Genomic DNA, 914,346 nt, shown 5'->3' with positions numbered 1-914,346 from the left:
ATGTCGCGCGGCGGATGCGCGACCATCTGGCGGACGCGGATGGCCTTGCGTCCAGCCGCGCACCAACGCAATTGCAGGCGCCTTATTCTGTTCGCTGCGCGCCGCAGATTCTGGGCCCGATCTATGAGGGGCTCGCCTTCGCCGAACGCGCCATTGCCGACGAGCTCAATTCCGTATCCGACAATCCGGTTTTCGACGCGCAAACGGGCGCGGCGCTGCATGGCGGCAATTTTCATGGCGAGCCGGTGGCTCTCGCCTTGGACGTGCTGAAGATCGCGGTGGTCAAATGCTCGCTTCTGATGGAGAGGCAACTTAATCTTCTCTTGAACGATGCCATCAACGGGCAATTGCCGCCTTTCCTCAATCTCGGCCGCATCGGCGTCGAATTGGGGTTGCAAGGCGCGCAATTCACCGCGACTTCGACCGCAGCAGAAAATCAATCGCTCGCCTATCCGATGAGCCTGCATACGATCCCGAGCAATAAGGACAATCAGGACATCGTCAGCATGGGCGCGAACGCGGCCTGGATGGTGCTGCAAACGCTCGGCAATGCCTTCGACATAGCAGCGATCCTCGCCGTTGCTCTCTCGCAGGGCGTGGAAGCGGCCGGAGCCGAAGCGCGGCTGTCGTCGCGGTCGCGCGCGCTGATCGAGCGGCGGCGCGCGATCGCGCCTGTGTTTCGAAGCGACGCGGCGCTCTCCGAACGCCTCGCGGCCATGAGCCAAATGTTGAAGGAAGAGCGTTAAACGCCTATAGCGGCGCTGAGCCTTTTTCGGGGATCACCATGCACAGACACGAGACGCCCGGTGATGTCCGGGCCATTCCGGCGCAACTCCTGGATCGCGGTTTCCGGCTCCTGGTGCTGCGGGAGTTTCGCGAGGTCGATCAGCCGCCGTCTTTGGCTTGGATCCAGCAATATGTGTTGCGCGATGTGCATCGCGTTCAGCGCCACGGCATATTTTTCGGCAGCACGTTTCTGCCCGAGATCATGCAATGGATGAGCGAACTCCTGGGCCGCCCATCGCTGCATCCGCCGGATTATCCGGCAAGCCCCGCCTATCGCAACAAGGCTTGGCCGTCCTTCCTCTGGCATCAGGAAAATCGCGTTTGGGACGGCGATATTCAAACGGTCGAGTGGTATGCCGACGTCGTCTTCGTCGATCAGGCCTCATTCGATGCCTTTATCGCACGCTGGCAAGATCGTCTGGGCGGGCATGAGGCCGAGGCGCTGCGCGCCGCGCCGTGACAAACGCCGCGCAAGCATCGGCTGCGGCAAGTCAATCGGAGCTGGCCGGTGTCGGCGCGCGATGGAGCAATACATTGTCCTGGTGAGCAAAACGGCCGAAGCGCAATGTCAAGGTCGGCAGGATGAGCAGGTTCAGTATCGACGAGCTGAAGAGGCCGCCAAGGATCACCATTGCCATCGGGCCTTGAATTTCGCGGCCCGGCTCGCTCATGCCCGCCGCAAGCGGAAGCAAGCCGAGAGCGGTGACGAGAGACGTCATGACGATTGGCGTCAAACGATCGCCCGCCCCCTTGATCGCCGTTTTCAGATCCCATGGCATGTCCTCGGCAACGACCAGCTGCTCGTAGTGCGAAATCATCATGATCGAATTGCGCAAGGAGATCCCAAACAGGGCGACAAACCCGACCATCGACCCTATCGTCAGCGTGGCGCCGGTGAAATAGATCGCGATGACGCCGCCCACGAGCGCGAATGGAATATTGACGAGGATCAGAACGAGATTGCGCCAGTTTTTCGTGATGATCGACAGCAGTAGAAGAACTCCGGCGAAGGCCATGAGCGAATGAACGATCAAATCCCGGCGCGCTTGCGCTTGCGCCTGAGCCGAACCGGCGAATTCGACGTAGACACCCGCCGGCAATTTGACCTTCGCCACTGCCTTCTGCGCATTTGCCACATAGGAGACGACGTCGCCGCCGCTGACGTCGGCTGTCACGGTCTGAAGCCGATGCGCACTGAAATGATCCACTTGATAGCGGCCGGTCGTTTGGTTCACATCGGCGACCTGGCGCAATAAAACATAGGTTCCGCTCCGCGTGCGAATAGGAAGATCGGCGATCTTCGCCACACTGTTTCTGCTATCGGTGTCGAGCAACGTTATGATGTTGAAGGCGCGGTGCCCATCATAGGCCTGTCCGACGACGTCGCCTTGATACGCGGTCCGGACGATGTCGAGGACATCGACGGCGGTCAGCCCCCACCTGACGAGATCATCCTCGCGGAGCCTGATGGTCAGTTGAGGCGTGGCGGCCGGCGTCCGCAGCCGCACGTCTCTCGCGCCATGGACGCTTGCCATCGCGGTCGAGACTTTCGCGGCAACCTCATCGAGCTCGTTGAGATCGTTCCCGTAGATATTTGCAGCGACGGCCGCGGTATTGCCCGACAGGGTTTCTTCCACCCGTTCCGTCAGGAAAGGCTTCAATGAAAAATTGAGACCTGGAAAACCGAGAAGTGCCTTTCGTATGTCGGCATCGGCCGCGCTGAGTTCGGCACCCGATAGTCCCGGCTGCAAATCGACTTCGATCTCGCTGTAATTTGTTCCCCAAGTATCATCCGCGGATTCGGCTCGACCGACCCGTTGCGAGATCGATCGGATGGAAGGCACTTCGACGAGGGCCTTCGTAACCAGCAAACCGAGGCGCTCCGATTCCGCGATCGATGTCCCGGGAATCGCCGTCATATGCAGCGTATAGTGGCCTTCCTTGAATTCGGGAAGAAATGCGCTGCCGAAAAAAGGCAATAGCCCAGAGCCGCAGATTGTGAAGGCCGTGGCGGCCGATATGACGGCTGTCGGATGCTTTGCGATTTTCGCAAGCAGGCTTTCATAGGGTCCGCGGATCCACCGGACCAAGGGCGGCGGCCGCTCCACGTCCTGCTGCGAGCCTGTTTTTCCCGTCAGGAGCATCATGCAGAGCGCTGGCGTGACGGTCAGGGCAATGATCAAAGAGGCAACGAGCGCGAGGATGTAGGCCAAAGCGAGAGGCGCGAAGAAGCGTCCCGCAATGCCCGGCAGAGTCAGCACAGGAATAAACACCAGCATCACGATGAAGGTCGCATAGACGACGGCGCTTCTGACTTCGAGCGAGGCGTCGAGCACCACGCGCGCGGCGGGCCTCGGCTGGGCCTTGTGCCGGTTTTCGCGCAGGCGCCGTACGATATTTTCGACGTCGATCACCGCGTCGTCGACGACTTCACCGATAGCGATCGCAAGACCACCCAATGTCATCGTGTTCAGCGTCACGCCAAAGCTGTTCAGGACGATCACAGCGGCCAAAAGCGACAAGGGAATCGCAATGCACGATATCGCCGCCGTTCTGATATCGAACAAAAACAGGAACAGCACGACGATCACGAAAACGCCGCCGAGCAGAAGCGCGTCGCGCACGCTCTTCGTCGCCACATCGATAAAAGTCGCCGGACGAAAGAGGGTCGTGTCGAGTTCCATGCCTTGGCTCTCGAGCGCGGGTCTCAGCGCGGCGAGCGCCTCCTCCACCCGTCGCGTGACCTCCACCGTGTTTGTTCCGAACTGCGCCGAGATAACGAAAATGACGCCGGGCCGGCCCATAATGGTCGCACCGCCGATTGCCGGTTCCGGGGCGTCCGCAATCGTGGCGAGATCTGCGAGAGTGACGCTTGAAGCGCCGCTTGTGGTGACGACGGTGCGTCCGACCTCAACCGGGTTGATGGCCTGCCCTTCGCTGCGAAAGACGATGCGCTGGTTGGGCGTGTCGAGAAAGCCGGCGCCGCGCACAGCCGTAGCCTTACGCGAGGCGGCAACGACGTCTTCGAGGCCAATGCCGTACCGGATCAATGCCTCGGGATGAACCTGAATCTGGATGGAGCGAACATCTCCACCAAAGACGGCGACTTTCGAGACGCCGGGGACAGCAAGAAGGCGCAGGCGCACCGTCCAGTCGGCCGATGTTCTGATGTCCATCAGACTTTTCGTTTCCGACGTCAAACCCGCCACGAGGACAGTGCTGCTCGACGAGGTAAGCGGTGTCAGCACGGGCGGCTTTACGCCGGCCGGAAGTTGCTGTGCCGCATTGGCGAGACGCTCGGCAACGACCTGCCGGTCGAGGTAGATATCGCTCCCCGCGTCGAAGATCACGGTAAGAACAGAGAGCCCTTGCGTCGACGTGGAGCGAAGCGAGCGGATGCCCGAAACTCCACTAATGGCATTCTCAAGCGGTTGCGTAACCAGAACTTCGATTTCTTCGGCGGCAAGCCCCGGCGCCTCCGTCTGAATGCCGACCTGAGGCGGCGCGAATTCGGGAAATACATCGTATTTCGCCTGAGTGACCGACAGGGCACCGTAAACAAGAAGCAGCAGGCTCAAGGCGACGACGATACGTCGAAATTTGATCGCCGTTCCGATAATCGCAGGCTGGAGCCCGGCTGGGGGCCGCTCTACGAGACCGTCGTCCGTCAATTGTCACCCTCATCGGGCTGCATCTGGTTTTTGGATTCCTCAGACAGCAGTGTTTGCGCACCCGCGATGACGACAAGCTTGTCATGCGGCCAGCTCGCCGCCGGCAATACATATCCTCCGCCCGCGGTGGGAGCAGCTTCTTCGCTGATCGCCCGGCGTTCAAACTTATCCGATCCAGCTTGAACGTACATCCAGGGCCTTCCGGCCTGCCAAATAACGGCCGAGGGCGGTATGTCGATGCCGGGCTTGGCCTCGCCATTGGGAAACATCGCGGCCACGGTGAGTCCGGCCAATGCGCCGGGAGCACCTGGGATCGTGTAGAAGAAGCTGACGTTTGGAATTTTAGGATCCGCCTGCGTGGCCTCCGAGATAAAATCGGCTTCCGCGGTTGAACTGCCGCCGAAGGTCACACTGATTTTCTCAGGCGCTTCGGCCACCGCTCCCGGCTGTAAGGTCAGCTGTATGAGACGGATTTTATGACGGACAAGTTGCTCCGCTAGTTCCGATCGTTCGACGATTGCCTGGCCGAGGACCGGCCCCCATTCCTGAATCGCGGCATTTCTGGCGGCCTCGAGCTGGGCTTGTGCCGCTTCGACGGCCGCGGCATCCATCTTATAGGTCGCGTCCGCCAACTCAGCCTGAGAGGCGGACGACGGAAACAGCTTCAACAGATTTTGCGCGCGCGCATTTGCCGTCTTCGACGCCTCCAGCTTGATTTCCGCTGACTTGAGCTGCAGAGTTGCCGTGAGGGCGTTATTGTAAAGGCCTGTCAGCCGGTCCAAGGGCAGAATGACGCCGTAGGCGCGCGCTTGTCCTTGATAGGCGATTTCTCTGGGTGCGGCGGTTTCAATACCGCCTTTTTCCTGAGCTTCGGAATCCAGTTTGACGATCGCCTCGTCCGGCTTCGGCCCGGCGGCTTTAGCGGCCTTTGGCTCGTCATTGGCGTCAAGCGCAACCTTCGAGTCGGATATCTGGGATTTCGAAACCAGGAAATACCCGACAATCAAGACGAAAGCTAAGAGCGCCACGCCGCGCACGCTCTGCATCAGAGCCCGTGCGAAAACTGACCGCTGGCCGGATAGCATTTTTCCTTTAACCCATGGAATTATTCCTGAATGACCTTGCGCCGAATTGCCTTTCTTTGGCAAGTCGTGAGGTTGCCGGGTGCCAGAGAGCGTTAACCGGGCGTCTCGCCCTTCAAGGGCGGCCTATCGAAACGAGCCTTGGAAGATCCCGAGGACATCGGCCGGCGGTGCCTCCGGCCCGATGGCCACCCGCGGCATGCCAGCCCCGGTCAGTGTCGCCAGCGCGACCAGTCCTTCAAGCATACCCTGCTGAAGCACGATTTTCTGCTGCTCAAGCGACAGTTGCGCGACTTGCGTATCGACATAGGCCCGTTCATCGAGCAAACCTTGCTTGAATGCGGTTTCTGACTGCCCGGCGATCGTGCGGGCCTGCTTCAGGCGCGGTTCGAGAGACGCGAGCTGCCGCGCGAGCAGCGCCTGTTCCGACAAAAGAGCGCCGACTTCCCCGGCTGCCGCGGTCAGCCGCGCGTTAAACTCAAGATTGAGCGCTTCGCGGGTCGCGCTTTCCCTGGCTATGGCACCCTCGTTGCGATCGAAAATCGGCAGGTCGAAAGACACTTGCGGGCCGACCGAATAAATCGCGCTGCTGTCGCGGCCGCCTGCCAGCCCGATCGTGACATTGGGAAATTGCGAGAGAATGGCCTGACGAAGCCTGGCGTCCTGAGACCTATAACCATACTGCAATGCAACAAGATCGGGGCGCCGATCGGGGAGATCTGCCAGATCCCGGCGAATATGTTGCGCATCTATGCGGGGCGCTTCGCTCGCGCCTGCGAGGCTGAGAGGCGCATCCGGAACCAATCCGATGAGGGCGTTGAGCTGATGCCGGCGATTGAGTTGAGCGCGTTCGAGATCATCGTAGCTCTTTTGAACATCGCCGACGGCGACAAGATCGGGCGATAAGGTGGCAAGTGTCGCATTGCCCTGGTTGATCGCCGCCGACGTAAGATCGAACCGCTCTCTCAGCAATTTGCGTGTGCGCTCGATAAGCTTTTCGGCCCTGTCGCCTGAAACGATATCTACAAAAAGAAGCCGCGCCTTTCCGATTGTCTGCCACTCCTGCCAAAGCAGCGAGGCATTGATTTCTGCCGCGGCGTTCTCCGCTGCCTCGCGTTTGGTGGGTCGCAGCAGAATCGATTTTAAATCCTGCGCGAGACCGGCACTGAAAGCATTTGTGCCACCGGCACCGGCCACAAAGAACGGATAGGACAGTGCAACCTGAGGGTTGGGCAGAAGCCCCGCTTCGATGATCTGCGCCTCGGCGATGCCGGCCTTCGCTCGCGCCGCGCGAAGATCGGGGTTATTGGCAAGGACCAAGCGATCGAGATCATGAACGGTGATCGCCCCGCCACTTGCCTGCGAGAGCATCGAGACATGAGAGGCAAGTGTCGGCGCCCGATCGAGCGGGTCGGGTTCGTAAGATACGCACCCCGAAAGCGCTAAGGTGCCGATCAGAGCTAAACGCAGAAAATGCGCTGACATCATTGCCGAAACGCCAGCCAGAAGCGTGGTGACAGGGGCCAATTGGCGATTTAGCATGAATGAGCGCGAACGTGCTGGGCGTGTTCGCCTAACTTGAAGAGTGCGTGACAGTGTTGTCCAAATGTCACGTTCGGAGGATTCGCAGTGCCGGTATTGGCGCCTCGGGAGGTCGGCGGCTGATACTTCTCCTCGGTATTATGTCGATGCCGCTTCAGTTCATTTCGCCAGCTGCTTGTCAAATCCTCGGCGAGGCGGACAACGCCTATCTGAAGAGACGGCCGATGCCACAAAAGGACGGCCATCGAGACCTATCTGAGGCTATCCGCGCGCAGGAGGCTTACTGCAGTTCGGGCCTGAGTTCCTTATGTTGAGAGTCTCTTCGGGTGAGTGTTGGGTCACATTGGGTGATGATCATTGTGACAATGTCGTGCACGTCATTTTCAGTTACGTTTGCGCTGTTTTTGACACAGAACAATTCAGATAAATCTCGTTCAGTGCCAGGTCTTTCGATTGTTTTATCCCGGCGTGGACGACACTTTATCCAGTTTCTCTCTAACGGATGGACTGAGTAGGTATCAAATATTTGTTTGGTGCCTTTGAAAAGCATCATTTCGAGCGCAATTTTCTTTCCGTATTGCTGACGTAACTCTCGTCGAAGTTCGAGCCTGTTTGCTCCGGTCAGCTTATTAGAGCGTTTAATTTCATCCACAAACATTTTGATGAGACGATCCGCCTTATCACGCGCATCGCTGCTTGCTTGTTGCGCTGTCTCCTCCGAGCCTGGTCCCTGGGTTATAGCGGACTTAATTATGCCGAGCGAAAATGTCAGTGAAGCTGTGCCGTGATTGCCGGCCGCGTCAGTTTCGGTGGCAACGACAGTGTGCTGCCCATCAGCGAGACCGGTCGAGATGAAGGTCCAAACTCCGACCGCATCCGCGTTGGCGGTAGTGGCTTCTGCCTTTCCGTCTATTGCGAAACGCACGACAGCATTTGGAGCGCCGACTCCCGAGAAAGCTGCATTGACGGTGATCTTATCGGTTAAGTTCGACCCGGCTTGTTGCTCAACGGTCTCGTCCTTTATCGCCGTAGCAGTTCTCGGTTCCTGCAGTTTTGTCCTAGGCATGATGATCTCCGCGGTCGCGTCTTACCGACAACATGTCGTGCCGTGGCGGGAGAGCTACAATAGCAAAAAGGAAACTCGATTTCGATCGTCGTGCGGATTGCAGTTGTGTCGATGTTCGCTTTGAAGGAAGAAGTCAGTCCAATGTCTGCTTTTGACAGCGCTATGACCTTTTAGTGACTAGCCCGTCGGGAGCGTTGGTTGGGCTGGGCGCCGGAAATACCGAATTTGGTCGCAAGCCGGTTTGCGGATGTCAGTTCATCGAACGTCTGGATTTGCGAGCAGTATTCCGTCCAGGGAACGGCGTAGATAGGCGTTGAATGGCATCAAGGAAAGTCGGAGCTCCTTGACGCATGGCCGAGGAGCTCTTGGCTATTCTGCACCTCTGTGCATTCGGCGAACCAGCCTCATTTACTCTGAACGATACGAGCGGTGCCCTCGCGCGACAACACGTGGACGGTGACGTCATCGCCATCGCGGCGCAGGCGGATATCGGCGCGCGTCTCGCCGAGCCGCAAGTTGCGAATCGTCAAGTCGTCGAGGAAGTCGGGCAATCGCGGCTCCGTGAAATAGATTTCGTTGCTTTCGTGCCGCAAGCTCAATCCGATACAAGCGGAGAGGAACGCGAAAGGTGCGGCCGAGGCCCAAGCTTGCGGCGCGCAGGCGACCGGATAGGCAGTCGGGCCACGCCGGCGTCGGCGTCCGAAGCCGCAGAAAAGCTCGGGCAAGCGCCGCAGTTCCTGATAGCTCGCGGCGTCGAACATGCCGGAAAAGACTTTCGCCGCCTGCGCCTTCAGGCCATAGCGGCCGAGGCCCCAAACGATGAGGGCATTATCGTGCGGCCAGATCGACCCATTGTGATAGGATAATGGATTGTAGCGACTCTCCCCCGCCGAAATTGTACGAATGCCCCATCCGCTGAAGGCATCCGGGCTTGTCAGGCAATCCGCGACTCGCTCCGCGTAAGCCGGATAGGCAATCCCGGCGAAAAGCGCATGTCCGGCGTTGGAAGAGCGCACACGGCATGGGTTTTTGGCCCCGTCCAGAGCCAGTGCATAGGTACCGATCTCTTCGCACCAGAAGGCCTCGTGGAACCGCAGCCGCAGCGTCTCGGCCTGCCTATCAAGATCTTCAGCCTTAGAAATATCGCCGCGCATTTTGGATAATGTCGCAGCGGCACACTTGGCGGCATAGACATAGCTTTGAACCTCGCAGAGGGCGATCGGTCCATGCGCCTCTGTTCCGTCCGCGTGGAAGATCGAGTCTTGACTGTCTTTCCATCCCTGGTTTGTGAGGCCGGAGTCGGTCTCGCGGTAATATTCGACGAAGCCGTCGCCGTCCCGGTCGCCCAATGTATCGCACCATAAAAGCGCCGCCTCGATATTCGGCCAGATGGCCTCGATGGTCGCTTTATCGCCGGTTCGTTCGAAATAAAGTCCCGCCAGCATCACGAAAAGCGGCGTGGCGTCGACCGTGCTGTAGCAATGGCTGAATGGCACTTCTTTGAGATGAGCCATTTCGCCGTGCCGCACCTCATGCAGGATCTTGCCCGGCTGGGCATCGGCTTCGGAATCGAAATGCTGGGCCTGTGTTTCTGCGAGATAGAGGAGCACACCTTTCGCGATCATCGGATCGATCCAAAGCATCATCATCGCGGTGATGATGCCGTCGCGGCCGAAGACCGTGCTGAACCATGGAATGCCAGCATAGGGGTAAAGACCATTTTTGGTCTGGCTGACCAGCGTGTAAATATCGGATGTCGAACGGCAGGCTATTTCATTGAAGAGCACATTCGAGCTTTCGACCGTTGCGATGTTGCGCGTCAGCGCTCTGAGACCGCGTCTTGCGGCGCGATAGGCGGCCAAAAAATGCATCGGCTCGGCGGCCTGGTCTTCTGCGCAGGTGACGCTGGCAAAAATCGAACAATTTTCACCGGGCGCCAGCACGATATCAAATTCCGCGACATTCGTGTCGAGATGCTGCGGCGCGGGAGAGAAATTGAGAGTCGTAAATCGGCTGACGCCGTCGAGACCTGCATATCTAAGTTCGACGCGCTCCGGGCTGACGATACGTGCGCTCCGCGTACCTCTTGCCTTTCGGCGGGCTCCGCGAACCTCGAACAGATCGCGGAAATCCGCGTCGAAGTGGATCGTGATATGAAAAGCTCTTTGCCGGCGATCGTAATTGAAGAAGCCGATACGCTCGTAACATCCGCCCTCGAAGAGTAGCTTGGTGCGCTCCATCGCGATCATATCGCGTGGAATGGAAATGCTTCCGCCATCATGGATGTCTGGGTTGCTAGAGTTCGCAGACAGCGAGGCATTGTCGTCCTCGACGACCGACCCGAGCAAAAGTGGCCGTTTGCCTTCAAATCTCAAATCGAACTTCGAGAGATATCTTGTGTCTCGCAGAAACACGCCTTCGGGTCCATCGGGGCCGATGCCGATGTCGCCATAGCTGTCAAGCACGGCGAAGATATCACCATGCTTGAGCGCCCGCAGCGGACGCTCAACAAGCGAGGTTTGTGGTTCGATATAATAGTCGGAGACCTCTTCGAATGGGGCCTCGACTGCGCCCTCGCGGGCGATGGCCTTCGTCATGATCAGTCTTTCAGCTTGGCTGGAATGCGCCTGAGCCGCCTTCAATTTTTCAGAAGACGTTCACAAGACGCTGGAGAAGAACACACCATAGCAATATTGCTTGATGCTTATTGTCTGTGGGCAAAGCCTGCGCAGGCCCGGCTATTCCACATTTACCAGCTTAAGCCGCGATTGCGGCTTGCTGATGAGCTTTTGATAAGCTGCGACGTAGCCGCGAGCCATGTGCTTTTCCGTAAACCTTGATTCGTAGGAGCGCCGGACAGCCATTCGGTCGATCGATTTGATCCGGTGAACGGCTTCGACTGCCATGTCGATTGAATCGACGATAAGTCCGCTGATGCCGTCCTCGATGATTTCGGGTACCGAACCGTTTCGCCAGGCGATAACCGGCGTTCCAGCCGACATGGCCTCGATCATGACCAGCCCGAAAGGCTCGATCCAATCGATGGGAAAGAGGAGCGCGCGTGCATTCCCGAGGAAGGCACATTTTTGACTATCATCGATCTCGCCGACGAATTCGATCAGAGGATGATCCAGCATCGGTTGGATGACCTCTTTGAAATAACCGAGATCGGCCTTATCGACCTTTGCCGCGATCTTCAGCTTGACGCCGGCTCTTTTAGCAATCTCGATGGCGCGATCAGGACCTTTCTCCGGCGAGATCCGTCCAAGAAAGGCGAGGTAATCGCCACCGGCAGCACTGAAGGGACACGCCTCCGCCGGCAGGCCGTTATAGACAGTTGCAAGCCAGTTGAGTCCCAACGGCATCGGCTCCCGCTGCACATCCGAGATCGAAATGAGCGGCATATGCGGATAGGCTTTGTAGGCAGGCCAGAAGTCAGGCAAATCAAGGCGGCCATGCAAGGTCGTCACGAATTTGTGGCTCAAATCCTGGAAGAGAGGATATTGCAGAAGATCGATATGGCAGTGAATAATATCGAACCGCTCGGCTTGACGCCTGACCTTGTCGAGCATCACGAGATTGCTGGCGGTATGATCGCCTATGCCCTGCGGACGCAGGCCTTTGTCGCAACCTGTGACGAGCTTCGCGGCGGTCTCCGAGCCGCCCGCCGCAAAGAGGGTGACATCATGCCCTTGCCTGACGAGTTCTTCCGTGAGCCAAGAGACGACGCGTTCCGTACCACCGTAAAGTTTGGGCGGTACTGTCTCCGCGAGCGGAGCGATCTGAGCAATTCGCATGATTTCCTTGCGTCATAATTGGCATCGCAACCACAGCGGTTGGAAAATGCGGGAATTGCTTGAGGCAGGATAAGGCGATCAAATCGAAGATCACTCAGTCTGCGCACGCGCGCATTAATTCTAATGCGTTAGACGAACTGTACAAAAGCAGCAACCACAGAGGCGAATGACGACGGAACGCCCGTGCATGAAAAACCCTAGCACCTTACATAAGGGTGCGGGATTATATTTCATTAAAGCAGCTAAAGAGGCATTACAGGCGAGCGGCAAATAAGCCGTTGAAAGCGCCGCGCCGATTGAATGCAACGATTATCCGCACGCACGCAGCGGATATCAGGGTCGAAACCGAAAAAAGTCCTGATTGGATTTTTTGGTCGATGCTACGGGACTGAGCTGATCCTCCAACACAACCCGCTCGAACGTCTCCGAATCACGCTTAATTCGGTATTGCAGCGATTCTCCCAGTGCGGGCATTTGAGCCTTAACGGTGAAAGTTCCACCTGCCGCTGCAGAGAAGGTTGCAGGGGTCGGTCTGAAAATGACAGTCGTTCCGATCGAATAGATATGATTGGGCATGGCGGTTTCCAATTGGATGGTCTTCCTCGGGTTGCACGTCACCTTCGTTCGGCAGGCGAACCAAACCAGATACCGCGCGATCATCACGTCCTTGCCCGCGATGCAGCAAGGCAACAAACACACTTAGAACTGATCTGAAGAACGATCGAGGGAGCGGCGACATGGCATCGTGCTGTTTTTACGACGCGCTAAAGCAGTCTGCAGACCGTTAACTTTCAACCGCTTCAATTGGTTGGTGCATTGAAGCACATGGCTTCTCTTACTTAGCAATACAAGAGCATCGATCCATTTCTTCGCAGCCAGGCAGAGATCACGGGCTTTGCGCTGCGATTTCTTTGTCGCGAGATAGTAGCGGCCCAATGATCAGTCTGGCTTAGCTCCGGTTTGAGAACATCCGCTCTGCAGCGGGCCGCGGACTTCATCGCCGTTGAATGACTGACCCATATGCAGGTCAGCACAGTTCGAACTGTCTGATCGACTTTTGCTCGGAAGCGAGGGCTCTGTCGTCACAGGTGCATCGCCCGGGCGATCCGCCGGCGAAGCGGCAATCGCGCTACCTGTCAATAAGACGATCATGGCAGCGAGCCAGATTGAGACACGGACGGCCATCAGCTATTCGCCAAGCTTAGACGCTCTAGGTTCACGATATGTGGAGGCCACCAACTAGCCAGAGCACGACGACAATGACGAGCACGAGGCCGAGCACTCCGCCCAGCCCAGCGCCGCCGTAGCGGCTATAGCCGAAGCCTCCGCCGCCAAACAGCAGAAGAAGAATCACGATAATAAGAATAGTGCTCATTGCCTTCTCTCCATAGGTTCAGCGGCGAGGCCGTGCGAACTTGAGTCAAGCCTTAGCCAGAGGCATTGCCAGCTCAACGATGTTCGATTTGGGCCTTCATGAATTGAACCAATTTGTGCTTCTGGCGATCATCCAAGCTGCCGTAAAGCGGTTCAGCCGCATCGGCGAGTTTCTTCAAGGATGCCGCCTTTGAACTGAGCTCGGCCGCCTCATCCCGCATCATGGCGATATCGTTGGGATGATCGTTGCGCTGACTCTGACCTTCGCGATCTATACGGGAACTCCTGCCGGCCACTACGGTCTTAAATTCTCCCACACCGTAGTCATGAAGCGCGGTCTGCAATCCTGACCAAGTCTTTTCCTGGTCGGATGTCAGTTGAAGGTCTGCCTTCAGCCGGGCGATCCTTGCATCAACGTCGTTCGCAATCTGGTTATCCGACGGCCCCGTGCGTTGCGCTCGCACTGCCGGATCCGCCTTCGACTCGGATTGCGCGGGAGGAGGATTGTCGTTTGTCTCCGCATACGAATGATCGACGTGGGTTACACCTAAGAGTGCGGCGCTCGATAGCCCGATGATCAGTAACTTGTTCATTTTTGTCCGCCGGAAAAATCTCGGGCTGCGCCGATGATGATGCACGGGCAGCGCGGAAATCATGGATCGCGCTTTAGGCGATGACCTGTAGTGAACATGCGGCGGACTGCTAAGTTCCGAAAATTCACGTGATGATGAGTTGTTCGGATCTAAGTAGTTTCCGAATCTCAGAACCGGAGTTCAAGCAATGCCGACGCTCTTACGCAAGATTGCGCGTATTCGCGACTGCGGCAAGCGCGAGCCGAGCCAATGCGGGAAGAGATTTCGTGCCGGTCTTTATCATGATGGCAGCCCGATGATTCTCGACGGTGCGCTGGCTGATGCCGAGATCCGCGGCGATATTTTTGTTAGGGTGACCGGCGAGGATCAGATCCATAATCTCACGCTGCCGCAAGGTCAGGGCCGCCACGCGCGTTTTTGCTTCTTCTTGCCTTGCCGATAGTCTGGACGAGTCTCCCGCGAGTTCAAGTGCGCGCTCGATGCTGGCAAGCAGTTCATCACCGCCTACAGGTTTCTCGATGAAGTCCAAGGCACCTGCCTTCATAGCTTGAACAGCTACCGGGACGTCACTGTTGCCGGTGATCATAATGGCAGGTAGGCGATCGCCTGCGTCCCTGAGTCGTTGCAGCAATTCGAGGCCGCTCAACCCGGGAAGGTAGGCATCAATCAAGAGACAGGCGCGGCGGCCGGGACGATAGGCATCGAGGAAAGCCTCGCAGGTCGAGAAGGCCTCGACGGTCCGGCCGCCTTCTTTAACCATCGCGCTTATTGTGTCACGAACCTGGCTATCGTCGTCGACGACGAAGATCACAGGTAGCTCCGAAGCGCTGGCCATTACGGCACGATGCGGCACGGGTTCATGCAATACCGGTAGCGGGCTTGGGAGAAGGCGCCCAATGGCTCCCGTCAATTCCTCCAATTTGACCGGCTTGTTGAGTTGGACGCAGTTCAGGCGTGCGATATCGCGCAAGGTCGCAGTCGATATATCGCCCGTCAGCATGATGACCGGGACTTCGCGATGAAGTTTTTCCTGGAGCTTCGCGCTCACCTGAAGTCCGTTCATCCCTCTTGGGAGGTTATAGTCAGCCAGGATGAGGTCTGGTTGAATTATCCCTGGCGCCACCAGTTCCAGAGCTGCGACGCCATCGGGTGCCGCTGTCACACTATAGCCTTCGTCCGTAAGGAGATGCTCGAGAAGATCCCGGACTTCGGGATCGTCTTCGACGACTAAGACCATACCCGTGCGCCGGGTGCCTTCGGCAGCGACCTCATCATCTCTTCCGCGCCGATGCACGTCCAGCGGTAACGATTCATCTTTCGATGCGAGTGGGACCTCGATGGTAAAGACCGAGCCCTTGCCGAGCCGGGAGCGGACACCGATCCGATGGTCCAGCAAATCTCCCAGCCGCTGCACGATGGAAAGGCCGAGACCAAGACCATGACTTCTTTCGCGCGCGGCATTGTCGAGTTGATGATATTCTTCGAAAATTGCGTGAAGTTCCTTCTCCGGAATGCCAATCCCGGTATCCCAAATTTCGATGCTCAGCATTCCATGATGCCGACGGCAACCGAGCAGAACCTTACCGCGCTTCGTATATTTCAAAGCGTTCGCGACAAGGTTGCGGAGCATCTGATCGAGTAGACGCGGGTCGCTACGAATGGACAGTCCGCACGGTACGACACACAAGACAAGTTTCTGTGCTTGCGCATGATAAGTGAACTCATCCCTCAACCGCACGAGCAGATCGTTGATTGGAAAATTGACCTTTTCGACGTGGACGGTACCGGCCTCGATCTGGTTTATGTCGAGCAGCGTGTTCAGCATGCCCGACATAGCGGTGGCGGTCTCGTCAAGCCGTGCAATGAGTTCTAGCGCTTCGTCTTTCTTGTCGTCTTTGATTCTTTTGGTCAGAACGCTTCGCATCAGGCTGAGGACTTGCAGCGGCTGACGAAGGTCATGGCTCGCCGCGGCGAGAAAACGCGATTTTGCGACGGTCGCGAGCTCTGCCTGACGCTTGGCTGCTTCTAAAGCATTCGCCGTGCGTTTGCGTTCCGTATGATCGGCAAAGGTAATTACGACCCCCTCGATCTGGTTCTCCAGGGTACGATAGGGCAATATGCGGCGGATGTACCAGGCGCCGTTTTGGGCTTCGATCTCCCGCTCGATTGGTGCGAGGTCACTCAATACCTTTCGCGCATCGGTCAAAAGCGTGGCATCTGGAGCCAGCGAGTTGAGGTCGGCGAGCGGACGGCCTATGTCGCTTGGAATGACATTGAAGAGTGATTTTGTCGCCGGCGTGAAGAAGCGGATATCGAGATTTGTATCCAGGAAAAGCGTCGCAACGTCGGTACTGTACAGGACATTTTGGAGATCATTGGAGGTCGTGCGCTGCCGTTCTAGGGTCTCTTGGAGCTGACTGTTGAGGGCTGTCAGTTCTTCGTTGAGTGACTGCAATTCCTCCTTGGAGGTAAGCAGCTCCTCGTTTGTCGACTGAAATTCCTCGTTAATCGACAATGCTTCGTCGTTGATCGCCTTCTGCTCCTCACTCGAAACCTCGAGGTTTCGAATGGCTCCCTCGAGTTCGGTTTTTGTAGCTTCGAGTTCCTGCTCAAGCGTCGCGATCCGCGTCACATCCTTTGCGGTCGTCGAACGCCCCGGCTTGTGGTCCTGTTTTACATCGTCGATGAAGCAAATCAGCCAAAGCTCTTCACCGTCGCTGAGGACCGGCTGAACGGCGATGCTGAATGAACGTGGAGCACCGTCATGGTCGGTTCTGCCGCCTGCAACGACAATACGTGCCTTCTCCTGACCGGCCTGCTGGATCGCCGAGCGAAGCTTGGTGCGCAAGCCTTCACGCGCCATGGCAAACAGATCATATGTCGGAGCACCCGGTGCCACGCGCAAATAGCGATCCGTCGGTCCCAAGGAGTAGAGACACTCATGCTTGTGGTCGATCAGGACCGCCGCCGGTGCATAGGTCTCCATCACGAGCCGCCGGCACAAGTCGGCAAGAACCGTTTGGCGCGAAGGCGCTTGGCCCTGGCCCGAATGCGCTGAAACGCGCGCTCCATCACTGGGACTCATCATCAAGCCGAGCTCGCCCGGGCGCGAACGGCCGATGTGACGATAGAGCCGTTCGGACTTGGAGATCACCTCGAAACGGCCGTCTGAATTGCCGATCGTTTCGGAACTTCCGAGAAGGAGAATGCCGCCCTCGCGCAATGCAAAATGGAATAGCGATATTGCCTTGGCCTGCGCCTCGGGATGCAAATAGATGAGAAGGTTGCGGCAGGACACCAGATCGAGGCGTGAGAACGGCGGGTCGCTCAGCAGATCCTGAACCGTGAAGACAACAGCCGCGCGCAGCTCCGGCGAAACCCTGTAATTATGCTCTTCTTTGGAGAAGAAACGGGTAAGTCTCGCCTGCGAGACATGCGCTTCGATCGTTTCCGGATACAGGCCCACGCGGGCGGCAGTGACGGCATCCGGATCGACATCGGACGCAAAGACCTGCAACTTGATGCTGCGTTTTTGAGCCGAGATTTCCTCACGAAACAGCATAGTGAGGGAATAAGCCTCCTCGCCCGTACTGCACCCGGCAATCCAGATGCGGAGGGGATGATCCTCGGGTTGGCATCTGACCAGGTCGGGAATGATCTTTTCCGCCAAGAGATCGAACGTTTTCGGATCACGGAAGAAATCCGTGACGTTGATAAGCAGGTCCTTGGCAAGGAGCTCGAGCTCTTTGGGGTCGCTCCGCAGCATATCGAGATAGCGAGCTATATTGTCGGTCGCGATCCCGACCATTCCTACGCGCCGTTCGATCCGGCGTTGCAGCGTACCTTGCTTGTAGAGCGTGAAATCATGAGCGGTTTTTGTGCGAAGGAGATCGATGATCTCTGGCAGCCAATCATGCGTTTTTTCCTTCGGGACAGAATCAGCGCGTCCGAGAATAGAAGGTCTGCCCCGGCTGTATTCGATGAGCGCTTCGGGAATCTTTGCAACCGGCAGCACAAGATTCACTGCGCCGGTCGCAATGGCGCTCCGGGGCATGCCGTCATAGCCGGCTTCGTTGGGATCCTGCGCCGCGACAAGGCCGCCTTTGTCCTTGATGGCCTTTAGACCGAGGCTGCCGTCAGCCCCTGTCCCGGAAAGGATCACGCAAATTGCGCGTGCATCGCACTCTTCCGCCAACGAGTTGAGTAAGAAATCGAACGGCAGGCGCGCACCATGATGTGCTTGCGGTTGCGAGAGACGCAGAGTCCCATTACCGACAGAGAGATAGGTTCCAGGTGGAATCACATAGAGATGCTCGCGCTCGATCGGCATTCCATTTGCTGCTTGCAACACGATCAGGGACGAATGACCGCTGAGCAGATCGACCAGCATGCTTTTATGAGTCGGATCAAGGTGCTGAACGAGGATAAAGGCCATGCCAGTTTCGGCAGGCAACGCACTTACAAACTTTAGACAAGCGTCGAGGCCGCCCGCCGACGCACCTATTCCGACAACTTGGAAATCGTTCGAATCGAGCGGCGGATCGCGAACCGGCGCAGGACGCAGGCTCTTTTGCGGTTTGGCCAATTTGGCCTGACGCGGGTGAAACTCCTGCATTTTACATTTCTGCTCAAACAACTGCTTCCGAAGGAAGCTGAACTCAATATATATTACGATATCAAAATTTTACATCCCATTGGCAATGCCCGACAGTTGCATTTCAAAGGTTATGCTATAGGCCGTGGCCTTCATTGATCTGGCTCACCTCACGTTAAACTCTTAGGCCGAGCGAGGCGGAGGGAGCCAATGCTGAGTAGTTTCCGAGCCTGTCTTCGACTGTCCTTTATCGTTATGGTTTATAGTCGGCAGAACTTAGCGTCCCTCTTTCAAATGACTGGACCCATGCCGTATCACGTCGGCGCAAGCGATTGTGCCGAAGCCGTGAGTCAATTTAAGATTGAAGGTAAAATAACTGATGAAAGGACTCCGCATCCTTGTTGCCGAGGATGATGCCCTGATTGGCTTATTGCTCGCCCAGGTGCTCGAAGAGATGGGTCACGACATTTGCGCGATCGAGGCCACCGCAACCAACGTGGTGGGAGCTGCTATCCGATGCAGACCCGACCTCATGATTGTGGATGTACGACTGGCCGATGGAAGTGGCATCTCTGCCGTCGATGAAATACTTCGCACAGGATTTGTCCCGCACGTCTTCGTCACCGGCGATCCCACCAGCATTATGGTCCATAGACCCAGCTCTGTGGTGATCCAGAAGCCCTTTCGCGAATCTGAGCTTGTCTTGGCTATTCAACGCGCTTTTGATGCCGCGGCCATATCTTGATGTCTGGTCTATTAAGGCGATGCCGCAGCCCTTCTGACGAGTATCGATCGATCAGTGCCAGCGCCAAGCAGGCCGCCGCCAGGGAGATGAAAAGAGCTGCGGGCCGAATGCACGGTTTGCTCGTAAATCAGATCTTAGAACTTCTGCCCTCTAGCCAGCACCCTCTCTATCGTGACGCCCTGGACGATGACGGCGAAGAGGACGACAGCATAGGTCGCCGCTAGGGAAGTCGAGCGGAACGGCGTCTCCGGAAGGCTCAACGCGAGAGCGACCGAGATGCCGCCCCTCAGTCCACCCCAGATCAGGGTCATGGGGGCCTGGGGGCCAAGGCGAAGGACGTGCCGAAGGGCAGCCAGTGGTAGCAGCACTGAGATTGCGCGCGCGCCCAGCGCGAGCGGGATCGCCACGGCACCGAGCGCGAGGACGCGTAGGTTGTGCGAGACCGTGATGACTTCCAAGCCTATCAGCAGGAACAGGACGGCGTTGAGGATTTCGTCGATCAGGGACCAGAACTTGAGCAGATAGTCTTTCGTCGTATCGCTCATGGCCTGAGCGACGCCATGGTTACCGATCAAGATGCCCGCTACCGCCATGGCGACAGGCCCGCTGACCCCGATATGGCTGGCGAGGGCATAGCCGCCCATGACAACGGCGAGACTGATCATCACCTCGACGTTGTAATCGTCTATGGATCGCATCGCCCTGAACCCGATCCAGCCGATCACCAGACCTAGCAAGACGCCGCCTCCCGCCTCGACGGCGAAGAGTTCGACAGCGTGCGGCAAGGAGAAAGCATCGCTCCCGATTGCGGCCGCGAGCAGGATTGAGAACATTACGACGCCGACGCCGTCGTTGAACAGGCTTTCGCCGGCGACAGTGGCCTGTAACGTCGGCGACACGCTCGTCCGCTTCAAGACGCCCATGACCGCGACGGGATCGGTCGGGCTGATCAGGGAGCCAAAAACCAGGCACCAGATGAGCGGAACGGGGCTCCCGAGCCAGGCGGAGAACAGGAAGAAACCGCCACCGATCAGCGCCGTGGAGATTAGAACGCCTATTGTGCTGAGGACCAGAATCGGCCAGCGGCCTCGCCGCATCTCGCTCCAATCGACGTGCAGGGCACCTGCAAACAGAAGAAACGACAGCATGCCATTCATCAGTGTCTGGTGAAAGTTGATGCTAGTGATCAACCCGATGAGGCTGTCCGCGGTGCGGCTCATCGGAAAAAGCCAGTCCAAACCCAGGATGATCGCTGAGGAGATAGCCCCCATCAAGGTCAGTCCAGCCGAGGCGGGAAGTCGGACAAAGCGATAGTTCAGGTAACCGAAGGTCGCGGCGAGGACGATAAGGATCGCGGCGACATCGAACGGCATCAGGGCCATGGCGCAAAGCCCTGGTTTATCCGAGGACCCAGTAAACGCGACGAGGGTTCGTTCAAAGGCCTCACCTTAACCGTCTGACCCATCTACGCAGGCCGCCGGACCACCCTGCCGCATCAAGCCAAATCGGCGATGCCGCTTGCGAAGATCGTCGAGATCGGCCGGCGTCTTGATGCTGCGCTCGCCATCGCCCAGCACAAGGTCGACGTGGCGTTGCAAGCTCGCGATGCGCTTCGGTTCACGCTCGCAGCTTACGACAGCCGTGAGCACCTCAAGCATGCGGATGAGGACGGCGGAACTGCCGGCAGCATTCTGCCGGATCATGTGGAACATGGTGTCGGTCAAACCGTCGTAGTCGACGCGGGGCACCACCAGGACAGGCCTTCCATCTTTTATCGACACCCCGCTCGCCAGATGGCGTGGAGCCAGCTTGCACAGGGCAGCGCCCAGGCGCTCAAGAACGCTCATAGCCGTGTGGGGGTCGTTGATGCCGGGCGATAAGGCGCGAACCGCGACCTCCACCAGTTGCCGGACCGCGAATTCGAGGTCAGCAGAGCTTATCCGCTGAGGGCCAAGAGCGGTGGCTTTCTGAATGGCGGTGGCGACGCCTTCGACCATGGGCGTGACGAGCGCGATCGGAGCGCCAGGAAAGACATAGTCGCCCGGCCGTGCCAGCAGACGGATGTTGGCTTTGTGTTCCGCCGCCCAGGTCGCGAGACCCTCCTCATCGAGCTGTTGGAGGTAACCACGTCTCTGATCGACGACAGGCTCCGCGTTGCGCCAAGTTTCGGGGTGCGGCGGCGCGGGTCCCGGCTCGTCCGTGCCCAGCCGGTCAAGGGCAGCGGAGACGTCCTGGCTCACCAGCTCGATGACCGTATCGACGTTGATGCGTCCCGCCATATGATTCACGAAGAACACCAGCGTGGCCACGCATACAAAAGCCAGCAGGATGCCAACGCTAAGAGACAGATGGGGGACGAACCCCCCTTCGCTTTGAGTTCGCACGCTGCGCAAGACCATCAATGCATAGGAGAACGTTCCGAGGAAAATCCCGAGCGTGATCTGGTTGCCGCGATCCTTGGTGAAGTTGCGCAGCAAACGCGGGCCCATCTGGCCGGCCGCGAGCGAAAGAGCCGCGATAGTAATGGAGAACACCGTGCCTGCGACACCGATCGTAGAGGAGGCGACCGCGCCGAGCAGGGTTCGGGCGCCAGTACCTCCGCCGTTATAGAGCCATTCGCTCTCCAGAAGCGCTTGCGGGACGATCCCGCTTCGGTCGAGGCTGACCAATCCCACAGCGAGGAGTATCCCCGCGAAGATAATCAGTCCGGGAACGATCCAGAAGGTGTCGCCTAGGGTGCTGAGCAGCTTCCGCAGGCGCGCCCTCACCCGGCCGACACCGCGCGTTGCCAAGTGTTGACCCGTCGAATCATGGGTGCGCTCAGAGATAGCGATATGATCATCGCTCTAATGTGCTGCATGGCCGTGGAGTACGCCAGTGTAATTAGGCGGATAATGATGCGCTTCGCGATATCTATCAACCTGCGGGAGCAGAGTCGCTCCGCCCCCGTCTTGCTGACTTGGACATCGATACCCTAGACATAATCACGGCAAGCCATCGGCGCCGCAAATCACGTCCGAGCCGGGCCTGCTGCGACGCTTGTTTTCGGGTTAAGATTTTGGATGTGGCCGCTCTCAGTGCCGGCTTTTGGATCGATAACACAGTCGATAATGGCTGGCCGTCCCGCGGCGAGCGCGCCCGTCAGAGCCTTGGTCAGGCTCGATGTATCTTCCACATGATAAGCGGCGCCGCCAAAGGCCTCGATGAGTTTGTCGTAGCGTGCATGCGGGATGAAGCCGGTCGGCGATGGAGGCGCGTCTGGTGCATCGCCGTGATAAATGCCGCCGTTGTTAAGAATCACGATGACGACCGGCAGATGGTAGCGGCAGATCGTTTCGATTTCCATTCCGCTGAACCCAAAGGCGCTGTCGCCTTCAATGGCGACGACGGGTTTGCCGCTCACGACGGCCGCGCCGATCGCATAGCCCATGCCGATGCCCATCACGCCCCATGTCCCGCTGTCGAGACGTTTGCGGGGCTCGTACATGTCGATAATGTTGCGCGCGAAATCGAGGGTATTGGCGCCTTCGTTGACGATATAGATGTCGGGCCGGCCAGCGAGAGCGTCACGAACAGCGCGTAGCGCGCTTGAGAAGTTCATCGGATGCGGATCGGCGGCAAGGCGTTTTGTCATGCTGTCGATATTCTTCTTCTCGTGCTCGGCAAGCGCCGCGAGCCACTCGGCGCCCGCCTTGATCTGGCCGGGCTTGAGCGCCGTAAGCAGCGCCGCAATAGACGATTTGATATCACCGACGACAGGCGCGGCGATCGGCCGGTTGCTGTCTATTTCAGTCGGCGAGACATCGAGCTGAACGAATTGCGTGGTGTCCGACCATAGCGGGCCCTTGCCATGCGACAGAAGCCAGTTGAGCCGTGCGCCGATCAGCATCACGACATCGGCCTGGCCTATAGCAAAGGAGCGCGCCGTTGCCGCCGATTGCGGATGATTGTCGGGCAGAAGCCCTTTCGCCATGGACATGGGCAGGAAGGGGATGCCGGTCGTTTCGATAAATGATCTGATGTCCTTGTCGGCCTGCGCATAAGCGGCGCCCTTGCCGAGAATGATCAGCGGCCGTTTGGCCGATGCGAGCAAGGCGAGAGCACGCGAGATATTTTCAGGCGCGGGGATCTGTTTCGGTGCAGGATCGACAATCTTCACTAGGGATTTACGGCCTATCTCCGCGTCGATAACCTCGCTGAGTGTCACCGCGGTTATGTCGAGGTAGACGCCGCCGGGCCGGCCCGAAACGGCCGCGTGAATCGCGCGCGCGATGCCTATGCCGATATCTTCCGCCTTGTTGATACGAAACGCCGCCTTGGCATAAGGCTTGGCGGCATTCATCTGATCGAGTTCTTCGTAGTCGCCTTGTTCGAGGTCGACGATCGCCCTGTCGCTCGACCCGCTGATCAAGATCATCGGGAAGCAATTGGTGGTGGCATTGGCGAGCGCCACCATGCCGTTCAGAAAGCCCGGCGCGGAGACCGTCAGACAGATGCCAGGCTTCTGGGTGAGATAGCCTGAGATCGCTGCGGCATTGCCGGCGCTCTGTTCGTGCCGGAACCCCACGTAATTCATGCCCTCTGCTTGCGCCAAGCGGGCCAAATCGGTGATCGGAATGCCGGCGACACCAAAGATGGTGTCGATTCCGTTGAGTTTCAGAGCATCCACAACGAGGTGGAATCCATCGGTCACGCTCACTCGCTCGTCCATCTCTTCGTCCTCCACGGTTTTCGTTAATTGTAGGGCTTTGGGTGATGACCATGGGCCGCAAGACCCATGGCCGTTAAAGCGGGCGTAGTGCTAAGCCAATTCCTTCACGACATGGCTTTCGACGACTTTTGCCTCGTGCAGTTTCGCGATTTCCGCGGCGCTATAGCCCAGCCCCGCCAATACCGAGTCCGTGTGCTCGCCGAGCAGCGGCGAAGCGGTGATTTTTGGCGTGAACTCCGAGAATTTCATCGGGCTGCCGACGGTGAGATAGGTGCCGCGTTCCTTATGCGGAACCTCCACGACGGTTCCTGCCTCACGCAAGGCCGCATCGTGCTCGATTTCCTTCATCGAAAGCACGGGCGCACAAGGCACTTCGAACTTCTTGAGGATATTGACGGCTTCGAACTTCGTCTTGTCGGCCAGCCAGGTCTCGATTTCCTTGAAGATATCGAAGATATGAGACTGGCGCGCGAGAGCCGTGGCATAAGCCGGATCGCTGATCCATTCGGGCTTGCCGATGGCCTTGCAGGTCGGGCCCCAGTTCTGTTCTTGGATCGTGAAATAGATGTAGGCGTTCGGATCTTTCTCCCAACCCTTGCATTTGAGCACCCAGCCCGGCTGGCCGCCGCCACCCGCATTGCCGCCACGCGGCACCGCATCGCTGAACGTGCCGTATTTGCCATCCGCGCGGATCGGATATTGCGGATATTCTTCAAGATAGCCGACGCGGTCGAGACGTTGCTGATCGCGCAGTTTGACGCGGCACAAATTGAGCACGGCGTCTTGCATGGAGACGGCGACTTTTTGCCCCTTGCCGGTAGCCGCCCGGCCGATCAAGGCCGTCAGAATACCGATCGCGAGATGCATGCCCGTATTGCTGTCGCCCAGAGCTGCGGCGCTGATGGTCGGCGGTCCGTCCCAAAAGCCAGTGGTCGATGCCGCGCCGCCGGCGCATTGCGCGACATTCTCGTAGACCTTGACGTCGGCGTAGGGTGAGTTGTCGCTAAATCCCTTGACCGAACCGAAGATGATCCTCGGATTGAGCTCCTGGATGCGCTCCCAGGAGAATCCCATGCGGTCCATCGCGCCGGGGGCGAAGTTTTCGACCAGGACGTCGGATTCGCGGATCATGCGTTCCATGACCTCTTTGCCTTCGGGAGTCTTGGTATTCAGCACGAGTGATTTCTTGTTGCTGTTGAGCATCGTGAAATAGAGTGCGTCGGCACCCGGGATGTCACGCAACTGATGCCGCGTGACGTCGCCGCCGCCAGGACGCTCCACCTTGGTCACGTCGGCGCCAAACCAGGCCAGCAATTGCGTACAAGCGGGGCCTGCCTGCACACCGGTGAAGTCGATGATTTTGATTCCTTCGAGCGGTAGTCTCATGATCAATATCTCCTATGGTTCACTGTGCGGCTTGAAGTGGTAAGGGGCTCGAACCAGCCTTTGAGGCAGGTTCCTCGAGGACATCTTCGGCGTGGTGGCGGTTCGCCGCCGGACGCAGAACGAAGAGCACTAGGAAGACGGCAAGGACATTGATGCCGGTTGCAAGAAAGAGGACGTCGTTCCAATTGCCGGTCGCCGTCGCCGCGAGGGCTCCGAGCGGCACGAGGAAGGCCGCGGCACCCTTCGCGGTGTAGAGCATGGATGTATTCGTGGTGGCATATTTCGCCCCGAACAGATCCGTGCACATGGATGGGAACAGGCTGAAGATGTTGCCCCAGCAAAAGAACACCATGCCGACGAAGAAGATGAATCCCCATGGATGGCTGCCAACCACATAGAGCATGAAATAGCTCCCGGCGCCGAGAGTGAAGGCGATTGCCATAGTCTGCCAGAGGCCGATGTGATCGGACACCCAGCCAAACAGCGGCCGTGCGACACCATTCATGACATTGGCAAAGACGAGAGCGACGGAAAGCGTTGTGGCGCTCAGGAAGACCACGGTGTTGGAGATGCCGTAGGATGTCGCGATCGGTGCGAGATAGGCTGTCACAACCAAACCGCCAGCGCACATCAGCACGTCCAGCACATAAAGCACCCAGAAGACGCGGCTGCTCAGCACTTCGCGCGCCGTGTAGCTGCGGCTTGTCTGCTGCACCTTAATCTCCGCCACCACAGGGGCTTCGCCGGGATTCGGATTTCGGATGAATTGCGATATGACGACAACGGCGCCACCCTGGATCAGGCCAAACCAGAAGAACGCGGCTGCGTAGCCATTGGCTTCGATGACCATTCGGATCGGGATAATGGTGAGCGCCGCACCGGCGCCAAAGCCGCCAGCCACCAGACCCACCGCCAAGCCTCGATGGTCCTTGAACCATTTGACCGCCGTGCCGACGGCCACGCAGTAAATGGCACCGGAACCGAGACCGGACAGGGCGCCCCCGAGATATAACACCGGCAATGACGTGGCATAGCCATCGATCATCCAGCCCAATCCGACGAGAAGGCCACCTGCGCCCATGACAATGCGCGGACCAAAGTGTGGCCCCAGTCTGTCGGCGAGCCAGCCATTCAGCGGGGTCGCCCAGGTTTCCAGTGCTACGAAAAGCGTGAAGGCGAACTGAATATTGGCGACCGACCAGCCATGTGCATTCTGCAAAGGAAGGACGAAGACCGACCATCCATATTGGAAATTGGCGATCAAGATCATGCAGACGACGCCGAGGATCAGATGCCGCCATCGTTCGTGGCTAGGCTGAACTGAAGCGGCGGACATCGGGATTGCAGTCGGACTCATTGGTCTTTCTCCAATTCGAAATGGATGGTCATCGTTGCCGGAAGGACCGGCGTTCAGTCCTCGCCGACGCCGCTTATTCGGCAGCGGCCTTTGCAGGCACCGCGAACTCACGCCGCAGCGCATCGCCATGTTGATTGAGTGTTGGCGCTCCAACGCGCACGGAGGGATCTTCGTATCCCGAGATTTTCACCGGGTTGCCGGGCATGCGGACGCCGCCTGCCTCGATCAACATATTGCGGGCGACGGTCTGCGGATGCACCGCGGCCTCCGCTACATTGAGCAATGGTCCAACTGGGACACCGGCGGCATGAATGACATCCAACCAATGCGCAGCTGGTTCTTTCTTGAATATCGCCTCAAGCTCATCTTTCAGAGCGGCATTGTTCTCGGTGCGATCCTGGTTCGATAGGAAACGCTTGTCGGTGATAAGATTGGGCTGCCCGATCACTTTGCAGAGTTCGGCGAAAAGATGGTCGTTTCCGCAGCAAATGACGAAGTCCTTATCCGCCGACTGAAACACGTCGAAGGGTGTCATGAACGGATGACGATTGCCGATCCGTTGAAGCGGCTTTCCGGTCGCGACGAACTCCATGAGACCGTGCTCGAGAAAAGCGAGTGTCGAGTCGAACATCGCCACATCGACAGAGGCACCTTTGCCGGTCTTTTCGCGGGCGTAAAGCGCGCTCGCTATGCCGCAGAACATGAACACCCCGGCGCAAAGATCGGAGATGGAGGTTCCGACGCGTGTCGCCGGACCATCCGGGAATCCCGTCATGCTCATGATACCGCTCATCGCCTGGATGATGGTGTCATAGGCCGGATAGGCGGCGAACGGCCCGGTCTGGCCGAAGCCGGAAGAGGAGGCGTAGATCAGGCGGGGATTGATCTTGATGAGGTCGTCATAAGACAGACCCAAATGCTTCATCGTGCCCGGACGAAAATTCTCGGTAAGCACGTCCGCTTCGCGGACCATGTTGAGAAAGATCGCTTTGTCGGCCTCATCCTTCAAATTGAGGACGATGCTTTCTTTGCCGCGATTGACGAAACTGAAATAGAGCGATTGCTCTTTGTAAAAGGGACCGTAGGTCCGCGTATCGTCGCCATGTCCCGGCGGTTCGACCTTGATGACGCGTGCCCCGAGATCGCTCAGGATCGTCGTACCGAACGGGCCGTTCAGCACATGCGTCAGATCGATGACGAGTATATTTGAGAAAGGTCCCAGAGTTTTTTCAGTTTTGTTAGACGACATCTTTTCACTCTCTCTCGGCCCGCGCGAACGGTAGTACCGCCAAGAAAAGTGAGGTTGATTTCGGTCAATCTGAACCACTGATACGCATCACGTGTGTGTGATGAAAGCTTCGGCATAAGAGCGAACAGGCCGGTATCGCATGCGTGGCAGATTCAATTTGAATCGATTGATTGGGATGAGACCGGATCAGCTGGAGCAACTCCTTGCTCGGACTGGTTGCAGAACCGCAGCAACGCTTTCATCGTTTGTGTGGAACGCCTATCCGCGACTTCCGGATCGAAGCGCGCTTACAATTCATATGGTGAAGCTGATCGAAGATGAGTTCGGCGATCTGCCGATTGAAGCGCTCGAAGACAAATGGCTGCACGCGAACTTCTAAAGTTCGCGACGAGTTTGCAGATCGGCTTCGAACGGCGGCTTGTTGCCAAGCTCTTTGAGTCCACACCGTCTCATGTCGGCGTCGCTGCAATCATGGTGTTATGGAGCGCGGCGCGAGGGCGGCTGTCTCAAACTCGGGTCGTCAGCCTATGACGGCACATATATCCGGCTGATGATGATCTTCGTTTCTACACTCAGCGGGACACGGCCATGACGCGCCTGGCCTTGGCAGGCGGCACGGTGCCGCAAATCGCGACCATTGCTGGGCGCTCGTTGAAGACGATTCAAGAGATTTCGGAGAAGGATTCGAGCCGCGATGCCTGACTCGCTAAAGCGGCTATTTGAAGCCCGAAGAACCCGAAAAGCGCTCAGAAATTGCAAACCGTTTGCAAACCGAAGCGATTTGTTCCCCGCAAATGAGCTAGGCCATTGATTCCGATGGTGGGCGCACACGGGCTCGAACCGTGGACCCGCTGATTAAGAGTCAGCTGCTCTACCAACTGAGCTATACGCCCATCGAAATGACCGCTCGATCAGCAGGGGAGGGCCCTGCCGCATGGGCGAGTGAGGGCGTGTAGCAAACGCGGCGGCACCTGTCCAGCTTTTCGCGCATCATTCTGAAAAGTCGGAGACTTCGAAATGACGCGCGAAACAGCTCCGCCGCGCTTCTCCTCTTGAAGCTAGCCGGCCAGCGTCTCGGGCCGCGATTTGCCGCGCTTCACCATCAGCTTGTTGAGCGCCGCTATATAGGCCCGCGCCGAGGCCACCAATGTATCCGGATCGGCGCCCTTGGCGGTGACGGATTTGCCGTCCTCGGCGAGCCGCACCGAGACTTCGGCCTGTGCGTCGGTTCCCTGCGTCACGGCATGGACCTGATAGAGTTCGAGCACCGCGCCATGTGGCACCAGCGCCATGATGGCGTTGAAGATCGCGTCGATCGGGCCGTTGCCGGTCGCCTGATGCGTCTTCTGCTCGCCATTGACCTCGAGCGTCAGAGCCGCCGATTGCGGACCACGCGTGCCGGCCATGACGGAGAGGGACACGAGCTTGATATGCTCGTGCTGATGGCCGATCTCGTCGTCGACGAGCGCGATCAGATCCTCGTCATAGACGATCTTCTTGCGGTCGGCCAAATCCTTGAACCGCGCGAAAGCCTCTTCGAGCGCATTGTCGCCCAAATCATAGCCGAGTTCCTTCAGCTTCTCCTTGAAGGCATGACGGCCGGAATGTTTGCCCATGACGAGCGAGGTCTTGTTCACGCCGACGCTTTCGGGCGTCATGATCTCGTAGGTCTGGGCGTTCTTCAGCATGCCGTCCTGATGGATGCCGCTCTCATGCGCGAAGGCGTTCCGTCCGACGATCGCCTTGTTATATTGCACCGGAAAGGACGAGACCGCCGAGACGAGCTTCGACGCGCGCACCAGCATCGAAGAATCGATGCCGGAATGATAGGGCATGGCGTCGCCGCGCACGCGCAAGGCCATCACGACCTCTTCAAGTGCCGCATTGCCGGCGCGTTCGCCGAGCCCGTTGACCGTGCATTCGATCTGCCGTGCGCCGCCGGCGACGCCTGCGAGCGTATTGGCGACCGCGAGGCCCAAATCATTGTGGCAATGGACCGAGAAGATCGCCTTGTCGGAATTCGGGACGCGTTCGCGCACGGTTTCGAAGATGCGGCGATACTCGTCCGGCACCGCATAGCCGACCGTATCTGGAATATTGATCGTCGTGGCACCGGCGTTGATCGCGGCCTCGACGCAACGGCAGAGAAAGTCGATCTCGCTGCGGGTGCCGTCCTCAGCCGACCATTCGATATCGCCGACGAGATTGCGAGCCCGCGCGACATTCACCTTGATCATCTCCAAAACCTGCTCCGGCTCTTTGTTGAGCTTGTATTTCATGTGGAGCGGCGAGGTGGAGACGAAGACATGAATGCGCGGATGCCGGGCGTGGCGCACGGCTTCGGCGCAGCGGTCGATGTCCTTGGCGGCCAAGCGTGCGAGGCCGGCGATGGTCGCGCGTTTGGCGCGCCGCGAGATTTCCGAGACGGCTTCGAAATCGCCCTCGGATGTCACGGGAAAGCCCGCTTCGATGATGTCGACGCCCATGGTGTCGAGGAGTTCGGCGACTTCGAGCTTTTCCTCCAACGTCATCGAGGCGCCGGGCGATTGCTCGCCGTCACGCAGCGTCGTGTCGAAGATCAGAACTTGATTCGTATTGGCGATGGAAGCAGGCGCCGACGGCATAGCCTGGCCGGGAGCTGAGGTGTCTTGGGTCATTGCATGATCCTGAAGGAAGTGGGTCCGGATTTCAATTCGCGCTTGGTCCCCTGAAGGCCAAGGCGAAGCCCGGCCGGCCGTCAGGGGCGGCTAAGGAGAAGAAGCCCGGTAAGGAGGCTCACGCAGACGCAAAGCGACGCCGCGGCAGGCAAAGGCGCTGCCGGCTTCAGTCCATCATGGGACCCTTGCGTCAAAATGGCGTCGAAGGACACGAAATGCCTCTAATGCATCAAGGCGATAGAAATAGCCTTTTTGAGGGGCTAAGGCAAGCATGGCGGCGCCTAAGAGGGGAATCACCACTGGCCTATGCTTTCGTCCTGCTCATCGGTCTTGCGGCGGGTGCCATCAGCGGCGTGATCGGCACCGGCGCCTCCATCCTGCTTCTGCCCGTTCTGGTCTTTCAATATGGTCCGAAGCAGGCGGTGCCGATCATGGCGATCGCGGCGCTGATGTCGAATGTCGCGAAAGTGATGGCTTGGTGGCGCGAGGTCGACTGGCGCGCTTTTGCCGCCTATTCGATCCCGGGCGTCCCCGCCGCCGCGCTCGGCGCCCGCACGCTTCTGGTGCTGCCGTCGCATGTCGTCGATATCGCGCTCGGTGCGTTTTTCCTGGCCATGATTCCGACGCGGCGCTGGTTGCATAGCCGCCATTTCCATATTGGGCTTTGGCAATTGGCGCTGGCAGGCGCGTTGATCGGCTTCGTCACCGGGATCGTCCTCTCGACCGGGCCGCTCAGCGTTCCGGCCTTTACATCCTACGGTTTAACGAGAGGCGCTTTTCTATCGACGGAGGCGGTCAGTTCGCTGGCGTTGATGGTCAGCAAAGTGACCACGTTTCAGCAATTGGGCGCGCTGCCGTGGCCCGCGATCCTGCAGGGCTTCATCATAGGATCCGCCGTCATGATCGGCACTTTCGTCGGGAAAATAGCCGTCCAGCGCATGAGCCTTGAGACCTTCGAGCGCCTCATGGACGTGATGCTGTTTGGCGCGGGCGTGGCTTTGCTTTGGGCCGCGTTCAGCTAGGATCGGGACTCAATTATTCGATCGTCATTGCGAGCGCAGCGAAGCAATCCAGGGCAAACGCTCCTTTGCTCCTGGATTGCTTCGTCGCTCTGCTCCTCGCAATGACGGCAGGCTGCGAATTTTTAGGTCCCGACCCCAGACCACGATAAATCCATCGCGCTAGTCGCGCTTGGCGAGCGCTTCCAAATTGGCAATCAGGCGCTGCAATAAATCGATCAGGATTTTGATCTCTTGCTCGCTCATCCCGGCAACGGCCTCATCATTGCCGGCATCGACCATCTCATCGATTTCGGGAAGTATGGCCAGCGCTTTGCGCGTGAGCGAGATCAGGCTGCTGCGGCCGTCATTGGGATCGGGACTGCGTTTGATCATACCGTCCCGTTCCAGGCGCGCCAGCAGTTGAGCCATGCTCGGTTGCTCGATCTGGGCGCATTGCGCCAGGTCTTTTTGCGAACGCTTTTCTCCAGCCCTCAACATGTTCAGAACTGGGAAGCTGGCCACGCCAAGTCCGAATTCCCGGAATTTGGTCTCCGCCAAGCGGAGAAACAATCTCGACGCCCTGATCGTGAGATGACCCGGCCGTTCGTGCAGCGCCCATTTTGGCATTATATTCCTCTTACATAGGCTCCTATACAAAACCTATAGCATCCTATATATCAAACCACTCTGAGCACGCGCAAGTTGGCCTGTCTCGGAGGGGAGAAGAACCATGATCACGATTATCGGTGCCGGACTGGGCGGTCTCACCCTGGCGAGCGTGCTTCATAAAAACGGCATCGCATCAGTCATCTACGATGCCGATCTCTCGGCGACATCCCGTCACCAGGGCGGCATGCTCGATATTCATCAAGAGACCGGGCAGGCGGCCTTGCAGGCCGCCGGTCTGCTCGAGGCTTTCAGCAAGCTGATCCTGGAAAACGGCGATGCCTTGCGCATTCTGGACAAGACCGGCGCCGTGCTCCTGACCCATGATGGCGATGGGTCGCGACCGGAAATCGAAAGGGGCGTCCTGCGGGATCTCCTTTTATCTACCTTGCCGCCGGGCATTGTTCATTGGAACGCGCGCGTGACGGGCATCGGCAGGGCGGACAACGGATTTAAGCTCTCCTTTGCCGATGGCAGCGTCACGACGGCGGACATCCTCGTCGGAGCCGATGGGGCGGGGTCGAAAATCCGCCCGCTCGTTTCGGACGCGAACCCGACCTATGCCGGCATCAGCTTTGTCGAATTGCGCTATCTCGATGCCGATCGAAATCATCCGATGGCGGCGGCTCTGGTCGGCAAGGGACTGATGTTCGCGTTCTCGGACGAGCGGGGCTTGATCGGGCATCGCGAGCCCAACAACGAATTATGCGTTTATGCAGCTCTCAAGGTTCCGGCGGATTGGGCGAAGCAGCCGATGTCCCGCGCTTTGCTGCAAGAACATTTCGCCAGTTGGCATGCGGACTTTCACGAACTGCTGGCCAAGAGCGACGGCGATCTCCTGCCCAGGCCGATTTATATGTTGCCGGTGGGGCATAGCTGGCCGCGCACGCAAGGTGTGACTCTTCTTGGCGACGCGGCGCATCTCATGTCGCCCTTCGCCGGAGAGGGGGCCAATCTGGCCATGATCGATGGAGCCGACCTCGCCAACGCGATTATCGCGCATCCAAATGACGTCGAAAGCGCCTTTGCAGCCTTCGAGGCCACGATGTTCCCGCGTGCGCGGGTGGCCGCGGCGGAATCCGCCGCAAACCTGGACATCGCCTTCGAACCGGACGCCCCGCGGCGGATGCTCGAGTTCTTTGAAAATCGCGGCGTTACGTCTGACTGATGTTATAATATGTGGCGCGCAGTCCGCAACGCTCCGGCAGGTCGGCACTCATCGCAAGCGGTCATTTCGAAGCCGCTCATTGGCCAATGATGCGAGCCTCCTGCACATAGCCGAAGCCGCCCTTGCCCGACCAGGCGCGTCCGTCAGGATAACGCAACTCTATTCCGGCGAGATCTTTCTCGTCCGCTAGACGCATGTTGACGCCCATCTGGACGTTCCCGAACTTCGATACGGCGCTCGCGGTCAGAATAAAGTGCGTCGTTGATCCGCAATTTGCACAGAACCGGATTTCCGCGGCCGGGTCTTGTTTGTCTCTCCGGCTATATCCCTTCGTCGTTCCCTCGACGCCTATTTCCGAGGGATGGAAATAGGCCCAACGGGCGCCCGACTTGCTGCAGAGCGTGCAGTTGCACTCGTTGATGAAGTCCGGTCGCTTCGGGATTTTGATGCGGACTTGGCCGCAGAGGCAGGAGAGGTTGAGCATTCCCCTATCGTATCAGGAGAGCCGCTTGCCAGATAGCGGCCGTTCGGTGTCCCGCCATCTCGGCCACTCCCAAGTTATGGATTCACAGCTTAATTCAGCCGGCCTGGCGGGACGTCCGAATCCTCTTCGACCATCAGAGTCGAAATCGGGCTTGCCTGATGGTGGATCATTCGCCAAGCACCGTCGACGCGGCGGAACCAATTGGTGACCGCGAGCGCCATGCCGCCGACGATCTCGACACAAAAGACGCGGCCGTCATTGCCCGAGATCAGCGCGGTATCATTGTGATGCTCAACCGGTTCCTGGCTCGGATTGCGCAGGATATTGGCATAGGATTCGAGGATCGGCTGGCGGCCGATCAGCACCGGCCATCCGGGATGCACGCATGACACGTCGTCATCGGCCCAGATGCTGCTCATTTTCGGAAAATCGCCGGCCATGAACGCGGTATAATAGGCTGCGTTGACGGCGAGGATGGCTTCTCTCTCGTTCATGGCCTGTGAGGTGCCGGAAATACCGCCCGAAATCAACTGGAAAAAGGGCTTAGCCGCCGGCCTCACTCCTTGAAATGCACGGCGAGCCAGACAGTCGGCTGGCCGGGGTCGGTCCAGGCGACGCGGTGGCGCAGATGCGGCGGGATCAGGATATAATCGCCGGATTTGAGGCTCACCGGCTCCTCTTCACCCTCGAAGAGCACCTCGGCCGCACCCGTGACGACCATGACCCATTCGGTCAGGGGCTGATCGAACCAGACATCCGGCGGGCTCGCCTGACCGATCGATACAATGCGCTCGATGGTGACGCCCGGCGCCGAGACGAGGGTCAGGAAATCTTCTTCGGGTGAAGGGCCTTGAAGCGCCTGGAAAAGATTGCCGTCGGCTTCGCTCATCGGGACCTCCACGATATGGCAGCGAACCTATCCCATTTGACGGGCTTTGGCTCCCAAAAGCGAGGCCAGAAAAAGGGGAAGCCGGTTTTTCGTCCGTCCGGGCGTCTTTCACAAAGCGCGGTCAAGGTGAACGCTTTCCGCTTGACGCTGCCGTATAGCTGATGATCATCGCGCGACGATTCTCTTGATTCATTCGGAGACGCCTATGCGCAGTTTGGCTTTGCCGGGGGCTCTCGTCGCCGCGGCTCTTCTCCTGTCGGCTTGCAATGAAACGTCGCGACCCGTCGCCGCCGCCCCGCCGGGACCGCCGCCCGGCGCGTCCGCGGGGCCTGTGCTGGGCGGCCTGCCGCCGGGCGCGCCCTGCACGGACGCGATCGGCCGCTATCATACCGTCGTCCAGCACGACGCCGATACCGGCAATGTCAATCAATCCGTCTATCATCAGATTGAGGATGAAATCTCGCGGGCGGCGGCGGCCTGCGCGTCCGGGCGCGGCGGCGAGGCGATCTCGCTCATCCAGAGTTCGAAAGCACGGCACGGCTATCACGCTTGAAAACCTCCTCAGGGTGAGGGATCGGTCCTCTCCCTGGGATCTAACCAAGTACGTAGCGCAGATAGGTGAGCATGAAACCCGGCATATGCGCCGGGTCGAAATCCGCTTCCGAGAAGACCGGCACGAGACCCGTCAGCTCGGGCTCTTTGTCCTGCGCTAGAAAAGCCGCGCAGCGCGTGACGATTGCCGACGCTCCGAGCCGCGCCTGCATCGGCTTCATGCAGGCGAGCCGCGGCCCATCGAACACCAATGTCCATTCCGGCGAGATCGTCAGTTCATCGGCGGTCATGCCGGTTTCCTCGGCGAGTTCGCGCAAGGCGCTGGCTTCGAGATCGATGGTACCTTCCTTCAGATCGTCGGGGTCGGGCGTGCCCGATGGAAAATAAATGCGGCCCCCTGCCGCGGTATGATCGCCCATGCGGCCGAGGATGAAGGCCCCATCGGCCGCGCGCAGCGCCGCCATGGCGAAGCAATTCATCACATTCTCGTCGGGGAAGCCGAAGTCGCGCCAGGCGAGGAACGCTTTGTAGTCGGTCTCGAACGCCGTCGCCCGCAAGATCCGTCCTTGCGCATTGTCTTCGATCCGATAGCTGCGCATCATCATGACGCGGCCATTGAAGAGGCTTGGCTTGGCGGCGCAAAGGTTTGCCCAATGCGCATCGATCGCGTCGGCACGGTCTTCCAGAAACGACCATGGCCCCTGATCGAGGACGTAATCGATGCCGGCGACGGTTTCGATGCGCGGCTCGCCCCAGGTCATAAGTCGATCGTGCCTTGGCCGATGACGACGACGGGTCCGCCGATCGAGGCATTTTGCAAAACGCCGTCGGCTACGGTCATGCCGAGCACAATGAGGCTCGGACGGCCCATCTCGAAACCTTGTTCGATGCGCACGGTATGGTCGCCGTTCTCGGGCTTTTCGAAGATCATCAATGCGCCCGCCAAGGCCGCGGCCGCGGCGCCCGTCGCCGGATCTTCGAAAACGCCCAAGGCCGGTCCGAACATGCGCGCATGAAGATCGTTTTCCTTTTCGCAAGTCTCGGTCGTGTAGAGATAGACGGCCGTTTCGCCGAAGATCTCGCCAAAGAGCGAGAGATCAGGCCGCGCCCGCGCGATCGTCGCGAGATCCTTCACTGGAACGAGCATCGACGGCAGGCCCGCAGAATAGAGCGCCGGCTGATGCGCGCCAAATCCGAGATCGGCCTCGGCCAGGCCGAGCGCCGCCGCGATCCTGAATTTGGGGGCCGTGGTGCCGGCTTGTTCCGGCAATTTCGGCAGGTCGAAATGCGCCAATGTGGCGCTCCCTTGCGGGCGCCGCACCGTGCAGGACACGATGCCGATCGGCTCTTCCAGAACCACGCCGACATGACGACTTTTCAAATGCTCCGGCGCCCGCAATTCGGCCAGCAGCGCCGCTGTTCCCACGGTTGGGTGACCGGCAAAAGGCAGCTCCTTGACGGTGGTGAAGATCCGCAGCCGCGCCGTGTTCACCGGATCGTGAGGGTCGAGGATGAAAACCGTCTCCGACAAATTGAACTCGCGCGCGATTTTCTGCATGCGCTCCGTATCGAGGCCCGAACTCTCAAGCACGACAGCGAGCGGATTGCCCGCGAGCGGCACGTCCGTAAAGACGTCGAGAAGGTAATAGGGCCGTTTCAAACGGAAAACCCCTTGGGAAGACCCTTTGGGAAGACCCCTTGGGGAAACGTCCTTGTCGGGTGCGGCGGGCCCCGCGTCAAGCGAGGCGCTTGGCCCATCCGGCCTGAACGGCTATCTTAGCCGCGAAAGTCTTTATGCAGGATGGGGTAGTGACATGGCGGTTGTCGAAAACGTGAGTTTGGACGAATTGAAGGCGGGTCTGGCAGATGGCTCGATCATCCTGGTCGACGTACGCGAGCCGAACGAATTCAAGGAAGGCCATATGCCCGGCGCGATCCTCAATCCGCTGCAGAGCTTCAAGCCGGCCGATATTCCGACCGCGCCCGAGGGCAAGAAAGTGGTGCTGTCCTGCCGTGCCGGCGGCCGTTCGTTAAAAGCGCTCGAAGCGGCGCAGGCGGCAGGCCGCAGCGATATCAAGGCGCATTATCCGGGCGGCATGCAGGCCTGGATCCAGGCTGGCGAAAAGGTCGAACTTTAAAACGCCATCTGGGTTCGTCGTCATGGCCGGACTTGTCCGGCCATCCGCGCGAATACCATCCTTTAAAAACGACATGCCCGGCATAAAGCCGGGCATGATGCTTATTCGCAGGGCGCTTTCTTACCGCTCGCGCAAGGCGACCCAGACGCGGCGTTGATCCGAGCGGCGCAGAAAATCGAGCGGGATCGTCCGTTCGATCTTGTCGGCATCAAGCAGCCGGACGAGATCGTCAGCACCCGAGACTGGCGCGCCGTCGATCGCGAGCAGAATATCGCCGGTGAGCAGACCGGCGTGATCGGCGGGTCCATCCGGTTCGACCGCCGTCACGACGGCGCCCGTCGCCTGGTTGAGGCCAAGGCGCAGCGCGATCCTGCGGGGCAGGGGAATCGTGCCGGCGCCAATGCCGAGATGGGCGCGGCGCACCCGCCCGTGCCGGACGATCTCTCCCAGCACGAAGCTTGCCGTATTCGCCGCGACGGCGAAACATATGCCCTGCGCGCCGGTGATGATCGCGGTGTTGATGCCGATGACTTCGCCGCGCGAAGAAACGAGCGGTCCGCCCGAATTGCCGGGGTTCAGCGCCGCGTCCGTCTGGATCACATTATCGATGAGACGGCCGTTCTTCGAACGCAGCGAGCGTCCGAGCGCCGAGATGACGCCGGCCGTCACCGTCGCATCGAAGCCGAGCGGATTGCCGATCGCAATCGCGATCTCGCCACGCCGCAGCTTTTTCGAATCGCCGAGCCGCGCCGAAGGCAAGAGCACGTCTTCGTCGATCCGGATCAGCGCGAGATCCGTGTCCGGATCGTCGCCGAGCACCCGGCCCGAGAGCGAACGGCCATCGAGCGTCGTGACTTCGGCGCGCTTGGCACCTTGCACAACATGGCTATTCGTCAGCACAAGCCCGTCGGGCGAGACGATGACGCCCGAGCCGGAGCCGGCCGGCTTGCCGTTGCGGCGGATATCGATCCGCACGACGCTCGGTCCGACGCGATCGACGATGTCGGTCACGGCCTGAGAATAGGCATCGAGAAGTGCGGCATCGTCCTCTGCGCTGAGCGTCACAGGCTCAGGGGACTCGTGCGGCGTCTCGTCGAGGATGAAGGAAGTTGAGTGGTCTTCGTACATGGCAGGTTTCCTATCTGGAGGGAAAGATAGGTATCGGCCGCGCTGCGTTTAAGAGGGATATTTAGACAATCGTCTAATTGAGCGGCTAGGCTTGGCGGTAAGGCTCCTAGCTGTAACTTGACAATTTAAAGTTGAGTGCAGCGCGCCGGAAGCCTGTCCAAATGCGATATAGCAGCGGCCCCGTCCGTAAGTAGAACTTCGGAGAAAATTTCGCTCCATATAAGATTTATTAAAACTTATGCGGACATGATCTTTGTTAATCTTAAAGAAAACTCCTCCTGAATTGAACAAGAGGAGATCCTGCCGACCTAGATAAGGGTCTTTCCCAGATGATATCGAAGCTTTTCGACTCGAGTGCTGAACCAAAAGCTGTATTGACAGCCATCAGCAAGTCGCTCGCCATGAGCGAATTGGATCTCGACGGCCACATCCTCACGGCTAATAAAAATCTTTGCGCGCTGCTGGGTTACGATCCAAACGAGATCGCCGGAAAACATCACAGTCTCTTCGTCGAAGCCGACTATGCCCGCAGCGCTGCCTATAAGGATTTTTGGGCCAAGCTCGGCCACGGCGACCATGTGGTCGGCGAATTCAAGCGGATCGGCAAGGGCGGCAAGGAAGTCTGGATTCAAGCCTCCTACAGTCCGGTCGTGAACGCCAAGGGCCAGGTCACGAAAATCGTCGAAATCGCAAGCGACGTGACGGCTGAAAAGCTCAAGACGATTGAGAATACCGGCAAGCTCGACGCCATCTCGCGGGTGCAGGCGGTGATCGAATTCACCCCCGATGGGCGAGTCCTTGCGGCGAATGAAAATTTTCTTCAGACGCTCGGATATAGGCTCGATGAGATCGAGGGCCGCCATCACAGCATGTTCGTCGAGCCGGCCTTTGCGCAATCTGCCGATTACCGCGAGTTTTGGGCGAAGCTCGGCCGCGGCGAATATGTGGCGCAAGAGTTCAAGAGGATCGGCAAGGGCGGCAAGGAAGTCTGGATCGAGGCCTCCTATAATCCGGTCTTCGACCAGAACGGCAAAGTGACGAAGGTCGTCAAATTCGCAACCAATGTCACGGATCGCGTCCGCGACGTAAATGAGATTGGAACGGCCTTGGAACATCTGTCCAAGGGCGATCTGTTCTGGAAAATTGAGAATCCAGTTGTCCCCGCTTTAGAAAAGCTGCGGATAGATTTCAATCACGCCCGCAGTACGCTCAAGCAAGCGATGTGGGATGTCGGTGGAACCGCGCTCGCCATTCAAAAAAGCACCGGCGAAATTCAGAGCTCGGCAGATGAGCTCTCGAAGCGGACCGAACAGCAGGCCGCCAATCTGGAAGAGACAGCGGCCGCGCTCGACGAGATCACTGCGACCGTCCGCACGACGGCGGCTGGCGCCAAACATGCCTGCGAAGTGGTCGGCGGCGCAAAGGTCGGTGCGGAGCGGTCAGGCGAGGTCGTGCGCCGCGCCGTCAATGCCATGAACAGCATCGAGAAGTCCTCAGGTCAGATCAGCCAGATCATCAGCGTCATCGACGAGATCGCGTTCCAGACAAATCTGCTGGCTTTGAACGCGGGCGTGGAAGCAGCCCGCGCCGGTGATGCCGGCCGCGGCTTCGCGGTGGTCGCCTCCGAGGTACGCGCCTTGGCGCAACGCTCGGCAGAAGCGGCAAAGGAGATCAAGGCATTGATCCTCGCCTCCAAAGGTCATGTCGAAGAAGGCGTCGATCTTGTGGGCCAGACCGGCAATGCCCTGACGCAGATCGTCGGGCAGGTGACGGAGATCAATAGCATCATCGAGACGATCGCAGTGTCGGCACAGGAGCAATCGACCGCGCTCGCGCAAGTCAACACGGCCATCAACCAGATGGATCATATGACCCAGCAGAATGCTGCCATGGTCGAGGAATCGACCGCGGCAACGCATGGCCTTGCCGAAGAAATCGCGCAATTGTTCAAATTGATTGCGGGATTCCGCGTGGCCGCGGATAATGGCATGGCCAAAACCAATTCGTCGCAAGCACCTGCGCGCCCGGCCTCCGCCGCGCCCAAGACTGTGTCTGCGATGAAGGTCATGGGTGCGGGCGGCGCCGCGCGAAAGCCGAAAGCCGCGCAAGAGGACTGGGAAGAGTTCTAAAGCTAGAGGCGAGCGAAGAACCGGTTGTGAGCCGTCATTGTGAGAAGCCATAGGGCGCGCTTAGCGCGCCCGTCGAAGGCTGAAAATACGCTCGGCTAAAAGCCGAGCTATGGCTCCGAAGCAATCCATGCCGCCGCTTGAGCGGTTGTCTCGGGATTGCTTCGCTTCGCTCATGACGACTTGGCCCTCTGCCGTTCTATCGTTCGATCCAAACTTCGACGCGCCTGTTCTTGGCAGCTCCGGCATCGCTCTCGTTACAGGCGACCGGCGCCAGGTAAGAGAAAGCCGAGATATTGTCTCGCGTCACGCGAAGGCCCGTCTTCTGCAATTCGAGGCCCACCGCCACTGCACGCTGCGTGGCGAGATTCTGATTGGACGCCCAGCCGCCGGAGGAATCGGCAAAGCCGATGAGGTAGAAGCGTTTGTTGGACATGGCGGGCGAAGCCAGGTAGCGGCTCAGTCTCGCGACATCTTGCAGAGCGCGATTGTCAAGCTGGGCGCTGCCCTTTTCGAAACGGAATGCAATCGTCGTGCGATGCGTTTGACCCATGGCGCGGCTGAAGGAACTCGCAACCGACGCCGGTATCGGCTTGTCATATCCAAGCGTCCGTGAGGAATTGTTGAGGACATCCTGCGTCCAGCGGCTTTGTAGGTCGTCATCTTCGAAATCGATCGCCTGATTGACGAATTCGGCATCGGTCACGGTTGCCTGCGCATCGTCGGACAGAGCGAATTCGAGAAGCTCGCGCGCTGTCGGATTGGCCGGTGCGCCAAGCGTATAGAGATAAAGCCGCCGTGCCAGCGGATATTCTTCGTTCTTGACCGTGAACTTCGAAGGGCTGCTTGCGATCCCGCAAGGAGACGAAATCGAGAGCGCATTGTTCTTGCCGATATAGGGCAGGCCGATGAAGCCAATGCCCTTCGGATCATGCGCCACTTCGTCGGACAAGGATTCGCTCGACTCGAACGGTTTGGCTTGCGGAGAAATGTCGCGCTTGGTGCCGCCGCTCGGCTGCAGGACCAGGCTCTTGAATGTATCGAAGGTGCCGGATTTATTATCGCGGCGGTACACATTGATCGGCAGATCCGCGCCGCCGACATCGTGCCAATTGGTGATCTCGCCCGAGAAGATTTGCGCGATCTGATCGAGCGACAATTGCTTCACCGAATTGGTCGGGTTGACGATGACCGCCAGGCCGTCGAGAGCGAGAACATGTTCGTTGCCCGGAGCAAGAATGTTCACGTTATATTTATCGCTCAGTTTCTTCTGCTCGTCGGCCGTCAACCGGCGTGAGGCCATGCCGATGATGGCTTTGCCTTCCAGCAATCCCGGTGTCGCCGTGCCCGAGCCATGCGACTGCAGATCGATCACAGTGCTCGCACCCGACGAGTTCTTGAGGGTGATCTGCTCTTCTTCGTTGCCGATCAGTTTGTTCGCCGGTTTGACCCCGAACTTCTTCGTGCCATAGGCTTCGATCAGCATGGGCATGAGGCGCTCGCCGATCGTGTTCGAACCTTGAACGCCGAATTCATTCGAACTCGTAGACGCGTTGCTTTGGGTGTTTTGCGTGTTTGACGATCCCGCTGCCTGGCATGGAACATTTATGCCCTTGACGGAGCTCGCCGGATATTCGAGCGGCGAACTGCTGCCCGGCACATAAAGAAAGAACTTGTTATCCCGCGTTTCAAATCGCTCGACGCCGATCTGAACACCGCCCTCCAAGCAAAAGATGCTTTGCTGCTGGGCCATGCCGATTTGCGGGAAGAAGCAAATCCCCATCGCCGTAACGAGCAGGGCGCTCTTGGGATTTTTGAACCCGACCATCGTTCCTCCAATGATTTGTGATCAATCGAACCAGACTATCTTTGAAAGAAGTGGCACTGCGTTGACGCCTGTAAAAATTAGCACGCAAGCCGTCAATCCCAAAGGCAGCTTTGCGAGCCGCAATGGATATGACGATTGCACGACGATCACATGACACAGGCCATCGCGCGCATCCGACGACGTTCAACGAGGTCGTAGATATCAGCCTTCGCGCTGTTTTTCTGTGAGGCGCGTCACCGACTCATATGCAGGCAAGACTTATGCTGATGTCGCGCGCGATTTAATATACGCGATGTGATCTGGATGAAGTGATCTGCGATCGCGCGCTGTTGCAGCCGGAAGCAAAGAGAATGCGTCGGTTCGGGCTGAATGCTCTACTTTGGAGCGCCTTCGGGATTATGATCCTGCTTGGTGCTTATGTCGCGCTGAACGCTTGCGATCTCGGCCTCCGCTCGCTTTTTGCCTCGAACGCCTGTCAAGCGCGGGCGGCAAGTGTGGCTCTCGAATCCGAACGTGCGCAAGAAGCGCAATTGCAGTCGCGCATTCACGCCGAGGAAATCCGCTTAGCCCTTCTGCCAGCCTGTCCTAAACCTGGTCCTAAGCCTCAGCCGCTTCAGCCCGAGCCCTTGCCGGTGGTGAAAATTCCAGATCCGCCGCTGCGGATCGAGCCGGAGCCTAAGCAAGCGTTCGAAGTTCCGAAGAAACTCGAGGATCTGAAAGGATGCTGGCAGTCGGCGCGCGGCGATATTGATATTCTGACCGATGACGCGCAGCATCTGCCGGTCGGCAAGGCGCGGCTGTGTTATTGTTTTGGCAGCAATGGCGAAGGGGTGGCGCAGATTTCCTATTCGGACGGTGCCGCTTGCCGGGCCAGACTCGTCGCCCGGATTTCGCCCGATCAGGTGTTCATGCGGCATGACGTGATTTCCTGCCGCAAACATCGCGATTACGTCGTGCATGATATTACGTGTGGCGGCAATCAATCCGATAAGACAACCTGCGAAATCATATCGCGCGGCAAAACCTACATAAGACGAGTGGAACAATTCGTCCGAGTGACGGATGATTATTGCAATTGGGACGGCTGAGCAGGCCGAGGACCGTAGTTTCGATCGCGCTTCGATAAAACTGCCGCTGGGCCAAACGTGCCGGAGAGATGGGAATGCGCCGGGGTCTCAACATTTTTCTCTGGAGCGCCTTCGGGATTTTGATCTCGATCGGCGCCTATGCCGCGCTGAACGCTTGTGACTTGGGCATCCGCCCTCTGTTTGGATCAAGCGCCTGTCAGGTGCCGGAGGCGAAGGCGGCGCTTGAGACCGAACGCGCGCGGGAGGTGCAATTGCAATCGCGCATTCACGCTGCCGAAATCCATTTCGCACTTTTGCCGGCCTGTCCCAAACCCGTTCCGCTCCCACAGCCGCAGCCGCAGCCCTTGCCGGTGAAGGTTCCCGATCCAAAGCTGCCCGTCGCCAATCCCGCGCCGGTGCAAACCCTCGAAGTTCCGAAGAAAATCGAGGATCTGAAAGGATGCTGGCAATCGGCGCACGGCGATATTGACATGGCGTCGGACGATGCGGAGCGAAAGCCTTTGGGCCAGGCGCGGATTTGCTTTTGTTTCCGGAGCAACGGCCGGGGTCAAGTGCAAGTGCGCTTCACGGACGGCGACACATGCCGCGCCGATCTCTTTGCCCGTATCCTACCGGGTCAGCTGTTCATGCACCATGAAAGGGCCAGCTGCCGCAGGCATCCATTTTATGTCGCAGCCGACATAAGGTGTGGCAACTCCCAAAGCGAGCAGACGGAATGCGAAATACAAAATCTGGGAGAGATTCGAGATAAGATCACCGAGCAGTTCAAGCACGTCAGCGACGAATATTGCGGCTGGAACGGTTGAGCGGGGAGATTCCGGCCTCGGCTCCGGTGCTCTATTGCATTTTTATTCCATCTTTCCCCGGATCTCGAGCTGCACCGGGCCCGACGTGCATTGCGGATATTTCATCTGAATGATCTTTTCGGCTTCGGAGATGACGCCTGTGGCCGTGGCGCCGGGCGTATTTTGGACTTTCGCCAAGACATTTCCGGAGGGGTCGATGGTGCCGTCCCATTGGTATTTGACGCCGAGGAAATCATGCTCCCAATTGATGCGGTTGCCTTTCACCTCGACGTTGATGCCGAAATCCGTTTTGGCGCCGCAGGCGGCAAGCGAACGGCCCCAATATTTTCCCTCCGCGACAACGGTCTGCTGCTGCGAAAGTTTTTGACAGGCGATCTTCGCCCGCGAAATTTCGACATCCGCATCGGCTCTGTGCGATCCTGACGCGCCATATCGCGTCAAATAAGAACCCCTATAGCAGGCCTCCACATTGCAGGCCGTCGCCGCGGCGGCGCATCGTTTGGCGGCGAGCCAAGCATCGTCCTCGTCATGGGCGCTCTTGCATTCATTGTCGATTTGCGCGGATTCGCTTTGCGCGTCGGAGCCGTTCTGGTCCGAAGTTCGATATTTGGAGAGATAGGAAGAATAGCAATGCGCGGTGCAGCGTCTTGGACCGCGCGCGCATTCGCGTGCTGCTTGCAGCGCCGCTTGTTCATCGGCATTGGAGCAGCTCTTCGCGATGGTCTCGGCGTCGGTTTGGGCTTCGCTCCTATGCAGGCCCGACGCGAATGTGTTCAGATAATCCGCATAACATCCGGGCGATGCGCATTTGCGGGCGTTGTCGTGCGCACATTGATTGGACTCTTGCCAGGCCTTATCTTCCTCGGCATCTTTCGGATTGACCTCGGGTTGCTTGGGTTCGGACTGTGAGCCATTTTCGCAGGACAGGGGCTTGCTTTCGCATTCGCAATCGACTTGTGCCTGCTGCGCGGCATCGTCGATTTTGCGGCGCATGGGGCCAATCGAATAAAGCGACTGAAACGTCCGCGTGCAGGCCACCTGAACGTCGCAGCGCGACCGCCCGCGCTTTTTCAAATCGTCGATACAGGTGAAGGCGGTTTGCGCCGCATCGACCATTTGTTTGCAGACATCGTTGGACGTTTTGGCTTTTGCCTCGAGCTCAGGCCGCGACGGCCCTTTCGGATAGGCGGTGATATAGGGTTCGACGCAATCTTTGGCGACATCGCAATCAAGCCCGCCTTGCGATTTGTAAAAGGCGCAAACCCTGGCTTTTTGCAGCGCCTCGACCTCATTCTTGTCGACCGGGCAATAGCCTTGGGGCAGCCAATCGCAAGGCACGAATTTATAGGCGGTAAAGCCGGCACCGGCCAAGACTATGAGACCTAAGAGCAAAGGCAGAAGAAATCCGCGCCGCCCGGAGCCACCGCCGGTTCCATCGTCTCGATCCTGTCGCGAACGCTGCGTATCCGCGCGCGTTTCCAACGTCGTGGCTTCCTCATCCAGCGGCGGCGGCGTGGACGTTTGAAGCCCTGGCTCGGCCTCTTGTTCCGCCTCGTAATAATCTTGCGATTGCTGCTCTGGGACTGCATCCCCGCCCGATGTGGGCTCGGGTGTGGCAATCGCTTGCGGGGATTCCAACGGCTGCGATTGCACGCCGTAGATCGAATGCCCCGGACGTCCGCCGGGTATCTTGGGCATTTGCGGGACGGCATTTTCCCATGTCGTCTCGAAGCGCAAAGATCCGTCGTCATTTGCAAATTCGACGGTGTCGAGTTCGCGCAGATGATTCACGATCTCCGGGCCGACCCGATAGACTGTCGAACGGTCATCGCCTTCGATGCGCGATGCCGTGAAGTAATGCGCCGATTTCTGCCACGAACCATCCGGTCCCAGAAAGCCGCCTTCTTGCTGAGAGCGCACCGACAGATGAAGCGTCGGTTGGGTCAGTGGACCGTCGAATGCTAATTGAGCGTAGCCTGGGCGAAGATCGTCCAACACTCGCAAGCGCATCTCTTATCTCCCAGCGAACGCTGTCGCATATATAACTAGATGGCCGCTGTCACGCTCTCACGACGATGAGCTTTCAGCCATTGTTATAAAATTGTCATATGTCTTAGGCCCTGCGGACCGAAGGCGAATAGGGCCGTAAGCCTACGCTAAGCCTTGGTCCGAGGGTATCGTCATCTAATTGTCATATGAGATCCTTGAACGTCTCGCGACGGCACTCTCGGTCGCGCAAAGCGATCTTCGTGCCTCATCTTGCGAAAGAAAAACGCGGCCAATCAGAGGCGATGTGTACTTAGTCACTTGGTCATCGCAGGATCGAGTCTATAGACTGCGATTGTAAAACCTATTGCACCATGAAGCGTCGTTTGATCGGCCGACGTAGCCGGAAAATTCATGCGCGAGAATCGCCATTTCGTTTGCAGCACGGATATTTCTGGACGCGAACCGGCGCGGATTGGCGGAGCTCCGGCCGTCAATCATTATCGCGCTCTGATTGATCGCGTCGAAGCTTTGGCCGGACGCGATGCCGCGTCGCTGTTCGCCGAGCCCGTTCTGCCGGGCGGCGGGGCGCGCATAGCGACGACGATATCCTGGTATTGCGCCTTTGAAGGAGCGGTCATCGCGCTCGATGCGATCGATGAGATCGCGCGCAGGCCGGTCGCTGAAAAATTGTCGGCGCGGCTTCACGCGCTTTCGCCAGCGCTGCGTGATCGCAGCATCGGTGAGGCATTTGGAACCTGGCTGAACATCGCCGCCCCATCCGATATTATTTCGGTCGGCGGCGAACCGATTTTTGTCGATTGGGGCTTTCTGCCGGCAGGCGTCGTGACTGAGCCTCTGGCGCGCAACGATCATTTCGCTCGCACGCTTGGGCGTTTCGCGCCGGGTTTGAGCCTGCCGCCCGTAGAGGCGCATGCGGTGGCGGAAGATTCAGCGCCGCCCGATTCCAATGAGAGAACGAAAGTCTTGTCGCCGCCGCCCACGCCCATTCCGGAGAAACCCGCCGTGACAGATCCAGCGCCGCACATGGGAGCGTCCTCGCCGCCACCGCCGCCCTTGCCGCCGCCGATCCAGGCCGCCGCGGGCCGGCCGGGGCCATGGCTCGCGCCTCTCATCGCTTGCGGGGTCGCCGCCATCGGTTTGATCATTTTGCTTTTGCCGGGCGTTTTAAAATTCCCCTCCAAGAGCACCGTCGATCACGAGGCGCTGGAATTTGAGAGACTGCACGCGAGCAACGAGTCGTTGGAGTCGCAGCTCAAGGCACTGCAGACGGTTGCGGGTGAACGCGTGTGCCGAGCGGGCGATCCGGTCGTGCAAGTCCCGGGCACGGGCCCAAGCGATCCACCGTCAAAGATGGAGCTTTTGCCGCGGCCGCCGGACCAAGTGCCTCTGCCGGGCCAAGCCAATAAAGGCACTCCCGATTCCGCGACGATCGCCAGCCTGCTCGATGCTGCGACCGTTCTGGTCTTCGCGGCGAAGACCGAGGATAGCGGCACCCAAGGCACGGGCTTTTTCATCAACGACCGCAACATCGTCACCAATAGGCATGTCGTGGAAAACAGCAAAGACGGCGGAATCGTCGTCGCGAGCCGGTCGCTTGGCGGCGTCAAACGCGCCCGGCTTGTCGCGACATCGGCGCCCAAAAAGGAAGACAATTCGATCAATGTCGATCTGGCGGTTCTCGAAGTCGAACCTGTTGCGAACCGGACCTCGCTTGCGCTCGGCACCACTCCTGCGAAACTGTCGACGGTCTATATTGCCGGCTTTCCGGGCTTCATCACCGAAAAGGATGTGGCCTTCGATAATTTTGTCCGCAAGCTGTCGGAGAATCCGAACGACCCCAATGCCGGCAAGTCTTCCGACGTCACCATGCCAAGTCCGGACATGCGCTATGGACGCGTCAACAATATCATCAGGTCGGGTTCGGATGCCCTTCCCATCATCCTGCACGATATGCAATTGGCGCCGGGTCACAGTGGCGGTCCGCTCGTCGATGCCTGCGGACGCCTAGACGGCATAAATTCCTGGGACATACGTCCCGAGGATGGGCCGCAACAAGCAAACGTCGCGCAGGATGCGTCGATCCTGAGGAGCTTCCTCAAGGATCGCAACATCAGTTTCAAGAGCGATGACAGCGCTTGCTCAAACGGCCCTACGCTCGCGCAGACGCCGCCTGTTGCGCCGCAGACCATTCCGCCGCCGCCCGTCGCGCCGCCGCCGCAAGCGCCGAAATAGGCGAGAGACATGTATAGCGTTCGTGTCTGCACGACCAATGATCGCGATCTGCCGCCGCCGGAACTCGGGCCTGGTCTGAGCTGGGACCGGTTGACCGAGGTTTTGGCACGCGGCGTGTCAGCCGAGGCGGCGGGGCTTCTCGCCGAGCCCATCCACGATGACCTGCGGGGTCAGACCCATTGGCACGTTACATCCCAGGATGACCCGCAGCCGATCTCGGCGCTCAGCGAAGACGAGCAAGACAGATTGCTCGCAAGACTCGACGCAAGACGCCAGGAAATCCTGCAATTTGCCGCGCAAACGGAAGCGCAGGGCGGCGATCCGAACCTGCGTCTGGCCGCGGCCTTGCGCACGATTCTCGCTGTTCCCGATGAAAGGGCGCATGTGTGGTCGGCCGACGGCAAGCCTGTGTTGACGGCTTGGGGACGTGCGACTGACATTCTCGCGCAGCCGGGCGTTCAGCGTTTCGTCAAACGCCGTTCTGATGCGAGCCTGCTCGGCGACGGAGGTGCCGCCTCAATCATCGGCTCGAGCAACCGGCCGATCGGCGGTCCGCCGGACGGCGCCGCGCCGGGCGCATCGGCCGGACCAGAGGGGCCCGGCATTGAAGCCTCTTCCGCCGCAACGGGTGCGGTGGCTGCAGCCGTCATCGAGCCGCGCGGCCCGCTTTGGCCGGCAGCGCTCTTATGGACACTTTTCGGCATCCTCGTTTTGCTGGCCTATTATACGTTGCTTCCGGCCTGCGGATTGAATCTGCCCTTTGCCTCGAGCCTTTCCAATCAGTGCCGCTATGCGGAGAAAGCGGATCTCGCCGCCGAGCGCATTAAAAACGCGTCGTTGCGCGATGCGATCTCCGCTGCCGAACTCCAAGTCGCGCAAAATCGCGGGGCCTGCACGGCGCAAAAAGACAGCCTCCTGGACAATCAGCAGACCAATCCGCCAAGCCTCAAAGACGCGGAGGAGCGGGTCCAGCAGGCGAATGTGTCGAACGAGAGCAAATTCGACATCACCTTGGTCTGGAACGGTCGCGAAGATCTCGACCTTCACGTCTTTTGCGCCGATGGGCATATATTTTACGGCAGCCGGTCAGGCTGCGGCGGCATACTGGATATCGATCGCAATTCGAAGAAAAGCGAGGCGATCGACAATCCTGTCGAACATATCGGCTGGCAAGACGATCCACCCCCAGGCGATTATCGCGTCGAAGTCGTCTTGTTCGATCGCTACGAACTGCCGCCGCGCAACATTCCGTTCAACGTGATCCTTCGCGATCCGACCGGCCAGCGCGAATATAAGGGTCAAATTCAGCAGCCGAAAACGCCGATGCAGGTCGTGAATTTTCATAGGTGAGCAATGTGACTTTTCAAACATCATGCGCGATCGATGGGGACTATGAAGAGCGCGGAGCGGCATCTCGCGATCGGACATGTCCCAATAGGGCATCCTCAAGGTCTGACCTAACACTTATGCCCATCGGTCTTATGCGTCTTAGGACTCGACGATCCGATCAGACAAGTTATCTCTGAGCAAGAGGCTAAATATGACGAGCCGTGCCAACGCCGAGATTATCCGAATCGTTCCGCATTCCGGAATCCAGTTTCTCGCTCTCGAGTTCAATCTGGACGAGGGACCACGCTTTTCGCGCCCCTTCATCGAACATAAGAGAGTCGAGCAGATGGGACCGGACGGCACCTATCCGGTGGAATTGCGTCCCGGCTGGAACGACGACGATTTCGACGCGGAGCCGCTATTCAAAGCCCAAGGCTCGGATGCCGCTTACGATCTTTCGAAACAAAAGGCCTTGGAGCCTTTTCTCTCGCAATGGGTGCCTGTGCCTTTCCTCGCCGTTCAGCCGCGCCGCGATGCGTGGGGACGCGATCTTTTCCATCAAGGCCCGACCAATTGGTGCCGTGTCCGCGTCTCGCCGATCGAGCAGCCGCAAGAATCGGGCGCCACGCATCGCGCCGTCTTCGCATTCGATACGGAACTTTTGGAGCGGCGGCCCAATCGGGCCTATGTCGCTCCGAGCCCGCAGGATGCTTTCGCCGAACAGGAATTCGCGCTTGCCTATCTCTTCCGTGACATCGCGGCCTTTCTCTCCGATCCGCGCACGATCGGAGCCGATCAGATCGATTATCAGGAATGGGTCGACCGCTGGGTGGACGAACTCTTCATCGCCTTCAAGACCGCGCAAAGGGGTGGCCGCGCGCTGCGGCCGGAAGATCGCGAGACGCTCGAACATGCGGCGCGTTATGTCGCCTTCATCCAATTGCTCGATGCTTTTGTCCCGGTTCCGCGCATCAAACTGATCGATACGGTGTCGAGCGAGCCGACGGTCAAGCCGGTCAATGTGGATCTCGTTCTCGACATAGGCAATAGCCGCACATGCGGCATGCTGATCGAGAATTTTCCGAACCAGCAGAAGATCGATCTCGGCAATTCGTTCATTCTGCAATTGCGCGATCTCGAAGAACCGCATCAGCTTTATAAAGAGCCTTTCGAAAGCGATGTGCAGCTTGTCCAGGCGCAATTCGGCAAGGAGCATCTGTCGCGGGCGTCGAGCCGCACGCGCGCCTTCTTCTGGCCGAGCCTCGTGCGTGTCGGTCCGGAAGCGGCGCGCTATCGCGAGCGCGGCGACGGGACAGAAGGCACGAGCGGCATGTCGAGCCCGAAACGCTATTTGTGCGATGTCGAGCCGGTCAATCAGGAATGGCGGTTTCAGCCGGGCGACTATGGCGCCGACGGCGCGCCGCCTACGATCTATCTCGCCGCGCGGCGCTTCATGAATTTTCGCGGCGATGTCTTGCGTCAGCTTCTGGACGAGCGGCGTTTCTACGATCGCTTGGCGTCGGCGGTCGACCGCACCGAACTCGAAAAGCCGGCGGTGCGTCTCACCTTCTCGCGTTCGTCGTTTTTCACGCTGCTCGTCGCCGAAATTCTCATGCAGACGCTTTCGCTCATCAACAGCCCGCAAGTGCGCGGCAGCCGCGGCGAGAAGGACACGCCGCGCCGCCTGCGCCGAATCATCTTCACATTGCCGACGGCGATGCCGGTGCGCGAACAAAGATTATTGCGCAGCCGCGCGCAGGCGGGCGTCAAACTCGTCTGGGATCTGATGGGCTGGGCGGAAAATCCACCGCCGGGCGTTCTGGTTCCCGAAGTTCATGCTGCCTGGGACGAGGCTAGCTGCGCGCAATTCGTCTATCTCTATAGCGAGATCGCGCATAAGTTCGGCGGCGCCATCACGGACTTTTTGGAGCTTGTCGGCAAGCCGCGTGCTTATGCCGAGGCGCAGAGCCCCCCACATGGCACGCCACAGCCGTCGATCCGCATCGCCAGCATAGATGTCGGCGGCGGTACGACCGATCTGATGATCGCCACTTATTATGCCGAGGCCAATCGCGCCATCGTGCCGAGCCAGACCTTCCGTGAGGGTTTTCGCATCGCCGGCGAGGATGTGTTGCGCGAAGTGATCCAGCAAGTCGTCTTGCCTGCGATCGCCGAGCATTTGCGGGCTTGCGGCCTTGCCACCGCGCGCGAATTTCTCGTCGACCGCTTCGGTGCCGATCGCGCGAATATGGCGCAGCAAGACAAGCATTTCCGTCGCCAATTCGTGCTGCGGGTTTTAAAGCCCGCGGGCCTCGCGCTGCTCTCGATCTACGAACAGGCCCCCGCGGGCAGCCTGCCGGAAACGCGTAAACTCTCCGACCTCATCAATGCCTCGCTTGGCGGGCGGATCATCGACTATGTCGATAAGACCGCGGCGTCCTGGGGCGCAAAGGATTTTCGTCTGGCCAATGTCGATGTCACGCTGGATTTCGACCGCATCCGCGGGGCGGTCGAAGGTGCGCTTGGCGAGGTCTTCGAGAATATCGCCGAAGCTGTGCATCATTTCGATTGCGATATCGTGCTTCTCTCAGGGCGGCCGTCGCGGCTGCCTGCGACCATCGATCTCTTCATCAACAAGCTCGCGGTGTCGCCCGACCGCGTGATCCCTTTGTCGAATTATCCGGCCGGCAACTGGTATCCGTTCGGCGGACAATCGCGGTTTCGAATCGAAGATCCGAAAACCGCCACCGTCGTCGGCGGCATGCTCTGCGCCTTGGCGGAAGCGCAGATCACCAATTTCACGCTTTATGCCGATCGCATCACGATGCGCTCGACCGCCAATTTCATCGGGGTGCTCGAGCGCGACGGCAAGATGCGCGAGCAAAATGTTCTTTTCTCCAATATGACGAATGCCTCGACGAAAACGCCGCAAACCGCGCAGGTCGATTGGTTCGCTCCCATGCCCCTCGGTTTCCGGCAATTGCCGCTGGAGCGCTGGATCGCAACCCCGATGTATCGCATCAAGCCGGTCGGCAGTTCATCGCTGCAGGCGATCCAAAAGCCGGTGACGATCGTGCTCGAACGCGAATTGCCGGAAGAGCTTCTCGATTACGACAACCGCAATTTCTCGGCTGCCGAGGCGCAGAAGGAAGAAATACGCATTGTCGAGGCGACCGCTCGGGACGGCGCCAATGTCACGCGCTCCTTCGGGCTCTTTCTCGATACTTTGGCAAATGAAGAAGTCTATTGGCTCGATAGCGGAATTTTGAACGTCATCTGAATCGGAGTGTAAGATCATGAACGAGGCCACGCTCGTCAAAGCTTGCGAATCTACCGCGCTCGCGGCGCAACAGGCTTTGGATTGGATCTCGGATCCGAAGAACGATCCGCGCATCGGACAGGACCGCGCCTATCTCGAGCGCAATCTGCGCAACCACGCCTATCAGGCAAAGAGGCTGGCGCGTTCCGTCGAGCGCCCGATGTGCATCGGCGTGTTCGGGCCGAGCCAAGCGGGCAAATCCTACCTCGTTTCCGTGCTGGCTCGCAAAGGCGAGACATTGACGGCGCTCTTTGCCGATCCGGCGCGGCCGGAGATCGACTTCATCAAGGAGATCAATCCTTATGGCGACAAGGAAGCGACCGGTCTCGTCACGCGCTTTTCGATCCATAAAACCCAGACGCCGCCCGGCTATCCGGTGGCGCTGCGGCTTTTGACGCAGACCGATATTTTCAAGATTCTCGCGAACTCCTATTTCTTCGACACCGATCTTCAAGACGAGACGATCCTCTCACCCGAAGACATCGATCAGCATATCGCCAAATTCGAAACGCGGTTATCCGGCTCCTATGTCGATACGCTGCGCGAAGAAGACATTTGGGATATAGAGGAATATTTTCTGACCCAGATCAGGCGCACGGAAACCCGCGTCTTCGCACCGTTCTGGGATCGCGTTGCCAAAGCCGCGCCGCGCCTCGGCCTGCGGGAGCGTGCCGAACTGTTTTCGATCTTCTGGGGCCGTCATGAGCCTTTGACCGGACTTTATCTGACGCTTGTCGGCGCGCTCGAAAAGATGGATTTCGCCGAAGAAGCCTTTTGTCCGCTCGATGCCTTGATCCCGGCGACGCATGGCATTTTGAATGTCGAGACTTTGGCTGGTATCGACGATCCCAATGCCGACAAGCTGACGATCATGTGCCCGGATCATTCGACGGTGCAATTGCCGCGGCCGGTCTTGACCGCGCTTGCCGCCGAATTGCGAATGGTCTTGAAGGAAAGCCCCTGGCCCTTCTTCGAACATACGGACCTTCTCGATTTTCCCGGCTATCGCAACCGCACGCCACATAGGCTTGCGAAATTCCTGGCCGAGGCCAAAGGCACGGCGCTCAAAGAATTGTTCCTGCGTGGCAAGGTCGATTATCTCTTTCAGCGCTATACGGCGGAGCAGGAATTGACGAGCATGCTGCTCTGCCTGCGGCCGAGCAATCTCGATGTGACGACATTGCCGAGCGTGATCGAGGAATGGATCGGCGTCACGCATGGACGCACGCCCGAAGAACGCGTCGGGCGTCCGGTGCTATTGTTCTTCTTGATGACCATGTTCGATCAGCATTTGTCGGAAAAGGTCAGCGACGAGGGCACCGATCCGGGATTGCGCTTTCAGACGCGTCTTGAAGCCTCGCTGTTGAAGCCTTTTGCGAAAGTGCCGACGGCCTGGCCCTTGAAATGGACGCCCGACGCGCCGTTCAAGAATTGCTATTGGATCCGCAATCCCAATTATAAGGCCGAAGGCGTCATCCGCTATTCCGGCCGCACGGAAATGAGCGTTCTGCCGCAAAAGGTCCCGCGCATCGCCGAGCTGCGCGAGGCCTATACGAAAGTGCCGGAGGTCAATGCGCATTTCCGCGATCCGTTGCGGGCTTTCGACGAGGTGATGCGGCTGAATGACGGTGGCATTTCCTATCTCGCCGAAAATCTCGCCCACGTCTGTCAGCCGGGTATGAAGCAGGCGCAGGTCAAAGCGCGGCTTGGCGACTTGCGCACGCATCTCATGCAGGCCTTGAGCCCCTATTTCATTCCGACCGATTCCGCGCAGCGCGTAGCTGAGCGCACGGCGATGGCGGAACAGGTGATCTCCGAATTCGAAGAATGTATAGAGCGGCAAAAATTCGGAACGTTCCTGCGCGGCATGTGCCTCGATCGCGAAAGGCTCGCCGATGCGCTTTATGAAGCCCGCACGCGCGGCCTGACGGAAGAGGCAGATGCCGGACAATTGGAACAGGCGGCGCCGAAAAAGCGCAGCAGCATTCTCGACGCTGTAAAGGGCGGTGCCGGGGGGCGGTCTTCCGCGCCCCCGCCGCCGCCCGCGCCGCGGCCCAACCGCCGCGATATTCTGGCGCGTCATGCGCTGCAGGTCTGGTCGCGGTCCTTGCACGAGACGGTCGAGGATAGTTTCTTCGTGAGCGAAATCGGCGTCTCACGCACCTCTTTGCGCGAGGTTGCAACCGAAGTGCTCGCGACCTCGCGCCGGCTGCGCCTCGAAGACGCGATCTGCACATCGCTCAATGCGATCTCTCATATCGAGACGGCTGAGCAGGGCGCGGCCAAAGCAACGATCGTCGCTGAACGCCACATCAATCGCTTTGTCGCCACGCTCGGCGCGGAGCCGCCGGAAATGCCGGTGGCCTATGATGCGAGCGGCATCGGCATGGAGCCCGTGGCGGTGCAGCAGGATTTCGTCTTGCGCTGGCTCAGGACCTTTTATGCGCATGTGCAATCCAATGCCCAATCGGCCGATGGGCTCGTGCATAATCCAGAACAGAATTTTCTGCTTGGCCAGATCATTCAGAGCCTGGGAGCGTCTGTCACAGCGGCGGAGTGAGAGATTTTTGCCGCGACGAGGTGCGCCGATTACAGCTCGAATTCGAGGCTGACGCGGCAGCCTCCCGTGCCCTCATAGGCGACGGAAGAGCCGAGGCTTCGCGCCGTTGTGCTCACAATGCGGCTGCCGAGGCCCGTACCCTTCGCGGGGCCTTCGCCTTTCCACCCGATCCCATCGTCTTCGACCGACAGATGCACGCGGCGCGGACCCACTTCGCGGAACTGCACGCGGATCTCGCCCGGCTCCATTTCGGGATAGGCATATTTGAATGCGTTTGTGACGAGTTCCGTAATGACGATGCCGATCCAGATGGCTTTGTCGGTCTGGACGGTGATGGGATCGGCGGTGAACCGAACCTTGGAGGCGTGTCCTGTGGCCTTGAGCGTCGCGCCCAATTCTTCGAGAAGGCTTCCAAGATAGCCCGAAAGTTCGACGTAGCGGACATCCTCCGACGTATAGAGGCGCCGATGCACGCCGGCGATGGCGGAAATCCGCGATTGCACTTCTTCCAACGCGGATTTGACGGATGGATCGTCATGCGTGCGCGCCTGCATCCGGACGAGTCCGGCAATCAGGGAGAGGCTGTTAGCGACGCGATGATTGACTTCATTGAGCAGGATCTCGGCGCGGTCGCGTGCTTGCCGCATGTCTTCCAAGGCGCGGTCGCGTTCGCGTTCCAGGCGCACCTTCTCGACGGCCTGATCGATGGCGGTTCCAAGAAGCTCGAAAAATTCTTCGCCGACGGTTTTTAAGACATAATCTGAAGCGCCGGCCTTGAGCGCTGCGATCGCCACGGCCGTTTCGTCGGTGCCCGTGACATAGACGACGGCGGGCAGTGCAGTGAGGCCGCGCATCGCCGCCAGAAAATCGAGACCCGTGCCGGTCGGCAGAAAATGGTCGAGCGCGACGACATCGACGCCGCCTTTCGCGATCCGCTCGAGCCCTTCTTCCGTTGTAGAGGCGATTTCCACGCTATAACCACGCCGGCCGAGCGTCCTCTGGATCAGGCGGGTCAAGCCCGGATCATCATCGACATAAAGAACGGAGACGGGCGAGGGCGGCATAGATCAATTGGCTTCCGGAACCTGCATGACGGTAAAGAAGAGACCGAGCTGACGGATGGCATTGGCGAAGCCTTCGTAATCGACCGGCTTGGTAATATAGACATTGGCGCCGAGATCGTAACAGCGTTGGATTTCGCGCGCGTCATCCGTCGTCGTCAGCACGACGACGGGCAGCCTCCGCGTCGCAGCGTCGGATTTGATCCTCTCAAGAATAGAGATGCCGGTCATGTCCGGCAGATTCAAATCGAGAAGAACGAGAAGATGGCTGCCTTTTTCCGGATGGCTTCCGCCGAAGAGAAAGCCGAGCGCATCGGTTCCGTTCGTGAATGGGATGATCTCATTGCTGACACCGGCACGCCTGATGTTTTTTTCGATCAGACGCGCATGGCCCTCATCATCCTCGATCATGACGATTTTCACTGGCTTTGCATTTTCGCTCACGTCAGTCCGCTCCGGTTACTGTGCGTAAATCTTTCGGAAGAATGACCTTGAATGTCGTTCCATATCCCAGTTCGGATGAAAGCGTAATGTCGCCGCCCAAATTCCGGACCATGGCGCGGACATGGGCAAGGCCGATACCTTCGCCGCGCTGGTTTTGCACGCCTGAGCGGCGGAAAAGCTCGAAGACGCGTTCGTGATCCTGTTTGGCGATGCCGCGTCCATTGTCTTCTATGGCGACGGATATGGTCCGCCCATACTCTTTGCCGATGCGGATTTTGATAGACAGCGGCCGGGCCGGGTCGCGGTATTTCACCGCATTGTCCAGAAGATTACCAAAAATTTGATCGAGCGCCAGCTTATCCGAAATAATGGGATTAACCTTGCCTTCGATCGTAACCGTACCATCGGCATCGATGATTTGATGCCGGACGCTTTCCACGGCGGCCTGCAACAGCGTACCGAGATCGACAGGCTCTGGCTTTAACGTGCGGCGCCCCTCGCGGGACAGTTTAAGGATGGCATTGATCAGCCCGTCCATCTTGCGCGTCGAGGACCGGATGAAGCCGATGGCTTCCGGAAGATCTTCGAGCGCCGCCAGGCGTGCATTTTTGACGACGGGATCATTGGTCTCGTCTGCCCGCCCGATGAAGGCCTGGACCGGCGCAAGGCTTGTTTCCAATTCGCTTGTGAAGCCCATGATGTTGACGAGCGGCGCCCGCAAGTCATGCGTCACGATATAGGCAAAGCGCTGGACCTCTTCATTGGCGCGGCCGAGATCGGAGGTTCGCTCACGTACGCGCTCTTCCAGTCCGGCGTTGAGCTCCTGGACCTCGCGCTGGGCCGTGGCGAGCCGTCTTGTGTAGCGCAAGACGACAAAGGCGTTTCCGACCGTGACGGCAATAATGATGAGTGCTCCGCCGAAAATCACAAAGCGCAGCCGCGATATGGCAATTTGCTGCCGCTCCACGCTCTGACTGATGTTGTGGTCGGCTTGTGCGACGAGATCCAGGAAGGCCTTTTGCTCATCCACCATCAGCTCGCGTTCGTCATTGCTGCTGAAAAGCGCCATCGCTGCGTCGCGGCGGCCGTCGATCCGGGCAAGATCGATCGTTTCCTTCAGCTTGGCGAGAACGCCGTCGACGGTGGCGACAAGACGGCCAGCCGTCGGCGCGGCATCGGCGCCGGTCAGCATCGAGCGGACGCGATCGAGCTGCGGGCCGATCTTCGCGACGGCTGAATCATAGGGCTCGAGATAGCTTTCATTGCCGGCCAGCAAATAGCCGCGCTGACTCGTTTCCGCCTGCAGGATGAGGATATGGAGAGCGGCCACGGCCGCTCGCTGCTGGCGGGCGCGGTCCAGACTGTCGGAATAGATGTGGGTCTCGCCGACAAGCCATAGCGTGGCCGCGACGATCGCGACGAGCGCCGCCAATCCGATGAGAATGGCAATAGCCGTCGATCGGAAGAAGGCGCTTTGAGAGCTCGGCATCCCGTAGCGCGGCATAGGCATCATCGGCGATCCAAGTGTCAAAGGTGCCTCTATGGCTGTTTCGGCTGAGCGTTAATCTTAACGGCGCGGTTGGTATTGCACGCAGCTTAATCCAAAGAGGCGCGATGAATATAGGGCTGATGGCTTGCCTTCTTGTCGCCATGCCGCACACTCCTGCGTGATGATTCGTCTCCGTAAGGCCAGAGCACGAGATGGTTGCCACTCCGCCGCCGGAAGGCATGACTGAAGAAGATTACGACGCAATCCATGCGGCCGTCGTCGAGACGGTGCGTGGCCGCTGGTTCCTCACCGAATATGCGCGGCGCAACCGAGTCGAGGAAGTGCAAGAGATGCTCGCGGCCATCGGCCGGCTCGAGACCGTCGTCATAAGCCAGCGCGCCTTGCCGCCACCCGATGTCTCGCCGCACCTGCGGCTTTTGACGCAGCGTGCCGATGAGATCGCGACGCGGCTCGCCGATATTATCGAGGAGCTGCGCGAGAGCGGCGCCGATGCCTATCTCTGCGACGATCTCGATACCCAGGCCCGCGCCATCGCCGGCCTGCCGAAAGCGCCGGGTGCCGAGCCGATGCCGGCCCCGCCCGCAGCGCCGCGCCCCATCGCGGCGAAAGCCAAACCCGCTCTGGAAGCGCCTCAAGATTCATCGCGGGACCAGTCGAGGGAACCGCCGCAGGCGCCCATGAAGGAGGCGGCCAAACTCGCAGCGCCACTTGTCCCGCCACTTGCCACGCAGCTTGTCGCACCACCCGCGCCGCCTCCGGCCCCCTCGCTGCCGCGAGCGACACCGTTGCAGGTTCCAGGCACGGACGATCCGCGTCTGGCGGCGCTTGCCGCGCTCGATCGGCTCTCTTTAGCCGAAAAACTCGCGCTTTTTTCCTGAATCGGCCAAGAACCGTTCGATATTTCAAACGAAATCGGTTATTATCTCAAACAGTTTTTCCCCACCTGAGAGCAGAGCATGGGCGTAGAGGGTCGCGACAAGGCGAAGGCGCTTGAGGCAGGCGCGGTCGCCCTATCCGGTCAGCTCGGCAAGACGGTACAGCGCCTGCGCAAGGCCTATAATCTTTCGCTGTCGGAATTGTCCGAACAATCCGGCGTTGCGAAATCGATCATCAGCCAGATCGAGCGCAACGAGACCAATCCCACCTTGGCGACGATCTGGCGGCTCGCGCATGCGCTCGATGTCTCGATCGAGCGCGTTTTGCAAGCCGCCGAAGACGAGCCTTTTTTGGAAAAATGCTCGAAGGGCGATACGCCGATTCTGATGTCGGACGACGGCAAATGCAGGCTTGCGATCATCGGCTGGATCAAGACGGTCGAATGGCTGCAATGGTATGAGTTCTCGGCCGACCCCGGCGGCGTTTTGGACTCAGAGGCGCATCAGCGCGGTTCGGTCGAATGCTTGTCGGTGAACCTTGGCGAGATCGAGGTCGAGGTTGCGGGCACGGTCGAGCGCGCGAGGGCAGGGGAAACCTTGCGCTATCGCTGCGACCGGCCGCATACGATCCGCAATGTTTCGAGCGAGCCCGCCTCCGCCATGATGGTGTGCATTCTCAAAGCCGCCGTCATGGAATGAAAGCGTTTTCAGCAAAAGTGGGTACCGGTTTGCGCCCGGAAGTGCGATCAAACAAACGACTCATGAGCGTGTTTTCAGTCAGAGCACGTCTTGGATAGGTGGGTGAGCCGCGCCGCGCTGCGGATCAGAAACAGGGCCGCGTGGCGGCTTTATTTTCTCTCCGCCGCGCTGTTTCTGCCGATCGGGCTTTATCTCACCTATTTTCCAGTATGGCTCGCAGCAGCCGGGTTGGACGACAGCGAGATCGCTCTCGTTACCGGCGCGCCCTTCGTCTTGCGCGTCCTCGCAACGCCTTTAATTGCCTTTATCGCCGACAAGCGCGGGATCGCCGTGACGCTCGCCGTCTGTGCCACGGCGATGTTTGCGGGCTATGCCGCGCTCGGTTTCGTCAGAGGCTTTGTGCCGATTTTTCTGGGGGCGCTCCTCGCCATTTCGGCGCAAGGCACGATGCCGTCGCTGGCCGACGCGCTGAGCCTTTCGGAAATCCGCCGTCTTGAAAAAGCCCGTCAGCCGCCGGTGCGCTATGGCCGTGTGCGTATGGGCGCTTCGCTGAGCGCGCTAACGATGATGCTTTTATCCGGCGCGGTCGTCGCGGTCTTTCCGGGCGAGCGGATCATCCTTGCCATGATCTGTTTGGCGCTTGCGGCGGCGGGTGCTGCCGCCTGGGCCGGACTCACCATGCGCAGATTCAGATTCGATCCGAAGGCCGCCGGCGGCCTGACCGAAGATCCGGCGGATCTGCGGCTCGCGATCATCTGCATCGCGGCAGGGTCCCTGACGCAGGCGAGCCATGCCGAAATCTATTCTTTCGGCACCTTGCTTTGGGAAGCGCAAGGCTTTTCGCCATCTTTCGTCGGCGTGGCTTGGGCGATCGGAGTCGCGGCCGAATGCGTTTTATTCTTCACCGCCGAACACTACCTCGGCGGCGCGAAGAATGCCGCGCGTTTTCTGGTGCTGGGCGCGGCCGGCGCCATGCTGCGCTGGAGCGTGATGGCGCTGCATCCGTCGGCGCCCGTCGTGCTCGCGTTGCAGGCCATGCATGCGTTCAGTTTCGCCTCGACGTACCTCGGCACCGTGTTGTTGATCGGCAGTCTCGCGGGGCGAAACCATCGCGCGCGGATGCAGGGCTGGTATTCGACCGTCTCCGCGCTCTCGATGGCGCTTTCGACGGTGGCCTGCGGCTGGCTGACGAGCCGATACGGCACGGGCGCCTATCTCGCAATGGCGTGTCTTGCAGGGTGCGGCTTGGTCTTTGCGCTGTGGAGCGGCGCGATCCGCAAAAGGCTCAAATTTTGACGCATGATCTAGGGAGGTTTGTCATGCCCGGCCTTGAGCCGGGCATCCAAGCACAGATAGTTTCATTCCTGGCACTTGCGCCTGGATGCGCGGGTCAAGCCCGCGCATGACGCGTCGGAAATATGATGCTTTACCCCCATAAATCGGCTGTCGGCGGATAGAGGATTGAGCCCTCATATTTCAGCCCATGCGGCCGGTCCTGCGCAAGCAGCAAAGGCCCGTCGAGATCGACGAATCTTGCCCGAGGCGCCAGAAGAAGCGCCGGCGCCATGGCGAGCGAGGTCGACACCATGCAGCCGATCATGAGGCCGAAGCCCAAAGCCTCCGCCGCGTCGGCAAGCAGAAACGCCTCGGTGAGACCGCCGGTCTTGTCGAGCTTGATATTGATCGCATCATAGCGCGCGCGCAAAGCCTCCAGCCCATGCCGGTCATGCACGCTTTCGTCGGCGCAGACTGGCACGATGCGCTCGATTTTTTCGAGTGCGCTATCGTCGTCCGCGGGTAAAGGTTGTTCGACGAGGCGCACGTCCGCTTTGGCACAAGCCTCCAGATTTTGTCCAAGATTGGCAGGCGTCCAGGCCTCGTTCGCATCGACGATGAGGGCACTCTCCGGCGCGGCGCCATGCACCGCCGCGATGCGCGCGGGATCGCCGTCGCCTGCGAGCTTGATTTTGAGCAGCGGGCGATGGCTTGCCGCGCGCGCTGCTGCCGCCATCGCTTCCGGGGTACCAACCGATATGGTGAAAGCCGTCGTGACGGGCGAGAGCCTATCGAGTCCGGCGAGGGTAAAGGCGGCTACGCCAGCGATCTTGGCTTCGAGATCCCATAAAGCGCAATCCACCGCATTGCGCGCTGCGCCGGGCGGCAGAAGCGCCTGGAGCGCTTGCCGCTCGAGGCCGTCTTCGATCGCACCGCGAAGGCTTTCGATTTGGGCCATGACGCTCTCGACGCTTTCGCCATAGCGGGCATAAGGCACGCATTCGCCGCGCCCCCTCGCTTCACCTTGCGAGATTGCCGCGACAACCACGACGGCCTCCGTCTTGGCGCCGCGGGCGATAACGAAGGCGCCCGCGATGGGATAATGCTCGACGCAGAGAGCGAGCTTGCGGGCCAAGCTGTGTGACAAGAGGGGCTCGATTCAAAATATAACTGTTACAAATCTTGTATAATCGGACCGCTGTTTCCCGGCCAGCCTTGAAAGTGCATGCTGACCGGAAATGCTATCGATTCGCGCCTCCTCTGTGACCGCGCGGCGGCTGGCGAGGATGAGGTTTGCAAAGCTTGGCGACGTTCCATCTGGGCGACATGGCCGACACATTCGTGTCGCTGGCCTCGGCTTTCGTGCTCGGCACCGTGATCGGCGCGGAGCGGCAATATCGCCAGCGCACGGCGGGCTTACGCACCAACGCCCTGATCGCGGTCGGCGCGGCGGCCTTCGTCGATCTGGCTATGGACATCAACGGCAATCCCGGCGCGACGCAGGTTTTGGCCTATGTGGTATCCGGTGTCGGCTTTCTGGGCGCAGGCGTGATCCTCAAAGAAGGAACGAATGTGCGCGGCCTCAATACAGCGGCGACGGTTTGGTGTTCCGCCGCGGTCGGGGGATGCGCCGGGGCCGACAGGGTGGCGGAGGCCATCGTGCTCACTATGTTCGTTCTCGCCGTCAACACGTTCTTGCGGCCGCTCGTCAATTTCATCGAGCGCATTCCGATCAACGAGAAGGCGGCGGAAGCCACCTATCAAGTGCATGTAACGGTGAATCAGGAGATGCGCGACGATGTGCGCGATCTGCTCGTCGAAAAGCTCGATGCCGCGGCCTATCCGGTCCGGGAGATAGAAGTTCTCGAACGCGGCGAAGACGAGGTCGAATTGATCGCGACCCTTGCCCCTACGAGTGTCGATGCCGGCGAACTCGACGCCATCACGACGGCTCTGGAAGAGGCGCCCGGCGTCGCCTATGCGACCTGGACCTCGCGCACGACCGATTGAGCCGAATCAGCTCTATTCACAACTTCGGCAAATGCGTCTTTCCTAAGCAGCCTTGGGCTCTATCGTATTGAATTTGAAGGGGTCGAATCCCGGACTATTTTATGCTAGCAAACGTCCGGAGATCTATTCATGACGCAGGCGGCGACCATCGTGACCGCGGCGGCTCTCGTCATAGGCGACGAGATCCTGTCGGGACGCACGAAGGACAAAAATATCGGCGCAATCGCCGATTTTTGCACGAATATTGGCCTTGATCTGCGCGAAGTGCGGATCGTCCCGGACGTGACGGAGGCTATCGTCGCGGCCGTCAATGCGCTGCGCACCCGCTATGATTATGTGTTTACGACCGGCGGCATCGGGCCGACGCATGACGATATCACGGCCGACGCGATGGCCGCCGCCTTCGGCGTCGAGATTTACGAGGACCCGCGCGCCATCGAGCTTCTGCTGCAATTCATCAAGCCCGAAAATTTGAACGAGGCGCGCCGCCGCATGGCACGCATCCCGCGCGGCGCCGATCTCGTTATGAACAGGGTCTCGAAAGCGCCGGGCTTTTGGATCGAAAACGTGATCGTCATGGCGGGCGTGCCCTCCGTTGTGCAGGCCATGCTCGAAGATGTCGGACCGCGCCTTTCGACCGGCGCTTTGACGATCGCCGAGACGATCGAGGTGGGCAATCTGCCGGAAGGCACTTACGCGGCCGAACTGGCTGCCGTTGCCATATCGAACCCGGCCTTGTCGATCGGGTCCTATCCGTCCGTCGTCGACGGCAAATTCCACAATCAGATCGTCGTGCGCGGCAAGGACGGTGCTTTGGTGGCGGAAGCGGTCGCCGTCATCAGCACATTCGTGTCGCGCTTGCACGCCGAACGGGTGTGATGCTTATGGCATCCGATCAGCCGGCAAAAAACACTCTGACGATTTCCTGGGACCAGTTTCATCGCGATGCCCGTGCGCTCGCGGCGCTGCTGCGCGCCGCCGGCCCTTTTTCGAGTCTGGTCGCCGTCACCCGCGGCGGCCTGACGCCCGCGGCCATTGTCGCGCGCGAACTCGATCTGCGCTGCATCGAAACGATTTCGGTTGCGAGCTATGTGGCTGAAACGGTTCAGGGCGATGGCCGGGTCGTCAAGGAGATCGCACCGGCCTTCATCGCGGCCGCCGTGGGCGCCAAAGTGCTGGTGATCGACGACCTCGCCGATACGGGCGAGACGCTGAAGCTTGTGCGCCAGATCCTGCCCTCGGCCCATGTGGCGACGCTTTACGTCAAGCCCGCCGGCAAGCCGCTGGTCGATACATTCGTGACGGAAGTGCCGCAGGAGACCTGGATCTATTTCCCCTGGGATCTCGGCTTGCGCTTCGAACCGCCGCTGGTGGATGGCCATTAAATACTACCGCCGGATCTTATCCTGATTGGCGGCATACCAATCGAATGTCGCCTTCAATCCTTCCGGCAATTCCGTCTTGGCCTTCCAGCCGAGGCCCTGCAGCCTCGTGACATCATAACTGCGGTCGAGCTGGCCGAGCGGTTTCGACGTATCCCACACGATCTTTCCGGCAAAGCCGGTGACCTCTTTCAATGTTTCGGCGAGCAGGCGGATCGTCCGATTGCGGCCGGTCGCAAGATTGTAAATGCCGCTGCCCTTTTCCGCCGCCGCGAGGAAACCTTCCGCTGCGTCATCCGAATAAAGAAAGTCCCGTGTCGGCGTCCCGTCGCCCCAAATCATAATTTCGGGACTCTTGTCCGCGCAGGCCTGGTGAAAGCGCGCGATCAGCGATGGCACGACATGCCCATGCTTTTGATCGAAGCGGTCGTTTTGACCATAGAGATTGGTACAGATCAGATAGGCGAAATCGATACCATGTTGCTGGCGATAGGCTTCGAGCTGCGCGAGCATGAAGCGCTTGGCGTGACCATAGGGGGCTTCCGATCCATGCGGAGCGCCCTGCCAAAGATCGTCCTCGCGCATCGGCTTTGGCACTTGATCCGAATAGATCGCGGTGGTGCCGGCGCAGATGATCTTTTTGACGCCCGTTTCGCGCGCGGCGTCGATGACGTTCAAATTGATTCTGGCGTTGGCATAGAGCGCATCTGCGGGAAAATTCAGATTGCCCTGGACGCCGGCGACCCAGCCAGCGAGATGGATCACGAGCGTCGGGCGCGCAGTGGCGAAAAAACGGCGGACGTCGGATTCGCTCAAAAGGTCGCAGTCAGCCCGGCCCGGTGCGAAGACCTTCTCGATGCCGCGCTGCCGCAGGCTTTGCAAAAGCGCGGTGCCGAGCACGCCGCCCGAGCCGGTGACCAGAATGGTTTCGGATTTGAGATCGTGCGTCACCCTTCGATCCTTAAATCACGATCCTGAAAAATGCAGCGTTTCCGGATGGGATGATGCGTTATAACAAAGGCCGAAGGAAGCGGCGGAGCGCATTAAGCGAAGCCGCGCTTTTTCATGACGACGAGATCATTGGCGACCATTTCCGCGACAAGCTCCTGGAATGTTGTCTGATGTTTCCAGCCGAGTTTGGTAAAGGCCTTGGTCGGATCGCCGATCAGAAGATCGACCTCCGTCGGCCGGAAATAGCGCTTGTCGATCTCCACGACGACTTTGCCGCTCTTCATGTCGATGCCATGCTCATCGGCGCCTTCGCCCTTCCAGGCGATCTCGCGCCCGACTTCCTTGAAGGCGAGCTCGGTGAATTCGCGCACCGAATGGGTTTCGCCGGTCGCCAGAACATAATCGTCCGGCTCCGCCTGCTGCACGATGCGCCACATGCCCTCGACATAATCGCGCGCATGGCCCCAGTCGCGCTTGGCATCGAGATTGCCGAGAAAGAGCTTCTCCTGCAGGCCCAACTCGATCGCCGCCACCGCCCGGGTGATCTTGCGCGTGACGAAAGTCTCCGCCCGCGTCGGGCCTTCGTGATTGAACAAAATGCCGTTCGAGGCATGCATGCCGTAGGCCTCGCGGTAATTGACCGTGATCCAATAGGCATAGAGTTTCGCCACGCCATAGGGCGAGCGCGGATAGAAAGGCGTGGTCTCGTTCTGCGGCACGGCCTGCACCTTGCCGTAGAGTTCCGAGGTCGAGGCCTGATAGAAGCGGCATGTCTTCTCCATGCCGAGAATGCGGATGGCTTCCAATAGGCGCAAGGTGCCGAGCCCGTCGGCATTGGCCGTATATTCCGGCGTCTCGAAGCTGACGAGCACATGGCTTTGTGCGGCGAGATTATAGATCTCGTCGGGCTTCACCTCCTGGATCAGGCGGATGAGATTGGTCGAATCCGTCACATCGCCATAATGCAGAAAGAAACGCAGATCGGGCGTATGCGGATCCTGGTAGAGATGATCGACGCGATCGGTATTGATAAGCGACGCGCGCCGCTTCACGCCGTGAACGATATAGCCCTTCGCGATCAGCAATTCGGCGAGATAAGCGCCATCCTGGCCGGTGACACCGGTGATCAATGCGACTTTCGGAGCGCTCATTTCGCTCTATGTCCTTATCTGTTGGCAACCGCCTGCGTGGCATGAATATGAGAGAAATTTGCGGATGGTCGCGTCCATTGCGCCTTTAAAGCCGTTCTTCCGCCGGAGATAAAGCCGCTTCTTTACGGCTGTGCAAGTCTTGCCGGCGAAAATGTCAAACCCGGGTCGCCTCAGCCGAGCCTATCCCTGATGCCGCTTGGCATGGGTTTCAAGCAGGACATCGACATAGGAATCGCCGCTGTGTTTTTGCGCGAAAGACGCGGCGCGCTGCATCGCGCGGGTCTTGCAGTCGGCAAAACGCGACACCAGGCTTTGGATCGCAGTCGCAAATCCTGCGCTCGTGTAAGTCTCGAAGGTTTCACCTTCGGCGTCGCCATGCAGGATGCTTTGACCGATCGATGTCATGGCCGTTGCAACGACCGGACGCCCGGCTGCGACCGATTCCGTATAAATCGCCGAACCGCGCGAGCCGTAAACCGCGGGATCGTAGGGCAAGAGCAGAACATCGACCTCGTTCATTTCGCGATAATAATCGTCGCTGCTCATGACGCCTTCGAGAAGCTTGATGCCCTCCATCTTGCGCAGTGTCTGTTCCGTCTCGATCGTGCTGCGCTCCCACATGCCGTGCTGGATCTGGATAACGAATTCCACATTCTGATGCTGCTGCCGGCAGGCCTCGATCGTGTCGGGCAGAAGATGAAAGCCTTTTTCGGTTTTCGAATAGCCGAAGAAGCCGAGTTTGATCGGCGCGTTCTCGGCTGGAGGCGTCTTCACCGCCGGCGTCCCGATAGCGAATGGAATCGGCAGCCAATCTGTCTCGATGGCAAATTCCTTGAGAAACAGATCATGCTGGACGTTATTGTCCGTCATGAAGAAGAGACATTGATTGGTCAGCGGTGCGGCCCGATCGAAGGCTTCGCGATAAAGCCGCTCGCCATGGATCGATATGCCGTTCCAAGGAGTCCAACTCGGCGGAAACATCAATTGGCAGATCACGGAGGGGCGTTGATCCGGCGGCAGCGCCTTCAAATGGCTCAAAAGTCCGAAGATCTGATTCTGCGATATGCCCGGAATGACGACGATATTATCGCGGTTCCAGATGTCGGCGGGCAGCCTTGCGAGATCCTTTTGAAATCGCCAATTGAGGAAATTCACGATTTTGAGTTCGGTCCAGGATAGGCCCCAGGTCGGTTTATCGCCGCCGAATGCCGTCGCGCGATGAACGAAGCCTAGAATATCGACCAGGCCCGAATGATCGTAAAGCGACCAGCCGAAATGCGGGATTGCACCCGTCTCGGCGACGATCTGCTTCTCGACCGCTTTAGTGCCGAAGAGCCGATAGGGGAGATTGCGCGAAGACAGCGATCGGATGACTTCCTTGGCCAAATGATAAGAGTGGCTACCGCGTCCGATCAGGCCATTGTCCAGCACGATCACTTCCATGGGCCGCGTCGCATCGCGCTTCGTGCCATCTGGTGCCTGACGATCGGCCGGTGCGCTCTCGGAACCCTGGGCCGAAACAATGTTCAAGCCTGTTGCTTCCGCGTCTCTCAATTTTGTCTCCAAGAAATTTTGTCCCAAAATTCCGTCTTGGGACAAGATGGTCCAGGATCTGACGACCATTTGAACCTTGGCATCCGACCGGGAGGCCGGCGGGTGATTTTGTGAAGTCCCAGCTTGCCCGATAAACGGAACGTGAGCTACTAAAACATGCAGGGCGCCACGTTAGGGTTTTTTCGCAAAAACAACCAGATGCAAACAAGCTTGGACGGACGTGGAAAAATTCCGGCTAAAGCTTGTGCAGGCTCCGGTTGACCCTGCGAGTTTGTTCGGTTACATCTATCTCAGTAGAATATATTGATGGCGGGATATTGACTTTGCACATTACGTTGATCGTATCCATAGCGCTGGGGACGGGACGGAGATAGGCTCCGGCTTCCCGAACTGGCGCATATCCGAGGCCCTCAGGGGCCTTTTTTATTGCTCTGAACGCTTCTGCGTCGAACCATGCTAACCTGTTGAATTCTCGGAGATGAGCGAGATGGCGAAAGAAATGACCGGAGCCGAGATGGTGGTCGAAGCCCTGAAGGATCAGGACGTCGACTGTCTGTTCGGCTATCCGGGCGGCGCGGTTCTGCCGATTTACGATGCCTTGTTTCAGCAGAATCATGTCCGGCACATCCTCGTGCGGCACGAGCAGGGTGCGGCACATGCGGCGGAAGGCTATGCGCGCTCGAGCGGCAAGGTCGGCGTACTCCTTGTGACGTCGGGACCCGGTGCGACAAATACGATCACCGGCCTGACCGACGCCTTGATGGATTCCATTCCGTTGATCTGCATCACGGGGCAGGTTCCGACGCATCTCATCGGCTCCGATGCTTTTCAGGAATGCGATACGGTCGGTATCACCCGCCATTGCACCAAGCACAATTATCTCGTCCGCTCGATCGAGGATTTGCCCCGCGTGTTGCACGAGGCCTTCTACGTCGCGCAGAACGGCCGTCCGGGGCCGGTCGTCATCGATATTCCGAAGGACGTGCAATTCGCCACGGGCGCCTATATCGGGCCGCAGCATATCGAGCATCGCACCTATAAGCCGCAGCTTTTCGGCGACTCGGCCAAGATCGAACAGGCGGTCGCCATGATGGCCGTGGCGCGGCGGCCGGTCTTCTATACGGGCGGCGGCATCATCAATTCGGGGCTCGAGGCCTCGAAACTCATGCGCGAACTCGTCGCGCTGACGGGCTTTCCGATCACTTCGACGCTGATGGGTCTTGGCGCCTATCCGGCGTCTGGCAAGAACTGGCTCGGCATGCTCGGCATGCACGGCACCTATGAAGCCAATAATGCCATGCATGATTGCGATTTGATGATCGCGGTCGGTGCGCGCTTCGACGATCGCATCACCGGCAGGCTCGATGCCTTTTCGCCGGGATCGCGCAAGATTCATATCGATATCGACCCGTCCTCGATCAATAAGAACGTGAAGGTCGATCTCGGCATCATCGGCGATTGCACGCATGTGCTTCAGCAGATGATCGAAGTGTGGCGCCACCGCGGCTATAAGGCCGACCCAGTGCATCTCGACACCTGGTGGCGCGAAATCGACACCTGGCGTGCGCGCAAATCGCTTTCGTTCAAACAATCCGACAAGGTGATCAAGCCGCAATATGCGGTGCAGCGCCTCTACGAATTGACCAAAAACCGAGACACCTACATCACGACCGAAGTCGGTCAGCATCAGATGTGGGCCGCCCAGCATTTTCATTTCGAGGATCCGCATCATTGGATGACGTCCGGTGGTCTCGGTACGATGGGTTATGGGTTGCCGGCGGCGATCGGCGCGCAGCTCGCCCATCGCGATGCACTCGTCGTCGATATCGCGGGCGAAGGCTCGATCCTCATGAACATGCAGGAAATGTCGACGGCGGTTCAATATGATCTGCCGGTGAAGATTTTCATCCTCAACAATGAATATCTCGGCATGGTGCGGCAATGGCAGGAATTGCTGCATGGCGGGCGCTATTCGCACAGCTATTCGGAAGCGCTGCCGGATTTCGTCAAGCTCGCCGAAGCCTATGGCGCGCATGGCATCAGATGTTCCGACCCGGCCGATCTCGACGCGGCCATTATGGAAATGATCGACACGCCGAGGCCGGTCATCTTCGATTGCCTTGTCGACAAAACCGAGAACTGCTTGCCGATGATTCCATCAGGCAAAGCGCATAATGAAATGATCCTGCCCGATACGGATGAAGATATCGGGGCCGTTATCGATTCCGAAGGCAAGATGCTGGTGTGACATGAACGCACTCACTAATCCCCCTGCCGCGCCCCTCTCGCCTTATTCTTCGGCGGTTGGGAAATCCAATATAGAAACCCATACTCTGTCGGTGCTCGTCGACAACGAGCCGGGCGTGCTCGCGCGGGTGGTCGGATTGTTTTCCGGCCGCGGCTACAACATCGAGAGCCTGACGGTTGCCGAAGTCGCGCATGCCGAACATTTGTCGCGCATCACGATCGTGACCTCCGGCACGCCGGAAGCGATCGAGCAGATCGGCCATCAATTGGAACGTCTGGTGCCGATCCATCGCGTCACCGATCTCACCTTGACAGGCGGGGCGGTCGAGCGCGAACTCGCGATGATCAAGGTGGCCGGCCGTGGCGAAGACCGGGTCGAGGCCTTGCGTCTGGCCGAAGCCTTCCGGGCACGCGTGATCGATGCCTCGATCGAAAGTTTCGTCTTCGAATTGACAGGCGCCGTCACCAAGATCGATCAATTCATCGAATTGATGCGGCCGATCGGTCTCGTGGAAGTGTCGCGCACCGGCGTCGCCGCCATTTCGCGCGGACCGAAAGCGATGTAAAGCCGGACGTGAAACACGCTTGAAACACGCGTTAGGTGAAGTGATCGGAGCCAAGCTCCAGGTTTGTATTCGTTGAAAAGAGGAAACGGGAAAACATGCGCGTTTATTACGATCGGGATGCCGATATCAATCTGGTCAAGGGCAAGAAGATCGCCGTTGTCGGCTATGGCAGCCAGGGCCATGCGCATGTGCTCAACTTGCGCGATTCCGGAGCCAAGGACGTCTGCGTCGCCTTGCGTGAAGGCTCGGCCACCGCGAAGAAGGCGCAAGGCGAGGGCCTCGACGTCAAATCGGTCGCCGATGCGGCGAAATGGGCCGACATCGTCATGATGCTGACGCCGGACGAATTGCAGGGCGATATCTATACCGAGCATCTTGCAGGCAATCTGAAGCAGGGTGCCGCGCTCGCTTTCGCGCATGGGCTCAACATTCACTTCAATCTGATCGAGCCGCGCCCCGATCTCGACGTCATCATGATCGCGCCGAAGGGCCCCGGCCATACCGTGCGCTCGGAATATAAGCGCGGCGGCGGCGTGCCCTGCCTTGTCGCCATCGCGCAGAACGCTTCCGGCAACGCGCATGATTTGGCACTTTCTTACGCTTCCGCCATCGGTGGCGGCCGCGCCGGCATCATCGAGACGACTTTCAAGGAAGAATGCGAAACCGATTTGTTCGGCGAGCAGGTCGTGCTCTGTGGCGGCCTCGTCGAATTGATCCGCAACGGGTTCGAGACGCTGGTCGAGGCCGGTTATGCGCCGGAAATGGCCTATTTCGAATGCCTGCACGAAGTGAAGCTGATCGTCGATCTCATCTACGAGGGCGGCATCGCGAATATGAATTATTCGATCTCGAACACGGCCGAATATGGCGAATATGTCTCGGGGCCGCGCATCGTAACCAAGGACACCAAGGCCGAGATGCGCCGCGTGCTCGACGATATCCAATCCGGCAAATTCACTCGCGATTGGATGCTCGAGAACAAGGTCAATCAGACCTCGTTCAAGGCGACGCGCACGAAGACCGCGCAGCATCCGATCGAGGAAGTCGGCGCCAAGCTGCGCGCGATGATGCCCTGGATCAGCGCCAATAAGCTCGTAGACAAAGCGAAGAACTGAGGCTCTGTCCTTCCGCAGTCTAGACTGCAAGTGTCAGACAGAGCTATCGCTGTCGTCTGGCCACTCGCCGAATGGCGGGTTAGAGCGCCCTCGTCCTTCGAGGCTCGCTTCGCTCGCACCTCAGGATGAGGGCTAAGGCTTTGTAACTCTGAAAGCCCTCATGCTGAGGAGCGCTCCGTCAGGAGCGCGTCTCGAAGCACGAGGGCGTGATCGAGCGTTTCTCTGGAAGCTGCTGAAAATTTCAAGGGCTGGGCCTTTCGCCATGACCGAACCATTGTCCCCGGAGCTGACCGCCGACGCGCTGAATTTTCATCGCGCGCCGCGGCCTGGGAAACTCGAGATCCAGCCAACGAAACCGCTCGCCAACCAACGCGATCTGGCGCTCGCCTATTCGCCGGGTGTGGCGGCTGCCTGTCTCGCGATTGCCGCCGATCCCGCACAAGCGCGTGAGCTCACGATCAAGCAAAATCTTGTGGCTGTCATCACCAATGGCACGGCCGTGCTTGGCCTCGGCAATATAGGACCTTTGGCGGCGAAGCCCGTCATGGAAGGCAAGGCGGTTCTGTTCAAGAAATTCGCCGGCATCGATGTTTTCGATATCGAGGTCGCGGCGACCGACGTCGACAAGCTGGTCGAAGTCGTGGCGGCGCTGGAGCCAACCTTCGGCGGCATCAATCTCGAAGATATCAAGTCGCCGGAATGTTTCGAAGTCGAGCGCAGGCTCCGCGAGCGGCTGTCGATTCCGGTGTTTCACGACGACCAGCACGGCACTGCCATCATCGTCGGCGCGGCCATTTTGAACGGGCTCGAATTCGCCGGCAAATCCATCGCCAATGCGAAGATCGTGACATCGGGCGCGGGCGCCGCCGCGCTCGCCTGCCTCGATCTTCTCGTTCTGCTCGGCGCCAAGCGGGAAAATATCTTCGTCACCGATATCGAAGGCGTCGTCTATAAAGGCCGCACCGCGCTCATGGACCCATGGAAAGAGGTCTATGCGCGCGAAACCAATGCGCGCAGCCTCGGTGACGTGATCGGCGGCACGGATGTGTTTTTAGGTCTGTCGGCGGGCGGCGTTTTGAAGCCGGCCATGCTGAAGGACATGGGTGAGAAGCCCTTGATCATGGCGCTCGCCAATCCCAATCCCGAGATCGACCCGGCGGAGGCCGTTGCGGCGCGGCCGGACGCTATGATCTGTACGGGGCGTTCGGATTATCCGAACCAGGTCAATAATGTTCTCTGCTTTCCTTATATTTTCCGTGGTGCACTCGATGTCGCGGCCTCGACCATCAATGAGGCCATGAAGCTTGCCGCCGTGCGCGCCATCGCCAGCCTTGCTCGCGAAGCGCCGTCCGATGTCGTCGCCAAGGCCTATGGCGGCGAAGCGCGGCTCTATGGCAAGGATAATCTCATTCCGTCGCCTTTCGATCCGCGTCTGATTCTGCGGATCGCACCGGCGGTTGCGCGCGCGGCCATGGAGACCGGCGTCGCGAGACAGCCGATCAAAGATTTCGACGCCTATGACGAGCAGCTCTCGCGCTTCGTCTTCCGCTCGGGCTTCATCATGAAGCCCTTGATCCAGGCGGCGAAGGCCAACCCCAAGCGCGTCATCTATGCCGACGGCGAGGACGAGCGCGTGCTGCGCGCGGTGCAATCCGTCGTCGAGGAAGGAATCGCCAAGCCCATTCTGATCGGCCGACCGGAGGTCATCGAGACACGCCTCAAGCGCTATGGCCTGTCGCTCAAGCGCGGCGCCGATTTCGAGCTCATCAATCCGAATGATGATCCGCGCTATCGCGATTATGTCGCGACCTATCTCGCCTGTGCGGGACGGCGCGGCGTCACGCCCGATGGCGCCAAGCTGATCGTACGCACGAGCGCGACGGTGATCGCGGCGCTCGCACTGAAGCGCGGCGACGCCGATGCGATGCTTTGCGGGTTGGACGGGCGTTTCAAGCCCAGAGCCAAGCATATCAAGGATATCATCGGGCTCGTGCCCGGCGCGACCGATGTCTCCGCCATGAGCTTGATGATTACTAATAAGGGCGCCTTCTTCATCGCCGATACGCATGTGCGCTATGAACCGACCGCGGCCGAAGTCGCGGAAATGGCGCTGATGTGCGCCGATCACGTCCGCCGCTTCGGGCTGGTGCCGAAGATCGCGCTCGTGTCGCATTCGGATTTCGGCTCCGAGGATACGGATTCGGCCATGAAGATGCGCGCGGCTCTGGCTATCCTGCGCGATACCGCGCCGGAGCTTGAAGTCGATGGCGAGATGCAGGCCGATTCGGCTCTGTCTCAGATGATGCGCGATCTTGTCTTGCCGGCCTCCCGGCTCAAGGGCGACGCCAATGTGCTGATCATGCCCAATCTCGATTCGGCCAACGCGGCCTATCAGATCACCAAAGTCATGGCAGATGCCCTGCTGGTCGGCCCGATCCTGGTCGGCGCGGCGCAGCCGGCCCATATTCTGACGCCGTCTGTGACGGCGCGCGGCATCGTGAATATGACGGCCTTGTCGGTTGCCGAGGTGCAGAGCAACGAGGCGCGGGCGGCCAAGGATCCCGAGCATCTTGTCGCGATTTAGGCTAGAGTCACGATCTAATCGTTAAGCCGTCATTGCGAGGAACGATAGGGCGCGCTTTGCGCGCCCTATCGAAAATATAAAATACGCTCGGCTAAAAGCCGAGCTATGGCTCCGAAGCAATCCATGCAGTTGCGGGGGCGATTGCCCTGGATTGCTTCGCTTCGCTCGCAATGACGGTCCTCTGATTGCGCAATGGTCAGGGCCTGACCCTGGTCTAGGCTGCCTCTTTCAAAGCTTGAGGGAACCGTGTCTCGAGATCGCGCTTTCAAACTGAGATTTGAGATTTCGGCCGAGGATCATGACCGCATGCGGGCGATCTTCTTCGCGCCCGACGCGGCCGAGGTCGAGAAAAGCCGCATCCTCAGCGTCTATCTCGATACGCCCGATGCGGCCTTGCACGAACAGGACCTGATCTGGTGTTTTTCCCGCAAGGACAAATTTCGGGACGGCCGGCTGAAAACCGGCGAATGGCGTCTCGATAGCGAGAGCGACGCGCGGTCCTTCGTCAAAAAGAACCGGCTTCGCGACCGTATCGGCGGCGCCTTCACGATGCGCGTCGATCGCGAGCTTGTTTTGCATCGCCGGGCGCAGGCTGCGATCGAGATTAGCTTGGAGCGCACCAGTCTTCGCAATGGCGATCAATCCACAACACTATCCGAAGCTCAATTTACCTTGCGGGACGGCGAGGCGGAAGAGCTTGTGCGTCTCGTATCGGAGGTCCTGCCGCAGGCCGTGCCGGCGACCGCCTCCATGTCCTATATAGAGCGCGGTTATGCGCTCGGCGGCGTGGCCTCGCCGCCGCCTTCCGGAAGCGACGGCTCGAAGCTCGGTAAGACCATGCGCGTCGCCGACGCCTTTCGGCTCATCGCGCGCGAAGAGACCAACCGTGCCTTGGCCGCATTAGATCAGGCGCCGAGCATCCAGCAAAATATTCATGCGGTGCGCCGCATCCAAAGCGCCTTTCGCTTTTTTGCAGGCAGCTTCGATGCTCAAACCCAGGGGCCGGATGCGCGGCCTTTCACCCAATTGGAGGCGGTGCTTGAGAAAGCCTATGATCTCGACAGGATTCTGACGGATTATGTGCGGCCAGCCGCGCTGCGCGGCCGCTGGGACGGCGTATTGAGCCTCATCGCAAGGGTCGAAGAAAACCGGACGCGGGCCTATGGCATTTTCGCGCAGAGCTGGCCGGCAGCCCGCGTCAAAAATCTATTTGCCGAAGTGTCCGCATGGCTGGACATGCAGGTCCCGGCGTCGGTTGCCGGCAGCGAGGCTCTATCGGCCTATCTCGCGCGTGAATTGACCAAGGCCGTCGATGAGATTCAGGTGCTTGGCGCAAATTTGCAGAGCTTTGGAATGGGCAAAGCCAGAGCCGAAGATCTGCATCCTCTCGCCGAGGCCGTCGGGCGGCTTCAGGAGGTCGTGAGCTTCTTCGAACCGCTTGCGACCGGCAAAGCCTTCAAAAGATGGACGGCGCTGCAAGATGCGCTCTCCGATCTCAAAGCTCTGCTCGATAAGGAATATCAACTCGCCGTCGCGCAGTCACTTATTGCCGATGCCGCGTCGCATATTGCGCGTCTAAAGCAGACCAAGACGCAAGCGGCCCATCTCTATGCGGCTGGCGCGCTGGCGGGCTTTATGGAGGCTTTGAAGGAAGAAGGGCCGGAAAAGGCGCTGAAAGAGGCCCTGACCGCGCTTTCGGAGGTCAAACCCTTCTGGGCAAAGATCGACTAAAGATCTGGCCTTGCCTCGACTTCGCCGCAGCCTGCTTTTAAGAACGAAGACTCTGACGCAGCCTCAGTCTGCGCGAATCTCTCGAAAAAGGCGCCCGCACCCGTGCCGCAAAACCCGGGATTTTCCAGCGAACCCTTTGGTGACACTGTACGATTCGGTTTGGCTGGCGATTGGACAATCGGCACCTCACGGGCGATCGAACTGGCGGCCGAACGGCTGCTCGCCACCGCGGCGGTGAGCCGTTGCGCCATCCTCGATTTCGGCGGCGTCGACCGCCTCGATACGGCTGGCGCATGGCTCCTCGATCGCACGCGGCAGAACCTTGTCGCAAAGGGCGTTGAGACGCGCATCGAAAGGCTCCGGCCCGAATACGGCATTTTGCTGCGGGAGGCGGGCTATCGCGATTTTGGCGACCTGGGCGGCCGGCGGCGTAATCGTCTGTTCGATCTTTTCGCCGATGTGGGCGAAAGCATCGTCAATGCAGGCCATGATTTCTACCATGGCTTGTCGTTTCTCGGCGAGGTAGTGGCGTCGACCGGCAAGCTCATGATGGAGCCGCGTAAGTTTCGCGTCACGGCGCTCGTCAATCACATCGAAGCCTTCGGGCTTCGCAGCGTGCCGATCATCGCCCTCATCACCTTCCTCGTTGGCGGCATCGTTGCGCAGCAAGGCGTTTTCCAGCTCAGTTATTTCGGCGCGACGGCTTATGCGATCGATCTCATCGGCATTTTGATCCTGCGCGAATTGGGTGTCTTTCTGACCTCGATCATGATCGCAGGCCGGTCGGGCGCTGCGATCACCGCCGAGCTTGGCTCGATGAAGATGCGCGAGGAAATCGACGCTTTGACCGTGATGGGTCTGCGGCCGATCGATGTCTTGATCGTGCCGCGCCTCGTGGCGCTCATCATATGTCTGCCGATGTTGACCTTCGTCGCCGACATGTCGGCGCTTTTCGGCGGTCTTCTCGTCACCTGGGGTTATGGCGGCATCAGTCCAGAGACGTTCATGCTGCGGCTGCAAAGCGCCGTCAGCATGCATAGCTTCCTGATCGGCATGATCAAGGCGCCTTTCATGGGGCTCATGATCGGTGTGATCGCCTCGATCGAGGGGCTGGCCGTCGAAGGTTCAGCCGAATCGCTCGGCCGCCAAGTCACGACATCGGTCGTCAAATCCATCTTCATGGTGATCGTGGTCGATGGGGTTTTCACCATGTTCTTCGCCAGCGTCGGATTTTTTTGAGGGACGGAAGTTTGATCGAGGCAAGTCAGACGGACGAAGCAGTCGTCATCAAGGTTCGCGACCTCGTGGTCGGATTCGGACCGAAACTGATCATGGACGGGCTCGATCTCGATGTGATGCGCGGCGAGGTCATGGGCTTCGTCGGCGGATCGGGTACCGGCAAATCCGTCCTGACGCGCACCATCCTTGGGCTCATTCCCAAGCGCAGCGGACAGATCAGCGTCTTCGGCAGCGATCTCGATCAGATCTCCCTCCCGGAGCGGGCCCAGATCGAGCGGCGTTTCGGCGTGATGTTTCAGCAAGGCGCGCTGTTTTCCGGCCTGACAGTCAAACAAAATGTGCAAATGCCGATGCGCGAGCATTTGAAGCTTTCGCCGAGGCTTTTGGACGAACTCGCGATGCTGAAGATCGAATTGGTCGGTCTTAAGCCCGATGCCGCCGATAAATATCCGGCGGAGCTGTCGGGCGGCATGATCAAGCGCGCGGCCTTGGCCCGCGCCCTGGCGCTCGATCCGGACCTCGTCTTTCTCGATGAGCCGACCTCCGGATTGGACCCGATAGGCGCGGCGGAATTCGACGAACTGATCGGTACATTGCAAAAAACCTTGGGGCTCACAGTCTTCATGGTGACCCATGATCTCGACAGCCTTTATTCGATTTGCGACCGAATCGCCGCCTTGGCGGACGGAAAAGTGATCGCGACCGGGCCTCTTCCGGTGATGCTCGACTCCGATCACCCCTGGCTGCGCGCCTATTTTCACGGCAAGCGCAGCCGCCAGATCGAGGCCTACCCGGGCCATGGACACGGCCAAATTGCAGGCTTTGCCCCGTCTTGACCTTATTTCGCGAATAACAGACACGTGATGGTGATGTGAAGGGCAGGGATATCGATGGAAACCCGCGCCAATTATGCTTTGATCGGCGGCTTTACGCTGGCCTTGATCGCGTCCGCCTTTTTGTTCGTATTTTGGTTCTCAGGCGGTGGCAGGCCTGCCGGCCGGGCGATCTATAAAATTGTCTTCACGGGCTCGATTGCTGGTCTCCAGCGCGGCGGCTCGGTGCTGTTCAACGGCGTACGCGTCGGCGAAGTGACGACGATCGCTCTCGTGCCGCAAGATCCGGCCCGCGTGTCCGCATTGATCGATATTGAGGCCGTCGTCCCCGTGCGCACCGATACGACGGCGCGGCTCGAATATACCGGCTTTACCGGCGTCGCATCGGTGGCCTTGAAGGGCGGCGACGCGGCCTCTCCGCCGCTCAAGGGCACTGGCGGACAGCCCGGCGTGATCATCGCCGACCGTTCGGATTTCCAGGACCTGCTCGAGACCGCTCAGCGCATCGCCGGGAAAGCCTCAGATTTTCTCGACAAGAGCAATAAGTTCCTCGACGACAGCACCGGGCCGCTCAACACTTCGGTGAAAAATATCCAGAAATTTACCGATGCGCTCGCGTCGAATTCGGATGGCCTCAAGGATTTCATGGCTTCCATGTCGGACATTGGCAAAACGATCAAGCCGCTCGCCGTGAAGATGGAAGAACTCGCCAAGGATTCGGATACGATCGTCAAGGCGGTCGATCCCGAGCAGATCAAATCGATCGTCAAGGATTTTGCCGGGCTCTCGGCAAAACTCAACGCCGCCGCGGATAAGGTCGATGGAGTTCTGACCAATCTCAACGGATTGCTCGCGACGGGCGATTCGAAAGGCATGTTCGGTGAGATTGCCGAAACGGCGAAATCGATTCACCGGCTTGCCGACGATCTCGATTCCAAGACCAAGGAAATCGGCGCCAATCTCGCGCGTTTCACCGGCTCCGGCCTGAAACAATATGAGGCTTTGGCCGTCGACGGGCGCAAAACCCTCGAGGAAATCAATCAGGCGGTGCGCTCGATTGAGAATAATCCGACCCAATTCCTGTTCGGTAAGAAAGGATCGTCGGTCCCCGAATATAGCAGCTCGCGTTAACCTTATTTGACGCGGCCGCAAGGAAGCTCTCGTCCGCGCATGGCGCGGCGTGGTAAAAAAACCTTAAATTATGAATTTTAGATCATGGTCGGCATCCGGGCCGGCGGTGCGATGCCCGTCGCAGCGCGTATGCCAAAAGCTTATCAGGTCGGGGGCACTTTCGTGATGTCCTGCAAGGCGAAGGTCTTTTAGCCGTTGTCAGCGCTGGTCCGGATCGGCCGCCGGGGCCTTAAGTATTCGTGGCCGGCATGGTCACGAGGCTTCGGGCTCGGGATCTTCCTGATCGGCATGGCCGGCTGCGCCGCCACGCCGCCGGCGGTGACCTATGATCTGAACCCGGTCGAGCCGAACCTGACCGCCCGGCCGCCGCATGGCGAACTGGCCATTGCGATGCCGACCGCCATCTCGGTCATCGACTCGCCCCGCATCGTCGTTCGAACGGCTGCCGGTCTTGAATATCTCAAGGGCGTGGAATGGTCTGGCCGCTTGCCCGCTCTGCTCCAGAAGAAGTTGATCGAAAGCTTTGAAAGAAGCCACCGGCTGGCGGCCGTGGGAGGGCCAAGCCTTGCCGCCAAATATACGCTCGTGACCGACATCCGCCGTTTCGAGGTGGATGTGACCCGCAGCGTGGCGGTGGTCGAATTCTATGTGCAACTTGTCGGCGCCGGAGGGCAGATCATAGCCACGCAGGATTTTATCGGCGAGGCGCCGGCGCCGCATGACGATGGCGCGACGGTTTCAGCGGTGCTCGATGCGGCTCTCGCCAAAGTCTTACGCCAGATCGTGATCTGGGCGCCGCCGAAGCTCTGAGCGATTTCTGCTATGCCGGTGGGCCAGCAGCCGTCATGCGGGCGGCCCAATCCTCGCATAATTGGGATCGTTATGAGTGATACCCCCGTCATTTCCAGTTTCCTGGTCCCGATTCTGATCTTTTTGGCGGCCGCGGTCACGGCCGTGCCTCTGTTCCGGCTCGCAGGCTTCGGCGCGGTCATCGGCTATCTCGCGGCGGGCATTGCGATTGGTCCGACCGGCTTCGGCTTCATCACCGATCCCGCCACGACGCTCGACATTTCCGAATTCGGCGTCGTTTTGCTGCTTTTCATCATCGGACTCGAATTGAAGCCCTCGCGGCTCATCGCCATGCGCCGCGACATCGTGCTGATCGGCGCCAGCCAGACGCTCATCACCGGCGCCATCATCGCGCTCGCCGCGGTGCCGCTGATCGGACTGTCGCATGGCGGCGCGCTCGTCGCTGGCATCGCGCTCGCCTTCGCCTCGACCGCGATTGCCTTGCAGCTCCTCGAAGAGCGCGGCGCGCTGCAAAGCGCTTATGGGCGGCGCGCTTTCGCGGTCCTGCTTTTCCAGGATATCGCAGTGGTGCCGGTCCTCGCGCTCATTCCCTTCATCGGACCAAGACATGACGCCACCGCGAGTGTGATGGATGAAGTCGCGGCTTTGGCGCGTTCGGTCGAAGCTTTATGCATCGTCATTTTCCTCGGCCGCTACGCGCTGAATCCGTTCTTTCGTTTTCTCGCCGCCACGGGCTCGCGCGAAGTGCTGGTCGCGGCGGCGCTGCTCGTCGTGCTCAGCGCGGCTCTGCTGATGGGGTCCGTGGGCATGTCGATGGCGCTCGGCGCTTTTCTGGCCGGCGTGCTTTTGTCGGAGTCGAACTTCCGGCATCAGCTCGAAGCGGATATCGAACCGTTTCGCGGGCTTTTGATGGGCCTGTTCTTCATGTCGGTCGGTATGTCGATCGACGGCAAGCTCGTCGTGGCCCATGCCGGCCTTCTCTTGCTCTGTGCCATCGCACTTTTGCCCTTGAAGGCTGCCATTGTCTTCGCGCTTTTGCGGTCGACCGGCTCGACCGCGCGGGGGGCGCTCGAAGCGGCGGGCGCATTGACGCCGTCCGGCGAATTTTCCTTCGTCGTGTTTCCGCTGGCCGCCTCCGAAGGGTTGATGAGCCCCTCGCAGGCCGATCTGCTTTCGGCCCTAGCGGCGCTCACCATGTTCGCCGGACCGATGGTGGCGAAGCTCATCGCCTATGTGACCGATCACCACAAACAGCCGCAACCGGAACTCGAAGCGGAAGAGATTCCAGACGACGATAAGAACTCGATTCTGGTCATCGGCTTCAGCCGCTTCGCGCAAATCGCCTTGCAAGTGCTGCTCGCCGAGCAAATGAACGTCACCGTCATCGACAATTCTGTGGCGCGCATCCGCACCGCGGCGCGGTTCGGCTTCAAAGTCTATTATGGAGACGGAACCAGGCTCGACGTGCTGCGCGCGGCGGGCGCCGGGCAGGCGCTCGTCATCGCTGTTTGCGTCGATCAGAAGAATGCGACGACAATTGTCGAATTGGCGAAGGAAAACTTTCCGATGGCGCGGCTCCATGTGCGCGCCTTCGATCGTATCCATGCCATCGAACTTGTCGAAAAAGGCGCCGATTATCAAATCCGCGAGACCTTCGAGTCGGCGCTCGCTTTCGGCGGCGAAACGCTTAATCACCTTCTCGACGATCCAGATCATGTGGCCGAGGTGATCGATTTCGTCCGCCAGCGTGACGAAGCGCGGTTCGCCTATCAATTGGCGCGCGGCTCGGCCGAAGGCTTGAAGCCCGTGCCTGCGAGCATTCTGCCCGAGCCTTTGTTCGTACCGCTTAAGAAGACCCGTGCGCTGAACCGCGAAAGCCAGGACATCGTCGAGGGGCACGATGTCGGGCTTTAGCATGACCCCAAAAAGTTGCAGACTTTTCAGATAATATCATGCGTTAAATCCAGCAGAGAGTTCAGACAGTCGTCTCCGGCGCGAGCGCGCAGCTATTGTTCTCATCCGTTTCGACCTGCAGAGTCGCGTGTCCGATCCCGTAGCTGCGGCGAAGTTCGGCGCAGATCGACATCAGGAATTCATCGCCCGGATGGCCCTCCGGCATGACGAGATGCGCGGTCAAGGCCGTCTCGCTCGTGCTCATCGCCCAGATATGCAGATCGTGCAAAGACGCGACCTTCGGCAGCGTCCTGAGATAGGTGCTGACCTGATCGACCTTGATCGAGGCGGGCACCGCGCCAAGCGACATGGAAAGGCTTTCCCGCAAAAGCTCCCATGTGCCGATGATGATGACGGCATTGATCGCCAAGCTCACCAAGGGATCGAGCCATAGAAGGCCGGTGAAAAGAATGAGAATGCCGGTCGCAACGACGCCGGCCGAAACCGCCGCATCGGCCAGCATGTGCAGGAAGGCCCCGCGAATATTGAGATCTTCCTTGCGCCGCGAGGCGAGCAGCAGCGCTGTCAGGCCGTTCACGAGCATGCCGATGGTTGCGACGACGATCATGATCATCCCGCCGACGGGCTCCGGCTGAAACAATCTCTGGATCGCGGCGAAGCTCAAAGCACCGGTCACGACGAGCAGGAATACGGCATTGAAAAGCGCGGCCAGGATCGACGTGGCACGCAGGCCATAAGTGTAGCGCGGCGTCGGTGCGCGTTGGCTGAGGTGGTTTGCGCCCCAGGCGAGGACGAGCCCCAGCACATCCGAAAGATTGTGACCGGCATCGGCCAGGAGCGCCATCGAATGTCCCCAGAAGCCGGCAGCGGCTTGAAGCAGGACGATCAGGACGTTCAATGAAATTCCGACGAGAAAGATGGTTCCGACATCGGTCATGCCATGCGCCGGGCCATGATGATGACCGTGGTGGCCGCCGCCCCCGGCGTGGCCGTGGTCATGATCGTGATCGTGGTGGCCGCCGCCCCCGGCGTGGCCGTGGTCATGATCGTGATCGTGGGAATGAGGCTCAAAATTCATCGCAGGACTTAATCATTCGGTTCGAGACGCGGAAACTCCGGCGCATCAATGTGCCACGTCGGGGGCGGGATGGACCATCGGCTCATAAATTAAGGCGGCATCTTGTCAAAGCCTCAAAGATTTCAAAGACTAGCTTGCTTAGGTAGCTTTTGCGCCCGCGCCGCTTATAACGAGCGGCTTCTCAGGGCGGGAGTTCTTTTCGCTGCGGCGCCGTCTGGCAGAGTCTTTGCCCCCGATCGGTCGGGCAAAAAAGGAGAAATATTTTGAATGCCGGTTCGATCGTGAAGCCAGGCCGCTTCACCGAAGGCTCGACGCTGCGCCATGTCCTCGTCATGACGGCGACCGGCTCGATCGGGCTGATGGCGATCTTCGTCGTCGATTTTCTCTCTCTCTTTTACGTTGCGCGTCTGAAAGATCCTGCCCTGACGGCCGCGGTTGGCTATGCAACGCAGATTCTGTTCTTTTTCATCTCGATTAATATAGGTCTTACGATCGCGATTGGCGCGCTTGTCTCTCGCGCGCTTGGCGCCGGGATGCGGCCGGCGGCCCGCCGGCTGGCGGCTTCGGGGCTGGTGCAAGTCTTCGTTGTGACAGTGGCCGTGACCGTGGCGGTCATGCCGTTTCGCGGCGACGCGCTTTATCTGATCGGCGCGCGGGACGAAGCCTTGGCAGTCGGGACGCTTTATCTCGCCTGGACGATTCCTGCGACCTTGTTCCTGGCCTTCGGCATGGCTTTCGCCGGGATGCTCCGCGCGGTCGGCGACGCCCGCCGTGCCATGTATGTGACGCTCTTCGGCGGCATCGCAACGGCCATTCTCGACCCTATTTTTATTTTCGGCCTTGGCCTCGGCGTCCAGGGCGCAGCCATCGTGACGGTCATTTCGCGGCTGGTCATCGCCGGCGTCGGCCTCTATGGGACGGTGGTCATCCATGATCTCGTAGCGCGTCCGCGTCTTCGCGATGCGATCTCCGATCTGAAGCCAATGATGGGCATCGCGGTCCCGGCCATCCTGACCAATCTTGCAGCACCAGTCGCGAATGCTTACGCGATGCGGATTTTTTCGCAGTTCGGGGAGGAGACGGTTGCAGCTTTCGCGATCATCGACCGGATTACGCCGGTTGCTTTCGGCGTTGTCTTCGCACTGTCTTCCGTCGTTGGCCCAATCATGGGTCAGAACCTCGGGGCGCGCTTGTTCGAACGCGTCACGCGCGTGCTGACTGACAGCTTCGCCGTCTCTCTGGTCTATGTCGCTTTTGTCTGGCTCTTGCTGTGGCTTTCCGCCCCGGCCATCGTCAGCATTTTCCATGCGGTCGGCGATACGCAGCGGATCGTCACCTTTTTTTGCACCTATGGTGGCGTCCTTTGGCTGTTTCTGGGGGCGATTTTCGTCTCCAACGCCGCGTTCAATAATTTGGGCTTTCCGGTGCTTTCGACCGGCTTCAATTGGGGCCGCGCAACCTTGGGGACCATGCCTTTCGTGACGCTCGGCGCCTTACACAACGGGCCGGAAGGCGGTTTTGTCGGGCTGATCGTCGGGGCGTCTCTGTTCGGCGTCGCCGCCGTCGTGACTGCTTATTTCGTTACGGCGCGTCTCGCAAAATCCGTGATAAACGCTTAGCATAGAAGTGATAGGACGCGTTCTCGACAGACCTTTTATGCGGGGGAGTACCCATGTTCAGCCTCAATGAAATTTTTCAAAATGCCCAGGGCGGCAAAGCAGCCGAAAATCTCGCGGCTCAATTCGGCTTGTCGACGGAACAGGTCGATGCAGCCGTAAAAGCCCTGATTCCTGCGCTCTCTATGGCTTTTCTGAGCAAATTGAAGGATCCGGGTGCATTGGGCAGCCTCGTTTCCAACTTGAGCGACGGCCAGCATACGTCGACCTTCGCGAGCGCCGACGCCGCGCAGACGCCGGAAACGGCGGCCAAGGGCGGTGATATTTTGGGCGAGCTCTTCGGATCGAGCCATATCACGACGCAGATCGCTCAGCAGGCGTCGAGCGTCACCGGCTTGCGCCCCGAGGTTTTGGTTCAGATGCTCCCGGTGATCGTATCGGTCATCGCCGGCGGCCTCGCCACTTCGCTGAAAAATCAAGGTCTCGGCGGTCTGTTCAGCCAACTCGCGTCGGGCGCTGGCGCGCAGGGGCAGCAAGGCGGATTGATGGGCATGCTGAGCAGCCTCTTCGGCAGCCTGTTTGGCGGCCAGCAAGGTCTCCAAGGCGGCCTCGACTCGCTGAGCAAGATCTTGCAGCCGGGAACACCGGCGGCGGCGGGTCTGCAAGACGAGATCGGCAAGATCCTCTCAAGCCGTCGTCAGTGACGGCTCCTGGTCGCGAGAGTTCTTCGGTCGATGAGGATACTTTGGTCGGCATTGGGGCGGGATCGCTTGAGATCCCGCTCTAGTTCAGGTTGCCTGCGATCGGCCCGAAAAATTTCGCCTGAATACTCGTTCCGACCGCTGTCAGAGCGGCGACGATGACGACTGCGACCAATCCACCGATCAAGGAATATTCCATTGCCGTGGCGGCCTTGGTATCGCGCAGGAATCTAATAACGAGCATGTCGGTCTCCCAGCCCTGTCATATGGCCGTTTCGATGGAAAAACGGTTAAGGGCCGAGCTTAAATCGGAGCCTTGCTAACTTAAACTTGCGGGAAAATCTCAGTTGCAACCGATTTGGCCCGAGCTTTCGCTTGACGGAGGGGGAACCCGCCTGTCAAAGCCCCGCATTGCGTAGCGGCGCGCCGACGCCTATGAAGCTCCCCGGCGCCCTGCGCCGCCCCCAGAGGATTGAGCCGCCCAAGACCAGAGCCATGCCACAAAGATCGGCACATCCGTCCGGCGCGAACAAGCCCCAGGCTATTGATTTTAAATGAAGTACAGCCTTTTGGGACAAGGTCTCCGAAGGCGTGCTCTAAAGGACGAATGAAAGCTCGGATATGGCTCGCGACGTTTCGGATGCAACCCCCATCACGTCGCGCGAGGAGCTTGTGGCCTGGTTCGAGGCGGGATCGAAGCCGCAAGGCCCTTTCAGGGTCGGGACCGAGCACGAAAAATTCCCTTTCTATAGAGCGGACCATACGCCGGTGCCTTATGCCGGCCAGCCCGAGCTGAGCCGGGCTGGGATAAGGGTGCTTCTCGAAGGAATGCAGAAGAGCGGCGGATGGGAGCCGATCATGGACGGGCCGAATATCATCGGCCTATTTGATGCCAAAGAAGGCGGCGCCATTTCGCTTGAACCGGGCGGCCAATTCGAATTGTCCGGCGCGCCGGTCGAGACCATCCATGCGGCCGATGCGGAACTCGATGCGCATTTTTCGGCCTTGCACGCGATCGCCGATCCTTTGGGCATAGGCTTTCTGTCGCTTGGCATGACGCCCAAATGGCACCGCGACGAAATTCCGATGATGCCGAAACAGCGCTACGAGATTATGGCGCATTACATGCCGAAAGTCGGCACGCGCGGCCTCGACATGATGTTTCGGACGTCGACGGTCCAGGCCAATCTCGATTACGAGAGCGAGGCCGATATGGTGAGGAAACTGCGGGTTTCCCTGGCGCTGCAGCCTTTGACCACCGCGCTTTTCGCCAATTCGCCGTTCAGCGACGGCAAGCCGAATGGTTTTCTTTCGGCCCGTTCGGAAGTCTGGCGCGACACCGATAAGGCCCGCGCCGGCATGTTGCCTTTCGCCTTCGAGCCGGGAATGGGCTTCGAGCGCTATGTCGATTACGCGCTCGATGTTCCGATGTATTTCGTCAAGCGTGGCGAGACCTATCATGATGTCGCGGGCGCAAGCTTCCGCCACCTCCTCGCAGGCCATCTCGCGGCGCTCCCAGGCGAAAGGGCGACATTATCCGACTGGGCCAACCATCTTTCGACGATTTTTCCGGAAGTACGCCTGAAGCGCTATCTCGAAATGCGCGGTGCGGATACGGGGCCGAAGCCGTTTCTGACGGCGCTTCCGGCCCTCTTCGTGGGCCTCCTCTATGATCCGCTCGCGCTTGACGGTGCCTATGAGCTCATCAAAGGCTGGAGCACCGAGGACCGCGAGAGGCTGCGGGACGAGGTGCCGCGTCTTGCCCTTGAAGCGCGGATCGCCGGACGCTCGCTGCGCGAACTAGCGAGGGATGTGCTCGGCCTCGCCCGTGCTGGCCTCGCCCGCCGCGCGAAGCTCGATGCAAAGGGACGCGATGAGACGCATTTTCTCGATCCGCTCGATCTCGTCGCCACGGGCCGCACGCAGGCCGAGATCCTGCTGGCGCATTATCGCGAGGACTGGAACGGCAATATCGACCGGACTTTCGAGACCTGCGTTTATTGAGGAGCGCTGGCGGCTGCGCTATCATAGTCGCGCGACAGCGTAACTTTACCCGTTAACCGGCGAATAGACAGGAAGAGAGTCACTCCCTCGAAACGAATGTGATTTGCCATGATCCGTCTTTTCACGCCGATCGGCTTCGCCGCAGCTGTGCTCGCCTTCGCCCCGGCCGCTGCGGCCCAGGACATGACGCATAATGTCGATCTCTCGTCGCCCTTGTATACAATGGCGGAGATGACGCGCGCCGATGTCGAAAAGGCGCTTGCTTCGGGCGAAAAGCCCGATTTCTCCGCAAAGAGCCTCAATGGGCTCGATCTGTCAGGACTCGATTTATCGGGTGTGAATTTCCGCGCCGCGCGGGTCAATAAAACGAAATTCGCGGGTGCCAAGCTCATCGGCGCCATATTCGATCAGGCCTGGGCCGTCGGCGCTGATTTTTCCGGCGCCGATCTCACCGGGGCGTCGCTCTTTGCCTCGCAGATGCAGGAGACGAATTTCGATCATGCAGATCTTTCGTCCGCGCGTGTCGCCGGCGATTTTTCGCGGGCGCATCTGCGCGACGCAAAATTCGTGAAGGCCGATCTTTCGGCCGATATGAAAAACCAATCCATGGGTCTCATGCGTGTGGTGTTCCGTTCCGCCGATCTCGAAGGGGCCGATTTCGAAGGCGCGGATCTCGCGCGCGCTGACCTGCAATTTGCCAAATTCGCGAGGGCGAATTTTACCAATGCAAATCTGTCCGGTTCCGAGGCAGGCGGTGCCGATTTTCGCGGTGCGATCTTCAATCAAACCGATTTGACCGGCTGCGATGTGACGAGCGCCCGGATCGATGCCTCGGAAATAAAGGCCTTTGCGAAGGCCGATCATCTCGACCGCGTCATCAAAGAATGAGAAGATAGACCAAGGCACCGTCCGGGTGGATTCTTTTTCAATGGCGGGTTCCATGATCAAGATGATAGTCCCCCTCGCTCTTGCAAGCCTGACCCTCGTGGCTGCTCCGGCCTCAGTCTTTGCCGACGATGACTCGATCGCAACGCAGCTCGTCGACACGATGAACAAGCTTTTCGGCGTCCATCCGGGTTTCCGCGCCAATCATGCCAAAGGCCTTGTGACGGAAGGACATTTCAAGGCATCACCCGAGGCGGCGAGCCTCAGCAAGGCGATGATCTTCGACGGCAGCCGCATTCCGGTGACGGTGCGGTTTTCGGACGCGACGGGTGTGCCGAATGTTCCGGACGGTTCGAACGATGCCCTTCCGCACGGCTTGGCGATTAAATATCATCTGCCCGACGGCAGCGAGACGGATATGATCCTGGTCGGGATACGGTTCTTTCCGGTTGCTTCGAGCGAGGATTTCCAAGACTTCATGCTGGCGCTTGCCGCAAGTCCGGCGGATGCCCCGAAGCCGACGAAGTTCGATCAATTCATGGCGGCGCATCCGGTCGCGGCGAAAGCCCTGGCCACGAGTGAGACACCCGATAGTTTTGCTGACGACATCTATTACGGGATCAATGCCTTCGTCTTCACCAACAAGGCCGGCGACAAGCAGGCCGTGCGCTATCAAGCGGTGCCGGAGAAAATCGTGCGTCTCGACGCGGCGGCGGCGGCGAAGCAGGCGCCCGATTTCCTGTTCGGCGAATTGCCGCCGCGGCTCGTCAAAAGTCCGGTGACATTTCACTTGAAGGCACAGCTCGCGGCACCGGGCGATCCGACCGATGATCCGTCGAAGGAGTGGCCGGAGGATCGCAAGCTTGTCGACCTTGGTGTGCTGACGATCGAAAAGGTCGTCCCAGATAGTCTCGAAGCCCAAAAGGAGCTTCTGTTTCTGCCGGGACAGGTCATCGACGGAATCGATGTGTCGGACGATCCGATGATCGCCATACGTGATGGCGCTTATGCCGTGTCTTTCTCCCGCCGCTCGCAATAGCCAAACAGCATATTTCTTGCTGGAAAGCATGTTCCTTTGCCTGAAGGCATGTTCCCTTGCCGAAAAGCCATTCCGAGTTAACGGATGTTTGAACGGCAAGGTCTCGGTTCGACGATCTCCTACGCTAGATATAACTTGCCATCTGCATGCGGACCGCATGCCGCTGGCATGTGCTTTCTGCTTTGAGGTTCGTTCCTTATGATCAAGAAAATATTCCCCTTCGCCTTAGCCGCGCTGACTGTCGCCGCGCCGGCCGCGGCTTTCGCCGACGATGACACCGTTGCGACCCAGATCGTCGATACGATGAACAAGGTTTTCGGCGTCCATCCGGGGTTTCGCGCCAATCACGCCAAAGGTCTCGTGACCGAAGGGCACTTCAAGGCATCGCCCGACGCTGCCGGCCTCAGCAAGGCCGCGATCTTCGACGGCAGCAGCATTCCGGTGACGGTGCGCTTCTCGGACTCGACGGGTGTGCCGAATATTCCGGACGGCTCGCCTAACGCCAATCCGCATGGGCTGTCGATCAAATATCATCTGCCCGACGGCAGCGAGACCGACATGGTGATTAATTCGCTGCACTTCTTTCCGGTCGCCTCGGGCGAGGATTTTAACGCCTTCCTGCAAGCGGTCGGCGCGAGTCCGGCCGGTGCGCCGAAGCCGACAAAGCTCGACCAGTTCTTCGAGTCTCATCCTACCGCGCCGAAGGCCCTGGCAACGGTACACACGCCCGACAGTTTCGCCGATGAAATCTATTATGGCATCGACGCCTTTATCTTCACCAACAAGGCTGGAGCAAAACAGGCGGTGCGCTATCAGGTGGTGCCCGAGAAAATCACGTATCTCGACGAAGCCACGGCCGCGAAACAGGCGCCGGATTTCCTGATCGACGAATTGCCGAAGCGGCTCGCCAAAGGTCCGGTCACGTTTCACTTGAAGGCGCAGCTCGCGGCGCCGGGGGATCCGACCAATGATGCGAGCAAACCCTGGCCGGATGATCGCAAGCTTGTCGATCTCGGCGTGCTGACGATCGAAAAAGCGGTTCCCGACAGTTTGACAGCCCAAAAGGCGCTTTTGTTTTTGCCCGGACAGGTCATAGACGGGATCGATGTATCGGACGATCCGCTGATCGGCGTCCGCGACGGCGCCTATGCGGTATCCTTCTCGCGCCGTTCGCAATAAGAAGCGTCACGAGCGCCATCTTTTCCCGCATCGTAAGACGCAAGCCGGACAGACCCGGCTTGCGCGCGGGAGATGGAGCGCCAAAGCGCGTAAGTGGATTTACGGATTTTGATCTGCGAGCCGAACCGATCGGTTCACTGCGGGTCGGCGTAGCCGATGGCGCCCTGAGGCAGGCGCAGATGCGAGCGTCCGAGGCCGGCGCTGCCGATTGTATTCGTCGTGTCGTCGCTGCTGGAACGCAGGCTGGCCGGCCGCGCGCCGCCCGAAAGTGAGCCGTTATTGGCTGTGGCGGACGATCCCATTCCGGCTTCCACCCGAACATGGCCGCCGATATGAATGCAGGTTTCGCTGCCTTCCACCTTGGTGAAGCCTGGCCCATAGGAGGCGCATGTATCGCCGGCGGAGGCAGACGTCATGCCGAAGGCGATGAAGAGAGCGGCGGCGCCGCCGACGGCGGGAACAATGCGGGATGTCGGGATCATCATGCGGGTTTGGTGCCGGCGATTTATCATTGGAGGTGATTTGATCTCACATTGGGGCGATATCGTGATGAAAGCTTTAATCGACGTCGGCGCCTCTGCGATTTTCTTAAAGATGTGTGAAAGCCGCTCGTATCGGCAATGACTTAAGGCGCGATCTTTTCGCGATCGTGATCGATTCAATAGATTAGAGCGGGATGCGGGCGCAAAACCGCTTACACTTTTGCTCATCCCGCTCTAGCCGCGCCAATCGCCCAAAGCGGCTTGCACAAGCGCCATGGCCGCGACGCCCGCCGTATCGGCGCGCAAGATGCGCGGTCCCAGCGAAAGCCGGATCGTCTGCGGCAATGAAAGAAGTTTTTCGCGTTCCCGCGCGTCAAACCCGCCTTCAGGTCCGATCAAAAGGGCCAAAGACGATCCCTCGGCCTTTTGCGCCGCATGCAAGGCCTCGATCGGATCGCGGATCGGCGCGTCTTCGTCGCAGAAAATCAGGCTGCGGCCTTGCGGCCAGCCGTCGAGCAATGTGTCGATACTCGCCAGCGGGGCGACCTCCGGCACGGCGAGAATGCCGCATTGTTCGGCCGCCTCGATCACATTGGCCCGCATGCGCTCGGCATTGAGACGCGTTGCCTGCGTATGCTGCGTTTGGACCGGCCGCAGAAGGCTTGCGCCCATTTCGACGGCCTTTTGGACCATATAATCCAGCCTGGCATGTTTCAGCGGCGCAAAGAGATAGTGCAGGTCGCAGGGCGCTTCCTGAGGCCGCACCATCGTCAGCGCGGTCAAGCTCATGGATTTGCGGCTGCTGGAGGCAAGCGCGGCGCGCCATTCGCCGTCTTGCCCATTGAAGATCAGGAGTTCGGCCCCGTCCGGCAAACGCAGGACATTGCCGAGATAATTGGCTTGCGCCCGGTCGAGCGGGACCGAAGCGCCGGGCGCCAGGGCGGTCTCGACATAAAGCCGGTGGGCGGAAAAATCATAGCGCGCCATGGAGTGAAGCCGCTCTCTCGGGGAGACGCAAAATTCTTAGTGTTTGCGCCGGATCGCCGAGAAATGCCATAAAGCGGCCATGCCTGTCGTGCTTGTTGGACAAAAATGCGGTTCGCACGGGCTGAATTGGCAGTAGCAAAACAACCAAAACGATAGGAAAGGCGGGCTTCATGACGGCAAAACAGCTCACCTTGGCGGCTTTTAAAGTCGCCGTCTTTTTGTCGGCGGGATCGATCCTCGCCGTCACTTCCACGGCCATTGCACAAGATTGCAATGCCGACGTGGGCGTTTTGATGAAAAAGCGCATGGATTTGATGGAACAGCTCAATACCAACGCGAAAGCGAACAAGGGCAAGCTCGATCCTGTTCAAGGCTGTACGAAGTTGAAAGCCCTCGTTGTCGCCGATCGCGATATCTTGGCCTATTTCACAAAAAACAAGGAATGGTGCGCGATCCCTGACGAGGCGTCCAACAGCATACAGGCCGATGTCGAGAAGACCACCGGCGTTGCCAATCAGGCGTGCACGATCGCGGCGCAGATGAAAAAAGCGCAGGAGCAGGCGGCGGCCGGCGGCGGACTTGGCGAAAAGCCCCAGAAACTGCCGGAAGGCCCACTTTAAAAGCATGATCCCGAAAAGTTGCGGACTTTTCGGACGAGATTATGCGTGGAGAAGAGGATGATCCCGAAAAGTTGGTTCGGCTTTTCGGACGGGATCGCGCCTGCGTCATCCGCCGCGCCCTTGCCGGATGCACATCCGGCGCAATGGCTTTTCGCGCTCACGCCCGCCGTCTGGCATCCCTATATTCAGCTCGCGCGGCTCGACCGGCCCATCGGCTGGTGGCTGCTCGTTCTGCCATGCTGGTGGTCGAGCCTTCTCGCCAGCCTTGTCATGCGGCAGCCACCGCAGTTTCTCGACGGTCTGCTGTTTCTAATCGGCGCGATCGCGATGCGCGGCGCCGGCTCGACTTATAATGATCTCGTCGATCGCGACATAGACGCAAAAGTCGAGCGCACGCGGCAAAGGCCTTTGCCTTCGGGTCGCGTGAGTGCCGGCGCCGCCAAGCGCTTCATCCTGGCGCAGGCGCTGGTCGGTTTCGCGGTTCTCCTATGCTTCAATAAATTCACGGTCGGGCTGGGGATCGCCTCGCTCGCGATCATCGCCGCCTATCCCTTCATGAAACGCATCACGCCCTGGCCGCAGGCCGTTCTCGGCCTTGCTTTTGCCTGGGGCGCGCTGATGGGTTGGGCGGCGCAATTCGGCGCGCTCGCTGCGTCGCCGCTCTGGCTCTATTTCGGCGGCTTTTTCTGGATCATCGGCTACGACACGATCTATGCGCTGATGGATGTGAGCGACGATGCGATCATCGGTGTCAAATCGACGGCGCGCCTGTTTGGCCCGCATGTCCGTCTCTGCGTCGGTGCGCTTTATGGCGCCTCGGTGCTCTGTCTCGAGATCGCGCTTTTGACTTCGGGCAGGGCGGGCTTCTGGATGCAGGCCGGCCTTCTTGGCTTCGCGCTACATCTGGCGTGGCAGGTTTTGAGGATCGATCCAAACGAAACATCCGGCGCCTTGCGGCTCTTTCGGGCGAACCGCACGGCGGGCCTTATTTTTCTCGCCGGCCTCGCAGCGCAGATGATCCAGGACCTGTTGTTTTGACGCAATCGATGTGCGCGAACCCTCTCCCTTTGGGAGAGGGTGGCTTGCTGAGCAAGCCGGGTGAGGGGTTACAATCTCAACGTTCGAGATCGTAACCCCTCATCCGACCCTCGCTGACGCGAGGGCGACCTTCTCCCACAGGGAGAAGGACGCGCCCCACGTTTGAGGCTGGCCTGCGTGGTTCGTGTGTAGAAAATGCGGCTTAACCAGAACATGCCCCGATTGGAACATTAAGCTGGAGCGTGCGTTGGAGGCTCGACGACCACGACCGGTGAGGCTGCTATGCTAAAATGGGCTTTGATTTTCTTTGTCGTATCGATAATTGCCGGCGCATTGGGTTTCACCGGCATATCCGAGGCCGCGGGCGGAATCGCGCGCATCTTGTTCTTCATCTTTGTCGTGATCTTCGTGATCTTCCTCATACTCGGCCTCGTTGCGGGCGAGACGCTGTTTTAGGGAAGGCTGCGAAGCCACACATATAAAAAACGGAAAAGGGGCGATGTCGACCATCGCCCCTTTTTACTTAATCAGTGTTTCAAATCAGGGTTTGATCAAAACAGATTTTCGAGCGAGATCGGCGCCCAGCCTTCGCGTTCCATCTCGATGACGAAGGCGACACTGCGCGCGATCAGCCGGTCGCGCTTGGTGATGCCGACGCATTCGACACCAGATGTCGGGACGATTTCGCCAAGCTCTGCACCTTTCGGAACGGCGGCTCCGTCGCGGGCTATTCCGCGCAAACGTCCGGAGCGCGGCGCGGCGATCGACGTCGCGCCGATCCAGCCTAGAATGTCGCCTTCTTCGACCGGTTCGCCGAGAAGCTTCGAGCCGTTGAACAGGCCATGATGCGGTGCATGGACCAAAGTGCCGCCGCTGAAACTCACTTCATCCGTCGGATCGCGCTGAGGCACCGAACCGCTGCGCAAGACCGCGCCTGGATCATTGCCGCTGACATCGATGACGATGTCGCAATTGCCGCCTGCGGTAAAACCATGGCCGAGGCCGATCGAGAGTTCGGCGAGGCTCTTCAAATTCGGACGCGGTTTCGATGACTTCGGCCGCGCGTCGACGAGCACGTCCCAAGGCCAGCGGGCCGTCACGTCCTCGAAGGGATGCCACAGGATCGGCACAAACATCCCGCTTCTGAGGCCGGCGAGAAAATCCTTGGTCTTGTCGGCGCGGCGCGCTTCGACGCCTTCGAAGGTGCAGCTGCCTTCGAACCACGCATCGGCGAAGGCCATGCGGCGGCGAATCGTCGAAGGCGGCGACGGCTGATGCAGAGCAACGGCGTAGCCGGCAAGATGAAGTTTGCGGGCGACGGCCGAAGCCAGTTCGTCCATGCCAAAGACGAGAACAGAGGTTTCTTCGCTCATGGATGTATCGTTCGTCCGAGACGCGCCGGGTTGAACTGCCAGCTTCGCGCGGCAGGGGCAGCCGGTCAATACGTCAGTTTGAGTAAAAAGATCAGATTTTATGTCAGTCTTGTCATTCGGCCGCGAGGACGGACGGATCGGCAAGCCAAATCTCGAACTCTGCCGCAGCGCGAAGACCCAGCGCGCGTTTTTTTGCCGCGGCTTTGGCAGGCCCGCGCAGGCGTTTGCCATCCTCAGTGGAGATTTTCTCGGAAAGTGGCGGGAAAAGCCCAAAATTGGCATTCATGGGCTGAAAAGACGAAGGACCGCCGTCTATCACCTCGATATGGCCGCCGGTGATGTGGTTGAGGAGGGCGCCGATCGCTGTGGTCGAGGGCGGCGAGGCGAAACTTTCGCCCCTGCGCGAAGCGGCGGCCATGCGGCCAGCGATCAAACCGACCGCCGCGCTCTCGACATAGCCTTCGCATCCGGTGATCTGTCCGGCAAAGCGCAGACGTGGCTCTGCTTTGAGCCTTAGCTCTGCGTCGAGCACGCGCGGCGAATTCAAGAACGTGTTGCGGTGCATCCCGCCAAGCCGCGCGAAAGCCGCTTGCTCCAACCCTGGAATGGTCCGAAACACATCGGCCTGCGCGCCATGTTTCAACTTGGTCTGGAAGCCGACCATATTATAGAGCGTGCCCAGCGCATTATCCTGACGCAACTGCACAATCGCATAGGCCTTCACCGTCGGGTTGTGCGGGTTGGTGAGGCCGAAGGGTTTCATCGGGCCATGCCGCAAGGTTTCGCGGCCGCGCTCTGCCATCACCTCGATCGGCAGACAGCCGTCGAAATAGGGTGTCTTCTCGAACTCTTTGAAATCGATTTTCTCGGCGTTGAGCAGAGCATCTATGAAGGCCTCGTATTGCTCCTTGTTCATGGGGCAATTGATATAATCCGCGCCTGTGCCGCCCGGGCCTGCCTTATCGTAGCGCGATTGAAACCAGGCCTTGCTCATATCGATCGCGTCGCGATGAACGACGGGCGCGATCGCATCGAAAAAGGCGAGGCCCGATTCACCTGTCAGCTCTGCAACGGCTTGCCCGAGCGCTGGCGCCGTCAAAGGCCCGGTGGCAATGATCACATTGTCCCACTCTTGCGGCGGCAGGCCTTCGATTTCTTCGCGCAGCACGGTGATTAGCGGCTGCGAGGAGACCATCTTCGTGACGTAAGCTGCGAAGCCTTCGCGATCGACGGCGAGCGCGCCGCCGGCCGGCACTTTATGCGCGTCGGCTGCCGTCATGATGAGCGAATTCATCCGCCGCATTTCCCGATGCAGAACGCCGATGGCGCTGGCGTCGGGATCGTCGGCACGAAACGAATTGGAGCAGACGAGCTCGGCGAATTGCGCCGATCTATGAACCTCCGTCTGGCGAACCGGGCGCATCTCGTGCAGGACCACGGGCACGCCCGCGAGCGCGATCTGCCATGCCGCTTCGGAGCCTGCGAGGCCGGCGCCGATCACATGGACTGGAGCAAAAGATGAATTGGAAAGATCGGGATTATTTGCCATGAGCAGAGTCTAGAGCCTGTTTCAGTCAGGTTCAATCATTTGACTTATTGCAGCAGGCTCTAGGTCAATAGGTTCACGCATGTCCTTATCGGAAAAGTCGAACAACTTTTCCGGGACTTGCTTAAAACATTTTCGCAGCCAAGGGGACAAGGTTCGCAATGTCGGCAGCAGATCAAGGAATGAAGGAGTTCTCGCACGATGGGGTTGCGATCGCCTATATTGACGAAGCGCCGAAAGGCCAAGACCTCAATCAGCCTATTCTTCTCATCCATGGCTTCGCTTCGACCCATGCGGTGAACTGGGTGCTGCCGCTTTGGGTCAAGACTTTGACCGAGGCCGGGCGCCGCGTGATCGCCTTCGACAATCGCGGCCATGGACGCAGCGGCAAGCTCTATGATCCGCAAGACTACACGATCGTCAAAATGGCCGGCGACGCTTTAGCCTTGCTCGATCATCTCAAGATCGCGCAAGCCGACGTCATGGGCTATTCGCTCGGTGCGCGCATCGCAACCTCGCTGGCCAAAACCCATGAGGAGCGGGTCCGCGCGCTGATCATCGGCGGGCTTGGCTATAATCTCATCGATGGGTCGGGTCTTCCATCGAACCTTGCCGAAGCCATGGAGGCGGGGTCGGCCGATGAGCTGACGGATCCGGTACAGAAAATGTTTCGGGCTTTCGCCGAGGCCACCAAAAGCGATTTGAAGGCGCTGGCGGCCTGCCTGCGCGGCTCTCGCCAGCATATGAGCGAGGCCGAGGTCGCAGCCATGAATCTGCCTGTGCTGGTGGCTGTCGGGACGGACGATGAGATCGCCGGACGCGCGGAACGCCTCGCGGCTTTGTTTCCGAATGCCCAGGCTTTGGATATTCCCGGACGCGACCACAACAAGGCTGTTGGCGATAAAGTCTATAAAAATACTGTACTCAACTTCTTGAGTTCCAGAGCATGAAATTCTATGGAAAGTGGGGTGGCGGCGCAGAGATTGCTTAAGTAACGGACGCCCGCCATAGAGGGCTGGGGCCGAGGGAGTTGTGGCGTGTCTTTCAGCAACACCATGCACGAAGCCGCTCATGTCATCAGCATCGAAAGCGTCGATCCGATCTTCGCGCGAATGCGGACGGAAGCCGAGGAAACGATCCATCGCGAACCCGAGATTTCGGGCATCATGATGTCGACGATCCTCAATCACGACACGCTTGAAAGCGCGATCATCCACAGGCTCGCGGCGCGGCTTGGTCATCCCGAAGTGCCGGGCGATCTCATCCGCAAGACCTATCTCGATGTGCTGGCCCATGATCCTTCGATCGCGGAAGCCTTCCGCGCCGATCTGGTGGCGGTCGTCGATCGCGACCCGGCCTGTGTGCGCGTGATCGAGCCCGTCCTCTATTTCAAAGGCTTTCACGCCATTCAAACGCACCGGCTCGCGCATGCTTTGTGGAATGCCGGCCGCCGCGATTTCGCGCTTTATCTCCAGAGCCGTTCGTCGGAGGTTTTCCAGACCGATATTCATCCGGCCGCGCAATTCGGAAAGAGCATTTTCCTCGATCATGCGACCGGCCTCGTCGTTGGCTCGACGGCCGTCATCGAGGATGGCGTCTCGATGCTTCAGGATGTCACGCTCGGCGGCACCGGCAAGGAAAAGGGCGACCGTCACCCCAAGATCCGGCATGGGGTGCTGATCGGCGCCGGCGCGAAGATCCTCGGCAATATAGAGGTCGGTCATTGCGCCAGGATCGCGGCGGGCTCCGTTGTGCTGCATCCGGTGCCAAACAATAAGACGGTGGCCGGCGTTCCGGCCAAAATCGTCGGCGAGGCCGGCTGTGCCGAACCGGCGCTCAGCATGGATCAGATCCTCGCCACGAAACCGGCTGTGATCTAGCATGATCCCGAAAAGCTGCAGACTTTTCGGACAAGATCATGCTGTAAAATAAGTTCAAAGCGGGGTCGTGACCAATGGGCGCGGCACCCTGTTTTATTCCCCGGACTTGCGGTCGAAGCGCTTTTCTGGCAAAGGCACGCTCCTCGTCTGAAAGGGAGATGGCCTTTGGACAAAGCCGAATTGCGTAAATTGCAAGGCTTCCTGCGTCAGACCTTTGGCCATCAAGGCATCAAAGTCACGCAAGCGCGTAAAAACCCCGACGATGCCGAAGTGCATCTCGGCGAGCGGCAGATCGGTTCCCTCGTCGTCGATGACGAAGACGGCGACCGCTCCTTTGCCTTCGACATGAAGATTCCGGTCGGCCGCGAAGTGCTGCAGGAATATCTGCGGCGGCTGTTCGAAAACGACCAGCTCAAGATCGTGCCGCGCCACAAGAAGAACGATTCGGTCGAGCTCAACCGCGGCGACGATTTCTTGGGCGTCATTTCAGCCGACGATCCGAAAGGCCATAGCTACACCTTGCAGATGGCCATTCTCGATTTCGACCTCGAAGATTTTTGAGGCAGGCTCACCTTATAACCCGCCTTGAATGGTGATTGGCACCAGGACGACTTCATGCCTTTTTATGAAATTGACGGTCTTGCTCCGACTTTGCCTGAGAGCGGCCGCTTCTGGATCGCACCCGACGTGCAAATCGTCGGCGATGTCCGGTTCGGCGAAGACGCCTCGGTCTGGTTCGGCTCTGTGCTGCGCGGCGACAATGATTCGATCACGCTTGGCGCGGGGTCGAACATTCAAGACGGCTGCCTCGTGCATACTGACCCGGGCTTTCCGGTCTCCCTCGGCGCTCATAGTTCCGTCGGCCATGGCGTGATGCTGCACGGCTGCTCGATCGGCGAGAAGAGCTTGATCGGCATGCGCGCGATCATTTTGAACGGTGCGAAGATCGGTAATAATTGTCTTGTCGGAGCCGGGTCGCTTGTGACCGAAGGCAAGGAATTTCCCGACAATTCGCTGATCATCGGCAGTCCCGCGCGGGTCATGCGGACGCTCGAAGAAAAAGACCTGAAGCGCATGCAAGGCGCGGCCGGCTATGTGGCGCGCTGGCAGCGCTACAAGAAGGGGCTTGTCGTCCGCAGCGCATGATCACGCTCAATCGTCGAGCCGTCATTACGAGGAGCGAAGCGACGAAGCAATCCAAAGCCTTGAGTTGTAGAACTGGATGCTTCGCTTCGCTCGCAAAGACGGCGCAATGATTAGGTTCCGATTCTGAGAAAAACATGAACTGAGATTCGCACTTGGGGGCGAGCGCGTGATCAAACTTTGGGGCCGCAATACGTCCAGCAATGTCGCGAAGGTGATCTGGTTGCTGGAAGAACTAGGCCTGCAATACCAACGCGTCGACGCTGGCGGTTCCTTCGGTGGCACGGACACGCCACACTATCGCGCGATGAACCCGCTCGGTCTGGTTCCAGCGCTCGAGGAAGATGATTTCACCCTCTTCGAGAGCAACGCGATCCTGCGTTATATCTGCAACGCGCATGCGGCGCATAGCACGCTCTATCCGCAGGCGCTGCATGCACGCGCGACGGTCGAAGCGTGGATGGATTTCCAGCAGACCTCGCTCTCGCGTCATCAGTCGATCGCGTTTCATGGTCTGGTCCGTATCGCACCCGAAAAGCGCGACAACGCGGCGATTGCCGCCGCAATCAATGAAGCCGCCCGCATATGGGCGATCCTGGATGCGCGCCTCGCTTCGCATCCATACATCGTGGGCGATGATATCACGCTCGCGGATATTGCCTTCGGTCCGCATGTGCATCGCTGGTTCAACATGTCCTTCGAGCGGCTGGCCGCACCCGATCTACATGCATGGTATCAGCGCTTGCTGGCGCGACCGGCTTTTAAAGCGAATTGTGCCGGCCCGCTCGTCTGACTGAGGCGATCTCGCCCGTCGCACGCTTGGACCCGTTCAGAGCCGCAAGTCTTCAGAGCCGCAAGTCTTCGTTGAACAGTTCGATTGGAATCTGCGCATCGAATTCAACCGCCATGCCTTTGTCGAAGTGGCGGATGATATAGCCGCGCATCGAGCCGAGGCGGACTTTCGTGTTGATCGGAAGTTTGAGTTCCGTCGCGATGGCGGCGCCGGAAATCGAGACATTGTCCAGTTTCACGAGATGCTCGCGGCCGTCTTCGAGCTGCAGGATGCAATGCCGGAGATTCGGCACGAGCCGGTCATGTCTGCGGTCGGCTTTTTCGAGGGATTCGCGATTGACCAGCCAAGTGAGCTGGTCGGCGATCTTTTCGCGCTTATTGCCCGGCAGGATCAGGGTCAGCGCGAAGCCGAACAGAGTGTGGCGGACGATATTGCCTTCGATCCGGCCGATATAATCGAGATAGATGACAACGCGTTCTCCGACCCTGCCGCGCACGGGCGCGGCGACGGAGACGCCGTTCGGCGAAAAATCGATCGTGCGGCACGGGAACTCGCGCTTGTCCTCCAACATATATCGGCCCGGAACCGAGACGTTTATACGTTGGTAGTCGCGTCGTTCTTGCGGCTGCCGGACAGAACTCGTTATCGCGGTCATCGATGGGCGAACCTCGCGTGCGACAGAGCGGCTGGCACGGCTGAGGTTAACATGTGGGAAGTTGGGTTAATGTCAGCTTACCGAGGGCGTATTTTTACGTATTTCCAATATAGATTCGTAAGTGTCTGCGTTGCTCGCAAGATGAGAAACTTGGGCTGAGCCCGACATTGGCAGGCGTTGCCCGCGCCGCCCCTCGGGCTGAGATCAAATTGCGCCCATCCAATACACGCATAGATAAAAAATCTAAGGTTTCGACGGGGATCAATCCAAGCCAGCTCGGCCGTTTCGCAGGAGCTATCCGGCCCAATACTCGCGCATGGGTTTTGCCGTGATAACGTAGCGGTAAAAGTAAAAGTTCGAATTCCGTTAGGTCATAACCCTCCGGCGCCGCCGCCGCGCCGGCGACGATCGGGCAGGCTCCGTCGACGACCATTTGCATCAGTCTGGCGACCTCGGGCCGCTGCGCCTGGTTCCAGAGAGAGAGAAACGGCCGGCCTTTAAGCTCCGCATCGAACAAGGCGCTGAGACGCGTACCGGACAGACAAAACGGATAGGTTCGATCCGCATCGACTTCGAGCATGAATGTATCGGCGAGAACATTGCGAATGGCGACGGGATCGAGATCGGCGCGTTCCGGCGCGGCGCGGCCGCGGCGGAGCTCATCCCAATAAGCGAAAAGCTCAAATGTGCCAGCTTGTCTCATTTCGGCACTCGCATTCGTCCACGCATAGGTCAGCCTGGATCGCGTCCTCTGAACCCGGCCCAAAACGGCACCGGTTACGGCGAAAATCTCGACCGTGACGAAGACGCAGCAGTGGATGTGCCAGGAGTTTTGCCGCGCGAGTAGTGACTGCGTTGTGCTGAATATTGTGCTTGAAATCCGTGCTGGCGCTGCAAGCCGGGCGATGAAGCTGGCCTATAATTTGGCTTGCGTTTTCTTGGCGTTTTCGGGGGTCGCCGCGGTGCTGGTCTCGCCGAATCTTGTTTGATAGATGGCGAGATTTTCCAAAACGCGCTGCACGTAATTGCGCGTTTCGGTGAACGGTATGCGCTCTATCCAATCGATCGGATCGACGCCCGGCGAGCGCGGGTCGCCATGCGCCTCGATCCATTCCTTCACGTGTTTGCCGCCGGCATTATAGGCCGCGAACGTCAAGATCAACGAGCCGCCCTGCTCGGCGATAAGCGCGCCGAGATGGGCTGCGCCGAGCTGCGCGTTGAATGTGGGATCGGAGAGCAGGCGGTTTTCGTCGAAGGCAAGGCCGGCGCGTTCGGCAGTTCGTTTGGCGGTCGATGCGATCATCTGCATCAGCCCTTTGGCGCCCGCCTGCGACGCGGCCTTCGGATCGAATGCGCTTTCTTGCCGCGCCACCGAATAGACGACCGATTTCGCCGCCGAATTCTGCAATGGCTCGAAGTCGGGTATCCCATAAAGCGGAAACGCCAGTTGATCGAGCGCTATGCCTCTATGGCCTGCGAGCTTGCCGATCATGAGGGCGAGATGCGCGTCCTGCTGCTTTGCGACAATATTGGCGAGCGCCGCGATTTGCTCTCGGTCTTGAAGATGCTGCACCGATTCCGCCGCGAGCGACGTGGCAAGCTCCTTTTCTCCGATCGCAAACAGAAGCTCGACGATGCGGACCGCGTCGGCACGCTGATCCTCCGGGGCTTCCACCGCCGTCGGGCGCAGCGGCAGGCCGAGCCCGAGCCGCACGCGCGCCAATTGTCCGTAATAGGTGGCGGGATAGGCGGCGGCCTTTTCATAAAAACGATTGGCCTGCGTCAAGGCATCCTCGGCCGCTGTCGCTTCGGCTGTGCGGCCTTGCCAATAGGCGGCGCGTGCCCTCGACATGGGCGTTACCGCGATCTCGGCAACTTTGGCGAAATGCGGCGCGGCAAGCGCCGGATCGTTCATGAAACGCAATGCAATCCAGCCGGCGTGAAACTCGGCTTCGATCTTCGCTTCATTGGAATGCGCCGAATGTTCCGCGCAAAGGCGATAGGCCAGTTTCGTGTCGCCTTGATCGAGGACCTTGCGGGCGAGAAGGCGGCGTTCCACCCACCATTCGTCGCCATTGACGAGCTGGACCGGGTCGCGCGGCGCAGACAGCAGGACATCCACTGCCTCTTTGATCTTATCGGAGCGGCGGAGTTTCTGAATCTCGGCGAAAAGAAAACCTGGATCGGCCTTCAAAGGCACCGGCACTTTTTGCATCAGCTTGTCGGATGCGACTTCGTTGATGACCGCGGCGCGGGCTTGCGCCAGGGCCACGACATCCTTTCCTGCGAGCAGAGCCGAGCGCATCGCCGCACCGATCTCCTCCTTGTAGAGAAGATGGTCGGCGCGGGATTTGTAATCGGACTTGTCGAGATAATTGCCGAAATCCGCTCTGATCTTGGTTTCGAGAGACGAGCTGAGTTCCGACTCGCGCCAGAGGTTGCGAACGAGCTTTTGTGCTTCCGGCACATTTCCATCGGCGGACAAGGCCTGTGCAAGCGCCAGTTTGCCGAAGGCCGTTTGCGGCGGCGACGTCGCGAAGAAGGCTTGCACAAACGCCTTATCGCGGTGCTCGGCGTAAATGGCTTCCTCGGCGCGGTGGTGGATCCAGGCGAGCGCCGGCCAATCCGGATGGGCGGCGGCAAAACGCTGCAGCCGCGCCAATCCGACATCATGCGGCAAAGTCTTGAGTGCGACCCATTCGAGTGTCAGCTTGACGAGGTCGTCTTTCGCGGTCTTCGCGGCCTCGTCGCCATGGGCGAGATCATTGGCCTTATAAAAAGCGACCGCCTCGCGCAGGCCGGTGAGATCGCGGCCCGGTTCGACCGGCTGGTCCGCCGGTGCCGCCGGGGTCTCGGACGCCGCGCGGGTCTGCGGCTCGCTGCGATGCGGCACGGGGTGCATGAGAGCATGGAGAACAAAGGCGGTATGCTTTTTGGTTTCGTCGAACCAGGCCGCATTGGCCAATCGATTCACCAAGGCAAAAAGGCGCGGCTCATAGGTCTTCGGGCCGTCGGGAACCGGCACGGCGAGGCAAAGTGCCAGCGTGCCCAATCCGGCCATAGATGGAACGAGGACTCGTTTGAGGATCATCCGTCCCCCCGTTGCATGGGCGAAAGCGCGCGCTTCTCCTGTGATTAGCTGAGCCCCCATGCGCAATATTCATCCAAGCAAGACAAAATGACCGCATTCTTAAGAGTTTTACAGGATCGCTGGCTGCGGACAGATAAGGATGCCGCATAATCCTGATGTGCTGACGCAACGTGCCGGTCTCTTCGGCCGGTCTTGGGCCCTCTTCGGGGCCAACGGGTCTTTTCGGATCGCCCTGCAGCCGTTATGTCTGTGGCGTCTTTTAGATAGCTCGCGTTACGGTTGCCGAGCTAACCTGCGAATTGCGGCGTCTCTTGGGCGCCCGGCAGAAGGGTCAAGCCAATATGGGCCAGAAAGCCTGTTTTAAAGGGTCGTTCACCGCTTTGGTCACTCCGTTTCGGGACGGAAAATTGGATGAGGACCGGTTTCGGGCCTTCGTCGACTGGCAGATTGTCAGCGGAACCCATGGTCTTGTGCCGGTTGGAACGACGGGCGAAAGCGCAACCTTGAGCTTCGCTGAGCATTGTCAGGCCGTTTCGGCCTGTGTTGCGGAAACCAGGGGCCGCGTTCCGGTGATCGCCGGTGCCGGCTCGAATAATACGCGCGAGGCGATCGAACTCGCGCAGCATGCCGAAGCGGCCGGTGCCGATGGGCTTCTCGTCGTCACGCCTTATTACAATAAGCCCTCGCAGGAGGGCATGTATCAGCACTTCAAGGCGATCAATGATAAGGTCGGCATTCCGATCCTGATCTACAATATTCCCGGCCGCAGCGTGGTTGATATGTCGATCGATACGATGAAGCGGCTTTACGAATTGAAGAATATCGTCGGCGTCAAAGACGCGACCGGCAATCTTGCGCGTACCGCCTTGCAGCGTCATGCGATGGGACCGGATTTCATCCAATTGTCCGGCGAAGACATGACGGCGCTCGCGCTGATGGCGCATGGCGGCCATGGCTGCATTTCGGTGACGTCCAATGTGGCGCCGAAACAATGTTCCGACATGCAGACAGCCTGTCTTGCCGGAGACTATAAGGCGGCCCTCGCCGTGCAGGACAGACTGACGCCGCTGCATGCGGCTCTGTTCGTCGATCCCAATCCGGCCGGCCCTAAATATGCGCTCTCCGTGCTCGGCAAGATGGGGCAGGAGCTGAGACTGCCCATGCTGCCGGCTTCGGCCGCGGCGCGGGCTGCGATAAAAACAGCCATGATTCACGCCGGGCTGATCGCGCGTGATCTTGAGACGGCGGACTCGGCTCTCGTGGACGAGATCACGCTCTAGAGCATGAGCCCGAAAAGTTGCAGACTTTTCGGAATAAGGTCATGCGTCAAAACAAAAGCTTAAAGCGCGATCCCAAACTCAGCTAAAACGGGATCACGCCTTAACACTGCTTTTTCGAAAGAATTTTTGTGGCTGCGAAACCGGATCGGAACTTCAAAATCGCGTCGGAAAACCGCCGCGCCCGGTTCGACTATGAGATCGGGGAGACTTTCGAAGCGGGCCTCATGCTGACCGGGACGGAGGTTAAATCCCTGCGTACCGGCAAAGCGACGATCGCCGAAAGCTATGGGTCGGTCGATCGCAATGGTGAGCTTTATCTCATCAATGCGACCATCCCCGAATATCTGCAGGCGAACCGTTTCAACCACGAACCGAAGCGGCCGCGTAAACTTCTTTTGAGGTCGCGCGAAATCGTCAAGCTTGCGCAAGGCGTCGAGCGCGAGGGCATGACCATCGTGCCGATGAAGATCTATTTCAACGAACAGGGCCGCGCGAAGATCGAGATCGCACTCGGCCGCGGCAAGAAGCTCCATGACAAGCGCGAGACTGAGAAGAAGCGCGATTGGAATCGCGAGAAATCGCGCGTCATGAAAGAGCGGGGCTAAAGCTTCTTCAAATGTGGGGACTTCCCCTCGCGTGCATGACGTTTACAGGGCATCGAGTTTCGCGCGCGCTCTCGCAAACACCGAGTGAAACATCTCCGCCGTCAAGACCCCTGTATTGGTGTTGTAGCGGGAGCAATGATAGCTGTCGAAGAGCGTCACGCCATGCGCTCCATAATCGAGTAGATCGTGTTCGCGGCCATGCGCGAAGGGCAATTCGCTGCGTTTGCGCCCCAGCGACTGGACGACGGAATCATGCGCGATGCGGCCGAGTGCGACGATGGCGATAAGGCTGCCAGCCGCTGCGAGGCTTGCATCGAGAAACGGCCGGCAGGTTTTGATCTCGATAGGCGTCGGCTTGTTTTCGGGCGGCACGCAGCGCACCGCATTGGTGATCCGGCAATCGACGAGCGTCAATCCATCGTCGGCGCGTGATGCATAAGTGCCCTTGGCAAAGCCGTAGGCAGATAGAGTTGCGTATAGAAGGTCACCGGCGAAATCGCCGGTGAAGGGGCGCCCTGTGCGATTGGCCCCCTTAAGACCTGGCGCGAGACCGACGATCAACAACCGCGCCTCGGCTGGTCCAAAAGACGGGACGGGCGCATTGAACCAATCGGGCGCCTGCGACCGATTGGCTTCCCGAAAAGCGACGAGCCGCGGGCAATAAGAACACTCGCGATCGGGCTCACAGGCCTGATTGCGGGCTTCGGGCAGCTCCGGCCTGATTTTCGGCCGCTTGGCAGGCGTCAATCGTCGACCAGATCGTGATCATAGCCGCCCGAACTCGCCGTCGCCGGTTTGCGATCGGGGGCTCTTTGAGGACGATCCGGATCGCGGCCGATCTTGTTGATCAGATGGATGAGATCGATGAATTCGTCCGCCTGGCGGCGCAGTTCATCGGCAACCATGGCGGGCTGCGTCGTGTTCGTCGAAACGACGGACACGCGAACGCCTTTGCGTTGCACAGCTTCAACAAGGGATCGGAAGTCTCCGTCGCCGGAAAACAAGACGATATGGTCGAGATGTTCCGCCATCTCCATGGCGTCCACCGCGAGCTCTATATCCATGTTTCCCTTCACTTTGCGGCGACCCAACGAGTCGACGAATTCCTTGGTCGGCTTGGTGACGACAGAATATCCGTTATAATCAAGCCAGTCGATCAAGGGACGGATCGAAGAATATTCCTGATCCTCAACCAAAGCGGTATAATAGAACGCGCGGATGAGTTTCCCTCGACTTTGGAACTCTTTAAGCAGCCGTTTGTAATCAATGTCGAAGCCTAGTGATTTCGCGGTTGCATAAAGATTTGCGCCGTCAATAAATAGTGCTATTCGCTCTTGGTCAGCCATAAACGTGTCTCTTGGAGTTTTTGGTTAAGTTCTTATTGTCTCGGACAAGCTGCTATTATTTCTAATTGTTTCGCATAAGATGTGCAGCTATGTCCGGCATGAGTTTAGATGTGCTGTAGATACCACATGGCTCTCAAACGCCACGTAACCTTCGCTTGATGTGGCGTGGTGATGCGGTTCCGTCAAGTAAACTTCACTTTGCAGTTTCGTGACCTCTGACGCAAATCTTTTGAAGCAAAAAAATCCGTCCAGTTCAGGCTTGCTTGCAAGTCTGCGATCTACGTGTATATGATATAGGCTTCCCGTTCGGCAGCAGATTTAGGAGTCGCGCGCATGGCACGCGTCACAGTGGAAGATTGCATTGATAAGGTCGAAAACCGTTTCGAACTGGTTTTGATCGCGAGCCATCGGGCCCGGATGATCTCTGCCGGTTCGCAGATCATGGTCGACCGAGATAATGACAAAAATCCGGTCGTCTCGCTTCGGGAAATTGCCGAGTCGCGCTTGGCGCCTGAGGATCTCAAGGAAGATTTCATCCACTCGTTACAGAAGCATGTCGAGGTCGACGAGCCTGAGGCGGAGGCCGTACCGGCCTTGATTCCGCCTAACGACGGCCTGCGTTCGGATGCCATCGGCGACATTCAATTCGATCGCATGACCGAAGAAGATCTGTTGCGCGGCCTCGAAGGACTCGTGCCGCCGGCCGAGACCGAGGACGACGGGGATTAAAAAACATTTTCGTGACTATATCGCTGGTACTGAAAAACCGGCGATATGCTATCGCATAGGTTGAGCTGGGCCCCGCGACATGGGCCTGCGACAAATGTGTGAGGCATCCGGCGCCAGCGGAGCCTCGCCCGTGCCAGCCGGGGCTTTACCGGGTATGATCGAAAGTTAAGGCCGCCAAATTTAAAATCACGAGGCACTTATCCGGGCGTGGGCGTAGGTTTTTTCGATTATGATGCGTCAATATGAACTCGTCGACCGGGTCCGGCGCTATAATCCGCACGCTGACGAGACGGCTCTCAACCGCGCCTATGTTTATGCGATGCAGGCGCATGGCGCGCAAAAGCGCGCTTCCGGCGATCTCTATTTCTCGCATCCCCTCGAAGTCGCGGCGATCCTCACCGATCTGAAGCTCGACGATGCAACAATCGTCGCCGCCGTTCTGCATGATACGATCGAAGATACGGATTCGACGCGCGAGGAGATCGAACAGATCTTCGGCCACGATATCGCTCATCTGGTCGAAGGGCTGACCAAGCTCAAGAAGCTCGATCTCGTCTCCAAACGGGCCGAACAGGCCGAGAATTTCCGCAAGCTTCTGCTCGCCATCGCCGAGGACGTGCGCGTGCTTCTCGTGAAGCTCGCCGACCGCCTGCATAATATGCGCACTTTGCAATATATGCCGGCCGAGAAGCGCGCGCGGATCGCCGAAGAAACACTCGACATCTATGCGCCGCTCGCCGGTCGCATGGGCATGCAAGGCATGCGCGACGAGCTTGAAAATCTCGCGTTCCGCCATCTCATGCCCGAGGCCTATGAGATGATCTGCGCGCGGCTCGCGGAACTGCATCACAAGAATGAAGGGCTCATCGCCAAGATCGAAAAAGAGCTATCCGAAGAGCTCGCGGCGCGCGGCATCGAGGCCAAGGTCGAAGGCCGCGAAAAGCAGCCCTATTCGGTCTGGCGCAAGATGGAGCGCAAATCCGTCGCCTTTGAACAGCTCTCGGATATTTTCGGCTTTCGTGTCGTCGTCGGTACGATCGAGCAATGCTACCGCACCATCGGCGTCGTGCACACGAAATGGCCGAATGTCTTTGGCCGGTTCAAGGATTATATTTCGACGCCGAAGGAGAACGACTACCAGTCGATCCATACGACTGTGGTCGGACCCGGGCGCCAGCGCGTCGAACTTCAGGTGCGCACCGCGGCCATGGACGATATCGCCCGCAACGGCATCGCGGCGCATGTGCTCTATAAGGATGTCCCCGTCGGTGACAAGGATATGCTCGGCCGCGAAAGCCGCGCCTATCAATGGCTGCGGCGCACGATCGCGCATCTCGCCGAAGGCGATTCGCCGGAAGAATTTCTGGAACATACGAAGCTCGAACTGTTTCAGGATCAGGTCTTCTGCTTCACCCCGAAGGGTGGCTTGATCGCTTTGCCGCGCGGCGCGACGCCGATCGATTTCGCTTATGCCGTGCATACCGATGTCGGCAATTCGGCGGTGGGCGCAAAGATCAATGGCCGCGTCGCGCCTTTACTGTCCGAATTGCAGAATGGCGACGAGGTCGAAATCATGCGGGCCGAGGGCCAGGTGCCTCCGGCGGCCTGGGAAACCGCGGTGATGACCGGCAAGGCCAAATCCGCAATCAGGCGCGCGACCCGCGATGCCGTGCGGGCGCAGTATATGGGCCTCGGCCGGCAGATCGTGACGCGTGCCTTCGAGCGTGCCGGCAAGGCCTTCTCGGACGAGATGCTGAAGAAGGCGTTGCCGCGTCTGGCGCGCGGCAGCCTTGAAGATGTGCTGGCCGCCGTCGGCCGCGGCGAAATGTATTCCGGCGATGTCGTCAAAGCCGTCCATCCGGAATTCAAGGAAGAGAAGAAACCGGCGCCGATGCGCGCCCATAATGAGGCTGGCTGGTTCGGCATGACGAAGGCGACGAGCCTCGTCTTCAAAGTGCCGGGACCCGAAGGGAAGGCCGAGCGCCAATCGATTCCGATCCGCGGCTTGCAGGGCGATCTGCCGGTGCGCTTTGCGCCCAACGGCGGCGCTGTGCCGGGCGACCGGATCGTCGGCATTCTGACGCCCGGTGAAGGCATTACGATCTATCCGATTCAATCGCCGGATTTGACGGCATTCGACGATCAGCCGGAACGCTGGCTCGACGTGCGCTGGGATATAGACGAGGGGCGCAAGGAATATTTTCCCTCAAAGATCCTGGTCACCGCCATCAACGAGCCGGGCACGCTCGGCATTATCGCGACCTTGATCGGCGAGGCGGGCGCCAATATCGATAACATCAACATTCATCCGCTGTCGCAGGATTTTCACGAGATGACGATCGATATCGAAGTCAGCGATTTGAAACATCTGAATACGATCATTTCGCAATTGCGGGCGCGTCCGGCCGTCAGCAAAGTCGAACGGGTGAATGGGTAGGCAGCATAATCCCGAAAAGTTGCAGACTTTTCGGACAAGATTATGCGCTGAAAGAATTGCGGGCCGGGATATGGGGCGTGCTTCGAATGGACGTGGGTTAAATGACGCTGTTGCCGCTGAGACTTGGGATCAACATCGATCATGTCGCGACGCTGCGCAATGCACGCGGCGGCGCGGTGCCCGATCCTTTGCGCGCGGCGCGCCTGGCGATCGAGGCCGGTGCCGACAGCATCACCGCGCATTTGCGGGAAGACCGGCGCCATATCCGCGACGAAGACATGCGAAGGCTTAAGCGCGACATCACCAAGCCTCTGAATTTCGAGATGGCCGCGACGGATGAGATGGTCGCGATCGCACTCGATACGCGCCCGCACGCGTCTTGCCTTGTGCCAGAAAAGCGCAGCGAGCGGACGACCGAAGGCGGCCTCGATGTCCTCCTCGGACACGATCATTTGAAGCTGGTCACGGCCGAGCTTAGCCGGGCAGGGGTGATTGTGGCGCTTTTCATCGAGCCCTCGCTTGAAGCGCTGGAGGCATCGCGTTCGATCGGCGTGCCAGCGATCGAGCTTCATACTGGCACCTGGTGCGATGCTTTGGATCATGGCGAAACCGAGCGCGCCGAGGCGGAATTCATCCGTCTCAAGGCGGCGGCGGCCCGCTGTGCCGAGCTTGGCATCGAATGCCATGCCGGGCACGGTCTTGATTACGAGACCGCAGCCAAAATTTCCGCACTGCCTCAGGTGGTTGAACTGAACATCGGGCATTTTCTGGTCGGCGAAGCGATCTTCGTCGGGCTTGAGGCCGCGATCCGGAAAATGCGCGCCGCGATGGACGCGGGCCGCGCCAACGCCAAGTCGTGAGGACAGCATGATCCTCGGCTTCGGCATCGACCTTTGCGATATCAGACGGATCGAGGACTCGTTAACGCGTTTCGGCGATCGTTTCGTGAACCGCTGTTTCACCGAGATCGAGCGGCAAAAATCGGAAGGGAGGGCTAGTCCGGCGGCCTCCTACGCCAAGCGGTTCGCGGCCAAGGAGGCCTGTGCCAAGGCACTGGGTACCGGCATAGCCGCAGGCGTCTTCTGGCGCGACATGGGTGTCGTGAATTTAATGTCCGGAAAGCCCACCTTGTGCCTGACCGGAGGTGCGGCCTTACGACTGGCAAAGATGACACCCATGGGCCATATAGCCGTGATCCATCTGACCCTCACGGACGAATACCCCATGGCGCAAGCCCAGGTGATCATCGAGGCGGTTGCCGGAGAGCTGGCGATCATGGAAAAGCCAAGGTCTTTGCCGACATCTACGCCGGTCGACCTGTAAACACCCCTGGATGGTCAGGTAAAAGCGAGTTTGGTGCCCTATACCGGCTTAAAACCACATGTTAGAGCATGTCTCGAAAAAGTTGCTCGGCTTTTTCGATAAGGGCATGCTCCGAACCGAGAGCGGGACGAGGAAAAGTGTGCGCGGTTTTCCGTCCCATCCCGCTCTAGATTATGAGAATCGGTCACGTTCATGATTTTGGATTGATTCAATCCGAAATCATCGTGATCTAGAAATCGAGCCGATCCACCCGATTGCTTTGGATCGCCCAGAAGATCCAAAGCAATCGGGATCGGCTTTAACGAGGCCGACTTCCAAAGAGTAGAGAAGGCAATATGACGGAGCCCGTGAGGTTGGACGGCAAGAATGCCGACGTAAAGAGCCGTGCCAATGAAGGCGGTCTCGGCGAAACGCTGAAAGTCATCGTTCAGGCTCTGTTGATCGCGCTCGTCGTGCGCACGCTTCTCTTCCAGCCGTTCAATATTCCGTCCGGATCGATGATCCCGACGTTGCTCGTCGGCGATTATCTCTTTGTCTCGAAATATGCCTATGGCTATTCGAACCATTCGATTCCCTTCAGCCCGGATCTCTTCAAGGGCCGGATTTTCGGTTCGCCGCCAAAGCGCGGCGATGTCGTCGTCTTCAAATTGCCGCGCGACGGAACGACCGATTACATCAAGCGCGTCATCGGCCTGCCCGGCGATAAGATCCAAGTGAAGGAAGGCCGCCTCTATATCAATGGCGAGATCGTTCCGCGCGAGCCGATTGCGAAAGTGACGACGGAAGATTTCTACGGCCGCGAAACCGAAGTCGCGACCTATAAGGAGACCTTGCCGGGCGGTGTCTCGCACACGATCATCGAGATCCAGGGCGACAATGGCTTCAACGACAATACGGGCGTCTTCGAGGTCCCGCCGGATCATTATTTCATGATGGGCGACAATCGCGACAATTCGACGGATAGCCGCGTGCCGCCGGATCAGGGCGGTGTCGGCTATGTGCCTTTTGAAAATCTGGTCGGCCGCGCCGAAGTCACCTTCTTCTCCATCGGTGACGGTCAACCTGCCTGGGCCTTCTGGAAATGGCCCTGGGATTTGCGCTGGAACAGAATGTTCCAGCCCGTGAAATAATGCAGCGGCCGAAACAGCAAGACATAGGCCCGCTCGAAGCGCGCATAGGCCATAGCTTTGCAAATGCGCATCTGATCGGCTTGGCGCTGACCCATGTCAGCGCCTCCAATGCGGCGCGGAGCGAGACCTATCAAAGGCTCGAATTTCTCGGCGACCGCGTCCTTGGGCTCGTTGTCGCCGATATGCTCTATGCCGCCTTTCCCGACGCCGAGGAAGGCGAACTCTCGCGCCGTCTCGCTGATCTCGTGCGCAAGGAAAGCTGCGCCGAAGTCGCGCTTGAATGGGGCGTCGCGACCTTCGTACGTCTCGGCGAAAGCGAGAAGCAGACGGGCGCTGCCAAAACCGCGATCCTCGGCGATATTTGCGAGTCGATCATCGGTGCTGTCTTTCTCGATGGCGGCTTCGACGCTGCCAAACGCGTCGTGACGCAGGCCTTTGAGGCGCGCATGCGCTCGCCGCGACGGCCTTTGCGCGATCCCAAAACTGCTCTGCAGGAATGGGCGCAAGCGCGCGGCCTGGCGCCGCCGGTTTATCGCGAACAGGACCGCACCGGACCGGATCACGCGCCGGAATTCACCATCGCCGTGGTCGTGACCGGCTATGAACCGGCCGAAGCCAAGGGCTTTTCAAAGCGCCGCGCGGAACAATCGGCAGCCGAGATTTTTATCGCGCGCGAGGGTATTGGCGGCAGCGAAAACACGGGTGCGGCATGACCGGCGGCGAGCCGGCGGCCGATACGATTTCCGAAACGGCAACGCGGTGTGGTTTCGTGGCGCTGATCGGAGCGCCCAACGCCGGCAAATCGACGCTCATCAATCAGCTCGTCGGCACCAAAGTGTCGATCGTGTCGCGCAAGGTGCAGACGACGCGGGCCTTGGTGCGCGGCATCGCGCTTGAGGGTGAAACGCAGATCATCTTTGTCGATACGCCCGGCATTTTCGCGCCGAAGCGCAGGCTCGATCGCGCCATGGTGACGTCAGCCTGGGGCGGCGCCGAAGACGCGGATGCTGCGGCGCTTCTGGTCGATGCGCGCAAGGGCCTGGATGCGGAAGTCGAGGCCATTCTTGAGCGTCTGCCGCAGATTCGCGGCGCGAAAATCCTTGTTCTCAACAAGATCGATACGATCGAGCCGCCGCGTCTGCTGGCCCTGGCGGATCTCCTCAATAAAAAGTTGCCCTTTGCCGAGACCTTCATGATCTCGGCGCTGAAGGGGCACGGCGTGCCTTTGCTGAAAACGCATTTGGCCGCGCGCATGCCGGAGGGGCCTTGGCTCTATCCGGAAGACCAGGTGTCGGATGCGCCGCTGCGGGCGCTCGCGGCCGAGATCACGCGCGAAAAAATCTTCGAGCGCTTGCACGACGAATTGCCCTATCAGTCGACGGTGGTCACGGAGCAATGGACGGATCAGCCCGACGGATCGGCGCGCATCGAGCAGACGATCTATGTGATGCGCGAAGGGCATAAGAAGATCGTCATCGGCGAAGGCGGCCGCACGATCAAGGCGATCGGCACGGCCGCGCGGAAAGAGATCGCCGCCGCCGCGGAGCAGAAGGTGCACCTGTTTCTATTCGTGAAGGTGCGCGAGAACTGGGCCGACGATCCCGAACGCTATCGCGAAATGGGGCTCGTGTTTCCCAAGGACTAGAGTGGCAGGACTCGATTATCGAGCCGTCATTGCGAGGAGCTTTGCTCCGAAGCAATCCATGCCATTGTCTGAGCGGTTGCTCTGGATTGCTTCGCTTCGCTCGCAATGAGGATGCCCGATCACGCACTAGGCTCGGATTGCGCAGCCGGCTCAGCCGGGGCTTCGGCGGGCAGACCCAGCGGAATACCGAAAAAGGTTTCGTCGGCGCCGCCCCAAGCCTTATGCAGCGCGAAGGCATTCTTCCATATCGCAATCTCGGCGTCGTCGGCAGGCCGGTAGGTGCATTTGGCCTCTTCGTTGCCGGCTTGAAGCCATTTCTTGCCGTTGCGGACGAAGCGATCGAGATCCTTCTTATCGGTCGGGCGTATCACGCATTTCGGCGCTCCGTCGACCAGGACGACTTGCGGGAGCATGGCTGATCTCCAAGGAAGGCGTGACTCCCAACCAGCGCGCAGCGCAGGGATCACGCGTCAAAATTGCCTCAAACCGCAAGAAGCAATATTTATGCCTTGGGGAGGGGCCGTCCGCCCTGTGTAGCTCAGCCGATATAGTCTTGGATGACGTCGCCGAGGATCCGGTTGGCGTCGTCCACTGTCGACAGATGGAAGGTGCTCGACTTCTGCCCGGTCGCCTTGTTCTCGCGTTCGAACTTGAGGTGCTGGAAGCTGATCGTCTCGCCCTGGATCGCGAAGGGAATCGACATCGGCTCCTTGAAGCGCCGCGACACGTCGAGCGTGCCCGAGACTTTCTGCTCGGCGACGTTCACTTCCGGATTATTGACGACGAGGCCATAGTCCGGCCCGATGTCTTTTTTGATCATGTCGTTCAAAAAACTCACCCAGCGAAAGAAGCTGCCGAATTTCTGCTGCGCATCGGCGATGAGCTGTTCCTCGGCCGCCGATGGGCCTGTGCTCTTGTCTGCCATGGTCGTGTCCTTGGTTGCGCCGATACCGGCAAAGCGCGCATTCCGCTTGAAAACATGGACTGTCGCATATCGTGCCGGGCGCATGGACGCAACGCCGAAGGCAAAAGCAGAGGCTTTTGGCGCGGATTATGCTGATCGACCGGAGAGGTAGCCCGAAGCGCTGGCCTGGAGTGAGACCGTGGCGAAAGAGAGCAAATCCGCCGATGAATTGGCTGCGATGATCATCACGGGCCTCAGGGCGGAAGGCGTTCCCGCGGCCTCCCTTGAGGTCTATCGGATCGACGAGCCGGGGCTCGACATGACCTGGACGATCCGCAAATTGCGGCTTGAAAAAACCTCCGACGTGAAGGTCGAGGCGGCGGTGAAACGCGTGCTGTTTCCGATCGCCAATCAATATGATTTGGGATGAAGCCTAAAGTCGGCGCATGAGCGCCAAGTGGCTGCTTCTGGTCTGATGGAGCCCAGAGGAAACCACCGCATTACCCGAATAGAACGCTTTCTCGTAACTATTGCGCAACGTCTGCCCGATAAAATTGGGGGGAGAGTACAGGATCGTCTGAATCTTTTTGATAAATAATAATTGGACTTCGCGATGACCGCTCAGCCCGACCAACGTCTCCACAAACGTTTATGTTGGCTAAAATACCTGCGCCATTTTGCCTGCGATGGCCAGGCCGCGTCCGCCGTAGAGTTTGCTCTCGTCGCTTTGCCGCTCGTGGTGATTATTTTCGCTGCCTTGCAATTTTCCATCGTTCTACTTGCGCAGCAGGAGTTGAACCACGCCGCAGATGAAACTGGCCGAGCTGTCATGACGGGCCAAATATCGAGCACGTCCGGCCAGACAAGTTATCTCAGCCAAACGGATTTCCAGAAGAAGGTCTGCAGCTATTTGGTCGCCATGTTCAATTGCTCGAATGTGATGGTCAACATGCAAACGGCTAGTTCGTTCAGCGCAGCAAGTACTTCCACGCCGAACTATGCGACGCTCGAAAAGAACGTCTGGAGTTACCAGACTGGGAGTCATGGTGCGACTCCACAAGTCATCGTTCTTCAAGTCATGTACGAATGGCCGATCTTCAGTAGCCTGTTCGGTTTCAACCTGGCTACTTTGCCGAACGGAACGCGCCTCTTGGTGGCAACGTCGGTATTCATGAACGAGCCTTTACAATAATGACCTGCCTCCCTGCCAACTACCACAAAGTGATGCGTTTCGCTTCGCATGAAGAGGCGGTGGCCGCTATCGAGTTCGCCCTGATACTGCCGATCATGCTGGTCGTCTTCGTCGGGGTGACGCAGGTCGGAGAGGCGGTTTCGATCAGCCAAAAGGTGACAATCACCGCGCGCACGATTACCGACCTTGTGACAAGAGAAAATTCGCCGCTTGCGGCATCGGAGCTCAATACGGATCTTCAGGCAGCCGCGCAGGTCATGGTACCCTATCCGTCTAGTACTCTGACCGTCACCGTTTCTCAGATATCCACCGACGCCAACGGCAAAGCCACTGTCGATTGGAGCGGTTCTTGGCCGGATAATACGAAGGCCCTTTTAAAGGGCGCGTTATTCACGCTTCCGAGCAGCCTCTCGGCAGCGAATATTACGGTTGTTTATGGGCATGTTTCCTACGGCTACACGCCTGTCGTTGGTTATAAGATCGTCGGCACGATGACGCTCTCGGACGGCATTTATTTCTACCCACGCACAGGCGCGTGTATTAGCGGACCGGGCTATACGTGTCCTTAAACATGGACGATGCTTCCCGTCGGGTTCTGGGTTTGAGAATGAACGATGGAGGCGTTTCGCGTTCGGTCCAATTTTACCAAAACGACGAATCAGGGCTTGGCTCTCCAAGCCTCAAATTTGCTACTGCTTTATTGCGCGAGATGAACTGCCGTTGTCGCGGTTAGAAAAAGCTGCTGCAGGGCAGCGCCGATATCTTGGTTCGTTGTGACCTTACCAAAGAGAGACGGCGACGAGGCGCAGGATTGCAATGCGGTCGCGATGTTAGGATTCGGTGTCGGGACGGTGTTGTCATCGATGGGTTTGACATAGCTGGTATAGAAAGAATTATTGGGCAACGGTGAGTAATCAAGATAAAGCACTGCTATCCTGATTGGCAGCCCGCTGGCGCTGATCCTCTTCTTGATGGCATCGCATTTCGTCGTGTCGATGGTCGAAATCGCACGAGGCGAATATGTGTCGTTCACGCCGTCCGTGATGAGCATTAAAACTTCCTGCGGCGTGTCTCCGGCCGCATTTGTGCCATTGCCGGGCGTCGGCATCAGGTTATTGATGCTGGTCATGGCCGCATTAAGAGCCGTGCTGCCATCTTGGTTGCTGCACGTTTTCTTATATTGGTTTGTCGTCGACGACGTTGAGTTAGTCCCGGTCAGATAACCATTATAGAACATTTCCAGCATCTGGATATTCGCTGCGGCGCTCGAAGCTGAGGACATGTTCTGCGGCGTCAAGGAAGAGCCGCCCGAAATGTAATGCAGCGGCGAATTTCCGGAGTTACAACTCGAACTCGACCAATCGGTATCGAAACTCGCGACAGACATGTTGTAGGTCGCGCCATTTTGCGACGCGATATTGATCGCATAAGGGCCAAGCTGCTGGATTGCGCTACGCAAATTGTCGATGCGAAGGGTCAAGCCCAGCACGCATTCCGCATAAGTGTAGTCGTCGACATACCCAGGGTTAGTAGATGTTCCAGCAACATAGTAATAGAACGATGGGCTTTTAGTGCTCTTTTTCGCGACCATACCTATGCAGGAGGCGCTTCCCGGAAGAACCCACTTGGAGTAGTCGGATTCATGACAAGCAAATGAACAACCGCTTTCATTATCTGCTTGGGTTTTATCGATACTCAAGTCAGGCGCTCCGCCGGGCCCATTTAAGGTAGAGGTCGCGGTGTACATTGCACTGATGCCGCTGGATGTCGCCGGAATGGCCATCGAGGGCGAAGAATCCGCCAGAATGTAGAAGTTGATGTTTGGTGCAATGGCAACCTGAGCCACAACGGGATTCGAAGTATTACCGATGCCGATCGTGTTCATACCGATGATATGGGCGAAGGCATCATTCGATTGCGCCGTATAGGTGACTGTCGTCGAGCGAGGACTGGTATAGGACTTCGTGGAATCGACGACATTTACGGTGCCGCTGAAATTGCTCACCCCCGAAACGGTGCCGGCAAGGGAATTAAACAAAGCCTGAGCCCTCGCCTTAGCCTGGCTTGCATTGAGACCCTGGCCGGGGATTGGCGAGAAGGCCGGGGGAGTGCCGGATTGCGTGACCGTGGAAAGCGCGACTGCATCGGCGATCGCATCAAGTTTAGCCTTGCGCCGAGTGGCAGAGGTGTAATCAATGGCTGCGCCGATGGCGAAGAGAACCGGAATGGACGCAATTGCGAAAATTAGCGCAACATTTCCGCGCCGGTCGGCAGTGAAAGGAGCAAGTTCCCGCCGCATGCGCCATAAGAAACCAGCGGCGATCATTCGGCCCAGGCGCAAAACCATCGCTGTCGTAAAATGTCTAATCACGAGTGGGATCTCCGAACGAACTTCGCGTTTAGGGCGAGTTCGACCGCAGCAGCGCCGCGCCGGTCTGCGAGGGGCCCGCCGAACAGGCCCCGGCGGCGAGCCGACCAGCGGTGGCGCGTTCGAAAGGCCTTCCAAAGGGGAAACGCGGGCACTGACATAATAAGGCTACGAGGTTTGAATTCGGTTTGTTCTTATTGGAGCCTTATGCGAAGCCGCTGAAGTTTCCGTAAATTGAACCCTCTATTTCGCGTAAATTGGCAGTATTCTTACTTATAAGCTTGGCAGTTGGAGTGTTATAAAGCTTTGCCGAGGCAAATTGGTAAACAGATCCTTCACCATATGCGACAGCGCAGCCGATCGCACATCGAAGCCAAGGCCTAGGCTTGAAAATTGCTGGCGTTGTCGGATCGGTTCCAGAGTCGCGGCAGAACGGCGAACGGGGCCGCTCGGACTGACAACGGCTTCGTTTTAAGCGCTGTCGGTTGCTTTTCCGTCTGGCCCAAGGGCGATGCGGCGGCGCAATAATGGATGGAGATCAGCCGTGAGTGACAGTGCAGGCGAACCGCTTTCGATCGTTGTCGAAGGCATGCTCGTGCCGCCGGGCGAGGTGCTTTGGCAGGCTCTGACCGATCCCGATCTGATCGCCCAATGGTTCATGCCGAGCGATTTCGAAGCCGAGGCCGGTCACAAGTTTACATTCAAGAGCGGGCCGATCGGCGATTGGGACGGCCAGTTCCAAGGCGAGGTGATCGACGCACAGCCCTATTGGCGGCTGCAATATTCAATGCGCGGCGGCTCGCCCAATGTCGAAGGCTTCGGCCATAGCATGGATACGGTGCTGACCTGGACGCTTTCGCCCCTGCCGAACGGCACTCATGTGCGGCTCGAACACGCCGGTTTCACCGAGGATTCGAAAGCCGTCTTCAATATCATGAACAGCGAGAACGGTTGGGCCGCCGTCATCAACCGCTTCGCCAAAGTCGTCGTCCAACTGCACGAGAACGGCTAAGACTCGATGTAGCGGGCTTGGTCGAGATCGGAAATCAGCCCAACCCCCGTCGGGTGCCATCCCAATCGTTCCTGCGTGAGTGCGCTGGAAGCCGGGATGTCGGCACCGACGAACATGGCGAGCCAGCCAAAATGCTCGGCCGCTTCCTCGGGAGATTTGGCGACGACCGGCAGCTTCAGGCCCCGGCCAATGGCCTCGGCGATTTCCCGCAACGGGATGCCTTCCTCTCCGACCGCGTTGTAGCGGGCTCCCGCTGAACCCTTCTCCAGCGCCAGCCTGTAAAGTTTGGCGGCATCGAGACGGTGCACCGCGGGCCACCGGTTGAGGCCATCGCCGACATAGGCCGAGACGCCTTTCTCGCGGGCCACGGCGATCAGATAGGTGACGAGGCCCTGCTTGAGCGGGTCGTGGACCTGAGGAAGGCGCATCACCGAAACGCGCACGCCTTGCGCCGCGAGGGAAAGTGCCGCCTCTTCCGAGGCTACGCGGGGAAGCGGAGAGTTGGGCGCATCGTCCTCGGTCGTGAGGCGGCCCGGCGTGTGGGCGGTCGCCGTTCCGGACGTAACGACAAATGGCCGATTAGAGCCAGCGAGCGTGGCGCCGAGCACCTCGATGGCGCGCCTGTCGATCTCGCAGACTTCCACGAATCTCGAAAAGTCATGGACGAAACCGCAGTGGATCACGCCATCGGACATGGCGGCGCCGTTGCGCAGGCTTTCGAGATCTTCAAGATCGCCGCGATGCACCTCGGCCCCGGCAGCGATAAGCGTGTTGGCGCCCGCATCCGAGCGCGCCAGACCGAGGACCTGATGGCCCGCACCAAGGAGCTCCGGAATGACCGCTGTGCCGATGAAGCCAGTGGCACCGGTCAAGAATACGCGCATTGACCTATCCTTTTTTCGCGACCGCAGTCGCAGCCCCAATGTCTGTCGAGATAGGCGATTGAAGTCATACGATCTATGCCATAACGTCCGTATTTCCTTCGTGATCGTCCGGAGTAGCCGGTGGACCCGCTCTCAGATGTGCTGTCGCTCCTGAAATTGCGCAGCTACGTGTCCGGTGGCTTCGATGTCGGCGGACAATGGTCGGTCCAGTTCCCCGAGCATGACGGCATCAAATGCTATGCCGTGGTTTCGGGCCAGTGCTGGCTCTCTGTCGAGGGCGTCCCCGATGCGCTGCGTGTCAAGACAGGGGACTGCTTCCTGTTGCCGAGCGGGCGGCCCTTCCGTCTCGCCAGCGATATGGCTTTGACGCCGATCGACGCCTGCACGCTTTATCCGACTGTGCGGGCCGGCAGCATCATGTCTTATAATGGCGGCGGAGATTGCTTTATGGTCGGCGGCCATTTCGCTCTCACCGGTCCTCACGCCGGAATCCTATTGGGCGTGCTGCCGCCCATTGCGCATATCCGCAAAGAATCGGACAAGGCGGCGCTGCGCTGGTCTCTGGAGCGGATGCGGCAAGAGCTGCGCGAGCCGCGGCCGGGCGGCTTTCTGATCGCGCAGCACTTAGCCCATATGATGCTGGTTCAAGCCCTGCGGCTGCATCTGGCGGAAGGGCCGAAAGGCGGCGTTGGCTGGCTCTTTGCCCTGGCCGATAAACAGATGGCTGCTGCGATCAACGCCATGCATGGCGAGCCGGCCTATCGTTGGACATTGCAGGAGCTGGCGGAGCGTGCCGGCATGTCGCGATCGACATTTGCGCTCAAATTCAAAGAGACGGTCGGGGCGTCACCCATGGACTACCTGACGCGCTGGCGCATGCTGCTGGCCGGCGACAGGCTGGCCAATTCCAGCGATCCCATTTCCACCATCGCCCTGTCGCTTGGCTACGAATCCGAAAGCGCATTCAGCACCGCTTTCAAGAGGGTCATGGGCTGTTCGCCACGGCAATATGGCCGCGGCGGGACCCCGGAGTCCACGTCACAGAGCGAAGTGGAAGCCGCCCCGGCGGTGTCAATTCCGGCCAGTCACTGATCCAAAGCCGGTCACGTCAAAGCCAGTCACGCCAAGTCGAGCATATAGACGACCTCGACATCGTGCTCGTCGGCGATCTCCTGGGCTGTTTCGATCGCGGCGTCGGGCCGGAACTGCCGGTCGGTGATCGTCTTCACCGCCGCCCCGTCCTTCATGCAGATGATGTCGGTCACGACCGTATTGTTGGGCGCTATGCGGCGCGTAATGGCGACGAAGTCGCCGGTCGGCGCGGTGCTGTCGCGGTTCAGGAATTTAACCTCTGCCATGGATCCCCGCATGGGCTGAATGTGAAAATGCGTGGAGTGATTTCACACTTTAGCGCAGGGAAGTCCATCGCCAGATTGAAACTACATGTCGGCCCGCAGATTGCGGTAGAAGTTCGAGATGCGCTCGAACCAGACGTGCCGCGCCTGAAGATGCGCCATGCCGGCGTTGCGTTCAGGCAATTGCAAGGAGGCGACCAGCGTTTCGATTTCCTTGCGGGCCGATTGCTGCGATTGCGACAGAGTCCCGCCGCGGGCGGCCTCCTCGATCGGATCGAGCGCGGTCAAGCCGATCGGAAACAGCTCGCGGAAGATCACCCGGTCGTGCAGGCCTTCCATCGGCCGGAACTGCAATTCGGGCGACATGCGCGCAAGGCTGATCGCGATCTGCTTCGAATTGTTGGATTGGATCGAGGCGACGCGATTGCGCACCAAAACCCAGTCGATGATGCCTTGATCGACCAGATGGCGCTTGCGCCGCGCTTCCAGCACGAGATCGGCATAATGCGCGATCTCGCCGCGCCGCGCTTTGTCGTGATGCACGCGGGAAAACACATCGACGTCGATATAGGAATCATTGACGGGGGAGACCAGCGTATCGGCCAGCGAATGCGCAAGCCGCATGAGATAGGAATCGCTCGCCGGCGTATCGATGACCACGAATTCATAGGCATGTTCCACGGAGGCGATGGCATCGGCGAAGGCGCCGAATTCCATCGTTTCATTATCATGCACATTGGCGGAAGCGCCGCGATCGAGCGCATGATGAAAGGGAAGTTCGACCTCCCAGGGCGCCGTCTGCGCCCAGGACTGACGGTTTTCGAAGAAGCGCGTCAGAGTGCGCTGGCGGGTATCGAGATCGATGGTCGCGACCCGGAAGCCGGCTTTCAGCAAAGCGATCGTGATATGGATCGACAGAGTGGATTTGCCGGTGCCGCCTTTTTCATTGCCGATGACGATGACATGCGCGCTGCGCAGATCTGGTGTTTCGAAATCCGCTTCGTCGGCAAAGACTGCCATGGCGTCAAACTCGCTTCAGTTCGCTTATCCAGCCAGAGGCAGCGCCGGACTCATTCGCCCTCGACTCAAAAACTAGCGAGAGCCTTGCTGGCTGGCAATTGTTGCGAACTTCGATAGATCCAATCGTTGCGCGCCAGCATGCGATGCGGACCGAGCGCACGGATCGTCAGATCGCGCGCAGCGGCGGCTGGGCCGGCGAGGTGGTAGATCACGCCTTGCTGGTGTGAAGCTTTTTGCACCTTCGCCGTATGGGCGAGCCGAGCCGCGGCATAAGTAGAAAACGCTATATCGACGGCCGGATTTTTGGCGAGCGCATTGGCTAAAACGGCGGCATCTTCGATCGCTTGCGCCGCGCCCTGCGCCAAAAACGGTAACATGGGATGCGCGGCATCGCCCAAAAGCGCGATCGGACCCGCCGTCCAGGCGGACAAGGGTTTGTGTTCGAAGAGCGGCCACGTCAGCCATTCGGGCGCGGATGCGATCAGCCCGCGCAACGCCTGATGCCATTTCGAAAAGCGCGCAGCAATAATCTGGGGATCGCCGGCGTTCGACCAGGCGTCGGCCTGGGTTTTCGGCGCGCGCGCTTTGCCGAGGATCACGGCAAGATTGACGATGGTACCACCGCGCAACGGATAATGGACGACATGCGCGTCGGGACCGAGCCAGAGATTGGTTTCCGGACGCAGCATATCGGGCGCGACCCGATCGGCCGGAACAAGCGCGCGCCAGGCTTCATTGCCGGAAAAGTGCAATGTATCTTTTGACGGCTCAAGCAATCGCTTACGCACGAAGGATTGCACGCCATCGGCGCCGATCAGACATGTGCCTTCAAAGCTCAATCGCATGAGGCCTTGCTTGGCGGCGACGGTGACGCCTTCGCTGGTCGCCGCGAAGCCTGCGACCGTGGTTCCCGCCACGAGGCAAATCTCAGGGATGCAGGCGACGGCTTCGAGCAGGGCGCGCTGCAAATCGCTGCGCAACGCAACGCAATAAGGCGCGCCCCAGGTTTGCTCGGCTTTGTCGAGCGGCAGAAGCGCCAAAAGAGCTGCGTCGCGGCCGCGCCTGATTCTGATCGCCGAGGGCGTCAGCGCGGCGCCTTCGAGCCGCGCGAGCACGCCGAGATCTTTGAGAATGCGGCTGGCATTGGGAGAGAGCTGAAGGCCCGCGCCGACCTCTTCGAGCAATGGCGCGCGTTCGAGAAGCGTGACGCGCCAGCCGATGCGGGCGAGACACAAAGCGGCGGTAAGGCCGCCGATTCCGGCACCGGCGATAAGCGCGTGCGGCTTCGTCATCGCGCGATGTGCATGAATTCAGCTATGTTCCGGCTCGACCTCGGGAACATAGACGCATTCGGCCGGCACGGCGCCGCCATGCAACGAGGCGTCATAAACATAATGCGTCGAACAATAGGGGCAGACCGCCTCGTTCTCGCCGCCCATGTCGATGAAAATATGCGGATGGTCGAAAGGCGGCAAAGCGCCGATGCACATGAATTCCTTGGCGCCGACGCGGATCTGGGCGACGCCGGGCTGATTGTGGAAATGCGGCGTGACATGAGCGGCCATGAGGGGGGTCCGTGAGGGGTTTGGGAGTTGAGCGGCAGATTAAGCTATATGGATGGATTTGGATACTCTGGCGTAATACGTCAGTTTGAAATTGTTAAGCCCCAAATTACTGGTCCCCATGGTTGGGCATTTGCCCATGCTTTCGCATCTTCAATTGTCGGCTGATCGTGGCCGCCGGGCCAACAAAAATAGACAAAGCCATCCGGCGTTTCCGGAATTGGCCTGCTTTCGTCAAGCTGGTCGTCATCGTCATAACGAGAACTCGCATAGCGCGCGGGCTTTGCGTAAATCACGATAGGTTTTGGAACACTGTGATCATAAAACCAGGTGCCAGTCGCGACGATCTCATATTCATCAGACATCGCAAGCTTCCTGCTCTTTAATCGCATAATTCTCGCTGCTTACGGCCGCTTTTTTTAGCGCGTCTTCCGCGCATTCGGGCCTTTCACTAACGTGCCGAATGTAGTCAGGCGGTAAGCGGGATATCAAAGCCTCGGATCGACCGTCTCCTTCTTCAACCCGCGACGCTCGGCTTCGGCCGAAGCCGTCTCGATCATCGGCAGAATATCCTCGATCTTTTCCGCGACGAGATAGCGGATTTCGAAATGCGACTGGATGAAACCCTGTTCGCGCATATGCGCGAAAAGCGCGAGCAGGGGACGCCAAAAGCCGCTTATATCGGCCAGAACCACGGGTTTCGAATGGCGTTCGAGCTGGACCCAGGTCAATTGCTCGACAAGTTCTTCCAATGTGCCGACCCCGCCGGGCAAAGCGACGAAGGCATCGGCGCGCTCGAACATCAGACGCTTGCGCGTATGCATATCCGGCACGACGATCTGTTCGTGATCGGCTTTCAGTGTGTTCTTCTCGTTGACGAGAAAGTCCGGAATGATCCCGGTGACTTTGCCGCCCGCTTCGATGACCGCGCTTGCGATCGTGCCCATCAGCCCTAGATTGCCGCCGCCATAGACGAGCCCGATCCCGGCCTTGCCCAGGATGTGGCCGAGCTTGCGCGCGGCTTCATAGTAATGCGCCGCGCCGCCCGTGGAGGAGCCGCAATAGACGCAGATCGTGCGAATGCGGCGCGGGGAGGCGGCTTCGCTTGGAATGAGGTTCATAAACGGTTCTCGCTTGCGCAATGCACCGTGGTCAAGGTGGTGGAGCGCATGTTTTGGGGCCGCGGCCTCAGAAAACACCGTGTTTGCCTATAAAACGGGTGGCAAGGCCCTCGCCGGCACGATAGATTTTCAGACAAAGAAGGCAGAGGCATGAACCGTTCTAAGACCATCGCTTTGATTCTCGGCCCCTGCCTGGTGATCGCGGCGTTGGCCGTCTATTGGGTGACAACGCGGCTTCCGGCAGCGGACGCGCCGCTCGAGCTTCATGGCAATGTGGCGCCGAAGCCGCAAGCCGCCGCTGCGCCGCCGCCTGCGCATCTCACCGGGACGGAGCCGGAGGCCGCGGCGCCAACGGGTGTACCCGCGCCTTTGGCCGCGATCGAGACGCCGGCTTCTCCCCAAACTGCACCTTCGCCTGCACCCGCGCCCGTTGCGCGGCCCAAATTCGACGTGGTGCGGGTCGAGCCCTCGGGCGATGCGGTCATTGCCGGTCATACTGAGCCGAATAGCCAAGTGGCCGTCATCGCGAATGGCAAAGTCATCGCCGAGGGGAAATCCGATGCTGCGGGGCAGTTTGCTTTCGTGCCGCCGCCCCTGGCTCCGGGCGAGCATGGCCTGTCGCTGCGCGTGACGCCGCCTTCGGGATCGCCCGTCGTCTCGGATCAGAATGTGGCCGTGTCGGTTCCGGTCAAAGGCAAGGGCGAGGTCATGGTCGCCTTGGCGGAGCCGGGCAAGGCGACGGTTCTTTTGGCCGATCCGACCGCCAAAGCGGAATTGCCCCAACCAACGCCTAAAGCCGCACCCCCTTCGCCGGCAAAACCGGGGGACGAGGCAAAGCAAGCGGCGCCGCCGGTCAAACCAGAGGTCGCGATTAAAACCGCCGAGATCGTCGAACCCGGCGGGTTTTTCGCAACGGGCATTGCCGCGCCCGGTGCGCATCTGCGGCTCTATTTGAATGGGAGCGCGCTTGCCGAGGTCGTTGCAGGCCCGGATGGCCGCTGGTCGGTGAAAGTCGGCAAGGGCCTCGTGCCCGGCCATTATGCCGTGCGCGCCGATCAGATCGACCATTCGGGCAGCGTCGTCGCACGCGCCGAAGTGCCTTTCGACTATACGTCATCACCGAGCCCGAAAGAGGCCGTGGCCGCGGTGGCGCCGCCGCCAACACCGGCAATTCCGGCAAAAGAACCCGACATGCAAGCGCCGCGTCTTGCCTCGCAAGAGCATGACACGCCCGCCGCGACGCGTTCGGACGCGGAACATGCGCCAAGCACAGCACCAAGCGCCGATGGTTTCGTGGCATCGACCGGCCAATCGGCAGCGGCGGTCGTTCCGGAGATTCAGACGGCGACGGTGGAGCGGGGTTATAGTCTCTGGCGCATCAGCCGCAAAACGCTTGGCCGGGGCACGCGCTATACGGAGATCTATGCTGCCAATTCGTCGCAGATCCGCGATCCCAAGCTGATCTATCCAGGGCAGGTCTTCGTCATTCCCGGCCAGACCAACTGAAAAGAGCCATCGCGCGGCCAATAGCACGAGGCTTCCAACTTTCGTCTGCGCTTTGCGGCAAGAGCGCTTATATAGAGCTTGAACTTGATCCTTTCGCACACGCTATGTCATTGAAATGCATAGCGTGATGAAAACCTTGGCCGCGCCGGCTTGCCAACGCTCCGGCCCTGCACGACATCGAGATGCTCGCTTCCTTCTTTCGTTTTCCCGCTTTGCATGTGCTCGACGTTCCGCTCGAGGCGAGCTTCGGTTCGGCAATGCGCAAGCTGTCGCCCTATATCTGGCCGTCGGATCGGCCGGACCTGAAGCGGCGCGTCTATTTTTCCATCGCGCTTTTGCTGCTTGCCAAGCTCTTCACGATCGCGGTGCCTTATTCGTTCAAATGGGCGACCGATGCGCTGACGGCGCCCGGGGGCGCAAACACCCATGGGCTTTGGCCCATTCTCGCGGGGCCGCTGGCGCTTGCCTTGGCCTATGGCGTCTTGCGCATCGGCATGGCGCTCTTCACCCAAATTCGCGACGCGATTTTCGCCGATGTCGCGATGCATGCGGTGCGGCGCCTCGCCAAGGATGTGTTCAAGCATCTGCATCTTTTGTCGCTGCGCTTTCATCTCGAACGCAAGACAGGCGGGCTGACCCGTGTGCTCGAACGCGGCCGCAATTCGATCGAGACCATCGTGCGTACGATCATGTTGACCGCCATACCGACGGCGGTCGAATTCGTGCTTGTGCTGTGTGTCTTCTTCTTCCAGTTCGACTGGCGCTATGTCGCCGTCGTTTTGGCGATGATCACGGCCTATATGGGCTTCACGCTCGCCGCCACCAATTGGCGGATCGCGATCCGCCGATCGATGAACGAGAGCGACACCGACGCCAATACGAAGGCGATCGACAGTCTCCTCAATTTCGAGACGGTGAAATATTTCAACGCCGAAGAGCGCGAGTCGGAGCGTTACGACGCGTCGATGGCGGTCTATGAGCGCATGAGCATCAAGACCTATGTGTCGCTTGCGATCCTGAACGCCGGGCAGGCGGTGATCTTCACGCTGGGTCTGATGGCGGTGATGGCGATGAGCGTTGTCGGCGTCCGCAACGGCACCAATACGGTTGGCGATTTCGTGCTGATCAATGCGATGATGATTCAGCTCTATCAGCCGCTGAATTTCATGGGGCTCGTCTATCGCGAGATCCGCCAGGCGACGATCGACATCGAGATGATGTTTCATATCCTGTCGCAAAATCCGGAGATCGAGGATAGACCCGGCGCGAAGCCTTTGAAGGTGTCATCCGGCCATTTGCGCTTCGAGGATGTGGTCTTTCACTACGATCCCGAGCGCGAGATCCTGAAGGGCATTTCCTTTGAAGTGCAGCCCGGTAAGACACTCGCGATCGTCGGTCCTTCCGGCGCGGGCAAGTCGACCATTTCGCGGCTGATTTTCCGCTTCTACGAGCCCTCGTCCGGCCGCATCACGATCGACGGCCAGGACATCGCGGATGTCACGCAAAATTCGCTGCGCGGGCAGATCGGCATGGTGCCGCAGGACACCGTGCTCTTCAACGATACGATTGCCTACAACATCCGCTACGGACGCTGGGATGCCTCCGAGGCCGAGGTGCACGAAGCGGCACGCCTCGCGCAGATCGATCATTTCATCGAAAGCGTGCCGGACGGCTATGGCACGCAAGTCGGCGAGCGCGGCCTCAAGCTCTCGGGTGGCGAGAAGCAGCGTGTCGCGATCGCCCGCACCATTTTGAAGGCGCCGCCGATCCTCGTGCTCGACGAGGCGACGTCGGCGCTCGATTCCTTCACCGAGCGCGAGATCCAGGATGCGCTGGAGCGGGTCTCGAAAGGCCGCACGACGGTCGTCATCGCGCATCGCCTCTCGACCGTGGTCAATGCGGATGAGATTCTGGTTTTGGAGAAGGGCGTGATCGCCGAGCGCGGCACGCATCAAAAGCTTTTGGCGCAGAACGGCATTTATGCCGCCATGTGGAATCGTCAGCATGAGGTCATGGCGGCGGAAGAGGTTCTGCGCCGCGCGGCGGCGGCAGAGGGCGTCAGCCCGCGCAAGGCGATCGAGGCCGAGTCTTTGAATCTTCCGGGCGTGAATGAAAAAGACGATCTCGATCTCGAACGCGATCCCGAGATCGCGTCGGGATGAATGCAGCCGTTCTTCTGCAGTTAGGCATACATCTACTCCTAGCCGAGATCGTTTGCGCTGCATTCATCATCGGCGCAATTGTTATGCCGGCACATGTTAAAATTAAGATCGAATCCATCGATCAGCGCATCCAATGCGCTGTCTGGCAGAGTGGTATTCCAAGGACCGCCGTAAAGATGGACACAAAACTTCGTCGTGTGGCTCTTACCAAAAATATCTTCGTAGTCGACGCGTCCTAAGAAATAAGCTCCGCGGCCTTTTATTATTTCGGCCATCTTTGTTCTATTGAATATGGAGTCAATTATATTGACTTTGCCTTTGGGTGCGAGGAAGCCGCTGCCACCGGGCGCATCTTTGCCGTAGGCAATCGAAATGGTGTTTACTTCTGGGTCTGGGGTCAGATCTACACCACCTGTAAATGTCCATCGAAGCTTATTTGTTTGGGTGGCGCCGCTGTTTTCTAATCCGATCAAAGCGCGCCAAAACTGGAGCTTGTTAGAGGAGTCGCGCACCGGAGTGAGTAGAACAGTGGGGGAAACGAATGCCCGCTGAACCGCAACTAAGCTTTTTTCAGCAATTTTGGAGGCGGTTTTCATTTCAGTTAACTGATCACTCATAACGCCGAGTTGACTATTAAAAATAGTAGCTGCGATGATCCCGCCGACAGCTATTACAGCTGTCAAACTGATCATCCAGATTTCCGAATTGGTCATGCAAAATCTCCGGCTCAAAACAAGTATGTACTCTATAATTTGAGCGATCACGAACTTAAAAGTCTAGGTCGGGCCTGCTGATAAATGCAAATTGAAGGTAGATGAGATTCATGTCGATTTTTGATTCCATTCGCCGCCAGATCACGCCGATTCATCCAGAAGGCTATATTTTCATCGCGGGTTTTGCGGTGGCCGCCGTGGTGCTCGGGTGGATCTGGTCGCCGCTCGGCTGGATCGGCTTGGCGCTGACGCTTTGGTGCGCCTATTTCTTCCGCGATCCGGCGCGGCTCACGCCGCTCGATGATCATCTCATCATTTCGCCGGCCGACGGCGCCGTGTCGGAGGTCGGTTACTTCACGCCGCCGCCCGAACTCGGCCTTGGAACCGATCCGATGCCGCGGATTTCGATCTTCATGTCGGTCTTCGATTGCCATGTGAACCGCGCGCCTGTCGCCGGGCGGATCAGCAAGATCGCCTATAAGCCTGGCCTCTTCGTCAATGCCGATCTCGACAAGGCGAGCGAAGACAATGAGCGCAACAGCCTTATCATCGAAACGCCGGCCGGGCGTTTCGGCGTGGTGCAGATCGCGGGCCTCATCGCGCGGCGAATCGTCTGTTTCGCTCATGTCGGCGACACGCTCGCCGCTGGCGAGCGGTTTGGACTCATAAGGTTTGGCTCGCGCGTCGATGTCTATATGCCGCCCAATGCGCGCCCGCTCGTCGGTGTCGGCGCCAGAGCCGTCGCAGGCGAGACCGTGCTGGCGGATTTGAACGGTGCCGAGCCGCGGCGCGCTTTTAGATTGAGCTGAAGCTTGCTGGTTTTAAGCCCACTGCCTATGTTGCGGCCAGATTGGAGCGCGCCTCGTGAAAGTTGTTTCCCCACGCAGGGATGAGTCTGGCAGGGATGAGCCGGCCGAAGCCGAAGCTAAAGCTTCAGTGGAGCCGGCCGCGCGCAGAGCCAGCGGCTTCGTTCGCTTTCCGGCGCGCGATCGGCACCGTCAGCGCCGGTTTCGCGCCGTACCGATCCGCATCATCCTGCCGAACCTCGTGACGCTGTTGGCACTTTGCATGGGGCTGACGGCGATTCGTTTCGCCATCGAAAATCAGTTCGAGATAGCGGTCATCGCCGTCATCGTCGCGGCCGTGCTCGACGGTCTCGACGGGCGCATCGCGCGGGCCTTGCGCGGCACCTCGCGCTTTGGCGCCGAACTCGATTCCTTGGCGGACTTTGTCGATTTCGGCGTGGCGCCGGGACTTATCCTCTATTTCTGGAGCCTGCACGAGATCAAAAGTCTCGGCTGGTTTGCGGCGCTCGTGTTTGCGATTGCCTGCGCGCTGCGTCTCGCGCGCTTCAATGTCATGATGGACGATCCGGCGAAGCCCGCCTGGCAAGCGCATTTCTTCACCGGAATGCCGGCGCCGGCCGGTGCGATCGTCGGCCTTCTGCCGCTTTATCTCAGCCTTTCGGTACTGCCCTTTCCGCAAGGGCCTTATGTCGTGCCCATCGAGATCGGCTATGTGCTCTTCATCGCCTTTTTGATGGCGAGCCGCATTCCGCATTTTTCCGGCAAAAAGATCGGCCGGATTCCGCGCGAATATGTGATCGTCGTTCTCTTCGGGATAGCCGTCACAATTCTTCTGCTTGCGACCTTTCCGATGGAAATGCTGGTGGCTTTGAGCCTCCTCTATCTCGCGACAATTCCGATCGCCATCCGCCGCTACAAGGCGTTGCAAGCGCGGGACGCGGCACATGATCAGGCCTTGCATCCAGCCGCGCCCGCGCCATAAAAAAGATGATAAGCCGGCGCACCCGGCATCATATATACTTTAAATATCGTCTGGAGCCGGTCCGAGCACGACATCGACTTCGATGTCCTGGCTAAAGGAAAAGTCGTTTAACTTTTCCGGGACTTGCTCTAGGGTCGCCCGCAAATCCCAGTCTCTTGAGTTTTATGAGCGTCAACCCGCCGCTTTGCGGCGGGTTTTAGCCAAACAACGGAGCAGCCTCTACAAGGATACAAATGTCGAAGGAAGAACTGCTTGAATTTCCAGGAGTTGTTGTCGAATTGCTTCCAAACGCGACGTTTCGCGTCCAGCTCGAAAATGAGCATGAGATCATTGCTCATACGGCGGGAAAAATGCGCAAGAATCGCATCCGCGTTTTGACCGGAGATAAGGTTCTGGTTGAAATGACCCCTTATGACCTGACCAAAGGTCGCATTACCTACCGGTTCAAGTGACCATGGTTCTAAAAGCCTGGGCCTCTCGGGGAGGGCGTTGACGTGACGGGCGACCGCATCGCCTCTCGTCCCAAACTCGTATTGGCTTCGGCCTCGCCGCGGCGTTACGCGCTGCTTCAGCAGATCGGGCTCGAACCCGATGCGCTTTTACCCTCCGACATCGACGAAGCTGTCAAAAAAGGCGAATTGCCCCGGACGCTGGCGCAGCGTCTCGCCAATGAGAAAGCGGCCGTCGCCGCGCGGACGGCCAAGACAAGGCCGGAACTCTCGGGCGCCTATGTGCTTGCCGCCGATACCGTGGTTTGCGTCGGCCGCCGTATCTTGCCGAAATGCGAAATCCTGGACGAAGCCGACCAATGTCTGCGGCTTTTGTCCGGCCGCGCGCATCGGGTCTATACCGGCCTTTGCCTTGTCACGCCGAATGGCGCCGAACGGCACAAGCTCGTCGAGACGCGGGTGCGTTTCAAACGCCTGTCGCGGCCCGAAATCGAAGCCTATCTCGCCTCCGGCGAATGGCGCGGCAAGGCCGGCGGCTATGCCATCCAGGGGCTTGCCGGCGCCTTTACCTTGAAGCTGATCGGTTCCTATTCGAGCGTCGTCGGATTGCCGCTTTACGAGACCATGTCGCTCTTGGCTGGAGAGGGATTTCCGACCTTCGTGTCCTGGCACGGAGAACCGGTTCTGGCCGAAGCCCGAACCTCAGCTTGAACATGAATGAGCTCTTAATATTCATGCTTAACAAAGGGTTAAGCCGGTTTCTTGAAGCTCTCTGAACGCGGGTTGAAGCGATGAATGAGAAGGCCCCCGGTTCTGTCGGCGGCGAACCGCCGCGTGAATCCGAGACGTCCAGCGGGGCGGTGGCGAAGCCCCGGCCATGTCCGATTTGCGGCAAGCCTGCGGTTTTGACGACACGTCCCTTCTGTTCGAAACGCTGCGCTGACGTTGATCTGCATCGCTGGCTTGGCGGCACTTATGCCATTCCGGTCGAGAATGATGAAGCGGAAAAAGCCCCCGACGAGGAGTCGTGAAACCCGTGCGTCATCGGCGTTTCACGCGGAGTCCTGCTTTCTTCGTCCCTTGCCTTCGCCTGTCTTAACCCGCCCGCTAGATCGCCCCCATGTTTTTCACGATCTCCAAATTGGCTTGGTTCATTTTCGCGCCGGTCAATTTTCTTGTTCTATTGAGTCTCTTCGGACTCATCATTTGGATTCTGGGGTTCATCCGTCTTGGCCGGATGCTCACCTGCATCGGCGTATTCTTGCTGGTGATTTGCTGCTTCTCGCCTTTAGGCGCGGCTCTGACCCGGCCGCTTGAGGATCGCTTTCCCGTGGCGCCCAAAGATCTGACGCCGCCGTCCGGCATCATCGTGCTGGGCGGCGCTCTCGACGGGGAATTGACGGAAGCGCGCGGGCAGCCATCTCTGATCACAGGCGGGGCGCGGCTCACGGCGGGGGTGGAACTCGCGCGGCGCTATCCGCAGGCGCGGCTCGTCTTCACCGGCGGCTCGGCCAGTCTGACGCGAGAGGTGCAGGGCGAAGCCAAGGGCGTCCATGATCTCTGGCTTGCCCTGGGCGTGCCGGAAAGCCAGATGAGCTTTGAAGAGGCATCCCGCAATACGTGGGAAAATGCGATCTTCACCCGCGATCTCCTCGCGCCGAAGCCGGGCGAACATTGGCTCCTCGTCACCTCGGCCTGGCACATGCCGCGCGCGATGGGCATTTTCCGCCATGTCGGGTTCGACGTGATCGCCTATCCCGTCGACTTTCTGACCTACGGCGATAGCCGTGACTGGAAGCCGACGCCGGTCGTGCTCGATCAATTGACGATGTTGAATTTTGCCATCCACGAATGGATCGGCCTTGTCGCCTATCGCTTGACCGGCAAGACCGACACTCTCTTTCCAGGCCCCTGACATCAGTTTCGACCGGATGATCCGCGGCCGAAGGTGGGGTTTCATTAAAATCTATTTTATGCGGAAATAGACCCGATAAGATAAAGACGGGGCAGGATGGGCATGTCTGGGGACAAAGATTACGCAGACATGCGCAGGCGTATTGGCGCGATTTTTCTGGGGTCCGCGGGCAATCTCGTCGAATGGTATGATTTTTACGCCTATACGGCATTTTCGCTTTATTTCGCCGGATCGTTCTTTCCGGATTCGGATCCCGTTACGCGGCAATTCAAGGCGGCGGTGCTTTTCGCGGCGCCTTTCATCATGCGGCCTTTCGGCGGTTGGCTTTTCGGCTATCTCGCCGATCGCTATGGACGCCGCCTGTCGCTGATGGTCTCTGTCGGGTCCATGTGCTTCGGCTCGCTTTTGATCGCGATATCGCCGACCTATGCAACGATCGGCCTTTATGCGCCCGTGCTGCTCGGTCTTGCGCGGATCATTCAAGGCCTGAGCCTCGGCGGCGAATATGGCACCAGCGCCACTTATCTGAGCGAGGTCGCCGATCCGCCGAACCGCGGCTTCTATTCGAGCTTTCAATATGTGACCTTGATCGGCGGGCAACTCGTCGCCATCGTCGTATTGCTCGTCCTCCAAAATCTCTTTCTCACGCCGGAGCAGCTCAAAGCCTGGGGCTGGCGCATTCCTTTCGCGATCGGCGCCCTTCTTGCCATCTTCGTCGCGATCATGCGCAAAGACCTGCCGGAAACCGAAGCCTTCAAAAAAGAGAAGACGAAGCTGGAGCATGGGGCCTTGCGTGAGCTCGCCCGCTATCCGCGCGAAGTGCTTTTGGTGATCGGATTGACGGCTGGCGGCACGGCGGCTTTCTACACGTTCACGACCTATATGCAGACCTTCGTACATTTGAGCACCGGCATGTCGGAAGAGAAAACCACGCTGATCATTTTCGGAACGCTGGTTTTCGCCTCACTGCTGCAGCCTCTTTACGGCGCGCTCTCGGATCGCATCGGGCGAAAGCCGCTTCTCATTTTCTTTGGCGTTGCCGGAACCCTGCTGACCGTGCCGATTCTTTATGCCTTGCGCGAGACGAAATCCGAACTCGTCGCCTTCCTGCTGATCGCTGCGGCGTGGCTCTTCACGGCGGCCTATACATCGATCAATGCCATCGTGAAGGCGGAACTCTTTCCGACATCGATCAGGGCCACGGGCGTCGCCGTGCCTTATGCGCTGACGGTCTCCATCTTCGGCGGCACCGCGCCGGCGATCGCGCTTTATTTCAAGCAGGCCGGTGTGGAAAGCTGGTTCTTCTATTATCTCGCGGGCATCATCTGCCTGTCGCTTGTCATCTATGCGAGAATGCGCGACACGAAGGCCATCTCGGCCATGGGGCCAAGCTGAATCAAGGTCGTCGCATGGGGCTCAAACTCGTCATCGCCAACAAGGCCTATTCCTCATGGTCGTTCCGGCCCTGGATCTTGCTGCGCCATTTCGAAATTCCTTTCGAGGAAATAGTCATTCCCATGGCACAAGAGGAAACCCGCGCAAATATGCTGCGCTATGCGCCGACCGGCAAATGCCCCTCGCTGCATGATGGCGATATTTCCGTTTGGGAATCGCTTGCGATCATCGAATATGTCGCGGAATCGTTTCCCGCTCTTGCGATCTGGCCGCGTGATCGCGGCGCGCGGGCATATGCCCGGTCGCTCTCGGCCGAAATGCATTCGGGCTTTACCGGATTGCGCTCGCATCTGCCGACGGTGTTTCGCCGCGCCGTCAAGAAACGCGAGCTGACGCCGGAAGCCGAAGCCGATCTTATTCGCGTTGAGGCGGCATGGGCCGATGCCAGAACCCGCTTCGGCGCGGGCGGCGCCTTTCTCTTCGGGAATTTCTCGGCAGCCGATGCCATGTTCGCGCCTGTCGTCGAGCGGTTGCGCGCTTACGATGCGCCGGTAAGCGCCGCGACGCGTTCCTATATGGAGACCGTCATGGCTCTGCCTTCGTGGCAGGAGTGGGTCGCCGGCGCGCAAGCGGAGCCTTGGCGCATCGAGAAATATGACGCTATCTGACTGGGCAGAGTGCCTCTCACAGACGGTTGGGGAATTGGAGGCAGCTTTTGCCGGAGAGATTTGTTCGGATCGGCGGTTTCGCGATTGGCGATTGCGATTTTGCAGGCGCGAGCCGGCATATCCTGGCTTCTATCGATGACGGCTCGAAGATTGCCGTCTTCTTTGCAAATACCCATTTCGTCGTGACCTGTCAGCCCTTGCGCGAGCGTTTGTCGCAAGGCGCATCCGTTCTCATCTTGAATGATGGGATCGGCCTATCCTTGGCGCGGCGGCTTTTGTTCAGAAGCGATTTCACCGAGAACCTGAACGGCACGGATTTCATTCCGCGCCTGCTGCGCGAAAGCACGCGGCCTCTGCGGCTTTATCTTTTGGGTTCGACTGAGGCCTCGGTCGACGGGGCGGCGGCGGCCTTCGCCAAGATGGGGCAGGTCGCAATCGCCGGCACATGCGACGGCTATTCGCTCTGGTCGCGGGAAGAAGACGTGATCGCAAGGATCAATGCTTCGAGCCCAGATATCCTGCTCGTTGCTTTGGGCTGTCCGAAGCAGGAACAATGGATCCTCGATCATTTCGACCGCCTGCAGGTGCCTGCGACTTTCGCGATCGGCGCCTTGTTCGATTTCGTTTCCGGGCAGCAGGCGCGGGCGCCCGACGTCATGCGCAAGGCCGGGCTTGAATGGCTCTACCGGCTGTGGCGTGAGCCCCGAAGGCTCGTCTATCGTTATACGATCGAGATTCTTTTGTTTCTCCGCATCGTTTTTTCAAATGCGTCCGCGACAGCGCGTCCGGCGGTTGCCGATTCAAGAGACTGATGCTGCGAAGCTTAAGCGAACGGCGCCGAAAAGCTTTCATTATCCAAATCCGATTGCCGTTCCGCATCAAAACCGCAATCTGATAGGATGGTTGAGAATTAACCTCGGCTCCAAGGTCTCGGGTCAACGCGTGAAGCAAACCAAGGACGATACGAAGCAGATTTCGCCGCGAGCCAAGCCGCGCACGGAGGTCGAGCTTTTTCTTGAGAAAGCGGCGGGCGTGCCGGTCATCACCGCCGACGCGCGCGGCCGCCTGATCTTCGCGCTCGATGCGACGATGAGCCGGCAGCCGACCTGGGATCTCGCGCAGGCTTTGCAGGGCCGCATGTTCGAGACCGCAGCGGCTTTCGGCGGCCTCGATGTGCAGCTCGTCTATTTCCGCGGCTTTGGCGAGTGCAAAGCCTCGCCCTTCGCGCCGGCAGGCCGCAAGCTCGCCGAATATATGTCGAAGATTGATGTCCGCGCCGGCACGACGCAAATCGGCAAGGTTTTGAAACATGTCGCCACCGAGACGCGGCGGCGCCCGGTGCGGGTTCTCGTCTTCGTCGGCGATGCGATGGAGGAGAGCGCCGATATGATCGCGGGTCTTGCCGGCGAACTGGCGCTTCTGGGCGTCAAGGCTTTCGTCTTTCAGGAAGGCAAGGACGCCGAGGCTGAGCGGAGCTTTCGCGACATCGCCCGCCTGACGGGCGGCGCTTATGCGAGCTTCGATCTGTCGGCGCCGGAACGGCTCGCGGCGCTTCTCGGCGCAGCCGCGGCCTATGCGGCGGGCGGAAAGACGGCGCTCGAAAGGATCGCGCAAAATAGCAAATCCACGCCGGCGCAGATGCTTCTCGCGCAGATGAGCTAAAGCATGATCCCGAAAAGTTGCAGACTTTTCGGACGAGATTATGCGTCACAAACTAAAGCATGATCCCGGAAAGTTGCAGACTTTTCGGACGAGGTCATGCGTCGATATAAACTCAATCATCGCGACTCTCGTTGACGCCATGAGTTCTTAAGGACCCAAAGCGTGCCTTATATTTTGCTGGGTATTTTGGGATTCTGGATCGCGCTCGCCGCGATGAAAGCTTTTGCGCGCGCCAATCCGGCGAGTTTGGCGCGGCTCCTGAAACAGGCGGCCGGTCTGCTGGCGCTCGCTGCTGCCTTTGGCCTGCTGCTGCTCGGGCGCCTTGGCTTTGCCTTTGCGCTCGGTGCCTTCGGGTTCTGGCTGCTCGGCGTCAGCGGCACGCCCATGTCGTGGTTTCGTTCGGTCGGACGCGGGACGGGAAATAAATCCTCGCGTGTGCGCTCGGCAATGGTCGAAATGGAACTCGATCATGAAACCGGAAAAATGCGCGGTCTGATTCTCGCCGGGCCCGATGAAGGAAAATGGCTCGACGATCTGACGCGGCCGCAATGCGAGGCCGTCTATGTCTTGTGTCTGACCGACGACCCCGAAGGCGCGCGCTTACTTGAAGCTTATCTCGACCGCCGATTTCCCGGCTGGCGTGCGGCAGGTGAGGGTGACGGCGACACGGGCCGAAGCGATGGTTCCGGGCAGAGCTCCGGCGCGATGTCCGAAGATCAAGCCTATCAGGTTCTTGGGCTTCAAAAGGGTGCGCCGCGCGAGGCGATCGTCCAGTCGCACCGCGCGCTGATGCAAAAACTCCACCCGGACCATGGGGGATCGACGGACCTGGCGGCTCGTGTCAATGAGGCCAAGGACGTCCTCTTGCGTCGCCATGTTTAAACTCCACTCTACGGACGCTACGTTTCAGGTTGCGAGCAAAGGGCTTTTCCGGGCCATGCTCCAAACTTGGTGAAAGGGACTGTGCCCCTGGTTCAATTCTTGGTGGCGAAGCAGGAGAAACCGGACCGCTTCAAGGCTTTGCAGGCGAGTTCGGCGCTATTTTCCTCAAGCCCCGCGAAACGCGCCCGGTAGAGCGTCTCGGACCCGCGTTGCACCTTTTCAGTGAAGGGCTGTGCGGAACTCAGCGCGCGATGTCCTTGCGATTTGGCACGCGCCAAAAGTTCGTTGGCTTTCGCAACATCGTCCGTGGCGCCGATCTGGATCATCCAGCCGCTGCGTGCGATGGCGGGGCGTGCATTATCCGCTGCCTTTTCCGACGCCGGTGCCGAGACTGCGGGCTCGGCTTTGACCGCTTTTTGCGGCTCCCCGGCGTGATCCTTCATCGCGGCCGGCTGCGGTCCGACGACCCAGCGCATCGCAGATGGCGTCGCCGAAGGAATAGTGCCTGTTGCAAGCAGGGAGGTCGTCGTCGATCCGTCGAGCGCGGCGTGCCGGCCAAGCGCCATGGGTTGCGCATTCTCTGCAACCGGCATCGGCTTCGGTGCACCCGAGACGAAGGCAGGGCGCGGCCGTTCGACCGGCGCTTCGGGCGCGGCGGAGGCGACTTGAACCGGAGCCGGCAATGCCTCGGCCTTGGCCTCGGTCTTGAGAGACTGCGGCTTCAGGGTGGGGCGAAGCGGCGGCTGCGCCTCGGGTATTTGCGCCGCCGGACCTTGCGCGGCCACCGGCTCAGCTTCGCGCTCGCGCCGCTCAAGGCTGGCGGCTGCCGGCGACTCGCTGATCGCGGCGGCCGTACGGACCGTCGCGCCTTCGTTGATTTCGTGTTCGATGAGGCCGGCCATCGTCCGGTCGCGCGAGGCGGCACTTGAACCGCCCATCACCACGGCGACGATATAATGGCCGTTGCGCTTGACGGAGGTCAGAAGGTTGAAGCCGGAAGCGCGAGTGTAACCCGTCTTGATGCCGTCCATGCCTTCGACACGGTCGAGCAGATGATTGTGGTTCGGGCTGACCGTGCCGGCGTAATAGAAAACCCGCGTCGAAAAATAACGATAGTAGCGCGGGAAGCGATCCTGAATGGCGCGGCCGAGAAGAGCCAGGTCATGTGCCGTGGTGACCTGTTCGTCGTTCGGCAGGCCCGAAGCGTTTTCATAATGCGTGCGGCTCATGCCGAGCGCATGCGCCTTGCGGGTCATCATTTCGGCAAAGCTTGCTTCGTCGCCGCCGACGGCTTCGGCAACGGCAACGGCGATATCATTCGCCGAGCGCGTGACGATGGCCTTGATCGCGTCTTCGACTTTGATCGTGTCGCCAGGGTCAAGGCCGAGCTTGGTGGGAGCCTGGGCGGCGGCGTGCCGGGAAATCGGGATCTCGCTGTCGAGCCGGAAGCGGCCTTTGTCCAATTGCTCGAAGAGGAGATAGAGCGTCATCACCTTGGTGATCGAGGCCGGATGGCGCAATTCGTTTTCGTTCATCGCATAGAGGGTGCGGCCCGAATTTCCATCGACCACGATCGCGGCCGCCCTCGGGCCGGATTCGGCCGCGGCGTGACGGTGCGACGGCCTTTGAAAGAAATGCCGCTGCGAAAAATAGACATGCTGAAAATGCCGGACATGATGCCAATGCCGTGCTTGCGCGGCAGGCACATTCCAGACGGATATGAGAAGGGCTGCTCCGGCTAAGGCCAAAAGGGGAGATTTGCGACAAACCGTCACGCAACGCCTGAACATACAAATCTGTCCTTGATCCACGGGGGACATCATGGCCACGCCGAAGCATGGCTTCAGGACAGACGCTAATTCTCTTGGGTTACCTGCCGGTTAAGGGAATAGCGTAGAATCGCGGCAAGCGTCTCGCATTGACACTCTTGTTGCAGTGCAAAAAATTCCTCTTGACGAAATTTGTGCAGCGCACTAAATTCCAGTCATCGGCAGGCCCGCCGATCCGCCGACCTGACATATTCAGGCCCAATCCGACGAGGAACACCATGGCTACCAATTTCGACGAGTTCCAAAAATTCGGCAAAGAGCAACTGGAAGCGGCCACCACCGCTGCTGCGTCCCTTGCCAAGGGTCTGCAGACGATCGCCGCCGAGGCGACCGACTATTCGAAGAAGTCCCTCGAGAGCAACTCTGCCTTTTTCGAGAAGCTCCTCGGCGCCAATTCGCTCGACAGCGCGATTCAGATCCAGTCCGAATTCGCCAAAACCTCTTACGAAGGCTTTGTCGCTCAAGTGACGAAGTTCAGCGAGATCTATTCGAATCTCGCCAAGGAAGCTTTCAAGCCGGTTGAAGGCGTGATCGCTAAGGCCCAATCGGCCGCGAAATAATTTTCCGCAGATTTGCACGCTTCGGCAAGGTCTGTTGCAAGACCTTGCCGCGCTGGCGGTTTTCGCGAAGGCTCGACGGATGTCGGGCCTTTTTTATTGGCTTTTTGCCTTAAACCGCGGCGCACCGCTCGAACCGCTTCGTGCGGAGGGCGTTGGGCGGAAGAATCGGCCGGCCAGGGGCAGTCCCAATAACCATACGTGACCATAAACGAGGCTGCGGAAGGCTTTCCACAGCGATCTGAGGCGCCCGTTAAGCTCTGCGACCAGATGTCTTTTGTGCAAAAAGACCTGTGGTCCATATTAGGAAGTGGAGGTAGTCTGAGAATCCGGTGCAGGATGGGCCAGTTACAAAGAGCTGGCCAAACATTTGCATCGCTCTTGGAAAACAGCGTCGTCATCGCAATCTTAAGGCGACGACAGCGGACGGTAAGGATCAAAGAGACGTGACCGACGGACCATTTTCCCAATTCGACAGTTGGAAAAACGGCTCAGTCCATAGCGCGGGCCAATTTTGCAACCCTTATCCTGAGTCTATGACAGTTTTTCCCTTGAAGGCGGCCGGTGAGCCGGGGGATGGCGGAGGTGACGGCGGTAAAGGAGGCAATGGAACAGCGGTTATTACGCGGACGCGCACCCAGACGCGCAAGCCCGCCATGTACCGGGTTCTTCTCCTCAACGACGATTACACGCCGATGGAATTCGTGGTCACGGTGTTGAAGAAATACTTCAACAAGGGCCCCGAAGACGCGACACGGATCATGCTCCATGTGCACCAGCACGGTGTCGGAGAGTGCGGCGTGTTCACGTATGAAGTGGCGGAGACGAAAGTCACGCAAGTTATGGACTACGCCCGCAAGCATCAGCATCCGCTGCAATGTATCATGGAAAAGAACTGAGAGGTTGGAGCCACAATGCCGTCCTTCTCCCGCAATCTAGAACAGTCGCTCCACCGCGCCCTCGCGATAGCAAACGAGCGGCATCATGAATATGCAACTCTCGAGCATCTGCTGTTGAGCCTTACCGATGACGGCGACGCCGCCGCCGTGCTTCGCGCTTGCTCCGTCGATCTCGATCTCCTGAAGAAGAATTTGCGGGATTATATCGAGCAGGAGCTCGACAATCTCGTCAGCGAAGGCCGTGAAGACGCCAAGCCCACGGCAGGCTTCCAGCGCGTCATTCAGCGCGCGGTCATTCATGTGCAATCGTCCGGACGCGAGGAAGTGACGGGTGCCAACGTGCTCGTCGCGATCTTCGCCGAGCGCGAGAGCCACGCCGCCTATTTCCTGCAAGAGCAGGACATGACCCGCTACGACGCGGTCAATTACATCAGCCATGGCATTGCCAAGCGACCCGGCATGTCGGACCCCTCCAAGGCGCCGCGCGGCGTCGAGGAAGAGGCCGAAGGCCGCGAGCCGAAGGAAGGCAAAGAGGGCGAGAAGAAGAAAGAGGGCGCGCTCGACGCCTATTGCATCAACCTCAACAAGAAGGCCAAGGACGGCAAGATCGATCCGCTGATCGGCCGCGAGGCCGAAGTGCAGCGCACGATCCAGGTGCTCTGCCGCCGCCATAAGAACAACCCGCTGCTCGTTGGTGATCCCGGCGTCGGCAAGACCGCGATCGCCGAAGGTCTTGCCCGCAAGATCATCAAGAACGAAGTGCCGGAAGTTCTGGCCGAGGCTACCGTCTTCGCGCTCGACATGGGCACGCTGCTCGCCGGAACTCGCTATCGCGGCGATTTCGAAGAGCGCCTGAAGCAGGTCATGAAGGAGATCGAGAACCACAAGAAGGCGATCCTCTTCATCGATGAAATACACACCGTGATCGGTGCCGGCGCCACTTCGGGCGGCGCCATGGATGCGTCGAACCTGCTGAAGCCGGCTTTGGCGCAAGGCACGCTGCGCTGCATCGGCTCCACGACCTATAAGGAGTACCGCCAGTACTTCGAAAAGGATCGCGCGCTCGTCCGCCGCTTCCAGAAGATCGACGTCAATGAGCCGTCGATCCCGGATGCGATCGAGATCATGAAGGGCTTGAAGCCCTATTTCGAAGAGTTCCACAAGATCCGCTACACCAATGAAGCGATCAAGGCGGCTGTCGAACTCTCGGCCCGCTACATCCACGACCGCAAGCTGCCGGACAAAGCGATCGACGTGATCGACGAGACCGGCGCGAGTCAGATGCTTCTGCCGGAAAACAAGCGCAAGAAGACGATCGGCATCAAAGAGGTTGAGACCACCATTGCGACCATGGCGCGGATTCCTCCGAAGACCGTGTCGAAGGACGATGCCGAGGTTCTCGAACATCTCGTCACGACCCTGGAGCGTGTGGTCTATGGCCAAAACAGCGCCATCGAGGCTCTGACCTCGGCGATCAAGCTCGCCCGCGCCGGTCTGCGCGATGGCGAGAAGCCGATCGGCAGCTACCTCTTCTCGGGTCCAACCGGCGTCGGCAAGACCGAAGTGGCACGTCAGCTTGCAACGGCGCTCGGTGTTGAGCTCGTGCGCTTCGACATGTCGGAATATATGGAGCGCCACACAGTGTCGCGCCTCCTCGGTGCACCTCCCGGCTATGTCGGTTTCGACCAAGGCGGTCTGTTGACCGATGCGATCGATCAGCATCCGCATTGCGTGCTGTTGCTCGACGAAATCGAGAAGGCGCATCCCGACCTCTACAACATCCTGTTGCAGGTCATGGATCACGGCAAGCTGACGGATCACACCGGCAAGCAGATCGATTTCCGCAATGTCATCATGATCATGACGACCAATGCGGGCGCCTCCGACATGCAGCGTGAGAGCTTCGGCTTCACCCGCGGCAAGCGCGAGGGCGAGGATACGGAAGCGATCAACCGGATGTTCGCGCCGGAATTCCGCAACCGTCTCGATGCCGTCGTTACCTTCGGGCGTCTGCCGTCCGAGGTCATCGCCAAGGTTGTCGACAAGTTCATCATGCAGCTCGACGCGCAATTGGCCGAGCGCAACGTCTCGATCGAACTCACCGACGAAGCCCGCAACTGGCTCATCGAGAATGGTTATGACGAGCACATGGGCGCTCGCCCGATGGCGCGCGTCATCCAGACGACGATCAAGACGCCGCTCGCCGACGAAGTGCTGTTCGGCCGCCTGAAGAATGGCGGCAACGTCAAGGTTGTCGTGACGGCCGATGATGCGGGCAACAAGAAGCTCGGCTTTGTCTTCCCTGAAGGGCCGGTTCTACCGCGTCCGGAAAAGGACATCGTCGAAGCCGGCAAGAAGCGCGTCAAGGCGGAGCCGGAAGTGCGCCGTGCCAAAGCCCGCAAGGGTAAGGCCGACGATGCCGAGGGCGACGACGAGGCGACCGATGGCGATGCGCCGGAGACTGTCGCCGAAACCGACGAGCCTTCGAAATAATCGAACGCGACCTCATCGCTTTCTTAAAATCGAAATGGCCGGGCTTGTCCCGGCCATTTTCTTTCTAAGAGGTTGAGGATTGTTCCGAGGCCGATCGTGCCGTTCAAAGACCGCCATTCATCCAGCGGCGGAGATTTTCAGCGAGACGGATATGCTTTCGTCAAGGACGCATCTCGGATGCGCCGCCGTAGGCGGTGGCGAAGCCATCCTTGACTAAAGCGGTCCGCTCGCCATGCTCGCCGCCAAGAGATGAATGGCGAAATCTGATACGTCGCTGCAGCCGTCATTGGCCACGGACCAACGAACTTCGTCGTGTCAAACGGCACGGGCACCCGGGTCCGAACGGATTACCTCTCCTTCATTCTGACCGCCTTGCCATAAGGGGCGGCCCTTCGAATCAGGAGAAAATCATGTTTTGCCGGGCGACCCGTTTTCAACGCCGCACTCTTTTTGCCGCCGCTGGTTTTACGACAATGGCAGCCATCATGTCGGCTGCCGCTGCCGAAGGTGTGAGCCTCTTCAAGATCGTGACGCCGAAGGACGAAATGTTCGTCGGATTGACCAAGGAGGACATAGCCCGTCTCGGCACCGGCTCAGCCGTCGAGCAATTGTCGAAGAAGATCGCAGCCGATGGGCAAATGACGATCTGGCAATATGGCGTGAAGCACGATGCGGACGGCAAGCTCGTCTTCGGGCCGATCGCCAAGGTTTCGGTTTTCGCGGCGGGCGTCGTGCGCATCGAGCCCTATAAGGCGGCCTACGACGTGCTCGCGCCCGCGCCTTGAGGCAGCCACTCACGAGTCTCAACCCATTTGCTTGATCCCTCACCCTGAGGAGCGCGCCGAGAGGCGTGTGTCTCGAAGGGCGAGGGATCAGCGTTATTTTCTCGACGCCAAACCCTCGATCCTTCGAGACGCGAGCTGCGCTCGCTCCTCAGGATGAGGGTTTGAAGTTGAACAAATTGAGTCCTGACTCTAATTCAGCGCCGCGATGATCTTGTCGCGATTGGCTTCAAGCACTTCGGCTTTTTCCATCTGGCCCGTATGCGGGCGAAGCTCGATGCCGGCAAAGCGCGGCATGACGTGAAAATGCAGGTGGAAGATCACCTGGCCGCCGGCCGGTTCATTATATTGATGCAGCGTGATCCCGTCGGCCTGCATGGCAATCTTCGCGGCCTGCGCGACCTTTTGCACGCGCGGGATGAGCTTTGACAGATCGTCGGGCGGAATGTCGAGCACATTGCGCGCCGGCACTTTCGGGATGACGAGGCAATGGCCCTGTGTGCGGGGCATGATGTCCATGAAGGCGAGCGCGGCGTCGTCCTCGAAGATTTTGTAACAGGGCAATTCCCCGCGCAGAATTTTCGCGAAAATATTGGTGTCGTCATAGGCTGCGGACATGTCCCGCTCCTTGGAAATAGATTGTCGCTCGCCCTTTCATAATTGAAAGTTCCACATCGCGCCATATGAGCCTCGGCGGCCATGACGTGAAGCGGAATGCGAGCACGTTTTGTCGCTTCCGACATCTTCGTCTCGGCGCGCGGTCATGTTCCTGTTTGCTTGGTGTTCTTCCTGCGTCGGAGCTTCGCTGTTAGGCTTTTAGCCAGAGCATGAAGTCAAAGGGCAGTCGTGGAAGCCATGCAAATTTTGAGAAAGTGCTGGAGCGAACAAGCACGCCTGCGGCCTTTTCATTCGTCATTGAACATCACCGAGGATGGGTTGCTGCTCGGTGCGGGAACATGTCTCGCGCCGATGATTCAAGATCATTTTGGTGTTCGTGCTCTCGATCTCGATGGCAGGGAAGAGCATATTGTTGGGCTGCTGTCGCTCGCCTATCAGAAGCCGGTATCGGTCGCGGCGCTCAAATGTATCAAGCGCGCGTCCGCTCAATGGGCGAAAGGCGCGAAGGCGCTCGCACATTTGGAGCTGGCCTATGCAGGTCTACCGAAATTTGAAAGCAAAGACGAAGCCTACCAGCTCTTCTGCGCCGACGGCCTGATTGGAGCAGGGGTCTCGGCGCGCTGGCTTATGCGCTCTGTCGGCCTCGATACGCGCGAACTCGATCTACTGAAATATGCCTATGATCCCGGCCAGCCGCGTGTTCCGGCTGGCAGTGGCATAGAGAGCGGCCGTTGGACATCGGGTGGGAGCAAGACAAATGCCCCTGCAACTCCGGGTCGTTCGGGCGAAGTCATGTCCGATGCTAACCCTGATCCGATATGGCCCGGCCAGCAATATGCGCAGAACTTTAGGCAGTTCCCGTGGGGAAAGCTTCCCGTCGTCGGAGGCCGGGGCGGTGGTGGCGGCGCTGGGCCAGGAAACGGGAGTGGCGATGCCGAAGTCGCGAAAACAATTGAAATACCAGCAGGGCGCTTCGGGGAGGCCGCAGAGCATATGAGGGATGCAATTAAATCAGGAAAGCCGGATGTGTTGACGATTGATCGGGCGGGGACAGAGGCGAACCGGGCAGCTGCCACTGGTGCGATGGATAAGGTCCCAGGAATGCACTTGGACGAGTATCCTCCGGCAATGTTTCTGGAAGGTGGAGCTGGCGCAAGCGTTCGTGCAATAAGTCCTAAAGATAATATGTCGATGGGGGCCCACATAGGCAATTGCTGTCGAGGCTTGCCAAATGGTGCCCGTGTCAAAATCGAGATTGGCAAGTAATCATGGCTACGACTTCATTTTTACTTAACGTCTCACACTCCCAAGTCGCGGTTTTTGACAGCGGACTGCAACAGCCTTTCAACGGCTGGACAGAAAGACATGTGAACCAGGGCTTTGCCTGGAGGCCGGGCAGCGTGTCATTCGCGACGATAGAAGAAGCGGGGCGGCATTCCGTGAGCCTCGACGTCGTGTCTGGTAACGTCGGCGTGTCACCTGAAGCAATACGCGTCATCCAAACGCCGTTTGAAGTTCCGCAAACCGGAGCCATCGAAATTGCGAGCGCTTCCGACAGCGTACCCTTCAGCCTGCCTTCAGGAACTTACGCGCTGCGATTTGAGTATTTTTGTGCGAGCGCTCTTTCTGACCCCGGGATCAGGTTTCTGTTTATGAAAATGGAAAATCCGTCATTCGAAATATTGCGCGCTGATTCTGGGCTGTCGGCGAAGGCGGGGGATTTATTTCTTTCGGCTTCGCCGGCTTAACTCAATCCAGAATTTATTTTGATCGATCGACTAGGGGCTGAGTCAGAGGAGTCCTTGCGATTCGCGAAGGTCAGACCGCTTCCCGGAGTAAGTTCAGAAAGGGCATAGGCGATGACCGAAACAGAACTGACGGAGCTGTTTGCCCGTCTTGGCGCTCCCGATCCGGCACAATGGGCTCATTCGCAGATCAGGGAGGGCATTCCCCAGCTCGCACGCTACCTTTTCCTACGAGAAGCTTGGAAGTGGGTGGTCGATGCGAAGGACGTAAACTGGATTCGGGATGTGGCAGCCGTAAAAGACAATGCGCCGGGAGGAACTATTGGTCCTGCTCTCGAACGCCTGCTGGCGCTGGGCGCAAGCGCGGAAGACTTGACGACGGTTGCAGGGGTTATGCAGTGGGGGCTTTTATCAGCACTTTGCTATTTGCTCGACGATCCGGGAGACGTTGAACCAGAAGTAAGAGATATAGCTTGGCAGCTCTTTCAAATTGACGAAAGAGGTCAGCCGATCGCGCCGATGAATGGGTTGCATGAGTCGGTTCTGGAGACGGAGCTGATCGGTCCCGCAACACGAATCCAAAAATAATGGAAGGTATGGCGGGTGTAGCCACCTTTCGTGCTGGAGCCGAAGAAAGGCAGTGGCCTAGGGGCGCCACCAAAATTGCGCGGCCCGCGCTTCCTTCCGAGATTCCGAAAAGTGGAGGATGGCATGGCACGGGCGGAGGCGGGGGAGATGGTAGTGGTAACCCCTTCTCGCATACCCCCGGCCTTTGACCCGCCTCTTACCCCTTTGATTGAACGCCTTCGAGCATAGTTTCCAAGCGAGGATTTAGTTCATGTCAGAAGAGGATCTTTCACCGCAATCGCGGATGCTCCTTCAAATTCTGCGAAAGTATTTTTCGAAAGTAGAAGGTGAGGGCTTCCGTATCGCGGATTTCACCCATCAGGTTGGAAATGTGATAGGTGCGCTGGTTTATGCGCCTGTGTTCGTACCTGAGTTCCAGGTAGTGGAGGGATTTGTTATCCTCGATGATGACTCTAGGCCCGCAGGCTTTTTGAAAGCGCTTGGCACATCGACTATGAATCCGCATGACCTCGCAGACTCGTTCAACTAGGTGGAAGTGCCATATCTCTTCGCTAACAAAGAGATGTTTTGCGACGATGACAAAGACGAAGACGAGGATGAGGTTCTTGCCGAATTCATCGCCGAGGCTTGGCGAGGCCGCCTTCTCAAACTATTTCCGGAACGAAAATTCATCGTCGAGGTCATTCCTCCCGATCCGACGGGCAGCGTTGTCAGCGTCGGATTTAAGGAGGTGAGGCAATAAAATGCCGTTAAATTAAGATTGGCAAGTAAGGATGGCCGCAATCTCTTTCACACTCGACGTATCACATTCTCAAGTAGCTGTTTTTGATAGTGGAGCGATCAGGCTTCTGTTTATAAAACCAGAAAATCCGGCGTTCAAAATATTGCGTGCCGATTCCGCTCTGTCCGTAGGACCAGACGATTTGCTCCTCTCGGCTTCGCCCGCTTAAACTCGATCTAAGGAGATCTGGTGACCACGGGTTGCGCCATAGGCCACTTTCTGAAGTTTGCCGCGGCGGAATGCAAAGCATTTTTCTCATTTCGACATCCGCAGCTCCTGTCACTGTCGCTTTGACTCTGGGGTGCCGTTCTTCACCGATAGCGGCTTCGTTGCTAAACTTCGGCCTAGTTCATAAAGTCGAAGGACACGCGTGGAGACCATCAAACCCTCACAATGGATCGAACAGGTCCGCCTGCGGCCTTTTCATTCGTCATTGAACATCACCGAGGATGGGTTGCTGCTCGGTGCGGGAACATGTCTCGCGCCGATGATTCAAGATCATTTTGGTGTTCGTGCTCTCGATCTCGATGGCAGGGAAGAGCATATTGTTGGGCTGCTGTCGCTCGCCTATCAGAAGCCGGTATCGGTCGCGGCGCTCAAATGTATCAAGCGCGCGTCCGCTCAATGGGCGAAGGGCGCGAAGGCGCTCGCACATTTGGAGCTGGCCTATGCAGGTCTACCGAAATTTGAAAGCAAAGACGAAGCCTACCAGCTCTTCTGCGCCGACAGCTTAATCGCAGACGGAGTTTCACCGCATTGGCTCATGCGTTCTGTCTGCCTTGATACGCGTGAACTCGATCTTTTGAAATATGGCTATGATCCCGGTCAGCCGCGCGTGCCGGCGGGCAGTGGCATAGAGAGCGGTCGTTGGACCTCGGGTGGATCAGGTGGAAGCACGGCGGGCACCCCTTCTAAACCTGTTAGCCATGGCGAGGTCATGTCCGATGCGAATCCTGATCCGGTGCGGCCTGGGCAGCAATATGCGCAATCAGTGGTTCGGAAAGACCTTCCGAGTGGAACGCCGGTCGAGCCTTATAAAGAGTTGACGAGATCATTTAATGAATTACCGCCGGGCTCGAAGCAGGTGCTTCAATATCGTTTCTTCGTCCAAGATGATGAGACGGGCCTGTGGCATATTGGAATGGAGCTGCCACCAAACAGCGAAGCAAGACTCACATTACAACGGCGAGGCCAAGGAGCAGATATAGATAAGAGCGGTTTCGCCATCAGCCCACCTGGAAGTCCACCTTTACCAGAAGAGGGTTCAGGCAAGAACCCGATTTCGGGTGTTAGATTTGGTCTTACAAACAATGTCACTGGTGGACCCTATTTCCGCGCCTATAATGACCAAGGACAACCTATTTCACCGGTGACAGGCCGTACAGTTGAGGACAAATCACCCTTGGCTCACTACCCGACGGATCCCCGTAGATTTCAAGGCCCATTCTGATGTCCGATAAAATCGAATTCGAGCACCATCACGAACTCGTCGCTTTTGAAGTCCGTTTGCAGCATATTCTACTGCAGTTTGGACCCGTTGCCGTCGGCATGAGCCAGATCGAGATTATTTTGCCAGACGGTTCAGTTGAATTGATTGAAAGCGTCTGGCATCGCTCGGGTAATCTCAATGCGCTTTGGCCTTTGATCGGAAAGCGCATGGAGAGATGGATCATGGATGATGACTCTTTCCGGCTGATTTTTGAAGACGGGACTGTGCTCAGGCGAAAATATGAACTCGCCAATTCGCTTGTTGAAGTTTGGGGGCCTGATCGAGACAATTTCACGCCCTATCCGCAGGCTCTGGTAGAACCCAGCCCGGAAGCGAGGGAAATGATGGAAGCGTTAAAGAGAAAATTCGGCCTGTGACTTAGGATCTACTTGTCGAAAGTTTTGGCGGGCACTCGTACGAGACCATTGGCCTGCGGAGCCGCCCAATTCTTCTATCGATAAAGTTTGATTTGAGACTCGCCGATTCACCCTCCCTTCTTGAAGGGCACGTGCTCGGCATATTCCTCGTTCGCTTCGTCTATATAGGCGCGCTCTTTCTGCAAGAATTCGTCGATCGCATGGGCATAGCGCGGATCGGCGATCTCATGCGCCGAATAGGTTATGGCGGGACCATAACCGCGCGCGAGCTTATGCTCGCCCTGCGCGCCGGCTTCGACCCGCGACAGTCCATGCGTGATCGCATATTCGATCGCCTGATAGTAACAGACCTCGAAATGCAAAAAGGGATGCTCTTCGAGACAGCCCCAATTGCGCCCGTAAAGCGCGTCCTTGCCGATGAAATTGATCGCGCCCGCGATGTAGCGGCCGTTGCGCTTCGCCATGACGAGCAGAATATCCTCGCTCATGCTCTCGCCGATGTGGGAGAAAAATTCGCGCGTGAGATAGGGCTTGCCCCATTTGCGCGAGCCGGTGTCCGTATAGAAAAAGTAAAACGCGTCCCAATGTTCTTCCTTGAGATCCTTGCCGGTCAAAAGCTCGATCGTGATGTCGTTTTGGAGCGCATCCTTGCGTTCGCGCTTGATCATCTTGCGTTTGCGCGAGGCGAGGTCGGCGAGAAAGCCGTCGAAATCCGCATAGCCCTTGTTGATAAAATGAAACTGCTGGCCGGTGCGCTGCAAAAAGCCTTCCTTGCCCATGGCGTCCCATTCGGCCTTGGTCGGGAAGGTCACATGGATCGACGAAGCGCCGATCTTTTCGCGCCAGGTACGCAAGCCTAAAATCAGTGCATGCTGCGCCGGTTCGCCTGCCTCCGGCAAAACCAGAAGCCTGCGTCCGGTCGCCGGCGTGAAGGGCACGCAGACCTGGAGCTTCGGATAATATTTCAGCCCGCCGCGATGATAGGCGTCGGCCCATCCATAATCGAAGACATATTCGCCCATCGAATGGGTCTTGAGATAGGAGGGTGCCGCGGCGACGATCTTGCCCTTATCGTCTTCGACGATGACATGGGTGACCGTCCAGCCGGTTTTCGGACCGACGGAGCCCGATGTTTCGAGCGCCTTCAGAAAAGCATGCCGGATGAAGGGATTGAAACGCTCTTTCAGTGCGTCTTCGGATTGGCACGCATCCGTCGTCGCATCGGCGGCGGGGCTCTCGTCCACGACAATGGAGTCTTCGCCCGGCTGCGGATTGGCGCAGGCGTCCCATTGCGCGGCGTCGAGCTCGCTCATCGTTTGAGCAATGCGGATTCTATAAGTGGAAGTCATGATGCGTGGACATGAGACACAAGGAGTATCCTAGCGCGTTGCTGCCATGCGGCAACGGCTTTAACCCAATTGTCATGCCAGATGGGTCAGGAGGCTTTGCTCGCCGCTTTCCCGAGCGTCGCGGCAAGCGCTTCCTCTGCCGCTGCGACGCCTGTTTCGTAAGCGCCATGCGCGGTCGAAAAATCATGCGCCGAGCAGGCTTCACCCGCGAAAAACAGGCGATCATCGACGGATTGGGCGAGCTTTTGCCGCGCATCGGCGTGGCCGGGGCGTGCATAGGAATAGGATCCGCCCGAGAATGGATCTAAGGCCCAGCTTGTCGCGGTCACGAAATGCAGACGTGTCCGGATCGATGAGCCGAACAAAAGAGCCAATTCGTCGCAGGCAAAGGCAAAGAAGGCCTCAGGCCCCTCTTGCTCCAGATCGCGCGCCAAAGCGCCGCCGAAATAGGCCTCCATCAAAGGCCGCCCAAAGGGCCGCAAATGATAGCTCGCGGTTTCGACGCGATCGACGCGGCCGAAGAGATGCCCGTCGGCCGGCAGGTCTTCCGGTCGATCGAGCTTCATGAAAAGCTTGTTGGCGGTGCCCAATGGCAGGCCTTCGGCGGCCTCGAGCTTCCGCGGCAGGGCGGGGCGGAACTGCAAGCCGCCGGCGGCGAGGAGTGACGGCGGCAAAGTGACGATGACGGCCTTTGCCGTCAGCGTGCCCGACGAAGTCTCGATCCGCAGATCGATCCCGCCATGGTCGATGGAGGCGACTTTGCAATTGAAGGAGACCGGTAGACCCGCGCCGAATTTGGCGATGGCCGTGCCATAGCCTTCGCGGATGCGCCAATTGATCTCGCTATCGGCATAGCGAGACAGATCCAAGACGGAAATATGTTCGAGTTCGGCGGCACTCATATAGGTGCTCACCGCGTTGATGAGCGGGTTCCAGCGGTTGCAGGGTTCGAACAGATGCGCGGCCGGCTGGTCGCCGAAGCCCTGGGCGGTGAAGCTCTTGGCGGCATCGAAGACCCGCGCGTTGAATTGCTCCGCGGCCTCGGAGAAAGCCTGCTGATCGTCACGGCTGAAGCCGAGGTCGAAGGCTTGCGTGCCCCAGGCAGGTTCGGTGCGGTCGATCGTGAAACCGGCGGCTTCTGCAAGCTTGCGCCAGGGGTTGCGATCGGCGGAATGAAGCCAGCCGCAGCCGTGGTCGAGCGCATGGCCGGAGGCGCTTTGCGTGAAGGCGCGTCCGCCGCTTCGTGCCCTGGCTTCGAGAACCTGAAAGGAGACGGGGCTTTGCGCCAGCCGCGCGGCAGCGCCGAGCCCCGCCGCTCCCGCTCCAATCACGATGATGTCGAAATCATTCATATGACCGTTCGATCCGCCGATAGGCACCAATCATTTGTAAGACGCCATTACCGGCAAGGTTCCGGAGAAGCCGCGACTGCGGCTCTCATGCACGGCAGGCTCTATCTGGTCTGACTTTGTTGAGAGGCCAGGATTGTTACGAGAAAGTGACCAGGCCGAAGCAATCGCGGCGCGCGGCAGTGCAATTCACATCATTCTCTTTAGGGCGCGGCAAGATTCGAGGCCTTTGGTTCTAGGTCATCTTGTTTTCATGCGCGGACATCGCGATGATGGCAAAAATTTTCATCCATCAGTGAGGGAGGATCTCATGTCGCGCCTATTGATTGCCGTTCTTTTGACGCTGGCCACGACCGCCGCCTATGCCGACGACACATGCAAAAGCAAGGCGGCCGATAAGAAACTCGCTGGCGCTGCGCTCGCAAGCTTTACCAAAAAATGTGAGAAAGACGCCACGGCTTCATGCACTCAACAAGCCGCCGATAAGAAGCTCTATGGTGCGGCGAAGACGAGCTTCACCAAGAAATGCGTGAACGACGCCGTGGGCGACTAAGGTCTTTGGTGCGGCGCGCTGGCAGGCGCTTTTTAACTACCTCATCCGCCATTGCCTGGATTGAATGGATCGGCCGCTGAACAGCGACCGATTCCAAACGCATGCCCCGCCGGCCGGCGGGCTCACGCAAACCACCATGCGATTCACATGAGATTGAATCCTAAAATCTGATTCACGGTATTTGCGTATTGTTTATTAAAATTAAATTTAATTTTTGAGGATGAGCTTGGCTATTTGTTGCATTTTGAAGGCAATGCGAAGGTAGTTTCAAAATAAGCTATTCCTAATTTTGCATAGTAAGTGGCATATCACGGATCTTTAAGCGTGTTTTTTATGCAACAGGTAAAAACAGAACTGCGCCGTTACATGTAACTGTCACATAAGCATAGCAGCACGTCATTAATGGCTCGTCGTGAGTGAAGCAGTCGACTTCCTCTTGCGACGGGGACCAACAGTGAAAGTACAAAAGAGAGATCGTTCGAACGCGTCTTCGGACGCCGGGAGGCTCGTTTCGAAGAGTTCCCTTTCTCAATCACCGGCCAACCTGATCTTGGCCGGCCTCTTCCTGGCGACAGTCAGCGTCATGGCTATCAATCAGGCTCACGCGGAAGACAGCGTCACGCTTGAGGAAGTCAAGGACCTTAAAGCCAAGCTCAAGATGCTCGAGCAGCGCCTCGATGCGCAGGCGAGAGAGCAAAAGCAGATCATCAGGGCGCAGGCCGCGGCCCCCATCGTCAAGGGTGGCGTGCCGGTCGCTTACGAGCCGCCGCAGCCCTGGGACAAGAAATGGCATCTGAACGGGATCACGATCACGCCCGGCGGCTTCTTCGCGATGGAAGGTGTTTGGCGCTCCCGCGCCCAAGGCGCCGATATCGGTGACATTCCGTTCGGCTCGATTCCCTTCCCTAACACTTCGCCGGCGCATACGAACGAATTGCGCTTCAGCGCCCGCCAGAGCCGCGTGTCGGCCTTGGTCGAAGGCGACGCGAACCCGGCGACGCATATCTCGGGTTATGGCGAACTCGACTTCTTGGGCGCGGCCAACACCGCGAACTCGAACGAGAGCAATTCCTATAATCCGCGCATTCGTCATATGTATACGACGGTGGATTGGAACGACATCGGACTTCATTTCCTCGGCGGCCAGACCTGGTCTCTGGTGACGATGAACGGCAAGGGCATCACCCCGCGCAACGAAGTCACGCCGCTCACGATCGACGCGCAATACGTCGCCGGCTTCACCTGGGCGCGTCAGCCCGGTATTCGTTTGACGAAGGAGCTCGGAAACAACTTCTGGCTGGCCGCTTCGGCTGAAATGGCGCAGAATCCCAGCTGTCCGACGGGTGCCGCGTTTGTGACCGCCGGAGTCGGTCAGCTAGTCACCTGTAATATGGCTCCAGGCGGCGGCGGCCTCTTGAATTCGACCACGACCTATTCGTTCAATCATATCCCTGACTTCATCGGTAAGGCAGCTTGGGAACCGATCATAGCCGATCGCCAGATGCACTTCGAAGCCTTTGGCATGTACACGGACGTGTATGACCGGGTCTCCACCGCTTCGGCGGTTGGTGCGGCCGGATCGATCCTCTCGTTCAATTCGAATAAGGACACGTCCGGTTGGGGCGCCGGCGGTGGCTTCATCATCCCTGTGTTGCCGAAGCTGGTCGACATTCAGGGTTCTGGAATGGTCGGCCGCGGCATTGGACGCTACGGTTCGTCGCAATTGACCCAAACGGTTGCCAGTCCGCTCGGCTCGCTCGATGCGCTTCCGGAAGCCATGTTCCTCTTGGGTGCGGTCGTTCACGCCACCCCGCAACTCGATCTTTATGCTTACGGCGGTGGCGAAAAGATCCTGTCTCAGCAGATTTTCACCGGTACAACCGCGCCTGGATACGGCAACCCGGCTTTGGCTAACAACTCCGGCTGCTATATTGAGTTCGGAACTTGCACCGGCGCGACGAAGGATGCCTGGGAAATCACAGCTGGTTTCTGGGACAAGGTCTATCAGGGCGACTTTGGTTCGCTTCGCGTGGGCATGCAATATGCCTTTATCCAGCGCGACCTTTACCAAGGTTTCCTGACGACCGCGCCTCTGCCGGTAAACCTCAGCACACCGAAGACCAACGTGAACACGGTTTCGGCCAGCATTCGCTATTACCCCTTCGACGCGCCGCCGCCGGCCCCGCCGCTGGTCGCGAAATATTGATAACACAACCAAAAACGAGATCTTTGCAAATGGGCCTACGGGCCCATTTGTTTTTGGAATAAAGGCCTTCGAAACGGGGTCTTTGGCTTTGCCTTAATCTGCGCAAGGAATTTGTGATAAAAAAATATTCTGTTTCGGAATAAATTCGCGGTTCGAGCGGTCTCTTTCTCAGATGCCCCTGTGGGAGACTGAGGATGAGCGATACGCGCGATGGCCGGGATGGGCTCAAAATTGTCATCGCCGACGAAGGTGATGGCGAGTCGCACAAAAGCCGCTTGAAAAAGCAGCCCGCGAAAGATGCGGGGCGGTCTCGGAAGGAAAGTGAAAAGCCGATGTCGACGCTAGCGATGACAACAGGGGAGCTTCCAGAGCCCGTCCAACGGAGACTCATCCTCCTTGTCGAGGATGAGCCGGATATGGCGCAAGAAGTCGCCCTGCAACTGGGCGAGCAGGGTTATGACGTCAAGATCGCGAATACCGAGGCTGCCGGCCTTGAGGCCGCACGGTCGGACGCGGCTTCGCTCATGATCGTCGATCGCATGCTGCATGGCGTGGACAGCCTCGCGATGATCGAAACTTTGCGGAGCGAAGGCCTTCAGGCGCCGGTGCTTTTCGTCAGTGCTTTGGCATCGGTCGACGAGCGCATTCATGGTCTGAAGGCCGGCGGCGACGATTACATCACTAAGCCCTTCAACATGGGCGAACTCTCGGCACGTGTTGAAGCCCTCTTGCGCCGTTCGACGGCCGGACGCGCGACGACATTGCGGGTTGGGCCTCTTGAGCTCGATTTGATCGAACGCCGCGCCATGCGCGATAAACGCGAACTGTCCTTGCTGCCGCGCGAATTCAAGCTGCTCGAATATCTGATGCGGCATCCGAATCAGATCGTCACGCGCACCATGCTTCTCGAAGATGTGTGGAACTATCGTTTTCTGCCGCAGACCAATCTCGTCGACGTGCATATCGGCAAGATCAGGCGGAAGGTGGACGGTCCGGGGGAGACGCCTCTGATCGAATGCGTCCGCCGCGCAGGTTTCATGCTCCATGCGGCTGATTGAGCTCTTCAGAACCGCAACTTTCCGTCTCGCGGTTCTGTTCGGGTTGGCGGTTACGCTTTCGACCTCGATGGTCTTTCTTTTCGTCTATTTGCAAGTTGCCAGCTCCGACGCAAGGCGCGTCGACGTGCGGCTGGCGGAGGAAATGACGCGGGCGGTTGCGGAATCGGATGCCGATCTCCGGCGCGCGCTCGACCTGCGTCTGACGCGGGATCTGCGCCGTATCGATTATGCGGCGCTGTTCGATGCGCGAGGCCGGTTGGTCTACGGCAATATCGCTGCTTTGCCTGCCGCCCTGCCGGTCGATGGCTTGACCCATTCGGTCGAAGCGGTTCCGATAAACCCCAGCGACCGGGAAACCGCGCCGGGTCTCTTCGTCGCCGGCCGGCGGCCGGATGGCAGCGTCGTCCTGCTCGGCCGCAGCCTTTACGAAGTCAACGCCCTGCGGCGGCTCGTCGTGCAGGCGCTGCTGATCGGCATCGTCCCGGCCGTTGCCCTTGCCTTGATGACGGGCCTGATCTTCGCCTTGCGCGGCACGCGCCGGCTGATGGTCATCAATCAGACGATTCTGCGCATCATGCATGGCGATCTCCATGAACGCCTGCCGATGCGCGGTAATAAGGACGACGTCGATTATGTCGCCGGCGCCGTCAATCTGATGCTCGACGAGATCGTCCGGCTTCTCGATCAGATCAAAAGCGTCGGCGACAATATCGCGCATGATTTGCGTACGCCGCTTGCCATCGCGCGGATGAAACTCGAGCGGGCGCTTGAAAGAAATGAATACGATGCCTTACGCATGACCGCGCGGCAGACCTTGTCAGATCTCGATCGTGCGATGACCACGATCACCGCGCTGCTTCGCATTTCGGAGATCGAATCGGGGCGCCGCCGCGGGCATTTCAGGTCCATCGATTTGGCCGAGATCTGCGCCAATGTTTTCGATCTCTACGAGCCTCTCGCGGAAGCGAAATCGATCGACATGAGTTTGGACGCACCGGCGGCTTTGCGCATTCATGGCGATTTCGATCTCTTGATCGAGGCTGTCGCTAATCTCGTCGACAATGCCATCAAATTCACGCCGGGTGGAGGCCAGGTCAGGATCATCGCCAAGACGATCGACGGTGAACCCGTCATCCGCGTCGCGGATAATGGGCCGGGAATTGCGCCGGAGGAGCGCGGCATTATTTTCAAACGCTTCTATCGATGCGAGAAAAACCGCAACCTGCCCGGCAATGGCTTCGGGTTGAGCATGGCGGCGACCATTGCCGAACTGCACGGGTTTTCACTGCGCTTCAAGGATAATTGTCCCGGCGCGGTTTTCGAAATCTCGAAGGATAAAGTAAACGAAGCCTCGCCTGCCGATCAGGTGGAAGGGTCCCAGAGTAAAGCGCTGCTGCCCGTGGCGAGCTAGCCGGACCTAGCGATCTTGCGCGCGAACGGGTTCGCGCGCCTCATCATTTCTGCGTGAATACCCAAGTCATTTGCGTGGCTGGGTGCTCATATCTGCGTGAAGCGCGGAAAAATAGATCATCTACATCTTGTATTACTTGATATATTCAAAGCATTATTGGTGACGTTGCGCCGCAATGGCGCGGCTTCCTTGCGTGATAGTCATATGCCGCCGCGAAAACGGGGCATATGCCGCAACTTCTTGGTTTACGCTCATGATGGGCATTGTCCGGCTGGCGCTACAGCGTCCCTACACGTTTGTCGTGATGGCGTTCTTGATTCTGATTTTCGGAACGTTGTCGGCGCTGCGGACACCAACCGACATTTTTCCGAATATCGGAATCCCGGTGATCAGCGTCATCTGGAACTATAACGGCCTGCCGCCGGACGATATGGCGAATCGGATCGTCTCGATCCACGAGCGCACTCTCTCGACCACCGTCAACGACATCGAACATATCGAATCCCAGTCGCTGCCCAATTACGGCATCATCAAGATCTTCTTTCAGCCGAGCGTGAACATCAACGCCGCGCAGGCCCAGGTCACCGCGATTTCGCAGACGATTCTGAAGAATTTGCCGCAAGGCGTTCAGCCGCCGCAAATCCTCAGCTACAATGCGTCGAGCGTGCCGATCATCCAATTGGTCGCCTCGAGCAGCAGTTTGTCGCAGACGGAGCTGTCCGATCTCGGCCTGAATTTTATCCGGCCTCAGCTTGTGACGATCGCCGGCGCGGCACTTCCTTATCCTTATGGAGGCGCGACACGGCAGGTCCAGATCGATCTCGATCAACGTGCGCTGCAATCCTACGGCCTGACCTCGTCCGACGTTGCGAGCGCGCTGGCGATCCAGAATCTGATCACGCCTGTAGGCACCCAAAAAATCGGCAAATTCGAATATACGGTCGATCTCAACGGCTCTCCCACCAAAGTCGAGGATTTCAACAATCTGCCAGTCAAGACCGTGAACGGCGCCGTCGTCTATATGCGCGACATCGGCTTCGTCCACGACGGCAGCCCGCCTCAGACCAATGTGGTGCAGATGGACGGCCGGAAGGCCGTGCTCATGACCGTCCTCAAGAATGGTGCCGTCTCGACCCTCGACATCATAGGCGACGTCAAGACGCGCTTTCCGACACTGACGGAAGGATTGCCTTCCGGTCTCAATCTGCAACTCGTCAACGATCAGTCGGGTTTCATCCGCTCCGCCATCAGCGACGTCGTCCGCGAAGGCCTGATCGCCGCCGGTCTCACCGGCCTCATGATCCTGCTCTTTCTCGGAAGCTGGCGATCGACCCTTATCATCTTCGTTTCGATTCCGCTTTCGGTCCTTTCCGCCTTGACCGCGCTGTCGGTGCTCGGCGAAACGATCAACGTGATGACGCTTGGCGGCCTCGCTTTGGCGGTCGGCGTGCTCGTCGATGAAGGCACGGTCACGATCGAGAACATCAATTGGCATTTGGAGCAGGGCAAGCCCATCGAGACGGCGATTTACGACGGCGCCGGACAGATTTTCATTCCGGCTACCGTCTCGCTCTTTTGCATTTGCATCGCCTTCGTGCCGATGTTTGGGCTTGGCGGCGTCGCGGGCTTTTTGTTCCGGCCGCTCGCTGAAGCCGTCGTCTTCGCGATGATGGCTTCATACATATTGTCGCGCACTCTGGTGCTGACGATGGCGAAATATCTCCTGCGCACGCATGAGGAGGATCATGGCGAACGGCCGACGCGCAATCCGCTGGTTCTGATCCAGCGCGCCTTCAACCACGGGTTTGAGGCCTTTAGGGCAGGCTATCTCGGCGTCTTGAAGCTCGGCCTCAACCATCCATTGCCGCTCGTCGTCGGCTTCCTCGCCTTTGTCGCTTTGTCTTTCACTTTGATGCCGCACCTCGGGCAAAATTTCTTTCCCGACATTGACGGCGGTGTGATCAAAATTCATGTCCGCACGCAGACAGGCACGCGGGTCGAAGAAGCGACGGCTATCAGCGATCGCATCGACGTCAAGATTCGCGAGATCATCCCGCCGCAGCAGCTGGTCAATATTGTCGATAACATCGGTCTGCCCAATAGTGGCATCAATCTGACCTATGGTAATTCCGGCACGATCGGCGTCGAGGATTCGGATATTCTGATTTCGTTGAACAAGTCCGAGGTTGGAACCGCCGAATATGTGAAAAAGCTGCGCGAAATACTGCCGAAGGCTTTTCCGGGTGTGACCTTCGCTTTTCTGCCGGCGGATATGGTCAGTCAGATCCTGAATTTCGGTTCGCCCGCGCCGATCAATATTCAAGTCGCGGGGCTCGATTACAAGGGCGACCGCGCCTATGCGGAAATGCTTTTGCGCAGGGCCCGGTTCGTTCCGGGCATAGCCGACGCGCGGATCGAAGAAGCTTTTCAATCTCCGGCGCTCCATGTTGCCTTTGATCGGACGCTCGCGGGTCTCACCGGCCTCACCGAGCACGACGCGGCCAACAATCTTCAAAATACGCTGTCCGGCAGTTCGCAGACTCAGCCGACCTATTGGGTCAATCCGCGCAACGGGGTGTCCTATCCTGTCTCGATCCAGACGCCGCAATATCACATGGATACGATCACCAATTTGAAGAATACGCCGCTTGCGGGGGACGAAGGCACATCGCAACTCCTCGGCGGCCTTGCGACCTTCACGCCGAAGCCTCTCGACGCGGTCATTACGCATTATAATATCCGCCCGACCGTCAATATTTATGCAACCGTGCAGGGGCGTGACCTCGGCGCGGTCGCGGCCGATCTTCAAAAGATCATGGATGAGACCAAGGGCGAGCTGCCGACTGGCGTTCATGCGGTCATGCGTGGTCAGGTCGTGACTATGATCGACGCCTATACTCAGCTTTTCTTCGGTCTCGCTTTCGCGATCGTGCTCATCTACCTTTTGATCGTCGTCAACTTCCAGTCCTGGCTGGATCCGTTCATCATCGTCATGGCTCTGCCGGGCGCGCTCGCCGGCATCATTTGGATGCTGTTTCTCACGCATACGAGCCTGTCGGTTCCCGCCTTGACCGGCGCGATCATGTGCATGGGCGTCGCCACGGCAAACAGCATTCTCGTCATCAGCTTCGCGCGCGAGAAACTGGCCGAAGGCATGAGCGCCTTCAACGCTGCTTTGAACGCGGGCGGCACCCGTTTCCGGCCGGTTCTCATGACCGCGCTTGCCATGATGATAGGCATGATGCCTATGGCCATCGAAGAGGGCCAGAATGCACCGCTCGGGCGCGCCGTGATCGGCGGTCTTCTTTTCGCCACCTGTGCGACGCTTTTATTCGTGCCTGTGCTGTTCAGCATCGTCCATGGCCGAGAAAAGGTGAAGCAGTCTCACTCCGAACCTCTGACGGGTGTTCCATCCCATGCATGATCAAGACGAGTCCTCCGCGACGATCAAACCCGAATCCGTCAAGGCGGCGAGACCGCGCCGCGTCTTGATGATCGTGCTGATCCTTGCCGTTGTGGCCGGCATCGCCGCTGTCGACGGCATTTCCGACCGTGCGAAAAGCCGGCAGGAGCTTGTCAGCTGGACAAATGAACAAGCCATTCCGACCGTCGGGCTGACCACCGCGGTGCGCGGGTCGAGCCAGGAAGAGCTGGTTTTGCCGGGATCGATCGCGGCCTACAACCGAGGCACGATCTATGCGCGCGCGAGCGGCTATGTGACGGCCTGGTTCGTCGATATCGGCGCCAAGGTCAAAAAGGGGCAGGTGCTGGCGACCATCGATGCGCCCGACCTCGATCAGCAATTGGCGCAGGCGCGTGCCGATCTTGCCGTTGCGAAAGCCAATCTCGAACTTGCGAATGTGACGCTGCTACGCTGGCAGAGGCTCGCGACGCAAAACATCGTGTCGCAGCAGGACAAGGACGAGAAGTCTGGAGATCAGCTCGCAAAGCAATCGGCGGTCGAGGCCTCGAAAGCCAATGTCGCGCGTCTCGAGGCTCTGACCGCCTTCAAGAATTTGACGGCACCCTTTGACGGAGTCGTCACCGCGCGTTCGCTCGACATAGGCGATCTCGTCAACGCGGGCGGGAATACGGGTAGAGCGCTGTTCCAGGTGTCGGACCTCCATAAGGTCCGCATCTATGTCAATGTCCCGCAGGCTTTTCTGAATGGCATGAAGGAAGGCGTCACTGCGACGCTGAGAATGCCGGGCAAGGATCAGACCTACGAGGCGGTGCTGACGACGACATCGAATTCGCTCACAGAAAACAATCGCTCGGCGCTGATCCAGTTGCAGGCGGATAATCCGGACGATGCGTTATGGCCCGGCGCCTATGCCGAAGTTCATTTCCATATTCCGGCGGATGCCAATGTGCTGCGCATTCCGGCGACCGCCCTGATCTTCGGGCCGGATGGCCTCCGCGTCGCGACCGTCGGCCCGGATGACAAGGTCGTGTCGAAGCCGGTGCGGCTCGGCCGCAACCTCGGCAAGGAGGTCGAGATCGTGAGCGGTCTTTCGATCGATGACCGGATTATCGATTCGCCGCAGGAATCGCTTGCCGCCGGCGAGAAGGTGCGGATCGCTGGCGCGAAGGGCGACAGCAAAGTCTCGGGCGCGCCTGCGAAAACGAAAGAGGCCGACCGGGCTCAAGGTCTTTAGACTCTCGGTAAAGCTTAGTAGCAAATAGCGCCGCTTGCAGTTATGGCGCAGAGAGGGACGCAGCCAGTCGGCATTGAAGCTTAATCATTGCAAGTCTTCTTAATTTCTGAAAAATATTTCATGAAAATACTTTCATGAAAAGTATAGTATGAAAAACGTTTTAGATGATCGTAGTATAACAATCAAGGCTCCTGAGTTTATGTTTGATTCAACCTCAGATCGAGGTTGATGACAGAACTGGAGCATCCCATGCAGACATCGACGGACAAGACGGCCGTTCGCAGCGGCCTCCGCGTCTTGGCTTTTGCCGGTTTGGCCTCGATCCTCGCGATCGGTGTGGCCTCCGCCCAGCAGGCCTATCCGCGCGCGAGCCGATATTACAGCTACTACGATCAGGGTCCTGGCTTCGCTTCATCGCGCGCCGACCGTGCCGATTTCGATCGCTCCGGCACGCGTGGCCGCCTCGGCCTTGGTGCGAGCCCCTATCATCCGGAAGGCCCCGGTAACCCGAGCAACTAAGAGTCTGGATCTCAAAGCGCGGCGGATGACGCCGCGCTTTGCCTGGGCGTCTTTGAAGCAGGGAGAATTGTCGTGATGGCGAAAATCATTCTCAAAGCCGGTGTCGCCGTTTCGCTCGTGCTTTATTCGGCGAGTTTCGCATCGGCGCAGATCCAGCATCGGCATTACCATGCCCATCATGTCTATGCGCGTCATCGCGCGTTCGATCCTTCCGCGCAGACGGCGCGAGAGGCTATGCCGCTCCCTTACGAGGCCTATGCCGCCCGAGGCTATGGCGGCGTTCCTGAAAATCCGCTGATTCCGATCAGGCCCGAAGTGCCGCCGCCGGTCGATCCGAACGAACCTGCGAGCGGCAGCTATGGCGCCATGCTGGAGGGCCGCAACCCGGCGAATACGACACCATGAGACCCTTTTTCGATCTCACAATCCATACGACGCCGGTTCGTGCCGGGTCCCGCGTTCTGCTTGGCCTCATGCTCGTGGCCATGACCGCAAGCCCTGTGCTCGCGCGGCACTATCGTCATCATCACCATGCGATGCGGCACGTCTACAATGAGCCGTATCGGCATTTGGCGGCGCAGCGGGAGTTCGAGGCGCCGCTCTACATCTACCACTCACCATATCCTTGCTCTTCGCACGACGATTGCGATCGCAAAGATTATGACGAATCCGGAACGCGCGGCCGCCTCGGCCTTGGTGCGAGCCCCTACCATCCGGAAGGGCCCGGAAATCCGTCGGGGCCTTAGGAACTTTGGAGCATGACGGCTTTAGGTTGAGCCGATCATGCTCCAAGCCTGTATTCTAGCGCATGATCTTGATCCAAAAAGTCTGCAACTTTTTGGGATCATGCTCTAAGCCTCGACCAGCTTCAGCGTCAGGCATTTGGCACCGCCGCCGGCCTTCATGAACTCAGACAGCGGCGTGATGACCGGCGTGAACCCGGCAGCGCCTAGGCTGTTTTGCAAAGCCTCCGACGCATCGTTCAAAAACACATGGCCGTCGAGATCGACGGCATTACAGCAGAATTTCAGTGCATCTGGCTCGCCGACCGCGATGCGCTTGTCGGGCGGCACCAGGCTTTCGATCAAGGCGCGCGATGTTTCGTCGAAGGCCGCCGGAAAATACAAGAGATAGCCGCCGGCCAAAGGACACAGGCAGGTGTCGAGATGATAAAATCGCGGATCGATCAGATTGAGCGCCGCGGTTTTGCAGCCGAGCCGTTTTTCTAACAGCGCCGGCACGGCCTTGTCCGACCGGAAACCATGCCCGACCCAGAGCAGAGTCTGGCCGCGATCGAAGAGGGCATCGCCGGCGCCCTCGAAAAATATATCCTGCGGCCAGTCCAAAATCTCGAAGCCATTCGCGGAGAACCAAGCGCGGTTGTGCTTTTCCTCGCCCTGTCTCTCAAGGCTGCGGAAGCGGCTGAGAATCACTTGCCTGCCGCGGACGAGGCCGGCATTCGCGGTGAACACGATATCCGGGAGGTCGCGCTCCGGCGGCTCCAATGCGACCTGCGCATGCTCCGCTATGGCAATACGCAGGTCATGCCATTGCCTGTGTGCGAGGCGATCGTCGGTATTTGCAAATTGCCCTTCCATCCACGGATTGATGACGTAAGCGATCTCGAAATGATCGGGCGGGCACATCAGAATCGTCTGCGGGGCAGAGGTCATGAAATCCTGCTTAACGGAACGTCCGGGTTTGGTTCGCTGCCCATCACGCTCAAGTGACATTGTCATGGCGCTGTTTCTCTTGATTTTGCTGGCTGCCGCGGAAAATTCGGCTAGAGCACGACCCTGAACGTAGGTACGCGGACCCAATTTGAAGAGTGGGGCTCGATGGCGCAGCAGCGGAGCGTTGAGTCGGCTGCATTCTACCCCTGAAGCACCAGGATGGTGACGATGCCTGCCGGAGATCTGTGGATGCAGGTATTTTTTAACCTTCTCGTCAGCGCGACAATCTTTGCCGTAGGCTTTCCTGTCATCTCGCCGCGCGCGGCGGCGCAGGAGCAGCCCGTTTACGTCGCGATCTATGTTGAAACGCAGCCGCAGTCGGCGGAACAGGCGATCACCACGCTCAAGGCCGAGGCTGCGGCCAGCCGCGCGGAGGCGGGCAGCGTAGCCGTGCAATTGCTGCGCGAGATCGGCCGCGACAATCGTTTTGTCATATTCGAAATCTGGAAGGATCGGGCCGCTTTCGACGCACATCAAAAGGACCCGCATCTGCAAGCCTTTCGCAATCAGCTCCATGCGATAGAGACCGCGCCGCCGGATGAAAGACTGCTGACCAGACTTTGGCCCGGCCCCGCCGCCAATCACCCCTCCGCGCATGCCGTATGGGTCGTGACCCATGTCGATGTCATGCCGTCTTATGCGGATGAGGTATCCGGCATGCTCAAGACGCTCGGCGAGGAAAGCGTCAAGGAGCCTGGCTATCTTCTTTTCACGGTGACGCAACAGATCGGGCGGCCGAACCATTTCACTGTCGAGGAGGGCTGGGCTAGTCATCTGGCGTTCGACGCGCATGAGGCGCTCGCATCAACAAGACAGTTTCGCGACAAGATCAGCCCGATGCTCGGCGCGCTTTACGATCAGCGCATCTATCAGGGCTTGGAATGAAGAGTGGAATGATCGCGCGGGCGACCCGAATCCGCTATAGTGAAAATCCAATCATGGGAGTGACGTATCAATGAGCAAGCTCGTCGTTTTGTACAAGAAGCCGGCCGATCCCGCGCATTTCGAAAAGCATTTCCGCGAGGTCCATATGCCGCTCGTCAAAAAGATGCCGGGCTTGCGGTCTTATTCCTTCGGACCTGCGACCGATCTCGAAGGCAAGGATGGCGCGTTCTTCTGGACCTTCATCGGCACATTCGACAGTTTGAAGGCGATCCATGAGGCCTTCGGCACGCCGGAGGGCCAAGCGGTCGGCGCCGATATTCCGAATTATTCGCCCGAGCCTCCGGCCATCATCCATATCGAGTCGACCGAGGGGTGAGATTGTCATATGAGGGTCCCGGCTTGAACATCATCAAGCTGGGGCGCTCAATGAGCGCTGGCGTGAAATAGGAGGCGATCATGGCACGTATGCGAGATTTCGCCGATCAGCCTTGCTTTCGAGGTTTCGAGCAAACGGCGTAAGGGGTTCCCGTCCGAAACGCGCGTCAAACGCGGACTGCGTTTCGTTCATGGCGATCTCGAACTCATAGAAAAACTTGGCCGCAACGATCCGTGCCCTTGCGGGTCAGGATTAAAATTTCAAGCGCTGCTGCTTGACGTCAGGCTGCTTTCGATGGAGCAGGCCGCCACGACTATTGGCGGGACTAAGTCCCAGGCTGACGAAATTTTCCGCGGATGAGTTTTGCGCGCCAATCGCCTCCTTGGACGCGATTGGCGATGCTGGCTTTAGGGCGGCCCGCGATCGGGCAGGGCGGCCGTCGCGGCCAAGAAAATCAAGCAACTTGAGCCAGCAAGTCGCTTCTCAGATGGACGCGGAGGCCGCTATAATCCCGGCGCTCGGCCCTCAGCGAAGGCGAGCTTGGCCGATGAGGGCCTCTTCCTTTTAAGATCGAAGTTGAGGGGAAATAATGGATCCGACCGGTACGCACAGAATCAAAAACCCTGAACCGAAAGAGGACGGTGTGTGGGTCACTGATGGCACCACTGGGCAAGAGATTACGGAGGATGCTTATCTTTCGAATGGCTATAAGCCTAAGCTTGCGAGCCTTCCATGGGGCTCGGCCAAGCCAGAGGACAAAGCCTCGCAGACCTGAGGGCAATCGTATCAGTCGCGGCCGCATGGGGGGCTCAGCGCTCTGCATGTCACGGCAGGCTGCGCGCGGCGTCTCTAGCAATCATCCATCGAGCCGATGACAGCTTAAGGCATTCATTCAGTTTTAAGCGGCGGCTTTGTTTCAGCCGCCGCTTGGTTTCTGCAGATCCTAGGGCGGTCCGAGGTCGGGCGCAGGCTTCTTCGGAGCGTCTGCCGCCGGAGTTTGCCCGGCCGTACCATGTTTGATTCCCGCGACTGACGGCTCCGGCGTAGGCGTGGTGGCAGAGTCCCAATCGCATGGAACCTCACCAACAACCGCGTGGGCGAACGTATTGAGCATCGGGATCGTGCTTGCGTTTGTGTTTTGGTACCAGCCGGCGTCGCCTTTGGCATAGGAACTATTGCGAGCCTTATAGATCACGCGTTTCTCGGCGGTGATGTCGATAACGCTGCGAACTTCGTTTCTTGCTGTGCGATAGCAAGTACCCACCTTGATTTGGTCGGGGTGCATGGTCTCCTCCGATGGCGTGATGCGGATTTGACCGCGGCATCCGGGATTGAGCAATTTTTCTGCCACCCCGGCGATCCCGGACGATCAAGCGACTTTGTAGCACGCTCTGGGTGCCTTGAAACAAATCAAACCCTAAGAGGCACTCAAGAGGCTTTCGGCCAGTCGTTCAAACTGAGCCGCACCCCCGCATTCCGCTTGACTCATGTCCCGAAGCGGGGAATCTATAAGAACAAATAGAGAACTTATTCCTCAGCGGAGAACGGACCGATGCCTGCCGGCCTTTCGGAACGGGTGGATTTTTTGCGCGCGAAAATCGCCTCTCTGGAGGCGATGGACGGTGAAAGCACGTCCGGCAGAAGATGGAACGCGGGCATCCGCCGGATGCCGCGCGTCGGTTTGGGCGATGCGCAAGAGCTGTGCAGTCTCGATCGCGCCTTGCAGGGCGGGCTTGAGCCAGGCGCCTTGCATGAGATTGTCGCGGCCCGTCCGGCCGCGCGCACGGCGGCCTCCGGTTTTGCCTTTGCCTTGGCCGCGCGTTTTGCCGGGGCTTCGGCAAAGACCCGCGCGGCCATCGTCTGGATCGTCGAAGCCAAAGCCGCGCGCGAGACGGGCGCACTCTATGGGCCGGGGCTGGCGCTTTTGGGCCTAGATCCCAGCCGCCTTGTGCTGGTCGAGACGCGCGATGCGCAAGAAAGCCTCTGGGCCATGGAGGAGGCTTTGAAATGCCGCTCGTCCGCCGCGGTCATTGGCGAGATCTGGGGACTTGCCAAAATCTACGATCTCGCGGCCTCGCGCAGGCTGCTTCTGGCCGCGCGCAAAAGCGCAACGCCGGGCCTGCTCGTCGCGGCGGGCCTCGCGGGCGAAGCCGAACATCTCTCAAGCGGCGCCGGGACGCGGTTTGAAATCGGCACAAGCGCCAGCCCGCACCTGGCTTCGGCGGGCGGCCGCCAGCCAATGCCTGGCAAGACCGTCTGGACCGTGCGGCTCGTCAAAGCCCGCGCCGGCCCGCAGGGCTTCGGCTTTGATCGGGACAAGGTCCATCCGCTCACATGGGACCCTGAGAAGGCTTGTTTTCGCGATGCGTTATCTTTCGCTGTTCCTTCCATATCTTCCGACAGACCGGCTCGTGCGGCTGGGAGTCGTCAAAGGGCTTAGCAAGAAGCCCTCGCGCTTCGAGACGGGTTCATCTCAAGTCGGCCAAGCACGACTTGAAATGAGCCCTCCTCAGCATGAGGGCTTCGTTCAGCCGGCTCAAACGAGCCCTCACCCTGAGGAGCTTGCATCGCTGGCGATCTATCGCAACAGCGAGATCGCAAAGCAAGCGTCTCGAAGGGCGAGGGCGGAGCCAGCCGGAACACCCATCGTAACTTTTGAGAGGGTCAAATCGGCGTTGCGCCTCGTTTCGCTCGATCCTTACGCGCTGGCGCAGGGTCTTGAGTCCGGCCTCGCGCTTGCCGATGCGCGAGCAAGGCATCCTTCGCTCCTGGCCATTGAGGCCGATGCCGAAGCCGAGGCGAAATGTCTGGCCGATATTCTCGATTGGTGCCGGCGCTTCACGCCGCTCGCGGCGCTCGATGCTCCGGATGGCGTGATGCTCGATGTGACGGGCGCCGTGCATCTCTTCGGCGGCGAAGACAATCTATTAAACGAGATCGAGACGCGGCTGCGTACGCAAGGTTTCGCGGCAAGAGCCGCGCTGGCTGGAACGCCGGAGGCGGCCTGGGCGCTCGCGCGCTACGGCGACCGGCGGCTTCTGCCGGAGGGTCTCGACGAAAAGCGCCTGATCCGCCTGCTTGGGCCTTTGCCGCTCGTAGCCTTGCGGCTCGATGCGGATCTCATCGCCGGCCTTGCCCGTGCCGGTCTGCGGCGCCTCAGCGATATTATCCTGCGGCCACGCGCGCCCATCGCGGCGCGCTTCGGCACACATCTCTTTGCACGGCTCGATGCGCTTTTGGGCCGTGCGAAAAGCGCCATATCGCCTTGCTTCGAGGCGCCCCCTTATCTGGCCGAACGGCGCTTTGCCGAAGGCATTATCGCGCAGCCAGACATAGAAGCGACGCTGCTCTCGCTTGCGCATGATCTCTGCGGCTTGCTCACCCGGCATGGCGAAGGCGCACGTCATATCGAAGCGAGTTTCTTCCGCGTCGACGGCGCGGTGAAACATCTGGATGTGCGCACCAGCCGGGCCATGCGCGATCCGATCGCCATGGCGCGGCTCTTTCGCGAACGCATCGAAGCCCTGGGCGAAGCGGGCCTGGAGGCGGATTATGGTTTCGATGTTCTGCGTCTTGCCGCGCTTACCGTCGAGCGCAAGGCCGAGGATCAGGCGAGCCTTGACGGTCATCTCAATGCCGAAAGCGATCTTGCCGATTTGATCGACAGGCTGGGTGCGAGGCTCGGCGTGCGCCGGGTGACGCGCTTGGCGCTGCAGGACCGGCACGATCCGGATTTCGCGGTGATCTCCGTGCCTGCCGCCTCCAGAACACGCCTGCCGAAAAGTCCAGGGTGGGACATTGCGGGCGAGGCCGAACGGCTGGCTCTGCCGTCGCGGCCCTTGCGCCTGCTGCTGCATCCGGAGCTGATCGAGGCCATTGCCTCGGTGCCGGACGGGCCGCCCTTGCGGTTTCGCTGGCGCCGCATCCTGCATGAGGTCGCAGCGGTCGAAGGGCCGGAACGCATCGCGCCGGACTGGTGGAAGGATAGCCAAAACTTCACCCGCGATTATTTCCGCGCCGAGGATCGCGACGGGCAGGCTTTCTGGCTCTACCGCGACGGGCTTTATCGCGAGACCGCCGAGCCGCGCTGGTTCATGCATGGGCTTTTCGCGTGATCAAATATGCGGCCACGGGTTATGCGGAATTCGCCATCACGACGAATTTCTCCTTTTTGCGCGGTGGCTCGCATCCGGAAGAATTGGTCGAACAGGGGCTTGAGCTTGGACTCAAGGGGCTTGGCATCGCCGATCGCAATTCGCTCGCCGGCGTCGTACGCGCGCATGTCTTCCTGCGCGAGAACCATGTCAAACCAAGCGAGTTCAAACTCGCGATCGGCACACGCCTCGTCTTTTGCGACGGCACGCCGGATATTCTGGCCTATCCGAAAAACCGTGCGGCCTATGGTCGTCTCACGCGGCTTTTGACGCGTGGCAATCTGCGCGCTGAAAAGGGCGGCTGTCTTTTGCGGCTCAAAGATCTTTTGGACCAGGCCGTCGATTTTCAGCTCGCCCTTATGCCGAAGTGCACTTTCACTGACGACGACGGCATAGAGACGGAGCGGCATTATGATGATTTCGGACTGCCGCAAGATCAGGCCGGCGCATTATACGAACGCGAGTTGCAGCCGCTCCAAAATTTGATGCCGCGTCTGCGCGAGGCGTCGGGCGGGCCCGTCTGGCTCACCGCCGCCATGGCTTATGGTACTTCGATGCGCGGCGATCTGGCCTGGCGCAAGCGGCTCGCTTTCGATATCCATGCGCCGCTTCTTGCCACAAACGACGTGCTGATGCATGTGGCGGAGCGGCGGCCTTTGCAGGATGTGCTGACCGCGATCCGGCTCGGCGTGAGCCTCGATGACGCCGGCCGCAAGCTCGAGGCCAATGCCGAACGCCATTTGAAAGACGCAGCCGAAATGACGCGTCTCTTCAGCGAAGCGCCGGAGGCGATCGCTGAGACATTGCATTTTCTCGATGGGCTTTCGTTTTCGCTCGACGAGTTGCGTGGGGACTATCCTGAGGAATTGCGCGAAGGTTTTGCGACGCCGCAGGAGGCTCTGCGCGCCTTCGCCTATGAAGGCGCGGCGGAACGCTTCGAAAACAATGTGCCGGACAAGGTGAAAACGGCGATCGAACATGAGCTGGCACTTGTCGCCGAGCTCGATTATGCCGCCTATTTTCTCACTGTGCATGACATCATGCGCTTTGCACGTAACCAAGGCATTCTCTGCCAGGGGCGCGGCTCCGCCGCCAATTCGACGCTCTGCTTTTGTCTACGCATCACCGATGTCGATCCGATGCGCCATCAGCTTCTTTTTGAGCGATTCATCTCGGCCAAGCGCGCGGAGCCGCCGGACATAGACGTCGATTTCGAGCATGAGCGCCGCGAAGAGGTGATGGAATATATTTACAGGCGCTATGGCCGCGCGCGGGCGGCGCTGACGGCGACGGTCGTCACCTATCGCACGCGCTCAGCCATGCGCGAGGTTGGTAAAGTCTTCGGCTTTTCGGATGATGTGCTCGCAGCTTTGGCGGGCGCCGTCTGGGGCAGTTCGTCGGTCGCGGTCGACGATAAGGAGGCGCGCCGCGCCGGGCTCGACCCAACCGAGGCGCGCTTGAAAAAGGCCCTTGCGCTTGCCAGCGAACTCACCGGATTTCCACGCCATTTGTCGCAACATACGGGCGGCTTCGTCATTACCCGCACGCGGCTCGATGAAGTGATGCCGCTCGCCCATGCGACGATGGAAGCGCGCACCACCGTCGTCTGGGACAAGGATGATCTCGATGCGCTCGGCATTTTAAAGGTCGATATTCTGGCGCTCGGCATGCTGACCTGCCTCAGCCGCGGCTTCGATCTGCTCGAGACGCATTATGGCGTGAAACATCGTCTCGCCGATGTGCCCGCCGAAGAAAAGCCCGTCTATGACATGATCTCACGCGCGGACACGATCGGCGTGTTCCAGATCGAAAGCCGCGCGCAAATGTCGATGCTGCCGCGCTTGAAGCCAAAGACATTCTACGATCTCGTCATCGAAGTTGCGATCGTGCGGCCGGGTCCCATCCAGGGCGATATGGTGCATCCCTATCTGCGCCGCAGGCAGGGGCTTGAGCCGGTAGAGTATCCTTCGGACGAACTCAAAGAGGTGCTGGAGCGGACGCTTGGCGTGCCGCTCTTCCAGGAACAGGCGATGAAGATCGCGATCGTCGCTGCGGGCTTCACGCCGGGCGAGGCAGATCGGCTGCGCCGTGCCATGGCAACTTTCAAACGCGTCGGCACGATCTCGACATTCTTCGACAAAATGGTCGAAGGTATGGTCGCGAAGAACTATCCACGCGATTTCGCCGAGCGCTGCTTCAAGCAGATCGAGGGCTTTGGTACCTATGGGTTTCCGGAAAGCCATGCGGCCTCTTTCGCGCTGCTCGTCTATGTCTCGGCCTGGATGAAATGCCGCTATCCGGATGTTTTCTGCTGCGCGCTTTTGAACGCGCAGCCCATGGGTTTTTATGCGCCGGGGCAGATCGTGCGCGACGCCAGAGAGCATGGCGTCACCATCGAAGAGGTGGATATTAATTTTTCAGAATGGAACAGCATCCTCGTCAAGGGTGAAGCTGAAGGGCGCCTGCATCCGCGCCATGACGGGATGCGCGGCGAGATCCGCTCTGCCCATTGCGTCCGCCTGGGCTTCCGGCAGGCCAAGGGGTTGAGCGAGGCCGATATGGATGCGCTCGTCGCGCATCGCGGCGCAGGCTATGATTCGATCCGCGATCTTTGGCTGCGCACGGGACTGCCGCAAAGCGTGCTGCAACGTCTGGCGGAGGCCGATGCGTTCCGCTCGCTCGGGCTCGACCGGCGCGAGGCGCTCTGGGTCGTCAAGGGCCTCAACCGCGCCGGCGACAAGGACGATCTGCCGCTGTTGAAGAGCCTCACATTCAAGGCGCACGAGCCGGATGCTGATCTGCCGCCTATGTTGATCGGCGAACATGTCGTCGAGGATTATCGCACGCTCTCATTATCCTTGAAGGCGCATCCCGTGTCTTTCGTGCGGGCCTTGCTCGCGGCTAAAAAGATTTTGTGCACGGAAGACCTCGGCCGGATCGAGAACGGCCGCCGCGTGACGGTCGCGGGACTCGTACTCGTGCGCCAGCGGCCTGGCTCGGCCAAAGGTGTGATCTTTCTGACGCTGGAAGACGAGACCGGCATTGCCAATGCGATCATCTGGCCGAAGGTGTTCGAGGCTTTGCGGCCGATCGTGATGGGCGCGCGTTTCATCGCGGTGACGGGGCGCGTGCAAAGCGAATCGGGCGTCATTCATGTCGTTGCCGAGCGTGCGGAAGATTTGACGCCGCTGCTCGGTGTTCTGTCGCGGCAAGGCCAGGACCAGGGCCGGGTGCGGGACGATGAGAGCGAGCCCGCCTTTTCGCATCCGGCCTGCAAGGTGATCGGAAGACAGTCCTCTCAACCCGCACAGAAAAATCAGGATGAGCCGATGGCTCAGACTCTCTTGTTTCCGCTTGAGGCTTCGCTCGCCAAGGATAAGGCCGCCGTAGCGCTCAAGCGCGTTCTCCCGAAAGGCCGCAATTTTCAATAGGTGTGGTTGCTCTCGTCCTTCGAGACGCCCACTTCGTGGGCTCCTCAGGATGAGGGCAACCACTGAGCCCTCACCCTGAGGAGCGGGCGCAGCCCGCGTCTCGAAGGGCGAGGGCGATAGGAGGCTTGGCATAGCCACCCCTCATCGCACGATCCAGGCTGCGCGTTTTTCACCAGGCTTCGTATAGAAGCGGGAGGCGCGAATTTTGCCGGCGAAATCGACGATCTCGAAGAGATCTGCTTCGTCCCAGACGTCGCCAAGCTTCGTCTCGTCGGCGATATCCTGCGCGGCCTGAAGATTGGGAACCTCGAAGGGCCAGCGATCGACGATGCGTCTCGTCAGGTCGCGTTCGCTGCTGCGGACGGCGCGAATGATGAAGACCGGCATTATCGGCCTCCGCCGTCACCCTGATTTTCTTTCACGCATGATCTTATCCGAAAAGTCTGCAACTTTTCAGGATCATGCTGCGATCGTCGCGGCGCCAACGAGCTTGCGCGCTTCGACCGTCGAGATCGGATGCCCGAAGGCATAGCCTTGCGCATATTCGCAGCCGAGCTGCGCGAGCTCGATCGCGTCCGACTCGGTCTCAGTGCCTTCGGCGACGACCTCCATGCCGAGATCATGCGCGAGCGTGATGATCGAGCGCAGGATCACCGGCCGCGCGCCTTTATTGTTCTGGTGCACGAAGGAGCGGTCGATCTTGATCGTATCGAAGGGGAAGCGCTGCAGATAGGAGAGCGACGAGTAGCCGGTGCCGAAATCGTCGAGCGACAGGCCGGCGCCAAGTTCATGGATGCGGCCGAGCATCTGCGCCGCATATTCGGGGTTCTCCATGACGAGGCTCTCGGTCAATTCGAGCTTCAATGTGCCGCGCGCCACATCGCAACGGGTGAGCACGGCCTTCACATCATGCAGGAGATCGTGGCGCAGCAATTGCCGCGACGAAACATTGACGCTGGCAAAGATGGGAGGATCGACGTTCAGCGCATGTTGCCAGGCCGCGAGTTCGCGCGCCGTGCGTTCAAGCGCGAAAATGCCGAGATCGACGATGCCGCCGGTTTCTTCCGCGATCGGAATGAATTCGGCCGGTCCGAGCCGTCCGAGTTTTGGATGATCCCAGCGCAGCAAGGCCTCGAAACCTGCGACCGTGCGATCTTCGAGCCGCACGATCGGCTGGAAAAAGACCTTGATCTCGCCGCGGTCGAGCGCGCGGCGCAGATCGCCTTCGAGCGTCACGCGATCCGAGCGGCGCGTCCGCATGGCCGGACGAAACACTTCGATCCGGTTGCCGCCGAGCCGTTTGGCGTGACGCATGGCGATCTCGGCGTCTTTCAGCATGTCCTCGCGCTTCTGGTGCAATTGCGGATCGAACAATGCAAGGCCGATAGATGCGGTCAGCGGTATTTCGATTTCATTGAAGGCAACGGGCGTCGACAAGGCTCGGCGCACGACATTGGCGAGCGCCGTGATCTGATCGGTGTCGGTTTCGGAGACGATGACGGCGGCCAGTTGATCGCCAGCAAGCCGGGCGAGCGTATCCTGCGGCTTTAGGAGACGGCTCAGGCGGCGCGAGAGCGTCAGCAAAATCGAATCGCCGGCCGAGAGGCCGATGCTCTCATTGACCTGACGGAACCGGTCGATGTCGATGCAGATGACCGTCGGCCGGATCTTCGTGTCGGTCAGCGCGAAGTTCAACGCGGCCTCAAGCCGGTCGAAGAAGAGTTCGCGATTGGGCAGGCCGGTCAGATTGTCATGCACGGCATCATGCAGCAATCTTTCTTCCGAAGTTTTCTCCTCGGTGACATCGGACAGGGTGCCGACGATGCGGATCACTTCGCCATCGGCGCCGACCACCGGCCGCGCCTTCATCAGAAACCAGAAATAATGCCCGTCGACGGCGCGCAGGCGGAATTCCTGATTGATGCGCCCGCGTCTTTGTTCGAGCATCGTGTCGAGAACGGCGCGATAGCGGTCGCGTTCGAAGGGGTGCAGAAGATCGAGCCAGCCGGAGGCGGGTCCTTCGAGCGAGCCGCGCCCGAGACCCAATTGCGCTTCGACTTCCGGGTTCACATAGACGATATCGGCCGAGACGTCCCAGTCGAAGACGAGGTCTCCGCTGCCGGTCAGCGCCAGAGCTTTGCGTTCGGTCTCGCTGATCACGCCATGGCCGAGCCCACCTCCGGCAAAGGCATTTTGCATGATCGTAAAGCCGATCAGCATCACGATCAAAACAAGGCCGCCGATCAAGGCAGGCGAGACGAGGTCGTTTGTCAGCGTGCCGGTGACCGTGAAGGCGGCGCCAATGATCCAGGCGAGCAGCAGGAACCAGGTCGGAATGAGCATGACGGCGCGGTCATAGCCATGGGTCGACAGATAAATGACGAGGATGAAGCCGACGCCCGCGATGGTTGCGAGCGAAATGCGCGCGACGCCGGCTGCGACAGGCGCGTCATAGACTGCAAGGCCGATCAGCGCGACGAGGAAGATCAGCCAGCCCGTTGCGACGCGTGAGGCGCGCACATGCCAGCGGCTGAGATTGAGATAGGCGAAGAGAAAGACGAGTAGAGTCGCGGCCAGCACTGTTTCCGCGCCCGCCCGCCAAATGCGGTCCGATGCGCCTCCGGTGCCGAAAATCTTGGTCCAGAAGCCGAAGTCGATGCAGACATAGGCGAGCACTGCCCAGGCGAGCGCGGCCGCCGCCGGAAAGATGACAGCGCCTTTGACGACGAAGACGATGGTCAGAAAGAGCGCCAGCAGGCCGGCGACGCCGATCACGATCCCTTTGTACAAAGTGAGGCTGGTGACCTTGTCCTTGTAGGCGTCGGGCTCCCAAAGATAGAGCTGCGGCAGTTTCGGCGTGCGCAATTCGGCGACATAAGTCACGGTAGTGCCGGGATCGAGCGTCAAGCGGAACACGTCGGCGTCGGCGCTTTCTTGCGCTTCCGGCGGAAAGCCCTGGCTCGCGGTGATCGCCGAAATGCGCGTCGCGCCGAGATCGGGCCAGACCACGCCCGAACCGACAAGCCGGAAATGCGGCGCGACGATCAGTCGTTCGATCTGTTCGTCGGTGTCGTTCGTGAGCGCGAAGACGATCCAGTTCGGCTGCGTTCCCGTCTCGCGTGCGCGCACCTCGATGCGGCGGACGATGCCGTCGGAGCCGGGCGCGGTCGATACCAAAAGGCGATCGCCTTGCGCACTATAGCTTTCGATCGCCTTGGAGAGATCGATGGCCTGTGCGTCAAGCGGCACGCGAATCGCTTCGACCGCTCTTGCCGGGACGAGACTTAATCCCAGAAGAACGAAAGCGATCAAAAAACGAATCTGGAGCACGCGGCTCAGCACATGAAAATCCGAGCTGGTTTCGGCGCATCGAGGAAAAGGGGGTGACCCGCTTCGCCTGAACGCGCTCAATTGCCTTTGCCCCGGCCAATCGCGTGAGCCATCGGTCGAAGAATCGGAGGAGCACGAAGTTTAAGAGTTGGAGAGACGCGCTTTAAACAAAATCTCTCTATAGCCAACCTCTTAATGTTCTTTTTTCTTTGCAGGCTTTTAGAGCATGATCTCTTTGAGCTGAATCGCGATCATGCTCCAAGCTTTTATTTCGCGCATGATCCCAAAATGTCCGCAACTTTTTAGGATCACGCTTTAACTCAAACTCCATGGCATTTTTACGTAGTCATAAGTGCCGATGCGTCGCAGGTATTGAGCGGTCGGGCAGCCTCATCGCTGGAAATGACGTCCACCTTCAATTGGTAAAGCTTATCTGTCCAGAGGGCAAGACTTAGCGCGCCGCCTTGAAAGCGCTGACTTTTCAAGGAGAAGAGAGGCAAGGACTGGCGGTCGATCGATGTGGGGGCTACGCTTTATCGCGGCGCGGCAGACGCAGCGGAACCGGGTCCGATTCCAAAAGCGCATAAAGAAGATGGTCTTGCCAAATACCGTTGATCCGCAGATAGGCGCGTGCATGGCCTTCGCGCTTGAACCCGCAGCGTTCGAGCAGCCGGATGGACGGTTCATTGTTCGGCAGGCAGGCGGCTTCGATGCGATGCAGCCGGAGCGTCGCAAAGGCGAAGGTGACGGCGGCCCTGACGGCGCGCGACATGAAGCCCTTGCCGGCGTGCGGAGCGCCCATCCAATAGCCGAGCGTGGCCGCCTGCGCGACGCCGCGCTTGATCTGGCCAAGCGTCAAGCCGCCGACCAAAAGATCATCGCCTTCGCGGAAGATCAAAAATGGATAGCCTTCGTCGTTTTCGATCTCTTGCGCCTGACGGCGCAGCCGCCTGCGAAAGGCGGTGCGGGTCAGATCATCGCCGGGCCATGTCGGCTCCCAAGGCGTGAGGAAGCCCCGGCTTCTTTCGCGCAATCCGGCCCAGGTTTCGAAATCATGCATTTCCGGCGGCCGCAGATAGACGCCTTCACCCCGGATGAAGGTGGCATTATCGCTCGACGGTCCGAGACGAAACAGGGCCAAGGAATTGCTCTCCTGAAACGCTTTCTAGGTTAAACGCTTCCCAAACGCTCCGCCACACGATCCGGGCTCAGCACCTTGGAGATCGGACCGATCGCCGAAACTGTGGGTGCCGAGCGCAAGGCGGCAGCACCAACACGGCGAACATCATCAATTCCAATCGAATCGATCTTTTCTATGATCTCTGCGCGGGGCAATACGCGATCGAATGCCAAAAGCTGGCGCGCCATCTGCTCGGATCGCGCGCCGGGCGATTCGAGCGCCGCGAGCAGGGAGACCTTCATCTGCGCCTTGGCGCGATGCAATTCGGCCTCTGTCAGATTTTGCGTGGCCTCAGCCAGGCAGTCGAGCGCGACCGGCATCAGATTGACGACATCCTTTTTGCCCGTGCCGGCATAAAAGCCGAAAAGGCCGCTGTCCGAAAAGCCCCAGTGGAAGGCATAGATCGAATAGGCAAGGCCGCGCTTCTCGCGGACTTCCTGGAAGAGACGCGAGGACATGCCGCCGCCAACCGCATTGGCGAATATATGCATGGCATAATGATCGGGATGGTCGTAGCCGAGGCCTTCGAAGCCGACGACGATATGCGCCTGCTCGAGACGCCGCTTCACGCGGGTGTCGCCGCCTTTATATTTCGCAGGCTGTGGCGCATCGGCCTGGTTGGCCGGAAGGCTGCCGAAACGCTTCTCGGTTTCGTCGGCGATGCGGGCATGTTCGACGGCGCCCGCCGCACCGATGACGGTCGCCTGGCTGCGGTAATGCGTATCGAGATAGGCGCCGATGGTTTCGCGCTTGAAGGATGATACGCCGTCCGGGGTGCCGAGAATGGCGCGTCCGATCGGCTGGTCAGGATAGGCCGTCGCATTGAAGAGATCGAAGACGAGATCGTCGGGCGTATCCTCCGCCGCGCTGATCTCCTGCAAGATGACGCCTTTCTCGCGTTCAAGCTCTTTGGCGTCGAAGGTGCTCTCGGTCAGAATATCGGCGAGAATGTCGAGCGCGAGGCCGCTATCGGCCGCGAGCACATGCGCGTAATAGGCCGTCTGTTCGACGCTGGTCGCGGCATTGAGGTCGCCGCCCGCCGTCTCGATCTCTTCGGCAATGTCGCGCGCCGAGCGCCGCCTTGTGCCCTTGAACGCCATATGTTCGAGAAGGTGCGACAGGCCTTGCTCATTTGCATGTTCGTGCCGCGAGCCCGCTGCGATCCAGACGCCGATCGAGGCCGTCTCGAGCTGATCCATGCGATCGGTGACGATGCGCAGACCAGACGGCAAGGTGGTGATTTCAACGCTCATCAAGCTACCTGTGTTGAAGGAATCCGCGAATGCGAGCGGATGAAGGATTCGACCGCGGCTTGATCATTGGGCAGGATCGCGAAACGCTCCTTCCGCTCGAACAGATCCGCAAGATGTGCGGGGAGCGCCGGGCGCTCTCCCGTCGCCTTTTCGATCGCATCTGGAAATTTCGCCGGATGCGCGGTCGCAAGCGCAATCACCGGCGTGCCGGGCTTTGCCGCAAGCGCCTTGCGTGCGGCATGGACGCCGACCGCCGTATGCGGATCGACGAGCGATCCCGTCTCCTGGTAGACGCGCGCGATCTCGGCGGTGGTCTCGGTTTCGTTCGCCGAAGCCGCATCGAATTCGGCACGGATCTTTGCAAGCGGCGCTGCGTCGAGCGTGAAACGGCCGGACTGTTTCAGGCTTTCCATCAGGCGGCGGACGGCTGCCGCATCGCGGCCATAGGCTTCGAACAAAAGCCGCTCGAAATTCGACGAGATCTGAATGTCCATCGACGGCGATTGCGTCGCCTCGACGCCCTTCACCTCATAGACGCCGGTAGCCAGCGTGCGCGCCAGAATATCATTCGTGTTGGTTGCGATGATCAGCCGCTCGATAGGCAGGCCCATGCGCTTGGCTATATAGCCTGCGAGAATATCGCCGAAATTGCCGGTCGGCACGGCGAAGGAAATCGGCCGATGCGGCGCGCCCAAAGCGACCGCGCTCGTCATGTAATAGACGATCTGCGCCATCACCCGCGCCCAATTGATCGAATTGACGCCGGTCAAGGAGAGTTCGTCGCGAAAGGCGCGCTTCTGGAACAGGCCTTTCACGATCGCCTGGGCATCATCGAACGTGCCTTCGAGCGCGATGACATGAACGTTTTCATCCGCGACGCAGGTCATCTGCCGGCGCTGAACGTCCGAGACGCGGCCATGCGGATAGAGGATGAAGACATCGGCATGGCCGAGACCGCGAAAGGCTTCGATCGCTGCCGCGCCGGTGTCGCCCGAAGTCGCACCGACGACGGTCGCATGCTGGCGGCGGGCTTTCAGAACATGATCCGTCAGCCGCGCCAGGATCTGCATGGCGACGTCCTTGAAGGCGAGCGTCGGGCCATGAAACAATTCGAGCAGGAAGAGCTGGTCGCCGATCTGCGCGAGGGGCGCGACTGCCTTGTGCCGGAATCCCGCATAGGCCGTCTCGATCATGCTTTTGAGGAGCTTGGGATCGATTTCGGAGCCGATGAAGCGGGAAAAAACCGCCTCGGCCACCTCGGCATAGGAAAGCCCGGCGAAAGCGGCGATCTCGTCTTTGCCAAGCTCTGGGTAGGTTTCGGGCAGATAAAGGCCGCCATCGTTCGCAAGACCCGCCATGAGCGTGTCCGTAAAGGAAAGGGACGGGGCCTCTCCACGGGTCGAAACATATTTGGCCGTGCTGCTCAAAGTCTTTGTTTTTCCTGTCGAATTCATTGTAGTTGGCAACCCTCTCCCTGTGGGAGAGGGTGGTCGGCGGAGCCGACCGGGTGAGGGGTTTCAAACGCAAATTCAAGGGGCTGTAACCCCCTCATCCGCCTCGCTGCGCTCGGCACCTTCTCCCACAGGGAGAAGGTGGGCCCCCTTGGTCTCGGTCTAACCCGCCTTTTCTATCTCATTCCCCTTATGCCAGGCAAAAGCGGCAAAAACCCCAAAAAGACCCAGCGCTAGCCCAAACCAGGTCAGCGCATAGGATAGATGGTTATTGGGGATCGCGATTTCCGTAGTCCCGCCCATCGGCCAGCCGCCAGGTACCGGCAGATCGTCGGCATCGATCGAAAATGGCGCCACGTCCGCGAGACCGAAATGCGTCGCGATTTCCGCCGGATCGCGGGTGAAATAGCGCCCGGCAGCCGGCTCGTCGGGGGGCGTGAAGAGATTGCGCGGCTCGGGCGGCCGCATCAGGCCGGTAACTCTCACGGGACCGTCGATTTCACCCGCGGCCCGCGCGGCTTTGTCCTTGAGGTTTTCGGGCACGAAGCCGCGATTGACGATGACAATGCCGCCCGAGGCGAGCCGCAGCGGCGTCAGCACGAGATAGCCGGGGGTCGAGATCCCCTTGCGGCTGAATCCGGGGCCATGGAAGACCAAAGCTTCCTTATCGTTCTCGAATGTGCCCTCGGCTTCGACGTGGCGATAGTCGTAATCGTCCGGTTTGAGAGCAGGCCAATCGGCGATCGGCGGCAGTGGCTGCGGCTTGATGGTGCTGCGCGCTTCGATCTCGCCGATCAAACCCTCTTTCCAGTGAAGCCGTTCCAATTGCCAGACACCGAGCCCGATCAGAATGGCACCTGCCAGCAGGGTCGAGAGGCCGGGCCAGAATAGGGCCTTGAAGCGTGGCGGCATGATACGGCTTCCGATAGGTCCGATGCTCTGTTTTGACGCATGATCTTATCCAAAAAGTCTGCACTTTTGGGATCATGCTCTAGGACTTGAGGCGTCCTTGCTCCGCCTTGTTGCGGAATTGCAGCGAAACAAGCAGCCCCTTCAAGGGACGCAGCAGGCCAAGGCAGACCACGACGGTCAGCGGCAGAAAAATCACGAGATGAACCCAGAAGGGCGGCTCATAGGTGAGCTCCGTCCAAAGAGCTGCGCCGAGCACAAGAAAACCGCCGATCAGACTGACGAAGACCGCTGGTCCGTCTCCGGCATCGGCGAAGGAAAAATCGAGCCCGCATTTGTCGCAGGTTTTGGCGAGGTCGAGGAAGCCGGAGAAGGCTTTACCTTGCCCGCAGCGCGGACAGCGGCCGAGGAGGCCCGTCCAATAAGGCGATTGCGGCGGATAATCGGTATTGGAGCCCATAGCTTCGCTTCATCTCGAGGGTTGGAATCAAAAGGGGCGGCACTTCGGCCACCCCCTCTGATGCAGGACGCGGAAACTCTTCAAGCATCAATGTTCCATCGGGGCGCCCCATGACCCCCAAACGTAAATGCAGGAGAACAGAAACAGCCACACCACGTCGACGAAATGCCAGTACCAGGCGGCGAATTCGAAGCCGAGATGCTGTTTTGGCGTGAACTGTCCGGCAAAGGCGCGGATCAGGCAGACGGTGAGGAAGATGGTTCCGATGATGACATGGAAACCATGGAAGCCCGTCGCCATGAAGAAGGTCGCGCCGAAGATCGAGCCTTTGAAGGCGAAGGGGGCATGCGCATATTCATAGGCCTGAATGCAGGTGAAGAGCACGCCCAGAAGGATCGTCAGGACCAAGCCCTTCTTCAAGCCCGAGCGATCACCGTGCAAGAGGGCGTGATGGGCCCAGGTCACGGTCGTGCCGGAGGTCAGAAGAATGAGCGTGTTGAGCAGCGGGAAGTGCCAGGGATCGATGACTTCGATGCCCTTCGGCGGCCACTGACTGCCGATGAATTCCGCCCGCGTATATTGGTTCGCAGCGCCGGGAAACAGGCTGACGTCGAAAAAGGCCCAGAACCAGGCGACGAAGAACATCACTTCCGAGGCGATGAAAAGGATCATGCCGTAGCGATGGCTGATCTGCACCACCCGGGTGTGGTAGCCGCCATATTCCGCTTCCTTGATGACGTCACTCCACCAGGAGAACATCACGTAAAGAATGCCGATCAGGCCGACGCCAAAAATATAGCTGCCGGGCTTCGTGCCATGGAATTCGAGGTGCTTCATCCAGAAGATGCCGCCGAAAGCCATGAGGAAGGCGAAAAACGATCCGATGAGCGGCCACGGGCTCGGGTCCACCAGATGATAATCATGGTTCGGTTTCGTGTGGGCGTCCGACATAGCCTAATCCTCTCCCCCATTGATTGGGCCGATGCCCAGCCGTTTAAACTCTATCAAGTCCGATATTCAAAAGCCGGTCTTCAAAAAATGATCGTCGGCCTTTGCCTTGTCCTTATCTCTCAGTCAAGCCCGCTCAGAGCCGCGATTTGTCCTTCGCCGAATCGGTCTTCGCCGCGACGGCAGGCGCCTCGGCTTTCACCGGAAAGAACGTGTAAGACAGCGTGATCTCGGCGACGACCGCCATGTCCTTGTCTTTTTCCAGCGCCGCATCGAGAAAGAAGACCACGGGCATTTCGGCTGTTTCGTGCGGTGCGAGCGTCTGATTCGAGAAGCAGAAACAATTGATCTTGTCGAAATAGGCGCCCGATATGCCGGGACTCACATTGTAGCCGGCACGTGCTGTGACTTCTTGATCGGTCCGGTTGGTGACCTTGAAGAAGACCGTTTGCGTCTCGCCGGTGAGCACCGAGATGCGCGGGGTTTCCGGCTCGAAACTCCAGTCCAATCCGGGCGCCACATTGGCGTCGAAGCTGACGGTCAGGTGCCGCGTGCCGTGGATCGACGGCGCATGTTCGGCCACTTGCGTCGTCCCGCCAAAGCCGGTCGCGGCGCAAAACATCCGGTAGAGAGGGACCGCGGCGTAAGACATCCCGAGCATGCCGCCGACGGCCGCTGCGACGCCAACGGCCACGAGGCGCTGGCGCTTCTGTTTCGTCTCTGCGGGAGGAGGGGTGTTCGTCATGTCAGAGCGGCCGGTTCAAGACGCCAGGGCCGAGCTTGGCGATCGTCACGAGAAAGATCAGCAAGGCGAAACAGGCGACGGAGAGACCGATTGCGATGTTGCGCTGGCGGCGGCTTTTCAGCTGCTGCGGCGTGAGTTCGACGCCGGGTTCTTCTGTCCCTGCCATGGCCTTAGGCCCCAAGCCGCGCCGCAAGCTCGAAACCGAGGCTCAAGGAGCGCTCGATAACGATCTCAGCGAAGAGGAGAAAGAGATAGAGGATCGAAAAGCCGAAGAGGCTTTTGGCGCAGCGATCGGCGGCTTCGCCAGTCCGGACGGCGTAGACCCGTGCGGCAAGGAAGAGGAGCGCGGCGCCAAGCGCAATCGCGAGAATGCCGTAAACGACGGATGCAAAGCCCAGGATCCAGGGCAGCACGCCGACGGGTGCGAGAACCAGGCTGTAGAGCAGGATTTCGAGCCGCGTGTGCGCGGCGCCTTTGACATTCGGCATCATCGGAATGCCGGCCTTGGCATAGTCTGCGGATTTCACCAGCGCCAGGGCCCAGAAATGCGGCGGCGTCCAGATGAAGATGATGGAAAAGAGCACGATGCTCGCGAGGCTGATGTCGCCCGTCGCAGCGGCATAGGCGACGATCGGCGGAAAGGCGCCTGCTGCACCGCCAATGACGATGTTTTGCGGCGTCGAGCGCTTCAGCCACATCGTATAGATCACGACATAGAAAAAGATCGTGAAGGCGAGCAGCGCGGCGGCCAGCCAATTGGCGACGATGCCAAGCGTGAAGACGGCGAGAAAGGACAGGGTCAGGCCGAAGGCGAGCGCTTCGTCGCCCGTCACCCGGCCGGAGGGAATCGGGCGCTTGCGGGTGCGCGACATGACGGCGTCGATGTCGGCATCGTACCACATGTTCAGCGCGCCCGAGGCGCCGGCGCCGACGGCGATCGCGAGCAGGCTCGCAAAGCCGATCACCGGATTGACGCCGTGAGGCGCCAGCAAAAGTCCGGCGATCGCGGTGAAGATCACGAGCGACATCACCCGCGGCTTCAAAAGCGCGATGTAGTCGCCGGGATTCGCTTCCGAACCGGCTACCGCCTTTGTGATGCTGCCGCTTTCGCCGACGAAGCTCATATGCGCCTATGACTGGTTTGAGAATGCTGCGAAGCGGCGGAGTTTGCCGCCGCTTCGCGATTTTTGTCGATCAATGATCCGTGCCGGTGATGCGCGGCAGGGTCTCGAACGTGTGGAACGGCGGCGGGGACGACAGGGTCCATTCGAGCGTGGTCGCGCCAGGACCCCACGGATTGTCGCCGGCGAGACGCTTTTTCATGAAGGCGTCGAGGATGATGTAGAGGAACAAGAGAACGCCGAGGCCCGACAGATAGGAGCCGTAGGACGAGATCTTGTTCCACAAGGCATAGGCGTCGGGATAGTCGATATAGCGGCGCGGCATGCCCGCGAGGCCAAGGAAGTGCTGCGGGAAGAAGGTGAGGTTCACACCGATGAACATCACCCAGAAATGCAGCTTGGCGAGCGGCTCGTTATAGAGATAGCCCGACATTTTCGGGAACCAGTAATAGAAGCCCGCGAAGAGCGCGAAGACGGCGCCGAGCGACAGCACGTAATGGAAGTGCGCGACGACGTAATAGGTCTCGTGCAAAGCGCGGTCGAGGCCGGCATTGGCGAGCACGACACCCGTCACGCCGCCAATGGTGAAGAGGAAGATGAAGCCGACCGCCCAGAGCATAGGCGCGCGGAACGAGATCGAGCCGCCCCACATGGTCGCGATCCAGGAGAAGACCTTCACGCCGGTCGGAACCGCGATCACCATCGTCGCGAAGACGAAGTAGCGCTGCGTGTCGAGCGACATGCCGACCGTGTACATGTGATGCGCCCAGACGACGAAGCCGACGACGCCGATCGCGACCATGGCGTAGGCCATGCCGAGATAGCCGAAGACGGGCTTCTTCGAGAAGGTCGAGACGATATGGCTGATGATGCCGAAACCGGGCAGGATCAGGATATAGACTTCCGGATGGCCGAAGAACCAGAAGAGATGCTGGAAGAGAAGCGGATCGCCGCCGCCGGCCGGATCGAAGAAGGTCGTGCCGAAATTGCGGTCGGTGAGAAGCATGGTGATCGCACCGGCGAGCACCGGCAGCGACAGAACGAGCAGGAAGGCGGTCACGAGAACCGACCAGGCGAAGAGCGGCATCTTATGCAGCGTCATGCCGGGGGCGCGCATGTTGAAGATCGTGGTGATGAAGTTGATCGCACCAAGGATCGACGACGCGCCGGCGAGATGGACCGACAGGATCACGAAATCCATCGCCGGACCGGGATGGCCCACGTTGGACGATAGCGGTGGATACATGACCCAGCCGCCGCCAAACCCCAGCATGCCGGGGGCGCCCTCCATGAACATCGAAATCAGCAGGAGCGAGAAGGAAGCCGGCAGAAGCCAGAACGAAATATTGTTCATGCGCGGGAAGGCCATGTCCGGCGCGCCGATCATGATCGGGACGAACCAGTTGCCGAAGCCGCCGATGAGCGCCGGCATGACCATGAAGAAGATCATGATGAGGCCGTGGCTCGTGATGAACACGTTATAGAGATTCTTCGCGGCATCCATGGCCACCGCCGGGTCGGAACCGTCGATCATTTCGGCCAGATGCTGGAAGACCTGGATGCCCGGTTCCTGCAGCTCGGCGCGCATGGCGATCGACATGGCGCCGCCAATGATGCCGGCGCAGATCGCGAAGATCAGGTAGAGCGTGCCGATGTCTTTATGATTGGTCGAGAAGAGATAGCGCTTGAGGCCGGTCGGGTGGCCATGCGCTTCATCGTGGTGGGCTGTCTCGGTCGTCGCCATCTTAACAATTCCCTCGAAGTCTTGGCGCTGATGTTCTTATTGATGCGCCGGTTGGGGCACATCATTGCCGGCGAAGTGCAGCGGAGCCGTGGTCGTGGAAGCGTATTTCTTCTTCGCTTCCTGCAACCATGTCGCATAGGCCTCGGGGCTCACGACCCGGAAGGCGATCGGCATATAGGCGTGATCGCGGCCGCAGAGCTTGGAGCATTGGCCGTAATAGACGCCTTCGCGCTCGGCCTTGAACCAGGTCTCGTTAAGACGGCCGGGAACGGCGTCGATACGAATGCCGAAGGCTTGAATGACGAAGGAATGGATGACGTCGTCGGCAACGACCTGCACGCGCACGACCTTGCCGACCGGCACGACGGCCTCGTTGTCGACCGAGAGCTGACGGATGTCGCCCGGTTTCAGGTCGGCGTCCTGGACGATTTCGGAGTCGAACTCGAAACCGCCGCCCTGATCGGCCGGGTAGCTATAGCTCCAATACCATTGCTTGCCGGTGACCTTGATCGTCATATCCGAGGCCGGAATGACGAGCTGATGCGTCAGAAGCCGGAACGAGGGAATGGCGATGACCACCAAAACGAGAACCGGCAGAACCGTCCAGGCGACTTCGAGCAGCGAATTATGCGTCGTCTGCGACGGCACCGGATTCGCCTTCTCGTTGAACTTGAAGACGACGATGACGAGCAGCAGCAGGACGAAGAGGCTGATGGCGACGATGATCGGAAGGACGAGCCAATCATGAAATTGATGGATTTCATGGGCGATCGGGGTCACCGCATCCTGGAAGCCGATCTCGTCAGGGACGGGATGGCCTTCCGGAGCCTCGGCGAAGGCTGTGCTCACCAGCAGGCTGTTGAAAAACGCTGCCGATAAGCCGGCGATCTTAGCACCGAACACGCCGGCATTTCGCGCCGCTTCGGGCACGCTCAGTCTCCCAGGTCGCATAGCTACCGTCACTCCCCCTTATTTGGTGCTTTTCGATCCCCATACTTCACGTTTGGTGCAAAGTTTTTATCGTGAGAGGATGCAAACCGAACAGTCTAACTCCGTTCCAACCACAAACATTGATGGAGCGCAATAAGCGGTAAGATGTCGCTGCTTGCGGCATAAAGGCGCGAGGCCTTGCAGGTGCAGCGCCGCATTTCTACGCAATGCTCAGCCGAAGACGAGTTTCCCGATGAACTGATGCGCTGCAAAAATCTTCTGGCATTTCTTCGCATCGCAGCGAAGCTTCGGAGCTGTGCATAAACTTGACAGGTGGGGGGTATTTGTTAGGCAGCCAGACATCGTCCGAATCTGCCGATTCTTCCAGGCCGCGCCGGCCGTTCGCCGCACCTCCGCAGCACCATCGCCTCGCTTGAAGCGCCGGTGCGGTTTAAGTTTTTGTTTTAACGCGTGATCCGATCCGAAACTCGGTGTTTTTCGAAGATCAGCTCTCGGCATGGATTTCGGGAATTTGGAAGGGGACAGAACGGGAATGAAGATCATTCGATATGTCCCAGCGATCCGGCGCCTGGCCGCCTTGGCGACGGCGGCTTTGATGCTTGTCATGCCACTTGGTCAATGTTTCGCGCAGGGCGTCGTCAAAAACAAATTTGGCGACTGGCAATTGCGCTGTGAAACGCCGCCTGGTGCAGCGCATGAGCAATGCGCCTTGCTGCAAAGCGTTGCGGCCGAGGACAAGCCGAACATCAACCTCGTCGTGATCGTCCTGAAGACGGCGGACGGCAAGAACCGTCTGTTGCGCGTGATCGCGCCGCTCGGCATTTTGCTGCCGTCCGGGCTTGGACTCAAAGTCGACGATACGGACATTGGCCGGGCGGGATTCGTGCGCTGCCTGCCGAGCGGCTGCGTTGCCGAAGTCGTGATGGAAGAAAAACTCATCGATCAACTGAAAAATGGCCAAAATGCCACCTTCATCATTTTCCAGACACCGGAAGAAGGCGTCGGTATTCCTTTGGCGCTCGCCGGATTCAAGGAAGGGTTCGAGGCTCTGCCTTAATCGTGCTCCAAGCCCGTGCTTTCGAAGCGCGGGAAAATTGTTATAAAATGCGGGTTTCCAATCCATCTTTTGTTGCGGAGCATATGGGAATGCGGCGACCCAGGATTACGGGCACGGCGAAATTCATCTTCGCGGCATGGGCTGCCGCTGCGCTTACCGGATGCGGCAAGTCCGGCAGTCTTGGGTCTTTCGACCAGCCCGACGGCAATAGCAGCATCACGTCGCGCTTCGGCAATCTCCTGGCCTTCAACAAATTGACCGGAGAGCCTGCGCCGGCGAAAGAGGCCGAAAGGCTGGAATGCCCTGAGATCCTTGTCCTCGACGGGACCGCGGCGCACCGGGCCTATAATGGCGCGGAGTCGAACGAGAACCTGCGCTACCAATATTCGATTTCCGACGTCGCGCGCGAATGCATCCATCAAGGCGACCAGATCGCCATGAAAATTGGCGTGGCGGGGCAGGTGCTCCTTGGGCCGGCCGGCGCGCCCGGCGCGTTCACGGTGCCGATCAGGATTGCGATCGTGCGTGAGACCGACAATGCGCCGGTCGTGTCCAAGCTTTATACGGCGAACGTCAATGTCATTCCGGGCCAGACGGAAGCGCCCTATACGCTCGTGACGGAGCCTTTGCTCGCGCCGTTCATCCAGAGCCATACGGCCGAGGATTATACGATCAAAGTCGGGATCGACGCAGAAGGACAGAAACCGGCCGTCGCGCATGAACGCAAGAAGCGCAGCTAGAGCGGCGGATGGACCTCAGGTTCGATGCTCTAGGCATGCGAAAGCCGGCCCGAGATAATCCGGCCGGCTTTATGTTTTTCTCAGTGCGCATCATCCTTGTCCGAAAAGTCTGCAACTTTTCGGGAGGAAGCTTTAGCTTGCGAGGCGCTTCAGATCGGTGATGCCCTTGCTGACGAGCTCGCCGCCGAAGCCGCCGCGGGCTTCGTTGGTCAAGACGGTTTCAGCCGCAGCCACGGCGGCATCGGCCGCGGCGCCGCGCACTTGCGAGAGGGCCAAAGCCTCGGCGCTAGCGATTTTCTCTTCCGCCTGCTTGGTGCGCCGCTCGACGAATTCCACCATTCTCGCCTGGGCTTCCTTGGCGATACCTTCTGCTTCGACGTGGGCTTGAGCCACAAGAGCTGCGGCTTCAGCCTCGGCCTCGGCCTTTTTCTTCTCGAAAGAGGCGAGGATCTCGGCTGCCTCGGCGCGGAAGCGCTCGGCTTCGGCAAGTTCGGCCTTGATGCGCTCGGCGCGGTGATCGAGCGCTGCGGCGATCTTCGTGTGCACGCCGAGATAGCCGACGCCGAGCACGAAGATGATGAAGCCGAGAGCGACGAAAAATTCCTCGTTGAACTCCATGGTCTCAGGCTTTCTTGGCAAAAGCGGCGGTAATGGCCGCGGCATCGGCTGGCTTGCCGGTCAAATGCTGGACGATCGCGGTTGCGGCCTCTTGAGCGATGGTTTCGACATTGCTCATGGCTTTGGCCTTGGTCTCTGCGATCTGCGCTTCCGCCGCGGCGAGCTTGGCGCTGAGATCGGCTTCGATCGCGTGGCGCTTGGCGTCCGTCTCGGCATTGAGGCGCGCGTGGGTTTCCTGCGCCAGACCCTGAGCCTTGGCCCGGGCCTCAGCCAGCATCTTATCGTGCGCTGACGCGGCGGCATTGGCCTCGGCACGCATCTTATTGGCGTTCTTCAGATCTTCGTTGATCTTGCCTTGCCGCGTCGTCAGGATGTCGTGGACGCGCGGCAGCGCGATCTTCGACATCAAGAAATAAAGCACCGCGAAACTCAGCGCGAGCCAGATCAAGACCGGCACGAAATTGGCCGAGTCGAAAGGCGGGAACGTGCCGGTATCGGACTCGCCGCCCGACGGCACTTTTGTTTCCGCAATATGGCCTTCGTGCGTGGTGGCCATGGTCATCCCTGACAAAGTTTAAGATCTACAACGCGGGGCAGGTTTTGCAAGCTGCGCCCGAAAGCGAACATGCGCTCGAGGGCTTGGCCGCTCGAGCGCATGGAATTCTTACTTCATGACGAAGAGCAGGAGGATCGCCACGAGGAAGGCGAAAATGCCGAGACCTTCCGCGAGCGCCGCGCCGATGAAGGCCCGGCCGAACTGCGCATCCGAGGCTGTCGGGTTGCGAAGCGCGCCTGAAAGGAAGTTACCGAAGATCAGGCCGACGCCGATAGCCGCCGCGCCCATCCCGATGGCGGCGAGACCCGCGCCAATATATTTTGCTGCAACAGGATCCATTTATAACTCCAAAAGGTAGGGCACCGATCTGTTGTTAAGATATTTATTCAGTGGCCCGGATGAATTGCGTCATTCAGATAGACGCAAGTGAGGATCGCAAACACATAGGCTTGCAGAACTGCGACGAGAAGCTCGAAAGCGGTGAGGATCACGACCATGATCAGCGGCAGCGGCGCGATCACCGCGTAGGCGCCGGCGCCGAGAAGCGCGACGACGAAACCACCCATGACCTTCAGCGTGATATGGCCCGCGAGCATATTGGCGAAGAGACGCACCGAGAGGCTAATCGGACGCGAGAGGAAGGAGATGAGTTCGATCAGGATCAGAAACGGCACAAGGAAGATCGAGACGCCCGAGGGGACGAAGAGCTTCAGGAAATGCACGCCATGGCGGAAGACGCCATAGAGGATGACAAGCAGGATCACGCCCAGCGCGAAGGCGAAGGTGACGATGATCTGGCTGGTGACGGTGAAGGCATAAGGCACCAACCCGATCAGGTTCGAGAAGAGCACGAACATGAAAAGCGTGAAGACGAAGGGAAAGAATTTCATCCCATCGTGGCCGGCCGACATATGCACCGTATTGGCGACGAACTCATAGCTCATTTCGGCCGCCGATTGCAGGCGGCTTGGTACGATCGAGCGCGAACTCGTTCCGAGAATCATCAAAAACGAGACCGCGAGAACGATGATCACCATGAACAGCGCGGCATTGGTGAAGGAGGCGTCGATGCCGAAAGGATGAAAATCGACGATCCGCTCGATGTGGAACTGATGGATCGGGTCCAACGCCTGTTCAGCCACCGTCTGTTTCCTTCGTTTGCGCGTTTGCGCCGATGCAACTTAATAACCGGTCCGGACCGCTTCTACGTCAAGCTGCCGGGCGAGCCTGGCGGCTTGACGGCGATGCGATAGACGGTCCAGAACCCCGCCGCCGTACCGACGCCGAGAAAGAGAATAAGGAAGAGCGGCGAGGTGTGACACCAATCGTCGAGCTTCCATCCGATCAGTCCGCCGACGACGACCGCCGCGACGAATTCGGTCAGGACGCGAAAGCCGAGGCTCATGGCCCGGCCTATGGAACGTCCTGCTTCTTCCGTCTGGCCGCTATGGGCTTTCTGGTCCTGCGAGGCTTTTTGCTGGGCGTCGAGCGCGGTCGAAAGAGAATCGAGCCGCGCCCGCAGGTCGTCATCGTTTTCGTCCTTTGCCACCGCGCACTCCCACGAAAGTGGATCGACGAGTGCTTCTATAGTCCGAAGCGCGCCAAAGAGCGACCTCGGGGACTAAAGGCGATCGGTCTTTGCATTGCGAGAAAACGCAGATGGCGGGACGGGCGAACGCCTGAACGGACAGCAGAAGGAGAATTCGATGCCGATATCCCCAGCGAGCCGGCGGCACCATATGGACGAGGTGTATTTATGTCAAGATTGAGCCGCAAAGCAGCAAGCTCTTGAAGTGATGAAAGAAAATGCAAAGTGTGGATGAGAATGAAAAGACAGGCGGCTGTTATATAGGCAATGGGAGTACCGCGCCTGCGTTTCCTTCAACAACCGGTGCTTCTTTCAACGAAGGCGACGGCGTGACGGATGACCTCTGGATGGCCGCGCAGCACCTCGTGCTTGCAATGGACTGTGGCCTCAAAGTCATGCGGGATCGCGAAGGCTGAGGCGGCCGTCACGCGGCTATCGTTTGGACGGCGAAGGAACAGTCCCAAGAGTCCCTTGCGCGTGCCGGCGATACAGCCGACGCGAAGACCCAGTGGCGGCTCCGGCAGAGACGGCGCGGCGCGGGCAAGACGCCGTACGGCCGAAGTCGGAAAAATAATGCTCAAGAGATCCGCGAAAGGCGATCCGGTATTCGGGACACCGATCAACAAAAGCGACTCGATCCGGCTTGGGCACCTGTCCGCGACAGCCCGCATCACAAGCCCGCCGAAGCTGAATCCGATGAGATGCACGCGACGATTGGGTTGCGCCAACACAGCCTCTAGCACCGCGTCGACCGCCGCTTCGAACCGGCCAAACAGCGTATAGAGCTTGACGTGCTTGACCTCGAAGCCGGCGCTCTCCAAGGCGTCGCCAATCGGCGCGAGCTCATAATGGTGGCCGAGCCAGCCATGAGCGAGAATGACCCGCGCCTTGCGCATGGGCACGAATGACCTCATTGATTGGATGAACGAAGGAGCTCTACCTGATCCCTCACTTTCCCTCAAACCCTCGTCCTTCGAGACGCTTGCCACAGCCCGTTGCTCGCGACGGGCGTCGCTTCGCAATGCCCTATGGCAAGCTCCTCAGGATGAGGGTTTGGGGCGGCGGTGCCTTTAACCCGCTTCCAGATAGCGCTCGGCTTCCGCGAGATCGACCGACACAAGCTGGCTGACGCCACGCTCGGCCATGGTCACACCGAAGAGCCTGTCCATGCGCGCCATGGTGATCGGATTATGCGTGATCGTGACGAAGCGTGTTTCGGTCCGCTTGCTCATTTCATCGAGCAGATTGCAGAAACGCTCGACATTGGCGTCGTCGAGCGGCGCGTCGACCTCGTCGAGCACGCAGATCGGCGAGGGATTGGTGAGAAACACGGCGAAGATGAGCGACATGGCCGTCAAAGCCTGTTCGCCGCCGGAGAGCAGCGTCATGACCTGCGGTTTCTTGCCGGGCGGACAGGCGAGGATTTCGAGCCCGGCTTCGAGCGGATCGTCCGACTCGACCAATTGCAGCTCCGCCGCGCCGCCGCCGAAGAGGCTCGTAAAAAGCTCCTTGAAATGCGCATTGACCGTATCGAAAGCCGCGAACAGCCGCTCGCGGCCTTCCTTGTTGAGGCTTTGGATCGCGGTCCGTAAGCGGCGGATCGCCTCGATGAGATCGTCTTTTTCGGTCGTAAGCCCTTGCTTCGACGTATCGACCTCGTTCAATTCCTCTTCGGCGCGCAGATTGACGGCACCGAGCCGCTCGCGGTCGTGCTTGAGCGTCTCAAGCCGCTTTTCGGTCGCCTCGGCGCCGGGCAGATCCGCACCCGGCGCGACACCTGCGAGTGCGGAAAGATCGTCGGGCTGGCATTCGAGATCATGCGCGATGGCGTGCAGGATTTCTTCAAGCCTTTGGCGCGCGGCCTCGAGCCTCGTCTCGCTGCGGGCCTTGTCTTCGCGCGCGGTACCCATGGCCTCAAGCGCGGCGCGCGCCTGTTTGTCGGCCTCGTTGAGATGCGTTTCGGCCTTGGCCCTTTGATCGGATGCGCGCCTGCAAATCTCTTCGGCGGCGGCGATATTGTTCATCAAGACGCGACGCACGCGGATATATTCGTCCGGCGCTTCGATGAGCTTCAAATGTTCTTCCGTCGCCTCTGCGAGCCTTGCGTCGACTTCGGCGATCTGGCCGGTCGCGCGCTCGCGCCGCGCCTCCCAGGACTGACGGTCGGCGGCGATCGATTCCATCCGCTTGACGCGCGCTTGCGCCTCCCGCAACAGCGCCTGATGGTCGGCACGCGCTTGCGTCACTTGAGCGCGATGTTCGGCGGCAATCGCGCGCGCCGCATCGAGCTGAGCCTTGAGTTCGGCGCCGGCCACGAGGCTTTCCTGTTCGGCATCGAGGCGGGCGCGTTTTTCGCGTGCCTCTTCGCAATTGGCGGCGAGCCGCGTCTCGGATTCGGCCAGAGCCGAGATCCGTGCCGTCGCCTCGGTGTGACGGCGCTCGGCGGCGAGCATTTTTTCGCGTGCGCTGTCGGCTTCGCGGGTGGCGTTCTTAAAGGCTTGGCGCGCCTCATTGTCCCGCGCCGAAGCACCGCGCAGGTGAGCTTGCGCTTCTTCTTCCTGCACCTTGAGAGCTTCGGCCGCACGACGCGCGGCTTCGGCCTCCTGTTTCAGATCGCCGAGACGGTTCTTTTCGACGAGCCGTCTTGCCGCGGGAGTCGGCGCTTCGGCCGCCTGCGTAAACCCGTCCCAGCGCCAGAGATCGCCTTCCTTCGAGACGAGCCTTTGACCTGGCCGCAACTGATCGCGAAGCACAGGCCCCGACGCGCGCGACACGACGCCAATCTGCGCCAAGCGGCGTTGCAGGGCAGGGGGCGCCTGAACGAGACTCGAGAGTGCTTGTACGCCTTCCGGCAAAGCCGGATCGTCCTCATGCGCGATCAGCGCCCAGTGCGCCGGTGCGGCACCATTGGTCGATGCGTCGAGATCGTCGCCGAGCGCCGCGCCGAGCGCCGCCTCATAGCCCTTTTCGACGCTGATTTCGTCGGTGACCGGCGGCCAGAATGAGCCGCTGCCCGCGGTCAGAAGCTTCGAGAGGGTTGCAGCTTCGGTCTCGAGCTTTTGCGCCTTGCGTTCGGCCTCGGCCAAAGGCGTGCGAGCGCGCGCTTCGGCCTCACGCGCTTCCACGTGAGCGGCCTCGGCGTCGGTCGCTTCCGCCTCACAGGCTTGCAGGAATTCAAGAGCCTCTTCATGCGCCGCGGCCAAGGCCGGCCGATCGTCGACGCGTTCGAGTTCGGCCCGCAGGGTGTCGAGTTCCTGGCGCGCCTTGTTCAAGTCGGCTTCAAGCCGTTCGAGACGTTGCGTCTCGTCGCGCAAGGCGGCTTCGAGCGCGGTCCTCCGCGCGGCGACATCCGAATAGAGGCTTTGTGCCTCGGCCAGAGCTTTTTCGGAGAGAGCGAGCGCGGCTTCGGCCTCCGCCGCTTTAGCCTCGGCCGCGTAGGTCAGATCGCCGTCGCTGCTATCGGCGGAGGTCAGTTCGATCTCCTCAGCCGCCAGCCGCGCGAGCACTTGGGCCGCGTCGTCGATCGCCGCGGTTTCGCGTGCGAGATCGCCTTTCATCTGCGTGATGCGGCGTTCGAGTTCCGCGATGCGGCTCTTGGTGCGCTTTTCTTCGCCGTCGAGCGTTTCACGGGCGACGACCAGCTTTTGCATTTCGCCGCCGGCCGTGGCTTCGGCCTCGCGCAGGCCCGGAAGATCATGCGCGGCGATCGCCTGAAGCCTTGCGGCCTCCGCCTGAAGCCGCGTGCGCTCGGCAACCTCGCGCACATCGGCTTCGAGCTTGTGTTCGGAGGCCGCGAGATTGTTCCGTGCATCCGTATGATGGATCAAGGCGAGCAAAGCTTCATGCTTGCGGATGTCGCCCGCGAGCCCGCGATAGCGGATCGCCTGTTTCGCCTGCTTCTTGAGACTGTCGCTCTGCGCCTCGATCTGCTTCAAGACGTCGTCGAGCCGTGTGAGATTATCTTCCGCCGCCTTGAGGCGCAGTTCGGCTTCGGCGCGGCGCGAGTGAAGGCCGGAAATGCCGGCGGCTTCCTCGAGAATGCGGCGGCGCGACTGAGGCTTCGCCGCGATAATCTCGGCGATCATGCCTTGCCGCACCATGGAAGGCGAGCGCGAGCCGGTCGAGGCGTCGGCGAAGAGCAATTGCACATCGCGGGCGCGCACTTCGCGGCCATTGATGCGATAGGTCGAACCTTCCTCGCGCTCGATCTGGCGGGTGATCTCGAGGCTCTCGGCATCGTTGAAATGCGCCGGCGCGGTGCGGTCCGCATTGTCGAGCACGAGGCTGACCTCGGCCATATTGCGTGCCGGGCGTCCACCGCTGCCGGAAAAGATGACGTCATCCATGCCGGAGGCGCGCATGTTCTTGGAGGAGTTTTCCCCCATGACCCAGCGCAAAGCTTCGACCAGATTGGATTTACCGCAGCCGTTCGGGCCTATAATGCCGGTCAACCCCGATTCGATCATGAAATCAGTGGGTTCAACGAAGCTTTTGAAGCCGACCAGGCGAAGCCGGTTGAATTTCATGCAGGGTAGCCCTCATGGCTGATTCGATTGCGCATCTATAGCAAGGGGAGAGGAGGGGTAAGCGCAAGCTATTGTTGCCACTTTGGCAAAATCGTCCACGACTTGTGGATTTGCGAGCAACTAGCCCTTACCAAGTCTGGCGTAGAACCCAAACGCCATCGATATAATCGAAAAGCGCGGTATTGCGACCGGCGCCGCGGCCGCCGCGCTCATAATAAAGGTACAAATGGCAATCTCTCTGCGTCGCCGAAATGAATCGTTTTGAGAGAAGGCCTTCTTCGCCGGGCGCAATGGCGTCGGTTGCCTGAAATGGCTCACCGGTATCAGCCATTTCAAATCCAAGCGATGCCAAGATACCCTGGGGTAGCTCAGCCTTATGCTTGAAAATGACGGTATTATCGTCGCATCGGCTAAGAGACGAAGCCGCGCTTGCAGTCAAACACAACGACATCAGCGCACTTGCAAGACAAGCGAAGACGGTGGCTTTCGCCACCCGCGTTTCACCCCTTCAACATAGGCTGCAGCAATTCGTCGAGTTTTTCCGGCGTGATCTCGCCCGTCTGCTTGCGGCCGTTGATGAAGAAGGTCGGCGTCGCGTTGATGCCGAATTTCTCCGCCGCGCGATTGCGGATATCGTTGACCTTCTCGTAAAGCGCCTGATCCTTGAGGCAGGCTTCGAAAGCCTCCTGGGTCATGCCGGTCTGCTTGACGAGATTGGACAAAGCCTCGATCGGCTTCTCGGTAAAGGCCCAGTTCTTCTGCTGCGCGAACAAGAGATCGACCATGGCATTGCGCTTGTCCGGCCCGGCGCAGCGCGCCAGCATGAAGCCAGCCGTCGCCAAAGGATCGAGCGGGAATTCGCGCAAGATAAAGCGCACCTTGCCCGTATCAATATATTTGCTCTTCAGGTCGGGAAAGGTGGTGGCGTAAAAGGCCGCGCAATGGCTGCAGGTCATCGAGGCATATTCGACGATCGTAATCGGCGCGTCATCCTTGCCGAGCGGCACGTCGGGCAAAGCGTTTTCGGCCATGAGCTGGTCGACCGGCACGACAGTGCCCGTCTGCTGCGCCTGGGCAGGGTGAGCCGCGTCCACCACGGCTAAAAGGCCCAGAACCGTCAGGCTGACCGCCACCACGGTCTCGATAAAGGCGATGTGGCTCTTGAGAATTGTGCGGCCCGGGATCGGCAATCGCATGGTTTCGTCCATCTTTGAATGCGCTAGCTGCAGCATAAAGCACAAGTTTGAAGGCGCAATGGGCATAAAATGTGATCTTCACGCACCTTTGTGAAGTGCGGCACTGGAGCCTATCGGCTCCATATCAGAAGTTAGGACATGTCCTTGTCGGAAAAGTCATACAACTTTCTCGGGACATGTCCGATCGCTTAGGACCCGCGCGCCGAGCCGGGTCAGGGCTTCGCGCAGGGCAATGTCGCCGATCTGTGTGACAGTTTTTTCGGCTTCCGCCAGCGCCGCGGGGCTGATCGGCAAATTGCGACGCTTTGCCGTCTCCCGGCGGACGATCGGCCCTTGTTTCAAAAGCAAGCGGCCGACGCATTTCCAGCCGAGATGCGCATTGACCCGGTCTATGATGACGGGCGCCAGATGCTGCAACTCAAGCGCGAAGCCGCTTTCGACCCTTATGACGAGACCGGCTGGTTCGATTCCGCGGCCAGGATTGGTGTTCTTCCCGCGCGGCGGCCATTGCAGCTTCAAAGGCTGCGAGGCCGATGCGATGCGCTCGCCGACAATATCGTCCCAATAGAGAATGATATTCGATTGGCCGAACCCTTGCCGTGCCAGCACGGGGTCCATCGCAGCCCCGACGAGATCCGCCAGCGGCTGCGACCACGATTTGCGCGGGTCGAACTTCTGCATGGGCTTTTATAGACCCGAAGCGGTGGCCCGCGAATGTGGTAAAATGCGTTGCGCACTCTTTAGGCAGCAGATGCGAGGCGTCTTTCACAACCTTCCGCCCGAGCGGTGGGGGATGGCCTATGCGGATCGGCTCGATGCGGCTAAACCGGGCCCATGTATGATCTTGCCGACAGGCCCTTGGCCGATCAGCCCATGGCCGCAGCCCGGATCGCGCCGGAGCTTCTTGCCTGGTACGACCGCAATCGCCGGATCTTGCCCTGGCGCGCTCTGCCCGGTCAGCGCCCGGATGCTTATGCCGTCTGGCTCTCCGAAATCATGCTTCAGCAGACGACCGTCGCGGCGGTCAAAGCCTACTTTCTGGCTTTTCTCGCGCGCTGGCCGGCGGTCGGACTTTTGGCCGCGGCGCCTACGGAAGAGATCATGAAACAATGGGCGGGATTAGGATACTATTCCCGCGCGCGCAATCTGCACGCTTGTGCCAAAGCGGTGGCCAGCCAGCACGGCGGGGTTTTCCCGGATCGCGAAGAGACGCTTCTGGCTCTGCCGGGCATCGGACCCTATACGGCCGCTGCCATCGCGGCCATCGCCTTTGACCGGCGCGCCACCGTCGTCGACGGCAATGTCGAACGCGTCATCGCGCGGCTCTTTGCGATCGAAGAGCCGCTGCCCGGCGCGAAGTCTCTGATCAAAACCAAAGCCGATCTGCTGACGCCTGACGTGCGGCCGGGCGATTATGCGCAGGCCATGATGGATTTGGGCGCGACCATCTGCACCCCGCGCAGTCCCGCCTGCGCGCTTTGTCCTTTGCGGCCCAGCTGCAAGGCACAGGCCTTGGGCAAGGCCGAAACATATCCACGCAAGGCACCCAAACCCGCACGCCCATCGCGCCGCGGCGCTGCCTTTTTCCTGCGCCGCGCCGACGGCGCGGTTTTGGTGCGCACGCGTCCGCCCAAGGGCTTGCTCGGTGGCATGACGGAAATTCCCGGCACGCAATGGTCGGGCGATTTCGACATCGCCCAGGCCCTGCAGGAGGCGCCCGTGCTGACCTCCTATCGCAAGCTCGCAGGGACGGTCGAACACGTGTTCACGCATTTTGCCTTGACGCTGTCCGTCTTTATCGCCGATGTGCCGCAAAACACGCCTCCACCCGAAGGCTGCCGCTGGGTGAGTGCCGAGGCGCTCGATGGGGAAGCTCTTCCGAGCTTGATGCGGAAGGTCGTCGCGCTTGCGCGGCAAAATAAGGTTTGAGTCTATGTCGAAAACCGAGAAGGCCGATTTCGCGGTCGTCATCGTTGAAGGCGCGATCCGTATTACCCATGGCCACCGGACGATGACGGTCAGATGCTGCGTCAATGATTTCGATGAGGAAGACGACGATACGGATGTGATCGTCTATCTCGACGACATCACCGGCTGGGACGCGCCGCACGACAAGGATCCTTTCGAGATCGACGATCTGCATCAATTGCTGCAGGCGATCGAAGTGGTCTTTGCGCAAGAAGGCCTTGGCGTGGTATTCGACTAAAGCAGCCTGCGACCGTCACGCTGAATTCAAGCGGCCTATTTTAACAAATATGGTGTAATCATCGGATTGGACACGGGGGCCACCGATGGACAGTAGAAGCGCCGCGAGCAAATCTTCGCGGCTCAATGTAGTCATTGCGTTAACCTTGATCGGGCTCGCAGCCGCCGGCTGCGCCGCAAGGCCGTCGAGCAATGTCCTCATTCCCGTCGCTTCCTCGGTCGAAGGCGGCAAAACCGTTGCCATCCTAGCCGCCACCACACGCCAGCGCGCGGAAGACTCGGAGGTGTTTTTCACCAATGGCCGGGCGCATGGCGTCAATTACGAACAATATGCCATTTCGCTGCCGCCGAGCCATGTCGCGGGCCAGATCGAATGGCCTTCCCAGACGCCGGGAAATCCTCAAAAGGACTTTGTCGTCAGCAGCGGGCGCCCGCTGGATGAGGGCAGTTTTTCCGCGGCCATCGCACAACAGATGGAGGCCAAAAAGAGCGAGGACGGCAATGTCCTCGTCTTCGTGCATGGTTATAATACGAATTATCAGGAAGCGGTCTTCCGCATGGCGCAACTCAAGGCCGACCGTGGCTATGATGAAACGACCGTTCTCTTTGCATGGCCGTCATTCGGGACATTGACTGGCTATGTGGCGGACCGGGAGAGTTCGACCTATTCGCGCGATTATCTGGAACAGGTTTTGAACGAGATCGCCCGCATTCCCAAGGTCAAGACGATCAATCTCGTTGCGCATAGCATGGGCAATTGGCTCGCTGTCGAAACCCTGCGGCAGGCCAAGCTTCGCGCGAAATCGCCCTTCCTTGAGAAGCTCGGAAATGTCGTCTTGCTGTCACCGGATATAGATGTCGACGTTTTCGTGTCGCAGCTCGATGTGATCGGAAAGTTGAAGCGGCCCATTATCGTCGCGCTGTCGCGGAACGATCTGGCGCTCGCGGCCTCGCAGCGCATCGCGGGCGACATATCCCGCGTCGGCAACGCCTTGGTCGAGAACCCGAGAGCACAGGCGGCGATCGAGCGATATGATCTGAAGGTCGTCGATCTGTCGCACGTTCAGGGCGGCGATTTTCTCGGTCACAGCAAATTCATAGAGGCTCTGCCGGAGCTGGAACAAATCGCGCGCAACGGCGAAACGGGGGCGGGGGGCAGCGCGCCGGGTGTGTTCCAGGTTGATTCCGCCGGCGATATCTTGGCGATGCCGCTTCGGCTCGGCGACGCGATGCTTGGACGGTAACCGAGTCGGCTGCCGTGGCGCGTCTTGTCGCGGTCGGGAGCACTCTTAATCCGGTACGACACGTGGCATAAGGGCGCCGCAGCTTTTCCAGGTTCCCTCCGCGCCCAAATCCCGTGTGCCAATGATTCGCCTCGAAAACATCAGCAAGCAGAACGGCTCCCAGATCCTCTTTATCGAGGCCTCCGCGGCGCTCCAAAAGGGCGAGAAGGTGGGTCTCGTCGGTCCTAACGGGGCTGGCAAGACGACGCTGTTTCGGATGATGACGGGACAGGAGCAGCCGGACGAGGGCTTGGTCGGGATCGATCGCGGCGTCACCATCGGCTATTTCAGCCAGGACGTCGGCGAGATGTCGGGCCGCAGCGCTGTCTCCGAGGTGATGGACGGTGCAGGCCCGGTGAGCGCGGTCGCGGCCGAATTGGCGGAACTCGAGGCGGCCATGGGCGATCCAGACCGGCTCGACGAGATCGAACAGCTTGTCGAGCGATATGGCGAGGTCCAGGGGCGCTTCGAGGAACTCGACGGCTATGCTCTTGAAGGCCGGGCACGTGAAGTCCTGGCGGGGCTCTCCTTCAGCCAGGAGATGATGGACGGCGACGTCGGCGCGTTGTCCGGCGGCTGGAAGATGCGCGTCGCGCTTGGCCGCATCCTTCTCATGCGGCCCGACGCCATGCTGCTCGACGAGCCGAGCAACCATCTCGACTTGGAAAGCCTCATCTGGCTGGAGCAATTCCTCAAAGGCTACGAGGGCGCCTTGCTGATGACCTCGCACGACCGTGAGTTCATGAACCGCATCGTCTCCAAGGTGGTGGAGATCGATGGCGGCGGGCTCACGACCTATTCGGGCAATTACGAGTTCTACGAGCAGCAACGCGCGCAGAACGAGAAACAGCAACAGGCCCAGTTCGAACGCCAGCAAGCGATGCTTGCCAAGGAAATCAAGTTCATCGAGCGCTTCAAGGCGCGCGCCTCGCACGCCGCGCAGGTGCAGAGCCGCGTGAAGAAACTGGATAAGATCGAAAAGGTCGAGCCGCCCAAACGCCGCCAGACTGTTTTATTCGAGTTTCAGCCGGCGCCGCGTTCGGGCGACGACGTCGTCAGTCTGAAGAACGTGCACAAGAGCTATGGTTCCAAAAACATATACGAAGGATTGAACTTTGCGGTGAGCCGCAAGGAGCGCTGGTGCGTCATGGGCGTCAATGGCGCCGGCAAATCGACGCTCTTGAAACTGGTGACGGGCTTTGCCCAGCCGGACGAAGGCACGATCGCCGTGGGCGGCAGCGTGAAGATGGGCTATTTCGCGCAGCACGCCATGGATCTGCTCGACGGCGACCGCACCATATTTCAGTCGCTGGAGGATTCGTTTCCCCAGGCCAACCAGGGCTCATTGCGTTCGCTCGCCGGCGCCTTCGGATTCTCCGGCGACGACGTGGAGAAGAAATGCCGGTTTCTTTCGGGCGGCGAGAAAGCCCGCTTGGTCATGGCGAAGATGCTCTACGACCCGCCGAATTTCCTCGTGCTTGACGAGCCGACAAACCATCTCGACATGGCAACGAAGGAGATGCTGATCACGGCGCTATCGCAATATGAGGGCACCATGCTGTTCGTCTCGCACGACCGGCATTTCCTCGCCGCTTTGTCCAACCGGGTGCTCGAACTGACGCCGGAGGGCATTCACAATTACGGCGGCGGTTATACGGAATATGTGGCCCGCACGGGCCAGGAGGCGCCGGGCTTGCATAGCTGAGCCTGCAAAATCGGCGCGATCGCCTTAGTTTTCGTCGGCGAAGCCTTCTTCCTTCGCTTCGCCACAGTTCCAGGTTCAATTCGCTCCCAGTGAAACCTTCCTTCTTGCGCATGGCCGTGGTCCTCGGCCTCATCACCGCCGTCGGGCCTTTTTCAATCGACATGTATTTGCCGGCGCTTCCATCAATGGGAGCGAGCCTCAATGCCACGCCCGGCGCCGTACAGATCACCCTCATCGCCTCATTCGTGACCCTCGGCTTGTGCCAGCTTTTTTATGGTCCCTTGAGCGACATGGTCGGACGTAAGCCGCCTATTTATGCGGGACTGGCCATCTTCGCATTAGGCAGCATCGGTTGCGCGCTTGCGCCAAACATCGAAGTCCTCATCGGCTTCAGGGTGATCCAGGCCTTCGGCGCTTGCGCTGGCATGGTGATCCCGCGCGCGATCGTGCGCGACATGCACACGGGCCACGATGCGACCAGGCTGATGTCGCTGCTCATGCTGGTCGTCAGCATCTCTCCGATCCTGGCGCCGTTGACCGGCAGCTTCGTGATCGCGGCCTTCGGCTGGCGCGGCGTCTTTATCATCCTGACGCTCGCGGCGGCGCTTGGTCTTGTTCTCGCGGTAGCGGAACTCAAGGAAACACATCAGCCGGAGAAAAGGGGCGAGAGCTCGTGGCGCGGCGCGTTCAAAGCCTATAAACGCCTGCTCGTAGATCCCGAGTTCATCGGCCTGACGCTCGTCGGCTCGCTTGGCGTCTCGGCTTTCTTCGTCTACCTCGGCAGCGCGGCCTATGTGCTGATCAATTATTACGGTCTGAGCCCCAGTGGTTTCAGCCTCTGCTTCGCGCTCAATGCCGCTTCATTCTTCGGCTTTTGCCAGCTGACCGGTTTGCTCACACGCAGGTTCGGTCTTGCGCCGGTCATCAGGGTCGCGGTCATAGGGTTTGCCCTAACCATGACCAGCCTTGCGGTCCTCGTGGGTTTCGGCGCCGACAGCCTTCCGATGATGATGGCTTTCTTGTTTGTCGGATATGGGTTTCTCGGCCTCGTCATCCCGACGACCGCCGTTCTCTCATTGGAGCATCATGGCGCAATCGCAGGCACGGCGTCGGCGCTGATGGGATCCCTGCAGATGGTCGTAGGCGCCGCGATCATGGCCATTGCCGGCTTCTTTGCGAATGGCACGCCTGCGCCCATGCTGATCGGTATCGGCGCCTGCGCGGCGGCTGCTTTTATCGTCGCTCAATTCACGTTACGGAAGAGCTTGGCCAGCCAATAGGGCCGAAGCGCATCACATCTCTTTAAAGCCATCCGCCGTGAGCTTGATCGTCCCGTTCGGGCCGTCTTCGAACCATTTGTTCTCGTATCCGTAGACCAAGCCGCTCTTGACGTCTTCTTGGTTTAGAGAGTTTTCCTTCACATAGGTCTGAAAGTTTTCAGCCCACAGGACTTCGCCTGATCTTTTGCGGAAGTGCTTATAAATCGTCAGCACCAATTTGGCGTTCTCTATTGGCGTCGGTGTTGAAGCCATGGCTCTCATCCTAGATTGGCGGCGCATCGATTTGGCACGGATGGCCTTTCCTCTCGGCAGGTAAAGCATTTCCGCCGTGAAGGCAATGAACTGGCGTGGATGCCTATGCGGGCCGAGGCCTTCGCTCACGGCGCGTATTGCGCGATGCCGAGGCCGAATGACCAGTTCTCCGGTTTTGCTTCTATGAGATTGATGAAAACATCTTCCGGACGAAGCTTGAGCCTATTGCTCAAACTGTCCGCGATCGTCTTGTAGAGCGTGCGCTTCTGCTCGACCGTGCGGCCTTCGTTGAAGAATATCTGGATCATGATCAAATCGCTCGTGCGGCGGATGCCGAGATAAGTCTCGTCATAGATGAAATTCTCGGCGCTATGTTCGCTTATGATCTGGAAATGATCGTTCCTCGGAACGCCTGTCGCCGACACCATGGCTTCGTAGACCACCTCACCGGCCACCCGCCGGTAGGCGTCATCCTTGCCTTTTTGAAGCTCGATCCGGACGATAGGCATGAATGTTTCCTTTCCATAAATACTTGCATACGCATATATTGAAAATATTTGCATGTGCTGATAAGAGTCAAGTTGCGCTTCAAATTGCGGCTTAACAAACCTATAGGAGCTTGCTAGTGCCGGAGAAAAACGTCGGGCAGGGCCTGTGCAGTTGTACCGCCTTGCGCAAGGCGACACGGAAAGTGTCGCAGCTCTATGACGAAGCGCTTGCGCCGTGCGGATTGCGCACGACGCAGCGAGCCATTTTGAACCACATCAAACGCGCAGGGACTCCGGGGATGGGGGAACTGGCCGAAGCCCTGGTTATGGATCGCGGCGCGCTCGCTCACAATCTGAAGCCCTTGGAGCGCGACGGGTTTTTGAGCGTGAAAGTCGACCCGAACGATCGCCGCAACCGGATCGTCGCCTTGACCGAGCGCGGCAAAGCCAAATTGGCGGAGTCAGAAAAATATTGGCTTCGTGCGCAGAAAAACTTCGAAAAGGCGTTTGGAACCACGAAGACACTATCGCTGCGAAAGGCACTCGCCTTCATCGTCTCCGAGGATTTCACGGAATCGTTTGGGCGCAGGGCCTGACATCTCTCCGGCATCTCGAGGTTCGCAATGCCTACCTATGTCTGCTTTAGCCTCGCCGGACAGCTTTCGGCCGAACAGAAGCACCGCATGGCGGAAGAGCTCACGGCGGCGCATAGCGAAGAAATGCACGCGCCGCGATATCTGGTTCAGGTCGTGTTTCAATCGCTTCCGGCGGGCGACTGTTTCATTGGCGGTCAACCCGCGCCATCTGGACAGATCTGGATCCGTGCCGATGTGCGGGCCGGCCGCACGGGTGAACAGAAACTGAGATTGACGCGCCGGATTGCAACGGCTGCGGCCCAAATCGCCGGCTGCACGCTTGACGATCTATGGGTCTATCTCAACGAGTTGCCGCCCGAAAATATGATCGAGTTCGGTCATGTTCTGCCGGTGCCGGGCCATGAAAATGAATGGCTGAATGGGCTTTCAAGCCCATTGCGCGAGCGGTTGACGGGGCTCGAAAAGAAAAGTCCCGCGGGCGAAGCCTGACAGCAGCGCCTCCAGCTCAGCCTTTTTGTCTCACGCGATCGTTATTTCACAACAGGGCATGCGGTAATTATTTGTATATGCAAATAAATGCCGCATGAGGGACGAAGCGATGAGCGAGGCACGATTTCCGGCGAGAAGGTCCGTTCTCAAATTGGCAGCCGCCGTCGGCGGCCTTATTGGATTGCGCGGCATGTTGAGCGCTGCCTCGGCGGTTTCGGCGGAAGAAGCCGTAGCGCCGCTTCCGGAGGCCTCGGTTCAAACCAGGATGGAAGATATCCCGCTCGGGCTCGGCGCAAAAATCACGGTCGAGCGGCGCGACATGATCGTGCTCATCGGGATCAACCGGCCCTATATCCACAACCGCCTCGACCCGGAAGCCTTCCGATCATTGGCGCAAGCCTATTATGACTACGATCACGATCCGTCTCTGCGCGCTGCGGTTCTCTTCGGGCATGGCGAACATTTTTCGCGCGGGATCGACGTAGATGCCTTTCAAGCGCTTGTCGCCGCCGATAAGCCGCGCGTCGATGGCGACGGCGTGATCGATCCGCTGGCCAAGCGCAGGCCCAATCTCTCGAAACCGCTCATCGCCGCCGTTCATGGCGACTGTTGGAATATGGCGCATGAGCTCTTTCTTGTCGCAGATACAAGGATCGCCGCGGCGAATACCGACTTCGGCCAGGACGAGACCTCGCACGGGCGTTTTCCCGGCGGCGGTTCGACCGTTCGCTTCGTCCGCGAGGCGGGATGGGGCAATGCGATGCGCTATATTTTGACCGGCGACCATTGGACGGCACAGGAAGCCTTGCGCATGGGGACCGTGCAGGAGGTCGCCGCCACGCCGGAACTGGCGTTTGCGCACGCGATCGCCTTGGCAAACAAGATCGCGAGCTGCGGCCCGCTCGGCATCAAGGCGAGTCTGGTTTCGGCGCATCTTGCGATCGACATGGCGGAGGCTGATGCGCTTTACAGGCTGAGTGCGCAATATGGCGCGCTTTACCGGACCGAAGATTTTAACGAGGGCCGAAGGGCGGAAGCCGAACATCGCGTCCCGGTTTTTCACGGGCGATAAAGACGCCTTACTCGGCCGCGCGCTGTAGGGCCGGTTTCACTTGGCGCCGCGCCTTGTTTAAGAAATTCGATCATGCTCTTGTCATGCTAAAAGGGAGAATGGAAGAGCGGCGTTTTCGGCATGGTCGCGCGTCGATCATGCCAGAGGCCACTTAAAGACGCATTGATTCATTTTTTTCAGGCTGCTGCCAGAATTCTCCACCGGATGCGAGAATTGGCCGATCGACCGCGTTGGCAGGAGATCGCGCGACAATAATTTTGAGAGGAAAATGCCATGACGAAATCCATTTTAGCAGTCATCGCTTTGCCAGCACTTGCCCTGATCGGATCGGTTGCCGTCTCGGCGCCGAACACGGTCTTGGCGCAGAATGCCGTCGCCGTCGCGGTTCCATCGAGGGGCGGAGCGGTTGACGGGACGACCGAAAACTCCGACGCCTTCATCTGGCGGCTGTTCACCGAATTTGCAGGACCGGCGACCCGGTCGCAACCGTCGCCCGTCATATTCGAGACCTGGGCCTCGGATGGGGATACGTTTTCGAATACGCCGCATTGGCCAAGCTCAGATGAGCCGCAGAAACTGCATGCGAGTGTACTTGAGTTCATGAAGTCGGCGTCTGCGAGCGCGCTCGGATCCGCGGAGCGCGCGCATACAAGCCCTATCGATGCGCAATGCAAGCCGCCCGGGAACGCCGCTTCTGGCGGGTTTCCGATGAGCGGCACGCCGACCCCCTGCATCGCAGAGGAGACGAAGCGAAATCGTCCGCAATTTGATTATATCGTAAACAACCATCTGAACAATCAAGCGGGCCTGGCTGCTGCCTTCGCGAACGCGTTCAAAGTCGAAATGCCGCTAGAAGCCATAGCGGTCAAAGGCGACTGGGTTCCCGTTCGGATGCTGCTGAAATGGATTCCGCAACTGGGCGATGTCGGTAAAATCGAAAAGCTTTATTATACGACCACCATCACGAACGACTTCGACGTCGTTGAATATGCGCTTGTCGCACTTCATGTCAGCAGCCGACAGAATGCGAACTGGGTCTGGGGAACCTATGAGCATCAACTGAATCCGGGCCGCTGTGACGATATCGGTTGTTTCGACAGCTTCGGCGCTGCGATTCCGGCGGTTTTACCGAACAAGAGCACGGTCAACACGCAATATGGTCCCTGTCCTAAAACCGAGCCGCTAAAAGCAATGATGGCCAAGGCAAATCTTTCGTCCGTCTGGGACAATTACTGCCTGAAAACGACCGAGGTGGATTACACCGCAGCTGATGGGACGCCATACGCGCTTGGCAATTCGGTTATAGAGCGGATCGTCGGCAATGGGACTGTCGCGGCTTCATCCTGCATCTCATGCCACGCCTACGCCTCGTTCGGAGCAAATGGGCGGCCAACTGCGAGCGCGACGGCGATGCTGCCCTATAATCCGACAGGTAATCCAATTCCCGGCGTGCTTGCCGGGTCGTTGCAGTTCGACTTTATGTGGGGTGTATTGCTGGCGCCGGGAGATGCCTCACTCGGCCGCCAGCCTTAGATTCTCGCGCACGTTTGCGCGCAGTGAGTCGATCGGCTCATATTTGCCGTCGCGTTTGCAATGCCAGAAGGTCCAGCCATTGCAGGCGGGCAGGCCCTGCGCCAACGCGCCCACTTTATGGATCGAGCCGATGATGGCGCCGAGCGCCAGTGTGCCGTCGGCACGCACAAGGGCGCTGTGGCGATGCTTGACATCGACCAGGGTTTCGCCGGCGCGGATGAGGCCTGCTTCGACCAGCGCCGAAAAGGCGATGCGAGGCTCGGATCTTTTGCTCGGTGCCGCGGCCAAAACGTCCGCGGGCAGAGGTTCGGCCAAGGCGATGCGCGCGCGGGCCGCCTTGGCATAGGCTTCGTCGCGTTCGATGCCGACAAAGGTCCGCCCGAGTTTTTTGGCGACCGCGCCCGTCGTGCCGGAGCCGAAGAAAGGATCGAGCACGACATCGCCAGGGTTCGAGGCGCTGAGCATCACGCGCTGCAAAAGCGCTTCGGGCTTTTGCGTCGGATGAGTCTTGCGGCCCGAAGCTTCTTTCAGGCGCTCGGCGCCGGTGCAGATTGGCAGGAACCAGTCGGAGCGCACCTGGCAATCGTCATTGCCGGCTTTCAGCGTCTCATAATTGAACGTGTAATTTTTGGCTTCCGCGCTTTTCGAGGCCCAGATCATCGTTTCGTGTGCATTGGTAAAACGGCGGCCGCGGAAATTCGGCATCGGATTGGCTTTGTGCCAGACGATATCGTTCAAGATCCAGAAGCCGAGGTCCTGGAGAATCGTGCCGACGCGAAAGATGTTATGATATGACCCGATGACGAAGATCGTCGCGTTTTTCTTCATCACGCGGCGGGTGGCCTGGAGCCATGCGCGGGTAAAATCGTCGTAATGCGAAAAGCTCGCGAACTTGTCCCAGTCGTCATCGACCGCATCGACGAGGCTTTGATCCGGCCGCGACAAGGCGCCTTCGAGCTGGAGATTGTAAGGCGGATCGGCGAAGACGAGGTCGATGCATTCGTCTGGGAGCTGATCGAGCTTCGCCAGGCAATCGCCGACGAGAATCTCATTTTGCGGAAGCGCGTGACGCGCGCGCGCCCCGCGAAGCGGTAAAGAGAGGAGCGCCGCCGAAGTCTCAGGACGCGTGACCTTTAACTGAGACTTCGAGCCGGCCGCTCCGGCGCGCGCATTACGCATAAACAACACACCGGTTACGCAACTGACAAAGTCACATTGCCGAAGCCGGGTAAAAGCGGGTTTAAGGTGCTTAAATCAGCATGTGTCTTTTTCGAACGTCTTGATTAAAAATTTCTATTTTCGATCAAGACGTCCGCGCGCGACAGCTTCCGTTAACGATACGTAGTCCTACGTCAGTACCGGATCACGAAGGGCGAAAAGCTCATGCGATGGAACGGCGATGGCCCATGCAGCTCGATCGCGGCGCGATGCGCCTTCGTCGCATATCCGAAATGCTGGCTGAAACCATATTGCGGGTGATGCTGGCAGAGACGCCGCATCGTCCGGTCGCGCGTGACCTTGGCGACGATGGAAGCTGCGGCGATCGAGAGCGACGAGCCGTCGCCGCCGATGATCGTTTCGCCTGCGCAGAGGAGGCTTTCGGGCAGGTCATTGCCGTCGACCAGAACGTAAGTGGGCGAGACGGAAAGCGCGGCAAGCGCCCGGCGCATGGCGCAAAGCGTCGCCTGGCGGATATTGATGCGATCGATTTCGGCGGCGCTCGAAAAGGCGACGGCGACCGCGATCGCGCGGCGCATGATCTCCTCGAAGAGCTGTTCGCGCACATAGGGCGGCAGAAGCTTGGAGTCGTTTAGACCCTTCGGCAGGTTGCGCGGGTCGAGCACGACCGCAGCCGCGGCAACCGGCCCTGCAAGAGGTCCACGTCCGGCTTCGTCAATGCCGGCAATCGGCCACAGGCCCTTCGCCGCGAGCGATTTTTCGCGTCTGAAATGGGGTTTGGGCTGGGGATTGAGGGTCGGCATAGCCAAATGCAGCAAAAACCAGCGGCGTTTTGATGTTTTTGGCTGGACCTGCCAAAAAGCCACGAAATGAGCTTAATAAGATTCGCGGATTTGACAGAGGGTCGCAAGCAAAGCTTTTGGGAAAACCAATCAAAATGTGGTTTTCCACTGCCAGATGACGCGGTGTGGGCGACCCGGATACGGAGACTGTGATGGGCGAAGAAGAAAAAGTCGTGACGGCTGAGCCGGTGGCCGGCGAGAAAACCGCAGGGCAGGCGGTGATGATTTCCCCGGCCAGCGAGCCCGACCAACTGGACAAGGCGGATAGCGAGCGTAATGCCGTCTTCGTCAAACTCGTCCGGGAAGACGGCGATATTATCGGGCTTGTCGCCTATTCGATCTATAAGCAAAACAAAGTCGACTGGCTGAATGCGTTTCAAAAGGCCCTGGGCCGCGGCCCGACCGACGCCGAGCTCAATTCTTATATTATCGGCGAGAGCACGCCGCGCCGCTTAGGCATTTACCGGCATCTTGCCGGCGCCACGCTCTCCGGCAATGGCCCCGACGCCGTTTCCGAGACCGCATGGCTCAGCAATTCGATCGCTGCGCGGCAAGGTGACCAGCGCAAACACGGCTGGGGCTGGATTCTCTCCTCGGTCCTGTCTTATGCGATCCTCGCCGCGGCGATTTTGATCGGCGTCTGGCTCGTCGCCCGCTACGGCCTGCCGGCGACGCGGTCCTAAATCCTCCCCGGGATCACGCTCCGGCTAAAACAGGCTCAATTGTTCCGCCCCGCGTTGCGGCGGAACAAAGAGGTCCGTGCGCAGCTTTTTCTTATTGCGGGTGAGGCCCAGCTTTTCCGAGGCTGCCTCGAACCGCCGGCCGATCATCCAGGCATAGGGCCCGGAGCCGGTCATGCGCTTGCCCCAGGTCGAATCATAGATCTTGCCGTCGCGCACGGAGCGGACGAGCGACAGGACATGGCGCAATTTGCCGGGGTAATGCGCAAGCAGCCATTCGCGGAAGAGATCGTGGAGTTCGAGCGGCAGGCGCAGCATCACATAGCCCGCCTCCGTGGCGCCCATCGCCTTGGCTCTCGTCAGGATCGTCTCGATCTCGGCATCGTTGATGGCTGGAATGATCGGCGCGACGAGCACCGCCGTCGGGATGCCCGCTTCCGATAATTGCTTGAGCGCGTCGAGGCGCTTTTCGGGCGCCGCCGCGCGCGGTTCCATCTTGCGTGCAAGCAAGGGGTCGAGCGTCGTCACCGACAGCGCGACTTTGACGAGACCCTGTTTGGCCATAGGCGCGAGCAGATCGAGATCGCGCAAAATCAGCGCCGACTTGGTGACGATCGCGACCGGGTGTTTGGTCCGATGCAGGACCTCCAAAACCCCGCGCATCACCCTTTGTTCGCGCTCGATCGGCTGATAGGGATCGGTATTGGTGCCGATCGCGATCACCTTCGGTTGATAGCGCGGGGCCGATAATTCGCGTTCGAGCAGGTTCGCGGCGCTAGCCTTGCTGAAGAGCTTGGTTTCGAAATCGAGGCCGGGCGAGAGCCCCATATAGGCATGGGTCGGCCGTGCGAAACAATAAATGCAGCCATGTTCACAGCCACGATAGGGATTGATCGAACGGTCGAAGGAAATATCGGGCGAGTCGTTTCGCGTGATGATATGGCGCGGACGCTCGATCGTGATTTCGGTCTTGAGCGGCGGCAGTTCCTCCGTAAGGTCCCAGCCGTCGTCTTCCGGCTGGCGCGACAAAGGCTCGAATCGGCCGCTTGCATTGCTGAGCGCGCCACGCCCGCGCCGCCGCGAATCGGCGCGCATTTCGCGCTCGGCCGCCGCCTGTTCGGCCGATACCGGCCCAGTGCTCCGGCTTGCCGCTTGAACTTGACTGGATGCCATGATCAATCCTTTCCAGCCCTTCAAAAGGACCGGTAACATAACGGGACAGATATAGAACAAAATAGGAACTGTCAAATTTAAACCTGTGGAAAACGGGAATTACTTGTCACGATCAAGCTCGGTTTGGTGAGTCGGCAATGGCCTCAGCAATTGTTTTTCTCAGCGGAAAAGACGCTGAAGGCGGGCGGCAGGACCCGGCTTTGGCCTTCACCCGCAGCCTAGGCGCTCTCGTGCCCGCCGCAGTGGCTGGGCTCATCCGAGACGTGACGATCGCGGGATTGCCGCGGCAGGGGCTCGGCACCATCGCAGATCACGCCGGCTGCGGCTTTGTCGAGGCGGATGCGCCGGATGATTGGCTGCGCGAGGCCCTGGCCTTGGCCAAAGGGCCAGATTGTCTGCTTGTGCGGGCGGGTTTCGTGCCGGGCCTGGGCTTCATCGAAGAGCTGCGCGATTTGGAACATCGTCCAAACGCGCGGGGAGTCTTCCGCGCTGAGCCGGCCGCTTGGCACCAGCGGCTTGCGCCGAGGCTGGCACCCGTCGCCGCGGCCATAGCGCCTCTGGATCTATGGCGTGCGCAGGAGCGCACTGATTTTCAGCGCATGGCGCGCGGCCTCAACGGCCGCACGCTGCGCACCAGAATGCACCGGGTCGGCTGAGCCTATTCGCTCGCCCGCGAAAACGTATTGCAGGAATCGATCTGGCCGGACTTCAACCCGGTTTCCAGCCATTGCTGTCGTTGCGCTGCCGAACCATGGGTGAAGGAATCAGGCACCGCATAGCCTTGCGAGGCCTTTTCCAGCCGGTCGTCGCCGATCGCCTGCGCGGTTGCGATCGCCTTCTCGACATCGCCCGCCTGCAGGACATGATATTTGGCGTTGGCATTATTGGCCCAGACGCCTGCGAGGCAATCGGCCATGAGCTCGGTGCGCACCGAAAGCGCATTCGCCTGCGTCTTGCTGCCGGAGCGGGCTTCCGCCGCCTGAACCTTTGACAGAATCCCGAGCTGATCTTGAATGTGATGGCCGATCTCATGCGCGATCACATAGGCATAGGCGAAATCGCCGCCGCCGCCATATTTGGTCTTCATGTCGCGGAAGAAGGATGTGTCGAGATAGACCCTTTGATCCTTCGGACAATAGAAGGGACCCATCGCGGCTCTGGCGCCGCCGCAGGCCGAATCCGTCGCACCGTTGAAGAGCACGAGCTTCGGCGGCACATATTTGATGCCCTTTTGCGCCGGCAGCACATCCGACCAGACATCTTCGGTCTGCGCCAGAATGGCGGCGACGAATTGGCCGATCTGATCGCTCGGCGCGCCGGTCGTGCGCGACGGGTGCGTGCTCTGGCCGGGTTGAATCTGGCTCTGCTGCACCGACCCCTGGCGCGCATTGTTCAGCATTTCGGCGCCGCCGATCAGCAGTCTCGGATCGATGCCGAGCGCCCAGCCGATCAGGCCCAAGACCACGATGGCGCCAAGGCCGAGATGGCCCGTGCCGATCCCGGTGCCGCCGAAGCCGCCGCCGCCGTCGCCCGCATATTGTTCGTTGCGCCGGTCCTCGACATTGTCCGAGCGGCGATAGTCTTCCCATTCCATGGCGGGCTCCGGGCAAGAGCGGGATGAGGAAAAGTGTGAGCGGTTTTCCGCTCGCATCCCGCTCTAAGTTATTAGAATCGATCACGTTCATGATTTTTGATTGATTCAATCAAAAATCATCGTGATCTAAGGTGCTGGAGCCTTTCATTATAATATCGAAGCGCTTTTGTCGCCTCCGGCGCGAGGTGCCGGACGAGCACCGTCAGCCGAGCCTTTTTCTTGAATGGGTCTTCTCAGCGCTTCCAAGTCAGCACGGAAGAAGCGACGTAATTCCATAGCGAGCCGACCACGGCGCCGACGGTACCGGCTATCCACCATTCTCCGCCACCGGCCAGGATCATCGAGCCGACCTGGACATTGGCGGCACCGCCAAGGCTGCAGGAGAGGTAGAAGGTCAAAAGGCCCTGTATCAGAGCTAAGCCATGCAGGCGGCGGTCGCGATAGGTGAAGAGATTGTTGAGCAGGAAATTGAACGTCATCGCGCAGCAGACGGCGATCGTCTGGGCGGCCCAGAACGGCAATGAGCTCGCGATCATGAGGATCGCGAGTATGGCCAGATTGACGACCAGCCCCAACGCGCCGACGCCGAGAAACATCATCAGCCGTAACGGAACATATTTTCCGATCGTCTTGTCGGCGAGCAGCAGGGCATATTCGAAGGCGATCGCCGCATCGAGCTTGCTCTGGCCCGCGAGTCGAGGCCGGAATTGATAGGGCTCCTCGCAGACCTTGAGGGGCTTCGGCGCGGAAGCGACGATATCGAGCATGATCTTATAGCCGAGGCTCGAAAGATTTGGCAGCGACGCCAAGAAAGCATCGCGGCGAATGGCGAAGAAGCCGCTCATCGGATCGCTGAGCCGCACTTTGAGAAGGGTGGACGCGAGATGCGTCGCGAAACGGCTCATCCGGAGTCGCGCGTGCTCCCAACCATTGGTAGTGCCGCCCTCGGCATAGCGCGTGCCGACAGCGATGTCGGCGCCATCGTCGGTAACGGCTTTGAGCAGCCGCGGAAGAACGCGTTCGTCATGTTGAAGATCGGCATCGATCACCGCGAGCACAGGAGCCACGCTTGCGAGCATGCCTTCGACCACGGCCGTCGAAAGGCCACGGCGGCCGACGCGCCGGATCATCCGCACGCGTGGATCAATGAGGGCGATTGCGGTGAGGACCGAGACGGTGTCATCGGTCGATCCGTCATCGACGAAGATCGCTTCCCAAGCGATGCCTTGCAGCGCGACCGCAAGCCGCTCGACCAGCGGTCCGACATTCTCGCCCTCGTTGAAGGTCGGCACAATGACCGCAAGTTGCAGCGATTGCGGTGCAAGGGCGACGAATTGGGCGGGAGCAAGGGCAAGCAAGGAGGAACTCCACGGAATGGAGCCACTCTATGGACGAGCCCTTGACGGAGAATTAATCAGAACCTGTGTTTTTGGGACATCAACTGCAAAAGCAGGGCGAGCAGTTTTTGGAATAAAACACGCGTTTAAACAAAAGGATAGCCATCGATTTCAGTGGGCCATCCCCGGCCGCGGCAGCAGGTCCTTGCGCGCGTAGAGCACTTGCTGGCGCCCGGCGACTGCGTCGGGCAGCGTCGCAATGCGTTGGTAGCCGCTCGCGAGAGCTGCATCGAGCATGGCCGCGGTGACGCGATTGCGCGGTTGGACAAGCGGCTTGTCGGCGACGAAGATCGCTGAAGGCCGCGCCGCCAGCAAATCCGCCATGGCCTCAGTGGCATGTGTCGCATCCGCTTCGGCCGCCTCGTTGAGATGCCCCGGGAACACATAGCGCGTCGGCAGACATGAACGGGTGAGCAGATAGACGATGGGCGGCCCGTCGTTCAGATAGATGCAGCCGCGCGCCGCATAGGGGCGTGCCGCCTCGACCATGGCCGAAACGCTCCGTTCGTCGCTTTGCTTCGAACCGGTCGGGGGAAACCCTGTCGCTTGGATACAGACGTAAGCGAAAAATGCGATCGCAGCTGGACCCGCGACCGATGTTTCCAGCAGCGGCGCGCAGACGATCGTCGCCGGCACAAGCAGCGGCAGCGCATAATGGAAATAATAGCCGCCGACCGAGAAAAAATCGGCGATGGCGAAGATCGTCCAGAGCAGCAGGAAAAAGATGGGTGCGCCGGTCGCTCGATGGCGCATCAACAGGGGCAAAGAAAACACCATCACCAGCAGAAGCGGCGCGAGCCGCACGGCGCTATCTTTCAGAAAGACGAGATCCGAAAATCCGGCCGGTTCGTGCTTCAGAAAGATGGAGGTAAAATTGGCTTGCACGAACGCTTGACCATGCCCCATCGCGGCATAGACGCCTGCGGCCAGCACAGTCGGCGTAAGCGCGGCAGCTATCCAAATCCCCGCCTGAGATGCGATGCGCGTGAAGGAAGCGCCACTGCGTCTGACGAGCACGATGAGCCAGAGGCCGAAGGCGCAGCCATCGATGGCGGCAGTATATTTCACCTGAATGGCAAGCCCCGCCCATAACATGCTGCACAAGGCATGTTTGCGTAAGCCGCCAGCATCGGGGGCCTCGTCGGCGCGCAGAACTTCCAGCGCGCCGAGCGCCAAAAACAGATTGTAGAAGACCGCCGATTGGCCGCCGTCGCCGCGCAGCACCGGCAGATAAAGCAGATAGGCTATGCCGGCCAGCCAGGCGCCGCGCAGAGTGGCAAAGCGCCGCGCGATCAGAACGATGACGAATGCCGTCATGGTCGCAAAGAGCGTTGCGCCGACTTGATAGGCGACGATCCCGTCCGGGCTCAGAGGCCGCAAGGCGGCATAGATCAGAAACAGAAGAATGGGCTTCCGATCCCAAATATCGACATAGGGCAAAGCCCCATGCCACATGCGATCGGCAACGAGCAGATAAAACTGTTCATCCGTTTCGATGGCCGGATCGCCGAAGAGACCGGCGCGCGTGGCAAGCGCGACCGCCAGCAAGCTCAGGACGATCCACACCGTCGCATGCGACGTGCGGTCGATCGAGCTTTTCAGGGGCGCGGAAGAGGTTGCCATCTATTCGGCATGGTCTTTTTGTGGCGCAAGCAGATCCTTGCGCGCGTAGAGACCCTGCCGATGTCCTGGAATGACATCCGGCACGGTCGCGACGCGTCGATAGCCGCGCGCGATGGCGTCGTCCAGCATAGCGCCTGTTGGCGTCTGCGGAGCAGGCGGCCTGTCCACGACGAAAATGGCCGAAGGCCGCGATGCAATGAGATCCGCCATGGAGCTGATGGCATGTGTCGCCCCCGCTTCGGAAGGTTCTGCGAGATGCGCCGGAAAAGGATAGCGCGTCGGCAGGCAGGATTGCGTCAGCGTATAGACGATCACGGGCCCGTCATGCATGTAGATGCAGCCCTGCGCCGCATAGGGGCGTGCGGCTTCGACCATAGCCGCGACGCCTTGCTCGTGCGCTTGCCGCGTGGTGGTTGAAAAGAAATTCATGGCAAGCAGTGCGGCCCATCCAAAGAGCGCCATGCCCGCGACGCCGCCGACGGGGGTTCCGAGCAGCGGTGCGCATAGAACCATCATCGGCAAGGTCATAGGCAGAGCGTAATGATCGAAATAATTGCCGATCGCGAAGAAGTCGGCGATGGCGAAGATCGTCCAGAGCAGCAAGAAAGCGAGCGGCGCGCCCGCCGCCCGGCGGCGGATCAACAAAGGCAGCGAAAAGGCCGCGACGAAGAGGAGGGGCGCGAGTTTCATTCCGCTCAGCCACAGCACGTCGGCGGCCGGAAAATCCGCCGGCTGGTGCCGTTGGAAGGCCGAGAGAAAATTGGCCTCCACGAACGCTTGACCATGCCCCATCGCGGCATAGACGCCTGCGGCCAGCAAAGTCGGCGCGAGCGCGGCCATAATCCAAATCCCGGCCTGAGCCGCGATGCTTGCATGGGAGGCGCCATTGCGTCGCATGAGCACGATGAGCCAGAGGCCGAAGGCGCAACCGTCGATCGCGGCAGTATATTTCACCTGAATGGCGAGCCCCGCCCATACCATGCTGTACAAGGCGTGCCTGCGGAAGCCCGCGGCATCGAGCGGTTCATCCGCGCGCAAAACCTCTAGCGCGCCGAGCGCCAAAAACAGATTGTAGAAGACCGCCGATTGGCCGCCATCGCCGCGCAGCACAGGCAGATAAAGCAGATAGGCTATGCCCGCGAGCCAGGCGCCGCGCAGATTGGCGAAGCGCCACGCGATCAAAACCATGACGAAGGCCGTCATGGTCGCAAAGAGCGCCGCGCCGATTTGATAGGCGACGATCCCGTCCGGGCTCAGGGGCCGCAAGGCGGCATAGATCAGAAACAGCAGGATGGGCTTTCGATCCCAAATATCGACATAGGGCAAAGCCCCGTGCCACATGCGATCGGCGACGAGCAGATAGAAATCTTCGTCGTAATAGAGAAACGGCTCGCCGAAATGGCCGGCGCGCGTCACCAGGGCGACCGCCAGCAGCGTCAAGACGATGCAGAGGTTGAGATAGGCCTTGCGATCCAAGCCATATTTCGGCGCGACCGAAATGCTTGCCATGATGAGCCCAGAAAAGCGGATCATCGCAGTCTAACGGATCGGGGTTAATCGGCTGTAACGCCGGTCCCGCGCCGTCAGCCGAGCTTGGCCAGCTCTTTCGCGATCATCCGCAGATCCTGCCAGGCGAGCTTTTTGTCGGCTGGCGTGCGCAGAAGATAGGCCGGATGCAGCATGGCCATGGCCGGGATCGTGCGGCCGGGGGCGACCTCATAGCTCATCCATTTGCCGCGCGCGCGTTTGATGCCTTCGGTGACATTGAGCAGCGTCTGAGCCGATGGCAGACCGACACAGACGAGGATTTTTGGATCGGCAAGTTCGATCTGCCGGTGCGTGAAGGGCAGGCAGGCCGCCGTCTCGACGGGCGTCGGCGTGCGATTGCCGGGCGGCCGCCAAGGCACGACATTGGCGATATAGACCTTGGTGCGGTCGAGCCCGATCGATGCCAGCATCTTGTCGAGCAATTGCCCGGCACGCCCGACGAAAGGCCGCCCGATCCGGTCTTCGTCGGCGCCCGGCGCCTCGCCGACAAACATGATATCGGCTTGCGGATTGCCGTCCGAAAAGACGAGCTGCGTCGCGGTGTTTTTGAGCGCGCAGCCTTGGAAGGCATCGAGCCGCGCGCGGAGCTCCTCGAGCGTTTGCGCGGAAGCGGCGGCTTCCCGAGCCGATTGCGCGAGCGCGTCCGCGGAGGCGGCCTCGGGTTTGAGGGCCTGGGTGTCCGCGCGCGTCCGCGACAGGGTTCTGGGAGCGGACATGCCGGCTGTCGCCGCGTCGCGGTTCAAGCTTCTCGCAGTGGGTGCATCCGATGCCGATGCGGCCGCTGGGCTGGGCTTGCCCGCCAGCGCTTCCGCGAAGCGGTCATGCGGCGCCTCGTCGACGGCCATATCGACGCCCATGTCCGCATACCAGCGCAACAGGCTCGCAAGCGCTTCGGGGGTGATTGTGTCGGAGGAGGACATGGCGCCACATTATCTGCGTTCAGGCCTCAATGGAAGCAACCCCTCATCCTGAGGAGGCCCAAAGGGCCGTCTCGAAGGACGAGGGCTTGCGGAGTGCCTTTGCCCATCCTTCGAGACGCCGCCTGCGGCGGCTCCTCAGGATGAGGGTAGGATTTGGGGGGCTACGTAGGGGAGGACTTAGAAGGCCATTGCACGTTTGCCACTGCAAGTTCGATATTGGGGCCTATGCGACTTAACGGATATCTGACGTAACGACGTAGGTGTGGCATGGCTTGGTCCATCAGTCATCAACAGCTGAAAGAGCCAGAGCTGCTTGACGAGTTCTTCTTGATCATCGGCAAGGCTCTATATATGGCAAGCGCCTTCGAGGAGAAGTGCAAGTATGTCCTCGGCGTCGTGAAGTTGACAGAATATTTCAAGGAAGGTGGGAACCTGTCAGCGACGGAGACGCTTGCCAAGGTTCTAAAGGCCAAGTTCCTCGGCGCAACTATTGTGGATATGAAGGTGTTTCCAGATTTCAGCGCACAAGAAATTGCACTTCTTGTGCGCGCTAAGGATGCCAGAAATTTCATCGCTCACGAGAACGCAAACATCGGGAGACCTTTATCTAGCATCTCGGCTAGGCACATTCATGAACAATTGGCGCGCGTCCGAAGCGAAGTAGAGGCCCTCGTCGCTGGCGATAATTTTATTTCGGCCTGGGTTTTTGGAATCCAAGAAAAGGAGCCGACGCCGCGATGGATTCAAGAGGCTTATCCAGGGTGGGTTCAGCAATGGATATTTGGCCCCGTTGATAACAGCTAATGCAGCTGCCCATGGCTAGGCTGCCGTGCAAAAATCAAGACTTATGTGCCAACCGAAACATGCTGATTTGCCTCGCCATTTCCGTTACAAAATTCTGGTGCGAGCGTTCGTTCCCGGCTGTATTCACCTGATACTATCACACCTTCCCCATTCATCTCACGGCGAACATGATCGGCGAGACGGATCGCTTTAGTCAATGACGAGCCTTCGGCTCGCCGCCGGAGGCGGTTGCGAAGCAATCAATTGACTAAAGCCATCCGCTCGCCATGCTCGCCGCCAAGAGATGATTGGCGGGGTATAAAGAATGCTGATCGTGCCCTCTCCCAGTGGGAGAGGGTGCCGCCGGAGGCGGCGGGTGAGGGGTTACGATCTTAGACGTTTGGGATTGTAACCCCTCATCCGCCTCGCATTCGCTCGGCACCTTCTCCCACAGGGAGAAGGAGACGCTCCACCCATTTGCGCTTCATGCTTGTTGAATGCCTCGCTTTGCCAGCGCCTCGACATGGCGCTTCAGCTCTGGTGGGATGCGGACATTCTCCTTGCGGATTGCTTCGGAGTGTAGCTCCTCGCAATGAGGGCCATTGATTGAGCCCGCCTCTACGCCGCCGACAGGCGTTTCGCCGTGTCGGCGATCTGCGCCACTTGCATGCGCAGCGCGAATGTCTCCGGCTCGGGTGGCGTTTCGGGCTCGGCCAAATCGGCTTCGCCGCAGATGAATTCGACGCCGAGGCTTTGCACGCGGCACCAGCGGATTCGCGCGGCCCAGACTTCGCCGATCGACGGGATGAAGACCATGATCTTGCCCGATAAAGCCGGGACCGGCCTATAGGCGATGAGTTTCGCGCCGTCGGGCGTGAGGTCCGCGATGCGGCAGAGCAAAGCCGGATGCCCGTCGGCGTAGACGCGCGCTTCGACGATGCATTTTTGTCTTTCGGCCTTGCGTCTGCTTGTGATCGTCGAACCCATATAGGCACCCCCTGCGGGGACCAATAAGCGGGCGAGTCTTAAGGAACGTTTGCCGGATGAGCGACCTTCCCTGTGAGGCGCGGAAAAGGAAAAACATCCGTCCATTCAGAGTTAAAAATATCTGAGACAATACAGATGCAGAAATCGAACGCCCGGCAATAAATCCGGGCGCGACGAGGCGAATGCCGGCGCGCTTTAAATGCGGGCGGCGTTTCGCCAGCGTATCATGCGATCTGTCTCACCCCTTGATGAAGGCGAGCAGATCCGCGTTGACTTGATCCTGGAGCGTGATCGGCAATCCGTGCGGGGCGCCAGGATAGACCTTCAACACCGCGCCTTTGACGATCTTGGCCGACATCGCGCCCGCGGCGGCGATCGGCACGATCTGATCGTCGTCGCCATGGATGACGAGGGTCGGCTTGTCGATCTTCTTCAAGTCCTCGGTATAATCGACTTCCGAAAATTCCTTGATGCAATCGAGCTGGCCCTTGAGGCCGCCGAGCATGCCTTGCAGCCAGAAGGATTGGCGAATGCCCTCGGAGATTTTGGCGCCGGGCCGGTTGTAGCCGAAGAAGGGCAGGCTGAGGTCTATGTAGAATTGCGAGCGATTGTCGAACGTGCCTTTGCGGATGCCATCGAAGACCTCGATCGGCAGGCCGCCGGGATTGGCGGCCGTTTTCAGCATCAAGGGCGGCACTGAGGATACGAGCACGGCCTTGGCGACGCGGCTCGTACCGTGGCGGCCGATGAAATGCGCGACTTCGCCGCCGCCGGTCGAATGGCCGACCAGGACAATGTCCTTGAGGTCGAGCGCTTCGACGACCGCCAAAAGATCGTCGGTATAGGTGTCCATATGATTGCCGTCCCAGGTCTGGTCCGAGCGGCCATGGCTGCGGCGGTCATGCGCGACGACGCGGTAGCCGTGCTGGCCGAGAAACACCATTTGCGCGTCCCAGGCATCGGCCGAAAGCGGCCAGCCATGGCAAAACAGGATCGGCTGGCCCTGGCCCCAATCCTTGTAGAAAATTTTGGTGCCGTCCTTGGTGGTGACAAATGCCATGTCGTTCTCCTTCCATACGCCTTTTGCCATCCGCTTTTTGCAATCCGCAGCTTGAAGCACCTGGCAGCTGTCCGGTTGCGCTTCGGGCTTCGCTTAAATCCTGGCGCGCGAAGCGTGGCTGTCCATGGGCTTTTGCAGGTTAATTCTTGGAAACCTCGATTTTTCAACCGGGCGGCGCGGCGTCGCTGCCTGTCTCTTGGCTGGAGATGCACAAATTCTGACAAATGCGGTCAATCGCACGTCATGCGACTTTCTTTTTATGGTTCAGGCCTCGGGAAGCGATTAAGACACAAGGCCTCAACGGGAGCTTGTGATGGCCGAGACGCGTCCGCATCTGCCTGCGCGCGAAAGCATGGATTTCGATGTCGTGATCGTCGGCGCAGGCCCGGCGGGCCTTGCCGCCGCGATCCGCCTGAAGCAGCTTTCGCCCGACATCAGCATTGTCGTCGTCGAAAAGGGCTCCGAGCTCGGTGCCCATATTCTGTCCGGCGCGGTGATCGATCCGGTCGGCCTCGATCGGCTCCTGCCGGATTGGCGCGACGACAAGGCCTGCCCGTTGAAGACAAAGGTCGCGGACGACCGTTTTTATCTTCTGGGCGCCACCTGGAGTTTCCGGCTGCCCAATGCCGTGCTGCCGAAACTGATGGGCAACCATGGCAATTTCATCGGTTCGCTCGGCGATCTCGTGCGCTGGCTCGGCGCCCGCGCCGAAGCGCTAGGCGTCGATATTTATCCGGGCTTCGCGGCGGTCGAAGTGCTTTACGGCGATGATGGCGAGGTGCGCGGCATCGCGACGGGCGACATGGGAATCGCGCGGGACGGGCATCTCAAGGATTCCTTCGTGCGCGGCATGGAGCTTCGCGGCAAATATACGCTTTTCGCAGAGGGCGCGCGCGGCTCGCTGACGAAGCAGCTCATCGCGACATTCGGGCTCGACGAGGGCCACGAGCCGCAGAAATTCGGCATCGGACTGAAGGAGCTTTGGCAGGTCGAGCCGGCGCGGCACAAGCCTGGCCTCGTGCAGCATTCCTTCGGCTGGCCGCTCGATGGCGAGACGGGCGGCGGCTCGTTTCTCTATCATTTCGGCGAGGGGCTCGTCTCGGTCGGCTTCGTCGTGCATTTGAATTACAAGAACCCGACGCTCTCGCCTTTCGACGAGTTCCAGCGCTTCAAGACGCATCCTCTGATCGCACCGACCTTCGAAGGCGGGACGCGGCTTTCCTATGGCGCGCGTGCGATCACCGAAGGCGGTTATCAATCCGTGCCAACTTTAAGTTTTCCAGGCGGCGTTTTGATCGGCTGCGCTGCGGGCTTCGTCAATGTGCCGCGCATCAAGGGATCGCATAATGCGATCCTCTCCGGCATGCTCGCGGCCGAGCATGTGACCGACGCCTTGAAGGCCGGCCGCGCCAACGACAAGATCGCCACTTATGAAGAGGCGTGGCGGGCATCCGACATCGGCCGCGACCTGTTCAAGGTGCGCAATGCCAAGCCGCTTTGGTCGAAATTCGGCACCTATGCCGGTATCGCGCTCGGCGGGCTCGACATGTGGACGAACCAGCTTTTCGGCTTTTCCCTCTTCGGCACGCTCAAGCATGACGGAGCCGATTACGAGTCCTTGACGCCGCTTTCGGCCGCGCATGCTCTGACCTATGGCAAGCCCGATGGTGTCCGCAGCTTCGACAAGCTGTCATCGGTTTTCATTTCGAACACCAATCATGAGGAGGACCAGCCGGTCCATCTGCATCTGATGGATCCCTCCATTCCGATCGAGATGAACCTGCCGAATTACGGCGAGCCGGCGCGGCTCTATTGCCCGGCGGGCGTCTATGAAGTGCTCTACGGCAACGAGGCCGCGAAGGCCGATCCGCGCTTCGTCATCAATGCGCAAAACTGCGTCCATTGCAAAAGCTGCGATATCAAGGACCCGGCGCAAAACATCGTATGGCTGCCGCCGGAAGGCGGCGGCGGGCCCAACTATCGCGGGATGTAGCGATCTAAAGCCCTCGCACTTCGAGACGGCTGCTGCCCTCGCCCTTCGAGGCTCGCCATAGCCCGTCGCTTGCGACGGGCGTCGCTTCGCAACGCCCTATGGCTCGCACCTCAGGGTGAGGGCTAAGAGGTTCGCTCTATCAAAGCCCTCATGCTGAGGAGCGCTCCTTTAGGAGCGCGTCTCGAAGCGCGAGGGCGAGTGAGCCATTCACCGCGGTGCCGCTGCCCGCGCGAGCCGGTCGTTGATCGCCTCGCCGAGCCCGTGATGCGGGATGGGTGCGACGGCGATGACGGGCTTTCCCGCTGCATCGAGCTTATGCAGATAATCGAACAGATGCGCGGCGGCCTCGATGAGATCGCCGCGCGGCGAAAGGTCGAGCACATCCGGGCTTGACGCGAAGGTGCCGCCGAAATCGAGGCCGCTTTCATCTTCGGCCCGCGCAGCAGCGTTGAGACGCAATTGCGCGCGAGGCGCATAATGCGAGGCCAGCATGCCCGGCGCGGCCGGCGTCGCCGATGACGCGGCCTCTTTCAAGGGCCGTCCCAAGACGGCTTCGATATTTTCCCGTGCGATTCCGCCCGGCCGCAGCAGACGCGGTGTGTCGTCGAGGCAAGCAACGATGGTCGATTCGAGGCCGACAAGGGTCGGTCCGCCATCGAGGATCATGTCGATTGCGCCATTCAAATCCGTGAAAACATGGGCCGCCGTCACGGGGCTGATATGGCCCGATCGATTGGCGGAGGGCGCGGCGAGCGGGCGCCCCACGGCCGCGATCAGCGCTTGCGCAACGGGATGATCGGGAACGCGCAGTGCAACGCTGTCAAGGCCCGCGCGCGCGAGGCCGCAGACCGTGGCGCTTCCGGCCAAAGGCAAAACCAGAGTGAGAGGCCCAGGCCAGAACGCTTTGGCAAGCGCCTCCGCCTCTGTTGAAAACAGCCCTTGTTGCCGCGCGGCCTCAAGGTTTGCGACATGCGCGATCAGCGGATTGAAGGAAGGCCTGCCTTTCGCCGCATAGATGCGTGCAACGGCTTCGGCAGAGGTTGCATCCGCACCCAGGCCATAGACGGTCTCTGTCGGAAAGGCGACGGTACCGCCGCTCAGCAAAATCCGCGCAGCCTCGGCAAGCGCGGTCTTTCTGTTCTGATCGTCGAGCGTGATGACTAAAGTCATGGACTGAAAACGTGCCTCGATGGACGCAGGTCGTCGCGCCGCTATAAGCTGTTCTAGCGTTGAACGAGGTAGAAGGGGAGAGCGGATCGATGATCTATCACGCGCCGGTCGCGGAAATCCTCTTCGCCATGTTGCATGAGGCGGGCCTCGATCGCGGTATCGAAGACGGGCTTTACGCCGATCTCGCCGATGGTTTCGCCGAAGCGACGCTGACCGAGGCCGGACGTCTCGCCGAACATCTGCTTTTGCCGCTCGATCGCATCGGCGACCGGGAGGGCGCGAGGCTTATAGGCGGCCAGGTCCGCACGCCGGAGGGTTGGCCGGCCGCCTATGCGCAATGGGCGCAAGCGGGTTGGAACAGGGTCAGCGGCCCGCTCGAACATGGCGGCTTCGGCCTGCCCATTCTGCTCAACGCGGCCTGTATCGAGATCTGGACCGCCGCCAATATGGCTTTCGGTCTTTGTCCCTTGCTGACGATCGGCGCGATCGAAGCGCTCCGGGTTCATGGCTCGCCGGAGTTGCAGGCGCTTTATCTGCCGAGGCTCGTCGCAGGCACCTGGACCGCGACGATGAATCTGACCGAGCCGCAGGCGGGCTCCGACCTTTCAGGTCTCAAAACCCGCGCGGTGCCCGAGGCCGATGGCAGCTATCGAATCTTCGGCTCCAAGATCTTCATCACCTTCGGCGATCACGATATGGCTGAAAATATCGTGCATCTCGTCCTGGCGCGTCTGCCCGATGCGCCGGAGGGCACGCGCGGTATTTCGCTGTTTCTCGTGCCGAAATTTTTGGCTGACGCCGATGGATCGCTCGGCGCGCGAAATGATCTGCGCTGCATCTCGCTCGAACATAAGCTCGGCATCCATGGTTCGCCGACCTGTGCCATGGTGTTCGGCGAAAAAGAAGGCGCGCGCGGCTGGCTGATCGGCGAGCCGCATAGAGGCCTCGCCTGCATGTTTACGATGATGAACAATGCGCGGCTGAATGTTGGCATGCAGGGCGTTGCGATCGCCGAGCGCGCGACGCAACTGGCGCTTTATCACGCGCGCGAACGCAGGCAGGGCCGCGCGCCCGGCGAAAAGTCGGATGCGATGAGCGAGATCATCCGGCATCCGGATGTGCAGCGCATGCTGATGACCATGAAGGCTTTGGTTCTGGCGGCGCGCGCCATCTGCCTCATGACGGCGGACTCGATCGACCGGTCGCAGCGCGAGCCAGATGTGGAGAAACGCAAAAAGGCCTCCGAGCGCGCCGGCCTGCTGACGCCGCTCGCGAAAGCTTTTTCAACCGACATAGGCAATGAGGTGGCCTCGCTCGGTGTGCAGGTTCATGGCGGCATGGGCTACATCGAAGACATGGGCGCGGCTCAATTGATGCGCGATGTCAGAATTGCCGCCATCTACGAAGGCACCAATGGCATTCAGGCAATGGACCTCGTTTTGCGCAAATTGCCGCTTTCGGGCGGTGAGGCCATGCGCGCCGAATTGGCCGATATGCGGGAGATCATCGCCGCCTTGGAGAGCATCAACGCGGAGGCTTTCGGCGCAATGCCGATTCGGCTTGGCGAAGCGGTCGCGTCTTTGGAACGGGCCGTGGATTTCATGCGCGCCAATCTCGAAACACGGCCGAAAGACATACTCGCCGGCGCTTCGCCTTTTCTGCGGCTGTTCGGCTTGGCACGGGGCGGCACGGCGCTCGCGCGCGGGGCTCTTTCCGCGCATCGCTTGATGAGCAGGGGAGCGAGCGATCCATTGCTCGCCGCGCGCATCGCCTTGGCGCGATTCTTCGCTGAAAATATTGCGACCGGCGCGTCCGGCCTTGAGCGAAATATCACCGAAGGCGCCGGCTCGGTCCATGCCGCGGCCGATGCCTTTGCACTGTGAAAGTTGTAAGAGTGAAAGAGCCGGGACGGTCGAAAGCGAGATTCTTCTCAGCCGGCCTTGCGGGCATTGAGGTTGAGAATCCGGTCGACACGATGCTGTGGCGTTTCGCGGCCGCGGCGGGTGCCGTGGTTGACGAGGGTCGTCGCCTTGAGAAGCGTCTTGCGCAAGCTTTCGCTGGCCCTGGCGCAAATATCGGCCAAGTTCTGATCGACTTCGCCATTGGCCTTATACATGCGCCTTATTGCCGCGACCGCGCCGACAGCCTTCTGATCGAGCTCGTCGACGACCGTTTCAAAACTTGTGCGAAATTCGGCATCGAGGTCGGTATAGGCTTCAAGGGCCAGATGCCGCTCTGGTAAGGATGATGCCGAAAAATAATCGGCGTAGCTGACCGGATGCCAGGCTAGAATATCTTGAATAAGGTCGGGCATCACCGGAAGCTGCTCGATGAGCATGACGATCTCATTGAAAAGGTTGAGATAGTCATTGGCTAACCCGGAGGCGGGATTGACCAGGGCTGACGCGCGCTCCGAGGTCATTTGCGGTACACGATAAGGGTCAGATTCTCTCGCCACGGCTGACATCTCGTCCAATTCCTTACGTCCTACTTTGTCATATGCAAATAAATAATCTGTTTCGATCAATTCCACGGATGCAGAATAATCGACGAATTAGAGACAAAGCAGGCCCGACTTATTGTCATGTGTGGACGCTTCGCCATTACCTCGACACCCCAGGCCGTCAGGCTGTTCTTCGGCTATACTGATCAGCCCAATTTTCCTCCCCGCTATAACATCGCGCCCTCCCAACCGGTTCCAATCATTCGTCATGAACGAAACATTTCAGGCGCGATGGAGAGGCGTTTCGTTTTGGCACGCTGGGGTTTTCTGCCGGGTTTTGTGAAGGACCCGAAAGGCTTTCCGCTGATTTTCAACGCCCGCAGCGAGACGCTTCTGCAAAAGGCGAGTTTCAAGAACGCGGTCAAACGGCGACGCTGTCTTTTCTTCGCGGATGTCTTCTACGAATGGCGGCCGGGCCATAAGACAATTCCGCCGCAGCCTTTTCTCATACGCCGGCAGGATCGAACGCTCATGGCCTTCGCCGGTCTCTGGGAGACATGGATGGGCCCAAACGGCGAGGAGCTGGACACGGCCTGCATCGTCACGACCGCGGCCAATGGCGCGACCGCTGCGATCCATCCGCGCCTGCCGGCGGTGCTTGAGCAAAAGAGTTTCGATCTCTGGCTCGACAATGAAACGGAGCGGGTGGACGACGCGCTGCGTCTTCTACGTCCGCCTGAAAACGACGTGCTCGAATTTTTCGAGATCGGCCCGGGCGTCAATAAGGTGGCAAACGACACGCCGGATATTCAAGAGCCGGCTGCGCCGAGCGCTACGCCCGCTCCCGCGAAGCCGCAAAAGCGCGACGTGCCGGAGCAGGGGAGCTTGTTCTAGGCGGCCGAAATCACTGCCTGGAATTGATGCCCATGTTGCAAGTTGGTCTCAAACATGAGGCGCGTCCTTCTCCCTGTGGGAGAAGGTGCCGAGCGAATGCGAGGCGGATGAGGGGTTGCAATTTCCAAATTGAGGGTGCGTAACCCCTCACCCGCCGCCTCCGGCGGCACCCTCTCCCATTGGGAGAGGGTTCGCACACATCGATTTTCGAAACGAAATAATTTGATCCGACTCTGGAAGCTCACGCATATTGCGCGATGCCGTGCCCGAAGGACCAATTCTCCTTCGCGACTTCGACGAGATTGATGAGAATATCCTCAGGCCGCACGCCAGGGTTTTTCACGAGCAATTCCGCGATGCGCGCATAAAGCGCTTTCTTCTGATCGAGCGTGCGCGTATTATTGGCCGTGATCTGAATCATGATCAAATCGGATGTGCGCGAAATATCGAGATAGGTCGGACTGAAAACGAAATCCGATTCCTCATGCTCGGTCAGGGTCATGAAGCGGTCTTCCTCCGGCACGTTGAAGGCCTCGCGCATGGCTTGATAGATATTGTTCAAAATGGCATGCCGGTATTCCGGCGGCTTACCCTTCAAAATGGATACGCGGACCAAAGGCATATTGGGCTCCTGGTTTGTCTAACGGAGGTGTCTTGCAAGCGCGGTTTAAAGCACCTTGCCGGGGTTGAGAATCCCTTTCGGGTCGAGCGTCTTTTTCAAGACCCGCATCAGATCCAAGGCGACCGGGTCCTTCACCGAAGGCAGAAGATCGCGCTTCAATTGGCCGATGCCATGCTCGGCCGAAATCGAGCCGCGATGCGCCGTTACGACCGCATGGACGATGGCATTGATCTCGGCCCATCGCGCCAGAAAAGCCGCTTTGTCGGCGCCTTCCGGCTGCGAGACATTGCAATGAATATTGCCGTCGCCGAGATGGCCGAAGGGCACGAGCCGCGCGCCGGGCATGGCCGCCGTCACGGCGCTGTCGACCTCTTTCAAGAAGGTGGGAACCGCTGAGATCGGCAGCGATACGTCATGTTTGATCGAACCGCCTTCGCGCTTCTGCACGTCGGGGATCAGTTCGCGCAGGCGCCAGAAATCCTGGCGCTGGTCGAGCGTGGCGGCCACCGCGGCATTTTCGATCGTGCCTTGCGCGCTCGCGGCCTCGAGCAGGGCAAGCATCGACTCGCTCAAGCCATGCGCATTCGGCGAAGTGAGTTCCAAAAGCACGTACCAGGCATGGCCATCCTGCAAAGGCGGCCGAACGCTTTCGCCGTGACGCAGCACGAAATCGAAGGCGCGGGCTGAGATCAGTTCGAAAGTGGTGAGTGCCGGGCCGGCCATGGCGCGGGTGAGGCTCAGAAGATCGAGCGCCGCCTCGGGGCTGGCCAAGCCGACGAAGGCCGTTTCGATCGCGCGCGGCTTCGGAAAGAGTTTGAGCACCGCGGCGGTGATGATGCCGAGCGTGCCTTCCGATCCCATGAAAAGATGTTTCAGATCGTAGCCCGTATTGTCCTTGCGGAGCTTCGAGAGGTCGGACAGGATGCGCCCATCGGCGAGCACGACTTCGAGGCCGAGCACAAGATCGCGCGCCGAACCATAGGCGATCACCGCCGTGCCGCCGGCATTTGTCGCAAGATTGCCGCCGATCGTGCAGGAGCCTTCAGCCGCGAGCGACAGCGGGAAAAAGCGGTCGGCGCGATCCGCCTCTGCCTGCACATTGGCGAGGATCATGCCGGCTTCGACAATCATCGTGTTGGAGGCCAGATCGAGCTCGCGCAACCTGTTGAGGCGCGTCAGCGACAGCACGATCTCATGGCCGCTTGTGTCGGGCGTCTGGCCGCCGACAAGCCCGGTATTGCCGCCTTGCGGCACGAGGCTTGTCCCGGTCTCATTGCAAAGCGCGACAATGGCGGCGACCTCTTGCGTCGAAGCGGGCCGTACCACGCAAAGCGCGCGGCCTCTATAAAGCTCGCGCGGCTCGCAGAGATAGGGCGCCATGTCTGCGTCACGCGTTAGCACATGGGCCTCGCCGGCGATGGCGGCAAAGCGCTGGAGAAGGTCGGGTGCGAGGCTGAGCGCTGTTTGGGCCATTTCGATTTGCTAACTCATGGTGGGCTTAAGCTTAGATTACGATGAGGTGACACGGCGCTTCGTTCCGTCAAACCCCTGCTTCATCGACCCGCTCACAGGCGGGTCGAGGATTGCCGTCTCTTACGTGTTAATTGGATTTCTTTTTCCACAGGAATAACAGCAAGTCGGTAGTCGCGCTTTGTAGGGTTTCTGTTGGGTGGTCGCGGCAATAATTCGTTATCCAGCCGAGTGCACCGGCCATGTCGAGGTCTTTCGTCAGCGTGTTCGCGCCAATATTGAAGCGATTGAAGGCGCTTAAATAACCCGCCAACCAATCAGAATAACCTTCTTCAGCAAAAGGTTTATGAGTCCTGTCGGATATATACTGTCCGCACGAGACCATTCCTAATCCATAGACGGTGAAAGCCTCCGGGATGTCTTTTGCCAACGCGACGCCTGCATTGAGCCCAATGGTGAAAAAGGTAATGCATACATTAGTCTGAAACTTAGCAGCCACGCTCATGCCTCCGTACAATCGCCGCGTTGTCGTTGAAGCTGTGCGGATCAAAGCGCAAAGTTTATCCATGAGAGAGATTGGGCCGTCGGGAGTATACAGATGCTAGTGCTCATCAAAGAAGAAATTAGGCTTCTGCAAGATCTAGAAAAAGGCGAGCGCACGATATCCGGAAACAGGAACCGTCAGGGACTCAGCCGGCTCATTGAAGCTGGTTATGTGACTGAACAATCACTCAACCTCTCGGATACGATCTACACCATCACTGCCCTCGGACGGACTGCGGTTCAAGCGGCAAAAGAGCATTGAGTTCAGCATTTTTTTAATCTTCCGCTCGTCTGAGCGCTATCTCAGATCTTATCCCAGAAGCTTTTTCCGCTTCGACTTCTTCTTCGCCTCGCGGCGGAAAACGCCGACGATCTCTATATGGGGCGAAAAGCGGAATTGGTCGATGGGATCGACGCTTTCGAGCTGATAGCCGCCCTCGCATAAAAGCGCGGCATCGCGCGCGAAGCTTCGCGCATAGCAGGAGACGTAGACTACGAGCGGAACCTCAGAGGCCGCGATGGCGCGGGCCTGCGGCTCGGCGCCGCCGCGCGGCGGATCGAAGACCAGCGCATCGAAGGTTTTGAGTTCATCCGCATTCAAGGGCCGCTTGAAGAGGTCGCGCTTTGCGACGGTCACCGCACGAAGGCGCGTGTCGGCGCGCGCCGCGCGATGCAATGCCGAGAGGGCAGGATGGTCGAGGTCGAAGGCATGGACCTCGGCCTTTTGGGCGAGGCGCAGCGCGAATGTGCCAAGCCCCGCGAAAAGATCGCCGACACGGCGGGCGTTTTGAAGCGCGTTTGCGACGCGGCTGGCTAAAATCTCTTCGCCTGCCAAAGTCGCCTGCAAAAAGGCACCGGGCGGTGGGCGCACATCCGTTTCGCCCATGGTGAGCAGCGGTTGCCGCCGCTCGATGATGATGATTCCATGGTTCGAGACGCGCGCGAGATCCATTTTCTCGGCGACTTCGACGAGCCATTGGGTGGTCGCATGATCGAGCGCGCCGCAGCCGCGAATATCGATGTCCAGACCCGACAGGGTCGCGGTGACGACAATGTCGAGCGGCTTTGCCAGCCGCGCCAACTCGTTGGCGAGGGCGCGGGCGGCCGGAAGCGCCTGATCCATCGACGGTGCCAGCACGGGGCAAGCCTCGATCTCGACGAGCTCATGCGCACGGGCCTGCATGAAGCCGACCTTCATGCCATCCGTCTTCATGCCGGTTTGCGGCGCGACGCGGGCGTGGAATGTCGCGCGGCGGCGGCCCTCGCCATGCGCATCGACGAGTTCGCCGACACGCTCGAAGGGAAGGTCCACATGCCGCAAGGCCTCGACGAGAAGCCCGCGCTTCCAGGCGCGATAGGGGGCATCGGCCAAGGCTTGCACGGCGCATCCGCCGCAAATTCCGTAATAGCGGCAGATGGCAGGGATACGATAGGGGCTCGGCGTCAGGATTTCAACAAGATGGCCGCGATCGCCATCGACCTCGGCGACGATGTTTTCGCCAGCCAGCGCATAGGGCACGAAGATCGCGCCGCGCGGCCCCTTGGCCCGGCCTTCGCCGCGATCGCCAAGCCGGTCGATCGTGAGTTTGGCGGCAAGATCCATGGTTCCGCTCTCGGGACTCATCGCGGCTCGGCCTTGCCACGCGCGCCTAAAAGATATTCGCAATTGCCGTCGCTGCCGGTGATCGGCGAGGGGATAAGGCCGATCACGCTCCAGCCCTGCGCTTCGACGCAGGCGGTAACATCAGCGCAAGCTTTCTCGCGGGCGTCGTCGGATTTCACGATGCCCTTGACGACTTGCGCCGGGCCGACCTCGAATTGCGGTTTGATCAGCGCAATGAGACAGGCATCCTCCGCTGCCAAGGGTAAGACGGCGGGCAAAACGAGCTTCAACGAAATGAAGCTGACATCGCAGGTGATGAGGCGGGGTGCCTGTGGAAAGAGGGCAGGCGAAAGCTTCCGCGCATCCAAGCCCTCATGCGCATCGACGCGTGGATCGCCCGCGAGCCTCATATGCAACTGGCCATGGCCGACATCGATGGCATGGACACGCACTGCGCCGCGATCGAGCAGGACATGGGTGAAGCCGCCGGTCGAAGCGCCGATATCGAGACAAACGAGGCCGCACGGATCAATGGCGAAAGCCTCGAGCGCGGCCGCGAGTTTGAGGCCGCCGCGCGAGACCCAAGGATAAGGCGCGCTCGCCTCTATTTCGGCAGAAGGGGCGATCGTCTCGGAAGCTTTGCGCAACACGCGTCCGTCGGCCGAAACATGCCCCGCCGCGATCGCTTCCTGCGCCTTGGCGCGACTTTCGAAAAAACCGCGCTCGACGAGCAGAAGATCGGCGCGCGTTCGCTGGTCCTCTCGTTTGACTGTCATCATGAGAGGCTTTTATCCGCTTTGGGCCGTGAGAGCGAGCCCGCGCGGATGAACGTGTTTTTGACGGTCTATGCCGGAAAGCAGCGGCCGAAGGCCAAGAGCAGACGTGGCGAGCCCTTGAGGCGGATGCGCCGCCTAAGCAGCGACCAGGGGAGGCTCGCCTCCTTTCGCAAGAAGCGCAGCCAGGTCTCGCTATCCGCGCTCACGCTGAGATCGGGCTTGCCCTCGTGCCCATCGGCGACGCGCAGCTCCTTGCCGGCGATCGTCACGGTCGCCGTCACATCTTCGCGGCCGGTGAAGGTGAAATGGTAGGTGGCATTGAGGCCCTTGGCCCTACCGCGCTGAAAGACCAGCGGCAGGCCGCGCAGAAACGCCCGCACCGAGGATTGCCGTCCGAGGCCGCTTGCGACGCGCTTGATCGGCTTATGCGGGAAATGCTGCGGCACATAGGTCTCGGCATCGGAGCCGGGCGTCACGTAGATCGTCTCCTTTTTGCTGCGCAGCGGCTCAACGAAATCATGCGTGAATTGCTTGCGGTCCTTGAGAAAAGGCCCGATCACATCTTCGCCGGCAGGGCAGACGGACAGGCAATAGGCGGCTTTGTAATTCGCACCGAACGACAGGCTCTGCCACATCGAGACGGACTCTGCGTCTGAAAACTTGTCTCGATAGGCCTTGGCGTTGCCGCTTTCTGCGATCGTCTCGACCCAATCGTTGAAGCCGCCCATGAACTCGCGATAATTATGCGTGTAGCAGGCCGAGAAATTGAACGCGCCATCCGGGGCGATCGCGCCGGTCGGGCAGGCCGCGACGCAGAGCTTGCATTCAAGGCAAGGATTGTAATCGATGGGCTTGGCCGTGGCCGAAATCTCCGCGTCGACCAGCACTGTTCCGAGCAGGATGAAATTGCCGAATTTCGGATGAATGACATTGCGGTGAATGCCCATGCGGCCGAGGCCCGCTGCGACGGCGACAGGCTTATGCGAGACGACCCACATTTGGCCTGCGCCCCAGCGATCGGCCTCCATCGGAAAGCCCGTCGGCGCCCCGTTCAGCGCGCGGATGCCTGCCTCTTCCAGGACGGAAACAATGTGGCGCGCCACATCGTTGATCTCAACATTCGTATGATGAAATTCGACATTGGCGATCGAACGCTGAGGCGTCCTGATATTTTCGCGATTCATCTTGCAGACGAAGCTGATCAGGCTCTTCGTCGCCGGGAAGGCATCGAGAATCTCCTGTTTATGAGAGGCGATGTCGGGGCTACCGATCTCGACGAAGCCGACATCGTCGGCACCGGCATCGAGGCAGATTTTCCTGAGCCATGCGGCGTCCAAGATAGCAGGCGGTGAAGGCGCAAGTCCGGCCGCCGCGACCGCGTGGAAATGCTTCACCGTTGGATGTTCGGCAAGCTGCGCCATGCTTAGCTCCATGCTTGAAAATATATGTATATACAGATAATAATAATCGATCCGCGTCAAGACGGCACCGCCGCCTGTGGCGTCATAGGCCCAGTCAAACTGGCGTGATAAGAGATGCGTCCCTGCCGATCCGGCGCCAACCTTTGCTGCGAGCAAGATGAGCAAGCGGTCACCGATCGATGAAATTGCGAGCTGCACCTGCTTGCGGCTTCGCAAGGCGACGCGCCGGGTTACGCAGATCTATGACCAGATGCTTGCGCCTGCGGGATTGACCGTCGCGCAGTTCAGTCTTTTGGCGCGGCTGTGGCCGGAAGAAAGCCTGTCGATCGGGGAACTGGCAGAAGCCTTGGTCACCGATCCGACGACGTTGACGCGTAATTTGAAGCCGTTGATCGAGCGCGGGCTTTTGCAGGCCGTCAATGATGCCGAGGATCGCCGCCGCCGCATGATCGCGCTGACCGATGCGGGCCGCGCCATTATCCCGGTCGCCTATCCGCTATGGCGGAAAGCGCAGGAGCAGCTCGCTGAGCTGCTCGGGGCGCGCGACATCGCGAGCCTCAATAGCGCGCTCGACCGCTCGCTTGAGCGGCTGGCGCGCAACGACTGAGGCGTCAAACCAGGGCATCACTCTATATGAAAAGTCGAACCGACTTTTCAGGACGATGCTTCAGGCGATCTTGGTTTTCTTATTGTCCTGGCCAAGCGTTTCCAGAATCTTGGCGGTGATCGCCTTCGCGTCGAGGCCGGCCTTGGCATAGAGGATGTCGGGCTTATCCTGATCCAAGAAAAGATCCGGCAGGACCATGCTGCGAACCTTGAGCTGCCCGTCGAGCAACCCGTCCTCGGCAAGCTGGTGCAACACGAAAGAGCCGAAGCCGCCGACCGAGCCTTCCTCGATCGTGATCAGCACTTCGTGGTTGGTCGCAAGCTTGCGGATCAAGTCGCGATCGAGCGGCTTTGCAAAGCGCGCATCGGCGACGGTCGTCGAAATGCCGTAGGCGGCGAGATCTTCCGCCGCCCTCAGCGCCTCGGCGAGACGGGTGCCGAGCGACAGGATCGCGACCTTATTGCCTTCCCGGACGATGCGGCCCTTGCCGATATCGAGGATTTCGCCGTGTTCGGGCATGTCGATGCCGACACCCTCGCCGCGCGGGAAACGGAAGGCGATCGGGCCTGCATCATAGGCCGCAGCGGTTGCCACCATATGCACGAGCTCGGCTTCGTCTGCGGCTGCCATCACCACGAAATTCGGAAGAATGCCGAGATAGGACACATCGAACGATCCGGCATGGGTCGAGCCGTCGGCGCCGACGAGACCGGCGCGGTCGAGCGCGAAACGCACCGGCAAATTCTGGATCGCGACGTCATGCACGACCTGATCGTAGCCGCGCTGCAGGAAGGTCGAATAGATCGCGCAGAAGGGCTTGTAGCCTTCCGTCGCGAGGCCGGCGGCGAAAGTCACCGCATGTTGCTCGGCGATTCCGACATCGAAGGTGCGCGCCGGGAAGGCCTTGCCAAATGTATCGAGGCCCGTGCCGCCCGGCATGGCGGCGGTGATCGCCACGATCTTGTCGTCGCGCTCGGCTTCCTTGATGAGCGAATCCGCGAAAACCGCCGTATAGGACGGCGCGTTCGCCTTCGGCTTCACCTGCGTGCCGGTGAGAACATCGAAGGTATTGACGCCGTGATAGCGGTCGCTCGCGGCTTCCGCCGGGCCATAGCCTTTGCCCTTTTGCGTGACGACATGGACCAGGATCGGGCCGCCTTCGGCATCGCGCACGTTTTTCAGAACGGGCAGGAGATGATCGAGATTATGACCGTCGATCGGGCCGACATAATAGAAGCCGAGCTCTTCGAACATCGTGCCGCCCGACCAGAAATTACGGGCGAATTCCTCGGTCTTGCGGGCGCGGTCGTAGACGAATTTGGGCAGATGCTTGCCAAGCTGCTTGGCGGCTTCGCGCACCGTGCGATAGGTGCCGCCCGAAACGAGGCGTGCCAGATAAGCGGACAGCGCGCCGGCTGGCGGCGCGATCGACATTTCATTGTCGTTCAGGATTACGATGAGGCGCGAATGCATGGCGCCGGCATTGTTCATCGCTTCATAGGCCATACCGGCCGACATCGAGCCGTCGCCGATGACCGCGACGACATTGGACTTCTTTTCGGACAGCGTATTGGCGACGGCCATGCCGAGACCGGCCGAAATCGACGTCGAGGAATGGGCCGCGCCGAAAGGATCATATTCGCTCTCGGAGCGCTTGGTGAAGCCGGAGAGGCCGCCGCCTTTGCGCAAGGTGCGGATGCGGTCGCGCCGTCCGGTCAGGATCTTATGCGGATAGGTCTGGTGGCCGACGTCCCAGATCAGCCGGTCGCGCGGCGTGTCGAAGACATAATGAAGCGCGACCGTCAGCTCGACGACGCCGAGACCGGCGCCGAGATGTCCGCCGGTGACCGAGACGACATCGACGGTTTCGGTTCGCAGTTCTGCCGCGACTTGAGCGAGGTCCGATTCAGGCAGCAGCCGCAGATCGGCCGGCGTCAGGATCGTATCGAGAAGCGGGGTCTTCGAGTTCGAGGATGTCGTCACGTGAGCCTCTCCCAGGCGGTCCGGATCTTCGTCTTTACTGGAACGGGACGTGATCCGATCGCGTTTGATTTAAACTTGACGGCAAGTGACAATAAAGTCCGGCCTATGGTCCAAACTTCGGTCAATATCTAAGAAATTTGCAGGGAGCAAACTTTACCTCCTGCCAAAATGTCTCGAAATAGCCTCGGTAGGACCGTCAGTGCCCTGAAATTAGGATCACTCCCGCTGTCCGACCGCAAGAGAACCACGTTGTTTTACCGAGACCTGTGCCTTTGAGCACACAGTCTGAACCCCTAAATGACAGGGGACCCGCGCTTTCTGCGGTTATTCTTAACCGATCGGCGGTCTATACGTCCTAAAACCCAGGAACTATCCTCCCGCCGGCCTGTTATGGCAGAGCTTGCCGGGCCGGCCTTGCCTCCTCTCTGAGGGCTTTTAATGACTTATTCGCTCGATCCCATTCCGTTCCCGCATGATCCCGTCGCGCTCGAACGGCTCCGCCACCGTTGGGGCTGGATCGTCTTTTTCGGCGCCGTCGTGGCGCTTTTCGGGCTCGCGGCGCTGGTTCTGACCGTTTCGGCCACGATCGCTTCTGTCTTCATGATCGCGATTTTCATGATCGTCGCTGGCGGCGGCGAGATCGCCATGGGGATCACGTCGCGCGACTGGGGCCATTTCTTCCTTTGGATCATCGCCGGGCTTTTCTACATCGTGGCCGGAGCCTTCGCGCTGGCGCAGCCCTTCGTGGCGGCGGCCGTCTTCACGCTGGCACTCGGCATCGCCATGCTGGCGACGGGGCTGTTGCGCATCTATTTCGGCTTGAAGCTCGCGAAAGGCCTGCGCGGCCTCGTGATCCTCGCCGGCGTCGTCACATTTGTCGTCGGCGTTCTGATCGTCGCGAGCTGGCCATTAAACAGCCTTTTCATTTTGGGGATTTTGCTTGGGCTCGATCTCTTGTTTTGGGGATCGGGTTGGATCGCCTTCGGCCTTCGGCTGCGGACGGCGACTTAAGATCACGATGATTTTGGATTCATCCAAAATCATCGTGATCGATTCCAAAGATTAGAGCGGGATGCGGCCGCATCATATCAGGCCTGCCTGATATGATCATTTCAAGAGGCCCATCTCGGCTATCCTCATCCCGCTCGTGAGGCGACGCAGTTTAAGTTCGGCGATGATGGCGTCCTGAGGTGATACAATGAGTCAGTGGGTTTATTCGTTCGGCGGCGGCAAGGCCGAGGGCGCGAGCGGGATGCGCGATTTGCTCGGCGGCAAAGGCGCCAATCTCGCGGAAATGGCCAATCTCGGTCTGCCGGTTCCGCCGGGTTTTACGATCACGACCGAAGTCTGCACGTTTTTCTACGATCACGGAAAATCCTATCCTCCGGATCTCGCAGCGGCCGTCGAAGCGGCGCTGGTCGAGGTCGGACGCCTGACCGGCCGCAGCTTCGGCGATGAGCAAAATCCGCTTCTGGTTTCGGTGCGATCCGGTGCCCGCGCCTCCATGCCCGGCATGATGGACACGGTGCTTAATCTCGGTCTCAACGATGTGACCGTGCTGGCTCTCGCCAAAAGCGCCGGCGACGAGCGCTTCGCCTATGATTCCTATCGCCGCTTCATCCAGATGTATTCGAACGTCGTGCTCGGAATCGAGCATCATCATTTCGAAGACATTCTCGAACATTACAAAGAGACGAAGGGCTTCATCCTCGATACCGATCTCGCCGCCGAGGATTGGAAGAAGATCATCGTGGACTACAAGGCGAAGGTCGAGCATGCGCTCGGCAAGCCGTTTCCGCAGGATCCGAAAGAGCAGCTTTGGGGGGCTATCGGCGCCGTCTTCGGTTCCTGGATGACTGCGCGCGCGATCAGCTACCGCCGTCTGCACGACATTCCGGCGAGCTGGGGCACGGCGGTCAACGTGCAGGCCATGGTCTTCGGCAATATGGGCGAGACGTCGGCTACGGGCGTCGCCTTCACCCGCAGTCCCTCGACCGGCGCCAAGGAACTCTACGGCGAATTCCTCATCAATGCGCAAGGCGAAGATGTGGTCGCGGGCATCCGCACGCCACAAAATATCACCGAGGCTGCCAGGATCAATGCCGTCTCCGACAAACCGTCGATGGAAGTTCTGCTTCCGGAGGTTTTCGCCGAATTCATGCGGACCACGAACCTGCTCGAAAAGCATTACCGCGATATGCAGGACATGGAATTCACGGTCGAGCGCGGCAAGCTCTGGATGCTGCAGACCCGAACCGGCAAACGCACCGGCAAGGCGGCTTTGCGCATCGCTGTCGAAATGGCGAACGAAGGCTTGATTACACGGGATGAAGCTGTATCTCGCGTCGATCCGTCATCGCTCGATCAACTGCTGCATCCGATGATCGATCCGGAGGCGGCGCTGACGGTCGTCGCCAAAGGGCTTCCGGCCTCGCCCGGTGCTGCCTGCGGCGAGATCGTCTTCAACTCGGACGAGGCGGAGCAGATGAAAACCGCCGGCCGCAAGGCGATCCTCGTGCGGATCGAGACGAGTCCGGAGGACATCAACGGCATGCATGCCGCTGAAGGCATTCTCACAACGCGCGGCGGCATGACCTCGCATGCGGCGGTCGTCGCGCGCGGCATGGGCAAGCCTTGCGTGTCCGGCGCGGGTACGCTGCGCATCGATTATGAGAAAGGTACGATGACCGCCTCGGGCAAGGTCTTCAAGAAGGGCGACATGCTGACGATCGACGGTGGCACGGGGCAGGTTATCCAGGGCGCCGTGCAAATGCAGCAGCCGGAACTCTCAGGCGAATTCGGCACGCTCATGCAATGGGCGGATTCTGTGCGCCGCATGGGCGTGCGCGCCAATGCTGAGACGCCGGCCGATGCGCGTGCGGCGCGCAAGTTCGGCGCCGAAGGCATAGGCCTCAGCCGCACCGAACATATGTTCTTCGCGCCTGAACGCGTCGTCGCGGTGCGCGAGATGATCCTGGCCGACGATGAAGCCGGCCGCCGCGCCGCGCTCGCGAAGCTTCTGCCGATGCAGCGTTCGGATTTCGCCGAACTCTTCGAGATTATGGCGGGCCTGCCGGTGACGATCCGTCTGCTCGATCCGCCTCTGCACGAGTTCCTGCCGAAGACGGATGCGGAGATCGCGGAAGTCGCAGCGGACCTTGGCATCTCTCCCGATAAGCTGACGCGCCGTGCGAACGAGTTGCACGAATTCAACCCCATGCTGGGCTTCAGAGGCTGCCGTCTCGCGATTGCTTTTCCAGAGATCGCCGAAATGCAGGCCCGCGCGATCTTCGAAGGCGCATTGGAAGCGCAAAAGCGCACCGGCGAATTGACGAAGCCCGAAATCATGGTGCCGCTGATTGCGACCAAGGCCGAGTTCGATATCGTCAAAGCCAGTATCGACAAGATGGCGGAAGCGGTGCGCCAAGAGACGGGGCAGAGCGTGCCCTATATCGTCGGCACGATGATCGAACTTCCCCGCGCCTGCCTACGTGCAGGCGAGATCGCCGAGACAGCGGAGTTCTTTTCCTTCGGCACCAATGATCTGACCCAGACGGCGCTTGGAATCTCGCGCGACGACGCGGGCTCGTTCCTGGGCGCCTACACCGCCAAGGGCATTTTGCCGGCCGATCCGTTCGTTACGATCGATCAGGAAGGTGTCGGCGAATTGGTCAAGATCGGCATCGAGCGCGGCCGGAAGACAAGGCCGGATATCAAGCTCGGCATTTGCGGTGAGCATGGTGGCGATCCGGCGTCGATCGCCTTCTGCGAAAAAGTCGGTCTCACATATGTCTCGTGCTCGCCGTTTCGCGTGCCGATCGCAAGACTGGCTGCCGCGCAGGCAACGCTCCGCCTGAAGGCGGAGGGGCTGGCGTAAGTTTAAGCTTCTCTTCACCTTTATAGGAAGATTGCAGCTATTTGGTTCATTCTGAAACCATCCCGCTGAAAGCCAGGTAACCCGTCTTCAAGCTTAAGCCGCGATAACTTGCCATCAGACGATGACAAGACTGGACCGTGTCAAAAGCAACACGGTTCAAAGTCGACGGGGCGCATGATCTTCGTCCGGAAAGTCAGCGACTTTTCGGAAGATCATGCTCGGGCTTAAGGGGCTTTGGACGCGTATGGGTCGGTCGCGCATCGGTTGGGCCATGGGGGTTGTCGCGCCCTGGTGCCTCGGCATCGGCCTCGTCGTGTCGATTGCGGCCGATGCTGGCCAGGATGCGACCGTCAACGGATCCTTCGTGCCGATTGCCATCCGCGCGATCGAGGGCCCCGGCGTTCTGGTTCCACCGAATAGTGCTCCGCGCATCGGTGATCTTATCCATTATACGGGTACGGCGTCAGGCGCGGCCGAAGGCGGACTCGTACAGCAGGCGAGTCTGGTGCTCGGCACGGCCGACGATTTCAAACGCGTGTCCAACGAGAAAGAGCCGCGCGCCGATTTGAAAAATCATGCGCATGCGTTTCCGCAGATCGACCGCTCGCACAAAGGCGACCCGGTGGTTGGACTGCGTCCGACCTTCGACACGAAGTTGCGTCAATCAGGCGGTCTCGCATTGGTCCGTGCGACGGATTTGATCTTCAATCATGACGACACGTGGCCGACGAGCGGGTTTTCGCCGGCGGACGACGAGACCGCAGGCCCGGAAAGCGTCGAGACATTCGAGCCTTGGGCGGATGGCGAAAGCCCGACCAGGGCGCATTCGGCAATCGATGCGTCGCCGGGTCAAAAAGGTACGACAGGCCCGGCTATGGGTTCGACGCTGACGATGCGCCCCGCCGCCGTCAATGAGCGCTTGATGCAGGGCGCGACGCCTTCCGTGCGGCGCGCGACGGCCTTGGCTTCGACGACCCCGGCGCCGGCTGATTCGGTACCGGTCGAGATCGTGTCATTGCCGACGCAACCGCAGCAGCCTCATAATATGAGCGTGATGCCGCAAAGCGACCGGCCGAATTACGCCGCGCTGATCGATGAGGATAAAGCCGGCCACGAAAAGCGCTGCCTCGCCGAGGCGATTTATTTCGAAGCCCGCAGCGAACCGGAAGAAGGGCAGGCCGCCGTCGCGCAGGTCGTCTTGAACCGCGTGGCGAGCGGACTCTATCCTTCGACGATCTGCGGTGTCGTCTATCAAAACCGCAACCGCTACAATGCGTGCCAATTCTCCTTTGCCTGCGAAGGCAAGTCGTTGCGGGTCACCGACCAGGAGTCATGGCACACGGCGGTGCGCATCGCCGAAGCGGTCAGCGACGGCAAGACCTATGTCGCGGACGTCGGGGATTCGACGCATTACCATGCCAATTACGTCAGGCCGCGCTGGGCGCGAAGGCTCGAAAAAATGGATGTCATAGGACATCATATTTTCTACAAGCTGCGGCCAGGCCAAACCTGAGCCAAGTCCGAATTTCATGGCCGGCTTTTTAAAAGCGAATTTTCAAAGCCGGATTTTTAAAGTCCGCTCAGGATCTTCGGCGATTTGCGCGATTTCACGCGTCAAGCCGCGGGCTGCAACCTCGCGAAAAGCTGCATAATTGGCCGAGGATTGCCGCGTAACCTGCGCAGCCGTTTCAAATTTCGGTGTTTTGAATATTTCTGTCCGCTTTCTCGGCAGGGCCTTGCGATATTCGCTTGCCGCACGAGCGCAAAACGGCCATGTTCTTCGCGTTTCGTTCGCACGATCATCGCCTTGGGCTAAGGCCCGGGTGACTCTCCTGGGGAAAGGCTGTCGCGTGCAAATATCCAATTTCGCTTATCGGGATATTGGCGAGCTTCGGCGTTGCTTCGATTCACGGCGTTGGCTTTTGGCGGGATTGGCGCTCTCGGTCCTGGCGTGGCCTTTGTCGCCAGCTGAGGCGCGCGCGCGCGAAAGCCTCGCGGTCGCGACGCCGTTCGAAGTCGGCGCGAGCCCAGCCGGCAATTATCTCGCGGCGCTGGTTGCCGGAGCGGAACGCGATACCGTCGCCGCGGCGACCTTCTTTCGCGAGGCTCTGCGCTATGATCCGCGCAATGCGCAATTGATCGAGCGCGCCTTCGTCGCCGCGATTTCGAATGGCAATACTGCGGATGGTTTCGTGCTGGCCGACCGTTTGATCGGCCGCGATCCCAACAATGGCCTCGCCCATCTGGCGCTCGGCATCAAAGCGATCAAGGCCAAGCAATGGGTCTTGGCGCGCCAGCAGCTTGCCAAAAGCGGCGCCGGGCAGGAACGCGACGTCACCGCGACGCTGCTGACAGCCTGGACCTATGCGGGAAGCGGCGACACCAAGCAGGCACTTGCGCTCGTCGATAAGCTCAAGGATGAGAATTTCAGCATTTTCCGCGATTACCACAAAGGCTTGATCGCCGACATCGGCAATGACGTTCCGGAAGCGACGAAGCGGCTGACGGCCGCCTATAATGCCGACAAGAATACGCTGCGGCTGGTCGATGCCTATGCCCGTTTCAAGGCGAAGCACGGCGACCGCCAGGCCGCGATCGCGGCCTATGAAGCCTTCGACCAGATCCTGCCCAATCATCCGATCGTCGTAGCGGCCTTGGCCGATCTGCGCGCCGGCAAGCCGCTCGAGCCCTTTGTCAAGACGCCGGAGCAGGGCGCGGCGGAGGTTCTCTATGGCCTTGGTTCGGCGGGCGGCCGCCAGGGTGACGAACTTGCCGCGATGATCTATCTGCGGCTGTCGCTTTACCTCGCGCCGCAGAATGGCCTCGCCACCATTACTTTGGCGGATATTTACGAGCGCATCAAACAAAACGAGCAGGCGATCGACGTCTATAACACTGTCCCCGAAACGGATCCGCTGCGGACAACCGCCGACATCCAGACCGGCGAGATTCTTGAGGCGCTCGGTAGGACGGACGAGGCCGCGAAATATCTGAAAAACATCGTCGACGAACATCCAAAGGACGAGGATGCGCTCTCGGCACTCGGCAATCTACAGCGCTCGCGCAAGCAATTCGCCGAAGCCGCGGAGACTTACACGCGGGCGCTCAACGAAACCACGAAGCCGGAAAAGGCCCAATGGCCGCTCTATTATTTCCGCGGCATCAGCTATGAGCGGCAGAAAAAATGGCCACTGGCGGAAGCCGATTTCAAACATGCGCTTGAGCTTTATCCGGATCAGCCGCTTGTCCTGAACTATCTCGGTTATAGCTGGGTCGATCAGGGGATGAATCTCGACCAGGCCTTTTCCATGCTTCACAAAGCGGTCGAGCTGCGTTCGACGGACGGCTATATCGTCGACAGTCTCGGCTGGGCCTATTACAAACTCGGCCATTACGACGAAGCCGTGAAGGAACTCGAGCGCGCGATCGATTTGAAGCCGTCGGATCCCGTCATCAACGATCATCTGGGCGATGCCTATTGGCGCGTCGGGCGCAAGCTCGAAGCGCATTTCCAATGGAATCATGCCCGCGATCTTGGCCCGGAGCCGGATGACAAGGAGAAGATCCTCGATAAGATCGAGCATGGCCTGCCGGATGTGGAAAAGCCCGCCGCGGCCGATGCCGATCCTGGCAAGAACGGCGGATGAAAATCTTTGCTCTTGCTTGTCTTGACTTAAGTTCCCGTGGCTTTGCCTGAAGTTCTCTCGGAACGCGCGCCTGCGAAGATCAATCTGACCTTGCACGTGCTTGGCCGGCGCGCCGACGGCTGGCACGAGCTTGAAAGCCTCGTCGTCTTTTCGCGCAGCGGCGATCTCCTCACGCTGACGCCTGGGCCGGATCTCACCTTGGAAGTCTCCGGACCGGGTGCCGAGGCCGCCGGTACGAGCAGCGATAATCTCGTCTGCAAAGCCGCGCGCAATCTGGCAGTGCGGGTCGAAGGCCTGACGCTCGGCGCTTTTCGCCTGGAAAAATACCTGCCCGTGGCGGCCGGGATCGGCGGCGGATCATCCGATGCCGCGGCGGCGCTTCGCCTCCTCGCGCGGGCCAATCATCTGGCCTTGGACGATCCAAGGCTCATGGACGCCGCGCGTGCGACCGGCGCGGACGTGCCGGTCTGCCTCGCCGCGAAGGGCCGCATGATGGCGGGCTTCGGCGAAAAGCTCGGACCCGTGCTGAGCCTGCCGCCATTGATGTCCTTGATCGTCAATCCGCGGGTGCCGGTCGAGACAAAACAGGTTTTCGCGCGCATGAACGTCACGCCAGGCGCGGAGACGCATTTCGGCAAGCACCCTGAGATCGCAGAGGGTCTGCAGCCGGATGCGCTCTACAAGCTGCTGCGCAAAGGCCGCAACGATATGGAAGACGCGGCCTGTACGATCGCGCCCATCATTGGCGATGTGCTCGCCGTGCTCGCGGCTGCGCCCGGCTGCAAGCTCGCCCGCATGTCGGGGTCGGGCGCGACCTGTTTCGCGCTTTTTGCCGATTGCAAAGCGGCCGCGCGCGCCAAGAAAACGATTTTGAAGGCGCACCCGGATTGGTGGGTGAAGGTCAGCTTGTTAAACTGATGCTTTACATGAAGAGCGATTATCACCGCCCTTCATAAGCATGTGTTTTGAATCGCTTATTGCGAGGGCGCGCGTTCGAAGGCGCCGCTGATGATGAGCTCGACGTCGTCGCCCACGAGCGGCACATATTTGCTCACGCCGAACGCGCTGCGCTTTATCGTGCCATGAGCCTCAAAGCCTGTCGTATAGGCCTTGTCCATCGGGTTGATCCCCGAGCCGTTGAAGGTGACGTGAAGCACCAAGGGCTTGGTGACGCCGTGGAGCGTCAGATCGCCCAGAACATCGGCATGGCCCGTGCTGCTTGGCGTGACTTTGCGCGAGACGAAAGTTGCTGTCGGGAACTGCGCGGTATCGAGCCAATCGGCACCCTTGAGTTCGTCGTCGAGCTTCGAATTGACCGAAGAGACCGAGGCGACGGGGAGGCTCACGTCGAGCTTTGCCGCAGCCGGGTGCTTTGGATCGAGGACGAGCGTGCCGCTCACTCCGGCGAAATCCCCATACCAATAGGAAAAGCCCAGATGCGAGACTTTGAAGAGCACGCGGGTATGGATGGGCTCGACCTGAAAGGTGCCGGCTTCGACCGCTGCAGGATTTTTATTGGGCGCTGCGGGCGCCTGGGCGTTGGCCGCGCCGGCGAGCAGAAGAGCCATGCCTGTAGCGGCGAATGAAAGTCGCAATGTCATTTCGAGTGCCTCGTATCCGGCTGCCGGTAGCAGCATGCCGGACCGATCCATGGCAAATATCGAAACTTTGAAAAACTAGGATAGTTTTGAAACTTACTTTCAACTTATCAGAATAGTGAGTCCAAGGCAGATCCGCTTGGCTGACCGATCTAATGCGCGCGATCGATGCAGAAATCGACCACCTGATTGAGCGCGATCTTCCACTCCGAGGCGGGGAAAAGCTCGAGCGCATCGCGTGCCATCGCGCCATAATGCCGGGCCCGCTCGATCGTGTCTTCCAGGGCGCGGTGCTTGCGCAAAAGCGCGATCGCCGCCTCGAGATCGCTGTCTGCGATCTCGCCCTGTTCCAAAGTGCGCTGCCAGAAGGCGCGCTCGGCTTCTGAGCCGCGCCGGAAGGACAAAACGATCGGCAAGGTGATCTTGCCCTCGCGGAAATCGTCGCCGACATTCTTGCCGAGCGCGGACGAGGTCCCGCCATAATCCAAAGCGTCGTCGATGAGCTGAAAGGCGATGCCGAGATTCATGCCATAGCCGCGGCAGGCGGCGATTTCCGCCTTGGGGCGTTGCGCGAGCGTCGGCCCGACTTCGCAGGCCGCGCTGAACAGCGCCGCCGTCTTGGCGCGGATCACGGCCAGATAATCGTCTTCGCTCGTCTGCGTATCCTTGGCAGCAGCGAGTTGCATGACTTCGCCTTCGGCGATGATGGCCGCGGCGGAAGAGAGCACGTCGAGGCAGGCGAGCGAGCCAACTTCGACCATCATCTTGAAGGCCTGGCCGAGCAGGAAATCGCCGACGAGCACGCTGGCGCTATTGCCCCAAAGCATGCGCGCCGCGAGCCGGCCGCGCCGCAGATCGCTTTCGTCCACGACATCGTCGTGGAGAAGCGTTGCCGTATGCATGAATTCGACGCTGGCCGCGAGTTTCACATGGCCGGCGCCCGTGTAGCCGCAAAGACCGGCGGTCGCCAGCGTCAGCATCGGCCGCAATCTTTTGCCGCCCGAGGAAATGAGATGATTGGCGACGTCCGGCACCATCGTCACATGCGAGGCTGCGCGGGCAAGAATCGTTTGATTAACCCGTTCCATATCGGCCGAGACCAGACCCGAAAGCCCGTCGAACGAGGAGTCTTTGGCTTTTTCTTCGAGAGGGATCACAAGGCCCAAGACCGTACTCCGCTGCCACCAAGACCTCAGCCTTGGGATTGCCCGTCAGCCTGACCGCGCAACCCCTTGGGCCTCCGCCCGTCATGCACTTATAAAGCCTGGGCGAAAATCCAAAATAGGGCCCAAGACAGTCTTTTCTGCCCTTGATGGACTTTATGTGGCAAGCGGACCTTAAGAGGGGAGCTCGGCCTCGGCAACAAAGCCTGCGATCGCCCTTGCAGGACATTTTGCCCCATGCGAGCCTCAATCGGAAACAATGCGTTAGGCGTGGACACACGACTTTAGAGGGTGGAATGGTCGAACTTCTGCGGACCAACGATCTGGTATTGATCTCTCTGGTCGAGGCGATCCTTGCCGATGAAGGCATCGATATTTTCATTGCCGACGCCTTCATGAGCGCGCTCGAAGGATCGACAGGCTTCATGCCGCGCCGGGTTCTCGTGCATGAGGACCTCGAAAAAGAGGCGCGCAGCTTGCTCGAAGAGGCGGGCCTCGCCATGGAATTGCGGCGTGGCTGAACCATTGCCAGACCTCGCAGCAAGCCATGATGCCGAGGTCAGTTGCGATGCCATTCTGGGCGGCCGGCTCAGCCTCTATCAGCCGCGCAAGGGCCATCGGGCCGGAACGGACGCGGTGCTTCTCGCCGCGGCGGCGCCCCCGGATGCCGCGGGCCTCGTACTCGACGTCGGCGCGGGTGTCGGGACGGCCGGGCTGATCCTTGCGCTGCGCTGTCCGGCGGTCAGCCTTGGCCTTATCGAGAATGATCCCGTCGTCGCAAGGCTCGCCAAGGATAATCTGGCACTCAACGGCTTGGCGGGACGGGGCGTCGTCCGGGAAGCCGATATTTTCTCGGGCGCGAGCCGCCGCGCGGCCGGTCTCGCGCCTAGCGAAGCCAGCCTCGTTCTCACCAATCCGCCATTCGAGGATCCCGACCGCGCACGGGCTTCGCCGCATGCGGGAAAACGCAGCGCCCATCTTATGCCGGACGGCGGCGCCGAAATGCTGAGCGGTTGGATCAGAGCCTGTCTCGCGCTGCTGGCGCCGGGCGGCACGTTTTTGATGATCCATAGGCCGGAAGCCTTGCCCGCGATCCTCACAGCATGCGGTCAGCGGATCGGCGCCGTGACGGTCTTGCCCATTCATCCGCAGCGGGACAAAGCGGCCAATCGTATCCTTCTGCGCGGCAAGAAAGGCAGCCGGGCGCCTTTTGCCTTGGCACCGGCCCTGGTGCTGCAAGACCAGGGTCGCTTCACGCCGCCGGCCGATGCGATCCATCGCGGCGAGGCGCTGATCGACTGGTGAACCAAAGCGTTTTCGAGCGAAGTGGAGACCGGTTCGCGTGCAGAAAACGCGTCGAAAACAGAACCGAGGCTGCATGAAAAAGGCCGGTTCGTGAACCGGCCGAAACTTTATGAGCTATGCATGCCGCAAGGCAGGGCTCACCAGCGGTGCCAGCGATGCCAATAGTGATAGCGGTGCCAGCGATGCCAACGATGCCACCAGGTCTTTTCGATCTTCGGCGTCTCACCGGCCGACTGTTCGACAGCTTGTACGGCGGGGGCAGCTTGGGTCAGACCGGCAGGAGCCGCATTGGCGAGGCTCACCAGGCCAAAGGCTGTGCCAAGAAGGGTACTCGTAGTTAAAACGACTTTAAGACTCAAATTCATGTCTCACTCCTCCGGCCTAATGGCCTTTGCTCTCGTTTCCAGGTTGGGATTGTCGAGCGGAGCCCAATCCTCCCAAGAGCCATTTAGGGTATTCATCCTGGAAGACCAGCTAGCGGAGATTAGCAGAACCAAGCTTTATGTCATCACCATGAAGAGGAGGAGCCCGATTAACCTTTCCAATGTCGCTCAAGCGTCGTTACGGTTGAAATAAAGGCCCGTTCGCTACTGCAAAATGTTTGCTTTCAATCGAACCGAACGCGGCTTAGAGGATGATCGCCGCATGATCCTACCCAAAAAGTCTGCAACTTTTTGGGGTCATGCTCCAAAATACCGGACGTTGGTGTCGAATCAGTCCGGCGTTCTTAGGTCTTTTTAATCGCATCGGATTGGTCCGAAAACCGCTTCGCACTTTTCGGTCCGATGCTTTAGGTTGCCGCGCTTCGCCGGGCGCCGTGCCAAAAGCACCATCGCCCGGTCTGTTGGAATCAGGATCATCTATGTCCACATCCGTTGCCGCGCCTTTGGCGTCTCAAGGCTCTCTCGACCCGACACGGTCTTTCCAAGGTCTGATCCTGACCCTGCAAACCTTTTGGGCGGCACAAGGCTGCGTCATCCTGCAGCCCTATGACATGGAAGTGGGGGCGGGGACCTTTCATCCCGCGACGACCTTGCGCTCGCTCGGCCCCAAGCCCTGGCGCGCCGCCTATGTGCAGCCGTCGCGGCGGCCGAAGGACGGGCGCTATGGCGAGAACCCGAACCGTCTTCAGCATTATTATCAGTTTCAGGTCATCTTGAAGCCGTCGCCGGATAATCTGCAGGATCTTTATCTCGCCTCGCTGAAAGCGATCGGCATCGACCTGGGGTTGCACGACATCCGCTTCGTCGAAGACGATTGGGAAAGCCCGACGCTCGGCGCCTGGGGGCTCGGCTGGGAATGCTGGTGCGACGGCATGGAGGTTTCGCAATTCACTTACTTCCAGCAGGTCGCGGGCATCGAATGCGCGCCCGTGTCGGGCGAACTCACCTATGGGCTCGAACGCCTCGCCATGTATGTGCAGGGCGTCGAGAATATATTCGACATCAACTTCAACGGCTGCGAGGGCGACGCGCGCGTCAGCTACGGCGACGTGTTCAAACAGGCCGAGCAGGAATATTCGCGGCATAATTTCGAGGCCGCGAATGTCGAGACCTTATTCCAGCACTTCAAGGATGCCGAGGCCGAATGCCGTTCGCTCCTGATGAAGGGCGACAAAGGCAAGACGCATTTGATGGTGTTGCCGGCCTATGATCAATGCATCAAGGCCTCGCATATTTTCAACCTGCTCGACGCGCGGGGAGTCATCTCGGTGACGGAGCGCCAGAGCTACATCCTGCGCGTGCGTGATCTCGCCAAGGCCTGCGGCGCGGCGTGGCTGAAGACGGAAGGTGGGGGACGCGCTCCGTAATTTCTCGTTATTCGGCGGCAGCAGTACGCGTAAAGATACCCTAATTTCGCTATTCCCGTTCGATGCCATAGGGAATGACAATGCGTAGATGCTCGAGGGTTCTCGTATTTTTAGCGATGCTGACCTTTCCCGCGTTCGCCGATCCCGAAATTCCGCCAGGACAAGACGGTGGCCCCGATAAGCCGAAGCTGATCGAATACGGCAATTACTTCTTACCGGTTGCCAAGACCTTCGGTTGTAACGAATTCCGCTGGGCGGCCTATGGCGTAGGGAAACGATCCATGTCTTTGGAGTACGTGCCCGCGGGCGACGATATAAACAAATGGACCAGATTGATGACCGTGACAGTTTACGCGCTGCCGCAGCCAGCCGACGCGCAGCGCGATGCAATGATGAAGATACAAGCGAGCCTATTAGGAGGCTTCTCCAACGGAAAGATCGTCAGTGAAGTTACCTATACAGAGCAAAATGGTGATCCTCGACTATTCATTGAATATGAGATTGGTGAGGGACTCCAAAAGGAACATAACGCTGGAACATTCTTGCGATCTGGCAAAAGCAGCGCGGCGTTCGTTCAAATTCAATCGAGGGGTAAGGAGTTCGACGCCAAGGACGCTGCTAACATGAAGCTGTACGCGGAGAATCATTTGCAGCTATCCGGAAACTGACTGGTGCCCTAACAAGCACCGTCTCGTTCTCATCGTCACGCGGTGTCGGCTTTTTCCATCAGCCGAAACACCACCATCCCCCCGATCATTGCCGCGACGAAAATGAAAACCTCGTGCCGGCCAGATTGAAGCGCGGCGAGCGCTGGCCCCGGACAAAAGCCGATAAGGCCCCAGCCGATGCCGAAAAGCGTTGCGCCTGCGATCAGGCGGAAATCGATTTTGGTTTGCGTGGGCCCATGGAAGCTCTGCGCCAGGACCGGGGCCGCGCGCCTTCGGCCCAAGTAAAAGCCGAGCGCGGCGACGGGTATGGCGCCGGCCATGACGAAGGCGAGACTCGGGTCCCAGGTTCCCGTGACATCGAGGAAGTTCAGCACTTTTGCAGGATTGATCATCTGCGAAATGACGAGGCCCACGCCGAAGATGAGGCCGCTGATAAGCGCTGCGAGAATTGTCGGCATTTCGCTCACCCAATCACATGACGCATGATGAAAACCGTGACCGCTGCCGCCGCCATGAAGATCAGCGTCGCCGCGATCGATCGGGGAGAGAACCGAGCAATGCCGCAGACGCCATGCCCGCTAGTACAGCCATTTCCGAGTCTTGTCCCAAATCCGACGAGAAAGCCGCCAATCAGCAAAAGCGGGATCGAAGACGCGACCGTCAGCGGCGGCAGACGCCCGCCAGCCGCGGCATAAAGGGCAGGTGCGGCCACAAGCCCGGCGAGAAAAGCCAGCCGCCATGCGATCTCGCCTGGACGGAATGCCAGGAGGTTGCCGAGAATCCCGCTGATGCCCGCGATGCGGCCGTCGAGCAGAAACAGGATCAAAGCCGAAAACCCGATCAGGGCGCCCCCGAGCGCGGCCGAGAAAGGTGTGAATTCCGTCATAGCGCTCTCATGTTAAATCCACTAAATTTATGGACTTAACTTCGGCAAAGAGCAATGTCGCAGGCCTTTTCGTTTCTTTCGGCGGGATCGGCAGTTATAGACGGCGGTCGGCATTCCTTCTCCCCTTGCGGGAGAAGGTGGCCCGACGAAGTCGGGCCGGATGAGGGGTTATGATTTTTTATAACTCGCAGGGATTGTAACCCCTCACCCGGCCAGCTCCGCTGGCCACCCTCTCCCGCAAGGGGAGGGTTGGCGCGCCAGGTCCTTGCCCCTTAAAAGAATCCCCCATGCCAGATCTGCTTCTTGAACTTTTCTCCGAAGAAATCCCGGCCCGCATGCAGGCCCAGGCCGCCGAGGATCTGAAACGGCTGGTGACGGCCGGCCTGACGGAGAATGGTCTCGTCTTCGAAGGGGCAGGCGCTTTTGCGACGCCGCGCAGGCTCGCCTTGCATGTGGCTGGCATTCCCTTGCGCCAGCCCGATACGCGCGAAGAGAAGAAAGGCCCGCGCGTCGGTGCGCCGGAGGCCGCCGTGCAGGGCTTTTTGAAAAGCGCGGGCCTCACCTCGCTCGATCAGGCGACCATCCAGAAGGATGCCAAAAAAGGCGAATTCTATATTGCCGTCGTCGAGCGGGCGGGGCGCGAAACGCTCGCCGTCCTGGCCGATTTAATTCCGTCGATCGTCCGCGGCTTTCCCTGGCCGAAAAGCATGCGCTGGGGGGCTGCCTCCGTGCGCAGCGATGCTCTGCGCTGGGTGCGGCCGCTGCATCGAATCGTCGCGACCTTCGGGCCGGAAGGCGAAGAGCCGGACATCGTGCCTTTCGAAATCGACGGCATCGCCGCGGGCAATATGACCTCCGGCCATAGATTCATGGCGCCGCAGGAATTCAAGGTCAGGCGCTTCGACGATTATGCGAGCGCGCTCGATGCCGCGAAAGTCGTGCTCGATCCGGCGCGGCGGCGCGATATCATTCTGCATGACGCGCGCACATTGGCGCAGGCCCAAGGCCTCGATCTTATCGAGGACGAGGCGCTTTTGCACGAGGTCGCGGGCCTCGTCGAATGGCCTGTCGTGCTCACAGGCGCCTTCGAAGAGGCTTTTCTTCAAATCCCGCCGGAGGTGATCCGCACGACGATCCGCGTCAATCAGAAATGCTTCGTGCTGCGCGGCCAAGACGGCAAACTCGCCAATAAATTCATCCTCGTGTCGAACCTCGTTGCGAGCGACGGCGGCGTGGCAATTGCCGCCGGCAATGGCCGTGTCGTGCGCTCGCGCCTGTCGGATGCGAAGTTTTTCTGGGAGACGGATCTCGCCATTAAGCTCGAAGACCGGTTGCCGAAACTCGACGACATCGTGTTTCACGAAAAGCTCGGCACGCAAGGCGAGCGGGTGAAAAGGCTGATGCTTTTATCGCGCGATCTCGCGGCCTTCGTCGGCGCCGATCCGGTGCCCTGCGAGCGCGCGGCATATCTGGCCAAAGCCGATCTCGTCTCCGAAATGGTGGGCGAGTTTCCTGAGCTGCAAGGTCTCATGGGCCGCTATTACGCGGCGGCGCAAGGCGAGCCTGCCGCGGTCGCGGCGGCGCTCGAGGATCATTACAGGCCGCAAGGCCCAAGCGACCGCGTGCCGTCCGAGCCGGTCTCCATCGCCGTCGCTCTGGCCGATAAAATCGATGTGCTGACCGGCTTCTTCGCGATCGACGAGCGGCCGACCGGCAGCAAGGATCCTTTCGCCTTGCGCCGTGCCGCGCTCGGCATCATTCGCCTGATTCTCGAGAACGATCTGCGGCTCGCCTTGCGCGCGATGATTGCGACAAGCTTCGTCAATCATGCGCGCATCGCCGAGGCCGTGCCGACGCATACATTGCAAGGCATCAAGGACCAGGACGACAGCGACGAGCATGAGCTTGAGACGCTCGTGCACGGCGGGCCCTGGGCCTGGGAATTTTCGCGCGAGCCCGCGAAAGGCGCTTATGAAGCCGTCCATCGCTATGTCGAAGCGCGGTTCTCGGGTGAAGGCGAGCCGTCCGATGCTGATTTCGCGCGGTTCTCGGATCTCGCCGCCGTCTTGAAACCCTATGAGCGTGTGCATGAATTGCAGCTCGTACGCCAAGGCGAGAAGATCTCGTCGACACCCGAGTCCGAGCTCGAGTTCACGGCGGAACTGACGAAATTCGCGGATGAACGAAGCGTCCTGTTCGACGAGATTCTGGCTTTCATTGCCGATCGCCTGAAGGTCTATCTGCGCGACAAGGGCGCGCGGCACGATCTGATCGATGCCGTCTTCGGTCTCAAGGGCCAGGACGATCTTTTGATGATCGTGCGGCGTGTCGAAGCGCTTGGCGCTTTCCTCGATACACCCGAAGGCGCCAATCTGCTGGCCGGCTATCGCCGCGCCGCAAATATTTTAAAGGCGGAAGAAAAGAAGCAGTCGAAAGAAGATATCGCGTCTTTCGGCGAGCCCTATGATGCTGCGCTTCTGAGCGAGCCCGAAGAACAGGCGCTTGCAAGCGCGCTTGAACAAGCCGCCAAGGACGCCGAAAGCGCGATCGACCAGAATGATTTCTCAGGCGCGATGCAGGTGCTGGCGCAGCTTCGCGCACCGGTCGATGCCTTCTTCGACAAGGTTACGGTCAATGCGAGCGATGCCAAGCTGCGCCTCAACCGCTTGCGGCTCTTGAATGGCTTGCGCAGCGCGGTGCACACGGTCGCGGATTTCTCGAAGATCGCCGGGTGAACGTCGGGACCGGCTTGGGTCGGCGGCCTATGCTCCAATCAGGTCACGACCTGCCCGTAGAGCTTGGTTGCGAGACCGGCGGGGTGAAAATCAACAGGCCCGCGGCTGTCGGCAAGAGACAGAGGATCACGACGGCGATCGTCGCGAGCGGGAGTTTTTTCCGGTCGATCGTAGTGCAGGCTAAAGCGAGCGCCAGCGCGAAGCCCGGCCAGAGTTCGTTATAATAGCGCGGTTGCGCATCGATGGTCTGTCCCGCCGTTAGAAAGGTCTGCCAAGCATAAAAGAAATGGATCGGCACGAAGACCGCCAGCGCAAACAGAAAGCTCATGGCGACGCGGCGGGCCTTCTCTTCGCCTTGGCTCGCGAGTGCGGCCAAGGAGACCAGAACGAGAAGGGCCAAGGGCAGAGTGTCGTTCATCATCCGGTCCACGGCCGGAAATTTATCGGCGATGCGCCAGAAAAACACGGACGCGAAGGTGAAGATGTTGAGGTCCGGGCGCTGATCGGCGGGCAGCACCCAAAAGCTGTTCTGAGGCACATAGAGAAGATGGCCGGTCCGCAGCCAATAGACCGCGTAAGGCACGAATCCCAGAAGCGTAGCGAAAGCCAAGGCGAGATGCGTGCGCCGGAAAAGCGGTTCGCGGTCATGCAGCGTGGAATAGAGAACGAGAAAGCCCGCCGCGGCGCCGAGCCCGACGAGGGCCGTCAGTTTGGTCCAGCCCGCGAGGATAAGCCCGAGGCATAAAAACAAAGTGCGATGGCGTTCGCTTGCGCAGCCCCAGAAGAACAGGCCCGCTGCGATCAGAACGAAATTATCATTGCTGACGATGCCGCCGATCACCGGGTTTTTCGGAAAGCAGAAGACGAGCAGGATGAAGAGAAGCTTTGTGCGCGGCGCCTCGATCAATTTCGTGCCGGCCACGGCCGTCAGTGCGAGACCGAGGCTCGACAAGAAGACGTCGGCGAAACGAAGCGCCAGAACATTGCCGCCAGTGAGGCTCCAGAGCGGCGCCATGAAAAGATAATAGAGCGAGGGATGCGCGAGATAGTTCGGTTCGCTCGTCCAGAGGCTGAGATCCTTGGGATCGAGAAGGCGATAATCGCCGTAATGCGGAAACAGCACCGGTGCATCGGCCATCGCCTTGATGAAGGAGATATGCGCGATTTCGTCATAGCTCGAGGGAAAGAAAGAATAGAGGGCGACCGAGCTCGCGACGAATATATGCGCCGCCAGCATGACGGCGAAGAGAATCCCGGCGTCGAGGTTGATCTCATTGGAGGCGAAGCGAAGCGGTCTCCCGGCTGCGAGCGTCAAGAGAACAATCCTTTGCGAAGCGGATTTTCGACAGGTGGACTTTGGCGCCGCCGCCCTAAGAAAGGGTGAACCCGCGTAAGCGGGAGGCAGCCAGCCCGCAGAGCTGGATTGACGGGGATGATAAAAGCTTAAGTTCTAACCTGAAATTTAACTAAGCTATTGTTTAATAGTGGTTATGTTGGAGTGGCCATGCGCCGTTTTCGCGTTTTGACCTATATGCGGTCTTTATGTTGCGGCGCTGCGGGAACCATCGATCCTATATGCGATAAAGCCCATTCTTCTCTCATCGCCCGCGCGTCCCTCCGGGGACGGCTTTCCTCAGGATCATGCTTCGGGCGGTCAGGAGAAAAAAGATGAGAACGAGATCGAGATCCGCTTACACGAGCACGCTTCGCCCGGACTTGATTTTCGCGGGCGTGATCCTCGTGGCGCTCGTGATCGGCTTCGGCGTCCGGCTTATCGGATTGATGCTGCCTTAAGCTAAGGATTCAATCGATGAGCTGTCATTGCGAGAAGCGAAGCGACGAAGCAATCCAGATTATTGCTTAGGTCCCTGGATTGCTTCGCTTCGCTCGCAATGACGATCCTCCGATCATAAGCGATAAAGGCCAGCCGACCGGCTTCGATGATGTGTCAATCATCGAAGTCATGCGCCACGCGTAACCCTTTCCAAGAGACCCTCCATGTTCAGAACGGATATGATCGATGTGGCTCCTGCCCAGGAGCCTCCTAGTTTTCTTGTTGGTTGCGATGAGCAAGATCGCTGGGTCGCCGTCGAAGTTCATGGGCTGTGCGGTGGCTTTTTCGCCGACCGGGCCGCGGCTCTCAAATTTGCCTATGAGGAAACCGGCTGGCGCAAAGACGCCGTGCGCTTCGTGACGCGCGTCTCGCCGTTTCAAATTCCGCCATGCTAGGCGAAGGGTCGGGAACGATCACCGACCGTTATTGCCTTCGAGCCTCATTGCGAGGAGCTTTGCTCCGAAGCAATCCATGCCGCCAGTTGAGCGGTCACCTGGATTGCTTCGCAATGACGGTCTTTCGATCACGCAATGATTGGGTCGTGATCCAAGGCCAAGGCTCTAAGCGATATCGATGATGAGCGGCTCGAGCCCCGCGATCTCGGCTTCGATGTGATCGCCCTTGACCACCGGGCCGACGCCCGCCGGCGTGCCGGTGAAGATCAAATCGCCGGGGAAAATTTCGACGAGCTCCGAGAGATAGCTGATGAGCTCAGGCACCCCCCAGATCATGTCGGAGAGATCGGCGTTCTGGCGCAATTGGCCGTTGACCTTGCAGGTGATCTTTCCCTTGGCGACGACGCCCGTATACATTTCGGGCGAGATCGACGAGCACGGCGCTGAATGGTCGAAGGCCTTGGCCATTTCCCAGGGCTGGCCCTTGGCTTTGGCATCGCGCTGCAAGTCGCGGCGCGTCATGTCGAGCCCGACCGCGTAGCCGAAGATCATGTCATTGACCTTGTCGGGCGGGATGTTCTTGCCGCCTATGTTCATGGCCACGACCAATTCGACCTCATGCTGCAGATCGCTTGTGCCCGGCGGGTAGGGCATGGGGTCGCCATTCTGCACGATCGCTTCCGGCGGCTTCATGAAAAACACCGGCTTTTCCGTCGGCGTGGTGCCCATCTCGGTCAGATGGTCTTTGTAGTTGAAGCCGACGCAATAGATGCGCCGGACCGGAAAGGGCCGCGTCGACATGGACAGCAGGGAAACGACCTGGGGTTCGGCAACCGCATAATTGCCCATGGAACAGACCTCGTTTTAAGTCTTGCCGGCGTATCTTGCCGCGAAGGGGTAGTAGCTCGTTTCAGCGAAAGCAAGCGCCGGTTTGGCCCGCGAGCGCGGTGCGCGCCGGTCAGGCGTCAAAAAGGATGCAAGCTCCTTGCCATTAGATCACGATGATTTTGGATTACCCAACTCGGGCAAACCCGAGTTGGGTAATCCAAAATCATGAACGTGATCGATTCCAAAAGTTTAGAGCGGGATGGCGCAGATAAGTTTACGCAATCCGCGCAAACTTATCTGCGCCGGAAAACCGCAGCACAGTTTTCCTCATCCCGCTTTGGATAGGGGCATGTTCGGCTGTTTGCCGAAACGCCGCGTAAACCTTTGTCGGAAAGGATCAGCGCTGAATTCATCCCGATGATGCCGCGGCCATGGCTTTCACAACGCTCTGCAAACTCGCCGATCTTCTCGAAGGGAAAAGTGCTGCTTTCGCGCTGGACGGACGCGAGGTTCTTCTGCTCTGGCCCTATGATGGCACGTTGAAAGCCTTTCAGGGCCTATGTCCGCATCAGGAGATTTCACTGGCCGACGCGCTCTTCGACGGGCGGATCTTGATGTGTCAGGCGCATCGCTGGGCATTCGATGGATGCAATGGGCGCGGAATCGCACCGCATTTTTGTCAGCTCGCGCAATATGCGCTGCGGATCGAGGACGGCCTTGTGCTCGTGGATGTCGCGTCTCCCGTTTCGCTTGGAGCCTGAAAATTTATTCTAGCCGATCGCATCGGGCATAGACTTATTTACTCCTGTAAATACAAGTATTTATATTATTTGACTATTTCCATGTACTAAATGTAATTACGGCTCTCCGCAGCGGGGTATCGGATGAGCCTTTCTTATTACGCGCAAGAGAGACACGGACCCTTCGAGACGTTCGATCTCGGCGATTTCGACCTCGAGAGCGGCGACAAGATCCGCGGCCTTACATTGGCCTTTGCGACCTTCGGCACTTTGTCACCGGACAAATCCAACGCCGTGCTGTTTCCAAGCTGGTATTCCGGAACGTCCAAAATTCTCGAACAGGCCTATGTCGGGGCCGGCCGGGCTCTCGACCCCGAAAAATATTTCATCATTCTCGTCAATCAGATCGGCAATGGGCTCTCGAGCGCGCCGAGCAATGCGCCATTGCCGTTCAATGCCGCGCGATTTCCGCGCGTCGGCATCGCGGACGACGTCCGCGCGCAGCACAGGCTGATCAGCGAGAAATTCGGCATAGAGCAACTCGCCCTTGTGCTCGGCGGCTCGATGGGTGCGCAGCAGACCTTCGAATGGGCGGTGCGTTTTCCCGACGCGGTGAAACGCGCGGCACCTATCGCCGGCACCGCGACAGCGACGCCGCATAATCGCTTCCTGGTTCAGACTTTCATTGACGCGATCAGTGCCGATCCTGCTTTCGATGACGGCTGGTATCAGGACGGCGCCGTGCATCGCGGACTGCGTAACCATGCCCGTATCTTCGCAGCCTCGGGCTTCACGCAGGATCTCTTCAACAAAGCCGCTTGGAGGGATCTCGGATTTACGAATGTCGACGATTTCGTCACCGGCTTCGTCGAGGGTCACTTTCTGCCGCAAGACCCGAACAATCTGATCCTGCTTGCACGCAAATGGCAAGATGGCGATGTGAGCCGCATTGCAGGCGGCGACCTCGTGGCGGCGCTTGCCCGCGTCAAGGCGAAAACCTTCGTCATCGCGATCGATGAAGATGCCTTCTTCCCGCTGAAGGACATAGCGCTTCAGCAAAAGCTGATCCCTGGAAGCGAATTGAAACGTGTGTCCTCGATCTGGGGACATCTCGCTTTGTTTGGCACCGACCCCGGATTCAATGTGGCCGTCGATCAGCATCTCAAGGACTTGTTGGCGGCTTAGCCGCGCGAAGATCTTTCAACCGAGAAGATGAGGAACACAAATGTCAGAGACCCAGACATCCGAAGTGCAAATCGCAGATCCGAGGCCCTGCATCGATCCCAATCCGCTGAGCCCCTATGTCGCCTGGGCCGGCAACCGCAACAAGGATCCGATCCTCTCGGTTTTCAAGGGCGTTTTTCCGAAGACCGGCAATGTTCTGGAGCTTGCGAGCGGCGCCGGGCTGCACATCAATTATTTCGCGCCGCATTTCCCGGAGATCAGGTTTCAGCCTTCTGACTACGACGCGGATGTATTTGAAACCATCAAGGCGAAGCGCGCGGAAAGCGGGAATGAGAACGTCGCGGATCCGGTCCGTATCGATCTCACCGACGAAAAGACATGGCCTGATCCGAAGGACGGCCTTTACGATGCGATCTTCGTCATCAACATCTTTCAGGTTGCACCCCTTGCGATCATCGACGGCATTTCGGCGCTTGGCGCGAAGCTTTTAAGCCCTGCCGGTTTCGTCGCGATCTACGGTCCGTTCAAGGTGAAAGGCGAATATACGACCCCTTCCAATGAAGCCTTCGACAAGGAAATTCTCGCGGCAGGCGTGAAGGAGTGGGGATTAAAGGACGCACGGGATTTGGAGAAGGCTGCGAATTATCATGGCCTCGCCCTGAAACATCGCTTCGACATGCCGGCCAATAATTTCATTCTTCAATTCGCGCGCGCTTGAGCCGATATGCGGGTAGCGCATTTACAGTCGTAGTGCGTTTTTGCTTGCACCGAAACGCTTCGGTAGCATGGTTGGATTGGAACCGTTGCGAACGGGGTGGAAAGCACGATGGCTGAAGAGAACCAGAGGCAGGCCTCAGTTGCGCGGACTGCCGTCGTCTTCGGCGTCGGGGCCGCGACGGGCCTTGGTGCGGCGCTGGCGCGGCGTTTCGCATGCGAGGGCCTGCGCGTCTTTGTGGCCGGCCGGACGGAGGCCAAGGTGAAGACCGTCGCGGAGGAGATCGGGCGGGCCGGCGGCATGGCAGAGGCGAGAGTGACCGACGTCACGCGCGAGAAAGAGGTGATCGCCTTGCTTGACGAAGCCAGCGGCAATGCGAGCCTCGACCTCGTCGCTTATAATGTCGGCAACAATCTCGCGGCGCCTTTGCTGGAGCTCACGTCGGACAGTTTCGAAACGCTCTGGCGGCAAAATGCGCTTGGTGGATTTCTGGTTGGGCGCGAAGCCGTGCGGCGTATGCTGCCGCAAGGGCAGGGAACGATCCTCTTCACGGGCGCCACGGCCTCGCTTAAAGCGCGGCCGCCCTTCACGGGCTTTGCCTCCGCCAAGGCGGCACTCCGGGCGCTGGCGCAAGGCCTGGCGCGCGAATTCGGACCGCAGGGGATCCATGTCGCGCATGTCGTGATCGACGGCGTGATCGAGGGGGATTACGCCAAAAGCCGCTTTCCCGATTTCGTCAAAGCCAAAGGCGAAGACGGCTTACTTAAGACCGATCAAATCGCGGACGTTTATTGGGCTCTGCACAGACAGCCCAAAAGTACCTGGACCCATGAATTGGATTTGCGTCCGTTCAAGGAGCCATTCTGAAACCGTATCATTTCCAAGCTAAGGAGAATGACATGAGCATCGACAAGACCTTCCTTTATGCCGAAATCCAGGTTGCAATCCCCTTTGGCGAGATCGATTGGCGCGCGATCAACGCGGCGATGCAGAAGGAGCCGGGCCTCAAAAGCAAGACATGGCTCGCCGGCATCAATACCAATACGATTGGTGGCTTCTATGAATTCGATTCATTGGAAAACGCCAAGGCCTATGCCACTGGCTATCTCGCCGCCGCGGCGAAGCAGCTTGGCGGAAGCCTCACGGTGAAGCTCTTCAACGGCGATATCACGGCCGATGCGAATCGCGGGATGGACTCGCCCTTCTACGAGCGCGCCAAGGATGCCATACCGGCTTAAGCATCATCTCGAGAAGGTGCAGACTTTTCGGATCAGATGATGCGTTTAATCGCGCGATCGTAAAGCGCTCGGGCTCTATTGCTCGAGCCGCATTTTGCCGTCGGAAACGCCGAAATGGTGGAGCTTGCGGAGGAAGCTCATCCCGAGCAGGCTCGTGGCCGATGCACCCGGCTCCATGACGACCGCTTCGACATCATGGATTTCCACCATGCCGACGCGCACCTGCTTCAGCCAAGTCGGCGCCGCGGAGGAAATGCCATTGGCCGTCTGCATCTTCAGCGTGAAATCGGCGGCCGTGGGTCGGATACCAAGTTCACTGGCGGCTTCGTTGGTCAGCGCTACGAAGCTCGCGCCGGTGTCGATTAGCATGGGAATGTCGCGGCCATCGATCTGGACGGAGGCCGTATATTGGCCTCTGCGGTCGCCCTCGATGGCCTGGGTGGCGGGCACGAAGGCGGCTTTTGCCGGCGTCGCGGCATAGCTGCGGACGGCCGCCGCGTCGACCGTGGCGGTAGGGGCAGGCTTGGCTTGCGGCGCGATAAGGCCATGTTTCGAGACATAGCCCACGGCGACGAGCGCCAGTACAATGGCGACGGGGTAAATGCCCAGAAAACGCAACATGACCGGTCCTGAAATCTTTCCGATGCGGGCTTGAGGCTAGCCGGTCTTTCTAATTTTCCCCTTAAACGGAAGCGATCAAATTCGTAAAATCACGGTGACCTTTGCGGTGCAGGCAGGCACCCGTCATGGCTGCGGCGCTTCGGCGAGCCTATAGGTCTGATGGCAGGCGACGCAATTCTTCATCGTGTCGGCGAGGATCGCGAGCTGCCTCTCCTTCGAGGCGCCGTTTTTCGCGGCGTCGGCCAATGCATCGAAGCCGCGGCCGACATCGCCGCCCATCTGTTTCCAGGCCGGCGTTTCCTTGAAATGCATGGAGGCCGGATAGGCGGGATCACTCGGGTTGCGGCGCATGCCGCGCGCAGCCTTGGCCGCGGCCTCGATGACATCTTCCATATGATCGGTGGCGAGCCCTTCGTTGATCGTCTGGATCGATTCGAACAAGAGGCGCATCTCTTCGAGAATATAGGCTTTTTCGATTTTCGTGCGGGGCGCCGGCTGGCGGTAGTCGATAATGGTGCTGTCCGGCGCGGCGGGCTCGGCGAATGTGCAGGGAGAAGCCAACAGCAGAGCTGCGGCCGTGAAAAGACGCACAGACTTCATGATCGCTCCCCAACGTCTGGAACGCTGAGGCGCTTCTAGCAAAAGCCCTATCAATATAAAAGAATTATATAACCAAGAAGCGTGGCCGCAGCGGCCTCATTCCACGTCGAGCGGTTCCGTGCCGGTCGCCTTGCCGTCCGCGCCGAGCGTGATCTTTTCGATCCGCTGCTCGGCCGATTTCAGCAGCGTTTCGCAATGTTTCTTAAGCGCTTCGCCGCGCTCGTAGATCGCAATCGACTCTTCGAGAGCGACTGATCCCTTTTCCAGCCGCTCGACGATTCCTTCGAGCTCGGCCATGGCCTGCTCGAAGGGGAGGGCGGCAATATCGGTGTTTTTCTCGGTCACATCCGGCTCTTTTTTAGGCTTGGTCATGGATTCCTATACACCGAATTGAGCGCGCGCTCACGTGGGCGGGCGGCGCGGCGCGAAAACCAGTTTCTGATAGACGAGGCCGATGCCGATCAGCACAAGGCCAAGCCCGATGAAGGACAAAGCCCTGATCGCGCCGGTGAGGCCATTGAGGTCGAAGAAAAAGACCTTCAATATGGTCATTAGCATCAAAACCGCCGAAGCAATACGCGCGACGACCGAAGCGCGCCAGAGCCCATAGGCGAGAAACAGGATCGACAGCAAAAGCCAGAGCGCCGAATAGCAATAGACCTCCGTATCGGTGGTATGGCGGGATGCCGTCCAGGTGAGATCGGCACCTTGAAACAGGTGTCGCAGCTCCAGGTTGAGGAAGGCGAAGATGAGAACCAAAGCCGCGATGCGCGCGCCTTGCCAATACCAATTGGGCCTGACGCCTTGCGCGACTCGGCCAAGCCAATAGGCCATCAGCGCCGGCACGCCATAGGCGAGCCAGAGCGAATTGACGATGAAGCCGCCCTCGAGACGCCCGCCGCTCCACAGCGGGTTTTCGAAGATCAAGAGACCGAACAGGCTTGTTGCAAACGAGACGATCCCGAAGCCGAGCGACGCATATCGCAAGACCGGGCTCGTCTGCGTGACATCGAGCCTTGTGAGCACGAGCGAGAATCCGAAAGCCGTTGTCGCCAACAGCCCTTGCTCGATAAGGCTCGATGTGTCCGCAAAGGGATCGCCATTGTTGATCGCGTGGCGGATCTCGAAAAAGAAGAGCAGCGCGGAAAAGAGAATGGCGAGCGCCTGCGCGACAAGCACCGGCACATCCTGGCCTCGCCGGTGCAGGAGCTGCGCCGCGACAGCGAAGGCAGCCGCCGGCACGCCATAACCCCAGAGCAGCCAGTTGAAGACCGGCGTGGTGCCGAGATCGGCGCCGACGATGCGCGGTTCATAGAGAAGCCGCGCGGCGATGACGAGGCCAAGCCCTGCTACGCACCAGCGGAGCGCACCAATACCGAGGCGCCGGTCGACGAAGGCCGCGCCCAAAGCGGCGAGCGCGAGAGCGACCGTCAACATGCCGCGATCGAGCGCGAAGACGAGACCAAGCGCCAAGGCGGCCAGCGCCGCCGATGCGAAAGCGCCGAGGCCGAGCCGCAAAGTCGGATGCGTTTGCGCGGCATCGCGGCTGAAGAACAGATTGGCGGCAATCAGAAACGCGAAAGCGAGCCCGCCTGCTATGGCGGCGAAGGGCAGGTTGATCTCGCTATGCGCGAGCCGCATGTAGGCGATGACGAGCACGGCGAGCGGAATGAGACCCGCGGCACCGGCGTAGATCGTTGCGATCGGTGCGCGCAGCGACAGACCATCGAAGAGGCGTTTGCCGGATGCAAGCGCCAATGCCGCGGCGGCTATTCCGGCAAAGGCCGCGAAGGTCGAGTCTGACTTCGGGTGCGGCCAGGTCCAGAGCCAAGCTTCCGAGGGAAAAATGGGGAGGTTCGCGGCAACGGGCCAGATGAGCAAGGTCAGCGCCAGCATCACGCCTGCGGCGAGCAGGAGACCGGCGGCGGTCGGCGCCAGAAGTCCGCCGATGGCGAGGATGGCGATGGTCGCGCCCGCGCCGACCATCCAGCCCGTGCCGAAGTGGCCAGAGACACCTAGGGCATGCAGGGCCATCAGCACGAAGAGAGCGAAGGCCGACGGAATGAAAAGCGCGAAAGAGTCGTTTTCGGCATCTTGATCGGCGACGCCGGCGCCGTTGATGATGGCGAAGAGCACGGTCGCCATGAGGGTCTCGATTACGCCGTGGACGAGCGTTGCTTCCTCGAAATTGATCGCTTGGCCGTTGAGAAGGATAAGGCCCCATATGAAGCCGCCGGCCGCTGCGCAAAGTGCCAGCCAAAGCCAGAGACGCAGCCGCGCCAGCGCATAGGCGAAACCGATCACGACGGTCAGATAGAGCACCACGGGCCAGGGGTTTGGCTCATTGGATTGCACGAGCATTGGCGCGGCGAGCGCGCCGAGCAACCCGAGACCGGCAAGCGCCGGGCCATGCAAGGCCGAGGCGAGCATTGTCGCCAAACCGACCATGCCGAGCGCGAGAAAAGCGAAGGCGGGTCCGATGAATCCATAGAGCGCATGCGCGGCATAGATCGCACCGAAGGCGGCGACGGTTCCAGCTGACGTGAGCACGGCGGGAATTTGCGACGGCGCGGGCCTGTCCGCGGCGGGTGGCGCGTTACGGGCCGGATCGCGGCGGCGCAAATAGTCTCCGGCAACGATCAAGGCGGCAGCCAAGGCGAGTCCGAGCAAGACGCGCGCGGCGGGGCCAAACCAGCCCTGTTCGATCGAATAGCGCACGAGGAGCAGAGCCCCGAGACCGAGCGCGATGCCGCCGATCCAGACCGCCCAGCGGGTTCCCAATGTTTCTTCGAGCGAGGGCTGTGACGGCGCGGCAGCGGACGGCGGCGGCAAGGGCGGGGGGGCTGCCGGGGCGGCAGGCGGCGGCAACGGTTCCGCTGCGGCAGTAGGTTCTTCGATTGGCACGGCGACTGTTGTTTCGGCTTCGACCGGCGCCGGAGTCACTGCGACGGGCTCGCTCGGCAGCGGCGGCGTTGCGGGCATTGGCGGCATCGCTCTCTCGACTGCCAGCTGTGCCCGCGCATTTCGCAAGTCTTGTTGAAGATCGAGAATCCGCCGTTCGGCTAGGCCGAGACGAGACCGCGCGGCGAGCGTCAAAAAGAAGCCGATCGGCCCCAGCAGGAAGGCGACGAAGGCCAGGATGGCAAGCAAAATGAAAAAGGAATCGTCCATCGAAATCGGCTTGCTCTGGTGACGTGCGACAGGCGCATGGCGGTTCCTGCCATCCTGCGCCAAAGCCGATCAAGTTAACAGCACAGGTTGCCGTTGGGGTGCGCGGCCGCACCGGTCAATCGTGGCTGAGGATCACGCAGACGAGCCCGATGAAGACCGGTACCCCGAGATCCCAAAAGCCGAAATGGAAATGCATCAGGATCGCGGCGGCGCAGCCGACGAAGAAGAAGAAAATACTGTTGATCGTGCGCAGAAACCGCATGCGCACGACAACTTTCTTGTCGGGATCGAGGTCGCGCATGAGATCGACCGCATCGAGCGCGACTTGAGTCGTATTGCCGGTCATGATCGTGATCGGCGGCATGTCGCTCAGATAAACGCGTTGCACGGCGTTCAAGATGGCCATGGAGGCGACGGCCGTAAAGCTCGCGGCCAGAGCCGCGGGCGAATCCGCGTCGGCGAAAGGCCCAAAGACATTGGCAAGAATGAAAAAGCCGATGAGAAAGAGGAGATCAAGCGACAGCAGCGGACGCAGGACGGGCAATTTCCGGGCTGCCAGGAAAAGTCCGGCCCATCGCGTGAGGATCACCATCGCGACGAATTCGGGCAGGACAAGAAGCTTCCCGATGATGCCTTGCGTCCCGAAGACGAGGCTTGAGCCCATCGTCACGAAGTTTCCGGTGACATGCGCCGCGAAAAGACCTTGCAGGCCGAAAAAGCCGACCGTATCGACAAAGCCGCTGTTGAAACTCAAAAGGCCGGCAATGGGGAGTTTTTTCATCAGGGCAAAATCATCTTTTCAAAGTCTATGTCGCGGCTTTCAACAGGCGTGAAAGCTCTGCGAGAAACCGCTCGGCGGCCAGCCCCGGAGCCCAGGGCTCCCAAGGCGTCCCACCATAGACCGTGGCGAGCGGATCGAAAGTCAGGGATTCGTGAGGAATGCGCAAGGTGTTGCGCACTTCAGCCTTGGTCCAGCCGACGACATGGACGGCCTCCGACGCGGCAGCGATGCGATCGGCTCTTTTATGCTTTCGCCTTTGTTCGCCTGTCCAGTCGGAAATGCCGTAGCGCAGGAAAACCGCGTTTTGCAATTGCGCGGTGAGTTTTTGGAATCCCTCGCCGAGAAAGGGCTTCACGACGGAGATACAGTCGAAGCCGAGCAGGCCTTCGTCGGCATCATGGAGCAGTTCGCGCAGATCCGCGCGCGGGTCTTCGTCGCCTTGTTCGAGACGATGCAGCGCCAGCACGAAAAGTGAATGCTGCGCGACCGACAAAGGCAGCGGCCAGGCCGAATGGCCGCCCCAGCGATAGGTTCGCGCGAGACCGAGGGCGAGATCTTCATCGTCCCAATCGAGGGGCGTCGGATTGAGGAGATCGAGCCTTTTGCCGGAAGGCAGCCGGACCCAGGCGCGAGTCGCGGGCAGCTTTGAGGGCGCGGGCGTTTTGCGCGTGTCGGGGGTGCGGGAGCGGTTGGAGGGGCGGGAAGGACTCATTCTGAGCAACTATAACGCTTGGAGGCGGATGACGTCATGTCGAGCTAAACGCTGTCCGTTTTTTGAATTTAAATGATTTACATAACGATTAGGGGCATGGAGCTTTTATCTAAGGAAAACGAAGGTTAAGCCGACTCGCCGGACCATCGCGGCGAGAACAAGGCAAGCCCGGCACATCAATTGCTTGCGCCCTACGCACGTACGGACTTGGACAAATCGCTCACGGCATTGAATGCGGCTTTCGTGCTGGTCACGGATAGCGAGGCGGCAGCCATTGCCTAACTTTTGGTCGGTCCCGCCATGGGGCTGGCTTGAGCGACCTTCGCGTGGAGAAGATGATGAACCTTCAGATCGAGCGGCCTTTTGTTGAAACCCTGGTCGCGCAATTTCCGGAGCTCGCGCCGCTGAAGGACCAATTGCGGTTCGGTAACAAGGTCGAGATTCCCGCCACACATCTCAAATTGCCCCAAATGGTCTTCCTCGCCGATCTTTTTGAGGCCGGTGGACCCGGACTGAAGCTTCGTGCCGCACAGCTCAAAACTTTGCATGCAGCTTTGAGCGAGGGTGGCAAAACCTTCACCGCGGATGAATTGGAAGATGTGGTTCCGGCGATCGCACGCTGGCTCATCAAGGATGGTGTCAGAGGATGGCTTTTCACCACGGCCATTACCAACCGTCCTTTGCCCTACGTGCTGACGCGTCTTGATTTCACGCCGCCTGCAGATGACACCTCCGCCAAGATCTTTTTGGAATTGAAGGCTAACGTCAAGGGCTCGGTCACAACACAGACGGTTCGTATTCAAGGGCCGGAAATCGTCGGCCGCACGATTCCGCAGATTTTCGCCATGAAGGGCTTCCTCAAGGAAACGCCGGCCCTTCTCGCCGAATATGATGCGACGACCGAGAAATATTTCGATTGGCGCGCGCAATACGGCACTCAATTCTCGGCTAATGGCACAGGCTTTTACGCCGATGACCCGAATTCCACCCACCGCGATACGGATTGGACCCGCAAGGATGTGATCGTCCTTTCATCCAGCGGCACCCCGGCGCGCCTCGTCAATGACGAAGGCATCTTGACCCAGCGCCAGCTCACCATGGATGCCACGGGCGATATTCTTGGCACTTATCTGCGCAAAGCTAAGAAAAGCGACAGATACGACAATGAGGACGAAGTCGAAGAATCGCAGAAGGAAATCCCGAAGGGGATGTTCACGACGCTCCCGGTTCACGCTTTCGTGCTGATGTTCCATCTCGAATTGCACCATTATATTTGGGTGCATGTCGAAGATATGGAGCCTTACGAATACAAGCCGGAATTGAAGGATAAGCTCGTTCTGCCGCGTGAGCAGACCGATCTGATCGACATTCTCACGGCTGAGATGGACGTCCTGATGGACGATATTGTGGCGGGCAAATCGGGTGGTACAACTGTGCTCTGCTGCGGACCGGCGGGCGTCGGCAAGACGCTGACCGCCGAGGTCTATTCCGAAATCATCAAGCGGCCGCTCTATCGCGTTCATTCCGGCCAGCTCGGCTTGAATGTGGCCGCGATGGAAACGGCCTTGAAAGACGTGCTGACCCGCGCCCAACGTTGGGGTGCGATCATGCTGATCGACGAAGCCGACGTCTATATCAAGAAGCGCGACGACAATATCGCCACCAATGCCGTCGTCGGCGTGTTCTTGCGCGTTCTCGAATATTTTAACGGCCTGTTGTTCATGACGACAAACCGTGTCGACGATATCGATGAGGCCATCGTGTCGCGTTGTATCGCCATGATCAAGTTCCATCCGCCTGTGGCTGATGCGCGCCGCCGCATCTGGGGCGTCATGACGGAACAGTTCAAACTGCCCGTCGAACCGAAGCTGATGGATGATCTCGTCTATATGTTCCCTACGGCGACGGGCCGCGACATCAAGGGCCTCACGAAACTCACGGCGAAATTCTGCGCTCATAAGCAGGTTAAGCCGACGGCCGATGTGTTCATCCGCTGCTCGATCTTCCGGGGCCTCGATCTTGCGCCGGAATATGCGGAGACCCTGGCCCAGGCGGCGGAGTAGCCTGGCTCTCGAACTGATCGAGTGAATTCAATAGGAGTCGTAATGCCTTATGGCGTTACGATTCATTGCATTGACCAACCTTCCAGAAGTGTGACAGCTTTCGGCGGAGCAACGCGCATTGCTTCGATTGAGGTCCGCTATGAGGTTTGTGGTTCATGTCGAATTCGACCCAGAGCATAAGCTCTATTTCGTGCATGAGTCCGACATAGCGGGCTTGACGGTCGAGGCGTCGAGCGTGGATCAGCTTATAGAGGTCGTCCGCGACGTAGGTCCCGATCTTTTGGGCGAACAGGCGGCTGCCGCCGAATATGATTTTCTGATCCATCTTCCCGCTGCCGCCTAAGTGGGTGCCGATCTATACCGGCAGCTTTGCCAGCTTCTGAAAGACGGCGGATGCACTTTTGTCCGGCAGGGCAAGGGCTCGCATGAGATTTGGCGTAGCCCGATTACGAACAGAAATTTCACCGTGCCCAGCAACATCGTCAAGACAACTTCGGCCAACGCCATTTTGAAGCAGGCAGGGCTCGACAAGCATTTCTAGTCCGTGACCTAAATCTCTAGCGCGCGGGCTTCTTCGCCAGCTTGCGGCATTCCTCGCGCCGGAAACACGCTTCGACATGATCGTTGACGATGCCGACGGCCTGGCAAAACGCATAGACGATCGTCGGTCCGCAAAAGGCGAAGCCGCGCTTCTTCAGATCCTTGGACATTTTGATCGACAGGTCGGTTTTGGCCGGAATGTCTCTGTGAGTCCGGAAGTCGCTCTGGATCGGGCGCCCGTCCACGAAGTCCCAGAGATAAGCCGAAAAGCCGCCTTCCTTTTGAAGCGCGAGATATGCCTTGGCCGACGACACCGTGCCGACGATCTTCGCTCTGTTGCGAATGATCTCCGAATTGCCCATCAGCTTTTCGATCTTCTTGTCGCTGTAGCGGATGATCTTCTCGGGATTGAATCCGTCGAAGGCTTTCCGGAAGGCCTCACGCCGTCGCAGGATCGTGATCCACGACAGGCCTGCCTGAAAGCCGTCGAGCACGAGTTTTTCAAACAGAGCCCGATCGTCATATTCGGGCACGCCCCACTCATGATCGTGATAGGCGACATAGAGTGGATCGCTGCCCGGCCATTGGCAGCGGCTGCGTCCATCCTCGTGATTCACCGGGTGCTTTTCAGTCATTTCATGATAATTTGTTCGGGGGGAGAGGAGATGCAAGGAGTAAATTTCATGAAATCAATTATTCGTGGTCTTAGTCTTATTTCATTTGCCGCGGCTTTGACCGCCGGTGCCACTCAAGGCGCGGAAGCGCAAGCCTATCTCAGGCGCTTCATGCCGATCTGCGAACATATCGTCATGTCGGTTTCGCCCGGCGCGCCGCCGGCGGCCGTCTGCGCCTGCACGGCGCGGCGCGGGTTCGCCTCCATCGCGGCCAATCCGACGGTCGCGGTGGCCGTGTTGCAGGGCCTCCAGACTTATAACCAATTCGCCTTCACCGGCGTCGCCTACACGACTCCGGAACAACAGGCCGCGGTCTCATCGGCTGTGGCCACTTTGAGCGCCGCCTACGCGTCTTGCGTGGTGCAGCCTTATTGATCCATTAGACGGAGGGATTTATACGCGGCGCTGGCTTCGTCCAAACGGAGCCCGCGCCGTTTGCCTTGATGAGGTCACCATTGGAGGCTCGAACCAACCCGATGGATCGAAAAACGCGCCGCCGGGATTAAACATGGACCAATCGAGTAGCAGGACAAACGAGGCGTCTTCGGCCGATCGGCCTGTCGCCGCGCAGAAAGACGGACGCCGTACCATCGGCTTCATCGGCAATTGCCAGGCGGAGCTTTTGCATCGCGCCTTCAGCCGCGTGGCGCCGGGGGCTGAGATTCGGTCCTTCTATCATTTCTTCGATGTGCCGGAGGCAGATCGCGCAGCGGCGGCGGAAGAGCTCGCGCAATGCGACGATCTCCTCGTACAGGACGTCAAGAATTTCGAAGATTACACGCTGCGCGATGCGATCCCGGCGTCTGCGAATATCATCCGCTTCCCGGTCATCTGGTTTGCCGCGCCTTGGCCCTATGACGATTTCAACGGATTGCGCGACGCGCATGCGCGCAGCCTCGACGATCCGTCGGTGCATACGACGACCTATTACGATGGTGCGCTCGGCAAATTGCGCAAGCTCGTTCCAGACCCGCAGGCGCGGTTCGAGGCCTATAGGCAGCTCGACGTTCCAGGCCTCATCCGGCCGGAGCGCATTCTGGATTTCGAAGCGAGGCGGCTCGAGGCTTTGGATGCGCGCTTTGGCACGGTCATCGGCAAGACCATTCTCGACGGGTTCCGCGAGAGCCAATTGTTCTATACGGTCAACCGTCCCTGCGGATCCTTGCTGGCGATGCTGCTCGACTATGTGCTCGCCGTTTCGAAGATCGATGTCGTCCGACAGCCGATGCCGGAGCTCGACGAGCTGCAGGTGATCCAATCGCCGGTTCATCCGAAGATCGCGGAGACGCTTGGCATGACATGGGTGACCGCGGACCGCACCTATCAGGTCCATGGGCAGGTCATGGATTTCGAGACCTACGTGCGCGCCTATATCGCGCGCTACAGTTGATGCAGGATGTCGAGCGCGCCGTCCTGCCAGAGCTGCCGCGTCAGACGGCGCTGAATTTTGCCGCTCGTTGTCTTCGGCACCACGCCGGGCGGAACGAGAATGATGCAGTGAACCGCAAGATCATGCGCCTCGGCCACGGCCTCGCGGACATTCCCGGCGATGTCCGGCAGATCCGCCCGATGACGCTGGGTCCGTTCGACTTCCTGGACGATGACGAGCTTTTCCTGCTCGTCCGCGGCGATGATGGTGAAGGCCGCGCCGAACCCCGGCCGTAAGGCTTCATCGGTCAATTGGACCGTATGCTCTATGTCCTGCGGATAATAATTCCGGCCGCGAATGATGATGATGTCTTTGATGCGGCCAGCGATATAAATTTCGCCGTCCTCATCGAGGAAGCCGAGATCGCCGGTGCGCAGCCAAGGACCTTCGGTCTCGTCTGAAATCATCGCACCGAAGGTCTCGCTGGTCGCTTCCGGCTTTTCCCAATAGCCTTGCGCTATATGCGGGCCGCGGCCCCAGATTTCGCCGATACGGCCTGCGGGCAGCCGCGCCATGGTTTCGGGATCGACAATGGCGATCTTCGACCCGATGCCCGCGAGGCCGCACCCGACGACGGATTGCGCATCGGCATCATCCACCGGAGCACCGATCTTCAAGCCTTGCAGGCCGGCCTTGCTCACCTTCTTGATCTTTACGTCCTGCCAGCGCGTGCCGCCCGTCATCCAGACGGTCGCCTCGGCCATGCCGTAGCAGGGATAAAAGGCATGCGCGTCGAACCCGTAAGGCGCGAATGTCTCGGTGAAACGCTGCAAAGTGCCGGCGCGGACCGGCTCGGCGGCATTGATCGCGACTTTCCAGGACGACAGATCGACGCCTTCCATCTGCTTTGCCTGAAACCGCGAAACGCAATGATCGAAAGCGAAATTGGGACCGCCCGCGACTTCGGCCTTGAAGTCGGAAATCGCGCGAAGCCATACGAGCGGGCGCTGCAGAAACGAGACCGGCGAAACCAGAACGCAAGGCGCGCCTATATAGATCGCCTCCAGCACATTCAGGATCAGCCCCATGTCGTGAAAGAGCGGGACCCAGCTCACATAGGTCGATTGCGGGCCATTGCCGAAGCCGATCCGGATCATATCGAGATTGGCGATGAGATCGGCGTGAGACACCATCACGCCTTTCGGCGAGGCGGTCGAGCCGGACGTATATTGCAGGAAGGCGATGTCGCCTGGCGCCGGCGCGGGCAGTTTGTTGCCCACGGGCTCATGCGTGGTGTCTATGTCGAGCAAGATCCAATCGATTGCGTATTCCGCAAAGCGGGCGATCATCTCGTCGCGGATCACGAAGGACTGACTCGTGAAGCCAAAGCGCGGTTTGCAGTCGCCGATGATGTTCTCGCTCGAATCCCGCGCGCTGGCGCGGCGCGGCGGCATCATCGGCACGGCGATCACGTTTGCATAAAGACAGCCGAACCAGGCAATGAGAAATTCAAGGCCGGGCGGGAAGGCGAGGATGGCGCGATCGCAAGGCTTGGCTCCGCGCGCGACGAGATCTTCGGCAACGGCCATTGCACGCGCGCGCAGCGATGCGAAACTCAGTTCCGCTTCGACCTTGCCGCGATCCGAGAGAAACCTCAGAGCAATGTCGGATGGTGCCAATGCGGCACGCATCTCCAACAGCTCGATCATTGTGTGCGGAGCAGGATGTGACATGCCTATCGTGACTACGAGTCTTTCGGCAATTGCGCCCGAACTTTTGCAAGATGCGCCGACAGGCTTGCGATGGTCGGAAAGCTGTCGATCAAATCGGGGCTGAGCTCGATGTTGAGAAGTTCTTCGAGCGCCACGACCAATTGAACGGACATTGCTGAATCAAAACCGATGCGGCTGAATTTCGCGTTGGGATCGATATCGGCAGGAGCCCGCTCAAGCATCTCGGCGACGAAGTTGATACAATATGTCGTTACGGCATCGGTATCAAATTCGGATGGGGACGTAAACTCGGGCAAGTTTTCACTCTGTTCGATCGAGGTCGTAGTTGCAGTAATACAGCAGCCTTCCGCCTTGCAAGTGCCACGGAAGATTTTGGTTCATTTCGGCCAAACTCGGCTTGACGGCTTGTTGTCTTCGCCGTTGTCCGCTGCCATGCTTGAGCTATGAATCAAGCCACGACCATTCTTGATGCTTCGCAACCGCAACGCCCGGCGCGCACGGTTTTTTCGAGCGCCGCGTTTCATCGCATCCAATTGCGTCACTTCATTCTGTTCGATGTGCTCCCCGCCTTGGGCACATTGGCCGCCTTCGTCTCGCTTCGCTGGCTGCCTCTGCATGTTACCGACATTGTTTTGTTTTCGGTGTTCTGGCTTGCGACCGGGCTTGGTCTGACGGTTGGCTATCATCGCTATTTTTCGCATCGGGCCTTTACGGCGGCGCGGCCGGTTGCCTATCTACTCCTGGTCTTAGGACTGATGGCGGCCCGCGGCCCGATGATCTCCTGGGTCGCCATGCATCGCCGTCACCATGAGCTGTCCGATCGCGACGGCGATATGCATTCGCCCAATCTGCATGGCGAGACTCTGTCCGGCCGCATGCGCGGTTTTATCCATGCGCATCTGACTTGGATGATCCGCCACGATTATCCAAATGTCGCGCGCTACGTTCCCGATCTTCTGCGCAACCGCGATCTGATGCGGTTGAACCGCTCTTATTATTTTTGGGTGGCGTTCGGGCTGGCACTTCCGGCGCTCATCGGTGGGCTTGTCCAGTGGCGCTGGCAGGGCGCCTTGACCGGCTTTCTCTGGGGCGGGGTTGTCCGCATCTTCGTCGTCGAGCAGACGATGTCGGCGATCAATTCATTGTGTCATCTGGTCGGTACCAAGGCCTTCGCCCGCGGCGATCAAAGCCGGAACAATGTCTGGCTGGGGTTTGTCACCTGGGGCGAGGCACATCACAATAATCACCATGCATTTTCCAATTCGGCGGCTTTTGGGCTAAGGTGGCACGAACTCGACCCCGGCTTCTGGTTTATCCGAAGCCTGGGGATTTTGGGTCTCGTCTGGGATATCAAGCTGCCGCAGGAGACAAAAATCATCTCCGAGCGAAGGCCGGGGACCTGACGGACGCCGCAAGAGCGGGCTCGTTCATGAATTTCAACATAGCTCGGTCGCTGAAAACGTCTGACGGCGACATGGCAGCCATCCAAACCGGGCGCAGCGATGCGCTTGGCGGCGCGCGGATCGATGCCGCGGCCTATCTCGATCGCTATTTGAATGCGCCTGAGACAGGCATCGCGGCGCTTGTCCATTATCTCCGGCACAGGACCTTCGAGCCGCAGTCTTTGAAGCAGGCACGCAAGGCCTTCTGTAAGGACGTGCTCGCAAAATTTCACAGTCTCGGCAACAATTGCGAATTCGGACTGCTTCAACATAAATATCTGGCGGAGCCTCTCGATCTGTTCCGGTTCTCGGACGCTTCCGCTGCCAAACTCATTCGGGCCTTGCAATCGCGGCTGGTCGAGCTGCGCAAGGCCGAGAATGTCCTCCTTCAGTTCGATGGGCCGATTGAATATGGTTCGCCGCAATTGACGGTGATCGTCCCGCTATTGGGCATTCGCTTTCACGGCGGCAACTTGGCCCTCGGCAAGACGTTCGACGAGTTGAAAATCACTCACGCAAAAAGGCTCGATTTTCTGGCGCGCAAGCTGTTCGACGATCTTGAAGACGCGGAACGGATTTTTGTTCATAAGTCCGATATCGCGTCGCGATCGGACGTCGAGCAATTATATGCCCTCATGCGGAGCTTCGGTCCGAATCGGCTACTATGGGTAACGCTCGAGGAGCCGGGCAAGCCTGCGGGCACAATCGAACTGGAGAAAGAAGGCTTGATGCACGCCTATATCGATCGGTTCGCCAACCTCAAGACGGCAGCGGATTTTTCAGAAGCATATTGGCTCATTCTATGCCGCAAAGCCCTCAGCCTCGCCGGGCAGGCTCGCGCATGACGCAGCCTGACCTTCTCGCCGCGCTGACGGAAATCTTCCGCGAAAATTTCGACGACGAAAAACTCGTCCTGACAATGAAGACCACCGCAGGCGACATTGCCGGCTGGGACTCGGCGAAAATGGTCATGCTGGTGCTCGCCGTCGAGGAGCGTTTCGACGTCCGCTTTCGCAGCCGCGAAATCGATGCCCTGCGCTCCATCGGCGATTGGGTCGCGCTGATCGAAGCGGCGGCTGCGAGCCGGCCGCAGCTCTGATGGCATCATCCGTATGCGGGCCCCAGGCCCGCTCGTAATCGATAAATACGCCGCGAGCCCGGTAAGGTTCAGAGCCGCTTTTCGACGCCGGAAGCTGTTTCGATCAGGGCCTCCGGAACCGTGACGGCGACCGGCACGTCGCCAGCCTTGACAGCCGTGCCTGCGGCTTTTGCGTCTTCCAGAAAATCGATACGCAATTGCGCAAGCCCTTCGGAGCCGGCGATCGAACCGACGAGGCCGATATTGGTCTCGCCCGCCATCACCGGCGTTCCAGGGGCGGGCGCTGGACCGTCGAAATGGATCTTCACGATGCGCTTGCGTGCCGATTTGCGGAAATGCACGCGCGCCACAACTTCCTGGCCGACATAGCAGCCTTTCTTGAAATCGACCCCGTGCAACTGGTCGAGATTGACGTCATGGACGAAAGTGTCGCCATATTCGAAATCGACGCCGCCTTTCGGCACGGCCTTGTCTATGCAGAAGGCTTCGTAGGCGGCCATGTCGGTTGCGACCGCCTTTTCCAGATTTGCAATCGGCGCGATGACCCGCCAGCCCATACCGTCCACCCGGCAATCCCGGTAGACGGTGGCGTCAGTGATCGCCGGCGGTTCGCTCCCCCAGAAGGCTGCGACGCCTAAGCTCGTGGAAAGGTCCTCGATCGTCACCTTGGCGCGCATTTTGTGGAAATTGATGCGTTTGGCGAGATCGGCCGACTGCTCTTTGACGCAGTCGAAGTAGAAACCGGCGTCCGGGCCTTCCGGCAGGGGGACCACGAAGAAATCGAACAAAAGCTTGCCTTGCGGGGTCAAAAGCCCGCTGAATCGGCTCTCGCCCGGCTCGAATTTCTGGACGCTGTTGGTGATCAGCTTTTGCAGAAAAGTTGCCGCATCCGGGCCCGCTACCCTAAGCACGCCCCGGTCGGTGAGAAGACTAGCTCCGCTTGTCATTTAAGAGTCCCTCGACTTCGATCCTGCTTGCCCATTATGACTTGGGCTGTCGATACCGTTACTTTTCCAACTGCAAGACGCTTGCCAATAAGCCAGCGTCCGGCGAGGGCCCATGCCGCAGACTTACGACGTTCTCCTCAGAGGTGGAACCCTTGTCAATCAAGATGGCGAAAGTCCAAGAGATATAGGGATTTGCGGCGAAAAAATCGCCGGGATAGGGGATTTGTCGCAGGCTTCGGCCGGGCAGTTGATCGACGCCACGGGGCTCCATATCCTGCCAGGCGTGATCGACACCCAGGTGCATTTCCGCGAGCCAGGTTTCGAACATAAGGAAGATTTGGAGTCGGGCTCCCGCTCGGCCGTCCTCGGCGGGGTCACGGCCGTCTTCGAAATGCCGAATACGAACCCGCTGACGACGGGCGAGGCGCAGCTTTCCGACAAGGTCCGCCGCGGCCTCCATAGGATGCATTGCGACTTCGCCTTCTGGGTCGGTGGCACGCATGAAAATGCCAAGCATGTGGCGGAGCTCGAACGGCTTCCGGGTGCCGCCGGGATCAAGGTCTTCATGGGCGCCTCGACGGGGACGCTGCTTGTCGAAGACGATTCCGGCGTCGCCGCCATTCTCGCCCACACGAAGCGGCGCGCCGCCTTTCATTCGGAGGACGAATATCGACTGAACGAGCGCAAGCCGTTGCGCATAGCGAATGATCCTTCGTCGCATCCCGTTTGGCGCGACGAGATCGCCGCTTTGCAATCGACGCAGCGTCTCGTGCGAATCGCGCGCGAGCAGCATGCCCTCATTCATGTGCTGCATGTCTCGACCGCCGAGGAGATCGATTTTCTGAGCGAACACAAGGATATTGCGAGCGTCGAGATCACCACGCATCATCTGACGCTCGATGCCTCCGATTACGCCCGCATTGGCACCAAGCTGCAGATGAATCCGCCGGTGCGCGATTCGAGACATCGCGACCATATCTGGTGGGGAGTGGAGCAGGGTATCGCCGATATTCTCGGCTCCGACCATGCGCCGCATACGCTGGAAGAAAAGGCCAAGCCCTATCCACAGAGTCCTTCAGGTATGCCGGGTGTGCAGACTTTGGTGCCGATCATGCTCGATCACGTCCATGCCGGCCGTCTGACGCTCGCCCGATTCGTCGATATGACCAGTGCCGGCCCTGCACGCCTCTTCGGCATTGCCGGAAAGGGCCGCATCGCGGTTGGTTTTGACGCGGATCTGACGATCGTCGATCTGAAACGGCGCGAGACGATCACGGATCAATGGATCGCGTCACGCGCAGGCTGGACGCCCTATGCCGGCAAGGAGGTCGTGGGCTGGCCCATCGGTACCTTCGTGCGCGGCAAGCAGGTCATGTGGGAAGGCGAGCTGACAACGCCGTCCACAGGCGAGCCGGTCCGCTTCCTGGATACCTTATGAAGGGCGTAGACGCGCAATCGTAATGTACTGCGGCTGGCTTCTTAAAGGACGATGCTGCCCGCGACGGCAAGCTGGCGAAGATGCACGGAAAACCATTTGCTCGCCAATTTGCTGACGGCTTCGAGCGCGCCATGTTCAGAAAAAAGATGCGTGGCACCTGGCACGATGCTCAGCACCTTTGGTGATTTTAGCTGCGCCAAAGCCTGCTGGTTGAGATCGATGACCGCATCATCGTGACCTCCCACGATCAGCAATGTCGGCGCGCGCACTTTGCGCAGAGCGGAACCGGCCAGATCCGGACGGCCGCTGCGGGAAACGACGGCGCTTATCCTGTCGCCGACCCGGGACGCCGCCACGAGCGCTGCCCCCGCGCCGGTGCTCGCGCCAAATAGGCCGAGTGGCAGTTTGGAGAGTTCAGGATCGCGGTCGATCCACTTGATCGCATCGATCAATCGGTCCGCCAGCAAGGATATGTCGAATACGTTGCCGCGATTGCCCTCTTCCTCTGGAGCCAGGAGGTCAAGCAAAATCGTTGCAAAACCGGCATCATTCAATACGGAGGCGACGGCCACGTTGCGCGGGCTGAAACGGCTGGAGCCGCTTCCATGCGCAAATAGAACCACGCCGATAGGGTGGAGAGGCAGCCGCAAAGTACCGTCAAGTCCAAGAGGTGGGATTTGGACTTGACGAACGCTGATTTCAGGTCCGTTCGACATATGGCACCGCCCAATTGGCAAGGCCCCCGTGCGCCATAGTGGACATGGCTTGGGTGTCCACATTGATCAATATCAATATCAAGCGTGGCAGCAGCCGATCTTCGCCGCTGCTCCGCGGGCGATCAGGGTTAAAGGCCGAATGGATATGTATCCGGCGCACCATGCGGCGGGGCGCCGCTGAGCGGTGTCACCGCGACCGTCTCTTCGAACCAGACATAGGCGTCAAACTGGTCCGGCAAGATCGCCTCGAAATAATGGCTCGAAAGCTCGGTCTCCGGCCGATAGATGACCCCGATCGCGCGTTCCAGCCGCGGCTTCGAAAGCGCGTCGCGCAGCTCCTTCTTGTTCCCGCTCCGCCACTCCGTAAGCGAAGCGGGAACGAAAGCCTGGCGAAAGACCCGCTCGTAGCTATCCGGACGCGCGGGCAGGACGGTCTTCACTTTCATGGGACCGCCCCAGTCATCGGCCGCCGCGACCGTACCGCGATCGGTGCCGAAGCCAACGAGTACGGCATCGTCTCCATAGGCCGCCCGGCAGGATTCGCCGATGTTGAACTCGCCCTGCCAGCCCATGGCCGTCGCTGCGGCATTGCCGATGTGCGAATTATGCGCCCAAACAATCGCCTTCGAATCTTTGCCGTGGGCAGCGAGCAGCCGTGTCAAAGTATCGAACATGTGACGGTCACGCAGATTCCAGGAGTCGGTCGCGCTCCGATACATCAGGCGGTAATAATGCTCGGCCGCATGTACGATGCGCGCATTCTGCTCGGCATCGAAAAAGTCTCCTTTCTCGCGCATATAGATAAGCCGCTTGTCGAGCAATGCGCGCAATTGCGCGACGATGCCATCTTCGCAAGGCGACTTGTCGAGGTGAAAAACCGCGCGCCCGTAGCGGGCGGGATCGCCTTGCCAAGCCGTGAGACAGCCATAGCGGATGCGCGCTGCCTTGGCTTCTGCCGGATCGACCCGGTCAAGGTAGGCGAGGACGGCCGCTATGGACGCGTTAAGGCTATAGATGTCGAGCCCTGCGAATTGGACCCGTGCTTCGGAAGGCACTTTCCCGTTGTGAGCACGTAACCATTCGACGAAATCATGCACTTCGACATTGCGCCACATCCATGTCGGAAAGCGTGAAAAGGCTTTTTCCGCCGACGCCTCATGCGCGCCGTGGCGGACATGCCGGTCAATGCGCGCCGCATCCGGCCAATCGGCCTCGACCGCGACGATGTTGAAGCCGTGTTTCTCCACGAGGCGGCGCGTGATTGCGGCCCGGGCTCGATAGAACTGCGACGTGCCATGCGTCGCTTCCCCGAGCAATACGACTTTCGCGTCGCCGAAACGATCGAACATCTGGCCGAATGCGTCGACCTCATCGAGCGATGGCAAAGGTTCGCAATAACGGCGCACGATCGCCGCGGCTTCGTCGGCGCCGGTTGAACGCAGCAGTTCGGCTATGTTCGACGCCATAAGAGCCTCCTCACCCGATGTGATGCTTGCCAATCGGGCTGACCGTGCTCGCCTGCGGGCCCTTTTCTCCTTTTTCCTCGGAGAAGCGGACTTCCGAGCCAACGCTCAACCGGTCGAACGCACCATCGAGAACCGCGTTGCGATGGAAATAGATTTCGCGCCCGTCGTCGGTCTCTATGAAGCCGCAATCTTCGCCAACCACGAATTTCGTCACCCGGCCATGGTCTTCCGGCACATGCACCTTGGTTTGTCCGCGCATATCGCGCGCCGCATCTTCGATCTGCCGTTGCGCCACACCGAAAGCGTTTCTGATCGCCACCAGAATATGTTCGTTTTCGGCCTTATCGCCATGCGATTTGTTGACGATGATATCCTTATGCTCAGGCATTGCCAGACGCAGATCGATCTTGAAGGCTTCGCCTTGATGATGGCGCGAGTGCGGGCCAATGATGGCAAGGTGGCAACTCGTGATGCGGCTGCTGAACTTTTCGAGTTTGCTGATCTGCTTCTCGATCTCGGCGCGAATTTGCTCCGAAGGCTCATAGTTTTGGAAGCTGATCTCGGCTGGGACTTGCATGGAGGCTTCCTTCCTTGCTCGGGATGTTTTGCTTGCAACGATGCCGTCGTCGATCGCGCGCCATTCGTAGAGTTCAATTCAATTTCTTCAGATCGAGGCTGGCTTGGCCATCGCGGCGGATCAAGCTTGAACTCGCCTTTAAACCCGAGCCAACCGCAAACCATCAGACGCGAAGTTACCGCGATTGCATTTGATCAATGTCAATCGCGCTACGCGCCCTATATCCCGCTGACTGCCGTATCGGGGGGCGCTCAGAGACCCAGGAGATAGATATGAAGGTCAAGGACATCATGCATCATGGCGTGCGATCGGTTGAGCAAACCGCGCCGATCATGGAAATTGCGAAGATGATGCGAGACTTCGATGTCGGTGCGATTCCAGTGACATCGAAAGGTCATCTGATCGGCATCGTCACCGATCGCGATATCGCCTGCAGAGCTTTGGCCGATAACGCCAGTTCGAACCAACTGACGGCGAAGGATGTCATGACAAAAAATGCCATCTGCTGTTCGCCCGAGGACGATATCAATTCAGCCGTTCAAACCATGGAATCGAAGAAGATCCGGCGTTTGGCTGTGACCGACGAGCATAATGCGGTCCTCGGCATGCTGAGTCTGGGCGATATTTCGTTCAAGCTCGGCAAACAGGTGTCCGGCGAGGTTTTGTCCGCGGTTTCCGCGCATCACGCCTGAACGATATTTTGCAAAGGCCGGTCTTGGTGGCGGCCCGCGGCGCAAGCGCTAGGCGGTGACAGCCGGATGTCGCCCGAGACTCACTGCTCGGCCTTGTCGCATTCACTCGCGCAGGCCTCCGCGGGGCCTCGCTGATCCGGTGCATTCCGATCTTTGAGGGTGGCGCGCACTTGAAAGAAGTGCGCGCCAAACCAAAGAAGACTCAGCGGATCAGATTGGGATCTTCCTTGACCAGCTCGTACTTCGGGCCGCCGTCCTCGCATTGATTGCATATCGGGAACTTGTGTCCCTTCACCATCTTCACTTCATGCGGCTGCTTGTGCTGTCTGTCGTGATGGGCCAAATAGATCCCCGTAACTGTACACGGCAGGCCCGTCTTCTCCTTCATTGTGGTTTCCTGCTTGCCGTCATGCACGCCGAACACCGGCTTGACGTCGCGCCATTTGAAACCCGCGCTCGGATCAGCAACCTGAATTTCCCGCTCGGGGATCAGCTTTTCGCAGAGATCAATGCAGATCTGCTCGATCGGCGCGTCAGTATCGTTTTCTTCGGTCATGCGATCGATCGACATTTCGCCGAACTCTTCACCGTCAATGATGTGCATGATGAACACTTCTTCGTGGCCCGGCGCGCCATGATAGTTTGTTCTGAAGATTTCACCCTTATACTCGAATTCGCGTATCATGTTTCCCCGCCGACTCTTCTCAGTTGGGTTAGCGACAATATGAAATAGACCGCTGCGATCTACGAAGCGTGGCGACCATAAACATGGGGCTTGACCGAGGTCAAGTCGCTCATACTACCCTGCTTTCAGGCAATGTGATGTTTCATTCAAAGCTTGCCGCAAAAAAAATATCTTTTAGTAGAATATAAATAGATGGATAAAGAATATAAAAGGCACCCAAGTTTTTTGTATTTATTCATTTCCGTCTGCGCCGAAAATAACACCATTCTGAAATACTCGATTTGTAAAATACACTCAGATATACGTATCTATTCTTATGAGTTTGAGCATGGCATTTAGCGGAGCGAAGGAATCCAGACTAGAACAACAGTTTCAGACGATGACTGGATTGCTTCGTCGCCATAGCCCGTCATTTATGACTGGCCTCACGCTTCGTAGATCGCAGCAGATGGATCCTGATCCATATTGTCGCTAACCCAACTGAGAAGGGTCGGCGGGAACATGATTTGAGAATTTGAATACAAGGGCGAAATCTTCAGGGTCAACGCGCATGGCGCTCCGGGCCACGAAGAGATTTTCATCATGCATCTCATCGATGGTGAGGAATTCGGCGAAATGTCGATCGATCGCATGACGGAGGAAAACGACATGGAGGCCCCGATCGAACAGATTTGCATCGACCTCTGCGAGAAGTTGATTCCCGAACGTGAGATTCAATGCGCCGATCCGAGCGCTGGCTTCAAGTGGCGCGAGGTGAAGCCTGCTTTCCAAGTTCATAGTGGCAAACAGGATCACATGAACGAGTAATCGCTCGTCCGATCGCTATCTATTAAAACACCAGGGTGCGGCCATCGTCCGCGCCCTGGTGTTTTTGTGTGAGCGTTACGACGCACCATAGCGATTGGCGACATCATGCGCGATCTTCTCGCCTTCCGCCAAAAAGCGCTTGATGATGACCTGTGCATTAGGGGTGCAGGCCCGGTAGGAAATTTCATAGCCGTGGAAACCGCGGTTATAGGCACCGGCCAAATGCTCCTTGCGCGTCGCGGTCTTGGCTTCGGAGTCGAGAAGCGCCTGCATCCGGCCGCGCCAGGTCTCCGCATCCGAATGTCCACAAATATCTCGCAGATAGGTCAAGGCGCCGAGGATTTCGGAGAGCCGTAAAAGCTCCGGCTCATAGGGCGGCGGTGGCTCGTCCGCGCCGGATGCCGGCGCGGCCTCGGTTTTCGACGCGTCCGGCTTCGGCACGGCCGCCTGCGGCGCCAGCCGGCGCGGCCGCGGCCAATGCGGTCGCGGTGCGGCCTGGGGTGCCGGTTGCGGGGCGCCGAAGCTGAAAGGCGAGGATTGCGCCCCCGGCCAGCCCTGCGCGAGTGAGGCACTGCAACTCAAGCAGAGGGCGGTCAGAGCGGCGGCGAAACGCCGCGACCTGCGATGAGTCATCGAAGCGTTTGGCATCAACTCCCTCGCGTCTGGCCGGCCGACAGCGCTTTCGCGCTCTCGATCACATAAGCGAGCCTCGGAGTTAACGGCAGGTTGCTGATCGCCTCAGTGGGGGTCCAAAGGATTTCGCCGACCTCCTCGTTCATGCGGCCGCTACCCGAAACCCAGGCGCCGGCGAAATTCGCGATGACGAAATGGCGTTTCACGCGCGCCTCCGTATCGTGCTCGATCATTTCGACATGCCGGTTGAACGTGAGCGGACCCGCTTTCATCTCGACTTCTTCCCATAATTCGCGCCGTGCGGCCTCTTCCAAAAGCTCGCCGCATTCGACAAGGCCGCCTGGCAGCGAGAAAAGATTTTCGAGCGGCGGCCTGGCGCGTTTGACGAGCAGCACCTCGTCGTCGCGAAACAAGGCGATGCTGACCGCAAGGAGCGGGTAGGCCGGATAGAGGCGTCCGTCCTCTTTGGTCTGCGTCACGGATAGAGCCTCTCTTTGGTCCAGGGCGCGTCGAGCCCGTCGCGGCTGAACCTGATGCGGTTATGCAGACGGAACGTTCCATCCGCCCAGAACTCCACGGCGAGCGGCTGGATGCGGTAGCCGACCCAATAAGGCGGGCGTGGAATTTTGCCGATTGCATAGGTGAGCGCGAATTTGGCGACGGCGGTTTCGAGCGCGAAGCGGCTTTCGAGCGGCCGCGATTGCTGGCTCGCCCAAGCCCCGATCCGGCTCTCACGCGCGCGGCTGTCGAAATAGGCGTCGGCCTCGGCATCGCTCACGCGCTCGACCGGACCGCGAAAACGGACCTGCCGGCGCAGGGATTTCCAATGCAGAACCGCGGCGGCCTTCATATTCGCCTCGAGCTCGCGGCCTTTCGCGCTTTCCGCATTGCTATAGAATGTAAATCCGGTGGGGGTGGCCGATTTCAGGAGCACCATGCGGACATCTGGCAGACCTGTGGTATCGACGGTGGCAAGCGCCATCGCATCCGGGTCGTTCAGCTCGCTCTTTTTCGCGTCCTCGAACCAACTTTCGAAGAGAGCGAAGGGCTCCGCTGCTTCGGTGAAGTCACTGCCTATTAACGTTTTCAATGCTACCCCTCGTTGGTACTGCGGCTGTGTGACAGGTGAGGGCGTGCGCCCCAATCGGACTTACGGATCTTTCCAGACTCATTATAGCAGCCGGGACGGCTTGGCGCGGTCCTCGTGGCCGGGCTTTGGCGCAGGCTGCTTCATCGTTGTCGCGGCGCTTGCATCTTCCGGCTGTTCCATCTCCATGCCGATCCCCTCGCTTGTCAGCCATACCGACGAGGACGTCACTGCCTCGATTTCGCGGCCGCTTTTTGCCGAGTCGCTCGGCCCCGAGGACGCGCGGCGCGCCAAAGCAGCTATGACCACGGCGCTCGATCCGCAAGGCGCCGGATCGACCGTCGCTTGGAGCAACCCCGATTCGGGAGCCAAAGGGAATTTTGTCCCGGTCGGCAAGGCCTATCCCGAAAACGAACGTGTTTGCCGTGCCTTCCTGGCCGAAATCGATCTCAAAGGCGGCGACAAGTCGCTGCAGGGTACGGCCTGCGCCGACAAGGACGGCAATTGGACCGTCACCGACACAAAGCCCTGGAAGAAGACCTGATATAGGCTTGATCTCGCTCATTTTATGCGCGCGGACTCGAGCTTAACCTGCGATGAGAGTCTTGCGGCCGGTAAATTCTCACCCAAATTATGAGCGAGACATGTGCGCTTGCGCCGACTCAGGGCGGGCGCGGAAATTGGGCTCTTTCAATGCGTGATCCATATACAGTTTTAGGTGTGCCGAAGACGGCCGACGCGGCCGAAATCAAAAAGGCATATCGCAAGCTCGCCAAAAAATTCCATCCCGACCAGAGCACCGATGCCAAGGCGAAAGACAAATTCGCCGAGATCGGCTCCGCCTATGAGATCATCGGCGACGAGAAGAAACGCGGCGCTTTCGACCGGGGCGAAATCGATGCCGAAGGCAAGCCGCGGTTTCAAGGCTTCGAGGGTTTTGGCGCGGGCGGTCCGGGTGCACCGGGATTCCGCCAGCAGGCGCCCGGCGGCGGCTATGAGCATTTCGAATTCGATCTCGGCCGGGGCGGCGGCCGGGGTGGCGGCGGCGGTTTCGACCCAAGCGATCTCTTCGCCGATCTTTTCGGCAATGCCGCGCGGCGGGGCGGCGGCGGCCAGCAAACGCGTCAGCCGCAGAAAGGCGCCGATGCCGCAGCGAGTGTCACGATCGGTCTGGCTGAGGCCGCGAAAGGCACTACAGCGCGCGTCGAGCTTCCGACCGGGCGCACACTCGACATCTCCGTGCCGGCCGGCATGGAAGACGGCAAGCAGATCCGTCTCAAGGGGCAGGGCTATCCCTCGCCTGTCGGCGGCGAAGCGGGCGATGCGATGGTGACCGTCCAGATCGCCAAGCATCCTTACTTCAAAGTGGATGGGCGCGATCTGCGGCTCGATCTGCCGGTCGCGCTTTATGAGGCCGTGCTTGGCGCCAAGGTCAATGTGCCGACGCTGAGCGGCGCCGTCGAACTCGCCGTGCCGGCTGGCAGCAGCGGCGGCCGCACCTTGCGGCTGCGCGGCAAGGGCCTGCCCAGTGCGCAAGGTGGAACCGGCGATCTTTTCGTGACGTTGCGGATCGTTCTGCCGGAGACGGCAGACCCTGAACTCGTCGCCTTGATGCGCAAGTGGGAAGCCGAGAAGCCCTATGATCCGCGCAAGGATCTGACCTAGCTTCGCCCCGCGAACAAATCAGCGGGCCGGGTTCGACATCCCGACCCGCGTATGGATGCGTTGGGCAACGTCGAGAAGCGCCGTCTCGGACAGGCGTCCCCCTAGAGCGAAATGGCCGATCCGTTCCGGCCAATCGACCGAACGCAGCGGCGGCACCTCCGTCGTGCGGTAGTTGAAGCTTTGGGCCGACGAAGCCTTTTCGAGGCAGAGCGTCAGGGGCTCGCCGGCTTTGGTGGACAGGAACAGGCAAAGAGCCGGATCGCTGGCTGCCGTCCCGATCTGAAAGCCCTCGACCGATAGCTCCAACGCGGCCAAATCCTGGAAGAGCATGGGAGCAGGATTGAAATCGGCGCGGGTGCCTTTCGAAATCATCTCGTCCCTGATTTTGAGGCTTGTCTCCGCTGTCGGGCTCTTCTCGCGAAGCCCGGCGATTTCGAGTGTTTGAAACGGCAAAGGCAAGTCGGCCGCCGTCCTTGCAATCGAAGTCGGGTGGTTTGGAAACAGCTCCGCAAGCGGGCTGGAGAGATGTGGCGTCACGAGTGCCGCCATCATGCCGCCGGCGAAGGCAATTCCGATCGCGGCGCAGAGCTTGGCGAGATCGGATGCCTTCCAGGCTTGCGGCGTCAATTCATCGCCCTCGCGCGCACCTGCCGCCGTCGCGGGGATAAGCCGGACCAAACTGTCGTTGCGCAGGTTGCGGGTGGGGGTCAGAGACAGAGAGAGCGGGATGGGCTCATGCTCGATCTTGCCGAAACTGGCGCGAATGAGTTCGTTCTGACAGCGCCAGGTTTCGACGCGTGCGGCATCCGCCGGAGACGCCGCGAGAAGCGCGAGAATGGCCGCATTGGTTTGCGCATCCGTCTCGCCGTCGACGAATGCATGGAGATCTTCTTCGCTGACGAGCGGCAGAGTCGCCACGGCTTTTCCTATTTGATCACGCGCAGATAAGGTGGACGCCGCGGCTGCGGGCCGGGGCTGACCTTGGCGCCGATGGAATTCGACAAGGCGGCGCGGGCATGCGCCAGGCGGATGATCAGCATGCCGCGCGAGATCCGCAAAATATGCGACGCCTGCCCATAGCTGAAGCCTTCGAGAACGACCAAGAGCAGCGCTTCGCGTTCTTCCAGCGTGAGGGCGGCGAGCCCGGCGCCCAAACCGCCTGGCGGATGCCCGTGCCCCACGGGCTTGTCGCTGATCGTGCTGCCGTAAAGACTGCGGCTTTCGCCGGCCGCCGTCGCGCCATGTAGGCGGTTTTGTGCGTCGCGATAAAATTGTGTCAGCAGCGAATAGAGCCAGACCGTCATATCGGATCTGGGGTTCAAGGGGCCCGTCTGCAGCGCATGCATGAGGGTGCGCTGGACCAGCGCGTCCGCCGTTTCGCTCGGGATATGGACGACATTGGACAGCGCCTGCGCATAACGGCGCAGGCGCGGCGTCAGGAGGCCCAAATCGTCGCGTAAGCTCACCTCTGCGCTCCGCTCTGGCGCTTTCCATCTGGGCGGAAAGCGATTCCCGTGGTTTCCAAACGCCTGAGTCCAGCTACAAATCGCTTGAGGTCCCGAGCAAAATGGGATGGATATCCCTGCTCGCCGCAAGCTGGCTGGGGGCCAAGCCTAGCTCTAAAGCTTAATCATAGAGCGCTCCGCGCCGCCTGCCTATGGTTGTAAATGAAAATCATGTCATTTCGTGCGAGGGAAGGTGGTATTTCCACAAACCTTCGGACTTGCGCTAAGCAAAGCCAACCCTTAAACGCGGCAGGTCCCCGCGGCCTTTCCTGGCCCGCCTTTCCTCCTCTTGGTCCGGATTGAGTATGACGCAGCCGGAAATAACGGTCACCGGATCTCCCCAGCACGGCATTTTGGCGGGGAAACGCGGTCTGGTGTTGGGCGTTGCCAATAACCGGTCCATTGCCTGGGGTATTGCCAAGGCGGCTGCCGGTGCCGGCGCCGAACTCGGCTTTACCTTCCAGGGCGAGGCGCTCGAGAAACGGGTGCGGCCTCTCGCCCAGGAACTCAATGCCCAGGTCCTTGGTCCTTGCGATGTGACCGACGTCGCCTCCGTGGATTTTATTTTCGCCGAAATCGCCCGGATTTGGGGCAGGCTCGATTTCGTCGTCCATTGTGTCGCTTTTTCCGACAAGGATCAGCTGACCGGGCGCTATGTCGACACGACGGCGGATAATTTCGTCAATTCGATGCTGATCTCCTGCTATTCCTTCACAGCCATCGCCCAGCGGGCCGAAAAGCTGATGACTGATGGCGGCTCGATGCTGACGCTCACCTATTACGGCGCCGAAAAATGGATGCCGCATTATAACGTCATGGGGGTGGCGAAGGCCGCGCTCGAGGCCTCGGTGCGCTATCTGGCGGCCGATCTCGGCGAGAAGAACATTCGCGTCAACGCGATTTCGGCGGGACCGATCAAGACCCTGGCCGCGTCCGGCATCGGCGATTTCCGCTATATCCTGAAATGGAACGAATATAACGCACCGCTGCGGCGGTCCGTGACGATCGAGGAGGTCGGCGAAAGCGCGGCTTTTCTGCTGTCCCCGATGGCACGCGGCATCACCGGCGAAATCCTGCATGTCGATGCGGGCTATCATGTCGTCGGCATGAAAAATCCGGCGGCACCCGACATTTCGGTTCAGAACAATAAGGACTGAGCGCATTGATCCGGAAAGGGAGCTCCTTTCTGGCCGCCGCGATTCCTTCGACCGGCTTCTTCAGCCGCTCTTCGTCGATTGGCGCGCCTGGCCCTTGCTCCCGCCATTCATCAGAAATTCAGATTAAGTATCTGATAAATGTGTTGTTGTAGGGAGCTGACACCTGCGGCATCGTCAGGCACGGCTGTCACAATCCCTTGCTAGGCATCCAATCCACCTCCAGTCATTTACCACAAAGAACCTGCCAGGATATAAGGTTAGGCTCGGATGAGGGTTCCGAGTTTTCACCCGCCGCACGCGTTGGCCGACCTCGAAAGCGATATGGCTCTGTACCAGACGGTCAAAGACGAAGGCGTGACATTAGCTTCTGTGGCGTCGGAGAGTCCCGCGGCGAAGGCTGGTCTGCGCGGTCCGGTTCGTCCGCACCTGATCCGCGACGAGCTCTTGTCCGAAATCTTCGCCGCCACCGTCCGCGCCGATCCGCAAGCCGTCGCCATGATCACGCCCGAGGCTCGGCTCACCTATGGAGAGGTCGAGGCACAGGCCGAAGCCATAGCGCGCGGCCTTTATCATCGCGGTGTACGCCCCGGCCATGTCGTCGGCCTCTGGATGGCGCGCGGCCAGGATCTCCTGATCGCCCAGATCGGCATCGCCAAGACAGGCGCCGCCTGGCTGCCCTTCGACGCGGATGCGCCCGCCGACCGCGTCGCGACCTGCCTTACCGATGCACAAGCCTCACTGCTGCTGACGGCACCGTCCTTCGTCGAGACCGCGCGCGCGCATGCTGCTTGCCCCATCGTGATCCCGGCCGATCTCATCGACCCGACCGATCGCACCAAGGTCGATGCGCGCGTGCTCGGCGCGACGCCGGATCACCCGGCCTATCTCATCTATACGTCGGGCTCGACCGGCATGCCGAAAGGCATCGTCATTTCGAGCCGCAATATTTGTCATTATTTGCGCGCCGCCAATGAAGTCTACCGGCTGAGCGAGAACGATATCGTTTTCCAGGGCGCCTCGGTCGCCTTCGATCTCTCCATGGAAGAAATCTGGCTTCCCTATCTCGTCGGGGCGAGCCTCTTCGTCGCGACGCCGGAGATTATGGCGGAAGCCGACAAGCTCCCGGATCTTCTCGAAGCCTATGGCGTCACCGTGCTGGACACGGTCCCGACTCTGCTGTCGCTTCTGCCGCGCGATGTCGCAACCTTGCGGATCATCATTTTGGGCGGCGAAGCCTGTCCGCCCGCGCTCGGTGCCCGCTGGTGCAAGGCCGGGCGCACCATCTTCAATTCCTACGGGCCTACCGAGGCGACCGTCGTTGCGACGATCTCGGAAGTCCATCCGAATGAGCCGGTCACGATCGGACAGCCGATCCCGAATTACACCTGCTATGTGGCAGATGACGAGTTGCGGCTCCTCGGAGCAGGCATCGAGGGTGAGCTCCTGATCGGCGGACCCGGCATTGCTACGGGCTATCTCAACCGCGAGACGCTGACGGCGGAAAAATTCATCGCCAACCCGTTCGATGCGACGGCTTCGGACGGACGGCTTTACCGGTCGGGCGATGCCGTTCTCATCGATCCGCAGGGCAACCTCATCTTTCGCGGCCGGATCGACGATCAGGTCAAAGTGCGCGGCTTTCGCGTGGAGCTCGGGGAGATCGAAGCCAAGCTCACCGATCTGCCGCAGATTTCGCAAGCCGCCGTCGTCCAAAGAGGCGAAGCGGGCGTCGAAGAACTCGTGGCCTTCGTCGTCGCCGTCGCGGGGGCCGCACTCGATCCCGCCACCATGCGCAATCTTCTGCGCGCCCATTTGCCGGCCTATATGCTGCCGAACCGGTATGAGCCGGTGGACAGCCTGCCGCGGCTGCCGTCGGGCAAGGTCGACCGCAATTTCCTGAAGAAGGTCGAGCTGCACTCCGTTGGGAGCAACGAAGTCCAGGAAGATCCCCGCACCGAAACCGAAGCCAAGCTGCTTGCCGCGGCGCAGCGTGTCTTGCCGCCGCAAGCCATCCCGTTCGATGCGGATTTCTTCACCGATCTTGGCGGTCATTCGCTGCTCGCCGCGCGTCTCATCTCGATCGTGCGCGAAACGCCGGCGCTCGCAGGCATTACGTTGCAGGACGTCTATACGGCGCGCTCCTTGCGCTTGCTCGCGGACCTGCTCGACAAAAAATCGGGCGATATCGGGCCGCCGCGCGATCTGTCCTTCACGCCGCCGCCGTTTCTGCGGCATTTCCTCTGCGGCCTCGCGCAATTGATCGTGCTGCCGATCATTCTCGGGCTCGTGACGGCGGAATGGCTCGGGGTTTTCGTGAGCTATATGCTGCTCACGGATACGGATGCGTCGATCTTCGAGGAAGTGGCCTCGCTGCTCGGCGTTTATATCTCGATCAATATCGCGATTCTGGTGATTGCGATTGCCGCCAAATGGGCAATCATCGGCCGGACCAAACCGGGCCGCTATCCGCTTTGGGGCGTTTATTATTACCGCTGGTGGCTGTCCAAGCGCTTTTTAGGACTGGTCCACACCAGATGGTTTCACGGCACGCCGCTTTTGCCGCTTTACATGAAGGTGGTCGGCGCGAAGATCGGCAAGGATACACTTCTCGCCGAAATCGAGGCGGGTGCCTTTGACCTGATCAGCATCGGCGATGGCGCCAATATCGGCTCCTTCGCGACTTTCGCCAATGCGCGGGTCGAAGGCAATGAACTCATCATCGGCGAGATTACGATCGGCCGGGACGCCTATATAGGCTCGTCCTGCGTGATCGAAGAAAACGTCGTCCTGGACGAGGGCGCCGAATTGCGCGACCTGACGTCGATCGGCGCCAATACGCATGTTGGCGCCTGGGAGGTTTGGGACGGATCGCCGGGAACCAAAGTCGGCATTGTCGATCAGGCCGCGCTTGATCCGCAGGCCACGGCGTCGCCGCTGCGTCGCACTGTGATGAATGCGCTTTATACGCTCATGCTTCTCGTCATTCCGCCGCTTGGGCTTTTGCCGATCATTCCAGCCTTCTGGGTCTTCGACAAGATCGACGATCTGATCGGCATCGCCGATGTCGACCGGGGGCTCTACATGGCCATGATCCCGGTCATGGCCTGGCCGACGGCTTTTGTCACCGTGCTCGCCACGGTCGGCTTTATCATCCTGTTCCGCTGGATCGTTTTGCCGAGCGTGAAGGAAGGCACCTATTCGATCCATTCCTGGTTCTATTTCCGCAAATGGTCGGTTGCGCTCGCGTCCGAAATCACGCTCGAAACACTCTCCTCGCTCTTTGCGACCATCTATATGCAGGGCTGGTACCGGCTGATGGGCGCCAAGATCGGCAAGGACGCGGAGATTTCCACCAATCTGTCCGGCCGCTACGACCTTGTCGAGATCGGCGAGAAATGTTTCATCGCCGACGAGGTCGTGCTCGGCGACGAGGAGATCCGCCGCGGCTGGATGTATCTGAAACATGTGAAGACCGGCTCGCGGGTCTTCGTCGGCAACAGCGCCGTCGTGCCGGCCGGCGCCGAAATCCCCAATAATGCGCTGATCGGCATCAAGTCGAAGCCACCGGCGAATGAATTGATGAGCCCCGGAGATACGTGGTTCGGCTCGCCGCCGATCAAGCTGCCCGTGCGGCAAAGATTCGATACGGGCAATGCCAATTGGACCTATGAGGCGCCACGCTGGAAGAAATTCGCAAGAGCTGGTTTCGAGGCGATCACAATATCGATGCCGACCATGCTCTTCATTACGTTCGGCACCTGGGCGGTCGAATGGTTCAGCCGGGCCGTGATTGAGGGCCACTATGCCGAGGTTGCGAAGCTTTTCATCATCTCGGCTGTGGCGATCACGCTCGGCCTGACGGCGGTGGTCGTTGCGATCAAATGGCTGACCATGGGCCGCTATGAGCCGATGACGAAGCCCATGTGGTCCTGGTGGGCGATGCGGACCGAGGCGGTCGCGGTGATCTATGCCGGCATGGTCGGGCGCGTGCTGCTCGACCATCTGCGCGGCACCCCGTTCCTGCCTTGGATCTTGCGGGTTTTCGGTGCCAAATTCGGCCGCGGCGTCTATATGGACATGACCGACATCACCGAGTTCGATTGCGTGACCGTCGGCGATTATGCGGCGCTGAACTCCATGTGCGCCCTGCAGACGCATCTTTACGAGGACCGGGTGATGAAGGTCGGCCGTATCCATGTCGGCAAGGGCGTGGCGGTCGGCGCGGGCTCGACCGTTCTTTACGACACGCATGTCGGCGATTATGCGCGGCTCGGACCTCTGACCCTCGTCATGAAGGGCGAGCACATTCCGGCCAATTCGGAATGGGTCGGCTCTCCGGCTGAGCCGAAGGCGGTTGAAAAAGCAATCCAGAAAGAACCCGTAAAGGCTGCTGCCTGAAGGGTTTTTGCGCTTCGGGCCAGGCTGCGCTTCATCTTTCGTATGAGCTTTAAGGGTCATACAAAGGGATTGGTTAAACCTTCTCCCTGTGGGAGAAGGTGCCGAGCGAATGCGAGGCGGATGAGGGGTTACGGTCCCTCAATTGCTGCATCGCAACCCCTCATCCGGTCAGCTCCGCTGACCACCCTCTCCCACAGGGAGAGGGTTTGCGCATCCTGTTTGAGCCCATGTCCCACAATACATTCGGCCATCTTTTCCGCGTCACGACCTTCGGCGAAAGCCATGGGCCGGCGATCGGTTGCGTCGTCGATGGCTGTCCGCCCGGCATTCCTCTGACGGAAGCCGACATTCAGCTCCATCTCGACAAGCGCAAGCCCGGCCAGTCCCGCTTCACGACGCAGCGCAAGGAAGAGGATCTCGTGAAGATCCTGTCCGGCGTCTATGTCGACGAGCGCTGGGCCGAGCAGGTCACGACCGGCGCGCCGATCGGGCTGATGATCGAAAACACCGATCAGCGCTCCAAAGACTACGACGCGATCAAGGACAAATACCGTCCCGGCCATGCGGATTATACATACGATGCCAAATATGGCCTGCGCGACCCGCGCGGCGGCGGCCGCTCGTCGGCCCGCGAAACCGCGACCCGTGTGGCCGCCGGTGCCGTCGCGCGCAAGGTGATTGCGGGCGTCGAGATTCGCGGCGCCTTGGTGCAGATCGGACCGCATAAGATCGATCGTGCGCGTTGGGATTGGGCCGAGATCGACCGCAATCCGTTTTTTTGCCCGGACGCCAAGGCGGCGGCTTTTTTCGAAGCCTATCTCGACGAGATCCGCAAGGCCGGATCATCGGCGGGCGCGGTGATCGAGATCGTCGCCGAGGGCGTGCCGGTCGGCTGGGGCGCCCCGATTTACGGCAAGCTCGATAGCGAATTGGCCGCGGCTTTAATGTCGATCAATGCCGTGAAGGGCGTCGAAATCGGCGAGGGTTTCGCCGCCGCCGCTCTGTCGGGTGAAGAAAATGCCGATGAGATGCGCATGGGCAATGACGGCGAGCCCATCTTTCTCTCCAATCATGCCGGCGGCATTTTGGGCGGCATTTCGACGGGCCAGCCGATCGTCGCGCGCTTCGCGGTGAAACCGACCTCGTCGATCCTGACGCCGCGCCAGACCATCGACCGGGCGGGGCATGATACGACGGTTTCGACGACCGGCCGGCATGATCCTTGTGTCGGCATCAGGGCCGTGCCGGTTGGGGAAGCCATGGTCGCCTGCGTGCTGGCCGATCAGTTCCTCCGCCATCGCGGACAAATAGGCGGTTGAGGCCGAGGTAGGGTAGGGCGTGCGGTGGCGATCATAGACAGCCGTTATATTCAGCATCTCTTCGGCCTGTCGCGGATCGCCTATAAGACATGGCGCCGCCGGTTTCTGTTTCTGATCGGCGGCATTTGCGTCGGTCTGGCGGCGATCGTCATGGCCTTCCTCGCCGACATCACGCAGTCCTATTTCCGGCACATGCTGAGCCTCTGGCCCTATGTGCCCTTCTTCGTGACGCCGCTTGGCTTCGGCTTCTGCGCTTATCTCGCGCGCAATTTTTTCCCCGGATCGCAGGGCAGCGGCATTCCGCAGGTGATCGCGGCGACTCAGGTCGCCGACCGAACGGCGCGGTTGCGCCTCGTGTCGCTGCGCGTCGCCTTCGGCAAGGTCCTCGTCATGATGCTTGGTTTTCTCTCCGGCGCCTCGATCGGCCGCGAGGGGCCTAGTGTGCAAGTCGGCGCCGCGATCATGGGGTCCTTCGCCTGGCTCTCACCCTATCGGCAGAACGGGCTTCTGCTCGCCGGATCTGCGGCGGGGATCGCAGCGGCCTTCAACACGCCGCTCGCAGGCATCGTCTTCGGCATCGAGGAGATGAGCCGATCGTTCGAGTCCAAGACCAACGGGCTTGTGCTCGGAGCGGTCATCGCCGCGGGCCTGACCTCGCTCGCCATCGTCGGCGACTACGCTTATTTCGGCTCGACGCCGGCGGTGCTCCCGCTTGGACCCGCTTGGGCGGTGGTGCCGGTCTGCGGCATAGCGGGGGGCTTAAGCGGCGGACTCTTCAGCCGCATTTTGATCCTCTTCGGCAATGGCCTGCCGGGCACGGTCGGCGGCTGGATCTGGCGCCATCCGATCGTCTTTGCCATTCTTTGCGGGCTCGGCGTCGCCATATGCGGATTTTTCTCGGGCGGCACCGTGCATGGCACGGGCTACGAGCAGGCCCGCGCCATCGTGCATGGCGAGAACACCCAGGCCTTTTCTTTCGCATCCTGGAAATTTTTGGCGACGATCTTTTCTTCCATCAGCGGGATTCCGGGCGGCCTTTTCGCGCCCTCTCTTTCGATCGGCGCGGGGCTTGGTGTCGACTTAAGCCCGCTCTTTCATAATGTGCCGATCGGCGCCTTGGCGCTGCTCGGCATGGTCGCCTATCTCTCCGGCGTGGTGCAGGCGCCGATGACGTCTTTCGTCATCGTCGGCGAGATGACCGAGGACCACGCGATGATCATTCCCTTGATGGTCGCAGCGGTCATTGCGACGGCCTGCTCCAAGCTCATCTACAATGAGGGGCTCTATCACGCACTGGCGAAGAATTTTGTGAGAGCTCTGGGCGGCAAGCCGGAAGAACTGGCAGAGGTCGAAGAATGAGCGCGGTCATTCCAGCCCCATCAGCGGGTGAGCACGACTTTCGGCACAATAGACATAGAATACAGTATATGGCATACCATATACGGCTCGGGTTCATCTCGTTCCAACTGGCATCACCTCGCCTCCAGCGCTGTCCCGACGCTGGAGGTTCTTTTATTTCGAGTCTTTAAGCCGTTAGCGTCGATCACGAATCATCGTGATCCAATGCTTGCGACGCGCGTTCAACTTCCAAAGTCCTCGACCACCCGCTGAAGCGGCTCGCTGCCGACGAAGGCTGGACCAGTGAAGGGATGATCGATCGATACGATGACAAGCAGCCCCAGGAACACGAGGGCTGACAATATGCCGGTCATCAGGATCTGAGCCCGCAGGTTCGAAAAAAAACGTGAAGCCCACCGTCAGCACCGCCCCACCGGACAGTGCCAGCCACGCGATGCTGGGGACGATTCCGGCTGAGGCGGCCAGTTTGAAGCGTGGGCGTGGCAGCGGCAAGCGATAAAGCCGCCCGCCGCCCGACGAAATTGCCGTCATTCAGGTCTTTGCTGGGCCGTCGCGCTTTTCTTTCGCACGTTTCGGCTTACCGCCTTTCGGCGGGGCGTCCGGGCCCGTGGGCTCAGGGCCGCCGCTCAGCCGTTCGACGCGGATATTGTCGCCGCCCGGCCGTTTCATATTGGCGGCAAATTGCGCCGCGACCGGCTCCGCGATTTCAACCTTCGTTTCGGTGTCGAAGATGCGGATCACGCCGATGTCTTGTTTGCTGATTTTTCCTTTGCGGCAAAGCATCGGCAAAAGCCATTTCGGATCGGCGTTCTTGCTTCGCCCGATATCGAGCCGGAACCAAGTGGCCTCACCCGAAAAAGCCGCCCGCGGCGCCTTGGAGGTCTTGGCCGATGGACCTTTCCCCGGCGCGTTTTTCGATCCGCGCGGCTCGCGGCGCTCCGGGCCTTGGCCGGGATCGGTTACGTCCTCCAAGGCTGGCAGGCGCGAGCGATAGACGCGGATCAAGGCCGCGCCGAGTTCTTCGGGCGTTCGTTCCGCAAGCAGCAATCTTGCGAGCTCGAAATCCTCTTCGGCCGGCGGCTCGGTCAGAATCGAATCTTGCAGCATGCGCTCTTGATCGAGCTTGCGGATCTCCTCGACGGAAGGCGGTCCACTCCAGGAGGCGCGAACGCCTGCCTCCGCCAAAAGCCGTTCGACGCGCTGGCGCCGCGCGTTGGGGACGAGCAGAGCGCTCACGCCTTTGCGGCCGGCGCGGCCGGTGCGCCCGCTGCGATGCTGCAACGCTTCGGCATCGTTGGGAAGCTCGGCGTGAATGACCAGTCCGAGATTGGGCAGATCGATGCCGCGCGCGGCGACGTCTGTCGCGATGCAGACGCGCGCCCGGCCATCGCGCATGGCCTGCATGGATTGATTGCGTTCGTGCTGACTCAATTCGCCCGACAAGAGCACGGCCGAGAAGCCGCGTTCGAGCAAGGTCGCGTGCAAGTGCCTGACCGATTCGCGTGTGTTGCAAAACACGATCGCGCTTTGCGCCTCGACGAAGCGCAGGAGATTGACGACCGCATGTTCGGTTTCATGCGGAGCGACCCTGATCGCACGATATTCGATATCCGCGTGACCGCGCTCGCCGCCAGCGACCTCGATGCGCAAAGCATTGTGCTGATAACGCTTGGCCAGAGCCGCGATGCCTTTCGGCATGGTCGCGGAAAAGAGGAGAGTGCGTCTGGCGGCGGGCGTCGCCTCGAGAATGAATTCGAGATCCTCGCGGAAGCCGAGGTCGAGCATTTCGTCGGCTTCGTCGAGGACGACGGCCTTGAGCTCATCCACAATCAAGCCGCGCCGCTCGATATGATCGCGCAGGCGGCCGGGCGTGCCGATGACGATATGCGCGCCGTCTGCGAGCTTGCGGCGCTCGGTCCGGCTATCCATGCCGCCGACGCAAGAGACGATCTTTGCCCCGGCATATTGATAGAGCCAGGCCAGTTCGCGTTCGACCTGCATGGCAAGTTCGCGCGTCGGCGCGATGATGAGGGCGAGGGGCGCGGCAGCCTTGCTCAACTTGTCGTCTTCGCCGAGAATCGTCGCGGCGATGGCCAAGCCATAGGCAACCGTCTTGCCGGAGCCTGTCTGGGCCGAGACGAGAATGTCCCTTTCTTCCGCTTCCTCTGTCAGGACGGCGGATTGCACGGGTGTCGCATCGGCATAATTGCGCTCGGCGAGCGCACGAGCCAGCGGTGGGCTGGTCTTGAACAAGGTCACGGATGAATTGCCTGAAAGTTAAAAGGCCGCGCAGCACGTCGCTGGCGACGATGGGAGCGGCGGCTGATCTCGATTGCGTGATGGGCGTCAGTTTACGCCACTCGGCCGCTTTTCACGATCAAAGCCATAAGGCAATATGACGGAATATCAAAATCTCTACAGAAAAGCGCCAATTCGCGGCATTTTTGATTTTTAACCGCCGCTCCCCAAGGGATCGGTGACGAGCCCTGTTTCGGTGGTTTCCTTTGCGCTGAGCCAGTGGATATCATTCGTCGCGGACATCGCCTCCACGACGGCGGATGAGACGCCCATCTTCGTCATATATCCTAATACGATACCCGTGGTTCTCTGCGTATCGGCGACCGGGTCGCCGCCTGTGCTGGTAGTCGTAAACCGGTGGACACCCAGTTTGGATCCTGGGATACCGATGCGAACCGTCCCGCCTGCATAGGCAAATACGCAGGCACTCGCGCAATAGGACGGTTTTATGTGACCGGAGGAATCAGGCACGCCAACGGCTGTGACTAGCCCCTTGGATCGAATGACCTCGCCTATGATGAGGGCTTGGTCGATATATCCGCCCGGCGAAGACAAGAACACGGCATCACCCGGCGAGAGATGGGCTTCCTCGATTCTGTCACGAAACCAACTTGCGGCTGCGGCTCCTATTTTCCCGCTGACCGCCAAGCCTGGATGAAGATGACCTGCGCTGTCGGTATAAGCGTCTGAAACGATGGTAGAGGTGAGGCCCGGCGAAAAATAGAGATCTCGCCAATAGGCCCAGGCTTCGGGTCGCGAGAGATCTCTGTAGGCAGAGACGCCGTAGCTGAAAAGAATGACGGCGAGTATGGCGAAGGAGCCCAACCGCCATGGCTTTCGAGCGGAGGCATGATTTGCTTCCGGCGGCTCTCCCGCTGCTTCAGGCGACGGCGCCCCCCACGGACCAGAAGATGCCGCATGAGAACGAGGCGGCCCATCACGATCAGTCATGATTTGTCTCCATCATTGGCCCGATCGAGAGCGAAGCTGGCATCTTCGTATATACTCCAGGGCGAACCGCTTTTGGACAGGCCGGAATGCTGACCTTATTTTCCTACCCCGAGCTCTTCGGCGTTGCCGACAACAACCCCTTCGGGTTGAAAATTTATGCCTTCCTCAAACTCTGCGGTCTGCCGTTCCGGCATGAGCATATCATCGACACGGCGCAGGCGCCGCGCGGGCAATTGCCCTATCTCCTCGATGGCGACGAGAAGATCGGCGACAGCGATGTCATCATCGCACATTTGATCCGGCGCTATGGTCTTACGATCGATGATGGGCTCACCGTCGCGCAGCGCGACACCCATCTTCTGGTCCGCCGCGTGCTCGACGATCTCTATTGGGTGATGTCCTATTCGCGCTGGAAGGACGATCAATTCTGGCCGCAATTCCGCGACGCTTTTCTTGCAACCCATAAGGACATGACTACGGCCGCTTTGGAAGCCGCGCGGGACTATAATTTCAAACGTTACTTCTACCAGGGCATAGGCCGCTATGAACCGGACGCCGCCTATGCCCGCGGCCTCGCCGATCTCGGCGTGCTGGCGCGCCTCGTACCGCAGGACGGCTTCGTATTCGGCGCAAAGCCGACGAGCCTCGATGCGGCGCTTTATGGCTCGATCGCCAATATTTACGTCTTCGAGATCGACACGCCGCTGCGCGGATTCGTTTTGGAACATCAAAACCTCGTCCGGCATTGCAAGGCGATCCACGCCGCCATCGCGGCCTAGGACCGCTGCGGCCGGAGCCTGGCGTGGGGCGTCATCTCAACGTCTTAACCAACCAAATATGCTCGGATCTGAAGGTTAAACGGAAACCAACATCGATAGGCCATGTCGACAGGCTTGGCGGGCCAGCGTATCGTCCGACGAGACGGAATCTCACGGGAGTTCTCAATGTCCAAGAGCAGGCAGTTCAAGACAGCCGCAGTGGCAGCCTTCCTGATGCTCGGCTGCATGGCCGGCAAAGCCAATGCCGCGCAATGCGGTACCAACTCGGCGGGCTTCGAGAGCTGGAAGCAGCAATTCGAAGCGGAAGCGCGGGCCAAGGGCGTCGGCGGCACGGCGCTCGCTGCCCTTGCGGCAACGCATTACAATCACGCGACGATCGGCGCCGATCGCGGGCAGGGCGGCTTCCATGTGTCGCTCGAATCCTTTCTCGCACGGCGCGGCGGCGCCGCCATTGCCGCGCAGGGGCGCGGGCTGAAGCGCTCCCAAGCGGCGCTCTTTGCCTCGATTCAGCAGCGATATGGCGTCCCGCCGGGGCCGCTCATCGCGATCTGGGGCATGGAGACGGGCTTCGGGCGCGTCCATGGGAATCAGGATGCGCTCTCGGCCGTCGCGACGCTCGCCTATGACTGCCGCCGCTCGGCCTATTTCACCGATCAGCTTTACGCCGCGCTGAAACTGATCGACCGCGGAGAGTTGTCGCCCGGCGCGCGCGGTTCGATGCATGGCGAGATCGGCCAGACGCAATTCCTGCCCAAGACCATTCTCGAATATGGCACGGGCGGAAGTCTCGACAATGCCTCCGTGGCGCTGACCTCGACGGCGAATTTCCTGAAAGCGCATGGCTGGCAGGCGGGTGCGGGCTATCAGCCGGGCGAAGCCAATTTCGCCGCGATCCAGGCGTGGAACGCGGCGCCCGTCTATGAGCGGGCGATCGCCATCGTCGGCCGGCAGATCGACGGCGATTAGGGTGCTGCGCCCGCATGCGGGGCAACCCGTGTGCGGCGCCGCTTGTATGCTGCCTATATCCATGCGCTAACGAGGATCAACCAATCCCGGAGCGCGCTATGATACCCGTTACGCAAACAAAGCTTTATAGCGACAGCGGAGGGCATCACGGAAATTGCCTTGCCGCGGTTTTGGCCTCTCTGTTGGAAATACCGCTATGGATGGTTCCCGAATTCGAGGGAATGATCGCGCGCCGCAACGAATATTGGCTGGACAGAGTCGTCGAATGGGTGAGCCTGATGTTCAAAGAGGATTTTCATTACGACAGTCCGGCGAACATCCATGATAACCACATCCCATTGCCCGAGTTCTATATTGCGCGCGGCCAAAGTCCGCGCGGCGTAGACCATGCGGTCATTTTTTCAGACGGCAAACTGGTGCATGATCCGCATCCTCTCGGCGGAGGAATTGGCGAAGTGACCATGATCTATTGGATCGGCCAAGCGGCAACGGGAGGGCGGGATAAGCGGCACTAACCTTTCCCTTCCGCATGAAGTCGCAATTCTTGCCGGCGGTTGCTTTTGGGGCGTGCAACACACCCTGCGGCGCCGTAAAGGCGTGGTCTCGACACGTGTCGGTTACACTGGCGGCGATGTTGCCAACGCCACTTATCGCAACCACGGAACGCATGCCGAAGCCGTCGAAGTCATCTTCGACCCGAAGGCGATCAGCTTCCAAATGCTGCTCGAACATTTTTTCCAGATTCACGATCCGACGACGCTGAACCGGCAAGGCGATGACGAGGGCCCGAGCTATCGCTCGGCTATTTTCTATACGAGCGAGGATCAGAAGCGCATTGCCGAAGATGTGATCGCTGGTCTCGACGCGGCCGGACATTGGCCGGACAAGATCGTGACCCAAGTCGTTCCGGCCGCCAGGTTCTGGGAGGCTGAACCGGAGCACCAGGATTTTTTGGAGCGCTGACTGGCGCATCGATCCGTGTTCAAAGGACACTGTTTTCGCAGGAGACCATTCAATGCTCTATGAGTTGCGCGTTTATACCGTCGTGCCGGGGCGCATGCCCGCCTTGCTCGCGCGTTTCAAGGATCACACGACATCCATCTGGAAAAAACATGGGATCGTTCAGGTCGGATTCTGGACGACCTTGATTGGCAATTCCAACGCCGAACTGACCTATATTCTGAGCTGGACTTCTCTCGCCGACCGCGAGGCCAAATGGACCGCGTTTCAGAGCGACCCCGAATGGTTGCGCGTGCGCGAAGAGAGCGAGAAGGACGGCCCAATCGTTGCGAGCATTGCCAATCAGCTTCTCACGCCGACGAGCTTTTCGGCCTTGGCTTAGCCCGAGTTGAGGCGAGCGCGCGACGGGCTTCTCTTGAGAGGAGATCAAAACGATGGCGAGGTTGCTCTCAGTTAATGTGGGCCTGCCACGCGACATCGAGTGGCAAGGGAAAACTGTCCACTCCGCGGTTTGGAAAACGCCGGTTCAGGGCCGGCGGATGGCACGACGGCTCAACCTCGATGGAGACGGGCAAGGAGATTTGGCGGGGCACGGTGGCGAACACCGGGCAGTCTTTGTCTATCAGATCGAATCTTATCGTTATTGGCAAAACCAGCTCGGTCGAAATGACTATACCTATGGCCAGTTCGGAGAGAATTTTACCGTCGAGGGACTGGCGGATACTGAAGTGTGCATTGGCGATCATTACCAGATCGGCGACGCCCTGTTCGAAGTGACGCAGCCGCGCGTCACCTGCTATCGCGTCGGCATCCGCATGAACGAGCCGCAGATGGCAGCACTGCTCGTCTCACATGGCAGACCCGGTTTCTATTTCCGGGTTTTGAAGGAAGGCGAAGTCGGCGCCGGCGCCGAAATTGCGAAGGTCGAGGCCGGTCCCGAAGGGATGACCGTCGCCGAGATCAATGCGCTGCTCTATTTGCCGGGTCACCCGGCGAGCGGTCTGGAACGAGCGTTGCGTATCCCGGCATTGAGCGCCGGTTGGCGCAGCTCGTTAGAGGCGCTGCTCGACCGGGAACGGAAAGGCAATGGAACAACCGGTAACCCAGGACTTGGCCCACCGACGGGTTCGCCCCCCGCGTGGCGCGGCTTCCGTTCGTTGCGTGTGTCGCGCAAGCTGCACGAAAGCAGCAATGTCACCTCGCTCGTCCTGGAGCCGGCCGACGGTGAGCCGCTTGCGACCGCCGAGGCGGGGCAGTTTATCGTTTTGCGGCTCGGGCCACTGCCCGATGGGAGCGCACTGCTTCGCAGCTATTCGCTGTCGGGCGAGCCGAGCCGGGATCGCTATCGCATCAGCGTCAAGCGCGAGCCGCATGGCGCCGCCGGGGCTTACATCGATACGCAGGTTCAGGCGGGCGATAGTCTTGATGTAAGCGCCCCGCGTGGCAGCTTCACGTTGCAGCCAGGCGAGCGTCCCGTGCTCCTTGTCAGTGCCGGCATCGGCGCCACTCCGGTCCTCGCAATGCTGTATGCACTGGCCGCCGAGCAAACTCGGAGAGAGATTTGGTGGATTTACGGTGCCCGCAACGGCAGCGAGCATCCATTCGCGGCGGAGGTGCGCGAACTTCTCGAGTCTTTGCCCGGAAGCCATAGCCACATCCGCTACAGTGCGCCAAACCCAACCGATCGGCCGTCTGTCGATTTCGATGGGGTGGGACGCGTGGATGTGGACGTGTTGAAGGAAATCGGCGTCCCGCCCGATGCGGACGTCTATATCTGCGGTCCAGCCGCGTTTATGAGCGATCTCGTCACCGGCCTTGCAGGCTCGGGGGTCATCCGTGACCGCCTGCACACCGAGAATTTCGGGTCGGGCCCGTCGATGACGCCGGGCATCGCCGCGGTCTCGCGGCGGCCGCCGCATCCGCCGGAGGAAGCCGCGGAGGTCGGGCCGATTGTATCCTTTACGCGCAGCAATCTCGCTGTCCACTGGGGTTCCGGGTTCCACAGCCTGCTCGAACTCGCCGAAGCCTGCGATGTGCCGGTGCGCTGGTCGTGCCGCACCGGAGTTTGTCATAACTGCGAGACGGAGCTGATTTCCGGCTCAGTCATCTATCAGCCGGACCCAATCGAACCGCCGGCCGAGGGCAATCTTTTGATCTGCTGCAGCCAGCCCCAAGGTGATATTGCTCTCGATCTTTGATAGGGCCGAAGCGGCGCCGAATGGCTGCGTGTGCGTGAAGAAAGCGAAAAAGACAGACCGATCGTCACCTGACACCAAGCGCTCTGGCCAATGCGTCTCTTGCAGCTTTCGGATGCATGTTTTGATCATAGGGATCCGGGCGAGGACAGGATGGGTGTGAAACGCAATTCGCCCAGCCGCCCAGAGACGGAAAGACATCCGAAGGAGATGCATCGCCACGCAGCCAAGAGTATTTGTCTGATAGATCCCAGTTGGTCACCATTGTAACCGCTGGGACCTGCAAAGCGGCCGTGACAAAAGAGTCCATATAAGCAGCGACCTGCGCGTCGCGCTCAGCAACAGAGTTGAGCGAGCAGTCGTTAACATCAAGCTCGGTTATGTAAATTTCCACGTTTCGGCGCGCTAGCTCTCTTATAAATCCGACAAAGGGTTTCCAATCCGGCTTATCGGGTTCGTTCATCCATTGCGGCATGAGGTGGCATTCGAGGCCTATGGCATCGACTTTTCTGCCGGCTCGTTGCAACGCATCGACCAACCGGAGCAGGGCTAACCTGACCTTCGGGCCGAACCGGTCGTTATCGCAATAAGTCTCATTCAAAAAGAGCGATATGGCATTTGATCCGAAGCGCTCACCGAAAACAAAGGCCTGATGAATGTAAAGCGGTATGCCGTCAGACGCGAGACCGAACGCGTTCAGCCACGCGCCTTTACGCCAAGCTGGTGCCCCGTTTTCTTCTATCCACGGATTGAACGGTTCGTTGATGACGCCGCACCAGCGCAGTAGGGTCATGTCGTTGGACGTCTCCAACCGCCTGAAGTGCGCAAAGACATTTTGAAAGTGCCTCTGATAGATCTGCATGACCGTGTCCTTGGAACGCTCATCACGCCGCTGAGCAAGGTCGACAAGCCATTTTGGCAGCCACTCGTTCCAAGCAAGGCAATCACCGCGGAGAGGTACGCGCAGACGTTTTGCAAGCGCGACAATATCATCGCATTCGCGCCAGCTCTTGCCTTCGCTGGCGTCGATATCCGCTGGCTCCGGATAAAGATTGCCGAATTTCAAGGCATTGGCAATCGCGAGAAATTTCGGCCGCTCCGCCGAAATTGCCTGAACAAGTGATTCATCGTAGAGAGCCGGAGATGCAAGCGCCACGCCCCAAAGTGTCCGCGGCGAGATATCGCCAAGCGGCAAAACGGGCTTTGGCGCAGCATACGCGGCGCCGCTCTTGTCATTGCAATAACTCTCCGCTGCGCTTGGCCTAGGAGGCATGAGGGCCAATGTTGCGAGGCCCGCCAGATACGTTCGTCTCGTCAAATCCATCATGCACTTCGCTCCTCCCAGCCGAAGCCTCGATATGCGGCCTATTCCAGATCGATGCTGTTAGCTTGGGCGAAGCAACCGACAGATGAATTTGGCTCTTATTAAAAAGCACAATCTTCTACCCAGTTTATAGCGACAAAAAATGCCGCTCAGAATGTAAGTTGAGTTAAGTATGTAGCTCAAAATCATTAGACCGGTCATCGATTTTGTGACACGTTCCGCCCAGTTGTTGGGGTTCGGGATGACCCATAAATTTCAAAGCGACGCGATGCTGATACGCAGGCGCGGCAATGATCAGCGCTCCGATCAAGATATCGTTGATGCATATGTTTTTGAGCGCCGCTTGTCTGATAAATTGCGCACCGCTTCCGCGGAGGAACGGCCTCAACTTTATATTGATGTTTATCGCGAGTTCTATGAGGTCATGTCCGCCGAGCAAGGCGAAAGTGACACGGCCCGCGAACTCCACGAAAGGGCTCGCGACGAGCGTAATTCGATTCGATTGAAGTCTTTCCGTCGCTATATCAATCCTCAAACCGACTTCTTGGAGGTCGCGGCTAACGACGGGACGCTTAGCTACATGGTGGCGCCGCATGTACGGATCGCCTACGCCACCGATGTCCAGGATGTCGTCATTGATTATGGCAAAGCGCCGAAGAATTTTCGATATCTAAAATGCGACGGCATATTGATCCCGCTTCCTGATGAATCGGTGGATTTCGTCTATTCAGACCAATTCATGGAGCATCTGCATCCTGACGACATGATCGCGCAAATGAAGGAGGTTTTGCGGATCTTACGGCCAGGCGGATTGTATCGCTGTAACACGCCGAGCCGGGTGACCGGGCCGCATGATGTGAGCGGCTATTTTGATGATGTAGCAACCGGCTTTCATCTCAAAGAATATGACTATGCGTCCATCGTTACCGCATTCAAGCAATCTGGATTCCGCAAGGTGTGGCTATTTGCGTCCGGCGGGGGACGCGAAATTCAAATTCCTTTTTGGTTCGGCCGTCTGTTCGATAAGATTATGACGTCTCTTCCCCAATCCCTTCGGCGGAAACTGCGACACCTACGGATTATACGCGGCTTGGCTGGATTGTGCGTGGTTGGGGTCAAATAGGCTTGAAGCGATTGACAAAAGGAATCCTCGTCGGGCGCTTTCGCGCTCAACACAGCTGAAATTTCTGCAGCGACGCCTCGATCCATCCGCCTCTCACCGCCCGGCGTTCTCGACGACCCCCACGATCGGACCCACCGGCTGCCAGCGGTCGGCGCGGCCGAGCGACGGCGCGTAAAGGCTCGAGATCGATCCGTCGAGGAAGAGCGCGTTGGGACAATTGAACGTGTCGCGAAATAGGCTCGCAAATTTATAGAAGGTCACAGGTTCGTCGGAGATCGCAAAGATGATGATGTGCCCATCTTTCACGCCGACGCCGTTGCGGATTTTCTCCGATGTGCCGGTCGGCTCGATCTTCGGATGGATAGCGCCATTGATGACGAGCATGGGGCCGGACTGCGTCGCATAATCGGCGGCGATGCCGGACTTCAAGAAGCGCTCGGTCTCCATCACGCCTGCGCCGCCGCGGCCGAAGTAGAAAATCCCGTTCGGCTTCAAATGAAAATTGCCGGCGCCGGACCGCGTATTGGCCGGGATGATCTGACGCCCCTCTTCGATGTAAAGCCCGACCGGCGAGGAATCCGGGTGATACATCCCGGCATTCATCGCGAAGGCGAGGGTCTTGCCGACCTGTTTCAGGCTTGAGGCCAGCGTGTCGTAGCCGCCATAAGGTTTGCCGCCCGGGTCGCGCCAGAAAAGCTGGAGCTTGTCGGTTCTGGCATCGTAAGTGCAGACCGTGTAGCGGCTGCCATTCTCGACGAGCGGGCGGCAGGCTTGAGCGGGTGCCGCCCATGCCGGAGCCAGTAGGCCAAGTGAAATCAATGTGATGGATGCGAGCGCAGCCAGGAGTTTGCTAAACTTGAACATGATGCCCATTCGGGGATTTAGTTTGACTAAACCAGAGGCCGATCCTAGATCATCTTTATGAAACTCGGTGCATGGCTGCAGCAAAATAACGTGAGCCGGACGGATTTTGCCCGGCGGGTTGGCCTTTCCAAAGGCGCCATTTCGCAGATCTGCAATCAAGACGATGCCTGGGTCTCGCGCGAGACCGCGCTCGTCATTTTGCGCGAAACCCAGGGCGCGGTCACGCCGAATGATTTCTTAAGTTTGAGCGCGTCGAAGGAGATGACCGCTATGCCCAATTCCGTCACCGAGGCCATCCAGGCCATCGCCCGCGGCGAGATCGTCGTCGTCACGGACGATGACGACCGCGAAAACGAAGGCGATCTGATCTGCGCCGCATCGCTCTGCACGCCCGAAAAAATGGCCTTCATCATCCGCAATTGTTGCGGCATCGTCTGCGCCCCCATGACGGCGCAGGATGCGCAGCGCCTGCATCTGCAGCCGATGGTTGCGGCGAATGATGCGCCGCATGGCACGGCCTTCACGGTCTCGGTCGATGTGCGCCACGGCCTGACCACGGGCATCTCGGCCGAGCAGAGATCGAATACGGTGCGCGCGCTCGGCAATGGCAATATGGGCGCCAGCGATTTCGTGCGGCCGGGGCATGTCTTTCCCCTGATCGCGCGCGATGGCGGCGTGCTGATGCGCTCCGGCCATACGGAGGCCGCCGTCGATCTCTGCCGTCTTGCCGGCCTGCCGCCGGTCGGCGTCATCTGCGAACTCGCCAATGACGACGGCACGGTGATGGTCGGCGAGCAGATCGAGGCCTTTGCCGCGCAGCACCGCCTGAAACGCATTTCGGTGGCGGACATCATCGCTTACAGGCAGGCGCGCGAGAAACTCGTCGAGCGTGTCGGCACATTCGCGGTCGAGGGGCCGAGCGGGCCGCTTCTCGGCTATGCCTATGTCACGCCCTACGACCCCGTCCAGCATTTCGCCTTCGTGCAAGGCGAGATCGGCGATGGGCGCAACATGCCAGCGCGGCTGCATCGCGTCGATCTGATCGCGGACGTCATCACCGGCGGCGCGAATATCCGCAAGACCTTTGCGCAATTCAAACAGGAAGGCCGCGGCGTCTTCATCTATCTGCGCGATGGAACGGCTGGCGTGCCGGTCAATGTGCCGAAGCTCGACAATGCGGACTCGTCCGAAGCCTTGCGGACGAAACAATGGCGTGAGGTCGGCCTCGGCGCGCAGATCCTGCGCGATCTCGGCGTCTCCTCGATCCGGCTGCGGTCGGCACATGCGATGAATTATGTCGGCCTGTCGGGTTTCGGGATCGAAATCGCAGCCTGGGAGCCGTTGGACTAGCATCATCCCGAAAAGTTGCAGACTTTTCGGATGAGATGATGCGGCAAGTGAAGAGCGATCATCCCGAAAAGTTGGAGAGTTTTCGGATCAGATGATGCGGCAAGCGAAGAGCGAGCATCCCGAAAAGGTGCAGACTTTTCGGATCGGATGCTGCTGAACGATCCGAATAGATAGAGCTGCTACATGTGCAGGAAGTCTTGCATGCGGGCGGCTGCGTCTGCCGTCGTGGTCTCGTCGCCGCCGCGGATCAGTCTTCGGCCGCCCGATTGAAGCTCGAAATGGATCGCGTGATCTGTGACATTTTCCTCGGGGTACGAGCCGTCCTCGATCGAGGAGATGTCGGAGAAGGCGATGTCGAGCGGCTCGGCAGGCGTGAGGAAACTCGTTTTCTCGATATGAACGCGTCGCGTGGAACGGTCCAACGTAAAAAGCGCGGACGTCAGACTGAGCGTCGAACTCAGTTTAACGACGAGACGGTCTTCGGTTTGTATCAGAATGTGGGACATGCCAAATCTCGCATCCGCTGATGGGCCCCCCTCGTAGATGGCATAGGTGCCACCGATAGGGCGTGTTCCATCGCACGTTGCGAGCGTGGCCGGCCGCTGCCCGCTTTTAACGGATGCCGAGCAGATCGTCGTTGGCATCGGCCTTTGCCGCGACGTCCAAACGGTTCCACCAGCCGCCGCCGAGTGCCTGGAAAAGCGCCGCCGTGTCGGCATAGCGATTGGCCTGCGCCTGAACGCGGGTGATCGCGGCTTGCAGATAGGTTTGCTGGGCGTTCAACAGAGCAAGATAGTTGACCTGCCCGAGGTGGAGCTGCTGGCTCGTCAGGTCGAGGCTCTTCTGCGCGGCCGTTTCGGCATAGATCGCGGCTTTGAGCGTGCGCGCATCGGCTTGCAAGGCGCGAAGGCAATCGGCGACATTTTGAAACGCAGTGATCACGGTCGAGCGATATTGCGCCTCGGCTTGTTGGTATGCGGCTTCGGCGGCGCGCTGCTTATGAAGAAGCGTCCCGCCATCGAAGACCGATTGCGCGGCGCTGCCGATCAGGGTGTAGAACAGGGTTTGAGGCTCGAAAAACCGGGACCAATTGGCTGGGCTTGATCCGAATTCCGCCGAGAGATTGAGGACGGGCAGGCGATTGGCAACGGCAACGCCTATGGCCGCGCTCGTCGAATGAAGATTGGATTCCGCCGCTTTGACGTCGGGCCTGTGCTCGACGAGTTTCGAGGGCAGGGACAGCGGCAGTTCGCGCGGCAGATGAAACGACGCGAAATCGAATTTCTGCCCGATCTGATTTTGCGGCAATTGCCCGGCGAGCGCGGTCAGAAGATCGCGCTGCACGGCCAATTGCTTATCCAGCGGCGGCAGGGTCTCCTCGGCCTGCGCGAGCGCTGCCTCCTGCGCCAAGACATCGGCATTGGAGATTTGCCCCAAGTCCTTCTGACGGCGCAAAAGATCGAGCAATTCTTTCTCGATCGCGATGATCCGTTTCGTCGCGGCGATCTGGCCTCGCAATGAGGCTTCTTGCACGGCCGCCAGGACCAGATTGGAGGTCAGCGTCAGATAGGCGGCTTCGAGCTGATAGCGCTGCATCTCGGCTTGCGCTTCGACCGATTCGACCTGGCGCTGGTTCAGACCCCAGACGTCCGGTGTATAGGCGACCGTCACGCTTGCCGTGTTCAGGCTGTAGAAAACTTGGTTCGAGGCGAGCGGGGAGGCGACGTCCTCGCCGACCTTACCGGCCGTCGTATTATAGCCGGCGCTGGCTTGCGGATAGAAAAGCCCTCTTTGCGCGACGGACAATTCGCGCGCATTGCGCAAGCCGGCTTGCGCGGCTTGCAAGTCGGGATTCTGCCGCATCGCGGTCTCGATCAGATCGTTCAGCTGGCGCGAACGAAACGTCGTCCACCATTGGCCGGGAATATCGAGATCGTCGACGAAATTCTGCGACTTGCTTTCAGGCCTGTCGCTCGCGGCGGTCGCGCCTAGCTTTTCCGGCGTATAGCCGGCCGTCTCCGGCGCCGTCGGCGCCACATAATCGGGGCCGAGCGCGCAGCCCGATAGCAGGCTCAAAACGAGCGGAAGCGGTCCTGGCGCGATCCGCAGTCGCTTTTTCATGGTCACGCCCCCGGCCTGCGAACAGCCTTGTGGAGGCCGGAGAGTTCGAGCCCGCTCCGCGGGACGCCATACGCCGACGGCCGGATCGTAACCGCCGGGCGGATTTTGTCATAAAATTCTTCGCCGGAAGCGGCGTTTCTTGGGTCCGTGGTGCGCCGGTACATCACTATTCTCCCGGCTCAGGTGCGACGTGGCCGACCGGCTCATGGGATTCGTCCGGGGTGAAGACGTCGATCATCACCGGCAGGATGATCAGGATCAGAATTGGTGCGAGCAGAATGCCGCCGACCACGACCAAAGCGAGCGGCCGCTGGACCTGCGAACCGATACCGGTCGAAATCGCTGCCGGCACGAGGCCGACGCAGGCGGCGACGCAGGTCATGACGACAGGGCGCAGCAAAGTCGTGCCCGTCTCGATGACGGCAATATGCCGTTCCCGGCCTTCTGCGATGATCCGCCGGAAATAGGAGAGAACGATCACGCCATCCATGACCGAAATACCGAGCAGCGCGACGAAACCAATGGCGGCCGACACGCTGAAGGGTGTTCCGGTAATGACCAGTGTGAAGATGCCGCCGACCACCGCCATTGGAATGACGCTTGCCGCCAGCAAGGTATCGCGAATGCTGCCGAACATGCCGTAGAGCAGAATGAGGATCAACGCGATGCTGGTTGGAACGAGAACCATCAGGCTCTTGATCGCGTCTTGAAGATTTTCGACTTCGCCGACCCAGACGAGCCGCTCGCCCGCCGGAAGCACGATTGATTCGCTGACTTTTCTTTGCGCTTCGAGCACGGCACCGCCGACATCGCGGCCGCGCACGCTGAATTTGATGGGGATGTAGCGTTCCTGCCCTTCGCGATAGATATAGGCCGCGCCGGAGGTCAGCTTGATTTCCGCGATTTCACTCAGCGGCACCTGGATGGTCCCGTTCGCGCCTTGCGCGCCCACGGTGATATTGCGAATGGCATCGAGGTTTCCGCGATACTGCGGCGCCAAGCGTACCACCATCGGGAAATGCCGGTCGCTGCCTCGCTCGTAAAGGTCGCCCGCCGGCTGTCCGCCGATCGCGGCCTGGATCGTCGAATTGATGTCGCCCGGCATGAGGCCATAACGGGCGGCCTTGGCCCGGTCGACCTTGATCGTCACCGTCGGCTGGCCGAGCGATGTCAAAACGGCAAGATCGGTGATGCCCTCGACGGAATTCAGAACGTCTTTGATCTTGAAGGCCGTCTTTGTCATCTCCTCGAGATCGTTGCCGAAAAGCTTGACCGAATTCTCGCCTTTCACGCCGGAGGCCGCTTCCTCGACATTATCCTGGATGTTTTGCGAGGCGTTGAAGTCCACGCCTGGAAAATCGGCCTGCAGCTTGTCGATGACCTCTTTCGTGATCTCTTCCTTGTTGAGGCCGCGCGTCCATTCGGACGGCGGTTTCAAAGGCACGAAGAATTCCGCATTATAGAAACCGGCCGTGTCGGTGCCGTCGTCCGGGCGGCCGTGCTGCGAGACGACGGTAATGACCTCGGGAGTCGAGAGCATAACCGCGCGCATCCGGTTGACATAGCCATCACCCTCCGCGAGCGAGATCGATGTCGGCATGGTGGCCCTGATCCACAGATTGCCTTCCTCAAGCTTTGGCAGGAATTCGAGCTGCATCGAACGCCCGGCAAGTATGCTCGTCACCACAAGCAAAACGCCGATGCCCAAGGTCAGCATGCGGTTGGCCACGGCGAAGTGCAGGACCGGCCGGTAGAGGGCTTGAAGCATCCGGATCGGCAAAGTCTCCTTGTCTTCCAGATCGAGCGGCAGGAGCAGGGCGGAGAGGGCCGGCGAGACGGTGAAAGTCGCGATCATCGCGCCAAGCAAGGCATAGGCATAGGTTTTCGCCATGGGCGAGAAAATATGTCCGGCGATGCCGCCGAGACCGAAGAGCGGCACGAAGGCCGCAATGATGATCGCCGCCGAAAAGAAGATCGATATGCCGACTTCACTCGCTGCCGCATGGATGATGGCAAGACGGCCGGAGAGCCCATAGTCGCGGAGCTGGTGCAGCATGCTGCTCTGACCGCTTGTGCCCGGTCGGGGATGCCGGCTTTCGACGAGATGACGGAAGATATTCTCCACCATCAGCACAGAGCAATCCACGATCAGCCCGAAGTCGATCGCACCGACGGAAAGCAGATTGGCGGATTCGCCGCGCAGCGTCATGATGATCAAAGCAATGGAAAGGGCGAAGGGGATCGTCGTTGCAACGACAATGGCGCTGCGCAAATTGCCGAGAAAAATCCATTGCACGAGGAAGATGAGCACGATGCCGGTCACGATATTATGCAAGACCGTATGGGTCGTGACATTGATGAGATCGGTGCGGTCGTAATAGGACACGATGCGAACGCCAGGCGGCAGAATGCCGCTCGTGTTCATCTTTTCGACTTCGGCTTCGACGAGCTTCAGCGTCGGCAGGGTGGGCGTGCCACGGCGCAGAAGCACGATGCCCTGCACGATGTCGTCGTCCTTGTCCATGCCGGCGATGCCCTGGCGCGGCTTATGTCCGACGGTGACGGTCGCGACATCGCTGACGAGGACGGGGTTGTTCTGGTTCTGAATCAGCACTGTGTTGCGGATATCATCCATCGAATGGATCAAGCCGAGGCCGCGGACGACGGCGCTTTGTGGGCCGATGGAGAGGAGATCGCCGCCAACATTGATGTTGCTGTTGTTCAGCGCCGTCAGCACTTGCGTGAGCGTCAGCCCATAATTTTGGAGTTTGGCGAGATCGATCGAGACATCATAAGTCTTGGTGAGGCCGCCCCAGCCCGTCACATCGATGACGCCAGGGACGGCGCGAAAGCGGCGGTCGAGGACCCAGTCCTGAAGCGTCTTAAGGTCGGTGAGGCTGAATCCCGGCGGTCCGACGATCCGATAGCGATAGATTTCGCCGGTCGGGCTCGTCGGCGAGATCGATGGCTGGATATTGCCGGGCAAGGGCGAAAGCTGCGACAGACGGTTCATCACGTCTTGCTTCGCTTCGTTATAGGTATCGTTGTAGTTGAACTGCACTTTGACGTCGGACAGACCGAAAAGCGAGCTCGTCCGAACGGACGTCGCATTCTGCATGCCGGCGAGCTGCACTTCGAGCGGGATCGTGACGTAGCGCTCGACTTCCTCAGCCGATTGGCCGGGCCATTGAGTGACGACATCGATCTGCGGCGGGACCGGATCGGGATAGGCCTCGATATTGAAATTCGCAAAGCTGATGCCGCCCGCCGCGATCACGGCGAACAAAAGCACCACGACCAGCGCGCGGCTCTTCAAGGCGAAGGCGAGCAATCCCTTCATGTCACGATCCTTGGCTCGGCTGGCGCATCCTCAAAACTCTTCAACTCAGGTTCTGTCGATCGAAATGGTTCACAGGAAGACGCGAGGTTTCAGTTGCCGGAGACGGCGCGGTCGATGAAAATGCTGCCCCGGGTGATGACCTGTTCACCCAGCGAGACGCCGGATAGAACTTCAACCTCATTGCCATTCGTCACGCCGGTTTTGATCTCATGCGTGACGATGGTGTCGCGGTCTTTTTCAGCGACCCAGACGCGCGCCGTATCGCCTTCATAGACGATGGCTTCCTCCGGCACGGCGAGGCCCTTATGGCTGCTGCCGGTGATGATGGTGAAGTTCGCCCACATTTCCGGCTTCAGCAGTCCGCCGGGGTTGAGAACTTGCGCGCGGATCGGCAGGCGGTGCGTATTCGGATCGACCGAGGCGGCGACGAAATTGATCGTCGCCTTGAACACGCGATCAGGGAAAGCCGTGACGCGGACTTCCACCGGCTGCCCGACCTTGACGAAGGGGGCATCGCTTTCGCGCACATTGGCGACAAGCCAGACGCTTGAGAGATTGCCGATGGCAAAGACCGGATCGCTTGCGCCTTGGTTGACATATTGGCGCAGACCCAGCTTGCGTTGCAGCACGTAACCGCTGATCGGCGCAGGCACAGTGAGATCCGGGTTGGTATGGCCGGTCGCGATGATTTCCGCGATCGTCTCATCCGATTGGTTGAGGATGCGCAACTTGGCTTTTGCGGCTGCAAGCGCGATCTGAGCGGCCTTTTGGTCGTTTTGGGCGCCGGTGAGATCGGCCTGCGCCTGCTGCCAATCCTTCAGAGAACCGCCTTGAATGTCGAAGAGCTTATGGGCGCGCTGTTCGCCGGTTTGCAGAAGATTGACCAGCGATGCCGTCTTGGCGACTGCGGCGACGGCCGCGACAAGATCGTTTTGGGCTTGAACGAGATCGGTGGAATCGATCTGGAACAAGGGCTGGCCTTGTTCGACATAATCGCCTTCGCGCACGAAAAGGCCGGTCACCCGCCCCGAGTAGGGCGGAAAAACCGGCGTTGTCGCGTCGGCATCGATCGCGATTTTACCGTCAGCCTGGCGTTCCGGCTGGAAGGCGATTTCTTTGACCGGCTCTGTCTTGATCGTCGCCCATTGCTCCGGGGTGAGCTGAAATGGTGCGGTCTCAACATGGCTTTCGGCGGGTTTTTCTTTCGAAAACAATGCGCGCAGCCCCGCCGGACCAATCACTAAAAATGCAATGATGGCCGCTCCCGCGATCAGCAGGATGGCAAATTGCACTTTCTGCGGCATGCCTTTGCGGGGCATACCTAAGGCTACGCCTGAAGGAGGCGGCGATTGAATATCTTTCACGTCCATTGCAATTTTTTGAATATTCTTAGAGGTCGGAGACTGCTGCGGCGCGGCATTGATCCGCAGATTTTTCATATAAAAGCAAGCCTATACCGGAGATGAACCGCCCATAACCGGCCGAAGTTGCCTTTTCGCACAGCCTGATCTTGCCAGAGGGCAAACGCCTGCCAACACGGCGTCATTTATCTCAATGATGTGACATCGGCGGCGGCTCTGGGGTGTTGGCCCAGTGCGAATGCCGGCTCCATCGAAACGTCTATCTTTTTGAATTTCTGTTCTAAATGTCGCACCTCGCAGTGGAGCCGCTTGACTGAGATGTAGCTGAGGCTACATTCTAGAGCGTATACTGAGAAACGGCGTGTCCTTAGCAGGACACCGGAGAGCGGGATGTCCGAGGCGATTGTTGAACGCGCGCAGCAAGGAATGACGGAGCGGACGCGCTTTGCCATCGGCGAAGCGTTGAGCGGCCGGCGGCGCGGCTTACGGGCTGCGATACCGTTGGCGGGACCGGCCTTTGTCGCTTCCGTTGCCTATATGGACCCGGGCAATTTCGCGACGAATATCCAGGCGGGTGCAGGCTATGGCTATAGCCTGCTCTGGGTTGTTCTCGTCGCCAATCTGATCGCCATGCTGTTCCAGGCCATGTCGGCGAAGCTCGGCATCGTGACCGGACGGACCCTGCCGGAACTCTGCCGGACGCATTTCCCCAAGCCCACCGTCTGGGCCATGTGGATCGTCAGCGAGATCGCCGCCATGGCGACCGATCTCGCGGAATTTCTGGGGGGCGCGATCGGCCTCTCCTTATTGACCGGCCTGCCTTTGATGGCCGGCATGGCGGTCACCGCGATCATCACCTACAGCATCCTTATTTTCGAGAGGAGGGGTTTCCGCCCTCTCGAACTCATCATTACCGCGCTCGTCGGCACGATCGGGCTTTGTTATCTGATCGAGCTTTTCATTGCGCCGCCCGATTGGAGCGCCGCGGCTCTGCATCTCGTCACGCCGGAATTGCCCAATGCCGCGGCCGCCACGCTCGCCGTCGGCATCGTCGGTGCGACGGTCATGCCGCATGCGATCTATCTGCATTCGGGATTGACGCGCGGGCGGGCCAATCTGCGCAACGAGACAGAGCGCCGCGCGCTATTGCGGTTCTCGAACCGCGAAGTGATGGTCGCGCTCGGCTTTGCCGGTTGCGTCAATGTCGCCATGGTCTTGATGGCGGCCGCGGCCTTCAACAATGGCCACAGCCAGGTAGCGGAGATCGAGACGGCCTATCATACGCTGGTGCCGCTGCTCGGTGCCGGCGCCGCGGGCGTCTTCCTCGTGGCTTTGATGGCCTCAGGCATTTCCGCTTCGTCCGTCGGCACCATGGCCGGGCAGATGATCATGCAGGGCTTCGTCGGGTTTCATATTCCCATATGGGTCCGGCGCGCGGTAACTATGGCGCCGGCCTTCGCGGTCGTCGCCATGGGCTATAATGCGACGACTTCGCTCATTATCAGTCAGGTTGTGCTGAGCGTGATCCTGCCGGTGCCGATGATCTCGCTGCTGCTGTTGAGTCGCCGCAAGTCGGTGATGGGCGACTATGCAACGTCGGGCAGGGTCTTCGTCCTCGCCGGGGCCGCGACCGTGATCGTGCTCGTGCTCAACATCATCCTCATCGCGCAGACTTTGGGGATTGCCGTGCCGGGTCTTGGCGCGGCGTAAGTGCGACCCGTCGGGCGGCAACGTTACGTATCGAGCGTGCGCCGCGCAAAGCTCTCGATATAATCCATCAGTCTATCCGAGTTCTGCGCCGCCGCCGCGGGGTTGCGCTGTGTGATCGCTTCGCAGACATCCGCATGAAGATTGGCGCAGAGGGGGAGGTCGGCGGCTTCCTTATAATGCTGGTACCAAAACCGCCGCGACAGAGAGCTCATGCTGCCGAGCGCGCGCATGGCGAACTCGTTTCTTGACGCTTCAGCGACGAGCTCATTGAATGCGCGGTCGAGACGCATGAAGGCGATGTCATCGGCGCTTTTCGCAGCCTGACGCATGTTGCGCGCAATGTCAGCGAAGGCCTTGATCTCTTTATCGGTTGCCTTCTCTGCCGCCAGCCTGGCGATCAGATTTTCCAAAACCCGGCGCGTTTCAAGCAGACGCAATTGACTGCGCAGGTTGATCTCGGACACGAGAATCCCGCGTCGCGGTAAAACGACGAGCAGTCCATCGCGCCCGAGTCTCTGGAGGGCTTCGCGCACAGGCGTCCGGCCGATGCCGAGCTCCTTGACCAAGGCTTGCTCGCTCAGAACCGTGCCCGGTGCGAGTTTCAGCGTCGTGATCATCTCTTCGAGCTGATGATAGGCCTTGTCGGTCAGAGATTGATCGTCGGCAATCAGCGGAGAGGCCAGGCGCGGGGAGGTAAGGCGCGGAGTCGAAATCTTGCGCTTCCGGGGCGTTGACTTCGAACTTCTAACTGCTTGAATCATAAGAATCTCAAAGACCGGATCGACATGCGAAGCATAGCATGCACGAAGCAGGGATCACAGCCAAACCGGTCCATCGACGAAAGTTGGAGACTGATATATCTTCCATATGTTAGAAATATGTGAGACGTTTACCAATAACGAAAAAGTCATCGGGAGGGTTACCATGGCGGGCGGGATCGCATCTTCCGTTACCGAAACGGCGGCGTTTGACGCGGAGCGGGCGAGTACCGCCTCCATGGAGGATGTGCTGATCGCGGCGAGGCTCGAGCGCCTGCCGATGACCGCATATCAACGCGGAATTTTCGCCATCATCGCAACGGCTTGGCTCTTCGACTCGATCGATCTCGGTTCGCTCACCTTCGTGCTTGGCTCGATCCGCAAGCAGTTCGATCTTTCGACCGCGCAAGCCGGACTCCTCTCGAGCATGAGTTTTGTCGGCATGTTCGTTGGCGCCGCCTTGTCGGGAATGGCGGCCGACCGCTTCGGCAGAAAGCGCGTCTTTCAGGTCAGTATGATCTTTTGGGGCTTGGGAAGCCTCTGGTGCTCCTTTGCGCCGGATGCACTTACGCTCGGCTATGCCCGATTGCTTTTGGGCTTCGGCATGGGCATGGAATTTCCGGTCGGCTTGGCCATGGCCTCCGAGTTTCTGCCGGCCGGCACGCGCGGCCGCTATATGGCCATTCTCGAAGGCTTCTGGCCGCTGGGCTTCATCACGGCCGGTCTGTTGAGCCTCGTGCTTCTCCAATATTTCGACTGGCGCGCGGTCTTCCTGGCGCAAGCGGTCCCATCGCTCTTTCTGTTCGTGATCCGGTTTCTCGTCCCTGAATCGCCGCGCTGGCTGGCCGACCACGGCCATCAGGCCGAAGCCGACCGGGTCATGAACGAAATCGAAGCCAAAGTCAGCGCGCGTCTCGATGGCCGCCCGCTGCCGGAGCCCGAACCGCTTCCGGCGCGGGTGCTGAAAGAGCGCAAATTTTCCTTCCTGGAGATTTGGACGCCGACCTATGCGCCCCGCACCGTGATGATCTGGCTCACCTGGTTTTTCGCGCTGCTCGGATTCTATGGTCTCACGACCTGGCTCGGCGCGCTTTTGCAGGACGCTGGCTATAGCGTGAGCAAATCGGTGACTTATACGATTTGGATCTCGCTCGCGGGCATTCCTGGCTTCATCGCCTCGGCGATTCTCGTCGAGGTCTGGGGGCGCAAGCCGACCTGCATCCTGATGCTGCTCGGCAGCGCGGCCGCCGCCTATCTTTACGGACATTCGCCGTCGTTCGTCTGGCTGATCGTCTTCGGCCTGACGATGCAGTTCTTCCTCTTCGGCATGTGGTCGGTCCTCTATGCCTATACGCCGGAACTCTATCCGACCCGGGCACGCGCGACGGGCGCTGGCTGCGCCTCGGCCGTCGGGCGTCTCGGATCGCTGCTGGGTCCCTATCTCATCGGAGTCATCTTGCCGTCGCTCGGGCAGGGCGGTGTCTTCGCCTTGGGCGCGGGATCTTTCGTAATCGCCGCGGCCGTGGTCTTTGCCCTCGGCATCGAAACCAAGGGCAAGGCGTTGGAAGTGCTCTCGCATTAATTGCGTGGGAATTTTGCCCGCTACCAACCGCAACCATTGCAAACTGATATATCAGTGATATGCTAGAAACATAGCGACAAAGGAGACGCCCATGGAACTCGCGGCGAGCAAAATGTCAGAGCGCCAACGGCACTATCGGGCCATATACCGCGAGCGGGTGGCCGGATCCTACAACGGCTTTCTGCATATAGCCGTCATTTACACGATCGGTCTGACGGCGCTTTATATCTATGTTTCGAACATCAAGAACGTGACCCTTCTGGAGCTTCTCACGGTTCCCGTCACTTTCCTGTTCTGCAATTTCTTTGAATGGTGGCTGCATCGTTATGTCATGCACCGCCCATCGATGAACCCCATCGGGCGCGCGGTCTATAACCGGCACACGCTGCAGCATCATCAGTTCTTCACCGAACATGAGATGCGTTTCGCCGATCAGCGCGACTATCGCGTGACCTTCTTCCCGACCTATGCGCTCGCCACTTTCACGCTGATTTCGATTCCCGCCGCGATTCTGCTCGGCTTCGCCTTCGACGCCAATGTCGGCTGGCTCTTTATCACCACGACGACCAGCGTCTATCTGATCTACGAGTTCATGCACTTTTGCTGCCATGTGGAAGACAATGCCTTCGTGCGCAACATGCCCTTCATCAATACGATAAGGCGTCACCATACGGCGCATCACGATCAGTCCATCATGATGGAGCGCAATATGAACCTGACCTTCCCGATCATGGACTGGGCCTTCGGCACATCCGATCTCGACCGCGGGCTCCTCGGCACGATCTTCAATGGCTACGACACGAAATACGTGAAGAGAAACTTGCGAAAGACCTCACGTACGCCGGGTCGTGCTGCTCCAGAGGCTATTCAAGCCGCGGAGTAGCAGGAGGATCGGCCGCTGGACGCCATCCCCGGCGGCCGATCCTTTCATGACGATGGGAGCAAGATATGCCGTTTCGCATCAAATTCGGATTGTCGGTCGTCGTCGGGCTGGTGGCTCTGGCCGGCTGGTTCTACATGGGCCATTTGGGCGAGATCGGACCGCAGCGCGCCGTCGCCTTTCTCGGACCCTTCATGATCTTCAGTCTCTGGATGTTTCCGGAAGTCATGCGGCATTCGTCCGGCAAACCGCCGCGTCCTAAATTGCCAGGAGCGCAAAGCAAATGAAGACCTATGCCGGGGATCGCACCATCGACGGCATTGTCGTCACGGTCGACGGCGAGCCTCTCGACGCCCAGACGAGCCGGCACCTCTATTCTCCAGCCGGGTTCGAGTGGAGCTATGAAGGACCGGAGCCGTCGCAATTGGCTTTTGCGCTGCTTGTCGATCATCTCGGCGACGATCAAAAGGCCATAGCGCTTCAGGATCGATTCATGCGCGAGGTCGTCGCCAATTTCCAAAACGAGTGGGAGATGACTTCGGCCGACATCGAACTGGTGTTGAGCAGGTTCCATGAAAACGCGGGTTCGTAAAATCCTCTTTCATGTCGGCCGTCATTGCTTGCAATGACGGCAAGTGATGGCCTTGCGCCTAAAACCAGGAGACGGTGCTCGCATGGCGGCCCAGACAGAAAATAAAGCAAAGATCGAAACCGAGACTCCTCAAAAAAAAATCGAAAAGCGCACGATCGAGGACATTCGCAAGTCGAAGGCGACCGGCGAGAAAATGGTCTACGTGTCGGTGCCCGATTATACCTCCGCGAAATGGGCCGAAATGGCGGGCGTCGATGTCGCGGTTGTCGGCGACAGCCTGGCGATGGTCGCGCATGGCCATGCCAACACGATTCCGGCGACCATGGACATGATGGTCCTCCATGCGCAGGCGGTACGGCGCGGCGCGCCCAACACCTTCGTTCTCGGCTGCATGCCCTATCAGAGCTACAATACGGTCGATCGCGCGCTCACCAACGCGACCCGCTTCATGCAGGAGGCGCTTTGCGACGCGGTCAAGCCGCAGGGCGGCAAATCCCAGGCGCATATTCTGAAAGCACTCGTCGATGCGGGCATTCCGACGGCCTCTCACATCGGCCTGACGCCGCATACGATTGCGACATTCGGGGGCTTTAAAATCCAGGGCAAGACCGCCGATGCGGCGATGAAGATCCTCGAAGACGCGTTGGCGATCGAGGATGCCGGCTGCTTCATGTTGGAGTTCGAAGCTGTGCCCGCGCCGATCGCCAAACTGATCTCGCAACAGCTTAAAATCCCGACCATCGGCATAGGCGCGGGCGTCGGCTGCGACGGCCAGATCCTGCTCGCCTATGATCTTTTGGGCGTCTTCACGGATTTCAAGCCGAAGTTCACCAAGCGTTACGCCAATCTCACCGAAGTCGCTGTCGCCGGCATCAAGGATTACGTGGCCGAGGTGAAGACGGGCGCTTTTCCAGATGACGATCATTCCTACAAGGTCGACGAGGCCGAGCTTGAGAAGTTCGCCTCCATGCTCGAGAAGCGGCGGCCGATATAGCGCTTTAATTCACCCCTAATCCATCGTCCCGGACTGTCCCACGGCGTGAGCCTGCCTTGCCGCCTCTTCCGGATCGCCGGCAAGCAGTTTGATAAAGACCTGCATAGGCGAGAAGCTGCCGAGCACGTTCGCGGCATGTACGGCAAACAAATCCTTATGCAGGGTCTTGTCTTTCAAGCGCAAGGCGTGCAGATGCCCGGCGGCGACTTCGGCTTCGACGGCACTGGCAAAAACCACCGATATTCCAAGCCCTGCCTTTACCGCATTTTTGACCGCCTCGGTGCTTCCAAGCGTAAGAACGATCGAGAAGGTTTCCGCGACTTCGCCGATCATCTGCCGTAACAGCCGGCCCGTGCCGGTGCCGTTTTCTCCGCCGATCATCGGTTGCCCGGCGAGATCTTCCGCGCTGACCTCATCCTTCGAAGCAAAGGGATGCGTTTTAGCGACGATAATCACCAGCTCCTCGCGCCGCCAGATCGAGGAGGTGAAGGCTGGTTGATTGTTCCACCACTCCATGAGCGCCAGATCTATTTCTCCTGTCGCGAGCTTCTCGGCCAGGACAGGATTAGGCGCGACAATGACATCCGGCAGCGCATAGCCGAGCGCGGCAAAGCGCGCCACCTTCTCTTGCAGCAGGTAAGTGCCAATGTTCCCGCTGGCGCCAAGGCTGATCCGGCCGGTATGCACTGCATCGACAGCCCGGCCCGCCATCTGCAACAGAGCGTGAGCGTGTGGACGGAAGGCGGCTCCGGCCTGGGTCAGATGACAACCTCCCATCGAACGGACGATGAGAACCGCGCCGAGTTCCGCTTCGAGTTTCTGGATCTGTTGGCTCAATGTGGGCTGCGAGCGGCCGATCAGCTTTGCCCCGCCGTGGAAGCTGCCGGCCGAGATAACGCTCAAGAAAGCTTCCACATGCCGCAAATCAAGCATCGTCTTCAATTCGCGGCAAGTGCGCCTTGCAGCGCGCGGCCTTCGAGGAAGTCCACGATGTTTCGGGCCGCTTCCATCGCGATCTCGAGCCGTACCTTCGTGACGGCGGAGCCGATATGCGACGTCAGGATCGTGCGGTTGTCCGCCCCGAGCAGCCGGGGCGGAATGGCCGGCGGATGATCCGGAAGTGCCCAATCTTCCATGGCAAAGACGTCTGCCGCGTAGCCGCCGAGATGGCCCGAAGCGAGCGCGTCCGCGACCGCTTCTTCGTCGACAACCGAGCCGCGCCCCGTGTTGATCAGGAGTGCGCCGCGCTTCATACGCGCGATCGCGGCGGCATCTAGAAGATGGACCGTTTCCGGCGTCAACGGCAAAACGGCGGTGACATAGTCGCTGCGTGACAAGAGTTCGTCGAGTCCGACCTTTCGGGCGCCGAGACGCGTTTCCTGTTCGGCGGTGAGCCTGTTCTGGCTGAAGTAGATCAGCGAGCAGTCGAACCCGGCGAGACGCGCCGCGACAGCCTGACCCAAAGCTCCCATGCCGATCAATCCAACGGTGCTGCCGGCAAGACCAGTCCCATAAAACGTCGGCCGCCAACCGGCAAAGGCGCCACTGCGGATATAGCGGTCGGCGCTGAGGATCTTGCGGCCAAGCGCGATCATCAGGCCGACAGTGAGTTCGGCGGTTGGCCCGATGAGCAGGTCGGGAACGATGCTGAGAGCCACGCCGCGCCGCCGACATGCGGCGACGTCGTAATTGTCGTAGCCCTTCAGCGCACAGCTCACCATCCTGAGGTCAGGACAGGCGGACAGGAACGCCTCGTCGACGCTTTCTGTCATGAAGGACAACAGCGCCGTCGCACCCTGGCAGCGCCGGATTAATTCCGCAGCCGACCAGGGCTCGAAGGTTGTATTCGCTTCCACTGTTCCATAGGCGCGCAGGTAATCCAGGACTTCCTTTTCGACCCAGTTGGCGACCACGATTTTGCGCATATTCACTTTGTCTCTCATCGTAGATGCCGCCGCAGGCCGGCTCCGAGGCTGTCGACCAGAGTGACCGCTGCCAGGATCACCAGGAGCAAGGCGGAAACCTCCTGGTACTGCATCAAGCGCAACGACCCTATGAGCTCGAAGCCGATCCCGCCCGCGCCGACCATGCCCATGACCGTCGAGGCGCGGAAATTGTATTCCCAGCGATAGAGCGCGACATCGGCCAGCTGCGGAGCCACTTGCGGCAAGATGGCATGCACGATCACCTGGAGAGGCGTCGCACCGACGGACAGTGCGGCCTCGACGGGCTTCTCGTCGCAATGCTCGATCGCCTCGGCAAAGAATTTGCCGATCATGCCGATCGAATGAAGACCGAGCGCCAAGACTCCGGGTAAGGCGCCGAAGCCGACGGCGGCCACGAAAACAATGCCGATGATCAGTTCCGGAATGGCCCGCAAGGTGTTGAGAAGGCCACGCGCCAAGCCGTAAACGACAAGGTTGGGCGAGGTGTTACGCGCCGCGAGAACCGCAAGCGGCAGCGACAGCAGAACGGCCATCGCCGTCCCGGCTATGCTCATCGCGGCGGTGTCGAGCAGTGGATGCAGCCAGCTTTTCGCGTTGCTGAAGTCGGGCGGCATCATATCGCGCGCCAGCGTCGCCAGCGCCGGCAGACCGCGCGCCAAGCGGGCACTGTCGAAGAGTTGCGTATAGGCGGCGCTTGCGATGATGATCGCAAGCACCAGCGCGAGCGCGATGGCGGATCGTGCGTGCTTGCCCCGCTCGCGAGCGATGATGAGATCGGCCGAGGCGCCCATCATCGCTTCTGGCCGATCCGAATGCACGAAGAGACTCAACGCCGCCCGCCTTAGTTGGTCAGGTTCAATTTAAGGATCTTGGCCAAGTTCCGGACGACGTCGTAATCGGAATCCTTTACGGCGACAAAGCCGTCCGCCTTGAACTGCTTCAGCACAGCCGGGTCCTTCAAGTCGTAGAAGGCGGTGCGAATGTGCTCCTTGAGTTCCGGCTTCAGATCCGAGCGCATGGCCCAGGGATATTCCGGAAAAGATGTCGATGTCGCCAGGACCTTGACCTTGTCCTTCGAGATCAGGCCGCGCTCGACCAAGCTCTCGAAGATGGGGCGCGACAGACCGCCGGCTTGCGCATTGCCATTCTGCACCGCCATGGCCACGGCATCATGGGCGCCGACGAAATGTTCCGTGTAATCCTTGCCAGCGGTCAGAGACTCCTGCAGGAGCATCGACTTCGGAATGAGGTGGCTCGATGTCGAGGCGACATCGCCGAAGGCGACGTCATGGCCGCGAATGTCGGAGAGCTTCGAGATACCGCTTGCCACATTGGCGATAACGACCGCTTCATAAGTCGCTTTGCCGTTCTTCATCAAAGCCGCGAATGGCTCGATATCGGCTTTCGACTTCGCCAAGACGTATGACAGCGGACCAAAATAAGCGACGTCCACGCGGCCAAAGCGCATCGCCTCGATCATCGAGGAGTAATCGGTCGTCACCACCAATTCGATCGGCCGTCCGAGCGTGGCCTCCAAATAGGCTTTCAGGCCCTGATTGTTCTTGATGACGGTTGCCGCATTCTCGTCGGGCAGCAGAGCGACATGCAGCAGAGCCGGATCAGGGTCGGCGGCGCGAACCGGCGCGGCCGCTACGAAAAGGAGAGTGAGTGCCGTCAAAAGGGATCTGAAAAATGTCATGTCTTTTGGCCTCTTGTGGGTTTAATCGAAGTGTCGGATGCGTGACGGGTCCATGCGTGGCTCAGTGGTAGATGTGGTCGAGTTGCTGCTGATTGAGATCGCCGGGTTCGCCGTCAAAGACGACGCGTCCTCTTGAGAGGCCAACGATGCGGTCGGCAAAATCGCGCGCCAGATCGACCTGATGCAGGCTGACCACCGCGGCGATGGACTCGCGCTTGCAGATGTCGTGGAGCAGGGTGAGCGCACGGCGGGCGGTTGCAGGATCGAGACTTGCGACCGGTTCGTCGGCGAGGATCAAACCCGGCTGCTGCGCCAGGGCTCGGGCCAGTCCGACACGTTGCTGTTGGCCGCCGCTGAGCGTATCGGCGCGAACGAGGGCGACGTCGGCGAGGCCGACCTTGTCGAGACTTTCCATCGCGATCAAATGATCGCGCCGGGGTAGAGGCAGCAGGCTGCGCGCGGTCGAATAATAGCCAAGGCGGCCCATCAGCACGTTGCGAAGCACCGAGATGCGCCCGATCAGATGATGCTGCTGAAAAACCATCGCGGTGCTCGCACGGTGCCGGCGCATTCGCAGCCGCCCGACAAGCTCACCGAGTTTATCGACCGTCACAGCCCCGGACGACGGACGGACAAGACCGTTTAGAGTCCGCAGCAAGGTCGATTTGCCAGCGCCCGACGGCCCCAGAATGACCGTGAATTGGTCGGGCGCAAATGCCAGGGTCGTCGGGTGGATGGCCATTCGTTCGCCTGGGTAGACGACTGAAACGGCATTGAGCGAAAGCATTAATTGCAAATCCCAATCGATCGGCCGCTACCGATTGAGATTTGAATAGACTGCATCCATGACGCTTATTTTACAGCAATGTGAACGCCGCATGATAATGCCGCGCAGATCCAGTCCCAGCGGTGGGGTGAGACGATCGTTTGCGCGGCGGTCAGCCTTGCGCCGGTAGCATCCACCGGATCACCCCTGATCGAGCCCGCCTGTCGCCAAAAAGCGCTCCAGCCAATGGATGTCGTAGAAGCCGTTCTGAATATCGGCGTTGCGGACCAGCGTGCGAAACAAGGGCAGCGTCGTCTCGATCCCGTCGATGACGAATTCGTCAAGCGCGCGGCGCAGGCGCATCAAGGCTTCGGTCCGGTTGCGCCCATGCACGATTAGCTTGCCGACGAGCGAGTCGTAATTGGGCGGAATCGTATAGCCCGCATAGACCGCGCTATCGACCCTGACGCCCAATCCGCCTGGCGGATGATAATGCGTGATCTTGCCGGGCGAGGGCCTAAAGGTCGAAGGATGTTCCGCATTAATGCGGCATTCGATGGCATGGCCCTGCAGTACCACTTGGTCCTGGGTGATCGACAGCGGCGAGCCCGCCGCGATCTTGATCTGCTCGTTGACGAGATCGAAGCCGGTGATCATTTCGGTCACCGGATGCTCGACCTGGATGCGGGTGTTCATTTCAATGAAGTAGAATTTGCCGTCTTCGTAGAGAAACTCGATCGTGCCGGCGCCGGCATAGGCAAGCTCGCGCATGGCGGCGGCGCAGATCTCGCCGATTTCGGGCCGCTGCGCATCGTTCAAGGCAGGCGAGGGGCCTTCTTCCCAGACTTTCTGATGCCGCCGCTGCAGCGAGCAATCGCGCTCGCCGAGATGGATCGCATGGCCGCGTCCGTCGCCGAGCACCTGGACTTCGATATGGCGCGGCCGTTCGAGATATTTTTCGAGATAGACGGTATCGTCGCCAAAGGCCGCCTTCGCTTCGGTGCGCGCGGTCTCAAGGGCCGAGGAGAGATCATCGGCCGAATGCGCCACTTTCATGCCGCGTCCGCCGCCCCCCGCCGCCGCCTTCACGAGCACCGGATAGCCGATATCCTTGGCGATGCGCAGGGCTTCCTTGTCGTCGGTAATGCCGCCTTCCGAGCCCGGCACGCAGGGAATGCCAAGACGCATGGCCGTGCGCTTGGCTTCGATCTTATCGCCCATCAGGCGGATATGATCGGCCTTGGGACCGATGAAAGCGATGTGGTGCTCTGCCAGAATATCGGCGAAGCGGGCGTTCTCGGACAAGAACCCATAGCCCGGATGAACCGCTTCGGCGCCGGTGATCTCGCAGGCGGCGAGGATCGAGGGAATGTTGAGGTAAGAATCCCGCGCGGGCGGCGGGCCGACGCAGACGGATTCGTCGGCAAGCTTCACATGCATCGCCTCCTCATCGGCCGTCGAATGGATGGCGACGGTCGCGATACCGAGTTCCTTGGCGGCGCGCAGGATGCGCAAGGCGATTTCGCCGCGATTTGCGATGAGGATCTTGTCGAACATGTCCTACTGGTTATTTCATTATCCCGGAGCGGGAAAGGTCCGGGTTCGTCCGGCAGTTGAGTGAAGCGATTTTGGTCGGTTTCAGCCTGGGGCGCCAACCCTCTCCCCTTGGGGGAGAGGGTGGTCGGCGGAGCCGACCGGGTGAGGGGTGATAAGAAAACATAACCCCTCATCCGGCTTGCTTCGCAAGCCACCTTCTCCCGCAAGGGGAGAAGGAACACCCCGCCGCTTGCGCCTGACCTTCACTCAATGACCATCAGCGGCTGACCATATTCGACCGGCTGGCCGTCCTCGACCAGAATGCTGATCACGGTTCCGGCGCAGGGCGCGATGATTTCATTGAATGTCTTCATCGCCTCGACCAGCAGAATCTTGTCGCCAGCCTTCACATTGGTGCCAAGCTCGACGAAAGGCGCCGCCTGCGGCGAAGCGCGGCGATAGGCCGTTCCGACCATGGGCGACTTGACCGTGCCGGCACTTTCCGGCTTGGGCGCCGACGCTGCAGGTTCGGCTGCGGCTGCGGCAGGCTGCTGGACGGCTGGCTGGACCGCGACAGGTGGTCCGAAATTGCGCGCCACGCGTATGGCGAAATCGCCATTCTGGATTTCGATCTCGCTGAGGTTCAGGCGCGTTGCGATCTCGCCCAGCTTTTCGACGAGGCGCGTGTCGACGGCGCCCGGCGCCTGTCCTTTATCCGTATCCGGCCGCTCCTTCATGTCTCAACTCTCGCTTTTGGCCATATCGGCGAAGATCGCCGTGAGGGCGAGCTCGTAGCCGAGCGCCCCAAGACCCATGATGATGCCGCGTGCCGCGCCGGATATAAAAGAATGGTGACGATAGGATTCACGGGCGTGAATGTTGGAAAGATGCACTTCGATCACTTTGGCATTGGTGCCCTTGATAGCATCGATCAAGGCGATCGACGTATGCGAATAGGCACCGGCATTGATGATGATAGGGTCTCCGGCCTTGCCTGCTTCCTGAATCCAGGTGACGAGCTCGCCTTCGTGGTTCGATTGGCGGAACTGGAGAGCGACGCCATGCGTCTTGCAGATCGCGGCCAATTTCGCCTCGATATCGGCAAGCGTCTGGGTCCCATAGGTCTCCGGTTCGCGCGAGCCAAGGAGGTTGAGATTGGGTCCATTGAGGACGTGGATCGTTTTGGTCATTCGTTTTGAGCCGCGTCGGTGGATTTTACTGGAAACGAGCGCTGGAGGCTGTCCGAAGGAGGCGGGAAGCCGCCCTTCGAAAGGGCGGCCCATGCTCTAGCCGGGTTCTTTGGATGAGAAAAGCCTCGGCCGTGGCAAAACGCGGCCTTTTCCAGGTTTCTAATCGGCACGGCGCCGTTTTTTAACAAATGCCGCAGTGCGGTAAAGCCAAGGGCAGGACGCGCCGCAGCCTAAAGCGCGATCTATGGCCTTCGGTCGCGATCGGCTTTACGAGCAGGCGGCCTTGCCGCATTTGCGGACATTGTCGAGTTTCGCCTTCAATTGATCGTAGCCGACGGCGCCGACGATCACTTCGCCGCCGATCACATAGGACGGCGTCCCGTTCATCATGAGCCCTTTGGCGAGCTGATCGTTTTCGTCGATTCCCTCTTTTACGCTCGGCGCGATGGAATCCTTGTTCAGCTTGTCCATGTCGGCGCCGAGGTCCTTGGCGACGGCGAGCGCCTGTGCCTTGCCGACCGGGCCGCGCGAACCCAGGAGTTTTTGATGAAATTCCCAGAATTTGTCGCCCTTGAATTGATTGCGCGCGGCGGCCGCGATCGCCGCGGCCTCGATCGAGCCGGGCGAGAGGATCGGCAGATCCTTCAGCACCACGCGAAGGTCGGGGTTGTCCTTCATGAGCCGCGCCAGATCCTCCATGGCATGTTTGCAATAGCCGCAATTGTAATCGAAGAACTCGATCAGCGTGACCTTGCCGTTCGGGTTGCCGATCACCGCCTGGTTTTGCGACGTATAGAGCGGGCTTTCCTGATCGGAGAGGGCCTTTTCGCGTTTCAGGCTTTGCGCAACCTCTTCGCGGCGTTCCAATTCCGTGATCGCATCGCGCAGCACCTCCGGATTTTCCAGAAGATAGTTTTTGATGATCGATTGGATTTCGACCTTTTGCGGGTCTGAGAAACTCTCGGTTGCGAAGGCCGTGCCCGGCAGAAGGCAAAGCGTCAAAGCGGCGGCACGCAGGATGTTCAATGCCGGGATTTTGAAAAACATGAGGTGCCTCGTCTTTTAGATCGGCGCGCGTTCAATAGAATTGGTGCTGCCGTTCTATTTTCGGTCAAGCATCGGATGATCGGGAAGATCATAGAACTTTCTTGAAACCGACGAAATGCCCGGCGATCCCGTCAGGAAACGGAATTCGATTCTCATTCTCTACCCGAAAACGGGCGAAAGCTCATTCAAGATATCGTCAGCTTTAGGCCATGCCCGGCAAACTTCGGCGTCGCGCGCCCGTTTCGTGCTGCGATCCAATTGCCGGCGGGGCTCCAACACCGCAAGAAAAAACCCCCGGCGCAGAGCGACCGGGGGTTGAAAGTTATGCCAACCGAGAAGGGTAAACCTCGGTATTAACTTGTATATAGGAGTTGAAGGTACCGCGATAGGAGCAACTTTGACGCAGCGGTAACCGAAGTTATTGAAGTTTATGACAGTTTTGAAACATTCAAATGGAGAATTCCATCCGCCAACGCGATCGGGCAATAGCAAAAAACAATCGATTGCGGGCGCTAATGAAGCTGCGCCGGTGCTTTCAAAACATGAAAGCCGGTGGCAGGCGGCGGCGCGGCGGCACCGGCATAGCTGACCGGATCGGCCGGGGTTTCGGTGCGCCTTCCGTCGATGTTCTTGATGGCCGTCTCGATCGCGCCGAGCGTCTCGACCGAGCGCCGCGAAAGACTGGCCGGCCGTTGGCCGCCAACGCCCAGTTCCGCAACGCCTTTCGCCGCCACCGCTGGGGCTTGCTGCCCAGGCGGGATGGTCGAACCGGGCAGGGGCTTCAATTCGATCCCTTGATGGGCATAGGCCATGATCTCGTGCCACGTCCCGGCGGGCAGACTGCCGCCCGTCATATTGTTCATCGAGGTATCGTTGTCGTTGCCGTACCAGACGGTGCCGACATAATTGCCCGTATAACCGTTGAACCAGGCGTCCTTGTAGCCGTTCGTCGTCCCGGTCTTGCCCGCCGCCTCGATATTGTCGAGATGAGCGCGCCGTCCGGTGCCGGCCTCGACGACGTTTTTCATCATCGTGACCATGTCGAGGATGTAGGGCAGCGGGATGATTTGCTTCAACGGCGGCGCGTCGCGGTCGTGCTTGTAGATCACTTCACCGTGGCTGTTCATGATCTCGACGGCGGCATAGGCCGGGGCACGCTTGCCGCCGTTGGCGAAAGTGGCATAGGCCGAGGCCATCTCGATCGGGATGACCTCGTCGGCGCCGATCGGCAGTGACACCGTGTCGGGCAAGGGCGTCGAAATGCCCATCAGCCGCGCAGTCTGGATGATCTTGGCGCGGCCGCGCTTCGCCGCATCCCAAACATTGTTGTGGCCGGGTTTCGAATCCGCTTCGCCGATAGCGATCGAGAGTTTGACCGCGACAGTGTTGAGCGAATGGGTCAGAGCGGTGATGAGCGGCACCGAACCCATGTAGGTGCCGCCATAATTATGCGGGCACCAATTGCCGATGCAAACGGGCCCGTCGACCACGATCGTCGAGGGTTTGAATTTTCCGGTCATCAGCGCGGTCAGATAGACGAATGGCTTGAAGGACGAGCCCGGCTGCCGCAGCGCTTCGGTCGCGCGGTTGAATTGGCTCGCGCCATAATCTCTACCGCCGACGATGGCGCGCACAGCGCCGGTCGGCTCCATAATGACGGCGGCGCTTTGCTTGGCATGATAGGCCGGCGCGTTTTCGCGCAATTGCTCTTCGATGACATCCTCGGCTTTTTTCTGCAGGCCGGAATCGAGCGCCGTTCGGACCGTGAGCACGCGGTCGTCGCCGAGTTTCTTTTCCTCGGCGAGCCGCTTGATTTCCTCATAAGCCCAATCGAGATACCAGTCCGGGCTCGACTCGCGGGCGCGGTCGACAGGCGTCGCGGGATTGCGTTGCGCCGCGTAGATCTGCCCCTCGGTTAGATAGCCGGCCTCGACCATGCCGTTCAAGACGTCGTTGGCGCGCGCACGGGCAGCGGGCAGATTGACATGCGGCGCATATTTCGTCGGCGCCTTGAAGAGACCGGCGAGCATGGCCGCTTCCGCCAAGGTCAGATCGCGGACGGATTTGCCGAAATAAAATTGCGAGGCGGCCTGAACGCCGAACGTGCCGCCACCCATGTAGACGCGATCGAGATAGAGGCTCAAAATCTGGCGTTTGGTTAGGTGGAATTCGAGCCAGACAGCGAGATAGGCTTCCTTGATCTTGCGTTCGATCGTGCGTTCATTGGACAGGAACAGGTTCTTCGCCAATTGCTGCGTGATCGACGAGCCGCCCTGCCGGACATTGTTGGCGCTCGCATTGACGCTCAGCGCGCGCAACGTGCCGATGATATCGACGCCGAAATGTTCGAAGAAGCGCCGGTCCTCGGTGGCGAGCGCGGCCTGGATCAAATATTGCGGCAATTGATCGAAGGAGACGGAATCGTCATGTTTGATGCCGCGCCGCCCGACCTCCTGGCCGTAGCGGTCGAGAAAGGTCACGGCGAGATCCTGCTTTTTCAGCCAGTCGTCGGTTGTTTCCTGGAAGGCCGGCTGCGCCATGAACAGCGCAAAGAGACCGCCGGCGATGCTGATCGTGAAAAACTCGCAGCCAAGTTCGACGAAGACCTTGTTCCAGCCCGAGGTGTGAAAGCCGTCCATGAAGGCCGAGAAGGCGGCGTAATTCGCGCGCGACTTTTGGCCGGCCTCATAGACCGAGGAATCGACGAAGGCATCGAAAGCGAGCAGGGCCCGCCCGATTTTTTTCACAGCCGATCTACGAAACGCTTCGAACAGGGGTAAGCTCCAGCAGCTCTGGATGAAATAGCAGGCTTTTTTAACGCTTTAGTAAGCCTCTTGACGATGGCTAAAGCATGGAAACAAGTCACTTCTCTCCATTCGTCTCCCGACACAGTAAAGAATCGCGAGCGCCATGCGGTCCCCCCCGTCCCAAAATGATACGACCCGCCAAAAGGCCGCGGCAAGGCCGAAAGCGGGCAGCACCGCGTCCGAGCCTGTCCTGCCGCCTTTCTGGAAGGGAAAAAGCCTCGAAGACTTCAGCCAGGCCGAGTGGGAAAGCCTTTGCGACGGCTGCGGCCGCTGCTGCCTCGTCAAGCTCGAAGATGAAGATACGGGCGAGATTCATTTTACTGATCTTGGCTGCAAGCTCCTCGACGGCAAGACCTGCCGCTGCTCGGATTATCGCCGCAGGCGCCAGCGGGTGCGCGATTGTCTGAAGCTCACGCCGGACTCCGTGCGCACACTGCCATGGCTGCCGCCGACCTGCGCCTATCGGCTGATCGCCGAGGGCAAGGGGCTCGCCTGGTGGCATCCGCTGGTGTCGGGCTCGGCGGAGACCGTGCATGAGGCAGGCGTTTCCGTGCGCGGCCGCGTGGCGGCCCTGGAGACGGAGGTCAAACTCGACGATTATCCGAATTACATCGTGAGCTGGCCGACGAAAGTGCCGAAGGCGGCGAAGGGGAAGGTCCGCCGCAGATAACCAGTCAAGCTTTCCGCTTTGGTAATCCTCAGGGACGGTTTTGCCAGATGTGAGGATCGCGGCTCGAATGAAAACAGGCGATCACGTAAACCGCATCACCGAGAACTCTAAAAAATAGACTGTAAGGAAAGCGCCGCAGTCGTGCCCGGCGCACATCGTGGAGTACGATGGGAAACTGCAATGGGTTCGCAGCGATGCGCCGCACCTGGGCGTCGACTTCGCCTTGGAGGCGTGTGCCAAGCCCCTTTGCTTCCCGTTCATACCAGTCGAGCGCATCGATGAATTCAGCCCGCGCCGCGGGCATGAAGAAGATCTGCTGTGTCACGGCAGGCGGCGCGCGAGTTCCGCCTTCAAATCTTCCCAAGTCGTTGCTTGCGGTCGATCCTCATCGAACCGCAGCAAACGCCGCTCGATCTCGGCGCGCTGTGCGGAAGAGAGCGGCAATTCATCATCTGTCAAACTATCCCAAAGATCGCCGATCAAGGCGAGACGCTCTTCGGGGGAAAGACGGGTAATTTCGTCATGTGTCAAAGTCGCCATGAACGAAGAATAGACGAAACGATCTGGGCCGTTCAAGCGTCATCGCATTGGGCCGTGGCGTCAGAGCGATTCGCGAGGGCGTGCCTGTCCATTTAGGACATAACGGCACGCTTCCGTCACAATCATACCATGGCCACGCTCAGCGGGCCGCGGTTTCCTTCGGGAAAGTCGCGCGGCAAGCGGCGCTCAATTTGGCCTTGTTGGCGATCATGCAGGATTTGACGGCCGCGACATCCGGAATTTGATCCGAGCAGAGACGGAAGGCGTCGGGGGTGCAGGCGACGCGCTGCGCATAGGTCGCTTCTTCGGCGCGGGCGGTCGCGGCGGCGGCAATGCCGATCGCGAGAACAAGCGCGAAGCGGGTGATCTGGGAAACCGAGAGAATGTTGCGCTGGTTGATCATGACGACCTCCTGTGAGTGGGGCTTGATCCCCGGTGTGACCACACTGTCTCACGGTGTCGGGCAGGCATCTGTGATGGCGATCACAAAGCCTCGGCGGCATTCATTCTTCGTTAGACTATCGCCGGACTGAGCAGGACGCGGGGGCCTTCATCGCGCGTGCGTCCAGCCTGCCAATACGCTCTCGATCCAGGCCCTTTGCGGTGCGATGAGAGCACCTTGCGTGAGGGCGCCGCATTTTTGCGCGCCCTTGCCTTCGGCCCAATCGGCGACGGCAACGACGATCGGTTGATCCAAAGCCAGAATGGGACCGCCGGAATCCCCTGTGCAAGCGCCGGTGCCCCGGCCTTCGAGATCATGCGTCCAGAGCAGGATCGACGAGAGCGGCAAGCGTGCGGAAATACGCCCGACCCGCAGCGCGCCGGAACTCGCGCCGGCACCTTCCCGCGTGACTCCGAACCCGGCTATGCGAAAATCCTGGCCTGCTTTGATGGCGCCCAACTCTGCGAGACCCATGGGTTTGAAGCGCGCGGGCAGGGGCTCGGCGAGACGGATCATGGCCATGTCGATCGAGACCTGGCGCGCCTGCACCGCATCGGCGCGGTAGCCTGGATGTTTCACGATCGCCGCGACATCGACGAGCACGGGCTGGCCTTGTGCGTCGCGAAAATGCACGCGGGTATTTGACGGCTCCGCGAGGCAATGAGCGGCGGTCAGCACGATGTCTTGCGCCAGCACGCTCGCGCTGCAAAAGCCGGCGGTCTTGCCGCTGCGGCTCAGCACCATCACGACATAGGGCGAAAGCTCGGGCGCGGGCTCGCTGACCCCGACGATTGCCGATGCCGGAGCGGCTGGCGCGAGAAGAACGAGAGCTGCGGTCAGAGCGCGCCGCCGCCCATTGCTCTCAGGGGCGCCTGGCCCCAAATTCAGCCGAATCACTTCACGGAAAGTTGATCGCACGAGGCGCGCCCACCGCGAAAGCCGCGAGCTAACAGCTAAGTTTAAGCTATTTCCGGCGGTCATGCCTGTTTTCCACTTCCAAAAAATCCTCATTCGCCGGACGACGGCTCTCGCGATCCGGGCCTGCGAGCTGGCCGCTACCCGCCGCCCTGCAACGCGTCGAGGACAGGCCCGGCTTTTTCCAGGGATGGATGTGTTTTGGCCATAACGCATCGGTCCACCGCGGCGCATCGGCTTGGCATGACAATGCCACGTCAAACCGATGGTAGAAGCGGGCTTCCCGATGAGAAGTCGTGGAAATAACGTGATATGGCTGGAGCGATCCCGAGTCGATTGCCCGTAAGATATTATAATTCGGCAATGATACTCTCGATGGTCCGTGCGAGGGGTTTCTTGGCTGGCATCATCGGCTACATTCGTTCACCGCGCATTCATTGCTCAAGAGACAGTTTCGGTCGATGAAAGTTCTCGCACTCGCGCTTGTGGCCTGGACTCTTTCCTGCGCCCTCGCCGCATGCGCCGATCAAGAACGGCAGCGCGTTTGTTTTTCGGCACAAGAGACGCGCGAAAAGATTCGTGAGCACAAGCTCAGCGAACCGTTTCGTGTGCTGAAGTCCACGGCAAGCCAGATGCAGGCGGAGGCCATCGGCGTCAAACTTTGCCGCTGGAAGGAAGAACTCGTCTATGAAATCAGCCTTCTGCGTCGCGATGGACATATTCTCCACGTCTTCGTGAATGCCGCGGATGGCCACACCATCGGCTCTCGAAATGTACCTTGAAATCGATCGGAGGCTCTGTTCGTGAGACTTCTCGTTGTCGAAGATGACAAGGACCTAAACCGGCAGATCGCCGCTGCGCTCGAACAGGCCGGCTACGTCATCGATCGCGCCTATGACGGCGAAGAAGGCTGGTTTCTCGGCGATACGGAGCCTTATGACGCCGTCGTGCTCGATATAGGCCTGCCAAAACGCGACGGCATTTCGATCATCGGCGAATGGCGCAAGGCCGGACGTCTGATGCCGATTCTGATGCTGACGGCGCGCGACCGCTGGAGCGACAAGGTCCAAGGCTTCGATGCCGGCGCCGACGATTATGTGGTGAAACCTTTTCATATGGAGGAGGTGCTCGCGCGATTGCGCGCGCTTTTGCGCCGCGCCGCGGGCCATGCGTCGAGCGAATTCACCTGCGGTCCTGTTGTGCTCGATACGCGCGCGGGCCGCGTTTCCGTCGATGGCAATCCGATCAAACTCACGTCACACGAATACAGGCTTCTGGCTTATCTGATGCATCACGCCGGGCGCGTCGTCTCGCGGGGCGAGATCGTCGAACATCTATACGATCAGGATTTCGATCGCGATTCGAATACGATCGAGGTTTTCGTCGGACGCTTGCGCAAGAAACTCGGCGTCGATGTCATTCAGACCATCCGCGGCCTTGGCTATCTTCTGGCCGTGCCAGGCGAAGCGGCTGGGGGCACGAAATCCACAAAGAGCGATCCCTCAGCTTCGAGCCGTTGATGTGAGCGAAACCCAAAAATCGCGTGGCGGTTCGATTGCACTGCGCCTCTTCGTTTCGGCGGCGTTTTTAAGTTTTTCGATTCTTCTCGTCGCCGGTCTGGCGCTGTCCGCCATCTATCGAAATACCGCGGAAGCGGGTTTCGACGAGCGTCTCGGCGTCTATTTGCGGGCGCTTGTCGCCGATATTGCGACGCCCGTCGACGAGGGTCGCGCGGAGCCCGGTCAATTGGGCGATCCGCAATTCGAATTGGCGCTGTCAGGCTGGTATTGGCAGATCACGAGGCTCGACGATCCGAACCGGGAGATCAAAAGCTCCAGATCGCTTTTCGCGGCGAAGCTGCCGCGCCTCGCCGACCAAGGCATTCCGGTCGGACAAAGCGGAACGCGGCGCGGCTATGTGAAAGGCCCGGACGATCGCCGGTTGCGCATGGTCGAACGGATCATAGACGCGGGCGATCAAGGCACTTTTCTCGTCCAGGTCGCGGCGACGACGGAAGATCTCGACGCCCAGATTGCGCGCTTCCAGTTCGATCTTTTCGTCACCTTCACCTTGCTCGGTCTGGTGCTTGTCGCCTCATCGGCTTTGCAGCTTCGTTTCGGTTTGCGGCCTTTGCGGCAATTGCAGGAAGGCGTCGCCGCGATCCGCCGCGGCGAGGCCGAAAAGATCCAGGGTTCGTTTCCTCAGGATCTCGCGCCGCTCGCGAGCGAAATCAATCTCCTGATCGCCGCCAATCGCGAAGTCGTCGAACGTTCGCGCACCCAGGTCGGCAATCTCGCGCATGGCTTGAAGACGCCGCTGAGCGTCATCATCAACGAGGCCGGCGTCGACGACAGCAGCTTCGCCGGCAAGGTGCGCGAACAGGCGATTTTGATGCGCGATCAGATCACCTATTACCTCAACCGGGCGCAACTCGCCGTGCGCGTGGCGATGAGCGGCGATTCGACAGAAGTGGCGCCCGTCGTCGAAGCTTTGGTGCGGACCTTCGAGAAGATCTACCGCGAACGCGACCTTGTCTTCGTCACGCGCATCGCGCCGGGCGTGCGGTTTTTCGGCGAACGTCAGGATCTGGAAGAAATGATCGGCAATCTGGTCGATAATGCCGGTAAATGGGCCGACCACGAAGTTGTGATCGAGGCCTCGCCTGAGCCTGCCGGCAAAGCCACCGAAGGATCGTTCTTTCGCATGTTGATCGACGATGACGGGTCAGGTTTGACGCCGGATCAGCGCGAGGCTGTGTTGCGCCGGGGCCTGCGCCTCGATGAAACCAAGCCCGGCTCGGGCCTGGGTCTGTCCATCGTCGTCGACCTCGTCGGCCTTTACGGCGGGGCGTTGAAGCTCGGTGTTAACCCCTCGGGAGGGCTGCGGGCAGAGCTTCGCTTGCCCGCCGCGTAAAAATGCGGCACGAAGCCCCGCGATCTGTTCGCTTGAAAAGCGCGGCTTTATCTTCGATCTATAGGCCTTGACCCGGGATCGCCTACGACGGCGCCGTGGGCGTCTCAGGAACATTCATGCTCTGGATTATTTTCGCGGTTTTGACGGGCATCGCCATTTTCAGCGTGCTTTGGCCCTTGGCCCGCGCGCCGAAGCGTCAGAGCGATGTCGAACGCGATATTGCTTTCTATGAGGAGCGGCTCGGCGAGATCGATCGGGAGGTCGAGCGCGCCTTGATCGCGCCCGAAGATGCGAAAGCCGTCAAAGCGGAGGCCGCGCGCCGGCTTCTGGTCTCGGCCGATCAAGACAAGGCACCGGCGCAGGCTTCACAAACGCGGATTCGCCTTGCAACCGCGCTGGGTCTGATCCTGGTTCCGGCCGTGGCACTCGGTCTTTATGCCCGCGTCGGGCATCCGGACTGGCCCGATCTGCCCTTGCAGGCGAGGCTCAACTCGGACCCCGCACGGATGGATCTGGCGACGGCGATCGCCAAGGTCGAAGCCCATCTCGCGCAAAATCCGTCGGAGGGGCGCGGATACGAAGTCCTGGCGCCCGCCTATTTGCGGATGGGCCGCGTCGACGATGCCGTGCGGGCCGCCTCGACCGCTCTGCGGCTTCTTGGCGATTCGCCCGAACGGCTCTCGCTTTACGGTGAAACGCTCGTCGCCGCGGCGCAGGGCGTCGTGACGAAGGAAGCGCAAGAGGCCTTCACGAAAGCGGTCGCGAATGGCGCCTTGGCGCCGAAGGCATCGCTTTATCTGGGCCTTGCCGCCGAGCAGGATGGCGATACTCAACGTGCGCTCGCCATATGGCGAAAACTCCTGGCGGACGTGCCCAACGCGCCCTGGACCGAAAGCCTGCGTCAGAAAATCGCCGCGCTTTCGGGTGAAGCCGGACCGCAATCGACGCCGGAGGGCGCGGCCATCGCCGCCATGCCGGAGGGCGATCGCGATGCCGTGATCCGTAGCATGGTCGATAGGCTCGCCGCGCGCCTTGCCCAAAACGGCCAGGATCTCGAAGGTTGGCTTCGCCTTGTTCGTGCCTATAAAGTCCTAAATGAAGCGGATAAGGCGCGCACGGCCCTGGGCGAGGCGCGCCGCAATCTTGGCAATGACCCGGCCGCGACCGCCCGCATCGACGCGCTGGCGCATGAACTCGGCCTCGAAGGATAGATTTCAGCATGACTCGCAAAACGCGGCGGCTCGCCTTGATCGGATCGGCACTTTGCGTGCTGAGCGTCGCCGTCGGACTCGTGCTTTTCGCGTTTAGCGGCAGCATCGTTTTTTACTACGATCCCGCGATGGTGGCGGAGAAGGCCCCGCCGCCCGGCACGCGCCTGCGCATCGGCGGTCTCGTCAAACAGGGTTCATTTGTGCGTGAAGGGGGTCAATCGATCCGCTTCGACATCACCGACACGAAACATGACGTATTGGTCACCTATACGGGGCTTCTGCCGGATCTCTTCCGCGAAGGGCAGGGCGTCGTGGCCGAAGGCGTCATCGGACCTGACGGATTGTTGAAGGCCGATAGCATCCTCGCCAAGCATGACGAGCGCTATGTGCCGCGCGAAGTGGCCGATGCTTTGAAGAAGCAAGGCCTTTGGAAAGAGGGCGAGCCTTTGCCCGAGACACGCGCAGATACGTCCGCCAATCCGGCATCGAGCGTGAAACAATAGAGCGAGAGCAATGATCGTCGAAACCGGACATTACGCCCTCGTTCTTGCCTTGGCGCTGGCGCTCGTCAATGCGATTGTTCCGATCTGGGGCGCGCGCCGCCATGATCCGCAATTGATGGCGGTTGCGCCGTCCGTCGCGGTGATGAGCTTCGTTCTCATCGCCTATGCCTTTTTCGCACTGACCTATGCGCATGTGGTCTCGGACTTCTCGGTTTTGAACGTCGTCGAGAATTCGCATTCGGCTAAGCCGCTCATCTATAAAATCTCCGGCGTCTGGGGCAATCACGAAGGCTCGATGCTGCTTTGGGTCTTGATCCTCGCAATCTTCGGCGCGGCGGTCGCGGGTTTCTCGCGCAATATGCCGGACGACTTGCGCGCCAATGTGCTTGCCGTGCAGTCCTGGATCGGCGCGGCCTTCCTGCTCTTCATCCTGCTGACCTCCAATCCTTTCGCGCGCCTCGCGCAGGCGCCGGCCGAGGGCCAGGATCTCAATCCGCTGCTGCAGGATCCGGGTCTGGCGATCCATCCGCCGCTGCTCTACCTCGGCTATGTCGGCCTCTCGATTACCTTCTCCTTCGCCGCCGCTGCCCTGATCTCGGGCCGCATCGACGCCGCTTGGGCGCGCTATGTGCGGCCTTGGACCCTGATCGCCTGGATCTTCCTCACGCTCGGCATAGCGATGGGCTCCTACTGGGCCTATTACACCCTGGGCTGGGGCGGGTTCTGGTTCTGGGACCCGGTCGAAAATGCCTCGCTGATGCCGTGGCTCGCGGCGACCGCGCTTTTGCATTGCGCCGCCGTCATGGAAAAGCGCGAGGCCTTGCGCGTCTGGACGATCTTTCTCGCGATCCTTGCCTTTTCCCTGTCGCTCATCGGCACATTCCTGGTGCGCTCCGGCGTTTTGACCTCGGTCCATGCCTTCGCCAGCGATCCGCAGCGCGGCGTCTTCATCCTGGTCATTCTGATGGGCTTTATCGGCGGTTCGCTCGCGCTCTTTGCCTTTCGTGCAGGTGAGCTAAAACAGGGTGGAATCTTCGCGCCGGTCTCGCGCGAGGGCGCGCTGGTCTTGAATAATCTGCTTTTGACGGCGGCCTGCGCCACAGTCTTCGTCGGCACGCTTTATCCGCTCGCGCTCGAAGCGCTGACCGGTGAAAAAATCTCGGTCGGCGCACCTTTCTTCAACGCGACTTTTATCCCGCTCTTCCTGCCCTTGTTCCTCGCGATGCCGATCGGGCAAATGCTCGCCTGGAAGCGCGGCGATCTTTTGGGCGCCGCGCAAAGACTGACGGTCGCCGCTGCTTGCGGTGTCGTGGCGGCGCTCGTTTTCGCAGCCTGGCATGGCGCGCCTTGGGTGTCTTATTGCCTCGCGGGTCTCGCGGTCTATGTGATCACCGGCTCTTTCACCGATCTCACGGGCCGGGTTTTCGCCGATGGCCTCTCTGTGTCGGGCGCGTGGCGCCGCGCGACGGGTCTGCCGCGCTCCGCGTGGGGCACGGCTTTCGCGCATGCGGGTCTTGCCGTTACGCTCTTGGGGCTCGCCGCGACGGGATGGGGCGTCGATCGTGTGCTCACGGTGCGGGCCGGCGAGACGATCGCTCTTGGGCCTTATGAAGTAAGCGTGCTTGGTCTGGTGCCGGAGCAAGGGCCGAATTACTCGGCGCTGACCGCGCCTTCGATCATCCGCAAGGGCGGCGTGGCCATCGCCAAGATCGCACCGGCGAGCCGGTTCTACCCGAGCCGGCGGATGAGCCGGGCAGAAGCTGGTATCGCGACTTTGGGCTTCGGCCAGGTTTACATGAGCATTGGCGGCGCTTCACCCGATGGTGCGATCGACGCGCGGCTCTATTGGAAGCCGCTCGTCAGCCTGATCTGGCTCGGCGCCTTGATTATGGGCTTCGGCGGCATGCTGTCTTTGTCCGACCGGCGCTTGCGGATCGGCGTCGCGCGCCGCGCGCGCGTCGCGCCCGTGCCCCCGGGCGTCCAGCCGGCGGAGTGACGATGCGCAAGCGATTCCTCTTTGCTGGTCTGGCAATCGTTGCGATGCAGCCGCTGCCCGCCTTCGCCGTGCGGCCCGACGAGATGCTCAAGGACCCTGCGCTCGAAGCCCGCGCGCGGGCGCTTTCGAGCGAATTGCGCTGCATGGTCTGCCAAAACGAATCGATCGACGAATCGGATGCGCCGCTCGCGCATGATCTGCGGGTGCTCGTGCGCGAGCATTTGCAGGCGGGAGAAAGCGAGGCGGCGATTCGCCAATATCTCGTCGCGCGCTACGGGGATTTTATTCTGCTCAAGCCCCCGTTCAAGGCTGAAACTTTTCTTTTATGGCTGACGCCGCTCTTGGTTCTCGTCTTGGGCGGCGCTGGAATCGCGCTGGTCTCAAGGCGCCGCTCGCAGGCGGTAGCGCCACTGGAGCTCAATGCTGAAGAACAAGCTAGGCTCGCCGATTTGTTGAAAAAATGACTTAATTCAAGCCTTTTGTTGTCTCCTGGCTTACGAAATTTTCATTCCGCCGAAATAGCGACGTAAGCCGACCGCGCCCATGTTAGCGTTGAAAGGGCGTCCTCCCCCGCCTTCCTTTCATTTGGAGATGCATATCTATGACGAGCTCGAAGTCCCCCCGACCTGATGAGCAGAGCGAAGGTTTTTCAAAGATTCGCAAACATGTCCCAAGCCGTGTCGTTCTGTTGAGCGCGGTGGCGGGTGTGGCTTTGACCGGCGCACTGGCGAATAGCTTTATCTTTCCTTATCCTTCTAGTGCGCTTGCCGAGACCGTGACGCCTGCGGCTCAGGGTGCGTCTTTCGCAGATGTCGTCGATCGCGTGCGCGGCGCCGTCGTCTCGGTCAAGGTAAAAGTCACCGAAGACGCCGAGAGCGACGATAGCAAGCCGAATATTCCGCAGCTTTCGCCCGACGATCCGATGGAGAAGTTCTTCAAGCGGTTTGGTCAGCAGGGCGCGCCGGGCCTCCCGCATAAGCCGCATATCCAGCAGGCGCAGGGCTCCGGCTTCATCATTTCTCCCGACGGTTATGTCGTGACGAATAATCACGTCGTCGAGCATGGCAGCGATGTCACGCTTGTGATGGACGACGGCAAGACCACGCTTCCTGCGACAGTTGTCGGCACCGACAAGAAGACCGATCTCGCACTTTTGAAGATCAAGGAAGGCGGCAATTATCCCTTCGTCGATTTCGCATCGGCAGCGCCGCGCGTCGGCGATTGGGTGATCGCGGTCGGCAATCCGTTCGGGCTTGGCGGCACGGTCACGGCCGGTATCGTGTCGGCCCGCGGCCGTGACATCGGCGCTGGACCCTATGACGACTTCCTGCAGATCGATGCGCCGGTCAATCGCGGCAATTCGGGCGGCCCGACCTTCAATGCGGCAGGCCAAGTCGTAGGCGTCAATACGGCGATCTTCTCGCCGTCGGGTGGCAGCGTCGGCATTGGCTTCGCCATTCCGGCCGATACGGTGAAGAGCGTCATTGCCCAGTTGAAAGACAAGGGCACCGTCGCACGCGGCTGGATCGGCGTGCAGATCCAGCCTGTCACGGCTGAGATCGCCGACAGCCTCGGACTGAAATCCCCGAAGGGCGCACTTGTCGCCGAGGCGCAGGCGGATTCGCCCGCGCAAGAGGCCGGCATCAAGTCGGGCGACGTCATCCTCGGCGTCGACGGCGAGAAGGTCGAAGGTCCGCGCGAACTGGCCCGCAAGATCGCGGGACTTGGACCCAATGCCAAGGCGGATCTGACCGTCTGGCACGGCGGCTCCGAGAAGACCGTCTCGGTGAAGCTCGGCAGTCTGCCGCCCGATAAGGAGGCCAAAGCCGACGCCGACATGCAGTCCGAGAAGAGCTCGCTGGCAAGCCTCGGCCTGTCGCTTGCTCCCGCCGCCGCGGTTCCGGGCGCCGGAAAGGAAGGCGTCGTGGTCGCCGAAATCGATCCTGACGGCGTCGCGGCGCAGAAGGGTCTTAAGGTCGGCGATGTCATCGTCGAGGCGGGCGGTCATGCCGTCAGCAAGCCGTCCGACATCACCGCGGTCATTGCCGACGCCAAGAAGGATGGCCACAAGGCCGTCCTGCTCCGGGTGAAGAGCCCCGAAGGCATGCGTTTCGTGGCGATCGGGACGAGCCCCGCCGGCTAGCCCAACCGGTTCGTTCACTATGCACGCCAAAACAGTGGGCCGGGGGATGATCTCCCGGCCTGCTTTTTTTGTGGAAATCGCTATATGACATCCATGCGCATTCTTATCGTTGAAGACGATCTCGAAGCCGCCAATTACCTGGTCAAGGCTTTCAGGGAAATGGGCCATGTCGCCGATCACGTCGCCGACGGGGTCGAGGGCTATGAGCGCGCGCGCGACGAGACCTATGACGTGCTCATCATCGACCGTATGCTGCCGAAGATGGACGGGCTCTCGCTGATCGGCGGGTTGCGGGCGCAAAAAATCACGACGCCGGTCCTGATCCTTTCGGCGCTCGGCCAAGTTGACGACCGGGTGAAGGGACTTCGGGCGGGCGGCGACGACTATCTGCCGAAGCCCTACGCCTTTTCCGAACTGCTGGCGCGGACGGAAGTCCTGGCGCGGCGCAATCAGCCGAGCACGACCGAAGACATGGTCTACCGGGTCGGCGGGCTTGAGCTTGACCGGCTTTCTCATAAATTGACGCGGGCCGGGAAGGAAATCTCCCTCCAGCCGCGCGAATTCCGCCTGCTCGAATATTTGATGAAACACGCCGGACAAGTCGTGACGCGGACAATGCTTTTGGAAAATGTCTGGGATTATCATTTCGATCCGCAGACCAATGTCATCGATGTTCATATTTCACGTTTGCGGTCGAAGATTGATAAAGGTTTCGATCCGCCGCTCCTGCAAACCATCCGCGGCGCGGGATACATGATCCGTGACGCCTCTCGGTAAGCTCTTTCGAACGACCGCCTTCAAGATATCGCTCGCCTATCTCGTCATATTCGCGATCGGCGCGGGGCTCGTGCTGAGCCGGGTCGGCTGGCACGTGAAAGAGCTGATCGACGAGCAGATCAAGCAGACGATCGACACCGACATCACCGGCCTTGCCGAGCAATATGCGCAGGGCGGCATCAGGCAGCTCACGACCGTCATCGAGCGCCGCGTCAAACAGCCGGGTGCCGGGCTTTATCTCGTCACGACCTATGCGGGCGAGCCGATCGCCGGCAATATTGCGAGCCTGCCCGCGGGGGTTCTCTCACAGGCCGGCACTGTCGAGACCAATTATCAGAGGCCGGGCGACGCCGGCGGCTTGCATCGCGCCTTCGCGCGCATCTTCATCCTGCCGGATGGCTTCAGGCTTCTTGTCGGTCATGATATTGAAGAAGAGGAGAGCCTGCGCCAGATTCTGTCGGGTGCGCTGCTCGCCTCGCTCTTCTGGCTGACGATCATCGGCACTTTGGGCGGTCTGCTTGTGGCGCGGCGCGTGCTGACCCGTGTCGATTCGATCAACGCGGGGGCCCGCCGCATCGTCGCAGGCGATCTCTCCGGCCGCCTGCCGGTGACGGGATCGGGCGATGAACTCGACCGGCTGGTTTTGAACCTCAACAGCATGCTCGATCGGATCGGCGAATTGATGGCCGGCTTGAAAGAAGTCTCCGACAATATCGCGCATGATCTGCGCACGCCCTTGACGCGCCTGCGCAACGGCGCCGAGCAGGCCTTGCGCTCTGCTTCGTCCGTGGACGAGAACCGGCTCGCGCTCGAAAAGGTCATCGAGGAATCGGACAATATGATCCGCATCTTCGACGCGCTTTTGATGATCGCCCGCGCCGAGGCGGGCGCCAGTCCCGAAGGGATGGTTTCTTTCGATGCCGCAGCGGTCGTGCATGATGTCGGCGAACTCTATGAGCCGGTCGCGGAAGATCGCGGTGTCACATTGGAGACCGAGGCGGAGCCGGGGCTTTTTATCGAAGGCAGCCGCGAACTGATCGGTCAGGCGCTCGCCAATCTGATCGACAATGCGCTGAAATATGGCACGCCCATCACGGCATCGCGGGACGGCAAATGCACCGTGCCGGAAATTTTCGTCACCGCGCGGCGCAATGACGGCATGATCGAAATCACCGTTGCCGATCGAGGCCCCGGCATTGCGCTTGCCGATCGCACCCGCGTGCTCGACCGTTTCGTGCGGCTTGAAAATTCGCGCTCGCGGCCCGGTTCGGGCCTCGGCCTTTCGCTCGCCGCGGCCGTCGCGCGGCTGCATGGCGGGACCTTGCGTGTCGAGGACAATGCGCCGGGTCTGAGGATCGTAATCGCATTGCCGGCGGTGGCGCATCCCGTGGCGCTTCCCGCGCCCGCGCCCGTGCCGGCCTTGGCTTCGCCCGGGACAGCGGCATGAGTGGCGCGCCGCAGGCGAGCCGGACCCAATCCTCATTGCCTTTGTCGCGGCGGATCTCGACCGCGCCGCAATTAACCGATGCCAAGGCCGCGGAACGCCGTCTCGCGGATTTTCTTGGGAAGCATGGGCATGAGGAGATCGCGCGTCTCGCGGCGGATAAAAATATTCGGGCGCTTCTGCAAGGCATAGCCGATCATTCAGTCTATCTTTGGCGGCTTGCGGCCACCGATCATCGGAGGCTCGCACGGCTTTTGAACGAGGCGCCCGAGGCCAGTCTGCGCGCCTGCCTCACAGGCCTGGAGTCGGCCTGCGCGAGCATCGACCGCGAGCAAGATCTCATGGCGCGGCTGCGTCTGGCCAAGCAGGAGATAGCGTTGCTTGTCGCGCTCGCCGATCTCGGCGGTGCTTGGGATCTCGTCGCGGTGATGGACGCGCTATCGGACGCCGCCGATCTTTTCGTGTCGCTCGCGCTGCGCTTCATGTTGCGTGGAATGTCGGCGAACGGAAAACTACATCTCACCGATCTCGCAGTGCCCGAGGCAGAATGCGGGCTTGTGGTCGTCGCGCTCGGCAAGCTCGGCGCGCGCGAACTCAATTATTCAAGCGACATCGATCTCATGGTCCTGTTCGATCCGGCCTCGGCTGCCGTGCCGGACGGAACCGACCCGGGGCCGCTGTTCGTCCGTCTCACGAAAAATCTCGTGCGGCTTTTGCAGGACCGCACGGGCGACGGCTATGTCGCGCGTGTCGATCTAAGGTTGAGGCCGGATCCCGGCTCGACCGCGATCGCCGTCGGCCTGCCTGCGGCTTTGTTCTATTATGAAATGTACGGCCAGAACTGGGAGCGCGCGGCGCTCATCAAGGCGCGGCCCATCGCCGGTGATCTCGCGCTTGGGCGAAGGTTTTTGCATGAATTGACGCCTTTCATCTGGCGCAAATATTTCGACTATGCGGCGATTGCCGACATTCATGCGATGAAGCGCCAGACCCATGCGGTGCGCGGCCATGCCGAAATCGCGGTCGCCGGCCATGACATCAAACTCGGCCGCGGCGGCATTCGCGAGATCGAGTTTTTCGTCCAGACGCAGCAATTGATCTTCGGCGGCAAAAGACCGGATCTGCGCGGTGCGCGCACGCTCGACATGCTGCAAAGGCTCTTCGAGGACGGCTGGATCACGCGCGAAGCGGCTGATGAGCTCAAAGCCGCCTATATCGCGTTGCGCGGCATCGAACATCGCTTGCAGATGATCGCCGACGAGCAGACGCATCGCTTGCCGCTTGAGAAGGACAAGCTCAAAAAGTTCGCGCGGTTTTGCGGATTTGCGCGCGTCGATCAGTTCAGCCGTGCCTTGACGCGGCATTTCCGCGACGTCGTCTTTCACTACGCGCTTCTCTTCGAACATGCGCCGGATCTCAGCGCCGAATTGGGAAGCCTCGTCTTCACCGGCGTCAGCGACGATCCGGAAACACTCGAAACCTTGGCGCGGCTTGGCTTCAAAAATCCGTCTCTCGCGGTCGAGACCGTGCGCGGCTGGCATTTCGGGCGCCGCGCCGCCGTGCAGACGGCACGGGCGCGCGAAGTGCTCACCGAACTCGTGCCGGACATGATCCAGGCCTTTGCGCAATCGGGTGCGCCCGATGCCGCGCTCGCCGCCTTCGATCAGGCCTTGGCCCATATGCCGGCCGCGATCGAACTTTTTTTGATCCTGAAATCCAATCCCAACCTGCAAGCTCTGTTCAGCGATATTCTGGGCTCGGCGCCTCGCCTCGCAGGCATTATCGAGCAGCGGCCGCATGTGCTCGATGCCGCGCTCGATACGCGGCGGCTCGACATCCCGCTCGACGAAAGATCTTTCGAAGACCGCGCCGCCTTCGCGCTGCGCAGCGCCGCACATATGGAGCAGTTTCTCGATACGGCGCGGGATTTCGCGCAGGAGGAAATGTTCCTCATCAGCCTGCGGCTTCTGGCCCAGCTGATCGATGCGCAGACGGCGGGACGCGCCTTTTCAGCGCTGGCGGCAGCGGTTGTCCAGGCTTCGCTCCGGCAGGTCGAGCATCAGATCGCGGCAGACCATGGGCATGTGCCGGGCGGACGCTGCGTGGTTGTTGCCTTGGGCAAGCTCGGCTCGCGCGAGATGACGGCGACCTCAGATCTCGACTTGATGCTGATTTACGATTTCGATGCGGAGCGTCCCGTCTCGGATGGCGTGCGGCCGTTGCACGCCGGGCAATATTATGCGCGCATCGTGCAGCGGCTCGTGTCGGCCTTGACGGTGCCGACGCGGCGCGGCCGGCTCTATGAAGTCGACATGCGCTTGCGTCCGTCAGGCGGCAAAGGTCCGGTCGCTGTGCAGATGAGCGGCTTTTCCACCTATCAAATGCATGAGGCCGAGACCTGGGAGCATATGGCATTGACGCGGGCCCGCGTCATTGCAGGCGACAAGGCTCTCGCCGCTGAGGTTCAGTCGGCGATCCGGGCCATTATCTGCTCGCCGCGCGGCGAGAGCCTGCGCCGCGACGTCCTGGCCATGCGCAATCTGATCGCACGCGAAAAGGTCGAAACCGGCCCCTGGAACCTCAAGCTGACGGCTGGCGGTCTGTTGGATATCGAATTTCTGGCGCAATATTTATTGCTGCGCCACGCTCATGATGAGCCCAATTTCTATGCGATTTCGACCGCCGAATTGATCGATCAGGCGGCAGGCTTCGGTTTCCTCACCTTCAAGACCGCGCGGGATTTGCTCCAGGCGCATAGCCTCTATACGAATGTGACCCAAATCCTGGGGGTGACTCTCGCAGGGGATACGCCGCCGCCAGCCGCGAGCCTGGCTGTCAAGCGGCGTTTGGCCGGTGCTGCCGATCTGCCGGATTTTGCCCATCTGGTGCGCGAACTCGAAGAGACGCGGGCCCAAACACGCCGCATCTTTACGCGGCTTCTGACAACGGATTGGGCACGACCTTAAGCCGCAAGCGTGCTTAATGTATCTGACACATTTGGCAAATTCCGGACGGTAATCGTCATTCCAGAAAAGACCGATGAGCCGCTATTCGAACCAGAAACGGGCCAAACGGGCCGCGACGACTGCCGCCACGCCTTCCAAAGCCGGCACTTCCAAAACCAGCGCGGGACCGGCTGCCATGACTGACGTCAAGACACGCAAAGAATGGATGAACAGGGCGGTCACGGGGCTTGATCCGGCGCTCTTCACCGAGCATCTGGTCGGCTGGCTTGAGGCGACCGCCTATTTGCGCAGCCGCTCCGAGGCCGCGGCGTCGAAAGACCCGATCGCTGAGCTCGGCGGGGCGATTCCGCTGTTTTCCGCCGCCGATCTGGAAAAGCCGCCAGTGCGCGCCGTGGCGGATGATGCGGTTTTCGCCTTTTGCATCATTGCCGCGCTCGCCGCCGATAAGGCCGCCGTCGAAAAGCTGGAAGCCTCTTTGTCGGCGCGCTTCGGCGAGGCATTTCCCGGCAGCGCGGCGCTTGGCTGCTGTCTTCGCGGATCCGAAACCGGCGATCCGCTCGATACCGCCGTCGGCGCCTTCATCAAGGATATGCTGGAAGCCAAAGCCTTCGATCCGCGAGACATCTGGAATGCCGGCCTGCGGCTTCTCGAAAAGGCGCGTCAATCGAATTTCGTCCAGGAGCTCATCGGCGTGCTGGCCAAATGGCACAGGGATCGCTGGACCCACATCATCACGCAGCAGCTTTTCAACGTGACACGGCCGAGGGCGACGGTGCCGCCGATTGAAGAGGTGCTGAGCGATGACCGGAATGATCAGTGCTTCATCGCGTGCTTGCTGATCGCCGCGACCGGTGCCGTCGATCTCGAATTCGACGAAGCCTATCGCGCGCATTTGCAGGCTCTTGCGCGGCGGGGCTGAAGCCTGATTAACAACCAGATGATGATGGCTGCGTGTCCATGAAAGTCGTGGCACTCCTGACGACAGGGTTGAGATCGTCGATCGGCTCCGATGCCCTCCTGCGCGAGGTCGCGGGCAAGCCGCTTTTGGCGCATGCGCTCGACCGCATGGCGCGTGTCGACAAGCTCGACGCGATCGCCGTCGTCGCGACGGATTCGCCCGCCGATGCGGGGATCGAGCGCTTTTGCAAGGCGCGCGGGATCACCTGCTATCGTGGCAGCGGGGAGGATGGTCTCGGCCGTTTGCTCGCGGCGCTGAAGGCCGAGGCCGCGACCGCGGGCGTCGTGATCGCCGCCGATGCCCCGCTGGTCGATCCGGCGACGATCGATCATGTCGCCAATCTGATCCGCCTGACGGATGGCATGGTCGATTGGATCGGCACGCCGCTCACCAAAAGCTATCCGCTCGGCATGGAGGTCGAAGCCTTCACCGTCGCGGCGCTCGACGATTCGAGTCGCCGCTGCCTCGATCCGGATGAACGGCGCGAAGGCACGACGCATTTGCGCTCGAACTCGCGTCTCTATCGCTTGCTGAGCGTCACGGCGCCGGCCGAGCAGCATCGCCCCGAACTCGATTTCTCGGTGACGCCCGCGAGCATGCCGACCATCGAAGCCGTTATCCGGCATTTCGCCGGGCGCGACGATTATGGGCTGACCGAGATGATCGCCTTCCTCGACGCGCGCTCGAAGGGCGCCAAAGGCACCGCGCGAGTATAGTTTGATCTGGCTGCACCAGAGACCGCTTGCCGGCAGCGGCAATATTTTCACGGGTCGGGCGGCAAGGCATCGAGCGCAGCGAGCGGATCCGTTGCCGTCCAAACAAGGTCGTTTATAGTCTTGACGAGGCGGGGCGCATCTCCGGTCGTTGTCACCCAATCGGTTTCGATGAAATTTGGGACTCGCTGGAAGAACTTTGCGTTTTTCTTCACGCGTGCGAGGAGACGATTATAAGCGTTTACGGTCGGGTAATTGGCGTAATTCAATGTGCTCAATACGGGAAAATGATTGAAGATCAGGCCGACCCTCCCGGCCTGTCTGTTTTTACTTTGATCGCGTTCTGCAGGATCCGGGGAAAAGAAATTGAACCAATCCTGGTCGGAATACCAGTTTTCCCGCATATAGCGCCAGACAAAGGGAACGACGTGACGCAACGACTGCGGTGATCCTTTGTCGCGATCGACAAACATCACCAGCCGTTTGTTGTCCGTTTTCATTTGATCGACAGTGGGCCAATTGAACTGCCCTACATTCAAGTTGACGTCCCATGTCCGGGCACCGGAAGGAGGATTCGCGGAGGTGCTGTCCGGCCAGAAGATCAGGTCGGTGGCATTGCTTGTGGCAAAAGCTGCGACGAATAGGGCGTTGCTGGCGGCATCCGGCAGCGTGTCGCTTTGGCTTTCAAACAGGATTGTCACGATGTCGTTCGAATTGGCATTCAGGAATGTGACGATTTCGGTCAAGGTCGCCGACAACAGCCGCGGCGGCGAGGGCATGCCTGGGGACCCGCAATATCCGTGGCAGAGATAGAGATCGTTCGTCCCTCCGGTGGTGGGCGAATAGACGAATACGTCTAGTGCGAAAGCGCGGACCCCTTGCGCAAGCTGCTCCGTGACGCTGCCTTGTTGCTGTGCGGCTAAACTGTTCCAGCCGTCGGTGACATTGGCCATCGCATTATGCGCGGTCAGAAATGTAAATTCGTTATAGCGTCTGAGTTTCGGCGGTACGTAGACGGGCAGCTGGGCCGGCTGCGCGGGAGTTGCTCCCCAGTCCATATACCAGAGCACCATGATGGCAAACACGACCACTGCGACCGCGACTGCAGGGTTGGCTTCCACATGCGCCGGTGGAAATGGAAACCAGGTGGAAAGCGAAGCCGACCCGTTGACGCGCACCTGCTCCAAGGCCGATCCAGGCGCTAGTCCCTTCACGCCGATCATGACCCAAGAAGAATTCAGGCCTGCCCAAGTACTATTTGGACGAAGCGCGCGGATGAAACCGCTGCCCAGCGTTTCGCAGGCGAGCTTCGCCCGTTCGGTCAAACCGGTCGCGGCATCGCCCATGGTTGCGACCGCCACGATGCGGCCACGCGGCAATTGCTCGATGATCATGGCGAAGGCATCGGCTTGCGCGGAGCTTTGCGCCGGCGTCACATAGCCTTGCTGCAAAAGATTTCCATTGGTTTGATCGATGATCGCGAAGTTGAGTCCGGCGCCGGGAAGCCCTGCGACCGCGGTGCCCTTGACGGTGATCCAACTGGGATTGCTCGACGAGCCGCCGGCTAAGGCCGCGATGTTGAAGCCTCGGCCCGAAAACAACGAGTCGGGGAATAACCAGTATCGTGCACTCGCGGGAGAGTTGTTGGAAAGTGCTTCCGGGACTGAGGTCGATTGCGCGCCTTTCTTGCCGATGATGGCCCAGGAGCCACGATATTGCAGGTTGCGGATCTGGCGGCTGCCGAGACTTTCGCAGGCGCGCTTCGCGCGTTCCGTGAGATTATTCTGGGCTTCGTCGCACACCGCGATGGCAACGATTCTTCCTGTAGGCAAGGCTTCAACCATGGCGGCGAAGGCGTCCGCTTCGGCGGAGGAACCGCAGGTGTCGTAGCTACGCGTGAATGTGGCCTGACCGGTTGTTTCGTCGATCACCACGACATTGAGACCGCGGCTGTTCACCGAAGCAAGGGGCAGTTTGGAAAGGTTGGGCGAGATCGAGATCGATGCGCGATTGCCGACGGAATTGCCGGCGGAATCCACTTGGACCTCCATGAAGAGCCGTGCAAGACGGCTTTGGTCTCTGGCGAACCAGGCTTCAAGCCCGACGGCGCCATCGTTGCGCAGCACCTCGGGGACCGAACCTGGCGCGCAGCCTTTGCGTCCGAGGATGGCCCATGAGCCGTGAAGCGCGAGATTGCGGATGAGGCCGCTGCCGATCAATTCGCAGGCGCGTTTTGCTCTTTCGCTCAGATTGGCGAAGGCGTCGTCAGCCACGGCAATCGCTACGAGTTCGCCCAGGGGCAACTGTTCGATCATATCGGCGAAGGCGTCGGCGGCGCTGCTTGAACCGCCGGTATCGAAAGTCTGGATCTTGGCCATGGGGTCGATGCCTTGGCCAATCACCGAGACGTTGAGACCACGTCCGAACGTTGCATTTTCGGCGAGCGCCGCGAGCGCAAAGCCGCCGACTGTGAGGTTCGCGGCGGCGCCGAAGGAAGTTCCCGCCGAAGCGAGCGCCAGCGATATTCCCACGCGCGAATCCGTAGTTTCGGGAAAATGCCAATAGACACTCGTGACCGGGGAATTACCCGATATGGTCTCGGCGACGCTGCCGCGCAGAGCATCCTTGAAGCCGATCATCGACCACGAGCTACGAAAGCCCAGCTTTCGAATCTGGGCGCTGCCCAGGCTCTCGCAGGCGAGCTTCGCACGCTCGGTCAATTGAGTGAAGGCATCGTCCAAAACCGTCACGGCGACCATGCGTCCGGCCGGCAGGCCTTCGATCAAGGCTGCGAACTGGTCCGCAGGACCTTGCAGGTAGGTGTCGAAATTATAGGTCGCCAGCACAGCGGCGGTGGTGCCGTCCATAACGGCGACATTAAGACCGCGCCGGTAGCCGCCACCCGCAATCGCGATCGCTGCGCCCCGCATCGTGATCGAGGCTTGGTTCCCGCCGTTCCATCCCCCCGACAGAGCCGCGATTTCGACACCATTGGCATTGTCGGTTAAGGCGGGGACGTCTTTAACCAGGTGCACGGCGGCGAGATTGGACTGCTGTTCCATGGCTGCGCCAGGAGCGGCACCGCGTTGTCCGATGATCGCCCATGAGCCAAGATTGGTGAGGTTGCCGATCAGTCCGCTGCCGATCATTCGGCAGGCACGTTTGGCCCTGTCGGTCAAATTTGTCGCCGCGTCACCTTTTGCCGCGACCAGAACATATTGTCCAACAGGTGTCTGTTCTACCAGGGTCGCGAACGCATCGCCCGCACCGGGGTCGCCGCCGGTGTCGAACACCGCAGTTTTGAGGATGCTCGCGTTAATCTCGCTGAGGATCGCAACGTTGAGGCCGCGGCCGTAAGAGCCGCCCGGCATTGGTATAATTGTGCCCCAACCTTTGATGAGGGCCGAATTGCCGAAGTTGGGGCCTGCGGAAGAAATGTCGATTTCAAAAGTTGGCATGAGCGCCACTCGCGGTCAGAAAAGATTTCCACTTAAAAAAGGATCGGAGCCTATGGCTCCGACGGATGTGGGCAGCAATTTTAAACTATAGGATCAGAATATCCGTTGTACACATGACAATCATGTGTCGCGCATTACGACCGCGCCATCAGTTCCACCGCCAGCCCGTAGAGCCTGAAACGCGCGGCTTCCGGCAGACCGCTCAGCGTTTCAAGATAGATCTGCCCGACGTTGCACATGCGCGTGTCTTGGATCGGCGGATCGGCCGATTTGCCGTCGAGCAAAGCCTCGATTTCGGCCGTGTTGAGGCCCTGATCGCGCAAGGCTTTTTCGAGCAGTTGAAAATCGGCCTCGCTCGGCGCCGGGCGTTCGATCTTGTTCGCCTGTCCGTCGGTGATGGCGTCCAATCCGGCGAGCGCCATATCCGAGACGAGCGCCCGATTGTCGGAGGAGAATGAGAAAAAGCCGCGGCTCGCACCGCCATAGAGGAAATCGACGCAAAGACGCTGGTCCTTGGTGCCGAGCGCCCGCATCATCGTCAATTGCATGTCGAAAATCTTTTGCAGCGCCGGACCATTTGCCTTGGCTGCCAATATCCCATGCGACAGACGCAAGGAGCGCACGGCTTCCGACATCATCGCGTCTATGTCGTCCGTCTCGCCGGCGCTCGCCGCGCGCTTGGCGAAAGTGTCCATGATCGTCTCATATTCGTTTGGAAAGACGAGCTTCAGCCGGTCGAAGAAGCGCATATATTCGGGCGATTGCGCCAGTTGCGCTTCGATCTTCTGGCGCATGTCCGCGCGCGCTGCGAGATCCGAGGCGGATGGCTGATCCGGCTTGGCTGCAGGCGTATTAACGATCTTGGCCGGGGCAGGCTGCTCCGTTTTGAGCGCCTGTTGGATGAGGCTCCAGCCGAGAATCAGCGAGGCAATGGCTGCGAGGCCCAAGATCGCCAGCCGCAGATCGTCGATGCTCAGGCGGCTGAGCCGTTCCTGTAAGCCCTGTAATTTCATACCACTGTTACTATCACGGTTTTCTGACATGCCCCAAGATAGCACGACAGGAGAAAGCCGCGACACGGGACGCAAAGCAGCGTTAAGCTGGCGGCCCGAGCGTTCTCAAGGCGTCGCGTGCATGCGCTCGAACCCGGCGGCGAGGTCGGCCTTGAGATCCTCTATATCCTCAAGCCCGATCGAGAAGCGCAGAGCCGGGCCTTGCGGCGCCCAGGGGGTCGCCGTGCGATAGGTCTTGCAGTCGAAGGGAATGACGAGGCTCTCGAATCCGCCCCAGGAAAACCCCATGCCGAAGAGCTCGAGCCCGTCGAGAAAGGCCGCGAGCGCCTGCTGCGAACAGGGCGCGAGCAGAATCGAAAACAGGCCTGAAGAGCCGAGAAAATCGCGTTTCCAGATCTCATGTCCGGGGCAGGAGGGCAGGGCCGGGTGCAGCACCTTGAGCACTTCCTTGCGGCCGCCAAGCCATTGCGCCATGGCGAGGCCCTGGCGCTGCGCCTCGTTGAGACGCAGTTCGAGCGTCCGCATGCCGCGCAAGGCGAGGAACACGTCTTCCGGTCCAGGGCACATGGCGAAAGCGTCGTAAGTCGCATGCAGCGCCGGATACCAGACCTCATTGGCGGTCACGAGGCCGAGCAGAAGATCCGAATGGCCGGAAAGATATTTCGTCCCGGCTTCGAGCGAAATATCGACGCCGTGTGCATGCGCCTGGAAGAAGAGCGGCGTCGCCCAGGTATTGTCGAGGATCGTGCAGATGCCCTTAGCTCGCGCGACGGCGACGATCGCCGGAATATCCTGCACTTCGAATGTCTGCGACCCTGGCGTTTCGAGAAAGATGACGCTCGTATTGGGCCGGATCAGCGCCTCGATACCGGCGCCGATCAGCGGCTCGTAATAAGTCGTCTCGACGCCCATGCGCTTCAAAATCGTGTCGCAGAAATTGCGATTGGGCCGGTAGACGGAATCGCTCACGAGAATATGGTCGCCCGCCTTGACGACCGCGAGAAGCGCTATGGCTATGGCCGCCAATCCGGTTGGCACGATGACTGTGCCCTTGGCACCGGAAAGCTCGGTCCATGCGGTCTGCAAGGCCTCCGTCGTCGGCGAACCTTGCGTTCCGTAAGTAAAGGGCATCCGCCGGTTCAGCAGATCGTCCAACGTCGGAAACAGCACTGTCGAGCCACGATAGATCGGCGTATTGACGAAGCCGGATTGTTCAGAAGGCTTGCGGCCGGCATGAACGAGCTTGGTGCGGTTTTTGAGATTTTTTCGGCTGTCCGCGGGTTTTTCTGCCATTGATTCGTCCACATGCCTTCATGAGCTAAGCTCGTTGATGCGTAAAAGCGCCGCCTCGAATAATCTATAAAATTAGTCGTGTTTTGAATTCTACCTATACCCGGGGCGGAAATAATTTTTCGAGAAGGTCATCGCCCTGCCTTCCACCTACGTCACGATTGTGACCGTTCGACAGCCGGCCCATGTGGCAGAGTAACAGAACAGTCCCGGCCGACGAACAGACCATGGGCGAATGACCGTCCACAAATTGGTTCATGAATTGTCCGCGCGCGCGGGCGAAGTCCAGGGAGTGTGAAATGAAGATGAATATTGTGTCGGGCAGCAGCATTGCGGTCGCAGCGATCGCTCTTGCCATGAGCGGCGTTTCCATTGCGCCTTCGAGCGCAAAGTCGGCCGGTGTCCATTGCATGGGCATCAACACCTGCAAGGGCACGTCTTCCTGCAAGAGCGCGAGCAATGCCTGCAAGGGTCAGAACTCCTGCAAGGGCCAGGGCTGGGTTCCGGAGAAGTCCGCGAAGGCCTGCACCGCCAAGGGCGGCACCGTCGGCTAATTCGGCTCACGCAATAATTGCTCTCGCGATGCCCGTCATCGTGAGAGCCTCGCCGCTGACATGATGAGTTCAACGCAATAGGGAGTGCGTCCGTGCAAAAGCCTGCGCCTTTAGGTTTTGGCCTCGGCCTGCGTCCGATCTATTATCCCGATATTCTCGAGCATAGACCGCCGGTCGATTGGTTCGAGATCCTGTCTGAGAATTACATGGTGCCGGGCGGCAAACCGCTCACCATGCTCGACCGTATCCGCGCCGATTACCCCATCGTCATGCACGGCGTTTCGATGTCGATCGCTTCGACGGCACCGCTCGATTTCGATTATCTCGCTGCGTTGAAGTCCCTGGCAGATCGCGTCGAGCCTGCCTGGATTTCCGATCATCTCTGCTGGACCGGCGTTCACGGCCTCAATCTGCACGATCTTCTGCCGATCCCTTATACGCGCGAAGCGCTCGATCATGTCGTCGGTCGCATTTCGCGCGTCCAGGACTATCTCGGCCGCCGGATCGCGATCGAAAATGTGTCGAGCTATGTGACCTTCGCCGAATCTGAAATGGACGAATGGACCTTTGTCGAGGAATTGGCCGAGCGCGCCGATTGCATGCTTTTGTTCGATGTCAACAATGTCTTCGTCTCGGCGTTCAATCATGATTTCGATCCGCTGGCCTTTATCCGCGGGGTTAAGCCGGAGCGCGTCGTGCAGATGCATCTCGCCGGCCACTCGTCCTGCGGCACGCATAAGATCGACACGCATGACGAGCCGGTATGCGACGAGGTCTGGACGCTTTATGCCGAGGCCTGCAAAAGATTCCCCGGCGTTTCGACCATGATCGAACGTGACGACAATTTTCCACCCTTCGCCGAACTTGTCGCCGAGCTGGATCACGCGCGGGCCATTGCCGCCGATCCGGCCCAGGCGCAGCCTGCCGAGGTCATGGCATGAGGCTCGCGGAGCTTCAGACCACCTTTCAGGATGCGATCCTGAACGAAGCGCGGGAGATGCCCGGCTCGATCATGGCCTCGCGCCGCCAGTCCGCGATGGAGCGTTTCGGGGTCTATCAAGACGCTTATCGTCTGAGGCTCGCCGAATTTCTTGCGAATGACTATCCCGTTTTGCACAATGTGCTCGGCGACGAGGGGTTCGATGCCTTGGCCGAGGCCTATATAAAAGCGACGCCGTCTTCGCATCGCAATGCCCGCTGGTACGCGCGGGACTTGCCGGACTTCATGCGGATGCGCGAGCCTTGGCAGGAGATCAAAGCCGCCATCGATCTTGCCGCCTTCGAACGTGCGCTCGCCGATGCCTTCGATGCCGCTGACGCCGATGCGCTGGAGGCCTCAGTGCTCGGCAGCATTGCGGCGGAAGACCAGCCGCGGCTTTGCTTTACCTTCCAGCCAGGCCTCGCGCTTCTAAGTCTCACGCAAGGGACGGTTGGCGCCTACGAGGCGGCGGCCGAGGGCCTCGATGCGGCGCCGCCTTCGGGCCCGCAGGAAGAGCGCGTTCTCGTCTGGCGCGGGTCTTCGCAGCAATCCTTTTACCGGTGTCTCGAAGAGGATGAAGCTTTGGCGCTCGACAGCGCCGGCATGGGCGGCACCTTCGCCGAGATTTGCGGCTTGCTCAGCCTGCGCATGCCGGAAGAGGAGGCCGCCAATCAGGCAGCGCTCTATCTCATCCGCTGGTTCGGCGATGGGCTGATTGCCGGTGTCGCCTGCGGCTGACACGATCTCGACGTATGATCTTAGTCCCGAAAAGCCTGCAAGTTTTCGGGATCATGCTGTCGGTTTTGAATCGCCGCTGCCGCTTGTCAGTGTCACCGATACGACTTCAGGTGGCCGCATGATGCGGATCGGCGCGATCGACGTTCCAAGACCGCCCGAGATGATCATGTGGCGATCGTTCTCGATAATATGGCCATAGACCTTATCGGTGCCGAAATTGGCTCTTTCGTAAATCGGGCTGATGAATGGAAGATTGACTTGGCCGCCGTGCGTGTGGCCGCACAGCGTCAGAGCAACACGACTCGGAACCCGGTGAAAGAGGAAAGGTTCATGCGCCAGAAGGACGACCGGCGCGTCATCGTTGATTTTGGCGAGCGTCGCCGGAAGATCGTCCATGCCGTGAAAATGATGCCGGCCAGCCGGCTGCGCCATCTGGTCGCCGAGGCCCGCGACCCAAAAGCTCCGGTCGCCCTTGCGCAAGCTGATGGCTTCGTTTTCGAGCAGCGTAATGCCGGCATGGCGCAGGCCGCGGCGAACGCCGTCGCCCTCGTCGCCCTTTATGCCGGGCAGGGCCCCGTGCCATATATCGTGATTGCCGAGCACGGCGTAAACGCCGAGCGGCGCCTCTAGAATCGAAAGCGCCTCGGCCCATTGGTCCGGCATGACGGGACCGCTGACGAATTTATGGCCGCCATTGAAATCGCCGAGAAGGAAGATGATGTCAGGCGAAAGCGCATTGGCGACTTCCGCTATGGAGCGGACGCGCGAGGCCGGCATCCAAGGTTCGCAGGCATGAATATCGGCGAGAACGGCGGCTTTCAGTTCAAGCCCCTGCGGCCACCGCGGCGGCGTGACCTTGTAGGAGGTCACGTCGAGCAGCAGGCCGGGTTCGATGACCGTGGCATAGGCGCCTGAGGCCATGCCGGCAACCGTAAGTCCGCCGAGACCTTGCAGGAACAAACGGCGGCTGAGAAAAGTCATCCTGAAAACACCATGGCGCGATCGTCGGAGCGGACGATACGGACCTTGTCATTTAAGATCATGGCATAATTCAGCAACGATCATCTTGCCGCAGGCTGGACCGCCGGGAGCATGAGGCTTTCGGCCAGCGGCCGATTGTCATGCGGATGGTTAATCTCAAGCGCGGCGGCGACGGCGGAGATCCCGATCTCGCGATAAAGACGCGATAAAAGATCATTTGTGCCGGTTGCGGGGCTTGCCGGGACTTCCAATACAGCTTGCTCTTGCATGTGATCAACTCTTACGCGAGGACGGAAACAGGATCCGAGACCTGCGAATGGTCGGCGCATGCGGTTAACGAGGCATGAAGAATCTTAGCTTTACGGGATGAGTTTTCTTTTCAATATGGTTAGGAATATGTTTCGCCGATAGCCGAAGGATGCCGAACGTGAGCGATGACGAGCGGGCCATCCGCGACTTGGTCGATTGCTGGCTTGCGGCCAGTGCGAAAGGCGACATCGCGACGGTCCTCGGGCTGATGACCGATGACGTGATCTTCATGGTTCCCGGCCGCGAGCCGTTCGGAAAAGCGGCTTATGAAGCGGCTGCGAAAGCCATGCAAGGCATCCGCATCGAAGCAAAAAGCGACATCCTGGAAATCGAGATCATCGGCAGCTTCGCCTATCTCCGCAATTTTCTCGAAATGACGATCGCGCCGCCGGACGGTGCGCCCGCTGTCCGCAAATCTGGCTATGTGCTTACGATTTTGCGCAAGGAAGCCGATGGCCGGTGGCGGCTCGCGCGCGATGCCAATTTGCTGATTTAGGCGACGGAGCTACTATGTCCGGCCTCGCCCTGCTTCGCTGCGGCGATATTTTACAAATGAGCCTTTCATGCGTCGTCTGATCGTCGAAGAGCCCTATGCCGAGACAGCAGTCTGGAGCCGGCGCCTCGGCTTTTTCGCCTTGGCTGTGGCGGGCATAGGCGTTTTGTCGGCGCGGACCGGCCTCGATCCGACGCCGGTCTATGCCATCCTCGGCTCGTCTTTCGCCATTGCCTGCATCGCCGTTCTATGTGCCGGCGCCGCGATCATCGTGATCTGGCAGACCGGGCGCAAAGGCACCGGACGGCTGCTGGCGGGCCTTGCTCTCGCCTTTCTGCTTCTGGGCTATCCGGGCTTTCTCGCCGTGCAGGCGATCAGACTGCCGGTCCTCGCCGATGTTTCGACCGATCTCGACGATCCGCCGGCTTTCGCGCGGTCCAAAAAAGCGCTGGCCGCGCGCAATGGCGTGACGCCGGAACCTGTCTCCGACGATCTGCGGCAGCAGCAGATGCGCGCCTATCCGGCCATTCAGCCGATCCTCCTCGATCTCGATGCCGACGAGGCCTATAAAACGGTATTGAAGGTCGCCGCGGCTAAACATTGGCAGATCGTGGATCAGACCTCGCCCGGCGGACGCTCCGGCGTCGGTCATGTCGATGCCATGGTGCGCGGGCTCATCCTGGGCCTGCCCGACGACGTGACGATCCGGATCAGGCCGCAAGCCGGCCAAACCCGCGTCGACATGCGTTCTGTTTCGCGCATCGGACATCATGATTTCGGCGCCAATGCCTATCGCATCAAGCAATTCCAGCAGGCGCTCGAGGCCGAAGCTTCGAAGTAATTACTAAGATCGAGAACTCATCGGGGTCCAATACCAAACCCTCATCCTGAGGAGCTTGCCATAGGGCGGTGCGAGGCGACGCCCGTCGCAAGCAACGGGCTGTGGCAAGCGTCTCGAAGGACGAGGGTTTGGAATCGATAAGGTAATGCTGATCCCTCGCCCTTCGAGACGCACGCCTGTCGGCGCGCTCCTCAGGGTGAGGGATCAGGTCGTGAGGTTCGAAATCTAGCGCAAGCGATAAAAGGCGGTGAGCGTCGCTTGGCCCTCTGACGTGACTTGCTTGCGGTTGATTAGATCTTCGAGATGCGCGAAGGCCGACAGCGCCGCGGCGCCGCGCAAGCGCGGATCGAGATCCTTATAGACGGCGGCGACGATCGCCTCGATTTTCGTATCGCCGGCCTTCAGCCGGTCGAGGATCGCGGCTTCCCGCGCATGCCGATGATGTACGAGCGCGCGAACGAAGCGCTGCGGCTCGTCGACGGGCGCGCCATGTCCCGGCCAATAGACGCGGTCGTCGCGGGCGAGCAGTCTGTCGAGCGAGTCCATGTAGGGCCGCATGGCGCCGTCCGGCGGCGCGACGATCGTCGTCGACCAGGCCATCACATGATCGCCGGAAAAGAGCCCCTGTTCTTCAACGAGAGCAAAGGCGAGGTGGTTCATCGTATGGCCGGGCGTCGCGACGCAGGCAAGCGTGAAGCCATCGCCTTGAACAAGATCGCCGTCGCGCAGCAGCCGGTCAGGCTTGTGCTCCAGATCATTGGCGGCATCGAGCGGGTTGATTTCGCCGAGCGCCAGATCGCGCGCCGGCACGTAAGGCCCGCAGCCGATGATCTCGGCGCCGGTCGCCTGTTTTAATAGACGCGCGCCGGGCGAATGATCGCGATGCGTATGGGTCACGAGCGCGGCTGTGATTGTCTCGCCCTGAACGGCCGAGAGGATCGCCGCTATGTGCGCCGGATCGCCGGGGCCTGGATCGATGACCGCGACGCGGCCTTCGCCGACGATATAGGTGCATGTGCCGGTGAAGGTGAAGGGCCCCGGATTATTCGCGACGATACGGCGGACGCGCGGCGACAGGCGCATGAGCTCGCCGGGGCGGGCCGGAAAGTCGCGTCTATAGGGGATCTCTTCTGGAGCTTCGGTCATGCGATGCACAGCGCCTTGATGATATCGTCGAAGGACGCGCTCGAAAATGCGCCTGGCCTTTGCCGTGGAAGGGCGATCAAGGGCACGCTACCGCAGAAATGCGACAGAGTTTCGAGTGTGTCGTCCATCGTGACCGTCGAGCCTTCCGATTCATTGATCACGATCATGCGCGGCAAAAGATTGCGTGTCTTCAACGTTTCCAGAGCCGAAAGACAATGGCTCACCGCACCAAGATAGGTGCCGCCCACAAGAATGATAGGCAAAGCGAGGCGCTGCATCCAATCGAGCACGGTGAAGCGCGTGTCGAGCGGCACCATGATGCCGCCCACGCCCTCGATCAGCACGAGACCGTCGTTCCCGGCAATGGCCGCTTGGCAAAATGCGGCGAGTTTTTCGACATCGATCGAGCGGCCTTCTTTGCGCGCCGCCATATCCGGCGAAAGCGGCGCCTTGAACCGCCAAGGCGAGATCGCGTCAAGCTCGGCCGGACTCACCTCGCGTCCAAGCGCTTCGAGCAAAACGGCAGGGTCGCTGCCTTTGGGATCGGTCTCGTCGAAACCGCTCGCGACGGGTTTCAAGGCCGAGACCTTCTGGCCGCCTGCGCGCAGCGCGCGGATGAGACCCGCCGTGACGAAGGTCTTGCCGGCATCGGTGCCCGTCGCCGTTATGAAGACGCCGGGCATAGGCTCGATAATCCGAGGCGCGTGCCGATGACATCGGCGAGGCGTTCTATTTCGGCGTCGGGATGGGCGGCGGAAAAGGCGATGCGCAAGCGCGCGGTGCCTTGCGGCACGGTCGGCGGCCGGATCGCGGTGACGAGAAAGCCTTCCTCCGCGAGCAATTGCGAGGCTGCGAGCGCCGCCTCAGGTTCGCCAATGATGAGCGGCACGATAGGGCTTTGCGCGAGCGGCAGGCCAAGCCGCTGCGTGAAGTTTTGCGCTTTTGAAAGCGGCAGGCGCGTGAGCTCCGGTTTCTGCTCGAAAATGTCGAGCGCGGCTATGGCGGCGCCCGCGCTCGCGGGCGGTAGGCCGGTCGAATAGATGAATGTCCGCGCGCGGGTCTTCACCAGGTCGATGACGGGTTTCGAGGCGCAAAGATAACCGCCGTAGCTGCCGGCGGCTTTCGATAATGTACCCATATGCAGGGGGATGTCGGCCGCGCAGCCGGCTGCGGCGGCCGAACCCCGGCCGTCGCCCACGACACCCAGTCCATGCGCGTCATCGATCATGAACCAGCAATTCTGATCGCGGCAGAGCGTGGCGAGCGCCTTCAAAGGTGCGCGGTCGCCATCCATGGAAAAGACGCCTTCGGTGATCAAAAGCGCATGCGGATAAGCGCCGCGATTGGCCTTCAGCAAGGATGCGACATGGTTCATGTCATTATGATCGAAGACGAGCGTGGATGCGCCCGACAATTGCGCGCCGGCATGGATGCAAGCATGCGACAAACGGTCGATGAGGATCAGATCCTCCTTGCCGACGAGTGTGGCGATCACGCCCAAATTGGCGAGATAGCCGGACCCGAAGACGCAAGCAGCCTCCGTGCCTTTGAGGCGTGCCAGTTTTTCTTCAAGCGCGACGAGCAGCGGATGATTGCCGGTGACGAGGCGCGAGGCTCCGGCCCCCGTGCCATAGACCTCGATAGCGGCTTTGGCCGCCGCTTTCACGGCCGGATGATGCGACAAATTGAGGTAATCGTTGCAGGAAAAGGATAGGAGCTTGCGTCCGCCGCGCTCGACGTAAAGCCCGTCGCGCGCGCTCTCGGCGAGCACGCGGCGCAGCGATATGCGCTCCAATTGCACGAGCTTGTCAGAGGCGAATTGATCGAGGCTTTGCACGGCGAGGCTTTCGTTATTGTCTTCAGGGGTGTAGCGCTTCCGCCCCATCTCCCGCAACATGAGGTATTTCAGCCGCATGAGCAAAGACCCCCCGGATTGGATGAGGCAAGGCCTGCCGCATCTCTGGCTGCCCTATACGCAGATGAAAACCGTGGCGTCGCCGCTGGCGGTCGCGCGGACCGAAGGCGCGCGCATTTTTCTCGAAGATGACCGCGTGCTGGTCGACGGTATCGCGAGCTGGTGGACGGCCTGCCATGGCTATAATCATCCGGCGATCCGCGCTGCCGTCGCGGCTCAGCTTGAGACGATGCCGCATGTGATGTTCGGCGGGCTCGTGCATCAACCGGCGGCCGATCTCGCGCGGCGGCTCGCCGCGCTTCTGCCTAGCGATCTCGATCATGTGTTTTTTTCAGATAGCGGCTCGGTCGCGGTCGAAGTCGCAATCAAAATGGCGGTTCAATATTGGCTGAACAAAGGCCTGCGCGGCCGGACCAAATGTCTGGCTTTCAAGGGCGCCTATCATGGCGACACGTTCGCGACCATGGCGATCTGCGATCCGGATGAAGGCATGCATGCGCATTTCAAGGGCGTGCTGCCGGAACAGATCATCGCCGATCTGCCTGAGGATGACGAAAAGTCGGCAGCGCTCGAGACCTTGATCGCGCGCCATGCGGATCAGCTTGCGGCGATCATCGTCGAGCCCCTCGTGCAAGGCGCCGGCGGGATGATCTTTCACGAGGCCGAGGTGTTGCGTCGCCTTCGGGCGCTGGCCGATAAATATGATCTTCTTCTGATCTTCGACGAGATTTTCACGGGCTTCGGCCGTACGGGATCGATGTTTGCTTGCGAGCAAGCAGGAGTCGTCCCCGACATCATCACATTGTCGAAGGCCTTGACCGGCGGCACGATGGCGCTCGCGGTGACCGTCGCGCGGCGGAAGGTGTTCGATGTTTTTCTATCCGACGATCCGGCGCATGCCTTGATGCATGGGCCGACCTTCATGGCCAATGCGCTTGCCTGCGCCGCCGCCAATGCCTCGCTCGATCTCTTCGAGCACGAGCCGCGCCTGGAGCAAGTGGCGGCGATCTCGCGAAGCTTGATGCTGGGCTTGGAGCCTTGCCGTGGCAGGCCCGGCGTGCGCGATGTGCGTGTCAAAGGCGCAATCGGTGTCGTCGAAATGGATAAGATCGCCGATCTCGGTGCCTTGAAGCGCCGCTTTATCGAAGCGGGCGTCTTCGTACGGCCTTTTGGGCGCGTTATTTATTTGACACCCGCTTTTACGATTCAAGCGGAGGAATTGAAATTGCTTACGCAGACGATCGTGAAGATTGTTGGCTGAAAAATTCAATCCGGAACGATCCACGCAACAGGTCGTTGATCTTGCTCATATTTTGTCAGAGGGATTCAGAATGGACATCGATCATGACGGCGGCCCCTTCGAGCCTTTGCCGAGCCGTGTGCTGACCACTTGGGCGCCGGGCACTTCGCTTGAAAACATCGCGGTCCGCAATGACGGCATGATCGCGGTCTCGATCCAATCCGAAGGCGAGATCGAGGAAATCGACCGTGCGGATTGGAAGCAGCGGCGCCTGGCGAAACTGCCTGTGCCGATCGCGGGCCTTGCCTATGACGCGTTCAAAAATCTTTGGGTCGCGGCGGGCGTCCCGCATCAGCCGCCGGGCATGATCTGGCGCGTGTCGAAAGACGGCGAACTTGCGCTCTGGTGCGGCATCGAGGACGCCGAACTCCTGAACGGCATGTGCGTCACCCCCGATGGCAGCGGACTTCTGGTCGCCGAATCCTTCACGGGCCGCATCCATTGGGTGAATATGCTGGAGCCGCAAACGCGCGTCTGGCTGATCGAGGATCAATTGAAGCCCGTGTCCGGCACGCGGACGGCGGGCGCCAATGGGATCAAGATCTGGAACGATCGCGCCGTTATCTCGGTCAGCGACCGCAACAAGCTCTTCGAGATCGGCCTCTCGGCCGCGGGCGAGGCGGGTCCGATGCGGGTCTTGGCCGAGCATCTGCGGGCCGATGATTTCGCCATCGATCCGGAAGGGACGCTTTATCTCGCCACGCATCGGATGAACTCCGTCGTGCGGCTGACGCGCGACGGCAAGCGAACAACGATCGGCGGCCCGCAGCAGGGGCTCGTCGGCGCCACGGCCGCCGCCTTCGGCCGCACTGGAGACGATGCCGATACGCTTTATGTGGTCACCAATGGCGGCCGCCATGCGCTTTACGAGGGCCAAATGCAGGACGCGAAACTCGTCGCAATCGACGTAAAGCCGGGGAAATAGGGGCCCCCGGCCAAGCTATCTCCGGGGGTTGGGACGCGGCCATCCGTAACAAGGAGGAATGTGTTCGCGCTACCCCCTTGGCCGGAGACTGTTATGTATCCCTATCATGTCCTCGTTTTGCGATTTTTCCCCTATATCGCAGCCGGGATCATCTTCGAGATCGCTTGGTACCTTCTGCTCTGGAAAGCGGCCTATCCCTGGAAGGAAATGGCCGCGAGCGTAGGCGTCTATGCCTTGCGCCTTCCGGCCCGGTTCCTGACGGCCGTCCTCATCGGCGGCTTGGCCCTCTTTGTCTGGTCGCTTCGGCCGCTCACCATTCCGCTCGATACGGCCTGGGGCGTGATCCTGCTCTTTCTAGGCGTGGAATTCGCCTATTATTGGATGCATCGCTTCGATCACACGATCCGTTGGATGTGGGCGACGCATGTCGTCCATCACACGCCGGAGCATCTGCATTTCGCCAGCGCCTTTCGCCTTGGCGCGACGGATCTGGTGTCCGGCGGCTGGCTGTTCTTCATGCCGCTCTATCTGATCGGCTTCAACCCAGTGGCTGTCGCCGGCATGCTTGCGGTCAATCTCTTCTATCAATTCTGGTTGCACACCGACGTCATCGGCAAGCTCGGGCCGCTCGAATGGATCTTCAATACGCCGTCGCATCACCGCGTTCATCACGCTTCGAACAGCGAATATCTCGACCGCAATTACGGTGGTATCCTGATTGTCTGGGATCGTATGTTCGGCACTTTCGCCGCGGAGCAGCCGCAGATCGCGATCAATTACGGGCTTGTTCAGCCGATCGGCAGCCTTAACCCGCTCAAGCTTGCGTTTCATGAGTGGATTGCCATGGCCAAGGATTTTTATCATGCGCCGACGTGGAGCGAGAAGGGGCAGCAGCTTTTCGGCCGGCCTGGCGGAAGCTTGGCAAGTCTGGCTTCAAGCCCGGACGAAAGCGTCGTGGTCCGCGACCAGATTTTATTGACCGGCACACGATAGACTTGAAGCCAGGAGCACTCTTGAGATGCGAAATATGATGCGCATTGAAAGGCTGGAGCGGATGGGATCTGTCCTTGCGGCGATGGCGTGGCCGGTTGCCGCCGTCCTGGTCCTGGTCGCATCAAGCGCCACGGTCCATGGCAGGCCGGGCGCTTTGAGGCCGCGTCTTTATGGCGATGCCGACGACTCGGAACTGCTCGAGTGGGCGGCCGACGGCGACCGCCGGGCCTTCGACGAAATCGTGAAGCGGCATGGTCCCTTTGCGTTGCGCGTCGCGTCGCGTCTCGTGTTCGATGCGGCGACAGCCGAGGATCTGGTTCAAGACGCGATGGTGCGGGCTTGGTCGCAGGCCAGCCATTTCGACCCGCGGCGTGCGCGTTTCACGACCTGGCTCTACCGGATCGTGGTCAATCTCTGCATCGATCATCGCCGCAGGATGAAGCCTGCGTCGCTGCCTGACGGTTTCGACGTGATCGATCCTGCCATCGGTGCCGACGAACGGATGGAGATCGACGAACGTCACGCGGCTCTGGCACTGGCGCTCAAGGACCTGCCGGTCCGCCAGCGCGCCGCGATGACGCTTGTCTATGATGAAGGCCTATCGGGGGCCGAGGCGGGACGCGTTCTCGGCCTCTCGGCCAAAGCGGTGGAGCGGCTTTTGGCGCGCGGGCGCGCCACGCTGCGCGAACATATGAAGACTTGCGCGTGATGGGATCGCGCGCGACGGAAGGAGTTTGGTTATGTTGACGCTCAAGCAGTTCACGGCAATGCTCGACAGCTACGGCGCCGATCCGCAGCGTTGGCCGGAGAACTTGCGCGCGGAGGCGGAGGCGCTTCTAGATCGGTCCGAGCAAGCGCGCCGGAGCCTTGCCGATGCCCTGGCGCTCGACGACGCGATGAGATCGGCAAGCGCACGGGAAGAAGCGAAGCTCTGGCAGCCGGGGGATCAGGATGCGGCGCTCGCGAGACTGCGTTCTGGCGTCGCGGCGAGGATCGCTTCGACATCTTATCAGCGCCCGAACCGCAGCTTGGCGTGGACGCTGTTTGGCGGCATGCAATCGGTCTTTTCTCCGCGTCTTGCCTGGGTCGGTGTCGGCGCGAGTGGCGGCATTGCCGTTGTCGCGGGATTACTGATCGGCGCGGCCTACAGCGCGCCATCCGCATCCGACAATCTCATGACCATGCTGCAGCCGGACCCCATCCAGATATTGGCGGATTGAACATGCGCGCATTCACTGAAAACTGGCATCAGCAGCCGATCTGGAGACGGATCGCCTTGCCTATGTCGCTCGTCTTGAACATTTTCCTGATCGCGGTGATCGGCGGACACATGCTGCACCGTCATGCGCACGATGCGGCTCTCGATGGATCCTTCCTGAAGCGTGCTTTGGCCGACGCCGAAGCCAGCCTCTCCAAACCCGACGCTGAGGCGTTCGGCGCTGTCCTGCGTCGCGATGCGCCGCGCTATAGACCGGCCGCCGCCGATTTCGCCCAGGCTCGCGAAGCGCTCGCAAAGCAAATCGAGACCGAGCCGTTCGATAAGGAAGCCGTCAGGCGTGCGTTCGCGGCGTCGCGCGAGAGTTGGGACCGCTTAACGGGTGAATTTGGAAATACGCTGGTCGACGCGCTGGCGGATGTGTCGCCCGAGGGCCGGCGGAAGCTTGTCGCAGAACGCCGGCGAAGCATGGGCGGCGCTCCGGTTGCCGAGTGATCGCAGCATCAACACCCCGCGCTCATGATGAGGGCCGCGGGGGATCACAAGCTTTAGGTCGTATTATCTCGTGTTGACGGCGGCACCGGACCGCCGGATTGGAGGCAACGATCAATGAAATACGAATCGATCCAAAAGCTCGGCGGGATCGCGCTCGTCACAGCGCTCGCCCTTGCCAACGGCACCAATACGGCGATGGCCCAGCAGAGCGTAATCCGCGAAGCCTGCGCGGCGGATTATAAATCGCTGTGCTCCGGTGTGCAGCCGGGCGGCGGCCGCATCATCGCCTGCCTCAAGGAGAATGCCGGTAAGCTCTCTCCCGGCTGTCAGAAGGCGTTGGAATCGGCCAAGGCGCCCCAATAAGGTCGAAAACCCAACTCGGCGAATAGGCCTGACAACAAAGTTCGAGTCGGTTTCAGCTACACCTTCGACCGGCCGCTGTAAGTGTCCAGCGGACTCTTGCAAGGCAATTAAAGTGAAACTCGCTGCGGTCGTGAGGCTTTGACAGCCGCGCGGCTGCCCGAAAAAAGCGAGTTCTTCAAGCCCCGAGCGCATCTGGAAAGCAGCGTCGACTGCGCGACATTGCGCCCGCAAACACGCGAGATGTTGCGATGAGCGAAACACCTTTCGATCAAATCCGCATTAAGCAGGCGAAGCAAAGACGAAAGCAGAAAGAGAGCCTTTTGATCATCGCCGGCGCTATCGTCGTCGGTATCTGTCTTGGCATCGGGTCGGTCGTCCTGATTGTGCGCGACGGCGGCTGCGGCATGCCGTTTTTCAACTGCGACACGATCGAAAGCACAGATGCGGACGGCGGTCTTTAAAGCAGCAATCCGCGATTTTGCATGTCGCAACAGCCAACCAAATCCGTATCACATGCATACGGCACGACCGTATCGTTCGTTTAGGAGTCTTATCGATGATACGTAAACTTATGCTGGCATCCGCCGTGGTCGCCGCAACGGCTGCGGCCGTCGTTTCTCCCGCTAACGCTGGCGCATGGTATTATCATGGTCCGCATGGCGGATATGCCTGGGGATATCGCGGCTGGGGATATCATGGCTGCTGTTATGGCGGCGGTGCCGTTGCCGCCGGTGCTGCGGCAGGAGTCGTTGCGGGCGCAGCCATCGGCGCGGCCGCGGCGCGCCCGGCTTATCCCGCACCCGCTGTCGTCTACGCGCCGCCGCGCGTCGTCTATGCCGCGCCGCCGGTGGTCTATGCGCCGCCGGCCTATTACGTGCGCTAACCGTTCATCCCGCTCTAAACTTTGTTTTGACGCATGATCTTATTCCGAAAAGTCCGCAACTTTTCGGGATCATGCTCTAGCGACTCCAGAGCATCTCCGGAGTCGCGCTTAAACGAAGTTCTTCTGCAGCATAAGAATAAAGGGCCGGAAGCTCTGAGAGGTGAAAAAGGCTTGCGCGACTTGGTTCGTCGCCCAAGTGGCAAGCACGAGTTTGGTGATACCCTCGGCGCGGGCTTCGGCCTCGATGTTTCTTAGAAGAGCGGAGGCCACACCGCGCCGCCGCGCCGCCGTGTCGACGGCGATATGATGCACATAGAAGCGTCGCGTCGGGAATGTGAAAGGCGTATCCGCGGTCTCTTGTTTCTCGAACCAGACATAGCCGGCGATCAAGCCGTCGATCTCGGCGACGCGAAACTGATGCTGCGGGGCCGAGAGTTGCGCGGCAAAATAGGCCGAAACCTCGACCTCATCCGTGACGGCTTTGAAAAGCTCGGGTTCCAGCTCCGCGTGCAAACGCTGAACCGTTTGATTGATGCGGCCGATCGCATCTATGTCGGCCTCATCGGCGGGGCGCACCGAAAGGGATGTGGCCGTCTCATTGTCCATTCCGTGCATCCTCCAGGATCATCGCCGCGCCTTTTTCGGCAATCATCATCGTCGGCGAGTTCGTGTTGCCGGAGGTGATGCGCGGCATGGCGGAAGCATCGATCACCCGCAAGCCCGTAATCCCGCGCACCCGCAGGCGCGCGTCAAGCACCGCGCCCTCGTCATGATCGGCGCCCATGCGCGCCGTGCCGACAGGATGGAAGATCGTCGTGCCGATCGCGCCAGCCGCTTTCAGGAGATCTTCGTCGCTCTGCGCAGCGGGGCCGGGCAAATATTCTTCCGGCTGGAAGCGCGCGAGCGGCGCCTGCGCGATGATTCGGCGCGTCAGCTTCAATGCATCGACCGCGACGCGGCGATCTTCCTCCGTCGACAGATAATTGGGCCTGATTTCGGGCGGCGATAGAGGGTCCGGGCTGACGGCATGGACCGAGCCACGGCTCGACGGGCGCAGGTTGCAGACGCTCGCCGTGAAGGCCTCGAAAGGATGGAGCCCCATGCCCCAGGCATCGAGCGAGAGCGGCTGGAAATGATATTCGAGATTGGCCGTCGCATAGTCAGGGGAGGATTTGGTGAACATGCCGACCTGGCTCGGCGCCATGGTCAAAGGGCCGGTGCGAAACAGAGCATATTCGATCCCCATCCAGCCGCGCTTCACGAGATTGGCATAGCGCAGGTTGAGAGTCGGAATGCCCGTCACCTTATAGACCGGCCGGATTTGCAGATGATCCTGGAGGTTTTCGCCGACGCCGGGCGCGTGAAGATGAACCTTAACGCCGAGACTTTGCAGCCGCGCCGCATCGCCGACGCCGGACAATTCAAGCAATTTCGGCGTGGCGACGGCGCCAGCCGACAGCACGACCTCTCGCCGTGCGCAGGCGATAAAGCGTCGTCCGTTGCGCGAGAAAATGACCCCTCCCGCGCGTTGGTTCTCGATTGCGACGTGCTCGACGTGAACGCCGGTCTCCAGCCTCATGTTTTGACGTTTCAGGATCGGTTTCAGAAAACCCCGCGCCGCGCTCCAGCGCCGGCCGCGCCGCTGGTTGACCTGGAAATAGGATGAGCCTTCGTTGTCGCCTGTATTGAAATCGGCGATTTTTTGAATCCCCGCATCCTCTGCCGCATCGCGTATCGCATCGAGCACGGCCCATCGGATTCGCGGCGGCTCGACGCGCCACTCGCCGCCATGGCCATGAAATTCATTCGCCGGTGCGAAGTGATCCTCATGTTTCAGGAAATAGGGCAACGTGTCGGCCCAGCTCCAGCCCTCCAACCCGAGTTGGCGCCAGCCGTCGTAATCCGCCGCCTGACCGCGCATATAGATCATCGCATTGATGGATGACGAGCCGCCGATCACCTTGCCGCGGGGGTAGGCGAGTGCGCGCCCGTTGAGGCCAGGCTCCGCCACCGTCTTGAACATCCAGTCGGCGCGGGGATTTCCGATCGCAAAGAGATAGCCGGCCGGAATGTGAAACCAGATCCAATTGTCATGGCCGCCGGCTTCCAGCACAAGCACGCGGTTTGCCGGATCGGCCGAAAGCCGGTTCGCCAAAACACAGCCTGCCGAACCGGCGCCGACGACAATGTAATCGTAGGTTCCAAAATCCTCGGCCGTGTCGGCGCCTGCCATGCTGTCCCGCCCTGAGATTTTCGTGTCTTAGCTTTGGATCGTCCTGGCTTTGGATCAAAACACGCTTTAAGGCGCCGCGCACCTATAGTCGGATGCGTCTATCGTGGGAGGGGATTTACGTCTTAGGCTTGGATGCGCTCGCGGCCCCGGCATATTCATTTACCGCGCGCTGAAGATCCAACAGGTTTTGATGCAATTGCTCGAGCGCGAAACCGAGCGTGAAGACGCGTTCGGTCTCGAGCCCCGGTAGAGCGCGCGTCAGGCCTTCCAGCCGAAGCGCCGCGAATTGGGCCTCGTATTTTCCGATCGCGGCCTCGGTGGCCTGAGATGGCGGCGGAGGCCGCCGGGCTACGAGCGCGGCGCCGCAGCCGCGCAGATAGGCGTTTGTGCTCGTGCCCACCTCTTCGAGCAGAGGGTTGAGACGCGTTGCGAAGGGCTCGGGCAGGGGGGCCGCTGCCGCGCGTCCGATGATGACGAAATCGTGCCGCAGCCGCAAAAGCAGCCGCCCGAGAGAAGCGAGGTCCGGCTCGGGGTGCAGATAGGTCAGGCGCTCGCGTTTGGTTTCCGCAGCGATCGTCTGGAATTGGGCGATCGCGTCGCCGAGGCCGTCCTGGATGCGGACGGCGCCGCCCGGGCCTAGATCGCGGCTAAAACCTTCGAGCAATTGGGGCAGGACTTTCGCCAGGCGCTCAAGGACGGCGGCCGCGGCTTTCAGTCCCCGGCCATGCGCCTTTTCAGGCAGGATCACGAGCGAGACCACGACGGTGCTGACGCCGCCGATCAGGACTTCCAGCACGCGATAAATGGCGGAATCGACCGGGCTTTGCGCAAACTCGGTCGATACGAACAAGACGATGACGGCCGTGAAGGGCGCCACGCGGAACATGGGATTGAGGCCGGCCGCCAAGGCAAGCGGCGCGATGCTGAGGGTCAGGACGACGCCCAGCAGAGGTGTCGTCCCATGTGGAAGAATAAGGGCGAGCAGGCTGGCATAGATCGCGCCTGCCAGCGTACCGACGACATATTCGGAAATGGCGAGGATCGACCCGCCGACGCTGACCTGAGTCACGATGACGGCGGTCAAGACGGCCCAAAGCCCGCGCAGCGGGAAGTTGCCGAGCTGGGCAAGGCAGAAGGCCAGAAGCCCGGCGAACGTCACCCGCAGGCAGAAGCGTATCGGTGCCTTATGGGCCTCGAACCTGGAGCGGACGGAGCTCCAGGCAGCGGCCAAACCGCGTTTTTGCTCCGGCTGGGCGGAATTGGGTTGGCCGGTGCTCGTCGCCATAATATCAAAAATCCTCGTATCGGGCAGCAGGCCGGGCACGCCCAGCCGTCACAGGTTGAAACCGGCGCGTTTTCATAAGCCATTGCCTTGGAAAACCGCCAGCTTTTCCTATATGAGGCCCATGGGATGCCGCAGCCTTGCATTGCAAGCCCGCGCCCCCTATAAGCCCCTTCATTCCACACGCGGATCTTTGCGGACCTGACTTAAGGCCCGCTGCCGGTGGCTTCCTTGCCAAAGGGAGCCTGAACTGATTCCGCGGCGGCTCAACCGGAGAAACATCAGATGGCATTGCCTGAATTCACTATGCGTGGGCTTCTCGAATCCGGAGCCCATTTCGGCCACCAATCGCATCGCTGGAACCCGAAGATGGAATCCTTCATCTTCGGCACGCGCAATAATATCCATATCATCGACCTCGCCCAGACGGTGCCTTTGCTGCACCAGGCGCTGAAGGCCGTGTCGGATACGGTCGCGCGTGGCGGACGTGTGCTTTTCGTCGGCACCAAGCGCCAGGCGCAGGACGCGATCGCGGAAGCGGCGCGGCGCTCGGCGCAATATTACGTCAATTCGCGCTGGCTCGGCGGGATGCTGACCAATTGGAAGACCATTTCGGGCTCGATTCAGCGCCTGCGCAAGGTCGACGAAATGCTCGACGGCGGCGGCGCGACGGGCCTTACCAAGAAAGAGCGCCTCATGCTGTCGCGCGAACGCGACAAGCTCGAAAAGGCGCTGGGCGGCATCAAGGACATGGGCGGTACGCCCGACCTCATTTTCGTGATCGACACGAATAAGGAACAATTGGCGATCCAGGAGGCGGAGCGCCTGCATATTCCGGTCGTTGCGATCCTCGATACGAATTGCGATCCGGACGGCATCAATTTCCCGGTTCCCGGCAATGACGATGCCGGTCGCGCGATCAGCCTCTATTGTGACCTCGTTGCCCGCGCCGCGCTCGACGGCCTGTCGCGCAGCCAGGGCTCGACCGGTTTCGATGTCGGCGAAATGGAAGAGCCGGCAGCCGAGGTTCTTCCCGCCGAAGGCGGCGAGGCGCAGGGCCCGGCGTTCGAACTTCTCACCGCGCCGCGCGGCGCGCCCGACGATCTCGCCAAGCTGCATGGCATCGGGCCGCAGATCATCAAGAAGCTGAACGATGCCGGCATCTACCATTTCTGGCAGATCGCCGCGATGACGCCGGCCGATGCGGAAAAGGTCGATCACGATCTGAAGCTCGGCGGCCGTATCGACCGTGACGGCTGGATCGCTCAGTCCGGCACGCTCACCGCCGAATAAGCATGCCGGCGGCCGTCATCAGGCTGCGGCATCATCTAGAGCGGGATGAGGAAAAGCGGACACCGGTTTTCCGGCGCAATCAAGTTTACGCAGATTGCGTAAATTTATCTGCGCTATCCCGCTCTGAACTATTAGAACCGATCACGTTCATGATTGCGGATTGCTTCAATCCACAATCATGAACGTGATCTATGGATTTGATTGCAACGGCTGGATCGATCCACCCGAATCCGAAGGAATGAACGATGGCGAACGTCACCGCGGCGATGGTGAAGGATCTTCGGGAGAAGACCGGCGCCGGCATGATGGATTGCAAGAACGCACTCAACGAGACCGAAGGCGATATCGAAGCCGCGATCGACTGGCTGCGCAAGAAGGGCCTGTCGAAGGCCGCCAAGAAGGCCGGCCGAATCGCTGCCGAAGGGCTTGTCGCCATCGATGTCGAAGGCACGAGCGCTGTCGTGATCGAGGTCAATTCCGAGACGGATTTCGTCGCCCGCAACGATGATTTCCAGTTTCTGGTGAAGAACATCGCGCATGTCGCCGTCGAACATGGCCTGACCGATGTCGAAGCCTTGAAGGCCGCTGCCTATCCGGCGGGCGGCACGATTGGCGAGGCCATCGCCCAGACGGTTGCCAAGATCGGCGAGCATATGAGCCTGCGCCGTGCGGCGCTGATCCATGTGCCGACGGGTGCTATCGGCTCTTATGTCCATAATGCCGTGAGCCCCGGCATGGGCAAGATCGGCGTCATCGTCGGCTTGGCGACGACGGGCAACGCCGAATCCGTTCAGCCGCTGGCCCGCGAGATCGCCTTGCACGTCGCTTCCGCGGCGCCGCTGGCCGTCGATTCGGCTGGCATCGATCCGGCCATCGTCGAGCGCGAAAAGGCCGTGCTTGCCGACAAGAATGCCGGCAAGCCGCCGCATGTGCTCGAGAAGATCATCGAGTCGGGGCTGAAGTCCTATTATAAGGAAGTCTGCCTTGTCGATCAGCCGTCGAACTATCCGGAGCACGCGGGCAAGACGATCGGCCAGATCATCAAGGAAGCTGAAAAGCATGCTGGCGCGCCTGTGACCCTCGTTGGCTTCTATCGCTTCGCGCTCGGCGAAGGCATCGAGAAGGAAACGACCGATTTCGCGGCCGAGGTGGCGGCAGCGGCGGGCGGACAGGCGTAAGGATCAGACCTTGGTTTGCAGTTTTTCCGCCAACCAGGTTTTGATCAAGGATTGATAAGGAACGTCGCGTTTATTCGCGGCGATCTTGATCCCTTCCAGCAGTGACACTGGGAGGCGCAACGAAATCGATGTCGTGCTCGGCTTGAGGTTCGGAAGGCTTACGCGCTCCGCACCCGTCCAGTCGACATAATCGCTTGAATCATGCGCTTCCCAGAATTGCCGTTCCTCCGCTTCATTGGCGAAAGAGGGAACGGGCTTAAGCTTCTTCGTCATAATGGGCCCTTTCCATGGCGTGCATCGGACGCGCCGAGATCGCCCTGATCAGGCTTTCTGCGGCCCGCAGTGTAAAGGTAATGTGGAGCCGCCTTCCGTCATCCGTGCGTCCCAGTGCATGAAGCCGGTTTTCGCGTTCGCTATGCATAGCGTCCGGTGCGATCAACAAAGGGGCGTTGAAGAAAACCTGCTCGGCTTCAGCTTGGCTGACGGCGTGCTTATCGACGCTTTTGCGGCTATTGCCGGCGTCCCAGTCAAAACCTGTGACAAGTTTCCAATCAATCATTTGTATATTATCATCATATACATTTTTTGCAATCTCTTGCATCAGACTTAGGGGGCGCTTTTAGCTTTCCCCCGCTGCCGTGAAGCCAACATCGTCTCCAGCATGACCGGCCTATAGGCCCAGGCGTCGACTCCGACATCGAACTGCCGCGTCAGCTCCTTCAGCATGGCATGCGAATGGCCGTGCAGATCGACGGCGCCCTTGCCCATCTGGTTCCAGGTGCGGAACGCATAGTGGCACAAGATGCAATGCGTCTCGCCGAGCCGCAATTCGGTGTAATGCTGGACACTCGTCCAGGCGGGGCTTGCGAGCGTTTTCGGCCCGTCATTATTGCCGATGATGAGATGTTTGCGGCCGTGCAGCTTTTCGAGAAGCTCGCTCATGCCATCGGCGCCGGGTGCGACACCGACATCGCCCAAATGCCAGACCTCGTCGTCCTTGCCGACCGTCTCGTTCCAGCCGCGCTTCAAATGGTCGTCATGCTCGGCGATCGTCGCAAACGGGCGCTTCGCGGCGCGCAGAATGCGGGCCTCGCCGAAATGCGTGTCGCTGGTGAAGAAGACCGTCATGCGATTCCAAATTTATAGCGCATGATTTTTGTCCGAAAAGCCCGCACTTTCGGGATCATGCTTTAAGTGATCATGCCGATCACCGCGCCGCTCATCGAGGTCGCCAGCGTGCCGGAGAGGATCGAGCGCAGGCCAAGCGACACGATCTCATGTTTGCGCTCCGGCGTCATGGCGCTCATGCCGCCGACCAGAATGCCGAGACTGCCGAAATTGGCGAAGCCACAAAGTGCATAGATCATGATGAGGCGCGAGTGCGGGCTCAAGGCATCGGGTGGAAGTTGGGAAAAATTGAGATAGGCCACGAATTCGTTGAGCACGGTTTTGGTGCCCATCAGAGCCGAAGCCGTGCCGAGGTCCGGTTCTGGAATGCCGATCAGCCAGAGGATCGGCCAGAAGCCGTAAGCGAAGATGCGCTGCAAGGTGATCGGATCGCCGTCATGCGGCAACAGGCCAAGCGCAAGATTGACGAGACTCACGAGCGCGACGAGCACGATCAATGTGGCGATGATGGCGACGAGAATGCCGATGCCGTCATTGGTGCCGCGCACGATGGCTTCCATCGTGCTCGCGGGCGGATCGGGCAGGGACAATTTGCCCGATTCCTTCGGGTCTGGCGCAAAGGGCACCATGAGGGCTGCGACGGCGAGCGCGGCCGGCGTGCTGATGACCGAGGCAATGAGAATATGGCCCAAGGCATCCGGGATGACCGGGCCGATGAGACCCGCGTAAATCACCATTACGGTGCCGGCTATGCCGGCCATGCCGCAACTCATCAAGGCGAAGAGTTCGCCGCGCGACATTGTGTTGAGGTAGGGCCGGACGAGCAGCGGTGCTTCGACCATGCCGACGAAAATATGGACTGCGCCGCCGAGCGCGAGGGCGCCGCCTATGCCGAGCGTCCGCCGCAGTGCGAAAGCGAGCGCGCCGACGATGCGCTGCAGAATCCCCCAATAGAGAAGCAGCGAGGCGAGTGCGCTGATGACCAGGACAAGCGGGAAAGCGCGAAACGCCAGAATGAAGCTTGCGCCCGGCTGCGTCTCGGCAAAGGGCAAGGGGCCGCCGCCGAGATAGCCGAAAACGAGTGTCGTCCCCGCGTCGGTTGCCTTTTGGAGTGCGCCGACGCCGTCGTTGAGAAGCAGGAAAGCGCTCGTTGCGAGCGGGACTTTGAGAAAGAGAAACGCAAGGCCGATTTGCAGCGCGACGCCGACGATGACGATGCGCAGTGGAATGTGCCAGCGGTTCTCGCTCAAGATCCAGGCGATGAACAGAAGACTCAACAGCCCAAGGATACCATGCAACACAGCCATCTCGCCCGACCCTCGCTAGCACCGATAGGCTTATGCCCCATCTGCCATGCAAGCCCAAGCGTGCATCGTGCCACGGGTTCGCGCGGGGCGTCGAAATCCTTCTGAAACAAAAGGCCCCGGCGATCATCCGCCGGGGCCTTGCTTTATCCAAATCGATGAAAAGCCCGTCTATGATTACAGGGTCGCTTTCAGGCCGATGTAAAGGCCGATCGGCGGCGCGACCGTGATCGACTTGGGATTGTTGAATTGCGGGAAGCCGGCAAAGCCCGCCGTCGAATCGGTCTCGAACAAGGCGCCGTAAGTCGCGTAATGTTCGTTGAAAGCGTTTTGGATCAAACCATAGACCTGAACGTTCTTGGTGACCTGATAAGAGCTGCGCAGGTTGACGGTCGCAAAGCCCGGCAACGGGCTCAATGCATTGATCTGGTCGCCGAAGAAATAGCGGCTCGATTCATAGACGAAATCGCCGCCGACTTTCCATTCGGGAGTTACCGAATAATCGACGCCGAATTTCAGCCTGTTCCGTGGCACGCCGGGCAGGCTGTCGCCGGGCATGACTTGGATATTGCCGTTCGCATCGGCGAACGGATTATTGGGCGACGACAGCGAGACGGGCGTTCTGAAGGTCGCGTCAATATACGTATAGTTGATATAGGCGTTCCACTTTTCCGTCCTGTAGTTCAGGCTCGTTTCGACGCCTTGCCGGCGTGTCGTTCCGGCATTCTGAAAGAAGCCGAAGCCGGTGACCTGGCTGGGCACGCTCAAGATGTCGTTGTCGTTCATCGTCCGGAAAATGCCGGCGCTCCATTCCAATCTGCCGGGCACGACCTCGGCAACATCGAAATTGCCCTTGAAGCCCGCTTCGACCGTTTGCGAGATGACCTGTTTCAGCGGTGGATCGGAGACGAGAAAATTATCGATCATGCAGGGCTGGTTCGGATTGGCGCAGCCGAGTTCGAGCGGCGTCGGAGCGCGGTTGGCTTCCGACCAGCTTGCATAGGCCGAGACGTTCGGCGTGATCTTGTAGGTTGCGCCAGCGCCGGGATTGATATGCTGGAAATTGTTGGCGCTGTTGAGGCTGGGGCTTTGGCCGGTCAGATCGCTGAGATTGATCTGGGCGTTATTATAGCGAACGCCCGTAGTCACCGTCAGCTCGTTGGTGACGTCGAACGAATCGAGCGCATAGACGCCGAGGTAGCCGTTTTGGGCATTGAGGTCAGTTGGCGAAACGTCGGAGGCGGGTTCGTTGATGAAAATGCCGCTGCCGATCACGACGAAATTCGGGGCCGGAATGGTGCCGATCTCACTCTGGCCTTTGAAGTTCGACCAACCATGGTCATAGCTCACGCCGGCGGTGAACTTGTTATTATGGTCGATGATCTTATCCGTATCGGTCAGCTGGACTGTTGCGCCGGTGCTGCGCGAGCGTGTCCAATTCCGGTCGATCTCGCCGACGATCTGGCCGTTGCTGACATCTGGAATGCTGGTCGAATTGCCGCTGCCGTCGCAGAGGGTCGCTCCGCCGCATGAGGCAAAATTGCTGATATTGCCGTCGACATGCGCCTGGTCGAACGAGCGGATATAGCCGACCGTGTTGACTGTCAGAGTGTTCGTCACGTCGAACTTGCCGTTCAGCTGGACCATGCCGACGGTGTTTTGCGTCGTCTGCGGCGTCGTGAAGACAGAGCTTCGGTTGAAATCGACGAGCTCTTCAGGCGTCGTGCCGGCGACGCCCAGATTGGTGCGTCCACCGGTGAAGGCGAGATGGAGTTCATTGCCTTCGGCGCGATAGCCGAGATCGGCATAGCCTCTGTTGACATGCGAACCGCCGTCGTAGCGATAGCCATTGTCGTGCAGCGACTCGGCCGCGAAATAGAAGCCCCAATTGTCGATCGCCTTGCCATATTCGAACTCGGCTTGGCGGCGCATGCGGCTGCCGAAACGCAGGTCTGTCATGGTGCCTTGATAGGTGAAGCCATTGTTCATCTCGAGAACGACGGCGCCGCCAAGCGCGTTGAGGCCGAAGATCGGATTGCCGCTTTCAATCGTCGTGCGATTGATGGCGACCGACGGGATGGCGTCCCAATTGACCACGTCGCCGAAAGCTTCGTTGATGCGCACGCCGTTCTGATAGACCGCAAGGCCTTCCGGCGTTCCCGGGATGGGCGATGCGACGAAGCCGCGATAGTCGAGTTCTTGAACGAGCGGGCTGCCGATCACATCGTTCGTGCTGATGCCGGGCGTGCGGCGGGCGAGCGCTTCGGTGATTTCGTTTTGATGGGTTTGCTGAAATTCTTCGCGGCTCAACGTTTCGACATTATAGGGAACTTTGGTCCGTTCCGTCCCTTCGCCCCCGAGCGGCGTCGTCGCGACCACGTCGATTTGGGAAAGGACGACGGTTTGCGCCTGGGCTTTCATTCCATAGGCCGAAAGTGCGAGGCTGCTCGTCGCGAGCATGAGGGCGAGTTTACCGAACCTATGTTCTCTTTTTTCCCAAAAACGCACAGCCTGCCTCCGCTACCAAAGTGTTCTTATGTATTTTTAACGATAAAACCTCCTGAAAGTGACGGCAAAGGCTTTCGATCTGCCAGACAAACAAACCAAAAGCCCGTGTTTTATTTGCAACAATCAAGAATAATACTATTCTCTACGCTGGATGTTATGCGGATACTTGAGAATAGTTCCCGTTATTTTCATGGAAAAATTCCCGATCCGACAGCTAAAAAGGTCGGATCCCTGCGCGATCAGAGCTTTGCGCGTTGCTCGACGGCGAATTTGATCAGCGCCGAACTCGTCGGAATCGACAATTTCTGCTTGATCGCAGAGACGAGATTAGCGGCGGTCTTGTAGCCGATCGTCAGATCGGACGAGATTTCGGTGAGGCTTTTGCCATCGCCGAGCAGGCCAAGCACCTGCCGCTCGCGATCGCTCAGATCGCGCAAAGGACTATTGGCAGCTTCGAGATTAAAGAGCGCGAGATTTTGCGCCACCGCCTGGCCGAGATAGACCGTGCCCGCACGCACCTTGTCTATGGCCGATAGAATGGTCATCGGGTCATCGTTCTTGGTGATATAGCCACGGGCGCCTTTTTCGAGCGCATGAGTCACGAAACTCGCTGCCTCATACATGCTGAAGACGATGATCTTCGCAGCCGGATTATCGGCGAGCAGGGAGCTGATGAGATCGAGGCCGTTGGCATCCGGAAGATTGACGTCGAGCACGACGATCTCCGGTGCAAGACTCCGATTGAGCGCGCTGCCGGTTTCGGCCGAGCTCGCTTCGATCGCGTCTATGTCGGTCCGTTGCGCGAAGATGCGCATGCAACCGTCGCGAACGATCGGATGATCCTCGATGACCAGAACTTTCACCTGTTTGTCCATCCACCGTCCATCTGCGTCAGCATGATCCCGAAACGTCGCGGAGATTTCGGACAAGAGCATGCTCCATAGATCACGAAGCTCAAGTCATAAGCTGCAAATGCCCAAGGTTGCAACGGTGTTGGCGTAGGGAATTTACCCTTATTTTATAAGGATATTTTCCAAACGCTCGGAAAAGACGCGCTCCGACGGGCGCGGCGACGCCGGGATAAAAGCGTCGATGATCGTGCCTGTCCTAGGCGCATTGCTGATATGCAATTGGCCGCCGAGTTTGCGCAGCCTTTCGCTCATGCCGAGAAAGCCGAAACCAAATCGAAAGCCGGCCGGCAGGCCGATGCCATTATCTTCGATGCGGATGTGAAGGCCGGTCGCCTTCGCGTCGGTACCATAGCGGAGCCCGATATGCATCGCTTTCGCCTTCGAATGCCGCGCCACATTGGTGAGGCATTCTTGGATGATCCGATAGGCTGTGAGACTGACCTCTTCGTCGAAGCTGAGATTTTCGGACGGCAGATCGAGCGCATAGGAACAATCGCGATGATGCGCCCCCCAGGAGTCGACGAGCTGGCGCAGCGCATCGAAGAGGCCCATCTGATGCAAAATGACGGGTCTGATCCGGTCGAGAATGCGATAATTTTGTTTTTGAATGCCGTCCGCCAAAGTCGAGATCAGCGCGGCGCGGTCGACGATTTCCTTATCGATAAGTTCCTGGGCCGCCACATCCATCGCGTCGCGGGTGCCAATCGCCGCGATGATGCAGGAGGCGGCGGCCCTGATGCCGAAAAGCGAGGCGCCGAATTCGTCGTGCAATTCGCGCGCGAGCTCTTTGCGCTCGGCTTCTTGAACCGACATCAGCCGGTCGATAAGGAAATGATTGTCCGCTTCGGTTCTCGCAAGCGAATGCGCGAGGCGGTTGAATGTCTCGCCGATGCGGCGCAATTCGGCGACGCGGATTTCGGCGAGCGCATCGAACTGGCCTTGTTCGAGCCGATCCAAGCCTTCGACCAAAGTGTGGAGCGGCGCGAGCGTTTGGCGCGCCGTCAAAAGGATGAGCGCGATGATCGCGAATGAGAGGACGCCGAGCAGGCCTGTGACGAAGGTTAGGCCGAGCCAGACTTCGTTCACTTCGTCGGCAGGCTGCGTCCACATGACGAGTTCGCCGTGCGGTTCATTTCCGAAATTGACCTTATAGGTCTGGACGACGCGGGCCGGTTCGAACCATTGTTGAAACCAGTGTGGCGCGGCATGCTTGCTGTCGGAGTTCGGCGGCTCGACCTTGTCTTGTGCGGGATTGGCGACATAGGCGACCTTGATATGGCGCACATGCGCGAGATCCTCACGCAATTGCCGCAAGGCTTCCGCCGGATTGGGAGAACTCGCAACGTCGTCGAGCGCATATTCCATCAGCCGGCTGCCGAGATTGACGCCGGAATCGATTTCGGAATGGATGCGGTCGCGGGCGCCATAAAGCGTGGTGACGGTGGCTGCCAGAATGCCGAGAACGAGGAGGCTCGCCGGGATGACGATCAGGCGGATTCGCAAGGAGCCGCGGGCGGTCTCGAACTTGGGCATTGCGCCGTTTCCTTTACTCTCGCATCAACACGTTCTGTTACATCAAGACGAAGGTTTCCAGGCCGGAGCTGCGCCGCCGTCTGGGGCGCGCTGCAACTTAGCTTCCGCGTCGAGCTGGCAGGTCAGGGCCTCTTTCACCGCTGGGCTGCATTGATAATCGCTGACGCCATAGCGCCGGAACATATAGGCTGAGACAAGCTCGCATGCCTCGTCGAGGCTGAAAGCACGTCCGAACAAGTTATGCGCTAAATCGGGGAAAGCTTCCGCGACAAGTGTTTTAACGCTTTCATCCATGCGGTTGCTCGCTCTAGGAAAGATGTAGGATAATAAAATCGCCACGACCCAAGCTATACTGCCGAAAGACGAATCGCATTCTTTTTCAAAGGAACTCGGATGACTGAGGAAGGCGGAACGCCGGAGGCCTTGCGGCAATGGCGCCGCGTCGTCGTGAAACTCTCCGGCGAAGCGCTCATGGGGCACCGGACCCACGGCCTAGATGCCGAAACGCTCGAACGCCTCGCCTTGGACCTCGTCGAAACGGCTGCGCTTGGCGTCGAGATAGCAGTCGTCGTCGGCGGCGGCAATTTCTTCCGCGGCATCGAGGGCGCCGAAAAGGGCATTGAGCGCGCCCGCGCCGATTCGATCGGCATGCTGGCAACCGTCATGAACGCTCTGGCGCTTGAGTTTGCGATCGAGAAACTCGGCCAGTCCGCCCGCGTGCTCTCGGCCGTTCCGATGCCGTCGCTCTGCCAGCCTTATTCCCGCCAGGCGGCTTTGCATCATCTTTCGAAACAGCGGATCGTGATTCTGGCCGGCGGCACCGGCAACCCATTCTTCACGACCGATACCGGCGCGGCGCTGCGCGCCGCCGAACTCTCAAGCGACGTGATCATGAAGGCGACCCAGGTCGACGGCATTTATTCGGCCGATCCGAAGATAGATCCGAAGGCAACGCGTTATACCAAGCTGACCCATGACGAGGCCATCAACAAAAATCTCGCGGTCATGGACACAGCCGCTTTCGCGCTCGCCCGCGAGAACAAGATTCCGATCCTCGTCTTCTCCATCAAGGAGCGCGGCGCGATCCGCGCGGCGCTGGAAGGAAAAGGCTTGGCCACGCTGGTTTTGCCATGAGAGCGTCAGGCGGGCGGGCGCTTCGTGCGGCAAAGAGGGCCGTTGCGAAGGCTAGCACAAGGCGGCAAGAGGCTTTAGGGTTTGCCGTGAGTTTCGACACAGACTCTGGCGGGCTTTCGGTTTCGATTTGGAATCGCGCAAGCTGTTGCTTAATTTGGACGGCTACGTCCGGCTCCAGGAATGCCCAATAGGGCGTCCGAGCCAAGATTTCTGAGCCAAGATCAAGGTTCGATGATGAGTACAGAATTCGATTTATCCGCCCTCAGGGAGCATATGCAGGGCGCATTGCAGTCCCTAAAACACGAACTCGGCGGCTTGCGCACCGGGCGCGCCTCGGCCAGCCTGCTCGAGCCGATTTATGTCGAGGCCTATGGTCAGCGGATGCAGCTCAACGCGGTCGGAACGATCAGCGTCCCGGAACCGCGGCTTCTTTCGGTTCAGGTCTGGGACAAGGGTATGGTGAATGCCGTCGATAAGGCGATCCGCGAGTCCAACCTCGGCCTCAGCCCGACCGTCGAAGGCCAGATCCTGCGAATCCGCATCCCGGAGCTGAACGAGCAGCGCCGCAAGGAAATGGTGAAGGTTGCGCATAAATATGCCGAAGAGGCGCGCATCGCGATCAGGCACGTCCGCCGCGACGGGATCGACGGTCTCAAAAAGCTTCTGAAGGACAAGAAGATCAGCGAAGACGACGAAAAGCGCCACGAAGCGGAAATCCAAAAGGCGACCGATCAATTTGTCGGGGATGTCGATCAGGCTCTGGCGATCAAGGAAAAGGAAATCATGCAGGTTTAAAGGCGGTTGCGGAAAGTGGCCGGCCTTTCATGTAAGATCAGGCGCCGCACCACAGTTGAGGCATGATCGCGACGCAATCTTCTGGCATCACGCTACCGCGTCCTTCTTGGCGGACGGCGAATTCTCAGAGTGGGATCGGCAAGGGCACAGTCACCAATGGCGACGCCGGACATCATCGAAGAGGAGATCAGGCAAAAGGCCGTGGACATCGTTCCTTCGCGCCGTCCCTCGCATGTGGGCGTGATCATGGACGGCAATGGCCGATGGGCCGCGAGCCGCGGCCTGCCGCGACTTGAGGGCCACAGGCGCGGTGTCGAGGCTTTGCGCCAGACCGTCCGCGCGGCCATCGATTTCGGCCTCGATTATCTCACCGTCTATAGTTTTTCGGTTGAGAACTGGACCCGCCCCGTCGAGGAAATCTCTGATCTGATGGGGCTTTTGAAACGTTTCATTCATAATGATTTGCACGAGCTTCACCGCGCCAACGTGAAGATCAAAATCATCGGCATCAAGGACACGTTGAAGCCGGACATCCGCGCTTTGCTCGAAGATGCGGAAAGCCTGACGCAGGCCAATACCGGGATCACGCTCGTCATCGCCTTCAACTACGGCAGCCGGCAGGAAATCGTCGCTGCCGCGCGTGCGATCGCGCAGAAGGTCGCCGACGGCCGGCTGCGGCCGGAAGAGATAGACGAAACCCTCTTCGTGCAACATCTCGATACGGCCGGCATCCCGGATCCCGATCTCATCATCCGGACGTCCGGCGAACAAAGATTGTCGAATTTTCTCATGTGGCAGGCCGCCTATGCGGAATTCGTCTTCTTGCCGATCTATTGGCCGGATTTCGATCGCCAGGCTTTCGAGACGGCCTTGGCCCAATTCGCGTCGCGCGAGCGCCGGTTTGGCGGCGTGACGGCGCACGGTGCCAAAGTAGGGACGGGTTTATGAGCGCGCCGATGGACGCGCGAAAATCCCTTGATCCTTTTGCAATGCAGGCCGGAGATTTAAATCAAATGGCCTCGGGTCAGGATCGGCCGGAGCTGTCCTCCTCCAAAACGGCCTCTCGTCCCGCTCTGGCCGACCTTCTGCCGCGGCTGCTGTCGAGCCTCGCCTTGATGGCGCTGGCGCTCGCCGCCTGGTGGTTCGGCGGCGATATTTTCGTGGTGATCTGGCTCGCGGCGGCGATCGCCGTCTTTTGCGAATGGCAAAGGATCATCGACGGCGAGCAAAGACTGGCGCGCTATCTGACCGGCAGCCTCTGTCTCGTCCTTGTCGCGGCTTTTACGAGCCGCTTGGATTTCAAACTGGCTGTCCTCAGTCTGGCCGGGGCTGCCTTGCTCATGGCTGCGCTTGCCGGACCAGGACGGCGGATCTGGGCAAGCTCCGGTCTCGTCTATGCCAGCGTTCTGATCGGGTCGCTCTGTCTTCTCAGCAATGACGCGAGCCTGGGGCCGCGCGCGATCCTCTGGCTCTTCGCCATTGTCTGGGGCACCGACGTTTTCGCCTATTTTGCTGGCCGCACTTTGGGCGGCCCCAAGATCTGGCCGGCGGTCTCGCCCGGCAAGACCTGGTCGGGCACGCTGATCGGCATTGCCTGCGGCGCGGTCCTCGGCACCTTCGTCGGGCTCAAAGGGCTGCCCGGACCGGTGCCGCTCTTGCATGTCTTCGCATTGAGCCTGATAACGGCAGCCGTTGCGCAGGCTGGCGATATGTTCGAATCTTGGATGAAACGGCGGTTCGGCGTGAAGGATTCTGGCCGGCTGATCCCGGGCCATGGCGGTCTCATGGATCGCCTCGACGGTTTCATCGCAGCGGCCGTTTTTGCCGTCGCAATCGGTCTCTTGCATGGCGGCACCTCACTTGCCGCCGGCTTGTTTGATTGGCATTAACCAAAGAGAAACAGCAACATGGAAACGGTTGTTCAACTCAAACAGAAGCCGGCTTCCGCGTCCGAACCCCGCTCGGTCGTGATCCTTGGCGCGACCGGATCGATCGGCCGCTCGACGGTTGAGATCATTTTGGGCGCCAAGGGCGCCTTCAGCGTCCCTGCTGTGGCAGGCGGCCGCGATCCGCAGACTTTGGCCCGCACGGCGCGCGAACTTGGCGCGTCTTTCGCCGCGCTCGCCGATCCAGCCGGCTACGCAGAACTCAAAGAGGCGCTTGCCGGCAGCGGGATCGAGGCGGCGGCGGGTCCTGAGGCTGTCATCGAAGCGGCGCTTTATCCTTCCGACATGGTCATGGGTGCGATCGCGGGCACGGCCGGAGTCAAACCGACATTCGCGGCGCTTTCGGCCGGGCGGACCGTGGCGCTTGCCAACAAGGAATGTCTGGTTTGCGCCGGTCCGGCCTTCATTCGCCAGGCCGAGAAGACCGGCACGCGGCTTTTGCCGGTAGACAGCGAGCATAACGCCATCTTCCAGGCGATGAATGAATGCGATCCCGATACGATCGAAATGATGACGCTGACCGCCTCAGGCGGCCCATTCCGCACCTGGACCAAAGAGCAGATCGCGCAGGCGACGCCCGAACAGGCGCTCAATCATCCCAATTGGGCGATGGGACCGAAAATCACCGTCGATTCGGCGGGCCTCATGAACAAGGGCCTGGAAGTCATTGAGGCTCATTATATTTTTGGCATCGAGGCGGCGCGGCTCGATGTCCTGGTGCACGCCCAATCGGTCGTGCATGGGCTCGTATCCTTCAAGGATGGATCGGTGACGGCTGGCCTCGCGGCACCCGACATGAAAGTGCCGATCGCCCATTGCCTATCCTATCCGACGCGCATCGAGACGGCGGCGCGGCGGCTCGATCTGGCGGCGGTCGGTCAATTGACCTTCGAGCGGCCGGATTTCGATCGTTTTCCAGCTTTGCGCGTGGCAATCGAGGCTTTGCGGCAAGGGCAGGGGCTGCCGACCGTCCTGAACGCGGCGAATGAAATCGCCGTCGAAGCTTTCCTCAACCGGGTCATCTCTTTCCATGAGATCGCGCGTGTCGTCGAAGCGGCTTGCGAGGCGGCTTTGGCGGACGGTGTGGCAAAGGAACCCCAATCTGTTGAGGATGCGCTCGCCATTGACCATATGGTGAGAGAAAGATCGCGAGCCCTCTTGGCGCGGTCGTCCGCTTCCGGCATGGTAATAAATCAGTAACCATACCAAAGCGTAAGCGGGAAGTTTTGGCTTTTCCGCAACCTTCCGCGCCTATAGGGGAGACCTATGTCGATACTCATGAATTTATGGTCTCTTGCCGGATATATCGTCCCTTTCATCTTCGTTCTGAGCATCGTGGTTTTCTTCCACGAGCTTGGGCATTTCACCGTCGGCCGCTTGTGCGGCGTTAAGGTTGATGCCTTTTCCCTCGGATTTGGTCCGGAACTGGCTGCCTTCACCGACCGCTGGGGCACGCGCTGGCGGATCGCAGCCTTCCCGCTCGGTGGCTATGTGAAATTTCACGGCGATGCCAATGGCGCCTCGATGACGGACGAGGCCGGCATAGCCAACATGCCTTCCGACGAGAAGGCGGTGACCTTCTTCGCCCAAAATGTCTGGAAGCGCGCCGCGATCGTCGCCGCCGGGCCGCTCGCCAGTTTTCTGCTGGCAATCGTGATCTTTACCGGAATTTTTTCAATTGAAGGCCGCGGGATGTTGATTCCGCGGGTCGACGCGGTGGCCCCCAGCAGCGCGGCGGCAGACGCCGGCTTTCGCCCGGGCGACCTGATCGTCTCCATTGATGGAGTCAAGATCAATGGGTTCGAGGACATGCAGCGCATTGTCCAGACCTCCAGCGACCAGAGCCTGACCTTCGTCGTCGAGCGCGATGGCAAGACCGTTGATCTGGTTGCGACGCCGCGTCGGCGCGATATTGCCACGCCTTTCGGGACCACACGCGTTGGCGTTCTCGGCGTCGAAGCCGCCAACAATCCGGCAAATGTCCATGTCGAGCGCTACAGCGTGCCGGAATCGGCGCGGATGGCCGCGGCCGAGACATGGTATGTCATCGAGCGCACGGGCTCTTATCTTTCGGGTCTCTTGATCGGGCGGGAATCGGCCGAGCAATTGTCCGGCATCGCCGGTATCGCGCAAGCTTCGGGCGAGATGGCCAAGATCGGCTTTGCCGCTTTGATGAGCCTGACTGCGATCCTGTCGATTTCGATCGGCTTTCTCAATCTTCTGCCGATTCCGCTGCTCGATGGAGGCCATCTCTTCTATTACGCGGTGGAAGCCGTGCGGGGGCGGGCTCTGCACGAGAAGACCCAGCAGTTCGGCTATAGAATCGGTTTGACCTTGGTCGCCGGACTTATGATTTTCGCCACCTACAATGACATATCCCGGATCACCCGCCAGTGGATGCACTGGGGTTAGATTCGGATCGAAAGGTCTGGATCGAACGGGCTTGATGAGACGGCTGCTTCAAGCCGTCTCCTTTTGTTGCAGAACATTGCATCAATGTGAGCGGCAGCTTCGACCCGCGCCACAGAAGCGTCACTTTGCCGAATAGAAATAGGTCCAAAGAATGGCGTCCGACGTCATTTTCGCGATTAGACGTAGTTAACCGTCACACTTAAGAGTTTGCTTACTCAGAAACGTGTCTTACCCGCCACGTGCCTTTGAAATCGACTTAAAAAGGGTAAACGGGATTTGCAGGCTAAATTAAAACGGGTAGAAGCGAAGCTAGAGGATGGCGGCCTTCCGGCTTGTTTTAAACCATCCCAATATACAACCAGATCAACTGGTTGCCGCTGGTTCGATCTGCGGCTTTATCGAAGTGGGGACCGGTCTTACAATGCGATTTTTAGGTTTCCGTCCAAACCGGTTTCTGTTCGCGGCACTCTTTTTTGCGTTGCTCGGAGTGTTGTCTCCAGCGGCCTACGCTGAAAGTGTCACCGTTTATGGCAATCATCGCGTCGATACCCCGACGATTCAGTCCTATTTCAAAGGGACCGACCAGGCCTCCATCAACAAGGGTGTAAAGGATCTTTACGCCACGGGCCTGTTTGCGGATGTGAGGGTCAGCGGCGGTCGCGGCGGTATCGCTGTTACCGTTACTGAAAATAACATCATCAATCGCGTTGCCTTCGAGGGCAACAGCAAGGTCAAGACCGAAACACTTCAGTCAGAGATCCAGTCGAAATCGCGCGGACCCTATAGTCCGGCGACGGTCGCGGCCGATATCGAGCGCATCAAGGACGTCTATCGCCGGTCCGGACGCGCCGCCGCGACGGTCACTTCGCGCACCGTCGATTTGGCGAACGGCCGGCTCGATGTCGTCTTCACCATCGACGAGGGTGGCAAGACGGGCATCCGGGAGATCGATTTCGTCGGCAACCACGCCTATTCCACCGGCAAGCTGAAGGACATGATGCAGACGACGGAGATGAATTTCCTCTCCTTCTTCAAGACATCCGACGTCTACGACCCGGACAAGATTTCATCCGACCTCGAACTCATTCGCCGTTTCTATCTCAAGAATGGTTATGCCGACTTCCGTGTGATCGGATCCGATATCCGATACGATCCGGAACGGACCGGCTATATCGTGACGATCACGGTTGAAGAAGGTGCGCCCTATACGGTCGCCAGCGTCGATGTCGAATCGCATATTCCGGAGATCGACGGAGCCTCGCTGCGGAGCTATCTGCGCCTTTCGGCCGGCGAGACCTATAATGGCAACATGATCGAAAAGACGACCGAGGCCCTCACCAGAGAGGTCATGAAGCGCGGTTATGCCTTCTCGCAGGTCCACCCGCGCGGCGACCGCGATCCGGTAACCCATACCGTGGCCATCGTCTTCGTGATCGACGAAGGTCCGCGCGTCTATATCGAACGCATCGTCGTTCGCGGCAACACGCGTACACGCGATTACGTGATTCGCCGCGAGTTCGAACTCGCCGAGGGCGACGCCTATAATAAAGTTCTCATCGACCGCGCCGAGCGCCGCCTGAACAACCTCGGCTTCTTCAAAAAGGTGAAGATCACCAACGAGCCGGGTTCGGCGCCAGACCGGGTGATCGTGGTCGTCGATGTCGAAGACCAACCGACGGGTTCGCTGTCGCTGTCCGGCGGCTATTCCACGAGCGACGGTTTTATCGCCGAAGTCGCGGTCAGCGAATCGAACTTCATGGGACGCGGCCAATATGTGAAGCTCGCCGTCTCGGAAGGCCAGTATAGCCGCGGCGTGACATTCAGCTTCACGGAGCCCTATTTCCTCGATCATCGGATCGCGGCCGGATTCGACGTCTTCGCCAAGAAGACGGATGTCTCGCAATATTCATTCTACAATAACTTCGTCACCGGCGGCACGGTGCGCTTCGGCCTGCCCATCACCGACGAGATCACCTTCTCGCCGCGTTATTCGATCTATCGTTCGGACATCTCCATCCCGAATGATAGCAAACATCCTTATAACGACTGTCAGCTGCCGGTGGCGTTCGTGACACCGGGCACGTTTGGGGCGCTCCCGCTCGGGCCGTACTCGAACTGTTTGACGAATGGCGAAGCGTCGCTGGCCTTGAAAGAGGCGGCGGGCGCGACAGTGACCTCGATGTTCGGCTATAGCCTGTCCTATAACTCGCTGGACAATTACAAGAATCCGACTGGCGGCATTTACGCTGAATTGAAGCAGGATGCGGCCGGCGCTGGCGGCGACGAGAAGTTTCTGCGCACGACCGGCGACCTGCGGTATTATCATACGGTCTATTTCGACGAGCTCGTCGGTATCCTTCACTTCCAGGCAGGCGATCTCCAGGCTTTGGGTGGCCAGCAGCTGCGGATCGTCGACAACTTCAACATGGGTCCGTCGCTCGTCCGCGGTTTCGCACCGAACGGCATCGGCCCGCGCGACGTGTCCTTCGGCGTCGATCCCTCGGGCAACCCGCTCGGCGGCACGAAATATGTCGGCGCGTCGGCCGAAGTTCAGTTCCCGATCTGGGGTCTGCCTAAGGACTTTGGTTTGAAGGGTGCGGCCTTCTTCGATTCGGGCACGTTGTTCGGCTATGAGGGCAAGACCAATTTCACGCCGGGTGGCTTGCCTCAGAACTGTACACCGCAGGATGCCTCTCCGCTCTTCACCCAAGGCACCTGCTTGACGGTCGGCGGCGACAACAAGACGATCAGAACCTCCGCCGGTGTTTCGTTGATTTGGAATTCGCCGATGGGGCCGATCCGCTTCGACTTCGCCAAGGCCATCACCAAGAGCCCCTACGATCAGACCCAGTTCTTCCGCTTCTCGGGCGGCACGACCTTCTGATCGCGATCGCGCATGACCTTGGATTGGTTCAATCCAAGGCAGCTTGAGCCGATGCCGTGCTGGACGCGGCTCGGCAGGGCGTGAAATCGACCAAAGACACTGCTATGGCTTCGGGCGAGAGCATCACGCTCGTTTTGGCAGTCTTTCAATGAGCGAACCGATTTTTTGGCGCGGCATCCTTAATGCGACTTTGGGCGATGTCGTCGCCTGGACATATACCAAAGCGCCGCCCGGCGCCATGCTCTCGACACCCGTGCATTGGATCGCGCCGCTCGAGGATGCCGAACCAGGCACCTTGGTTTTCTTCGATCATCCGAAATATCAAGACGCTCTGGCAACGACGCGGGCGACCGCTTGTCTCGTGACGCAGCGCAACGCCGCGCTCGTGCCGCCGGGCACCGTGGCTCTGGTGACGGAAAGCCCCTCTAGGGCCTTTGCGCTCGCGCTCGCCAAGCTCTGTCCGGCAAGCCTGCAACCGGGCTCTCTCTTCGGTTCGACAGGCATCAGTCCGGGGGCGTCGGTCCATCCCGACGCGCGGCTCGAGCCGGATGTGATCGTCGATCCCGGCGCCGTGATCGGACCGCGCGCCGAGATCGGGGCGGGAACCACGATCGGCCCAAACGCCGTCATCGGTCCCGATGTCTGCCTCGGCCGCAATTGTTCGGTCGGCGCGCAGGTGACGATCATTCACGCCTTGATCGGCAATCGCGTCATCATCCATCCCGGCGTCAGGATCGGGCAGGACGGTTTCGGCTTCGTCCCCGGCCGGCAGGGTCATCTGAAAGTGCCGCAGATCGGCCGCGTCATCATTCAAGACGATGTGGAGATCGGCGCCAATACGACGATCGATCGCGGTTCGACGCGCGATACCGTGATCGGCGAAGGTGCGAAGATCGATAATCTCGTCCAAATCGCCCATAATGTAACGATCGGGCGATCTTGCCTGATTGTCTCTCAGGTCGGCATTTCAGGCTCGACCGAACTCGGCGATTTCGTCGCCGCAGGCGGGCAGGCGGGCATCGCAGGCCATCTCAAGATCGGTGCAGGCGCTGAGATCGCCGCCCAGTCGGGCGTGATCGCGGACGTGCCGGCCAAGGCCCGGCTCGGCGGCACGCCGGCTCAGCCCTTCCGGCGCTGGCTACGCGCGCATGTCGTGCTCGACCGGCTGGCGCGCGGCAAGCGTTAGCGCATGATCGCGGAAAGCTGCAGCACTTCATCTAAGACCAGGCATCAAGGCGAAGCCATAAGCCTTTGAGAAAAAATAGTTTCTGGATCTGTATGCGCTGCGCGGCACGGCAAAAGGCGGCGCTTTCCGGGGCTGCCCTTCTCACGGAAGAGGATCGAGGTCTATAAGACCCAATATCACTGAATTGGAGGTTCGATGGACGAGGTGGTCGCGAAAACGATCGAGGTTTTCGACATCATGCGGCTTTTGAAAGCGCTGCCGCATCGCTATCCTTTTCTCCTCGTCGACCGGATCATCGAGGTTCACGGCGACGAGTCCGGCATTGGCATCAAGAACGTCACGATGAACGAACCGCAATTTCAGGGGCATTTTCCGGAACGCCCGGTGATGCCTGGCGTGCTCATGATCGAGGGCATGGCGCAGACGGCAGGCGCGCTCTGCATCAACGCGCATCCCGAGCTCGGACCGCAGCCGGTCGTCTATTTCGTCACGATCGACAAGGCCAAATTCCGCAAGCCTGTCATCCCGGGCGATCGCCTCGAATATCATATGACGAAGACCAATCAGCGCCGCAATATTTGGTGGTATAGTGGCCGCGCGCTGGTCGATGGCAATCTCGTTTGCGAAGCCGAGATTTCAGCCACGATCATGCCCGGAAAGACCGGCGAGGCTTGAAAAAATCCCTGCATCATCCGCAAACCGCGAATGCCGATCTGAAAGCCATGCGCCGGATGAAGACGCTCAGCCAAGGTCTTATCATTCATCCGACCGCCATCATCGAGGACGGTGCGCGGCTGGGCGAGGGCGCGAGCATCGGGCCCTATTGCCATATAGGCGGCGATGTCGAGCTCGGTGCCGAGGTGCAGCTCGCCTCGCATGTGGTCCTGGCAGGGCGCACCAGCATTGGCGCGCGGACGCGGATCTATCCTTTCGCCTCTCTCGGCCATCCGCCGCAGGATCTGAAATATCGCGGCGAACCGTCGACTCTGGCGATCGGCGCGGATTGCCTCATCCGCGAAGGTGTGACGATGAACCCAGGCACGACGGGCGGCGGTATGAAAACCATCGTCGGCGACCGCTGCACCTTTCTCGCCCATGCGCATGTCGGGCATGACTGCAAAGTCGGTAGCGACGTCATCCTGTCGAACAATGTGATGCTCGCCGGCCATGTCTCCATCGGCGATTTCGTCATCCTGGGCGGCGGCGCGGGCGTCATCCAATTCACGCGGATCGGTGCGCATGCTTTCGTCGGCGGATTGAGCGGGCTCGAAAGCGATCTCATTCCCTTTGGCCTCGCCGTCGGCAATCGCGCCCATTTGGCCGGGCTCAATCTGGTTGGCCTGAAGCGGCGCGGGTTTTCGCGCGAGGCCGTCAAGGATCTGCGCCGCGCCTACCGGCTTTTGTTCGCGCCGGAAGGCACGTTCAGCGAGCGGATCGCGGATGTCGCGGAGGAATTCGCGACGTCTCGCGAAGTCCAGGCCATTATCGATTTTCTGCGCGAAGGCCGCGATCGGGCGATCTGCGCACCAGCGAGCAGCCATGACGAGGGCGGGGCTCAAGCGTGAGGCCAAGCGGGCGGCGATGAAGGTCTTTTTGGTGGCTGGGGAGGAATCCGGCGATCAACTGGGGGCTGGTTTGATGCGGGCCTTGCGCGCGCGACAGCCGGGCGTCGTCACGGCGGGTGTCGGCGGCACCGCCATGGCGAAGGAAGGGCTCGAAAGCCTCTTTCCGATGGACGATATCGCGGTCATGGGCTTTGTCTCGGTCATCGCCCGTCTACCGCTCCTCGTAAAACGCATCGGCGAGACCGCTGAAGCGGCGTTGCGCTTCGAACCCGACGTTCTCGCTATCATCGACAGTCCCGATTTCACCCATCGGGTGGCGCGCCGGCTGCGGGCGGCGCGGCCCGATCTGCCCATCGTCGATTATGTCAGCCCGACGGTCTGGGCCTGGCGGCCAGGCCGCGCCGCTCAGATGCGACGTTCTATCGATCATGTCCTGGCGCTTCTGCCTTTCGAGCCCGAGGCGCACCGGCGGCTTGGCGGCCCCGCCTGCAGCTATGTCGGGCATCCCTTGATCGAGCGTCTCGACGTGCTGACGCCCAATGAGGACGAGATGCGCGCGCGGAGCGCTGACCCTCCGCTGGTGCTCGTCCTGCCGGGCTCGCGGCGTTCGGAAGTCACACGGCTGCTGGATGATTTCGGCGCCGCGATCGGCCTGATCCGCTCCACCTTCGGTCCGGTCGAGGTGGTGCTTCCGGCGGTGCCGCATTTGGAAGCGCTCATCCGGGCGCGCGTCGCGGACTGGCCTTGGCCACCGCGCATCGTGACAGGCGAGGCCGAGAAATTCGCAGCCTTCCGACGCGCCCGCGCGGCGCTGGCGGCGTCCGGCACGGTCACTTTGGAGCTGGCGCTCGCCTCCGTGCCCCAATGCGTCGCCTATAAGGTCTCCTGGGCCGAGGGCTTTTTGAAATATGTCATCACCGTCCCGTCGATCGTATTGCCCAATCTGATCCTCGGCGAGAACGTCGTACCGGAATTTCTGCAGGAGGCCTGCACGCCGCACAAGCTGGCCGGTGCCATGGTCGCGCTTCTGCGGGACGGGCCGGACCGCGAGGCGCAGATCGCGGCCTTCCAGCGGCTCAAGGAGCTCATGAGCCTCGCAGATGGGGAAAGCCCGGCTGGCCGCGCCGCTGAAATCGTTATTAAGGCCGGTTCGCAGCGCTCGTGAATTCCTCTATCATCCGGCCATTATCTCCAAATGGTTGTCAGTCTCATGGTCAAAGCAGTTCGCGTTCATGAAGTGGGCGGTCCGGACGTCATGCGGATCGAGGATATTGAGATTCCGCCGCCGGGTCCGGGTGAAGTGCTCGTCCGCAACCATACGATCGGCGTGAATTTCATCGATATCTATTTCCGCAGCGGCCATTATCCGGCACCTGGCTTGCCCTTCACGCCCGGCAATGAAGCGGCAGGCGAAGTCGTGGCGCTCGGCAAAGGCGTGAAGGGGTTCAGAGAGGGCGACCGCGTCGCCTATGTCGCGGCTTTAGGCTGCTATGCCGAGCAGCGCGTCGTTGCCGCGGACCGGCTCATCAAACTGCCCAAAAGCATTTCCTATGAAACGGCCGCCGGCATGATGCTCAAGGGCTTGACGGCGCGCTACCTGCTGCGGCGCTGCTACAAAGTGAGAAAGGGCGATCGTGTTCTGATCCAGGCGGCGGCAGGCGGCACGGGCCAGATCCTCAGCCAATGGGCGAATGCGCTCGGCGCGACGGTGATCGGGACGGCCGGCTCGCCCGAGAAGGCGAAGCTCGCCAAAAAGGCCGGCGCGAAACATGTGATCCTCTACCGCGACGAGGATTTCGCCGCGCGGGTCAAAGAGATCACCAGGGGCAAGCTCTGCGACGTGGTTTACGACGGCGTCGGCAAGGCGACGTTCCCGGCCTCGCTCGATTGTCTGCGGCCGCTCGGCCTATTCGTGAGCTTCGGGTCGGCCTCGGGCGCGATCGAGGATTTTAATTTGGCGGAACTCACGAAACGCGGCTCGCTCTATGCGACGCGTCCGACGCTCAACACCTATACGGCCTCACACGAAGACCTCATGAAGAGCGCGCGCGATCTCCTCCGCGTCGTCACCAAGGGCGATGTGAAGATCGCCGTCAACGAGATCGCCAAGCTCGACGACGTGGTGCGCGTCCATCAGGATTTGGAAAGCCGCGCGACGACGGGCTCTACGGTGCTGGTGGTGTGAAGCTGGGAGGTCTTCGCTGCCGATGTGACTGCTGGAACGGTCAAAAATTTCGACATGCCTTGAATCGTTGAGCGGGGAGAAAACCCTTAGCAGCCGCTCATCCCTAGTCTGATTGTATCTGATAGTGTCCTTCACCAGATATGGGAACAGGCGATGATCGACGACGCGGAAATCAGAGGCTGGCTGCTCAAGCACTTTCACGGGCTGCGAAATGATAACGGTGGCTGGGTTCCAACGGACGAGACTATTCTAAGCCCGCACCCGGTCAGCCGTGCCGCCATTGCAAACGCGTGTCAACATTTGGCCGAAGCAGGGTATATCCTATGGGAACCCTTTTTAGTTGTGCAGCACACCATCGGGCGCGCGAAGATCACGGGTCCGGGAATTGATGTCGTAACCGGCTCCCGTATGCCTGCTATAGACATTCGCTTTCCGGGCATGGAAGAGCATGGTGTGCGATCGGCATTGGCTTCACCCGCTACGTTATCCGGCGCAATTAGCGCGGAAGGCCGTCGGGTTCGATTCGAACAATGGGAAAGACTCGGTCTCGATCGGGTGAAGGCCGACTTAGCGAATGGTGGTCATCAGATCATAGGTGGCCCACCAGCGGTCCGTGAGCTTGCGTGGGAATGGGTCAGCATCAAGGACGCTGAACAGGAAGGGCGAAGCATGGCGAGACAACCGAAGTCTTTGGCTCCGCCGCAGGCAGCCAAATTGACGCCGCAGCAGATGCAAGCGGGTATCACCCGCTTGACGAAGAGGCTCGATGAAGTGAAGGCGTTCAATCCGCAATCAGTGACAGATCAGTTTAATGCGCCCGAACTTGATGCTTTAGAGGCTGCGGTCGATGCTGCATTGGTTGACACCTTCGGTTCGGATACGGCGGACTATCATCGATATAGGCAGGCGAAAGACTTTGATCGCGGCCCTTACAACATGTCTTATCCAACTCCGCCGGATGAATTTCAGGCATCCATCGCTCGGTCGATCGGTATATCCGCCGCGCTACTGAAGCAAGCGATCAAGTCGCTGGAGGAAAAGCTAGAGGAACAATCAGGTTTTGAGTTGAACCCAGCTCGTGAAATGGCAGCCATCCCTAATCTTTCTCGGAAAGTTTTTATCGTTCACGGTCGTGACGACGGTACTAAAAATGAGGTAGCCTTATTCATCAGCGCAATTGGCTTGGAGCCAATCATCCTTCATATGCGCCCAAACAAGGGACGGCATTTGCTGACGAAGTTTCAGGAGGAAAGCGAAGGCGCCCAGTTCGCCATCGTCTTACTGACCCCTGATGACGAAGGTGGGATCGCCGGCGCCGGGAATGTCCAAAAGCGCGCGCGGCAAAACGTCATTTTTGAACTTGGTTTTTTCATCGGCAAGCTCGGGCCAGAGAATGTGGCGGCATTGTTGAAAGGTAATGTCGAAAAACCCTCCGATTTTGATGGTGTTGCCTACATTTCGATGGACGATACTGGTGGATGGAAAGGCATTCTCGCTCGTGAATTACACGAGGCGAAACTTCCCTTCGATCCTGCTAAAGTTTTCACGGCCTGAAGCAATGCCGGTGGCTTCTTAGCCTCGCGCGCCCTAAGAAGAGAGGTCTTATACCGCACTCCCGAACAGATCATAGGCATCCGCCCGCTCGATCTTCACGCTGACGATTTCGCCAGGCCGCAATGGCCGGTGCGAGGTGATATGCACCTTGCCGTCGATCTCGGGCGCATCGCCCTTGCTGCGGCCGACCGCATTGCGTGGTCCGGCAGCGTCCACAATGACTTGGCACCGCTTGCCGACCTTATCCTTGAGCTTCTTGGCGCTGATCGCCTGGGCGCGTTCCATGAAGCGTTTGTAGCGGATCTCCTGCACCTCCGGCGGCACCATGGGGAGGCCGAGATCATTCGCGGCAGCGCCTTTGACGGGCTCATATTTGAACGCGCCGACGCGATCGAGCTTCGCCTCGCTCATCCAGTCGAGCAGGAGCTCGAAATCCTCCTCCGTCTCGCCGGGGAAGCCGACGATGAAGGTCGAGCGCAGGATGATGTCGGGGCAGATCGCCCGCCAGGCGTGGATGCGCTCGAGCGTCTTCTCCTGGTCGCCAGGACGCCGCATGGCTTTCAGCACACGCGGGCTCGCATGCTGGAAGGGCACGTCGAGATAGGGCAGGATCTTGCCCTCGGCCATCAGCTCGATCGCGGCGTCTATATGCGGATAGGGGTAGACGTAGTGGAGCCGTACCCACGCGCCAAAGCCTGAAAGCTCGCGCATCAGATCGATGAATTTCGCAGCTACCGTGCGGTCCTGATATTGGCTCTCGGCATAATGCAGATCGAGGCCGTAGGCGCCGGTGTCCTGGGCGATGACGAGGAGTTCCTTGACGCCCGCGGCGACGAGCCTTTCGGCCTCCCGCAACACGTCGCCCGCCGGGCGCGAGACGAGATCGCCGCGCAATTGCGGGATGATGCAGAAGGAGCAGCGGTTGTTGCAGCCTTCCGAGATCTTCAAATAGGCGTAGTGGCGGGGCGTGAGCCTGATGCCCTGCGCCGGTACGAGGTCGAGATAGGGGGCATGCGCGGCTGGAGCGGCGCTATGGACCGCCCGCATGACGCTCTCATAGTCCTGCGGGCCGGTAATGGCGTGAAGGGCAGGGAAGGCGGCCTGAAGGCTGGCCGCCTCGGCGCCCATGCAGCCCGTTACGATCACTCGGCCGTTTTCCGCCAGCGCGGCTTCGATCGAGGCCAGCGATTCGGCTTTGGCGCTGTCGAGAAAACCGCAGGTGTTGACGATGACGGCATCGGCGCCGCCATGGCTCTTGGTGAGCTCGTAGCCCTCGGCGCGCAATTGGGTGATGATTCTCTCGCTGTCGACGAGCGCCTTGGGGCAGCCAAGCGAGACGAAGGAGATTTTGGGTGCCATCGCGGCACCTCTGGGATCGTGCGGCGCATCGGCCGTCATTTCGGGATCAGGGATCATGGGGGGAGGCTTGCCATGCGGCCTATGCCCTTGGCAACCGAAACGGTGACGCGCGGGCCCGTGCGCCTGGCTCAAACAAAAAGGCCGGTTAAAACCGGCCTTTACGTCTTCGATTGGAACTTCAGCCTACGATCGAGCCGTAAGCGTCAGTATTTGGCGACCACCGGCGGCGGCGGCGCGTACATTTCGAATTTATAGCTGAAGCCGACACGCACCGCATGTTCGACTTCGTGGTGATCGACGGCAGCCGCGACTGCCGGCAGGTCGGTCTGATGCCCGAAGTCCGTGTAGCGGTATTCGCCGCGCACCGACCAATTATTGGTGAGGGCATATTCAACACCGCCGCCGACGGTCCAGCCGACGCGAGATTGCGAGTTCTGAACGTAGAACGGTGCCGCGGCGCCAAAGAAGGGGAACGAGCCGACCGTATAGGACTTCTGGAGGTCCGCGAAAGCCGCGCCGCCCGTCGCATAGAACAGGGCGCGATCCCAAGCAATACCAACGCGACCGCGAACCGATCCTTCGACCGGAATGCGCGTGCCGAATGTCGTGCCAGTCAGCGGATCGAAGACATTCTTCGAAATGCTCGTGCCGTCGACATCGCCTTCGACGCCGAGGACGAACTGGTTCACCTGGTAATTATAACCGATGTGCGCACCACCGACCACGCCCTCAGGACTGGTGGTCGGGGCGGAGAAGAAGGCCGGCACCGACATACGGTCGTTGCCCCAGCCGTAACCGATCTGACCGCCGACATAAACGCCGGTCCAGGTGAAGAGCGGCGGCGGTACAAACACCGGCGGCGGCGCCCTGTGGGACGGCAAATCGGCGGCCAAGGCAAAGCCAGGGGCGCCAAGAAGAGCGATGAGGGGAATAAGGCGTTTAAACATGTAAAAGACCTCGCACCTGGGTCTCTTCGAATCAAGGCCTATTCAGCGCGAAATCGCTGGAGGGCCCGCTTTTGAAGTATCTGTGTCTGGAAAGTCACAACCCCACCCATGCCGAGGCAAGGGCGGGGCTGCGGCACATTTCAGGTCAATATTTCGCGACGACCGGAGCCGGCGGCGTATACCAATCGAACTTGTAGCTGAAGCCGACCTGCACTTTGCTTTCGGTCAGGTGGCTGCTTTGGGTGCCATAAACACCCGTGAGGGCGGTAATGCCGCCAAGGGTTGCACTCGAGTTCGTCCCATAGTCCGAATAACGATATTCGGCGCGCACCGACCAATTGTTGTTCAGCGCATATTCGACGCCACCGCCAACGGTCCAGCCGACACGGGTTTTCGAATAAGTGGCGGGATCGTTAAAGAAGCCGACACCCGCGACTCCGAGCGCAAAGCTATGCTCGATATCCGCGAAGGCCGCGCCGCCTGTTGCGAAGAACAACCAATGATCCCAGGCGAAACCGATCCGAGCGCGTGCCGATCCTTCGATCGGAATGCGCGTGGCGGTATTCACCGAAAAGGCGCCGAACGGAATGCCGGCCGCGCCAAAGGCAAAGCCGGTGCCGCCGTTGTTGAAGTTCGAGCCATTGACGTCGCCCTCGACGCCGATCACGAACTGGTTGAACTGGTAGTTGTAACCGATGTGGGCGCCGCCGACTTCGCCGTTCGGGCTGTTGTAATTGGTATAGGCGCCGAAAGGACCAACACCAACGGCGCTCAAAACGCCATTGCTATTGTCCTTGCCCCAAGCGTAACCGACTTGACCACCGACATAGAGGCCGGTCCAGGTGAAGAGCGGCGGCGGCACGAAGACCGGCGGAGGCGTGCGGCGCGGGAGGTCCGCGGCGAAGGCAGACGCACTCGCTGCCATCAGCACGGCCGTCGCCATGGAGAATTTGCGTATCATGAGGAAATCCCCTTTAGAAAGTTGAATTCGGTTTCAGTTTTATGAGTTAGACGTTCAGTATTTGGCGACGACGGGAGCAGCCGGAGCCGGAGCTGTCCACAGAGGAACGATCACACGCAGCCAGCCGCGGGTCTCGTACATTTTGGACGTGAACGGTGCTGGTTGGAGATTGAAGTAGTTGGAGGTGGCGATGTCACGCGACACCCACGCCTGCAGGATGACCGGCCCGAAGTTGTAGCCGACAAAGGGGCCGACTGCGAACTGGCTCTGCTTTGCTGCGGGAAGAGCACCGAAAGGAGTGCTGATGCCGCTGACGTCCCACGATCCGAAGGCGATGGCACCGAGCGTCCACTTGCCGTAGGTGTAGGTGCCGGTCAGGTCGAGGTTGACGTAGTTCGGGCTCGTCTTCGTGCCGTAGCCACCAGGGGTTCCAAAGATACCGCCAGCGGTCGACGACAGATTGTTGCCAGTGACGCCGTAGATGACATGGCCCGAGAAGCTCCATCCATTCTGGGCCCAGGTCACGCCGAGACGTTCGTTGAAGGTCCAGAAGTCGACGAGGCCGTTGAGACCATTGGTCGGCGCATAACCGCCGATGAAGTTCGAAACGCCCCAGCCGTTGCCGAGATCCCAGCCTTCACCGACCCAGAGACCATCGAGCGCAGCGCCAGCGAGATGGACAGCGGTACCGGGCACGCCCAGCGGGTGAGGAACGGTAATCGACCGCGAGGGAACCGCGACATAGGCCTCGACACGGCCGCCGAACAGCGTCCATGGGGTCGACCAGATGATGACCGGAATGCTGATAGCGTCTTCGGAATCGAAGGCCAGGCCACGGTTGTTGCCGTAGCTCTCGGTCGTCGCGAAATAGATACCTTCCGGAAGCGGCGCCCAGGTGTAGCCGACGAGTTCACCGGGCTGGCTAATGGAGCCGGCGGCCGCGGGAGTGATGGCGCTAAGCGACATCGCACCCATTGCAGCAAGGCCCGCCCCGACGAGCTTTGAACTAATTTTCATTTATGCGGCCCTCCAAAGTGGCATGACGAGAAAAGAAATGTTCTTTCTCAAACTTGGCCGGATGTGCATTTGCTTCCGACTCTAGGATCACGTTTTGGACGTTAGCCGAAATTGTTTTGTTGTCGAGGCTCGCGCCCTTGGTGTGGCCACAATCGCCAAGGGCTGTGATAATTTTGAAACAGATTAACGGTGCGCATATCGCTGTAAAAAGCGATGGTCCGCATGGCCGAGACCACTCTGTTGATAAGCGAAAGCGCGATATCTTAACAAGACGTTAGTGAAGCACTGACATGCGTTCTGAGTGAACCGCGCATCGTTTGTTTTGCGCCGATTTTACCGCGCGTTGCAATTATGCACCGGCTTGTGGGATACCACTCAACGGCGCGCGCGGCTGATGTCGAAAGCCACGAATGATGGCGCGTTCGACGCTTTTCGCGGCGGCTCGCATGTCGGCGAAAGCCGCCGCAGACAAAGGCCTTCGCGGCATGATATGAGGCGTTTGTCGGGTCGGGCTTCGCTTGCAAAAGCGGCCCGGATGCGCAGGGAAGGGTGGCCGAGTGGTTTAAGGCAGCGGTCTTGAAAACCGCCGTGGGTGAAAGCCTACCGTGGGTTCGAATCCCACCTCTTCCGCCAAGAGCCCATAGGGCTTTGCTTCGAATTTCTTGATTGTTCTGTCGACCCATGCACGCCTCGCAACTGAGGCTGCGCGATCTCAGTTCTTATGCTGCTCGCGCCACTGCCGCACGGCGGCCAGCGTGTTTTCAATATGCTTATCCGGCGCGGGATCGGAATAAGCGTAGATCACTTTGCCGTCCGGCGCGATGACATAAGAGATCCTGTCGGCCATCTCCTTGCCCGATGGCGTGAGACCGAGCAGCATCGCCGCGTCATAGGCGCGAATGACGGTCATGGCCGGATCGGCCGCCACCGGAAATTTGTCCCGGCATCCTTCCGTCGAAAATTTGCGCTGCGTTTCGATCGTGTCTTTCGACATGCCGATGAGCGTGGCTCCGGCCGCGGCGAAGTCCTCGGCCGCTTCGGCGAATTCATGCGCCTCGATGGTGCAGCCTTGCGTGAAAGACTTCGGATAAAAATAAAGGACCACCGGTCCATGCTTCAAAGCTTCGGCCAAGGAGAATGTGAAATCCTTGCCGCCGACCGCCGCTTGCGCGGTGAAATCGGGTGCCATCGCGCCTGGTTTCAAGGCTGCCGAAGCGGGTGCCGTGGCAAGGCAAGTGATAATGATCGCTGAAGCTTTGATGTATTTCATATGACTTACGCCTTCTTCCAAGTTGAGGACAGATCGCGGCGTTGCACAGGTCGAAGGCTTAAGTCTTCACGACGACAAAGTACATCGTTGGGACGGTAACAGATGCTTGACTTCAAAAATGGCGGCAGCTTAATAAACAGGTATTCCAATATTTAATCGGGGCAGAAAATGGTTCGCTCAGGAAAGCTGCTGTTCGCCGCCTGTGTTGGCCTGTCGCTTTGCGACGTGTCAGCCGCAATCGCCGCCAAGCAGCGCAATTTCGTTCAGCTCAAATTTTATTGCACTTCGGCAGCAAGACCGGATGCGGGCTATAAGATCATATTGGTCGAAGCCAATAATTGTTCCGCCGTGCGCCATACGATCCAGGGCGCGATTGCCATGGAACTGGCCGATCCGTGTCATGCTCAGGATGCAGACACTTGGACCGCGCATTCCGAAGAGATCCAGGTCAACGGCTGCGCAAGGCGATAAAGCATGATCCCGAAAAGTTGCAGACTTTTCGGAAAAGATCATGCGGCGGACGTAAAGCATGATCGCGACGGATTTTCCGATCCTGCCTGGGCGATCTCCTTTCGGTCTATTGCTTCTTCGACAACGGGAACGAGATAGTCTTCAGCATGTGTCTCATGGCTTGAGATCCATGCCTGGAGGATATGGTTCGTGGCAGCGTCGATGCCGCCGGCGATCGTTTGGTTTCGTGACGATCTGCGTCTCGCCGATAATCCCGCTCTGGATGCGGCGGCCGCGTCAGGCCGCCCGATCATCTGCTTCTATGTGCATGACGAGGAGAGCGCCAGGCTGAGGCCGCAGGGCGGCGCGACGAAATGGTGGCTGCGTGGTGCGCTCGCGGATTTAAGCGAGGCTCTGGCTGCCAAGGGAGGCGAGCTCGCGATCCTGGCCGGCGCCGCGGCGGCGATCCTGGAGCAGCTTGCCGCAGACGTCGAAGCTGCAGGCGTCTATTGGAACCGGCGCTACGACGAAGCGGGCCGCGCCATAGATACAAAGATCGAGGCGGCGCTGACGGAACGCGGCATTCCCGTCGAAAGCTTCAACGCGAACCTGCTTCACGAGCCGTGGTCCGTGCTGAACAAGGCCGATGCGCCGTTTCGGGTCTTTTCGGCCTATTGGCGGGCGGCTTGCGGACAGGCCGAACCTGAGGCGCCGCTTGGCGTGCCGCGGAAGCTCTCCTTTGCGTCCTTGCCGAAAAAGCTTCGCGCGAAATGCGTCTCGCTTGACGGTCTCGAGCTTCTGCCGAAGCGGCCCGATTGGGCGGCAGGTCTGCGCGAGACTTGGAAGCCCGGCGAAAAGCCGGCGCATAAGCTGCTTGCTCATTTCTTGAAAACGAGCCTCGCCGATTATGCGAGCCTGCGCGACAGGCCGGACCGGGCTTCGACCTCGCGGCTTTCGCCTTATCTACACATTGGCAACATCTCACCGCGGCAGATCTGGCACGCGGCAAAACAGGCGGTCGTCAACGGCACATCGGAGGCGAGTGAAAAGGATCTCGAAAAATTCCTGACCGAGCTCGGCTGGCGCGAGTTCTCCTATCAGTTGCTTTTTTACAATCCCGGCATCGCGCAGCGAAACATTCAACCGAGCTTCGATCGGATGCCTTGGCGCGGCGACCGAGCCGCTTTGTGCGCCTGGCAGCGCGGCGAAACCGGCTATCCGATCGTCGATGCGGGCATGCGCCAGCTTTGGACGGAAGGATGGATGCATAATCGCGTGCGCATGATCGTTGCGTCGTTTTTGACGAAGCACTTGCTGATCGATTGGCGCGAAGGCGAAGCCTGGTTTTGGGATACGCTCGTCGATGCGGACGCGGCCAATAATGCCGCGAGCTGGCAATGGGTGGCAGGCAGCGGCGCCGATGCCGCACCTTATTTTCGCATCTTCAATCCGACCTTGCAGGGCGAGAAATTCGATCCGGACGGTGTCTATGTGAAGCGTTACGTTCCCGAACTTGCGAAACTGCCGTCGACTCTGATCCATAAACCTTGGAAGGCCGATGCCAAGCAGCTCGCCGCGGCGGATCTTGTCTTGGGCGAAAATTATCCGCATCCGATTGTCGATCATAATGCGGCGCGCCGCCGTGCATTGGAGAGTTTCAAGACGATGGGCGGCAAATAGGAAAAATCACCGCCTTGGCCGAGGTTAAATCGCGTATTCTATCGAAACCATTGGAAATCCCCCGTGGCCAGGATCGCTACACGGAGAGATTCGGTCGAACTTTCAGGCGGCGCGAAGCCTTATTGATTTCTATCAATGCTAGTGCTGGACGCGGCCGTCATTCAACGGCAACATCGATGGCCGATGTAGCCGGCGAAGAGAGCAATGAGGATGGTTGATATGCGGAAAGCCCAAACGATTAGGTCCATGGCCACTGCTGCTGCGATCGCGCTCATGGCCATCGTCCCGGCCTTGGGCGAAAATGTTCCCTTCGCAGAGGCGCCGGTGCCTCATCCGGGCCAGGTCGATTCAGGCATCACAGCCAGCCTCGGCGATCTCATGGGCTTCGTGCAAATGCGCCATATCAAGCTCTGGTACGCCGCCAAGGCAAAGAACTGGGGCCTCGCAGATTACGAGCTCGGCCAGCTTGAAGACACGCTCAGCCGCGCCGCAACGCGCTATATCAACATCCCTGTTGAACTTGTCATAAAGGCGGGCAAGCCGCTGGGCGACATGCGCGACGCCGCGAAGGCAAAGGACGTGCAAAAATTCCTGCGCAGCTACGACGAACTCACGGATGCCTGCAACGCCTGCCACACGGCGGGCGGCGTCGGCTTTATTCGTATCCATCAGCCGGCGGGCTCGCCCTATAGCGATCAGGCTTACTAGCATCATCCCGAAAAGTTGCAGACTTTTCGGACGAGATGATGCTGCCGGCGAAGCCATCATCCCGAAGTTTCAGACTTTTCGGATCGGATGATGCGGCCGGATCAAACAATAATCCCGAAAAGCGCTATGCCTTTCGGGATTGTGTTTAAGCGTTAACCGGCAGTGAACGCGGCTTAGAACAGGGGCCGGCCGAACGGCTGATCGTCGTCATCGCCGTCATCGCGATCGCCTTGGCTATAATAGCCGGCGAAGAATGGCGTTCCGACACCTTCATTGGGATCGAAGACGCCATAGCGATAGCTTGTCGCCTCGGTCGGGATCCAGGACCAGGTCCGTATGGCATCGGCCGCGACAGCGGAACGGACGGGATTTGCCCACGGCGGTGGGGTCGTGCGCATGCGATAGCGCCAGGCGCCGACGCGATATTGCGGCGGCAACGCGTAAAAGCCCAATCCGCTATGGGGGTCGCCAACGAGATCGGCGTAGTGGCCGCGAAGGCCGTAGCGGGCGCCAGCCGTGCCGGGCGCATAGCCGACCCGCGCGTGGCTATGTCCATAACCGTGATGGGGGGGCGCGCTCGCGTGTCTCTGCGCTGTGCTCGTCTTATGGGATGAGGGCGTCTGCGCGGCTGCGCCAGATGCGAATGCGACCGCCATAACGGCCGCGAGAACTCCTGCTTTCCAGCCTAAACGCATATTCCTCGTCTCCAACCTCGGCACGTCCATACGCAAATGGGGGTTCAATCACGATAGTTCCACCACCTTGGCCACTGCCTTGGCGCCGCAGTCTTGCGGGCATGCAGCGGCCATGCGGGGAACTCTTCTCACGATAGGCCGGGCTCGATAAGATTTTACAAATCAATTCGGTCCGATTTCGGCGCTTGCGTGAAGGTTCGCGCAAGAGCTTGTCACCTGGTGCGGGTTAACCCGCATCAGGCGATGCGCAAATGAGGTAAATCAATTCTTTGCGGCCGGGATGGCCTCGGCGAAGGCGGTCAGCCGGCAAACAGCTTGCGGTCGACTGAGTGCAGATCGTTCGGATCGTAATATTTCGCGGCCCAAGCATCATCCGCCTTAAGGAACCAGCCGGCGGAGACCGCGGCCTGCGTACCGACCGCGGCGGCTTTTTTGGGCTTCTTGGCTTTCGAGACGGTTGCGGTGCGATCGAGAAAATCGAAATGATCGACGAGTTCCAAAGCCTCGATGGCAAACACCGTCGCGACATCCTCGTCACTGATCGCGAGAAGGTTGTCGCCATTGGCCTGCTCGCCGCCAAGCGCGAGATTGGACGATCCGCAATAGACGACCGGGTTGGGGCCGTTGAAGCCGCAGACCACGAATTTATGATGGATCTGATGGCCGGCTCCGACGCCGGGCACCTGATCGAAGGGCGGCGGCAGGCGGCTTTGTCCCGGCTTGCCGGTGACGAGGACGCCGGTCTTCTTGCCGAGCGGATAAAGCGCTATGCCTTTCGGCGTATCCGAAATGCCGTAGCTGAAAATGTTCTGGTTTTTGTGCAGATCACAGAGCGCACTATAAACCGGATTGTTCGGGCCGCCGCCAAGTTCCATAACCGCGAAGAGAACGCTTCCGGTCTTCGCTGCGCTCTTTCCCTCTTTGTTGATCCGCTGCACGAGGCCGCCGAGAATATCGGCCGCGATCTCTTCGCTGTGCGGCGAGAAGGTGATGCTGGTCTTGGGAACCGAGGCGGTTTTGGAGACATAGGGCTCGGTCGCGTAATCCGACGCCACGAATTTGGGCTTGGACGTATTGTCGTTCCACGATTCTTCGAACACGGCCGCATAGGTCTTTGCGACGTCGGCATCGTTGAAGACGAGCACATGGTTTGAATTCACGTAAAGGCCGGTAACGGAGAAATTCGTCGAGCCGGTCAAGACCTTCTTGGCGCCGCTCTTGTCCGAGACGATGAAGACCTTATCATGCGAATAGCGGCCGAAGTGGCCGCGCCAAATCGCATCCTGGCCGGCGCGTTTCGCAAAGAGCGCTTCGAATTCATCTTCGGGCTTGTCGCCTTTTGTGTCGTGATGGAGCGCCGCATTGTCCAGAATGATCCGGACGCGTTTTTCCTTGCCGAGCGCCAGCAGTCTTTGGATGATGTCGGGTTCGTTCAGATCGTAGGCAAAAATGTCGAGCGAGAGCGTCTTGTCTTTGGCGACCTCGTCGAGCAGATCGAAGATCAAATCGCGCGCAGTCCATCCGAGCCATTGATATTGATCCGCATAGGTGAAATTTTCGCCGGCGGCATTCGTGCCGGACGGTTGCGAGGTCTTGAAAAGAAGATCCTTGCCCTTCGGACGGATGAGCGCATTGAGGCCGAAATGCCGGACGAAAGCCTGCGACTGCACGAAGCCGCGGGTGAAGCCGACGGCGAGCTTGCCCTTTGAAAAGCGGTCGACACTGATCTTCACCGACACGCTGAGTTTCGGGTCGGCGGGCTGCATCGAGCCTTGCGCATCGAAGTAACGCGGCGTGACCGTATAGGTATAAGTGCCGAAAGCCGGGTTTAAGCCTTGGTGGTCCTTGGCCGTCACATGCACCCAGCGAAACTTCTGGAACGGTGCATTAAGGCTCGAAGCCGCCGGCTCTTGCGGGTCTTGCGCATGATTGCCCGGAATCTCGAAGCGCAGGTTGTTGAGGAGATAATAGGCGGCTTTGCCGGGCGGGGTGACTTGGATCGTAAAGCCCGCGAGACTCTTTCGCGACGCGGCCGTCGTCAGGTTGAAGGCGAGAAGCGTTTTTGCGTCGCCGCGATAGGCTTTGACCGAAAAAGCATCCTTCTGCTTGCTCACGGCTGCCATGACACATCTCCAATCGATTGAATGAAAAGCTTTTCCAATATCTCCCACTTATAAGCTGTCTTACGGCCCAAAGCCTATGGAAACCGGGCACGGCCTTGCGCGCTGTCCAGAGAAAAGTGGAGGCTCGGGGCTTGGGTAGGTAGCGAGATACGCAGCGGCCGGAGATGGCTTTGCCGCAGCAAGTGTCACGAAACTGTCGCTATCGAAAAGGCGGTGCGCATAGCACACCGCCCTTGAGTTTCAGCCTTAAGATTTGCTTGAGCGCGAGCGCCTTACTTCCCGTCCGGATGGCTGATCGCCCAGACGTAGGCGGCAACGGCGGAGACATCCGACTCCGACAAAGGCGCGCCGCCTTTGGGCGGCATGGGATCAGAATAGTTGCGCGGCTTCGGCACGCCATCGTTGATCGTCTTGATGAGCGCTTTGAAGCTGCCGTCGCTCTGGACGAAATTGCCGGTCGTGAGATCGGGCGCTTGCGGCGAGCCCTTGGCATCCGATCCGTGGCAGCCGGTGCAGGTCCCGTCGCTGACTTCGCCATGGAAGATCCGGTCGCCGAGCGCGACCTCCTCCTTCGTCGCGCCGGGCGGCACGGGCAAGGCGGCGGACTCCTGGCGTCCGGCATCCGGATGCGTGCCTTCCGGCGGCACGGCTCCGCCGGCGGATGCGGTGACAGCGGGAGCCGGCGCGGGCGCGACCTTGGCATCGGCACTCCCATGGTAAGTGACGCGCCAGATGCGGCCCTTCACATCGTCAGAAATATAGACCGCGCCGTCAGGACCCATGGCGAGGCCCGTTGGCCTGAAGGCGGCCCGGCCAGGGTCCTTCACGGCGCCGGCAAAACCATCCGCGAAGACGACGAAATCGCCTGTCGTCTTGCCCTTGGCGAAAGGCTGGAAAACGACGTTGTAGCCGCCTTGCGGCGCCGGGGCGCGGTTCCACGAACCATGGAAGGCGATGAACATGCCGCTCTGATAGGCCGCCGGGAAAGCCTTTCCATTGTAGATGAGAAGATCGTTCGGCGCCCAATGCGCGGGGAAGAAGGCGACCGGTTCTTTTCTGTCCGCGCAAACGCCCACCGCCTTGCCCCCGTCACCGCCATATTCGGGGGCGAGCACAAGCTTCTTCTGGAAATTGTCGAAATAGCATTCGGGCCAGCCGTAATCGGCGCCATGCTCGAGCTGCACGACTTCCTCGGCCGGCAGCTCCGCGCTTTGCTCGGGCTTATAAAGCTTCGGCCAGTTCTGCGAGAGCTGGTCGCGGCCGTGCTGCGTGACGTAAAGCTGGCCGCCCGCATCGAAGGAAAAGCCTTCGCCATTGCGGATGCCGCTGGCAAAGCGCTCCTTTGACGAAAAGACCTGACCGGTTTGATTGGCATCGTAACGCCACGTACCGCCGCGCGTTTCCTTTTCGGTGCAGGGGTTGATGCCGGGTGAGTTCAGCGTCCGGTTTTCGACCTGGCAGGCATTGGTAGCAGAACCGAGATCGACGAAAATCTCGCCCTTCGGATCGATCACGAAAGGATGCATCGGGTGATCGCCGGTGAGCGGCATGCCGGAGACGACGGTTTCGGGTTTTCCTTTCGGCACGATCTCGCCCGCGGGCAGGGCATAGCGGATGATCTTGTCGTTTTGCTCGGCATAGATCGCGTCTTTATAGAAAGCGATGCCCGAACCGCCGGCGGAGCCTTCCGCGAGACTATCGCCGAAGCGCTCGATCGTATCGGCCTTGCCGGTGCCTTTGCTGTCCTTGAGGGCGACCAGCATGCCGCCGGGCGGCGGCGGGACGTTGCGGAAATAACGGCCGCTCCAAGTATTGACGTAGAGCACGCCGTTGGGCGCCACCACCATATGGCGGACATGGCCGATATTGTCGGCGAAAATCGTCGCACAAAAGCCGGGTGAAAGCGTAAGGCCGCCATTGTCGCCGGGGCAGGCGCCGGTTTGGGCGGAGGTGGATGTGACTGACGCCGTCGTCAGCAACAAGATGGCTCCGAGAAGAGGCGCTACCGCAAGACTCGCGGCTCCAACGCGATATCCGATCGATTTAACCATCTCGCACGCTCCATTCCTGCTGTGACGTCGAAGCTATAGCACCGGAGCTCATTTCCAAGGCCGTGATCTCGCAGAGTTGAACATCCGACGTTGGGCATGTGCGGGCGCTCCGGGCGATATGACATATCGATGAATGATCTGGCGCAAAGCGCCTGACGTCGCCTTGGCTTAGTTGGACGCAATCCCGATGGCTTTGAACCAAGGTGAAGACTCTCGTGACCGCAAAGATCGATATTGTCCGTGAGCTTGGTGAGGAGGCTTTGCTATTGCCGGCTTTGCTCGGCGATGCGCTTGCTGCCAACGACCGGCTCAAACTGCGCCTGACCTTGCTGCAGGAAGCGGCAGCTCACAGCCGCCATCCCGGCGAGACGGTGCATTCCTTCGAGGCGGAATGCCGCGCCGCCGGTCTAACCGACCTGCCGTTCGAGGCCACGATCGGGGGGACGCGGGTTTTGTCGCCCGAGCGTATCCTGGTCCCAGGTGCTGAAATCCTGGTCAAAGGGCTCGCGGCCGATCTCGCCACTATGCTTTTACCGTTGAAGGCGGCGAAGGTCGTGATCTGCAATGCGTTCGAGCAACGCTTGGCGGTGCTCGCAGCCGCGATGCCCAAAGCCGAACATGACGAGCTTGCGCCGCGTGACATCGACGCCATGACTTCGGCGCGGCGCGATGGCGCCGATAGCGTGCATCTCCTGATCATGGATGTGCATAAAGCGATCAATCAGCTTGCTTCGGAAATGGCGGTCGAGACGATCGACGGCGCCCATGTCCATCATGTCGACGACCAGGACCGCGCCCGCATCAAAGCTTTCATGGCGGGCCTCAATCGCACCTCAGTGCTCGCCTTCGGTCATCCGGGCCTTGGCACGACCGCCGTTCACAGCGGCACGCGGCTCACGATTCAAAACGATATCGGCACCACCGACGCGCATGTCCTCGTCGTGCATGTCGAGGACAAGACGGCGAGCGTCACTTATACGGATGTGCATCGTCAGCGCGCGAAATTCTTTATCTCGCTCTTCGAAGGGCAGGGCGTCACCTGGACGCCGCTCGATGAAAAGAGCGCGCATGGCGTCGGCGAGGAGGATGTCTTCTATCTCATCGTCGGACGCTTCGATGCGGCGGACGAAGCGGCGCTCCAGCGCTTTTTGACGTTTCTCGGCTCGCGCATCGTCTTTTTGATCGATTGGAACAAGGCGCGCAAAGCTCTGCAGACTTTCGTCGGCAAGGGCGCTTCGATCGAGCTCCTGACGTTTGCCGCGACGAACGACTATGGCCATCGCGCCTTTCTCGAACTTGGCGGCGCCGATCTCGTCTTCGAAGCGATCAGGCGCACGGCCGAGGGCCGCATCCCCTATGGCGCACGCCTCGACGAAACGCTTGGCGCCGTTGAGACCAATGACTTTTTGCGGCGCGTGCTGCGCCAGACGAGCGAGGGCTTGCGCGCCTGCCGCTCGACCCGTCTCATTCGCGATGAGGTTCAGGCTGACCTCTCGCAGCTTTTCGACACGGCGGAATCGGCCGTGCTCGCCGTGCTGATGCGTCATCTCGGCATCACTCGCATGCTTGCTTCGCTTCTGGTCGAAGGTTTGGCGGCGAATGGGGCCTCTGGATCCGATCATTCGCGCCTCGCGCAAAAAGCCAAGCGAATGGAGGAAAAAGCCGACAGGCTGACGGTACAGGCGCGCGAGATCTGCGCCCGCGTGCAGCATGCCGATACGCTTCGTCAAAGCGTCGATGCGGTCGAAAATGCGACCGACACGCTGGACGAATGCGTTTTTCTCTTGGGCCTTATGCCGAAAGGCAGTGGCGCCAGCGGCGCGAAGCTCGCCGGATTGGCAGAGCTTGTGGTCGACGGCGTAAGCCATCTGGTGCGCGCGGTCGAGGCCGTGTCGCGCCTGCCGGAAGGCCATCGCGCCGATGCCACGGATTCGCTGCAGGCGATCGATGCCGTTATGGCGGTCGAAAAAAGCGCCGATTCCGCCGAGCGCGATGCGATCAGTGCCTTTATGGGCGCTGCTTCTCCCGACGCCCGCGCGCTGGTGCTTGGCCTCGATGTCGCGCGGGGGCTCGAAACCGCAACAGATTATCTAGCCCATGCGGCGCTCGCGCTGCGTGACCGTGTGCTTGAGGAATTATCCGCATGAGTCAAAATCAGCAGCCCCTTTTCATCGCTGGCAATGGCAGTTCGCCGGACGTCACCGCCGAGATCGCGGGCTCCAAGGCCGCGCTCATCTGGCAGATGGCGCGGCTCGGTCTCAATGTGCCGCCGGCTTTCGTGATGCCGACAAGCCTTTGCGCCGGCGTCGATGCGGGGGACGAAGCGGCGCTCGAAGCGCTTCGCACCGGGCTCGACACGGGCATTGCCTGGCTTGAAAAGACAACCGGCAGGCGTTTCGGCGATAGCCGCGCGCCTCTGCTCGTTTCGGTGCGCTCGGGTGCGGCGGCCTCCATGCCCGGCATGCTGGAAACCATCCTCGACATCGGCCTCAATACTGAAACCGTGCATGGTCTGATCCGCATGAGCGGCAATCCACGCCTTGCTTTCGATAGTTTCCGCCGGCTCGTCCAGGGCTATGCCGAAGTCGTTTTGCATGTGCCGGGCACGTGTTTCGAAGAACGGCTTGCCGATATGATCAAGCGCGAAGGCGTCGAGAACGAGACCGAACTCGATCCCGATGCGCTCGAACGCCTGACCCGCGAGTTTCGCGGATTGGCGTTGCAGATCTCCGGCCATGGCCTGCCGGAAGATCCGCGCGAACAATTGAAGGAAGCCGCCATCGCGGTCTATCGCTCATGGCAAAGCGCGAAGGCCTGCGAATATCGCAGGCTCAATCATCTCGACGGGCTCAAGGGCACGGCGGTCACTGTGCAATGCATGGTGTTTGGCAATTCCGGCGGAAACTCAGGCGCGGGCGTCGCCTTCAGCCGCAATCCGGCGACCGGCGCGCGTGAGCTTTATGTCGATTTCCTCTTCGATGCCCAAGGCGAAGACGTGGTCTCCGGACGGCGCACGCCCGGACATGCGGAACGGCTCGCCGAACGCCTGCCGGACGCGGCGAAAGGCCTGCAGGAGGGCATAGGGCGGATCGAAGCCGAATTCCGTGACGCACAGGACGTGGAATTCACGGTCGATGGCGGCGAACTCTATTTTCTGCAGACGCGCACGGCCAAGCGCTCGCCGCGCGCCGCGCTCCATATCGCGGTCGACCTCGTCCACGAGGGCGCCATCGACTTCAAGACGGCACTTGCGCGTTTGGGGCATATCGACATCGATCAGTTGGCCGTCGCGCGTTTTGCCGCGTCTGCGCCGGCGGTCGCAACGGCGATCTCGGCCGCGCCGGGCGTTGCCACGGGCCGCGTGGCGTTTGACTCGAAACGCGCCAAGGAATTGGCTGCGATGGGCGAACCCGTCATCTTGGTGCGCCACGATACATCGACGGAGGACGTCGAAGGATTTGCCGTCGCGGCGGGCATTCTGACCGCAGTCGGCGGCCGCACGGCGCATGCCGCCGTTGTCGCCCGCCAACTCGGCAAAATCTGTCTCGTCGGTTGCCGGACACTCGCGATCGACGAGGCGCGGCGCGAAGCCATGCTCGGCGACACCAGGATTTGCGACGGCGATTGGCTCTCGCTCGACGGCGATGCCGGCGAAGTGACGCTCGGCAAGCGCGAGATCATCCTAGAGCGGCCGCCAGAGCTCGCCGAGGTCGAGCGATGGCAGGCCGAGACGCTTGCGCGTGAGCCGGCCTGATATCAGAGCGGGCTAAGCAAAATGGGCATTTCGAGAGGTCAAAGCCGGGCAGGCCCGACTTTGACGAGTCCGAAATCAACCTGATCTAGGGCGCCGCGCCAAGGGCCTTGAGTTCGGCATTGGCCGCGGTCCATTCGAGGAAGTCCTTCGGACAGGCATTTGCCGCGAGTTTAAAAAGCCGCGTTGCTTCGCCTTTATCGCCGCTTCGAAGTACCCATTCGCCGCTGTAAAATTGGGCTTCGCACATTTTGCCTTGCTTTTTCGTGGCGTCCGGATCTTCCGCGGCGGTAAGCAGGGCGTCCGGTTTGATCTGACCGAGAAACATGCGAATGACCGGTGCGGGCCATGTCTGTGACCTTAATTGCGAGAGCGCTTGCTGCAAGGGACTTGGAGCTTTTGCGCGTTGGGCGACGATATCGGCCCATATGGCGCTGTATGGATCATGCGGATTGAGTTTGCTTGCTTCCTCAATGTCAGCCAGTGCCTTGGAGGAGTTGCCGCTATAGAGATATGCGAGGCCGCGACTCCGGTAGGCGGCGGCATTTTTGATGTCGATCGCGATCGCACTGTCGAAGTCGGTGATGGCTTTGGCATTATCGCCTTTGCTCAAATAGGCGTTGCCTCGATTGTAATAGGCTTCGGCGTGGTTGGGGCGGGTCTTGATGGCCTCGCCGTAATCGACGATGGCATTGTCGAGTTCACCCTCGTTATTATAGGCTATGCCCCGGCGAACGTAAGCAATGGCGCGATTGTCGGCCGTTTCAAAACTCGACGCGATCAATATGGTGCAGCTCTTGATCTGCTCCTTCCAGTCCACGCCGGCTTTTCCTGTGCAGGTCGTCCATTGCGGCGATGAAAGCTGAGCCCGGGCGTCGGCAGCTGCCAAAATGGTTCCGGCGAGTACCGCGGTTCCAATAAGTCCAAAGCGCATATTGTTTTCTCTCCCGCTTCAGCAATCGTGTGTCATTATCATCGCGCGATCCCCGCGTGAAGCCAGGATTGCGACGACTTTATTAAACGCATGATCTTTATCAAAAAAGCTCCAACTTTTTGGGATCATGCTCTAGACCCCAATATCACGACGGAAGGAAAAAACCCGCGAACATCGCCGTGACGCAGACGATCATGAGGCCCGTCGCGAGCCAGCCCAGAAACTTCAACCAGCCGTTGATGGCGAACCGGCCCAGAATATCCTTGCGCGCCGCCATCATCATCATGACGACCATGATTGGGACGGCGACGACGCCGTTGAGAACGGCGCTCCAAAACAACGCCTTGATCGGATTGATCCCCGAGAAATTGATCATCATGCCGACGAGCGTCGCAAGCACGACGGTCGCGTAAAATGCCTTGGCTTCCTGTACCTGCCGGCCGAAGCCGACCGGCCATTTCAAAGCCTCGCCGACGGCGTAGGCGGCGGAGCCGGCAAGCACGGGAACCGCCAAAAGGCCGGTCCCCAAAATGCCGAGGGTGAAAATGAAAGCGGCGAAATGTCCGGCCAGAGGCTCGAGCGCCTTGGCGGCTTGCGCGGAACTTTGAATGTCGTGATTGCCGCTGACGTAGAAGGTGGCGCCCGCAGTCGTCATGATGGCCAAGGCGATCGTATTCGAAAAGCTCATGCCGACGAATGTGTCGATCCCGATCCGGTCGAGCGCGCTTTTGCTCTGTTCCGGCGCTGAGAGAAGCTTTTCGCGCACCGGATAGTGCTGCACGTCTTCGGCCTCTTCGGACGATTGCCAAAAGAAGAGATAGGGGCTGATCGTCGTGCCGAAGACGGCGACGACGGTCGGCAAAAAATGCTCGTCCCAGATAAAATGCGGGACGAGGCTTTGCGCGGCCATCGCCCGCCAGTCGACATGGACCACGGCCAGAGTGGCGACATAGGAAAAGAGCGAGATCGTCAGCCATTTGAGAATGGAAACATAACGCGAGTAACTGAAGGCGACCTGCATCGCGATGCAGAGACTGCCGAAGCAGATGACATAAAGCCAGACCGGGCCAGGCAGCAGAAGATCGAGCGCATCGCCCATGGCGCCGAGGTCGGCGCCGAGGTTGATCGTATTGGCGATGAGTAATAGGGAGACGGCGCCTTGCAGCAGCCAGTTCGGATAATAGAGACGCAGGATACCGGCAAGTCCGCGCCCGGTGGTGCGGCCGATGCGTGCCGAGATCATCTGTATGGCGATCATCAGCGGCAGGCTGTAGATGAGCGTCCAACCTAGGCTATAGCCGAATTGCGCGCCTGCCTGCGAATAGGTGGCAATACCGCTCGGATCGTCGTCGGACGCGCCCGTGATCAATCCCGGCCCGAGAATTTTGAACAGGCGGGCCTTCGGCGGCATGATGGCCGAATCGGTGATCTCGGGGTCCTGGTCTTCGCGAAAGCCTTGGGTCAAGAGCTGGCTCCGGGCAGAGGCTCAAAGCCTTCCGCCACAATCCTGAATTCGAATACCGCAGCGCTACCGTTGCAGCCTTTATCAAATCAACCAACATGGTAAAGGTTGCAAAGCAAGGCTTCTTCAAGGCTTTCCGTCACCGTGAAGAGTTCGATCTCCGCACAAGGATTAGAGACAAGGACAGACATGAGCGTTCTCGTCACGGGCGGCGCCGGTTATATCGGCGGCCATATGGTCCTGGAGCTTCTTGATGCCGGCGAAAAAGTCGTCGTGCTCGACGATCTTTCGACGGGGTTTGCCTGGGCGGTTCCAGATGGCGTTCCGCTGATCGTCGGCGATTTCGGGGATATGGCGCTGGTCGACGAGATTGTACGTGCGCATCAAATCGACGCCATCGCACATTTCGCCGCGAAGATCGTCGTGCCCGAGTCCGTCGCCGATCCCTTGCTCTATTATGCGAATAATACGGCCAAGGCCCGCAATCTGCTTGAATGCGCCGTGCGCAACAAGGTCAAGCATTTCATCTTTTCGTCGACGGCGGCGGTCTATGGCGAGCCGAAGACAAATCCCGTAACCGAAGATGTGGGGCTCGCACCGATCAATCCTTATGGCCGCTCGAAGCTCATGGTCGAGTGGATGCTCGAAGATACGGCCAAGGCCTGTGGGCTCACTTATGCGGTGCTGCGCTATTTCAATGTCGCGGGCGCCGATCCCAAAGGCCGCCTCGGCCAATCGACGCCGCAAGCGACGCATCTGATCAAAGTGGCCGTGCAGGCGGCGTTAGGCCACCGCAAAGGCATGGATGTCTTCGGCACCGATTATCCGACGCCAGACGGCACCTGCATCCGCGATTATATCCAAGTCACCGATCTGGTACGCGCGCATGTGCAGGCTTTGGCCTATTTGCGCAGCGGCGGCGCGAGCCTCACCTGCAATTGCGGCTATGGCCACGGACGCTCGGTTCTCGAAGTTATCAAAGTCGTGAAGAAAGTCACCGGCATCGATTTCGAGGTGAGGCTCTCAGGCCGCCGGCCAGGCGATCCGGCGGCGCTTGTCGCTGGCGCCGATCGCATCCGCGCCGTGCTGGGCTGGCAGCCGCGCTATGATGATCTCGAAGTCATTGTCCGGCAGGCTTTCGAATGGGAGCGCCGGCTGCATAACCGGAAGGGTGGCTGAAGCTTCGATTGTCTTACTTCGCCAAGCCGTAATGCCGCGCGATCAGATAATCGAGCGAGAATTTCCCGGCGCCGCGCGCGATCACGACGAGAAAACAGGTGGCCCAAATGCCATGCAGCGGCCATGCGTCGGGATAGACGAAGATCTCGATCACCGCCGTCATTCCGAGAAGCGCCAGGGCGGCAAAACGGCTGGCTAAGCCGATGACGAGCAGCACCGGAAAGAAGTGCTCGGCGAAGGCCGCCATGTAAGCTGCGATCGTCGGGTCGATGAGGGGCAGGGCATATTCCTCGCGAAACAGAGCGACCGCGCTGTCCTTCAAATGAAATCCATCGACCTTGGTTTCGCCCGACAGCCAGAAGACGGCGGCTGGAAAAACCCGCGCGCAAAGCGACAGGAAGGATTGCGGGATCTTGTCCAGCAGTCCGGTGATCTGTGCGATCAGCGCGACTAGGCCCGAAAGTGGCTTGGTTGGGGTGAGAGACAATTCGCTCATGGGGACATTTCCTCTGATGCAATAATCGAAAGAGACGTGACAAGACCGGCACTGAAGAGGCCGGCAAGATTGACGGCAAGGTCGAAACCGGGGTGGGCCGCCACAGCGGCTTCGACGGCCTTTGCCAGGGGGTGCCCATCGCCCAAAATGCGCAGAAAAGCGCCACCGCCCGGCGGCAGGCAGCGAATATCGACATCGAGATATGGCCGCGATACGAGCGCTTCTTCACCCTGCCAGTCCGTGATTTCGGCGAGCGGGGTTTCGCCCATATGCATCGCGAGGATCGTGACGACCGGATAGGGCGACGAGACGATCTCCACGGCTGGATGCAGGCTGAAACGCAAATCGCCCAGGTCTTCAGCCTCGATCGACTGAAGCGCGGCGGCATCGAGCGGCGCGGCATCCTCGGCATGATAGGCACGCGTGCGGGCCGCTTCGAGGCGGGCCACGTCGGGAAGATAAGCTAGGTCCCTTGCGGCCTCGAAAGAGGCGATGAAGCCGGGAAAATCGTCGCCGTAAAACATCATCAGCGGCGACATTGGCGGATGCGCAGCGATGTAGAGACGCGCGATACTCTTGAAGAAGGCTTCACCGACGATTTGCTGCGTCACCGGGAAACGCGCGGCGAGCGCGTCGAGGAGTCCGACGGCGACATTGTTGCGATAAATAGAAAAGCGCCGGGCCGCGCCGTCGGCATGGCAGGCGGCTATATCCTCCGGCACGGCTCGGGCCGGATCGGCGAGAGCCTCGGCGAAGTCGCGTTGAAGAGCGGCGAACATGGCGTCTCCTCAAGCAGCGGCGGCGCTTTGCGCGCCTTTGGATTTGCGGGCATCGAGAACGGCCTGCGCGCTTTGCGCTTCGGCGAGAAGCTGCGGCCAGTCCGGAACGTCATTGTCCCATTCGATCAGGGTCGGGATCGGCCCGGCTTTGGCGATCACCTCCGCGTAAAGCGCCATGACGGGATCGGCGACGGGCGAGCCATGTGCATCGATCAGCAAGGGAGTGCCTCCGTCATCGGCCTCGGCGTGGCCGGCAAGATGAATCTCCCGCACTTGGCCGAGCGGAAAGCTCGCAATATAGGCGCGAGGATCGGTGCCGTGATTGACGGCCGAAACGAAGACATTGTTGACATCGAGCAGGAGGCCGCAGCCGGTGCGGCGGGCGATCTCGGCGATGAAATCCGTCTCGCTTAGGACCGATTGCCCGAAACGCACGTAAGTCGCTGGATTTTCGAGAAGAATCTGCCTTTGCAGCGTGGCCTGGATCTGATCCACATGGGCGCTGACCATGGCCAGCGTCTCTTCCGTATAGGGCAGCGGGAGCAGGTCGTTTAAAAACGCGCCACCGTGCGACGACCAGGCCAAATGTTCCGAAATGCTCTGTGGATCATAGCGGTTGCACAGATGTTTCAGCCGTGCGAGATGATCGCCGTCGAGCGGCCCCGCCGCGCCGACGGAAAGACCGACGCCGTGAATTGAAAGAGCGTAATGCGCGCGGAGATATTGCAGTTGCGCATGCGGCCTGCCGCCGGCGCCCATGTAATTTTCAGCATGGATCTCGAAGAAGCCGAGCGGTTGCTGCTCCGCGGCGATGGACTGGAAATGCTGCGGCTTGAAGCCGACCCCTGTGGCGCAGGGAAGAAGCGACGGGCGGCTCATGTGAGGGCTCCTTCGATCCAGCAGAGCGATGGCGAGGGCGCGCCGCGGCTGGCACGCCCTCGAAATGGATTAGGACTTGGCTTTGAGCGAGCCCATGCCCTTCGGCGTCGAGATTGTCTCGCAGGTGCCCTTGGCGACATATTTCCAGGCGGCGGGGTCATAATCGACCTTCGACGTGCCGGCGCAGCTCGTGCCCGCGCCCGCGGCGCAATCGTTCTGGGACTTGAGGCTGACGCCGTAACATTTATCCATCGTCGGCTGACCCGGGGCCGGGCCGGCGGAGGCGGGGCTTGCAAGGAGCGCAAGGGCGGTGGCGAGCGAGCCGGCCAAGGAAATGCCGGCAACGTTTGTCTTCACAGTCATCATGAGTCCCTTTTTTCAGATAAAGCGGGGGTAAGCTGGCGGGGTGGTCCCTTCAGCGGCGAACCGGCCCAAGCCGGCATGCATCGACTTCTTCGCGAGCGGCAAAGCAGACGTTACGGAGTGTAGGAGCGAATTTTCGTTAGCGAAAGCGTGATTGGGGCGAGTCGGGCCGAGCGTAACAAAACCTATATATTCACCGAAACCAATACGGGAGCGCGTGTGCGCGGCAATGATCGAGAGCAGGGATGGGCGGCCCTGATGCGGGCCGGCAATGCCGGTGACGCGGCGGCCTATCAGCAATTGCTGCGCGAATTGACTCCGGTTCTTCGAGCCGCGGCGCGGCGCGGGCTGTCGGCGGGTGGATATGCCGCCATGGATGCGGAGGATGTGGTGCAGGAGACTTTGCTCGCGATTCATCTCAAACGCCAGACTTGGGAGTCGCAGTCTCCCTTCAGTCCGTGGCTATGGGCGATCGTGCGCCATAAGACCATCGACGTCTTGCGGCGCCGCGGGCGCAAAATCCATGTGCCGATCGACGATTTCGCGGACGTTCTAGGCAGTGAGGAAGCCGAACCCTCCATGCTTGTGGAAGACATCGACCGCCATCTCAAAAGCCTGCCGGACCGGCAGCGCAATGTCGTGCGGATCATCGCCGTCGATGGCGCATCGATCAGCGAGGCTGCGGACCGGCTGTCCATGAGCGCTGGAGCGGTTCGCGTGGCCCTGCATCGCGGGCTCGCCGCCCTGGCTGCGAAGTTCAGAATGAGCGAAGCATGAAAACCGAGAATTTAATTCAGGCTCTCGCGGTCGATGCCCGCACGCCTCCGGCGCCGCTCGGCCAGACCTTGAGCACATGGCTGCTGCCGGGCGTGATCATCGCCATCGGCATTTATTTCGTCGCGCTCGGCTTGCGGCCGCATCTTCTAAGCTTGGGCGCCGACGATCCAAGGATCTTCTTCAAGATCGGTCTCATGGGTTTGCTCGTCTGTCTCGCGGCGCCCTTGACGCTGCGGCTTGCGCGGCCTGGAGCCAAGCTGCACGGCGTCTTCTTGGCGCTGATGATCGTGCCCCTCCTGCTGCTGCTTGGCATCGGGTTCGAGTTGGTCACGGTTCCCGAAGCGGATTGGGGACATCGCCTGATCGGCCATAATGCGATGTTCTGCCTGCGGAGCATCCCTCTGCTGGCGCTTGCGCCTTTTTGCGCTTTGCTTCTGGCTTTACGCGACGGAGCTCCGTCGCGGCCGGGTTTGGCCGGAGCGGCCGCTGGCCTCTTTGCAGGTGCTATCGGCGCTACGCTTTACGCCACGCATTGCCCAGACGACTCGCCCTTCTTCGTCGCGGCCTGGTATTCCATCGGAATAGCCATCGTGACGGCGGCGGGCGCTCTGATCGGAGCGCGTATTCTGCGCTGGTGAGGCTCGGCCGCCTGGACGAAATATTCGCGGCCGGTTGTCTGCCGGGTCGCGAGCGGCGACCGTGGTGCGCCATATCCGGGACGGGTTTGCCGTCGAGTTCGACGAGCGCATTGCACCGACGGCTTTCAAGAGAACATCGTCCTCTGACATGAATATGATATAATTCAAGGGCTTCCGAGTAACGACATCGCGCATTCGCCAGCCCGCGCAGCGTTTTTGTTTTTCCTCGTTGCCACTATCCGGCAAGGTTTTGACCGGGACGAGGGCAATCATGAGGTGGTGCCCTCTTTGATTCATCCAACTTTAGAGATTCTTTGGGCCTAATCGTAAGCGTTGGAGGTCAGCCTCGACGCGGGCGACGTTTTTTCGGATCCAAGGGATCGATGTGGCGGTTTGCGGTTGAAAGCTTCCGTGACGGGATCGGCGTGCGGCTCCGCTTGTCGCTGCTGGCTATGGCCGCCATCGTACCGCTTTTCGGGCTTTTGGTTGGCGGGCTTGTTACCGATAGGCATCTTGCGATCGGGGCGGCGCGAACGCATGCGATGGATCTTGCCCGGCTGATTGCAGAACGCCAGGCCGACAGTGTCCAACAGGCGAAGGAATTGCTCGGCGTTTTGCGGAGAACGTCGCAGATCGTGGGGGTTTCCGACAATTGCCACAAAACGCTCAAAGCGGTCGCAACCGATCAACCTCAATTCAATTCCATTGGCATCGTCCGGGCGGATGACACCATCGTCTGCGGCAGCATTATAACCGAGCCGCAAAAATTCCTGGATCCCGCCTTTCTGCGGGAGGTGCTGCGTTCCGGCCCCTCGAGCTTCCGCATCAGCCGTTTCTTGATCGGAGCGGTGACCGGCAAGCCGACCGTTTTTGTCGCAACGTCATTGGCACTTCAAAACGGCGCAGAGACCGCTCCGGGCATGATTTTCGTCACGCTCAATCTCGACCGGTTCGCGAAGGTGGCCCGTCAGTTTGTGGGATCGGAGGATTGGAGCGTGATCGTCGTCGAGACGCGCACCGATACGGTCTTGGCTGAGGTCCCAGAACAACTTGGTTCGGTAGGCAAGAGCTTTCCCGATCATCCGCTCATGAAGGCCATGGCACAGCATCCGGACGGCGGACGCGTCGAAACGGACGATTTGGACGGCGTAAAACGGATCTACGGCTTTGCGCCGCTGCCCTCTGCGGACGGAGCCCATCTCGTTGTGGGCGTCGGCTTGGCGCGTTCGCTCGTACTGGCCGATGCGAACCGGCGGATGATGATCGGTCTGACGCTGGCGCTGGTCGCGGCTGTCTGCGCTGCTTGCGGGGCATGGTTTCTCGGCGATCTATGGCAATTGCAGCCGATCCGGGCACTCGTGGCCGCCGCGCGCAAGCTCGGCAAGGGGGATCTCACCACCCGCGTCGAGATCGCGTCTTGGCAGGCACCGGAATTTAGGGCTCTCGGCGGCACGCTCAATGAAATGGCGCGCGACATCGCCAACTTCCAAAAGCTGCTCGTCGAGCGCGAGGCGCAATTGCGGCTTCTCGCCGAAAACGCAACAGATTTCGTGTTCCAGCTCGATCTCGATTTTAGCCGGCGCTATCTATCGCCCGCTTGCCGCGAAATCCTCGGATTTTCTCCCGAAGAGCTTTTCGGCACATCGCCGTTCGACCTGATTCATCCAGACGATAGAGCTGGAGTAAAGGCGGTTTTTCAATCCTTGGCACAAGGCAATATGGACCGCACCTCGTTCGTCTATCGCATCGGCCATCGCGACGGACATTGGGTTTGCGTCCATTCCGAGCTACGCCTGCTGCGCGACCCGCAAACAAAGCAGCCGTTTGGAATTTTGGGCGCGTTGCGGGATATTTCAGAGATTAAAGCGGCGGAGGAGGCGGTCCGGGAAAGCGAAGCGCGTTACCGCTTGCTGGCGGATAATGTCGTCGATCTCATCATTTGCCTGAACCACGATCTTAAACCGACCTATGTTTCGCCGGCTTCGCGTCAGCTGCTCGGCTGCGATCCCGATGAAGTTGCAACCGGGACACTTGAAGACTTCGCCTTGCTGGAAGACCGGGCCTTCCTCGATACGGCTTTGCGCTTCTTGCAGGAGAAAGGCGAACTCGTCGATTTCCGCTTTCGTGTCCGGCATCGCAGTGGCATGGTCCGCTGGCTGGAAATGAGCGGCCGCAAGCCGGCCGGCGGCGATAGCATCGTTTTGGTCCTGCACGACATTACGACGCGCCAGCAGGCCGAAGAGCAGCTTGAAGAAGCCAATAATCAGTTGCGCGATATTGCCGCGCGGGACTTCCTGACGGGTCTCGCCAATCGCCGCGCCTTGGAAGATCTTCTCGGCAAGGAATTTCGCCGCGCCCAGCGCAATGCGTCGAGCCTTGCCTTGATCATGATCGATGTGGATCGATTCAAGGCCTATAACGACCTTTACGGTCATCCGGGCGGCGACACCTGTCTGCGAAAAATCGCCGAGGCCGTCAGGAGTGCGTTGCAAAGGCCGAGCGATCTTGCCGCCCGCTACGGCGGCGAAGAAATCGCGATCCTCTTGCCGGATACGGATGAAATGGGCGCCTATACAGTGGCAGAGCGGATCAGATCGATCGTCCTGGACCTGAAAATCGAACATAGAGGCGGGGTCGATCACATCGCGACGATCAGCGCCGGCGTCGCGACGATCATTCCCAAGGAAGGCAAGACCTGGGCCGATCTCCTCGATGCCGCCGATCAAGCGCTCTACGCGGCGAAGGCCGGCGGCCGCAACCGTATTGCTTGCGCCTCGCATCTCGGCGCGATGACGCTCCTGCCGCCACGCCGCAGGCCGGATCGCGTCAAGCTTGGATAGGCTGCTTGTGAGACGGGCCAAAGACTTGCTATTGAAGGGCAAGACTAGATCACGATGGTTTTGGATCAGCCAACTCGGGCTTGCCCGGGTTGGGCATCTTAGAGTCTCAAGTCGGGCAAGCCCGACTTGAGTGATCCAAAATCATGAACGTGATCGATTCCAATAGAGTAGAGCGGGATGCGGGCGGAAAACCGCTGCACACTTTTCCTCATCCCGCTCTGGTTTTCGATCGGGCGGCATGATGGATGACGAAAAATGGCTGGAAAGGCGCTATTATGGCGGTGACCTTCCGGCGGAAGCGGAGCGCGCCTTGCATGCGGCAGGGCTCGTCTGGGAAGACGAGGAAGCCTGCGAAACCCAGATCAGGCGCGCATTGAGCGTCGCGCCAGACCATATTGCCACGAATTTCGGCGCCTTCAGATTTTATTACTACCGACACCGGCTGAAAGAAACGCTTCCGCATCTCGAAACCTGGCTGCGCGAAGCGATCAAGCGCAATGGCTTGCCAGAGGATTGGCGCGAGGTGACGCCGCTTCACGCGGATTTCACGCATTTCGACGGCGAACCGCGCGCGTTTCTCTTCGCTTTGCGCGGCTATGGTTTCGTTCTTGCGAGGCTGAAACGGTTCGAAGAAGGCCGCGAGGCTCTATCGAAGGTCGCCGAGCTCGATCCGGATGATCATATGCGGGCCCGCCGCATATTGCAGACCATCGACGAGCACGTCGAAGACGAAGATGAGGAGCAGCCGACGCAAGCCAATGGGTGAGTGTCGCTGCTAGAGCATAGGACCCAAAAGTGGGAACCGGTTTTGGGATAATCCGATGCGTTTAAAAGAGGATGCCTTTAAATGGATGAGCCGACGATAGCTGGCGTGATCCTCGAACTCTGCGGGAAAGCGGTGCCTCCGAACTTTGTCGATCCTGCCGATGCCGCCCAGGCCTTTGCCAAGGCAACCGGCCGTCTCAGCGTGCCATGGCAAGGCTATCTCGACCGCGTGCGCGAAACGGCGGTCGGCCTCGCGCGGGAAGGCAAGATCACCATCTATCGCCGTGGCGAACCGGCCGACCCCGATACGTTCAAGGGCCCGTATAAGCTTGGCTTGCCTAAAAGCTGAACCCGATAGGTCCGGCTACTGCCGCGGCCTGTGGTAATGCGCGCGGCGATAATGATGACGGTGATACCTTGTGCCCCAACTGTCGGCTATTCCGGGGCCGGCCGTATAGCCGATGACGCCGCCCGCAAGAAGACCGATGGGGCCCAAAACCACGGCGCCCGCAAGCGCCCCCAAGGCGCCATCGCCCACTCGTTCCTGTGCCATGACGGGCATTGTCGAGAGGCTAGCTGCGAGACAGAAGAACCCCGCCGGTACAATGATATGCCGTAATATCTTCATTCAATGCTTCCTGCTTATTGCCGCACTCTCATGCACCTTTTTGAGGATTCACGCAAAGCTGGCCGCTTTCATGGCCGCCATGCGCGCCTGAGCGTCGATCAGCGTGGGCAAAGGCAATTTATGCCAGGCGATGGGCGTCGTTTGCCGGCGTTTCAGCTGCGACGGGTCGTCGTAATCCGGGACCCGGACGAGAACGATCGTGCCTTTGCCGACAGCCGAGCGGATACGCATCGACCCGCCATGAAGCGCGATCAAGGAGCGGGCGATCGCTAGGCCGAGGCCGGAGCCCTTCATCCCATTGGCCAGCGGATGATCCAGAGGCTCGAAGGGACGCCCGAGCCTTGCCAGCGCTTGCGGCGAAATCCCCATGCCGTTGTCTTCGACGTAAATGTTCAAGCCGCCGCGCACATGGCGGGTGCGAACCGCGACGCGGCCGTATTCGGGCGTAAATTTCACCGAGTTGCGTAAAAGGATCGTCAGAATCTTCTCGACCGCGGACGGGTCGGCCGTCATCGGCGTGTCGGGAAGAGCCGCGGTGATCATGATCGATTTTTCGCGGGCCGGCGTTTCTATGGAGGCGATGGCGGCCGCAAGAACCGTGTCGACTGTGAAAGTCCGCTTTTGCAGGCGGATGCTGCCGGCTTCGAGCCGCGACATGTCGAGCACGTCGGAAATGACGCTGAGAAGATATTGTCCGCTGGCTTTGATGTCGGTGCAATAGTCGCGGTATTTGGGAGAGCCGAGCGCGCCGAAAGGCTCGTGTTCCATCATCTCGGAAAAGCCGATGATCGCATTGAGCGGCGTGCGCAGCTCGTGGCTCATATTGGCGAGGAATTCCGACTTAGCGCGATTGGCCGCTTCCGCATCGGCCTTTTGATCGAAGTATTTTTCGGCGAGATCGGCAAGCTGCTGTTTCTGCTGTTCGAGGATCTGACGCGAATTGCGCAGATCCGCGATCGTCGCCATCAGGCGGCGTTCGGAGTCGAGCAATTGATGCTCGTTGCGTTTCAAGGCCGAGATATCGGTGCCGACCGACACATAGCCGCCATCCTTCGTGCGGCGTTCGTTGATCTGCAGCCAGCGTCCGTCCTCGAAGCGCGCTTCATAGGTCCGCGCGCCGATGCGGGGTGTCTCGCCGAGCGGAATATGCGCTTGGATCATCGGCGGCGTTCCGTCGCTCATGATCTGCGCATAGGTGGCGCCGCTCGTCAGCGCGCAATTGGAGAGATTGTGAAAGCGCTGGAATTTGGAATTGCACATGACGAGCCGGTTCTCGGCATCCCAAAGCACGAAGGCCTCGGAAATCGCCTCGATCGCGTCGCGAAGCCGCATGTCGGCCTGTTCGGTGCGTTCGGCGAGCATTTTCTGCTCGGTCACATCGAGGGCTATGCCGACGAGATGCCTATGGCCGTTCTCTTCCTGGATCATCTCGACACGGGCGCGCAGCCAGATCCACTCATCCTTCGCGTTCCTGACGCGGAACATATGATCGATGGAATTGGTCGCGGAGAGCGCGAGCATGTCGGAGACGGCGTGGAGCGTGCCGTCGTCCGGATGGATCAGAGCATCGATCTCGGCAACCGACATGAACTGCCGGTTGGGCCTCATGCCAAGGATCTCATACATCGAGTCGGACCAATAGATGCGGTCGCGGTAGAGATCCCAATCCCAGAGCCCGCAATGGCCGCGATTGAGCGCCGTGTCGATGCGGTCGAGAACGCGGTTGCAGATCGCGTCCGCCTCCCGGGCGCGCGAGGCCTGCCAGATATAGGCAAGTCCGAGCGCAAGGAGAACGAAGACGGTGGCGGCCAGAAGCGCCGCGCCGTGAAACGTTTGGCGCGTCCAATCCGCGAAGACGAGGTTCAACGGATGCACGAGCGCGACTTGCCCGTAGGGCGCATGCACGCGCCGGACAACGGCCAGGGCCTCGCTGCCATCATTCAACGTCACCCGCAGAACACCCGATTGTTCGGCAAATTGCGTCATCGGTCCGAGATAGTCAGCGAGCAGGCCCGAAACAGCCGTCTGGGATTGGCTTGCAACGACATGGCCTTTTGCGTCGCTGACGAAAACCTGCTGGCCGCGAGTCGCAACACGGGCTGGTACGGCGGCCGGCAGGAAATCCGCGAGACTATCGGCGGCTGTCTGGTCGATCGCCTCGTTCAGATTGTCGGTGATGACGGAGGCGACGAGCTCAAGGTCGGACGCGGCATTGGCGAGTGTCTGACGCCGGGCTTCCAGGGCAAAGAAAGCGGCGATGAGTGCCAGGACCCCGATGAAGAGGGCGAGCATTAAAGGGATGGCGCGCCTGGCCAAGGGCTCGAGTTTGGCAAATCGCAGTAGCGCGAGATGCGCGGTCGTGCAGACAAGACCTTGCAATGCTCCCGCGTAAGCAGGTGCATTGTCTGCGTCCAGACGCGCCATTATGGCCCCCTAAATAGCGCCCGAAGCCATGTGCCGCATCGCTTCGAATCACGCCTATGAGAATCCCATGCGGGTGCTTTGTCCAGAGTTTAATGGAGTGTGAATCACAATGTGAACTTTTACGGATTCGAGTACCATTTATGCCAATGAACGCTCGACGATATCCTTCACGTCGGGCGACAGATCGTTGACTTGCGCAACGCGGCGCAAGGCGGCTTCTGCGAGCGCGGCGCGCTTGGCTTCGAGAACCCGCCAGCTTTTGAAGGCTGCGAGCAGGCGGGCCGCGACCTGCGGATTGGTGTGGTCGAGCCCGATCACGATCTCGGTCACGAAATGATAGCCGCTCCCGTCGGCGGCATTGAATTGCGTCTGATTGCCGGCCGCGAAGGCGCCGACGAGCGAACGCACCCGGTTCGGATTGGCGAGCGAGAAGGCCGGGTGCTCCATCAGCTTTTTCACCCGCGCAAGCGTGCCTGGCTCTGGAATCGTGGCTTGTAAAATGAACCATTTGTCGACGACCAGCGCGTCGGCCGCATGCCGCTTATAGAAGGTATCGAGCGCCTGTTCGCGCGCTTCGCCTCGAACATGCGTCAGCACGCCGAGCGCGGCGATCTCGTCGGTCATGGTCTCCGCGGTTTCGAATTGGCGCAGTGCGAGCGCGCCGCCATCGGCAGGAGAGCCAGCGGCGTAGAGATCGAGGGCGGCGGTGCGCAAGGCGCGCCGTCCGGCGGCCGCGGCATCGGGCGAATAGGGCCCAACCGGCGCGAGACGTTCATAGGTCTGCAGCAGAATCGGTGCGAGCTGCCGTCCCAGCGCCGCGCGCAGCACGTCTTTTGCCACATGGATTGCGTCGGGATCGACATTCTCGCCGAGCTCGCGGGCAATATCCGCTTCGCTCGGCAAGCTCAGGACCTGCGCCGTGAAGGCCGGATCGTTGATGTTGGAGTCGATCGCGCGGTGAAGCGCCGCGCCGAAGGCCTCGTCCGCGCAAGCCTGTTTGCCGGAGCGAACGAGATCGACGGAACGCAGCAGCAGGCGCGTTGCATAAGTCTGCGCCGCCTGCCAGCGGTTGAAACTGTCGCTGTCATGCGCGACGAGCGCGATGAGCTCTTCCTCGCTGACGCTCTGAGACAGTCGCACGGGTGCCGAGAAGCCGCGCAGCAGCGAGGCGACGGGCTTCGTTGCGACATTGGTGAAGGTGATCCGCCGTTGCGGGGTCGAGAGTTCGATGACGCCGCGCGCCAGCTCTTCCGGCGTCGCGGCATCCTCAGTGGCGCTTTGCAGGGCGACCGTCTCGCCATCGGCTCCGACGAGACCAAGCTCGATCGGGATCACGAAGGGATCTTTGTGATCTTGTCCGGGCGTCGGCTTCGCAGACTGCTTGAGGTCGAGCGTGAACGTCCGTTTGGCCGGATCGTAGGAGGTCTGCGCCTCCACGAGCGGCGTGCCCGCCTGATGGTACCAGCGCGAGAATTGCGTCAGGTCGCGGTTCGAGACTTCGGCGAAACAGGCGATGAAATTCTCGATCGTCTGCGCCGTGCCGTCGTAGCGGTCGAAATAAAGATCCATGCCCTTGCGGAAAAGATCGTCGCCGATCAGCACTTTCAGCATGCGGATGATCTCGGCGCCTTTCTCGTAGATCGTCGCCGTGTAGAAATTATTGATCTCGAGATAGGTATCCGGCCGCACATTATGGGCGAGCGGCCCCGCGTCTTCGGGAAATTGCGCGGCGCGCAGAGTGCGCACGTCGGCGATGCGGCGCACCGCGCGGGAGCGCTGATCGGCCGAAAATTCGTGATCGCGGAAAACCGTCAGCCCCTCCTTGAGGCAAAGCTGGAACCAGTCGCGGCAGGTGATGCGGTTGCCGGTCCAATTGTGGAAATATTCATGCGCGATCACCGCTTCGATCTGCGCGTAATCCGTGTCCGTCGCGGTCTCGGGCAGGGCCAGGACATATTTGTCGTTGAAGACGTTGAGGCCCTTGTTCTCCATCGCGCCCATATTGAAATCGGAGACGGCGACGATGTTGAAGATATCGAGATCATATTCGCGGCCGAAGGCCGTCTCGTCCCAGGCCATGGAGCGCTTCAAGGCATCCATCGCATAGGCCGCGCTCTTTTCCTTGCCGTGTTCGACATAAATGCCGAGCGCCACCTTGCGGCCGGACATGGTCGTGAACGTGTCGTGGATCGAGCCGAGGTCACCGCCGACAAGCGCGAAGAGATAAGACGGCTTGGGGAAAGGGTCGTGCCAGACGGCAAAATGCCGGCGAGTCCCTTCATTCGAGCTGCCTTCGATCTTGCCTTCCTCGACCTTATTGCCATTGCTGAGCAGAACCGGCGCTTCGCCAGTGTCCGCCTCGATACGGGTCGTGTAGACGCTGAGGACGTCCGGCCTGTCGAGGAAATAAGTGATGCGGCGAAATCCCTCCGCCTCGCATTGCGTGCAATAGGCGGAACCGGAGCGATAAAGCCCCATCAGCCGCGTATTGGCGGAAGGGTTGATCTCCGTCTCGATTTCGAGAAGGAACGGCTGCTGCGGCGGCGCGGTGAGGGTGAGCTGATCCGGCGTCACGAAAATGGCCCCGGGCGCGAGCTCTTTTCCATCGAGGAGAATGGTCTTGGCCGTGAGTCCGTCGCCGTCGAGCACGAGCGGCGCGCCGGCGCGCCCCAGCGGATTGGGACGCAAGGCGAGCGTGGCGCGCACCAAGGTCGCGGTATCGTGAAGTTTGACGTCGAGGGCGACCGTGTCGATCAGATAATCTGCTGGGCGATAATCGGCGAGACGCACGGGTTGAGCAACATCAGTACGCATCAAGACCTCGATCGGAAGTTTGGCGGCGCTTTGGCCGGGAGGGGGCGCTGGCTGGGACCAGGGCATGCTGAAACATAACCTAATGCGTCTCGGGGCCACTATGAAGACCCCTGAGCCCCAAGACTTTGCCTTGCGAAGACCAGCATCTTTAAGTAGATGCGTGGCATTACATGCGGAGAGGGAAGATCATGAGGGGATTGAAGGTTCTTATCGGTGGCGCGGCGGCGCTGGCTCTTCTGGTACCGCTGGCCGTCGAGGCGCATGGCCCCAGCCGGCAAAAAGTATCGGAAACGGTCGAGATTAACGTGCCGGCGGCGAAAGTTTGGGCGCGAATCGGCAATTTCCAGGATATTGGCTGGCTTCCCGGCGTCGAAAAGACCGAAGGCACCGGCGGCAATGCCGACAAGGCGACGCGGAAAATCACGCTGAAAGGCGGCGCGACCGTCGATGAAGAGCTCTACGCCTATAGCGCCGAGAAAATGAGCTATTCCTACCGCATTACCCAGGTCGACGTGAAGGTTCTGCCGGTCAATAATTATTCATCGACGATCACGGTCACGCCCGAGGGCGACGGCAAAAGCACGGTCGAATGGCGCGGCGCCTTCTACCGCGGCTTCATGAACAATGATCCGCCGCCGGAACTTTCGGACGAAGCGGCCTCCAAGGCCGTCTCCGGACTTTATCGCAGCGGGCTCGACAGCCTTAAAAAAGAACTAGAAGGCAGCAAATAAGAGAGGCTCCGGGTCACCCGGCCCGGATCATCTCGATAGAAGGTCAAAATGTCAGGTTTCGTTTGGAATATGTCGCGAGTCGGCCTGATCGCTATGGCGATCGCAGCGCCGATCGCCGTTTTCGCACATGGATCGACGCGGCAGAAAGTCACTGAATCGGTCGAGATCAATGTCCCGGCCGAGACGGTTTGGAAAGCCATCGGCGATTTTCACGACATGAGCTGGTTGCCGGGCGTGATCACGACCGAAGGCGGCGCCAAGCCTGAATTCGCGCATCGCAAGCTCATCTTGCAAGGCGGCGCGGCGATCAGCGAAAGCCTTACCAAATATGATGCCGATAATATGAGCTATTCCTATCGCATCGACGATGTCGACGTGAAGGTCCTGCCGGTCACGAATTATTCATCGACAATCACAGTCGAGCCGGTCGAAGGCAATAAAAGCAAGGTCGAATGGCGCGGTGCCTTCTATCGCGGCGATCCGAACGATAATCCGCCGCCCGAACTCAATGACGAAACCTCGATCGCTGCCGTGCATGCGCTTTATCGCAAGGGTCTCGATAATGTGAAGCAAAAACTCGAGGTGACAAAGGCCGAGGCTACTCATTGAAGCTTGCCGCGGCCATGGTTTGCGCCACGGCGCTCGGCTCCTTCGTTCCGGCCTTCGCCGACGAAGCCTTTACGACCAATCAAAACGGTGACGATATCAGCGTCCTCGACCTTCAGACGCGAAAGGTCGTTGCCACCATTCCGGTCGGCGGCAAGCCGGCCGGCATAGCCATGTCTCCCGATGGAAATTTTGCCTATGTGACGAGCACGGAAGGCAAATATCTCTCCGTGATCGACACGGCGGAGCGCAAAATCATCAGCAAGATTACGATCCCCGATACGCCGCTTGGCGTCGCGGCCGATCCCGCCGGGACTTTCGTCTATGTCGCGGGCTTCTACGACAACCATCTCTACGAGATCGATCCGCGGGAAGGGCGTATTGTCGCGACGCTGGAAGTCGGCCATGCCCCGTCCGGCATTGCCTTGACGCCTGACGACAAGCTCATCGTGACGGCGGATCGCGAAGACAATCAGCTTTCGATCGTGGATGCGGCGAGCTTCACGCAGCAAAAGATGGTCAAGGTCGGCGAGCATCCCTTCGGCGTGACCATCGATGCGCCGCGGCATCGCGTCTATGCGGCGGATGTCGAAAGCGACGAAATGTCGGTCGTCGATTATGAAAAGGGCGAGCTTGTCGGCACCGTCAGGGTCGGTAAAAGGCCTTATGCGATCGCCTTGGCGCAGGACAAGGCCTTCGTCACCAATCAATATGCCGGTACGGTCTCGGTCGTCGATCTCGACACATTGCAGACGGTCAAAACCATTCCGGTCGGCGATTATCCGGAAGGGATCGAAGCCAGCGCCGACGGCAAAATTATCTATGTCGCCAATTGGTTTTCAAACGAGGTCTTTGCCATCGATGTGGCGAGCCTGACGGTGACCGCGAAAATGACGGTCGGCGACGGGCCGCGCGCCTTCGGCACTTTCTTGCGGCATACGCCTTAAGTTTTTTCGCATCGTCTCAGTTCAAAACGCGGCGCCTTTTTTGGGATGACCGTTTTGCTCGACGCATCATCTTAATCCGAAAAGTCTTCAACCTTTCGAGATGATGCGTTTATGTGACGACGCACCCAGGCGGCCACGAGGCAATTGAAGATCCCGAAGCCCATCAGCAGCGCCGGCTCTTCGAGGCCAATCCAACGGCTCTGAAGCAAAGCCGTCGCGACCGTCGCCAAGACCATGAAGACGGAATTCAATATATTGACGCCGCCGACCACGCGGGCACGCTGATCGGCCGGCGCACGGAATTGGACGGCCGCGAAAAGCGGGACGACGAACAGGCCGCCGGCACAAGCAAGGCCGATGACGTCCGTGGCGATGTGAATGCCGAGCCAGCTCGACAGAAAATAGGCGAGCCCGATCTCGCCTTCGGCCTGCGGCAGATGCGCGGTCGTCCAGCCGAGGTCGAGCAGAAACAGGCCCATGCCCAGCGCCGCATAAGGCACGGGCACGAGAAAAATCCGGCCCTTGGCGATGACGGCCGCGCTCAATGATCCGATTGCGATGCCGATGGCAAAAAAGGCGCTGATCGCGGTTTCGACTTCGATGCCGCCGCCCATTCTGTTGCGCACGACGACGGGGACGAGCGACAGAGCGACGGCGCCTGTCATCCAGAAGCAGGAGATCGCGAGTGCGCCGTCCCAAAGGCGCTTGTCCCGTTTCAAGTCCTGCAAAAGCGTGATGGTGGAAGCAAAGACATTGGGGTTCACCCGCAGGTCTTTGGCATGCGGACGGGCGGCCGGAATGAGCAGGCTGGTCGCGGCGCAGGCGGCCGCGATGACCATCAATTGCACGATGAGAATGTCCGGGGCGGGCGATAGGCGCGATGCGAGGCCGCCGGCGATCAAGCCGAACAGGATCGCAAGAAAGGTCGCGGCCTCGACCAGAGCATTTCCGCCGGTCAGTTCGCGCATCGCAAGGTGGTCCGGCAAAATCCCATATTTGACCGGCCCAAACAGAGCCGAAATCGCACCGAGGCCGAACAAAGACAAAAAGAGGACCGGCAGAGATTGAAACCAGATGCCGATGGCCGCGATCATCTGCACGAAGATTTCCGCGAATTTCAAGATTTTGGCGACCCTCGCCTTGTCGCTCGCATCGGCCCATTCGCCGCCGAGGCCCGACAGAAAAATGGAGGGCAGCATGAAAATCCCGATCGCCAAGGTCAGCAGCGATCCGGCATGGCCCGGCGCCAGCCGGAACAGGATCAGCATAGCGATCAGATTGCGGACGAAATTATCGTTGAAGGCAGAAAGAAACTGGCACCAGAACAGCGGCGCGAAACGGCGTGAACGCAGAAGGTCGAGAAACATGCGATCGCGCCTAGATGATTATGATTTCAGACCGATTGCAAAACGCGATCAGGTCGCGTTTTCGAGATGACGCTCAGGCCTCATCGGGTTCGGCGTGGCCGACGATCCGCACGATGGCCGGGAAATCCGCCTGCGCCATATGGTCGAGATCATCGACGTGATCATGCACTTCCTCGACGCTGAGGCTCGGGTCGACGCGGCAATGGTAATTGACGACAAGCCCCGCCGGCGTCTTGCGCACCCGGACATTATGGACCTCGGAAATAATGCCGACCTCGCTGGCGCGTTTGCTGAGCGCCGCGGCAATCTCGGCGCGGATTTCATCCGGAACATTATGCCCCGGAAGCTCGCGCGGTTCGAGCGGCTCCATATGCGACTCGACCTCTATGTCGGCGCCCAATTCCCTGCGGACATCGATTTCGAGACCGGACACGATCTCATGCGCCTGGGCATGCGGCATGGCGCCGTCGATCTCGGCGTCGAAACTGACGGAGGTGCGGCCGTCGATTTCCTGGACGATGACATGATGAATGGGCACATGGCGTTTGGCCGCGATGAGAAGAACGCGCTCCAATACCGTCTCGTTGTCGAGCGCGATCGGGCGCGCTGCAACGGTCACCGAGACTTCCGGATAGAATTTCTGGATCGCCGCCGTGATATCGCTCTTGATCTCTGCGACGCGTTCGAGCGGTAAGGTGCGCGGCACTGCGATACCTATATCGCCCAAAACCTCCGCGCCGGCTGGACGCAGACGCAGAGAATCAACCGCAATGACACCTGGGACCGCGCGCGTAATCACCTTGATGCGATCGGTGAGGCCGGGAGGTGCGGCATCGATCAAGGTCTTTATGGTGCGGTGACCGAGGCTGAAGCCGGTAATCGCAATGAAAATGGCAACGCCGATCGCGGCCAAGGCGTCGCCTTGCTGAAAGCCGAAATGAACCGCGATGAGGCCGATGAGCGCCAGACCGGCCGCGATGGCGTCGCTCCCGAAATGGATGGCATCGGCGGCAAGGACGTCGCTCTTTGTAGCTTGAGCGGTTTTCTTGAGCGAATACCAGCGTATGCTATCGACCGCGATCGAGATGATCAGCACGCTGAAAGACAAGATGCCCGGCGTGACATCCGTGTCTTGGCCGGTCAGGCGCGGGATGGCCTGGGCGAAAATATAGATCGTCAGCGCGAAGAAGAACCCGGTTTCGATCAGGGCGGCCAGGGCTTCGACCTTGGCATATCCATAAGGATGTTTGTCGTCGGCTGGCTTATTGGCGATCCGGATGGCAATGAAGCTGAAGAGCGTGATGGCGATGTCGCCGATATTATTCGCGGCTTCCGATAGAAGCGCCAGCGAGCCGGACATGAGTCCAGCCGCGAGCTTGCCCGCGGCGAGAAGGATCTTCACGCCGATCGAGACGAGCGCCGCTCTTTCCTTGATCTGACTATTGTCCTGCAAGAGCTGATTTCCATTTACCGAAGCCGAGGGCATCAACGCATCACACCTAAAGATTTATTGATGCCGGTTCCGGCCATAGGCAAAATGGCGGGGAGGGGCGGCAAATGCGGAAGGCGTCCTATATATAACGTCGAGATAGCCGCGACAAACGCGCCTGGGCGATGCCGGCAGCTACGGTCTAAAACGCTTCGGTGAGGGGAGAGTGACGTTGGAATATTTGCATACGATGGTCCGCGTGACGGATCTTTCGAAATCCCTCGATTTCTACTGCGACAAACTCGGTCTCGTGGAGGTCCGGCGCATGGAGAATGACAAGGGTCGCTTCACCCTGGTCTATCTGGCGGCGCCGGCCGACGCCGAACATGCCAAGAAGGAGCAGGCGCCCATGGTCGAGCTGACCTATAATTGGGATACAGAAGCCTATACGGGCGGCCGCAATTTCGGGCATCTCGCTTATGGAGTCGATGACATCTACGCGACATGCGACCGGCTTATGAAGGCGGGCGTCACGATCAATAGGCCGCCGCGCGACGGTTATATGGCCTTCATCCGCTCGCCGGACGATATTTCGATCGAGCTTTTGCAGAAGGGCCCTGCCAAACCGCCGCAGGAGCCTTGGGCTTCGATGCAGAATACGGGTGTCTGGTAGCCCGCGGCCCGACTTGGGGGACATAATGGTTGCCATTGATCGCCGCGCCTTCGTGGCAGCATCTGGCTCTGCGCTTATCGCATCCGATCTCGCGCGCGCGGAGACGCCTGCTGTGGATAAGACGGTCTGGGCAATGATGTCGCATGCGGCGCGCGATGCCGCTTACAACAATGGGACGGCGGTCGCCGACAGCACGCAAATCGTCGATCGCTGGGTCGCGGCCTCGACGGCCTTCCGCGCCCAGCATCCGAAACATCTCGATCTCGCCTATGGGCCGGGCGAGCGAAACAAATGGGATGTGTTTCCAAGCGACAATCCAAAAGCGCCGTGTCTGGTCTTCATCCATGGCGGCTATTGGCAGGCGCGCAACCGGGAGCATTTCTCCTGCTTCGCGGAAGGTGTGCTCGCGCATGGCTGGTCCTGCGCCATGCCGGGCTATACTTTGGCGCCAGCCGCGACATTGACGCAGATCGCGGGCGAAATCCGCAGTGCGCTCGACTGGTTCGGCGCACAGGCCGGCGCACTTGGAATTGAAGGCCCGATCATCCTGTCGGGCTGGTCGGCCGGAGGCCATCTCGCGGCGCTCGCCTTGGACCACCCGATCGTCAAGGCAGGCTATGCCGTTTCGGGAATCTATGAACTCGGGCCGATCCGCGACACTTATCTCAATGAGAAGCTCAAATTGTCGGATGAGGAGATCGTCACTTTGTCGCCATTGCGTCTGCCCAGCGTCGACAAAAGGCTGGTCATTGCCTACGGGACCGCGGAACTGCCGGTGCTTATCCATAATAGCCGCGGTTTTCACGCCTATCGGGCAAGGTCCCATCACGCCGGCGGGTTATTCCCGCTGCCTCATGCCAACCACTATTCGGGCATAGAGCAGCTTCGCTCGCCAGACAGCCTTCCGACGCGCACTCTGCTGCGTCTGGCGGAAGACATCGCCTAGAGCCGTCATTGCGAGGAGCTTTGCTCCGAAGCAATCCATATATTTATTCCTGGATTGCTTCGCTTCGCTCGCAATGACGGTTTGAAGGTTGAAGCCCTACACCGCCTGCGCCTTCTTGGACGCGCGCTTCTTCTCCGCCTTCGTCTCTCGCTCCTTCGGCGGCTTATAGCCGTAGGTTTTGAATCGCTCGACGATGCGTGCGATCTCCTCATCGTCGAGGATCGCCGGTTTGCCAATACTGGCCGCGAGATAAAACATCTTGGCGAGCGTTTCGAGTTCGACCGCGCGCCACATGGCTTCATCGAGTGTGGCGCCGAGGACCACCATGCCATGGCTGCCGAGAAGCACGCCCATGCGCCCTTCGAGCCCGGCCAAAGCGAAATCGGACAGTTCCTTGGTGCCAAAGGGCGCATAATCCGTGCAGCGGATGGTCGGGCCACCGAAGGCCGCGATCATGTAATGGGCGGCGGGAATAGGCTTGCGCAGCATCGAAAGCGTCGTCGCATAAAGCGAATGCGTGTGGATGAGCGCGCCGACATCGGGGCGGCCTTTCAGAATATCGAGATGAATGCGCCATTCGCTCGAGGGTGGAAGCGGCCCGGTCCAAGACCCATATTCACCATCAAGCGGCATGCTGGCGATCATCTCGGGCGTCAGTTGGTCGTAAGGCACGGCGCTTGGCGTGATGAGCATCGTGTCGCCGAGCCGGATCGAGAGATTGCCGGCGGTGCCTTGATTCAAACCGAACTTTTCGAGATCGCGGCACCGGGTGACAAGGCTCTCGCGGAGATCTTTTTCCTTCATATGGATCTTTCCTTGAACGGCTCCGGCGGCAGGTATCGGCCGTCAGCATTATGCAAAAAAAGCTTGCTAGAGCGAACCGGGATTACACTTGAGTCGTTCACGCTACGGTCACAAAGGCGCCCGCATAGCGGGTGAAAGCTTTTGGATGAATTCGATCCAAATTATTCATTCTCGAAGAGATTAGTCTGGAAGAGATTGGCAGAAGACAAATCCATGACGACGATACAGGGCGATCATATCCGACGGCCGCATGATTTGGCAGAGGGCGGCCTCGCCGCATTGGCGCCGCCTGCGTCCTCCGCCTATTTTCTCGATGTGGACGGGACGCTTCTCGACATCAAGCCGCATCCCGGCGATGTCGTGGCCGATCCCGCGCTTCAAGAGCTCCTGATGGCGCTTCAGGAAAAGGCTGGCGGCGCCGTCGCTTTGATCAGCGGCCGGACGATCCAGGATATCGACCGGATCTTCGCGCCGCTGCGTCTGCCGGCGGCGGGAACGCATGGGGCCATGTTACGGTTCGATGACGGTTCGACGGCCGATGCTCAGAGCGCGCCTTTGCAGGCTGTGAGCGGCACGGTCGAAGCTTTTGTTGCAGCGCATCCCGGACTTCTGTTCGAGAATAAAGGCGCGGCCCTGACCATTCATTTCCGGCAGAGACCGGAGCTGCGCCCCGAGGTGCTGGCGCTTCTCTCGCAGTGCGCCATCGAGAGCGACTTTGTCGTCTTGGAAGGCAAGATGGTCGCGGAGCTCAAGCTGGTCGAGTTCAATAAAGGGACCGCGATTGGAACCTTTATGGGGCTCTCGCCGTTTAGCGGCCGTAAGCCTGTATTTGTGGGGGACGATGTCACCGACGAATATGGTTTCGATATCGTCAACAAAATGGATGGATTGTCGATCCGCGTCGACCGCGTGGAGCATCCGACAAAGGCCCATTTTCGATTGGTTGAGCCCGCCGCGCTACGGGCACAACTGATGACTTTGCTCACTGCATTTTAGATTTCAGCGATAACGAAGCATCAATGAAAATTGATTGCTGCTGCGCTGCGAATCTTTGTTTCGACGCATTGCGTCGAGGCTGCGAAAAGAGCAGCATGAAGTGAGCGCAATGTCGTCATCATAAGGTCTGTATCTCTGCTTAGAAGAGAGTCATGCGCACACTCGCTGAGATCGAAGAGTGCGCATGTTTGCCGAGGCCAATGAGGCTCGGTGCAGAGATGACGAAGAGTTTAAGCGGAGAGAGTCAATGTTGATCGACGAACTCGTCCATACATGCGCGAATGAAGAGGTTGCGAAAGCCGCCGTCTTTTCGCTCGGGCTGCCTTTTGCAGGGAAGGTGGCTTCCGCCGTGCAGTTTCGCGATCAGTCGATCGGCGCGTTCGTCGCGCAAGCGGTTTGCCGTTTCGCCGCTACGGCCAAGGACGATGAGCGCCGCTCGCTTCTCGCCGCCATGACGGGAAAAGACCAGCCGCTCTTGGCTGGCTTGCACTTTATTCTTGTTCCAGTTCTCGAAGACGAGGCGCGCGCGATCGGCCATGCCGCGGCGGCGCATGCTTTGGGGCGCCCGATCATCACGGCCCAACTCGAAGCGTGAAGCTCTATGATTCTATTTTTGACGCGTTTTCTTCACGCGAACCGGTACCCACTTCGCTGGAAAACGCTTCAGTCCCCGGTGCGGCGCGCCCAAGGCCGCGTGCCCGCCGGAATCTCGCGGCCCAGCGCCGGCTGGTAGAAATGCGTCATGGACGCCTGACGGCCTTCTTCCAAAAGCTTGATTGTTGACGCGTCGGTAATTTCGAACGCGTCGAAGCCGCTGCGCGCCATCAATTGCAATTGATCGAAAAGCACGTCGCCCGTTGCGCGCAGCTCGCCGGTGAAATGCCGGTCGTCGCGAAGCTGCCGCGCCATCGAATAGGCGCGGCCGTCCGTATATTTTGGGAATTCAAGCACGATCAGCGAGAAGCGCGAAAAATCCATGTCAAGCCGATTGACGAGCACGCCTGGCGGCAAAGACAGGCCAAGCGGAATGTTTGCATTCTGCTGTGCCGTCTTGTGCTTTTGCCATTGGTCCAGAGTGAGGATGACGCGACCATCTTGCGGGACGTCTTCGCTCTCATCCAGTCGCCGCCATGAATCGGTGCTGAAGGCACTGTCTTTATAAAAAGCCATTTAGAACTTGGTCGCTTGCGAGTGAAACACGATTGTCTTGTCTTGCTTACGCATAATCCTATCCGAAAAGTCTGCAACTTTCGGGATCATGCTCAAATGTCGGAACCTGCATGGATGTGAATGCCGCATTCGACCTTGGCACGCCCGCGCCAGCGTCCGGCACGTGCGTCTTCGCCGGGTTTGACCTGCGATGTGCAGGGAATGCATCCGATCGACGGATAGCCCTTCGCGACGAGGCTGTGCTTCGGCAGGTGATGTTTTTCGAAATAGGCTGCGACATCCTCGTTTGACCATGCGGCCAAGGGGTTCACCTTCACGCGGCCATTTTCCGTTTCGAACAAAGGCAGAGATGCGCGCGTTTCGGCTTGATAGCGCTTGCGCCCGGTGATCCAGGCCTCATAGCCTTCAAGCGCTTTGGCGAGCGGCAGAACCTTGCGCAAATGACAGCAGGCGTCCGGATCGCTCGCCCAAAGGAATTTTTCCGGATCGGCCTCGGCAAGCGCGTCCGCCTCCGGCTGAATGGTCTTTACATTGGTCAGCTTGAGGCGTTCGACGAGCTCGTCGCGATAGGCAAGCGTCTCGGGAAACAGATGCAGTGTGTCGATGAAGAGGACGGGCGTCGCTTTATCGACCTCGGAGACCATATGAAGCAGCACGGCCGAATCGGCGCCGAAGCTTGAGACCAGCGCGATGCGGCCCGGAAACAAATCCTCGATCGCCAGCCGCAAGAGCTTTTGCGGATCGAGCGCCATGAACCTGGCTGCGAGTTGCGCGGCGGTGCTTGCGTCGCCGAAGAGGCCTTCGTCCGGCGCGATCATAGATTTTCGCCCGCGAAATAAATCGCCTTCTGGAACGGCTCCAGGCCGACGCGCCGCACGGTTGCAAGAAAATCCTCGTCCTTGCTGGTGCGGAGCTTCAGATATGTGTCGACCAGCTCCTCGATCGCATCGATGATCTCATCGGTCGAAAAGCCGGGGCCCAGGACTTGGCCGATCTCGCAGGTCTCGTCGGCCGAGCCGCCGAGCGCGATCTGGTAGGATTCGACGCCCTTCTTATCGAGCCCCAAAATGCCGATATGACCGACGTGATGATGGCCGCAGGCATTGATGCAGCCGGATACATTGATCTTTAACGGCCCGATCTCGGCAGCGCGCTCGCCATTGCCGAAACGTTCCGACAGGCGCTGCGCGATCGGGATCGAGCGGGCGGTCGCCAGCGCACAATAATCGAGGCCGGGGCAGGCGATGATGTCGGAGACGAGTCCGATATTGCCTTCGGCGAGGCCCTGTTCGACCAGTTTGTCGAAAATCGCCGGCAGATCGTCGAGCGCGACATGCGGCAGAACGAGATTCTGCTCATGCGCCACGCGGATCTCGTCTTGCGAATAGGCCTCAGCCAGATCGGCGACGGCTTCCATTTGCTCGGCCGAGGCGTCGCCCGGAATGCCGCCGACGGGCTTTAGGGAGATCGTAACGATGCCATAGCCGGGGTTCTTATGCGCCACGACATTATATTTGAGGAAGCGCGCGAAAGCCGGATCGCCGGCCTTGCGGACCTCGCAGGCCATCGACACCGCCTGACGCTCTTCCAACGGGGGCAAAGCGAAATAGGCCGCGATGCGGTCGAGTTCGGCTTGCGGCAATGTCAGATGTTCGTCGCGGTGTTTTGCGAAATCGGCTTCGACTTCGGCGCGGATGTCATCGATGCCGCGATCCTCGACGAGGATTTTAACTCGTGCGCGATATTTATTGTCGCGGCGGCCTTCGAGATTGTAGATGCGCAAGATCGCATTGGAATAGGCAAGCAGGTCAGCCTTCGGCAAAAAGTCGCGGAGCTTGCGCGCGACGAGCGGCGTGCGGCCTTGGCCGCCGCCGACATAGACGGTGAAGCCGGTTTCGCCTTTGTCGTTCTTGACGATCTGGAAGCCGAGGTCATGCACCTGGATCGCGGCGCGGTCATGCGGCGCGCCATTCAGCGCGATCTTGAACTTGCGTGGAAGATAAGAATATTCCGGATGGATCGACGACCATTGCCGCAAAATCTCGCCATAGGGGCGGGGATCTTCGAGCTCGTCGGCCGCGGCACCGGCGAAATGATCCGTCGTGATATTGCGGATGCAATTGCCGGAGGTCTGGATCGCGTGCATCTCGACGGTCGCGAGTTCGGCCAGAATATCCGGGCAATCGGCAAGCGCCGGCCAGTTGAACTGAATGTTCTGCCGTGTCGTGAAATGGCCGTAGCCGCGATCATAGCGCCGCGCGATGAAAGCGAGCTTGCGCATCTGACGCGATGACAAGGTTCCATAAGGCACCGCAATGCGCAGCATATAGGCGTGCAATTGCAGATAGACGCCGTTCATCAGGCGCAAGGGTTTGAATTGATCCTCGGTCAATTCGCCCGAGAGGCGCCGCGCGACCTGATCGCGAAACTGCGCCACGCGCTCGGCGACAAAGCCTGCGTCGAATTCGTCATAACGATACATGTCAGCTCCGCGCGCTTTGGTCCCGGGCGCTTTTATCTTGGCTTGGACGGTAGTCGATCGTCGGCCCCTTGGCGCGAATCGCGTTGCGCAGCGTCAAGGCTTCCAGGCCTTTGGCCTCCGCTTCGACATCGACCGCGAAAGGATCGACGATCAGATTGCGCTTCTCATCGGTTTTGGCCTGTTTGAGCCCGGCCTCGATCTCCGCCTCCGAGGTGAAGCGTTTGGCTTGATCGATATCGGCTGTCCAACTGCCTTCGGCCACGGCATAGACCACGATCCCATCCTGCAGCCGATTGGCGGAGATTATTTTCAACATCGCCCTGTTACTCTGGATCGGCGCCAATCTGCATCCGCGCTGCCGAGCCGGGACCGGGTCCCGAGGGCCAGCCCAGCGGCCTGCTTCGAACTCGATATATGCAATTGGTGCGCCTTCAAAGGCATATAAGCTATTTAACAGGAAAGACGACATTAATTTTTTAAAGCCCGTATATTTACTGTAGATTAGACTTGTACTCTATAAAATCTATAGATAGATTGCAGATGTTCAGCCACCAGGCTGCGCAGCGGGAGTAGGGTCTTTGGATCCTAAGAGCCCCCCGGCTAGCTTGTTTTGATTGGATTTCCAGAAAATCCACAGTCTGAGGCGGTAGATTTGCTCCAAACCCTGCGCCGTCCTTCGATCCTGCCGGGCTTTGGCTTCGCCTTCGGCACGACGCTCGTCTATTTGGGCTTGATCGTGCTTCTGCCTTTGTCGGCGCTGGTCTTGCGGGCCTCGGGTCTTGGCTTTTCCGGCCTCTGGGCGATTGCCACGGAGCCGCGCGTGCTCGCGGCCTTGAAGGTGAGTTTCGGATTGGCTCTGGCGGCCGCCGGCGTCAATGCCGTGTTCGGGACGATCGTCGCCTGGGTGCTGGTGCGCTATGAGTTTCCGGGCCGGCGGCTTCTCGATGCCGCGGTCGATCTGCCCTTTGCCTTGCCGACCGCCGTCGCAGGCATTGCGCTTGCCTCCATTTATGCGCCGAACGGCTGGGTCGGGGCGCTTGTCGCGCCACTCGGCTGGAAGATCGCCTTCACGCCGCTCGGCATTGGCATTGCACTGGTCTTTGTCGGTCTGCCTTTCATCGTGCGGACGATTCAGCCTGTCCTTCTCGATCTTGAAAGCGATGTGGAAGAGGCCGCGGCGACGCTTGGCGCATCGCGCTTAAGAACGCTGCGGCAAGTCGTTTTGCCAGTGCTTGTGCCAGCCATTCTCACGGGCTTTGCTTTGGCTTTCGCTCGCGGCGTCGGCGAATATGGCTCGGTGATCTTCATCGCGGGTAATCTGCCTTTCGTCTCTGAAATCGCACCGCTGCTGATCGTCGTGAAGCTCGAGGGCTTCGATCTGACGGGTGCAACCGCCATCGCCACTTTGATGTTGGGCGCGGCCTTTCTGGTTCTGCTCGCCGTCAATCTGATCCAGGCTGTCACGCGCCGGAGGCTCGGCAATGTCTGAAGTCATCTTGGACCGTCAGCACGCACCCGATCTCGCCCTTGCCGCGAAGGCGCGCGCGCGAACCCGCGCGCGGCGTGCAACGCCGGTCACGCAGGACGGGCCATGGCTCCAGGCGATCCTGGTGGCGCTTGCCGCGGCTTTTCTCTTGTTCTTTCTCGTGCTGCCGCTCGTCGCGGTTTTTTACGAGGCATTGCGTGGGGGTGTTGCGACTTATTTCGCTGCGCTCACCGAGCCCGATGCGCTTTCTGCGATCAAACTGACGCTGATCGTGGCGGCGATCGCGGTGCCGATGAATGTCGCCTTCGGCATAGCGGCGGCCTGGGCCATCGCCAAATTCGATTTCAAAGGCAAGAGCTTTCTCGTCACCTTGATCGATCTGCCATTCTCGGTGTCGCCCGTCGTCGCCGGTCTGATCTATGTCCTTTTGTTCGGCGCGCAGGGTCTCTTCGGACCTTTCCTGCAGGCACATCATATCGAGATCATCTTCGCAATTCCCGGCATCGTGCTCGCGACCGTTTTCGTGACCTTTCCCTATGTCGCGCGCGAGTTGATCCCTTTGATGGAGAGCCAAGGCACGCTCGACGAGGAAGTGGCGCTGACGCTTGGCGCGAGCGGCTGGATGACGTTCTGGCGCGTCACTTTGCCGAACATCAAATGGGCGCTGCTTTACGGCGTGCTCTTGTGCAACGCGCGCGCTATGGGCGAGTTCGGCGCGGTCTCGGTCGTCTCCGGCCATATCCGCGGCTACACCAATACGATGCCGCTGCATGTCGAGATTCTCTACAATGAATATAACATCACCGCCGCTTTCGCGGTGGCTTCACTGCTCGCGCTGCTCGCCTTGGTGACGCTCGCGGCGAAGACGCTGCTCGAAATCTACTTCGGTGATGAGGTCGGTGCGAAAGCACGCAGGCATTAAAATAGGAACGGCTCTATGCACATTCGTGCCAGCAATATCGTCAAGAGCTTCGACGGCGGCCCGGGGCAGGCCGCGCTCGACAACGTCAGTCTCGATGTCGGCAGCGGCGAACTGGTCGCGCTGCTTGGGCCTTCAGGCTCCGGCAAGACGACGCTTCTGCGGGTCATCGCGGGACTCGAACAGGCCGATCGCGGGCAGGTTTTTTTCGGCGACGAGGATGCCTCGCAGAAATCGGTGCAGGAGCGCCGCGTCGGCTTCGTCTTCCAGAATTACGCGCTTTTCAAACATATGACGATTGCAGAAAACATCGCCTTCGGTCTCGAAGTGCGCGAGCGCGGCACCCGTCCGCCGAAAGCTGAAATCAAACGCCGCGTGCTCGAATTGCTCGATCTCGTGCAATTGTCCGGGCTTGAGAAACGCCGTCCAGCACAACTCTCGGGCGGCCAGCGTCAGCGTGTGGCGCTGGCGCGCGCGCTCGCCGTCGAACCCAAAGTGCTTTTGCTCGACGAGCCTTTTGGCGCGCTCGATGCAAAGGTCCGCCGCGACTTGCGGCGTTGGCTGCGCGAACTCCATGACCAGACCGGCCATACCACGATCTTCGTCACGCATGACCAGGACGAGGCGCTCGAGCTTGCCGACCGTGTCGCGGTTTTGAGCAAGGGCAAGATCGAGCAGATCGGGACGCCGGACGAGATCTACGATCATCCGGCGACACCCTTCGTGCATGATTTCATCGGCGAGGCGAGTTCTCTGCCGGTCGAGGCGAAGGACGGATCATTCTGGCTCGGCGCCGAGCGCATCGCCCTGCCGGTGCTTGGCGGGCAGGCGGGGCATGGGCGGCTCTTCGTTCGGCCGCAGGATGTCGTGATCGATCAAACGGGGGGCATCGCCGCCGAAGTGGTGGCCGTGCGGCGCACGGGGGCAGCGCGGCGCGCCGAGATCGCTTTTCCGGCGCTGCGCGGCGAGCATGTCGAGATCAACGCGCCGGCCGCGCTTAATTTCCAGCCGGGCGAGACTCTGCCGGTGCGCTTCATGCGCGGGACGTTTTATCCGGGGTGAAAACCGCAGTGCTCCGGTTTACGAGCGGGTTCTCGCACCTCTAATACCGACGATCAGGCCGAGTATGATCGAGGCCTCTATCATAAAAAACCAGAATTGCCCGACCGATAAAAGCAAACCGAAAACCCCCATCGCGATCGGCACGATAAACAGGATTGTTTTCAGTTGGTGGAATGGGTTGGGTGCCTGCGAGGGCGACGGAAACTTTTTTACATAAATTCTGAGATGATAGATGAGCGTCGCGACGCCCATCACCTGAAGCAGCAGGAACAGAATGGCCGCCGCGATCATTTCGCTCGTCAGTTCCATTTGATCATCCGGACAGGTGAAGGCGCTGCCGCAATAGGCTTCAATGCTCCTTCTTCCATTGTGCATAGCTAATGCGTGGAAGCTCGAAGCGATCCGTCGTGCGGCAATAGACCGAGGGTGAACCGAGACGGCCGAGCGGCGCGAAACCCTCGATATGGAAGCGCGGGCCGACCAGATGATCGGCGACGTGAAACATCACCACCTCGCCGATGAAGAGCGTATTGGCGCCGAGCGGCTGTGCGCTATGCAGCTTGCATTCGAGACTGACCTGCGTCCGAGCCAACCGCGGCGCTTTCACTCGTGCCGAGGGCAGGACCTCCAAATTGGCAGGTTGAATCTCGCTTTGGTCCGGCGGAAAATCCGTTGCCGAAATATTCCTGGCATCGAGTAAATCCTCAGTCACAAGATTCACGACGAAGTCGCGGCCGGTCTCGATGTTTCGTGCCGTGTCCTTCTGCGTGCCGTCGTCGCGCCGGCCGATGCTGACGATCACATAGAGCGGATCGGCACCCACGGCGTTGAAGAAGCTGAACGGCGCAAGATTGACGAGCCCGGTCTCGCCAAGGCTCGTCACCCTGGCGATCGGACGCGGCACCACGAGATTGGTGATGAGCTTGTAATTATCCGCAGTCGCTTGAAGCGAAGGATCGATTTGCATCAGTTTGCCACCATGCGGGCTGCCGCAGAAAGTCCTAGCCCATTCTCGGGATAACAACGACCGTGCGGCCGATCGAAAACGAAGCTTTACGAACCGTTGCGGAAGGCCACGCGAGGGGCGTCCGGAAACGGGAAAGAAAGACCGGAGCGGGCACAAAACACGCACGAATCGGACGAGGCGCCTGATTGCGGCTTTGTTCTCTCTGTAGAAGCGGCGTTCCAGCTCAGCCTGCAGCCCATCTGGGCCGGTTTTGCTCGAAACGGAAACCGCGTATAAGCCCGTATGACATTTTCTGAACAGATTCCTAACTTGATTGCGCATTATGGCTATGTTGCTATTTTTTGCGTCATCGCCTTGGAAAGCGCCGGCATCCCTCTGCCGGGCGAAACCATCCTGGTCACAGCCTCGATCTATGCCGGAACCGCGCATGGCTTGAATATTTACGGCATTATAGGCGCCGCGGCGGCGGGTGCCATATTCGGCGACAATATTGGTTTTTGGGTCGGCCGTGAGATCGGGCTGCATTTGCTGATCAAGCATGGGCACTATATCAAGCTTGACGAAGCCAGATTGAAGCTTGGCCAATATTTGTTCAAAAAACACGGCGGCAAGATCGTGTTCTTCGGGCGCTTCGTCGCCGTCTTGCGAGCTTTCGCGGCGCTGCTTGCCGGCGCCAATGGCTTCGAGCCGAAGCGCTTCTTCCTTTTCAATGCTGCGGGGGGCATCGTCTGGGCCACGCTCTTTGGAACGCTCGGCTATGTCTTCGGCGCCGAGGCGCATAAGATCGCGGGCCCGTTTGGATTCACGATGCTGATCGTTGCTTTGATCGCGCTTTTCTTCGGCTGGCGCTTCTACAAATCGCATGAGGGGCGCCTCATGCAGGAGGCGGAAATGGCGCTGCCGGGGCCGCTCGCAGACCGCCTATGACGAATAAGCGGCATCCTGCGTGCCCTTGTTTTAGCTTGGAGCTTCCTTGTTCTTAGAGACCATCCAACCGCTCATCGCCCAGCACGGCTACTGGGTCGTCTTTCTTGTCATCATGCTTGAAAGCGCCGGCGTGCCGCTGCCGGGCGAAAGCGCGCTGGTGCTGGCCGCCGTCTATGCGGGAGCCACAGGTCAGCTCGACATTACTTATGTGATCGCTACCGCCATCGCGGCGGCGACTATCGGCGACAATTGCGGTTTCTGGATCGGCCGCATCTATGGCGTCCAATTGCTGGAGCGCTATGGCCGCTACGTCAATCTGACCGAGAGCCGCTTGAGAGTCGGGCGCTATTTGTTCGAGCGCCACGGCGCCAAAATCGTCTTCTTCGGCCGCTTTGTCGCGGTGCTCCGCGTGTTCGCGGCCGTGCTCGCGGGCGTGAACAAATATGGCTGGAAGCCATTTTTGTTTTTCAATGCCGCCGGTGCCGTGACCTGGGCGACTTTGATGGGCCTCGGTGGCTATGTCTTCGGCGAATCGATCAATCGCGTGAGCGGCGCGCTCGGCATAGCCGCGCTGGTCATCGCCCTCATCGGCATAATCGCCTTCATCTACTTCATGCGGCAGCAGGAAAAGCGCCTCGAGATGCAGCTTGAGACGGCGGCCGAGGCCGAATACGGCAAAGCTTCGCAGGCTGCCGAGCCCGGCGAATAATGGAACGCTCCTCCCAGTCTCACGTTCAGACGCGAGATAAAGAGGACATCAGCGATGAATGTGAAAAACCCCGCTTTATGGATGGCTTGGCTTGCCTTGACGGCAGATCCTGCCTTCGCTCAGACGGCGCCCGGTGCGCCGGGCAGCGACAAGGTGATCCCTGAAAAGGAATCACCGCCCTTGACGCAAACCCAACCCGATTCCGACGTGAAGAGCGGCCGCAGCCTCAGCCAAAAACTCGATGCATCCGGCGGTGTGATCAAGCCGTCGACCGATGTCGATCCCGGCATTACGAAACCGGCGCCGGATCCCCATCCGAACTCGACTCCTGTGATCAAGCCGCCAGGGACGCCGGGTGGACCGCCCGGACCGGAAGCGAAATGATGACGATAGATGCGCGGCCTTCGGGTCGCGCATCTGTCTACAATAGTTGCGGAAGTGCAAAAGAGCGCGAGGCCGGGCGCGCCGCATTATCCGGCGTCTTGTCTTTTTCCGCGCATAGAATGTCCTGCAAAATTCCCAAGAAGACATCGCGCGCGGCGTGCTGACTCAAATTATGGTCGGCGTTCTCGATGAAGGCGACGGAAACATAAGGCGCGCCCTTGACCCGTGTACCTCTGATGCGCCGGTAGAGCGAAAGTTCGTCAAGCCCCGCGTCACCGACGCTGAGAACATAGCACTGGCGGACCTTGCGCCGATCGAGTTCCTTCATCCAGCCTTTAACGCGCGCGATCTCGCCATTCGTCTTTGTGCCGAACCGGTCCGCCGCTGACGAGGCAAGAGCCTTTGCCTTTTTGCGCAGCCTTGTGACGAGCATGGTGAAAATGCCGCGTGCTTTGACTTCGCCGCGCAAGAGCCTGCGCCACGTGTCGGGCACGAAGATTTGCCTTAGATAGAAGCCAGTCGAGCGATAGGTTTCGCGAAAGGCGACGATCAGAGAATCGCCCTTGTGCCAGATGAATTTCTGCAGATTGACCATGACGATCCGCGAGACGCGCGGATCGGCGACGGCCGTATGGAAGCTGAGATGAGCCCCCGCGCAAAGGCCGATGACCGTCACGTCGCGAAAGCCTTGCGCCTCCAACCAATCGATCGCGGCGGAAACGTCCTGTGTGGACTCGTCGCGATAGAGAATCTGCTCGACGTCCGAGGCCGGGTCGGGGCTGTCGCCAATGGCGCCTATGTCGATGCGCAGCGAGACAAGCCCGAGACCGGCGAGTTTCCGGCACACTTCTACCGTCGACCGGCCCCAGCCTATGTGGTGATTGGCGCCCGCGTTCAGATAGACGATGGCGGGCCGCTCAGTATCGAGGTCCCTTGGAACGCATATCATTCCGAAGAGATTTTTGTCGCCGCCGAAAAAGACCGGATGTTCGCTGAAATGATCTTCTTCCTGCGGCCGGTACCTCAGGGATTGAGAAGAGGCTTCGCGGCGCCCTGGATCGAAATGCGCGGCCAGCCAGGCGAGTGTGCGCTGCAAGGCTTCAGCCGGATAACGCGAGAAAGCCGGGTCCATCATGAATTCGGCATAGTGGCTGAAGACTTGGTTCTCGACATGGCTGCCGAGCCCACTCCAGCTTTTTGCGAGACGCTCGGCAGCGGCCTGCGTTTCGATGGCGACGATAAGCACTTCGGGAGCAGGGGCCTTGCGAAACCCTGTGAGATCAATCGCGCCTATGTCCTTCACGGTTTCCGGCGTGAAGAGAAAGCCGGCGATTTCGAGATCGGCCGCAAGGCTCGCCTTATCCGCGCCTTCGGGTTTGCGGATGAGATTGGAGAGCGTCGAAAGTTCGCGCATATAGGCGCGGCCGGTGACGACTGGCGCGAGCAGCACGAGCCCGGAGATCGTGCCGAGCCGGTCTGCCGCGAGTGCTGCGAGCGCGCTTCCAAAGCGCAGTCCGACGAGCACGATCTTCTCGACCCGAGCCGTAGTGCGCAGCCATTGGACGGCATCTTCGATGCTGGTGATCCAAGTTTCAAGACGTTCGGGGTCGCGATCACCGCCGAGGGAATCGCCGGTTCCGGCATAATCGAACCGCAAGGATGGATAGCCTTGCGCCGCGAAAGCATCGGCCATCAAGCGCAAGCTTTTATGCGTGCACAGATCTTCATGACCTTGCGCCGCGCATATCACGATGCCGCATGTCCCGCCGGCGTCGTGATACCAACCGAAAGATGTTGCGAAAGTGACGGGGGTCATGAGTCGTTTCCGTAAGCGATGCTCGTGCCGTTGACGGCGGCGATGCTGCCCCTCGGCGTGGCATGGGTCGGATGGCGTGGGACGAGTTTAATGCGACGGCTGTGGCCAGGCGCAAGATGAAACCAATTGTCTTCGGCCGCAAATATCTCATCGGAGATGTGGATCGATTGCGCGAGCCTTTTGGCCGTGAGTGTCAAATGCCAATCGGTGTGGTCCTGGATGAGTTCTGCCTCAATGCCGAGCTCATGACACGCGTGGCCGCGCCCGAGTGGAAAGTGAAAGGCTTCGGCGATCAGCTCATTGCTCCCAGCATCGTAAAGCTGGGCGAAAGTCACATCATGCGAGGGCTCGCCGAAGCGATAGGCATAGGTCGTATCGAAGAAGCCGCCCCAAAGGTCGGTCGCAGGCAGCATGATGGTGCTGCGCGGATCGAGGATCAACTCGCGCTTGGCCCGCATGACCGGCACTTCGCCGTCACGCAGCGCCATCAGCGATAGATGTACGGGCTTTGCAACGGCGGTCTCATTGATGAGATGAAGCCGCAAGCCGTTGATGCCTTCGTCCGTGAAGATCACCGTCACCGGCTTGAACGCGCGTTTCAATCCGAAATAGGAGGATTTCGGCTCGCCCAATGAATCGACCACGCCCCAGCCGGCGCCGGGCCAGAGATCCTGAAAGAACCAGACAAGCCCGCCGCGCGTGATCGAGCCCGTGCGGCGCCATTCGGCGAATGTGGCTTCCATCACTTCGGCGGTCACGGCGCGCGACAGATCGAGATAGCGCCCCGGGTCCTGCTGGCGCAGCGAAGCGGCGTCGACACCATAAAGCGCTTCGAGATAGAAATTGCGAACGTCTTCGAAGAACCATGCCGCACCGGTGTCGCGTGGGATGCGTGGCGCAAAGACCGGATGTTCGATTTTCGGTGCGTCGCGCTCAAGCGTGAAGGGTGCGGCGTCGGGCACGTTGGCAAAGCACAGGCATTCGCTGGCGAAACGCACATCCGCGCGGCGGGCATCCTCAAGCGGACGGCAATAGGCGCTGACCCCATAATAATGGCTGATGCCCTCATGCGCGACGAAGGGAAGCTCGCCGCCATAGGGCGTATGCGGCACATAGGGCACGTCCGGCCGAAGGTCCGCGACGGCTTGCGGCAATACGGAGTCGAAGAGGATGTTGGACCATGTCTTTTCGGGCAGGCCGAACATGGCCGCCTGCTGCGCCACTTCGCTGCCGCCGCACAGCACGCTGATCGACGGCGAGGCCTGCGTGCGCGCGAGAAACTGCTGGGCTTCTTCGGTGGCGGAGCGCATGAAGGCCTCGTCGTCGACGGGGTAATCGAAATTGGCGAACATGAAGTCCTGCCAGACCATCAGGCCGAGCTCGTCGCAGAGGCGATAAAATTCATCACCTTCATAGACCATGGTGCCGCCGACCCGCAGCATGTTCATGCCGGCGTCGCGCATCAGGAGCAGTCCAGGCATATAGGTCTCGCGCGTGGCGCTGAGGCCCACAATATCGGCACTGGTCCAGCAGGCGCCGCGGCAGAACAATGGGACGCCATTGATCGTGAGACCGAAGCCTTTTCCGTCCGCGCCGCGATCGACCTCTATCTTACGGAAGCCGACGCGGCCGAGGTCGATCACCATCGCACCGATCTCAGCCGTCACCGCATGGAGCGCGGGTTCGCCATGCGTATGCGGCCACCAGGGTTGAATATTCTCGAGTTCGAGATGCGCCGCGAGTTGTCCGCCGGCATTGCGCGTGAGAGCCGCGCTGCTGCCCGCACAAATGATTTTCGCGTCTTGCGCCTCTGCGCCTTCGACATCGAGGCGGACGTCGAGACGCCCGCGCGTGCCATCGAGCGTGGCGCGGAGATCGGCGTTGCGGATGCACAGCCGACCGGGCTCGATTTGGAAAATGCCGCGCCATGGGCCGATCGCGTGGACAGGTGGCGACCAACCCGGCGCATGGCCGAGCAAGGTTGTGCGGATGAAACGCAGATTGGGCGCGCTCGGCAATCGCGGCCGCCAGCGTGCGCGCTTGTGCTTTTGGTTGAGTACGGGCTCCAGGGCGCGGAAACAAAGATCGAGCCGATGCGTGCCGGAGAGGATGACTTCGACCTCATGGGGGAGGAACATATTCTCCGAGGTCAGGATCAAAGCACCGTCGAGATAGACCTCGGCGAGGGTGGCGAGGCCCTCGAAGCAAAGCCGCGTCACGCCTTTGCCTTCGATCGCGGTGCGATACCAGAAATCATAGGTCTCAAGCAGCTCATGCGTTTCGAACTGCCAGAGGCCGGCTTTGGCGAGGCTCGCGGCGGCGGTGCCCGGAACCTCGGCCGCAATCCATTGGACAGTATCGCTCAGCGCCGAGGGATCGGGAAATGCGCCAGCCTCGCTGCGGATCATCCGCCAGCCCGACGCGATCGGCATTTTCCTTTCGCCGCTGATGGAGATGACCTTGGCCAATTTATGCCCTTGAGTATTCTCAGGCGCGGTTTCGTCAGGCGTCCTTGTCGCAGATCCGGCTCACCGAAAAATTAATGCCTGTCTGAAGAAACGATTAAGCATAACGTGCGCTCAACGCATCGAGAGCGGTTTGATGATGCGCGACGAGGGGATCGAGCTGGGCCGCCAAGCCCTCGAATTTTTTCTTGGCTGCCGCGCGTGCGAGCTGGAATTGGAAGGATTTGGCGCCGGTCGCGATGGCCTTGCTGGCCGCAACGGCCGCCTCGAGGCCGGGCTCGCCCTGCTGACTCAGCCACAAAAGATGATCGGCGAGAAGCTCGAAATTGGCACCGAGCTGGCGGCAGGTGTTGAAGGCATATTTGTGAAAATAGGCGGGCTCGCGTTGTGCGAGATAATGCGCCTTCTCACGGATGCGGGTTTGAAACGCTGCCACGGGATTATCCGAAGGCCGCGTCGCAAGATGCTTGCGCAAGAGGCTCACGGCCGTCTGGTGGAGATCGAGACCTTTCGGCGGCGGATCGAATTTCACGAATTCGCTATAGGGAAAAAGCCGCGTGGCCTTCGCCGCCGCATCGAGATTCTTGCCGAGGATCGCGTCGTAATCCTCGCCCTCGAGCGTGAACAATCCGGCATTGTGGAAATAATCCATGCGCTTTGCCACGGGGTCGAGCCGGTTGATGCCGATCGCGGTCTTTGTATGTTCGAGCCGGTAGGAGAGCCCCTTCGTGTCCGGCAGATAGAAGCCGTTGACCTCGATTGCCGGCAGACGGCCACGCTCGATCTGTTCGAGCGCATGCGATTCGACGCAATCGTAAATCGCGAGTTCCATCAGCTTCGCGCCGTAGAGAAGCGCCAGATCCTCGGGCGGAAACTTGAAGAAGGTGAATTGATCGCCTTCGAAATCCTGCGCCACGGTGAAGCCCAGCGCCGCGACTGGATTTTGCCCGAGCGCATTGATGATCTCGATCCAGAGATCCATGAAGCAATTGGTTTCCGGCCATTCGCGCCCCGGGTCGTGCAACTCGCTCCGGCGATAGGTCTCGGGCGTCAGGTGCGGAAAGACGGCTGGAACCGTTTGCGCTTCGGATGCTGCGAGCACGGTCAACCCCATAAGGCTTCGCGTACGGAAGAAGGCCATGCCGCGGTGTCGAGACCATGATGTTTGAAGAGGGCGAGCACGACGCGCTCCATGCCGAAGCCGACGCAGGCCGTATGTGCCACCTCGCCATCGGCTCGCTTGATACCCCAAAGAGCGCCGAAGTGATCCTGATGATAATTGAAACTGAGGCAGGCCGTCGGATTCGCTTCGTCTTCGATCGGTACGAGCATTTCGAATTTCAATTTCTGATCGCGCTGGCTCGACGCCAGAATCTTACCGGCGCGGCCGAAGAAAGGATCGTTCGCGACGTCGAGATGGAACGGCACGCCGAGCAGGGTCATGAGTTTTCCGGCGCGTTCGAACCAGGTGGCGCGGAATTCCGTCACTTCCTCCGGGCTGCCGACCCGCACATATTCACGCATGCGAAACATTTGCATGCGGGTCGATTCTTGCGACGGTTCGTGCCGGAAGCAATAGGACTGAATATCAAAAATTCCGCCGTTTTCCGGCAGCGCGCCGCGCCGAGCGACGATCGGATAGAGCGGGTAGCAGGCGGCCGGCGTCAGAACGATGTCGGTTGCGTGTTGCAGCGCGGTCCAATCCTCGCCGCGCGCCTGCTTGTCGAGCAATTCGGCATGCTGCTTGTCGTTGCCTTCGAAACTATGGACCGTTCCGGCAAGCTGCGGAAAGCCCTTCATATAGCCGGCTTTTTCTAAAAGAGCTTTGTTCATGCCGGGGGGAAAGCGGATGACTTCCGCGCCGTCGCTGCCTCCAAAGCTGGTGATCAGAGCATCAAAACGCGCGACGACATCTTCGAAGACCCCGCCGCGGGCGTAAAGGCCGTCGACACCCGTTTCGATCAACAGACCTTTGGCAAAGAGTCCATGAAGAAAGGATTGGCAATCGATGCACATGGATCAGCTCAATAGATGAGAGTCGAGACGATGGGCGAGAAGCAGGTTGGACGTATTGCCGAAGATGCGGTCGTTGCTGATCATGAGCTGCGCCGACATCGCGTCGCGAAAATGCCGGCCTAGGCTGAAGGGTGTATCGTTCTTATAGCCCATGATGCCGCAGACGAGCATCGCATGATTGATGATCTCGATGGCGAGACGCGAAGCGCCGAGCTTCACATTGTTCATGGCGATGGCGAAACCCATCGAGGTGAGCTCATCGCCATTGGCTTTGGCCCGGTTGAAGCGGCGCAGCCCGTCGACCGTATTCGATTTCATCAATTGCAGCATGCTCGAGGCCTCGGCCACGCGCAACGCGCCGGGCGGCATGATGGCCGGCCGGCGCTTGGCTTCGGCGCGAACGAAATTCTGCGCCCGCTGAACGGCGCTATTGGCAATCCCGTACCAAAGGCTCGACCAAAGGAGATGCGAGGTCGCGAGCATGGATTGCGCGGCGATATCGGCGAAGGGTTTCGGCAGAATTTGCGCGGCGGGCGCTCTGGCGACGAGTTTGAAGCCTTCGGAGCAGGTGCCGCGCATGCCGAGCGTGTCCCAGGTCGTCGTGCGCTCGAGCGTATATTGATCCTTGAGCACGGCGACCAGAACCTGGTCGGAGGAGGGTGCGTCCGGCGAGCGGCGCGCCGTCGCCAGAATGGCATCGGCATAAGTGCCATAGGAAATGACGGTCGCATTCTTTTCGAGGCGGAACATGTCGCCTTCGATTTCCACGGCGCAGATCGAATTGCGCAGATCGCCGCCGATGCCGCCTTCGGTCGTGGCCGATGCCAGAAGAAGCTGCTCGTCGCAGATGCGGCGCATGAAGGACTGATGCCATTCGGCCTTGTGGCCATGCGAGATCAGGCTCGAAAGCTTGATCTGATGCATGGCAAACATCATCGCGCTCGAAGCGCATTCATGACCAAGGACGGCGCAAATATCGGCGATATCGTCGAGGCTTGCATCCTCTCCGCCATATTCGCGGGGGATCATCGCGCCGAGAAGACGGGCGTCCTTGAGGGCCTGCAGGGTTTCATGCGGGAAACGCCCGTCGCGATCGACCTTGTCGCAATATTGCGAGGCGACCGCTGCGACTGTCGCGCCCCGGTCGGCAAGGGTTGTCACGATGCGATCTTCTTCGCCGGTTCTACGGTCGTGAGTTCTGAGATGCATGATGCGATCGTTGCGATGCTGGCGAAGCTACGGCGATTCAACATGCGCTCGGGAAATTCAATATCGAAAGCATCTTCGAGCCCGAGCATCAATTGAACCGCGGCGAAAGACGTAAGGCCGGTCTCATAAAGATCTTGGTCATCTTTGAGCGAAGAAGCCGGGACGGATAAGCGGCCATGCTCGTCGATAAGCTTGCGGATCGTATCGTTCATCGTGTTTCTCCGTACGCAATCTATGATAGCACTACAGAGTTACAGTTGTGCAAGCACCTCCTGAAAAATAATCATAAATTGTATGTGTTAAATGCAAACATTACAGCCAAGTAAACTTGGTAAATGCACAAGGTTTGATTAACTATAAGAAGCGTAGAGCTTTTGCGGAACAAGCTTGGCTATTGCTTATTTAAGCGCGCGATCAGGCTCGAAGTATCCCAGCGGCCGCCACCCATATTTTGCACCTCGGCATAGAACTGGTCGACCAGCGCGGAAACCGGCAGATTGGCGCCGTTGCGGCGCGCTTCGCTGAGACAGATTCCGAGATCCTTGCGCATCCAATTGACGGCGAAACCGAAGTCGAATTTCCCTTCGATCATGGTTTTATGCCGGTTTTCCATTTGCCAGGATTGAGCGGCGCCCTTCGAGATGACGTCGATCACGGCATTGGCGTCGAGACCCGCCTTTGCCGCGAAATGCAGGCCCTCCGCGAGCGCCTCGACGAGGCCTGCGATGCAAATCTGATTGACCATTTTGGTCAATTGACCGGAGCCCGAAGGTCCCATGAGGCGGCTCGCCTTGGCAAAGGACATGATGGCGGGCTCGGCCCGAGTATAATAGGCCTCGTCGCCGCCGCACATTACGGTCAGCGCGCCGTTCTGCGCACCGGCCTCGCCGCCCGAGACCGGCGCATCGATGAAGCCAAGACCGCGCGCCTTCGCTTTGGCATGGAGGTCCCGCGCGATTTCGGCGGAAGCCGTCGTGTGATCGACGAAAAGGGCGCCTTCGCTCATGCCCTCGAAAGCGCCCTCAGGGCCCGTCGTGATCGAGCGCAGATCATCGTCGTTGCCGACGCAGGCGAAGACAATTTCCTGGCCTGCCGCGGCGGCTTTCGGAGTCGGCGCAAATGATCCGCCGAACTCCGCGACCCATTTTTCGGCTTTGGCCGCGGTGCGATTATAGACCGTCACCTCATGCCCCTTTTTCTTGAGATGACCTGCCATCGGATAGCCCATGACGCCGAGGCCGAGAAACGCGACTTTTGCCATAAGTGATCTTCCTTCTGAGCAGACGGTTTACCGAAATCTCGCAGCTATCTATCAGACAGCGTGCCAGCCGATGACTCGCCTCGCGACTTTGTGTCCGTCAGTCGATTTCGAATTTAAAATATTTGGCGCGGATTTGCGTGAAAGTCCCATCCGCCTTGATGTCGGCGAGCGCTTTGTTGAACATGGACTTCAGCTCCTTGTCCTCCTTGCGCAGACCGACACCTATGCCCTCGCCGAAATAGGCCGGATCGCGCGGCACATCGGCGACCGTCCGGCAGCATTGGCCTTCCTTGTTCTTGTCGAGGAAATCGGTGACCTCGTCCTTGTCGCCCATGACGACGTCGACGCGGCCTTCGGCGAGATCGAGAATGGCGTCTTCGAGCGTCGGGAAGGTGTGAATGTCGGATTTGCCGTAAACGTCCTCGACATAGGCCTGATGCGCGCCGCCCGCCACGACGCCGATCGCCTTTCCGGCAAGTCCGGCCGGGCTGAAATCCTTCAATTGGCTTTTGCGCGCGGTCACGAAGGCGGACGGCATGCGCGCGTAAGGCTCGCTGAAGGTGATCTTCTCGCGCGCCTCATCCGAGATTTCCATAGCGGCCATGATGGCATCATATTGATGATCGAGGAGGCCCGGCACCATGGCGTCCCAGTCCTGCATGATGAAATGACAGGTCACATTCATGCGCTGACACAGCGCCTTGCCAAGATCGATCTCGAAGCCGGCGAGCTCATTATTGTCGAGATAATTGTAAGGAGGGCGCGCGCCTTCGCTGGCTATGCGCACCTCTTTCCATTTTGGCTCGGTGGCGCCGGCTGGAGAATTGGCGCAGAGCGGCCGGGCAGGGCCAAGCGTAGCGAAAACAGCCAGCGCAAGGATCAACAGATATCGCGCGGCGGAGGGGATGCTCAAAGGTGTCAGGATGATCTTCTTTCGCGGGCGATTATTGGTTTGTCGTGAAGCCGCCGCGGCGGGCAGATTGCCTTAGGACGGGTTGTCGAGACAAGACCTTATCTTTGCACCGTCCTGTCAAGAAGGCGCATTTTTCGAAAGGCTTACGGGCCTGCTCGCGATTTCGTGTAAACGGCACGAGTTTTGATTGAAAAATGAACAGATTCAGCCTGCGGAGCCCATTTGATGTGAAACGCTGTCCTGACGGCGCCGTCCGGCCGATGCGAGGCTGAGGCGCCCGCCTTACCGCACATGGTTGAGTTAAAGCCAACTTGCTGAATTTCATGGCAAATCCGGCTCAGGATTGAACGGGCATCAGAGAGCGCCTATAAGGCGCGTCTCCAGAATGGACGAGATAAAATGCTTAGCGATCAAGACGTGCTCAATGCGCTTCAATCCGTGCCAGGCCCGGACGGAAAAACCCCTTTGCCCCAGTCGGGCGCCATCGCCGGCCTGTCGATCAAGGATAGCAAAGTCTATCTTTCGATCGGGATCGACCCGCAGCAGGCCGGCGCGATGGAAGGCATGCGCGTCGCCGCCGAAGGCGCGGTAAAGGCGTTGAATGGCGTCGCGGGCGCGCTTGTCAGCCTCACCGCCGACAAGGCGCCGGCTCCGCCGCCGCCGCCGAAACCGGCGCCCTCGGCACGCAGCCTCGGCATTCCCGGCGTCACCCATATTCTGGCCGTGGCCTCCGGCAAGGGCGGCGTCGGAAAATCGACAACCGCGATCAATCTCGCCTTGAGCCTTGCCGCGCTCGGCTGGAAGATCGGCGTTCTCGATCTCGATATTTACGGTCCGTCGCTGCCGCGTCTGCTTGGCACCAGTGCGCGGCCCGAGTCCGACGGCCGTATGATGAAACCGGTCGAGGCCTATGGCCTGCGCGCCATGTCGATCGGCTTTATGGTCGATGAAGCCGATCCGATGATCTGGCGCGGCCCGATGGTGATGGCAGCCGTGCAGCAGATGCTGCGCGACGTCGCCTGGGGCGAACTCGATTGCCTCGTCGTCGACATGCCGCCGGGCACGGGCGATGCGCAACTGACCCTGGCGCAGACCGTGCCTTTGGCCGGCGCGGTGATCGTCTCGACGCCACAGGATCTCGCCTTGATCGATGCGCGGCGCGGCATTGCCATGTTCAACAAGGTCGATGTGCCGATCATCGGCCTCGTCGAGAATATGAGCTATTTTCTCTGCCCGCATTGCGGCGGACGCTCGGAGATTTTCGCGCATGGCGGCGCGAGGCATGAAGCCGAGACATTCGGCGTGCCCTTCCTGGGCGAGATACCGCTCGCGATCGGCATCAGAGAACACGCCGATTCCGGCAAGCCGATCACGGTTCTGGAGCCCGACAGCCCGCATTCGCTGATCTACAAGCAGATCGCCGAGCAGGTGAAGGCGACGCTGGAAAAAGGCCGCGCGCGTCAAGCGCCGAAGATCGTGATCGAGTAAGCTTCCACCGTCATCGTTATGCGCGGTCGCATAATCATCGCCATCGCGTATCTCTCGGAGGGCAGCGGCATTCTTTTGCAATACTGGCCGTCTACTGTCTGCGCGAAGATATGAATTTATGATCACCGACATGACCGCATTTTACGCAAAGAATTTGGTAGCTGCGGATATAACAGTTCGAGTCTGTCTCCTGTTGCTGATTGGGATCATGCTGTAATTTCAGCAATTAGGTATTACATTACTATATTCTGTAAGTTGCATAAGTATCAGTCACTCTCCTATCATTCTTGCGACTTAAGACTGTCATCGACGCCTCCTATACACGCGCCGTTCGCCGAACCATCGCCTGTTTGGTGAATTCAATGGGGGCGAATCCAGTGATTAAGTCGATGACGACCGCCGTATCCATGGTGCGGCGTATGTCTCTGCCTTTTTCGAGCGGCCGAACGGCCGGCTTATGCTGTCGCACCGAGCCCGTGCCTGCCAGCGGCTAGCTAGAAAGCCGCAGCAGCCTGGCATCGATAAAGCGCCAGGCCCCACTTCAACTCCCGCATTTTCGCACCGGCGCTCGCAACGCGCTGCAGGCACCGCTTTGTCTCAAGAAAGGTCAATGTTTGTTATGACTACACGCCGCCATTTTCTAACCGGAGCCGCGACCTCCGGCCTCTCAGCAGCCGCGCTGGCGGGCTTCCCGGAAAGCATTCGCCGCGCATTGGCTATCCCGGCATTCCACGAGGCCGGCACCATCAAGGACGTCAAGCACGTCGTGCTGCTCATGATGGAAAACCGCTCGTTCGACTCATATTTCGCCACATACAAGGGTGTACGTGGTTACGGTGATCGCTTTGCGATTCCAGCGCAGAACGTCGATAATATCTTCTACCAGACCTATTCGGACAACCAAGTCTATACGCCGTATCACCTCGACGAGAACAAGGGCAACGCGATCAATGCCGGGGGCACGCCGCATACGTGGTCGGACGCCCAGGCTGCGTGGTCACTCGGCCGCATGAACCAGTGGCCAGTTGCAAAAACGAAACTGTCGATGGGCTATTACGAGAACGCGGAAGTGCCGTTCCAGCGCGCGCTGGCTGAGGCGTTCACGCTGTGTGATCACTATCATTGCTCGATGCATACTGGTACCATTGCGAACCGTTTATACTACTGGACCGGCACGAATGGCTCAAGCGGCATCAGCCCGGTCAACGGCGCGCAAGTGAATGTGGCCGTGCTGAATAATCAATACAACGACGGTAACGACGTCGGCGTTCCGTCTCAAGGCACCGCGGGATGGCCGTGGACCACCTATGCGGACCGTCTGGCAGCGGCCGGCGTGAAGTGGAAAGTGTACCAGAGCCTGTACGACAACTACGGCTGCAATGAGATGATGAGCTTCCAGCACTGGCGGGAGGCGATCGCGAGCATGCCGGACGCGCGCCGGCCGTGGTATTTGGGAAGTGAGAGCCTCTCCCAGTACAACAATCCAAGCGTGCCGCAACTGCCAGTCTACCAACCGTCCGATGCCCAGTTTAATCCGCTCGCCCCCGGCTTTGCGAACACAATGCCGGATGGCTTACTGTCCACCTTCATCGCTGACATCCAGAGCGGCAACCTGCCCGAAGTGTCGTGGATCATCCCACCGTCGACGTACAGCGAGCATCCGGGAGTGTCGAACCCGGCGAGCGGCGGCTGGTACGTGCAGGCCGTGCTCGATGCACTGACCGCGAATCCAGAAGTGTTCAGCAAAACGGTGCTGCTCGTGAACTTCGATGAGAACGACGGCTTCTTTGATCACCTGCCACCGCCGTCGGCGCCGGCGCGTAATCCCGATGGCACGCTGGCTGGCAAGTACACGCTGACCGACGCGCAGATGGCCTTCGAATATCATAACTACACACCCGCCACCTCTGCGCAGCCCGCCAAGGACGGTAGGCCCTATGGCCCCGGCCCGCGCGTGCCGATGTGGGTGATCTCGCCCTGGAGCCGCGGCGGCTGGGTCAATTCCCAGGTGTTCGATCACACGTCAACGCTGATGTTCCTCGAGAGGCGCTTTGGCGTAATCGAGCGACAGATCACCGCGTATCGCCGAGCAATCTGTGGTGACCTCACCAGCGCCTTCAACTTCGCTGCCCCCAACAACGAGCCGTTACCGGTGCTCGCAGGCAGCACGACCCAGAGTGCTGCGAAAGCGTTGGTTGCCGCGCAGTCGGCGTTACCGGCGATTCCCGTGTCGCCCAATGGCCCGATGCCACTGCAGGCGATTGGCTTCCGTCCCTCGCGTGCCTTGCCTTACAGGCTGGACACGAGCGCATATGTCGATGCCGTCAAAGGCGCCGTCACGCTGCAATTCGCCAACACCGGTTCGGTCGGCGCGGTGTTTCACGTCTATGACAAGCTGAGCCTCACGAGCCTGCCGCGGCGCTACGGTGTCGAAGCTGGCAAGTCGCTGAACGACCAGTGGAGCGTCTCGGCGGATGGCCTTTACGACTTGTGGGTGCTCGGGCCGAACGGCTTCAACCGGACCTTCACAGGTGGGACAAAGCCGTTGACGACGGGCCTCTCACCCAAGCCGGAGATTAGCGTCGGTTGTAATGTCCTCGGCGGCGGCTTGCATCTGCAACTGCGTAACGACGGCGGCGGCACTGTGCGTTTCACCGTGAGGTCCAACAAAATCTATGGCCCTCTGACCGGTGTCACGAGTACAATTTCTGCCTTCGCGCCCTTGCTGGTCGGCTTCTTCCCAGGTTTCGGTCACGTTCCCGGATTCGTCCCCGGATCCATTTTCGGCTCCGAGCATAGCACCTCGTGGAAAATCGCGGTGCCTGCCCGTCGGCAAATGGAGTTGTACTGGGATTTGGCCAGCACTGGTTCCTGGTATGACTTCCTCGTCAATGCCGATACCGATGCAGGCTTCGCTCGCCGCCTGGCCGGACGCGTGGAAACCGGCCGTCATACCGTCAGCGATCCCGGCATGGGCATGGCCGACGAGTTCTAAAAAACCGCACAAGCCGTGTGGTGAAAAAAGCGCCCTCCCGGGCGCTTTTTTTATCTCGGAGGATTGGAAATTACGGCGTAATTTCAGTTGTATTGGCGTTCGCAGTTCGCCCAGTACGGAGAGGACGCAGCCCGCAAATTTCTACCATTAGCGGAGGTGGTCCCGGTCAAATCCTGTCCGCGCATGACGGCGCCAAAGGCTTTATCCGCCCGTCACGCTCATGTGGCGCGACACGGCCGGCGTCTGATGCTCGCGATCGATGATGAAATCATGACCCTTAGGCTTGCGTGCGATGGCCTCGATGATCGCTTGTTGCAGAAGCTCGTCCGTAGATGAAGCGCGCAAGGGCGCGCGCAGATCGGCGGCATCTTCCTGGCCGAGGCACATGTAAAGCGTGCCGGTGCAGGTGACCCGCACGCGATTGCAGCTTTCGCAGAAATTATGCGTGAGCGGCGTGATCAAGCCAAGACGGCCGCCGGTCTCAGTGACTTCCATATAGCGGGCAGGGCCGCCGGTCGAATAGGCAAGCGGGCGCAAGGTGAGCTCTTGCCCCAGCGCGGCTTCGACTTCGGTCAGCGGCAGATATTGGTTGACGCGTTCGGCGTGAACGTCGCCGAGCGGCATCACCTCGATCAAAGTGAGATCCATGCCACGGGAATGCGCCCAGCGCAGCATCGGCAGGATCTCGGTGTCGTTGGTGCCCTTGAGCGCCACCATATTGATCTTGACCGCGAGGCCCGCAGCTTGCGCCGCATCGATACCGGCGAGCACCTGGTTGAGATCGCCCCAGCGCGTCACCGCGCGAAACGTATCCGCATTGAGGGTATCCAGCGATACGTTGATCCGGCGCACGCCGCAGGCGGCGAGATCCTTGGCGTGGCGCGCCAATTGCGAGCCATTTGTCGTCACGGTCAATTCGGAAAGGGCGCCGCTGTCGAGATGTCGTGCGAGCGAACGAAACAGGCTCATGATATTGCGGCGGACGAGCGGCTCGCCGCCGGTGATGCGCAGCTTCTTGGTGCCGCGGGCGACAAAGGCCGAGCAGAGCCGGTCGAGCTCCTCCAGGGTCAAAAGATCGGCCTTGGGCAGGAAATTCATGTCTTCGCTCATGCAATAGACGCAGCGGAAATCGCAGCGGTCCGTTACCGAGACGCGAACGTAGCTGATCGCCCGTCCGAACGGATCGACCAAGGGCGCTTGATCCGGCTTGTGACCGGGTGCGTTGCGCAAAACAGTGGCGAAGAAGGGGTTCATGCCGCTACATATAAGAGGGAAAACGGGTTTCCGTAAGGTTTAGGGGAGAAGGTTGGATGAGTGTCTCTACGGGTCAATGGCCGAGCGAATTGCGTCTCAAGGACAGCGGCCGGCTTTTGCACGTGAATTTCGAGAGCGGATCGGCTTTCGATCTGACGGCCGAATATTTGCGCGTCATGAGTCCCAGCGCGGAAGTGCAGGGGCATTCCGAGGTCGAGCGCGTCACCGTCGGCGGCAAGGAAAATATCACGGTCATCGGTGTCGAACCGGTCGGCACCTATGCCGTGCGCCTGACCTTCGACGACCTGCATTCGACAGGGATTTTCACTTGGGATTATCTCTATGAGCTCGGGACGCAGCATGACCAGAAATGGGCCTTCTATCTGGACGAACTCGCAGCCAAAGGCTTGAGCCGGGATAAGCCTGGCCAACGTTGATGCAGCGGAAACGAAAAGTCGATCATCTTTTTGGATGAAGCGCCGAACCACGGTTGGCTTCACTCTCGTTGTTGAATCAAGCCACATAGCGCCTCAAGGTGATTTGAAACGGCGCCATGAGCAGACACGCAAAAGGGCCGGTCGATCCGGCCCTTTCGCATGAAACGAGTCTTTGTCTGGAAGGTTGCGCTTGCGAGCGAGACCTCACGCGTTCGTGTCGAATGCAAGCGCGCTCTCGGCGATGGCCGTCCGTACGATCTTAGCTCCCGCGTAGTGGCTACGCGGGAGCCTGAGCGGAGGCTAGCGCTGCACGATGACGCGCGTGCCGACCCGGACCCGGTTATAGAGATCCTGGACGTCTTCATTGGTCATGCGAATGCAGCCGGACGAGACCGCGGTGCCGATCGTGCCCGGCTCGTTCGAGCCATGGATGCGATAGAGCGTGCCGCCGAGATACATGGCGCGCGAGCCGAGCGGATTTTCCGGGCCGCCAGCCATATGGCGGGGCAGGTCGGGGCGGCGGCGCAGCATTTGCGACGGCGGCGTCCAATCCGGCCATTCGCGCTTCGCCGTGACGGTCCGGACGCCGGACCATTCGAAGCCCTGACGGCCGACGCCAACGCCATAGCGAACCGCCTGATTGCCGGGAAGAATATAATAAAGCCGGCGCTCTTGTGTCGAAATGATGATCGTGCCGGGTGCGTAGGGTCCGCTATAGGCGACCATCTCGCGCGGCGGGGCCACACCGCCGGGTTGGCCCGAGCTGGCCGCCGGGCCGCCGAAAAGCCGGCACAGGAGGTTGCAGGTATCGACCGGCGCGGCGCTGGCCGGAGCGGCGGCAGCATGCGTTCGGGCGAACGCGGATCCGCTAATGGCACTGAACGCCAAAATGGCGACCGCGAATGTCAAAAAGTGACGACGCATCTTCAGCTCTCTTTATATAGAAAAATGAGAATCGGCGGATTGCCCCGCCGCTGTATTTATTCTCCAGCGAGCGGCCTTGCTTGGCAACGCGGTACAGCTCACGAAGGGCTCAAGAGAATCACTTTGCGGCCTGCCGTGACCTCAAGGTCACAGATCGGGCCGTCGGGCCCGTTGGAATAAGCTGTTTTGCGCCGCGCGGCCGCCGGGGGTAAAGCTTTTGACCGTTAAGCTCCCACTCAAGCTTGGCTTAGATCACGAACATGGTGGATTCTAAGGACTCAGAGCGCGATAGCGCTGATAAGCTTGCGCAATCTGCGTAAACTTGATTGCGTTCGCAAAGCCGCTTCACTTTTGCTCGTCCTGCTCTATGGGGTGGCGTGACCCCGAAAACCTGACGGAGGCCCGAATTGCCTTTCTCCACACCTATGGCGATCGCGATCTTCTTCACGACCTGGTTCACCGTCCTTTTCGCGGTTCTACCCTTCGGCGTGCGCTCGCAGCATGAAGCGGGCGATTTGGTTCCGGGCACGGACCCCGGCGCGCCGGTCGCACCGAAACTCTGGATCAAGGCGTTCTGGACGACAGTGCTGACGACGCTTGTTTTCGCGGTGATCTTGATCGTCGCGCACTTCTATTAGATTGCGGCGTCGCGTTTTGACGCAGAAGCGGCGTTCTATTGACCCCTGCACCCGTTGCGGCTACTCAGGCGCATCCCTCCAAGAGCGCGTAGCTCAGCTGGTAGAGCATCTGACTTTTAATCAGAGGGTCTCGGGTTCGAATCCCGACGCGCTCACCAATAAAATCAAAGACTTAGGTGTCTTTAATATACCTAAAAGAACCAGCTTTTAGGCCCTTCGCAAATCCGTTGCAGTTTTCGTTTCTGAGTCGTTCGCGCTTGCGAGTTTACGAATCGTTGAACAAGCCGCTCGTCACGGCAAAGGTACCTGTCCAAATCGTTTGAACCGATTTCAAACTGTGCCCGGGCGCGCTGCCATGCTCGCTCGACGCCGTTTGCCCCGCGCGGAGCTCGGCAAACAGCTTTTCACTTCAGCGGTGCAGGGGAAATGACGAACCGACCTTCCTTGTTATGACGCCGTGATTTGGCTTGCCGCGATGTGATCTTCTCACCGTCGAACGCAACCCATGTAAGAGCGACCAAGTCGCCCTTTGCTTGAATTCGGCAATGAGTTTGGTGAGCGTTGCGCCGCCTGCATCCGCTGCTTTGCGTGTAGCAAGCGCGCGAACTACGAATGGTCAGCTGAGTTCGGCTGCCACTTTATCGATGCCGGCCTTTGAGCAAGCTTCGTCCTTGTCGCCACCCGGTGCGCCAGAAACACCAACGGCACCGATCACATCGTCGCCGACCTTGATCGGCAAAGCGCCTTGCGCGGCGATGACATTGGCGAGATGAACCGAACTCAGCGTCGGATTGTCCTTCAACTGCTGGGCGAATTCGCCGGACGGTTTCTTGAATGTGCGCGCCGTATAGGCTTTGCGCTCGCTATTTTCAAACGTATGGGGCGACGCGCCATCGCCGCGTATGGCGATGAGGGTCTCGCCGTCGCGGCCAACAACATGCACGGATACATGATAGCCCTGCTTCGTGCAGGCATCATAAGCGGTCTGAGCGATCGTCAAAGCGAGCGTGGCCGACAGGCTCTTTTGACTAAGAAGCTGCGCGTTCGCGGGAATGGCGAGCGCACATGTAAGACTAACGGCAGAGATCAATTTAACGCGGAACAATTGCAAAGTGCTCATCACGCCCTCATTGGCTATTGGTGGATTGCTTTGGATGCTGGTCGTGCCATTCACGCACGATCGCAAGCGTGTTTTCGATATGCTTGTCCGGCGCGGAATCCGTGTAGGAATAGATCACCTTGCCATCAGGCGCGATCACATAGGAGATCCGGTCGGAGACAATGTCCCCCGAGGCAGTTGGCGCGATTCTCACCGCGTCATAGGCACGAATGACGGAGAGATCCGGATCGGCTGCGACCGGAAATTTGTCGCGGCATTCCTCGGTCGAGAACTTACGCTGTGTATCGATCGTATCTTTCGACATGCCGATCAGCGTTGCTCCAGCGGCTGCGAAATTCTCCGCCGCTTCAGCGAAGTCATGCGCCTCGATGGTGCAGCCGCGCGTGAATGATTTCGGATAGAAGTAAAGGACGACGGGTCCGCGTTTCAGAGCCTCTCCCAGGGAAAAGGTGAAGTCCTTGCCGCCGACGGCCGCTTGCGCGGTGAAGTCGGGCGCAAGGTCGCCCGGCTTCAAGCCCGCAAAAGCGGGTGTCGTGCAAAGGCCCGCAATAAGAATTGCAGAGACAAGGCGCTTCATCGCTCGGCCCTTCAACGCTTCTCAGCCGCGGGGGCAGGCGTGGCCGCAGCTGCTTGCGGCGCCGGCTTCTGGACCTTGGTGATCGTTCCGCCCTGTTCCGCGTAATCAAGCACGCCGATCGCACCCGCGACCTTGAAGTCATGACTGGTCAGCAGGTCTCCGGCAGCGCCAGCGCGATGGGCCCGGTTCGAAACCACCACGATCGTCCGGTCCTTCGGCAAATAGGCAAGGCTCTTTTCAAGGTCGCTCACTTGAATGCTGAGATAGGCTGGGAAGCCGCCGGTCTCCGTCAACTCGTCGGGACGGCGGATGTCAAGCACAAGCAGGCTTTCGGGCTTGGCGAAAAGCGCGTCCAACTGGGCGCGGTTCAGCCGCGGCGTTTTGTAGGTATAGCGCGGGTCGGGCGCATATGTGTAATGCGGGTCGGCCGCCGCGGGAGCCCCAGCCTTGCCGGGCTCCGCCGCATTCGCCAACGGCGACGCGAGTAGGAAAGCCAAAGTTGCACATGCCAGAATTTTACTCATCATCACCCTCATTTTTTACAGAACGCGCGGTTTCGCCGCGCACGACGATTAAGTCAGCTTACGAGATTGGCCTTGAAGAAATCGACGGTGCGCTGCCAGGCGAGCTTCGCGGCGGCTTCGTCGTAGCGAGGCGTCGTGTCATTGTTGAAGCCGTGCTGAACACCCGGATAGATGTAGGCTTCATATTTGACATTGTTCGCCTTTAACGCTGCCTCATAGGCGGGCCAGCCTGCATTGATGCGGTCGTCGGCGCCGGCATAGTGGATGAGCAGAGGGGCTTTGATTTTCGCGGTTTCATCCGCTGTCGGCTGAGCCCCGTAGAAGGGCACGGCGCCGGCGAGATCCGGAACGCGCGTTGCCAGGAAATTGGCGATGCCGCCGCCATAGCAGAAGCCGACGACGCCCACTTTTCCGTTACTGTCCGGCAGCTCTTTCGCGAATTTCGCAGCCGCGAGAAAATCATTATGCGTCTTCGCCTGATCGAGCTTTGGAAAAAGCTCGCGGGCCTTGTCTTCATCGCCGGGATAGCCGCCAAGCGGCGTCAACGCGTCAGGCGCAAAAGCGATGAATTGATCGACGGCGAGCCGCCGCGCGATATCCTCTATATGCGGGTTCAAGCCGCGATTCTCATGCACGACCAAAACCACCGGAAGCTTTTTTCCCGTTTGCGCGGGCTCTGCGAGATAGCCGCGCACGGTGCCGTAACCATCCGGCGACGGATAATCCAGATAACGCGTTTTGATACGCGCATCGTCTTTGGCGATTTGTTCGGCCTCAGCGAAGCGCGGGCTCAGGGCTTCGAGCACGCCGGCAGCGGCCGTGGCACCGGCCACGAATTTCGCGGCGCTGTCGATAAATCGCCGGCGGCTGATGAAACCATGAACGTGAAGATCGAAGAGCTTCAGAATCTCCGGATGAAAATCATTGGCCGTCCTGCGTGTCACGCACGATCTCCTTCGGTTTCATTTGTCGTCAACGAGTCATGCAGAGGGGACACGCGAACGCGTGCGAAGCCCGCTTCGGCAAGCCGTATTAAATTGGATGTTTAGGTTGCGATGGGTGATGCGGAGGAACGCATTCAGCCGTGCACAACTGAGTTCACTTTTAAGTTAGCTCTTCTTTTCTGTCAATTGACATTATCGATAATAATAGTAGGAATATAGGCCATGGCGCGGCTCGCCATCACCTTATGATTATCGTCCGGATCAGCGCTAAGATCACTCTAAACTGATCGGGATATAGCTCAAATGTGACCCAGCGTGCGGATGTCTTTTCCGCCGTGCCTGCCGTGCGTCTAAAGCGGAGTTGGGGTCGACGATGAACAGGTCAATGAAACGGGCATTTCTCTGCGCATTATTGGGTCTGTCTACGGTCGCTGCAATGGCAGATGACAAACCGTCAGACGGAGAGGTCAAGGCTTCGAGCCGGACATCGCGACTTCCTTATGCTTGGCAGCCATTGCAGAAGCCGGTTGAACCGGTCGTTAGTCAGAAAGATTGGGTACGCACGCCGATCGACGCTTTCATTTTGGCGAAGATTGAAGCCAAAGGACTGAAGCCGTCTCCCGAGGCCGATCGCAGTGCTTTCATTCGCCGCGCCACGCTCGATGTGTGGGGGCTTATTCCTTCGCCGGAAGAAGTTGCGGCTTTCGTCAACGATACATCGCCGGACGCTTATGAGAAGCTCGTCGATCGTCTTCTGGCTTCGCCACGTTATGGCGAGCGTCAGGCGCGTCAATGGCTCGACCTCGCGCGCTACGCGGATAGCACTGGATTTCAAAACGATGTAACGCGTCCCAATATGTGGCGCTATCGCGATTACGTGATCAAATCCTTCAACGAAGACAAGCCCTACGCACAATTTATCAAGGAGCAATTGGCCGGCGACGAGATCGCGCCGGGTAATCAAAACATCATGGTCGCGACCGGGTTTTTGGCGGGTTATCCCGACAATTATAATTCGCGCGACCTCGTTGACCGGAAATATCAAATCACCACGGACATGACCGATACTGTTGGCCAGGCGATCCTTGGCACCACTGTTGGCTGTGCGCGGTGCCACAATCACAAGTTCGATAAATTCTCCCAGCAGGATTATTTTTCGCTGCAGGCCTTTTTTGCGAATACCAGCGAAGGCATGAAATATCCCGCCGCGAAAGGCGATGTCGAGCGCGAGTACGACAAAGAGCAGGCGAAATATCAGGAAGCGACCAAGGATATCAGGGCGCAGCGTAAGGCCTTGTTGGAGCCGATCAGGGACGCTGCCGTTAAATATCATGAAGAGCGCTATCTGACGGACAGCCGGGCATCCATCTTTAAGCCGAAAGAGGATTGGACGCCGCTCGATCAGTGGGTCAATCATCGGCTGGAAAATGTGACCACCGACAATGATCTCTCCCAATATTTGCGCGACATTGCCGAGAATAAGGATAATCCCGCCTATAAGCCGGAAAATGAGGCGAAATGGGCTGAATATAAGAAGCTCACCGAGGAGCTGAAAAAATTCGATAAAATGAAGCCGGCCAAGGGCTCCGATACCTTTACTTCCATGATGGAGCTTGGCCCGGAGTCTCCGCCGACTTTCGTCTTTTTCGGCGGCAATCATGAGCGGCCGCTTGAGGAAGTCCAGCCGGCATTCCCTGCCGCCTTGACCGACGAAAAGCCCGTCATCACGCCGTCGGCTATGTCGTCTGGCCGGCGTACCGCTCTCGCAAATTGGATAGCGAGCCCGAACAATCCGCTGACCGCCCGCGTTTACGTCAACCGTGTCTGGAACGAATATTTCGACAAGGGCATCGTTGCGACGGTCAGCGATTTCGGTAAAGGCGGCGAGAAGCCGACCGATCCCGAGCTGTTGGATTATCTCGCAACGAGCTTCATAGACAGCGGTTGGGACATCAAGAAGTTGCATCGGCAGATCCTTCTGTCCTCGGTTTACAGGGAATCGTCGGCCTATCGCGAAGATGTGCATTCCGTGGATTCCGACAACAAGCTTTTGGCGGTCTTCCCGGCTAAGCGCTTGGATGCGGAGGAGATCCGGGACTCGCTGCTTGTTGCTTCAGGCAAGCTTGAGGAGAAGATTGGTGGTCCGAGCGTTTTCCCGCCCGTGCCTTCGAACTTGGGTGCCGGCAACGCATGGGAGGTTTCCAAGGACCCGCACGATTTCAATCGCCGCAGCCTGTATATCTTCACGCGGCGCAGTGTGCCTTATCCCATGCTCGAGCCTTTCGACATGGCAAATGCCCAACAGGTTCATAGCAAGCGCGATGTGACCACGACGCCAATGCAGGCACTGACGCTCTTGAACGATAACGTCGTCTATGAATGGTCGCAGGCACTGGCCGGCCGCGTGGTCCGCGAGGCAGGCAATGATCCATCGGCGGAGATCGATCGGCTCTACCAGATCCTGTTCTCGCGCAATCCCAACGACTCCGAGAAGTCTCTCCTGCTCGGGTTCTTTGTGAGCCATGAGAAAGTGATCAGGGAAAAGGCAGCTGACGGCAAGTTCTCGGTCGCTGTTCCGATTGGCTACAAGCCCACGGAATCTCTCGATCCGATCCGCGCCGCTGTTCTCGTCGATCTCGTCCATGCGGTCGTGAACTCGAACGACTTTGCCTACCGCTTCTAGTTTCTAACGTTTCGAAGAAAGGATGCCATCATGAGGTCTCATTCACGCCGTGAAATGCTGTTCAATACACTTTACGGTGTCGGCGGGCTGACGCTCGCGGCTCAAATGCCCGGAGGCGGTATTTTCGCGACACCCGCTCTGGCCGATACATTCGTCGATCCGCTGTCGCCGAAGCAGCCGCACTTTCCGCCGAAAGTGGACTCGGTCATCTGGCTTCATATGGACGGCGCGCCGAGCACGCTGGACCTTTATGACTATAAGCCTGAGCTGATCAAACTCGCAGGTACGGAGCCGCCGGCCTCTTTCCTGAACGGCATCAAAACCAGCACGCAGGGCGGTGTCGGCAAGCTTTTCGCGTCCAATCGAAGCTGGAAGCAATATGGCGACAGCGGTGCTTGGTTTTCCGATCTTTTGCCGAATATCGCTCAACATGCCGACAAGCTGACATTCATCAAATCCTCGACGACCATCGGCGCGACGCACGACATTTCAATTCTCAAGTTGAACACCGGTGATTTGCGGCCTGGCCGGCCGTCGCTTGGCGCCTGGGTGACCTATGCGCTCGGCTCAGCCAATCGCGATCTGCCGGCCTATGTCGTGCTTTACGCCGGCAAGAAGGAGCCGCGCGCCGGATCGGTGAATTGGAATTCCGGCTTCCTGCCTGCAGTCTATCAAGGCGTTGCCTTCCGTCCTGGACCATCGCCGATCCTGGACCTCGCACATCCCGAACTCATGGGGCTCACAGAGCAGCGCGACGACCTCGATCTGCTGCGCCGCTTGAACGCCCAGGAAGGGGCGGAGCACCCCGAGAACACAGAGCTTCAGGCACGTCTGCGCTCCTATGAACTTGCTTATCGTATGGAGGAAGCGGCGCCGGAAGCCGTCGATGTGTCGAAGGAATCCGATGCGACCAAGTCGCTTTACGGCTTGAACGACCCGACGACCAAGGAATACGGTACGATCCTGCTGCGCGCCCGCCGTCTGGTCGAGCGCAAGGTACGCTTCATTCAGATCGTGTCGGGCGAGCTCGAGGCGGCCGGTAACGGCGAGGCTCGGAGCTGGGATGCGCACCAAGATCTCGAAATCAATCACGGCGCCCACGCGAAATCCGTCGATAAGCCGATCGCCGGCCTCCTCACGGATCTTAAGCAACGTGGGCTCCTCGATCGGACGCTCGTCGTCTGGACCTCGGAGTTCGGCCGCACATCCTATGGCCAGAGCGGCAACGGCCGCGACCATAATCCCTGGGGCTATACCCAATGGCTCGCCGGCGGCGGCGTTAAGGCCGGCACGACCTTCGGTGAGACGGACGAGATCGGCCTGCAGTCGCAAGGCAAGAAGGTGGACACCTATGACCTTCATGCGACCGTGCTTCAGCAATTGGGCCTCGATCATCTGAAAACGATCTACAAGCATGATGGCCGGTCTGAGCGTCCGACCGTTGTCTATGGCGCGGTCGTCGAAGAGCTTCTTGCATAACCGGCCTCTTTCTCGGCCGCAGATGTTTGGGAACGCCGGGAGATCGCTTCCGGCGTTCTTTTCTTGGTTCATATCAATGGACGGACACTCGAAATCGGGGGCGTAGTGTAAATGAGAAGAAAGACAGCTAGAAAATTTGCGGTCTCGGTCGGCCTATGTGCGACGCTTCTGGGCGGCATGGCCTATGCGGAGCATAAGGACATAGACCTGAAGGACTACGATGACGATCTGATGCATGATGTCGATCGCGTGCTCAAGTTCTTTGAGCCGGACATTACCGCCGGCAATGCGGCAAATGCGCTGGATGATGCCGGTGTCATCCGCGACGGCTTCACCTATTCGAAGGGCTATTTCTCGAAGAAAGGCAACGCCGAGGATGCGGTGAAGATCGCCCAAGACGGGCTCGATCTTGTGGCCTCCATCGAAAAATCTGTTGAAGCTAAGGATTTTTCAGGCGCCGCCACGCTGGCGCGGCAGGTTCCAAACACCTGCAAGGCCTGCCACGAGATTTATAAGCCAAGAAACAAATAGGCACACGTCGAACCGCTTGCAGAAAGCGATGATCTTTCTACCGGCATGAAATCATCGGCAAAAAAAGGCGGGCATGCGCCCGCCTTTTTCATTCCTGGAGAGTGATCTCAGAACCTTGCCCTCAATGTCACACCGCCCATCAGAGGGTCGCCAACCGTTGCCAGGATTTCGCCGGCGGTTGTCGATTCGATGGCGGTGTAATAATGCTTGTTGAGCGCATTATGAATCCATCCAACCAGATCCCAACTGTTGTCCGCGAATTTGATGCCGGCATGAACATCAAGGATGCCGTAGGGATGGATGGATGCATAGATGCTGTCGGTCGTTGCGCCACTTGCATCCGAGAAAAACTGACTTTGCCACGTATAATCCGCACCGGCATAGGCGACGAGGGGCTTATCCGCATAAGTACCCCATGAGGCCAGCACATTGCCGAGACGGTAATTATATTCGCCGCCACCGACCAGCGTAAGTTTCGGCGTATTGGCAAGCGGTTTTCCGGTCAGGTTGCAGGTTGACTGGCCGGTGATTTCCGGCGGGCAAGCGCCTTGCGCGAACGATGCGTAAAAGGCGTCGTCGTAGGTGCCCGAGGCGTAGAGATTGAGGCCCTCGACCGGCTGTGCGCGAAGGTCGATTTCGACGCCACGCGACTCGGCGAGCGGCGCATTGGTGAGATAAGAGGTCGCGTTGCCTGTCGTGGTTGCGCCATAGGCGATGTAATTATGATCGTACATCACGAAGGCCGCGAGATTGGCCGTCAGCTTCTGATCGAACCATTGGCTTTTGAGACCAATTTCATAATTTTCGAGGCGCTCAGCTTTCACTGTCTCCGGGGCAGTACTGGGAAGGTTTCCATAGGCCGGGGCCGGGCCGCCGGCGCGGCCGCCTTGCGAGATCGTCGCATAAGCGAAGACGTCCGGTGTAAATTTATAGGTCGCGGTGCCGACATAGGAGACCATGCCCTGATGGGTCGAGGCATACCAAGCTCGCGGCGTGAGTTTCTGGGACTGCTGAAGGGCAGTGATCGTAGCACTTTGCGGGTTGACGATTTCGTTTGGAATCCACTGGTAGAAGCTGCTAGTTTTATAATTGTAAGAATAACGAAGGCCGGTCGTGATATCGAGATTTGACGTCGCATGCCAGACGTCGCGGATATAGGGCGCTATCTCGGTCGTATCGGGATTGTCGAAACCTTGCTGAGTCAGATAATTATAGGCCGCGTTGTTGGTCGCCGCGGAATATTTCGAGGTGCCGTAGAAGGCGCCGGACAATGGCCCAAATGGAGTGCTGGTCGAGTGATCGATGACGAGGCTCTTCAGAAAGAACACGCCGCCCGTGACATCGACCGGTCCGCCCGTCGGATTCGATAGTTTAATTTCCTGGGTGAAGTCCTTCGCATCAATCTGTGAGCCTGAGCCATAGGGTGAAATAATCCCCGGGATCAACGTGAAGCCGTTATGCGGATGGAAGTCGTAGGCCCCGCCGGACGTGACGGATTCAAGCGTCCACTTGTTGAACGTGTAGTCGATCTTCGCGGCGACTTGATAGGTATCATCCGCGGTGTTCTGCCACCCGCTGCCGTTCGTCGTATAGGTGCTGAGGAGGGACCCGGGCAGCGCCGGAGTAAAGCCGAGCTTCGCGGCACGGGCTAGGAAGTTGTTCGAGACAGGTGTGCCGTTTGCGTAATTGGTCATGGTACCGATATAGGCCGCGACGCTCTGCGCTTGCGTGACCGTCGAATAATTCGCGCTGAGAAGGGCCGTCAGATCGGCGGTCGGCGTGAGCAGGAATTGCGCCATGCCGGATTTGGTATGCGTGCCATTATATTTATTGCCATCGGTCGTGCTATCGAGATAGCCCTCTTGATCCTTATCGAAAAAGGAAAGACGGTACGCTACCCAATCTGTTCCAGCGACCGGGCCAGTCACGCTCGCTTTTTCCTGGAACATATTATAGCTGCCGTACTGAAACTCGAAGTTCTCGCCTTGAGTGAAGCTCGGCAGAGCCGTCGTGATGTTCACCACGCCGCCCGTATTGTCCTGGCCGCCAGCGGTCGCCTGCGGGCCCTTCAAGACCTCGACGCCGACAAGATCGGGTATGTCGAAGATCGCCTGGCCGACGAAGGGCTGATAGACGCCATTGAGATAGACCGGCGTGCCGTTAAAGACGCCATCTGTCGCGGTTGATGAAGCCGCCCCGAAGCCGCGCACATTGATTGCGATGTTACGCACGTTGGAAAATTTAATGTTCAGGCTTGGCTCGAGCTTTTGCGCACCCGTCAGACTGGTGATCTGAGCGGCTTCCAATTGCTGCTGGGTAACAACCGTCGCTGTGACAGGCGTCGATTGAACTTTGTCAAGCTGTTGCTGCGTGATCGTTTGAGGCGGCGCGGAAACAACCACGTCTTCGACGGTGCCTTCCGCCGCCGGTTGGGACGCGGCTTGTGCCAGCGCGCCCGTTGATACGGTGAGACTAAGCCAGAGCGGCAAGCCCATGCCGAGTGGATTTATGTTTCTCGTATTACGCGGCACTAATCTCATACGCGACACTCCATGATCCTACCAGCAGCGTGGGTTATGAGCGTTGACCGCTCACTCACACCGCTTGATCTCCGATCCTAGTTGTCGCTAAATCCTATCATTTTTGTCAATTAATACGCGGTCGCAGGTCGCATAAGGGAAAGAGCCTTTGCAAATATGTCACAGCCGTTCGGGAGAATAGAAACGGTTCCTGCGCAGGCGTTCGCAGGTGGAACAGAAATCCATCGAACCAGCAGGCGATCGACGTGAGCGAATGAAGCCCAAGCGTCCGCTCAATGCTCCGCGATGTCGATGTAAGACATCACAAGGTAGAGCAGGGCCTCCGACGTTCCGAGATTCCGATAGCTATGCGGGACGTCGCCTTCGAAGATCATGGCGTCGCCTTCTTCCAAAAGTTGCGTCGGCTCTTTGCCCGCGGTGATTTCGACCTGTCCGCGCACAATGATGATACTTTCGAGCGTGCCGGCGCCATGCGCTTCCGATTGCGCCAAATGCTCGGGCGCGATCGTCAATTCATAGAATTCGACGTGGCGCCGGCTATCATGCGGCAACAGCGCGCGCGATGTGAAACCTCCGTCGCTCGATGTTATGACTTGTTTCGCCGCCTTCCGCAGCACAACCTCATCGCGTTTGTTTTGCGCCGAGACCAGGCTTCCAAATGGAACCCCAAGCGCATTTGCAATCTTCCAGACGTGATTGAGTGTCGGCACAATTTCTCCCATCGCGAGCCCTTCGAGTTTCTTTTTGCCGAGTCCGGAAAATGTGGCGAATGTCTCAAGCGAACGCCCCTGCATATGCAGCAACGCGCGCAACCGGTCTCCGAGAGTCCACCCGAAATCACCCAATGAAGACAATCCACTAGCCTTTTCTTTCGGGCGATTTCTGGTCACGGCCTCTATTTCATAAGTTATTTCATAAAGTTTATGTACTTTAAATTAAGGCGCATCGATCGCGCACGGTCAAGTGCGACAAGGCCACACATGAGCCTTTTGTAAGGCAGAGCGTTTGAGGCAGGCGGTCCGGCGATACCTCTATCGGATGCCGGCGGCCCGCTTATCTTAAAAGCTGGTGTTCGCGTCTGCCGCGCGTGCTCATGGCGGCGATGCTGGTGCGGTCCAAAATGAGCGCCATGGCTTCGCGCACATCGAGCATAATATCGCGGACGGCGCAGGCATCCTCGTCCGGACAGTCAATGCATTTGCGGTAAGCCGTGCGACTCGCACAGGCGATCGGCGCAAGCGAGCCGTCCAGGATCCGGATGATCTGACCTGCGGTGATCTTGTCGGCCGGGCGCGCCAGATTATAGCCGCCTCCTTTGCCCTTCTTGCTGCTTAATATGCCCGCGTTCTTGAGTTCGAGCAGTATGGCATCGAGAAATTTGCGGGGAATTTGATTCTGCGCCGCGATTTCCGCGGCAAGACAGGGGCCCTCGAACTTCGCCAGATGGATCAGCGCCTTCAGTCCGTATTTCCCTTTGTTCGATAACATCTCAGTCCATGCCGGGCGCTGCCTGCGCGCAGCCGATCACGCGGGGCCTTACGCCGCCATCGCGTCCGCTCAGATCGCATCGCTAGAAATATAGGTGAGAATAGCGGAATCGGCAATTTAACGAAGAGGCCTTACCGCCTGAAAACCAAGGCGTTCGCGCCAAAACCGCAGACCGATCCCATTTGTCGCATGGATTGTAAAGCGTCTACGTCAGAAATCAGTTGACCATTAAACTACTAGAAATATAGATTAATAGACGAACCTCCCGACGGATCTCTTCGGAAAAAGGCGTCGCTTATATGAGCTCAGCTCTCGCACTTCAAAGCTTTGGTTTCGATGAGTTTGAAACGCCGGTTTCAGTCCTGCAAACCGGAGCGCAAACGCTTCTGCTGCAACCGCGTCCGAAACCCTCCTATGCGGTTCAAGCTGCCGCGGTCGCGGTCTATGCCCTCGCATTGACGGGTTTGGCCTTCTATTCGGCACGGCCCACTCCGCCGGTCGAAGAAGATGCGGTGGAATTGGTGATGCTGCCGCCGGCCGCTCCCGAAGAACAGCCGGCGCCTCTCCCTGAGCCGCCACCGCCGCCTGTCGCTGAAGAAACGCCGCAACCGCCTGAGCCGGAGATGGCGCCGCCGCCTCCGGTCGCAGAAGAACCTGCGGTCGCGCCGGTCGAACCGCCGAAGCCGAAACCCGTGCCGCAGCCTAAGCCGAAGGTCGTCGAGCATAAGCCGGCGCCAGTGCAGCACGCTGCTGGGCCGTCGACAGCGCAGGCTCCGGCCAAAGTCCCGCCGAATGCGATTGCTTCGGGCTATGCCAATCAGGTTCATGCCCGCATCGCCGCGGCCGCGGCAGCTGTCGTGCCGCGCGCGGCATTGGCTGCGCATCAGTCCGGCCGCGTCGGCTATCGCATCGTGATCTCGCCCTCAGGTGCGGTGGTCTCGCAGAGCATTACGCCATCGGGAAATCCGGCCTTCGATACGGCCGCGACGCAGGCTTTGGCGCGCGCCTCGTTTCCCGCTACCGGCATGACACGCAATGCCTCGCTGACCGGCGCCATCGTCTTCCGATGAGCTGAGTGCCGACAATCATCCCTAACCATTTTTATAGGAGAGTTCTCGATGGCGGAATCCATTGACGCTGCGACAGTAGCGGTCGCATCACACGGCTTGTCACCGGTCGAATTGTTCCTGCAAGCCGATACTGTCGTTAAGGCCGTGATGGTTATCCTGGTCTTGGCCTCGGCCTGGGGCTGGGTGGTTATTTTCGACAAGCTGATCCGGCTGCGCATTCTGCAGAAACGCGCCGGCAAACTGATTGCCAGCGTTCAAGCGGGCCTACCGGTCGCTTCCGTCGCCGAGAGTTTTGGAACGGTGTCCGCGACTGACCCTTTCGTCAGCGTCTACACGGCCATGGTCGAGGAGCACAGCCGCTCCGCCGATCTCGTCCATTCCGAGGCGCAGCGTGACAGTCTTCAAGAGCGCGTGCATCGGGTCGGACAACTTGCGTGCGTCGATGCGCTCGAACATTTGCAGAGCCGCTTGCCCGGCTTGGCGACGATCGGCGCTGTCGCTCCCTTCGTCGGATTGTTCGGAACCGTCTGGGGCATCATGACCTCGTTCCAAGGCATAGCGGCATCGAACAATACGAGTCTCGCCGTTGTCGCGCCGGGTATCGCCGAAGCCTTATTCGCAACGGCGCTGGGCCTCGTCGCGGCGATTCCCGCCGTCGTCTTCTACAATCGCATCGGCAATGAGATCGGCCGTTACGGCAAGCGCCTTCAGGCCTTCATCGGCGTGTTCGAAGTCGAATTGTCTCGCCAGCTTTCCAAGAAGGGAGACCGCAATGGCCTTCGCGCTGCGTAAGAACGATAGCGACTTCGGCGCGGCACCGATGAGCGACATGAACGTCACGCCGCTTGTCGATGTCATGCTGGTGCTTCTAATCGTCTTCATGGTGGCTGCGCCTTTGATGGCAACCGGTGTACCGGTCGATCTGCCGAAAGCGCAAACGAAGCCTCTCGTCGATCAGAAGCAACCCATCGCCGTCAGCATCGACGGGGACGGCAAATATTTCGTCGATCAGCGCGAAGTCGCGCCGGACGAACTCATTTCCGTGCTCGGCGAAAGCGCCGATAGCAAGGAACGTCGCATCCATGTACGCGGCGACAAGAACATCTCCTACGGCAAGGTCATCGAGATCATGGGTCTCATCAACTCGGCCGGTTACACCAAGGTCGCGCTCGTCTCGGAATCTCCTGGATCCGTGTCCAAGGCGCCGGTTCAAGCCCCGGCGCCTCAAGCCGTCACACCATAGATCGCAATTCACAATGATCCGGCACCGGGCTCACCGGCGCCGGTGTCTGAATAAAAATCGGGGGACATAGAAAGTATGCGTGAAATATCGATGCGCGCGCGTTGCGCGGGGATTCTCGGCGCCACATTGCTTCTATCGACTGGCTTTATCCTATCGGCCAATTCTCAAACGCCGCCCGCGGGCGGACTGAACGCGGCGAGGCAAGCCGTCGATGAACGCAAGGCCGTTTACAAATTGATCGGCGCGAGTTTCAAGCCGATTGGAAACGTCTTAAAAGGCAGCACGCAATATGACGCTGCCACCATCCAAAAGAGCATCGATCGCGTTGTCTTCCTCTCAGGATTGCTCGACGAGGCTTTTCCCGAAAATTCCAATCTGGGCGATCCGGAGACCAAAGCCAAAGCGGATATCTGGACCAATCACGCCGACTTCGAAAAGAAGGAAAAGAATTTTCAGACCCATGTTCTGGCTTTGCAGAAGGTGAATGAGACTGAGAAAGGGGCCACGGAGGCTTTCAAAACCGCAGCGGCCGCAGTCGGCCAGGACTGCAAAGCCTGCCATGACGATTACAGGCTCAAATAGGACGCGCGTTCATGACGGTCAGCGACCATTACACCGAAGTCGACGCGTTCGATGGGCAGCGGGTAGAAACGCCCGCAGCCGGACAGAGCAAGGTGTGGGATCTGCCTGTCCGCCTGTTCCATTGGACGCTTGTCGTGGCGTTCGTGGGTGCCTTCGTCACAAACCGGCTGGGCGTCAGCTATTTCAAATATCACATCTGGTTCGGATATACCGTAATCGTGCTGGTGTCGTTTCGACTCCTTTGGGGATTTGTTGGCACCTATCACGCACAATTTCATAACTTTCTGCGCGGTCCCGTCGCGACTTTGCACTATGCGGTAAGGCTCGTTCGTGGCCGGGCCTCCAGCCACCTCGGGCATAATCCCTTGGGCGCGTGGATGGTGGTCTTTCTTCTAATTGGACTCGGCGTGCAAGCCGTGACCGGCCTCTTCGGCAATGACGACATTTTCAACATCGGTCCGCTGGCAGGCTATGTCACCAAAGACATGAGCCTGCGGCTTACGTCCCTGCATCGTCATTCGTTCTATTGGATTGCCGCGGCGATCGCCGTGCATGTCCTGGCCGTTGTCGCGCATCGTATATTCGATCAGTCCGATCTCGTGCGGGCCATGTTCACCGGCCGCAAACGGCGCAGTAGTGCGGCAGATGCTGGTGATATTTCTTCTTCGCGCACCTGGCTCGCCTTTTTATTGACGGTTACCATAGCCGGAGCTCTGGCCTTTGTCGTGACGCACGCACCCATTGCGGTCGATGACACTTTTTGAGCATGCGGGCTTGGCTGGAAGCTCAAACACGGCCCGCGACTGACCGCCGGCGATTGCGGCAGCCGTCATCACTTTCGGCCGAAGTCAATGAACAGTTTGACAGGCATTTCCTCCATCGGCGGCGGCGGAAAGGGCAGGCACGCGTGCACGGTCTTTAGTGCGCTAGCGTCGAGACTTGCGAGGCCGCTGCTCTCGACAATCTTCAGGCTGTCCGGACGGATCTGGCCGTTGCTCAGAATGGTGAAAGTCACGGTCGCGCTTTTTCGTTCCGGATGGTCGAAGAGATTGGCCCGGACCTTTTTCGAAATCAGTCTGCTATAGGCTTTGAGGCGCTCGGCTTCATCTGGATCCGTCTTGATCGTTTGGGGCTTCTGCTGCTGCTCGGCGCCTTGGACATTGTTGGCGCCGGGGCTCGCCGTCTTCTGTTCGGTCTTGGGTGGTGTCGGATCGGCTTGGGGCATGGGCGGAGTTGGCGTCGGCTCCGGCGGTGTCGGCGGCGGCAACCCCGGCTCCTTGTCGTTTTCGACAATATCCTTCGGCTGATCTTCGGAAGCCGCGGCCTTTACCGGCTCCGGCGGCGTCGGCTTGGGATCGTCCGGTTTTGTCTCCTCCTTTGGTGTTTGACCTTTCGTTTCCTGAAGAACCTTCTGGTCGGTCTGTTCGTCCGCGACGGGGCCCTGCAATTCGACGACGAGCAGCTCCGGTTCGTCGTCTGGCTGCATATCTAGACTATGCGTGACGAAAGGCAGAGCAACCGCCGAATGGATGAGGACCGACGCCACGAAGCCGTGAAAGATCGTGAACTTCAACTTTCTCTTGATCGGTTCGTCCGACATGGCAGGTGCAGGCTTCTATTTGGAGGCGCTTTTGGTTTGCACGGCGACTTTGTTGAAGTTCAACCGTTTGAGGATGTCGGCGACATCGATGAAGCCCTGGAAGGTAAGGTTGCGGTCGGCGCGGATCAAAAAGGACGTGTCCGGCGGCAGCGTCGCGAGCCTAGTCTCGAATTCCTCCTTCGAGACCGCCGCGCCGTCGAAATAAATGTCGCCGCTGGCAGCGAGTTCGATCGTTTTGTCCTGATGCTTTTCGACCTGCATGTGCGAGGCCTGGGGCAGGGCGATCGGAATACGGCCGGTCTGAATGAAATTCGCGGTGGTCAGCACCATGGTGAGCAGCACCAGCATGATGTCGACGAAAGGAATGACATTCAGCGTCGCGATCGGCTGCTCATCCACGGGCGATCTCCCATTCGAGCAAGAGCACCTTGGCCTTGCGCAGGAGCATGTTATAGGCGACGACCGATATCAGCGCCACGACAAGCCCCGCCGCCGTCGCCTTCAAGGCGAGCGCAAGCCCGATCATGATCTTGCCGACATCCGCCGAAGCGTCGAGGCCGATATTATAAAACGTCAGCATGATCCCGAGTACCGTGCCGAGCAGACCGATATAGGGCGCGTTGGAGGCAATCGAAGCGATCACCACCAGCCGCTTGGTCAAGGTGAGCTCAAGCGCCTTGATGCTTTTGAAGCTCTCAGGCTTGACGCCGCGATAGAAGAAGGCGCGCTCGAGGCCAATGGCGACGACGATCACATTGAGTGCGATCAGAAGTCCGATGATGCCGAAGTCGATTCCGGCCGAAAGCCATTCGATCTGCATTAAACTTTGTCCAAACCTTTAAGAGACTTCCTGTCCCGCTTACGGGAGAAGAGGCGAGGCCTCACGCGAACTAGAACGTCATGCCGACTTGAACCAGTCCCTTGGTCTTCCTGTCGTAAAGGTCCGCGCCGTTTTCGGAGCCATAAGTGTGGGCGACCTGAGCCTTCACGAGCAACGCGCGCCCGGGCGAATATTCATAGGTCGCGTAATAGCCGAGACCGAAATCGTTCAACTCGGTAAAGGTCTTTTGCGTGGTCGTGTAGGCGCCGTTGTAAAGCCAGCCGCCGCCGACATCGGTGAAGAGACCGAGTGCATGGTGATAGTTGTAGATGTTCGGAAGCGCATATTTCAGCTCTGGCGTCGCGACGAAACCGCTGTCGGTGGAGAGGCCTTCGTCATAGGAGCGCACGCCCCAGAAACCCGTCAGCGTCAACTGCTCGCTCGTATCGAGGTTTCGCGACAAGGCGGCCTGAGCCTTGAGATTGCCCGAGAGCGACCATTGTTCGTTGAGCGCTAGGACCCCAAGAAAGTTCAGGTTGATTCTTTCATAAGTGCCGGCCGTGTTGGCGCCGGCGACATTCGCCGCCTGTTGCGCGGGATCGGTGAAGCTCACATTGCCGGCGGTGAAGGAGAGGCTGGTGCTCGTCGTCAGCGGCAGGGCGGTGAAGGGGAGAAATCCCAGCGTGTCGCGGCTCACGGCCAAGGTTCCGAGCGGGATCGTGCGATTGGCGAAGGAGACGCCGCCGGTCTTGTCGTCGAGACCCTTATAGGTGAAGTTCGCCGACACATAGATGCTGTCTTCGCGCGTGCGCTTGATCGCATAGCTGACGGTGGCGCTGCCGCCATTGGCGATGCCCGTCGCATCGAGGCCGGCAAATTTGCCGCCGAGCGTATAGGTCGTGTGGAAGCCGGCGATTTCGCCGCGTATCCCATCATAGCCGAGCGGAAAGGAATAGGCGATGCGGCCGTTCGCGAGATGGGTCTTTTCCGAGACGATACCATAGCCGGACAGCCGGTCGCCATAGCCGAGCGGCGAGTTCAAATCGAGGCCGGCGCTCAGCCTGTCGCGGCCGGTCCAGGGCGAACCATAATTGTCGCCGAGGAGATAGCCGTTGATGCGGCGTCCCTCCGGCACGTCGAACAGGAAATTCGATGTCTCCGGCTGCCGGCCCGGCTCGATCGCGATGTGCGGTGTGCCCGCACCCGGCAGATCGTTGACGAGCAGCATGGCGCGTTCGAGTTCGTCCTTGCGAATATAGGTCGAGCCCGCGATCGCATGATCGATCACGCCTTGCAGGAACTCGGTCCTGACGAGCGACGCATTATTGACCGTGACGGTCCCCAACTGGCCGGGGATGAGCTTGATCTTTAGCACGCCGCGACGCGCGTCCTGCGCCGGCACATAGGCCTTGGCGACCATATAGCCCTGGTTGCGGTAGAGCGTCGTAATCTCGTCCGCCGCCGCGTAGATCTGGGCGAGCGTCAGTTTGCGGTTCTCGTAGGGTCCCAGGATCGCCTGCACCGCGGCTTCGTCGACAAGACCAGGCGGCCCGATGAATTCGAAACGGCGGACGAACAAAGTTTCTTTGTCTTTCAGCCTGAGTAGAGGTTCCGTCAGTTGCGGCAGTACGGGCACCCCGACCGCTGGCTGCGGCGCGGCTTGCCGCGATTGTTCGGTGGTACGGACGGCATTGCCGATCCCGCCACCGGGCGCGGTTTGCGCCTGGGCCGAATCCGCCGCGAGGAGCGTTGCCTGAAGCGCGCCGCAACAGGCAATGAATGGACCAAACTTCATAACGCTACACCTTCTGGATGGGATCATTGCTAATGGTTTTTCTCGAGGTCGAAACGCTGACCGTTGATTTCGATCGAGCGCAGTGCCGCGCCGCCCCTGCCGCCGCCGTGATGCGAGGCCGTGTTATTGGCAGCATGGCGGATCTTGCGGTCCTCACGCGGAACCGGCGTCGTCGCGGGCGGCAGATTTGGGAAATTGTCTTCGAGCTTCGCCGGTGCGATCGCGGCAACGGCCTGCGTCCCGGCTTTCGAAATGGCCGGGTTCGGCGGCGTATCGAACGAGGCCTGCGTATTCGTCGTGCCGATCGCTTGCGCGCTGCCCGAGCCTTGTTGAAGCGCGGCTTGCGTGGCGGCGGCTGCGGCTTGCGCGGTCGCGGCCCGATCGGCAAGCACCTGGTTGATGGTACCGTTTTGGTAGGAGGTGATGTCCTTGAACTGCGCGTTGGTCAGTCCGCGCGATCCGGTGACGGCGCCGGGAGGAATCGTCCCGGTGTATGGATAATTGCCGACCGTAGCCAATCCACTGTTAAGATCGGAATTGTAGTAGCTGTTGGTGATGGTGCCGGCCCTGAAATTGGCGCCGGCCACCCCTCCCGCCATTCCGGCGACAGCGGATGTCACGGTACCGGTGGCGTAGGAATTGGTGATCGTCCCCGTGTTGGTTCCGACCAAGCCGCCGGTCCAAGACCCGGTGCCTGTACCATTGACGTTGCCAGTCGCGTATGAATCCGTGATGCTGCTGGCAGAATTACTTCCGACCAGCCCGCCGATATTATTGCCTGCGCCGGTCACATTGCCGGTGGCGTAGGAGTCGGTGATCGTGCTGCCGCCGGCGTTGGTCCCGACCAATCCGCCGACTGACAGATTTCCGCTCACTTCGCCGGTGGCATAGGAATTTGTGATGGTGCTCGTCGTGGCGGTGCCGATTAAGCCGCCGGTTGCCGTGCCGCTTGAGGCACCGGTCACTTGTCCTGTGGCGTAAGACCTACTCACGTAGCCATAGGTCAGCGACCCGACCAGCCCTCCGACGCTGTAGCCGTAAGTCCCGGGAACGCTCACGTCTCCGGTGGCGTAAGAGTTCAAGATGTTGATCGTGTAGGCGCTGCTGGAGGTCTTGGCGCTCCCAACCAGGCCGCCAATTCCCGGAATGGTGGGAAGACTCACGTCCTGGGAGCCGGTCACCTTGCCGGAGGCGTGACTGTTTGAGATGGTGTAATTGGCGGAGGCGGATATGTAGCCGACCAATCCTCCGATGCTGTAAGCGCCGGTCACAGCGCCGGAGGCAAACGAATTCTGGATGATTTGGGGAATCACGCCAGTGGCAGCGTTCCCAATCAGCCCGCCAAGATAGGTGCCGCTCGAGGAGCTGCTTCCCGTCACATCACCAGACGCATAGGAGTCATAAACGCTGGTATTGGCGGCGTAGCCGATCAATCCGCCGGCGGTTCCACTCGGAGACGTCACGGCACCGGTTGCATCGGAGCGATAGATATCGAGATATTGCGCGCGTCCGACCAACCCGCCCGTTCCCGAACCTTTGACAGTGGCCGTGGAGAAACTGTCGGAAATCGAATTGATGATTCCCGGGTTTGGATAGACGCCATTATAGCCGATCAGGCCCCCGGAGTTGTTGCCGGTCACTGTTCCCGTGCTGTAGGCTTGGCTGATATTGGCGAGGTTCGAGCCGACCAGGGCGCCGGCGTAATTGCTGGTGCCCGCATTGATGTTGACGTCGAGCAGGCCGATATCGCGAATGAGGCTTCCGGCCGTCGTGGTGCCGATCAAGGCCAGATTTTGCGCGGATGTGTTGGATATCGTCAGGCCGCTGATGGTTTGACCCAATCCGGCTAGTGTGCCGGTCAGGTTTTCGACCAGCGCATTACTGTAGGAATAGGTCGTGCTGCCGTCAGCGTTCACGGTCGCGGCCGTATAAGCGCCATTGGCCGTGTTCGCGTTCAACGTGCTGGCCAGCGCGTAATAGCCGTTGCCGTTACTGTAACCATTTCTATCGGTCGAGCCATCATCGATCTTTGTCAAATCCGACATGCTGTAGATCAGCGTGTAGGGAGTGCCATTGACGGTCAGGGTCTGGCCGCTAGTGCTTGTGCCATTAAACGTAATGCTGCCATAGGTGCCGCCGCTGGTGTCGGTGTTCGCGACCGGGATGCCGCTGGAATTGAGCACGGTCCCCGCATAGCTCGCCGGGGTGAGGATGTAATAATTGCCCTGATAGCTCATGGCGAGCGAGGCGCCGGCGCCAGATAAGGTAATGGCATTGTTGATATAAATGCTACCGGCGTTGGCATTCAGAGTCAGAGCGGCATTGGCGCCGGACGCGCTGATCGGCGCGTTGACGTTGATATTGTTGCCGGCGTTCGCGGTCAGATTGTTGATCGATAGGGCCGAGCCGAAGTTGATATCGGTTCCCGCATTCAGCACAAGTCCGGCGCTGGCGCCCGACGCGCTGATCGGTGCGTTGATATTGATTGCATTCGTGGCGTCGAGCGTCAGAGTCGTGTTCGCCGACCAGCTCACGGCGCTGGTGACGAGAACATTGCCGTCGACCCCGTGGCCGCTGGTCGATTGAATGGTCACATTGCCATTGTTGAGTTCCGCCGACAGCGTCGCTGCGCTGATGTCGCCGCCAAGACCAAAGATGTCGAAAAGACCATATGTATTAACCGGACCAATGATGAATCCGTCCGGGTCGATCAACCAATTGCCGTTTTGACCATTGGCGGCTTTGGTTGTGATGACGGCCGTGTCCGCGATCTTCACGCTATTGCCTGAGGTCTCGATGAAGCCGCCATTGCCACCCTTGGGTGCCGAGGCATCGAGCTTGCCCGACACATTCACCGTGCCGCCATCGGCGAGAAGCTTGATCGTCCCGACCCGGACGCCCGTGCCTATGCCGCCGCCCTTCAGCGCATCCATGGTGCGGGCCTGAATGAGGCCCGAATTGTTGACCTGCGCCGACAGAACCGCGTCGGCGGCTTTCGCCGTCAGGATCACCGTGCCGCCGTCGGCGATGATCGCACCCTTGTTGGCGACAAGCGCATTCAAGGCGCCTTCGCTGATCGTGACGTCGAGCAGCGAATTGCCTTCGAAATTGAGCGTGAGCTTGGTGCCCGACGCCATGACCACCGAACCGAGCTTCGCGGTGATCGTGCCGTCGTTCTTGACCGTCTTGCCGAGCAAAGCGACGTAACCGTTCGGATCGACGTGGATCTTGCCCTTATTGATCACGGACCCTGTCGGGGTCGCGGAGGAGCCCGTCGTATTGCCGGAAAAATTATAATTCCCGGCCATGAAATCCTGGTTGGAAATATCGAGCGTACTTGCGACCAAGCCGCCGACATTCACCGTCGCGCCTTTGGTGAAGAGAATGCCGGCCGAATTGACGATGAAGACGCGGCCATTGGCATTGAGAGCGCCGGCGATCACGCTTTGCTCATTGCCGGTGACGCGGTTGAGCGTCGTCGACATGCTATTCGGCTGGAAGAAGTTCACGGTCTCCTGACGGCCGATCGAGAAGGTTTGCCAATTGATGATGGTGTTCTGGGTCGACTGATTGATGTTGGTTGTCGCGCCCGATTGGGAGATCGTGGCTTGGCCAGCGACCACAGTACCGCCGGTCGGGCCTGCGAGCGCAGGATGCACGGCCAACAAAGCAGCAATCGCGGTCGTTGTGGCGAGAGGACAGCGGAAGGACCGTCGAGCACCCGATCCGGCGGCCTGTGGCCTAGCTAAGTGTTCGGAAAAGGCATTATTTTGCGAGAGGGAGAACGCATAGCAAAACGAGCGCATGTGGATTTGAGTCTCAACGCAGCGGCGCGGTCGACGCCCCTGGGGTTAACATTTTTTAATATACGGAAGGGAATAGCTCAAGTGTCAAGCGCGACAAAAATGCTTAACTCCAGTGTTTTCAATGAAATAGAACTTATTAGGTAGTATAAATACTTAACGGTATTGCTTTTATGCAACAGTTTGATCAGCCCGGCGGAACCGCTGCGAGGCACGGTCGGCTCGGGGATTTCCCAGCGGAGACAAACGGGACAGATTCCAATTTGGTGGCTGGCGACTTGAGCGACATAGACGGCATCTGACCAATCCAAATGGCGCCCCCTTTGGTTTTGACCAAGGGCGAATATGCTTTGATGAATGCATTCCTCGATGCGCCTCAGCGACCACTTCTCCGCGAACATCCTTTACGGGCGACGCATATGCATGGCGATGTCCTTAACCGGAGCATAGACGTCCAGGTTTTGCGCCTGCGGCGTAAGCTGGAGGACGTCTTTTATCGAGCCGGGGCTGAGGGGTCGAATGCATCATCCTCGCGATGCCACATGCGAGCGTAGGGGCCATTCAAGGAGAGTAAAACATCGTGCTGGCCGCGTTCGACGATCTCGCCCCGCTCAAGGACGATGATCTCGTCCGCGTCGACGATTGTCGACAGACGATGGGCGATGACAAGCGTTGTGCGATCCGCAGCGATGCTCCGAAGGCAGGATTGGATTTCCGCTTCTGTCTTATTGTCGAGGGCAGAGGTTGCTTCGTCGAAGAGAAAAATACGCGGTGCCTTGAGGATCGTGCGGGCGATTGCAACACGCTGCTTTTCGCCGCCCGACAGTTTGAGGCCGCGTTCGCCGACCCTCGTGTCGTAACCTTGGGGAAGAGTCATGATGAAATCATGGATGCGCGCGAGCTTTGCAGCTTGCTCGACATCTGCGCGTTCCGGCTCATCGCCCTTTCCGACATATCCGTAAGCGATATTGTAATAGATCGTGTCGTTGAAGAGCACCGTATCCTGCGGCACGACGCCGATTGCAGCGCGCAGAGAGCTCTTTGTCACGCCGCTGATATCTTGCCCGTCGATGAGGATACGCCCGCCTGTGAGATCGTAAAACCGAAACAGGAGTTTCCCGACCGTGCTCTTACCGGCGCCTGTCGCACCGACGATCGCGACCCTTTTTCCGGGAGGAACGGTAAAACTAATGCCTTTCAGGATCTCGCGCGCAGGATCATAGGCAAAGCGTACGTTCTCGAAACAGATCTCGCCGGCGCCGACTTCCAGGTATTTTGCGTCCGGGGCGTCCCTAACCTCCGGTACCAAAGCCAGAAGTCCAAGCATCGCTTCCATATCGACAAATGAGCGTTTGGCCTCGACATAGACCGTGCCCAAGGCGCCAAGCGGAAGGAACAGCTGTAAAAAATAGGTATTGATCAGAATATAGTCGCCAAGCTTCATATGGCTCTGGATGACATCGTGAGCCGCCATGATCATCGCGAGGCTCAAACTGCAGGTCACGATGAGGCCCTGAAGCAATGCAAGGCTTTGCCAGGCGCGAATATGTTGGAGCCAGACATCGCGGAGGTTTGAACGGCCTTTCCCGAAGCGTGCGATTTCATGCCGCTCCTTGACGAAATATTTGACTGTCTCGAAATTTATCAGCGAATCCATCATCACCGCGTCTGCATGGTCATTGGCTGTATTGAAGGCGCGCAAAAGCCTGTTGCGCCTCTCGGTCAACCAATGTGTGCAAGCGACATAAAGAAGGACGGTCAGGACGATGAGTCCCGCATAGGACAGGTCGTAAAGAGCCGTCAGCATGATGCAGACGAGAATGATCTCGATTAACGTGGGTATTATATTGAAGAATATGTTCTCGAGGACGTAACGCATCCCGTTGACGCCGCGTCCGAGCATGGCCGTAAGGCTGCCGGTCTGCCGTTCGAGATGAAAGCTGAGAGATAAGGCATGCAGATGCCCGAAGAAGCGAATGCGGATATCGTCCGCTGTTCGCAGAAGAAAGGCTTCGAAAAAGACGCCGCGGCCGTAATTGGTGAGCTGAACGCCGAGGCGTGCTCCGCCATAGGCGAGTATCAATCCTAAGGGAAGGGCGGCCGGCCCAATAGAAGAAGAAGGCGTCAAAGCATCGACCGAATCCTTATAGAAAAAGGGTCCGGCGAGCGCAAAGAAGCGGCTGGCGGCGAGTGCAAGAAAGGCAAACAGAATAATGCCGCGCGCGCGCCAGTGTCGCGGCCAGAGATAAGGCAAAAGCGCATGGAAAACGTGCCAGCCAGATCGCAATGAGGAGTCCGTCATGCTGCTGGCTTCGATGGGTTAGGGACGAAATATCTTTTCCGAGTTCAATTCGTCGTCGGACGGACCTCGGCGGCGGCGACCGTCGGGAGGACGTGCGCCAGAGTTTCGACGCGGCGGCCTTCATGCTCGAAGCCGACACGCTTCATCGGTACGCCATAAAGTGCCGTAAGATTCTCCTCGGTCAGAACCTCAGAAGGGGCGCCGACGATATGTTTAGCTTGACCTAGCATGAGCAAAGCCTGGTCGGCCACGGCCAGCGCATGGTGCGGATGATGCGTGGTCATGATGATCGTCAGGCTTTCTTTGCGCGATAGCCTGCCGATCCAATCCAGAATCAACGCCTGATTTTTGAGATCGAGCGCCGATGTCGGCTCATCGAGGATCAGAATATCGGCTTCCGCGACAAGCGCGCGCGCGAAGATGACGAGCTGGCGCTGACCGCCGGACAATTCATGGAAAGGCCGGTGTGCGTAATCGGCCATGCCGAAACGATCGAGCGCTTCAAGCGCCGCCTCTTCGTCCTGTTGGCCCGGCTGCGAGAAAAGTCCGATCTTCTTGGCGCGGCCCATGAGAACCATGTCGAGACAGGAATAATCGAAGCTGACTTGAAAGAGCTGCGGGACGAAGGCGAAATGCCCTTTGACGCTGAGATCGCCTTCGCTGGGCTTGAGCGCCCCAAGCAAGAGTTTCAGAAGCGTCGTCTTGCCCCGGCCGTTCGGTCCGAGCAAGGCAAAGACCTCGCCCTTGTTCACTGTTGCCGCATAATTGCGGAAGACCCAGGTTCCCGGCCGATAGGCATGCCCGAGATTAGTGAAGGAAATCACGTTTTCAGTCATTTGGAACCAACCTTATGTCTAGGTCTTCCGCGCGAGCCATCTATACGAGCGCTCGAAGCAGCGAGCCGCGCCAGCGCGTTTGCAATTCGCCCGCGATCAGTATTTCGCGACGCGTGGCGGAGGCGGCGTGAACATGTCGAACTTATAGCTAACTCCGACCCGTACGGCGCCATCGGTCTCATGCCGGCGATCGCCAAGCGTGCCCTGGGATGAATTGATCAGCAGATCGGTGTAACGGCCAAGATCCGTGTAACGATATTCGATACGGGCCGACCAATTCGGTTTGAAGGCATATTCGACACCGCCGCCGACGGTCCAGCCCGTGCGCGTGGCTTTCAAATCGTCCAGACCCGTGGCCGTGTTCGAATATTTATTTTCGATCTGCGCGAACGCGACACCTCCAGTTGCATAGAGGAGAAGGCGATCCCAGGCGATGCCCAGGCGCCCTCGCACGGAACCTTGAACGTCTATGTTTGTGGTGAGTGTATAAACGCCGCTGGCATAGGGCCCGCTGCCTTGCAATGTTGATCCTTCGACATCGCCCTCGACACCCAGGACAAATTGGTTCACTTGCCAATTATAGCCGAGATGGCCGCCGCCGATCACGCCAGCTTGATTGAAGTTCGGCTGCAGTGCTGCCAAAGCGGCGCCTCCGGTTGAGTAAATTGCTCCCGAAGAATCCGCAGTCCATTGATAGCCGACCTGACCACCAAGATAGACTCCAGTCCACGTAAAAATCAGCGGCGGCGGCAGAGCAGGCGGTATCCTGCTCGGAAGATCGGCAGCGCGCGCATTGCTCGCCAAGGATGCGAGCGTGATCGCGGAAAAGATTATTCGCTTCATCATGATTATAGTCCCCCATACCCAGATTTAAGTCTTACATTTTGGTCGAAGCACCCCGAGAAGTGCCCGAATGGCTGTCGGCTCAGTCGCTGTTCCACCCCTTCGACTGAGTCTTCCAGAACAGGAAGCAGATGATCGGCGTACCGAAAAAAGCGGTGAGCACACCGACGGGAAGTTCGGCGCTGACGATCGAGCGCGTGAGATCGTCGAGCCCGAGTACGAACAGGCCTCCGAGCAATGCGGAGGTCGGCATCAGGCGGCGGTGATCCGGGCCGACGAGCATCCGGGCGCAATGCGGGACGACAAGCCCGACCCAGCCGACGATACCGCTCACCGACACTTGCGCCGCGACCATCAATGATACGATTGCGATGATCATCCAGCGCAAATAGCGGACATCGATACCAAGCGAAGCGGCATCGAGGTCGCCAAGCGAAAGAAGATTGATCCGCCAGCGCAAGAGCATCAGCGCCGTGCCTCCGACCAAAGTCGGAACGCCGATCATCCAGACTTTTTGAGGATCGGCACCGCGAAAGGTGCCGAGGAGCCAATAGACGATCCCCGGCAATTTCACCGGCTCCAGGAACTGAACGAGCCCGACGCCTGCGAGAAAAAAGGCGCCGACGAAAAAGCCGGCGAGGATCAGTGGAATGCCGTCGCTCTTGACATGGACGAGTTTCGCAAGGCCGAAGGTGCAGCCCATGGCAAGGAGCCCGCAAAAAAAAGCGAATGCGATCAGACCGGCCGGCGGGAAATTGAGCATGATGGCCATGACGCCGCCGAAGGCTGCTCCGGACGTCACCCCGACGAGATCCGGCCCAACGAGCGGATTGCGCATCATGCCTTGCAAGGCAGTGCCGGACATGCCGAGCGCTATGCCGGCAAAAGTTGCGACAAGGACTCGCGGCGGCCGAATGATCTCGATGACGGTTAGTTCACGGAGATCCCAATCGGCATGATTCCAAGGAAAGGGCCAAACGAGATGGATCAGGATATCGAAGGCGTGGCCAAACGACATGGGGTAGGCGCCGACGCAGAGAGATGCGGCGATGGCCCCGAGCAAAGCCAGGATCAATAGAAAGGGCATCGCCCAGCCGAAGTGAACACCACTGCGCGGCGATGGAGTCTGCGAAATGACAGCTTCAGTCACTGATCCAACCTTTGGTTTGCGTCTTCCAAAAGAGAAAGCAGATGATCGGTGTGCCGATGAGAGCCGTCATCACGCCGACCGGAACTTCGGCGCGCAGGATCGTCCGGGTGAAATCGTCGATGCCGAGTGTGAAGAGTGCGCCGAGTAATGCCGAGGCCGGCAGCAGACGGCGGTGGTCCGGCCCGACGAGCATGCGGGCGCAATGCGGAATGACCAATCCGATCCAGCCGATGACGCCGCTGACCGAGACTTGCGCAGCGATGATCAAGGAAACAATGGCGATGGCCGACCAACGCAGGGACCAAGCATTGATGCCGAGCGAGGCTGCATCGAGATCGCCGAGCGAAAGAAGATTGAACCGCCAGCGTAAAAGCATCAGCACGGCGCCGCCGCCAAGTGTCGGAATGGCGATCATCCAGACGCTCTTTTCATCTGCGCGCGTGAATGTGCCGAGCAGCCAGACGACCATGTTTGGCAGTTGTGCGTCGTTTGCCAGGAATTGTGCGAGCCCGACGCAGCTCATGCAAAAAGCGCTGATGAAAATACCGGCAAGGATGAGAGCGACGCCGTCGGTGCTGCCTCGAGCGAGTTTCGCGAGGCTGAACGTGCAGGCCATGGCACCAAGGCCCCCGCAAAAGGCGACCGCGACGATGCCCGCCGGCGGCAAATCAAACAGGATCGCCATCACGCTGCCGAGTGCCGCGCCCGAAGAGACTCCGACGAGGTCGGGGCCGACGAGCGGATTGCGCATCATGCCTTGCAAGGCGGTCCCCGACATGCCGAGCGCCATGCCGGCGAGCGTCGCGAGCAGGACGCGCGGCAGCCGGATGATCTCGACGACGGTCAATTCCTTAAGGCTCCAGGACGGATTGTCCGGCAAGGGGAAAGGCCATACGAGGTGCAAGACGATCTCGCCCGCCCGCCAGAAGGACATCGGATAAGCGCCGATACAGAGCGAGCCGACGATCGCGGCGAAGACAGCGACCACCAAAAGGAGCGGCACAAGCCAGCCAAACCTGGCGCCGCTGTCTTTCGGTTGTCGCGCATCGGTCAATGATCCACCGGCAAGAGTGATATCCGTCATTGGGTCGCCTCCTGTCGTGTGCTTTTGATGTTGTCACGAGTGAACCTTGCATAGCCGGCCGAGTTTTTGTTTTCGTCGATGCGCAACAGATCATCGACCTCGGCGTCGCTGAGCGCGTATCCATAGGCTTCATTGAAATGATCGCGCAGCAGTGCGCGGACTTTTGGCTGGAGACGGTCTGGATGCGCGATCTCAGCCATCCACCGCGCCCAGAGCGGACGGAAGTCGAGACCATGCAACGGCTCGACGCTCCCTCTCACGCTTCGAAGGCCATTATAGACGCGATCGTTTTGAACCGCCTTTAGCCCTTGCCAACGCGGGTCACGGTGGAAGTCTTGAACGCTTTCCAGCACCAGGAAAATGATATCCGGGTTCATCGCCAGAATGCGTTCGGCATCCTGTTGACGCCCGGTATCCTCATAAGGCTCAGTCGCGTTTTCGACTCCGGCGCGCTCATACTGATGGTGGAACCGGGTTTCCTTGCTCCCGAATACAAAAAGACGGCTCCAATCGCTGGCGGAACTTCCCATGCCGACGACGCGCGGGACATGTGTCAGTGCTTCCGGCCGCAGGTCCTTTTTCAAATCCGCATAGGCTTTCTGATAGCCCGTGATGAAGGACTCGCCTTGGCTTTCATTCGCCATGGCTTCGGCCTCAATACGGATTGCAGTAAAAATCGACTCGTCTTTCGTTTTGGGATGCGAACTCAGTGAAAGAGCCGCGAGGCCAATGCGCCGCATCAAGGGTTCTGCGCGATTGCCGAACATGAAAGGCGAGAGAAAAGTCGCGCTGTCCTCATAAGCCAGGAGAGATTCGAGGTCGGAGGGAGCATTCCATCGATCGGCGTCCTTCAAGACCTGAGGATAGATCCGTGCCATAAGTCCGCTGGCGAACCAAAAGTCGCGATCCCAGGCGCCGCCGCCTTTAAACAGCATCTCCGGCGCATGCGTCGTCTCCAGGAAATTGGAACCGCCGTGATCGGCAATCGCGCGAAACGGCGTGGGAACAGCAACGTTCACACCTTCTGCATCGGTTACGATGCGGCTTTGCGCGAAAGGCGGCAGGACCGGCGGAGGACGCAAAGGCGCAAGCGTGATGAGCCCGACGCAGACGAAGGGCGCGAGCCAGGTCAGCTCCTTAAAGGCGCGAGCCGGCATGAACCGGCTTGCGCTTGCGCGAGGGGTGGCCGCCATTACCACTTGAACTCCGCGGTGGCGAGATAGGTGCGCGGTTGACCCCAATATCCAGACTCAGCCCAATAGGCGTGGTTGGTCACATTGGTGCAGGTGAATCGCATCGTAAGCTGGTGATCGTAGAGTTTGGTCACGTAGCGGAAGCCGAGATCCCCGGTCGTGTATCCATTGATTTTGGTTATTGCGATTTGCGAGGTCTGAGACGGGACGTTCGCATGGAACGGTCCAGTGTAGGTGAGACCGCCGGTCAAAATGATATTGTGCGCCCAAGGTGCTTCAGCGAAATAGGGAATATTATATTCCGCGTAGAGCTTGCCTTCGAGCGGCGATACATATGCGGGCAGTTCACCCTGCTGATAAGGTGCGGCAGGTTCATAATTCAGCCGCGGATCCATCAGAGTTGCGCCGCCGACGAGCGTGAGATCGTCCCAAAGCTTGCCAGTGACTTTGAACTCTACGCCTTGGTCGAGCTGACTTCCGCCCACCTCATCGGTGGCCGTCCCGTCTCCGTTTAATTGCGTGTAGATAGCTGGCTGGTCGATTCGAAAAACATCGGCGGTGACGAGGAGGTTGGTGCCGACCGTCGCCTTAACGCCGACTTCGACCTGCGTGCCCATGTAAGGCGGAATCGTCGCGCCGACATTGGTGAAGGCATGGCCGGAGCCGTCGGTCGCCGGGACGACGCCGCCTCCCTGCAGCGATTGCTGAAAGCTGGCATATGTCGAAAGCCAAGGCAGAATCTTATAGACAATTGCGACCGCGGGTGTGAGCGCTGCCGACTGATAGCCTTTAGGCTGAAAGGTGCCGGTCTGAGCGTAATTCGCGCCCGCGAGGACGATGAGCTTGTCGCCAAACATCTTAAGCTCGTCGCCAATCATATAGTTTTTGGCGTAGCTCCAGTAAAACGGACCTGCGTTGGCTTGTGGTGCGACAGGCGTAGCCAGGATTGCGCCATAATTGCAGAGATATTGCGCGTAGTAATTGCACAAAGGCCCTGCGCTACCGGTTACCTTCGCGCTCTGGAGCGGCCCTCTTGTGGCTTCATAAGTGTCTCCGTTGAATCCCGTCGTAACTTTGTGGTTGATGTCGAAGGTCGAGAACGACGTATCGAGGAACGCGTATCCCGCATGCGTGTAGGTGGTGCTTTCCCCTGCGCCCGCGAGATCAAGCACGGTCATCGCGCCGGTCGCCTGATTGGTTACGCTGTTATAGGGATGCGCATTGCCGTAAACTTGGTCTTGCCCATACTGATATTCCGACCGGAACGTAAACGTGTCGTTGAGCTTCCAGGTGAATTTTGTACCGGCCGTGATGTTGTCTTCCATCCATGTCGCTTGGGGATCCGTTATGTACGACGAAGGATCGAGCGGAGGCATGGAAATATAATTTCCGTTTGGACTCCCAACGCCGAGAAAGAGCTGATTCAGGCCCCAGAGATGGTAGTTGCTATGCGATGCGTTGAATTGAAGGAGCATGTCATCGGGCAGATGAATGTCGATCGCGCCGCTTTCTAAACTGCGTTTGAGGCTTTGATTTTTTAGGTTCGTGCCGCCGGCTTGATCGACGAGATTGAGGCGGTAGCCGAAGACGCTTTCATCAAGTCCGGGCACTTTGAGCGGCCCGCCGATATCCAAATGACCATAGCCATTGGAGCCTGCATTATCGCCGCCTTCGATCGCGAAATAGGGCACCGCGGTCGGCCGTTTTAGCACCGTGTTGATATTGCCGCCGACCTGCTGCACGCCATAGAGAAAGCCGTTGACGCCGTCGAGGACTTCGATCTGTTGCTTATCCTCCAACGCCGGATTGACGCCCATTGAGCTTTGCAGACCTTCCAAGGTGACGCCTTGGCCATAATTTCCGCCCAATGAGAAGCCGCGGATTTTGTAGCTGCTTGCCGTGCCATCGTTGTGGTTATTGTTCGAGAACTGAATATCGGGGTCGTATTTCAAGGCATCTTGCAGACTGTAAACCTGCATATTTTGAATTTGCTCGGCCGGGATCACGTTAATCGAATACGGCGCATCCTGCAGCGGCAAGTCGCCCCAGAATGGGCCCGTCGCCGTTGAATCATCCACGCGATAACCGGCTGCCGCGCTGCCGTCGTTCTTAACCGGCGCCGGCGCATTAACCGATACATCCGGAATAGGCGTCGTCGCTTGTTGCGCATATGCAGATGCCATTGCTGCCATCATTGCTAGGAGCGACGCACAACTGGTGAGCGCTTGGCGATGAAGACCTTTTGTTAAGCTCCGCGCGTGAGGAGATCGGCCGATTCTTGGATCGTATAAAGATTTTTGTTTCATGGTCTGGCCCCCACAGCCGTTATTTTTGTTATGCGAGTGCTTGAGTTGCTCCACTTTGTGGAACGCTTTTTTGGACGTGAACTGTCATTGACGCGCAGCGGTACCTGCGGCCTTGAATCATTTGATTGTTGGAAGAAGGATGCGGACTAACGCATCAACCGCTCTCTTCGGGCCAAGGCGGTTTCACGAGCTTGCGCCATGGCGTGTTCAAATGCCGGTCGAGCGCGGTTGCGAGACATGCAAAGCCGTCATAGCCCCAGAACGCGTTGATCTGCTGATCGAGGAACGGAGAGAATGGAAGCGCGGCATAGCCGCGTTTGCGCCAATCGAACTCATCCCGCTTCGGATAGATCACATAGTCCGGTTTGGCTTCCGCTATGTAAGCGTCGACCGCTTTCTCGCTCGGCCGGCGCCGGTCAAGAGACACGCGCGGCGTTCGCCATACGCCTGTCTTGCCCGGCCAGCCTTTTTCGTTGCCCACTCTGAAGCCGAGAAGCCGATAACATTCGAGCAAGGTTTCGGGGTCGCCATCGAGATCGAGGACAAGCTTGTCCTGCAAACGGGGGCGGTAATAGGCGACAAGCGCATCAACCTTTTTCCGATTGGCGGCGATGACCATTTCGGTGCGCCGCTTAATCTTCCAATCGAAATGCGCTGCGATCGCGCGCAGGGAGGCATCGGTAGAGGAGGGGCCGCCAAAACAGGTCCAGACGAGGGGCGTGCCGAACCACCGCCGTAAAAATTGCGCGGAGCAACCGGGCAGGAATTCCAACGGAAGATCATGCCTATGAGCAAAGCCTAAAACCAGTTTGCATTGACGGATTCTTGCCAGATCGCTCGTCGATGATCCGGTAAATTCATGCACCGGATTAAGGCCGATATCGCGCAGGAGCTTGGATACCAGCCAGACATTCGCGGCGGCTTCTCGCCTGAAGGGTATTGCAACGTCATAGGACGTCGCGCGCGCGCCCGATTGATGAATTGCAGCGGCTCTTATGGCTGCCGCCTCGGCGTCGACGACCGTTGACGTTGGCCCAAACGTTGACGAGACGACCAGCTTTCCCGATTCTTTCGTCTTGGCTTTGGTAATTCCCAGGATGTTTGCGCCAACAAAGGTAAGCGGATCTTCGATCAGGATGGCGACACCACGCGCCATCGGGAAAAGCTCCTGAGCTTCGTCGAGCGATCTCTCGAGTTTCGCATCGCCACCACTGTCGAGATCAGATTTGGTCACATTCGTACACGCATGCAGAGCTGTGAAACTCTCAATGCCTTGTGCGAAGCCCGGCAGATTGATGCGAAAGTTCTGGCCAAACGCACCGCAGCCAACGGGTCCATGCGCCAAGGCCAGCATGTCGAGGCTCGAACCCCAACCCGCGCCGCTTTGAAGGAGGAAATGACCCCAGGCAAAGTTGAGCCTGCCAGCGTGCGGATGCGCGCGCGAGACTGGCACTTCGTTTGTATCGATCGAACCGACCTTTGTGAGAGCGAGAGCGTGGTTCTTCGGCGGTCGCCCCCGCGCGCTCTTCTTATAAGGAGTGATGCCGACTGAGGCCGGCTGTGGTCCATCCGCGGCGGCCGTGCCAGGCCAGGCAGGAATGCCGAAGGTGCCTTTAGCCGCACCGCTTTTCCAACGGGTTGGGCTCTTGGGAAGAAAAGGGTTACGCGACACTCTTGGACCATACGGTATAGTTACTTTACATAACCAAACCGAAAATGACGAAAGCCGTCAATCGAATTTGTTTTTGTCTGAAATGGATTACTTTATTGTCGAGAATGGAACAATAAAGTTGCCGATCTCTGACACTACGCTGGTTTATCCATTCTGCATTTACGTTAAGCATCGAGCCGTACCGGCCGACCAGCAGACGAGCAGAATGCATTTTTCTGCCGCTTAAAGGTTCAGTAACTTGGCTATATGCCGCTATATTGTAACCAATAGGCGTCGCGAATGTCTTCGGTTATGAGCCGCTTCAATCGATCCGGTTGCAAATCGCGAACATCATCGCGCACGATTTTCGGTTATCAGATTTTCGATCATCAATGGATAACGCAAGGACGCGCTCGACCCACGCGGCAGCATGGGGGACGCACCGATGGCATGATGATCGGCATCATCGCCGCTGGGAACTCTTCGGCTTTTCGGCCTTGCTGAATTCAATTTCAGAATCGCCCGTTTGCTTCCGCGCTTTTGATGTGAATGGCAAGATCAACGAACGCAGCTTGCCCGAACGCGGAGGTTTGTTGGCGCAAGAGACGGCGCCTCCATCGTCAACATGCGACAACATTGGGCGAGACATCGGATCTATCATATATTAAATAAATATAGCGTATCGGGAGTACATTTTTGCGCTCGTTAAGAGTGCAGATGAAATGGCAGAGCTTAAAGCCAACATGCTCCGAGTATCCGAAGGCGCTAGAGTCTTTACATATCGTAGCACCGTATAAGGGGGAGCCATGGAATCGACGAATGCCCTTAGCATCTCACCTGTCGATTTGTTCTGGGCGGCGGGGCCTGTCGGCAAGCTCGTGATGGCGCTTCTCATCGCGGCATCCGTTTGGTGCTGGTTTCTCATTCTCGAAAGCTTTTATGGTTTGACGCGATTGCGCCGCGCCGTGCGCAATGCCGGCAAGGGGCGCGCGAATAAGCTTGGAGGCATCTTCGCCGCGGGCGCCGAAGCCGCGCATCAACCCATCGACCAAGAGACGGCTGGCGAAAGACGCCAGCGCATTATGGAGGCCATGATGCGCTGCGCACGGATTTTGCTGGTGCGCGCGGAGGGCGGCCTGCCGAACCTCGCAGTGATTGCCTCCGTCGCACCTTTCGTCGGTTTGTTCGGAACGGTTTGGGGAATCATGACGGCTTTCTCCGGCATTGCCGAAGCCAAGGACACAAGCCTCGCCGTCGTCGCGCCCGGCATCGCCGAAGCGCTTGCCGCCACGGCCTATGGACTTGCTGCGGCGATCCCGGCGGCCTTTGCCTATAATCGGCTCGTGGCGTCCTTCACACGGCTTGGGCAGGAACTCTCCGATCTCGTCGAGGATCATGCGGTCGGCGTTCTGCGCGGCCGCAATCTGAAAGAAGCCGCGTAGAGAAGGCGAACACGCATGGCCATGATGTCGCCGAAGTCCGCAAGGGGCCTTTATCGTCCGCTCGCCGAAATCAACGTGACGCCGCTCGTCGACGTCATGCTCGTGCTTCTCATCATTTTCATGGTGACGGCGCCAATGCTCGCCTCCGGCATGAAGGTCAATCTTCCGCAGGCCAAGCAGATCCAGCCGCTCGATCAAAAGGCGCCCGTCATCGTCACTGTCGGTAAGGACAAAAGCTTGAGTCTTGGTCCAGACATCATCGAGCAAGATAAGCTCATCGACGCGATCCACGAGAAGCTTGGCAGCGACACGACGCAAATCATTCATCTGCGCGGCGACAAAGACGCTGCCTATGGCGATGTCGTCGCGATCATGGATCTGCTTGCAAGCAATGGGCTGACGCATATTGCGATCGTTGCCGACCCGCATACCAAAGCGGATACGTCTGCCAAAAGCGAGGCGCAGACCAAGCAGGACGCTTCCACAAGCCCCGCCGTCCGAACCAATGACAATGCAGAAGGCAAGGCTAGGCCAGCTGCTTCCGACGGCACTCGCATGCCGGCGGCTCCCGCGACACCTTCGGCTTCGGACCCATCACATCAATGACGCCTTCCGCCCTTTCGATCGAAACCTCTGCGGCGGAAACCGGCGCGGCTGTCGACGAGCCGATTGTCCCGGCGGCTCCCTTGGACATGTCATGGCTCAAGCCGGTTTGGTTGCGACCCTATCTTCTCGTCACTGTGCTGGCCGTGCATGTGGCAATTTTCGGCATCTTTCTCATCGCGCTGCAGGATGACGCGACGCCGATGCAGGAGGTCCAGGTCACGGTCATCCCTCAAGGCGAAGCGGTGACAGAGGTCTCAGCCGTCTCTGCACCGCAGACTGCGCCGATCGCTTCTCCAGATCCACCGGTCGACTCCGCCCCCGAAATTGCCGACAAAAACGATCCCGATATTTCAAAGCCGTCCGCCGCCGAAGTCACGCCGGAAGTCGCACCGCTCTTGAGCGCTGAATTGCCGAAGGTCGAGCAGTCTGACGCGCCGCCGCTCGCCGTTGCCAAACCGGATACGCCACGGACCGAGAAGCCAACGCCCGCACCGGCGATCAAAATCCTGCAGGTGCTCCATAAGAAGAAACAGCAGAAGGCGGCGCGCCAAGCGGCCATGCGGGCCAAGCGCCTCGCCGACGCACGCGCACATGCCAAACAGCAGGCGGCTGATTTCAGCGAGGGCGCGGAGGCGCGTCATGCGGGCGTTCGCGATGGCTCCGATCCTTCGGCGCGCATGTCGGAGGCAGCCTATGCGGGCCTCGTCTCGGCTGAGCTCGCCCGGCATAAAATTTATCCGGCTGAAGCCCGAGCGGAGGGTGCTCAGGGAAGGGTCGGCGTGGTCTTGAACATCGGCCCGTCGGGTGCGATCTTGTCGCACTCGATTACGCATTCATCCGGCAATAGTGCGATCGATGCCGCGGTCCACCAAATCGTCGCGTCGAGCCATCCGCCGCCGCCGCCCGGCGGCAGCTTCCGTGGCAGTGTCGGAATCAACTTCAACCTCGCACGTTAGCAGACGATACCGCGCGCTTTTGCTCATGCCGCGGCCCGCATAATCGTGATGCGACCAGACGTCCACTTGGGCCGAAAAGCGGGCATGATTACGTTCAGGGAGCGGGTGGAAAAGCGGACGCGGGCCTTTGTGTCTCATTCGATCTTGCATCGGGCCGCCATTTGCGGTCCCCGTGCCAAATCGCGACAGCACAGACCTGTCAGCCATAACGGCACTTAACCCGTAATAGGGTGAAATATTTTATCAATTTCTTCCTTTTACCCTGCGGAAACCGACCTCCATGCATTCAAGGGGCACATCCGTTGGTTAAAAGCGCACTAATGGATAAACAGGCCATGCACCGCTACAAGGTGTGGTTGCTTGCAAAAGAAAAAGCGGGTTTGGGCAACCCGGATACGGGTCAGAATCTCAGCCGTTCATCCAAGCAGGTCAACAAGCTCACCGATCTCGAAACATTGCTCCTGCTTTATAATTATGGGCGCCCGATGGACCTCGCGGTGGAAAGCAAGTTCACTCTGCCCAGCGGCGAGTCAGCCGCGTGCAAGACGAAAAAAGTCAGCTCGGAGTCGATCGATTTCGTTTTTAACCCGCCGTCTTCCGAGGCAATGACGACAGCACGTCCTGTCATGCCAGTCGGATCGGCGGTGTCTCTCGATCTCGACGAAGTGGGCGCTTGCGGCGGCGTTCTCACGTCGCATAACGAAGCCGGGTTCAGGGTCGCCGTCAATAAAGAGAACCGGAGTGCGGTCAGCACCAAGCTCGCTCATATCGCCGTCAAACGCGGCATTGGCGTCGACGCCACGAGCACCTTGAAAACCGGCGTTCCAAGAATTGAACCGGCCAATAAAAACTGCGCCTTCACCGATCACACCGGGATGCTAAGGACCGGCATGATCGTCAACCTGTCGCAGTTCGATGCGCTGATCAGGGCTTCGGCTACGATCATTCCGCCGATGGGGACGCGTATCGTTCTCCGGGGTCCTGTGTGGCATGGGGCCGACGTCATAAGCACCTTCGAAATTGGATTCATGGTGAAGTTTTGCCTTCCGATTCCGAACGACCAGTTTTCAGTAGCGCTCAGATTCACCGACGCTTAAGGGCGCCGCGATCCGCAGCGCCAGGCAAACTGTCGTAAAGGCGCCGGAAGGCTGAGATTTGGGGTCTCGTCGGACTCATCATATGAGGCACCTTTTTGCGGTGTGCCTCACTTTTACGACGCGTTCTCGCCGGCCTGTTCCGCGGAGCGATGGGCATCATAGGCTTCGACAAGGGCGAGAAGATCGCGTACGGCCTCGGGCATCTGTTCCGTGTCGAGCGACTTGGCGGGCGTCGTGGCTGTGAGCCTCGCCATCGTGAAGGCTGGGAGGAACGCGTCGCCGCGCCGTGCGAAATATTCGTGTCGCCCTTCGAACTTGAAACCGAATTTGCGATAGAGCGAGATCGCTGATTCATTGTCGCAAAAAACGATCAATTGGAGGCGGGTAATGCCTGCTAAAAGTTCGGATGCCGCGACGATGGCCTGCATCATCGTCGTGCCGATGCCGCGGCCATGAAATGCGTCATGCACGAAAAGGCTGACCCAGCCTGAATGGCTCTGCGAGCCGGGGCAAGGATATAATCCGGCAAATCCGACCGGCGTATCGTCAATCGTTGCAACCAAGTCGAAGGTGTCGGACCCACGGCTGCCGCACCAGGCTTGAACCTCATCCGCCGAGCCGAACGGCTCCAAAACCATAGCGCGCTGGCATAGCGGCTGGTTGAACATGGCAAATAGAGCTTCGGCATCGCGATTTTCTCTCCGCCTGAGCGAAACGCGATTGCTCGCGGCAGTTGAGTTTATCGAGTCCCGCATCAACATGGCCGAACCTTAACGGCTTTTGCTTTTTCCGAAATTGCCCGCGTGCCGATGCCGGCCGAAGCAATTGCAAACATTTTCATCCTGCATTTTTTCATTGATCCGGCTGGCTTGTGCGGAGCAAGCTCACGCTGGCGTGATCTGCGAATGATCGCGCAGCTCTCTTGCGACAGTTGATTTGTTTATGCGGAGGCACGAGATGTCCGTACGCGATGCGTCGAGTTCTTTTCCTTGGCCGCCGGTGATTTTTGCCACGGCTTTCGCGCTCGCGACATTGGCGGGATGGAAGGAGCCAATGCCGATTGTGCCGGAGGCCGCCCGCGGCTTCCTCCGCTTCGCCGGCATCCTCGTCATTCTCGCGGGCGTAGGTATTGCGCTCGCGGCGGAGTGGCGCTTCATGCTGGCGGGGACGGCGACCTTGCCGACGCGCCCCACCAGCATGGTCGTCAGCGAAGGAATCTATCGCTACACGCGCAATCCCATGTATCTCGGTCTGAGTTTGAGCGTCGCGGGCGTGGGTTTCCTGATCAATTCTTGGTGGTTTCTTGTGGTCTTGCCTTTGGCCGTCATCGCGGTGACCAAGCTCGCCATAGAACGCGAAGAGCGCTATCTCGAGGCCAAGTTCGGCCCGGACTATCTTGGCTATAAGGCCCGCACGCGCCGTTGGTTTTAGAGCATGATCTCTAAAAGTTGCAGACTTTCGGGATAAAGTTCATGCGTTAAGCGAAAGCCTGAGCACGCTCGCGCCTCAACTTGACGCCGAGGTGCTCCGCGGCATCGCAAGCGGGGCCGTGCGGGCTGTGATAGGCCGAAAGGGGGAATGCGGAATGGCCGGGAAGACCATTGAAGATTTGAAGTCATTGCGGGCCCAGCTCGTCGAGCGCCGCCGCCAGGAGGCTTACTGGGCCGTGGGGACGGGCCCATATAATGAAACGGGCCTGTCGAAACTCGCATTGGTGGATCGTGCCATAGGGGCTCTTGATGCGGTTATCGCCGAAGGCAAGGATGAGCCGGAAGAAGCGGAGGATGCCTCTGCCGGCAAGGCCGGTTTCGTTTAACTCTTGCGTTCAGAAGGAATATCGATGGCGACACGCAGCGGACGGCTTGCGGAATTCAAATTGGATCAGGAGCCTCAGCCGGGGTCTGATGTCGAATTATTGTGCGAGGATCATAACGGCACCTACTTGCTTCCCTTTCCCTGCCGGCGTGTCGAGGGTGCCTGGCTCAACAAGAAGACAGGCGAAAAAGTGCAGGCGGAAGTTGTCGGATGGCGGCCGTGGGGCACAGCGGCGTGAGATGATGAAAAGCGTCGAGTGAGCGTGTCGCCAGCCGTAGAAAGATCACAATGTCAACGTTAAGCTTGGTCGCTTTTGACACTGCAGCGATATGTGGCGATGCGTTTTGAAACGGCTTTCTTATGCGCCTTGTTCGTCGGATCGGGTCTTGGGCTTGGGGCCGCGCCCGCAAGAGCCGGGGACGATCTCATTCTGCCGCCGGACATGCGCGCATCCCCGCCGCTCGCAAATCCGTCGCCTCAGGCGGCCCCACCGCCGAAGCCTGAATCAAAACGTCAGAAGGCAAATGCGCCGAAGAGTGACGGCAAGTCCAAAATCCCGGCAGCGGCCGAGACATCAGATTCCGCGCAGCCACAGACACAACATGAGACGAAAGTCGGAAAGCCAAGCGCCAAGACCAAAGCCGACGACCCTGTCAGCCTCGACATGAAATGGAACGCCGCAAACAATCCCAATGCGGGTCCGGGCGGTCTGTTCGACGAGGTGAATAAAAACGTCAATGGCGGGACCGTTGGCACGGGCGCCGAGGTCGGTTTCAAATATAAATTTTAGAGCGGGATGCGAGCGGCGATCGTGTGTTTGGAACCAATCGCCACCGCCGGTCATATCCGGGTCCGATAAACGATAAGGACATGACGCACGTGATCAACGGCCAACCAGAGCCGGGAGCGCCCGATATACCCGTGCCGCCCGATCCGATGATTCCGCCGCCGCAGGCACCGGATATTCCGCCGATTCCCGGCGTCGAGGTCCCGCCGCCGCCGGATGAGGAACCAGGCACCAAGCCGCCGATCGAAGAACCGCCGCTTGATCCTGGTGCTCCCGACGATCCGTCGAAGAGCCGATGATTGTTTCAGTCAGGACGTAGCCGCCGCGCTTAGCCTAGCTGGCGCGGCAGGTCCGCACTCAATAGGGCATCATGCTGGCGAGGCCCGCCATTCCGCCCATGCCGCCTGACATGCTGCAAATATCGGGGGGCAGGCTGCCGTTTCCGCAGGCCATGGCCAAGCCGCCCATGACCTGCCGCGCGATGGCCATGGCTTGCGCCGATTGTCCGTAGCCGCCATAGCCATGGCCGTGATGGCGATAGCCATAACCCGATGCCGCATATCTGCGGTGATGGATGACGCGGCCGTCCGCGGCAACATGGGTGGTGACGATGACGCGCTCATGCCGGGGCGAAGCGGCTTCACTCGGACCGGCGCTGGCAAATGTCGCCTGGCACCGCGCGCTCAGCCGGGACCGATTGGCCTTCATGCAGGCGGTGACGCGGCCGATATCCGGAATTTCCGATGAGCACAACCGCATCGCGTCGGGCGTGCAGGCAGCGCGCTGCTCGGCGGTGGCTTGTGCCTGCGCGCTTGCAAGGCCAATCAAACTGAAAGCTGCCAAACTGAAAGTCGTAAGAACAAGGCGTTTCGTGATCATGAAAGCACTCCTGGCGTCGGTCCGGGCTAAGACGACATCTTTGTGTGGTCCTTGAACCAATTTGGGACTGCTTAAGCCTCTGCTCTGTGCGAAAAGTCACGGACCGTGTGCCGGCGCACAAGCGACCGCATTGTTGGCTTCGACGAACGTCAGCTTTTCTGTTTTTTCGAATGAATTGAGCGATATTATCCCGCTTTTCGGAAAAGATTGGCGCGACTACATCAATGCTCGAAAGACGGTCCGGGCCTCACACGGAGGACGGGCCGCGGCTGGCCCTATTCGGGCAGACCAGGAGACAGACAATGATCGAACTTCGTCCTTATGGCAGCCTTGGCGGGCAAAACCACGGCTGGCTCGATGCCAAGCATCATTTCTCATTCGCCAATTATTTCGATCCGGCTCGGACCCATTGGGGGAACCTGCGGGTTTGGAACGACGATACGATCCAGCCGAAGGGTGGTTTCCCGCCGCATCCGCACCGCGACATGGAGATCATCACCTATGTCCGCAAAGGCGCGATCACGCATCAGGACAATCTCGGCAACCACGGCCGCACGGAGGCAGGCGACGTGCAGGTGATGTCGGCTGGTACCGGCATCGCGCATTCGGAATATAACCTCGAAGACGAGCCGACCACGCTCTTCCAGATCTGGATCGAACCGACGAGGACCGGGGAGAAGCCGAGCTGGGGGGCGCGGCCTTTTCCTAAAGGCGAGCGGGCAGGGCGCTTCGTGACGCTCGCCTCTGGCTTTGCAAATGACGATGACGCGCTGCCGATCCGCACCGATGCGCGCGTCGTTGCCGCGACGCTCAAAGCCGGCGAGAGCGCCGAATATGCGCTCGGCAAAACGCGCCGCGGTTATCTCGTGCCTGCGAAAGGTGCAGTCGAGATCGACGGCGTACGGGTGAATGAACGCGACGGTGCCGCGATCAAAGATGTTGAGACGCTGAAAGTGGTCGCGCTCGAGGACAGCGAAATCGTTCTCGTCGACGCGGCGTAAGGTTCGAGCTCAAACGGTTGGGCGCGCACCTTCTCCCCTTGCGGGAGAAGGTGGCCCTCGCGTCAGCGAGGGTCGGATGAGGGGGTAGACCTCTTCAATTACCCCCTCACCCGGCAGGCTCCGCCTGCCACCCTCTCCCGCAAGGGGAGAGGGTTCGCGCTGCCGTTTTACTATTTCACCAGCCGGTTCTGATAGACGCAAAGATTCGTGTAAGCTGTGGCGAGCAATGGCGTGGCGACGCCCGCCTTGCGGGCGCGGGCGAGAAGATCGCCGACGATCTGATCGGCTTCGATCGGCGCGCCCTTTTGCAGATCGCGGTACATGGACGAGGTCTGCGGCGAGCCTTTCGTCGTCAGGATCGCTCTGACCTCCGTAAGAAAGCTTTCGCTCGGCTGCGATCCGACGGCTCTCACGGTCGCGACGACCTCATCCAAAAAGCGATGCACGAAATCCGTGCCGCCCGATGCCGCCTCGATCTCGCCGATCGTGCCGCGCATCAGGCAGGTGACGCCGCCGAGCGCGGCAAGGTAGATCCACTTTTCCCACATTTCGCGAGCGATATCGGACGACAGGCGCGCATCGAAACCGGCGTCTTGCATGAATTGATCGAGCTCTTTCATGCGTGGCGAGAGAGCTCCGTCCATCTCGCCATAGGCGAGATCCTGGAAAGGCGCGATTTGCAGGATGCGGCCTTCGATGTCGAGCGTCGCTGCGACCTTGCAGACGCAACCGACGGTAGCCTGTTTGCCGAAGCGCGCGGCGAGCGTATCCATATGTTTCATGCCGTTCAAAACCGGCAGGATCATGGTCTGCGGGGCGACGGCGGGCGCGAGATTATCGAGCGCGTCATCGAGCGAATAGGCTTTCACCGTCAGCAGGATGACGTCATACGGAGCTTTGATCTCGCCGGCAGTGACGAGCTGCGGCTTCAAGGTGAAATCGCCATGCGGGCTTACGACCTGCAAACCCTTTTCTCTCAAGAGCGCGGCGCGGGCAGGGCGGACAAGAAAGGTCACGTCGCGACCGGCCTGAGCGAGCCGTCCGCCGAAATAGCCGCCGGTCGAACCGGCGCCGACCACCAAAAGACGCATGGTTCTCTCCCACAGATTAAGTATTTCAACGCTTGATAACTATCGGCATATGCTCATATTATTCTAGGCGCCTGCTCTTATTTCTCAAGATCGCCGCGGAACGAATGCTTTGGCATACGCCTTATCCAGCCGTCACATCAGCTTGAGTGGAGAAACCGCGTGAAGCCCGTTCAAAAAGCAAAACAGGGTAAAGCCGCTGTGGCCCCACGAACCCGGAAGCCCGCGTTGAAAATTCCGGAGCCTGGCCGCTGCAACGGCTTGTCGCTGCGCAAGGCAACCCGCCGCGTCTCGCAACTCTACGATGCTTTTCTGACGCCTTGCGGCTTGCGCTCTACGCAGCGCTCGATCCTGCTCCAGATCGCACGCAGCGGCACGCCAAGCATGGGCGAACTGGCGGATGCCCTTGTCCTTGACCGCTCGGCGCTGGCGCATAATCTGAAGCCGCTCGAACGCGACGGCCTCGTCGAAACGATCATCGACCCGGATGACGGACGCGCGCGGCTCGCCGTTCTCACCGATGCCGGACGCGCCAAGCTCGTGCAGTCCATGCCTTTGTGGGAAAATGCCCAGCATTGTTTCGAGAAGGCGTTCGGTGTGAGGAATGCCGAAGCGCTGCGGACATCACTGGCCTTCCTCGCATCGGATAAATTTACGCGAGCCTTCACGCGGGCCGAGGCAGCCCGCTGAATATCGTTATGATGTTCAAACGAAGTCGGATGAGGCGGGTTCAGGCGGCCTCTACGCATCAGCCTTTGCGCTTTTGTGCCAAGCGCTGGACGACTTCCCTGTACCAGGCCTGGACCGGCCCCGTTCCATAGCGGCGTTCGAGGCGGCGGATGGCGAAATGGCCGCGCGCGAGCTGCTGGAAATAATCGGTGAAGACCCAATTGATCGAAGCACCGCCCAGGGCACCTATCACAGGCACAGCGCTTGCCGCCGCCCGTTCCGAGACGACGAGGCTGAAGCGTGCCGCGATCTCCGTGAGGAAGCGCATGAAAAGCGAGGCGGATTCCTCGGCGACGCCGCGCTGCAGTAGCGAGGCGACCATGTCGCCTGTGGCCTTGGCAAGAAGCGCGCGCGTCGCATAATAGCCGGTCTCGCTGCCGAACTGCGTCGAATGCTGGCCGAGCGCAAAAACTTCGAGGCAGGCCAATTGCGCCTCGCGCGTCGACATATCTTCGCCTTCGGCCCGCGCGATCTCGGCGATGGAGCGCAGAATATTCGTCGTCGTGATCGGCAGTTCGACCGGCAAAGCGGCGAAACCGACGAAGCCGCTCAATCCACCGGCAAGGCCCGACATGAGTTTCGGCATGAGGATACGTGGTTCGCGGGCGGGTTCGCCGTCGAGCAATTTCACCGCGACCTTCAGGCATTGCAGCATGGCGAGGTTGACGGCGTCTTGGATTTTTTCGTTCGCCGCCTTCGGCATCACTTTGAAGATGCGGCTGATCGGCTGGCCGGCATAATCTGCGATCTTTGCCGCGAAACTCTGTTTTTCGAGCGCGACGATCGCCTCGGCGAGCGCCCGCTGGTCGGCCTCGCTCAAGGTCGCCGGAGCCAAGTCTATTGATAGCGCAGAACGGGACGCAGTCCGTTCAGACTGGCCAAGATTGCCGAGCCATTGCTGATCAGGGCGGTCATCTCCGGCGTGATGAGGCCGCCCGGCAGGGCGAGGCCCAGCGCCAATGTGTTCAGCACCGCGACGATCGCGTAATTCTGCTTGATCAGGCCCACGGCGCCGCGCGAGATTTCGATCGCCTTGACGAGTTTCCATAGGGAATCTTCCATCAACAGCACGTTGGCCGATTCATGCGTCACTTCGGCGCCATACCGCATGGCGATGCCGACATCCGCATAGCTCAATGCGGGCGAGTCGTTGATTCCATCGCCGACCATGGCGACACATCGGCCCTGGCTTTGCAAGTCCCGGATGATTTCGGCCTTATCCGCGGGCAAGGTGCCAGCGAATTGCCGCGTCAAACCGAGCCTTTCGCCGACCGCCTTGGCGACCACCGCGTTGTCGCCGGTCAGCATGATCGTATTTTTTATGCCCATACGGTGCAAAGTCGAGATGACGGCCTTGCTTTCGGGTCTGATCTTGTCGGCGAAGGGAACCAGTCCCGAGAGAATGCCGTCCACAGCTATATAGAGCGACGAACATCCCATTTCATCGAAGGTTGCGCGATCTTTTTCGGCGCACGCGATTTTGATCCCGCTTTCGCGCAAAAAGCGTTCGCTGCCGACATGCACATAGCAGCCGTTCACTTGTGCCTCGACGCCGAGGCCGACGCGGAATTGCTGCTTGTCGCAGGAGGGGATATTGACCTCCCATTCCTCTGCCTTGGCGCGCATGGCTTCGGCGACGGGATGCTGGACGCGCGTCTCGGCTCCGGCGAGCAGGCCGATCAGTTCGCGCCGCGAATAATGTTTCTCTTGATAGGCGATGACATCGACGACGCCCGGCACGCCATGGCTGAGGGTGCCTGTCTTGTCGAAGACGACGGTATCGACCTCGGCCAGACGTTCCATATGGGCGCCGCTCTTGATGATGATGCCGGCGCGGGCCGCATGAGTCATCGACGAGAGAACGGAGGTCGGCGCGGCGACGCGTATGCCGGTGCCATAATCGACGATGACCAGCGACAGAAAGCGGTTGAAATCGAAAGTCAGCGCCGCCGTGCCGGTCGCGAGGCCCAGCGTCGGCAGGACGAGGCGGTCGGCCAGCCGCTCGGCATGATTTTGCATGCGCGTCTCGCCGATCGGCGCAGCTTCCACCAGTTTGACGATCTGCGCGGCGGCCGTTTCTGTGCCGACGCGCATGGCGCGAATGGTGATTTGGCCTTCGCGCAGGACAGTCGCGGCGAAGACGATCTCGCCAGCGGCGCGATGGACAGGCAGGCCTTCGCCGGTGATCGTCTTTTGATCGATGGTCGCGCTGCCGTCGATCACTTCGCCATCGACCGAGATCATCTCGCCCGCGTGAACGACGACCTTGTCATCGACGACAAGCTCGGCCGTCGGTACGCAGATGATCTCGCCGTCGCGCAAAACCCAAGCGGTCTTGGTTTGATATTCGAGCAATTCGCTGACGGCGCGGCGCGATCCGGCCGCGGTCAGATCGCGGATCCAATCGCCCAGATGGATGAGCCATGCGACGATGGCGCCGGCCAGCATGTTGCCCTGTGCGATCGAGGCCAAGATTGCCAATGTATCCAGAAAATCGACATTGAGTCGGCGTTCCCGTCGCATCACACGAAAGGCGCGTTTGGCGATCGGGTAGCCGTTCCAGAGCAGCAAAGGTACGTTGGCGGCGAGTGCGAAAGGGTGGACCGAAAAAGCCAAGGCAATGGAGACCGTCGGCCAGGCAAGCGGCCAGCGCCGTGCGGTTGCCTTGAGCGCGGTGCCCGATTGCGCCGCGGATTTGGCGATCTCGGCCGGTGACAGTTTCGTGTGCGGCTTCGGATGCGCGGCAACCTGAGTTGCGAGCAGGCGCAACTGATCGATGGTCGCATTCTGCAGGAAGAAAGAGATCTGCGCCCAGATTTCGGGCTTGCGCCGGTCATAGGCGATGATGAGGCTGGCGCAGCCGGAATTGACCCGCACGCTTTCGACACCCGGCTGTTTCTCGAGCCATTCGATGGCGCAGTCCACAAGATGCGACTCATGATAGAGCAGCGGCAGGTACAGCCGGACGCGACCCGGTACGAAGTGCCGGATTGTGAGCTTCATCAGGCCTCGGTGCGCGGACTTGAGGATCGGGTCTCGTCTTCGCGCCGTTGCCGCGCCTGATGCGCTTGCAGCTCGACGAAATGATTGATGGAGAAGAGGCCGATCGTCACCCAGACCGGCGTCGCGGCGGCGGCGCCGATTTCGACGAAAGTGACGACGGCGAGCCCCAAAGGCACGAGCACTTTCAAATCGACGGAATTGCCGGTCGCCTTTTTCACCTCGCGGTCGAGATGCCTGCAGAAATTGACGACGGCTTTTGCCGAATGCGAATGTTCGGCGAGAAATTCCGCTTCCGCCTCGACCATATGCGTCATGTCGTCGAGCTTTGTCGAAGGCGGGGTGTGAACCTCGAAATGATCCTGGTGCTGGCCGAGGCTCACGTGTAATTCCGGATGCGCATCGACGGCATAATGAACCGTCACGCTGCTCGTCGCCGGATTGACGATGATCTCGTGAATGCCTGGGACGACGGCGAGGCTCTGTCGAATTTCCTCAAACAGAACCTCGTTGCCCTTGCCGGACGGAATTTTGAGGCGCATGCGCCCAGGGACGTGATGCGCGATCGTCGCTCGGTGCTTTTTCTTCACGGGTCCGGCAATCTAAACCTTGCTTAGGCTTGCGGCGCGGTAGCACCGGCTGCGGGTTTGGTCGCGCCGGCGGCCTCCGCGTCCTCGTGACGGGCTTCGGCCATGATGTCTTGCACTTGTTCATGCGCCTCGGCGAAAGCCTCGCGGGTTTTTTCCGTGAGCTTATAGGCGCCGCGAATGGTGGATTTGAACAGCGGGCGCAGACGGTTGCCGATTTCGGGTACGAATTTGGGCGCAAGAACCGCCGCGGCACCGATGATCATGCCGGGGATCAAGGCCGATTCGATGAGTGCCGCGCCGACGCCGATGGCGCCGACCAGAACGACCTTTCCGACAATGTCACTATTCTCCTGATCGGCTTCAGCTTCCGCTTCGTGGGCCGCGCCGTTCGTCAAAGGCAGATGTGCGTCTTCCGCTTCCGTCTTGTGATCGCCTTCGTGCGATCCCTCAGTGGCCTTCTTGGACATGGTGTTCCCCCTGGCTCTTGGTGCGCCGACCTCTAGTATCGCGGTACCAAGCCTCTATGCCCGGTTTTTAACAGTTTTGTGAAATTTCAGATTTTGTGGCCGCTTTGGTCGAAGTTTCGTCTCTACCTGGCCGCGCCGAGGGTTGTAACGCTTGAATTGTTCGCCATCCTTTTCCGGTTAACGGTTTCGAGGACAGTATGATGTTTGCAATCATGGGCGTGACGGGCAATGTCGGCGGCGCGGCGGCACGGCATTTGTTGGCGGCCGGGCATAAGGTGCGCGCTGTTTTGCGCGATCAATCCAAGGCAGCCCCTTGGCAAGCGTTGGGCGCCGAGATCGCCATCGCCAGCGTTGAAGATGTAGGCGCGCTGACCAAAGCCTTTGTGCAGACTGAAGGCGTTTTCGTCATGGTGCCGCCGAATTTCGCGCCCGATCCCGCGTTCAGCAGTGCGCGCGTGGCTTCTGCGAACCAGGCCGCGGCGCTGGCCGCCGCAGGGGCGCCGAAGGCCGTCGCGCTGTCCTCGATCGGCGGCGAACGCGAGTCGGGGCTCGGCCTCATCAGCCAGGTGCATATTCTGGAAGAAGCCTTGGGCAGGCTCTCGATTCCCACGGCCATCCTGCGCCCGGGCTGGTTCATGGAGAATTCGCTGTGGGATGTGACGCCCGCGCGGCAAACCGGCGAGATGGCGAGTTTTCTGCAGCCGCTCGACAAGGTTTTTCCGATGGTCGCGACCGCCGATATCGGCCGGGTCGCGGCGCAAACGCTGACGCAAAGCTGGACCGGCCGCCGCGTGATCGAGATCGAAGGACCCAAACGCTATTCGCAAAACGAGATCGCCGCGCTCCTTGGCCATGCGTTAGGACGAAACGTCGCGGCGCATCTCGTTCCGCGCGGCGAATGGGCGGCGCGGTTTCAAGCGCAAGGTATCGCTTGGCCGCAGCCGCGCGTCGACATGCTCGATGGATTCAATTCCGGTTGGATCGATTTCGATCCCGGCAAGAATGAGCATATCACCGGCACGGTGTCTTATGAGACGGTGCTGGCCGATTTGGTCAAGCTTGCCGCGTAACAAGGATATGAAGAGACTTCCGCCGCGCAATCGCTATGACGGGCCCTATCTTCCGGCATGAGTCTCAAGGCTCATCATCAACCCTTGACCATCGGTCGCTTGCCAAGGTCGCTGCCTCGCATTGCGTCCGGCTGCCCACGCGGACGCTTCTCCTGCTATGACGAGCATCACTCAAGAAACAAACAGCCGCGCGCCGCTTTTGGCGCTGGCTTTGGCCTCCTTCGGTATAGGCACGACCGAATTCGTGATCATGGGGCTCTTGCCTGATGTCGCGAGCGATCTCGCGGTCACGATCCCGCAAGCCGGTCTCTTGGTGACAGGTTATGCTTTGAGCGTCGCCTTCGGCTCGCCTTTCCTCGCCATTGCAACAGCGCGTTTGGATAGGCGCAAAACGCTTCTCCTACTGATGGGCGTTTTCATTATCGGCAATCTCCTCTGCGCATTGGCGCCGACCTATGGGTTGCTTATGGCGGCGCGCATCGTGACGGCGCTGTGCCACGGTGCTTTTTTCGGCATCGGTTCGGTGGTGGCCGCGGCGCTCGTACCGGTCCGCAAAAGGGCGCAGGCCATCGCCATGATGTTCGCGGGTCTGACGCTTGCCAATGTGCTCGGTGTGCCTTTCGGCACGGCGCTCGGCGAGGCGGTCGGCTGGCGAACCACATTCTTCGCCGTCGTCCTTATCGGACTGGCAGCCGGCGTCGCGCTCTACACGCGGCTGCCGCGCGACATTCCCAATCCACAGGTCCATTTGGCGCATGAGCTGCGCTCGCTTGCCAGTCGGCAGGTGATCCTTGCGATGGCGATCAGCGTGCTGGCGTCGGCGAGCCTGTTCAGCACGTTCACCTATATTGCGCCGCTCCTCGAAAGCGTGACGCGGATGTCGCCGCATGCGGTGACCGGAATGCTGCTCTTGTTCGGCGTCGGCTTGACGGTCGGCAACTTCATCGGCGGCCGACTCGGCGACTGGAAGCTAATGCCCTCGGTGATCGGCATTTTTGCGATGCTGATCCTGGTGCTTGTTCTCTTCACCAAGACGAGTGCTTCCGTCTGGCCGGCTGCGATCACGATCTTCATCTGGGGCGCACTTGTCTTCGCGCTCGTATCGCCCCTCCAGATGCGGGTGGTGAACGAGGCAGCCTTCGCGCCCAATCTCGCCTCGACCATCAATCAAGGCGCCTTCAATTTCGGCAATGCGACCGGCGCCTGGATCGGCGGCATCGCGCTGACGCATGGCGTGGCCTATGACAGGCTCGCCTGGATCAGCGTCGCTTTGGCTGTCGCCGCGCTCACGCTCAGTCTCTATTCTCACTGGCTTGACGGGCGCAGCGGCATGCTGCGTCCCATCTCCAGGCGGACTATGACCGAAAGCGCAAATTGACATGAGACGGCACGCCGCCACCTTATGCTTTTATGGACCCATGGCGCGTCTGGTTTCTTGAAGAGGTGAAATGATGAAGATCGGCTTTATCGGATTGGGACAAATGGGCAGCGGCATCGCGGCAAACCTCATCAAGGCCGGCCATGAGGTCACCGTCTATAACCGGACGGCGGCCAAGGCGGAGCCGCTCGTCAAAGAGGGCGCGAAGCTCGCCAAAAGCGTTGCCGAGGCCTGCAAAGGCGACGCGGTCTTCACGATGCTCGCCAATGACGAGGCGGTCACGCAAGTGACACATGGAGACGGCGGCATTCTCGCGAGCCTCGCCAAAGGCGCGATGCATATTTCATCGAGCACGATCAGCGTCGCATTGTCCGAACAGCTCACGGCCGATCATGCCGCCGCCGGTCAGGTCTATGTCGCGGCGCCGGTCTTCGGCCGTCCCGCCGCCGCCGCGGCGGGGCAACTCTTCGTGGTCGCTGGGGGCGCACCCGACGCGGTCAAGACGGCCATGCCGCTCCTCGATGCGATCGGGCAAAAGACCTTCGTCATTTCTGAAACGCCGAAAGCCGCCAATCTCGTGAAACTCAGCGGCAATTTCCTGATCGCGGCGGTCATCGAGTCGCTTGGCGAGGCCATGGCGCTTGTCAGCAAAGGCGGCGTCGACAAGCATCAATATCTCGACATTCTGACGTCGACCTTGTTCAGCGCGCCGGTCTACAAGACCTATGGCGATTTGATCGCCAGCGAAAAATTCGAGCCGGCGGGTTTCGCAGCGCCGCTCGGCGCAAAGGACATCAGGCTCGCTTTGGCCGCGGCCGAGGAGCTTCGCGTGACCTTGCCGCTCGCCAGCCTGCTGCGCGACCGCTTCATCACTCTGCTGGCGCATGGCGGCGACAAGCTCGATTGGTCGGCGATCGGCGGCCTCGCGGCCAAGGATGCTGCGGCTTGATTTATTGAGCGCAAGCATCCGGTGGCGGTGCGCCCGCGAAGCGCTTAGCGTAAAAAAACCGCAGACAGTTTTTCGCAGCTTACCTGATCCCTCACCCTGAGGAGGCTGCGGAGCAGCCGTCTCGAAGGGCGAGGGATCGAAGTTACTTTATCGAATCCAAACCCTCGTCCTTCGAGACGCTTGCCATAGCCCGTTGCTTGCGACGGGCGTCGCTTCGCAACGCCCTATGGCAAGCTCCTCAGGATAAGGGTTTGGGATTGGGCTCAATGAGCTTCCCACACTAAAGTCCGTATAATATTTTTAAGTCGCCATCGGCGCGAAGCTCGACGCTCAATCCATCCGCGAGCAGCAGGATTTTGTCGACGCGGGCGGAGGCAAGCCGGCCTTCCATGCGAAACCCGTTGCCGAGCGGGCGGGTGAGCTTCGCATCCGCCGCCGCGATCAGCTTTTCGTAAGTGTCCTTGTAGCTGATGGCGAGCTGTTCGCGCAGTGTTTTGAGAAGCTTCGTCTCGATGAGCCATTTGACGATCTCGGTCTCGGCGCCATCCGGCGCATTGATGGTCAGATTCGGCAGCCGGAGAATCTTGGCCTCATTGTCGATTTGCGGCGTCGCCAAAAGATAGATCCAATCGCCGGCATCGGGATCGGCGTTGGACGCTTTCGCGATGCGCAGTCCGAGGACGATCTTTCCGGCGGAGGGATAGATCTCGACGTCGCGGAGCGTGTTCTCGCCCGAGGTTCCGAAGCTCGCGATCAGGCCTTTGGCCTTTTGACGCAAGGTCTCGTAATCGACGCGGACCGGAACGATCAGCTCGAATTTACCCGGTGTGGCGACATCGCTGCCAAGAGGCGGCAATGGGGTCGGCGCGACCGGAGCCGGCGCATGTCCGACCACGGTTTCTGCGGTGCCTTCGATTGTAAGCGAGCCGGTCATCACCTCTTTATTCGCGCTTACGCCGGCGAAAGCGGCGCTCTGCGGCGTCAATTGCAGCCAGACTTCCGGATCGTCCGCAAGTTTGACGGGCTCAAATGCACGACGCCACGCCGTCTCGGCTTTGGCATGTAGATCGAGCGCTTTTGCGGCCGCGGCCGCCTTGGCCCGAACGCGATCCAATTGAACTTTGATCTTCGGTTCGACGAAGCGGGAAAGGTTGATCTCATGGCCGAGGACTTGAAGGACCGGCGGTTGGGTCCAATGGAAGCTATCGGCGAAATGCAAATCGACGGACCAGTCGCGCCGGAGCTGCGGGCGGGCTTCAGCCTCGACCGTGATCCGTGCTTCCGTGCCGCCGTGAATATGCGACGTGATCCTGTTCGCGCCTTCTCCGGAGACCGTGCCGTAGATCGGCACGGCGCCGACCACGCGGGTGCCGTCAACATAGAGCGATATCGGCGCGGTTCGCTCGACATAGCCGCGGACATCGCATTTCGCATTGATCTCGAAGCCCAGCACGCGGCGATGCACGCAACTGATGCGATCATCGATGGTCGCGAGGCGTTTGGGAACATCCCGGTCGATCGCTCCGGCCAAAGCGCGCAAACTGAACTCGATCGAGGCCGAGACATGCGATGGCGTGATCGCGGGCGCGGGCTGATCGGGGCTCAACGCGGGCTTTTCCGCGGCAAGCGCGGGGAAGGCGATGATCGCGCAACTGAGAAGTCCGCGCGCCATCAATGTCGAAATCGCCGCCAAGAAAAGTCCCCGTGGTTTGATCCAGATCAATTCGTCCGAAGCTTGCCCGTCGCTACGGATAGGCTTGTGGCGCAGGCAGATTGGAATTTGTGGGCGGCGCGGGATCGACAAGTTTCTCCTCGGCTTTTGACAGCTATTCAAGCCATTGAAATTGCGTAATCTTGACTCGCTATGTATTTAAATATTATAACGATAAATGCGCGGTCGCTTATGCCGGCCATTTTGGGAGTGGGTCATGGCGGTGGCTGATATTGATAATCCGCTGGCCCTCTTCAAAAGCCTCAATGCAATTTTCACCGATCTGATCGGGCCCGCGAGCGTCCGCGAGGGGATGTCCGAGCGGCTGCTCGACGAGGCTTTCGAGAGTTTCGAACATTATGTCAAGAGCGCCCTGGATGGCATCGACGCGGTCGTCGCCTGCCGCGGCGGCTGCGCCAGTTGCTGCACGATCCGGGTCGCTGCGACGGCGCCGGAGGTGCTGCTCATCAAACATTATCTTATCAAGCTCGAAAAGGCGCGCGGCGCGGAATTCGTCGGCGACCTCGTCGCGCGGATCGAACAGGCGCATGATGCGACCAATGGCGTCGGCGAACTCGATCGCATGGAAGTGGGCGAGGTCTGTCCCTTTATCGAGAATGGGCTTTGCGTGATCTATTCGCGGCGGCCCTTGGCGTGCCGGGGTCATGCGTCTTTTTCCGAACATGCCTGCGTCGATGCGCTCTCGGGCGAAGAAGTCGACGTGCCGATCTCGGAGCCGCATATGACCGCCCGCAGCCTTATTCAAAACGCCTTGCAATCGGCCTTGCGTGACGCCGGACTTGGCTGGGGAATCTACGAACTCAATCATGCGCTCATCATTGCCTTGAAGGACGAGAATTGCGAGAGAGCCTGGATGGGCGGCGAGGATATTTTCGCGCCGGCCCGCATCGCCGATGTGAGCCAGGAAGAAATGGCTGAGACCTTCGACGCGATCAAGGCCGCGGTGGCGTAAGATTAATTGAGGCGGCGCGAACCCTCTCCCCTCGTGGGAGAGGGTGGCCGGCGGAGCCGGCCGGGTGAGGGGTCGCCGCCTTCGTCCTCGAACTTGCGCCAAAATAAGGCAGCTTACGTCAATAGAATTTTTGAAATGATGTAGATTATTTGGAAAGGCGTAGTGCGGCGCGGTTCGTTTCACTTCTCAGACGCTCGAATTCGCCTGGTACTAAATCTTTGATCGTCTCAGGAATGATCTCTGCTACCCACCCATCGATCCACTTTCCAGGCCGTAACACTCCTTGGCAGGACATTTCTTCATCATAAAGCACCACCCTGGACCCAATTTCCAACTTTGTCTCAAGCGCAAGCGGGTTCATTTTGCCAAGACCGATGGAAACCGCTTGACCGCCATCAGATAACCGTTCGCGGGCATTGTAATCGACATAAAGAGCTAACATCATGACTTTACTGACGAAGGACTGAAAAGAGCGCGCAACGTATCATTCGTTCAGCGCTTTCGTAATAAGCTGGATTGCAACGTCCGGCGATCCAATCACCAGATCATTGGAGATGCGCAGGATTCGAAAGCCATTTTGTTGAAGCCAATTATCCCGCGCCGCATCGCGTAGGCTTTGATTCGCCTGTGCTGCGACGGGCCGTCGATTTCGATCAGAAGTCTTTTCTCGAAACAGATGAAATCGGCGATGTAGCTGCCAATTGGTACCTGCCTGCGGAACTTGAAATTGTTGCATCTACGATCTCGCAAGGCACGCCAGATGATGGCTTCAGCATTGACTGAATCCTTGCGTTGCTTACGTGCCAAACGCATCATCACGTTTCGTGGAATAGGATCGGTCATGTCAGTGCCACCCCTCACCCGACCGGCTCCGCCGGCCACCCTCTCCCGCAAGGGGAGAGGGGCGCGCGCACGTCGATTTAGTTCTTTTCTGATTGGTTCTATTAGGCCCAAAAATGGACAGCCGCTATTTCTGACCGCGAAGCGCCTCTTTTTGCCGTCGTGAACCTCTGTGATACAGAGCCGCCAGGCGCAGGCCTTTGGGCGCGCTGTTTCGCAGCGAAGAAAGCCTCCCATGCCGACAGTCAAAGTCACCGACGAGACCTTCATGGATGATGTCGTCAAAGCGCCGGGGCTCGTCCTCGTCGATTTCTGGGCGCAATGGTGCGGACCCTGCAAGGCCATGGCGCCTTTGCTCGAAGAGGTCGCGGACGAACTCGCGGGTAAGGTGACGATCGCCAAGCTTGACGTCGATGAAAACCCCGGCGTCGCGACCTTCTTCGAAATCGTCTCGGTGCCGACGCTCAAAATGTTCAAGGACGGCAAAGTCTCCTCGGAAGAGATCGGCACGGTTCCGAAAGATCAGCTCATCGAGTGGATCTTGAAGGAGGTTTAAAAGTACGCGAGGCTTGCACGCTTCGTCAGTTCCGGACAAGTTTTTCGCGGAGCTTGATTTGCTTTAGGAGGTCTGCGCGATGCGCCTGAGCGCAGCCGTCAGGCCACCGTGCTGATCTAGCTGCGCCGCGTCGGCTGGTCGCGGCATCCATCCAAAAACAATTCGACCGCTGCGACGATCCTCTCGCGCCGATCCTTGTCCGATTTAATGGTCTTGCCGCTGAGGACCAAAGCGTGGACGGGGCCGTCGACCACCGCGTAGAGGAACTGCTCGGCCAGGAAGCGCGCGTTTGTCGATCGGACTTCGCCCTCGCGCATAGCGTTAGAAAAAATGTCGGCAATCAGATCTCGCGTATGGAGGCTGTTCTCCTGGTAAGCGAGAGCCAGTTGCGGAAATTGATGTGCTTCTGACGAGATAAGCCGGTCGATTGCGATAGCGGTCGGCGTGAGCGCGCGTTTCGAAAGCTCAACTCCGATCTGGACCAAGATAACTTCAATTGGACCCGCTTGCCTCGGTTCGCGGGCAGCCGGCATGAGCAGATCATTCATCCTTTTTCGGATCACAGCAGCAAACAAAACCTCCTTTGAGACGAACCGGGCATAGAAGGTCTGTTTCGAGATCCGCGCTGTCGTCGCGATAAGATCGACGCTGGTGGCTTCGAAGCCGTTCTCCATGAAAAGCTGTGTCGCTACGTCGATGATGTGCTCGGTGAGCTGTTCGGCTTGTTCTTTCGTCGGCCGCCCGCTGCGTCGTTGCACGGCTTTTTTCGGTTTGGCCTTGGTAACATTCATTTCGTCTTTTTCTCCGAGCCATCCCCCGACGTGCCTTCCCGGCCGATTCTTAGCCATCCAAGACGCACCTCAATCGTACGATGATTCGCATATCGGCTTGCAACCTCGTGCGACAAGGTTTAATAGTACGATGTAGTTTGATTAATGACGCAAGACTTAACGGACTACGTGGAGCCTCGACGTGGGAGTTCAGGGTAATGACCCTCAAAAATTTGATGAATAACGAGAAGACGCTGTCCGCCCTGGTCCTGGCCATTGCCGTTGGCGCCGCGCACGCGGCGGATCTTCCGCCACGTAGGCCAGCGCCGATCTACGTGCCGCCGCTCTTTACCTGGACCGGCTTCTATGCCGGCCTCAATGTGGGTGGCGGTTTCAGTACCTCCAATGGTTTAAACAGCTACTTGGGGACGAATAGCGGCCGGGCAAGCGGGTTCGTCGCTGGCGGTCAGGCGGGCTACAATTATCAAGTGTCGCCGCTGTTCGTCGTCGGCGTCGAAAACGATTTCCTGGTCACGGGAGTTTCGACGCACAACAGCGGCTGGAACGCTCCCGATGTGCGTGTGCCGTTCTTTGGGACCGCTCGCGGTCGAGCAGGCTTCACGCTTCTTGATTCGCACGTACTCGTTTACGGAACCGGCGGTTTGGCCACCGGCCAGGTGAATGACACAGGGATCAACAAGCTGCGAATTGGCTGGACCGCGGGAGGTGGTGTCGAATGGGCGTTCCTGCCGAATTGGTCAATGAAGCTCGAATATCTTTATACGGATCTCTACAAGAATCTCAAAAGCGATAGCTTGCCGGAGCGGCATGAGAAATTCCACATCGTCCGCGTCGGCGTGAACTATCATTTCGACCTGTTCAAGCCGGCGTCTCTCGGCGATCGCTATTGATATTCACCAAGCCATGATCTGACGAAGAGCTTGATCCCGCGATCCGGCTCTTGTCGCTCGCTTGCCGCCGCTCATCGCGGGACGACCCGCTAAGTCGAGCGTTTCCGCTCGGCTCGTCTTTGACGGGTTTATTTTGGATTTCTCTCTGATCCTTCGCCGATGCGTCGTATACCTAAAGGATAAGATATGAGGCAAATGAGATGGGTTTCCCGAATGATCGTGCGTGCTGCTCTCACCGCCTATCAGATGGCTATCATCGGACCTGTCAATGCGGCAGGCCCAGCTGATCCGAGAGGCACTTGGCTCACGGAAGATGGCCGCGTTCGTATTCGGGTCGAGCGTTGCGGAGCGAAGCAGGAGCAGATCTGCGGCTACGTTGTCTGGATGAAGAATCCGGTCGATGCGAAGGGACAAGCGCTCCAGGACCACAACAATCCGGACGCGGCGAAACGCTCTCGGCCTGTTCTGGGTCATCAGCTCATCATGGGTCTAAAGCCAAGCTCAGAGGCGCGCTTCTATGGTCGGATCTACAATGCGGAGAACGGCAAGTTTTACGATATTGCGCTGTGGCGCGAAGCGGCGGACCAATTGAGGGTCAAGGGTTGCATGATGTCCGTCTTATGCGCCACGCAGAGTTGGACGCAGACAACCAATATTCTCCCCGGGCAACTGGTAGGGGTGACCGGCGACCCGAATGGTCCAAGGCCAGATAAGGATTGGGGGCCCGAGAGCCAGGCGAACCCGCCGGCGGCTGCGAATGCCGTTAAATAGTTGCTGCTGACTGCATTATCGCCCGGGGTCGGCTTCCGTCGGGCCGTTCTCCTGCTCATTCGACCCGGCTTGACTTAGCCTGCTTCAAATGCCACCTCGCAGCCTCGGTTTTTGAGGAGATGCGCGCAGGCATGGGTCAAGCATTCGTCTTTCCGGGGCAGGGGTCGCAGGCGGTCGGCATGGGCAAGGCGCTCGCCGAGACCTATCCGCAGGCGCGTGCGGTCTTCGCCGAGGTCGACGACACGCTCGGACAAAAATTGTCCGCGCTCATGTTCGAAGGGCCGGAAGCCGAGCTCACCCTGACGGCCAATACGCAGCCGGCGTTGATGGCGGTGAGCCTCGCGGTTATCCGCGTGCTCGAAGCCGAAGCCGGGCTCGACCTTGCGCGCGACGCGGCTTTCGTCGCGGGCCATTCGCTCGGCGAATATTCGGCGCTTGCCGCCGCGGGATCCTTGAGCCTCGCCGATACGACGCGCCTCTTGCGCTTGCGCGGCAGCGCGATGCAAGAGGCCGTGCCGCCCGGTGTCGGCGCGATGGCGGCGCTGCTTGGGCTCGATTATGAAACCGGCGTTGCCGTCGCAAAGCAGGCGATGGAAGAGCAGGGCGGCGGTGCCGTCTGCCAGATCGCCAATGACAATGGCGGCGGTCAGGTGGTGGCGTCGGGTTCGAAGGCAGCGGTTGAGCGAGCCATGGAGATTGCCAAGAGCAAAGGCGCGAAACGCGCGCTGCTTCTGCCGGTCTCGGCACCGTTCCATTGCGCCTTGATGCAGCCTGCCGCCGATGTCATGGCCGACGCCTTGGCAAAGGTCGAGATCAAAGCGCCCAAAGTGCCGCTGATTTCGAACGTTCTGGCAGCGCCGGTCGAAGATGCGAAAGATATTCGCGGACTTCTCGTGGCGCAGGTCACCGGGACGGTGCGCTGGCGCGAGAGCGTGACCTATATGGCCTCGAAAGGCGCCACGCTTTTCGTCGAATGCGGGTCGGGCAAAGTGCTCACCGGCCTGCTGAAACGAATCGTCGATACGGCGACCGGCGTTTCGATCGGAACGCCGGCCGATATCGACGCCTTCAAGGCGCGCACGTAAATTCAGGATGAAGCTTCTTCAATCGTCAGGAAAAACATGTTCGATTTGACTGGCAAGACAGCGCTTGTGACGGGCGCGAGCGGCGGCCTTGGCCAAGCGATCGCGCGGAGCCTGCATCAACAAGGCGCGACCGTCGCGCTTTCAGGCACGCGCAAGGACGCGCTCGAAGCGCTCGCTGCTGAATTTACTGACAGGGTACATGTATTGCCCTGCAATCTTGCCGAGAAGGCCGAGGTCGAAGCGCTGGTACCGGCGGCCGAAGCGGCGATGGGCGGCCTCGACATTCTCGTCAATAATGCCGGCTTGACGAGGGATAATCTGTTCCTGCGCATGAAGGACGAGGAATGGGACTTGGTTCTCGCCGTCAATCTCAGCGCCGTCTTTCGTCTGTCGCGCGCCGCGGTGAAGGGCATGCTGAAGCGCAAATATGGCCGGATCATCCAGATCACCTCGATCGTGGGCGTGACCGGCAATCCGGGCCAGGGCAATTATGCCGCGTCCAAGGCCGGCATGATCGGCATGTCGAAAAGTCTCGCGGCGGAAGTGGCGGGACGCAACATAACGGTCAATTGCATCGCGCCAGGCTTCATCCACAGTCCGATGACCGATGTTCTGAACGAAAAGCAAAAGGCGGCCATCCTCGCGAACGTGCCGATGGGGCGGCTTGGCGCGGGCGAGGACGTGGCCGCGGCGGCGGTTTTTCTGGCCAGCGGGGAGGCTGGCTACGTGACCGGGCAGACCCTTCACGTCAACGGCGGAATGGCCATGATTTGAAGGAGTTGCGGGCCGTTCCAGGCTGTGGACAGCGGCTCTCGCCAAGCCGAAAGAAGTATGTTACCAGATTCGTGTAGGCCGCTGGATCGTTGATCTTTCTAGGGCTTATGCCTTTTGAAGACCGACCGGATTCGCCGCTTGATGCTTCGAGATGGATCGGCGGCTGCGTCGAGAAGGAATTTTGACTTCCTCCGCCTCCGCGATATAGGGACGTGAATGTTTCTCCAAAACCTTGTGCCTCGTGCGAGGCACTCTTTCGTTTTACCTATGCTCTAAAGCATATAGGCTTGTATCTGCTACTCAAGTGAGGACGGGGATCCTACCATCATGAGCGATGATGTCGCCGAGCGCGTAAAGAAAATTGTGATTGATCATCTCGGTGTCGATGCGGACAAAGTCGTCGACAACGCGAATTTTATCGAAGACCTCGGCGCCGATTCACTGGACACGGTCGAATTGGTCATGGCTTTCGAAGAGGAATTCGGTGTCGAGATCCCGGATGATTCCGCGGAGACTATCGTCACCGTCGGCGATGCGATCAGCTTCCTGCAGAAAGCAACGGCGGCGTAAAGTCCTAAACCCGGGCTTTTCTGTTTTGCGCGGGCAAGCGTCTCATCGGATGAAATGTTCGATGCGCTTGCGGCACGGGACCGGGCTCGGCGCTATCCAAGGATGAGTCGGTTCGACGCCTGTAGACGGGTTTTCGAAATTTCGTCCCTATCGGAACCTCGGAAGGCATCCGCTGCTCCGGGTTCTGTCCAAATGCTACCCTGCTTTCAATGCCATGACACAAGTGAAGCGGCCAGCCGTTCACGTCGTGGCATGAGTGAAATGGCCTGCGGCGCACGTGAAAGGGCTTGCCGTTTCACGGTGCGGCAACGACACCGGTCGCCGCGGCTTGCGGGTCGTTTTGCCATCGTGGGCAATGAGACACGGTTATTTCAAGGTCCTGAATGAGAAGAGTGGTCGTCACGGGTCTCGGCATGGTCTCCCCGCTGGCCAGTGGGGTGGAAGCCAGTTGGTCGCGCCTGATTGCCGGACAAAGCGGCGCGGGCCCTATCCATGGATTCGAAACATCGGATCTTCCCTGCCGCATTGCGATGCATGTGCCGCGCGGCGACGGCAGCGATGCGACCTTCAATCCCGATCAATGGATGGAGCCAAAAGAGCAGCGCAAGGTCGATGATTTCATCCTCTACGCGATCGCGGCGGCGACCCAGGCCCTTGACGATGCGGATTGGCACCCGAAAAGCTATGAGGACCAGATCAAGACCGGCGTTTTGATCGGCGCCGGTATCGGCGGCCTCGGCGGCATTTATGAAACCTCGATCATCTTGAAGGAAAAAGGCCCGCGCCGGGTCTCGCCTTTCTTCATTCCCGGCCGCCTCATCAATCTGACCGGCGGCTATGTCTCGATCATGCATGGCCTCAAAGGACCGAACCATTCGGTGGTCACGGCCTGTTCTACGGGATCGCATGCGATCGGCGACGCCGCCCGACTTATCGCACTTGAAGATGCCGATGTCATGGTCGCGGGCGGCGCCGAATCATCGATCAACCGCATCGGCATCGCGGGTTTTTGTGCCTGCCGTGCCTTGTCGACCAATTTCAACGACCGCCCGAAGGCGGCATCCCGGCCTTATGACAAGGACCGCGACGGCTTCGTCATGGGCGAGGGCGCCGGCTGCGTGGTGCTTGAATCCTATGACCACGCCAAGGCGCGCGGCGCCAAGATCTATGCCGAGGTCGTTGGCTACGGTATGTCGGGCGATGCCTACCATATTACCGCGCCGGATCCGACGGGCGATGGCGCCTACAGGGCCATGGCGGCCGCGATCAAGCGGGCAGGGATCGCAGCGTCTGATATCGACTATGTGAACGCCCATGGAACATCGACGCAGCTCGGCGACGAACTTGAATTGCAGGCGGTGCATCGTTTGCTCGGCGACGCGCCGATCAATTTATCGCTGTCTTCGACAAAATCGGCGATCGGTCATTTGCTCGGCGCGGCCGGCGCCGTCGAAGCGATCTTCTCGATCCTCGCCTTGCGCGATCAGATCGTGCCGCCGACCTTGAATCTCGACAATCCTTCGGTGGAAACGAGCATCGATCTCGTTCCGCATACGGCGCGCAAACGCAAAGTCGATTTTGCGCTTTCGAATTCCTTCGGATTCGGCGGCACGAATGCCTGCCTTATTTTCCGCCGCCCGGAATGAGGACGGTTTGCCTGCGGCTGGGAAATGGTAATAATGTGCTTGGCTTGCGCATCACGCCTTCGTGAGCGTCGCAACACGTGCAATTTTGAGGCGGCTGGCATCAAATCTTCACAATGCCAAGTTTCAAGCGCTTGGATGTTGGCAGATTCGGCTGTGTTCGCGCTTTTTACCACATGGCCGGGCACGAAATGGTGTGATGTAAGCGGTTCGTGGAGTTCATGGGTATGACCACTCCTGACGATGCCAAAACGCCTCCGCCTGATGCGGATGGCCGCTCTAACGGTTTTTTTGGCCGTAGGATGACATTGCAAAGCCCGAACGAAGCGCTGCAGCCTGAAGCGGCGCCGCCGCCGCCGGTCCAGCAGCGCAGTCGGAAGCGGTCGCGCCTGTCCGCTTTAAGCGGGTTTCTGTCGTTCCTTCTGATTATCGCCGTCGTCGCAATGGCTGGCGTCGTCTGGGGCGTTCACCGTCTTGGCGCGCCGGGCCCGCTCACCGCGGACAAGGTCGTCATCATCCCCCGCGCCGAATTCCTGGACATCACCGCGCAGCTCGAGCGTGAAGGCGTCATCGAAAATACCCTGCTCTTCAACGCGGCCCTGATTTTCGCGGGCAATCGTTCGAAACTCAAGGAAGGCGAATATCTCTTCAAGCAGAACGCGAGCCTGCGCGATGTGATGGATACGCTCGTCAGCGGCAAGCAAATTCTCCACACGGTCACTCTGCCGGAAGGACTGACAAGCGAACAGATCGTTCAGCGCCTCAGTGAAAGCGATGTCCTCGGCGGCGACGTCAGGGATATGCCGAAGGAGGGGAGCCTCCTGCCCGAAACCTACAAGGTCACGCGTGGCACGACCCGCAGCGATCTCATCAAGAAAATGCAGGACGATCAAAGGAAGGTCGTCGATCAGATCTGGGCGCGGCGCGCGAGCGATCTTCCGCTGCGGTCGCCGTACGAACTCATCATCCTTGCGTCGATCGTCGAAAAGGAAACCGGCAAGGCGGATGAACGGCCGCGTGTCGCCGGCGTCTTCATGAATCGTCTGCAAAAGCACATGCGCCTGCAATCCGACCCGACCATTGTCTATGGCCTCGTCGGCGGCAAAGGGAGCCTCGGCCATTCGATTTCGCGGGCCGAACTCGACAAGTTCACGCCCTATAATACCTATGCCATCGAGGGGCTTCCGCCGGGGCCGATAGCCAATCCGGGCCGTGCGGCGCTCGAGGCCGTGGCCAATCCGTCGCGGACGCAGGATCTCTATTTCGTGGCCGACGGAACCGGCGGCCACGTCTTCGCGGCGACGATCGACGAACATTCGCGCAACGTCCAGCGCTGGCGGCAGATCGAAAAAGACGCCAAGGATAAAATCGCGCCGGACGTCGATAAAACGGTTCCGGCGGCGACGCCCAAACCGGGGCAGAGGAGCGAGCTCGACCAAGTCCAGTCCGTCTATGGCGCTTTGCCCGACTCGATCGATCAGTCCGGAGTTGCGAGCTATGCCGGACCGTCTTTGGCGATGACGCCGGCAGGGGCCGCGATCGCAAGACTGGCTCCGCTTCCCGAGGCGACGGCCATGGCCATAGGACCGGCCGTGCCGGATCCGGTGGATGATGCGAAAAAACCGGTGGCGCGTTCGCAGAAGCCGTTGAACGGCTTCAACATGGGGCCCGGTGTCGACGATCTTGGTCTAAAGGTACCTACAGCCGATGGCCGGCTTTCGGCCGCCGACGCGCTCGATGGGCCGGCACCTCCCGTGCAACCTTCCGACATAGCGCCCGACACCACGGCCTTCACGATGTCCGCCGCGCGCCGCGCCGAGCTAAAAGACCGCGCCGCGCGGGCAGGTCTCAATCCGGGTGCGGATAATGCGACGCAAGCGCAAGGACAGAATGCGTCGGGCGGGCCCAATGGACAACAGGTTGCACACGCGATCTACGATGTCTCGGAAGGCACGTCGATGGATCCTTTGCTCAACAAGACCTATGACCTCAATTCCGCCAAAACCGTGCCGTCGATGAAATAGCACGCATTGAAGCGAGCGGGAGGTGGCGTCGGGCTGCTTTCGCGCGCTTACCTCCGTGAAGAGAAAGCAGATGCAATTGAACTCGAGCGCTCTGAGGCTGTTTTCGTCGCTTGCCGCTCTCATTCTCGTTCAAACGGTCCCGCAGGCGGAGCCGGTCCGGCAAGCCCCTGAAACGCGCCCGCAAATGCTGCTCTCCTTCGCGCCCGTCGTGAAGAAAGTGCAGCCCGCCGTCGTCAACGTCTATGCGTCGCGTACGGATAAGACTCCGCGCAATCCGCTGTTCGACGATCCGGTCTTTCGGCGTTTCTTCGGCAATGGCGGCACGGAGCGGCCGGGCGGACGGACCTCGCAATCGCTCGGCTCCGGCGTTCTCGTCGATCCGTCTGGGCTCGTCGTCACCAATTATCACGTCATCGAAAACATGACCGACGTGAAAGTCGCCTTGAGCGACAAGCGCGAATTCGAGGCGAAGATCGTGCTGCGCGATCAACGCACTGATCTTGCGCTTCTAAAGCTCGTCGGCGGCTCGAATTTTCCAACCATGGAGCTCGGCGATTCCGATGCGCTCGAAGTCGGCGATCTCGTGCTCGCGATCGGCAATCCGTTCGGCGTCGGCCAAACGGTGACGCAGGGCATCGTCTCGGCGCTGGCGCGCACTAATGTCGGGATTTCGGACTATGGCTTCTTCATCCAGACGGATGCCGCGATCAATCCCGGCAATTCGGGCGGTGCGCTCGTCGATATGAACGGCAGGCTCGCGGGGATCAATTCGGCGATTTTCTCGCAAAGCGGCGGATCAGTCGGAATCGGCTTTGCGATTCCGGTCAATATGGTGAAGATCGTCGTCGCCGCCGCGAAAAGCGGTGCGAACCAGGTTCATCGGCCCTGGCTCGGGGCAAGCCTGCAAACCGTGTCGCGCGACATTGCCGATTCGCTTGGGCTCGATCATCCCTCAGGCGCGCTCGTCACCGACATCACTGCGCATACGGCGGCCGCCGATGCCGGGCTGAAGCGCGGCGATCTCATCATGGCCATTGACGGGCAGACGGTCGACGATCCGGAGAGCCTTGGCTACCGGCTCGGTACACGGCCGATCGGCGGGACAAGTTCCTTGGCCGTGCTGCGCGACGGCAAACCCGTGACGCTCAGCATGAAGCTTTTGCCGGCGCCGGAAATCCCGCCGCGCGATCCGGTCAAATTCGCCGGTGCCACGCCCTTTACCGGCGCGACCGCGATCAACCTGTCGCCCGCCGTGGTCGAAGAATATTCGATCGAAGGCGTCAAGGACGGCGTCCTGATCGAAGCGGTCGAAGACGGCTCGCAGGCGGCCCGCATCAATATGCAGAAGGGCGACATTATTTTAGGCGTCAATGACACCAAGATCGCAACGACGCGCGATCTCGAAAAGGCGATCGCCGGCAAACATGCCTATTGGAAGCTGATCGTCGCGCGCGGCGGCCAGGTGCTGACGAGCGTGTTTGAGTGAATAGCATCATCCGAAAAGATGTCGGATGAAGATGATGTGTCAAAATAAAAACAACCTGTCGAGACACGGGCTTGCGGAAAGCTTGGTCGGTCTGTTGCTGTCGAGTCACGCCTGGATTCATTGTGCAGCCCTCAGTCAATTGCGCTTGTGGACCGACAATGACTCTGCATAGCTTTGGCTCCGCAATCCAGACGACTTCGGCTTGAGACCTCCCAGACCCAAAAGAAAGACCAATGTGTATGAGTATGGCTGCGTCATCTAGCGCAGGCAGGGCGCGGCGCCGTGGGCTTTTCCCCGCCATTGCTCTGGCCAACTTGCCAATCCAGATCACCCTCGTTGCGGCATTTGCAATGAGCGCCGGTCCGGCTTTCTCCCAAACAATCGGAGGCTCGAGCGGATCAGATGTCTATTCCGATGCCCCGAGCGCGGGCGGCACGGGGGTTACTGGTTCGAATGGCAGCGATGGGACGTCAGCCCCTTCTGGTGGATATGGCACAGGCGGTGGCGGCGGCGGTGCCGGCGGTGGTACTGGCGGTTCAGGCGGTGGCAGCGGCGCTGGCTCCGGCGGTTCAGGTGGCACATCAAGCAGCATCAATGGCGGCGATGGCGGAACTGCGACCGGCCAAGGCGGCGGCGGCGGTGGTGGTGGCGGCTACAATGGCAACGGCGCGGGGGTTAGCGCGCTTAGCAATGCGACTCCGCTCACCGGCGGGGCCGGCGGCAATGGTGGCGGTGAACTGGCGAGCGGGGCGAACGGCAGCGGTGGCGGCGGTGGCGGCGCCGGTGGCTATGGCGCCATCGTGACGGGCACGAGCTCAAGCAGTAACACGAATACGATCAGCGGCGGCACTGGCGGTAATGGCGGGAACGGAAATACCGGCGGCAATGGCGGCGGCGGCGGCGGCGGTCTTTATTTCTCGGCGACGGGAGCGAACTTCACCAATGCAAGCACCGGTTCCATAACGGGCGGAGCCGGAGGCAATGGCGGCCATGGCGGCAACAGCGTCGGCGAGTCTAATGGAGGCACCGGCGGCGCGGGCGGTATCGGCATTTCGATATCGGGCACCGTCATCAATTTAGGCGATATCACAGGTGGTCAGGGCGGGACAGGCGGTACCACTGACGGTGACACCGCCGGCAATGGCGGCGCGGGTGGGGCCGGCGCTTCCTTGGGCAGCGGAACGAGCCTGACTCTCGGCACAAATGCGCGCGTGATTGGTGGTAATGGTGGCAGTGGCGGCAGCATTGTCAGCTTCAGCGACGGCGGGTCCGGCGGCAATGGCGGGGCTGGCGGCGTTGGCGTTTCTCTCGGCAGCGGCGGCACCTTGACGATTGGTACAGGCGCGAGTGTGACCGGCGGCAATGGCGGAGCGCCCGGTGCAGGCGTTCCCGGCGGCGCCGCGGGCGCTGGCGGTGTTGGCGTCGTTGGCTCTGATCTGACCATCATTAATGCCGGCACGATCAGCGGCGGCTTTGCCAACAACGGCGCTGGCGCGCAGAACTACGCGATAGAGCTCACTGGCGGTACGAATAGCGTCGGTTATGGCGGCACGATCAACGGCGGCATTGACGTCGCGGGCGGCTCCTTCACGCCGGCCGCGACGGGATCGGCAGTCGGCACGCCATTGACGATCACGGGTCCGCTCACCTTCGCAGCAGGCACGACCTACACGGTCCGTATCACGCCGACGGCGAATGACAGCGTTGTCGCCACCGGCACCGCGACGCTGACAGGCGCGAACGTCTTTGTCGCGGCGGGCGCCGGTACCTATACGACGGGCCAGCGGACGATCATCACCGCCAATACGCTCGCAGGCACATTCACTGGGGTGACGAGCAACCTCGCCTTCCTCGCGCCGACCCTCGCCTATGATGCGACCCATGTCTATCTGGACATCACGGGTAACACGTCAAACGGAAGTATCGACTATCGCACGGCGGCGGCCAATCGAAATCAATTTGCGCTCGCGAGCGCCCTGACCAACGCAGGCGCAAACAATCCAAATGCGCCGATCATCACGGGGCTCAACCAGCTCACCGCATCGCAGGCGCAAGCGGCGTTCAATTCGCTCTCCGGCGAAGGCATCACCGCTGCCGACACCGCAGGTTTGCAGATGAATGCGCTCTTCGGCGACGCGATGAGCGATCAAACGACGCTGTGGCTCGATGGCGGCAGCAATGCCAATGCGGTTGTGCTGACCGGGCCGCCGCCCGGCGTGCTCTTCTATGCGCCGGTCACGAAGAGCCCCATCGTGGTGCATGATCCGCTGCTGCCGCCCGTGCGCACGTGGCGGGCCTGGGCCTCGGGCTTTGGCGCCGACGAGACCGTGCATGGCGTTGCCAGCCTCGGCACCACGGCGCAGTCGGCCGAGCTTTATGGCGGCGCCATGGGCATCGACTATCAGATCGCGCCTGACCTTCTCTTTGGCGTCGCCGGCGGCGGCTCGAACGGCAATTTCTCGGTGCCGGGCCGCGCCACTTATGGCAGCGTGACGGGTGGTCATATCGGCACTTATGGCGTGGCAACCTTCGGTGCCTTCTATGCCGCGTCTGCGACGTCGCTCTCCTTTTTCCACAATAGCGAGACGCGTTCGCTGACGGGTTTTGGCGGACTTGCCGGCGAGACCGACCATGGCGCCTATAATTCGCGCGCCGCGCGAACCAGGCTCGAAGTCGGACGCCGCTTCGCCGACGTCTATGGCGCGACGATCACGCCTTTCGTGGCGCTGGAAATCGCCGATCTGCGCGCCAACGGTTTCAGCGAGACACCGACCATGGGCACAGGCGCTTTCGCGCTCAATGTCCAGGGCAGGGACACCGCCTCGGTGCCGGCCTATCTCGGACTGCGTTTCGAAAAGCTCTTCTATCTTGGCTCCGGCATGAGCTTGAAGCCGGTGCTGTCGCTGGCCTATGGCCATGATTTCGCGCCGGAACGTCAAATCACCAATGCGCTCCTCGGACTGGCTGCGGACCCGTTCGAGATCGATGGGGCGCGATTGGCCCGCGACTTCGCGCGGACAAAGGCTGGTTTCGAACTGACGCTGGCGCCCAACGCCATGGCCTTTGCCAATTTCGACGGCGAATTCTCCGGCCGCGATCAGCTCTATGGTGGCAAAGGCGGGGTGAAGCTTATCTGGTGATCTAAAGGCCGTTCGGAAAAGACTTTAAGCAGAAATCACTCGAACTTATTGCTCTTTGGGAAGCCGCGCGGCGGCAGCCGCCCGGCATCGGCGCGCGCACCGATCCATTCCTTGAGATCGCTTTTGCCGACGACAAAACTCCGGCCTGCCGGATCTTTCCAGCTCAAGCCATCCTTCAAAAAGAAAACCCTTACATCGGAGACGTTGCCGTCTTTGTATTTTTGCAGGCGCACGCCCTTGCCGCGCGCCATTTCCGGCACTTGATTGAGCGGGAAGACAAGCAGCCTGCGGTTCTCGCCGATGATCGCAACATGGTCGCCCTCGGCGGGGACGATGAGCGCGGCATTGAATGGCTTGTCGACGCCCATCAACTGCTTGCCTTTGCGCGTGCCGGCGATCATCTCGTCCTGCGGCGCGACGAAACCGCGGCTGTCGGTTGCAGCAATCAGCATCTTGGCGCCCGCCACATAAGGGAAGACGGCGACGATCTCTTCGCCCTCGCCAATATCCGCCATGAGACGGATCGGTTCGCCGTGGCCGCGCCCGCCGGGCAGTTTGGCAGCATCGAGCGTAAAAATCTTGCCGTCCGTCGCGAGGACAAGAATTTTGGAAATGCTTTCGGCGAAGAAGGAAGACTGGAACTGGTCGTCGCCTTTGAACTGCAGGCTCGAGAGATCGGCGACATGACCTTTCAGCGCGCGAATCCAACCCTTTTCGGAGACGACGATCGTCACCGGCTCGCGCTCGACCATGACGCTTGCAAGATCGAAATCGGCGGCATCTGGCGCTTCGTCGAAAGTGGTGCGGCGGCGGCCAAGCGCGGTCTCGCTTGAGAATTTCTTTTTCAGCTCGCGGATCTGCGCGGTGAGCACCTTCCATTGCTTGGCCTCGCTCGCCAGCAATTTTTCGATCTCGCTCTTTTCGTTTTCAAGTTCGTCGTGCTCGAGCCGAAGCTGCATTTCCTCAAGGCGGCGCAGGCTGCGAAGCCGCGTGTCGAGAATGTAATTGGCTTGAACGTCGGAGAGTTCGAAGGCCGCCTTCAAGGCGTCCTTCGGTTCGTCTTCCTCGCGGATGATGCGAATCACTTCATCGAGATTGAGGAAGACGATCAGCATGCCGGCCAGAACTTCGAGCCTGTGCTCGATCTGACCGAGACGATAGCGCGAGCGCCGCACCAAAACTGAGCGGCGATGGTCGAGCCATTGCTGCAGCGCCTCCTTCAAGGAGATCACCCGCGGCACGACGCCGTCGACGAGAACATTCATGTTCATCGGAAACCGGCTCTCGAGCTCCGTGAGCTTGAAGAGCTGTTCCATCATCATGACGGGATCGACGGTGCGCGAGCGAGGTTCGATGACGACGCGCACATCTTCGGCCGATTCGTCGCGGATATCGGCGACGAGCGGCAGCTTTTTATCGTTGAGAAGCTCGGCGATTTTTTCGATCAGGCGCGACTTCTGCACCATGTAGGGAATTTCGGTGACGACCACCTGCCAGACGCCGCGTGCCCCTTCTTCTTTCGCCCAGCGCGCGCGCAGGCGAAATGAGCCACGGCCTGTCTTATAGGTCTCGGCGATTGAGGCTTTCGGTTCGACGATGATACCTCCGGTCGGAAAATCCGGACCTGGCGTGAAAGCCAAGAGATCGTCCACGGTGGCGTTGCCATGCGCGATCAGATGCAGCGCGGCGTCGCAAAGCTCGGCGACATTATGCGGCGGAATCGACGTCGCCATGCCGACGGCAATGCCTTGTGCGCCATTGGCGAGAAGGTTTGGAAAAGCGGCAGGCAGAACCACCGGCTCTTTTTGGTCGCCCGAATAGTTTTCGCGGAAATCGATCGCGTCTTCGTCAATGCCTTCGAGCAGAAGACGTGCGACTTCCGTCATCCGCGCTTCGGTGTAGCGATAGGCGGCGGCGCTATCGCCATCGATATTGCCGAAATTGCCTTGTCCATCGACGAGCGGGTAGCGCGACGAAAAATCCTGGGCGAGCCGGACGAGCGCATCATAGATCGCCTGATCGCCGTGCGGATGGAACGAACCCATCACGTCGCCGACGATCTTCGCGCATTTCTTGAAGGCGGTGCCCGGGTCGAGCCGCAGGATCTGCATGCCATAGAGGATACGGCGGTGAACCGGCTTCAAACCGTCGCGCGCATCGGGCAGGGCCCGCCCCATGATGGTCGAAAGCGCATAGGCGAGATAACGCTCTTCGAGCGCTTCGCGCAGATTGACAGGATCGGTGCTGCCGCCGGTGGGCGGTGCGGGCGGAGCGACATTCTTTCCCATGATTCTCCAACGGCTAAACGATGGCCTGAGTCGGTGCAAGCGCTACGGTTTTATACGTAGAGGTCAAAGCGAATTGACGCAGATGTCTTTCCTCGCGTTGTGTGGCGAACCTGCACTAGCGGCAAAAACCTGCGGGCATTAAGGCTTTTTAGATTCGAATTGTCGGCTTGCCAGCCGTGGATTCACAAAAGGCAATTTATTCACACTCGCATATTTATCATTTCACATTGTGATGAATCGCAATCAGCCTGACAACGCACAGGCTTTTTAAGATCGGCCGGCTGAATCAATGAGGCCGGATTGAGACATAGCTTCGGAAAGAGACGTATGATCAGGACTTTTGCCATTTTCAGCTGCGTCGTCGGTTTTTTCGTAATTGTTCTTGCCATTGCAAGCACACCGCAATCGGGGGACGTCGAAGCCCGGGAAACCGCGGCCTCGGTGGACGGCTGCACGACGCGCGAAGTGGCGCTCGATCAAGGCTATGGTGTCAGCCGCAAAGTGTCGCAGCGGGTTTGCGGCGCAGCCGGCGCGCCATAATCGGCCGGTCTGAGGCGGCCATTCTCCCGTCTCATGCAGATTTGGAAATCTCGGCGAGATAGGCGTGATGCGCGGCCGGCATGGCGAGGCCACGCGGCGCGAAGAGATCGCGCATCAGGAAATATTCCGTCAATCTGAATCCGTCGCGAATGTCGCAGGGCGGCGGCTTCGTGTCGTGATCCTCGCCGCGTAAAAAGGCCGGCAAGGGCAGAAGCTTATCACGGTAAGGCGCGCCTGCCTCGCGCGATACGGCGCGGCCGGATTTCGGCGAGACATAGATCAGATCCTCATGGCCGCCGGTTGCGGCGCAACTGTCCAAATCGAGACCGAATCCCAGTTCGGCGAGGATTACCATTTCAAAGCGCACGAGCATGGCCGGGATATGCTCGGATGTGTCGAGTTCATCGGCGATCAGCGAGGCGGCGCGATAGAGATTTTGGTGAGGGTCGCGTTCCGGCATCAGCCGCAAGAGACTCGTGATGAGGTTCAAGGCGTGCAAAGCTTCGCTGTTTGCCAAAAACCTCGAGGCGCGCAAGGCCGTCGCTTCGACCGCGAAGGTACCTAGGTGTTCATCGAGTCTCGCGCGCCAGACGAGATCGGCCTGATTGCCTGGCTGCAGCACCGCATGCATGCGTTTGGAGCGGCCGCCTTTGACAAGGCCCAGATGCCGCCCATGCGCTTTCGTCATGACTTCGAGGATGACACTCGTCTCGCCATATTTCTTGAGCCCGGTGATCAATCCTTCGTCGCGCCACTCCATGATTCAAGTCCGCTGACAAACGTGAGAAAGTTACCGAAAAGTTGATGAATCGCTGTGAGCGAATGTTTCATTTCGGTTTCAAGCGTGAACGCATCCCAACCCAAATTCGCCACACTTAAATTGCACTATTTCTACATCCGATGTGCGTGTTCTTTTCTGTTGTTTGCATGCATCACATCTCAAATGAAATGTGTCTTTTGCATGTACCTCATAGGGAGTCCCCATATTGTGATCGGCCACGAGGTTGACCGCCAAAACATTATCAAACAAGTCACCATAAGGGAAAAGAAAAGCCGCGAAGCAAGGATTGCTTGAATTGGTTATGCCAGTCTCTCGATTGACGAATGTCAAAGCGTGAACGCGGTGTTTTTCCTTTAAAGCGCTCTTAAGATTGGGGGGTGCAAACCAACGGTCTAAGATGCGTGTTCCAGGCTAAACGAGGTCAAAAAAAATGATGCGTAAAATCCTTCTGACGAGCGTTGCGGTTCTCGCAACTTCCGCGTCGGCCTTTGCGGCCGATCTTCCGAGTCGCCGTCAGGCGCCTCCGCCCTATCTCCCGCCGCCGCCGCTCTTCACCTGGACCGGCGTCTATCTCGGCGGTCAGATCGGCTACGAATGGGGACGTGAGCCGGCGACCTTGGTGTCTTCGCAGCCGTCGGGTGTCGTCGGTGGCGCGCACATCGGCTACAACTACCAGGTCCAGCAGTTCGTCATCGGTCTCGAAGGTGACGTGAACGGCACGAGCTACACCGGCAGCGCATTCAGCGTCCTCGGCCCGATCTCCGCCTCCACGAAGATCCCGGTTGATGCTTCGATCCGCGGCCGCGTCGGTTATGCCTGGGATCGCACCCTGATCTACGGAACGGGCGGTGTCGCCTTCGCCGATATCAAGGACAGCTTCGTCACGCCCGGCGCCTTCGCTTCGTTCGATCGCACCCGGGTCGGTTGGACCGTCGGCGGCGGTATCGAATATGCCGTCACCAACAATTGGTCGGTTCGTGCGGAATACCGCTACACCGATTACGGCCGCTTCAGCGATGCTGTCTTCGCTTTCCCGTTGAACCATCACTCGACGGATAATCGCGTGCAGGCGGGCTTCAGCTATAAGTTCGATACTTTTGCTCCGCCGGCTCCGGTCCTCGCGAAGTACTGAGTTTTAAAAACTAGGCTTTTGTACTGAGCCTCATAAATCGGGATCGTTCCGCTGATTGCGGGACGGTCCCGATTTTCGTTCGACGGATGATCTTATCCGAAAAGCGAGGCCGCGTTTTCGGATCGTGCTCTAGATCAGCATGCTGATTGGATTCTCGATCAGCTTCTTGAAGGCAGAGATCAGCTCGGCGCCTTTGGCGCCATCCATGGCGCGATGGTCGCACGAGATCGTCGCGCTCATCATATGCGCCGCGACGATCGCACCATTTTTGACGATGGCCCGTTCTTCGTCCATGCCGATCGCCATGATCGACGACTGCGGCGGGTTGATCACCGCGCAGAAATCCTTGATCCCGAACATGCCGAGATTGGAGACGGCCGTCACGCCGCCTTGATATTCGTTCGGCTTGAGACGGCGCTCCTTGGCGCGGGCGACCATATCCTTCATCATGTTCGACAGAACGGACAGCGGCAGCGTATCGGCGGCGCGCACCACCGGCGTGATCAACCCGTCGGGTATGGCGACGGCGACGGCCACATCGGCATGCTGATGATGCAGCATCGCCGCTTCGGTAAAGGTGACGTTGGCACCCGGCACGCGCACGATCGCAAGCGCCAAAGCCTTGATCACCATATCGTTGACCGAGATTTTGTAAGCCGGTTTGCCATCCTTGTTCAGCGGTGCGGAGCGGTTGATGTCCTCGCGCAGCTTCAAGAGCGTGTCGATCTCGCAATCGACGGTCAGATAGAAATGCGGGATCGTCTGCTTCGCTTCGGCGAGGCGTCGCGCGATCGTCTTGCGCATCGTGTCATGCGGAACGGCCTCATAGGTGCCGGGCTCGAAATAGGCTTTGATGATCTCATCGGAAAGGCCCGGCGTATAAGCGGGGCGTGCAGGCGGCGCGGGCTGAGGCTTCGGTCCTTCGGCGAGCGCTGTCTTGACGTCGCGTTCGACGACGCGGCCATGCGGACCCGAGCCCTTAATCGCGGCAAGATCGACGCCTGTCTCCTTGGCGATCCGGCGTGCCAGCGGCGAGGCGAAGATCCGTCCGTGATCGGCATGCCCATTGAGTGCCGCGGCTGGCGTTGGAGATGGGGCGGCGCTGATCGGGGCAGGGGCAGGGCTCTCGGAAGCAGGCGCAGCCGCGCTCGCGGTCGGCGGCGCGGCCTTGGCCGAAACCGAAATGGCGCTTGCGTCCTCGCCCTCTTCGGTGATGAGGCCGATCACATCGTTGACGGGCACATCGGCCGTGCCGTCGGGCACGACGATCTTCGCCAAAATGCCTTCGTCGACGGCCTCGACCTCCATCGTCGCCTTATCGGTCTCGATCTCGGCCAGCACGTCGCCCGATTTGATCTTATCGCCTTCCTTCTTCAGCCAACGGGCAAGGTTGCCCTTTTCCATCGTGGGCGAGAGCGCCGGCATGAGGATATTGATCGGCATGGAAGACCTCTTTCAGAGAGGATTCGAAATAAGTCTGGCTCGCAGAAGCTTGCGCCAGACCGACCATTCAATTTTTAGAGCGGCTGGCGAGTATCACTTGTAGCAGACCGCCTTCGCCGCCTGCACCACATCGGCAACGCTCGGCAGAGCCAGCTTTTCGAGATTTGCGGCATAGGGCATGGGCACGTCGCGGCCCGTGACACGCAAGACCGGCGCGTCGAGATAATCGAAGGCCTCGGCCATCAGCACCGCACTGATTTCGGCGCCGACGCCCGATTGCGGCCAGCCTTCTTCAACCGTCACGCAGCGGCCGGTCTTCTTGACCGAGGAGATGATCGTCGCCGTATCCATCGGCCGCAAGGTGCGCAGATCGATGACTTCGGCCTCGATACCGTCCTTGGCCAGGTCCTCGGCGGCTTTGAGCGCATAGGTCATGCCGAAGGAGAAAGAGACGATTGTCACATGTTCGCCCGGCCGAGCGATCTTCGCCTTGCCGATGGGGACGAGATAATCCTCGATCTGCGGCACGTCGAAGGAATGGCCGTAGAGAATTTCGTTTTCGAGGAAGATGACCGGATTGGGATCGCGGATCGCGCTCTTTAACAAGCCCTTGAAATCCGCTGCGCTATAGGGCGCGACGACCTTGAGGCCTGGGATATGCGAAAACCAGGCGGAATAATCCTGGCTATGTTGAGCGGCGACACGCGCCGCTGCGCCATTCGGGCCGCGAAACACGATGGGGCAGCCCATCTGGCCGCCCGACATATAGAGCGTCTTGGCGGCGGAATTGATGATCTGATCCATTGCCTGCATGGCGAAATTGAAAGTCATGAATTCGACGATCGGCCGCAAGCCGCTGAGCGCGGCGCCAATGCCGAGACCTGCGAAAGCATGTTCGGTGATCGGCGTATCGACGACGCGGCGGGCACCGAATTCCTGCAAGAGACCTTGGCTGATCTTATAGGCGCCCTGATATTCGGCGACTTCCTCGCCCATGATGAAGACGGTCTCGTCGCGGCGCATTTCCTCCATCATGGCATCACGCAACGCTTCGCGGACAGTCATCGTGACCATGCTCGTGCCGGCCGGAATGCCCGGCTCTTCGAGCCTGCCCACCACGGCGGGGCTCGCAGGCGGGGCTACCGCCGGTGAGGGCGCTTCGATCTTCGGCGCAGGCGCTTCGGCCTGGATTGCAAGCGCTTCGGGCTTCGTGGCCGCAGGCTTCGGCATGGCTTCGCCGTCGTCGCCCAAGATCACGCCGATCGGCGTATTCACGGCGACATTCTCGGTGCCGTCGGGGATGAGGATCTGCGCGAGCGTGCCTTCGTCGACGGCCTCGACTTCCATCGTCGCTTTGTCGGTTTCGATCTCGGCGAGCACGTCGCCGGAGCGCACCTTATCGCCTTCCTTCTTGAGCCATTTGGTGAGTTTGCCCTGTTCCATCGTCGGCGACAGGGCGGGCATGAGTATATTGGTTGCCATTCTGTCTCGACCCTTATTTCAGGACATCCGTCCAAAGTTCGGACGCATCCGGCTCGGGATCGTTCGTTGCAAATTCCGCCGCTTCGGCGACGGTCGCGCGGATCTTCGCGTCGATCTTTTTGAGATCGTCTTCGCTTGCTTGATTGTTGCGCAGCAGACGGGCGCGAACCTGCTCGATCGGATCATGCTCCTCGCGCATTTTCTGCACTTCTTCCTTGGCCCTATATTTCGCCGGATCGGACATGGAATGGCCGCGATAGCGATAGGTCTGCATTTCGAGAATGATCGGACCATTGCCGCCGCGGCACCAGGCAGTCGCGCGGTCGGCGGCGGCTTTGACGGCGCGAATGTCCATGCCGTCGACCTGTTCGCCCGGAATGTTGAAAGAGGCGCCACGCTTTGAGAAATCGGTCAGCGCCGAGGAGCGGGCGACCGAGGTGCCCATGGCATAGAGATTATTCTCGATCACATAGACGACGGGCAATTTCCAGAGCTCCGCCATATTGAAGCTCTCATAGACTTGGCCCTGGTTCGCGGCGCCGTCGCCGAAATAGGTGAAGCTGACATTGTCGTTGCCGCGATAGAGATTGGCGAAGGCGAGGCCGGTGCCGAGCGGGACTTGCGCGCCGACGATGCCATGGCCGCCGTAAAAATGCTTCTCCTTCGAGAACATGTGCATGGAGCCGCCCTTGCCATGCGAAAGGCCGCTCTTGCGTCCGGTCAATTCCGACATCACGGCCTTCGGGTCGAGGCCGGCGGCGATCATATGGCCATGATCGCGATAGCTGGTGATCGTCTGATCGCCGTCTTTCGCGGCCATCATCATGCCGGTGACGACGGCCTCCTGGCCGATATAGAGGTGGCAGAAGCCGCCGATCAGGCCCATGCCATACATCTGACCGGCCTTTTCTTCGAAGCGGCGGATCAAAAGCATGTTTTCATAGGCGGCGAGTTCTTCCTCTAAAGTGAAGTCGCCGACATTCGAGGACGGCGGCGCGGCGTCTTTTCCTCCGGCTGCTTTGGCACGGGTGGACGGTGATGCGGCCATGAAATCCTCTTGCAAACGCTCGCCTTTACCAAACGCCGAACCGGTCCGATCAAAGCCCGCGGCTGTTATCCCAAAGGCCTGATGCGAGCCGGTTCGTCGCCTGACTCTGGCATACCTAGGAAATTAACCCAGCTTGGTTGTGAAGGCGAGGAGGCAAAACGGCCAATAGACCTATATTTAGGCGGAGCATCACGCTTTTATGAAACTTTGCAGGCGGATTTATTTTTGTGGGGACGCCACGAAGATCACCAGCTCGTTTTTATGGCTCAATCCGAGCAATCGGCGCGCTTCCTCGTCGAGAAGGTCGCGATCGATGGTCTGGCCCCGCATCAGGTCGATCTTATGCGCCCATTGCGCATGTTCGGCGCGAAGGTGGCCTAGATCCTGCTCAAGAACCGCGATCTTGTGCTCGTATTCGTCCTTGGTCTTGAGGCCGCGCTCGCCGTTCAGCGCGTGCCAGACGAAATAGCCCCCAACCGTGCCGGAGACGCAATAGAGCAACAGCGGAAAGAAGACCGCGCGAACGCGCCTGCGGATGACCATGCGCCGACATTGGCGAATCAGGGTTAGCGAGAAATTAAGACGCAAAGCAAATTCAGCCGATTAGGCGAAGAAATCGTTACCTTCGCCCAAAAGGCCCAGCTCGGAAGTCTCGCTCGGACTCAAAATGCCCTAGCGGTGGGCTTTGAAGGCCTTGATGCCGGCATAGAGCGCCTGATCGCCCAATTCTTCTTCGATGCGGATTAATTGGTTATATTTGGCCAACCGGTCGGACCTGGCGAGCGAACCCGTCTTGATCTGCCCGCAATTCGTCGCCACCGCGAGATCGGCGATGGTCGAATCCTCGGTTTCGCCGGAGCGGTGCGACATGACCGCCGTATAGGCTGCCCGATGCGCCATTTCGACGGCTTCGAGTGTCTCGGTCAGGGTTCCGATCTGGTTGACCTTGACCAGGATCGAATTGGCGATGCCTTTGTCTATGCCTTGGGCGAGACGCTCGACATTAGTGACGAAAAGATCGTCGCCGACGAGCTGGCATTTTGAGCCGAGCAGATCGGTCACGGCCTTCCAGCCCTCCCAATCGTCCTCCGACATGCCGTCCTCGATCGAGACGATCGGATAATCGGCGGCGAGTTTGGCGAGATAGGCCGCCTGTTCCGCCGGCGAGCGGGTTTTGCTTTCGCCGGCATAATGATAGGCGCCGTCCTTGAAGAACTCGGTCGAGGCGCAGTCGAGGGCGAGCGCTATGTCGGTTCCGGGCTTGAAGCCTGCCTCTTCAATGGCCTTGAGGCAGAATTCGAGCGCGGCCTCGGCAGAGGGAAGGTTCGGCGCAAAGCCGCCTTCATCGCCGACATTGGTATTATGGCCGGCCTTCTTTAAAGCGCCTTTCAGCACATGAAAAACCTCGGCGCCCCAGCGCACCGCCTCCGCCAGCGAAGGCGCGCCGAGCGGCACGATCATGAATTCCTGAAAGTCGATCGGGTTGTCGGCGTGAACGCCGCCATTGAGAATATTCATCAAAGGGACGGGTAGGGTGCGCGCCTGGATGCCGCCGACATAGCGATAGAGCGGTGAGCCCGAAGCCTCCGCCGCGGCTTTCGCCACAGCGAGCGAGACGCCCAAAATCGCATTGGCGCCAAGCCGCGCCTTGTTGGATGTGCCGTCGAGCGCGATCATGGTTTCGTCGATCAAAATCTGATCTTCGGCATCGAAGCCGGACAGTGCATCGAAAAGATCGCGATTGACGGTTTCAACCGCCTTGAGGACGCCCTTGCCGCCGAATCGATGCTTGTCGCCGTCGCGCAATTCGACCGCCTCGTGCGCCCCGGTGGAGGCGCCCGACGGGACCGCGGCACGGCCCAGGGACCCATCTTCCAAAGTTACGTCGACCTCGACGGTGGGATTGCCACGGCTGTCCAGGATTTCCCGGGCGACAATGTCGAGAATCGCAGTCATTTAAGCTCCTTAGGCGTTATTATTCATGTATTAGATGAGCATTCGGGAAGGCCGGGCGGCGGCGCCGGTTCGAGCCCTTCAGGTCTGCCGCGCTCGACGCGGGTTTTCTAGCATTGCAAGATGACGCGCGCTTTTACGCTGAAGAAGCCCGGGAAAAAAGCTCAGTTTTGCGCAAATACGGGAAAATTTGCCGATCGCGTGAACCGGACCGTAAGGCCGCGCGACTGATACTTGACCGCTTCACGGTGCTGCAACGCAAGTGCGCTAGCGCACATCCTAAGACAACCAAGACTTGCGACCTACGGCCGTAAGCCTACGATGGCACCGACCGTGATGTGGACTCGTTTGCGCATGCGATGGAAACGTGCGCGCGTTCTATAATGCCAACACGAGGTCATGTCCGTGACAGAGCCGACAGTGAGCAAACCGCAGGGATCTTCGGGCGTCGGGCCGGGCACGCGGCTGAACGGTGTCTTCGAGATCGACGAGTTGATCGCGATCGGCGGCATGGGCCGCATCTATCGCGGCCGCGCATTGGAGACGGGCGACAGCGTCGCGATCAAGATGATCCGGCCGGAACTCGCCGAGAACGACACCTATCTGGCGCTGTTTCGCAAGGAAGCCTCGGCTCTGCATCGCACGCCGCACGATGCCATCGTCCGCTATTACATCTTCACGACCGATCCGAATCTGAAAGCGCCTTATCTTGCGATGGAATTCGTCGAGGGCGACTCGCTTTCGAATATTCTGAAGCGCCGGCCGCTCGACCTTGCCGCCGCGCATGTGTTGCGGCGGCGGCTCGCGGCGGGCCTCGAGGCGGCGCACCGGCTCGGCGTGATCCATCGCGATGTCTCGCCCGACAATATTATCCTTCCCGGCAATGATCCCAATCGCGCCAAGCTGATCGACTTCGGCATAGCGCGCGACAGTTTGGGCGGTGCGACGGTGATCGGCGAGGATTTCGCCGGCAAGTCGAATTTCGCCTCGCCCGAGCAGATCGGTCTTTATGGCGGCATCGTCACAGCCAAGAGCGATATTTATTCGCTCGGACTGACGCTGGCCGCGGCTTTGCTCGGCGCGCCCATCAAAATGTCGGGCACGCCCGCCGATCTGGTGCTCATGCGTCAGAAAGTGCCGGATCTGAGCGGCATCGACCCGGAGATCCGGCCTCTATTGGAGCGGATGCTGCAGCCGGACCCGGCCAATCGTCCAGACAGCATGGCGGAAGTCGCGGCTTGGCCGGACCCCGTGCCGTCCACGCAAATGGCTGGCGGCTCACCGCCTGCGACGCCACCGCCCGTCCCAGCGATGCCGAAAGCCACGCGACGCCGGTCGCGTGGCTCTGGCTGGTTCGTTCCGGCGGCATTAGCCGGCGTCATCGCTCTTCTCGGTTTTGCCGGCTGGCATTTTCTCAGCGAACCGCCTGCGAAAAAACCGGCGTCCGAGGCTTCGATCACCGCTGCCGCGACGCCGAGCCTGCAACCTGCTTCCGAGCCGGAGCTTCCCGCGGTGCCTGCGCCTGCCGCCAAAGAACCGCAGGCCCACGCCATGGCTCCGCCTCCATCTCCGGTCGAGACGCGGACGCAGGAACCGCTTGGCGCGGCACCCGCCCAGACACCGGCCCCTGCTGCCGTGTGGGATGAGCCGACACCAGCGTCTCAGCCATCTGCGCCGCCGGTTCCCCAGCAGGATGCGGCGGTGACGCGGCCCGAGCCGGTCGTTGCGCCGCCGGTTGCCGTCCCGCCGCCGCCGGTCAAACCGACGGCGCCTGGCGCCTTTCGCGATTGTCCGACCTGTCCGGAATTGATTGCGCTACGCGGCGGTCCCTTCGCCATGGGAAGTAGCAGCGATCCGACCGAGAAGCCGGTTCACAAGGTGACGGTCGGGTCCTTTGCGATCGGGCGCCTGCCGGTCACCGTCGGCGAATGGCAGCTTTGCTTCAACGACAAGGGTTGCAGCGCGAACGCGGAGGGCGATCCCGACACGCCGGTTCACAATCTGAGCTGGGACGATACGCAGCAATATCTGACCTGGCTGTCGCGGGTCAGCGGTCACAGCTACCGGCTTCCGACCGAAGCGGAATGGGAATATGCGGCGCGGGCCGATACGACGACCCGCTATTGGTGGGGCAATCAGTTCGAGCCGCAAATGGCCGAGTGCCACGGCTGCGGTCCATCGGTTTCGAACGATCCTCCGAAGGCCGGACTTCATCCGGCGAATGCTTTCGGGCTTCGCGACGTAACTGGGTCGGTCGCGCAATGGGTCGAAGATTGCTGGCATAAGGATTTCAAGGCTGCGCCCGCCGACGGGTCGGCCTGGGTCGCGCCACATTGCGGACAGCGCGTGTTGCGCGGCGGCTCATGGGCCAGCAGTCCGGCCGACCTCAGGATCACCGCCCGTGAATTCTACGATCAGACCGTCCGCTATCCGGGCCACGGGCTGCGGGTCGCGCGCAATATGTGAGCAGCGCGTAACGAGAAGATTTTAAAGAATGAATTTCATAGGCCATTGGGCCGCTTAGGAGAGCAGGGAAATGCGCGAGAGATGGGTTCAGGCTTTGATGGCAGCCGCTTTATTGGGGCCGGTCCCGGCAGTGGCGCAGACCGCTGCTCCCGCACCGGCGGAGACGCCGGCGCCTCCGCCCACCCCGACGCCCGGGCCGGCCGATGCGAAGGTCTATTTCATCTCCCCCACCAATGGGGCGATCCTCAAAGCGCCTTTCCTGGTCCAATTCGGATTGCGGGGCATGGGCGTGACGCAAGCGGGCAGCACCGCGCCCAATGCCGGCCACCATCATCTTTTCGTCGATGTCGACGAGCCCATCGCTCCGAACGAGGTGATCCCGTCTGACAAGACCCACTTGCATTTCGGCGCTGGGCAGACCGAGACGCGCCTCGACCTACCGCCGGGCCGCCACACGCTCCAGCTCGTTTTGGGCGATGCGAAGCACCGGCCTTTTTCGCCGATCCTGGCGTCGCAAAAAATCACTGTGCTGGTGGTGACGCATCTGCCGAAACACCGGCATCATTTTCACTGGTGATAGAGTAGAGACGCCGGTTCGAGCGGAGTGGGCGCGGTGCCGGATTTAGACGGCCCGTTCCCAGCCGTTCATGACCAGGCGCTCCTGCGGCAGGAAGCGGCCTTTATAGGCCATTTTCTTCGAGCCCTCGACCCAATAGCCGAGATAGACATGTGGCAGGCCGAGACGGCGGGCGCGTTCGATATGATCGAGGATCATATAGGTGCCGAGCGAGCGCGCTTGAATGCCGGGCTCGTAGAAGGAATAGACCATGGAGAGCCCGTCCGACAGAAGGTCGGTCAGACAGACCGCCACCAAGGGGCCTTTGGAGTTGCCGGACATAAACGCATTGGTGGCGCGATATTCGACCAGCCGGCTTTCGACATGGCTGTCCTCGATCATCATGGAATAATCGAGCACGCTCATATCGGCCATACCGCCGCCTGAGTGGCGGGCATCGAGATAGGTGCGAAACAGCGAATATTGCTCGGCAGTCGGCTCGGGGCGCACGACCGTGCCGACGAGATCCTGATTATGTTCGAGAACCCGGCGAAAGCCCTTCGACAGCTTGAATTCGTCGACGAGAACCCGAACCGAAACGCAGGCGCGGCACGTCTCGCAGGCGGGCCTATAGGCGATCGTCTGCGAGCGGCGGAAGCCCGATTGGGTCAATGCGTCATTCAGAGCCACCGCGCGGCGGCCGATCAGATGGGTAAAAACTTTGCGCTCTTCCTGGCCCGGCAAATAAGGGCAGGGCGTCGGCGCGGTCAGGTAGAACTGCGGTGCGTCGCGGGGTTCCCGGGTCAAGCGCGTTTAGCTCCCAAAGCCACGATCCCAGCCAGGATCAATTGGCGCGTCGCGTTACAATGACCCCGGAAAAAATGTCATGCAAGCATCTCTTATCGGCTGTGAAAAGAGAGACGATCAAGATTAAACCGCCGGTAAAGAACCAGCTCAAATAAAACAATACCGCGTGCACTGCAGCATAGAGGAACGGCACGGACGAGCCGTCGGTCAGGCGCATTTCAAGGTCCATAGCCTTCATGCCTGGCGTCGCCATGCGCCAGCCCGACACGGTAAATCCGTTATAAAAAAAGGCGACGAAGGGAAACAGCGGCGGCAGGACAAACAGCGCCACGCCGAACGTCAGGACGATAAGGACAAACCACAAGGCCGCGACCAGCACGGAAACCAGGATCAGATCCAGGCAGACGGCGATGATGCGGCGCGTCCGTACGCCAGCGAGCGCAGCCGGAGGCAAGTGCAACTGCCATTGGAAGGGGGCAGGGGACGTTCTGGAAAAACCGCTCGAATCGCTCATGTCGCCGCTCCGCTAATCTACCGGCGGTTATGATGTGGCACCTCTCTGTTGCATAACAAGATGCGGCCGTGGCGATTTTCCGTACGCGACGCGGCACGATCGGGAAAGATCTTGGTCCTATTTTGGCCTGAGACTCTGTCGATTATGTCTCTAAGCGCGCACCAAAAAGCAATTGATATCCAAAAGGTTGACCAGCATGGATTCTACTCTCGCCGCGGTCTCGTTGATCGGGCTTTGCGTGATCGCCGGTGGTGTCGGGGTCGCTTTCGCAAAGGCTCTTCCGCCGAAAGGCTTCGTGCGGCTCGCCGATATTGCACCGCAAATTCATCAGGACATGCGCTATGCCGGCCCGGACAATTTTATCGGCCGGCCGGTGCCGGGATATGCCGCGCCGCGCTGCTGGCTCCGGACCGAGGCGGCGCAGGCGCTGGCCGCCGCACAAGAGGAGGCCGCGCGGGAAGGGGTGCGGCTCGTGGTCTACGATTGCTATCGGCCGCCCGCCGCGACCAAGGCCTTCATTGCCTGGTCGCAGGACGAAGCCGATCAGAGGATGAAAGAAGCCTATTATCCACGCGTCGAGAAAGCCAAGCTCTTCGATCTTGGTTATATCGCGAAAGCCTCGACCCATACGACGGGATGTGCCGTCGATCTCGCCTTCGAAGGCCTCGATTTCGGCACGCCTTTCGACCTATTCGACGATAAATCGACGACGGCCGATCCGAGCATCAAGGGCGATGCGCGGCACAACCGCGACCGGCTCGTCGCGCTCATGACGAAACATGGATTTGAAAATCTACCGAACGAATGGTGGCACTTCACTTATAAGGGCGTCAGCGATCCGAAGCCGGTCGATTTCGAGGTGGAGTGATGCGGTTGTGATGATCGAACATTCATCGATGCGAGCCGGCACCGCCGCGCCTCACGGCGGAAGCGCCGGATGGATTTACCGCCGGCCGCAGATCGAAGGCATTTCCGAGCTTGGTATTTTCGACGGCAGCCAGGGCCTCGCGCCGCATTTCCATGACGAGCTTCAGATCAGCTTCGTTCTGTCCGGGCAGCGCGCGTTTCGGATGGGCAACGAGATCATCGTTTTGTCGGCCGGGCAATGCGCCTGCATAGAGGCGGGTGTTCCGCATCAATCGCTTGCGGGCTCGCCCGATCTTTCGAGCTTCAATGCCTATCTGCCGCCAGGCGACTATGAGGTTGCCGCGCTGACGGCGGATATCGAAGACCTGTGGAAGACGGCCGGGTGTCTCGACATGCCAGACCTTGCGGAGATCGTCCGGCGGCACCGGCGATGTTTTGACGAAACCGAGAGGGCGAAAGCCATTCCGATCCGCACTGAGGGCCGCGAGTCTGTCGGCGTCTTGGCGAAGCGAATGGGACAGAGCCGCGAAAGTTTCTCGCGCAGATTCACCGAGCGCCATGGCATGCCGCCACATGCCTTCAGGCTGGCAGCGAGGCTCAACCGCGCACGCGATCTGCTGCGGCAGGGCGAGGCGGTCGCCGCCGTCGCCGTCGAGACGGGCTTTGCCGACCAGAGCCATTTTGGCCGTCTGTTTCGCCGCGCCTTTGGTTGTACGCCGGGGCGCTATCGCGCCAATCATCAGATTTAATCACAAACGTTCCAGACGGGCCGGTGCCGTTTTCCTATCAAGCGAATAGGAGAACAGAGGCATGAATTTAGGATCCTATCTGGTCGTCGTCGGCGCGGGCATAAGCCTCGTCATGCAACAGGTGCTGAACGCCAACCTGCGCGGTCAAATCGGCTCGCCCTGGTGGGCGGGCGCCATCAACTATCTCTGCGGCGCGCTTGTGATGCTGACCATGACGGCGGCCTTCGGCGAGCCATGGTTGACGAAAGACGTTGTCGCGCGCGTCCCCTGGTATTCTTGGCTGGGCGGTTTATTCGGCGCGATCTTCATCGGCAGCGCGATCTTCATGGTGCCGCGCTTAGGCGCCGCGACGGTCGTCGCGCTCTTCGTCGTCGGCCAAATGTTCGGATCGCTGGCCTTCGATCATTTCGGCTTTCTGGGCGTCCCGCAACATGACGCAAACCCGGTCAGGCTCGCCGGTGCGGCGTGCCTGATCCTCGGGGTCGTGCTGATTAGATATTGAGCGGGGGTGTCACCTAAATTCCGAATGGCTCGCTGTCTCGCCAGCGGCAAGTTCGATGATTTCCTCGGTGATTTCTTCTTGCCGCACGAGCCGCTGCGCTCCCAGCAAAGAGGACAATTGGCGCTCGACCTGATTGTGTGCCGCGGCCATCGCTTCCATGCGCGCTTCATTCTCCGCTGCGAAAGCGTGGAGCGCCGCGTTGCAAAGCTGCGCGTGCATATATTCTGCGGTAAGTTGGCTCAGCAGCGTCAATGGTGCCAGGTTTAGAAGAGGCGCATCGGTATTCGCCGGCTGTGGAAAGGCTTGCATGTCGAAGGGAAACAAACGGCGACGTTCCACATGGTTGCCGTGCCCCGGCTGCCATTGACTGAAGACGGCATCGAGCTGGTCGATCTCTCCCGCGGCGATGCGGGCGTAAAGCGCTTCACCAATCCTGTCTGCGAGCTTCGGTATGCCTTGCGAATGCGACGGCATCGCGTTCTTCCAACAAACAGCGACGTTTCGCTGGGCCGCGACAGCGGCGCCTCTTGTGCCAATCAAGAACACTTCGGACGTGGCAAGGTCAGCGCCCGCAGCATCGAACACGCGTTCGCTGAAGGCACCGGCAAATCCTTGCTCGGCGCAAAATAGCACGAGCGCGGGCTGACTTGCTTTAGCGATGCCGTCAGCGCGCGCGGCAGGTGCCAAGACAAGGGCTCGCCCGACGGCAACCGCTATGGTTGCCGCATAACTGTCGATTGCGGCGAGCTGGCCGCGCGCCTGCTGCGCGCGCGCCGCGGCGATGCCACGCATCGCATTGACCACTTCGCCAAGCTGACGGATGCCATCGATGCGCGCGTTGATATCCGTGAGACGTTCGGTCATGGCTGCCCAATCGTTTCTGGATGCGTCGTGGGCGGCAGGCTTGACGTGACGGTCTGAACATAATGCTGGAGCGCCTCGCACAATGTCTGCTTCCGCGCGCCGTCGAGCGTGCCGGTTTCCTGGATCAGGCGAACCGCATCCGCTGCGCCGTGATCGAGCGCATCACTCAGGCCTGCCCGAAATCCGATGATGGCTGCTAAAGGAAGTTGGTCGAGCAGACCCGATTGGACCGCAAGAACAAGTGCGACTTCATCGGCGAGGCGTAGCGGAGCGTGCTGCGGTTGATTGAGGATTGCGCGGATCCGCGCACCTCGTGTCAGTTCTTGGCGGACCCGCGTGTCGGGCATGCCCCCGAACCTTGTAAACATCTCCAGTTCGAGGAATTGCGCATAGTCGAGACGCAGCGTCTCTGCCGCCTCCCGGAGTGCATGAGCCTGGGTCTTGCCGCCGACCCGGCTCACGCTGGTTCCGACGTCCACGGAAGGCTTCTGCCCCTCGTGAAAGAGCTTGCTATTGAGCACGATCTGGCCGTCGGTGATCGAGATCAGGTTGGTCGGGATATAGGCACTGAGATTGCCGGCATCGGTCTCGGCGATCGGCAGCGCGGTCAAGGAGCCGCCACCCTTTTCTTTGGAAAGTTTCGCGGCCCGTTCCAAAAGCCGCGCATGCACGTAGAACACATCACCCGGATAGGCTTCACGGCCGGGCGATTGTCGCGTGAGGAGTGCGATCTCACGATGGGTCGCGGCATGTTTTGTCAGGTCGTCGATCACGATGAGAGCATGCTGACCGCGATCGCGGAAATATTCGGCCATGGTGAAGCCGGCGAAAGGCGCGATCCATTGCAAGCCGGGCGAACTCGCGGCCGCTGCTACGACGATAATCCAGCGCCCGGCCGCGCCGCCGGCTTGGATTGCATCGATGGCGCGGCGAACGCTCGAACTCTTTTGGCCAACCGCGACATAGACGCAGATGATGTCGCTCGTCTTCTGATTGATGATCGTATCCACGGCGATCGTCGTCTTGCCGATGGCGCGGTCGCCAATAATGAGTTCGCGCTGGCCGCGGCCGAGCGCGAAGAGTGTATCAATCGCGACAAGCCCGGTTTGAACCGGCTGAGTGACGAGGTCGCGGTCGATGATGGCCGGCGCTGGGCGCTCGATCGGTTCCAACGTATCCGCGGCGATCGGCCCCTTGTCGTCGAGTGGGCGGCCGAGCGGATCGACGATACGGCCAAGCAGGGCCGGGCCGACTGGCACGCGCACCACGTCACCGGTCCCGCGCACCGAGTCGCCCGCCTCGATGACATCCACATCGTCCAGCAGGACACAGCCGATCCGATTACGTTCAAGCACCTGAGCGAAGCCGAACTGACCCTTGTCAAAAAGCAGGAGTTCGTCGAGCCGGACTTCGGGGAGCCCGGAAATCAGCGCTATCCCGTCGCCTACTTCTTCGACCCTGCCGATTTGTTCGACCTGCGCGCCGAGCGCGGCGGCGTCGAGCTTGGCCTTTGCATGCTCAAGCCAGGCGTCCTTCTTTGTGTCAGGACCGCTTGTCATGCATGAGCTCCGCCAGGATTTTAGTGAGATCGGAGCGCCAGCTATTGCTGACGACAAGATGGGGACCGTGCAGCTCCAAGCCGGCGATAAGCGTCGGATCGACCTTGAAGACTATCTCTGGATGCGCGCCAAATGCCTTGCCGATCAGCTCCCGGTAGCGTGCCTGATTGGCGGGCTCGATGGGCGTCGCGCAGATCGCTTCGAGTTCGACACCATTTCCCACCATGGTCTGTCGCACCGGTTCAGGTAGCGCCTGAATCTCCTTGAGAAGCCAATCCAGGAAAGCGGCCTGAACGGCCGGCCCGTCCAGGCGGGCCGCAAGGCGCTCTGCGATTTCGACAGCCAGACGGCTCGCCCGCTCGGCCCAGGCCTTTTCGGCCGCGTCCTTTTCTTTCTCGATGGCAGCCTTTGCAGCAGCTTCCAGGGAGGCAGCCTCCTTGGCGGCTTGATCAAGGCGCTCGGTCCGGGTCTGCTCGGCAGCCTGATGCGCGGCGGCCAGGATTGCTTCGCGCTCCTGCACGAAGCCAGCGCGCGTTTGCTCGATCCCGGCAAGCGCGGCGGCAGCTTGACTACGCTTTGACTCGGCCTCGGTCAAAATCTGCTGCGCCTCGGTACGACGCTGCTCGATCATGGCAGCAACCGGACGCCAGAAGAAGCGCCCGAGCAGCCACATCAGAATGATGACGTTGATGGTCTGGATACCAAGTGTCCACCAATCGATCGTCATGGCGTCATTTCAACAGCGGGTTGGCGAACAGCAGAAGCAGCGCGATCACGAGGCAATAGATTGCCATGGTCTCGATCATCGCAAGACCGACGAATAATGTGCGCGAGATAGTGTTGGCCGCCTCGGGTTGGCGTGCGATGGCGTCCATGGCGGCAGCCACCGCGCGCCCTTCGGCGAGCGCCGGGCCGATCGCCCCGAACGAGACCGCCACAGCGGCCGAGATGATGCTGACGAAGGCTAGCCAGTTCATAAAGGAGTCCCTTGGCTGGATGTGTCTGGTTTGGATTGTGTTTCGCTGATCGCCCCGGCAATGAAGACCATCGCCAGGATCGCGAAAATATAGGCCTGCACCGCCCCGGTCAGGAGATCGAGCGCCATCAGCGGGATTGGCACCAGAAGGCCCGCGAGCGACAAAACGATGCCAATCACGAAGACCCCGCTCATCACATTCCCGAACAGGCGTACAAGCAATGAGAACGTGCGTGTGAGGCTCTCGATGAAGTTGAGTGGAATCATGATCGGATTGGGCGAAGCGAAAGTCGCGAGATAACCGCCGATTCCGCCGGCCCGGATGCCGAACCAGATCACCGCCACAAATACGAGGAGCGCGAGTGCGGCATCGGTTTCAAGATGCGCTGTCGGCGGTTCGACACCCGGTATGAGTGTGGACCAATTGGCAACAAAGATGAAGACGAACAAAGTCCCGATAAAGGCGCGGTAGGGCGCAGGCTCCAGCTGCATCGTCGCGCGGATCTGACTGTCCAGCACATCGACGATCAGCTCGAAAGCCGCCTGCACCTTTGACGGCACGAGCGACAGCCTGCGGGTGACAATGATGCTGCCGATGACCAGCACCGCCATGATCGCCCAGGTCGTCACGACGCCGGCGGAGATCGGAACAGGGCCCAGATGAAAGAGTGTGACGCTGCTGAGTGGTGACCTCATGATGCGGTGTCCATCGCTCTGCGCATGACGAGCCAGCGGCCGAGGAGCACGCCGAGTGCCGTAATGAGCAGCGGCAGGGCACCTTCCAGACTCGCCGCTATCAGCAGCACGCCCAAAAGAGCGAAGCGGCCAATCATCAGACCGATCGCCGTCGTCACGCGACCGCCCAAAGCAAACAACCGGGCGTTCCACATTAAAGCCCGAAAATAGACAAGGCCCAGTCCGACTCCGGCGCCGAAATGCGCCGCGAGGCCGAGGGCCCATGCCCACGCAGGAAGGCCATTGAAAGCGAGGAGGCTCATGCGCTCTGCATCCATTTCCAAGCGGACCAGCATCCGAGCGCGACCCCGAGCATCAAGAGCGGCGCCGTGTAGAAGAGTCCGGAGTTGAACATTTGGTCGAGCCAACGGCCGACGAAGACGCCGATCAACATAGGCACGACGATGATCCAGCCCAGCACGCCGATCTGGGCCAGACGCCGGGCGACCGAAGGGTCGCCTTCACGCAGCCAACGCTTGTGGCGCTCATCACGCAGTTGAACGTTTTCCAGTAGGGGGTCTTTCTCATCTGGCTCGGGCTCCGGCATGGTCATGCGAAAATCCCGCTGCCTTGGCGCCCGTCCGACTGTAGATGGCGCATAATCTGACGAATGGCGGCGAGTTGCAGTCGGGTACTCTCGACGCGTTCCGTCCGCTCCGTCTCGATATCGGCGCGGAAGCGGGCAAGAACTGTGTCTTCGAGTGTCGCGAGGTCGTCACCTATGACCGCCTCGCGGGTTGCAACGGCGATGTCCTGGCCGCCAGTCACGGAGAGGACGCCACGGCGCACGGCGCAATAGCGGCTGGTTCCCTCCGTGCACTTCCAGCTCACGACGGAGATCGCGAGGCTCGTGAGGAAATCCGCATGCCGCGGCAGGATCCCGAAGCTGCCGCTGCTGTCTTCCGCACGCAATGCCACCACGCCATCGACGTCGACGACGACCGCCAGCGGCGTGATGATGCGCAGTTTCATGCCTTGCCTCCGGTCTTTGCGGCATTGGCCTCTTTTTGTCGCGCCTCCTCCAGGGTTCCGATCATGTAGAGGGAACTCTCGGCCCAGTCGTCGGTCTCGCCATCGAGAATGGCGCGGCAGCCAGCGAGTGTATCGGTGCGGCTGACGCTGCGGCCAGGCATCCCGGTGAAAGCTTCCGTCACTGTAAAAGGTTGGCTCAGGAAACGCTGCAGCCGGCGGGCTCTTTTGACGATGAGGCGGTCGGTCGCGCCAAGCTCCTCGACACCGAGTAGGGCGATAATGTCCTGGAGGTCCTTGAAGCGGGCAAGCGCTTCGCGGGCGCGTTCCGCAAGGCCATAATGCTCCTCTCCGACGACGAGGGGATCGAGCAAAACGGAGGATGAGGCGAGGGGATCGACCGCCGGGTAAAAGCCCTCTGCCGCGAGCCGGCGGGACAACATGATGATGCTGTCTATATGGCTGGAGATCGCGGTCACCGCCGGATCGGTGAAATCGTCCGCTGGGACATAGACGGCCTGGATCGCGGTCACCGACGCGCCAGCCACAGATGCGATGCGTTCTTCCAACGAGGCTACTTCGGTCGCGAGCGTCGACTGATAGCCGACGCGCGACGGCAAACGTCCGAGCAGACTCGACAATTCGCTGCCGGCCTGGACGAAGCGGAAAATATTGTCCATCAGAAGCAGCACGTTCTGATGTTTCTGGTCGCGAAAATATTCGGCGATCGTGAGCGCTGTCAGCGGCACCCGCCAACGCGCGCCTGGCGGTTCGTTCATCTGCCCATAAACAAGCACCGTATGCGCAAGCACGCCTGAACCCTGCATATCGGTCAAGAGCTCGTGGCCTTCGCGAGAGCGCTCTCCGACACCGGCAAAGACGGAGATTCCTTTGTATTTTTCGGCCATGGCGTGGATCAGTTCCATGACGAGGACGGTCTTGCCGACGCCAGCGCCGCCGAACATGGCAGCCTTTCCGCCCTGGGCGAGCGGTGCAAGAAGATCAATCACCTTGATACCGGTCTCGAACACTGCGGTGGCCGAAGTCTCTTCATCCAGGGCCGGCGGTGGATTGTGGATGCCGCATCGCTGAATATCGGATGGCAGAGCAGGACCACGGTCACGCATCGTCCCGACGACATCGAGGAGGCGCCCCAAGACCGCATCTCCAACCGGAACCGCGATCGGCGCTCCAGTCGCCCGAACCTTCGTGTTGCGGGCAAGCCCCGCCGTTGTTTGCATGGCGATGCCGCGGACGGTCTCGGGATCAACATGGCTGTGCACTTCAAGAATCAGCGCTTCCGGCCGATCCCATTCTACGACCAAGGCCGTATTGATCGGCGGCAGCACGGCACTGTCGAAGACGACGTCGACGACGGCACCTCGAACCGCAACGACTGTGCCCACTGAAGCGATTGGATCCATCGATTTTCCAAATCATGTTCCCAAGGATTGAATCCGACCTTTGTGAAGCAGATCATACCTTGAAACGGAAAAAACTTATTCGCGATCGACCCTAGCACGCGACTGTCCTGGCCAACATTTACAAAGCTCCCAAGGGGGATACATTGATGCACCTCAATCTTTGCTGACGCCGGCTCGCTTGAGGGTTCGGCATGGCCATTTACCCACCTTAAGTCTATCCGTCGGCTTACGTACACGCGCCCATCACGATAATTTGGGCACGCGGGTGGTCCGAGTGCCGGGAAAAATCAGCGGGATCGCGTGCATAAACGACGACCACCGAGGGCCAGATGGCGCCGCGCAACTCCCGCTCCGCCGAAAAGCTACGGTCCGGAAGTTGCTTTCCTTTGTCGCAAAGTTGGAGAAATGCTTGTCTATTCCGAAATTTTTTAGCGAAGTCGTTATTCGCGATTTAGACGAAGACGATATCCCTGCGATCACCGCTATCTATAGGCATGCAGTCTTAAACAGCACCGGCACTTTCGAAACCGAGCCGCCAGGCGAAGCCGAAATGAAGATCCGCTGGCGGGTGATGGCTGCGTCGAATTATCCATTCATCGTAGCGGAGCGTAAAGACGAGCGCAGGGTGATGGGATTTGCTTATGCGAACGCCTATCGCGCGCGGGCGGCCTACGCGAAAACCGTCGAAGACTGGGTTTATGTGCGTGACGGGTTTCAAGGGCTCGGCATTGGGGAGATGCTGCTTTCAAACCTCATCTATGAGTCAGCCCTACGCGGTTTCCGTCAAATGATCGCGGTCATCGGCGATGCGGAAAATATCAGCGCGATCCGCATGCATGAGAAATTGGGTTTTACCAAAGCGGGGGTCTTGCGTCAGGTCGGCCGGAAAAATGACCGCTGGCTCGATACCGTCTTGATGCAGTTCGAACTGCCCCAGGAGACCGACGAAACGGAAGAATGAGCGGGCGATTTGCGACGGAAATGATGGCCCTTTGATTACGGCAAAAGCCAAGATTTGGCTCGCCGGCCCATGCCAAACTCACCGCCGTTCACGCAGCTTCCGTGCGACGCGCGGCGCGAAATAGGTGAGCACGCCGTCGGCGCCGGCGCGCTTGAAGGCGATCAGGCTTTCCATCATCGCGCGGTCGCCGTCGATCCATCCGTTCAAGGCCGCCGCCATGATCATCGCATATTCGCCCGAGACTTGATAAGCGAAGGTCGGTATCGAAAAATTATCCTTCACCCGGCGGATGATATCGAGATAGGGCAGACCGGGTTTGACCATCACCATATCGGCGCCTTCCTCGATGTCGGCCGCGACCTCGCGCAGCGCCTCGTCGGAATTGGCGGGATCCATCTGATAGGTGCGCTTGTCGCCTATGAGCGTCGCGCTGGTGCCGATGGCATCGCGGAACGGCCCGTAGAAGGCCGAGGCATATTTCGCCGCATAGGCCATGATCTGCACCATCTCGAAACCTTCGGCATCGAGGCCCGCCCGGATCGCGCCGACGCGTCCGTCCATCATGTCGGAGGGTGCGATGATATCGGAGCCCGCACGCGCCTGGTTCAGTGCCTGCTGAACCAGGATTTCGACCGTTTCGTCGTTCAAGATGTCTTCGCCGCGCATCACGCCGTCATGGCCGTGGCTCGTATAAGGATCGAGCGCGATATCGGTGATGAGGCCTAAGTCCGGAATTTCCTTCTTGATCGCGGCGCAGGCGCGGCAGACGAGATTTTGCGGATTGAGCGCTTCGCTGCCGCGCGGATCGCGCATGGCTGGATCGGTGTGCGGGAAAAGCGCGATCGCCGGAATGCCGAGTTCGACCGCTTCGCCCGCGGCGCGGACCGCCTCGTCGACGGAGAGCCGCTCGACCAGCGGCATGGACGAGATGGGCTCGCGCTTGTTCGTGCCCTCGATGATGAAGATCGGCCAGATCAGGTCGCCGGTCGTCAACACGTTTTCGCGCACGAGCTTGCGCGTCCATTCCGCCTTGCGGTTGCGGCGCATGCGATGCGTCAAGTCGAGCGCTTCGCCTGCTTTCGTTTCAACGACTGGTGTCAGCTCCGCCTTCGGGCGCAAGGGTGTGGCCATGGGAATTCTCCGGATGGTTGACGGTAGCCTAGCACGCAGACGTCAGAAAAATGAAATATATTGTGAGGTTAACTGGCGGGTCCGTCTAGAGCCGCCATTTGGCCGCGTTGACGGAGGGGGCCCCTCGGTCTAAGCCCTGCCGCGTTGGTTTGGCACCGAAAAGCCGGTTTTCCGCGATCGGTCTCTGCCGGACAAATCCGAAAAGTTTCAAGGCGCGATGACCGATTCAGAGATTATCAGCGAAAAGCAGGGCGCTGCCGGCGTCCTTACGCTCAATCGCCCGCAGGCCCTGAACGCGATCAACAATGGCATGACCCGCGCCATAGCCGCGGTGCTCGATGCCTGGGAAAAAGATTCCGACGTCAAAACGGTCGTGCTGCGCGCCGCGGGCGACAAGGCCTTTTGCGCCGGCGGCGACATCAAGCGGCTCTACGAGCACGGTAAGGCGGGCGCGCACGACCTGCAGATGACCTTCTACCGCGAGGAATATACGCTCAACCGGCGGATGAAGCTTTATCCGAAGCCGATCGTCGCGCTCGTCGACGGCATCGTGATGGGCGGCGGCGCCGGTCTTGCGATGCATTGCTCGCACCGCGTCGCGGGCGACACCTATACGTTCGCCATGCCTGAGACCGCGATCGGTCTGTTTCCGGACGTCAGCGCGACCTATTTTCTGTCGCGCCTGCCGGGCAATGCCGGGACTTACCTCGCGCTTACGGCTAGCCGGGCGAACACGGCCGATGCGGTCGCGATAGGCCTCGTCAATGCGCATGTGCCGTCTTCGAAATTCTCCGAGCTTACGCAAAGGCTCGTCGCGGGCGAAGCGCCGGAGGCGGCCATTGCGGCGCTGAAGGCCGAACCCGCATCTACATCGAAGATGATGGAATATGCCAATTTCATCAAACTCTGCTTCGCACCTTCGACCGTCGACGCGATCCTCGGCGAGATCGATGAAGCGGGTTATGCCGGGATGGATTTCGCCACTGAGACCTATGATGCGATTGCCAAGAATTCGCCGACCTGTCTGGCGATCGCTTTGCGGCAGATGCAGATCGGCCCGAAACTCGAACTCGACGAGGCCATCAAGCTCGAATATCGCATGATGAGCCGGATGATGAAAAACGCCGATTTTTACGAGGGCGTCCGGGCCGTGCTTGTCGACAAGGACCGGCAGCCGAAATGGAGCCCGTCGGAGATCGACGCCGTCAAACTGGCCGATATCGAGCCCTTCTTCGCGCCGCTTCCAGACGGCGACCTGGACTTTGGCGCGTGATCGCCGCAGATTGCGCGATATGACGCCTCAAACCCGTGTTTCGGTCTGCCGCTCGACCCGAGGAATGCGCAACCTCGCGGGTTTTCACATCTCTGGCTTTTTTCCGCACATGATCGCCTCCGAAAAGTCCGCACCTTTTCGGGATCATGCGCGATGAACATTCCGCACTCGTTCAGCCGCGCCGAGGGCGCCGAGGAATTCGGCGCCGCGATCAGGCTTGGCGAAAAGGCGCGGGCCGAGCGCGAGGCCATGCGATGGGGACTTGTGCTCGTCGTTTTCATGCGCCTCCTGGCCGGGCTCTGGATGGCCGAGGGGCTGATCCATTGGATCGATGTCTTGATGTCGTCGAAGCCGCTGTTCGATTCCATGCGGCCAGCCGTGGCTTCGGCGGTGATTTACTTCGGCGTACTCGATCTCGTCGCCGCTGTCGGCCTGTGGCTGGCGACGCCATGGGGCGGCGTGCTGTGGCTTCTCGCGGCGGTGTCGCAGATCTTCGTCGCGGTTGCACTCCCGCATTTCTTCGCGGCGGAAAAGCTCGTTATTCTGTCAAATTTCATTCTAATTTTGATCTATTTCGTTTTGACATGGAAGGCAGGACATTCTAGCGGACAGTTTAGGCGCGCCCCATCTCGCAAGTAGGGAGCCTTCTGGTTGTTATTTGTCTAGATCGTTCAAGGCGGAATGATTAAAATTGGATATACTAGAGTTTAAGCAGATTTTCATCGTAAAGATTCGTTTGAATTCACCGCTGATTCACTTCAAATAATAAACCTATGATTCAGGCTGTTACTTAAACTCGTCTTCATTGGCTCGACCGTATAGCTGATCTCATCGAAGGGCCGGCCTAAATGACGCCGGTCGACGCAAGAGTGAGGGTTGGGTCCATGAATAATGCACTCAAGACGGATGTCTCGCAGGTTCGCGCCGAGCGCATCAGTGAGGTTCGTCCTGTCTATCTTGAAGCCTTGACTTTGGTCGAGCGTCTGCATCGCCGGCTGCTCGATGTCATCAAGGATGAATTTGACCGGCGCGGCCGCAGCGATGTCAATTCGGTGCAGGCTTTGCTGCTTTACAATATCGGCGACAAGGAACTGACAGCTGGAGAGCTCCGCACGCGCGGCTATTATCTCGGCTCGAACGTCTCCTACAACGTCAAGAAGCTCGTGGAGATGGGGTACCTCCATCACTCCCGTTCGCGGCTTGACCGGCGCTCGGTTCGCATCAGCCTGACCGACAAGGGCAGGGAGGTGCATAAGATCGTGGCAATGCTTTACGACAAGCATGCAACCACGGTCGAGCAGATCGGCGGCATTTCGCCCGAGGAATTCGCCAAGCTCAATCAGTCGCTGGTTCGGCTCGAACGCTTCTGGACCGATCAGATCCGCTACCGGCTCTGATGATATCTGGACGATTGTTTTCGAATCGATTTCGGTCAATTGATTGCAAGCGGGAAGACGGAACGGGGCGCCCGTCTTCAGTGGATATATCCGGCGACGCGTTTGCCGGATTGGACCTATCGGCAAAACTTGTGTGATTTGAGTCACATGACCGCGGTTCTTCCACCAGAATGGGAAACCTGCCGCCGGTGCCACAAATTCGCCGCGCTATTTCCCCCTTGTTAACTCCATCGATGCTTATTCAGGACTGGCCGTTCTCTTAGCGAGGCGTTAAGAGGGCGCTATGCTTCCGTGACATCGCAAGGACCGCCCGAGATTTTCCGCGGCCCGGTCAGGATTTGGAGCTTCCAAGGTGGCGAAACCTTCATTTTCTTCCCTCAAGAGCACAAGCAGCCTGGCAGTGGCCGGGTTTTCCGCGGCTCTCGGGGTTTTCGGTTTTGTAACCACGGCCGCGGCACAGCATTTCGATGCGCAGGCCGAATGGGCGCAGCGCTACGATGCGGACGAGCATCTGGCCGTCACAAGGTCGACGACACCGGTACTTTCGCCCCAGACTTTGGCGGCGACCGAGCAGGCCATCGAACATTATCGCGAGATCGTGTCTCGCGGCGGGTGGGGGACGGTGCCGGCAGGCCACACCCTCAAACTCGGCGTCAGCGGTCCGGCCGTCGTCGCGCTCAGGAAGCGCTTGATCGCCTCGGGCGATCTCGATTCCGCCTCGGGCGGCTCGCCGATCTTCGACTCCTACGTCGATGCCGGCGTCAAGCATTTCCAGGCCCGGCACGGGATAGGTGAAACAGGCGTCGTCTCGCAGGAGACTTTCACGGCCCTGAATGTCTCCGCCGACGTGCGGCTGCAGCAGCTTGAGATCAATATCGTGCGGCTGCGCTCTTATTCGGGCAATCTCGGCGGCCGTTTCGTCATGGCCAATATTCCGGCAGCGGCGGTCGAAACCGTCGAAAACGGTGTCGTGGCGACGCATCACATCGCCGGCGTCGGCAAGATCGACCGCCAATCGCCGGTCATGATGACCAAGGCGATCGACATTAATTTCAATCCCTATTGGACGGTGCCGGTCTCGATCATCCGCAAGGATCTGATTCCCAAGATGCAGGCCGATCCGAACTATCTCTCCGAGAACCGGATCCATATCTACAATAGAGACGGCCAGGAAGTGCAGCCGCAGCAGATCAATTGGAACTCGCTGGAAGCCGTGAATTACAAGTTCCGGGAAGATCCGGGCGACAATAATTCGCTCGGCGTCGTGCGCATCAATATCAACAACCCTTACGGGGTTTACATGCACGACACGGCGACCAAGGGCGTCTTCGGCGACGATTTCCGCTTCATTTCGTCGGGCTGTATCCGCGTGCAGAACGTCCGTGACTATGTCGCATGGCTCCTCAAGGACAATCCCGGCTGGGATCGCGATCATATCGACGAGGTCATCCGCTCCGGCGAACGCGTTGACGTGAAGCTCGCGACGCCAGTACCGGTCTATTGGGTCTATATTACCGCTTGGGCGACGCCCGATGGAACCATTCAGTTCCGCGACGACATCTATCAGCGCGATGGATTTGGCGGCAATGTTGCCCAGGCGATCGTTCCGCCGACGCAACAAGCGGTCGTCAATAATGAGCAGCCGAGCCCGGCCTATGGCGGCAGCCAAGGCTATTATGGCGGCGAACAGGGTTCTGGGCGCGGTCAGGGCTATGGCGGCCAGCAGCAGACGCTGCCGCCGATGAGCGACGAGCAGTAATCCCGGCGAGCGGCAGAGGGCCGCTCTTCCCCCTTGGCTTTCGCGCCTGCCGCTCTTGAAAGGGCCGGCAGGCGTTTTCGTCGCAGCTTCGATACCATATTGTGCCTTCAAAGCCGTCTTTGCGTCCCGAAACAGGCGTGCTAAGGGCAAAGACCAACGTTTTTTCGCATGGATTCGAGCCAGAGGGCCGCTTTCTGGCATCCCACGTTCGTTCCGAGGAGTTACCGTCTATGAGCCAATCCGCCGCCGATCCCAGGCACGCATCGAATTCTTTCTTCGCTGCAAGTCTCGCCGAAGCGGATCCGGAAGTCGCTGCCGCGATCGCGCAAGAGCTTGGCCGTCAGCGCGACGAGATCGAGCTGATCGCCTCCGAAAACATCGTCTCCAAGGCGGTGCTCGAAGCGCAGGGCTCGGTCCTGACGAATAAATATGCCGAGGGCTATCCGGGCCGACGCTATTACGGCGGCTGCCAATTCGTCGATATCGCCGAAAATCTGGCCATCGAGCGCGTGAAGCGCCTCTTCGACTGCGGTTTCGCCAATGTGCAGCCGAATTCCGGCAGCCAGGCCAATCAGGCGGTGTTTTTGGCGCTGCTTCAGCCGGGCGATACGTTCCTTGGCCTGGATCTCGCGGCCGGCGGCCATCTGACTCACGGCTCGCCGGTGAACATGTCCGGCAAATGGTTCAAGCCCGTCTCCTATGGCGTGCGCCAGGACGATCATCTGATCGATATGGAGAAGCTCGCGGAGCTCGCTCTGGAACATAAGCCGAAGATGATCATCGCCGGTGGTTCGGCCTATCCGCGCTTTTGGGATTTCGCCAAGTTCCGCGAAATCGCCGACTCGGTCGGTGCGATTTTCATGGTCGATATGGCGCATTTCGCAGGCCTCGTGGCGGGCGGCGTGCATCCTTCACCGTTCCCGCATGCGCATGTCGTCACCTCCACCACGCATAAGACCTTGCGCGGCCCGCGCGGCGGTCTCGTGCTGACGAATGATCAGGATATCGCAAAGAAGATCAATTCGGCGGTGTTCCCCGGCCTGCAGGGTGGTCCGCTCATGCATGTCATCGCCGGCAAGGCGGTCGCTTTCGGTGAGGCCCTGCAACCGAGCTTCAAGATCTATGCGCGGCAAGTGGTCGAGAATGCCAAGGCGCTGGCGAGCTCGATCCTCGAGGGCGGCTTCGACCTTGCGTCGAAGGGCACGGATAATCATCTGATGCTTGTCGATCTGCGGCCGAAGAACCTCACCGGCAAGGCGGCGGAAGCGGCCTTGGGCCGGGCGCATATCACCTGCAACAAGAACGGCGTCCCCTTCGATACCGCAAGCCCGATGGTGACGTCGGGCATCAGGCTCGGTGCTCCGGCTGCGACCTCGCGCGGCTTCGGCATCGCCGAATTCAAGAAAGTTGGCGAGTTGATCGTCGAATTGCTCGACGGGCTGGCCAAGAACGGCGACGAGAAAAATGGCGCGGTCGAAGCCAAGGTGAAGGCGGACGTCGCGGGCCTGACGCAGCGTTTCCCGATCTACTAGGCCGGCGTGAGGGCTCGCCCGCATGCTGCTCTCATGACGAATTGAGATTGGATTTTCATGCGGTGCCCCTATTGCGGCAGCCTCGAAACGCAAGTGAAGGACTCGCGGCCGACGGAAGATGCGTCTTCCATTCGCAGGCGGCGGGTCTGTCCCGATTGCGGCGGGCGGTTCACGACTTTCGAACGCGTGCAATTGCGCGAGCTGACGGTCGTCAAGAAATCCGGCCGCCGCGTACCTTTCGATCGCGACAAGCTGATGCGCTCGGTCGAAGTTGCCATGCGCAAAAGGCCGGTCGAGGGCGAGCGCGTCGAGCGCATGATCAATGGCGTCGTGCGGCAGCTTGAAAGCCAGGGCGAAAGCGATATCCAAAGCGACAAGATCGGCGAACTCGTGATGGAGGGATTGCGGTCGCTCGACAGCGTCGCCTATGTGCGTTTCGCATCGGTCTATCGGAATTTCCGCGAAGCGCGCGATTTCAATACACTGATCGATGAGTTGGCGGGCAGCGATCCGGCGGTCGAGCCGGAGCCCGAAGAGCGGACCGCGAAGGGCCGTTCGCCGAGCCGGGCGTAAAGGCTTTTATGAGTCATATCGAAGAGGATGCGCGGCTGATGGCTGCGGCTCTGTCGTTCAGCCGCAGAAGCCTTGGTCTTGCCGCGCCCAACCCTTCCGTCGGCGCGCTCGTCGTCAAGGACGGGCTGATTGTCGGACGCGGCGTGACGGGGCAGGGTGGCCGTCCGCATGGCGAGGTCCTGGCGCTTGAAGAGGCGGGCGAACTTGCCAAAGGCGCGATGCTCTATGTCACGCTCGAACCGTGCAGCCATCACGGCAAGACGCCGCCTTGCGTGGATGCCATCATAGCCGCGGGAATCGCCCGCGTCGTGTCGGCGATCGGAGACCCCAATCCGAAAGTCGCCGGAGAGGGCTATCGGCGTCTGCGGGAAGCCGGGGTCGAGGTCGTGACCGGCGTTTGCGAGGAAGAAGCGCGGCGGCTTCATCTCGGTCATTTCCTCTGCGTGACAGCGGGGCGCCCTATGGTCACATTGAAACTCGCCGAGACGGCCGATGGCTATGCTGCGGATGTCCCCGGTGCGCCGCGGCTCGTCATCTCCGGCGAGTTGACCTATAGCTTCGTCCATATGCAGCGCGCTCTTTATGATGCGATCTTGATCGGCAGCGGAACGGCGTTGGCCGATGATCCTTTGCTGACGGTGCGTCTGCCCGGACTTGAAGCGCGCAAGCCTTTGCGCGTGGTGCTCGATACGAAACTGCTTCTGTCTCCGGCGTCCTGGCTCGCGGTGACGGCGACGGAGGTGCCGACTTTGGTGGTCGCTGGAGACGGCGCCGATGGCGAGGCGGTCAAGGCGCTCGAGGCAAAGCATGTCGAGGTCGCGACCGTGCCTTGCGACAAGGCGGGGCATGTTGATCTCAACGCGGCGCTTCGATTGCTTGCCGGACGCGGGATCACGCGGGTTTTGAGCGAAGGCGGCCCGCATTTGGGCGCAGCTTTGATTGCCGCCGGTATCGCGGACGAGGTCCTGATATTGACGAGCCAAAAGTCGTTGGGCCGCGAGGGTCTGCCGGCACTCGATGCGGCCGCCAATGCAAGACTCGCGGATGAAACCCATTATCGCTTTGCCGAAACCCGGATCTTGGGCGAGGACCGGCTTATGCGCTATGAAAGGACGCTTTGATGTTCACCGGGCTCATCACCGATGTTGGCGAAGTGGCGAGCGTCGAGGCGCGCGGTGAATTGAACCGCGTACGCATCCTTTGCGCCTATCCGGCAGAGAGCATCGCGCAAGGTGCGTCCATCGCTTGTGCCGGGCCTTGTCTCACCGCGGTCGCCGTGGGCCGGGGCAAGAGTAAAACCTGGTTCGAGGTCGATGTCGCAGCCGAGACTTTGGCTCGCACCACGGCTTCCGCGTGGCGTGCGGGGACGCATCTCAACCTCGAACGCTCCTTGAAGATCGGCGACGAGCTCGGCGGCCATCTCGTGACCGGCCATATTGATGCTGTGGCGGAGATCCTCGCGATCGAAGCCTTCGACGGCATGAAGCGCTTTTCAATCCGGGCGCCGAAAAACCTCGCGCGTTTCATCGCCGAAAAAGGCTCCATCTGTCTCGACGGCACATCGCTTACCGTCAACGATGTCGAAGGTGATGTCTTCTCGGTATTATTGATCCCGCATACATTGGCCGTCACGACCTGGGACGAGCGCCAAGCCGGCGATAAGATCAATCTCGAAGTCGATCTGATGGCGCGCTATGCGGCGAGGCTCGCCGAAGCCGACAAGTGACGTCCGGCAGCTCGCACTATCTCATGATCTCGCGTATTTTTTTGCAGAACTCGGCTTTCTCTTCGTCGCCGCCCTCGGCCTGGGCTTCGATTTCCGAAAAGCGTTTCCAGCGTTTGGCCGCCTCGTCATATTCCATCACGTCAGGCAGAGCGAATTCGCGGCGCGCTTGCCGGACCGCGTTATCGACCGTCGTCTCGCGGGAGCTTAGATATTTGTGATAGGCACGGATGAACGGATAGTCGGTCGCCATTTTTATTCGTCCTCGATTGCAAGAAGAGCTCTTCCGCTCTCGTGAAAATCCGGAGATTGGACCCTGCGGGTGGTAGTATGTAACCGTAAAGATCGCTTGGTTGAGCTATTAGAGCATTTGCGGGTGGGGTGGGAAGAGGCAAACCCGCTCGACGCAGGTGCTTTGTGACGGCAGCAAAACTGCGGACAAAGCGGAAGCCCCGGTTCCCCGCGCTGTTTCGATAATGTTATGAAGCTGGCGTAGCAATATTGATGCAACAGCATCCGACTTCGGAGGGATATGTGCTCAAAGGACTTTTTTCTATGACCGCCGCGGCGGCTTTGATCTTTGCCGCGCAGACCGCGCAAGCCATGCCGGCTGCCAATCTTGAAGGCGCCACGGCGCCGGAGGTCACGCTCGTCTATGGCGGCTGTGGCGTCTACGGCCATCGCGGACCTTATGGGGGCTGCCGCGCCGGTGGACAAGCGGGCGGTTATTATCGCGGCCGTCCTTGCCCTCCCGGTTTCCATCTTGGGCCGCGCGGCGCCAAGTGCTGGCCGAACTGAGCGGCTTGCGCGTTTAAGCGCCTCACGGCTGCCATTGCCCGTGACATAATCGAAAGGCACGATGTCCCAAAAGGCTTTGTGCCTTTTTCATTTGGCAGGAAGGAATTCGAGGACGTCGTGATGAAGTCGCATTGGCAAATGTTCGCCGGCTATAACGCATGGGCGAATGAGCGCGTTTTCGCTGCCGCCGCCGGGCTTTCGGATGCGGATTATCGCGCCGACAAAGGCGCGTTCTTCAAATCGGTGCATGGCACGCTGAATCATATTCTCGTCGGCGATCTTGTCTGGATGCAAAGATTCACCGGCGAAGGTCCGCTTCCGTCGAGCCTCGATGCGATCCTGCACGAGTCCTTACCCGCTTTGCATCAGGCACGCCGCGCGCAGGATGCACGCATCATCGCTTATATCGAGTCTCTCGACGATCAAGCTCTCGCAGGCGAGATCCGCTACCGGCCCATCACCACGACCGGCGAAATCGTGCAGCCGCTCGCACCCGCCTTGGCGCATTGGTTCAATCATCAGACGCATCATCGCGGTCAGGTTCACGCGCTATTGACGAGTCTCAAAAGCGAAGCGCCGTCGCTCGATCTCGTCAATTTTCAGCGCGAGCAAGGCATAGGCGCGCGCAGGATGGGATGAAACCCGGCGCAATAAGCTTTTGACTTTTCGAGACTATGCTCATGTGTCGCGGAAGGCGGAATGCCGCGACTGTCTGGCTTGCACATGGAAGCCGCGCTTGTTACTCACGGGCCAGCGATCGAAGCGGTTATAACGCGTTTCGGGCCTCTAGAGCGGGATGAGCAAAAGTGTAAGCGGTTTTGCGCCCGCATCCCGCTCTAACTTATTGAATCGATCACGTTCCATGATTTTGGATCGATTCGATCCAAAATCATGGAACGTGATCTATCGTTTTCCAGAGTATGAAATGGCCGAACCGAACCGATCACCCGCTTCAGAGGATGAAGGCGTCGAAGGCGCCCGCTTCCTCATTGTCGAGGCGCGGTTCTATGATCATATTGGCGCCATGCTGCTCGAAGGTGCGAAACGGGCCTTCGCGAAGGCCGGCGCGCATGTCCATGTCGTCAGCGTGCCCGGCGCGCTCGAAATTCCGATCGCGCTGGCGGCTCTGTTCGATGGGGCGAGTGCGACATCCGAACCTTATCATGGCGCGATCGCGCTTGGCTGCGTGATCCGCGGCGAGACCTATCATTTCGAAATCGTCTCGAACGAAAGCGCGCGCGCCCTGACCGATCTCGCCGTCGCGCGTAAGCTTGCATTTGGAAACGGCGTTCTTACCGTGGAAAACGAAACCCAGGCGATCGTCCGCGCCGATCCGGAGCAAGGCGACAAAGGCGGCGATGCGGCCCGCGCGGCGCTCGCGCTCTATCGTCTCAAACGCAAAGCGGGAGCGCTTTGATGGCGAAAGCGATCGAGCGCTCCGCTGCGAGGCTTGCGGCCGTCCAGGCCCTCTATGAAATGGAGGTCACGGAAAAAGGCTTGAACGAGGTCTTCGCCGAATTCGAAGCCTTCTGGCTCGGCAATGAAATCGAGGGTGAACAGTATAATGATGCCGAAGTCGCGTTTTTTCGCGATGTCTTGTCGGGCGTACTCGAAGATCAAGGCCCGCTCGATCGGCTGATCGACAAGACTTTGGTGGAAGGCTGGCCTCTGGCGCGCGTCGATTCCGTTTTGCGTGCGATCCTCCGTGCCGGCGCCTATGAGCTGAAGAAGCGCACCGACGTTCCCGCCCGCGTCGTCATCAAGGAATATGTCGATGTCGCCGGCGCGTTTTTTGGGCTGGAAGAGGCCGGCATGATCAATGCCGTGCTCGACCATATGGCGCGGCATCTGCGCGCCGCGGAATTCGAGCCGCGCCCATCTTCGTGATTTTTCACGGGGCTTCCGACACTTTCAGCCCAGTCAGATTGATGACCCAGCGGCCCTTTTTGACGTCGTTTGGAAACACCAGACGCGCGAAGCCGCCGGAGGTGAAATCGGCGCCGTCGCGCTGCGTGGCGATGAGACAGGGCTGATTGCCGAAATCGGGATCGATTTCGCCGAGCGAGATCACGAGCATGTAGCCGTCGCTCGCAGTTGCGACCACGAATTCGCGCAAGATGTCGTTTTTGATATCGGGATGCGTGACGATGTCGGCCTTGCTCAACAGCGTCCAAAGCGAGACGCCGCTATAGGTGATATCGCCGACTTTGAGCGTCGACTGCGGCAGCGCGGCCAGGGCCGCGCGGTCATAGGTCGCGGGTGTCATCACCAGTCCGTCGAGCGCAAATTGCGTGCTTTGTGGCCCCTCGGTCGCGGCCGCCTTGACCAGCGGAAAGGCGGGGCTGGGTGCCAGCCCTTCCGCTTGGACCGCGCCTGCCAGGAGGACAAGCGACGCGGCGCAGGCCAGGGAATGAAAAATGTCGAGGCGCTTTGCGGCCATGCCAATCTCCAACTCGATCCGCGATACACTCTGCAATACTATGCCTTTGGCCTATGACCGATAAATCACGTTATATGTTACTTCCATATAGGGCAGGGCCGGAACGAGGTCGCGGACGGGCGCGCCGCGCCGCATGTGGCGGCCCTCGGTCCCGGAGGCCGAACTTGCCTTGCGCCGCGGAGACCCTTAGAAATTTAAAACGGACCCGCCTCGCTTCCCGCAAGTGATTCAGGCGTCCAAACATGTGTTGATGGACGAACGATCCCGGGGAGAGGGCGAATGGCGGAAGAAGCCGAAGAGCCAGTGGTGCTGACCATGCCGGAAGGTGCGGTGTGCAGCCGTTATTTCGTCTCCTATACGGGCATCAAACTGCCGGTCAGAATGGTCAATCCGCTCGAAGAGAAGGATTTGAGTAACCGCAATACGTTCATCATCGCCTATTTCGACAAGGACGACCGGATGATCGGCTTCGAGAAGATGGTCTATTCGGCGATCGAACTGTCGCATTATTATGATTATCATCCGAGCGGCCTGTTGAAATCGGCCGAGATCATGATGGACGATGTGACCACCTTCCTCGAATATGACGAAGCCGGAAACATGATTGCCGTCGAGGAATGACTCTGAGATGGTAAGTCCGATTTTCGGACGCCGAAAGTTAAGCCGGCCGGATAGAGCCATGATGGTCTCGACCACGAATGACATCTCGGGCTATCGCATCGTCCGGCATCTCGGCGTCGTGCGCGGCATTACCGTGCGCTCGCGCAATCTCATCGGCAATTTTTTGGGCGGACTTCGCTCAATGTTCGGTGGCAAGATCGGTGCCTATGTCTACCTGGCCGAGACGGCGCGGCAGGAAGCCTTCGACCATATGTGCGAACATGCGGGGCAGGCCGGCGCCAATGCCATCGTCGCCATGCGCTACGATGCCAATGAGATCATGGACGGCATAACCGAAGTCCTGGCCTATGGCACGGCTGTCTGGGTCGAGCCGGTTTAATCTTGGCCACCAGCGCTTTGGGCTTGCGTCCACCTCGGCGATCCGGGTAAAACTAGCGCGCTGTAGGAGTGTAGCTCAATTTGGTTAGAGTACCGGTCTCCAAAACCGGGGGTTGTGGGTTCGAGTCCCTCCTCTCCTGCCAGCTAGCTAAAAACTCCCTTTTTCACCAAATATCAGATACTTAGCGCGGAACGTTCCTGCAAGGGCGATCGAAGATCGTCGGCTGCGTCGATTTTTGGCACGATCCCGACCGCCATTAAGCTCTAGCCGGACGGCCAAGCGTTAAAGATGGGCGGCCGCGATAGCGCTATTCATGCGAACGCGGCGCCGCTCATTTCCCTGTACGCTCAGGCCGGCCGCACGCCGGTGTGGATGATCGTCCCGACATGCTCGCCACGCAGCGAGGCGGTGATCCGCCCCGGCACTAAACCGTTCACGATCTGCACGTGCTCGAGTTGGCGCGCGGTCGCCATAACCTCGATGAGTGCGCGGTCGACCGGCAGCGAGCCCTTGAACTTCGCGAGGTCAGCGGCGCTCGTCTCGCTGATGAGCTTTGCCTTTTCCCCGCCGGGCCCCTTGGGGTCGATATCATACACCCCATCCACGTCCTCCACGATCGTGAGGCCGGCTGCCCCGAGCGCGTCGGCGAGCAGAAACGCGCCTGTGTCAGCCCGGTTTGGCGGGATACGCGAAGTCGGGAACTCGTGATGGTGATAGGGAGGAAAGGCGCTTCCCACGACCGCGCGAGCGGCGGAGAGGTGGATTGCGAGCTGATTCGCGATGGTTGGGTGCTCGACGTAGGAGACGCCTTCCGGTGCGAGCAGCGACGCGAGGATGTGGCCATTCTGGCCAGCCTCGCTCGCGGCGAGTGGGGCGAGCGAGCCGACCGGCAGACCGAGATCGAGGCCGACGCCGTAGATGTGGCGGGCGCGGATGCCGGCGCCGGTCAATATGAGCAGACGGTGCTCGGGCAAGAGCTTCCGAAGCTCGTCCACAACGGGCAAGATCGCGTCCGCGCCGCGATCCATGATGGAGCGTCCGCCGATCTTCACGACTTGAAGCCAGGGGAGAAGACGGACCGGGCGCCTGCCAGCGACCGGGCTGGTCAGTTGGTCGTCGAGGAGCGTCTGGCGCGCGAGCGGCGAGGCGACGTGTTTGATGCTGGTGCTGTTGTCGGCCATGAGAGTTGTTTCCTAGCTCGCGGTGATAATCGTGCCGACGTGCTCGCCGGCGAGCGCGCGGGTTAGGTTGCCGGGGACGAGGCCGTTCACAACCTGCACTTGGCGGACGTAGCGCGCCGCCTTAAGCAGGTCGAGCATTGGGAACTCAAGGATTGAATCGTGCAGTCCCTGCGCCTTCATCTCGTCAACCGAGATCTTCGGAATGAATTTGGCGCTCTTCGAGGTTTTCGGGTTCTCTGTATAGAGGCCGTTTTCGTCCTTCACGAAGATCATCGCTTTGCAGCCGAACTGCTCGGCGAGGAGGTAGCATCCGGCATCGGTGCGGTAGGGCGGAATGACGCTGTCGGGGGCCGGACGCATCCACAGGCCATAGGGCGGCATGCCGCTGAAAATGACGGCGTGGACCTCGGCAAGATAGAGCGGTACCGCCGAGAGACCGGCGCCGTCGACCGCGCTGATACCGTATTTCGCGAGAAGCTGTCCCAGGATGACGGCGTTCTGATTGGCGACGGAGGCACCAAGCTGCGAGAGCACGCCCGCTGGCAGATTAAGCCCTGCCGCGATCGAGTAGAGATGCCGCGCCCTCGTACCTGCGCCGGTGCCGATCAGAAGCTGGTGGGCCTTGCGGACGGCCACGATCTCGTCGACGAGCGGGTAGAGGGCCGCGCGGCCGCGGTCGATGATGCTCTGGCCGCCGATCTTGATCACCGCCGCGTCGGGCAGGATCCGGAAATCCTCCGCCGCTCCTGCCGCTGCGAGAAGCTGCTCGTCGGTCAGCGATCGCTGCATAAGGAGCGCCTCGAGCTCCGCTGTCGTGTTGGCCATGGGGTGCCTTTCATCGCTTCTGCATATTGCGTTCACATGGATCGATATAGCGTAGGGAGATGGCCTCGCAACATGCGAAAACTACGCATCTTTTACCTCGCGAGGAAAAAACGACAGAAAATGCACAATCCAATATGTGTTCGTCAGCGACCGGAATTGGGATCAACGAAAATCTTTGGGCACGACCTGCAACAACTCGTGCGCCAAACGGCTGTCGAAGCGTGCGAACTTCTTTCCATAGGCTCAACGGCAAACGTCGAATTCTTCGTTCATTGATTTGACCGTGAGACGGCCGTCACCCGTTTTGATGAGGAAAAGAGCGGCCATGCGACTCCCTCACGCTGCCAGCAAAAGCTCTATAAATCGGCTGTTTAATCGCATAAATTGATACGAATTATCGGGTTCGTCAGGCGCGAAAGCCTTCGGTTTAAGCGTTTGGTAAGCGGTTTGCGCGAAATGCTCAAAGCTGTCTCCCGCGCGATTTTGCTCCGGCTTTTTTCAGCTAAACATAACCGCCATGAAGCTCCGGTGCGGAGAGCGGATCGATCGGCGACGCGCGTCCAAACCAGGCCATTCGGATTGGATCATGACCAAGCTCGTGCGAGCCCTGGCTTTTCCTCTTGCCGTTATGATCTGCGGGGCGGCTTCGCAACGAGCCCTGACGCAACCGCAAGATGAGCCGGTTGAGACGTCGGTTTGCTCTCTGATCGAAGCCTCTGCGAAGGCGCAGGATCTGCCGATCGTGTTTTTGACCCGCCTGATTTGGCAAGAAAGCAGCTTTCGCGCGCGGGCGGTCAGTCCGGCAGGTGCAAAAGGCATCGCGCAATTCATGCCGGGCACCGCCGATGATTGGAAATTGGCCAACCCTTTCGATCCCGCTGAAGCGATCCCGAAGGCCGCCGAACTTCTGGCTTCCCTTAAACAACGCTTCGGAAATCTCGGACTGGCCGCGGCCGCCTATAACGCCGGTCCTAACCGGGTTGCGAATTGGATCGCCGGCCGTGGCGACCTGCCGAGCGAGACGAGAAGCTACGTGCTCAACATCACGCAGCGTCCGGTCGAAGATTGGAACGGACCGGCCGCCGGAAGCCATTTCGACGGTGAGGCATCCAATCGGTCATGCCTGGAATTGGCCGCTTCGATCCGCAAAGGCGAACCCACGCGATTTGCCGGTTCCGTGCTGACCGCGCCCTGGGGCGTTCAGCTGAGCGGCAGCTTTTCGAAGAGCGCGGCTTTGGCTGCCTATGACCGAACGGCGACGAAACTTCGAAATCTCATCGGCGATGTCGAACCGATGATCCTTGGCGGCCGGGCGCCAGATCGCGGCTTCGCGCCATTCTATAGGGTCCGGGTGCCAGCGTCCTCACGTGCGGAAGCCAATGCCTTGTGCAACAAGATATTGCGCGCGGGCGGCGCTTGCGTTGTACTGCGCAGTTGAAGCAGGTTCAGCAGCCTAGATTTCGGTAAGGTCGGTGGCCGGTCAGGGCATGGAATGGTTGAGACACCGCAGGAACCGAAGATCGATGCTTCGCCAAAGCAGCGTTGGGCCGCACGCCAGGAGGAAATCCGTGCCGCCGCGGAGGCAGACAGGAAACGTGCGCAAGAGGCGCGTGCCGAGCAGCAGCGCCACCTTACGCAAGACTATCACAGCCCTGGTGCTTTCATCCTGGGGCTTCTCGTTCTGGCGTTTCTCGTGATTGGCGGCTGGTTCCTCATCAACCGGATGCGCTGCGACGCGCTCTTTGCCAATCCGGCGCCGCTTCGCTTCCATACGTCGTGCGAGTAAAGCGATCCGCCTCTAGATCATGAAACGTGATCGATTCAATAATTTAGAGCGGGATGCGGGCGCAAAACCGCTTACACTTTGCTCATCCCGCTCTAGGGCGGGAACGCTCTGTTAAGGCATGCCGCCATGGCGCCCGGCGCCCCTCGCGTTGGGGCTGCTGCTTGCACTCGACGAAGGGGGTGGATCTTGCGGGTTCGGAATGGTCTTCGTGCACACCCACCCCGCGTTCGGAGCGCCCGATCCCGCATTGGCGCGGACAGGCCAGCTGCCTTGCGGACACAAAGGCGGGGCTTGCGCAAAGGCCACATCCGCCTCGACAAATGATGAGACGATCAGCATCGAAAGAGCGATTGAACGAAGCATGTGAGCCTCCATAACGCCTGACCGCATTTTAAAAGCTCAGGTCCGAAAATCCATCCATAAGTTCAGCTGACGGAGGACGTCGGCTTTTTTGGCCCATCGCATTTGATCTATTGCAAAGACGGCTTGAGCCCGCCGCGCCATTGCAACCGTGAGATGATTCCCGCAAGGCCAGGCTGATTGCGGTGAAAGTCTTGAAGGTTTAAGCCACTCTTGGCGGGTAGCACGGGGAGTATTGCGATGAAGAAGCAATTTGCAGCTTTAGTCATAATCGCACTTGCGCTGCCATCATCCTTGGCCGGCGCCCAGGCGCAAGGCATAGTTGGCGGTGCCGAACAGGGTTCAGCCGACGGCGCTCTCGCCGCCGGGCCGGTTGGCGCCGTTGTCGGGGGCGCGGTCGGGGCCGTAACGGGCGGGGTCGGCGGCCTTCTCGGCATCGATCTGCGATCGCGCTTTCACGACTATGTCATCCGGCAGGGACTCCCGTCTTTTCCCTATGCCGCGAGTCTCCGGCCGGGCGACGTCCTTCCGCTGGAGAATGTCGCCTATTATCCAGTGCCGCCGGAATTCGGCATGCCGCCTGAATATCGCTACGCCATCATCAATGACGAGGCCGTCATCGTCGATCCGCGCACGCATCGGATCATCCAAGTCATAGATTAAGGCTTGATCCCGGTAAGATGCAGACATCTCGGGCGGGATCATGCGTTGAATAAAGGACAAGGCGCGCAGATGAGCGGTCATGATCACGAGCACGATAAATGGAAGCACGACGGCGTGCGCGTCATTCCGGGCGGCCAGCTTGATTCCAATACGGCGCAGACGCCCGGCATGGACCGTCAGGCCGCCATCAATTTCGCGCGCGTCGGGGCGCAGAAAATCTGGGCTGGTACGGTGACGATCCATCCCAACGCCAAGACCGGCGCGCATCATCATGGCCATCTCGAAAGCGTGATCTACGTTTTGAAGGGCAAGGCGCGGATGCGTTGGGGTGATGCGCTGCAATTCACGGCCGAGGCGGGGCCGGGCGATTTCATCTATGTGCCGCCCTATGTGCCGCATCAGGAAATCAATGCGAGCCCCGACGAAGTGCTCGAATGCGTGCTGGTGCGCAGCGACGGCGAGGCCGTGGCGATTAATCTCGACCTCGAGCCGATCGAAAAGCCCGAGACGGTGCTTTGGATCGATCCGACGCATCGCGGCTGAGCACTTCAGACCCTCACCCTGAGGAGCGCTCCGTAGGAGCGCGTCTCGAAGGGCGGGGGCTGCGCGGCGCTTTTTAGAGCCCAAACCCTCGTCCTTCGAGACGTGTGCTACGCACGCTCCTCAGGATGAGGGTTTGTGAACCTAGCGGTGCAAGGCTATGCCCTTGACCGTTGCCGCCACAGCCGCCGCGATAAGCGGGTCGCGCGGACCATTGATCGAGACGCCATAGACCCATTGCCGGATCGACAGATAGACGATCTGGCCGTGCAGCCCCCAGGCGATCTCGATATCGCGCGCGTCGATCTGTGCATTTCCGCCGCGATGCAGGCGCAGTTCCCGCGCGACGGGCTCGATGACGCGGCATCTCACCAGATCGAGATAGCGCTTGCAGATATCGACGCCGCGCAGACCAGCGAAGACGAAAATGCGGATCCATTCCGGGCGGTCGATCACCTCGGCATATTGGAGATAGAATGCCGTCAGGCGGGTTTGCAGGGGCTGTGACCTGTCGTGCAGAAGCTCCTCCCATTCCGCCTTCCAGCGGTTGACATAGACTTCTTCATAGACGCGTTCGATCAAGGCTTCCTTGACCGGGAAATAGCGGTAGAGCAGGGGATGCGTCACGCCGAGGCGCTTGGCGAGCTCACGCATCTGCCCGTCCATTCCGTGCTCGGCGAAGAATTTGACGGCGCCGTCGACGATCAGCCGCTCGCGTTCTTCGGGCGGCATCCGCCGCCGCGCCGGCTGCGGCGCCTCGTCGGCGGGTGGCTCGGCCGCGCGGATCTTTCGCGGCATGACCGACAAGTCCATATCAGCATGCGTCGCGCCGCCGACGAAGATCGCGACCGCGTCGCTTAGCGTCTCGTCGAGATTTTTCGGGATATCCAAGCCATAGATGAATTTGCGGATCGCCAGATAGAAGACGCGGCCGTGAAGGCCCCAGGCGCGTTCCATCTCCGCATCTGAGAACGGCGCATCCGGCGAGGTGCAATTCGAGGCCGCACGCAGTTCCGCGCAGATCGGATGGAGCACGGTTTCGCGCAGCAATGCGAGATAGGGCGCGTTGATGGAGACGCCCTTCAAGCCTGCGAACATGAAGATGCGAATCCAATCATGGTGGAAGATCGCATCCGTATATTCGCGGTAGAAGGCAAAGAGCCGGGCCTGCAAAGGCAGGCTGCGGTCGCGCAAGAGCGCGGTCCATTCCGGCCGCATGCGGCGCACATAGACATCCTGATAGACGCGTTCGATCAGTGCCTCTTTGCTGGGGAAATGCCGGAACAAAATCGAGTGGGTGATGCCGATCCGCTCGGCAAGCGTCCGGATCTGGCCGTCGAAGCCTTCTTCGGCGAAAAACTGGATCGCCTCCGCGACGATCATCTTCTCGCGCACGGCTGCCGCAACCCTCGGGCGGCGCGCGGGAATCGCTTTCTCTCTCTTTCGGCTTGGCTGTTCGATTGCGACCACGCGGTCATTTTCCTTGACTAGACGCCGGATTATAGTCACCTTTGCGACCAATCGGTCAATAAGGCCGAAGCCACATATATTCATGTGGATATAGCAGGGATGGAAATAGGGTGAAGGCACGCGATTGCCGATACGAACGCGCGCACTCGTTGCAAGAGGCGCTCGAACTTCTTCATCGCTATGGCACGGAAGCCCGTCTCATCGCGGGCGGCCAAAGCCTCGTGCCCGCCCTCAATCTGCGCATGGCCGCGCCCGACACGCTGATCGATATAGGCGCGCTCGACGAGCTGCGCGGCATCAGGCTTGTCGATAGCGAGGGTACGAAGCACCTGCGCATCGGCGCAATGGTCACGCATGCCGAGCTCGCGCGCTCGCGCGACGTCGCGCTCCATGCGCCGCTGCTCGCGCTCGCGGTGAAGCACGTGGCTCATGCGGCGATCCGCAATCGCGGCACCTTCGGCGGCAGCATAGCGCATGCCGATCCCGCCGCCGAGTTTCCGGCCTGCGTATTGGCGCTTGGCGCACGCATGCATATCGCCTCCCGCGCGGCGACACGCATTGTGGCAGGGGAGGATTTCTTTCTCGGTCTGCATGAGACGGCGATTAAGCCCGGCGAGATTCTCGTCGCGGTGGATATGGCACCGATTGAAACGGGTTTTCGCCCAGGCTTCGCAGAGCTTGCCCGCCGCAGCGGCGATTACGCGCTCGTGGGTCTCGCCCTGCAAGGCAAGCCTACCCCCGGCCGGACTTTGTTTGAGGCAGTGTCGCCGGTCTTCTTCTCGGTCGGCGATCGCCCGATCCTGGCGCGCTCCGCAGCGAACATCTTGATGGATTCGAGTGGAGCCGATGGCGAGCGCATCAGGCTTGCGCAAGCGGCGCTTGCGACCGACCTCGCTCCGCCGTCCGACACGCAGGCGTCATCCGCCACGCGCCTGCATCTCGCACGCGTTCTTCTTGGGCGTGTCGTTGCTGAAGTCTTAGGAACAGCCATCGGAGACGCTGCCGATGCCTGATCCGATCACCATCCATCTCAGCATCAATGGTGTAGATACGGTGATCGCCGTGGAGCCGCGCACGCATCTTGCCGATGTATTGCGCGTGCAATTGGGGCTCACCGGCACGCATATAGGCTGCGAACATGGAGTCTGCGGCGCCTGCACGATCTTCGTAGATGGTGCTACCGTCCGCGCGTGCCTTGTGCTTGCCGTGCAGGCCGATGGCGCCTTTATCGAGACGATCGAAGGATTGACCGAGGCCGGCGATCCGACGCTTTTGGCGCTGCAAGAAGCGTTCTGCGAGCGTAACGCCTTGCAATGCGGATTTTGCACGCCGGGCATGCTCGCGACCGCCGTCGAATTGCTGCGCGAGAACGGTTGCCCGACCCGTGCAACTATCCGCGAGCACATCTCCGGCAATTATTGCCGTTGCACCGGCTATCAAGCGATTGTCGATGCGATTCTGCTCGCAGCCGCAAGGCTCGCCGAACTGGAGATGGCCTGATGGATCAGCCCGTCCTTTCCGCGCTCGACCGGCCGAACTCCTATATCGGACGCTCCGTACCGCGGCCGAATGCGCATCGGCTGACCGAAGGCAAGGGCCAGTTTACCGACGATCTGGCGCTCTCGACACGATGCGTGCATGTCGCCTTTCTGCGAAGCCCCTATGCGCATGCGCGGATCGTCTCGATCGATGTCGAGGGCGCGCGCGCGGCCAAAGGCGTCGTACTTGTCGCGACGGGCGCCGATATCGCGGCTGTTTGCAAGCCTTGGGTTGGCGTGCTCACGCATTTTGCCGGGCTGAAATCGGCGCCGCAACATGCGCTCGCCGTCGATCGCGTGGTCTGGCTCGGCGAGCCGGTCGTCGCAGTCGCCGCGGCGACACGCGCGCTTGCCGAGGACGCCATCGACCTCATTCGTATCGAGTATGAAGAACTCACTCCCGTTACCGATATCGATCAGGCGCTGGCGCCTGGCACACCGCTGATTCATCCCGAGCTTGGCGATAATCTCGCCTTTCAGCTCGCCGTCGAAAGCGGCGATGTGGATGCCGCGTTTCGTGATGCACATAAAATCGTCGAAGACGAGTTCCGCTTCAACCGCCACACGGCGGTCACGCTCGAACCGCGCTCGATCCTCGCCGATTATGATACGAGCGAGAACCGGCTGACGGTGCATCAATCGACGCAGACGCCCTATCAGATGCAGGATGTCTATGCCCGGCATCTCGGCATCCCCGAGGCGAATATTCGCGTCGTCGCGAAAGACGTCGGCGGCAGTTTCGGGATGAAGCTGCATGTCTATGGCGACGAAATGGCGACGGCCGCCATGGCCGTCATGCTGCGCCGGCCCGTGAAATATGTAGCCGACCGGCTCGAATCTTTCCTCTCCGACATTCATGCGCGCTCGCATCGCGTGCGCGCCCGCATGGCGGTTTCGGCCGACGGCACGATCACTGCGATGGAGGTCGATGACGTGACCGGAATCGGTCCCTTCTCGGCCTTTCCGCGCACCAGCGCGGTCGAAGGCAATCAGGTCATACGCCTGATGGGCGGGCCCTATGCCAATCGCAATTATCGCGGCGCGCTGAAGGTCGTCTTCCAGAACAAGGTCATGATGAGCCAATATCGCGCGGTCGGCCATCCGATCGCCTGCGCGGTGACGGAGGCGCTGGTCGATCGCGCCGCCGAGGCTTGCGGGCTCGATCCGATCGAGATCCGCCGCCGCAATCTCCTGACCGACGATGTCTATCCTTATAAGTCGCCGACCGGCTATGTGTTCGAACGCCTGTCGCATCATCAATGTCTCGCGGGTCTCGAACGCGCCTGCGATTACGCCGCGCTGCGCCGAGACCAGCAAGAGGCCCGCGCACGCGGCATCTATCGCGGCATTGGCATCGCGGCCTTCATCGAGATCACGAGTCCGGGCCCGGCGTTTTATGGCGTCGGCGGCGCCCATATCACGGCGCAGGACGGATGCGTCATGCATATCGATCCGTCGGGCAGCGTCCGCTGTCAGGTGAGCGTTACCGAGCAAGGGCAGGGGACGGAAGCGATCATGGCGCAGATCGCGGCCTCCGCGCTCGGCGTGCCGATCGAGAGCGTCCGCGTCATATCCGGCGACACCGAGACGGCGCCTTATGGCGGCGCGACCTGGGCCTCGCGCGGCGCCGCCATCGGCGGCGAAACGGTGCTGATCACCGGCCGCGCGCTGCGCGATCAGCTCCTCGCGCTCGCAGCCGCCATCTTGCAGGAGCAAGCGAGTGCCCTCGATATTGTCGATGGCGTGGTCGTCGATGCCGTGGGTAGCCGCGAGCGGATCACCATCACTGAGCTGGCGCGCATCGCCTACTACCGTCCCGATACGCTGCCGCCCGGCGTTCAGCCGCAGATGACGGCCTCGCGCAATCATGTGCCGCGCGGCCAGGCCTTCGCCTTCACCAATGGCGTGCAGGCGAGCCACGTCGAAGTCGATGTCGAGACGGGTTTCGTGCGTCTGCTCGGCCATTGGGTGGTGGAGGATTGCGGGCGCATCATCAATCCGATGCTAGTCGACGAGCAGGTCCGCGGCGGTGTCGTGCAGGGCATAGGCGCGGCGCTTTTTGAGGAATGCGTCTATTCCGCCGAAGGGCAATTATTGAACGGCACCATGGCCGATTATCTCGTGCCTATGGCGGGCGAAATGCCCGACATTTATGTCGGCCATGTCTCGACCCCGACCCTGCACAGCGAGCTTGGCGCCAAAGGCGCCGGAGAAGCCGGAACAGCGGGTTCATCGGCGGCGCTGCTCAATGCCGTCAACGACGCGCTGCGTCCGCTCGGCGCAAAGCTGACCGAAATACCGATGACACCGGAACGTATTCTCAAAGCACTCAAAAAAATCTGACTGCGCCAAGATAACGATAAAAACGACAATTATAAAATCGATGAGAAGGGAAGCGACCATGGACGAGACCAGATTTTCAATTGGACGCCGCGCGCTTCTTGGCGGCGCGATCGCAACGCTGAGCGCACCTGCGCTTTTGCTGCGCGCGGCACGCGCCGAGGACGAGCCGATCAAGATCGGATTCCCGACGCCGCTAACAGGCCCCTTCGGCGCCGAGGCTAAGGATCAGGTGCAATGCGCCCAGCTCGCCGTCAAACAGTTCAACGCGGCAGGCGGCTTGAAGGGCCGCAAGGCCGAGCTTCTGGTGCGCGATGACAAGCTCAATCCAGGTGAGGCGGCGACGCGGGCGCTCGAACTCATCGAACAAGACAAGGTCGATTGCATCGTCGGCTCGCTGTCGGCCTCGGTCCAGCTCGCCACCAACGAAGTCGCCAAGGCGCGCGGCGTCGTTTATGTGTCGATCAGCCAGTCCGATGCGATCACCGCCATGCCGGACTTCGCCAAAACCACATTCCATGAAGCCTTGAACCCGCATATGACCGCCGGCGCCGTCGCGCGTCATGTCTTCAAACCGGGGATGAAAGTCGCGATCCTGCTCGCCGATTATGCCTATGGCCACGAAATGGCCGCCGGGTTCCGCAGCGCGGCGGAAGCGATCGGCGGCATCGATATCGTGCTCGAACAGAAACATCCCTTCGGCACGCCCGACTATTCGGCGTTTCTGCCGAGCCTGCGCGCGGCCAAGGCCGATGTCGTCTGCATCTGCAATTTCGGCCGCGATCAGGTGAACTCGATCAAGCAGGCCAATGATTTTGGCCTGAAGCGGCAAAGCAAGATCGTCGTTCCCGTGCTGCTCTATAATCAGCGTCTGGCGGGGAGCGCCGAAGCCTTCGAAGGCATTATCGGCGGCTCGAATTATTATTGGCCGCTCGAGGACCGTATTCCGACCGCTAAAGCCTTCAACGACGCCTATCGCGCCGAGACAGGCGGCAATGTTCCCTCCGACTATGGCGCCTATGGCTATGCCGGCGTCCGCATCCTGCTCGAAGCGATGCGCCGCGCCGGATCGGTCAGCCCGGAAGCGATCGTGCACGAGCTCGAAGGCCTGCATTACGAGACCTATAAAGGCCCCGAGACCATGCGGGCTTGCGATCATCAGGCCGTTCAATCCGTCTTGATCCTGGACTCGAAAGCCAAGTCCGCAATGAAGACCCCAACGGACTTCTTCGACATTGTTGCCATCGACCCGGGCAGCGAAGCAAGCCTCCGCTCTTGCGCCGATCTCGGTCATACGGCCGCGGCGCGATGAGCTTCGATCTCATCATCGCGCAGCTCTTTACCGGCGTCGCGCTCGGCGCCGTCTTCGTGCTGCTGTCGACCGGCCTCTCGGTGATCTTCGGCATGCTCGGCGTCGTCAATTTCGCGCATGGCGCCTTCTTTATGGTGGGCGCCTATGCGGGCGTCTTCGTCCTGGCGCTCACCGGCAATTTCTGGATCGCGCTCGCCGCCGTCCCGCTGCTCGTCGGCGCCATGGGGCTTGCGGTCGAACGTTTTCTCGTGCGGCCGCTTTACGGACGCGGCCCCGATTATCCTTTGCTGCTGACCTTCGGTCTTGGCTATGTCCTGGTCGAAGTCATCCGCATTCTCTTCGGCTCGGATGGGATGCCGTTCGAGACGCCATCTCTTCTGTCCGGCGGCATCGATATAGAGGGCGTCGGCTATTTTCCGGCGTATCGGATCTTCGTCATCGGTATGACGGCTTTGCTGATGCTCTGCCTCTGGCTGCTGCTCGAGCGAACGCGCTATGGCCTCATCATCCGCGCGGCCTCACGCGATCCTGAGATCGTCGCTGTGCTCGGCATCAATGTCCGGCGCGTCTTTCTGCTCGTCTTCGGTCTCGGCACCGGGCTTGCCGCTCTAGCCGGACTGCTTGCGGCGCCGATGCGCACGGTCAATCCGGAAATGGGCGTCGTGGTTCTCATCGAGGCCTTTGTCGTGACCGTCATCGGCGGCATGGGTTCGCTGCTTGGTGGCGCGATCGCCGGCATGCTGGTCGGCATCGTCGTCAGCCTCACCGCGCTTTGGATGCCGGAAATGTCGACCATATCCATGTTCGCGCTGATGGCTCTGGTGCTGCTCGTCCGGCCCTATGGATTGTTCGGCCGCGGAGTGCTCGTGAAATGATCCGCGACATAGATCATCTCGGTAACTTAGAGCGGGATGCGGGCGGAAAACCGTTGCACAGTTTTCCTCATCCCGCTCTGGCCCCCGTTCAGATCGCGCCCACCCGCATCGATTGGCCCATGCTCGCGCAGCGCTGGCGCGTGCCGCTCTTGGCTATCGGCCTCGCAGCGCTTCCGTGGATCGTTCCGTCGCAGGCGCTTGCCGTCAATATTCTGATCTTCGGGCTCTACGCGACCGGCTTCAACCTGCTCTTCGGTTTCACGGGCATGCTGTCCTTCGGGCACGCGGCTTTCTTCGGCGCGGGTGCCTATGGCACCGGCATCGCACTCGCGCGATTCGGGATTGGCTGGTTCGGCGCGATCGCGATCGGCATCGCCGTTGCAAGCGTGCTCGCTCTATTGATCGGCGCGCTGTCGATCCGCTCGCGCGGGATCTATTTCAGCATGGTCACTTTGGCCCTCGCGCAGCTGATCTATTACGTTGCCTTGCAGGCGACGGACTGGACCGGCGGCGAGAACGGCTTGCGCGGCCTCACGGTCTCGACGCTGCACATCGGTCCGCTGGCGCTGAACTTTCTCGAGCCCACGGTCAAATATTACGTCATCCTTATCTTCGTTGTCGCGGCGCTTTGGGCGGTCTCGCGGCTTTTGAATGCACCTTTTGGCGCAGCCATAGAGGCGATCCGCGAAAACGAGGGACGCGCTGCCGCCTGCGGCTATGACGTGAAACGGATCAAGCTTGTCGCCTTCGCGCTGTCTGGGGCAATTTGCGGACTGGCCGGCGCGCTCAATGCGCTGCATCTGTCGATCGTGCCAATCGACTCGCTCTCCTATCAGACCTCCGGCCTTGCCGTGATCATGGTGCTGCTCGGCGGGGCGGGGACATTTTTGGGGCCTTTCGTCGGCGCCGCGATCTTTCTGCTGATCGAAGATGTCCTTTCGCTTTGGACGACGCATTGGCAGCTCTTCGCGGGCATGGTTTTCATTCTCGCCGTCTTGTTCCTGCCGCAGGGCGTCTGGGGAACCTTGGTCTCGTGGCGCAAAGGGCGGCCACATGAATAGCGCGCCGGTTCTTGCCGCTGAGGGCATAGGCAAACGCTTCGGCGGATTCACCGCGCTCGACGATGTCAATGTCGCGTTCGAGCGCGGGCGTCTCACCGCGATCATCGGCCCGAACGGCGCGGGCAAGAGCACCTTTTTCTCATTGCTGTCGGGCGCGGTGGCGCCGAGCAAGGGCCATATTCGTTTCGAGGGTGCCGATGTCGCGGGCGAGCCGCAACATCGTTTCGCGCGGATGGGCATCGCGCGCTCCTATCAGATCACCAATCTGTTCCCGCAATTGACCGTGCATGAAAACGTCCGACTCGCCTGTCAGGCGATGCATGCACCTGCGCGCCGCAGCCTATGGCGGGATCGCACGCATTATACGGGGCTTGCCGACGAGGCCGACGCAGCGCTCGCACAAGTCGGTCTTACATCGCGCCGCAAGCGCTTGGCGGCCTCTCTCGCGCATGGCGAACAGCGGGCACTCGAAATCGCGGTGGCGCTCGCGAGCCGGCCGAAGCTGCTATTACTCGACGAGCCGACGGCGGGCATGAGCCCGGAAGAAACCAAGGAAATGATGGCACTCATCGGACGGCTTGCCGCGGAGCGTACCGTGCTTCTCGTCGAACATAAGATGAAGATGGTCATGGGTCTTGCCGACCGGATTGTGGTTTTGCATCAAGGCAAGCTTCTCGCCTCCGGCACGCCGGACGAGATTCGGGCCGACGCTTCTGTGCGCCGCGTCTATCTCGGCGAAGGGAGATCCGGGCGTGGCTGAGCCCTTGCTTCAGGTTCGCGACCTCAACGCCTGGTATGGCGCCGCGCATGTCCTGCAAGGCGTCAGCCTTGATGTCGGACGCGGCGAGATCGTCGCGCTCGTCGGGCGCAACGGCGCTGGCAAGACGACGACGGTGCGCACCATCATGGGCCTTATCGCCAAGCGATCCGGCACCATCTTGTTCGATGGGATCGATCTTATGGCACGGCAGACCTACGAGCGCTTTGGCCTTGGGCTCGGCTATGTGCCGGAGGAAAGGCGTATCGTGCCGGGTCTCACGGTGCGCGAAAACCTGATGCTCGGCCTTCTCGCCGCTCGTCGCGGCATGGCCGGTGAGGCGGAAGCTATCAATGCTGTGGCGATGCGCTTTCCGCGTCTCGGCGAGAGGCTGAACCAGGAGGCTGTCACTATGTCGGGCGGCGAACAGCAGATGCTCGCCATCGCGCGCGCGATGCTGTCGCAGCCGACGATGATCCTGCTCGACGAACCGTCGGAAGGGATCATGCCGGCTCTGGTCGATGAGATGGCCGAGCTTTTTCTTGAGCTCAAACGCAGCGGGACGAGCCTGCTTCTCATCGAGCAAAATGTCGAACTCGCGCTCGAGATTTCCGATCGCGCTTATATCCTCGACCAGGGCAGACTTGTTCATGAAGGCGCCAGTGCCGAACTCCTCGCCGACGCGGACATTCGCGAGCGCTATTGCGGTCTCATCACGGAAAGCCACGATGGAGCTTGAAGGACGCCACGAGATCAGCGCGCCACGTCAACTCGTCTGGGCTGCGTTGAACGATCCGGACGCGTTGCGCGCCTGCATCCCCGGATGTAAGGAGCTGACCAAGACTGCGGACAATGCATTCACCGCGCGCGTGGTGTCGAAGATCGGGCCCGTGTCTGCGTCTTTCTCCGGAACCGTCGAGCTCTCCGACATCGATCCGGGACGTGCCTATACGATCACAGGAACGGGTCAGGGCGGGGTCGCGGGCTTTGCCAAGGGCAGCGCCCGCGTCGCGCTCGCCGATCAGGCGCAAGATGTGACGCTCCTGACCTATACGGCCAAAGCCGACATCGGCGGGAAGCTTGCGAGCGTCGGCAGCCGCATGCTCGAAGGCACCGCGCGTAAGACGGCCGATGAATTCTTTACCGCCATCGCGGCCCATCTCTCGGGCGGCATCGCAAAGACGGACCCCGCGTCCATCGCACCGGACGCACCCATCGCATTGCCGCAGCCGTCACAACCGGCTGCGGCTTTTCCGCAAACCATCAAGGTCGAATTCGGGGAACTCAAAATCGTTACGAAGACGCCTTGGACAATTTTTGGGATGACTTTCGCCGCCATCTCCGGATGGCTTGCCGCGGCCGCATTGGCCTGGCGGCTTTACCACTAAACAGGAACGCATCGGGACGCGATGCGACAGGAGATCGATATGCAGGCCGATGCCATCAGCCATTACATCAAGGGCCAGCGCGCCAATGGCGCTACTGCCGACGCGCGCTATGGCGATATCTATAATCCGGCGACGGGCGAAATCGCGCGGCGTGTCGTTCTGGCGAGCGAAGCCGATATCGAGCAAGCCGTGGCCGCGGCGAAAGCGGCGGCTCCCGGTTGGGCCGCGACCACACCGCTTCGCCGCGCGCGCGTGATGTTCAAGTTCAAGGAGCTGATGGAACGCCGCGCGCCGGACCTTGCCGCCATCATCACGGCCGAGCATGGCAAAGTGTTGAGCGACGCTGCCGGGGAGATCACGCGCGGCATTGAAGTGATCGAATTCGCCTGCGGGATTCCCTATCTTCTGAAAGGCGACATGACCGAGGATGTAGGCGGCGGCGTCGATAGCTGGTCGGTGCGTCAGCCGCTCGGCGTCACCGTCGGCATCACGCCCTTCAACTTTCCGGCCATGGTGCCTTTGTGGATGTTTCCGGTGGCGCTCGCCTGCGGCAATTGCTTCATCCTGAAACCGTCCGAACGCGATCCCTCCGCTAGCCTGTTCATGGCAGATCTTCTGAAAGAAGCTGGCTTGCCCGACGGCGTGTTCAACGTCGTGCAAGGCGACAAGCTTGCCGTCGATACGCTGTTGCGGCATCCAGACGTCGCGGCGATCAGCTTCGTCGGCTCGACTCCGATCGCCGAATATATTTATGCGACCGGTACCGCGCATGGAAAACGCGTGCAGGCGCTTGGCGGCGCCAAGAACCATATGGTCGTGATGCCGGACGCGGACTTGAACCAGGTCACCGATGCGTTAATGGGCGCGGCCTATGGATCGGCGGGCGAACGCTGCATGGCGATTTCCGTCGCGGTCGCGGTCGGCAAGATCGGCGATGCGCTGGTCGAAAGGCTGACCCCGGTGGTTCAGGCGCTGCACATTGGCGCCGGCATTGATCCCACGTCTGAAATGGGGCCGCTCGTCACCAAGACTCATCTCGACAAGGTCCGCGCCTATGTGGACGCAGGTGTCGCGCAAGGCGCGAAACTCGTCGTCGACGGCCGCGGCTTCAAAGGGCCGCAAGGCTATGAGAACGGTTTCTTCCTGGGCGGCTGCCTGTTCGACGATGTGAAACCGGACATGACGATCTACAAGGAAGAGATTTTTGGGCCGGTCTTGTCGGTCGTCCGTGCGCCCGATTTCGAGTCGGCGCTGGATCTCGTCAACGCGCATGAATATGGCAATGGAACCGCCATCTTCACCCGCGACGGCGATGCGGCGCGCGACTTCGCGCATCGCGTGGAGGCCGGCATGGTCGGCATCAATGTGCCGATCCCGGTACCTATGGCGTTTCATTCATTCGGCGGCTGGAAGCGGTCGCTCTTCGGCGATCATCACATGCACGGTGCCGAAGGTGTGCGCTTTTACACAAGGCTGAAGACGGTGACCGCGCGCTGGCCGACTGGCATCCGCAAGGGTGCCGAATTCGTTATGCCGACGATGTGAGTTGCGAGGAACTACTGCGCCGCTGTCGGCCCTTGTGCGTAGCCGAGCTGAGCCAGACAACTTTGCTCGGCCTTGGTGGTCGCATCCTCGCGCCAGGCAACGCAACTAAGTTAGGTGGAGCGGCCTGCGCGAGTCAATTGCTGCGATCAGCTCCGCTGCCGCTTGAGCCAATCTTATAAGCACGCACCTTTGAACGTTCTGGCGCCGCCGTACCACTCATGATTGCGATTGTTGCGCTCAGGCGGGCGCACGCGCTTCATGAGGAGAAGACTATGACGCCTTTCACGATCGTGATCCTCATCTGTTCGATGGCGGTCGATCACGCCGCATGCCAGCCGGACACGGCTGTCGATGTGATCCAAGGTCCGAAGGTCGCGAATGAAATGGCGTGCGGCTTTATGGGCGAAACGACCGTGGCCGCCACGGCGATCACACCACGCGCGGGCGAGGAATATATGAAGATCGTCTGCCAGCGCCGGAACCAGGTCACGGCGCAGGACCAAAAGCTGAAAACCTGAGCCCGTAGGCTCAGGTCAATGTAATGGCTCGCTGATGCCTGCTAGCAATCAGTAGGAAATCTGGGGCGGCGCGCCGAAGGCATTGCCGACGACGTAGAACGGGAATTGCGCGACCTGCCCGGCGAAATGGGCCGGAGCGCCGATGATGACCAAAGGCGTATTGCCGGTCGCCGGAAAGATAGAACCCACCGCGCGGAAGGGCAGGCTGACAAGGGTCGCGGCGATGGCGACAGGCGCCGTCACGATCACGCCGGGGCCATGGAACGGATCGGGAGCCACCGCGACCGGCACGGGAGCTGCCCGTCTCACGGTCAGAGAATGGTAGCCATAGTGGTGGTGATGATGGTGGTGATAGGCTCTCGCCTCAGCCGGCAGAGTGAGTGCCGTTGCGAGAACCGCCGGTATCATGGCGATTAGCGCCAGCTTTGTTGTCTTCGTCTGCATGCTGATGATCTCCTTAGTCTTTGTTGGTCTCGTCCGAAGGTCGCTATAAGCACCGAATAAGGCCGTTGCTGGGCAAGGCCGCATTGCGTAGCGGCGTGATTCAGTCCGCTTCCAATCTCAAAGCATGAGCCGTTTTAAGAGTCTAGCCGAGGGGCCGGTTCGAAACGATAGTGTGATCGGACGCGGTCGGTTCACGCATGAGCCGCAGGCGCGCGCAGTGCTTTTTTTGTCAGGCGTTGCAAAGGAACAACACTTTGTCCGACACATGAGCATGGGCGTCGCTTGAGCATGGGCGTCGCTGGCGCGAGGTGGTGGACTCGCACCGGCGGGAGCTTTCTTCTGGATCAGCGAAATAGGAAAGTCCGAGCCACAGCGCGAGAGCGTCCAATCGCCGCCGCATCGATGGATCAGCGCCACCATCCTCTGCGGCGATGGAAGAGGCCAAGTATGATCAAAAGCACGACGGCGCCGATCGTCGCAACGATGATTTGATCGATGATTCCGGCGCCCAGATGAACTCCGACCCGGGGCAGGAGCCAGCTGCCGATCAGGGCTCCGATAATGCCGACGCAAATATCGGGGATCAGTCCAAAGCCATAGCCCCGGACGATGAGGCCGGCCAGCCATCCGGCGATCGCTCCGACAAGGAGAATGATGAGGAGACTTTCACCGGACATGATGGCCTTTCCCGCGTCTGCACGCGTTCTGCTTTTACAACCTATTATTAGTCGGACGTCGTGGAGCGTTCCGCTGGTGCAGGGTTTCCCGGGCTGGCACGATGTCCCGAAGGCAAGGCGATTGCGAATAAATATGCGATCAAAACGGCGGCGCAAAATGCAAGGACAAGAAGAGCTGCCGTGCTCTTCGTGCGGGGCAGACTGCGCGGCAGACTGATTGTATTGACCACGGGAGCATATTTGCGCTTCGGCAGCAATGAGAAAAGCCGGTCTGCCATGACTCGAGCGTCATTCGCCATCTGATCTGAATCGCCTGTCTGATCTGGCATCAGGCGCGTCAGAACCTGGATGGCAACATCCTTTGGCAGTTTCGAAATGCGGGCCGCTTCCTTCCAGGGATCGGCTCCCGAGCGTGCAATCGCCGAGGCGATCGTGAGCTGCATCCCGTTTTTTTCATCGCAGACCACGGCATAGAGGAATGCATCATATTCCGGGTCAAGGGGTGGAAAGACTGATGTCACTGATGGTCCAATTCTGAGTTTACACGTATAACGCGTGCGCTCCTCGTCCATTCTAATGGCGGTCGATTTCGAATTCGGTTTTCATGAATTGAATCAACCGATGCTTCTGGTGATTGTCGAGATTGCCGTAGAGCGGTTCGGCCGCATCGGCCAGTCTTTGCAGAGATACGGCGCGTAAGGTGAGCCTCGTCGCCTCGTCGCGCATCATGGCGAGGTCGTTCGGACGATCTTCGCGATCGCGACGGTTCTCATAGGCGCTCCGGCCGGCCACGAGCGTCTTGAGTTGACCGATACCATAATCGTGAAGCGCAGTCTGAAGGCTGGGCCAATTCTTTTCCTGATCCGGCGTGAGCCGCAGTTCCGCCTTGAGCCAGGCGATCCTGGCGTCGACGTCGTTTGCGATCTGATTGTCCGTGGGGCCCGTCTGGTCCGATTGCGCGGCCTTGGGTTGGGGCGGCTTGGCATCGCCCGTTTCGGCGAATGCGCCATTGATGCTAGCGGCACACGTGAGTGCCAGGCTCGAAAGCACGATGACGATTTGCTTCTTCATCTCATCCGCCGAGGTATGTCGGACTCCCCACGTCATCGCGGGCAGTACCGCAAGGGGCTGATCGCACATAGGGCGACGGCCCGTAACAACACCTGAAAGACAGCTAAGTTCCTCTTGCATACGCACGTTTAGAATGAGTGACAGACAGATGCGCCCCACGGACGCATCTGCGGGGTCTGCGTAGTTTCCCCAATCTATGACGGTGGACTGCGGATACCTATGTTCAGCTTGGCAAGGCAGTGCAATGGCCGGCAGCCCGCCAAATGGAGATCAAGTTCATGTCGTTGGGGCTCATTCTTCTCATTCTCGTCATCATCTTTTTATTCGGTGGCTTCAGCGGCCGGTTCGGCGGCTACGGCTATGGCTATGGCAATGGTGGTATTGGCATCCTCGGTACCATCTTGGTGGTTGTGGTCATCCTCATGGTGATCGGAAAAATTTGAGGGCCTAATCCGCGGGCCCTTTCATATGTCGCTTAGCGAGGGCAGGGAATCCAGCGCCTGCGATGGCTGCAAGTCATACGGCGGCGCACCGCTTGCCTCGGGCGCAAGATCGACATGGCGCGTTTCGCCGATCCATAACACGGCGCCGAGACTGACCAGCGCCGCGGCCGTGAGATAGGCGCCCACCCAATTGAGGCCGCCCCGGTCTGCGAGCATCTGCGCGATGGATGGCGCGAAAGAGGCGCCGAGAATACCGCCGAGATTATAGGTGACCGAGGCGCCAGTATAGCGCACCCGCGTCGGGAAAAGCTCCGGCAAATAGGCGCCCATCGGGGCAAAGATCGCGCCCATCAGGAAAAGCTCGCCGAAGAGAAACAAGCTGATCATAAGGATCGAGCCGCTGCCGAGCAAAGGTCCGAACAGAAAACCGGACAGCCCCGTCAGCACCAACCCGCCGATCAGCACAGGACGGCGGCCGACATGGTCGGACAGGCGGGCCGAAATGGGGATCGCAATCACCATCCCGAAAATGGCAAAACATTCGAGCGCCAGGAATGCGGGCCGCGAAAAACCCAGCGCCGTCGTCCCATAGCCGAGCGCAAAGACCGTGCTGAGATAGAAGAGGCCATAGCAGGCCACCATCGTGAGGCTGCCCAGCACCGTCCGCAAGGCGTTATGTCGGACGAGGTCTCCAAGCGGCAGGCGCGCCGGCTGCCGTTGCTTCATCGCCTGCGTGAAGACGGGAGTCTCGGTGAGTTTCAACCGGACATAGAGCCCGATGAAGACAAGCACGGCGCTCATGAGAAAAGGCACCCGCCACCCCCAGCGCTGGAATGCATCGTCTCCAAGCGACGCCGCAAGAGCCAGAAAGATCCCATTCGCAAAAATGAAACCGATGGGTGCGCCGAGCTGCGGAAACATGCCAAACCACGCGCGGCGGCCGGCCGGCGCGTTTTCGATCATCAGGAGCGCGGCGCCGCCCCATTCGCCGCCCAATCCGATGCCTTGGCCGAAGCGCAAAACACACAGCACGAGCGGCGCCCAGAAGCCGATTTGCGCGTAGCCCGGCAAGAACCCGACCAGGGTCGTGCAAGTCCCCATGATGAGCAAGGAGGCAACCAGCGTCGCCTTGCGCCCGCTGCGATCGCCGAAATGGCCGAAGATCGCCGATCCGACCGGCCGCGCGATAAAGGCGATGGCGAAAGTCGCAAAGGAACTCAGTTGCTGCGCGGTCTGCGAGCTCGACGGGAAGAAGATCGGCCCGAGAACGAGGGCCGCCGCCGTCGCATAGATATAGAAATCGTAATATTCGATCGCCGTTCCGATAAAACTGGCGATCACGATCCGTGGTCTCATGAACTCTCTACCCGGCCTTTGATCCTCTGTCCCTTATACGCCAGCACCGCCCGCGTGTGCCAACGCACATGAACTCATGAACCGAATTGGAGCGCCACGCGACCCATAGGCATGACGGCGGCGATGGGCTGCCTCGACCTGAGGACAACGACAATGGCACTTTCTCTCTCTCTCAAATCATATCGCACATTTATGCTCGCGGCCGCGATCGGAGCGGCGGCCTTGGCGCCGAATGCGGCTTCGGCCTTTGGTTTCGGCGGCGGCCATTTTGGCGGGGGCTTCGGTGGCGGCCATTTTGGCGGCGGTCATTTTGGTGGCGGCTTCGGAGGCTTCCATGGTGGCTTCGGTCATCAGATGCCAAACCATTTCGCGGGTCTTCACGATCCGGGTTTCGGCCATCACCCGTTTCCCGGCCATTTCCCGCATCCGTTCCCGCATCCGTTTCCGCATTTCCCGCATTGCCATCACTTTGGCTGCGGGCCGGTCTACGGTGGCGGCCCCGTTTATGACCAGCCGGTTGAGACGGCCAGCGTTGGCGTCATGCGGGAGCAATCGGGCTATTACCGGGAGAAGATGGTTCCCGCCCCGGCCGTATCCAATTGTAATGCCGATAACGGGACCTTTGTGCTCATCGGCTTCGTGGAGACCGCGACGGCGGCGGACGTTGCGAAATTCCTGCAAGCCTATGAAGTCGTCATCACCGACGGCCCGAACCAGGACAGCAATTTCATCATCAAGCTGTCGGATCGGAAGATGACCGATAAAGAGGTTCAGGCCGAGATGGCCGAGATGCAGGCGGAGAAGCCGGTGGTCCGCTTCGTCAGCCTGCCGGATACCACTTCGGCCAGAAACTGATTACCGATCGACACACGAACCGGCGGCAATTATGGCCGCCGGTTCGAACGACGGTCTCCGCGAAGATCTTCGGGCGTGACGATGACCGTAGCGGGTCGAACCATTCGATCGGTCGGCTGCATGATGCATAATGTTTGATCAGGGCTTCACGAAGCGCAGCGTCAGGCGGTCGGATTCGCCGATGGCTTGATATTGCGCACGATCGGCATCTTTCAACGCGTAGACCGGCGGCAGGGTCCAGACGCCCTTGGGATGATTGTGATTGTCCTTTGGATTGGCGTTGATCTCGCTTTCGCCGTCGAACTTGAAGCCCGCCGCCTCCGCCAATCTGATGATGGTGGAACGTTTGACATAACCGCCGCTGAATTCCTGCGCTGCGTCTTCCGGCAAATGATGATCGACGACGCCAAGCACGCCGCCTGGTTTCAAAGCGCGATAGCAATCCGCGAAAAATTGCGCCGCCGCCGCATCGCCCGCCATCAGGAAATTATGGACATTGCGGAAGGTCAGCACGATGTCGGCACTGCCAGGTGGCGCGATCTCGCTGGCTTTGCCTTTTTCCAGCGTGGTCAGCACGGCCTTATCGAAGCGCTTCGGGTCGCTGGCAAAGAGCGCTGCCAGGGCATCATGCGCCTTTCCAGGGGCCTCCGCGGCGATATATGTGCCGCCGTCGTGCAGCAATGGCGCCAGAATCTCGGCATACCAGCCGGGCGCGGGCCAGATCTCCACGACTGTCTTTGTTGGAGACACGCCGAAGAATGTCAGCGTCTCGACCGGATGCCGATAGATATCGCGCGCCGTGTCTTCGGGCTTGCGATCCGGGCTTGCCACTGCCGCGCGGATCGCCGTTTGAGCCTCGGACGGCGCGGGCTCAGCCAGCGCGGGCAAGGCGGCAATTGACAGGCTGCCGATAAGGGCAAGCGAAAGAAAAGGGCGCAAGATCAGTCTCCCGAACCGGTCGTGACGAACATGGCTTTCCAGCTATCCTATAACATAGAAAGCCGAAAGGCTTCGCCGGCCGAATTTGCCGCACGATGGAAGACTCTTCCCCGCAGCGTTTTTGAATGCCCGCGGTGCGCCGCTATGATCGAGATCAACTACACGAGCCGCCTTTGCATCTAGCTTTAAGCGTTGGTGCAAATGGGGGCTCTTATGTCAAAAATGAGAAACAAAAATAAAACCGCGCGCAAATATGGATATTTGCTGACGGCAACTGTCGCGACGGTGGCGGGTCTCGCCTCTGTCGATGGCGCTCTCGCGACGCCGGTCAACCCGCCCGGCTGGACGGCCGGACTGCAGCTCGGCGCGCCTTTGCCGCAGGGCCTCTATTTCGTCGATACGGGCACCTATTTCGAGCGGTCGAATTCGGCTTTCGGCTCACCGAAGATCGATGCGGTCATCAATCTGCCGGTCATGATCTGGTCGACGCCCGCGACATTGCTCGGCGGCAGGCTCGAACTTATCGCGACGATCCCGGAAATCGGCGTCGGCATCAATCCCAACTCACCCGCCGGATCAAGCTGGCATCGCGACATATATAATTACGGCGGTCTCGCTGGCCTCGCCTGGGATCTCGGCGGCGGCTGGAGCGTCGCCGATCATGTCGGCTTCTTCGGTCCGGTCGATACGGATGTCGGCAATAATGTCGGCATCGGCGGGAATTTCTGGACCTTCGTCGAATCGGCATCGGTCGCCTATAATCACGACGGTTGGGCCTTGAGCGCCAATTTCTTCTACGGCCACAGCTTCAACGACAACAACACCGGCATCCATACGCAGCCCGACTCGGCGCAGGTCGACTTCGCCGCGACGAAACATATCGACAAATGGGAAGTCGGACTTGTCGGCTATGGCTCGACCGATCTCGGCGGCGCCGCGCGGGATATGGACGCTTTTGGCTTCGCCCATCCGCAGCAGCAATTCGCGCTCGGCGGACTCGTCGGTTATAATTTCGGTCCGGTGATCACACAATTTTACGTGACCCGCGATGTCGCCGAACGGAATTACACGGGCTATGACACGCGGTTCTGGGGCCGCCTCGTCGTGCCTTTGTGGGCACCGTCCGCGCCGGCACCGCTCGTCGCGAAATATTGAGGCCTCAGCCTTTGGTATGTACTGTTCCATGGGCGGCATGGCCGTCCATGGAACATGCTCTAAAACTTACCGACTAGCCCGGCCTCGGCGGCGTAGTCCGAAAACAACGCAAGATTGCTTTCGAGATTGCTCGCTATCTCGGTAAAATCCTCGAGACTATAGGCCGAGCGTTCGTCGTCATCTTCGACGAACGCTCGGCGGACCGTCTGCTCCCGCATGGACCGCTTTCAGCCGGGGCAAGGGATTGAGAATCCAATCCGGTTGAACGAAGCCCGGCGATTGAGCCGAAACCCAAGTGGAATGGACGATATCGTTGCGCAGCGGCGCAAGCATCATGAGAACGTTGAGATAGGTCCTTACGCGATCATATTGATCGAGCGGGACATTGCGGTGACGCGGCAGGTCGAGCAATGTCTTGTGCTTCTCTTCCAATGTCAGATGGTGGGTCACCAAAATGGCGGACGCTGTTTGCGTGCCGAGCAGATGCGCCGCGATGCGCGACATCAGCAATTCATGCGCGGCGAAACTCTGAACGATCTTTCCAAACAGCGTGAAATGCCGTTCGCTCACTCCAGTGCCATCTTGTATCCCTGTGTCCCATATAGACGTGCGGCCCTGCCACCTGGAGCATGATCCCAAAAAGGCGCAGACGTTTTGGACAAGACCCTGCGTGAAACAAAAGATCGGGGCGCGACGCGATTCAAACTAGAGCGATCATGTTCTAGGAGAAGGCAAGAAACACGCGAAAAGCCGGTATCCATTGCGTTAAATCAATCTTTTGACTCTATTGGCCCGCGGCCGGCCGGGACGCTCCGCAGGGCTCAAGCCTGCTCGAACTGCGTGCTGCCTGATGCGGTTAACCGCAATCCTGGCGGCCGACCGAGATGCAATCCTCCCGTTGAATCATCTTCTGCATGTAGGGGAAGAGCCAAAAGCCGATGCAGATCGCGCCGACTACCCCCAAAAGCACGATGATGGGCACAAGGTCGGGACGCTGAGAATTGGGCTTAGGCACGGATCATTGCCTCATATGCGGGGGTGTCGGCAGGCAAACGTCATTAGATCACGAGGCGCGTCCAGGCGTCGAATCGCTTTTTCGGCATGGGAAGCCCGTGCCAGAGCGACGATTGTATGGGGGGAGGCGGGAAAGTCGCAGAAGCCGGATGAAAGGATCGGCCGGTTCGGCGTTCACCACAATCCATCTGAATAAAGAGAAACCGGCCTGCAACATCTTGCCGATGCGGCAATTGGCATCAAATGTCATGATTGGACATCGACTCTTTCCCCGTCTTCCGCGCAAAGCTGTGCCCGGACAATGGGCGACGCAGATATGCGAGAGATGCTGAGATGATATCGCCCCATACGCCACCTGGAACCAAGATCGTATGCATCGACGCCGATCTGCACCGCAGGTTCAATATCCACGGCTTTTTTTACACATCTTCGATGGATGGTCTCACGAAGGACGCGGTTTACACCGTTCGTGATGTTCTTCCTGACGAAACCTGCATCGATCAATTCGAAGTCAGGCTGGTGGAAATCGAGCGGCCTTGTAACGGCGGCTATGCCCTGTCGCGCTTCCGCTATCTTGAGCTTCCACGCACTCTCATTGACCTTCTGAACACTGAGCCGGTGAAAGACAGAGCCGTGGAGTCTGTGTGAACCGGGCGCCAATGGAGTTGGAGGCTTCAATGCGGGACATCTGCGCTTCTAGCCGCGGCATCGAGGGCGGTTTCGCGAAATCTCGAGCTTGTTGCCGGAGACGCCAAAAGCGCTCCGATAATGGGTGATCAAATCCATATAACTATTTGATATTAAAAGGCACCAGGGGAGGAATAGGATAGGCCATACAGTACTGACTTTATTTAAGTTTTACTCCATACGGCCGGTCTGTCGCGTCAGTGATCAATACGTACGGCATCGAAACGGCATGGCGCGCATTGATATGGGCTTGTTGTAGAAAGGAATGAGAGTGCGTGCCCGTCAGATCGCTGTGGCAATCCTGCTGAATGCCAATCTTTTCTCAGGCTCAGCGCATGCTGAGGCTCTGGGGTCGTTTCTCGCGGATCCCGCGCAGTTTCATGTCATAGGCGACCCGGACCACGGCTCGCTTCCCCATTATGGCTTTCGGGCGTCGGATGCATTCATAGCGGCCGTCACGGCGGCGGATATAAAGAAGGTCTTCATCGAAATCCCCAGCAAGTTTCAGCCGCTGTTCGACAAGATTTATCACGGTGCGATGGACGTCGATGCGTTCGCGCGAGCCTATCACGCCGGCGGCGCGCGCTTCACAGGCGTCGACGGCGGCGATCAACTCGAAGCCGCGAAGCTCACCGGCGAGATGGCGCAAAAATTAGCCCATTTCAAAATCGAGACGATCGCTTTCGATACGACAGGTCTTATCGCATCAGACGATGGCCTTCCCGGCGGAAGACTCGATCCGATCTATTCATGCCTCTTGAACGAGGGTGCCGAAGCTGGCCGGGCGCGCGATCCGCTTTACGAGGAGCGGCTTGCGCAGGCGCGCTGGCGTGAGCGGTTGGCCGAAGATGCCTTGATCGCGGACGAGATCAAAAAAGCCGCGAATGGCGACAAATCCGTGATTTTGATCGGCGCGTTGCATCTTGCGACAGGCTACGCGCTCGATCGTCAAATGCATGCGAAGTCCGTCGTTATGTTCGGAATTGGCGAGCTGCAGTCCTATGCGATCGAGCTGCATCAATCGGCAAACGACCTTGGTCTCGATGCCAATCGTCTTCCGGATGGTTTTCTCGATATTTCCGATCTTGAAATCACCTCTAATATTCCGGAACTGCCCCGGATCAAATCCGCGACGGGACATTGGGTGGGGCTCTGCGGAGCGCCGTCCTGACGAAGTCGTGGATGTCATAGGCGCCATAGATCGGTCAGCGCTCAATCCGCATGGCAGAGGCTGGGGGCAGGGGCAAGAGCGACATAGCGCGGGCCTTCCGCGACCGGAATCCGTTGCACCTCAACGGCGTGATCGAGATCGAGCACGGAAACCGTATCCGAGAACCAATTCGCGACCTCCGCGCGATGACCCGAAGCATCGAAAACGGCCCCTTCCGGATAGCGGCCTGTCTTGATGCGGGCGATCGACGCGAGCGTTTCAGCGTCAAGCAAGACGGCGTCGTTTTCCGCCTGGCTTGTCACGAGAAGCTTCTTCCCGTCGCTTGAAACAGCAACACCATAAGGCATTTTGCCGACAGGCACCGTGGCCAGCACATGCAGGCTTCGCGCATCGATCACACTGATGTCGTCGCTTTGGACATTTGCGACATAGACCCGCGCCGCCAAAGCTGAGAAGGCCAAAGCAAACGGCGCCTTGCCGACTTTTATTGTCGCGACGATTGCAAGCGACGTCGCGTCGAGCGCACTGACCGTTCCATCTTCGCGATTGGCAACGAAAAGCCGGTTGCGGCCGTGGTCGAAAACGACATGGGCGGGCGAGCGGCCGGTTTTCGTTTCCGCCGTGATCTTGCCGTTCGCCACATCCATGCGCGAAACGACGCCCCTGTTCCAATCCGTGACGAAAATATGCGTCGCATCGGCATCGCTCGCGATACCGAAGGGCATGCCCGGATAGGGCAAGACGGATCGCACTTTTCTCTGTGCGAGATCGACGACGCTGATCTTTCGCAGTTCGGGATGCGTGACGAACAGAAAGCGGCCGTCGCAAGAGGCTGCCATATTGACCGGGCCGAGCGGCAAATCGATCGTCTGGGGCGGGGTCTCCGCTGAAGCGATCTCCGTCAGACGATGGCCAGACTGACTGATGACATAAACAGTCTGGGCCTTCGCGTTCGTAGGCAAACAGATATCGATCGAAGCCATGAGCAGAGCTACGATGCTTCGCGAGGCCCGCATTATTTTTGCTCAGCCAAACGCTTCAGATTATTGAGACCTGTATCGAAAAATTGGTCCATGGCCTTGAGGGCGGACTCGTCGTCAAGACCTTCGGCAGGCTCGTTTCCTGTATCGCCGCGATAGAAACGGCCGATCCATTCGACGTCCGTCTTGCCGTCGGCCGTGGGCGTCAGGCGGATCGTTGCCGTATAGGAACTGACCGGGAAAGCCTTCACGTCCTCGTCGGCACGCCGGTAGGAATAGGTCATCTTGGCCGCATCATATTCGGTGATGCCGTCGATGATTTCGCCGCCGCTCCTCAGCGTCAGCACGCGCAATTGGCTGCCTGTCTCGTCCAAACGCGGCTTACTGTCGGCGACAAGCGGATTCCATTTCGGAATGTTCACGAAGTCGCCCATCAACGCCCACACGGCCGCTGGCGGCGCGGCGATTTCGATCGTCTTGTCGATTTTTTTCGGAGTCGGGCCGTGCGCCTGTATCGGCGCGATGCTCGAAGCGACAAAAATCCAGACAAGTGACCAGAGGGCGAATGCTCGACTGCGCGGCGGCGGAAACAGTCCATAAAGCGTATTCATCTAGCCCTTTACTCCATAAAGACTTATGGGCAAGATGCTTAGCAATAGAGTTTTGAATAAACAACGGCCATGTCCAAGTTTATTTCTACATTTTACGAGAAAAAATACGATTTATATTGGAATGTTTCCTAAAAAAATGGATTTTTTCAGTCTTCCAAAGCGTGGTCGAAACCATTGATGCCGAGAGAAAGCCCGTAAGGGTCGAGGAATGCCAATGATGTTGCACTTCAAAACGGCCTCAGCCTCCATGCGATTGAGGCTCATCCTCATTCCCCCGTGTTTCCTGTTGCTGGGCATAGCCGTTGCGACTGGCGTAACGCTTTATGACGCGCGCGATCGCATCGCCCTGGAAACCGCATCGGGCATCACGATCGGCAGCCATCTGATCGAATATGCGCTCGACAATGTCGAGGTGGCGCCCGATCCCGATGCCGCTTTAAGACAATTGCAGACCGAACTTGTTCACGTCAGGCATATAAGAGTTGAATACAAGGCCGATCCGAACATGGCCGCGGTGCAATCTGTCGCGACGCCCGCGGCCAAGGAAGCGCCGGCCTGGTTCTTAAACTGGTTCGAGCCGGAGCGGGTTGCAAAACGTTTTCCGGTCCTCATTCACGGCCAGCCGCATGGGCAGCTCGTCATGTGGACCAAGCCGAGCGATGAGGCGGCTGAAGTCTGGGAAGAGCTGGTCTTTCTCGTCGGTCTTCTCTCTGCGATCTCGGTCGGCATCGTCACGCTTATCTGGCTTTCGGCGAGCCATACGCTGAAACCGCTTCATGAGCTTGTCGATGGGCTCGACCGCTTGCAACGCGGTCAGTTCGACGGCGTCGCCGATATGCGCGTGGCCGAACTTCAGCGGGTCGGCGAGCAGTTCAACTTGCTTGCAAAATCTCTGGCCCGGACGGAAGCGGACAAGCGGCTGCTGATCGATCGCCTTATGTCGATCCAGGAATCCGAACGAAAGGAGCTCGCGCGCGAGCTTCATGACGAGTTCGGCGCTTCGCTCTTCGGCATTCGCGCGGCTGCGTCTTGCATCGTCGAAGCAGCCGTCACGAAAAAAGGTGGTCAAATACGTGCACAAGAAATTGTCGAGCGCGCGAAAGCCATCTCGTCGATGGCCGATTCCATCCAAAAGCACAATTATCGCATTCTCGAGAGAATCCAGCCGGTGACCCTCAATCAGATGGGGCTCTACAGCGCGCTTCATCATCTGGTCGAGGCGTGGCGGTCCGCCCATAGTGGCTTCGACTGCGAGCTCGAGACACCGCAAGAAGAAGCCGCGTTCAGCGAGGACGTCAGCCTCACAAGTTACCGAATCGTGCAGGAATGCCTGACCAATGTGGCTCGCCATTCAATGGCGAAGAAAGTGCATATCGTGATGGCTTGCAGACACGGATCCTGCGCGCCGGCCGCCGTGAGGATGCGGGCGGAGCGCCGCATTTTCATTTCTGTCTCAGATGACGGAATCGGCTTGCCCCAGGATTTCAAGTTTGGCTTCGGCTTTCTCGGCATGACCGAACGCGTTCGCAAGCTGGGTGGCCATCTCACCGTTTCAAATGCTCAGCGCCGCGGAACGCTGATTGAAGCCGTCATCCCGGTCATCGACGCCGAGATGCGGCGCGCAAGCTGACATTCAGGTCGCATGAGGTGGTCAATTCATGGAGTTATTGAAGAATGGGCGTGGCATGCACGAACAGATAAAAGTCCTTGTCGTCGAGGATCATCCGATTGTCAGGGACGGTTGCCAGCGTATCCTCAACCGGCGCGAAGATCTTGACATGATCGCGGCAAGTTCGGCTCAAGCAGGATTGATCCTTAACCGCGAGTTTTTGCCACCGGTCATTGTGCTTGATGTCGGGCTACCGGACGCAAGCGGTTTCGATATCATCTCTGAGCTGCTAGGCGACAACCCGGAAGCCAAGATCATCATCTTCAGCATGTACGAAACAGCCAGTTTCGTAACGGCGGCCCTGGAAAAAGGTGCGTCGGGCTACATCACGAAAAATGATGATCCTGACACGATCCTCATGGCGATCGACAAGGTCCGCGCCGGTTCGGTTTATCTGGGTCAGGCCGTCGCGCAGACACTCGTTATGGTCAATCTATCTTTGGCCAATGATCCGCTGCGAGCGCTTAACGATAGGGAACGCCAGATCGTCGTGCGGCTTGGGGACGGCAAAAGCCTGACCGAAATATCGATCGAGCTTGTTCTCGGATATAAAACGGTTGCCAATGCCGTTGCTTCGATCAAGCAAAAACTGAAGATCCCAACGAGCTCTGCTTTGATCAAGTTTGCCGTGGAACTCAGATCGAAAATGTAGCCACCTATCGATCGTCCCTATACAGCCTTCCGCCCGACGCATAGCGCAATATTGGGCGTGATTTTCAATCTCCATTTTTGGCGACGCTATCAGGCCGCGTGGACGCGCAGGGCTTCGCCTTGGGCGCTTTTGGACAACTTCCAATAAAAAGAGAGTTCTTCCAAAATCTGATTGAAATACTGAAATACATGAAGACTACTTCCAATATATATAAGATTAATAGTTCTTGAATTTATTCACTATTAAACGATACTACGCATATACAAGCACAGCCTGTGCTTCTGATAGACGGTATAATATAAAATATAAGAAATATTCGTATATCGTGTCTATTCACGCAATAGATGAGGCTTTTACCTCAGTATTCCGCGTGAAAAGGACGATGTTGGGTGGGAAACGTGAGGACAGGCAATGAAAAACATACCCGTAAAGCGTAGATTTTTAACGTCGGTGTCGCTGGTCGCGGCGGCCGCGGCTCTGCAATTGAGCGCGCCCGTCGCCATGGCCAACGACAAGCTCATCGAACTGTCGAAGAGCAACGAAAACTGGGTGATGCCGGCGCGCACTTACGATGCCGACAATTATAGCCCCGATACGCAGATCAATACGACCAACGTCAAGCAATTGAAGGTCGCTTGGTCCTTCTCGACAGGCGTTCTCAACGGTCACGAAGGCGCTCCGCTTGTCGTCGGCGGCAAGATCTATATCAATTCGCCGTTTCCGAATAATGTCTTCGCGCTCGATCTCGACAATCCCGGCAAGATCCTTTGGCAGTATAAGCCCAAGCAAAATCCGGCCGCGCGTTCGGTTGCTTGTTGCGACCTCGTCAATCGCGGTCTCGCCTATTGGCCTGGCGACGGCAAGACTCCTCCGCTGATCTTCAACAATCAGCTCGACGGCAATGTCGTCGCCTTGAACGCCGAGACCGGCGAGTTCTATTGGCAGGTCGAAAACTCTGACATTCATGTCGGTTCGACGCTGACGATCGCGCCTTATGTCGTTAAGGACGAAGTCCTTGTCGGCTCCTCGGGCGCCGAACTCGGCGTGCGCGGCTACATCACGGCCTATGACGTCCGGACAGGCGAGCAAAAATGGCGCGCCTATGCGACAGGTCCCGACAAGGAGATGCTGCTCGGCAAGGACTTCAATATTCACAACCCCCAATATGGGCAGGCGGGCCTTGGGCTTGCCACCTGGGAAGGCGACGCCTGGAAGATCGGCGGCGGCACCAATTGGGGCTGGTATGCCTATGATCCCGGCACCAACCTCGTCTATTTCGGCACGGGCAATCCGTCGCCCTGGAATGCGACGATGCGGCCTGGCGACAACAAGTGGACGATGACGATCTTCGGCCGCGATGTCGATAGTGGCGAGGCGAAGTTCGGCTATCAGAAGACGCCGCATGACGAATGGGACTATGCTGGCGTCAACAATATGCTCCTGTCCGACGAGAAGGATAAGGACGGCAAGGTCCATAAGCTCCTGACGCATCCGGATCGCAACGGCTTCATCTATACGCTGGACCGCGAAAAGGGCGATCTCTTCACGGTCGGCAAGATCGACGACACGATGAACGAGTTCAAGGACGTCGACTTCAAGACCGGCCAGCCGATCCGCGATCCTGAATACGGTACCCGCATGGACCATCAGGCCAAGGACGTCTGTCCGTCGGCCATGGGCTATCACGATCAAGCGCATGATTCCTACGATCCGACGAAGCAGCTCTTCTTCATCGCAGCGAACCATATCTGCATGGATTGGGAGCCCTTCATGCTGCCCTATCGCGCCGGTCAGTTCTTCGTCGGCGCGACGCTCAGCATGTATCCCGGCCCGAAAGGCGATCGGCAGAACTATCTCGGCCTTGGACAGGTCAAAGCTTATGACGCTCTGACGAAATCCTTCAAATGGCAGGTGATGGAACGCTTCGCGGCCTGGGGCGGTACGATGGCGACGGCGGGGAATCTCGTTTTCTACGGGACGCTCGACGGCTACATCAAGGCGCGTAACAGCGAAACGGGCGAGCTTCTCTGGAAGTTCAAGATGCCCTCGGGTGCGATCGGCTATCCGATCACTTACGAGCATAAGGGCGTGCAATATGTCGCGATCTACTACGGCGTGGGCGGCTGGCCGGGTGTCGGTCTCGTCTTCGACCTGCAGGATCCGACGGCGGGCCTGGGTGCGGTCGGCGCCTTCAAGAACCTCCAGAAATGGACGCAGCAAGGCGGCGGTCTGTTGGTCTTCTCGCTGAACGGCCAGGGCCCGTATGACGACGTGAACCTCGACGAATACGACACGAAGGTCATCCGCGCCAATTAAGGCCACAAGTTCACGTTCTGCCGGGGCTCTCATGCCATTCCCCGTTTCATGGCATCCCGGCAGAACGCTTCTTCTTCGATCGAAGACCGGGTCTCGAACCCGGTCGTGAGCCGATCCTCGCGCTTCATTGCGCATCATCTTCGCAATGAAGCGCAAAGATCGTCAGACCTTATTCCCGCACAGAGGGTGCCATCATGAAAACCACACCAATGATCGCGACAGCGGCTTCCTCATGCCTGGGGCTTTTTGCATCGGCCCTCATAAGCTTCACTCAGGCTGCGTCTTTCGCGCCGGCTGCCCCCGGGGCCCCGGCACCTGCGCCGCGCGTGGCAACCGATGCCACCCCTGCCGACGCCAAGGTTTTGCGGATTTGCGCAGCGACGCAGCAATTGCCCTTCTCATCATCCGACGGTTCGGGTTTTGAAAATAAGATCGGTGTCGCCGTCGCAGATGCGATGGGACGCAAGCCGGAATTCGTGTGGGCCAGCAAGCCGGCGATTTATCTCGTCCGCGACTTCCTCGACAAGAAGGCCTGCGATGTCATCATCGGCCTCGACACGGGCGATGAGCGCGTGCTGACAACGAAGTCCTATTATCGCACCGGCTATGTGTTCCTCTCGCGGGCAGACCGCAATCTGACGATCAAATCCTGGAAAGATCCGAAGATCGAAAAGCTCGATCATATCGCTTTCGGGTTTGGATCTCCCGCGGAGGTGATGCTGAAGCAGATCGGTAAATATGAACAAGACATAAGCTATGTCTTTTCTCTTGTCGGCTTCAAGTCGCCGCGCAATCAATATGTGCAGGTCGATCCGTCCAAAATGGTGAGCGAGGTCGCATCGGGCAACGCGGATCTCGCGTCGGCATTTGCGCCGGAGGTCGCGCGTTACGTCAAGTCATCTCCGACGCCCTTGCGCATGACGATGATCGAAGACAACAGCGTCCGCGACGACGGGCTGAAGGTCCCGCAGCAGTTCGACCAATCGATGGGCGTTCGCAAGGACGACAGCGCGTTGTTGAGCGAGCTCAACGAGGCCATCGTCAAGGCGCGGCCCAAGATCGAAGCAATCCTGAAAGAGGAAGGCGTTCCCTTGCTCGATCAGCGGTCTTGACGAGAATTTTCACCACGGAATGCCACAAAGAAGAAATGGCGGGTTTTCAGAAACATGAAGAAAAAACTATGGGTCGCGATCCAAGCTGGATTGTTTGGGGGGATCGTGACGGCAGTGTTGGCGGCAGCGCCGCCGACCGCTCTTGATTTGCGCAATACGGTCACGGGAGAGCCTTTGAATTTGGACGATGCCTTGCCGGATGGCCGCGATACGGACGGCGTGAAGAAGTTCCTTCAAACAGGACGCGATCCCTATCTCGAAGATCCGAGCTGCTTGAGGAATGGTCAGAGTCTTTTCCTGACGGCCTGTTCCGGCTGTCATGGGCATCTCGCCGAAGGCAAGATCGGTCCCGGTCTGAATGACGATTACTGGACCTACCCGAAGAACCAGACGGACCAAGGCATATTCGAAACGGTCTTCGGCGGTGCGCGATCTCAAATGGGTCCGCATTACCTTGATCTGACGCTCGACGAGATGCTGCAGGTGATCGCGTGGGTGCGTCATCTCTACAAGGATGATGTCAAAGACGCGACCTGGTTCACGGCCGAGCAGAAGAAGAGTTTTAAGCCGTTTAAAGAAGGGGACGAAGAGAAGATCCCTAATACTCCGGGTCAATGCAAGGCGCTTCCAAACTAGCCTGATGGATCCGCAAAAGAGGATGACGCAGGTCATCGGATAAAGCGTGAAAAGGAGGAAAAGATGTTCAACACTCATTCAATGCACCATACGATCTTCGCCTGCGGTGCGGCGGCGCTATTTTCGCTTTCAATGACGGCTGCGGCCTCTGCCTATGACGGGCAGCATTGCAAGGCGCCAGGCAATTGCTGGGAACCCCATCCCGGCTATCCGGAAAAGATCGCCGGATCGAAATATGATCCCAAACACGATCCGAAAGAGATCGCAAAGCAAGCGGATTCCGAGCGTCAGATGGAAGAGCGCAATAAAAAGCGCGTCGACTATTTCAAGAAATCCGGAAAATTCGTTTACGACGTGGCGAAAATCCCGGAGTAGTCGGGTAGACTCTGTCTCCGGCGTCGCAATCGAAAATAGGCATCCCGGCGCGGCGAATGATGCGAGATCGCGGGCCTAGAGCCCCGAGATCAGCTCGTTCGTCGCGCATCTCCTGACATTATTGAAAGTCCCTCGTCGCCATGCGGCTGGAACGCGACACGCGTACGACTCTGGACAATTGGCGGCAGCTTGCAACGGCTTTCCAAGCGGAACTGGCGCGCGTGGTCATTGGCCAGGAACGCGTGATCAAGCTTGTAACCATTGCCGTCTTCGCACGCGGGCATGTTTTGCTTGAAGGCGATGTCGGCGTCGGCAAGACGACGCTTTTGCGCGCCGTTGCACGTGCGATCGGTGGCGCTTACGAACGGGTCGAAGGCACGATCGACCTGATGCCGAGCGACCTCGTCTATCATACCTATCTCGCGGAGGATGGACGTCCACGCGTCGATGCCGGGCCGGTGCTGCGGTCCGGCGAAGCGCTCTCGGTCTTCTTCTTCAATGAGATCAACCGCGCCCGTCCGCAGGTCCATTCGTTGCTTTTGCGATTGATGGCCGAAGCCAGCATCACGGCCTTCAATCGCGAGCATTATTTTCCCTATCTCCAGGTTTTTGCCGACCGCAACAGGGTGGAGAAAGAGGAAACCTTCGAGCTTCCGGCGGCTGCCCGCGATCGCTTCTTCATGGAGATCGGCGTCCAAACGCCGGATGATCCCGAGGTTCGGCGCCGGCTTGCCTTCGATCCGCGTTTCCATGATGTGGATGCTCTCATTTCGACGATCAAGGAAGGCGTCCTGGATCATCGTGAGCTTGGCTCCGTCGCCAAGGCGATCCAAGAGAATATTCATGCGAGCAAGGCGCTCGAAGATTACGTTTTGGCTCTATGGCAAGGTCTGCACCGCCCCGCGGCCACCGGGATCAGCTTGCCCGATATCGATATGGACCGGCTTGTGCAAGGCGGCGCCAGTCCGCGCGGTATGAGCTTTCTTGTCCGCGCCGCACGCGTCCATGCCTGGCTTGCGGGACGCGACATGGTGATCCCGGAGGATATTCGCGACATATTCATCGAGATCGTCGGGCACCGGATTTTTCTCGATCCAATCTATGAACTTCGCCGCCAAAACCTCGCGCATGAGCTTTGCGACGCGGTCTTCGCCAAGGTGCCAGTGCCGTGACCGACGCGGACGAGATCACCTATCGCCCACATGGCAAGGCGACCGGTGTCGCCATCGGCGCGCATCGCGGGCGCGACGTCGGCGGTATCGGCCGCTTCTACGATCAAGTGCCCTATCTGCGCTATCCGGACCCGCGCCGGATCGACATCAATACGACCGTCCGCGACCCGTACGAGACGATCTATGTGCGGCGCTTCGAGCAGAGGACCGCGATTTCGGTCTATGCCGTCATAGATCTGTCCGCCTCGATGAGCTTCGAGGGCATGGCGCGCAAGAAAGATCTCATCGCGCGTCTTTGCCTCGCCTTGGCGCGATCCACGCATAGGCTCGGCGATGGGTTCGGCGTCATCGGCTGTGATGAGCATATTCGTGAAGACTTCTTCTTTCCGGCCACGCGGCGGAAGGGATTTGAACGCGATCTCGAACAGCGCTTCGCGGGCCTTACGCTGAGCGGCAGGGGTGCGCAAGGCCTCGCCGAGGCCGCCGATTATCTTGGCGCTGTGCGAAGCCTTGTTTTTTTGATCTCCGATTTCCGCATGCCATTAGCCGAAGTCGAAAAAGTGCTGCGTTCTCTGGGCCGCCATGACGTGGCGCCGATCGTCGTTTCGGATTCATCGGAGGAGACGGATCTGCCGCGCCTTGGCCTTATCGAGATGCGCGATCTCGAAAGCGGCAAAAAGCGCTTCATCTTCATGCGTCCCAGCCTGCGGCGCCGCTGGTTAGATGAGGCCTCTGGACGCCGCCAGGCCTTGCGCCGCCTCTTTTCACGCTACGGACGCCTGCCTTTCGAATTGATTGATCGGCTCGATGCGGATCGTCTGTCACGTCATCTTCTCACGACATGAGTCCCAGACATGCGGCGCGCGATCTTCTGCCTCCTGTTGATCCTCTCCGCCATGACAGGCGCGACGGCGCAGATAAGATCGGTCGAGATGATTACGCCGCGGCCTTTCGGCTATTTCCTGGGAGATGTTATCAAGAGCGAAGTCGATATCACGGCCGATTCCGGCTTCACGCTGAATCAAGCTTCTATCCCAAAGGTTGGCCAGCTCAATTATTGGCTCGAACTTGTCGGCACGAGGACCGAGAGCACATCTCGCGGAAACACGACGCTCTATCGTCTTTATCTCACCTATCAGAATTTCTATGCGGCGCTCGATTCAAGGCGTCTTGAAATTCCGGGCTTCTCATTGTCCTTCGTCTCCGCAGATCAAACGGCCACAACCATTGTGCCACCGCTTTGGATCGAAGTTTCGGCGTTGCGGGAGGTGCAACCGGCGATGCGGGAATCGGGCAGCGATTACATGCGTCCCGATGTAAAGCCGCGGCACATCGATCTTCGCGCAGACCGCACGCGGACGTTGGGTTTCGGCTTTGCCGCGCTCGCCGCCTGGGCGCTTTTGGCCTATGACCGCGCCTGGCCGCCTTTCGCGGCACGGCCCCACCGACCCTTCACGCTCGCTGCGCGGCGGATTCATCAGCTTTCGCGCGGAAGCACGACGGCCCCGGCCTATAAAAGCGCTTTGCTGATCTTGCATCGCGCGATTGACGAAAGCGGCGGCCACACGATTCTCAGCGGCGATCTTGGAGGCTTTCTGGAGAGCCATCCGGCCTTTCGCCGGTTGGAGCCGGACTTCAAGCGCTTCTTCTCAAGTTCGCATCGGGTTTTCTTCGGCGACCAGCTCCTCGAGGGAACGCCGGATTTCTCGCAGGCCGATCTTCTGGCCTTTTGCGAGCGGCTGGCAAATGCGGAACGATCGGCATGAATATCTGGTTCGCGGAACCGAAATGGCTTTGGCTCTTGCCGCTCGCTCTTTGCCCCATCGTGACGACGGCGATGCGCCTTACGGCTTTTCCGTCCTTCGATGCGGTCCCTGACGATTTCCTATCGCGATGTCTCGAGTTTGTGCTGCGGCTAGCCGCGGCTTTTGCCATCGCCAGCGCCGTGATCGGCTTGGCGCAACCCTATCGGCTTGGCCAAAGTCTCAAGCGGATCGGTCAAGGCGCGCATGTCGTTATCGTGATGGATCGCAGCACGAGCATGGATTTCACCCTCGCGGACGATCAGGCCAAAGAAGGCCAGGAATCGAAGACGCAGATCGCCGGACGGCTTCTGAGGCAATTCGTCGATCAGAGCAAATATGATCAATTCGGCGTTGTCGCCTTTTCGACAGCGCCAGTTTTCGTTCTGCCGATCTCGGACCATCGCGATGCCGTCAAGGCCGCCGTCAACGGATTGATGCGGCCGGGCATCGAAGGCACCAATGTAGGCCTTGGCATTCAGCTCGCGCTGCGGATGATCGCGGAAGATGGAACCGCGAGCTCGCCCGCCGTTCTTCTCGTCTCCGATGGCGAATATGGCGGAGCCGGCTTTTTCGAACACAAATTACAGGAAGACTTGAAGGAGGCTTTCCGCAAGCAAAATGCTCATCTTTATTGGCTTTTCCTGCGCGCCCAAGGCGCCGAAAAGGTCTTCGACCCGCCGCCGGCCGGGCAGGAGGATTCACCCCATACCAAGCCCGAACGGCATATGGATCTTTTCTTCAAAAGCCTCGGCGTGACCTATCGGGTTTTCCAAGCCGATAGTCCGCAAGCGATCGAAGACGCAATGGCTGAGATCAACCATCTCGAAACGCGGCCGATCACTTATTTCGAGCATGTGCCACGCAAGGATATATCGGCCTTGGCCTATCTGGTCGCGGGCTTCGCGTCCATAATCCTTGTCCTCAGTAAGCTCGCGGAGACGGGCTTCGTGCAGCTGCGGTTCCGCCGGCAAGAGGCGGTCCGGTCATGAGAGCGATATGGGCCAAGACTTTCGTGTCTCAGCTCGCCGACCTGTGGCGCCGCATCAGATCTTTCGGTCTTGCTGTGCTTTTGGTGCTCTTGGCGGCGGCGTGTGTGACGTCGGGCTTGTTCTGGTGGATCGATGCCGCGCATAATCGGGTCATTCGCGCTCTTGCGGAAGGGCATGCGGCCGACGTGCCCCTGACCGCGGCCCCTGAACTTATCTTCGCGGGTGCTTATTTCTTGCTCGAACGCGGCCGTATCGACGAGGCGCAGCCCTTGCTCGATGTTTTCGATCGCGGCAAGGCCAATCCTCTCCGGCCCATCTTTCATTACGATATGGCCAATGCTCGGCTGAAGCAGGCCTTCGACAAGATCGAAGGCGGTGATCTCGAATCCGCCGAGATGATCGTCAACCTCGCGCGCGAAGATTATAAGGCGGCTTTGCGTCTTGATCCCGAGCTTTGGGACGCACGATATAATCTCGACGTGGCTTCGCGCCTCGTGCGCGATATGCCGGCATTCCGCCGATCCGGCGAGGACGAGCGACGGCGCGACCCGCAAAATCTTTGGACGGAGCTGCCGATCCTGCCGCGAGGCGAGCCGTGAACGGGGCGACCTATCGGGACGCACGGTTTTGGTTGCTTCTGGCCTGCGCATTGTTCTTTTTGACGGCGCTGGCGATCCCGCAGATCAAGGGCACGCGCAACGCGCTCGATCTGCTTGTCGTCGTCGATATCACCGGCAGCATGAACACGCGGGATTACACGGTGAAGGGAGAGCCCGTAAGCCGGCTCGATTTCGTCAAAACGGCGCTTCGGCAGATGCTGGCAAACCTACCGTGCCAATCGCATCTGGCCCTCGGCATTTTTTCAGAGCGACGCGTTTTCTTGCTCTTCGATCCGGTCGAGGTCTGCGCGAATTTTGCCGCGCCTGACGGCACGATGGCCGCGCTCGATTGGCGCGAGGCCTGGGACGGCGACAGCCATATATCGGTGGGACTCGATCGGGCCATCGCACTCGCAGCCGATCTTCACACGGATCTCGTCTTCATGACGGACGGTCAGGAGGCGCCGCCGCTGCCGCCCGTCAGCCGTCCGGCTTTTGAAAGCAAGCCCGGAACCATCAAAGGGCTGATCGTCGGCGTTGGCGGATATGAACTGTCTCCTATACCGAAATTCGATAAGCAAGGCCGCGAAACCGGCTTCTATGGCGAGCACGATGTCTTGCAGGAAAGCCGCTTCGGATTGGCACCGGCCGGCTCTGAAAATCGCGAAGGCTACAATCCGCGCAATGCACCTTTCGGCGCCATGAAAGGAGGAGGGAGCGAACATCTCTCTTCCGTTCGCGAAGCCTATCTGACGGAATTGGCCGATAACACGGGCTTGTCTTATAGCCACCTTGCCGACGAAAGCGCCTTGCGCGATGCGCTTCAAAAAGCGGCGACCCCGCACAAGACAGAAGTCCTCTTGGATCGGCGTCCGCTTTTTGCCGCCTTCGGCCTGATCTGCCTCGTCTTGGTCTATGCAATGATGCCTTTGCTGAGCCGGATGCGCGTCTATTTTAAAAAAGCGAAGCCCGGCGTCCGATAGACCCACACATGAGAGCGACGACAGGACACCGCAAGGCTAGAGCGTCGCATTCGACGACCGCTCGCTTTTGTCTATCGGGAATTTTTCCTGACTATTCGAGAAACATAGGAAAGAAACCGAGACCTTTCCATGCTGCTCACATCGTATCTCTAGGATAGAGTCGAAGTCTGGCTCTTCTTATGGAGCAATGGCTTTTAGGATCGTGAAGGCGAAAAGTGAGCAAAGTGTCCTTGCGTCTTCGTCTCATACTTTCGATCGGTTTGATCCTTGTCGTCAGCATCGTCTTGGGCAGCGTGATTGTCTATTGGCACGCTGTTCATAAAGTCGATGAGGAGATGCGTGCCGCGCTCGATGTCGGTATTCGCATGGTTCAGAATGCGACGGATGACGTCGAGGATAACGCCGATCCATTGGGTCAATTGCAATTGCTGATCGAAGATTTCGACGGCAACCGTCATCTACGCGCATCTTTTTTGAATACCAACGGCAATGTCATTGTTGCCTCGAAGCCGCTTGAATCCACGGAGCCGGCACCGGCCTGGTTCAATCACTTCATTGCGCGCCGGCCTGAGACGGCCTGGGTTCAACTGCCGCCGGCCTTTGCGCACTACGGGTCAATTTTCCTGGAGACGGATTCCCATAATGAGATCGACGAAGTCTGGAGCGATATTTTCGTTACGCTGGCGATTCTAGCGATTTTCTGCATCCTCGTCTTGAGCCTGATCTATTGGATGCTCGGCCGCGCCTTCCATTTTTTAGATGAAATGTCGGTCGCTTTTGCCAGCGTGGGCGCCGGCGATTACAGTCAGCGATGTAATGAGAAGGGGCCGCGGGAACTCGCCGTCCTCGCGCAGCGCTTCAACGATATGGTCGCGCGGCTTGCCATGATGGAGGGTCAGAATCGCAGACTTGAAGTCCAGCTTGCGACCATGCAAGAAGAAGAGCGGACCGATCTTGCCCGCGATCTGCATGATGAAATCGGCCCTTTGCTCTTCGCATTGAGCATAGATATCTCCGCCATTCAGAAGCAGGAATCGGCTCGTTTGGATCCAAAAATTGGTATCCATCTCGATTCCATGCGCGGTGCCGTCTCTGAGATGCAGCAGCATGTGCGATCCATGCTGGGAAAGCTGCGGCCGGCCATTCTCCTCGATCTCGGACTTGGTCCGGCGGTCGATAATCTCGTTGCCTTTTGGAACCTGCGCCGTCCGGATGTCCATATCGAGGTTCGTTTGAGCCAGGAGACATTTGGCGAGGCTCTCGATGCGACGATCTATCGTATCTTTCAGGAGGGTCTTAACAATGCCTTCCGCCACGGCCATCCGTCCTGGATAGCGATCAAAGCCAGTACGAGGGACGCGGCCGTTGACGTCGAGGTTTCCGACAATGGCGAGGGCCTGAGCGTGTCGCAACAGGGTTTCGGCTTCGGAATTACCGGCATGCGGGAACGGGTAGCAGCGGTCGGCGGTACGCTGACGGTCGAGAATCGCGTGGAAGAAAAAGGCGTCACGATCTCCGCCAAACTCCCGCTTGAGCCATTGAAAGACGACATCGGCCAGGAGTATGTCTCGTGAAGATTTTGATTGTCGATGATCACGTCGTTGTTCGCGAAGGTGTCAGACGCCTCCTGGCCACGATGCCGGACACCAGCGTCCATGAAGCAGGCTCGGCCCATGAAGCTGTGGCGATTTATAAGGCGGAACATCCGGATCTTGTTCTGCTCGACCTCAATCTGCCGAATTCGAGCGGGCTGCAATTGCTGCGTCGCCTCATTCTTGAAAACCGCGCGGCGCGGATTCTTGTTCTCAGCATGCATTCGGAGCCGATCTATGTCGCGCGGACGCTGAAGGCGGGCGCGCGGGGCTATATCAGCAAGACGGCATCGGCAGAGGAGCTGATGGCGGCCGTGCGCGAAATCGGGGCAGGCGGCCGCTACGTCGAACGTGAGATCGCCGCGCAAATCGTCATCTCGCAATATAAAGGAGACGATCCCTTACAGAAACTGTCGACGCGCGAAGTCGATATCGTGCGCTTGCTCGGCGAGGGCAAATCGCTTGCCGCGATCGCCGAAGCGATCGGCGTGAGCTATAAGACGGTTGCCAATACGTGCAGCATCATCAAGGGAAAACTCGGAGTCGAGCGCACCGTCGATCTCATCCGCCTCGTCTATGATATGCGCGAGCAATAAAGCGCTCGGAGCATTTTTAGCCCGCCAACCGGCAAGCATTTTGACGATCGGTTGGGTTCGGTCTGCATTCTCTTTTTCCAGGCTTGCAGCGCGCTGATTCCATCTTCCAAAGATGATGGCTTGCGATCGGGCGGCTGATCCATTCCTAGAAGTCATAATCTTCCCCGTGCAGGAAATTTGCTCGGCTGAAGCCTGAAAGTTCAATCAAAGAAGACAGTAATCGGAAACGGGATATCCAAAATATCCGTTGCTCGGGAAGCTTTCCCAAATAGATCGGGAAGGCGGGCCATCGCCATCTATTACGCCGCCGGTATGCTTAGGGCGTGTCTCGTCAAGACCTCGGTCTGCGTAGAGCATGGGGCCAGGACATTACCTCCCGGCGCCTGGCCCCTTTCTTCAACAATCAGATAATGAACGGGATGGGAGACGGGAATGAAACTCACAAGGAAGACGCGAATAAAAGTAGCTCATACATTGATCGGACATGCTGCCGCCGCGACTTTGGTGTTGGCTGCCACGACAGTGTTTGCGCAGGCGGAATCGAGTTCTGCAGCCACGAGCAATATGGGGCCGACTGCCACCAGCATGACTGTCGTCGGACCTTCAGAAGCTGAATCGAAGGTATCGACGTCCGACGCCGAAGTTATGAAGAACAGCAAAAACCCGGATCTTTGGCCGGCTATGGGGCAAAACCTCGGCCTCGATCGTCACAGCGATCTTAAGGAGATCAACAAGGAAAGCGTCGGCAACCTGCAGATGGCGTGGTCGCAATCGACGGGCGCATTGCGCGGTCATGAAGGCCAGCCGGTCGTCGTCGACATCGACGGCAAGCCGATGATGTTTTTTGTGAGTGCTTGGCCAAATATCGTCCAAGCTCTTGACCTGTCGGACCCGGACAACCCGGTTCAGGTTTGGTCCTATAAGAAGGACACGGATCGCGATCTAAGCGCTGTTCCGCGCGCCTGCTGCGATACAGTCGAACGCGGCGTCAATTACGCCGACGGCAAGGTTCTTTTCAACACCTTGGACGGTTACTTGATCGCTTTGGATGCGAAGACCGGCAAGGAAGACTGGGTCGTCAAACATGCCTATCCAGAACACGGAGAGACCGTCACCAGCGCCCCATTGATCGCCGATGATAAAGTGATCGTGGGATTTGGTGGTGACGAATTCGCGGCACGCGGCAGGCTTGAAGCTTACAATCTGGCGGACGGCAAGCTTGTATGGCGGTGTCAGTCGAATGGCACGGACAAGGACGTCTGTATGACGCCCGATACCAATAAAGCCAATCCCCAGCATGGCACTTATGGCCATGACATCGGCATGTCGTCTTATCCCGGCGACGAATGGAAGCGTGGCGGCGGTTCACCTTGGGCTTGGTATTCTTACGATCCTGAGCTGAAACTCGTCTATGCCTCGACTGGCAATCCGGGCAATTGGAGCCCGACCACGCGTTGCGGTGAAGACACGCAAGAAGCATGTAACAGCGGCAAGTGGGACAATAAATGGTCGATGACCATTTTCGCCCGGAAGGTCGATACAGGCGAGGTGGTTTGGGCGTATCAAATGACCCCATTCGACCAATGGGATTATGATGGCGTCAATGAAAACATTCTCGTCGATATGCCAAACGTCGATGGCAAACCGCGCAAGACCTTGGTTCACTTCGACCGCAATGGCTTTGCGTATGTGCTCGATCGCTCCGATGGTACGCTTTTGAGGGCTAATAAATTCGTGACTGTGAATTGGGCGGAGAAAGTCGATCTGAAGACTGGCCGTCCTGTGAAGGTACCGGAGCATTCGCCTTTCAAGATTGGTGTCAATACGCAAGCATGTCCCTCTGCCATGGGTGGCAAAGATCAGCAGCCCGGCTCGGTTGATCCCAAGGATCCGACCAAGTTCTATATGCCGACCAATAATTGGTGCATGGAGGACGAACCTCAGGCGCGGACTCACACGCAGCAAGGCACGGTCTATGTCTTCGCCAACGTGTACATGTATCCTGAAAAGCCCGGCGTCATGGGCAAGTTAAAGAAGTTTGACGTGCTCACGGGCAAGACGGACTGGGAGATCCCGGACGCCTATCCGAACTGGGGCGGCACGCTCAACACCGATGGCGGCCTTGTTTTCTACGGGAGCTTGAACGGCGATTTCCGGGCCGTCGATCGCGAAAACGGCAAGGTGCTTTGGCAACGCAAACTCGGGTCCGGCATCCTGGGGAACCCGATTACCTATAAGGTCAAGGGACACCAATATGTCTCAGTCTTCGCCGGTATCGGCGGATGGATCGGTCTACCGGCCGTTGCCGGTCTCGATCTCGACGATAAGTTCGGAGCGATTGGATCGACTGCTCTGACGAAAGTTGGCGGGTTCAATAAAATTCCGCAAGGCGGGACGCTCTATACCTTCCGCATTCCAGAAAAATCCGCTCAGAAATAACATCAAGCGTTTGAACGCGACCTGCGGAAAGCCACGTGCTTTCCGCAGGTCTGCCTTTATATTCAACGTCTTAAACCTTCGGTTAAGTGAGTCTCCGCCGCATGAAGACAATCACATTGCGTTTGCCATTCGCCATCTTCATCTGCCTCGGGGCTGTGAGCCATGCCTTCGCCCAGGCGGCACCGAATAATAAGGAGTTCGATGACTATACTCAGGTCCAGCGCGACGCGGCGAAGGCTGCCGCACGTACAGCGCACTACACGTCATTTCGCGTCTGTGCCGATCCAGGCGACATGCCGTTTTCGAACATCAAAGAAGAAGGATTCGAAAACAAGATCGCTAACGTGATAGCCAAAGCACTCGGCACCACGGCGACGTATTTCTGGCGTCCATACATTGAGCGCGGGTTAACCCGGCAGACGTTCGACACGAATGATTGCGATATCCTGATGGATGTTCCTTACAATTACGAATCCGCGTTGACCACATTTCCGATCTATGGATCGACCTATGTGTTGGCGTCACGCAGCAGCGATAATTACAATTTCAGCGGCCTCTCAGACCCTCTTCTGCATAAATTGCAGATCGGTGTTTATGAGTTGTCGTCGCTTCGCCAATCTCTGGCAAATCATGGTGTCGTCTCCAACGTCCATGTTCACGAGGTTAGCCACGACGGTGATCTCGTCGAGTCCCATCAACCTTGGTGGCAGGTCAAGGAGGTCGTCGATGGTAAGCTCGATGTCGCTGGCGTTTGGGGCCCGTTCGCCGGCTGGGTAAAAGCGCAAGGCGCGCCTCTCAAGCTCCAACCAACAAATCTCATGGACGACATCATCCCGATGGAATTCGAGATGGCGATCGGTGTGCGAAAGACAGATGCAGTGAGAAAATACGCGATAGAGAACGCGCTCAACAAGCATCGTGACGAGATCAAGAAGATTCTGGATGATTATGGTGTGCCATTGATCGAATGCTCGGACTGTCTAATCTCGGGTACAATCAAAGCTCATGGCATTTATTCAGCGCCAACGATCTCCGCTGAAGAACTTGCAAAACTGCATCGCGAAAAGCCGGAAGTTACCCGCGAGCGTCTTGAAACCTGGCTTAAAGACGGTGCTGACGTCAACGTAGAACTTGCCGATGCCGTGCTTGCCTCGGACAATGAAAGGATCGGCTTTCTTCTAGAAAAAGGTGCCGATATCAATAAGAAGGATCTGCAGGGCTATACGCCGCTGACGGCCTCCGTCAGGCTTGGCTCGCTCGACACATCAAAATATCTTCTTGAACGCGGCGCTAGGGTGGATATCCCCGACAGCGACGGCTGGTTACCTCTTCTTCATGCGGTGTTACGCAATGATGTGGCGGCCATTCAACTGCTTTTGTCTAAGGGTACCAACGTCGATTCCACCGCGCCAGGAGGCTTTACGGCGCTCGCCGTTGCGATCGAAGAAAAGAAGTTCGATGCTGCCAAAGCATTGATCAACAGCGGAGCTAAGGTCGATCTGCCTGTCAGCAAAAAGAAGCTGACGCCGCTGATGGCTGCGGCAAGCGAACCGCCGCCGGAAAGTCGCATTAACAAATTACAGCAAACACTCAACTCGATGGACATTGCTCGTGAACTTCTAAGTCATGGCGCCAACGTGAATGCCATCTCGAGCGAGGGGGTGACCCCGCTCATGATCGCGGCTGCGCACGACAATGCGCCGATGATCGGTTTGCTGCTTCAGTCGGGCGCACAGCCGGGGATGAAATCGGCTGATGGTGAGACGGCCCGCCAGATCGCGGCCAAAGCCGAAAATGGATCTGCGATTCGGGCGCTCGATCTTTTCGCAGAGACGGCGCCTAAGTGACCATCTCATCGATGGGTTATCGCCGCACCTAAAGACACCACCGCAACAAGGATATCGTTTCAGAATGATTAAACAGCTTTGCCTCGCCGTTGCGCTTCTCTTCGCGCCGCTCCATGTCTATGCCGATGACGCACCTGTGGGTCCAGTTAACGTTCATCAGCCATCCGCTTCTGATATGAGCAAAAGCCCCTCCGTATCGGCTCCGGTTTCACAAGTGACGGGCAAGCCGCCACTTGAAATCGTTGCATCGGCGCCCATCGGCACGATCCATAATCCTTATACGGGTCAGCCTGATATGATCGAAGCCGGTAAGAAAGCTTTCTTCGGTTCCAGTTGTAATGGTTGCCACGGCGGTGGCGGCGGCGGCGGAATTTGTCCTTCGATCAAGAATGACAATTGGGTCTATGGGAGCGATGACGATACGCTGTTTCGTTTGATCTCGCTGGGTTCGGAAGGTCTTCAGAAGAAAGGCTATGTGAGGATTGGTATAGAAACAGTCGTCGCACCGATGCCGCCTTTTGGCGAAATTATCAAGAGCGACGATGAGCTTTTCAAGATTATGGCTTTCGTTCGATCGCTTTATTCGGGTTCTCAGGATCGCGTGAATTGGTAGCATCCGTGGCCACAGGTTTGAACGTGCATGCGAAGGCGCTACTTTTTTGGGTGGCGTCTTCGCAGTGCCTACTGCCAACCTGTGCGCTTGATGTGAGAGCACAAGATCGCCTTCCTGACGCCGCGATGAGCCCGACGTCGGACACCGATGAGACACCCAAAAGCATAACCGCAAACGTCGTCTATTTCGGCAAGGCCTATCAGGAGACGCAGCCGCTCTCGCTCATGCAGACCATTCCGACGGACGGCGGCGTGGCCGGCGCGAAATTGGGAGCGCAAGAGATCAATATCACCGGCAAGTTTCTGGGACGGCAATATGTATTGGATGTCGTGACGGTTCCAGCCGATGGCGACATTGCCGCTAGAGCGCGCGAGGTGCTTTCGACGAAGCCTTCGATGATTGTCGCCGATCTGAATTCGGCTGATCTCCTGACTCTTGCCGATTTGCCGGAAGCGGCAAACGCGATCATCCTGGATGCGCGAACGATCGACGACAATCTGCGGCAGGACGATTGCCGGCGTAATGTGTTTCACTTACTGCCGAGCCGCGCGATGCGCACCGACGCGCTTGCGCAATTCTTGATATTGAAACGCTGGAGACGCTGGTTCTTGCTGAAGGGAGTAGGCGTGCAAGACGAGGCCTATGCCGCGGCCATGCGGCGCTCCTCCTCGCGCTTCGGCGGAAAGATCGTCGAGGAACGCAGCTATAGCTATAATCCCGGTGCGCGGCGCGTCGATACGGGGTTTCAGCAGATCCAAACCCAGATGCCGCTCGCGACTCAAAACGCACCGTCCTATGACGTGCTCATCGTCGCGGACGAAGCCGATCAGTTCGGCGATTATCTTCCCTATAATACTTATGAGGCGCGACCGATCGCCGGTACTCAGGGCTTGGTCGCGACCGCATGGCATCCGAGCTTTCAGGAATATTCGGCTTTGCAGATGCAGCATCGTTTCAAGCTTTTCGCGCATCGCGATATGATCGAGCGCGACTACGCGGGCTGGCTCGCCTTACGGATCGTCGGCGAAGCATTCATCCGATCCGGTAAGACAGAACCTGCGGACTTGCGTGCTTTTCTCCGGTCGGACCAGTTCGAAGTCGCGGGGTTCAAGGGGGAGGGGCTGACCTTTCGCCGATGGGACCAGCAGTTGCGTCAGCCCGTGCTGCTTGCGCAAGCCTTGATGGTGACCTCCATGTCGCCTCAGGAGGGGTTCCTGCATCAGAAATTTCTGACGGATACGCTCGGCTTTGATGAACCGGAGACGAAATGCCATCTCGCGCCTTGATCGTTCACAGAAGAACTCTTGGTTGGGCCGCGGCAGCATTCTGCCTGGTTGCCGGCGAGGTCCAGGCAAGCCAACTCTTCATCACCAATGAGCGCGACAATACGGTGACCGTGCTCGATGGAGAAACACTCGCGGTCATCAAGACAATTCCCGTCGGCGAGCGGCCACGCGGCATCGTGATCACACCCGATCATCGCGAGGTGCTCGTCTGCGACGGTGACGCCGATGACATTACGATCATAGACACCGAGACGCTGAGCGTGACCGGCACGATGGAGACCGGTCCGGATCCGGAAACACTCGCCTTGTCGCCGTCCGGCGACATTGTCTATGTGTCGAATGAAAACGACTCGATGGTCACGGTTCTGGAGAAAGCGACTGGCAAGGTGATCGCACGCGTTCCTGTCGGTATCGAGCCGGAAGGGCTCGCGGTGAGCGACGACGGGCGCATTGTCGTGGACGTTTCCGAATCGACCAGCATGGCGCATTTCATCGATACGCAGAGCTGGAAAGTGGTCGCCAATGTGCTCGTCGACACCAGGCCGCGGATCGCCGAGTTCACGCCGGACAGAAAACAGATCTGGGTCTCGTCGGAAATTGGCGGAACGGTTTCCATTATTGAGTCTGGCAGCCGTAAGGTCATCCATAAGATCGGCTTCGATATTCCAGGCATCAGGCCTGAGCTGATTACGCCGGTTGGGGTGCGTTTCACCTCGGATGGCAAGACGGCCTTCGTGGCGCTCGGGCGCGCCAATAGGGTCGCCGTGATCGACACGGCGACCTATGAAGTGAAACGCTATCTGCTTGTCGGCCAGCGCGTCTGGCAGCTGGCCTTCAATGGCAACGGCAGCCGGCTTTATGCCGTGAACGGCCTGACGAATGATGTCTCCGTCATCGATGTCGCAAAGCTGGACGTCTTGAAATCCGTGCCTGTCGGCCGCCTCCCATGGGGAATCGCCGTCAAGCCTTGATGGTAGCTCAATATTTGGCGACGACAGGTGCCGGTGGAGGATTCAAATCGACCTTGTAGCTGACGCCGGCACGCACCGCGTTTTCGGTCAAATGGTTTGTGGCCGGGATACCCGTCAACATAACGGAATTGGTCTGATGGCCAAAGTCCGCATAGCGGTATTCCGCACGCACCGACACATTATTGGTCACGGCATATTCGACGCCCGCGCCGGCAGTCCAACCGATGCGCGAGTTTACGATGTCGGATGACGAATAGGGACTGGTGGCGATCCCGCCGAAATAGGCGTTATGGACATCGGCCAAAGCCACGCCGCCGGTCGCATAAAGCAACACGCGATCCCAGGCTATGCCAATGCGGCCGCGGATCGATCCTTCGATCGGAATGCTCGTATTGATGATCGTGCCGGTAATGGGTTCGAAAGCGCTTTTCGAGAGGCTCGTTCCATTGCCTTCGCCTTCGATCCCGATGACGATCTGGTTGACCTGATAATTATATCCGACATGAACACCGCCGGTCACGCCGGAGAGGTTGGAACCGGTGAAGGCGGGCACGGTCGGCAGGCTGGTGTTATTCGTTCCCCAAGCATAGCCGATTTGCGCGCCGAGATAGAGGCCGGTCCAGGTGAACAGCGGCGGTGGCGCATAGACCGGCGGCGGCTGACGGGATGGCAGATCGGCGGCGAAGGCTCCGCCGGTCAAGGCGGCGATTGCGACGGCTGAAAGACATGTTTTCCGGATCATCATCGAAGCCCCTAAGCTTTCTCAATTGAAACTATGCATGGCCGCGAACGGAGCCTCCAGAAGAGAAGCTTCGTCTCCAAATTCCTCATAAGGTTGCCTTCAGGCCGATATAGACGCCGATCGGCGGGGCGACCGTGACCGCCTTGGGGTTGGTGAAAGTGGAGAATCCTGGGAAGGCGACACCCGTATTCGGATTGATGGTCGAATCGGATTCAAACAGAGCGCCGTATGTCGCATAACGCTGGTTGAAAGCGTTTTCGACCAGACCATAGACCTGAACGTTCTTGGTCACCTGGTACGAGCTGCGCAGATTGACGGTCTCATAGCCAGGCAACGGGCTCAATGCATTGATCTGGTCGCCGAAGAAATAGCGGCTCGATTCATAGACGAAATCGCCGCCGACTTTCCATTCTGGGGTTATCGAATAATCGACGCCGAATTTGAGCCTGTTCCGCGGCACGCCGGGCAGGCTGTCGCCGGGCATGACCTGGATATTGCCGTTCGCATCGGCAAACGGATTGTTAGGCGACGACAGCGAGACGGGCGTTCTGAAGGTGGCGTCGAGATAAGTGTAATTGATATAGGCGTTCCACTTCTCTGCCCTATAGTTGAGGCTCGTCTCGACACCTTGCCGGCGCGTCGTTCCGGCATTCTGGAAGAAGCCGAAGCCGGTGACCTGGCTGGGCACGCTCAAGATGTCGTTGTCGCTCATGGTCCGGAAAATGCCGGCGCTCCATTCCAATCTGCCGGGCACCACCTCTGCGACATCGAAATTGCCCTTGAAGCCCGCTTCGACGGTTTGCGAGATGACTTGTTTCAGCGGTGGATCCGAGACAAGAAAATTGTCGATCATGCAAGGCTGGTTCGGATTGGCGCAGCCGAGCTCAAGCGGCGTCGGCGTGCGGTTGGCTTCCGACCAGCTTGCATAGGCCGAGACGTTCGGCGTGATCTTGTAGGTTGCACCGGCGCCGGGATTGATATGCTGGAAATTGTTGGTGCTGGTAAGGCTGGGGCTTTGGCCGGATTGGTCGGCAAGGTCGATCTGCGCGTTATTGTAGCGTGCACCGACGGTCACGGTCAGCTCTCTGGTGACGTCGAACGCATCGAGCACATAAACGCCAAGATATCCATTCTGGGCGTTGAGATTGGTTGGCGAGACGTCTGAAGCCGGTTCGTTGATCGGTGTAGGTTGGAGATTTGTTACGACGTAATTGGGTCCAAGTATGCCGATATAGCTCGACCCTTTGAAGTTCGTCCAGCCATGGTCATAGCTCACGCCGAATGTAAACTTGTTATCGTGCCCGATGATTTTATCGGTATCGGTCAATTGAACGGTGGCGCCGACGCTGCGCGAGCGCGTCCAGTTGTCGTCGTCTTCTCCGACGAGCTGCGTCCCGCCTGTTACGTCGGGAATGCTGGTGGCATTGCCGTTGCCGTCGCAAAGCGTCGCCCCGCCGCACGAGACGAAGTTGCTGATATTGCCGTCGACATGGGCCTGGTCGAAGGAACGGAGATAGCCGACTGTGTTAACTGTCAGAGTGTTCGTCACGTCGAACTTGCCGTTCAACTGGACCATGCCGACGGTGTTTTGCGTCGTCTGCGGCGTCGTGAAGACGGCGCTTGGATTGAGATCGACCAACTCCTCCGGAGTCGTACCGGCGACGCCCAGATTGGTGCGTCCGCCGGTGAAGGCGAGATGGAGTTCATTGCCTTCGGCGCGATAGCCGAGATCGGCATAGCCTCTGTTGACGTGTGTGCCGCCAAAATAGCGATAGCCGTTGTCGTGCAGCGATTCAGCAGCGAAATACAAACCCCAGTTGTCGAGCGTCTTGCCATATTCGAACTCGGCTTGGCGGCGCATGCGGCTGCCGAAGCGGCCGTCGAACATGGTGCCTTGATAGGTGAAGCCGTTTTTCATGTCGAGAATGACGGCACCGCCAAGTGCGTTGAGGCCGAAGATCGGATTGCCGCTTTCAATCGTCGTGCGGTCGATGGCGATCGACGGAATGGCGTCCCAATTGACACCATCGCCCCAAGCTTCGTTGATGCGAACGCCGTTCTGATAGACGGCAAGGCCTTGCGGCGTTCCCGGAATGGGCGACGCGACGAAGCCGCGATAATCGAGCTCCTGGACGAGCGGGCTGCCGATCACGTCATTGGTGCTGATGCCGGGCAGGCGCCGGGCGAGCGCTTCGGTGATCTCGTTTTGATGGGTCTGCTCGAATTCCTCGCGGCTCAAGGTCTCGACATTGTAGGGAACTTTGCTCCGCTCCACTCCAGATCCGCCGAGAGGAGTAATCGCGACGACGTCGACCTCTGGAAGAGCAACGGTAGGCGAGGCGGTCTGCGCCGCTGCCGGCAGGCACGCTCCGGTGATAGCTAAGAACGATGTAATTTGTAACGCAGTCTGGCGCTTCATGTCTTTGCCTCCCCCAAGGCCGCTGACAGGAAAAAGTAACGCCCGGCGTGATAGCGTGATGATCACGCGCCCTAGATCTCTGTCAGTTCTTTAGGGGTAGGATGCGCGCTGCGCGCTCAGCAACGACAAGAATGCCCAAAGGATGCTTCCGAAACTTCCCGATTTTCCGTAAATAAAGACGCGCATGACCGTTTAGATTTATTTATTCAAAAGAGCAGAAACAAAAGACGACAGTATCTATCGGTGTCATGTGCGTTTTGTGCATGAGCAAGACAAAAGCTACAGCTGCCAGATTTTTTCCTGACGTAACTCTCGTCATCAAAGCTTATTCAAAGAGAGAGGTTCGTCCCCGCGATAGAATCGGAAGGGAGCGCCGTTAGGACCGCCGATTTAAGCAATCTCCCGATACGGCGCCTTGGACATTCGGACGGTGCAAAGTCAAATCGGGCGAGACACTGACCTTCGCGCCCAAACTCTTTTGGAAAGTTCCATTTTGACCGATGGCTTTTAACCCGATCGCCGGCTCCGGCGCCTCGATCTTTATCAATAAATGAGCAATGCGCTTATCGCACACTTGTTCGGCGCTTGGCCTGCCGTAGATTGCGACCGCCCTTGAACGTTGCATGGCGAATACTAAATGGCGCGGTCATTTGTCGTTTCTTTGATGCTGGCGGGTTCATTTGCCACTTACGTATTGGCTGCGGCGCCCGAACCACCAGGCCTCTGGAACGGTCCGATGCATGGCGAAACACCTGGTTCGCTGACAGGCGGGACAGTCGTTCAGACGGACGCCGTCGCCCAACTGAAAGACAGCATTCATCCGATCTTTCTCGATGTCGCGGAGCTCGACAAAAAGCCGACCGAGAGTTCAAACAGCGCGCTTTTCACACCGACGCATCTTTCCATCCGCGGTGCTGTTTGGCTGCCAGGCGCAGGGAGCGGAACCGCCGATCCGGCTTTCGCGCAGGCCTTCGAAGCGCGTGTTTTGGCTCTCACCGCGGCCAACCTGGATCAGCCCATTGTCGTCTTTTGTCATCCGCGATGCTGGGATGGCTGGAACGCGGCGAAGCGGCTTGCCGGCCTCGGCTATCGCCATGTCTTCTGGTACCCGCAAGGCGTAGAGGGCTGGCAGACCATGTATGCGACCGAGATGGTCAAAGCCGATGCGGGATGGCTATCTCCGGTTCGAGCAGGAAACTCCGAATAGCAGCGGGCACGACCCGCCAGAGCTTCGCCCCGTTCGGATGCACCCATAATTGCAGGCCGCCGCCGTCTGACAGTTTACGAAGGGCCTCGCCTGGCTTTGTGCTCCGGCATTTTATGTCCGTCAGAGGCAATTCGATTCCCGCCCAAATTCGCGCCGATACCGACAGCCCTCTGGCTACCAACGGCGATACCATCAAAATCGTTGGATAGGTGCGGATGGTCGCAGAAGCTTATGGACGATGAAACGCCCAAAAGGCTGCAATTTCAAGCGGTGGTGGGAGCCGGCGGACGGCTATGGATAAGGTGATGGTGCCCAGGGGAGGAATTGAACCACCGACACTGCGATTTTCAGTCGCATGCTCTACCAACTGAGCTACCTGGGCAGGCAAGGCGAAAACGCCGAGCGCCGCGCGTTATAGAGGACGCATGATCCTCTTGTCCAGAGTGTCATAAAGTCCGTGGCGGACTTATGATTTTCGTGTTGAAAAGCGGCCCCGGCTTGGCGGTGGGGCTACTTCTTCTCGCAGGGGCTGAGCGCAGGCGGCTGCCTGAGAGAAATGATCGAGCCGGTTGCGGAATAATCGACGCCGGCATGCGGACCGTTCCCGCTTCGGCTGCTGGCGAGCGATGTCTGATCTTTCGGCTTTATGGTGTGGTTGAGAAAATCCGCAAAGGCGACGCAGCCGAAAGCGATCGCCGCAGCCGACAGCACGACGCCTTCAAACAGAGCTCCGCGCTTGCGTTTCTCGGATCCCTCAACCTCCAACATGACCTTGCACCCTCTGTTCCGCCGATACGCGTCAGTCTGCCAAAAGAGGGTAAAGGTTTGGTTACAATAACCTCACAGCACAACGAGATCGGCTGCAAAAGCAGCACGTTCCTGAATGAAGGCAAAGCGCGCCTCGGGCTTGTTGCCCATCAGGCGCTCGACCGAATCCGACGTGCTTTTCTCATCGTCCGTCGCGATCACGACCTTCAAAAGCATACGCTTTTTCGGGTCCATGGTCGTTTCCTTGAGCTGTCCCGGCATCATTTCGCCGAGCCCCTTGAAGCGGCTCACTTCGATCTTGCCCTTGCCGGTCAGGACTTTCTTGATCAGCTCGTCGCGATGCGCATCGTCGCGGGCATAAACGTTCTTGGCGCCTTGCGTCAGCCGGTAGAGTGGCGGCACCGCGAGATAGAGATGTCCGCCTTCGATGAGCTTCGGCATCTGCCGGTAGAAGAAGGTGATCAGCAGCGACGCGATATGCGCGCCGTCGACATCCGCATCGGTCATGATGATGATCTTCTCGTAGCGAAGCTCTTCATCCTTGTAATGCGTGCCGGTACCACTGCCGAGCGCGAGAATGAGGTCGGCGAGCTGCTGATTGCCGGCAAGCTTGTCCCTGGTCGCGCTCGCGACATTCAGGATCTTGCCGCGTAGAGGTAAAATCGCCTGGTTGGTCCGGTCGCGCGCCTGTTTGGCGGAGCCGCCGGCGGAATCGCCTTCGACGATGAAAAGCTCCGAGCCTTGCGACGAATTGTTGGAGCAATCGGCGAGCTTGCCGGGCAGGCGCAGCTTGCGGGTGGCGGTCTTACGCGAAATGTCCTTTTCGGCGCGCCGGCGCATGCGTTCGTCGGCGCGCTCGACCGCCCAATCGAGCAGGCGCAGCGCTTGCGCGGGCGAGGCGGCGAGCCAATGATCGAACGCATCGCGCAAAGTGGTCTCGACGATCTTCGAGGCCTCGAGCGTCATCAGGCGGCTTTTGTTCTGGCCTTGAAACTCCGGCTCCCGGATGAAGACGGAGATGAGCGCGGCGCAAGAGGCAAGCACATCCTCGCTCGTCAGCGGCGCAGCGCGCTTAGCTTGGCCGATGCGCTCCGCATGATCCTTCAGGCCACGCAAGAGCGCCGCGCGAAGCCCCGCCTCATGCGTGCCGCCGTCTGGTGTCGGGATCGTGTTGCAATAGGAGCGCACGAATCCGTCTTCCTGCGTCATCCAGGCCAGCGCCCATTCGAGCGAGCCATGCCCGCCGGCCTTTTCGACTTTGCCGGAAAAGACCTGATCGGTGACGAGTTCCTTGCCCTCGATTTCCTGGGTCAGATAATCCTTGAGGCCGCCGGGGAAATGAAAGGTCGCCTCGGGCGGAATCGCGCCATTCGCCTCAAGCAGGCTCGGCGCGCAATGCCAGCGGATTTCGACGCCGCCGAAGAGATAGGCCTTCGAGCGCGCCATCTTGAAGAGCCGCGCCGGTTTGAAATGCGCGCCCTTGCCGAAAATCTGCTCGTCCGGGCGAAAGCGCACCTTGGTGCCGCGCCGGTTTTGCACCTTGCCGAGTTTCTCGAGCGGGCTTGTCGTGTGACCGCGTTCGAAGCTTTGGCGGTAATGGAGCTGCGCACGCCAGACTTCCACTTCGAGCCGCGACGACAAGGCATTGACGACCGAGATGCCGACGCCGTGCAGACCGCCCGAGGTCTGATAAGCGCCGGAATCGAATTTGCCGCCGGCGTGGAGCGTCGTCATAATGACTTCAAGCGCCGATTTCTTTGGAAATTTCGGATGCGGATCGATCGGAATACCGCGGCCATTGTCGGTCACCGCCAAAAAGCCGTCGGCTTCGAGATTGACGTCGATGAAGGTTGCATGGCCGGCGACGGCCTCGTCCATCGCATTGTCGAGCGCTTCGGCGAAGAGATGGTGCATGGCGGCTTCGTCGGTGCCGCCAATATACATGCCGGGGCGGCGGCGTACCGGCTCAAGCCCCTCCAAAACCTCGATCGAAGCGGCGGTATAGTCACTTTCGCCGGGCGTGCCGTCGAGAAGCGGCGCCGAGCGTTTGACGGCTGTAGCGGCGCGTTTGGCGCCGGTGCGAACCTGTGGCTTGGCCGGGCGCTGAGCTGGAATATCGTTCTTTTTCAAGGATGAACCTGTTCGAAGGTGATTCGACTGAGCAAGTTTATACCAATCGGCGGGGCGCCGGACGGCAGAGTTTTCGTTTAGCCTGGGGACAGCGAAAGCGTCCGTAGGAGGCCTCTATATGTGATTGAACTTACCTTCGCTTAAGGCCGGTCGCGTAGTGTCACGTGGTTTTTCGCCAGGGACGCCGAGCTTGACCGCGGATTTTGACCAGATCGCCCCCAATTTGATCGATTCGTTCGAATTGGAGCCGGATTCGGCCAAAAAAAAAGTGTCCGCCTTTCCCCATCCCCCTTTGACCGTCGTCATCTGCGTCGACCATGCCGCGACCACGGGCGGGCAGGCCAAGGTCGCGGCCGATAGCGCGATCGGCCTCAAACGGCAAGGGCACCGGCCAATCCTGTTTGCCGCCGCAGGTCCGATCGCCCCTGAGCTCGAAGCGGCCGGTGTCGAAGTTATCTGTCTCGGTCAGGACGATCTCCACGGCAATGCCTCGCGCATGGCCGCGGCCATTCAGGGCACCTGGAATTTCGAAGCCGGCGCGGCTTTGGGCAGGTTGCTCGCCAGCCTGCCGCGCGCGACAACCATCGTCCACGTTCATGGCTGGGCCAAGGCATTGTCGGCTGCGATCGCGCCGCCGATCCGGGCCTCCGGCCTGCCGGCCATCTATACGTTTCACGAATATTCCCTGTTTTGCCCGAGCGGCGGCTTTTACAACTACCCGAAGTCGGCAATCTGTCATCTTGAGCCTTTGTCGGCGGCCTGCTGGCTGAGCCAATGCAATCCCTGGAGCTACGGGCGCAAGCTTTGGAAAAACACGCGGCTTCTCGTGGCGCAAAAAGGCGCGCGTTTGCCGGAGGCCTTTTCAGACTTCATCACGATCTCAGATTTTCAGCGCGAGATCGTGACGCTGCTTCTGCCGCGCGGCGCGCACCTGCATCGTCTCTCCAATCCGGTATCGGTTGCCGATCTTGGGCCGAAATCCGATCCGCTGTCGGGCGACATTATCTTCATCGGCAGAATATCGCTGGAAAAAGGCCCACTGCTATTCGCGGAAGCCGCGCGCAAGATCGGGATGAGTCCGACCTTCATCGGCGACGGCCCGAGCCTGCCCGACCTCGTGGCGCAATATCCCGAAGCGCGAATACTCGGCTGGCAATCCGGCGATCAGGTGCGCGATCTGATGCGCGCCTCGCGTGCGCTGGTCTTTCCGTCGCTTTGGTATGAGGGCCAGCCGCTCACCGTGCTCGAAGCCAAAGCGCTTGGTGTGCCGGTGATCGTTGCCGATACATGCGCCGGCCGCGACGAAGTCGAAGACGGCGTGACCGGACTTTGGTTCAAAGGCGGCGATGCCAACGACCTCGCCTGCGCGCTAGTCGCGCTGCGTGAGGATGCGAAGGTCGCCGCTATGTCGGCTGCCGCCTATCGCGCTTATTGGGCGGACCCAAGGACGATCGAGCATCATACCGAGGGTCTGGTCTCGATCTACCACGGCATGCTTGATGAACATCGCGCGAAGGTGCCGGAAAAATCCGCCGTTCGCACGTCGATTGATTCGATACGCGCCGCGGCGCGGCACGAGGGCATGTGAATGCCCAAAGTTTTAACGCAGCCCATCGAACCTCGGAGCACCCATGTCTGATCTCGTCTTAACGCGGCCGTGCAGCGCATCGGCGCGCAATGTGCGCGATATCGTCGATGATCTCGGCTACGCGGGTGATTTTCTATGGGCCTTCGACAAATATAAGGCGACGATTGTCGAATTGGCGCGCGACCGCAATCTCAAACGGCATCTCGAGATCGGCGGCGGCCGCGATCCGTTGTTTTTGCCGGATGAGATCGAAAGCCACGGCTTCGAAGTGACGCTCAACGACATCTCGGCGCATGAATTGGCTCTCGCGCCGGACGGCTATCGCAAGATCGTCTGCGACATTACTTCGGACACGGCGCCGGCTACGTTGGGCGAAGGCCGCTACGACATCATCTATTGCCGCATGGTGATGGAACATGTGCCCGACGTCGCGAAAATGTGGGAAAATATCTACGCCATGCTGGCGCCCGGCGGCATCGTGCTCAGCTTTTTCCCGACACTCTATGCGCCGCCCTTCGTCTTGAACCGCTTGATGCCGGAAAAGCTGTCGCGCCTGCTTCTGGAAACGATCTTTCCCGAACGCAGGCCGGACGGCGGCGACCCGAAATTTCCAGTCTTCTACGATTGCTGTTTCAGCGACGAAAAGAAGATCAAACCGATGCTGGAAAGGGTCGGCTTTTCGGAGATCACCGTTCTGCCTTTCTGGGGCTATGCGTATTTTTGGAAATTGCCCGGCATCAAGCAGATCGACGCGGCCTTCACGCGTCTCGCACGGCAACGAAATTGGCGTGCCGTGTCGAGCTTTGCTTACGTCGTGGCGAAGAAATAGCCCGATGTCCAACGTTTGGAGCCAAGTTTGAACGCCCCTTCGGAAGCCTTGACCATCGTCATCTGCATCGATCATGCGGCGATCACGGGTGGTCAGGCGAAAGTCGCCATCGACAGCGCCGTCGGTCTCAAACGGCATGGCCATCGGCCGATCGTTTTCGCGGCGACAGGTCCGATCGCGCAGGAACTCGAGGCTGCGGGCGTCGAAGTGATCTGTCTCGGCCAGAGCGATCTGCTCGGCAATGCGTCGCGCGCCGCGGCAGCGCTTCAGGGCACCTGGAATTTCAAAGCGATCGACGCGCTGAGACATCTGTTGGCAAGCCTTCCCCACGCGACAACCATCGTGCATGTGCATGGCTGGGCAAAGGCCCTGTCGCCTTCGATCGCGGTTCCGATCCGTGCTTCCGGATTGCCGGCGCTTTATACGATCCACGAATATTTTATGTTCTGTCCGAACGGCGGGTTTTATAATTTCCAGACGGGCAGGGCCTGCGAGCTGACACCGCTTTCCGCGCAATGCTGGATGACGCATTGCGATTCACGCATGTATGCGCATAAGCTTTGGCGTAATGCGCGTTTGGCAATCGCGCGAGGGATTGTAGGCCTGCCGGAGGTCTTCGCCGATTACATTGCGCTTTCCGGCTTTCAAGAAGGGATCGTCGGCAAATATCTGCCCCGCGATGCCACGCTCCATCTCGTTGGCAATCCGATCGATGCGGACAATCTCGGTCCGAAGCCGGACCCAGCCTCCGGCGATATCATCTTCGTCGGGCGCGTTTCGAGAGAGAAGGGGCCGTTTCTCTTTGCCGAGGCTGCGCGCCGTTTGGGGATGATCCCGACCTTTGTCGGTGACGGCCCTGTGGCCAGCGAGCTGAAAGCGGCCTTTCCCGAAGCACGTATGCTTGGCTGGCAGAATCCGGCCTCCGTGCGCGAGGCCATGCGCTCGGCGCGCGCGCTGGTCTTTCCGTCGCTCTGGTATGAAGGCCAGCCGCTGACCGTGCTCGAAGCCAAGGCGCTTGGAACGCCGGTCATCGTGTCGGATGGCTGCGCCGGCCGCGAAGACGTCGAAGACGGCGCGACCGGGTTCTGGTTCAAGTCGGGTGATGCGGGCGACCTCAGCCGCGTGCTGGAGCTTGCGAAGGACGATGCCTCCATCGCCAGGATGTCGGCTGCCTCCTACGCCGCCTATTGGGCCGACCCGCCGACGCTGGACCGTCATATCGCGCGCCTGACCGCGGTATACCGGACCATTCTCGCCCGAAAGGGCGCCGTCTCCATGCCTGCCGCGCAGAAGCATATTGCCGCACGCCTTGCGGGCTGAGCCTCCCAAGACGAGATCACGATGATTTTGGATAGAATCAATTCAAAATCATGAAATGTGATCGATTCAAGAAGTTAGAGCGGGATGCGGGCGCAAAACCGCTTACGCTTTTGCTCATCCCGCTCTAGAGCATTTTCTGCAAAACTGGGCACCGGTTTTGCTTCCGGAAATCCGACAGAACTGGGATGTGATGATGGCGATCGCCAAATCGAAACAATGGACCGAGGCCGACGTGCAGGAGGCCATGGGCGTCATCAAGGCCGTGCCGGGGCTTTGGGAAGAGCTCGAACGGGTCGAACAGGCAAGCGTCATCGATCGCAAGACGATCGAGGCCGGACGCCGCGAATATGATGTCCTAGTGAGACTTCATCCCAATTGTGATCTGAACGAGCTCACCGATCTTTATATGCCGATCCGGCGCATTCTGCGGGCAGGGCTCGGTTTAAAGTAGGACCAGAGCCCGATCGCTCGATGTAGAGCCCCCGCGAACCATTTGCCTTGGTAGAATTCGGCGTGACCGCGCAATGTCCCGTGCATTACGGCCTCCAACCGGGTGTTCGTGTGCCAGGCGGGCGTCGGAGACGCGATCAAGGCGTGAACCAACACCAAGCGCTTTCGTTGTGTATTCGCTTCGGAGCCGTGGGATTTCTCGTGCCGGACTCGGTGCTCGGCGCCGAAGTGTCAGTCCGATGCGTGCCCGCCGATGGAGATGAACATCGCTTCATCCAGCGGACACTCATCAACCTTCATCGTAACCTTCGTCGATGCTTCGGTGAAGCCGGTTTTCTCCATTGCGAAGTCTTCCGCTTCGCGTGCGGACGCAGCGAGCCGGATAACCAACGAGAGCGGGCCTCCCTCAGGATAGACCCGCACGATGAACAATCTTTTTTCAGCCCCGGATTCGGCCATGTCGTTGTCCTTCCGCTGAAACGGTCAGTCCTGTGCCATGCGCACCGCTAGCGAAGCCATCCCCAGCTGTTTGGCGGGCGGCGAGCCAAGCCTATAGTGCTCACTGGTATGGGACCCACTTCCGGCTTGAAAGCAATAAGCAACGCAAACCGGAGCGCCGGCGTCACCATGCTCCGAAGCGACGAACGGCCATGACGTTTGGATGACGATCTCATCGTCTTTCGGGGAGAGGATTCGCGCACTCAGTACGCTCTGTTCTTCCCAGTTGTCTTCCACCAACGATTCGCCATCCGCAATGGGCAGGCCGCGAGCAAGGATGCCTAACCCTATCTTGTCAGCTAGGCCACTGTCACTGATGACTTCACAGAGGCGGTCGAGTACGTCGCGCCGCGCATTAAGGGCGCGCCACATCTCGAGCACGGACGGATCGGCCGAGAACTCCAAGGCCACCAATTCCGCTCGCTTGGGATCGACTTTGAAACGACTGGGGGCGGTCGCGGTGCATTCGCCGAATGGTCGGGCCGAGCTAATAAGGGCAGGCCGCCCAGACGGATGCAGCCCGGAGCGTTCGATCATGCACTCTCCATCCTGGATCTCCCAGTGTCTATGGAGCAGCAATCCACCGATCGAACCGTGTGCAAACGGCGTTGAATCACACGCCCGCGACCCAAAGCTAATTAACTCATCAAGAGCGGCTTGCAGAGGCTTCAGAGCTGCATCGGCAGCCATCACTTCGGGGAGATCGTTGTAATCAGAAGAACGGCAGGGCCGATCCATGACAGTAAACATAGAAGCCTCCTTGCCGAGAAAGATTAGGCTGTGCCTACGAACTTCGTCAAGAGCATCTCTTCCGCAAAGCGATCGACGATAATGATTTTCGTTGGCCTCAGCGAACGCGATGATTAATGGGGGGGAGGAACTTAAAAGGCTCGTCGAAACGTAACGTGTCTTTTTGCATGGGAATCTGGCGCATGGCGTCACGACTCGCATCGACGGAGACATGTCGCGCAATGCGTCGCGTCTCCATAAAAACGGTATGTAGACACCGATGCCGTGTAGTCGGATGCGGCGTGTGCAGCTGAGCGAATTTGGTCAGCTTGCAAGATAGCGGCTGACCTCGACGAGATTGCCGTCCGGGTCGCGGAAATAGATCGAGGTCATGGCGCCTTGCGCGCCTGTCCGCTCGACCGGCCCGAGTTCGATTTTCACGCCGCAGTCTTTGAGCCTGCGCTGGACCTCGTCGATCGGAAACACCGTAATCAGGCAGAAGTCGCCGGCGCCCGGCGTCGGCACCGCCGCTTTCGGTTCGAACATATGGCCGACTTCATACACGTTGATCTTTTGATCGCCGAATTTGAGAGCCGTGGGCCTTCCGGGCTCGCAGACGCATTCGAGCCCGAGCACACGCTGATAAAAACGGCACGTCTCTTCCAGCGATCGGACCGTCAAAACGAAATGGTCGATGGAAAAGATCATAGCGTTTAGATGCAGCAAAAGTCGCGCCGTAGCAATCCGACATGAAAAAGGCGGCCCATGAGGCCGCCTTTGTTTTGCAACGATCCCGACTGGTCTCAGCAGGAATAATACATCTCGAACTCGACCGGATGCGGGGTCATTTCGAACCGCATCACCTCGGTCATCTTGAGTTCGATATAGGCGTCGATGAAATCGTCGGGGAAGACGCCGCCGGCCTTCAGGAAGGCACGGTCCTTGTCGAGGTTCTGCAGCGCTTCGCGCAGCGAGCCGCAGACGGTCGGGATCTTCTTCAATTCCTTCGGCGGCAGATCATAGAGATCCTTATCCATGGCGACGCCCGGATCGACCTTGTTGATAATGCCGTCGAGGCCGGCCATCAGCATGGCCGAGAAGGCGAGATAGGGGTTTGCCGCCGGATCGGGGAAACGCACCTCGACGCGCTTGGCCTTCGGGTTCGACGTATAGGGGATGCGGCAGGAGGCCGAGCGGTTGCGCGCCGAATAGGCGAGCAGCACCGGGGCTTCGTAGCCGGGGACCAGGCGCTTGTAGGAATTGGTCGACGGGTTCGTGAACGCGTTCAGCGCCCGCGCGTGCTTGATGATGCCGCCGATGTAATAGAGGCATTCCTGGCTAAGGTCGGCATATTTATTGCCGGCGAAGAGCGGCTTGCCGTCCTTCCAGATCGACTGATGCACATGCATGCCGGAGCCGTTGTCGCCGAAGACGGGCTTCGGCATGAAGGTCGCCGTCTTGCCATAGCTCTGTGCGACCTGGTGGATGCAGTACTTATAGATCTGCAGATGATCGGCCATGGTTGTCAGCGGGCCAAATTTGAGGCCGAGTTCGTGCTGGGCCGAGGCCACTTCGTGGTGATGCTTTTCGACCTTGGCGCCCATGGCTGCCATGGCAGCAAGCATTTCGCCGCGCATGTCCTGCGCCGAGTCCATCGGCGGCACCGGGAAGTAGCCCATCTTGGTGCGGATGCGGTGGCCGAGATTGCCGCCTTCGTAAGGCGTGTCGGCATTCGACGGCAGCTCGGAGGCGTCAAGCACGAAGCCCGTGTTATAGGGATCGGCCTTGAAACGCACGTCGTCGAACACGAAGAATTCGGCCTCGGGTCCGAAATAAGCGACGTCGCCAATGCCGGTCGAAGCGGCATAGGCTTCGGCGCGCTTGGCAATGCCGCGCGGATCTCGGCCATAGGGTTCGCCGGTCGAAGGCTCAAGAATATCGCAGACGATCACCAAGGTCGGCGCTGCGAAAAAAGGATCCATGGTGGCGGAGGTCGGATCGGGCATCAAGGTCATGTCGGATTCGTTGATTGCCTTCCAGCCGGCGATCGACGATCCGTCGAACATGATGCCTTCGGAAAAGACTTCATCGTCGATCATGCCAACGTCGAAGGTGACATGCTGCCACTTGCCGCGCGGGTCCGTGAAGCGAAAATCAACATATTTGACATCATTTTCCTTGATCGCCTTGAGCACGTCCGTGGCGGTCTTCATGGGTGACCCTTTCTCTCTCATAATCGGAAGCTGAACTTCGGCAGGAGCTGGTTTGTAGGGGAGGACTAAACTTAGCAACATGTTCGCGCCGGGCTAGCGGCGTTTCGACGTTACCGGGGCTTTTATCGTCGAAATAAGAGTTTTGCCATCGCCAAATCGTTGAATCCTGGCCGACCTTGGTCAGATTCACCAAATTTATGGCGGAAATTTTCGCTTTTATATCTTTTTTATACCCGCCTGCCCGGGCGGCGGTATGCCAAGACACGCTCAAAAAGGTCTTGTTGCATCGCACACGTCGCCGTTTGCAGGTGTCCGGAGTGTAGCAGACGGGCAAACAAGCCTGAGGTAACCGAGCATTCGGGCCAATGAAAAAGGCAGGAAGCTCGCGGCGAGCCTCCTGCCTCAGTCAGCATGTGAGAGTGTGAAATCCGCGCCGCTTGCGTCCGGTGCGGAATATCGAAACTCGAAGCGTGATTGATTTAAGTTCAATCAGGATCACGCTCTAAGCGTTCGTTTGGCTGCATGATCTTATCCAAAAAGTCTGCGACTTTTTGGGATCATGCGCTAGTCCACGGGCTCGAGCACGCGCTCGACCGGTCTCGCGGCCGGTTCGGCGCGTTCGCGAATGATTGTGGGCTCGGGTTTTTCTTCGCGGACGGGCAGGGCCTTTTCGAGCGTCTCAACCAGGGCGATCGACACGCCGGCGCCGAGAAGCTGCAAGGAGATTTCCTTGCCATTGGCGAATTTCACGCCGTCGCGATAAGCGCCATGTTCGAGCCGCGCGAAGACGACTTCTTCTTGCGCGGAGATATTCAGGCGGGCCTGCAGGTCGCTCGAAATATCGGCCAGCTTCAGACGCGTATCATATTGGACACAGACGGCCGTCGTGCAATCGCCTGGTACGGCGAGGCCGATGCTTCCCGAAGGAAAGCGGGTGGTCGTATATTTCTCTGATTCACGCGCAGGCCGGGATGCGTACATTTCCAGTGAATAATCACACATGGCAAGTCACTCCTGATGTGTCTCGAGACGGATGAGCGCGCCGGCAAAAAAGTGGACTCCGGTTTTAAGTCCGAACGTGCTCTTGTTGATGTCACGCGCCAGTTCATCCAACCGACCGGCTTCCACTCGGCCTGAACGCGCGTTCGTGCCCTTCCCAAACGACATCGCTTTCGCCACATGCGTGGCGAATGGTTGCAATGCCAGAGCTGTTGTGTGCTCCCGGGGACGGGAAAAGCGGTGACACGCGGCGGCCTCGAAGGCCATCCGACCGAGCTTCAAAGAAAGACATGGGCCACTTGGCCATGCCATGAAGCTAAGCCTCGTTCGTCGAAATGCGAACGGCCACCTTTAGTCGTGAAATGGCTGAAACTCAAAAGAGTTTCATGCAAATCACGATATTAAAGAGTGTAGCGCTGCTCAGAGGTTCGTCAAGTTAACGTTGCGGTTTTCCTATACGAACGACAAAACGTGATCTTGGCTGCGGCAAGTGTTGCAACGCTGCATGCAGCGTTGCTTCGATGCAACGCATTAGATCACGAACGCGCTCGACTCTAACTTTGGGCCGGCTAGCGCAGGTCGGTTTGTGTAATCCGCGTAAACTTGATTGCGCCGGAAAACCTCTGCATCTTTTTCCTCATCCCGCTCTCGCGAGCTCACGCCGCGTTGGTTGCGATCGGCAGCTCGGACCGGCCGCCCCATTCGGTCCAAGATCCATCGTAAAGCACGACGCCTGTCTTGCCGATGGATTCAAGCGCAAGCAGCAAAACCGCAGCGGTCACGCCCGATCCGCATGTCGTGATGATCGGATGCGCGAGATCCACGCCGGCTTGCACGAAAGCCTGTTTGATATCTTGCGGCGCTTTCAACTTTCCACCGTCGAGAAGTTCGCGATAGGGCACGTTCAGGCTGCCCGGAATATGGCCCGACCTCACGCCCGGCCGTGGCTCGACCGTCTCGCCGCGAAAGCGCGCCGCCTGACGCGCATCGACGATCTGCGGCGAGCCGTTTTTCGAAGCGGCCAAGACCTTTTGCGCATCGGCGACCATGTCGGTTTCGAGACGCGCAATGAATTTGGCAAAGGGCCGCTCGACCGGGCCGTTTTCAAGCGGCCGGCCTTCGGCTTTCCACGCGGCAAGACCGCCCTCCAAAATCTTCACTTTCTGTGCGCCGAAGATACGCAAGGTCCACCAGACGCGTGCGGCACCCAAGAGACCCTGCTGATCGTAGACAATAATCTGCATGTCCTCGGCAATGCCGAGCGCTGCCATCTTGCCTTCGAAAAAAGGCGCATCGGGCAACATATGCGGAAGCTCGCTCGACAGATCGGCGATCTTGTCTATGTCGAAAGAAACCGCGCCCGGAATATGGCCGGCGAGATATTCCTGATAGGCGTCGCGCCCTTCATCGGGCATGAAGAAGGTTCCGTCGATCACGACGAGATCCGGCGCCGTCAGATTGTCTGCGAGCCAAGCGGTCGAGACGAAGAAATCGCTATAGTGTGGTTCGGCCATTGATCCTGCTCTCTTCGGCTGAGGTGGCATGGACTTGCGTGCCATTGGCTCAGGCGGCGTGATGCGCCAACGTGGCTGTGCTTTAGCGCACGGCCGCGGCTGACTAAATCACGTTATTCGCAAGGCACGCAAACCGGCTTCCGCCTCGGGATGCCAAGCAAATTTGGGGCCTCTGCAATGACGGATAGCGGTTTTTTGAGCGGTCCAGGTTTGGGCGCTGCCACTACGAACACTCAGCAGACCGATGTCCGTCACGCCTATTCTCTGGCAGTACGCGACTGCGGGCTTGCCACGGCCTTCGGGCTTTTGCTGAAGAGCTTGCCCTATGCCTTGATGCGCTTCGCTGTGCTCTTCTGGTTTTCGACTGCCGGTATTTTATGGCTCATCGTGACGTTTGGCGGCGCCGCCTGGCTTGGCACGCATGTGGCGCAGGCCTTCGGATGGGTCTGGCTGATCGGCTGGCTCGTCGGCACGGGCTGGTTATGGACCACGGTGCTGCGCTACGTGCTTTATCTGATCGAATGCGGACATGTCGCAGTTCTGACAGAACTCATCACGCGCGGCGAGATCGGCAATGGCAATGAATCCCAATTCGCCTATGGACGCCGTATCGTCACCGAGCGCTTCGGCCAGGTGAATGCGCTGCTCGGCCTCAACCTTCTCGTGCGCGGCGTGCTCAACGCGTTTCATGCGACGCTCGATTGGATCTCCGAGCTTTTGCCGATACCCGGTCTTGAGTCTCTCGCCAATCTTGCCAATGTCGTGCTGCGCGGCGCGACGCGCTACATGGATAAGGTCATCTTTTCATATAATCTCGCACGCCAGGACGAAGACCAATGGGCGGGCGCGCGTGACGGCATCGTCTATTATTGTCAGAACGCCGCGCCGATCCTCAAAACCTCGATCTGGATCATCATCCTCGAAAAGATCTTGAGCGTCTGCCTTTGGCTTTTGTTCCTCGTGCCGGCCGCGGCGATCACAATGCTGCTGCCGCATGGCGTGCGGGAAGCCGGCGGCATCGTCACGGTGATCATCGCGCTTCTCTTCGCGGCCAATGTGCGGGCGGCCTTCCTGAAGCCATTGTTCCTGATCATGATCATGGTGCGATTCCATGCGCTGGTGGAGAACCAGCCGATCAATCAGGAATGGGTCGGCCATCTTGATCAGCTCTCTGACAAGTTCCGCAGCTTGGGGCAGAGGGCGGGGACGGCGTTTGCACGATAAGTCAACGTGATCGGCCGACACCGAATATGTCGCGTTTCGACACAGGCTTTCGTTCACCTCGTTTGCTCGACAACGATAACGAAGCATCTCGGTCTATGAGGGGAACAGGCGGCCGAAACGATATTTGAAATACTCGCACCAGACCTGGAATCTGCTGCTGAACAACGACGTTCAATATTGCAATCGCATGACCACATCTGAAACGATCGGCATCCTGAAGGATGTCGGGTTCCAGATGGATCAGGTCGATATCGAATTATGCGATATTTCGCGGGCCGAAGTGCATGCCGATTATCAGTGGCAGTCGGACGAAGATATCCAGTCTGTCCGGGCCGATATAAGGGCGCATAAATAGAGTGTTCGCCGCTGGGGCTTGCCCCGTGCGTAGCCGCACATCCGCCAAGCCGTGCCTATGCGAGTTTCTGATCACCGAACAGGAGCCCGCCATGACCCGCCGCCACGACAACCTCGCCGCCCCCGTCCTGATGTTCGCCGCCTGGTTCGGCTGCTTCGCGATGATGGTCCTGCACTTCGGCTGAACAGTAATCATACAGTTTCAAAAAAGGGCGCACGCCGCCCTCGTGCTTCGAGACGCACGCTTCGCGTGCCCCTCAGCATGAGGCTTTCTAGTGCGGCTTAGCCCTCACCCCGAGGGGCCGCTGTAGCCGCGTCTCGAAGGGCGAGGGCGCTCAGAAACGATTATTCAGTCTCAAACAAAATCCGGCTTGATGCTCGGCGCCTTGTCCATCCACCCCGGCACAGGCAGATTTTTTTCGCGCAGAAAGGCCGGGTTGAAGAGTTTCGACTGATAGCGCGCGCCCGAATCCGCCAAAATCGTTACGATCGTATGGCCGGGTCCCAATTCCTTGGCGAGCCGGATCGCGCCCGCGACATTGATGCCGGACGAGCCGCCCAGCAAAAGCCCCTCGTGCTCGGCGAGATCGTAGAGGATCGGCAGCGCTTCCTCGTCGGTGATCTGATAGGCGGCATCGATCGGCGCATTTTCGAGATTGGCGGTAATGCGGCCCTGGCCGATGCCCTCGGTGATCGAGGATCCTGACGAGGCCAGCTCGCCCTTTGTGTAATAGGCGTAAAGCGCGGCGCCCATCGGATCGGCCAGCGCGATCTTGATCTTGTCGTTCTTCGCCTTCAGGGCCATGCCGACGCCGGCGATCGTCCCGCCCGTTCCGGCGGCGCAGCAAAAGCCGTCGACTTTGCCCTCCGTCTCCACCCAGATTTCCGGGCCGGTCGTGTCCATATGGCCTTGCCTATTGGCCACATTGTCGAATTGATTGGCCCAGATCGCGCCGGCCGGATGTTCCTTAGCCAAACGCTCGGCCAGCCGGCCGGAGAGCTTCACGTAATTATTGGGGTTGGAATAGGCGACGGCCGGGACTTCGATCAGCTCGGCGCCTTGCAGGCGCAGAAGATCCTTCTTTTCCTGGCTCTGGGTCTCGGGAATAACGATCACCGTATGGTAGCCAAGCGCGTTGGCGACGAGGGAAAGCCCGATGCCCGTATTGCCCGCCGTCCCCTCGACGATCAATCCGCCCGGTTTCAGCGTGCCGCGTTTGATCGCATCTTCGATAATGGCCAATCCGGCGCGGTCCTTGACCGAGCCGCCGGGATTCATGAATTCGGCTTTGCCCAGAATGGTGCAGCCGGTTTCCTCGGAGGCGCGACGAAGTTTGATGAGAGGCGTATGGCCGATCGCCTCGATCACATTTTGCGGTGATGTCATTTGGTCTCTTCCTTTATGGAAAAACTACGTTTATCGCACCGCCCTCGCAAGCCTTCCGTCGCATGAGCGCCTTTTGTCGCGGAGCAAAAAACCTTTGATCTCGCTTGTGAAACGACACTTGAAACGAGCCGAGGAGGAGATTTTTCTCCGATTGCGGTATGAGGAAGCAAAACTTCAGCCGACAGGGAAGGAAACGAGATGGTCTATCGTGCCAAACCCAGCGACGGCCTTGCCTGGATTACCGGTGCAAGTTCAGGCATAGGGCGTGCCGCGGCGCAGGAACTCGTGCGGCGCGGCTATCGTGTCGCCGTCACCGCGCGGCGCGCCGAGGCTTTGGCAAGCCTCGCGGCGAGCACTCCAGGGCACATCTTCGTGTTTCAGGGGGATGTCACGGATCGCGCGGCCATGGCGGCGCTTGTCGCCGAGATTGAAGCATCCTTGGGGCCGATAGCGCTCGCTTTTCTCAATGCCGGTGTCTATTTCCCGGCCGAGCGCGATGGCTTTTCAGCCGAGGTCATCGCGGAGACCTTCGAGATCAACGTCGGCGGGGTCGTGAACACACTTGCGCCCGTGCTCGAGGCGATGCGCAAAAGGCAGTCCGGCCAAATTGCGATCACCTCTTCAATTGCTGGTTATGGCGGCATTCCAGGCTCGCTCGCTTATGGCGGTACCAAAGCCGCGCTGATCAATATGGCGGAGGCCTTGCGCATTACCGTCGATGACGACGGCGTCGCTGTGCAAGTGGTCAATCCCGGCTTCGTCCAAACCGAGATGAACGCGCATAATGATTTTTTCGAAATGCCGTTTCTAATGACGGCGGATGAAGCGGCTAAACGCATCTGCGACGGATTCGAGACCGGCGGTTTCGAGATTACCTTCCCGCGCCGACTCGCCTGGTTCGCCAAGGCATTGTGCCTTTTGCCTTATCCCCTTTATCTGCCGGTGGTAAAATACGTGACACGCCGTGCGCAGAAAAAGTGAAAGCTTTGCATTGAACATTGCCCTAAGGGCTTCGGCCAAGAAGAAGGTGGATATGACAAATACGTATTTATACTCATTAGCCCGGAAGCTTTGCTTTATACTATAATGTACGACATGAAAACGCGAATAATCTAAAACTATACGTTTTATAGTTCAGCTCTTGCAACTTCATCCTGCTAACTCTTGGCCGTGACGGATCGCCAAGAACAGCAGATGAGTTTCGTCAATGAACTGGACCTCGCCGTCCGCCGGAGAGCCCGACGACCGCCGCAACTATCATCGTGTGTCGGTCTCGATCGCCGGCCGTTACATGCTTGAAGACAAGCGCGAATTCCCATGCCGCACGACCGATATGTCGGCTGGAGGCGTTTCGCTGGCCGCGCCGGTGCGTGGCGCCGTCGGCGAACGCGTCATCGTCTATCTCGATTATATCGGACGCGTCGAAGGCAGCATTATCCGCCATACGCCATTCGGCTTTGCGATCGCCCTTGCGCTTCCGGGCAATAAGCGGGAACGGATCGCCGATCAGCTCACTTGGCTTCTCAACCGCGACTCGCTTCGGGAAGAGGATCGCAGGCACGAGAGGATCGTGCCGATCTTGCGGCATTGCGTTCTGCTTGAGAATGGTGAGGAGCATATCGTCAAATTGATCGACGTCTCCGTATCAGGCGCAGCCATTGCGACCGAGCTCAAAATTCCAAACGACACCAAGGTCCTCCTTGGCGCAACACCCGGCCGCGTCGCGCGCACCTTTGAAAATGGCATGGCTGTCGAATTCGACACGCCGCTCCCGATCGAGGATTTCGACGAAAACATCAGACTTTGAGCGGCTAGGGTTGTTCCTGGTCCTTCAACAGACGATTTTTGATCAGCCAGGCGGCGCCGCGGTTCCAGGAATAATCGGCTCCGATGCGAAGATCGGTCTGCTCGACGGCGATAACCGCGCCGGTCCTCGCATCGCGGATGCGATAGGTCACCGCATAATCCGTTCGCGTGATGCGTGTCACGATCCCGACCATGGATTGGTCGGCGCCGAGCTTCAATGCGATAGCCGCGTCGCAACCATTGCATTGCCGTAAATCGTGGCTCTTCACGGGTTCTCCATCGGCGCCGCCGACATCGATCAAATCATAGCGCCCCGATTGTGAAATTAGCCGGCGAGCCTCGTCCGTGACGCGGCCCAATTGGAGGGCGTCTTCTGCGCTGCCTTTGGTGACGGCGGCGCCGGGGCTGAAATCTTCCAGCTCGAAATCGAAAACGGCGAGTTTGACTGCAGGCTTCGGCTCACGCGCGGCGGGCGCGGTGATTTCGCTCACGATAAAATCTTCGCCGCGCTTCCAGGCGCTGTCCGTATCGCCGCGAAAGGTCAGCAATCGATCGAAGGTGACCGCATTGGTATCGACATCGATGGCCAGGACCTTTGCCCATTGGACAAGTGTGCTCAGTTTGTGAATGCCACCCATCAGCAGGATTTTTGCGCCGGCTTCGCGGGCTGCGGTCTGAAGGTCTGCAAGACTCGATCGTCCGACCCGGCATGCGTCCGGATGGCAGGCGGCCGCAACGATCTTGTATTTGCCGCTCGCCGCGAGATCCTGCCGCAGTGCGCTCATGAAGGCGTCCAAGCGCTTCTCGTGTTCATCGGTCTGGTCTTTGGCTTCACCGGACGTATCGACATAGTCGAAATCGATCACGGCCATGGCGATTTGCGGCGTTTCGGAAGGGCTCACATCGGCATGTGCGAGATTGAGAGATCCCAGCCACAAAGCAACGGCGGCGCTTGAGATGATGACGCGATGCATGTGGCGAGTTTTCTCCGGCGTGTGGGTCGATCGGATTGGCATAGTCCCGCTGTGCAGTGTCTGAAACGGCGCCTCGCCCGGCGCGAGCCGGGCAATTTTCCCGCATTTCCGCTAACCGCTTCCCACAGCCTCCGTTCTGCCCCTTAATGGCTTGTCGCCGCAGCGAACAGTTACGCTTGGCTGCTCTATTAAAGGTTTCGAAATGACACCGATGTCACGCCCGATCGATCTCAAGCTGAGACTGGCGCTGCGCGTCGCCGGGCTCGCGGCGCTCTGTTTTATCGCAGCCTCGGCTTACGTCTTGTTCGACAGCGATCAATCGGCACGCATGAAGGCCGAGGGAATCGCAAAAATCGTCGCAAAGGATTTGGAGCTTCAGCAGGATCAGGGCCAGTGGGTCAAGAACACGATCGGTCGTTTTCCCGACCTGCAAGTGATCGCTGCGTCCTTCATGGCTCCTGGTCTCTGCATCGCTTATCGCGCGAAGAGCGGCGAGATTCTTCAGCGTCTTTGCAGCGGCACGCAATCCGGCGAGACCGGCGCGCCCGAATATTTTTCAGAAGTATACAGGAGCATCTTCAAGCCCGGTACCGAAGCAGCGAGCCAAGTCGTCTTCCGGAACGAGGCGCAAGGGGAAGCCGTGGTCTCCGTCAATCCGGACAGTTTGATCGCGCAGGCTTGGCATGAAACAAACCGGCTCTTTGCCGTGATGGCGATCACTTTGTTGGCGCTGTGCATTCTGGTCTATGCGGCGTTGGCGCGGGCCTTGCGTCCGACCCGCGTGATCGTTGCCGGCCTCGAGCGGCTTGCCGGCAATGAGTTTTCAACGCGCATGCCGGCTTTCGATCTGGCCGAACTCTCGGCGATCCGCGACGTCTTCAATCAGCTCGCCGAGACTCTTGAGAAGACGCTCGCCGAGCGCAACGAACTGACAAAACGATTGATCGTGGTTCAGGACGACGAACGGCTCAATCTGGCGCGCGAGCTTCACGACGAATTCGGCCAATGCCTTGCCGCCATCTCGGCTGTCGCGGCCTCGGCGGGTCAGACGGCGAAAGAGGAATGCCCGGCGCTTCTGCCCGAATGTCAGAGCATTGCACGCACCGCCGCCCATATGATGGAAACGCTGCGCGGTGCGCTTATCAGGCTGCGCCCGCCCGATGTGGACGAACTCGGCCTCACGTCGAGCCTTGAAAGCCTGGTCGCCGGCTGGAATAGCCGCAGCCGGGGCAAGACGCGCTTTGAAATCGAGGTTCGCGGCGGCTTCGACGCTTTGCCGTCACCCTTCGGCGCCAGTCTCTATCGCATCGCGCAGGAAGCCATCACCAATGCCGCGAAACATGCCGAGGCGACACGGGTCGGCTTGCATCTTTATTTGCGCGGGGCTGACGCCGAAAATGCTGGGCAGGGTGCGCAGGAAATCGAAATGGTCATCGACGATGATGGCAAGGCTACCGGCATCGACCTCGCGGGCAAGTCCGGAATGGGCCTTCTCGGGATGCGCGAGCGCATTGCCGCGCTCGGCGGCAAATTGCGCTTCGAGGCGCGGCAGCCGACCGGATTGATTTTGCATGCGGTGATTCCGGCGCCGGGCATGGCGCGCGGGGGATGTCCGTCATGATGGCAGCAGCCCGTACGAAAATCATGCTCGTCGACGATCACGCCATCGTCCGCGAGGGATATCGATCGCTGCTGCAGAAGCAGCCGGGGTTGCAGGTCGTCGCCGAAGCGGGCGATGGGGCGGAAGCCTATCGGCTATACAAGGAGGCGACGCCCGATCTTGTCATCATGGATTTGACGATGCCGGGCCTCAGCGGGATCGAGGCCGTCAAACGCATCCGGCAATGGGATCATGCAGCGCGGATTCTCGTCTTCACCATGCATCAGAACGTGGCTTATGCCGTGCAGGCCATCCGGGCAGGGGCCAAAGGCTATGTCACCAAGAGCAGCCCGCCGGAAGCGCTTCTCAGCGCTGTCTTCGACGTGCTGAAAGGCCGCACTGCCTTGAGCCCGGATATCGATCACGAGCTTGCCCTGAGCCGCCTCGCCGGCGAGCCGCAAGCGCTCGACGTTTTGACGCCGCGCGAATTCGAAGTGCTGCGCATGCTGCTGGCGGAAAAGACCACGGACGAGATCGCCGAGACGCTCCATGTCAGCCCGAAAACCGTGGCCAATACGCGCTATCTCATCAAGAGCAAGCTTTCCGTCACCTCGGATATCGAGCTTGTGCGGCTGGCGCTGCGGCAGCGGCTGCTTGCCGTGCCCGGGATCGATGCCTAGCTCGCTCTTCTCGCCCTTGGCTCGCAACCCGAAGGTACTCGCCCGGCAGAGGCAAAAAAACCTCCGGCTTGGAAAGAGCCGGAGGTCGATGGCGGGTGCATGCGACGCAGTTTTCAACGAGCGTCCAAAGGAACTCAGACTTAACTCAGTATTTGGCGAGCACCGGCGCCGGCGGAGCATAAGTATCGAACTTATAGCTGAAGCCCACCTGCACGCGGTTGTCCGTCTGGTGATGCGTCGTGATCGGGCCAAAGACCGGCGAGTCGGTCAGATGCCCGTAGTCGGTGTAACGATATTCCGCGCGAACCGACCAATTGTTGGTGACCGCATATTCGACGCCGCCGCCGACCGTCCAGCCGACGCGGCCGGAGGTGATCTGCGAAGAGCCGAAGGGGAAGGTCACATAATTGTTCTGGATCGACGCGAAGGAGACGCCGCCCGTCGCATAGAACAAGGCCCGGTCGAAGGCCACGCCGACACGGCCGCGAACGGACCCGTCGATCGGAGTCTTGGTGGTGACGGTCGTTCCCAAGAGCGGATTGATTCCGCTGCCACGATAGCTCGATCCGTTCACATCGCCCTCGAGGCCGACAACGAACTGCTGGATCTGGTAATTATAGCCGATATGCGCGCCCCCCACGACGCCGGTCGGCGATGAAGTCGAACCACCGAAGCCCGAAAAGGCATTATCGCGGCCGAATTCATAACCAATCTGGCCACCGACATAGACGCCTGTCCAAGTGAAGATCGGCGGCGGCGGGACAAAGGCTGGCGGGGCATGGCGAGACGGCAGGTCCGCAGCAAAGGCCGCAGTCGACAGACCGCCCAGGATGGCGGCAAGAAAAATCTGTTTCATGATGGGTATCCCCCGAAAGGTTCCGTGTGCTTCCGAAGAGATAATTCTCAAGGCTCGCTTAGGATCCACGGGGTCGGTGCATTCGACAGGCGCGTGATAAATTTGCATCATATTGGCGGCGATGCGGTATTTGACTGCCGGTGAAAGCGCATTTGCCCTTAGAGGCGGCGCGGCCTGTTGCGTGCGGTTCACCGAATTAAAGAGAGATTCCACATTTAGGCGGATCGGCCTGTTTCGCTCGTTTAGGTCGGGCGGGAACTTTGGCGCGGGCTGATGCTTAACGCACGCTTGCGCATCGGGCGGCGCCAGATCGGCAGTCCGGCTTACTCAAAGGCTCAAAATTGCGTTTAAATTCATCAATTCGGGTGAGTATGTAATTCATATGTCATTGAATAGAAATGATATTTTGAATAAACTAGCTCGTTTCGGCATGGCAGGGAGATGAGCGCTTCCAGTCGAAATTATGGTGATGTTTCGGGCAATGATGCAGGCGGAACTGGTGGAGAGCCTGAAGATCGTCGGCAGCCATTATCGATTAGAAAACTAGCCAAAATTTATAACCTCAGCTTGCGTACATTGCGTTTCTACGAAGATCGAGGTTTGCTTCGGCCCGCGCGTCGCGGTTCCACGCGATTTTACACGGCGCAGGACTGCCGCCGCCTTGAGATTGTGATCAAAGGGAAAAGCCTTGGTTTCACACTGACCGAGATCTGCGACTTTATTGACTCGGTAAAAGACACCGTCAGCATCCAAGATTTAGCCCGTGCACTTCCCCCGGAAATAATCGCGGCCCAGATTGCCCATCTCGAAGCGCATCGCGGCGAAATAGACAAAGCGCTCGCTGATTTGAGGGAGTCTCTAACGGGTGACGAGGCGCCTATCGCTTCGCCGGCGCCGCCACTCATTATTGATGAAACGAAGTAAGCTCGTTCGAAGCCGGATGCCTGGCCGACTGAACGCGGTCAACAAGCGGAATCCTGCGATTGCGGCGCGCCAAGGGATAGAGCTCTACGCGGAGCCATCAACGGCCTCCGCCATCGCGCCGCGCGGCCGTGGCTGACTGCCTGAATTATCACTAATATCAGATTGTTAGGAGAGTTAACTGGCTCCCTGAGCAGGACTCGAACCTGCGACCGATCGATTAACAGTCGATTGCTCTACCAGCTGAGCTATCAGGGATCACGCACGCATGCGGTGGGCGGCATATAGCAAGGAGCCGCCGGCTTTGCAAAGCGGCATTTATGGCCTGCCCCCCGAAAAACGCCAAGCGCTCCGGATCGGATCTTGCGTGAAAACAAGCCCATAGGAAATGGGGTGCCCGACCATCTTGCCGCGGGATAGATGTGAAGCATTCCTTGCGACGGGCGGCCTTCCTTTGCTATAGCCCTGTCGCGCGCGGCTTCAGGCCTACGGCGCTAGAGGCCTCGTGGCGGAGTGGTTACGCAGAGGACTGCAAATCCTTGCACCCCGGTTCGATTCCGGGCGAGGCCTCCATCCTCTCTTAGCCAGTTTTGATTTTCCTCGACTTTCCCCCGCAATGGTCCGACTTTTCTCGACCATGCGGCGAAACTGGGGCGCTTTCGTTCCCCCGTGATCCCGTTCGATCAGACGCATCGACTGCCGGGCTATCGGTTTCAGGTGCGAAGGTTCATGGCGCTATGGCCATGAACCTCTCGAGGTCCGCACCTCAAAGGGTGCGGAGAAAGGCCACGAGGTCCTGCTTTTCCGGCGGTTCCAATTTCGTGCCGAGGACGAGGTTGAAGAACTCCACCGTATCGTCGAGGGTCAACAGGCGCCCATCATGCAGATAGGGTGGCGAGTCCTTGATGCCCCGCAGTGGGAAGGTCTTGATGGCACCGTCGCCGGTCTCCCACAATCCGTTGATCATGACCGGCTTGAAGAAGCGCTCTGTCTGCAGATCGTGCATGAGATTGTCGGTGTAATAGGGGGCGGTATGACAGGTGCCGCATCGACCCTTGCCGAAGAAGAGGTCCTGCCCGCGTAGCTCCGCGGGTGTCGCCTTCGCCGGATCGAGCTTGCCGAACACGTCAAGTTTCGGCGCCGGCGGGAAACCGAGCTCCTCCTGGAATTCCGCCATCAGATCGACCTGATTGATTCGGTCGAGCGGGTTCATGCCCTTCTTTGCTGCGATCACGTGGTCGCCGTCGAAATAGGCTCCAGCCTGCTCGAATTGGGTGAAATCCTCAACGGTCTTGAGGGCGCGCTGTGAACCGAACAGCCGCTGGATCTGAACGCCGCGCAGAGACGGGGTGACGATACGATGGCGGGCTTCCTGCGGACGCGCATCGGGCGCGAGATGCGTCGCCTTGTTGGTGTGGCCATTCGAGTGGCAATCGAAGCATGCGGCACCCCGGCTTGGCTCTTCCGAGCGGCGGTCTTCGGTCTCGTTGAACTGCTGCTGTGGAAACGGCGTTACGAGAAGCCGCAATCCCTCGATCTGCTTCGGCGGCAGAATGCCGTTGAAGAGTTCATAATAATTGTTGATCGTGACGAGCTTGCCTTGCGAGACGTCGCCAAGGTCCGTGCGCTGATTGAGATACATGGCCGGAGGGAACTCCGGCAGGAATTGATCCGGCAGGTCATAGTCTATGTCGAAACGGGTGAGATCGCGCTTTTCCTGACGGTTTATTTCATCGATCACGAAATGTGGAAACACGAAACCGCCTTCCGAATGTTTCGGATGCGGCAGCGGGTAGAAGCCTTTGGGGAATAAATTTTCGTCGCGGATATGCTCCGGCGTCATGCTCGCGAGCTGGTCCCAGGTCGCTCCCGCGGGAAGCTTGACGCGAACGCCTTCTTGAATGGGTTTCTTGCGATCCATCGTGACGCCCGGCGCAGGCCGGTCGGACAGATCGTAACGCTCATTCAGGAGTGCCGTATGTTCTTTCTCGACTTCAGCTTTCTCGCCTTTCAGCCGCGTCATGATCGTCTGAAAGGATTCCTTGATGTCGACGGGCATATAACTGCTGACGCCGCGGGGTGCCTGGGCGAGAGCAATGCCGCCACCGGCAAACCCGGATAAAAGGGCTAGTCCGATCCATAGTCTCTTATCAGCTCGAATTTTCATGGACCTTCTCCAAGGAAATGGTTCGTGAGAGCTGGCTACCGCGCTGCGGCTATGGACGAAGATGGTTTGCTGCCGACGAGGCCGTGAGCTGCTCCTTTGCATAACTAGGCCGCGGTTCCGCGATGTCGTCTGGGCCATCATAAATTTTATGTGAAGTCATGAAATATATCAGGAATATGATAATCATAAAACATTTCTAACTAGCGCATCGGGCTGGATCCAAGCTAATAGATTTTGCAAAAGGAACCCTTGCGATGGCGAAAGATTAGCCAATCGTTTCTTCCAAAAACTGCGCCCTATATTCAAACCGCTATGAGCGCCAATCGATATGAGCTCAGGCGCTTCAACAGGAAGCCGTTCCGCATTTCGCAGTATAAAAAGGGAGCGGGACCCAAGGATGGACGGAAGTCATGAACTCTGTTTCGCACGTCGTTTTCGCGCTCGCGGGTATTTTGATGCTGTCGAGCACGGTGGCGATCGCCGATCCGCCGGGCGATCCCAAAGCCGTTAGCAATACCAATGGCGAATATATGGATGCATCCGGTACACCCACCTATAACATCGCCAAAGACGGTACCGTTGACTGGTACACCAACGTCGGCTTCGTGCAGTATGGTGCGAACTGCCTCGCATGCCATGGTCCTGACGGCTTGGGATCAAGCTACGCGCCATCGCTCGTCGACGCGCTGAAGACGCTCAGCTATGCGGATTTCACGGCGACGGTCATTCAAGGCAAAAAGGACGTCAATACCTCGAACGATCTCGTGATGCCGAGCTTCGGCGAGAATAAAAACGTCATGTGCTATCTCGACCCGATCTATATTTATCTGCGCGCCCGCTCGACCGGCGCACTCGGCCGCGGCCGCCCGGAAAAGATGGTCGCGCCGCCGCCGGAATTTGAAAAATCGATCAATGCCTGCTTTGGACTCTGACGTTTACGCGCATGGCACGGTGGGTAATCGCACCGTGCCGCGCGCGTCCGGCCGGCCTTAAAAAGGTGCACTTGTCCTGCGGTAGACAAGATGAGACAAGTTATGCGGGCGCCGCGTTGGGCGCCCGGGTCCGAGCCGGCATCATGAATCTTTTTTGCAGAGAACCGATTTCGCTGGCGCGACGCGCCGGTTTTTCGATTTTCCTTTGTCTTTTCGTATCCAGCATTTGCCTTGTCGTGCAGGCGAGGGCCGCCGAGCCGCAGGGCATGGCGGTCAGCACCATCAAAGCGAAGAGCGCCTGTTTCGTCGATAGCATTCAATTGACTGGCCATATTGAGGCGCGGGAAGAGGTTCTCGTGCGTCCCGACGTCGAAGGCCTGAAGATTTCGAAGGTGCTTGTCGAAGATGGCGCGTCGGTCACTTCCGGCCAAGCTTTGGCGCAACTTGTGCGCCCCGAATATATTTCGGCGGGCCCCAATAATGTGACGGTCTCGGCGCCTGCGACAGGGACGGTCCTCCACAAAACCCTGGCGATCGGCATGCCCGCCTCGTCGCGCGGCGATCCGCTGTTTCGGATCATCCGCGATGGCGATTTCGAACTCGTCGTTCAAGTCGCCTTGACCGAAGCCGCGAAAATCAAACCCGGCCAGACGGCGCGGATCGAGGCGCTCGACGGGACGGAACTCGCAGGCACAGTGCGGCTCATCGAGCCGCAGGTCGATCCGCTGACGCAATCCTCAAGCGCGCGGATTCAATTGCGCAGCAAGAGCGGCGTCAGGCTTGGCATGTTCGCCAAAGCCTCGATCGATACGGTGCGCGTCTGCGGCGCGACCATTCCGCTGTCGTCGATCCTCTATGGCCCGCAAGGTTCGGTCGTGCAGGTCGTGCGCAATAATCATGTCGAGACGAAGCTCGTCAAAATAGGTCCGCTGTCCGGCAAGGATGCGCAGATTCAAGAAGGCCTCGTCGCCGGCGAGATCGTCGTCGCGCGGGCCGGCGCCTTTTTGCGCGAAGGCGATCCGGTGCGGCCCGTGCCGCTTGAGGGACAGAAGTAAGCGGGCGGCGGCCACATCATTGACTGCTATTCGGCGGCTGTCGCCGGCGCTTCCAATTCCAAGATGCGCATCTTGGCCGAATAATGCGAGGCATTGCCGCGTCCGGTCGTAGCATCCCGGGCGAACATGATGAGATGATGCGCGACAAGGCTGACGGAGATGATCGGCTCGATCTGGCCGCGGATCAGGCGGCGCAGCGCGAAGCCCCAAAAGACGCGCCGATAATCGCCGCGCAAGCCGATCTTCCAGAAGATATTTGAAAGAATGCGCAGTCCCTTGCGGATATTGCCCGGCGACAGCCGCTGGCGGCTCCAGGGCCGCTTCAGACGGTTCACATAAGTGGCGCTGGCGAAATGTTCGTAGCGCGAGAAAAGCGTCTTTGGTTCATAGGCCCTCGCCATGCAGTCGCGCCACATGGCCAGGACCGAGTCATAAGGCATGCGGAACGCCACATTCGACTCGAGATCTTCGTCGTGGCGAAGGCGATCTTCGCGCGTGAGCCGGTCCCAGAGCGGCGTGCGGGGCAGGGCCTGCAGCAGATTGATCGTCGCCATCGCGATCTTGGATTTTTCGATGAAGTCGAAAAGCTTGCCGCCCGTCTCCGGCGTATCCGTGTCGAGGCCGAGTATGATACCCGAGACCACTTCCATGCCGTGATCGTTGATCGCGCGGATCGCATCGAGGATCGGCAGATGCATGTTATGTTCTTTGTCGATCGCGACGAGCGAGTCCGGATCGGGCGTTTCGATGCCGCAGAAGATCGTGATGAAGGCTGCTTCCTTCATCAGCTGCAGGATTTCGGGAGACCGGGCAATATTCAACGTGGCTTCGCAGGCGAGGCTGATCGAATAACCGTTGCGCTTCTGCCATTCGACAAGATGCGGCAGGAGACCCTGCAGCGCGCGGCGGTTCGCGACGAAATTATCGTCGACGAAATAGACTGAACCCGCCACGCCGCAGGCAACGAGCTTGTCGAGTTCGGCGACCACCTGCTCGGGCCTCTTCAGCCGCGGCACGCGGCCATAGAGGCCGGGGATGTCGCAGAATTCGCAGGTATAGGGACAGCCGCTCGAAAACTGGATGGTGCCCAGAAAATAATGCGGAATATCGGCGAGCTCATAGGCGGGGATGGGGAAATCGCAGAGATCGCGCCGCACCCTTGTCGCCAGGACCACTTGATGTGGAGGCCTTGCCGTGTCCTTGGCAAGAATCGCAATCAGCTCCTCGGTCGCATCGCCGAGTTCGCCGACATGCAGATAATCATAGCTCGAATAATATTCGGGGCAGGCCGAGACCGAGGGGCCGCCCAATACTGTAACCTTGTCATGCGCGTGGGCGCGGCGGCAAATGTCGTCGACCTGCCGGCGTTGAATGTGCATACCGCTGACGAAAACCGCATCGGCCCAAATGAAATCCTCATCCGTGGCGCGCGTCATATTTTCGTCGACGAAGCGTGCCTCCCAATGTTTCGGCAGAGTCGCGGCTATGATGAGAAGGCCCTGAGGCGGCATGAAAGCCTGGACGCCATCGGCCAGCGCATAGGCATATTCGAAGGTTCCAAACGACGGCACATAACGGGGGAAGACGCAAAGGATGCGGCGAGAAGCGACGTCGGAGGATTGGCTCATGGACGTTCTATCCTGATCGACGGCTCCGGTGCGGCAATGTCCTTTTTAAAGATACAGTCTTGAAAAAGGGCAGGCCGAAATGCGGACGCCTCGGTTCGAGTGATGATCGGACGATATTATTTTCGCGCCACGATGCGTAAGCCTCGGTCGCAAAATTCGTCCCTTATCTTTTCACTTTGCCATTCCAATAAATGCGCCGATGCACACCCTCCATCGATCTTAAAACAAGAGGAGGATAACAGCGGGAATCACGGCGCGGTTGCGATACCATGGTGCTTCGCGCCGCACTAAACTATCGGCTCTGGCTTGGATGTAAAGCATCAATGAGGAAGAAGGACCGATCTTGCCGTCTTATCGCAGGCAAAAGACCTAGGACTTTCAGGTTCGCTCGCTGCGCATGGACGCAGCGAGGAGCGGGTGATAAGGAGTGCGGGCTTTTTTCGCATTTCTCAGAATGGTTTCGGGCCTGTGTCCGCACATAGATTTTCCGCCGAGCGGATCGATCCTCGATGAAGAGACGGCTTTTTCATTCGCGGCAGCAGCAGTCGGACCGGCACGCTCGTCCTCGCGTTTTCTCTACGATGCGAATGTGCGCTATTACACGAACGGTTTTCGGGTTTTGCGAGAGCTTCCGTGATAAAATCCCGGCTTCCCAGCACCTGTTTGAGGCGCTCTCTTGAGCGAATGGCAAATTGCTTTAGTTTGGCGCCGGTATCCCTGTCCCTTTTCAGCTTACGCTTACATGGTTTTCTGATGATTTGTTTGGGTTTGCCGTTGCGTCGAGATGTGCTCGCGATCCTTATCGCGGGCGTTCTTTCGAGCCCGGTTTTTGCCGAGGAGCCGACGCAGGAAGCAGCTGCTAGCACGACCGTCCTCGTCACGTCCGCGACCCAGGCCTGCTTTTCGAAGGTCGTGACCGTCACCGGCTTTCTGGTGCCTCGGACTCCCGCCATCGTGACCCTGGATCTCGAAGGCTATCAGGTCGCCGAGGTTTTCGCGGCCGAGGGCGACAAGGTGACCATCAACCAGGCTTTGGTCCGTGTCGCGAAGATCGCCACGGATGCGAACCAGCCCGCGGCAGCCGGGCAGGGCGCGCCGGGGATGCCCGGCCTGCCGAATTCGTTTCTTCTGCATGCGCCCGCCGGTGGCACGATCATCAAGAGCCGGGCCGATATTGGCGCCGTGTCATCGCCGCGCGGCGATCCCTTGTTCCAGATCGCTGCCGACAGTGTCATCGAGGTCGATGCCGAAGTACCCGGTCTCTATGTCGCCGAAATCGCCGAGGGACAGACGGCTTCGATCAAAGTCGAGCAAGGCGAGGTCAGCGGGCGCGTCCGGCTCGTCGCCGCCGAAATCGATCCGGTTTCCCACATGGGCCATGTGAGGCTCTCGGTTTCACCCGATTTTCCGCTGCGCGCCGGGGGGTTCGCTCGGGCGAGCATCGATACGAGCCGCAGTTGCGGGGTCTCCGTCCCGCGCTCGGCCGTTTTGCATGGCAGCGACGGCGTCAGCGTGCAGATCGTGCACGGCCATATCATCGAGACGCATCGCGTCCGGCTTGGGCTCTATTCCGATCATAATGTCGAAATCCGCGAAGGCGTCCGGGTCGGCGATCTCGTCGTAGCGCATGCCGGCACCTCGCTGCGCGATGGCGATGAAGTGACGACAAGGCCGATCGACGAACAAGACCAAAGGCGGCGCTAATGGCGGTCAATATTTCAGCTTGGTCGATCAAGCGGCCGCTTCCAGCCGTCGTCTTTGGCCTGGTTCTGCTCGCGCTCGGCTGGGCCAGCTTCAACAAATTGCCGATCACGCGCCTGCCGAACGTCGATCTGCCGGTGATCTCCGTCATCATTACGCAATTTGGCGCGGCGCCGGCCGAGCTTGAATCTCAGGTCACGAAAACCGTCGAAGACGCCGTGTCGGGCGTCGAAGGCGTGCGCCACATTACCTCGACGGTGACGGACGGCGTCTCGGCGACGGTCATCATGTTCCGGCTCGAGACCAATACCGACCGCGCGCTGAACGATATCAAGGACGCGATCACGCGGATCAGAGGCAATCTCTCGCGCAACATCGACGAGCCCTTGATCCAGCGCGTCGATATTGTCGGCCTGCCGATCGTCACCTACGCCGCGATTGCGGCCGGCAAGACGCCGGAGCAATTGTCGTTCTTCGTCGACGACGTCGTCAAACGCAAGCTGCAAGGCGCGCGCGGCGTCGGCCAGGTCCAGCGCATCGGCGGCGTCGATCGCGAAATTCTCGTCTCGCTCGATCCGGATAAGCTGCAGGCCGTTGGTCTTACCGCAGCCGACGTCAGCCGGCGGCTGCGCGGCAATAGCATCGATCTTGCCGGAGGCCGCGCCGAACTCGGCGGCACGGATCAGACCATCCGGACATTGGCCGGCGCCCGCACGCTGGCTGAATTGGCCGGCACGATGATCAGCCTGCCGAAGGGTGGCGAAATCCGCCTCGACGATCTTGGCACCGTCACGGATACGATCGCGGAGCCCCGCACCTTCGCACGCCTCGACGGCAAGCCCATCGTCGCCTTCAGCGTTCTGCGTTCGAAGGGCGCGAGCGATGTCACAGTCGCGGAAAACGTGTCGAAGGTCTTGGACGAGATCAAAGCGTCCAATCCGGACGTCGATTTGAAGCGCATCGATACCTCGGTCGAATATACGCTCGGCAACTATGAATCGGCGATGAGCACCCTCTTTGAAGGCGCTGCGCTCGCCGTCATCGTGGTCTTTATCTTCCTGCGCGATCTGCGCGCAACCGTGATCGCCGCGATCGCGCTGCCTTTGTCGATCATGCCGGCCTTCTGGGTCATGGATGTACTCGGCTTCTCGCTCAACATGGTGAGCCTGCTCGCGATCACGCTCGCCACGGGTATTCTCGTCGACGATGCGATCGTCGAAATCGAAAATATCGTGCGCCACATCAGGATGGGAAAGACGCCCTATCAGGCGGCGATAGACGCAGCCGACGAAATTGGCCTCGCCGTCATCGCAATCAGCCTGACCATCGTCGCGGTCTTCGCGCCGGTGAGCTTCATGGGCAGCATTGCCGGGCAGTTCTTCAAACAATTCGGCCTGACCGTTTCGGCGGAAGTGCTGTTCTCCCTGCTTGCGGCGCGCCTCATCACCCCGATGCTGGCCGCCTATTTCCTCACCCGCCATCAAAAGGCGGAAGTCGAAGAGGGCCCGATCGTCCAGCGTTACGGGCGTCTCGTCCAATGGTCGATCGAGCATCGCTATCTTACAGTCTTGATCGGTCTCGTGCTGTTCGTGCTCTCGATTCTCAGCACGAAACTTCTGCCGTCGAATTTTCTGCCGGCGCAGGATACGGCGCGCTCGCTTCTCGCCGTCGAGCTGCCGGCCGGCGCGCAGCTCTCCGACACGCAGAGGGTGACGGAGAACATTGTCACGCACTTGAAAACGCGGCCGGAAATCCAAAGCGTCTTCATCGACGGCGGCCGGATTCCGCCTTCGACCATGGAAGTCCGAAAAGCCGCGCTCGTCATCAATTACACGCCGAAGACGCAACGCAGCCAAAGCGTGCATCAGCTTGAACTCGCGATCGGCAAAGAACTCGAAGATGTGCCGGACATCCATTATTGGTTCCTGGACGACAATGGTCAGCGGCCGGTCTCGCTGATCGTGACCGGCGCCGACGGCGCCACGGTTTCGAATTTCGCGGCGGAATTGGCAGCGCGCATGCGCACGATCCCGCTCGTCACCAATGTCGTCGCGGCGACGTCGCTCGATCGTCCGGAACTCTTGATCAAGCCGAAGCGCGATCTCGCGGCCCGCATCGGCGTTTCGACGGAAGGCCTGTCTGAAACGCTGCGCATCGCGACGATTGGCGATTTCGGTCCGGCTCTGGCGAAGTTCAACACCGGCAATCAATTGGTGCCGATTAGGGTCCAGCTCGCAGAAAACGCCCGCACAGACCGGCAGGTTTTGGGCAATCTCCGCGTGCCGACGGGCTCCGGCGGCAGCATTCCGCTGCAATCGATCGCCAATATCGAATTGAGCCAGGGGCCGATCAGCATTGCACGCTTCGACCGTGAGCGGCAGGCGACATTACAGGCTGATCTTGTCGGCAATTCCGCTTTGGGCGATGCGATCACTGCCATCTACGACCTGCCGATCATGAAGCAATTGCCGCCAGGCATTAGCGTCAAGCAGGCCGGCGACGCCGAAACCATGGCCGAGCTTTTCGGCGGCTTCGCCGATGCCATGCGCGACGGCCTGATGATGGTCTATTCCGTGCTCGTCCTGCTGTTTGGCAGTTTCCTCCAGCCGGTGACCATTCTGTTTTCGCTGCCGCTCTCAATCGGCGGCGCGATCCTGGGTCTGCTCGTCACCGGACGACCGCTTTCGATGCCGGTCATCATCGGCATATTGATGCTGATGGGCATCGTCACGAAAAACGCGATCATGCTCGTCGATTTTACGATCGAGGCGATTGCCAGCGGCATGGACCGCACCTTGGCCATCGTGGAAGCGGGCAAGAAGCGGGCGCGGCCGATCATCATGACGACGGTCGCCATGGTCGCCGGCATGGCGCCCTCGGCTCTCGCGATCGGTGCCGGCGGCGAGTTCCGCTCGCCTATGGCGATCGCGGTGATTGGCGGCCTGATCGTATCGACGCTTCTGTCCTTGCTCTTCGTCCCCGCCTTTTTCGCGATGATGGACGACATCAGCGGGCTGATCGTACGAAGCTGGAACAGATTCACGATCCTCGAAGGCAATGCGCCGGAGGAATCGGGAGAAGGTCCGGATAAGCGCTCCGACAAGCGGCCGCCTCAGTCCAGCGAAGGGCAACAGCAGACCGAGGTGACGCGGCATGTGGTCAAGCCGGGCAGCCGGACCTATGCCGCGAGCCTCGCCAATTATGTCTCGAGATATTTTAACAGAGGCTGAGCCGTCCGGGGGCGCGAAGGCGGCTCGCCTTATGTCTTGCGGCTCTATTTCTTGATGGGCTTGGCGCCGAGGGCTTTCAGTTCCTTATTGTCGACATTGCACATATGGCCTTCCGCATAGGCGGCGCGGCGCCAGGACTTGGCAATGGCCGGATATGTGATGTTGCCGCAGATTTTCGACATTTCCTGCTGGAGGTTTGCACTGTTGCAAGCCGGGCAGGTGGGAACCTCGACGTCCGAGGAACGGACAAGGGTTTCGAACTCGTTCTCGCAATCATTGCAATGGAAGGCGCGAAGCGGCATTTCATCCTCGTGGCCGGTTGGGACTCATCTCTGGCCGGGTCTGTAGCATCATTTATGCCGTGTAGAAAACGGCCTTATGCCTAGATAGTGGAAAGCTGCGGCATTTTACGGCCGAATCGGTGCTCCTTACCTAAAATCGACCCCGGTTCGTCAAAGAACCGTGCTTCTGCTTGTTTTTCCAGGGTGCCGAGCATAGTTTGTGGGCACGTAATCTGGGCGCAAGGGCGTCTCGCCAATTGGAAGGTCCGCCATGGGAAGTTTTTCGATTTGGCATTGGATCATCGTCGGTGCCGTTGTCCTGCTTGTCTTCGGAGGCAAGGGCAAGATCTCGGACATCATGGGTGATGTCGCCAAGGGCATTAAGTCCTTCAAGAAGGGCTTGAGCGACGAAGAGGCCGGTAGCACCGAGCAGGCGCGCACGCCTGAGCCGATGCGCAGCCTCGATCATCAGCAAGCACCCGAGGCCAGCAAGATTTCGGAGACGCATAAGGTCGGCTAAAGCATCGGACCGAAAAGTGCGAAGCGGTTTTCGGATTAATCCGATGCGATTAAAAGACTTAAGCTCCGGACCGTTCGATATGAACGTCCGCTGCTCTAAGCCCGGTTAGCGTCACATCCATGTTCGATTTCGACGTCGGCAAACTCTTCATCATCGGGATCGTGGCGCTGGTCGTCATCGGGCCGAAGGAATTGCCGCGCGTATTGCGGCAGGTCGGCCAGGCCGTCGCCAAATTGCGCCGCATGTCGGCGGATTTCCAAAAACAATTCATGGATGCCATGCACGAGGCCGACATGGCGGATATCAAGGCCGAAGCCCAGAAATTGGCGGAGGCCGCGCGGGTGAACGTTAGCTATGACCCGATCCGCGAGGTCAAAAGCCAGATGACCGAGGCCGTCAAAGCCTTAGAAGCGCCCAAGGCCACGTCGATGCAGTCCGAGCCAATGCCGCCCGTGTCATCTACCCCTGTGCCGGCCGAGCTTATGTTGCCGCCGCAGGCCGCCGAACTCCCCGCCGAAGGCCCGATGAAAGGCCCGCCGGTCGAGGTCGAGCTGCCGGTCGCCAAGGAGCTCTCGCAAGAGCCCGAAATGGTCAAGGCGTCGCCGCCGGCCGCGCCATGACCAAGCTTCTGTGAACCTGCAATCATGACCGACGCCGATATCGAGGCCACGCGCGCCCCTTTGATCGATCATCTGATCGAGCTCCGGGCGCGGCTCATCAAGGCCTTGCTCGCTTTCCTCATCATGTTCGCCATTTGTTTCTATTTCGCCAGGGATATTTACAATCTTCTTCTTGTGCCCTTCGAACATGTGGCCGGCCCCGACGCGAAGCTGATCTATACGGCGCCGCAGGAGTATTTCTTCACCCAGATCAAGGTCGCGGTTTTCTCCGCCGCCTACCTGTCCTGTCCAATCATTTTCGCGCAGATCTATGCTTTCGTGGCGCCGGGCCTCTATCGGCACGAGCGCAGCGCCTTCGCGCCTTATCTTTTCGCGACGCCTTTTTTCTTCGCGCTTGGCGCGCTGCTCGTTTATTTCGTCGTCATGCCGAATCTCTTGAGCTTTTTCATCGGCATGCAGCAGGCGAAAGAGCCCGGCAAGGCGCAGATCGAGCTTCTGCCGCGCGTCAGCGAATATCTTTCCTTGATCATGACCTTGATCTTCGCCTTCGGGATCACCTTCCAGCTCCCGGTAGTCCTGACGCTCCTGGGCCGGGTCGGCATCATCGACGCGGCATTTCTGCGGGCGCAAAGGCGCTATGCGGTGGTTCTTTGCTTCATCGTCGCGGCTTTGCTGACGCCGCCCGACATCTTCTCCATGTTGGCGCTTGCCGTTCCGGCTCTGCTCCTCTACGAGGCGTCGATCGTCGCCGTCGCGATGATCGAGAAGAAACGCGCTCAGGAACAAGCCGAAGCCGGCGGGACTTAAACCCTCTCCCAGAGGGAGAGGGTGGCTGCGAAGCAGCCGGGTGAGGGGTTACGATCCTCACCATGAACGTACCCCACTGGGATGCTTCAAATAGGTTTCTCTTATATGGAGAACCTAACCCCTCACCCGGTCGGCTACGCCGACCACCCTCTCCCTCTGGGAGAGGGTTCAAGCGAGCCTTATGCTGCTGCTATGTACGACATCAAATGGATCCGCGAGAACAAAGCCCTCTTCGACGAAGGCCGCAAAAGGCGCGGGCTAGATCCGCTCGCCGATGCGCTTCTCGCGCTGGACGACACGCGCCGCGCGGCCATCGCCAAAAGCCAGGCGGCGCAGGAGCGCCGCAACGCAGCGTCGAAAGAAATCGGCGCGGCCATGAAGGCGAAGGACATGGCCAAGGCCGATGCCCTGAAAGCCGAGGTCGCAGATCTGAAGGACGCGCTGCCGGCCTTCGAGGCGGAAGAGCGCGCGGCGATCGAAGCGCTCGACAAAAAGCTCTCTGAAATCCCGAATACGCCTCTGCCCGATGTGCCTTTCGGGCATGACGAGAACGACAATCCCGAGCTGCGCAAGTTCGGGGAGATCCCGCAATTCGCGTTTCAGCCAAAGGAGCATTTCGAAATCGGCGAAGGCTTGGGGCTGATGGATTTCGAAACCGCGGCGAAATTGTCCGGCGCGCGTTTCGTCGTGAATAAGGGCCCGCTGGCTAGGCTTGAACGTGCGCTCGGGCAATTCATGCTCGATCTGCACACGGGCGATCACGGCTATATGGAAGTGAACCCGCCGATCCTTGTTAAGGACGAGGCGATGTTCGGCACGGCGCAATTGCCGAAGTTTTACGACGATCAATTCCTCGCAACTTCTGGGGCGTTTATCGAGCAGCAAGCCAAGCACGCCGTCATAGCGTCGTTTAGTGCTGCAGCAGAAATTATTAGTCGAGAGGGCGTCGATGCCTTTACACATGTAGCTGCTGGCGATCCTAGCGCTCAATACGAGTTTAACCTCACTACCAATCCAGATAGACATTGGCTCATCCCCACAGCCGAAGTGCCGCTCACGAATCTCGTACGCGAATCGATCCTCGACGAAACGCAATTGCCGATGCGGCTCACCGCCTGCACGCCCTGCTTTCGCGCCGAGGCGGGCTCTGCCGGGCGCGACACGCGCGGCATGATCCGCCAGCATCAATTCACCAAGGTCGAACTCGTCTCGATTACGACGCCCGAGCAATCGCAGGCCGAGCACGAGCGCATGCTCGGCTGTGCCGAAGAAGTGCTAAAGCGCCTCAAGCTGCCTTATCGCGTCGTGACGCTCTGCACCGGCGACATGGGCTTTGCCTCGCAAAAGACCTATGACATCGAAGTCTGGTTGCCGGGGCAGGGCAAATATCGCGAGATTTCGTCCTGCTCCGTCTGCGGCGATTTCCAGGCGCGGCGCATGAAGGCCCGCTACCGCCCCGAGGGCAAGAAGGACACGGTCTTCGTGCATACGCTGAACGGTTCCGGCGTCGCGGTCGGCCGCGCGCTTGTCGCCGTGCTCGAAAATTATCAGAACGAAGACGGCTCCGTCACAGTGCCTGACGCCTTGCTGCCCTATATGGGCGGCATCACGAAAATCGAGAAGCTTTGATGCGCATATTGGTCACCAATGACGACGGCATTCATGCCCCTGGCCTCGCCGTGCTGGAGCGCATCGCGAAGATCCTGTCGGACGATGTCTATGTCGTGGCCCCCGAGGCCGACCAGTCCGGCGTCGCGCATTCGCTGTCGCTCAACGATCCTTTGCGGCTGCGCAAAATCTCGCCGCGTCATTTCGCGGTGAAGGGCACGCCGACCGATTGCGTCATCATGGGCGTGCGCTCGCTCATGCTCGACAATCCGCCGGACCTTGTGCTGTCGGGCGTGAACCGCGGCCATAATATAGCAGAAGACGTTTCCTATTCCGGCACGATCGCGGGCGCGATGGAAGGCACGTTCCTCGGCATCCCGTCGATCGCTCTCTCGCAAGCCTATGGGCATCACGAGGATCAGACCACGACGGAGCAATGGGACTGCGCGGAGAAACACGCGCCGGGTCTCATCAAGCAGATCCTGAAGGCCGGCATTGATCCGAATACATTCATCAATATCAATTTCCCCGATTGTCCGGCGGATAAGGTCGAAGGTACATCCGTCACCGTGCAGGGGCGGCGCGACGCGCAGACGATGAAGATCGAGCCGCGCCATGACGGGCGCGGCAATCCCTATTATTGGATTGCCTTCGAGCGGTTTACGTCGGCTGTCGGCGCAGGTACCGATCTTGAAGCCTTGCGCTCGAACCGGATCTCGGTCACGCCGCTGCGCATCAATATGACCGACGAGGCGTCGATTGCGCGCTATACGCAGGTTTTTAATTCACGCGGCGCATGATCGGATGATGTGCTCGCCGCAGGCGAGATATGCTAGTGTAGAATCGGTGTGCACGAACCCTCTCCCTGTGGGAGAGGGTGGTTGGAGAAGCCAACCGGGTGAGGGGTTACGCTCTCAGACGATGGAGATCGTAACCCCTCATCCGCCTCGCTTCGCTCGGCACCTTCTCCCACAGGGAGAAGGACGCGCGCCGTTCCATTCGGGTCTCGACCCTAAGGAAACCGCGATCAATGTCCGCCGCGCCGCCGACCCTGTTTGATTTTCTCGGCGAGGAGGTCTCGAACGCCGAGGAACGCGCGGCCTTTCACATGCGCCTGCGCGCCCGCGGCATCCAGGATCTGGCCGTCTTGCGGACGCTCGAACTCGTGCCGCGCGCGCTCTTCGTACCGCATCGCTATGCCGATCTTGCGCAAAAGGATGTCTCTCTGCCGATCGGTTGCGGGCAGACGATCTCCGAGCCCGGCCTCGTCGCGCAGATGATGGAAGCGCTCGACCTTGCAAAGCACCATCGCGTCCTCGAGGTCGGCGCGGGCACCGGCTATACGGCGGCGATCCTGGCGCAGCTCGCGGGCGAAGTGATTTCGCTCGAACGCTTTCAAAGCCTCGCGACGGAGGCCCGTTCAAGGCTCGGGCAGATGGGAATCGATAATGCCGGTGTGGTCTGGGGCGACGGACTGTCGATCCCGCCGGAGGTTGGGGCGTTCGATCGGATTTTCGTCGAAGGGCGCCTCGATGCGGGACCGGAGGCGTTTATCCCTTTGCTGGAGGACGGCGGTATCCTCGTCTTCGCCCAGCAGGACCCTGAAGCGCCGGTCCGCCAGCAGCTGGTCAAGCTTATGCGCAGCGGCAGCGAGGCGGAGATGACATGCATCGCGCCATGCCGGATGCAGGCCATTTTGCCGGGGCTTGCCCGGGCTTTGTAATCGCGATTCTCTTGATGTCTTTGTTTTAACAAATAAATTTTGATCAAATCTGCGACACTCAGTCAAACAGTGTCGAGGTCAAGATTAATATTGTAGATTTTTTCTTGAACGCTTGTTCATCTTAAACCCTCCCTTAACTCGCATCCGCCTTAATGCCGAAGTTCCGGCTGAGTTTGGTGGGTTGCGTTATGAGTAAGGTGCTTACGAGTCCCAGGGGTCGCGTCGTCTTTCGCTTGGTTCTGGCTGGGTTTGGCGCCAGTCTGCTTGCGGGTTGTGCCGATTCAGGCCGTTTCGGCGGCGGTGATGATGGCGACGCCCTTGGTAATCCCTTCAAGACGTCGTCTTCGCGTGTCGATCGCGGTGCGACGGGCACCACCAATCCCGCGCCTTATTCGAATTCGGGTTATTCGAATTCGGGCTCGATCCAATCGCGGCCGCTGGCCTCGGCTGGATCCAGTGCGAATTATAGCGCGCCGGCCCATCGGAGCCCTCAGCTTGCCCGGTCTGAAGGCGCCTCTCATTCCGATATGACCGGCTCCGTCGGCCGCAACAGCATGGCCGGCTGGTCCGCCACGGGCGGAACGCCGGTCGTCGTCGCCAATGGCGAAACCGCCGAAACGATTGCCAACCGCTATGGCATTCCGCGCGACGCCATCGTCCATACCAATGGATTTGCCAGCGCCTCCGAAATCAGGCCAGGCACCAGGCTCATCATCCCCGTCTATAATGCCGCGCTCGCGGCATCGAGCGGCGCCGCGCCGGCCGGCCGCGCCGAAAAGCTGAAATTCGTAAGGGGTGCCGAGCCCGTCACCAAGGCCGAGAAACGCCTCGCTGCCAAAGAGGAAGCAAAGCACGGCCGGGATAAGGAAAAGGACAAGATCATCGCCAAAATGGCTGCGAAACAGCCTGATCATAAAATGGCGATGAAAGACCAGGCGAAAAAACCCGCCGAGGTCGTGAAGTCCGAGCCGATCAAAACGGCAAAGGCGGATACGCCTTCAGAGGCTCACAAGGCTATCGACTCCATGCCGACGTCGAGCCTGCATGCCGAAAAAACGATCGAGACGGCCGCGGCATCCGATAATGCCAATCCGGAATTTCGCTGGCCGGCGCATGGCCGCGTGATTCAAGGGTTCAAGGCCGGCGGCAATGACGGCATCAACATCGCCGTGCCGGAAGGGACATCGGTCAAGGCGGCCGAAGCAGGCGTCGTTGCTTATGCGGGCAGCGAGCTCAAGGGCTATGGCAATCTGGTCTTGATCCGGCATCCGAACGGTTTCGTCACGGCCTATGCCAATAATAGCGATATCGAGGTCAAACGCGGCGACACGGTCAAGCGCGGACAGACGATCGCCAAGTCCGGTCAAAGCGGCAATGTCGCTTCGCCGCAGCTCCATTTCGAATTGCGCAAAGGCTCGACTCCGGTCGATCCGGCGCAATACCTGGCTGGACTTTAGATCACGCTGATTCTGGATTGAATCAATCCATCTGCGTTGGAAAGCGCACCGTTTAGGCCTGATCTTAGGATCAGGCGTCAGGAACTCCTCCGTTTCCCGCGAGACACGTGAACGGAGTTGGCAAAGGCGGCGGATCGCGGATCCGCCGCCTTTTTGCATTTCAATCGCTGAACAAAACAAAGGCGAGGCCGGGGGATAACGGTCTCGCCTGAATGTTTCAGAGATCGAAATTGAACGCCCTGGACTGTTTTCCCGGGCCGTTTCGGATCAGTTGATGGCAGCCGGAGCCGGCTCCGAAACGCAAACCCAACCGCGGGTCATGTGCGTGCTGGGCCGGTCCATCTTATTGCCGACGAAGCAGCGCGTGGTGGCTGCCGAAGCCCCGTTCTGGGCATGAGCTTGGCTATTTAAAACCGAAAAGCCGATAATGCCGACAAGAAGAGCGGCGGCAGTGACGGACACATACGCAATATAAAGGTTACGAGCCATGTGAGTCTCCAAGGTGTCGGGAAGCAAAGATGTCATCTTTGCTTCACGAATCAGTAGTTTTTCTTAGACGATTTGATTTTTCTATGAATCGATGCTTCAAACTGATCGATTCATTATTCAATATATATAGCTCATACGTTGCTGCATTGCGATGACGCAGACGCCGCAATCGATAGGACAAGTTGACACTGCGCGTGCGCGCACAGCCGCTGGCAATACCACCCGGAAAGAAGCTGACCTGTCCCACGGCTGCCGTCTCGTGATAGAGAGGCGCCCATGAGACTCATGATTTCAGGGACCAGGGATGACCGTCGCGCAATTGATCGAAAAGCTTCAGGACATGCCGAGCGAGGCGGTCGTTCTTCTTGAGGCCGATGGCGCTTTTGCGCGGATCGCCGGCTTGAACCTCGAAAAGAGCGTGACCATCGGACTGCCCGACGAGGTCGTGCTCTTCACAGATGCCGAGGAATAGAGCACCGGACCCAAAAGTGGGACGCTGCGCGGCTTTTGGGACAAATCCGATGCGTTTAATAAGACAGAGAAGGCGCTAAGTCGGGTCGCGCGTCCACTATCTATTCTCCGGTGATGAGCTTGCGCGCATCGTCGCGGAGTGCCGCCCGCGATCCGTCTTTCGCATAGACCATATGACCGCCGCCATAGACGGCAAGCCGCAACCGGTTCGCGTCGCCCAATGGCGCAACCTGATCGATCAAAAGCGCGGACGTGAAATAAGGCGTGACCTCATCTGTCAGCCCATGCACGATGAGGACATGCATATGCGGGTCGAGCGCCAGCACGCTTTTCAGATCGCTAAGCGATTCCGCCTGGCCCCGGCCGTTCCAATCCCATTGCCGGTTGACGTTTTCATTCAGGATTTCATAGCGCGCCTCGACCGGCCAGTTGAGGCGATTGGCGGTGATATCCGCCATCGCGGCGGCGAGCGGCGTCTTATAGGCGTCGAGCACCGGATCGGAATGATCGCTTGAAGCCGCATGCGGATCGGGATCGAGGCCGGTCGCGAGACTATCGTATTGACTGGAGATTCGGCCCTCGGCGCGCGTGCGCTCGCGCGCGAATGTGCGCGGATCAATGCGGCCGCCGAGCCGCTTCACTAGGGCTTTGTCGAGGCCCGTGAAACCAGCGACTTTGTCGACGATCCTTGCTTGCGCTTCGGCGTCGCGTTCGCCGTGCAGAAGATCGACGATGTAGGGGCCTCGCGCATAGGCTTCAACATCGGCCAAGGCGGATCGTCCATTGGTTCCGTTGAGACCGCGCGCCGCGGCGGTCATGGAGGGCAGCCTTGTCGCGAAGCTCAGAGGATTGTTGCCGGTCTCGAACCAGCCGAAATCGAGCACCGGAGAGATGAGGATAAGCCCTGTGATCCCGATGCCTTCATTATCCTGGAGGCGGTGTGCGAGCTTCGGAGCGCGGAACCCGCCATAGCTTTCGCCGACGATATATTTGGGACTTTCGAGCCTCTTATTGTCGGTCAGCCATTTGCGGATCGCGACCGACAGAGCTTCGATATCGCCATTGACCGAATAGAAATGTTTACGCGCCTCATCGCTGTCGGCGAGCATGCGGCTATAGCCGGTGCCGGGCGGATCGAGAAAGATGAGATCGGTAAAATCGAGCCAGGTTTCGGCATTGTCGACAGTCACCGGCGCGGTCGAAGGCACGGCACCGTCGAGCGGCAGCCGCCATGGCCCGAGACCGCCGAGATCGAGCCAAGCCGAACTCGCGCCGGGGCCGCCATTGATGGCGATCGTTATCGGCCGCTTGGCCTTGTCGGTGCCTTCGAGCTCATAGGCGACATAGCTCAGATCGGCGATCGGCTTGCCGCTTTGTCCGTCATTCAGGCGAATGGCGCCGGCTGTCGCCTTGAAGCGCAAGGTGCGGCCTTGCAATTGCAGCTCATGCGAGGTGACGGATGGCGCGGGCAGGGGATTGGGCGCGGCCGTCGCCGCGCTGCCATGCGGCTTCTCCGGCTTCTGGCTTTCGTGCTTTTGCGGTTCCGGTTTGCCGGCTTCATCGTCTTGCGCATGAAGCGGCGGTGTCAGAAAGAGAAAACCAAAGGCGAGGATCAGACCGAGACGGGACGCAGACTTTAAAACATTCACCACGGACTCTCCCTGATCCCTCGCGCCACCGCAGGCCATCATATGGGTGCGAATTGAGAATTTGGCGAGGCGCGCGATCAGGAAATGGTGAATAGGCGGAGGTTTTACGCCGCCGTGCGGGCGGCGCGTCCGGCCCGCGCTGGCTTTTCTCCCGGCCGCGGCGCCGGTTTGTTCGGGTCCAGCCGCGGCAGAGCGTTCATGATCCGCTCGGGTGGAAACACGACGATGACTTCTGTTCCTTCGCGGACCTTGGATTTTAAAATGAAGGTGCCGCCGTGCAATTCGACGAGGCCCTTAACGATGGGCAGGCCGAGGCCCGAGCCTTCCTCGGCGTTTTTCTGGGCAAGCGAGCCGCGTCCGAAAGAGGACATCACGATCGGGATCTCGTCTTCTGGAATCCCCGGTCCCGTATCGCGCACGGAAAAATATTGGCCGCCGGCGGAAGTCCAGCCGACTTTGATCGTGATCGAGCCGCCTTGCGGCGTGAATTTGATTGCGTTCGACAGAAGGTTCAAGGCAACCTGCCGCACGGCGCGCTCATCCGCCCACATGCGCGGCAATTGCGGCTCGAAGGCTTCCGTGACCGTGATATTGCGCTTCTTCGCGCGCAGCGTGAGAAGATGCCGGCAATCCTCGACGATATTGACGAGAGCGATGGATTCCTCGCGCAATTCGTAGCGCCCAGCCTCGACGCGCGAGAGATCGAGGATCTCGTTGATGAGCATCAAGAGATGTTCGCCGCTCGAATGAATATCGTTCGAATATTCCTTATAGGCGGGGACATTGTGGGTACCGAAGAGTTCGCCTTTCATGACTTCCGAAAAGCCGAGAATGGCGTTGAGCGGTGTGCGCAATTCATGGCTCATTGTCGCGAGAAAACGCGACTTCGCGAGATTGGCCTCTTCGGAGCGCCGGCGCGCGAGATCGCTGTTGATCCGCGCTTGTTCGAGCTCGGTGATGAGCTGATCTTTTTCCGCCTGGAACAAAAGCGAATTGAGTGTCGTCTGATAGAGCTTGTTGGCGAGCACCAGGAAATAGAGCTCCATGCCGCAAGCCAAGGCCGTCAGATAGAAGGTCGCGTCGCCGAAATGGGTCGGCCGCAGCACGGCGAAAATGGCAAGCGTGATCGGCACCAGATTGCCGATCACGGCATTCGGGATCGACGCCGTGATCGGCGTATTGATGGCCGAAACGAGAAGCAAAAGCACGAGCGCGAAGGTGCTCGCGCCCGGCGCGTCGATCTGACCGAGAAAGCTCCCGAGACCCGCCCATATCAGCCCTTGGACCGTCTCCGCGAAAGTGAACTTATGCCGCCAGCGGCCGATGTTCGTATCGGCCGAGGGGTTACGGGGAAACTTCACCGCCCAGCGATAGGATAGAGCAAGGCCGGTGGAGGTCAGGGTCAGCCAGATCACGCTGACTTCGAGCGGGATCCAGGCTGTCGTGGTCGTCGCGATGGCGAGCGTGAAGGCCAGCATAACGAGGCCGGACGATTTCCGGCCCTCGGCGAAAAGCTGCAGCAATTGAACGTCGAAGGCCCGATGGCCGGTCTCGGTCGATGTCAGCTTTTCGCGGGCCTCCCTTATCTTGATGGCAAGCCGCCGGCGCTCGGCCGCGACCTTGGGATCAGCCCCCCGTCCGCGCTCGATCATCTCCGCGGTGACTTCGGTCATCTTTGGACAGGCCTGCGCAATTGTCGGTCTTGTGGAAAGGATTAAAAGACCATCGCGTATAAAGATTAACGATGGGCTTAGAGCTTCGGTCGAATTTTCTACGTTAGAGATTGTGTCAGTAGGGTTTCACTCTCCGATTTGTGTGCTACCACACAGTGGTAATGGGCTGTGGCCTTTAATTTCTCCGTCCCGGCGTTAACCATCTTACGAAGCTTTGATGGATTGCGACGTCCCTGCAGCGCCACCGCGGCCCTTGATCAGCTTGTTTCTCCCATGAGTTTTGCACCCGAGAATGCATCGTCGAAGTCCCGCCAGAAGGCCTCGGCCCGGCGCCGCGACTGGGATCTGAAATGAAAGTCACGATCGTCGGTTCGGGCGACGCCTTCGGAACAGGCGGCCGGGCCCATACCTGCATTCGCGTGGACTCCGGCGCCGGGACGGCGCTCGTGGATTTCGGCGCGGGATCGATCGTGAGCTGGCAGAAGCTGGGCTTCAAGGTGAACGATGTCGATTTGATCGTGATCTCGCATCTTCACGGCGATCATTTCGGCGGCTTGCCGTTTTTCCTGCTCGATTGCCAATTCGTAAGCGGGCGGACGAAGCCACTCCTCATGATCGGGCCGCCCGGATTCAAGCGCCGGCTCGACACCTTGCTCGAGACCTTTTTCCCAGGTGCCATGACATTCAAATGGAGTTTCCCCTGGCAGGCCGACGAGATCCTCGCCCGCCGCGTGTCGAAAGTGGCGGGACTGGTGGTCGAGACCTTCGAGGTCTTGCATCCGTCGGGCGGCCTTGCGACGGGTGTCAGGCTCAGCGACGGCGTCAGCACCTTTGCCTTTTCGGGCGATACCGGCTGGACGGAAAGCCTCGTCGAACTTTCGGCCGGGGCCGATCTTTTTCTGGTCGAGTGCTATTCGGGCGATGTGCCGGTGCCAAACCACATGGATTGGCCGACGTTGAAATCGCATGTCGCGGATTTCACCGCCAAACAAACCGTCCTGACCCATTTGGGCGAGACGGCGCTGGCGCGCATCCCCGAGATGGAAGCGGCGGGCCTTACGATCGCCTATGATGGCCGAACGTTTGATCTCTGATCCCGCGGTCATAGATCACGATGATTTTGGATTAGTTCAAGTCGCGCTTGCCTGACTTGAACTAATCCAAAATCATGAACGTGATCGATTCACATAGTTTAGAGCGGGATAGGACGGAAAACCGGTGTCCACTTTTCCTCATCCCGCTCTAGTACTTGAGGCTTTTGCAACCCGCGTCAGAGCCTGCCGCATCTGTCTCGAAGCGCCGCTGAAGACCCCTTTGCCGCATGAGCCGCGTCCGGTGTTGCGCGTCTCGACGACGGCGAAATTGCTCGTTGCCAGCCAAGCACCCGGAACGAAAGTTCATGCAACCGGGATCAGTTTTAACGACGCATCCGGCGATCGCTTGCGGCAATGGATGGATGTGTCGCGCGAGACTTTCTACGATACCGCGCAAGTCGCCATCGTTCCGATGGGATTTTGCTTCCCCGGCCAGGATGCGAAGAAAGCCGATCTGCCGCCGCGTCCGGAATGCCGCGCCGCCTGGCATGACGATCTCTTCGCCCTGATGCCGCAAATCGAGACGATTTTGGCGATTGGGCGCTACGCGCAAGACTACCATTTCGCGCGCGCCGGCCGGCCTTTGCCGAAAAAGATCACGCTCGACGAGATCATCCGCAATTGGCGCGATTTTGCCGGGCAAGCGCCGCGCATCATTCCGCTGCCGCATCCGTCTTGGCGCAACATCGGTTGGGCCAAACGCAATCCCTGGTTCGAGGCGGAGATTTTGCCGATGCTGAAGCAGGTGGTCGCCCAGACACTTGGTACCTCGTCACTTGGTACTTCGTCGCTCGGCGCTTGAACCGCCTTTGCAGCGCCTTGATCGGTCGTGGTTAAGCCACAAAGCTTTTCAATAATCACACTTAGTTGAAGTGGTACTAAGGTGTTGCATGAAAAAAAGAAAATTGCTGGTTGCTATCTTTGTGACCGTCGAATTGTCAATCGTTTCCTGGGCCGCGCAAGCGCAGACAAGCGAGCCGCGTCTCGCACTGGTGATCGGAAATGCGCAATATGCCGGCGGACCCCTGGCAACGGCGTCGAATGACGCCGGGCTGATCGCGCAGACACTGACCACGGCAGGCTTCGATGTGACGGGAGCCGCCGATCTCGATCAGGATTCGGTGCGCCGCGCCTTCAAGGAATTTCTGGCCAAAGTCCAAGAGGCTGGCCCGCACGCGATCACCTTCGTCTATCTCGCTGGCTACGGGCTGCAATACTCCGGCGAGAATTATTTCGTTCCGGTCGATGCCACTTTGCAGCGCGAGAGCGATATCCCGATCGAGGCGATCAGGATATCGGATTTCACCCATGCGCTTGCTGGATTGCGTTTGGACGCCCGCGTCTTCGTGCTCGACGCGGCGCGGGCCAATCCGTTTCCGGTGAAAGGCAATCCGCTCGCCGGCGGGCTTGCGCTCGTCGATGTCGAGGAGGGGTCGCTTGACGCCTTCAATGCGGCTCCCGGAACGATAGCGCCGTCGGAGCAGGGCCCTTATGGCATTTACGCGCGGGCGCTCGCTGAAATGTTACGTTATGGCGGCGTGCCGCTCGATGACGTTTTCGCGCGCGTGCGTTTGCGGGCGAATGAATTGTCGCATGGTGCTTTCGTCCCATGGGACGTGTCGAAATTAACCCATCCGGTCGTTCTGCTCGCGGCAAGTCCCGATGCGGCGGGTTTGCCGCCGACGCAAAATTACGCCGCCTTGCAGTCGCGCCCGATGCGGGATTTTCCGAACGCCAACGAGGCTTATGCAGCGGCCATCGAGATCGACACGCTCGCCGCCTATCAGGGCTTTTTGCAGGTCTATCCGTCGGATCCGCTGGCCTTCCGGGTGCGGGCCATTCTTGCCGCACGGCGCGAAGCCTTGACTTGGAACAGGGCCGTTATGGCCAATACGCCCGACGCCTATTGGAGTTATATGCGGCGCTATCCACGCGGACCGCATTTCTTCGACGCGCGCCGTCGTCTCATAGGTTTCTCCGTGGCGCTCGAACCGCCGCCGCGTTTCGATCCATACGATTTCCAAGGATTGCCGCCACCCCCTGACGATGAATATGTCATTGTCGACCGGCCGCAAATTATCTTCGAAGGGCCGGATTACGCTCCGGCGCCTCCGCCGCCGGCCTATTTCCTGGCACCGCCGCCGCCCGAGTTCAGGCGCCTGCCGCCGCCTGAACCGCATCCGATTGGTATTCTGCCCGGGCCCGTGGCGCTGCCATTGCCTTTCGCGCAACCGGCCTCGCGCGCCGGCAGCTTCAGACAGTTAAATGGCGCGCAAGGCGAGCCCGAACATCAGCCGCAAGGCGCGGGGCATCCGAACGGGCAAGTCCCGAATGCGCAAGTCCCGAATGCACAAGCCCCCAACGGCGCGCCCGGGCCGCAAGGCGAAGGACGGCCGCATCCGGGCGCTGAGCCCAACCATGCTTTGCCCGTGCCTCCGCAGGGCGGACCAGGCGCGGTAGCGCCACAAGTCCATCCGGAGCATGCCGCACCTGAGCCTGGACATCAGCCGCCAGGAGCCGGGCAGCCGCATCCGAGCGCCGAGCCGAACCACGGCTTGCCCGTGCCTGCGCAGGGCGGACCAGGCGCGGTTGCGCCACAAGTCCATCCGGAGCATGCCGCACCTGAGCCTGGACATCAGCCGCCAGGAGCCGGGCAGCCGCATCCGAGCGCCGAGCCGAACCACGGCTTGCCCGTGCCTGCGCAGGGCGGACCAGGCGCGGTTGCGCCACAAGTCCATCCGGAGCATGCCGCGCCCCAGGCGGAGCCGCCGCATCCCGCGCCGCATATGGAGCCTCCCCACGCCGCGCCGCACGTCGAGCCTCCGCACGCCGCGCCGCCTCCGCCGCATATAGAACCACCGCATCCGGCACCCCCGCCGCCTGCGCCGCATGTCGAGCCGCCACATCCGGCCCCGCCGCCGCCCGCGGCTCCGCATCCGGCCCCGCCGCCACCTGCCGCTGCGGCTCCGCCGCATCCGCCGGTGCCCCCGCATCCGCCAAAGCCCGGCGAGAAGGAAGAAAAACCCGGCGAACAGCATTAGCTGGGGTTGGCTCGCGGAGGAGATCCGCGAGCCAACCTGCTTAGGGCTCCGGCAAATCCGTCGTGAAATCCGTCCTGGCGCAATCTCTGCCGTGTAGAGATTTCACCGATACTGCGAGTCAAGCTCTCGTGATGGCGCTTGCTTGGGCAGGCCGACGCGCCACAAAGAAGGCACCGGCGTGGATTTGTTTTGGCGCATGATCTCATTCCGAAAAGTCTGCAATTTCGGGATCATGCTCAGGGTGAGTGATGCGCGATACGCAATGGATCGTTGCAATTTTAATGATGATCGGGCTTGCGATCGCAGCGCCCGGCGTGGCGCGCGCGCAAGCGGGCGATTTACGCTACGCGCTCGTCATCGGTAACGCGCAATATCATGAAAAGCCTTTGGCGACGGCTACCAATGACGCCGCGCTCATCGCCGATACGCTCCGCCAGGCGGGCTTCGATGTGACGGGCGCCGCCGATCTCGATCAGGATTCGGTGCGCCGCGCATTTCAGGATTTTCGGACGAAGCTCGAAGAGGCCGGTCCGCAGGCGATCGCATTCGTCTATTTGTCGGGCTATGGGCTCCAATATGATGGCGAGAATTATTTCATTCCCGTCGACGCCTTCCTGCAACGTGCCGCCGATATTCCAGTCCAAGCGATCAGGGTCTCGGATCTCACGCAGGCCCTTGCCGCGCTGAAGCTGCGAGCCCGCATTGTCGTGCTGGATGCCGCGAGGGACGACGTGTTTCCGACAAATGGCGGCGCTCTGGCCACAGGTCTCGCTTTGCCCGATGTCGATGCCGGATCGCTTTATGCGTTCAATGCCGCGCCCGGCACGGCCGCGCCGGAGGAGAGGGGCACGTTCGGCGCCTATGCTCAGGCCTTGGCCGAGATGCTGCGCTACGGCGGCGTGCCGATCGACGAGGTCTTTGCCCGCACGCGTCTGCGCGTGAATGATGTCACGCATGGCGCTTTCGTGCCCTGGAACGTGTCGAAGCTGACAAGCCCGCTTGTCCTGCTCGCCCCTCCAGGTTTGGACGGCGTGCCGCCGCCGGAGGCGGAAGCCTATGGCGACCTTCAGGGCGAGCCCATTCACGATTTTACCGACGCCACCGATGCCTATGCCGCTGCGGTCGAACTCGATTCGCTCGCGAGCTATCAGGAGTTTTTGGCGGCTTTTCCCGCAGATCCGCTCTGCGGGCGTGTGAGAGCCCTTCTCGCGCATCGGCGCGAAGCCTTAACCTGGAATCGGGCCCGCCACGTCCATGCGCCCAATGCCTATTGGAGCTATATGCTGCGCTATCCAGACGGGCCGCATGCGGCGGACGCCGGCCGGCTGCTCGCCGGTTCCGCGGCGCCACATGATCCGCCGGCACGGTTTGATCCTTATGATTTCCAAGGCCTTGCACCGCCGGAGGAAGAGGAGCGCGTGATCCTCGATCATGCCGATTTCGCGCCGGGCGGCCCGAGCGGCTTGAATTACGCGCGTGTGCCGCCGACTCCGGAGCGATTCCTGCCGCCGCTTCCGCCGCAATTCCGGCATTTGCCGCCGCCCGAACCGCGGGCCCAAGGCTATTTGCCGGCGCCTTCGCCGATCCCCTTGGTCTATGCGCGCCCGGTAACCCGGCTTGGGACTCTGGCGGCGCCGAATTTCGCGCCGCAGCGCCCGATCGAACGCCCAGGTGAGCGATTTGGCGGTCCGTCTGCGGTCCCGAATCAGGAATTCGGGCACGCGCTGCCAAACCCGGCAGAGCATTTTGACGAGCGGCATGTGGGTGAAGAGCCGACTCATACACAATTACCGGCGTTGAGGCAGGAGCCGGCCGTGAGCGCGCTTCCGAGACCGCCGAGGGCTGCGGAGATCAGGCAGATGCCTAGAGTCGCCCCGACGCGTAATTTCGCCGTCGCGCCGCATCCCGCCGCCCCGATGCGGGCGGTTGGCGAGGCCCATTAGCCTGTCATAAAAGCCCCCGGGCGCCTCCCTCTTGCGGAACGTTCGGCCGTGCTTAGATAAAAACTCCCTCAAGGGGTTGACGCGCAAAGCTCGTCTGATTAAGTTCCGCCCGCTCTCGACAGGCAGTAGATTCCTAACATATTTGAGGCGCCTCGCTTCAAATCCCGTGAAATCTAAACGCTGTCGGCCTCAGCAAACGAACGTCATTGATCCATAGTGCGCTTAAGCGCCGTCATGGATCACCAGCGGCACGACCTCGATATTCGCGGTCCTCTGCCTGGCGCAGCGCCGGAAGCCCTTGGGCCGAAGGCGCTCAATTTGTTTGCGTGTGTATCCCCGGATCTGCGGAGATTTGGGATTTGCACGGCGGGTATTTCGCGTCATCGCGATGGTCCGCCGCGACAAGCGTTTCTTGGACACTTCGTCCAGATGCGCCGACGAACGAGATTTTGAGAGGGTGAAAGCCCTCGGACCTAAGTGGATACGGAAAACATATGCCGACGATCAGCCAATTGATCCGCAAGCCGCGGCAAGAGAAAATCTACCGCGAGAAGGCGCGCCACATGCAGGCCTGCCCGCAGAAGCGCGGCGTCTGCACGCGCGTCTACACGACGACGCCGAAGAAGCCGAATTCGGCGCTTCGCAAGGTCGCCAAGGTGCGTCTCACCAACGGTTTCGAGATCATCGGCTATATCCCGGGTGAAGGCCACAATCTGCAGGAACATTCGGTCGTCATGATCCGCGGCGGCCGCGTCAAGGATCTGCCGGGCGTGCGTTATCACATCCTGCGCGGCGTTTTGGATACGCAGGGCGTCAAGAACCGTAAGCAGCGCCGTTCGAAATATGGTGCGAAACGGCCGAAGTAATCCGTGGTAGAAATTGACCCGATGGCCGGGCCAAGCCAGGCCATGACAAGAGACAGTCAAGACAGGAACGAAACATATGTCGCGCCGCCACAGGGCTGAGAAACGGGAGATCATTCCCGACGCGAAGTACGGCGACGTCGTGCTGACGAAGTTTATGAACTCGATCATGTACGACGGCATGAAGTCGGTCGCTGAATCGATCGTCTACGGCGCCTTCGACGTCGTGGAGCAGAGGACGCGCGGCGAGCCGCTTACCGTCTTCAAGCAGGCGCTCGAAAATGTCGCGCCGGCGATCGAGGTGCGCTCGCGGCGCGTCGGCGGCGCCACCTATCAGGTGCCGGTCGAAGTTCGCATGGAGCGCCGTCAGGCTCTGGCGATCCGCTGGATCATCACCGCCGCGCGCGGACGAAACGATAAGACCATGGTCGACCGGCTTTCGGCCGAGATCATGGATGCCGCGAACAATCGCGGCAATGCCGTCAAGAAACGGGAAGACACGCATAGGATGGCGGAAGCCAACCGCGCCTTCTCGCATTACCGCTGGTAAGGGAGCGAAGCTTCAGCTTCGAAAGGATTTCCGACATGCCACGCAGTCATCCGATTCAGGACTACCGCAACTTCGGCATCATGGCCCACATCGATGCGGGCAAGACGACGACGACGGAGCGTATCCTCTATTATTCCGGCAAGTCGCATAAGATCGGCGAAGTGCACGACGGCGCTGCGACCATGGACTGGATGGAGCAGGAGCAGGAACGCGGCATCACGATCACGTCTGCCGCGACGACTACCGCCTGGAACGGGAAGCGCCTTAACATCATCGACACCCCCGGCCACGTCGATTTCACCATCGAGGTCGAGCGTTCGCTGCGCGTGCTCGACGGCGCCGTTTGCGTGCTCGACGGCAACCAGGGCGTCGAGCCGCAGACCGAAACCGTTTGGCGTCAGGCCGACAAATATCACGTTCCGCGCATCGTGTTCGTCAACAAGATGGACAAGATCGGCGCCGATTTCTATCGCTGTGTCGACGACATCAAGACCAAGGTCGGCGGACGCCCGATCTGCGCCCAATTGCCGATCGGCTCGGAAGCCGATTTCAAGGGCATCATCGATCTCGTCCGCATGAAGGCCGTCGTCTGGGAAGACGAAGGTCTCGGCGCGAAATATCACGATGAAGAGATCCCGGCCGATCTCAAGGACAAGGCGCTCGAATATCGCAATATCCTGATCGAAGCTGCGGTCGAACTCGACGACGACGCGATGCAAGCCTATCTCGACGGTACCGAGCCTTCGGAAGATGTCCTGAACGGCCTCATCCGCAAGGCTGTGCGGTCGATCACGTTCATTCCGGTTTTCTGCGGCTCGGCCTTCAAGAACAAAGGCGTTCAGCCTTTGCTCGACGCGGTCGTTTTGTATCTGCCGTCGCCGGTCGATCGTGAAGCGATCAAGGGCATCGATGTCGATTCAGGTGAGGAAATCGTCCGTCTGCCGGGCGATGACGAACCTTTCTCCATGCTCGCCTTCAAGATCATGGACGATCCTTTCGTCGGCACGATCACCTTCGCGCGCGTCTATTCGGGTCATATCGAGTCCGGCACCACCGTGCTGAACTCGACCAAAGACAAGAAAGAGCGCATCGGCCGCATGCTGCTGATGCACGCGAACAATCGCGAAGACATCAAGGAAGCCTATTCGGGCGATATCGTCGCGCTCGCGGGTCTGAAGGATACGCGGACGGGTGACACGCTTTGCGACTTGAACAAGGCGGTTATTCTGGAACGCATGGAGTTCCCGGAGCCCGTTATCGAAATCGCGATCGAGCCGAAGTCCAAGGCCGACCAGGAGAAGCTTGGCGTCGCCTTACAGAAGCTCGCGGCCGAAGACCCGTCCTTCCGTGTCTCGACCGATCAGGAATCAGGTCAGACGATTTTGAAGGGCATGGGCGAGCTTCATCTCGACATCAAGGTCGATATTCTGCGCCGTACCTATAAGGTCGATGCCAATATCGGCGCGCCGCAGGTTGCCTATCGCGAAAAGCTGACGCGGCGGGTCGAGATCGACGAGACGCATAAGAAACAGACCGGAGGCACCGGCCAGTTCGCGCGGATCAAGGTCATCTTCGAGCCGAATACGCCTGGTGCGGGATCGAGTTTCGAATCCAGCATCGTCGGCGGCGCGGTGCCGAAGGAATATATTCCGGGTGTCGAAAAGGGCATCAACAGCGTCATGGGCTCCGGCATTCTCGCTGGCTTCCCAGTGGTCGATGTCAAGGCGACCTTGATTGACGGCGCTTTCCACGACGTTGACTCCTCGGTGCTGGCCTTTGAGATCTGCGCCCGCGCGGCCTTCCGCCGGGCGCTGAAGGAAGGCGGTTCGGTCCTGCTCGAGCCGATTATGAAGGTCGAAGTGACGACGCCTGAGGATTACACGGGCTCCGTCATGGGCGATCTTCTGTCGCGGCGCGGTCAGGTGCAAGGCCAGGACATGCGCGGCAACGCGGTTATCATCAATGCGATGGTCCCGCTCGCCAATATGTTTGGCTATGTGAATCAGTTGCGGTCCTTCAGCCAGGGCCGCGCCAACTACTCGATGCAATTCGATCACTACGAACAAGTTCCCGCGGGTGAGGCCGCGAAGGTCCAGGCAAAATACGCCTGATGTGCCTGCACAGTTGAGTTTTTAAAGGAGCCGGACGATGGGCAAGGAAAAATTCGAGCGCAACAAACCGCATTGTAACATCGGTACAATCGGGCACGTCGATCATGGCAAGACGTCGCTAACGGCGGCGATCACCAAGGTTTTGGCGGAATCGGGCGGCGCGACCTTCACGGCCTATGATCAAATCGACAAGGCGCCGGAAGAGAAGGCGCGCGGCATCACGATCTCGACGGCGCATGTCGAATACGAGACCAAGAACCGCCATTACGCGCATGTCGATTGCCCCGGCCACGCCGACTATGTGAAGAACATGATCACCGGCGCGGCCCAGATGGACGGCGCGATCCTCGTCGTGTCTTCGGCTGACGGCCCGATGCCGCAAACGCGCGAGCACATCCTGCTTGCCCGTCAGGTCGGCGTGCCGGCGCTGGTCGTGTTCATGAACAAGGTCGACATGGTCGACGACGCCGAACTCCTCGAGCTCGTCGAGCTTGAGGTCCGCGAGCTTCTGTCGAAATACGATTTCCCCGGTGACGATATTCCGATCACCAAGGGTTCGGCGCTTTGCGCGCTTGAAAACCGCAACCCGGAAATCGGCCATGACGCCGTTCTGAAGCTGATGGAAACGGTCGATGCCTATATTCCGCAGCCGGAACGTCCGATCGATCAGCCCTTCCTGATGCCGGTCGAAGACGTGTTCTCGATCTCCGGCCGCGGCACGGTCGTGACCGGCCGCGTCGAGCGCGGCATCATCAAGGTCGGCGAGGAAATCGAGATCGTCGGCTTGAAGCCGACCGTCAAGACGACCGTGACCGGCGTCGAAATGTTCCGCAAGCTGCTCGATCAAGGTCAGGCTGGCGATAACATCGGCGCGCTGCTGCGCGGTACCAAGCGTGAAGACGTCGAGCGCGGCCAAGTGCTCTGCAAGCCCGGCTCGGTGAAGCCGCACACCAAGTTCAAGGCCGAGGCTTACATCCTCACCAAGGACGAAGGTGGCCGTCACACGCCGTTCTTCACGAACTATCGCCCGCAATTCTATTTCCGCACCACCGACGTGACGGGTGTCGTCACATTGCCGGAAGGCACGGAAATGGTCATGCCCGGCGACAATGTGACCATGGACGTCGAGCTGATCGTGCCGATCGCGATGGAAGAAAAGCTGCGTTTCGCTATCCGCGAAGGCGGCCGCACGGTGGGCGCGGGCGTTGTCGCCTCGATCACGGAATAATCATTATGCCGAAAGGCCGCGAGGCTTTTCGGCATTGTCTTCGGTCGCTTTGCGAAGTGGGCGAAAAATAGAACAGCGGGGCAGGTCAATGGCTGCGCGACAGGGAACAATGTAATGAACGGCCAGAATATCCGCATCCGCCTCAAGGCGTTCGATCACCGGATTCTCGATTCGTCGACGAAGGAGATCGTCTCCACGGCCAAGCGCACCGGCGCTCAGGTCCGCGGCCCGATCCCTTTACCGACGCGGATCGAGAAGTTCACAGTGAACCGTTCGCCGCACGTCGACAAGAAGTCGCGCGAACAGTTCGAGATCCGGACGCATAAGAGGGTCCTCGATATCGTAGACCCGACACCGCAGACGGTGGACGCTTTGATGAAGCTCGACCTCGCTGCCGGTGTCGACGTGGAGATCAAGCTCTAGTTTCTGGCGAAGGCCGAACCGGCCTTCGGACGGAACATCGTCGAATCGAGATGATGTTCCAACGCGTAGAATTAAGCATCGTTTCAAGACGATGCGGTGACGGCAAAAGAGATGAACCGGGCCACGGGCTTTAAGCTCTGGCCTTGAAGGACGAACAACATGCGATCAGGTGTTATCGCGCAAAAGCTCGGCATGACCCGCGTCTTCACGGACGCTGGCGAACATGTGCCGGTCACGGTCTTGAAGCTCGATGGCTGTCAAGTCGTCGCGCATCGGACCAAGGAACAGAATGGCTATAGCGCGGTGCAACTTGGCATCGGCTTGGCCAAGGTGAAGAATGTCTCGAAGGCCGAGCGCGGCCGCTTCGCGGTCGCCAAGGTCGAGCCGAAATTGAAGCTCGCCGAATTCCGTGTCGCCGAGGACGCGTTCCTGCCGGTCGGTGCCGAGATCACGGCCGATCATTTCGTCGTCGGCCAATTCGTCGACGTGACGGGGACCTCCACCGGCAAGGGCTTTGCCGGCGCGATGAAACGCTGGAACTTCGGCGGCTTGCGCGCCACCCACGGCGTATCGCTTTCGCATCGTTCGCATGGTTCGACCGGTGGCCGTCAGGACCCCGGCAAGACCTTCAAGAACAAGAAAATGGCGGGTCATCTCGGCGTCGAACGCGTGACGACCTTGAACCTTCGCGTCGTTTCGACCGATGTCGAGCGCGGTTTGATCCTGGTCGAAGGCGCCGTTCCCGGCACCTCCGGCGGCTGGATCTATATCCGCGACGCCGTCAAGAAGGCGCTGCCGAAGGATGTGCCTTTGCCTGGTAAGTTCCGCCTCGCCGAAGGTGGTGAACCGGCCCCCGCCGAACCCGCGCCGACGGAGGCCTGAGACCATGAAGATCGACGTCATTTCTCTCGACGGCGCCGCGGCGGGTTCAGTCGAACTCTCAGACGCAATTTTCGGCCTCGAGCCGCGCGAGGATCTGATCGCGCGGATGGTGCGCTATCAGCTCGCCAAGCGCCGCGCCGGCACCCATGTCGCCATGGGCCGCGCCGATGTCTGGCGCACCGGCAAGAAGCTCTACAAGCAGAAGGGCACCGGCCATGCCCGCCATGGTTCGGCGCGCGCGCCGCAGTTTCGCGGCGGCGGCAAGGCGCATGGCCCGGTCATGCGTTCGCATGAACATGATCTCACCAAGAAGGTGAAGGCGCTGGCGCTGAAACACGCGCTGTCGGCTAAGGTGAAGGACGGCGGCTTGATCATCTGGGCCGACACCAAGGTCGCCGAGGCCAAGACCAAGGCCTTGCTCGGGCATTTCGCCAAGCTCGGCCTGACCAATGCCCTGATCATCGACGGCGCGGAGCCCGAGATCAACTTCGCGCTGGCCGCGCGCAATATTCCGAATATCGACGTGCTGCCGATCCAAGGCATCAACGTCTATGACATTCTGCGCCGCGACAAACTGGTTTTGACCAAGGCCGCGCTCGACGCTCTGGAGGCTCGCTTCGCATGACCCCACCCTCCATTGATGTGCGGCTCTACGATATTATCGTAGCCCCGATCGTCACCGAAAAGGCGACCTTCGCCTCGGAAGACAACAAAGTGATCTTCAAGGTCCGCAAGACCGCGACGAAACCGCAGATCAAGGAAGCGGTCGAGAAGCTCTTCGACGTGAAGGTCTTGGGCGTGAACACGCTTTTGCGCAAAGGCAAAAGAAAGACGTTCAAAGGAACGCGCGGCGTTCAGTCGGATATCAAAAAAGCGATCGTCACCCTCGCCGAGGGTGACAAGATCGATGTGACGACGGGGCTCTGATATGGCACTCAAAACATTCAAGCCGATCACGCCGAGCCTTCGTCAGCTCGTCATCGTCGATCGCAGCGACCTCTACAAAGGCAAGCCGGTCAAGACCCTGACCGAGGGCAAGTCGTCTTCCGGCGGCCGCAACAACAATGGCCGCATCACGGTACGTTTCCGTGGCGGCGGCCATAAGCAGAGCTATCGCATCGTGGATTTCAAGCGCCGTAAGCTTGATATCCCGGCGAAGGTCGAGCGGATCGAATATGATCCGAACCGCACGGCTTTCATCGCGCTCATCCGCTATGCCGACGATGAGCTCGCCTATATCATCGCGCCGCAAAGGCTGAGCGTCGGCGACGAGGTCATTTCCGGCCAACAGGTCGACGTCAAGCCCGGCAATGCCATGCCGCTCGCCTCGATGCCGGTTGGCACGATCGTGCATAATGTCGAGATGAAGATCGGCAAGGGCGCCGCCATGGTGCGCTCGGCCGGCAATTATGCGCAGGTCGTCGGACGCGACCAGGGTTACGTGATCGTGCGCCTGAATTCAGGCGAGCAACGCCTGATCCACGGCCAGTGCTTCGCGACTGTCGGCGCGGTGTCCAACCCGGATCATATGAATGCTTCGATCGGCAAGGCCGGACGCAGCCGCTGGCTCGGCCAGCGCCCGCATAACCGCGGCGTGACTATGAACCCGGTCGATCACCCGCACGGCGGCGGCGAAGGCCGCACCTCCGGCGGCCGTCATCCAGTGACTCCTTGGGGTAAGCCGACCAAGGGCAAGAAGACCAGGACCAATAAGTCCACGACGAAATTCATCGTGACCTCGCGTCACAAGAGCAAGAAGAAGGGCTGATCATGGCGCGCTCCATCTGGAAGGGCCCGTTCGTCGACGGCTATCTGCTCAAAAAGGCAGAGACCGCGCGCGGCTCGACCCGTTCCGAAGTCATCAAGATCTGGAGCCGCCGCTCCACCATCCTGCCGCAGTTCGTCGGCCTGACCTTCGGTGTCTACAACGGCCACAAGCATGTGCCGGTGAACGTTACCGAAGACATGATCGGTCACAAGTTCGGCGAGTTCTCGCCGACCCGGACCTTTCACGGTCACGCGGCGGATAAGAAAGCCAAGAGGGGCTGACCATGTCTAAGGAAAAGACGCCCCGCGCGCTCTCAGATCACGAAGCCAAGGCGGTCGCCCGCATGCTGCGCATCAGCCCGCAGAAGCTGAACCTTCTGGCTCAGCTGATTCGCGGCAAGAAGGTCGACAGGGCGCTGGCCGATTTGGAATTCTCGCGCAAGCGCATCGCCTTCGACGTCAAGAAGACGCTGGAGAGCGCGATCGCGAATGCCGAAAACAATCACGGCCTCGATGTCGACGATCTCGTCGTCGCCGAAGCTTTCGTTGGCAAGGCGCTCATCATGAAACGTTTCGCCGCGCGGGCGCGCGGCCGGTCAAGCCGGATCGAAAAGCCGTTTTCGCATTTGACGATCGTCGTGCGCGAAGTCGGCGTTCCGGCCACGGCAGAGGCCTGAGGAGAAGAGCATGGGTCAGAAAGTCAATCCGATCGGCCTTCGTCTTGGCATCAACCGGACCTGGGATTCGCGCTGGTACGCCGGCAAAAACGAATATGGCAAGCTTCTGCACGAGGACATGCGCATTCGCGAAGCCCTCATGAAGACGCTGAAGCAGGCGGCGGTTTCGAAGATCATCATCGAGCGGCCGCATAAGAAATGCCGCGTGACGATCCATTCGGCCCGCCCTGGCGTCGTCATCGGCAAGAAGGGCGCGGATATCGATAAGATCCGCAAGCTCGTCGCCAAGATGACGGACTCGGAAGTCGTCATCAATATCGTTGAGGTGCGCAAGCCCGAGATCGACGCGACGCTGGTCGCCGACTCGATCGCGCAGCAGCTCGAGCGTCGCGTCGCGTTCCGCCGCGCCATGAAGCGCGCCGTGCAATCGGCGATGCGTCTCGGCGCGGAAGGCATCCGCATCAACTGCTCCGGCCGTTTGGGCGGTGCTGAAATCGCGCGCCTCGAATGGTATCGCGAAGGCCGCGTGCCGCTGCATACGCTGCGCGCCGATGTCGATTACGGCGTCGCGACGGCGCATACGGCCTATGGCACGTGCGGAATCAAGGTTTGGATCTTCAAGGGTGAAATCCTTGAGCATGATCCGATGGCACAGGACAAGAAGATGGCCGAACAGGATCACGGCGGAGGCGGTGGCGGAGGTGATCGCGACCGCGATCGTGATCGCGGCCGCCGGCGCGACCGCGACGCGGCCTGACCCTTAACGGCTCAATCGGAAGATTAGACAATGCTGCAACCGAAGAAAACGCGATTCAGAAAGGCCTTCAAAGGCCGCATCCACGGTGCCTCCAAAGGAGGCTTCGAGCTGAACTTCGGCCAGTTCGGCTTGAAGGCGATGGAGCCCGAGCGCATTACGGCGCGCCAGATCGAAGCGGCCCGCCGCGCCATGACGCGTCATATGAAGCGTGCCGGGCGTGTTTGGATCCGCATCTTCCCGGATGTGCCGGTGTCGAAAAAGCCGGTCGAAGTCCGCATGGGTAAAGGCAAGGGCGGCACCGAATATTGGTGCTGCCGCGTCGCTCCCGGCCGCATCATGTTCGAGCTCGACGGCGTGCCGTCCGAGCTCGCCCGTGAAGCCCTGCGGCTCGCCGCCGCGAAGCTGCCCATCAAAACGCGCTTCATTCAGCGCATCGTCGAGTGAGGAGGAACAGATGAAATCGAAAAGCCGCCTCTCCGACCTCAAGGTCATGTCTGAGGATCAACTCGATCAAGAGGTCGCAAACCTCAAGAAAGAACAGTTCAACCTGCGCTTCCAGCGCGCGACGGGTCAGCTCGAGAATACGTCCCGCGTGCGTGTCGTGCGCCGTGACATTGCCCGTGTCATGACCCTCGCCGCGCAAAAGCGCGCCGCCAAATAATTAGGAAAGATCATGCCGAAACGTATTCTTCAGGGTGTCGTCGTCAGCGACAAGCAGGAAAAGACCATTGTCGTGAAGGTCGAACGGCGCTTCACGCATCCGCTGTTGAAGAAGACCGTCCGGCGTTCGAAGAACTACCATGCGCATGACGAGAACAAGGTGTTCAAAGTCGGCGATGCGGTTTCGATCGAAGAGACGAAGCCGATTTCGAAATTGAAGCGTTGGATCGTCGTCGAGACGGCGCCGAAAGCCTAAGTGCGGTGAGAGAATTCAGGGGCATCTTTTGAAGATGCCGGGATGAAACAATAGGGGAGGCCTGGCCTCCTTCAGGCGAAGTCCGGCGGCGAGATCAAAGCCGGAAACCGATCTGGTAAGAAAGGCGAAATGCCATGATACAGATGCAGACCAACCTCGACGTCGCCGATAATTCCGGCGCGCGCCGCGTGATGTGCATCAAAGTGCTTGGTGGCTCCAAGCGCAAATATGCCGGCGTCGGCGATATTATCGTCGTCTCGATCAAGGAAGCCATTCCGCGCGGCCGCGTGAAGAAGGGCGACGTGATGAAGGCCGTGGTCGTGCGCACGGCCAAGGACATCAAGCGCGCCGATGGTTCCGTCATCCGCTTCGATTCCAATGCCGCCGTGCTGATCAACAATCAGTCGGAGCCGATCGGCACCCGCATCTTCGGACCGGTGCCGCGCGAATTGCGCGCCCGCAACCATATGAAGATCATTTCGCTCGCGCCGGAGGTGTTGTGATGGCCGCGAAGATAAAAAAAGGCGACAAAGTCGTCGTGATGACCGGGCGCGACAAGGGCCGCACCGGCGAGGTGCTGCAGGTCATGCCGAAAGACGAGCGCGCCATAGTGCGTGGCGTCAATCTGGTGAAGCGCCACCAAAAGCAGACGCCGCGCCAGGAAGCCGGCATCTTTTCGAAGGAAGCGACGATCCATCTGTCGAATCTCGCGCTCGCCGATCCGAAGGATGGCAAGGCAACGCGCGTCGGGTTCAAGATTATGGAGGACGGCCGCAAGGTCCGCGTCGCCAAACGTTCTGGGGAATTGATCGATGGCTAAGACACCCGCTAGGGGCGGCGCGAAAACCCCTGCCAAGGGCGGCAAGGCACCTGCGAAGGGCGCCGCCAAGACGCCTGCCAAGGCCACCGGCGGCAAGAAAGCCGCTGCTGGCGGCGGCGGCAGCAATCGCGAGGTCAATATCGCAACGGCTTCGGCCGAAGCGCTTGCCTCGCCGAAGGATTACGCACCGCGCCTGAAGAAATTCTACGACGAGGTCGTGCGGCCGAAGCTCATCGAAGAGTTCGGCTACAAGAACCCCTTCGAAGTGCCGGTGATCGACAAGATCGTGCTCAACATGGGTGTCGGTGAGGCCGTCAACGACACCAAGAAGGTGACGCTCGCCGCCGCCGATTTGAGCCTGATCGCCGGACAAAAGCCTGTGGTCACGCATGCTCGCAAGGCGATCGCGACCTTCAAGGTGCGCGAGAACATGCCGATCGGCGCCAAGGTCACTTTGCGCAAGACCCGCATGTATGAATTTCTGGACCGGCTGGTGACGATCGCTCTGCCGCGTGTGCGCGACTTTCGCGGGTTGAACCCGAAGAGCTTCGACGGGCGCGGCAATTACGCGATGGGCATCAAGGAACACATCGTGTTCCCCGAGATCGACTATGACAAGGCCGAGAGCATTCTCGGCATGGACATTATCGTTTGTACGACCGCTAAAACCGACAATGAGGCGCGGGCTTTGCTGCGCGCTTTCAACTTTCCGTTCCGGCAGTGAGACAGATCCGTCTCAAACGCGGAAACTAGAGGGATCTTCATGGCGAAGAAAAGTTCAGTCGAGAAGAACAACCATCGTATCAAGCTCGTGAAGCAGTTTGCTGCGCGCCGCAAGAAATTGAAGGCGATTGCGAACGACCAGGCCCTGACGTTGGAGGAGCAGTTTGCGGCGCGCCTCAAGCTCGCTGAACTGCCGCGCAATTCGTCCGCCGTGCGGATTCGCAACCGCTGCGAAGTTTCCGGCCGTCCGCGCGCGTTCACGCGCAAGATGAAGATGTCGCGCATCGCGTTGCGGGAATTGGGTTCGAAGGGCCTAATCCCCGGACTCGTGAAGTCGAGCTGGTAGGAGGCGGATCATGTCGATGAACGATCCGTTGGGCGATATGCTCACCCGTATTCGCAATGCTCAGATGCGGCGCAAGGGCAAGGTGCAGACGCCGGGCTCGCGGCTTCGCGCGCATGTGCTCGATGTTCTGCAGTCGGAAGGCTATATCCGCGGCTATTCGACGACCGAATATGGCAATGGCCGCACCGAGTTCGAGATCGAGCTCAAATATTTCGACGGTCTTCCGGTGATCCGCGAAATTCAGCGGGTCTCGAAGCCCGGCCGCCGTGTCTATGCCGCGGTCGACGCCATGCCGCGCGTCGCCAACGGCCTCGGCATCACCATCGTTTCGACACCGAAAGGCGTCATGGCCGATCATGCGGCGCGTGAAGCCAATGTCGGCGGCGAAGTTTTATGCAAGGTCTTCTGACCCTGATATCGGAGCAAAGATAATGTCTCGTATCGGAAAGAAGCCGGTTCCCATTCCGTCCGGCGTCACCGCGAAAGTCGACGGCCAATTGGTCTCCGTGAAGGGCGGCAAGGGCGAACTTAAGTTCCTCGTGCCGGAAGACGTCATCGTCGCCTTCGAGAACAATGAGATCAAGGTCGATCCGCGGACGGAGACCAAAAAGGCGCGTGCGCTTTGGGGCATGTCGCGTTCGATGGTCAATAATCTCGTCATCGGAGTCTCGAAGGGCTTTGAGAAGAAGCTCGAGATCACCGGCGTCGGCTATAAGGCTGCGGTTGCAGGCAAGAACTTGCAGCTTTCGCTGGGCTATAGTCACGATGTGAGTTTCGCGATTCCCGAAGGGATCGCGATCGTCACACCGAAGCCGACCGAAGTGATGATCACCGGGATCGACAAGCGCGCCGTAGGGCAGGTCGCGGCCGAAATACGCGCCTTCCGCCCGCCGGAGCCCTATAAGGGCAAGGGCGTCAAATATGCCGGCGAATTCATCTTCCGCAAGGAAGGCAAGAAGAAGTAAGCGGTTTCAAGGAATAAAGTCATGGCAACCGAGCATAAGGTCACTCTTCGCCGCAAAGCCCGCGTCAGGCGCGCGTTGAAGGCGCATGCCTATGGCAAGCCGCGGCTCTCCGTTTTCCGCTCCTCGAAGCAGATCTATTGTCAGATCATCGATGACGCGGAGGGTAAGACTTTGGCTTCGGCCTCGTCGCTGGAAAAGGCCAATCGCGAGGCCCTGAAAACGGGCGCGACGGTCGAGGCAGCGAAGGTCATCGGCAAGCTCATCGCCGAACGGGCGATCCAAGCCGGGGTCACGGAGATCGTCTTCGATCGCGGCTCTTATATGTATCACGGGCGCGTCAAGGCGCTTGCAGACGGTGCCCGCGAGGGCGGGTTGAGTTTCTAAGCATCATCCCCAAAAGTTGCAGACTTTTGGGACAAAGATGATTCTCAAAGAATTATTCGAAGCGAGCGGCCGCTATTCAAGCTGCCGCGCAAGTGACGGAAGTGAAAATGGCACGTGAAGGTGAAGGCGGCGGCCGCGGTCGCGACCGCGGCGATCGGGACGACCGTGATAATGAATTCGTGGACCGTCTGGTCCATATCAATCGCGTCGCCAAGGTCGTCAAAGGCGGCCGGCGGTTCGGCTTCGCGGCGCTCGTCGTCGTGGGCGATCAGAAAGGCCGCGTCGGCTTCGGCCACGGCAAGGCCCGCGAGGTGCCGGAAGCCATTCGCAAGGCGACGGAGGCCGCCAAGCGCGGTCTGATTCGCGTGCCGCTGCGTGAAGGCCGCACGTTGCATCACGATGTGAATGGCCGCCATGGCGCCGGCCGCGTCGTGCTGCGCGCGGCGCCTGCAGGTACGGGCATCATTGCCGGTGGCCCGATGCGTGCCGTGCTCGAATCGCTCGGCATGCATGATGTCGTCGGCAAGTCGCAAGGCTCGTCTAACCCCTACAACATGATCCGCGCGACGTTCGATGCGCTGAAGCATGAGGATTCGCCGCGTTCGGTCGCGGCGCGGCGCAACATCAAGGTTTCGACGCTGCAGACACGCCGTCAAGGCGGCGGTGAAGCCGAACCCGCGGCTGAAGCGTAAGGATTGGCGACATGGCAGACGCAAAAGCCAAAATCACCTTGGAACAGACCGGCAGCCCGATTGGGCGTCCGGCTGCGCAGCGCGCGACGCTGATCGGCCTCGGTCTCAACAAAATGCGGCGGCGCTCGTCTATCGAGGATACGCCGGCGGTGCGTGGCATGATCGCGAAAGTCGCGCATCTCGTCCGCATTGTCGAAGGCGAGTGAGGGCAGGGCGATGAAACTCAACGAAATTTCAGACAATCCCGGCTCGTCCAAATCGCGGATGCGAGTCGGTCGCGGTATCGGCTCCGGCAAGGGCAAGACAGCGGGCCGCGGCGTCAAGGGTCAGAAGGCCCGCGAAGGCGTCGCGATCAAAGGGTTCGAAGGCGGCCAGATGCCATTGCATCGGCGCCTGCCGAAGCGCGGCTTCAACAATCTGTTTTCGACGGATTATAACGAAGTCAATATCGGTCGCATCCAGGCCGCGGTCGACGCCGGCAAACTCGATCTGGCGACGCCGGTCACGATCGACGTGCTGGTTGCTTCTGGCGTCTGCGCGAAACCGCGCGACGGTGTGAAAATTCTGGGCGTTGGCGAATTGTCGGCGAAGCTCAGCTTCGAAGTCGCCGCGGCCTCGAAAAGCGCCGTGGCGGCCATCGAGAAGGCTGGCGGTTCGATCACGCTTTTGGTGGCGCCGAAGGCTCCGGCCGAAGCTCTGTCCTGATCGGTCGATCCTCACTATCGTTCTCGCCGTTTTGCCGCTTCATCGGCTGACGGCGAGAGCCTGGAGCAGCGCGTCTGCACGGCCTTGAAAGCGTTTCACTTTACGCGCTCGATGGGCGAACGCGCGGCTTCACCTGGCCGGTTTTCATCGTCTCGTCGCAAACCTTGCGGGTTTTGCAACGCCCTCCCTGCGATTTAATCTCCGGCGATCTTGCTTTAAGGTGGCCTTCCAGGCTGCATCGCCTTTGAGCAAATCGCTTTCGGCGATGATTTGTCAGATTGAAACCCTGTAATCGTCCAGATTCGGGTTATATGAGCGCAATCACGACACGATCCCCGTGTCGGACGGAGCATTCGATGGCATCGGCGGCAGAGCAGCTTGCAGCAAACGTCAACTGGGGCGCCTTTTCCAAGGCCGAGGAACTCAAAAAGCGCATCTGGTTCACGCTAGGCGCGCTGGTCGTCTATCGGCTAGGCACTTATATCCCCTTGCCAGGCATCGATCCGGCCGCCTTCGAGGCGGCTTTTACCGGCAACAAGCAGGGCGTGCTTGAACTTTTCAACATGTTCGCGGGCGGCGCCGTGCAGCGCATGGCAATCTTCGCCCTGAACATCATGCCTTATATTTCGGCCTCGATCATCATCCAGCTTCTGACCTCGGTGTTTCCGACGCTCGAAGCCTTGAAGAAAGAAGGCGAGTCCGGACGCAAGGTCATCAATCAATATACGCGCTACCTCACCGTTTTTCTGGCGGCGTTCCAGGCCTATGGCATCGCGGTCGGGCTTGAGGGGCAGGCCGGCGTCGTGACCGAGCCGGGTTTTCTCTTTCGCATCTCAACCGTTCTGACCTTGATGGGCGGCACGATGTTTTTGATGTGGCTTGGCGAGCAGATCACCTCGCGCGGCATCGGCAATGGTTCGTCGCTGATCATTTTCGCGGGCATCGTCGCGGCCTTTCCGTCGGCCATAGCCAACACTCTCGAACTCGGCCGCCAGGGCGCGATCTCGACAGGCCTCATCATCGCCGTCATAGTCATGTCGATCTCGGTCATCGCGTTCATCGTCTTCATGGAGCGTGCACAAAGACGGCTGGTCATCACCTATCCGAAACGCCAGCAAGGCAATCGCGTCTATGAGGGGCAAACCTCGTTTCTGCCTTTGAAGCTCAATACGGCCGGCGTCATCCCGCCGATCTTTGCCTCATCGCTTCTGCTTTTGCCGACGACGATCGCGAATTTTTCGCAGGCGCAGGGCGGCACCGGCTTTCTTGCAACGGTTGCCACCTATCTCGGCCATGGAAGGCCGCTCTATATGCTGGCCTATGTCGGGCTGATCGTGTTTTTCGCGTTTTTCTACACCGCGATCGTCTTCAATCCGACCGAGACCGCTGATAATCTGAAAAAGCATGGCGGGTTTATTTTAGGCATCAGGCCGGGCGAGCGCACCGCACAATATATCGACAAGATCCTGATGCGCGTCACGGTACTGGGTGCCGCCTATCTGGCCGTTATCTGCCTCCTGCCGGAGATTCTGATTTCTTACGCGGCTTTGCCATTTTACTTCGGCGGTACCTCGCTTCTGATCGTCGTCAGCGTTACGATGGATACCGTGGCACAGATCCATGGGCACCTTCAGGCACACCAGTACGAAGGCTTGATCAAGAAAGCCAAATTGCGGGGGAAACGAAGATGAGGCTAATTCTGCTTGGACCGCCGGGCGCTGGTAAAGGCACACAATCCGCCCGTCTCAAGCAGAAATATAATATCCCGCAGCTTTCGACCGGGGACATGCTGCGGGCTGCCGTTGCCGCGCAAACGCCGGTCGGTCTCCAAGCGAAAGCCGTGATGGATTCGGGCGGGCTCGTGTCGGACGATATCGTCATCGGCATCGTCGCCGACCGAATCGAAGAGCCGGACGCGAAGAACGGCTTCATTCTCGACGGATTTCCGCGCACCGTCGCACAAGCTGAAGCTTTGCAAAAAATGCTGGGTTCGAAGAACATGAACCTCGATGCCGTGATCGAGCTCAAGGTTGACGAGCAGGCACTGCTCGACCGAATCAAGACCCGTGTGGACGAGACGCTCAAGGCTGGCGGGACGGTCAGGGCCGACGACAATCCAGACGCCTTCAAGACGCGCCTGGAGGCCTATAAGGTCCAGACGGCGCCGGTCTCGCATTATTATGCAGGAAAAGGGGCTTTGAAGTCGGTCGACGGCATGGCGCCGATCGAGAGCGTGACGCAGGCGATCGATCACATTCTTGAACATTAAATCAGGCACTGCGCCGGCCACGTGAATTTTTCTTGACAAGGCCTATATAGGGTTGACGCACGAGGTGCCGCCCTCTAGAAGCGGCAGTTCTAACCTCTCAACCGAGCATCGGCGGGCTTTAAGCTTTGCCGCGTCTCGCCCCGCGAGGGCCGGTCTCCACCGGACGCGGGGAAATTTCCGTTTCGCATGCCGGAACGACAAAAATGGAGAAGCCTTTTGGCTCGTATCGCTGGCGTCAATATACCGACGAACAAGCGCGTGATTATCGCGCTTCAATATATCCACGGAATCGGCCCGAAGAAGGCCGAGGAAATCTGTGAAAAGGTTCATATACCTGCAGAACGCCGCGTCGCTGAACTGACCGACGCTGAAGTCCTGCAGATTCGCGAAACAATCGACCGCGACTATATCGTCGAGGGCGATCTGCGCCGCGAAGTCGCGATCAACATCAAGCGTCTCATGGATCTCGGCTGCTATCGCGGCCTGCGCCATAGGCGTCAATTGCCGGTCCGCGGTCAGCGCACGCATACCAATGCGCGCACCCGCAAGGGCAAGGCAAAGCCGATCGCCGGCAAGAAGAAGTAAAGCTTCAGACCGAAAACTGCGAAGCGGTTTTCGGGTCAATCTGATGCGATTGAAAAGGCTTAGGGGCGATCGTGGTTCGGTTGGAACTGATCGCGCTCAAGGCCCCTCAACCCCGGAGTGGATCCGGGGGTTCCCGCGGCGAAGCGTGGATGGCCGGGATTGATCCGGCCTCTGCGCTTTGGCGCATTTCCCGAGCACCTGGAATTACGGGTGCGCCTGAAGGATCATGATCAATGGCTAAAGAGGGTACAAAGGTCCGTCGTCGCGAGCGTAAAAATATCGTTTCCGGCGTGGCCCATGTGAATTCGACGTTCAACAATACGATGATCACCATCACCGATGCCCAGGGCAATACGATTTCCTGGTCTTCGGCGGGGACCATGGGGTTCAAGGGGTCGCGCAAGTCGACGCCTTATGCCGCGCAGATGGCGGCTGAGGATTGTGCCCGTAAGGCAGCCGAGCACGGCATGCGGACTTTGGAAGTCGAAGTCTCAGGGCCAGGATCCGGCCGGGAATCGGCCTTGCGCGCCTTGCAGGCAGTGGGCTTCACGGTCACCTCGATCCGCGACGTGACGCCGATCCCGCACAACGGCTGCCGCCCGCGCAAGCGTCGGCGCGTGTAACGCATGATCCTGAAAAGTTGCAGACTTTTCAGACGAGATCATGCGTCAAAACAAAAAACATGATCCTGAAAAGTTGCAGACTTTTCAGACGAGATCATGTGCCAGAGCAAATAAAGCATAATCCGGGAAAGTTGCAGACTTTCCCTATTGGATCATGTGTAAAAACAACGGACTGCCATCGGCAGCAGGCCGTTTAAAGATTAAGTTTCGTATTTCGACCAAGAGAATCGGCGTCTCGCCGGTTCGAACGCATCACTGAAAGGTGCCTCCGTGATTCAGAAGAATTGGCAGGAACTGATCAAACCGAACAAGCTTGAAGTCGCCGGCGGCGATGACCCGAAGCGTTTTGCGACGATTACCGCGCAGCCGCTTGAGCGCGGCTTCGGCCTGACGCTCGGCAATGCCTTGCGCCGTATTCTCCTCTCGTCTCTTCAAGGCGCGGCGATCACCTCCGTCCATATTGACGGCGTTTTGCACGAATTCTCGTCAATCCCTGGCGTGCGTGAGGACGTGACCGACATCGTCCTCAACATCAAGGACATTGCCATCAAGATGCAGGGCGAGGGCCCGAAGCGCATGGTCCTGAAGAAGCAGGGACCCGGCAAGGTTCTGGCCGGCGATATCGCGACCGTGGGCGATGTCCAGGTTCTCAATCCCAATCTCGTCATCTGCACGCTCGACGAGGGCGCCGAGATCCGGATGGAATTCACCGTCAACACCGGCAAAGGCTATGTCGCGGCCGACCGCAACCGCGGCGAGGATGCTCCCATTGGCCTGATCCCGATTGACAGCCTCTACTCGCCTGTGAGGAAAGTCTCATATCGTGTTGAAAATACACGTGAAGGTCAGAACCTCGACTATGACAAGCTGACCATGCAGGTCGAGACCAATGGCGCGCTCACGCCGGAAGATGCCATCGCTTTCTCGGCCCGCATCCTCCAGGATCAGCTGAATGTCTTCGTCAATTTCGAAGAGCCGCGCCGCGAGGAAACGGCGCCGTCGATCCCGGAACTCGCCTTCAATCCGGCCCTGCTGAAGAAGGTCGACGAGCTGGAGCTTTCCGTGCGCTCGGCCAATTGTTTGAAGAACGACAATATCGTCTATATCGGCGATCTCATTCAGAAGTCGGAAGCCGAAATGCTCCGGACGCCGAATTTCGGGCGGAAATCCTTGAACGAGATCAAAGAGGTCCTGGCTCAGATGGGGCTCCATCTCGGGATGGAGGTGGTCGGCTGGCCGCCGGAAAATATCGACGAGCTCGCCAAACGCTTCGAAGAGCATTATTGAGATCATCCTTCCCCGAAGGGGGAAGGATCGTAAGCGCGGCCGTACCTTGGCACGGCGGCCGTTCGAAGAACTCCAAAGGAGAGAGCCATGTATCACGGTCGCGCCAAACGGCGCTTCAATCGCACGGCTGAGCATCGCAAGGCGATGTTCGCCAATATGTCCCAGGCGCTGATCAAGCACGAGCAGATCATTACGACTCTGCCCAAGGCCAAGGATCTCCGGCCGGTCGTCGAAAAGCTCGTGACGCTCGGCAAGCGCGGCGATCTCCACGCCCGCCGCCAGGCCATTGCCGAGATCAAGGACGTCAAACTCGTCGACAAGCTCTTCGCAGTCCTGGCGCCGCGCTACGCGGAACGCCATGGCGGCTATACCCGCGTGCTGAAGGCCGGTTTTCGCTATGGCGATAATGCGGCCATGGCGGTGATCGAATTCGTCGATCGAGACGTCACGGCGCGCGGCAAGGATTCCGGACCGCCGCAAGGAAATGCTGCGGCCGAAGAGGCTGCTGCCGGCTGAGATTGAGCTCGCCTTTCAAGGTGGCGTAATCTTTGCCTCTCTTCTTGGCGCGATGACGCGGCTTGGACATATTGGCAGCGCAATATGTCCAATCTCCTCGCATGACCCTATTGAAGCGGTCGGCGGGCGGGGGCAAGTCAATGAGATTGAAGCCAAGTGCTCCGCAGGCTGTGCTGCGGCAGCGCTCCAAGGCGCCGGGGAAAGACAATGGGTAACGACGTAGCTTCACGAAAAGCGCCGATGAATCAGGCCATCGTTCAGGTGGACCCCCACCTTTTCAATGAGAGCCTCGGTGGCTGGCTCGAAATCACCAATTACATCATGGGTCAGCGCGCCGGTCGCGTCAAAGCGACCGAAGACGGTTCCGTGCCGCCGCTGTCGAAATCGGATCTCAATCTGAGCGGCGTGCAGACGATCGCCAATGATTCCGTTTTCGCATTTTGCATCACCGCCTCGATGGCGCATGACGCGGCCGCGATCGCGGTTGTCGAAAAGGGCCTCCAAGAGAAATATGGCGAGAACTATCCTGGCTCCTTCGCGCTTTGGCATTTCCGCCAGGATTGCGAAAAGCCCGAGACGCTTGACGATCATATCGGCATGATCGGCCGCGCGCTCATCGAGGATAAACCTTTCGAGCCGAAGGATACTTGGAACGCCGGCATCCGCTTCCTCGAAAAGGCCCGCACGTCGAATTTTGTCGTCGAGCTGACGGTTCCGCTCGCTCAATGGCATCGTAACGAATGGAAAGCCATTTTGGCCCAGCAGAAGACCGCTTTGCACGAGCCGGATACGAATATCCCGCCGATCAGGGAATATCTCGAAGACAAGCGGGACGATCAGTCCTTCATCGCAGGGCTTCTGCTGGCTGCTATGCCGGCTGTCGACATGGAACTCAGCGAAGACTATCAGGGTCTTCTGAAATCCGTGTCGCGGCGCATCTAATCTGGCGTCACGCCCACGAGAGTTCTATGAAGCGTTTCCGCAGCCACGGAAACGCTTCATGCGTTTTGAGGGATGTTTTGGTTTCGCGCTGCTTCGAATAGAGTTTTGTAAGCCGAATCTATAATGCTGATCGGCACGGAGCTCCGCGATGGCGAAACAAAATCTTGCGCAGTCGCCTCAAGGCGAAGGGAGCACCGCCGTGCAAGAGACGACGTCCGTCCATAATTTGAAAGCGCCTGGACGGCGCGGTCTCATGTTGATTCTGTCGTCGCCGTCAGGTGCCGGCAAGACGACGCTGACGCGCATGCTGCTTCAGACGAAGGACCTCGATCTTACCTTGTCGATCTCGGTCACCACACGGCCGCGGCGATCGAGCGAAGTCGATGGGATCCACTATAATTTCATCTCGAAAAAACAGTTCGAAGCCATGCGCGATGCGGGTGAATTGCTCGAATGGGCGGAGGTCCATGGCAATTATTATGGCACGCCGCGCGAACCGGTCGAGCGGGTTTTGGTGCAGGGCCGCGACGTGCTTTTCGATATCGACTATCAAGGCACGCAGCAGGTTCGCCAGAAGGCCAGCAATGATGTCGTGACGATTTTCATCCTGCCGCCCTCCATGAAGGAGTTGCAGGCGCGGCTCGAACGGCGCGCCGAGGATTCGGCGGAGACGATCGCGAAGCGCCTCGACAATGCACGCAATGAAATCACGCGTTGGACCCAATATGATTATGTGCTGATCAACGACGATCTGCAGCGCACCTTCGACGATCTTCTATCGATCCTCGCGGCCGAGCGCAGCCGGGCGCCGCGTCTCAAGGAACAGATCGCCTCATTCGTCGAAAAGCTTTTGAAGGAAGAGTGAGCGGGCGTTGCGGCTTTGGACTATAAAAGCCGTCAAAAATCGATAGGATCTGCTGGATCATCCGGGATTGGCGGAAAATCCTCATCAAGCGGCGCGAACTCGCTGAGAAGGGCCAACAAGGATTGTGGCTCGATCGTTTTTTCTTTCATCATACCAAACATATCCTAAAATGATCGAAGCATTGCGTCTAATTCCTCCGAAGCTCTTTTAAGCCTCTCGCAAGCGCGACAAATCCCGCGACATCGATCTCCTCCGCCCGCTTTGTCGGTTCGAGAGCAGCCGCGGCGAGCAAGGCCGGGGGATCGACGCCGAGCCCTTTCAGACTTTGCCGTAGCATTTTGCGGCGCTGCCCGAAGGCGGCTTGCGTGACCTCCGACAGTAGCTTCGGATCGCAGGGCAGGGGCATCGCCCTTGGCCGGAGCTCGACGACGGCAGAGGTGACTTTCGGCTGAGGCGTAAAGGCCTCTGGCGGAACGTCGAAGAGAATACGTGTTTCACAGCGCCAATTGGCGAGCACGGCGAGCCGGCCGTAATCGGCGCGTTGCGCCGGCGTCGCGACGATGCGCAACGCGACCTCTTTTTGGAACATGAGCACCAGGCGGTCGAACCATGGCGGCCAGGGCTCGCTCTCGATCCAGCGCGTCAGAAGCACGGTCGCGATATTATAGGGAAGATTGGCGCAGATCCGCGCCGGGCGGGTAGCTCCGGCGAGGTTTGCAAGATCGGTTTCGAGTGCATCGGCCGCAATGATTTCGAGGCGGCCCGGATAGTGCGCCCCGATCTCGGCCAAGGCCGCGAGACATCTGTCGTCGCGTTCGATAGCGATCACGCGCGGGGCACCCAGCGCAAGTAGAGCGCGGGTCAGGCCGCCCGGCCCTGGACCTACTTCGACGATGACGCCAGCGCTCTCAGGCTCGGCCGCACGGGCGATGCGCGCGGTCAAATTGAGATCGAACAGAAAATTCTGACCGAGCGCTTTTTTGGCGGCAAGCCCATGCGCGGCGACGACTTCGCGCAGCGGCGGCAGGTCGTCTAGCTGATGACCGGACATTCGGCGAAGGCAAGGCGTTGCGCGAGCCGCAAGGCGGCGAGAAGACTTGTCGGATCGGCAAGACCTTTGCCGGCGATGTCGAAGGCCGTCCCATGATCCGGCGAGGTGCGAATGAAGGGGAGGCCCAAGGTGACATTCACGGCCTGGTCGAAAGCCAGCGTCTTGATCGGGATCAGGGCCTGATCGTGATACATGGCGATCACCGCATCATAGCGTTTGCGCGCCTCGGCATGAAACAATGTGTCAGCCGGATGCGGGCCGCTGACGATAATGCCGTCTCGTGCCAGCTCGGCCAAGGCCGGCTTGATGATGTCTATGTCCTCACGCCCCATGTCACCGCCTTCGCCGGCATGCGGATTGAGGCCGGCGAAGGCAAGCCGCGGCGATTTGAGTCCGAAGCGGTGCTCGAGATCATGCGCAACGATGCGGCCGGTCTCGACCAGCAGCGCTGAGGTCAGAAGACCCGGAACATCCTTCAATGGAACATGAATGGTGGCCGGCACGACGGCGAGATCCTGCGACCATAACATCATGACTGGGCGCCGGGTCTCGCCGAAAAGGCGCAGGGCCAGCTCGGCCAGGAATTCCGTATGGCCCGGATGCGCAAATCCGGCGCGGTGAAGGACTTCCTTTGAGATCGGATTGGTGACGAGAGCCGGCGCCAGGCCGGCGCGCACATATTCCACGCATCGCTCGATCGACGCGATCGTTGCCGCGGCATCGCCTGGATCCGGCCGGCCCGGTTTGCCCATGACGCGTTGCTGCGAAGGCACGACGGGGAGTGCCCGCCCAAATAAAGCCGGGGCTCCAGCCGGATCGGTTTCTACGACCGGAATGTTCCAACCCAAGTCGCGGGCGAGATCCGACAGATGCGCTGGATCGGCGACGATGAAGAAGCCTGGCGAGGCCGCGTCAGCGTGGGTTGCCAGCCAGGCGCGTAACGCGATTTCCGGACCTATGCCGGATGGATCGCCGCTGGTCAGCGCGAGAGGCCGTTCAAGTCTCTCGCGCTTCGCGTCGATCATCTCTTTTGGACCACGGCATGTGACCGCAATTCCTTCAGAAGCTTCGCTTCCTCGCTGGCATATCGAACAGCGAGGATTTTCTGCGCGATCGCATCGCGGGCCGACGTATCGTCCTTTGCGTTGCCTCTGCTGCAGAGAGCGAGCATTTCGATACCGGAGGCCGATCTCTGCGGCGCAGTCACATGCCCGACTTGCGTCTTATCGAGCAATTGCTTCAAGCCCTCCCCCAATTGGAGCGAGGTCCGCGAAAGCGCAGGCTTGATGACCGCATCGTCCATGGCTTGAATCATGGGGACGCCGCTCGCGCAATCGCTGAACCGTGTCCTTATCTGCTCCGCCAAATGGCTGCGCGCCTCCACCAGCGACTGAGAGGCGTTGGCGGGAAGGGGAAGAATGATCTGACGCACCGAATATTCGACGCCGGCAGCGGTCTTGCCGCCCTCTTTTTCAAGTTCTGCGCGGACCTCAGTCTCGCTTGCTTCAATACCTTTATTGAGGGCTTGAACCAGAAGATAGAAGGAGAATTTGGTGCCGAAATACGATTTATAATGGTCGGCGCTGACCCCCGCGTGCTCTAACTCAGCCACCAGTGCATTGGGATCGATCTTCATTTCGCCGGCGACGCGAACAATTTCATGACTGATGTCGGCATCCGATGGCCTGACCTGATATTTTTTGACCTCGTCCGATTCGACATGATCATCGATCAAACTGTCGAGCGCTGTCTCCGGCGTTGCCGGCTTACGCAACACCCTCAGCATTTTGATCCTTTGCTCGATGTCGATATTGGTGATCGGCTGGTTGTTGACGGTTGTCGTGATGACCTGGGCAAAAGCCTGCTCCAGATGCGCGAAAACCGGAACCAGAGAGACCAAAATCGTCATGGCCGTCCCCGTTAAGCACAGGCGTCCGATCCGTGGGAAGTGAAGAGCGATCAATCTCATCGTCGTCAGATCCATTGTTTTTGTTTGGCTTTTTTCGCTTTGGCTATGCATTTATCAGAGCCCGTCCAGTCCCGACGCGCTGGAGAGCGTCTGGCTGAATTTGAAATCGCCCAGAGTGCGCAATTGAAATTCGACCAGCACCGTATTGTTATGCGCCAGGGTACCGAGGCCATTATCGTAATAAATGGACGAATATTTGACGGTAAAGGTGCAGCATTCGTCCTGATAACCGGCGCTCACGCCGAGGTTGGCAATCGGGAACAAGCCCGGATTTGTAAAGCCGATCAAGGCTGGCGCGTAGAGGTGCCGGCTCATGTCGAAAGTGACGTTGCCCTGGACGAAATAGTTTTGGGCGAACTTGTACTTCGAGTCGATCGACAGGCCCTCGCGGCGGACGTAATAGCCGATGAGCGGTTGCGCCTGGTAATTTGCATATGAAATACTGCCCGTCAGCGCGTTGAAATTCGCGGACACGCCCATATCGAGGCGACGCGCTTCGAATGTATTGACGTCGAACCGGCCTTTCGCCGTAAACGCAAAGATCCCGCTCGGCGCCAAAGTGAAGGCTCCGACGTAATCCGAGCGCCGCGTGTCGAGGCCGGAGCTTAACCCGACATTTGCCGCATCCGGCGTCGCGTAGGAATTGGTTCCAGCGAGCTGATAGGATTGGCCGGCGATGATATTGGCATAGCCGCTGGTCGCAAAATTCATCGTGGCTTGCGCCCCGTAATTGGCGCGCGTTCCGGTCTCGAAGCGATCGTAGCCGGAATATTTATCCCATTGGAACAGGGTCGAATCGTCGAAGACGAGGCTTTGCGCGTCCATGTTCACGAGGGACGACGATCCCAATTGATTGTTCGGCCGCGCGACAATCTGGCCAATCGGCTCGAAGACTAGAGCGCCGATGGGGGTTTTAGCGAGGATTGGATAGCGATATTCCACACCCGCACCCGGCGTGAACATGCCGAAGGCATTATTGGCCCCCGCCCCTCCAAGGAAATTGGTCTGCGACGCGTTGGTGAACGTCGACGTGCCGGCGGTCGACGCAAAAGTATAGGAGTTCGTCGTGTTGAGATTAAGAACTTCGCCATTTGCCCGCGCAAAGACGAAGGGTGTCCAAACCCCGCCGACCGGATCGATATATTTGCGTTTCCACGAGGTGTCGATCGTGGCGCGATTGTAATCGCCGCCGATGCCGCGCAAGAGACAGCTGCCGGGCACGACGCCAGGAGCGTAATTGGTGCAGACATTGTAGAGGCTAAAGGCCTTATCCAAAGTCTGTGTGCCAACAGACTGATAACTCGCGGCGACGGCGGAGACGCTGGTGAAGTTGAAATCGAGAGTGACCTGACCGCCGACTCCGTACGTCTTCGCCGGATCTACATCGATGGTCTTGTTATAATCCCAGACCGGATGCGCGCTCGGTTGCTGCAGCTGAATATCATGCGTCGACAGGCCTTCGAAATAATATCCGCGCAAGTCGAAATAGCCGCGGTCGCCTTGCCCGGTCAGATAAACCGTCGAAGTCGTCTCGCTGATATAATTGCTCGAATATTCGAGGCTCTGCACCCCGTAATCGCTGAGAAAGCGCTTATCCGACAAGAGGATGCCTGCCCAGCCGAATTTCCATTGATCGGCGATCTGGAACTCGCCCTTGCTCTCAATCGAGCCGCGAAGTTTCACGTCGCCGGACGCATAGGGCTCGCTGCCGAAGACTTGCGGTTTCGCCTGATCAATGCCGGCAACCCTTACGAAATAGGAGCCATTTTCAAGCCTGTGCCGCCACTCGGCTTTGCCGAAGAATCCCTCTTGCGAATAATAGGTCGGCGTAGCGGTAATATCGTAGTTGTCGGCCAGATCCCAAAAGATCGGAACGCCGAAGCCGGTGCCGAGGAGGCCGCTATTGCCCATGTAGGGCGCGAGAATTCCCGACTTGCGCTTCACCGTCGGGTCCGGCGACGACAGGACCGGGACCCAGGCCAGCGGCACGCCGAAGAATTCGAGCCAGGCATCCTCGTAATAGATCATTTGCTCATCGTTCTTATGGATGATGCGTTTGGCACGCACTCGCCATAAGGGCGGCTTCGTCGGATCGTTCTTGCAGGCGTCGCAGGCCGTATAAGTGCCCTTATCGAAGACGGTCGTATCGCCTTCCGTGCGCTCGGTATGCGGCGAGCTGAAATGGGTTTTATCGGTCGTGTCCGCGCGCAGGCTCTCGATAAAGCCATCGCTGAAATCATCGGTCACATCGAAGCTGTCGCCGTGCGTGATGGTGCCGTCTTTTTCGGTCAGCTTGGCATGGCCTTCGGCATAGACGCGTTTCGTGTTGCGATCGTAGATGACGCGATCCGCCTCAAGGACATTGCCTTGATAATAGACGCGGGCGTTTCCCTCGGCGGTGACGGTATTGGTCTTGTCGTTATAGACGAGCTCATTGGCTTCGACGAACATCTTGTCCGGCTCTCCGGACGGGGATTTCTTCGCAAAGCGATCATTGACCGTCTGGCTGACCGCCGGGAGCGCGAACAAAACCGCGACCAGGGCAAGCGCCGCCGCCATAGCGGAAAAGCCCGCGCGGAATTCTCGCGCGCCGAGGCTGCGATTCCAACGGGCACGCCCAGGGGTGGAGCGGGCTCCATCCGTATTTTCGGGGCAAAAACGCCGCCCCATCAACCATCCTCCTGGTGCAGCAGGGCGAGAGCGCCAAGCATGCTCGCGACCACCGCAGGCGCCCAGGCGGCAACCGGAGCGCTCAAAAGGCCCGCTCCGCCAAGGTCACCGACGAATTTCGTCGCTACATAAAGCACGAAGCCCGCAGCTACACCACCGCCTACCATTTTCGCTATGCCACCAAACCTGAAAAATCTTAAGGAAAAAGCCGCGGCGAGCAGAACCATCGCAACCAACAGCAAAGGTCTGGCTAGAAGCGTCTGGTATTGCAAGCGATATCCGGTTGCATCCAAGCCTGCCGTTTCAATTTGTTCGCGGAAAGCGGGCAGATCCCAAAACGGTACGGAATCGGGCGAGGCGACCGTCTGGGCCACCTGATCCCGGGAAAGCGTCGTCGCCAGCAGGTAATTGCCGACGGTCTGCGCATCCTCGCCCGGCGCCGAAACCCTGGCATTTTGAAGCTGCCAGACGCCCGGCAGGAGTTTCGCCGTGTCGGCGTCGACGCGTTCTTCGAATCGGCCATTCGGCTCGTACACATAGGCCGTGACCGATTGGAGGGTGCTGCCGCCGTCGAGGACGTTTTCGGCGCGGATGATCGCCTGTCCGTCAACGCTTTTTTGCCGGACCCATATGCTGTTGTCGCCTTCCTTGCGGCCGTTTCCGCCGAAAAGCTCCGCCTCGATTCCATCGGCGCGCTGCTTCATTTCGGCCGAAATCGGATTGAGGATGGTGACCGACGTAATCCCGAGCAGAAGCGCTATCCCCAGCGGCGGCACCAGGAATTGCCAGACTGAAATCCCGGCGGCGCGGGCGACGATTAGTTCGAGGCGGCGGCTGAGATTCAAAAAGGCCGCCATCGTCCCGAACAGGACGCAAAAGGGCAATACCTGTTCGGTGACGGCCGGCGTCCGCAAAAACGCTAGAAAAGCGATGAATCCGGCGGTAGCTCCCGGCTTGTCGCCGGCGCGGCGCAGGGTCTCGACGAAATCGATGACATAGACGAGCCCGAACAGGGTCAGGAAGACCACGGCGATCATGCTGAAGAATCGGGCTGACAAATAGCGGCCGAGGGTCATGCCAATCATGGGCCTGTCCCGCCGTTTGATCCCTGCCAGCCGGTCAACTCAGTCATTTTCGTCCCAATGGCGGCGATCGGGCCGAAAACCACCCGATGCCGCTGCCGTGCTATAGGCAGAGACTTTGTCGGGATCGCGTCGGCGTCGACCGGAGCGTCCAAATGCCCATCGGCCCGGACCCCCGCGGGGTCACGCCAGCCTTGGGAGATGCCGCGGCGTGGCGCCTCGACATCCAGACCAGATGGGAGATCTCCGCGCAGCAGACGCCGCCTTCCTGGTTTTAAGCAAAAGAGCCGGAACGCAGATTCCGGCAGAATAGGTTCTCGTCTGGCTACAATCTCATTTCCCGCTGCGCAAGGCGAAGTCGCGCACGAGTGCGTGCATCAAGCGAAATCCCGGGCCGGCGTGGCTCTCCTGTCACGCATGGCGGCAGGACACTGCATGGCCCACGGATTTAGTGACGCGGCGCCAAACCAGTTCTTGACAAGTTGAGAGCCCTTGCAGCCGGAAAACCCTACCTACCGGTGTGTAACTTGCACTAGTCTGTTTTTGACGCGAAAGAACGGAATGCCTAGAGCGGGATGAGGAAAAGTGTGTAGCGGTTTTTCGGGTGCAATCAAGTTTACGCAGATTGCGCAGGCTTACCTGCGCACTCCCGCTCTAAATTCTTAGAATCGATCACGGCCATGATTTTGGATTACCAACTCGGGCTTGCCCGACTTGAACTAATCCGAAATCATCGTGATCTAGTGCATCACGATCACGCTAACCTGAGCGATCGCCACACGATCAGGGCCCGGCAGCCGGGACGATAAGCATGAGGAAAAAATGTCCGATCCGATCAGAATAGAATTCGTCGCGCTGGGTTCGCTCTCGGCGCAGACGCCGTTTCAGCCCGCCGGAAAACGCGGCAAGTCCAAAACGCCGCTAACCTTGGTTCTACTTGCCGGACAAGATCTGATCTTCGGGGAGGCAACACGAAAACTGATCGGCACCGAGGGCGAGGCTTTTCTCAAGAAGGCGGCGGCGGCCGGAAAGTTCAAGGGCAAGTCGTCGAGCGTGCTCGAGGTTCTGGCACCTGCCGGATTTGCAGCCGACCGGCTGCTCGTCATCGGCACCGGGCCGGTCAAGGACGACAAGGCCAAAGCGGATAAGGAAAAGGCCGATAAAGACAAGGTACCGCCCGTCTCGATCAGCGAATACACCAATCTCGGCGGCTACATCCTGCACCGGCTCGGCACCGGCGCCAACGCGCTTGTCGCCTTCGACCCGCCGAAGCCGCCGAAAGATCCGGCTGGCGCCGCCGCCGAACTGCTGCTCGGCATGCGGCTGCGCGACTATCGGTTCGACCTCTATAAGACGAAGAAGAAAGACGATGGCGATGACTCCGGCGCAACGGATGTCTATATCGCCGTCGACGAACCTTCGGCGGCGCGGCGCGAAGCCAAAGTGCGCGAGGCCGTGGCAGAGGGTGTTTTGACGGCGCGTTCGCTCGTCAATGAACCGGCCAACATTCTCTATCCGGAAGAATTCGCCAAGCGTGCCCAGGCTTTGGAAAAACTCGGCGTCGAAGTCACCGTTCTCGACGAGCCCGCGATGCGCAATCTGGGCATGGGCGCGATCCTGGGCGTAGGGCAGGGCTCGGTGCGCGAAAGCCGCGTCGTCATCATGCGTTGGCGCGGAACCGGCGCCAAAACCAAAGACAGCAAGGCAAAGCCGATCGCCTTCGTCGGCAAGGGCGTTTGCTTCGACACGGGCGGTATCTCGATCAAGGGCGCCGCCGGCATGGAGGACATGAAGGGCGATATGGCGGGCGCCGCCTGCGTCGTCGGCCTTATGCAGACGCTTGCGATGCGCAAGGCGAAGGTCGATGCGATCGGCGCGATCGGGCTTGTTGAAAATATGCCCGGCGCCGAAGCGCAGCGTCCCGGCGATATTGTGAAATCCATGTCCGGCCAGACGATCGAAGTGATCAATACGGATGCCGAAGGCCGCCTCGTTTTGGCGGATGTGCTCTGGTACGTGCAGGATAAATTCAAGCCGAAATTCATGATCGATCTCGCGACTCTCACGGGCGCCATTCTCGTTGCTCTCGGCAAGGAATATGCGGGCCTCTTCTCGAACAATGACGAGTTGAGCGAGAAGCTCACCCATGTCGGCAAGGAGACGGGCGAGAAGCTCTGGCGTCTGCCGCTTGGCGCGGCTTATGACAAGCTCATCGATTCGAAGTTCGCCGATATGAAAAATACCGGCGGGCGGCATGGCGGCTCGATCACGGCGGCGCAATTCCTGCAGCGTTTCGTCAATGATACGCCTTGGGCGCATCTCGACATCGCAGGGACCGGCATGGACTCGCCTCACAACGACATCAACCAGAGCTGGGGTTCCGGCTGGGGCGTGCGGCTGCTCGACCAGCTGGTGGCCGAATATTACGAGGGGTAGCATGATCCCGAAAAGTTGCAGACTTTTCGGACGAAGATCATGCGTCGGAACAGGAGCATGATCCCGAAAAGGTCGGATAAAGATCATGCGTCGCAAGGGTGGCGAGGCACATGCCGGAAGTCTGGTTCTATCATCTGCAGCGCCAGTCGCTCGAACATGTGCTTCCGGTGCTGCTCGAAAAATCGCTTGAGCGCAATTGGCGCGTCACCGTGCAGGCGACGAGCGAAGAAAAACTCGACGCCCTGGACCAATGGCTTTGGACCTATGGAGACGGGAGTTTTCTCGCGCATGGGCGCCCGCGCGATGGCGATGCCGAGATGCAGCCCGTGTTTTTGACGACAGGGCCGGAAAACCCCAACCAGGCGCCGGTGCGGTTTTTCATCGACGGTGCCTCCGCCGCGCCTTTGCTCGAAAGCCCCGAAGCAAATGGCTATGCGCGGGTGATCCTGCTCTTCGACGGCAATCAAGAGGAAGAACTCGGATTCGCGCGCGATGAATGGAAGCGTTTGAAAGCGGCCGGATGCGACCTTTCCTATTGGCAGCAAAGCGTCGCCGGCCGCTGGGAAAAGCAAAACATCCGATGAAAGATTATATTCCCGAGCTCAGCGAGATCAGGATGGTGCAGCGCGCACCCGATGGACCTCTGCCTTTTTCGCAAAGCGATCTTGCCTATATCGCCGATATTCTGGCCGATATGGACAAGACCTTCGGGCTGAAAAGCTTCTCCGATATCGTGCCTGGCGAATGGTCGGCACGCGCCTTGATCAGGCAATTGATCGAATGGTGGCGCACGCTCGATCCTGTTACGGAAGCCGAGCGCGATGCCTATAATCGCCTGCCGGGATCGATCCGCTTGATCGATACGGTCTCGACCTGGGTCGAGGAACAGGCTTCGCGGCGGCGATCACAAGCCGATTGAAGCGGAGCATATTCCGCAAAAGCATATCCGTTTTGCGCACGAAAATGCGCCGATAAACATGATCCGGAAAGATCCCGCATGAGCCATGAGTATGTCGCTGTCTTCTCGCATCGGGGCCTTGGTCGGATGATCCGGCTGACGGTGGTCGCAGGTTATGTCTTCGATCTTACCTTCCAGGAGGCGCAGATCCTCTCGCGCGCGCTGGCGGCGGTCAAAGAGAAGAAAAGCTCCGTCGATGAAGTCTACATGAGCCCGATCGCCAGCGACGGCGATTTTGCCGCCAAAGTTCTTGCCGATGGTGTGGTGTTTGAGGCGAAAACGCCGCCGGTCAGGCTGTCATGGCTGGAGGTCGACCAGATGGCGCAAGCGCTCGCGGCTGCATCGGCCCAATAAAATAATTTTCCACGTCAATAGCGCTGTCTTCTCCCAAAAGGGGAGAAGACATACGTAGTGCGAATCGTTTTCGTGGCGCCAGAAAGCCTAAGCGGCTTTTTTGTTCTGCTTGTCGCCGGCCTTGAGGCGGGCAAGCCTTTTCTTCAGGGAGGTCCAGAGCTGCCGCATTTCCTCGGCCGCAGGGCTCTCCTCGTTGATTTCCGTCACGCCCATACCTTCGCGTGCGGCTTCCTGATAATCGACGCGCGACGCGATGAGGGGACGCAAAAGTCCGCCCATGGCTTCGATCGCCGCCGCGCCGTCGAGCACGCGTTGGGTTTCGCGCGACGAGGGGCATTGATTGAGAAGGAAGACATAGTCCTTCATCATGGTCTTGATCTTGCCGCGCGTGGTTTCGCTCGACCAGATATCGAAGATCGTCGGACGCACCGGAATGATGCAAAGATCGGCGGCTTTGATGGCTGCCTCCGAGGCCTGCGTTTCGGTTGCCGGCGTATCGATGATTGTCAGGGTGACATTGCCTTTGGCCAAAGTGGCCAAAGCTGTCGGGAGCTTTGCGGCCGAAATGGCCTCGACGGGAAGTTCCTTGTCGTTGCGCCGCGCGCCCCATTTCAGCAATGATTTTTGCGGATCCATATCAAAGAGGAAAACCCGTTCGCCGGCTTCCTGTGCCGCGACCGCGAGACAGGCTGCGAGCGTGCTCTTTCCAGAGCCGCCTTTTTGCGTGACCAATGCGATAGTACGCATCCGAACCATCCTTTCAGAGTTGTGGCTATAAATGACTGCACACTATTCCAAGACAGATTGGGCCAGACGAAAAAGCGAGCCAGTCAATCCGTGGCATTGCAGGTGGCCGTTTCGAATAGTGCCTTGCTATCCCGACCTCTTGCTAACCCTCAACGAAGGGCACCGAAGAAATTCAACATGAGTCGTACTTTCGATCCAGTGCTGATTTGATCTGGTGATATGACACAGTCTGTTTCCGACCTTGCGCGGAACTGGTCTTGACTGGACTTGAAACATTAGCGGACACACATTCGGCATAAGATGGCAGATCTTTTTTCAAACGCAGGTCTCGACGCTCAAGCTCCGCATCCGCTTGCAGATCGCATGCGCCCCGCCAAGCTTGAGGATGTTGCAGGTCAAGATCATCTGCTCGGTTCGGACGGCGCACTGACGCGGCTGTTGCGATCTGGCTCTTTAGGCAGCCTTATTTTTTGGGGGCCTCCGGGTACCGGCAAAACCACTGTTGCGCGGTTGCTCGCGGATCAGACGGATTTTTCGTTCGTCCAAATTTCTGCAATCTTTTCCGGCGTATCCGAACTCAAGAAAGTTTTCGAAGAGGCCAAAAGACGGCGCAGCGTAGGGCAGGGAACGCTTCTCTTCGTCGATGAGATTCATCGCTTCAACCGGGCGCAGCAAGACAGTTTTTTGCCGGTCATGGAAGATGGAACGATCGTCCTTATCGGCGCTACGACGGAGAATCCGAGCTTCGAATTGAACGCCGCGCTTTTGTCGCGCGCGCGTGTCATGACCTTTCGTGCGCTCGATGAAACGGCGATCGAAAAACTTCTTGAGCGCGCCGAAAAGATTGAGGGTAAATACTTACCTCTCGATACGGATGCACGCGCTGCACTCATTCGTATGTCGGATGGCGATGGCCGCGCGGCGCTGACTTTGGCCGAAGAGATTTGGCGCGCGGCAGGCCCCGGCGAAAGCTTCAACGCATCGCAGCTGACCGAGATCGTGCAACGGCGCGCGCCCATTTATGACAAGGGGCAGGAGGGCCATTACAACCTCATCAGCGCGCTGCATAAAGCGGTACGGGGCTCCGATCCGGACGCCTCGCTTTATTATCTCGCGCGGATGTTTGATGCCGGCGAAGACCGTCTGTTCATCGCGCGGCGCGTGGTACGCATGGCTGTCGAGGACATCGGGCTTGCCGATCCGCAAGCGCTCGTCATCGCCAATGCGGCGAAGGAAGCTTATGATTTTCTTGGCAGTCCGGAAGGCGAACTCGCAATTGCAAATGCCGTGATCTATGTCGCCACGGCGCCGAAATCGAACGCTGCCTATGTCGCCTTCAAAGCCGCGACGCGGCTTGCCAAAGAGCATGGCTCGCTGATGCCGCCGAAAATCATTTTGAACGCCCCCACGAAGCTCATGAAGAATGAGGGCTACGGCAGCGGCTATGCCTATGATCACGATACGCCGGAAGGATTTTCCGGACAGAATTATTGGCCGGACGCCTTAGGGCGGCAAAAACTTTACGAGCCCGTCGACCGCGGTTTCGAGCGCGAGATCGCCAAAAGGCTCGCCTATTGGCTCAAGCTCAGAAAAGAAAAAAGCGGTGAATAAGTTTTGCGAAAGCGCTCGCAAGCCGCAATTCTAAGTGGTCCTACTTACAGCCTTCATGGCTTCGAATGTCAGGGACCCACATAGCGCACGAGAACACCCTTGGGATCGCGAACCCATTTCCAAGCATGCGCCATATTCGCGGCCGAACGGCCGGTGATGAGCTGGTCCTGGCCGCTCGATTTCGATTGCCAGCCTTCTTCGGATCGATGCGCGTCGATCTCCGCCAAAGCGGTGCGTTCCGCCGAAGACAGGCCCTTTGTTTCCGACAAGGTGACGAAATCATTCGAGCCCGCAAAGATTCTGATGCCGTTTTTCGTCATGACCGCATCGCCATCGCGGAGGGTGCCGTCTTTGGGAAAGTCCACGGATTGATGCGCAACAACGGACGCTTTGCCGGACGCATTCTTGTGGATGACGGTGATGTGGCGTGGTGCTTCGACGCGATATTTGGGCAAGGGCGTGACGGGCGGTAGATCCGGCGTCTGGCGCTCGATCGTCCTTTGTTGCGGCTCAGGCGTGCCCTGATTGAGAAAGTCGAAGAGCCCCGCGTGCGCGTCGTCGACAGATGCGTAGGTCATGACGGCGGCGAAGAGTAACCCCGCCGTTAAAAGCATATGTCGCATTAAACCATCCCCAAAAACTGCCCGATAACGCACGGTCAAGCTATTGGTTCCGGTATTTTTGCAGTTGAGTCCAAGCTCGATTGGCTTGGTAAATTCTTAGGCTCCCGAGGGTGCGTTGTTCCACGCCGAACGCCGTTCGCCGCGTGCAAGCCGCTCATATTCGGCATGGACGGGCTCGCGGCCATAGATCCGCTCCAGGCGGCGGATGGTGAAATGGCCGTGCGCGATCCTTTGGAAATGGGTCAAAAAAGCATAATTGACCGCGGCGCCGCCCGCTGCTCCAAGCACTGGTACCGCCTGGGCCGCCAGTTTCTGCGAAACGACCACGCCGAACCGCGCCCCGATCTGAGCGAGAAACCGGACGAGAACCGGCGAGGCCTCATCGGTCGCGGCGCGCCCGACGAGATAACGGGCCGCTTCCGAAACCGACTTGGCGAAGAGGCCGCGCGTGGCGAAATAGCCGCTCTCGGTGAAATCGCCGCCGCCGTCTTCGCGGCTGCCGAGCGCGAAGACCTGCAGGCAGGCCAATAGAGTATCGGGCTCCGAAAGGTCTTCGCCTTCGTGCCGGGCAATGTCGGCGATCGAACGCAAGATGAGCATTGTCGAAATCGGCAATTCGACCGGCAGGCTCGCGATTCCAAAGGCGCCGCCTGCGGCGCCGGACAAAACCACGGCCGCCTTATGGAAGCGGCGCGTCCCCTTCAATGTGCCTTTGTTGAATTCGTCTTGGTTTTGCGGCCCGAGGCTGCGCAAGGCGAGATGGAAGGCATTCTTGATCGCCGCTTCGGCGGCGCGGTTGACGAGGCCGGTAACGGAAGGGGGTACCAGCTTGCCGACTTGCCCGATCTGCCGCCCGAGAAGATTGGCAAGATGCAGAGCGAAGCTCATATGTTCGAGCTCCCGTACCGCTTCCGCGAGAGCGACCAAGTCTTCCTCCGAAAGGTCGGGCACAGTGCTGATGGCCGGCAATGTGGAGGGCTTGGGGTGCAAAACTTCGGTCGAAGGAAGCATGGGGTCCTTGCTCAGGTTCGCAGTCGCGGGACGGCCCGCGATCTTTGCTAAAATAGGGATTTTTTGGCGACACGTCGCATTTTTATAAATTGGTCACGAAACGGCATTTCAGCTCGCGCGTCTTGCCATTCCCGTTAAGGCAATGTCGCGAGCCCCGATTGGTTTCCCCGGCGCTCTTCATGAGATTTCAACCACGTTCGGATCGCTGGACACCGCGAAATGGCCGAAATCGATAAAATTCGACGCTTTTTATTCAACGCGATTTATACATAAACTCTACCATTCCCGGTAATCGGCTAATCGATAAAAACTTATCTATTTACTTAGATCGGCTTCAAAACGGCATGGCCATTCTTCCCGCATCAGGCAGGGGGAATGACTGAAATGTCCGGGTTCGATGTCAAGAATATTGCCGCGGGAATGCTGGTGTTGACCACGGCATTCGCGCTGCCGTCTCAGTCGGTTTGGGCTTTGACCAACGTGCCGCAGGCGACCTATGCCGCGGTCGGCTCAGAGACGAGCGTTCCTTATGGCTGGATGGATTTCTGCCACCGCTATGCAGGCGAATGCAACGCCGGTCCGGCAACGCCGCTTGATGTCAATTTGACGCCAGAGGCGCTGAAGCAATTGGAGCGCGTCAACAAATTGGTCAATAAATCGATCGTGGCGGTTTCCGATATGGATCATTGGGGCGTGCTCGACCAATGGGACTATCCGAGCGACGGCAAGGGTGATTGCGAGGATTATGCCCTGCTGAAACGCAAGCTTCTTATTGAAGAAGGCTTTCCGCGCCAGGCATTGCTGATGACCGTCGTCAAGGACGAGCAAAATGACGGCCATGCGATTTTGACGATCAAGACCAACCATGGCGAATTCATTCTCGATAATTTGACCGACGAGATAAAGTCCTGGGATCGCACCGCATATAAATTCGTCAAACGGCAATCTCAAAACGACGAAAACACCTGGGTTCAAATCGGTCCGCCGACACAGGCGCCGGCCTATGTGTCGGAAAGAAAGCCGGGAGCTCGCTGAGATACTCAGTTGGTGGTAGTCGCGATCAAGCCGGCGCAAACAGCGTAAACTTGATCGCGACCGATTTTCGGCGGCGATGCCGACTGATCGGCGATTGACCCATTCAATGCAATTTGGGAGACTCCGCTTGGCGCCTCGCATGATCCGATAATGGATAGGCGGCGCGTTTGAGGAGGACCTTGGATGTTCCCAAATTTTACGCGTTCAGCGCTTTTCGTTTTTGCAGCGAGTGGGCTCTTCGGCTTGGCTTTAGCCGGGACGGCCGAAGCCCAATCCGTACAGTCGCAATGCAGCACCAAATACCAGGCCGCGAAGGCAGCCAATACGCTCAACGGCCAAAGCTGGCGGCAATTTTACAGTGCATGCGCGGCCGAATTGAAGACGGGTGCCGCTACCACACAACAGCCGGCCGTCGCAGCACCCCCGCCAGCTGCTCCTCCGTCTACAGCTGCTGCGCCGGTCGAGGCTCCTCCGCCCGCAGCGCCCAAATCCAGAAAGACAGCGACGGCTCCGGCGGCGTCCGCGACCGAAGCGCCGGTTCCAACCGGGCCCATCGTTTTCCCGACTGGCATCTCACCGCAATATTCTACTTTGACGCCGCACATGCAGCGCCTGAAAACCTGCGATGATCAATATAAGGCGAACAAGGCAACCAACAGCAACGGCGGCCTGAAATGGACGCAAAAGGGCGGCGGCTATTACAGCGAATGCAATAAGAAGCTGAAAAGCTGAACGACAGTTTCGCCGTCAGGTCTTGGATGCAGGACCTGACGGTTTAAAAATAGGCGATGATCGCGATCAGAGTGCCGCCTGTGCCCATGGCCAAAGCCGAATACCAAGGCCATCTCAGCCCACGCATGATGATGGCGATCGTTGCGATCGCAATTGAAATATGAAGCAGCGTGACGCCGACCGTCAAAATATGGTGGCGCCGCTCATGGCGTTCGCTGCTCTCGAGCTTGGCATCGGTTTGGCGTTCGAGTTCTTCGCCCTTGGCGAGAAGCTCCTTGCCTTCCTGATCGTAGCGTTTGGACTGCGCCTTATAGTCTTCCGCCAATGGGCTGCCGCCCGCGGCAGCGATATCATAAGCATTCTTTTTGATGCTTTTGGCTTGATAAAAGCTCCAATTGTCCGTCGCCTTGTTCTGGATGAAAACGGCGTCGTTCTTGTCGCCGATGGCGGCTGCCGTTTCGAGCGTTTCGAGGCTGCCGACGGTTGCTGCCGCGACAGCAAGCAGCGCGATCGTAACCGACACTTTGATGAGGAACTTGTCGCCCAGATGGGCGACATGCTCGGCATGTTCGGCGTGCTCGAAATGCTCGGTCGGAGAATCGTCCATTATGGGAGTTCCAGCTGAAAGGCCCTGCCGACGAAATCGGCGAAAAGGCACGAAGTTATGATGACGAATCGGAAGGATCGCGAAGGAAAAGAACCCTGAGCCTTCAATAGCAGCCAATGCCGCCGCGGCCAATGATCCCTTGCTCGATCCCTTGATCCCGTCCTGGTCCCCGGATGGACAGACAGATTGGAGCAATCTATAAGCGGCCCGCGTAGCGGCACCAGCGGCCAGGTCAATCTCCCATGTCGAAAGCCCCATGAGCGCTTCTCCCGATCAACTTGATCTCCTTCCGGATTCGGCCCTGCATCGACGTACCATGGTCGATTGCCAAATCCGGACATTCGATGTCACGGATCAAGCTGTCGTCGCGCGTTTTCTTGATGTCCCGCGCGAGATTTTTTTACCGGCGAGATGCAGGGATCTGGCTTATTCCGACAGTGCGCTCGAGATTACGGAAGGTGCGGCGAATGGCGTGTGGCGTCAGCTTCTGCCGCCTTTGGTTCTGGCGCGGCTGATCCAAGGCGCCTCGCTCAGACCGGAGGACAAAATTCTCGATATCGCGGCGGGGACCGGATATTCGACGGCGCTTTTGGCGGGCCTTTGCAAGGATATAACAGCGCTTGAAGCCGATGCGGGTTTTGCATCTCTCATCGAGGCAAACCTACAAGCATGCAATGTGAGCAACGCGCATGTGGTCACAGGACCGCTTGCACAAGGCTTTGATAAAAGCGCGGCCTACGATGTGATCTTCATCAATGGGGCGGTCGAAGCCGGACTCGACACTTTATTCAGCCAATTGAAGGACGGCGGCCGGCTCGTCGCCATTCAACGATTTGCCGGCGAAGCGAATGCGCATGCGAGCAAAGCCGTTCGCTTCGAAAAAGGTGCGCATGATGTCAGCTCCCGCTTTTTGTTCGACGCTTCAGCCGCTCTCTTGAAAGATTTCGAGAAGGCCCCGCAATTCGTTTTTTGAATCGTCGCAATTCTTGTGAACGGGCGAACTGTGTGGGGGCTATCGAAACGCGCGGTGGCGAACACGACGAGTTGAATTGATCTTTTGGACCGCGTCTCCGAAAAGTCGATCACGATGACCGGTAAGAGCTTGCCACAATTGATCGTTTTGGCCCGAGCGGAGCGTGATCTTGTCGGTTAGGAACTCTTGCATTGGACCGGACGCGCGCTTAGCCGAAATACCGGAAGAAAACGCCAGTTGCTTCAAACGGCCCGGGCATTTTGGCATGCGCGCCTTAGTACTCTTGGTCGCTTCGTCAAGTGTCGCATTTTTGCGCCACAGGATGAATTTCTGCTCTTCTGCGACCGTGTGGACTGCTCATGTCGGTGTCAAAAGAGCTAGACTAATCCGCCTGTTAAAAGAGTCCGTGGTAAGCTCGTTGAAAAATCCATCCAAGCACAAGACCGGTTCCGAATATGAGTGTCGAGGAATCGGCCGGCTTTCGTTGGGCGCGATCCCGCCGCGCTTCGCGCATTCTTTTGCTAGGCGTTCAGCGATGCGCTTTGCTCTTTTCCCCGTATTGCTTCTGACGATGGCGGCGGGGCAGGCCTCTGCCGAGACCATGTCGGGCGCGCTCTCGCGGGCCTACCAAGGCAACCCGAATTTAAATCAGCAACGCGCTTCGTTGCGCGCCACGGATGAGAACCTTCCGCGCGCCAGCGCCGGATGGTTGCCGACTGTGGCGGCAACGGGCTCAAGCGGTCCCAACTATCTCAATGGTTATCTGGGGAACGGCCATATCCATCCGAAAAGCCTTCCGACTTCGGTGGGTGTCACCCTCAACGAGAATCTCTTCAACGGCAATCGCACGCTGAACAGCGTGCGCCAGGCGGAGAGCAATATTCTCGGCGCGCGCGAAACCACGCGAAATGTCGAGCAGAGCACGCTGCTCGACGGTGCGACGGCCTATATGAATGTCTTGCGCGACACGGCCATTCTCGATCTGCGCAAGAACAATATCATCGTTCTCGAAGAGCAATTGCGCCAGACCCGCGACCGTTTTGAGGTCGGTGAGGTGACGCGAACCGACGTCGCGCAGGCCGAATCCAGTTTGGCGACGGCGCGCTCGGATTATTTTACCGCGCAAGCCATTTTGCAAAACAGCATCGCGACCTACAGGCAAGTGATTGGTGTTGAGCCGACGCGGCTTGAGGCCGCCCGTCCGATCGAACAATTGCTGCCGCATGCGTTGCCGGTCGCGATCGACGTTGCCTTCAGCGAACATCCGGCGATCGCTGCCGCGTTGCATGCGGTCGACGCGGCAGAGCTTCAGGTCAAGCTCGTCGAAGGCGAGCTTTATCCGACGGTTGGCGTCGTCGGGAATGTTCAACAAAATTGGGCGTCTTCCGGGCTTCCTTCCGAGCGATTTTTCAACGCGTCCGTGATCGGACAGGTGTCCGTCCCGCTCTATGCCGGCGGCGAGGTGTTCGCCCGCGCCCGCCAATCCAAGGAATTGCTCGCGCAAGCCCGCCTCCAGGCAGATCAGCAGCGCGATTCAGTACGCGCCGTTGTCGTATCGAGCTGGGGGCAGCTCGATACCGCCAAGGCCGTCATTTTGTCCTCGCAGGCCGCCGTCAAGGCCGCCGAGATTGCCTTGAACGGCATCAGGGAAGAGGCGAGAGTCGGACAACGCACGACCTTCGACGTGTTGACGGCTCAGCAGACGCTTTTGAACGCACGCGTCCAACTTGTGACAGCGCAACGCGACCGCGTCGTCGCGTCCTATACGGTGATGGCTGCCATCGGCAAACTCACCGCGGCCAACTTGAATCTGAATGTGATCGCCTACGATCCGACCATCCATTTCAATCAGGTCAAGGATAAGTGGATCGGGCTTAGAACGCCCGACGGGCGTTAGCGCTCGCGCCAATTTGCTATGCGCGGCGAGAGGCACAATCTCATATAGTTCAGGTCACGTCTAAAACTGATGCAGGGTTTCCGCGCGCGGCGCGGGCGTGCTTTGTCCAAACCTTTGCCTTTGTCCCCAACCCATTTGAGAAGAACATCTAATCTCGCGAATCCATCTATGATAAGGTTCGAGTCGCAAGCTTCGAATAAGGATGCGGCTCTATCCTGGCGCGCCCTTATTTTTAATCCTTCCTGCGCCGGCTGGTCTGGTTCGCAGAGTGACCGGAAAGCGTCTGAGGTCCATGCCAGCTCTCACGTCCCTTTCGCCCTCTGACTCTCTCGATGAACGCCCGACGCATGAACCGTCGATGGAGGAGATCCTGGCGTCCATCCGGCGCATCATCTCCGACGATCAATCGCTGTCAGCGCATCGCGATCCTGCCCAGTCCGAACCTGAGCCGGTAACCGCACACGAGCTGCAAAGCGCACCTGCCTCTTCGGTGCCACCGCCTGCCGCGCCGACGCAACACGGACAGCAGCATGTGAGCGGGGGCATCCCGGAGGCGCCGAGAGCCGCCACGGAGGAGCGCAAGCTCTTTACCAGCCTGCCTTATATGGCTTCGCCGCAAGTAACGTCGCCGCAAGTCGCACCGCTTGAGCGGAAACATACGGACTTCGCCGATATGCGCCTTCGCCGGCAGCTCGGCGAGCATGAGAGCCGGCCTTTGGCACAGCCGGCCCCCCAGCACAATGTCGAGCCGATGCCGTTCCAGACTCAAGCACCGGCGGCGAAGCCGCAGCCGCAGGCCGTCTTCCATGAGGACGAGCCGATTGCATCGCCCGCGACGGACGCTGCCGTGGCGTCCTCGTTCAATGCGCTCTTCGCCAGCCGGCTTCTACCAAATCCGGAAATGCTCGCGGAGCTGACGCGCGATCTCTTGCGCCCTATGCTCAAAGCTTGGCTCGACGACAATCTGCCGGTCATGGTCGAGCGTCTCGTGCGCGCCGAAATCGAACGCGTTGCGCGCGGCGGCCGGTGATTGACCGCCGCCAAGCTGCGTTAGGCGGCAGGCTTATTCATTCGCCGTGGCCTTGATCTCAAGCGAGTCGAGGAGCGAAAGGGGCTCCTTGGTCAAAGCGAAATCGGCGGCTCCAAGTCCATCGGGCGATATGGCCGTGAGATGAAATGATTTCGGATTTGCGGCGAATTTCGCGAGCGCCGCGCCGATGATTTTCCCAGCCGGTCGATTATCGAGCATGGCCGGAAGGCCGATCGCGGCCGCGGTCACGTAATCTTTCTTGATCTCGTCGATCGATTTATTTTCAGCCCTGGCTTGCGCGGCGGCGGCCTTTTCGAAAAGCCCGGCATTATCGATTCTGATCTCGATTTTCTTCACCAGGGCGCCGAAAGCTGCAGCCTGCATGGCGGTGGTGTCGCCTGAAAAAAAGTCTTTCGTGACATTATCGACGAGGCCGGAAATTTTGACCGCGCCCATATCGGCGCCGCTGATCGAGACATCCTTGACCGTGAGTTCTTCCGCGCTCGCATCCCAAGCCATGTCGATCCGGCTCGAGAGATCGAGTTTCGTATAGCCCATGTCGGTCAAGGACCGCACGTCCTTGTCCTTCATCAATTTCAAATCGAAAACGAAATGATCGAGCGCCGCAGTGACCTGCGTCGGCGTCGTTTCAATCGGCATTCCGCCGTCGATTTGAAAATGGTCGATAGAGAACGTGCCCTTTTTCGCATCCGCCGCACCATTGTCGTCGGCGATGCCGATCGCCACTTTATTCATGCTGAATTCGGCGAGGACCGGGACGAAGACCGCCGTTTCTTTGCTGTCTCCAGCCTCATCCTCTGCTTTCGGCACAGGCGTCGCGGGAAGATCGCGCAGTCGCACGAAATCGATGCCCTTGAAATCGATGTCGCCGACTTTGACCGTCGATCCTTGAACATCCACGGCGAAATTTTCGAACCTTATGTCGGCGATCTTTGCATTGCCGAAATTCGCGATCGACATTTTGCCGAGAGAGATTGCGACGGGCTTGCCATCGTTTTCGGATTGAAGCCGAATATCGCTCGCGCTCATGCTCTCCATGTCGAAAGATGTGAAGATGTCCTTGATCAAAGCCGCGGCACGGGCCGGATCGTCAGACGCTGCCTGGAATTCCGACGGGCGCGTGACAAAGGCGCGTCCCTTCACATTGCTGCCGGAAAAATTGCCAGCTGTCACAGACAGAGCTTCTTTGCCCATACCGTTCATTTTAAATCCGTCGAGGGAAAAACTTTCATAGAGCGTTTTGAGAGGTTCGGCCTCGTCCTTCCTGGCTTCGCTGACGATGTGCGAAGCGAGCGCCAGATCGACGCCTTGCGCATGCATATGTCCGTAGCTTCCCTCGATCGTGCCGTCCTTGGCGTCGGTGATCGTGAAATGCGCGCCGTCTATATCGGCGACGGCGGCTTTGCCCTGCTTGACGTCGGTCAGCTTGATATTCTGATAGGTGACCTTTTGAACCGGCGTGGATTTGGTGACGAAAGTCAGCTCCGGAATGGTGATCTCGGAAGCGGTGATTTTTCCAAAGCGCTCGGTGAGGGACAGGGCTGCCTTCGGATCGAGGAGCGTCGCGAGATCGCTATTCGTCAGGCCGGTGCCCTGAAGCGTGATCTTGCCGATCGTATAGGTCGCCGAATCAGTTTCGATCGTGACGTTCTCGGCAGTCGCTGCTATGCCGACCTGAAGAAACGCGCCAAGACGCTGGTCTTGCGCATGGGCTTGGCTGATCGTTCCGGCGGCAAAGCAAGCCGGCCCGGCGCTGAGACCGATCGCAAAGCCAGTTCGCACAAAAATGCTCATTCGCGGCATGCCGTTTCCTTCTGGAAAGCGCCCAACAGACCCGGCACCGCCGAGAAGGACGATAGAAACTCTTAGATCAAGATGACTTTGGATGGGACCATGGCAAAGTCATGAATTGAGATATGGATAACTTGATTGGTTATCACAAATGGGATCAAGGCGCGGGGGCAATCAAGGGATGATCCCACGCCCCTTTGATCAGAATATTACGATCCTGCGCGGATTTGGATATGGGATCATCCGGTACGGCAGGCAAAATCACGGCGCGAAGATCGAGTTTCCGGTCGGGGAGGGTAGCGCTGCCGCTCAAAAGCAAATGGCCACCGGGTCCATCGGCGAGACCTTGCTCTACTTCCGCCGTTCCTTTGAGGATTTTCAATCCAAGCTGCGCGTGGTCGTAAGGCACGCGGGTGGCGCGTGTGTCCGGCGTCTGCGGCGCTTCGCCGTTTTGGGCCGGGTGCAAGGTCCGCGCGAGATCGATGCCTCTCACATCGCCTTGCTTGACGTTCAATTGAAGCTTGCCGTCGAGATGTTGAAGGAAGTCGGCAAGGTTGAGGCCATCGGCTTCTAAATTGGCGGTGCCGCTCGCGAGCCCCGTCAGTTCCGGCAGGCCGACGGCATCCCATGAGAGCGCGCCGACGTCGAGATCGGTTACGGAACTCGTCGCGTGAAGATCGACCCCATCCTGGCCGATCGCCAAGGAGGCCCGGGCCTTGACGAGACCGCGATAGGCTTTGGCCTCCGCCAGGCTGAGATCGATCCGGTTGGCATGCGTCAAAAGCGAAAGCGCGGTATCCTGCATTTCGAAATGCGCCAGACGGGCCCGGCTCGCCGAAACCCGGATATCGAGATTTGCGGTCGTCAAAGCGCGCAAATCGAGAGGCTCATGGTTCCATTGCCCATCGTCGCTGATGATCTTCTGAAAATGCGCAAAGAAGGGATCGAGTGTGAGAAGATCGGTCGCGAGAGTCCCTGAGAGAAGTGGCTTTTGATCGCCCGTCTCGATCGCAAGCGAGCCTTCGAAATCGCTGCCGGCCAAGCGCAGGTTCAGATTCGAAAACGACATGCCTTCGGCATTCAACCTGGCGTCGCTGGCAAGCCGGAAGCGGCTCAACGCGCTCGTCCGTGGGATCGGATAACCGATGAGTTCCAAAAGCCTTGGCAAAGCCTGGCTCGTAGCGCGCAGATGGCCGCTATATTCAGGTTTTGGCGCCGCCGACAATATTCCGTTCGTCGTCAGCGTGAGGACGTCGGTTTTAATATCGAGCGTCATTTCGGAGCGGCCGCCGCGCAGGAGCTCGGCGGGTTCCGCGACCCAGGCCGCGACATCGCCGAATTCACCGCGCACGCGGGCTTTGCCGGTCAGGCTCGCGGGCGCACTGAGATTTCGCCAATCGAGCGTCATGTCGATGTCATCGACAATGACGTCGGAGGCGGCGAATTTGGTTTTGAGACGCGCCGTTCCATTGACGAGAGAGACGGTGCCAAGCCTCGCGGTGTCGGCCGCCGCGGCCTCGGTCGTTTCCGGCTTTGCCTCGGCCGCGCGGCCGATGGCGCTATCGGCCGGCATCGGGTTTTCATCGAGATCGATGACGAGACGCGGTTTCAGCAAAGTGGCGCTCGCGATCTCCAACCGCCCGACGATCAGCGGAAGAATGCGCAGATTGCCTTTGAAATAATCCGCATCGATGCGCAGTGCCCCGCTCGGATCGACGAAACTGACCTGATCGAGCTTGATGTGGGGTTGCGGCAAAACCGCGAAGACCGCCCGTCCCTGTGAGATTGTTGCAAGACCGGTCGCTTGACGGATCTGCGCTGCAACCTCGTCGCGTAAGGCGGCGGTCGAGAAGGTCCAGGGGACCGACACCGTACCCAAGGCAGTGACGGTGATGACCAAGGCCAAGACCCAGATCAACCGCGAGAGCCGCCGTCCAACCACGTCGGTTGATGCCGAGGCAAGCGTTGCCGGTTCCATCATGGCCTCTTCAGGGCCCTTTCGGATTGAATGGCACTGTCGAGATTATAGACTAGCGGCTCGAACATGGCACTAAAATGGCGCCGGAAAGACGTCGAAGCAATCACCGGTATTTTCCCACCGTCTTTCATCTGAGTAAATGGTTGCCGCGCTGCCACAATAGTTTGGAATAAGCCGCAGGCGGCCTGGAGGGCTGGGGGAATTCTTTGCTTATCTAGGGTTGCGGTCTAATCTGGATCAAGGTCAGACGGACCTGCCGATTTTGATATTTCCTTTCCGGAGCCAAATCTTTTGTGGAAGATTTTGCCGACCGAAACCGGCGGCACATGCTGGAGACAGCTTGCGGCGGGGCTTAGACCAGCGCGTCTTGGCCTAGCACGTCTCGGCTTGGCTCGTCTCGGTCCGGCTAGGGCTGGCTTGGCGAAATTCGGCCTGACCGGTTTTGCCGGGCTGGTTTTGTGGCTTGGATCGGGGCAGGGCGCCGGCGCGGCCGAGGTGACCAGAGCCGACCAGGAGAGGCTTTTCGCGGCCACCTTGCGCGAACCCACCAATTACGAGCTGACCTTCGACTATGTGCGTATTTCATCCGCGCTTGGCGACAATGAGGCGGCGATCGGCGCGCTCGAACGGCTGCTCAATTACAATCCGCAACTGACGCGTGCCAAATTCGAATTGGGCTCGCTTTATTTCCGTTTGGGCTCCTATGAAACGGCGGTGCGCTATTTCAAGGACGCCTTGGCGGCGGGCGATCTCGATCCGGCGGTGCGTGCGCGCATCGAGGCTTATCTGCCCGATGCCGAAAAGCGTCTTTCGCCCTCGCAATGGACCGGCCTCCTGCAAACCGGCATCCGCTATCAGTCGAATGTCAGCGCTTTGCCGGATACGGGAACTTTGCAGGTCTTCGGCGCAAATCTTCCAGTCGGCCCGAACCAACAGAAAAAATCCGACTGGAATGGGTTCGAGATCGCGCAGATCAGCCATGATTATGATTTTCAGAACCAGCGCGGCGACACGTTCGAAACGCGATTCACCGGCTATGGGACGCAGCAGTTTCAACTGACGCAATTCGACCTCGGCATCGTCGAGGCGAGCCTTGGGCCGCGATTGGCGCTGGCGCCAGAGCTGCTGCCGGGCGTAACCATCAAACCCTATATCGTGGGCAATCTATCCTGGATCGGCGGCAGCCAATATTTGAATTCCGGCGGCGGCGGCGTGTCGCTGCGCGCGCCCGTGACGGACGCCTGGACCCTTGAGCCCGGCGTCGAATGGCGGTCTATATCGGTGCATAATCCGGGCTTCCTGATCGGCACGGCGCTCGGCAGCGGCAATCTCGTGACGGGCACGCTGGCGACGTCCTATAAGTTCAACGATTGGATCACCTTCGAAGGCCGCGGCATTTTCCAAGGCGCGAATGCCTTCAATGCCTGGCAGAGCTTCTTCCAAGGCGGCTTCGAGGCGGCGCTCCGCATCGAATTCGATCCGCCGAGCAATCTCTTGCCGCGCCGCTGGACGGTGATGCCCTATGCGCGCGTGCTCTGGTCGAATTTCGATGCGCCCGATCCCTTCATCAATGCCCTGCTGAAGCGCAGCGATACGGATTGGCGCACCGGCGTGCTGCTCGATATGCCGATCACGGGATCGTTCGGCGTCGCCGCGATGTTCCAATACGCACGGACGGATTCGAATATCATCAATTACAGGACGGACGATGTGTCCGTCATGATCGGACCCAACGCACGCTTTTAAGAAGGAACGCAAATGCGGTTGCGAGGCGTAAGCCCGTTCATTCTCGGCCTGATGCTGACCCAGGGCGCGGCCTTGGCGCAGAACGTCGGCAATGTCGGGGCCGCCAATCCGCAAGCCTCGGGCACGCCGCCAAGCGCCTCCGCGCCGCACGCTCTGTCGGTCGGCGCGGGCGTGGTCCATAAGGAAAAGATCCAGACGTCGGGAGAGGGCACGGCTCAAGTCTCCTTCCTCGACAAGTCCACCCTCAATGTCGGGCGCAATTCCTCAGTCGTGGTCGATAAATTCGTCTATGATCCGTCAGCTGGCACCGGCGAAATGGCGGCCTCGATGACGAAGGGCGTGATGCGCTTTGTCGGCGGCCAGGTGAGTCACACGAATGGCGCTTCGGTGAAGACGCCGGTGGCGACGATCGGCATTCGCGGCGGCACGATGACCATCATCTTTCTGCCCGGCGGCCACGTGATGGTGATCGACCATTTCGGCCATATCGATATTTCCAACAATGTGAGCAGCCAGACGATCGCGCGGCCGGGCTATGCGGTCGAAATCGACGGGCTCAATGTTCCGATCGGACTGCCGTTTCCGGTTCCGCAAAATATATTGGCGGAAGCCATGGCGCTTCTCGTCAGCAAGCCCGGGCAGCATGGCGGCGTTCATCATTGGCCGGACGATCTGATGGCGGCGCGGTTTGGCGTCGGCAATGGACGCCTGCCGAACGATCCCGCGAATACGCCCGGACCCTGGACAGTCGATACAATCAATCTCGGCGATACATTCGTGACCAACAGAGCGCAGCAGCAGCAGCTCAATGGTGTCACGATTCCACCACCGCCGGCCCCGTCCCGGACGGTGACGCCGCCTCCACCCCCGCCGTCGGGTGGCCGAGGCTGAATCAAAAGACCCTACCGCCGCAACGTCATGCCGGTGCGGCCAGCGGAGCTTCAAATGCTCCAGGGCGAACCTTGCAGCTCGGCGCGCACGGCACCGGCCAGGTCATCCATGCGGAAGGGCTTTTCCACGACGGCGCGATGCGAATGCGCGGCCGGCAGGCCGGACCGCCCATAGCCGGTCGTGAACACGAAGGGACAATCGCGGGCTGCAAGCGCGTCGGCGACGGGGTCGATCTTCTGCGCGCCCAGATTCACGTCGAGCAAAGCGACATCGACATGTTCGCGGGAGAGAAAGGCCAGCGCCTCGGCGACATGCGAAACGCAGCTCGCAATGTCGAAGCCGAGCTCCTGAAGCATTTCTTCAAGCGCGAGCGCGATGATCGGCTCGTCTTCCACGATCAAAATGCGCGGTTTAGATGTTTGGCTTCGCTCATCCAGGAGCGCCATATTTTTCCCTGTCTCGCAGTATGAGACCTCATCGTGGAAGCTTGACCTGTCGTTCGTCGCATGTCCAGGACCGATTGAGATCCCGGCCGAAAGAACTATTTAGGATTGAAGCCATTTTCTTTGCGCGATCGCTGTTTTCCCATCTAAAACAATATAGGCAGGCAAAAAAATACCGCTTTGGCCACGTTTGAAACCGATCTTTCAAATAAAAGTGTGGTTCAGCGCCTTATGAGCGTTTTTGAATGAGCGTTGCTTGCATGCCAGTATCTTGGAAAATGACATGAGCCTCGCGCTGTCGCATCAGGACTTCAAATGACGATTCAACATGATCTTCCTTCTGGGGGCGCCGCGCAGAAACGTGAGCTCCGGCACCCGGAAAAGGCGCATCGTCCAGATCAGCCCATGGCCAGCAAGCCCGATTGGATCAGGGTCAAGGCGCCGGGCTCGAAGCAATGGGCTGCGACGCGCGCGATCGTCAAGGAACATGGCCTTGTGACCGTCTGCGAAGAGGCTGCCTGTCCCAATATAGGTGAATGCTGGGAAAAGCGGCACGCGACCTTCATGATCATGGGCGACACCTGCACGCGCGCCTGCGCCTTTTGCAACGTGAAGACGGGCCTGCCCGGTGCCCTCGATGCGGCCGAGCCCGCGCATGTGGCCGACGCCGTCGCCAAGCTCGGCCTTGCCCATGTGGTGATCACCTCAGTCGATCGCGACGATCTCGCCGATGGCGGGGCAGGGCATTTCGCCAAGGTTATCGGCGCCATCCGCGCGGCGAGCCCGAAAACCACGATCGAAATTCTGACGCCGGATTTCCTGCGCAAGGACGGCGCGCTGGAAGCGGTGGTGGCGGCGAAGCCGGATGTTTTCAATCACAATCTCGAAACGGTGCCGTCGCTTTATCTGAGCGTGCGGCCCGGCGCGCGCTACTTTCATTCGCTGCGGCTTTTGCAGCGGGCGAAGGAGCTCGATCCCACTCTCTTTACGAAATCCGGCATGATGCTCGGCCTTGGCGAAGAGCCGGATGAGGTGCAGCAGGTGATGGACGATCTGCGCAGCGCAGGCGTGGATTTCCTGACGCTCGGGCAATATTTGCAGCCGACCCGCAAACATCATGCGGTGATGCGCTTCGTGCCGCCGGACGAGTTCAAGAGCTTCGGGAGCATGGCGCTCGCCAAGGGCTTTCTGCTTGTCTCCGCTTCACCCATGACGCGTTCATCGCATCATGCCGGCGAGGATTTCTTGAGGCTCAAAGCCCAGCGCGAGACGCTAAATAAAGGCGCTTAGAGCAGCGCGTACATTCATGGCTTGGCATCGGCGACGCGATATGAGGCGTGGCAGCCGACGCAGTTTTTCATGACCTCGCTCAATTGCTTCAAAGGCTGCTTTGCGTCCTCGCTTTTGCTGATCGCATCGGCCAGCGCGTCGAAGCCCTTCCGCGTGCTGCCGCCGAACTGCTTCCACTCTTGCGGGAGCTTGGCGCCGAGCGTCGATGGGAAGGCGGGGTCGTTCTGATTGCGCTTCAAGCCGCGCGCCGCGGCGGCTTCGATCGCCGGGGCCTTGTCTCCATCGGCCAATCCGGCCACGATGATCTGAATGCTTTCGACGAATTGACGCATCTGCAAAAGGACATAGGCCTTTTCGGGCGGCGTGAGAGCGAGCGCGGTGCGGCCATTCCCGTCGTCGATTGCGACCTCTTCGGCCGATAGAGTTCCGGCGCAGAGGAGGCCCGCTCTAAGAAGCAACCCGAGTTTGGTGTTCATGATTCCCGCACTCTAGCGATATATAAAGAGTTACAGGATATGACACGGGCCAAGCTGACGCAATGCGACAGCAGCGCACTGGTCCAATAGGTAGAGGCTCTTTTAATCTTCGTGCTGTTCCAATAGGGCCACGATCGTGCTGTAAGACATCCCATGCCAGCCTTCCGCACCAGCCGCCGCGTCCGCCATAGCGCAGCCGAAATGTTCGATCTCGTCGCCGATATCGAGGCCTATCCGGGCTTCGTTCCGCTTTGCAAAGCTTTGCGGATCAAACGCCGCAGCGAGGATGCGGAGGGTCGGGTGATCCTCATCGCTGATATGGAAGTCGGCTATAAGGCGATCCAAGAGAAGTTCACGAGCAAGGTCACGCTCGATCGCTCCAACCTTGCCATTCTCGCCGAATATATAGACGGGCCGTTCAAGTCGCTCGAAAACCATTGGAACTTCACCGAAGAGACCGACGAGAAGAGTGGCGCCACTCTTTGCCGCGTCGATTTCGCCATCGCCTATGAATTCAAGAGCCGCATGCTGGCGGCTTTGGTCGGCGGCGTCTTCGATGCCGCCTTCCGCAAATTCGCCGCGGCCTTCGAGCAGCGCGCCGATGTCGTCTACGGACGGGGGTAGCGGCTTTTATTTTTCGCGCAGCGGAACGTCTTCTATCAGCCAGGCGAGCGCGAAGGCGAGCACGACCACGCAGGCCGCCGCGAAATAGACCATATGCAGCGATCCGGCGAAGGCCCGCAGATACTGGTCGCGGAGCCCGTCCGGCAATTGATGCACCGTCGTCGCGGTAATCGAGCTCAGCGGTCCGGCGCCATTCGGAAGGAGCGTGGCAAGCCGCGCGTGAAGGCCGCCGGAAAAGACCGCGCCGAAGGCGGCGACGCCGACCGAGCCGCCGATCGAGCGGAACAAGGTCACGCCGGAGGTCGCAACGCCCATATGCTTGAACAGAACCGTGTTCTGCACGGCGAGCACCAGCACCTGCAGAACCATCCCGAGGCCGCAGCCGAGCAGGCTCGTGTAAAGATACAAGAGCCAAAGCGGCGAGGAAATTTCCAGCGTAGCGAGCAGGACCATCGATATGCAGACAAGCAAAGTGCCTGCGATCGGAAAGAAGCGATATTTTCCGATCCTGCTGATGACGCGGCCGCTCACCACCGACATGACCAGAAGGCCGCCCATCAGCGGCAGCAATTGCATGCCTGCTTCGGAAGGGGTCGAGCCCTTGACGACCTGCAGATAGAGCGGCAGGAATGTCATCGATCCAAACAGGGATATGCCGACGATGAAGCCGATCAGGCTGGCCAGCAGGAACGTGCGGTGCTTGAAAAGCTCAAGCGGCATGATCGGTTCGCTCGCGCTGTGCTCGGCATAGATGAAGCCGGCGGCCGCGATGAGCCCGAGGCCAAGCGTCGCCCATAGCTGCGGCGAATCCCACGGCAGAATGACGCCGCCTTGGCTCGTGAACAGGATGATGCAGGTCAAGGACAGCGCGAGAAACGCCGCGCCCGCATAATCGATCTTATGTTTCACATGCGTGGCATGCGGCCGGAATGCGGCGCCGATCACCATCAATGCGCCGATGCCGAGCGGCAGGTTGATGTAGAAAATCCAATGCCACGACAGGTGCTCGACGAGAAAACCGCCGATCAAAGGTCCGATGATCGTCGCAAATCCGAAGACAGCACCGAAGACGCCTTGATAGCGTCCGCGGTTGGCAGGCGGAACCACGTCGCCGATTGCAGCCAAGGTCGTGACCAGCAGGCCGCCGCCACCAAGGCCCTGCAAAGCGCGCAGCACGATGAGTTCCGTCATGTTCTGTGCAAGCCCGCATAGCACCGATCCGACGAGAAACAGCGAGATCGCCGCTTGCAAGACGATCTTGCGCCCGAAGAGATCGCCGAATTTGCCATAGAGCGGCATCACGATGGTCGAGCTCAGCAGATAGGCGGTGACCACCCAAGACAGGTTTTCGAGGCCGCCCAGGTCGCCCACGATGGTCGGCAAGGCGGTCGAGACGATGGTCTGATCGAGCGCCGCGAGCAGCATGACCAGCAACAAAGCCGGAAAGATGATCCGAAGCGGCGGGTGATCCCGCTCGGGCAGGCTTTCGACCGGCACGGAAGTATCGGCATCCATGGCTGAGCTCGATCCTTGGAGTTAATTAATTCATAGATTAATATGTGGGCCGGCGCATGAGTCTGTCAAACAGGCCGGGATAAAAGCGGATATGACGGCGAAGGAAATGGCTAAACCTGCGGCGCACATAGCGAAATCCGGGGCATCGCAGACAGGCGCGGTACGGCGGCCAGGCCGGCCCGCCGGCGGGGCGAGCGGGACGGAGCAGCGCGGCCGGCTGCTCGACACGGCGCTCGCGCTTTTCGCCAGGCAAGGCATTCTCAATACGACGCTCGGCGATATCGCGCGCGAAGCAGGCATGACGCCCGCGATGGTCCATTATTATTTCAAGACCCGCGAGCAATTGATCGATGTGGTCATAGATGAGCGCTTCCTGCCTTTGCGCGCCGCGATCAGCGGCGTGTTCGAGGCAAATGCCAGCGACCCGGTCGCCGCGATCACGCAGCTGGCGCAGCGCCTCGTCGACGTGGCAACGGAGTATCCGTGGTTCGCCCCGCTTTGGGTGCGTGACGTTGTCAGCGAGGGCGGCATTTTAAAACAGCGAATGCACGAGCGTTTCGGCGACGCGCATCAAAAGGCGCTCGGCCGCCGCATTGCCAAGTGGCAGGAGGCTGGGCAGCTCAATGCGGATCTGGAACCGTCGCTGGTGATTCCGGCTTTGCTTGGTCTGACGCTGCTGCCATTGGCCTTCGCGAAAATCTGGCGCAACGACCCCGCCCGGCGCCGGATCGGCGCCGAAGAGATTGCGCGCCATGCAGTCGCATTACTCACTCATGGCGTTGGGCCGAAGTCAGACGGACGGACCTAAGCTTCTCCTATGCTAGATCCAGAGCCTTGCGCAGCGGTTCGAGCTGTGGGGAAGGCTTGGTCGTCTTCGTCCAGTAAAGCGTATGCGTGAAAAACCGGTCGAAAGGCCGGGCCCATGCACGGCGGATTGTCACTGGAATATCGGTGATGCCGCGCCCGAAATTCGCGCCTGCCGGATTGGTCACGGAGCCGCCGATCATGTCGCCGAAAATAATGCCGTGAGACGGATCGTAAATATTGGTCCAGCGCACCGCCGCGAAAGGCGCCGCGTGATGCATGGACCAGAGGTCCGGCTGATTTCGACGGTCCGGCCGATAGAGGAATCCGTCCGCACTTTCCGATACGGGCGGACAGACCGGAAAGCGCCTGTCTTTTTGGCCCCTGTCGAGCTGGTCCTGGTCTTGCGCCAATAGAAACTGTGCATGGGCGAGGGGACTGCCGAGCGTGACGAAGTCCGATATGAGCCACGGGGCTTTTTCGCCCGCATGGACCGCCTGCATGGCGTCGAACACGCGATGCTGCGCCGCGCGATAATTTTCCAGATAGGCCGGATCGGCCAGCAGCCCTCCTGCCGTGTCGCATGCGACGCAGGCCTCATAGAGAGCGTCGCCTTGCTGCATGGTGCGTGGCGCGCCGCATTCCGACCAATAGAGCTTGATCAGGTCATAGGCGATGATGCTGCCGAGGCTGTGGCCGACAAGCACGATATGCGAATATTCGCCCTTCGCGGTGATCGCGCGTAGCAGCGCCAAGCCCCGGTCGCGGATCGCTTGACGCGCGGCGATATTGGCGGGCTTCGCCCGCACATAATGTGCGACATCGCCGAAGGTGCCAAGCACGGCGGGCAGTGCCACGGCATAAAGCAGAGCCAAGACGGAGAAAGCGATGTTGGCCCAGCGCGGCGTGGTCGAGCCGAATGCGACGGCAAGCGCGTGCCAAATGGCGAGGCCGCCGACACTGAGGGTCAAGAGCCAAAGAATGATCCAGACCGAGAAGACGTCATTCGGCACTTGCGACCAGCGGCGCCAGAGCAAGGACATGAGCCAGTCCTTGAGCTGGGCGAGCGTGTTCACCTCGGTGAGATCGGCCCAATAAAACTCAAAGAAATCGGTGCGTGGGCCGATGCGCGCACCTTGATGTCCTTCGCGCGTCGTGATGCGCGACAGTTCGTAAGAGCCGGTGCTGGGGTCGGGCTTCCACCAGATCGGATTTCCTTGCGCGGGCGGGTCCCTGTCACTCCGTGCATCAATATCCGGATCATGAATCCACATCGTGTCGACGAAGCCTTTCAAGGTTTCCATCGGCACTTGCTCGCCCATGCCATGCACGAGAATGAGGGCCTGCTTTTTGGGAGGCGGTGTCTCGCCGGGTTTGTTGGCGTCGGTCTCAACCGTTTCGCTCATGCGCTCGATCCTCCCACAATCAATTTGTTTAGAAAATCTCGATGCGAGGCTGAGAATAAAGAGGGCCTCTGCTGCCGGTCAAAAATATTTTCTACGGCACAATGATGCGTTGCGCCGTATTATTAGTGTTACAGCCACCCGGACTTGAAGCAAGCGGCGGAATGGCTAGCAAAGTTCACTTCACCACGTCGAACAAAAGCTCGATCGCGGTTGCGACGGATGCGAGCCTGATGCCCTCGCGGCCCAGATCGCCATAGCGCTTTTCCGCAGCCACGGATTTCCCGTTGCGATGCGCGCAGCAAAAATAAACGAGGCCCACGGGCTTTTCGGGCGAGCCGCCGTCGGGGCCCGCGATGCCGGTGATCGAGACGGCGACATCGGTTTGCGCATGAGCGAGCGCGCCCGTCGCCATGGCATGCGCGGTCTGCGCGCTGACGGCGCCCCATGTGTCGATCAAGAGCGGATGGACGCCGAGGCAATCGACTTTCGCAGCATTCGAATAAGTGACGAAGCCGCGGTCGAGCACGGCGGATGAGCCGGGTATTTGGGTGATCAGCCCCGCAACGAGGCCGCCGGTGCAGGACTCGGCCGTGGCGATCGTCAGGCGGCGCTCCGTATAAAGCGCGACGAGCGCGGCCGCTTTTTGTTCAAGGTCGTCGGGAAACATAGCTTCTCTTTGTGTTTGGCGTCATGCGCGGACTTGATCCGCGCATCCAGGCGACAGACCTTCGGTAATGAAAATCGATATTTCGTCGAACATCATTCATGGATGCCCGGCTCAAGGCCGGGCATGACGCGCTGAAAGATCGCTGCATCAATCTCAAAGCGGCAGGCGCACCGTTGCAAGCGCCATCGAGGCCATGCCTTCCTCGCGGCCGGTGAAACCCAGGCGCTCCGAGGTCGTCGCCTTGATCGCGACGCGATCGAGCGAGATCCCCACGATTTTGGCAATGCTTTCGCGGATCGCATCGCGATGCGGGCCGATCTTCGGACGCTCGCAGACGATCGTCGCGTCTATATGCGCGATCATGCCGCCGCGTGCCCGCACGGCCTCGGCCGCTGCCGCCAGAAAGATTTCGGAGGCCGCGCCCTTCCACTTCGGATCGGAGGGCGGAAAATGGCTGCCGATGTCGCCGTCGCCGATCGCGCCTAGCAGAGCGTCGGTGATCGCATGCGCCAGAACATCCGCGTCGGAATGGCCGACCAGCGCATGATCGTGCGGAATCTTCAAGCCGCCGAGCCAGACGTGATCGCCAGGCCCGAAGGCATGCACGTCGTAGCCCTGGCCGATCCTGACGTCGGGAAGATCCTTCAAGAAACGCCTCTCTGCGACGGCGAGGTCCTCGGCGCTGGTGACTTTCATATTGTCGATCTCTCCCTCGAAGACATGCACCGCATGGCCTGCCCATTCGGCGATCGCGGCATCATCCGTCAATCCATTTTCGTTCGCCTCGGCGGCTTTGCGATGCGCGGCCAGTATCAGATCGAAGCGAAAGGCTTGCGGTGTCTGCACCGCGCGCAGAGCCGCGCGGGCAGGGGTCGCAACGATCCTGCCGGACTCATTCACTTCCTTGATCGTGTCGATCACGAGCAGCGCCGGCACGGCCGCGCCATGATCGAGCGCCGCGGCGCGGGCGCGGGCGATCAGGCCCTCGTTGGGGAAGGGCCGCGCGCCATCCTGGATCAAAACGATATGCGGCGGCGCTTTTTCGCCTGCCAAAGCTTCGAGCCCGGCGCGCACAGAGTCTTGGCGCGTCGCACCGCCATGAACCGGCAGCATGATCCGGTCTGCCCGCTCCTTGTCCAGGCTGGCCAGGCAATTCTCGTAAAGATCGTGATCGTCCGGATGAATGACGGTGAGAATGCGCGCATCTGACGCCACATCCAGCAATGCGGACAATGTATGCGCAAGCAGAGGCCGTCCGGCCAAAGGCCGGTATTGTTTCGGCAGGCCTTCGCCCGCGCGCGAGCCGCGTCCGGCGGCGACGACTAAAATGGCAAGATCATAATCTTTCATCATCGACTACATGAAATCGGCAACGGGCCTTGCGTGAGCGCAGCCGTTAGTTCTTGCTTTTTAAGCAGGACGTCAAACTTTTCATCGCTGGGCTTCGCCCTGTGTCATGATGGCAGTTGCCGTACGGCAGCATTTGACTATCATATGGGCATGATGCCTTCTGCTCAAAATTTAGGCAATGCTGCTGAAAGCCTAGGCTTTCGTGTTGGTCCTTTGCATATCGACAGCCGTGCAATGCTCGCGCCCATGGCCGGCGTGACCGATCTCGGCATGCGCCGAATCGCCCGCCGTTTCGGTGCCGCTCTCGTGATCTCCGAAATGGTCTATGCCGAGGATTACGGCCGCGGCGCTGTCGAGACAAGGCAGCGGGCGGAGGGCGAGGGAATCGATCTGCATGTCGTCCAGATCGCCGGCTGCAATCCAGGCCAGATGGGCGAGACGGTGCGCCTTGCCGAGCAGGCTGGCGCCATGATGATCGACATCAACATGGGTTGCCCGGTGAAGCGTGTTACCGGCGGGCAGGCGGGGTCTGCCCTGATGCGCGATCTCGATCAGGCGGTGCGCCTGATTCGCGCGACGGTTGCCGCGACCAAGCTACCGGTCTCGCTGAAAATGCGTCTTGGCTGGGACGATGCCTCGCGCAATGCGCCCGAACTCGCGCGCCGCGCCGAGGCGGAAGGCATCGCCATGGTGACGGTCCATGGCCGCACCCGCTGTCAGTTTTTTCAGGGCCAAGCCGATTGGACGGCCATCCGGCGGGTCAAGGAAGCCGTCACGATTCCGGTCGTCGCGAACGGCGATTGCATGAGCCTTGAAGACGCAGCCACCATGCGCGCGGCCTCGGGCGCCGATGCGGTCATGATCGGCCGGGCAGCGTTGGGACAGCCGTGGTTTGTCGGCGAGGCCGCCCGCTATCTAGCGACTGGCGAGAGACATGAGACGTCTCCACAAGCCCGCAAAGCGGCCGCGCTTGAGCATTACGAGACATTGCTCGACCTTTTTGGCGTTGCGCAGGGTTTGCGCCATGCTCGCAAGCATCTTGCAGCTTATGCCTCGCATTCGCATATGCCCCATGCGCGGGAGCTTCGCCAGAAGCTTGTCACGAGCGAAAACCCAAATGCGGTCAAAGCCATGCTTGGCGCACTCTTCGATCATGTTCCGGCGGGTGCGCCGGCATGAGGATCTCACAATTGGACTTGCAAGATCAGTCCATGCACGCGGATTCGATGCAAACTGAGTCATACGAGGTGGAGCAAAGCGAGACCGTCAAACTGCTCGACGCTCTGCCGCATCCGATCCTCTCGCTGGCGCTTGACGGCACGATCGCTGGCGTCAACGCGGCGGCCGAAATCTTCTTCGGAACCAGCCGGTCGACTTTGCGCAATCAAAGCCTTGCGCATTTCCTGCCGCCGGGCTCGCCTTTGTTTTCCCTGATCGATCAGGTGATGACGCGTGGCGCTGCGATCAGCGAATATCGCGTCGATCTCGGTCTGCCTTGGGCGGCGGGCGAGCGGATCGTCGATATATTTGTCTCGCCGCTTGCCGAGGGCGACGATGGTGTCGTCATCATGCTGCAAGAGCGCACCATGACGGAAAAAATGGATCGCCAGGCGACACGCAAGGGTGCCGCACGCTCCGTCTCGGCTCTCGCCTCCATGCTGGCGCATGAGATCAAGAATCCCTTGTCGGGCATTCGCGGCGCGGCGCAATTGCTCGAGGCGGAGGCGAGCGACAGCGATCGCGCGCTGACCCAATTGATCTGCGAAGAGACCGACCGGATCGTGAAGCTCGTCGATCGCATGGGCGCTTTTTCGGACGAGCGGCCGATCACGCGCGAGAGCGTCAATATCCATGCGGTGCTCGATTACGTGAAGAAGGTTTCGCAGGCGGGTTTTGCCCGGCACATTCGTTTCATCGAGAATTACGATCCATCGCTGCCGCAGGTGCTGGGCAACAGGGACCAGCTCGTCCAGGTCTTTCTTAACCTCGTGAAGAACGCCGCCGAAGCCATAGGTGAGACCGCGGACGAGGGTGAGATCGAGCTCTCGACGGCGTTCCGGCCGGGCGTCCGCCTGAAGACCTCGGAGTCGGCGCCGCCGGTCAGCCTGCCTCTGGAATTTTGCGTGCGCGACAACGGGCCGGGCATCTCTCCGGAAGTCCTGCCCAACCTCTTCGATCCCTTTATCACCACCAAAGCGACGGGAACTGGCCTCGGACTTGCACTGGTAGCCAAAATAGTCGGCGATCACGGGGGAATCATCGAATGCGAATCCCACCCGCGGCGAACAACCTTCCGGGTCCTCATGCCCATGTATGCGCCGCGTGATGGCCGAAGCACGAAGCCCGATTAAACTTTTCGGTTTCTTTTAAACGTCCGCCCGGAGGTTTTGGGTAATGGCCAACGGAAATATTCTTGTTGCCGACGATGACTCAGCAATTCGCACCGTGGTCAGCCAGGCTTTATCGCGCGCCGGATACGAGGTTCGCACCACAGGCACGGCGGCGACGCTCTGGCGCTGGGTCCAATCGGGCGACGGCGATCTCGTCATCACCGACGTCGTGATGCCGGACGAAAACACCTTCGAGCTTCTGCCCAAGATGAAGAAGCTCAGGCCCGAATTGCCCATCATCGTGATGAGCGCGCAAAACACCTTCATGACCGCGATCAAGGCGTCCGAACGCGGCGCCTATGATTATCTGCCAAAGCCCTTCGATCTGCGCGAACTCGTCTCGATCGTCGGCCGCGCGATGAGCGAACCCAAAAATCGCGTGCATCCGGTTCCGGCCGATCTCGACGGCATGCCGCTTGTCGGACGCTCGCCCGCCATGCAGGAGATCTACCGGGCGCTGGCGCGGCTGATGCAGACCGATCTCACCGTGATGATTACGGGTGAATCCGGCACCGGCAAGGAACTCGTCGCCCGTGCCCTGCACGATTACGGCAAGCGCAAGAAGGGCCCCTTCGTCGCGATCAACATGGCCGCCATTCCGCGCGACTTGATCGAGAGCGAATTGTTCGGCCATGAGAAGGGCGCCTTCACCGGCGCCAATCAGCGCTCAGCCGGCCGGTTCGAACAGGCCGAAGGCGGCACTTTGTTCCTCGACGAAATCGGCGACATGCCGATGGAGGCCCAGACCCGTTTGCTGCGGGTCCTGCAGCAGAGCGAATATACCACTGTCGGCGGCCGTACCCCGATCAAGACCAATGTCCGCATCATCGCTGCGACCAACAAGGATCTGCGCATCCTGATCCAGCAGGGGCTCTTCCGTGAGGATTTGTTCTTCCGCCTGAATGTCGTGCCTTTGCGGCTGCCGCCACTGCGCGAACGCACCGAGGACATTGCCGATCTCGCGCAGCATTTCTTTGCGATCACGGCGGCCGAAGGCCTGCCGTTGAAACATCTCGAAGCCAGCGCGCTCGAACACATGAAGCGCTACCGCTGGCCTGGCAATATTCGCGAACTCGAAAACCTTATCCGGCGGCTTGCAGCACTTTATCCGCAGGAATCGATCAATGAGCAATTGGTCGAGGCGGAGCTGACGGTCGACGCTTTCCCGCTCGTGTCGCATTTCGCCGAACCGGCCGCTGTCGCGGCTGCAAATGGCAAGGATGTCGAACCGGCGACGACGCTCGCCCGTGCCATGGAGCGGCATTTCGCCGATCTCTTCAAATCCCACGGCGACGCCCTGCCGCCGCCAGGGCTCTATCACCGGGCCTTGCGCGAGTTGGAATATCCGCTCATTTCGGCCGCTTTGGCTGCGACCCGCGGCAATCAGATCAAGGCCGCGGAGCTTTTGGGTCTCAACCGCAATACATTGCGCAAGAAAGTGCGTGATCTCGATATTAGATTGATGCGTTCACCACGCTGAGCGAACAGTGTTTTTCATCGGCAGGTTTTGTGATTTTTGATTGAAAAGACAGTGCGCGCCCCGGAAATGTCGCAATCTTGCAACACCGTGGCAGACATACAACGAAAAGCCGATAACCTTAGCCGCTGCCAGACCTTGAGCCGATCGATGTCCCGCAAAGGGCAGGGTGGATGACTGACCAGCGTTTAGCGCAGCGATCGACCGGAGCACGCAGACGCGAGCGCCGGTTCACGACGCGTTTCGGACCTTTCGTCGTCATCCTCGCGCTCGTCGTCGCTCTGGCGAGCTTCCTGATTTTCGCCAATTATACGCCGATCCAGCCGACCTCCCAGGTCGTCCTCGGGCTGTTCATCGCCAATATCGTCATCATTGTGGTTCTCGTCGGCCTTGTCGTCGCCGAGGCCTGGGCGCTGGTTGCGGCCTGGCGCGCCCGCGTCGCCGGTGCCAAACTTCATATAAGGATCGTCGGCCTTTTCTCGATCATCGCGGCTGTTCCCTCCATTCTCATGGCGCTGGTCGGATCCGCCACTTTGGAGCGAAGCCTCAACCCGGCCTTCATCGAAGACGTGCGCGGCTTCATCTTGAACACGATCGATGCGGCGAGCCTGTTTCGCGAGGCGGAATGCAAATCGCTGCTTCAGGAAGCAAGGCTGACGGCAACCGATCTCGACCGCGTCAAAGTGATGTATTCAGCCGACCGGCCGCTGTTTCGAGAGTTTTTCGGAACGCGCGCCAAATATCTCGGCTTTACCGCCGCGGCGATGTTGAAGCCGGACGGCACCATCGTCGAAAAAATCGACACGGGCGCGCCGACCGGCAATGCAGTCGTGCAGCCGGAACCCAGTGATTTCGAGGACGCGAAGAAGAACGAGCCGCTCTGTCTCATTCTCGATGAAGGCAGAACCTTCGTGGCCTTGCGCCAGCTCGCGTCTTTCGACGACACCTATCTTTATGTGGCCCGTCCGGTCGATCCGTTTACCGTCGAGTTTCCGAAGCAGGCGTCGCGCCTCGTCGCGCTCTACGATGCCTTCGACAATCATCGGCGCACCATCCAGATCGCTTTTGCGACCATGTATGTGTCGATCTCGCTGATCATGCTCTTGGCTGCGACCTGGCTCGGGCTCTCCTTCGCCAATACGCTCGTTGCGCCGATCAGACGTCTGATCGCGGCGACCGATCAGGTCGCGACCGGCAATCTTTACGTTCAAGTCCCGATTCACCGCTCGGAAGGCGACCTTGCCCATCTCGGCGAGACCTTCAACAAGATGACGTCGGAACTGCGCTTGCAGCAAAACCGACTCGTCGCCGCGAGCAATCTCATCGACGAGCGACGCGCCTTTACGGAAGCGGTTCTCTCCGGTGTTCCGGTGGCGGTCATTGGCGTTGGTCCGAAAGGAATGATCACGGCGCTCAATCCCTCCGCCGAGCGTCTCATTCCCGAGGGCGGCGAAGCGGCGGAGATATTGGTCGGTCAGCCGGTCGAATCAGTCTTCCCCGAAATCGAACCCATCCTCACCGAGGCGCGCGGCAGCCATTCGCGTCTGGTCCAGGGACAAATCGCGGTGAGCCGGGCCGGCCGCGACCGCTTGTTCAATGTGCGCGTGACGAGCGATCCGGCGGCGCGCGGCGATAAAAGTTATGTTGTAACGCTAGATGATATTACCGATCTCGTTTCGGCACAGCGGACCGCCGCCTGGGCCGATGTCGCGCGGCGCATCGCGCATGAAATCAAAAATCCGCTGACGCCGATTCAGCTTTCGGCCGAGCGTTTGAAACGCAAATATGGCAAGCTGATCGAACAAGAACGCGATATTTTCGATCAATGCACGGATACGATCATCCGGCAGGTCGATGATATCAAGCGCATGGTCGATGAATTTTCCTCTTTCGCCCGCATGCCGAAGGCGAATCTCGAAAGCGATGACCTGACCGAATGCGTGCGCCGTGTTTTGTTCCTGATGCGCGTCGCGCATCCAAACATTACCTTTGAGGATCATTTGCCGGAGACACCTATTCTCGGCCGGTTCGACAGGCGGCTTCTGTCGCAAGCTTTGACGAACATCATCAAGAATGCGACCGAAGGCATAGCGATGCTTGCCGAAGAGTGCGAAGTGCAAGGCCATATTTCGGTCTCGGTGGAGCGGTCGTCCGAGGGCATCGCCGAAATCAACGTCATCGACAATGGCAAGGGATTCCCTAAAGAGAACCGCCAGAGGCTGCTCGAACCTTATATGACGACAAGAGCCGAAGGGACGGGATTAGGCCTGCCGATTGTCGCAAAAATTTTGGAAGATCATGGGGGAGGGATAGAATTGCTCGACGCCCCCTCGGGCCGCGGTGCGCGCGTGAAGCTTTATTTCCCCTTCGGTGAGGAAACGCACAGCGCGGATATTGTCTCCGATACATCAATGCAAACAGCCACTCAAAGAGCATAAACAATTCATGGCGAGCGATATTTTAATCGTCGATGACGAAGCCGATATTCGAGACATTGTCTCCGGCATCCTTTCGGATGAAGGCTACGAGACGCGTACGGCCAAAAACTCCGATGAGGCCTTGGCCGCGATCGAAGCGCGGCGGCCGCATTTGGTTTTTTTGGACATCTGGCTGCAGGGTTCGCGGCTCGACGGGTTGCAGCTCCTGCAGATCATCAAGGATCAAAATCCAGCCCTGCCGGTCGTCATGATCTCGGGCCACGGCAATATCGAAACGGCCGTTTCCGCCATCAAGCTCGGCGCCTATGATTTCATCGAGAAGCCGTTCAAGGCCGATCGCCTGATCCTGATCGCCGAACGGACGCTTGAAGCCTCGCGTCTCAAGCGCGAAGTGACGGAGCTGCGGGCCAAGGCCGGCGTCGTCAACAAGATCGTCGGCAAATCAAGCAGTGTCAATCAGTTGCGGCAAGTGATCGAGCGCGTCTCGCCGACCAATTCGCGGCTTCTCATCACGGGCTCGCCGGGCGTCGGCAAGGAGCTGGCGGCCCGCACGATTCACGATGCCTCGGCGCGAGCCTCGGGACCCTTCATCGTCATCAATTCGGCGACCATCACCCCCGAGGCGATGGAGACCGAACTCTTCGGCGTCGAGGGAAAAGACGGCCGCAGCCGCAAGGTCGGCGCGCTTGAAGAGGCCCATGGCGGCACGCTTTATCTCGACGAGATTGCGGATATGCCGAAGGAAACCCAAGGCAAGATCTTGCGCGTGCTGGTCGATCAGAATTTCCAGCGTGTCGGCGGTACGACGCGCGTTCATGTCGATGTCCGGATCATTTCGTCGAGCGCGCGCGATCTGACCGGGCTCATCGAGGAGGGGGCTTTCCGGGAGGACCTCTTTCACCGTCTCTCGGTGGTGCCGATTCGCGTGCCGTCGCTCGCCGAACGGCGCGAGGATATTCCCGAGCTGATCGAGTTTTTCATGGACCACGTGTCGGCGACGAGCGGTCTGCCGCGCCGCCATATCGCCGACGATGCAATGGCCGTCCTGCAGTCGCATGATTGGCCGGGCAATATCCGGCAATTGCGCAATAATGTGGAGCGCCTCTTGATCCTCGCCTTGGGCGATCCCGAGGCTGAAATCACGGCCGATCTTTTGCCGAGCGAGATCGGTGCCTTGGTGCCGACGACACCGTCCGGCGTCGGCGGCGAGAAGCTGATGGGTCTTCCCTTGCGCGAGGCGCGCGAGGTCTTTGAACGCGAATATCTCGTCGCGCAGATCAATCGCTTCGGCGGCAATATTTCGCGCACGGCGGAATTCATCGGGATGGAACGTTCAGCCTTGCACCGGAAATTGAAATCGCTTCGGATCGATTGATGAATGATGTCTCGGGTTTCGCGCCGCCTCCTGCGGCGCTGAAAAAGATCACCCATCGCGATTTGTTTCTGGTCTTTGCGAAAATCGGCCTTCTCGGTTTCGGCGGCGTAACCGCCTGGCTGCGCCGCGTCCTTGTCGAAGAACAGGGCTGGCTCGAAGACCGGGAATTTGCCGAACTCTTCGGACTTGCGAGCACATTGCCAGGCGCCAACACGGTCGCAGTCTCGGTGATGCTGGGCGATCGTTATCAAGGCCCGAGCGGTTCCGTCGCCGCCGTCACCGGACTGCTTGCGATGCCGCTTTTGATCCTCGCCGGGATCGCCTCGCTTTACGGGCAGTTCGCCAACCTATCAGATGTCAAAAACGCCATAGCCGGTGCGGCGGCTGCGACAGCCGGACTCGTCATCGGCAATGCCTTTAAAATGGCGCGCAATATGAAGCCTGACGCCATTGCCTATCTGATCGGAGCCATCGTCTTCATCTGCGCCGGTATTTTGCAATTGCCTTTGCTCTGGACCTTGCTCGTCGTCGTTCCCGCCAGCATTCTCGTCCTGACAATCCGGAAACGCGTGCTGTGAATCTGGCTTTGCTTGGCGCGCTCGCCAAAACCTTCGCGCTCATTTCCATCATAGCTGTCGGCGGCGCGACCGCGACCGTGCCGGAGATTCACCGGCAAGTCGTCGAGACGATGCATTGGATGGATGATACGGCTTTCGCCAATAGCCTCGCCATCGCGCAGGTCGCGCCGGGGCCGAACGTGCTGATAGTCGGCATGATCGGCTGGCAGGTCGCAGGCGGCGCCGGCTTCGCGGTCGCCATGATCGCCATGCTGCTGCCGTCGTGCCTGCTGGCCTTCACGGTCGGCCGCTTGATGCGGCGCTATTCGAACCTCCAAATGGTGGATATCGCGCGTCAAGCCCTGGCACCGATCGCCATCGGTCTCATTCTGGCGAGTGGTATTGTCGTAACGCGTGCGGCGGATCGCGGCGTCTTGACCATAGCCATTACGGGCGCCATGACTCTGTTTGTCGCTTTGACACGCGCCAATCCGCTCATCGGCATTCTGGCCGGTACGGCCTTGGGCCTGATCGGCGGACGGATCGGGCTTTTTGTTTAAGCATGATCCCGAAAAGTTGCAGACTTTTCGGATAAGATCATGCGCTGGAAGAAAGTTGGTGATCCCGAAAAGTTGCAGACTTTTCGGGTAGGATCATGCGTCAAAGAAGAAAACAAATGAAAGTGATCCCGTGAGCCGCATCGCCTATGTCAATGGCCAATATCTTCCGCAGAGCCTTGCCATGGTTCCGATCGAGGATCGCGGCTATCAATTCGCGGATGGCGTTTACGAGGTCTGCGAAGTCTTCGATGGGGCGCTCATCGACGAGCCGCATCACATGGCACGGCTGGCGCGCTCCTTAAGCGAGCTGCGCATCGATATGCCCTTGGCAGGCGACGCGCTGCCGGTCGTTTTGCGCGAGGTCATGCGGCGCAACCGGCTTACCAATGGTTTTCTTTATCTTCAGGTGACGCGCGGCGTCGCCCCGCGCGACCATGGATTCCCGCAAAAGCCGGTTCGCCCCGCGCTTGTCGTGACCGCGAAATCAGTCGACCCCGGCAAAGGCGAAGCACTCGCTCGCAAAGGCATAGCAATCGCTTCGACCGCCGATATTCGCTGGAAAAGGGTCGATATTAAATCGATTTCCTTGCTGCCGAACGTCTTGGCCAAGCAAGAGGCCCGCGACAAAGGCTGCTACGAGGCCTGGCTGATCGACGAGAAAGGCTTCGTCACCGAAGGCGCCTCGTCGAATGCCTGGATCATCACGCAGGACGGTACCATCGTCACGCGTGCGGCCGATCACGCGATTTTGCGCGGTGTCACACGGACGACCTTGATGAAGCTCATTGCAGAATTGCAGCTTCCGGTCGAAGAACGTTCGTTCACCTTGGCCGAGGCGCTTGCCGCGCGCGAGGCTTTTATTTCAGCCGCGACAAATCTGGTCATGCCGGTCGTCACGATCGACGGCCATCAGATCGGGGATGGGCGGCCGGGCCCGATCGCAACGAGACTGCGCAGCCTCTTTCATGAGGCGGCGGCGAAAACCGAATGGGCTGCCCGCCGTTGAAAAAGAGCGAGTGCAGTGGTTTTTACAAAAAATATTGCCAAGTTGAGTTTACGAGCCGATTTTTGCTCGGCCTATAATATTATGTCAAACTTTCGGCGGTTGATGGACCGTTGAACGTCCCGCGCCGCGCTTGCGGCGTCAAGAAAAGAGACAGGACTGAAAAAATGGCGGCAGAACGCACCCAGAACCTGCAGGACACTTTTCTGAATTTTGTCCGGAAAAATAAGGTTCCCCTCACGATTTTTCTTGTGAACGGCGTCAAATTGCAAGGCGTTGTCACGTGGTTTGATAATTTTTGCGTTTTGCTGCGCCGCGACGGGCACTCGCAACTTGTCTACAAACACGCCATATCAACCATAATGCCCGGCCAGCCGATCCAAATGTTCGAGCCGACCGACGAGCCTGGAGGACCAGCACCGACTTGAATATATCCATCATCATGCCAATCCCGGCGAGGGCGGCTTGAGCCGTCGGCGGGACGCCGAAACGCCAACCGATCTCGAACAGGCGCGGGCCAAAGCCACGCGAGCCTTAGTGATCGGGCCCTATCTCAGCCAGAGAGCGCAGCAGCACCGCGACCGAACGAAGCCCGCGGCGTCAGCCACGGCCGCCGCGAAATCCGCCGCCGAGCCGGCGCGCTCGCTCGAAGCCCGTATCGCGGAAGCGAGCGGCCTTGCCGAGGCGATCGAGCTTTTCGTCGTCGCGGCGAAAATCATCACGCTCAACGAAATCAAGCCTGCGACTTTTCTCGGCCGCGGCAAGGTGGCCGAACTCGCAACCTTTGTCGAAGACGAGGCGATCGATCTCGTCATCATGGATTGTGCGCTCTCGCCCATCCAGCAGCGCAATCTCGAAAAGGCCCTCTCGGCCAAGGTCATCGACCGGACCGGCCTGATCCTCGAAATCTTCGGCCAGAGAGCGCGCACGAAAGAGGGCGCGCTGCAGGTCGAACTCGCCCATCTCAGTTACGAGAAATCGCGGCTCGTGCGCTCTTGGACCCACCTTGAACGTCAGCGCGGCGGCTTCGGCTTCCTCGGCGGCCCGGGCGAAACGCAGATCGAAACCGACCGCCGCCTGCTCAGCGAACGCATGGCGCGCATCGAGCGCGATCTCGAAGACGTCAAGCGCACGCGCGCCCTGCACCGCAAGGGCAGGCGGGACGTGCCTTTCCCCGTTGTCGCGCTCGTCGGCTATACCAATGCCGGCAAATCCACTCTGTTCAACCGCCTGACGCAAGCGAAGGTGGTCGCCGAAGACATGCTCTTTGCGACGCTCGATCCGACCTTGCGCCGGCTGCGGCTGCCGCATGGCGCCGACGTCATCTTGTCCGATACCGTCGGCTTCATCTCCGATCTGCCGACGCAGCTCGTCTCGGCCTTCCGGGCGACGCTCGAAGAGGTGATCGAGGCCGATATCATCCTTCATGTGCGTGACATCGCGCATGAGGATGCCGACGCGCAATGCGCCGACGTCGAGAAGGTGCTGGCGGATCTCGGCATTGCCCGCAATCAAGGCCGGGTGATCGAAGTCTGGAACAAGCTCGATCTCCTGGATCAAGGCGAGCGGCTTCAGATCGAAAACAGCGCCAAACGGCGCCCCGCGGCGACACGTCCGGCGATCATTTCGGCCGTGACCGGGCAGGGCATGGACGATCTTCTCGCAAGCCTCGATGCAAAGCTCGCGAGCCGGCGTCTTTGCTTCAATATCGCAATCGAGCCGGACGACGGCTCCGGCCTGAATTGGCTTTATGAAAATGCCGAAGTCATGCAGAAAAGCATGGCGCAGGACGGAACGCTTCATCTCACCATCCGCGTCGCAACGGAGCGCGCTGATGCCTTGCAGCGGCGGTTTCCTCTTCACGCGCATGAGACGCCGCGGCGCAAGGCGAGCGCCTGAGCCTACTCGCCAAGGCGTCGTACCGCTCCATATACTCTCATATGCAAGTATTATGGAGAGGGCGATGGCCGATCCGGTCGTAACGCGGCATGCAATCGAGGTCGAGCACGTCAGAATCGAGTCGCAGAAATCATTCGACGAGGTGAAGGCGGCGCTCGAGCGTATGGTCCCGCAACTCAATACGAGGACGCTCGAACTTTTGGGGCAAGGCGAGGCCGCGAGCGCCTTGAAGCTTTTGGAGGCGGGGCCTGATCTGTCCATCTTCCTTGCCCGCGACCATGGCGCGACCTTGCAGATGGCCGGTCAAAAGAAAAAGGCGCTGCAATATGAGATCGGCAATCCGTTGACCGCCTCGAAGATGACACGGCACAAGTTGCCGGCGGCTCTCTATGCGCCGTTGCGCGTGGTGCTTTACGAGAATGAGGCCGGGCATGCCGTCTTCGAATATGACAGGCCGTCGTCGCTCTTTGGCCAATTCGGCGATGAGCAAGTGACGGCGGTCGGCCGCGAACTCGATGGCGAGCTCGAACGCGCTCTGCTGCACGCGGCGGAGTGAGAAAGCTGATCAGTTTGAGAATTCAAACTTTCGAAACTCAGCGACGAAGTCCGCAACCGCCAGCTCGAACGTGTCGTCGGTCAACATGAGCTGCCATTTATGCGAGACCATTTTCATATCGCGAGATGGCGGCACCATGATGGTGAAATCCGTTTCCCCTGTGATCCAGTTCTCAAAATTGCCCATTGCGTTCAGGCCGACAATTCCGATTTCCATTTTCGGTTTTGGGACATTGTCAGAACTAGCCCTAAAACTCGCGTCGAGGCCCTGGTCGCAGAGTTGCCGAGTACGTTCTCGCAACCAAGCTCGCCATTTGGGAAAGTCATACATTAAGTTACAGTCTTTCTGCGCAGCGCCGAGTTTCAATTCTCGAAAGTCAGCATGCAGAGGAAAGTCCTATTCTTTTTTTGATTGTGCTTTCTCTTCAGCCTTTTTAGCCTCGGTCCAAAGCGCTTCCATCTTGGCGAGACTTGTTGCCGCGAAAGCCTGACCGCGCCGCGCCAGCGTCTCTTCGATAAAGCCGAAGCGCCGTTCGAATTTCGCATTGGCCGCGCGGAGAATGCTCTCGGGATCGCGGCCATGGTGGCGCGCGAGATTGGCGACGGCGAAAAACAGATCGCCGATCTCTTCCGCAATCGCGTCCGCATCGCCGCCGTCAAGCGCGGCTTCGACCTCGTCCGTCTCCTCGCGGATCTTGGCGACGACCACTTTCGCGTCCTTCCAATCGAAGCCGACGCGCGAGGCCTTTTCCTGCAATTTGACGGCGCGGGTCAGGGCCGGGAGCGTCACCGCCACATCGGCCAGAACACCTGCCGGAGCCTGTGCCTCGCCGCCGCGCTCAGCCGCTTTGGCGGCCTTCTCCGCGGCTTTGATCTCTGCCCAGAGCCTCTTGGTGGCGTCCGGCGTGAGATCCTTCGCCTCGCCGAACACATGTGGATGGCGGCGGATCATTTTCGCAGTGATGGCCTCGACCACGCCGCCGAAATCGAAGGCCTTTTGTTCTTCCGCCATGCGGGCGTGAAAGACCACTTGCAGCAGCAGGTCGCCCAGCTCGTCGCGCAGATCCTGAAGATCGCCGCGCTGAACGGCGTCTACGACCTCATAAGCCTCTTCGAGCGTGAAAGGGACGATCGTCTCGAACGTCTGTTCGAGATCCCACGGACAGCCGGAGCCGGGGGTTCGCAAGGCAGCCACGATCTCGATCAGACGGGCGATATCGGAAGAGGGCTGCATTGAATTTTTGGGTTTCATTCTGGCAAAGAAGGCCCCGCCGGAATGCATCTGAAAAAAGATCTTCTGACCTATGTCGGCGCACGAACTTCATCCAAAAAGTCTGCAACTTTTTGGGATCATGCTGTCTGGCGAAGCGATTGGGCTTCGCCAGAATGCATCGAAAAGGTCAGTCGAGCGAGATCGACAGAGCCTCGCGGCCCTTGGGCGTATCCACGACCCGCATCGTCACCGCCTGGCCTTCGGCCAGATGCTGAACGCCGGAGGAGCCCAGAACCGAAATATGCACGAAGACATCCTTGCCGCCGTCGTGCGACTGCACGAAGCCGAAGCCCTTATTGTCGTCGAACCATTTGACGGTGCCGCTCACGGACACTGCCGTGGCCGGATCGGGGGCCCGGCGTGGGCCGCGCGGCGCATCGGAGAACGAGCGCTGTGGCGCCCGCTCGGCCGCGCCGGCCGTGTCGACTTCAAGCACACGGGTCACCTGAGTGCCCTTCATGCCATTGCCGACATAGACCTTCAGCTTGGCGCCCGGCGGTACGGTTTCATAGCCGGCGGCCTGGAGGGCGCCGATATGAAGAAAAGCGTCGCCCGCGCCATTGCTCAATTCGACGAAGCCGAAGCCCTTGTCGCCCTTGAACCATTTGACCACGGCATCGACCGGCGTGCCTGTCGTTGGCGCTTCGGCGCCGCCGCCAAATCCGCCACCGCCGCTTGGAGCTCCACCGAAGGCGGGACGCGCGGGGCGGCTTGCTGTCCGCGGTGCATCGAAGGGGGACGGTCCATCATCATCAAACCCGCGCTTTCTGGGTCCCCGGAAGTCTTTACCTTTGCTCATGTTATGCCCGCTCGTCTCCGCCTAGGCGATACCCGCCGTTCGCTTGCCAATTTACCATCTTAAATCAAACACTTACGCAATCTGGATTAGGCAAGCAAACAAGGCCAGCTACCCGAGGGTGCCAGCCGAATGTCCTTGCCTGGTATTCGATATGAATGCCGATCGTCCCGTGTCCGCATTATTCGTAGCAGAAAAACGAGGCGCTTGGCTACCGATTTTGTGGGGAGAAGACAGAACCTGCCGGAACTGATAAGGCATGTCAAATACGATCATTGTTTTGCGCGAAATTCGGGCACGGTAGCGGGGTGATCAGGCTTGGCCGTCAGCCCGGCCAATGGCACCGCCGCCGCTGCCAGGAAAAACCCGAATGCCAGGAGCGCCGCGGCGGTCCGGATCGTATCGAGCCGCCGTCACGATGACAGACATCGATCGGCTCGCTCATGCGCCAGATCGGCGGGTCGCTCTCAGAACCGCGCCGGCGATGAAGCGATGCCGGCAGACCGGCGGCCGGATTCCCGTGGGGCCAAGAGCAAGGCTCACAGGGCCGGTTTCCGAGGAAAGCGCCAGGGGCGCCCTCAATGCATGACTCGCATAATCAATATTATGGAACTTAACCCGGCGATTATGCACTTGAGTTAGCAGCTATGATAGATCATGATTTGCCTGTCGATTCTACTGATTCGGAACCGGCTGGCGCGCCCGCAGATGAAATTGAAATCACGCCCGCGATGATCGCGGCGGGCCTTCGTGCGTTTGTATATTGTAACGAAGACTACGGTTCACTAGAGGATGGTATTGTGGCTATCTTCACTGCGATGTATCGAGAAATGGAGATAGGTCTTTAATATAGTCTTTCCCTCTAAGTCGTATATCTAGTAACTTATTGCTGTGTGATATTAAATTAATATATTGTGCGATGGATGACAAAATAAACTTCTGTTTATTTGTTGGGTTTTCAAATTTTCTATCATTGAATATGGTAAGCTTTCCGCATTCAGTTGCTATTTCGCCCGTATCAAATGAAATATTTGCAATAGTATGAGCAAAGGCATTTCTGATGCCTCGAATAAGATCGAGGTTTTTCCGTTCATTTTTGTCAATTAGACCTAGCGCGTAAGCCATCTCTGACCGGTCTGCAAAGCTCGATAGCACTGAGTTTTGCATGTCAAATAAATGGTTCGATTCAACATCTGACAATAATATGAGCCGCGCTTCTAAAAGGTCGCGCAATATTTGAGATAGAGCTGCTCCTGCTATCAGGGCGCAGGCGCGGTCGCTCTCCCCTTGAAGCTCATTAAAATAGGCATCAACATCCATAGGTAATCGGGCGAGATCACGCAAAGACGATTTGACCTGATTTTGCGAGGGTGTGGCCGTCGCAGTCTTTCTCTTTTTCGTTCGTGGTGATGGTTCACGATCTGCGGGTTTGGGTGGACGTTTTCGCATGGAATGCTCGCCGTTATGACAAAGAAACAAAACGAAGAATTTACAGAAAAAGAGATTACGCGCCGCAGTGACGCTACGCTAAAGCGCCTTCTCGCCACGCCGCCGCAGCCTAAGACAAAAGGTTCGGGCAAGCCGAATCCTGCCAAAAAGAAGGGTATGTTCCCCGAGGATAAGCCGAAATGATGGGCTTAATTCGCAGGACCTTCTGGCACTGGTTCGGCCATAAGGATGATGCCATCCAATGCGGCGCGGAGGCTTTTGATAGCCAGCAAGTTTCCTCGAAGATGACCAACGATAACGCGATCGATAATCGCTTTTCCATCTTCGGAAGCCCCGAACAATCTGGCGGCCTCCAAAGTGACTTGGCCTATTCCATTGAGATGACCATAAAAAGGAGCTGCGTCGAAATAGACAAACGGAGCATTCCCGCTCGCTATAGCGGAAATGCCGCCCTGAATGCTCGGAATGCTTTCAACGATCTTGGGAGTATTGGGTTCGTCGGCCATGATGGACTTCCTTGGTTATGGGAAACCAGCAAAGAATGCTGGCTTCCTGTTACCGAGTCCAGTTATGCCGCCGCCTACGCCACTTTAAAAAGGCCTTAGCCTGCCATTTAAAATTAGGCTTGGTGAGGCTGTCGATACGTCAACCGCTTGCCCTCTGCGCCTTTCAAGGCGCGGGCGGCGCGTTCCGCGTCTTCAATATGAACCCTGGAACGGTTGTTATAGCGGAAATCAAACTCGGCCAAATAGCGGTGTAGGTGCTTCTTATCGACGTGCTGATAGGTGCCGACAAGACCGCGCTTAAAGACGGAAAAGAAGCTTTCCAGCGTATTTGTATGTACGTCACCACGCGCCCATTCGTACTTCGAATGATCGACGCTGTGGTGCTGTCCGACCGGCAGCATGTTTTTGTAGGACTGTGAACCGTCAGTCATGAGGTTGCTGGCGAAGTCCAAATGCTCATAGTGAGCCGCGCGAACGGTCGTGTGATCGACCATCGAACGGATTTGGCCGCCGCGTTCAACAAGACTGACAACCTGAATAGGCTTTTCATCCGGCTTGCGGCGCGTCTTAGGAGACTTGCCGAGATATGTTTCGTCCGCCTCAACCGTCTTGCCAGCGCCGCCGATCGGCTCGATTGAGCCGGGCGCGGGAGCCATTGCTTCGCGGATGCGATGGGCGAGAAACCATGCCGTGCGGTAGGAGCCAAGGCCAAGATTGCGCATGAGCTGATGAGCGCTCATGCCCTTTTTGGACGAAGACAAGAGATGAATGGCGAGCAGCCACTTATGCAAAGGGACGTGAGAGCGTTCCATGACGGTGCCGGTGCAGCATGTGAATTTGCCCCGGCAATCGCGGCAAAGGAACATACCAGCCTGCGTCTTGCCGCCCATGCGCATAACGTTCAAGGAACCGCACAACGGGCAGTTCACAGCGTCCGGCCAGCGCGAGGCTTCGATATGTGCGCGGGCGGCGTCTTCGTCATGAAAGCGGATTTCGGAAAGGCTGGTCATGGGTTCAATCTCCAATGACCAAACTATGCCATATCTGAGTTGCTAACTCAAGTGCATAAGAACTCTTAAATAGGCGATGTTTCACTTCACACACCGCGCCTGTTGGCAGGCCGCGCGCTACCGTCGCAGCCCCAGCCGCTGAAATCATATTGTAACACCGCCTGTTCAATCCCGACGCTGGACACATGTCACACGTGGGAGGCGAAATGCGGAATGGGTAGATTCTGTCTATTTTTAAGTATTTTGACAGGCTCCATTTCAGCCTTGGTCGCGCCGCTGCCGTCATTTGCACGCTCGCTCGTCGCCATCCAGGCCAGCGGGACGCTCAAAGTCGGATTGACGGGTGATTACGCGCCCTTTTCCTTCCGCGATTCAAAGGGCGAATACACCGGCGCAGATGTCACGATGGCGATATCGCTGAGCAAAACGCTCGGCCTTAAGCTCGCGATCGTGCAGACGACGTGGAGGACGATCCTGGCCGATCTCGAAGCCGAGCGGTTTGACATCGTCATGGGCGGCGTCAGCGTGACGCCCGATCGGGCTGCCGTCGGCTATTTCTCGGTCCCCGTATTGCTTGACGGCAAACGGCCGATCGTCCGTTGTGCCGACAAGGACCGCTATATCTCTATCGCCTCCATAGACCGCCCCGACGTGCGCGTGGTGGTCCATCCGGGCGGCACGAACGAGCGTTTCGACAGAGCGAATTTTCCGCATGCCCAGATCAGCGAATATCCCGACAACCGGACCATTTACGGCGAGCTTGAGGCCGGTCGCGCCGACGTGATTATGTCCGATGGCGAAATCGTCGACTACGAGTCCCGGCGTCATCCCGGAACGCTTTGCCCGGCAAACGTCGCCGAACCCTTCGATCATTACGCGAAGGCTTATTTGATGAGCCGCGACCTGGAATTGAAGCAGGCCGTCGATGCCTGGGTGGTCCACAGTCTGGACTACGGCCGCTTCAAGCGGGCGCTGGCGGATGCCACAGCCGGGATCAGCGAGGAATGCGGCGTTACACTCGCGCAAGATACGCATGCGCATGCCAAACGCAGGCTCAACCTCCGGCGTTAGCAGCGACGCTCCACAAGGACGGTGCAAGCGCCGCACTGGCCATGGTCACAGCCTTTCTTCGTCCCGGTCAAATCGAAATGCGCATGCCGTCATAGGCCGGTTCGATATTTTCCGGCAATTGCGCGCGCAGCGCCTCGAAATCGAGATCGGTGTGAAGGTTCGTCAGGATCGCATGGCGCGGTTTCAGCCGCGCGATCCAGTCGAGCGTTTCGGCCAGACAGAAATGCGTCGGATGCGGCTTGTAGCGCAAGGCATCGACGATCCAGAGATCGAGACCTTCGAGAAAGCCGACGCTTTCCGGCGGAATCGCGTTGACATCGGGCGAATAGGCAATGTCGCCGATGCGAAAGCCGAGCGCGTCGATCTCGCCATGTTCGAGCCGGAACGGCAGGAAGGACATCGGCCCGCCCTTGCCCTCGATGATGCAAGGATGCCCGGCGTTGAGCCTATGTTCGTTGAGCAGCGCCGGATATTGGCTGCCGGCCGGCGTCTCGAAAATATAGCCGAAGCTGCCGCGCACGACAGCGGACGTCACCGCGTCCATATGCACGTCGAGCTTGCGATGCGCCATGATCACCAAAGGCCTGATGTCGTCGATCCCGTGCGTATGATCGGCGTGCTGATGCGTCAGCAGGATCGCATCGAGATGGGTGATGTTCTGGCCGATCAATTGCTCGCGCAGATCAGGCCCCATGTCGATCAGGACTTGAGTCAGGCCACCTTCCGCTCCGGTTTGTTCCAGGAAGATCGAGCAGCGGCGGCGGCGGTTTTTAGGATTGGCTGGATCGCAGGCACCCCAGCCCTGGCCGACACGCGGCACGCCGCCCGATGAGCCGCAGCCAAGGATGGTGATGGCGAGGCTCATCAGGCCGCCGCCTCCGCGCCCTTGACCTCGAAGCCGGCGGGCGCCGGCATTTTCGAAAAAAGCCGCAGCACATTGGCCGTGGTCGCAGCCGCGATCTCGGCCTCGCTCACGCCTTTGACCGAGGCTAAAACCTTCGCCGTCTCGACGACATAGGCCGGCTCGTTGCGCTTGCCGCGATAGGGCTGCGGCGCCAGGAACGGCGCATCGGTCTCGACCAGCAGCCGGTCGAGCGGCACTTTTTGCGCGATGGCGCGCAGCTCGTCGGATTTCTTGAAGGTCAAGACACCCGAGAAGGAGATCGAGAGACCAAGCTCGACACCCACCTCCGCGAGCCTCGCGGACGAGGTGAAGCAATGGAGCAGCGCCTTGAAAGCCCCCTTCCCCATCTCGTCGGTCAGGATCGCCGCCATGTCGTCATCGGCATCGCGTGAATGAATGACGAGAGGCAGACCGGTCGCGCGGGCAGCCGCAATATGCGTCCGAAATACCCGATGCGCGACATCGCGCGGCGCGAGATCGTAATGATAATCGAGCCCCGCTTCGCCGAGACCGACGCATTTTGGATGCTTGGCCAGGGCGACGAGCTGCTCCACCGAGACCTCGGGATCGCGATGCGCTTCGAGCGGATGCGTGCCGAGCGTGCAATAGACCGGATCATAAGCCTCGGCGATGCCGGAGATCGTGGCGAAGGCATCGACGCGCGTCGAGATCGTGATCATGCGCGCCAGACCCGCCGCCTGCGCGCGCGCAACCACGGCATCGCGCTCGGGCGCGAAATCCGGAAAATCCAAATGGCAGTGCGAATCGATCAACATAGGTTCAAGCCTTAGTTTCTTCTTCCGGCTCTATATAGCGCGGGAAGATAGGCGCCGGAGACGGCAATTCGACGCCCGATTTGAGACCGCCGACGCGTTCGGCCTCGGCAAAATTGCGGGATTCCGGCGGGACGGCCAGAAGATCCAAAAGCTTCTCCATCGCCTCCGGCGTGAATGGCAAAGCCATGATCGCCAGGATGCGCAAGACCTCCGCCGTCACATAGAGGATCGTGTCCCGGCGCGGCAGGTCGGTCTTCTTCTTCCACGGCTCCTCGGCGGCGAAATAGCGGTTCGCCTCGGCGACGACCCGCCAGATCTCGGCAAGCACGAGATGCAGCGCGTAATCCTGCATCAAGGTGCGGGCCTTTCCCGGAAGTGCCGCGGCTTGATCCAGCAAAGCCCGGTCGGCCTCCGAAAAATCGCTCGGCACTGGCAACTTCGACCCGCAATTCTTGCCGATCATCGACAAGGACCGCTGCGCCAGATTGCCGATGTCATTGGCGAGATCGGCGTTGATGCGATTGACGATCGCTTCATGCGAATAATTGCCGTCCTGCCCGAAGGGCACTTCGCGCAGGAAGAAATAGCGCAAAGGATCGGTGCCATAACGCTCGACGAGATCATGCGGGCCGATGACATTGCCGACCGACTTCGACATTTTCTCGCCGCGGTTGAACAGAAACCCGTGCACGACGATCCGCTTCGGTAAAGGCAGATTGGCGGACATCAAAAACGCTGGCCAGAAGATCGCGTGAAAGCGTGTGATATCCTTGCCGATCACATGCGCATCGGCCGGCCAGAATTTGGCCCGCGGCGCAGCGGCGTCGGGGAAGCCCGTGCCTGTAATATAGTTCGTCAGCGCGTCGACCCAAACATACATGATGTGTTTTGGATCGCCCGGCACTGGAATGCCCCAGTCGAAGGTCGAGCGGCTGATCGAGAGATCGGTCAGGCCGCGCTCGACGAAGGCGATCACCTCATTGCGGTAATGCTCCGGCGTGATGAAATCCGGATGCTGGGCGTAGTGCGCCAGCAATCTCTCCTGATAGGCCGAGAGCTTGAAATAATAGCTCTCCTCCTCGACCCATTCGACCGGCGCGCCGGAAGGCGCAATCCGCGTTCCGTCCGGCTGGAGCGTCAGTTCGGTCTCGTCGAAGAAGGCTTCGTCGCGCACCGAATACCAGCCGGGATATTTCGAGAGATAGATGTCGCCGGCCGCCGCCATACGGGTCCAGATTTCCTGCGCGGCGGCGTAGTGGCGAGGCTGCGTCGTGCGCACGATATCGTCGGCGCGCGCATTCAGCTCTTCGCCCATGGCTTCGAATTGCGCCGCCGTGCGGTCAGCCAATTGCTGCGGCGTGATCCCTTCCTTTGCCGCCGTCTGCTGCATTTTCTGACCATGCTCGTCCATGCCGGTAACGAACAATGTGTCGTAGCCGTCGAGCCGCTTGAAGCGCGCAATGGCGTCTGTCGCGATCCGCTCATAGGCATGGCCTATATGCGGCGCGCCATTGGCATAAGGAATTGCGGTCGTGATGTAGAATTGCGGGCGCGTGGACATGGTTTTTCTCATACCGCCCTCGCCCTTCGAGACGCCGCTTTCAGCGGCTCCTCAGGGTGAGGACCAGGGGATTTGGAAAAGCCCTCATCCTGAGGACTTACATCCCAAGCCGCGGACGGCTTGGGATGTAAGTGTCTCGAAGGAGAGGGCTTCCTACAGCCTATATATAGGCGGCTAGACCAGGCTGGTCCGGGCCGCCGCCGCGAGATCGGCAAAGATCGACAGAACCAGGGGGCGCTTGTCGAGATTGAGCACCTCGGTCTCGCGCGCCGCCTCGGCGACTTTTTCCCATACCTCCGCCAGAGGTGCAAGGCGCTTGCCGGAGCCCGCCTCGCCCGTCTCCGCCCGCGCTTTGACGGTCTCGTCGAGCCAATCGATGATGGTAATCATCAAAGTTTCATAATCCGCGAGGCCGTCGCGCCCGGCAATCTGATCGGCGAGCGCGTGAACGGCCTGCCAATCGAGCTGCGGCAAAGCCTCGAGCATCCTGCGGATCTGGCCGTCGAAAGCGCCGCCGCTGCCGGAGAGCAGCCGCAAAGCATCGTGCAGCGAACCCTGGGCCCGTGCCGCGGCCTCGGCGCGTTCTTCGGGCGCGGTCCCCGTCCAAGGCGGCCCAAGCCCATCCAAAATCTGCACAATCGAGGTCGCGGAGAGGGGCTTCAGCAAAATCCGACGGCAGCGCGAGCGGATCGTCGGCAACAGACTGTCCGGACGATGCGAAACGATCAGAAACAGCGATTTCGGCGGCGGCTCTTCGATCGTCTTCAAGAGCGCATTGGCGCCGGAGCGGTTCAGATCTTCGGCGCTGTCGACGATGCAGATGCGATAACCGCCCGCGCCTGCCGCCTGCTGGAACAGATGGATCACGCCGCGCACATCCTCGGTGCGGATTTCGGAGAAGAACTTCTTGGTCTTCTCGTTCCACTCCCGCCGCAAAAGTACGAGGTCGGTATGGGACAGAGCGGCCAATTGCCGGGCCGCAGGATGCTCCGGCGGCACCCACAGATTTTCGGCCGCTTGAACCTCAGGCGCGGCAGGATTTGGATGCGCGAGCAGAAACCGCGCGACGCGCCACGCCAATGTGGCTTTGCCTATTCCCGCCGGGCCGCCGAGGATGATCGCCTGCGGCAAAGCATTCGCCTGATAGGCTTTGAGTATATCTTGCTCGGCTTCGGCCTGGCCGATGAGATCATAGGTGTCGCGCGGATGCGGGCATTCTGCGACCGCATCCGATTCCGGCAGGGATTCGATGGCCCCTCTAGGCGCCATGTCCGGCGTCTCTTTCCGCTTCGACCAGACGCAGGCGCGGCAAAAGCCTGTCTGAAATCGCAGCCCAGATCGCCTCGGTCACTTCGCTCTGGCTGCGTTGCGCATCGATGATGACGCAGCGCTTCGGCTCGGCTTTGGCGATGGCCAGAAAGGCGGCGCGCAAGCTCTCATGGAATTGCAGGTCCTCCTGCTCGAACCGGTCGGCCTCGCCCGCCCCGCCCCGTCGCGCTTTAGCGCGTGCAAGGCCAACGTCGGCGGGCAGGTCGAGGATCAAGGTCAAGTCTGGCAGGAGATCGCCGAGCGTGACGCGTTCGAGCGCGCTCAGAAAGCGCGGATCGAGTTTTCCAAGCGCGCCCTGATAGGCTCTAGTCGAGTCGAGAAAGCGATCGCAAACGACCCAGGTGCCTTTGGCGAGCGCGGGCTCGATCAGGCAATCGACATGATCGATGCGGGCGGCCGAAAACAAAATCGCCTCGGCCTTGGGGCCGAGATGTTTGAGTTGTCCCGAGAGCAATATCTCGCGCAGGGTTTCGGCGCCCGGCGAGCCGCCCGGCTCGCGCGTCGCAAGCGCATCGATCTGCAGCGCTTTCAATTTTTCGACGATGACTTGAAGCTGCGTCGACTTGCCGGCCCCTTCCCCGCCCTCAAGCGTAATGAAGGAGCCGCGTCCGCCCGTCTGCATCAGGCTCATTTTTTCTCAACATAATGGCGAAACAGGATGGTCGCATATTCCCATCCGGCGTCCATGGCGCGATGCGGCAGCGATCCTTGCGTGACGCTTTCGGCTGTTCGCAATGGAACGTCCAAAATGACGGAGGCCCCGCGCGAGATCTTGAGGCGAGCAACTTCCTTGTCGGCTTCGACGGGCGCGACGAGCGGGCCCGTATAGACGATCTTGCCGGTCAAGCGTTCGGAGCTTTCGCGCGGCAGCAAGACGCGGATCGGCGTTTCCGAAATCAGCGGCACGTCTTCGGAGGTTCCGCCAAAGACGCGCGCGTAGCCAACGGTCTCGCCCTTGGCGAAGATCGTCTTCGGCTCGAAACTGCGAAAGCCCCAAAGCAGGATCTTGCGCGCCTCCTCCGAGCGTTCCTTGGCGTTCTTCGCGCCATAGATCGCGACGATCAGGCGCTGGCCATTTTCGACGGCGGAGCCGACCAATCCATAGCCGCTATTATCAATGTTGCCGGTCTTCAATCCGTCCGCGCCAATGTTCAGCGCAAGGAGCGGATTGCGGTTCGGCTGCTTGATCTTGTTCCAGAGGAATTCCTTCTCGCCGAAATATTTGTAGAGATCGGGATAGGTCTCGATCACATGATCGGCGAGCAACGCCATCTCGCGCGCCGTGACTTTTTGCTCGGGATCGCCGCGGCCCCAGGCATTGGTGAAGACGAGATGCGGCAGGTTGAGCTCTTGCGCGCGCCGGTTCATCAGAGTCGCGAAAGCACCTTCCGATCCAGCGACGCCTTCGGCCAGCGCGATCGCCGCGTCATTGCCGGAATCGATCACAAGCCCGCGGATCAGATCCTCGATCGAGACTTGGCTGTTCAGCGACGCGAACATGCTGGAGCCACGGCTGGGCGCGCCGCCAGTCCGCCAGGCATTCTCGCTGATCGTGAATTCGTCTGTGAGTTTCAGCCGGCCTTCGGCGATTTCCTTGAAGACCAGTTCGGCTGTCATGACCTTCGCGGTCGAGGCTGGGGTCTCCGGCTCGTCGGCGTTTTTCTCGAAAAGCACCGTGCGGGTTTCAGCGTCGATCAATATGGCCGAAGGCACGCTTGTCTGCAGCGCTTCCGCCAGAGTGAGCTCCGGGACGGACGCAAGGGCCAGCGTAAGGAGCAAAAGCCAAGGTTTCATGGGAGGATCATGCCCTCCGGCGCGGGATCAATCAACCATGGCGCGCGTTTTGTCGGTGAGATCGCAAAAGAGGCTTAAGAGGATGTCTCGCGCATGATCCTTTTGCGAAAAGTCTGCAGCTTTTCGGGATGATGCGTCAGCGATAGGCGGTCTTGCCGGGGCCGGAGATCTGCGATCCGGCGCCAGGAATCGTGCCGAGGTCAAAGGGCCGCGACGGCGGGATCGGCGCGGTGCCCGCAAAGGGCTTGCCGGGCGGCGCCACCGCCTCCTCCGCCATCTCGTTCAAGGCTTGGCGATCATTCGACGGCGGAACCGCGGCCGTGCGCGCCTGCGGTACGGAAGGGTCGATCGACGCGACGCGCTGCGGCTGAGCCTCAGCCACCATGGTCGCCGGAATATCGCTCTTGCCGTCGAAACTCGCGGGCTTGCCGTCGAGCCGCAAGGTTGCCAGCAATTTGCGGTCGTCCGACCCCTTGAGTCCGGCCGGTCCGATATATTCGACCTTGACCATGGTCGTGCCCGAGCGGCGGAAATCCAGCGCATCGGCGACGCCGCGCGACACATCCATCAGACGGCCAGGCGCGAAAGGTCCGCGATCGTTGACGCGCACGATCATCGAATGCGCATTGCGCAGATTGGTGACGCGGGCATAGCTCGGCAAAGGCATGGTCGGATGCGCGGCCGAGAAGGAATCGCGGTCATAAACCTCGCCATTGGCGGTCCGCCGGCCATGGAAGGCATCCCCATACCAGGAGGCCAAGCCGGTTGCCGCATAATGCTTCTTCTCGGCCGGATAATAGGTTTGCCCGGCCACCGTATAGGGCTTGCCGACGAGATATTGACCACCGCCGCGCGGCACCGGCTGGCCGTCCGCGACGACACGCTCGCTCGCTGCGCCATAGATCGACGACGGAAAATATTCTTTGGAATGCGCGAATTGCTGCGGCTGCTGTGCGCAACCGGCGAAGCCTAGACCTGCGATGCCGAGACAGGCTGCGGCAAATCCCGGTTTAAGGAAAGGATCCGTCACAAGATCGCCGCGGGATGCAAGTCGTTGGAATATCGAGTCCTGAAGCCTCGATGCCCAGCATTGCCCACGCAACAGCCACCCTGTTCGCATTCACTCAACCCCCGCCACACAGGCTTTGCCACAAGTGTGCACTCTTATTTTGCCACGGCGCACTTGCTAAAATCTTAATGAATCAGCGCCCTGACGCATCTGCTTTTGTGCAGCTTCCGCCCAAATCGGCCCAAAATGCGGCTTCGATCCGACGATCGAAGCCGGAACCTACCTTAGCAATAACAAAAAACTTACCCAAATCAAAGCATGCGTCCCGAAAGCCACAGTGAGGCTAAATCGGGATGCTGCGACCATAAGGATATGGCAAGCGCTTTGCTGAGGATGTGCCGGTCCACTAAAGCGATATATGTATCCATATCGAGTGGCTTGGACTGACTTGCGGGACAGAGCTAGGTCGAGACGATGGCCATCAAAGATATATTCGACCGTCCCGCCGCGCCGCGCCGCCTGCTTCTATGCACCGGCCCCTGCTGCGATCAGAAGGGCGAAGCGACAGAGCTGCTGACAGCCTTGCGGGCGCGTCTCCAGGCGGCACGGCTCGACCAGGAGATCGTTGGCGAGGCCTCTTGCGTGCGCCGTTCGTGCCTTGGCAAATGCAGCGGCGAACCGCTCGCCTATGTCCATCCGGACGATGTCTGGTATCATGATCTATCGGTCGATACCCTGTTGACGATCCTGCGCGATCACGTGCAGGACCATCGCCCCGTGGCGGAATTTGTCCTGGAAGATGACGGCTAAAGCCCGCGCAAAAAAATTCTAAAGCGGAACAAACTTCGAAAGTCTCCGGCCTTGGCGCGGCTCATCATCGTTGAAACAGAAAACGGCACGCTTGGACCTTGGAATGGTCCCTTCACGATCGAAGCCGAAGATTTAGACCTTCCGCATGTCGTCACCGCCTATGTGATGACCGTGGTCAATGGCGTCTCGTCCTATAATAAAAAGGCTTGGGAGGAATCGAGCCTGCTGCGCTCCTACGCGGTCGAATGTTTCGAGGAGATCCGTGAGGATGCCCCCGAGGCCGGGCAGCTCCTCGAAAATCTGGAAGTCGATCTCTCCCGCATGCCTGCGCCATTGCGCGAACACGCGATGTGGAAATTGCATCGCGCGATCTTGGCCTGCCTGCCCGGAATGACCTTTATCGAATGATCGCGCGTCCTGCCGGTTTGGCTGCGGCGATTGCCCTCTGCGTCAATTCGGATCAGTGACCTGAGCCGATTTCAGCGGAATATCAGCCACATGCAGCGCGAGCGGCATCGAGTCTTGCCGGGTCTACCGACTCAGCGGCGCACACTTAGTATTCGTCTCTTCGATTTGAATAGAGGTAACGAATAATTTAATATTACACGGCGTCATAGTAGTTTTTATTCGTCGGATCAATACAGCTTTCTTAGTTTAGACTTCTTAAATTCTTAGCTTATTCACAAATATGTGACATTTGTATTTTTGCGAACCTCTCTGGCATGCGATATGGCAAAGCCGTTCTTCGGAAATGCTTCGAAAAGCAGCCTAGGAGAGGATAATGATCAAGCATATACCGATCGCTTGCGCCACGGCCGCCCTATTGGCCACGGCTCCGGCCTTTGCGAATGAAGACCTCATAAAACTGTCGCAGAACCCTAAGGATTGGGTGATGCCGGCCGGCGATTATGCGTCGCAGCGCTATACGACGCTGAAGCAGATCACGCCCGAAAACGTGAAGCATCTCACGCCGGCCTGGACCTTCTCGACCGGCGTTCTGCGCGGCCATGAAGGCGGCCCGCTCGTCTTGGGCGATGTGATGTATGTCCACACGCCTTTTCCCAATATCGTCTATGCGCTCGATCTCAACAACGAGGGCCGTATCCTCTGGAAATATGAGCCGAAGCAGGATCCGAACGTCATTCCGGTGATGTGCTGCGATACGGTGAACCGCGGTCTCGCCTATGGCGACGGCAAGATCTTCCTTTATCAGGCAGATACCACGCTCGTCGCGCTCGATGCCAAGACGGGCGACGTTAAATGGTCGATCAAGAATGGCGATCCGAGCAAAGGTCAGACCGGCACCTCGGCGCCTTACGTCGTGAAGGACAAGGTCCTCGTTGGCATTTCCGGCGGCGAATATGGCGTGCGCGGCTATCTCAGCGCCTATGACATCAAGGGCGGCAAGCTTGCATGGCGCGCCTTCTCGACCGGCCCGGACAATGAGATGCTGCTCGACCCCGAGAAAACGACCGCACTCGGCAAGCCGCTCGGCAAGGATTCAAGCCTGTCCTCCTGGGAGGGCGAGCAATGGAAGACCGGCGGTGGCGACACATGGGGATGGATCTCTTACGATCCGGCTTTGAACCTCATCTATTACGGCACAGGCAATCCATCGACTTGGAACCCCGCGCAGCGTCCTGGCGACAATAAATGGTCGCTGTCGATCTTCGCCCGCGACGCGGATACGGGCGTCGCGAAATGGGTCTATCAAATGACCCCGCATGACGAATGGGACTATGACGGTATCAACGAAATGATCCTCACGGATCAGAAGTTCGATGGCAAGGACCGCAAGCTTCTCACGCATTTCGATCGCAACGGCTTCGGCTACACACTCGATCGTACCAATGGCGAGTTGCTCGTCGCGCAGAAATACGATCCGGCGGTGAATTGGGCCTCGTCGATCGATCTCGACAAGAAGAGCCCCAATTACGGCAAGCCGATCCGCGTCAAACAATATTCGACGCAAGGCAATGGCGAGGACGTGAATACCAAGGGCGTCTGCCCGGCGGCGCTCGGCTCTAAGGACGAGCAGCCCGCCGCTTTCTCCCCGGTGACGCAACTCTTCTACGCACCGACCAACCATGTCTGCATGGACTATGAGCCCTTCCATGTGAGCTACACGGCGGGCCAGCCTTATGTCGGCGCCACTCTGTCGATGTTCCCACCGCCCGGCGATCGGAACATGGGCAATTTCATCGCCTGGGATAACATCAAGGGCAAGATCGTCTGGGCCGACAAGGAACAATTCTCGGTCTGGTCGGGCGCGCTCGCGACGTCGACCGGTGTTGTCTTCTACGGCACGCTCGAAGGCTATCTGAAGGCCGTCGACGCCAAGACCGGCAAGGAACTCTATAAGTTCAAGACGCCATCGGGCATCATCGGCAATGTGAATGCCTACGAACACGATGGGAAAGAATATATCGCCGTGCTGTCGGGCGTCGGCGGCTGGGCCGGCATCGGCCTCGCGGCCGGCCTGTCGAAAGGCACGGACGGCCTCGGCGCGGTCGGCGGTTATGCGGCTCTGTCGAATTATACCGCGCTCGGCGGTCAGCTTACGGTCTTCGCACTGCCCAATCCGTAACGCTCGCCTTCGTTCAGAGCCTTCTAAAAAAGTTGGAGCCGCCTTCAAAGGCGGCTCCAATCGTTTTGAGGCTCAGGCTTCATCGCGCAGGTTTCATATCCGTGCAAAGAGCATGGTGATAGGCTTCCGCCGGGCGCCTTGGCCGCGCATGAAGGAGAGCTTTATGACAACGCGGAACATTGACCACCTCCTGATCGGAGGCGGAGTCGCCAGCGCGGTCGCCGCCGAAGTGCTCCGGCTCGAAGGCGCAGCGGGCTCGATTCTGATTTTGTCGGCCGAGAGTCTGCTGCCCTATTACCGGCCGCCGCTCTCCAAACAGTTTCTGGTCGGCAAGCGGGACGAAGCGCAACTCCTCGTTCATCCGGCGAGCTTCTATCGCGAGCAGAACATCGAAGTCGCGCTGAACACCAAGGCCATCGCGGTCGATCCTGTTGCGCAGACCGTGATGACCGCGGCGCTTGAGCAAATCCATTATGAGAGCCTTTTGATCGCGACCGGGGCGAGCCCAACGCGCCTTTCGGTTCCGGGAGCGACGCTGCCCGGCGTGCTTTATTTACGGACCGCCGCGGACAGCGAAGCGATCCGGCGCGAGGTCGCAGCAGGTGCGAAACGGGCCGTCGTGCTTGGCGCGAGCTTCCTCGGCATGGAAATCGCCATGTCTCTCATGGAGCTTGGCGTGCATGTCACGATCATAGAACGGGGTGGTCTTGTCCTCCCGCATCTCGAAGCGCCGACCATCAGCGAATATTTCAGACAGCATGTGGAGGCTAAAGGCGCCTCCATGCTGCTTTACGATGCGCCCGTCGCGCTGCACGGCCCGGACCGGGTGCGCGAGGTCGAGACCCGGTCAGGACAGCGCCTGCCCTGCGATATGGTCGTGGTCAATATTGGCGTGACGCCCGCGACCGAGTTCCTGGAGGGAAGCGGCATCCACTTGTATGAAGGCCTCGTCGTCGTCGACGACATGCTGCGGACAAATGTGCCGCATGTCTTCGCCGCGGGCGATGTGACGAGCTTCTACGATCCGGTTTTCACGATGCGCCGCCATATCGAACATTTGGACAGCGCCGCGAAGCAAGGGCGCCTCGCCGCTAAAAACATGCTCGGCCGCCGGCAATGCTATGATGAGGTCTCTTATTTTTTCTGCGACATCGGCGACATCAGCTTCAACGTTCTAGGTGCGCCAGAAAAGGCAAGCGAGCGGATTGCCAGAGGCGCGCTCGATGCGCATTCCTACGCCCTTTTCTATCTCAAGGACGATGTGCTGCGGGCGCTGTTCTCGATCGGCCGCCCGGCTGAAGAAACCAGAAAGGCCGAAGGACTTATAAGATACCGTGCCAATATTCTGCCGATCAAGGAACATCTGCACGATCAAGACTTCGCGCTTGACCGGATCCCGCCGCAGACCGTGCTGATCCTGCAAGGCGGCGGCGCGCTCGGGGCTTTCGAATGCGGAGTGGTGAAGGCGCTCGAAGAGGAGCGGATTTTTCCCGATATCGTCGCCGGCATTTCGATCGGCGCTTTGAACGGCGCGATCATCGCCGGCAATCCGCATCACGCAACGCAAGCTCTCGAAGCCTTCTGGGCGGAGCTCGCGGTCTCGACGCATTTCGGGCCGTTTCGTGAAGCGAACCGCGCCGCGACTTCGATGGAAATTCTCATGTTCGGTGTGCCGAATTTCTTCAAGCCGCGATGGTTGCCGTCATTCTTCGGCCCGGTGACCTCGCCGTCGAGCTGGACCAGCTATTACGACACCACGCCGATGAAGACGCTGATCTCAAAATATGTCGACTTCCCCAAATTGAAGGCGAGCCCCGTCCGCCTGCTGGTGGGTGCCGTCAATGTGACGACGGCCGAACTCGAAGTCTTCGACAGCTATGTCGATGATCTGACGCCCGACCATGTGCTCGCCAGCGGCAGTCTGCCGCCGGGTTTTCCGTGGACGATCATCGACGGAAAAGCCTATTGGGATGGCGGTATCATCAGCAATTCGCCGCTCGATATTGTCGTCGATCGCTGCGGGCCGGACGGAAAGCGCGTCTTCATCGTCGATCTCTTCGCCGGGCAGCGGCCATTGCCGACGAATATGATGGAGGTCATGGCGCGGCGTGACGAGATCGTTTACTCGGAACGCGTTCGAAGCGATCTTCGCTTTCGCGAGACGGTCAGAGCCTATCGCTGGCTGGTCGAAGGTCTGCTGAACTATGTCGATCCGGCGGAACTCGCGAAGATCAAGCAGCGCCCGTTGTTTATCGAACTGATGGGCGATGGCGTGGCGACGACGATCACGCGGTTCATCCGCGCCGGCACGACCGGTGAACCGTCCTCGCGCGACTACGACTTCTCGGACACGGCGATCAGGACCAATCAGTGCGACGGATATGAGCTCGTCAAGAAGACGCTCGCAGGCGAGTGACGGTCTTCGAGCCGGTCCGTCCTATCCTTTCGCCTCGGGCAGATTGAGCCTGATGTGCAGTTCGCGCAGCTGCTTCGGCGTCGCGTCCGAGGGCGCGCCCATCAGCAGATCTTCGGCGCGCTGATTCATCGGGAAAAGCGAGATTTCGCGCAGGTTTTGCACGCGCGCGAGCAGCATGATGATGCGATCGACGCCGGCCGCCATGCCGCCATGCGGCGGCGCGCCATATTGGAAGGCGCGATACATGCCGCCGAAGCGCTCGACGACCGTCTCTTCACTGTAGCCTGCGATCTCGAAGGCCTTCACCATGGCCTCGGGCACATGGTTGCGGATGCCGCCCGACGCGATCTCATAGCCATTGCAGGCGATGTCATATTGGAACGCCTTGATCGTCAGCGGGTCCTGCGTCGTCAGCGCATCAAGACCGCCTTGCGGCATCGAGAAGGGATTGTGCGAGAAATCGACTCTCTTGTCGTCCTCGTTCCATTCGTACATAGGGAAATCGACGATCCAGCAGAGCTCGATCCGCTCGAGATCTGTGAGCCCGAGGTCGAGACCGATCTTGAGACGCGCGGCGCCGGCGAGCTTCGCCGCCTTTTCTGCCTGATCGCAGGCAAAAAAAACGGCATCGCCCGGCTTCAGGCCGCATTTCTCGGCGATGAGTGCTTGCACGTTCGGCGGCAAAAATTTCGCGATGGGACCTTTGCCGGTCATCGCATCCGCTTCGCCTTCGAAGATGATATAGCCGAGACCGGCGGCGCCTTCGCCCTTGGCCCAATCGTTGAGCTTGTCGAAGAAGCTTCGCGGCTGCGCACCGGCATTGGTTGCCGGTATCGCGCGCACGACACCGCCTTGCGCGATGACGCCCTTGAAGGCTTTGAAGCTCACGTCGTCGCGTGAAAACTCTTCCGTCACATCGGCGATGATGAGCGGGTTGCGCAGATCGGGTTTGTCCGAGCCATATTTCAGCATGGACTCGGCATAGGGAATGCGCCGCCATTGCTGCGTCACCGGGCGGCCTTCGCCGAATTCCTCGAATATGCCGCGGATGACCGGCTCCATGGCGGCGAAGATGTCTTCCTGCGTGACGAAACTCATCTCGACGTCAAGCTGGTAGAATTCGCCCGGCAAACGGTCGGCGCGCGGATCTTCGTCACGAAAGCAAGGCGCGATCTGAAAATAGCGGTCGAAACCTGCCATCATCAAGAGCTGTTTATATTGCTGCGGCGCCTGCGGCAGCGCATAGAATTTGCCGGGATGAATGCGCGACGGCACAAGAAAATCGCGCGCGCCTTCCGGACTCGATGCCGTCAGGATGGGCGTCTGGAATTCGAAGAACCCCTGCTCTTTCATCCGGGCCCGCATGCTATCGACGACCTTGCCGCGAAGCATGATGTTCTTGTGCAGCTTCTCGCGACGCAGATCGAGAAAGCGATATTTGAGGCGGATATCCTCCGGATAATCGACATCGCCGAAGACCGGCATGGGCAATTCGGCCGCGGCGCCCAAAACCTCGATCTCGGTGACATAGACTTCGATCATGCCGGTCGGCATCTCGGGGTTTTCGGTCCCGGCCGGACGCAGGCGCACGGAGCCGTCGATCCGCACCACCCATTCGGAGCGCAGTTTCTCGGCCAGTTTGAAGGCGGGTGAATCCGGATCGACGACGCATTGCGTCATGCCGTAATGATCGCGCAGATCGATGAAGAGCACGCCGCCATGGTCGCGGATGCGATGGCACCAGCCAGACAAACGAGTGGTTTTGCCGGCTTCAGCTTCGCGCAGGGCGCCGCAGGTATGCGAACGGTAGCAGTGCGTCATATCTTCACAAATAAAAGAAGTGGGAGAAAAGTCTCGCATTCATCGTCGCGAGACCGGGCGGAGAACCGCATGAGGCGCAGCATCTTGTCAAGGCACAAGTCATGCCGTACGTGCGGCAGATGAAGCGCCTTAGGCCTTAGCTATTCCGATTGCTGTGACAAAGCATCGAGCGCCTGCGTCAATCCGTGGAAGGAAAAGCTGATCCCGACCTCGTTCGACGACGCATCCTTGAAGGTGATCTTGCCCGCACTGTCGAGCGCGCGCCAGCGGACCAGATCCGAATCCTTCAAGGCCGTCTCGGCGAAACAGGCACCCGGAATGCAGCGCTGCCAGGGAACGTCTATGGCCCAAATATCCTTGTCGTCGGATTTGATCTGGACGGAACTCGGAAACGAGACGTTGTTCGGCAGCAAAACGAGGAGATGGATGCCTTGGGCTGCGATTGGCCGTCCGAGCGCGATCTTGGCAATCGGCGCCGGCTGATCCTTCTGTTGGATCGTCAGCGAGACCTCGCAATTTTGATGGCTGCTTTCATTGATGCGCTGACAACGCAAAGCCCAATCCCCGAAAGACGTAGTCGTGATCTGGGACTCCGGATTGGGGCTGGGGCTCGGACTTGTGGCAGAGGGCTTGGGAGACGCGGGCGCCGGCGTGGATTTTTGCGGCGTGGACTTCTGCGCCAGCGCCGCCTGTGGGCTCGCAAGCAAAAGGCATAAAACGGCAAATCGGGACAAAGACATTGGGAAAAGCCGCTCTAGGCAGGGATGTGAAGCAAGAAGGCGATTCTGTTTAAACCAGAACCACCACGATCGAAAGCACGCCAATTGAGCGGAAAAGATGGCGCCCGAGGCTTCGGCAATTTCGATCAAATTATGGACATTTTTTGCCAAGGATTTTGAGCCGGCGCGGCTTCGGTTTTCTAACCACAAAATAGACTGCACAACAAAAATACAATAAATATAATATGTTACATTTATTTATTAATCTATCAATTTAAGACCTGCACCAATCCATTCATGGCAATTTCCTGTGCTTTTCAAGGGTATGGGCTGCATCGCGCTGCTAGCCGCTTGGCGCAGTTTCCTTTAATGACTGCGATATGGATCTTATTGCGACGACGCAGGACTTGGCAGATGTCTGCCATCGCCTTGCAAAACATCCCTATATTACGGTCGACACGGAGTTTTTGAGGGAGACAACGTTCTGGCCGAAGCTCTGCGTCGTGCAGCTTGCGTCGGAGGACGAAGCTGTCGCCGTCGATGCCCTGGCGGAGGGATTGGACTTAAGTCCGCTTTTCGCGTTGATGGCCGATCAGAGGATCGTCAAAGTCTTTCATGCGGCGCGCCAGGATGTCGAAATTTTCTGGCATCTCGCGAAATTGATCCCGGCGCCGCTTTTCGATACGCAAGTCGCGGCCATGGTCTGCGGTTTCGGCGATCAAGTCTCCTATAGCGAGCTGGTTCAAACGCTCACCAAAGTCGCGCTCGATAAATCGTCGCGCTTCACCGACTGGTCACGCCGCCCCCTCTCGGCCGCGCAGGTCGATTATGCCATCGCCGACGTCACCTATCTGCGTGATGTCTATGTGCTGCTGCGGCAAAAGCTTGAGCGGACCGGACGTCTGTCCTGGCTCGACGATGAATTGGCGCAGCTCACTTCGCCTTCGACCTATGAGCAGCATCCCGAAAATGCCTGGGAGCGATTCCGCCAGCGCGTAAGGAAGCCGCGCGATCTCGCCGTCCTGATGGAAATCGCGGCCTGGCGCGAGGCCGAGGCGCAAGGCCGCGACGTGCCGCGTTCGCGCGTGTTGAAGGACGATATTCTGGTCGAGATCGCCCTTGCTGCGCCGCGGTCTCCCGAGGCCTTGAGCAATCTGCGGAGTTTTCCGCGCGGCATGGAAAACTCGCGCTCGGGCGCGCAGATCCTAGCGGCGATCGAGCAAGGTCTCGCGCGCGATCCGGCGACGCTGCCAAAGCTCGAACGCGAGCGGCGCTCCAGCGGCGGCGCGACTGTCGAGCTTTTGAAAGTACTGCTGCGTCAAGTGAGCGAAGCGCATGGCGTCGCCGCGAAGATGATCGCAACCGTCGACGATCTCGATGCGATCGCTTGCGATGACCGCGCGCCTGTCGCAAGTCTCACGGGTTGGCGCCATGCCATTTTCGGTGAGAAGGCGCTGGAGCTGAAACACGGCCGGCTCGCGCTGACGATCGAGAAGGGCAAGGTCGTCACCCTCGAATGGCAAGAGGCAGAGGCGTCTGAGACGGCCACGGGCTAAGCAAGCTTGATCATGCGGTCTGCTGCTTTATCCCGCGGCGCTATCTGCCCATGATGGCGATGGCCGGCTCCCGGCCGATCTGCCGTGCCAATTGCTTCAAACGGTTCATCAGCCGGTCGCCGGCGAGATCGGCGAGATCGCTCGGCAAAGTGAGGACGAGCTTCGTCTTCTGACAGGCCAATGGCGTGCGCGGCAAAACACCAGGCATCGCCGCCGAGATGATAAAGGCCACCCGCGCGACCGCGCCGAAAATACGGGCGCGGTCGAGCATCCGGGCCGAAACGAGCGACCGCAATTGTGGGCTGATGTCTTCTTCCGCGCTCAAATGCCGGTAGGAGGTGGAGAGCGCCAGAAACGCGCGCGCGGCATGATCGATCCCCATGAAGGACGCATTGGCGACCATGTTGAGGCTCTGCTCGCCGCGATAGTCTGGATGCGCGCGCCAATTGACGTCGGCTAGAAGCGACGCCGCATGGCGCAACCGCTTCTCTTCCGGCGTCTCTTCGAGATGCGTCGATTTCATGAAGTGATCGGTCCAGACGCAAAGCTCCTCGCCTGCGGCCGGTGCGCGTGACAAGAGGTCGTTCAATTCGCGCGCGGTGACGAGCAAAGGATCGAGGCGCCGTTGGGCTTCATCGAGTTTTTCGTAGATCAGCCCTTCCCGCACGCCGGCGGTCGAAATGACGATCTCGCTCGGATGCGCGATCTGGATGATCTCTTCGAGAACGACGGCGCCATAAGCAAGCAGCGGCCGCCGCGCCGCATTGACGGAAGCGATCGAGTTCAAAGCCTCGGTGTTGACGCGCTCGACGAGACCAGCGAAGGCGGCTGCGTCCTGCGCCGGAATGACGTAGCCATGCATGACCGGCAGAGGATAGTTGCGCTGGTGCATGTGAAGCTTGGCCAGCGCACGCCACGTGCCGCCGACGGCATAGAAGGTGCGGCCCTGGAGCTTTTCGAGAATCTTGCAGCGGGACAGTGCGTCGCGCACGATCTTCACGGCGGCGCGGGGCGAGCGTTCTGACGCGTCCATCAAGGCAAGACCGCCCAGCGGCAGGGTCGCGCCCTTGCCGAGATGCGCGCCTTTCACATCGATCAATTCCAGCGAGCCGCCGCCAAGATCGCCGACAATGCCGTTCGGTTTATAAATTCCGGAGATGACGCCCAGCGCGGAAAGCTGCGCTTCGCGCTCGCCCGAAAGAAGCGCGATCGGCGCGCCGATCGCCTCTTCCGCGGCCTTCACGAATTCCGGCCCGTTCGAGGCATCCCGCGCGGCCGCTGTCGCGACGACATAGACGTCGTTTGCTTCCATCAGTTCGATGAGAACGCGAAAACGCCGCAGCGCCGTCAGCGCCTTTTCCATCCCCGACTTCGGCAATTTGCCGGTGGTAAAAACGCCGTGACCGAGTGCGCAAAGGGATTTTTCGTTGAAGATCTGATTCGGCGAACGCGACGGCCCCTCATAGGCGACCAGTCGCACCGAGTTGGATCCTATATCGACGATCGCAAGCGGACGATGTTCCGCCGGTAGGCGCGCTGACAATGCGTCTGAAACCTGCATCGATGGTTCAGCGGGCTTCCAAACGTTTGAGGAGCGTCTTGGGACTAGATTCCTTAAGGGATTTCCCACGGCCGGACAGACTCGGATTTGTCATGAAGTAAGAATGGGCGTTGAAAGGCTCTTCGCCCGGCTGCGTTGATATGCGCGCGCTCGAACCATCCGGCAAGACCCGGTAACTCTGTTGATTGTCGAGCATGTTGGCAAGAAGAATCTGATCGAGGACTTGCTCATGCACAGTCGGATTGAGGATCGGGCACAAAACTTCAACGCGACGGTCGAGGTTGCGCGGCATGAGGTCGGCCGAGGAAATATAGACATGGGCTTTCGGGTGCGGAAGATCGTGACCGCCGCCGAACGCATAGACGCGCGCATGTTCCAGAAAACGCCCGATGATCGATTTCACCCGAATGTTTTCGGACAGGCCGTTCACGCCCGGCCGCAGACAGCAAATGCCGCGGATAACGAGATCGATTTTCACGCCGGCCTGGCTTGCCTCGTAAAAAGCATCAATGATTTCCGGATCGACGAGAGCGTTGCATTTGCCCCAAATATTGGCCGGCTTGCCGGCTTTGGCAAAAGCGATTTCCTGGTGGATGTGCGCGAGAAGCTTCTTCTTGAGCGAGATCGGTGAGACGGCCATCCGCTCGAGCCCCGCCGGCTCGGCATAGCCCGTGATGTAATTGAAGATGCGCGACACATCCCGCCCGATGACCGGGTCGGCGGTGAAGAACGAAATATCCGTGTAGATCCGCGCCGTCACCGGATGATAATTGCCGGTGCCGACGTGGCAATAGGTGATCAAAGTGCCGGCTTCGCGGCGCACGACCATCGATAATTTGCCATGCGTCTTGAGCTCGATGAAGCCGAAGACGACTTGCGCGCCGGCACGTTCGAGATCGCGGGCCCAGCGGATATTGGCCTCTTCGTCGAAACGCGCCTTCAATTCGACGAGCGCCGTCACCGATTTGCCGGCCTCCGCCGCCTCGATCAAGGCGCGCACGATCGGACTGTCGGACGAGGTGCGATAAAGCGTCTGCTTGATTGCGACGACATTCGGATCGCGGGCCGCCTGATCCAGGAACTGGACCACGACGTCGAAGGATTCATACGGATGGTGGACGACCAGATCCTTCTGGCGGATCGCCAAAAAACAATCGCCGCCATTATCGCGCACACGTTCCGGAAAGCGCGGATTATAGGGCTTGAACTTCAGCTCCGGGCGGTCGAGCGCGACGACTTCGGTGAGATCGTTCAAGGCGAGCATGCCGTCGAGGACGAAGACCTCCTCCGGCGCGACGTCGAGTTCTTCGGCCACGAAGACCCGCAGCTCGTCCGGCATCATGCTGTCGAACTCGGCCCTGATGACGGAACCGCGCCGGCGCCGCTTCAAAGCGCTTTCGAAAAAGAGCACGAGGTCTTCGGCTTCTTCTTCGACTTCAAGATCACTGTCGCGAATGATCCGGAAGAGCCCCTGCCCGCGCACGAGATAGCCTGGAAACAGGCTCTGAGTGAAAATGCTGATGAGATTTTCAAGCGAGATGAAGCGCTGGCCGCGCTCACCGAGCCCGTCAGGAAGCCGGATGAAGCGGCTGATCTTGGCCGGCAGCCGGATCAAGGCGCGCAAGCTTTTATGTTCGCCCGGTTGCACCAATTCGAGCGCGATCGTCGCCCCGAGATTCGGGATGAAAGGGAAAGGATGCGCCGGATCGACGGCGAGCGGCGTCAAGACCGGAAAAATATAGGCAAGGAAATGCTGTTCGAGCCAAGCCGTCTCGGCCTCGCTGAGGTCCTTCGGGTCGACGATGACAATATTGGCGTCGTTCAGCTCCTGACGCAATTCGCGCCAGCGCCGCTGCTGTTCGGCAGCGAGCAATCCGACGCGGTCGCGGACTTTGGTCAATTGCTCCGGCGGTGTCAGGCCATCCTCGGAGGCCGTGCTGATTCCGGCAAGAACTTGCCCGCGGAGACCGGCCACACGCACCATGAAGAATTCATCGAGATTATTGGCGGAAATCGACAAAAACCGAAGCTGCTCGAGCAAAGGATGATTGCGATTGGACGCTTCTTCAAGGACGCGCCGATTGAATTCGAGCCAGGACAATTCGCGATTGATGAAGCGTTGCGGCGACTGGGCGAGCTCGGCCGGGCGTCCGGCGATATCGCCAAGGTCGTCCATGACCGGAATGGAGGCTGCGGGCGACCCCTCGGTCGAAAGGCCCTGCCCGTCCGCCGGGCGCGCTTCGAGCACAGCGCCCTCCATTTTTGCGTTCCGAGCGGCCTCGGCCAATTTGCGCTCTTCAGCTTGCGCGCTCACACTATGCCTCCTTCGAAATCTCTTGCCGACGCTCGTTGAATTTCGTGACGATAGCATGACTTCAACTCTTTCCCTGTGGCAAATCCGATTGAAATTTATCTGAAATGAAGCCGCTCGATTCTGTCCGGCCGCAATGGACGCAACGACATTCCCGGTGTGCGGCGAGCAGGTTCCAAGAGCACAAGCATGAAAGGGAGAACCGGATGAGGATCTCGCGCTATCTTTTGCCGATCTGTGCCGGTCTCGGCTTTTTTCTGGCCGTGGCGCAGACGGCGAATGCGGCTTCGCTCGAAAACCTCTACCGGACCCTAGCTTCGAAAAACTATGTCGATCTTACCCATAGTTTCGGACCGGATACGCCCGTCTGGGCAGGCTTTCCACAAGCCAAAATGAGCCCCGCCGCCGATCCTAAGACGAAACAGCCCTATACCATTCAAAAGGACGGCTTTCGCGCGACTTTCTACGAAATGGTCGGTCAATATGGCACACATGTCGATCCGCCGGCGCATTTTTCGGAAACTGGCGCCACGATGGACCAGATTCCCTTAAAGGACATGATTCTGCCACTCGTCGTTTTCGATGAGACGCCGCTGCTCGCTCGTGATCCGAACCATGCCTTTTCGCTCGAAGACTTGCGCGCCTGGGAGAAAAAACACGGCCGGGTGCCGAAGGGCGCCTTCGCCGCCTTGCGCACCGATATGTCGAAAGACTGGGACAAAGACCCAGAGCGCTTCAAGCGGTCTGCCTTCCCGGCGTGGTCGCTCGCAGCGGTCAAGTTTCTGGTCGAACAGCGCGGCGTCACGGCGATCGGCCATGAGTCGATGGACAGCGACACGACCGAGAAAATGGAGACCGAGACCTATATTCTGAAAACCGGCCATTACCAGATCGAGGTCATGGACAATCTCGACAAGGTTCCGGCCAAAGGCGCCTTGATCGTGGTGACCTGGCCGAAGGTCAGAAACGGCCTCGGCTTTCCCGCTCGGGCCTTCGCGATTCTGCCGTAAAATCGGTTGTAGGGAGCGCCTATTTTTGTGCCGGTTGGCTTTCGTAGCAGCTATGCGGCAGCGACGGGGCGTGAAACTGCACGGGATCGCCACATTTGTCGCAGGCCGCGACGAGCAGCGTCAGTCCGATCAAAGCGGTGACCCGCAACCCTAAGCTACGCATTGATCGCGTTCCCCGATACTGCTGCAACTTGTGAACGAGGAAATGCCCGCCCATAGATCCAAAACCATCTCGAACGAGGCTATTTTATTGAGCAATTCTTAATAATAATCCGTCACCTTCTCAAGCACCTTTTCTGCTTTCAGTTTTTAAGAGCGAGATCATGCCGGAAGCACGACGGGTCGAGAGGGTCAAAAGCTTTCTACGCGCCCAGATCATCTTCAATCAGCGCATGTCGACGATCGAATGCGTGGTGAAGAATTTTTCGCCGCAGGGCGCGAAGATAGCGCTCGGCGACTCGCTCTCGGTTCCGAGCGAGTTCGAACTCTACATTCCGCAAAAGGGCCGCAGCTATCGCGCGCGTCTGGCTTGGCGGGACGCCACTGCCATCGGTGTCGAATTCGTGAGCGCGGAAGCCCAGGCAGCGGAGGCGCGGGACGGAGCGGCGGACTCGCTCGAGACCCGCCTGCACACGCTTGAAAAGCAGAATGCCGAACTCAGAACCCGCATCCGCGAGCTCAGCAAACGCCTCGAGGATTTGGGCCAGGATCCAAATCTCGCCGCCTGATGGCGTTCAAGATCAGGCCAATTCGACGACGAGCCCGTCGCGCAAGGTGACGCGGCGATCCATTCTCTGCGCAAGATCCATATTGTGAGTTGCGATGAGGGCCGCGAGACCCGTCGCCTTGACGAGGCCATTCAGCGCCTCGAACACATGATCGGCGGTGTGCACATCGAGATTTCCCGTCGGCTCATCGGCCAATAGAACACCTGGGTTATTTGAAACGGCCCGTGCGATCGCGACGCGTTGTTGTTCGCCGCCGGACAGCTCCGACGGCCGATGCTTCAAGCGCGCCCCGAGGCCGAGATAATTGAGAAGATCGCTCGCCCGCTTTTGCGCTTCCTTGCGCTGCAATCCAGCGATCATTTGCGGCAAGACGACATTCTCGATGGCCGAGAACTCCGGCAGGAGATGATGGAATTGATAGACAAAGCCGATGCCGTTGCGGCGTAACGCTGTGCGTTCGTTATCGGCCATGTGAGTGGTGGCTCGGCCGCCGATAAAAACCTCGCCGGAGTCGGGCTTTTCAAGCAGCCCTGCGATATGCAGCAAAGTGGATTTGCCCGCCCCGGACGGCGCGACAAGCGCCACGGATTGGCCCGGCCAAAGGCCGAAATCGACCGCGCGCAGCACGTCAAGCGATGCGCCTGCCTGCTTATAGCTGCGGCCAACCTTGTCGAGATGAAGAGCCGGAGCAGTCATGATTATTCGTAACGCAGCGCCTCGACCGGATCGAGCCGCGCGGCGCGCCAGGACGGATAGATCGTCGCGAGAATGGAAAGAGCAAGCGTCATGGACACGACAGCGGCGACATCGCGCGGATCGACGATCGAGGGCAGCCGCGACAGAAAATAAAGCTCCGCCGGAAATAGATTGGCGTGAAAGGCATTATTGATGAGTTCTCGCATCGCTTCGAGATTGCTTGCGATGATAAGCCCGAGGCAAAATCCCGCCAAGGTTCCGGCGACACCGATCGAGGCGCCGGTGATCAGGAAAATCCGCATCACGGCGCCGCGTGTTGCGCCGATCGTGCGCAAAATCGCGATGTCGCTCGACTTGTCGTTCACGAGCATGATGAGGCCGGAGACGATGTTGAGCGCGGCGACCAGCACGATCAAGGTCAAGATGATGAACATCACATTGCTTTCGACCTTCAAGGCATCAAAGAAGGATTTGTTGCGTTCGCGCCAGTCGGTCATGATGATCGGCCGCGCGACCACAGCCTCGATCTTGTCGCGCATCGCATCGATCGCTTCGGGATTGCTCAGGAACAATTCGACGACGGTTGCTTCGCCTTCCTTGTTGAAGAAGGCCTGCGCTTCCGGCAGCGGCATATAGACGAAGAGATTGTCGAATTCCGCCATGCCAATCTGAAAGGTCGCGACGATCGGATAGGATTTGATGCGCGGGGCTATGCCGAACGGCGTCTGCGCGCCTTTTGCGGTGAGAATCGTGAGCTTGTCGCCGACCCGCAGGCTGAGGTTTTCGGCCATCCGCTGACCGATGGCAACGCCGCCACCCTGGTCGAATCCGTCGAGCGTGCCGACCCTGACGTTTCCGGCTATGCCCGGCAGCTTTTTAATGTCGGCTTCGCTGATGCCCCGCACCAGCGCGCCCGCCTGATTATAGGGCGAAGAGACGCCAGCCGCGCCCTCGATCAAAGGAATGGCCAGATTGACGCCCGGCACTTTCGCGACCGCGGCGGTGACGTCCTTATAGTCGGTCAGCGGCGTATCGGCCGCCTGCAGAAAAATATGGCCGTTGATGCCGACGATCTTGTCGAGCAATTCCTTATGGAACCCGTTCATCACCGACATCACGACGATCAATGTCGCGACGCCCAGCATGATTCCGATCAGCGAGAACCCGGCGATGACGGACACGAATCCGGTCTTCCGGCGCGAGCGCAGATAGCGCAGCGCAATCATCCATTCGAAGGGCGCGAAAGGGCTTGTGCCTTTGGGGCTCGTCATGCCGGTGATGTGCCTGTCCCCTTCACTCAATAAACCGCGCGATGACATCGGTGACAGGCAGATTTTCCCGCGCGCCTGTCGCCCTCACCTTCAGTTCCACCTTGCCTTCGGCGAGCCCTTTCGGGCCGACGATCACCTGATAAGGCAGGCCGATGAGATCGAGCCTGGCGAATTTCCCGCCCGGACGCTCATCCGTATCATCATATAAAACATCGACGCCCGCCTTTTCGAGCGCCGCATAGATTTGTGCGCAGGCTGTGTCCGTCGGACCGTCGCCGACCTTGAGATTGGCGATACCGACTTTAAAGGGCGCAACCGATTCGGGCCAGATGATGCCCGCATCGTCATGACAGGCCTCAATCAAGGCGCCGACAAGGCGCGAGACGCCGACGCCATAGGAGCCGCATTGGGCCGGACGCTCGACGCCGTCGGGGCCAGTGATAGGCGCCTTCATGGGCTTTGTGTATTTATCGCCGAAATAAAACACCTGGCCGACCTCGATGCCGCGTGTGTTGATGCGCTTTTCGGGCGGCGTCTCGGCCTCGAAACGCGCTGCGTCGTGCACATCCTCGGTCGCGGCATAAAGCGTCGTCCACTGCTCGATGATCGGCTTCAGATCGCCATCGTAATCGACGTCCACGCCCGGGATGGGAAGGTCGAGCACATCTGAATTGCAGAAGACGCCGGATTCGCCGGTCTCGGCGAGCACGATGAATTCATGCGAAAGATCGCCGCCGATCGGCCCGGTCTCGGCCCGCATCGGGATCGCCTTCAATCCCATGCGGCCGAAGATGCGCAGATAGGACACGAACATTCGATTATAGGAGAGCCGCGCCGCGGCTTCGTCGATGTCGAAGGAATAGGCATCCTTCATCAGAAATTCGCGCCCGCGCATGACGCCAAAGCGCGGTCTTTGCTCGTCGCGGAATTTCCATTGAATATGATAAAGGATTTTCGGCAAATCGCGGTAGGATCTGACGGTCGCGCGGAAAATCTCGGTGATCATTTCTTCATTGGTCGGACCATAGAGCAATTCCCGCTCATGCCGGTCCTTGATCCGCAGCATTTCCGGACCATAGGCGTCGTAGCGGCCGCTTTCGCGCCAGAGATCCGCCAATTGCAAAGTCGGCATCAGAAGTTCGACAGCCCCTGCCCGGTCCATTTCCTCGCGCACGATGGTCGAGACCTTTTGCAGCACGCGCAGGCCGAGCGGCAGCCAGGCATAAATGCCTGCCGCCTCCTGCCTGATCATGCCGGCACGCAGCATCAAGCGATGCGAAACGATCTCGGCTTCTTTGGGGGTCTCGCGCAGGACAGGCAGGAAATATTTGGAAAGTCGCATGTGCTTCTGGGGTGTCTCAAGAAAGGGAACTACCCTCTCCCTGAGGGAGAGGGTGGCTTGCGGAGCAAGCCGGGCGAGGGGTTACGACCTACGATTAAAAGATCGTAACCCCTCATCCGCCCCACTTCGTGGGGCACCTTCTCCCACAGGGAGAAGGTTCGCTCACAATCGATGTGTTTTGCCCGAATCCGGGCACACCCAAACGCAATCCTCTCCAAAACACAAGCAGGCTGTACCCTGCCCTCGGAAACCTGAGCCCGAGGGCAGGATCAAACTCAGCCTTTATTGGCCTTCAGGCATTCCTTCATGAGCGCCTTGCGCTCGCCCTTGGCCTTGCCCTTCATCTCCGGATCGGTGCGGCATTTTTCCCAGGCGACGAGATCCGGGCGCTGTTTGACGAAACACTCTTGCACAGCTGTTTTGCGGGCATCGCCTTTCAAGCCTTGCGACTTGGCCTCGTCGCGGCATGTGGCCAGAACCTCTTTGGGCTTGGGTTTGCCGCTTTGGGCGGCCGCCGCCGTTGTGGCTGGCGCGGCGGCATCTGCTGGCGCTGACGTGGCCGGCGGAGACGCCGTCTGTGCGAGCGCAGCGCCCGCGTAAAGGGCCGATGCGAGAACGATAAAGAGTGTTGTTTTCATGTACGTACCTCCTGCATCCCCAGCGGCAGGAGGTTAGAGGCGGCGATATGAACTCGCTCTGAACGCTCTATTCCGGCGCATCCTCGATCGGGTCAAACTGCTTCACGTCGAAGCCGAACAGATCCCAGGTCTTTTGCATATGTGGCGGCAGAGGCGCCGTGACGTCGATGACGCCGCCGCGCGGATGCGGCAACACGAGACGCCGCGCCAGGAGATGCAGCTTGCGTTCGACCGCTTCGGGAATCGCATGCATCGGATCGTGCTTCGAAAGCGCATGCTTGTCCGTGCCGCCATATTTCGGATCGCCGATGATAGGGTGGCCTATCGCTTCCGCATGGGCACGCAATTGATGCGTGCGGCCGGTGATCGGCTTCATCGACAGCCAGGCCAGGCGCGGCGCAACTTTATCGACCACCGCGTAATAGGTGACGGAATGCTGCGCGTCTTCATCGCCATGCTGGGCGATGCGCATTTTTTCCAAGCCCACGGGCGCGGCGTCTTTCGCGCGCTTCGATCGGACATCGCCCATGCCGTCACCCTTGGCGAGAAACAGCGAAATGCGGCCTTGCGCCGGTTTCGGCACGCCCTCGACCAGCGCCCAATAGACTTTCTTGGCTTGGCGCGAACGGAAGATTTCGCCGAGATCGGCCGCCATCCGGCGGGTCTTCGCAACGAGCAGCACGCCAGACGTATCGCGGTCGAGGCGATGCACGAGCACCGGGCGGTCGCCATTCTCATTCGCCATCGAGGCGAGCATGCCGTCGAGATGGCGCGTCATGCCGGAGCCGCCCTGCACCGCCAGCCCATAGGGCTTGTTCAAGACCATCAGGTCGCGATCCTCGAAGAGAGTCATTTCGCGCAGCGCGCGTAGATCTTCCGTCGAGGCCTTGTGGATGGCTGGACGCGGCACAGTGGCCGCGTCGAGCTTCAAGGGCGGCACGCGCACGGTCTGGCCGGCCTCTAGCCGTGTCGCCGTTTTCACGCGCGCACCGTCGACCCGGACCTGCCCGGTGCGCACGATCTTGTTCAGATGCGACAAGGACAATTCCGGCAGGCGCCGCTTGAACCAGCGGTCAAGCCGCATGCCAGCTTCGTCTTCTGTAACTTTCAGCGCGGAAACGCTCATGTCAAAGCCCGTATGAGCGCAAGGCCGGCGACAAGTCCGGCAAAGGCAAAGCCGACGGAGCCGAAAACATAAAAGGCCGCCGCCGCATATTCATTGCGCTCCCACAATAAGATTGTGTCGAGCGAAAAGGCTGAAAAGGTAGTGTAGCCGCCAAGAATGCCCGTGGTGAGGAAAAGCCTGACGTTCTGCGTCCAGTTTTCGCCCGCCTTAAAGGCAAGATAACCGGCCACGAGTCCCATGATGGTCGAGCCGGAAATATTGATGATGAAGGTCGCCCAAGGGAAATCGAGGCCGAAATAGCGGCCGCAGACCATATTGGCGGAGAGCCGCAGCACGCCGCCAAGGCCCGCGCCGACGAAAACCAGAAGATAGGGAAGCATGGGCAAGGCTATAGCCTGTTCGCGCGCGCTTGCACACTGGCCGCTTGGCTTACCCGCTGAAAAGTGGCTTGACTCATAGGTAAGTTTCTACTTACTGTAAGTAATGACTTACACAAATGCGCTCACCGTTCTCGCCGATCCGACACGTAGACAGGTGTTCGAGCGCTTGCGCGGCGGTCCTAGCCCGGTAAATGCCATCGCCGCCGGTCTGCCGGTCTCGCGCCCGGCTGTGTCGCAACATTTGAAAGCTCTGAAAGACGCGGGCCTCGTCGAAGAACGTAGCGAAGGCACGCGACGGATTTATTCGCTGCGTCTGGAGGGACTCATGGATTTGCGCGACTGGCTCGACAGTTTCTGGACCGATGCCCTCGAGGCGTTCAAAGCCGAAGCCGAAAAACCTCGAACCTAGAGCGGGATGAGGAAAAGTGTGGACGATTTTGCGTGGGCATCCCGCTCCAACTTCTGGATTGGCTCAATCCAAAATCATCGTGACCTAACGACAAGGAGGAGACGAATGACCGCAGCGACAACGGCGACAATCGTGATCGAACCCGTGCGCATAACGATCAAAGTGAAAGCGCCCATCGACCATGCCTTCGAGGTCTTTACTGCCGGCCTGACCCGCTGGTGGCCGGCCAATCACGGCATTGGCAACAGGCCGATCGAAAAAGTTCTGATGGAGCCGCGCCTCGGAGGACGCTGGCTGGAATTCGCCGAAGACGGCACCCAGACGGTTGTCGCCACCATCATTCATTGGGAGCCGCCGCATCGCGTGGTGCTGCTGTGGCAGGTGAACGCACAATGGAAGCCCGATGCGGCGATGAAATCCGAGGTCGACGTGCGCTTCACGCCGGACGGCGCGGATGTGACCAATGTCGAACTCGTGCATCACAAATTCGAAACCCTGGGCGCCGCAGACGGTGCTTCCATGCGCAAGGACGTCGATGGCGGCTGGCCGGGCCTGCTCGAAAAATTCGCGCTGGAAAGCGAACGCGACAAGGCCGGTGCCTGAGATCGCCATGTTCAATCTTTGAAGAAAGGAGCAGACCCATGCCGGATATTATGCATCACCTTAAGATCAGCGCCCTGCCCCAGGAGGTCTATGCGGCGCTCACGACGGCCGACGGCATTCGCAATTGGTGGACGCGCGACGCGGAGTTTGAGTCAAGGATCGATGGAACAGGCGAACTTCGCTTCTCGCAATGTAACAACGTGATCAAGCTGAGAGTCGACGAACTCGAGCCTCCGACTCGCGTGGGTTGGAAGGCAACCTCCTCTCTCAACCCGCAATGGGACGGTACGACGATTGCGTTTGATCTGCGCAAAGAGGGCGAGGCCACTGTCTTGTCCTTCGCGCATCGCGGTTTTGAAAAGGCCGATGATGTCTATGCGCGGACGACGACGGGTTGGGGCTATTTCCTCGTCAGTCTGCGGCAATATTTGGAGACGGGCAACGGCGGCCCGAGCCCCGATATAGATTTTGCGCGCTTCATGAGGTGAAGCTTCGCGGCGGCGTCGCTCTAATCGCCTCCGCCGCCACCTCCTCCACCGCCATCGCCGCCGCTGCTGTGGCCACCCGATCCGCCGTCGGCGCCACGCTTGCGAAACGCGGCGATAGACCGGCTAATCCAGCTCATCGCGCGCCTCTTGGCTCGCCGCTTCATAGACTTCGTGCGCAGCTCCTGCATTGAGCGCGGTGATGAGAAGTCCGATCGCCAAATCCGGCCAGGCTGAGTGCGTCCATGCAGTGAGGCCGCCGCCGAGGATGATCATCACGCTGGCGATCGTATCGTTGCGGGCCGAGAGAAAGGCCGCCTTGGTCAGGCTGCCGCTATGGCGGCGAAAGCGCGCCAGCAAGAAGGCGCAAGCGAGATTGACCGCGAGGGCGCCGAGGCCCGCGAGGGTCAGGATCAACGGCTCGGGCTCGACCTGATCCAGAAATTTCCGCCAAGCCATCCAAACTGCCGCGAGCGACGGCAGAAGGATGATGCCGGCCATCACCTTGCCCAAGAGAGCCCGGCGCCGCGGCTGCCAGTTCACGCCTGCGAGAATCAGACCGTTGATCGCGGCATCTTCGAGATAATCGGTCGAATCGGCAAAGAGCGAGACGGATCCTATCGCCAAGGCGGCGGCGATCTGCACGCAGAAATAGGCGAGATTGAGCGCGACGACGACAATCAGGGTACGGCGAAAACTAAAAGACATCGCGCGATCCATCGCCTTCCCCTTCTCCTTCGCCTTCGCCTTGCCCTTTTGCCTCGCCGCCGTCCGTCTCCAAAGCTTGCAGCACGTCGCTGGCCATAGACCGCGTGATCCGCTTTCCGCGCGACAACGCCTCACGATCGAGCGCCGCCACGAAGTCGCGCGCCGCATCGAGGCTGCGGTCGAGCCGCAAAGCCGCGTATTCAACCACATTCGTATCGACGATGAGTTGCCGGTCGACGAGCAATTTGACGAGCACGGCGCGCATCAAGGCATCATCGGGAGCCTCGATGGCGACGCGCGCGGCAAGCCGCAGCCGCGACATGAGATCGGCGGTGGCGAGCCCCCACAGTTCCGGCGCCTCGCGCGCGGTGATGAGCAGGCTTGCGCTTTCTGCACGCGTCAAATTCAAGAGATGAAAAAGGGCGGCTTCATTGCCACCGAGCCGGTCGCCGTCTTCGATCAGCAGCGCCTTGTGTTTGGTGACGCTCGGAAGATCGGCGGAGGCAAGAGCTTCGGCTTGCAGTGCGAAAGCCTCGGCACGCACCGCCCAGATCGCCGCCAGATGACTTTTGCCGGCGCCGGGAGGGCCTAGAAGCAGTAATACCGGGTCGGGCCAATCGGGCCAAAGCTCGATCATGCCATAGGCTTGCTCGTTGCTTTGCGAGACCAGAAAATCTTCCGCTCCGAAATGCGGATCGGACGCCAGCTCCAAGGTCAATTGATCGCTCGGCAGGCGCGGCCCTTTTGGCGGCATCTCTCACTGATCCCTATTGGGCTCGTGAGCAGAGGCGACGGCTTCGATCAGGATCGAGGCTTTTTCCGCCGTCGGCAAACTTGTATAAAGCGTACTCAAACGGTAGCGCCGCACCGCAAAGCGCAAGATGACCCCCGTCGCCGCTGCCAAAGGGACGGCGACGATGAGGCCGGTGAAGCCGAACAGGCTGCCAAAGGCGAGAAGCGCGAAGATCAGCCAGACCGGATGCAGCCCGACGGATTGCCCGACCAGTTTCGGCGACAGAATATTGCCTTCCAAAAACTGGCCGATCAGAAAGACGCCGACCGCCGCGGCGAGCAAATGCCAGTTTGGCCAGCCCTGAACGATCGCGACGATGCAGGAAACCACCAAAACCGTCAAAGACCCGACATAGGGAATGAAGCTCAAAACCCCGCCCGTAATGCCGATCAGCAGGCCGAAATTGAGCCCGATAACCGAGAGGCCAAGCCCGTACCAGAGGCCGAGAAAAAGACAGACGAGCGACTGCCCGCGCAGAAAGCCGGCCATGGCCGCGTCGACTTCGCGGGCAAGGCCGCGCACGACCTCGCGGTGGCGCAGCGGCACAAGACCGTCGATCGTCGCGATCATCTTGTCCCAGTCGAGCAGCATGTAAAAGGCGACGACAGGCGTCACGACAATGAGCGACAAGACGCTGACGAGCGCGGTGGTCCGGCTCCAAACCGAATTCAGGAAGGTCGCGGCCCAGGCCGCCGCCTGCGAGACCAAATCGCTGCTCGGCGCGCGGCTATCGCCGCCGGATGGAAGCGACAGGCCGAGTTTCTCCAGCAAAACCCCGCCATAGCCGTTCGTGAAATAGGCGCTTTGCTGCGCGAGGAGCTCCTGTATTTTTTTCACATAGTCCGGGAGGGATTGAATCAGGGCCGCGAGCTGATGCCCGAGGATCGGAACCAGCAATATGATGATCAAGGCGAGGATCAGCACAAAACCGGCGAGAATGATCAGCGTCGCGCCGAGGCGGTTCAACCCCAGCCGTTCAAGCCGGTCGGCAACAGGATCGAGCAGATAGCCAAGACAGAAGGCGGCGGCGAAAGGCAGAAGAACGCCACTGAAAATCCAAAGAAATAGAATCAGAAGTGCGAAGGCGGCGACCCAGAAACTGATCTGCCATTCGATCCGCATCTTGTGACCTTCCCGAACTCAAAGCTAAGCTGCAAATCTCTCTAGATCACGTTCATGACAAAGCCGGACCTGCTCCATCATGCTCTAAAGACCAATATGACGTATCCATCGCCACAAATACGCGGCGAGCGAAGCAAGCGTCAAAGTTGCGACGAGGTAAAGCAAAATCTCGAACCAGCCGTTCAAGCTGAAATCGAAGGCCTTGGCGGCGAGAACCAGAGCCGCGAAGCTGATCTGCACGGTCGTATTGAGTTTCGAGATCAGCAGCGGTTTGATTTCGACCGGTTTATCGACGAGCCAGGACATGACGATCGCGCCGATGATCATCAGGTCGCGGGCGACGACGATGATCGCCAGCGGCGCCGGGATCACCTGCACGATGGCAAGTGCCACATAGATCGAGACGAGGAGCGCCTTGTCGGCGACGGGATCGAGAAAAGCGCCGAGTTCCGTCGTCAGTTTGAATGTCTTGGCGAGCCAGCCGTCGACGGCGTCCGAAATACCGGCGATCACAAAAACCAGAAAGGCTTCGGGCCAGCGCTGCGTGGCGATCATGGCGATCACCACGGGCACGAGAAACAGCCTCGCGAGCGTAATCAGATTGGGCAGGCTGCCGAACCGCGACAAGCTCATCCGGTTGCACGATAAAAAGAGGGCAATCGATTCATCTGATGTGCCGGTCTCCGCCGTTCTCAGGGCTTGGCTATGGCGCGGGCGCGCTGTGCCCGACCACGGATTTACCCTTTATTGATTCATGCAAGCCTTGAACGGCGTGTCGTTGGTTTTGAGCGCTTTCATCGAATCGGTGCAGAGCTGGACGATCGAGGCGCGGGTCTCGGGGCTTTCGGCGCTCGCCCTCGCGGTCATGGTCGATTCCATGATCGTTTTCTCGAAAGCCAACTTTTCGGCCCCGGCCATAATTTGCAATCCACAGGCTTCATATCGGCTGAGAAAGGCGTCGCATTCGGGAATTCCGGTCGGATCGGCAGCGAAAGCCGGCAAGGAGACGCCGAGGCACAGCGGGATAGCAGCGATAATGTGCAGCAAACGCATTGAAACCACCTTGATATTTGATCAGGAGCCAAGGCATTAGGACGCAGGCACTCTTTTGGTCAAGTCTTGCGGCCAAGCCCATCTGTCTTGCCTTGGCGGGGCCAAGAGTCTAGAGCCTCTTTGGTCCGAAATCGCGGCTTTGGCCCAAGATCAAGACGCTTTTTGCGGGCTTAGCCCGCGATCTATGCTTAACGGCCAAACCGGACATGACGCCAGATAAGGGTCTTACCTACGCGGATGCCGGTGTCGACATCGATGCCGGCAATGCCATGGTCGACAAGATCAAGCCCCTCGTGCGCGCCACGCGGCGGCCTGGCGCCGACGCCGAGATCGGTGGCTTCGGCGGCTTGTTCGATCTCAAAGCCGCGGGCTTTAGCGATCCGATCCTGGTCGGCGCGAATGACGGCGTCGGCACAAAGGTCAAGATTGCGATCGAAAGCGGGCTGCACGCGACAATCGGGATCGATCTTGTCGCCATGTGCGTCAACGACCTCATCGTGCAAGGCGCCGAGCCGCTTTTCTTCCTCGACTATTACGCGACCGGCAAACTCGATCCCGCCGTCGGCGCCGAGATCGTCGCCGGCATAGCGCGCGGCTGTATCGAGGCCGGCGCCGCCTTGATCGGCGGCGAGACGGCGGAAATGCCGGGGCTTTATAGCGAAGGCGATTATGATCTCGCGGGCTTCGCGGTCGGCGCCGTCGAACGCGGCGCTCTGCTGCCGAAGGATGTGGCTCTTGGAGACGTGGTCTTCGGCCTGCCCGCCTCCGGCGTTCATTCGAATGGCTTTTCGCTGGTGCGCAAGATCGTCGCCGCGAGCACGCTCAAGTGGGCGGATGACGCGCCTTTCGCTGCCGGGCAGACGCTTGCGCAAGCTTTGCTGACACCAACGCGCATCTATGTGAAGCCGCTTCTGCAAGCCCTCAAAGACACGGCCTCGATCAAGGCGCTGGCGCATATTACCGGCGGCGGCTTCGTCGATAATCTGCCGCGCATTCTGCCGGACGGCCTTGGCATCTCGCTCGATCTTGGCAAGATCGCAGTGCCGCCAGTGTTTCGCTGGCTCGCCGCGAAAGGCAATATCGCGGAGGCCGAAATGCTGCGCACCTTCAATTGCGGGATCGGCATGGTCGTCGTCGCGGCGGCGAGCCAAAAGACCGAAGTCGAGGCGGCATTGCGCCGCGCAGGAGAAGATCCGATTTTATTTGGGGGGATCGTCCAAGCGCGCGATGATCGGCGCGTCTTCTTTTCAGGGCGGCTTGATCTTTGAACTTCAACCGCAAGCGCACGGCGATCCTGATTTCCGGCGGCGGATCGAATATGCGCAGCCTTGTCGAAAGCGCACGGGATGCGGCGCATCCGGCCGAAATCGTGCTCGTTTTGTCAAACCGGCCGGAGGCCGGCGGATTGAGTTTCGCCAAGGAGGCAGGCATCGCGACGGCGGCCGTCGATCATAAGATCTACGCTGGGCGCGAGGAATTCGAACGCTCCATGCAGATTCTGCTGGAGCTTCATCGCGTCGAACTCATCTGCCTTGCAGGCTTCATGCGCATGCTGACGCCGGGCTTCGTCAATGCCTGGAGCGGCAGGCTTCTCAACATCCACCCTGCCCTGTTGCCGTCTTATCGCGGTCTTCACACGCATCAGCGTGCGCTCGAAGATGGAGTCAAAATCCATGGCTGCACGGTGCATTTCGTGGCGCCTGCCATGGACGAGGGCCCGATTATTGCGCAGGCAGCCGTCGCCGTGCTCGACGATGATACCCCAGAGACGCTCGCCACCCGCGTGCTCGAACAGGAGCATCTGATCTATCCGCAAGCGCTGGCTCTGATCGCTTCCGGCCGCTATCGCATCGAGGGCAACCGCGTGATCTCGACGGATCATGCGCCGGAGCCGCAGCCGCTGCGCGTGCCGGGGTGAGCGACTGATCTTCCTAGATCTGTAAACGCATGATCTTATCCGAAAAGTCTGCAACTTTTCGAGATCATGCCCTACGACGCCGACACGCGTACCGGCGGCGTATAGCTATTTCCGACGACCTCGCCGAAGGGCCCGCGATTGGCGCTGGCCGTCTTCGGCGCATGGGTCGATGCGGCGAGTGGCAAAAGCGGCAGAACGAGTTCGGCGAAGCGATAGGCTTCCTCGAGATGCGGATAGCCGGACAGGATGAATGTATCGATGCCGAGGCTCATATATTCCTTCATGCGGGCCGCGACCGTCTCCGGATCGCCGACGAGCGCGGTTCCCGCCCCGCCCCGCGCGAGCCCGACGCCTGCCCAAAGATTGGGCGAGATCTCAAGCTTGTCGCGGCGTCCGCCATGCAACGCCGTCATGCGCTGCTGCCCGACGGAATCATAAGCGGAAAAGGCCTTCTGCGCGGAAGCGATCGTCTCGTCGTCGAGATGCTTGATGAGATCGTCGGCCGCGGCCCAGGCCTGCGCATTGGTTTCCCGCACGATCACATGCAGCCGGATGCCAAAGGTGAGCGAGCGGCCCTGTGCCGCCGCGAGCTTGCGCATGGTCTCGATCTTTTCGCCGACCTGTTGCGGCGGCTCGCCCCAGGTCAGATATTTGTCGATGGTGCGCGCCGCGATCGTCTGTGCCACATCGGACGAGCCGCCGAAATACAGCGGCGGCAGAGGCGTCTGATAGGGCGGATAGATCAAGCTGCCGTCTTCGACATGAAGATGCTTGCCCTTAGCGCTGACCGTCTCGCCTTTGAGCAAACGGATATAAATATCGAGAAATTCGTCGGTGATTTCGTAGCGTTCGGCATGATCGAGAAAAATGCCGTCGCCGCGATTTTCGACGGGATCGCCGCCCGTGACGACATTGATCAAAAGCCTGCCCTTGGACAAGCGATCGAGGGTCGCCGTCATCCGAGCAGCCAAAGTCGGCGACAGCAATCCCGGCCGCACGGCGACGAGAAATTTCAACCGCTCGGTCAAAGCGATGAGAGACGCCGCCACGACCCAGGAATCCTCGCAGGACCGGCCCGTCGGCAAAAGCACGCCGGCAAAGCCGAGTTCGTCGGCTGCTTGCGCGATCTGCGCGAGATAACGATGCGTGACCTCGCGTGCGCCATATCCGGTGCCGAGATAGCGGCCGTCGCCATGGGTGGGCAGGAACCAAAGAACATCGCAATTGGCGGCGGCGCGCGGAGCGGAAAAAGACATGGCTGATCTCCTTTGTGTGGAGAAGGATATGTCATAGCCGCATTAAGTTGACAATATCTATGAACTATAGGAATTTACTGGTCTGATGTGAAAATAGGTGTCTTTTCAATGCAGCGTCGGCAAGCTTTGCAATTATTCGGTGCGGTTCTGGCACTTGCCACATTTGGCAAGGCCGCCGCGGGCCGCGCCGCCGGCGGGGTCAAGGAAATCCGCATTGGCTATCAGAAAGCGGGCATTTCCACCGTTATTAAGCAGAGACAAACGTTGGAAGCCGCCTTCAGGCCCCAGGGCATAGGCATTCAATGGGTTGAATTCGCCTTCGGTCCGCCGATTCTCGAAGGAATCAATACGGGCAATCTCGACTTCGGATTCACTGGAGACACGCCACCGATTTTCGCACAGGCGGCGACGCCCAACCTCGTCTATGTCGCAACCCTGCCCGAGCATTACGCGGAAGGCATTGTCGTGCAGGACGCCTCGCCGATCAAATCTCTGGCTGACCTCAAAGGCAAGAAGATCGGCTTCGGCAAAGCCTCGAGCGCCCACGCGACATTGCTCTATGCCTTGGAAAAGGCAGGCCTCGCCTATTCCGATATCGAGCCCGTCTATCTCGCGCCCGCCGACGCGCTCGCGGCTTTCACCCGCGGCAGCATCGATGCCTGGTCGATTTGGGACCCTTATCTTTCGATCGCGCAAACTGGAAAAGTACGCGTGATCGCTTACGCGGCCGATGTCCGACAGGCGAACACCTACTTTCTCGCGAACAAGGATTTTGCCGCCAATAGCGCTGCAACCCTATCGAAGCTCCTCGACGCGATCGCCATCGACACGCGCTGGGCCGGCGAGCATCACGCGGAAGCGGCGCAAGCGATCCACGATGCAAGCGGCATCGATCTCCAAGCGATCCGCACCACGATCGATCGATCGAACTTCGTCGTGCGGCCGACGACGGATGCCGACGCTGCGATCCAGCAAGGTACGGCTGACCGCTTCCTGAAGATCGGCCTTTTGCCGAAGCCCATCAAGGTCAGCGAAATCGTCTGGAAGTGGACGCCTTCGACTTGAGTGATCATCGGCCATTGCTTTAATCGAATTCGCTTCGGCGACGGAAAGGTGCCTTTATGCAGCGTCGGCAAGCCTTGCAACTGATCCTATCCAGCCTTGCAGGCGTCTTGGCAAAAGCCGCCACGCCTGCCTTTGCCGGTGAGGTAAACGAAATCAGGATCGGATATCAAAAATCGGGTCTTCTCCCTGTTCTGAAACAGAGGCAAACACTCGATGCCGTGTTCAAACCGCAAGGCATCGCAATCAAATGGGTCGAGTTTTCCTTTGGGCCTCCGATCCTTGAAGGTATCAACACAGGCAATCTCGATTTTGGCTACACAGGCGATGCACCGCCTGTTTTCGCGCAGGCGGCTTCCGCCAATCTTGTCTACGCGGCAACGCTGCCGGGCAATTCGGCCAATGGCATTCTCGTCAAGGACGCAGCACCGCTCAAAAGGCTCGCCGACCTCAAGGGCAAAAGGGTCGGTTTTGGCAAAGCGTCGAGCGCTCATACGACTGTCCTTTACGCCCTCGACAAGGCAGGCCTTTCCTATTCCGATATAGAACCTGTCTATCTCTCGCCGCCCGATGGCGTGGCGGCCTTCGCGCGCGGTTCTATCGATGCCTGGGCGATTTGGGATCCCTATTACGCAATTTCTCAAGGCAGCGGTGCGCGAGTCCTCGCGGATGGAAACGAAGTTCATACACCGCAGTCCTTCTTTCTCGCTAATAAGGCTTTCGCTGCCAATCACGGCGACCTTCTAGCGAAGCTTCTGAACGCGATTGCGATCGATCTCGCATGGGCCGATACGCATCGCGATGCTGTCGCCCAGACGAATTATGAGGTGAGCGGCACCGACCTTGAAGCACTGCGTAAGGCCGTCGCCCGGACGCAATATACAATTCAGCCTTTCTCCGCGGCGGACGCTGAAAGTCAGCAAGACATTGCCAACCGCTTTCTCAAGATCGGGCTTTTGCCGAAGCCTGTCGACGTTCGTGACATCGTCTGGAAATGGACACCTGCGACCTAAGCGGTCACCACGCACAGGAGATGGGATAGAGAATGAGCGATACCCCTTGGATCGCTTCGGCCGAGATAGCGCCCGTGCGGCGCGCCGGCGGTTTGCGCTTTTCCTTCGGGCTGGGGCCTGGCTTCCTTGCCTGGATCGTGCCTGCGCTGCTGATCGGCTTTTGGCAGGTCGCCTCATCGGTCGGCTGGATCTCCGATACTGTTCTGCCCTCGCCGCTGAAGGTCGCGGCGGCCGGCTGGACGGTGGCTAAATCGGGTGCGCTTTTTAAGAATGTCGAAGTGAGCTTCTTGCGTGCCATGGCCGGCCTGCTCGTCGGAGGCGCTATCGGCTTTGCCTTCGGCCTCGCCAATGGCGTATCGAAACGCTCCGAACATCTGACCGATTCAACCCTTCAGATGCTGCGCAATATTCCGCATCTCTCCTTGATCCCGCTGGTCATCCTATGGTTCGGCATAGGCGAGGAAGCCAAGCTCTTTCTCGTCGCGCTCGGCGTCTTCTTTCCGATCTATCTGAACACTTTGCACGGCGTCAGGACGATCGACCCGCAGCTTCTCGAAATGGGAAAGAGCTACGGCATGACGAATTTCATGCTGTTTCGCCGGATCATTCTGCCGGGCGCCATGCCGTCGATCCTGGTCGGCTTGCGTTTCGCGCTCGGCATCATGTGGCTGACTTTGATCGTCGCCGAAACCATCGCCGCGCAATCGGGCATCGGCTATATGGCGATGCAGGCTCGCGAGTTCTTGCAGGTCGATCTCGTCGTCTTTGCCATTCTCATCTACGCGCTTCTCGGCAAGCTCGCGGATTCGGTCGCCCGTATTCTCGAGCACCGATGCCTGAAATGGCATCCGAGCTTTCAAAGCGAGCGCCGCGCATGAACTTCATTGATAAGACCACCGTGGAACTCAACGCGCAACCTGTCGCCCCACTTCCGGATTTCGAGGCGCAGTTCCGTCAGCCTCCCCCTTCAGGCATTTCACTCGCCTTGCGCGGCATCGTCAAAGCCTTCGGTCCGCGTACGATTCTGCGCGATCTCGATCTGCATGTACCGGCAGGGCAATTCGTGGCGATCGTCGGACGCAGCGGCTGCGGCAAGAGCACTTTGCTGCGGCTTGTCGGCGGTCTCGACCAGCCGACTCAAGGCCGCATTGCCTTCGGTGAAGACGAGCCGCGGACGGCCGGCGAAAGCCCCGTGCGCGTGATGTTTCAAGAGCCGCGGCTTTTGCCTTGGGCGAATATCCTGGCCAATGTGGAAATAGGCCTCGGCGCCCAACGCAAGACAAAGCTCGCGGGCGAGCGTGCGTGCGAAACGCTGCGTGCCGTCGGACTTGAGGACCGTGGCGCCGAATGGCCGTCCGTTCTCTCCGGCGGTCAGAAGCAGCGCGTAGCGCTGGCCCGCGCACTTGTCAGCCGGCCACGGCTTCTGGCTTTCGACGAACCGCTTGGCGCGCTCGATGCGTTGACGCGCATCGAGATGCAGCAATTTCTGGAACAGATCTGGCTGCGTGACCGCTTCACCGCTTTGCTGGTCACGCATGATGTCATGGAAGCGCTGACCCTTGCCGACCGGCTGCTGATGATCGAAAACGGATCGATCACGCTCGATCTCGCCATCGATCTGCCACGTCCGCGCCGACGCGGCTCCGTTGATCTCGCTTTGCTTGAAGAGCGGATCTTGAAGCGCCTGCTGCGCGAAGACGCAGCGCTGCCCGAATATGCGATCTAGGCCCTAACGTCGGATCTTAACGCGGGTTGCCGCTGCCCGCCGCAACCGGCTTCACAGAAGCCGCGATCGCACGAATCTCGTCTGCGGCGGCCGGATATTTCTTCGCCAGCACGTCGAGATCGCCGAGTTCGACATCCGCTGGAATGACACCCGGCCATTCCGTGCTCGCGCCCAGGAACCAGCGCTGCTGTCCGATCAACCGCGCCGTGTGGAACGTGTTGCCGGGAATCAGCAATTGCACATGATGCCCAGCGCGGAGGTCAGGTCCGACGATGACGCGTTCGCTCGTGCCGTCCCTATGCAAAAGGAACACCTCGAGCGGATCACCGAGATAATAATGATAGAGCTGATCGTTACGAATGCGGTGCAGACGCACCGGAGCGCTCGGCGTCACCAAGAAATAAAGTGCCGAGCCAAGAGGCCGCGCCTCCGCGAAAGGTGCTGGAAGTGTTCCCTGCGCGAGCTCGTGCTTGCTCGTAAAGGTCACCCGCACGAAGCCGCATGTTGCATTGGGCTCGAGTTTCAGCAAGCTGATGATCTCATCCGCAGTCAGCTCGCTGGTCATGGCCTTGCCTTTCGATGCTGCGAACGGCGCCGTTAATAAAGCGGCGACCGCAAGCGCTGCTTTCTGCAACATTCGTCGGCGGCCGGCAATCGAAGGGTCACGTTTCGACAAAGTTGGCTCCTCATTTGCTGCGACAGGGTCATCTTGCCGAAGAGGCCGGCGCGCTAGCTGTGCTCCGGCTGGCGTCTGCGCCTGAGCCAAGCCCAAATGCCGCCGCCGATCGGAATGAGGATCGTAACCCATATCCAGGATAAGTCTTCGCCATATTTTTTGATCGTTTCGAGCCAGTCTTCGATGGTTTCGGTCTTGCTCACATCGACGCTGATGGTCTTCTTGAATGTGTTGATGGTTCGCCGATCGTCCTTGCCGTCGATCGTCAATATGGCGTCGAAACTCAGAATGAGAATTTGAGCGCCCGCAGATTTTGGCGTGACCTCCCAGGTCCAGCCCGTCGTATCGCTCTTTGAAATCCATTGTTCCTGCGGACCGGAAGGTGAAATGTCGAATGCACTTCCGCCGCTGAGTGTCGCGGCCATCCTGTCGGCTATTTTAAGGCTTGCACCTTCGCTTGCCCCCGCCTCGTCGATCAGCTTTTTGAGCTGATCCTGATCGAGCTTGGTCGAAAGCTTCGCCTCGATGACGAGCGCTTTGTTGATGGCTGCATGGTCTGGAACATTGAAGGCGATATTCGCATCGACGAGATCGGCCAGCGCTTGATCGACCGCGTTTAATGCCGTGCTCGCACCCGGTGCGAGTGAGGGAGCTGCTTTGTGATAGGCATGCGTATGGCCAGGCGCCGGAAGCGGCGTGGGGTCCGGTGCCACGGCCGAGCCCGCTCTGATATCGTCGTGCCAGCCGCTTGAGGAAAACGTCGAGCGGTTCGAGGCGCCGATGGAGGCGAGAATCACGGTTATGAAAATCACCGCGACGAGACAAACGAGCGTTCCAGTCAGCAGCAACTTGTGCCTGATCGCATATGTCCGGAAATTTGTAATAAAAAACATGACGACCATCGCCGTCTCGAAAGCAATGGCCTTACCATAATACAGATGCGAAGCCGGTTCCAGTTCGATGAATGCAATTCATCGACTCGTACAGCGATACCGCGGCGGAAACTTCTAGGCCAAGCGGGGCTTCATGCGGCTGTTGAAATTATCCGCAACGATCGTCGTCCATTCATCGGCAAACAGATTGAGCGTTTGCAAAAACGGATTGTCGCTCAGCGGGAAAAATTGCTGGCGCGTCAGATCGACCATGTGGCTATCCGTCTGCACGACGAAATGAACCCAGCTCGCTTGATTGCCGAGATCGAGCCAGCGTTGATCGGCGGTCGGCGCATCGGTGAGAAGTCCCGAGCAGCGCATGACCGCAGCGTGAATGCCGTTCGACAGCAATTCGTCCGCGAGCTTGTGCGAAATCGAACGGCAATTGTTGAAGCTGACTTCAACCAGGGACGCATGTTTTTGAATGAGATCGGTTTCGGAAGAAAACCATGAAGATGCGTGATCCGCGGGACGCGGGTCATTCGAACCATTATTCATGTCGGCGCTTTCGGCTGCAGGCGAGAGCGGAAGTCTCTCAGCCACCGACGCCCGTAGAAAATGGCCGGTGATAAGTAAACTATGCGCGTGATTCAGACCAAAAGCCAGGAGCAATCTTGCCGCGGTTCCAAGGTTTTCAACGCAATACCGGCTCAGGCAAGGCTAGTTCGTCGGCAAATGCACTAGCAATCGGCAGAATATGCGTTATATTTAGATCAATCGACTCCTGCTGCGCTACGCTTACTAGGGCCGTCTCGCTCTACTGCGCGCGGATCCGACAAGCCGAACTTCTCAGACTCGATGGCCGCCGGGCTAATCCGGTAATCTTTTGCCAATGGAGGCTGATATGGCTAACGGCACAGTGAAATGGTTCAACACCGATAAGGGTTATGGGTTCATCAAGCCGCAAGATGGCAGCAAGGACGTATTCGTCCATATTTCCGCTGTTGAGCGCTCCGATCTGCGCACACTCACCGAAGGTCAGGTGATCGCTTATGAGCTCCAGCGCGATCAGCGTTCGGGCAAGGAAAGCGCCGTCAACCTGCGGTCGGCTTAAGTCCGGCTTCACCTCTCCGAAGCGCGCGGGTTTTCGCTTAAGGTTTACCCATCGCGATCGGAACCTGGCCGAATGGCCTTGATTTGGATGACGGGCTGGCGGATGCGCCGGCCCTGATTGCCCTCTCAAAGGCTTTATTCGCCTCATTAGTTAAGGACGCTCGGTTATGAGTATCACCGACATGATTCCCACCCTCGACGACGCGGCGCTCGCCAATCTGCGAAGCAATGCGTCGCGGCTCGAAGCGACAGGCGTCGGACCGCGCCAGAAAGAAGCAGCGCTTCTTTTGCCGTTGATCGACGCGGAACTTGCGACCCGTAAAGCCAATGGCGTGAAGACGATCCGCGCTGCGCGCGTGACCAAAGCAGGCACCAAAACGGCCGCGCCGAAAAAGGCTGCACCGAAAAAGGCTGCAAAGAAGGTCGTTGTCGCTGCCGAAGCAGACGCCGAGGCCGACGACGAGTAGTGGCGGGCGAGACAAGTCTCGCCATGCCTGCCAGCCGTCCATGCGTAATTGTGCTTATGAAAAATTAACTCAGAACTAGGATAGTTGAGCCTCGCCACTCGGAAACTAGGTGGCCGGTGTCAAACTCAACTCGTTCTCAATCAAAAATCTTTTCCGCCGCGATCTCCCGAGCCGCCATTTTTGCGGCGGCGCTTTGCATCGGTTGCGCAAATCAGGCGGCGGCCTCAGCCAAGATCTTGAGATTTGGTTATATTCTATCGCCCGACTCGCAGTTGGGTGAAGGCGAAAAGGTTTTCGCCGCCGAGGTCGCGGCGCGCACCGGCGGGCGCTTCATCATCGAAGATTATCCAAACGCCATGCTCGGCGGCGAAGTCGCCATGATGAATGACGTGAAGCTCGGCGCGCTCGATGTGGCTTTTATCACCGGCGCTCCGCTGCCCAAGCTCTTGCCCGAGGCGGGTGTCTTCAACATTCCGTTTCTGTTTCGCGATGCCGGCGAGGCGCGCGTCGTTCTCGACGGGCCGATCGGCAACGACTACCTCACGAAATTCAACCAGACCGGCCTCCACGCGTTAGCCTGGGGCGAGAACGGCATGCGCCACATCACGAATTCGAAACGGCCGATCCGCACGCCGGAGGATCTTGCCGGTTTGAAGCTGCGATTGCCGCAATCCGATGTGATGACGGCGGGGTTCAAGGCGCTCGGCGCCGACGTCCAGCAAATCCCCTTTCCGCGTGTTTATGGCACATTACGCGGCGGCAGCGTCGATGGCGAGGAGAACCCCATCGCGACAATCCTGTCGACCAAATTCTACGAGGTGCAAACCTATCTGACGCTCACAGGGCACGTCTACGATCCCGCCGTCATCATCATGTCGGCCGATGCATTCGATGCCCTATCCGAGGCCGACAAGCGCATTTTCAAGGAGGCTGCACGGCTCGCAGGCCGACAGTCGCGCAAGATCGCCTCGGAAGTCGAAAGAACGGGAGTAGCCACCCTGAAAGCCAATGGCATGGTGGTCATCGAAAAAGTCGATAAGCTCGCCTTCGCAGAACGCGTCGCCGCCGCGTCGCCCGAGTTCGAAAAGGAATTTGGCCGCGACGAGATCGAAAAGATCAAGAGCGCGGCCGCTGCGGCAAGCCAAATGGAAGGGCCAGCGGCGGAGGCAGCCGAACCCGGCCGGACGCCGCAATGACGATCAAGTTTCGCGTCGTCGGCGCCTTCGTCATCGTTCTGGTCCTCCTGATCGCGCTTGGCATGAACTCGCTCATTGCGATCATGGCGGTCCAAAAGGAGGCACAGCAGGTCAAGACGGGCGTGGTCTACACTGCCGATATCGCCGACTTCACGGCCCAGGTCCGCACGATGTTGGGACTGGCGACCCTATACGCGGCAAGCGAGAACGCCTCCGACTTGGAACTCCTGAACGCCACAGTGCAAAAACTCCAAACCGCCGCGGCGAAGCTCAACGATCGCCGGCAGGACGGGATTGACGGCGCGCTTGAGACGCTTCAGGTCGAAATGAAAGACTATTTCGGCAGCCTGAATACGATCACCGGTTTGGTTGGCGCGCGCCAAAGGCAGGCGATCAAGGCCAGCGAAGCAGCGACCGATATCGAGGTGATCGCCTCGGCCATCGCTCAACATGCGGGTGCGGACCCCGACATATCGCTCCAGGCGGTGCGGCTGCTGGACGGCGCCGAAGCGAGCGGTATTTCCGCCTTCCGCTATCGTTCGTCCCGCAATCCGGCCGACATCGAGGCGGCCAAGCGGTGGCTGGAAATTGCCAAATCGGCGCGTTCGGCCTTGCTGGCCAATCCGGCATTGGATCAGCGCTTGAAGAAATTCGCTATGGCCCTCGCAGAACCGATGGCCGCTTATGAAGATGCCATATTAGGCATCGAATCCGGCACGGCCGCCGTCGCGAAAGCTTCTGTTGATTGGAAAGCCTCGGGCGACAAATTGCTCGCAGACGGGGTGAGATCGCGGCGCGCCAGCGGCGACATGGAACACGATGCCATCATGCGCATGCTGCAGTCGATTTCGGTCGCACGCATCGTCGATCTAGCCGGAACCGCGCTTGCCCTTGGCATAGGCATTTTTCTGGCTTTCGCCCTCGTGCGCGATATCGCGCATCCTCTCATCAAGATCACCGAGGCAATGCGAAAGCTGGCCGCCGGTGCGCTTGAAACATGCATTCCGTTCGCGGGCCGGCACGACGAGGTGGGTGCGATGGCCAAGGCGGTCGCCGTGTTTCGAGACGGCCTGCTCCGCGTGCGGACGCTCGATGCGGAAAAAGACGACGAGCGGCTGTCGAAGCAGGTGCGCATTCAGCGGCTGGAGGCGTTGAACTCGGCTTTCGAAGCAGAGGTGGGCTCCTATACCTCGTCGCTATGCGATGCGGCGGCAAAAATGACCGGTGCGGCGAAGGCGTTGCTCGATATTGCCGCGCAGACCAACGATCGCTCCGCCAATGTCGCGGCGGCGGCGGAAGATGCGACCGCGCATGTCCGCCTCGTCGCGACAAGCACCGAAGAAGTGTCGACGACCGTCAACGAGATCGACCGGCAGGTCTCGACATCGACCGAAATGGCACGGCGCGCCGTCGCACGCGCGGAGGACGCCGACGTCAACGTCCGGGCCCTCCTCGCCGGTGCGCAAAAGATCGGCGACGTGGTCGTCTTGATCCAATCCATCGCGCAGGAAACCAACCTGCTCTCTCTGAATGCGACGATCGAAGCCGCCCGCGCCGGCGAGGCCGGTCGCGGATTTGCGGTCGTCGCAAGCGAAGTCAAGCAGCTTGCCGTCGCCACAGGGAGGGCAACCGACGAGATCAGGCGGCAAATCGGCCATATTCAGGAGGCAATGCAGGCCGCCGCCAATACCATCGAAGACATCAGGCTGGCGATCGGCGCGATGGACGATAATACGGTCAATATCGCCAAGGCCGTGGAAGACCAATCATCGGCGATAAGATTCATAACGTCGAGCGCCGCCAAAGCCGCTGCGGGTGCCGACGAAGTCACGTTCAATATAGCCGATGTGAGGAAGGCTTCCGGATCGACCGACGCTGCCGCGCGCCAGGTTCTCGCCGCGGCCGAAGGCATGGCGACGCGGGCCGAGGCAATGAATAAAAAGGTCGGCGATTTTCTGAAGCAGATGAGAAGCGCCTGATTGCGAGGATGCACAATTGACCGGACAGGCTTATGTCCTTAACTCTGGCGCCCGCGCAGTATCTGTCGAGGCGATCCAGCCATGAGAGACATCACCAAGCTTGCCGCAGAACAGCATCTCGAATATCTGCCGATCTCGCTCTTCGGTTCAGTCATGGGGCTGACCGGATTGAGCGTTGCCTGGCACCTTGCTCAAGCGCGCTATGGAACGCCTGAATGGATCACCGAAGTGATCGGCGCGATCGCTGTGATTGCCTTCATGGCAGTGTCCCTCGGCTATGCGGTCAAGCTCGTGACCGCCCCTGAGGCGGTTCAAGCCGAGTTCAATCATCCAATCGCCGGCAATCTGTTCGGGACATTTCTGATTAGCCTGCTCTTGCTGCCGATCGTCGTCGCGCCGGTCAGTCTGCTGCTGGCGCAAATGATCTGGAGCATCGGCACGCTCGGCATGCTGATCTTCGCCTGGATCATCGTCAGCCGCTGGATGAGCGAACGTCAACAGGTCGCGCATGCGACTCCCGCTTGGATCATCCCGGTGGTCGGGCTATCGGATCTGCCGCTCGCCGTGCCTTCGCTCAACTTGCCGCCGATGCTGCATGAGGTGATGGTGTTCGGCCTCGCGGTCGGGCTGTTCTTTGCCGTGCCGCTCTTCACGCTGATCTTTTCCCGCCTGGTCTTCGAGCCGCCGATTCCGGACGCGCTGCAGCCGACGCTGATGATCCTCGTCGCACCTTTTGCCGTCGGCGCTTCAAGCTATGTTGTGACCGTCGGACAGTTCGATCTTTTTGCGCAGTCGCTCTATATGATGACCCTGTTCATACTGGCGGTGCTGGTCGGAAGGCTTCGTTATCTCAGCGTCTGCTGCCCCTTCAGAGTCTCCTGGTGGGCCGTCAGCTTCCCGCTTGCGGCCTCGGCCATCGTCGCGCTTCGCTATGCGACCGCCGAGCGGAGCCTCTTCGCTGATGCAATTGCGTGGCTGCTTCTTGCCTTCGCGACCCTGATCATTTTGGCACTTCTGGTTCGCACGCTGGTCGGCGTCGCGCGGGGCGAGCTGCGAACACTCAGCAGCTAGATCAAGCTGCCTTCGCCACCTTGCTCAAAGGCAGTCTGGCCGGCTCCCATCCGGCGTCCGAAAGCGCATGCGCGGACGGCATGTCGCCGCCAAGGAAGAGCGCATGCAAGGCCGCTGTCTTGTCGCTCTCGCCCGCTCCGAGCCCCGCGACGATTTTATCGCCTTGGAGATAATAGGCCATGAAATTGCCGGAGGCGGGATCGCCCTCGATATGAACGGTGTCGAATGTCTTGGTGAGGCCGACAAGGCTCAGCATCCAATGTTGATGCGTCCAGAAGAAAGGAATGCCTGTAAAGGGCGCCATGTCGCCCAGCATGGCACGGGCCGCATGGCGGCCCAATTGCTCCGCGAGCCGCCAATGTTCGATGCGGATATGAGCGCCCGCTACGAAATGACTTGGGAAAGAGGCGACGTCACCCGCGACCCAGAGGCCATCGGCCGCCTTCAGCGTTTCATCCACCGTGATGCCGCCATCCTGTGAAAGGCTCGCGCCTTCGATCATCTCGACGCGCGGCTTTGCACCCGTCCCAAGCAAGACAAGATCGGCGGGAATAAGCTCGCCGGAGGCAAGCCGGACACCCGAGACCCTTCCGTCTTTTCCTTCGAGCGCCGTGACCGATGCTTCGAGCTTTATGTCCGTGCCGGCTGCGCGATGCGCCGCGATCAGAGCCTCGGCAATCTGGTCGCCAAACACGCGCGCGAAGGGCTTCGGGTCCGGCGTGACCACGGTCACCAGCTTCTTCGCGTCGGCGAAAACGGCGGCTGTTTCCATACCGATGAAGCCGCTGCCGACAATGACGATCGCCTTGGCTTCGGACGCCGCGAGCTTCAGGCGGAGCCCATCCGATTTGGAACGCAATGTGTAGACGCCCAAAAGATCCGTGCCTGCAATGTCGGGCACGCGCGCGGCACATCCGGGCGCCGCGAGGCAAGCTTCATAAGCAAACGCGCTGCCGTCTGCGAAAATGATCTTCTTGTTTGCCGCGTCGATTTTCGCGACCGTGCGATCAAGGATCAGTTCGATGCCTTTTTCCGCGAGCTTCTCTTTGCTGATGATTTCCAGCTCCTCCATCGAGGTTTCGCTGGCGAGGAAAGATTTGGACAAAGCCGTGCGGTCATAGGGTGCGTCCTTTTCCATCGAGATCAACAGAATGCGCCCGTCATAACCTTGACGGCGCAATTCCTCGGCGCCTGCGCGGCCGGCTGCGCCCGCACCGACGACGGCAAAGATTTTATCGCTCTTATGCGATGCGACATCGTCGATCTCGTCCCGGCTTTCCTTGGCCGTCTGATCGTCGAAAGACACGATGACGGCGCCGTTCTCGACCTTCGTGCTGAACGCGGTCAGGCGGCCCTCGCCCGGCGGTTCAAGATGCTCGCCCGACGCCAGATCGAACATGGCGTGATGCCATGGGCAGATCACGCAACCGCCGACGCGCACGCCATCGGCAAGCGGCGCGCCCTGATGCGTGCAATGGCCGCCGACCGCCGTCACTTCATTGCCGTTCCGTGACAAGAGAAGGCAAAGGCCCATGACATCAAAGGCGTGCATCCCGCCATCAGGAATGTCAGCCAATTCCGCGACGCGATGATCCATGTCCGCTCTCCCATTCAAGCGACTTCAAGCGACAAAGTTCGCCCGTGACAACGCTCGGTTCTTGCAGCGGTTCCTTGCTTGGAATCGCGCGTGAATTTGAAATCGCGGCATGGCCAGTGTGACGCTCGCGGTCTAAATAGGCTAGGATGCCTTTCTCAGAAAGGATCAGCGTCAGAGAGGATCAGCCGCCGATGGAAGCCAGCTTCGATGCGATCGTGATCGGCGCCGGTCAGGCCGGGCCATCGCTTACAGGAAGGCTCACCGCGGCTGGCATGACGGTCGCCATGGTCGAGCGCAAATTATTCGGCGGGACCTGCGTCAACACCGGCTGCACGCCGACAAAGACACTTGTCGCCAGCGCCTATGCAGCACATCTCGCGCGCCGCGCCGCCGACTACGGCGTGAATGCCGGTCCGGTCACGGTGGATATGGCCGCCGTAAAGGCCCGCAAAGACGCTGTCTCGAAAGCCTCGCGCGACGGCGTCGAAGGCTGGCTTCTCCATATGGAGCGCTGCAGAGTCTATCACGATCATGCCCGATTCATATCTCGGAATTCGGTGCGTGTCGGAGACGATACGCTTACCGCGCCGCGCATCTTCATCAATGTCGGCGGACGCGCCCGCGTTCCTGCGATGCCGGGTTTGGATCAAGTCAAGATCCTGACCAATACCAGCATTCTCGATCTCGACACCCTGCCCCGGCATCTTGTGATCGTCGGCGGCAGCTATATCGGGTTGGAGTTCGCGCAAATCTACCGGCGCCTTGGAAGCGAAGTGACGGTGATCGAAATGATGCCGCGCCTTATCGCGCGCGAGGACGAAGATGTGTCGGCGGCGGTGAAAGACATCCTCGAAGCCGAAGGCATATCGGTCCGGCTGGGTGCCGAATGCGTCCGTTTTGAAGCGCGCGGCAACGATATAGCCGCCGGCGTCAATTGCGGATCGGGCGAGCCGGAAGTCGTCGGCAGCCATCTCCTCATGGCCGTCGGCCGGCTGCCCAATACCGACGATCTCGGTCTTGAAGCCGCTGGCGTAGCGCTGGATCAGCGCGGCTATATCGTGACGGACGATCAGCTCCAGACCAACGTGCCGGGCATCTGGGCGCTCGGCGATTGCAACGGCCGCGGCGCCTTCACCCATACGGCCTATAATGATTTCGAGATCGTGGCCGCCAATCTGCTCGACGGCGAGACACGAAGGGTCAGCGACAGGATCTTGGGCTATGCGCTCTATATCGACCCACCGCTCGGCCGCGTCGGGCTGACCGAGACCGCGGCCCGTCACGCGGGACACAAGGTGCGTATCGGAATGCGGCCCATGACGCGCGTTGCGCGCGCGGTCGAGAAAGGCGAAACGCAAGGCTTCATGAAACTCGTCGTCGATGCCGGGAGCAATCAGATCCTCGGCGCGGCTATCCTCGGCGTCGGCGGTGACGAGGCCGTGCATGGCGTGATCGACATCATGAATGCCAAGGCGCCGTACACGGTTTTGCAACACGCCATGCCGATCCATCCGACCGTGTCCGAACTCATCCCGACTGTGCTTGGCGAGTTGAAACCATGACACGGCCAGCGTCGGCTCAGATCAATAGGCTTCCTGCTTCAGAACCTCAAAGGCGGTTTTCAATAGAATGAAGACATCAAGCCAAAGCGACCAATTGTTGATGTACCAAATGTCGAATTCGACGCGTCTTTGCATGCGCTCCAAATGCGCCGTCTCGCCGCGCAAGCCATTGATCTGAGCCCAGCCGGTGATGCCGGGTTTGACATGGTGCCGGAAGCAATAGGTTTCGATCACGGACTTATATTGATCGTCATGCGCAAGCGCGTGCGGGCGCGGGCCGACGAGCGACATATTTCCTTTCAGGACGTTGAACAGTTGCGGCAGCTCATCAATGCTGGCGCGCCGCAACAGACGTCCGACGCGCGTCACGCGCGGGTCTTGGCGCCTTGCCTGCGTGATCTCTTGACCGTCTTCGAGGACCCGCATGGTCCTGAATTTATAAATGCTGAATTGGTGCTGGTCGAAGCCGTTGCGTCGTTGCCGGAAGATGATGGGCCCGGCACTGTCGAGCTTGACCGCCAAGGCGGTGGCGGCGAAGACCGGCAACAGAATAAAAATGGCGAGGAACGCCAAAATCACATCGACGAAGCGTTTCGCCGCGCGTTCCGCCACGGTCATCGGCGCGCGCTGCATTTCAACGGTGATAGCCGAACTGATCGACGAATCCGTGCGCCGACCATCGATCGCAGAGCGTACCACGCGGTCTGGAAGAAGCCTTGCCGGCAATGGCGAGTTGCGCAAAGCATCGCCAATTTCGCCAAGCAAGCGGTTTTGACTCCATCCAACCGCGATCACGAATTCCTCGGCTTGCGATTGACGCGCGAGAGCCACCGCTTTTTCGAGCGCGAGGCGGCGTGAATCGTCCGCCATATTTGCTGCGTCGAGGACGATGCGGCCGACTTCCTTCAATCCGAACTGATGCAGAAGATTGGCCGCGTTGAGCTGTCCGAGCTCGTCGACATCGCCGATCACGACGGCGGCGCGGCCTGCGATCGATTGGTTCGCGATCTTCGAACGGACGACCACGGCCGCCATCGATCGCGTTGCAAGAAGAAGCGGCAATTCGAAAATCGAGAAGGTCAGAAACGACCCTCGCGAGAGATCGCCACCGATCTTGAGCAGGAAAAGAAGGGCCGTGAGCACCAGGAGTCCGAAAGCCCAGACCATGGCGATTTTTGTGAAATTGCGTGCGGGATCGAGAATTTGCGGCAGCCGGTAAAGCTCGGCCGAACGCGCCAGAGACAGATGGATAAGCGCAGCCATCAAGCCGATGCCGGTCGCGACGTCTATTGCGAAGATCCCGCCCAGCCAGAAGCGCTGATAGATGGCCTGGCCGATGATGCTTGCCGAGATAATGCCCAAGATCTCGGTCAGGCCCACGAGATGGCCTATGGTTTGATACGAGAAGCGAAGCGGAGGAACGAAGCCCCAAATCCGTTCCGGTGTTTCCAGCCCGCTAAAAGTTGATTGAACACCCATAAACGCAACTCATGGTTAACAAATTGTTAAGCATCGAGTTACCACTTCTGCTACGAAGCAACAAGGATTGCGGTGTCAATATACCGAGCCAGCCTAAACTGAACCATATTACGTGCAAATGGCACAAACATCCAATCAATACGGTATTTTGACCGAATGCACTTCGGGCCTTTCGAAGTTGACTAATTGAAGACAATAAGACGCAGTCATCATCGCTATTTTGTGATGATCAGGTCGCTCGCATCGAGAATGGAGGCGCAAACCGCGGCGCCGACACTATGGGCGTAGTCGACCTCCCCGGCGCCATACCCTGTGGTGACGAGAATGCCGCGGGCTCCGACCGCGGTGGCGAGATCGAGGTCCGCGCGTTTGTCGCCAATGACGAACGATTGGCGTGGATCGAGATCAAGATCGCGGCATGCGGCTTCGATCATCCCAGGCCGAGGCTTGCGGCAGTTGCAGGCCATGTCCGGGGTATGCGGGCAGACATACCAGCCCGAAATCTCGATCGCCTGCTCCTTTAAAAGCTCGTCGACGCGCGCATTGACGGCCTTGAGCCGGTCCATCGTGAAATAGCCGCGCCCCACGCCGGATTGATTGGAAACGACGACGAGCGGGAAACCTTGCTGCTGGAGAAGGCGCAAGCCTTCGGCGACGCCGTCCAGCAATTCGACTTGCGCCGGATCCGACAAATAGTTTTTTTCAACGATGATGGTGCCGTCGCGATCGAGGAAAACAGCGGGACGGCTCACCTGTAGCGATCCTCTTGAAGCAGGTGGCATTCGAGATAATCCTCGATGGCCTTTTCGAGAGTTAGGAACTCGAACTTCATGCCGACGGATCTTGCCTTCGTCATGTCGGCTTCGGTGAAATATTGATAGCGGTCGCGAATGAGCTCCGGCATCTCGATGAACTCGATGTCGACGCGCTTATTGAGCCGCGCGAGAAGGACTTGTGCAATATCGAGAAAGGAGCGTGCGGTCCCCGCGCCCAAATTAAAAATGCCGCTGACATTCGGGTTTTCCAGGAACCAGAGAACCGCGCGGGTGCAGTCCTTCACATAGACAAAATCCCGTCTTTGATCGCCATCCGCAATGTTCGCACGATAGGATTTGAACAGACGCAGGTGCTCGCCCGCCTGAACCGTGTCGAACAGCTTGACGACAACGCTGCGCATGTCGTCCTTGTGATATTCGTTCGGTCCGAAAACGTTGAAGAACTTCAGGCCCACCCATTGCGGCGGCTGAGGCGCGCCGGCGGCGACGCGGTTTGCGAAAATATCGTCGACGGCTTTCTTGCTCCAGCCATAGGCATTGAGCGGCCGCAAGGCTTTGAGCGAAGCCGGATCGTCGCGATCGAAAAACTCGGATTCCTTGCCGCCGTAAGTAGCGGCCGAGGATGCATAGATGAACGGGACTTGCGCCTCGGCGCACCAGTCCCATAAAGCGACGCTATAGCGGATATTCAGCGTAGCGAGCCTATCGACATCGCGCTCCGTCGTCGCAGATATGGCGCCCATGTGGATGATTGCTTCGATAGCGGAGCGATTGGCGTCGAGGAACTCGAGAGTCTTCTCCGGTTCGATGAAGGCGGCAATCGAGCGTTTGGCGAGATTGCGCCATTTCTCCCCGGTGCCGAACCAGTCGGCGACGGCGATGGGGCCCTTCCCGGCGGCTTCCAAATCGGCGACGATATTCGAGCCGATAAAGCCGGCTGCGCCCGTGACAATGATCATAATGCGCTCCCGCCACCAACTGAGGCAATCAGTTTCGTGGTGCTGCGGTCGGGGACCAGTTCGCATCGGAGCACGCAGCCGCCATGGCTTAAAACGAAGTCGGCGCCGACAATATCCTTCAGCTCGTAGTCGGCGCCCTTCACCAAGACATCCGGGATGATGTGCTCGATGATCTCTTGCGGCGTGTCTTGATCGAAGACGATGACCGCATCGACCATGTTAAGCGCGGCGATCAAATGCGCTCTGTCTGTTTCCGAATTGACCGGCCGCGTCGGACCTTTCAGCCGCCGTGTCGATGCATCGCTGTTCAAACCGACGATCAGGCGATCGCAATTGGATCTGGCGAAATTGAGCAGCCGGAGATGACCGACATGGAGGATATCGAAACAGCCATTCGTGAAGCCGATACGCAAGCCGTCGCGGCGCCATAATGCGACGCGCGAGCTTGCCTCGTCCCACGACAAAAGGCGCGTTTCGAAGCCCAATTCGTGAAACCGCTCCAGTTGAAAAAATTCGTCGAGAAGTTCGGTTCGCGTGACCGTCGCCGTACCGTGCTTTGCGACGGCGATCCCCGCTGCGGTATTGGCGAGAAAAGCAGCGTCTTCGAGACTCGTCGCCGCGCCGAGCGCGAGCGAGAGGGTTGCGATAACCGTATCGCCTGCGCCGACCACATCGGAGACTTCGCGGGCCGATGCTGCGATATGGACCGGGGGCGCTTTGCGGGTGATGAGCGTCATGCCCTTATCGCCCCTCGTGACCAAAATGCTTTCGATGGTCGTGCGCTGCAAAATGCTCTGCCCCGCGGCCACGGCCGATTCATCGTCGACGGCGGGATCGAGGCCGGTTGCCACCTGGACCTCTTTCGAATTCGGTGTGATCAGCGTCGCTCCGGAATAACGTTCGAGCCGCGCCGATTTCGGATCGACAATGACGGGCACGCCATGTTCGCGGGCAAAGCGGATGACGCCGCCGATCACGCGATCGCTCAGAACGCCCTTGGCATAATCCGATAGGATAACGACGTGGTGGTCCGGCAGAAGCGCCTGCGCGGCTGCGAGAAGCTCGTCTTCGAGTTCGGCCGGCACGCCATCGGCGCATTCGCGATCGGCGCGGATGATGTGCTGGCCTTGTGCGACATAGCGAATTTTTTCCGTCGTCGGACGATTGGCAGCCTCGATAAGCCTAATGGAAATCCGCGGATCCTCGCCCAAGGCGGCGAGGAGATCCTGCCCGGCCTCGTCTTTCCCGATCAAGCCCACAAGCGTGCATTGACCGCTCAAGGAACTGATGTTGCGCGCGACATTCGCTGCGCCGCCTGGAATTGCGGCCGTGGTGTTAATTGAAATCACCGGCACCGGACTTTCGGGCGAGATACGTTTCACGTCGCCGCCGATGAAACGGTCGAGCATGACATCGCCGATGCAGAGAATTTTGACCGAGCTGAACTTGTCTATCACTGACATTGCTGACCTTGGGCAATAGAGGCGGAACGCCCCAAAGGCTCGATTGCTAGCTGTTTAGCCTTGTCGCAACTTGATTGCAAAAATGCCAGCTCTTTGCTGTCGACTAAAAATACCGTTGTATATCAATGATTTAATTTTACATGCGCAGCGCGCCGATCGCTAATGAGCCTGCTTTTCAAGGCCGGATGGCACGCTCAGCGCGGTGCCGCAGCGCTGCGATAGATCTGTCCGCAATTTTGCGCGCTTGTCATCGTCGGCGACGGTCAATTTTTCGTTCGGTGCGATCCCCAGCGCCGTCGCTTGATCATAACCGAACAGCGAAACGCTGTAATGGGCGCAGAGGTAGTCGATGCCCGGTTCGGTCAAACTTGTGAGTTCGAGCACTTTGGGACGATTGCGCAGAAAGGGATCGTTGCGAACCAGGTCTTCCGCGAAGAACAATCTCGATTTGTCGACGACGACAATATCCGTCGGCGCCTGTCGGATCGCTTTCAGGGTGCGGATGTAAGGCGCTACATAGTCATGCGCCTGCTTCGCGTGGGCCGGCAGCAAAATGAACCAGGCGAAGGCGCTGCAGATGACGAGCATCGTCCGGCAGGCGCCGGTCTCGGCTTTGCCGGCACGATCCGTAAGTACAATCCAGCCATAGCCACCCAAAAGCGCCGCACTGCCAATCAATCCATGGATATACCTGTAACCCCAGCCGTAGGCTTGATTGGGCAGCAAAAAGAACATGGCCACCGTGGTCAGGAGCAATCCGGCCATCAAAGGCCCGGCAATACCGGTGCCGCGGCGGATCGCAGGATAGGCAAGACAGGCCAAGGGCAGAAGCGCCGGACTTTGCCATGACACAAAGCGCAAGATGTTCTTCAACATCAGATCCGCGCCGGCCCAATGAAAATCCGTCAGAAGCGCCAGGACCTTGATGACGAAATACATGGGTCCGGTGTCTTCGGTGACCTCCGGCGACAGGCCTCCCCAGGCGAGGACAATCTTCCAATAGGCAATCCAGAAGAGGCAGATGACCGCGTAGCTGAGAATATAAAACAAAGCCAGCTTACGCCGCTTCGTTTCCCAAAGCTGGACGATGAAGGGTAGCACGAACAAGGGGTGAAAAATGAGCTGATGCAGTCCCGCGGCGAGAAATCCCGTGGCGACGGCGGCCCCATGCCCGATCTTATCGTTGCGCAGAAAAAACCAAAGCCAGATCATGTTCAGCGCGAGATGCCCGGTCATCGCATAGCTGGTCATGGAGGTGACAAGCATCTGCGAGGATGTCGCGACGAGAAGCATGCTGACAAGCGCCGCGTCCGGCCGCGCCGGCCATAGGCGGCGGGCGACCCCGAATGTGGCGATGATGGCGCAAGCCGCCAAGAACGGGCTTGTCCAATTCGAGTCCCCGATCAAGCTTATAATGGCGCGAAAGCCTGCATTGACCGGCAGATAACCCGAGACCCAGCCTGCGCCGCCGTCGATCGGAAGCATCAGCCGGGGGGCGAGCGCATTTGCGAAAGCCTGCCAGTCCGGCGGAATCAGCGCAACCGGCCTGCCCGAGCGGAAAATGACGGCGTCGAATTCGGCGAGAATTTCATCGCGGGATAGATAATAGCTGTCGAAAACGAAATGCGTGCCAGCCACACCTAAGACGAATACGGAAGCCGTGAGGCCTATGGCGACAGCCCGGCGATGACGGAGCAAAAAGGCCCCGATATCGGGTCCCAGGATTGGCAGCGGCATGACCGCAAGCGCCCCGAGTAAAAGCGCCACCGCGGCCAGCCAAAAGGCATCCTGTGTCAGAAAGAGGAAGTCGGTCAGTCCGACATAATGGGGCCGGCCGAAGCTTTCGATATAGTCTTGCGTAAATGTGCAGGCGATCAGCGTGCCGACGCCGATCGCAAAGGCGCACGCGATCAGCGCAAGCCGCAATTCGCGCGGCAGCGGAACGGCGATCCTCCCCTTGCCGAAATCGATGCGCGTGGACGAAAAACTGAGCATATGATGATGACGGTGAGCTAAATCTTTTGAGGAAGAAGCGGCATTCGGGTCGTGGAACGGATGGGGTTGCGGCTCTTGCTGCTCAACCCGCGGCGGCCCTTGAATCCTTGTCTTTCGCATGTGCGAGTTGATCTTCCGGCAGCTTGTTTTGCGCCGGGTGATTTTGCCGGACCGCCGGTTGATATTTTTCTTCGTTCAAGAAATCCGCTTCGTGTCCATTGATGACGGCCAGCAAAAATCCGCCGAGCACGTTTTGCGCGCCAATGACCATCAGCGTCGTGCCGATGACGGCGGGCAGCATATTGCCTATCGCCATGAAATGATGTTGGGACCAATAGCCTAGAACGAGGACAAGCACACCGAAGCCGGTCATGAAGGCGACGCCGCCCGCGAGCAGCATGGTCTCCAGCGAGATCCAGCTTGCGACCCGCGCCTCCCATGGCGATGAATGCCTATAGCCCTGCCGCCGCCCATAAAGATGAACGGCAACGGCGAGCAAGCCCGCTATATGCGCGAGCCCCAGCATCGCACCCGCCAGGATCACCCAGTAATTTCCAATTGGTGTGGCACCGGCGAGCCCGCGCAGCGTCGCTATTGCGGCAAAGGACAAGATAGCCAGAGACATGACGGCCGCAAGCGCGGCCGGGGCCGCGAAGGCCCATGGGCTCAGCATCAAGAGATAGCGCAGATGGCGCCATCCGTCCCGCCATGGCCGCAGATGCGGCGGACGATCGCGCAAGTCGCACGAGAGCGTTGCCGGCACTTCGACGATCTTCAACTTCTTGAGCGCCGCCTTGATGATAAGCTCGCTCGCGAATTCCATTCCGCGTCCGGACAGGTCCAAGCGGTCGAAGCTCGATTTGGTCAAAGCGCGCAAACCGCAATGCGCATCGCTGACACCGGCGCGAAAGAAAAGGTTCAACACGAAGGTAAGCGCGGGATTGCCGATGTAGCGGTTCTTCCAAGGCATCGCGCCCGGCTCTATGCGCCCCTTGAAGCGCGAGCCCATGCACATGTCCGCGCCCTCCGTGAGACAGCGGACCATTGCGACACACTCACGGAAATCATAAGAGCCGTCGGCATCGCCCATCACGAGATAGGTTCCGTTGGCGGCCTCAAGGCCGCCGACAAGCGCCGCGCCATAGCCGCGCCGGCCAACCTCGACGACGCGCACGCCGAGCGCCCGCGCGATCAATTGGCTGCCATCCGTGCTGCCATTATCGGCGATGATGATCTCGCCATTGAGGCCGAGGTCATGGCGCAAGGCCTCGACTGCTTCCTTGGCATTCGCAATACAGGTGGGCAGCCATTTGGCTTCGTTGAGACACGGCATGACGATTGTCACATCGGGCTTTGCGAAGCCATCCGTCCCGATTGCCGCCAAGTTCGTCATTTTCGCCGTCTCAAAGAAGCCGAGCCGACGTTAGGCGCCATAGGGTTATATTTTCTTTAACTCTTGCGCTGCCAAACCGCTGAAATCACCGGCTTTGCCAAATCTTAATGAAAACGCAACCATAGAGCGGCCAAAGTCACGGCCTGCCCCATCAAGGTGCGGTGCCATCGTCATGAGCCTCTCCCCTACCGCATCTGCGCCTTGGCTAAGCGTTGTCATGCCGGTCTATTGCGGAGAGCGGTGGATCGACGTCGCACTCCAGTCTATCGCGGCAGAAGAGGCAGATGGCATAGAAGTGCTGCTCCTCGACGGCAGTCCCACCTCTGCTAGCCTCGACCTTGCCAGAAGCTATTCCGACCGCCTCCGGTTGCGGCTTTTCGAGCGGCCCGATCTTCTGACATGGCAGGCCAAGACAAATGTCGGCGTCGCCCTCGCTGAGGCGAAGCATGTTTGCTGGCTGCACCACGACGATAAGTGGATGCCAGGCCGTGTCGCAGCCATACGCTCCTGGCTCGACGCCGACAGTGAAGCCCCGCTGCACCTTGCCCCAAGCGTGCTCATCGACAAGGACGGTCGCGAACTCGGCGTCTGGCGCTGTCCCTTACCGAATGACACTACGCTTCCATCAACCCTTGTGATCGAGCGGTTGCTTGTACAGAATTTCATCTCGGCACCGGCCCCTGTCTTCCGCAAGGACTCTTGGCTAGCTTGCGGAGGTTTGGACGAGAGTCTCTGGTACACTGCGGATTGGGACATTTGGCTGAGACTCGCAGCCTGCGGTCCGGTTCGCTATCACGACAAGGTCACGACCAGCTTCCGCGTCCATGGCAGCTCCCTCACCGTGACCGGAAGCCGCGACACTGGCGAGTTCGCAAGCCAGATGCAAATCGTTCTCGATCGGCATTTGCCGGCCCTTTCCGGCCCCGCGAAAGGCGTCGAGCGCGCCGGGCGCGCTTCCATCAACGTCAACACCGCCCTCGCCGCTGCCTCTGCTGGCGATTACAGCCACCTTCTGCCCGCTCTTGCCAAGGTTTTAGGCCTCGGCCCGGCAGGCCTGCGGCGCTATCTGCGGGACTCGCGCATTTGGGATCGGCTGATGCCGCGCCTGAGGGCAAAGATCACCGGCGCGTTCTGAACATCGGCACGGACGAAGCCGCCTTCACAGTCATGTCATTATCTCAACCGGCCTAGGTTTGGGCTAAGTAGGATACCAAATCCTACCCTGAACTCCATTTCCAGACGACCGGAGCAACACACATGACCCTTGATACGATCATGTCCGATTTTATCGGCCTGAAGCAGATGTTTTCGGCCCTGTCACGCCGCCGCTTCATGACGGGCTCCGCCGCGGCCGCGGCAGGTTACACGCTTGCCGCTGGTCCTGTGCGCGCCGACGTGATCCATACCGTTACGCAGGGCCTCACGGCCAGCGATGCGCTCGTCAAGGTCGGCAATGCGGAGATGCCTGCCTATTTCGCCAAGCCGGCATCGGGCGGTCCCGCGCCAGTCATCCTTGTAGCGATGGAGGTCTTCGGCCTGCATGAACATATCAAGGATGTCGTGCGGCGGCTCGGCAAGCTTGGCGCCTTCGCAGTTGCGCCGGACTATTATTTCCGCATGGGCGATCTCACCAAGGTCACCGACATGCAGCGACTCTTTCCCTTGGTCAACAGCAAGCCCGATGGCGAACTTTTTTCCGATCTCGACGCCACGGTCGCCTGGGCCAAGTCTCAGGGCGGCAATACGGATCGTCTCGGAATCATCGGCTTTTGCCGTGGCGGCCGGACGGTCTGGCTTTATGCGACGCATAATGCGGCGTTGAAAGCAGGCGTCGCCTTCTACGGCAGTCTGATGGACCCTGCGAGCCCGGCCATGCCGAAGAATGCCTATCAGCTTGCGACCGAGGTGAAAGCGCCCGTGCTCGGGCTCTATGGCGCCGAGGATACCGGCATCACGCCAGAACAGGTCGAGCGCATGAAAGCCGCTTTGCAGGCGGCAGGCAAGACCGCCGAATTCAAAATCTATCCCGGTGCACCGCATGGATTTTATGCGGATTACCGGCCGAGCTATCGCAAGGACGCGGCCGAAGACGCCTGGAAAGAGATGCATGACTGGTTCAAGACTTATGGCGTCCTTGGTTGAGACTCAACGGCGTGGACGGCTGATGTAGTAGAGAGCCGCGCCGGAACCGGCAGCGACGGCCAGCCATACGGCGACGAGCAGGTCCGGTGAAAGGGGGATCATTGGACTTTACCTCGATTAAGTCTGGCTCGACACGCGAGTTTGAGACCGCGAATCAGCACAGAGCCTGCTTCGCGTCGCCCCTCATTTGGGGGAGGCAAAGCGGCTTTCGTTCGGCGTTACGACAAGGCCAAGGTCTTAGGTCACGAGATTGTAGAGCGGGATGCGGGCGGAAAACCGCTACACACTTTTCCTCATCCCGCTCGAGGATTGAGTTCAATCGCCGCAGCGCCCAGCGGAGCCGTGCAACGTCATCATCGCGTAACAGAAAGTCCCCTTTTAACGGAGCTGTTTCAGCACGAATTCTTTGCCGCCCGCGCCATCCGCGGGCGGCTTTTTAATGCCTGTCATAACGACGAAACACGAAGGGGGGATGAGACGAGAGGAACTCTGGCCAAGATGTCTTCGCGAACAGGGAAGAACGTTCGATGACCCATTCCGCCGAAACCGATCCCGTGATCTGCCTGATCGAAGCTTTCTGGTCGGCAGAAGACGAACGCATGAGGGCCAATCGCAAACAGAAGGAAGCGTTCTTCTCGACCCCGCTTCAGGAAGAATATTCCGAAGCCTTGCGCCGGAAGGAAGCCGTCTTTCAAGTGCTCTCGGCGGCCACGCCTTTGTCGCGGCGCGGCGCCATCGAGATGTTGAGTGTCGCGCTGTCGGAGGTGCATTCCCACCGCCTGCCGACGCAAGAGCACCACTCGCCCTCCGTCTGCCATCCCTATGCGATCGAGGTCCTGCACCGGGTGCGCGATTTTCTCGAAAGCAGCGGTGGCCGCGAGGCTTAGAGCATGGCTTGAATGCCAACTCGGCTTTTCCAATAAGAAATACGTTAAAACAATGGCTTAACACAGATCCCGCGCTTCGGCTTGAGACGAGCGCAGCAAAGATGGGCAATAGCGCCCAGCCTTAGGGCCTAGTTTCGCTTTTGAGCGATTTCTTATATCGTTGGCGCGACCCCTCCCCGCTGCAACCAAGCGTCAGGTCAAGGCGCGCTTTCCAAAGGAACGACAAAAATGAGCAAATTGGAAAGGCCTCGCGAAATTATCGAGTTTTGCCTGAAGCCCCTCAATGTGCCGACCACATCCGAGGAATATAAAGAGGTCTATCGGCGTCTCGAACATGTCATCAAGACATTCCAGCTCGCGGTGAAGAAAAGCGAGCCTATCGCCGTCGATTTTTCCGAGATGAAAACGATCACCATCAACGAAGCCGCGCATGGCGACGATTAAGCGGCGCTGAATGGCGCGCGGCCTTATGAAACCCGCCTGTCTCTTTCTTAGATAGGCTCCAAGTCACGGCCTTGTCATTGCGAGGAGCGGAGCGACGAAGCAATCCAGCGCAAAGGCTGGAACCGATGGTCCTGGATTGCTTCGCTACGCTCGCAATGACGTCCGATTAATTGAATATTCTGACCCTACGGAAATGGCTCCGGCCCATAGAAGCCCGGGGCGCCGTGGGTAACCGTCGCGGAAAAACCCACCTTCACTTTGTCGTTCACGACGTAATCGAAGCCGACGCCGACGGAGGCCGCCCCTCTCAGATCGGACGAACCGCTGAAGAGCCCGTTGACGGCATCGCTGGCTCCCGTGTAACCGGCGATACCTGTCGTTTGCGGTTTCGCGAGAATGCCGCCCACCGTCATGTAGGGCATGAACTGCCCCATGTCGTAGCCGACCATGACATTCGTCGCGGCGATATTGAAGCCGCTATAGCGGCTATTGCGGAAAACCGATGGCGTGTAGCCCGTTAAGCCCTGGACGCCCACCACCAGATTATTGCTGAATTCGTGATAATAGCCGAAGTTGGTGTCGCCGCCGACGCCGCCTTTCATGCCTCTGCCGGAGCCCGAAATGCCGAACACCTCGCTCCCGACGTAACCGCCGCTCCAAGAAGACGGCGCAGGCGCCAATGCGGGCGGGTTCAAGGCAAAGACCGGAAGGTTGGGCGCAGGCGCGAGTTCATCGGCATGCGCGGTCAAACCAAGACCACAGAGCAAGGCAAAAGCTGGAACCGGTTTCAGCAGCATGCGCGTCGATTGCCATCCGAATTGAATTCGCGGATGGAGTTTAACTGACAGAGCATCGCGGCGTCAAAAGGGCAAAGCTTCGTGCTTTTCCAAGCGCCGGACTGGATCTCCGGGCTCAACCACATGTGATTGACAGAAAAAAGGCCGCCTCGGCGAGACGGCCCTTTTTGAGCATTACGCCGACGATTTCTCAGAAGACGGCATCGGGATCGTAGGCGCAACTGTTATAGGGATAATAGGCATATCCATTATAGGTGTCGCAGCCATAATAGCCGTAGCCAAAGCGGCGGAAGTGGTCATGACCGAAGCGACCGGCGAAGCGGCTGCCGGCGAACGTACCGCCCATATGACTCGGCCCGAGGCCGCCGATATGGCCAGCGCCCAGGCTGCCAAAATGAGCTCCACCGAGGCCACCGAAACCACCACCAAAATGGCCGCCTCCCATACCCATTCCACCGCCGCCGAAGCTGCCGCCATGCCCGCCACCACCGCCACCCCCACGCGCGAAAGCGCTCGTCGTAGCCGGCACGCAACCGAGCGCGACCGTGGCGACAAAAGCGATAAGCGTTTTACGTAGCATTGGACTCTCCTTTAAGAACACCAATCCGTTCGTTGCGTTAACCCTCAGTTCTTGCAGAGTGTTCCGCGCCAGCGAACACGATTGCGTGTGTGCGAAGCGTTCAATATGCGAGCGTCAATGGAAGCACGCGGGACTGCGATAGTGCGAGCCCCAGCCGATCAATGTTCCCACCAGAACCATTCCGGATGTGAATGATACCACGCTTCCATCCGGTCGTGATTTTGCTGAATCATGCCGAGTTTGATGCAGGCTTTGCGATCGCCATGATCGCACAATTGATGCATGCTGATCATCTCGCTCTCACGAAGCACTCATGAGGGCTGAAGCGAGCAGCGACGGCGAACCATATCGTCACGGACTGCGAACTTTGCCTCAAAAGATTTAATTAACCTTCCTTTCGTACGCTGTTGATTGGCATACCGTCGGCCCAGACATTCATTGTGGTCTGGCGAAGACGCATCAGAGATGTCCCACATGGATCGCCTCAGCACATTATTTCGGAAGCGGGAACCAGACGCCCGGTCATTTGAAAATCCCAAATTCATTATGAGTTTCATCGAACAGATGGACGTGCCGATGTTCGCGCTCGATCGCACCGGCACGGTAATCATCTGGAACAAGGCGTGCGAAGACCTCACCGGCTTCGCGGCCTCGAAGGTTCTCGGCACACGAGACCATTGGAAGGGCTTCTACCCGGCCGCCCGGCCCTGCCTCCTCGATCTGGTGCTCTCCGGCGGTGGCGCAAACGCCGGCACGCTTTACGCGGCTCATGCCGATCAAGCCGCTGACAATGGTTGGATGAAGGCTCATAATTGGTGCGATCTTCCGCGCGGCGTGCGCCGCTATTTGGCGTTCAACGCGGGCCCGATCCGCGACGAACAAGGCGAACTCGTCGCGGTGCTCGAGACGGTCCAGGACCTCACCGCCATGAAGGAGATGGAAGAGGAGCGCCATCGCGCCGAAGAGGAGACGATCAAACGCGATCGCGACGTCGTCAATTCGATCGGCGCCGGTCTTTCGAAGCTCGCGGCCAAGGAACTGACCTTTCGCTTGTCTGCGAATATGCCCGAGGCCTATCGTCAGCTCCAGACGGACTTCAATGCTGCGATCATGCAGCTTGAAGACACCCTGCAGAGCGTTGCCGACAGCATAAGTGCGATTCATTCGGGGACGCAGGAAATATCGGCGGCCTCCGATGATCTATCGCGCCGGACCGAGCAGCAAGCGGCAAGTCTTGAAGAGACCGCGGCCGCGCTCGACGAGATCACTGCGACAGTCAAAAGATCGGCCGAGGGTGCAAACCATGCGCGTCAGGTCGTGAAGGCTGCGGATGAAGACGCTAAAAAAAGCGCGGTGGTCGTGCGCCAATCCTTCGAAGCCATGGACGGCATCGCCAAATCGGCGAAACAGATTAGCCAGATCATCGGCGTTATCGATGAGATCGCCTTTCAGACCAATCTACTCGCGCTGAACGCAGGTGTGGAAGCCGCGCGCGCAGGCGATGCCGGCCGCGGTTTCGCGGTCGTTGCTTCGGAAGTGCGCGCGCTCGCGCAGCGTTCGGCCGAGGCGGCGAAAGAAATCAAGAGCCTGATTTCGGCTTCAACCACGCAGGTCGATCATGGCGTGAAGCTCGTTGCCGAGACGGGCAAATCGCTCGAACGGATCATCGCCCAGGTGACCGAGATCAACCAGGTCGTCGCCGAGATCGCGACCGGGGCGAAAGAGCAAGCAACCGGGCTCACCGAAATCAACTCCGCCGTCAATCAGATGGATCAGGTGACGCAGCAGAATGCGGCTATGGTCGAGCAATCAACCGCGGCGAGCCATTCGCTGTCGCAGGAAGCCGAACGATTGGCGAGCCTGATCGGCCAGTTCCGGGTCGGCTCGGCTGAAGACGAGCACGCGATACGCCGCGAATTGCAGAAGGTCGCGCCGCACGCCTTCCGGCAACCGGCCACTCGTGGTATGCGCCCGGGACCTCGCAGGCTTTAGCCGGCGTGGCCGGGCGCGCCGAGCGCCGCAGGCCCATTACGGATGATTGCACGCTCGCATTGCAGGTCTAGATGGCCCGTCCCATCATTTACGACATCACTCGGCTCACGGCGCGATTGGTGACGCGGACGCCAAATGGAATCGATCGCATTGATTCCGCCTTTGCACGGCATTTCATCGATCCGGCACGCCCAGACAGCACAGGAATGATGCTGACGTTGCTGGGGCCGCGCCTCATATCTCCAGAGATAGCCAAGACGGTGGTTGATGCCGTTTGCAACCATTGGGGAGAAAATAATTCCCCAGACCATGATGAAGACTATCGGCAGATCCTCGACTGGATCAGCGGCCGCGCACCCAAATCGCTCACGGCACGGCGCATATCGGTCGGCCGGCGCCGGCGTGGCGGTCCAATCCTTCGGCTGATTGGCCGGCACGGCGTGCCGTTGGGCCGCTCTCCTGGCGCAAATGCCGGCAAGAGCGCGATTTATCTCAACACCAGTCAATTGCCACTCTGGAACAAGTCTTACTTCGGCTGGATGAAGAGCCGTTTGGATGTGAAACCCGTCTTCTTCATTCACGATCTTCTGCCGCTCGAATCCCCCGAGTTCTTCCCGCGAAGTGAATATGCAAGGCATCTGGCCCGCCTCCGAAATCTTGCCGAGTTCGGGGCCGGAGCGATCGTTGCGACGAAGACCGTGAAAGATGCACTCAGGAAGCATCTCGAATCTCTCGGCCGGTTTGAATTTCCGATCCTCGTTGCACCCGTGCCGGCCGATCCGATATTCGCACGCCGCGAGGCCCTGGATCCCGCGCTTCTCGGGCACCCCTATTTTGTCGTCTGCGGAACAATCGAGCCCCGCAAAAACCATCTGCTGCTCCTGCAGGTCTGGCGCGAACTGGTTCGGCGCGACGGCGCCGCCGCGCCGAAACTCGTCATCATCGGCAATCGGGGATGGGAGAATGAAAGCACGGTCAACATGCTCGAGCGCTGTCAGACGATCGGCAATCACGTGCTCGAAGTCTCCGGCCTTTCAACACCAGGCTTCAAGCGATTGCTTGACGGCGCCCGCGCGCTTCTCATGCCGACATTTGCCGAAGGATTTGGATTGCCGGTTGTCGAGGCTCTCGCAGCTTGTGCCCCGGTGATCGCGTCTAATCTCGAGGTCTTTGAGGATATCGGAGCCGGTCGGATCACAACCATCAGTCCCATTGATGGAGAGCGATGGCTTGAGACGATTCGCGGATCGGCGCGCGCTCAGCCAAATCATGCGGCGGCGGCAGGGCATGAAAACAAGCCCGCGCTGGATTGGGGGAATTATTTCAACGTGGTCGAAGAGTTCCTGTCGACGCTTTGAGCGGTTCGGCCCCGCTGAACCCCGTTTTGAACAGGTCGGACACGACAGAAGAATTCAAAGACATCTCCAAATGCCCCGGCACCGCGGGATCCTCCTGCTTCAGCTCCTTGAGGACTTTCGCCATGTTGGCGACAGCCAAAAAGATCGAAATCAGTCCGTCGCCTATCAAAATGAGGTCGAAACTCGATAAGTCCTGGCCGCCGAACGAAAACTTCGCGCTGAATCCGAAATACATGAGGGCGTTCAGTGCCAGGAGCCCGACACGGAGCTCGGTTGGTCCGAGTGAAAGAAAGGTAAGCTGGAAACGTCCTGTAACATGATTACATAGGAAGACGTAGATGCAGAGCATAAAGTAACCGAGCAGCGCGAACAGTGCCGCATCCATGCGAACATAGCCGGAAAGTCCGAGGCCAATCATGATTAAGAGGATCGCGATCGCATCCGCTGAATGATCGAGAAAATAGCCGTACCGCGGTCTTTCGATGCCCCGATATCGCGCCAGACTTCCGTCGAGCGAATCTCCAAACCAATTGATGAAATAGCCTAACGAAGCAAGCCAGAGATAGGCCGGGCTGTAACGGCTGCCAACATATCCGGCAAAGACGATAAAGGCCCCAAACACGCCGATCCAGGTAAGACGATCCGGTGTGATGGCGCTTGGCATATGCTCGCACAGCCAATCAAGCAGGGTTCGCTCGCGCCGCGCCAGCAGACTCGTTTGAATGCGTATTGGCGGTCGAAGCAAGGGGCTGCAGCGAGCGGTTTCATCGTGCGAAATCAAAATGGACAAGTAGGCCCCCATCTGAATCGCCGCCGTCCAGCAACTATTTTTGGCACCGTAACGGAATGCCGGCTAGTCCGCGGTTTAATAAAGAAATACATGTTGCAAAACAGCAACTATTACGATCGCTGCAACTTTTAAGGCATTATAGTCGCAAAGCCGTCGTTGGCTTCGATGAATTATAAGTTAGTGTAATTCATCGCGGCTTAGTCTGATAGCTGTTGTCACTCACATTATGCGTGATCAGTTCGAATATCTCTAGGGAAGATATTGGATGTCGCTACGGAAGCCTAAGCGCTACCTGCTGACGGTGGTCGCCGTTGGACCCTCACGATGGCAAGGGATTCCCGCAATGTGGGCGGCTTTTGCATGAATCAGTTTTGGAGAATTTGGGGGTGCGCATTTTGGCCCCTCGCCTTGCTTCCCATGGCTGGTTGTTCGGCTATCCCAACGTCCGGGCCGAGCGCGGACGACATTCTCTCGCAAGCCGGAAGCCCGCTCGCGCCGCGCTATGAGCTGATCGATGTCGATTCGGTGGTCGTTGACCTTTTGCGACGGCGTGGGCCTGATAGCTTCCAGGCCCGCTTCAGCGATTATCGCCACTCGGCCGAACCGAAAATCGGCGTTGGCGATGCCGTTTCAGTGACCATCTGGGAGGCGAGCGCGGGCGGCCTGTTTTCAGGACCACTCGTCGCCGATAAATTTACCACCGGCTCGAAGAGCGCCACCATTCCGGATCAAGTTGTCGGCGGCGATGGCGCGATCACGGTTCCCTATGCGGGCCGGGTTCGTGTCGCGGGGCGTACGACACGCGAGGTACAGGCGATCGTTGAAAAGGCGCTTGATGGCAAAGCGATTCAGCCACAGGTCCTGATCAACGTAACCAAGTCCGTCAGCAACACCGTTACCGTCACCGGCGAAGTCGTGAATGGTGCCAGAGTGCCCTTGAGTGTGAAGGGCGACCGGATCATGGATGTCGTCGCGGAGGCCGGCGGCATTCGCGCGCCCATAAACGAGACCTATGTTCAATTGTCTCGCGGCGCCACCACTGTCCGCGTCCCCATGAGCCGGGTGGCCTCCGATCCGCGCGAGAATATTTATCTGCGCCCGGATGATGTTTTGACCTTGATTCGCGACCCGCAGACTTTCATCGCTTATGGGGCGACCGGTCGGAACGCCGAAATTTCCTTCGATGCGGAAGGCATTTCGCTATCGCAGGCTTTGGCGAAGGCGGGTGGCCTCCTCGATCAACGATCCGATGCTTCGGGCGTGTTTGTCGTGCGTTATGAGCCGGCAAACGTCGTTCAGATCCTTCGTCCGGACAGCCCCTTCATCCAAGCGGATCGCATGATACCCGTGATCTACCGGTTAAACATGCATAACCCGAGCAGCCTATTCGCCGCGCAAAATTTCCGCATGATCAACCGGGACTTTCTCTATGTGTCGAATGCACCGCTCACCGACGTCGAGAAGGTTATTGGGATCTTCGACATGGCTGTGGCGCCGGCGGCCTCAGGCGCAAGTATAGCAACGGTGGTGAAGTGATGGCGAAGCCGGGAGACAGCGTGGTCGAGCGCATCCTCGCGAAGACAATCGAAACATGATGTAATTTCTTTCTGCAGCGTGAGTTGGACTATGTCGGACGTTATTATCGTCTTGGGCATGCATCGAAGCGGCACGAGCGCTGTCGCCGGCACTCTGACGAAATTGGGCGGCGCGGCGCCTAAACATTTGATGCCCGGCAGTCCTACAAACCCGGCCGGTTATTTCGAATCCCGTCCGATTATGGAACTTCACGACGAGCTTCTCGCCGCCGCCGGTTCCATCTGGCACGATTGGCGGAAATTCAATCCCCTTTGGTACGGATCTCCGGTCGCCGCCGGCTATAAGGAACGGGCCAAAGACCTGTTCCAGGCAGAATTCGACTCTGCGCCGCTGTCCGTTTTGAAAGATCCCCGCATCTGCCGCTTCGCGCCTTTCTGGCTCGATATTTTCAAGGAGATGGATGTCAATCCGAGAGTCGTGATTCCGATCCGCTCGCCTTTGGAGGTCGCGCAATCGCTCAAGGCACGAGACGGAATGCCGTTGACCAAGGGCTTGCTGCTGTGGCTACGCCATGTGCTCGACGCGGAATTAGAGTCCCGAAATGTTGCACGCTCGATTGTCACTTGGAACGACTTCATTTCGGATTGGCGACGGATTTCCGAAAAGATTTCCAACGACACGGGGCTGGCTTGGCCGCGCCTATCCGACCGCTCAGCCCATGACATAGAACATTTTCTCAAAACCGAGCTCGTTCACAACAGGGTTGATCATGCCGAGTTAAGCGCGCATTCCGACGTCCACGAATGGACGATCGCCGCTTACGAAGCTCTCCTCGAACTGGCGCATAATCCGTTCTCCAATTCGGCAGCGGAGAAATTGAACGAGATCCGGCACGTGGTCGAACAATCGAGCGCGATGTTCGGGCGGCTCTTGATGGATTATGAGATCGGCATCGAGGACTTGCAGACGCGCATAATAGCCGTTCAAAGCGAGCGCGACCTTCTGCATGCGCGGCAGGCAGATGCCCATGCCGGATTAATCTCGCTTCAGCAGGATCGCGACCGTCTATCCGCCGAATTGCAGGCCCGGGATGAGGCTCTAGGCGCGGCTGCGGCACGTCTCGCTGAGACCGAGGCCGGGGCGGCGCTTGCCGATATCGGCCGGGCGCAGTCCGAAGCCGCGCGTGTCCAGGCGAACGACGAGAATATCGAACTCAAGAGCCGCGTCGAAAGCCACACCGCACAGATCTCGGCGCTTCTCGCCGAAAAGGATCAGCTCGCCGTCACGATCGACGCCCAGCGCCGCGAAGCCGCCAAGACCATGGCGCTCCTTGCGAGCCGCAGCGCGCAATTGGAGCAGGGAGAAGCTGCCTTCGCCGCCGACCTTGAACGAGTACGGGCCGAGAAACAAAAGCTCGAGGCATTTCACCAGACAGCATTGGCCGAAGCCGAGAGAAACAATGCGGCAGTCGAAGCGGCGCTCGCTCAGATGGTTACTGAAAAAAACAGACTTGCCTCTGAGCATGCCGGACTATCAGTCGAGTTGCAGCGTCTGCAAAAGGCGTCCGTCACCGCGGCCGCGACGGCGGCTTCCGCGCGCTCGGAGCTGCACGACAGATACGAAGGTGAGATTCAAGTACTCCGAAGCCAGCTTGTCGATACCGAAGCCAGGCTAGCGAAACATCGCAATGGACGCGCTTGGATAAAAGGCCTCCCGTTATTCGCTCCAACCCATCGCGCCGAAGGCAGACTCCAGCGTAGCGGCCTCTTCGACGCGGACTGGTACAGGGCCGAATATAAGGATGCGGCCGAAAGCTGGCTCAGACCTGTCCGGCATTATCTGGAAGAAGGTTATTTGCGCGGCTATCGGCCGAATCCGTTTTTCGATACGCGCTGGTATCTCGATCGCTATGCGGATGTGCGCCACTCCGGCATGAATCCGCTTCTCCATTACATGCTGCATGGCTGGCGTGAAGGCCGCGATGCCGGCCCCGATTTCCATACGAATTTTTATCTTCTGACTCATCCGGACGTACGCGCGGCGGGCATGAATCCGCTCGCGCATTATCTGCGCCACGGACGTGCGGAGGGACGCGCGGCCGTTAGGCCGCAGGAGCTGTGACGTTCCAATATGTTTGAAGCCATTCGATTTCTTCCCCGGCACGCAAAAGCGAAATGGCACGCAGCCAAAGCCATGGCTGTGCTTCGATCTTCCGCTCTCATGGACCCCATTTGGTATAAGGAAAATTATCCGGACCTTCGCGGCACGCCGGTCGATGCCGTCCTGCATTATTTTGAAACGGGCGCGGGCGAAGGCCGCAATCCAGGTCCGCTCTTCGATACGAAATTCTATCTGAAGCAGAACCCGGACGTCGCCGCGTCAGGCATGAATCCGCTCGTGCATTTCATAATGCATGGCGCGAAAGAAGGGCGCGATCCGCATCTGCAGTTTGACTTAAAATATTATTTTGCCTTGACGTCGGCTCGAAGGCGAGATGAGACAAATTCTGTCCGATCTTCGGAAGCAGCTATGCCTAAATTGCAGACGAGGCTTGCAGAGAATGACGATGAAGACGTCAATAGTCCAAAACAGATTGACTTGGTGGTTCTGGCGCGCGGAGCGACTGACGACCTGCGGAGGGCAGACGTTGATCTGATAAGGCAATCAGACCTGTTTGATGAAAGCTTCTATTTAGCTCAGAACCCAGATGTTGAAAGCGCAGGAATAGATGCCGCACTTCACTACGTAATTTATGGCGCCAAGGAAGGCCGCGAACCCTCTCCCTTTTTTAGCGCAGCAAATTACTTAAAGCAGAACGCCGATATCCGTGAAAATGGCATAAATCCACTTGTGCATTGGTTAAGGCATGGTCGATCCGAAAAGCGGCAATTCCCTTTCATCGATAAGCGTGACACCAGACAATTAGCGCATTATTGCAATATTCATTACTTAGAAGAGCAATATACAAAGTATTTTGATGAAGAGTTCTTTATTTCCGTAATTACACCAACTTATAATACTGATCCTAAATATTTATCTGAACTGCTCCTCTCCCTTCAGAATCAGCGGTATTCCAACTGGGAATGGATCGTGGTCGATGACGGGTCTACGATTCCGGACACTATAAGCCAGTTAAAGCTTATGGCCAGAAATGAGCGCCGTTTGCGCGTCGTGTTTAAAGAAAATAATGGAATTTCTGTCGCGAGCAATGCCGCTCTGTCGCTTGCCAGCGGTACTCATTTCGCACTTGTCGATCATGACGATCTGCTTGCACGAGACGCGTTTTTCTTCATTTGGAATAAGTGGAAAGATAATCCCTCGACGGAACTTTTTTACACGGACGAGTGCAAATTATCAGTCGATTACGAACTCTATGATTTTAGCCATAAGCCAGCATGGTCCCCTGTTTTCCTCGAAAACACGATGTATATCTGTCATCTCAGTGTGTACCAAAGAGGCACGATAGAGGCTGTTGGTGGCTTCCGTTCCGCGTTTGACGGAACGCAGGATTTTGACCTCGCTTTGCGAATATCTGCCAAGGCGAAGAATGTCTGCCATATTCCAAAAATTTGTTATTTTTGGCGCGCAATTGAAGGATCGACGGCAGCGACGTTGGACGCCAAGTCATATGCGTTGGAACGTCAGATTGCAGCGGTTCGCGAACATGCAAGAACCAAAAATCCCAGTGCTGAGGTTCTCCCTGGTTGGTCCCCCGGCTTTTGGTACGTTGATTATCCTCTAAACAGAGTGCCGCCTCTCGTTTCATATATAATTCCCACCGCCGCGAAGAGTCGGGTCATTCGTGGCGCTCAGACAGACTTGCTCGAGCAATGCATTCGAAGCCTTGAGACGCTGGAATTCTATCCGCGTCGGGAATTTGTTGTCGTCCACAACGGCGATTTGAACAAAAGACAATTGGACTTTCTTGCTACGATAGAAGGCGTAGCGCTTATTGAGTACCATCCAACAAGCCATTTTAATTTTTCAGAGAAGCTCAACTGGGGAATACGTCACGCCCAGGGAGAATATCTCTGCATATTAAATGATGATGTCGAGGTCATAACGCGTTGCGGCGGAACCCGCATGGTAGGCTTCCTGGAAAGCAATCCCCAGGTGGGTGCTATTGCTCCTCTTTGCTTATTCGAAGATGGCCGCGTGCAACATAATGGTGTCGTTTTGACTTCATATGGCCCGACGCATTCAGGCATCTTCAAGGAAGCTCATTTCTCGGGCAATAACGGCTATCTCCGCTGCCGACGAGAGGCCTTTGGAGTCACCGGAGCGTTGATGTTCGTCAAAAGGTCGAATTACGAATTCGTCATGGGCTTCGATGAAAGTCTTCCACTGAATTACAATGATGTAGACTTTTCTCTCAAGCTTCGCGCAAACGGCCTGTCTTGCGTGGTTGATCCTTATATCTCGGTATATCATTTCGAATCGTCGAGTAAGAGCGGCACCTTTTCATGCGAAAGGCAACGTTTATACGCTAGGTGGCCAGGATTAACCGATCCCTATTTCAATGAGAATTTCGATCAAGATAATCCATTTTATGAATTGAATTTCACTGAAGGTAAGCGAAGTTATCGCATCGATAATGACCCCATGCAATTTGAAGCTTGGCTCACCGCGGAAATATGTCGCCGAGCTAAGCTTTATCCCACTGTCGAAAAATACAGGCTTACGATTGGGGTATCGATTTACGATCAGGCGCCATCATTGTTGGATGAAATGTTAGCTGCATTCACGATGCAATCTTACCTCAACAAAGAAATGGTGGTTATCGATAACGGCTCCAGTGACCCAAAAACGATTCAATGGGTTGGCCAGTTAGAGAAAAGCGGACTGGCGAAAGTCATACGACATGCGGTTAATCAAGGCATCAATGGGGCAAATCGGAGCATAGTCTCCGCAATGACAGGCGATTTCTTATTACCGGTCGATGCTGATGATTATTGGACTGTGGATGCCTTAACAGTGATGGCAAGCTTTATCGAATCTCATCCGACGGCACGGATTTTCTATTCCGACGAGTTCAACTCTGATCCTGACTCGAAGCAGTTCAATCCTTTTTTTAAACCCAATTTCGACCCAGTGCTTTTGACCAATTGTTGTTATCCGACTCATTTGATGGCCATCCAGCGCGAATTATTGAATGAAATAGATGCTTATTCAGACAATCGAGCGACTTGGTGCCACGACTACGACACTTTAACGAGAGCCTTCGCCCGCGGTATCAAACCAGTTCATGTGCCTGAATTGCTCTATGCCTGGCGAATACACCCGGGTTCGACAGCCGCTGCGGGCCACGAAGCCAAACCTCAAACAATCGACTCTCAGCGTTTTGTTTTGGAGCGGCTGCTAAAAGATCTTGGCAAAGAAAATTTGCAAATCGAAGCGAACCCCCTCTTTTCGCATCCAGGAATGTGGCGAGTAAAACACAGGCAAACGATCCCAATTCCGCTTACCGAAGTATTGGATGGACGCAACTTCCTGCTCGATTCAGACAGAAAAGCATTAGTTGACCTTGCCGCTCTTGCTCGTTCGACAGAAGGGCCGGAATGGATAGCAATTCTGGGCGACTTGGCTAACCGTAGCATCGTTCTCCCTGAGCTCTTCGCGGTCGCTCTTTTGGATGCCGACATAATCGCCGTAAGCGGTCTGATTTGCGATGAAAAGGAAACGGTTGTGCGATGGTCGGGTGGTTTCTTCACCTCCGACAATACGATTTTAGATCCATATATCGGAAGCAAATTGGCCCATAGCGGATATCATGGCCAGTTATACTGTCAGAGATGCGTCGATGTTCCTGCGCCAATGGATATTTTGCTTAGAAAGGACTTTTTGAATCAGACGTTGAGCAAATTTGGGATTTCGAACTACAGAAGTTTGATGATAGCTCTTGGCATCGAGGCTGCGGCGCACGGCAAATATATTGCGGTTACTCCCCACGTAAGGCACCTTGTGCCTGCTCGGAACGCGTTTCCTTTTCCAGATGATCGGGAGGGTTTGCTCGACAAGGCTGGTGTGCCTGGTGCGGCCAGCCGTTGGTACAGTCCGAACCTACCTAGATTAACGTCTGACGCCTATACTATCCAAGACATGCATCAAGCATGAAGCTAAGAAGGCTAACGAATCGCGTACGATTACGACTTCGGCTAGTCTTTTCAGTTTCTGTGGGCGAGGCATGAAATCTATGCGAAGGGCAGACTTAAGAAGCACCTAACACTGATCCATTATAGGCACATTAATGTCTGGAAGCATCTTCGTTCACGATTTCTCACGCCATGCACCAGATTGCCCGCTTGAATGCGGAGCGCCAGCTGCGTTTTTCGACGAGTCGACTATGCTGCGAATTGCGGCGGCACTACGCCGGTCCTTGCGCCATTCAATTGCTTCAGGGGAAGATGTTTGGACGTCAATTGTCTCCAAACACCAAAACTTCGCCGAGCTGTTATTGAGCGGAGAGCTAAGCGCCGCGGCGGACATCTTGGCCCGCATGTTTGCCTCTCCACTGACCTATGGCTTTGAGCAGTTCGATGGCATGTACGAGCGGATCGTTGCCGACCCTGCTGTACAGCAGCATGTCCGCCAGCTCGCTTTTGATCGCTTACTTTCCCTTGCCGCTTCACTACGTGCGATTCCGGTACAAACCGTCGAGCAAGGCGATTTCCTTCCTTACCTCCAACAACATCCCGACGCGTTGCTCGACAGGATTGAGGAGAAGATTCAACAAGAAATCCACGCTCCGCATTTTCACGGTGGACTCTTTGGCCTAAAGACAAAACGAGGGTTGTTTACGGAGCGCAGCTTCACCGCGATCTATGTTGCATTGCGGCTTAGGGAGCTCCTTTCTCCTATTGATGATCCCAGGATCTGCGAAATCGGCGGCGGCGCGGGATATGTTGCATACTATTGCAACTGGTTGGGGTTGACTAATTACACCATCGTTGATCTTCCGACAGTCGGTGCGGTCCAAGCCTATTTTCTGGCCCAGAATCTCGGTGCCGATCGGATCTCGCTATCTGGAGAGCTCTTCTGCCCAGATCGTATAAAAGTGATCAGCGCCGCCGACATCTCGGCGCTCGACTTCGATGTGATCGTCAATGTTGATTCATTCCCTGAGATGAGCGGTTCCACCATGCGGGGATATCTGAGGCAAAGCAGCGCCCGTTACCTGCTGAGCATCAATCAAGAGGCGATGGCTCGGAGGTCTGCCGACGAATTCCAGGAGCGAGTAGGAGATGTGATCGAGGAGATCAAGGGCTTCCGAAGACTATCGAGATGTCCTTTCTGGATGCGTCCGGGCTATGTCGAAGAAGTATACGAAATGAGGGATGCGCCATGAAAGCGGACGGTCGGCCTCGGCTACCCGCAGGGACGGGAGCGAGACACGTCCCAACCCCATGGTGAAATCGGCGGGCGGGCCAAATCATTGTGGTCTAAAGCGAAGGATTATTGCAGCATTCTGCCCCGCACGAGGCGTTCGAGCGCGAGGCCCGTAAACAAAGTTGCGACACCCCAAGACAGCAGATAGGTCTTGTCAAGAATGCTGGCCCCATAGCCTTCATAATAAGCCGAACGCATCCATTCGACGCCTTGCAGATAAGGCAGATAGGCAAGCCACTCACGTGCAAATGCCGGAAGAGCCTCCGGAACGAAGAGAATGCCCGACGACATCCAAAAGACGATCATGCAAAGCGCATAGCCGGTCATCCAAAAAGGAAGAGCCGCGGCGATGATCGCATTGATGACGCCGAAGCCGAGACCGAGCAACATCATCGCGAGAAGCGCGAAGCTCGCCTGCACGATATCGATTGGCATGAAATCGATCCCCAACGCCCAGAAAATTACGAGGACGATGAGAATGACGAGTCCGGCGCTCAGCACTTCGACAATAGCGCGGGCAAAGAGAATGTCCGTGATCTTCACTGTTGGAAAAAGAAGCAGGGGCTTGTTGAGCAAAATGCCCATCATGATGAAGCGGGACATATAATTGAAAGCCATGAAAGGAATAATGCCCGTGGCAAACCAGAGCGCCGCGCTATCGCCGTAAGGTGCCGCACGGCCTAATTGCGAATTGATGACGAGAAGAATAAGGATATGACTCAAGGGCCAGCCGATGGCGAGCAAAAATCCCCATTCGGTGCCGAAGAAGCGGGTCTTGAGATCGCGCAACATGAGAGCGACGAGTACGCGCCATTGCGCTTTCAGCATGCCGTACGGTGAGATTAGGTAGTCGTCTTGCAAGACCGATAACCCCTGGGTTTTGCACCGAGGCGTTGGATATAACACACCAGATGTCATACTCCGCGCAATCGGGAATCCTATCCACTCATTCAATGCCGTCCGACTTTGCAGATCCTCTATCACAGTGCCGGCGGTCGTGCCGGCCACAGGCGAACCTTTCGGCTTATTATCCGGACGAACGCCGCATCGACGGAAGTCTCCGGCAATGTTGGACCGAACTACTGGCCGTAGATCGACTATAAGCTCGCCGTTCAGTCCTTTTGTTCGGTTTGACCCCTTAATATTATGGGTTTTATTGTGATACAAAAGCCTTTTTGATACAGTAAAGTAATATAAGTTAGGCTATAGATCTGTACTGCTCTGGACGCATCTTGACCGAAAAATACTTGGCCCATAAGCCATCGCTGCGAGATAGCAGGCCTGACGCGAGCACACCCGTTCAAAGAGCATTTCCTGCTGTCAAGAAATGGAATTCCGGTAATGAAGGCTGTGATCTTGGCCGGCGGGCTCGGCACCCGCCTCTCCGAGGAAACTGCGATCCGCCCCAAGCCCATGGTGGAGATCGGGGGGCGGCCGATCCTATGGCACATCATGCAGATATTCTCGGCCTATGGAGTCAAGGATTTTGTCATCTGCCTCGGCTACAAAGGTTATATCATCAAGGAATATTTTCTGAATTACCGCCTGCATCTAAGCGATGTGACGGTGGATGTCGGAAAGGGCACGATCGAATATCATCGCAGCAGCGCGGAAGATTGGCGCGTCACGCTCGTCGATACGGGCGATCTGACGATGACCGGAGGCCGCCTGAAGCGCGTACGCGATTATCTCGGCGACGATGATTTCTTCATGACCTATGGCGACGGTGTTGCCGACATCAATCTCGACAAGCTGCTCGCTTTCCATAAGGCGCATGGCCAATTGGCGAGCGTCACCGCCGTCATACCTCCCGGCCGTTTCGGCGCGCTCGAACTTGCCGATAGACGCGTGGAAAGCTTTCGTGAAAAGCCGGCCGGCGACGGCGCCGCGATCAATGGCGGCTTTTTCGTTCTTTCGCCGAAAGTCATCGACTATATCGAAAACGATCAGACCGTCTGGGAGCAAGGCCCATTGGAGCGCTTGGCGCGCGACGGCGCGCTTTTCGCCTATCAGCACGATGGCTTCTGGCAGGCCATGGACACATTGCGCGACAAGCGACATCTGGAAGAGCTTTGGAAGGAAGGTCGGGCGCCGTGGAAGGTTTGGTGAATCCGGCGCGAGCCTTCTGGAACGGCCGTAAAGTTCTGATCACCGGCCACACCGGTTTCAAGGGCAGCTGGCTGACATTCTGGCTGAAAAGGCTCGGCGCGGAGGTTAGCGGACTTTCGCTCGCGCCGCACACCGAACCGAGTTTGTTCAAACTCGTTTTCGGCGAAGAGGCGGCGCCATATATCGACATCCGCGATCTTAATGCCGTCCGCGCGGCGCTCGCCTCGGCCAAGCCCCAAATCATCTTTCACATGGCGGCGCAATCGCTCGTGCATCAGTCTTATCGCGACCCTGTCGAGACCTATGCGACCAATGTCATGGGAACGGTTCACCTGCTTGAAACCGTCCGTGAATTGGATTGCGTCGAGGCCATCGTCATCGTCACCAGCGACAAATGCTATGACAACAAGGAATGGCTCTGGGCCTATCGCGAATCAGAGCCCATGGGCGGCCACGACCCTTACAGCAGTTCGAAAGGCTGTGCCGAACTCGTCACAAGTGCTTATCGTAGCTCCTTCTTCGCTGCGTCGTCGGGACGGATTTGCCACATCGCGAGCGCGCGCGCCGGCAATGTCATTGGCGGCGGCGACTGGTCCGAAGACCGTCTTATCCCAGACATTATCCGGTCTTTCGGGCAGAGCCGGCCGGTCGAGATCAGGCGGCCTCATTCAATCCGGCCGTGGCAACATGTATTGGAACCTCTCAGCGGCTATATCCGCCTCGCGGAATGCCTTGCATCGGAAGATGGAGCGAGCTTCGCCGAGGCGTGGAATTTCGGGCCGCCAGATGAGGATTGCCAATCGGTTTCCTATATCGTCGACAAGTTGGCTTTGTCCTGGGGCGACGGTGCATCATGGATCTTGACCGAAAGACCGCAGCCGCATGAAGCGGCCCACCTCAAAGTGGATGCTTCGAAGGCGCGGGCCCGGCTTGGCTGGGGCAGCCGATTGCGGCTTGACGAGGCGCTCGCCTGGAGTGCCGAATGGTATCGAGCCCAGCTCGACGGCAAAGCGGCGGCTGCGATCACCGCCGATCAGATCGATCGTTACGAGGCCCTGAGGAGCTTTATCCATTGACGTCGCGAACATGCCGCGCCTGCGGCGCAGAGCTCAAGCATACCTTCGTCGATCTCGGCCTTTCGCCTCTGGCGAATTCATATGTGCCGGCCGAAAAAGCTCATGGCGGCGAAATCTTCCACCCCCTGCACGTCTATGTTTGCGACGCATGTTTTCTCGTCCAGCTCGAAGAATTTGAAAGCCCCGATGCCATCTTTTCCAATTATGCCTATTTCTCCGGATTCTCGACGAGCTGGCTTCGCCACGCAGAAGATTATGTCGCTGCCATGAAAGCGCGCTTCGGCCTCGGGCCGGAGCATAAAGTCGTCGAGGTGGCGAGCAATGACGGCTATTTGCTGCAATATTTCGTAGCGCGCGATGTTCCGGTGCTTGGTATCGAACCGGCGCGCAATGTGGCAGCGGCCGCTATTGCCAAAGGCGTCCCGACAGAAGTCATGTTTTTTGGCGAGGCAAATGCGGAATTATTGCGCCAGTCGGGACATGCCGCCGATCTCATGGCAGCCAATAATGTCCTCGCGCATGTGCCGGACATTCTCGATTTTCTCGGCGGGTTTCACGTTCTTCTCAAACCGGAAGGTGTTGCGACATTCGAGTTTCCGCATCTCCTTCGTTTGATTGAACATAATCAATTCGACACGATCTACCACGAGCATTTCTCTTATCTTTCGCTCGGCACGGTCGCCGGCATGATGAAACGCAAAGGTTTGCGTGTCTTCGATGTCGAGGAATTGCCGACACACGGTGGGTCGCTGCGCGTGTTCGCCTGTCATGAGGGTGCTTCGCATCGGCATGAGCCAGGCGTCGACAGGGTCATCTCCGAGGAACGTGCAGCGGGTCTATTCGATCTCGCGGGATATAGTGCCTTCGCGAAAAATGTGGTCGCGATCAAATGCCGGACGCTCGAGTTCCTGATCAAAGCGCATGATGAAAACAAGGTGGTTTGCGCTTATGGTGCGGCGGCGAAAGGAAACACTTTTCTGAATTATTGCGGCATCGGTCCAGAATTCGTCAGGAGCGTTGCCGATCGCTCGCCGCATAAGCAGACGAGTTTGCTGCCAGGAAGCCGCATTCCCGTCATCTCGCCCGAAGACATGCTGGCTCAACAGCCCGATTACGTCTTGATCCTGCCATGGAACCTGAAAGACGAGATCGCGGAACAGTTGAAGGGGATTCGTGAATGGGGCGGCCAATTTGTCACGGCCATTCCTAGCCTTTCGATCTATTAGGACGGCGGATGTGCGCTTCGAACCTCTTGCAATCCCCGGCGCTTATGTGATCAAAATCGAACCGTATACGGATGATCGCGGCTTTTTCGCCCGGACATTTTGCGCGGAGGAGTTTGCGGGACAAGGCCTTGTCGACCATTTTGCGCAGACGAGCATCTCTTTCAACGCCCGCCGCGGCACGATACGAGGCATGCATTTTTCGGTTGAGCCGCATGCCGAAACAAAGATCGTGCGTTGCACCGCCGGCGCTATTCACGACGTTATCGTCGATCTGCGACAAGGTTCCGAGACCTATTTGCATTCGGCCGGCATCGAGCTCTCGGCACAGAACCGGCGCGCGATCTATATCCCAGCCGGCTTGGCGCATGGCTTCCAAGTTCTCGCGGATGCCACCGAAGTTCTTTACATGATCGATATCCCATTTGTCGCGGCGGCTGCGCGCGGCATCAGGTGGAATGACCCGGCCATCGAAATCGATTGGCCGGAGCCCATCAGTGTTATTTCCGAGCGCGATCTGCAATTTCCCGATTGGAAGCCATGAAACGCGTTCTCGTGACCGGCGCGGCCGGGTTCATAGGTACACGTGCCACAGCGCATTTGCTCGCGAAGGGCTACGAAGTTCATGCGATCGGCCGGACGCGGCCTCATGATGATCGTATCACGTTTCACTTTGCTGATATTTTGGACATAGATGCAACGCGTAAAGTGATGGCAGACCTCCAGGCCACTCACCTTCTGCATCTCGCGTGGAATGTCACGCCGGGCCAGTATTGGACGGCAGCCGTCAATCTCGATTGGGTCGGCGCGAGTCTCCACCTTGTGAAAGCCTTTGTCATGGCTGGAGGCCAGCGCGCGGTTTTTGCCGGCACTTGCTCGGAATATCAGTGGGGCTCGCCCCGCTTTTTTGAACTGCAGACGCCTTGTATTCCTGCGACCTTTTACGGAACGGCGAAAGATGCCTTGTGCCGGCTGCTCGTCGGCTATGGCGTCAATACAGGGCTTTCGGTCGGCTGGGGCAGAATCTTTTATCTCTATGGGCCCGGAGAGAAGCCGGGACGGCTTGTCAGCGATGCGATTCAGGCTCTGTTGCGCTCGACCCCATTTCCGACAAGCCCGGGGGAGCAGATGCGCGACTTTCTTCATGTCGATGATGTTGCCGGCGCGTTCGCGGCGCTCGTCGATTGCGACGTGCAAGGTCCTGTCAATATAGGCTCCGGCATGGCCGTTCCGGTTCGCACGATTCTGGAAAAGATCGCGGCGCTCATCGGCCATGCCGAATGTCTCCGCTTTGGGGAACGGATCCTCCCGGCAACGGAGCCGGCTATTGTGGAGGCCGATACGACGCGCCTGACGCGGGAGGTAGGGTTCTTGCCGCGCTACGGTCTTGACGCCGGCCTTGCCGATACGATCGCGTCGTGGAAAGGTTGACGCGAAGCGTCATATCCATGCTGAAAAGCCTTTGCTCGCGGTCAATATCGATGATCGTTTATGGCGGCACCAATCAGCGCAAAAATCCCCCAAAGGATCAAGAGTCCGGCCGGGATGAGACAGGAGAGCGCCAGGCGCTCCGGATATTTGGGTTCTTCCGGGAGGGCCGGCGGAACGAACGCTGTCACATACATGTTTTGCCGTTCGGCTTTCATGCGTGCGCGCTCCAGGGCATCCTGCGCCATCGTGAACAGCTTTTCAGAAAAGATCCTCCGCAGCTCCAATTCTTCGAATTTGACGAGTGCCGCCGAGATCGGCTTTCCTTCCGGCGATGAACTGGTCAATTGCGCCTTCAAGTCATCGATCTGCCTATCGAGGCCTTGCAACCGCGTTTTAAGCGCCTGAAGCGTCGGCGCGTTCGGCGAGAGGCTGGCGGATGTCGCAAAATAATCGTTCTGAAGCTTGATCTTTTCCGACATGGCCTCGACGAGAAGCTTGCCCGTCGAGGTCGCTGCGACGGTCGGGTCGATGAAGCCTTCCCTGTCACGATAGCTGCGCATATCTGCGAGCACTTGGCGGACCCGGCTTTCGGTGGCGCGCACCTCCTCCTCGGCCCGTTTCATCGTGTCATTGCGGGCGCGCGCCGAAATGTCGTTGACGAGCTTTTCGCTGGCGCGGACGATGGCTTGCGTGAGCTTCAAAGCATCGTCCGGCCGGAAGGCGCGGGCATAGACCGTGACAATGCCCGACGGTCCGTCAATCGACGTCATGACCATGCTGTTCCAATAGCTGAGGAGATCTTCGGCGCTCGCATGGGATTTCAGCCTGGCCCAGAAGTCTGCTTCCGGCCGCCGGAAGATCTCACGCAGGTCCACCTCTTTCGACAGATCGTCGATGATGGCATGGCTATGAATATAGCCTGTCACGACATAGGCCTCTTGACCGGCCAGCGACGGCATGCTGCCGATCGATCCGGCTGAGAGGGTCGACGCGCCCTGCTGCCTGCTGCCGCCGAAGTCGATCTCCGCGGCGCGGATGGCAAAACGGGCCTCCGATACATATTGGTCGGAGGCGATGAAGGCGAGATAGAGGATCGCGATAAAGGACGGCACCACGACCGCCAGCACGAAACTGAGAAGATAGGCGGAGGGCCGCTTGACGGGTAAGCGCACCGGGAGCTGCTTCCAGTCCGGCACGGGCGACTTGGAGACGCGCCGAACCGCGCCGTCGAAAAGCCGCTGCACGAAGCCTTTCGGGACGCTGACGACGGCATCTTCAGCCGACACGCGGGCGAGCCTCGCCTGCGCCGCGAAGGCCGTCTTGGGTTCGACTTTGCTTTCCTGACCCATCCGAAGTCCTTACCGGAGTTCCTTTCGTCCCGGCGCCGGTATTATGCCTATTTTTTGAAGGCCTCGTCGACATAGTGATAAAGTTCAAGGTCTTTTTCGAGGAGGATTTCGAGCTCCGGTAGATTTTTCAGCTGTTTTGCCAGCGGCGCGACGGCTGTCAAATGCGGAATATCCGGCAAGGACCTCTCGTCCATATCCAAAAGCTCGGCCAGTCCGGAGATGAACTTTCCCGGCTCACGGCGTAGCCCCACTATGGCGAAAGAGGCAAGCAGGTCCAAAGCCAAAGCGACCGCGCCGCCGCTCGGCATTTCGTCCGGCGTCGCCGTCGTCAATTGGCGGGTGACCGGATTCGTAAAGGCCGCGGCGACGTCGGCGGGCATGTTTCGAATCGCGCGATTGAGCGCTTTCTCTTCGGCGAAGGGAAGGTTTTGCGCGAAATTGATCGCCGCCTGCAGGCTCATGCTGTCGCGCATGCCGAGATGTTCGGAACCGAGTTGTCTGAGTTTGCTCAAGACGAGCAAGCGCTCCGCGAGTTCCTCGTAGGGATCATGAAGGATGGCAACCGTTTGAAAACCTGACTCGATGAAATAAGCGTAATTTTTATAGAGAATCCGGCCGCTGATGAATGCCGATTCGACCTGGTTCAGCAAAAAGAGCTGCGTGACCGTTTCACGGCCCAATTGTTCGACGCCTTTGGCGAAATATTGAAACCTGCCGTGAAGCGCGCTGTCAAAACGCCAAAGCGGAAAGAAATGCGTCTCAAGTCGCAAGAGTTTCTTTTTGATGATGTCTTTGCCCGGCCGCCGGTAGATCAATAGACCCGTTTCAACATCGAAGAGTTCGAGCTCTTGCAGGGCTGGAAGATCGGGCAGGATGGCCGTATCGAGCGTAAAGCCGCATGTCCCGCTCTCATGACGCCCGGCGGCGACCAAAGACTGGCGCACTTCATTTGCATGAAATTTGAGAAGCTCTCGCCCCCTGCTGCAGACGCTGATGGCCGGGATGCCCGAAAAGCCGTCGGGAACGACATAGCCGATCACTCGGTCGCCGGTGTCAGCCTCTAAATTGAATAGCATTCCCCTGCTCTCGGCATCATGCCATGTGGTTGCGGACGGTTATAGCCAGTCCGCAACAGAGTCCCCAGATCGCCAGCAGCCCCGCGAAGATCAAAAATGAATAGAGAAGCCGGCGCGGATACTGCGGAGCCTGCGGGACGGCTGGATTGACCGAGATTCGAATATACATCATCTTATTCTCAGCCGCGAGGCGTGCGAGTTCAAGCGAAGTGGCCGCTCCCGCATAGAGACGTTCGGCGATCTGCCGCTCCAGGTCCAATCCCGCGAATTTTGTCATCGATGTTGCAAGCGTGGGCTGAGTGGCAGAACTCAGCCTCGTATTTGTCAATTTCGATTCGAGTTCCGCGATCTGGTCCGCCATCGCGTTGATGCGCGACTTCAACGCCCGCATCTGCGGCGCGCTGTCCGAGACCCATTTGAGTTGGGACGTATAGTCTTGCTGAAGTGCCAGATATGCGGAGCGGCTATCCGTGATCAGCTTATTCAGTGATTCGGCGGTTTTCTGCGTATCGAGCAGACCTTCATCGTTGCGTGCGCGCTCAAGAGCAATGCGAGCCAGCGTCAGACGCGCGGTCGTTCGGTTCAGCTCCTCTTCGGCATTCGAGACGGCATCCTTGTTCATGCGGTCGTTCATGACGTTGATCAGCGTTTCGCTCATCGACAGAACCGCCTGCGCAATGCGCGCGGCGTCCTCCGGTTTGAAAGCCCGCACTTTGATCTCGACGATACCGGCCGGCATTTTGATCGATACATCGATCTTATTGTGCCAATATTTGACAAGTTTTTCGATTGGCTTTTGCGCATTGAAACGCGAGAACCAATCAGCGTCCGGGGTCGAATAGAGCTCGCGGAGACCGATCGTCTTTTCGAGCTGTTCGACGGCGGCGCGGCTTTCAATGTAATTGGTGACGATCTGCGTGTCCTGGATGATCGCCATCAGCGGTATGCCCGTGAACGAGCCCAAACCGTCGACCGCCGGCATTTCGCTGCCGAAGACGGTGAATTGCGCTTCGGCGACATATTGATCGGAGGCGATGAAAATATAATAGATCGCACCTATGACGCTTGGAATGACGACGATAAGCTGGAAACTGATGAAAATAGCCCAACGTACGGCTGCGGCGCCGCGACGTGCCTGAAATCCACCCCCGGCATAAGCGCGGCGGCTGCGCGTCGAAAACCGCGCACGCCGCGCCGCATCGGAGAGCGCTTGCGAGACGACACGCGCCCGTTCAAGCGCCGATGACCGTTGTTCGCCTGGCGAACCCTCTTCGATTTCCATCATCGTTTCCTTGGCGGCACTGTGGCCGGACGGATTGCGCCCCTGAAAATTGAGAGCCTCAACGGTTCAAACGGTTATAGGCCTCGATCGCTTTGTCGACGGATTCGAACGCTATGATTTGACCATCCACGACAACGGCTCCCCGGTCGCAATAGTCCTTTATCGTCTGCATGGAATGCGAGACCATAATGAGATCGGAGTTTTCGCGGCGCCTGTTGAAGGCATCCCTGCATTTCGCCTGGAAGCGCGTGTCGCCGACGGCTGTGATCTCATCGATGAGATAGCAATCGAAATCGATCGCCATCGAAAGCCCAAAAGCGAGACGCGCCATCATGCCCGACGAATAGGTCCTGACCGGCACGTCGACATAATCGCCGAGTTCGGAAAAATCTTCGACGAAGTCGATGACTTTGCGGATATCTTCGCCATAGGCTCTGGCAACGAATTTGATGTTTTCCCGGCCTGTCATCAACGGATGAAATCCTCCCGCAAAACCGAGCGGCCAAGAGACGCGAACGGAGCGGCGAATCCGGCCTGAATTTGGCAACTCGGTCCCCGCGATGAGCCGCAGCGTCGTCGATTTGCCCGCGCCGTTCACGCCCATCAGCCCGTAAGAACGGCCGCTTTCGAAGACGGTCGACACATGGTCGAGGACGATTTTGACATGCCCTTCCGTCCGGTAGAATTTGAATATGCGATCGAGCTGAATCATCGAATTACGGCTAGCATTTTTGTAAGGATAAAGCCGATTGCTTCGCCGAACAACTTTAGGGAAGTTGAACAAAATTACGGATACGGTGAATAGTTTTTCCGGCTAAAAGGCCAGAATCGCGCCTCGATATATTTAAACGATGTCTTCTATGCTCCTCAGATGACGCAGCAATATACCAAAAATATCGCGGGTATTCTTGAATATATTCTCAAATCAGGAGAAAAGTCTTTCTACGTCGCAACTGGGCTGCGTCCGCTCAAATTGCGGAATCGGGCCCCGGGCCGTATAACTTGACGCTGTCACGCTCGGCAAAATGGCGCCCTATGAGCTTTCTTTCCATCAGTCTGAAGCGGGTGAGTTTTGACGAGCTCCCGGATGACTTCGATGAAGAAGGCTATCTCCGTCTCAATGCCGATGTGGCCGGGGCGGTCCGAGACGGCAAAGTCGAGTCGGGCGCCTTTCACTGGCTGCTGCACGGACGCCAAGAAGGGCGCATTTACAGGCCTCGCAACTTTAGCCAAGGCGAGCTTGAAGATTTAAGCGACAGCCCGCCTTCGCGCCCATCCGGCATCTCTGCGAAAGCGCAGCGTAGAGCCCGCTCTTTTAAACGAAAACGTTGGATATTGCGCGTCGCCTTCACCGGCTTTCGCTTCCCGTTTCGGCGAAGCATCGCCTCGCATTTCCGCCACGTTGTCAGACTGGCCGCGGAGCAATCCGTTCGACAGGCACAAGCGAGACCCGAGACCGGGCATGGTCCTTTGATTTCATTCGTGGTGCCCATCTTCAACACGAAGCAAAAACATCTCGACGATTTATTGGCCTCCTTTTTGAGCCAGCCCAGCGAACTCTGCGAACTCATCCTGAGCGATGACGGTTCAACCTCACCCGAAACGCGTGCTTGGTTGGATAAGATTGCCGCTACGCCGGGCTTGACGACCGTGAGGAGCGCGGAAAATCACGGCATAGCCGCAGCGACCAATCAGGGGATTGCCCGCGCTGCCGGAGCCTGGGTTGGGCTTCTCGATCATGATGACGCCTTGGCGCCATTCGCGGTTTTGCAGATCGCCAAGGCCCTTGGCAGCGCGCCCGAATGCCAGTTTCTTTATACCGACGAGATCATCGCCAATGGCCGTCTCAGGCCCGTCGACTATTTCCTGAAGCCTGCCTGGGACGAGGTGCTGCTATCTGGTGTCAATTATATCAATCACCTTTCTCTCTATCGCCGGAGCCGCGTTTTGAAAATCGGCGGCCTGCGCGACGGATTTCAAGGATCGCAAGATTACGATCTTCTTCTCCGCTACACGGCCGGGCTGCGCGCCAGCGAGATTCTGCATTTGCCCTATCCCGCCTATCTCTGGCGCCGGCACGGCGGCAGTTTCTCGACGAAACATTTGGAGAGTGCGACGGCAAATGCGCGCCGCGCCATTGGAGAAGCTTATGCAACAGACGCGCGGCCCGCGCAGGTTGGCCCTGCCCTCGCGGCCGATCTCCATCGCCTGCGATTTGACTTGGAGCGCACCGAATGGCCGCTCGTTTCGGTCATCATCCCCAATCGCGACGCCTTGCTACTCGTCTCCAAGCTTCTTGAGGGCTTGACGGCGAAGACCGACTATCCAGCCTTGGAGATCATTGTCGTCGACAATGGCTCGAAAAGCCCCGAAGTCTTGGCGCTTTATGAGAACTATCGCCGCAGCGGAATTGAATTTACGGCGTCGATCAAGGAAGAGCACTTCAATTTTTCCAGCTCGGTCAATCGCGGCATCGGATTGGCAAAGGGCGATCTGATCCTGCTTCTGAACAATGACATCGAGATCCTGCATGGCAATTGGCTCAAGGAAATGGTCTCTTGCCTCGATTATCCCGGAACCGGAATCGTAGGCGCTAAATTGCTCTATCCCAATGGAACGCTCCAGCATGCCGGCGTCATCGCCGGGCTGGGCGGCCTTGCGGGACATTGGTTCATCGGGCGCAACGAGAGTTTCCCGGGGCCGATGGGCCGCCTGCGGGTTCGCCAATCCCTGTCGGCGGTAACCGCGGCGTGCATGCTCATCACCCGTTCATGCATCGAACGAGTCGGGCTCTTCGACGAGACGACTTTCGGAATCGCCTATAATGATGTGGATTATTGCCTGCGCGCCATAACGCAAGGATTTCGGGTTGTCTGGACGCCTTTCGCGACGCTTCTTCATCACGAATCCGCATCGCGCGGCAGCGACGAAGCCCCCGATAAGATCGCACGGTTTCGCAAGGATCAACAAAGCTTGCGAACCCGGCATCGGACCGACATATTTGAAGATCGCGCGTTCAATCCCTGGTATTCGAAGCATCACTCGGAGCCAAAGCCGGTTTTTCTAAAACAGCTCCCGGGCGCGCGATGAGTCCTCATTCCAACCTTTCGTGCTTGCAGCCGTCCGATATGTCATGGGCGGCTGACTGAGACGGGGAGAGTTTATTGTCACTGACACGGCTCATGACCCGCGGGCTGCGCAAGGCTGCCGACGTGATCGACCGAACGATGGATGGAAAAGCGACCCGCAACGGCGACGATCATGGCGCCGTGCTCGACGAATATGCGACCGGCATGCCGAGCGCACAAAATGCCGTCGACGCCCTCCCCGGCTGGAACCATGCGCTTCCCGATCACGTCGGCGCGATGGCCGGAATTGGCGCTTTCTACAATGATCCAAGGATCATCTGGGCGATCGAGCAGTTCGGCTCGGTCGAGGGGCGCAAGATCCTCGAACTCGGACCGCTCGAAGCCGCGCATACCTATCTCCTCGAGCGCAGCGGCGCCGGCACCATCCATTCGATCGAAGCGAACAAGCTCTCGTTCTTGCGCTGCCTTGTCGTCAAGGAGCTTCTTTGTCTCGAACATGCGAAGTTTTTTCTAGGCGACTTCACCGATTGGCTGGACCAGAGGCAAGACCATTACGACTTCATCATTGCGTCTGGAGTTCTCTATCATATGCAGGATCCCGTGCGCCTGCTGGAACTGATCGCGCAAAAGACCGATGCCTTCTATCTTTGGACGCATTATGCGAACGACGATGCCATGCCGGTCGGCGACCCAAGGCGGCAAGCTTTTGTCGGCCCTGCCCAGACGCAGGAGCGGCACGGTATGAAGGTCCGCTTTCACAAGCGCAGCTACCATGGGGCTTGGCGCAACAAGGCGTTCTGCGGCGGGATGCATGATCTTCATTGCTGGATGGAGAAGGACGACATCTTGTCTATCATAAAAGCGCTCGGATTTGCCGATATACGAATAGCGCATGACGAACCCGCTCATCCAAACGGACCTTCATTTTCGGTTTTCGCACGCCGGACCGTTGGATGAGCGCATGGTCATGACGCATAGCGGCTTTCCAATTGTAGGGTTGAGCGCCGCCCGGGATGTCGAGCAGGATGAAAAATCATATTCGGCCCTCTGCGATGAACCCTGGCTGCGTCTCGACTTTGAGTCTCCCGTGCCGCACGGCTGCTGGATCGAACTCCAATACGCGACGGGTTTCTTCGATCCCTTGGCCCGGCCGGTGCTGCGATGTTTTTCGAGAGATGCCTACCACGATGAAATTCTGCCCGGCGCCTTATTCGGCCGGGCCATTTGGATCGGATATATCCCGAAAGACACGCGCGAGATTTGGATATCGCCGACCAATCGCGCGGGTCCCTTCAGCTTTGCGATCGATCATTTTGCCACGCTCTCACAGGCCCAGATGCTCTGGCGTGCGCTCCGGCAAAATGCCCGCCATTGCCTGCTCGGCATCGGCGCCGAACTCATTGGGCTTCGCCATTTTGCAAAAGTGGAATTTAAGAAGGCGCTCTCGGCACAAAGTTTCGCAACTTACAATGAATGGCGCGAACGGAGAACGAGGCAACTCGACCTCGATCAATTCGATGTTCCAAGAACGGATTGGACCCGCGGGCCGCATGTCAGGTTTCTCGGCTTTCCAGACGGCGCAAGCGCTGCGGACGTAACACGCCTTCTGTCGGAACTTGATACTCAATCCTATCCGAACTGGTCGATTGCTATTGTCGCGCCATCGAAGGACTTCGCATTTTCCGCGCGGCAAGACGCCGGCTTGAGCACGAAGCTTGCGATCATTTCGCCGGATCGGCTTGGCGCGGACTTGCTCCACGGTCTGTCGGACGATGATTTCATAGCGCCCATTGCGATGTCTGATTCAATTCCGGCCTATTCACTTCCCGTCTTTGTCGAAATGGGCAGCCGCCATTCGAAGACGGATATTTTCTACGGAGATGAGGAGTTCGTCGGCAAAGACGGCCGCCATTTCGCTCCGCAGCTCAGACCGGATTGGAGCGCCGCCGTCGGCATGGGTCTCACCGGCACGGCGACGTTTTTTCGTGTCTGCTTTCTGAAAGAGCGTATGCCAAGCGCGATCGAATGGCTGCGGCCGGCTGAAAACCTGTCCGGCGAGACGCGGTTAAAGGCCGAGGTCGCACACATCAGGCGGGTCATGCGATCCCGGCGTGGCGCACCCCCGGCTTACGCCCATGCGCCACACACCGAAAAAAGCGGGCGTGTGAGCATCGCTTCGGGGTTCTCTCCGCGCGCGACCCTCATCATTCCGACAAAGGACAGATTCGATCTTCTCAGCACCTGTGTCGAAAGCCTTCGGAGGAAGACATGCCTGGACGGTATCGAGATCATCGTCGTCGATAATGGAACCGAACAAAGCCAAGCGCGCCGTCTGCTCGACCAATTGGCGCATGAGCCGCACTTCCGCGTGATATCGCGTCCGGGGGCATTCAATTTCGCCAGTTTTTGCAATGATGCGGCGGCAGAAGCCCTCGCGCCGGTGCTCATGTTTCTGAACAACGATACGGAAATCATCGACGAGACGTGGCTCGAGCCATTGCTTCACTGGGCGCAGCGGCCGGGCGTCGGCGCCGTTGGTGCAAAATTGCTCTATCCAAACGGGCGCGTGCAACATGCGGGCGTCGTGCTCGGCATGGGTGGCCGCGCCGGTCACTTTGAAAGAACCTTGCCAAAAGACGACCCAGGCTATCTCGGGCGATTGCGTGTGCCGCATGAGGTTTCGTCGGTCACCGCTGCCTGCCTCGCCGTGGAGAAGCGCAAGTTCGATGCGGTGAGCGGTTTCGACGCCGTGAATTTGCCGGTCGAGCTCAACGATATAGACCTCTGCTTGCGGTTGGCGGAACACGGATGGGCGACTGTCTTCGTTCCGGAGTCGGTGCTCATCCACAGGGAATCCGCGTCGCGCGGCATCGTCCTGCATCCAGACAAGACGTATGGCCGGGAACATATGTATTTTCGCACGAGGTGGATTCATCGCCTCCGCGATGATCGCTTTTTTCACCCTGCTCTCTCATTGCACGCGATCTATCCTGCGTTAGAGTGAGACCCATCGACACCGCTGATCACAAGGATTGGGGAATGAAAGCTAGAAGGATTCTTGCATTCGCTTTCACGGCTGGGGCGTGTTTTTCGGCGGCGGTGCCCGCGTGTGCCGCGACACCGCCCATCAATTGCAAAAAAGCGTCGACGACGATCGAAAAGACGATCTGCGAGTCGCCCGAATTCGTCGCCATGGACCGTGAGATCGCCGCGCTCTACGATCGCGGACTGGCAGAATTTTCAGGCGATGACCGCCATGGGCTCGCGCAAAGCCAGCTCGCCTTTATAAAACAACGCAGCGGCTGCGGCTGGGCCTCGCATCATAGTGCGCATCCGGGCCCTGCCATCAATGAATGCATTCGCGACAAAATGGAGACCCGGTTGCACGCCTTGCGTAATCGCGTCGACCGCGGCGGCGTCACCGGCCGATAATCCACGATCGAAGGGAGCCATTTGGACCCTTCAATCGTTGCATGAGATTGGCCTCGCTTCGGCATTGGAAGGATAGACATGAGCGTAGCGTTCACGCGTGAGGAAAGCGCCGAAACAGCGGCAGAGGTCGAGCTTCCAGACCGGGTCATCTCGCCGCATCCGAATTTCGTGACCCCCGCCGGCTTGGAGCTTCTGAAGACAGCCATAGCCACGGCGAGAGCCGCCGTTGCCGCGGCTCAGACGATCGAGGATATCAACGAACGGCGGCGGGCCGCGGCGCCTGCCGCGCGCGACTTGCGTTATTACACCGCGCGGGTAGCAAGCGCCCAGGTGAAAGCGCCGCCGCCCAAGGCCGATGTTGTGAGCTTCGGTCATGAGGTCACGTTCGAACGCGAAGACGGTCGAAAGCAGGTGTTCCGGATCGTCGGCGAGGACGAGGCCGATCCCGCCAGCGGATCGATCTCCTACGTCTCTCCGGTCGCGCGCGCGCTGATTGGCAAAAGCGTCGGCGATGTCGTCGCGGTCAACAGCCAAGAGATCGAGATCACGGCGATCAAGTAGCATCACGCCGAGAGAAACGCTTAACCGTTTACTTTCAATATCGACTAAATTGCACGCGGCTTTTTAAAGCCACCTTGCAAATCGCGCTTTAGCTTTGGCGAAGACCGAGGAGCGCACCGTGCCAAGCGACATCATCAAACTTCAAGCTGGCGGAAGACATAAGGCGGATGAGCTCCGCAAGCTTTCCAATCGGCTGAAGCGCGGAATTTTGACGCGCGCCGAGTTCGAGCGACAGAAGGCAGAGCTTTTGGGCAGATCAAGGCGGACGGCCTCTTCCAGCACCGAAGACGAAATGGACGTAGGGGAAAGCCTCATCGCCGAGGCGTTGGCAATGCTCACGGAATTCGAAGCACCGAATCTGTGTGCCGCGAATGTCGTGAGTTTCGGCCGCCGAGAAGCCCAATAAGCGATCTAATTTCCGCTGGGCTCGCGGCCGCCGCAGGTGTATCCGATGAAACACTCGGCACTGTTCGACGACACCACCCATGCCGGTTCCGTGATTTCATCGGTCATGCAAAATCCTTGATCTCGAACGAACCGGTCAAAGGTGAATTGACCGGTGCTCACGACCATCGCGCCATTCGCCTGGATCATGCCTTTGAGCCTCTCGCATGACAGCGCGGGCGCATAGGGACGCGCGAGTGCATGACTGGCGAGCGGTAGGGCCGCAAGAAGGCTCATGACGAATGCCGTCCGTATGATCCTCGCAGCTTTGTTTAAAAGAGACATGGCAATATTTTCCGATCCACTTCGGCGGCGTGATCTGTCTAAAATTTGGCGTGGGTCCGTCCTCTTGCAATTAAGTTTTCTTTTAATGTGCTTCGGCGCGCGGCTGGCCGACGGCACCCGCGTTTGCTCATGCGGAGCGGCCTCCTTGGCCTGGGAAAGGCACAAAAAGGCCCCGCCGGCCGGAACCGACGAGGCAAAAGGTCATGGGGATCTGCGCCGGCTGGACTGGCGATGTGAAATCTAAGAGCCTGCGATGAACCTAAGCTGAAAGGCCGCCGGGATTCCGCTCGCGCGATGAACAAAGAGCCCCACCAGTGCTGGGCTGACGGGGCTCTTCATTCCTTTGCGGTCGCTTCGGGGGCGGCCATGCACAAATTCGAAGAGTCGGCTTTCGCCAGCCTGACTAAGTATAATGACTTAAAGGCTTAATAGCTGTCGTGGCGGCCGATGTCAGGTCTATTGGCTTTCATGATCTGAACCTGCAAAGACTTGGGGCTATGCTTCCAGACTTCATGACTCACGTTAGCTGAAGGCTTGAGGCTGTAGCTCAGGAGACATTCTGCTGCGGGTAGCGCTGCTTCCAGAGCCATTGCCATTTATCGATGTAGTGATCCCATTTTGCATGGGTGCTGTCGTAGAGAGCGTTCGCCTTGGCAAGCTCCCGCAGCAATCTGGCAGCTTCGTCTGCAGATGCTTGCAGCTCCTCATCAGCGAGCTGTTCTTCGAGTTTCTCGACGTTGCAAAGATGTTGCTCGAGCCGCTCATTTTCACGAACCGCGGCATAATTAATGTAGGAGATGGCGATATCGAGCATGGTCGCGCGGATGGCCTTTTGCGCCGCGGCAAGTGACGCGGTGGCCTTGCCAGCCATGGTTTCGCTCAGCCCAGATGTGATCAGCTTCATGCCTGCCTCCTGTCGCTTCCGAGCTAGCTCAATAGGCCTCGAGTTTGAGCACTTCGAAGCAGGTGCGCCAAAGGATGCGCATGTCCAGCAGGATCGACCAGTTGTCGATGTACCAAAGGTCGAGTTCGATCCGGTGTTGTATCTGCTCGATGCGTTTGGCCTCGCCACGGGCCCGATTGACTTGCGCCCATCCGGTAATGCCAGGCTTGAAATGATGCCGGAAGCAATAGGCGTCGACAGTCCGCCTATATTGCGTATCCAGGAAGATCGCATGCGGGCGCGGCCCGACAAGAGACATGTTACCCTTGAAGACATTCAGGAACTGTGGCAGTTCGTCGGCGCTAGAACGCCGCAGGAAGCGCCCGATCCGCGTGACGCGTGGATCTTCTTTCTGGACCTGGGTGATCGTTTCATCATCCTCCAGAACTCGCATGGTTCTGAATTTATAGATGGTGAAGGGCTTCTGGTCGAAGCCGTTGCGGTGCTGTCGAAAGATGACCGGCCCGGAACTATCGAGCTTGATCAAGATGGCGATTATGGCAAACAGCGGCAGCAGTATGAGAATGCCAAGCGCCGACAGAGCGAGATCCATGAATCGTTTGAGCGATTTCTGGAGCCATGTCATCGGCGCGTTCTGCAGCCGGATCATCGGCATTGGACTGGCGGTCCGGCCGTTCTGCCTTTGCAACAGCCCGCGCAGACTTTTGTCTGGCATCAGCCGGACGGGTAGCGGTGAGTGCCGCAAACCGTCATAGATTTCGAGCAGCAGACGGCGCTCCTCCGGCGGCACGGCAACGATGAGTTCTACGGCCTTCCGTTGGCGCGCCATTGTCAGCGCCTCTTCGATCGCAATGGAACGCCCAACCGACTCGCTATTGCTTGACGTGTATGGGTCGACAACGATGCGCCCGACCTCTTGCATGCCGAACTCATGAAAGAGGCACGAAGGGCTAAGCGCGTCGAGCTCGTCAGCATCGCCGATGGCAATGACGGGGCGTCCGGTAATTCCGCCCTTCTCGATCCTGCTTCTGATGGTCTCGGCGACGCTGAGCCTTCCTCCAAGGAGGATTGGCAGTCCAAGGCTTGAAAAGGCAATCAGCGAGCCGCGCGATAGCCCAGTGTTGATCTCGAAGAGGTAAAGGATGGCGGCAAGTGATAACAGGCAGGCGGCCCAAATCGCGACGATTTCGCTGACATGCCGCTGTGGGTTGAGGAAGGCGGGCAGCCGGTAAAGCTCGGCGGCGTGGGCGAGGCAAATATAGATCAGCGTCGCGATCAGCCCGATGCCGATTCCGGCATCCATCGTGCTGGGCTGGCCGAGCCCAACAAATTGATAAATGATTTGCCCGGCAAGTATTGTTGCCGTGATGGCCGCGCCTTCGGCGAAGCCGATCATCAAGCTGATCGATTGAGGCGATACCGTTAAATGCTTTTGCATGAGTCAAAGCCGGTGCTGAGTGGATAAGTCCACCTATTCATCACCGTTATGAGCCGAGCCGCGTGAATAAAACGTAACAGCAGATTTGCTTTTTTTGGATTAAATAATGTATAGTTATCTACTACTACTACTTATATTTGCCTATAATACATAGGCATTCAAACTTATACGTATATCTATCTAGGTATAATCATAACAATACATGCTATAGTCCTAAGTACTCCCCACAATGGCCGCCCCCAGCCCGCTGCTCCCATGCCGGGCCGCAAGCCATTTGCACGCTCCGGACAAAAGTTCCCGCGGTCGCGTTTTCCATTTGACCGTTTTTATTTTGTTCTAGTTGTTCTTGCGCCTATTGGAGGTGGCCCCGCAGTGAAAAAGACACTAGGCGAGCGCATCGCGGAAGCGGACGGCTCTGCCTGCATGTCCGCCGCGATCCTTGGCCATCGCAACCTCCGGCAAGTTGAACTCTATTCGCGTGAGGCAAACAAAAATCAGCCTGCCCGCGACGGCTTAGCGAGGTGCTTTTGATGGTTGGAAAGGGGCTGGATAGCAGGCGCGGATTGCACCCTGGATAGCGTGGTTTTGAGTTATTGGTTTTGGCACACCTTACAGGATGAAACTGCGAACACCTGTATCATTGGAATTGAGCTAAGCAGTTCGGCTGTTTTGCGCCATGTGCTTTCGACGGTGCGTTGGCTGGCTTTGCGCGTGAGATGTTTGAGCTTGGCGAACACTTGCTCGATCGGATCGAGGTCTGGGCTGTAGGGCGGCAAAGAGAAGAGATGCGCGCCAAAACGGCGCGAATGGTATGCTGGACCGCTTTGCTCTTGTGACTGCCAAGATTGTCGAGCACGACGACATCACCTGGTTCAAGCGCCGGAACCAGAACCTCGACATAGGCCTTAAAGCTGTCGCCAACCGCGCAGCGGCGCCATATTCGTCTTGATCCAGGTCTCATCGATGAATACGAGACGCTTGCGGTGATCCTGTCTTGATAGGTTTTCCAGCGGCTCGTTTGCGAGCCACATCAGGACGGGTTTGCTCACTTGGCATAACGCTTTTTTGAAGCTCAAGCCCTCTTGATGGACAAACGCCCAAACGCTTCCGTAATCGACATTCGCCAAGCCCTGCCAGTTCCAAAACCAACCCGCGTAACGTGAAAGGTTCAGAAGAAAGTCCGTGCACAGCCAATCGGCACGTTCACCGGAAGGCAATCTGTCGAGAGGGTGTCGATTTAGACGCATAGGTGTTCATAGCTACGCAATTGGCGCGCCCAACATTCCACCGTTCAGAATAGAAAGTTTTCAAAAAGCATGTCCATGGACGTCACTTAAGCGTTCATAGACCGCGCGCGCCGTGTGCCGCTCGGCCTCGCGTTCATAGGTCTCGCCCAAGTCGAGCAGGCTTTCCCTGGCCTCCTGCGCTTGTACCGTCTCGGAATGCTCTTCCGATAGCATCCAATAGAGATCCATGGCCTGCCGTAAACAGCCCTCATCGCGGTATTTGTGCGCCATGGCCAGTAGATGATTGAGACTGCGATAGATCGTTTCCGACCGGCGGTCTTCCCAAACGGCGGTGAGCAGCATCGATTGTTCAAATTCCATAACATGTCCTCCTGTAATGACGTCTGTCCGGTGATCAAGTCAGGCATCACATGATGACTGCTGTCGGCTGTGGAACGTAGGGCGGCGAAGAGCTAGCTTGGCTCGCCAGGGCTTCGTCGAAGTCGCGCTGTTCGACGCGCAATGCCCCAGTATCGAACGATTCGGCGCCCGAGGCGGGAAAGACGCGGCGAAGCGCATTCAAGGCGGCGCGATCGCAAAGGAAGCGGATTTCCGCCGCCGACATCCCGTCCGTGACTTCGGCCAAGGCGGCGCGGTTGATGCGGTCGTCGATCGGCTTTTTGCTCAAATGCACCTTGAGAATCGCCGTACGCGCGTCGTAATCCGGCTTGCCAACCTCCAAGTGAAAGTCGAGCCGGCCAGGACGCAGCAGCGCATCGTCGATGATGTCGAGCCGATTGGTGGCTGCGATTACCCAGACGTCTTTCAGAGCTTCGACGCCATCGAGTTCGGTCAATAATTGGCTGACAACCCTATCCGTGACCGGCGAGCGTCCGTCCAAGCCGCGCTTCGGCGCCAGGGCATCGACTTCGTCTAGAAAGATAATGCACGGGGCCGCATGGCGCGCGCGCGCGAAAAGCTCGCGCACACCCTGTTCGGACTCACCAATATATTTCGATAAAAGTTCCGGGCCCTTCACCGAAATGAAATTGAGATTGCTCTGGGTCGCCAGCGCCTTCACCAGGAGCGTCTTGCCATTTCCTGGCGGCCCGTAGAGCAAGATACCGCGCGGCGGCTGCAGTCCGATCTTTTCAAATAAGGCCGGTTGGCTCAAGGGCCAGGCAATGGTTTCGAGCAGAGTTTCTTTAACCGATTCGAGGCCACCCACATCCTCCCACCGCACATTCGGTACTTCGACGGCGACCTCGCGCAGCCCCGATGGCGCTACTTCGCTCAATCCCTCAAGGAAGTCCGACATTTTGACCTCCATGGTCATCAATGCCTCATAAGGAACCGGGCCCGAAGCCAGCGAAAGTTCCGGAAGCTGGCGCCGCAAAGCCGCCATGGCCGCCTCGCGGCAAAGCGCATTCAGATCAGCGCCGGTAAAACCATGTGTCGTCGCTGCCAGATCGGCCAGGTCCACACCCTCAGCGAGCGGCATGCCGCGCGCATAGATCTGCAGGATCTCGCGCCGCGCATGCTCGTTCGGAATGCCTATCGCGATCTCGCGGTCGAAACGGCCTGGCCTGCGTAGCGCCGGATCGATCGAGTTCGGGCGGTTTGTCGCCGCCATCACGATCACATCGCCACGGCTCTTGAGACCGTCCATCAAGGCGAGAAGTTGCGCAACCACGCGCTTTTCGACCTCGCCCTCGACGCGGTCACGCTTCGGAGCGACAGCATCGATCTCATCGAAAAAAATGATGCAGGGTGCACGCTTTCGGGCATCATCGAAGATTTTGCGCAATTGCGCTTCGCTCTCGCCGTAAAATTTTTGAATGATCTCCGGGCCGCTGACATAGATGAAGGCCGCGTCCGCTTCGTGCGCCACCGCCCGTGCCAGCAGAGTCTTGCCACAGCCCGGCAGTCCATGCAGCAGGACGCCCTTTGGCGGCGTCATGCCGAGCCGCTCGAAAATTTCCGGATGGGTGAGCGGCAGCTCGATCATTTCGCGGATTCGGGCGACTTCCCGCTCCATGCCGCCGAGATCATCGTAGGTCACGATGTCTTCTGTCGCGGCGGATGCCTGGCTCGCAGCGCCGCCGCGGACGCTTTCGAGGGTGAGCAAAGTGTCTGGATGGATGATCACCGGCCCATCCGGTTCGGTCCGGACGATATGGAAATCGCGATGATTTCCGCCGAATAGAGCGATCCGCACACGATCGCCCGTCTTGACGGCGAGCCCGTCGAGCCGGCGCGCCGTATGGTCGATTTCATCCTCGTGCAACGCGCCTGCGCCCATAGGCGCGACGACCACGCGGCGCGCGACGGCGTGAGCGACCTTCTTGATCGACGCCTTTTGACCAAGGGTCAGGCCTGCATTGGTGCGGGCAACGCCATCGAGCTGGATGATCTGCTGTCCTCGCTCTTCCTTGAACGTCGGCATGGCTTTCGCGACGGTCTTCGAGCGGCCTTCAATCTCCAGCACGTCGCCCGGTGAAGCGCCGATCTGCCGCAATGTTTCGGGATCAACCCGGACGATGCCGCGTCCAACATCATCGCGCCGCGCCTCGACGACTGTGAGACGCCACTTCTCGTCGTTTTCCGGTACGTCCAACACGGGGCTTCTCCATTTCCGGTCCTTGACCGAAGCTATTGGCCGCGCACCGCCAGATAGGCGACCTTGATGCGTTGAGGCAGAAATTTATCGACCTTATGCAGGGCGCCAATGAAAAGGATGCCGTTTTCGTCATCGGTAAGCGTGGCATCGATTTGCCCGGCGATGAACCGGTCACGCGCTTCAAGCAGAGCTGCCTCTTGCTTCTCCGTGCGCTCCGGCGATTGCAGCAGCTTATATTCGTCGAGAAGCAAGCTCGGCGACTCGGTGCCGACGAGTGTCGCACCCTCGTTCACGAGACCCTCCAGGAGCTGATGATTGCAGCTCCCCTGGGCTGCCAACTCACGCACCAGCTCCTTCTCGTGGCCACAGACCGGCAGACTGTCTTGATAGAGCTTGACATGCTTGAAATCGAAGCCTTCTGTCTTGATCGCGCCGGCGATGGCGCGCCAAATTGCATTGAATTCGGCGGACCGTTCTACCCATTTGGCCGCACCATAACGGGCAACGAAAGCCGCTTTGTAAGCCGGCGCGGCGGACCCCATTTCCGCTGTACTGTGGACCACTGGAACGTAGATCAATCGCGCCATCTCGCGGCTTGCTCCATTTGCCGTCCTTCGTCTTCAGCCGCCAAGCGGCTGCATGTCATTGCCGGACTGAGCCTCGCTATTTTGCACGCGACGTGGATCAGCTATGTTTGCTCAGCCGCACCTCCAAGATACCGTTGTGTAAATTGAGACGCGGTGAACCCGGGGCAAGCTTTTCTTCAATCAACATTTCCTTCCGGTAGAGCCGCTCAGCGGCTTTTGCCTCGAGCAGCAGGATATCTCCGTCGAGGACGCACCGAATGTCTTTGCGTTCGACACCCGGCAATTCAAACAGAAAGACAATTTCCTCAGGTTCGTCGAAGGTGTCCGTCACGGGCTCAAGGACTTCAAGCGCGCTTTTCTTCGCGGTCCTTCGCGGCGGCGCTGCCGAACGCGTCGATGGCTCCTCAGTCGCGGAGCTCCGCCCACTCGCCGCGTCGTCCAGCGTACGTGTCCCGAATGAATATTCCATCACCCGGCCATCCTTCTCATGCCGGCCCCGGCGCGGAAGCTGGTCAAAATCGGCGAGCACGTTGAACAGATCTGAAAGCCCACGTGCGATCTTGGTGAAGCCCGCCGCGCCGGTGACATCTTCGTTATCGCTTGGATCTCTCTTACTCATGAGCCGTGCTCCTTTGTTCGAACGGCGTTGCGATGACGGCGCCGAGCGCCTGCTCGATCCGGTCCAACCGTTCATCCATCGCTCCCAACGCGGCTGTATGCTCGGAGGTCAAGCGGTCCTTACCGCCGTTATGGTTCCACCAATCGAGGCCGAGTTCGCGTGCCTTGTCGACAGAACAGATCACGAGCCGCAACTGAATCGTCAAAAGCTCCACCTCAACGAGCTTGATCGAAATGTCGCCGGCGACAACGACCCCTTTATCGAGAATACGCTCGAGCAGATCAGCAAGATTTGTGCTTTCAACCGAATGCGGCATGGATTGGGCGGACGACATTGCAATACCTTTCACAGGGCGCCATCAGGCACACCGAGATCGAGAGAGAGATCCTTTTCGGCAAAGCCGAATTGGCGCTGCAGGCGCAGGATTTCCTGGGCTTGAGCAAAAAGCGCCGTTCCGACATCTTCGATCTGCATATCCGTGAGCCGCCCGGCTTCCATGCGGCGCACAGCTTGCCGCTCGAGCACATCGTGAAGTAGTTTTACGAGCGTAAGCACGAGCCGAAGAAGGCCTTGCGCGGTCGAGGATCCGTTCGCGCCAGGACCTTCATTCAGGATAATTGGTAGACTATTGGAGGTGCTGGTCTGAGGACCGTTGCGCGGTCCTGTCCCCGTGCTAGCGATTGGCGGCGGTGGTGAAGGCGATGATGGCGCCGCGGGTGAGGATGGGAGAATCGGAGAAACCGCGGTAACAGGCGGACCGCCATCCGGCCAGATCACATCGACCGAGCCGAGCAGAAGGCGGAGATCGAGATACAATAGATCGACGTCCGCGAGCCCAATCGTCAGATTGCCTTGTACGGCAACGCCGCGTTGAAGAATTCGGTCAAGCGCTGCCGCCAGCGACAAATGCCCATGATGAGTTTGTGCCGATGCGGATGAGCCGGACTCAGGAGTGTGCATCGGCATCGCTTCCACCCTTCGCGCGCAAAAGATCGAGTTCGTCCAGCAGTTCCGTTTCGCGCCTGTCGAACTCCGCTTCCGTGATCGCACCTTCGTTGAGCGAGAGGTGGAGTGCAGAGAGGCTGGCCATGATCGCCCGTTCGTCGTCTTCCATCTCCTGCCTGACCGCTTCGTCGACTTTCTTAAGAACGAACATCAGGCCTCGCAGCGGAGCTGATAACAGACTGTCTATAATGATCATGACGTTACGTTCTCCGTGTTCGAGAGTCTCAATGCATGATCTATCGGTTGCCTGGGTCGAATTGCACGAAATTATGCGGAGGCCAGGGGCCGCTGACATTGAAGGTTATATCTTCATCGATCTGTGTCGCCGAAACATGGACAGCCTCGTCAAATTCATCGCGCTTGGACCGAGCAACCAGCGCAGCGAGATTGGCAATCTCCGTCTCCTTACGAACTGGCAAAGATATAACTTCGGCGCAGAAGTCCCCGATCCCCGCCACAACCTGTGTCGCGCGGGTTTCGCGATAGGTGCGCAAGGCCTCATCAAACATTTGGCCGAGCCGGATTTTTGCGTCGTAAGTTGCTTTTCGATTGCTCCCAAAAACCCGAGTCCGCGCCGCGACCAGTGCGGGTGTCCGCTCCACCAGATAAGCGATTGGATCAGGCACATCGAGACTCAAGCGTAAGCTCATCTCGACCGCCCCGGAAACGCGCTTTAGTTGCGCTGTCAAAGCCTCATGGTGCGCCTCAAGGAAACCGCGAAGATCGGCCGCAGAGCTTGTCACAGTCCCGAAGGCCATCGGCAGAAAATCGAATTCCCTATTGAGGGCGGAAAGCACGCGCTGAGCAGCCGCGATGTGCCGGCGTTCCGCACGCACCGTCTCCATTGGACATTCACTTACAACGGCACAAAAGGGTCCGGCATCGAGCCGATAGGCCGGTTGGTCGAGGACACCTTGCAAGGGCGGCGGCTCATCATCGTCGGCATTACCGACTGCATAAACATAAAGGCCCATGAACCACCCTCCGACACCACATCATACGTTTTGCGGAAATGTTCCGAGCTGCTCTCTATAATTACGATCGTGACCTTCGGAAGGGCCAGATCATCTCGTCCAGTTGACGCTATAATCGAAACGAAAGGGAGTGAGATTTGCTTCAAGTTGAAGCGATCTTCCCTTTAGTCGCTCTCCGGACCAAGATGCCCGTAGGATCTGACGCTCAGATCCGGTTCAAGTTCGATCGCATAATGCTCGCATTCAAGGACTTCCTGCGTCAGTGGAAGTCCGAGCATCTTGACCTCGAGATTTGGCACGAGGATTTCAGCCTCCGCGGCCCATCCGTCCAAGCCATGATCTTGCGGCGCAATCTTGGTGATGCGGATCTCGCGTGCCCCTAGTTCTGTCGCGAGAAACTGCTGCACCGCGGCCCGGGCTGCAGAGACCCCGCCTGTAAGCGTTGTCACCTGATGCGCTGCCGGAGCCACTTTAATCATCGGCGCCTTTTGTTGATGATGCGGACCATGTGCGGGATGTTCATTCTTCGGTAACATTCGATAGTCTCCCTAAACCGAACGGTTGATTGGTCTTGGCCCGGCGCTATCGCGCCGGCATTTAGTAGGATATTTGAAATTGCCGCTTAACCGGATGTCGGCCGACGGGCGAACGATGCCGCGCTTCGAGCGCATGGGCGCGCGGCGCTGTACCGTTCAGGCTTGCGAGAATATCGGCGACTTCGGCATCGATCTCGCGAAAGCGCGCGTGAATAGTATCCAAGCGATCGCCGGCCGCGCGCAACTCAAGCTTGCGCCGCGCGCGCTCGAGTTCTAGAAAACTGATCCTAAGATAAGCCTTATGAGCGGGAATTTGCGTGTCCGAGCGCCCGGTCAGCGTTCGCAGATCGGAAAGTCCCTTTACAGGCCGTCCATATGCCGACATCGTCAATTGCCTCCATTGGCGTGCGCGGCCGTCTGACGTTCAGGCAGCGGGGAAGATGGCATGACTACCCTGCCACTAGGGGCGAACTCCAAGCGCTTCAGAAGAAGCTCGACGAAGGCCGAAGATTCCTCGCCATCTCTCTTTCCATTCGCGGCCGTCTGCCCGAGAATGTCCTGGCAGACCCAGAGAAAGACGGGGTTGCGGAGGCTCGCTTCACCGCCTCGCGCAGCAAGCACGCGAGCGATCGCGATTGACGCGCGTAAAGTTGGGTAATGCGGATCTTTTCCCTCAGACCGGCATAGCCTCACCACATCTACAATCCGTGTTGCACGTTCCGGATCGATGCCTGATTTGCTGGCAGTAATGGCGATTTCCGTATCTCTGTCGTAGTGACCAAGATGCAGCGTGATCATACGGTCGAGCAAAGCATCTTGGGTGCGGTAGACACCCGCGTATTCAGCCGGGTTCGACGTGAAGATGGCGCGAAAGCGGGGATGAACGTTGACGTAGCCTTCGCCGCGACCATGCAATCCCGGTACGTTGAGAACACCCTCCGACAAGATACTCAAAAATGGATTATTGGCTTCGGGTTTACTGCGATTGAACTCATCGTAAATGATCGAGTGTCCGAGCCGGCACGCGGTCGTTATGCGATTATCAATCCAAAGCGCGCGGCCTTCTTCTTCAAGCTTGACGACCGAAGCGATATAATTGTCGACGACGCGCGACTTATGATAGCCGCTCTCGCGACCAATCAGATCGGAACTGCCGAATTCGTGATCGCCATGCAGGAGGATCATCGGGCGCCCAAGTTGAGCGGCAACGTGGAATGCGAGTGTCGTCTTACCCGTCCCTGCAGGTCCGGAGAAATGTACCGCATAGCCTGCTTGCAAATAGGCGAGAGCGCGTTCGGTAATTTCTTGAACCGCCGGCGAGGTCACGAAAGAGTTGCTCGGCCCCAAAGCTATCGAGCCATCGACCTCAACCGCCGCCTCATCGGCGCCCGCATCGAGGCTTGCTAATGCAAGAGCACTCATTTTGACTCTCCTTTTGATCCGCGATGACCCAAATTGACAAATGGGCGCTTACTTGGCTGAGTGCTTACGTCCATGGGTTGAGCAGAGAAATGCGGGTCACCAGGAGCGCCTGGCGACGAGTGCCCCTTTGCGTCATGAGCCGCCGTTGGCGCGGCCGGCTGACTTGGCCGGTGGGCGGCTTCCGGACTTGCGTGCCAGGCCGCCTCCGCTTCACGCCGCTCGGCAGCATAGGAGGCCAGCTTTTCGTGGGTGGCCTTCGCACGATCGTTGTCTTGCACGTCGAAACTATCGAGAAGCGATGCAACGCCAGTGGCCAGGTCCTTTACGAAGGCAGCCGCACTTTCCTGGAAGTGCTTCTTGCGCTCCTTTCCGTCTTTAGCAAAGGCACTTAGGAGTGCCTTCACGTCTTTCCGGCGAGCGATATTTATTACGTGTGCTTGCTTTCTCTGCTCGGTCGCAGCCTTGCCGCGCGACATCTTCAGGTCGCCCAGCCACACATGAACTTCATTGTGCCGCGCACGCACCATCTTCGCCGCATCCGCCATCCGCTCGCGGCTGACTTTAGTGCGCGATGTCTTCAAACCTTTGAGAAATGAATGGACATCCACGCAGCGGCTTCTTGTTATGGCCTTGATTTCCGTCGCTAACTCACTGCGATGCTTGCGATCCGATGCGATTCCGCTCGCCATACGTGCCATGCCTTCCGCCATTTTTGCCATTCTCGTTCTCCGTTTCAGATGCTTGGCTGCCGGGAGCGCGAAGTGGGAGGTCTTCGCCCTCCCGGCATTCTGGATACCGCGTTACGCTGGTGCGGCGGCTGAGGAGGTGAGGCCAACGGCTTCGGCATATTTGAGATAGGTCTCGACGGAGGCCACCACGACACGAGCTTCGATCGTGATCAGTTCAATTCCGACGAGTGAGATCTTGACCCATGCATCGATCACTATGCCTTTGTCGAGGATCCGATCAACGACTTCGGCGAGGCTCGACGAGTCGGTGGACTTTTGTACGCGTGCCATGAGGTTCTCCTTGGTGAACACCTTGAGCTCTTGGTCAATGCCGAAACAAGTCGACGCTCGTTCGGCTACATCCCGAAGCGCAAGAACGAAGCCAACCGGAGATGCGTCGAGAGGATTCCTGATAAGTGCGCTATATCCTGCACTTAACAGCGCACGCAGGATGAAGCTTCGCGGTGCCGTCAAGGAAAGGCGGGCGGGCAACCCCGAAGGCGCGGGTCATATTCCCTTCGCCGTCACCTGTAATCGTTTCAACTTGAATTGATTTTAAAAAAAGCACCGCCGTCAAATGCACATATATTGTTGCGTCTGTTAGCTCATCCTACGAATGCGGCGGGTGGACTTGGAATGAAAATGAAGCCTCACGCGGCTATTTCAAATCCGGTCGAAAACTGAACGGTGGCCACGGTCCTAATAAAGTCATCGTAAGATGTTGTCGCGATGCTATCGGGACGATTTGGTGTATGCGTTCTCTAATGGCAGCGATGTTCGCCTTGTCCACGAGAAGGGCATAACGTGCGAGAGAAGCGCTCCCGCGCGGATCGGCTGAGCAGGTGAGGCCAAGCGGTTTCAAGTCACTTGCGAATTGTCCAAGCTCTGCAACAAAGTTGTGAGCAAACGCGGCGGCTTGGGTCCGGCCGAACTCGAAGATAGCGCTTTTATCCCGGCAGAGCCGCATGTAGCGCGCACCCTTCGATAGGGTTCGCCAGTCCGGCCAAGCGCTACATGCCAATTGGTCCAAGGTCTCTGGGTCATCGAATTGAGCGGTCGCCCTCAGCTCCCATTCCTCCTTGCCCGCGACCGATCGCAGGAAGGTGGCGATCGTGGCCTCATGCGCATCCATAAACGCGGTCAAACTGGGGAGGCCCATGTAAATCGTTCCGAATGGGGCCGGAAAGACCGCCGACCATTGTGCCATCCACTCCACGAGTTCGGCATGACGGCGAGCACGGGGTGCAAGCCAAGCGACGTCGGCCAAATGGTGTTCGGCGTCGGCGCCACAATAGTCTGTGCTCGGAACGACGCCGACAAGCGCCGCGACACGTCCTACGCGGTGCAGTATAAGCTGCTGCTCTATCGCGATATTAGGCAGACGCCATTCGAGTGCATGAGAGTGTTCTGCGAAGGCAAAAAGACAGATCACATTCTCGCTCGTGAAGGCGGATGAATGGGCGCGATCGTCGCGTCGCGAAAGCGGCTCAACTTCGTCCATCGGCAGCTGCTCCATCCTGCTCTGCAAATATTTTCAACTTCGTACGATAGGTCTTGTAGTCGATCCCAAGGAGGCGGGCTGCTTCAGCCTTGTTGCCTCCCGCCTGCTTGAGCGCATCGAACACAGCATCACGCTCTATCGCGCGAATTTGACCGCGGACTCGAAGACGCAAGGTGGGCTGGCCGGCTGCTGTCTGAGAGGGTAAGACGGGCATGCTGTCGCCGAGGCCATTGGCTAAGTCATCTGGCGTCACCATACCCGACGTCGTGAGAGCTGCTCGCCGCATGATGCTGCGCAGTTCGCGGACATTTCCCGGCCATTGATAAGTACAGAGCAGATCGAACACAGCGGGCACGATTTCGATCTGAGACCGCCCCAAGGCTTTGCGAGCCTGCATTAAGAAGCGTTGCGCAAGAAAAGGAATATCCTCCGGCCTCGAGCGCAACGGTGGAATTATGATGACATATTCCGCCAATCGGAACAAAAGATCCTCGCGAAAGCTGCCAGCTTGGACTTGTTCCCTAAGATTGTCATTCGTAGCGGCTATGACGCGCACGTCGAGTTTGATGGATTCTGTTCCACCGACCCTTCGAATGGTGTGTTCTTCGAGGGTTCTCAATAGAGCCTTTTGTCCATTCCGGGGGAGGTTTCCGACCTCGTCAAGAAAGATCGTCCCTCCGTTCGCGGCGACTTCAAAGCAGCCGTGGTGGCGGCCATTTGCACCCGTGTAGGCGCCCTTCTCGTGGCCGAAGAACTCGCTGTCGACAAGGGTTTCCGTGATTGCGCCGCAATCCATGACAACGAATGGTTGAGCCGCACGCGGTCCATATTGATGGAGACTATGGGCAACGACTTCCTTGCCAACGCCCGTCTCACCATAAATGACGACGGAATAATCGGTGGAGACGACGGCTTCGATCTGATCAGCGAGCTTCAGTATGCCGGAGCTTTTCCCCATAGTCGCGGTAATGCTGGCGCGGACGTTTGCAGTCGGGTGGGACATGGGGTGCGTGATTGATCGCCGCGCGACCGCGCGCCGTACGGTATCCACGAGAAGCTCGTCCCGAAAAGGCTTCGAGATGAAATCAAAAGCGCCGTCGCGCATCAAATCGACCGCGCCGGAAATACTTCCATAGGCGCTCACCATGATGACCGGCAAATCCGGGTCCAAACGCCGGAGCCGCCTCAACACCTCACCACCGGTGATCTCGGGCAGCCGCACATCCAGTAAAACCGTATGCGGTCGGCACCGGGTTGCTATTTCGAGGCCGGCTTCGCCAGCTTCGGCTTCAACGACGCCGAACCCGACATTGATCAAGATGGTCCGCATGGCCCATCGCATATTCTGATCATCGTCGATGACCAGAACAACGGGGTATCGTTGGGTCAAACTAGCCCCCAGGAGAAAGCTAAATTATGCGGCGCATTGGATGCGTACGCCGCTATCAATACCAGCCGCTTAGGAAATTCGGGACAGTTTTAGAAAGTCTGGCTCGCCAGCGGACAAATTATTTTTGTGAATGATTATGACGCGACCGCGTAAGTACAAGTACGGCTATCGCCCGATGAGCGTCTTGATCTTGGGTGGCGACGAAGAGTCGGCAAGGATCGTGTGTCGTAAGGCTGCGGTAAATTTTGCGCGGTGCCTTAAGCGAGGCGACTTCACCCGATCGATGTACGCGATGTTAAGCTTTTTTCTGAGCTGACTGTCGAGGGATGTCCCTGCCCCGCATCGCTCGTCGCACGAACCTATGGAAATTTGAGAGCCCAACGCCCTTGCGGTCGCTGGCTGGTATCTCCAGGTGACGTCATTCAGACGTGTTGGTGTTCGTGGTTTCGTGCACAATTGGCGCGCCATGCAAATCAACGGCTGATCATGAGCTTCTCGCGCCTGATTCAATGCACGAAGACATCGAACCAAAGCTGCGAACCGGTTTCGGGAGTCTTCTGATGCGTCGATAAAGACAAAAAGCAGGGCCCGGTTCAAGTTGTGCGTCGATGCTCTAAGGTGATCTGGTCCAGTCGCGCGTTTCCTTTTCCGCTTCGGCGACTTCATCAGGTGTCATGCGTGCCGCGATCAAGGCATGCGCCTTCAAAGCTTGTTCACGGTCGTGCCCGTCGGCGAAACTTTCGGTGGCGAGCTTCAGCCATTTATAAGCTTTCGGCAGATCCTGGCGCAGGCCGCGACCCAGCGCATAGGCAAGGCCGAGACTGAGCTGTGCATTCGCGACGCCTTTGTCGGCGGCCTTCTCATACCATTTGACAGCCTCGGTGAAATCTTGCGGAACGCTCTGCCCGGCATAATACATTTGGCCGAGATTATATTGCGAGGGTGCGTGGCCTTGCGCGGCCAAGATCCGCCAGAGCTTGATGGCTGTCGTGTAATTGGCCTCTTTAGCCGCAGCGAGAGCAAGTTTGACCAGATCCGATTGCGGCTTGGACAAAGGCCCGACTCTGAGCTCGCTCGCCTGCTGATCCTGTCGTCCCGGAGCCGTCTCCCGCTGCCTAGCTTTCGGCGATTGAACCGGACGCCCGATCATGGTCGTGCCCATGGATCGCAAGTCTTCCGAAGAGAGCCAAACGATTTCGTCGGCCGGCGTCGCGATCAGCTTTTCCGTGATGCTTGCTGGCACGCCCAGATCCCGGCAAAGCCCCGCCATCGCAAGCGTCGCCGCTTCGGTCTCCCCGGTCATCTGGCCCGATCTATCCGCCACACCGTGAACGCCTACAAAGCTGTCAAAGGCAGCGAATTTCTCATGACCGGCAGCAAAGACGACGAAGCAAGCCGATGCACAGGTCGCTCCAGAGGCAACCGTCGCCGACAGATCGGCATGATCGCGGATGAAACGCGCGAGATTGACACCGCCGAGAAGGCTGCCGCCCGGGGAGTCGAGTTGAAGACCGCGTATGATATGGCCTTCCTCATGTGCCGCCTGGATCAGCCTTGCAAGGGATTCGGAATCCTCTCGTGCAATATCGCCTTTGAGGACGATCATCGTCCCTTTGCCGGTGAGACGGGTCGTCAAAGTCGCGGCATCGGCGCCTGAACCCGCGGCGAAGGCGCCGGTCAAGAGGATGATTTGGGCAAGATGAGGCAATGCCTATCTCCGAAATTTCGAAGCCCGGTTCAGCGCGGCAATGAGGTGACGAAGAAGACGAGCCATAAGGCCGGACACAAAAAGGCGCCGAACGGCAGTTTCAGCTCGTCGAGCTTTTGCTTGCGTCCCCGGATCAAGACAAACACCAATGCCGCCGTCGTCGCCAAGCCAAAACACATGGGGATAGTCTCGACGGGTAGCCAAGCGCCCACCGCCGCCGCGAGCTTGACGTCGCCGAGACCCAAGCCCTCAGTCTTTCGAAGGCGCGCATAGGAGTGGCGCAGCAGGATCAGCAAAAGACCCATGCCTCCGGCACGCAGAATCGCCAGACCTATCGCCCGCAAAGGATCCACGACATCGAGAAGCGGCGCGGCGACAATTCCCGAAACAATCGCACCATAGGTGACGGCGTCGGGCAATAAGAAGGTCCGCGCATCGACGTCTGCTCCGGCGATCATCAGGAAATTGAGCCAGGTCGATGCGATTGCCAACGGCCACGGAAGGTAGATGAAGGATAAAAGCGCCGCAAAGCCGGTCCCGCCAATCAGGACCGTGAAATTCGGCCGCAGGCTTGGAGCGGAGAGTTCATCAGCCATCATTGTCATGCCGCCTCGGCCTTCTTCACTTTGTGACGATAGGTCTTTGCTCGGGGGCGTCTCTGCCGGAGAAGACCGTCGCATTGCTGTGCATCGTGGAGAGCCCAGCCCGGAAATCCTCAGCCACGTTTTGAGCGTCGAAGCCGTTACGGATGACACTCGGCTTGACGAAGACGATGATTTCCGTGCGGTTCTTGGTGCCATTTGTCGTGCCGAACAAATCGCCGATGCCCCGAATCTCATGCAGGAGGGGAATGCCCGATTGGGTCTTATCGTCCTCTTCCTTCATCATGCCGCCGAGTAGAACGGTCTGCCCGCTCACCACCGCAATCGTCGAATGAATGCGCCGTTGCGAAATCGTCGGATTGAGATTGGTGGTTACGGCCGAGACGCCGCCGACGACGCTTGAAACTTGCTGCTCGATTTCGAGTTCGACCATTCCATTGGCGTGGATATGAGGCCAAACTTTCAAAATGACGCCCGTGTCCTGCATCGTGATCGTGTTGACGATTGTATTCGAGGCAGACAGCACCGTGGCCGAACCTGTCGAAATCGGCACGGAATCGCCAACCTGCAGGAAGGCCGGCTGATTATCCGTCACGACAAGCGACGGCGCCGAGAGAACTTTCACGCTGGTCAATGTGGAAAGCGCACTAAGAACCACTTTCGGGGAGGCCTGGCTTCCCAAAAGAACGTTCAGTCCCGGCAGCGCTTGCGAAATAAGCGCCGTGGCGGCCGAAGTCGTCAGCGAGATCGAGCCGTTGTTTTTGCCGGCACCTATGTCGCTGCTGCCGATATAATATTGAACGCCATATTGCAGAGCATCCGTCAGCGTGACCTCTGCTATGGTCGCCTCGATGGCAACCTGCAATTGCGGACGATCGAGTTCCCGCAGCGAACGTTCGATGACGCGATAATCATCTTGGTTCGAAAAAATAATGATCGAATTATTGGTCGTGTCGGCAGTGATACGCACATTTTGGAATATGCCGCGCGGCAGACTGCCCGAAGCCGCCTCGGAATCCGAGCTCTTCTTATCCCTTCCGGAAAAATCGTCGAAGGACGAGGCGGTCAAGCCGCCTGTATTATTCGTGAGGCTCGTATTGGGCTGAGGATTTGCGTTACTGATCGCCGTGTTGCTGGTATTATTTGTGGCGGTACCGCTCGTACTGAGTCCGCCGCCCAGCGCATCCAATTTCGACTGGCCGCTGTTTGAGCCGGGCGCGACCTGGCTTGCCGCATTATCGGCCGCCGCGCCGCCGCCGCGGCCAACGAAAATATCGTTCAGGATCTTAGCGATCTTCGCTGCCGCCCCATGTTCGAGTCGGTAGACGCGGACCGTTGTTCCGCTCGTATCCGACTTGTCGAGGCGCCTGATCCATTGCGTGGTCTGATCGAGAATTTTCCGGTTATGCGATACGGCCATCACGGCATTCATACGCGGGATCGGCTGGAAATTGATCATGCCCTGTCCTTGTCCACCCTCCCCGGTTTCGAAGACGCGCTCCAATTCGTGAATCATCGTATCGGGCGACGTCGCTTTCAAAGGATAGATGCCGACCGATTGATTTCGAAGCCATTCGACATCGAAGCTTGTGATCATATCCAAGGCGTTCTGCCGTTCGGACAAGGTCCCCTGGATCATCAGCAGGTTCCGCGTGGTGTCGGCGCGCAGGGCGCCCGGCCGTGCAAGAAAATTCTCAGCCGTCTTAGCAATCGCCGCGGCGGAGGCGTAGCGTAGCGGCACGATCGTCACGCCAAATCCCGCTTCGCCGCCGGCATTCAACGCAATTCTTCCGGCCCCGGCGGCCTCGGGCAGCGGCAAGATCTTCACGAGACTGCCGTCGCGAACGACGGCTGCGTTCGACATGCGCATTACGTTTTCGAAAGCGGCAAAGAGATCCTTGCGCGGAATCGGCCCGGACGAGACGATCGTCACGTTCCCCTGAATGCGAGGATCCACGACCACGTTCAGGCCGAGCGTATCGCTCAGGATCGATTTGGCGACGGTCTGAATATCAGCATTGTCGAAATTGACTTCGATACCCGAACCTTCGGCACCTGCCCCCTCGATGCCGCCGCCGCGAGGCGTCCTCACCACGTCCTGGAAATCATCCGCTTGGGCGTTGCCCGATGATCTAGGCCAAGACGTTGACCTTGCGTCCGTACCTGGAAAGATTTGCGGCCGCGGAGGTGTACCTGTGAGGATCGCCTCTCCCCCGACCGCACTTGGATAATGCGCGACAAGGTCGGCGTTGCGCGCCGGGTCGACCGCATCGCCCGGCCCTACTCCACCCATCTCATACGGCGATCTCAGCGGCGAGAGGCATCCTGCCAACGAGGCGAACAGAATTGCCGTCACCAAACCCTTCGTAACTCGCCGCTCAAGGCGATGCCGATCGACGCATTGCACAGTAAAACTCCAATCAACGCATATTTTACGGGTCGGCGTGCTCCGCACCTTTTTCAATCCGCGCGAGACCGGATGAAATATTTAGATTGTCGCGATGCGGATGAAGATTGCCGAATTGCAGATGGATCGCATGTTTGATTTTGCCGGCGGGGGACCTCAAATCGCAGGCCGCCGATACCGAGCCCATGCCGGCAACCGAAATCACGATGAAGAGGGCGACCCCCGGATGAGGCAGGCGGCAAATCGGTCTCAATTTTGTCCCTGAAACATTCAGCCGAATGCGGCTACTCAATATGATACCATATCACTATGTATATAGCATATATCACGGAACACATACGCAGAAAATAGTGCAATCTAGACTCGAATAGAGGAGTTTAAATTGACTTACTGCTTCAAAAGCAATATGTAAAATGTTTACATTATATGCGGGAGCACAGCTGGATTTTTGACCAGCCGGCCTGAAATCCGAACGTAAGAGTTCAAGTCAGAACCACTGAGAAACATTCATTGGGTTCTATCGTGTTGCAAAGCGATTTTATCGGCCACCTTGCCAGCAAAGGGATCCTGCGCGACGCGCAGGCATTCGAAAGCCGCCTCGCCACACGGCACCCCGACACCAATGGCGACGCCGACTGGATCAGTCTCACCAAACTGACGCCGGGCGCTTTCGCGGATGAACTCGCGACATTTTATTCATGCCGGCGTGTACAGCGCGCGGAGCTCGTCGGCGACCGCTTCGCCGGCGGCCAGCTCTCGCCGCGCTTCTTGAAAGATGGGCGGCTCTTTCCTTATGCGGATAGCGACGGAAGATTGATGCTCGCGATCGCGGCGCCGGTCGAGGACGAGACCGTCCGGGCCATTGAGGTCGCGCTCGGCCAAAAGGTCATGATCGCGGTTGCGACGGGCGACGATCTCGAGGCGGCGCTTGCGACCACGCAGGATGCCGTATCGGCCGTGGCCCCGGTTTCGGAATCGAGCGCGGCTAGCTCGGATAATCTTGACGATTTGCGCGATCTGGCGCGCGGCGCGCCGGTCGTACGGGCGCTTGATGATCTTTTAAGATTGGCGGTCGACCAGCGCGCGACGGATTTGCACATCGAGCCGTTCGCGGGCGCCCTTCAGGTTCGTTTGCGCGTCGACGGCCTTTTGAAGGCCGTGCCGGCGCCGCCGATGAGCATGGCGAAAGGCCTCCTGTCGCGCCTGAAAATCATGGCGGGCCTGAACATCACCGAGCGGCGTCTGCCGCAAGACGGCCGCACGCATATTAATGTCGCCGGCTCCGAGATCGATCTTCGTGTCGCGACCATGCCGACACAGCATGGCGAGAGCGCCGTCATCCGCCTGCTGCGCAAGGGCTCGGGTCTTGTCACCTTGAACCAGATCGGGCTCCTGCCGCGCGATGAATCGATCCTGCGGTCTGCCTTGCGGCTTCCCTTCGGCATGATCATCGTCACCGGTCCGACAGGCTCCGGCAAGACGACGACGCTCGCAGGCTCGCTTGCAGAATTAAACGAGCCGACCCGCAAAATTTTGACGATCGAAGACCCGGTCGAATATCAAATCGCAGGCATCAACCAGACCCAGGTTCATCCGACGATCGGCCTCACCTTCGCATCCGCCTTGCGCTCTTTCTTGCGTCAGGACCCGGACGTGATCATGGTCGGCGAGATGCGCGATGCCGAGACGGCGCATATGGGCGTGCATGCGGCGTTGACCGGCCATCTCGTCCTGACGACGCTTCATACCAATACCGCGGCAGGCGCGATCACCCGCCTGATCGATATGGGGATCGAGAGCTTCCTGCTTGCCTCCTCGGTCAAGGTTTTGGTCGGACAGCGCCTCGTGCGGACGCTCTGCCCCGACTGCAAACAATCGCATGCGCTCACCCTGAGGGATCTCGCAGAAGACCAGCGCTATGAGGCTTTGGGATTTTGCGAAGGCGATGTCGTGCATCGTCCAAAGGGCTGCGAATGGTGCGGCTTTACCGGATTTCGCGGCCGCCAGGGCGTCTTTGAGGTCATCGAAGTGTCCGCGGCCATAAGGCAAGCCATCGGTCCAAAGACCGATGCCTCCGAACTTGAAAAAGTCGCGCGCGCCGAAGGCATGACGAGCATGGCAGAAGATGGGATCGCGAAATGCCGGATGGGCCAGACGACGATCGATGAAGTCTTCCGTGTCACGATGAGTCTTTGAAGCATGATCTCGTCCGCCACAAAGGTTTAGCATGCCGCAGTTCCACTTCCGCGCCATGACATCGACCGGCGAAATCGTCGCCGGCGAAGTCGACGCGCCGTCGCGCGCGGAAGTCGTCAGCCGAGTAGAATATCTCGGCCACCTGTTGATCGAGGCCGAACTCGCGGCAAAGAGCGGTTTCCTGAGCAGCGGCGTAAGCAAAGCCGAGAAGCGTCCGAAGAAGCGCGACGTCACGCTGTTTCTGCGCCAATTGGCCCTGCTCATCGGCGCCGGGCTGACGCTCGAGGCCGCGTTGCAGACCTTGGCCGAGGATTCCAACAAGGCGCTGATCTGGTTTGCGAATAATCTCCGCTCAACGATCACGGCAGGCGACAGTTTCGCCGAGACGCTGGAACGTCATCCGACGATTATCGAACCTGCCTATGTCGCCATGGTTCGAGCCGGCGAGGCTTCGGGAAAACTCGAAGCGGTATTGAATGCCATTGTCGAGGACCGTGCTAGGCAGGAGCTTCTCGCGGAACGATTCAATTCCGCGATCCGATATCCGTCGTTTCTCATAGTCTCGGCGATGCTTATTCTGTTTTTCTTCTTGATCTTCGTCGTGCCGCAGTTCGAGCCGGTGTTCAAGGATCTGGGCAATAAATTGAATGGTGGAGCCGCCTTCGTGCTTGGCGCCTCATCTTGGCTCAGGGCCAATCTCGAGGTTTTCTTCGGCACATGGGCGATCATCGCACTGGCAGGCTGGTTCGTCCTGCGGCGGCGCGAGACACGCGCTCGCATCTTTGCCGCGATCGCCAAAATTCCGGGCGTGGCCGGACCGATGCGAGACCGCCGCGCCGCCCGCATCATTGGAACGCTCGGCCTTCTCGTTGAAAACGGCGTGCCCTTGCCGGCGACGCTCAAAATCCTGCGCGATGTCGTCACTGGACCGCGTTATGTGGCGGCGATCGACAATGTGCACGAACAGGTCCGCCACGGCCGCCGCTTCGCCGATGCTTTGTCAGGCACCGACCTGCTGCCGCCGCTCGCTGTACGCATGTTGCGCGTCGGCGACGAGACGGGCGATCTCGCCTCGATCGCAAAACATGCCGCGCATTTCTATGAACACCGGTTGAGCGTCGGCATCGATCGCCTCATGGGGATTATCGGGCCAGCAACCATCATCGCCGTTAGCCTCATTGTCGGGACGCTGATTGTTTCCATCATGAGTGCTCTCCTCAGCATCACGGAGCTTGCGTTATGATCGTCAGTCAAAGCCCATCGCGCCGCGCGCCGCGGTTCACCAGCAACGCCAGTCCTGGCTATACGCTGATCGAAATGCTTGTGGTCTTGACCATCATCAGTCTCATTCTCGGCTTGGTCGGGCCACGCGTGCTATCCTATCTTGGCGAGTCGCGGGTCAAGACCGCGAGGCTGCAGATCGAAAGCTTCAGTTCCGCGCTCGATCTTTTCTACGTCGATGTCGGGCGCTATCCGGTGGATTCGGAAGGTCTAGCCGCGCTCGCCGAGCGGCCGACCGGTGTCGAGATCTGGAACGGACCCTATGTAAAGGGCGGCCGCATTCCGATGGATCCATGGGGTCATCCCTATCAATATCATTTAGCAGGCGACCGTATTCCGCCCTACATCATCACATCACTCGGACCGGACGGGCGCGGCGGCGGCATGAACACTGCCTCAGCGACGACAAATGTCCAGCGCTAGAAGCCAAGCAGGCTTTACGCTGATCGAGATGATGGCGGTGATGATGATCATCGCCATGGTCGCTTCATTGAGCGTCATGTTCATACCCGGAACCGGACGGGCAGGCTTAAAGGCCGTCGTCATGAACACAGCCGCGCTTCTACGCCGCGAACGCCAAGGCTCCATCCTGACGGGACGCGACAGGCACGTCTCGCTCGACAGCGAACAGCGCATGCTAATCGGAGACAGCGGCGATCGTGTCGTCATTCCTCCCGACGTTGCCGTCAATATTCTCGGCGAAAGCGCCATATGGTCGGGGCGTCTCGCCGTCGCCGCCTTTCATGCCGACGGAGCCTCATCGGGCGCCGCGCTCAGATTTTCCCGCGAGGGGGTCATGTATGAAGTCCATGTCAATTGGTACACGGGCGGCGTCACCATCGAAGCGCCGTGAAACAGCGAACCCGAAGCTCAGAAGAAATGGCCGTGACCGCCGCTCGGGCTTTACGCTGATCGAGGCGCTTGTCGCCTTGGCACTGGTGCTGGCCTTCGCGGCGGTGCTGGGGCCGCTGATGTTTCAGAGCCGGCGCATTCTCGTTCAGGGCGATGGTCAGGTCACAGCCGAGCTGCTTCTGCGCTCTTTGCTCGCGCGGCCTTTCAATCGCGCCGGTCCGGAATTGGGTATTCGAGAAGGTGAGATAGCCGGCCTGCGGTGGCGTATCGACGTCGAACCCATGTCGGTCGAAGCTTTGTCTGTCGACGGGCCGCCGCGCGCTTCCGGTGATCAAAGACCGGATTGGGTCCTCTACCGGGTCAAAGTGGCCGTGCTTTCGCGTGCCGGACAGATCCTTACGGGCGAGACCGCGCGGCTTGGAATCGGCGGGTAGGATGGCAAACTCCGGAACAAGCCGCGCCGGTTTCACTTTGGTCGAGACGCTCGCAGCTCTTGCGATCGGATCCGTGATCATCTTTTCGACCGGCGCGCTCATCCATCAAAGCGTGTTTTTCTTCGATCGCGGCACGCGCACGGTCGATCAAAGCGAACAGCTTGCGCTGGCGATCGACAGTTTGACGCGCGATTTCGGAGCGGCCCGTTTCGTCCTGCAAAGCGATGCAAACGGCCTGATGGCCGCCTTTACGGCAACATCCGCGGGCAAGGATGCGGGCGCCAAGATCATATTCGTTACCTCGGGCGGTAAGGCCGCCGAGCCGCAAGGCGAAGAGATCGTCAGCCTCGCTATCGAAGAGGGCGAGGGATTCACGCAGCTCGTACGGCGTAGAGCCCCATGGCGCGGCCCCCGCATGCATTTGGAAGATGCGCAGCCGGATGATCCCGTCATTCTGCTCAGGGGAAAATTCGACATCTCTTTCAGTTTCTCCGAACTGGCAGATGGCGGCGAACTGATTTGGCGGGACGACTGGACCGGCGAAACGGGTCTTCCGCATTCGGTACGATTGAATCTGCAGGATCGGACAAGCCGGGCCGCGGGTCTGGTAGGCGCAGAATTTCCGATCCACGCCAATGCGCCAACCGCTTGCGCCATCGGCGAAATCGACTGTCTTTCGGTCGCGGCGAGAAATGTGAATGCGAGGACCAATTCCGCTCCATCGCAACCGCGTCAATAGAGGAGCCGGGATTGAGCCGTCATGATCCACGCAGCGGAATCATTCTCGTCGTCGTTCTGTGGACGATCGCCTTGATCTCGGCGCTTGCCATGGCCGCTTCGACGACGTTTCGCGGATTTGCCAATATTGTCGCGCTCGACCGCGACCGCGCTCGAGCCGACGCATTGCTGGCGGCCGGGCTCGAAGTCTCCGCCGCAATGGTCGCAAGCTTGGGTGAAAAGACTCCCCTCACCGAAAAGACGACATCTGTCTCTTTCACAACGGGCTCGGTGCATATTCGCCTCAGCGACGAGGGCGGCCGCATCAATGTCAATAAGGCGCCTGAGAAGGTTCTTTCGGCTTTGCTGACTTCAGCCGGTGCGGGTGATGATGCAAATGCCATAGCCAAAGCGATCGATGCGTGGCGCGTGCGCGATCAAGCCGATCAAGCCGCCAAAGGACCGAAACTCGCCAGCGCGGCTGCGCCACCGCCGGCTCAGACAAACCGATCCGCGCCGCAAGCAAACACATCTTCCCGGCCAGACAAAAATTTCCAGTCCTTCACCGACATCCGTCAACTGGCGCAGATCCCCGGCATGGCGCCGGATTATCTTGCCGGCATCTTGCCACTGGCGACGGTTTATGGGACCGATCAGGTCAATGCACTGACGGCTCCAGCCGACGTGATCGCCGCGCTGCCGGGCGTCACATCGGCTCAGCTCTCGGCCTTTTTGGACGCGCGCGAACGCTCGCCGATGGGAGGAGATTTTCTGGCGCAGATGCTGGGTCCTGCGAAAGATTACGTGAAGACGGGCGCGAGGCCGATCGCCTCGGTCATACTCATCGCGCGCCTCATCGACGGCTATGGCGCAGCGGCGAAGGCCGTCATCGCGGTCGTGCCCAATGACAAGCAGCCCTATCGTATTCTGTCATGGACCCCTCTCGCTCCGCCGACCCGGGGCCTCGCCATGAGCGACCGATTTTAGGAGGGGCGATGCAGATCAAGACGATCTTCGATCGATGGATCAAAATTCTCGCCGGACTTGTCGCCGAGTCGCGCGCTTTTTCGCAGAGCCGCAAATCGGTCCTTGTGACGCAGGAAGACGGATGTTTCGTCGTCCGCCACCCGGCCTCGCCGGAGAGCCATCTCCTCGGTAAAGTGATGGTCGGAACCAAGATGCCAGACGGCATGGCCGAGGCGCTCCGCGATCATTTCATCATTTTCGAGATCGCAGCCGACAGGATCGTCACGCGCCGCATCACGGTCCCGGCTCAAGCGCAGGACTTTCTGCCGGGTATCGTGCGCAATCAGATCGAGCGCCTTTCACCCTGGCTGCCAACGCAAGCCATTTACGGGATCGACGCCAAGCCGAACCCGGATGATGCCGGAACCCTCAATGTCTGCGTGCCCATCGCGTCGCGCGCAAGCATAGATGTCATCTGCAACGAACTCGCGGCAAGCGGCCTGTCGCCTAACCGGATCGCGGTGCGGACGGAAGCAGGCGTCAGGGCGCCTCTACTCGCTCTGTGGACGCGTCCGGCGCAAGGCTCGGAGCGGCATGCGCAAAACCTGCCGCGCATGATCGGCACCGGCCTCGCGGCGGGCGTTGCGCTCAGCACGGCTGCGAGTCTCTGGGCGATCTACTCCACGGGTGAGATAACAGCCGAACATGAGGATGTCGCCGCGCGTACGGCTGCGTTGCAACGCGACTCTCAGTCGTCACGCAAGCTTCAAGACATCGCGTTGCTGAAGCCGCCGCAACGTGCCTGGGTGTTGAAAGAAAACTCGCCCGTAACAGTCCTCACCCTCGAGGCTCTCTCGCGCGCGCTTCCGGATAACGCCTATCTCACCGAATTCCAGTTGGAAAACGCATCCTTGCGCATCATCGGCTTCGCGGCGGATGCTCCTTCCCTCATCGCAGCGCTCGAGCGGTCGGGGCGCTTCTCGGCGGTGCATTTCTTCGCGCCGACGACAAAGGGCAACGGCGGCGACCTCTACAGGTTCTACATCGAAACGCGCGTCGACGAGCATCCCCAGCTCATCGGAGATTGAACCGTGCCGAAATTGGACCGCGAAAAGACAATAGCGCTTGCAGCATTTTTCGGCCTGCTGCTCGCCTGCATCCTGGCCCCGGCTCTGTCCTTGAAGGCGCGCTCAGACGCTTCGCAGGAACTCTCGGATGCGGAAGATATGCTCGCGCGCCTTGAAGCGGCGCATCAGCGATCCGGCGCCAACAGGCCGAAGGGCGGCGAAGAACCAGGCGCCGCGCCAGAGACCGCCTTCCTGAACGCGCAAACGTCCGGGCTCGCAAGCGCTCAGCTCGAAGCCTATCTTGCGCAACTGGCCGCAGCTCAGCAGGCGAGCGTCATTTCATCCGGCGTCCAGCAGGCGAGCCATTCCGATGCGCCGGAAACCGTCCGCATCCAAGCCGTGTTGGATATTCATTACGATGCGCTTCAGACTCTGCTTTACAGGCTCGAGACGGGTACGCCTTATGTCTTCGTGGAGTCGATGATGATGCAATTGCCGAACGCGGGCGGGCAACGTGGTCAGCGCGACGCCGCCATGAAGGTCACCGTGAGTCTTCGCGGTCTTTGGCATCAGACACCGGCCCCATGAGGCCGTAGAGTCTCACCTCTATGTATCGCAGCGAGCGGTTCAACCAGCACCGCCTCTGCCGCTGACGCCCTGTCTCGAAACCTCGAAATTTGGAAGATCGAGCCAAGCCGGGCCTGCCGACTTGCATCTGACACGGCCCGACCGATCATGCCGATCTAGTGGTTTTTCTCGAGATCGAAACGCTGGCCGTTGATCTCGATCGAACGGAGGGTGGCACCGCCTCCGCTGCCGCCAGTATGATGGTGGGTTCCGGTATTGGCGACGCGGCGGCGCTCGCGGCGTTCTTCTTTCGGAACCGGCGTCGCCGCGGACGGCACGTTCGGGAAGTTGTCCTCGATCTTCGCCGGTGCGATGGCTGCGACGGCGGCCGTTCCAGCTTTGGAGATCGCCGGCGTCGGCGGGTTCCCGGCGGAGGTTTGCGTATCGGTCGTGCCGATCGCTTGCGCGGCGCCCGAGCCTTGTTGAAGCGCGGCTCGCTGGGCGGCTGCCGCTTGCACAGCCGCGGCCTGTGCTGCGGCTGCTTGCGCTGCCGCGGCCCGATCCGCCAAAACCTGGCCGATGGTGCCGTCGATATAATGAGAGACGTCGTTCATCTGCGTGCTGGTCAGTCCGCCGCCGCCGGTAACGGTGCCGGGCGAATTGCCAAACGTATTACTTCCGGTCGGACCTAATCCCGGATTGGCATCGGCATTATACCAGCTGTTGGTGATGGTACCGCAATTCGGGCAGTTGAAGCCAAGGCCGCCACTGCCGACATAATTGCTGCCCGCCAAGGCGCCGAGCCCGGCCGTCGTGCCCGCGTGGTTGCGGACGGCGCCGGTCGCATAGGAATCGGCTATCGAGCCGCCATTCGCGCCGACAAGTCCACCGACGGAATTCGGGTTGTCGAGACGGCTGGTCACGTCCCCTGTGGCATGGGAATCCGTAATAATGCCAAATTGCGTCGTGCTGCCGACAAGACCGCCGACACTGTCGTTGCCAATCACATTCCCCGTCGCGTAGGAATTGGTGATGTTGCTGAAGACGTAAGCACCGGTGCCAAGCTCCTGAGCGGAGCCGATCACACCAACCAACCCGCCAACATTATTACCACCTGACACCTCGCCGGTGGCGTAGGAGTTGGTGACCTGTACGGCGGCAATGGCGCCCGCGAGACCGCCCGTGTTATCGCCGCCTACCACCTCCTCCGTTGCGTAAGAATTAATGATGGAGCCAAATGTAAGAGAGCCGACCAGGCCCCCGGCATTGCTGCCATAAGTGCCTGCCTGGCCGTCGGGTCCGGTGAAACTGACTTCTCCCGTGGTAGAGGGACCAATGGCATGAGAGTTTGATATGGTGATTTGATACTGGACCGGTCCGCTCCCGCCCGACGCATCTGCGAGGCCAACCAAGCCGCCGATATTAGAGCCGTTTGTGCCATTTACGTTCACGCCCGTAACCGCGCCAATTGCGTGATAAGTATTGTCAAGCGTGACGTTACCACCACTACCGCTAATATTGCCGACCAATCCACCAAGGGACCCAAATCCCGTCACGGCGCCGGTAGCAAAGGAGTTCTCGATCACAACGCCGTTAGAGGTTGATACGGATTGATCCGAAAAGAGCTGGCCAACCAGTCCGCCGAGATTGGAACCTGGGTTTCCTCCGTTCGAAGCCGGACCGACATTGCCCGTGGCGTAGGAATTATAGATGTTTACGTTGATGGCGGAGCCGATCAAGCCGCCGCCCTGTCCCGCCGTATAAATCGTCCCCGTGGCATGCGCGTTGGAGAGGTTGAAAGTGCCGCCGGATCCGATCAGGCCGCCAACGGCATTGCCTGTCACCGTCGCGTCCGAGTAGACGTTCGAGATCGTGTTGTAAGGTGGGTTGGGATTGTAGCTGTACGGATAGACAGCATTTTGGCCGATCAATCCACCGGAACTGTTTCCTGAAATCGTGCCCGAACTCCAAGCGTTGCTGACATTGGCGAGGTTCGACCCGACGAGAGCCCCGAGATTATTACCCATCACGGTCACGGGCCCGTTGCCGAAATTTACGATTGCCGAGGAGCTAATATTGACATTGAGCACACCGATATCGCGGATCACGCTGCCCTGCGTGGATACGCCGATCAGCCCGAGGTTCCCCACGGCGGCACTATTTACCGTTGCGGTCGACTGAATCGTCAAATTGCTGATCGTGTTCCCGAGGCCGTCGAACGTGCCGGAGAGGGTGGCAACCGGCGCGTTAACATAGGAGGCACCGGTCAGATCGATCGACTGTGCCAGCGCGTAATAGCCAGCACCGTTGCTGTAGCCGTTGGCGTCCGGCGTGGCGCTGTTGATATTCGCCAGATCGGCCGCATTGTGGATCAGCGTGTAGGCATGATTGTTAATCGCGAGGCTGGCATTGGCGCCGGACAAAGTGATACTGGCATATTGCGTGCCCGCGGGCGCCTGATTGGCGACCGGATAGCCTGTCGTGGGATCGATCACGGCGCCGGCATAAGTCGCGGGCGTCAGAATGTTGTAGTCGCCGCCATAGACCATCGCGAGCCCGGCATTGGTGCCGGTGGCGGTGATCGGCGCGTTGATGTTGATGTCGCCGGAGGCCGCGAGAGTGAGCTTCGAGTCGGTGGACCAGGTGATCGGATCGTTGACGGTGACATTGCCGCTCGTCGCGTTCAGCGACAGACTGACCATATTCAATGCATTGCTCGCAACGCTACCGCTCAATGTGCCGCCCGCGCCGACAGTGACCGCCGACGCCACGAGCGACCAGGTGCTCGTTGGGCCGGCGGAAAATGCGAAAGTATCCGAAACGGAGACGATATTGCCCGCGGTTCCGAGCGTTCCGCCCGTGCCGAGATTGATAGCACCATCCACCTTGGTCGTGCCGGAAAGTGTGCCAGTCGTGTAGCCGCTGACGTTACTGGTGGTCCCGTCGAGTGTCAGGTTCAATTGGTTGGTGGAGGCCAAAATCGCAGTGCCGACCTGGGCTCCGCTCGTATCGGGGTCTGCCTTGATAGCGGCTTCCCCCGTTTGGCTCACGCCGTTCTGACTCGCGAGAACGGCGAAACCACCATTATCTTTGATTTCGATGGTGCCATCGTTTTTGACCGAACCGGTACCGCCCGCTGCGGCGAATGCATAAATGCCGTTTTCGAAATTGCTGTCGCTGATGGCAAGCGTCGTCGCGACGAGGCCGCCGACGTTGACCACGGCCTCCGACGTAATGAGGATACCGGCTGAATTGACAATGAAAACCTCGCCATTGGAAGTGAGCGTGCCTTGGATAAGGCTTTGCTCATTGCCGGTGACGCGGTTGAGGACGACTGAGGTGGGCCCCGGCTCCACGAAGTTCACCGTGTCGCCCGGGACCACCGAGAAGCGGTACCAGTCGATGATGGCTGTTGGCGTCGTCGTCGTGACAGTCCAGGTCGTGCCCGAATTAACGACAGTGGACGTCCCAAGGACGTCGTGGTCCTTTACGAGACTCTGCGAGCCGATCACCACCGCGCTGAGATTGGAATAGCCGACGAGCGTATAATTGGAATTGTTGACCGTCAGGCCGGAGACGCTGGTAATCGGCTGCACACCGGAGGCCGACGAAGCGAGCGTCGCCTGGCCGCTGAAGGTCACCGTATCGCCCACGACCGCGTTCACTGCCACGAGGGCCGTGCCTGAAATCGTGGCTGTGCCGTCGGCTTGCTTGCTGCCGTAGAGCTGCACCGGGAGGGGGGTGATGTTTCCGGTGGTCTGGAAGTTCGCGATCACATAGTCATTGGCATTCGCGCCGGACGTCGTGAGATTCGAGATAGTGACCGTCTTGCCCTGGCCCTCGTTGGCATCGGCGAAATTCGCCGCGTAGCCCGAAGCAATCGACACGCTGTCGCCGGCGATGACACCGGACAGAGTCAGGTTCGAAGCATTGGCAGTTGTCGAGCCGTCATAGGTCTTGTCGCTGACCGTCGCGCCGCCGAGCGTGATCGACAGCGGCGTGATCGTACCTGTCGCCGTTGTCGAAATCGTGTAATTGCCGGCCTTCCCGCCATTCGTGCCATCGGTCAACGTATAAGCCAAGCCGCTGACGGTCAAACCTGATCCTGCATCCTTGGACGAGAAGGTCCCCGACAATCCGCCGACACTGAGCGTCTGGTCGCCGACGAGGCCAGAAAGCGCGATTGTTGCCCCGGACGCATTCGCCGTTCCGTCATAGGTCTTGGTGACCGTTGCGGTCAGTTGCTGCGGCAGAATGGTGACCGTTCCTTTGACGTCCGTATAGCTCGACGACGAGAGCACGCTCGCGGCCGCCCATGAACCAGCATCAATGAGTCCACCCGCGACCGAGATGTTAAACGGATTGCCCGTAATCGCGGTGATACTGTCGGCGTTGGCTGCTGTCATGCCGCCGCCTTGCAGGCCAATGGCTTGCAGCCCGAGCGCGCTTGTCGAGTCGGCGCCATAGGAAGGTGCGGTGCCGCTGGTCCCGACATAGACCATGATATTCTTGAGAATGGGATAGCCGGAGTAGGACATTGCCCAAAATTGCGAGTCGAAACCATAGCTAGCCACGGTTCCACCGGTGCTCAGAGCCTTCACCCCAGAATTGTTATTGACAGTGCCGGATCCAACAACAACAGAATAATAATCGTTCGTGAGCGTGCCTGTGTTGTGGTAGACGAAGCCGTCTGCTGACGTCCCCCCTTTATTGTAACTAGACGCGGCATAAGCATTTTCGATCTTGCCTGTATTATTATAGGCAAAGCCGCCCATCCAATTCGGGCTCGTGCTGCTGCTGTTGTTGAGGCTGGTCGCGTAGGCATTTTCGATCCAGCCGTCATTAAGGCCGACAAAACCGCCCAAATAGTTTCCGGTGTCGTACGTCGAAGTGCCCGTATATTTTGTATAAGAATAGGATTGATCGATCGTGCCGGTGCTCGTGTTCCAGCCGACAAAAACGCCTTCATTTGACACCGTGCTGTCGGACGTAAATCTAACGATATTTCCTGAATAAGAGCGCTCAATCGTCCCGGAATTCACGCCGACGAACCCGCCCACGCCGGCCGTCGAGGGTATTACGCCGGTACTAAAGACGGTGCCCTGAGTCCTATTTGTACTGTCACCCCAGGCCGAGCTGTCATAGATTTTACCGTTATTGGTGCCAACGAAGCCTCCCGCGGTCCCGGTCCTATCCTCGAGATAGACGTAGGATTCGCTTTGAGCGATGACGCCTTGGGTATCGTTTATGCCAACAAGGCCTCCGACGCTGACGACGGATACGTTACCATTGTTGACGTAGCTCCCGCTCACACCATTCGTATAGACATAGCTATCGACGATATATCCCTGATTGATGTTGGCCAGCATACCCAAGGCGGCCTGCCCTGTGGTTCCTGACACCGCGTTTGCATTGACCCCGAGATTGCTCACTTCTCCGCCGGCGCCGATCGTGCCGAACACGCCCGAGTTGGCCAGAGTCCCGCTGATGGTGAGCTTATGGCCGAAGCCGTTGACGCTTCCTGTGAAGGGCGTCGCCGTCGTGCCTATGTTATTGTTTGACATACTCGCGACGGTGATGTTGGCTCCGAGCACATAATTGCCTGTAAGGCTCGCTCCGAGATCACCAAGATTGCTGGCCGTAACGACCTCATAGCTCGTACCGTTCAACGTCACGGCAGTGTTGGAGCTGGAGAAGTTTATAGTCCCGGCATAGGACGGCGTTGCCGTCGCTCCGAGGAGCGTATAGAGCCCCATGGGCGTGCCGTCGGCGTTAAGTCCCACGGTGCCGGAGCCAGCGAGCGTGACGGTGCCGTTGCCGATATCATTGACCGTCGTCGAGACGCTGCCGTCCGAATTGAGCTTATTGCCGTAATTGGCGGCGAAAGCCGCAGTGCCGGTCGCGGTTATCGCATTGTTGACGTAGATATTCGCGCCGGCATTGAGCGTGAGCGTGCCGGCCGACCAGGTCATGGGCGCATTGACATTGATGTTGTTCGCCGCTGCCAAGGTCAGGGAATTGGCCGACGGTGTTGCCGAAGTCGAGGACCAGTCGAGTGCCGCATTGACGTTGATATTGCCGGCATCCGTGCCGGCGCTGCCTGTACCGCCTGTGCTGATCGTCACGTTGGCGTTGGCGAGCGCATTCAGAAGCGTGGTAGCGTTGATGACCGAGGAATCGCCCGAGCCGGTAAAGGTCCCAGAGGCGTTCGAGCTATTGCTGTTGGAATTATTGCTGATCGTCAGATCGTAGGGATCGAGCAGCAAGGTGCCGGACTTGCCGTTGACGCTCTTGAGATCGGCGGTGCCGGTGAAGTTCAACTGGTCGTGGCTCGAGACTTCGGCGAAGCCGCCATTGCCCGTGCCCGCGCCGGTCGCCTCGATCGCGCCGGCATAATTCGTCTGTCCGTTCGACCAGACGACGATATTGCCGCCATCGCCCGCGCTGCCATTGGCGGTAAGAGTCGCGCCGGCGGCGATCGTCGTGATGGTCGCATCCATAACAGGCGTGCTGACGAAATCCTCGGCGGAATCGCTGCCGCCGTGACGGTCGCCGCCGATGAGGATCGTGCCGCCTGTCAGGCCGCTCGCGTCGAGGCGGGCAGTCTGCGTCAGATTTACATTGGTGCCGGTCGTGACGATCGTGCCGCCGGTTCCCTTCGGCGCCGAAACATTGAGCTTGCCCGAGACAATGGCCGTGCCGCCACTGGCCGCGAGTGTGATCGTCCCGCCATTGCGGCCTTTCGGCGCGGAGGCATCGAGCTTGCCCGACACATTCACCGTGCCACCGTCGGCCAGAAGCTTGATTGTGCCGACGCGCACGCCCGTGCTTGTGCCGCCGCCCTTCAGCGCATCCATCGTGCGGGCCTGGATGACGCCCGTGTTATTCACCTGCGCCGATAAGATCGCGTCGGCGGCCTTCGCCGTCAGGATCACGGTGCCGCCGTCGGCAATGATCGCGCCTTTGTTGGCGACAAGCGCGTTCAAGGCGCCTTGGCTGATCGTGACGTCGAACAGCGAATTGCCTTCGAAGTTCAAGGTGAGCTTGGTGCCCGACGCCATCACCACCGAGCCGAGCTTCGCCGTGATCGTGCCGGAGTTTGAGACCGTCTTGCCGAGCAACGCGACATAGCCGTTAGGATCGACGTGGATCTTGCCCTTGTTGATGACGGACCCTGTCGGGGTGGCGGAGGATCCTGTCGTATTGCCTTCGAACCTATAATTCCCGGCCATGAAATCCTGGTTGGAAATATCGAGCGTCGATGCCACCAAGCCGCCGACATTGACTGTCGCACCCTTGGTGAACAGGATGCCAGCCGAATTGACGATGAACACCTTGCCATTGGCGTTGAGCGCGCCGGCGATCACGCTCTGCTCATTGCCGGTGACGCGGTTGAGCGTCGTCGACATGCTATTCGGCTGGAAGAAATTGACCGTCTCTTGGCGGCCGATATTGAATGTCTGCCAATTGATGATGGCATTGTTGGTCGACTGATTAATGTTGGTGGTCGGGCCCGATTGGAAGATCGTCGCTTGGCCGCCGACCACGGTGCCGCCAGTCGGGCCTGCGAGCGCCGCATCCTGCAAGGCAAGCAGCGCGGCGATCGCGGTCATGCAGGTGAAAGAGCCGCGAAAGGATCGCAAGCTATCCGAACTACATGACGAAAAAGGCGCGCCCGACGAAGAGCGATCGGCGGCGAGCGATGTATTGGCGCCACGCTCCAGGCGACATAAATCCAATGATAACATGGTGGCTATGCCTTGAAATACGGCGCTAGCGTAGCGCAATATATTACACTTACATTAACTATTTGTTAGCAGGGCTCAGGTCGAGTCGATGCGACAAAATGGACGAGAGCCCTCATGAATGGTCCATATGGCATATCGGCCACACCCGCCTGTAACTGCCGCATGGAAGGCCCCGCCGTCTCCAACGGCGCCGCGACGGCGAAAGCCAATCGCAAAACAGAAATGGCCTCGCCTTCGAGGCGAGGCCATCTCACAAACATTAGGCGCAAATCCGCGCGCAGGTTCACGCAACGACGTTCTTAAAGTTCAAGCATCTATTCGCTTTGGGCGAACTCAACCTGCTATTGTCCGAGCGCCCATCGGTAGCAATAGCTTTTAATGATATCCGTCGCAGGTTGATCCGGGAACGTACTGTCGCCGTCGAGATAGGCTAGAAAACTCTGCAAGGCGGCGCTGGAGCCGGTACCCTTCACTTGGATCGCGGATTGCAAGATGGCTTGGAAAGTATGGTGGCCATGCGCATCGCTCGTCGGCACGGGACTTGGCAGGTTCGGGGCCGATGATCCGCCCCCCTCCGGATAATATTCATAGGCATAAACAGTGCCCGAGTTCGGAGGCGTGGAATAGACGTTCCATGCCGCCGTATAGGGCGCGGTCGTGGCGGCACGGCAGACCTGCGATTTAGCGACGAAGCCATAGGCATAGGTGTTCGTCGTCAGCAAAGTCGAATAGACGGAACCGATATTGCCGCCGAGATTAACAAAGCCAACGGGATAGCCGGCTGACGTGCTGGTCGGCAGGCCCAGGCTCCAAGGCGCGTCGTTCAACACCGTCGCTGCCGCCAAACCGTAAGGCGCGCTGCTAGGATCGGCGATGACTAGATTGGTTGTCAAAGGATAAGGCAGGCCCGATGCGGTGATATCGACCGAATTGTGAGGCCCCGACCAGAGCACCAGTCCGCCTTGTGCATAAGTGAAGGGAGGCCCGCTGATAAAAGTCGTCGAGCTGTTGAATAAGGCGTTTGGTGTTGTCGTATCCGCCGCAAAGAACAGATCGTAGAAGCTGACCGACGAGCTCGTGATCTGCTTGACCAGGGTGCCGGTCGCGCCCGCATAGGCCGTTGCGGTATAAGTGTTTCCGTTACCTGCCTCAAAGACGCTCCACGCGGTTATAAGGTCATTGAGCGCATCGTTGAAATTCGCTGCGACGGCGATCCTGATTGAACCGGTGGTCGCTTCGGCTTTCGGCGCGGAGCCGATCAGGAGCGCGGCCATGGCGGCGCCCAGCAAAAGTTGCCCTTTATTTCTCAACATGATTCTTCCCTTAATAAGGTTCGAGGCCTGACATATCGAATGCGCCTGCCTCATAGGATGAGATGACATGATTGAAGGATGCCGGTTCATTGCGACCGGCTGCCTTTAAATCACTGGCCGATCGCCCAGCGGTAACAATAGCTTTTGATGATGTCCCGCGCCGGCTTGTTTGGATAAGTGGTCCGGCCCTTCAGATAGTTGAGAAAACTCTGAAGCGCGGCACTGGAGCCCGTGCCATTTATTTGAATCGCCGCTTGCACGATGTTGGGGAACGGATGACTGCCGTTCGCATCGCTGGTCGGGACGGTAGCCGGGACGTTCGGGTCGGATGAGCCGCCGCCTTCCGCGTAATATTCATAAACATAGCGGGGAATCAGAGTTGTCTCCCATGCCGCCGTATAAGGCGCCGTCGATGACGCACGGCATATGCGCGACTTGGGCTGCAGGGTAAATTCCTGGCTGAGAGTCAAAAATGTATAGACGTCGTTTTGCGTGGCATTGGCTCCGTTGGGAGCGAAGGGACCCGCGACCGTAGTGAACCCGGCCGACCAGGGCGTGTCGTTGAGCAGTGTATAGGCCGCGAGCCCATAGGGATTCACCGCGGGATTTTCGATGAAGAGATGGCCCGTCAGCGGATAGGGAAGACCGCTCGCTGAAACATTGATCGAGCGCGACGAGAGCGCGAGGCCATCGATTGCATAATTGAACGGCGGCGTGCTTACATAGGTCGTGTAGTTGTAAAACAGGTTGTTGGGCGTGGCCGTATCGACCGCAAAAAACAAATCGTAGAAGCTCGTCGAACTGCTTATGATTTGATTGAACAGGACGCTGTTCGCATTCGTATAGGCTGTGGCCGTATAATTCAGACCATCATGGGTGGACACCCAGTCATGCCAAGAGCCGATAATGTCGTTTAAGGTGTCGGCGAATGGCACGGCGACGGCAATCCGGATCGCCCCATCATCAGCCAGGACAGGCAGTGCGAAACCCGCCAGCGACAATGCCGCGGTTCCACCGAGCAAAAGTTTTCTAATGTCTTTATGCAACACGATTTTGTCCTTTGCAAAAAAGCTCGAAACGCGACTCCCTAAAGCTCGTCCGCTTCAAGCGAGTGAGTGGATCATCATCAACAAGCTGGACAAACAATCTCGGCTTTGACCTCCCTTCGCGGCGAGGAATCTCGAAACTCCGGAACTGAGAACGCGCTACGCTATCGCCTGCCGGAGGTCCGGCAGGCGGGCTCAAAACCATGCAAGGTTTTTGGACGCCCAGCCAATTTTGGCGGGCTCTATTATGTAATATTTTTATATAACTTTGTCTTGCGGATTCTTGGGTGTTGGGTGTAAAAAATTCGCCTAACGCAGTGTTATCGTATCACTGCACCCAATATAGCAGATTGCCCTATGCAATCGAATCGTTATGTAAACAAAATAATTTACACTGATGTGGACGCGGTTCATACCTAACAAACACTCCGGTTGTGACAGGGCTTCTGACGTGGCGAAACATTTTGATACTTTTCGTCCGCACGCGGGCGCGGGACGGCCTTCTCTCATGCCAATGGGAGAGATCCCAGGCCTTCAAAGACACCAAGGACGCAGGCATTTCGAAAAGGGGATCGCCTTTTTCAATGCCGGCAAGTGGAAGCAGGCCTTGCGTGAATTCGAGGACGCGGCGCGTTTCGATGCGAAGCAGTTGGGCGTCCATTATTCGCGCGGTGTTACGCTGACGCATCTCGATCGCTTCGACGAGGCGATCCTATCCTTCGAGCGCGAGCTCGCCAACACACCCAATCATCCCTCCTCCTTGACGGAGATAGGCACTTGCCTGGCGCGAACGGGAAAACCGCGCGAGGGCATTCTCTATCTGCAACGAGGCTTGAGCCTTTGGCCGAACATGCCGCTTGCTCTCTATAGTCTCGGGCTCGCCCTGTTGACCGAAAAGCACCGGAAGGAAGCGATCACTGTCTTCGATCGCGCGATCCTCCTCGATCGCTCATACATCAACTCTTATCGCGGACGCGGTCTCGCCTATGCGATGGGCGATGAGGAAGAAAAGGCTCACGCCGATTTCGCCATGGCGGCGACTCTCGATAGCAAAGACTATAATGCCATGATCGCGCTTGGCTCCGTCTTTTGCAGGAAATCCCGTGAGCTCCAAGGCGGCCATCTTTTCGAAATGGCTGCCAAGATCGCTCCGGATATCGCCCTGGCCCAGATGGCATTCGGAAATTTTCTCGTATTGCATAAGCAATATGAAATGGGACTGGGCTATATAGATCGCGCGCTCGAGCTCGATCCGCTTTACGCTCCATCCCATGTCGCGCGCGGCTTCGCCTATTTCGGGCAAGGGCGGGTTGAGGAGGCTGTAACAAGTTATCGTAAGGCTATCGATCTCAGCCCTGACGATCCGATCGTGGTCGGCGCACCGCTCTTCGGGTTGCAACATAATCCCGGCGTCACCAAAGCGGAATTGCTGGACGCTCACAGAAAATGGGGCATGCTTGCGCGGTCGGAAGCGCCCAAGGACCGCTTCGCATTCGCGAATAATCCCGACTCGAAACGCAAGCCGCGGATTGGCCTCGTTTCCGCTGATATGAGAGGCCACGCGGTCAGCTTCCTCGTGCTGCGGGCGATCGAAGCCCTGGCGGCGCTCGGTTACGAAATCTATTGTTATAAGACGGACCGAAGGTTTGGCGACGATCATTTTACCGATCGCTACAAGGCCATCGCAAAGTCATGGGAAATTCTGTCCGATCTCGATGATGAGGGCTGTGCCGCGCTCATAGCCGAGCATGAGATAGACATATTGTTCGATCTCTCCGGCCATACGACTGGCCATCGCCTCTCGCTTTTTGCGATGCGGGCGGCGCCGATCCAACTGACCTGGGCAGGATATGTCGGCACCGTCGGACTCGATACGATGGATGGCATTATCGCCGATGCCGTCGAGATCCCGCCAGAGGATGATGCCTTTTATCTCGAATCCGTCATCCGCTTGCCGGACTGCTATGTCTGCTACAATCCTCCTGCGGAGGCGCCAGCCGTCCAGCCGTTGCCCGCGCTCAAGAAAGACGAATTTACGTTTGGCTGTTTCAATCGTCCTGGCAAGCTCAACGCGGAGGTAGCGCGCGCTTGGGCTAAGATCCTGGAGCTCGCTCCGTCCGCTCGCATTCTCATGGTTTATGGCAGTCTGGCCGAGGAGAAGACGCGAGAGGCCGTCTACGACATTCTTGAAAGTGGCGGTCTTGGCCGTGATCGCGTCGAACTTGTCGGAGAGCCTCAACAGACGCAACTGCTCGAAGCCTATTCGGAACGAGTCGATCTCGCCTTGGATCCTTTTCCCTATTCGGGCGGCGTCACGACTCTTGAAGCCATGTGGATGGGCGTGCCGACGGTGACCCTCGTCGGAGAGACTTTTGCGGGGCGTCACGCCGCCACGCATCTGACCGCCGCAGGCCTCAGCAATTTTTGCGCGCATTCGATCGATGAATATATCGAACTGGCCGCCGGCTGGACCAAACGCCGGGAAGAGCTTGCCGCGTTGCGGGCGGGTCTGCGGGACCGGGTTGCCGCCTCGCCGTTGAACGATCCAGTCCGCTTCGCCAATAACCTCGACGAAGCTCTGATGAGGCTATGGGAGGACTGGTGTGCTTCGCACCCCAAGGCCGCTTCCGAAATTGCGGGCGCAGAGGGCATCTTCTGACAATGAGCGCTCTCACCGTCCCTAATGCGACAAGATTCGAGATCCTCCCGTCACAAAACGCAGCCGTGATCGAAACGCGTCGCCGGAACATGCGGGGGCGTATCCGGACTGGACTCATCCTTTGTCTTTGGCCGGCAATGGCTTTCGCCGCGGCTGGCGACGCTCCCGACCGTGACGCAGACCCATTAGCCAATCCTCTGGCCAAGCAATCGCTCTCTTCATTGTCGGCCACACGCACGCGGCCCTTGTTCGTGGCAGGCAGGCATGTGCGCCTGCCCCAAGCACCGCCTCCGGCGCCCGCCGCACCGGAGGCGCCACCGCCGCCGCCTCCCAGCCTCGTTTTGCTCGGCGTCGTCAGAAGCGGAGACGGTCCGCGGGCGCTTCTTAGAACCGCGGGAGGCCTACAATCGCTGCGGGTCCATGTCGGCGACAATATCAGCGGATGGAAAGTCACCGAGATCGCATTGCGGCGCGTGACATTGTCACTCGACGATCGAACGACCTCCGTCGCGCTGTTTGAAAATATGGGGCCAAATGCGAGCGACAAGGACGGGACCGGCAAGGACCAGAGGAACCGCCAGTCGCGCCGATAGGTCGTGATCGGCAAGACCGACTCAATGGATTCTCATACGGCTGCCGAGGCAAGCGCCGCAAATAATTTTGACTTCACGGTTTAACAATCAGGAGCCGGCGATGGTTTTACGGCAAAAACGCATTCTCGTGACGGGCGGCGCAGGCTTCCTTGGAACCCATCTCTGCCAGAAGCTGCTCGAAGACGGGCATGAGATTCTTTGCGTCGATAATTTCTTCACGGGCTCCAGGCGTAACATCGAGCATTTGCTCGACAACAAACGCTTCGAGCTCCTACGTCACGACGTGACCTTTCCTCTCTTCATCGAAGTCGACGAGATTTATAATCTCGCCTGCCCAGCGTCACCCGTCCATTATCAATTCGACCCAGTGCAGACCACCAAGACAAGCGTGCTCGGCGCAATCAATATGCTCGGTCTGGCGAAGCGTTTGAAAATACCGATCCTGCAAACATCGACCTCGGAAGTATACGGCGATCCAACTGTCCATCCGCAACCTGAAAGCTATTGGGGGCATGTCAATCCCAATGGCATTCGCTCTTGCTACGACGAAGGCAAACGCTGCGCCGAGACCTTGTTCTTCGACTATCATCGTCAGCACAAGTTGAAGATAAAGGTCGCGCGCATATTCAACACTTACGGTCCCTTTATGCGTCTGGATGACGGGCGCGTCGTGTCGAATTTCATCCGTCAAGCATTGCTCGGCGAAGATATTACCATTTTTGGAGATGGATCGCAGACGCGCTCATTCTGCTACGTCACCGATCTGATCGACGGCTTGGTCCGTTTGATGAACACACCGGCCGAGGTCACCGGACCGATCAATATAGGCAATCCCGGAGAGTTCTCAATTTTGGAGCTTGCCGAGACCGTGCTGGCTCTCACCGGTTCCAGGTCGTCGATCATTCGATTGCCGCTTCCAGCAGACGATCCAAAACAAAGATGTCCCGACATTGCATCGGCACAAAAGTTTTTGGGATGGCAGCCTAATATTGCCCTGGAAGAAGGTTTGAAGCGAACCATTCCATTTTTCGAAAATCTACTTCGAGGCGGCCCACAATCAACAGCGGAACTGCGCATCGCATCGCCGCTGGCTGTCTAAATAATTCACCAATTTCTCATGAGATCAAGGTCAAGAATCAAGGCCGATGATGCTGCATAACTTCTGGCGCGCCGCACAGGATGGAGCCGTTGCTCCAAAGGTGAGTCCTCTGCGGTCAGATAGGGCGAAATGGACGTCAGCGGACACCCGTGGACGCTGCGCGCCTTCTCCCCAAAAACTTCCCAAAATGAGCGCTATGATTGGGCAGAACTGGCCTAAATAATTGATTTTATTGGCGCGCCGCACAGGACGAAACTGCGAACACTTATATAATTGAAATCGCATATTAGTTTTTAGAATTAGTTTGTGACTCTCCTTCGGACAGCACTTTCTCGACTATTCACCGTTCCTTCATCGCTTTGGACGCGGTCTCGACGAGCGGCGAGAACACATATTCGAGAATGCGCCGGCTGCCAGTCTTGATCTCAACGCTGACAGCCGTGCCGGGCGAGAGGGGTATGTCGGCTCCGTCCGCTTTAATCGAAGGGCTGTCGATTGAGAGGGCCACAGGAAAGACGAGGTTTTGTGTGCGCTGCGCCCCTGCCGACTGAGAGGAAGGGCAACTTCTTCCGTCCGTTTCTGGGCGCGCTGGGCCTCTAAGCTGCCAATTTGGGCAGCCATTTGATGCAAATCATCGGCGAGAACCTCTTCCTCGCGCTCACGAATGCTTTGTGGAATGTCTTCTGTCCAGAAAATACCAAAAGCGCTGAAATTCAATAAGGTAGCAAGCTTAAAAGGCCCACTAATCAATGCTGTTTCCTAGAGGAGCCAGCCCGCCAGTGGCCCACTTTGCAGCCGTGGCAGGTTAACCTCGCCCTTGCGAGATCAAATTTTAGCCTGATCAACTCGTCCTGCGCCAACTCGACTCCACCACGAGATCTGGAGGGATCAAACCTGAACGAAAGTGTCTTTTAAACATCCGCCGGCTCGTGATTTGGAAGCCGTCCACCGCCGCCGCCATTCCGTCGCGGAAGATTGAAGCGAACTGAGCAGAATGAGGAGCCGGTTGCTGGAGACCCCGGATAAGAGAACCGACAAGCGTTTGCTGTTTGAAGAACCTGGGTTGTCCGAAATTCAAGGATTCACGGTTTGGCCTAATCTTTCCCTGAGGTAAAAAAGCACCAGTCTGAGCACGAAACGACCGTTGTCATATGCCATTCATAAAAGCGGTGCAGCAAATGGGTAGAAATATATACGTTACGCGGGCGTGGTCGGAGTTGAGATGTCGTGTCGGAGAGTCAGCAGGCGCGTTTAACCGATTTGTTCGCGGCGAACTACAATGAGCTGTTTCGGCGTTTGGCTCGTCGACTCGGATCGCGCGAGTTTGCACAGGAAGTTCTTCAAGAGACCTATCTCCGCATTGATCGGATTAGTGACGTCGCCGTGGTACAGAGCCCGCGGGACTATTTCTTTAAGGCGGCGGTCAATGTCGCCAAGAACCAGCGAAAATATGAAAATTGTCGACCACGGGCTGGCGCGGTCGATGAGTTTTTCGACATTCCGGACGAGGCGCCAGATGCTCTGCGGGTTCTCGAAGCACGATCAGAAGTTGAGGCGTTGAAGGCAGCCTTGCAGGAATTGCCGGAGCGGCGCCGCTTCGTCTTAGAGGCTATGGCTATCGAGGGCTGCTCCGCACCAGTCGTCGCAAAGCGCTTGAAGATCAGCAGCCGTACAGTCGAGGTGGAACTCGCAGCCGCCTTGGAATTTTGTGCCACCCGGTTGAACCGTGAACTGCCCAGACGGCTTGGCGGGCCGAGATTCAAGATTTAATACCTTTAAGTGCTAAAACTAAGCAGCTACAAGACATTTACGCAAAAGCGAGACATTGACGCCGCCTCACGCGCAGGCAGAAGCAGGTTGCCGGGTGGCACGCAACGTCGCCGGACCTCTCAAGCATCAAATCACAGAGCGAGTTCAGTGATGCTCAAAAGCGCGCTCATGATGGAGACAATGAGACTGCCGACGATGACGCTGACCAGGATGATCGTTGCTGGTCCGATCACGCCCATGAGTCGATCCATGCCGACGCTGAGCTTGTGCTCATAGAACGCCGCGGCGTGACGTGCAATGGAGGCAAGATCGCCGGTCTCATCTCCAACCCGCAACATACGCACGGCGAGCGGAGGGAGGAGATCTGAGCCGGCGAGCGCATCGGCAAAACGGCGGCCGTGCCGGACTTGCTCATGCACGTTGTCGATGGCTGCTACGAGGTGGGGCACGGTCACAACATCACGCAGAATTTTCAACGTCGCCGGCAAGGCAACGCCATTCTCGACGAGCAAGCCTAAGGTCCCGATGAAGCGAGCCGTGCGCCGATCGCGCATCGGGCCGGCTATGCCTGGGATCGAGATGATCGCCGCCGTCAATCTGCCCCGAACATCACGGCGCCGGAGGAGAAGCCAGCCGCCAAGGCCCATGACTACCCAGAAGCCAAGGAAAACTTGAAGATTGGCGCGAAGCCAGCTGGACATGGCTAGCACGAAGGCAGCCCCCCCGTTCAGTTTGTTTCCGAGATCCTTGAAGACGGGCTCAAACTGCGGCACGACGAAAATCAAGAAAAAGAAGAGGATGGCTATTGCTGCACCTACGAGAAACATCGGGTATCGAATCGCGGAACTAAACCGCTCCGCGAGGAGCTCGCGGCGATCACGATCCTCGACGATCGCGCCCAGCACCGCATCGAGCTTGCCCGAAGCTTCGCCCGCCCGGACCATCGCTATATAGGCCGGTTCGATGAGGGTCGGATGGCGATCGAGCGCCTCAGCAAAGCTGTCGCCCGCCGTAATTGTCGAGCGCAGATTATTAGCAAACCAGACAAGAGATTTGTTGGAATCCTCAGCCAATGTCTGCAATGAGGCTTCAAGCGTCAGTCCGGCGGCAATGAGCAAGGACAATTGACGCAGGAAAAGCGTGACGTCACGCGATCGAGGTCGTTTATCGCGCGAACTCGTCTCCTTGGTCAGAAAGCCGCCTTTTGGCGCGAGTTCCGCATCGATCAGCATGTGACCGAGATATTCGACGCGGCTCACGACCTCTTCGCGCGTAGGAGCATCGACCTCTCCAGCGACAATTTCGCCTGATCGCGCCATGGCTCGAAACCTAAATTGCGGCATCTTGAATCCTAAAGACTCATCGTGACGCGGAAGACTTCGTCGATCGTCGTATGCCCTGCCCGGCATTTTGCGATGCCGTCTTCAGCCATCGTGGTCATCCCTTCTCTCCGCGCGACCGCCTCGAGTTCCGCGGAATCGGTTTTGGGTCCGATCGCTTCCCTGATGGCCGTCGAGACTTCGAGTAATTCGAAGACACCCTGACGCCCACGAAAGCCAGTGAAACCGCACCATTCGCAGCCTTTGGGATGATAGACGATGTCTCCTTTGGAAAAGCCCAAAGCTTCATATCGGGTGTCGTGGGCAAGATCCTGCGGCGTCAACTGGTGCGATTGTTTGCAATCGCGGCAGAGGGTGCGCACAAGGCGCTGTCCGATGAGCACCTTGATTGAGGAAGCAAGTAGAAAGCTTTCAACCCCCATGTCGATGAGGCGGGTAATTGCGCCGGCCGCCGTATTGGTGTGGAGCGTCGTCAAGACGAGATGGCCAGTCAGCGCCGCATGGACGCCCATATGCGCGGTCTCGGCGTCGCGCATTTCACCGACCATGATCACGTCCGGATCCTGGCGCAAAAAGGACCGCAAGGCCGCGGCAAACGTCAGACCGATCGTTGGATGAATCTGAACCTGATTGATGCCAGGAATCTGATATTCGATGGGGTCTTCGACAGTCAAAACCTTGCGGGTTGGTTCGTTGAGTTCGGCAAGAGAAGCTGCAAGCGTCGTCGTCTTGCCGGAGCCTGTAGGACCGGTCACGATGATCATGCCGAAGGGCAATTGCAGGGCACTTCGCAGGATGCGGTCGTCACGTGGCGAGAGGCCAATCTGGTTCAGAGCGACAAGTCCCGAACCCTTGCGCAGCAAGCGGATGACAGCGCTCTCCCCGTGAGCTGTCGGGATCGTCGCTACGCGGAGATCGATTTCCGCGCCCGCGACATTGATATGTGTTCGGCCGTCCTGAGGCAGGCGCCGCTCCGTAATGTTCAAACCGGCCATGATCTTGAGGCGTGACAGCAGGCCTTTCGCCATGCTCATCGGTGGCGCCGGCACAGCCTTCAAAAGGCCGTCGATCCGTAGCCGTACCTGTAAAGCGCCAGCGAAAGGCTCGATATGAAGATCCGTCGCGCGCTGATCGACCGCGAGCCGCATGAGATCGTCGAGCGCCCGAACGACGGGGGCGCCCCTGGCAAGATCGCGGAGGTCGTCAAGATCGTCCGAACTCGCGGCAACAGCTTCCGATGGTTCTGATGCGACAGCAGAGGCGCTTTGCGTCGTCGCCAGCGCGGCATCGAGGTCATCGTTCGTCGCGACAGCGAGCGGCAGCTTTTGCTTCAGTGCGACCTCGACAGCCCGCAACGTCTCGTCGTCGATCGGCGCTGCGATCGCAAGGGTCAATCGCCCTTGGGCATCCAAATATGGGAAAAGGTGTTCCTCCTTGAGAAAACGCAGCGACAAAGCACCGCCTGCAAAGCGATCACCGACCAATTCGGCTCGTTGGACCCGCGGGCATGCATGAAAGGCGGCGAGTTCGTCAGCGAAGGCCTTCGGGGTGAGCTTGGTCAGGCTCAGCCAATCTGCGTCTTCGTTTACGTCAAGCCGCTGCGTTTGCGGCCGGCCTTCGAAGGCTTGCAGATCGCGTAAGATGCCTTTTGCGGCTAGATGCTCGAGGAAATCGCTTTGCATTGCATCAAGCCCTGTGAATGGGAGCCAAGAAAATGCATGACTTGATCCTTGGCGCAAGAGCGCCGCGGAGCCTAACATCTTCGCTCGGACGAGTGTCAGGCTGACGACAAAATTCGAATGCGACATATTGAGAACTCGACCGGTTCAATTCCCGGTACGGACTCTGTCATCTGGATGCCACAAGCCGGTGCGTAATCATTCGAGATTTTGCGAGCGGAAGCTAATATTGCGTCACAGCGCATTGCATCTCGAAGCCATTCGGTGGCTCATCTTCGCCGTTATTCTAGCGGGCGCGAGCAATGGCTGGGCCACCTGCGAACTGCGATCCGCCGGCGGCGCAATCAAACATGTCGTTCAACTTCAATTCGACAATATTCATCTGCGCCGTGACGATCCGAATATCGCCTCGGATGTCGAACAGATGCCTTTTCTGTATGCCTTCCTGATCGAGAATGGTGTTCTCGCAGGCGATCACCACACCTCCCTTCCGTCCAATACGGCGACGGATATCCTTACGATTTTGACCGGGGTTTATCCTGATCGGACCGGCGTGCCGACGTCGGACAACTTTGGCTATTTCCAAACGGATGGTTCCGTCGGATTTACCAGTTCCTTTTCCTATTGGACGGCTATAGCGCCTGATGGGTTTCCCCAGATGCTGACCGAGGCAGGAAAGATGGCGCCAGCGCCCTGGGTTGCCTTCACGCGCGCCGGATGTGACGTCGGTACTTTTGGAGTGGCCAATCTGGCGATCGAGAGTATCCCCTCCGATATCATCTCGGTTTTCGGCGCTGGGACACCTGAGGCGGCGGAGGCGGCGGCCGATCCGACCAAGGCGAAAGCTGATTTTCTCGGCATTGCGGTCCATTGCGCGCAGGCGAGCCAGCTCTGCGCGAACGCGGCCCACGCGCGCCCCGACCACCTTCCTGACGAGCCCGGGTTCTATAATAATTTCAGAGCGCTCTTCGGAAATGCTCACGTCCAGCCAGCGATCTCGCCGAATAGCCCTGTCAGAGACCTCGATCACAAGATCATTCAAGATGCTTATGGAGATGCGGGCTTTCCCGGGCTCGCAGCACCAACAGCATCCCAGTCGCTTGGTTATGTGGCCACTATGCTCGAAGCGGGCGTCCCTGTCGTTTATGCTCATATCAACGACCCTCACAACGGGATCTCAGTTTCTGGAGCGCGGCAGAGCTTTGGGCCCGGAGAGGCAGTCTATGACCGGCGTCTTGGCGCTTATGACCGCACCTTCGAGCGCTTCATCAGGCGGCTGGAGGCTGATGGCATCACGAAAGCAAATACTTTGTTTGTTTTTGCCTCGGATGAAGGGGGGCATTTCGCGGGCGGCGCTCCGGTGCCGAAGACTTGCGATGGAGCTACCCTGGCCTGCACCTATCCGGATCAGGGAGAGATCAATGTCTTTGTCGATCGATTGCTGGCAACGCAATTTCGGAACGTGACCGCGTTCGATATTCATTTCGATACCGCGCCGAGCTTCTTCATTCATGGAAATCCATCCGTGGCGGCCCCAATCACTCGCGCTCTTGAACAGGACGTCGGCAAGCTGACGGTCGTCAATCCAATCTCTGGCCGCACGGATTTATTGATGCCCTTTATCGCCGATCGGACGGCGATGGCCTTCCTTCATATGACGTCGAGCAGTCCAGCGCGGAAGCCAAGCTTTATGGCATTCAGCGCTCCCGACTATTTCGCGATGACAGCCGGAAACCTGGCCGATTGTAGCTCACAATCGCCTTGCGCTGAGAGAGATCCATCCTATTCGTGGACGCATGGCAATGCGGCTTCGGACATGAGCCTTGCCTGGTTTGGCCTCGCCGGTCCCGGAGTGCGCAAACTGGGGCTCGATGAAAGTGTCTTTTCCGACCATACCGATATTCGCCCCACCGTTTTGGCGCTTCTTGGTCTTGTCGACGACTATGTCCACGACGGACGTGTGCTTACCGAATGGATCGAGCCGTCGTCTCTGGCACCGCAATTGCGTGGGAACCAGACAAGTTTCTTAGATCTTGCATACGCTTATAAGGCGCTCAACGCGCCGCTCGGCAAGGCCGGAACCAATATGTTGGCGCTTTCCACGCAAGCCGTTCAAGGCAGCGACCAAGATTATGCCAGTTTCGTGGCCATGCTCGATGGGGCGACGCACGCACGCGACTTGCTGGCGCAGGAGATCAAGAGCCGGCTTGATGAAGCAGCTTTTGGAGATAAGCCAGTCAATGTGGCGAGAACGACGTATCTGGCGCGATCGGCGCGTGCGCTCGTTCAGAGCATGACCGAGCTTGTCAAGGACGATGCACATTCGGCCTCATCGATGCAATAGATTGCCCGTCGCCGGAGCGTCATATGTCTGTGTCATAGTTGGTCATATTAAAAGACCAGAAGCTGCCATTCGAGGCGTTACGTTGCCCGGCTTTTTGGCTCGTCTTTATTGCCGATTAGTCGTTTCGGCGATCCACCGCGGTCCAGCGCCGGGAATCGCGAAGCGGAACCTCGCCTATATAATTTTGGCGATGGGAATGCCGATTCCCGCCTCAAACGGCGATGCAGCAACGCTGACGACCCTTCTGACCGACAAAGGAGCGATGATCGCCCTCAAGGGTGATATCGCCCTTAGCGATGCGGATGCACTCGAAACCCGTATGCGTGCGGCCGAGGCCAATGGTCATGCTATCCGCGGGCTGATGCTCGATTCGCTAGGCGGGAATCTCGTCGGCGGCCTTGCGCTCGCACGGCTCGTCCGTGCTCATACAGATCTGCAGACCACTGTGAGTTACGGCGCCACCTGCGCCTCGGCGTGCTTTCTCGTGTTCGCGGCCGGCCAGACGAAATTCGCGGATTATGGAAGCTCTGTGGGCATCCACGGAGCCGCGGATAAATCCGGCCGGGTGACGGAGGATGCCATGGCGGCGACACGTGCCATGGCACGCTTTTCCATGGAGGTCGGCGTTCCAGCGCCTATCGCACAAAAGTTGATCAATACGCCCCCCGACACAATCGTTTGGCTGAGCGCCGCAGATCTCCGATCGATGGGCGTCGCGATGGCTGGACGTCCCGTTCAGGCGCCAAGAGGCGGACCGCGGCCGCTTGTGCCAGCGGTCCCGCATCGCACTGCGGATATTGTGAGAAACGAGCCGCCTCCGAAGAGCCAATCGGAACGTATCCAAGCCGCGTTCGATGCCGCTGACCACGGCGACTATGCAATGGCAACCAACCTGTGGCGGGCACTGGCGGACCAAGATCACGGCCCTTCGCAATATAATCTCGGCCAGATGTATTATGCGGGCAAAGGCGTTCCGCAGAACTTCGCCGAGGCGGTCAAGTGGTTCAGTCGCGCCGCCCAAAAAGGAGTTCCCGGGGCGCAGCTCAGTCTTGGCGTCGCCTATGCGCTTGGACGGGGCGTGCAACCGAACCTGACCGAGGCTTACAAGTGGCTGAAACTTTCGATGGCGGGTTTCGCCACCGAGAAAGAGCGGATGGAAGCTCTCAAAGCGCGTGAGATGATCGTCGCGCGAATGACAGCTGCGGAAATCGCAGAAGCTGAGAAGGAGACGCGCGAATGGGCCCCTTCGCGATGATGGAGCCAATGGGCGGACCGGGAGGGCGAGTGAAAGGCCTCGTCTTGCCCGAGCTGGTACGGCTCATGCCATGACCTGTGAATTTCAGTTTCAAAAATACCGGAAACTCACCGAGACGCTTGTCGCCATAGCGCTCGAAGGTTGAATGAGGCCTTGATTACTGAATCGCGCCCGCCACGCCGTGCGGCCTCGCTCGGGGGCTGCAGCGTCAATCCATCAACGAAAACGTAGGGTAGCCCGGTCTCAAGCTTGTAAAGCAGCGTGTGGAGACCGTCATAACTGATATCCATGGTCGCTTGAATCCGCACAATATCCTTCTCCTCGGAGTGGCCGGCTTGCTGGACGCCGGACGAGACGAGGCTCGTGTGCTCCGCCGAGGCCAATTGCGAGAGATAGGCTTCCAATTGGGCGCCAGCGAGCCCCATGGTTTGCCCGTTCAGGAATGCCGTGTCAGGTGCCGCCTCGATTCCCTCACGCTTCGCCTCCTTGCCCCCCGCGTGGCGATGAGCTGCCTGCAAGCGTGCAAGTCTATCCTGCGCGTCGGCAAGTTCTTGAAGAGAGTCGGACCGCGCTTTGAATGACAAGGTTGGTGCAGTGATGCAGACCATGAGAAGCGCCGCGAGCACTGCGATGGCAATGGTTCGTTCCCGGTCGAATTTAATCATCCCTCAATCTCCTGGAAGGTCCGGGTGATCTGAGACCCGCGCCTCGATGTAAAATTTATAAAGGTCTGTGCTCTGTCCATGACCTTGTGTAGTCGCCGCGAAAAAATGGACATTCGAGAAATGCCCCGACTGCTCGAGAGCGCCGATCAAAGATGGCGCGTCGTTGGCGAGGCCCATGATACGGAGTGTCGTAGTCTCGAGGTGAAATTCCGTCAGATAGGCGCTGTCGGGAACGGCGCGTGTCAAATCATCAAGAACGAGTACGGCGACTGGGGAATTCTCCTTCAGGGCCCAGGCGCGCTCCGGCGGCTTGAGCAAGGCCAAATTTGGCTTTCCTTGCGCGCGTGCCTGACGTTCGAGCGTGCTTGCTTGCTCCGCGATGTCATCGCGCTCGGTTGAGGCGGCATTTGATGCATAAAGCGCCCAGAGGCTTGCTGTTGTGCTGAGCACAATGACAGCGGCCAATCCTATACCGATCATTCGAGGGAGATTCTGGATGTTTCCTTTGGAAACCGGCGCGGGCTTCGTCCATAAGGTGAGAAAAGGCGTCTTGGCGCCAGCGTCGATACGGGCAGCAATCCGGCCTGGAGAAAGTCCACAGAGCGCGAGTTCACGCGACACCGCTTCGATCTCCTCGCGCGGCGTGAGCAGCACGGAGACCTCGAGCATCTCTGGATCTTTCGCGCTGGGTTTTGCATCAATCGCATAGAGTGCTTGCGCCGGGGGCCAGGGCGAGAGGCGCTCAAGCTGATTGCGCACGATGCCTGACAGAAATTCCTTGGCTTTAACCGGGAGCGTGAGATTTCTGTTGATGACGTGATCGGCCGAGAGCTCGAAAACGATGAGATGATTGCGCAGCGCTTCGATTGTCTCGCTTGCAACCGGCATCCCCGCACCGACTTTAGCCAATATGTCGCCGCCGGGCTGGCCTCCGCGGTGAATCACAAAGCCGCCCTCGTCTCGCGTCACAACCACTGATTTACGGGCTTGCGACAAGGCGCGCCATTCCACGACCAAGCCGGCAAGCACATCGATCCAATGCGTCAGAATCGTTGGAAGCTTCATTACTCGTCCTGCAGCTGATCGGCCATGAAACTGCGGCGGGCTTCAGATGCCGATAAGGGCGTCCAGGCTAGCACCCGATAAGGTTGACTATCCTCCGGCACGATCGCGAAGACGGCCTTGGCTCGTGCCGTATATCCGTCTAGGAGCTGCGCCGTGAGTTCGACCGACGCGACGGGAGTCCCCTCAACCGTCAGATAATCGATCGCGGAGCCCAGAATCTGTTTGAGGCGATCTTCGGTGAGCGCCCCGCTGCGCGCTTGTAGAAGGCTCGTGAGCTGCCCCGAACTGAGGCCGGGTACCACCTCAAGGACGCCAGGCGACGCTGTTAGCGCATTGACTTTGGCACCGCCATAGATCGTCGCAAGCGGCAGGATCGCTTCGATATATTCCGGCGTCATGCCTGGAATTGCCCGGAGCTGATGGATGTCGGTTAACGTGCGAAGCCCGCTGTCCTTTGATGTAGACCCATCATCTCCTTGCTGTGCGGCCGGCTGTTGCGGGGCTCCTTGCTGCGCCCCGGCCTGCCCTGGCTGCGGTGCGTTCGGCGGCTGTCGCACCGCAGCCGCGGCCTGATCGGGGTCATCGCTCTTTCGCCACGCCACGATCGACTGGGCGATCATAGTCGCATCCTCATCCGCGCCAGCCGATCGCAACAGGGCCGCAAGCAGCTTCACCGGCGCCTTATTGATGTCAATCCGGCCACGTTCGTCGCTGAGACGGATTTGGATCACACCCGTCGATAAGGAGACCGCTGTTTGCCTCTCGGTCAGCGGCGTATCGCCCAATCGTGCAAGGAGGCCGGCGGAGACTTCAAGTCCGGCGTTCAAAAGTGCATCGGCTCTCGCTCGGTCACGATCGATCGCGACGATGCTGGCGAAGCCGCGAAAACTGATCGATGCCGCCATGGCGAGCGCCGACAGAAGAGCGATCGTCCAAAGAACGGCGATGAGGACGATTCCTTGGCGGGGATCAGACCGGCTCAAAGTCATTATCGCTCCTGGCTTGCTTGTTGCCGATTTTGATTGGTTTGCTGGTCTTGGGATTTGCCTTTGGCATCTCCATCACCCTTCCCGCTGATCGAGAGACATCCGGACTCGCCCGAGGCGCAGGCGATGGGGGCGTCGGCATGGATCCGAAATTCCATGCCAGGCAGGAGATCGTTATTTGTTTCAAAGTCGCGAAAACTGACGCGGACGGAACGGGGAACGCCGAGTTCGCCGGTCCACATGTCATGCCAAACGATCCGTCCGTCCTTCGTGAGTTCCGAAAAGCTAAAACCGATAGAAAAATCGCCTTTGAGAAGGATCACCGGGTCGCCCAGCTCGGCATCCTCCAATTTCATGCGGGGTCCTGTCCAAGCCGCGCGGCGCCTCACAAGCCTGGTCATTCCATCGCCCGGCTCCGAGGTGAGGCTGACCACTTCCTCGGCCCAACCGCGCGATGTCTTGCCCCCCGCCGTGATGAAGAGAATCTTGGCAGGTTCATCTTCGTTTGCGGGCATCCCCGAGAAAGCCGCTTTGACATTCTTCGCATCGCCGCCCTTCGTAGCGACCCCCTTTGCGTGCGCATTGTTGGGGTTGGCGTTCTTGGGGTTGGCGTTCGCTGTGTCGGAGGCTTTGCCGGTCTTTTGAAGGACGAAGCGCGTCGCACCAAAATCACGCGTCAAGCTGTCGATTGCAAGCGCAAGCTCTTCGCTGCGATCGATGGTATGTGTTCCGTGATCGAAGAAGAACACGCTCTGATGGATCATCATTCCGATCGATACGATGATTGCCGATGCGATTGCGAGCGCGGCGAGCATCTCGACCAAAGTGAACCCCGCACGGTGTCCGATCATTGTACCCATTTAGTCGACCGCTCCGAGCTGCAGGGTTTCGGCCTTTACGATCCGCCCGGATCCCCACGAGACCGCCGCGGTCACCTGATAGAGAGCCCATTTCGGCTGCTTCTTTGCCTTGCCGTCTTTCGTCACATCTGCCTTCTTGGTGCTTGGCGGCGGCTCGGGCGGCAGAATATCGCCGGGCGCGGGCTCGACATCGACGCGCCAGCGCAACGCACCATTTTCACCCGCGCGGATGCCCAGCTCCGGATCGCCCCGGTCGAAAGGCGTCTGCAGCAGGGAGCGAAGGAGAAGCTCGGCTTGCACTTGGCCATCGCCATGAACCAGGATGCGATGTCCATGGAAGACGAGCGGGCCGAGCGTCGCGGCAAAAGCCAGCAGAAGCGAGAGAGAGACGAGAGCCTCGATGAGCGTAAAGCCCGCGCGCCGAGGATTGGCTTTAATGAGCTTCGACAACGACGCTGCCAGTATACCAGTTGACCCGGACCTCATATGCGACACCGTCCCGCGTGAATCTGAGGGCGCCGCCGGTCGAGGCGCCGTCCGGATGAAAGCCTGCGACCGCCAGGCGGCCGGACCAGATCTCGTTCGCCCCCAAAATATCGACCACGACATCGGCCGGGATTTTGACTTGGTCACCACCATCGCCGACTAAGGTGCGCGCTTCGCCATCAAGCGAGACGCGCCGGTCCTTTCCCGTCATCAGCGCAGCGAGCCGTTCCCGTCGCAGCAAGGCGACGCTGTCCATGACGAGGGCCCTCAGCCCTGGCCGGCCTGTGCCGGGGATGTTCATGATGATCAGAGAGGAAACCAGGGCGGTGATCATCATCACCGCCATCATTTCGATCAAGGTGAAGCCAGCTTTAGCCTCAGCGCTGCGCATGAGACGCGTCTGCCGCGGTCTGCATGCCACCGCCATGGCCATCGGGACCAAGCGATGTGATCTCATAGGGCGGCGTATGGTCGGCCTCCAAATGATATTGATAGGCGTGTCCCCAAGGGTCA

The 914,346-nt window shown here is 59.3% G+C and carries 876 protein-coding genes, 7 tRNA genes and 5 pseudogenes (2 of these 888 running past the window's edge); 484 read left to right on the top strand and 404 right to left on the bottom strand.

Features of this window, described 5'->3' with window-relative positions; all coding sequences use genetic code 11:
• On the top strand, positions 1-746 hold the 3' end of the coding sequence (locus A3OQ_RS0118140) for an HAL/PAL/TAL family ammonia-lyase (protein WP_020176852.1). The gene continues 772 nt to the left of window position 1, outside the view; 746 of the gene's 1,518 nt are visible here — the last part of the coding sequence; the start codon falls outside the window, past its left edge; it ends in the stop codon at positions 744-746.
• 38 nt (positions 747-784) lie between these two features.
• Entirely contained in the window at positions 785-1,246 is a 462-nt protein-coding gene (locus A3OQ_RS0118135; RefSeq protein ID WP_020176851.1) for a hypothetical protein, read from the top strand.
• A gap of 31 nt (positions 1,247-1,277) precedes the next feature.
• Here the strand turns inward: A3OQ_RS0118135 and A3OQ_RS0118130 are convergent, their stop codons facing one another.
• The 9 genes from A3OQ_RS0118130 to A3OQ_RS0118085 all read right to left on the bottom strand — a co-directional run bounded on the left by A3OQ_RS0118130 (position 1,278) and on the right by A3OQ_RS0118085 (position 18,526).
• Positions 1,278-4,457 carry an efflux RND transporter permease subunit gene (locus A3OQ_RS0118130; protein ID WP_020176850.1) on the bottom strand — a complete coding sequence of 1,060 codons (3,180 nt, stop codon included), beginning with the start codon at positions 4,455-4,457 and terminating at the stop codon, positions 1,278-1,280.
• Positions 4,454-5,503 carry an efflux RND transporter periplasmic adaptor subunit gene (locus A3OQ_RS0118125; protein ID WP_026595994.1) on the bottom strand — a complete coding sequence of 350 codons (1,050 nt, stop codon included), beginning with the start codon at positions 5,501-5,503 and terminating at the stop codon, positions 4,454-4,456. The genes A3OQ_RS0118130 and A3OQ_RS0118125 overlap by 4 nt, the downstream gene beginning before the upstream one ends.
• 162 nt (positions 5,504-5,665) lie before the next feature.
• Complete coding sequence (locus A3OQ_RS22960; protein ID WP_161607355.1) at positions 5,666-7,027, bottom strand: TolC family protein; 1,362 nt, start codon at positions 7,025-7,027, stop codon at positions 5,666-5,668.
• 334 nt (positions 7,028-7,361) lie between these two features.
• On the bottom strand, positions 7,362-8,147 hold the full coding sequence (locus A3OQ_RS0118115) for an Ig-like domain-containing protein (RefSeq protein ID WP_020176847.1): 786 nt from the start codon (positions 8,145-8,147) through the stop codon (positions 7,362-7,364).
• Positions 8,148-8,551: 404 nt separating this feature from the next.
• Positions 8,552-10,744 (bottom strand): amylo-alpha-1,6-glucosidase, encoded by a 2,193-nt coding sequence (locus A3OQ_RS0118110; RefSeq protein ID WP_040581407.1) that lies wholly within the window; start codon positions 10,742-10,744, stop codon positions 8,552-8,554.
• Between the two features lie 141 nt (positions 10,745-10,885).
• Positions 10,886-11,944 carry a glycosyltransferase family 4 protein gene (locus A3OQ_RS0118105; RefSeq protein ID WP_020176845.1) on the bottom strand — a complete coding sequence of 353 codons (1,059 nt, stop codon included), beginning with the start codon at positions 11,942-11,944 and terminating at the stop codon, positions 10,886-10,888.
• A gap of 1,216 nt (positions 11,945-13,160) precedes the next feature.
• Positions 13,161-13,319, bottom strand: coding sequence for a DUF3309 family protein (locus A3OQ_RS24150; RefSeq protein ID WP_020176843.1), 159 nt, complete (start codon positions 13,317-13,319; stop codon positions 13,161-13,163).
• Positions 13,320-13,392: 73 nt separating this feature from the next.
• Positions 13,393-13,974: a Spy/CpxP family protein refolding chaperone gene (locus tag A3OQ_RS0118090; RefSeq protein ID WP_244427181.1), complete on the bottom strand. Its 582-nt coding sequence runs from the start codon at positions 13,972-13,974 to the stop codon at positions 13,393-13,395.
• Between the two features lie 136 nt (positions 13,975-14,110).
• Entirely contained in the window at positions 14,111-18,526 is a 4,416-nt protein-coding gene (locus tag A3OQ_RS0118085) for a chemotaxis protein CheB (protein WP_026595993.1), read from the bottom strand.
• 358 nt (positions 18,527-18,884) lie between these two features.
• Between A3OQ_RS0118085 and A3OQ_RS0118080 the strand changes: the two genes are divergently transcribed.
• Entirely contained in the window at positions 18,885-19,250 is a 366-nt protein-coding gene (locus A3OQ_RS0118080) for a response regulator (protein ID WP_020176839.1), read from the top strand.
• A 134-nt stretch (positions 19,251-19,384) separates the two neighbouring features.
• Here A3OQ_RS0118080 and A3OQ_RS0118075 read toward each other — a convergent pair whose 3' ends face one another.
• The 6 genes from A3OQ_RS0118075 to yfdE form a co-directional block, all read right to left on the bottom strand.
• A complete protein-coding gene (locus tag A3OQ_RS0118075; RefSeq protein WP_020176838.1) occupies positions 19,385-20,632 on the bottom strand; it encodes a cation:proton antiporter in 1,248 nt (415 codons plus the stop codon).
• Between the two features lie 66 nt (positions 20,633-20,698).
• The gene (locus tag A3OQ_RS0118070; protein ID WP_020176837.1) at positions 20,699-22,042 is read right to left on the bottom strand and encodes a DUF2254 family protein; all 1,344 of its coding nucleotides are present in this window, start codon (positions 22,040-22,042) and stop codon (positions 20,699-20,701) included.
• Between the two features lie 218 nt (positions 22,043-22,260).
• Positions 22,261-23,961, bottom strand: coding sequence for an oxalyl-CoA decarboxylase (gene oxc / locus A3OQ_RS0118060; RefSeq protein ID WP_020176835.1), 1,701 nt, complete (start codon positions 23,959-23,961; stop codon positions 22,261-22,263).
• 90 nt (positions 23,962-24,051) lie between these two features.
• Complete coding sequence (frc, locus tag A3OQ_RS0118055) at positions 24,052-25,347, bottom strand: formyl-CoA transferase (protein ID WP_020176834.1); 1,296 nt, start codon at positions 25,345-25,347, stop codon at positions 24,052-24,054.
• A 19-nt stretch (positions 25,348-25,366) separates the two neighbouring features.
• Positions 25,367-26,704 (bottom strand): oxalate/formate MFS antiporter, encoded by a 1,338-nt coding sequence (gene oxlT, locus A3OQ_RS0118050; RefSeq protein ID WP_244427179.1) that lies wholly within the window; start codon positions 26,702-26,704, stop codon positions 25,367-25,369.
• A 73-nt stretch (positions 26,705-26,777) separates the two neighbouring features.
• Positions 26,778-27,953 (bottom strand): CoA:oxalate CoA-transferase, encoded by a 1,176-nt coding sequence (yfdE, locus tag A3OQ_RS0118045; protein ID WP_020176832.1) that lies wholly within the window; start codon positions 27,951-27,953, stop codon positions 26,778-26,780.
• Between the two features lie 139 nt (positions 27,954-28,092).
• Between yfdE and A3OQ_RS24535 the strand changes: the two genes are divergently transcribed.
• Complete coding sequence (locus tag A3OQ_RS24535; protein WP_152428519.1) at positions 28,093-28,332, top strand: hypothetical protein; 240 nt, start codon at positions 28,093-28,095, stop codon at positions 28,330-28,332.
• Positions 28,333-28,770: 438 nt separating this feature from the next.
• Here A3OQ_RS24535 and A3OQ_RS0118030 read toward each other — a convergent pair.
• A tRNA-Lys gene (locus A3OQ_RS0118030) sits at positions 28,771-28,846 on the bottom strand.
• Positions 28,847-29,011: 165 nt separating this feature from the next.
• Positions 29,012-30,577, bottom strand: a complete 1,566-nt coding sequence (locus A3OQ_RS0118025) for a 2-isopropylmalate synthase (protein WP_020176830.1) — start codon at positions 30,575-30,577, stop codon at positions 29,012-29,014.
• Between the two features lie 332 nt (positions 30,578-30,909).
• On the opposite strand from A3OQ_RS0118025, the gene A3OQ_RS0118020 reads away from it, so the two are divergent.
• Positions 30,910-31,632, top strand: a complete 723-nt coding sequence (locus A3OQ_RS0118020) for a sulfite exporter TauE/SafE family protein (protein WP_026595992.1) — start codon at positions 30,910-30,912, stop codon at positions 31,630-31,632.
• 159 nt (positions 31,633-31,791) lie between these two features.
• Here the strand turns inward: A3OQ_RS0118020 and A3OQ_RS0118015 are convergent, their stop codons facing one another.
• Positions 31,792-32,169, bottom strand: a complete 378-nt coding sequence (locus A3OQ_RS0118015) for a MarR family winged helix-turn-helix transcriptional regulator (RefSeq protein ID WP_244427178.1) — start codon at positions 32,167-32,169, stop codon at positions 31,792-31,794.
• A 172-nt stretch (positions 32,170-32,341) separates the two neighbouring features.
• Here A3OQ_RS0118015 and A3OQ_RS0118010 point away from each other — a divergent pair, with 172 nt between their 5' ends.
• Positions 32,342-33,445 (top strand): FAD-dependent oxidoreductase, encoded by a 1,104-nt coding sequence (locus tag A3OQ_RS0118010; protein WP_020176827.1) that lies wholly within the window; start codon positions 32,342-32,344, stop codon positions 33,443-33,445.
• Between the two features lie 211 nt (positions 33,446-33,656).
• On the opposite strand, the pseudogene A3OQ_RS25395 reads toward A3OQ_RS0118010, so the two are convergent.
• The 3 genes and pseudogenes from A3OQ_RS25395 to A3OQ_RS0117995 form a co-directional block, all read right to left on the bottom strand.
• Positions 33,657-33,929, bottom strand: a pseudogene (locus A3OQ_RS25395) (GFA family protein); the annotation flags it as partial.
• An 89-nt stretch (positions 33,930-34,018) separates the two neighbouring features.
• The gene (locus A3OQ_RS22950; protein WP_040581403.1) at positions 34,019-34,423 is read right to left on the bottom strand and encodes a nuclear transport factor 2 family protein; all 405 of its coding nucleotides are present in this window, start codon (positions 34,421-34,423) and stop codon (positions 34,019-34,021) included.
• Positions 34,424-34,485: 62 nt separating this feature from the next.
• Entirely contained in the window at positions 34,486-34,818 is a 333-nt protein-coding gene (locus A3OQ_RS0117995; protein WP_020176824.1) for a cupin domain-containing protein, read from the bottom strand.
• 205 nt (positions 34,819-35,023) lie between these two features.
• On the opposite strand from A3OQ_RS0117995, the gene A3OQ_RS0117990 reads away from it, so the two are divergent.
• Complete coding sequence (locus A3OQ_RS0117990) at positions 35,024-35,371, top strand: hypothetical protein (protein ID WP_020176823.1); 348 nt, start codon at positions 35,024-35,026, stop codon at positions 35,369-35,371.
• A 40-nt stretch (positions 35,372-35,411) separates the two neighbouring features.
• Here the strand turns inward: A3OQ_RS0117990 and A3OQ_RS0117985 are convergent, their stop codons facing one another.
• Positions 35,412-36,131 (bottom strand): NUDIX hydrolase, encoded by a 720-nt coding sequence (locus A3OQ_RS0117985; protein WP_020176822.1) that lies wholly within the window; start codon positions 36,129-36,131, stop codon positions 35,412-35,414.
• Positions 36,128-37,030 (bottom strand): PhzF family phenazine biosynthesis protein, encoded by a 903-nt coding sequence (locus A3OQ_RS0117980; RefSeq protein WP_020176821.1) that lies wholly within the window; start codon positions 37,028-37,030, stop codon positions 36,128-36,130. Before A3OQ_RS0117980 ends, A3OQ_RS0117985 begins: the two co-directional genes overlap by 4 nt.
• 154 nt (positions 37,031-37,184) lie before the next feature.
• Here A3OQ_RS0117980 and A3OQ_RS0117975 point away from each other — a divergent pair, with 154 nt between their 5' ends.
• Positions 37,185-37,508: a rhodanese-like domain-containing protein gene (locus A3OQ_RS0117975; RefSeq protein WP_020176820.1), complete on the top strand. Its 324-nt coding sequence runs from the start codon at positions 37,185-37,187 to the stop codon at positions 37,506-37,508.
• A 120-nt stretch (positions 37,509-37,628) separates the two neighbouring features.
• Here A3OQ_RS0117975 and A3OQ_RS0117970 read toward each other — a convergent pair whose 3' ends face one another.
• Positions 37,629-38,636, bottom strand: a complete 1,008-nt coding sequence (locus A3OQ_RS0117970; RefSeq protein WP_020176819.1) for a S1C family serine protease — start codon at positions 38,634-38,636, stop codon at positions 37,629-37,631.
• 374 nt (positions 38,637-39,010) lie between these two features.
• On the opposite strand from A3OQ_RS0117970, the gene A3OQ_RS0117965 reads away from it, so the two are divergent.
• On the top strand, positions 39,011-40,765 hold the full coding sequence (locus A3OQ_RS0117965; RefSeq protein ID WP_020176818.1) for a methyl-accepting chemotaxis protein: 1,755 nt from the start codon (positions 39,011-39,013) through the stop codon (positions 40,763-40,765).
• A 196-nt stretch (positions 40,766-40,961) separates the two neighbouring features.
• Here A3OQ_RS0117965 and A3OQ_RS0117960 read toward each other — a convergent pair whose 3' ends face one another.
• Positions 40,962-42,590, bottom strand: a complete 1,629-nt coding sequence (locus A3OQ_RS0117960) for a substrate-binding domain-containing protein (RefSeq protein ID WP_020176817.1) — start codon at positions 42,588-42,590, stop codon at positions 40,962-40,964.
• Between the two features lie 350 nt (positions 42,591-42,940).
• On the opposite strand from A3OQ_RS0117960, the gene A3OQ_RS0117950 reads away from it, so the two are divergent.
• Both A3OQ_RS0117950 and A3OQ_RS0117945 read left to right on the top strand, forming a co-directional pair.
• Positions 42,941-43,678 (top strand): hypothetical protein, encoded by a 738-nt coding sequence (locus A3OQ_RS0117950; RefSeq protein ID WP_152428517.1) that lies wholly within the window; start codon positions 42,941-42,943, stop codon positions 43,676-43,678.
• A gap of 74 nt (positions 43,679-43,752) precedes the next feature.
• Positions 43,753-44,484 carry a hypothetical protein gene (locus A3OQ_RS0117945; protein ID WP_020176815.1) on the top strand — a complete coding sequence of 244 codons (732 nt, stop codon included), beginning with the start codon at positions 43,753-43,755 and terminating at the stop codon, positions 44,482-44,484.
• Positions 44,485-44,526: 42 nt separating this feature from the next.
• Here A3OQ_RS0117945 and A3OQ_RS0117940 read toward each other — a convergent pair whose 3' ends face one another.
• Complete coding sequence (locus A3OQ_RS0117940) at positions 44,527-46,494, bottom strand: hypothetical protein (RefSeq protein WP_020176814.1); 1,968 nt, start codon at positions 46,492-46,494, stop codon at positions 44,527-44,529.
• A 390-nt stretch (positions 46,495-46,884) separates the two neighbouring features.
• On the opposite strand from A3OQ_RS0117940, the gene A3OQ_RS0117930 reads away from it, so the two are divergent.
• From A3OQ_RS0117930 to A3OQ_RS23760, 4 genes are all read left to right on the top strand, one after another.
• The gene (locus A3OQ_RS0117930; protein ID WP_020176812.1) at positions 46,885-48,726 is read left to right on the top strand and encodes a S1 family peptidase; all 1,842 of its coding nucleotides are present in this window, start codon (positions 46,885-46,887) and stop codon (positions 48,724-48,726) included.
• Between the two features lie 9 nt (positions 48,727-48,735).
• Positions 48,736-50,076 (top strand): hypothetical protein, encoded by a 1,341-nt coding sequence (locus A3OQ_RS0117925; protein WP_026595987.1) that lies wholly within the window; start codon positions 48,736-48,738, stop codon positions 50,074-50,076.
• Positions 50,077-50,266: 190 nt separating this feature from the next.
• The gene (locus A3OQ_RS0117920) at positions 50,267-53,335 is read left to right on the top strand and encodes a virulence factor SrfB (RefSeq protein WP_020176811.1); all 3,069 of its coding nucleotides are present in this window, start codon (positions 50,267-50,269) and stop codon (positions 53,333-53,335) included.
• 16 nt (positions 53,336-53,351) lie between these two features.
• Positions 53,352-55,934 carry a virulence factor SrfC family protein gene (locus tag A3OQ_RS23760; RefSeq protein WP_020176810.1) on the top strand — a complete coding sequence of 861 codons (2,583 nt, stop codon included), beginning with the start codon at positions 53,352-53,354 and terminating at the stop codon, positions 55,932-55,934.
• Between the two features lie 29 nt (positions 55,935-55,963).
• Here A3OQ_RS23760 and A3OQ_RS0117910 read toward each other — a convergent pair whose 3' ends face one another.
• From A3OQ_RS0117910 to A3OQ_RS0117900, 3 genes are read right to left on the bottom strand one after another with little or no spacing between them, the layout of a single operon-like run.
• The gene (locus tag A3OQ_RS0117910) at positions 55,964-56,998 is read right to left on the bottom strand and encodes a histidine kinase dimerization/phosphoacceptor domain -containing protein (protein ID WP_020176809.1); all 1,035 of its coding nucleotides are present in this window, start codon (positions 56,996-56,998) and stop codon (positions 55,964-55,966) included.
• Between the two features lie 3 nt (positions 56,999-57,001).
• Positions 57,002-57,406: a response regulator gene (locus A3OQ_RS0117905; protein ID WP_040581397.1), complete on the bottom strand. Its 405-nt coding sequence runs from the start codon at positions 57,404-57,406 to the stop codon at positions 57,002-57,004.
• A gap of 34 nt (positions 57,407-57,440) precedes the next feature.
• The gene (locus tag A3OQ_RS0117900) at positions 57,441-58,952 is read right to left on the bottom strand and encodes a sensor histidine kinase (protein WP_020176807.1); all 1,512 of its coding nucleotides are present in this window, start codon (positions 58,950-58,952) and stop codon (positions 57,441-57,443) included.
• Positions 58,953-59,140: 188 nt separating this feature from the next.
• Here A3OQ_RS0117900 and A3OQ_RS0117895 point away from each other — a divergent pair, with 188 nt between their 5' ends.
• The 3 genes from A3OQ_RS0117895 (at position 59,141) to A3OQ_RS0117885 (ending at position 61,819) form a co-directional block, all read left to right on the top strand.
• Positions 59,141-59,827 carry a hypothetical protein gene (locus tag A3OQ_RS0117895; protein WP_020176806.1) on the top strand — a complete coding sequence of 229 codons (687 nt, stop codon included), beginning with the start codon at positions 59,141-59,143 and terminating at the stop codon, positions 59,825-59,827.
• A gap of 78 nt (positions 59,828-59,905) precedes the next feature.
• A complete protein-coding gene (locus A3OQ_RS0117890) occupies positions 59,906-60,523 on the top strand; it encodes a helix-turn-helix domain-containing protein (protein ID WP_020176805.1) in 618 nt (205 codons plus the stop codon).
• A 102-nt stretch (positions 60,524-60,625) separates the two neighbouring features.
• Entirely contained in the window at positions 60,626-61,819 is a 1,194-nt protein-coding gene (locus tag A3OQ_RS0117885; RefSeq protein ID WP_020176804.1) for an MFS transporter, read from the top strand.
• Positions 61,820-61,949: 130 nt separating this feature from the next.
• On the opposite strand, the gene dgcA is transcribed toward A3OQ_RS0117885, so the two are convergent.
• Complete coding sequence (dgcA, locus tag A3OQ_RS0117880) at positions 61,950-62,933, bottom strand: N-acetyl-D-Glu racemase DgcA (RefSeq protein WP_020176803.1); 984 nt, start codon at positions 62,931-62,933, stop codon at positions 61,950-61,952.
• Between the two features lie 158 nt (positions 62,934-63,091).
• On the opposite strand from dgcA, the gene A3OQ_RS0117875 reads away from it, so the two are divergent.
• From A3OQ_RS0117875 to gpt, 3 genes are all read left to right on the top strand, one after another.
• The gene (locus tag A3OQ_RS0117875) at positions 63,092-63,808 is read left to right on the top strand and encodes an MgtC/SapB family protein (RefSeq protein WP_020176802.1); all 717 of its coding nucleotides are present in this window, start codon (positions 63,092-63,094) and stop codon (positions 63,806-63,808) included.
• A 129-nt stretch (positions 63,809-63,937) separates the two neighbouring features.
• Positions 63,938-64,687 carry a competence/damage-inducible protein A gene (locus A3OQ_RS0117870; RefSeq protein ID WP_020176801.1) on the top strand — a complete coding sequence of 250 codons (750 nt, stop codon included), beginning with the start codon at positions 63,938-63,940 and terminating at the stop codon, positions 64,685-64,687.
• Positions 64,687-65,193: a xanthine phosphoribosyltransferase gene (gene gpt, locus A3OQ_RS0117865; RefSeq protein WP_020176800.1), complete on the top strand. Its 507-nt coding sequence runs from the start codon at positions 64,687-64,689 to the stop codon at positions 65,191-65,193. Before A3OQ_RS0117870 ends, gpt begins: the two co-directional genes overlap by 1 nt.
• Positions 65,194-65,196: 3 nt before the next feature.
• Here the strand turns inward: gpt and A3OQ_RS0117860 are convergent, their stop codons facing one another.
• The 3 genes from A3OQ_RS0117860 to A3OQ_RS0117850 all read right to left on the bottom strand — a co-directional run bounded on the left by A3OQ_RS0117860 (position 65,197) and on the right by A3OQ_RS0117850 (position 68,846).
• The gene (locus A3OQ_RS0117860; RefSeq protein ID WP_020176799.1) at positions 65,197-66,141 is read right to left on the bottom strand and encodes a GDP-L-fucose synthase family protein; all 945 of its coding nucleotides are present in this window, start codon (positions 66,139-66,141) and stop codon (positions 65,197-65,199) included.
• A gap of 92 nt (positions 66,142-66,233) precedes the next feature.
• The gene (gene gmd, locus A3OQ_RS0117855; RefSeq protein WP_020175437.1) at positions 66,234-67,292 is read right to left on the bottom strand and encodes a GDP-mannose 4,6-dehydratase; all 1,059 of its coding nucleotides are present in this window, start codon (positions 67,290-67,292) and stop codon (positions 66,234-66,236) included.
• A 180-nt stretch (positions 67,293-67,472) separates the two neighbouring features.
• A complete protein-coding gene (locus A3OQ_RS0117850; protein WP_161607354.1) occupies positions 67,473-68,846 on the bottom strand; it encodes a glycosyltransferase in 1,374 nt (457 codons plus the stop codon).
• Between the two features lie 487 nt (positions 68,847-69,333).
• Here A3OQ_RS0117850 and A3OQ_RS0117845 point away from each other — a divergent pair, with 487 nt between their 5' ends.
• The 10 genes from A3OQ_RS0117845 (at position 69,334) to A3OQ_RS22940 (ending at position 83,016) form a co-directional block, all read left to right on the top strand.
• A complete protein-coding gene (locus tag A3OQ_RS0117845; protein WP_026595984.1) occupies positions 69,334-71,094 on the top strand; it encodes an acetolactate synthase 3 large subunit in 1,761 nt (586 codons plus the stop codon).
• A gap of 1 nt (position 71,095) precedes the next feature.
• On the top strand, positions 71,096-71,659 hold the full coding sequence (gene ilvN / locus A3OQ_RS0117840; RefSeq protein ID WP_026595983.1) for an acetolactate synthase small subunit: 564 nt from the start codon (positions 71,096-71,098) through the stop codon (positions 71,657-71,659).
• A gap of 95 nt (positions 71,660-71,754) precedes the next feature.
• Positions 71,755-72,774 (top strand): ketol-acid reductoisomerase, encoded by a 1,020-nt coding sequence (gene ilvC, locus A3OQ_RS0117835; protein ID WP_020176795.1) that lies wholly within the window; start codon positions 71,755-71,757, stop codon positions 72,772-72,774.
• Between the two features lie 262 nt (positions 72,775-73,036).
• Complete coding sequence (locus A3OQ_RS0117830; RefSeq protein ID WP_020176794.1) at positions 73,037-75,358, top strand: NADP-dependent malic enzyme; 2,322 nt, start codon at positions 73,037-73,039, stop codon at positions 75,356-75,358.
• Positions 75,359-75,604: 246 nt separating this feature from the next.
• Positions 75,605-77,089, top strand: a complete 1,485-nt coding sequence (locus A3OQ_RS0117825) for a CYTH and CHAD domain-containing protein (protein ID WP_020176793.1) — start codon at positions 75,605-75,607, stop codon at positions 77,087-77,089.
• Between the two features lie 102 nt (positions 77,090-77,191).
• Positions 77,192-78,328 carry an ABC transporter permease gene (locus tag A3OQ_RS0117820; protein ID WP_051116055.1) on the top strand — a complete coding sequence of 379 codons (1,137 nt, stop codon included), beginning with the start codon at positions 77,192-77,194 and terminating at the stop codon, positions 78,326-78,328.
• Between the two features lie 92 nt (positions 78,329-78,420).
• Entirely contained in the window at positions 78,421-79,164 is a 744-nt protein-coding gene (locus tag A3OQ_RS0117815; protein ID WP_152428673.1) for an ABC transporter ATP-binding protein, read from the top strand.
• A gap of 54 nt (positions 79,165-79,218) precedes the next feature.
• A complete protein-coding gene (locus A3OQ_RS0117810; protein WP_020176790.1) occupies positions 79,219-80,292 on the top strand; it encodes an MlaD family protein in 1,074 nt (357 codons plus the stop codon).
• A gap of 288 nt (positions 80,293-80,580) precedes the next feature.
• A complete protein-coding gene (locus tag A3OQ_RS0117800) occupies positions 80,581-81,102 on the top strand; it encodes an ABC-type transport auxiliary lipoprotein family protein (RefSeq protein WP_152428515.1) in 522 nt (173 codons plus the stop codon).
• Between the two features lie 72 nt (positions 81,103-81,174).
• A complete protein-coding gene (locus A3OQ_RS22940) occupies positions 81,175-83,016 on the top strand; it encodes a monovalent cation:proton antiporter-2 (CPA2) family protein (RefSeq protein ID WP_020176787.1) in 1,842 nt (613 codons plus the stop codon).
• Positions 83,017-83,077: 61 nt separating this feature from the next.
• Here A3OQ_RS22940 and A3OQ_RS0117790 read toward each other — a convergent pair whose 3' ends face one another.
• Entirely contained in the window at positions 83,078-83,953 is an 876-nt protein-coding gene (locus tag A3OQ_RS0117790) for a cation diffusion facilitator family transporter (RefSeq protein WP_020176786.1), read from the bottom strand.
• 15 nt (positions 83,954-83,968) lie between these two features.
• Here A3OQ_RS0117790 and A3OQ_RS25300 point away from each other — a divergent pair, with 15 nt between their 5' ends.
• From A3OQ_RS25300 to A3OQ_RS23755, 3 genes are all read left to right on the top strand, one after another.
• On the top strand, positions 83,969-84,106 hold the full coding sequence (locus A3OQ_RS25300; RefSeq protein ID WP_341872085.1) for a hypothetical protein: 138 nt from the start codon (positions 83,969-83,971) through the stop codon (positions 84,104-84,106).
• 251 nt (positions 84,107-84,357) lie between these two features.
• Positions 84,358-85,713 carry an MATE family efflux transporter gene (locus A3OQ_RS0117785; protein ID WP_020176784.1) on the top strand — a complete coding sequence of 452 codons (1,356 nt, stop codon included), beginning with the start codon at positions 84,358-84,360 and terminating at the stop codon, positions 85,711-85,713.
• A 53-nt stretch (positions 85,714-85,766) separates the two neighbouring features.
• Complete coding sequence (locus A3OQ_RS23755) at positions 85,767-86,414, top strand: DUF937 domain-containing protein (protein WP_020176783.1); 648 nt, start codon at positions 85,767-85,769, stop codon at positions 86,412-86,414.
• Positions 86,415-86,493: 79 nt separating this feature from the next.
• Here A3OQ_RS23755 and A3OQ_RS24145 read toward each other — a convergent pair whose 3' ends face one another.
• Positions 86,494-86,655 carry a Flp family type IVb pilin gene (locus A3OQ_RS24145; RefSeq protein WP_020176782.1) on the bottom strand — a complete coding sequence of 54 codons (162 nt, stop codon included), beginning with the start codon at positions 86,653-86,655 and terminating at the stop codon, positions 86,494-86,496.
• Between the two features lie 377 nt (positions 86,656-87,032).
• Between A3OQ_RS24145 and A3OQ_RS0117770 the strand changes: the two genes are divergently transcribed.
• The 4 genes from A3OQ_RS0117770 (at position 87,033) to A3OQ_RS0117755 (ending at position 91,518) form a co-directional block, all read left to right on the top strand.
• On the top strand, positions 87,033-88,415 hold the full coding sequence (locus A3OQ_RS0117770; RefSeq protein ID WP_020176781.1) for a glutamate--cysteine ligase: 1,383 nt from the start codon (positions 87,033-87,035) through the stop codon (positions 88,413-88,415).
• 108 nt (positions 88,416-88,523) lie between these two features.
• Positions 88,524-89,303 carry a pentapeptide repeat-containing protein gene (locus tag A3OQ_RS0117765; protein WP_020176780.1) on the top strand — a complete coding sequence of 260 codons (780 nt, stop codon included), beginning with the start codon at positions 88,524-88,526 and terminating at the stop codon, positions 89,301-89,303.
• Positions 89,304-89,355: 52 nt separating this feature from the next.
• The gene (locus A3OQ_RS0117760; RefSeq protein WP_026595979.1) at positions 89,356-90,339 is read left to right on the top strand and encodes a catalase family peroxidase; all 984 of its coding nucleotides are present in this window, start codon (positions 89,356-89,358) and stop codon (positions 90,337-90,339) included.
• Between the two features lie 198 nt (positions 90,340-90,537).
• Positions 90,538-91,518: a catalase family peroxidase gene (locus tag A3OQ_RS0117755; RefSeq protein WP_020176778.1), complete on the top strand. Its 981-nt coding sequence runs from the start codon at positions 90,538-90,540 to the stop codon at positions 91,516-91,518.
• Positions 91,519-91,652: 134 nt separating this feature from the next.
• Here A3OQ_RS0117755 and A3OQ_RS0117750 read toward each other — a convergent pair whose 3' ends face one another.
• Together A3OQ_RS0117750 and A3OQ_RS0117745 are read right to left on the bottom strand one after the other, a co-directional pair.
• A complete protein-coding gene (locus A3OQ_RS0117750) occupies positions 91,653-92,003 on the bottom strand; it encodes a porin (RefSeq protein WP_020176777.1) in 351 nt (116 codons plus the stop codon).
• Between the two features lie 231 nt (positions 92,004-92,234).
• Positions 92,235-92,987 carry a 16S rRNA (uracil(1498)-N(3))-methyltransferase gene (locus A3OQ_RS0117745; RefSeq protein WP_020176776.1) on the bottom strand — a complete coding sequence of 251 codons (753 nt, stop codon included), beginning with the start codon at positions 92,985-92,987 and terminating at the stop codon, positions 92,235-92,237.
• Between the two features lie 170 nt (positions 92,988-93,157).
• On the opposite strand from A3OQ_RS0117745, the gene A3OQ_RS0117735 reads away from it, so the two are divergent.
• From A3OQ_RS0117735 to A3OQ_RS24140, 3 genes are all read left to right on the top strand, one after another.
• Positions 93,158-93,607 (top strand): hypothetical protein, encoded by a 450-nt coding sequence (locus tag A3OQ_RS0117735; RefSeq protein WP_020176775.1) that lies wholly within the window; start codon positions 93,158-93,160, stop codon positions 93,605-93,607.
• Between the two features lie 57 nt (positions 93,608-93,664).
• Positions 93,665-94,645 carry a 4-hydroxybenzoate octaprenyltransferase gene (gene ubiA / locus A3OQ_RS0117730; RefSeq protein ID WP_020176774.1) on the top strand — a complete coding sequence of 327 codons (981 nt, stop codon included), beginning with the start codon at positions 93,665-93,667 and terminating at the stop codon, positions 94,643-94,645.
• Between the two features lie 282 nt (positions 94,646-94,927).
• Entirely contained in the window at positions 94,928-95,101 is a 174-nt protein-coding gene (locus A3OQ_RS24140) for a DUF1328 domain-containing protein (RefSeq protein WP_020176773.1), read from the top strand.
• Between the two features lie 95 nt (positions 95,102-95,196).
• Here the strand turns inward: A3OQ_RS24140 and A3OQ_RS0117720 are convergent, their stop codons facing one another.
• Complete coding sequence (locus tag A3OQ_RS0117720; RefSeq protein WP_020176772.1) at positions 95,197-96,018, bottom strand: biotin/lipoyl attachment domain-containing protein; 822 nt, start codon at positions 96,016-96,018, stop codon at positions 95,197-95,199.
• A 112-nt stretch (positions 96,019-96,130) separates the two neighbouring features.
• Entirely contained in the window at positions 96,131-97,567 is a 1,437-nt protein-coding gene (gene trmFO / locus A3OQ_RS0117715; protein ID WP_020176771.1) for a methylenetetrahydrofolate--tRNA-(uracil(54)-C(5))-methyltransferase (FADH(2)-oxidizing) TrmFO, read from the bottom strand.
• Positions 97,568-97,746: 179 nt separating this feature from the next.
• Between trmFO and A3OQ_RS0117710 the strand changes: the two genes are divergently transcribed.
• From A3OQ_RS0117710 to A3OQ_RS0117690, 5 genes are all read left to right on the top strand, one after another.
• Positions 97,747-98,514, top strand: coding sequence for an alpha/beta fold hydrolase (locus A3OQ_RS0117710; protein WP_020176770.1), 768 nt, complete (start codon positions 97,747-97,749; stop codon positions 98,512-98,514).
• Between the two features lie 105 nt (positions 98,515-98,619).
• Positions 98,620-99,444, top strand: coding sequence for a serine O-acetyltransferase (gene cysE / locus A3OQ_RS0117705; RefSeq protein WP_020176769.1), 825 nt, complete (start codon positions 98,620-98,622; stop codon positions 99,442-99,444).
• Between the two features lie 165 nt (positions 99,445-99,609).
• The gene (locus A3OQ_RS0117700) at positions 99,610-100,005 is read left to right on the top strand and encodes a DUF3126 family protein (RefSeq protein ID WP_020176768.1); all 396 of its coding nucleotides are present in this window, start codon (positions 99,610-99,612) and stop codon (positions 100,003-100,005) included.
• Between the two features lie 54 nt (positions 100,006-100,059).
• On the top strand, positions 100,060-100,590 hold the full coding sequence (locus A3OQ_RS0117695) for a gamma carbonic anhydrase family protein (protein ID WP_026595975.1): 531 nt from the start codon (positions 100,060-100,062) through the stop codon (positions 100,588-100,590).
• A 166-nt stretch (positions 100,591-100,756) separates the two neighbouring features.
• Entirely contained in the window at positions 100,757-101,380 is a 624-nt protein-coding gene (locus tag A3OQ_RS0117690) for a glutathione S-transferase family protein (RefSeq protein ID WP_020176766.1), read from the top strand.
• A gap of 52 nt (positions 101,381-101,432) precedes the next feature.
• Here A3OQ_RS0117690 and A3OQ_RS0117685 read toward each other — a convergent pair whose 3' ends face one another.
• The 3 genes from A3OQ_RS0117685 to A3OQ_RS0117675 form a co-directional block, all read right to left on the bottom strand.
• The gene (locus tag A3OQ_RS0117685; RefSeq protein WP_051116053.1) at positions 101,433-102,035 is read right to left on the bottom strand and encodes a PilZ domain-containing protein; all 603 of its coding nucleotides are present in this window, start codon (positions 102,033-102,035) and stop codon (positions 101,433-101,435) included.
• 94 nt (positions 102,036-102,129) lie between these two features.
• The gene (locus A3OQ_RS22930) at positions 102,130-102,738 is read right to left on the bottom strand and encodes a PAS domain-containing protein (RefSeq protein WP_020176764.1); all 609 of its coding nucleotides are present in this window, start codon (positions 102,736-102,738) and stop codon (positions 102,130-102,132) included.
• 213 nt (positions 102,739-102,951) lie between these two features.
• On the bottom strand, positions 102,952-105,126 hold the full coding sequence (locus A3OQ_RS0117675; protein WP_244427177.1) for a lytic transglycosylase domain-containing protein: 2,175 nt from the start codon (positions 105,124-105,126) through the stop codon (positions 102,952-102,954).
• 341 nt (positions 105,127-105,467) lie between these two features.
• On the opposite strand from A3OQ_RS0117675, the gene dapA reads away from it, so the two are divergent.
• Positions 105,468-106,406, top strand: coding sequence for a 4-hydroxy-tetrahydrodipicolinate synthase (dapA, locus tag A3OQ_RS0117670; RefSeq protein WP_020176762.1), 939 nt, complete (start codon positions 105,468-105,470; stop codon positions 106,404-106,406).
• A 128-nt stretch (positions 106,407-106,534) separates the two neighbouring features.
• Entirely contained in the window at positions 106,535-107,011 is a 477-nt protein-coding gene (gene smpB / locus A3OQ_RS0117665) for an SsrA-binding protein SmpB (protein ID WP_020176761.1), read from the top strand.
• A gap of 42 nt (positions 107,012-107,053) precedes the next feature.
• Here smpB and A3OQ_RS0117660 read toward each other — a convergent pair whose 3' ends face one another.
• A complete protein-coding gene (locus A3OQ_RS0117660) occupies positions 107,054-107,734 on the bottom strand; it encodes a uracil-DNA glycosylase (RefSeq protein ID WP_026595973.1) in 681 nt (226 codons plus the stop codon).
• Between the two features lie 20 nt (positions 107,735-107,754).
• Complete coding sequence (locus A3OQ_RS0117655) at positions 107,755-108,357, bottom strand: LabA-like NYN domain-containing protein (protein WP_020176759.1); 603 nt, start codon at positions 108,355-108,357, stop codon at positions 107,755-107,757.
• Positions 108,358-108,690: 333 nt separating this feature from the next.
• Between A3OQ_RS0117655 and rpoZ the strand changes: the two genes are divergently transcribed.
• The 7 genes from rpoZ to era all read left to right on the top strand — a co-directional run bounded on the left by rpoZ (position 108,691) and on the right by era (position 115,621).
• Entirely contained in the window at positions 108,691-109,086 is a 396-nt protein-coding gene (rpoZ, locus tag A3OQ_RS0117650; RefSeq protein WP_020176758.1) for a DNA-directed RNA polymerase subunit omega, read from the top strand.
• Positions 109,087-109,315: 229 nt separating this feature from the next.
• Positions 109,316-111,523: a RelA/SpoT family protein gene (locus A3OQ_RS0117645; protein ID WP_020176757.1), complete on the top strand. Its 2,208-nt coding sequence runs from the start codon at positions 109,316-109,318 to the stop codon at positions 111,521-111,523.
• A gap of 101 nt (positions 111,524-111,624) precedes the next feature.
• Complete coding sequence (locus A3OQ_RS0117640; RefSeq protein WP_020176756.1) at positions 111,625-112,383, top strand: pyridoxine 5'-phosphate synthase; 759 nt, start codon at positions 111,625-111,627, stop codon at positions 112,381-112,383.
• Between the two features lie 7 nt (positions 112,384-112,390).
• Positions 112,391-112,846, top strand: coding sequence for a holo-ACP synthase (gene acpS, locus A3OQ_RS0117635; protein WP_020176755.1), 456 nt, complete (start codon positions 112,391-112,393; stop codon positions 112,844-112,846).
• A 335-nt stretch (positions 112,847-113,181) separates the two neighbouring features.
• Complete coding sequence (lepB, locus tag A3OQ_RS0117630) at positions 113,182-113,976, top strand: signal peptidase I (RefSeq protein ID WP_020176754.1); 795 nt, start codon at positions 113,182-113,184, stop codon at positions 113,974-113,976.
• Complete coding sequence (rnc, locus tag A3OQ_RS0117625) at positions 113,976-114,689, top strand: ribonuclease III (protein WP_020176753.1); 714 nt, start codon at positions 113,976-113,978, stop codon at positions 114,687-114,689. The genes lepB and rnc overlap by 1 nt, the downstream gene beginning before the upstream one ends.
• A complete protein-coding gene (gene era, locus A3OQ_RS0117620) occupies positions 114,686-115,621 on the top strand; it encodes a GTPase Era (RefSeq protein ID WP_020176752.1) in 936 nt (311 codons plus the stop codon). The genes rnc and era overlap by 4 nt, the downstream gene beginning before the upstream one ends.
• A 119-nt stretch (positions 115,622-115,740) precedes the next feature.
• On the opposite strand, the gene A3OQ_RS22925 is transcribed toward era, so the two are convergent.
• Both A3OQ_RS22925 and A3OQ_RS0117610 read right to left on the bottom strand, forming a co-directional pair.
• Positions 115,741-116,034 carry a hypothetical protein gene (locus tag A3OQ_RS22925; RefSeq protein WP_020176751.1) on the bottom strand — a complete coding sequence of 98 codons (294 nt, stop codon included), beginning with the start codon at positions 116,032-116,034 and terminating at the stop codon, positions 115,741-115,743.
• A 125-nt stretch (positions 116,035-116,159) separates the two neighbouring features.
• Complete coding sequence (locus A3OQ_RS0117610) at positions 116,160-116,630, bottom strand: hypothetical protein (protein ID WP_020176750.1); 471 nt, start codon at positions 116,628-116,630, stop codon at positions 116,160-116,162.
• Positions 116,631-116,724: 94 nt separating this feature from the next.
• Here A3OQ_RS0117610 and A3OQ_RS0117605 point away from each other — a divergent pair, with 94 nt between their 5' ends.
• The 3 genes from A3OQ_RS0117605 to A3OQ_RS0117595 all read left to right on the top strand — a co-directional run bounded on the left by A3OQ_RS0117605 (position 116,725) and on the right by A3OQ_RS0117595 (position 118,286).
• Entirely contained in the window at positions 116,725-116,955 is a 231-nt protein-coding gene (locus A3OQ_RS0117605) for a hypothetical protein (protein ID WP_020176749.1), read from the top strand.
• Positions 116,956-117,138: 183 nt separating this feature from the next.
• The gene (locus A3OQ_RS22920) at positions 117,139-117,717 is read left to right on the top strand and encodes a TadE/TadG family type IV pilus assembly protein (protein ID WP_152428513.1); all 579 of its coding nucleotides are present in this window, start codon (positions 117,139-117,141) and stop codon (positions 117,715-117,717) included.
• Positions 117,717-118,286 (top strand): TadE/TadG family type IV pilus assembly protein, encoded by a 570-nt coding sequence (locus A3OQ_RS0117595; protein WP_020176747.1) that lies wholly within the window; start codon positions 117,717-117,719, stop codon positions 118,284-118,286. The genes A3OQ_RS22920 and A3OQ_RS0117595 overlap by 1 nt, the downstream gene beginning before the upstream one ends.
• 128 nt (positions 118,287-118,414) lie before the next feature.
• Here A3OQ_RS0117595 and A3OQ_RS0117590 read toward each other — a convergent pair whose 3' ends face one another.
• Complete coding sequence (locus A3OQ_RS0117590; RefSeq protein ID WP_152428512.1) at positions 118,415-120,088, bottom strand: TadE/TadG family type IV pilus assembly protein; 1,674 nt, start codon at positions 120,086-120,088, stop codon at positions 118,415-118,417.
• A gap of 541 nt (positions 120,089-120,629) precedes the next feature.
• Here A3OQ_RS0117590 and A3OQ_RS0117585 point away from each other — a divergent pair.
• Positions 120,630-121,097, top strand: coding sequence for an SRPBCC family protein (locus A3OQ_RS0117585; protein WP_040581370.1), 468 nt, complete (start codon positions 120,630-120,632; stop codon positions 121,095-121,097).
• On the opposite strand, the gene A3OQ_RS0117580 is transcribed toward A3OQ_RS0117585, so the two are convergent.
• Positions 121,094-121,981 (bottom strand): SDR family oxidoreductase, encoded by an 888-nt coding sequence (locus tag A3OQ_RS0117580; RefSeq protein WP_020176744.1) that lies wholly within the window; start codon positions 121,979-121,981, stop codon positions 121,094-121,096. The two genes, A3OQ_RS0117585 and A3OQ_RS0117580, sit on opposite strands and share 4 nt — an antisense overlap.
• Positions 121,982-122,101: 120 nt before the next feature.
• Between A3OQ_RS0117580 and A3OQ_RS0117575 the strand changes: the two genes are divergently transcribed.
• Positions 122,102-123,073 carry an AraC family transcriptional regulator gene (locus tag A3OQ_RS0117575; RefSeq protein WP_020176743.1) on the top strand — a complete coding sequence of 324 codons (972 nt, stop codon included), beginning with the start codon at positions 122,102-122,104 and terminating at the stop codon, positions 123,071-123,073.
• A gap of 26 nt (positions 123,074-123,099) precedes the next feature.
• Here the strand turns inward: A3OQ_RS0117575 and A3OQ_RS0117570 are convergent, their stop codons facing one another.
• From A3OQ_RS0117570 to A3OQ_RS22910, 6 genes are all read right to left on the bottom strand, one after another.
• Complete coding sequence (locus tag A3OQ_RS0117570) at positions 123,100-123,339, bottom strand: hypothetical protein (RefSeq protein ID WP_152428511.1); 240 nt, start codon at positions 123,337-123,339, stop codon at positions 123,100-123,102.
• An 81-nt stretch (positions 123,340-123,420) separates the two neighbouring features.
• The gene (locus A3OQ_RS0117565) at positions 123,421-124,356 is read right to left on the bottom strand and encodes a division plane positioning ATPase MipZ (protein WP_020176741.1); all 936 of its coding nucleotides are present in this window, start codon (positions 124,354-124,356) and stop codon (positions 123,421-123,423) included.
• A 65-nt stretch (positions 124,357-124,421) separates the two neighbouring features.
• On the bottom strand, positions 124,422-125,648 hold the full coding sequence (locus tag A3OQ_RS22915) for an FAD-dependent monooxygenase (RefSeq protein WP_020176740.1): 1,227 nt from the start codon (positions 125,646-125,648) through the stop codon (positions 124,422-124,424).
• An 18-nt stretch (positions 125,649-125,666) separates the two neighbouring features.
• The gene (locus A3OQ_RS0117555) at positions 125,667-125,921 is read right to left on the bottom strand and encodes a zinc-finger domain-containing protein (RefSeq protein ID WP_020176739.1); all 255 of its coding nucleotides are present in this window, start codon (positions 125,919-125,921) and stop codon (positions 125,667-125,669) included.
• 80 nt (positions 125,922-126,001) lie between these two features.
• Positions 126,002-126,283, bottom strand: a complete 282-nt coding sequence (locus A3OQ_RS24530) for a hypothetical protein (protein ID WP_152428510.1) — start codon at positions 126,281-126,283, stop codon at positions 126,002-126,004.
• Positions 126,284-126,406: 123 nt separating this feature from the next.
• A complete protein-coding gene (locus tag A3OQ_RS22910) occupies positions 126,407-127,039 on the bottom strand; it encodes an LOG family protein (RefSeq protein WP_020176737.1) in 633 nt (210 codons plus the stop codon).
• A gap of 150 nt (positions 127,040-127,189) precedes the next feature.
• Between A3OQ_RS22910 and A3OQ_RS22905 the strand changes: the two genes are divergently transcribed.
• Complete coding sequence (locus tag A3OQ_RS22905; protein WP_020176736.1) at positions 127,190-128,545, top strand: LysM peptidoglycan-binding domain-containing protein; 1,356 nt, start codon at positions 127,190-127,192, stop codon at positions 128,543-128,545.
• 182 nt (positions 128,546-128,727) lie between these two features.
• The gene (locus A3OQ_RS0117535; protein WP_020176735.1) at positions 128,728-130,707 is read left to right on the top strand and encodes an ABCB family ABC transporter ATP-binding protein/permease; all 1,980 of its coding nucleotides are present in this window, start codon (positions 128,728-128,730) and stop codon (positions 130,705-130,707) included.
• A gap of 38 nt (positions 130,708-130,745) precedes the next feature.
• Here A3OQ_RS0117535 and A3OQ_RS0117530 read toward each other — a convergent pair whose 3' ends face one another.
• Positions 130,746-131,420, bottom strand: coding sequence for a hypothetical protein (locus tag A3OQ_RS0117530; protein WP_020176734.1), 675 nt, complete (start codon positions 131,418-131,420; stop codon positions 130,746-130,748).
• Between the two features lie 110 nt (positions 131,421-131,530).
• Here A3OQ_RS0117530 and A3OQ_RS0117525 point away from each other — a divergent pair, with 110 nt between their 5' ends.
• The 11 genes from A3OQ_RS0117525 (at position 131,531) to A3OQ_RS0117475 (ending at position 140,179) form a co-directional block, all read left to right on the top strand.
• Positions 131,531-132,229 (top strand): phosphatidylserine decarboxylase, encoded by a 699-nt coding sequence (locus A3OQ_RS0117525; protein WP_026595969.1) that lies wholly within the window; start codon positions 131,531-131,533, stop codon positions 132,227-132,229.
• Positions 132,230-132,356: 127 nt separating this feature from the next.
• Positions 132,357-133,208, top strand: a complete 852-nt coding sequence (locus tag A3OQ_RS0117520) for a CDP-alcohol phosphatidyltransferase family protein (RefSeq protein WP_020176732.1) — start codon at positions 132,357-132,359, stop codon at positions 133,206-133,208.
• Between the two features lie 233 nt (positions 133,209-133,441).
• The gene (gene infA, locus A3OQ_RS0117515) at positions 133,442-133,660 is read left to right on the top strand and encodes a translation initiation factor IF-1 (protein ID WP_012589799.1); all 219 of its coding nucleotides are present in this window, start codon (positions 133,442-133,444) and stop codon (positions 133,658-133,660) included.
• Between the two features lie 42 nt (positions 133,661-133,702).
• Positions 133,703-134,368, top strand: a complete 666-nt coding sequence (locus A3OQ_RS0117510) for a Maf-like protein (protein ID WP_083931619.1) — start codon at positions 133,703-133,705, stop codon at positions 134,366-134,368.
• A gap of 80 nt (positions 134,369-134,448) precedes the next feature.
• Positions 134,449-134,688 carry a DNA gyrase inhibitor YacG gene (yacG, locus tag A3OQ_RS22900; RefSeq protein WP_020176729.1) on the top strand — a complete coding sequence of 80 codons (240 nt, stop codon included), beginning with the start codon at positions 134,449-134,451 and terminating at the stop codon, positions 134,686-134,688.
• Positions 134,689-134,777: 89 nt separating this feature from the next.
• The gene (locus tag A3OQ_RS0117500; RefSeq protein ID WP_020176728.1) at positions 134,778-135,572 is read left to right on the top strand and encodes a YdcF family protein; all 795 of its coding nucleotides are present in this window, start codon (positions 134,778-134,780) and stop codon (positions 135,570-135,572) included.
• A gap of 96 nt (positions 135,573-135,668) precedes the next feature.
• Positions 135,669-136,967 carry an MFS transporter gene (locus A3OQ_RS0117495; protein WP_020176727.1) on the top strand — a complete coding sequence of 433 codons (1,299 nt, stop codon included), beginning with the start codon at positions 135,669-135,671 and terminating at the stop codon, positions 136,965-136,967.
• 14 nt (positions 136,968-136,981) lie between these two features.
• Positions 136,982-137,635 carry a glutathione S-transferase family protein gene (locus tag A3OQ_RS0117490; protein WP_020176726.1) on the top strand — a complete coding sequence of 218 codons (654 nt, stop codon included), beginning with the start codon at positions 136,982-136,984 and terminating at the stop codon, positions 137,633-137,635.
• A gap of 47 nt (positions 137,636-137,682) precedes the next feature.
• Positions 137,683-138,447, top strand: coding sequence for a WecB/TagA/CpsF family glycosyltransferase (locus A3OQ_RS0117485; protein WP_026595967.1), 765 nt, complete (start codon positions 137,683-137,685; stop codon positions 138,445-138,447).
• A 130-nt stretch (positions 138,448-138,577) separates the two neighbouring features.
• The gene (locus tag A3OQ_RS0117480; RefSeq protein ID WP_040581357.1) at positions 138,578-139,297 is read left to right on the top strand and encodes a hypothetical protein; all 720 of its coding nucleotides are present in this window, start codon (positions 138,578-138,580) and stop codon (positions 139,295-139,297) included.
• A gap of 162 nt (positions 139,298-139,459) precedes the next feature.
• Positions 139,460-140,179 carry a J domain-containing protein gene (locus tag A3OQ_RS0117475; RefSeq protein ID WP_020176723.1) on the top strand — a complete coding sequence of 240 codons (720 nt, stop codon included), beginning with the start codon at positions 139,460-139,462 and terminating at the stop codon, positions 140,177-140,179.
• Positions 140,180-140,271: 92 nt separating this feature from the next.
• On the opposite strand, the gene A3OQ_RS0117470 is transcribed toward A3OQ_RS0117475, so the two are convergent.
• Positions 140,272-141,969, bottom strand: a complete 1,698-nt coding sequence (locus A3OQ_RS0117470; RefSeq protein WP_051116052.1) for a serine hydrolase — start codon at positions 141,967-141,969, stop codon at positions 140,272-140,274.
• Positions 141,970-142,226: 257 nt separating this feature from the next.
• On the opposite strand from A3OQ_RS0117470, the gene A3OQ_RS0117465 reads away from it, so the two are divergent.
• The 4 genes from A3OQ_RS0117465 (at position 142,227) to A3OQ_RS22895 (ending at position 146,742) form a co-directional block, all read left to right on the top strand.
• A complete protein-coding gene (locus A3OQ_RS0117465) occupies positions 142,227-142,568 on the top strand; it encodes a phasin family protein (RefSeq protein WP_020176721.1) in 342 nt (113 codons plus the stop codon).
• Between the two features lie 533 nt (positions 142,569-143,101).
• A complete protein-coding gene (clpS, locus tag A3OQ_RS0117455; RefSeq protein ID WP_020176719.1) occupies positions 143,102-143,464 on the top strand; it encodes an ATP-dependent Clp protease adapter ClpS in 363 nt (120 codons plus the stop codon).
• Between the two features lie 15 nt (positions 143,465-143,479).
• Positions 143,480-145,957, top strand: coding sequence for an ATP-dependent Clp protease ATP-binding subunit ClpA (gene clpA / locus A3OQ_RS0117450; RefSeq protein WP_020176718.1), 2,478 nt, complete (start codon positions 143,480-143,482; stop codon positions 145,955-145,957).
• A 485-nt stretch (positions 145,958-146,442) separates the two neighbouring features.
• On the top strand, positions 146,443-146,742 hold the full coding sequence (locus A3OQ_RS22895) for a hypothetical protein (RefSeq protein WP_152428509.1): 300 nt from the start codon (positions 146,443-146,445) through the stop codon (positions 146,740-146,742).
• A 189-nt stretch (positions 146,743-146,931) separates the two neighbouring features.
• Here A3OQ_RS22895 and A3OQ_RS0117440 read toward each other — a convergent pair whose 3' ends face one another.
• Entirely contained in the window at positions 146,932-147,357 is a 426-nt protein-coding gene (locus tag A3OQ_RS0117440) for an HIT family protein (protein WP_020176716.1), read from the bottom strand.
• A 237-nt stretch (positions 147,358-147,594) separates the two neighbouring features.
• Between A3OQ_RS0117440 and A3OQ_RS23750 the strand changes: the two genes are divergently transcribed.
• From A3OQ_RS23750 to A3OQ_RS0117405, 7 genes are all read left to right on the top strand, one after another.
• Positions 147,595-148,623, top strand: coding sequence for a NucA/NucB deoxyribonuclease domain-containing protein (locus tag A3OQ_RS23750; RefSeq protein ID WP_020176715.1), 1,029 nt, complete (start codon positions 147,595-147,597; stop codon positions 148,621-148,623).
• A 2-nt stretch (positions 148,624-148,625) separates the two neighbouring features.
• A complete protein-coding gene (gene comJ, locus A3OQ_RS22885; RefSeq protein ID WP_020176714.1) occupies positions 148,626-149,105 on the top strand; it encodes a competence protein ComJ in 480 nt (159 codons plus the stop codon).
• Positions 149,106-149,216: 111 nt separating this feature from the next.
• Positions 149,217-149,690 carry a hypothetical protein gene (locus A3OQ_RS0117425; RefSeq protein WP_020176713.1) on the top strand — a complete coding sequence of 158 codons (474 nt, stop codon included), beginning with the start codon at positions 149,217-149,219 and terminating at the stop codon, positions 149,688-149,690.
• Between the two features lie 250 nt (positions 149,691-149,940).
• A complete protein-coding gene (locus tag A3OQ_RS0117420) occupies positions 149,941-150,219 on the top strand; it encodes a hypothetical protein (RefSeq protein ID WP_026595965.1) in 279 nt (92 codons plus the stop codon).
• A gap of 33 nt (positions 150,220-150,252) precedes the next feature.
• Positions 150,253-150,432: a hypothetical protein gene (locus A3OQ_RS24730; protein ID WP_161607353.1), complete on the top strand. Its 180-nt coding sequence runs from the start codon at positions 150,253-150,255 to the stop codon at positions 150,430-150,432.
• 409 nt (positions 150,433-150,841) lie between these two features.
• On the top strand, positions 150,842-151,921 hold the full coding sequence (locus tag A3OQ_RS0117410) for a hypothetical protein (protein ID WP_020176710.1): 1,080 nt from the start codon (positions 150,842-150,844) through the stop codon (positions 151,919-151,921).
• Complete coding sequence (locus A3OQ_RS0117405) at positions 151,921-152,337, top strand: hypothetical protein (RefSeq protein ID WP_020176709.1); 417 nt, start codon at positions 151,921-151,923, stop codon at positions 152,335-152,337. Before A3OQ_RS0117410 ends, A3OQ_RS0117405 begins: the two co-directional genes overlap by 1 nt.
• Positions 152,338-152,444: 107 nt before the next feature.
• On the opposite strand, the gene A3OQ_RS0117400 is transcribed toward A3OQ_RS0117405, so the two are convergent.
• Both A3OQ_RS0117400 and A3OQ_RS0117395 read right to left on the bottom strand, forming a co-directional pair.
• A complete protein-coding gene (locus A3OQ_RS0117400) occupies positions 152,445-153,650 on the bottom strand; it encodes a GNAT family N-acetyltransferase (RefSeq protein ID WP_020176708.1) in 1,206 nt (401 codons plus the stop codon).
• A 122-nt stretch (positions 153,651-153,772) separates the two neighbouring features.
• Positions 153,773-155,038: a flavin monoamine oxidase family protein gene (locus tag A3OQ_RS0117395; RefSeq protein ID WP_020176707.1), complete on the bottom strand. Its 1,266-nt coding sequence runs from the start codon at positions 155,036-155,038 to the stop codon at positions 153,773-153,775.
• 307 nt (positions 155,039-155,345) lie between these two features.
• Here A3OQ_RS0117395 and A3OQ_RS0117390 point away from each other — a divergent pair, with 307 nt between their 5' ends.
• From A3OQ_RS0117390 to A3OQ_RS24930, 9 genes are all read left to right on the top strand, one after another.
• Positions 155,346-155,588 (top strand): hypothetical protein, encoded by a 243-nt coding sequence (locus A3OQ_RS0117390; protein WP_026595963.1) that lies wholly within the window; start codon positions 155,346-155,348, stop codon positions 155,586-155,588.
• Between the two features lie 583 nt (positions 155,589-156,171).
• Positions 156,172-157,794, top strand: a complete 1,623-nt coding sequence (locus A3OQ_RS22880) for a hypothetical protein (protein WP_152428507.1) — start codon at positions 156,172-156,174, stop codon at positions 157,792-157,794.
• A gap of 194 nt (positions 157,795-157,988) precedes the next feature.
• Positions 157,989-158,852, top strand: a complete 864-nt coding sequence (locus tag A3OQ_RS0117380) for a winged helix-turn-helix domain-containing protein (RefSeq protein WP_020176704.1) — start codon at positions 157,989-157,991, stop codon at positions 158,850-158,852.
• Positions 158,839-160,263 (top strand): sensor histidine kinase, encoded by a 1,425-nt coding sequence (locus tag A3OQ_RS0117375; protein WP_020176703.1) that lies wholly within the window; start codon positions 158,839-158,841, stop codon positions 160,261-160,263. The genes A3OQ_RS0117380 and A3OQ_RS0117375 overlap by 14 nt, the downstream gene beginning before the upstream one ends.
• A gap of 253 nt (positions 160,264-160,516) precedes the next feature.
• Complete coding sequence (locus A3OQ_RS0117370; RefSeq protein ID WP_026595961.1) at positions 160,517-163,687, top strand: efflux RND transporter permease subunit; 3,171 nt, start codon at positions 160,517-160,519, stop codon at positions 163,685-163,687.
• A complete protein-coding gene (locus A3OQ_RS0117365; protein WP_020176701.1) occupies positions 163,680-164,921 on the top strand; it encodes an efflux RND transporter periplasmic adaptor subunit in 1,242 nt (413 codons plus the stop codon). Before A3OQ_RS0117370 ends, A3OQ_RS0117365 begins: the two co-directional genes overlap by 8 nt.
• 249 nt (positions 164,922-165,170) lie before the next feature.
• Positions 165,171-165,440 carry a hypothetical protein gene (locus tag A3OQ_RS0117360; RefSeq protein WP_020176700.1) on the top strand — a complete coding sequence of 90 codons (270 nt, stop codon included), beginning with the start codon at positions 165,171-165,173 and terminating at the stop codon, positions 165,438-165,440.
• Positions 165,441-165,515: 75 nt separating this feature from the next.
• On the top strand, positions 165,516-165,845 hold the full coding sequence (locus A3OQ_RS0117355) for a hypothetical protein (protein WP_020176699.1): 330 nt from the start codon (positions 165,516-165,518) through the stop codon (positions 165,843-165,845).
• Complete coding sequence (locus A3OQ_RS24930; protein WP_020176698.1) at positions 165,842-166,186, top strand: hypothetical protein; 345 nt, start codon at positions 165,842-165,844, stop codon at positions 166,184-166,186. The genes A3OQ_RS0117355 and A3OQ_RS24930 overlap by 4 nt, the downstream gene beginning before the upstream one ends.
• 105 nt (positions 166,187-166,291) lie before the next feature.
• Here A3OQ_RS24930 and A3OQ_RS0117345 read toward each other — a convergent pair whose 3' ends face one another.
• A complete protein-coding gene (locus tag A3OQ_RS0117345) occupies positions 166,292-167,113 on the bottom strand; it encodes a dimethylarginine dimethylaminohydrolase family protein (protein ID WP_020176697.1) in 822 nt (273 codons plus the stop codon).
• A gap of 249 nt (positions 167,114-167,362) precedes the next feature.
• Between A3OQ_RS0117345 and A3OQ_RS23745 the strand changes: the two genes are divergently transcribed.
• The 3 genes from A3OQ_RS23745 to A3OQ_RS25295 all read left to right on the top strand — a co-directional run bounded on the left by A3OQ_RS23745 (position 167,363) and on the right by A3OQ_RS25295 (position 168,794).
• Entirely contained in the window at positions 167,363-168,058 is a 696-nt protein-coding gene (locus tag A3OQ_RS23745; RefSeq protein WP_161607352.1) for a putative quinol monooxygenase, read from the top strand.
• A 70-nt stretch (positions 168,059-168,128) separates the two neighbouring features.
• A complete protein-coding gene (locus A3OQ_RS0117335; protein ID WP_020176695.1) occupies positions 168,129-168,434 on the top strand; it encodes an EthD family reductase in 306 nt (101 codons plus the stop codon).
• Positions 168,435-168,530: 96 nt separating this feature from the next.
• Complete coding sequence (locus A3OQ_RS25295; protein WP_083931683.1) at positions 168,531-168,794, top strand: SEC-C metal-binding domain-containing protein; 264 nt, start codon at positions 168,531-168,533, stop codon at positions 168,792-168,794.
• Positions 168,795-169,377: 583 nt separating this feature from the next.
• Here the strand turns inward: A3OQ_RS25295 and A3OQ_RS0117325 are convergent.
• Positions 169,378-169,785, bottom strand: coding sequence for a hypothetical protein (locus tag A3OQ_RS0117325; protein ID WP_020176693.1), 408 nt, complete (start codon positions 169,783-169,785; stop codon positions 169,378-169,380).
• Positions 169,786-169,986: 201 nt separating this feature from the next.
• Between A3OQ_RS0117325 and A3OQ_RS22870 the strand changes: the two genes are divergently transcribed.
• Genes A3OQ_RS22870 through A3OQ_RS0117310 form a run of 3 tightly spaced genes read left to right on the top strand, consistent with a single transcriptional unit; the run spans position 169,987 to position 176,019 of the window.
• Positions 169,987-170,874 carry an ImuA family protein gene (locus tag A3OQ_RS22870; RefSeq protein ID WP_020176692.1) on the top strand — a complete coding sequence of 296 codons (888 nt, stop codon included), beginning with the start codon at positions 169,987-169,989 and terminating at the stop codon, positions 170,872-170,874.
• Positions 170,875-170,932: 58 nt separating this feature from the next.
• A complete protein-coding gene (locus A3OQ_RS0117315) occupies positions 170,933-172,549 on the top strand; it encodes a Y-family DNA polymerase (RefSeq protein ID WP_083931616.1) in 1,617 nt (538 codons plus the stop codon).
• The gene (locus A3OQ_RS0117310; protein WP_020176690.1) at positions 172,546-176,019 is read left to right on the top strand and encodes an error-prone DNA polymerase; all 3,474 of its coding nucleotides are present in this window, start codon (positions 172,546-172,548) and stop codon (positions 176,017-176,019) included. Before A3OQ_RS0117315 ends, A3OQ_RS0117310 begins: the two co-directional genes overlap by 4 nt.
• 141 nt (positions 176,020-176,160) lie before the next feature.
• Here A3OQ_RS0117310 and A3OQ_RS0117305 read toward each other — a convergent pair whose 3' ends face one another.
• The 14 genes from A3OQ_RS0117305 to A3OQ_RS24525 form a co-directional block, all read right to left on the bottom strand.
• A complete protein-coding gene (locus A3OQ_RS0117305) occupies positions 176,161-176,406 on the bottom strand; it encodes a hypothetical protein (protein WP_020176689.1) in 246 nt (81 codons plus the stop codon).
• A gap of 72 nt (positions 176,407-176,478) precedes the next feature.
• The gene (locus A3OQ_RS0117300; RefSeq protein ID WP_020176688.1) at positions 176,479-179,361 is read right to left on the bottom strand and encodes an EAL domain-containing protein; all 2,883 of its coding nucleotides are present in this window, start codon (positions 179,359-179,361) and stop codon (positions 176,479-176,481) included.
• Between the two features lie 514 nt (positions 179,362-179,875).
• Positions 179,876-180,490, bottom strand: a complete 615-nt coding sequence (locus A3OQ_RS0117290) for a GNAT family N-acetyltransferase (protein ID WP_020176686.1) — start codon at positions 180,488-180,490, stop codon at positions 179,876-179,878.
• A gap of 29 nt (positions 180,491-180,519) precedes the next feature.
• Complete coding sequence (locus tag A3OQ_RS0117285; protein WP_020176685.1) at positions 180,520-181,782, bottom strand: M16 family metallopeptidase; 1,263 nt, start codon at positions 181,780-181,782, stop codon at positions 180,520-180,522.
• Positions 181,782-183,236, bottom strand: a complete 1,455-nt coding sequence (gene thrC, locus A3OQ_RS0117280) for a threonine synthase (protein ID WP_020176684.1) — start codon at positions 183,234-183,236, stop codon at positions 181,782-181,784. Before thrC ends, A3OQ_RS0117285 begins: the two co-directional genes overlap by 1 nt.
• A gap of 159 nt (positions 183,237-183,395) precedes the next feature.
• Positions 183,396-184,145 (bottom strand): SURF1 family protein, encoded by a 750-nt coding sequence (locus A3OQ_RS0117275; protein WP_020176683.1) that lies wholly within the window; start codon positions 184,143-184,145, stop codon positions 183,396-183,398.
• Positions 184,146-184,224: 79 nt separating this feature from the next.
• Positions 184,225-184,602: a DUF983 domain-containing protein gene (locus A3OQ_RS0117270; protein WP_020176682.1), complete on the bottom strand. Its 378-nt coding sequence runs from the start codon at positions 184,600-184,602 to the stop codon at positions 184,225-184,227.
• A gap of 87 nt (positions 184,603-184,689) precedes the next feature.
• Complete coding sequence (locus A3OQ_RS0117265; RefSeq protein ID WP_020176681.1) at positions 184,690-185,553, bottom strand: cytochrome c oxidase subunit 3; 864 nt, start codon at positions 185,551-185,553, stop codon at positions 184,690-184,692.
• A 133-nt stretch (positions 185,554-185,686) separates the two neighbouring features.
• Complete coding sequence (locus A3OQ_RS0117260) at positions 185,687-186,295, bottom strand: cytochrome c oxidase assembly protein (protein WP_020176680.1); 609 nt, start codon at positions 186,293-186,295, stop codon at positions 185,687-185,689.
• Between the two features lies 1 nt (position 186,296).
• Positions 186,297-186,461 (bottom strand): hypothetical protein, encoded by a 165-nt coding sequence (locus tag A3OQ_RS24925; protein ID WP_020176679.1) that lies wholly within the window; start codon positions 186,459-186,461, stop codon positions 186,297-186,299.
• Between the two features lie 4 nt (positions 186,462-186,465).
• Positions 186,466-187,419: a heme o synthase gene (locus A3OQ_RS0117250; protein ID WP_020176678.1), complete on the bottom strand. Its 954-nt coding sequence runs from the start codon at positions 187,417-187,419 to the stop codon at positions 186,466-186,468.
• A 70-nt stretch (positions 187,420-187,489) separates the two neighbouring features.
• Positions 187,490-189,160 (bottom strand): cytochrome c oxidase subunit I, encoded by a 1,671-nt coding sequence (ctaD, locus tag A3OQ_RS0117245; RefSeq protein ID WP_020176677.1) that lies wholly within the window; start codon positions 189,158-189,160, stop codon positions 187,490-187,492.
• Positions 189,161-189,196: 36 nt separating this feature from the next.
• Positions 189,197-190,090: a cytochrome c oxidase subunit II gene (gene coxB, locus A3OQ_RS22865; protein ID WP_020176676.1), complete on the bottom strand. Its 894-nt coding sequence runs from the start codon at positions 190,088-190,090 to the stop codon at positions 189,197-189,199.
• 231 nt (positions 190,091-190,321) lie between these two features.
• A complete protein-coding gene (locus A3OQ_RS24525) occupies positions 190,322-190,654 on the bottom strand; it encodes a hypothetical protein (protein ID WP_152428506.1) in 333 nt (110 codons plus the stop codon).
• Here A3OQ_RS24525 and A3OQ_RS0117235 point away from each other — a divergent pair.
• Both A3OQ_RS0117235 and A3OQ_RS23740 read left to right on the top strand, forming a co-directional pair.
• Positions 190,644-191,168 (top strand): invasion associated locus B family protein, encoded by a 525-nt coding sequence (locus tag A3OQ_RS0117235; RefSeq protein WP_040581341.1) that lies wholly within the window; start codon positions 190,644-190,646, stop codon positions 191,166-191,168. The two genes, A3OQ_RS24525 and A3OQ_RS0117235, sit on opposite strands and share 11 nt — an antisense overlap.
• Before the next feature lie 89 nt (positions 191,169-191,257).
• Positions 191,258-191,908, top strand: coding sequence for a hypothetical protein (locus A3OQ_RS23740; RefSeq protein ID WP_152428505.1), 651 nt, complete (start codon positions 191,258-191,260; stop codon positions 191,906-191,908).
• Between the two features lie 132 nt (positions 191,909-192,040).
• On the opposite strand, the gene A3OQ_RS0117225 is transcribed toward A3OQ_RS23740, so the two are convergent.
• The 10 genes from A3OQ_RS0117225 to A3OQ_RS0117180 all read right to left on the bottom strand — a co-directional run bounded on the left by A3OQ_RS0117225 (position 192,041) and on the right by A3OQ_RS0117180 (position 201,073).
• Positions 192,041-192,526: a F0F1 ATP synthase subunit B family protein gene (locus A3OQ_RS0117225; protein ID WP_020176673.1), complete on the bottom strand. Its 486-nt coding sequence runs from the start codon at positions 192,524-192,526 to the stop codon at positions 192,041-192,043.
• Between the two features lie 4 nt (positions 192,527-192,530).
• Positions 192,531-193,082 (bottom strand): F0F1 ATP synthase subunit B family protein, encoded by a 552-nt coding sequence (locus A3OQ_RS0117220; RefSeq protein WP_020176672.1) that lies wholly within the window; start codon positions 193,080-193,082, stop codon positions 192,531-192,533.
• Positions 193,083-193,190: 108 nt separating this feature from the next.
• Positions 193,191-193,421 carry a F0F1 ATP synthase subunit C gene (locus A3OQ_RS0117215; RefSeq protein WP_020176671.1) on the bottom strand — a complete coding sequence of 77 codons (231 nt, stop codon included), beginning with the start codon at positions 193,419-193,421 and terminating at the stop codon, positions 193,191-193,193.
• A 47-nt stretch (positions 193,422-193,468) separates the two neighbouring features.
• The gene (locus A3OQ_RS0117210; RefSeq protein ID WP_026595955.1) at positions 193,469-194,224 is read right to left on the bottom strand and encodes a F0F1 ATP synthase subunit A; all 756 of its coding nucleotides are present in this window, start codon (positions 194,222-194,224) and stop codon (positions 193,469-193,471) included.
• 62 nt (positions 194,225-194,286) lie between these two features.
• On the bottom strand, positions 194,287-194,631 hold the full coding sequence (locus A3OQ_RS0117205) for an AtpZ/AtpI family protein (protein WP_020176669.1): 345 nt from the start codon (positions 194,629-194,631) through the stop codon (positions 194,287-194,289).
• A gap of 332 nt (positions 194,632-194,963) precedes the next feature.
• Positions 194,964-195,566, bottom strand: a complete 603-nt coding sequence (locus A3OQ_RS0117200) for an alpha/beta fold hydrolase (RefSeq protein ID WP_020176668.1) — start codon at positions 195,564-195,566, stop codon at positions 194,964-194,966.
• A gap of 174 nt (positions 195,567-195,740) precedes the next feature.
• Positions 195,741-199,196 (bottom strand): chromosome segregation protein SMC, encoded by a 3,456-nt coding sequence (smc, locus tag A3OQ_RS0117195; protein WP_020176667.1) that lies wholly within the window; start codon positions 199,194-199,196, stop codon positions 195,741-195,743.
• Between the two features lie 127 nt (positions 199,197-199,323).
• Positions 199,324-199,689, bottom strand: coding sequence for a hypothetical protein (locus A3OQ_RS0117190; protein ID WP_020176666.1), 366 nt, complete (start codon positions 199,687-199,689; stop codon positions 199,324-199,326).
• 7 nt (positions 199,690-199,696) lie between these two features.
• On the bottom strand, positions 199,697-200,392 hold the full coding sequence (locus A3OQ_RS0117185) for a DsbA family protein (protein ID WP_051116131.1): 696 nt from the start codon (positions 200,390-200,392) through the stop codon (positions 199,697-199,699).
• Between the two features lie 156 nt (positions 200,393-200,548).
• The gene (locus A3OQ_RS0117180; protein WP_020176664.1) at positions 200,549-201,073 is read right to left on the bottom strand and encodes a DUF721 domain-containing protein; all 525 of its coding nucleotides are present in this window, start codon (positions 201,071-201,073) and stop codon (positions 200,549-200,551) included.
• A 153-nt stretch (positions 201,074-201,226) separates the two neighbouring features.
• Here A3OQ_RS0117180 and mutY point away from each other — a divergent pair, with 153 nt between their 5' ends.
• From mutY to A3OQ_RS0117155, 5 genes are all read left to right on the top strand, one after another.
• Positions 201,227-202,321, top strand: a complete 1,095-nt coding sequence (mutY, locus tag A3OQ_RS0117175) for an A/G-specific adenine glycosylase (protein ID WP_020176663.1) — start codon at positions 201,227-201,229, stop codon at positions 202,319-202,321.
• A 4-nt stretch (positions 202,322-202,325) separates the two neighbouring features.
• Entirely contained in the window at positions 202,326-202,598 is a 273-nt protein-coding gene (locus tag A3OQ_RS0117170) for an Imm74 family immunity protein (protein WP_020176662.1), read from the top strand.
• An 85-nt stretch (positions 202,599-202,683) separates the two neighbouring features.
• Positions 202,684-203,841, top strand: coding sequence for an alpha/beta hydrolase (locus A3OQ_RS22855; RefSeq protein ID WP_083931615.1), 1,158 nt, complete (start codon positions 202,684-202,686; stop codon positions 203,839-203,841).
• A 121-nt stretch (positions 203,842-203,962) separates the two neighbouring features.
• Entirely contained in the window at positions 203,963-205,585 is a 1,623-nt protein-coding gene (locus A3OQ_RS0117160) for an ABC-F family ATP-binding cassette domain-containing protein (protein WP_020176660.1), read from the top strand.
• Between the two features lie 89 nt (positions 205,586-205,674).
• Positions 205,675-206,865: a multidrug effflux MFS transporter gene (locus tag A3OQ_RS0117155; RefSeq protein WP_200860008.1), complete on the top strand. Its 1,191-nt coding sequence runs from the start codon at positions 205,675-205,677 to the stop codon at positions 206,863-206,865.
• 12 nt (positions 206,866-206,877) lie between these two features.
• On the opposite strand, the gene A3OQ_RS22850 is transcribed toward A3OQ_RS0117155, so the two are convergent.
• Both A3OQ_RS22850 and A3OQ_RS0117145 read right to left on the bottom strand, forming a co-directional pair.
• Positions 206,878-207,246 carry a hypothetical protein gene (locus tag A3OQ_RS22850; protein ID WP_020176658.1) on the bottom strand — a complete coding sequence of 123 codons (369 nt, stop codon included), beginning with the start codon at positions 207,244-207,246 and terminating at the stop codon, positions 206,878-206,880.
• Positions 207,243-207,626: a tautomerase family protein gene (locus A3OQ_RS0117145; RefSeq protein WP_020176657.1), complete on the bottom strand. Its 384-nt coding sequence runs from the start codon at positions 207,624-207,626 to the stop codon at positions 207,243-207,245. Before A3OQ_RS0117145 ends, A3OQ_RS22850 begins: the two co-directional genes overlap by 4 nt.
• Positions 207,627-207,742: 116 nt before the next feature.
• Here A3OQ_RS0117145 and A3OQ_RS0117140 point away from each other — a divergent pair, with 116 nt between their 5' ends.
• The 3 genes from A3OQ_RS0117140 (at position 207,743) to A3OQ_RS0117130 (ending at position 209,762) form a co-directional block, all read left to right on the top strand.
• The gene (locus A3OQ_RS0117140) at positions 207,743-208,201 is read left to right on the top strand and encodes a MarR family winged helix-turn-helix transcriptional regulator (protein WP_040580177.1); all 459 of its coding nucleotides are present in this window, start codon (positions 207,743-207,745) and stop codon (positions 208,199-208,201) included.
• 27 nt (positions 208,202-208,228) lie between these two features.
• The gene (locus A3OQ_RS0117135; RefSeq protein WP_020176655.1) at positions 208,229-208,690 is read left to right on the top strand and encodes a tautomerase family protein; all 462 of its coding nucleotides are present in this window, start codon (positions 208,229-208,231) and stop codon (positions 208,688-208,690) included.
• Between the two features lie 190 nt (positions 208,691-208,880).
• Entirely contained in the window at positions 208,881-209,762 is an 882-nt protein-coding gene (locus tag A3OQ_RS0117130) for an enoyl-CoA hydratase-related protein (protein ID WP_244427175.1), read from the top strand.
• A 176-nt stretch (positions 209,763-209,938) separates the two neighbouring features.
• On the opposite strand, the gene A3OQ_RS24520 is transcribed toward A3OQ_RS0117130, so the two are convergent.
• The gene (locus tag A3OQ_RS24520; RefSeq protein WP_152428503.1) at positions 209,939-210,481 is read right to left on the bottom strand and encodes a hypothetical protein; all 543 of its coding nucleotides are present in this window, start codon (positions 210,479-210,481) and stop codon (positions 209,939-209,941) included.
• Here A3OQ_RS24520 and A3OQ_RS23735 point away from each other — a divergent pair.
• Positions 210,471-211,295 carry a hypothetical protein gene (locus A3OQ_RS23735; protein ID WP_152428502.1) on the top strand — a complete coding sequence of 275 codons (825 nt, stop codon included), beginning with the start codon at positions 210,471-210,473 and terminating at the stop codon, positions 211,293-211,295. The two genes, A3OQ_RS24520 and A3OQ_RS23735, sit on opposite strands and share 11 nt — an antisense overlap.
• Here the strand turns inward: A3OQ_RS23735 and A3OQ_RS0117115 are convergent.
• A complete protein-coding gene (locus A3OQ_RS0117115; protein WP_020176651.1) occupies positions 211,275-212,474 on the bottom strand; it encodes a site-specific DNA-methyltransferase in 1,200 nt (399 codons plus the stop codon). The genes A3OQ_RS23735 and A3OQ_RS0117115 overlap by 21 nt on opposite strands.
• Positions 212,475-212,647: 173 nt before the next feature.
• The gene (locus A3OQ_RS0117110; RefSeq protein WP_020176650.1) at positions 212,648-213,277 is read right to left on the bottom strand and encodes a ribonuclease HII; all 630 of its coding nucleotides are present in this window, start codon (positions 213,275-213,277) and stop codon (positions 212,648-212,650) included.
• Between the two features lie 191 nt (positions 213,278-213,468).
• Here A3OQ_RS0117110 and A3OQ_RS0117105 point away from each other — a divergent pair, with 191 nt between their 5' ends.
• Complete coding sequence (locus A3OQ_RS0117105) at positions 213,469-213,999, top strand: hypothetical protein (RefSeq protein WP_020176649.1); 531 nt, start codon at positions 213,469-213,471, stop codon at positions 213,997-213,999.
• Between the two features lie 24 nt (positions 214,000-214,023).
• Here the strand turns inward: A3OQ_RS0117105 and A3OQ_RS0117100 are convergent, their stop codons facing one another.
• Complete coding sequence (locus A3OQ_RS0117100) at positions 214,024-215,169, bottom strand: PA0069 family radical SAM protein (RefSeq protein ID WP_020176648.1); 1,146 nt, start codon at positions 215,167-215,169, stop codon at positions 214,024-214,026.
• Positions 215,170-215,306: 137 nt separating this feature from the next.
• Here A3OQ_RS0117100 and A3OQ_RS22840 point away from each other — a divergent pair, with 137 nt between their 5' ends.
• Complete coding sequence (locus tag A3OQ_RS22840) at positions 215,307-215,825, top strand: hypothetical protein (RefSeq protein ID WP_020176647.1); 519 nt, start codon at positions 215,307-215,309, stop codon at positions 215,823-215,825.
• A gap of 2 nt (positions 215,826-215,827) precedes the next feature.
• Here A3OQ_RS22840 and ypfJ read toward each other — a convergent pair whose 3' ends face one another.
• From ypfJ to A3OQ_RS0117070, 5 genes are all read right to left on the bottom strand, one after another.
• Positions 215,828-216,763, bottom strand: a complete 936-nt coding sequence (ypfJ, locus tag A3OQ_RS0117090) for a KPN_02809 family neutral zinc metallopeptidase (protein ID WP_020176646.1) — start codon at positions 216,761-216,763, stop codon at positions 215,828-215,830.
• A 233-nt stretch (positions 216,764-216,996) separates the two neighbouring features.
• Positions 216,997-218,121, bottom strand: a complete 1,125-nt coding sequence (locus A3OQ_RS0117085; protein ID WP_020176645.1) for a glycosyltransferase — start codon at positions 218,119-218,121, stop codon at positions 216,997-216,999.
• Between the two features lie 150 nt (positions 218,122-218,271).
• Positions 218,272-219,783: an ArnT family glycosyltransferase gene (locus tag A3OQ_RS22835; protein WP_020176644.1), complete on the bottom strand. Its 1,512-nt coding sequence runs from the start codon at positions 219,781-219,783 to the stop codon at positions 218,272-218,274.
• Positions 219,784-221,292 (bottom strand): hypothetical protein, encoded by a 1,509-nt coding sequence (locus A3OQ_RS22830; RefSeq protein WP_152428501.1) that lies wholly within the window; start codon positions 221,290-221,292, stop codon positions 219,784-219,786.
• Between the two features lie 74 nt (positions 221,293-221,366).
• On the bottom strand, positions 221,367-222,251 hold the full coding sequence (locus A3OQ_RS0117070) for a uracil-DNA glycosylase (protein ID WP_020176642.1): 885 nt from the start codon (positions 222,249-222,251) through the stop codon (positions 221,367-221,369).
• 267 nt (positions 222,252-222,518) lie between these two features.
• Between A3OQ_RS0117070 and A3OQ_RS0117065 the strand changes: the two genes are divergently transcribed.
• Positions 222,519-223,055: a hypothetical protein gene (locus A3OQ_RS0117065; protein WP_020176641.1), complete on the top strand. Its 537-nt coding sequence runs from the start codon at positions 222,519-222,521 to the stop codon at positions 223,053-223,055.
• A gap of 597 nt (positions 223,056-223,652) precedes the next feature.
• Here the strand turns inward: A3OQ_RS0117065 and A3OQ_RS0117055 are convergent.
• Together A3OQ_RS0117055 and A3OQ_RS0117050 are read right to left on the bottom strand one after the other, a co-directional pair.
• Positions 223,653-224,021 carry a PilZ domain-containing protein gene (locus tag A3OQ_RS0117055; RefSeq protein WP_020176639.1) on the bottom strand — a complete coding sequence of 123 codons (369 nt, stop codon included), beginning with the start codon at positions 224,019-224,021 and terminating at the stop codon, positions 223,653-223,655.
• 238 nt (positions 224,022-224,259) lie between these two features.
• Entirely contained in the window at positions 224,260-225,081 is an 822-nt protein-coding gene (locus A3OQ_RS0117050; RefSeq protein WP_026595950.1) for an alpha/beta fold hydrolase, read from the bottom strand.
• A 313-nt stretch (positions 225,082-225,394) separates the two neighbouring features.
• Here A3OQ_RS0117050 and A3OQ_RS0117045 point away from each other — a divergent pair, with 313 nt between their 5' ends.
• On the top strand, positions 225,395-227,074 hold the full coding sequence (locus tag A3OQ_RS0117045) for an electron transfer flavoprotein-ubiquinone oxidoreductase (RefSeq protein ID WP_020176636.1): 1,680 nt from the start codon (positions 225,395-225,397) through the stop codon (positions 227,072-227,074).
• Positions 227,075-227,281: 207 nt separating this feature from the next.
• On the opposite strand, the gene A3OQ_RS0117040 is transcribed toward A3OQ_RS0117045, so the two are convergent.
• Positions 227,282-228,244 carry an L-threonylcarbamoyladenylate synthase gene (locus A3OQ_RS0117040; protein ID WP_020176635.1) on the bottom strand — a complete coding sequence of 321 codons (963 nt, stop codon included), beginning with the start codon at positions 228,242-228,244 and terminating at the stop codon, positions 227,282-227,284.
• Between the two features lie 89 nt (positions 228,245-228,333).
• Between A3OQ_RS0117040 and A3OQ_RS0117035 the strand changes: the two genes are divergently transcribed.
• Positions 228,334-230,127: an acyl-CoA dehydrogenase family protein gene (locus A3OQ_RS0117035; protein ID WP_020176634.1), complete on the top strand. Its 1,794-nt coding sequence runs from the start codon at positions 228,334-228,336 to the stop codon at positions 230,125-230,127.
• Between the two features lie 47 nt (positions 230,128-230,174).
• On the opposite strand, the gene A3OQ_RS22825 is transcribed toward A3OQ_RS0117035, so the two are convergent.
• Entirely contained in the window at positions 230,175-230,702 is a 528-nt protein-coding gene (locus tag A3OQ_RS22825; RefSeq protein ID WP_152428500.1) for a hypothetical protein, read from the bottom strand.
• Between the two features lie 126 nt (positions 230,703-230,828).
• Here A3OQ_RS22825 and A3OQ_RS0117025 point away from each other — a divergent pair, with 126 nt between their 5' ends.
• Entirely contained in the window at positions 230,829-231,581 is a 753-nt protein-coding gene (locus tag A3OQ_RS0117025; RefSeq protein ID WP_026595948.1) for an SOS response-associated peptidase, read from the top strand.
• A 241-nt stretch (positions 231,582-231,822) separates the two neighbouring features.
• Here A3OQ_RS0117025 and A3OQ_RS0117020 read toward each other — a convergent pair whose 3' ends face one another.
• From A3OQ_RS0117020 to A3OQ_RS0117010, 3 genes are all read right to left on the bottom strand, one after another.
• Positions 231,823-232,203 carry a tautomerase family protein gene (locus A3OQ_RS0117020; protein WP_020176631.1) on the bottom strand — a complete coding sequence of 127 codons (381 nt, stop codon included), beginning with the start codon at positions 232,201-232,203 and terminating at the stop codon, positions 231,823-231,825.
• A gap of 45 nt (positions 232,204-232,248) precedes the next feature.
• Positions 232,249-233,676 carry an FAD-binding oxidoreductase gene (locus tag A3OQ_RS0117015; protein ID WP_020176630.1) on the bottom strand — a complete coding sequence of 476 codons (1,428 nt, stop codon included), beginning with the start codon at positions 233,674-233,676 and terminating at the stop codon, positions 232,249-232,251.
• A 127-nt stretch (positions 233,677-233,803) separates the two neighbouring features.
• Positions 233,804-234,172, bottom strand: a complete 369-nt coding sequence (locus A3OQ_RS0117010) for a hypothetical protein (protein ID WP_152428499.1) — start codon at positions 234,170-234,172, stop codon at positions 233,804-233,806.
• Between the two features lie 99 nt (positions 234,173-234,271).
• Here A3OQ_RS0117010 and A3OQ_RS0117005 point away from each other — a divergent pair, with 99 nt between their 5' ends.
• Complete coding sequence (locus A3OQ_RS0117005) at positions 234,272-234,478, top strand: hypothetical protein (protein ID WP_020176628.1); 207 nt, start codon at positions 234,272-234,274, stop codon at positions 234,476-234,478.
• Positions 234,479-234,526: 48 nt separating this feature from the next.
• Here A3OQ_RS0117005 and A3OQ_RS0117000 read toward each other — a convergent pair whose 3' ends face one another.
• From A3OQ_RS0117000 to A3OQ_RS0116990, 3 genes are all read right to left on the bottom strand, one after another.
• Entirely contained in the window at positions 234,527-235,840 is a 1,314-nt protein-coding gene (locus A3OQ_RS0117000; protein WP_152428498.1) for a class I SAM-dependent RNA methyltransferase, read from the bottom strand.
• A complete protein-coding gene (locus tag A3OQ_RS0116995) occupies positions 235,837-236,598 on the bottom strand; it encodes a TlyA family rRNA (cytidine-2'-O)-methyltransferase (protein WP_020176626.1) in 762 nt (253 codons plus the stop codon). The genes A3OQ_RS0117000 and A3OQ_RS0116995 overlap by 4 nt, the downstream gene beginning before the upstream one ends.
• A 65-nt stretch (positions 236,599-236,663) precedes the next feature.
• Entirely contained in the window at positions 236,664-238,016 is a 1,353-nt protein-coding gene (locus tag A3OQ_RS0116990; protein WP_026595947.1) for an SCP2 sterol-binding domain-containing protein, read from the bottom strand.
• 157 nt (positions 238,017-238,173) lie between these two features.
• On the opposite strand from A3OQ_RS0116990, the gene A3OQ_RS0116985 reads away from it, so the two are divergent.
• Positions 238,174-238,623, top strand: coding sequence for a MarR family winged helix-turn-helix transcriptional regulator (locus tag A3OQ_RS0116985; protein ID WP_040580172.1), 450 nt, complete (start codon positions 238,174-238,176; stop codon positions 238,621-238,623).
• 60 nt (positions 238,624-238,683) lie between these two features.
• On the opposite strand, the gene dxs is transcribed toward A3OQ_RS0116985, so the two are convergent.
• On the bottom strand, positions 238,684-240,606 hold the full coding sequence (gene dxs, locus A3OQ_RS0116980) for a 1-deoxy-D-xylulose-5-phosphate synthase (protein ID WP_020176623.1): 1,923 nt from the start codon (positions 240,604-240,606) through the stop codon (positions 238,684-238,686).
• 438 nt (positions 240,607-241,044) lie between these two features.
• Here dxs and A3OQ_RS0116975 point away from each other — a divergent pair, with 438 nt between their 5' ends.
• The 5 genes from A3OQ_RS0116975 to A3OQ_RS0116955 all read left to right on the top strand — a co-directional run bounded on the left by A3OQ_RS0116975 (position 241,045) and on the right by A3OQ_RS0116955 (position 249,048).
• The gene (locus A3OQ_RS0116975) at positions 241,045-241,617 is read left to right on the top strand and encodes an HdeD family acid-resistance protein (protein ID WP_020176622.1); all 573 of its coding nucleotides are present in this window, start codon (positions 241,045-241,047) and stop codon (positions 241,615-241,617) included.
• A 187-nt stretch (positions 241,618-241,804) separates the two neighbouring features.
• Complete coding sequence (gene ppdK / locus A3OQ_RS0116970; RefSeq protein ID WP_020176621.1) at positions 241,805-244,483, top strand: pyruvate, phosphate dikinase; 2,679 nt, start codon at positions 241,805-241,807, stop codon at positions 244,481-244,483.
• Between the two features lie 244 nt (positions 244,484-244,727).
• Complete coding sequence (locus A3OQ_RS0116965; protein ID WP_020176620.1) at positions 244,728-245,996, top strand: cell wall hydrolase; 1,269 nt, start codon at positions 244,728-244,730, stop codon at positions 245,994-245,996.
• Between the two features lie 445 nt (positions 245,997-246,441).
• Complete coding sequence (locus A3OQ_RS0116960) at positions 246,442-248,130, top strand: tetratricopeptide repeat protein (protein WP_244427174.1); 1,689 nt, start codon at positions 246,442-246,444, stop codon at positions 248,128-248,130.
• Positions 248,131-248,166: 36 nt separating this feature from the next.
• Positions 248,167-249,048, top strand: a complete 882-nt coding sequence (locus A3OQ_RS0116955; RefSeq protein WP_020176617.1) for a 4-(cytidine 5'-diphospho)-2-C-methyl-D-erythritol kinase — start codon at positions 248,167-248,169, stop codon at positions 249,046-249,048.
• 56 nt (positions 249,049-249,104) lie between these two features.
• Here the strand turns inward: A3OQ_RS0116955 and A3OQ_RS0116950 are convergent, their stop codons facing one another.
• Positions 249,105-249,767 (bottom strand): YceI family protein, encoded by a 663-nt coding sequence (locus A3OQ_RS0116950; protein ID WP_244427173.1) that lies wholly within the window; start codon positions 249,765-249,767, stop codon positions 249,105-249,107.
• Between the two features lie 113 nt (positions 249,768-249,880).
• The gene (locus A3OQ_RS0116945) at positions 249,881-250,894 is read right to left on the bottom strand and encodes a polyprenyl synthetase family protein (protein ID WP_020176615.1); all 1,014 of its coding nucleotides are present in this window, start codon (positions 250,892-250,894) and stop codon (positions 249,881-249,883) included.
• Positions 250,895-251,187: 293 nt separating this feature from the next.
• Between A3OQ_RS0116945 and A3OQ_RS0116940 the strand changes: the two genes are divergently transcribed.
• Complete coding sequence (locus A3OQ_RS0116940) at positions 251,188-251,412, top strand: putative signal transducing protein (protein ID WP_020176614.1); 225 nt, start codon at positions 251,188-251,190, stop codon at positions 251,410-251,412.
• Positions 251,405-252,196 (top strand): tRNA1(Val) (adenine(37)-N6)-methyltransferase, encoded by a 792-nt coding sequence (locus A3OQ_RS0116935; protein ID WP_020176613.1) that lies wholly within the window; start codon positions 251,405-251,407, stop codon positions 252,194-252,196. The genes A3OQ_RS0116940 and A3OQ_RS0116935 overlap by 8 nt, the downstream gene beginning before the upstream one ends.
• 137 nt (positions 252,197-252,333) lie before the next feature.
• Here the strand turns inward: A3OQ_RS0116935 and A3OQ_RS24920 are convergent, their stop codons facing one another.
• A complete protein-coding gene (locus tag A3OQ_RS24920) occupies positions 252,334-252,561 on the bottom strand; it encodes a hypothetical protein (protein WP_020176612.1) in 228 nt (75 codons plus the stop codon).
• A 497-nt stretch (positions 252,562-253,058) separates the two neighbouring features.
• On the opposite strand from A3OQ_RS24920, the gene A3OQ_RS0116920 reads away from it, so the two are divergent.
• Positions 253,059-254,006 (top strand): glycine--tRNA ligase subunit alpha, encoded by a 948-nt coding sequence (locus tag A3OQ_RS0116920; protein WP_020176610.1) that lies wholly within the window; start codon positions 253,059-253,061, stop codon positions 254,004-254,006.
• 80 nt (positions 254,007-254,086) lie between these two features.
• The gene (locus tag A3OQ_RS0116915) at positions 254,087-254,674 is read left to right on the top strand and encodes a hypothetical protein (protein WP_152428497.1); all 588 of its coding nucleotides are present in this window, start codon (positions 254,087-254,089) and stop codon (positions 254,672-254,674) included.
• 35 nt (positions 254,675-254,709) lie between these two features.
• Here A3OQ_RS0116915 and A3OQ_RS0116910 read toward each other — a convergent pair whose 3' ends face one another.
• Positions 254,710-255,132, bottom strand: coding sequence for a YeeE/YedE family protein (locus A3OQ_RS0116910; RefSeq protein WP_040580168.1), 423 nt, complete (start codon positions 255,130-255,132; stop codon positions 254,710-254,712).
• 5 nt (positions 255,133-255,137) lie between these two features.
• Positions 255,138-255,560 carry a YeeE/YedE family protein gene (locus A3OQ_RS0116905; protein WP_020176607.1) on the bottom strand — a complete coding sequence of 141 codons (423 nt, stop codon included), beginning with the start codon at positions 255,558-255,560 and terminating at the stop codon, positions 255,138-255,140.
• 287 nt (positions 255,561-255,847) lie between these two features.
• Here A3OQ_RS0116905 and glyS point away from each other — a divergent pair, with 287 nt between their 5' ends.
• On the top strand, positions 255,848-258,295 hold the full coding sequence (glyS, locus tag A3OQ_RS0116900; RefSeq protein WP_020176606.1) for a glycine--tRNA ligase subunit beta: 2,448 nt from the start codon (positions 255,848-255,850) through the stop codon (positions 258,293-258,295).
• A 43-nt stretch (positions 258,296-258,338) separates the two neighbouring features.
• Here the strand turns inward: glyS and A3OQ_RS0116895 are convergent, their stop codons facing one another.
• Positions 258,339-259,610 (bottom strand): hypothetical protein, encoded by a 1,272-nt coding sequence (locus A3OQ_RS0116895; RefSeq protein ID WP_020176605.1) that lies wholly within the window; start codon positions 259,608-259,610, stop codon positions 258,339-258,341.
• A gap of 353 nt (positions 259,611-259,963) precedes the next feature.
• Between A3OQ_RS0116895 and A3OQ_RS25230 the strand changes: the two genes are divergently transcribed.
• Both A3OQ_RS25230 and A3OQ_RS0116880 read left to right on the top strand, forming a co-directional pair.
• On the top strand, positions 259,964-260,089 hold the full coding sequence (locus A3OQ_RS25230; protein ID WP_020176604.1) for a hypothetical protein: 126 nt from the start codon (positions 259,964-259,966) through the stop codon (positions 260,087-260,089).
• A gap of 204 nt (positions 260,090-260,293) precedes the next feature.
• Complete coding sequence (locus A3OQ_RS0116880) at positions 260,294-260,524, top strand: hypothetical protein (protein WP_020176602.1); 231 nt, start codon at positions 260,294-260,296, stop codon at positions 260,522-260,524.
• A 165-nt stretch (positions 260,525-260,689) separates the two neighbouring features.
• Here the strand turns inward: A3OQ_RS0116880 and A3OQ_RS0116875 are convergent, their stop codons facing one another.
• Positions 260,690-261,373, bottom strand: coding sequence for a fumarylacetoacetate hydrolase family protein (locus tag A3OQ_RS0116875; protein ID WP_020176601.1), 684 nt, complete (start codon positions 261,371-261,373; stop codon positions 260,690-260,692).
• Positions 261,374-261,783: 410 nt separating this feature from the next.
• On the opposite strand from A3OQ_RS0116875, the gene A3OQ_RS0116870 reads away from it, so the two are divergent.
• The 5 genes from A3OQ_RS0116870 to A3OQ_RS0116850 all read left to right on the top strand — a co-directional run bounded on the left by A3OQ_RS0116870 (position 261,784) and on the right by A3OQ_RS0116850 (position 265,230).
• The gene (locus A3OQ_RS0116870) at positions 261,784-262,113 is read left to right on the top strand and encodes a Rieske 2Fe-2S domain-containing protein (RefSeq protein ID WP_020176600.1); all 330 of its coding nucleotides are present in this window, start codon (positions 261,784-261,786) and stop codon (positions 262,111-262,113) included.
• A gap of 123 nt (positions 262,114-262,236) precedes the next feature.
• Positions 262,237-263,277 carry an alpha/beta fold hydrolase gene (locus A3OQ_RS0116865; RefSeq protein ID WP_020176599.1) on the top strand — a complete coding sequence of 347 codons (1,041 nt, stop codon included), beginning with the start codon at positions 262,237-262,239 and terminating at the stop codon, positions 263,275-263,277.
• A 40-nt stretch (positions 263,278-263,317) separates the two neighbouring features.
• Positions 263,318-263,995 carry a DUF938 domain-containing protein gene (locus A3OQ_RS0116860; RefSeq protein WP_020176598.1) on the top strand — a complete coding sequence of 226 codons (678 nt, stop codon included), beginning with the start codon at positions 263,318-263,320 and terminating at the stop codon, positions 263,993-263,995.
• Positions 263,996-264,103: 108 nt separating this feature from the next.
• Entirely contained in the window at positions 264,104-264,859 is a 756-nt protein-coding gene (locus A3OQ_RS0116855) for an SDR family NAD(P)-dependent oxidoreductase (RefSeq protein ID WP_020176597.1), read from the top strand.
• A gap of 32 nt (positions 264,860-264,891) precedes the next feature.
• Positions 264,892-265,230, top strand: coding sequence for a YdhR family protein (locus A3OQ_RS0116850; protein ID WP_020176596.1), 339 nt, complete (start codon positions 264,892-264,894; stop codon positions 265,228-265,230).
• Positions 265,231-265,305: 75 nt separating this feature from the next.
• Here A3OQ_RS0116850 and A3OQ_RS22815 read toward each other — a convergent pair whose 3' ends face one another.
• From A3OQ_RS22815 to A3OQ_RS0116820, 6 genes are all read right to left on the bottom strand, one after another.
• On the bottom strand, positions 265,306-265,851 hold the full coding sequence (locus A3OQ_RS22815) for a retropepsin-like aspartic protease family protein (protein WP_020176595.1): 546 nt from the start codon (positions 265,849-265,851) through the stop codon (positions 265,306-265,308).
• Between the two features lie 123 nt (positions 265,852-265,974).
• The gene (locus A3OQ_RS0116840; protein ID WP_020176594.1) at positions 265,975-266,451 is read right to left on the bottom strand and encodes a hypothetical protein; all 477 of its coding nucleotides are present in this window, start codon (positions 266,449-266,451) and stop codon (positions 265,975-265,977) included.
• Positions 266,452-266,547: 96 nt separating this feature from the next.
• Complete coding sequence (locus tag A3OQ_RS0116835) at positions 266,548-266,823, bottom strand: exodeoxyribonuclease VII small subunit (protein ID WP_020176593.1); 276 nt, start codon at positions 266,821-266,823, stop codon at positions 266,548-266,550.
• Between the two features lie 30 nt (positions 266,824-266,853).
• The gene (locus tag A3OQ_RS0116830) at positions 266,854-269,622 is read right to left on the bottom strand and encodes a DUF2339 domain-containing protein (RefSeq protein ID WP_020176592.1); all 2,769 of its coding nucleotides are present in this window, start codon (positions 269,620-269,622) and stop codon (positions 266,854-266,856) included.
• 115 nt (positions 269,623-269,737) lie between these two features.
• Positions 269,738-270,403: a YoaK family protein gene (locus A3OQ_RS0116825; RefSeq protein WP_020176591.1), complete on the bottom strand. Its 666-nt coding sequence runs from the start codon at positions 270,401-270,403 to the stop codon at positions 269,738-269,740.
• A 25-nt stretch (positions 270,404-270,428) separates the two neighbouring features.
• Complete coding sequence (locus A3OQ_RS0116820; RefSeq protein WP_020176590.1) at positions 270,429-271,115, bottom strand: hypothetical protein; 687 nt, start codon at positions 271,113-271,115, stop codon at positions 270,429-270,431.
• A gap of 338 nt (positions 271,116-271,453) precedes the next feature.
• On the opposite strand from A3OQ_RS0116820, the gene A3OQ_RS0116810 reads away from it, so the two are divergent.
• From A3OQ_RS0116810 to A3OQ_RS0116800, 3 genes are all read left to right on the top strand, one after another.
• Complete coding sequence (locus tag A3OQ_RS0116810; RefSeq protein WP_020176588.1) at positions 271,454-273,178, top strand: AAA family ATPase; 1,725 nt, start codon at positions 271,454-271,456, stop codon at positions 273,176-273,178.
• 139 nt (positions 273,179-273,317) lie between these two features.
• Positions 273,318-273,521 (top strand): DUF1902 domain-containing protein, encoded by a 204-nt coding sequence (locus A3OQ_RS0116805; RefSeq protein WP_020176587.1) that lies wholly within the window; start codon positions 273,318-273,320, stop codon positions 273,519-273,521.
• Complete coding sequence (locus A3OQ_RS0116800; protein WP_020176586.1) at positions 273,522-273,719, top strand: type II toxin-antitoxin system HicA family toxin; 198 nt, start codon at positions 273,522-273,524, stop codon at positions 273,717-273,719. It abuts the gene before it with no gap.
• A 16-nt stretch (positions 273,720-273,735) separates the two neighbouring features.
• Here A3OQ_RS0116800 and A3OQ_RS0116795 read toward each other — a convergent pair whose 3' ends face one another.
• Positions 273,736-274,353, bottom strand: coding sequence for a DNA-3-methyladenine glycosylase I (locus A3OQ_RS0116795; protein WP_040580163.1), 618 nt, complete (start codon positions 274,351-274,353; stop codon positions 273,736-273,738).
• Between the two features lie 48 nt (positions 274,354-274,401).
• Between A3OQ_RS0116795 and A3OQ_RS0116790 the strand changes: the two genes are divergently transcribed.
• Positions 274,402-274,767 carry a hypothetical protein gene (locus A3OQ_RS0116790; protein ID WP_020176584.1) on the top strand — a complete coding sequence of 122 codons (366 nt, stop codon included), beginning with the start codon at positions 274,402-274,404 and terminating at the stop codon, positions 274,765-274,767.
• Positions 274,768-274,900: 133 nt separating this feature from the next.
• Positions 274,901-275,782 (top strand): WcbI family polysaccharide biosynthesis putative acetyltransferase, encoded by an 882-nt coding sequence (locus A3OQ_RS0116785; RefSeq protein WP_020176583.1) that lies wholly within the window; start codon positions 274,901-274,903, stop codon positions 275,780-275,782.
• On the opposite strand, the gene A3OQ_RS0116780 is transcribed toward A3OQ_RS0116785, so the two are convergent.
• On the bottom strand, positions 275,773-277,452 hold the full coding sequence (locus A3OQ_RS0116780) for a fatty acyl-AMP ligase (RefSeq protein WP_244427172.1): 1,680 nt from the start codon (positions 277,450-277,452) through the stop codon (positions 275,773-275,775). The two genes, A3OQ_RS0116785 and A3OQ_RS0116780, sit on opposite strands and share 10 nt — an antisense overlap.
• 53 nt (positions 277,453-277,505) lie before the next feature.
• The gene (locus A3OQ_RS22810; protein ID WP_244427333.1) at positions 277,506-277,715 is read right to left on the bottom strand and encodes an acyl carrier protein; all 210 of its coding nucleotides are present in this window, start codon (positions 277,713-277,715) and stop codon (positions 277,506-277,508) included.
• A 222-nt stretch (positions 277,716-277,937) separates the two neighbouring features.
• Here A3OQ_RS22810 and A3OQ_RS0116770 point away from each other — a divergent pair, with 222 nt between their 5' ends.
• The 3 genes from A3OQ_RS0116770 to A3OQ_RS0116760 all read left to right on the top strand — a co-directional run bounded on the left by A3OQ_RS0116770 (position 277,938) and on the right by A3OQ_RS0116760 (position 280,035).
• Positions 277,938-278,897 (top strand): acyl-CoA desaturase, encoded by a 960-nt coding sequence (locus A3OQ_RS0116770; RefSeq protein WP_020176580.1) that lies wholly within the window; start codon positions 277,938-277,940, stop codon positions 278,895-278,897.
• A 71-nt stretch (positions 278,898-278,968) separates the two neighbouring features.
• Positions 278,969-279,781: a hypothetical protein gene (locus tag A3OQ_RS0116765; protein ID WP_020176579.1), complete on the top strand. Its 813-nt coding sequence runs from the start codon at positions 278,969-278,971 to the stop codon at positions 279,779-279,781.
• Positions 279,778-280,035, top strand: a complete 258-nt coding sequence (locus tag A3OQ_RS0116760) for an acyl carrier protein (RefSeq protein ID WP_020176578.1) — start codon at positions 279,778-279,780, stop codon at positions 280,033-280,035. Before A3OQ_RS0116765 ends, A3OQ_RS0116760 begins: the two co-directional genes overlap by 4 nt.
• Before the next feature lie 68 nt (positions 280,036-280,103).
• On the opposite strand, the gene ygfZ is transcribed toward A3OQ_RS0116760, so the two are convergent.
• The gene (ygfZ, locus tag A3OQ_RS0116755; RefSeq protein WP_020176577.1) at positions 280,104-280,982 is read right to left on the bottom strand and encodes a CAF17-like 4Fe-4S cluster assembly/insertion protein YgfZ; all 879 of its coding nucleotides are present in this window, start codon (positions 280,980-280,982) and stop codon (positions 280,104-280,106) included.
• A gap of 112 nt (positions 280,983-281,094) precedes the next feature.
• Between ygfZ and A3OQ_RS0116750 the strand changes: the two genes are divergently transcribed.
• Positions 281,095-282,420: a dihydroorotase gene (locus A3OQ_RS0116750; RefSeq protein ID WP_026595934.1), complete on the top strand. Its 1,326-nt coding sequence runs from the start codon at positions 281,095-281,097 to the stop codon at positions 282,418-282,420.
• A 41-nt stretch (positions 282,421-282,461) separates the two neighbouring features.
• Here the strand turns inward: A3OQ_RS0116750 and A3OQ_RS22805 are convergent, their stop codons facing one another.
• From A3OQ_RS22805 to A3OQ_RS0116735, 3 genes are all read right to left on the bottom strand, one after another.
• Positions 282,462-283,199 carry a dienelactone hydrolase family protein gene (locus A3OQ_RS22805; protein WP_341872083.1) on the bottom strand — a complete coding sequence of 246 codons (738 nt, stop codon included), beginning with the start codon at positions 283,197-283,199 and terminating at the stop codon, positions 282,462-282,464.
• Between the two features lie 65 nt (positions 283,200-283,264).
• Positions 283,265-284,602: an erythromycin esterase family protein gene (locus tag A3OQ_RS0116740; RefSeq protein ID WP_020176573.1), complete on the bottom strand. Its 1,338-nt coding sequence runs from the start codon at positions 284,600-284,602 to the stop codon at positions 283,265-283,267.
• Between the two features lie 10 nt (positions 284,603-284,612).
• Positions 284,613-285,179 carry an HPF/RaiA family ribosome-associated protein gene (locus A3OQ_RS0116735; protein WP_020176572.1) on the bottom strand — a complete coding sequence of 189 codons (567 nt, stop codon included), beginning with the start codon at positions 285,177-285,179 and terminating at the stop codon, positions 284,613-284,615.
• A 272-nt stretch (positions 285,180-285,451) separates the two neighbouring features.
• Here A3OQ_RS0116735 and A3OQ_RS0116730 point away from each other — a divergent pair, with 272 nt between their 5' ends.
• Positions 285,452-285,871 (top strand): CBS domain-containing protein, encoded by a 420-nt coding sequence (locus A3OQ_RS0116730; RefSeq protein WP_020176571.1) that lies wholly within the window; start codon positions 285,452-285,454, stop codon positions 285,869-285,871.
• Positions 285,872-286,073: 202 nt separating this feature from the next.
• Here the strand turns inward: A3OQ_RS0116730 and A3OQ_RS25290 are convergent, their stop codons facing one another.
• Positions 286,074-286,556: a hypothetical protein gene (locus A3OQ_RS25290; protein ID WP_020176570.1), complete on the bottom strand. Its 483-nt coding sequence runs from the start codon at positions 286,554-286,556 to the stop codon at positions 286,074-286,076.
• Between the two features lie 582 nt (positions 286,557-287,138).
• Between A3OQ_RS25290 and A3OQ_RS22795 the strand changes: the two genes are divergently transcribed.
• Complete coding sequence (locus tag A3OQ_RS22795; protein WP_020176569.1) at positions 287,139-287,363, top strand: hypothetical protein; 225 nt, start codon at positions 287,139-287,141, stop codon at positions 287,361-287,363.
• Between the two features lie 75 nt (positions 287,364-287,438).
• Here the strand turns inward: A3OQ_RS22795 and A3OQ_RS0116715 are convergent, their stop codons facing one another.
• Genes A3OQ_RS0116715 through pdxH form a run of 3 tightly spaced genes read right to left on the bottom strand, consistent with a single transcriptional unit; the run spans position 287,439 to position 289,086 of the window.
• The gene (locus A3OQ_RS0116715; RefSeq protein ID WP_083931682.1) at positions 287,439-287,996 is read right to left on the bottom strand and encodes a TIGR02301 family protein; all 558 of its coding nucleotides are present in this window, start codon (positions 287,994-287,996) and stop codon (positions 287,439-287,441) included.
• 14 nt (positions 287,997-288,010) lie between these two features.
• On the bottom strand, positions 288,011-288,475 hold the full coding sequence (locus tag A3OQ_RS0116710; RefSeq protein WP_020176567.1) for an NUDIX hydrolase: 465 nt from the start codon (positions 288,473-288,475) through the stop codon (positions 288,011-288,013).
• Positions 288,472-289,086, bottom strand: coding sequence for a pyridoxamine 5'-phosphate oxidase (gene pdxH, locus A3OQ_RS0116705; RefSeq protein WP_020176566.1), 615 nt, complete (start codon positions 289,084-289,086; stop codon positions 288,472-288,474). The genes A3OQ_RS0116710 and pdxH overlap by 4 nt, the downstream gene beginning before the upstream one ends.
• A gap of 100 nt (positions 289,087-289,186) precedes the next feature.
• Here pdxH and A3OQ_RS0116700 point away from each other — a divergent pair, with 100 nt between their 5' ends.
• Positions 289,187-289,627 (top strand): RT0821/Lpp0805 family surface protein, encoded by a 441-nt coding sequence (locus A3OQ_RS0116700; protein ID WP_020176565.1) that lies wholly within the window; start codon positions 289,187-289,189, stop codon positions 289,625-289,627.
• A 149-nt stretch (positions 289,628-289,776) separates the two neighbouring features.
• Positions 289,777-290,748: a DnaJ C-terminal domain-containing protein gene (locus A3OQ_RS0116695; RefSeq protein ID WP_026595933.1), complete on the top strand. Its 972-nt coding sequence runs from the start codon at positions 289,777-289,779 to the stop codon at positions 290,746-290,748.
• Positions 290,749-290,766: 18 nt separating this feature from the next.
• On the opposite strand, the gene A3OQ_RS0116690 is transcribed toward A3OQ_RS0116695, so the two are convergent.
• Together A3OQ_RS0116690 and A3OQ_RS0116685 are read right to left on the bottom strand one after the other, a co-directional pair.
• Entirely contained in the window at positions 290,767-291,666 is a 900-nt protein-coding gene (locus A3OQ_RS0116690; RefSeq protein WP_020176563.1) for a hypothetical protein, read from the bottom strand.
• A gap of 8 nt (positions 291,667-291,674) precedes the next feature.
• Positions 291,675-292,214, bottom strand: a complete 540-nt coding sequence (locus tag A3OQ_RS0116685; protein ID WP_020176562.1) for a sigma factor-like helix-turn-helix DNA-binding protein — start codon at positions 292,212-292,214, stop codon at positions 291,675-291,677.
• A gap of 344 nt (positions 292,215-292,558) precedes the next feature.
• On the opposite strand from A3OQ_RS0116685, the gene fabI reads away from it, so the two are divergent.
• The 4 genes from fabI (at position 292,559) to A3OQ_RS0116665 (ending at position 300,486) form a co-directional block, all read left to right on the top strand.
• Positions 292,559-293,410 (top strand): enoyl-ACP reductase FabI, encoded by an 852-nt coding sequence (gene fabI / locus A3OQ_RS0116680; protein WP_051116048.1) that lies wholly within the window; start codon positions 292,559-292,561, stop codon positions 293,408-293,410.
• A gap of 321 nt (positions 293,411-293,731) precedes the next feature.
• The gene (locus A3OQ_RS0116675; protein ID WP_040581310.1) at positions 293,732-297,808 is read left to right on the top strand and encodes a Pls/PosA family non-ribosomal peptide synthetase; all 4,077 of its coding nucleotides are present in this window, start codon (positions 293,732-293,734) and stop codon (positions 297,806-297,808) included.
• A gap of 227 nt (positions 297,809-298,035) precedes the next feature.
• Positions 298,036-299,127 (top strand): chorismate synthase, encoded by a 1,092-nt coding sequence (aroC, locus tag A3OQ_RS0116670; RefSeq protein ID WP_020176559.1) that lies wholly within the window; start codon positions 298,036-298,038, stop codon positions 299,125-299,127.
• 24 nt (positions 299,128-299,151) lie between these two features.
• Positions 299,152-300,486 carry a chloride channel protein gene (locus tag A3OQ_RS0116665; protein ID WP_020176558.1) on the top strand — a complete coding sequence of 445 codons (1,335 nt, stop codon included), beginning with the start codon at positions 299,152-299,154 and terminating at the stop codon, positions 300,484-300,486.
• 221 nt (positions 300,487-300,707) lie between these two features.
• On the opposite strand, the gene A3OQ_RS25225 is transcribed toward A3OQ_RS0116665, so the two are convergent.
• The 3 genes from A3OQ_RS25225 to A3OQ_RS0116650 all read right to left on the bottom strand — a co-directional run bounded on the left by A3OQ_RS25225 (position 300,708) and on the right by A3OQ_RS0116650 (position 303,609).
• Positions 300,708-300,839 (bottom strand): hypothetical protein, encoded by a 132-nt coding sequence (locus A3OQ_RS25225; RefSeq protein WP_020176557.1) that lies wholly within the window; start codon positions 300,837-300,839, stop codon positions 300,708-300,710.
• A gap of 178 nt (positions 300,840-301,017) precedes the next feature.
• Entirely contained in the window at positions 301,018-302,745 is a 1,728-nt protein-coding gene (locus tag A3OQ_RS0116655) for a DEAD/DEAH box helicase (RefSeq protein WP_020176556.1), read from the bottom strand.
• 192 nt (positions 302,746-302,937) lie between these two features.
• Entirely contained in the window at positions 302,938-303,609 is a 672-nt protein-coding gene (locus A3OQ_RS0116650; protein ID WP_020176555.1) for a COG3904 family protein, read from the bottom strand.
• A gap of 212 nt (positions 303,610-303,821) precedes the next feature.
• Here A3OQ_RS0116650 and A3OQ_RS0116645 point away from each other — a divergent pair, with 212 nt between their 5' ends.
• From A3OQ_RS0116645 to A3OQ_RS0116620, 6 genes and pseudogenes are all read left to right on the top strand, one after another.
• The gene (locus tag A3OQ_RS0116645; protein ID WP_020176553.1) at positions 303,822-304,514 is read left to right on the top strand and encodes a glutathione S-transferase family protein; all 693 of its coding nucleotides are present in this window, start codon (positions 303,822-303,824) and stop codon (positions 304,512-304,514) included.
• A gap of 165 nt (positions 304,515-304,679) precedes the next feature.
• Entirely contained in the window at positions 304,680-305,480 is an 801-nt protein-coding gene (locus A3OQ_RS0116640) for a lytic murein transglycosylase (RefSeq protein WP_020176552.1), read from the top strand.
• A 221-nt stretch (positions 305,481-305,701) separates the two neighbouring features.
• Positions 305,702-305,995, top strand: coding sequence for a hypothetical protein (locus A3OQ_RS22790; RefSeq protein ID WP_152428496.1), 294 nt, complete (start codon positions 305,702-305,704; stop codon positions 305,993-305,995).
• A pseudogene (gene msrA / locus A3OQ_RS22785) lies at positions 305,982-306,440 on the top strand (peptide-methionine (S)-S-oxide reductase MsrA); the annotation flags it as partial. The gene A3OQ_RS22790 and the pseudogene msrA, both read left to right, overlap by 14 nt.
• 55 nt (positions 306,441-306,495) lie before the next feature.
• Entirely contained in the window at positions 306,496-306,822 is a 327-nt protein-coding gene (locus A3OQ_RS0116625; protein ID WP_020176549.1) for an NIPSNAP family protein, read from the top strand.
• A 52-nt stretch (positions 306,823-306,874) separates the two neighbouring features.
• Entirely contained in the window at positions 306,875-308,638 is a 1,764-nt protein-coding gene (locus tag A3OQ_RS0116620) for an MOSC and FAD-binding oxidoreductase domain-containing protein (RefSeq protein WP_026595930.1), read from the top strand.
• Positions 308,639-308,702: 64 nt separating this feature from the next.
• Here A3OQ_RS0116620 and A3OQ_RS0116615 read toward each other — a convergent pair whose 3' ends face one another.
• Positions 308,703-309,962, bottom strand: coding sequence for an endo-1,4-beta-xylanase (locus A3OQ_RS0116615; protein ID WP_152428495.1), 1,260 nt, complete (start codon positions 309,960-309,962; stop codon positions 308,703-308,705).
• Between the two features lie 238 nt (positions 309,963-310,200).
• Here A3OQ_RS0116615 and A3OQ_RS23730 point away from each other — a divergent pair, with 238 nt between their 5' ends.
• Positions 310,201-311,082, top strand: a complete 882-nt coding sequence (locus A3OQ_RS23730; protein ID WP_083931613.1) for a class I SAM-dependent methyltransferase — start codon at positions 310,201-310,203, stop codon at positions 311,080-311,082.
• 93 nt (positions 311,083-311,175) lie between these two features.
• Here A3OQ_RS23730 and A3OQ_RS0116605 read toward each other — a convergent pair whose 3' ends face one another.
• On the bottom strand, positions 311,176-311,955 hold the full coding sequence (locus A3OQ_RS0116605; protein ID WP_020176545.1) for a phosphodiester glycosidase family protein: 780 nt from the start codon (positions 311,953-311,955) through the stop codon (positions 311,176-311,178).
• Between the two features lie 48 nt (positions 311,956-312,003).
• Here A3OQ_RS0116605 and ribB point away from each other — a divergent pair, with 48 nt between their 5' ends.
• Positions 312,004-313,296, top strand: a complete 1,293-nt coding sequence (gene ribB / locus A3OQ_RS0116600; protein ID WP_020176544.1) for a 3,4-dihydroxy-2-butanone-4-phosphate synthase — start codon at positions 312,004-312,006, stop codon at positions 313,294-313,296.
• Positions 313,297-313,475: 179 nt separating this feature from the next.
• Here ribB and A3OQ_RS0116595 read toward each other — a convergent pair whose 3' ends face one another.
• The 4 genes from A3OQ_RS0116595 to A3OQ_RS0116580 all read right to left on the bottom strand — a co-directional run bounded on the left by A3OQ_RS0116595 (position 313,476) and on the right by A3OQ_RS0116580 (position 320,127).
• Positions 313,476-313,802 carry a hypothetical protein gene (locus A3OQ_RS0116595; RefSeq protein ID WP_020176543.1) on the bottom strand — a complete coding sequence of 109 codons (327 nt, stop codon included), beginning with the start codon at positions 313,800-313,802 and terminating at the stop codon, positions 313,476-313,478.
• Positions 313,803-313,908: 106 nt separating this feature from the next.
• Complete coding sequence (locus A3OQ_RS0116590) at positions 313,909-315,417, bottom strand: efflux transporter outer membrane subunit (protein WP_020176542.1); 1,509 nt, start codon at positions 315,415-315,417, stop codon at positions 313,909-313,911.
• A gap of 166 nt (positions 315,418-315,583) precedes the next feature.
• Entirely contained in the window at positions 315,584-318,757 is a 3,174-nt protein-coding gene (locus A3OQ_RS0116585; protein ID WP_020176541.1) for an efflux RND transporter permease subunit, read from the bottom strand.
• A gap of 89 nt (positions 318,758-318,846) precedes the next feature.
• On the bottom strand, positions 318,847-320,127 hold the full coding sequence (locus A3OQ_RS0116580; protein ID WP_020176540.1) for an efflux RND transporter periplasmic adaptor subunit: 1,281 nt from the start codon (positions 320,125-320,127) through the stop codon (positions 318,847-318,849).
• Positions 320,128-320,508: 381 nt separating this feature from the next.
• On the opposite strand from A3OQ_RS0116580, the gene A3OQ_RS0116575 reads away from it, so the two are divergent.
• Positions 320,509-321,828 (top strand): Nramp family divalent metal transporter, encoded by a 1,320-nt coding sequence (locus A3OQ_RS0116575; protein WP_020176539.1) that lies wholly within the window; start codon positions 320,509-320,511, stop codon positions 321,826-321,828.
• A 23-nt stretch (positions 321,829-321,851) separates the two neighbouring features.
• Here the strand turns inward: A3OQ_RS0116575 and A3OQ_RS0116570 are convergent, their stop codons facing one another.
• Positions 321,852-322,589, bottom strand: a complete 738-nt coding sequence (locus tag A3OQ_RS0116570) for a GntR family transcriptional regulator (protein WP_020176538.1) — start codon at positions 322,587-322,589, stop codon at positions 321,852-321,854.
• Positions 322,590-322,752: 163 nt separating this feature from the next.
• Between A3OQ_RS0116570 and A3OQ_RS0116565 the strand changes: the two genes are divergently transcribed.
• The 5 genes from A3OQ_RS0116565 to panB all read left to right on the top strand — a co-directional run bounded on the left by A3OQ_RS0116565 (position 322,753) and on the right by panB (position 326,634).
• A complete protein-coding gene (locus A3OQ_RS0116565; RefSeq protein ID WP_020176537.1) occupies positions 322,753-324,168 on the top strand; it encodes an MFS transporter in 1,416 nt (471 codons plus the stop codon).
• Positions 324,169-324,259: 91 nt separating this feature from the next.
• Positions 324,260-325,051 carry a sterol desaturase family protein gene (locus tag A3OQ_RS0116560; RefSeq protein ID WP_020176536.1) on the top strand — a complete coding sequence of 264 codons (792 nt, stop codon included), beginning with the start codon at positions 324,260-324,262 and terminating at the stop codon, positions 325,049-325,051.
• Between the two features lie 65 nt (positions 325,052-325,116).
• Positions 325,117-325,335: a hypothetical protein gene (locus A3OQ_RS0116555; RefSeq protein ID WP_020176535.1), complete on the top strand. Its 219-nt coding sequence runs from the start codon at positions 325,117-325,119 to the stop codon at positions 325,333-325,335.
• The gene (locus tag A3OQ_RS0116550) at positions 325,332-325,640 is read left to right on the top strand and encodes a DUF6166 domain-containing protein (protein WP_020176534.1); all 309 of its coding nucleotides are present in this window, start codon (positions 325,332-325,334) and stop codon (positions 325,638-325,640) included. The genes A3OQ_RS0116555 and A3OQ_RS0116550 overlap by 4 nt, the downstream gene beginning before the upstream one ends.
• 82 nt (positions 325,641-325,722) lie before the next feature.
• Complete coding sequence (gene panB, locus A3OQ_RS0116545) at positions 325,723-326,634, top strand: 3-methyl-2-oxobutanoate hydroxymethyltransferase (RefSeq protein WP_020176533.1); 912 nt, start codon at positions 325,723-325,725, stop codon at positions 326,632-326,634.
• 15 nt (positions 326,635-326,649) lie between these two features.
• On the opposite strand, the gene A3OQ_RS22775 is transcribed toward panB, so the two are convergent.
• The 10 genes from A3OQ_RS22775 to A3OQ_RS22770 all read right to left on the bottom strand — a co-directional run bounded on the left by A3OQ_RS22775 (position 326,650) and on the right by A3OQ_RS22770 (position 337,565).
• Positions 326,650-327,567, bottom strand: a complete 918-nt coding sequence (locus tag A3OQ_RS22775; protein ID WP_280109813.1) for a LysR family transcriptional regulator — start codon at positions 327,565-327,567, stop codon at positions 326,650-326,652.
• A 5-nt stretch (positions 327,568-327,572) separates the two neighbouring features.
• Positions 327,573-328,559 carry a phosphonate dehydrogenase gene (locus A3OQ_RS0116535; RefSeq protein WP_020176531.1) on the bottom strand — a complete coding sequence of 329 codons (987 nt, stop codon included), beginning with the start codon at positions 328,557-328,559 and terminating at the stop codon, positions 327,573-327,575.
• Between the two features lie 14 nt (positions 328,560-328,573).
• Positions 328,574-329,410, bottom strand: a complete 837-nt coding sequence (gene phnE / locus A3OQ_RS0116530) for a phosphonate ABC transporter, permease protein PhnE (protein ID WP_020176530.1) — start codon at positions 329,408-329,410, stop codon at positions 328,574-328,576.
• 11 nt (positions 329,411-329,421) lie between these two features.
• A complete protein-coding gene (phnD, locus tag A3OQ_RS0116525; RefSeq protein WP_020176529.1) occupies positions 329,422-330,279 on the bottom strand; it encodes a phosphate/phosphite/phosphonate ABC transporter substrate-binding protein in 858 nt (285 codons plus the stop codon).
• 61 nt (positions 330,280-330,340) lie between these two features.
• On the bottom strand, positions 330,341-331,066 hold the full coding sequence (gene phnC, locus A3OQ_RS0116520) for a phosphonate ABC transporter ATP-binding protein (RefSeq protein WP_020176528.1): 726 nt from the start codon (positions 331,064-331,066) through the stop codon (positions 330,341-330,343).
• Positions 331,067-331,246: 180 nt separating this feature from the next.
• On the bottom strand, positions 331,247-332,602 hold the full coding sequence (gene accC, locus A3OQ_RS0116515; RefSeq protein ID WP_020176527.1) for an acetyl-CoA carboxylase biotin carboxylase subunit: 1,356 nt from the start codon (positions 332,600-332,602) through the stop codon (positions 331,247-331,249).
• A gap of 242 nt (positions 332,603-332,844) precedes the next feature.
• The gene (gene accB / locus A3OQ_RS0116510) at positions 332,845-333,318 is read right to left on the bottom strand and encodes an acetyl-CoA carboxylase biotin carboxyl carrier protein (RefSeq protein WP_020176526.1); all 474 of its coding nucleotides are present in this window, start codon (positions 333,316-333,318) and stop codon (positions 332,845-332,847) included.
• 3 nt (positions 333,319-333,321) lie between these two features.
• Positions 333,322-333,771 carry a type II 3-dehydroquinate dehydratase gene (aroQ, locus tag A3OQ_RS0116505; protein WP_020176525.1) on the bottom strand — a complete coding sequence of 150 codons (450 nt, stop codon included), beginning with the start codon at positions 333,769-333,771 and terminating at the stop codon, positions 333,322-333,324.
• Between the two features lie 267 nt (positions 333,772-334,038).
• Positions 334,039-334,818 (bottom strand): DsbA family protein, encoded by a 780-nt coding sequence (locus tag A3OQ_RS0116500; RefSeq protein WP_020176524.1) that lies wholly within the window; start codon positions 334,816-334,818, stop codon positions 334,039-334,041.
• A gap of 512 nt (positions 334,819-335,330) precedes the next feature.
• The gene (locus A3OQ_RS22770; protein WP_020176522.1) at positions 335,331-337,565 is read right to left on the bottom strand and encodes a transglycosylase domain-containing protein; all 2,235 of its coding nucleotides are present in this window, start codon (positions 337,563-337,565) and stop codon (positions 335,331-335,333) included.
• Between the two features lie 163 nt (positions 337,566-337,728).
• Here A3OQ_RS22770 and A3OQ_RS0116485 point away from each other — a divergent pair, with 163 nt between their 5' ends.
• A complete protein-coding gene (locus A3OQ_RS0116485) occupies positions 337,729-338,295 on the top strand; it encodes a YcgN family cysteine cluster protein (RefSeq protein ID WP_020176521.1) in 567 nt (188 codons plus the stop codon).
• Between the two features lie 28 nt (positions 338,296-338,323).
• On the opposite strand, the gene A3OQ_RS0116480 is transcribed toward A3OQ_RS0116485, so the two are convergent.
• The 4 genes from A3OQ_RS0116480 to A3OQ_RS0116465 form a co-directional block, all read right to left on the bottom strand.
• Positions 338,324-338,620: a type II toxin-antitoxin system RelE/ParE family toxin gene (locus tag A3OQ_RS0116480; protein ID WP_020176520.1), complete on the bottom strand. Its 297-nt coding sequence runs from the start codon at positions 338,618-338,620 to the stop codon at positions 338,324-338,326.
• A complete protein-coding gene (locus A3OQ_RS0116475; RefSeq protein WP_020176519.1) occupies positions 338,617-338,871 on the bottom strand; it encodes an addiction module protein in 255 nt (84 codons plus the stop codon). Before A3OQ_RS0116475 ends, A3OQ_RS0116480 begins: the two co-directional genes overlap by 4 nt.
• 103 nt (positions 338,872-338,974) lie before the next feature.
• Positions 338,975-339,238: a hypothetical protein gene (locus A3OQ_RS0116470; protein ID WP_020176518.1), complete on the bottom strand. Its 264-nt coding sequence runs from the start codon at positions 339,236-339,238 to the stop codon at positions 338,975-338,977.
• Between the two features lie 147 nt (positions 339,239-339,385).
• On the bottom strand, positions 339,386-340,195 hold the full coding sequence (locus tag A3OQ_RS0116465) for a S1 family peptidase (RefSeq protein ID WP_244427169.1): 810 nt from the start codon (positions 340,193-340,195) through the stop codon (positions 339,386-339,388).
• 458 nt (positions 340,196-340,653) lie between these two features.
• Between A3OQ_RS0116465 and A3OQ_RS0116460 the strand changes: the two genes are divergently transcribed.
• The 13 genes from A3OQ_RS0116460 (at position 340,654) to A3OQ_RS22765 (ending at position 355,819) form a co-directional block, all read left to right on the top strand.
• A complete protein-coding gene (locus A3OQ_RS0116460) occupies positions 340,654-340,974 on the top strand; it encodes a PepSY domain-containing protein (protein WP_020176516.1) in 321 nt (106 codons plus the stop codon).
• Positions 340,975-340,995: 21 nt separating this feature from the next.
• Positions 340,996-341,712, top strand: coding sequence for a response regulator transcription factor (locus A3OQ_RS0116455; protein ID WP_020176515.1), 717 nt, complete (start codon positions 340,996-340,998; stop codon positions 341,710-341,712).
• 1 nt (position 341,713) lies between these two features.
• The gene (locus A3OQ_RS0116450; RefSeq protein WP_020176514.1) at positions 341,714-343,105 is read left to right on the top strand and encodes a sensor histidine kinase; all 1,392 of its coding nucleotides are present in this window, start codon (positions 341,714-341,716) and stop codon (positions 343,103-343,105) included.
• Positions 343,106-343,221: 116 nt separating this feature from the next.
• The gene (ccmI, locus tag A3OQ_RS0116445; RefSeq protein ID WP_020176513.1) at positions 343,222-344,316 is read left to right on the top strand and encodes a c-type cytochrome biogenesis protein CcmI; all 1,095 of its coding nucleotides are present in this window, start codon (positions 343,222-343,224) and stop codon (positions 344,314-344,316) included.
• A gap of 8 nt (positions 344,317-344,324) precedes the next feature.
• Entirely contained in the window at positions 344,325-344,819 is a 495-nt protein-coding gene (gene ccmE, locus A3OQ_RS0116440) for a cytochrome c maturation protein CcmE (protein WP_020176512.1), read from the top strand.
• 10 nt (positions 344,820-344,829) lie between these two features.
• Positions 344,830-346,815 (top strand): heme lyase CcmF/NrfE family subunit, encoded by a 1,986-nt coding sequence (locus A3OQ_RS0116435; RefSeq protein ID WP_020176511.1) that lies wholly within the window; start codon positions 344,830-344,832, stop codon positions 346,813-346,815.
• A gap of 2 nt (positions 346,816-346,817) precedes the next feature.
• Positions 346,818-347,279 carry a cytochrome c-type biogenesis protein gene (locus tag A3OQ_RS0116430; RefSeq protein ID WP_026595919.1) on the top strand — a complete coding sequence of 154 codons (462 nt, stop codon included), beginning with the start codon at positions 346,818-346,820 and terminating at the stop codon, positions 347,277-347,279.
• A 137-nt stretch (positions 347,280-347,416) separates the two neighbouring features.
• A complete protein-coding gene (locus tag A3OQ_RS0116425; RefSeq protein ID WP_152428492.1) occupies positions 347,417-348,958 on the top strand; it encodes a Do family serine endopeptidase in 1,542 nt (513 codons plus the stop codon).
• Between the two features lie 93 nt (positions 348,959-349,051).
• A complete protein-coding gene (locus tag A3OQ_RS0116420; RefSeq protein WP_026595918.1) occupies positions 349,052-349,735 on the top strand; it encodes a response regulator transcription factor in 684 nt (227 codons plus the stop codon).
• The gene (locus A3OQ_RS0116415) at positions 349,719-351,182 is read left to right on the top strand and encodes a sensor histidine kinase (RefSeq protein WP_020176507.1); all 1,464 of its coding nucleotides are present in this window, start codon (positions 349,719-349,721) and stop codon (positions 351,180-351,182) included. Before A3OQ_RS0116420 ends, A3OQ_RS0116415 begins: the two co-directional genes overlap by 17 nt.
• Entirely contained in the window at positions 351,179-354,145 is a 2,967-nt protein-coding gene (locus A3OQ_RS0116410) for a bifunctional [glutamine synthetase] adenylyltransferase/[glutamine synthetase]-adenylyl-L-tyrosine phosphorylase (protein ID WP_020176506.1), read from the top strand. The genes A3OQ_RS0116415 and A3OQ_RS0116410 overlap by 4 nt, the downstream gene beginning before the upstream one ends.
• A 175-nt stretch (positions 354,146-354,320) precedes the next feature.
• A complete protein-coding gene (locus A3OQ_RS0116405) occupies positions 354,321-355,064 on the top strand; it encodes a hypothetical protein (protein ID WP_026595917.1) in 744 nt (247 codons plus the stop codon).
• A gap of 38 nt (positions 355,065-355,102) precedes the next feature.
• On the top strand, positions 355,103-355,819 hold the full coding sequence (locus A3OQ_RS22765) for an NTP transferase domain-containing protein (protein WP_020176504.1): 717 nt from the start codon (positions 355,103-355,105) through the stop codon (positions 355,817-355,819).
• 47 nt (positions 355,820-355,866) lie between these two features.
• Here the strand turns inward: A3OQ_RS22765 and A3OQ_RS0116395 are convergent, their stop codons facing one another.
• The 3 genes from A3OQ_RS0116395 to metC all read right to left on the bottom strand — a co-directional run bounded on the left by A3OQ_RS0116395 (position 355,867) and on the right by metC (position 361,580).
• Complete coding sequence (locus A3OQ_RS0116395) at positions 355,867-359,274, bottom strand: interleukin-like EMT inducer domain-containing protein (protein ID WP_152428491.1); 3,408 nt, start codon at positions 359,272-359,274, stop codon at positions 355,867-355,869.
• A gap of 134 nt (positions 359,275-359,408) precedes the next feature.
• The gene (locus tag A3OQ_RS0116390) at positions 359,409-360,287 is read right to left on the bottom strand and encodes a hypothetical protein (protein WP_020176502.1); all 879 of its coding nucleotides are present in this window, start codon (positions 360,285-360,287) and stop codon (positions 359,409-359,411) included.
• Between the two features lie 105 nt (positions 360,288-360,392).
• Positions 360,393-361,580, bottom strand: a complete 1,188-nt coding sequence (gene metC, locus A3OQ_RS0116385; protein ID WP_020176501.1) for a cystathionine beta-lyase — start codon at positions 361,578-361,580, stop codon at positions 360,393-360,395.
• Between the two features lie 302 nt (positions 361,581-361,882).
• On the opposite strand from metC, the gene bufA2 reads away from it, so the two are divergent.
• The 3 genes from bufA2 (at position 361,883) to A3OQ_RS0116370 (ending at position 363,848) form a co-directional block, all read left to right on the top strand.
• Positions 361,883-362,131: a BufA2 family periplasmic bufferin-type metallophore gene (bufA2, locus tag A3OQ_RS0116380; protein WP_020176500.1), complete on the top strand. Its 249-nt coding sequence runs from the start codon at positions 361,883-361,885 to the stop codon at positions 362,129-362,131.
• Positions 362,132-362,223: 92 nt separating this feature from the next.
• The gene (gene bufB / locus A3OQ_RS0116375; RefSeq protein WP_020176499.1) at positions 362,224-363,072 is read left to right on the top strand and encodes an MNIO family bufferin maturase; all 849 of its coding nucleotides are present in this window, start codon (positions 362,224-362,226) and stop codon (positions 363,070-363,072) included.
• Positions 363,069-363,848 (top strand): HvfC/BufC N-terminal domain-containing protein, encoded by a 780-nt coding sequence (locus A3OQ_RS0116370; protein ID WP_020176498.1) that lies wholly within the window; start codon positions 363,069-363,071, stop codon positions 363,846-363,848. The genes bufB (A3OQ_RS0116375) and A3OQ_RS0116370 overlap by 4 nt, the downstream gene beginning before the upstream one ends.
• A gap of 51 nt (positions 363,849-363,899) precedes the next feature.
• Here the strand turns inward: A3OQ_RS0116370 and A3OQ_RS0116365 are convergent, their stop codons facing one another.
• Both A3OQ_RS0116365 and A3OQ_RS24915 read right to left on the bottom strand, forming a co-directional pair.
• Positions 363,900-364,829: a metallophosphoesterase gene (locus A3OQ_RS0116365; RefSeq protein ID WP_020176497.1), complete on the bottom strand. Its 930-nt coding sequence runs from the start codon at positions 364,827-364,829 to the stop codon at positions 363,900-363,902.
• A gap of 80 nt (positions 364,830-364,909) precedes the next feature.
• Positions 364,910-365,098, bottom strand: a complete 189-nt coding sequence (locus A3OQ_RS24915; RefSeq protein WP_083931611.1) for a hypothetical protein — start codon at positions 365,096-365,098, stop codon at positions 364,910-364,912.
• A gap of 149 nt (positions 365,099-365,247) precedes the next feature.
• Between A3OQ_RS24915 and A3OQ_RS0116355 the strand changes: the two genes are divergently transcribed.
• Entirely contained in the window at positions 365,248-365,634 is a 387-nt protein-coding gene (locus A3OQ_RS0116355; protein WP_020176495.1) for an SgcJ/EcaC family oxidoreductase, read from the top strand.
• Between the two features lie 67 nt (positions 365,635-365,701).
• Complete coding sequence (locus A3OQ_RS0116350) at positions 365,702-366,472, top strand: DUF1499 domain-containing protein (RefSeq protein WP_020176494.1); 771 nt, start codon at positions 365,702-365,704, stop codon at positions 366,470-366,472.
• Between the two features lie 225 nt (positions 366,473-366,697).
• Here A3OQ_RS0116350 and A3OQ_RS0116345 read toward each other — a convergent pair whose 3' ends face one another.
• Genes A3OQ_RS0116345 through bioF form a run of 3 tightly spaced genes read right to left on the bottom strand, consistent with a single transcriptional unit; the run spans position 366,698 to position 369,503 of the window.
• Positions 366,698-367,618 carry an MBL fold metallo-hydrolase gene (locus A3OQ_RS0116345; RefSeq protein WP_020176493.1) on the bottom strand — a complete coding sequence of 307 codons (921 nt, stop codon included), beginning with the start codon at positions 367,616-367,618 and terminating at the stop codon, positions 366,698-366,700.
• Positions 367,615-368,301: a dethiobiotin synthase gene (gene bioD / locus A3OQ_RS22760; protein ID WP_020176492.1), complete on the bottom strand. Its 687-nt coding sequence runs from the start codon at positions 368,299-368,301 to the stop codon at positions 367,615-367,617. The genes A3OQ_RS0116345 and bioD overlap by 4 nt, the downstream gene beginning before the upstream one ends.
• Positions 368,283-369,503 carry an 8-amino-7-oxononanoate synthase gene (gene bioF / locus A3OQ_RS22755; RefSeq protein ID WP_200860035.1) on the bottom strand — a complete coding sequence of 407 codons (1,221 nt, stop codon included), beginning with the start codon at positions 369,501-369,503 and terminating at the stop codon, positions 368,283-368,285. Before bioF ends, bioD begins: the two co-directional genes overlap by 19 nt.
• A 52-nt stretch (positions 369,504-369,555) precedes the next feature.
• On the opposite strand from bioF, the gene A3OQ_RS0116330 reads away from it, so the two are divergent.
• From A3OQ_RS0116330 to A3OQ_RS0116290, 9 genes are all read left to right on the top strand, one after another.
• A complete protein-coding gene (locus tag A3OQ_RS0116330; protein ID WP_020176490.1) occupies positions 369,556-370,794 on the top strand; it encodes an adenosylmethionine--8-amino-7-oxononanoate transaminase in 1,239 nt (412 codons plus the stop codon).
• 70 nt (positions 370,795-370,864) lie between these two features.
• A complete protein-coding gene (locus A3OQ_RS0116325; RefSeq protein WP_152428490.1) occupies positions 370,865-371,758 on the top strand; it encodes an SMP-30/gluconolactonase/LRE family protein in 894 nt (297 codons plus the stop codon).
• Positions 371,759-371,851: 93 nt separating this feature from the next.
• Positions 371,852-372,751, top strand: coding sequence for a sterol desaturase family protein (locus A3OQ_RS0116320; protein ID WP_020176488.1), 900 nt, complete (start codon positions 371,852-371,854; stop codon positions 372,749-372,751).
• Between the two features lie 61 nt (positions 372,752-372,812).
• The gene (locus tag A3OQ_RS0116315; protein ID WP_020176487.1) at positions 372,813-373,460 is read left to right on the top strand and encodes a sigma-70 family RNA polymerase sigma factor; all 648 of its coding nucleotides are present in this window, start codon (positions 372,813-372,815) and stop codon (positions 373,458-373,460) included.
• A 31-nt stretch (positions 373,461-373,491) separates the two neighbouring features.
• A complete protein-coding gene (locus A3OQ_RS0116310; protein WP_020176486.1) occupies positions 373,492-373,971 on the top strand; it encodes a hypothetical protein in 480 nt (159 codons plus the stop codon).
• 2 nt (positions 373,972-373,973) lie between these two features.
• Positions 373,974-374,462, top strand: coding sequence for a periplasmic heavy metal sensor (locus tag A3OQ_RS22750; protein WP_051116046.1), 489 nt, complete (start codon positions 373,974-373,976; stop codon positions 374,460-374,462).
• A gap of 114 nt (positions 374,463-374,576) precedes the next feature.
• Positions 374,577-374,825: a cysteine rich repeat-containing protein gene (locus A3OQ_RS0116300; RefSeq protein WP_020176484.1), complete on the top strand. Its 249-nt coding sequence runs from the start codon at positions 374,577-374,579 to the stop codon at positions 374,823-374,825.
• A 248-nt stretch (positions 374,826-375,073) separates the two neighbouring features.
• A complete protein-coding gene (locus tag A3OQ_RS0116295) occupies positions 375,074-375,286 on the top strand; it encodes a hypothetical protein (protein ID WP_020176482.1) in 213 nt (70 codons plus the stop codon).
• Between the two features lie 95 nt (positions 375,287-375,381).
• Positions 375,382-375,708 carry a hypothetical protein gene (locus A3OQ_RS0116290; RefSeq protein ID WP_026595912.1) on the top strand — a complete coding sequence of 109 codons (327 nt, stop codon included), beginning with the start codon at positions 375,382-375,384 and terminating at the stop codon, positions 375,706-375,708.
• Between the two features lie 108 nt (positions 375,709-375,816).
• Here A3OQ_RS0116290 and A3OQ_RS0116285 read toward each other — a convergent pair whose 3' ends face one another.
• The 3 genes from A3OQ_RS0116285 to A3OQ_RS0116275 all read right to left on the bottom strand — a co-directional run bounded on the left by A3OQ_RS0116285 (position 375,817) and on the right by A3OQ_RS0116275 (position 379,226).
• On the bottom strand, positions 375,817-376,314 hold the full coding sequence (locus A3OQ_RS0116285; protein ID WP_020176480.1) for a GNAT family N-acetyltransferase: 498 nt from the start codon (positions 376,312-376,314) through the stop codon (positions 375,817-375,819).
• Complete coding sequence (locus A3OQ_RS0116280; protein ID WP_020176479.1) at positions 376,304-377,941, bottom strand: GMC family oxidoreductase; 1,638 nt, start codon at positions 377,939-377,941, stop codon at positions 376,304-376,306. Before A3OQ_RS0116280 ends, A3OQ_RS0116285 begins: the two co-directional genes overlap by 11 nt.
• A 115-nt stretch (positions 377,942-378,056) precedes the next feature.
• Positions 378,057-379,226 carry an FUSC family protein gene (locus A3OQ_RS0116275; protein ID WP_152428488.1) on the bottom strand — a complete coding sequence of 390 codons (1,170 nt, stop codon included), beginning with the start codon at positions 379,224-379,226 and terminating at the stop codon, positions 378,057-378,059.
• A gap of 282 nt (positions 379,227-379,508) precedes the next feature.
• Between A3OQ_RS0116275 and A3OQ_RS0116270 the strand changes: the two genes are divergently transcribed.
• Both A3OQ_RS0116270 and tsf read left to right on the top strand, forming a co-directional pair.
• Entirely contained in the window at positions 379,509-380,516 is a 1,008-nt protein-coding gene (locus tag A3OQ_RS0116270) for a 30S ribosomal protein S2 (RefSeq protein WP_020176477.1), read from the top strand.
• A gap of 245 nt (positions 380,517-380,761) precedes the next feature.
• Positions 380,762-381,694, top strand: coding sequence for a translation elongation factor Ts (gene tsf, locus A3OQ_RS0116265; protein WP_020176476.1), 933 nt, complete (start codon positions 380,762-380,764; stop codon positions 381,692-381,694).
• A gap of 3 nt (positions 381,695-381,697) precedes the next feature.
• On the opposite strand, the gene A3OQ_RS0116260 is transcribed toward tsf, so the two are convergent.
• The 8 genes from A3OQ_RS0116260 to A3OQ_RS0116225 form a co-directional block, all read right to left on the bottom strand.
• On the bottom strand, positions 381,698-381,967 hold the full coding sequence (locus A3OQ_RS0116260; RefSeq protein ID WP_020176475.1) for a BrnA antitoxin family protein: 270 nt from the start codon (positions 381,965-381,967) through the stop codon (positions 381,698-381,700).
• Entirely contained in the window at positions 381,951-382,253 is a 303-nt protein-coding gene (locus tag A3OQ_RS0116255) for a BrnT family toxin (protein ID WP_026595910.1), read from the bottom strand. The genes A3OQ_RS0116260 and A3OQ_RS0116255 overlap by 17 nt, the downstream gene beginning before the upstream one ends.
• Before the next feature lie 47 nt (positions 382,254-382,300).
• A complete protein-coding gene (locus tag A3OQ_RS0116250; protein WP_020176473.1) occupies positions 382,301-382,822 on the bottom strand; it encodes a metallophosphoesterase in 522 nt (173 codons plus the stop codon).
• A gap of 62 nt (positions 382,823-382,884) precedes the next feature.
• On the bottom strand, positions 382,885-384,129 hold the full coding sequence (locus A3OQ_RS0116245; protein WP_020176472.1) for a NupC/NupG family nucleoside CNT transporter: 1,245 nt from the start codon (positions 384,127-384,129) through the stop codon (positions 382,885-382,887).
• Between the two features lie 174 nt (positions 384,130-384,303).
• Positions 384,304-386,634 (bottom strand): TonB-dependent receptor, encoded by a 2,331-nt coding sequence (locus A3OQ_RS0116240; RefSeq protein WP_244427168.1) that lies wholly within the window; start codon positions 386,632-386,634, stop codon positions 384,304-384,306.
• 239 nt (positions 386,635-386,873) lie between these two features.
• Positions 386,874-387,509, bottom strand: coding sequence for a response regulator transcription factor (locus A3OQ_RS0116235; RefSeq protein WP_020176470.1), 636 nt, complete (start codon positions 387,507-387,509; stop codon positions 386,874-386,876).
• A gap of 138 nt (positions 387,510-387,647) precedes the next feature.
• Positions 387,648-389,078: an ATP-binding protein gene (locus tag A3OQ_RS0116230; RefSeq protein WP_020176469.1), complete on the bottom strand. Its 1,431-nt coding sequence runs from the start codon at positions 389,076-389,078 to the stop codon at positions 387,648-387,650.
• Positions 389,079-389,120: 42 nt separating this feature from the next.
• Positions 389,121-389,372 (bottom strand): hypothetical protein, encoded by a 252-nt coding sequence (locus A3OQ_RS0116225; RefSeq protein ID WP_020176468.1) that lies wholly within the window; start codon positions 389,370-389,372, stop codon positions 389,121-389,123.
• A gap of 99 nt (positions 389,373-389,471) precedes the next feature.
• Between A3OQ_RS0116225 and pyrH the strand changes: the two genes are divergently transcribed.
• From pyrH to A3OQ_RS23725, 13 genes are all read left to right on the top strand, one after another.
• The gene (gene pyrH, locus A3OQ_RS0116220) at positions 389,472-390,212 is read left to right on the top strand and encodes a UMP kinase (RefSeq protein WP_020176467.1); all 741 of its coding nucleotides are present in this window, start codon (positions 389,472-389,474) and stop codon (positions 390,210-390,212) included.
• Positions 390,213-390,446: 234 nt separating this feature from the next.
• Positions 390,447-391,007 (top strand): ribosome recycling factor, encoded by a 561-nt coding sequence (frr, locus tag A3OQ_RS0116215; RefSeq protein WP_026595908.1) that lies wholly within the window; start codon positions 390,447-390,449, stop codon positions 391,005-391,007.
• 156 nt (positions 391,008-391,163) lie between these two features.
• Positions 391,164-391,955, top strand: coding sequence for an isoprenyl transferase (locus tag A3OQ_RS0116210; RefSeq protein ID WP_020176465.1), 792 nt, complete (start codon positions 391,164-391,166; stop codon positions 391,953-391,955).
• 65 nt (positions 391,956-392,020) lie between these two features.
• On the top strand, positions 392,021-392,896 hold the full coding sequence (locus A3OQ_RS0116205; protein WP_026595907.1) for a phosphatidate cytidylyltransferase: 876 nt from the start codon (positions 392,021-392,023) through the stop codon (positions 392,894-392,896).
• Positions 392,897-392,914: 18 nt separating this feature from the next.
• Positions 392,915-394,153 carry a 1-deoxy-D-xylulose-5-phosphate reductoisomerase gene (gene dxr / locus A3OQ_RS0116200; RefSeq protein WP_020176463.1) on the top strand — a complete coding sequence of 413 codons (1,239 nt, stop codon included), beginning with the start codon at positions 392,915-392,917 and terminating at the stop codon, positions 394,151-394,153.
• Positions 394,154-394,219: 66 nt separating this feature from the next.
• Positions 394,220-395,365 carry an RIP metalloprotease RseP gene (gene rseP, locus A3OQ_RS0116195; protein WP_020176462.1) on the top strand — a complete coding sequence of 382 codons (1,146 nt, stop codon included), beginning with the start codon at positions 394,220-394,222 and terminating at the stop codon, positions 395,363-395,365.
• A gap of 421 nt (positions 395,366-395,786) precedes the next feature.
• Complete coding sequence (bamA, locus tag A3OQ_RS0116190) at positions 395,787-398,249, top strand: outer membrane protein assembly factor BamA (protein WP_026595905.1); 2,463 nt, start codon at positions 395,787-395,789, stop codon at positions 398,247-398,249.
• A gap of 148 nt (positions 398,250-398,397) precedes the next feature.
• Positions 398,398-399,435: a UDP-3-O-(3-hydroxymyristoyl)glucosamine N-acyltransferase gene (gene lpxD, locus A3OQ_RS0116185; protein ID WP_020176460.1), complete on the top strand. Its 1,038-nt coding sequence runs from the start codon at positions 398,398-398,400 to the stop codon at positions 399,433-399,435.
• Positions 399,436-399,630: 195 nt separating this feature from the next.
• Entirely contained in the window at positions 399,631-400,110 is a 480-nt protein-coding gene (fabZ, locus tag A3OQ_RS0116180; RefSeq protein WP_020176459.1) for a 3-hydroxyacyl-ACP dehydratase FabZ, read from the top strand.
• 56 nt (positions 400,111-400,166) lie between these two features.
• Positions 400,167-401,000 (top strand): acyl-ACP--UDP-N-acetylglucosamine O-acyltransferase, encoded by an 834-nt coding sequence (gene lpxA, locus A3OQ_RS22745; RefSeq protein ID WP_040581235.1) that lies wholly within the window; start codon positions 400,167-400,169, stop codon positions 400,998-401,000.
• A complete protein-coding gene (gene lpxB / locus A3OQ_RS0116170) occupies positions 400,975-402,165 on the top strand; it encodes a lipid-A-disaccharide synthase (RefSeq protein WP_020176457.1) in 1,191 nt (396 codons plus the stop codon). The genes lpxA and lpxB overlap by 26 nt, the downstream gene beginning before the upstream one ends.
• A gap of 45 nt (positions 402,166-402,210) precedes the next feature.
• Positions 402,211-403,185 (top strand): quinone oxidoreductase family protein, encoded by a 975-nt coding sequence (locus A3OQ_RS0116165; RefSeq protein WP_020176456.1) that lies wholly within the window; start codon positions 402,211-402,213, stop codon positions 403,183-403,185.
• A gap of 153 nt (positions 403,186-403,338) precedes the next feature.
• Complete coding sequence (locus A3OQ_RS23725; RefSeq protein WP_020176455.1) at positions 403,339-404,739, top strand: TIR domain-containing protein; 1,401 nt, start codon at positions 403,339-403,341, stop codon at positions 404,737-404,739.
• A gap of 48 nt (positions 404,740-404,787) precedes the next feature.
• Here the strand turns inward: A3OQ_RS23725 and rimO are convergent, their stop codons facing one another.
• The 4 genes from rimO to A3OQ_RS0116140 form a co-directional block, all read right to left on the bottom strand.
• Positions 404,788-406,137, bottom strand: coding sequence for a 30S ribosomal protein S12 methylthiotransferase RimO (gene rimO / locus A3OQ_RS0116155; protein WP_026595903.1), 1,350 nt, complete (start codon positions 406,135-406,137; stop codon positions 404,788-404,790).
• Between the two features lie 164 nt (positions 406,138-406,301).
• Positions 406,302-407,045, bottom strand: coding sequence for an outer membrane protein (locus A3OQ_RS0116150; RefSeq protein WP_020176453.1), 744 nt, complete (start codon positions 407,043-407,045; stop codon positions 406,302-406,304).
• Positions 407,046-407,190: 145 nt separating this feature from the next.
• A complete protein-coding gene (locus A3OQ_RS0116145; protein ID WP_020176452.1) occupies positions 407,191-408,006 on the bottom strand; it encodes an outer membrane protein in 816 nt (271 codons plus the stop codon).
• A 54-nt stretch (positions 408,007-408,060) separates the two neighbouring features.
• The gene (locus tag A3OQ_RS0116140; RefSeq protein ID WP_083931609.1) at positions 408,061-409,023 is read right to left on the bottom strand and encodes a transporter family protein; all 963 of its coding nucleotides are present in this window, start codon (positions 409,021-409,023) and stop codon (positions 408,061-408,063) included.
• A 543-nt stretch (positions 409,024-409,566) separates the two neighbouring features.
• On the opposite strand from A3OQ_RS0116140, the gene A3OQ_RS0116130 reads away from it, so the two are divergent.
• Positions 409,567-409,656: transfer RNA gene (locus tag A3OQ_RS0116130), tRNA-Ser, on the top strand.
• A gap of 79 nt (positions 409,657-409,735) precedes the next feature.
• Here A3OQ_RS0116130 and A3OQ_RS0116125 read toward each other — a convergent pair.
• A complete protein-coding gene (locus A3OQ_RS0116125; protein WP_020176450.1) occupies positions 409,736-410,293 on the bottom strand; it encodes a peroxiredoxin in 558 nt (185 codons plus the stop codon).
• 168 nt (positions 410,294-410,461) lie between these two features.
• Here A3OQ_RS0116125 and A3OQ_RS0116120 point away from each other — a divergent pair, with 168 nt between their 5' ends.
• The 3 genes from A3OQ_RS0116120 to A3OQ_RS0116110 all read left to right on the top strand — a co-directional run bounded on the left by A3OQ_RS0116120 (position 410,462) and on the right by A3OQ_RS0116110 (position 413,131).
• The gene (locus A3OQ_RS0116120) at positions 410,462-410,764 is read left to right on the top strand and encodes a hypothetical protein (RefSeq protein WP_020176449.1); all 303 of its coding nucleotides are present in this window, start codon (positions 410,462-410,464) and stop codon (positions 410,762-410,764) included.
• A 201-nt stretch (positions 410,765-410,965) separates the two neighbouring features.
• Positions 410,966-412,423 (top strand): cryptochrome/photolyase family protein, encoded by a 1,458-nt coding sequence (locus tag A3OQ_RS0116115; protein ID WP_020176448.1) that lies wholly within the window; start codon positions 410,966-410,968, stop codon positions 412,421-412,423.
• A gap of 246 nt (positions 412,424-412,669) precedes the next feature.
• Positions 412,670-413,131 carry a hypothetical protein gene (locus A3OQ_RS0116110; protein WP_020176447.1) on the top strand — a complete coding sequence of 154 codons (462 nt, stop codon included), beginning with the start codon at positions 412,670-412,672 and terminating at the stop codon, positions 413,129-413,131.
• Positions 413,132-413,304: 173 nt separating this feature from the next.
• Here A3OQ_RS0116110 and A3OQ_RS0116105 read toward each other — a convergent pair whose 3' ends face one another.
• From A3OQ_RS0116105 to A3OQ_RS0116095, 3 genes are all read right to left on the bottom strand, one after another.
• Positions 413,305-413,826 carry a hypothetical protein gene (locus A3OQ_RS0116105; RefSeq protein WP_152428487.1) on the bottom strand — a complete coding sequence of 174 codons (522 nt, stop codon included), beginning with the start codon at positions 413,824-413,826 and terminating at the stop codon, positions 413,305-413,307.
• A gap of 299 nt (positions 413,827-414,125) precedes the next feature.
• The gene (locus tag A3OQ_RS0116100; protein ID WP_020176444.1) at positions 414,126-415,949 is read right to left on the bottom strand and encodes a phospholipase D-like domain-containing protein; all 1,824 of its coding nucleotides are present in this window, start codon (positions 415,947-415,949) and stop codon (positions 414,126-414,128) included.
• A 272-nt stretch (positions 415,950-416,221) separates the two neighbouring features.
• On the bottom strand, positions 416,222-418,000 hold the full coding sequence (locus tag A3OQ_RS0116095) for a PQQ-dependent sugar dehydrogenase (RefSeq protein ID WP_020176443.1): 1,779 nt from the start codon (positions 417,998-418,000) through the stop codon (positions 416,222-416,224).
• A gap of 215 nt (positions 418,001-418,215) precedes the next feature.
• Here A3OQ_RS0116095 and A3OQ_RS0116090 point away from each other — a divergent pair, with 215 nt between their 5' ends.
• Positions 418,216-420,147, top strand: a complete 1,932-nt coding sequence (locus tag A3OQ_RS0116090) for a hypothetical protein (RefSeq protein WP_020176442.1) — start codon at positions 418,216-418,218, stop codon at positions 420,145-420,147.
• Entirely contained in the window at positions 420,144-421,754 is a 1,611-nt protein-coding gene (locus A3OQ_RS0116085; protein WP_020176441.1) for a PEP/pyruvate-binding domain-containing protein, read from the top strand. The genes A3OQ_RS0116090 and A3OQ_RS0116085 overlap by 4 nt, the downstream gene beginning before the upstream one ends.
• Positions 421,755-421,839: 85 nt before the next feature.
• On the opposite strand, the gene A3OQ_RS23720 is transcribed toward A3OQ_RS0116085, so the two are convergent.
• Together A3OQ_RS23720 and A3OQ_RS0116075 are read right to left on the bottom strand one after the other, a co-directional pair.
• A complete protein-coding gene (locus A3OQ_RS23720; RefSeq protein ID WP_020176440.1) occupies positions 421,840-422,685 on the bottom strand; it encodes a tetratricopeptide repeat protein in 846 nt (281 codons plus the stop codon).
• 145 nt (positions 422,686-422,830) lie between these two features.
• Positions 422,831-424,150, bottom strand: a complete 1,320-nt coding sequence (locus A3OQ_RS0116075) for an Nramp family divalent metal transporter (RefSeq protein ID WP_020176439.1) — start codon at positions 424,148-424,150, stop codon at positions 422,831-422,833.
• Between the two features lie 186 nt (positions 424,151-424,336).
• Between A3OQ_RS0116075 and galE the strand changes: the two genes are divergently transcribed.
• Positions 424,337-425,326 (top strand): UDP-glucose 4-epimerase GalE, encoded by a 990-nt coding sequence (gene galE / locus A3OQ_RS0116070; RefSeq protein WP_020176437.1) that lies wholly within the window; start codon positions 424,337-424,339, stop codon positions 425,324-425,326.
• A gap of 13 nt (positions 425,327-425,339) precedes the next feature.
• Here the strand turns inward: galE and A3OQ_RS0116065 are convergent, their stop codons facing one another.
• The 4 genes from A3OQ_RS0116065 to A3OQ_RS0116050 all read right to left on the bottom strand — a co-directional run bounded on the left by A3OQ_RS0116065 (position 425,340) and on the right by A3OQ_RS0116050 (position 427,846).
• Positions 425,340-425,822 carry a DoxX family protein gene (locus A3OQ_RS0116065; protein WP_020176436.1) on the bottom strand — a complete coding sequence of 161 codons (483 nt, stop codon included), beginning with the start codon at positions 425,820-425,822 and terminating at the stop codon, positions 425,340-425,342.
• Complete coding sequence (locus A3OQ_RS0116060; protein WP_020176435.1) at positions 425,819-426,601, bottom strand: HvfC/BufC N-terminal domain-containing protein; 783 nt, start codon at positions 426,599-426,601, stop codon at positions 425,819-425,821. The genes A3OQ_RS0116065 and A3OQ_RS0116060 overlap by 4 nt, the downstream gene beginning before the upstream one ends.
• Before the next feature lie 9 nt (positions 426,602-426,610).
• Entirely contained in the window at positions 426,611-427,480 is an 870-nt protein-coding gene (bufB, locus tag A3OQ_RS0116055; RefSeq protein WP_020176434.1) for an MNIO family bufferin maturase, read from the bottom strand.
• Between the two features lie 69 nt (positions 427,481-427,549).
• Positions 427,550-427,846 carry a BufA1 family periplasmic bufferin-type metallophore gene (locus A3OQ_RS0116050; protein ID WP_020176433.1) on the bottom strand — a complete coding sequence of 99 codons (297 nt, stop codon included), beginning with the start codon at positions 427,844-427,846 and terminating at the stop codon, positions 427,550-427,552.
• A gap of 147 nt (positions 427,847-427,993) precedes the next feature.
• Between A3OQ_RS0116050 and A3OQ_RS0116045 the strand changes: the two genes are divergently transcribed.
• The 5 genes from A3OQ_RS0116045 to A3OQ_RS0116025 all read left to right on the top strand — a co-directional run bounded on the left by A3OQ_RS0116045 (position 427,994) and on the right by A3OQ_RS0116025 (position 433,212).
• Complete coding sequence (locus A3OQ_RS0116045; protein ID WP_020176432.1) at positions 427,994-428,620, top strand: sigma-70 family RNA polymerase sigma factor; 627 nt, start codon at positions 427,994-427,996, stop codon at positions 428,618-428,620.
• A complete protein-coding gene (locus tag A3OQ_RS0116040) occupies positions 428,617-429,258 on the top strand; it encodes an NrsF family protein (RefSeq protein WP_020176431.1) in 642 nt (213 codons plus the stop codon). The genes A3OQ_RS0116045 and A3OQ_RS0116040 overlap by 4 nt, the downstream gene beginning before the upstream one ends.
• Positions 429,259-429,641: 383 nt before the next feature.
• The gene (locus tag A3OQ_RS23715) at positions 429,642-432,098 is read left to right on the top strand and encodes a diguanylate cyclase domain-containing protein (protein ID WP_020176430.1); all 2,457 of its coding nucleotides are present in this window, start codon (positions 429,642-429,644) and stop codon (positions 432,096-432,098) included.
• Between the two features lie 241 nt (positions 432,099-432,339).
• Positions 432,340-432,864 (top strand): tetratricopeptide repeat protein, encoded by a 525-nt coding sequence (locus A3OQ_RS0116030; RefSeq protein WP_020176429.1) that lies wholly within the window; start codon positions 432,340-432,342, stop codon positions 432,862-432,864.
• 81 nt (positions 432,865-432,945) lie between these two features.
• Positions 432,946-433,212, top strand: coding sequence for a DUF3253 domain-containing protein (locus A3OQ_RS0116025; protein ID WP_020176428.1), 267 nt, complete (start codon positions 432,946-432,948; stop codon positions 433,210-433,212).
• A 15-nt stretch (positions 433,213-433,227) separates the two neighbouring features.
• On the opposite strand, the gene A3OQ_RS24910 is transcribed toward A3OQ_RS0116025, so the two are convergent.
• From A3OQ_RS24910 to pepN, 3 genes are all read right to left on the bottom strand, one after another.
• Positions 433,228-433,491 carry a hypothetical protein gene (locus A3OQ_RS24910; protein ID WP_020176427.1) on the bottom strand — a complete coding sequence of 88 codons (264 nt, stop codon included), beginning with the start codon at positions 433,489-433,491 and terminating at the stop codon, positions 433,228-433,230.
• 48 nt (positions 433,492-433,539) lie between these two features.
• On the bottom strand, positions 433,540-435,915 hold the full coding sequence (locus A3OQ_RS22725) for a PAS domain-containing sensor histidine kinase (protein ID WP_152428486.1): 2,376 nt from the start codon (positions 435,913-435,915) through the stop codon (positions 433,540-433,542).
• A gap of 138 nt (positions 435,916-436,053) precedes the next feature.
• On the bottom strand, positions 436,054-438,729 hold the full coding sequence (pepN, locus tag A3OQ_RS0116010; protein ID WP_026595898.1) for an aminopeptidase N: 2,676 nt from the start codon (positions 438,727-438,729) through the stop codon (positions 436,054-436,056).
• Positions 438,730-438,917: 188 nt separating this feature from the next.
• Between pepN and A3OQ_RS0116005 the strand changes: the two genes are divergently transcribed.
• The 3 genes from A3OQ_RS0116005 to A3OQ_RS0115995 are packed head-to-tail and all read left to right on the top strand — an operon-like array spanning position 438,918 to position 441,013.
• Entirely contained in the window at positions 438,918-439,460 is a 543-nt protein-coding gene (locus tag A3OQ_RS0116005; RefSeq protein WP_152428485.1) for an SRPBCC family protein, read from the top strand.
• A gap of 48 nt (positions 439,461-439,508) precedes the next feature.
• The gene (locus tag A3OQ_RS0116000) at positions 439,509-440,069 is read left to right on the top strand and encodes an SRPBCC family protein (protein ID WP_026595897.1); all 561 of its coding nucleotides are present in this window, start codon (positions 439,509-439,511) and stop codon (positions 440,067-440,069) included.
• Positions 440,066-441,013: a YVTN family beta-propeller repeat protein gene (locus tag A3OQ_RS0115995; RefSeq protein WP_020176422.1), complete on the top strand. Its 948-nt coding sequence runs from the start codon at positions 440,066-440,068 to the stop codon at positions 441,011-441,013. Before A3OQ_RS0116000 ends, A3OQ_RS0115995 begins: the two co-directional genes overlap by 4 nt.
• A 71-nt stretch (positions 441,014-441,084) precedes the next feature.
• Here the strand turns inward: A3OQ_RS0115995 and A3OQ_RS0115990 are convergent, their stop codons facing one another.
• Both A3OQ_RS0115990 and A3OQ_RS0115985 read right to left on the bottom strand, forming a co-directional pair.
• Complete coding sequence (locus tag A3OQ_RS0115990) at positions 441,085-442,380, bottom strand: MFS transporter (protein ID WP_020176421.1); 1,296 nt, start codon at positions 442,378-442,380, stop codon at positions 441,085-441,087.
• Positions 442,381-442,453: 73 nt separating this feature from the next.
• Entirely contained in the window at positions 442,454-443,833 is a 1,380-nt protein-coding gene (locus tag A3OQ_RS0115985) for a cation diffusion facilitator family transporter (RefSeq protein WP_244427167.1), read from the bottom strand.
• Positions 443,834-444,041: 208 nt separating this feature from the next.
• On the opposite strand from A3OQ_RS0115985, the gene A3OQ_RS0115980 reads away from it, so the two are divergent.
• Both A3OQ_RS0115980 and A3OQ_RS0115975 read left to right on the top strand, forming a co-directional pair.
• On the top strand, positions 444,042-444,482 hold the full coding sequence (locus A3OQ_RS0115980) for a VOC family protein (protein ID WP_020176419.1): 441 nt from the start codon (positions 444,042-444,044) through the stop codon (positions 444,480-444,482).
• 25 nt (positions 444,483-444,507) lie between these two features.
• Entirely contained in the window at positions 444,508-445,428 is a 921-nt protein-coding gene (locus A3OQ_RS0115975; RefSeq protein WP_083931607.1) for an alpha/beta hydrolase, read from the top strand.
• A 96-nt stretch (positions 445,429-445,524) separates the two neighbouring features.
• On the opposite strand, the gene A3OQ_RS0115970 is transcribed toward A3OQ_RS0115975, so the two are convergent.
• Positions 445,525-446,232: a class II aldolase/adducin family protein gene (locus A3OQ_RS0115970; RefSeq protein ID WP_020176417.1), complete on the bottom strand. Its 708-nt coding sequence runs from the start codon at positions 446,230-446,232 to the stop codon at positions 445,525-445,527.
• 213 nt (positions 446,233-446,445) lie between these two features.
• Here A3OQ_RS0115970 and otsB point away from each other — a divergent pair, with 213 nt between their 5' ends.
• The gene (otsB, locus tag A3OQ_RS0115965) at positions 446,446-447,228 is read left to right on the top strand and encodes a trehalose-phosphatase (RefSeq protein ID WP_051116121.1); all 783 of its coding nucleotides are present in this window, start codon (positions 446,446-446,448) and stop codon (positions 447,226-447,228) included.
• A 247-nt stretch (positions 447,229-447,475) separates the two neighbouring features.
• The gene (locus A3OQ_RS22720; RefSeq protein ID WP_020176414.1) at positions 447,476-447,823 is read left to right on the top strand and encodes a hypothetical protein; all 348 of its coding nucleotides are present in this window, start codon (positions 447,476-447,478) and stop codon (positions 447,821-447,823) included.
• Between the two features lie 68 nt (positions 447,824-447,891).
• On the opposite strand, the gene A3OQ_RS22715 is transcribed toward A3OQ_RS22720, so the two are convergent.
• The 4 genes from A3OQ_RS22715 to A3OQ_RS0115930 form a co-directional block, all read right to left on the bottom strand.
• Entirely contained in the window at positions 447,892-448,398 is a 507-nt protein-coding gene (locus A3OQ_RS22715; protein WP_020176413.1) for a DUF934 domain-containing protein, read from the bottom strand.
• Between the two features lie 92 nt (positions 448,399-448,490).
• Positions 448,491-449,216, bottom strand: a complete 726-nt coding sequence (locus tag A3OQ_RS0115940) for a phosphoadenylyl-sulfate reductase (RefSeq protein WP_020176411.1) — start codon at positions 449,214-449,216, stop codon at positions 448,491-448,493.
• Positions 449,213-450,880, bottom strand: coding sequence for a nitrite/sulfite reductase (locus A3OQ_RS0115935; RefSeq protein WP_020176410.1), 1,668 nt, complete (start codon positions 450,878-450,880; stop codon positions 449,213-449,215). The genes A3OQ_RS0115940 and A3OQ_RS0115935 overlap by 4 nt, the downstream gene beginning before the upstream one ends.
• A 1-nt stretch (position 450,881) precedes the next feature.
• Entirely contained in the window at positions 450,882-451,196 is a 315-nt protein-coding gene (locus A3OQ_RS0115930; protein WP_020176409.1) for a DUF2849 domain-containing protein, read from the bottom strand.
• Between the two features lie 336 nt (positions 451,197-451,532).
• Here A3OQ_RS0115930 and cysT point away from each other — a divergent pair, with 336 nt between their 5' ends.
• The 3 genes from cysT to A3OQ_RS0115915 are packed head-to-tail and all read left to right on the top strand — an operon-like array spanning position 451,533 to position 454,347.
• The gene (gene cysT / locus A3OQ_RS0115925) at positions 451,533-452,369 is read left to right on the top strand and encodes a sulfate ABC transporter permease subunit CysT (protein WP_020176408.1); all 837 of its coding nucleotides are present in this window, start codon (positions 451,533-451,535) and stop codon (positions 452,367-452,369) included.
• On the top strand, positions 452,362-453,288 hold the full coding sequence (gene cysW / locus A3OQ_RS0115920) for a sulfate ABC transporter permease subunit CysW (protein WP_020176407.1): 927 nt from the start codon (positions 452,362-452,364) through the stop codon (positions 453,286-453,288). The genes cysT and cysW overlap by 8 nt, the downstream gene beginning before the upstream one ends.
• 15 nt (positions 453,289-453,303) lie before the next feature.
• Positions 453,304-454,347, top strand: a complete 1,044-nt coding sequence (locus tag A3OQ_RS0115915) for a sulfate/molybdate ABC transporter ATP-binding protein (protein ID WP_020176406.1) — start codon at positions 453,304-453,306, stop codon at positions 454,345-454,347.
• 18 nt (positions 454,348-454,365) lie between these two features.
• Here the strand turns inward: A3OQ_RS0115915 and A3OQ_RS0115910 are convergent, their stop codons facing one another.
• Together A3OQ_RS0115910 and A3OQ_RS0115905 are read right to left on the bottom strand one after the other, a co-directional pair.
• The gene (locus A3OQ_RS0115910) at positions 454,366-454,656 is read right to left on the bottom strand and encodes a hypothetical protein (protein WP_020176405.1); all 291 of its coding nucleotides are present in this window, start codon (positions 454,654-454,656) and stop codon (positions 454,366-454,368) included.
• A gap of 40 nt (positions 454,657-454,696) precedes the next feature.
• Complete coding sequence (locus tag A3OQ_RS0115905; protein WP_020176404.1) at positions 454,697-455,314, bottom strand: flavin reductase family protein; 618 nt, start codon at positions 455,312-455,314, stop codon at positions 454,697-454,699.
• Between the two features lie 282 nt (positions 455,315-455,596).
• On the opposite strand from A3OQ_RS0115905, the gene A3OQ_RS0115900 reads away from it, so the two are divergent.
• The 3 genes from A3OQ_RS0115900 to A3OQ_RS0115890 are packed head-to-tail and all read left to right on the top strand — an operon-like array spanning position 455,597 to position 457,334.
• Positions 455,597-456,241 carry a DedA family protein gene (locus A3OQ_RS0115900; RefSeq protein WP_026595893.1) on the top strand — a complete coding sequence of 215 codons (645 nt, stop codon included), beginning with the start codon at positions 455,597-455,599 and terminating at the stop codon, positions 456,239-456,241.
• 46 nt (positions 456,242-456,287) lie between these two features.
• Positions 456,288-456,950, top strand: coding sequence for a DedA family protein (locus A3OQ_RS0115895; protein ID WP_020176402.1), 663 nt, complete (start codon positions 456,288-456,290; stop codon positions 456,948-456,950).
• A 54-nt stretch (positions 456,951-457,004) separates the two neighbouring features.
• Positions 457,005-457,334: a hypothetical protein gene (locus A3OQ_RS0115890; RefSeq protein WP_026595892.1), complete on the top strand. Its 330-nt coding sequence runs from the start codon at positions 457,005-457,007 to the stop codon at positions 457,332-457,334.
• 37 nt (positions 457,335-457,371) lie between these two features.
• Here the strand turns inward: A3OQ_RS0115890 and A3OQ_RS0115885 are convergent, their stop codons facing one another.
• From A3OQ_RS0115885 to A3OQ_RS0115850, 8 genes are all read right to left on the bottom strand, one after another.
• The gene (locus A3OQ_RS0115885) at positions 457,372-459,150 is read right to left on the bottom strand and encodes a serine aminopeptidase domain-containing protein (RefSeq protein ID WP_020176400.1); all 1,779 of its coding nucleotides are present in this window, start codon (positions 459,148-459,150) and stop codon (positions 457,372-457,374) included.
• Positions 459,147-461,582: a glycoside hydrolase family 2 protein gene (locus A3OQ_RS0115880; protein WP_051116120.1), complete on the bottom strand. Its 2,436-nt coding sequence runs from the start codon at positions 461,580-461,582 to the stop codon at positions 459,147-459,149. The genes A3OQ_RS0115885 and A3OQ_RS0115880 overlap by 4 nt, the downstream gene beginning before the upstream one ends.
• Positions 461,583-461,712: 130 nt before the next feature.
• A complete protein-coding gene (locus A3OQ_RS0115875) occupies positions 461,713-462,729 on the bottom strand; it encodes a DUF1839 family protein (protein WP_020176398.1) in 1,017 nt (338 codons plus the stop codon).
• A complete protein-coding gene (locus A3OQ_RS0115870; protein WP_026595891.1) occupies positions 462,720-463,625 on the bottom strand; it encodes an amino acid--[acyl-carrier-protein] ligase in 906 nt (301 codons plus the stop codon). Before A3OQ_RS0115870 ends, A3OQ_RS0115875 begins: the two co-directional genes overlap by 10 nt.
• Positions 463,626-463,634: 9 nt before the next feature.
• The gene (locus A3OQ_RS0115865) at positions 463,635-464,840 is read right to left on the bottom strand and encodes an acyl-CoA dehydrogenase family protein (RefSeq protein WP_083931605.1); all 1,206 of its coding nucleotides are present in this window, start codon (positions 464,838-464,840) and stop codon (positions 463,635-463,637) included.
• Entirely contained in the window at positions 464,789-465,052 is a 264-nt protein-coding gene (locus A3OQ_RS0115860) for an acyl carrier protein (protein WP_020176395.1), read from the bottom strand. Before A3OQ_RS0115860 ends, A3OQ_RS0115865 begins: the two co-directional genes overlap by 52 nt.
• Before the next feature lie 179 nt (positions 465,053-465,231).
• The gene (locus tag A3OQ_RS0115855; protein WP_020176394.1) at positions 465,232-466,101 is read right to left on the bottom strand and encodes an NAD(P)-dependent oxidoreductase; all 870 of its coding nucleotides are present in this window, start codon (positions 466,099-466,101) and stop codon (positions 465,232-465,234) included.
• Positions 466,102-466,198: 97 nt separating this feature from the next.
• Positions 466,199-467,014: a transporter substrate-binding domain-containing protein gene (locus A3OQ_RS0115850; protein ID WP_020176393.1), complete on the bottom strand. Its 816-nt coding sequence runs from the start codon at positions 467,012-467,014 to the stop codon at positions 466,199-466,201.
• A 399-nt stretch (positions 467,015-467,413) separates the two neighbouring features.
• Here A3OQ_RS0115850 and A3OQ_RS0115845 point away from each other — a divergent pair, with 399 nt between their 5' ends.
• Together A3OQ_RS0115845 and A3OQ_RS0115835 are read left to right on the top strand one after the other, a co-directional pair.
• Positions 467,414-468,502: an Mrp/NBP35 family ATP-binding protein gene (locus tag A3OQ_RS0115845; protein ID WP_020176392.1), complete on the top strand. Its 1,089-nt coding sequence runs from the start codon at positions 467,414-467,416 to the stop codon at positions 468,500-468,502.
• A gap of 610 nt (positions 468,503-469,112) precedes the next feature.
• Positions 469,113-471,497, top strand: coding sequence for a phosphocholine-specific phospholipase C (locus tag A3OQ_RS0115835; protein ID WP_020176389.1), 2,385 nt, complete (start codon positions 469,113-469,115; stop codon positions 471,495-471,497).
• Between the two features lie 201 nt (positions 471,498-471,698).
• On the opposite strand, the gene moaA is transcribed toward A3OQ_RS0115835, so the two are convergent.
• Positions 471,699-472,751, bottom strand: coding sequence for a GTP 3',8-cyclase MoaA (gene moaA, locus A3OQ_RS0115830; protein WP_020176388.1), 1,053 nt, complete (start codon positions 472,749-472,751; stop codon positions 471,699-471,701).
• 56 nt (positions 472,752-472,807) lie between these two features.
• Between moaA and A3OQ_RS0115825 the strand changes: the two genes are divergently transcribed.
• Positions 472,808-473,188 (top strand): gamma-butyrobetaine hydroxylase family protein, encoded by a 381-nt coding sequence (locus tag A3OQ_RS0115825; RefSeq protein ID WP_020176387.1) that lies wholly within the window; start codon positions 472,808-472,810, stop codon positions 473,186-473,188.
• Positions 473,189-473,488: 300 nt separating this feature from the next.
• Here A3OQ_RS0115825 and A3OQ_RS0115820 read toward each other — a convergent pair whose 3' ends face one another.
• Positions 473,489-474,112, bottom strand: coding sequence for a L,D-transpeptidase (locus A3OQ_RS0115820; RefSeq protein ID WP_026595887.1), 624 nt, complete (start codon positions 474,110-474,112; stop codon positions 473,489-473,491).
• Positions 474,113-474,519: 407 nt separating this feature from the next.
• Here A3OQ_RS0115820 and A3OQ_RS0115815 point away from each other — a divergent pair, with 407 nt between their 5' ends.
• Positions 474,520-474,750: a DUF1467 family protein gene (locus A3OQ_RS0115815; protein ID WP_200860007.1), complete on the top strand. Its 231-nt coding sequence runs from the start codon at positions 474,520-474,522 to the stop codon at positions 474,748-474,750.
• 82 nt (positions 474,751-474,832) lie between these two features.
• A tRNA-Lys gene (locus A3OQ_RS0115810) sits at positions 474,833-474,908 on the top strand.
• A gap of 458 nt (positions 474,909-475,366) precedes the next feature.
• Here the strand turns inward: A3OQ_RS0115810 and A3OQ_RS0115805 are convergent.
• The 4 genes from A3OQ_RS0115805 to A3OQ_RS0115790 are packed head-to-tail and all read right to left on the bottom strand — an operon-like array spanning position 475,367 to position 477,915.
• A complete protein-coding gene (locus A3OQ_RS0115805; protein WP_020176384.1) occupies positions 475,367-475,870 on the bottom strand; it encodes a GlcG/HbpS family heme-binding protein in 504 nt (167 codons plus the stop codon).
• 7 nt (positions 475,871-475,877) lie between these two features.
• Positions 475,878-476,447: a peroxiredoxin gene (locus A3OQ_RS0115800; RefSeq protein ID WP_020176383.1), complete on the bottom strand. Its 570-nt coding sequence runs from the start codon at positions 476,445-476,447 to the stop codon at positions 475,878-475,880.
• 11 nt (positions 476,448-476,458) lie between these two features.
• A complete protein-coding gene (locus A3OQ_RS0115795; protein WP_152428482.1) occupies positions 476,459-476,971 on the bottom strand; it encodes a rhodanese-like domain-containing protein in 513 nt (170 codons plus the stop codon).
• Positions 476,972-477,024: 53 nt separating this feature from the next.
• Positions 477,025-477,915 carry a dienelactone hydrolase family protein gene (locus A3OQ_RS0115790; RefSeq protein WP_020176381.1) on the bottom strand — a complete coding sequence of 297 codons (891 nt, stop codon included), beginning with the start codon at positions 477,913-477,915 and terminating at the stop codon, positions 477,025-477,027.
• 436 nt (positions 477,916-478,351) lie between these two features.
• Between A3OQ_RS0115790 and A3OQ_RS0115785 the strand changes: the two genes are divergently transcribed.
• From A3OQ_RS0115785 to A3OQ_RS0115775, 3 genes are all read left to right on the top strand, one after another.
• A complete protein-coding gene (locus A3OQ_RS0115785) occupies positions 478,352-480,598 on the top strand; it encodes a DUF1553 domain-containing protein (RefSeq protein WP_020176380.1) in 2,247 nt (748 codons plus the stop codon).
• A gap of 30 nt (positions 480,599-480,628) precedes the next feature.
• Entirely contained in the window at positions 480,629-482,077 is a 1,449-nt protein-coding gene (locus A3OQ_RS0115780; protein ID WP_026595883.1) for a DUF1501 domain-containing protein, read from the top strand.
• A gap of 111 nt (positions 482,078-482,188) precedes the next feature.
• The gene (locus tag A3OQ_RS0115775; RefSeq protein WP_020176378.1) at positions 482,189-482,608 is read left to right on the top strand and encodes a hypothetical protein; all 420 of its coding nucleotides are present in this window, start codon (positions 482,189-482,191) and stop codon (positions 482,606-482,608) included.
• 107 nt (positions 482,609-482,715) lie between these two features.
• On the opposite strand, the gene A3OQ_RS0115770 is transcribed toward A3OQ_RS0115775, so the two are convergent.
• From A3OQ_RS0115770 to A3OQ_RS0115760, 3 genes are all read right to left on the bottom strand, one after another.
• On the bottom strand, positions 482,716-485,148 hold the full coding sequence (locus A3OQ_RS0115770; protein WP_083931604.1) for a TonB-dependent receptor: 2,433 nt from the start codon (positions 485,146-485,148) through the stop codon (positions 482,716-482,718).
• A 272-nt stretch (positions 485,149-485,420) separates the two neighbouring features.
• Entirely contained in the window at positions 485,421-485,993 is a 573-nt protein-coding gene (locus tag A3OQ_RS0115765; protein ID WP_244427166.1) for a helix-turn-helix domain-containing protein, read from the bottom strand.
• A gap of 208 nt (positions 485,994-486,201) precedes the next feature.
• On the bottom strand, positions 486,202-486,636 hold the full coding sequence (locus A3OQ_RS0115760; RefSeq protein ID WP_020176375.1) for an RrF2 family transcriptional regulator: 435 nt from the start codon (positions 486,634-486,636) through the stop codon (positions 486,202-486,204).
• 299 nt (positions 486,637-486,935) lie between these two features.
• Between A3OQ_RS0115760 and A3OQ_RS0115755 the strand changes: the two genes are divergently transcribed.
• The 5 genes from A3OQ_RS0115755 to A3OQ_RS0115735 all read left to right on the top strand — a co-directional run bounded on the left by A3OQ_RS0115755 (position 486,936) and on the right by A3OQ_RS0115735 (position 490,295).
• Positions 486,936-487,706 (top strand): energy transducer TonB, encoded by a 771-nt coding sequence (locus tag A3OQ_RS0115755; protein ID WP_020176374.1) that lies wholly within the window; start codon positions 486,936-486,938, stop codon positions 487,704-487,706.
• A 48-nt stretch (positions 487,707-487,754) separates the two neighbouring features.
• Positions 487,755-488,498: a MotA/TolQ/ExbB proton channel family protein gene (locus A3OQ_RS0115750; protein ID WP_020176373.1), complete on the top strand. Its 744-nt coding sequence runs from the start codon at positions 487,755-487,757 to the stop codon at positions 488,496-488,498.
• The gene (tolR, locus tag A3OQ_RS0115745) at positions 488,479-488,949 is read left to right on the top strand and encodes a protein TolR (protein WP_020176372.1); all 471 of its coding nucleotides are present in this window, start codon (positions 488,479-488,481) and stop codon (positions 488,947-488,949) included. Before A3OQ_RS0115750 ends, tolR begins: the two co-directional genes overlap by 20 nt.
• 75 nt (positions 488,950-489,024) lie before the next feature.
• Complete coding sequence (locus A3OQ_RS0115740) at positions 489,025-489,531, top strand: c-type cytochrome (RefSeq protein WP_026595880.1); 507 nt, start codon at positions 489,025-489,027, stop codon at positions 489,529-489,531.
• 11 nt (positions 489,532-489,542) lie between these two features.
• Positions 489,543-490,295: a cytochrome b/b6 domain-containing protein gene (locus A3OQ_RS0115735; protein ID WP_020176370.1), complete on the top strand. Its 753-nt coding sequence runs from the start codon at positions 489,543-489,545 to the stop codon at positions 490,293-490,295.
• 68 nt (positions 490,296-490,363) lie between these two features.
• On the opposite strand, the gene A3OQ_RS0115730 is transcribed toward A3OQ_RS0115735, so the two are convergent.
• From A3OQ_RS0115730 to A3OQ_RS22710, 5 genes are all read right to left on the bottom strand, one after another.
• A complete protein-coding gene (locus tag A3OQ_RS0115730; RefSeq protein WP_020176369.1) occupies positions 490,364-491,131 on the bottom strand; it encodes an energy transducer TonB family protein in 768 nt (255 codons plus the stop codon).
• Positions 491,132-491,146: 15 nt separating this feature from the next.
• On the bottom strand, positions 491,147-491,530 hold the full coding sequence (locus A3OQ_RS0115725) for an ExbD/TolR family protein (RefSeq protein WP_020176368.1): 384 nt from the start codon (positions 491,528-491,530) through the stop codon (positions 491,147-491,149).
• Positions 491,523-491,951, bottom strand: a complete 429-nt coding sequence (gene exbB, locus A3OQ_RS0115720) for a TonB-system energizer ExbB (protein ID WP_020176367.1) — start codon at positions 491,949-491,951, stop codon at positions 491,523-491,525. Before exbB ends, A3OQ_RS0115725 begins: the two co-directional genes overlap by 8 nt.
• A gap of 70 nt (positions 491,952-492,021) precedes the next feature.
• Positions 492,022-493,746: a ShlB/FhaC/HecB family hemolysin secretion/activation protein gene (locus tag A3OQ_RS0115715; protein WP_020176366.1), complete on the bottom strand. Its 1,725-nt coding sequence runs from the start codon at positions 493,744-493,746 to the stop codon at positions 492,022-492,024.
• Positions 493,747-493,775: 29 nt separating this feature from the next.
• Entirely contained in the window at positions 493,776-497,405 is a 3,630-nt protein-coding gene (locus tag A3OQ_RS22710) for a beta strand repeat-containing protein (protein ID WP_244427320.1), read from the bottom strand.
• Between the two features lie 397 nt (positions 497,406-497,802).
• On the opposite strand from A3OQ_RS22710, the pseudogene A3OQ_RS24125 reads away from it, so the two are divergent.
• A pseudogene (locus A3OQ_RS24125) lies at positions 497,803-498,034 on the top strand (winged helix-turn-helix domain-containing protein); the annotation flags it as partial.
• 8 nt (positions 498,035-498,042) lie between these two features.
• Here the strand turns inward: A3OQ_RS24125 and A3OQ_RS22705 are convergent.
• The 8 genes from A3OQ_RS22705 to A3OQ_RS0115665 form a co-directional block, all read right to left on the bottom strand.
• Positions 498,043-499,851, bottom strand: coding sequence for an ABCB family ABC transporter ATP-binding protein/permease (locus A3OQ_RS22705; RefSeq protein WP_020176363.1), 1,809 nt, complete (start codon positions 499,849-499,851; stop codon positions 498,043-498,045).
• Between the two features lie 44 nt (positions 499,852-499,895).
• A complete protein-coding gene (locus A3OQ_RS0115695; RefSeq protein ID WP_020176362.1) occupies positions 499,896-500,687 on the bottom strand; it encodes an ABC transporter ATP-binding protein in 792 nt (263 codons plus the stop codon).
• A gap of 96 nt (positions 500,688-500,783) precedes the next feature.
• Positions 500,784-501,533, bottom strand: coding sequence for an outer membrane protein (locus A3OQ_RS0115690; protein WP_020176361.1), 750 nt, complete (start codon positions 501,531-501,533; stop codon positions 500,784-500,786).
• Between the two features lie 79 nt (positions 501,534-501,612).
• On the bottom strand, positions 501,613-502,680 hold the full coding sequence (locus A3OQ_RS0115685; protein WP_020176360.1) for a FecCD family ABC transporter permease: 1,068 nt from the start codon (positions 502,678-502,680) through the stop codon (positions 501,613-501,615).
• Complete coding sequence (locus A3OQ_RS0115680) at positions 502,673-503,764, bottom strand: FecCD family ABC transporter permease (RefSeq protein ID WP_020176359.1); 1,092 nt, start codon at positions 503,762-503,764, stop codon at positions 502,673-502,675. The genes A3OQ_RS0115685 and A3OQ_RS0115680 overlap by 8 nt, the downstream gene beginning before the upstream one ends.
• A complete protein-coding gene (locus A3OQ_RS0115675) occupies positions 503,761-504,957 on the bottom strand; it encodes an ABC transporter substrate-binding protein (protein ID WP_020176358.1) in 1,197 nt (398 codons plus the stop codon). Before A3OQ_RS0115675 ends, A3OQ_RS0115680 begins: the two co-directional genes overlap by 4 nt.
• Positions 504,957-507,140, bottom strand: a complete 2,184-nt coding sequence (locus A3OQ_RS0115670) for a TonB-dependent siderophore receptor (protein ID WP_020176357.1) — start codon at positions 507,138-507,140, stop codon at positions 504,957-504,959. The genes A3OQ_RS0115675 and A3OQ_RS0115670 overlap by 1 nt, the downstream gene beginning before the upstream one ends.
• A 277-nt stretch (positions 507,141-507,417) precedes the next feature.
• Positions 507,418-508,935 (bottom strand): nitrogenase component 1, encoded by a 1,518-nt coding sequence (locus tag A3OQ_RS0115665; RefSeq protein ID WP_020176356.1) that lies wholly within the window; start codon positions 508,933-508,935, stop codon positions 507,418-507,420.
• 785 nt (positions 508,936-509,720) lie between these two features.
• Between A3OQ_RS0115665 and A3OQ_RS0115655 the strand changes: the two genes are divergently transcribed.
• From A3OQ_RS0115655 to A3OQ_RS0115640, 4 genes are all read left to right on the top strand, one after another.
• Positions 509,721-510,356: a MotA/TolQ/ExbB proton channel family protein gene (locus tag A3OQ_RS0115655; RefSeq protein WP_020176354.1), complete on the top strand. Its 636-nt coding sequence runs from the start codon at positions 509,721-509,723 to the stop codon at positions 510,354-510,356.
• A 15-nt stretch (positions 510,357-510,371) separates the two neighbouring features.
• Entirely contained in the window at positions 510,372-510,962 is a 591-nt protein-coding gene (locus tag A3OQ_RS0115650) for an ExbD/TolR family protein (protein ID WP_020176353.1), read from the top strand.
• Positions 510,959-511,918, top strand: coding sequence for a TonB family protein (locus tag A3OQ_RS23710; RefSeq protein ID WP_020176352.1), 960 nt, complete (start codon positions 510,959-510,961; stop codon positions 511,916-511,918). Before A3OQ_RS0115650 ends, A3OQ_RS23710 begins: the two co-directional genes overlap by 4 nt.
• Positions 511,919-512,148: 230 nt before the next feature.
• A complete protein-coding gene (locus A3OQ_RS0115640; protein ID WP_152428481.1) occupies positions 512,149-513,015 on the top strand; it encodes a hypothetical protein in 867 nt (288 codons plus the stop codon).
• A 113-nt stretch (positions 513,016-513,128) separates the two neighbouring features.
• On the opposite strand, the gene A3OQ_RS22695 is transcribed toward A3OQ_RS0115640, so the two are convergent.
• Positions 513,129-513,770, bottom strand: a complete 642-nt coding sequence (locus A3OQ_RS22695) for a GNAT family N-acetyltransferase (RefSeq protein WP_161607350.1) — start codon at positions 513,768-513,770, stop codon at positions 513,129-513,131.
• A gap of 202 nt (positions 513,771-513,972) precedes the next feature.
• On the opposite strand from A3OQ_RS22695, the gene A3OQ_RS22690 reads away from it, so the two are divergent.
• From A3OQ_RS22690 to A3OQ_RS22685, 5 genes are all read left to right on the top strand, one after another.
• A complete protein-coding gene (locus tag A3OQ_RS22690) occupies positions 513,973-514,446 on the top strand; it encodes a methyltransferase family protein (RefSeq protein WP_020176348.1) in 474 nt (157 codons plus the stop codon).
• A gap of 154 nt (positions 514,447-514,600) precedes the next feature.
• Positions 514,601-514,831, top strand: a complete 231-nt coding sequence (locus A3OQ_RS0115620; protein WP_020176347.1) for a hypothetical protein — start codon at positions 514,601-514,603, stop codon at positions 514,829-514,831.
• A 24-nt stretch (positions 514,832-514,855) separates the two neighbouring features.
• Entirely contained in the window at positions 514,856-515,068 is a 213-nt protein-coding gene (locus A3OQ_RS0115615; protein WP_020176346.1) for a hypothetical protein, read from the top strand.
• A gap of 99 nt (positions 515,069-515,167) precedes the next feature.
• Positions 515,168-515,620 carry a hypothetical protein gene (locus tag A3OQ_RS0115610; RefSeq protein WP_020176345.1) on the top strand — a complete coding sequence of 151 codons (453 nt, stop codon included), beginning with the start codon at positions 515,168-515,170 and terminating at the stop codon, positions 515,618-515,620.
• Between the two features lie 80 nt (positions 515,621-515,700).
• Positions 515,701-515,916: a hypothetical protein gene (locus A3OQ_RS22685; RefSeq protein ID WP_020176344.1), complete on the top strand. Its 216-nt coding sequence runs from the start codon at positions 515,701-515,703 to the stop codon at positions 515,914-515,916.
• A gap of 58 nt (positions 515,917-515,974) precedes the next feature.
• Here A3OQ_RS22685 and A3OQ_RS25135 read toward each other — a convergent pair whose 3' ends face one another.
• Positions 515,975-516,496, bottom strand: coding sequence for a hypothetical protein (locus A3OQ_RS25135; protein ID WP_020176343.1), 522 nt, complete (start codon positions 516,494-516,496; stop codon positions 515,975-515,977).
• Positions 516,497-516,798: 302 nt separating this feature from the next.
• Between A3OQ_RS25135 and A3OQ_RS0115595 the strand changes: the two genes are divergently transcribed.
• Positions 516,799-517,497, top strand: a complete 699-nt coding sequence (locus A3OQ_RS0115595; protein ID WP_020176342.1) for a pirin family protein — start codon at positions 516,799-516,801, stop codon at positions 517,495-517,497.
• Positions 517,498-517,667: 170 nt separating this feature from the next.
• Here the strand turns inward: A3OQ_RS0115595 and panE are convergent, their stop codons facing one another.
• Entirely contained in the window at positions 517,668-518,588 is a 921-nt protein-coding gene (gene panE / locus A3OQ_RS0115590) for a 2-dehydropantoate 2-reductase (protein ID WP_020176341.1), read from the bottom strand.
• A gap of 225 nt (positions 518,589-518,813) precedes the next feature.
• Here panE and A3OQ_RS0115585 point away from each other — a divergent pair, with 225 nt between their 5' ends.
• A complete protein-coding gene (locus A3OQ_RS0115585; protein ID WP_020176340.1) occupies positions 518,814-519,275 on the top strand; it encodes a MarR family winged helix-turn-helix transcriptional regulator in 462 nt (153 codons plus the stop codon).
• Between the two features lie 58 nt (positions 519,276-519,333).
• Here the strand turns inward: A3OQ_RS0115585 and A3OQ_RS0115580 are convergent, their stop codons facing one another.
• Genes A3OQ_RS0115580 through A3OQ_RS23700 form a run of 4 tightly spaced genes read right to left on the bottom strand, consistent with a single transcriptional unit; the run spans position 519,334 to position 523,371 of the window.
• Entirely contained in the window at positions 519,334-520,134 is an 801-nt protein-coding gene (locus A3OQ_RS0115580; protein ID WP_161607349.1) for an EcsC family protein, read from the bottom strand.
• Between the two features lie 17 nt (positions 520,135-520,151).
• Complete coding sequence (locus A3OQ_RS0115575) at positions 520,152-522,317, bottom strand: heavy metal translocating P-type ATPase (RefSeq protein WP_020176338.1); 2,166 nt, start codon at positions 522,315-522,317, stop codon at positions 520,152-520,154.
• Positions 522,317-522,904, bottom strand: coding sequence for an HMA2 domain-containing protein (locus tag A3OQ_RS23705; RefSeq protein ID WP_020176337.1), 588 nt, complete (start codon positions 522,902-522,904; stop codon positions 522,317-522,319). Before A3OQ_RS23705 ends, A3OQ_RS0115575 begins: the two co-directional genes overlap by 1 nt.
• A gap of 23 nt (positions 522,905-522,927) precedes the next feature.
• Complete coding sequence (locus A3OQ_RS23700) at positions 522,928-523,371, bottom strand: DUF5132 domain-containing protein (protein WP_020176336.1); 444 nt, start codon at positions 523,369-523,371, stop codon at positions 522,928-522,930.
• A 200-nt stretch (positions 523,372-523,571) separates the two neighbouring features.
• On the opposite strand from A3OQ_RS23700, the gene A3OQ_RS0115560 reads away from it, so the two are divergent.
• From A3OQ_RS0115560 to A3OQ_RS0115550, 3 genes are all read left to right on the top strand, one after another.
• A complete protein-coding gene (locus A3OQ_RS0115560; protein ID WP_026595876.1) occupies positions 523,572-524,441 on the top strand; it encodes an NmrA family NAD(P)-binding protein in 870 nt (289 codons plus the stop codon).
• 157 nt (positions 524,442-524,598) lie between these two features.
• Entirely contained in the window at positions 524,599-525,819 is a 1,221-nt protein-coding gene (locus A3OQ_RS0115555; protein ID WP_020176334.1) for an MFS transporter, read from the top strand.
• A gap of 73 nt (positions 525,820-525,892) precedes the next feature.
• Entirely contained in the window at positions 525,893-526,768 is an 876-nt protein-coding gene (locus tag A3OQ_RS0115550; protein ID WP_026595875.1) for an NAD(P)-dependent oxidoreductase, read from the top strand.
• 280 nt (positions 526,769-527,048) lie between these two features.
• On the opposite strand, the gene A3OQ_RS0115545 is transcribed toward A3OQ_RS0115550, so the two are convergent.
• Positions 527,049-528,461 (bottom strand): DUF4403 family protein, encoded by a 1,413-nt coding sequence (locus tag A3OQ_RS0115545; protein WP_244427165.1) that lies wholly within the window; start codon positions 528,459-528,461, stop codon positions 527,049-527,051.
• A 235-nt stretch (positions 528,462-528,696) separates the two neighbouring features.
• Between A3OQ_RS0115545 and A3OQ_RS0115540 the strand changes: the two genes are divergently transcribed.
• Positions 528,697-529,452, top strand: coding sequence for a YkgJ family cysteine cluster protein (locus A3OQ_RS0115540; protein ID WP_020176331.1), 756 nt, complete (start codon positions 528,697-528,699; stop codon positions 529,450-529,452).
• A 145-nt stretch (positions 529,453-529,597) separates the two neighbouring features.
• Here A3OQ_RS0115540 and A3OQ_RS0115535 read toward each other — a convergent pair whose 3' ends face one another.
• The 3 genes from A3OQ_RS0115535 to A3OQ_RS22665 are packed head-to-tail and all read right to left on the bottom strand — an operon-like array spanning position 529,598 to position 530,295.
• Positions 529,598-529,897: a hypothetical protein gene (locus A3OQ_RS0115535; protein WP_020176330.1), complete on the bottom strand. Its 300-nt coding sequence runs from the start codon at positions 529,895-529,897 to the stop codon at positions 529,598-529,600.
• A gap of 39 nt (positions 529,898-529,936) precedes the next feature.
• Positions 529,937-530,017: a hypothetical protein gene (locus A3OQ_RS25220; RefSeq protein ID WP_280109812.1), complete on the bottom strand. Its 81-nt coding sequence runs from the start codon at positions 530,015-530,017 to the stop codon at positions 529,937-529,939.
• Positions 529,990-530,295, bottom strand: coding sequence for a DUF559 domain-containing protein (locus tag A3OQ_RS22665; protein WP_280109799.1), 306 nt, complete (start codon positions 530,293-530,295; stop codon positions 529,990-529,992). The genes A3OQ_RS25220 and A3OQ_RS22665 overlap by 28 nt, the downstream gene beginning before the upstream one ends.
• A gap of 232 nt (positions 530,296-530,527) precedes the next feature.
• On the opposite strand from A3OQ_RS22665, the gene trxA reads away from it, so the two are divergent.
• Positions 530,528-530,848, top strand: a complete 321-nt coding sequence (trxA, locus tag A3OQ_RS0115525) for a thioredoxin (protein WP_020176329.1) — start codon at positions 530,528-530,530, stop codon at positions 530,846-530,848.
• A 116-nt stretch (positions 530,849-530,964) separates the two neighbouring features.
• On the opposite strand, the gene A3OQ_RS0115520 is transcribed toward trxA, so the two are convergent.
• Positions 530,965-531,639, bottom strand: a complete 675-nt coding sequence (locus tag A3OQ_RS0115520) for a TetR/AcrR family transcriptional regulator (protein WP_020176328.1) — start codon at positions 531,637-531,639, stop codon at positions 530,965-530,967.
• A 215-nt stretch (positions 531,640-531,854) separates the two neighbouring features.
• Between A3OQ_RS0115520 and A3OQ_RS0115515 the strand changes: the two genes are divergently transcribed.
• The 9 genes from A3OQ_RS0115515 to A3OQ_RS25215 all read left to right on the top strand — a co-directional run bounded on the left by A3OQ_RS0115515 (position 531,855) and on the right by A3OQ_RS25215 (position 544,022).
• Complete coding sequence (locus A3OQ_RS0115515; RefSeq protein ID WP_040581214.1) at positions 531,855-532,529, top strand: outer membrane protein; 675 nt, start codon at positions 531,855-531,857, stop codon at positions 532,527-532,529.
• A gap of 213 nt (positions 532,530-532,742) precedes the next feature.
• Positions 532,743-533,300 (top strand): DUF2147 domain-containing protein, encoded by a 558-nt coding sequence (locus tag A3OQ_RS0115510; protein WP_020176326.1) that lies wholly within the window; start codon positions 532,743-532,745, stop codon positions 533,298-533,300.
• A 131-nt stretch (positions 533,301-533,431) separates the two neighbouring features.
• On the top strand, positions 533,432-534,385 hold the full coding sequence (gene fabD / locus A3OQ_RS0115505; RefSeq protein ID WP_026595874.1) for an ACP S-malonyltransferase: 954 nt from the start codon (positions 533,432-533,434) through the stop codon (positions 534,383-534,385).
• A 36-nt stretch (positions 534,386-534,421) separates the two neighbouring features.
• The gene (gene fabG, locus A3OQ_RS0115500) at positions 534,422-535,159 is read left to right on the top strand and encodes a 3-oxoacyl-[acyl-carrier-protein] reductase (protein ID WP_020176324.1); all 738 of its coding nucleotides are present in this window, start codon (positions 534,422-534,424) and stop codon (positions 535,157-535,159) included.
• Between the two features lie 327 nt (positions 535,160-535,486).
• A complete protein-coding gene (locus A3OQ_RS0115490; protein WP_020176322.1) occupies positions 535,487-535,729 on the top strand; it encodes an acyl carrier protein in 243 nt (80 codons plus the stop codon).
• Positions 535,730-536,112: 383 nt separating this feature from the next.
• Positions 536,113-537,375: a beta-ketoacyl-ACP synthase II gene (gene fabF / locus A3OQ_RS0115485; protein ID WP_026595873.1), complete on the top strand. Its 1,263-nt coding sequence runs from the start codon at positions 536,113-536,115 to the stop codon at positions 537,373-537,375.
• A gap of 299 nt (positions 537,376-537,674) precedes the next feature.
• The gene (gene mltG / locus A3OQ_RS22660; protein ID WP_020176320.1) at positions 537,675-539,396 is read left to right on the top strand and encodes an endolytic transglycosylase MltG; all 1,722 of its coding nucleotides are present in this window, start codon (positions 537,675-537,677) and stop codon (positions 539,394-539,396) included.
• A 70-nt stretch (positions 539,397-539,466) separates the two neighbouring features.
• Positions 539,467-540,882: a DegQ family serine endoprotease gene (locus A3OQ_RS0115475; protein ID WP_020176319.1), complete on the top strand. Its 1,416-nt coding sequence runs from the start codon at positions 539,467-539,469 to the stop codon at positions 540,880-540,882.
• 350 nt (positions 540,883-541,232) lie between these two features.
• Positions 541,233-544,022: an autotransporter outer membrane beta-barrel domain-containing protein gene (locus A3OQ_RS25215; protein WP_020176318.1), complete on the top strand. Its 2,790-nt coding sequence runs from the start codon at positions 541,233-541,235 to the stop codon at positions 544,020-544,022.
• A gap of 35 nt (positions 544,023-544,057) precedes the next feature.
• Here the strand turns inward: A3OQ_RS25215 and parC are convergent, their stop codons facing one another.
• Positions 544,058-546,310 (bottom strand): DNA topoisomerase IV subunit A, encoded by a 2,253-nt coding sequence (gene parC, locus A3OQ_RS0115465; protein ID WP_020176317.1) that lies wholly within the window; start codon positions 546,308-546,310, stop codon positions 544,058-544,060.
• Between the two features lie 327 nt (positions 546,311-546,637).
• Between parC and A3OQ_RS0115460 the strand changes: the two genes are divergently transcribed.
• Positions 546,638-546,850, top strand: a complete 213-nt coding sequence (locus tag A3OQ_RS0115460) for a hypothetical protein (protein ID WP_020176316.1) — start codon at positions 546,638-546,640, stop codon at positions 546,848-546,850.
• A gap of 31 nt (positions 546,851-546,881) precedes the next feature.
• Here the strand turns inward: A3OQ_RS0115460 and recO are convergent, their stop codons facing one another.
• Positions 546,882-547,610: a DNA repair protein RecO gene (recO, locus tag A3OQ_RS0115455; RefSeq protein WP_020176315.1), complete on the bottom strand. Its 729-nt coding sequence runs from the start codon at positions 547,608-547,610 to the stop codon at positions 546,882-546,884.
• A gap of 451 nt (positions 547,611-548,061) precedes the next feature.
• Here recO and A3OQ_RS0115445 point away from each other — a divergent pair, with 451 nt between their 5' ends.
• Positions 548,062-548,763: an outer membrane protein gene (locus A3OQ_RS0115445; protein ID WP_020176313.1), complete on the top strand. Its 702-nt coding sequence runs from the start codon at positions 548,062-548,064 to the stop codon at positions 548,761-548,763.
• Positions 548,764-548,892: 129 nt separating this feature from the next.
• Here A3OQ_RS0115445 and A3OQ_RS0115440 read toward each other — a convergent pair whose 3' ends face one another.
• From A3OQ_RS0115440 to eno, 5 genes are all read right to left on the bottom strand, one after another.
• Positions 548,893-550,206, bottom strand: coding sequence for a pyruvate dehydrogenase complex dihydrolipoamide acetyltransferase (locus A3OQ_RS0115440; RefSeq protein ID WP_020176312.1), 1,314 nt, complete (start codon positions 550,204-550,206; stop codon positions 548,893-548,895).
• A 93-nt stretch (positions 550,207-550,299) separates the two neighbouring features.
• Positions 550,300-551,688 carry a pyruvate dehydrogenase complex E1 component subunit beta gene (locus A3OQ_RS0115435; RefSeq protein WP_020176311.1) on the bottom strand — a complete coding sequence of 463 codons (1,389 nt, stop codon included), beginning with the start codon at positions 551,686-551,688 and terminating at the stop codon, positions 550,300-550,302.
• A 13-nt stretch (positions 551,689-551,701) separates the two neighbouring features.
• Entirely contained in the window at positions 551,702-552,736 is a 1,035-nt protein-coding gene (gene pdhA, locus A3OQ_RS0115430; protein ID WP_020176310.1) for a pyruvate dehydrogenase (acetyl-transferring) E1 component subunit alpha, read from the bottom strand.
• 219 nt (positions 552,737-552,955) lie between these two features.
• Complete coding sequence (locus A3OQ_RS0115425) at positions 552,956-553,279, bottom strand: FtsB family cell division protein (RefSeq protein ID WP_020176309.1); 324 nt, start codon at positions 553,277-553,279, stop codon at positions 552,956-552,958.
• Positions 553,280-553,408: 129 nt separating this feature from the next.
• Positions 553,409-554,692 carry a phosphopyruvate hydratase gene (gene eno / locus A3OQ_RS0115420; protein ID WP_020176308.1) on the bottom strand — a complete coding sequence of 428 codons (1,284 nt, stop codon included), beginning with the start codon at positions 554,690-554,692 and terminating at the stop codon, positions 553,409-553,411.
• 417 nt (positions 554,693-555,109) lie between these two features.
• Between eno and A3OQ_RS0115410 the strand changes: the two genes are divergently transcribed.
• Both A3OQ_RS0115410 and A3OQ_RS0115405 read left to right on the top strand, forming a co-directional pair.
• Positions 555,110-557,155 (top strand): SUMF1/EgtB/PvdO family nonheme iron enzyme, encoded by a 2,046-nt coding sequence (locus A3OQ_RS0115410; RefSeq protein WP_244427164.1) that lies wholly within the window; start codon positions 555,110-555,112, stop codon positions 557,153-557,155.
• 70 nt (positions 557,156-557,225) lie between these two features.
• Complete coding sequence (locus tag A3OQ_RS0115405) at positions 557,226-557,732, top strand: DUF4399 domain-containing protein (RefSeq protein WP_020176306.1); 507 nt, start codon at positions 557,226-557,228, stop codon at positions 557,730-557,732.
• Positions 557,733-557,777: 45 nt separating this feature from the next.
• On the opposite strand, the gene A3OQ_RS0115400 is transcribed toward A3OQ_RS0115405, so the two are convergent.
• Positions 557,778-558,518 carry an arginyltransferase gene (locus A3OQ_RS0115400; RefSeq protein ID WP_020176305.1) on the bottom strand — a complete coding sequence of 247 codons (741 nt, stop codon included), beginning with the start codon at positions 558,516-558,518 and terminating at the stop codon, positions 557,778-557,780.
• A gap of 37 nt (positions 558,519-558,555) precedes the next feature.
• Entirely contained in the window at positions 558,556-559,032 is a 477-nt protein-coding gene (locus A3OQ_RS0115395) for an RDD family protein (protein WP_026595872.1), read from the bottom strand.
• Between the two features lie 196 nt (positions 559,033-559,228).
• On the opposite strand from A3OQ_RS0115395, the gene A3OQ_RS0115390 reads away from it, so the two are divergent.
• From A3OQ_RS0115390 to A3OQ_RS0115380, 3 genes are all read left to right on the top strand, one after another.
• Positions 559,229-559,900 carry a M15 family metallopeptidase gene (locus tag A3OQ_RS0115390; protein ID WP_020176303.1) on the top strand — a complete coding sequence of 224 codons (672 nt, stop codon included), beginning with the start codon at positions 559,229-559,231 and terminating at the stop codon, positions 559,898-559,900.
• Between the two features lie 10 nt (positions 559,901-559,910).
• A complete protein-coding gene (locus tag A3OQ_RS0115385; RefSeq protein WP_020176302.1) occupies positions 559,911-560,648 on the top strand; it encodes an AraC family transcriptional regulator in 738 nt (245 codons plus the stop codon).
• 61 nt (positions 560,649-560,709) lie between these two features.
• Positions 560,710-561,150 carry a DMT family transporter gene (locus A3OQ_RS0115380; protein WP_020176301.1) on the top strand — a complete coding sequence of 147 codons (441 nt, stop codon included), beginning with the start codon at positions 560,710-560,712 and terminating at the stop codon, positions 561,148-561,150.
• A 9-nt stretch (positions 561,151-561,159) separates the two neighbouring features.
• Here the strand turns inward: A3OQ_RS0115380 and A3OQ_RS0115375 are convergent, their stop codons facing one another.
• Genes A3OQ_RS0115375 through atpD form a run of 9 tightly spaced genes read right to left on the bottom strand, consistent with a single transcriptional unit; the run spans position 561,160 to position 567,677 of the window.
• Positions 561,160-562,014 (bottom strand): F0F1 ATP synthase subunit gamma, encoded by an 855-nt coding sequence (locus A3OQ_RS0115375; protein WP_020176300.1) that lies wholly within the window; start codon positions 562,012-562,014, stop codon positions 561,160-561,162.
• Positions 562,011-563,573 (bottom strand): F0F1 ATP synthase subunit alpha, encoded by a 1,563-nt coding sequence (locus A3OQ_RS0115370; protein ID WP_020176299.1) that lies wholly within the window; start codon positions 563,571-563,573, stop codon positions 562,011-562,013. The genes A3OQ_RS0115375 and A3OQ_RS0115370 overlap by 4 nt, the downstream gene beginning before the upstream one ends.
• On the bottom strand, positions 563,557-564,300 hold the full coding sequence (locus tag A3OQ_RS0115365) for a F0F1 ATP synthase subunit B family protein (protein WP_020176298.1): 744 nt from the start codon (positions 564,298-564,300) through the stop codon (positions 563,557-563,559). Before A3OQ_RS0115365 ends, A3OQ_RS0115370 begins: the two co-directional genes overlap by 17 nt.
• Positions 564,301-564,304: 4 nt before the next feature.
• The gene (locus A3OQ_RS0115360) at positions 564,305-564,550 is read right to left on the bottom strand and encodes a F0F1 ATP synthase subunit C (protein ID WP_020176297.1); all 246 of its coding nucleotides are present in this window, start codon (positions 564,548-564,550) and stop codon (positions 564,305-564,307) included.
• Complete coding sequence (locus A3OQ_RS0115355) at positions 564,547-565,245, bottom strand: F0F1 ATP synthase subunit A (protein ID WP_020176296.1); 699 nt, start codon at positions 565,243-565,245, stop codon at positions 564,547-564,549. Before A3OQ_RS0115355 ends, A3OQ_RS0115360 begins: the two co-directional genes overlap by 4 nt.
• Positions 565,242-565,547 carry an ATP synthase subunit I gene (locus tag A3OQ_RS0115350; RefSeq protein ID WP_020176295.1) on the bottom strand — a complete coding sequence of 102 codons (306 nt, stop codon included), beginning with the start codon at positions 565,545-565,547 and terminating at the stop codon, positions 565,242-565,244. The genes A3OQ_RS0115355 and A3OQ_RS0115350 overlap by 4 nt, the downstream gene beginning before the upstream one ends.
• Positions 565,544-565,837: an AtpZ/AtpI family protein gene (locus A3OQ_RS0115345; RefSeq protein WP_020176294.1), complete on the bottom strand. Its 294-nt coding sequence runs from the start codon at positions 565,835-565,837 to the stop codon at positions 565,544-565,546. Before A3OQ_RS0115345 ends, A3OQ_RS0115350 begins: the two co-directional genes overlap by 4 nt.
• Complete coding sequence (locus A3OQ_RS0115340; RefSeq protein ID WP_020176293.1) at positions 565,834-566,256, bottom strand: F0F1 ATP synthase subunit epsilon; 423 nt, start codon at positions 566,254-566,256, stop codon at positions 565,834-565,836. The genes A3OQ_RS0115345 and A3OQ_RS0115340 overlap by 4 nt, the downstream gene beginning before the upstream one ends.
• Entirely contained in the window at positions 566,253-567,677 is a 1,425-nt protein-coding gene (gene atpD, locus A3OQ_RS0115335) for a F0F1 ATP synthase subunit beta (protein ID WP_020176292.1), read from the bottom strand. Before atpD ends, A3OQ_RS0115340 begins: the two co-directional genes overlap by 4 nt.
• A gap of 376 nt (positions 567,678-568,053) precedes the next feature.
• Here atpD and A3OQ_RS22645 point away from each other — a divergent pair, with 376 nt between their 5' ends.
• On the top strand, positions 568,054-568,638 hold the full coding sequence (locus tag A3OQ_RS22645; RefSeq protein WP_020176291.1) for a GNAT family N-acetyltransferase: 585 nt from the start codon (positions 568,054-568,056) through the stop codon (positions 568,636-568,638).
• Positions 568,639-568,716: 78 nt separating this feature from the next.
• Here A3OQ_RS22645 and hemB read toward each other — a convergent pair whose 3' ends face one another.
• Positions 568,717-569,769, bottom strand: coding sequence for a porphobilinogen synthase (hemB, locus tag A3OQ_RS0115325; protein WP_020176290.1), 1,053 nt, complete (start codon positions 569,767-569,769; stop codon positions 568,717-568,719).
• Positions 569,770-569,986: 217 nt separating this feature from the next.
• Here hemB and A3OQ_RS0115320 point away from each other — a divergent pair, with 217 nt between their 5' ends.
• From A3OQ_RS0115320 to A3OQ_RS0115280, 8 genes are all read left to right on the top strand, one after another.
• Entirely contained in the window at positions 569,987-571,042 is a 1,056-nt protein-coding gene (locus A3OQ_RS0115320) for an enoyl-CoA hydratase/isomerase family protein (protein ID WP_020176289.1), read from the top strand.
• A 153-nt stretch (positions 571,043-571,195) separates the two neighbouring features.
• Positions 571,196-571,681 carry a DUF6163 family protein gene (locus A3OQ_RS22640; protein ID WP_020176287.1) on the top strand — a complete coding sequence of 162 codons (486 nt, stop codon included), beginning with the start codon at positions 571,196-571,198 and terminating at the stop codon, positions 571,679-571,681.
• Positions 571,682-571,926: 245 nt separating this feature from the next.
• Entirely contained in the window at positions 571,927-572,439 is a 513-nt protein-coding gene (ldtR, locus tag A3OQ_RS0115305; RefSeq protein ID WP_020176286.1) for a transcriptional regulator LdtR, read from the top strand.
• A 400-nt stretch (positions 572,440-572,839) separates the two neighbouring features.
• A complete protein-coding gene (locus A3OQ_RS0115300) occupies positions 572,840-574,198 on the top strand; it encodes a L,D-transpeptidase family protein (RefSeq protein WP_020176285.1) in 1,359 nt (452 codons plus the stop codon).
• Positions 574,199-574,428: 230 nt separating this feature from the next.
• A complete protein-coding gene (glyA, locus tag A3OQ_RS0115295) occupies positions 574,429-575,730 on the top strand; it encodes a serine hydroxymethyltransferase (RefSeq protein WP_020176284.1) in 1,302 nt (433 codons plus the stop codon).
• A 57-nt stretch (positions 575,731-575,787) separates the two neighbouring features.
• Positions 575,788-576,303 (top strand): transcriptional regulator NrdR, encoded by a 516-nt coding sequence (nrdR, locus tag A3OQ_RS0115290; RefSeq protein ID WP_020176283.1) that lies wholly within the window; start codon positions 575,788-575,790, stop codon positions 576,301-576,303.
• Positions 576,304-576,311: 8 nt separating this feature from the next.
• Positions 576,312-577,424, top strand: a complete 1,113-nt coding sequence (gene ribD / locus A3OQ_RS0115285) for a bifunctional diaminohydroxyphosphoribosylaminopyrimidine deaminase/5-amino-6-(5-phosphoribosylamino)uracil reductase RibD (protein WP_020176282.1) — start codon at positions 576,312-576,314, stop codon at positions 577,422-577,424.
• Positions 577,424-578,029 carry a riboflavin synthase gene (locus A3OQ_RS0115280; protein WP_020176281.1) on the top strand — a complete coding sequence of 202 codons (606 nt, stop codon included), beginning with the start codon at positions 577,424-577,426 and terminating at the stop codon, positions 578,027-578,029. Before ribD ends, A3OQ_RS0115280 begins: the two co-directional genes overlap by 1 nt.
• Before the next feature lie 16 nt (positions 578,030-578,045).
• On the opposite strand, the gene A3OQ_RS0115275 is transcribed toward A3OQ_RS0115280, so the two are convergent.
• Entirely contained in the window at positions 578,046-578,279 is a 234-nt protein-coding gene (locus tag A3OQ_RS0115275; RefSeq protein ID WP_020176280.1) for a hypothetical protein, read from the bottom strand.
• A 302-nt stretch (positions 578,280-578,581) separates the two neighbouring features.
• Here A3OQ_RS0115275 and A3OQ_RS0115270 point away from each other — a divergent pair, with 302 nt between their 5' ends.
• The 4 genes from A3OQ_RS0115270 (at position 578,582) to nusB (ending at position 580,711) form a co-directional block, all read left to right on the top strand.
• Positions 578,582-578,824, top strand: a complete 243-nt coding sequence (locus tag A3OQ_RS0115270; protein ID WP_026595867.1) for a GCG_CRPN prefix-to-repeats domain-containing protein — start codon at positions 578,582-578,584, stop codon at positions 578,822-578,824.
• Positions 578,825-578,944: 120 nt separating this feature from the next.
• Positions 578,945-579,463, top strand: a complete 519-nt coding sequence (locus A3OQ_RS0115265; protein WP_026595866.1) for a DinB family protein — start codon at positions 578,945-578,947, stop codon at positions 579,461-579,463.
• Between the two features lie 286 nt (positions 579,464-579,749).
• Positions 579,750-580,241 carry a 6,7-dimethyl-8-ribityllumazine synthase gene (ribH, locus tag A3OQ_RS0115260; protein WP_026595865.1) on the top strand — a complete coding sequence of 164 codons (492 nt, stop codon included), beginning with the start codon at positions 579,750-579,752 and terminating at the stop codon, positions 580,239-580,241.
• Positions 580,241-580,711: a transcription antitermination factor NusB gene (gene nusB / locus A3OQ_RS0115255; protein ID WP_020176276.1), complete on the top strand. Its 471-nt coding sequence runs from the start codon at positions 580,241-580,243 to the stop codon at positions 580,709-580,711. The genes ribH and nusB overlap by 1 nt, the downstream gene beginning before the upstream one ends.
• A gap of 4 nt (positions 580,712-580,715) precedes the next feature.
• On the opposite strand, the gene A3OQ_RS0115250 is transcribed toward nusB, so the two are convergent.
• A complete protein-coding gene (locus A3OQ_RS0115250) occupies positions 580,716-581,264 on the bottom strand; it encodes a molybdopterin-binding protein (RefSeq protein WP_026595864.1) in 549 nt (182 codons plus the stop codon).
• A gap of 279 nt (positions 581,265-581,543) precedes the next feature.
• Between A3OQ_RS0115250 and A3OQ_RS0115245 the strand changes: the two genes are divergently transcribed.
• The 3 genes from A3OQ_RS0115245 to A3OQ_RS0115235 all read left to right on the top strand — a co-directional run bounded on the left by A3OQ_RS0115245 (position 581,544) and on the right by A3OQ_RS0115235 (position 582,406).
• Positions 581,544-581,885 carry a DUF6156 family protein gene (locus tag A3OQ_RS0115245; RefSeq protein WP_020176274.1) on the top strand — a complete coding sequence of 114 codons (342 nt, stop codon included), beginning with the start codon at positions 581,544-581,546 and terminating at the stop codon, positions 581,883-581,885.
• Between the two features lie 58 nt (positions 581,886-581,943).
• The gene (locus tag A3OQ_RS0115240) at positions 581,944-582,264 is read left to right on the top strand and encodes a YbjQ family protein (RefSeq protein WP_026595862.1); all 321 of its coding nucleotides are present in this window, start codon (positions 581,944-581,946) and stop codon (positions 582,262-582,264) included.
• Positions 582,265-582,328: 64 nt separating this feature from the next.
• Positions 582,329-582,406, top strand: a tRNA-Trp gene (locus tag A3OQ_RS0115235).
• Between the two features lie 205 nt (positions 582,407-582,611).
• Here A3OQ_RS0115235 and A3OQ_RS0115230 read toward each other — a convergent pair.
• On the bottom strand, positions 582,612-583,445 hold the full coding sequence (locus A3OQ_RS0115230) for an amino acid kinase family protein (protein ID WP_020176272.1): 834 nt from the start codon (positions 583,443-583,445) through the stop codon (positions 582,612-582,614).
• Positions 583,446-583,457: 12 nt separating this feature from the next.
• On the bottom strand, positions 583,458-584,270 hold the full coding sequence (locus A3OQ_RS0115225) for an amino acid kinase family protein (RefSeq protein WP_020176271.1): 813 nt from the start codon (positions 584,268-584,270) through the stop codon (positions 583,458-583,460).
• Positions 584,271-584,856: 586 nt separating this feature from the next.
• Here A3OQ_RS0115225 and A3OQ_RS0115215 point away from each other — a divergent pair.
• Together A3OQ_RS0115215 and A3OQ_RS0115210 are read left to right on the top strand one after the other, a co-directional pair.
• Positions 584,857-585,708: a lytic transglycosylase domain-containing protein gene (locus A3OQ_RS0115215; protein WP_020176270.1), complete on the top strand. Its 852-nt coding sequence runs from the start codon at positions 584,857-584,859 to the stop codon at positions 585,706-585,708.
• A gap of 54 nt (positions 585,709-585,762) precedes the next feature.
• On the top strand, positions 585,763-586,056 hold the full coding sequence (locus A3OQ_RS0115210) for a hypothetical protein (protein ID WP_020176269.1): 294 nt from the start codon (positions 585,763-585,765) through the stop codon (positions 586,054-586,056).
• Positions 586,057-586,167: 111 nt separating this feature from the next.
• On the opposite strand, the gene A3OQ_RS24515 is transcribed toward A3OQ_RS0115210, so the two are convergent.
• Positions 586,168-586,419, bottom strand: coding sequence for a hypothetical protein (locus A3OQ_RS24515; RefSeq protein ID WP_152428478.1), 252 nt, complete (start codon positions 586,417-586,419; stop codon positions 586,168-586,170).
• 237 nt (positions 586,420-586,656) lie between these two features.
• Between A3OQ_RS24515 and A3OQ_RS0115205 the strand changes: the two genes are divergently transcribed.
• Positions 586,657-587,079, top strand: a complete 423-nt coding sequence (locus A3OQ_RS0115205; protein WP_020176268.1) for a DUF1236 domain-containing protein — start codon at positions 586,657-586,659, stop codon at positions 587,077-587,079.
• A 69-nt stretch (positions 587,080-587,148) separates the two neighbouring features.
• Entirely contained in the window at positions 587,149-587,622 is a 474-nt protein-coding gene (locus A3OQ_RS0115200; protein ID WP_026595861.1) for a cupin domain-containing protein, read from the top strand.
• A 141-nt stretch (positions 587,623-587,763) separates the two neighbouring features.
• On the opposite strand, the gene A3OQ_RS25115 is transcribed toward A3OQ_RS0115200, so the two are convergent.
• Positions 587,764-589,089 (bottom strand): TetR/AcrR family transcriptional regulator, encoded by a 1,326-nt coding sequence (locus A3OQ_RS25115; RefSeq protein WP_020176266.1) that lies wholly within the window; start codon positions 589,087-589,089, stop codon positions 587,764-587,766.
• A gap of 110 nt (positions 589,090-589,199) precedes the next feature.
• Here A3OQ_RS25115 and A3OQ_RS0115185 point away from each other — a divergent pair, with 110 nt between their 5' ends.
• The 11 genes from A3OQ_RS0115185 (at position 589,200) to A3OQ_RS0115135 (ending at position 600,423) form a co-directional block, all read left to right on the top strand.
• Positions 589,200-590,102 (top strand): FAD binding domain-containing protein, encoded by a 903-nt coding sequence (locus A3OQ_RS0115185; RefSeq protein WP_026595860.1) that lies wholly within the window; start codon positions 589,200-589,202, stop codon positions 590,100-590,102.
• Positions 590,095-590,589 carry a (2Fe-2S)-binding protein gene (locus A3OQ_RS0115180; RefSeq protein ID WP_020176264.1) on the top strand — a complete coding sequence of 165 codons (495 nt, stop codon included), beginning with the start codon at positions 590,095-590,097 and terminating at the stop codon, positions 590,587-590,589. The genes A3OQ_RS0115185 and A3OQ_RS0115180 overlap by 8 nt, the downstream gene beginning before the upstream one ends.
• Positions 590,589-592,970, top strand: coding sequence for a xanthine dehydrogenase family protein molybdopterin-binding subunit (locus A3OQ_RS0115175; RefSeq protein ID WP_020176263.1), 2,382 nt, complete (start codon positions 590,589-590,591; stop codon positions 592,968-592,970). Before A3OQ_RS0115180 ends, A3OQ_RS0115175 begins: the two co-directional genes overlap by 1 nt.
• Before the next feature lie 58 nt (positions 592,971-593,028).
• Complete coding sequence (locus tag A3OQ_RS0115170) at positions 593,029-594,279, top strand: ABC transporter substrate-binding protein (RefSeq protein WP_020176262.1); 1,251 nt, start codon at positions 593,029-593,031, stop codon at positions 594,277-594,279.
• The gene (locus A3OQ_RS0115165; RefSeq protein ID WP_020176261.1) at positions 594,276-595,154 is read left to right on the top strand and encodes a branched-chain amino acid ABC transporter permease; all 879 of its coding nucleotides are present in this window, start codon (positions 594,276-594,278) and stop codon (positions 595,152-595,154) included. The genes A3OQ_RS0115170 and A3OQ_RS0115165 overlap by 4 nt, the downstream gene beginning before the upstream one ends.
• A 119-nt stretch (positions 595,155-595,273) precedes the next feature.
• Positions 595,274-596,215 carry a branched-chain amino acid ABC transporter permease gene (locus tag A3OQ_RS0115160; RefSeq protein ID WP_083931680.1) on the top strand — a complete coding sequence of 314 codons (942 nt, stop codon included), beginning with the start codon at positions 595,274-595,276 and terminating at the stop codon, positions 596,213-596,215.
• Positions 596,208-596,975, top strand: a complete 768-nt coding sequence (locus tag A3OQ_RS0115155; RefSeq protein WP_020176259.1) for an ABC transporter ATP-binding protein — start codon at positions 596,208-596,210, stop codon at positions 596,973-596,975. Before A3OQ_RS0115160 ends, A3OQ_RS0115155 begins: the two co-directional genes overlap by 8 nt.
• Positions 596,968-597,711 carry an ABC transporter ATP-binding protein gene (locus A3OQ_RS0115150; protein ID WP_020176258.1) on the top strand — a complete coding sequence of 248 codons (744 nt, stop codon included), beginning with the start codon at positions 596,968-596,970 and terminating at the stop codon, positions 597,709-597,711. The genes A3OQ_RS0115155 and A3OQ_RS0115150 overlap by 8 nt, the downstream gene beginning before the upstream one ends.
• Positions 597,701-598,360, top strand: a complete 660-nt coding sequence (locus A3OQ_RS24115) for an SRPBCC family protein (protein ID WP_020176257.1) — start codon at positions 597,701-597,703, stop codon at positions 598,358-598,360. The genes A3OQ_RS0115150 and A3OQ_RS24115 overlap by 11 nt, the downstream gene beginning before the upstream one ends.
• 39 nt (positions 598,361-598,399) lie before the next feature.
• Positions 598,400-599,905, top strand: coding sequence for a CoA-acylating methylmalonate-semialdehyde dehydrogenase (locus A3OQ_RS0115140; RefSeq protein WP_040581203.1), 1,506 nt, complete (start codon positions 598,400-598,402; stop codon positions 599,903-599,905).
• A 272-nt stretch (positions 599,906-600,177) separates the two neighbouring features.
• Positions 600,178-600,423, top strand: a complete 246-nt coding sequence (locus A3OQ_RS0115135; protein WP_026595858.1) for a hypothetical protein — start codon at positions 600,178-600,180, stop codon at positions 600,421-600,423.
• A 48-nt stretch (positions 600,424-600,471) separates the two neighbouring features.
• Here A3OQ_RS0115135 and A3OQ_RS24505 read toward each other — a convergent pair whose 3' ends face one another.
• From A3OQ_RS24505 to A3OQ_RS0115115, 4 genes are all read right to left on the bottom strand, one after another.
• Entirely contained in the window at positions 600,472-600,867 is a 396-nt protein-coding gene (locus A3OQ_RS24505) for a hypothetical protein (protein ID WP_026595857.1), read from the bottom strand.
• A gap of 407 nt (positions 600,868-601,274) precedes the next feature.
• Positions 601,275-601,544 (bottom strand): GlsB/YeaQ/YmgE family stress response membrane protein, encoded by a 270-nt coding sequence (locus A3OQ_RS0115125; protein WP_020176253.1) that lies wholly within the window; start codon positions 601,542-601,544, stop codon positions 601,275-601,277.
• Between the two features lie 47 nt (positions 601,545-601,591).
• On the bottom strand, positions 601,592-601,987 hold the full coding sequence (locus A3OQ_RS0115120; protein WP_020176252.1) for a hypothetical protein: 396 nt from the start codon (positions 601,985-601,987) through the stop codon (positions 601,592-601,594).
• A gap of 130 nt (positions 601,988-602,117) precedes the next feature.
• Positions 602,118-602,615 (bottom strand): Spy/CpxP family protein refolding chaperone, encoded by a 498-nt coding sequence (locus A3OQ_RS0115115; protein ID WP_020176251.1) that lies wholly within the window; start codon positions 602,613-602,615, stop codon positions 602,118-602,120.
• Between the two features lie 278 nt (positions 602,616-602,893).
• On the opposite strand from A3OQ_RS0115115, the gene A3OQ_RS22620 reads away from it, so the two are divergent.
• Positions 602,894-603,058 (top strand): DUF3309 family protein, encoded by a 165-nt coding sequence (locus tag A3OQ_RS22620; RefSeq protein ID WP_083931679.1) that lies wholly within the window; start codon positions 602,894-602,896, stop codon positions 603,056-603,058.
• 21 nt (positions 603,059-603,079) lie between these two features.
• Here the strand turns inward: A3OQ_RS22620 and A3OQ_RS0115105 are convergent, their stop codons facing one another.
• The gene (locus A3OQ_RS0115105) at positions 603,080-604,414 is read right to left on the bottom strand and encodes an MFS transporter (RefSeq protein ID WP_020176249.1); all 1,335 of its coding nucleotides are present in this window, start codon (positions 604,412-604,414) and stop codon (positions 603,080-603,082) included.
• A gap of 153 nt (positions 604,415-604,567) precedes the next feature.
• Here A3OQ_RS0115105 and A3OQ_RS24905 point away from each other — a divergent pair, with 153 nt between their 5' ends.
• Complete coding sequence (locus A3OQ_RS24905; protein WP_152428476.1) at positions 604,568-605,269, top strand: hypothetical protein; 702 nt, start codon at positions 604,568-604,570, stop codon at positions 605,267-605,269.
• Positions 605,270-605,407: 138 nt separating this feature from the next.
• Here A3OQ_RS24905 and A3OQ_RS0115095 read toward each other — a convergent pair whose 3' ends face one another.
• Entirely contained in the window at positions 605,408-606,208 is an 801-nt protein-coding gene (locus A3OQ_RS0115095) for a class I SAM-dependent methyltransferase (protein ID WP_020176247.1), read from the bottom strand.
• Between the two features lie 222 nt (positions 606,209-606,430).
• On the opposite strand from A3OQ_RS0115095, the gene A3OQ_RS0115090 reads away from it, so the two are divergent.
• Positions 606,431-607,363, top strand: a complete 933-nt coding sequence (locus A3OQ_RS0115090) for a transporter family protein (RefSeq protein ID WP_020176246.1) — start codon at positions 606,431-606,433, stop codon at positions 607,361-607,363.
• 177 nt (positions 607,364-607,540) lie between these two features.
• Here the strand turns inward: A3OQ_RS0115090 and A3OQ_RS0115080 are convergent, their stop codons facing one another.
• Both A3OQ_RS0115080 and A3OQ_RS24715 read right to left on the bottom strand, forming a co-directional pair.
• Complete coding sequence (locus A3OQ_RS0115080) at positions 607,541-607,933, bottom strand: hypothetical protein (protein ID WP_020176244.1); 393 nt, start codon at positions 607,931-607,933, stop codon at positions 607,541-607,543.
• A gap of 286 nt (positions 607,934-608,219) precedes the next feature.
• A complete protein-coding gene (locus tag A3OQ_RS24715; protein WP_161607348.1) occupies positions 608,220-608,378 on the bottom strand; it encodes a hypothetical protein in 159 nt (52 codons plus the stop codon).
• 332 nt (positions 608,379-608,710) lie between these two features.
• Here A3OQ_RS24715 and A3OQ_RS0115065 point away from each other — a divergent pair, with 332 nt between their 5' ends.
• Both A3OQ_RS0115065 and A3OQ_RS0115055 read left to right on the top strand, forming a co-directional pair.
• A complete protein-coding gene (locus A3OQ_RS0115065) occupies positions 608,711-609,025 on the top strand; it encodes a hypothetical protein (RefSeq protein WP_020176241.1) in 315 nt (104 codons plus the stop codon).
• 310 nt (positions 609,026-609,335) lie between these two features.
• On the top strand, positions 609,336-610,235 hold the full coding sequence (locus A3OQ_RS0115055; RefSeq protein ID WP_152428475.1) for a hypothetical protein: 900 nt from the start codon (positions 609,336-609,338) through the stop codon (positions 610,233-610,235).
• A gap of 41 nt (positions 610,236-610,276) precedes the next feature.
• Here the strand turns inward: A3OQ_RS0115055 and A3OQ_RS0115050 are convergent, their stop codons facing one another.
• Entirely contained in the window at positions 610,277-611,218 is a 942-nt protein-coding gene (locus A3OQ_RS0115050) for a YncE family protein (protein ID WP_161607347.1), read from the bottom strand.
• Between the two features lie 32 nt (positions 611,219-611,250).
• Positions 611,251-611,826 carry an SRPBCC family protein gene (locus tag A3OQ_RS0115045; RefSeq protein WP_020176238.1) on the bottom strand — a complete coding sequence of 192 codons (576 nt, stop codon included), beginning with the start codon at positions 611,824-611,826 and terminating at the stop codon, positions 611,251-611,253.
• 217 nt (positions 611,827-612,043) lie between these two features.
• Between A3OQ_RS0115045 and A3OQ_RS0115040 the strand changes: the two genes are divergently transcribed.
• The 19 genes from A3OQ_RS0115040 (at position 612,044) to A3OQ_RS0114945 (ending at position 633,478) form a co-directional block, all read left to right on the top strand.
• Positions 612,044-613,456 (top strand): ATP-binding protein, encoded by a 1,413-nt coding sequence (locus A3OQ_RS0115040; RefSeq protein ID WP_161607346.1) that lies wholly within the window; start codon positions 612,044-612,046, stop codon positions 613,454-613,456.
• Between the two features lie 28 nt (positions 613,457-613,484).
• A complete protein-coding gene (locus tag A3OQ_RS0115035) occupies positions 613,485-614,147 on the top strand; it encodes a response regulator transcription factor (protein ID WP_244427163.1) in 663 nt (220 codons plus the stop codon).
• 411 nt (positions 614,148-614,558) lie between these two features.
• Positions 614,559-616,463 carry a methanol/ethanol family PQQ-dependent dehydrogenase gene (locus tag A3OQ_RS0115030; protein WP_040580128.1) on the top strand — a complete coding sequence of 635 codons (1,905 nt, stop codon included), beginning with the start codon at positions 614,559-614,561 and terminating at the stop codon, positions 616,461-616,463.
• A 194-nt stretch (positions 616,464-616,657) separates the two neighbouring features.
• Complete coding sequence (moxJ, locus tag A3OQ_RS0115020; protein WP_040580125.1) at positions 616,658-617,575, top strand: methanol oxidation system protein MoxJ; 918 nt, start codon at positions 616,658-616,660, stop codon at positions 617,573-617,575.
• Positions 617,576-617,629: 54 nt separating this feature from the next.
• Positions 617,630-618,211 (top strand): cytochrome c(L), periplasmic, encoded by a 582-nt coding sequence (gene moxG, locus A3OQ_RS0115015; RefSeq protein ID WP_020176232.1) that lies wholly within the window; start codon positions 617,630-617,632, stop codon positions 618,209-618,211.
• An 81-nt stretch (positions 618,212-618,292) separates the two neighbouring features.
• A complete protein-coding gene (locus A3OQ_RS0115010; RefSeq protein ID WP_020176231.1) occupies positions 618,293-618,586 on the top strand; it encodes a methanol dehydrogenase [cytochrome c] subunit in 294 nt (97 codons plus the stop codon).
• Between the two features lie 140 nt (positions 618,587-618,726).
• Positions 618,727-619,758 carry an AAA family ATPase gene (locus A3OQ_RS0115005; RefSeq protein WP_020176230.1) on the top strand — a complete coding sequence of 344 codons (1,032 nt, stop codon included), beginning with the start codon at positions 618,727-618,729 and terminating at the stop codon, positions 619,756-619,758.
• Positions 619,755-620,603, top strand: coding sequence for a DUF58 domain-containing protein (locus tag A3OQ_RS0115000; RefSeq protein WP_020176229.1), 849 nt, complete (start codon positions 619,755-619,757; stop codon positions 620,601-620,603). Before A3OQ_RS0115005 ends, A3OQ_RS0115000 begins: the two co-directional genes overlap by 4 nt.
• A gap of 9 nt (positions 620,604-620,612) precedes the next feature.
• The gene (locus A3OQ_RS0114995; RefSeq protein ID WP_020176228.1) at positions 620,613-621,524 is read left to right on the top strand and encodes a hypothetical protein; all 912 of its coding nucleotides are present in this window, start codon (positions 620,613-620,615) and stop codon (positions 621,522-621,524) included.
• Complete coding sequence (locus A3OQ_RS0114990) at positions 621,521-622,552, top strand: vWA domain-containing protein (RefSeq protein ID WP_020176227.1); 1,032 nt, start codon at positions 621,521-621,523, stop codon at positions 622,550-622,552. Before A3OQ_RS0114995 ends, A3OQ_RS0114990 begins: the two co-directional genes overlap by 4 nt.
• Positions 622,549-623,151 carry a hypothetical protein gene (locus A3OQ_RS0114985; RefSeq protein ID WP_020176226.1) on the top strand — a complete coding sequence of 201 codons (603 nt, stop codon included), beginning with the start codon at positions 622,549-622,551 and terminating at the stop codon, positions 623,149-623,151. Before A3OQ_RS0114990 ends, A3OQ_RS0114985 begins: the two co-directional genes overlap by 4 nt.
• Positions 623,148-624,134 carry a vWA domain-containing protein gene (locus tag A3OQ_RS0114980; RefSeq protein ID WP_026595852.1) on the top strand — a complete coding sequence of 329 codons (987 nt, stop codon included), beginning with the start codon at positions 623,148-623,150 and terminating at the stop codon, positions 624,132-624,134. Before A3OQ_RS0114985 ends, A3OQ_RS0114980 begins: the two co-directional genes overlap by 4 nt.
• A 215-nt stretch (positions 624,135-624,349) precedes the next feature.
• Positions 624,350-625,708 (top strand): histidine kinase, encoded by a 1,359-nt coding sequence (locus A3OQ_RS0114975; RefSeq protein ID WP_051116045.1) that lies wholly within the window; start codon positions 624,350-624,352, stop codon positions 625,706-625,708.
• Complete coding sequence (locus A3OQ_RS0114970) at positions 625,705-626,322, top strand: response regulator transcription factor (RefSeq protein ID WP_020176223.1); 618 nt, start codon at positions 625,705-625,707, stop codon at positions 626,320-626,322. The genes A3OQ_RS0114975 and A3OQ_RS0114970 overlap by 4 nt, the downstream gene beginning before the upstream one ends.
• A 432-nt stretch (positions 626,323-626,754) precedes the next feature.
• Positions 626,755-628,761 (top strand): methanol/ethanol family PQQ-dependent dehydrogenase, encoded by a 2,007-nt coding sequence (locus tag A3OQ_RS0114965; RefSeq protein WP_244427161.1) that lies wholly within the window; start codon positions 626,755-626,757, stop codon positions 628,759-628,761.
• Positions 628,762-628,862: 101 nt separating this feature from the next.
• On the top strand, positions 628,863-630,608 hold the full coding sequence (locus tag A3OQ_RS0114960) for a quinoprotein dehydrogenase-associated putative ABC transporter substrate-binding protein (protein WP_020176221.1): 1,746 nt from the start codon (positions 628,863-628,865) through the stop codon (positions 630,606-630,608).
• Positions 630,556-631,221: a c-type cytochrome gene (locus tag A3OQ_RS0114955; RefSeq protein WP_244427160.1), complete on the top strand. Its 666-nt coding sequence runs from the start codon at positions 630,556-630,558 to the stop codon at positions 631,219-631,221. The genes A3OQ_RS0114960 and A3OQ_RS0114955 overlap by 53 nt, the downstream gene beginning before the upstream one ends.
• Positions 631,222-631,346: 125 nt before the next feature.
• A complete protein-coding gene (locus A3OQ_RS0114950) occupies positions 631,347-632,507 on the top strand; it encodes an ABC transporter substrate-binding protein (protein ID WP_020176219.1) in 1,161 nt (386 codons plus the stop codon).
• Entirely contained in the window at positions 632,489-633,478 is a 990-nt protein-coding gene (locus tag A3OQ_RS0114945) for a PQQ-dependent catabolism-associated beta-propeller protein (protein ID WP_020176218.1), read from the top strand. Before A3OQ_RS0114950 ends, A3OQ_RS0114945 begins: the two co-directional genes overlap by 19 nt.
• A gap of 7 nt (positions 633,479-633,485) precedes the next feature.
• Here A3OQ_RS0114945 and A3OQ_RS0114940 read toward each other — a convergent pair whose 3' ends face one another.
• Both A3OQ_RS0114940 and A3OQ_RS0114935 read right to left on the bottom strand, forming a co-directional pair.
• Entirely contained in the window at positions 633,486-634,223 is a 738-nt protein-coding gene (locus A3OQ_RS0114940; protein ID WP_020176217.1) for an outer membrane beta-barrel protein, read from the bottom strand.
• Positions 634,224-634,305: 82 nt separating this feature from the next.
• Positions 634,306-636,495: a TonB-dependent receptor gene (locus A3OQ_RS0114935; protein ID WP_020176216.1), complete on the bottom strand. Its 2,190-nt coding sequence runs from the start codon at positions 636,493-636,495 to the stop codon at positions 634,306-634,308.
• 781 nt (positions 636,496-637,276) lie between these two features.
• Between A3OQ_RS0114935 and A3OQ_RS0114925 the strand changes: the two genes are divergently transcribed.
• Entirely contained in the window at positions 637,277-637,846 is a 570-nt protein-coding gene (locus tag A3OQ_RS0114925; RefSeq protein ID WP_020176214.1) for a rhodanese-like domain-containing protein, read from the top strand.
• Here the strand turns inward: A3OQ_RS0114925 and A3OQ_RS25285 are convergent.
• The 4 genes from A3OQ_RS25285 to parE form a co-directional block, all read right to left on the bottom strand.
• Positions 637,794-638,039: an Arm DNA-binding domain-containing protein gene (locus tag A3OQ_RS25285; RefSeq protein ID WP_341872081.1), complete on the bottom strand. Its 246-nt coding sequence runs from the start codon at positions 638,037-638,039 to the stop codon at positions 637,794-637,796. The two genes, A3OQ_RS0114925 and A3OQ_RS25285, sit on opposite strands and share 53 nt — an antisense overlap.
• A gap of 113 nt (positions 638,040-638,152) precedes the next feature.
• A tRNA-Phe gene (locus A3OQ_RS0114920) sits at positions 638,153-638,228 on the bottom strand.
• Positions 638,229-638,356: 128 nt separating this feature from the next.
• Complete coding sequence (locus tag A3OQ_RS0114915; RefSeq protein WP_020176213.1) at positions 638,357-638,614, bottom strand: hypothetical protein; 258 nt, start codon at positions 638,612-638,614, stop codon at positions 638,357-638,359.
• 72 nt (positions 638,615-638,686) lie between these two features.
• Complete coding sequence (gene parE / locus A3OQ_RS0114910; protein WP_020176212.1) at positions 638,687-640,744, bottom strand: DNA topoisomerase IV subunit B; 2,058 nt, start codon at positions 640,742-640,744, stop codon at positions 638,687-638,689.
• Between the two features lie 292 nt (positions 640,745-641,036).
• On the opposite strand from parE, the gene A3OQ_RS22605 reads away from it, so the two are divergent.
• From A3OQ_RS22605 to A3OQ_RS0114890, 4 genes are all read left to right on the top strand, one after another.
• On the top strand, positions 641,037-642,332 hold the full coding sequence (locus tag A3OQ_RS22605; protein ID WP_051116117.1) for a glycosyltransferase family 4 protein: 1,296 nt from the start codon (positions 641,037-641,039) through the stop codon (positions 642,330-642,332).
• A gap of 43 nt (positions 642,333-642,375) precedes the next feature.
• Positions 642,376-643,161, top strand: a complete 786-nt coding sequence (locus tag A3OQ_RS0114900) for a class I SAM-dependent methyltransferase (protein ID WP_020176210.1) — start codon at positions 642,376-642,378, stop codon at positions 643,159-643,161.
• A gap of 27 nt (positions 643,162-643,188) precedes the next feature.
• Positions 643,189-644,481, top strand: coding sequence for a glycosyltransferase family 4 protein (locus A3OQ_RS0114895; protein ID WP_020176209.1), 1,293 nt, complete (start codon positions 643,189-643,191; stop codon positions 644,479-644,481).
• A gap of 193 nt (positions 644,482-644,674) precedes the next feature.
• The gene (locus A3OQ_RS0114890; protein ID WP_152428473.1) at positions 644,675-644,932 is read left to right on the top strand and encodes a hypothetical protein; all 258 of its coding nucleotides are present in this window, start codon (positions 644,675-644,677) and stop codon (positions 644,930-644,932) included.
• A gap of 230 nt (positions 644,933-645,162) precedes the next feature.
• On the opposite strand, the gene A3OQ_RS0114885 is transcribed toward A3OQ_RS0114890, so the two are convergent.
• The 7 genes from A3OQ_RS0114885 to sseA all read right to left on the bottom strand — a co-directional run bounded on the left by A3OQ_RS0114885 (position 645,163) and on the right by sseA (position 650,884).
• Positions 645,163-645,390, bottom strand: a complete 228-nt coding sequence (locus tag A3OQ_RS0114885; RefSeq protein ID WP_020176207.1) for a hypothetical protein — start codon at positions 645,388-645,390, stop codon at positions 645,163-645,165.
• Positions 645,391-645,414: 24 nt separating this feature from the next.
• Positions 645,415-646,179: a hypothetical protein gene (locus A3OQ_RS0114880; protein ID WP_020176206.1), complete on the bottom strand. Its 765-nt coding sequence runs from the start codon at positions 646,177-646,179 to the stop codon at positions 645,415-645,417.
• Between the two features lie 303 nt (positions 646,180-646,482).
• Positions 646,483-646,866, bottom strand: a complete 384-nt coding sequence (locus tag A3OQ_RS0114875) for a VOC family protein (protein ID WP_020176205.1) — start codon at positions 646,864-646,866, stop codon at positions 646,483-646,485.
• A 95-nt stretch (positions 646,867-646,961) separates the two neighbouring features.
• Positions 646,962-648,371, bottom strand: a complete 1,410-nt coding sequence (glnA, locus tag A3OQ_RS0114870) for a type I glutamate--ammonia ligase (protein ID WP_020176204.1) — start codon at positions 648,369-648,371, stop codon at positions 646,962-646,964.
• Positions 648,372-648,935: 564 nt separating this feature from the next.
• Positions 648,936-649,373, bottom strand: a complete 438-nt coding sequence (locus A3OQ_RS22600) for a hypothetical protein (RefSeq protein ID WP_244427159.1) — start codon at positions 649,371-649,373, stop codon at positions 648,936-648,938.
• A 6-nt stretch (positions 649,374-649,379) separates the two neighbouring features.
• Positions 649,380-649,637: a hypothetical protein gene (locus A3OQ_RS0114860; RefSeq protein ID WP_020176202.1), complete on the bottom strand. Its 258-nt coding sequence runs from the start codon at positions 649,635-649,637 to the stop codon at positions 649,380-649,382.
• Positions 649,638-650,026: 389 nt separating this feature from the next.
• A complete protein-coding gene (gene sseA, locus A3OQ_RS0114855) occupies positions 650,027-650,884 on the bottom strand; it encodes a 3-mercaptopyruvate sulfurtransferase (RefSeq protein ID WP_020176201.1) in 858 nt (285 codons plus the stop codon).
• 177 nt (positions 650,885-651,061) lie between these two features.
• On the opposite strand from sseA, the gene A3OQ_RS0114850 reads away from it, so the two are divergent.
• Together A3OQ_RS0114850 and A3OQ_RS0114845 are read left to right on the top strand one after the other, a co-directional pair.
• The gene (locus A3OQ_RS0114850; protein ID WP_020176200.1) at positions 651,062-652,108 is read left to right on the top strand and encodes a hypothetical protein; all 1,047 of its coding nucleotides are present in this window, start codon (positions 651,062-651,064) and stop codon (positions 652,106-652,108) included.
• Between the two features lie 124 nt (positions 652,109-652,232).
• Positions 652,233-652,463, top strand: coding sequence for a hypothetical protein (locus A3OQ_RS0114845; RefSeq protein ID WP_020176199.1), 231 nt, complete (start codon positions 652,233-652,235; stop codon positions 652,461-652,463).
• Positions 652,464-652,817: 354 nt separating this feature from the next.
• Here the strand turns inward: A3OQ_RS0114845 and A3OQ_RS0114835 are convergent, their stop codons facing one another.
• Complete coding sequence (locus A3OQ_RS0114835; RefSeq protein WP_020176197.1) at positions 652,818-653,849, bottom strand: cysteine synthase A; 1,032 nt, start codon at positions 653,847-653,849, stop codon at positions 652,818-652,820.
• A gap of 198 nt (positions 653,850-654,047) precedes the next feature.
• Here A3OQ_RS0114835 and A3OQ_RS0114830 point away from each other — a divergent pair, with 198 nt between their 5' ends.
• Positions 654,048-654,830 (top strand): SDR family NAD(P)-dependent oxidoreductase, encoded by a 783-nt coding sequence (locus A3OQ_RS0114830; RefSeq protein ID WP_020176196.1) that lies wholly within the window; start codon positions 654,048-654,050, stop codon positions 654,828-654,830.
• Positions 654,831-655,056: 226 nt separating this feature from the next.
• A complete protein-coding gene (locus A3OQ_RS0114825) occupies positions 655,057-655,656 on the top strand; it encodes a PilZ domain-containing protein (protein WP_020176195.1) in 600 nt (199 codons plus the stop codon).
• 4 nt (positions 655,657-655,660) lie between these two features.
• Here A3OQ_RS0114825 and A3OQ_RS0114820 read toward each other — a convergent pair whose 3' ends face one another.
• Positions 655,661-656,629 (bottom strand): DUF3280 domain-containing protein, encoded by a 969-nt coding sequence (locus A3OQ_RS0114820; RefSeq protein WP_020176194.1) that lies wholly within the window; start codon positions 656,627-656,629, stop codon positions 655,661-655,663.
• Between the two features lie 211 nt (positions 656,630-656,840).
• On the opposite strand from A3OQ_RS0114820, the gene A3OQ_RS0114815 reads away from it, so the two are divergent.
• Together A3OQ_RS0114815 and A3OQ_RS0114810 are read left to right on the top strand one after the other, a co-directional pair.
• Complete coding sequence (locus tag A3OQ_RS0114815; protein ID WP_020176193.1) at positions 656,841-658,250, top strand: sensor histidine kinase; 1,410 nt, start codon at positions 656,841-656,843, stop codon at positions 658,248-658,250.
• Complete coding sequence (locus tag A3OQ_RS0114810) at positions 658,250-658,909, top strand: response regulator (RefSeq protein WP_026595847.1); 660 nt, start codon at positions 658,250-658,252, stop codon at positions 658,907-658,909. Before A3OQ_RS0114815 ends, A3OQ_RS0114810 begins: the two co-directional genes overlap by 1 nt.
• Positions 658,910-659,054: 145 nt before the next feature.
• Here the strand turns inward: A3OQ_RS0114810 and A3OQ_RS0114805 are convergent, their stop codons facing one another.
• The gene (locus A3OQ_RS0114805; protein ID WP_020176191.1) at positions 659,055-659,765 is read right to left on the bottom strand and encodes an outer membrane protein; all 711 of its coding nucleotides are present in this window, start codon (positions 659,763-659,765) and stop codon (positions 659,055-659,057) included.
• Positions 659,766-660,206: 441 nt separating this feature from the next.
• On the opposite strand from A3OQ_RS0114805, the gene A3OQ_RS22590 reads away from it, so the two are divergent.
• Complete coding sequence (locus A3OQ_RS22590; RefSeq protein ID WP_083931598.1) at positions 660,207-660,689, top strand: MerR family transcriptional regulator; 483 nt, start codon at positions 660,207-660,209, stop codon at positions 660,687-660,689.
• 179 nt (positions 660,690-660,868) lie between these two features.
• Here the strand turns inward: A3OQ_RS22590 and A3OQ_RS0114790 are convergent.
• A tRNA-Asn gene (locus A3OQ_RS0114790) sits at positions 660,869-660,944 on the bottom strand.
• Between the two features lie 241 nt (positions 660,945-661,185).
• Between A3OQ_RS0114790 and A3OQ_RS0114785 the strand changes: the two genes are divergently transcribed.
• Positions 661,186-661,259 (top strand) — tRNA-Cys (locus tag A3OQ_RS0114785).
• 193 nt (positions 661,260-661,452) lie between these two features.
• Here the strand turns inward: A3OQ_RS0114785 and A3OQ_RS0114780 are convergent.
• Positions 661,453-662,853, bottom strand: coding sequence for a cytochrome b6 (locus A3OQ_RS0114780; protein ID WP_040580118.1), 1,401 nt, complete (start codon positions 662,851-662,853; stop codon positions 661,453-661,455).
• A gap of 410 nt (positions 662,854-663,263) precedes the next feature.
• Between A3OQ_RS0114780 and A3OQ_RS0114775 the strand changes: the two genes are divergently transcribed.
• Complete coding sequence (locus tag A3OQ_RS0114775) at positions 663,264-663,785, top strand: c-type cytochrome, methanol metabolism-related (protein WP_020176187.1); 522 nt, start codon at positions 663,264-663,266, stop codon at positions 663,783-663,785.
• Positions 663,786-663,928: 143 nt separating this feature from the next.
• Positions 663,929-664,840 carry an efflux RND transporter periplasmic adaptor subunit gene (locus A3OQ_RS0114770; RefSeq protein ID WP_040581191.1) on the top strand — a complete coding sequence of 304 codons (912 nt, stop codon included), beginning with the start codon at positions 663,929-663,931 and terminating at the stop codon, positions 664,838-664,840.
• Positions 664,841-664,866: 26 nt separating this feature from the next.
• Here the strand turns inward: A3OQ_RS0114770 and A3OQ_RS0114765 are convergent, their stop codons facing one another.
• Entirely contained in the window at positions 664,867-666,468 is a 1,602-nt protein-coding gene (locus A3OQ_RS0114765; RefSeq protein WP_020176185.1) for a B12-binding domain-containing radical SAM protein, read from the bottom strand.
• Between the two features lie 774 nt (positions 666,469-667,242).
• On the opposite strand from A3OQ_RS0114765, the gene A3OQ_RS0114755 reads away from it, so the two are divergent.
• Positions 667,243-668,172: an efflux RND transporter periplasmic adaptor subunit gene (locus A3OQ_RS0114755; RefSeq protein ID WP_161607345.1), complete on the top strand. Its 930-nt coding sequence runs from the start codon at positions 667,243-667,245 to the stop codon at positions 668,170-668,172.
• On the top strand, positions 668,172-671,399 hold the full coding sequence (locus tag A3OQ_RS0114750; RefSeq protein ID WP_020176182.1) for an efflux RND transporter permease subunit: 3,228 nt from the start codon (positions 668,172-668,174) through the stop codon (positions 671,397-671,399). The genes A3OQ_RS0114755 and A3OQ_RS0114750 overlap by 1 nt, the downstream gene beginning before the upstream one ends.
• Before the next feature lie 44 nt (positions 671,400-671,443).
• On the opposite strand, the gene A3OQ_RS0114745 is transcribed toward A3OQ_RS0114750, so the two are convergent.
• Positions 671,444-671,701, bottom strand: coding sequence for an FmdB family zinc ribbon protein (locus A3OQ_RS0114745; RefSeq protein ID WP_020176181.1), 258 nt, complete (start codon positions 671,699-671,701; stop codon positions 671,444-671,446).
• A gap of 250 nt (positions 671,702-671,951) precedes the next feature.
• Here A3OQ_RS0114745 and A3OQ_RS0114740 point away from each other — a divergent pair, with 250 nt between their 5' ends.
• From A3OQ_RS0114740 to A3OQ_RS22580, 7 genes are all read left to right on the top strand, one after another.
• Positions 671,952-672,200, top strand: coding sequence for a twin-arginine translocase TatA/TatE family subunit (locus tag A3OQ_RS0114740; protein WP_020176180.1), 249 nt, complete (start codon positions 671,952-671,954; stop codon positions 672,198-672,200).
• A gap of 119 nt (positions 672,201-672,319) precedes the next feature.
• Complete coding sequence (tatB, locus tag A3OQ_RS22585) at positions 672,320-672,820, top strand: Sec-independent protein translocase protein TatB (RefSeq protein WP_020176179.1); 501 nt, start codon at positions 672,320-672,322, stop codon at positions 672,818-672,820.
• A gap of 24 nt (positions 672,821-672,844) precedes the next feature.
• A complete protein-coding gene (gene tatC / locus A3OQ_RS0114730) occupies positions 672,845-673,627 on the top strand; it encodes a twin-arginine translocase subunit TatC (RefSeq protein ID WP_020176178.1) in 783 nt (260 codons plus the stop codon).
• 192 nt (positions 673,628-673,819) lie between these two features.
• On the top strand, positions 673,820-675,256 hold the full coding sequence (gene serS, locus A3OQ_RS0114725; protein ID WP_020176177.1) for a serine--tRNA ligase: 1,437 nt from the start codon (positions 673,820-673,822) through the stop codon (positions 675,254-675,256).
• Entirely contained in the window at positions 675,256-676,035 is a 780-nt protein-coding gene (gene surE, locus A3OQ_RS0114720) for a 5'/3'-nucleotidase SurE (protein ID WP_020176176.1), read from the top strand. Before serS ends, surE begins: the two co-directional genes overlap by 1 nt.
• Positions 676,036-676,265: 230 nt before the next feature.
• Entirely contained in the window at positions 676,266-676,958 is a 693-nt protein-coding gene (locus A3OQ_RS0114715) for a protein-L-isoaspartate O-methyltransferase family protein (RefSeq protein WP_020176175.1), read from the top strand.
• 188 nt (positions 676,959-677,146) lie between these two features.
• Positions 677,147-678,415 (top strand): M23 family metallopeptidase, encoded by a 1,269-nt coding sequence (locus A3OQ_RS22580; RefSeq protein WP_083931596.1) that lies wholly within the window; start codon positions 677,147-677,149, stop codon positions 678,413-678,415.
• A 267-nt stretch (positions 678,416-678,682) separates the two neighbouring features.
• On the opposite strand, the gene A3OQ_RS0114705 is transcribed toward A3OQ_RS22580, so the two are convergent.
• Entirely contained in the window at positions 678,683-678,904 is a 222-nt protein-coding gene (locus A3OQ_RS0114705) for a hypothetical protein (protein WP_026595841.1), read from the bottom strand.
• A gap of 304 nt (positions 678,905-679,208) precedes the next feature.
• On the opposite strand from A3OQ_RS0114705, the gene A3OQ_RS24900 reads away from it, so the two are divergent.
• Positions 679,209-679,376, top strand: a complete 168-nt coding sequence (locus tag A3OQ_RS24900; RefSeq protein WP_020176172.1) for a hypothetical protein — start codon at positions 679,209-679,211, stop codon at positions 679,374-679,376.
• A 100-nt stretch (positions 679,377-679,476) separates the two neighbouring features.
• Here A3OQ_RS24900 and A3OQ_RS0114695 read toward each other — a convergent pair whose 3' ends face one another.
• Positions 679,477-681,024, bottom strand: a complete 1,548-nt coding sequence (locus tag A3OQ_RS0114695; RefSeq protein ID WP_020176171.1) for a S10 family peptidase — start codon at positions 681,022-681,024, stop codon at positions 679,477-679,479.
• Positions 681,025-681,128: 104 nt separating this feature from the next.
• The gene (locus tag A3OQ_RS0114690) at positions 681,129-682,697 is read right to left on the bottom strand and encodes a sensor histidine kinase (RefSeq protein ID WP_020176170.1); all 1,569 of its coding nucleotides are present in this window, start codon (positions 682,695-682,697) and stop codon (positions 681,129-681,131) included.
• Between the two features lie 350 nt (positions 682,698-683,047).
• Here A3OQ_RS0114690 and A3OQ_RS0114685 point away from each other — a divergent pair, with 350 nt between their 5' ends.
• The 37 genes from A3OQ_RS0114685 to gmk all read left to right on the top strand — a co-directional run bounded on the left by A3OQ_RS0114685 (position 683,048) and on the right by gmk (position 710,671).
• A complete protein-coding gene (locus tag A3OQ_RS0114685; protein WP_020176169.1) occupies positions 683,048-683,791 on the top strand; it encodes an MBL fold metallo-hydrolase in 744 nt (247 codons plus the stop codon).
• A gap of 124 nt (positions 683,792-683,915) precedes the next feature.
• The gene (locus A3OQ_RS0114680) at positions 683,916-684,593 is read left to right on the top strand and encodes a uracil-DNA glycosylase family protein (RefSeq protein WP_152428471.1); all 678 of its coding nucleotides are present in this window, start codon (positions 683,916-683,918) and stop codon (positions 684,591-684,593) included.
• Positions 684,594-684,681: 88 nt separating this feature from the next.
• A complete protein-coding gene (locus tag A3OQ_RS0114675; RefSeq protein WP_020176167.1) occupies positions 684,682-686,832 on the top strand; it encodes a caspase family protein in 2,151 nt (716 codons plus the stop codon).
• Between the two features lie 248 nt (positions 686,833-687,080).
• On the top strand, positions 687,081-688,775 hold the full coding sequence (locus tag A3OQ_RS22575; protein ID WP_020176166.1) for a caspase family protein: 1,695 nt from the start codon (positions 687,081-687,083) through the stop codon (positions 688,773-688,775).
• A gap of 494 nt (positions 688,776-689,269) precedes the next feature.
• Complete coding sequence (gene rpsL, locus A3OQ_RS0114660; protein WP_020176164.1) at positions 689,270-689,641, top strand: 30S ribosomal protein S12; 372 nt, start codon at positions 689,270-689,272, stop codon at positions 689,639-689,641.
• Between the two features lie 76 nt (positions 689,642-689,717).
• Complete coding sequence (gene rpsG, locus A3OQ_RS0114655; protein WP_020176163.1) at positions 689,718-690,188, top strand: 30S ribosomal protein S7; 471 nt, start codon at positions 689,718-689,720, stop codon at positions 690,186-690,188.
• Positions 690,189-690,223: 35 nt separating this feature from the next.
• Positions 690,224-692,299 (top strand): elongation factor G, encoded by a 2,076-nt coding sequence (fusA, locus tag A3OQ_RS0114650; protein WP_020176162.1) that lies wholly within the window; start codon positions 690,224-690,226, stop codon positions 692,297-692,299.
• Between the two features lie 37 nt (positions 692,300-692,336).
• A complete protein-coding gene (tuf, locus tag A3OQ_RS0114645) occupies positions 692,337-693,527 on the top strand; it encodes an elongation factor Tu (protein WP_020176161.1) in 1,191 nt (396 codons plus the stop codon).
• A 114-nt stretch (positions 693,528-693,641) separates the two neighbouring features.
• Positions 693,642-693,950, top strand: coding sequence for a 30S ribosomal protein S10 (gene rpsJ / locus A3OQ_RS0114640; RefSeq protein WP_020176160.1), 309 nt, complete (start codon positions 693,642-693,644; stop codon positions 693,948-693,950).
• Positions 693,951-694,109: 159 nt separating this feature from the next.
• Positions 694,110-694,832 carry a 50S ribosomal protein L3 gene (rplC, locus tag A3OQ_RS0114635; RefSeq protein WP_020176159.1) on the top strand — a complete coding sequence of 241 codons (723 nt, stop codon included), beginning with the start codon at positions 694,110-694,112 and terminating at the stop codon, positions 694,830-694,832.
• A gap of 4 nt (positions 694,833-694,836) precedes the next feature.
• Positions 694,837-695,457 carry a 50S ribosomal protein L4 gene (gene rplD, locus A3OQ_RS0114630; RefSeq protein ID WP_020176158.1) on the top strand — a complete coding sequence of 207 codons (621 nt, stop codon included), beginning with the start codon at positions 694,837-694,839 and terminating at the stop codon, positions 695,455-695,457.
• On the top strand, positions 695,454-695,759 hold the full coding sequence (locus A3OQ_RS0114625) for a 50S ribosomal protein L23 (RefSeq protein ID WP_020176157.1): 306 nt from the start codon (positions 695,454-695,456) through the stop codon (positions 695,757-695,759). Before rplD ends, A3OQ_RS0114625 begins: the two co-directional genes overlap by 4 nt.
• 1 nt (position 695,760) lies before the next feature.
• Complete coding sequence (rplB, locus tag A3OQ_RS0114620; protein WP_020176156.1) at positions 695,761-696,600, top strand: 50S ribosomal protein L2; 840 nt, start codon at positions 695,761-695,763, stop codon at positions 696,598-696,600.
• Between the two features lie 2 nt (positions 696,601-696,602).
• A complete protein-coding gene (gene rpsS, locus A3OQ_RS0114615; RefSeq protein WP_020176155.1) occupies positions 696,603-696,881 on the top strand; it encodes a 30S ribosomal protein S19 in 279 nt (92 codons plus the stop codon).
• 2 nt (positions 696,882-696,883) lie between these two features.
• Positions 696,884-697,276, top strand: a complete 393-nt coding sequence (gene rplV, locus A3OQ_RS0114610) for a 50S ribosomal protein L22 (protein WP_020176154.1) — start codon at positions 696,884-696,886, stop codon at positions 697,274-697,276.
• A gap of 10 nt (positions 697,277-697,286) precedes the next feature.
• Complete coding sequence (gene rpsC, locus A3OQ_RS0114605; RefSeq protein WP_020176153.1) at positions 697,287-698,033, top strand: 30S ribosomal protein S3; 747 nt, start codon at positions 697,287-697,289, stop codon at positions 698,031-698,033.
• A gap of 30 nt (positions 698,034-698,063) precedes the next feature.
• Positions 698,064-698,477: a 50S ribosomal protein L16 gene (gene rplP, locus A3OQ_RS0114600; protein ID WP_020176152.1), complete on the top strand. Its 414-nt coding sequence runs from the start codon at positions 698,064-698,066 to the stop codon at positions 698,475-698,477.
• Positions 698,478-698,487: 10 nt separating this feature from the next.
• Positions 698,488-698,694: a 50S ribosomal protein L29 gene (rpmC, locus tag A3OQ_RS0114595; RefSeq protein ID WP_020176151.1), complete on the top strand. Its 207-nt coding sequence runs from the start codon at positions 698,488-698,490 to the stop codon at positions 698,692-698,694.
• A gap of 12 nt (positions 698,695-698,706) precedes the next feature.
• The gene (gene rpsQ, locus A3OQ_RS0114590) at positions 698,707-698,949 is read left to right on the top strand and encodes a 30S ribosomal protein S17 (RefSeq protein WP_020176150.1); all 243 of its coding nucleotides are present in this window, start codon (positions 698,707-698,709) and stop codon (positions 698,947-698,949) included.
• Positions 698,950-699,083: 134 nt separating this feature from the next.
• A complete protein-coding gene (gene rplN, locus A3OQ_RS0114585; RefSeq protein WP_020176149.1) occupies positions 699,084-699,452 on the top strand; it encodes a 50S ribosomal protein L14 in 369 nt (122 codons plus the stop codon).
• Complete coding sequence (rplX, locus tag A3OQ_RS0114580; RefSeq protein ID WP_020176148.1) at positions 699,452-699,769, top strand: 50S ribosomal protein L24; 318 nt, start codon at positions 699,452-699,454, stop codon at positions 699,767-699,769. Before rplN ends, rplX begins: the two co-directional genes overlap by 1 nt.
• A 139-nt stretch (positions 699,770-699,908) precedes the next feature.
• Entirely contained in the window at positions 699,909-700,493 is a 585-nt protein-coding gene (gene rplE / locus A3OQ_RS0114575) for a 50S ribosomal protein L5 (protein ID WP_152428649.1), read from the top strand.
• Positions 700,494-700,532: 39 nt separating this feature from the next.
• On the top strand, positions 700,533-700,838 hold the full coding sequence (gene rpsN, locus A3OQ_RS0114570) for a 30S ribosomal protein S14 (protein ID WP_020176146.1): 306 nt from the start codon (positions 700,533-700,535) through the stop codon (positions 700,836-700,838).
• 10 nt (positions 700,839-700,848) lie between these two features.
• Positions 700,849-701,247, top strand: coding sequence for a 30S ribosomal protein S8 (gene rpsH, locus A3OQ_RS0114565; RefSeq protein WP_020176145.1), 399 nt, complete (start codon positions 700,849-700,851; stop codon positions 701,245-701,247).
• A gap of 22 nt (positions 701,248-701,269) precedes the next feature.
• Positions 701,270-701,803: a 50S ribosomal protein L6 gene (rplF, locus tag A3OQ_RS0114560; RefSeq protein WP_020176144.1), complete on the top strand. Its 534-nt coding sequence runs from the start codon at positions 701,270-701,272 to the stop codon at positions 701,801-701,803.
• A gap of 21 nt (positions 701,804-701,824) precedes the next feature.
• Positions 701,825-702,187, top strand: coding sequence for a 50S ribosomal protein L18 (rplR, locus tag A3OQ_RS0114555; RefSeq protein ID WP_020176143.1), 363 nt, complete (start codon positions 701,825-701,827; stop codon positions 702,185-702,187).
• 107 nt (positions 702,188-702,294) lie between these two features.
• Positions 702,295-702,879 (top strand): 30S ribosomal protein S5, encoded by a 585-nt coding sequence (gene rpsE / locus A3OQ_RS0114550; RefSeq protein WP_020176142.1) that lies wholly within the window; start codon positions 702,295-702,297, stop codon positions 702,877-702,879.
• Between the two features lie 11 nt (positions 702,880-702,890).
• A complete protein-coding gene (rpmD, locus tag A3OQ_RS0114545; protein ID WP_020176141.1) occupies positions 702,891-703,085 on the top strand; it encodes a 50S ribosomal protein L30 in 195 nt (64 codons plus the stop codon).
• A gap of 10 nt (positions 703,086-703,095) precedes the next feature.
• Positions 703,096-703,584, top strand: coding sequence for a 50S ribosomal protein L15 (gene rplO, locus A3OQ_RS0114540; protein WP_020176140.1), 489 nt, complete (start codon positions 703,096-703,098; stop codon positions 703,582-703,584).
• 356 nt (positions 703,585-703,940) lie between these two features.
• Positions 703,941-705,275, top strand: coding sequence for a preprotein translocase subunit SecY (gene secY / locus A3OQ_RS0114535; protein WP_020176139.1), 1,335 nt, complete (start codon positions 703,941-703,943; stop codon positions 705,273-705,275).
• Complete coding sequence (locus A3OQ_RS0114530; protein WP_020176138.1) at positions 705,272-705,853, top strand: adenylate kinase; 582 nt, start codon at positions 705,272-705,274, stop codon at positions 705,851-705,853. Before secY ends, A3OQ_RS0114530 begins: the two co-directional genes overlap by 4 nt.
• A gap of 216 nt (positions 705,854-706,069) precedes the next feature.
• On the top strand, positions 706,070-706,438 hold the full coding sequence (gene rpsM / locus A3OQ_RS0114525; RefSeq protein WP_026595839.1) for a 30S ribosomal protein S13: 369 nt from the start codon (positions 706,070-706,072) through the stop codon (positions 706,436-706,438).
• A gap of 233 nt (positions 706,439-706,671) precedes the next feature.
• The gene (gene rpsK, locus A3OQ_RS0114520) at positions 706,672-707,061 is read left to right on the top strand and encodes a 30S ribosomal protein S11 (protein ID WP_020176136.1); all 390 of its coding nucleotides are present in this window, start codon (positions 706,672-706,674) and stop codon (positions 707,059-707,061) included.
• Positions 707,062-707,331: 270 nt separating this feature from the next.
• The gene (locus A3OQ_RS0114515) at positions 707,332-708,348 is read left to right on the top strand and encodes a DNA-directed RNA polymerase subunit alpha (protein WP_020176135.1); all 1,017 of its coding nucleotides are present in this window, start codon (positions 707,332-707,334) and stop codon (positions 708,346-708,348) included.
• Positions 708,349-708,435: 87 nt separating this feature from the next.
• Positions 708,436-708,864 carry a 50S ribosomal protein L17 gene (gene rplQ, locus A3OQ_RS0114510; protein WP_020176134.1) on the top strand — a complete coding sequence of 143 codons (429 nt, stop codon included), beginning with the start codon at positions 708,436-708,438 and terminating at the stop codon, positions 708,862-708,864.
• A gap of 240 nt (positions 708,865-709,104) precedes the next feature.
• Positions 709,105-709,806 carry a hypothetical protein gene (locus A3OQ_RS0114505; protein ID WP_020176133.1) on the top strand — a complete coding sequence of 234 codons (702 nt, stop codon included), beginning with the start codon at positions 709,105-709,107 and terminating at the stop codon, positions 709,804-709,806.
• Between the two features lie 253 nt (positions 709,807-710,059).
• Complete coding sequence (gene gmk / locus A3OQ_RS0114500; RefSeq protein WP_152428648.1) at positions 710,060-710,671, top strand: guanylate kinase; 612 nt, start codon at positions 710,060-710,062, stop codon at positions 710,669-710,671.
• 187 nt (positions 710,672-710,858) lie between these two features.
• Here gmk and rsmA read toward each other — a convergent pair whose 3' ends face one another.
• The 5 genes from rsmA to lptG all read right to left on the bottom strand — a co-directional run bounded on the left by rsmA (position 710,859) and on the right by lptG (position 717,446).
• On the bottom strand, positions 710,859-711,722 hold the full coding sequence (gene rsmA, locus A3OQ_RS0114490; RefSeq protein ID WP_020176130.1) for a 16S rRNA (adenine(1518)-N(6)/adenine(1519)-N(6))-dimethyltransferase RsmA: 864 nt from the start codon (positions 711,720-711,722) through the stop codon (positions 710,859-710,861).
• A complete protein-coding gene (gene pdxA, locus A3OQ_RS0114485; protein WP_020176129.1) occupies positions 711,704-712,747 on the bottom strand; it encodes a 4-hydroxythreonine-4-phosphate dehydrogenase PdxA in 1,044 nt (347 codons plus the stop codon). Before pdxA ends, rsmA begins: the two co-directional genes overlap by 19 nt.
• Positions 712,744-713,631 carry a peptidylprolyl isomerase family protein gene (locus A3OQ_RS0114480; protein WP_152428470.1) on the bottom strand — a complete coding sequence of 296 codons (888 nt, stop codon included), beginning with the start codon at positions 713,629-713,631 and terminating at the stop codon, positions 712,744-712,746. Before A3OQ_RS0114480 ends, pdxA begins: the two co-directional genes overlap by 4 nt.
• A 114-nt stretch (positions 713,632-713,745) precedes the next feature.
• On the bottom strand, positions 713,746-716,361 hold the full coding sequence (locus A3OQ_RS0114475; protein ID WP_152428469.1) for an LPS-assembly protein LptD: 2,616 nt from the start codon (positions 716,359-716,361) through the stop codon (positions 713,746-713,748).
• Positions 716,361-717,446: an LPS export ABC transporter permease LptG gene (gene lptG / locus A3OQ_RS0114470; RefSeq protein ID WP_020176126.1), complete on the bottom strand. Its 1,086-nt coding sequence runs from the start codon at positions 717,444-717,446 to the stop codon at positions 716,361-716,363. Before lptG ends, A3OQ_RS0114475 begins: the two co-directional genes overlap by 1 nt.
• 819 nt (positions 717,447-718,265) lie before the next feature.
• Between lptG and A3OQ_RS0114460 the strand changes: the two genes are divergently transcribed.
• The 4 genes from A3OQ_RS0114460 (at position 718,266) to A3OQ_RS0114445 (ending at position 721,191) form a co-directional block, all read left to right on the top strand.
• Positions 718,266-719,879 carry a leucyl aminopeptidase gene (locus A3OQ_RS0114460; RefSeq protein ID WP_020176124.1) on the top strand — a complete coding sequence of 538 codons (1,614 nt, stop codon included), beginning with the start codon at positions 718,266-718,268 and terminating at the stop codon, positions 719,877-719,879.
• A 110-nt stretch (positions 719,880-719,989) separates the two neighbouring features.
• A complete protein-coding gene (locus A3OQ_RS0114455) occupies positions 719,990-720,463 on the top strand; it encodes a DNA polymerase III subunit chi (RefSeq protein WP_020176123.1) in 474 nt (157 codons plus the stop codon).
• Positions 720,460-720,798 carry a hypothetical protein gene (locus tag A3OQ_RS0114450; RefSeq protein ID WP_020176122.1) on the top strand — a complete coding sequence of 113 codons (339 nt, stop codon included), beginning with the start codon at positions 720,460-720,462 and terminating at the stop codon, positions 720,796-720,798. Before A3OQ_RS0114455 ends, A3OQ_RS0114450 begins: the two co-directional genes overlap by 4 nt.
• Before the next feature lie 78 nt (positions 720,799-720,876).
• Positions 720,877-721,191, top strand: coding sequence for a hypothetical protein (locus A3OQ_RS0114445; protein ID WP_020176121.1), 315 nt, complete (start codon positions 720,877-720,879; stop codon positions 721,189-721,191).
• A gap of 87 nt (positions 721,192-721,278) precedes the next feature.
• Here the strand turns inward: A3OQ_RS0114445 and A3OQ_RS22570 are convergent, their stop codons facing one another.
• Positions 721,279-721,938, bottom strand: coding sequence for a ParA family protein (locus tag A3OQ_RS22570; protein ID WP_040580107.1), 660 nt, complete (start codon positions 721,936-721,938; stop codon positions 721,279-721,281).
• Positions 721,939-722,238: 300 nt separating this feature from the next.
• Here A3OQ_RS22570 and A3OQ_RS0114435 point away from each other — a divergent pair, with 300 nt between their 5' ends.
• Complete coding sequence (locus A3OQ_RS0114435) at positions 722,239-723,549, top strand: replication-associated recombination protein A (RefSeq protein ID WP_020176119.1); 1,311 nt, start codon at positions 722,239-722,241, stop codon at positions 723,547-723,549.
• A gap of 68 nt (positions 723,550-723,617) precedes the next feature.
• Here A3OQ_RS0114435 and A3OQ_RS0114430 read toward each other — a convergent pair whose 3' ends face one another.
• Together A3OQ_RS0114430 and A3OQ_RS0114425 are read right to left on the bottom strand one after the other, a co-directional pair.
• Positions 723,618-724,172 carry a hypothetical protein gene (locus tag A3OQ_RS0114430; RefSeq protein ID WP_152428468.1) on the bottom strand — a complete coding sequence of 185 codons (555 nt, stop codon included), beginning with the start codon at positions 724,170-724,172 and terminating at the stop codon, positions 723,618-723,620.
• Between the two features lie 96 nt (positions 724,173-724,268).
• Complete coding sequence (locus tag A3OQ_RS0114425) at positions 724,269-725,183, bottom strand: EcsC family protein (protein WP_020176117.1); 915 nt, start codon at positions 725,181-725,183, stop codon at positions 724,269-724,271.
• Between the two features lie 384 nt (positions 725,184-725,567).
• Here A3OQ_RS0114425 and A3OQ_RS0114420 point away from each other — a divergent pair, with 384 nt between their 5' ends.
• Together A3OQ_RS0114420 and A3OQ_RS0114415 are read left to right on the top strand one after the other, a co-directional pair.
• Positions 725,568-726,218 carry a transglutaminase-like cysteine peptidase gene (locus A3OQ_RS0114420; RefSeq protein ID WP_020176116.1) on the top strand — a complete coding sequence of 217 codons (651 nt, stop codon included), beginning with the start codon at positions 725,568-725,570 and terminating at the stop codon, positions 726,216-726,218.
• Between the two features lie 183 nt (positions 726,219-726,401).
• Positions 726,402-726,950, top strand: coding sequence for a hypothetical protein (locus tag A3OQ_RS0114415; protein WP_020176115.1), 549 nt, complete (start codon positions 726,402-726,404; stop codon positions 726,948-726,950).
• Positions 726,951-726,993: 43 nt separating this feature from the next.
• Here A3OQ_RS0114415 and A3OQ_RS0114410 read toward each other — a convergent pair whose 3' ends face one another.
• Positions 726,994-727,557, bottom strand: a complete 564-nt coding sequence (locus tag A3OQ_RS0114410; protein WP_020176114.1) for a DUF4337 family protein — start codon at positions 727,555-727,557, stop codon at positions 726,994-726,996.
• A gap of 316 nt (positions 727,558-727,873) precedes the next feature.
• Between A3OQ_RS0114410 and A3OQ_RS0114405 the strand changes: the two genes are divergently transcribed.
• The 3 genes from A3OQ_RS0114405 to A3OQ_RS25105 all read left to right on the top strand — a co-directional run bounded on the left by A3OQ_RS0114405 (position 727,874) and on the right by A3OQ_RS25105 (position 731,457).
• The gene (locus A3OQ_RS0114405; protein ID WP_244427157.1) at positions 727,874-728,530 is read left to right on the top strand and encodes a protein-L-isoaspartate O-methyltransferase family protein; all 657 of its coding nucleotides are present in this window, start codon (positions 727,874-727,876) and stop codon (positions 728,528-728,530) included.
• A gap of 535 nt (positions 728,531-729,065) precedes the next feature.
• Positions 729,066-730,427: a TolC family outer membrane protein gene (locus tag A3OQ_RS0114400; protein WP_152428467.1), complete on the top strand. Its 1,362-nt coding sequence runs from the start codon at positions 729,066-729,068 to the stop codon at positions 730,425-730,427.
• A gap of 292 nt (positions 730,428-730,719) precedes the next feature.
• Positions 730,720-731,457 carry a PopZ family protein gene (locus A3OQ_RS25105; RefSeq protein ID WP_244427156.1) on the top strand — a complete coding sequence of 246 codons (738 nt, stop codon included), beginning with the start codon at positions 730,720-730,722 and terminating at the stop codon, positions 731,455-731,457.
• Positions 731,458-731,490: 33 nt separating this feature from the next.
• Here the strand turns inward: A3OQ_RS25105 and A3OQ_RS0114390 are convergent, their stop codons facing one another.
• Together A3OQ_RS0114390 and A3OQ_RS0114385 are read right to left on the bottom strand one after the other, a co-directional pair.
• Positions 731,491-733,272 (bottom strand): hypothetical protein, encoded by a 1,782-nt coding sequence (locus A3OQ_RS0114390; RefSeq protein WP_020176110.1) that lies wholly within the window; start codon positions 733,270-733,272, stop codon positions 731,491-731,493.
• A 154-nt stretch (positions 733,273-733,426) separates the two neighbouring features.
• Positions 733,427-735,250: an AsmA family protein gene (locus A3OQ_RS0114385; protein WP_020176109.1), complete on the bottom strand. Its 1,824-nt coding sequence runs from the start codon at positions 735,248-735,250 to the stop codon at positions 733,427-733,429.
• Positions 735,251-735,664: 414 nt separating this feature from the next.
• Between A3OQ_RS0114385 and A3OQ_RS0114380 the strand changes: the two genes are divergently transcribed.
• Both A3OQ_RS0114380 and A3OQ_RS22565 read left to right on the top strand, forming a co-directional pair.
• Positions 735,665-736,993, top strand: coding sequence for a tetratricopeptide repeat protein (locus A3OQ_RS0114380; protein WP_020176108.1), 1,329 nt, complete (start codon positions 735,665-735,667; stop codon positions 736,991-736,993).
• Positions 736,994-737,005: 12 nt separating this feature from the next.
• Positions 737,006-737,884: a FecR family protein gene (locus A3OQ_RS22565; RefSeq protein WP_020176107.1), complete on the top strand. Its 879-nt coding sequence runs from the start codon at positions 737,006-737,008 to the stop codon at positions 737,882-737,884.
• 50 nt (positions 737,885-737,934) lie between these two features.
• Here A3OQ_RS22565 and A3OQ_RS0114370 read toward each other — a convergent pair whose 3' ends face one another.
• The gene (locus A3OQ_RS0114370; RefSeq protein WP_020176106.1) at positions 737,935-738,330 is read right to left on the bottom strand and encodes a response regulator; all 396 of its coding nucleotides are present in this window, start codon (positions 738,328-738,330) and stop codon (positions 737,935-737,937) included.
• 312 nt (positions 738,331-738,642) lie between these two features.
• Between A3OQ_RS0114370 and lipA the strand changes: the two genes are divergently transcribed.
• Positions 738,643-739,617: a lipoyl synthase gene (gene lipA / locus A3OQ_RS0114365; protein WP_020176105.1), complete on the top strand. Its 975-nt coding sequence runs from the start codon at positions 738,643-738,645 to the stop codon at positions 739,615-739,617.
• 14 nt (positions 739,618-739,631) lie between these two features.
• Here the strand turns inward: lipA and A3OQ_RS22560 are convergent, their stop codons facing one another.
• Positions 739,632-740,093: a cytochrome c gene (locus A3OQ_RS22560; protein ID WP_152428466.1), complete on the bottom strand. Its 462-nt coding sequence runs from the start codon at positions 740,091-740,093 to the stop codon at positions 739,632-739,634.
• A gap of 153 nt (positions 740,094-740,246) precedes the next feature.
• Here A3OQ_RS22560 and A3OQ_RS0114355 point away from each other — a divergent pair, with 153 nt between their 5' ends.
• Positions 740,247-740,717: a type II toxin-antitoxin system RatA family toxin gene (locus A3OQ_RS0114355; protein ID WP_020176103.1), complete on the top strand. Its 471-nt coding sequence runs from the start codon at positions 740,247-740,249 to the stop codon at positions 740,715-740,717.
• Positions 740,718-740,723: 6 nt separating this feature from the next.
• On the opposite strand, the gene A3OQ_RS0114350 is transcribed toward A3OQ_RS0114355, so the two are convergent.
• Positions 740,724-742,232 (bottom strand): MDR family MFS transporter, encoded by a 1,509-nt coding sequence (locus A3OQ_RS0114350; protein WP_020176102.1) that lies wholly within the window; start codon positions 742,230-742,232, stop codon positions 740,724-740,726.
• Between the two features lie 106 nt (positions 742,233-742,338).
• Between A3OQ_RS0114350 and A3OQ_RS0114345 the strand changes: the two genes are divergently transcribed.
• Positions 742,339-743,040 (top strand): TetR/AcrR family transcriptional regulator, encoded by a 702-nt coding sequence (locus tag A3OQ_RS0114345; RefSeq protein WP_200860005.1) that lies wholly within the window; start codon positions 742,339-742,341, stop codon positions 743,038-743,040.
• Positions 743,041-743,047: 7 nt separating this feature from the next.
• Here A3OQ_RS0114345 and A3OQ_RS22555 read toward each other — a convergent pair whose 3' ends face one another.
• From A3OQ_RS22555 to A3OQ_RS0114330, 3 genes are all read right to left on the bottom strand, one after another.
• A complete protein-coding gene (locus A3OQ_RS22555; RefSeq protein ID WP_020176100.1) occupies positions 743,048-744,442 on the bottom strand; it encodes an alpha/beta hydrolase family protein in 1,395 nt (464 codons plus the stop codon).
• Between the two features lie 175 nt (positions 744,443-744,617).
• Complete coding sequence (locus A3OQ_RS0114335; RefSeq protein ID WP_020176099.1) at positions 744,618-745,109, bottom strand: CinA family protein; 492 nt, start codon at positions 745,107-745,109, stop codon at positions 744,618-744,620.
• A gap of 153 nt (positions 745,110-745,262) precedes the next feature.
• Entirely contained in the window at positions 745,263-746,462 is a 1,200-nt protein-coding gene (locus tag A3OQ_RS0114330; protein WP_020176098.1) for a bifunctional 2-C-methyl-D-erythritol 4-phosphate cytidylyltransferase/2-C-methyl-D-erythritol 2,4-cyclodiphosphate synthase, read from the bottom strand.
• A 150-nt stretch (positions 746,463-746,612) separates the two neighbouring features.
• Here A3OQ_RS0114330 and dusB point away from each other — a divergent pair, with 150 nt between their 5' ends.
• From dusB to A3OQ_RS0114275, 11 genes are all read left to right on the top strand, one after another.
• Positions 746,613-747,638: a tRNA dihydrouridine synthase DusB gene (gene dusB, locus A3OQ_RS0114325; protein WP_051116115.1), complete on the top strand. Its 1,026-nt coding sequence runs from the start codon at positions 746,613-746,615 to the stop codon at positions 747,636-747,638.
• A gap of 47 nt (positions 747,639-747,685) precedes the next feature.
• A complete protein-coding gene (locus A3OQ_RS0114320; RefSeq protein ID WP_244427154.1) occupies positions 747,686-748,810 on the top strand; it encodes a two-component system sensor histidine kinase NtrB in 1,125 nt (374 codons plus the stop codon).
• Positions 748,811-748,853: 43 nt separating this feature from the next.
• A complete protein-coding gene (gene ntrC / locus A3OQ_RS0114315; RefSeq protein ID WP_020176095.1) occupies positions 748,854-750,329 on the top strand; it encodes a nitrogen regulation protein NR(I) in 1,476 nt (491 codons plus the stop codon).
• Between the two features lie 170 nt (positions 750,330-750,499).
• Positions 750,500-752,764 (top strand): sensor histidine kinase NtrY-like, encoded by a 2,265-nt coding sequence (locus A3OQ_RS0114310; RefSeq protein WP_020176094.1) that lies wholly within the window; start codon positions 750,500-750,502, stop codon positions 752,762-752,764.
• Between the two features lie 7 nt (positions 752,765-752,771).
• Positions 752,772-754,139, top strand: coding sequence for a nitrogen assimilation response regulator NtrX (ntrX, locus tag A3OQ_RS0114305; protein ID WP_020176093.1), 1,368 nt, complete (start codon positions 752,772-752,774; stop codon positions 754,137-754,139).
• Positions 754,139-754,717 carry a chromate transporter gene (locus tag A3OQ_RS0114300; RefSeq protein ID WP_020176092.1) on the top strand — a complete coding sequence of 193 codons (579 nt, stop codon included), beginning with the start codon at positions 754,139-754,141 and terminating at the stop codon, positions 754,715-754,717. The genes ntrX and A3OQ_RS0114300 overlap by 1 nt, the downstream gene beginning before the upstream one ends.
• Positions 754,714-755,256, top strand: coding sequence for a chromate transporter (locus tag A3OQ_RS0114295; protein WP_020176091.1), 543 nt, complete (start codon positions 754,714-754,716; stop codon positions 755,254-755,256). Before A3OQ_RS0114300 ends, A3OQ_RS0114295 begins: the two co-directional genes overlap by 4 nt.
• Positions 755,257-755,386: 130 nt before the next feature.
• Positions 755,387-756,262, top strand: a complete 876-nt coding sequence (locus A3OQ_RS0114290; protein ID WP_020176090.1) for a D-amino-acid transaminase — start codon at positions 755,387-755,389, stop codon at positions 756,260-756,262.
• A 164-nt stretch (positions 756,263-756,426) separates the two neighbouring features.
• Complete coding sequence (hfq, locus tag A3OQ_RS0114285) at positions 756,427-756,687, top strand: RNA chaperone Hfq (protein ID WP_020176089.1); 261 nt, start codon at positions 756,427-756,429, stop codon at positions 756,685-756,687.
• 37 nt (positions 756,688-756,724) lie between these two features.
• Positions 756,725-758,158: a GTPase HflX gene (hflX, locus tag A3OQ_RS0114280; protein ID WP_020176088.1), complete on the top strand. Its 1,434-nt coding sequence runs from the start codon at positions 756,725-756,727 to the stop codon at positions 758,156-758,158.
• 64 nt (positions 758,159-758,222) lie between these two features.
• Positions 758,223-758,714 (top strand): DUF302 domain-containing protein, encoded by a 492-nt coding sequence (locus tag A3OQ_RS0114275; protein ID WP_020176087.1) that lies wholly within the window; start codon positions 758,223-758,225, stop codon positions 758,712-758,714.
• Between the two features lie 9 nt (positions 758,715-758,723).
• On the opposite strand, the gene A3OQ_RS24495 is transcribed toward A3OQ_RS0114275, so the two are convergent.
• The 4 genes from A3OQ_RS24495 to A3OQ_RS24490 all read right to left on the bottom strand — a co-directional run bounded on the left by A3OQ_RS24495 (position 758,724) and on the right by A3OQ_RS24490 (position 762,231).
• The gene (locus A3OQ_RS24495) at positions 758,724-758,930 is read right to left on the bottom strand and encodes a hypothetical protein (RefSeq protein WP_020176086.1); all 207 of its coding nucleotides are present in this window, start codon (positions 758,928-758,930) and stop codon (positions 758,724-758,726) included.
• A 180-nt stretch (positions 758,931-759,110) separates the two neighbouring features.
• Positions 759,111-759,947, bottom strand: a complete 837-nt coding sequence (gene mazG / locus A3OQ_RS0114265; RefSeq protein ID WP_026595833.1) for a nucleoside triphosphate pyrophosphohydrolase — start codon at positions 759,945-759,947, stop codon at positions 759,111-759,113.
• Positions 759,948-760,113: 166 nt separating this feature from the next.
• Positions 760,114-760,785, bottom strand: a complete 672-nt coding sequence (locus A3OQ_RS0114260; protein ID WP_020176084.1) for a cold-shock protein — start codon at positions 760,783-760,785, stop codon at positions 760,114-760,116.
• An 807-nt stretch (positions 760,786-761,592) separates the two neighbouring features.
• Positions 761,593-762,231, bottom strand: a complete 639-nt coding sequence (locus A3OQ_RS24490) for a hypothetical protein (RefSeq protein WP_152428464.1) — start codon at positions 762,229-762,231, stop codon at positions 761,593-761,595.
• 15 nt (positions 762,232-762,246) lie between these two features.
• Here A3OQ_RS24490 and A3OQ_RS24710 point away from each other — a divergent pair, with 15 nt between their 5' ends.
• Positions 762,247-762,414 (top strand): hypothetical protein, encoded by a 168-nt coding sequence (locus tag A3OQ_RS24710; RefSeq protein WP_161607344.1) that lies wholly within the window; start codon positions 762,247-762,249, stop codon positions 762,412-762,414.
• Positions 762,415-762,419: 5 nt separating this feature from the next.
• Here A3OQ_RS24710 and A3OQ_RS0114245 read toward each other — a convergent pair whose 3' ends face one another.
• Both A3OQ_RS0114245 and A3OQ_RS0114240 read right to left on the bottom strand, forming a co-directional pair.
• The gene (locus A3OQ_RS0114245; RefSeq protein WP_020176081.1) at positions 762,420-762,737 is read right to left on the bottom strand and encodes a hypothetical protein; all 318 of its coding nucleotides are present in this window, start codon (positions 762,735-762,737) and stop codon (positions 762,420-762,422) included.
• A gap of 113 nt (positions 762,738-762,850) precedes the next feature.
• Positions 762,851-763,747, bottom strand: coding sequence for an IS1595 family transposase (locus A3OQ_RS0114240; RefSeq protein WP_020176080.1), 897 nt, complete (start codon positions 763,745-763,747; stop codon positions 762,851-762,853).
• 213 nt (positions 763,748-763,960) lie between these two features.
• On the opposite strand from A3OQ_RS0114240, the gene A3OQ_RS0114235 reads away from it, so the two are divergent.
• Positions 763,961-764,818, top strand: a complete 858-nt coding sequence (locus A3OQ_RS0114235; RefSeq protein WP_051116043.1) for a transporter substrate-binding domain-containing protein — start codon at positions 763,961-763,963, stop codon at positions 764,816-764,818.
• 2 nt (positions 764,819-764,820) lie between these two features.
• Here the strand turns inward: A3OQ_RS0114235 and A3OQ_RS24485 are convergent.
• The 8 genes and pseudogenes from A3OQ_RS24485 to A3OQ_RS22540 form a co-directional block, all read right to left on the bottom strand.
• Positions 764,821-764,898: pseudogene (locus A3OQ_RS24485) on the bottom strand (2Fe-2S iron-sulfur cluster-binding protein); the annotation flags it as partial.
• Entirely contained in the window at positions 764,886-765,683 is a 798-nt protein-coding gene (locus A3OQ_RS0114230) for an MBL fold metallo-hydrolase (RefSeq protein WP_020176078.1), read from the bottom strand. The pseudogene A3OQ_RS24485 and the gene A3OQ_RS0114230, both read right to left, overlap by 13 nt.
• The gene (locus A3OQ_RS0114225; RefSeq protein ID WP_020176077.1) at positions 765,683-766,498 is read right to left on the bottom strand and encodes a TatD family hydrolase; all 816 of its coding nucleotides are present in this window, start codon (positions 766,496-766,498) and stop codon (positions 765,683-765,685) included. Before A3OQ_RS0114225 ends, A3OQ_RS0114230 begins: the two co-directional genes overlap by 1 nt.
• A 4-nt stretch (positions 766,499-766,502) precedes the next feature.
• Entirely contained in the window at positions 766,503-768,059 is a 1,557-nt protein-coding gene (metG, locus tag A3OQ_RS0114220; protein WP_040581175.1) for a methionine--tRNA ligase, read from the bottom strand.
• A gap of 174 nt (positions 768,060-768,233) precedes the next feature.
• Positions 768,234-769,328: a DNA polymerase III subunit delta' gene (locus A3OQ_RS0114215; RefSeq protein WP_020176075.1), complete on the bottom strand. Its 1,095-nt coding sequence runs from the start codon at positions 769,326-769,328 to the stop codon at positions 768,234-768,236.
• A complete protein-coding gene (gene tmk, locus A3OQ_RS0114210; RefSeq protein WP_020176074.1) occupies positions 769,318-770,019 on the bottom strand; it encodes a dTMP kinase in 702 nt (233 codons plus the stop codon). Before tmk ends, A3OQ_RS0114215 begins: the two co-directional genes overlap by 11 nt.
• On the bottom strand, positions 770,016-771,182 hold the full coding sequence (locus A3OQ_RS0114205; protein ID WP_020176073.1) for a D-alanyl-D-alanine carboxypeptidase family protein: 1,167 nt from the start codon (positions 771,180-771,182) through the stop codon (positions 770,016-770,018). The genes tmk and A3OQ_RS0114205 overlap by 4 nt, the downstream gene beginning before the upstream one ends.
• A 136-nt stretch (positions 771,183-771,318) precedes the next feature.
• Positions 771,319-772,212 (bottom strand): septal ring lytic transglycosylase RlpA family protein, encoded by an 894-nt coding sequence (locus tag A3OQ_RS22540; RefSeq protein ID WP_020176072.1) that lies wholly within the window; start codon positions 772,210-772,212, stop codon positions 771,319-771,321.
• A 453-nt stretch (positions 772,213-772,665) separates the two neighbouring features.
• Between A3OQ_RS22540 and A3OQ_RS0114195 the strand changes: the two genes are divergently transcribed.
• The 4 genes from A3OQ_RS0114195 (at position 772,666) to A3OQ_RS22535 (ending at position 778,004) form a co-directional block, all read left to right on the top strand.
• The gene (locus tag A3OQ_RS0114195) at positions 772,666-773,001 is read left to right on the top strand and encodes a (2Fe-2S) ferredoxin domain-containing protein (RefSeq protein ID WP_020176071.1); all 336 of its coding nucleotides are present in this window, start codon (positions 772,666-772,668) and stop codon (positions 772,999-773,001) included.
• Positions 773,002-773,052: 51 nt separating this feature from the next.
• Complete coding sequence (locus A3OQ_RS0114190; protein ID WP_020176070.1) at positions 773,053-773,409, top strand: hypothetical protein; 357 nt, start codon at positions 773,053-773,055, stop codon at positions 773,407-773,409.
• A 373-nt stretch (positions 773,410-773,782) separates the two neighbouring features.
• Entirely contained in the window at positions 773,783-775,588 is a 1,806-nt protein-coding gene (gene xoxF5 / locus A3OQ_RS0114185) for a lanthanide-dependent methanol dehydrogenase XoxF5 (protein ID WP_020176069.1), read from the top strand.
• A gap of 163 nt (positions 775,589-775,751) precedes the next feature.
• The gene (locus tag A3OQ_RS22535) at positions 775,752-778,004 is read left to right on the top strand and encodes an FAD-dependent oxidoreductase (RefSeq protein ID WP_040581173.1); all 2,253 of its coding nucleotides are present in this window, start codon (positions 775,752-775,754) and stop codon (positions 778,002-778,004) included.
• Positions 778,005-778,025: 21 nt separating this feature from the next.
• Here the strand turns inward: A3OQ_RS22535 and aspS are convergent, their stop codons facing one another.
• Both aspS and A3OQ_RS0114170 read right to left on the bottom strand, forming a co-directional pair.
• The gene (gene aspS, locus A3OQ_RS0114175) at positions 778,026-779,825 is read right to left on the bottom strand and encodes an aspartate--tRNA ligase (RefSeq protein WP_020176067.1); all 1,800 of its coding nucleotides are present in this window, start codon (positions 779,823-779,825) and stop codon (positions 778,026-778,028) included.
• Between the two features lie 140 nt (positions 779,826-779,965).
• Complete coding sequence (locus A3OQ_RS0114170) at positions 779,966-780,565, bottom strand: invasion associated locus B family protein (RefSeq protein WP_026595830.1); 600 nt, start codon at positions 780,563-780,565, stop codon at positions 779,966-779,968.
• A gap of 359 nt (positions 780,566-780,924) precedes the next feature.
• Between A3OQ_RS0114170 and rnd the strand changes: the two genes are divergently transcribed.
• A complete protein-coding gene (rnd, locus tag A3OQ_RS0114165; RefSeq protein WP_020176065.1) occupies positions 780,925-782,100 on the top strand; it encodes a ribonuclease D in 1,176 nt (391 codons plus the stop codon).
• Between the two features lie 40 nt (positions 782,101-782,140).
• Here the strand turns inward: rnd and ppx are convergent, their stop codons facing one another.
• Both ppx and A3OQ_RS0114155 read right to left on the bottom strand, forming a co-directional pair.
• Positions 782,141-783,661 carry an exopolyphosphatase gene (gene ppx / locus A3OQ_RS0114160; protein WP_020176064.1) on the bottom strand — a complete coding sequence of 507 codons (1,521 nt, stop codon included), beginning with the start codon at positions 783,659-783,661 and terminating at the stop codon, positions 782,141-782,143.
• A 7-nt stretch (positions 783,662-783,668) separates the two neighbouring features.
• On the bottom strand, positions 783,669-785,921 hold the full coding sequence (locus A3OQ_RS0114155; protein WP_051116114.1) for an RNA degradosome polyphosphate kinase: 2,253 nt from the start codon (positions 785,919-785,921) through the stop codon (positions 783,669-783,671).
• 257 nt (positions 785,922-786,178) lie between these two features.
• Here A3OQ_RS0114155 and A3OQ_RS0114150 point away from each other — a divergent pair, with 257 nt between their 5' ends.
• Positions 786,179-786,982, top strand: coding sequence for a cyclase family protein (locus tag A3OQ_RS0114150; protein ID WP_020176062.1), 804 nt, complete (start codon positions 786,179-786,181; stop codon positions 786,980-786,982).
• A 19-nt stretch (positions 786,983-787,001) separates the two neighbouring features.
• Here the strand turns inward: A3OQ_RS0114150 and A3OQ_RS24705 are convergent, their stop codons facing one another.
• A complete protein-coding gene (locus A3OQ_RS24705) occupies positions 787,002-787,145 on the bottom strand; it encodes a hypothetical protein (protein ID WP_161607343.1) in 144 nt (47 codons plus the stop codon).
• A 160-nt stretch (positions 787,146-787,305) separates the two neighbouring features.
• Between A3OQ_RS24705 and A3OQ_RS23680 the strand changes: the two genes are divergently transcribed.
• A complete protein-coding gene (locus tag A3OQ_RS23680; RefSeq protein ID WP_020176060.1) occupies positions 787,306-787,710 on the top strand; it encodes a PilZ domain-containing protein in 405 nt (134 codons plus the stop codon).
• Between the two features lie 12 nt (positions 787,711-787,722).
• On the opposite strand, the gene A3OQ_RS0114135 is transcribed toward A3OQ_RS23680, so the two are convergent.
• From A3OQ_RS0114135 to crcB, 6 genes are all read right to left on the bottom strand, one after another.
• Positions 787,723-788,406, bottom strand: coding sequence for an ABC transporter ATP-binding protein (locus tag A3OQ_RS0114135; protein ID WP_020176059.1), 684 nt, complete (start codon positions 788,404-788,406; stop codon positions 787,723-787,725).
• Positions 788,407-788,408: 2 nt separating this feature from the next.
• The gene (locus A3OQ_RS0114130) at positions 788,409-789,677 is read right to left on the bottom strand and encodes a lipoprotein-releasing ABC transporter permease subunit (RefSeq protein WP_020176058.1); all 1,269 of its coding nucleotides are present in this window, start codon (positions 789,675-789,677) and stop codon (positions 788,409-788,411) included.
• Between the two features lie 22 nt (positions 789,678-789,699).
• Positions 789,700-791,019, bottom strand: coding sequence for a proline--tRNA ligase (gene proS, locus A3OQ_RS0114125; protein WP_020176057.1), 1,320 nt, complete (start codon positions 791,017-791,019; stop codon positions 789,700-789,702).
• A 275-nt stretch (positions 791,020-791,294) separates the two neighbouring features.
• Complete coding sequence (locus A3OQ_RS22525; RefSeq protein ID WP_020176056.1) at positions 791,295-791,657, bottom strand: PsiF family protein; 363 nt, start codon at positions 791,655-791,657, stop codon at positions 791,295-791,297.
• A 67-nt stretch (positions 791,658-791,724) separates the two neighbouring features.
• Positions 791,725-792,783, bottom strand: a complete 1,059-nt coding sequence (locus A3OQ_RS0114115) for an RluA family pseudouridine synthase (RefSeq protein ID WP_020176055.1) — start codon at positions 792,781-792,783, stop codon at positions 791,725-791,727.
• Positions 792,780-793,163, bottom strand: a complete 384-nt coding sequence (crcB, locus tag A3OQ_RS0114110) for a fluoride efflux transporter CrcB (protein WP_020176054.1) — start codon at positions 793,161-793,163, stop codon at positions 792,780-792,782. The genes A3OQ_RS0114115 and crcB overlap by 4 nt, the downstream gene beginning before the upstream one ends.
• A 103-nt stretch (positions 793,164-793,266) precedes the next feature.
• On the opposite strand from crcB, the gene A3OQ_RS0114105 reads away from it, so the two are divergent.
• The 3 genes from A3OQ_RS0114105 to A3OQ_RS0114095 all read left to right on the top strand — a co-directional run bounded on the left by A3OQ_RS0114105 (position 793,267) and on the right by A3OQ_RS0114095 (position 794,663).
• On the top strand, positions 793,267-793,572 hold the full coding sequence (locus A3OQ_RS0114105) for an ArsR/SmtB family transcription factor (RefSeq protein ID WP_020176053.1): 306 nt from the start codon (positions 793,267-793,269) through the stop codon (positions 793,570-793,572).
• A 105-nt stretch (positions 793,573-793,677) separates the two neighbouring features.
• Positions 793,678-794,175, top strand: a complete 498-nt coding sequence (locus A3OQ_RS0114100; RefSeq protein ID WP_020176052.1) for an SRPBCC family protein — start codon at positions 793,678-793,680, stop codon at positions 794,173-794,175.
• Positions 794,176-794,213: 38 nt separating this feature from the next.
• Complete coding sequence (locus A3OQ_RS0114095) at positions 794,214-794,663, top strand: SRPBCC family protein (RefSeq protein ID WP_020176051.1); 450 nt, start codon at positions 794,214-794,216, stop codon at positions 794,661-794,663.
• A gap of 123 nt (positions 794,664-794,786) precedes the next feature.
• On the opposite strand, the gene A3OQ_RS0114090 is transcribed toward A3OQ_RS0114095, so the two are convergent.
• The 5 genes from A3OQ_RS0114090 to A3OQ_RS0114070 all read right to left on the bottom strand — a co-directional run bounded on the left by A3OQ_RS0114090 (position 794,787) and on the right by A3OQ_RS0114070 (position 798,336).
• Positions 794,787-795,368 (bottom strand): cation efflux transmembrane domain-containing protein, encoded by a 582-nt coding sequence (locus A3OQ_RS0114090; protein ID WP_152428461.1) that lies wholly within the window; start codon positions 795,366-795,368, stop codon positions 794,787-794,789.
• Positions 795,358-796,122 (bottom strand): P-loop NTPase family protein, encoded by a 765-nt coding sequence (locus tag A3OQ_RS0114085; RefSeq protein ID WP_020176049.1) that lies wholly within the window; start codon positions 796,120-796,122, stop codon positions 795,358-795,360. Before A3OQ_RS0114085 ends, A3OQ_RS0114090 begins: the two co-directional genes overlap by 11 nt.
• A gap of 3 nt (positions 796,123-796,125) precedes the next feature.
• Positions 796,126-797,283 carry an AI-2E family transporter gene (locus A3OQ_RS22520; protein ID WP_020176048.1) on the bottom strand — a complete coding sequence of 386 codons (1,158 nt, stop codon included), beginning with the start codon at positions 797,281-797,283 and terminating at the stop codon, positions 796,126-796,128.
• An 84-nt stretch (positions 797,284-797,367) separates the two neighbouring features.
• Positions 797,368-797,916: a CDP-alcohol phosphatidyltransferase family protein gene (locus A3OQ_RS0114075; RefSeq protein ID WP_020176047.1), complete on the bottom strand. Its 549-nt coding sequence runs from the start codon at positions 797,914-797,916 to the stop codon at positions 797,368-797,370.
• 111 nt (positions 797,917-798,027) lie between these two features.
• Positions 798,028-798,336 (bottom strand): hypothetical protein, encoded by a 309-nt coding sequence (locus A3OQ_RS0114070; protein ID WP_020176046.1) that lies wholly within the window; start codon positions 798,334-798,336, stop codon positions 798,028-798,030.
• Positions 798,337-798,542: 206 nt separating this feature from the next.
• Between A3OQ_RS0114070 and purM the strand changes: the two genes are divergently transcribed.
• On the top strand, positions 798,543-799,604 hold the full coding sequence (gene purM / locus A3OQ_RS0114065; RefSeq protein WP_020176045.1) for a phosphoribosylformylglycinamidine cyclo-ligase: 1,062 nt from the start codon (positions 798,543-798,545) through the stop codon (positions 799,602-799,604).
• Between the two features lie 50 nt (positions 799,605-799,654).
• Positions 799,655-800,254, top strand: coding sequence for a phosphoribosylglycinamide formyltransferase (gene purN, locus A3OQ_RS0114060; protein ID WP_051116113.1), 600 nt, complete (start codon positions 799,655-799,657; stop codon positions 800,252-800,254).
• A 71-nt stretch (positions 800,255-800,325) separates the two neighbouring features.
• Here purN and ssuD read toward each other — a convergent pair whose 3' ends face one another.
• Entirely contained in the window at positions 800,326-801,510 is a 1,185-nt protein-coding gene (ssuD, locus tag A3OQ_RS0114055) for an FMNH2-dependent alkanesulfonate monooxygenase (RefSeq protein WP_020176043.1), read from the bottom strand.
• 108 nt (positions 801,511-801,618) lie between these two features.
• On the opposite strand from ssuD, the gene A3OQ_RS0114050 reads away from it, so the two are divergent.
• From A3OQ_RS0114050 to A3OQ_RS0114035, 4 genes are read left to right on the top strand one after another with little or no spacing between them, the layout of a single operon-like run.
• A complete protein-coding gene (locus A3OQ_RS0114050) occupies positions 801,619-802,575 on the top strand; it encodes an aliphatic sulfonate ABC transporter substrate-binding protein (protein WP_020176042.1) in 957 nt (318 codons plus the stop codon).
• A gap of 56 nt (positions 802,576-802,631) precedes the next feature.
• A complete protein-coding gene (locus A3OQ_RS0114045) occupies positions 802,632-803,585 on the top strand; it encodes an aliphatic sulfonate ABC transporter substrate-binding protein (protein WP_020176041.1) in 954 nt (317 codons plus the stop codon).
• A 32-nt stretch (positions 803,586-803,617) separates the two neighbouring features.
• Positions 803,618-804,463, top strand: coding sequence for an ABC transporter permease subunit (locus A3OQ_RS0114040; protein WP_020176040.1), 846 nt, complete (start codon positions 803,618-803,620; stop codon positions 804,461-804,463).
• A complete protein-coding gene (locus A3OQ_RS0114035; RefSeq protein WP_020176039.1) occupies positions 804,460-805,311 on the top strand; it encodes an ATP-binding cassette domain-containing protein in 852 nt (283 codons plus the stop codon). Before A3OQ_RS0114040 ends, A3OQ_RS0114035 begins: the two co-directional genes overlap by 4 nt.
• A 16-nt stretch (positions 805,312-805,327) precedes the next feature.
• Here the strand turns inward: A3OQ_RS0114035 and A3OQ_RS0114030 are convergent, their stop codons facing one another.
• The 3 genes from A3OQ_RS0114030 to A3OQ_RS0114020 form a co-directional block, all read right to left on the bottom strand.
• Positions 805,328-805,876: a cupin domain-containing protein gene (locus tag A3OQ_RS0114030; RefSeq protein ID WP_040581166.1), complete on the bottom strand. Its 549-nt coding sequence runs from the start codon at positions 805,874-805,876 to the stop codon at positions 805,328-805,330.
• A gap of 164 nt (positions 805,877-806,040) precedes the next feature.
• Positions 806,041-806,880 carry a hypothetical protein gene (locus A3OQ_RS0114025; RefSeq protein WP_152428460.1) on the bottom strand — a complete coding sequence of 280 codons (840 nt, stop codon included), beginning with the start codon at positions 806,878-806,880 and terminating at the stop codon, positions 806,041-806,043.
• 114 nt (positions 806,881-806,994) lie between these two features.
• A complete protein-coding gene (locus A3OQ_RS0114020) occupies positions 806,995-807,462 on the bottom strand; it encodes a hypothetical protein (RefSeq protein WP_152428459.1) in 468 nt (155 codons plus the stop codon).
• 301 nt (positions 807,463-807,763) lie between these two features.
• Between A3OQ_RS0114020 and A3OQ_RS0114015 the strand changes: the two genes are divergently transcribed.
• From A3OQ_RS0114015 to A3OQ_RS0113990, 5 genes are all read left to right on the top strand, one after another.
• Complete coding sequence (locus tag A3OQ_RS0114015) at positions 807,764-807,973, top strand: cold-shock protein (RefSeq protein WP_026595825.1); 210 nt, start codon at positions 807,764-807,766, stop codon at positions 807,971-807,973.
• Between the two features lie 166 nt (positions 807,974-808,139).
• Positions 808,140-808,439, top strand: coding sequence for a hypothetical protein (locus A3OQ_RS0114010; protein ID WP_020176034.1), 300 nt, complete (start codon positions 808,140-808,142; stop codon positions 808,437-808,439).
• A 236-nt stretch (positions 808,440-808,675) separates the two neighbouring features.
• A complete protein-coding gene (locus A3OQ_RS0114000) occupies positions 808,676-809,635 on the top strand; it encodes a DctP family TRAP transporter solute-binding subunit (RefSeq protein ID WP_244427153.1) in 960 nt (319 codons plus the stop codon).
• Entirely contained in the window at positions 809,632-811,614 is a 1,983-nt protein-coding gene (locus A3OQ_RS23675; protein WP_020176031.1) for a methyl-accepting chemotaxis protein, read from the top strand. The genes A3OQ_RS0114000 and A3OQ_RS23675 overlap by 4 nt, the downstream gene beginning before the upstream one ends.
• 81 nt (positions 811,615-811,695) lie before the next feature.
• Positions 811,696-812,685: an SLAC1 anion channel family protein gene (locus A3OQ_RS0113990; protein ID WP_020176030.1), complete on the top strand. Its 990-nt coding sequence runs from the start codon at positions 811,696-811,698 to the stop codon at positions 812,683-812,685.
• Position 812,686: 1 nt separating this feature from the next.
• Here the strand turns inward: A3OQ_RS0113990 and A3OQ_RS22510 are convergent, their stop codons facing one another.
• Positions 812,687-814,282 (bottom strand): FAD-dependent oxidoreductase, encoded by a 1,596-nt coding sequence (locus A3OQ_RS22510; protein WP_020176029.1) that lies wholly within the window; start codon positions 814,280-814,282, stop codon positions 812,687-812,689.
• A gap of 191 nt (positions 814,283-814,473) precedes the next feature.
• On the opposite strand from A3OQ_RS22510, the gene A3OQ_RS0113980 reads away from it, so the two are divergent.
• Positions 814,474-815,844, top strand: a complete 1,371-nt coding sequence (locus A3OQ_RS0113980) for an FAD-containing oxidoreductase (RefSeq protein WP_020176028.1) — start codon at positions 814,474-814,476, stop codon at positions 815,842-815,844.
• 21 nt (positions 815,845-815,865) lie between these two features.
• On the opposite strand, the gene A3OQ_RS22505 is transcribed toward A3OQ_RS0113980, so the two are convergent.
• The 7 genes from A3OQ_RS22505 to A3OQ_RS25210 form a co-directional block, all read right to left on the bottom strand.
• The gene (locus A3OQ_RS22505) at positions 815,866-817,323 is read right to left on the bottom strand and encodes an undecaprenyl-phosphate glucose phosphotransferase (protein ID WP_083931592.1); all 1,458 of its coding nucleotides are present in this window, start codon (positions 817,321-817,323) and stop codon (positions 815,866-815,868) included.
• Positions 817,324-817,538: 215 nt separating this feature from the next.
• Complete coding sequence (locus A3OQ_RS0113970; RefSeq protein WP_020176026.1) at positions 817,539-818,075, bottom strand: D-glycero-alpha-D-manno-heptose-1,7-bisphosphate 7-phosphatase; 537 nt, start codon at positions 818,073-818,075, stop codon at positions 817,539-817,541.
• A complete protein-coding gene (gene rfaD, locus A3OQ_RS0113965; RefSeq protein ID WP_020176025.1) occupies positions 818,072-819,058 on the bottom strand; it encodes an ADP-glyceromanno-heptose 6-epimerase in 987 nt (328 codons plus the stop codon). Before rfaD ends, A3OQ_RS0113970 begins: the two co-directional genes overlap by 4 nt.
• Positions 819,055-820,521, bottom strand: coding sequence for a D-glycero-beta-D-manno-heptose-7-phosphate kinase (gene rfaE1, locus A3OQ_RS0113960; RefSeq protein WP_020176024.1), 1,467 nt, complete (start codon positions 820,519-820,521; stop codon positions 819,055-819,057). The genes rfaD and rfaE1 overlap by 4 nt, the downstream gene beginning before the upstream one ends.
• Positions 820,522-820,680: 159 nt before the next feature.
• Positions 820,681-822,516 (bottom strand): hypothetical protein, encoded by a 1,836-nt coding sequence (locus tag A3OQ_RS22500; RefSeq protein WP_020176023.1) that lies wholly within the window; start codon positions 822,514-822,516, stop codon positions 820,681-820,683.
• An 82-nt stretch (positions 822,517-822,598) separates the two neighbouring features.
• Positions 822,599-823,909, bottom strand: coding sequence for a glycosyltransferase family 2 protein (locus tag A3OQ_RS22495; protein ID WP_020176022.1), 1,311 nt, complete (start codon positions 823,907-823,909; stop codon positions 822,599-822,601).
• A 45-nt stretch (positions 823,910-823,954) separates the two neighbouring features.
• Positions 823,955-824,083 carry a hypothetical protein gene (locus A3OQ_RS25210; RefSeq protein WP_280109797.1) on the bottom strand — a complete coding sequence of 43 codons (129 nt, stop codon included), beginning with the start codon at positions 824,081-824,083 and terminating at the stop codon, positions 823,955-823,957.
• On the opposite strand from A3OQ_RS25210, the gene A3OQ_RS0113940 reads away from it, so the two are divergent.
• The 4 genes from A3OQ_RS0113940 (at position 824,082) to A3OQ_RS0113925 (ending at position 827,382) form a co-directional block, all read left to right on the top strand.
• On the top strand, positions 824,082-825,044 hold the full coding sequence (locus tag A3OQ_RS0113940) for a glycosyltransferase (RefSeq protein WP_244427152.1): 963 nt from the start codon (positions 824,082-824,084) through the stop codon (positions 825,042-825,044). The two genes, A3OQ_RS25210 and A3OQ_RS0113940, sit on opposite strands and share 2 nt — an antisense overlap.
• Before the next feature lie 122 nt (positions 825,045-825,166).
• Positions 825,167-826,051 (top strand): dienelactone hydrolase family protein, encoded by an 885-nt coding sequence (locus A3OQ_RS0113935; protein WP_020176019.1) that lies wholly within the window; start codon positions 825,167-825,169, stop codon positions 826,049-826,051.
• A gap of 527 nt (positions 826,052-826,578) precedes the next feature.
• Positions 826,579-826,938, top strand: coding sequence for a hypothetical protein (locus tag A3OQ_RS0113930; protein ID WP_020176018.1), 360 nt, complete (start codon positions 826,579-826,581; stop codon positions 826,936-826,938).
• A 228-nt stretch (positions 826,939-827,166) separates the two neighbouring features.
• Positions 827,167-827,382, top strand: coding sequence for a hypothetical protein (locus tag A3OQ_RS0113925; RefSeq protein WP_020176017.1), 216 nt, complete (start codon positions 827,167-827,169; stop codon positions 827,380-827,382).
• 185 nt (positions 827,383-827,567) lie between these two features.
• On the opposite strand, the gene A3OQ_RS0113920 is transcribed toward A3OQ_RS0113925, so the two are convergent.
• The 3 genes from A3OQ_RS0113920 to A3OQ_RS25205 form a co-directional block, all read right to left on the bottom strand.
• Positions 827,568-828,179: a hypothetical protein gene (locus tag A3OQ_RS0113920; RefSeq protein ID WP_020176016.1), complete on the bottom strand. Its 612-nt coding sequence runs from the start codon at positions 828,177-828,179 to the stop codon at positions 827,568-827,570.
• A 190-nt stretch (positions 828,180-828,369) separates the two neighbouring features.
• Complete coding sequence (locus A3OQ_RS24895; RefSeq protein ID WP_020176015.1) at positions 828,370-828,759, bottom strand: hypothetical protein; 390 nt, start codon at positions 828,757-828,759, stop codon at positions 828,370-828,372.
• Positions 828,760-828,917: 158 nt separating this feature from the next.
• Positions 828,918-829,052 (bottom strand): hypothetical protein, encoded by a 135-nt coding sequence (locus tag A3OQ_RS25205; protein WP_280109796.1) that lies wholly within the window; start codon positions 829,050-829,052, stop codon positions 828,918-828,920.
• Positions 829,053-829,305: 253 nt separating this feature from the next.
• Between A3OQ_RS25205 and A3OQ_RS0113905 the strand changes: the two genes are divergently transcribed.
• Positions 829,306-830,751 (top strand): methyl-accepting chemotaxis protein, encoded by a 1,446-nt coding sequence (locus A3OQ_RS0113905; RefSeq protein ID WP_020176013.1) that lies wholly within the window; start codon positions 829,306-829,308, stop codon positions 830,749-830,751.
• Positions 830,752-830,822: 71 nt separating this feature from the next.
• The gene (locus tag A3OQ_RS0113900; protein WP_020176012.1) at positions 830,823-832,109 is read left to right on the top strand and encodes a glycosyltransferase; all 1,287 of its coding nucleotides are present in this window, start codon (positions 830,823-830,825) and stop codon (positions 832,107-832,109) included.
• Here the strand turns inward: A3OQ_RS0113900 and A3OQ_RS23670 are convergent.
• The gene (locus A3OQ_RS23670) at positions 832,075-832,899 is read right to left on the bottom strand and encodes a CDP-alcohol phosphatidyltransferase family protein (protein WP_244427151.1); all 825 of its coding nucleotides are present in this window, start codon (positions 832,897-832,899) and stop codon (positions 832,075-832,077) included. The two genes, A3OQ_RS0113900 and A3OQ_RS23670, sit on opposite strands and share 35 nt — an antisense overlap.
• Positions 832,900-833,316: 417 nt before the next feature.
• Here A3OQ_RS23670 and A3OQ_RS0113890 point away from each other — a divergent pair, with 417 nt between their 5' ends.
• The 4 genes from A3OQ_RS0113890 to A3OQ_RS0113875 all read left to right on the top strand — a co-directional run bounded on the left by A3OQ_RS0113890 (position 833,317) and on the right by A3OQ_RS0113875 (position 841,780).
• Positions 833,317-834,435 (top strand): polysaccharide biosynthesis/export family protein, encoded by a 1,119-nt coding sequence (locus A3OQ_RS0113890; protein ID WP_244427150.1) that lies wholly within the window; start codon positions 833,317-833,319, stop codon positions 834,433-834,435.
• Between the two features lie 90 nt (positions 834,436-834,525).
• Positions 834,526-836,556 (top strand): sulfotransferase family protein, encoded by a 2,031-nt coding sequence (locus tag A3OQ_RS23665; RefSeq protein ID WP_020176009.1) that lies wholly within the window; start codon positions 834,526-834,528, stop codon positions 836,554-836,556.
• Between the two features lie 9 nt (positions 836,557-836,565).
• Positions 836,566-840,549 carry a glycosyltransferase gene (locus tag A3OQ_RS0113880; protein ID WP_026595821.1) on the top strand — a complete coding sequence of 1,328 codons (3,984 nt, stop codon included), beginning with the start codon at positions 836,566-836,568 and terminating at the stop codon, positions 840,547-840,549.
• A 133-nt stretch (positions 840,550-840,682) separates the two neighbouring features.
• Complete coding sequence (locus tag A3OQ_RS0113875) at positions 840,683-841,780, top strand: class I SAM-dependent methyltransferase (RefSeq protein WP_152428457.1); 1,098 nt, start codon at positions 840,683-840,685, stop codon at positions 841,778-841,780.
• Positions 841,781-841,887: 107 nt separating this feature from the next.
• On the opposite strand, the gene A3OQ_RS0113870 is transcribed toward A3OQ_RS0113875, so the two are convergent.
• The gene (locus A3OQ_RS0113870; RefSeq protein ID WP_210162195.1) at positions 841,888-842,682 is read right to left on the bottom strand and encodes an ABC transporter permease; all 795 of its coding nucleotides are present in this window, start codon (positions 842,680-842,682) and stop codon (positions 841,888-841,890) included.
• A 480-nt stretch (positions 842,683-843,162) separates the two neighbouring features.
• Between A3OQ_RS0113870 and rfbF the strand changes: the two genes are divergently transcribed.
• Genes rfbF through A3OQ_RS0113845 form a run of 5 tightly spaced genes read left to right on the top strand, consistent with a single transcriptional unit; the run spans position 843,163 to position 847,660 of the window.
• Positions 843,163-843,930 carry a glucose-1-phosphate cytidylyltransferase gene (gene rfbF, locus A3OQ_RS0113865; RefSeq protein ID WP_020176005.1) on the top strand — a complete coding sequence of 256 codons (768 nt, stop codon included), beginning with the start codon at positions 843,163-843,165 and terminating at the stop codon, positions 843,928-843,930.
• Positions 843,924-845,006, top strand: a complete 1,083-nt coding sequence (rfbG, locus tag A3OQ_RS0113860) for a CDP-glucose 4,6-dehydratase (protein WP_020176004.1) — start codon at positions 843,924-843,926, stop codon at positions 845,004-845,006. The genes rfbF and rfbG overlap by 7 nt, the downstream gene beginning before the upstream one ends.
• Entirely contained in the window at positions 845,003-846,232 is a 1,230-nt protein-coding gene (locus A3OQ_RS0113855; protein ID WP_020176003.1) for a class I SAM-dependent methyltransferase, read from the top strand. Before rfbG ends, A3OQ_RS0113855 begins: the two co-directional genes overlap by 4 nt.
• A 10-nt stretch (positions 846,233-846,242) precedes the next feature.
• On the top strand, positions 846,243-846,773 hold the full coding sequence (gene rfbC / locus A3OQ_RS0113850) for a dTDP-4-dehydrorhamnose 3,5-epimerase (RefSeq protein WP_020176002.1): 531 nt from the start codon (positions 846,243-846,245) through the stop codon (positions 846,771-846,773).
• On the top strand, positions 846,770-847,660 hold the full coding sequence (locus A3OQ_RS0113845; RefSeq protein ID WP_020176001.1) for an NAD-dependent epimerase/dehydratase family protein: 891 nt from the start codon (positions 846,770-846,772) through the stop codon (positions 847,658-847,660). Before rfbC ends, A3OQ_RS0113845 begins: the two co-directional genes overlap by 4 nt.
• Before the next feature lie 41 nt (positions 847,661-847,701).
• Here the strand turns inward: A3OQ_RS0113845 and A3OQ_RS22475 are convergent, their stop codons facing one another.
• Genes A3OQ_RS22475 through A3OQ_RS0113825 form a run of 4 tightly spaced genes read right to left on the bottom strand, consistent with a single transcriptional unit; the run spans position 847,702 to position 852,079 of the window.
• Positions 847,702-849,009 (bottom strand): KpsE/RkpR family capsule polysaccharide export protein, encoded by a 1,308-nt coding sequence (locus A3OQ_RS22475; RefSeq protein WP_020176000.1) that lies wholly within the window; start codon positions 849,007-849,009, stop codon positions 847,702-847,704.
• Between the two features lie 47 nt (positions 849,010-849,056).
• Positions 849,057-850,085, bottom strand: coding sequence for a hypothetical protein (locus A3OQ_RS0113835; RefSeq protein ID WP_020175999.1), 1,029 nt, complete (start codon positions 850,083-850,085; stop codon positions 849,057-849,059).
• Between the two features lie 16 nt (positions 850,086-850,101).
• Positions 850,102-851,367, bottom strand: a complete 1,266-nt coding sequence (locus A3OQ_RS0113830) for a KpsE/RkpR family capsule polysaccharide export protein (RefSeq protein ID WP_020175998.1) — start codon at positions 851,365-851,367, stop codon at positions 850,102-850,104.
• A gap of 58 nt (positions 851,368-851,425) precedes the next feature.
• On the bottom strand, positions 851,426-852,079 hold the full coding sequence (locus tag A3OQ_RS0113825; protein WP_020175997.1) for an ABC transporter ATP-binding protein: 654 nt from the start codon (positions 852,077-852,079) through the stop codon (positions 851,426-851,428).
• A gap of 758 nt (positions 852,080-852,837) precedes the next feature.
• Between A3OQ_RS0113825 and A3OQ_RS22470 the strand changes: the two genes are divergently transcribed.
• The 6 genes from A3OQ_RS22470 to A3OQ_RS25370 all read left to right on the top strand — a co-directional run bounded on the left by A3OQ_RS22470 (position 852,838) and on the right by A3OQ_RS25370 (position 858,855).
• Positions 852,838-854,457 (top strand): glycosyltransferase family 2 protein, encoded by a 1,620-nt coding sequence (locus A3OQ_RS22470; protein ID WP_244427149.1) that lies wholly within the window; start codon positions 852,838-852,840, stop codon positions 854,455-854,457.
• Between the two features lie 74 nt (positions 854,458-854,531).
• Positions 854,532-855,413: a class I SAM-dependent methyltransferase gene (locus A3OQ_RS0113815; protein WP_152428455.1), complete on the top strand. Its 882-nt coding sequence runs from the start codon at positions 854,532-854,534 to the stop codon at positions 855,411-855,413.
• Positions 855,414-855,417: 4 nt separating this feature from the next.
• Positions 855,418-857,460 carry a glycosyltransferase family 2 protein gene (locus A3OQ_RS23660; protein ID WP_020175994.1) on the top strand — a complete coding sequence of 681 codons (2,043 nt, stop codon included), beginning with the start codon at positions 855,418-855,420 and terminating at the stop codon, positions 857,458-857,460.
• A gap of 35 nt (positions 857,461-857,495) precedes the next feature.
• A complete protein-coding gene (locus A3OQ_RS24475) occupies positions 857,496-857,888 on the top strand; it encodes a lysozyme inhibitor LprI family protein (protein ID WP_152428454.1) in 393 nt (130 codons plus the stop codon).
• A 78-nt stretch (positions 857,889-857,966) separates the two neighbouring features.
• Positions 857,967-858,449, top strand: a complete 483-nt coding sequence (gene greA / locus A3OQ_RS0113795; protein WP_020175991.1) for a transcription elongation factor GreA — start codon at positions 857,967-857,969, stop codon at positions 858,447-858,449.
• A gap of 118 nt (positions 858,450-858,567) precedes the next feature.
• The gene (locus A3OQ_RS25370; protein ID WP_161607342.1) at positions 858,568-858,855 is read left to right on the top strand and encodes an SHOCT domain-containing protein; all 288 of its coding nucleotides are present in this window, start codon (positions 858,568-858,570) and stop codon (positions 858,853-858,855) included.
• Positions 858,856-858,860: 5 nt separating this feature from the next.
• On the opposite strand, the gene A3OQ_RS0113785 is transcribed toward A3OQ_RS25370, so the two are convergent.
• The 13 genes and pseudogenes from A3OQ_RS0113785 to A3OQ_RS0113715 all read right to left on the bottom strand — a co-directional run bounded on the left by A3OQ_RS0113785 (position 858,861) and on the right by A3OQ_RS0113715 (position 869,030).
• A complete protein-coding gene (locus A3OQ_RS0113785; protein WP_152428453.1) occupies positions 858,861-859,130 on the bottom strand; it encodes a hypothetical protein in 270 nt (89 codons plus the stop codon).
• A 595-nt stretch (positions 859,131-859,725) separates the two neighbouring features.
• Complete coding sequence (locus tag A3OQ_RS0113770) at positions 859,726-860,082, bottom strand: hypothetical protein (RefSeq protein WP_020175987.1); 357 nt, start codon at positions 860,080-860,082, stop codon at positions 859,726-859,728.
• Between the two features lie 28 nt (positions 860,083-860,110).
• Positions 860,111-861,520 carry an undecaprenyl-phosphate glucose phosphotransferase gene (locus A3OQ_RS22460; protein ID WP_020175986.1) on the bottom strand — a complete coding sequence of 470 codons (1,410 nt, stop codon included), beginning with the start codon at positions 861,518-861,520 and terminating at the stop codon, positions 860,111-860,113.
• A 590-nt stretch (positions 861,521-862,110) separates the two neighbouring features.
• Positions 862,111-862,684 (bottom strand): annotated as a pseudogene (locus A3OQ_RS25365) (transposase); the annotation flags it as partial.
• Between the two features lie 143 nt (positions 862,685-862,827).
• On the bottom strand, positions 862,828-863,127 hold the full coding sequence (locus A3OQ_RS0113755) for a hypothetical protein (protein WP_020175985.1): 300 nt from the start codon (positions 863,125-863,127) through the stop codon (positions 862,828-862,830).
• Positions 863,128-863,173: 46 nt separating this feature from the next.
• Positions 863,174-865,366, bottom strand: coding sequence for a CDC48 family AAA ATPase (locus tag A3OQ_RS0113750; protein WP_244427148.1), 2,193 nt, complete (start codon positions 865,364-865,366; stop codon positions 863,174-863,176).
• Between the two features lie 32 nt (positions 865,367-865,398).
• The gene (locus tag A3OQ_RS0113745) at positions 865,399-865,953 is read right to left on the bottom strand and encodes a hypothetical protein (protein ID WP_020175983.1); all 555 of its coding nucleotides are present in this window, start codon (positions 865,951-865,953) and stop codon (positions 865,399-865,401) included.
• A gap of 97 nt (positions 865,954-866,050) precedes the next feature.
• Positions 866,051-866,572 carry an Hsp20/alpha crystallin family protein gene (locus A3OQ_RS23650; protein ID WP_020175982.1) on the bottom strand — a complete coding sequence of 174 codons (522 nt, stop codon included), beginning with the start codon at positions 866,570-866,572 and terminating at the stop codon, positions 866,051-866,053.
• Complete coding sequence (locus A3OQ_RS0113735; RefSeq protein WP_244427147.1) at positions 866,565-866,921, bottom strand: gas vesicle protein; 357 nt, start codon at positions 866,919-866,921, stop codon at positions 866,565-866,567. The genes A3OQ_RS23650 and A3OQ_RS0113735 overlap by 8 nt, the downstream gene beginning before the upstream one ends.
• On the bottom strand, positions 866,918-867,532 hold the full coding sequence (locus A3OQ_RS23645) for a gas vesicle protein K (RefSeq protein WP_161607341.1): 615 nt from the start codon (positions 867,530-867,532) through the stop codon (positions 866,918-866,920). Before A3OQ_RS23645 ends, A3OQ_RS0113735 begins: the two co-directional genes overlap by 4 nt.
• Complete coding sequence (locus A3OQ_RS0113725) at positions 867,519-867,773, bottom strand: gas vesicle protein GvpG (RefSeq protein WP_020175979.1); 255 nt, start codon at positions 867,771-867,773, stop codon at positions 867,519-867,521. The genes A3OQ_RS23645 and A3OQ_RS0113725 overlap by 14 nt, the downstream gene beginning before the upstream one ends.
• Positions 867,774-867,813: 40 nt before the next feature.
• Positions 867,814-868,551, bottom strand: coding sequence for a GvpL/GvpF family gas vesicle protein (locus A3OQ_RS0113720; RefSeq protein ID WP_020175978.1), 738 nt, complete (start codon positions 868,549-868,551; stop codon positions 867,814-867,816).
• Between the two features lie 164 nt (positions 868,552-868,715).
• Positions 868,716-869,030: a hypothetical protein gene (locus A3OQ_RS0113715; RefSeq protein ID WP_152428451.1), complete on the bottom strand. Its 315-nt coding sequence runs from the start codon at positions 869,028-869,030 to the stop codon at positions 868,716-868,718.
• Positions 869,031-869,166: 136 nt separating this feature from the next.
• Here A3OQ_RS0113715 and A3OQ_RS0113710 point away from each other — a divergent pair, with 136 nt between their 5' ends.
• Positions 869,167-869,364 carry a hypothetical protein gene (locus tag A3OQ_RS0113710; RefSeq protein ID WP_152428450.1) on the top strand — a complete coding sequence of 66 codons (198 nt, stop codon included), beginning with the start codon at positions 869,167-869,169 and terminating at the stop codon, positions 869,362-869,364.
• A gap of 110 nt (positions 869,365-869,474) precedes the next feature.
• Here the strand turns inward: A3OQ_RS0113710 and gvpN are convergent, their stop codons facing one another.
• The 9 genes from gvpN to A3OQ_RS0113655 form a co-directional block, all read right to left on the bottom strand.
• Entirely contained in the window at positions 869,475-870,509 is a 1,035-nt protein-coding gene (gene gvpN / locus A3OQ_RS22440; protein WP_020175975.1) for a gas vesicle protein GvpN, read from the bottom strand.
• Complete coding sequence (locus A3OQ_RS0113700; RefSeq protein WP_020175974.1) at positions 870,506-871,228, bottom strand: hypothetical protein; 723 nt, start codon at positions 871,226-871,228, stop codon at positions 870,506-870,508. Before A3OQ_RS0113700 ends, gvpN begins: the two co-directional genes overlap by 4 nt.
• Positions 871,229-871,309: 81 nt before the next feature.
• Entirely contained in the window at positions 871,310-871,528 is a 219-nt protein-coding gene (gene gvpA, locus A3OQ_RS0113695) for a gas vesicle structural protein GvpA (RefSeq protein WP_020175973.1), read from the bottom strand.
• Between the two features lie 367 nt (positions 871,529-871,895).
• Positions 871,896-872,738, bottom strand: a complete 843-nt coding sequence (locus A3OQ_RS23640) for a GvpL/GvpF family gas vesicle protein (protein ID WP_161607340.1) — start codon at positions 872,736-872,738, stop codon at positions 871,896-871,898.
• Entirely contained in the window at positions 872,725-874,128 is a 1,404-nt protein-coding gene (locus A3OQ_RS22430; protein ID WP_152428449.1) for a sigma-54-dependent transcriptional regulator, read from the bottom strand. Before A3OQ_RS22430 ends, A3OQ_RS23640 begins: the two co-directional genes overlap by 14 nt.
• 613 nt (positions 874,129-874,741) lie before the next feature.
• Complete coding sequence (locus A3OQ_RS24890) at positions 874,742-875,836, bottom strand: SEL1-like repeat protein (RefSeq protein ID WP_020175969.1); 1,095 nt, start codon at positions 875,834-875,836, stop codon at positions 874,742-874,744.
• Between the two features lie 29 nt (positions 875,837-875,865).
• On the bottom strand, positions 875,866-876,435 hold the full coding sequence (locus A3OQ_RS0113665; protein WP_244427146.1) for a prepilin peptidase: 570 nt from the start codon (positions 876,433-876,435) through the stop codon (positions 875,866-875,868).
• A 22-nt stretch (positions 876,436-876,457) separates the two neighbouring features.
• On the bottom strand, positions 876,458-878,731 hold the full coding sequence (gene gspD, locus A3OQ_RS0113660) for a type II secretion system secretin GspD (protein ID WP_051116039.1): 2,274 nt from the start codon (positions 878,729-878,731) through the stop codon (positions 876,458-876,460).
• Between the two features lie 139 nt (positions 878,732-878,870).
• On the bottom strand, positions 878,871-879,098 hold the full coding sequence (locus A3OQ_RS0113655; protein ID WP_020175966.1) for a hypothetical protein: 228 nt from the start codon (positions 879,096-879,098) through the stop codon (positions 878,871-878,873).
• Between the two features lie 272 nt (positions 879,099-879,370).
• Between A3OQ_RS0113655 and A3OQ_RS0113650 the strand changes: the two genes are divergently transcribed.
• The 9 genes from A3OQ_RS0113650 to gspM (A3OQ_RS0113610) are packed head-to-tail and all read left to right on the top strand — an operon-like array spanning position 879,371 to position 886,946.
• On the top strand, positions 879,371-881,041 hold the full coding sequence (locus A3OQ_RS0113650; protein ID WP_152428641.1) for a GspE/PulE family protein: 1,671 nt from the start codon (positions 879,371-879,373) through the stop codon (positions 881,039-881,041).
• A 31-nt stretch (positions 881,042-881,072) separates the two neighbouring features.
• Positions 881,073-882,284 carry a type II secretion system F family protein gene (locus tag A3OQ_RS0113645; RefSeq protein WP_020175964.1) on the top strand — a complete coding sequence of 404 codons (1,212 nt, stop codon included), beginning with the start codon at positions 881,073-881,075 and terminating at the stop codon, positions 882,282-882,284.
• Positions 882,281-882,745 carry a type II secretion system major pseudopilin GspG gene (gene gspG, locus A3OQ_RS0113640; protein WP_020175963.1) on the top strand — a complete coding sequence of 155 codons (465 nt, stop codon included), beginning with the start codon at positions 882,281-882,283 and terminating at the stop codon, positions 882,743-882,745. Before A3OQ_RS0113645 ends, gspG (A3OQ_RS0113640) begins: the two co-directional genes overlap by 4 nt.
• On the top strand, positions 882,732-883,175 hold the full coding sequence (locus tag A3OQ_RS0113635; RefSeq protein ID WP_020175962.1) for a prepilin-type N-terminal cleavage/methylation domain-containing protein: 444 nt from the start codon (positions 882,732-882,734) through the stop codon (positions 883,173-883,175). Before gspG (A3OQ_RS0113640) ends, A3OQ_RS0113635 begins: the two co-directional genes overlap by 14 nt.
• The gene (locus A3OQ_RS0113630) at positions 883,123-883,608 is read left to right on the top strand and encodes a prepilin-type N-terminal cleavage/methylation domain-containing protein (RefSeq protein ID WP_244427144.1); all 486 of its coding nucleotides are present in this window, start codon (positions 883,123-883,125) and stop codon (positions 883,606-883,608) included. Before A3OQ_RS0113635 ends, A3OQ_RS0113630 begins: the two co-directional genes overlap by 53 nt.
• A gap of 1 nt (position 883,609) precedes the next feature.
• The gene (locus A3OQ_RS0113625; RefSeq protein ID WP_020175960.1) at positions 883,610-884,347 is read left to right on the top strand and encodes a prepilin-type N-terminal cleavage/methylation domain-containing protein; all 738 of its coding nucleotides are present in this window, start codon (positions 883,610-883,612) and stop codon (positions 884,345-884,347) included.
• Positions 884,348-884,358: 11 nt separating this feature from the next.
• Positions 884,359-885,312, top strand: coding sequence for a type II secretion system protein GspK (locus A3OQ_RS22420; protein ID WP_020175959.1), 954 nt, complete (start codon positions 884,359-884,361; stop codon positions 885,310-885,312).
• An 8-nt stretch (positions 885,313-885,320) separates the two neighbouring features.
• Positions 885,321-886,379: a PilN domain-containing protein gene (locus A3OQ_RS0113615; protein ID WP_020175958.1), complete on the top strand. Its 1,059-nt coding sequence runs from the start codon at positions 885,321-885,323 to the stop codon at positions 886,377-886,379.
• 3 nt (positions 886,380-886,382) lie between these two features.
• Entirely contained in the window at positions 886,383-886,946 is a 564-nt protein-coding gene (gspM, locus tag A3OQ_RS0113610) for a type II secretion system protein GspM (RefSeq protein ID WP_152428448.1), read from the top strand.
• 155 nt (positions 886,947-887,101) lie between these two features.
• On the opposite strand, the gene A3OQ_RS0113605 is transcribed toward gspM (A3OQ_RS0113610), so the two are convergent.
• From A3OQ_RS0113605 to A3OQ_RS0113595, 3 genes are all read right to left on the bottom strand, one after another.
• Positions 887,102-894,538 carry a two-partner secretion domain-containing protein gene (locus A3OQ_RS0113605; RefSeq protein ID WP_020175956.1) on the bottom strand — a complete coding sequence of 2,479 codons (7,437 nt, stop codon included), beginning with the start codon at positions 894,536-894,538 and terminating at the stop codon, positions 887,102-887,104.
• A 476-nt stretch (positions 894,539-895,014) separates the two neighbouring features.
• Entirely contained in the window at positions 895,015-895,986 is a 972-nt protein-coding gene (locus A3OQ_RS23630; RefSeq protein ID WP_020175955.1) for a substrate-binding domain-containing protein, read from the bottom strand.
• A 110-nt stretch (positions 895,987-896,096) separates the two neighbouring features.
• The gene (locus A3OQ_RS0113595; protein ID WP_020175954.1) at positions 896,097-897,035 is read right to left on the bottom strand and encodes a type 2 periplasmic-binding domain-containing protein; all 939 of its coding nucleotides are present in this window, start codon (positions 897,033-897,035) and stop codon (positions 896,097-896,099) included.
• 394 nt (positions 897,036-897,429) lie between these two features.
• Here A3OQ_RS0113595 and A3OQ_RS0113590 point away from each other — a divergent pair, with 394 nt between their 5' ends.
• The 4 genes from A3OQ_RS0113590 (at position 897,430) to A3OQ_RS0113565 (ending at position 903,153) form a co-directional block, all read left to right on the top strand.
• The gene (locus A3OQ_RS0113590; RefSeq protein WP_425280287.1) at positions 897,430-899,691 is read left to right on the top strand and encodes a tetratricopeptide repeat protein; all 2,262 of its coding nucleotides are present in this window, start codon (positions 897,430-897,432) and stop codon (positions 899,689-899,691) included.
• A gap of 137 nt (positions 899,692-899,828) precedes the next feature.
• On the top strand, positions 899,829-900,284 hold the full coding sequence (locus tag A3OQ_RS23625; protein WP_152428446.1) for a hypothetical protein: 456 nt from the start codon (positions 899,829-899,831) through the stop codon (positions 900,282-900,284).
• Positions 900,285-900,384: 100 nt separating this feature from the next.
• Positions 900,385-901,383 (top strand): UDP-glucuronic acid decarboxylase family protein, encoded by a 999-nt coding sequence (locus tag A3OQ_RS0113580; RefSeq protein ID WP_020175951.1) that lies wholly within the window; start codon positions 900,385-900,387, stop codon positions 901,381-901,383.
• Positions 901,384-902,610: 1,227 nt separating this feature from the next.
• Positions 902,611-903,153, top strand: coding sequence for an RNA polymerase sigma factor (locus A3OQ_RS0113565; protein WP_020175948.1), 543 nt, complete (start codon positions 902,611-902,613; stop codon positions 903,151-903,153).
• Positions 903,154-903,284: 131 nt separating this feature from the next.
• Here the strand turns inward: A3OQ_RS0113565 and A3OQ_RS0113560 are convergent, their stop codons facing one another.
• Positions 903,285-904,496: a type II secretion system F family protein gene (locus A3OQ_RS0113560; RefSeq protein WP_026595814.1), complete on the bottom strand. Its 1,212-nt coding sequence runs from the start codon at positions 904,494-904,496 to the stop codon at positions 903,285-903,287.
• 8 nt (positions 904,497-904,504) lie between these two features.
• Positions 904,505-906,175 (bottom strand): GspE/PulE family protein, encoded by a 1,671-nt coding sequence (locus A3OQ_RS0113555; RefSeq protein ID WP_026595813.1) that lies wholly within the window; start codon positions 906,173-906,175, stop codon positions 904,505-904,507.
• A 226-nt stretch (positions 906,176-906,401) separates the two neighbouring features.
• On the opposite strand from A3OQ_RS0113555, the gene A3OQ_RS0113550 reads away from it, so the two are divergent.
• Together A3OQ_RS0113550 and A3OQ_RS23620 are read left to right on the top strand one after the other, a co-directional pair.
• Complete coding sequence (locus A3OQ_RS0113550; RefSeq protein WP_152428445.1) at positions 906,402-908,516, top strand: alkaline phosphatase family protein; 2,115 nt, start codon at positions 906,402-906,404, stop codon at positions 908,514-908,516.
• Position 908,517: 1 nt separating this feature from the next.
• Complete coding sequence (locus A3OQ_RS23620) at positions 908,518-909,771, top strand: hypothetical protein (RefSeq protein WP_244427143.1); 1,254 nt, start codon at positions 908,518-908,520, stop codon at positions 909,769-909,771.
• Positions 909,772-909,878: 107 nt separating this feature from the next.
• On the opposite strand, the gene gspM (A3OQ_RS0113540) is transcribed toward A3OQ_RS23620, so the two are convergent.
• The 7 genes in view from gspM (A3OQ_RS0113540) to gspG (A3OQ_RS0113510) are tightly spaced (at most 3 nt apart) and all read right to left on the bottom strand, a layout consistent with a single transcriptional unit that may run on beyond the window.
• Positions 909,879-910,436 (bottom strand): type II secretion system protein GspM, encoded by a 558-nt coding sequence (gspM, locus tag A3OQ_RS0113540; RefSeq protein ID WP_020175943.1) that lies wholly within the window; start codon positions 910,434-910,436, stop codon positions 909,879-909,881.
• A 3-nt stretch (positions 910,437-910,439) separates the two neighbouring features.
• Positions 910,440-911,501, bottom strand: coding sequence for a PilN domain-containing protein (locus tag A3OQ_RS0113535; protein WP_020175942.1), 1,062 nt, complete (start codon positions 911,499-911,501; stop codon positions 910,440-910,442).
• Positions 911,501-912,490, bottom strand: coding sequence for a type II secretion system minor pseudopilin (locus A3OQ_RS0113530; protein ID WP_020175941.1), 990 nt, complete (start codon positions 912,488-912,490; stop codon positions 911,501-911,503). Before A3OQ_RS0113530 ends, A3OQ_RS0113535 begins: the two co-directional genes overlap by 1 nt.
• Positions 912,490-913,347 carry a prepilin-type N-terminal cleavage/methylation domain-containing protein gene (locus A3OQ_RS0113525; RefSeq protein ID WP_020175940.1) on the bottom strand — a complete coding sequence of 286 codons (858 nt, stop codon included), beginning with the start codon at positions 913,345-913,347 and terminating at the stop codon, positions 912,490-912,492. The genes A3OQ_RS0113530 and A3OQ_RS0113525 overlap by 1 nt, the downstream gene beginning before the upstream one ends.
• Positions 913,348-913,797, bottom strand: coding sequence for a prepilin-type N-terminal cleavage/methylation domain-containing protein (locus A3OQ_RS0113520; RefSeq protein ID WP_020175939.1), 450 nt, complete (start codon positions 913,795-913,797; stop codon positions 913,348-913,350).
• On the bottom strand, positions 913,781-914,224 hold the full coding sequence (locus tag A3OQ_RS0113515; RefSeq protein ID WP_020175938.1) for a prepilin-type N-terminal cleavage/methylation domain-containing protein: 444 nt from the start codon (positions 914,222-914,224) through the stop codon (positions 913,781-913,783). Before A3OQ_RS0113515 ends, A3OQ_RS0113520 begins: the two co-directional genes overlap by 17 nt.
• Positions 914,211-914,346, bottom strand: partial view of a type II secretion system major pseudopilin GspG gene (gene gspG / locus A3OQ_RS0113510; protein WP_040581114.1) — the 3' portion only. Its footprint extends 332 nt past the window's final position; only the last 136 of its 468 coding nucleotides appear in the window; the start codon falls outside the window, past its right edge — the gene reads right to left on this strand; it ends in the stop codon at positions 914,211-914,213. Before gspG (A3OQ_RS0113510) ends, A3OQ_RS0113515 begins: the two co-directional genes overlap by 14 nt.

Origin of the sequence: Methyloferula stellata AR4, from assembly GCF_000385335.1 — a bacterium.
GTDB classification, from domain to species: domain Bacteria; phylum Pseudomonadota; class Alphaproteobacteria; order Rhizobiales; family Beijerinckiaceae; genus Methyloferula; species Methyloferula stellata.
This window is presented reverse-complemented; position numbering and strand designations above follow the sequence as displayed.

Coding starts and splice junctions, on each gene's coding strand:
- A3OQ_RS0118135 (WP_020176851.1), top strand. CDS start 785: ATGCACAGACACGAGACGCCCGGTGATGTCCGGGCCATTCCGGCGCAA.
- A3OQ_RS0118125 (WP_026595994.1), bottom strand. CDS start 5,503: ATGCAGAGCGTGCGCGGCGTGGCGCTCTTAGCTTTCGTCTTGATTGTC.
- A3OQ_RS22960 (WP_161607355.1), bottom strand. CDS start 7,027: ATGATGTCAGCGCATTTTCTGCGTTTAGCTCTGATCGGCACCTTAGCG.
- A3OQ_RS0118115 (WP_020176847.1), bottom strand. CDS start 8,147: ATGCCTAGGACAAAACTGCAGGAACCGAGAACTGCTACGGCGATAAAG.
- A3OQ_RS0118110 (WP_040581407.1), bottom strand. CDS start 10,744: ATGACGAAGGCCATCGCCCGCGAGGGCGCAGTCGAGGCCCCATTCGAA.
- A3OQ_RS0118105 (WP_020176845.1), bottom strand. CDS start 11,944: ATGCGAATTGCTCAGATCGCTCCGCTCGCGGAGACAGTACCGCCCAAA.
- A3OQ_RS24150 (WP_020176843.1), bottom strand. CDS start 13,319: ATGAGCACTATTCTTATTATCGTGATTCTTCTTCTGCTGTTTGGCGGC.
- A3OQ_RS0118090 (WP_244427181.1), bottom strand. CDS start 13,974: ATGATTTCCGCGCTGCCCGTGCATCATCATCGGCGCAGCCCGAGATTT.
- A3OQ_RS0118085 (WP_026595993.1), bottom strand. CDS start 18,526: ATGCAGGAGTTTCACCCGCGTCAGGCCAAATTGGCCAAACCGCAAAAG.
- A3OQ_RS0118080 (WP_020176839.1), top strand. CDS start 18,885: ATGAAAGGACTCCGCATCCTTGTTGCCGAGGATGATGCCCTGATTGGC.
- A3OQ_RS0118075 (WP_020176838.1), bottom strand. CDS start 20,632: ATGGCCCTGATGCCGTTCGATGTCGCCGCGATCCTTATCGTCCTCGCC.
- oxc (WP_020176835.1), bottom strand. CDS start 23,961: ATGGACGAGCGAGTGAGCGTGACCGATGGATTCCACCTCGTTGTGGAT.
- frc (WP_020176834.1), bottom strand. CDS start 25,347: ATGAGACTACCGCTCGAAGGAATCAAAATCATCGACTTCACCGGTGTG.
- oxlT (WP_244427179.1), bottom strand. CDS start 26,704: ATGAGTCCGACTGCAATCCCGATGTCCGCCGCTTCAGTTCAGCCTAGC.
- yfdE (WP_020176832.1), bottom strand. CDS start 27,953: ATGTCGTCTAACAAAACTGAAAAAACTCTGGGACCTTTCTCAAATATA.
- A3OQ_RS24535 (WP_152428519.1), top strand. CDS start 28,093: ATGCGTGGCAGATTCAATTTGAATCGATTGATTGGGATGAGACCGGAT.
- A3OQ_RS0118025 (WP_020176830.1), bottom strand. CDS start 30,577: ATGCCGTCGGCGCCTGCTTCCATCGCCAATACGAATCAAGTTCTGATC.
- A3OQ_RS0118010 (WP_020176827.1), top strand. CDS start 32,342: ATGATCACGATTATCGGTGCCGGACTGGGCGGTCTCACCCTGGCGAGC.
- A3OQ_RS22950 (WP_040581403.1), bottom strand. CDS start 34,423: ATGAACGAGAGAGAAGCCATCCTCGCCGTCAACGCAGCCTATTATACC.
- A3OQ_RS0117995 (WP_020176824.1), bottom strand. CDS start 34,818: ATGAGCGAAGCCGACGGCAATCTTTTCCAGGCGCTTCAAGGCCCTTCA.
- A3OQ_RS0117990 (WP_020176823.1), top strand. CDS start 35,024: ATGCGCAGTTTGGCTTTGCCGGGGGCTCTCGTCGCCGCGGCTCTTCTC.
- A3OQ_RS0117985 (WP_020176822.1), bottom strand. CDS start 36,131: ATGACCTGGGGCGAGCCGCGCATCGAAACCGTCGCCGGCATCGATTAC.
- A3OQ_RS0117975 (WP_020176820.1), top strand. CDS start 37,185: ATGGCGGTTGTCGAAAACGTGAGTTTGGACGAATTGAAGGCGGGTCTG.
- A3OQ_RS0117970 (WP_020176819.1), bottom strand. CDS start 38,636: ATGTACGAAGACCACTCAACTTCCTTCATCCTCGACGAGACGCCGCAC.
- A3OQ_RS0117960 (WP_020176817.1), bottom strand. CDS start 42,590: ATGGTCGGGTTCAAAAATCCCAAGAGCGCCCTGCTCGTTACGGCGATG.
- A3OQ_RS0117950 (WP_152428517.1), top strand. CDS start 42,941: ATGCGTCGGTTCGGGCTGAATGCTCTACTTTGGAGCGCCTTCGGGATT.
- A3OQ_RS0117945 (WP_020176815.1), top strand. CDS start 43,753: ATGCGCCGGGGTCTCAACATTTTTCTCTGGAGCGCCTTCGGGATTTTG.
- A3OQ_RS0117940 (WP_020176814.1), bottom strand. CDS start 46,494: ATGCGCTTGCGAGTGTTGGACGATCTTCGCCCAGGCTACGCTCAATTA.
- A3OQ_RS0117930 (WP_020176812.1), top strand. CDS start 46,885: ATGCGCGAGAATCGCCATTTCGTTTGCAGCACGGATATTTCTGGACGC.
- A3OQ_RS0117925 (WP_026595987.1), top strand. CDS start 48,736: ATGTATAGCGTTCGTGTCTGCACGACCAATGATCGCGATCTGCCGCCG.
- A3OQ_RS0117920 (WP_020176811.1), top strand. CDS start 50,267: ATGACGAGCCGTGCCAACGCCGAGATTATCCGAATCGTTCCGCATTCC.
- A3OQ_RS23760 (WP_020176810.1), top strand. CDS start 53,352: ATGAACGAGGCCACGCTCGTCAAAGCTTGCGAATCTACCGCGCTCGCG.
- A3OQ_RS0117910 (WP_020176809.1), bottom strand. CDS start 56,998: ATGCCGCCCTCGCCCGTCTCCGTTCTTTATGTCGATGATGATCCGGGC.
- A3OQ_RS0117905 (WP_040581397.1), bottom strand. CDS start 57,406: ATGATCGAGGATGATGAGGGCCATGCGCGTCTGATCGAAAAAAACATC.
- A3OQ_RS0117900 (WP_020176807.1), bottom strand. CDS start 58,952: ATGATGCCTATGCCGCGCTACGGGATGCCGAGCTCTCAAAGCGCCTTC.
- A3OQ_RS0117895 (WP_020176806.1), top strand. CDS start 59,141: ATGGTTGCCACTCCGCCGCCGGAAGGCATGACTGAAGAAGATTACGAC.
- A3OQ_RS0117890 (WP_020176805.1), top strand. CDS start 59,906: ATGGGCGTAGAGGGTCGCGACAAGGCGAAGGCGCTTGAGGCAGGCGCG.
- A3OQ_RS0117870 (WP_020176801.1), top strand. CDS start 63,938: ATGACGCAGGCGGCGACCATCGTGACCGCGGCGGCTCTCGTCATAGGC.
- gpt (WP_020176800.1), top strand. CDS start 64,687: ATGCTTATGGCATCCGATCAGCCGGCAAAAAACACTCTGACGATTTCC.
- gmd (WP_020175437.1), bottom strand. CDS start 67,292: ATGAGCGCTCCGAAAGTCGCATTGATCACCGGTGTCACCGGCCAGGAT.
- A3OQ_RS0117845 (WP_026595984.1), top strand. CDS start 69,334: ATGGCGAAAGAAATGACCGGAGCCGAGATGGTGGTCGAAGCCCTGAAG.
- ilvN (WP_026595983.1), top strand. CDS start 71,096: ATGAACGCACTCACTAATCCCCCTGCCGCGCCCCTCTCGCCTTATTCT.
- ilvC (WP_020176795.1), top strand. CDS start 71,755: ATGCGCGTTTATTACGATCGGGATGCCGATATCAATCTGGTCAAGGGC.
- A3OQ_RS0117830 (WP_020176794.1), top strand. CDS start 73,037: ATGACCGAACCATTGTCCCCGGAGCTGACCGCCGACGCGCTGAATTTT.
- A3OQ_RS0117815 (WP_152428673.1), top strand. CDS start 78,421: ATGGACGGGCTCGATCTCGATGTGATGCGCGGCGAGGTCATGGGCTTC.
- A3OQ_RS0117810 (WP_020176790.1), top strand. CDS start 79,219: ATGGAAACCCGCGCCAATTATGCTTTGATCGGCGGCTTTACGCTGGCC.
- A3OQ_RS0117800 (WP_152428515.1), top strand. CDS start 80,581: ATGGCCGGCTGCGCCGCCACGCCGCCGGCGGTGACCTATGATCTGAAC.
- A3OQ_RS22940 (WP_020176787.1), top strand. CDS start 81,175: ATGAGTGATACCCCCGTCATTTCCAGTTTCCTGGTCCCGATTCTGATC.
- A3OQ_RS0117790 (WP_020176786.1), bottom strand. CDS start 83,953: ATGACCGATGTCGGAACCATCTTTCTCGTCGGAATTTCATTGAACGTC.
- A3OQ_RS25300 (WP_341872085.1), top strand. CDS start 83,969: ATGATGATGACCGTGGTGGCCGCCGCCCCCGGCGTGGCCGTGGTCATG.
- A3OQ_RS23755 (WP_020176783.1), top strand. CDS start 85,767: ATGTTCAGCCTCAATGAAATTTTTCAAAATGCCCAGGGCGGCAAAGCA.
- A3OQ_RS24145 (WP_020176782.1), bottom strand. CDS start 86,655: ATGCTCGTTATTAGATTCCTGCGCGATACCAAGGCCGCCACGGCAATG.
- A3OQ_RS0117770 (WP_020176781.1), top strand. CDS start 87,033: ATGGCTCGCGACGTTTCGGATGCAACCCCCATCACGTCGCGCGAGGAG.
- A3OQ_RS0117765 (WP_020176780.1), top strand. CDS start 88,524: ATGATCCGTCTTTTCACGCCGATCGGCTTCGCCGCAGCTGTGCTCGCC.
- A3OQ_RS0117760 (WP_026595979.1), top strand. CDS start 89,356: ATGATCAAGATGATAGTCCCCCTCGCTCTTGCAAGCCTGACCCTCGTG.
- A3OQ_RS0117755 (WP_020176778.1), top strand. CDS start 90,538: ATGATCAAGAAAATATTCCCCTTCGCCTTAGCCGCGCTGACTGTCGCC.
- A3OQ_RS0117750 (WP_020176777.1), bottom strand. CDS start 92,003: ATGATGATCCCGACATCCCGCATTGTTCCCGCCGTCGGCGGCGCCGCC.
- A3OQ_RS0117745 (WP_020176776.1), bottom strand. CDS start 92,987: ATGGCGCGCTATGATTTTTCCGCCCACCGGCTTTATGTCGAGACCGCC.
- A3OQ_RS0117735 (WP_020176775.1), top strand. CDS start 93,158: ATGACGGCAAAACAGCTCACCTTGGCGGCTTTTAAAGTCGCCGTCTTT.
- ubiA (WP_020176774.1), top strand. CDS start 93,665: ATGATCCCGAAAAGTTGGTTCGGCTTTTCGGACGGGATCGCGCCTGCG.
- A3OQ_RS24140 (WP_020176773.1), top strand. CDS start 94,928: ATGCTAAAATGGGCTTTGATTTTCTTTGTCGTATCGATAATTGCCGGC.
- A3OQ_RS0117720 (WP_020176772.1), bottom strand. CDS start 96,018: ATGAGCGAAGAAACCTCTGTTCTCGTCTTTGGCATGGACGAACTGGCT.
- trmFO (WP_020176771.1), bottom strand. CDS start 97,567: ATGGCAAATAATCCCGATCTTTCCAATTCATCTTTTGCTCCAGTCCAT.
- A3OQ_RS0117710 (WP_020176770.1), top strand. CDS start 97,747: ATGAAGGAGTTCTCGCACGATGGGGTTGCGATCGCCTATATTGACGAA.
- cysE (WP_020176769.1), top strand. CDS start 98,620: ATGCACGAAGCCGCTCATGTCATCAGCATCGAAAGCGTCGATCCGATC.
- A3OQ_RS0117695 (WP_026595975.1), top strand. CDS start 100,060: ATGCCTTTTTATGAAATTGACGGTCTTGCTCCGACTTTGCCTGAGAGC.
- A3OQ_RS0117685 (WP_051116053.1), bottom strand. CDS start 102,035: ATGACCGCGATAACGAGTTCTGTCCGGCAGCCGCAAGAACGACGCGAC.
- A3OQ_RS22930 (WP_020176764.1), bottom strand. CDS start 102,738: ATGAGACAAGCTGGCACATTTGAGCTTTTCGCTTATTGGGATGAGCTC.
- A3OQ_RS0117675 (WP_244427177.1), bottom strand. CDS start 105,126: ATGATCCTCAAACGAGTCCTCGTTCCATCTATGGCCGGATTGGGCACG.
- dapA (WP_020176762.1), top strand. CDS start 105,468: ATGGGCCAGAAAGCCTGTTTTAAAGGGTCGTTCACCGCTTTGGTCACT.
- A3OQ_RS0117655 (WP_020176759.1), bottom strand. CDS start 108,357: ATGGCTGACCAAGAGCGAATAGCACTATTTATTGACGGCGCAAATCTT.
- rpoZ (WP_020176758.1), top strand. CDS start 108,691: ATGGCACGCGTCACAGTGGAAGATTGCATTGATAAGGTCGAAAACCGT.
- A3OQ_RS0117645 (WP_020176757.1), top strand. CDS start 109,316: ATGATGCGTCAATATGAACTCGTCGACCGGGTCCGGCGCTATAATCCG.
- A3OQ_RS0117640 (WP_020176756.1), top strand. CDS start 111,625: ATGACGCTGTTGCCGCTGAGACTTGGGATCAACATCGATCATGTCGCG.
- acpS (WP_020176755.1), top strand. CDS start 112,391: ATGATCCTCGGCTTCGGCATCGACCTTTGCGATATCAGACGGATCGAG.
- lepB (WP_020176754.1), top strand. CDS start 113,182: ATGACGGAGCCCGTGAGGTTGGACGGCAAGAATGCCGACGTAAAGAGC.
- rnc (WP_020176753.1), top strand. CDS start 113,976: ATGCAGCGGCCGAAACAGCAAGACATAGGCCCGCTCGAAGCGCGCATA.
- era (WP_020176752.1), top strand. CDS start 114,686: ATGACCGGCGGCGAGCCGGCGGCCGATACGATTTCCGAAACGGCAACG.
- A3OQ_RS22925 (WP_020176751.1), bottom strand. CDS start 116,034: ATGCTCCCGCAAGTCGTCCTGGTCGACGGAGCGCCGAAATGCGTGATA.
- A3OQ_RS0117610 (WP_020176750.1), bottom strand. CDS start 116,630: ATGCGCCCGGCACGATATGCGACAGTCCATGTTTTCAAGCGGAATGCG.
- A3OQ_RS22920 (WP_152428513.1), top strand. CDS start 117,139: ATGACCGCTCAGCCCGACCAACGTCTCCACAAACGTTTATGTTGGCTA.
- A3OQ_RS0117595 (WP_020176747.1), top strand. CDS start 117,717: ATGACCTGCCTCCCTGCCAACTACCACAAAGTGATGCGTTTCGCTTCG.
- A3OQ_RS0117580 (WP_020176744.1), bottom strand. CDS start 121,981: ATGCGCGTATTCTTGACCGGTGCCACTGGCTTCATCGGCACAGCGGTC.
- A3OQ_RS0117570 (WP_152428511.1), bottom strand. CDS start 123,339: ATGGCAGAGGTTAAATTCCTGAACCGCGACAGCACCGCGCCGACCGGC.
- A3OQ_RS0117565 (WP_020176741.1), bottom strand. CDS start 124,356: ATGGCAGTCTTTGCCGACGAAGCGGATTTCGAAACACCAGATCTGCGC.
- A3OQ_RS22915 (WP_020176740.1), bottom strand. CDS start 125,648: ATGACGAAGCCGCACGCGCTTATCGCCGGTGCCGGAATCGGCGGCCTT.
- A3OQ_RS0117555 (WP_020176739.1), bottom strand. CDS start 125,921: ATGGCCGCTCATGTCACGCCGCATTTCCACAATCAGCCCGGCGTCGCC.
- A3OQ_RS24530 (WP_152428510.1), bottom strand. CDS start 126,283: ATGTCTGATGAATATGAGATCGTCGCGACTGGCACCTGGTTTTATGAT.
- A3OQ_RS22910 (WP_020176737.1), bottom strand. CDS start 127,039: ATGAACCTCATTCCAAGCGAAGCCGCCTCCCCGCGCCGCATTCGCACG.
- A3OQ_RS22905 (WP_020176736.1), top strand. CDS start 127,190: ATGAACCGTTCTAAGACCATCGCTTTGATTCTCGGCCCCTGCCTGGTG.
- A3OQ_RS0117535 (WP_020176735.1), top strand. CDS start 128,728: ATGCTCGCTTCCTTCTTTCGTTTTCCCGCTTTGCATGTGCTCGACGTT.
- A3OQ_RS0117530 (WP_020176734.1), bottom strand. CDS start 131,420: ATGACCAATTCGGAAATCTGGATGATCAGTTTGACAGCTGTAATAGCT.
- A3OQ_RS0117525 (WP_026595969.1), top strand. CDS start 131,531: ATGTCGATTTTTGATTCCATTCGCCGCCAGATCACGCCGATTCATCCA.
- infA (WP_012589799.1), top strand. CDS start 133,442: ATGTCGAAGGAAGAACTGCTTGAATTTCCAGGAGTTGTTGTCGAATTG.
- yacG (WP_020176729.1), top strand. CDS start 134,449: ATGAATGAGAAGGCCCCCGGTTCTGTCGGCGGCGAACCGCCGCGTGAA.
- A3OQ_RS0117500 (WP_020176728.1), top strand. CDS start 134,778: ATGTTTTTCACGATCTCCAAATTGGCTTGGTTCATTTTCGCGCCGGTC.
- A3OQ_RS0117495 (WP_020176727.1), top strand. CDS start 135,669: ATGGGCATGTCTGGGGACAAAGATTACGCAGACATGCGCAGGCGTATT.
- A3OQ_RS0117490 (WP_020176726.1), top strand. CDS start 136,982: ATGGGGCTCAAACTCGTCATCGCCAACAAGGCCTATTCCTCATGGTCG.
- A3OQ_RS0117470 (WP_051116052.1), bottom strand. CDS start 141,969: ATGTTCAGGCGTTGCGTGACGGTTTGTCGCAAATCTCCCCTTTTGGCC.
- A3OQ_RS0117465 (WP_020176721.1), top strand. CDS start 142,227: ATGGCTACCAATTTCGACGAGTTCCAAAAATTCGGCAAAGAGCAACTG.
- clpS (WP_020176719.1), top strand. CDS start 143,102: ATGACAGTTTTTCCCTTGAAGGCGGCCGGTGAGCCGGGGGATGGCGGA.
- clpA (WP_020176718.1), top strand. CDS start 143,480: ATGCCGTCCTTCTCCCGCAATCTAGAACAGTCGCTCCACCGCGCCCTC.
- A3OQ_RS22895 (WP_152428509.1), top strand. CDS start 146,443: ATGTCGGCTGCCGCTGCCGAAGGTGTGAGCCTCTTCAAGATCGTGACG.
- A3OQ_RS0117440 (WP_020176716.1), bottom strand. CDS start 147,357: ATGTCCGCAGCCTATGACGACACCAATATTTTCGCGAAAATTCTGCGC.
- A3OQ_RS23750 (WP_020176715.1), top strand. CDS start 147,595: ATGCAAATTTTGAGAAAGTGCTGGAGCGAACAAGCACGCCTGCGGCCT.
- comJ (WP_020176714.1), top strand. CDS start 148,626: ATGGCTACGACTTCATTTTTACTTAACGTCTCACACTCCCAAGTCGCG.
- A3OQ_RS0117425 (WP_020176713.1), top strand. CDS start 149,217: ATGACCGAAACAGAACTGACGGAGCTGTTTGCCCGTCTTGGCGCTCCC.
- A3OQ_RS0117420 (WP_026595965.1), top strand. CDS start 149,941: ATGTCAGAAGAGGATCTTTCACCGCAATCGCGGATGCTCCTTCAAATT.
- A3OQ_RS24730 (WP_161607353.1), top strand. CDS start 150,253: ATGTTTTGCGACGATGACAAAGACGAAGACGAGGATGAGGTTCTTGCC.
- A3OQ_RS0117405 (WP_020176709.1), top strand. CDS start 151,921: ATGTCCGATAAAATCGAATTCGAGCACCATCACGAACTCGTCGCTTTT.
- A3OQ_RS0117400 (WP_020176708.1), bottom strand. CDS start 153,650: ATGAGCGAGCTCGACGCCGCGCAATGGGACGCCTGCGCCAATCCGCAG.
- A3OQ_RS0117395 (WP_020176707.1), bottom strand. CDS start 155,038: ATGAATGATTTCGACATCATCGTGATTGGAGCGGGAGCGGCGGGGCTC.
- A3OQ_RS0117390 (WP_026595963.1), top strand. CDS start 155,346: ATGTCGCGCCTATTGATTGCCGTTCTTTTGACGCTGGCCACGACCGCC.
- A3OQ_RS22880 (WP_152428507.1), top strand. CDS start 156,172: ATGGCTATCAATCAGGCTCACGCGGAAGACAGCGTCACGCTTGAGGAA.
- A3OQ_RS0117380 (WP_020176704.1), top strand. CDS start 157,989: ATGAGCGATACGCGCGATGGCCGGGATGGGCTCAAAATTGTCATCGCC.
- A3OQ_RS0117375 (WP_020176703.1), top strand. CDS start 158,839: ATGCGGCTGATTGAGCTCTTCAGAACCGCAACTTTCCGTCTCGCGGTT.
- A3OQ_RS0117370 (WP_026595961.1), top strand. CDS start 160,517: ATGATGGGCATTGTCCGGCTGGCGCTACAGCGTCCCTACACGTTTGTC.
- A3OQ_RS0117365 (WP_020176701.1), top strand. CDS start 163,680: ATGCATGATCAAGACGAGTCCTCCGCGACGATCAAACCCGAATCCGTC.
- A3OQ_RS0117360 (WP_020176700.1), top strand. CDS start 165,171: ATGCAGACATCGACGGACAAGACGGCCGTTCGCAGCGGCCTCCGCGTC.
- A3OQ_RS0117355 (WP_020176699.1), top strand. CDS start 165,516: ATGGCGAAAATCATTCTCAAAGCCGGTGTCGCCGTTTCGCTCGTGCTT.
- A3OQ_RS24930 (WP_020176698.1), top strand. CDS start 165,842: ATGAGACCCTTTTTCGATCTCACAATCCATACGACGCCGGTTCGTGCC.
- A3OQ_RS0117345 (WP_020176697.1), bottom strand. CDS start 167,113: ATGACCTCTGCCCCGCAGACGATTCTGATGTGCCCGCCCGATCATTTC.
- A3OQ_RS23745 (WP_161607352.1), top strand. CDS start 167,363: ATGCAGGTATTTTTTAACCTTCTCGTCAGCGCGACAATCTTTGCCGTA.
- A3OQ_RS0117335 (WP_020176695.1), top strand. CDS start 168,129: ATGAGCAAGCTCGTCGTTTTGTACAAGAAGCCGGCCGATCCCGCGCAT.
- A3OQ_RS22870 (WP_020176692.1), top strand. CDS start 169,987: ATGCCTGCCGGCCTTTCGGAACGGGTGGATTTTTTGCGCGCGAAAATC.
- A3OQ_RS0117315 (WP_083931616.1), top strand. CDS start 170,933: ATGAGCCCTCCTCAGCATGAGGGCTTCGTTCAGCCGGCTCAAACGAGC.
- A3OQ_RS0117305 (WP_020176689.1), bottom strand. CDS start 176,406: ATGCCGGTCTTCATCATTCGCGCCGTCCGCAGCAGCGAACGCGACCTG.
- A3OQ_RS0117285 (WP_020176685.1), bottom strand. CDS start 181,782: ATGAGCGTTGAAATCACCACCTTGCCGTCTGGTCTGCGCATCGTCACC.
- thrC (WP_020176684.1), bottom strand. CDS start 183,236: ATGAATTCGACAGGAAAAACAAAGACTTTGAGCAGCACGGCCAAATAT.
- A3OQ_RS0117275 (WP_020176683.1), bottom strand. CDS start 184,145: ATGCCGCCACGCTTCAAGGCCCTATTCTGGCCCGGCCTCTCGACCCTG.
- A3OQ_RS0117270 (WP_020176682.1), bottom strand. CDS start 184,602: ATGGGCTCCAATACCGATTATCCGCCGCAATCGCCTTATTGGACGGGC.
- A3OQ_RS0117265 (WP_020176681.1), bottom strand. CDS start 185,553: ATGTCGGACGCCCACACGAAACCGAACCATGATTATCATCTGGTGGAC.
- A3OQ_RS0117260 (WP_020176680.1), bottom strand. CDS start 186,295: ATGACGAACACCCCTCCTCCCGCAGAGACGAAACAGAAGCGCCAGCGC.
- A3OQ_RS24925 (WP_020176679.1), bottom strand. CDS start 186,461: ATGGCAGGGACAGAAGAACCCGGCGTCGAACTCACGCCGCAGCAGCTG.
- A3OQ_RS0117250 (WP_020176678.1), bottom strand. CDS start 187,419: ATGAGCTTCGTCGGCGAAAGCGGCAGCATCACAAAGGCGGTAGCCGGT.
- ctaD (WP_020176677.1), bottom strand. CDS start 189,160: ATGGCGACGACCGAGACAGCCCACCACGATGAAGCGCATGGCCACCCG.
- A3OQ_RS0117235 (WP_040581341.1), top strand. CDS start 190,644: ATGAAGATCATTCGATATGTCCCAGCGATCCGGCGCCTGGCCGCCTTG.
- A3OQ_RS24525 (WP_152428506.1), bottom strand. CDS start 190,654: ATGATCTTCATTCCCGTTCTGTCCCCTTCCAAATTCCCGAAATCCATG.
- A3OQ_RS23740 (WP_152428505.1), top strand. CDS start 191,258: ATGCGGCGACCCAGGATTACGGGCACGGCGAAATTCATCTTCGCGGCA.
- A3OQ_RS0117225 (WP_020176673.1), bottom strand. CDS start 192,526: ATGGAGTTCAACGAGGAATTTTTCGTCGCTCTCGGCTTCATCATCTTC.
- A3OQ_RS0117220 (WP_020176672.1), bottom strand. CDS start 193,082: ATGGCCACCACGCACGAAGGCCATATTGCGGAAACAAAAGTGCCGTCG.
- A3OQ_RS0117215 (WP_020176671.1), bottom strand. CDS start 193,421: ATGGATCCTGTTGCAGCAAAATATATTGGCGCGGGTCTCGCCGCCATC.
- A3OQ_RS0117200 (WP_020176668.1), bottom strand. CDS start 195,566: ATGCGCAAGGCGCGGGTCATTCTCGCTCATGGCTGGCTCGGCCACCAT.
- smc (WP_020176667.1), bottom strand. CDS start 199,196: ATGAAATTCAACCGGCTTCGCCTGGTCGGCTTCAAAAGCTTCGTTGAA.
- A3OQ_RS0117185 (WP_051116131.1), bottom strand. CDS start 200,392: ATGCGATTGCCGATCCCGGGCCGCACAATTCTCAAGAGCCACATCGCC.
- A3OQ_RS0117180 (WP_020176664.1), bottom strand. CDS start 201,073: ATGCAGAAGTTCGACCCGCGCAAATCGTGGTCGCAGCCGCTGGCGGAT.
- mutY (WP_020176663.1), top strand. CDS start 201,227: ATGTATGATCTTGCCGACAGGCCCTTGGCCGATCAGCCCATGGCCGCA.
- A3OQ_RS0117170 (WP_020176662.1), top strand. CDS start 202,326: ATGTCGAAAACCGAGAAGGCCGATTTCGCGGTCGTCATCGTTGAAGGC.
- A3OQ_RS22855 (WP_083931615.1), top strand. CDS start 202,684: ATGGACAGTAGAAGCGCCGCGAGCAAATCTTCGCGGCTCAATGTAGTC.
- A3OQ_RS0117160 (WP_020176660.1), top strand. CDS start 203,963: ATGATTCGCCTCGAAAACATCAGCAAGCAGAACGGCTCCCAGATCCTC.
- A3OQ_RS0117145 (WP_020176657.1), bottom strand. CDS start 207,626: ATGCCTATCGTCCGGATCGAGCTTCAAAAAGGCAAGGATGACGCCTAC.
- A3OQ_RS0117135 (WP_020176655.1), top strand. CDS start 208,229: ATGCCTACCTATGTCTGCTTTAGCCTCGCCGGACAGCTTTCGGCCGAA.
- A3OQ_RS0117130 (WP_244427175.1), top strand. CDS start 208,881: ATGTTGAGCGCTGCCTCGGCGGTTTCGGCGGAAGAAGCCGTAGCGCCG.
- A3OQ_RS23735 (WP_152428502.1), top strand. CDS start 210,471: ATGAGCGGCACGCCGACCCCCTGCATCGCAGAGGAGACGAAGCGAAAT.
- A3OQ_RS0117115 (WP_020176651.1), bottom strand. CDS start 212,474: ATGCGTAATGCGCGCGCCGGAGCGGCCGGCTCGAAGTCTCAGTTAAAG.
- A3OQ_RS0117110 (WP_020176650.1), bottom strand. CDS start 213,277: ATGCCGACCCTCAATCCCCAGCCCAAACCCCATTTCAGACGCGAAAAA.
- A3OQ_RS0117105 (WP_020176649.1), top strand. CDS start 213,469: ATGGGCGAAGAAGAAAAAGTCGTGACGGCTGAGCCGGTGGCCGGCGAG.
- A3OQ_RS0117100 (WP_020176648.1), bottom strand. CDS start 215,169: ATGGCATCCAGTCAAGTTCAAGCGGCAAGCCGGAGCACTGGGCCGGTA.
- A3OQ_RS22840 (WP_020176647.1), top strand. CDS start 215,307: ATGGCCTCAGCAATTGTTTTTCTCAGCGGAAAAGACGCTGAAGGCGGG.
- ypfJ (WP_020176646.1), bottom strand. CDS start 216,763: ATGGAATGGGAAGACTATCGCCGCTCGGACAATGTCGAGGACCGGCGC.
- A3OQ_RS22835 (WP_020176644.1), bottom strand. CDS start 219,783: ATGGCAACCTCTTCCGCGCCCCTGAAAAGCTCGATCGACCGCACGTCG.
- A3OQ_RS22830 (WP_152428501.1), bottom strand. CDS start 221,292: ATGGCAAGCATTTCGGTCGCGCCGAAATATGGCTTGGATCGCAAGGCC.
- A3OQ_RS0117070 (WP_020176642.1), bottom strand. CDS start 222,251: ATGTCCTCCTCCGACACAATCACCCCCGAAGCGCTTGCGAGCCTGTTG.
- A3OQ_RS0117065 (WP_020176641.1), top strand. CDS start 222,519: ATGGCTTGGTCCATCAGTCATCAACAGCTGAAAGAGCCAGAGCTGCTT.
- A3OQ_RS0117055 (WP_020176639.1), bottom strand. CDS start 224,021: ATGGGTTCGACGATCACAAGCAGACGCAAGGCCGAAAGACAAAAATGC.
- A3OQ_RS0117050 (WP_026595950.1), bottom strand. CDS start 225,081: ATGGCATTTGTCACCACCAAGGACGGCACCAAAATTTTCTACAAGGAT.
- A3OQ_RS0117045 (WP_020176636.1), top strand. CDS start 225,395: ATGGCCGAGACGCGTCCGCATCTGCCTGCGCGCGAAAGCATGGATTTC.
- A3OQ_RS0117040 (WP_020176635.1), bottom strand. CDS start 228,244: ATGACTTTAGTCATCACGCTCGACGATCAGAACAGAAAGACCGCGCTT.
- A3OQ_RS0117035 (WP_020176634.1), top strand. CDS start 228,334: ATGATCTATCACGCGCCGGTCGCGGAAATCCTCTTCGCCATGTTGCAT.
- A3OQ_RS0117025 (WP_026595948.1), top strand. CDS start 230,829: ATGTGTGGACGCTTCGCCATTACCTCGACACCCCAGGCCGTCAGGCTG.
- A3OQ_RS0117020 (WP_020176631.1), bottom strand. CDS start 232,203: ATGCCTTTGGTCCGCGTATCCATTTTGAAGGGTAAGCCGCCGGAATAC.
- A3OQ_RS0117015 (WP_020176630.1), bottom strand. CDS start 233,676: ATGGCCCAAACAGCGCTCAGCCTCGCACCCGACCTTCTCCAGCGCTTT.
- A3OQ_RS0117005 (WP_020176628.1), top strand. CDS start 234,272: ATGCTAGTGCTCATCAAAGAAGAAATTAGGCTTCTGCAAGATCTAGAA.
- A3OQ_RS0117000 (WP_152428498.1), bottom strand. CDS start 235,840: ATGAGTCCCGAGAGCGGAACCATGGATCTTGCCGCCAAACTCACGATC.
- A3OQ_RS0116995 (WP_020176626.1), bottom strand. CDS start 236,598: ATGATGACAGTCAAACGAGAGGACCAGCGAACGCGCGCCGATCTTCTG.
- A3OQ_RS0116990 (WP_026595947.1), bottom strand. CDS start 238,016: ATGGCGCAGCTTGCCGAACATCCAACGGTGAAGCATTTCCACGCGGTC.
- A3OQ_RS0116985 (WP_040580172.1), top strand. CDS start 238,174: ATGAGCAAGCGGTCACCGATCGATGAAATTGCGAGCTGCACCTGCTTG.
- A3OQ_RS0116975 (WP_020176622.1), top strand. CDS start 241,045: ATGACTTATTCGCTCGATCCCATTCCGTTCCCGCATGATCCCGTCGCG.
- ppdK (WP_020176621.1), top strand. CDS start 241,805: ATGAGTCAGTGGGTTTATTCGTTCGGCGGCGGCAAGGCCGAGGGCGCG.
- A3OQ_RS0116965 (WP_020176620.1), top strand. CDS start 244,728: ATGGGTCGGTCGCGCATCGGTTGGGCCATGGGGGTTGTCGCGCCCTGG.
- A3OQ_RS0116950 (WP_244427173.1), bottom strand. CDS start 249,767: ATGCTGCTACCGGCAGCCGGATACGAGGCACTCGAAATGACATTGCGA.
- A3OQ_RS0116940 (WP_020176614.1), top strand. CDS start 251,188: ATGGTCGAACTTCTGCGGACCAACGATCTGGTATTGATCTCTCTGGTC.
- A3OQ_RS24920 (WP_020176612.1), bottom strand. CDS start 252,561: ATGAATTTGAGTCTTAAAGTCGTTTTAACTACGAGTACCCTTCTTGGC.
- A3OQ_RS0116920 (WP_020176610.1), top strand. CDS start 253,059: ATGTCCACATCCGTTGCCGCGCCTTTGGCGTCTCAAGGCTCTCTCGAC.
- A3OQ_RS0116915 (WP_152428497.1), top strand. CDS start 254,087: ATGCGTAGATGCTCGAGGGTTCTCGTATTTTTAGCGATGCTGACCTTT.
- A3OQ_RS0116910 (WP_040580168.1), bottom strand. CDS start 255,132: ATGCCGACAATTCTCGCAGCGCTTATCAGCGGCCTCATCTTCGGCGTG.
- A3OQ_RS0116905 (WP_020176607.1), bottom strand. CDS start 255,560: ATGACGGAATTCACACCTTTCTCGGCCGCGCTCGGGGGCGCCCTGATC.
- glyS (WP_020176606.1), top strand. CDS start 255,848: ATGCCAGATCTGCTTCTTGAACTTTTCTCCGAAGAAATCCCGGCCCGC.
- A3OQ_RS25230 (WP_020176604.1), top strand. CDS start 259,964: ATGAGAACGAGATCGAGATCCGCTTACACGAGCACGCTTCGCCCGGAC.
- A3OQ_RS0116880 (WP_020176602.1), top strand. CDS start 260,294: ATGTTCAGAACGGATATGATCGATGTGGCTCCTGCCCAGGAGCCTCCT.
- A3OQ_RS0116875 (WP_020176601.1), bottom strand. CDS start 261,373: ATGGGCAATTATGCGGTTGCCGAACCCCAGGTCGTTTCCCTGCTGTCC.
- A3OQ_RS0116870 (WP_020176600.1), top strand. CDS start 261,784: ATGGCTTTCACAACGCTCTGCAAACTCGCCGATCTTCTCGAAGGGAAA.
- A3OQ_RS0116865 (WP_020176599.1), top strand. CDS start 262,237: ATGAGCCTTTCTTATTACGCGCAAGAGAGACACGGACCCTTCGAGACG.
- A3OQ_RS0116860 (WP_020176598.1), top strand. CDS start 263,318: ATGTCAGAGACCCAGACATCCGAAGTGCAAATCGCAGATCCGAGGCCC.
- A3OQ_RS0116855 (WP_020176597.1), top strand. CDS start 264,104: ATGGCTGAAGAGAACCAGAGGCAGGCCTCAGTTGCGCGGACTGCCGTC.
- A3OQ_RS0116850 (WP_020176596.1), top strand. CDS start 264,892: ATGAGCATCGACAAGACCTTCCTTTATGCCGAAATCCAGGTTGCAATC.
- A3OQ_RS22815 (WP_020176595.1), bottom strand. CDS start 265,851: ATGTTGCGTTTTCTGGGCATTTACCCCGTCGCCATTGTACTGGCGCTC.
- A3OQ_RS0116840 (WP_020176594.1), bottom strand. CDS start 266,451: ATGAAGTCTGTGCGTCTTTTCACGGCCGCAGCTCTGCTGTTGGCTTCT.
- A3OQ_RS0116835 (WP_020176593.1), bottom strand. CDS start 266,823: ATGACCAAGCCTAAAAAAGAGCCGGATGTGACCGAGAAAAACACCGAT.
- A3OQ_RS0116830 (WP_020176592.1), bottom strand. CDS start 269,622: ATGGACGATTCCTTTTTCATTTTGCTTGCCATCCTGGCCTTCGTCGCC.
- A3OQ_RS0116825 (WP_020176591.1), bottom strand. CDS start 270,403: ATGAAAAAACTCCCCATTGCCGGCCTTTTGAGTTTCAACAGCGGCTTT.
- A3OQ_RS0116820 (WP_020176590.1), bottom strand. CDS start 271,115: ATGAGTCCTTCCCGCCCCTCCAACCGCTCCCGCACCCCCGACACGCGC.
- A3OQ_RS0116810 (WP_020176588.1), top strand. CDS start 271,454: ATGAACCTTCAGATCGAGCGGCCTTTTGTTGAAACCCTGGTCGCGCAA.
- A3OQ_RS0116805 (WP_020176587.1), top strand. CDS start 273,318: ATGAGGTTTGTGGTTCATGTCGAATTCGACCCAGAGCATAAGCTCTAT.
- A3OQ_RS0116795 (WP_040580163.1), bottom strand. CDS start 274,353: ATGACTGAAAAGCACCCGGTGAATCACGAGGATGGACGCAGCCGCTGC.
- A3OQ_RS0116790 (WP_020176584.1), top strand. CDS start 274,402: ATGAAATCAATTATTCGTGGTCTTAGTCTTATTTCATTTGCCGCGGCT.
- A3OQ_RS0116785 (WP_020176583.1), top strand. CDS start 274,901: ATGGACCAATCGAGTAGCAGGACAAACGAGGCGTCTTCGGCCGATCGG.
- A3OQ_RS0116780 (WP_244427172.1), bottom strand. CDS start 277,452: ATGCGTGCCGCATTGGCACCATCCGACATTGCTCTGAGGTTTCTCTCG.
- A3OQ_RS22810 (WP_244427333.1), bottom strand. CDS start 277,715: ATGCTTGAGCGGGCTCCTGCCGATATCGATCCCAACGCGAAATTCAGC.
- A3OQ_RS0116770 (WP_020176580.1), top strand. CDS start 277,938: ATGAATCAAGCCACGACCATTCTTGATGCTTCGCAACCGCAACGCCCG.
- A3OQ_RS0116765 (WP_020176579.1), top strand. CDS start 278,969: ATGGCAGCCATCCAAACCGGGCGCAGCGATGCGCTTGGCGGCGCGCGG.
- A3OQ_RS0116760 (WP_020176578.1), top strand. CDS start 279,778: ATGACGCAGCCTGACCTTCTCGCCGCGCTGACGGAAATCTTCCGCGAA.
- ygfZ (WP_020176577.1), bottom strand. CDS start 280,982: ATGACAAGCGGAGCTAGTCTTCTCACCGACCGGGGCGTGCTTAGGGTA.
- A3OQ_RS0116750 (WP_026595934.1), top strand. CDS start 281,095: ATGCCGCAGACTTACGACGTTCTCCTCAGAGGTGGAACCCTTGTCAAT.
- A3OQ_RS22805 (WP_341872083.1), bottom strand. CDS start 283,199: ATGTGGACACCCAAGCCATGTCCACTATGGCGCACGGGGGCCTTGCCA.
- A3OQ_RS0116740 (WP_020176573.1), bottom strand. CDS start 284,602: ATGGCGTCGAACATAGCCGAACTGCTGCGTTCAACCGGCGCCGACGAA.
- A3OQ_RS0116735 (WP_020176572.1), bottom strand. CDS start 285,179: ATGCAAGTCCCAGCCGAGATCAGCTTCCAAAACTATGAGCCTTCGGAG.
- A3OQ_RS0116730 (WP_020176571.1), top strand. CDS start 285,452: ATGAAGGTCAAGGACATCATGCATCATGGCGTGCGATCGGTTGAGCAA.
- A3OQ_RS25290 (WP_020176570.1), bottom strand. CDS start 286,556: ATGATACGCGAATTCGAGTATAAGGGTGAAATCTTCAGAACAAACTAT.
- A3OQ_RS22795 (WP_020176569.1), top strand. CDS start 287,139: ATGCATCTCATCGATGGTGAGGAATTCGGCGAAATGTCGATCGATCGC.
- A3OQ_RS0116715 (WP_083931682.1), bottom strand. CDS start 287,996: ATGACTCATCGCAGGTCGCGGCGTTTCGCCGCCGCTCTGACCGCCCTC.
- A3OQ_RS0116695 (WP_026595933.1), top strand. CDS start 289,777: ATGCGTGATCCATATACAGTTTTAGGTGTGCCGAAGACGGCCGACGCG.
- fabI (WP_051116048.1), top strand. CDS start 292,559: ATGACGCAGCCGGAAATAACGGTCACCGGATCTCCCCAGCACGGCATT.
- A3OQ_RS0116675 (WP_040581310.1), top strand. CDS start 293,732: ATGGCTCTGTACCAGACGGTCAAAGACGAAGGCGTGACATTAGCTTCT.
- aroC (WP_020176559.1), top strand. CDS start 298,036: ATGTCCCACAATACATTCGGCCATCTTTTCCGCGTCACGACCTTCGGC.
- A3OQ_RS25225 (WP_020176557.1), bottom strand. CDS start 300,839: ATGACCGGCATATTGTCAGCCCTCGTGTTCCTGGGGCTGCTTGTCATC.
- A3OQ_RS0116645 (WP_020176553.1), top strand. CDS start 303,822: ATGCTGACCTTATTTTCCTACCCCGAGCTCTTCGGCGTTGCCGACAAC.
- A3OQ_RS0116640 (WP_020176552.1), top strand. CDS start 304,680: ATGTCCAAGAGCAGGCAGTTCAAGACAGCCGCAGTGGCAGCCTTCCTG.
- A3OQ_RS22790 (WP_152428496.1), top strand. CDS start 305,702: ATGATCGCGCGCCGCAACGAATATTGGCTGGACAGAGTCGTCGAATGG.
- A3OQ_RS0116625 (WP_020176549.1), top strand. CDS start 306,496: ATGCTCTATGAGTTGCGCGTTTATACCGTCGTGCCGGGGCGCATGCCC.
- A3OQ_RS0116620 (WP_026595930.1), top strand. CDS start 306,875: ATGGCGAGGTTGCTCTCAGTTAATGTGGGCCTGCCACGCGACATCGAG.
- A3OQ_RS0116615 (WP_152428495.1), bottom strand. CDS start 309,962: ATGATGGATTTGACGAGACGAACGTATCTGGCGGGCCTCGCAACATTG.
- A3OQ_RS23730 (WP_083931613.1), top strand. CDS start 310,201: ATGACCCATAAATTTCAAAGCGACGCGATGCTGATACGCAGGCGCGGC.
- A3OQ_RS0116605 (WP_020176545.1), bottom strand. CDS start 311,955: ATGGGCATCATGTTCAAGTTTAGCAAACTCCTGGCTGCGCTCGCATCC.
- ribB (WP_020176544.1), top strand. CDS start 312,004: ATGAAACTCGGTGCATGGCTGCAGCAAAATAACGTGAGCCGGACGGAT.
- A3OQ_RS0116595 (WP_020176543.1), bottom strand. CDS start 313,802: ATGTCCCACATTCTGATACAAACCGAAGACCGTCTCGTCGTTAAACTG.
- A3OQ_RS0116590 (WP_020176542.1), bottom strand. CDS start 315,417: ATGAAAAAGCGACTGCGGATCGCGCCAGGACCGCTTCCGCTCGTTTTG.
- A3OQ_RS0116585 (WP_020176541.1), bottom strand. CDS start 318,757: ATGAAGGGATTGCTCGCCTTCGCCTTGAAGAGCCGCGCGCTGGTCGTG.
- A3OQ_RS0116580 (WP_020176540.1), bottom strand. CDS start 320,127: ATGGACGTGAAAGATATTCAATCGCCGCCTCCTTCAGGCGTAGCCTTA.
- A3OQ_RS0116575 (WP_020176539.1), top strand. CDS start 320,509: ATGTCCGAGGCGATTGTTGAACGCGCGCAGCAAGGAATGACGGAGCGG.
- A3OQ_RS0116570 (WP_020176538.1), bottom strand. CDS start 322,589: ATGATTCAAGCAGTTAGAAGTTCGAAGTCAACGCCCCGGAAGCGCAAG.
- A3OQ_RS0116565 (WP_020176537.1), top strand. CDS start 322,753: ATGGCGGGCGGGATCGCATCTTCCGTTACCGAAACGGCGGCGTTTGAC.
- A3OQ_RS0116560 (WP_020176536.1), top strand. CDS start 324,260: ATGGAACTCGCGGCGAGCAAAATGTCAGAGCGCCAACGGCACTATCGG.
- A3OQ_RS0116555 (WP_020176535.1), top strand. CDS start 325,117: ATGCCGTTTCGCATCAAATTCGGATTGTCGGTCGTCGTCGGGCTGGTG.
- A3OQ_RS0116550 (WP_020176534.1), top strand. CDS start 325,332: ATGAAGACCTATGCCGGGGATCGCACCATCGACGGCATTGTCGTCACG.
- panB (WP_020176533.1), top strand. CDS start 325,723: ATGGCGGCCCAGACAGAAAATAAAGCAAAGATCGAAACCGAGACTCCT.
- A3OQ_RS22775 (WP_280109813.1), bottom strand. CDS start 327,567: ATGCTTGATTTGCGGCATGTGGAAGCTTTCTTGAGCGTTATCTCGGCC.
- A3OQ_RS0116535 (WP_020176531.1), bottom strand. CDS start 328,559: ATGCGCAAAATCGTGGTCGCCAACTGGGTCGAAAAGGAAGTCCTGGAT.
- phnD (WP_020176529.1), bottom strand. CDS start 330,279: ATGACATTTTTCAGATCCCTTTTGACGGCACTCACTCTCCTTTTCGTA.
- phnC (WP_020176528.1), bottom strand. CDS start 331,066: ATGCTTTCGCTCAATGCCGTTTCAGTCGTCTACCCAGGCGAACGAATG.
- accC (WP_020176527.1), bottom strand. CDS start 332,602: ATGTTCGACAAGATCCTCATCGCAAATCGCGGCGAAATCGCCTTGCGC.
- accB (WP_020176526.1), bottom strand. CDS start 333,318: ATGAAGGAGCGGCCGGATACGGATAAAGGACAGGCGCCGGGCGCCGTC.
- aroQ (WP_020176525.1), bottom strand. CDS start 333,771: ATGACCAAAACGATCCACGTCCTCAATGGACCCAATCTCAACCTCCTT.
- A3OQ_RS0116500 (WP_020176524.1), bottom strand. CDS start 334,818: ATGTTTTTCAAAATCCCGGCATTGAACATCCTGCGTGCCGCCGCTTTG.
- A3OQ_RS0116485 (WP_020176521.1), top strand. CDS start 337,729: ATGCGGTCCCCCCCGTCCCAAAATGATACGACCCGCCAAAAGGCCGCG.
- A3OQ_RS0116470 (WP_020176518.1), bottom strand. CDS start 339,238: ATGATCAACCAGCGCAACATTCTCTCGGTTTCCCAGATCACCCGCTTC.
- A3OQ_RS0116460 (WP_020176516.1), top strand. CDS start 340,654: ATGAAAGTTCTCGCACTCGCGCTTGTGGCCTGGACTCTTTCCTGCGCC.
- ccmI (WP_020176513.1), top strand. CDS start 343,222: ATGCTCTGGATTATTTTCGCGGTTTTGACGGGCATCGCCATTTTCAGC.
- ccmE (WP_020176512.1), top strand. CDS start 344,325: ATGACTCGCAAAACGCGGCGGCTCGCCTTGATCGGATCGGCACTTTGC.
- A3OQ_RS0116435 (WP_020176511.1), top strand. CDS start 344,830: ATGATCGTCGAAACCGGACATTACGCCCTCGTTCTTGCCTTGGCGCTG.
- A3OQ_RS0116430 (WP_026595919.1), top strand. CDS start 346,818: ATGCGCAAGCGATTCCTCTTTGCTGGTCTGGCAATCGTTGCGATGCAG.
- A3OQ_RS0116425 (WP_152428492.1), top strand. CDS start 347,417: ATGACGAGCTCGAAGTCCCCCCGACCTGATGAGCAGAGCGAAGGTTTT.
- A3OQ_RS0116420 (WP_026595918.1), top strand. CDS start 349,052: ATGCGCATTCTTATCGTTGAAGACGATCTCGAAGCCGCCAATTACCTG.
- A3OQ_RS0116410 (WP_020176506.1), top strand. CDS start 351,179: ATGAGTGGCGCGCCGCAGGCGAGCCGGACCCAATCCTCATTGCCTTTG.
- A3OQ_RS0116405 (WP_026595917.1), top strand. CDS start 354,321: ATGACTGACGTCAAGACACGCAAAGAATGGATGAACAGGGCGGTCACG.
- A3OQ_RS22765 (WP_020176504.1), top strand. CDS start 355,103: ATGAAAGTCGTGGCACTCCTGACGACAGGGTTGAGATCGTCGATCGGC.
- A3OQ_RS0116395 (WP_152428491.1), bottom strand. CDS start 359,274: ATGCCAACTTTTGAAATCGACATTTCTTCCGCAGGCCCCAACTTCGGC.
- A3OQ_RS0116390 (WP_020176502.1), bottom strand. CDS start 360,287: ATGAAATTACAGGGCTTACAGGAACGGCTCAGCCGCCTGAGCATCGAC.
- metC (WP_020176501.1), bottom strand. CDS start 361,580: ATGGCAGAAAAACCCGCGGACAGCCGAAAAAATCTCAAAAACCGCACC.
- bufA2 (WP_020176500.1), top strand. CDS start 361,883: ATGAATATTGTGTCGGGCAGCAGCATTGCGGTCGCAGCGATCGCTCTT.
- A3OQ_RS0116370 (WP_020176498.1), top strand. CDS start 363,069: ATGAGGCTCGCGGAGCTTCAGACCACCTTTCAGGATGCGATCCTGAAC.
- A3OQ_RS0116365 (WP_020176497.1), bottom strand. CDS start 364,829: ATGACTTTTCTCAGCCGCCGTTTGTTCCTGCAAGGTCTCGGCGGACTT.
- A3OQ_RS24915 (WP_083931611.1), bottom strand. CDS start 365,098: ATGCAAGAGCAAGCTGTATTGGAAGTCCCGGCAAGCCCCGCAACCGGC.
- A3OQ_RS0116355 (WP_020176495.1), top strand. CDS start 365,248: ATGCCGAACGTGAGCGATGACGAGCGGGCCATCCGCGACTTGGTCGAT.
- A3OQ_RS0116350 (WP_020176494.1), top strand. CDS start 365,702: ATGCGTCGTCTGATCGTCGAAGAGCCCTATGCCGAGACAGCAGTCTGG.
- A3OQ_RS0116345 (WP_020176493.1), bottom strand. CDS start 367,618: ATGACCGAAGCTCCAGAAGAGATCCCCTATAGACGCGACTTTCCGGCC.
- bioD (WP_020176492.1), bottom strand. CDS start 368,301: ATGCCCGGCGTCTTCATAACGGCGACGGGCACCGATGCCGGCAAGACC.
- bioF (WP_200860035.1), bottom strand. CDS start 369,503: ATGGGGCGGAAGCGCTACACCCCTGAAGACAATAACGAAAGCCTCGCC.
- A3OQ_RS0116330 (WP_020176490.1), top strand. CDS start 369,556: ATGAGGCAAGGCCTGCCGCATCTCTGGCTGCCCTATACGCAGATGAAA.
- A3OQ_RS0116325 (WP_152428490.1), top strand. CDS start 370,865: ATGGACATCGATCATGACGGCGGCCCCTTCGAGCCTTTGCCGAGCCGT.
- A3OQ_RS0116320 (WP_020176488.1), top strand. CDS start 371,852: ATGTATCCCTATCATGTCCTCGTTTTGCGATTTTTCCCCTATATCGCA.
- A3OQ_RS0116315 (WP_020176487.1), top strand. CDS start 372,813: ATGGGATCTGTCCTTGCGGCGATGGCGTGGCCGGTTGCCGCCGTCCTG.
- A3OQ_RS0116310 (WP_020176486.1), top strand. CDS start 373,492: ATGTTGACGCTCAAGCAGTTCACGGCAATGCTCGACAGCTACGGCGCC.
- A3OQ_RS22750 (WP_051116046.1), top strand. CDS start 373,974: ATGCGCGCATTCACTGAAAACTGGCATCAGCAGCCGATCTGGAGACGG.
- A3OQ_RS0116300 (WP_020176484.1), top strand. CDS start 374,577: ATGAAATACGAATCGATCCAAAAGCTCGGCGGGATCGCGCTCGTCACA.
- A3OQ_RS0116295 (WP_020176482.1), top strand. CDS start 375,074: ATGAGCGAAACACCTTTCGATCAAATCCGCATTAAGCAGGCGAAGCAA.
- A3OQ_RS0116290 (WP_026595912.1), top strand. CDS start 375,382: ATGATACGTAAACTTATGCTGGCATCCGCCGTGGTCGCCGCAACGGCT.
- A3OQ_RS0116285 (WP_020176480.1), bottom strand. CDS start 376,314: ATGGACAATGAGACGGCCACATCCCTTTCGGTGCGCCCCGCCGATGAG.
- A3OQ_RS0116280 (WP_020176479.1), bottom strand. CDS start 377,941: ATGGCAGGCGCCGACACGGCCGAGGATTTTGGAACCTACGATTACATT.
- A3OQ_RS0116275 (WP_152428488.1), bottom strand. CDS start 379,226: ATGGCGACGAGCACCGGCCAACCCAATTCCGCCCAGCCGGAGCAAAAA.
- A3OQ_RS0116270 (WP_020176477.1), top strand. CDS start 379,509: ATGGCATTGCCTGAATTCACTATGCGTGGGCTTCTCGAATCCGGAGCC.
- tsf (WP_020176476.1), top strand. CDS start 380,762: ATGGCGAACGTCACCGCGGCGATGGTGAAGGATCTTCGGGAGAAGACC.
- A3OQ_RS0116260 (WP_020176475.1), bottom strand. CDS start 381,967: ATGACGAAGAAGCTTAAGCCCGTTCCCTCTTTCGCCAATGAAGCGGAG.
- A3OQ_RS0116255 (WP_026595910.1), bottom strand. CDS start 382,253: ATGATTGATTGGAAACTTGTCACAGGTTTTGACTGGGACGCCGGCAAT.
- A3OQ_RS0116250 (WP_020176473.1), bottom strand. CDS start 382,822: ATGACGGTCTTCTTCACCAGCGACACGCATTTCGGCGAGGCCCGCATT.
- A3OQ_RS0116245 (WP_020176472.1), bottom strand. CDS start 384,129: ATGGCTGTGTTGCATGGTATCCTTGGGCTGTTGAGTCTTCTGTTCATC.
- A3OQ_RS0116235 (WP_020176470.1), bottom strand. CDS start 387,509: ATGGACAAACAGGTGAAAGTTCTGGTCATCGAGGATCATCCGATCGTT.
- A3OQ_RS0116230 (WP_020176469.1), bottom strand. CDS start 389,078: ATGCCCAAGTTCGAGACCGCCCGCGGCTCCTTGCGAATCCGCCTGATC.
- A3OQ_RS0116225 (WP_020176468.1), bottom strand. CDS start 389,372: ATGGATGAAAGCGTTAAAACACTTGTCGCGGAAGCTTTCCCCGATTTA.
- pyrH (WP_020176467.1), top strand. CDS start 389,472: ATGACTGAGGAAGGCGGAACGCCGGAGGCCTTGCGGCAATGGCGCCGC.
- frr (WP_026595908.1), top strand. CDS start 390,447: ATGAGTACAGAATTCGATTTATCCGCCCTCAGGGAGCATATGCAGGGC.
- A3OQ_RS0116210 (WP_020176465.1), top strand. CDS start 391,164: ATGGCGACGCCGGACATCATCGAAGAGGAGATCAGGCAAAAGGCCGTG.
- A3OQ_RS0116205 (WP_026595907.1), top strand. CDS start 392,021: ATGGCCTCGGGTCAGGATCGGCCGGAGCTGTCCTCCTCCAAAACGGCC.
- dxr (WP_020176463.1), top strand. CDS start 392,915: ATGGAAACGGTTGTTCAACTCAAACAGAAGCCGGCTTCCGCGTCCGAA.
- rseP (WP_020176462.1), top strand. CDS start 394,220: ATGTCGATACTCATGAATTTATGGTCTCTTGCCGGATATATCGTCCCT.
- bamA (WP_026595905.1), top strand. CDS start 395,787: ATGCGATTTTTAGGTTTCCGTCCAAACCGGTTTCTGTTCGCGGCACTC.
- lpxD (WP_020176460.1), top strand. CDS start 398,398: ATGAGCGAACCGATTTTTTGGCGCGGCATCCTTAATGCGACTTTGGGC.
- fabZ (WP_020176459.1), top strand. CDS start 399,631: ATGGACGAGGTGGTCGCGAAAACGATCGAGGTTTTCGACATCATGCGG.
- lpxA (WP_040581235.1), top strand. CDS start 400,167: ATGAAGACGCTCAGCCAAGGTCTTATCATTCATCCGACCGCCATCATC.
- lpxB (WP_020176457.1), top strand. CDS start 400,975: ATGACGAGGGCGGGGCTCAAGCGTGAGGCCAAGCGGGCGGCGATGAAG.
- A3OQ_RS0116165 (WP_020176456.1), top strand. CDS start 402,211: ATGGTCAAAGCAGTTCGCGTTCATGAAGTGGGCGGTCCGGACGTCATG.
- A3OQ_RS23725 (WP_020176455.1), top strand. CDS start 403,339: ATGATCGACGACGCGGAAATCAGAGGCTGGCTGCTCAAGCACTTTCAC.
- rimO (WP_026595903.1), bottom strand. CDS start 406,137: ATGACGGCCGATGCGCCGCACGATCCCAGAGGTGCCGCGATGGCACCC.
- A3OQ_RS0116150 (WP_020176453.1), bottom strand. CDS start 407,045: ATGTTTAAACGCCTTATTCCCCTCATCGCTCTTCTTGGCGCCCCTGGC.
- A3OQ_RS0116145 (WP_020176452.1), bottom strand. CDS start 408,006: ATGATACGCAAATTCTCCATGGCGACGGCCGTGCTGATGGCAGCGAGT.
- A3OQ_RS0116140 (WP_083931609.1), bottom strand. CDS start 409,023: ATGAAAATTAGTTCAAAGCTCGTCGGGGCGGGCCTTGCTGCAATGGGT.
- A3OQ_RS0116125 (WP_020176450.1), bottom strand. CDS start 410,293: ATGAAATACATCAAAGCTTCAGCGATCATTATCACTTGCCTTGCCACG.
- A3OQ_RS0116120 (WP_020176449.1), top strand. CDS start 410,462: ATGGTTCGCTCAGGAAAGCTGCTGTTCGCCGCCTGTGTTGGCCTGTCG.
- A3OQ_RS0116115 (WP_020176448.1), top strand. CDS start 410,966: ATGCCGCCGGCGATCGTTTGGTTTCGTGACGATCTGCGTCTCGCCGAT.
- A3OQ_RS0116110 (WP_020176447.1), top strand. CDS start 412,670: ATGGCCACTGCTGCTGCGATCGCGCTCATGGCCATCGTCCCGGCCTTG.
- A3OQ_RS0116105 (WP_152428487.1), bottom strand. CDS start 413,826: ATGCGTTTAGGCTGGAAAGCAGGAGTTCTCGCGGCCGTTATGGCGGTC.
- A3OQ_RS0116100 (WP_020176444.1), bottom strand. CDS start 415,949: ATGGCAGCCGTGAGCAAGCAGAAGGATGCTTTTTCGGTCAAAGCCTAT.
- A3OQ_RS0116095 (WP_020176443.1), bottom strand. CDS start 418,000: ATGGTTAAATCGATCGGATATCGCGTTGGAGCCGCGAGTCTTGCGGTA.
- A3OQ_RS0116085 (WP_020176441.1), top strand. CDS start 420,144: ATGAGTCAAAATCAGCAGCCCCTTTTCATCGCTGGCAATGGCAGTTCG.
- A3OQ_RS23720 (WP_020176440.1), bottom strand. CDS start 422,685: ATGCGCTTTGGACTTATTGGAACCGCGGTACTCGCCGGAACCATTTTG.
- galE (WP_020176437.1), top strand. CDS start 424,337: ATGAGCGTTCTCGTCACGGGCGGCGCCGGTTATATCGGCGGCCATATG.
- A3OQ_RS0116065 (WP_020176436.1), bottom strand. CDS start 425,822: ATGAGCGAATTGTCTCTCACCCCAACCAAGCCACTTTCGGGCCTAGTC.
- A3OQ_RS0116060 (WP_020176435.1), bottom strand. CDS start 426,601: ATGTTCGCCGCTCTTCAACGCGACTTCGCCGAGGCTCTCGCCGATCCG.
- bufB (WP_020176434.1), bottom strand. CDS start 427,480: ATGAGCCGCCCGTCGCTTCTTCCCTGCGCCACAGGGGTCGGCTTCAAG.
- A3OQ_RS0116050 (WP_020176433.1), bottom strand. CDS start 427,846: ATGATGACTGTGAAGACAAACGTTGCCGGCATTTCCTTGGCCGGCTCG.
- A3OQ_RS0116040 (WP_020176431.1), top strand. CDS start 428,617: ATGAAAACCGAGAATTTAATTCAGGCTCTCGCGGTCGATGCCCGCACG.
- A3OQ_RS23715 (WP_020176430.1), top strand. CDS start 429,642: ATGTGGCGGTTTGCGGTTGAAAGCTTCCGTGACGGGATCGGCGTGCGG.
- A3OQ_RS0116030 (WP_020176429.1), top strand. CDS start 432,340: ATGGATGACGAAAAATGGCTGGAAAGGCGCTATTATGGCGGTGACCTT.
- A3OQ_RS0116025 (WP_020176428.1), top strand. CDS start 432,946: ATGGATGAGCCGACGATAGCTGGCGTGATCCTCGAACTCTGCGGGAAA.
- A3OQ_RS24910 (WP_020176427.1), bottom strand. CDS start 433,491: ATGAAGATATTACGGCATATCATTGTACCGGCGGGGTTCTTCTGTCTC.
- A3OQ_RS22725 (WP_152428486.1), bottom strand. CDS start 435,915: ATGGCGCGTCTGGACGCAGACAATGCACCTGCTTACGCGGGAGCATTG.
- pepN (WP_026595898.1), bottom strand. CDS start 438,729: ATGCGTACTGATGTTGCTCAACCCGTGCGTCTCGCCGATTATCGCCCA.
- A3OQ_RS0116005 (WP_152428485.1), top strand. CDS start 438,918: ATGAGGGGATTGAAGGTTCTTATCGGTGGCGCGGCGGCGCTGGCTCTT.
- A3OQ_RS0116000 (WP_026595897.1), top strand. CDS start 439,509: ATGTCAGGTTTCGTTTGGAATATGTCGCGAGTCGGCCTGATCGCTATG.
- A3OQ_RS0115990 (WP_020176421.1), bottom strand. CDS start 442,380: ATGTTTCTCGACCTTCTGCGTTCACGCCGTTTCGCGCCGCTGTTCTGG.
- A3OQ_RS0115975 (WP_083931607.1), top strand. CDS start 444,508: ATGGTTGCCATTGATCGCCGCGCCTTCGTGGCAGCATCTGGCTCTGCG.
- A3OQ_RS0115970 (WP_020176417.1), bottom strand. CDS start 446,232: ATGAAGGAAAAAGATCTCCGCGAGAGCCTTGTCACCCGGTGCCGCGAT.
- otsB (WP_051116121.1), top strand. CDS start 446,446: ATGACGACGATACAGGGCGATCATATCCGACGGCCGCATGATTTGGCA.
- A3OQ_RS22720 (WP_020176414.1), top strand. CDS start 447,476: ATGTTGATCGACGAACTCGTCCATACATGCGCGAATGAAGAGGTTGCG.
- A3OQ_RS22715 (WP_020176413.1), bottom strand. CDS start 448,398: ATGGCTTTTTATAAAGACAGTGCCTTCAGCACCGATTCATGGCGGCGA.
- A3OQ_RS0115940 (WP_020176411.1), bottom strand. CDS start 449,216: ATGATCGCGCCGGACGAAGGCCTCTTCGGCGACGCAAGCACCGCCGCG.
- A3OQ_RS0115935 (WP_020176410.1), bottom strand. CDS start 450,880: ATGTATCGTTATGACGAATTCGACGCAGGCTTTGTCGCCGAGCGCGTG.
- A3OQ_RS0115930 (WP_020176409.1), bottom strand. CDS start 451,196: ATGTTGAAAATAATCTCCGCCAATCGGCTGCAGGATGGGATCGTGGTC.
- cysW (WP_020176407.1), top strand. CDS start 452,362: ATGTCTGAAGTCATCTTGGACCGTCAGCACGCACCCGATCTCGCCCTT.
- A3OQ_RS0115915 (WP_020176406.1), top strand. CDS start 453,304: ATGCACATTCGTGCCAGCAATATCGTCAAGAGCTTCGACGGCGGCCCG.
- A3OQ_RS0115910 (WP_020176405.1), bottom strand. CDS start 454,656: ATGGAACTGACGAGCGAAATGATCGCGGCGGCCATTCTGTTCCTGCTG.
- A3OQ_RS0115905 (WP_020176404.1), bottom strand. CDS start 455,314: ATGCAAATCGATCCTTCGCTTCAAGCGACTGCGGATAATTACAAGCTC.
- A3OQ_RS0115900 (WP_026595893.1), top strand. CDS start 455,597: ATGACATTTTCTGAACAGATTCCTAACTTGATTGCGCATTATGGCTAT.
- A3OQ_RS0115890 (WP_026595892.1), top strand. CDS start 457,005: ATGAATGTGAAAAACCCCGCTTTATGGATGGCTTGGCTTGCCTTGACG.
- A3OQ_RS0115885 (WP_020176400.1), bottom strand. CDS start 459,150: ATGACCCCCGTCACTTTCGCAACATCTTTCGGTTGGTATCACGACGCC.
- A3OQ_RS0115880 (WP_051116120.1), bottom strand. CDS start 461,582: ATGCCGATCGCGTCGGGCTGGCGGATGATCCGCAGCGAGGCTGGCGCA.
- A3OQ_RS0115875 (WP_020176398.1), bottom strand. CDS start 462,729: ATGGGGTTGACCGTGCTCGCAGCATCCGAAGCGCAAACGGTTCCAGCC.
- A3OQ_RS0115865 (WP_083931605.1), bottom strand. CDS start 464,840: ATGCATCTCAGAACTCACGACCGTAGAACCGGCGAAGAAGATCGCATC.
- A3OQ_RS0115860 (WP_020176395.1), bottom strand. CDS start 465,052: ATGAACGATACGATCCGCAAGCTTATCGACGAGCATGGCCGCTTATCC.
- A3OQ_RS0115855 (WP_020176394.1), bottom strand. CDS start 466,101: ATGGCAAAAGTCGCGTTTCTCGGCCTCGGCGTCATGGGCTATCCGATG.
- A3OQ_RS0115845 (WP_020176392.1), top strand. CDS start 467,414: ATGCTTAGCGATCAAGACGTGCTCAATGCGCTTCAATCCGTGCCAGGC.
- A3OQ_RS0115835 (WP_020176389.1), top strand. CDS start 469,113: ATGTTTGTTATGACTACACGCCGCCATTTTCTAACCGGAGCCGCGACC.
- moaA (WP_020176388.1), bottom strand. CDS start 472,751: ATGAACCCCTTCTTCGCCACTGTTTTGCGCAACGCACCCGGTCACAAG.
- A3OQ_RS0115825 (WP_020176387.1), top strand. CDS start 472,808: ATGAGTGTCTCTACGGGTCAATGGCCGAGCGAATTGCGTCTCAAGGAC.
- A3OQ_RS0115820 (WP_026595887.1), bottom strand. CDS start 474,112: ATGCGTCGTCACTTTTTGACATTCGCGGTCGCCATTTTGGCGTTCAGT.
- A3OQ_RS0115805 (WP_020176384.1), bottom strand. CDS start 475,870: ATGAGCACTTTGCAATTGTTCCGCGTTAAATTGATCTCTGCCGTTAGT.
- A3OQ_RS0115800 (WP_020176383.1), bottom strand. CDS start 476,447: ATGAAGCGCCTTGTCTCTGCAATTCTTATTGCGGGCCTTTGCACGACA.
- A3OQ_RS0115795 (WP_152428482.1), bottom strand. CDS start 476,971: ATGAGTAAAATTCTGGCATGTGCAACTTTGGCTTTCCTACTCGCGTCG.
- A3OQ_RS0115785 (WP_020176380.1), top strand. CDS start 478,352: ATGGCAGATGACAAACCGTCAGACGGAGAGGTCAAGGCTTCGAGCCGG.
- A3OQ_RS0115780 (WP_026595883.1), top strand. CDS start 480,629: ATGAGGTCTCATTCACGCCGTGAAATGCTGTTCAATACACTTTACGGT.
- A3OQ_RS0115775 (WP_020176378.1), top strand. CDS start 482,189: ATGAGAAGAAAGACAGCTAGAAAATTTGCGGTCTCGGTCGGCCTATGT.
- A3OQ_RS0115770 (WP_083931604.1), bottom strand. CDS start 485,148: ATGAGATTAGTGCCGCGTAATACGAGAAACATAAATCCACTCGGCATG.
- A3OQ_RS0115760 (WP_020176375.1), bottom strand. CDS start 486,636: ATGTTATCGAACAAAGGGAAATACGGACTGAAGGCGCTGATCCATCTG.
- A3OQ_RS0115755 (WP_020176374.1), top strand. CDS start 486,936: ATGAGCTCAGCTCTCGCACTTCAAAGCTTTGGTTTCGATGAGTTTGAA.
- A3OQ_RS0115750 (WP_020176373.1), top strand. CDS start 487,755: ATGGCGGAATCCATTGACGCTGCGACAGTAGCGGTCGCATCACACGGC.
- tolR (WP_020176372.1), top strand. CDS start 488,479: ATGGCCTTCGCGCTGCGTAAGAACGATAGCGACTTCGGCGCGGCACCG.
- A3OQ_RS0115740 (WP_026595880.1), top strand. CDS start 489,025: ATGCGTGAAATATCGATGCGCGCGCGTTGCGCGGGGATTCTCGGCGCC.
- A3OQ_RS0115735 (WP_020176370.1), top strand. CDS start 489,543: ATGACGGTCAGCGACCATTACACCGAAGTCGACGCGTTCGATGGGCAG.
- A3OQ_RS0115730 (WP_020176369.1), bottom strand. CDS start 491,131: ATGTCGGACGAACCGATCAAGAGAAAGTTGAAGTTCACGATCTTTCAC.
- exbB (WP_020176367.1), bottom strand. CDS start 491,951: ATGCAGATCGAATGGCTTTCGGCCGGAATCGACTTCGGCATCATCGGA.
- A3OQ_RS0115715 (WP_020176366.1), bottom strand. CDS start 493,746: ATGAAGTTTGGTCCATTCATTGCCTGTTGCGGCGCGCTTCAGGCAACG.
- A3OQ_RS22705 (WP_020176363.1), bottom strand. CDS start 499,851: ATGACGGACTCCTCATTGCGATCTGGCTGGCACGTTTTCCATGCGCTT.
- A3OQ_RS0115695 (WP_020176362.1), bottom strand. CDS start 500,687: ATGACTGAAAACGTGATTTCCTTCACTAATCTCGGGCATGCCTATCGG.
- A3OQ_RS0115690 (WP_020176361.1), bottom strand. CDS start 501,533: ATGATGAAGCGAATAATCTTTTCCGCGATCACGCTCGCATCCTTGGCG.
- A3OQ_RS0115680 (WP_020176359.1), bottom strand. CDS start 503,764: ATGACGGATATCACTCTTGCCGGTGGATCATTGACCGATGCGCGACAA.
- A3OQ_RS0115675 (WP_020176358.1), bottom strand. CDS start 504,957: ATGGCGGCCACCCCTCGCGCAAGCGCAAGCCGGTTCATGCCGGCTCGC.
- A3OQ_RS0115670 (WP_020176357.1), bottom strand. CDS start 507,140: ATGGCATCTGCATATGCGCAACAAGCGACGACGCCTATTCCGGATGTA.
- A3OQ_RS0115655 (WP_020176354.1), top strand. CDS start 509,721: ATGGAATCGACGAATGCCCTTAGCATCTCACCTGTCGATTTGTTCTGG.
- A3OQ_RS0115650 (WP_020176353.1), top strand. CDS start 510,372: ATGGCCATGATGTCGCCGAAGTCCGCAAGGGGCCTTTATCGTCCGCTC.
- A3OQ_RS23710 (WP_020176352.1), top strand. CDS start 510,959: ATGACGCCTTCCGCCCTTTCGATCGAAACCTCTGCGGCGGAAACCGGC.
- A3OQ_RS22695 (WP_161607350.1), bottom strand. CDS start 513,770: ATGCGGGACTCGATAAACTCAACTGCCGCGAGCAATCGCGTTTCGCTC.
- A3OQ_RS22690 (WP_020176348.1), top strand. CDS start 513,973: ATGTCCGTACGCGATGCGTCGAGTTCTTTTCCTTGGCCGCCGGTGATT.
- A3OQ_RS0115620 (WP_020176347.1), top strand. CDS start 514,601: ATGGCCGGGAAGACCATTGAAGATTTGAAGTCATTGCGGGCCCAGCTC.
- A3OQ_RS0115615 (WP_020176346.1), top strand. CDS start 514,856: ATGGCGACACGCAGCGGACGGCTTGCGGAATTCAAATTGGATCAGGAG.
- A3OQ_RS0115610 (WP_020176345.1), top strand. CDS start 515,168: ATGCGTTTTGAAACGGCTTTCTTATGCGCCTTGTTCGTCGGATCGGGT.
- A3OQ_RS22685 (WP_020176344.1), top strand. CDS start 515,701: ATGACGCACGTGATCAACGGCCAACCAGAGCCGGGAGCGCCCGATATA.
- A3OQ_RS25135 (WP_020176343.1), bottom strand. CDS start 516,496: ATGATCACGAAACGCCTTGTTCTTACGACTTTCAGTTTGGCAGCTTTC.
- A3OQ_RS0115595 (WP_020176342.1), top strand. CDS start 516,799: ATGATCGAACTTCGTCCTTATGGCAGCCTTGGCGGGCAAAACCACGGC.
- panE (WP_020176341.1), bottom strand. CDS start 518,588: ATGCGTCTTTTGGTGGTCGGCGCCGGTTCGACCGGCGGCTATTTCGGC.
- A3OQ_RS0115575 (WP_020176338.1), bottom strand. CDS start 522,317: ATGAAGCTCACAATCCGGCACTTCGTACCGGGTCGCGTCCGGCTGTAC.
- A3OQ_RS23700 (WP_020176336.1), bottom strand. CDS start 523,371: ATGTCCAAGAAGGCCACTGAGGGATCGCACGAAGGCGATCACAAGACG.
- A3OQ_RS0115560 (WP_026595876.1), top strand. CDS start 523,572: ATGTTTGCAATCATGGGCGTGACGGGCAATGTCGGCGGCGCGGCGGCA.
- A3OQ_RS0115555 (WP_020176334.1), top strand. CDS start 524,599: ATGACGAGCATCACTCAAGAAACAAACAGCCGCGCGCCGCTTTTGGCG.
- A3OQ_RS0115550 (WP_026595875.1), top strand. CDS start 525,893: ATGAAGATCGGCTTTATCGGATTGGGACAAATGGGCAGCGGCATCGCG.
- A3OQ_RS0115540 (WP_020176331.1), top strand. CDS start 528,697: ATGGCGGTGGCTGATATTGATAATCCGCTGGCCCTCTTCAAAAGCCTC.
- A3OQ_RS0115535 (WP_020176330.1), bottom strand. CDS start 529,897: ATGATGTTAGCTCTTTATGTCGATTACAATGCCCGCGAACGGTTATCT.
- A3OQ_RS22665 (WP_280109799.1), bottom strand. CDS start 530,295: ATGACCGATCCTATTCCACGAAACGTGATGATGCGTTTGGCACGTAAG.
- trxA (WP_020176329.1), top strand. CDS start 530,528: ATGCCGACAGTCAAAGTCACCGACGAGACCTTCATGGATGATGTCGTC.
- A3OQ_RS0115520 (WP_020176328.1), bottom strand. CDS start 531,639: ATGAATGTTACCAAGGCCAAACCGAAAAAAGCCGTGCAACGACGCAGC.
- A3OQ_RS0115515 (WP_040581214.1), top strand. CDS start 531,855: ATGAATAACGAGAAGACGCTGTCCGCCCTGGTCCTGGCCATTGCCGTT.
- A3OQ_RS0115510 (WP_020176326.1), top strand. CDS start 532,743: ATGATCGTGCGTGCTGCTCTCACCGCCTATCAGATGGCTATCATCGGA.
- fabD (WP_026595874.1), top strand. CDS start 533,432: ATGGGTCAAGCATTCGTCTTTCCGGGGCAGGGGTCGCAGGCGGTCGGC.
- fabG (WP_020176324.1), top strand. CDS start 534,422: ATGTTCGATTTGACTGGCAAGACAGCGCTTGTGACGGGCGCGAGCGGC.
- A3OQ_RS0115490 (WP_020176322.1), top strand. CDS start 535,487: ATGAGCGATGATGTCGCCGAGCGCGTAAAGAAAATTGTGATTGATCAT.
- fabF (WP_026595873.1), top strand. CDS start 536,113: ATGAGAAGAGTGGTCGTCACGGGTCTCGGCATGGTCTCCCCGCTGGCC.
- mltG (WP_020176320.1), top strand. CDS start 537,675: ATGACATTGCAAAGCCCGAACGAAGCGCTGCAGCCTGAAGCGGCGCCG.
- A3OQ_RS0115475 (WP_020176319.1), top strand. CDS start 539,467: ATGCAATTGAACTCGAGCGCTCTGAGGCTGTTTTCGTCGCTTGCCGCT.
- A3OQ_RS25215 (WP_020176318.1), top strand. CDS start 541,233: ATGAGCGCCGGTCCGGCTTTCTCCCAAACAATCGGAGGCTCGAGCGGA.
- parC (WP_020176317.1), bottom strand. CDS start 546,310: ATGGGAAAGAATGTCGCTCCGCCCGCACCGCCCACCGGCGGCAGCACC.
- A3OQ_RS0115460 (WP_020176316.1), top strand. CDS start 546,638: ATGATCAGGACTTTTGCCATTTTCAGCTGCGTCGTCGGTTTTTTCGTA.
- recO (WP_020176315.1), bottom strand. CDS start 547,610: ATGGAGTGGCGCGACGAAGGATTGATCACCGGGCTCAAGAAATATGGC.
- A3OQ_RS0115445 (WP_020176313.1), top strand. CDS start 548,062: ATGATGCGTAAAATCCTTCTGACGAGCGTTGCGGTTCTCGCAACTTCC.
- A3OQ_RS0115440 (WP_020176312.1), bottom strand. CDS start 550,206: ATGCCGATCAATATCCTCATGCCGGCGCTCTCGCCCACGATGGAAAAG.
- A3OQ_RS0115435 (WP_020176311.1), bottom strand. CDS start 551,688: ATGGCAACCAATATACTCATGCCCGCCCTGTCGCCGACGATGGAACAG.
- pdhA (WP_020176310.1), bottom strand. CDS start 552,736: ATGGCCGCATCACCGTCCACCCGTGCCAAAGCAGCCGGAGGAAAAGAC.
- A3OQ_RS0115425 (WP_020176309.1), bottom strand. CDS start 553,279: ATGGTCATCCGCAGGCGCGTTCGCGCGGTCTTCTTTCCGCTGTTGCTC.
- eno (WP_020176308.1), bottom strand. CDS start 554,692: ATGACTGCGATTCTCGACATTGTCGCCCGGGAAATCCTGGACAGCCGT.
- A3OQ_RS0115405 (WP_020176306.1), top strand. CDS start 557,226: ATGCGCGAGAGATGGGTTCAGGCTTTGATGGCAGCCGCTTTATTGGGG.
- A3OQ_RS0115395 (WP_026595872.1), bottom strand. CDS start 559,032: ATGAGCGATTCGAGCGGTTTTTCCAGAACGTCCCCTGCCCCCTTCCAA.
- A3OQ_RS0115390 (WP_020176303.1), top strand. CDS start 559,229: ATGGATTCTACTCTCGCCGCGGTCTCGTTGATCGGGCTTTGCGTGATC.
- A3OQ_RS0115385 (WP_020176302.1), top strand. CDS start 559,911: ATGATCGAACATTCATCGATGCGAGCCGGCACCGCCGCGCCTCACGGC.
- A3OQ_RS0115380 (WP_020176301.1), top strand. CDS start 560,710: ATGAATTTAGGATCCTATCTGGTCGTCGTCGGCGCGGGCATAAGCCTC.
- A3OQ_RS0115375 (WP_020176300.1), bottom strand. CDS start 562,014: ATGACCGAACGTCTCACGGATATCAACGCGCGCATCGATGGCATCCGT.
- A3OQ_RS0115370 (WP_020176299.1), bottom strand. CDS start 563,573: ATGACAAGCGGTCCTGACACAAAGAAGGACGCCTGGCTTGAGCATGCA.
- A3OQ_RS0115365 (WP_020176298.1), bottom strand. CDS start 564,300: ATGACGATCGATTGGTGGACACTTGGTATCCAGACCATCAACGTCATC.
- A3OQ_RS0115360 (WP_020176297.1), bottom strand. CDS start 564,550: ATGAACTGGCTAGCCTTCGTCAGCATCATCTCGGCCGCTGTGGCGGTC.
- A3OQ_RS0115355 (WP_020176296.1), bottom strand. CDS start 565,245: ATGAGGTCACCACTCAGCAGCGTCACACTCTTTCATCTGGGCCCTGTT.
- A3OQ_RS0115350 (WP_020176295.1), bottom strand. CDS start 565,547: ATGAGCCTCCTCGCTTTCAATGGCCTTCCTGCGTGGGCATGGGCCCTC.
- A3OQ_RS0115345 (WP_020176294.1), bottom strand. CDS start 565,837: ATGACCATGCCGGAGCCCGAGCCAGATGAGAAAGACCCCCTACTGGAA.
- A3OQ_RS0115340 (WP_020176293.1), bottom strand. CDS start 566,256: ATGAAACTGCGCATCATCACGCCGCTGGCGGTCGTCGTCGACGTCGAT.
- atpD (WP_020176292.1), bottom strand. CDS start 567,677: ATGGATCCAATCGCTTCAGTGGGCACAGTCGTTGCGGTTCGAGGTGCC.
- hemB (WP_020176290.1), bottom strand. CDS start 569,769: ATGGCCACACCCTTGCGCCCGAAGGCGGAGCTGACACCAGTCGTTGAA.
- A3OQ_RS0115320 (WP_020176289.1), top strand. CDS start 569,987: ATGACCGATTCAGAGATTATCAGCGAAAAGCAGGGCGCTGCCGGCGTC.
- A3OQ_RS22640 (WP_020176287.1), top strand. CDS start 571,196: ATGAACATTCCGCACTCGTTCAGCCGCGCCGAGGGCGCCGAGGAATTC.
- ldtR (WP_020176286.1), top strand. CDS start 571,927: ATGAATAATGCACTCAAGACGGATGTCTCGCAGGTTCGCGCCGAGCGC.
- glyA (WP_020176284.1), top strand. CDS start 574,429: ATGAGCCAATCCGCCGCCGATCCCAGGCACGCATCGAATTCTTTCTTC.
- nrdR (WP_020176283.1), top strand. CDS start 575,788: ATGCGGTGCCCCTATTGCGGCAGCCTCGAAACGCAAGTGAAGGACTCG.
- ribD (WP_020176282.1), top strand. CDS start 576,312: ATGAGTCATATCGAAGAGGATGCGCGGCTGATGGCTGCGGCTCTGTCG.
- A3OQ_RS0115280 (WP_020176281.1), top strand. CDS start 577,424: ATGTTCACCGGGCTCATCACCGATGTTGGCGAAGTGGCGAGCGTCGAG.
- A3OQ_RS0115275 (WP_020176280.1), bottom strand. CDS start 578,279: ATGGCGACCGACTATCCGTTCATCCGTGCCTATCACAAATATCTAAGC.
- A3OQ_RS0115270 (WP_026595867.1), top strand. CDS start 578,582: ATGACCGCCGCGGCGGCTTTGATCTTTGCCGCGCAGACCGCGCAAGCC.
- A3OQ_RS0115265 (WP_026595866.1), top strand. CDS start 578,945: ATGAAGTCGCATTGGCAAATGTTCGCCGGCTATAACGCATGGGCGAAT.
- ribH (WP_026595865.1), top strand. CDS start 579,750: ATGGCCGAACCGAACCGATCACCCGCTTCAGAGGATGAAGGCGTCGAA.
- nusB (WP_020176276.1), top strand. CDS start 580,241: ATGGCGAAAGCGATCGAGCGCTCCGCTGCGAGGCTTGCGGCCGTCCAG.
- A3OQ_RS0115250 (WP_026595864.1), bottom strand. CDS start 581,264: ATGGCCGCAAAGCGCCTCGACATTTTTCATTCCCTGGCCTGCGCCGCG.
- A3OQ_RS0115245 (WP_020176274.1), top strand. CDS start 581,544: ATGGCGGAAGAAGCCGAAGAGCCAGTGGTGCTGACCATGCCGGAAGGT.
- A3OQ_RS0115240 (WP_026595862.1), top strand. CDS start 581,944: ATGATGGTCTCGACCACGAATGACATCTCGGGCTATCGCATCGTCCGG.
- A3OQ_RS0115230 (WP_020176272.1), bottom strand. CDS start 583,445: ATGGCCGACAACAGCACCAGCATCAAACACGTCGCCTCGCCGCTCGCG.
- A3OQ_RS0115225 (WP_020176271.1), bottom strand. CDS start 584,270: ATGGCCAACACGACAGCGGAGCTCGAGGCGCTCCTTATGCAGCGATCG.
- A3OQ_RS0115215 (WP_020176270.1), top strand. CDS start 584,857: ATGACCAAGCTCGTGCGAGCCCTGGCTTTTCCTCTTGCCGTTATGATC.
- A3OQ_RS0115210 (WP_020176269.1), top strand. CDS start 585,763: ATGGTTGAGACACCGCAGGAACCGAAGATCGATGCTTCGCCAAAGCAG.
- A3OQ_RS24515 (WP_152428478.1), bottom strand. CDS start 586,419: ATGCTTCGTTCAATCGCTCTTTCGATGCTGATCGTCTCATCATTTGTC.
- A3OQ_RS0115205 (WP_020176268.1), top strand. CDS start 586,657: ATGAAGAAGCAATTTGCAGCTTTAGTCATAATCGCACTTGCGCTGCCA.
- A3OQ_RS0115200 (WP_026595861.1), top strand. CDS start 587,149: ATGAGCGGTCATGATCACGAGCACGATAAATGGAAGCACGACGGCGTG.
- A3OQ_RS0115180 (WP_020176264.1), top strand. CDS start 590,095: ATGCCTGATCCGATCACCATCCATCTCAGCATCAATGGTGTAGATACG.
- A3OQ_RS0115175 (WP_020176263.1), top strand. CDS start 590,589: ATGGATCAGCCCGTCCTTTCCGCGCTCGACCGGCCGAACTCCTATATC.
- A3OQ_RS0115170 (WP_020176262.1), top strand. CDS start 593,029: ATGGACGAGACCAGATTTTCAATTGGACGCCGCGCGCTTCTTGGCGGC.
- A3OQ_RS0115165 (WP_020176261.1), top strand. CDS start 594,276: ATGAGCTTCGATCTCATCATCGCGCAGCTCTTTACCGGCGTCGCGCTC.
- A3OQ_RS0115160 (WP_083931680.1), top strand. CDS start 595,274: ATGCTCGCGCAGCGCTGGCGCGTGCCGCTCTTGGCTATCGGCCTCGCA.
- A3OQ_RS0115155 (WP_020176259.1), top strand. CDS start 596,208: ATGAATAGCGCGCCGGTTCTTGCCGCTGAGGGCATAGGCAAACGCTTC.
- A3OQ_RS24115 (WP_020176257.1), top strand. CDS start 597,701: ATGGAGCTTGAAGGACGCCACGAGATCAGCGCGCCACGTCAACTCGTC.
- A3OQ_RS0115140 (WP_040581203.1), top strand. CDS start 598,400: ATGCAGGCCGATGCCATCAGCCATTACATCAAGGGCCAGCGCGCCAAT.
- A3OQ_RS0115135 (WP_026595858.1), top strand. CDS start 600,178: ATGACGCCTTTCACGATCGTGATCCTCATCTGTTCGATGGCGGTCGAT.
- A3OQ_RS24505 (WP_026595857.1), bottom strand. CDS start 600,867: ATGCAGACGAAGACAACAAAGCTGGCGCTAATCGCCATGATACCGGCG.
- A3OQ_RS0115125 (WP_020176253.1), bottom strand. CDS start 601,544: ATGTCCGGTGAAAGTCTCCTCATCATTCTCCTTGTCGGAGCGATCGCC.
- A3OQ_RS0115120 (WP_020176252.1), bottom strand. CDS start 601,987: ATGCAGCTCACGATCGCCTCGGCGATTGCACGCTCGGGAGCCGATCCC.
- A3OQ_RS0115115 (WP_020176251.1), bottom strand. CDS start 602,615: ATGAAGAAGCAAATCGTCATCGTGCTTTCGAGCCTGGCACTCACGTGT.
- A3OQ_RS22620 (WP_083931679.1), top strand. CDS start 602,894: ATGTCGTTGGGGCTCATTCTTCTCATTCTCGTCATCATCTTTTTATTC.
- A3OQ_RS0115105 (WP_020176249.1), bottom strand. CDS start 604,414: ATGAGACCACGGATCGTGATCGCCAGTTTTATCGGAACGGCGATCGAA.
- A3OQ_RS24905 (WP_152428476.1), top strand. CDS start 604,568: ATGGCACTTTCTCTCTCTCTCAAATCATATCGCACATTTATGCTCGCG.
- A3OQ_RS0115090 (WP_020176246.1), top strand. CDS start 606,431: ATGAGAAACAAAAATAAAACCGCGCGCAAATATGGATATTTGCTGACG.
- A3OQ_RS0115065 (WP_020176241.1), top strand. CDS start 608,711: ATGATATCGCCCCATACGCCACCTGGAACCAAGATCGTATGCATCGAC.
- A3OQ_RS0115050 (WP_161607347.1), bottom strand. CDS start 611,218: ATGGCTTCGATCGATATCTGTTTGCCTACGAACGCGAAGGCCCAGACT.
- A3OQ_RS0115045 (WP_020176238.1), bottom strand. CDS start 611,826: ATGAATACGCTTTATGGACTGTTTCCGCCGCCGCGCAGTCGAGCATTC.
- A3OQ_RS0115040 (WP_161607346.1), top strand. CDS start 612,044: ATGTTGCACTTCAAAACGGCCTCAGCCTCCATGCGATTGAGGCTCATC.
- A3OQ_RS0115035 (WP_244427163.1), top strand. CDS start 613,485: ATGGAGTTATTGAAGAATGGGCGTGGCATGCACGAACAGATAAAAGTC.
- A3OQ_RS0115030 (WP_040580128.1), top strand. CDS start 614,559: ATGAAAAACATACCCGTAAAGCGTAGATTTTTAACGTCGGTGTCGCTG.
- moxJ (WP_040580125.1), top strand. CDS start 616,658: ATGAAAACCACACCAATGATCGCGACAGCGGCTTCCTCATGCCTGGGG.
- moxG (WP_020176232.1), top strand. CDS start 617,630: ATGAAGAAAAAACTATGGGTCGCGATCCAAGCTGGATTGTTTGGGGGG.
- A3OQ_RS0115010 (WP_020176231.1), top strand. CDS start 618,293: ATGCACCATACGATCTTCGCCTGCGGTGCGGCGGCGCTATTTTCGCTT.
- A3OQ_RS0115005 (WP_020176230.1), top strand. CDS start 618,727: ATGCGGCTGGAACGCGACACGCGTACGACTCTGGACAATTGGCGGCAG.
- A3OQ_RS0114995 (WP_020176228.1), top strand. CDS start 620,613: ATGCGGCGCGCGATCTTCTGCCTCCTGTTGATCCTCTCCGCCATGACA.
- A3OQ_RS0114990 (WP_020176227.1), top strand. CDS start 621,521: ATGAATATCTGGTTCGCGGAACCGAAATGGCTTTGGCTCTTGCCGCTC.
- A3OQ_RS0114985 (WP_020176226.1), top strand. CDS start 622,549: ATGAGAGCGATATGGGCCAAGACTTTCGTGTCTCAGCTCGCCGACCTG.
- A3OQ_RS0114965 (WP_244427161.1), top strand. CDS start 626,755: ATGAAACTCACAAGGAAGACGCGAATAAAAGTAGCTCATACATTGATC.
- A3OQ_RS0114960 (WP_020176221.1), top strand. CDS start 628,863: ATGAAGACAATCACATTGCGTTTGCCATTCGCCATCTTCATCTGCCTC.
- A3OQ_RS0114955 (WP_244427160.1), top strand. CDS start 630,556: ATGGATCTGCGATTCGGGCGCTCGATCTTTTCGCAGAGACGGCGCCTA.
- A3OQ_RS0114950 (WP_020176219.1), top strand. CDS start 631,347: ATGAGCCCGACGTCGGACACCGATGAGACACCCAAAAGCATAACCGCA.
- A3OQ_RS0114945 (WP_020176218.1), top strand. CDS start 632,489: ATGCCATCTCGCGCCTTGATCGTTCACAGAAGAACTCTTGGTTGGGCC.
- A3OQ_RS0114940 (WP_020176217.1), bottom strand. CDS start 634,223: ATGATGATCCGGAAAACATGTCTTTCAGCCGTCGCAATCGCCGCCTTG.
- A3OQ_RS0114925 (WP_020176214.1), top strand. CDS start 637,277: ATGGCGCGGTCATTTGTCGTTTCTTTGATGCTGGCGGGTTCATTTGCC.
- A3OQ_RS25285 (WP_341872081.1), bottom strand. CDS start 638,039: ATGGTATCGCCGTTGGTAGCCAGAGGGCTGTCGGTATCGGCGCGAATT.
- A3OQ_RS0114915 (WP_020176213.1), bottom strand. CDS start 638,614: ATGTTGGAGGTTGAGGGATCCGAGAAACGCAAGCGCGGAGCTCTGTTT.
- A3OQ_RS0114900 (WP_020176210.1), top strand. CDS start 642,376: ATGTCTGATCTCGTCTTAACGCGGCCGTGCAGCGCATCGGCGCGCAAT.
- A3OQ_RS0114890 (WP_152428473.1), top strand. CDS start 644,675: ATGGCGATCGCCAAATCGAAACAATGGACCGAGGCCGACGTGCAGGAG.
- A3OQ_RS0114885 (WP_020176207.1), bottom strand. CDS start 645,390: ATGGCCGAATCCGGGGCTGAAAAAAGATTGTTCATCGTGCGGGTCTAT.
- A3OQ_RS0114880 (WP_020176206.1), bottom strand. CDS start 646,179: ATGTTTACTGTCATGGATCGGCCCTGCCGTTCTTCTGATTACAACGAT.
- A3OQ_RS0114875 (WP_020176205.1), bottom strand. CDS start 646,866: ATGATCTTTTCCATCGACCATTTCGTTTTGACGGTCCGATCGCTGGAA.
- glnA (WP_020176204.1), bottom strand. CDS start 648,371: ATGAAGACCGCCACGGACGTGCTCAAGGCGATCAAGGAAAATGATGTC.
- A3OQ_RS22600 (WP_244427159.1), bottom strand. CDS start 649,373: ATGTGTGATTATTCACTGGAAATGTACGCATCCCGGCCTGCGCGTGAA.
- A3OQ_RS0114860 (WP_020176202.1), bottom strand. CDS start 649,637: ATGGCCTTCGAGGCCGCCGCGTGTCACCGCTTTTCCCGTCCCCGGGAG.
- sseA (WP_020176201.1), bottom strand. CDS start 650,884: ATGGCCGAACCACACTATAGCGATTTCTTCGTCTCGACCGCTTGGCTC.
- A3OQ_RS0114850 (WP_020176200.1), top strand. CDS start 651,062: ATGACGGATAGCGGTTTTTTGAGCGGTCCAGGTTTGGGCGCTGCCACT.
- A3OQ_RS0114835 (WP_020176197.1), bottom strand. CDS start 653,849: ATGACATCACCGCAAAATGTGATCGAGGCGATCGGCCATACGCCTCTC.
- A3OQ_RS0114830 (WP_020176196.1), top strand. CDS start 654,048: ATGGTCTATCGTGCCAAACCCAGCGACGGCCTTGCCTGGATTACCGGT.
- A3OQ_RS0114825 (WP_020176195.1), top strand. CDS start 655,057: ATGAACTGGACCTCGCCGTCCGCCGGAGAGCCCGACGACCGCCGCAAC.
- A3OQ_RS0114820 (WP_020176194.1), bottom strand. CDS start 656,629: ATGCATCGCGTCATCATCTCAAGCGCCGCCGTTGCTTTGTGGCTGGGA.
- A3OQ_RS0114815 (WP_020176193.1), top strand. CDS start 656,841: ATGTCACGCCCGATCGATCTCAAGCTGAGACTGGCGCTGCGCGTCGCC.
- A3OQ_RS0114810 (WP_026595847.1), top strand. CDS start 658,250: ATGGCAGCAGCCCGTACGAAAATCATGCTCGTCGACGATCACGCCATC.
- A3OQ_RS0114805 (WP_020176191.1), bottom strand. CDS start 659,765: ATGAAACAGATTTTTCTTGCCGCCATCCTGGGCGGTCTGTCGACTGCG.
- A3OQ_RS22590 (WP_083931598.1), top strand. CDS start 660,207: ATGAGCGCTTCCAGTCGAAATTATGGTGATGTTTCGGGCAATGATGCA.
- A3OQ_RS0114780 (WP_040580118.1), bottom strand. CDS start 662,853: ATGAAAATTCGAGCTGATAAGAGACTATGGATCGGACTAGCCCTTTTA.
- A3OQ_RS0114775 (WP_020176187.1), top strand. CDS start 663,264: ATGAACTCTGTTTCGCACGTCGTTTTCGCGCTCGCGGGTATTTTGATG.
- A3OQ_RS0114770 (WP_040581191.1), top strand. CDS start 663,929: ATGAATCTTTTTTGCAGAGAACCGATTTCGCTGGCGCGACGCGCCGGT.
- A3OQ_RS0114765 (WP_020176185.1), bottom strand. CDS start 666,468: ATGAGCCAATCCTCCGACGTCGCTTCTCGCCGCATCCTTTGCGTCTTC.
- A3OQ_RS0114750 (WP_020176182.1), top strand. CDS start 668,172: ATGGCGGTCAATATTTCAGCTTGGTCGATCAAGCGGCCGCTTCCAGCC.
- A3OQ_RS0114745 (WP_020176181.1), bottom strand. CDS start 671,701: ATGCCGCTTCGCGCCTTCCATTGCAATGATTGCGAGAACGAGTTCGAA.
- A3OQ_RS0114740 (WP_020176180.1), top strand. CDS start 671,952: ATGGGAAGTTTTTCGATTTGGCATTGGATCATCGTCGGTGCCGTTGTC.
- tatB (WP_020176179.1), top strand. CDS start 672,320: ATGTTCGATTTCGACGTCGGCAAACTCTTCATCATCGGGATCGTGGCG.
- tatC (WP_020176178.1), top strand. CDS start 672,845: ATGACCGACGCCGATATCGAGGCCACGCGCGCCCCTTTGATCGATCAT.
- serS (WP_020176177.1), top strand. CDS start 673,820: ATGTACGACATCAAATGGATCCGCGAGAACAAAGCCCTCTTCGACGAA.
- surE (WP_020176176.1), top strand. CDS start 675,256: ATGCGCATATTGGTCACCAATGACGACGGCATTCATGCCCCTGGCCTC.
- A3OQ_RS0114715 (WP_020176175.1), top strand. CDS start 676,266: ATGTCCGCCGCGCCGCCGACCCTGTTTGATTTTCTCGGCGAGGAGGTC.
- A3OQ_RS22580 (WP_083931596.1), top strand. CDS start 677,147: ATGAGTAAGGTGCTTACGAGTCCCAGGGGTCGCGTCGTCTTTCGCTTG.
- A3OQ_RS0114705 (WP_026595841.1), bottom strand. CDS start 678,904: ATGGCTCGTAACCTTTATATTGCGTATGTGTCCGTCACTGCCGCCGCT.
- A3OQ_RS24900 (WP_020176172.1), top strand. CDS start 679,209: ATGACCGTCGCGCAATTGATCGAAAAGCTTCAGGACATGCCGAGCGAG.
- A3OQ_RS0114690 (WP_020176170.1), bottom strand. CDS start 682,697: ATGACCGAAGTCACCGCGGAGATGATCGAGCGCGGACGGGGGGCTGAT.
- A3OQ_RS0114685 (WP_020176169.1), top strand. CDS start 683,048: ATGAAAGTCACGATCGTCGGTTCGGGCGACGCCTTCGGAACAGGCGGC.
- A3OQ_RS0114675 (WP_020176167.1), top strand. CDS start 684,682: ATGAAAAAAAGAAAATTGCTGGTTGCTATCTTTGTGACCGTCGAATTG.
- A3OQ_RS22575 (WP_020176166.1), top strand. CDS start 687,081: ATGCGCGATACGCAATGGATCGTTGCAATTTTAATGATGATCGGGCTT.
- rpsL (WP_020176164.1), top strand. CDS start 689,270: ATGCCGACGATCAGCCAATTGATCCGCAAGCCGCGGCAAGAGAAAATC.
- rpsG (WP_020176163.1), top strand. CDS start 689,718: ATGTCGCGCCGCCACAGGGCTGAGAAACGGGAGATCATTCCCGACGCG.
- fusA (WP_020176162.1), top strand. CDS start 690,224: ATGCCACGCAGTCATCCGATTCAGGACTACCGCAACTTCGGCATCATG.
- tuf (WP_020176161.1), top strand. CDS start 692,337: ATGGGCAAGGAAAAATTCGAGCGCAACAAACCGCATTGTAACATCGGT.
- rpsJ (WP_020176160.1), top strand. CDS start 693,642: ATGAACGGCCAGAATATCCGCATCCGCCTCAAGGCGTTCGATCACCGG.
- rplC (WP_020176159.1), top strand. CDS start 694,110: ATGCGATCAGGTGTTATCGCGCAAAAGCTCGGCATGACCCGCGTCTTC.
- rplD (WP_020176158.1), top strand. CDS start 694,837: ATGAAGATCGACGTCATTTCTCTCGACGGCGCCGCGGCGGGTTCAGTC.
- A3OQ_RS0114625 (WP_020176157.1), top strand. CDS start 695,454: ATGACCCCACCCTCCATTGATGTGCGGCTCTACGATATTATCGTAGCC.
- rplB (WP_020176156.1), top strand. CDS start 695,761: ATGGCACTCAAAACATTCAAGCCGATCACGCCGAGCCTTCGTCAGCTC.
- rpsS (WP_020176155.1), top strand. CDS start 696,603: ATGGCGCGCTCCATCTGGAAGGGCCCGTTCGTCGACGGCTATCTGCTC.
- rplV (WP_020176154.1), top strand. CDS start 696,884: ATGTCTAAGGAAAAGACGCCCCGCGCGCTCTCAGATCACGAAGCCAAG.
- rpsC (WP_020176153.1), top strand. CDS start 697,287: ATGGGTCAGAAAGTCAATCCGATCGGCCTTCGTCTTGGCATCAACCGG.
- rplP (WP_020176152.1), top strand. CDS start 698,064: ATGCTGCAACCGAAGAAAACGCGATTCAGAAAGGCCTTCAAAGGCCGC.
- rpmC (WP_020176151.1), top strand. CDS start 698,488: ATGAAATCGAAAAGCCGCCTCTCCGACCTCAAGGTCATGTCTGAGGAT.
- rpsQ (WP_020176150.1), top strand. CDS start 698,707: ATGCCGAAACGTATTCTTCAGGGTGTCGTCGTCAGCGACAAGCAGGAA.
- rplN (WP_020176149.1), top strand. CDS start 699,084: ATGATACAGATGCAGACCAACCTCGACGTCGCCGATAATTCCGGCGCG.
- rplX (WP_020176148.1), top strand. CDS start 699,452: ATGGCCGCGAAGATAAAAAAAGGCGACAAAGTCGTCGTGATGACCGGG.
- rpsN (WP_020176146.1), top strand. CDS start 700,533: ATGGCGAAGAAAAGTTCAGTCGAGAAGAACAACCATCGTATCAAGCTC.
- rpsH (WP_020176145.1), top strand. CDS start 700,849: ATGTCGATGAACGATCCGTTGGGCGATATGCTCACCCGTATTCGCAAT.
- rplF (WP_020176144.1), top strand. CDS start 701,270: ATGTCTCGTATCGGAAAGAAGCCGGTTCCCATTCCGTCCGGCGTCACC.
- rplR (WP_020176143.1), top strand. CDS start 701,825: ATGGCAACCGAGCATAAGGTCACTCTTCGCCGCAAAGCCCGCGTCAGG.
- rpsE (WP_020176142.1), top strand. CDS start 702,295: ATGGCACGTGAAGGTGAAGGCGGCGGCCGCGGTCGCGACCGCGGCGAT.
- rpmD (WP_020176141.1), top strand. CDS start 702,891: ATGGCAGACGCAAAAGCCAAAATCACCTTGGAACAGACCGGCAGCCCG.
- rplO (WP_020176140.1), top strand. CDS start 703,096: ATGAAACTCAACGAAATTTCAGACAATCCCGGCTCGTCCAAATCGCGG.
- secY (WP_020176139.1), top strand. CDS start 703,941: ATGGCATCGGCGGCAGAGCAGCTTGCAGCAAACGTCAACTGGGGCGCC.
- A3OQ_RS0114530 (WP_020176138.1), top strand. CDS start 705,272: ATGAGGCTAATTCTGCTTGGACCGCCGGGCGCTGGTAAAGGCACACAA.
- rpsK (WP_020176136.1), top strand. CDS start 706,672: ATGGCTAAAGAGGGTACAAAGGTCCGTCGTCGCGAGCGTAAAAATATC.
- rplQ (WP_020176134.1), top strand. CDS start 708,436: ATGTATCACGGTCGCGCCAAACGGCGCTTCAATCGCACGGCTGAGCAT.
- A3OQ_RS0114505 (WP_020176133.1), top strand. CDS start 709,105: ATGAATCAGGCCATCGTTCAGGTGGACCCCCACCTTTTCAATGAGAGC.
- gmk (WP_152428648.1), top strand. CDS start 710,060: ATGTTGATTCTGTCGTCGCCGTCAGGTGCCGGCAAGACGACGCTGACG.
- rsmA (WP_020176130.1), bottom strand. CDS start 711,722: ATGTCCGGTCATCAGCTAGACGACCTGCCGCCGCTGCGCGAAGTCGTC.
- pdxA (WP_020176129.1), bottom strand. CDS start 712,747: ATGATCGACGCGAAGCGCGAGAGACTTGAACGGCCTCTCGCGCTGACC.
- A3OQ_RS0114480 (WP_152428470.1), bottom strand. CDS start 713,631: ATGACGATTTTGGTCTCTCTGGTTCCGGTTTTCGCGCATCTGGAGCAG.
- A3OQ_RS0114475 (WP_152428469.1), bottom strand. CDS start 716,361: ATGGGGCGGCGTTTTTGCCCCGAAAATACGGATGGAGCCCGCTCCACC.
- lptG (WP_020176126.1), bottom strand. CDS start 717,446: ATGATTGGCATGACCCTCGGCCGCTATTTGTCAGCCCGATTCTTCAGC.
- A3OQ_RS0114460 (WP_020176124.1), top strand. CDS start 718,266: ATGTCCGATCCGATCAGAATAGAATTCGTCGCGCTGGGTTCGCTCTCG.
- A3OQ_RS0114455 (WP_020176123.1), top strand. CDS start 719,990: ATGCCGGAAGTCTGGTTCTATCATCTGCAGCGCCAGTCGCTCGAACAT.
- A3OQ_RS0114450 (WP_020176122.1), top strand. CDS start 720,460: ATGAAAGATTATATTCCCGAGCTCAGCGAGATCAGGATGGTGCAGCGC.
- A3OQ_RS0114445 (WP_020176121.1), top strand. CDS start 720,877: ATGAGCCATGAGTATGTCGCTGTCTTCTCGCATCGGGGCCTTGGTCGG.
- A3OQ_RS22570 (WP_040580107.1), bottom strand. CDS start 721,938: ATGCGTACTATCGCATTGGTCACGCAAAAAGGCGGCTCTGGAAAGAGC.
- A3OQ_RS0114435 (WP_020176119.1), top strand. CDS start 722,239: ATGGCAGATCTTTTTTCAAACGCAGGTCTCGACGCTCAAGCTCCGCAT.
- A3OQ_RS0114430 (WP_152428468.1), bottom strand. CDS start 724,172: ATGCGACATATGCTTTTAACGGCGGGGTTACTCTTCGCCGCCGTCATG.
- A3OQ_RS0114425 (WP_020176117.1), bottom strand. CDS start 725,183: ATGCTTCCTTCGACCGAAGTTTTGCACCCCAAGCCCTCCACATTGCCG.
- A3OQ_RS0114420 (WP_020176116.1), top strand. CDS start 725,568: ATGTCCGGGTTCGATGTCAAGAATATTGCCGCGGGAATGCTGGTGTTG.
- A3OQ_RS0114415 (WP_020176115.1), top strand. CDS start 726,402: ATGTTCCCAAATTTTACGCGTTCAGCGCTTTTCGTTTTTGCAGCGAGT.
- A3OQ_RS0114410 (WP_020176114.1), bottom strand. CDS start 727,557: ATGGACGATTCTCCGACCGAGCATTTCGAGCACGCCGAACATGCCGAG.
- A3OQ_RS0114405 (WP_244427157.1), top strand. CDS start 727,874: ATGGTCGATTGCCAAATCCGGACATTCGATGTCACGGATCAAGCTGTC.
- A3OQ_RS0114400 (WP_152428467.1), top strand. CDS start 729,066: ATGCGCTTTGCTCTTTTCCCCGTATTGCTTCTGACGATGGCGGCGGGG.
- A3OQ_RS25105 (WP_244427156.1), top strand. CDS start 730,720: ATGCCAGCTCTCACGTCCCTTTCGCCCTCTGACTCTCTCGATGAACGC.
- A3OQ_RS0114390 (WP_020176110.1), bottom strand. CDS start 733,272: ATGAGCATTTTTGTGCGAACTGGCTTTGCGATCGGTCTCAGCGCCGGG.
- A3OQ_RS0114385 (WP_020176109.1), bottom strand. CDS start 735,250: ATGATGGAACCGGCAACGCTTGCCTCGGCATCAACCGACGTGGTTGGA.
- A3OQ_RS22565 (WP_020176107.1), top strand. CDS start 737,006: ATGCGGTTGCGAGGCGTAAGCCCGTTCATTCTCGGCCTGATGCTGACC.
- A3OQ_RS0114370 (WP_020176106.1), bottom strand. CDS start 738,330: ATGGCGCTCCTGGATGAGCGAAGCCAAACATCTAAACCGCGCATTTTG.
- lipA (WP_020176105.1), top strand. CDS start 738,643: ATGACGATTCAACATGATCTTCCTTCTGGGGGCGCCGCGCAGAAACGT.
- A3OQ_RS22560 (WP_152428466.1), bottom strand. CDS start 740,093: ATGAACACCAAACTCGGGTTGCTTCTTAGAGCGGGCCTCCTCTGCGCC.
- A3OQ_RS0114355 (WP_020176103.1), top strand. CDS start 740,247: ATGCCAGCCTTCCGCACCAGCCGCCGCGTCCGCCATAGCGCAGCCGAA.
- A3OQ_RS0114350 (WP_020176102.1), bottom strand. CDS start 742,232: ATGGATGCCGATACTTCCGTGCCGGTCGAAAGCCTGCCCGAGCGGGAT.
- A3OQ_RS0114345 (WP_200860005.1), top strand. CDS start 742,339: ATGGCTAAACCTGCGGCGCACATAGCGAAATCCGGGGCATCGCAGACA.
- A3OQ_RS22555 (WP_020176100.1), bottom strand. CDS start 744,442: ATGAGCGAAACGGTTGAGACCGACGCCAACAAACCCGGCGAGACACCG.
- A3OQ_RS0114335 (WP_020176099.1), bottom strand. CDS start 745,109: ATGTTTCCCGACGACCTTGAACAAAAAGCGGCCGCGCTCGTCGCGCTT.
- A3OQ_RS0114330 (WP_020176098.1), bottom strand. CDS start 746,462: ATGATGAAAGATTATGATCTTGCCATTTTAGTCGTCGCCGCCGGACGC.
- dusB (WP_051116115.1), top strand. CDS start 746,613: ATGCCTTCTGCTCAAAATTTAGGCAATGCTGCTGAAAGCCTAGGCTTT.
- A3OQ_RS0114320 (WP_244427154.1), top strand. CDS start 747,686: ATGCAAACTGAGTCATACGAGGTGGAGCAAAGCGAGACCGTCAAACTG.
- ntrC (WP_020176095.1), top strand. CDS start 748,854: ATGGCCAACGGAAATATTCTTGTTGCCGACGATGACTCAGCAATTCGC.
- A3OQ_RS0114310 (WP_020176094.1), top strand. CDS start 750,500: ATGACTGACCAGCGTTTAGCGCAGCGATCGACCGGAGCACGCAGACGC.
- ntrX (WP_020176093.1), top strand. CDS start 752,772: ATGGCGAGCGATATTTTAATCGTCGATGACGAAGCCGATATTCGAGAC.
- A3OQ_RS0114300 (WP_020176092.1), top strand. CDS start 754,139: ATGAATGATGTCTCGGGTTTCGCGCCGCCTCCTGCGGCGCTGAAAAAG.
- hfq (WP_020176089.1), top strand. CDS start 756,427: ATGGCGGCAGAACGCACCCAGAACCTGCAGGACACTTTTCTGAATTTT.
- A3OQ_RS0114275 (WP_020176087.1), top strand. CDS start 758,223: ATGGCCGATCCGGTCGTAACGCGGCATGCAATCGAGGTCGAGCACGTC.
- A3OQ_RS24495 (WP_020176086.1), bottom strand. CDS start 758,930: ATGGAAATCGGAATTGTCGGCCTGAACGCAATGGGCAATTTTGAGAAC.
- mazG (WP_026595833.1), bottom strand. CDS start 759,947: ATGCAGCCCTCTTCCGATATCGCCCGTCTGATCGAGATCGTGGCTGCC.
- A3OQ_RS0114260 (WP_020176084.1), bottom strand. CDS start 760,785: ATGAGCAAAGGTAAAGACTTCCGGGGACCCAGAAAGCGCGGGTTTGAT.
- A3OQ_RS24490 (WP_152428464.1), bottom strand. CDS start 762,231: ATGCGAAAACGTCCACCCAAACCCGCAGATCGTGAACCATCACCACGA.
- A3OQ_RS24710 (WP_161607344.1), top strand. CDS start 762,247: ATGACAAAGAAACAAAACGAAGAATTTACAGAAAAAGAGATTACGCGC.
- A3OQ_RS0114245 (WP_020176081.1), bottom strand. CDS start 762,737: ATGGCCGACGAACCCAATACTCCCAAGATCGTTGAAAGCATTCCGAGC.
- A3OQ_RS0114240 (WP_020176080.1), bottom strand. CDS start 763,747: ATGACCAGCCTTTCCGAAATCCGCTTTCATGACGAAGACGCCGCCCGC.
- A3OQ_RS0114235 (WP_051116043.1), top strand. CDS start 763,961: ATGGGTAGATTCTGTCTATTTTTAAGTATTTTGACAGGCTCCATTTCA.
- A3OQ_RS0114230 (WP_020176078.1), bottom strand. CDS start 765,683: ATGAGCCTCGCCATCACCATCCTTGGCTGCGGCTCATCGGGCGGCGTG.
- A3OQ_RS0114225 (WP_020176077.1), bottom strand. CDS start 766,498: ATGTTGATCGATTCGCACTGCCATTTGGATTTTCCGGATTTCGCGCCC.
- metG (WP_040581175.1), bottom strand. CDS start 768,059: ATGTCCACGCGCCCGCAATTCTACATCACGACCGCAATTCCTTATGCC.
- A3OQ_RS0114215 (WP_020176075.1), bottom strand. CDS start 769,328: ATGGCGCCTAGAGGGGCCATCGAATCCCTGCCGGAATCGGATGCGGTC.
- tmk (WP_020176074.1), bottom strand. CDS start 770,019: ATGAGCCTGATGCAGACGGGCGGACGCGGCTCCTTCATTACGCTTGAG.
- A3OQ_RS0114205 (WP_020176073.1), bottom strand. CDS start 771,182: ATGAAACCTTGGCTTTTGCTCCTTACGCTGGCCCTTGCGTCCGTCCCG.
- A3OQ_RS0114195 (WP_020176071.1), top strand. CDS start 772,666: ATGGCCATCAAAGATATATTCGACCGTCCCGCCGCGCCGCGCCGCCTG.
- xoxF5 (WP_020176069.1), top strand. CDS start 773,783: ATGATCAAGCATATACCGATCGCTTGCGCCACGGCCGCCCTATTGGCC.
- A3OQ_RS22535 (WP_040581173.1), top strand. CDS start 775,752: ATGACAACGCGGAACATTGACCACCTCCTGATCGGAGGCGGAGTCGCC.
- aspS (WP_020176067.1), bottom strand. CDS start 779,825: ATGACGCACTGCTACCGTTCGCATACCTGCGGCGCCCTGCGCGAAGCT.
- A3OQ_RS0114170 (WP_026595830.1), bottom strand. CDS start 780,565: ATGTCTTTGTCCCGATTTGCCGTTTTATGCCTTTTGCTTGCGAGCCCA.
- rnd (WP_020176065.1), top strand. CDS start 780,925: ATGGATCTTATTGCGACGACGCAGGACTTGGCAGATGTCTGCCATCGC.
- ppx (WP_020176064.1), bottom strand. CDS start 783,661: ATGCAGGTTTCAGACGCATTGTCAGCGCGCCTACCGGCGGAACATCGT.
- A3OQ_RS0114155 (WP_051116114.1), bottom strand. CDS start 785,921: ATGGAGGGCGCTGTGCTCGAAGCGCGCCCGGCGGACGGGCAGGGCCTT.
- A3OQ_RS0114150 (WP_020176062.1), top strand. CDS start 786,179: ATGAGGATCTCGCGCTATCTTTTGCCGATCTGTGCCGGTCTCGGCTTT.
- A3OQ_RS24705 (WP_161607343.1), bottom strand. CDS start 787,145: ATGCGTAGCTTAGGGTTGCGGGTCACCGCTTTGATCGGACTGACGCTG.
- A3OQ_RS23680 (WP_020176060.1), top strand. CDS start 787,306: ATGCCGGAAGCACGACGGGTCGAGAGGGTCAAAAGCTTTCTACGCGCC.
- A3OQ_RS0114135 (WP_020176059.1), bottom strand. CDS start 788,406: ATGACTGCTCCGGCTCTTCATCTCGACAAGGTTGGCCGCAGCTATAAG.
- A3OQ_RS0114130 (WP_020176058.1), bottom strand. CDS start 789,677: ATGACGAGCCCCAAAGGCACAAGCCCTTTCGCGCCCTTCGAATGGATG.
- proS (WP_020176057.1), bottom strand. CDS start 791,019: ATGCGACTTTCCAAATATTTCCTGCCTGTCCTGCGCGAGACCCCCAAA.
- A3OQ_RS22525 (WP_020176056.1), bottom strand. CDS start 791,657: ATGAAAACAACACTCTTTATCGTTCTCGCATCGGCCCTTTACGCGGGC.
- A3OQ_RS0114115 (WP_020176055.1), bottom strand. CDS start 792,783: ATGAGCGTTTCCGCGCTGAAAGTTACAGAAGACGAAGCTGGCATGCGG.
- crcB (WP_020176054.1), bottom strand. CDS start 793,163: ATGCTTCCCTATCTTCTGGTTTTCGTCGGCGCGGGCCTTGGCGGCGTG.
- A3OQ_RS0114105 (WP_020176053.1), top strand. CDS start 793,267: ATGACTTACACAAATGCGCTCACCGTTCTCGCCGATCCGACACGTAGA.
- A3OQ_RS0114100 (WP_020176052.1), top strand. CDS start 793,678: ATGACCGCAGCGACAACGGCGACAATCGTGATCGAACCCGTGCGCATA.
- A3OQ_RS0114095 (WP_020176051.1), top strand. CDS start 794,214: ATGCCGGATATTATGCATCACCTTAAGATCAGCGCCCTGCCCCAGGAG.
- A3OQ_RS0114090 (WP_152428461.1), bottom strand. CDS start 795,368: ATGTCTTTTAGTTTTCGCCGTACCCTGATTGTCGTCGTCGCGCTCAAT.
- A3OQ_RS0114085 (WP_020176049.1), bottom strand. CDS start 796,122: ATGCCGCCAAAAGGGCCGCGCCTGCCGAGCGATCAATTGACCTTGGAG.
- A3OQ_RS22520 (WP_020176048.1), bottom strand. CDS start 797,283: ATGCGGATCGAATGGCAGATCAGTTTCTGGGTCGCCGCCTTCGCACTT.
- A3OQ_RS0114075 (WP_020176047.1), bottom strand. CDS start 797,916: ATGAGCTTGTCGCGGTTCGGCAGCCTGCCCAATCTGATTACGCTCGCG.
- A3OQ_RS0114070 (WP_020176046.1), bottom strand. CDS start 798,336: ATGCGTTTGCTGCACATTATCGCTGCTATCCCGCTGTGCCTCGGCGTC.
- purM (WP_020176045.1), top strand. CDS start 798,543: ATGACGCCAGATAAGGGTCTTACCTACGCGGATGCCGGTGTCGACATC.
- purN (WP_051116113.1), top strand. CDS start 799,655: ATGCGCAGCCTTGTCGAAAGCGCACGGGATGCGGCGCATCCGGCCGAA.
- ssuD (WP_020176043.1), bottom strand. CDS start 801,510: ATGTCTTTTTCCGCTCCGCGCGCCGCCGCCAATTGCGATGTTCTTTGG.
- A3OQ_RS0114050 (WP_020176042.1), top strand. CDS start 801,619: ATGCAGCGTCGGCAAGCTTTGCAATTATTCGGTGCGGTTCTGGCACTT.
- A3OQ_RS0114045 (WP_020176041.1), top strand. CDS start 802,632: ATGCAGCGTCGGCAAGCCTTGCAACTGATCCTATCCAGCCTTGCAGGC.
- A3OQ_RS0114040 (WP_020176040.1), top strand. CDS start 803,618: ATGAGCGATACCCCTTGGATCGCTTCGGCCGAGATAGCGCCCGTGCGG.
- A3OQ_RS0114035 (WP_020176039.1), top strand. CDS start 804,460: ATGAACTTCATTGATAAGACCACCGTGGAACTCAACGCGCAACCTGTC.
- A3OQ_RS0114030 (WP_040581166.1), bottom strand. CDS start 805,876: ATGACCAGCGAGCTGACTGCGGATGAGATCATCAGCTTGCTGAAACTC.
- A3OQ_RS0114025 (WP_152428460.1), bottom strand. CDS start 806,880: ATGTTTTTTATTACAAATTTCCGGACATATGCGATCAGGCACAAGTTG.
- A3OQ_RS0114015 (WP_026595825.1), top strand. CDS start 807,764: ATGGCTAACGGCACAGTGAAATGGTTCAACACCGATAAGGGTTATGGG.
- A3OQ_RS0114010 (WP_020176034.1), top strand. CDS start 808,140: ATGAGTATCACCGACATGATTCCCACCCTCGACGACGCGGCGCTCGCC.
- A3OQ_RS23675 (WP_020176031.1), top strand. CDS start 809,632: ATGACGATCAAGTTTCGCGTCGTCGGCGCCTTCGTCATCGTTCTGGTC.
- A3OQ_RS0113990 (WP_020176030.1), top strand. CDS start 811,696: ATGAGAGACATCACCAAGCTTGCCGCAGAACAGCATCTCGAATATCTG.
- A3OQ_RS22510 (WP_020176029.1), bottom strand. CDS start 814,282: ATGGATCATCGCGTCGCGGAATTGGCTGACATTCCTGATGGCGGGATG.
- A3OQ_RS0113980 (WP_020176028.1), top strand. CDS start 814,474: ATGGAAGCCAGCTTCGATGCGATCGTGATCGGCGCCGGTCAGGCCGGG.
- A3OQ_RS22505 (WP_083931592.1), bottom strand. CDS start 817,323: ATGGGTGTTCAATCAACTTTTAGCGGGCTGGAAACACCGGAACGGATT.
- rfaD (WP_020176025.1), bottom strand. CDS start 819,058: ATGATCATTGTCACGGGCGCAGCCGGCTTTATCGGCTCGAATATCGTC.
- rfaE1 (WP_020176024.1), bottom strand. CDS start 820,521: ATGTCAGTGATAGACAAGTTCAGCTCGGTCAAAATTCTCTGCATCGGC.
- A3OQ_RS22500 (WP_020176023.1), bottom strand. CDS start 822,516: ATGCTCAGTTTTTCGTCCACGCGCATCGATTTCGGCAAGGGGAGGATC.
- A3OQ_RS22495 (WP_020176022.1), bottom strand. CDS start 823,909: ATGACGAACTTGGCGGCAATCGGGACGGATGGCTTCGCAAAGCCCGAT.
- A3OQ_RS0113940 (WP_244427152.1), top strand. CDS start 824,082: ATGAGCCTCTCCCCTACCGCATCTGCGCCTTGGCTAAGCGTTGTCATG.
- A3OQ_RS25210 (WP_280109797.1), bottom strand. CDS start 824,083: ATGACGATGGCACCGCACCTTGATGGGGCAGGCCGTGACTTTGGCCGC.
- A3OQ_RS0113935 (WP_020176019.1), top strand. CDS start 825,167: ATGACCCTTGATACGATCATGTCCGATTTTATCGGCCTGAAGCAGATG.
- A3OQ_RS0113930 (WP_020176018.1), top strand. CDS start 826,579: ATGACCCATTCCGCCGAAACCGATCCCGTGATCTGCCTGATCGAAGCT.
- A3OQ_RS0113925 (WP_020176017.1), top strand. CDS start 827,167: ATGAGCAAATTGGAAAGGCCTCGCGAAATTATCGAGTTTTGCCTGAAG.
- A3OQ_RS0113920 (WP_020176016.1), bottom strand. CDS start 828,179: ATGCTGCTGAAACCGGTTCCAGCTTTTGCCTTGCTCTGTGGTCTTGGT.
- A3OQ_RS24895 (WP_020176015.1), bottom strand. CDS start 828,759: ATGCTACGTAAAACGCTTATCGCTTTTGTCGCCACGGTCGCGCTCGGT.
- A3OQ_RS25205 (WP_280109796.1), bottom strand. CDS start 829,052: ATGATCAGCATGCATCAATTGTGCGATCATGGCGATCGCAAAGCCTGC.
- A3OQ_RS0113905 (WP_020176013.1), top strand. CDS start 829,306: ATGAGTTTCATCGAACAGATGGACGTGCCGATGTTCGCGCTCGATCGC.
- A3OQ_RS0113900 (WP_020176012.1), top strand. CDS start 830,823: ATGGCCCGTCCCATCATTTACGACATCACTCGGCTCACGGCGCGATTG.
- A3OQ_RS0113890 (WP_244427150.1), top strand. CDS start 833,317: ATGGCTGGTTGTTCGGCTATCCCAACGTCCGGGCCGAGCGCGGACGAC.
- A3OQ_RS23665 (WP_020176009.1), top strand. CDS start 834,526: ATGTCGGACGTTATTATCGTCTTGGGCATGCATCGAAGCGGCACGAGC.
- A3OQ_RS0113880 (WP_026595821.1), top strand. CDS start 836,566: ATGTTTGAAGCCATTCGATTTCTTCCCCGGCACGCAAAAGCGAAATGG.
- A3OQ_RS0113875 (WP_152428457.1), top strand. CDS start 840,683: ATGTCTGGAAGCATCTTCGTTCACGATTTCTCACGCCATGCACCAGAT.
- rfbF (WP_020176005.1), top strand. CDS start 843,163: ATGAAGGCTGTGATCTTGGCCGGCGGGCTCGGCACCCGCCTCTCCGAG.
- A3OQ_RS0113845 (WP_020176001.1), top strand. CDS start 846,770: ATGAAACGCGTTCTCGTGACCGGCGCGGCCGGGTTCATAGGTACACGT.
- A3OQ_RS22475 (WP_020176000.1), bottom strand. CDS start 849,009: ATGGGTCAGGAAAGCAAAGTCGAACCCAAGACGGCCTTCGCGGCGCAG.
- A3OQ_RS0113835 (WP_020175999.1), bottom strand. CDS start 850,085: ATGCTATTCAATTTAGAGGCTGACACCGGCGACCGAGTGATCGGCTAT.
- A3OQ_RS0113830 (WP_020175998.1), bottom strand. CDS start 851,367: ATGGAAATCGAAGAGGGTTCGCCAGGCGAACAACGGTCATCGGCGCTT.
- A3OQ_RS0113825 (WP_020175997.1), bottom strand. CDS start 852,079: ATGATTCAGCTCGATCGCATATTCAAATTCTACCGGACGGAAGGGCAT.
- A3OQ_RS23660 (WP_020175994.1), top strand. CDS start 855,418: ATGGTCATGACGCATAGCGGCTTTCCAATTGTAGGGTTGAGCGCCGCC.
- A3OQ_RS24475 (WP_152428454.1), top strand. CDS start 857,496: ATGAAAGCTAGAAGGATTCTTGCATTCGCTTTCACGGCTGGGGCGTGT.
- greA (WP_020175991.1), top strand. CDS start 857,967: ATGAGCGTAGCGTTCACGCGTGAGGAAAGCGCCGAAACAGCGGCAGAG.
- A3OQ_RS0113785 (WP_152428453.1), bottom strand. CDS start 859,130: ATGAGCCTTCTTGCGGCCCTACCGCTCGCCAGTCATGCACTCGCGCGT.
- A3OQ_RS0113770 (WP_020175987.1), bottom strand. CDS start 860,082: ATGAAGCTGATCACATCTGGGCTGAGCGAAACCATGGCTGGCAAGGCC.
- A3OQ_RS22460 (WP_020175986.1), bottom strand. CDS start 861,520: ATGCAAAAGCATTTAACGGTATCGCCTCAATCGATCAGCTTGATGATC.
- A3OQ_RS0113755 (WP_020175985.1), bottom strand. CDS start 863,127: ATGGAATTTGAACAATCGATGCTGCTCACCGCCGTTTGGGAAGACCGC.
- A3OQ_RS0113745 (WP_020175983.1), bottom strand. CDS start 865,953: ATGGCGCGATTGATCTACGTTCCAGTGGTCCACAGTACAGCGGAAATG.
- A3OQ_RS23650 (WP_020175982.1), bottom strand. CDS start 866,572: ATGAGTAAGAGAGATCCAAGCGATAACGAAGATGTCACCGGCGCGGCG.
- A3OQ_RS23645 (WP_161607341.1), bottom strand. CDS start 867,532: ATGCACACTCCTGAGTCCGGCTCATCCGCATCGGCACAAACTCATCAT.
- A3OQ_RS0113725 (WP_020175979.1), bottom strand. CDS start 867,773: ATGATCATTATAGACAGTCTGTTATCAGCTCCGCTGCGAGGCCTGATG.
- A3OQ_RS0113720 (WP_020175978.1), bottom strand. CDS start 868,551: ATGGGCCTTTATGTTTATGCAGTCGGTAATGCCGACGATGATGAGCCG.
- A3OQ_RS0113715 (WP_152428451.1), bottom strand. CDS start 869,030: ATGATTAAAGTGGCTCCGGCAGCGCATCAGGTGACAACGCTTACAGGC.
- gvpN (WP_020175975.1), bottom strand. CDS start 870,509: ATGAGTGCTCTTGCATTAGCAAGCCTCGATGCGGGCGCCGATGAGGCG.
- A3OQ_RS0113700 (WP_020175974.1), bottom strand. CDS start 871,228: ATGGCAAAAATGGCGGAAGGCATGGCACGTATGGCGAGCGGAATCGCA.
- gvpA (WP_020175973.1), bottom strand. CDS start 871,528: ATGGCACGCGTACAAAAGTCCACCGACTCGTCGAGCCTCGCCGAAGTC.
- A3OQ_RS23640 (WP_161607340.1), bottom strand. CDS start 872,738: ATGGACGAAGTTGAGCCGCTTTCGCGACGCGACGATCGCGCCCATTCA.
- A3OQ_RS0113665 (WP_244427146.1), bottom strand. CDS start 876,435: ATGATGGCTGATGAACTCTCCGCTCCAAGCCTGCGGCCGAATTTCACG.
- gspD (WP_051116039.1), bottom strand. CDS start 878,731: ATGGGTGGAGTAGGGCCGGGCGATGCGGTCGACCCGGCGCGCAACGCC.
- A3OQ_RS0113645 (WP_020175964.1), top strand. CDS start 881,073: ATGCCGCAGTTCCACTTCCGCGCCATGACATCGACCGGCGAAATCGTC.
- gspG (WP_020175963.1), top strand. CDS start 882,281: ATGATCGTCAGTCAAAGCCCATCGCGCCGCGCGCCGCGGTTCACCAGC.
- A3OQ_RS0113635 (WP_020175962.1), top strand. CDS start 882,732: ATGTCCAGCGCTAGAAGCCAAGCAGGCTTTACGCTGATCGAGATGATG.
- A3OQ_RS0113630 (WP_244427144.1), top strand. CDS start 883,123: ATGAAGTCCATGTCAATTGGTACACGGGCGGCGTCACCATCGAAGCGC.
- A3OQ_RS0113625 (WP_020175960.1), top strand. CDS start 883,610: ATGGCAAACTCCGGAACAAGCCGCGCCGGTTTCACTTTGGTCGAGACG.
- A3OQ_RS0113615 (WP_020175958.1), top strand. CDS start 885,321: ATGCAGATCAAGACGATCTTCGATCGATGGATCAAAATTCTCGCCGGA.
- A3OQ_RS0113605 (WP_020175956.1), bottom strand. CDS start 894,538: ATGACCGCGATCGCCGCGCTGCTTGCCTTGCAGGATGCGGCGCTCGCA.
- A3OQ_RS23630 (WP_020175955.1), bottom strand. CDS start 895,986: ATGTTGAGAAATAAAGGGCAACTTTTGCTGGGCGCCGCCATGGCCGCG.
- A3OQ_RS0113590 (WP_425280287.1), top strand. CDS start 897,430: ATGTGGACGCGGTTCATACCTAACAAACACTCCGGTTGTGACAGGGCT.
- A3OQ_RS23625 (WP_152428446.1), top strand. CDS start 899,829: ATGGCTTTCGCCGCGGCTGGCGACGCTCCCGACCGTGACGCAGACCCA.
- A3OQ_RS0113580 (WP_020175951.1), top strand. CDS start 900,385: ATGGTTTTACGGCAAAAACGCATTCTCGTGACGGGCGGCGCAGGCTTC.
- A3OQ_RS0113560 (WP_026595814.1), bottom strand. CDS start 904,496: ATGCCGCAATTTAGGTTTCGAGCCATGGCGCGATCAGGCGAAATTGTC.
- A3OQ_RS0113555 (WP_026595813.1), bottom strand. CDS start 906,175: ATGCAAAGCGATTTCCTCGAGCATCTAGCCGCAAAAGGCATCTTACGC.
- gspM (WP_020175943.1), bottom strand. CDS start 910,436: ATGATTAAATTCGACCGGGAACGAACCATTGCCATCGCAGTGCTCGCG.
- A3OQ_RS0113535 (WP_020175942.1), bottom strand. CDS start 911,501: ATGAAGCTTCCAACGATTCTGACGCATTGGATCGATGTGCTTGCCGGC.
- A3OQ_RS0113530 (WP_020175941.1), bottom strand. CDS start 912,490: ATGACTTTGAGCCGGTCTGATCCCCGCCAAGGAATCGTCCTCATCGCC.
- A3OQ_RS0113525 (WP_020175940.1), bottom strand. CDS start 913,347: ATGGGTACAATGATCGGACACCGTGCGGGGTTCACTTTGGTCGAGATG.
- A3OQ_RS0113515 (WP_020175938.1), bottom strand. CDS start 914,224: ATGCGCAGCGCTGAGGCTAAAGCTGGCTTCACCTTGATCGAAATGATG.